Below are 922,746 nucleotides of genomic sequence, written 5' to 3' on the forward strand. Positions count from 1 at the left end.
CCGGCCGTAAGGGCCACGCCACCTAGGGAAACCACAATTACGACCGTGAGGACCATATGCTTCATGGGCACGCGGCCGATAAACATCAGCAGCAGGCAGGTAAAAAACAGCAACAGGGCCGTGGAAGCGTTCGACAGCACAATGATGCCGCAGATAACCCCCACCCAAATCATTACGGGCAGCAGCGTAGTTTTAAAGTTCTCGATATACTGCTGCCGGCGCGACAACATGCTGGCCAAGTGCGAAATCAGCGCGAGCTTGGCCAAGTCGGAAGGCTGAAACGTTTGGTTGATTACCGGAATGGTAATCCAGCGCGAGGCGTCGTTTACGGTAGTGCCCCCGAAGAAATACGTGAACAACAGCAGCGGTACCGAGGCCAGCAGCGCCCACAACGACAAGCGAGAGTAGTGGCGGTAGTCGATGAGGTGCGCCAACCACGCCGAGAACAGTCCGACGAAGATCAGGCCAGCGTGCTTGATGAGGAAATACTCGGTATTGCCGCCCATCTTCTTGTACGCCAGGGTGCCCGTGGCCGAGTACACCACCAAAATGCTGATAACCGAAAAAATCAGCACGATGACCCATAAGATAGGGTCGCCCTTCAGGTTGCGCTGTAGCCAGTTCTTGATGGGTTCCATGCTGTTGGTGGTGAGTAGTTTGAAGTGCGTACAAAGAGTTCGTAGCGGGTTTGCAGCTTGTTGGCTTTACTCACCACTTATGTCATGGTATTTAATGCTAAATCCTTGACTGCCTGCGCGAATTGCCGGCCGCGGTCTTCGTAGTTTTTGAACAAGTCGAACGAGGCGCAGGCGGGCGACAGCAGCACCACGTCGCCGGGGGCGGCCAGCGCGGCGGCGCGGCGCACGGCCTCGCGCACGTCCTGCGTTTCCTCCAGTTGCGGCACTACCTCACCGAACACTTGGCGCAGCTTGGCGTTGTCGGCACCTAGGCAAATCAGCGCCTTCACCTTGTCGCGGGCCAGCGGCACGAGCGTGCTGTAATCGTTGCCTTTGTCGGTGCCGCCCGCAATCCATATCAGCGGAGCCTTTACGCCATCGAGGGCAAACCAAGCGGCCTCCACGTTGGTGGCTTTGGAGTCGTTGATGAAGCGGGCACCGTTGATTTCGCCCACGGGCTGCAGGCGGTGGTCTGCGTTGTGGAACCTAGGCAGCGCGGCCTCAATTTGCTCGACCGAAACCCCAGCCACGCGCGCAGCCATAATGGCCGCAGCTTGGTTCTGCCGGTTGTGCTGGCCAATCAGCGGCGAGTTGGCAAGGCTTACTTCCTCGTAGCCGTCGGCCTGCACGTGCGGAATGTCAAGGCGCAGCGTGGTTTCGGCGGTGAAAAAGGCAGCACACTTGCGCTCCGGATGATCGGCCAGGGTGAACGGTAAGTCGTTGGTATCGACGAATACCGATTGGTACTCCTGCTCGATCAGGCGGTCGTCGGCGTTGTAAATGAAGTAGCTACTGCTATCCAGGTTGCGCGTAAGGCGCAGCTTGGCCTGCGCGTACTTCTGCATCGAGTACTCGTAGCGGTCGAGGTGGTCGGGCGTGATGTTCAGCAGCACCGCCACGGTGGGCGCGTAGTCGTAGGTATCGTCGAGCTGAAATGAGCTTAGCTCCAACACGTACCAATCAAACTGGTCGTCGATTACTTGCTCGGCAAACGAGTGGCCCACGTTGCCAGCCAAGCCTACCTTGTAGCCGGCTTCCTTCAGCAGGTGGTAAGTGAGCAGCGTGGTGGTGGTTTTGCCGTTGGTACCCGTAATGCCAATGCTCTTGGCTTTGGTGTAGCGGCTGGCCAGGTCGATTTCCGAAATCACGCGGATGCCTTTCGCGCGCACGGCCTGCATTACGGGCGCTTTTTCCGGAATCCCCGGGCTTTTCACGATTTCGTCAGCGGCCAGAATTTCTTCCAGCGTGTGCGCGCCTTCTTCGTAGCGGATGCCGGCCCGGTCGAGCTTCTCCTTGTAAACGGGCTTCAGCGCGCCGCCATCCGACACAAACACGTCGTGCCCTTTGGCGTGCGCCAACAGTGCTGCCCCTACCCCGCTTTCGCCCGAACCTAGGATTACGATTTTAGACATGAGAGGTCAGAAGTCAGAGCTTAGCAGATATTCACGAAAAAAAAGAGAAGCGGCTTTGTTCTAAGCTCTGGCTTCTCCGTTCTGAAACTTAGCGTAGTTTCAAAGTCACAAGAGTTAGCACCGCCAGCATAATACAGACAATCCAGAAGCGCGACACGATTTTGGACTCGTGGTAGCCCAGCTTCTGGTAGTGGTGGTGCAGCGGCGACATGCGCAGCAAGCGGCGGCCTTCGCCGTACTTGCGCTTGGTGTACTTGAAATAGCTCACCTGCACCATCACCGAAAGATTCTCGACGAGGAAAATGCCGCAGAGCACCGGAATGAGCAGCTCTTTGCGCACGATAAGGGCCAGCACCGCAATAATGCCGCCAATGGCCAACGAGCCCGTGTCGCCCATGAATACCTGGGCCGGGAAGGAGTTGTACCACAAAAAGCCCACGCACGCTCCCACGAAAGCCGTACAGAAAATCGTCAGCTCGCCCACGTTCGGGATGAACATGATGTCGAGGTAATCGGCCAGCACGGCGTTACCCGACACGAAGGCGAAGATGCCCAGCGTGGTGCCAATAATGGCCGAAGTACCTGCCGCGAGGCCATCGAGGCCGTCGGTAATGTTGGCGCCATTCGACACCGCCGTGATGATAAAAATCACGATGGGAATGTAGAAGAAGGCATAGTACTCGTTGAAGAAGTCGCCGGCCGTAGCAAACAAGTCGCCGTAGTTCAGCTCGTTGTTTTTCGCAAACGGGATGGTGGTAATCATGAGCTTCACGTCCTGGTAGACGGTGCTGGCGTCGACGGCCGAAAGCTGCCCGGTGGGCAGCAGGTATTGGCGCACCGTTACATCGCGGCTGAAGAATAGCACCCAGCCCACCGTCAGGCCCAAGCCAATCTGGCCCAGCATCTTGAAGCGACCCGCTAAGCCCTCCTTGTCCTTCTTTACTACCTTGATGTAGTCGTCCACGAAGCCGATGAGCCCAAGCCACACGGTGCTCAGAATCATCAGGATAACGTAGAGGTTATCGAGCTTGGCAAAGAGGAGCGTGGGCACCAAAATGGCCAGCAAAATGATGAGGCCGCCCATGGTGGGAGTGCCCTTTTTCTCGAGTTGCCCCTGCAGACCTAGGTCGCGCACGGTTTCGCCAATTTGCCTGCGGCGCAAAATGGCAATCAGCCGTTTGCCGAACAGCTGCGCGATGATAAGCGAGGTAACCACTGCCATAGCCGCCCGAAACGAGGTGTACTGAAATACACCCGTGCCGGGAATGTTGTAATGGCGGTGCAAAAAATCGAAGAGGTAGTAGAGCATTAGTGGGGGCTGGAGCGGCAGCCAGTTCAACCGCGGTGAAGCAGCAAAATTTCGGCTTTTTCGGGTGCGGTCAAACGTTGCGTTTGTAGTGATTTTGTGCTAATCGGGGCGGGCTAAAAACCCTACTTTACTAGCTGGTTGCTTTTAATTTGCAATTACAAGCTCAGCAGTTCGTAGGCCTCGCGCAGTACTTCGCGGTCGTCGAAAGCGGTGCGCTGGCCTTGGATTTCCTGGTAGATTTCGTGGCCTTTGCCGGCTACCAGCACAATGTCGTTGGGGCGCGCAATGGCGCAAGCCGTTTTAATGGCCTCGCGGCGGTCGGGCACGGTCAGGTATTTGCCAGCGTCGGTTGGCCGCACGCCCGCTTGCATTTGTTTCAGAATTTCGTTGGGGTCCTCGAAGCGCGGGTTATCGGAGGTAAGCACGGCCCGGTCGGACAAGCGGCAGGCCAACTCGGCCATTACGGGGCGCTTAGCGGCATCGCGGTTGCCGCCGCAACCCACCACGGTAATCACCTGCTGATCGGGCCGCCGGATTTCGGCAATGGTAGTCAGCACATTTTCCAGCGCGTCGGGTGTGTGGGCGTAATCCACAATACCCACCACGCGCTTGCGCGGCGATACAATCGGCTCGAAGCGGCCAGGCGCCGAGGTAAGGCCCGATAGCACCGTCAGCACCTCCTCGGGCTCCTCGCCCAGCAGCGTAGCAGCGCCGTACACCGCCAACAAGTTGTAGGCGTTGAACACTCCAATCAGGCGGAACTGCACCTCGTGGCCGTCTACTTCGAGCTGCAGGCCTTCTACGCTATTCTCAATCAGGCGGCCGCGCACCGTGGCCAGGCTGCGCATGGAGTAAGTGGCTTTGCTGGCTCGGGTGTTTTGCAGCATTACCATGCCGCGCTTGTCGTCGGCGTTGGTAAGGGCAAAGGCCGAAGCAGGCAGCATGTCGAAAAAGCCCTTTTTGGCCTTAATGTAATTATCGAACGTGCCGTGGTAGTCGAGGTGGTCGTGGGTGAGGTTGGTGAAAATGCCACCGGCAAAATGCAGGCCCGTTACGCGGTGCTGCACCACCGAGTGCGAGCTTACTTCCATAAAGGCATGCGTGCACCGCGCAGCCACCATACGGGCCAGCAACTCATTCAGCCGAATGGCATCGGGCGTGGTGTGGGTAGCTGGTATTACCTCTTCGCCAATCTGGTTTTGCACCGTGGAGAGCATGCCTGCTTTATAACCCCGCGCCGTAAACAGCTTATGCATCAGGGTAGCCACGGTGGTTTTGCCATTGGTGCCCGTTACGCCCACCAGCTTCAGCTGCTTTGATGGGTGCCCGTAAAAAGCGGCAGCCATATGGCCCATGGCCTCGGCGCTGTCTGCTACCCGCACATACGTAACCTGCTCGCTCAACTCAGCCGGCAATTCTTCGCACACCACCACGCCAGCGCCTAGGTCAACTGCCTTGCCGATGAACTGATGACCATCGGCCTGCACGCCGCGCAACGCGAAAAACGCGGTGCCGGCTGCAGCTTGGCGCGAATCGAGCGTAAGGTTGGCGACGAGCACATCGGCCGAACCGTGCTGCTCGAGCACGTTTACGTCGGTGAGTAAGTCGCGAAGCTGATGCTGGGGGGTGGAGGTTAGCGGAGTCAAGAGCAGTGAAGCAGCGGGAGGTTCGACGAAATTGGTTTGGCGCGTACGAGGCTAGCAATTAGCGGGAGCGCGCAGGCTTTAGGCCGGGGTACAGCGTGCCTTGGCCCTCGGGCCGGGCAATGGGTTGGCCGCTAGCCGAAACCGGTTCGGGTATTACCGTGGGCTCGGGAGCCACGGTAGGCCTAGGTGGCGCATAAGGCAGCACTGGCAAGGCAGCCTTAGCTACCAAGGTTGGGTCTTTGAGTTCCAGGATGATGGTGGCACCGCGTTGCGCCGGAGCACCAGCCGGCAACGATTGCCGCGTAACGCGGCCCGTCCCTACTGTGCGCACGCGCAGGCCGCGGTTTTCGAGCATAAAGAGCGCGTCGCGGCGGGTTAGGCCTGCTACATTCGGCACCCGGCCCCGGCGCACCGGCATGGGCTGCCATTGCAGCGCCTTAATGCCTTGCTGCGTATCGGCCCGCACCCACTCATCGGCCGACGAACCCTCGGCGTGGTTACTGACACCTAGGCGGCTGCACACCAGTTGTAGGTCTTCTTGCATGCCGGCGTGGGCTGCGGGTACCATGGCCTTGCGCAGCGGCGCGCGGGCCAATAGCGGGCGTTGGCTGGCTTGGTCGCGGGCCATGGCTTTGTCGGCCACTTCGCGGAACACCGGCGCGGCTACGTCGGCGCCGTAAATGCGGCCGTTCTTGGGCGAATCGACCACCACGATGCACGAGTACTTGGGCTTATCGGCCGGAAAATAGCCGCAGAAGCTGGTGGAGTAGGTTTTGGTGTAGCGGCCGTTCTTAAACTTCCAGGCCGTGCCGGTTTTGCCGGCAATCTTGTAATCGAGCGTGCGAATGCCGCGGGCCGTACCGTTTTCCACCACGCCTTCCATCATGGCTTTCACTTTAGCCAAGGTAGATTCGGAGCAGATTTTGGGGTTCAGCACCTTGGTTTCGAAGCGCTCCAGCACTTGATCGGCCTGCTTTATCTCGCGCACAATAATGGGCTGCACCTTCACGCCGTTGTTGGCCACAGCGTTGTAGAAGGCCAGCGTTTGCAGCGGGGCCAGCTTCAGCTCGTAGCCGATGCTCATGGTAGAAAGCGAAGTACGGCTCCAGGAACGGTCTTTGGGGTCTTTGATGTAGGGCCGGGCCTCGCCACTCATCTGAAAACCTAGGGGCTGGTGCAGGCCAAACTTCTTCAGGTAGTCGGTGTACTTGTTGGGCTCGGGGCTGAAGTGGTCGTTCACCAACTTCGCCACGCCAATGTTCGACGACTTCTCGAACACTTGCTGCACCGAAATCTTGCCGTAAGGGTGCGAGTCGGTTTTTACGGCGCCGGCAATTTTCATCGAGCCCGTGCGGCCGGTGTTCACCGAGTCGTTCAGGTCCAGCTCGGGGTTGTCTTCAAACAAAGCCATCATCGAGGCCAGCTTGAAGGTAGAGCCCGGCTCGGTACGGCCCTGATCGGCAATGGCGTAGTTGTAATCCTCGCGGTACACGCCATCGGCCACTTTCCCTAGGTTGGCTACGGCTTTGATTTCGCCGGTTTTCACCTCCATCAGGATTACCGTACCGTACTGCGCGTTGTTGTCCATCAGGCTGCGCAGCAGGGCGTTTTCGGCTACGTCCTGCAGGTTGATGTCGATGGTGGTTTTGATGTCGTAACCATCGAGCGGCTTTACCTCGGCCGCGTCGTACACGGGCTTCAGGCCACCGGGTAGGCGCTCGAACAGGGCCTCGCCGTCTTTGCCGGCCAGTTGCTTGTTGAACGTGTACTCGAGGCCAGCGCCGTGCTTTTCTTCGTTGATAAAGCCAATGGTACGCTGCGCCAAACCGCCAAACGGCCGGAAGCGCTTATCCACCTTCTCGAAGATGACGCCGCCGCGGTTTTTGCCGGCCCGGAAAATGGGCCAGGTCGCCAGCAGTTTTTTCTCCTGAAAGTTGATCTGCCGCGAGTTGAGACGCACGTAACGGACCCGCGCTTTGGGGTTGTGCGCGTTTTTCAGCTTGCGCAGGTATTCGTCCTTGCTACGGTCGCCGAAAAAGCGCGACAGCAGCAAAGCCAGCGAATCGGCCTTGCGGTTGAACAGCTCGTCGCTTACCACCGAGGGGTCCCAAGCCACCCGGTAAAAGGGCAGCGAGGTAGCCATAATGCTTTCGTTATCGGAGAAGATGTTGCCGCGGGTGGCAAACACCGGCTGGTACACAATGCGGCGCTCCTGCTCGAGGGCCCGCCACCGTTCCCCCTCTTGGTACTGAATGCGCTGAATCTTCCAGACGACGGCGCACGAAAACAGCAGCACGCCCAAAAAGGCGAGCCGCACCCGCGTAACGATGGACTTCTTAACGCTACCCTGCTTGCTCATGCCTCTGCGCTAGTGTTGCTCTTCTTCGGTGGGCGGGGTGATTGGCTGGGCTGCCGAATCGGTAGCGGCCGAGTCGCGCGCGGCGCGGGCAGCCAACGAGTCGGCGGTTAGTACCGGCAGGCGGTCAAGCTCGGCTTCATCAAGGCCACCAGCTGGCACGGTAATGCGGAACGGCGGCGACGAACTCTCTACTAAGCCGTAGGCCGCTACTTTTCGGGCTACCTCGCTCTGCTTGCTGGCCTCCATGTAATCCGATTTCAGCGTGGTGTAATCGGCTCGGAGGTCTTCGGTTTCTACTTTCAGCTTCTGGATGCTGCGGTTCATGCGCGTGGCGTAGTGCGTGTTGCCGATGTACACCAGAATCAGGAACATCACGAACAGCATGTGCGGCAGGAAGCGCACGGGCACGCCGTCGCGGAACAACCCGTCGACGTTTACTACTTTCTCAACTACCGAAAAAATGCTCCACGTCGATTGCCGACGCGGCTCAGGCTCCCGCTCCGGGCGCGTACGCTTAGGTTCGGGCGTGGGCTCCGGCTCGGGCAGCTCCTCGGGCTCGAGCACCGGCGGCACTACCTCGCGCGGCGTGTTTTGTCGCGGTTGGTGCGTAGTCGGACGAATAGTATTAACAGCCACGCCGGATTAGTGCTTAGATTTGATAACGAAGTCATTGCGCACGCCCACGCGCAGCTTGGCGCTGCGGGCGCGGTTGTTCAGCTGCAGTTCCTCTTCCGAAGCCGTAACGGGTTTGCGCGTGAGCACCTCAAAGGGTTTCTGCGGGTTGCCGAAAAGGTCTTTATCTACCTCCCCGAAGAACTTGCCCGTGCCTAGGTAGTTCTTCACCAGCCGGTCTTCGAGCGAATGGTACGACATGACGACTAGGCGCCCGCCCGGCCGCAGCACTTGGGCGGCTTGCTCCAGCATGGCCTCCAGCACCGTCAGCTCGTTGTTTACCTCGATGCGCAAAGCCTGAAATACCTGCGCCAAATACTTATTTTCCTTGCCGCGCGGGGTGCAGCTGGCAATGGCTTTTTTGAGGTCGGCAATGGTTTCGATACCCCGGCCGCCCCGGCTTTGTACCACGGCTTTGGCCAAGGTGCGGGCGTTGGTTACCTCGCCGTACATGCCGAAAATGCGGTGCAGCTCGGCTTCGCCGTATTCGTTTACCACGTCGGCGGCGGTGGGGCCTTCGTCGGGGTTCATGCGCATATCAAGCGGGCCATCGAAACGGGTGCTGAAGCCGCGCTCCGGCGTATCGAACTGATACGACGACACGCCTAGGTCGGCGAGTAGCCCATCTACGGGAGCAGCCCCGCGGCGCTCAAGCTCGGCCTGCAGCTCACCAAAGTTGGCCCGGATGAACGTGAACCGATCGGCCTGCGGACCCGCGAGGAGGCGTTGCGCTTGCCGCTCGGCGTCGGCGTCTTGGTCGAAGGAGTACAAATGACCTTCCGGACCTAGGCGCTCCAGAATAGCCCAAGAGTGCCCACCGCCGCCGAAAGTAACATCGACGTAGCGGCCGTTGGGCTGCAGATCGAGCCCTTCGAGGCACTCTTGCAGCATCACGGGGCGGTGGTAGGTCGCGTTGGGAGTTTCCATGCTTATGCGGCCAAACCGCCCGCCGGCGGCGTTTCGTTGGTAAGGAATTTCTGCGCCAGCTTCGAGAAGCTTTGCTGGTCTTTAATCAGGTACTCGTCGTAGCGGGTAGGGTCCCAGATTTCGCAGCGGTTGCCCAGGCCCACAATAATGGCTTCCTTCTCGATGCCGGCATAGCGCAGCATGGTGCGCGGCAAGCCAAAGCGCCCGATGTTGTCGAGCTCCACCTCCGTCATGCCCCGGAAGAAGTTACGCTGAAACTGGCGGTACTCCTCGTTGAACTCGTCGAGAGCCATTACCTTCTCGTGAATCACGCGCCACGCCGACCTAGGGTACAACACCAAGCAAGGCTCGAACCCCCGCACCAGCACCAATTGGTTGCCCGACTCCTCGGGCAAGTTGGCCTTCACCTTCGCCGGCAACACGAGCCGCCCTTTCGGGTCGAGCTTGCATTCGTATTCGCCGGAGAGCAGGTTCATAGGTTAGGTGCAAAAAGAAGCCGTAGCTTTGAAGGTGGGGTAAGCGCACGAGGTCGGTAAGCAAAAGTACGCAAGCCCCTCGAAAAGGCAACCACCATTTACCATTTTCTACCACCACCGGAAATGACCATTTAGAGCCTACTGGGGCACTTTTGGCGAAAATCAGACCGAGCTTGGAGCAGAAAGTGGAAAACGTTCATTGCCCCCTTGCCATATTGGCAGCCAGCACTTGCTGCACCTAGGGCGAAGCCTAAATCATGTACTGCCCGAGCATTTATGTATACCGCTTATGCTCGGGCCTTCTGCGTATCTTTGTGCTGTGAAGAAACGCTCGTTGTTCCTGCGCCTCACTAGCTTGTGGCTGGCCTTGTTGGTGCTCACCTCGTCGGTGGGCCTCACGGTGCAGCAGCACACTTGCTTTGCCAGTGGCCAAACCCAACGAGCCGTTGTACTGACGCCGCACCACGTGTGCGCCCCCAAAGCTGACGTAGCCGATGCGGCAAGCTGCAACAAGCCCGCACCGGTTGCCAAAGCCGAGGTAAAAGACGGCTGCTGCGACTTCAGTGCTCATCACCACAAGGTAGACACCTCGGCATCGGCAGGGCCGCTACTAAAAGTGGTAACGCCAGCCCTGCTAGCCGTGCTGCCTCAGCCCATGTGGGCACCGCAGGCACCGGCGGTAGCCGCCGTAGCGCCCCAGCTTACCTGGCACGCGGGCGATACGTCTCCCCCCCTTCGAGCGGGCCGCGCTTTGCTGGCCTTCAAGTGCACGCTCAACGTCTAGGTTAGGCTCTTTTTCGGCAATGCTGGCACCGTGCGGTGCCGGCGGGTATGGTCTTGCACGGCCATCACCCACCCCTCCCGAAGACCTAACCTCCTGACTTTATGCTTGCTTCGATGCGAAGTCGCGCTCTGCGCCTCGTGCCCATGCTCCTGCTAGGTGCTGCGCCGGCCGCTTTCGCCCAATCATCTGCCGCACCGCAACCGGTACGCGGCGAAGTAACCGACGGCGCCTCGCGCGCCGCACTGCCCGGCGCCGTTGTGCGCTGGCTCGGCACCGACCAGGCCACTACCACCGACGACAAAGGCTTGTTCGTGCTGCCCTACTCTACCAAGGCTACCTCGGCCCGCTTGGTGGTAAATGCCTTAGGCTACCGTCCCGACACGGTTCAGGCGGCCGGCTACGTGCGCGTGCCTCTCAAAGGCAGCGCCGAGTTGCAGGAGGTAGTAATTACGGAGCGTGCTCCTAGCTATTCCTCGCTCACGCCCACCAACACGCAGGTAATCAGTGCGCAAGACCTAACTAAGTCGGCGTGCTGCAACCTGGCCGAAAGTTTCGAGACCAATGCTTCGGTGGAAGTGTCGACGACCGACGCGGCTTCGGGCGCCAAGCAGATTCAGCTGCTGGGCCTCGATGGCTCCTACTCGCTGCTGACGGTGGACAACTTGCCCGCTCTGCGCGGCCTTTCTACCCCGTACCGCCTCAACTACCTAGCCGGCCCTTGGATCGAGAGCATCGACATCATCAAGGGCATGGGCTCGGTGGTGAACGGTTACGAGTCGATTTCGGGGCAAGTGAACGTGCGGCTGAAGGAGCCCGACGTCACGGATCGTCTGCTCTTCAATGCCTACGTCAACGACTTCGGCAAATTCGACCTGAACCTCAACACCTCGGCCCGCATCAACCCCAAGCTGAGCACCGCGCTGCTGCTGCACGCCGACCACCTAGGCAACCGAATCGACCGCAACAAAGACGGTTTTATGGACTTGCCCTTGGCCACGCAGTACAACGTGATGAACAAGTGGAAGTACAAGTCGGGCAAGGCAGTAGTGAGCGAGCTGGGCGTGGGCGCGTTGCGCGAAACCCGCCTAGGTGGCCAAATGGGTTTTAAGCAGGATGAGGTTGGCAACCCCAACTACGGCATCACGCAGGAAACCAACCGCTACACAGCCTACAACAAAACCTCTTATACCTGGCCCAGCAAGCCTTATCAGAGCCTAGGCTTGCTGCTTTCGGGTACCAGCCACAAGTTCAACTCCACGTTTGGGGGCAGCACCTACGGTTTGCCTTTCGATGTGGTGCTGCAAGAGGGCAACCTGTTCCGCCCGCAGCGCCAGTACGATGGCACGCAACGCACCGGATTGGCTACGCTGCTGTTTCAGAGCGCCATTGGCAACACCTCGCACGTGTACCGCCTAGGTGCCAGCTACCTCTACGACGATTACCAGGAGTACCTGCGTACCGGCCCGAACGCGGCCGAAACGCCCGCGCAAACCCGCCAACGCGAACTGCGGGCCCGCACCGAGCGCGTGCCCGGCGCGTTTGCCGAGTACACCTACCAAAACTCGCGCAACCTCACGGTGGTGGCCGGCGCCCGCGCCGATTACCACAACCTGTACGGCTGGTTTCTGACGCCGCGCCTGAACGTAAAATACGACCCCACCACCAGCACCGTGCTGCGCTTGGCCGCCGGCCGCGGCTACCGCGTGGCCAACCCCATTGCCGAAAACTCGGGCATGCTCGTAAGCAGCCGCCCCTTCAGCATTGCCAACAACCTGCAGTCCGAGCGGGCCTGGAACGTAGGCGGCTCGTTGTCGCAGTACTTCACGGTGGCTGGGCGGCAGGCAACGTTTGTGGCCGACTACTACCACACCATTTTTCAGAACCAGGTAGTGGCCGACCCGTACTCGCTGCCTTCGATGCTCATCATCGGCAACCTAGCGCCAGGCGGCCGCTCGTTCTCGCGCAGCTTTCAGGCCGAGGTGCAGGTAGAGCCCGTGAAAGGACTACACGCCAAGGCGGCTTACAAGTGGCTCGATGTGCGAACCAGCTACGGCAACCGCTTGCTACCCCGGCCGCTTACGCCGCAGCACCGCTTGTTTGCCAACGTGGGCTACGCCAGCGCTTACGACAAGTGGCGCGCCGACCTTACGGCCCAATGGTACGGCAAGCGCCCCTACGCCCCCGGCCTGGCCCACCAACACGACGCCGGCAGCGCCGGTCCGGTGTTGCGCTACTCGCCGCGCTTCGCTACCCTGAACGCGCAGCTCACCCGTGCCTTTAAGCGCTTCGATGTGTACGCCGGCGTCGAGAACCTCAGCAATTACCGCCAGCGCAACCCCATTGATGCGGCCGCACAGCCTTTCGGCCCCATGTTTGATGCTGCTATGAACTGGGGCCCCATCTATGGGCGTTTAACTTACCTAGGCATGCGCTTCCGCCTGGAATAGTGGTTGGTATCTGGTATTGAGTACTTGGTACTGAGTATGTAGTACTCAGCAAATAGCAATAAGCACTTGGTAGTTAGAACCGTGCACTAAGTACTCAATACAAAATACTCAATACTGACTACCAAGTATCCCACACAGAACTTCTCTCCTCTTTTCTTCCTTTTCTAGTCATGAAAACCTTCCGCGCACTTTCCTTTGGCCTCTTAGCCTTTGTTGGCACCCAGTTTTCGCAAGCGCAGGATACCAAGCCCAAGGCCAAGCAAAAGGCCGGCACCGAGCAGGTAACCATCAAAACTTCGGCCGTGTGCGACATGTGCAAAGCCCGCCTCGAAAAATCATTGGCCTACGAAAAAGGCGTGCAGGCTGCCGTGCTAAACGTGCCCACCCAAATGCTGACGGTTACCTATCGCACCGATAAAACCAACGCCGACGCACTGCGCTCGGCCGTAGTGGCCACCGGCTACGATGCCGATACGAAAACCGCCAACGCCAAGGCCTACGAGCGCCTGCCCGAGTGCTGCAAAAAAACCAACGCTGTGCACTCTGCCAATTAAGCCTGTGTGCCAACGCCCCGCTTACGCAAAACGCCGCCCTAGGTACCTAGGGCGGCGTTTTGCGTAAGCGGGGCGTTGCGGTTATGCGGCCAACGGGCCTTTGGCTTGCTCTGTCACTTGCACATCGAAGGTGAGTTGCAGGCGCAGGGGCAGCGGCTGGGTTAGGCGCCGCCGCAATGTGCCCGAAACCTCCACCGTAAACCAATCGGAACGCAGGTATTCCAGCAGGTTAACGTGGCGCTGCACCTGCATTTCGATGCCGGTGGCGTGCACTTGCCGCTCGCCAAAAGTGGCTATCTGGGCTTTGCGGTCGTGGGCGGTTACAAAGCATTGCCCACTGGCAAAAGCGTTCAGCGAAGGTCCTCGGCGCGGCCCCGTGCAAGGCGCTTCGGGCAGCAGCTCGAGGCTGGCTGTACGCAAACTCACGGCGGTTACGCCGGGCGAGGTAAGGGCCGCCAAACAATCGAGGTTGGAGGGTAAGGTTACTTCCGATACAAACAAAAGGTCCAGTAGTGGGTCGATGCGCAGCTTGATGAAACGTGCGCCAACATCGGGACGCGGATAGCGCGCCGGCTCATGGCGCGGTATTGTAAAGGCCACCCCCAGCACAAGCGGCGGGGCTAGGGGTATGGCAGCAATAGATTGAGACATAGCGGCAGGTGTGTGAAAGGGCGGCAAGCATCATACAGTAATGTACACACTTTCAGCGCTATAGTTGCCACATGCCAGCAATAGTTTGGGAACATGCCGGCCTCCGGTTGAGCTAGCTCGTGGTTAAAATCGAGGAAACCCGGTTTGAAGTCGACCAGGGGCGCTTTGTAGTAGGCCAACATTGTTTTCTTTTAATATTTTTTAGCACCCTATACTTCTGCTCGCTATATTGACCCCACGCCTCTATTCCCAACCAAGTCATGAAGATTTCCTGCTTGCTTCTCGACGACGACCCGCTGGTGTTGGATTTGCTACAAGCTTATGCTGCCATGACGGACGTGTTGGAGGTGAAAGCAGCATTTGCCGACCCGCTCGAAGCTCACCGGTATTTGCTTGACCACCAGGTGCAAGTGCTGTTTTCCGACGTAACGATGCCGCACCTGTCGGGCCTCGATTTGGTGCGCTCCTTGCGCGAGCCGCCGCTGGTGGTGCTCATGACATCGTACCCGCAGTACGCCATGGAGGGCTTCAACCTCGATGTGTGCGACTTTCTGCTGAAGCCAATTTCGCTCGACCGTTTTCTAAAAGCCGTAAACAAGATTGCCGGCTTGCTGCGCACCGTCCAGGTGCCGGCCGCCGTCGAGTCGGGCGATGCGCTGTCGGGTTGGGGGTCGTTTTTCATTCGCACCGATGCGCAGTTCGTGCGCTTGCACTACCGCGAGGTGCTCTACATTGAGGCGCTAAAGGACTTCACCAAAATCAACACCACCGACGGCCGCACGCACCTCACGCTCGTCAACCTGAAGAACATTGAGGAGCAATTGCCGCCCGGCATGTTCGTGCGCACGCACCGCTCCTACCTCGTCAATTCGGCGCGCATCGAGGCGGTTAGCAACCAAGAAGTACGTGTGGGCGGCCACGCCTTGCCCCTGGGCCAAACCTACCGCGACAAGGTTACGGAGCGCATCGTAAACCGCGCCCTCATCCGACGCACGCACTAGCCGGCCAAGCACGCCTAGGTGCCGGCAGGCCCTGGGCGCAGCGGCACCTCGGCGTGCTTGGTGCGCCACAGCCGCCACCACGGCAGGTACGGTTGGTCGTGGTGCTCGTAGTGGTAGCCAAAAAAGTAGCAGCTCACAAACGCCCACACGTGGTGCGGCAGTTGGCTGCGCGATTTGTGCACGTTGTCGGGGGCGTGCTCGCCGCGGTGGGGCAAGTACGTACCAAAGTAAAACAGCTGCACCGTGGCCAGCACCGCCGGCAGCATCCAGAAGGCAATAACGTTGGCCACCGGGAAGAACAGCTTCAGCACATTAAACGTGGCGGCCATCAGCAGCACCTGCCACAGCGTGATGTAGTTGCGGGCAAAGCGCAGCAGCCACAGCCCAAAGCTGGGGTGCTGGCCGTCGTGAAAATCGGGGTCGTCGGGGGTGGCTACGTGACGGTGGTGCGCGTGGTGGCGCGGCAGCAGCCGCGGAAACCAGTTGTAAGCAAACAGCAGCGCCGCCACCGTGCCTAGGGCATTGTTAAGACGTCGGTTGGTGCTTACCACGCCGTGCATGGCATCGTGCGCGGTAATGAACAGGCCGGTGTAAAGGTGCGTTTGCACCAAGGCCAGCAAGTACGGCCACGGCGTGCGCCAGTTGGGCTGGTAAAAAGCCAGCAAAAACGCTAGCAGCGCAGCCCACGCCGCCAAAATCAGCAACGCTACCACCACGCCCTTGGAGCCCAGCGGCTTGGGCCGAACGCGCCGGTACGTGGCGGGCACTGCGAAAGGTTGTGCCTGAAGCTGGGTCATAATGCTAAATCAACGAAAAGCCACCTAGGCCGGCCCGCATTGCGCGGCAGCCCCGGTGGCAAGCGGCTCAGAGCCGCAACAGGGCATCGCGCACATCTTCCATCAGCCACATGGGCGTGCTGGTGGCGCCGCAAATGCCAACGGTCTGTCCGGGCTCAAACCACGCAGTTTGCAGCTCCTCTACCTTGGATATGAAGTGCGTGTTGTCGTTGGTGTTTTTGCACACCTGGTACAGTACTTTGCCGTTGGAGCTTTTGGTACCCGACACGAACACGATTTGGTCGTACTCGGCGGCAAAGCGGCGCAGCTCCTGGTCGCGGTTCGACACCTGGCGGCAAATGGTATCGTTGGCGGCCACGTGGTAGCCCCGCCCCTCCAGCTCGCCCTTAATGCGGTAGAAGCTGTCGGTACTTTTGGTGGTTTGGCTGTAGAGCGTGATGTTGGACGGCAACTCGTGCCGCAGCAGTTCGTCGAGGTTCTCGAACACCACGGCGTCGCCGCGGGTTTGGCCCAGCAGGCCGCGCACCTCGGCATGGCCGTGCTTGCCGTAAATAAAAATGCGCTCTTTGCGGTCGTAGCTGCTCTTGATGCGGTTTTGCAACTTCAGCACCACCGGGCACGAGGCGTCGATGAGGGTGAGGTTGTTTTGCAGCGCTGTTTGGTAAGTGCTGGGCGGTTCGCCGTGGGCCCGAATCAGCACCTTCTCGTCGCGCAGGGCTTCCAGAATGTCGTAATCGATGATGCGCAGGCCCCGCTTTTCGAGGCGCTCCACTTCTTCATCGTTGTGCACAATGTCGCCAAGGCAATACAGGTAGCCCTGCTCGTCGAGGATGTCTTCGGCCATTTGGATGGCGTAGATTACCCCAAAGCAGAAGCCGGAGTTCGGGTCGATGCGTACACTTAGGTTGAGCGGCATATCTGTCTCGGTAACCAAGGAGCCAGGCAGAAGGTTGCGGCAGAGTGTGCGGCAGAAGGTGTGAATTCTGCTTTAAGATAGCATACTCTTGGTGCTGCGCGCAGCCTACTCGGGCAACTGGCGCAGTTTAGCAGCCTCGGAGCCGCCAATGTGGTTGTTGGTGAGCATAAAATCGCGCACGATGCGGAAGCCCTCGGCATCGAGGCCCGAGTTGGGGTGGCGCAGCAAAGCCTGCTGTACCAGGGCGCGGTCTTCGTCGAGGTGCTTGCTGGCACCCAGGAACTTGGGCAAGTTGCTCTCGATGCTGAAACGCAGGAAGCGCACCTCGGGGTGCTTGGGGTTAAGGGCCACAGCGGCGTCGAACTGCTGGCTGGCGGCTTTCACGCGGTCGAGCTTATCGAACACGCCCCCAGTGTGCTTGGCCATAATGGCCTCGGAGGCTGCTTTGTAGGCCAGCACCACGGCATCGCGCTGGGCATAGTTGCGCATCAGCAGATGAAACCGCCGGCTTGCTTCCTCGTCGGTAGCGGCCTGGCGGTAATGGCGGCGCAACGCGGGCAAGGCGTACGGCGATTGGGCGTCGGCGGTATCGGCGGCAGGTAGCACGGTAACGAGCAAGGTTAAAAGCAGGCTGAACAGGAGTTTCACGGGGCAGGACGGTAGCGCAGCGGCCTTAAATGGCCCGCAGGCGGTACCGGAAATACGACCCTACAAGCAGCAGAAGTTTCGTGTTGTCGGGCACGCGCACGCGGCCGGCCAAAATGCGCTGAGCCGGCAGCTCCCGGATGGTGGCAAACAGCTTGAGGTAGTACACGTAGGCCAAGTACACGCCCAGGCGGGCTGAGCGCGGCAGCTGCACAATGCCCGCGTAGCCCGCATCGAAATCGGCTTTGATGTCGGCCTCGATGCGCCGCTTGCAGGCGTCGTCGAACTGCTCGTAGCACACGTCCGGAAAATACACCCGGCCACGGTCTTCGTAATCGGAGCGCAAATCGCGCAGGAAGTTGATTTTTTGGAACGCCGCTCCCAACCGACAGGCTGGGTGGCGCAGCTGCTCAAACTGGGCCTCGTCGCCTTCGCAAAACACGCGCAAACACATCAGGCCCACCACCTCGGCTGAGCCGTAGATGTACTCGTTGTAGAGCTGGTCGTTGTAGCAAATGTCCTCGAGGTCCATGGCCATGCTGTGCAGAAACGCATCGATGAACTCGCGGTCGATGCCGTAGCGGTGCACGGCCAGCTGAAAGGCGTGCAGCACAGGATTCATGCTGAACTGCTCGTCGATGGCGCGGTGGGTTTCGGCGCGAAACTCGCGCAGCAAGGCAGCCTTGTCGCGGTCGTGGAAGGTGTCCACTATTTCATCGGCCCAGCGCACAAAGCCGTACACGGCGTAAATGGCCTCGTGAAAACGCGCATCGAGGCTGCGGATGCCCAGCGTAAAGGAGGTGCTGTAGCGCTGGGTGATGAGCTTGCTACACGCCAGGCTGGCCCGGTCGAAAAGGGCCACGTGGTCCGCAACGGACGGCGGCGAAACGGCGGGTTGAGCTGTGGCCATTGGGAAAGGTTGGTGTGGTACGCGGTATCTACGGCAGAAGAAGCTAAACGGTAGCGGACGGGCGGGCGGCTGGCTTTGTCAGCGTATTAATAAGGTAAGCATAATCAGACGGGCAAGGCGTTTTCCTTCTCTACCTCGCCGGCCACCACCTGCCCCGATATCAGCGAAGGCGGCACGCCCGGGCCTGGCACCGTAAGCTGGCCCGTAAAGTACAGGTTGCTCACTTTGGGGCTTTTGAGCGTGGGTTTGAGGATGGCAGTTTGGCGCAGGGTATTGGCCAGCCCGTAGGCATTGCCCTTAAAGGCGTGGTAATCCTCGATGAAGTCGCGGTGGGCGTAGCTGCGGCAGTACACCACGGCGTCGCGCACGCTCTGGCCGGTGTGTTGCTCGAGGCGCGTCATCACCATATCGTAGTACCGCTGGCGGGTGGTTTCGTCGTCGCCCCCTAGGCCGGGGGCCACGGGTATCAGCAGGAACAGGTTTTCGCAGCCTTCGGGCGCCAAGGATGGGTCGGTTACGCTGGGTACCGAGGCGTAGAATAACGGCTTGCTGGGCCAGCGCGGCGCCTCGTAAATCTCGTGGGCGTGCTGGTTGAAGTCTTCGTCGAAGAACAGGTTATGGTGCCGCACGTTGTTGAGGCGCTTGTTCAGGCCTACGTAAAACAGCAACGACGAGGGCGCCATGGTGCGCGTTTCCCAGTACTTGGGCGAGTAGTGCCGGTGCTCGGGGGCCAGCAGTTGTTGCTCCACGTGGTGGTAATCGGCGCCGGCTACTACGATATCGGCCTCCACCAGACCGCTGCTGGTGCGCACGCCGGTGGCGCGGCCGTTCTGCACCTCAATCAGCTCTACTTCTTGGCTGTAGCGGAACTCGACGCCCTGCTCCTCAGCCACGCGCACCATGCCGCGCACTATCTCGTGCATGCCGCCCATGGGGTACCAGGTACCTAGGGCCAGGTCGGCGTAGTTCATGAGCGAGTACAGCGCGGGCGTGTTTTGCGGCGTAGCACCCAAAAACAACACCGGAAACTCCATCAACTCCACCAGCTTGGGGTGGCGGAAAAACTTGCGCACGTGGGTGTGCATGTTCTGGAGCAAATCGAGCCGCACGGCATCCACGAGCAGGCGCGGGTCGGCAAACTCCAGCACCGAGCGGCCGGGCTTGTTCACGAACTTGCTCATGCCCACCCGGTACTTATAGCCCGCCTGACCTAGGAAATCGTCGAGGCGGCGGCCGGCGCCGGGCTCCAGCTGCTCAAACATGCGGCGCAGGGCTTCCATGTCGGCCGGCACATCCAGGAAATCGTTGTGGCCAAACACCACGCGGTACGAGGGGTCGAGGCGAACGAGGTTGTAGAAATCGGCCGGCGTGTGGCCGAAGCGGGCAAAAAACTGCTCAAATACATCGGGCATCCAGTACCAGCTCGGGCCCATATCAAAGGTGAAGCCCTGCGTGCGAAACACGCGCGCCCGCCCGCCGGGGCCGTCGTTTTTTTCGAGCACCGTAACGCGGTAACCGCGCTGCGCCAACGAGGCAGCAGCGGCCAAACCGGCAAAGCCAGCCCCTATCACGATTACTTTTTTACTGGGTTGGGCGGAGGTACTCAAGCGCTGTACAGATGTTGATGAAAGGTAGCAAGCTACCAAATGTGCCCGCACTTTGTTTTGGCGGCGGCCGGCGGGCACCTAGGGCCGCACAAAAAAGGCCGCAAGCCACGCCCTCCGGTTGAGGTTGCAGCTTGCGGCCCGTGCACGCTCCCGACTCGATTACTCCTTCCCCCTACGCGCCGGGAGCGTAGACCTTAAGCGCACTCTTGAGCTCCTTGCGGGCTATGTGAATGCGGTTCTTGACGGTGCCAATCGGAATCTGCAGCTTCTCTGCAATTTCCTGGTATTTGTAGCCGATGTAGTACATCATGAAAGGCGTGCGGTACTCGTGGCCGAGGTGCGCAATGGCTTCGTTGATGTCCGTCACCACGAAGTCCGACTGGGCGCCGTTGTGCGTGATGTAGTTCTCATCGGTGTTGAAGTACTGGAAGTACTCAGTGGTATCAATGTGGCTGTTGCGCTTCGTTATCTTATTGTAATTGTTGATAAACGTGTTGCGCATTATGGTGTAAAGCCACGCCTTCAGGTTGGTCCCTGCCTTGAACTTCTCTTTGTTCAGCAGGGCCTTAAGCAGGGTTTCTTGCACCAAATCCTTGGCGTCGTCGGCGTCGCGGGTGAGGTTCATCGCCACGGGCCGAAGCGAGTAGGAAATCTTTTGTACTTGGTTGGTGAATTCCAGGGAAGTCATACGCCTGTTTAACTTTCAATACCCAAAAGCTAAACAAACATACGAAACTACTTCATAAGCATACGTGCCTGCCGTCCCTTTTTTTCGCGGTTTCGGTGAACCACCCCCAAAACTCGATGAACACCACTCACTGCCCGATAAAAGCTTGTTAAAGATATTTAGCCAAATTCGTTAATGCGGTTTTAATTGCCGAGCTAACAAACTGCAATACAACTATTTGCATATTTCATCAAATCACACCGCCTCATTGCTCGCGGCTACGGTTTCTGTTGAAGCCAGCTGTTGAACGAGGGCAATGAAATCGGTCATGCGCTGCACCCGCTGAAAGCGCGGCGGCATTTCGGCTTCGGCTTGCAGCGCCGGGCCGTACAACACAAACTCGGCGCTGGGGCACAGCGTGCCCAGCTCCTGCAGAAACTGCTGTACCCGGTCGCGCTCGGGCACGGTAGTAAGTACCGAGGCCACGTAGTGCGGTTTGTAGCACGCGCACACGGCGCTCAGCTCGCGCACAGGCAGGTTTTGCCCTAGGTACAATACGTGGTGCTGGCGTACGCGCAGCAGGTAGTTCATAAACAGCAAAGCCAGCTCGTGTAGTTCGCCTTCGGGCAAAAACAACACCCAGCGGGTGGTGGTGCCGGCCTCAACGGGCGGCAGGGCATCGGCGGCGGCCAACAGCTTTTGGCGCAGCAGGTGCGAGGCCATGTGCTCCTGCGCCGGGTTGAGGCTGCCGGTTTGCCAGAGCACCCCAATCCGGTACAGAAAGGGGTACACGATATGAATCATGGTGTGCTCGAACCCGATTTCCTTGGCCGCGCGCGCAATTACGTGGCTGAGTTTGGGCTCATCCATGTCCAGGGTGGCCGTGAGCAGCTCGGTTATCTGCGGGTTGTACAGGTGCGGATCGATGCAACAGGCTGCAACGGCCTGGCATAGCTCCTGCTCCGAAAGGCTAGCCACTTGCGAAATGCGGTGGCCCCGTTCGCACAGGGTGGCCACGTTCAGCAGGCGGCGCAGGTCGGCGTCGTAATACGTACGAATGTTGGTGGCGGTGCGCTCGGGGCGCAACACGCCGTAGCGCTGCTCCCACATTCGGATGGTGTGCGCCTTGATGCCGGAAAGGCTTTCCAGGTCCTTAATTGAAAACTGGCCCACGGAACAGGAAGAGAGGTAAGAAAATAAGTTAAGCAACGCGGCTCTGCGCGGAGCCGGGTCGGCTGGTTTGGGACTTGCGGCGCGCCAAGGCAAAATATTTGGGCGAAACCCACAGCAAGCCAAACTCCTCGCTGCCCTCGCGGCCGGTGGTTTTGTGGTGCATTTTGTGGGCCATGTTAAGGGCGCGCAGGTAGGCGTTACTGGTGCGCTTCCAAAAGGGCAAGCGCCGGTGAATGAGCACATCGTGCACGAAAAAGTAGAGCGTGCCGTACACGGCCACGCCCATGCCCACCCAGTAGCGCCAATCCTTTTCGGGGCCGCCGTACACCATCAGCAGCATCGACAAGCCGCCGTAGAACAGAAAGAAAAAGTCGTTGCGCTCGAACCGGTGCGGGTGCCGCACGTGGTGCGAGCGGTGCAAAAACCACAGCGGGCCATGCAACACAAATTTGTGCATGAACCACGCCACGAATTCCATACCCAGAAAGGTAAGGGCCACCAAGGCCGCGCCAGTCAGAGGAGTCATGGTATGCTAACCGCAAGAAGTGGTACTTGTTTTATTTAACCGCCTAGGTGGCACGCGGGCGGCAGCGGAAGTTAGCGCTTCGGCGGCCACAACAGCAACGACGCGCGGCGCTCTGCCGGCAGGCGGGTGGTAGGCTTAATTACACCCGAGTGCCCCGAAGCAGAAAGCCGCGCGTCGCGTAGCGGTGGTTACCCCGGCGTTAATTCCAGGTAATCTTCTCTTTGTTAAGGAAGGCCGAAATGCCCCGGCGGCAGTCTTCGGAGCCGCGGGCCTCGGCGTTGAGCCGCGCGGCGTAGCGCAGGCTTTCTTCGAGGGGCAGCTCCGGAATGCGGCCAATCATTTCCTTCGTGATTTCCATGCTTTGCCCCGAATTTTCGACGCAAAGCCTGCGGGCGAAGCGGTACACGTGGTCGGCGAGTTGCTCGGCGGGCACTACCTCGTTGATGAGGTTGTAGGCCGCCGCTTTTTCAGCCGAAAACACGTCGCCGGTGAGCAGCAGCTGCTTGGTGCGGGCCTCGCCTATTTTGCGCAGCAGGAATACGCTCACAATCGCGGGCAGGAAACCAATTTTCACCTCGGTGTAGCCAAACTTGGCCTCGGGCACGGCAAACGAAAAATCGCACAGCGTGGCCAAGCCGCAGCCCCCCGCAAGGGCGTGGCCCTGTACCTGGGCAATTACGACTTTTTTGAGGGTGTAAATCTGGTGAAACAACTGCATCAGGTGCGTCGAGTCGGCCAGGTTATCGGTGTAGCCGAAGTTTTGCAGTTCCTGAATGTAGCCTAGGTCGGCGCCGGCGCAAAAGGCCGGGCCTTCGGCGCGCAGCACCACCACTTTGCAGCGGGGGTCGTTCTCGGCGTACTCGAAGGCCTGCTTCAGCTCGGTTACCAGCTCCGAGCTCAGGGCATTGCGTTTTTCGGGGCGGTTGAGCGTGATGTAGCCGATGGCCTCATTCGCTTCGTAGCGAATGTACTGTAACGCTTCTAGCTCTTGGGTAGCCATATCTTCCATGAGTCGTCGTTGCGTGTGGGATGTGGTGGAGGGCCGGGGCGCGCGGTGTTCCGGGCCGTTGGCGGCCCGGCAGCGGAGCCGTACAGGCCCGGTGCGCGGCGGTGGCCCAAACGGACTCGGGTCAAACCTAACAAAAATGATGCGACATCAAAACCAGCCGGCTAAGGTGCTGCACCGAGAGAATGTACGAAGGAATAACGAGTTTGGACGGGGGCCTGCTAAACTTAGTTGGATAGTGCAACTCGCTGATGCCTTAAGCCAGTTGTTACTTGCTGCACCACAGCGCCTTGCGTAGTTACATCGTGCGCGCGCATGCCCAGGCCTTGCAGTTGCGGCAACAGGCGCGCCACGTACCACGCGCGGCACGACGAATCGAACACCACCAAGGCCCTAGGTCCGAAGGTGGCCAGCAGCTGCTCGGGCCACACGCGGGCGTTGCGGCGCAGCACCACCACATCAACGGGCACGGGCTGCTGGCCTTTCCAGAGGCGTTGGCTAACGTAGGCCACGCGCAAGCCGTGCCAGCTGAGGAGCACCGGCCCGCCCGGACCTAGGTGGCGCACGGCCAGCTGCGGCGGCCAGCCGGCCACGTAGCGCACTTGCCGGTTGCCGCGCTCGGTTAGGCCCGGCAACACGCGGTAGGTTTGCTCGGTGTGGTTGAGCGGCAGCGAGTCGGGCGTGAGGATGAGGGCCGAGGCGCCATCGTGCAAGCCCAGGGCCGAGCGCCGCGGAATGCTATAGATAACGAGGCGTTTATCGGCGGCAATGCGCCGATCGGCTTGCACGCGGCTGCCCGAGAACCCCAGCAGCACCACGGCCGCCGCGCCCAGCCACACCATCCGCCGCCACGCCGCAAAAGCCAGCAGCAAAGCAATGAGCAGGTACAGCAGCCAGGTTTGCGGCGGCGTGAGGTGAATGCCCGTAACCAATGCGCCGGGCATGGCCTCGCCTACCCACACAATGTATTCGTTGAACAGCCAGATCAGCTTTTCGAACACCCATCCCAGGCCGCGCGGAAGCCACAGCAACGCTTGCAGGCCCGTGAGTTGCACGGCGCCTTCGGCCAACAACGCCACGGCTTGCAGCCCTAGGCCCACGTACAGCGCCAACGACGACAAGGGCACTGCCACCAAATTGGAAAGCAAAAAGCTGAGCGGAAACTGGTGAAAATAGAACAAGCCCAGCGGAAACGTAGCCACTTGCGCCGCCAACGAAAGCGCCACGGCCTGCCACACCGCATCCAGGGCCCAACCCGTGCCGCCTAGCAGCTTTTGCTGCCAGCGCGGCTGCCACGGCCGAATGCGGCGGGCTGCCCACTCCTGCGCATCAACCCAGTGGGCAATGCGCGGCTGCAGGTACACGATGCTGAGCACGGCCAGAAACGAGAGCTGAAAGCCTACATCGACGAGCAGGTACGGGTCGTAGAGCAGCAGGCAGAAGGCGGCCACCGCCAACGTGTTGTACATGTTGCTTTGCCGGCCCGCGGCCCGCGCCGCGGCCACAAACGTGAACATTACGGCTGCCCGCAGCACCGAGGCCGACAAGCCCGTGAGGAACGCGTAAGCCCAAATTACCAGCAGCCCCACCCCTGCCGACCACACCCGAAATCCGCGCGTGTTGCCGAAAAACCGACCTAGCACCAGCTGCAACACCCCAAACAGTAACCCCACCTGCAAGCCCGACACGGCCATGATGTGCGTGGTACCGGTGTTGGCGTAGGCCTGCTTGGTGTCGCGGTCTACCTCGTCTTTCAGGCCCAGCACCAAGGCATTGGCAATGGCAAACTCGCGCTTGGCCGTAACGTAGCGCCTGAACACGCCTTCCAACTCTTTGGCGGCTTGCATGCTGTAGTAGCGCAGCCAGTTGGGCGGCCGGAGCGCAACTACGCGGTACTGATCGGGGTGGACGAACTGCTGGTGGTAAATCTGGTGGTAGCTGAGGTAGCGCCGGTAGTCGAACTCGCCGGGGTTGAGCGGTGCTTTGGCCGGCGCTGGCGCACCGCGCACCAACCACACCTGCCCGTAATGCGGCTCCTGCGCCCCGGCCTCGTACCTAGGCACCGATACCCGCACGCCACCTAGGGCCGGGCGCCACTGCCCCGCCACCCGCACCGCCGACACGCGCAAAGTGGTGGCGTACGTGTTGGGCCGCACCACGGTGTAGTCGTCCACCACGGCGCGGTAAAACTCCACGGGGCCTTGGTGATACAGGTGTTCGGGGCGGCGGCTTTCGGTGGCTTGTTGGGCTACGGTGGTGCCGGCCAGCACCACCACACCCAGGCCCAGCAGGCCCACGGCATCGTGGGCACTGGGCGCGCCTGCCCGCGTGGCCCACCAATTAGCCCCTAGGTACAATGCTGTGCCTGCTGCCAACCAGGGCAATAGTTCGGGCAATGCCTCGCCCCAGTAAAACCAGCTTACGATTCCCAGAACCAAAGCCAACACGAGCCGAACCGCCGGGTGTGTGGCCCACGGAATGGTGGTGGAGCGAATTACCATAGCCTGCCTTCTATAAAAATCCTTCACCTATACTTTCCGACCTAGGCAGGTTTGTACGGGCCAGGAATGCTTAGGGTGGCTACGGCCGGCGCGGCGCGTGCGCTACAAGCCTGCCGCTGCCGGGTTGCGCCATTCCATTTTGTAGTGCTGAATGTCGGCCTCGGTAAACTGCTCGCCTACTTTCTCGAAGCCGTGGCGCTCGTAAAAAGGCACCGCGCGCAGTTGCGCATTCAGGTACACCGTGGCTTCGGGGTGCATGGTTTGTACATCGCGCAGCACGGCTTTCAGGATAGCACTGCCTACTAGCTGGTTGCGGTACTCCTCGAGCACGGCAAAACGCTCCAGTTTCACGCCGCCCTCGGTGCGGCGCCAGCGGGCGGCGCCGCAGGGCGTGCCGTCGGTGGCTTGGGCCAGGTAGTGCGTGGCACCGGCTTGGTCGTGGGCGTCGTGCTCCAGCTCGCGCGGCACGTTCTGGCCTTCCACAAACACCTTTTCACGGATGGCAAACGCCTGCTCAAGTTCTTCGGGAGCGGTGATGCGGTGGGCGGTAGTCATGGCAAAAGTAAGATTGAGAAAAGCACAACGGCGCGGCAGCAAAGCTACCGCGCCGTCGAATATTATTAGCCAACGTAACCTAGGCCTGCTCCTGGTTTACGGGCAACTCTTGCACGGGGCGGTCGTCGCCGTCGGCTTCGGTGGGGCGCTGGCCGGGTTGGTAGTAGCGCGCGGGGCGCACCGGGCGCTCGGCTTGGGCACGCTGCTGGTCGGCGTCGTGCTTGTCGTAGGCCATTACAATCTGCTTTACCAAGCGGTGACGCACCACGTCTTCGGCAGTCATTTCTACGAACCCAATGCCGGGCACGTCTTGCAGAATATCCAAAGCATGGAACAAGCCCGATTTAATCTTCGTGGGCAAGTCAACCTGGCTCCGGTCGCCGTTCACCATCACTTTTGCATTCGGGCCCATGCGCGTCAAGAACATCTTCAGCTGCGAGGGCGTGGTGTTCTGGGCTTCGTCGAGCAATACAAAGGCGTGGTTGAGCGTGCGGCCGCGCATGTAGGCCAGCGGCGCAATCTCAATGGTCTTGTTCTCGAGGTAGAACTTAAACTTCTCGGGCGGCAGCATGTCCTCCAGCGCGTCGTAAATCGGGCGCAGGTAAGGGTCTACTTTCTCCTTCATGTCGCCGGGCAAAAAGCCTAGGTTCTCGCCGGCTTCTACCACGGGGCGCGAAATGATGATCTTCTTGACCTCCTTGTTTTTGAGGGCGCGCACGGCCAGGGCTACCGAAATATAGGTTTTGCCCGTACCGGCCGGCCCGAGGGCAAACACCAGGTCGTTTTTGTTTACGGCATCAACCAAGCGCTGCTGATTAGCGGTTTTGGCCTTGATGATGCCCCCTTTCGCGCCAAACAAAATTACGTCGGGCGACGAGGCGAGGCGGGCGTCCTCCAGCTCCTCATCCGACGAGCCTACGTACTGCGCCACGGTTTTGTCCGTAACCTGGCCGTACTGGTGGTAGTGCTCGAGCAGCGACGAAAGAATGTCGTTGATGCGCTGGATAACGGCCGTTTGGCCCTGGATCTTAATCTCGTTTCCGCGCGAAATGATTTTACTGCCGGGGAAGGCAGCCGCCAGCTGGCGGATATTTTGGTTGTCGGGGCCCAAGAAGTCGACTAGCGAAACGTTCTCAAGCGTGATGACTTTCTCGACCAAGCTAAATAGATGTGAAAACGCCAATGGCGCAGTGGAGAGAGAAGAAAAGCGGCCAACTTGCTGAGCGGTCAGTCGGGGCCGATTGCCTACTTTTGCCGCCGCTGCAGTGGGTTCAAACAATAGTACGCATTCTTCTCAAAAACGGTCAATGGGCCTGATAACGTTCCTTTCGGACTTTGGCTACCGCGACCATTACGTGGCCGCCGTTAAGGCGCAGTTGCTGCGCTTGGCGCCCGCAGTGCCCGTACTCGACATTACGCACGCCATTGAGCCGTTCAACATTGCGCAGGCCGTGCACGTGCTCGGGTCGGTTTTCGCTGATTTTCCGGAGGGCACGGTGCACCTGATTGGCGTTGAAGACCACGGCGCCGGCCGCCGCGGCTGGCTGGCGGCCGCTTGGCGCGGGCACTACTTTGTGGCCGCCGACAACGGCATCCTGACCTTGCTCACCGACGGCCGCCCCGACGACCTGGTGCGGCTGCCGCAACCGGCCGAGTGGCCCGCCTCGCCCACCCGCGAGGTGCTGGTGCCCGCCGCGGCGCACCTGGCCAAAGGCGGCGCCCTCACCGACCTAGGGCCGCTCAGCACCGAGCTCTACCAGCTGCTCAACCGCCAGCTGCGCCTGCAGGACCACCGCATTACCGGCCACGTGGTGCACGTCGACCACTACGGCAACCTCATTACCAACATCACCCGCGCAGCCATGGAGGCCGTGGGCCACGACCGGTCGTACTCCATTCATTTTTCCCGCGAAATCGTGCGCCAGATTGCCACGCACTACCAAGCTGCCGACCCCGGCGATGCCGTGTGCGTGTTCAACAGCGAAGGCGCGCTGTGCATCGGCGTAAACCAGGGCAACGCTTCCGAGCTGCTCGGCCTGCATTTCGATTCGCAGGTGGATGTACGGTTTGCCCAGGAGTAGCGTGCCGGGCCTGGCTGCCAGCGGCGCAGCCGGCATTTGCGACCTAGGGCCCCCGCCACCCCACCCAAACGATTACCAGCTATGCTCGTTCGCATTGTGCGCCTGACGTTCCGGCCCGAAGCCGTAACGGATTTCCTGAACGTATTCCGGGCTTCCGAAGACCGCATTCGGCAGCAACCCGGTTGCCGCCACATGGAGCTCTGGCAAGATGCCGACGCCCCCAACGTGTTTTGCACCCACAGCCACTGGGATTCGGCCGAGCACCTCGATGCTTACCGCCGCTCCGCTTTGTTTGGGGAGGTGTGGCCAGCCACCAAGCGCCTGTTTGCCGCCCCGCCCGTGGCGTTTTCCGTACACCCCGTAACGGCCTAAACCGCCCAGCTGCCACCCCCCGATTCGGTGTTGTAGCCAAACCATACCTAGGAGCGCGTTGTTGCCCGGCACAGCTGGTGCGCAGCCAGCTTCCGTTCACCGTTTCGCGCGGCCTTAAGCCGTGCGCTTTGCCTTATGCAGCCCGACTACTTTGCCCTCTACGGCCTTCCCGAAAGCTTCTTGCCCGACGAAAAGGCCCTCAAAACAAAATACTACGCGCTCAGCCGCGAGTATCACCCCGACTTTCATGCCACGGCCGCGCCCGAGCAGCAGCAGCGCATGCTGGAGCTATCCACGCAAAACACCAATGCCTACCGCACCCTCTCGAGCTACGACCAGCGCCTGCAGTACATTTTACAGCGCCACGGCCTGCTCGAAGAAGGCAAACAAGAGCTTCCCGCAGATTTTTTAATGGAAGTTATGGAGCTCAACGAGCAGCTGATGGAGCTGGAATTTGAGCCCGATGCCGGGGTAGCTGCGCGCGTGCAAACGGAGGTAGATCGGATTGAGAATGAAATAGAAACCAACATTCGACCGGTGCTTGCGAGCTACACCGAGCTACCCGAAGAACACCGCCCCGCCGCCCTGCAGCAAGTGCGCACTTATTACTTGAAACGCCGCTACCTCTTGCGCATTCGCGAAAGTCTCTCTAAGTTTGCTACCCGTTCCTGAGTCGTGGGAACGAGATAAGCCCAGATGGCGGAATCGGTAGACGCGTTGGTCTCAAACACCAATACCGCAAGGTGTGCCGGTTCGACCCCGGCTCTGGGTACTTTTAGGAGGTAAAACCTCCAAATCAGCCGAAAAGCGGCCTTTCCAGTACAACTGGCAGGGCCGCTTTTCGGCTTTATTGCTGAATTGGTCAGCCAGTACTGCTACAGATTGCATTCGGTGCGTTGGCATCAGTTGGAGCAGCGGAACTGTCGCCGCTGCACAAGCAGAAGCAAACCAGCCGACAATTGCCCGTTGACCACCTTCGGCCCTAGGTTGAGGCGCGGCGGCCTGCTGCAACATCCCTAGCGGTTTCCCAACCTAGGGCGGCCGCCCCGCCGAACCAGCGGCGGCCTTATTGGTTGCTAAAGCGTGGGCAGCCCAACCTAAGGCAGCCCGCCAAACGCATGAGTTCTAAGAACGCCGCCGTTGTTTCCTTCGAGGGGTTTGCGGCACAGTACATGGCCGCTGGCACCGAGCCGCAGCAAGGCGCCATCCGGGTGTACCCGCTGGCCATGGCCCCGGCTCTCATTCAGCCGCCCACGCCGCTTTTTCGGGCCGAATACAACTTTCTGCTCTTGATTCAGGCCGGCGGCGGGCAACAGCAGGTCGACAACGAGCTGCTGACCCTGCAAGCCAACGACGTGTTGTTTATTCGAGAAGGCCACCTGAACGCCATCAAATCGATTGACCCCGATACGGCGGGTTACTACGTTTACCTCGATAGCGCGCTGCTGCCGCAAGTTTTTGCCGACAGCACCTTGCTTCACCGCCTTACTTTTTACCCGAAGCACTCGGTTTCGGAGGCCGATATGCAGTGGCTTGCCCGCTGCTGCGAGCTGCTGGCTGCGCCCCACGCCGCCAACGCCTACGCCACGCACCTGCGCTGCACCCTGCTGCGGGCGTTGGTGCTAAAGCTGGCCGAAGCTTCGCCCGCTGCCCTGGCTAGGCCCGACCGGCTTTCCGAGCTGAGCTTGCGCTTTAAGGAGTTGCTCTACGAGCATTTTCTGAGCAAGCGCGACGTAGCTTTTTACGCCGATGCCCTGGCTGTTTCGGAAAATTACCTGAACCGCTGCGTGCGCACCGCCACGGGCAAGCCGCCCAAGCAGCACATCAACGAAATGGTTATCAACCACAGCAAAGTGCTGCTGCAAAACCCCGCCAAGGACGTAGCCCAGGTGGCTTTTGAGCTGAATTTTTCGGACCCGTCGTACTTCGGCCGCTTGTTTAAGCAACTAACGCAGCAAACGCCCCGCGCCTACCGCAGCGCGCTGCTGCCGTGCGCCGCCGGTTAGCCTGCGCAATTGGCCCGGTTTGTCCGGGTACCGGCCGGATTTCTGCCAACGGCCAAGCGGCCGGGTGCCCCAGCTTTGCAGAGCCTCGCCGCAGGCACCCAAGCCCGGCCATTCGGCCGGCTTGTCACGCTCCGTTCAATAGCCACATGCAACGCCACCACCTAGCTTTGTTTTCTGTGCTTCTGCTAGCCGCAGCCGCTTTTAGGCCTGCCGCTCAGCAAGCGCCCTTGCAACTGCAAATCCGGAATGCGCAGCCGGCCCGGGGCCGGATAGTGGTAGAGCTGTACCGAACCGAGGCGGAATGGCTGCAGACGCCGTTTCGGCGGATTTCGCTGCCCGCCGATGGTGCCGCCTCGCAAGCTACCTTGGCGGTGCCCTACGGGAAATACGCCGTGTCGATTTACCAAGACGCGAACGGCAACGGCCGGCTCGACCAGAATTTTCTAGGTATCCCGAAGGAGCCCATTGGGTTTGGCAACAACTACAAACCGTTTGGCAAGCCGGATTTTGCGCCGGCCGTAATTGAACACGGCCCCACCATCAAACCCGCTGCCATCAAGCTTTTCAGCGTACTCTAACTTTTTCTGTTGCCCATGACCCAACACTGGAGCGTAGCACAAGTGCCCGCGCAGCCTGGCCGCGTGGCCATCGTAACTGGGGCCAACAGCGGCGTGGGCTACGAAACCGCCTTGGCCCTGGCCCAAAAAGGTGCCCACGTGGTGCTGGCTTGCCGCAACCCCGACAAGGCCGCCAAAGCCCAGGCCCGCATACAAGCGGCGGCGCCCGGTGCCCAAACCGAAATTTTGCCGCTCGACCTAAGCCGCCTGCAAAGCGTGCGCGACTTTGCGGGCGCGTTTGGCCAGCGCCACGCGCGGCTGGATTGGCTTATCAACAATGCGGGCGTTATGATGCCGCCCCACCAGGTAACCGACGACGGCTTCGAAAACCAATTGGCTACCAACTACCTAGGTCATTTTGCTCTCACAGGCCTGCTGTTGCCTAGGCTTGGCAGCACGCCCGGCTCGCGGGTGGTTACGCTAAGCAGCTTGTCGTACAAATGGGCCGAAATTGACTTTGCCGACCTCCATGCCGGGAAGGGCTACAGCCGGCGCAAGGCTTATGGGCAAAGCAAGCGGGCCTGCCTGGTGTTTGCCTACGAGCTGCAACGCCGCTTGGTCGCCGCAGGCCTGCCCACGCGCTCGGTGGCTGCGCACCCGGGCCTGGCCAAAACCAACCTCGATCAGTACTTTCCTGCCCTTATTCGGCCGCTGGGCAGCCTGTTTCTGCAGCCGGCCAGCCAAGGTGCCTGGCCAGTGCTGTACGCCGCGCTGGCCGATAACCTAGGGGGCGGCGAGTTCATCGGGCCGGCCGGCTTTCGGCAAATGCGCGGTTACCCCACCCAGGTAGATTCCGATGCGTCCTCGCAGGACCCGCGGGTGGGCCGGCAGTTGTGGCAAGTGAGCGAGGAGCTAACCCAAACCCGTTACCTCGAGTCGGCAGCTAACTAATTTGCTGCGGCCTGAATTTGGAAGTGGTGTACTAGGCTGGGCGTATGGTGCGCAGCTACACCTAGTTAAGCGGCCTGATGCAGCGGCGGTTGGGGCACCCGCTGGGGCTCCGGGCCGGTTGAGGTGCTGGTTGGCAATGGGCGCGTGGGCTGCGTTGCCACGGCGCGGCGGTAGCCCAGGTGTCCCGGCCGGTAGCCAAAAGCACCCTTCATACAAACCAGTCGGTTTCGGGTACTGGGCCGGGACGCACAGCGGCTGCCAGCCGCCGTACCCACCGCAAAAGGGAAGTTTTCATAGCGCAGAAAGGGAGATTTTGCGCTGGCAAAGCTCGGGCTGGGGCATGACGCGAACATGACCTCAGCATCACAAATGCGTTAACTACCCGCCGCACCCGCCCAGGCCCGGCCGCCCAAAAGCCCCGCTGCAGCGGGTGGCCGCTAAGATGTGGCCGGCGCTACGTTCACCGTGAAATCGGCAGTCCGGACCTTACCGGCGTGGTTAAATTGCAGAAACACCCGGTACAGCCCCGGCTTGTCAAAAGTGGTCTGAAAGCTCACTTTAGGCCCGCTTCCGTTGCCGTGCTGGGGGTGCACGTGTAGGTACTGCTCGGTATCGGCGCCGATGATGACCATGTGCCCTTTGGCACCTAGGTAGTTGGCCAAATCGGTGATGGGCTGGCCTTGGCGGCTCAGGTTAGCCGCAACCACCAGCGGCTGCCCCGCCTGCACGCGTTTGTCGAAAGACAGGGCGGCGGTGTAGCCGTCGTTGGTCCAGCGCAGCTGATCCTGAGCAAATTGCACCGGTTTTTTGGGCGCACCCGCCACCGTCACTACCTGCCGGCTTAGCTGGTGCGCTTTGCCCACGGGCTGATAATCCTGAAAGAGCACGTACTCGCCCCCGGTTTTGAAAGTGAAGGGCACCTCGTAGCGCCCCGAGGCCTGCAAGTTGGGATGCTCGTGGTAGAACTCTGCCAAATCCTTGCTCACAACGATGAGGTGCATCTTTTTTTCGTGCACCACGGCCAGCGGCACAGTGGCTTTTGGGTCGGCGGCGGCTTGGGGTTGGAACGAGAGCGTGGCGGGCTGGCCCGCTGCAAGCTGCGCCGGCGTAGCCCGGAAATCCATGCGGTAGTCGGGGCCTGTGGTTGCGGCGGGCTGCGGGCTGGGTTGCAGGTCCATTCCGCATTTGGGGCATTTGCCGGGGTTGGGGCTGGTTACCTCGGGGTGCATGGGGCAAACGTAAGCGGCATTGGCAATGGCCGCGGCAGCTTGCGCTGGCTCGTGGTTGTGGTGCTCGGCGGCAGCGGCCACAGCGGGCTGCGAGGCCGCCGAATCATTCGACGAACACGACGCAGCCCACGTGAGACTGGCCAAGGCAAGAACAGGAAACAAAATGCGCTTCATCGACAAGGATTGCTTTGAATATCAAACAAGCAGTGGGCCTGCCGGCAGCCCGGCCGGCGCCGCCTGGTTTGTACGTCAGCAGCCTGTAAGCGGCAACGCCCACGCTGCCAGGTCAGCCATCGAAGAACGTGCCGAACTGGGGCGCAACCGCAATCATGTAAGGCCTACTCCGAATTGTGTACGACAGCAGCGTTGCCCGCGGCGCGCGTGACAACTAATGCTGCGCGCAAATGCCTATTGTTCGGCAAGTTGGCCGGGCCAGTCGCCATCGGCAAACTGCGTCGGTTGGGTTGGGCAGGTGGGTTTCAACACCAACCGGTGCCACGGCTAGGCGCGGGGTTGGGCGGCGGTGCGGCTTAGCACGGTGCGCGTTTCGTAGTAGCTTGGCACCTTTGCCCTAGGTGCCTAGCGGCCTATCCTGCTTTGGCACCTAGGCCCCACCGCTGTTTCGCCTACAACCACTACCCTGCCCCCCCAATGAAACACACGTTACCCTTGCTGGCCGCGGCGCTTAGCTTGCTGACGGCCTGCGGCACCCGCCCGCCGGGCACTTCGGCCAAAGCCAGCGCCTCGCCTACCGAGCCACCGGCATTCGGCGCTATTCGCGAAGACGAGCTGCGCCGCGACTTGTTTGAGCTGGCCAGCGACAGCCTGCGCGGGCGCCGCGCCGGCCGCGAAGATGAGCTCCGCGCCGCCGTTTGGGTGGCCGAGCGTGCCCGCGCCGCCGGCCTCCAACCCGCCGGTGCCGATGGTACCTACTTTCAGTTTTACCCGCTGCGCCGCGTGGAGGTGTCGGCCGATAGCCGGGTGCAGCTCAACGGGCAGGCGGTGGCTTTGTGGCAGGATGCCTGGGTAACCAACCCCGTAGAAGCGCGCCTCGACGGCCCCGTGGTATGGCTGAACTCGATGGCTGACACCGCTAGGCGCGACCTACGCGGCAAAATTGTGGCCATGAGCCTGCTGCCGCCCACGCCGCTGCCCGCGCCCAAAATGAGTTTGTGGGGCTTCCGTTACATCTTGTCGGCCTTAGGTCAGCAGGGTGCGGCGCTGCGCAGCAAGGGTGTGGCGGGCATTGTGCTGGTAGCCGATGCCACGGCCGAGCCGCAGTTGGGGTTCGTGGGCTTTCGTTACAAAGACGGCACCTACAACCTGCCGGCCACCGGGGCCGCGCCCGCCCCGCCAGCTACGCCCTTGCTGCTGGTGCGGCAAGCCCTAGGTGCGCAGCTACGCGCCAAGGCCACGCTGAAGGCCACTTTGGGAGTCGATAGCTACATCTACCCGTCCATCAACGTAATTGCCCGCGCCCCCGGCTCCGACGCCGCCTTGCGCGCCGAGCACGTGCTGTTCAGCGGGCACCACGACCACGACGGCGTGGGCCCGGCCTTGCAAGGCGACTCTATCTGGAACGGGGCCGACGACAACGCCACCGTGAGCGTGGCCATGTTGGCCATTGGCCGCGCCTGGAAGCTGAACCCCGGCCGCCGTTCGGCGCTGTTTGTGTGGCACGGCGCCGAGGAGCGCGGCTTGCTGGGCTCGCGCTGGTACGCCGAGCACCCCACCGTACCCAAAAACTCGATTGTGGCCGTGCTGAACGGCGACATGATTGGCCGCAACGCCCCCGACTCGGCCGCGCTGCTGGGCTCGGTGCCGCCGCACCGCAACTCCACGGCCCTCGTGAACATGGCCCTGCAAGCCAACAGCCAATTCACCAAGTTCAAGCTCGACAACACCTGGGACGACCCCAAGCACCCCGAGGGTTGGTATTTCCGCAGCGACCACCTGCCCTACGTGCGCGCCGGCATTCCGGGCTTGTTCTTCACCACCTTGCTCCACCCCGATTACCATACCCCCCGCGACGAAGCCGCGCGCATCGATATGGCCAAGCTCGCCCGCATGACGCGCTGGATGTACGCCACGGGCTGGGCCGTAAGCAACACGCCGGAGCGGCCCGCCGTCGACCCCGGCGCGAAACTGGAGCGCTAGCGCAGCAGTACAACTCATTGCGGGCCCCGCGTTGGCGCAACCAGGCCGATGCGGGGCCTTGTGTTTTTATGAGCGCACCACTCACCACCTACCGCTACCTCGGCGACCGGCTTGCCCGCCTGATGGGCTCGGCCCTGGTTGGCCAGCTGTGCCAGCCCGTGCTCGATGGCCGCGGCAAATGCCTACGCGGGCGCAACGGCTCCATGCTGGTGCGGTTTGCCGGCGGCCCGGCCGTGGTGCTGGGCCGGCAGCTGCGCAAAGTGCCGCCTGCCTCCGATGCCCCTCCACCAGCCTAGGTGGTTGGGGCGAAGCGACGCCCTAGGTAGCCAAAGTTACCTCCACAGCCGTGGAGCCGCCCTGGTCGTCGTCGGTTACCAGCAGCAGTTCGTAGCAGCCGCGGCCGAGTTCGCCCCGTACAGTTATGCTTTCCACTTTGCCCAGGTACGGTTGTCCGTTGGGCTGCACCAGCCGCGCCATGCGTACGTCCAAAGTCTTGCGGCTGTGCTGCTTCGCGTCGATGATGCCCACGAAGCTGCCGAGCACTTCGCCGTCGGCCACGGGGTCGGTGGTATCCTCCACCGAAGCCGACACAAACAGCAAGTTGTTGTGCACCGAAGCGCCCGACAAGCCCGCCGGTTTGCCGTTGATGTTTGGCAAAGTGTAGCGCTGCACGCCGATGGTGGGCAGTTGCGCCGTCCGGTGCTGCACAAAATCGAGGGCGGCCCCTAGGGGGCAACGGAACACGAGGTTGCCGGCGTCGGTACCTACGCTGCGCTGCATCAGAAAAAGGGTATCGGCGGTAGCTGCGGCGGCCTCCAGGTTCAGCGTAATGCCCGTGGGCAGCAACGGCTTGAGGGCTTGGTACAGCGGCGTGAGCGAAAGCGGGTACACCGTGGCGGCGGGCGGAGTGCCGGCCCCAAGCGCTACCCAAAAGCCAACCTCGCGCGCTGCCGTTGCGCCCGAGCCCATCACCAGCAATCCGCGTTGCCCATCGGCCAGCGTAACGGCCGTAAGGCATTCCAGGTCGGGCTTCAGGTCTTTGGGGATGCGACCCGAGCTGAAATGCGCCGTTTCGAAAAGCTGCACGGGGTTGCCGGCCACTAAGTCGCGGGCGCTCAGGCAGTATAAAAACGGCGCGTCGTCGCCGATGATGTAGGCCAAGTCGCCCACTACCTCAATGCCCGAGGCCGAGGGCAGCTTCGGCAATGATACTTCGCGCTGAATGGTGGCTCGCATAGGAGTTTTCAGTTGATAGTTGTTAGTTGGGTTGTTAGTGCGACAGTCCCAGCGGCCTGAAACGGTCCCCATCGGCCTGCAACGCGCTATGCCGCTACGCAACCGGGGCCGGGGCCGTTGGTAATGCGCTTACCAGGACGGACTAGCCAAGTGCAAAGCGCCACCTGATCAGCCCTTAAACGAACACCCAAAAACCACCAACCAAAACTAAAACCCGACAACTCACAACCGACAACCGAAGACCTATTGCTTCGTGATGGTGAACTCGACGCGGCGGTTGAGGCGGCGAGTTTCCTCGCGCTCGTTGCTGGCGCGGGGCTTGGTGCCGCCGTAGCCAACCGTGCTGATGCGCTCGGCCGGCACGCCTCGGCTCACGAGGTAGCGTTTTACCTCGGCTACGCGCTGCTCGGAAAGCAAGCGGTTTTTCTCGGCGTCGCCCTGGTTATCGGTGTGGCCTTCGAGGCGGATTTCCACCGAGGTGTTGTCCTGCAGCGTGCGGGCCAGGCGGTTCAGCTCGGCGTACGAGGTGCCCAGCAGGTTGGCTTTGCCCTGCGCAAAAATGATGGTGGGCAACTCGAGGCGCGAGCCCACGGCGGCGGGCATCACGAGCAAATCCATGGTGAGCGGGCCCGATACCGTGATGGTGTCGGTTACCGTCAGGAAGCCACCAGCCGTAGCGGCCACGCGGTATCGCCCCGCGGGCAGGCTAAACTGGTAGTTGCCGCCCGAGGCATCGGTGCGGCCCGTGGCGTTGAACACGATGTCGCCACCTAGGCGCTGGGCTTTTACCTCGGCCACCACAGGCTTGCGGGTGCGGGCATCGAGCACGCGGCCTTGCACAAAGCCGCGCGCCGGAGCCGCAGCCACGGGCGCAACCGCTGCCACCGGCGCTGGCGTCGGCACGGTATCGGGGGCCGGCACGAGGCCGGCGGCGGCCCGCACAATGTCGGCGGGGCCGTTGGTGGTGCGGGCCGCCGCCCAGTACGCCGATTTGCCCTCGGGCCCCAGCTGAAAGTAAGCGTCGAAACCGGGTCCGTTTACCACGGGCCCTAGGTTGCGCGGCTCCGACCACCGCGTCCAGGTATCGTCGAGCCGCTCGCACACAAACACATCGGCGCTGCCGTAGCCGGCGTGGCCGTACGAGGCGAAGTACAGCGTTTTGCCATCGGGCGCCAGCCAAGGCGCAAAATCAAAGCCCGGCGAATTTACGGTGCCACCCAGGCTGCGCGGCTCCGTCCAGCCGCCGTCGCGGTCGGGTTGGCTGAGGTACAAATCGTTGGCGCCCTGGCCGTCGGCGCGTTCGAGGCTCAGCAGCAGCACCTTCTCGTCGGGCGTCATGTAAAACGTGGAGGAGGTGCCCGTGGTGTAGTAGTTCAGGATTTCCACCGACTCCGTTTTGCCCCAGGTGCTGCCCACGCGGCGCGTTTTGGACACGCCCTCGTCCTTGGAGGTGCCATCGGATTGGTACCAGCCGCGCACCAGCAGGGCGTTGCCGCCCGCCAGCACGGCCTGCACGCCGTTGTGCTGCGGCGTATTCAGGGCATCGAGGCGGGTGGCCGGGCTCCAGGATTGGCCGTTGTCGGTCGTTTGGCTTGTCCATACGTCGCCCGATTCGGTGTTGCCTTCGGTGTTGCCGGCAAAGCGCGTGCGCGCAAAAAACAGGGTTTTGCCATCGGCCGTGAGTACTGGGTGCAGCTCGTTGGCCGGCGTGTTGACGGCCGCACCTAGGGGCGCGGGCTTGCCAAACGTGCGGGCGGTTTCGGCCAGTTGCAGGCGCAGCGGAAACATGCGCCACTGCTGCGTGGCCTTGGTTTGGGCGCGCTGGCCCACAATGCCGGTGCCGTTGAGCTTATCGGTGCTGGGCACAGCCAGGCAAAAATCGTTGCCCCGGCTTACGATTTGGGCGCAGCCCACGGGGCCTGCGGCTACTAGCTTCCACTGCTGGTACAAGCTACCCGTGTAAGGGCGCTGCACCACGGGGGCGTTTTCGTCGGGGCGCTCCAGCGTGAGGCATTTGCCGCTGTGGCGCGCCTCGATGCGGTACCACTCGCTGCCCGGGCTGATGCGCACAAAGCGCCACTGCTGGCTTTGGGCTTGCGTAAACTCCCATTGCACTACGCTTGCGCCGGCTTCGGCCGTGGCTCCTTTTACCTCCAGCGCCCGGCCGGTGGCCCGCGCTACCACGCCGTAAAAAGTACCCTCGGTGGGCACCGGTGCATTTTGCGCAGTGGCTTGGTGGCCACCTAGGGCTGCACACATCCACAACAGCACCACCACCCAGCTACGCAACAATACAGAGGCAATCGGCATAAGGCAACACGGCACACTTAGTACGGTGCGCAAGTTAGGCGAAATCCGTGCCGCGGGCTTTCCGCCTAAATGCAACATCGCCCAACCGGCCTAAACCAGTGGGCGATGCGCAATAAGGTTGCCGAAGGCAAATAGCGTCAGTGTGTTTTCATGCAGGATTGTGGATGTACTTGAAGCGCACAAATTTGTCGTTCTCGTAAATGGCCGTAAAGTGGCCGCCGCCGTTGTTGTCGATGGGTTGCCGCTCGCTGCTTTTGGGAGCAGCCGCCGTTGTGGTGGTAGTGCTCGAAGTGGGCACAGCCGGATAAGCGCCAGGTATTACACCGGGTACGTGGCAGATGAAGGAGAGGATCTTTGATGCCATGTTCGTTCTCGTGTTTTAGGTTGTTGGAAAAGAGGTTGGGTGTGGTAAGCGTAAGCTACTCTCAGAGGTCAATCACGATTATAAACTAAATTTTAATTTATTGAACGATGCTAAGATAGCAGAATATTTTGTTGCTACGCCATCCGTATCATTACGTAATTTACCCTCCGTGCCAGTACGTACCAACCAACTCAGTACCAGCCCGGAAGGCAAACCGGCCGTAGATGCCCGGACCGCATTCGCAGACGCAATACGGGCGCCCGTCGACTATGGTTGAGCCTGTCGCGAAAAAGTAATTTTATCCAATTCAATCTAATCTAAAGCAAAAGACCGTTCGGCACTGCTGCCGAACGGTCTGCTATGCAACGCCGCCTCTCTTTTGCCGCCCCTTATGAGTTGTTGATGAGCTTGTACTTAAGGGCGTACTGAATCAAGCCTACCACTGATTTGGAATTGGTTTTGGTAAGGATGTTTTTGCGATGGGTTTCCACCGTTCGCTCGCTAATAAATAGCTTTTCGGCAATGAGCGCATTGGGGTACTCGCGGGCTATTAGCTGCAGAATCTCCATTTCGCGGGCCGTAAGCTCCACCGGTTTGTCCTCGCGGGCATCGTGGTGGTTGGCGCCGTTGCGGTGTAGGTTTTGGAGCAGCGCCGCGCCCACCTCGGCACTAAAGTACGTGCGCCCCGAGGCCACTTGCCGAATAGCATCGGTTAGCTCGGGTTTGGTGGTGTTTTTGAGCACGTAGCCCGAGCCGCCTGCTTCCAGCACATCGGTAACAGAGCTGTGATCGTGAAAAACCGACAGCGCCATGGTGCACACGGCGGGGTGCGCCGTCCGGATGGCCCGCATCAGCTCCACGCCCGTCATGCCGGGCATGTTCAAATCAACGATGGCCACGCGAATAGCCGGGTTTTCTTGCAGGCGCAGCAGGGCATCGGCACCGCCGCCGGCCGTAGCCACCACCCGTATGTCGGGGGCATCGTTCAGCAGGGCTTTCAGGCCTTCAATCACCAGGGGGTGGTCGTCGACCAGCAATACAGAAAGTGCGCCGGCCGGGACTTGGCTTGCGGCTCCGGTAGTGTTGCTCATGGAAGGGTCACCTAGGCTGTTGCCAAACATGCGGGTATTTATACGGAGAGCTGGTTACGCTGCAAAATGGTACCGCAAAGTACGGTACAATCGACGGCGCAACGGTGGGGTATAAACGGCAAAGCCGCTGCACACGGTATGCTAATGCTTAGTTTATCGGCGTAGTAACACCCGGCCAATATACAAGCCTGCAATTCTCAATTGGCAAGCAGCCACTAAGTATCTGGCTCGATAAATACGTACGCGCGCACGTTTGCGTGCCGATGTGCCCGGCGCAGTGGCTGTTCAAATTGGTAAAGGCCGCCCGCTGCCAAAACAGCGGCGGGCGGCCCGGGCGGGTTACAGCCCGTACTTGCCGCTGAACTTACGGTTGAGGTAGAGTTGCTTGTTCTCGAGGCTGAACGCGCGGCCATCGATGTAGGCGCGCGTTACGTTGTTAGTGCGCATATCGAGCAAGTCGCCGGTGCTTACCACCAATGTGGCGCTTTTGCCCTGCTCCAAACTGCCGTAGTCCTTGTCGAGGCCCATTAGGCGGGCCGGGCTCAGGGTTACAGACGTTAGGGCTTGCTCTTTGCTTAGGCCAAAATTGGCCGCCGTGCCGGCAATAAAGGCCAGGTTGCGCGAGCCGGGTATTTCCATGTCGCCCTGGTAATCGAGGCAGAACGGGATGCCGGCCTGCTGCAAAATAGCGGGCAATTTGTAGGGCAGGTCGTAGTCGTCGTCGGCGCGGCGCGGCAGGGCGTGGATGCGCGAGAGCACCACCGCCACGTTGTTTTGCTTGAGGAAATCGAGAGCCATCCAGGCGTCGCGGGCGCCTACCACAGCTACTTTCTGCACGCCCAAACGCTTGGCAAAGCGTACGGCCTCAATCATTTCCTTGCCGTAGTCGACGTGGATGAACAGCGTTTTGGAGCCGTCGAACAAGCCGCCTAAGGCCGTGAGGCGCAGGTTTTCTTTGCGGCCTTTGGGCAGTTGCTGGTAAGCGGCGGCTTCGGTTAGCAGGCTTTCCAGGTCGCGCAGCTGCTGGTCGCGGGCGTCTTGGCGCTTTTGCACAGCCTGGGCTTCTTCGGCGGCGTTTAGCTTGAGCACCATGGCGGGCCAGTTGAGGTGCATGCCCTCGTCGGCGCGCACGGCCGCGTCCTGCCAGTTCCAGGCATCCAGTTGTACCACCGAGCTCTGGCCCGAAATCATGCCGCCCCTAGGTGTTACCTGGGCCAGCAGCACCCCGTTGGTGCGCAGCGTCGGGATGATGTCGGAATCGGTGTTGTAGGCAATCAGGGCGCGCACGTTGGGGTTGAACACGCCCACCTCGCGCGAGTCGACGGTGGCCCGCACGGCGTCGACTTCCGTCAGACCTAGGGTGGTGTTCGGCAAAATCAGGCCGGGGTAAATGTGCTGGCCTTTCACATCCACCACCTCGTAGGCAGCCTTGTCGGCAGCAAAGCCGTTTTGGGCGCCCACGTAGGTAATGCGGCCTTTATCGAAGGCGACGGCGGCATCGTTTACAACGGTGCCGTTGCCCACGTGCAGCGTGCCGCCCACCAGCAGTATGGGTTTGGCTTGCGCGGGGGCCGGCGTGGGCACCTGCCCGAGCGCCGCGGTGGCGCTGGCACCTAGGGCCAGGGCTAGGGTAAATAATTTATGCGTAAAGCGCATGGCTTTTGTGTGTCTGACTAAGTTGAGGTGGCGCCGCATTGGCTAGCGGCGCATTCCGGGCTTACTGATCGAGGTCTTTGTCTTCGCCAACCGTGTCGCAGTGGAAATGGCCGGTTTGGCGCTGCACGCCCATTTGGGTGGGCGCCCCGCCTTTTTTGGCATCCATCATCTTCTGCACTAGGCGCTGGCGCTCCTGCTTCATCAGCTGGCGCAGTTGCAGGTCGCTTTCCAGATCAAACAGCTGGCGGCCGTCCACAAAGGTGCGCTCGGCTTTGGCGTAGATGCTCAGCGGGTTGGCCGTCCAGAGCACCACGTCGGCGTCTTTGCCTTCCTTAATCGAACCCATGTGCTTGTCGAGCTTGAGGGCGCGGGCCGGGTTCAGCGTAATCAGCTTCAGCGCTTCTTCCTCCGAAAGGCCACCGTACTTGATGGTTTTGGCGGCTTCCTGGTTGAGGCGGCGCGACATTTCGGCGTCGTCGGAGTTGATGCACACGTTCAGGCCCACCTTCGTCATGATGGCAGCGTTGTACGGAATGGCATCGCGCACTTCGTTTTTGTAAGCCCACCAGTCGGAGAACGTGGAGGCTGTAGCGCCGTGTGCTTTCATCTTGTCGGCCACTTTGTAGCCCTCCAAGATGTGCGTAAAGGTATTCACCTTGAAGCCCATGCGCTCGGCCACGTTCAGGAGCATGTTAATCTCGCTTTGCACATAGCTGTGGCACGAGATGTTGCGCTTGCCCTCCAAAATCTCAACCAAGGCTTCCAGCTCCAGGTCGCGGCGCGGGGCGCCTGCCTTTTTCTGCTTGCCTTTGCCCAGCTTGTTGAACGCCGCCCACTCCTGCTGGTACTCCTTGGCACGGGTAAAGGCATCCACAAACACCTGCTCCACCCCCATGCGCGACTGCGGAAAGCGGGTCACGTTCAGGTCGCCCCAGTTGGCTTGCTTCACGTTTTCACCTAGGGCAAACTTGATGAAGCCGTGCGTGTCCTGGATTTTGTACTGCTCGCCGGGCATGCCCCAGCGCATCTTGATGATGGCCGATTGCCCGCCAATGGCGTTGGCCGAGCCGTGCAGCAGCTGCGCCGCCACCACGCCGCCGGCTAGGTCGCGGTACACGTCCACGTCCTCGGCATCCACCACGTCGCTCACGCGCACCTCCGAGGTAACCGATTGGGTGCCCTCGTTTACGCCTTCGCTGATGGCAATATGCGAGTGTTCGTCGATGATGCCGGGCGTGAGGTGTTTGCCCGTGCCGTCGACGGTGCGGGCACCGCTGGGCGCTACCAAGCCCTTACCTACTTTGGCAATCTTGCCGTCTTTCAGGAGTACATCGGCACCTTCCAGGCGGCCGTCTTTTTCGTTGGTCCAAACGGTGGCGTTCTTGATCAGCACCACCTCCTGCTTGGGCACCTCGGTGCGGCCGTACGCCACAAAGGGGTACATCATGCCGCCCAGCTGCGGCACTTCGGGGGCTTTGGCCGAGTCGCGCTTGGCGGCGCGGCTGGCTTCTTCGAGGCGGCGGGCCGTCCACTTCACCTGGCTGGCATCGGGCAGTTGGCCTTCGCCCTGAAACACGCGGCCCTCGGCGGTGTAGTAACCGCTCAGGCGCACCGTTTGGCCCTTGGCTTTGCCTTTCTGGGCGAACACAATGGTTGCCAGGTCGCCGGTTACGCTCAGGCTGCCGCGCACGGTGTCCTTGGGTGCCACGGCTACTTTCAGCTCGGGTGCTTCGGGCTTGCCGGCTACCAGCATGCGCACTTCGGGTTGTTGGCCGATTTGCAGGGCGTACACGCCGCGGTAATCGGCAGGTATCTCGCTTAGCTTGTAGCGGCGGCCCTGTACCCAGTTGTCGAGTAACACGTTGTCGTCGGCAAACAGGCGCGCCGAGGTTACCAGGAAGTTGGCTTCCATGCCGGGCTTTAGGGCTCCTACCCTATCCTGCACCTTCAGCAACTCGGCCGGCGTGGCCGTGAGGGCGCGCAGAGCTTCCTGCTCGGGCAAGCCGTAGCGCACGGCCGTGCGCAGGTTCGCCCAGAACTTCTTTTTGTCCTTCAAATCAGCCGACGACAACGCGAAACGTACGCCGGCTTTTTGCAGCAATGCGGCGTTGGCCGGGGCCATTTCCCAGTGCTTCAGGTCCTCCAGCGCAATGCGCGTGGCGTCGTAAATGTCGTCTACCTGGTAGGCGTCGGGGAAGTTCAGCGTCAGAATCAGCGGCGCCTTAGTGGCTTTCACGTCGTCGATACGCTGGTACTCGTCGCCGCGGCCTTTGATGATGTATTGCTGGCCGAACTCGTCGCCCACGCGGTCGGCACGCAGCAGGCTTTGCTTATCGCGCACCTCAAAAATTTGGGGCAAGCGGCGCTGCTCGTTCAGGGCCCTGAGCGACAGGTTTTGCTCCTTTTGCGGGTTGCGCTGGTTCCAATCGGCGTCGAGGTAGGTTTGGCGCAGCAGCGCAATGCTGCCCATCAGCGACGAGGGATAGTCCTGCGTGCTGGTGCCTTTATCGAAGGAGTAGGCGGCGGCGGCCCGGTCGAGCAGCAGCACTTCGCCCTCTTTGCGGCCCGAGCTAAGCGCTACCAAGGCACCAGTACCGCGCGCAATGCCGTCGGCCTGGTGCGTGAGCACGGCGCCAAAGCCCAGCTTGCGCAGCTGTTCGGCCTGTTCGTCGTTTACCTTAAACAGCTCGGCGGCATTTACCTCGGGGTGCACGGCCTGGTTCCAGTCGTAGGCGCCGGCTTTGGTGCTTTCGAACTGCGGCCCCTGGGCACGGCGGCCGCGGTTATCGGCGGGCTTTACTTCGGGCAGGCCATAGCTGGAGTACGCTTCTACAAAAGCCGGGTAGATGTGGCGGCCGCGCATATCCTGCACTACCGCACCAGTAGGCACTTTTACGTTTTTGCCCACGGCTTCCACCTTGCCGTCGCGAATCACGAGCGTGGCATCGTCGAGGCGGGTTTTGTAGTCGGTGAAGATGGTGGCGTGCGTGAAGGCAAAGAGGCCGGGTCGTTCGTCGTACACGCCGTTGCGCGGGTACGTTACCTGAGCCCAGGCCGGGCTAACTGCTGCCAGCCCGAACACCAAGCCTAGCAGGCGTAAATGGTTTCGCATGCGAAAAAACGGGGGAAATGAAGGGGAGTGAACCCTCTAAAGGTAGCCAAAGAAACTGCCCGGCCCGCAATGGTTGCAGCCCCCGCAAAGCCGAGTTTCGCGGCTTTGCGTAAGTGAGTTGATGTCAGACACCTTTTAACACCCAACCATATGCGCAAAGGCACCCGCGTTTCCTGGAAATACGGCACCGGCTCGGCCGTTGGCAAAATCGAACAGTCCTTTAAAGAGCCCGTAACGCGCACCATTAAAGGCGCCGACATCACCCGCCACGGCACTCCCGATAACCCGGCATTTCTTATCGTGCAGGAAAACGGCGACCGGGTGCTTAAGCTGAAAAGCGAAGTGCAGCCGGTGAGCAAGTAGAACGGTGCGACCCGCACAAAAAAGCCCCGCCGGGATACCGGCGGGGCTTTTGCTATTTAATCCTAAAAAACGACCTAGGCGTTTTTGGGGTCGGGCTCGATGAAGGCTTGCTCCTCCATTTCGGTCGGGATTACCACAATGCCTTTCTGCAGCTTGGAGTTGCGCTTGCCGTAGATGAAGTACACGATAAAGCCGAGCACCATCCAGCCCAAGGCCAGCTTCAGGGTGTTGGCATCGAGGGCTACAATCATGCCCAGGCAGATGGCCGCCCCCAGGAAGGGCACCAGCGGAAACGCAGCCGACGAAAGCGGCGAACGGAACGGACGCGGCTGATCGGGGTCGGTGCGGCGCATCAGCCACACGCCCGCCGACACCAGCACGAAGGCCAGCAGCGTACCGAACGAGGTAAGGTCGCCGGCCAAGGAGCCGGGCACGAAGGCCGCAAACGCGCCCACAAACACCAGCAGCGCCAGGTTGGACTTGTAGGGCGTACGGAACTTGGGGTGCAGTTCAGAAAACGCCTTGGGCATCAGGCCGTCGTTGGCCATGGAGAAAAACACGCGCGACTGGCCCATGAGCATCACCAAGATTACCGAGGTGAAGCCGAACAGGATGGCGCCCGTTACGGCCGTACCCAGCCACTTGTAATCCGTCATGTACGTTTCGATGGCGTAGGTTACCGAGGCCTCGCCGCCCTTGGCCGGGTCGGCAAACTCGCGCCAGTTGGTTACGCCCGTCAGCACGTGGCCGAACAGGATGTAGAGCACGGTGCACACGGCCAGCGAACCGAGAATGCCGATGGGCATGTCGCGCTTGGGGTTTTTGGCTTCCTGCGCAGCAGTCGATACGGCGTCGAAACCGATGAAGGCAAAGAACACAATGGCGGCGCCGCCAAGGATACCACCCCAGCCGTGCTTGTTCCAGGCGGTGTACTCGCGCACTACCTCGCCGGCAGCGTTTTTCACGGGCTCGGCGTTTTCGGGAATCAGGTAGGGCGTGTGGTTGGCGGGGTTGATGTACTGCCAGCCCACGGCGATGAACACCAGCACCACGGTCACCTTCAGCACCACCAGAAACGCGTTCAGGGTGGCCGATTCCTGCGTGCCTTTGATGAGCAGCAAGCTCAGCACCACGATGACGAGCAGCGCCGGCAGGTTGATGATGCCGGAGTGCGTTACGCCGTCAACAACGGCACTTTCGAAGGGCGAGTGGCTGAACTCGTAGGATATGGGCGCTATGTGTAGCGCCTCCAAAAGCTTGTTCAGGTATTCGCTCCAGGCAATGGATACCGTAGCGGCACCTAGGGCATACTCCATAATCAGGGCCCAGCCGATAACCCAGGCCACAAATTCGCCCATGGTGGTGTAGGCGTAGGTGTAGGCCGAACCGGCAATCGGAATCATGGCCGCAAACTCGGCGTAGCACAGGCCTGCAAAGGCGCAGCCGATAGCGGCCACAATGAATGCAAGCGTAACGCCCGGACCCGATGCCTGCGCGGCCGCCGCAGCGGTGCGCACAAACAGGCCAGCCCCGATGATAGCCCCGACGCCGAGTGCCACCAAGTTAGCCGCGCCCAGGGTGCGCTTTAGCGCGCCTTCGCCGGAGGCATTGGCTTCGCCCAACAGCTGAGCGAGCGGTTTTTTGGCGAAAATGTTTGCCATTAGTGAGAGTGAATGGGGAGAATATTTAGAGAGAAGATGGTCGTGGAGCACCAGACTGGGCCGGAAACGGACACGTCGGGGCCCGAATATAGGCAGAATCCGGCTTGCTGCTAGCTTGGCCCGGAAGTTGCCCTAGGTTGCGCAAGCCAATTAAACCCAAAGGCCGGCTTGCCCTCTAAGCCAGCAAATTTGCTCACAGACACGCTTGCCATGAAAAAGATGCTTTTGTTGCTGACGGTTGCGGCCCTCGGCTTTACCACCGCTCAAGCCCAAAACCCCTCGAGCGCCAACGCCGGTACGCCCAACCCCGGCAATTACCAGGGCCGCGGCCAAGGCCAAGGCCGCTTCTCGCCCGAGCAGCGCGCCGATATGCAGGCCCAACGCCTTGCCAAACAACTACGCCTTACGCCCGACCAGCAAGCTCGTGCGCGTGCCATCTTTCTGACGCAGGCCACCGAAATGGAAACCCTGCGCGCGCAAAACCAACCCGGCAACGCCGACCGCCAGGCCCTAGGTCAGAAAGTGCAGGAAGCCCGCACCCGCACCGACGAGCAGTTGCGCGGCGTGCTCACGCCGGAGCAGTTTGCCCAGTACCAAGCCAAGCGCGAAGACCAGATGGAAGACCGCCTGGAGCGCCGCGAGGAAGTGAAAGAAGCCAAGGTGAAAGCCAAAGGCGACAAAGTGAAGGTGAAAACCGACAAGAATAAAGCGAAGGTAAAAGCCGACTAAACCTCCACCTCGCTCCTTCTCCACCACCTCCACCGCTTCCAAAAGCCGCGCCTAACCTAGGGGCGGCTTTTGTGCTTTGCTGACTTTCCGGCCAAACAGCGCCCGCAAAGCTCCACCCAGGGCGTATTTATTGGTGGTAACGCTTGGTAAGCAGCGGCTTAGCTGCGTATAAACACGCAAGCGGTGCAAATTTCAAGGCTGCCGCCGGCCGATAGGATTCTCGGATTGTTATATTTGACAACGTCAGCCTGCGCCGGCTCCGGCCGCCAGGCTGTCAGCTCACGCCCAAACGGCGCGGTGCTTGCTGCCGGCAAGCCGCCTGTTGGGCGGCCGCGCCACCTAGGTGCGGCAATTGTCACTTTACGCTACATTCATGAGTCCCCTGCCTTCCTCACAACCCTTCAGGATACACCAGTTCTACGACAAAGGGTTGGCCCACGCCTCTTACGCCGTGCTCAGCGGCGGCCGCATGGCCGTCATCGACCCGGCCCGCGACCCGCAACCGTACTACGACTTCGCCGACGAGCAGGACGCCAAAATTGTGGCCGTCATCGAGACGCACCCCCACGCCGACTTCGTCTCGTCGCACCTGGAAATTGCTGAGGAAACCGGCGCCACCATCTACGTGAGCAAGCTGGTGAAGGCCACTTATCCGCACAAGCCCTTCGACGAGGGCGACCGGATTGCCATCGGGCAAGTGGAGCTGCACGCCATCAACACGCCCGGCCACTCCCCCGACTCCATCTGCATTTTGCTCGTTGATGAGTTTGCCAACATTCGGGCGGTTTTTACCGGCGATACGCTGTTTGTGGGCGACGTTGGCCGCCCCGATCTGCGCGAAGACGAAGCCGTGGGTGGCCACAAGCGCGAGGAGCTGGCCGCGCTGATGTACGACAGCACCCGCGAAAAGCTGATGACCTTGCCGCCCACCACCAAGGTGTACCCGGCCCACGGGCCCGGCTCGTTGTGCGGCAAAACCACTTCCACCGACCTCGACTCGACCATCGGCAAGGAGCTGAAAACCAACTACGCGCTGCAGCCCATGTCGCGCGACGAATTTGTGCGCGTGCTGCTCGAGGACCAGCCCTTCGCGCCCAAGTACTTTGGCCGCGACGTGCAAATCAATAAGCAAGGTGCGCCCGCCTTCGAGGATTCGATACGCTCGGTGCCGCACCTGCAAGGCGGCGCTCCGCTCGAAGCCGGTATTCCGATTATCGATACCCGCCCGGCGGCGCAGTTCCGGCAGGGCCATTTGCCCGGCGCCATCAACCTGATGGACGGTGGCAAGTTTGAGACGTGGCTGGGCTCCATCCTAGGTCCGAAAGAGCAATTCTACCTGGTGGCCGACTCGCAGATTGCTCTCGACACGGTAATCCGGAAAACTGCCAAAATCGGCTACGAGAGCAACATTAAGGGTGCATTGCTTACCCCGCGTGAGCTGGCCGCTACCGCGCCCGAAGTTGATGTGGAGCAAGTGCGCCAGCACCCCGGGCAGTTCACCATTGTCGATATCCGCAACCGCACCGAAGCCAAGCAGCCCGTTTTCGACAATGCTTTGCTGATTCCGCTGCCCGAGTTGCGCGAGCGTGCCCACGAAGTGCCTGCCGATAAGCCTGTACTGGTGCACTGCGCCGGTGGCTACCGCTCGGCCGCCGGCAGCAGCATTCTGAAGGCTGTGCTGCCCAGCGTGCCCGTGTACGACCTAGGCGAAGCCATTACGGAGTTCCAGAAGCAGGCGGTGCACTAAGCCGGTCCTTGTTTATGCTGACAACAAAAGCCCTCACCGCGTGTCGGGGCTTTTGTTTTTTTTCCATTTTAGCCCGCAGAGGGCGCCGAGGTTTACGCAGAAGTCGCGGAGCTCAGCACCCTCTGCGAAAACATTGGCTTAATCTGCGGTCTAACTAAACCAGTTTACTAACCAAGATCAGTAACCCGGTTTACCAAGCTTCTACTAATATATACGCCCACAAATTGCGGCAAAATTCAACGCGGCAAGCGTTATTTTTGGTGTTCATTACTTCTTCCACCACCGCATGAGAGTCCTGCACACCGCCGATTGGCACTTAGGCCAACGCTTCATCAGCGGCCATGAGCGCACCGAGGAGCACCGCCATTTTCTGGAGTGGCTGGTGAGAACCGTGCAGGAGCGGCAGGTGGAAGTGCTGGTGCTGGCCGGCGACGTGTTCGACACCGGCTCGCCCTCTAGCGCCGCGCTCGAGCTGTACTACTCCTTTTTGGTGCAGCTGCGCCAAACCTACTGCCGCGACATAGTGATTGTGGGCGGCAACCACGACTCGCCGGCCACGCTCAATGCCCCGGCCCGCCTGCTACGCCACTTGCGCGTGCACGTGGTGGGCTGCGTGCCCGATTGCTTCGACGACCAAGTGCTGATACTGGACGACGTCACGGGCCAACCCGGACTGGTGGTGTGCGCCGTTCCTTTCCTCCGCGACCGTGACGTGCGCCTCTCGCTGCCCGGCGAAACCGCCGAGGAGCGCGAAAGCCGCATTAAACAAGGTATTGCTGACCACTACGCTCGCGTGGCCGAGTGCGAGCGGGTTTGGCAGCACAAAGCCAACGGCTTGCCCGTGCTAGCCACCGGCCACCTCTACGCCGCCGGCGGGTCGGCTTCCGACTCGGAACGCACCATTCACGTGGGCAACCTAGGGCAGGTAACGGCCGACCACTTTTCCGATTGCTTCGACTACGTGGCCCTAGGTCACTTGCACCGCCCGCAGCGTGTGGGCGGCCGCGAGCATATCCGCTACAGCGGCTCCCCCATTCCGCTGTCGTTTTCCGAAATCCACGACCCCAAGCAGGTATTGCTGCTCGAGTTCAAAGGCACGGGCTGCCCCCGCATCGAGGCCATTGCAGTGCCTACCTCCCGCCGCCTCGTCCGTTTCCACGGCGACCTGGAGGAAGTATTAAACCAGCTTGCCGCCTACGACAACGCCGGGCTGCCCCTGCCCGCCTGGGCCGATGTAGAAATCCGCTCCGAAATAGGCCAGCTCGAGGTAGCCGAGCAGTTGCTCAAGGTTATCGAGAAGCTCGACCGCAAGCAGATTGAAGTGCTGGCCCGCCGGCATTTCCGCATCGTAACGCTCCGGCCCCTCGGCGAAACCGGAGCCGAGCCACTCACCCGCAGCCTGCACGACTTTTCGGAGCGAGAGGTGTTTGAGCGCCGCTTAGAGGGCGAGCCGGAAGACGGCCGCGAGGTGCTGCTGCGCACCTTCGACGAGTTGGTGGAGTTGATGCACTCGCGGTAGCGGCAATGACCTTGAAGATTATCCACTTACTTATCCACCAGCGCACCTTCGCACATACTCGTTGCCGCACTTGTATTCACCCAACGAGTATGTAGGCTATTGAGCGATGCGCGATAGGTGCATTGCTCTACTATCAATGTAATTTTAAGGTAGCGTTGGCCAGCTTCTGGCCGTGCGTACCTTCTTCCGCTTATGAAAATTCTCCGCGTCCGGTTCTTCAACCTCAACTCGCTGCGCGGGCAGCACGAGATTGATTTCAGCAACGCCCCGCTTTCCGATGCGGGCTTGTTTGCCATTACCGGCCCTACCGGCGCGGGCAAAACCACTATTCTCGATGCCATTACGCTAGCGCTCTACGGCCAAGTACCCCGCCACGATGGCGAGGTAGCGCAGGTAATGAGCCAAGGCACCGGCGAAAGCTGGGCTGAGGTGGAGTTTAGCGTAAACGGCAAGCTGTACCGCTCGCGTTGGGGCCAGCACCGCGCCCGCAAAAAAGCCGAAGGGCAGCTGCAGGACGCCTCCATGAGCATCAGCGAGTTGAAAGAGGGCTCCGACGAAGGCGTGATACTGGAAAGCTACAAGTCGCGGGTGCCGGCGCGGGTAGCCGAGCTTAGTGGCCTGGAGTACCGCCAGTTTTTGCGCTCGGTGCTGCTGGCTCAAGGCGAGTTTACGCGCTTTCTGAAATCGAACCCCGGCGAGCGGGCCCAACTGCTCGAAAAGATTACCGACACGCAGAAGTACTCCGAGATTTCGCGCTTCGCGTTCGAGAAAGCCAAGGAAGAAGACAAGCGTAGCGAAGCCTTGCGGGCTGGCCTCGCGGGCGTAACCCTTCTGTCGGAAGACGAACTGACCGCCCTGACGGCCGAAGTAGCCGCCCTTGAAACGCAAGCCGCTACGGCCACGGCCACGCGCCAGCGCCTCAACGAAGCTCATACCTGGCTGCGGCAGCTCGAAGACCTAGGGCTACGCCGCCAACGTGCGGCCGCCACGCTGGAGCAGCTCACGGCGCAGGCAGCCAGCCTCAAGCCCGTGCACCAGCGCCTCAAGGCCCACCAACAGGCGGCGCCGTTCAGCACGCCGTGGGCTTTGGTGCAGCAAACCGATGCGCAACTGCAGCGCCTACGCCACGAGCAAATGCAGCTGGCATTGCGCCGCCCGCTGTTGCACAACACCCTAGACACTGCCCGTCAGCAGCGCGCTACGGCCAAGCAGCAACACGCCCAAGCTCAGCAAGCCCAGCAAGAGCAGGAGCCCAAGTTGCTTGAGGCCGATAAGCTCGATGGCTTGATTGGGCAAGCCGAGGAGCAGCTCCGCAAAGAGCGCCTGGAGTACGATCAGCGCCTCGAACAGCACAAGCAGGCGGCTGCTACCATCGAGCAAACCACAGCTCAGGTGCAGGCCCTAGGTCAGCAGTTGCACGAACTCGAGCAGTGGCTGCAGCACAACCAGCGCTTGGCCGAGCTATCCGAAGCCCTGCCCGACCTTACCAGCGAACTGCAGGTTTGGACAAGCCTGCAGGCCGAATTGGGCGAGCTACGCAAAGCCGAAGCTGACCTTAAAACCCGTTTGGCAGCGGCCACTACGGCCGCGCAACGTGGCCACCACGAAACTGAAGCCACGCAGCAACGCCTTGCCGCCGTGCGCCAGCAACACCAAGCCGCCGCCACTGAGCGCGACGAATGGTTGCGCCGCCTGCTGCACCACATAGCGGCCCTGCAGCGCGAACACCGCGAGCAAGAGCAACGTTGGGACGACCTACGCCGTCTTACCCAAGCCCACCAATTAATCTTGACGCACGAGGAAGCCCGGCAGCACCTGGTTGCCGGCGAGCCGTGCCCGCTGTGCGGTGCCACCGAGCACCCCTACGCGGCCGGAGTGCTAGGCATCAGCCACGATTCGCTTAAGCAGGACCAGCAACGCGAGGAAGAGCTAGGCCAACTGGTGCGTACCCTGAATGCGCGCCTCAACCGCATGCAAAGCCTCACGGGCCTACTTGAGCACGCCGGTGGCAACGCCGCCGCGGCCGAAGCACCTACCCTGCTGGCCCTGCTAACCGAAGCCGACGAAGAAGCTGCCCCCAAAGCCGTACGGGCCATCGGCCAGCAACTCCGCGAGCTGGATCAGCAGCAGCACGACCTCGAAGTTGCTTTCACCAAAGCTCAGGGCTTGCAGCAACAAGCGGCGGCTCAGCAGCAACAGCTTACGCATGAGCTGGCTAGCCTGCACACCCGCCTGCTCGATGCCGAAGAGCGTGTGCCCGTGGTACGTGCTACCATCAGCAGCTTGCTTAGCTCGTTTGGGCTGCAGTTTACGGGCGAAAACGGGGCTACGCTGGTTGAGCAGCTGAAGCGCCTAGGTGCCGATTTTGAGCAGAAGAAGCAGGCGCGCACCAACGTAGAAAAGCAGCTCAGCACCGCCCAGGCCCGCGTGGAGGAACTCACCAAGAGCCGCACCGAAAATCAGCAGTGGTTGTCGGGCCGCAAAGAGGTATTGGTGCAGCAGTTCAAGGGCATTGAGCAGCAGCGCACGCAACGGCAAGAGTTCTTTGCCGGCGCCGACGTAGCCCAGGCGCGGGCGCAGCTAGCCGAAGCCGTGCGCCAAGCCACCGAAGCTTACGAACGCCACGACAAAGCTTTCTGCGAGCAGGAAGCAGCCCTAGCCCGCCACGACGAACGCCACAAACAACTCGGCGAAGAAATAGCCCAGCAACAGCAGCAGCGCGACCAACGCCATGCGGCCCTGCTGGCCGATTTGCAAGCCGCCGGCCTGCCCGCCGATGGTGCCGAGTTGGCTGCCCGCCTGCTGCCCGAGCAAGAGGTGCACCGCTTAGCCGAGCAACTGCAAGCGCACGAGCGGGCTGTAGCGGCTGCGCAACACAGCATTACGGAGCTTACGCATCAGCACCAAACCGAGCAGGCCCGCGCCCTCACCACCGAATCGGCGGAGGTGGTGCAGGTGCAGCTGCGCGAGGCCGAACACCAGTTGGCCGCTATCAACCAGCAGTTGGGCCAGCGACAACAGCGCCTTGCCGACCACCGCAGCGGGCAGGAGCGCCACGCCCAGATTGTGGCCGAGCTTGATAAGCAATTGCAGGAGGCTCGCCGTTGGCGCCGGTTGGCGGAGCTCATTGGCTCGGCCGATGGCAAGAAGTTCAGCGAGTTTGCGCAGGGCCTCACGCTGGCCCGCCTCGTAGAGCTGGCCAACCGCCACCTAGGCCGCCTCAACGACCGATACCGCATCACCCGCAACCCCAACGAGCACCTCGACCTGCTGATTGTGGACGAATACCAGGCCGGCAGCACCCGCTCGATGAACTCGCTGTCGGGTGGGGAAAGTTTTTTGGTGAGCTTGGCTTTGGCCCTAGGTCTGTCGGAGTTGGCTGGCCGCAAGACGCAGATCGACACGCTCTTCATCGACGAAGGCTTCGGCACCCTCGACCCCGACACACTTGATGTGGCGCTTTCGGCCCTCGAAACGTTGCAGGGCACCGGCAAGATGATCGGCGTGATATCGCACGTGGAGGCGCTGAAAGAGCGCGTAAGCACCCAAATCCACGTGCGCCGCGGCGCGGGCGGCGTCAGCTCGCTGCGCGTGGTAGGCTTCGGCAGCGAAGGGTAACCCAACCGTAGCGCGGACTTTGCAGTCCACGCTACGGTTGGGCAGCTACACCAGTTGCTCTGGTTTCATCCCAACTCCAATAGCGCCGGGGTTCAACACCAACATATTGGGTCTTGAAGAAGCGAACCACCTCCGTTTCCAATTCAGCAGCAGGAATAGAAGACGCATAAATAGGCCGCTGATCGGGGTCGGCGTAGCGCTGCACTTTGCTGAGGCCGCGGCCGGAAAGGCGCATTTGCGGGCCGGTGTCGGTAACGGCATCGCACGTCCAGAGGCGGCGGGTGGTTTCAAGCTCGTTCAGGCGTTCGGCTAGGGCTTGCAACGGCAGGCGCGGCAGCGTGGGGCGGCTTTCCAAATCAACCCACGTGGTGTATTTATACTCCAGCTCGTAACGCTGCTCGTTGTAGCAACTCAGCACCATATCGTAGCCTGCTGTGGGCCCGAACAAGGCGTAATAAGGCAGCGGCTCGGGTGTGTGCACCACCACCAAGCCAAGCTCCGGGTAGCGGTGCAGCTGCGTGGCGGAGCTTTGCATTACCTCAGTGGCTTGGCGCACGCGCTCGTACTCCGGAACCCAGGCTCCGCGCCCTAGGTTGGGGTTTTGCATTACCTCGGCAAAGGCAGGCAGAAACCAAGCAAACTTTTCAGCCGAGGCTTCGTCTTCGCGACGGCGCAGCTCAGGAGCCCCAAACGGCGGGTAAAACAGCTCCTTCTCCTTCGCATTCAGCCAGCATACCAGCTTAAGAGCGGTGTCGGCCAACGGGTGCTGCCAATCCAGCTCCCGAAAATCACCTAGGGTAGCTACCATGCGCAGCAAGGTTTCGTGCTGCTTGGCTAGCCCAGGGTTCAGCAGCGCCCACACGCCCACAAAACCATCCACATCGAAGTGGTTGGCCGTCACAAACTGCGCGCCTTGCAGCTCGGGTGGTTGTTGCAGCAGCGCCCGTAGCGCCGAGCCGGCGCTGGTATCGTCGCGGTAAAGTTCGGGCGTGGGTGCCTGCCGCCAGTGCGCCAGCGTAAGGGTAGCCCTAGGTAAAATACTGTCGACCACCACCGTGGCAGCGGCTTGCCGGCGGGCTTGGGCAAACGGCAGAAATGTAAGCTGGGGCATAGGCCGGCAAATAAACACCCGCCGAGCCAATTAGCGCCGCCGCCGGCGGTTGCTGATGCGCTCCACGCGGCTGCGCTTTATCCAGTGCAGGTACTTTTGGAGCTCACCGGCGCTGCGTAGGGCCTCAACCGAATGGTATTGCCGGGCCAACTCCTTGTTGGTGAGCAGCAAATGCACGGTGCTGTGGCACGGCTGGCACAAGTCGACGGTGGGGCCGTAGCGGCCGCCTTCTTCGCGGGGCACTAAGTGGTGGCGCGATACGTGCTGCACCTGCCGCTCGCAGAGTTGGCAGGTGGGCTCGGGCGGCGGGGCCGCAGCTGCAAGGTGTATTTTCCGACGTCGGGCCACGAAACAGGCTTACGCGAAGCCCGGATAGCAGGATACCCAGGCCGGCAGCGAAAAACAGGCGATTCAGAAAAAATTTACTTGTGCTTTTTTCAAGGCGCTTGTCAGATTTATATATTTGGTAGCATCAGTGTGGCAAAGGCCCAATAAGTCAATTTCTTACCTAGCTGCACTCGCTGCCGTTGCGGGGCACCCCTGCCCGGCAACCCCGCTTTCCTTCCGCTTTCTCCTCCTATTACTTCACTCACTCCTCCGCCCTATGAACACTCCTACCCTTGCTTTGTGGAAACGCATGAGCAGCCTTGCCGCGCTGCTTGTTGTGTTGCTGCTGTGCTCGCCTAGCGCTAAGGCCCAAACCTGGATGGTATCCACCGACCCGTTTGTGAAAATTGGGGTGGCTGACAAATTCGGCCAACTTGGTGCCTACAAGGCCAAGTTCACGGTTACGAGCCAGTCGTCGGGCAAAACCTACACCCTAGTGAAAAGCGTGCAGAACGGCCAGAACGGCGTCGACGTGATTTTCCCGAGCCCGGCCACCGAGGCCGATTTCTTCCAGACTGACAACGGCATTGCGGCCAACGGCGCCCCCGGCGAATACACCTGGGTTTGCGAAGTAAGCGGCAAGCGTGCTGGCGGTGGCCGCTTCTCGCTGCCCGCCGTATCGAACGACGTGACGGTGGTAGAGCGCGCCAAGAAATAACCCCCTCACAACCTTTGGCACCTGCCGCCCGGCCCGCACCCACGCGCCGGGCGGTTTCATTTTTTGCCTACCCGGCCGGTTTGCGGCTGCGTATACTTGCGCAGCAACAAGCCCTCCGTACCCATGGCCAAAAAATCCTTCAACGAGCTCATCAACAGCCCGGGCATGCCTGTGCTGGTCGATTTTTACGCCGATTGGTGCGGCCCCTGCAAAGCCATGGCGCCCATTCTGGAGCAGGTGGCGGCGCGGCACCAAGGCAAGGTCAAGATCATTAAAGTAGACGTAGACCGCAACCCGGCGGCCGCGCAGCAGTTTCGGGTGCAGGGCATTCCTACGCTTATCCTGTTTCACAAAGGCCAGCCGGTGTGGCGGCAGTCGGGCGTGGTGCCCGAGCCGCAGCTCAACCAAGTACTTGCGAGCTACGTGGGCCAACGCGCCTAAGCAAATTGCGCGGCTTATCTTGTGCGGCCGGTGCTGTTGCGCCGGCCGTTTTTTATGCGCCACGCCGATATCTGCATCCTGGGGGCCGGCCCTGCCGGTGCCACTGCTGCCCTTCACCTAGCCAATGCCGGCCACCGCGTAACGGTGCTCGACAAGGCAACTTTTCCGCGCGACAAGGTGTGCGGCGATGCGCTCAGCGGCAAGGTGCTGATGGAGTTACGGCGCATTGATGAGGCATTGCCGGCCAAGCTGGCCGCCTGGCCCGGCCAGATACCCAGTTGGGGCATCGATTTTTTTGCGCCCAACGGCCAGCGCCTCAGCGTACCCTTTCGGCCCCGCTACAATCCCGATACCGAAGCCCCCGCCGGCCACGTAGCCCGGCGCGTCGATTTCGACCATTTGCTGGTTGACGAACTGCGCCAGCGCCCGGAGGTGGAGTTGCTCGAAGGCATAGCCGTGGCCGACCACCGCCTAGGTGCCGACGGCCGCTGGCAGCTACTCGATGCCGCCAATCAGCCCATTATCACGGCGCGCTTGCTGCTGGTGGCCAACGGGGCGCAATCGGCGTTTGCGCGGCAAATTGGCGGGCACGCGCTGGAGCCGGCGCACCACTGCGCCGGCCTGCGGGTGTACTACCGCGGCGTGCGGCAGCTGCACCCGCACAATTTCATCGAGCTGCACTTTCTGCCCGATTTTTTGCCGGGTTACCTCTGGATTTTTCCGCTGCCCGACGGCGCCGCCAACGTGGGCGTGGGCATGCTTACCCAGGAAGTTTCGCGCAAGCGCGTGAACCTGCGCGAGCGGCTGCACGAGCTGCTTACCACCCACCCCAAGCTGCGCGAGCGGTTTGCCGACGCCACGCCCGAGGGCCCGGTGCGCGGTTTTGGCTTGCCCCTAGGTTCGAAGCGCCGCTCGCTCTCCGGCAACGGCTACCTGCTGCTGGGTGATGCCGGCTCCCTTATCGATCCGTTCACGGGCGAGGGCATCGGCCACGCCATGATTTCGGGCCGGCACGCCGCCGACTGGGCCGCCCGTGCCCTGGCCGCCAACGATACCTCCGCTCGCTTGCTGCAGGGCTACGATGCGGCCGTGTACCGCCGCCTAGGTAAAGAACTGCGCCTGAGCCACGGCATGCAGCGGCTGCTGCGCTGGCCTAGCCTGTTCAACTTTGTGGCCAACCGCGCCGCGCGCAACCCCACGCTGGCCGAAACCCTTTCGGCCATGTTCCTCGACCTTGATTTGCGCGAGCGGCTGCGGCAACCGTCGTTTTACTTGCGCCTGTTGGCAGGCAAATAACGGCGCATAGCCTACGATCAGCAGGCCGGCGTGTAGCGCGGTAATGTGTTCCGCGACGTGCCTAAGGACGTATGTACAAACGCACGAAATCACCAAGCGGCGCGGCAACAGATACGCGTCCGTTGGGCGCGTCGCGGAACGGATTTCCGCGCTACACCGCGGCAGACTGCTGGCATGCCCTAGGTGCTCTTACTTGCCCGCGTAGCGGCGCAGGCTTTTGTTGGCTTCGGGGTTGAGCGCGGCGGCGCGCTCCAGGTCTTTGCGGGCGTCTTCGGGTTTGTTGAGCGAAGCGTAGCAAATGCCGCGGTACTCGTAGGCATCGGCGTACTGCGGATCGAGGTCGATGGCCTTGTTGAAATCGGGCATGGCGCTTTTGTAGTTGCCGAGCTGCATTTTGGCAATGCCGCGGCCAAAATAAGCCTCTTTATCGGCGGGGCTGTACCGAATGGCTTTGCCAAAGTCGCTGATGGCGGCGTTGTACTCTTTCAAGCGCAAGCGCGTGAGGCCGCGGTTGTACAAGGCCACGGGGTTGGTGGCTTTCACGCGCAAGGCCGCGTTGAAATCGGTGAGGGCATTGCGGTAATCCTTGAGTTGCGCTTTGGCACGGCCGCGGGCAATCAGGGCGTCGGCGTTGCGCGGGTTGGTTTTCAGGCGGGCGTCGGCAGCTTTAATCTCGGTCCGAAAATCGGCCGGGGTGAGGCGTTCGGCCACGGCAGCCCTAGGTGCCGCAGGTGCCGTGGGCGCAGCGGCACCTAGCACGGGGGTGGGCGCGTTGCTGGCCACGGGCGTGGCAGACGTGGTGGTGAGGGGCCGGCTCGAATCGGCCGCGGCGGCGGCCTCGGCCTCGTTGAGGCGCGCGCGCGCAGCCATGGTGGGCGTTTCGTTTTCGCGGGTGGCCGAGCACTGGGCCGTAAGCAGAATTAGCAGCAGGCCGCCCAAAGCGGGCAAGTTGGGTATGGTTGGTTTCATCAGAAGTCGTCAGAAAAAAATAATGCAAGCGCGGAAAAGCCCAAACCCAGGCCCCGCGGTTTAGTATACGGCGCCCGCCCGCCAAAGTACCGCGCATTGGGGCGGTATTGCCGGGGCGGCTATCTTTGCCCACCCGAGCCCTGGCTGGGCCCGGCTTTCATTTGCCCATCTTTCCCATCAGACAACCTTATATGGCATTGCAGTACGACGTAGTCGTGATTGGCTCGGGCCCTGGCGGCTACGTAGCGGCCATTCGCGCCTCGCAGCTTGGCCTGAAAGTAGGCGTGGTAGAGCGCGAATCGCTCGGTGGTATCTGCCTCAACTGGGGCTGTATCCCCACCAAAGCCCTGCTGAAATCGGCGCAGGTATTCGACTACCTGAAGCACCCGCAGGACTACGGCCTCTCGGCCGACAACGTAGGCTACGACTTTGGCGCCGTGGTAAAGCGCAGCCGCGGCGTGGCCGAGGGCATGAGCAAGGGCGTTACCTTCCTGCTGAAGAAAAACAAGGTTGACGTAATTTCGGGCACGGCTAAAATCAGCAAGCCCGGCGAAGTGGCTGTAACCAAGGCCGATGGCGGCGCCGAAACCATTCAGGCCAAGCACATCATCCTGGCTACCGGCGCCCGCGCCCGCGAGCTGCCCAACCTGCCCATCGACCACAAAAAAATTCTTGGCTACCGCGATGCCATGGTGCTGCCCGAGCAGCCCAAAAGCATGGTGGTAGTAGGCTCGGGCGCCATCGGCGTGGAGTTTGCCTACTTCTATGCCACCATGGGCACCAAGGTTACCATCGTGGAGTTCATGCCGCGCATCGTGCCGGTGGAGGACGAAGAGGTATCGAAGCAGCTGGAGCGTTCGTTTAAAAAGTCGGGCATCGACATCCTGACCAACGCCTCGGTAGAGAAGGTAGATACAAGCGGCGCCGGCTGCAAAGTGACCATCAAAACCGCTAAGGGCGAGCAGCAAATGGAGGCCGACGTGGTGCTGAGCGCCGTGGGCATTCAGCCGAACCTCGAAAACCTAGGCCTTGAGGAGCTGGGCATCACGGTGGAGAAAGGCCGCATCAAGGTGGATGAGTACTACCGCACCAACGTGCCCGGCATCTACGCCATCGGCGACATCGTGCCCGGCCCGGCGCTGGCGCACGTGGCTTCGGCCGAAGGCATTACCTGCGTGGAGGCCATTGCGGGCCACCACCCCGAGCCCATCAACTACGGCAACATCCCCGGCTGCACCTACTGCTACCCCGAAATTGCCTCGGTGGGCCTCACCGAAGAAGAAGCCCGCAAGCAGGGCTACGACGTGCTCGTGGGCAAATTTCCCTTCTCGGCCTCGGGCAAAGCGTCGGCTTCGGGGGCTAAGGATGGCTTTGTGAAAGTCATCTTCGACAAGAAGTACGGCGAATGGCTGGGTGCCCACATGATTGGCGCCGGCGTAACCGACATGATTGCGGAAGCCGTGGTGGCGCGCAAGCTCGAAACCACCGGCCACGAAATCATCAAGGCCATTCACCCCCACCCCACCATGTCGGAGGCGGTGATGGAAGCTGCCGCCGCTGCCTACGGCGAGGTAATTCACTTGTAAGCCCTAGGTAAGCTTATAGGCCAACGGCCCGCCGGAACAGTGTTCCGGCGGGCCGTTGTGCTTGTTGTAGTATTACTTCGATTTCTTTCGGTGCACCAAGCTCCGAATTCTGGAAAGCCTTCGTTTCAGCACCCTGCCGATAAGCGCCGCCTTGGCTTTCTGCCGCTGCTGCAAATGGGTTAGTTGCTGAAACCCGGCCCAAATATTGACGGGGTCGAACAATGCCAAGGATGCAGCCAAATCAGGCTCAGGAGCCTGGTTGAACGCGTATCCGTTTTGGCGAGCTTGATCGAACAATCCGATAGGTACGGCCATGGCGTTAAGCATTGGTATTCTCAAATATTAGCAATAACAATGTATAACCCAAGCTCAGGCACGGCATTATTCCCGCGCACTGCCCATTTAACAGCGCCATTTTGCCAAGCCTGGCAGCGCCAGCAACGTTTTCAGGTTACTCAACTGGCCTTCCTTCTGTTTTACCGTCTGGTAGCTGGTGTTTCTCCTAGGTTCCGCTCGATGCAGCATATCCACACGGCACGGGCTACACGCCCAACAATTCTTCGTCTAGGGTGTTGGGCCGGCACGCATGCACAGAGTTCAACAAGGTCACGGGTTGGTGGCAGCCGCCTCCCAGCCACCACCTAGGGCACGGTACAACTCGATAAGCAGTTGAAATTGCTCCTTGCGCAGTTGGGTAGCTTCCAGCTCGGCATCGAGCACATTGCGCTGAGCGGTAATGACTTCGAGGTAAGTAGCCCGGTTGGCCACGTACAGGCTGTTGGAGGCCTCCACCGCCCGGTTGAGCGAGGCTACCTCTTGCTGCTTAAAAGCGTAGGCCCGCCGGAAATAAGCCAGCCCGCTGAGGTTGGTGTGCACCTCCCGAAAACCGGTCTGCAGGGCCTTCTGGTAAGCAAAAACTGCTTCGCGCTCGGTGGCGGTAGCGCGCTGATAATCGGCTTTTATCTGGCTGCGGTTGAACACGGGTGCGGCCAAGCCCGCCAGCAGCCCAAAGGCTACCGATTGCGGCTGAAACAACAGCGACGTGCGGTAGGCGTTCAGCCCCACATAGGGCGTGATGGTGAGCGAAGGCAGAAACGCCGCCCGGGCAGCAGCCACGTCGGCGCGGGTAGCGGTTAGCTCCAACTCGGCCTGCCGGATATCGGGGCGGCGCAGCAGCAAACGGGTGGGCACGCCGGCAGCCACGCTATCGGGCAGTGCCTGCTGCCGGATGGGCGCGCCCCGCACCACGCGCTGCGGGTACCGACCCAGCAGTTGGTTCAGCTCGTTTTCGGCCCGCACGATGCGCTGGCGTACTTGCTGCTCGAGGCTTTGGGTGCGCAGCATTTGCGCAGTAAACTGCTGCACAGCCAACTCGGTGGCGCGCCCACCGGTTTTCTGCACCTGCACAATCTCGAGGGCGCGCTCCTGCAGGCGGGCGTTGCGCACCAGCACATCCAGCTCCGAGTCGAGGGCCAGCAGTTCGTAGTACAGGCTGGCTACCTGCGCCACCAGCGAGGTGGTAACCAGGTAGCGGCCTTGCTCGGTAGCCAACAAACGCGCATAGGCTGCCTGCCGGCGCTGCCGCAGCCGGCCCCACAGGTCGATTTCCCAGGTGCTACGCAGGCCCAGAAAGTAGTCGGGCGTGGCAGGATTGGGGATGCGCTGGTCGCCGCGGATGTTGGGCGAAAGGTTGGTGTCGTAGTTGCCGACGCCGTTGAGCGTGTACTTGCCCCACCGATCGAAACCGGCGGCGGTTACCCCGCTTACCGTTGGGAACAGCGCCCCGCGGGCCGCCACCACCGAGGCCCGCGCCTGCTCGATGCGCTGCACGGCCATGCGCACATCGAGGTTGTTTTGCAGGGCTGTATCGATGAGGCTGACCAGCCGGGCATCGGCAAAGAACTCGCGCCAAGGCCGCTCGGCAACGCTGGCCGAGTCGGCGGCAGCGGCGGGGCCGTACTGCGCCGGCAGCACGGCCGCGGCCCTAGGTGGTGTGGGCTCGGCCACTTTGCAGCCAGCTAGCAGCAGCAGGCTTAGCAGGAAATACAAGCGTTGAGAAAGCATGAGGTAGAGCATAAGAGCGGGCCGCCGCGGGTGCAGGGCCCGGCCTAGGTGGAGCGGCGCGTTGTGCAGGGCACCAGCGGAAGCTTCGGCACCGGTTCGCAGAAAAATGGCGGTTCCCCAACCGTAGCCATTTGCTTGCTCTCCGGCCCGAAGCCTGGCTGTGCCCGGCACAACGCTAAGCGGCCTTGCCACCTAGGCGTTTAATCCGTTGTGTTACTTAAGCTGGTTCGGGCTCGAGGCGCCGCACCGCGTGCCGGGTTTCCACCGGGGCTTCTTCGTCATCTTCTTCCGCAGCAGCGGGTTTGCTGAGGCCGGCAAACAGCACGTACAGGCCGGGAATCAGCACTACCCCAAACAGGGTACCGATGAGCATACCGCCCGCCGAGGCCGTGCCGATGGAGCGGTTGCCCATGGCCCCGGCGCCCGAGGCAATGCACAGCGGAATCAGGCCCGCGATGAACGCAAACGACGTCATCAGAATGGGCCGCAGGCGCGACACGGCGCCCTCCACGGCGGCCTCGAGCACCGAGGCGCCTTGCTGCCGGCGCTGGTTGGCTACCTCGATGATGAGGATGGCGTTTTTGCCTAGCAAGCCGATAAGCATTACCAGCGCCACCTGCGCGTAGATGTTGTTTTCGAGACCTAGGAGCTTCAGCGACAGGAAGGCGCCGAACACGCCGGTGGGCAACGACAACAGCACCGGCATGGGCAGCAGGAAGCTCTCGTACTGGGCGGCCAGCAGCAGGTACACGAACACGATTACCACCAGAAAAATGTACACGGCCTGGTTGCCCGACAGGATTTGCTCGCGCGTCATGCCCGACCACTCAAAGCTGAAGCCGCGGGGCAGCTCTTTGGCAGCTACGCGCTCGGCCGCCGCGATGGCGTCGCCGGACGAGAAGCCAGGGGCGGGGTCGCCGTTGAGCATGGCCGAGGTGTACATGTTGTAGCGGGTGAGCAGTTCGGGACCGAACACGCGCTCCATGCGCAGGAACGTGGAGTAAGGCACCATTTCGCCGCGGTCGTTTTTGACGTAGAGCTTGAGCACGTCCTCGGGGGCGGCGCGGTAGTTGGGCGCAGCCTGCACCATTACCTTGTACATGCGCCCAAAGCGGATGAAGTTGGAAGCGTAGAGCGAGCCCAACAGCGTCTGGAGGGAGTTCATGGCCCGGTCCACGGTTACGCCTTTTTTGGCGGCCATCTCCTGGTCGACGTGGATGAGGTACTGCGGGAAGCTGGCGTCGAAGGTGGTGAAGGACGCCCCGATGGCGGGCGTTTGCGCCAGGGCCGTTACGAAGCGGTTGGTGACGGCGGCCGTCTGCTGCAGGTCGCCGCGGCCGGTTTTGTCGAGCACGCGCAGCTCAAAGCCGCTGCTGTTGCCAAAGCCCGGCACGGTGGGCGGCGAGAAGAACTCGATGTTGGCGTCGGTGATGTGGGCCGTGCGCTTGCGCAGCTCCGCAATCAGCTCGGTGGCCGTTTGGGGCCGCTCGTCCCAGGCTTTGAGGTTGATCATGCCCATGCCATAGGAGGCGCCGGCCACCTCGTTGAGCAAGCTGTAGCCGGCCAGCGTCGTCACCGATTCTACCGGCTCCAGCTTGGCGGCAGCTTGCTGAATCTGATCGAGCACGCGCTCGGTGCGCTCTACCGTGGCGCCGGGCGGGGCCGTTACGTTCACGTAAATCATGCCCTGGTCCTCGGTTGGGATAAAGCCCGAGGGCAGCACCGTGCTCACGCCGTACGTAGCCAGGCAGAACGCCAGAAACAAACCCAGCGTAACCGCGCGCCGGGGAGCCAGCCACCGCAGCAGGTTTTCGTAACGCCGGGCCAGCTGGTCGTAGCGGTGGTTGAAGCCGGCAAAAAAGCGGGCCATCGGCCCCGGGCGTTTGGGCGCGGCGTGGGCATCGGCCGTGGCGTCTTCGGTAGCCGTGCCGTGCGCGGGCATTGGCCTGAGCAACAGGGCGCACAAGGCCGGCGTCAGGGTAAGCGCGTTGATGCCCGAGATGACGATGGAAATGGCCAGCGTCAGGGAAAACTGCCGGTAGAACACGCCCACCGGGCCCGACATAAACGCCACCGGCACGAACACGGCCGACATTACCAGCGTGATGGCCACGATGGCCCCGCCAATTTCGCGCATGGCGGCCAGCGTGGCGGCCCGGGCCGACAAATGCTCCTCGTGCATCTTGACGTGCACGGCCTCCACCACCACAATGGCGTTGTCGACCACAATGCCAATGGCCAGCACCAGGGCGAAGAGCGTGAGCAGGTTGATGCTAAAGCCCAGCATTTGCATAAAGGCCAGCGTGCCAATAAGCGCCACGGGCACGGCCAGGGCCGGAATCAGGGTGGAGCGCCAGTCCTGCAAAAACACGTACACCACCAGAAACACCAGCAGAAAGGCCTCGAGCAAGGTGCGCACCACTTCCTGAATGGAGGCGTCGAGGAAGCGCGACACGTCGTAGCTGATGTTGTAGGACATGCCCGGCGGGAAGCTGGTTGCTTGCAGCTCCGCCATGCGCGCCTTTACGTTGGCAATTACCTCGCGGGCGTTGGAGCCGGGGCGCTGCTTAAGCATGATTGCGGCCGAGGCGCGGCCGTCGGTTTTGGAGGCCATGCCGTAGCTGAACGTGCCAAATTCCACGTCGGCCACGTCCTTCAGGCGCAGAATGGAGCCGTCGGCATTGGCCCGCACCACGATGTTGCGGTACTGCTCCGGCTCGAAAAACTTGCCGGTGTAGCGCAGCACGTACTGCAGCATTTGGGCCGTGCGGCCGGAGCTTTCGCCGGCCTGGCCGGGAGCGGCCTCCACGTTCTGGGCCCGGATGGCCTCCACCACTTCGTCGGCCGACACGTTGTAGGCCAACAGGCGGTCGGGCTTTACCCACACGCGCATGGAGTACTCGCGGGAGCCCATGATTTCGGCCCGGCCCACGCCGTCGATGCGCTTAAGCTCCTGCAGGATGTTGATATCGGCGAAGTTGTAGATAAACTTCTCGTCGGCCGCCGGGTCGGTGCTCATCACGTTCAGGTAGAGCAACATGCTGTTGACTTCCTTTTCCGTGGTTACGCCGGCGCGGATCACCTCCACGGGCAGCTCGTCGATAACCGTCGTGACGCGGTTCTGCACGTTCACGGCGGCTAGGTCGGGGTCGGTGCCTACCTCAAAAAACACCTGCACGGCCGTGATGCCGTTGTTGCTGGTCACCGTCGACATGTACGTCATGCCCGGCACGCCGTTGATGGCGCGCTCCAGCGGCGTGGCCACGGCCTTGGCGCACACCTCGGCGTTGGCCCCGGTGTACTTGGCCGTTACCGTTACGGAGGGCGGCACAATTTCGGGAAACTGCGTGATGGGCAGGGTAAGAAACGCCAGCCCGCCCAGCAGCACAAAAATCAGCGAAATGACCAGCGAGAGTACCGGTCGTTTGATAAACAATGCGAGCATGCAGGAGATAAATGGTCAGTTGACAGTCGTCAGCGACTTGAGAAAAACACCCTGCCCCTCACGCCCGCCCAAAGCCGCGTTGCCAACCGGCCAGAGCCACCTCTTTCACCTTGTTTCTCCTTGAAAATGGCTTTGGCCGGGGTGGGGCAACGCTGCTTCGGCGGGCGGATGTCGCGTGCTGAACAGGTGGAGAGCAGCGACATGGGGCGAAACTCAGTAGGCGTGCACCGTGGCTACCGAACCGCTGCCGCCACCGCTGGGCCTAGGTGCTGGCGCCAGCAGGCTATCGATGCCCACGGCCCGGGGCCTGATGCGCATACCGTCGCGGGCATCCTGCACGCCTTCGTACACCACCCGGTCGCCGGGCTTCAGGCCGGCTTCCACCACATAAAAGTGCGAGAGGCGCGTTTTGGGCACAAAGTGCGTTTGGCGCAAGCGGTTGTCTTGGCCGACGAGGAACACGTAGTTTTTGTCCTGAAGCTCGAACACGGCCTTTTGCGGCAGCAGCACGGCATTGGCTACCTCGCTGGCGAGCTTAATGCGGCCGGTGGCGCCGTGCTTCAGCAGCTTATCGGGGTTCTGGAAACGCGCCCGGAACGCAATGGAGCCGGTGTTGGCATCGAACTCGCTCTCCACGGTTTCGATGCGCCCTAGGTGCGGGTACTGCGAGCCATCGGCCAGCACCAGCTGCACCTCGTCGGCGTGGCTGCTGGGGCCTTTGGCGCGGCGCTTCATGTAGTCGAGGTACTCGCCCTCCGACACCGTGAAGTAGGCAAACACGGCCCGGATGTCGGACACGGTGGTGAGCAAGGTGCCGTCGTCGACCAGACTGCCCACTTTCAGCGGAATCCGGTCGATGATGCCATCGAAGGGGGCGCGCACCTGCGTGTACGAGAGGTGCAGTTGGGCATCGGCCAACGACGAGCGGGCCTGCGCGGCCTCGGAGTGCGCGGCCTTCAGCTTGGCCTGGGCCACCTCCAGCTCCGTTTTCGACACGATGTTTTTATCGACCAGCAGCGTTACTTGCTTTACCTCCAGCTCGGCTACGCGGGTGGCGGCTTGGGCGCTGGCCAAGGCCGCTTTTGCCTTGCTGATTTGGGTGCGGTACGGCGCGTCGTTGATGCTGAACAGCAGTTGGCCTTGTGTTACCTCCTGGCCTTCGTCGACGTGAATTTTATCGAGGAAACCCTGCACGCGGCCGCGCACCTCCACGTTGCGCAGGGCCTGAATGTCGGCTACGTACTTGCGAAACAGCACGGTATCCTTGGCTACAAGCTGCGTAACGGGCAGCACGGGCGTAGCTTCGGTGGCGGCGGCGGCGTTGGCCGATTGCTCGGTTTCGCCTTTGGCCGTGCAGCCGGCCAGGGCCAGGCCACCTAGGGCGGCGGAAAGCAGGGGTAAGCGTAGTATTTGGGGTAGCGGTGCGAGCATAGCTATTTGCCTTGCAAAGGCAATAAGGGTGGTTGGCGCCTCCAAAATTGATGTAGCGACATTAGAGCCGCATTAGGGCGGCATTAGAAAACATTAGAGGCGAGTTTGGGCGGTGGGCTGCCGTTGCCGCAGCAGGCTAACCAGCACGCTATCCTTGCGCAGCTGCTCGGCCTGGCAGGCGGCCAATTGGCCTTGCATCAGGCGCAGCTCCACCGCCGACTCGTCGGCCACGGTTTCGCGGTCGAGGCGGTAATCGGCTCCGGGGTACAGCAAATAGCAGTTTAGGCTGGCCGACAACAGCAACGCCGCCAGCAGCAGCAAAGCGGGCAGCGGCGTTGGCCGACGATGCTTTTTCATGGGCATAAATGCACGGATCGGCCACAAAGGAGGCCGTAGCGCATTAGAGCCGCGTGAGAATCGGATTAGAAAAAATTAGAAGGGCATGCGGCAAGTGCGTTTGCCGGGCGTGTCGCGCCTTAACACGGCCTGTTGAGCATGTTGCGCTTGGAGCAAGGTACCGCGGCATTTCACCGGGTAGTGTTATCATCCTGAGCCTGAGCGAAGGGCCTTATCGAAACCTCACCCCCCGGCCCCCCTCCAGAAGAGAGGGGAGCTAGGCGACCTAGGGCCGTTGTCATGTCGAGCAGGGCGAGACATCTGGGGTGCTGACGCTTGATAGCATCCACTCCCCTCTCTTCGGGAGAGAAGCTTGCCGCGTAGGGGTCCCGTGAGGTTCAACGAAGCAGGCGTGATAAGGTCCTTCGGCTGGCGCCTCAGGATGACATAACAATAGTATCGGGCGTCAACTCGCAGATGTCTCGCTTTGCTCGACATGACAAGCCGTACTCGCCCTGACAAGCCCTAGGTGCTAGTGGGCCGCTTTGGGCTCGGCAGCCGCTACGTATGCCGGCAGCCGCACGGTAGCGGTGGTGCCCTGCCCCGGCTCCGAGCTTAGGGTAAGCTCGCCTTTATGCAAGCGTACTACTTTTTGCGTGATGGGCAGGCCAATGCCGTAACCGGGCTGCGCGCGGCCGTTTTCGGCCCGAAACAGCGGCTCGAAAACGCGCTGCAAGGCCTGTGGCTCGATGCCAATGCCTTCATCGGCAACGGTTACGAGCAGGGTTTTGCGGTTGTGGTAACCCAGCTGCACCGTTACGGGCTTGCCGGAGTACTTGCAGGCGTTGTCGAGGAGGTTGAAGAGGGCGGTGGTGAGCAGGTGCTCGTTGCCCAGCACCATAAAGGGGTCCTCGAGGTCGTCGGGCAGGTAGCCGAAGTGCAGCTGCACCGCGCAATTGGTGTGCTTGGCCGTGCAGTAATCAATGGCTTGGGTTAGGCACTCATCCAGGCGCACGGGGTTGCGCTTGAAGCTGGTCTCGTCGGCTTTGGCGAGGGCCAACAGGCCGTTGGTCAACTCAATAATGCGGCGCAGCTCCTCGATGGACGACTGCATGCTGCGCTTGGCCTCGGTTAAATCGGTGTCGTAGCTCAGGGAGGTTTCGAGGGTACCTAGGGCGTTGGCCAGCGGCGTGCGCAGCTCGTGCGAGGCGTGGGCCACAAAGCTTTTGTGGGCGTCGAAGGCCTGCTCCAGCCCCTCGAGCATGCGGTTGAACGTAATGGCCAGCTGAGCAATTTCATCCTTTTGGTTGCCCTCGTGCACGCGCTGCCCTAAGTTGGAGGCCGTAATGCGGCGCACCTCGCGCACGATGCGCGCAATCGGCTTCAGCGACTCTTCGGCGAAGTACCAGCCGGCCACCACCGTGAGGGCCAGCGCGCCAATGTTGCCCACCAGCAAAATCAGCAGCAGCTTGCCCAGTTGCTCGTGGCCTACTTCGTCGTGGCCGGCGGCAAAAATGCGGTAGCCCTGTCCGCGGTGCTCGTAGTACGCGCCCAGGCACTCGCGCCCGTCGTACCAAAATGCTACTTGGTGGTTGGGCTGAATCTGACTTAAATGCGCTCGGTTGCCGCGTTGGTCGATGTGGTCGTCGGAGGCGTAAATAAGTTGCCCCTGCGGACCGAAAATGCTGATTTGCTCGCCGGCGTGCGTCACCAAATCGCGCCGCCGAAACGCGCTCAAAATACCGCTGCGCAAATTGTCGCGCTCGAGCAGAATGCGGCCCGTAAGCTCCACTTTACCCGCCAAGCGGTTATGAAACTTCTTTTCGCGCGTGGCAGCATTGAAGTAATAAATGAACAGCGAAAAACACAGCTGAATAGCCAGCACCAGCAGCGTAAAGCGCAGAATCAGTTTATTACGAATCAGCATTTTTATAAATTAAAAATTAAGAATCAACAATTAAAAATTATTTGACGGACACACCTTACTGGCTTTTGAATGATAAATAAGTTGAAGCGGTGGTATTTGTCATTTTTAATTCACCAATCATCCCTCGCGCATGGTGTAGCCCATGCCTACCACCGTATGAATAAGCTTGGGCGTGAAATCTTTGTCGATCTTTTTGCGCAGGTAGCTCACGTACACGTCAATGATGTTGGTGTTCGTGTCGAAGTTCAGCTCCCACACCCGCTCGGTAATATCCACGCGGGTTACGGTTTTCCCGCGGTTGAGCAGCAGGTACTCGAGCAAAGAATATTCGCGGGTGGTGAGGTCGATGCGCTGACCCGCACGGGTTACGTAACGGCCGTCGAGGTTGAGTTCGAGGTCGGCCATGCGCAAAACGCGTTTGGCCGTGGCGGCCTCGTGGTTGCGCTTACCTAGGGCCCGAACGCGCATCAGCAACTCCCTGAACTCGAAGGGCTTTACGAGGTAATCGTCGGCGCCGGCCTCAAAACCGGCCACTTTGTCGTCGAGGCTATCGAGGGCCGTGAGCATGAGCACGGGCACGTGGGCGTCGTGCTCGCGCAATTGGCGGCACAGCTCAAACCCGTTGATGTAGGGCAGGTTTACGTCGAGAATAACCACATCGTAGCGGTTGCGCTCGAGCAACGATTTGCCCACGCGGCCGTCGTAAGCCACCTCAATCTCGTAGGCCTCGTTTTCGAACCCTTTCCGGATAAACGAAGCCAGCTTGGGCTCGTCCTCAACCAACAATAGCTTCATAAGCGCGGGGCTTGGCACAGCGGCAGTGGCCGTGCACAAAGGTAAGTGGCCGCCTTTCTGTGAGTCGCCGCCAAGAGTACCGCTAGCTGCCCGCAAAGTTTCGCGTATTGCCGAGTTTTCGTTATCGTTGGCTTCTGCTCCTAGCTAACGTAAATCCAACACCTAAGCTCCTGCCGCATGAAGACGTTGCTCACCTTCTGGAAACTGCTGTACCTGCTGCTGGGTGGCTTGGTGCTGGCCGGCCTAGGCGTGTTTTTTAAGGTGGCCAACCTGTCGCCGTTGCTGGCCGATGGCGGCTTATTGCTGGGCCTCAGCTGCGCCTTACTAGCCAAAGTGCTGTTGCTGCTGTTGTTTGTGCGTTGGGGCTGGCGCGTAAACCGCCAGCTGCTCGATGCTTAACTTCAAGCCCGGTTGCCCAACGGCAAACCTTTCATCTTTGCGTTTCACAAAATCATTTATACCAATGAATCAGCTGTTTACTTACCGCGCGCTGTTTGGAATTCTGTTGCTCGGCGTGCCCATCGTGGTGGTGGGTGCGCTGTTCAAAATTCAGCACTGGCAAGGCGGCGACGCGCTCATTACGGCCGGTTTGGTAACGGAAGCCCTAGCGTTTGCGGGCATTGCGGCGCGGCTGCTGCTGCCCCGCGCGGTGCTGCGCTCCGGCCACGAGCCCCGGTAGCGGTTACGCGCCTAGGTCAGTCCTGCACCGGCTCAAGCGGCACTTCCTTCCCTATCACGGTTTTGTGCTTGGGTTTCTGGCTGACGAGCCACACGCCCACGAAAATCAGTGCGCCTTGCAAGGCCCGGCCCCACGTGAGGTGGTCTTTGCCTAGGGCCACGGCAATGAGCACGGCCAGAATGGGTTGCAGGTAAATGTACACGCCCAGCAGCGCCGGCGACGCGTGCTTCAGGGCCCAGTTGTTGAGCAGGTAGGCCACCACGGTCACCATCAGAATCATGTACACGATAACCACCCAGATGCGCAGCGGCAGCTCGGCATAATCGGGGGCCAGGGCTTGCCGCAACCCGAAAGGCACCACAATAAACGCCCCCACCAAAAAGCTGCGCGCCAGCACCGTAAACGCGTGGTACTTGCGCATGAGCGGCGCTACCAGCACCAGGTACAACCCGAAGAAGGTGGCGTTCAGCAAAATCAGCAGGTTACCTAGGGCCGCCGATTGGCCTGCGGCCCCGGCCGGCCCCCGGCTCAGGATTACCATGGCCGCCCCGGCCCCGGCCAGGCCAATACCGAGGGCGCGCTTCAGGGTGATTCGCTCGCCGAGCAGCACCACCGAGGCCAGCACCACCACAATGGGCGAAATGGTTTGCACCAACGAGGCGCTGATGGGCGTGGTGAGGTTGAGCCCGCCGAAAAACAGCAGCTGGTTCAGTCCAATGCCCGAAATGCCGCACAAAACGGACCGTATGTTATCGGCCCGCCCCGTAATGCGCTCCTTGGCAAACACCCGCGCCAGCACCTCGAACACCACCGCGGCCGATACCACGCGCAGCACCACAATGCCGTACGGCCCCACGTATTGCGGCATTACTTCCTTGGAAAGGCTGTAGTTGGCAGCGTAAATCAGCGACACGACGAACAGCGCGGCGTGCACGCGCAGCGGGTTGGAGGGCTGATTCACGCAAGGAGGGCTAGGTGGATGAAGCCGCGAAGATACGGTGCCCGCAGCGCGAACTTTCCGTTCGCGTATTGTTGCACGACGTTTAGCACAACATCGCAGCGCCGGCGACGCGCGAGCGGAAAGTTCGCGCGTCGCCGGCGCTACCTTGCGCGTATTGCATCTTCTATGAACTCACTTTTCGACCCACCCGCCGACCAACCGCGGCCCGGCGCCCCGCTGGCCGAACGCCTTCGCCCCCGTACGTTGGCCGAGTACGTGGGCCAGCAGCACCTCATTGGCGAGGGCGGCGTGCTGCGCCGCTACCTCGAGGCCGGTCGTTTGCCTTCGCTGATTTTGTGGGGCCCGCCGGGCGTGGGCAAAACCACCCTGGCCCACTTGCTGGCCGCGCAGCTAAAGCTGCCGTTTGTGGCCCTCAGCGCCATCAACGCCGGCGTGAAAGACGTACGCGACGTGATTCAGCAGGCCAAGTCGCGGCGCGGCACCATTTTGTTTATCGACGAAATCCACCGCTTCAGCAAGTCGCAGCAAGATGCGCTGCTGGGGGCCGTGGAGCAGGGCATTGTTACGCTGGTGGGCGCCACCACCGAAAACCCTTCGTTCGAGGTAATACCGGCCATCCTGAGCCGGGCCCAGGTGTACGTGCTCGAGGCCCTAGGTAAAGACGAGCTAACCGGCCTCGTGGACCGGGCCCTGCGCGACGACGAAGCGCTGCGCCGCCGGCCCGTGCGCCTCGAAAGCTACGACGCGCTGCTGCGCATTTCGGGCGGCGATGCGCGCAAGCTGCTCAACCTGCTCGAAATAGTGGTGCAGGCGGCCAAGGCCAACCCCGAAACCGGCGAAGTCGTCATCAACGACGAGGTGGTGCAGCAGCTGGCCCAGCAAAACCTCTCGCGCTACGACAAAGGCGGCGAAATGCACTACGATGTCATTTCGGCCTTTATCAAGAGCATTCGGGGCTCCGACCCCAACGCGGCGCTTTACTATCTGGCCGTAATGCTCGAGGGCGGCGAGGACCCCAAATTTATTGCCCGGCGCCTGCTCATCCTGGCTTCGGAAGACGTAGGCAACGCCAACCCCAACGCCCTGCTGCTGGCGCAAAACACGTTTCAGGCCGTTACGGTTATCGGCATGCCCGAGTCGGATATTATCCTAGGTCAGTGCGTGGTGTATTTGGCTACCTCGCCCAAGAGCAATGCCTCGTACACGGCCATTCGGGAGGCGCGGGCTTTTGTGCGGCAAAACGGCGTGGCCGCGGTGCCGCTGCAATTGCGCAACGCCCCCACCAAGCTCATGAAGCAGCTGAACTACGGCGCCGAGTACCACTACTCGCACGACGGCGAAGGCAACTTCGTGTTCCAGGAGTTCATGCCCGATGGCCTCGGCAACAAGCGCTTCTACACGCCCGGCGACAACCCCACCGAAGCCAAAATGCTGGAGCGCCTGCGCTATTGGTGGGGCGAGAAGTATGGTTACTAGCTGATACAGAACTCAAAGCTCCCCTCCTCAGATGAGGAGGGGACGGCGCAGCTTTAGCTGCGGCTGGGGTGGTTGACGGGCGTCCGCGCCGTCAGAACAATTCTTATCTGCTTCATTAACGGCTATTGCAACATTCTGACCTAGACGTGGACTGGCGCAAGCCTTGGCGCCGAGCACCATTCGACACTACTTTGTGCAACCCGCTACCAAAACCCTTCTACTTTTGTTTATTAGCCGCTGATACCCTTCTTCCTCAACAATGCGTCAATTTCTTAAATACGTACTGGCTACCATCGTCGGGCTGATCCTGTTCTCGGTGGTGGGCCTGTTCTTGTTCGTTGCCATGGTGGCTGCCCTGGGTAGCTCGGCCGACGAAGTAACCGTGGCCAGCAACTCGGTGCTGGAGCTGAAGCTTGACAAACCGATTACCGAGCGCAAGCAGGAGGCCGAGTTCACGCCCTTCGGCGCGGGCAACGCCTCCATAGGCCTCGTCAACCTGAAAGAAGCCATCGGCCGGGCCAAAACCGACGACGACATCCGCGGCATTTTGCTGAACCTGGATGTGGTATCGGGCGGCATGGCCTCGCTGGAGGAAGTACGCGACGCGCTGATCGACTTCAAGAAATCGGGCAAGTTTGTGGTGGCCTACCACGAAACCGGCTCCGAGAAAGGCTACTACCTGTCGTCGGTGGCCGACGAGGTGTACCTGCACCCGCAAGGCCTGCTTGAGTTCAACGGCTTGTCGTCGGAGGTGTTTTTCTACAAGCGCTTGTTCGATAAGCTGGGCGTAGAGCCGTTTATCTTCCGGGTGGGCTCGTTTAAGAGCGCCGTGGAGCCCTACATGCGCGAGAATTTTTCTGACTCGGCCCGTTACCAAACGGTGTCGTTCCTGAACTCCATCAACAACCACACCGTGCAGCAAATTGCCGCCGCGCGCAAGCTGCCGGTTGCCCGCCTCAAGGCCGTGCAAGACTCCATGCTGGTGCACAACGCCGAGGACGCCAAGCGCTACGGCTTGGTAACCAAGCTGGGCTACTACGACGAAGTGCTCGACTACATGCGCGGCAAGCTGAAGCTAGACAAAGAAAAAAAGCCGAGCATCGTGAGCCTCAGCACGTACAGCAAGGCCGAGAAAGACGACGAGGAAGCCACCAGCAGCAACCGCATTGCCGTTATTTACGCCGAAGGCGACATCGTGAGCGGCAAAGGCGGCGAGGAAAGCATCGGTGGCACAAAGTTCGCCGAGGCCATCCGCAAAGCCCGCCTCGATAAAAAGGTGAAAGCCATTGTGCTGCGCATCAACTCGCCCGGCGGCTCGGCTTTGGCCTCGGATGTGATGTACCGCGAGGTGCTGCTGGCCAAGAAAGAGAAGCCGGTAATTGCCTCGATGTCGGACGTGGCGGCCTCGGGCGGGTACTACCTGGCCATGGGTTGCGACGCCATTGTGGCCCACCCCAACACCATCACCGGCTCGATTGGCGTGTTTGGCGTGCTGCCCAACCTAGGGCCGCTGCTCTCCGATAAGCTCGGCATCACCGTCGACCGCGTAACCACCGGCAAGTTCTCCGATATCCCAACGGTAACGCGCCGCCTCACGCCCTTCGAGCAGCAGCAACTGCAGCGCGAGGTAGAGCGCACCTACGCCGATTTCACCAGTAAGGCAGCCCTAGGTCGGAAAATGCCCGTGGAGCGCCTGCGCCGCTTGGCCTCGGGCCGGGTGTGGTCGGGCACCGAGGCCAAGGAACGCGGCTTGGTTGACGTACTCGGCGACTTCGACGACGCCGTGGCCATGGCCGCCAAGCGCGCCAAGCTCGACAAAGGCGACTATCGCCTGCAGAGCCTGCCCCGCCGCAAATCGGCCTTCGAAAGCTTCATGAGCTTCTTCGGCGACTCGGAAGAGGCCGAAGCCCGCGCCCTAAAGGCCAAGCTCGGCCCGCTGTTCCCGATTTACGAGCAGTACCGCACCGTTACGCAGATGCAGGGCGTGCAAGCCCGCCTGCCCTACGAGTTGCAGATTCAGTAAACGCCACGACCGGGCTTGATAAAAATCAGCCCGCGCCTAAACGTTGCGAAGCTCAACTTAAAGCTACTTTTACGCGCCGCCGGCACTTGTCGGCGGCGCTTTTTTATGCCCCAAACCGCCGCCGAACAACTCACCCAACTGCGCGCCGCCGCCGCGTACATTCAGCAACAAGCCGCTGCTTTTCAGCCCGAATTTGGCATCATCCTGGGCACGGGCCTAGGTGCCTTGGCCAAGGAGGTGCAAGTAGAGCACGCACTCAGCTACGCTGATATTCCGCACTTTCCGGTATCAACGGTGGAAAGCCACGCGGGCCGGTTGCTGCTGGGCACCCTAGGTGGCCGGCGGGTGGCGGTATTGCAGGGGCGCTTCCACTACTACGAGGGCTACACCATGCAGCAGGTGGTGTTTCCGGTGCGGGTGCTGAAGCTGCTGGGCATCAGCAAGCTGTTTGTGAGCAACGCCGCCGGTGGCCTGCACCCCGAGTTCCGCATCAGCGACCTGATGCTGATCGACGACCACATCAACCTGCAGCCCACCAATCCGCTCGTGGGCCCCAACCTCGATGAGCTAGGGCCGCGCTTCCCCGATATGTTTGCGCCCTACGACGCCGGCCTGCTTGCCCAAGCCGAAGCCGCCGCCGCCGACCTAGGGTTTGGCCCGCGCGTGCGCCGGGGGGTGTATGCCTCCTTGCCCGGCCCCATGCTCGAAACGCCGGCCGAGTACCGCTACCTGCGCACCATTGGCTCCGATGCCGTGGGCATGAGCACCGTGCCCGAGGTAATTGCCGCGCGCCACATGGGCCTGCCGGTACTGGCCGTTTCCGTCATCACCGACCTAGCCAGCCCCGAGCACCTCAAGCCGGTTGATATTCAGCACATCCTCGCCGCCGCCGCCGATGCCGAGCCGCGCCTGACTGCGTTGCTGAAGCGCGTGGTGGAGCAGCAGTAAGGGCCTCACGGGACCCCCACGGGGCACGGCCCCCTACCTCGCTCCATGCGCGACATCGTAGAGAGGGGGAGCCAGCCGTCAGCAACGATTCCGTTCAACGATTGCGGGGCCGCCGAACTCTCGTTCGGCGGCCCCGCTTGCTTTTCTGACAGGGCCTAGTAGTACCCCAAACGGTTGATGCGATGGTCGAAACGCCCTTCTACCACCTGTACCGAATCGGAGCGGCGGTACGCGGTAAAGCGGAATGTGCCCGACAGGATGTACTCGGTGTAGGGCTGCCCGCCGCCATTTGTATTAGACAACACCTTTTTCTGTACCCGTCGCACGTGCAGCTCGCCCCGCCCGGCGCCGTAATCGGTGTAGTTTCCGAGCCAATCCATGCGGGCGAAGTGCCGCCGGCCGTCGAGCACGAAGCGGCGGTTGTTCAGGTTCAGGAGCGAATCCAGGGTAAAGGACACGCGGCCGTCGCGGCGCAGGGCAAAAACAAAGCCCTCCCGGGGGTCAGCAGCGCCGCTGTTCTGCATCTCCCCGTCGAATGTGATAAACAGGGTATCTGCTTGCGCCTCAACCACCAGCGGCTTGCGGCGGCCAAGCAGGCCCTGGTTCATATAGGCCCGCCATACTTGCCCGTTGATGAGGGCACCGCCCGCATTATTGCCTTTTTCGGTGTACAGGGGCAGTTGCTTGTTGGCTGGATCGGGCTCGAACTTATCCTTGCGGCAAGCCACCAGGGCCGACAGGCCAAGCAAGCAAACCCAAGCGTATCGTAGTATCATGAACAGCAAGCGGATTAGGTAGCGCTATACAGGGCAGAGCCGCCGGCTGCGGGCAAGGTTGGCAGGCAGGCCAAATTACTCTTTTAGAATAATCCGGCGCCGGTCGTAGCTCAGGATGGTGAACACCCCAATGCCGCCCTCCACGGTGCTGCGCACTTTGGCCGGTTGCCCAAACGGGTTGCCGTTGGCCGATTGCGCGTCGTCGATGGAGCGCAGGAAATCGTAGTACGGCCGCTCGAGATGGTAGAGCGTTACGAACAGCGTGTCGTTGGGCGAAAACTCGTAGCTGGTGCCCAGCACAAAGCGTTGGCCGTTGAGCAGGCGGTCGTCGGGCTCGTAGTCTACTTCGGGGTCGTCGTTGATGCGGCGGCGGTGCACCTGCAGGCGGTAAAAATCGACGGTAGCGGCCGGGTCGTCGAACTTGGTGAGTACGTACGCCTTGCGCTGCTCGCCCGTGAGGTCGTTAAACTTCCACTCCACGGTATCGATGGGTACATCGGCCGGCATGGTTGAGGTGCCAAACAAATGGCGGCCTTTGGTATCCTTCACGTCGAGGCGGTACGTGTCGCCGGGCCGGATGGTGAGCCGCCGGCGCCCTTGGTGCGTAAAGAATTTTTTGGTGCCGGGGTTTTGGCCGGGCCGGAACCGCAGCGTATCCACGCGCCCCGTGGGGCCGGTAAGCGTAACCGTTACGTCGGTCAGCAACTGGGTGCTCGGCTCGCTGAGGTAGGGCACCGTTTCGGTAACGGTGAGCTGCGGAATCTGGCCCGACTCCAGGTAGCATTCGGCCACCAGCTGAGCGGGCGGCGCGGGCAGCTCCACGTCCACGTCTTTCTGCAAGCCGCAGCCGCTTAGCAAGCCGGCCGATACCACGGCCAGCGCAAAACCGCACCGGCGCCGGGCAGAAGCTATTGAAGACAATTGCATGGTTCGGCTAGAACTTGAAGTTGTAGGTAACCGACGGAATCACGGGGAACAGCGAAACCTGCCGGGCGCGGTAGCGCAGCACTTGCTCGGTTTCTTCGTCGCGCACCTCATCGATGTAAATAAAGTACGGGTTGCGGCGGTTGTAGGCGTTGTAAATGCTCAGCGTCAGGTCCGACTCGCCGCCCCAGCGCATGGGCCGCAGTTTGTACACCACGCCTAGGTCGAGGCGGTTGTAGCTAGGCAGCCGGAAGGCGTTGCGGTCGGGGTACAGCGGCACGGCCTCGGTTTCGCCGCCAAAAACATCTTGCAAGGCAATGCGGCCGGTGGGCAGCGTGGTGGGGTTGCCCGAGGTGTACACAAACGAGCCCGTGAGGTTGATGCGCTTGCTAAGCTGGTGCAACAGCACCACGGTAAGGTTGTGGCGGCGGTCGTAGGTGGGGAAAAACGGCTGGCCGCCGTTGATGCCGTTGGTACCGCGCTGGGGCTCAAACTCGCGCTTTGTCCAGGCCAGGGTGTAGCCCAGCCAACCGGTGGTGCGGCCGTCTTTCTTCTCGAGGTACACCTCGTTGCCGTAGGCCCAGCCGCGCCCGAACAGAAATTCCTGGTCCAGCTCGGGGTTCACGAACAGCTGCGCGCCGTCGCGGAAATCGATTTGACGCTGCGCCCACTTGTAGTACACCTCGTTGGTGAGCAGCAACTTGCCGCCGGCAAACAGCCAGCTTACGCCCGCCGAAACCTGCTGCGAGCGTTGCGGATCGACCGACAAGCGCGAAGGGTACCAAATGTCGGTCGGCAGGGAGGCACCCGAGTTCGTAACCAGGTGCACGTACTGGTACATGAGGGCGTAGCTGGCCTTCAGGGTCGTTTTCGGCGACAACGTGTAGCGCGCCGCCGCGCGGGGCTCGAGCCCGCCGTACTCGTTGCTGCCCGAGCGGAAACCCGACAGGCGCAGGCCGTAATCGAGGGCCAGCTTATCGGTTACGGTAAAGTTGTCGGCCGCGTAGAGGCCCCCCTCCTGCCCGTCGTACTGCACGTCCTGCCCTAGGTTCAGCTCCTGATCCTGCGAGCCGGCCCGCAGTCGTCCTACGCCAAAGTGGTGCAGGGTGCCGCTGCCGCCAAACCGCACCACGTGCTTGCCGCCCTCGGGGCGCCACTCCCAATCGGAGCGCAGGTTGTAGTCGCGGATGCTGCTGCTCAGGCCAAAGCTGAACTGATCGAGCTTGTTGGCGATGTTGTAGGTGTAGTAAGATGCCGTGGCCGACGTGTTGGTAAACAACCTAGGGCTGAAGACGTGGCTCCAGCGGGCGGTGGCGGCGCGGTTGCCCCACCGAAAGTCGAAGTTGAAGCCTTGCGTGGAGTTGAAGCCAAACACATCGTTGCCGAGGTAGCCGCTCAGAAACACCTGGTCTTTGTCGGTGAGCTGGTAGTTGGCCTTGGCGTTGAGGTCGTAGAAGTAGTAATCCGGGATGGGTTTGTAGTCGGGGTCGTCGGCGTTCAGCTTGTTGATCTGGCGCGTAAACACATCGAAGTACGTGCGCCGCCCCGCCACGATAAACGAGCCTTTGCCCTTTCGGATGGGCGCCTCCACCGCCAAGCGCGACGAAATAAGGCCGATGCCGCCGCTTACGCCCACGGAGTCGCGGCTGCCTTCGCGCAGCTTCACATCCACCACCGACGAGAGGCGCCCGCCGTACTGCGCCGGGTAGCCCGATTTGTACAAATCCACGGACTGCACCACATCGGAGTTGAAGGTGCTGAACAACCCGAACAAGTGGTTGGGGTTGTACACCACCGCGTCGTCGACGAGGAAGAGGTTTTGGTCGGCCGAGCCGCCGCGCACAAACAGGCCGCTGGTGCCCTCGCCACCGTTTTGCACCCCGGGCTTTAGCTGCAGGGTTTTCAGGATATCGACCTCGCCAAACAACGCCGGCAGCAACTTGGCTTCGCGGGCCGTAATGCGCTCGGCGCCCATTTGGGTGGTTTGCAGCTTCTGCTCGAGCGTGCCCGAGCCTTCAATTACCACTTCCTGCAGCTCGGTACCGCCCAGGGGCAGCGCAAAATCGAGGCGCTGCGTATTGCGCAGGTTCACTTCCAGGGTTTGGTTTCGGTAACCGATAAACGAGGCCTGCACGCTGTGGCGGCCGGTGGGCAAGCTGAGCTCGTAGCTGCCATCGGGGTTGGTGGCGGTGCCCAAACCTAGGCGCGGCACGGCCACGTTGGCCCCGGGCAGCGCGGTGCCATCGGAGCCGCGTACGGTGCCGCGTAGCACCACTTGGGCAAGCAAACTAAGCGGCGCTGCTGCCAGCAACAGCAGCAGAAAAACAAATCGGAACGAGCGTAAACGAACCATGAACACAGGTAAAGCGCGCGAGGTACTCCGGCGGCCTGAGGCTAACCCACTCATCAGTATAATAGTTTGATTACGCCCGGGCGAAACTTGCTTGCCAAGCAGTACGCGGTTTGCTGGCGCAAAGGTGGTGCCCAGCCCCGAAAGGCTGCTTGTGCCGTGGCGCAATGTGCTTGTACAACCTGGCTTGGGGGTTCGGTTTGCACAAAAAAACAAAGCCGACAGCAGTACGAGCTTCGTCAGAGGTTTAGCTTTGCCCTCATGACCAAACTGCTCGACGGAAAAGTAGCCCTGATTACGGGCGCTTCGAAAGGAATTGGCCGGGCCATTGCCCAGCATTTTGCCCAACTGGGCGCTCAGGTTGCCTTCACGTACCTCTCCAGCGTCGAGAAAGGCCAGCAGCTCGAACAAGAGCTAGCCGCTTTCGGCACCAAAGTAAAAGGCTACCGCTCCGATGCGTCGGATTACCAGCAGGCCGAGAAGCTGATCGACGACGTAATGGCCGAGTTCGGCAAGCTCGATGTGCTCGTGAACAACGCCGGCATCACCAAAGACGGCCTGCTGATGCGCATGAGCGAGGAGCAGTGGGACCAGGTGCTGAACGTGAACCTCAAATCGGTGTTCAACCTCACCAAAGCCGCCACCAAGCCCATGATGCGCGCCAAATCGGGCAGCATCATCAACATGACCTCGGTGGTGGGCATCAAAGGCAACGCCGGCCAGGCCAACTACGCGGCTTCCAAGTCGGGCATCATCGGCTTCACCAAGTCGGTAGCCCTGGAGCTGGGCTCGCGCAACATCCGCTGCAACGCCATTGCGCCCGGCTTCATCGAAACTGAAATGACCGGCGAGCTAGACCAGAAAGTGGTTGACGAGTGGCGCAAGGCCATTCCGCTCAAGCGCGGCGGCACCCCCGACGACGTAGCCAAAGCCACCGCCTTCCTCGCCTCCGACGACTCGGCCTACATCACCGGCCAGGTGCTGCAGGTTGATGGCGGCATGCTGACCTAGGGTTTGCTGTTATTGCGCTTTTTCAGCACGTCATGCTTCATCTGGCGTCCGCCCCGCCGAAGCATCTCTACTGATAGTAACTCCTCTCGTGAGGATGGCCTAGGTAGAGATGCTTCGGTTTTGGTTGGCAGGCCGTATTTCGCAAGATTTCACCAAATTAGCCCACATGAACCTTGCGGACGTGACTCAGTACATTAGCCTCAACCCCGAAGTACGGTTTGGGAAGCCCGTTGTGACGGGTACGCGCACCACCGTGGCCGAGGTACTGGAGATGTTGGCCAACGGCATGAGCGCGGCTGACATCGCAGAGGATTTCCCGGCGCTAGGGCCAGCCCAAATTCGGGCGTGCCTGCTTTATGCGGCTTACAAAGAGAGCATTGTGCTCGTGGCAGCCTAGCGCATGCGCCTGTTGCTCGACGAAAATATATCGTAATGGGTAGCACCGCTGCTGTGGTCGCGCCTGGAGGCGGTAGTGCATGTGCGCGACCTAGGGCTTGACAACAGCCCCGACAGTACTATCTGGCAGCACGCCCAAGCGCAAGGGTGGCACATTGTTACGAAGGACGAAGACTTTGTTCGCTTGTTGTTGACCCACGGATTCCCGCCGAAAGTGATAGTGGTAACCAATGCCCAGGTGCCGGCCCGCGCCTTGACGGTCTATCTGGGCACGCAACTGGAGCGCATACGCCACTTTCTGTTCGAGCAACCCGAATCGGGCATGTTGGTGCTGCGTATGCCCTGAAGGCCGCCGGGCAGTTGCTGCACCACAGCAGCTACCGGTGTTAAGTCATTCCCCGCGCAACCGTTTAGCTTGCGGCGGAGTTCTTGGTATTCCATCTGCTGATTCCGCCCGTTGCTGACGACCGCCTACTCCCCTTGGTTTCTCCTGTTGTGCCTGGCCGTAGGCGCCGGCTACGCGGCGCTGCTATACTCAAAACGCGCGCCCTGGAGCAAAGCCCTTAACTACGGCCTTGCCTTTCTGCGCTTTGCGCTGGTAAGCCTGCTGTGCTGGCTGCTCCTAGGTCCGATTATCCGCCGCAACAGCACCACCGAAGAAGCACCCACCGTGGTGCTGGCCGTCGACGACTCGCGCTCGGTGCCGCTCTACACGGCCGATAGCACCAGCCTGCGCCGTACGCTCGCGGGCCTGGATGCCATGGCCGCGCGGTTGCGGGCCGCCGGCTACGATGTGCAACTCCGCACCCTCGATACGGCCGCGCCAGCACAAGCGGCGCAACTGCGCTTTCGGCAGTCGGCCACCAACCTCGATCAGCTGCTTACGGGCTTGCAGGAGGGCTACCAGGGCCGCAACCTCGCTGCCGTGGTGCTGGCCTCCGATGGGCTGGCCAACCAAGGCCGCCCGCCCGTGTACGCCGACTTCACCTACCCGATTTACCCGCTGGCCCTGGGCGACACCGTGCCGCGCCGCGACCTGCGCGTAACGGATTTGCGCTACAACCGCGTGGCCTTTTCGGGCAACCGATTCCCCGTCGAGGCCGAGATTGGCTTCGACGGATTCGGCAGCGGATCGGCCAACGTGCTCATTCGCGAAAACGGCCGCGTATTGGCTCGCCAAACGGTGCAGCTCAACCCCAACCGCCGCCTGCAGCGCATTCAATTTCAGCTGACGGCGGCCGCGCCCGGCAAACACCGCTACGAAGTATTCGTGGAGCAGCAGCCCGGCGAGTTCACCTTGCTCAACAACGCGCGCAACGCCTACGTGGAGGTGGTAAAAGGCCGCCTGCGCGTGCTGCTGGCCGGCGCTGTGCCCCACCCCGACCTCAAGGCTCTGCGGGCCGCGCTTATCCAGAACGACAACTTCGAGGTTACGCTCGTGCTGCCCGGCATTGCGCCGCTGCGCGCCAACCAGGATTACGATGTGGCCGTGCTGCACCAGCTGCCCAGCCGCACCGCCGAGGGCCGCGACATTGTGCAGTACGTGCGCACGCGCCGTTTGCCGGCCCTCTACATCCTGGGTGCCCAATCCGACCTAGGCGCCTACAACAACCTAGGCACCGGCGTGCGCGTGAGCGGGGGCTCCGGTTCCGAGGCTTCGCCAGTGCTCAACCCCAATTTCACGCGTTTTACTTTGGATGTTGGTGTGGCCTCGCGCCTGGCCGATTACCCGCAAGTGCCCGTTACGGGCACGCCGCAGCTGGGCGGGGGCGCCGAGGTAATTCTGCGCCAGCAAGTAAACGGCACCCGCACCAACCGCCCGCTGCTGGTGGTGGCGGGCCAGGCCGGCCAACGGCAGGCCACCTTGCTCACCGATGGCAGCTGGCAATGGCGCCTCGAAGAAGCGGCCACCCACGACGACCGCCCCACTGCTTACGATGGCCTGATGACGCGCCTGCTGCAACTGCTCACGCAGGATAGCCGCCGCAAGCGCCTGGATGTGTACCCCACGCAAGACGCCTTCAACACCACCGACGAGGTAACCCTAGGGGCCGAAACGTACAACGCCGTGTTCGAGCGCGTGTACGGGCAGCGCATTGCGCTTACGCTCACCGACGAGCAGAACCGCCCGCGCACGTTCAGCTTTACCAACCGCGAAAACGGCGGCCCCCTGAACCTAGGCACCTTGCCCGGCGGGCTCTACCGCTACACGGCCCGCGCTACCGTGGCCGGCCAAGCCCAGGAAGACCGCGGCGAACTGCTGGTGCAAGAGCAACAGCTGGAAGCCGCCGCCTCTCGCGCCGACCACAACATGCTTTATCAACTGGCCCAGCGCAGCGGCGGCCGCCTCTACTACCCCGCGCAATTGCAACAGCTTGAGCAGCAGTTGCTACAAGCCAAGTTCAAGCCGGTGCTCTACACGCAGGAGGATCTGAAAGACCTGATCGACGAGAAATGGCTGTTTTTTCTGCTGCTCGCGCTGGCTACGGCCGAGTGGACTATTAGGCGGTACTCGGGGAGTATCTAATTTCGCCTTCAACTTTTCCGGCTGTCATCCTGAGCCCCGCGAAGGACCTTTACACGGCAGCTACTAACTATCATAACGTCGTCGTGCAGCCGTAATAAGGTCCTTCGCGGGGCTCAGGATAACACGCTAAACAAAGAAGAATTATACATGGACTACCCTACCGCCCTCGAACGCCTCCAACGCCACGCCGGCACCTCCAAGCACAAGTCCTCGTCCGATGATTTTCTGCACACGCTGTTCCTGATCAGCGACAAGAAAGCATTCAAACCGGTGCAGCCGCTGGCCGAGAATATTTTAGAGTGCTTCGAAGCAGTAAACAAGCACCTCAACGGCGAACAGCCTTCGGAAGCAGCCGACGAGGCCAAAGCCCAGACCATCGACCGGGCGTTGGTGTATGCCGTGAACAACCTGCTGACCACCGGCCGCAAGTACGCCGCGTGGGTAGAGCAGGAATCGGGTTTTGAGGTGGCCGACGTGCAGGAAATGCGCCGCGCCGTGCAGGCCATTGAGTTGGGCTGGAACTTTGTGCTGGCCGGCGAGTTCGACGACATTCGCCGCGAGGTAGCCGCCTGGCTGGAATAAGCCGCTCGCCGCGTGGTTCGGAGTGGTCCTCCGCTGGCGGGTCAAGGCTGCCACTCTTCAACACCCTTTAGAGCACCTAGGGATTGATTTGTGTCAGCAGCCCCACACCGGTATTGTGTGCTACCATCCGCAACGCCGTACCTTTGTGGTTATATGCGCTACATCCTCGTCAACAAACCCTTCGAAGTCCTGCCCCAGTTTACCGACGAGGCCGGCCGTGCCACCCTTAAGCAGTTCGTGGCCGTGCCCGACGTGTACCCCGTCGGCCGCCTCGATTACGACTCGGAGGGCCTGATGCTGCTCACCGACGACAAGCAAATGCAGTTTCGGTTGGCCGAGCCGCGCTACAAAGTGCCCAAAACCTACTGGGTGCAGGTAGAAGGCGTACCCACCGACGAAGCCCTGGAGCAGTTGCGCCGCGGCGTGCAAATTAAAGACGGCTTTACGGCGCCGGCCCAAGTGCGCCTGCTGCCCGAGGTGCCGGAGCAGGTATGGGAACGCAGCAAGCCCGTACGTTTCCGGGCCAATATCCCGACGAGCTGGATTGAGCTGACCATATCGGAAGGCATGAACCGCCAAGTGCGCAAAATGACCGCCGCCGTGGGCTTCCCCACGCTGCGCCTCATCCGGGCTGGCATTGCCACGCTCACGCTCAGCAACCTAGCCCCCGGCCAATGGCGCGAGCTGGTGGCAACCGAAATTCAGGAGCTTAAGCAGCTGACCGCAGCCAACTTACCCGGCGAAACCGCTCCGGCCCGCAAGAAGCCCACCGAGCGTTACGACCCCAACTTCGAGCAAAAGGTAGCCGCCCGCAAAGCGGCCCAGGCAGCCCGCGCAGGCGGCAAGTTTGGCTTCTCGCGCGGCCCTAAAAGTGCCGGCGGTGGTCGTTCGGCTGGTGGGCCAGGTGCATCGGGTGGTCGTTCGGCTGGTGCGGCGCCTCGCGGTAGCAAACCCACAGGCGGCAGCACTGCGCCGCGCCCGGGCGGCAAGCCGGCGGGCCCAGGCCGCTCAGGCAACGGTCGCTCATCAGCAACGGGCCGGGGCACGCGTGGTTCGCGCTAGCCAACCAGCCTCCAAACGGCGCCGCTTGTACTGGCTGGTACGGGCGGCGCTGTTGCTTTTTGTACTTGCCAACGTAGTTGCGTTCAACCACGCATGGCGCTTCACACACTTTTCGGCGGAGGTTGGTCGCCACACGGCCAATCCGGAGCAGCTTTCACTTGCTGAAAAGCTGTGGGTGCTGGCAACGGGCATTTGCAACCCCAAGCCCGTGAATGCCGGCTTGCCCGCGTTTGCTTATCGCACGGTTAAAATCAGCAGCCCCAACGGCCGGCTCGAAAGCTGGTACAGCCCAGTGCCGCAGGCACGCGGCACCGTGGCGCTGTTCCACGGCTACACCAGCGACAAATCGCGCCTGCTCCGCGAAGCGGCCTACTTCCGCCACCTAGGATACTCGGTGCTGCTCACCGATTTTGCCGGTGCCGGCGGCTCCGAGGGCTACCGCATAACCGTAGGTTACCGCGAGGCCTACGATGTGGCGGCGGCAGTGCGCTGGCTGCAACTGCAATACCCTAGGCAATGCATTGTGCTGTACGGTGTGAGCATGGGCGCCGTAGCTATTCTGCGGGCCGAAAGCGAACTGGGCGTGCAAGCCGCGGCCAACATTATTGAGTGCCCTTACGGCAGCATGCTGCAAACGGCGCAAAACCGGTTTGCCTTCATGGGCATACCGGCATTCCCGATGGCCAACTTGCTGGTGTTCTGGGGTGGTGTGCAAAACGGTTTCTGGGCCTACGGCCTCTCTGCCGAAGCCTACGCCGCAAACATCAAAACGCCCACGCTGCTGATGTGGGGCACCGCCGACCCGCGCGTAACCCGCCAGGAAACCGATGCTGTCTTCGCGGCCCTAGGTGGCCCCAAGCAGCGCCACGACTTTGCAGGCAGTGGGCACGAGCCCTATTGGCGCAAGCACGAAGCTGAGTGGCGGCGTACAACTGAAGAGTTTTTGCTTCGCACCGGTACTGCAGCGGCCAGCACCAATTGAGTTAAGCTGCGCTACGCTGAACATCTGTCGGCTTGGGTTTGCCGTAAGACAACTTTCGTCAGCAGCGGGCCAACTCAGCCAAAGCCCCGGTGACAATCTGACAGCCAAAACGACAGGTTTTGGCCTTGGTACGCTGCTTGTAACTAGCCCCGCAGCCGTCCGCACCTAGGGCAGCTTGCTTAACTAAGACACCTTCACTCCTACTCATCCATACCAATGGGAAAGATTATCGGTATTGACCTCGGCACGACCAACTCGTGCGTGGCCGTAATGGAAGGCAACGAACCGGTTGTAATTCCGAACAGCGAAGGCCGCCGTACGACGCCGTCGATTGTGGCCTTTCTCGATAATGGCAAAGGCGAACGTAAGGTAGGCGACCCTGCCAAGCGCCAGGCTATTACCAACCCGCATAACACCATCCAGTCGATCAAGCGCTTCATGGGCCGCCGTTTCTCGGAAGTAACCGAGGAAACCAAGCACGTGGCGTACCAGCTGGCCAGCGGCTCGAACAACACCGTGGGCGTGCAAATCGGCGACCGTCAGTACACCCCGCAGGAAATTTCGGCCATGGTGCTTCAGAAGATGAAGCAAACCGCCGAAGACTACCTCGGCCAGCCCGTAACCGAAGCGGTTATTACCGTGCCGGCTTACTTCAACGACGCCCAGCGCCAGGCCACCAAAGAAGCCGGTGCCATTGCGGGCCTCGATGTGAAGCGCATCATCAACGAGCCCACGGCCGCTGCCCTGGCCTACGGCCTCGACAAAGACCACTCGAACCACAAAGTGGCCGTGTACGACCTCGGCGGTGGTACGTTTGATATTTCCATCCTCGAGCTCGACAACGGCGTGTTTGAGGTGTTGAGCACCAACGGCGACACCCACCTAGGTGGCGACGACTTCGACCAGGTTATCATCAACTTCCTGGCCGATCAGTTTGCCTCCGAAAACGAAGGCATGGACCTGCGCAAAGACGCCATGGCCCTGCAGCGTTTGAAGGAAGCCGCCGAGAAAGCCAAGATTGAGCTGTCGTCGTCGACGGAAACGGAAATCAACCTGCCCTACATCACCGCTACGGCTACCGGCCCCAAGCACTTGGTGGTGAAGCTGAGCCGCGCCAAGTTCGAGCAGCTGGCCGATTCGCTGATTCGCCGCTCGATGGAACCGGTGCGCAAGGCCCTGCAAGACGCCGGTTTGTCGGCCTCGGATATCAACGACGTGATTCTGGTAGGTGGCTCCACCCGCATTCCGCGCATCCAGGAAGAGGTAGAGAAGTTCTTCGGCAAGAAGCCTTCGAAGGGCGTTAACCCCGACGAGGTAGTGGCCGTGGGCGCTGCCATCCAGGGCGGTGTACTGACGGGCGAGGTGAAGGACGTGCTGCTGCTCGACGTAACCCCGCTGAGCCTCGGCATCGAAACGATGGGCGGCGTGATGACCAAGCTCATCGAAGCCAACACCACCATCCCGACCAAGAAATCGGAAACCTTCTCGACGGCTTCGGACAACCAGCCTTCGGTAGAGATTCACGTGTTGCAGGGCGAACGTCCGATGGCTTCGCAGAACCGCACCATCGGCCGCTTCCACCTCACCGACATTCCGCCGGCACCCCGCGGCGTTCCGCAAATCGAAGTAATCTTCGACATCGACGCCAACGGTATCCTGCACGTAACGGCTAAGGACAAAGGCACCGGCAAGGAGCAGAAGATCCGCATCGAAGCTTCGTCGGGTCTGTCCGACGCCGATATCGAGCGCATGCGCCAGGAGGCTCAGGCCAACGCCGACGCCGATAAAGCCGAGCGCGAGCGTATCGATAAGCTGAACCAGGCCGACTCGATGATCTTCCAGACCGAGAAGCAGCTGAAAGAGTACGGCGACAAACTGAGCGCCGGCAACAAATCGGCTATCGAATCGGCTTTGGCTGATTTGCGCTCGGCCCACGAAAGCAAAGACGTAGCCCGCGTTGACTCGGCTATGGAGGCCATCAACGCTGCTTGGCAGGCGGCTTCGCAGGAGATGTACGCCCAGAGCGGCGCGCAAGGTGGCCCGCAGGGCTACCCCGGCGGCGACGCCAGCGGCTTCCAGGGCGGCCAGCCCGGCGGCAACGGCCAGCAGGCCCAAGGCGCCCCGCACGACAACGTGACGGACGTAGATTACGAAGAAGTGGACGGCAACAAGTAATTGCTGCCAACCGCGAACTGTGGCGAAAAGGCCGGGGATCTGCTCCCCGGCCTTTTTGTTTTCACGGCCCTAGGTGCGCCGGCCTGCTGGCTGGCCGGCAAGCTTAAATAGTCAGTCGCGAATAACCGTTTACGTCTGGGCGTCATGCTGAGCCCCGCCGAAGCATGACGCCCAGACGTAGGCAGTTACTTACAGTCCATTACTTAGCCCAGGAAGCCCTTGGGCGTCCAGCTCATTGATTGTTCCGACTCGGGGTCTACATCCTCGAGGTACAGCTTGGGCACGCGCACCGTGCGGGGCTGTGGCGCGGGCTTGGGCTGCCCTTCTGCTGGCTGCACTTGCATCACCTGCTTTCCAGTAAGCATATTGGTGCTTAGGCTTTTGCTTGCGCCACTGGCCCGGTCGATGCTGGTGTAATCCTCGCCGATGAGGCGCATGCGACCCGTTGCCGTTTCGTACCGAAAGCGCTGCAGTACCTGGTAGGCCCAGCGCGAGCCCGCGTAGTGCGACACCAGCAGCACGCCCCGCGCTATGCTCAGTTGCGGTTGGGTGCCCTCGCCACCTAGGGCGCCAAAGCACGTGGTGCAGTACAGCAGCTTGCTGCCCACGCCCGCGCGCAGCAGGCGGCCGTCGGGCTGGGCCAGCAGTACCACTAGCGCGCGGTAACGGGTGTCGTCCTGCGGGTCGGGCGATTGTTGCTCGATGAGCATCAGCACCTTATCGGGGCGTCGGTCAGCGTTCAGGTCGCCCAAAAGCTGCTGCTCCAGCCGCCAGCCCTTCGGCACGAAGGCGGCCGGGGCCGGGGCCGAAGCAGGCAGCCGTTGGGCATCGAGCATGCGCCGTTCGGCCTGCAGTGGGTTTGGAGTGGCCGCATGACCTAGGAACGCCGCAAGCAGCCAAGGCAAGGTAAGGTTGAGCATGGCCAAAAATAAGGGGCGCAACGACAGCCTAGCCGTTGCGCCCCTGTTGCCGTAGCGCCGGAGCGGCCGTTACTTTATGCCCGAATCGGCGGTGATTTTGCGCACGTCCACGTCTTCGAGGTAGCGCTTGGGAGCTTTGGGCAGCGTGGCGTCCTTGCGCGAGGTAAGCTGGCGCCGGCCGTCGGGGTCGGCGGGGTCGCGGTACACGCGCTCGGTGCGCTGCTTGCCCGCGAGGTAGTCACTGCTCCGGATGGTGGTATCGAGCGTTTGGCGGTTACTCTTGATTTGCTCCTCGCTTGCCAGGCGCATTTTTTTGCTTCCAGTGTCGTAAGCGAAGCGGTGCGTAAACTCGAGGTTTTGCTCGGTGCCCGAAAGGTGCCGCACCACCAACATGCCGTTCTCAACTTTTATTTCCGGCATTTTATCGGCGCTGATCAGCGGATCGGGGCCGCCACTGCCGTAGAGCACTCGCCCCGAGGCCGCTACGCGCTGTAACTGCCCCGCGGCATCGGCCAGCAGCACCACCACGGCCCGCTCGCGGCGGGCCTCCGGTGCCGTAGTCGACGGGCGCTCGATCAGCACCAGCACGGGGTCGGCGCGTTTGTCGCCGTTCAAGTCGCCCGATACCTGGCGCTCCAGCAGCCAACCCGTGGGCACAAAGGCAGCGGTGCGGGCCGCTTTGGCCGGCAAGGCCGTCGGCTCGAAGGCCGCCGGGGCCGACGGGCCGGGTTTGGTTTGCGAGGAACTCAACCAAGCGGCGGTCAGCCAAAGAAGGGTGCAGGCAGTTGTCATGGGCAGGTGGTGTAGGGTAAGCAGCATGGCTGCAACCGCCGCCGCGGGCTGGTTGGTTCAAGGAGGGCGCGGCCGGCTAGTGGTTTTACGAAAACTTAACCAAGTTGCTGCGGCCTAGGTGGGGCTACTGCGCGCAGCGGACAGTGGCCTTTGTACCTACCTTCGGGCATGGATTTTCTGATTATCGGTGCTGGCATTGCGGGCCTTGCCACGGCTTTGGCCTTGCACCGGCAGGGCCACAAGGTGGCGGTGTACGAGGCAGCACCCGCCCTGCGCGAAATTGGCGCGGGCGTGGTGCTGGGTGCCAACGCCATGCGGGCACTTGGCCACCTAGGGCTGCACGATGCCGTGCACGCCGCTGGCTTTGCCGTTACGCGCATCAGCCTACTCGATCAAGCGGGGGGAGTACTCAACGACATCGACACGCGCCCGTTTACCGAGCGCGTCGGTTACGATAACCTCGCCATTCATCGCGCCGATTTGCAGCGCGTGCTGCTTGCGCAGCTGCCTCCGGGCGTGCTGCACCTAGGCAAAGCCCTAGCGCGTTTCGAACAACTCGGCAATCAGGTAACGGCCTACTTCGCCGACGGCAGCGCGGCCACCGCCGATGCCTTGCTGGCCGCCGACGGCATTCGCTCGCGGGCGCGCCTGCAGCTGCTGCCGCACAGCCAACCGCGCTACGCCGGCTACACCTGTTGGCGCGGCGTTACCGATGGCTCGGCCCTGCAGCTGCCCGCCGGGCGCAGCACCGAGTCGTGGGGGGCGGCGGGGCGCTTTGGCGTGGTGCCGCTCGCCAACGGGCAGGTGTACTGGTTTGCCTGTATCAACAGCGCCGTACCGCAAAACCCCGCCTGCAAAGCCCTGCGGCTGGCCGATCTGCAAAAGCATTTCACTCACTTCCACGCGCCCATTCCGGAGCTGCTGGCGCTTACCACCGACGAGCAGGTTATCTGGGGCGACATCATCGATCTGAAACCGTTGCGGCAGTTTGCCTTCGGCCGTGTGCTGCTGCTCGGCGATGCCGCCCACGCCACCACGCCCAACATGGGCCAGGGCGCCGGGCAAGCCGTTGAGGATGCCGCCATGCTGGCCCGCTGCCTTAGCGAGCAACCCGCTTTGCAAGCTGCGTTTCGGTTGTTCGAGCAACGCCGGCTACCCCGCACCACGCGCATTGTGCGGCAATCGTGGCAGCTTGGGCAGGTGGCGCAGTTCTCGCGGCCGTGGCTGGTGCAGCTTCGCAACGCCGTGATGCGCCGCGTGCCCAGCTCCCTGAATAGGCAGCAAATGCAATTTTTATACGAAGGCGAGTAGGCCGCTCCCGCCGCTGTCCTTGCGAGGCCTGAGCCAAAGCAACTGGCCCTGGGTCGGGCGCAACCTCTCAATCGGCACGGAGCGAAAACGACCTAGGCCGTCATGTAGCGCGGACTTCAGTCCGCGTTTGCGTGCCCGATGCCTTTGTTACGCAACCGGGCAAAACCGCTTATTCTGGCACACGCGTGCTAAAGCCTACGCTACAGCGCACCGCACCTTAGGTAGGGAAATATAAAATAATACCCGGAGGCTGCGGACTGAAGTCCGCGCTACTTCGCGCCCTAGGTGCATTTCGGGTGCTGCCAGCTGAACGGCTGTGCCTTGCTCAGGACCGTTTGCTTCGCTTGGCTCGCAAGGACAGCGCTTCAGGAACGGTTTCCTAGGTGCGCTACGGTGCGCTGGGGCGGGCAGGCTGCTGCAGCTCGAGAGGGACGGGCTGGGGTTGGCCTTTGACCTCGGCCGACTCCTCTTCGGTCTCTTCCTCGAAACCTTTCTGAATTTTCTCGGCGGCCTCCTGGAAGTCGCCCTCGTCGGGGCGTTCCATGTTGGCCATGTGCTGCATTTTGGCGTGCGGCTCGTAGCTCAGCCGGATGTAAATCGGGAAGTGGTCGGAGCCGACGTGGGGCAGCCGCTCGATGCTGGCTACCTTAAAATGCGCCGAGTGAAACACGTGGTCGAGGGGCCAACGCAGCAGGCGGTAATCGGCATGGAAGGTGGGCAGCAGGCCGCGACCCATGCGCGGATCGAGCAGGCGGCTGATGCGGCGGAACAGCTCGGAGGTGTGTGACCAGGCCACGTCGTTCATGTCGCCGGCCACCACGGTAGGGCCGTCGTGGTCTTCGATTTCGTGGCCCACCAGCAGCAGCTCGGCATCGCGCTTGGTGCTGGTTTTCGACTCCTGCGGCGCGGGCGGCTTGGGATGCAGGCAGTACAAGCGCACGCGCAGTCCGTTGGGCATTTCCACGAAGGCGTGAAACGACGGGATGTCGTCGTCGAGCAGAAACTTGATTTCGGGGTTGAGCAGCGGCAGCCGCGAAAACACCAGCATGCCGTAGGTGTTGGGAAGCGGAGCGTAGGCCGTGTAGGGGTGCGTTTCCTCGAGGCTGCGCAGCTGCTCCAGCCACCACTGGTCGGTTTCGACGGCCAGAATCACATCGGGGTTGCAGTGCCGAATGACGCCCAGGCACCGCGAGGCGTCGCGGTTGGTCATCAGCACGTTGGTTACCAGCAGACTTAGGTGGTTGTCGTTGTCGGTGGTCGGGAGCGAGCTGTCGAGTACCTTTTTGGGCAACAAGTGGGTGTAGGGCAAGATGCGTATCACCTGGTACACAATAGCGCCGGCCAGCGTGAGCACGAACAGCGGCCCCAGCCAATCGAACTGCCAGAAGTTCAGCAGCAGGGCGCCGACCAGCGCCACGGCCAGCGCCCCCACCACTTGCAGGCGCGGAAAATCGAACACCCTGATCCACCAGGCTTCGCGGCGCAGCAAGGGCAGCAGCGTAGCCACCACGGCGCCAGTGCCCACCACGGCAACCAGGCCGTCGAGCACGCGCGTGAAGAGGGTTATCAGAAAGGTTAGCACGGGCGGGTTGAGCGAAGGAGAACAGTTGAGCTATTGTACTGCCACGAAGCAACTAAGTTGCGGCTTGCATATAATTAGGGCTATATACGCGCCCGACGGTAGCGCGGCTACCTAGGGGCGGCACGCCGCCTGCCTGCAGGGGCTAAAAATCGTCGAGGCCGCCTTTGCGCAGCTCGTCCACGGTGCGCATCACCTTGTCGCGCAGGGCGGCGCGGTATTTTTCCAGCGCATCGGCCAGGCGGGCATTGCCGATGGCCAGCATTTGCACGGCAAGAATGGCGGCGTTGGCGGCGTTGTCGAGGGCCACGGTAGCCACGGGCACGCCCGCGGGCATTTGCAGCATCGACAGCACCGAATCGAGCCCGGCAATGCTGGTGGCCGCGTTGATGGGCACGCCAATTACCGGCAGCGTGGTGAAGGCCGCCACCATGCCGGGCAAGTGGGCCGCGCCGCCCCCGCCGGCAATTACCACGCGCAGCCCCCGCTTGCGCGCCGACTCGGCGTACTCCACCAAGCGGTGCGGCGTGCGGTGCGGCGACACCAGCGTAATCTCGAAGGGCACCTGAAACTGGCGCAGCACCTCGGCCGCCACGTTCATCACGCGCAGGTCGGATTGGCTGCCCATAATGATGCCCACCACCGGCGTGGAGGCATCGGGGGCGTTGTGGTCGGGAGGAAGCGTTGTCATGGCAGTGGCTGGGAGAGGCAATGGGCACCAAGCGGCAAGCCCGGCAGTATGCATACGCAGATGCGCCCCGCCGGAGCCAACAAAATCGGTACTGTATGCGCTGCTCCGCTACCTTTAGCCAGAATATATTGCCCGCTGCATGGAGATACTGCTCGCCACCTTCACTACGCTGTTTTCGGTTGTCAACCCGTTCGGGGCCATGCCCGTGTTTCTGACCCTTACGCAAGCCGACACCGCACACCAACGCGCCGCCACCGCCCTGCGCGCCTGCACCTACATGGTGGGCGTGCTGGCCGTGTCGTTTTTTGCGGGGCAGTACGTGCTCAATTTTTTCGGCATCAACATCCATCACCTGCGCATTGCGGGCGGTATTTTGCTTATGCGCTCGGCCTTCGACCTGCTCACGCCCGGCGCCAACCGCGACCGGGTAGGCCCCGCCGTGCTCGAAGAAAGCCTGCACAAAGACGATATCAGCTTTACCCCGCTGGCCATGCCCATGCTCTCGGGCCCGGGCTCCATCGCGGTGTGCATCAGCCTGTTTACCGAGCGGCTCAGCTACTTCGATATCAGCCTGATCGTGCTGGGCTTTGTACTGGTAGCGCTGGCCAGCTACCTTATTCTGCTGTCGTCGTTGCGGCTTACGCGCTTCCTAGGTCGGCCGGGCTTGGCGGCGCTGGCACGGGTAATGGGGTTTATCACGCTGGCTATTGGCGTCAATTTTCTGGCCTCGGCCATTAAAGCGCTGTTTCAGGAGTAAGTGTTTTCGTTCGGATAGCGCAGCAGGTGCTAGGCCAAGCCGGTTGATAATTATCACCCAACAGCACAACCATCCGTAGGCTATCTTTGCGGCCCGAAACCGCTTATCTGATGCTGAAGAACGACCTGATCCTGCGTGCCGCCCGCGGCGAACAAACCGAACGTACTCCTGTATGGCTGATGCGCCAGGCCGGCCGCATTTTGCCCGAGTACCGCGCGTTGCGCGCCAAGCTGAGCGGTTTTAAGGAACTGGTTGAAACACCCGACCTCGCGGCCGAGGTAACCATTCAGCCCATTGATGCGCTCGATGTTGACGCGGCTATCATCTTCTCCGACATTTTGGTGGTGCCCGAGGCCATGGGCCTCACCTACGAAATGGTGGAGGCCCGCGGCCCGCTTTTCCCGGAAACGGTGAAGTCGGCGGCCGATGTGGCGCGCCTGCGCGTAGCCGACCCCGAGGAGCACCTCGGCTACGTGCTCGAGGCCCTGCGCGTCACCAAAAAAGCCCTAGGTGGCCGCGTGCCGCTGATTGGTTTTGCCGGCGCCCCCTGGACGATTCTGGCCTACATGGTGGAGGGCCACGGCTCCAAAACCTTCAGCAAAGCGCGCCGCATGCTGTTTCAGGACCCCGAGCTTTCGCACCAGCTGCTCCGTAAGATTACCGACACCACCATTGCCTACCTGCGCGCCCAAGTAGAGGCCGGTGCCAATATGTTGCAGGTGTTCGACTCGTGGGCGGGCATCCTGAACCCACAGCACTACCACGAGTTTTCGGCCCGTTACATCGGCGAAATTTGCGCCGCGATGCCCGCCGACGTACCCGTAACGGTGTTTGCCAAAGGAGCTTTCTTCGCCCACCACGACTTCGCCCAGATGCCCTGCCGCACCATTGGCCTCGACTGGAACGAAGACCCCAGGGCTGTGCGCCAACTAGTAGGCGACAAAACCCTGCAAGGCAACCTCGACCCCTGCGCCCTCTACGGCACGCCCGAGCAAGTGCGCGCGGCCACTATCGAAATGCTGGAGCGCTTCGGCCCGCAACGCCACATTGCCAACCTAGGCCACGGCGTGTACCCCGACACCAACCCCGAGCGCGTGAAGGTATTCGTGGAAACGGTGAAAGAGCACAGCACCCGCATGCGCCAGGATTTGGCCTAGGTGCATAAAATCTGTCATCCTTCATCTGGCGTACGCGCAGCGAAGGACCTTGTCACGTGGGATAGTAATTTCTATCTGGCGAGAGAAGGTCCTTTGCTGCGCTCAGGATGACAGCTTTTTACTAGCCTACAGCACCTCGGCCGCTTCGGCTTCCTGCAGCAGGCGGGCTTTTTCAATCGGTACTACGCCTACTTGCTCGCACACCAATCCGCCGCCTAGGTTGGCCAGGGCCGCCATGGCCTCGGGGCTGGTGCCCAGGGCTACGCACAGCGCAGCAATGCTGATTACCGTATCGCCGGCTCCCGATACATCGGAAATGGCGCGCACGTGGGCCGGCAGGTACACCGGGCCGGCGGCAGCATCGCAGAAAACGCCGCGCTCTGATAAAGTTACCAGCACCATTTCGGGCGCTAGGTACTGGCGCAGCACGGTTACGGCATTTTCGAGGCCGGCATTGTCGCCATCGGCAAATTCCAGTTTCAGGCCTTCGCGCAGCTCCTTCAGATTGGGTTTGAAAAGTGTGCAACCGCGGTAAGCCAGGAAGTTGCGCTTCTTGGGGTCGACTACCGTGGGCACACCTTTTCGGCGTGCCAGGGCAATGAAGTGGGCAATGCGCTCGGCATTCAGCACCCCTTTGTCGTAATCTTCGAAAATGACCACATCGGCGCGGTCGAGTAGCTGCTCGTAGGCTTCGGTCAGGGCAGCATCTTCGGTTGCGGCCAGGTCGGTTTCCACTTCCGAATCGATGCGGAGCAGGTGCTGGCCGTGGGCCAAAATGCGCTGCTTTACCGTGGTGGGGCGCTCGGCGCTGCGCACCAGCCCGTCGGCGGGCAGGTGCCGCTCGTGCAGCAGGTGCAGCAACTGGTCGCCGCCGGCGTCGTCGCCAATTACGGCGCACAGCAGCGGCGTGGCACCTAGGGCTTGCACATTCAGGGCCACGTTGGCCGCGCCACCTAGGCGCTGCTCGGTGCGCGTTACGTTCACGATGGGCACCGGCGCCTCCGGCGACAAACGCCCCGCTTTGCCCCACACGTAGGCGTCCACCATCACGTCGCCCACGATGAGCACGGTCAGGTTGTTGAAAGCGGCAAAAAGATCGGTTAGCGTGGCGGACGACGACAAAGCGGCTGCAGGCATCGGAAAGCAGAATGGCGAATGAAGCCGCAAAGGTAGCGTTCGGCGCAGAGTTATGGGCCCATCGGCCGCGCCCAACCACGCGCCGCGCCAACCCGCTTCCGCGGACTTTGCTCCGTTGTGCGCCGGCGGCCCCACCCCACCGGCTCGAACTTGCGCGGGCCGGCCGGGTTATCATCACGTTTTACGGTGGCCGATGCCCCCGGGGCCCCGCTCCTGCCGTTTACCCAACCGTACCCAACAACTCCCATGAAGCACTACCTCGCTCTTGCCGCGGCCCTGGCCCTCGGCGCTTACCGGGCGCAGGCCCAGCCGGCGGCCCCGGCGCGCCCCGCCCCCGACCAAATTCCGACCAAAAAAGGCCCGCTGGCGGTGCAGCCCATTACGCACGGCAGCGTGGTGCTCACCTGGAACGGCAAAACCATTTACGTGGACCCCTACGGTGGCGCCGACGCCTACGCCGGCCTGGCCGCGCCCAACGTTATTCTGATTACGGACATTCACGGCGACCACCTCGCCCCCCAAACCCTAGGTGCTTTGGCGGCCGGCAAGGCGCTGATGGTGGTGCCGCAAGCGGTGGCCGATAAGCTGCCGGCCGAGTACAAGCCGCAGGTGCGCATTTTGCGCAACGGGCAGCGCCTAGACACGCTGGGCCTCACGATTTCGGCCATTCCGATGTACAACCTGCCCGAAGCCCCCGACGCCATGCACACCAAAGGCCGCGGCAACGGCTACGTGCTGGGCCTGGGCGGCAAAAACGTGTACCTCTCCGGCGATACGGAGGATATCCCCGAGATGCGCGCCCTCAAAAACATCGACGTGGCTTTTGTGTGCATGAACCTGCCCTACACCATGGATGTGCAGCAGGCCGCGCAAGGCGTGCTGGCTTTCCGGCCCAGCATCGTGTACCCGTACCACTACCGGGGCCAAAACGGCCTGAGCGACGTGGCCGCCTTTAAACAAACCGTAAACCAGGCCAACAAGAAAATCGACGTGCGGCTGCGCAACTGGTATCCGGCGGCCAAGTAAGCAGTCGGAAAGAGCTGTGTTCTTTACACCGTCGTACTGAACTCGTCGAAGCATCTCGCCGGATAGTATTGTCATCCCTCACCTGGCGTACGCAAAGCGAAGGACCTTCTCACGCCCGAACAGCTTTCCTAGGTCGTGTCATGTTGAGCAGAGCGAAACATCTGGCGGCTGAATTCAGATAGCACCCGCTCCCCTCTCTTTTGGAGAGGGGCTGGGGGTGAGGTTTCGGTACGATGCTTGGCTCTGCCAACCTGCGGTTCGGCTTTGCTCAGCATGAGGCTCCTGTTGCTAGCTGTCCGCACGCCCTAGGTAACCGGCTGCGCCCTGCCCGGGTGTGGCTTGCTACCTAGGGCGCTTGTGCGGGCTGATTAGGCCAGCTTGGCCAAGCTTACTTTGATGCGGCGAAAGGCCTCGCGCAGCTTTTCATCGGCAGCGGCGGTGCTCATGCGCAAGCACTGCGGGGCGCCAAATGCGCCGCCGTCTACGGTGGCTACGTGGCCGTCGTTGAGCAGGTAAATAGCCAGGTCGCAGGCGTTTTCGATAACCTGGCCCTCGGGCGTGGCTTTGCCGAAATACGACGACACTTCGGGGAATACGTAGAAAGCGCCGCTTGGCGTAGGCGTTTTCAGGCCCGGAATCTCGCGCACCATTTCCAGCACCAGGTCGCGGCGGCGGCGGTAGGCTTCCACCATTTCGTCGGCCGAGGTGCGGCCGCCTTGCAGGGCTGCCAGTGCTGCGCGCTGCGCAATGGAGCAGGTGCCCGAGGTAATCTGGCTTTGCATCTTTTCGCAAGCGGCGGCAATTTCCTTGCGGGCCGCCAGGTAGCCAATGCGCCAGCCCGTCATGGCGTAGCCCTTGGAGAAACCGTTGATGGTGATTACCTGGTCCTTCACCTCGGCAAACTGCGCCAGGCTTACGTGCTCACCCACAAAGTTGATGTACTCGTAAATCTCGTCGGCAATGACGTGCACGTGGGGGTTGCGGGCCACTACCTCGGCAATGGCGGCCAGCTCCTCGCGCGAGAACACCGAGCCCGTGGGGTTGCACGGCGACGAGTACATCACCAGCTTGGTGCGGGGCGTAATGGCTTCTTCGAGCTGCTCGGCGGTTACCTTGTAGTCGTTTTCGAGGGTGCCCACCAGCTTAATGGGCGTGCCCTCGGCCAGTTTCACAATCTCCTCGTAGCTAACCCAGTAGGGCGAAAAAATGAGCACTTCGTCGCCGGGGTTTACCAAGCTCATCACGGCGTTGGCAATGCTTTGCTTGGCGCCGGTGCTTACTACAATGTTTTCGGGCTTGTAATCGAGGTTGTTGTCACGCTTGAATTTCTCGGCAATGGCGGCGCGCAGCTCGGGGTAGCCGGGCACGGGTGTATAAAACGTGTAGCCGTCGTCGATGGCTTTCTTGGCCGCGTCCTTAACGTACTGCGGGGTCTGAAAATCGGGTTCGCCGAAGCTCAGGCTAATCACGTCGACGCCTTTGGCCGCCAGCTCGCGGGCCTTTTTGGCCATGCCAATGGTTTGCGACTCTTCCAGCGCGTTGATGCGGTCGGATAAGAACGAGGTGGCTAGCGTGTCGGCAGCGTTCGACATGGAGAGAATGCGGGCTTGGGGTGGGAAATGGGGAAAGTGCAAAGGTACGCAGATAGGCGCTGCGTGCAGTATGGGCCGGCGCCCCGCGCTGCACAAACCCCTGCGGCACAACCCGCTGCCGTTTGCCTAGGTTTCGCCCTGGCTACTCCTGCCCCAGCACCTGAAAATTGCGCAGCACCAACCGCAAGTCGTCGGCCGGCGAATAGTCGCGGGCGTAGATGAGCTCCAGGCGGCGGCGCGTGGCATCGTTCATGGCGAAGTTGGCGTGCACGGCCTCATCGGCCGGCGAAAACACGGCGCGCGGCGTGCCCGTGCGGGGCGCCATGTAGCGCAAGCCCACCCACGTGCGCCGGCCCAGCAGCACCCGCAGCACGTTGCGCAAAAAACCACCTAGGGCGGCGCGCTGCCGCAGCAGCACCAGCGGCGTACCCACCAGCACGGCCAGGCTGATGCCGATATCGAGCAGGCGTTTGGCCCGCCGTTGCTGGGGCTTGTAAAGGTTCAGCTCAATCTCGAGGGCGTAGTAGTCGCCGGGCGCATCCTTCGACGAGCTTCCGATGATGTAGTCGCTGTCTTCGGGCAATATCTTGAAAGCCACCTCGGGGTGCGTGTCCTGCAGCTGCACCATGTTGCCCATAATCTGACTGGCTGTCAGGTCTTTGCCGCAGAATACCAGCTCCGTCACGTCGTAAATGCGCAACACCTCGTCAAGTTGGCGCAACGAGCCCAGTTGGTCGGCCGGCGTGTCGGCCGACGAGCCTTCGTCGGCGGGGCTGATGAAACCCAGAATACGGGCCTGCACGGCCGCGGCGCCCAACAGCCGACGCACGCGTTGGCTTTCGGCCTCGGAGCCCACAATGGCAATGTTCTTGGGCGGCTGCTCGGAGAGGCGCAAATCGCGGTAGCGAATGAAATGCTGCACTACCCGCCGCGCTACCATGGCCCCCACAGCCCACACGCCACCTAGGATGATCAGCGCTTTGGAGAAACGCCAGGCATCCAGGAAGTTCGAAATGGCCGAAATCAGCACCGTGCCGATAAGGATGCCGTGCGCAATGCGCGAGGTTTTGGCTGGCTCGTCGTAGGAGCCGCTGAGGTAGGCCGAGCTGAGCCACACCACAATGTAGGCCGGCACGGCCACCAGCATGTACTGCGGCGGGTAGGGCGTGGGCACAAACTTGTGGTTCTGCTCCCAGTAATCCTTCAGGAAGTACATGCCCCCCAGGATAATGAGCGCATCGAGCAGCACGGGCCAGCCCTTGTCCCAGAAGCGCCGACCTAGGGCCACCCCAGCGCGCAGCCAAATGGCAAAGTTGATGAGCAGCGAAAACGCGCCGGCCTGCTTGGGCGCAAAGTGCTTCTGGGCGAAAATGACCATGGCCCGGTAAAACACGAACACGTAGTTTACCGAGGTGCGCTTGGTGCTTTCGCCCTTGTAATGGATGATGCGGGTGCCGGGGAAGTAGTAATTCTTCCAGCCGCCCTGCGTAAGCCGGTACGAGAGGTCAATGTCCTCGCCGTACATAAAGTAATCTTCGTCGAGCAGGCCTACTTGGTCGAGGGCGGCTTTGCGCATTAGCATAAACGCACCGCTCAGCACTTCTATCTCATGCGTCTGGTCTTGGTCGAGGAAACCTAGGTGGTAACGGCCAAACGTGCGCGACTTCGGAAACAGCGCTGCCAAGCCGAACACTTTGTAAAAGGCAATCCAGGGCGTGGGCAGGCTGCGCTTGCTTTCGGGCAGAAACTTGCCCTGCCCGTCGAGCATCTTCACCCCCAGGCCGCCGGCTTTGGGGTGCGCATCCATAAACGCGCAACACGCCCGGAAGGTATCTTCCTCCACCACGGTGTCGGGGTTCAGCAGCAGCAGGTACTCGCCCTTGGCTTGGCGCAGGGCTTGGTTGTTGGCCTTGCTGAAGCCGGGGTTATCCTGGTTTTCAATGAGGATAACCTCCGGAAAGCGCTGCCGCACCATGGCCACCGAGCGGTCGACGGAGTTGTTATCGACCACAAACACCTCCACCGGCTCGCCCAGCTTTTCAACAGCACGGCGCACCGACAACAGCGTCTGCTCCAGGAAGTAGCAGACGTTGTAATTAACGATTACGACAGAGAGCTTGGGGTAAGCCGGCACGGGTGGAAAAGCAATACACCGAAAGTTAGCGACTTTGCTAATGCCCTACCTACGGACGAGCCGCATCTTATAGATTTCTTAACTGCTAGGTTTTGATTCTTTAATATCCTGCTTGCCACAACCCTCCCCTGCAATTGCACCAATGCCCAAAATAAAAACCGCCTCAACTGCATAGCTGAGGCGGTTTAGCTTGTGTGGCGCTGCTTTACCGGGCCTGCCGTTGGCGCTCCACAATGGAGCGACCTAGGGTAATCTCGTCGGCGTACTCCAGCTCGCCGCCCACCGGAATACCGCGGGCAATGGAGCTGATGTGCACCTCGGGGAACTCGCGCAGGCGGCGCGTAAGGTAAAAGGCCGTGGTGTCGCCTTCCATCGTGGGGCTGATGGCCAGAATAACTTCCTTTACCTCGCCTTCCTCCCCTTGCATACGGTCCATCAGCGGTTCGATGTGCAGGTCGCTGGGGCCGATGCCCTCGATGGGCGAGATGACGCCGCCCAACACGTGGTACACGCCCTGGTATTGGCCGGTGTTTTCGATGGCAATTACGTCGCGGATGTCCGACACGACGCACACGGTGCTATGATCGCGCAGCGGGTTGGCGCAAATCGAGCACTGCTCCGTGTCGGAGATATTGAAGCAGGAATTGCAGTACCGAATATCGAAGCGCATTTTAGCCAATGCCTCGGCCAACGAGCTGGTCGTTTCCGTTTCGGCTTTCAGCAAGTGCAGCGCCAGGCGCAAAGCCGTTTTGCGGCCAATGCCGGGCAGCTTCGAGAGTTCCGCTACCGCGTTTTCGATCAGTTTAGAGGGAAATTCCATTCGGGTTAGTTGTCGGTTGTCAGCTCTTAGTTGTCAGTTAGCCACCACCCACCTAGGGCCCTGACAACTGACAACGGGTAACTGGCAACGCTTATACTACGTCGGCCGAAATGCCGCGGTCGTGAATGGCCGTGCACATGGGTTCCAGCTCTTCGTACGAGCCTACCTTCACGGTGCACTGGCCTTTGTAATGGATCAGAAGCGTGCATTGCTCGGCCTGCATAGGCTCGTGGCCGCACACGTCGATTAGCGTCTTGATGACGTGGTCGAAGGTATTTACGTCGTCGTTGTATACCACAAGGTCGCGCAGGTCGGTGCTTTCTTCCAGCACCAAAACCTCTTCGTCCGGGGCAATCAGCGGTTTGGTGTTCATGGCGTAAAGGTACAGCTTCAGGTGGTAGGTTGTGGGCCGGCGGATGGTACAGCATAACACCCTGCGCCGTGGTATAGTTGCCGCCGAACCGGAATTTGTAGGGCGGCCATTTCTGTTGATTCTGCTGTAATTTCCCGGCACAATCGTTCGGCCCTCACCCACTTCTCGCCCTTTATGCACGTTATTTTGCGGCGGCTTTCGCTGCCCCTAGTACTGCTGGCCTTGGCCGGCTCGCCCGCGCTGGCGCAGCAGCAACTCCTTACCGTGGAAGACGCCTTCCGCAACACCGCCCTCAACCCCGCCAACCTCCGGCAACTGGGCTGGATACCCAACTCGACAGACGAATACAGCTTTGTGCGCACCGAAAACGGGCAAGACGAGCTGGTGCGCGGCCGCGTGGGCGGCACCCTGCAATCCGTGGTAACGCTCGGCAACCTAGGGCAAGCCTTGCAAGCCGCTGGTGCCCCGGCCGTAAAAGCCATGGGCTTTCCGCAGGTGCAGTGGACGGGCCCCGACGCCTTTTTGGTAGCCATGCCCAGCCGCGAGGTATTCCGCTACTCCACGGCCGAGGGCAAAGCCACCAAGCTGTTCGGCTACCAGGCTGGCGCCGACAACGTGGAGTTTGACCCGACCAAAACGCGGGTAGCCTACACCAAAGAGCAGAACCTGTTCATCAGCCAAGCAGGCAAGGAGAACGTGGCCGTTACCTCGGAAGCTAACCCGGCCATCGTGAACGGCCAAGCGGCTCATCGCTCCGAGTTCGGCATTACCAAGGGCACGTTTTGGAGCCCCAAAGGCAACAAGATGGCTTACTACCGCATGGACCAAACCATGGTAACGGACTATCCGCTGATTAACACCGCGGAAGTACCGGCCAAGGCCGAGCCCATTAAATACCCCATGGCCGGCGACAAAAGCCACCACGTAACCGTGGGCGTGTACGACGTGGCTACGGGCAAAACCGTGTTTTTGCAAACCGGCGAGCCCAAGGAGCAATACCTCACCAACATCAGCTGGAGCCCCGACGAGAAATCGGTGTACGTGGCCGTGCTCAACCGCGAGCAAAACCACATGTGGCTGCGCCAGTTCGATGCTGCTACCGGTGCGTTGGTGAAAACCTTGTTTGAGGAAACCGATAAGGAGTACGTGGAGCCGCAGCACCCGCTGCAGTTTGTGCCGGGCCAGCCCGATCAATTTGTGTGGCAAAGCCAGCGCGACGGCTACAACCACCTGTACCTCTACAACACCGCGGGCAAGCTGCTGCGCCAGCTCACCCAAGGCCCGTGGCTGGTAACCGATGTGCTCGGCTTCGATGGCAAGGGCAAAACGGTGTACTTCGCCAGCAACCAAGAGGGCACCATTCAGCGCCAGCTCTACGCGTTGCCCCTAGGTGGCGGCAAGCCGCGCCGCATCAGCAGCGGGGCCGGCACCCACACCGGCACGCTTAGCCCCTCGGGCGAGCGGCTGCTCGATTCGTACAGCAGCCAAACCACGCCGCGCACCGTTGCCGTGCTGGGCACCAAGGATGGCAAAAGCCAAGCGCAGCTGCTGAACGCGCCCAACCCGCTGGCCAACTACCGCCTAGGTGCTACCAAGGTGTTCCCGATTAAGGCAGCCGATGGACAAACCGACCTGTACGCTCGCCTTATTACCCCGCCCAACTTCGACCCAAATAAGAAGTACCCGGCGGTGATTTACGTGTACGGCGGCCCACACGTGCAGCTCGTAACCGACTCGTGGCTGGGCGGCGGCAACCTCTGGATGCAGATGATGGCCGAGAAAGGGTACGTGGTGTTCACCGTCGACTCGCGCGGCTCGGGCAACCGCGGCTTGCCCTTCGAGCAGGCCACGCACCGGCAGTTGGGCACGCAGGAGCTGGCCGACCAGCTTAAAGGCGTCGATTACCTGAAGTCCTTGCCCTACGTGGACGCCCAGCGCATTGGCGTGCACGGCTGGAGCTACGGCGGTTTCATGACGACGACCATGCTTACGCGCGCTCCGCAAGGCACTTTTAAGGTGGGCGTGGCCGGCGGCCCCGTTATCGACTGGCGCCTGTACGAGGTGATGTACACCGAGCGCTACATGGACACTCCGCAAGAAAACCCCGAGGGCTACCAGAAAGCCAACCTGCTCAATTACGTGGAGAACCTGAAGGCGCCGCTGCTGATGATCCACGGCACCATCGACGACGTGGTGGTGTGGCAGCACAGCCAGGCCTACCTTAAAAACGCCGTTGATAAGGGTGTGCAGCTCGATTACTTTGTGTACCCCGGCCACCCGCACAACGTGGGCGGCAAAGACCGGGTGCACCTCTACACCAAAATCACGAACTACCTCGACATGTACCTGAAGCCGGAGGCTCCGGCTGCGGGCACCAACACGAGCGGACAGTAATTTTGCTGCCTGCCACACTGGGTTAGAAGCAGGACCTTGTCACCGTGGAGGGCGTTTAGCCGTTCACGCGTGATGAGGTCCTCTCTTTAGCAAGAAGGTCACTGTCGAACCTGCTCCATCTTACCTGCTCACCGTTGTTCTAGAATGCCCGCTCCTTCTACCGACTTCAAGCGTGCCCTGCGCCAACTTTCCGATAAAGAAAAAGAAGACCTGCTGCTGAAAGCCGTACGTCGCGACGCCGAGCTTTATGATTTGCTGCGCTACGAAATTCTGCCTGAGGTAGACTTGCGCGTAATTCAGGACGAGCACGCCGAGCGCATTGCCGAGCTGCTGCAAAAAGCCAACGGCCGCGTAATGAACCGCGCCCTCTCGCGGGCCCTAGGTAAAGCGGCCAAGGAAATTGCCCGGGCCAAGCGCATCACCAAAGACAAACGCCTGGAGGTGGAGCTGAGCCTTTACACCTTGCGCCTGGTGCAGGAAGAGTATAGCCAATACTTCGACGGGTACTTTCAATCGTTTTACGTGGCCACGGTACGAATGCTGCTGCGCACGGCCAAGCTAGTGCCCAAACTGCACGAAGATTTGTGGCTGGAATACAAGCCCGAAATCGACGAAATCCTGACCACGCTGCGCGGCCACGAGAAGCACCGCCAACTGCGCTACGCGTTGCCCAAAGAGCTGGAGCTGCCGCACTAAACGGCCCATTGAGGCGCAGCCTTTTGCGCTTAAACTACAATGGTTATAACAAAAGAATTATTATATAAAATAAATAAGAGCGAATGCAAAAACGGATTTAGATTTGGAGGCTGCGCATAACGCATTTAACTGCTCCACTCCTTCTCTTCATCCGTTTTATGCAGAAAAACATTACCCGTATCCTTACCGGTTGTGCATTCCTGGGCCTAACGAGCTGCGCGGGCAGCTATTCTCCCATTCGTCCGGCGCGCATTGCCACGTACCAATCGGTAGCCGCAGCCAACGCCCCCGTTGAGTTCGGCTACAAGTACAGCGCCCTGATTACCAACGGCCCCAACAAAAAGTACGTTAAGAAAGAGCGCAAGCAAGGCTACCAAATTGTGGCCGTTAGCGTGAAAAACAACACCAGCGCCGACATCAACTTCTCGCGCGACCTGGAGCTGTACTTCGGCGAGCGTCCGGTGCAGGCTGTGCCGTCGGTGCAAGCCGCCAACGACCTGAAGCAGGGCGTGGCTATTTACCTGCTCTACGTGCTCGGCATTGGCCGCCTAGGTGGCTCTACCGACCCCATGACCGGCCAGACCTCGGGCGGTGTGCTGTTTCCGTGGGGCCCGGCCGTAGCCGTAGGCAACATGCTGGGTGCCAGCGGCGCCAACAAAAACCTGCGCAACGAGTTTGCTACCTACGACCTCACCAACAAGGTAATTAAGCCCGGCGAAACGGTACACGGCATTCTGCCCCTGCGCGAAACCAACGTGGCTCCGCTGCGCGTGGTACTGCGCAGCAGCACGGCCGCCACGCCGGCTACCCCGGCCGCCGAGCCCCAAGCCGCCCCGGCTGCGGCCCCCGCGGCCAGCCCTGCCCCCGCCAACAACGGCGGCCAGCGCTAGGCCCCCCTAGGTGCCTTGGGTACCAAAAGCGAGAACGGCCCCACCTGCAATGCAGGTGGGGCCGTTCTCGCTTTTGGGCCTACTGGGTAGGAGGTTGATTACTGAGCTTGCTGCTTGGCAATTACGTTGAAGCTCAGCGTGAAATTGTCGTCGATGGCCTTATCGGCGGCGGCGCCGAACAGGGTCGAGCCGTACTTCACGTCGTACTTGGTGCGGTCGACGGTAGCTACGCCCGAGGCCGAAGCCACGCCGTCCTTCACGCCTACTTTAGCCGGGAAGCTTACCACGCCGGTTTTGCCTTTGATGGTGAGGTTGCCGGTTACCAGGGCGTTGTTGCCGTTGGCATCGCCTTTCAGTGGCTTCAGATTCGTGATTACGAAAGTAGCGGTCGGAAATTTCTCCGAGCTGAAGAAGTCGTCGTTCTTCAGGTGGCCCACCAATTTGCCGTTGTAGTCGGCGTCTTTGATGTCGTCCACCTTAATCGAGTTCATATCGAAGGTGAAGGTGCCGCCCGTTACTTGGTTGCCGCGCACCAGCATCTGGCCGTCTTTCAGAGCCACGGTGCCGTTGTGCTGGCCACCTACTTTTTTGCCCACCCAACCTAGGGTGCTCAGCTGCGGCTGCGCGGCGTAGGCGTTGTTGTTGGCCTTGGCGGTACCGGGGGTGGTTTTCTTAACACCAAACTTCTCCTGAGCGTGGGCCGGAGCGGTAAACAGAGCGCCTACGAGCAGCAGGGGCAGAACAAACTTTTTCATGATTTAAGAGAAGTGAGAGAACAGTTGTTGTGTTGCTAGCAGCGTGGTGTTTAGCTGCGGATTTTATCAAGTAAGTCGCTGAGCAGCGCGGCTTCTTCGTTGCTGAGGTTTTCGAGGCCGCTGTGCTTGGCGTTGGCCAGCTCCTCGGTTTGCTGCAGCAGCTCGAGGCCGGCGTCAGTAATGCGGATATCCACGGCCCGGCGGTTGCTGGGGCACACCTGCCGCGTTACCAAGCCCTTGGCCTCCAGCTTATCCACAATGCGCGAAGCGTTGCTGGTTTTATCGAGCATGCGCTCGATGAGCAGGTTCACGGTGGCAGGCTTAGGATGCTGCCCCCGCAAAATGCGCAGCACGTTGTATTGCGGCAGCGTGATGCCGTAGGGCTTGAAGGCCGCAGCCAGGCGTTGTTGCAGCCAGCCTGCCGTAAAAACCACGTTCAAGTGGGCTTTTTGGTAGGCGCTCTTGAACACCCGCTGTTGGATTTCGTCTTCGAGCTTCATGCGTCATCTAGAATACGTTGCAAATATATGTACATACATTATATGTATCAACATCGTTCCAATATTTTTTTCACAAACCGACTAATCCACCTTTGCTTAGCCTTTGCCGTATGGAGGGCGTGCGGTAACAGCACAAACCAGACCACACTCCTTCCTTTATGAAAAAGCTGACCTCCCTCCTGCTTGTGATTGGCGCTTGCCTTACCACGGCCGCTGCCGCGCAAGCCCAAAACGCACCCGCCCAAGCTGCCCAGCAAGATAACCAGCGCGAACTTCAAAGCACCGATCAGTTTGTAATGCAAAACGGCTCGGTGGTAAAGCGCCGCGGCAACCAAACCGTTGGGCTAAGCCAAAACGTGCGCCTGCCCAACGGCACCAAGGTAAACGTGAAGAGCGGTATTGTGGAGCTGCCCGGCGGTAAGATTACTACGCTGAAAGAAGGCGACTACGTGCGCGCCGACGGCAGCATTGTATACGCCACGCCGCAAAGCGCCGCGGCCGCCCGCGGCGAAACCGCCCCGGCCGATGCCAAGTTTGGCGGCGTCGACCAGGGCGCGGTGCCCAGCACGGCCGAGGCCGACCAGCGCATTGCCGACCTAGGCCGCCGCGTTGATTTGATGGCGCAGAAGTTGCAACTGCTCAACCAGAAGATTTCGCTGCTCAGCCAAGGCCACCCCAAATTGCCCGACACCAGCCAGCTCGACAGCCAGATCAAGGCCCTCGACGAGCAACTGCGAAGCGTGAAGTAGGTTGGTAGTTGATAGTTGTCAGTTGTCAGTTGACAGTTGTTAGTTGTCAGCCCTAGGTCGGAAGCCGTCAGCTAGCAACTAACAACTGTCAACTAACAACTGACAGCTTATAAAACGGGCACCTGCGCTTGAGCGGTCAGGTGCCCGTTTGTTTCGTGCACCAAGCCGTAAGGCTCGTCGCGCACAATCAGGAAACCGTCTAGGTCGCACACTTCGGCCAGGCCACTGACCTGCAGCGCCGACCATATACCTAGGCTGGTTTCAACCATGCAGCCAATCATGGTGCGCAGACCGTGCGCCTGAGCTTGGCGCAGCAGCCGTACGCCGTTGAGGTAGCCACCGGCTTTCATCAATTTCATGTTCAGCACGTGAAATTGCTCGGCAATGGCGGCGAAATCGGCAGTATCGGTCACCGATTCGTCGGCGATGAGCGGCCAGGGGCTGCGGCGGTGCAGGTGGCGGTAATCGTCGGTGCAGGTGGCGGGCAACGGCTGCTCTAGCAGTTGCACGTTCAGGCCGGGTAAGTCGCGTACTGCTTCCACGAAGCGCAACAGGCCATCGGCGTCGTGCCAGGCTTCGTTGCCGTCGACGAGCAAAGGGTGGCCGGGCAGCAACCGGGTTAGCTCGCGCAGCAAATCGGCGCCGCCCTCCTGGTTTACTTTCACCTTCAGCAGCGGAAAACGCGCCATGCCTTGCGCCTGCACAAAACCGGCCACCGCGCCTGGCTCCATAATGGGCAGGGTAAAGGCCGTGGGCACCGCCGCGGCGGGTGTGGGCACTTGCAGCAGCTCGGGCACGCTCAGGCCTTGCTTGCGGGCCTGGTGGTGCACGTAGGCCGACTCTACCGCGAAGCGTAGCGCGTGGGCGGGATTGGCGGCATCGAGCAGGGCCGTTAGGTCATGGAGGTGCTGCACGCTACCTAGCCCGGCTTGTTGCAGGGCGGCAAATTGTGCCAGCAGCAGCTCGGGCGTTTCGGCGTAGCGCACGTTGGGCGCAGCTTCGCCCCAGCCGGCCTGCGCGCCTTCGCCCGCCCGCACCAACAGGTTGGTTTTGGCGTCGGAGGCGTTGCGCGAAATTTTCCAGGTAAAGCGAAGCGGCAGCTCGAGCGAGCCGATGGACCAGTGCAGCATACGGGAGCAATACGAGCCCACTCGGGCAGGGGTGCAAATTAAGCCAGCGGCGCACATCAGCGGACTGCCGCCCAAACGTCTATCTTTGTCCACCTTCGGTACCCCCATCCGAGCCGAAGACTGGACTTACTGCTATTTATGAAGCTTACGCGCGTTGCCGTGCCGGCCATAGCCTTGCTGCTGCTGGCTGCCCTCCTCACCGCCCTGTCGCATTACGGCGTGGTTGCCCTGCCACCCGCCGTACCCATGGCTGCCCGCTGGATAGCCTTGCTGGCCATCGTTGTTTGGGCCTCGGCCCGCCGCTCCCTCACATTCTGGATTGTGGTGAGCATGCTGGTGGGTGCCGAAGCCGGTGCCGATTTCCCGCAAGCGGCTCAAAACCTAAAGGTGCTGTCGGATGTATTCCTGCGCCTGGTTAAAACCATTATTGCTCCGCTGGTATTTGCTACGCTGGTGGTAGGTATTGCCGGCCACTCCGACCTCAAGAAGGTGGGCCGCATGGGCGTTAAGGCCCTTATCTACTTCGAAGTGGTTACCACCTTCGCGCTGTTCATTGGTTTGGCGGCCATCAACCTCACACGGGCCGGCGTGGGCATTAGCCAAGCCGGCAACGCCGAAACCGAAACGCTGCAAACCGTGAAGCAAACCACGGCCGACATCATTCTGCACATCTTCCCCGAGAACATTGCCAAATCGGTGGCCGAAGGGCAAGTACTGCAGGTGGTGGTGTTTGCCATCATCTTCGCCATTGGCCTGGCCATGGTGAAAGAGCAGCACCGCAAACCCATTCTGGAGTGGTCGGAGAGCTTGTCGGAGGTGATGTTCAAATTCACCAACGTGGTAATGTTCTTCGCGCCCCTAGGTGTGGGCGGTGCCATTGCCTACACAGTAGGCAAAATGGGCTTTGCACCGCTGCTGAACGCGCTGCAATTGCTCCTTACGCTCTACGCCGCGCTCATCGCCTTTGTGGTGCTGATTTTGCTGCCCATGGCCCTGATTGCGCGCATTCCGCTTAAGCGTTTTGTGCAAGCCATTGCCGAGCCGGTAAGTATTGCCTTCGCCACTACCTCGTCGGAAGCGGCCCTGCCCCGCGCCATGGAGGCCATGGAAAGCATTGGCGTACCGCGCCGCGTTGTAGCCTTTGTAATGCCCACGGGCTACTCCTTCAACCTCGACGGTACCACGCTGTACCTCTCGTTGGCGGCCGTGTTCGTGGCCCAAGCAGCCGGCATCGAGCTAACCCTGGGCCAGCAGCTGGTAATGGTGTTTACGCTGATGCTCACCTCGAAAGGCGTTGCCGGTGTGCCGCGCGCTTCGCTCGTGATTCTGCTGGCTACGGTGGCGTCGTTCAACCTGCCTTCGTGGCCGGTGTTCATCATCCTGGGCATCGACGCCCTGATGGACATGGCCCGCACCGCTGTAAACGTAATGGGCAACTGCCTGGCCACGGCCGTAATTGCCCGCTGGGAAGGCGAGTTTGTCGACAACTACCAGGGCGAACCAGTCGACGACTTGTTTGAGGAAGAAACCACGGCGCCGGTGGCCGCTACGCGCAACCACTAAGCCCTAGGGGCCCGGCGGCCAACGGCCGCTTAGCACCCCCAACAGCAGCCCGGGTTCCGCACAGCGCGGGGCCCGGGCTGCTGCTTTTACCCGGCAGCGGAAATGGGCATGTGCTTACCAAAGGAGCAAGGCTGTTGGGTTGGCTGCCTGCAAGGCTTGGCCCTACCAGTGGCCGGGTTTGCCAATTACCAAGCCTCGCCGGCAATTGCTTGCCTGGTAACAGGCCAGTAGCTACAACAACTTTTTTGTACTATTCCGTAGCACTTGCACTGAACAATAAATATTTTCATATATTATAATTACTTAATTATATTTGACTACTGCTCAGGTGCAGCCCTTCATAGGATTCCAACCGTATTTATTCGATTGCTACAACCATGCAACAGTGGTACCGCGCGGCGTTGGTTTGGAGCACGCTGGTGTTGCTGGCTTCGGGGTGCCAATCGGTCGATCGAATTTTGTGGCAACCATCGCGCCTGTCGCTAAACAACCGGTTGCCTTCGCTGGAAATACGGGTTGACAACGGCGCCCTGGCCCAAACCGACGTCAGCCTGCCCGACGACGCCGAGAAGCTGTTCGAGCGCGAAGTGCGCATGAACCTGAGCGACCCCGAAGACACCCTGCGCTACGGTTATGCCCTCCTGCAGGTAACCCACGCGGCCATCGAACGCAGCAGCAAAGGCCTGCAGGTGTTGCAGTTGGTTACGTTTATGCTGCCCTCGCTGGTGGGCGTGCCCCTCGAGCACTACCAAAGCCAGCTTACGGCCCAAGTGCAAATTGCCAACGCCCGCGGCCAGGTGCTGGCCACCTACACGGCCACCGGCGCATCGCGCGTGAAGGTGGCCATGTACCACGGCTACTCGCAAAGCGAAGCCCCCCGGCTGGCCGAGGTAGCGGCCCTGCGCGGCGCCTTGGCTCAGATTAAGCCCCAGCTCGAGCAAGATGCCAGCCGCTTGCGGCTGGCCTTGTTGGGCGCTGGCCCCGTAGCGGCCAAGCGCACGCCGCCTACGCCTGCCGCAGCTGCAGGGCAGTAACTGCGCCCAGGCGCACCTAGGCGTAGGTTTTAGGTTTCGTTGCTCACTGCCAAAATCCTCCAGCTTATGAACGCATCTGTACTCGCCCGGGTAGCAGCGCCGGCTTTGCTGCTTACCGTGTTTGGCTTTCGGCCGGCGCCGCCTGCTGCGGCCAACACTTTCAGCGTGAAGGTAAACGGCAAGGCCCTGACGGGGAAGCCGGGTTTCAACACCTGCCTGCTGATGATGAACGCCCTGAACCTAGGCGGCAACCTTAGCGACGGCAGCCACGTGATGCTCGAAATTATGCCCGCGGCTTTTCCGAAACTGCCCGCCACCTTGCCGCTGGGCGTGCAAAGCACCGAAAAATACGTGAAGGTGTTTTACTACCCCAAGGGCACCAAAGACGCCCTGAACTACTACACCTCGGTGGAGGGCGGCACGCTCACCGTTACGAGCTACAACGCAACCGCGCGCACCATTGCCGGCAGCTTCAGCGGCAAGGTGGTGCGCGTAAAGAACTTGGGCCAAGTGCCTTCCGATGCCTTGCAGCTCACCGACGGCCGCTTCGAGGTGACCTTCACCAAAATGTAACTGCCCTAGGGTAACTGCCCTAGGTGCCGCGTTGGCCGCCTTTTACAAGTAGCCCTGCGCAGACAGTGGCCAAGCCGCGCCCAATTTCTAGCCAAGCAACCCGCGCAAGATCCGTCGCAAACAATCTTTTTTGGTCGGGCTTTAAACCTGAGGCCGGCGGCACCATCTATGGGAGTAGAAACAGGAAACAACAACGTCCCCTACTCACATAAGCATGAAAACCAATTCTTGGCTCAAAGCGCTGGCTTTTTCGTTCGCCCTGCTTCCCACTACTGCCGCCGTTAGCACGGCTTGGGCCCAGGTGCCTGGCACCCAACAAAACGCGCAAGGTTTTGGCAAGCACGGCCACCGCGGCGGCCAGCGCAAAGGCAACCCCGAAGTGCGCGCTTACCTCCGCGACAACGTGATGCCCGTGGTGCGCCAGCAGCGCCAAAAGCTGGATGCCCAAATGAGCGCCTCCGACAAAACGCAGCTCGAAACCTACCGCGGCCAGCTGAAAAGCCTGCGCGAGCGGCAAGCCACGCTGCGCAAGAGCTTCCGCCCCGAGGGCACGCCCAAAGGCCAGCGCGTGCAGCTAACCGATGCACAAAAGCAGCAAGTGCAGGAGTTGCGCGCCGAGCGCAAAGCCGTGCTGGAAAACGTAGCTCGCCTGGCCCAGAAATACGACGCGCAGATCAACCGCTTGGCCGAAGAGGTAAAGCCGCAACGCGAAAAGTGGGCCGCCGACCTGAAAGCGTTGTCGCAGAAAAACCTGACGCCCGAGCAGCAGCAAAAGCGTGCGCAGTGGCAGCAAAAACGCGGCACGGGCCCCGGCACCCGCCAAAACTTCTTCGGTCCCTCGCGCTTTCTGCTGATGAACCCCAACGCCCAAGCCAAAGCCGAGCGCAACGCCGGCAACGGCCGCGCCGCCTTGTACCCCAACCCGGCCAGCAACTCGCAACGCCTCGAGTACGAGGTAAAGAAGGATGGCAACGTGAAAGTGGAGCTGATGGATGAGCGTGGCAAAACCCTGCGCACCCTCTTCGATGGCAAGCAAAACAAAGGCACCCACTCACTCGACGTGAACCTTGCCGACCTAGGCCGCGGTACTTACCTCTACAAAATCAGCAGCAAGGGCAACACCGAAACCCGACGGTTTGTGAAGGAGTAAACACCGCAAAGCACCTCCCATATTCCGGCACAGGCCGCCCCACCTAGGGGCGGCCTGTTGCTTTGGGGCACTGTTTGCTGGGCCCCAGGTACTAGCCGTGGCTTGGGTACGTTACCTTCGCGCTATGCTTCGTCGTTTGCTTTTGCTGTTTGTGCTGCCGCTGCTAGGTGCGGTCTTATTTGCCGGCTGCTGCGGCTCGGTGGCCTGCGACTGCCAAAACTACCGCACCGATGCGCTCATCTTTCAATTCAGTGCCGATTCGGTAAGTGGGCGCGGCTTTCGGGCTTCGGAACTGGCCAACATCGCACTGGTGCGCTACAACACCATTTACCCCGAGGACTCGGCCAACGTGCAAAAAACCGACACCGTGCGCCTAACGCGCACCCGTGCCACGGCTTTTGCCCCGGTAGTAATCGACAATACCGAGCCGTTTGCTCAGCGTTTCGGCCGCAAACTTGGCTCGCCCAACCCGCGCGAGTCGCACCGCTACGCCATTTTGCTCACGGGTGCGCAGCGCAACTCGCCGGTGCGCAAGCGTTATTTCATTGGCGGCCTAACCCTGCGGGGCAAGGTAGAAGCCGACGGCTGCTGCACCTGCTACGAAAACATTGAAAAGTCTTTTTACCTCAACAACACGTTTGTAGAGGCCACTACCGGCGCGGGGGCGCCGCCCGCCGTTACCACGCTCGTGCGCTAGGCGGGCGGGGCCACGTCCAGGGGCCCGGCAACTGCGTATAGTACTTAGTACTACCGCAAACCGTTCCGGTTTGCCACCCGGCAGTTGCCTCCCCCCTATGCCTCAGTCTTCCGACGTAACTACGGCGCCCGCGCCGATATTCTTTTTTCAAACCACCCTTAGCCTCGAGCCCATAATTGCGTGGTGGCAGGCCCGCACCGACGATGCCAACCCCGGCATTGCCCTGTTGGCCCGCGGCATCATGCGCGAGGTAGAGCGCGTGCCCGAGCTGCGCGGCAACATCACCGAGCCTAGTGTGCTCGATACGCACCAAACTTTGGTGCAGGCCCTTATGGTGGCCGTGTTTCCGCCCGCCTCGTTCGACACCGAAATCAGCGGAGCCATACCGCCTTTTCAGCGCTACAGCTTTTACCATACGCCTAGGTTTGCCGAGGTGCTGCTGGCCCCCGACAAGCGCGTAAAGCAGCCGCTCAACATCGATTCGGCTACCATGGAGCGCCACATGGTGCACATGGTGTACGCCCAAATTCTGGAGAAGCTCTACGGCGTGGACTTGCCCGACATCAACGGCTCGGTCATCTTCACGGTGCCCGATTACCACATCGGCCTGTACCGCCACTACAGCGTGTCGTTCAACTCGGCTTTCCTCGATATTCGGGTGGTAGGCCAGCGGCCCGAGTTGTCGGTGGAGCAATTAGAGCAGCTGCGCCGCAATCCGTTCAACATTGAGTTGTTGCGCGAGTTGCTGCCTCCAGACAATTTTGCGCTGGAAGGATTCAATGTGCTGCACCTCGGCGACGTAACCAATCAAGAAATTCTGTCGGAGCTGAAGTACGATTTGCTCGAGCGCGACGTGCTGCAAGCCTCCGACCGCCTCGAGCAAATTCAGGAGAAGCTGCGCGTGCTGTTTGGCCGCCCGTTTTTGCAGTTGGGCATTGCCGCCTACGACGAGAAGAAGAAAGCTTTCGTCGACTTCGGCCGCAAAATCAACCACAGCTTTTTGATGAAGCAGCTGCAGCGGCAGGATGCTAATTCCGGTTTTCGGCGCATCTACGCCCAGGTAACGCAGCAGCGTCGGCCCTTGGTGCTCGAAGATGTGCAAACCGCCGATATTCCGGAGGACTTGCGCGAGCAGCTGCTGAGCATTGGTATTCGCTCGGCCATTTTGGCGCTGCTGCCCTACGGCGACGACGCCGTGGGCTTGCTGGAGCTAGGCTCGCCCAAACCCGGCGACCTAGACGAGTTTGCCCTCGACAACGTGAATGCCTTTTTGCCGCTGTTTGCGGTGGCCGTAAAGCGCAACGCCGAGGAAATCCAAACACGGGTGCAATCCATTATCAAAGAGAAGTTTACGGCCATTCACCCGAGCCTGGAGTGGCGCTTTACCGACGCGGCCATCAATTTGCTCGAGAAGCTCGACGAAGGCAATAAAAACGCCGAAATGGAGCCCATCGTGTTCCATGATGTGTACCCGCTCTACGGCTCTTCCGACGTGCGCGGCTCCAGCACGGCCCGCAACGAGGCTATACAAGGCGACTTGGTGGAGCACCTCACGCTGGCCAACCGCGTGCTCAAAAAGGCCACCGAGTACCAGGCGCTACCTATTCTCGACGAACTGAAGTTTTACGTCACCAAAAACCTGCGCCGCCTGCGCCAGGGCATTCTTTCGGGCGACGAGGTGAACATTCTAGAATCGGTAAAAACCGAGGTGGAGCCGCTGTTTGAGTACCTGGCCCAGCACACCCCCGAGCTACGGCCCGTCATCAGCGACTATTGGTCGAACATCGACCCCGAATTGGGCATTTTGTACAAGCGCCGCAAAGCTTTCGAGCAAAGCATTACGCAGCTGAACGATGCCGTAAGCGACTACCTCGACGAGGAAAATCGGCGGGCGCAACAGATGTTTCCGCATTACTTCCAGCGCTTCAAAACCGACGGCGTGGAGTACAACATCTACATCGGCGCCTCGTTGGTGCACGACAAAACCTTCGACCTCATCTTCCTGAAGAACCTGCGTTTGTGGCAGTTGCTGGTAAGCTGCGAGGTTACCCGCCTCACGCACCGGCTTAAGCCCACCCTGCCGGTGCCACTCGAAACCACCCAGCTGATCCTCATTCATAGCCAGGCCCTGAGCATCCGCTTCCGCACCGATGAACGGCAGTTCGATGTGGACGGCGCCTACAACATCCGCTACGAAATCATCAAAAAGCGCATCGACAAGGCCACGGTAGCCGGCACGGGCGAGCGGCTAACGCAGCCCGGGCACATTGCCTTGGTGTATGCCCAAGCCCGCGAAGCCGCCGAATACCAGGAGTACATCGACTACCTGCAAGACCGTAGCATGCTGGAGCCAGAAGTAGAGGAACTTGAACTGGAAGAGTTGCAGGGTGTAAAGGGTTTAATGGCCCTGCGCGTAAAGGTGAAGATGTAGGTATTAGGTATTAGGTATTAGGTATTAGGTATTAGGTATTAGGTATTAGGTATTAGGTATTAGGGTGTATGACCGTTCGGGCATTGGGTTGTGCCCTTTGGCTTCTTTTCCTTGTTTTAATTCATTACCCAGTACTTACCTCCCAATACCTAATACTCAGTACCGAGTACTCAGCACTACCTTCCTAGGCGCTGCCGTATGGTTGTGCGCACCAATATCAACCAAGCCACTGCAGCCGCGAAGCCGGCGAGTACATCGGTGGCGTAATGCACGTGCAGGTACACCCGCGACAAGCCGATCAGTATGGCCCACAGCAGCAGCAATGCGGCCCATACCGGGTGGTGGCGGTAGCGCCAAAGTTGCCAGGCGAGCATGCCGTACATGGCCAAGCCAATCATGGCATGGCCGCTCGGGAAACTCAGGCCGGGCTGGTAAATGAGTGCCGTGAGGGGCCGTACGCGCCCGAATGTGGTTTTGAGCAATTGATTGAGCAATGCCGAACCGGCTATGGCTGCAAATAACTCCACGGCCTCGCGGCGGTGCTTGCGCCACCACAGCCAAGCCGGCAACACCAACGCCACCGCCACAAACCACAACGCCGAGCCGAAGAACGTAAGGCGCAGCACCCAAGGTGTGAGCCCCGGCATGGCTATCCGCAACTGATCGAACGCGTTGAAAGCGGCTTGGTCGAACTGCTCGGGGCCGGCTACAAAAACCAGGCGCGTAAGCAGCACAAAACAAAGAAAGCTGCCGCTGAAAGCCCCAACCAGCACGAGCAGCTCGGCGGTGAGCTGGCCGGTAAGGCGGAGCAGAAATTGCGAGAGGCGGTTCATGGCAGGAAGAGCAGCGGCTTTTGGCGCCCTAGGTGCAACAAAGCAAACGAAGCGGCCGAAGCAAAAACAAGAAAGCCGGCCCTTTCGGAACCGGCTTTCTGTTGTGCGGTCGGAGAGACTCGAACTCTCACACCTTTCGGAACTGCCGCCTGAAGACAGCGCGTCTACCAATTTCGCCACAACCGCAGCTTTCAAAAACTCGCCGCTGTTGGTAGGGCAGCGGCGAATTGTAATACAAAAGTAGAGCAAGCTTGCCGTTGTTGTCAAGCACCTGCCTAAAGTTTTTTACCCCAACGTTACCTAGGGGCTGATTGTCAGGCACAAATTTTATTTGTTTAGCGCACTATCAGCCGCCATAGCCGTGCGCACACGCCGCTTAATGGTGTGCTCGAGGCGGTTGAGCAGCGGTATGGCTATCAGCAACCACAGGCCGCCGGCTGCAAACCCAGCCAACACATCGGAAGCGTAGTGCACGCGCAGGTATACCCGCGTGAGGCCGATAAGCAGGATGAGCACTGCCAAGCCCGCCATCAACAGCCAGCGCCACGTGCGGCTCCGCACGTGGCGCCACGTTACGTAAATCAGCAAGCCATAAAACGATGCCGAAATCATGGCGTGCCCACTCGGAAAGCTAAGCCCCGAGGCCGAGGTAAGCGGCAACACGGGCCTAGGTCGGTTGTAAAAAGTTTTGAGCAGCAGGTTAAGCGTGATGCTGCCCAAGGCCACTACGGGTACCTTAAGCGAATACCACCTGTGCTGCCTTACTACCAAGAAGTACCCAATGAGAGCCAGCGCGGCGACAATAATGAAGTTGCGCGAGGCCAGAAAGGTAAAAAACTCGACCCAAGAGCGGTTGTCTTCGCCCAACAAGCGGTGCGACCACGCAAACGCCCCCTCATCAAAATCGAGCTGACCATCGCCGAGCACCTGCCGGCCGAGCAACAAAAACAACACCACCCCTACCGTGCCGATCAGCAGAATGAGGGCAAACTCGGTGGCAAACAGCGCAGCACCGGCCAGCAGCCGTCGGAGAAAGCCAGTCATGCAGAGGGAGTGTTGGTGGATGCTGCAAAAACGCAAACCGTTGGGCTTAGGATGTGCCTACCTGGTATTGCTTACGTAAGTTGCCGTATTACCAGCCTTGCCGCCCCGTGCCCGCTCCCAACTTCGATCGTGTAGCTCGTTTCTACGACCCGCTGGCGCAGTTGGTGTTTGGCGGCACGCTGCTGCAGGCCCAGCGCCAGGCCTTGGCCGAGGGCCTGCCCGCCGGCGCACCTAGGGTATTGTTTATTGGCGGCGGCACCGGCCAGGTACTTCCCGATTTAGTTGCGCTACGTCCCATGGCCGAGGTGCTGTACCTCGAGGCATCGGCCAACATGCTGGCGCAGGCGCAAGCATTGGTGCGCGAGCAGCTCAACAGTGCGGGGCGGCGCATCAGCTTTCGGCACGGCACCGAAACGAGCTTGCGCGCCAACGAGCAGTTCGACGCCGTAATAGCCTTTTTCCTGTTCGATTTGTTTCCGGAAGCCGAGTTGGCAGCCATGCTAAACCAGCTGCGCCGCCATACCCACGCCGGTACGCAGTGGCTGGTAGCCGAGTTTGCCCCGCCGAGCCGCTGGTGGCAACGCTGCTTGCACGGGCTGATGTATTTCTTTTTTGGGCTGACCGCCAATGTGCGTGGGCGCCGCCTGCCCAACATTGCCGCGGCCATGGCTACCCTGGGCTTGGCGCCTAGGTGGCAACGGCACTGGCGCGGCGGTTTGGTGGAGGCTAGCGTGTACGGCACACCTGGCTGAATGCGCCGGCATATGCAACGTGTGGCGGCGGCGGTGTACATTGGGGCCACTCCTTGCTCCACGTATGCTTCAATTATCAGCTGCCCGGTTTGTGCTGGGCTTGGGTATGCTTTCGGCTCCGCTAACGGGGGCCGCCCAAAACACCGCAACCCGCACCGCCACCACCGATGCACCGGTGCAGTACAGCATTCAGTTTCCGAACGCTGTGCACCACGAGGCGCAGGTAGTAGCCACCTTCCAGAAAGTGCCCGCCGGCCGGCCGTTGCAGGTACGCATGGCCCGCTCCTCGCCGGGGCGCTACGCCCTGCACGAGTTTGCCAAAAACGTGTACAACGTGCGCGCCACCGACGGCCAGGGCAAACCGCTGCCCATTCATCGGCCCGACCCTTACGGTTGGGACGTAACGCCCGGCCCCGACGGTACCGTACGGTTCAGCTACACCCTCTACGGCGACCGTACCGATGGCACCTACGCCGGCATCGACGCCCAGCACGCCCACCTGAACATTCCGGCCACGTTTGCTTACGCCCGCGGGCTGGAGCAGCGCCCGGTATACGTGAACTTTGAGCAACTGCCCGCCGATTGGAAAGTGGCTACGCAACTGCTGGAGGTAAACGAAAACGGTCAGAAGGTGTCCGGCCGCTACTTTGCGCCGCACCTGCAGTATTTCATGGACTCGCCGACCTCGCTGGGCGCCCAAAAACTCCGGGCCTGGCAGGTAAACGGGCAGCAAATAGAAATGCAGGTGCTGCACGCCGGCTCCGATGCCGACCTCGACCGCTACGCCGACCTCACCAAAAACGTGGTGCGCGAAGCCCAAGCCGTGTTTGGCGAGCTACCCACCTTCGATTTTGGCCGCTACACCTTTGTAGCCAACTACCTGCCCCAAGCCAGCGGCGACGGCATGGAGCACCGCAACTCTACCTCGGTTACCAGCTCGCGCCCCCTGGGTGGCCCCAACATGCTCGATAACCTAGGCACCGTGTCGCACGAGTTTGTGCACAGCTGGAACGTGGAGCGCATTCGCCCCAACGACCTGGAGCCGTTCGATTTCGACCGCGCCAACATGAGCGACATGCTGTGGTTTGCGGAGGGCTTTACGCAGTACTATGGCGAGCTGCTGCTGCGCCGCTCGGGCGCTTACACCACCGATGCGCAGTATTGCCAAGAGGCGCTCAACGGCTTCGTCAACTCCATGCAAGTGCCCGGCGCGCAGCGCTACGGCGCCATTTACATGAGCCAGCAGGCACCGTTTGTGGATGCGGCCAAATCCATCGACCCCACCAACCGCGGCAACAATTTTCAGTCGTACTACTACGTGGGCGGGGCCAATGCTTTGGCGCTCGACTTGATGCTGCGCCAACGCTTCCGCACCGACCTCGACACCTACATGCGCGCGGTGTGGCAGCAGCAAGGCAAACCCCAGAAGAACCACGCCCCCGAGCGGCCCTATGCCGTAGCCGATTTGCAGCGCATTTTGGGCGAGGTAAGCAAAGACACGGCTTTTGCCGGCCAGTTCTTCCGCCAGCACATTTACAACGCCACCGCGCACGACTACGCCGCCCTGCTCGCCCCCGCTGGCATTGTGGTGCGGCAGGCTAAGCCCAACGAGCCAACCCTCGACGCCGCTTTCGCCAACGGGCGCTGGGCAATTACTACCAACACCGTTATCGGCTCGCCGCTTTACCAAGCCGGCCTCGACCGCGACGACGAACTGTTGAAGCTCGACGGCAAGGCGCTGAAGGACGAAAAGTCGCTGCCCGCTATTCTGAAGAAGCACAAAGTAGGCGACACGGTGCCGCTGGAGTACCGCTCGCGGGGGCAAGTGCGCACCGTGCAGGTTGTTCTGGCAGCCGACCCGCGGTTGGAGGTAACTCCGGCCGAGCAAGCAGGCCAGCAGCCCACACCCGAGCAACTGGCTTTCCGGAAGGCCTGGCTGGGCAGCAAAACCCAGCAGTAGCAAAAACAGCGCCCGGCTTAGCCGGGCGCTGTTGTATGCCTAGGTACGGCGGAGGCTGCAGCCATTAGGAGCAATTCCAATACGCGCCTCAATACGACAACCCAAACGCGCCGCGGTCGGCGTAGTAGTACTGCCAACTGCCCCCGCTACCGCTGCTCCAGGTGCTCAGGTTAAAGGTATTGCTGCCGGTGCTGTTGCCCGGCACTTTGTATACCCGCACGGCCTGGCGCGCGCGGTACCAATCGAGCGGCGAGCCGCTGAGGCAACGCTCGGGCGTGTAGCCGCTGCCGTTTTGGCGGCAGAAGAACGCATAGCCGCTCCCGAACACCTTGCCGGTGCCGTTGGGCTCGATGCACACGGCCGTTTGCTCATCCACCCCAATGCCTTGCGGCAGCACCCCGTTGTCGGTGCTCATACGCGCCATAAACGTTATCAGGCGCCCACGCCGGTCGGGGTTGTTGAAGTGGGTATCGGTGATGGTATTCGAGAGGTAGGGGTTCGACAGGAAATCGTTGCGGCCAAGCGTAAGCTTGCTGTTGTAGGGGTTAGCCAGGGCTTCGCTGCTGGTAATGGTGCCACTGATGGCGGAGAAGTAGTAACTGCCCTGTATGGCACAGCCCGCCGACGTACCGCCGATGGGCACCTGCTTGGTGTTGCGCAGGTAATTCAGGGCCGATTCCACGCGGGTGTCCTTCCAAAAGTTCACGTAATTGGCCTGGTCGCCGCCCGCGATGAACACAGCCTCCGCGCCCCGGATTTTGGCTTCCACTTCGGGGTCGTTGGCGAGGGTCCGAGAGTTAATCAGCAGCGTTTCTACTGAATTAACGCCGCCAAGGCCGTAGATGTAGCTGTTGTAGGCGTTGGTGCCGGTGGCGCGCAGCACCAAAAAGTCGCCGCCGCCCGATTTGCTTACCATCCAGCGCATGGCTGCATCTACGTCGGTGCCGCCGCCCATGAGTACGGTACCGCCGCTGGTGGTGGTGGTTACGTCGGCGGCGTCGCCCACAAGGCCAAGCGTGCCGGTGGCGTCCTGCACCAGCGCGGCGGTGGGCCGGGGCGCTATTGTTTCTGCTGGCTGGCCGCAGGCGGCTAGCAATACGAGCATGGCGGCTAACAGCCGCGGCGTAAAGCGGTGCAACATAGAACAGGGTTTTGGTTAACGGAAAAAGAACGAAGCTCCCGGGCAGCAAGGCTGTAAGCTGAGCCGGGACATTACTCCCTACTCCCCGCGTGGCCCGGTGGTTGCCCGCAACGCCTTTGCTCTCGGCACGTTATAATTTTTCCATGCCCCGCTCCGACCACCGTCTCCGCCTTATCTACGCCATTATCCTCATCGATGTGGTAGCCGGTGCGGCCCTAGGTCCGGTAATGCCCGAGTTTGTGCGGGGGCTGCCACGGCCGCAGTTGTGGCTGTCGTTGGGCGTTGGGTTGTTCCTGGGCATTCAGCTGTTTTCGGCGCCGCTGCTCGGTAAGCTTTCCGATGGGTACGGCAGGCGACCCGTGCTGATTTTGTCGGCCATTGGTACGCTGGCGGCCAACTGCCTGCTGTGGCCGGTGCGGGCGGGCTTGTACTTTGCCAACCGCGTGTCGGATGGGCTTACCAACGGCATGTACGCCACCATCCGCTCGGCCATTACCGACCTCTCCCCGCCCGAGCGTCTCTTCCGCAACCTAGGGTTCGAAGGCGCCATTGTGTCGTTGGGCTTCGTGCTAGGTCCCATGGCCTCGGGGCTGCTGCTGACGACGTTTGATGTGGAGCCCGCGCGGCAAGTGCAGGTAGTGGTGGGCTTGGGCATTGGGCTAGCCCTGCTAAACGTGGGTTTGAGCTGCATTTTGCGCGAGCCGCACCCGCAGCACACCGGCGTAAGCCGCAGCGCCCTAGGTGCCGCCGTGGCCGAGGCCCTGCACTTGCCTTCACTTTGGCACCGCCTCAAGGCCAAAAACCAATTGCACCCCGGCTTGCTGCAGCTGGTAGCTACGCAGGCTTTGTTCACGCTGAGCATCGGCTGCTACTACTACTTTGTGCCCTACATCAGTTTGGGCGAGCTGCGCATGGATGCCCGCGCCATTTCGTACTTCTTCATGTTTTTCGGGGCGCTCAGCATTGCCATCAACTACGGCTTTTTCGGGCTGGTTGCCGACCGCATCAACCAGCGGCGGGCCGTACAATGGTTTGCTACCCTAGGTGTGCCGGTGCTGCTGGCCTACGGGTTGGTGGGCAGTTCGCGGCTGGCCTTGTACAGCATCGTGGTGTTCGACTGCCTCACTCTTTCCCTTATTCAGGGCTTACTCGAGGGCCTGATTGCCCGGCGCACCACCTCCGCCGACCGCGGCGAAATATTCGGCCTCAACCAAGCCGTGCAAGGCTTGGCCAGCTTTGCCTCTACTTTGGTGTTTGCCGCACTTTCGGCCTTCGATCTGCGCTTGCCGTGGTTGTGGTTTGCGCTGTGCCTGGCGGGCGTAGCCTGGCTGATGAGCCGGCACGTCAACACCCCCGAACCTGATCCGGAGCCCGCCAACGCCCTCAGCTGATTGTTATCAAACAGCAACCCCGGCTAGTGCCTTGCACCAGCCGGCGTTGCTTTATTAGCGAGTTTAGCGCGTTCGGCCTCGCTTAAATAGAAATGCCCGTGAAGCTCAGCAAGCTCAGGAACAGGCACAGCAAATTGAAGTACAAGCCAAAGGCGCTGCGCACCGCTACTTTGCGGTCGGTGTTTTCGTCGCCCAAACCAATAAAGGTTTTGTTCTTTAGCTTGTGCGCATCGTAAGCTATCAGGGGCACAAACAACAGCACGCCGGCAAAGCTGCTCAGGCCTGCGGCGTAGGTGCTTGGCCACAGCAAGTTGGTACCTGCCGCTAAGCCCAATGCAACCAGCAGCACCAGCAGCGTACTTGCCCAATTACTCATCCGAACGCGGGCAAAGTAGCCGTACAGCATCATGGCGCCCGCGGCAGCCGAAGCCAGGAAGAAGGTTTTGCCCAACGAATACGCCGAGTACTCCCGAAACACCACGCCCAAAGCCAAGCCACCAGCCAACACGCAAGCCGCAAAAGCGGTTACCACCGCAACGGAATTTCGGTTGGCCGACCGGCGCGCTACCACCAACCCTGCTATGAACAACACCGCTACCACCACCACAAACACCCAGGCCGTGCCAAACAACAACACCTGCAACTCGGGCGAGGCAGCCACCACCATGGCCAAACCGCCCGATAAGGCGAGGGCGCCGGTTAGCCAGCCAAGTACCTGCGTCATGAAGTAAGCTTGCAAATCGGCTACTTGCTCGGCCGTTAGGGTTGCTAGTGCGGGTTGTAGCTCCTGACCTTCTTGGGGTACAATTTCTTGCATACGCAGCGGCGGAATGGCAACAGTTAAAGCGGTTGGCAAGCAATACTGATCCTAAAGTAGTTGATTGCACAGCACGTTATATGCACTTTTCAGTGTATTGCATAATTTTCTTACTTAAACCATAATTTTTGCATGCCTACAAGTCGTCGCGTCCGCAACGAGAAGCTGCGTATCGTGCGCCCCCGCTACGAGGGCAACCTGATGATCGGGCGCGCGTTCACCAACGCCAACGAGGAGCTGTACGAACCAACGTTTTCGAACGTGTTGCGCTGGAAGCTGCTGACCAAAAACCCGCAGGCCGAGGAAAAGAAACGCGACACCTGGGCGCCCGCCGTGCAGCCTTGCGCCGATGTAATAAGCCAGCGCCGCCCCGATACACTCGTGTGGCTGGGCCACGCCTCGTTTTGGTTGTGCTGGAATGGCCTCACGTTTCTGTTCGATCCGGTGTTGTTCGATTTACCGCTCATCAAGCGCCGCCACCCGCTGCCTTGCGCCCCCACCGACCTTACCGGCATCGATTACCTGCTGCTTTCGCACGGCCACCGCGACCACCTCGACGATGGCTCCATTCGGCTGTTGGCGCGGCAGAACCCCAAAATGCAAGTGCTCGGCCCGCTCGGCGCGGCCAAGTTGCTCAAGCGCACCGCCGGCACGCTGCCCCCCACGCAAGAGGCCGGCTGGTGGCAGCAGTTCGACCTAGGGCCCGCGGCGCCCATCGAGGTGTTTTACTTGCCGGCTGCGCACTGGCACCGCCGCGGCATCGGCGACCTGAACACCGTGCTGTGGGGCTCATTTTTGCTGCGCGAAGCGGCCACGGGCCGCACGCTGTACTTCGGCGGCGACTCGGCCGAGGGCCCGCACTTTTACCAAATCGAGGAGCAGTTTGGGCCCCTGGATATTGTGTTGCTGCCAATTGGGGCTTACAAACCGGCTTTCATGATGAGCCGCTCGCACATGAACCCTCACGAAGCGGCCAAAGTGTGCAACCAGCTCCGGGCCGGCCACCTCATCCCCATGCACTACGGCACCTACGACCTCTCCGACGAGCCCGCATCGGAGCCGCTGCGCTTGCTCGAGCAGATAGTAGGCGAAGGTTGGCTGAATGCCCAGCTGCACGCGCCGGCCGTAGGCGAGCCGCTTGCTATTGCCGGCATGGAGTAGCTGCCCGTGCCGTTTGTCGCAACCTGCACCTAGGGCGCCCGTGCCAACCGCCCCAGCCACGCGCCGGCGGCGCAGCCGTGGCGCAAAGCGCCGGCCGCAGAGCGCAGCGCCCCAACCCGCCCCGGCCCGGCCATTGCCTGCCGCATCCCAGAGCCAGACAAAATACCTAGGGCCCAATGCCTTAGCCAACTTCAAGCCCCGGCCGCTCGCGCGGTTGGGGCTTTTGTTTGAGCACCCGCCACCGACACCGGGCGCACATTCGCCGGAGCGTTATCTTTACAACCTACTTTCCCGCCTATGTCGCCCTCCCTCGTCCTGAGTTTGATAGCCGGCTACTTCGTCGTGCTTATCATCATTGCCTTGCTCACCTCGCGCAAGGCCACCAGCGCCTCCTTCTTCGTGGCCAACCGCAACGCCCCGTGGTACATGGTGGCCTTCGCCATGATCGGCACCTCCTTGTCGGGGGTTACGTTCGTGTCGGTGCCAGGGCAAGTGCTTTCGGGCCAGTGGAGTTACATGGGCATGGTGCTGGGCTACGTGGCCGGCTACGCGGTAATTGCCACGGTGCTGCTGCCGCTGTACTACCGCCTCAACCTCATCAGCATTTACACCTACCTGGAGCAGCGCTTTGGGTTTTGGAGCTACAAAACCGGGGCGTTTTTCTTTCTGCTTTCGCGGGCAATCGGCGCGGCGTTCCGGTTGTTTCTGGTGGCGGGCGTGCTGCAGGTTATCGTGTTCGAGCAGATGGGCGTGCCTTTCGCCGTTACCGTCACCGTTAGCATTCTGCTGATTTACCTCTACACCTTCCGCGGCGGCCTCAAAACCATTCTCTGGACCGACACTTTCCAGACCTTGGCCATGCTGCTGTGCGTCATCGTCAGCATCGGGCTGATTGGCAACGAACTAAACCTAGGGTGGGCGGGCCTGGTGCAAACCGTGCGCGAGTCGCCGCTATCGGAAACGTTCTTCTTCGCCGATGCCAACGACAAGAAGTACTTCTGGAAGCTGTTCGCGGCCGGCATGTTCATCACCATCACCATGACGGGCCTCGACCAGGACCTGATGCAGAAGAACCTCAGCTGCCGTAACCTGCGCGACGCCCAGAAGAACATGTTCTGGTTTACGCTCACGCTGGTGTTCGTCAACCTGCTGTTCCTTTCCCTAGGTGTGCTGCTGTACAAGTTTGCCGAGGTGAAGGGCATTGCCCTCGACCAGATTCCTAGCTTGCTCAACGCCAAGGGCAACCTCGATACCGACAAGGTTTTTCCCTACTTGGCTACCACGCATTTCTCGCTGTTTGCGGGCGTAGTGTTCGTGCTGGGCATCATTGCCGTAACCTACGCCTCGGCCGACTCGGCCCTTACGGCCCTTACCACCTCCTTTTGCGTCGACTTCCTCAACATCAGCCGCTACCCCGAGGCCAAGCAAAAAACCATGCGCCAGGCCGCGCATTTGGCCTTCACGGTGGTGCTGATCGTGATTATCCTCATCTTCCGCGCCCTCAACGACCAGAACGTGGTATCGGCCGTGTTCGATGCGGCGGGCTACACCTACGGGCCGCTGCTGGGCCTCTACGCCTTTGGCCTGTACACCCGCCGCCGGCCGCAGGATACCTGGGTACCCATCATCTGCGTGCTGTCGCCCATTATCACGTGGGCCCTGGTAAAGAACTCGGCAGCGTGGTTTGGCGGCTACGAAATCGGCTTCGAAAAACTCATTTACAACGGCCTGCTCACCTTTATGGGCCTGTGGCTGATTTCGCGCAAAGCAGAGGTTGAAGAGGCAGTGAACCCCATAGCCCGCGAATTGGTTAGCTAGGGCGTACCTTTGCGCCCGCAGCGCGGAGCTCCCGCTTCGCGTATTGCTGCATCGGTACCGTTAATGCGTTATCGTTCAGCCATACGCGAAGCGGGAGCTTGCCTTTGCCAACCCTGCGGTTCGCGCTACCTTTTGCCTTGCCCGTGAGATATCACCTACTCTTCCTCTTCTCGCTGCTCGCTTGCGCCGCCTCGGCGCAAACTACCCCGGCGGCCTCGGCCAAGCAGCCCACGGTGCTGCGCCCGGGTCACATGCAGGCGCAAGCGCGCCCGGCGGCCAACCGCCCCGATGTGGCGCCGCAGTTTCCGGGCGGCCAGCGGGCCCTAGGTCAGTTTGTGCAAGAGCAGGTGCAGTACCCCGAGGCAGCGCGCAGCAAGCAGCTCAGCGGCAACGTGCTCACTACCTTTGTGATAGCCGCCGATGGCAAAGTAACCCAACCCAAAGTGGTGCAGGGCCTCTCGCCCGAATGCGACGCCGAAGCCCTGCGGGTGCTAAGCCTGATGCCCGCTTGGAAGCCTGCCACCCGCAAAGGCCAGCCCGTAGCCGTGCAAGTGCAGGTGCCCATCCCGTTCGGCAACTCTGCCACGCTGCAGGTACAGAAGAGTAAAGTAAAGTTTGAATAGAAGGAGTTAGGAGCTGGGAGTTAGAAGCTAGAAGCTAGGTTACGGACCCGCTAATAGCTCCTCACTCCTGACTCCTAGCTCCTAGCTCCTGAATACATGGCAGCCAGAAGCGGATTGAATACGAGCGGTACAGCAGATGCCGAAGTACCCAAAGTCAAGCTTACTAAAGAGAGCTTCAAGCGCGGCCTGCGGATCTTCCGCTTTGTGCTGCCTTACAAGGCGCCGTTTATAGCGGGCCTGCTGCTGCTGCTGCTCAGCAGCGTATCCACGATGGTAATGCCCAAAATGCTGGGCTACCTCGTCAACATTGCCAATCACCAAACCAATTCGCTGCCGGCGTTTCTGCCCAAAACCATTACCGGCATTGCGCTGGTGCTGTTTGGGGTAGTGCTGCTGCAGGGCGTGTTTTCCTTTTTCCGCATCTTCTTCTTTGCGCGGGTAAGCGAGTTTACCGTGCGCGATATTCGTCGCACGCTCTACCAAAAGCTCGTTACGCTGCCCATCCCGTTTTTCGAGCAGCGCCGCGTGGGCGAAATCACTTCCCGTCTGACCTCTGACGTGGCCAACATTCAGGACACGTTTACGCTGACGCTGGCCGAGTTTATGCGCCAGATTCTGACGCTGCTCGCGGGCGTGGCCTTCATCATGTGGGAGTCGTGGCGGTTGTCGCTGTTTATGCTGGCTACATTTCCGCCGTTGGTGCTGCTGGCTTTTTTGTTTGGCCGCAGCATCCGCAAGTTGTCCAAGCAAACCCAGGACGAGCTGGCCAAGACCAACGTCATCGTGGAGGAAACGATGCAGGGCATCAACTCGGTAAAGGCATTTACGAGCGAGCAGCACGAAGTAAACCGCTACGGCGCCGGCCTCAACCGCACCGTGCAAGCGGCCCTGAAAGCCAGCGTGTTCCGCGGGGGCTTTGTGTCGTTCATCATCGTGGCCATTTTTGGCGGCATTTTCCTGGTGCTGTGGCGCGGTGCCACCTACGTGGAGCTGCCGAGCACCGATCCGCGCCACCTCGACATGGGCGACCTGGTGTCGTTTATTCTCTACACCATGTTCATCGGCGCCTCGGTGGCGGGTTTGGGCGAGATGTACGGCAAAATCCAGAGCAGCCTAGGTGCTTCGGAGCGTATTTTGGAAATCCTCGACGAGCAGTCGGAGCCGGTGCACGCCACCAAGCCGGCCGGCGTAGCCCCGGTGCAACTGCGCGGCGACATTGAGTACGCCAACGTGCAGTTCCGCTACCCCACGCGCCCCGATTTGGCCGTGCTCAAGGACATCAACTTCCGCATCGAAGCCGGCGAAAAGGTGGCGTTGGTAGGCCCGTCGGGAGCAGGCAAAAGCACCATCGTGCAATTGCTCATGCATTTCTACAAGCTCAGCGGCGGACACATCCGCATCGATGGCTACGATCTGAATCAGATCGACTTGACCGACCTGCGCCGCAACATCGGCATCGTGCCGCAGGAAACCCTGTTGTTCGGCGGCACCATTCGCGAAAACATCCTCTACGGCCGCCCCGATGCTGCCGAGGCCGATGTGGTTGACGCCGCACGCCGCGCCAACGCCTGGCAGTTCATTCAGTCGTTCCCAGAAGGGCTCGACACCGTGGTGGGCGAACGAGGCATTAAACTTTCGGGTGGGCAGCGCCAGCGCATTGCCATTGCCCGCGCCATCCTGAAAAACCCGGCCATTCTGCTCCTCGACGAAGCCACCTCGGCCCTCGACTCGGAAAGCGAGAAGCTGGTGCAGCAGGCTATGGACGAGCTGATGCAGAACCGCACCAGCATCATCATCGCGCACCGCCTCAGCACAATTCGCAAGGTTGATAAGATTCTGGTTATCGACGGCGGCCGCATCGTTGAGCAAGGTTCGCACGAAGAGCTAAGCGAAAACGAGAACGGCCTGTACGCCAACCTGCTGAAGTTGCAGTTTGAGCTGACCTAGGGTTAGCATTTACCTGTCATCAGCCCAAATCGGCTGCCTGTGGCTAACTTGGCCGCATGCAGCCGATTGTTGTTTCTGGAGTGCGGGTACCATTTGCCGATTACCGCCGGCTTTACTTCTCGCTTACATACCGCTCGATGATGTATTTCGCGGTGCCGCTGGTTATTGTGGTGGGCATCATCATTGCCCTGGCCAACGTGAAATACCTCGCTACGCCTTGGTTCTACGGGCCGCCGTTGGTGCTGGTGCTGGCTCTGGTTACGGCGGGGCTGGTGTACTACCTAGGGCAAATCAGAAAAAGCTACGAGGACTCGGGCTTGGCCAACGACGCGCTCGATTACACCTTCGAGCCGAAGCGCATAACCGTAACCGGCCGGCACAGCAATCCGCTCGAAGTGCGCTGGGACACCATCAGCGAAGCCCAGCGGCGCAACAATTGGTTGCTGCTTACCACCACCGCGCCGGCCACGCACCTCATCGACCTAGGCCGCCTGCAAGCCCCGGCTACCGAGGCCGCGCTGCTGCAACTGCTGGCCGACAAAGGCATAGCCCTGAAGTAAGTTCGGTTGGCACCCAAGCCCATGCAAACCCGCGTAACGGCCACTTTCAACGAAAACTACCTCGACGTTGAAACCGTGCGCCGCCTGTTTTACGAGTGCCTCGATGCCGATGCCCGCGTAAGCCGCGGCCGCAACCTAGGGCGCAACACGGTGTCGTTTGTGGTGTATGGCTACCACACCGAGCAGTCGTTGTTCCGGTTTCACCGCCTGCTGCACCACCACGACCCGTTTGCCCGCTTGCTGGTGGATGGCCGGGTGTACGCGGTCTGAAACCACCTAGGCCAACAGCGTTAGCAAAAACCCCGCGCCGCATTGCGCGAAAACCGTACTTTTACCGCAGCTAATCAACCCTCTCTACCCATCCCTATGTTGCTAAAGAACCGGACTTCGCTCCTGGCGGGCACCGCACTGGCAGGCGCAATCCTTTTCTCGGCTCCGGCCGCTCAAGCCCAGCTCAGCACCCCCGCTGCCAGCCCCAAAAGCACCGTGCAGCAGCGCGTGGGCCTCACCGATGTAACCCTGACCTACTCGCGTCCCAGCGCCAAAGGCCGCACGGTGTTCGGTACGCTGGTACCTTTCGGCCGCCGCTGGCGCACGGGTGCCAACCAAACCACCACCATCAAGTTTTCCGACGAGGTAACGGTGGAGGGCAAAAAGGTGCCGGCCGGCGAGTACGGCATCTACACCATCCCGAACAAAACGGAGTGGCTGGTTGTGCTGAACAAAGACACCAAGCGCGGCGCCGACGTGGAGAACTTCAAGGACGACCAGGACGTGGCGCGCTTCTCCATTAAGCCTTACAAAGTGCCCTCGAAGGTGGAAACCTTCACCATGAACTTCACCGACCTCACCCCCGCCACCGCCAACGTGGACATGCAGTGGGAAATGACCGGTGCCAAGTTCAAAATCACCTCCGACGTGGAGCCCAAAGTAATGGCCCAGATCGAGGAGAAGGTACTCAAGAACGCCAACCCGAGCGCCAACGACATGGCCGCCGCGGCCGTGTACTACTACGACAACAACAAGGACCAGAAGCAGGCCTTGGAGTGGATGCAGAAGGTAAACGCCAACGAGCCGAAGTTTTGGAACGTGCACACCGAAGCCAAAATCCGGATGAAAATGAAGGATTACAAAGGTGCCGTTACGGCCGCTGAGCAGTCGCGCAAACTCGCCCTCGACGCCAAGAACGCCGACTACGTGAAAATGAACGAAGACCTGATTGTAGAAGCCAAGAAAGTTGGCAAGCTGTAATCGGTAATTTCGCTGAAGCTCAATACAACGGCCCGGCTGCTATGGCAGCCGGGCCGTTGTGCGTTTTTATGTAGCGCGGAAATCCGTTCCGCGACGCGCCCTGGGCGCGTATGTTCTCATGCGCTGTACCGGATACGCGCCTGCAGCGCGTCGCGGAACCGAAGGTCGGCGTAGCCAACGGATTTCCGCGCTACACCGGCGCGGCGGCTAAGGCGCGAGCCGCAGCCGCCGCAATCGTTGCTGACGGCCGCGCCGCCGTGGCTCCCCCTCTCTACGATGTCGCGCATCGAGCGAGGGAAGGGGGCTGGGGGGTGAGGCCATGCCCTAGGTCGCCAAACTGGGCTGGGCGTCCGGCACCGGCTCAGGCCGCAATTTCTGCAGTAGCTCGGCCAGCAGCATCACGGCAAAGCACCCCAGAATGTTGTACCACAGGTAGGCGATGTCCGTCAGCCAAAAGGCCAGCACCGTAGCTATTTGGGTAAGCACGGCCGCCCAAAACACGGCCCGGCCGTGTACGTGCTTCTGAAAAAACGCCACCGCAAAAATGCCCAGGATGGTACCGTAGAACAACGACCCCAGGATGTTGACGGCCTGAATGAGGTTTTCCATGCGGCTGGCAAACAGCGCGAAACCCACGCCCAAGGTGCCCCACGCCACCGTGGCCCAGCGCGAAACCCGCACCAAGTGCGCTTCGGTGCAGTGCTGCCGGCGCGTAAATGGTCGGTACAGGTCGATGAGGGTGGTTGAACCTAGGGAGTTGAGCCCCCCGGCGGCACTGCTCATGGCGGCGCTTAGCACCACGGCCACCAGCAGCCCCACCAGCCCACGCGGCAAGTAGCGCAGCACAAACGAGATGAACACGTAGTCGGTATCCTTGCTATCGGCCGCCGGATCGGCTTGTTTCACCAGCTCCTGCCACGATTTCCGCAGGCCGCCGGCAGCGGCTTGGGTGGTTTGCAGCCGCTGCTGGGCGGCAACCTGCAGCTGCGCATCGTTGCTTTGGCGAGCGGCTACCAAGGCCGTGGCTGCCTCTTGCTGTGCTATTTGCACCTCAGCGTGCTTGCTTTCGAGCTGGCGCGCCTCCGCCGAAAGGGCCGGGTTGCTCATCACCTTCTCGTACACAGGCCGGTTGAAGGTGAGCGGCGCTGGCTGAAACAAGTAAAACACGAACAGCAGTACCCCAATCAGCAAAATGCCAAACTGCATGGGCACCTTAATGAGCCCGTTCATCAGCAAACCTAGGCGGCTTTGCGTGATGCTTTGGCCCGAGAGGTAACGCTGCACCTGGCTTTGGTCGGTACCGAAGTACGACAAGGCGAGGAACAAGCCGCCCGTCATGCCCGTCCAGAAGTTGTAGCGGTTCTGCCAGTCGAAGCTGAAATCGACGAGGTTGAGCTTGCCCATGCGGCCGGCCACGTGCATGGCATCGGCAAAACCTACCTGCGGCGGCAGGTAGTGCACCAGCAAATAGCCCGCAATGGCCATTCCGCTGAAAATAACCGCCACTTGCCCCTGCTGCGTTACCGTTACGGCCCGGGTGCCCCCGCTCACGGTGTAACCAATGATGGCGGCACCTAGGAGACACACCGTAACGGTGGTGTTCCAGCCCAAAATGGCCGACAGCACCAAGGCCGGCGCGTACAACGAAAGGCCATTGCTAAGCCCCCGTTGCAGCAAAAAAAGCCCCGCCGCCAAGGTGCGCGTGCGTTTATCGAAGCGACGCTGCAGGTACTCGTAGGCCGTGTACACGCGCAGCCGGTGATAAATGGGCACCGCCACAATGGCAATAAGCACCATGGCCACCGGCAGGCCGAAATAGAACTGGATAAAGCGCATGCCATCGGCAAAGGCTTGGCCCGGCGTGCTCAGGAACGTGATGGCCGAAGCCTGCGTGGCAATAATGCTGAGGCCCACGCCCCACCAGCGCGTTTGCCGCCCGCCCAGCAGGTAGCCATCGAGCGAGGAGCCAGCCGTGCGGGTGCGCCACGTGCCGTAGCCGATAATAAACGCCAAGGTGCCCGTAAGCACCAGCCAATCGAGCGCACTCACGTTGCAAACCAGCGGCTAAGCCACACAAACACCCCAATTTCGGCAGCCAATGCTCCCAGCACCAGCCAGTACCACGCCCGCCACGAGGGTAGCAGCGGTGGTTGGGTATCGGAGTGCGATTGAGTGGAATGCGGCATGAGTGGAAATTAAAACTCCTCGAAGAACGGTAACAACGGCCAAAAGCTACGCAATAGCCGAACGGCGTGTAACGCTGAGCGGCGCTCGGCGCGGCCAACTCCGGCGACCATCTGGGGCTGGGCGGTTTTGGGCGGCACCGCCAAGGTGGCTACGCCGCCTACACGCGGTTCGGCGGCTACTTTTTGCCTAGCTCAATCATATTCGTCAGCAGCCGGTAGGCGCCCGGCACGCCGGCCGGCAGCTCGCGGAAAAACGACAAACCCGTATAGATGTAGTGGCCTTTGCCGTACTCGGCTACCAAAATGGCGCCTTCCTTGGCCGATTCGCCGGGGTCGTTGCTGCTGATGATGGTTTGGTACTTGGCATCCCAGGAGTTAGGATAGTACAAGCCCTGCTCCTGTACCCAGCCCTGAAAATCGCGCTCCGTAATCTTGTTCGGGGTGTTTAGCAGCGCATGCTCGGGCTTCAGAAACTTCACCGGAGCGTTTTCAACTGTTACGCGCTCCGAGGATAACTTAAGCGGATACGGGCCGATTTCGGGCAGCACGGTGCCGCGGTTCACGGTGTACTGCACCACCAGGTTGCCGCCTTTCTCTACGTAGTCGAGCAGCACGGGCTGCAGGTAGCGCAGGCGCTCCACGGTGTTGTAGGCCCGCACCCCCAGCACTACCGCATCGAAGCGGCGCAGGCTTTGGGCCGAAATGTCTTCGGGTTTGAGCAGCGTTACCGCGTAGCCAATCTGGCGCAGGGCATCGGGCACTTCGTCGCCGGCGCCCATGAGGTAGCCAATGTTGTTGGCCTTGCGCTTCAGATCGAGCTTTACGAGCGGTGCAAAGGCTTCGGGGAACAGCGTTTGGGCCGGAATGTGAGTGTAGTTGATGTTCTGGATGCCGCGCGAATATTGCTGACCATCAACGGTAGCCACGGCGCGCAGCTGATTGGCGCTTTCCTGGTTGCCCGTGGGCTGCACCTGAAACTCCACCGTGCGCTCCTCGTCCTTGTTCTTCAGCTCGAACGGAATGCTGGCGGGCTCTACTTTCCAACCGGCCGGTACCTGAAGAGCAACCGTGCCTTTGGCATTGGCGCGGCCAGCTTTCAGCGTTACCGGCACTGTTTTGGGCTGGTTTTCGGCAAACACATAGGCGTGGCCGATGAGGTTTACGGCTACTGGCGGCACTACCGTGAGCGGCCGGTACAGCTCGCCGTATACAGGGTCGGTGCGCTTGTATTGAGCGGAGAGCAAGAATGGGATAGTGTTCTTACCTATTTTCACACTAACCGCCACATTTACTGCTTCTCCATTTTCAGCGTCACCGCGTTGTACCTGATCGGCAACAACGTACATGCCAGTAGTACCAGGTTGGCGTAACCAGTAAGGCTGCGAGACGGTGTAAGTAACTGGCACTGTATACTTCAACTGAAGGCGCATTGCTTCTTCGGCCCTCAGCAATTTGCGCAACACAGTGTCTAATTTCGCCTCATTTAGACGTCCGATATGCACAGATTGAACTTCAATAGGAGATGCGGAGCGATTAACTGCTTCAACATTGAAGCGCAATACCTGACCCGGAACGACCGATGCCTCGGCAGCCGTTACCTCCAAATGCAACCCCAAGCAGGCACGTATTAAATCATTGACGGATTGCAACTTGGTCCCTAACAAATAATTACCCTTTGCATCACTTCCATCGCCAGTTAGCTTCATAAGAAGCTCGCGTATCTCCATCAACCCGGCGATTGAGGCGGCAGGATTGTTCGGGTCGTATTTGCGAATAACCTCGCTAGTGAGTTTATCCATGTTATAACCGCCCAACGATTGTTTGCCTTGCAAGCGCCGCCAAGTCACATCTATGCCCTCAAATGGGTCTTTGCTAACCTTCTCCCCCTTTATCTGCTGCAGGTACTCAATAGCCTCGCCGCGTGAAGCGCTGGCGCCCATGCCCTGGCTTTGGTGCTGCGAGCGGCTGCGGGCGGCAATTTCACCGTAGCTCTGGCCTAGGAGGGCGTTGTAACCACCGGCATCTACCTTCAGGTAGCCGCTCATGTCCTCGCCGGGTTTCACGAAAAACGAGCCGGTGTTCCAGAACAAGCGCTTGGGTTGCCAGGGCTGCACGTATTGCAGCTGCTCCGGAAAGCGCTTCGGGTCGCCGGCAGCATCGAAGGCTTCGAGGGCGAGCATAGCCGAGGCGGTGTGGTGGCCGTGGCCGGCGCGGCTGTCGGGCGGAAAGCGGGTGATGAGCACATCGGGGCGGCGCTGCCGGATAACCCACACCATATCGGCCAGCACCTGCTCCTTATCCCAAATGGTAAAGGTTTCTTCGGCGGTTTTGCTGAAGCCGAAATCGTTGGCGCGCGAGAAAAACTGCCGGCCGCCATCGATGCGGCGGGCTGCCAGCAGCTCCTGCGTCCGGATTACACCTAGGGCTTCGCGCAGCTCGGGCCCGATTAGGTTCTGGCCGCCGTCGCCGCGGGTGCAGCTGAAATAGCCGGTTTCCAGGAGGCGGCCGTTGGCGAGGTAGGCAATCATGCGGGTGTTCTCATCGTCGGGGTGCGCGGCGATGTAGAGCACCGAGCCCAGCACGTTGAGCTTTTTCAGGCCCAGCAGGATTTCCGACGACGAATATGTTTTGGGTGCTTGGGCACTTGCTTCAAGGAAGAAGGAAGAATGAAGCAGGACGAGGGCCGACAGCGCGGCGCGGAGGCGAGTCAGGAGCATTCGGGAAAGCGAATGGAACGAGGGGCGTAAAGGTATTGGTTTAGGTAGCCGGGATAAAAACCCGACTTTGCCGCAACGGTTGCGGCCCGGCCGCCGTCGGTGGCATAACTTACCGCGCATTCGGGGGCGCACCTCCCCTTTTCAACCGCATTTTCTGCATGAGCTTATCTTCTCGTTCCTGGTTATCGGCCCTGGGTTTGGCGCTGCTGTTGCAGCCCGCTGCCTCGTTTGCCCAAACCGCCCCGCCTGCTGCTAAGCCCGCCGCCGCTGCGCAGCAATGGACGCACCTCGACCCCAAAGCCGACCGGGTAATGGGCATCAGTACCGAACGCACCTACGCCGAGCTGCTGAAAAACCGCCAACCCACGCCCGTAATCGTGGCCGTGATTGACGCAGGCATCGACACTACCCACGAAGACCTGAAGCGCGTGCTGTGGCGCAACACCAAGGAAATTGTGGGCAACGGCAAAGACGACGACCAGAACGGCTACGTCGACGACGTGTACGGCTGGAACTTCCTGGGTGGCAAGGACGGCCGCAACGTGGACGTGGACACCTACGAGGAAACCCGCCTGCTGGCCAAGCTGCAGCCGCTGTACGAGGGCAAATCGCGCACCAGCGTACCCAAGGCCAAACAAGCCGAGTACGACCTGTACCTGCGCGTGAAAAAGGACTACGAGAAAAAACTGCAGGACGACACCGAGCAGTACAAAGAGCTTGGCCCGCTGGCCGAGCAGCTCGACGGCATCACGGGCCAGCTCAAGCAAGTGTTGGGCGTGGAGCGCCTCGATACGGCCGTGCTGCGCCGCCCGCCTACCAAGGAGGCCGGCATTCTGCAAATCACTTCGCAGCTCTACGGCAGCCTGATGCAGTCGGGCGCGCCCGATATGGAGTCGGTGGTGGTGCAGCTGCGCGAGGCCTCGGCCGAAGCCAAAAAGCGCGTGGAGTACTCGCTGAACCTGAAGTTTAACCCGCGGGCCGAAATTGTGCAGGACAACGAGGAAAACGTGCAGGAGCGCGGCCATGGCAACCCCGATGTGATGGGCCCCGACCCCACGCACGGCACGCACGTATCGGGCATTATTGCCGCCGACCGCCGCAACAACCTAGGGATTTTGGGCGTGGCCGATGCGCCCGTGCGCATCATGACGCTGCGGGCCGTGCCCAACGGCGACGAGCACGACAAGGACATTGCCCACGCCATCCGTTACGCCGTGGACAACGGCGCGCAAATCATCAACATGAGCTTCGGCAAGTACTACTCGCCGCAGCGCCCCGCCGTGGATGAGGCCATTAAGTACGCCGGCCAAAAAGGCGTGCTGCTGGTGCACGCCGCCGGCAACGAGTCGAAGAACATCGACCTGGTAACGCACTTTCCGTCGCCGGTGGCCAAGGATGGCAAAACCGCCCACCCCAACTTGCTGACGGTGGGCGCCTCGGCCAGCAAAAACAACGAGCAGCTGGTGGCCGAGTTCAGCAACTTTGGCAAGCGCGTGGATGTATTTGCGCCCGGCGTAAACATCTACTCCACCCTGCCCGGCAGCAAGTACGGCAACGAAAGCGGCACCAGCATGGCAGCGCCCACCGCGGCGGGCGTAGCGGCCGTGCTGAAAGCGTACTACCCGCAGCTTACCGCCACCGACCTCAAGCGCATCATTATGCAATCGGCCGAGCCGGTGCGCACCAAGGTGCAAAAGCCCGGCGACAAGAAGACGATCGACTTCACGCAGCTCTCGAGCACCGGCGGTGTCATCAACCTGTACCGTGCCGTGCAATTGGCCGGCCAACAGGGCGCCAAAGCCGCCGCTACGCCGGGGCCTACGGGGCGCTAAGCACCTAGGGCCAATGCAGGCCAACGGGCAACGGCAAACGCCGTTGCCCGTTTTTGTTAGTAGCCGCCGCGGCCGCCGGGCTTTGTGCAGCGCGTGGCCGTATTTCCTTCCAACCTCCTGCCCGCATGTTGTTACAGCAGCTTATTGTTCGCAGCGTTCTGCGCAAAAAATACCCGCAAGGCTTGCCGCCCCGCTACAAGGGCGGCGGGCCCATTTGGCGCTTTGCGCTGCGCCTGCTGCGGCGGCAGCTTACCAACACGGCCTTGGTGGTAGCCGGCATTTTTTCGGCGGCCCTGGGCCTGAAGGGATTTTTGCTGCCCAACGGCTTCATCGACGGCGGCGTAACGGGCATTTCCCTGCTCACGGCGCAGGTTACCGGCCTGCCGCTTTCGGTGCTGATTCTGATCATCAACGCGCCGTTTGTGGTGCTGGCCTACTTTCACCTCGACCGCGTGGTGGCCGTGAAAACCCTGCTGGCCATTACCGGGCTGGCCGTGGTGCTGTGGCTGGTGTCCTTCCCGGTGCTCACACACGATAAGCTCCTGATTTCGGTGTTCGGCGGGTTTTTCCTAGGTGCCGGCATCGGCCTTACCATCCGGGGCGGTGGCGTGCTCGATGGCACCGAAATCCTGTCGGTGTTCGTCAGCCGCAAAAGCCCCTTAAGCGTCGGCGACGTAATTCTGGTCATCAACATTTTCATCTTCGGGGTAGCGGCGCTGCTGCTCTCGGTGGAGGCGGCCATGTACTCCATTCTGGCCTACCTGGCGGCTGCCAAAACCGTCGATTTCATGATTGATGGCCTTGAGGAGTACACCGGCGTCACCATCATCTCGAAGCGCAGCGAGGCCATCCGGCGCGTGCTCACCGAAGACCTCGGCCACGGGGTTACCATTTACAGCGGCCGCACCGGTTACAGCGCCAACGGCGTGCAGCGCCAGTCGCTCGACATCGTGTTCACGGCCGTAACCCGCCTCGAGCTCACGCGGCTCAAGGCCGAAGTAGAAGCCATCGACCACCAGGCCTTTATCCTGATGCACAGCATCAAGGACACCCACGGCGGCGTCATCAAGAAGAAGCCGCTGCACTAAGCAGGACAAGCAAGCAGCGGCGGCGTACTCTGTAAATCAATCACAACCGATTGGTGGTATTGCCCCGGGGCAGTCGGCAGTCGGCAGTCAGCCGCTCACCCAACCCGGTGCCCTAGGTGCCGCACGTGGCTACCGCCCTAGGCAGCAAGCCTCAGGCAAACACGTACCACCTGAAAATAAGCATGTTGGTGCCGTAGTTGATGCAGCCGCCAACTACGCTTACAGCCAACGCGCTGGCTATGGCCGCGGGCCAGCTAAGGCCGAGGCCCCGGCGCCCGATCCAGGTGAGGTACACCACGTAAACGCCGGCCTGCATGAAGGCCGTGCTGCTGCCCGGCTCGCGCCCCGCCACCAAAAACACCGAAACCAGCGCCGCCAGCAGCAACAGCTGAAAGGCGCACCCCACCAGCACCAGCAGCAGAAACGCCTCGGCGTAGTTGAGGCGCCGCCGATAAACCGCCCACGCCGCCAGCGCGTGCACCGGTACCAACGACAACCACCACACGTTGAAGTACTTGCCCACTGCCGCAAAATACTCGCCCACGCGGCGCACTTGCTCGGCCGAGGCTCCGCGCAGCTGAAAGCCGCGCTGCACGTTTTCGCCGATCAGTTCGTAATAGTGCAGCTTCACCGAGAGCAGCGTGGCCAAGCCGGCCGCCAGCAGCAAAAACTGAAACGGACTGAAATACCGCTTGCGGCGCCCCGCCGCGTAATCGGCAAACACCCGGCCCGGCGCAAGCAGTACTTGCCTGGCAAACCCAAAAATGCTTTTGTCGGCGTGCGTGAACACGTGCACCAGCTCGTGCAGCACATGGGCGGTGCTCAGGCGGTGGGGCCGCGGCTGGCCGCAACCGGGGCAAAAATTACCCGCGGCCATTGGTTGCTCGCAGTTGAGGCACCGCTCGGCGGCCGCAGGGGCCGCTTGGGCAGGCGGGAGCACCGCCGGTTGAGTATTGGTAGCGGCAGCAGATATACCAGGCAACAACATAGGCTCGGCGGGGTTTAGCAGGCATGTATTAGGCCCGCGCTATGCAGTTTACCTGCTTTCCGACTGCCGCGCAAGCCTTACCTTCGTAGCATGGCTGATACCCACGCTGCGCTTACGCTTTCCGATCTTTATCTATACCCCGTCAAATCCCTAGGTGGCTTTCGCGTGCCCGAAGCGGCCGTTGAGTTGCGCGGCCTGCGCCACGACCGCCGCTGGCTGCTGGTTGATGCGCGCGGCCGCTTTCTGACGCAGCGCACCCTGCCGGCCATGGCCTTGCTGCACCTCGAGTACGCCCACAACGGCTTCATTGTGCGCCACATTCAGCGCCCCGAGTTAAAACCCCTGCTGGTACCTTTCGAGGCCGAGCACAAAGGCACGCAGTTCGTAACCGTGTGGGACGACATGGTGTTTGCTTACCGCGGCCTGCGCGAGCACGACGAATGGTTTTCCGAAGCCCTAGGCCAGCCTTGCCGCCTGGTGCACATGCCCGACGCCGCTCTGCGCGCCGCCGACGGCGGCGACGCCCGCGGCCTCGTCAGCTTTGCCGATGCCTACCCCTTCCTGCTTATCGGCCAAGCCTCGCTCGACGACCTCAACAGCCGCCTTGCCGAGCCCGTGCCCATGAACCGCTTTCGGCCCAATTTGGTGGTGCACGGCGCCGAGGCCTACGCCGAGGATGCTTGGGGCAGCTTTGCCATTGGCGGCAACGCCTTCGAGGGCATACGCACCTGCGGCCGCTGCGTGCTCATCACCACCAATCAGCAAACGGCCGAGCGCACCCCCGAGCCGCTGCGCACGCTGGCGCAGTACCGCACCGTGGGCAACCACGTGATGTTTGGCCTGAACGTGGTAGGCCCCGAAGCCGGCCTGTTGCGCGTGGGCGATGCCCTCGAGGTGTTCAGCCGCCGCAATTAGCTGTCCACCTAGGGCAACGTAGGCGCCGCCCGCAGCAACGGGGTGCTGCGGGCGGCGCCTGTTTTTTGTGCCAGCAGGCCAAGCTGCGCCCAGCACCTCTCCGTGCGGTTTTGGGCGTTTGCAGCCGCGCCGGGGCTATTTAGCAATAATGCCCGCTCGCTTAAGGATTTAGATTGTAAAATATTTCCCGGAAAAAGGTAATTGCCATTGATAGAGTGCTGTTTACCGAGTATTTTTGAGCACCCACGCGCTATGCCCAAAAGCCAAAAGCAGCCGGCTGCGGGTGGGTCTGCCCCGCCCCACCTTCACCTAATGCAGCACAACTACTTTTTTCGGCAGCTCCTGCTTTTGCTGGCGCTACTCGTTTCCACCGTGGCCTGGGCTCACCGGCCGGCGCTAGTAGCCGATCAGCCCGCCTACGAGGCCTTGCTCAAACGCCACGTATTGCCCGATGGCCGCGTGAACTACGAGGGCCTAGCCGACGACGAAGAAGTGCTGATGGCCTACCTGCAAAGCCTGAGCAGCCGGCCGCCCTTGCCCAGCTGGAGCCGCTACGACCAGGCCGCGTTCTGGCTGAATACTTACAACGCCTACACCCTGTACCTAGCCGCACAGTACTACCCCGTAGAGCGTCTAAGCGACATTAAGATCAAAAGCGTGGGCGGCTACCGCTCCCTGTGGGACGCGCCCGAAGTCAACATTGGCGGCAAGCAGTACACCCTGAAGCAGATTGAGCGCGAAATTTTGCCCGAGTTGCTGCCCAACGACCCGCGCCGCCACTTTGCGTTGCACTGCGGGGCAGCCTCGTCGCCGAAGCTCTTGCCCGAGGCTTACGAAGGCAACCGCCTCGATGCCCAATTGTCGTTGCAGGCGTCGCGTTTCATCAACGACCCGGTGCTGAACGTGCTGGCTCCCGACAGCGCCCAGCTTTCCAGCCTGTTCGATTGGTACGCGGCCGACTTTGGCACCCCGGCTCAACTGCTCGAGTTCATCAACCGCTACGCCGCCACCGGCCTCAGCTCCAGCACCGCCGTCAGCTACGTGCCCTACGACTGGACGCTCAACGATTCGCGCGGACCCGGCGTAGTAGCCCAACGCAAGCGCTAAGCCCTAACCAGTACCGCAGCCGCTTCCGCCGAAGCGGCTGCGGCGTTTTTGGGCGGCCCGGTTGCGTTTTTTCGTACCTCCTACCCGCTTCAGTGCTTTGAAGGACCTAGCCTTTTTGCTCGAGTTTTTGGGCCAGCTGGCCCAGAACAACAACAAACCCTGGATGGATGCGCACCGCGCCGATTACCAGCAAGCCCGCAAGGTGTTTACGGCGTTGGTAACCGAGTTGCTGGCCCGCGCGCAGCGGTTTGAGCCGGCTTTGCTGGCGCTTTCGCCCTCCGATGTGATGTACCGCATCAACAAAAACGACCGATTTCAGCAAAGCGACGAGCCCTACAAGCGCCACATGGGCGCCGGCCTGAAGCGCGACGGGCGGCAATCGCCGTGGGCAGGCTACTTTGTGGCCATCGAGCCCGGCGGCGAAACCTACGTGGGGGCCGGCCGGTGGCAGCCCGAGCCGCAACAACTGGCCCGCATCCGGCAAGAAATTCACTACAACCCCGATGCGTTTCATGGCGTGCGCCAAAATGCGGGCTTGCTGCGCGAGTTTCCGCAGGGGCTTGATATGAGCCAAGCGCTGCGCACCGCTCCCAAGGGCTACGACCGCCACGACCCCGACATTGAGTGGCTGCGGCTCAAGAGCTACTTTGTGTGGCGCACGTTTCCGGACAAAGAAGTACTTCGCGCTGATTTTCCCGACCGCGTGCTGGCTGCCTGGCAAGCGGCACAACCGCTCGTAACGTTCCTCAACGAAGCCATGCAGCAAGATTAGGTATTAGGTATTAGGTATTAGATATTAGGTATTAGGTATTAGGTATTAGGTATTAGGGTGTATGCTGGCCTGGCCCAAGGGTTATAAAAAAGAGGCGCAACTGACGTTGCGCCTCTTTTTTGTATCGGTTCGCCCTAGGTCCTAACACCTAAGCCCTAATTAAAACAACCCGAACAGGTTGGCCTGAATCTTCTCGATGATGGTGCCTAGGTCTTCGGGGCGGCTAACGTAGTCGAGCTGGCTTACGTCTACGATCAGCAGCTTGCCCGCTTTGTAGTTGCCAATCCAGCGTTCGTAGTGCTCGTTGAGGTTGCGCAGGTACTCGATGCGCATGTTGTTTTCGTAGTCGCGGCCGCGCTTCTCAATCTGGTGAATGAGCTTGGGCAAATCGGCTTTGAGGTACAGCAGCAGATCGGGCGGATCGACCATGCTGATCATCGACTCGAACAGCCCTAGGTAGTTTTCGTAGTCGCGCTCGATCATCAGGCCCGACTCGTGCAGGTTGGCCGCGAAGATGTGGGCATCCTCGTAAATCGTGCGGTCCTGAATCACGCCCTTGCCGATAGCCTTCATCTCCTTGATGCGCTGGGTTTGGCGGAATCGGCTGTTGAGAAAGTACACCTGCAGGTGAAACGACCAGCGGGGCATGTCGTCGTAAAAATCCTTGAGGTAAGGATTGTGGTCGACGTCTTCCAGAAACACTTCCCAATTGAAGTGGTGGGCCAGCTTGTGGGCGAGCGTGGTTTTGCCGGCGCCTATATTGCCAACGATGGCGATGTGCATGAGCAGGGGGCGAAATCAGAAATGAGCGCACAAAAGTAACGCAAACCCATCAGCCGATTATCGTTGTTGTTGTGCATTGGCTGCTGTTTCAAATTATTGTAACTTATGTCATATGCCGCAACCCTTTAGCCCGCATCCGGGGGGCCCCAGAGCCCACTCGGCCGCCGAATTGGTGCATCGCGTAAGCGACCCATTTGGCGCCATCATAGCTGAATTCAACTACTTCGTGGCTGAGCGCGTGTTGTACGTGTGTTGGCACGGGCACCTCACCGGCGAGCTGGTTATTCGGGTGGCCGAAGCCAGCCTGCCGTGGATTGAGCAGCTGCACCCGCTCGGGCTCGTGAACGACAAGCGCGGCACCACCGGCGACTGGGGCGACTCCATCGACTGGATTCAGTTTGAGTGGCTGCCGCGCGCCAAGCAAAACGGCTTGTTTGCCTTTGCCTACGTGATGGACCCGGACACGCCCATGTCGTTGGAAAACACGAGCGTGGCCGATGCCATTGGCGAAGAGCTAGACTTGCGCCTGTTTTACAGCTTGCCGGTGGCCTGGAAGTGGCTGCGGCAGCGGGTTCAGAAAACGAGTAATACCTCGGCCGCCTAGGGGCGGCAATACGACAGCGGGCGGCCCCACCCTGTTGCCAAGGTCGGACCGCCCGCGGTGCAATTGCCCCAAGGAGGCGGCTCTATTCGTCGAGGGCCTTCTTGGTTTGTTTGGCTTTTTCGAGCGTGCGGAACTCGGCCTGCCACGAGCGAATGCGCAGGCGCTCCTCCATCGGGATTTGCTCGCGCACTTTCTCGTAGCGCGTGTTCAGTTTGGTGAGCACGTTGCTGGCCACGGCCCATTCCTCGGGTTCCCAGTCGTGGCGGTTTACGCGCACGTAGTCGATAAAGCGGCCGTACAGGTCGTGCATTTCGGACGCCCGCACCGTAGCCAGGTTCACGTTTTCGCCCAGTATCTGGGCTTGGGCCTGCTGCTGGGTTTGGGGCTGGCCGGCTTCTTCCTGCAAGCGGCGCTGCGTGGCCTCCCAGTTGTGGTAGCGGCTTTTGAGGTTGCCGTACTCGCGTTTGCCTTGCGCCGAAAGGCTATCCACGGCCTTATCGATGCGCTTGCTTTGGTAGTCGAACTCGTCCATCACGCGCGGCAAATCGCGGCGGGCGCCGGTTTCGGCGCGCTCGAGCTTGTCGTTTACCCAGTCGCGGAAAATGCCCAGGTCGCGTTCAACGGACGTAGCCGCCTGCCGCACCTCCGTGCTCGTGGAGCTGGTAGCGGGGCGCTGGGCAGGCTTTTGCGCGGGCGGGGTCTGCTGCTGAGGCTTTTTGGCCTGCTGCGAGGCCGGGGCCGGCGTACCGGCCGGCCGCGTTTGGGCCGCGGCACCGGGCGCCAAGCAAGCCAGCAACGAAGCGGCAAACAAGCTGGAAAGAACGGTGGATTTCATATTGGAGGAGTGTGGTTGCAAAGTAAAACCGGGCCCAAGGCCCAGGCCATAGGTACGTACTATCTAAAATTCGGGCCAAACATGCGCCGCCAACCCTCAAACGTTCGTTTTTTACCGAAATTATGCCCTTTTTGCGCCCTATGCCCGATTCAGCCGCTGCTGCCGTAGCTATACAACCCGCCACGCTGGCCGATATCCCGACGATTATTGCGCTGGCCGAAGCCACCTGGGAGCCCACGTACCGCTTCATCATCTCGAAGGAGCAGATCGAGTACATGTACCGCGTGATCTACACGCCGGCTTCGCTGCAACGGCAAATGACCGACGACGGCCACCGCTTTCTGGTGCTGCACTACGAGGGGCACCCGGCAGGCTACGCCTCGTTCAGCGAACGGGCTACCGAGCCAGGCACCTTTAAGCTGCACAAGCTGTACGTGCTGCCCTCGCACCAGGGCCGGCGCCTAGGTCAGCAGCTGGTAGCGGCCGTGGAGGAGGCCGCCTGCGAGGCGGGCGGCCAGTGGCTCGAGCTGAACGTAAATCGCCACAACCCGGCCCTGGGCTTCTACGAGCACCTGGGCTTTCAGCAGCACCGCGAGGAGGACATCCCGATTGGCCCGTACTGGATGAACGACTTTGTGATGCGCAAGCCGCTGCAAGCCAAAATATTGCCCTTCGCCTAGGTGCCTGGCACTGCCGGCACCCCAGGCACCTAGGGCTTCACCGCTTTTTCCTACACACTTTTTCCTATGCCCACGAAACTCACCGTCAACAACAACGGCTCTTTGCGCGTCGAAGGCGAAGACTTCATCATCGTTGATGCCCAGGGCAACGAGTACGGCCTGCAGGGCCGCACCCTGGTTAGCATCTGCCGCTGCGGCCTCTCGAGCCAAAAACCCTTCTGCGACGGTTCGCACAAAGGTCACTTCGAGCACAACGCCGTAGCCTTCGATTTGCCCCCCAAAAAAGTATAGCTGCTTTTTCGGCCACAACAAAGCCCGCCCTGGTTTGCACCTAGGCGGGCTTTGCCGTTAGGAGGAGCCGCTGCTTACGCTTGCTGAAAAAGCTGGTTTACCAACGCTACGTACTCCTGCCGAGCTTCGTCCTGGCTTTTGCCGTTGAGGCCGGCCCAGGCGTCGTACTTGGCAATGGCTTTGAAGTCGAACCCGCCCGGCCGGTCGCCGCTCACGTCGCCTTCCGAAGCTTGCTTGTACAAAGCGTAGAGCTTCAGCAGCGTCATGTTGTCGGGTTTTTTGGGCAGTTGCTGCGCGCGTTGGGCGGCTTGTTCAAATTCTTCTGGGGTGGCCATGGAGCTGATTGTGGGTTAGATATGCTGCCGAATATTCGGCACGCCTAACATACGCATTCATCCGATGCCGCGCATACCTTACCTTGGGCCGCAACTCACCGAATCACCTCCTCCATGCCCCTTTCCACTCCTGCCAAACACTTGTTTAGTACGGCGTTGCTGCTCGGCCTGAGCACCGCCGCCTTTGCGCAAAAAACTTACCTGCACTGCGGCCGCCTGCTCGATGTGCGCGCCGGCAAGCTGCTCACCGAGCAAACGCTGGTAATCGAAAACGGCCGCGTGCAGGCCCTGCAAGCCGGCTACGCTACGCCCGGCGGCGCCGCCGATAAAGTGGTTGACCTGAAAAACCGCACCGTGCTGCCCGGCCTCATCGACTGCCACGTGCACGTGGAGGGCGAAACCAGCAAGGACAACTTCCTGAAAGAATTCACCGAAAACCCCGGCGACGTGGCCTACGCAGCCGAAGCCCACGCCCGCACCACCCTGCTGGCCGGCTTTACCACCGTGCGCGACCTAGGCGGCTCGGGCATCAACATTTCGTTGCGCAACGCCATCAACCGCGGGCAAGTGGCCGGGCCTAGGATCTTCACGGTAGGCAAGGCTATTAGCGGTACGGGCGGCCACATGGACCCCACCAACGGCTACCGCCTCGATTTGATGGGCGTGCCCGGCCCGGCCGACGGCGTGGCAAACGGCCCCGACCAATGCCGCCAGGCCGTGCGCGAGCAGTACAAACGCGGCGCCGACCTCATCAAAATTGCCTCCACGGGCGGCGTACTGTCGGTAGCCAAGGATGGCTCGGCCCCGCAGTTTACCGAGGAGGAAATCAAAGCGGTGGTGGAAACCGCCCGCGACCTGGGCCTGAACGTGGCCTGCCACGCCCACGGCGCCGAGGGCATGAAGCGCGCCATTCGGGCCGGGGTAACGAGCATCGAGCACGGCACCCTGATGGACGACGAGACCATCAGGCTGATGAAGAAGTACGGCACCTGGTACGTGCCCACCATCACGGCCGGCAAATCCGTGGCCGACTCGGCCGCTAAGTACCCCAACTACTACCCGCCGCTGGTTACGCCCAAAGCACTGGCCATCGGGCCCAAGTTGCAAGGCACCTTCGGCAAGGCCTACAAAGCCGGCGTCAAAATCGCCTTCGGCACCGATGCTTCGGTATTTCGGCACGGCGTAAACGCCATGGAGTTTCAGTACATGGTAGAGGCCGGCATGCCCGCTTTGGAGGCCCTGCGCGCCGCCACCCTCAACGCTGCCGAGCTGCTGGGCCAAACGCCCAACCTAGGCTCCCTCGAGCCCGGCAAGCTGGCCGATGTGGTAGCCGTGGAGGGCGACCCGCTGCAAGACATCCGCACCATGCAGCGGGTGCGCTTTGTGATGAAGCAAGGCGTGGTGTACCGGCAGGAGTAAAAGCGTGGCGGCGCGGCCTGCTGGTTCTGGCGCTCAACTTTTGCCCTTGCGGTTAACTCCGCAGTGCAAGTGCGCGTAAGGCAACAGGCCGCGCCCCTACTGCTATGAAAGCTCCCGACGTCGATTCCCTCATCAAGAAATTCCTGCAACACAAGCTCACCTTGGCGCTGGCCGAAAGCTGCACCTGCGGCTGGGTGGCTGCCCAGCTGGCCCCGGCCCAGGGCGTGAGCAATGTGCTGCTCGGCTCGGTGGTTACCTACCACGGCGAGGCCAAGCAACGCCTCCTAGGTGTCAAGAAGAAAACCTTGGAGGAATACTCGGCCGAAAGCCAGCAAACCACCAACGAAATGGTGGAAGGCCTGCACAAACAGCTGCCCGCCGATGTGTGCGTGGCCATTACGGGCCTGTTTGGCCCCGGCGCTTCCGAAACGCCCGACAAACCATCGGGCACCATCTTCGTCACGGTTTTGCTTGAAGGCCGTGCCCACGAGTACCGCGAGGTGTTGAAAGCCCCCACCGACAAGCTCCGCGACTTAGCTGCTGATTTTATTTACAGCAAGCTAGCGGAGCTGCTCGATCGGCGCCAAAACAGCCCGAGCGAAAGCGTAAAGGGCAGCTAGAAAATAATGCCACCGAACTCCCGCGAAAGCAGCCGAATCCGGCTGCTTTCGCGCATTTTTGTGGCAATGGCAAACTCTACCGTTAGTACTATCGTGGCCGCTTTCAGCTTGGCCGCATTGGCAACGCTGCCGGCACAAGCGCAGTCGGAACTAAGCGCCAAGCCCGATACCACTAGGCTTCCGGCGCGGCCGCTGTCGCTGCCGCCCGCCAACGCTGCGCCCGCAAGCCAGCGGCCGCTTTACCCTGCTAGCTCGCTGGGCCTGAGCCTGGGCTGGGGCGCTCCGTATGGTTTGGGCTTCGAGTACAGCATGCTGATGACGGACAAGTTGGAGGTGAATGGCGGGCTGGGCCTAGGCATTGGCGGAAAAATTGGCGTGGGCGTGCGGTATTACGTCGAGCCCAGCAAGCGCGTGTCGCCGTTCTTCGGGGCCAACCTTGTCCGCTCCGGCCGCTTCTCCAACGTTACCCTTACCCTCGACGACGAAGAAGTACAGTACTCGCTCCGGCCGAGCGGCGTATTGCATTTGCGCACCGGTTTGCGGTGGCAGCCCGGCCGCTTTGCCATGCTGGGCACGTTTGGCTACGGCTTGGTTTTTACCGGCGACCCAGCCACTTACCACTACGCCACCTACGGCCGCCCCAGCAGGGACATGCGCGCCCTTATGCGGTTTTTCGGCCCGGGTGGGCCCGAGGTGTCGCTGACTTTTCTGCTCGGCCGAGGGTACTAAGCCCTGGCTCTAATTAACTATGCCCCTACCGGTGCCGCGCACCGGTAGCATCTAGGCCATTCGGGGCCGGCCGAGCACAAGGCGCAGGTTCATGCGCACCACATCGCCCACGGAGTCGCAGCGGTCGAACTCGGCGGTTTGGTGGTGCAGGTTCAACTCCTTTTTCAGCTGCGCAATTTTTTCGGCCGACGAAAGCTCCTCCTGCCGCATGCAGTCCACTAAGTCTTTGAGGCGGTAACGCTCGGCGCGGGCGCGGCGGGCCATCAGGGTGCGCTCTTCGGTTTGGTATTGCCTGATGGTTTCGGGCGAAAGCAGCTGGCGCACCAACTCCACCACGGGGCGGTTGTCGCGAAAATACTGCGGCAGGTACATGGCCTTGTGGCCCTCGTAGCTCTGCTGGTCGAAGTCGATGGCCCGCACGCGGTATTGTTCGTCCTCGAAATCGGGCGTTACGTCGATAACGTAGTTGTAAGAGCGCATATCGCCGAGCAAGCGCGCAAAGCACCGCTCGTTGAACTTCACGAACTCCTTGGCAATGCGTACTTGGTTGAGGTGCGGCCGATCGAGGCGCGTCCGAATAAAGTCGTCGCCCGGAATGCCCGCAATGTGCTCCTCGATGAGCGTGTCGCCGGCCACCAAAAAGTTGATGCTGTTCGGCGACAACAGGTGCTCCAGCTCCAGCCCGTACACGCGCGAGGCATCGGCCCGCTTCACGTAGAAGTAGTCGTAGTTGTCGTTGAACTGGTTGACGATGCGCACCCGAAACGGGTTGGAGTTGCCGAACCGGCAGTAATCCACGCGGTCGGCAATGAGGTGCTCCGTAAACGACAGGTCGCCGTCGGTTTTCAGCAGCGCGTACACCTGCGTGAGGCCCGCGCTCAGCTCCAGCAGCGTGTGCGGCTCGTAGTGCACGGTTTCCCAGAGCGTGTCGGTGCCCTGGCGGTCGAGCAGCGGAAACGAACCGGTGGAGCGCAGCAAGTCGCCGTATGTCACCGGCAGGCGTGTTTCGCGGTCGTAAAGGTGCAGGTATTCGCGCAGCGGCTGGCTGATGCGGTACGAAGGCTTCTTTTTGGATATTTCGTTCAAGGCAGGTGGCGGGCAAGGTGATGCTGCAAGAACGTAAAAACGCCCCTAGGTGGCGGTAACGCCGGGTGGTACTCGGCACTGGGGCGGCACGTCCCCATCAAGGGTCGGGCTGCTGCCGCGCAATTCCGCTTGGCCGCTGTGGGCGGCCGCGCCGAGTGCCGCTCAACACTACACCGAGAGTAAGATTTCCCGAGCTTCAATTGTGCGCTAACGCGCTGCTACTCGGGCTAGTACGCACCCTGCTGGTCCGTTCCCTAGGTGTTGCGCTCGGCGTAGGCTTGCAGAAACTCAATGCCGTTCATGCGCGGCATTTTCAGGTAAAGCAAAATCAAAACCGGGCAGGCGGCAGCGGCGGGTTCGCGCGCAGTGGGCGTGCAGCAGGTCGAGGGCTACCAGCACTTGGTCGGCCACGGCCATGCACCGCAGCAACTACTGGTTGAGGAAGTTGTTGGTATCGTCGTTGAGCAGCACGCAGGGCGGAGCCCCCATGAACGGAGCGTTGAAAGGGAAAAACAATCAGGCGACTACCGCCGGGCCGGGCGCGTGGGGCAGGTGTACAAAAAACGTGGTGCCGGCGCCGGGCTGGCTGTGCACCTCAATGCGCCCGCCGGCGTTTTCAACCATGCGCTTCACCATAAACAAGCCAATGCCCGTGCCCTCCACGTGGCTGTGGAAGCGCTGAAACATGGCAAACAAGCGCGGCAGCTGGGCGGCATCGAGGCCTAGGCCGTTGTCGTGCACCTCCAGCACGGTGTAGCCGGTGCGCACGTGGGCGCGCACATCCACGTGGGGGCGGCGAGCCGGGTGGCGGTACTTCAGGGCGTTGCTGAGCAGGTTGAACACCACCGAGCGCAGGTTTTTTTCGGAAAACAACACGGCCGGAAAATTGGCCACCGCCACCGTCAGGCGGGCGTTGGTTTCGCGCAGCAGCGGGGCCAGGTCCTGGCATACGTCGTCTACCACGGCGGCCAGGTCCACGGCCACCGCGGCCGGAGAGTGTTCTTTTTGCAGCCTCGATACATCGGTGAGCTGGTCGATGGTGCGCTTAAAGCGCTCCACGGCGTCGCGCATGTGGCTCAGCGTGGGTGCCACGTACTCGCTCTGGGCCACTTCGGCGGGCAGCTCGTGGCGCAGCAGCGCCAACAGGCCGTCGAGGTTGCTGATGGGGGCTTTCAGGTCGTGCGAGGCCGTGTACACAAAGTTGTCGAGGTCGATGTTGGTGCGCGTGAGCTGCTGGTTGGCGGCGGCCAGCTCGGCGTTGGCGCCCTTCAATTCCTCGTTCAGGTTTAGCACCTGCTGGCGGGCCTGCACCTGCTCGGTAACCTCAAACACAAACACGAGTAGGCCGTCTACCTGGTTGTGCTCGTTGCGGCGGGGTTGGTACACAAAGCTGAAGTAGCGGTTTTCCGGCTCGCCCTCCAGGGTACGTGCCACCGGAATCAGCAACTCCCGCTCTTCGTGAGCTTGCCCCGTGGCGTATACGTTGCGCATAATGCTTGTCACCGGGTTGTCGGCTAGCTCGGGCAGGGCCTCCAGAAAAGGCAGCCCCAGCAACGCCCGGTTGGGCACCAGCCGTTGGTAACTGGGATTGATGAACTCGTATGCCATGCTGGGGCCGGCCAGGATAGCAATGCCAGCCGGGGCCTGCTCAAACAAATTGAGCAGCTGGCGGCGCTGCGCCTCGCGCTCTTTTCGGGCACGCACGCGCTCGGTTACATCGAAAGCGAAAATGGAAATGCCCGTGATTTGCTCGCCCTCCCGAATGGCCTGGTAGGTAATGTCGTAGTACGTGTCTTGGGGCGGCAGGCCGACGGCTGGCGCGGCCGTAAATTTTGCCTCTTGGCCCACATAGGTTTGCCCGGTTTGGTACACGCCATCGAGCCAGGCCAAAAAGCCCTGCTCCACGGTTTCCGGAAACGCCTCGGCCACGGTACGCCCCAGCAGCGGCCGATCGGGAAACAGGGCCTGGTAGGCGGGGTTGGCGTACTCGTAGCGGAACTCGGGGCCGCGCAGCAACGCGATGCAGGCCGGGGTTTGCTCGAACACGCGGTAAAACGACTCGCGCTGGGCGGCAGCCTGCTCGGCAGCGGCCAGCGCCTGCGCCTGGGCCTCGTCGGCGCGCTGGCGGGCCTGCACGCGCTCGGTGGCATCCACAATAAACGCCAGCACGCCGGTTGTCTGGCCCTGGGCATCGGGCAGGGGCTGGTACGTGAAATCGAAGTAGTGGGGCGCCGGCCCGCTGCCGGCCGACTCCAGTACCACCAGCGCCTCGCGGCCTATGTGCGGCTGGCCGGTGCGATACACCTCGTCGAGCAGCTCCACAAAGCCCTGCGCCGCCAGCTCGGGCAGGCACTCGGCCACCGTGGCGCCGGGGCGGGCGCGCTGGCCCACCATGGCATCGTAGCCGGGGTTGGTAAAGGCAAAGCGGTGGTTGGGGCCTTCCACGGAGGCAATCATGGCCGGGCTTTGCCGCAAAATTTCGCGCAGGCGCTGGTCTTGCAGCTCCAGCTCGTGCTGGGCGCGCTTCAGGTCGTCGATGTCGAGGTTGGAGCCGAACCACTGGCGGGGGCGGCCGGCGGCACGGGCGTCTTCGAGCGGCTCGGGCACGCCCTGGCTGGCAAACCAGCGGTAGCGGCCGTCGGCGCCGCGCAGCCGAAACTCGTAGCGCCAGCCGTGGCCCTGCGCCAGGGCGCCGCCGTACTCGCGGGCCACCAAGGGCAGGTCGTCCGGGTGAATCAGCTCGGGCCAGCCTTGCCCAACAGGCCCTAGGTGCGCGGGCTGGTCTTGGCCCATGGGTAGGCTGGGCGCCAAGCCGGTGTAGGCGTAGTACTGCGGGCTGACGTAGAGAATCTGGCCGTGCTCGTCGACGGTGAAGGTGGTACTGGGCAGGCTCTCGGTGATGCGCTGCAGGCGGCGGGCCACGGCTTCGGCCTCGGCGCGGGCCGCCTCGGCCTCCTGGGTGCGCTGCAGCACGCGGCTTTCGAGCTCCTGGTTGAGCTGCTGCACCTGCCGGCGGGCCTGCACCTGCTCGGTAACGTCGTAAGCAAAGTTGAGCAGGCCATCCACGCGGCCCTCCGCATCGCGCAGGGCTTGCAACAACACGCTGAAGTAGCACTGCTCCAGCCGGCCCGTGCCCGTCCGGTCCACCCACGTTTCCAGCTCGGGGTCAACGTGCGGCTCGCCAGTTTGGTACACGCGGTCGAGCCGCTCAATAATGCCCTGGCCAGCCAGTTCCGGCAGGGCTTGGCGGATGGGCAGGCCCTGTACGGGGCGCGACGGAAACAATTGCTGGTAGCGCGGATTGACCAGCTCGTACACGTGCTCGGGCCCGTTAAAGGTCGACACTTGGGCGGGCAAGGCCATGAGCACGTCGTGCAGGCGCCGGCGCTGAGCCTCGGCCTCGGCCCGGGCCTGCTGCTCGCGCACCTGGCTTTGGCGCAGGGCTTCTTCCACGGCCGTGCGGGGTTGGTCGGCCGTGTCGGAAAAACAGACCACCAGTACCTCGCCGGCCCGGTGAGCGGCCAGCTGAAAGTAGTTGTCGAGGCCGTCGTGCTGGTAGTTGACGTCGTAGCGCCCCGGCCCGCCGGCCAGAAAGGTGTCGCGGTAAAACGCGAAAATGCCGGTTTCTATCGTGTTGGGGTACAGCGTCAGAAACGTTTCGGCCGGGCGCTCGGGCCGCTGCAGCATGCGCTGGGCGGCCGGGTTCAGGTATTCGTACGCCAGGTCGACAATGGTGGCCTGGTCGGCGGGGTCGTATACGGGCCGGAACACGATATAGCCCGACAGCGACACGTCGAGCACAACGGGCAGCAGTTCGGGCAGGGCAACAGAAGCGGGCAAAGGCATGGTAGAGCTGGCAGCACAAGCGCTGAAGGCCCCGGCAATCCGGGGCGCGCTCTAGCAAAGTAAGACAAAGTACACTCAGAGTAAGACAAAGTACCCTAAGAACAATGCAGCCATCAGCGCGGCAGCCGGCCCTAGGTGCGCGTGGGTGCCAGCCTGCCGGCAGCCGAGCAAGACGGCACAGCGTCTCTGCGCGTGCAGGATATTGACATTGGTATTCCGGAAGAGCTGCAGGAGCGGGTTTTTGATAAGTTTGGCGGCCCGGCCCGGGGTTGCCGGTATGGTCAGCACCGGCCTAAGTTTGTTTGTCACGAAGCAGATCGAGCAACTGCACCAAGGCAAAATTCGCCCGAAAAGTATCGGGGGCGCTGGCACCTGCTTGGTGGTAGGGCTGCCATAGGCCCTGGCCTGCTTGGCCCAGATCTCACCTAGGGAATGGTGAACAACCAACGCCAAAATTTCCCGAACTTTAAGTGCCTTTTCCCGCCATTTGGCACTCTTCCATGAAAAAAGCTTTATTCTCCTTGGCGCTGGCCATGCTGGTGCCGGTGTTGTCGCCCGGCTGGGGCTTTTTTGGTCACCGCACCATCACGCAGATAGCCGTGTACACGCTGCCCTCGAGCATGCAGGGCTTCTACTACCGCCACATGCCGCAGCTGGTGAAGCTGAGCACCGCCCCCGATGAGCGCCGCAACGACGACCCCACCGAGGCTACCAAACACTTCATCGACATGGACCACTTCGGCGACAACCCCTTTGGGATGATGCCGAAAGACTACGACAAGGCCGTAGCCAAGTACACCGCCGATACGCTGAAGAAATACGGTGTGGTGCCGTGGGTGGTGCTCGAAACCAAGGAAAAGCTCACCGAAGCCTTTAAGCAGCGCGATACCACCGCCATAATTGCCCTGTCGGCCGATTTGAACCACTACGTGGCCGATGCCTTTGTGCCGCTGCACACCACCGAGAACTACGACGGCCAGCTGACCAAGCAACACGGCCTGCACTCGCTGTGGGAGTCGAAGCTGCCCGAAATGTTTATTGCCGATTACAAACTCGACTCGGAGAAAGCCGATTACCTAAAAGACCCGAAGTCGGCCATCTGGAGAGTGGTGCAGGATTCGTACGGGTTCTTGGGTGCCACCTTCGACTACGAGATGGAGTTGAGCAAAAACTTCCCCACCGAGAAGAAGTATACCTACTCGCACAAATACGGAAAAACCCGCCGCTCCTACTCCGATGCGTTTGCCAAGGAGTACCACAAGAAAGTGGGCGGCATGGTGGCTTACCGCCTGAAAGGCGCACCCACCATGGTAGCCTCGATGTGGTACACGGCCTGGAAAGATGCCGGCAGCCCCGACCTAGGCGCCATGATGCGCCCCGGCAAGCTTAGCAAGGAAGAAAAGAAAGTGCTCGACGAGCAACTCGAAGCCTGGAAGGACAACCAACTGGTGCCCCTGAACATGCTGCTTTCGTTGCAGAAGGAGAAGTCGGAGGAAAAGCCCGACGTGGTGGGCTCGGCCGATGGCGCCGCCCCCGCGCCGGCCCCCGAAGCAGCAGCGCCCGCCGCTGCCCCCGCAGCTGCCCCCGAGGCCGACAAAGTAAAGACCAAGGAGAAGCGCGACAACGACAAGCAGAAAGAGAAAACCAAGGCCAAGAAGAAGGACGACAACAGCCCCTTCAACGACAAGTGAGCTGCTCAGCACCGGCCCGCTTACCCCGGCATTTCTTTCACAAAAACGCCCCTGCCCCGCAGGGGCGTTTTTGTTTACTCAACCATAACTACCTAGTAGCCTATTCGTTAACCATGCTTCGGCCTATCACTGGCGCCGCGTTATACCCTCACCCAATCCTGTAAAGCTATGATTCACCGCATCGATCGGCTGGCGCTGGAGCTGCCCACCCCCAAAAACCCCTCGGCCAACGACGCCGCTGCCGTGCAGGAGCTGCTAGGTGGCAAGTTCGGGGAGATGTCGACCCTGATGAACTACACCTTTCAGTCGTTCAATTTCAGGGGGCGCAAGCGGCTGCGGCCGTTTTACGAACTGGTAGCCAGCATTGCGGCCGAAGAGTACGGCCATATCGAAGCGGTGTCGTATGCCATTAACTTACTCCTGACCGGCACCACCAAGCGCGGCCACGACCCCGAACCCGGCCCGCTGCAAAACGCAGTGGACGCGCGCAACTCCTACCACTTTATTGCCAGCGGCCAAGCCGCCTTGCCCGTCGACTCGATGGGCCTGCCCTGGACGGGCCAGAACGTGGTGAGCACCGGCAACCTGAAGATGGACTTGCTGCACAACTTCTTCCTGGAATGCGGCGCCCGCGCCAACAAAATGCGCGTGTACGAGATGGTAACCGACCGCACCGCCCGCGAAATGGTGGGCTACCTGCTGGTGCGCGGCGGGGTGCATATTGTGGCTTACGCCCGGGCTCTGGAAGTACTCACCGGCGTGGCCGTAACCAAGCTGGTGCCCGTGCCCGATTTAAGCAATAAAGCTTTTCCGGAAGCGCGTAAGCACGAGCAAAAAGGCCTGCACCTAAAGCTCTACACCTTTAGCCCCGAAGACTACCTGCAGGCCGGCCTCATCTGGAACGGCCCGCACCCCGAAGACGGCCAAGAGCTGCAGGTGGTGCAAGGCTCGCCCGAGGGTGCGCCTTACCCCGACCTCGAAGAGGAACCCCAGCTAAACGCACCGGGCGCGGAGGATTTCGACCCCGAAATGTTCAAGGACATAGCGAAAAAATTGGGCATCAAGCTCTGAGTTGCCGAAGCCGTGTATGTTTGTCCCCCGGACCTGCCCTAGGTTCGGGGGATTTTTCTTGCTGCCATGACCACCGTTCTTGCCCGCCTCTGCCCCACCCTTGCCCAGGCTGCCCTAGGTGCCGCCGTGCTTTTGGTAGCTGCTTGCAACCAGCAGCAGCCCGCTCAGGAACAAGCCGCTGCCACCTCGGCCGATGGCTCGAACCGGCCCGGCCCGGACCTGACCAAGATCAACGACCAGAACGTGGTGGAAATCCTGACGAAGTACGGCCAGGAGCATCCGCAAACCGAGGTACTGATCAAAACGGACATGGGCCCGGTGAAGGTGCGCTTGTTTAAGGACACGCCGCTGCACCGCGCCAACTTTTTGCTGCTAGCCAACAAGGGCTACCTCGATCAGACGGTGTTCTACCGCATCGAGAAGGGCTTTGTGGTGCAGGGCGGCAATTCAGATAAGCGCACCATAAGCCTGGGCAAGTACCATCTGCCTCCCGAAATCAAGCCCGAGTACTTCCACCGCCGCGGCGCCGTGGGCATGGCCCGCTACGACGACGAGAAGAACCCCGGCCGCCTCTCTTCCTCGCACGACTTTTACTTCACGGTAGGCAAGCCCATGAAAGCTTTCCAGGCACAAGGCGTAGCCGGCCGCAAGCTCACGCCCGAGCAGGTAAAAGCGTACACCACCGAAGGCGGCGTACCCGCTCTCGATGGCCAATACACCGTGTTTGGCGAAGTAGTAGAAGGCATGGACGTGGTCGAGAAAATCAACCAAGTACCCGTTGATGCTTACAACTGGCCGCTCAAGGACGTAGGCATGAAGGTTGAAATCCTGAAATAGCCGCTTAGCCTAAGTCTACTGGCCCCGCCGAATCTGCACCAGCTTGGAGTGTTGCGGATCGATGGGGTCTTCTTTTTGAAAATCAACCAACTCCTGGCGGGTGTAAGTGCGCACGGCTTGGGGCGCAAACACCTCCATGCCGCTTATATCGGCGGTGGCGCTGGCGGCCGGCTGCCGGGCCGGATTGGTAAGAATACTGTCGCCGCTTACGCGAAAAATGCGGTAGAAGTAAAACCGTTCCTGCGCGCCACCTTTTGGGAAAAAGCGCACTACCAGCACGTCGCCAACTTGCGGGTTGCTGAGGTATTCGGCGGTGCGGTCGGTGGGGGTTGGCGCAGGCGCCGTGGCTGGTGTGGCCGGCGCCGTACTGGCGGCATCCGGCTTACGCGCATCCTTGCGCTGGCAGGCACTCAGGAGCAACAACACACCTAGGGCGGCGGAAAGAAACTTGTTCATGCAACGAGGGTTAGCAAACATGCGGCCGTAGGTACCTAGGGCAACCGATGGCTATACGGCGAGCCGCAAAGTTGCAGCAAAGAAAAAGGCGGCCCGCGCCAAATGCGCGGGCCGCCTTATCGGCTTGGAGCTAATTAGCTTACCAAATTTTGGCACGCTCGGTTTTGGCGCGCACCATTTTCGCATCCTCTTTGCAACCGAAGGCCTCAAAGAACTGCGGCATGTTCATCAACGGGCCGTTGGTGCGGAACTGCGCCGGCGAGTGCGGGTCGGTGAGTACTTGCTGACGCAGAAACTCCGGACGCGCGTTGGTACGCCAGATTTGCGCCCAGGCGAGGAAGAAGCGCTGGTCGGGCGTGAGGCCGTCGTACTTAGGCACGTTGCCGTTGGGGTACTGCTTCTTCAGCTGCTTTTGCAGCGCCGAGTGGGCAATGCTCAGGCCTCCTAGGTCGGCGAGGTTTTCGCCCATGGTCAGCTTGCCGTTCACGTACACCGAGTCGAGCGGCTGGAAGGCCGAGTACTGCTTGCCTACTACGGCAGCGCGGGCCTCAAACTTCTCGGCGTCTTCCTTGGTCCACCAGTCCTTCAGGTTGCCTTCGGCATCGTACTGGCGGCCCTGGTCGTCGAAGCCGTGGGTGATTTCGTGGCCGATTACCGCGCCCATGCCGCCGTAGTTAACGGCGTCGTCAGCCTTCGGATCGAAGAACGGCGGCTGCATGATGCCGGCCGGGAACACAATCTCGTTCATCGACGGATTGTAGTAGGCGTTTACCGTGGGCGGCGTCATGCCCCACTCCTTGCGGTCGATGGGTTTGCCAAACTTGCTGGCCATGTCGCGGTAAGCCCACTCGCGCGAAGCCAGCACGTTTTTCAGGTACGACTCGCGCGAGATGTTCAGCGCCGAGTAGTCCTTCCACTGGTCGGGGTAGCCGATTTTCACCGTGAAGGCGTTGAGCTTCTTCATGGCTTCCTTCTTGGTGGCGTCGCTCATCCAGTCGTTGCGCTGAATGTGCTCACCCATGGCCTCCTTGATGTTGCTGACCATCTCCATGGCCTTAGCTTTTGCCTCGGGGGTGAAGGCCTTATCAACATACAGCTGGCCGAACGCCTCGCCCAGGGCACCATCCGTAGCGCGGATCATGCGCTTCCAGCGGGGCTGCTGCTTTTTAGCGCCCGTGAGTACCTGCTGGAAACGGAACGACTCGTCGTTGAACGCTTGCGGCAGCGCCGACGGCACCGACGACACCAGGTGCCAGCGCAGGTAGGTTTTCCAGTCGTTTAGCGGCTCGGCCTTCATGGCGTTGCTAGCTTCCTGGAAGAACGCCGGCTGACCCACAATCACTTCTTTGGCCGAACCTAGGCCCAGCTGCGGCAGCATGGCCGAAAGCCCTAGGTTGGGGAAGCGCTTGTTGGCTTCGGCCACCGTCATTTTGTTGTAGTTGGCGTACGGGTCGCGCAAATCCACGCGGCTCTTCGAGGCCTTGGCCAGGCGCGTTTCGAGGCGCATTACCGTTTCGGCGTTTTTCTTGGCCGTGGCCTCGTTGTCGCCGAGCAGCTTAAAGGTGTTGGTCAGGTACGTCATGTACGCCGCCCGAATGCCCTTCGAGCGCGCATCCTCCTTCAGGTAGTAGTCGCGGTCGGGCAGGCTCAGGCCACCTTGGTACAGGTTTACGGCGTACTGCGAGCTGATTTTGTCGTCCTGCCCAACGTAGGTGTTGAACAGGGCGCCGGTTTGCAGCATTTGGGCGCGCACCAGCTGGCTTTGCAGGCTCTTCAGGTCCTTGGCAGCGCTGATGCGGGCCAGCTCGGGCTGCAGGTACTTGAGGCCAGCCGCTTCAATAGCAGCCGTGTCCATGGCCGAGGCGTAGTAGTCGCCTACCTTCTGGGCGTTGGTGCCTTTGGCGGCGTTTTTGTTGGCGGCGGCTTCGTCCAGAATTTGCCGCATCACGGCGTTGTTCTTGTCGGCCAGCTCGTTAAATGAGCCCCAGCGTACCTCGGCGGCCGGAATGGGGTTGTTTTTGTACCAGTTGCCCGAGGCGTACTGGTTGAAATCGTCGCACGGCGCTACCGACTTATCAAGGTTGGCCACGTTCAGGCCCACGCCAGCGGGGTACGATTCGGCAGCCGGGGCTGCGGTTGTGGTGCTTGCCGTCGTCTGCGTGGTGGTGGTGGTGGCGGTTTTGGAGCTCGATGCACAGCCCCACAGCGCTAAGGCGCCCCAGGCAGCCACCACGATCGACACGCGGTTGCGGTTTTTCATACGAAACGATAGGTGAGGGTGAGATTTGGCTTGTAAGGTAAACAGATGGCTGCATTTATCCCGGCTCTGTTTCCGCCAACACCCCCGCTGCTCCTCGCCCCGATTCGGCCACGGCTTCCTAGGGCACGTATCTTCGGGCTGATGAAGGAGCTCAACGAACGTTACCGCAATTTCTTTCAGGATGTGTACGAGGTAGTACGCCAAATCCCACCGGGGCGCGTTTCTACCTACGGCGCCATTGCACACTACCTGGGCAGCAAGCAGGGTGCCCGCACGGTAGGCTGGGCCATGCAAGCGGCGCACGCCCTGCGCGGCGATGATTACGTGCCCTGCCACCGCGTTATCAACCGCTTGGGCGTGCTCACGGGCAAGCAATTTTTCGGCTCGCCCACGGCCATGCAAGAGGCCTTGGAGGCTGAAGGCGTGCCCGTTGTCGAAGACAAAGTACCCGATTTTCCGCAGCGCTTCTGGGACCCCAGCACCGAGCTTCAGCCCTAGGTGGCGCAGCCGCGCTTAGCGGCTGGCAGCCTGCGCGGTCTGCTCTTGGGCGCGCTGTTGCAGCAGGCGCATGTAAAACTCGCCTTCCTTGGCCGAAACCGGCTTGAGCGTGGCGGCGTGCTTGCCGTAGCCGGGTACTAGCTCGTAGTAGTTTACGCGGCAGTGCTGTGGGTGCACGCTCACGCAGGCAGCGGCTCGCGCGGTGGGGCACAAACTCAGCTCGTTGCGGGTGCTGGGCCAGGGCACCAGCACGTAGCCTTTGTCGGCAATGTTGCCCACAACATCACCGTTCACGCTCACTTCCACGTCGGGCTGCGTGCTCACCGGCCGATGAAACACCACCAGCCGGGTGCTGTCGGTGTGGGTGTGCGGCGAGGCGGCAGTTCTCTTGGGTTTGCCCACCCCGGCGGGGTTATCCGAAACGACCCGCCCGCGACTGGCAGGCCAGTCGGCATCTAGGGCGCAAGCGGCTTGTGCGGGCACTACGGCTAGCAGCTGCAAGCCAAGCGCACCCAACCATAAAGCGAAGCGCAGGCGGGCTATATAAAGCAACATACTACAAAGGCAACTGTCTGCCCGTACAACGGCAATGTACTATTGTCCGCTTGGCAAGGCATTACGCAGCAAAGCTACTACACGGCAACCGTTTGCGCCACTGCTCCTTTAATCATGCGGCGCATTTCCTCGGGATTGGCGTTTTTCAGCAGGTAGCCATAAGCACCCTCGGCTTTCAGGCTGTCGATCAGTTCGGGCTCATCGTGCATTGAAATAATGATAACCCGGATGCTGGGGTACTGCACGCGCAGCAAGCGGGTGGTTTGCAAGCCGTCGAGCACAGGCATTTGCAAATCCATCAACACCACGTCGGGGCGGTGGTCTAGGGCATCAATGCGCTCGAGCAATTCTTGCCCGTCGCCGGCTTCAAATAATACTTCTACCTCGTCGAACGCCGTGAGCAGCGCCCGTAAACCTTTACGAAACAGGATGTGGTCGTCGGCAATAGCTATTCGGATAGAGGGGCTCATGAGGCTAGCGGTACGGATATAGGTGTGGCAGCGGGATTGGTAGTAGCAGCGGGCAGGTAAGCAGCCGGGAAAGAAATCCAAACGCGGGTTCCGGTTCCGGGGGCCGACTCGTGCCGCAATATACCCCGCAAAACGATAACGCGGCTACGTAAATTGGTTAAACCCAGGCCCGAACGACTGCCGGGAGCGGGCTGGACCTCGGTAGCAGCCAAGCTGAAACCAATACCGTTGTCGGCGTATTCGATGCCCAGCCGATCGGGCCCGAATTGCAGGCGCACCACAATTTCGGTGGCCTGGGCGTGCTTAAGGCCGTTGCCGATGAGCTCCTGCACTACGCGGTACACGGCCAACTCGTGCTTGGCCGACATGCGCCGCGGTTCGCCTACTTGCTGCAGCACCACCCGGGGGCCACCCTCGGGAACCGCGCGGCAAAGGGTTTCGAGCGCAAACGACAGCCCGAATTTCTCGAGCACGGCTGGCAGCAGGTTGCGCGAAATGCGCCGCACTTCGGAAATGGCCTGATCGAGCATGGCCGACATTTCGCTGGTAGCCGCCGACTCGGGCATGGCACTTAGGTGCAGCTTCACGATGGACAGCATAGTGCCCACGGCGTCGTGCAAATCGGCTGCGATGCGCCGCCGCTCTTCTTCCTGCGCAAACAAGGCAGCCTCGAGGGCTTGCGATTGCGCCTGCTCCCGCTCGTGGCGCATCTCCTCTTGCTGCAGCAGCAGGCGGCGTTGGTAGCGCAACACAAAGCCCACAATGCCCACTGCCAGCACCAGCAGCACCGGCGTAACCAAGAGCACTGTTTTAAGCAAGGGACTCATCGGACACTAAGCAGATAAAAGCACAGCCTAAACATATACAAAATATAATATAAACACTTATTAAGTCTACAAATGATGCCGCAACGAGCAACTGCCCAGCGTGTGGTTTGGCGGATTAAAATTACTAATATCCACTTGAACTCTTGCTGCCCAATGGCAGATTATTGGGCTGCCACTACCTTAAAATAAAGCAATTAGCCAACCGCGGCCTAGGTGCTTACCGCGCGGTGCGAAAGCGTTTTGGGCTGGGGGCGGCCGTCGCGCCACAAGGCAAGCGTCATCAGCACCAAGCCTATAAGGTAGGTGCCGTCGATGATCATGCCCATCCAAAGATTGGCAAAGCCCTTTTCTTTTTTCATCAGGTAGCTGGTGACGGAGCCGGCGTAATAAATGGCCTGCGCCACGCTCACCACAAACATAAAGTCGTACCAGGGGTTGAGGGCGCGCAACTGCAGCAGCCACTGCTCGAAGTAAAGCAGCACGAGGGCAAGCATAAGCATTACCTGCAAGGCGCGGGCGTATACATTGGGCCGATGAATGCCCGACCACCAGAAGGCGTCGGCTAGGCACACCAGCGTAAACACCACCCCCACCACCGGCAGCCAGCGCTTTACCCAAGGTTGGCGCAGCGCGTGGTAGTAGGCCCAGCCCAGCAGCCAGGTTTCGACGAGCACCGTGACGTGGAACAGGTACATGTTGGTGTGCAGCACCTTGCGGCTCCACATATCCACAAAGGCATCGGCGCTCCAGAACGCGAAGTACCCCACCACGATGCGGGCCGGTTTTGAAAGGCTACGCCAACGCCACAGTCCCAGCACGGTGGGCACGAGCACGCCAAACATGGATGCACGGTTAAGGACCCTGCTCAGGACTTCGAGCCACTCGGGAATGGGCGTTGGCATAGCGTGGGGTAAACGGTTACTCGGCGCGGAACGGGCTGTTGTGGGCGCAGTAATCGGGGCACTCGAAGCCGCGGTTCAGCACCAATGAAGTTATGTCTTCGCCCTCGTTGTTGGCTGCCACGGCCACCAACGTGAGCTTATCGTCGGCTTTCAGCCCAAAGTAAAACCGGATGCCCTGCGCTCCGTCTTGCTCCAATAGCTTGAGTAGGTGCTCCTTCCCCAGGAACACCGCCTTGTTGGTGTTGATGTCGCGCTTCTGGTAACGCCCGGTTAAGGTTACGCCGTCTTCTTCAGAAATAAAGCTGCCTTCGTCGCCGGTAAATGTCATTTGGGTAAAGGTTGTTGAGAGGTGGAATTAGGAGGAAGCAAGAAGCCCCTGATCGAGGCGCACAAATATATTGGTATTCAGATGTAAACGGGTGCCCGCGTGGCGACGCAGCGGACGCCGGAAGACGTTGCAGGCAAGGCTTGTGGCAGGCCCCCGGCACCGGGATGCTTGCCCTAGGTGGTACTGGAGGCTGCTAGCTGGCTTGGCACCTAGGGCAAACGGCGGCAGCTACCGCCAGTGTACCTAGGCACGCGGTTCTTACAGCGCATCGTCGTCGGCAGCGCCGGCGGGTTCCTCGTCTTCGTCGTCGAGGGCGTCGAACACGCGGTCGAGGGAGGCCTCGGCGGTGCGCAGGCGCTGCTTGCAGAAGCGGATAAGCTCGGCGGCGCGCTGGGCGTTGGCCGTCAGGTCGTCGACATCCACATTTTCGGTTTCGAGGCGGCGAAGCAAGGTTTCGAGCTCGGCAATGGCGTCGCGGTAGGTACGGTCGGGCGAGGTAGCGTCGGGAGTGGGCATACTAAAAGGAAAGCGGATCGGGAGGGGCTGCCAAATCGACCACCTGCACCGGCAAGGGGCCTTCCGGCAATTGCAGCAGCAACAGCGTGCCGGCGGGCGTGGCGGGCGTAATGGGGTGCAGGCTATCGGCGCGCAGGTAGCCGCGCTGGCCTAGGTGCTGGGGGTCGAGGGAGGCGTGGCGGGTAACGGCCGCCGCCAAAGCCAAGGCGTGGCGCGCGGTGGCACGCACGGCGGCCACCTCCAGCTGGTAGCGCTGGCGCAGCAAAGCCTCGCGGCGGCGTTGGTGCAGCTGCCGGAAGCGGCGCAGCACCAGCCGCCCTAGGTGGCGCACGCGCCGGCGCTGGCGGTCGGCGGCTTGCAGGGCGGCGCGGCGCAAGTGCTGCTGCTGGCCGGTAAGCTGGCGGGCTTCGCGCAACAGGGCTTCGCGTGGGGTTTCGGTGGCGCGGCGCAAGCGTTGGCGCAGTGCGGTTTGCTCTTGCCCGATGCGCCCTTGGCTTAGCTGCACCACCTGCCGACCTAGGCGCTGCAGCGCCGTCCCGTACTGGCCAAGCTGCTGGGTACACAGCTCATGAATGCGCACGCCGTAGCCGTTGAAAGCTGCCTCGAGGCGGGCCAGCCGCTCAACCAAAAAAATAGCGGCGGCGGTGGGCGTTTTCAGGGAGGTATGGGCCGTGAGGTCGCACACGGCCTCGTCGCGGTCGTGGCCAATGCCGGTGAGTACGGGCAGCGGAAACGCCCCGATGGCCGCCGCCAGGCCGTAGTCGTCGAAGCACAGCAGATCGGTACGCGAGCCGCCCCCGCGGATGATGATTACCGCATCGAACTGGCTACGCTGCCGCTTGATTTGCTCCAGCGCGGCCAGGATGCTGGCCGGCGCCTCTTGCCCCTGCATGGCCGCCGGAAACAGGGCCACGCTAAAGGCGTACGGGGCTTCTTCGAGCTGCCGCACAAAGTCCTGCCAGCCCGCAGCCGTAGCCGACGAAATGACGGCCAAGCGCTGCGGAGCCAGCGCCAGCGAGAGGCGCTTGTTGCGCTGAAGAAGGTCGCGGGCTTCGAGCTTGGCAATGGTTTCGGCGCGCTGCCGGGCCAGGTCGCCTACGGTGTAGGAAGCATCGAGGGCGATGATGTCGAGGCTGAGGCCGTATTGCTCGTGAAAGCGCACTTGGCAGCGGGCCAGCACGCGCATGCCCGCGCGCAGTGGCTGCCCGGTTTGCTGCTCAAAATGCGGCCCCAGCGCCTCGTAGCGGTTGCGCCAGATGGTGGCCCGCACCTGCGTGCGCACCTCGGCCCCGCCCGCGCCGGTGGCGGGGTCGGTGAGGGTAAGGTAACAATGCCCGGCGCCAAAACGCGGCAGGGTAAGCTCGGCTATTTCAGCCGTAACCCAGTAGGCATCGTCGAACGCCAGGGCCAAAACATCGCGCACCCGGCGCAGCAGCTCGGCCAACGGCACGGGCGCCAGCGCAAGCTGCGGAGCAACGGTACGACGGGAATTACGAAGGGCCATGCAACCTGCAAGGTACAGAAACCGCCCGGGCCAGCCACCATGGCTCCGCGCTTAATCGGCCAAAAGGCGGGCATTCTTCTCAACCCTGCTTTGCCTCGGTGCGTACATCATGCCCACTACGCTGTTAGTTAGTGCTTCGCCAGTAAGTACCTGTTCACCATCACCCAAACACCTCATTATTATGTCATTCTTTGAAGGTAAACTGAACTCGCTCGAAGACCTGTTCGCCGAGCAACTGAAAGACTTGTACAGCGCCGAAACGCAGCTGGTGAAAGCCCTGCCGATGATGGCCCAAGAAGCCAACGACCCGCGCCTGCGCCAGGCATTTGAAACTCACCTGCAGGAAACCCAAAACCAGGTAGCCCGCCTCGAGCAAATCGGCCGCGGCCTCAACCTCGACCTAGGCGGCCACACCTGCAAAGCCATGCAGGGCCTGGTAGCTGAAGGCAAGGAAACCCTGAGCGAAAACGCTACCCACGAGGTAAAAGACGCCGCCCTAATTGCCGCTTCGCAGCGCATCGAGCACTACGAAATTTCGGGCTACGGCACCGCGCGCCACTTTGCTGAGCGCCTGGGCCACACCGAGGCGGCCTCGCTGCTCTCGCAAACCCTGCAAGAAGAACAACTCACTGACACCAAGCTGAATGATCTGGCCAAAGGCTATATCAACCAGCGTGCTATGTAAGGAACGCGGGCAGCCGGCCCCGTTTTTTCAGAAAAAGCCTGCAACGCGCAGGCTTTTTTTGTGTCCGTGGAAGCTGAGCAGAAGCAGCGCTGCCTCCACGCCCAAAACTTTCTGCCCGCCCTAGGTTGTTATAGGCGGCCTTGCCGGATGGGGCCCGCGCCCCGCACTTTTTGCGTTCTTACTTACCCCTCTCATGCCACAAATTGAGCCGTTAACCGACTCCGCGAACGTGCATAACGAGTACGACCACGAACCCCGCCGCGGCGGGGCGTGGCGTTGGTGGCTGCTAGCCGCGGCCGTGGTGGCCGCACTGGCCTTTGTCAAGATCAAATTCTTCCCGTCGCCGACGGCCGACGGCGGCAAAGGCGGTGTGGGCAAAGGCGGCCCCGGCGCGACCGGCGCTGGCAAGGGCGGCGGACCGGGCGGCCGCGGCGCCGCCGTACCGGCGCAGGTGTACGTGGTGCAGCTTACGCGCCTAACTGATGCCGTAGCGGCTACGGGCTCGGTGCTAGCCGACGAGCAGGTAACCATCCGGAGCGAAGTGAACGGCCGGATTACCAGCCTCAACTTCCGGGAGGGGCAGCCGGTGAGCAAGGGCCAGCTGCTGCTCACCATCAACGCCGACGAGATACAGGCCCAGCTGCAGAAGCTGCGCTACAACATCAAGCTGTTCAGCGACCAGGAAAAGCGCCAGCGCACCCTGCTCGAAAAAGAGTTTATCAGCCAGCAGGAATACGAGCAGGCCAACAACCAGCTGCTTACGGCCCGCGCCGATTTGCAGGCGCTGCAGGCCCAGCTGGCCAAGGCCTACGTGCGGGCCCCGTTCAGCGGCATTGCGGGGCTGCGCTCGGTGTCGCAGGGCGCTTACGTATCGCCCAACACGCCCATTACCACGGTTTCGCGCATTACGCCGGTTAAGGTTGATTTTGCCGTGCCGGGCCGCTACGCCAACGCCGTGAAAGCCGGCGACGTGGTGGAAGTGCTCGACGAGGCCAACGGCAAAAAATACCAGGCCAAGGTCTACGCCATCAACCCGCAGATCGACCCGGTTTCGCGGACGCTTTCGGTGCGGGCTACTTACCCCAACACCAAGCAGGAGCTACGCCCCGGCGCGTTTGTGCGCGTAAACCTGCAAATCGGGCAAGTAGAAGAAGCCATTCAGGTGCCCACCGAGGCCGTGTCGCCCGAGGCTAGTGGCTACCGCGTGTTTAAGGTGGTGGGCGGCAAGGCCCAGCCGCAGCCCGTGAAAATCGGCATCCGTTCCGAAAAGCTCATTCAGGTTACCGAGGGCCTAGGTGCCGGCGACACCATTTTGCGCACCGGCATCCTGCAGGTGAAGCCCGGTGATAAGATTAAGGTACAGCAGTAATGTGCAGACGGTGTTTCTCGCTGAGGTTCGCAGAGGTGGGCGCGGAGGTGTGCTGAGTTGTTGATGCCTCCGCGAACCTCGGCGCCTTTCCTCTGCGAACCTCAGCGAGAAACCGACTAAGAAAGAATACCATGAGTTTATCATCCACCAGTATTAGCCGGCCGGTACTCGCCATTGTGATGAGCTTGGTTATCGTGCTCTTCGGCGTTATCGGCTACCGTTACCTTTCGGTGCGCGAGTACCCTAGCGTCGATCCGCCGATCATCACGGTGTCGTCGAACTACACGGGTGCCTCGGCCGACGTAATTCAGTCGCAGGTAACGGAGCCGCTCGAGGAAGCCCTGAACGGCATTGCGGGCATCAAAAACCTGACCTCGACCTCGCGCGACGGCCGCTCGACCATTACCGTGGAGTTCGACCTGGAAACCGACTTGGAGGCCGCCGCCAACGACGTGCGCGACAAGGTATCGGGCGCCGCGGGCCGCCTGCCGCGCGACATGGACCCGGCTACCGTGAGCAAGGCCAACGCCGACTCGCAGCCGATTGTGATGACCTACCTCAGCTCGGATAGCCGCACGCTGCTCGAGCTAACCGACTACGCCAACAACACCCTGAAGGAACGCCTGCAGACAATTCCGGGTGTATCGGAGGTGCGCGTGTACGGCGAGCGGAAGTACTCCATGCGCCTGTGGCTCGACCCGGTGCGCCTGACCGCGCTGCGTGTGAGCCCCGTGGAGGTGCAGCAGGCCCTGGCCCGCGAAAACGTGGAGCTGCCCTCGGGCGCGGTGCAGGGCACTAACACTCAGCTCACGCTCCGTACCATGGGCCGCTTGTCGTCAGAGAAGGACTTTAACAACCTCATCCTGCGCCGCGATTCCACTTCGCTTATTCGCATGTCGGATGTGGGCTACGCCGAGCTGTACCCCGAAAACGACCAAACCATTTTCCGGGTGAACGGCGTGCCGATGGTGGGCATGGCCGTCATTCCGCAGCCCGGCTCCAACCAAATCGAAATTGCCGACGAGTTCAACAAGCGCCTCGAGCAGTACCGCGGCGACTTGCCCAAGGACCTGAAGCTGAGCCCCGGCTTCGACAACTCCATCTTCATCCGCAACTCGCTCAACGAGGTGAAGCACACCATCTTCGAGGCCTTTGTGCTCGTGGTGGTTATCATCTTCCTGTTTTTGCGCGACTGGCGCTCCACGCTGATTCCGGTGGTGGCCATTCCGGTGTCGTTGGTGGGTATCTTCTTCGTGATGTACTTGCTCAACTTCTCCATCAACGTGCTCACCATGCTGGGCATCGTACTGGCCATTGGCCTGGTGGTCGACGACGCCATTGTGGTGCTCGAGAACATTTACGCCCGCATCGAGGCGGGCGAGTCGCCGATGGAAGCTGCCCAAAAAGGCTCGGCCGAAATCTTCTTCGCCATCGTCTCAACCACCGTTGTACTGGCGGCGGTGTTCTTGCCGGTGGTGTTCCTCGAGGGCATCACGGGCCGCTTGTTCCGCGAGTTCGGCATTGTGGTAGCGGGCTCGGTGCTGATATCGGCGTTTGTGTCGCTCACGCTCACGCCCATGATGTGCTCGCGTTTGCTGAAGCACCAGGAGCAGCACAACTGGTTTTACCGCAAAACCGAGCCCTTTTTCGAGAAGCTTACCAACGGCTACCGCAGCAGCCTCGAGTCGTTTTTGGCGGAGCGCAAGTGGGCCTGGCTGGTGGTGCTGGCTACCCTAGGTGGCTCGTATTACTTTTTCCAAACGATACCCTCGGAGCTGGCGCCGGTAGAAGACCGCAGCCGCATCAACGTAAACGCCACGGGCCCCGAGGGCGCCTCGTTTGAGTTTATGGACCAGTACATGACCAAGCTCACGAAGGTGGTGCTCGACTCGACGGGCCAGAACCTCAGCAGCGTGTTCACGGTAACCTCGCCGGGCTTTGGCGGCGGCGGCGGCACCAACTCGGGCATTGCTCGCGTGCTGCTGGTGGATGCCGACAAGCGCGAGCAAACCCAGCAGCAGCTCAACGACGCGTTGAGCGGCGGCGTGAAGCAACTCTCGGAAGCCCGCACCTCCGTATCGCAAGACCAAAGCATTGGCTCGGGTGGCGGCGGCGGCTTGCCGGTGCAGTTTGTGCTGCAAACCCAGGATTTTGACAAGCTGCGAACGGCCGTGCCTAAGTTCCTGGAAGCGGCTCGCCAAGACCCCACTTTCCAGTTCGTGGACGTGAACCTGAAGTTCAACAAGCCCGAACTACGCGTAATTATCGACCGCGAAAAGGCCCAAACCCTAGGTGTATCGGTGCAGGATATTTCGCAGGTGCTGCAGGCAGGCCTAAGCGGCCAGCGCTACGGCTATTTTATCCGGGAGGGCAAGCAGTACCAGATTATCGGGCAGGTAGCGCGCGAAAACCGCAATCAGCCGCTCGATGTGCGCCTGCTAACGGTGAAAAACCGCAGCGGCCAACTGGTGCAGCTCGACAACGTAATTCGGCTGGAAGAAAGCAGCACGCCGCCGCAGCTGTTTCGCTTCAACCGCTACAACTCGGCCACCGTGTCGGCCTCGTTGGCGAAGGGCAAAACCCTGGGCGACGGCATTGCCGCCATGCGCCGCATTGCCCAAGAAAACCTCGACGACACGTTCTCGACGGAGCTTTCGGGTGCCTCGCGCGACTTCGAGGAAAGCTCCTCATCGCTGCTATTCGCCTTTGGCCTGGCGCTGCTGCTGATTTACCTCACGCTGGCAGCCCAGTTCGAGAGCTTCAAGGACCCCGCCATCATCATGGTAACGGTGCCGCTGGCCTTGGCCGGTGCCTTGCTCAGCCTGTGGTACTTCAACCAGTCGCTCAACATCTTCTCGCAAATCGGCGTGATTATGCTGATCGGCCTGGTTACCAAAAACGGCATCCTGATTGTGGAGTTTGCCAACCAGCGGGCCGAGCAGGGCGTGCATTACATGGAGGCACTGGTAGAGGCTTCGGCCACGCGCTTCCGCCCCATTCTGATGACCTCGCTGTGCGCCATCCTGGGCATCCTGCCGATTGCTTTGGCTACGGGCGCGGGCGCTCTGAGCCGCCGCGCCATGGGCATTGGCGTGGTGGGCGGCTTGCTGTTCTCCACCATCCTCACGCTGTACATCGTGCCGGTTATGTATTCGTATTTCGCCACGGCCAAAAACCGCAAGCACCGCGTGCAGCCCGCGGAAGAAGCCGAGGTGTCGGCGGTGGCGTAGCAACCTCAAGGGACCCCTGCGGGGCACGGCCCCCTCTCCAGAAGACAGGGGGAGCCTGACGACCTAGGGCCCTTGTCATGTCGAGCGCAGCGAGACATCTGGGGTGCTGACGTTAGATACTAACCGCTCCCCTCTCTTGTGGAGAGGGGCTGGGGGTGAGGTTTCGATAAGGCCCTTCGCTTAGGCTCAGGATGACAAACGCTATCTAACGACCGTACGCCAGATGTCTCGCTTTGCTCGACATGACAAGGGCGACCCCACCAAACCAACCTTCGTTCTGAATTTCTTGCCAGTGCTTCGTTTCCTCTCCCCCGCTGCTTTGTTGCTGCTGCCGGTGCTCGCGCTGGCCCAGCGGCCCGCCACACCAGCCCCCAACCCCGGCCCGCAAACCGCGCAGCCCCGCACGGTGGCGCCGGGCCCGGCGCTGTCGTTGCAGGAGGCCATCAGCATTGGGCTCGAAAACAACTACGGCATCCGGATTGCGCAGCGCGACGAGCAGATTGCGCGCAACAACGTAACGCGCGGCAACGCGGGGCAGCTGCCCACCGTCAACGGCAACTTCACGCGCAACTACACCATCAACAACGTGCGGCAGGAGGCCTCCAACCGGCCCGAGCCCAGCGTGGCGCAAGGGGCCCGCTCCAACCAGCTGAACGGCAACGTGGCGCTAACCTGGACGGTGTTCGACGGCTTGGGCATGTTTATCGCCTACGACCGGTTGCGCACCCTGGAGGCGCAGCAGCAGCAGTTTACGCGCGCCACCGTGGAGCAAACCGTGGCCGACATCACCGATGCCTACTTTGCCGTGGTGCGCGAGTCGGGCAAGATTCGGGCGTTTGAGGAAGCCCTGAAAATCGGGCAGGCGCGCATTGATTTGACGCAGGCCCAGGTGAGCGTGGGCGTGGCGGCCAAGGTGGAGCTGCTTACGGCGCAGGTCGATTTCAACGCCGACCGCTCGGCTCTGATTCAGCAACAAGAGCTACTGGCCACGGCCAAGGTAAACCTGAACAACCTGCTGGCCCGCACCCCCACCACCGATTTCAGCCCCGCCGACTCGATTGTGGTGCGCAACACCTTGGTGCGCGAAGCCGTGCTGCAGGGCATTCAGGAGCGCAACACGCAGCTGCAGCAGGCCCGCCTAGGTGTGGATATTGCCAATTTCGACCGGCGGTTGGTTACGGCCTCGCGCTGGCCTCAGCTGAACGTAACGAGCGGCTACGGCCTGAACCGCAACGTAAACGGCGCGGCCTTTTTCGGCGGCAACCTCATTACCAACACGGGCCGCACGCAGGGCTTCAACTACGGCCTGGTGGCCTCGGTGCCTATTTTCGACGGCTTCAACCGCCGCCGCCTCGAGCAAAACGCCCGCGTGGCCATCGAGCAAAGCAAACTGCGCCTCGACCAAACCCAGCTGAACGTAGCCTCGGCGGCCGAGCAGGCTTACTTGCAGTACCAAAACCGCCTGCAGTTATTGCAGCTCGAGGAAGACAACATTCGGCTGGCCCGCCAAAACGTGGCCATTGCCCTGGAACGTTACCGCCTAGGTCTGCTAACGCCGCTAGCCCTGCGGGAGGCCCAGCGCAACCAGCTGAACGCCGAGGCCCGCCTGCTCGACGCGCGCTTTGCGGCCAAGCAAGCCGAAACCGTGCTGCGCCAGCTCAGCGGCGAGCTGGTGCAGGAAGGACGGTAAGTTGGTTGGCTGATGGCTGTGGGTTATCGGCTGTTGTGCTTCCTGCGCCGGGAGGACAGACGAAACAACGTGGCGCAGGGCAAACAACGTCAGCAACGATTATCAACCACCCCCGCTTTGGCTAAAGCCAAAGCATCCCCTCCTCATCTGAGGAGGGGAGTTTGTGCTTCGCACCTGTTACCTGTTACCTGTTACCCGGCGTAGCTGCCTTCGGGGGTTTGGCGCAGCAGACCTAGGGCGGCGAGGGTATCGAGCAGGGGCTGCACTTTTTCGGGGCGGAGGCGGCGGAAGTGCTGGGCCACTTGCTGCGGCGTGAGCGGGGCTTCGGACTGCTGCACCACGGTGCGCACGGCTTGCATTTGCTGGGCCAAATCCTGCGGGAAGGTATCGGCACCTGCGGCGGCCGTGGCCGGGGCGGCGGGGCTGGTTTTGGCGGCTTTGGCTTTGGCGGCTTTGCCGGTGGGCGCAGCGGCCGGGGCCTCGGCGGGGGCGGCGGGCAGCCCTAGGTGCGCTTGCACCTGCTCGGGGGCCTGGTAGGCGGGGCGCAGGTAGCGGATGTGGCCGGCCTGCTCTTCGCGGGCGCGCTGGTGGTTGAGGTGCACGAGGCGCTGCAGCAGCTCGGCTTCGGGCAGGTGGGCGGGCCAGCCGTAGGCCTCGGCCACGGCGGCATCGAGCTGCTGGTGCAGGCTCAGGAGCACGGAGGCGAGGCCTTGCTGGTTGGTTTGCTTATCCTTGGCCGTGAGCTCCTGGCCGGCGCGCAGCTTCTCCACCACGTTGTAGAGGTCGGTGAGGGTGAGCGTGGGGTGCAGGGCCTGCTGGCGCTTGCGGTGCGCGTCGAGGGTTTCGGCCAGCTCGCGGATGCGCGCCTGCTGCTCGGGCGTGGCGTCGGGAAAGGGAAATGGGTCGAAGCAGCGGGTTTTATCATACACTGGGTCGTTGCCTGCTCCTAATCTACCTCCCGTGGCTAAAGCCCATACTACATGTGCACGGCTTGAAAGAACCCCTAAGTGGTAAGCGTCATCGGATGAAAAAGTCACCACTTTATCATCAGGGGCTAACTCTTTATTAAAGAAGAGAAAGAAGCTATGCTTGGAAACTCGCGGAGTAACGATATATCGTGATAACCCTAACAATGAAGCGCGAAGCTTTGGGTTGGGCTCACCAAAAATCCACCAGTTTTCGCGTCTACCAGCCCGGTTATTCTGGTCGCGCTCAGGCTTGACGTGTTCGTACAAATGCTGATAAACTGACGGATACAGATTTAGCAGGTCGGAAGCCGACAAGCCATAAACGTCAATTACCATCACTCCTCTTGGTTTGTCCGTGATGTCTTTGCCGTTCCTGAATGGTCTTATGTATCGTTCCAGGTTTTCAACGATACCCAGCCCCAACTGCTCAGCTTTGGCTTCGGAAACCAAAAAACCACTTCCAAAAAGACAAAACCCTCTATTTGCAAAACCAGCATTGGCTTTCAGCTTGCTAACCGAATCCAACTCCGCTCCTACAGTTAAATCAGCCAAAATCTTTCCCTCCTGCTCGTCGAACGCAACGTCAGAGGCTTCGTCGCCCTCAGCAACTGATTCGCTTCGCACTGTGAGCAATTGACCAGCAGCTTGGCCGTTTGCCCTAGGTTCGGCTACCGTCATGGCGATGCGCACGGCGGCACCGTCGCCGCTGTCAATCCAGGGGTGGTCGGGAATGGCGAAATCGAGCATGAGCGGTGCGTTGTCGCCATCGAGGAATGGCTGCAACACGCGGCGGTTGAAGGTTTGCTTGAGGCTGTTGGTGGTGATGAAGCCGAAGCGTTCGGTGTGGCCGTGCGCCGTTACCTGCCCGGCTTTGTGCCACCAGTACATTACCAAATCGGCCGAATCGGGCACCTGGCCTTTGTAGGCCTGCCGCAGGGCTTCGGCGTACCCATCACCTAGGGCTTCGCGCATGCGTGCCGGCCCCAAAAACGGCGGGTTACCCACGATGAAATCGGCTTGGGGCCACTCGGCGGGGCGCGGGTTGGGGTAATCGAGCACGGGCACCTGGGCGGTTTCGTCGGGCACTTCGCGGCCGGTGGCGGGGTGCAGCTTGGTGGTGCGGCCGTCCCAGCGCGTTACGGGCAGGCCGTGGGCATCGAGGCGGGGCGTGGGCGCGTCGTGGGCCAGCACGGCGTCTTGCTGCCGGATGTTCTGGTAGTTGTCGAGCAGGGGCTCGCGCAATTGCGTGGGGCCGTGGGTGCGCAGGTGCCACTGCAGGTAGCCAATGCGCAGCACCACATCGGCAATGGCGGCGGCGCGGGGGTTCAGCTCGAGGCCCAGCAGCTGCTGCGGCGACACGGTGGTGGCGCCGGCCAAATCGAGCATCTGGGAGTGGCCGAAGCGGTTGATGGCGGCCAGCACCTCGCCCTCGAGGCGCTTGAGGTGCTCGAGCGTAACGTAGAGGAAGTTGCCGGAGCCGCAGGCGGGGTCGAGGATGCGCAGCGAGGTGAGGCGGTTGAGGAACTTGACGAGCTCCTGGCGGGCCTCGCGGTCGTTGCCTTCGTCGTGGCGGCGGGTAGCGGCGGCCTGGGCGGCGGCCCACTCGCGGCGCAGCGGCTCCAGCACGGTGGGCAGCACCAGGCGCTCTACGTAGCGGCGCGGGGTGTAGTGGGCGCCCAGGCGGTGGCGCTCGTGGGGGTCGAGGGCGCGCTCGAGCAGGGTGCCGAAAATGGCGGGCTCTACCTCGCGCCAGTCGGCCTCGGCGGCTTGCAGCAGCAGCTCCATTTGGGCGCCGGTAAGCGGCAAGGCCGTGGCCTGGTGGAACAGCTGCCCGTTGAAGCGCGGCAGGCGCGTGTGCAGGGCGGGCGCAAAACCGCCTAGGTCCATGCTGTGCCAAAGGCTCTGGAGCACATCGGGCAGCAGGGGGCGCAGCTCCTCGTGCTGGTACTGGCGCAGCAGGCCGGTAAAGGCATCTTTGGGGATGAGCTGCACATCTTCGGCAAACATGGTGAAGAGGCAGCGCATGAGGAACTGCGCCACCACCTCGGAGGCGTGGCCGGCCTGCTCGAGCTGCTGGCTAAGGGCGGCGAGCTGGGCGGCAAGGGCGCGCGTAACGCGGGCGGCGCGGCGCGAGGGGTCGAGCTCCTGGGGCTGCGTAAACAGCAGGGCGAGGCGCTGGCGCACTTGCTCGTCGGCGAGGTCGGGCAGGCGCACGCGGTAAGCATTGGCCCCTAGGTGGCGCTGCTGCTCGCGGCGCTCGGGCAGGCCCGAGAGCAAATCGAGGAAGGGCGCGTAGGCATCGGTGGTGCCCGAGAAGTTGGCGTACAGATCGAGGCAGTAGCCCACATCGACGACCACCACAAAGGGCGGGCGCGGCTCGGTTTGGGGCAGGGCGCGCACGTAGCCGAGGGCCTGGTGGCGGGCCTGCTGCATCATTTCATCCCACTTGCGGGTGCCGCGCAGGGCGTGGCCGCGGCGGCGGCGCTCGGGCGAGAGGCCTAGGTCTTGTCGCTCGCGCACGGCGGCGGGGTCCTGGGCATCGGTGCCTTGCTTGGTTTCGAGCACGAAGCAGCCGCGCTTGTACAGGTCAATGCGGCCGTGGGTACCGTCGGGGAAGGTTACGTCGCGCTCCAGCACGTAGGCATCGGAGTGGCGCTGGGCGGTGGTGGGCTGGGGCGGCTCTACGCCGAGCAGGCGGCAGAGGTCGTGGAGGAATAGGGCGTAGTTGGCGCGCTCGGCGCCGCCGGCGGCGGCCCAGCGGGCTTCAAACTCGGAGTAGGTCACGGAGGATGGTGGGGTAACTTTTTGGCAAGATATAAAGGGGGCCTCACGGGGACCTCACCCCCCGGCCCCCTCTCCAAAAGAGAGGGGGAGCCATGGCGGCGCGGTGTAGCGCGCAGTAGCGCGGACTTTGTAGTCCGCGTCCTCGGATAGTAATTTCTGATCAGCCGAACGATTGATTTTACTATCTGCGGACGCGGACTACAAAGTCCGCGCTACTGCGCACCTAGGCTTTGCGGGGGAGCTTTTTCAGCCAGTTGGCAATGGCTTTGGCTACGGCCTGGGGCTCCTCCACAAAGGGCACGTGGCCGGTTTGCATCAGGGCCACTTGCTGGTTGGGGAAGCGGAACAGCTTGTAGTGCTCGGGGCCCACGCAGTTGTCGATTTTGCCGGTTACTACCAGCACCGGAGCCGTAATTTGCGGCGTAAGGGCCAAGAAGTTTTTGCGGTAATCGGGCAGACTGAAGCCGTAGGAGCCGAACTCGCCGGTGCCGGGGTTGCCTTTGTCGGCCTCGGTTACTTTCTGGTGGCCTTCGGGGGTTTTGTATTGCAGCTTCTGCCAGATTTCGGGCGTCATCTGGGGCATCAGCAGGCCAAAGCGCTCCTCCGCCGATTTGCTGGCATCTTGCAGCGGGGCTTTGGCCGCGGCGGGCAGGTAGGGCAAGGCGCCGGCCACGGTGTTTTTCATGGCCTCCTCGAGCGAGAGCGTGCAGTTAAGCAGCACCAGGCCTTGCACGCGCTGGGGGTAGCGGGCGGCGTACTCGGTGGCAATGGTACCGCCGAAGGAATGCGCCATCAGCAGCCACTGCTCCAGGCCCAGCTGCTGGCGCAGCTCTTCGAGGTCTTGCACCTGGCGCTCGAGCGAGTAGTTTTTGTTGGGGTCGTTGGGGGTGCGGCCGCTGCCCCGCTGGTCGTACCACACCATCTGCAGCTTGTCTTGCACCAGCGGGTCGATGAAGGTTTCGGGCATGCCGCTCCAGGCGCCGGGCCCGCCGTGGATAAACACGCACGGCCGGCCTTTGCCCGTGATTTTGGTAAAGAGCCGGATGCCGTCGGAGGTGGTGATGGTGGGCGTGCCGTTGGCAAGGGCAGGTTTGGGGCCGTCGGCGGCCAGGGCGGCGGGGGCCGCAGTGGTGAGCAGTAGCAGCAGCCACAGCGCCGCGCGGCGCAGCTGCCCTAGGTGTGCAGTAAGCATACGTGTGGGAAGGGTGTTGAGAGAGCTGCAAAGGTATTGGTTGGGGTTGGGTGTGGCCTCACCCCCGGCCCCTCTCCTTAGAGAGGGGAGCCGCGGCGGCGCGGACGTCAGCAACGATTGCGGCGGCTGCGGCTGGCGCCTTCGCCGCCGCGCCGGTGTAGCGCGGAAATCCGTTCCGCGACGCGCCCGAAGGCGCGTATGTCGGTAATGCGCGGTTTCGGATACGCGCCTTGCAGCGCGTCGCGGAACGGATTTCCGCGCTACATTCCCCGGGTGCCGGATACGCAGCGGGGCCGCCGAACTTAGGTTCGGCGGCCCCGCAATCGTTGCTTACGTCCGCGCCGCCGTGGCTCCCCCTCTCTACGGGAAAATGCGCATCGAGCATTTCTTCGGGGGCCGGGGGGTGAGGCCACCGTAAGGCCGTTACTGCTTCCAGTTGCGCAATTGCTGCAGGGCTTCCTGGGTTTTGGCCTGGGTTTTCGCTTCGCGTTCTTCGGCGGAGCCGATGGGCTGCACGGGGTTGTCGAAGAAGCGGAGTACGTTTTGCTGCACGGCGGGCGTAACGGCGGCGAAATTATCGCCGGCGAGGCGGCGCACCCACTCGCCGTAGGTTTCGTCGGTGAGGGTGTATTCGCCGGCGCGGGTAGGCTTGCCCGTGTCGAAATCGGTGTTGGCGAGGCGCTGCGGCGGGGTGGCCTGTTGCTGCTCGGCGGCGGCGCAATACTGCTGCAACACGGCCTGGAAGCTTTCGCGGAACAACTGCTGGGCTGCGGGCGTGGGCAGCGTAAAGGCAAACGGCTTAAGCGGCCCAATTTTGGGCATTACGTGCACCACCCCGCTCAGCAGGCGGGCCCCCAGGCCGGGGCGCTGGTAAGCCCCGCCAAACTCGCGGCGGTATTGCCGCTCGTTGTAGCGGTACACGTAGTCGCGGCGGCGGGCCTTGGGGCTGAGCTTCCGGATTTCGCGGCGCTGGCTGTACCAGGCGGCGCGCGTGGCGGTGGGTATCAGTTGGCTGACGCTGAACCGGTACGAGGCAATGCTCAGGTCGACGTTGGCAATGGCCTGACCCAGCTTGAGGCCGTAAGTGGCCACAAAAGCGCGCTCCAGCACTTCTTTGCTTACCTTAAAGCCTATGGCTTGGTGATAATCGTCGGAGCGGTAGCGGCCGGCGGCCACCTGCACCACATCGAAGGCAAACTCGAGCTGGGTGTGCTGCTTGGGGGCCTCTTCGTAGGTAATGGCGGAGCCGTAGCGGGCGGCCAGCTCGGGGTACACGGAGGCCATGGCGCGATTGGTGCCCTCGGGGTGGCCGTGGATGTCGGATACGTAATGCGCCAGGGCACCTAGGGCAAAGGCGTACTCGTCGCGGGTGCGGGCCGAGTCGAGCAGGGCGCGCACAAAGTCGCCGCTGCGCACGTAGTGCGTGAGGTTGGTGAACAGCTTGGAGCCGAACGGGTAAAAACTCATGTCCTGGATGATGGCGCCGCCGTAGGCGTGGGCTTTGGCCTCGCGCAGCTCCTCGGGGATGCCTCCCGGAAAACGCCGCTCGATGTTGGGTACCAGGCACCGCCTCCAGGTGGAGTCGATGTTGGCCATGTGGGTCAGCACCGAATACCCGTGGGCTGGCAGTGCGGCAAGCCAACCCAGGAGCACACAGGCCCCAAGCAATATGCGCATAGGTGTGTGGCGCTGCGTGCGCCCTGCCGGGTACCCGGCGTGTCGGCAGCTCTGCTAATACGCGCCCCTGCCCTATAAGTTGGTGGCTCCGGGCGGCCCCTGCCCCGCCCCAACCTCCGCCCACCCGGGCGCGTAGGCAGTAGCTATTCTCCTTCCGATCAGTCCATTTCAACCACCCCAACATGAGCAAGCATTTGCTAGCTGCCGCGTTGTTGGCCGGCTGCTTCGCCCTAGGAGCCCCCAACGCCGCCCATGCCCAAACCGGCGACGCCGTAACCACTACCGCCCGCGGCAACCTCGAGGGCATGGCCCGCCTATCGGAGCGCCACACCACCCTGCTGAAGGCGCTGCAAGCCTCGGGCCTAGCCGACAAAGCCCGCGGCGCCGAAAAGTACACCGTGTTTGCGCCCACCAACGCGGCCTTCGGCCAGCTGCCCGCGGGCCAGCTGGCCGAGCTGATGCGCCCGGCCGGCAAAGACCGCCTCGCGCAGCTGCTAGCCCACCACGTGGTGCCCGGCAGCTACCTGGCCGCCAACCTGCAGGATGGCATGCAGCTGACCACCGTGCTGGGCGAAACCCTAACCGTGCGTCGCTCCGCCGATACCATCACGATTACCGACGCCACCGGCCACTCGGCCACCATGCTCAACGACGACATTGTGGCCACCAACGGCATTGTGCACACCCTCGACGCGGTGCTGATGCCCGACAACCCGCTGCCGGCCGGCAAAACCACCCGCAAGTAGCCCGCGCCCCAGCAGCGGCCCGCCAGCTACCTGGCCCTAGGTGGTTGGCGGGCTACGGGCCACCTAGGGCGGCAGTGCCTAAACTCAACCACCGGCTTGCCGTTAGCAGGGGCATACTTTCTTCCGCTTATGTCGTCGTCTTCCTCCCCTTCGGCTGCTGCCGAGCCCAAATCTTCGCGCCTGCCGCTGTTCATTTCCGCGGGCATTATCGGTTCGCTGGTGGCGTGCTATTTTTTGTGGCCGGCTTTTCAGGAGCAGGTGCAGGCGGGCTGGGCGGCGTTGCGCAGCGGCGAGCAAGCGCAGGTAGCCAAGTGGGTGCAGCAGTTTGGCTACTGGGGTCCGGTGGTGCTGGTGCTGGCCATGATTGCGCAAATGTTTCTGGTGGTCATCAACAATGCGCTGCTGATACTGGTGGCCATACTGGCCTACGGGCCGGTGTGGGGCGCGGCGCTGGCCTGGGCCGGCGTTATCGTAACCTCCAGCGTGGGCTACTGGATTGGCCGCGCCCTGGGCGAAACATTTGTTACCAAGCTGCTCGGCCACAAAAACCAGCAAAAGGTAACCGAGTTTGTGGAGCAATACGGCTTGGGGGCCGTGGCGCTGGCCCGCCTCACGCCCATCATCTCCAACGATGCCATCAGCTTTGTTGGCGGCGTGGCGCGCATGGGCTACTTTAAGTTCATCGGGGTTACGGCGGTGGCCATACTGCCGCTGATTGCGCTGCTGGCCTACCTGGGCCAAGACAGCCAGCGCCTGAAAACCGGCTTGCTGTGGGTGTCGGGCGTGGGCCTGCTGCTATTTGGCGGGTACATTTGGTGGGATAAGCGCCGCCGCAAATAACTGCCTGCCCCGGCATGGTTGCGGCAACGGGCCAAGCACCTAGGGTTCCCGAATCGAATTATAGCGCGCGGGCCCGCCGAACTCATGTTCGGCGGGCCCGCGCGTTTGCTAGCACTATGGCGCTGCCGCTACGCCTGCTGAATCTCGAAGCCGGCTTCCTGCACTGCTTCCACTACTTGCTGCGCGGTGGTGTTGGTGGTTTGCACCGTCAGGATTTTCTCGGGCACGTTGGTATCAACCTGCCAGTTGCCCTGGCCGGCTACTTGGTTGAGGGTAGGCGTAACGGCTTTGATGCAGCCGCCGCAGTTGATGTTGGTTTTGAAACGAAGGGTGCTCATGGCAAGGATGCTTATGCTTTGGTGGGCGGCACTGGGCTGCCCGCACTTCTGTCAACCACAAAATTAGCCCCTGAGGGCTGGGCGGCCGGTACAGGATTAGGCGCTGGTGCTTACAACATTCAGGCGGCTTAGGCTTCTGCTTGGTTTGGTTAAACGAAAAAGCCCCGCGCTGGTGGGCGCGGGGCTTTCGGCAGTTGAGCTTCGGCCTAGGTGCTAGCTTTGCTTTTCCAGATCCATGCCGCACTTGGGACACTTGCCGGGCTGGTTGCTAACGCCGCCTTCGCACTTCATGGGGCACACGTAGCTGGTGGTTTGGCCGGTGTTGGTTTGGTCGCCGGTGCCGCCTTCCGTAGCGGGGCGGGCTACCTCGTCGGTGGGCTGCTGAATCTTGGCCGAGTCGGCGGTGGCAGCGGTGGGCGCGGCGGTATCTACTTCGTTGGTGGGCTTGCTGTTGCAGGCGGTGAGCAGGCTGGCGGCAAGCAGCAGCGAGAGAAGCTTTTTCATTGCTTATGAATTGAAACTGGAAGTTGCCAATGGGTAACGCTGAAGGCGACAAAGGTACAACTCCGCCACCGAGCTTTTTGCCCGAGCCGAATTGTGTAAACCCCGGAGTAGCATCCTGTACAAGCCCCTGAGCAGAAGAAAAATCCCGTACGACGCAGCGCACAATTCCGTACCGCTGCGGCCCTACGTGCTTCCGTTCTTTGCAGTGTCGGAAGGCCACTCGTTTTCCGCCGCTCATCCCCTGAACTCCTTAACCGCCATGACCATGCAACGCGACCCTGTATGCGGCATGAGCGTGGATGCCGCCAAGGCCACCCACCGCTCGCACCACGCCGGGCACGATTATGTCTTTTGCTCGGCTTCCTGCCAAACGAAATTCGACGCCAACCCGGAGGCATACGTGCAGCCCGGGTTGGCCACGGCCGAAGCCGGCGCGGCCCGGCACCTAGGGCACGCGCAGCGGCATCGCCCAAGCCCTGCGCCTGTTGCCGCGGTGGCAGCAGTAGCCAGCCAGCCAACCCGCACCGAAACCCTCGACATCGAGGGCATGACGTGCGCCTCGTGCGTGAACGTGGTGGAGCGGGCCCTTAACCGCGCGCCCGGCGTGCAGCGGGCCGTGGTAAACCTCGCCACCGAAAAAGCTACCGTGGAGTACCACCCCGCGCAAACCGACCGGGCCGCGCTGGAGGCGGCGGTGGCAAACGTAGGCTTCGGCGTGGCGGCGCCGCCAGCCCCCACCACCTCGGCCGCCGAGCGCACCGAGGAGTTGGAGCGCCAAAAAGCCGCCGCTTTTGCCAAGCTGAAGCGCCGCTTTTGGGTGGCCGCGGCCCTCACGGCCGTTATTATGCCCGCCTCCATGCTAATGCTGTGGCCGGCTTTGATGGCCCGCATCCCGATGCCGGTGCTTAACTATGCGCTGTTGCTGCTCACGGTGCCGGTGCTGCTGTATAGCGGCCGCGAGTTCTACACCTCGGCCTGGCACGCCTTTCGCCACCGCGCCGCCAACATGGATACCCTGATTGCCGTGGGCACCGGCGCGGCGTTCCTCTACAGCCTCGTAGCTACCGTGGCGCCGCAAGTATTTACCAGCCGCGGCATTATGCCCGAGGTGTACTACGATACCACGGCCACCATCATCACGCTTATTTTGCTGGGCAAAGTGCTGGAGCTGCGCGCCAAAACCCAAACCTCGGCTGCTATCCGCAAGCTCATCGGCCTGCAAGTACGCACGGCCCGCGTGCTGCGCCCCGGTGGCCAAGCGGCCGACGTGCCCATTGAGCAGGTGCGCCTGAACGATGTTGTGCTGGTGCGCCCCGGCGAGAAAGTAGCCACCGACGGCGTAGTGCTCGAAGGCCGCTCGGCCGTGGATGAAGCCATGCTCACCGGCGAAAGCCTGCCCGTGGAGAAGCAGCCCGGCGACAACGTGTTCGGTGCCACGCTCAACAAAACCGGCTCGTTCCGCTTCCGGGTTACCAAGGTAGGGGCCGATACCATGCTGGCGCACATCATCCGGATGGTGGAAGATGCGCAAGGCTCCCGTGCTCCCATCCAGCGGCTGGCCGATAAAATCAGCGCCATTTTTGTGCCCACGGTGGTGGTAATTGCCCTCCTCACCTTTGTGCTGTGGTTCGACCTGGCCCCGGCGGAAGCGCGCTTGCCGCTGGCACTGGTAAACTTTGTAGCCGTGCTGATTATTGCCTGCCCCTGCGCCCTAGGTCTGGCTACGCCCACCGCCATTATGGTAGGCTCGGGCAAAGGCGCCGAGCACGGCGTGCTGGTGCGCAATGCCGAGGCCCTCGAGAAAGCGCACCATGTTACGGCCGTGCTGCTCGATAAAACCGGCACCATTACCCGCGGCGAACCCAGCGTAACCGATTTTGTACCTACCCTTGGTGCTGCTACCGAACCCGTTCAGCTGCTAGCGTTGCTGGCTGCCGTGGAGCGGCAATCGGAGCACCCGTTGGCCGAAGCCGTGGTGCGCTACGCCGAGCAGCAGGGCACCGATAAGCTTACCGCCACCGATTTCCGGGCCTACGAAGGCCGCGGGGCTGGCGCCACTGTGGCGGGGAAACCGGTACTCATTGGCAACCGCCGCCTGATGGCCGAGCACCACGTTGCCCTTACGCCCGAGCAGGAGCAGCAAGCCGAACAGTTGCTCAACGAAGCCAAAACCGTGCTTTACGCTGCCCTAGGCGGGCAGCTGGCTGCCTTGGTAGCCGTGGCCGATACCGTGCGCGACTCATCGCGGGCGGCCATTCAGCACCTGCAGCGGTTGGGCATTGAGGTAGTGATGATGACCGGCGACAACCGCTACACCGCCGCCAAAGTGGCCGCGCAAGTAGGCATTAAGCGCTACTTCGCCGAGGTGCTGCCGCAGGACAAAGCCAGCAAGGTGAAGGAGTTGCAAGCCGAAGGCCACACCGTAGCCATGGTAGGCGACGGTATCAACGATGCCCCGGCGCTGGCCCAAGCCGATGTGGGCATGGCTATTGGCTCGGGCACCGATGTAGCCATGGAGGCCGCCAGCATCACGCTCATGCGCTCCGATTTGCAGGGTGTGGTTACGGCCATCAGCCTCTCGCGCCAAACCATCCGCGTCATCAAGCAAAACCTGTTCTTCGCCTTCGTGTACAACACCCTGGGTATTCCGGTGGCGGCAGGCCTGCTCTACCCCTTCTTCGGTATTCTGCTTTCGCCCATGCTGGCGGCCGCGGCCATGGCCCTTAGCTCCGTTTCGGTGCTCACCAACTCGCTGCGCCTGCGCGGTTTTAAGGCAGACCAATTGTAACGCGCAGTAGCGCGGGCTTTAGCCCGCGTTTGCCAGAACGTAATCGTTGGCACGAAACCGCGCAGAACCAATCGTTCAAGCATACGCGGGCTAAAGCCCGCGCTACATTTACCTCTTCCCAGAATTATGGACACCGCCGAACTCATCGTAACCACCGTTGGCTTAAGCTTAGCCGTACTGGTTATCTGGTACTTCTTCGTGGCTCCGCACCAAGTCGTTAGTGCGGTTTCATCGAGCACCGGCGTGCAGCAAATTGATGTAACAGTGAAGGGCGGCTACTCGCCCGATGTTATTGAGGTAGAACAAGGCAAGCCGGTGCAGCTCCATTTCTACCGCGACGAAGACGCCAGCTGCTCTGAGGAAATCGTGTTTCCGGAGTTCAACATCCGGCGCGAGCTGCCTGCATTCCAAACCACGCTTATCGAGTTGCTGCCCCAGCAAGCAGGCCGCTTCAGCTTTACCTGCGGCATGGGCATGTTGCGCGGCAGCTTGGTGGTGAAGTAACCGTTGGCAAGCCCAGCAGCAATCCATTCTTTAGCCCGGCCCACCTAGGTGCGGCCGGGCTTTTGGTTGGTGCACTGTAAGTTACCGGTGGTCAAAAGGATTTGGAAATTGAGTTTTTGGCGGAGCCCGCACAGTTACCGGCTCTCAGCACCTGCTCAATCTCCGGGGCCCGCAACGGCACCTAGGGCGCGGGCTTGCCCTCAGTACGCCAACGTCTTAGCACGCGGGCCGAGCCGAACACCGAAACGCACGCCCCCAATTGGTGCAGCATGCGCAGGCCGCGCACAAAATGATGCACCACCCCAAACAAGAGCTTTAGCTCGCTGCGCCGCAACCTTTATCCTTCCAGAAACTTACGTTCCTGTTTGCGGGCCAAGTGGGTTTCGTTGAGCGGCGGCGTTGATATATTGGCGTCGTCCATAGTATGCAGTACGGCAAGCTCAGCCCCAGGCTATGCCGCTTCCCGGTTGATAATTGAGCAGTTTCATGCGAACGGTTGTATTCAGCACCAAGCCCTACGAGCAGCCCTACCTGGAGCAAGCCAACGCCGGCCGCCACGAGCTGGTGTTTGCGGAAGTCAGCCTCGGCAGCCGCACTGCCCACTTGGCCACCGGTGCCGAGGCCGTTTCTATCTTCACCAACGACGATGCCTCGGCCCCGGTGCTCGATGCCCTGTATGCTGCTGGGGTGCGTCACATTGCGGTGCGCGCCGCCGGCCACGACCAAGTAGCCCTGCCCCATGCCCGCCACCTAGGCATGCGCGTAGCCAACGTGCCGGAGTACTCGCCCTACTCCATTGCCGAGCACGCCGTGGCTTTAATGCTGGCCCTCAACCGCCACCTCCGCCAGGCCGATTACAACCTGCGCAACTACGACTTTCGGCTCGACGGGCTGGTTGGTTTTGATATGCATGGCAAAACCGTGGGCATTGTGGGTTGCGGGCGCATCGGCGGCGTGCTGGCGCGTATTCTGCACGGCTTTGGCTGCCGATTGCTCGGCCACGACCCTGCCCCAAATTCCGCCCTAACCGAGCACTACGGCTTGTTGTATACCTCGCTCGAAGCGGTGTTTGCGCAATCCGACATCGTGAGCATCCACGCGCCGCTCAACGAGCATACCCACCACGTTATCGGCGCCGAGTTGCTGCAGCGGCTCAGGCCTGGCGCCATGCTCATCAACACCGGCCGCGGCGGCGTGCTCGATACCGAAGCTGCTATTGCGGCGCTCAAAAGCGGGCACTTGGGCGCCCTAGGCCTCGATGTATACGAGCGCGAGAAAGGCCTCTTCTTTTTCGATCATTCGCACGAGTCGCTGCTCGACGACACTTTCGCGCGCCTGCTGACTTTCAAGAACGTGCTAATCACCGGCCACCAAGCCTTCCTGACGCACGAAGCCCTGCAGAACATTGCCGACGGCACCATAGAACACCTCACTTGTTGGGCCCGCCACGAAGCCTCGCCCCACGAGTTGTAGGGTGCCTTAGCCTTGAGGCAAGCAGATCACCTAGGGGATTTCTACTGGCCGGCTCCTCCCCCAACGGCAAGGCCCCAACCGCCTAGGGCGGTTGGGGCCTTGCAGCGGGCAGCAGCCAGTGGCACCTAGGCCTGGCCCAACTGCTGTTTCAGGCTTTGCACTTCGCGCTCGAGCTCGAGCGTCCGGAAGGTTACTTTTAGCTCCAAATCGTTGTAGGCGCGCTCGAGGCGTTCCTGCATCTGGCGCATGTCGGTTACGTCGGTGTTTGTGCCGAGCCAGCGAACCACCTCGCCTTGCTCGTTGTGCACGGGTACGGCGCGCGTCAGAAACCAACGGTACTCGCCGTCGTGGCCGCGCAACGGAAACGACAGCTCCCAGGCCTTGCCGGCCGGCCAAGCATCGCGCACGAACGCCAGCACCCGTTCGATATGGCCGGGGTGATGTACTTTTTCCCAGCCCCAGCCGCGCATTTCTTCCAGCGTGGTGCCCGTAAACTCGTACCAGCGCTTGTTGTACCAGTAAATGTAGCCGTCGGGCTCGGCCATCCAGGCCAGTTGAGCTACGTTGTCGGCCAGGGTGCTGAACTCCTCCTCGCGGCGGCGCAGCTCGGCCGCGGCGCGGCGTTGCTCGCTCACGTCCTGCATGGCGCCAATCATGCGCACGGGCTTGCCCTCGTCGTTGTGGGCTACGCGGCCCCGGTCGATTACTTCGGCGTAGGTGCCATCGGCGCGGCGGAACCGGTAGCTGTCCTTCCAGGATTTGCCGCCTCCGTCGATTACCGCATGGATGCCGTTAGTCACGCGCTCCGCGTCGTCGGGGTGAATGTGGCTGTACCACCACTCGGCGGTTTCCTGTACCTCGTTGGGTTTGTGCTGAAACACGCGCTCCAGGGCCTTGTTCCAGGTAATGGCGTTGGTTTCCAGGTTCCAGTCCCAGATAGCGTCGTTGGTAGCCAACGAGGCCATGGCGTACCGCTCGTCGCTCCAGCGCAACTGTTCCGAGGCCAGCTTTTGCTCGTGGATGTCGGTGCAGGTGCCAAACCACTTGGTAATCTGGCCGTCCTCGTCGCGCATGGGCAGGGCCCGGGCCAAAAACCAACGGTAGTCGCCTTGCTTTGACTTAAAGCGGTACTCTATTTCGTAAGGGGCGCCGGTTTCGAGCGAGTGCGTCCAGATGGTGCGGGCGCGCTGCTGGTCGTCGGGGTGGAGCAGGTTGTTCCACATTTCGGTGCCCTGGCTTTGCTCCACGGTATAACCCGTAAACTCAATCCAACGCTGGTTGAAATAAGTATGGTAGCCCTTTGGGTCGGTTACCCACACCATTTGCGGCATCAGCTCCGTTACGCGGCGCATTTCTTCCTGCTGCTGGGTAAGCTGCTGCTCGGCGCGGTAGCGGGCATCAATGTCGATGTTGGTGCTCACCCACTGCACCACGCGCCCGTCGCTATCAAGTTGCGGCTGCGTGCTGTTGAGGTACCAGTGGTACTGCCCGTCGTGGCGCCGCAGTCGGTACTCCGCCTGGTACGCGGTGGCGTGTTCGAGCGCGTGCTGCCAGCGCTCCGTCAGCGGCCTTAGGTCGTCGGGGTGCACTACGCCCGCCCAGCTCTCCTGCAATTGTGCTAGGGTGTAACCGGTAAACTTTAGCAGGCTGCTGTTGGCGTAGGTGGCCTCGCCGGCGGCGTTGGTCACCATCAGCAGCAGCGGGGCGTTTTCGGCCAGAAAGCTGTAGTTGCTTTCTGCTTGTTTTGACTCCGATACATCGGTGATGGTGCCGATAAAACGCACGGCTTTGGTGCGTGCTGCATCGAAGAAGGCCCGGCCGGTAGCGCGCACCCAGCGCAGCTGCCCGCCGTCTTCGAACCCTACGGTGCGGTACTCCACATCGTACGAGCCAGCGCCTTTGGGGTCGAGGGCCTGCTGCACCACCGCATCGGTATGCGCGCGGTCGTCGGGGTGCAGGCCCTCCAAAAAGCGGGCGTAGTCGACCTCGGCGGTTGCCGGCAGGCCAAACAGCTCCTTGCAACGGTTCGACCATTGCAGCTCGCCCGTAATCGGGTTGAAATCCCAAGTGCCCACCCCGGCCGCTTCTACGGCGGTTTGCAGGCGTTCGTAATCGGTAACGGTTTCGGAATTCGGCATTGCAATCAGCAACAAAGGCGGAGCGGTTACGGCTGGGTCAGCTGCATTTCCATCCCCGACAAAAAATACAGATTAAGTTGGCTCCGCTGCCCATCGGACGAGCGGCGCAAGCGGGTTATCAGGGCCCGGGTTTTTTCCTGGGCTACCTCAATTTCGAGGTAAGGCCGGTTCAGCATTTCGTCGCGCTGCACGCGCCAGTTGCCGGGCAACTGTTGCTGGCCCTCGAGGTGCAGCGTATTGGCCTGCAAATGCACATAAGTGGCCTGCGCCAGCGGGTTGCTGGGGTCGGTTCGGTTAAGCACCCTGTCCGAAACGCGCCACGCACCCGTCAGAAATTCATCTGGGAGTTGCTGCAGGTTTACGTCGAATAGCAGGTCGGACATGCAAGGCTTAAAGAACCAATAACTCTACTGTAGCGCAAGGTAAGCAACGGAACCGGCCGGTGCCTTGGTCCCCACAAGCAATAGGCAACTGCTGCAAACAACAACCCCGCCGTATCAAACCGCTTGACAGCCGCCAAGTTTAACCACCCGGCGGCAAAAACAAAAGTGCTGCCCCGCAGCCGGAACAGCACTTTTGCTTGCAGAGGAGGAGGGATTCGAACCCCCGGAGGTGTTACCCTCAACGGTTTTCAAGACCGCCGCAATCGACCACTCTGCCACTCCTCTGTGTGGCGCTAACGATAAAAAAAGGCTTTTCCAGCGCCGAAAAAGCCTTTTTGCAGAGAGGGGGGGATTCGAACCCCCGATACCGTTGCCGGTATAACGGATTTCGAATCCGTCGCATTCGACCACTCTGCCACCTCTCTGTAGCCCAAATGAGTGGTTTGGGGACTGCAAAACTAGTAGGCCGAGGTGCCTGATGCAAGTGCCGCCAGCAAAAAAATGTTTGACCTAGGGGTTTGGCCTTGCACGAGGCTGGCTTTCAGCCGCATAGTTTTCAGGCAGTGGCTTTGGCGGCTTGGCTGGCGCTGCGGGCCTTGCCCCGGCCCGTTACGGCATCTACGCTCACGTTCACCTCAAACCCCAGTATCAATGTCATGCACACAAAATCGAGCCACACCATAAAGCCCACAAGCGTGCCAATGGAGCCGTAGAAGTTGTTGTAGCTGTCGAAGATCTTGATGTACAGCACAAACAGAAACGACACAAGCAAAATCAGCACCGTTGCGATAATGGCCCCCGCCGACAAAAACGGCCACCGGTGCTGCACGGCCGGCACGTAGTAGTAAATGAGGCAGGTAACGAACAGGAATAGCCCCACTACCGAGCCGTAGCGCAACAACGAAATAAGGAACTCGGTGAGGCGCTCGGGCACAATCTCGTAGTACACCAGTGCATCGATGATGTAGGTGCCGAAGAAGATACCCGCCACGGCCACCAGCAGCGCCAGCGAAAGCACCACCGTGAGCACCGTGGCAATTACGCGCTTGCGCAAGTAGGTGCGCCGCTTAAAGATGCTGTGCTTTTTATCGAAGGCATCGAGCAGGGCCATGATGCCGTTGGAGCTGAGGACCAGCGCCGTGGCAAAACCAAACGACAGCAAGCCCCCGTGCGGGATGTACACAATGTCTTCGATGGTTTCGCGGGTGGCGGCGTACATCTCCTTGGGCATGATGTCGCCAAGAAACTGCAGGATATCGATGCTCAGGCCCGGCACCTGAATGTACGGGATGAGCGTGAACAGGAAGATAATGGTAGGAAACACGGCCACCGTGAAGTTGAAGGCCATGTAGGCGCTGCGCTTGGTAATGGAATCGAAGCGCAGCTCGTCGAGCATGTGGTCGACCACGTCGTACATCGAAACGCCGTTGCGCAACCGAAACCCGGCCAACCACTGAATAAAGCGGCGGTAGGTGCGGCGGCGGCGCAGGATCAGCGCCTTGCGGTATCGGTCGGGTAGCTCCATGAGCGAGTTGTCAGTTTTTAGTGGTCAGTTGTCAGTGACGTGTCAATCAACACCTGACTGACAACTGACAACTCCCCTACTGTCAACTAAAATACGGCCGAATGCTTTCGAGCACGTGCTGCGGTATGGCCGTGGGCCGGCCCGTGCTGCTGTTTACGAACACCATCAGCGTGGAGCCTTCGGTGAGCAGCTCGTCGGCTTCGTTGTATATCTCGTACTCGAACAGCACGCGCGAGCCTTCGGGCATTTGGCGCAGCAGCATGCGCACGCGGAGCAGGTCGTCGTAGCGGGCCGGGCGACGGTACTTCACGCGCAGCTCTCCTACCGGCATGCCCACGCCCTCGGCTTCCAACTCTTTGTAGCTAATCCCTAGGTACCGAAACGCCTCGGTGCGGGCCACCTCAAAGTACGCGGCAAAATTGCCGTGGTACACGTAGCCCATTTGGTCGGTTTCGGCGTACCGAACGCGGATATGAACGTCGGAAGAATACATGCGTTGGTTTTTGGTTGGTGGTTTTTGGTGGATTGTTCAACTCGATCAGCCAAAAATCAGCCACCAAAAACCTAAAATCGGCTATTTCATAATGCCCGAACGCGTGAGGGCGGCTTGGTAGCGGCGGGCGTTCAGGATATGGTCGCGCTCGTTGGTGGCAAAGGCGTGGTAACCGCTGAAATCTTCTTTGGCGCAGAAATACAAGTAGTTGTGCTGCTCGGGGTTCAGCACCGCATCGATGCTGGCAATGCTGGGCAGGTTGATGGGGCCGGGCGGCAAACCGGCGTATTTGTACGTGTTGTAGGGCGAGTCTTTCTGCAGGTGCACGTTCAGCACGCGCCGGATGCCGAAGTCGCCGTTGGCGTACACCACGGTGGGGTCGGCTTGCAGCTTCATGCCGCGCTTCAGGCGGTTGAGGTACACGCCCGCCACGCGGGGGCGCTCGTCGGCGTGCTGCTGCTGCTCGGCCTCCACAATGCTGGCCAGGGTGCTTACCTCGGCGCGGCTCATACCCAGGGCCTTGGCTTTGGCGTCGCGGGCGGGCGTCCAAAACTTCTCGTACTCCTCTTTCAGGCGCTTCAGCACTTTGGCCGGCGGCGTGGTGTAGTACAGCTCGTAGGTGTTCGGGATGAACATTGTGAGCAAGGCCGTGGTGTCCCGGAACCCTAGGTCGCGGGCGTAGGCGTTGCTGCTGAGCAGCGAGTCGAACTGCTGCGGGCGCGAGGCAAAGCTTTCGCTGAGCTTGCGGGCCAAGTCGCGGCGCAGGCGAATGTTCTGGAACGTGAGCTTGAGCGGCGACTGTATGCCGCGGCGCAAATCGTTGATGAGTTGGCGGTTGGTGTAGCCGTCTTTCAGCTCGTAGCGGCCGGGCTTTACCAGCTGCTCGTACTTCATCAGGCGCGCCACGAAGTGCAACGACAGCTTATCGACGATAACGCCGCTTTGGTCGATGGTTTCGAGCACCGTTTTGGCGCTCTGGCCCGGCTTCACCACCACGTAAGTGGGCCGCCCCTTCGTCTCGACGTTGGGCGTGTAGAAAATCTGGTAGAAGTAGTAAGAGAAGGTAATCAGCAAAATGCCGAATATGCCCAGCGGATAGGCAAAGCGGTTGCGGCGGCGGGTGGCGCGGGCGCGGTACTCGTCGGGAGTTGGCATTGTAGGGCTAAGAGTAGCTAAAATAGAAGCCGTACGACGGCTGGGCGGGCCCGTGCGGCGCCGTGCCCAGCAACAATCATCAGCCAAAAGTAAGGGCGTTTGCCGTCGTTTTGTTGCACCGCCCCGGCAAAGCGTTTTCCGATGCTGGTTTCGCTCCGGTACCTTTGCACCGCCTTTTGGCTTCGCCCCACCATCCACAGCCGGCTCGTCCGGCCCAACAAACCTAGCCCCCAAGCCGTGCCGCGCATCGTTCGTTCCGAAATTATCAACCCCAAGCTGCTCGCGCCCGAGCAGCGCGCTGCCCTCACCGCGGCGCTCTACGCCGTGCACTGCGAAATTTTCGACGGGGTGGAGCCCGCCGCTTTTGCCCGCTACGTGGTGGAGTCGCCGGCCGAGCTGACTTCCATTCAGGTGCACCGCAACGAGCACGACGCCATTGTGGGCTACTTTGCCTTGCACGTGTTCGAGCGCGAGTTTAACGGCGAGCCGGTGGCCATTTTTCGGGCCGAAGCCGGTTCGCTCCGCGCCTACCGGGGCCGCAACGTAAACGCGCCGCTTGGGCTGCAACTGGGCTTGCGCTACATGCTGCAACACCCCGGCCGGCGCGTTTACTACCTAGGCTCGTTGGTGCACCCCTCCAGCTACTCGGCGTTTTTGAAATTTTTTGGCGACGTGTGGCCGCGGGCTTCGGCCCCTACCCCGCCCGCACTGCTCAGCCTGATGGACGACCTCGCTACTTCCTTTGGGCTGGAGCGTGTAGTGCCCCACAACCCCTTGTTGCGCCACGTGGGCTGGCGCACCCGCGAAACCGAGGCCGAGCGCGCCTACTGGGCCCAGTGCGACAAACCCGCGGGCCGCTTTTTTGTGGATGCCAACCCCGGTTACCAGCAAGGCCACGGCCTGGTAACTATGGTGCAGCTTTCGTTTGGCAGCCTGCTGCACATGGCCCGTACCCTAGGTCGGGCGCAGGTGCGCAAGCCTATGCAGCTGGCCTACCGGCTGATGCGCCAAACGCCGCTAGGCGCCCGGTTGGTACGGCCCCGCATAATGGCCTACCTGCGCGAGGCCCTGCTTTTTGCGCACCTGCCCGCCGCCACCTTGCAGACGCTGGCAGCCGCCGCTACGCTGAGCAAGCACGCGGCAGGCCGGCACTTGTTCCGGCACGGCGAGCCAGGCCACGACCTGCTGTTGCTGGTGCGCGGAGCCGCCTACGCCCTGGCAACCGAAGCCGATGGCACCGAGCGCATCATCGACCAGCTAAGTAGCGGCGCGGCTTTCGGCGAAATGGCCGTGCTTACCGGGGAACACCGCACCGCTACCGTGCGCACGGCCAGCAGTTGCACCGTGCTGCGCATACCCAGGCGTGCCTTGCTACCGGTGCTGGCCGCCGATGCGCAATTGCACCGCAGCTTATGGCTGCACTTTGCCGCCCGGCGCCTCGACGAGCTGGTGCACCACCTCGGCAGCTACGAGCACCTAGGCCAGCCCGAACGCCGCCAATGGCTGGCGCAAGGCACCCTGCACGAGCTGCACCCCGCCGATGAGCTAACCCTGGAAGCCTCGCAGTGCCTGCTTACCCTTACGGGCGTGGTGGAGCTGGGCGAAGCAGCCGGCGTGCGCCTGGTGCAGGGCGCGGCTTGGCTCGAGCTAACCGCCGCGCTGCAGCTCACGGCCCGCAGCGCGGCTAAGGTGATGGTGCTGCCCGCCGTGGCCGCGTTGGCGCAGGCCTAGAAAAACACAACTCGCCTGGCCGCTTGCGCGTCATACGGGTATTGTGTAACTAAGCCGCCTTTCCCTCACTAACGCCCCCAACCTGCTATGGCTGCTACCCTGCTGCGCATTCACCCCGACAACCCGCCCCTCAATAAAATTCAGCAAGCTGTACAGGTGCTACGCCAGGGCGGCATCATCATTTACCCCACCGATACGATTTACGGGCTTGGCTGCGACATCACCAACCAGCGGGCCGTGGAGAAGCTGTGCCGCATTCGGGGCCTGAAGCCCGATAAAGCCAATCTGTCGTTTATCTGCTCCGATTTGTCGCACATCAGCGACTACGCCAACGGCATCACCACGCCCACTTACAAGCTGCTGAAAAAAGCGCTGCCCGGGCCATTCACATTTATCTTCGAGGCCAGCTCGAAAGCGCCTAAATACGGCGGCGTGAAGCGCAAAACCGTGGGCATTCGGGTGCCCGACAATGCCATTGCCTTGGCTTTGGTGCGCGAGCTGGGCAACCCCATCGTGTCAACCTCCATTCACGACGACGATAGCATTATCGAATACAGCACCGACCCCGAGCTGATTTTTGAGAAGTACCGCCCCCTGGTTGATTTGGTCATCGACGGCGGCTTTGGCAACAACGTGGCCAGCACCGTAGTCGATTGCACCACCGAGGACTACGAGGTAGTGCGCGCCGGCGCCGGCGACATCGAGCAGTATTTGTAGTCAATGAGTTAGGGAGTTTTGAGTTTAAGAGTTGACGGAATTTGAGTTAGAAAGTGAAAAACGTATCAACTCTTCCCCTACCCAACTCTTAAACTCAACACTCGCCAACTCATTAACTTTTCTGGAGTTTCCAGCGGCGGTGCGACCACAGGTACTCCGATGGCCGCTCCATGATGTCGCGCTCGATGCGGCGGGCAAAGGCCTCGGTGATGGGGTGCTCGGCTAGGTTCAGCTCGGCCGAACCGTCGTAAATTTCCTCCAGCGTGATGGTGCAATAGCCGCGGCGCACTTTCCGGATGCTGGCGTAGAGCACGGGGCAGTTGTACTGCACGGCCAGGCGGTCGGAACCCGTGAAGAAGGCCGTGTCCTGGTTGAGCGTGCGCGTCCAGTAGGCATACTTGCTTTTGGGCGGGCATTGGTCGGAGAGCATGCACAACGAGCGCACCTGGCCGCGGTTGGCCTCCATGTCGCGCAAGGTTTCGCGCATCGGAATAAGGCCGGTACCCAGGCGGGTGCGCAGCCGGTACACGAAGTACTCGAAAAACGGGTTGCTTAGGGGTTTGTACACCCCATCGACCTTGCCGGGCCAGCGCTGTGCGCCGGTCGGGGCAATCCACTCCCAATTGCCGTGGTGCGAGCCCAGCGTCATGATGGTACGGCCCTTGGCAAAGTAGGCGTCGCCGAGCTCGGGGTTGGTTATCACCACGCGCCGGTTAAACTCAGCCGGGCTGATGGTAGCCATTTTCAGAATCTCGACGATGGTATCGGCAAAATGGCGGTAAAAGCCGTGGGCAGTGTCGCGCACCCACGCTTCGGGCTTGTCCGGAAACGAGTTGCGGATGTTGCCGAACACCACTTGGTGGCGGTAGCGCAGCACGTAGCGCATCAGCAGGTAAAAGCCATCGGCTACCAGGTACAGCACCGGCATCGGCAGGCTCGACAGACCTAGGAGCAGCCACTCGAGCGGGAGGTAATACCACGCAAAATCGCGGCGCGTGGGCTTCGGGTGATTCATCGGGGCAAAGATGCACCGCCGGGCGCGTATTCGGCGCTGCTGCGGCGGAACTTTGCCGAGCGCGAAGCCAGCACTTTGTTGGCCGCGTTGCGCACTTCAACGGTTAGGGTGTACTCGCCGTCGGTGTTGATGCCCAACGCACTTAAACCACCTAGGGGCAGCTCGCCTGCTACGGCCGTTGGCCTGCCAGCCTTGGCCGTACCTAGGGGCGCATCGGCGTCGGCGGCAAACCCCTCGGCCGACTCCACGTGGTAGTGCAGCTTAAGCGCCTGGCCGGGCGTGGCATTGTAGAGCTCCAAGTAAAAATACAGCTGATCGGCGCCGCGGCCGTAGTTGCCAGCGGCAGCGCGCGTAAGCAGGTAGCCGCCGCGCGTAAAATTGGTTTGGGCCGTGGTTTGGCTGGCGGCTTTGCTCAAATACACGATGTCGCTGAGCACCGGTGTGGCAGCTGGGTAATTGAGTGTTAATGGTTGCTCAACCACGGTGGGCGTGCCTTTGCGGTATTGGTCGCGCAGCTCGGCCCGGAGCGTGTACTGCCCGGCGGGCAACGTCAGGCGTTTCAAAAAGCTTTGCGGGTTTTTCAGGGCCGCCGTGGTGTCGCTGATTACGGGCGGTTTCAGCGTTACGGTTTCGGAGTGGGCGGGCTTGCCATCGGCGCGCAGCACCTGCAGCGTAACCACCGCCGCAGCCTGAAAGCTGCCCGGCGCGCGGCGCATGTATGTGAGGCCGTTGCCGGGCACGGTGGCATACACTTCCACCTCATAAGTATTGGCACCTAGGGTCTTAAACCGGGCCACATCGAGCAGCAGCGTGGGCGTGGCGGCGCGGGCAGCGGCGGTAAGTAGTACCAGCAAAAGCGGCAGCAGTAAGCGAAAACGCATGGGCAAAAAAGCATCAGAAATGAGTGGTACGCCGCTACAACGCAAAAAGCTGGCCGTAGTGCCCAACCGGGCCGCAACCTTCGGGTTGTACTTTCGCCCTTTCCCTAGGTAACGCCGCCCCTCCCCTGCCATGCCAGCTGTTTTATTTGAGCTGCCCTACTGCCCGCCGGCCGCATTTTTTGCCGAGCTCCTCGCGGCCGATTCGCTGCTGCTCGAGCGGCACGAAAACTACCGCAAGCAAACGTACCGCAACCGCTGCCTGATTGTTACGGCGCAAGGCGTGCAGCCGCTTACGGTGCCGGTAATCGACGGCAACCGCTCCGAAAAAGTCCGCATCGACGAGCTCGAAATAGATTACCGCCAGAATTGGATTCACCGCCACTGGCGCACCTTGCAAACGGCCTACGGCGGCAGCGCTTATTTTGAGTACTACGCCGACTATTTGCACGACATTTACGTAGGTAAGCCCCAAAGGCTTTTTGATCTGAACCTAGCCGTGCTGCAGTTGCTGTTGCGGTGTCTGCGTCTGCCTCTTCCCGTTGAGTATACCGCCGAGTGGCAAGCCCGCTACCCGGCCGAACTTGTGCTCGATCGGCGGGATTGGCTGAGCCCGAAGCAACTACCTGACAGCCCGTCAGGCGCGGGGCTGCAGCGGGCTTACCGGCAGTGCTTTGGTGCGGAGTTTGTACCCGGCTTAAGTGTGCTGGACCTGCTGTTTGCCGTGGGTCCGGCGGCTGGTACCTACCTCGTGCCCGCCTCCTGGCCGGCGGCGAACCTTTGGCCCGAATAGCCGGTTTAAGTATTTGCATCCGGAGATACAAGCCTTGTACACGTCCGGATTCTTTCTCACCTTATCTGCATGGAAGCGAAATTCTCAAATAGAGTCAAGGAGGTCATCTCCCTGAGTCGGGAAGAAGCCATCCGACTTGGCCACGACTATATAGGCACCGAGCACCTTTTGCTGGGGATGATTCGGGAGGGCGAAGGCACTGCCATTGCGCTGTTGAAGAAGCTCGGCGTATCCGTAGAGGAGCTGAAATACGCTCTCGAACAAGCTACACGTAACACTGCCACCCAAGGTATCAGTATAACGGGCAGCATCCCGCTGACGAAGCAGACGGAAAAGGTTCTGAAGATTACGTATCTCGAAGCCAAAATCTTCAAGAGCGAAATTATTGGCACCGAGCACTTGCTGCTCTCGATTCTGCGCGATGAAGACAACATTTCTTCCCAAATCCTGAGCAAGTTTAACGTGAACTACGAAGCCGTACGCGACTCGCTGGATTACCACGGTAACACCAGCCACAACCCCACCTCGGGCCCTTCCGACACCGACGACGACGACAACGACAAACTGTTTGGCTCGTCCAAATCGTCGGGCTCGGCCGCGGCCAAAAAGCCGGGTGAAAAGTCGCGCACGCCCGTGCTCGACAACTTCGGCCGCGACCTAACCAAGCTCGCCGAAGACGACAAACTCGACCCCATTGTGGGCCGCGAAAAAGAGATTGAGCGCGTAGCCCAAATCCTGTCGCGCCGCAAAAAGAACAACCCGATTCTCATCGGTGAGCCGGGTGTAGGTAAAACGGCAATTGCCGAAGGCCTCGCCCTGCGCATTGTGCAGAAGAAAGTTTCGCGCGTGCTCTTCAACAAGCGCGTCGTTACGCTCGACCTCGCCTCGCTGGTAGCTGGTACTAAGTACCGCGGCCAGTTTGAGGAGCGCATGAAGGCTGTGATGAACGAGCTGGAGAAGTCGCCCGACGTGATTCTGTTCATCGACGAGCTGCACACCATCGTGGGCGCCGGCGGTGCCTCAGGTTCGCTCGATGCTTCGAACATGTTCAAGCCGGCCTTGGCCCGCGGCGAAATCCAATGCATCGGTGCCACTACCCTCGACGAGTACCGCCAGTACATCGAGAAGGATGGTGCCTTGGCTCGTCGTTTCCAGATGGTGATGGTAGACCCGACCACGCCCGAGGAAACCATTGAGATTCTGCACAACATCAAGGACAAGTACCAGGACCACCACCACGTGGTGTACACCGACAAAGCCATTGAGGCGTGCGTGAAGCTGTCGGACCGCTACATGTCGGACCGCTTCCTGCCCGATAAGGCCATCGACATCCTGGACGAGGCCGGTGCGCGCGTGCACATCAACAACATCGTGGTTCCCGAAGACATCCTGAAGCTCGAGGAAAGCATCGAGAACATCAAGGTGGAGAAGAACCGCGTGGTGAAGTCGCAGAAGTACGAAGAGGCTGCCCAGCTCCGCGACAAGGAGAAGAAGCTCATCGAACAGCTCGACACCGCCAAGCGCAACTGGGAAGAAGAAACCAAGAAGAAGCGCTACACCGTGAAGGAGGAAAACGTGGCCGAGGTAATCGCCATGATGACCGGCATTCCGGTGAGCCGCGTAGCCCAAAACGAAGGCGAGAAATTGCTGAAGATGGGCGAAGAGCTGAAGGGCAAAGTAATTGGCCAGGACAAAGCCATTGCCCAGCTCGTGAAAGCCATCCAGCGCACCCGCGTGGGCCTGAAAGACCCGAAGAAGCCCATCGGCTCGTTCGTGTTCCTAGGTCCGACCGGCGTCGGCAAGACGGAGCTGGCCAAGGTGTTGGCTACCTACCTCTTCGACAAGGAAGACGCGCTGGTGCGCATCGACATGTCGGAGTACATGGAGAAATTTAGCGTATCGCGCCTTGTGGGCGCGCCTCCCGGCTACGTGGGTTACGAAGAGGGCGGCCAGCTGACGGAGAAAATCCGCCGCAAGCCCTACTCGGTAATCCTGCTCGACGAGATTGAGAAGGCGCACCCCGATGTCTACAACCTGTTGCTGCAGGTGCTCGACGACGGTATCCTGACCGACGGCCTAGGTCGGAAGGTTGACTTCCGCAACACCATCATCATCATGACCTCGAACATCGGGGCACGTGATTTGGCTGACTTCGGTGTGGGCATCGGCTTCGGCACGAAGGCCCGCCAGGAAAACATGGACGAGCTGATGAAGGGCACTATCGCCAGCGCCCTACGCAAGACCTTCGCGCCGGAATTCCTGAACCGTTTGGACGACGTTATCGTGTTCAATGGTCTGCAGAAGGAAGACATCTTCAAGATCATCGACATCTCGCTTGCCAAACTGCGCCAGCGCGTACAGGCCCTGGGCTACCGCATCGAGCTGACCGAGGCTGCGAAGAACTTTGTGGCCGAGAAAGGCTACGATCCGAAGTACGGCGCACGTCCGCTGAACCGGGCCATCCAGAAGTACATCGAAGACCCGATTGCCGAGGAAATACTGAAGGCCCAGCTCACGCAAGGCGACGTGATTAAAGCCGACCATGAGGAAGGCAAAGAGGAGCTCCTCTTCAGCTCGTACAAGAGCGACGAGGCCCCTAACCTCGCCAGCGACGAGCGCCCGGCCGAAACGCCGGAAGCCCCCGAAGGCAAAGCTGAATAAGCTTACCTAGGAATGTAAACACAGAACGGCCGACTGCTTGCGCAGCCGGCCGTTCTGTTTTTATATCTTTCGTCTAATCGACCACTTTATGCTCTTGCCGTTTTACGGTAAAAAGTGCTCAGATTGCGCACCATTGTGGTGAAAAGAGCATGCCATACCGTACGGGAATTTTTAATAAGCCCACTGCTATACCCCGACATTAATTTGAAGTATTGCGCAGCTTGAACAACGCTACCCTCTCTCAGCGCTGTCATCATCAATTCATAATAATGAAAGCCTATTATTTCGGCTACCCGACACTGGTGTAATTTTGATAGTTCAGGTTTAAGCTTTGTAAAGAAGGTTATTCGCTGTTCCAAACGGGCGTACTTATCTAACCCTGAAAACGCTCCTTTTGCGTGGATGCGGTATACGCCCATATTATCCGGGTTGTAAACTGCTTTTCCGCCCTCTTTTAACAACAGGATAAACAAAGCCAAGTCCGGATAAGGCAATTCGTAGTACAGCTCCGGCATCACTCCGTTGAACACATTCCGGAACATCGTCGACAACGTGATGACAGGATGGCTGGGCTGTATGAAATCTTCTAGCGTGAGTACCCGCAATGGGTGTTTGGGCTGCGCTGCTAGATAAGTAGTGCCGTTTATTTCGTCGGAAACCTGCACCTGATGGTAGGCCAACATAAGTTCCGGATCTGCTTCCAAAGCATCCACTTGCTTTTGTAGTTTCAGCGGATCAGTCCAGTAATCATCGCCATCGAGCATCGCAACATATTTGCTTTGGCACAAGGCAAACGTAGGCCGCAGAATGGGCAACATACCCATATTGCGCTCAGGCAAATAAAGCGTTATTCGATCAGGGTAAAGAGCCTTGTATTCCTTTACGATGGCTCGCGTATTATCGGTTGAGCAGTCCTCCCCTATTACCAAGTGCACAGCAAAGCTCGTCTTCTGCATCAAAACTCCTTCTATAGCTTGCGCTATATACCGCTCGTGGTTGTAGGTAATCAACCACACACTCACCAGTGGTGTACTCATAAGATTTGTAGCAGCGAAAAGGCCGGTTTACTGGCTTTCCACGGGCTTCGGTTTAGGACTTACCACCGATTCGGCTCTCGAAAGAGGTAGGTAGTGTACTCATACAGGCCGTAATCGTGCCGCAAGACAAAATTTCGGGTTATTTCTTTCTTCAAGAACGTGGCCAACAAGTCCATAGGTACGTGAAATAGGTCGTCGCGCTCCCAATCCACTTGTTTGGTCATAACATTAAAAGCAACGCCCCGTGTTGCCTTGGGCCACAACGCGCGCAACATATCCTGGCAATATGCCCACATCTCCTCGAAGCTATTTGAGCATTTCTGCGTGAATATGCCGTTCAGAACAATATAGTCGAATGTTGGCAGCGCGTCCGACTCTTGTAATACATCAAGCTGCAAGAAGGTAGTAGCCGGGAATTTTTGCCGCGCAAGAGCTAAGTATCTCTCCGACAAGTCGAGGCCGGTGTACTCGATTCGGCTGGCGTATTGCCCTTGTTGCAGAAACTCGCAGAAATGAGCCGGACCGCAGCCAAAATCCAACAGCCGAACATGTTGGCCTGCCGGTACAGCAGCCAATAACCCGTCAAGCATGACCTGATAACGAAGTTGCGCGTCGTCGTAATTTGGCCAACCCACGCCTTTGTGGTTGTCGCCGTGCGCAGTCAAGTACGATTCGCAGTGCGCGACAATTATATGGTGCTGGGTATTGACAGAGGTTGATGGAGTCATGGCTGCAGGTTTGGTTATTAGGCGATAGAACGGGTGTAAAGTGCATCAGCGCAAAGTGCCCTGGCCAAACATGGCCCTGGCTTGCTCGGGGGTGTTGTGCATCAGCAAATCGATTACGGACAAGCCAGGCACAAAAGCTGTTGTACCCTGGGGATAAGGCTGCAGGTTGGGTTGCAGAAACCGCAAGGCTATGCCGGCATTTGCAAAATCGGAAGATGCATAAAGCTCTACTCCCCCCGAAGCGTTCACGTATTCGGTAGCACCTAGGCGTTTGCAAAGTTCAATTATTCTGCCCTGGCCGCTTAGCTGATTGTTTTTATCGATGGCAGAACTGCGCAGCAATGGCACCGGCGCGGCCACGTAATCGTTAATCAGTTGAAGGCTACGGAGTACCAGCGTTGTTAAGTCGGTTTCGGACGAAAGCAGGATATGCTCAATCAGCGGAAAGAACCGTGCCAACCCGGGAGCCGTGCTGTATGCTTGTCGAATGGTTGTCAGCACTTTGCGTCGGCACTTTTGATCGGTGTGCAGGTGAGTATCCTTGATGAGCTTGTTCTGCGAGCCGCTGGCTATGGGTATGGTAAACAAGTGCTCCGCGCCATTCACCAGAATGCGGTTCCGGTTGATCCAGCCTTTTTTGATGAATGCTACATCATCGAGCAGAACGAAAGCATCGGCGCAGTGCAGCAGTTGGAAGTACCCCACGTAGGGGAACAAGTAAGGCTGCATGATGGCTATGCGCATACCCCCTTTCGCTGGCAGACCTCGGTTATGATTTGGGCTATCTGCTCGACTTGGGCTTCGGCCAGTTCGTAGTACAAAGGCAGGCAGAGCACGCGCGACGCCACCGATGCGGCCACCGGGCAGGCAGCTGCGCCCTGCGTGTAAGGCAAGTTGGTTAGAGCCGGATAAAAATACCGGCGCGGATATATGTCGTGGCTGTTCAGGGCAGCTACAGCTGTTAGCAACTGCTCCTCCGAGCGAAATAGCACCGGGTAATAGGAGTAGTTGGAGCTAGCCCCGGCCGGCAACATGGGCCGCTGCAGGTCTAAGGGTGTCAACAGCGCGTCGTAGAGGGCCGATAAGGCTTGGCGCCGCTGCATCAGTTGCGGTACGTACGGCAGTACGCTCAGCCCCATGGCGGCATGCAGCTCCGAGTTCTTGGCATTGATGCCCAAGCCAATGAATTGGTTTGGGCCGTTATGGCCGAAGTTGCGCATGTAACTAAGCCTGTGCGCCAACTCATCATTGGTAGTTATCACAGCACCGCCTTCGCCGGTATGAAACAGCTTGGTAGCGTGAAAACTCAGAGTACTAACATCGCCGGAATTAAGGACCGACTGCCCTAGGTGGGACACCCCGAATGCGTGGGCGGCATCGTAGATAACGCGTAGGTTGTGGCGGCTGGCAATGCGGGCAATTGCCTCAACATCGCAAGGGGTGCCGAACACATGCGTTGCCAAAATGGCGCGGGTGTCGGGAGTAATTGCGGATTCAATCTGGGCTGGATCTAAGCACAATGTTTCGGGGCAAATATCCACGAACACTGGCCGGCAACCTTCCCAAACGATGCTGCTGGTGGTAGCAACGTATGAAAACGGAGTAGTGATGATATCCCCTTTCAAAGCCAAGGCTTTGATTGCCAGTTGTAAGGCCAAGGTACCGTTGCTGACAAAAAACAGGTGCTTTACGCCCAGCTCTTGCTTAAGCACTTCCTCAAGCCGTTCTACCAAAGGGCCTTCGTTCGTGAGCCAGCCTCGTTCCCAAATACCGTTCAGAAGCTTGTGGTACTCCTCCAGCGGCGGCAGAAACGTTTTAGTTACTGTAATCATTTAAGCTGGGCGCGTACGCTTCGTCGAGAAATTGAAAGATACAATTCCGGTACTGAAGTGAAACGACCTGAAATCAAACAAACAGCCAAATTTATATACTTTCTGGCTTATGTTTTAATGACCCTGTACTGCTGCTCTCCTAGGTCGACACAGCAACGCTCAGCATTAGAAAAGCAAATTTCTAAATGGTTAAGAGCACCCAACCCAGCCCCTAACCTCGCCAGCGACGAGCGCCCGGCCGAAACGCCGGAAGCCCCCCGAAGGCAAAGCCGAGTAAGCTGACCTAGGGCTGCAAAACGGAACGGCCGGCTGCTTGCGCAGCCGGCCGTTTTTTGTTCACTTGTTTGGGTATCAGCCCACACCACACTGCGTTGTGGCTAAATTCATTTGGTCAGAAGAACTACCATGATGCTGAATTGAGTGGATTAGTACATTAATCTCACAATTTCAGTCCCAGAAAAACAGGTTCGGCTTTTTTGTGCCCGCGGGTTACCTTTGACCTCCTTTCTTACTTGACTTTCTGCCTACCCTCTCCCACCATATGTCCGATCCGCACGCCGACCTCGCGCTGAGCAAACTCGAAATACTGGAAAAGAAGAACGCCGAAGCCCTGCTGGGTGGCGGCCAGGCTCGCATCGATGCCCAACACCAGAAGGGCAAGCTAACTGCCCGCGAGCGGCTCGACCTGCTCATGGACCCGGGCTCTTTCGAGGAAATCGGCAAGTTTGTGATGCACCGCTCCAAGGACTTTGGCCTTGATAAGGAGTATTACCTAGGCGACGGCGTGGTAACGGGCTACGGCACCGTAAACGGCCGTTTGGTGTACGTTTTCTCGCAGGACTTCACGGTATTGGGCGGTTCGCTCAGCGAAACCCACGCCGAGAAGATTGTGAAGATCATGGACCTGGCCATGAAAAACGGTGCGCCGGTTATCGGCCTGAACGACTCGGGCGGCGCGCGTATTCAGGAAGGTGTGGTAAGCCTAGGTGGCTACGCCGACATCTTCTACAAGAACACGCTGGCCTCGGGCGTGGTACCGCAGATTTCGGCCATTATGGGCCCGTGCGCCGGCGGCGCGGTGTACTCGCCGGCCATTACCGACTTTATCATGATGGTGGAAAACACGAGCTACATGTTCGTGACGGGCCCCAACGTGGTGAAAACGGTGACGCACGAAACCGTAACCAGCGAAGAGCTAGGCGGCGCTAGCACGCACAGCACCAAAAGCGGCGTTACGCACTTTACCGCCGCCAACGAGGTGGCCTGCATTCAGCAGATTAAGCAGTTGCTGAGCTACATGCCGCAGAACTGCGAGGACACCGCCCCGGTGTACCCCTACGAAGCGCAGGGCGAAGAGCTGCGCCCCGAGCTGGACGCCATTATTCCGGAAAACCCCAACCAGCCCTACGACATCCGCGAGGTAATTACCGGCATCATCGATGCGGATTCGTTTATGGAGGTGCACCAGAACTTTGCCGAGAACATTGTGGTGGGTTTTGCCCGCCTAGGTGGCCGCAGCATTGGCATTGTGGGCAACCAGCCGGCGGTGCTGGCCGGCGTGCTCGATATCAACGCTTCGACTAAGGCAGCGCGTTTCGTGCGTTTCTGCGACTCGTTCAACATTCCGCTGCTGGTGCTGGAGGACGTTCCGGGCTTCCTGCCCGGCACCGACCAAGAGTGGCGCGGCATCATCACCAACGGCGCGAAGCTGCTTTACGCCTTCTGCGAAGCCACCGTGCCGCGCATCACGGTAATTACCCGCAAAGCCTACGGCGGGGCTTATGATGTGATGAACTCAAAGCACATTGGCGCCGACATGAACTACGCTTGGCCCACGGCCGAAATTGCCGTAATGGGCGCCAAGGGCGCGGCCGAAATCATCTTCAAGCGCGAAATCGCCCAGGCCGAAAACCCCGAGGCCAAGCTGCAGGAGAAGGTTGACGACTACCAGCGCAAGTTTGCTACGCCGTACCGCGCCGCGCACCGCGGCTTCGTCGACGAAGTAATTGTGCCTGCGCAGACGCGCCAAAAGCTGATTCGAGCTTTCAAAATGCTCGAAAACAAAGTGGATCAGCTGCCGCGCAAAAAGCACGGCAACATTCCGTTGTAATTGGTATACTTGAAGAGGAGGAAGCGGTGCTGTTCGGTAGAATAGCACCGCTTCTTTGTCCTGACAGGCTTATTTTTATTTAACTCGTTTAAGCGGCTGCTCTGCTCGCCCCGAAACCTCCCGCTGTCAGCAGCGTTTCATCACACCTGCCAACACTTCTTCATCTGCGTCCCCACACTCGTTCTTATATGCGCAAAGAAAGCTTCGACTTCCTTCAGCAATACCTCAACAACCCCTCCCCCACCGGCTTCGAGAAGGAAGGCCAGAAGCTGTGGCTGGAGTACATCAAGCCGTACATCGACGAATACTTTGTGGACACCTACGGCACGGTGGTGGGCGTGGTGAACCCCGAGGCCGAGTACAAAGTGGTAATCGAGGCCCACGCCGACGAAATCAGCTGGTTCGTGAATTACATCACGAAGGAAGGCTATATCTATTTGCGCCGCAACGGCGGTTCCGATGCCCTAATTGCTCCTTCCAAGCGCGTTATCATCCATACGGCCAAGGGTCCGGTACGGGCGGTGTTTGGCTGGCCGGCCATTCACGTGCGCAAAGTGGAGCAAGACAAAGCCCCGACCGTTGAAACCATCTTCCTGGATTGCGGTGCTTCGTCGCGCGAGGAAGTGGAGGAAATGGGCGTGCACGTGGGCTCCGTGGTTACGTTTGAGGACGAGCTGATGGAGCTGAACAACAAGTACTTGGTGGGCCGTGCGCTCGACAACCGCATTGGCGGTTTCATGATTGCCGAAGTGGCGCGCCAACTGAAGGAAGAAGGCAAGAAGCTGCCTTTCGGCCTGTACATTGTGAATGCGGTGCAGGAAGAAATTGGCCTGCGCGGCGCCGAGATGATTGCCCACCGCATCAAGCCCGACGTGGCCATCATCACCGACGTAACCCACGATACGCAGTCGCCGATGTACGAGAAGAAAACTTCGGGCGACATTCACTGCGGCAAAGGCCCGGTAATTACCTATGGGCCGGCCGTGCAGAATAACCTGCGCGATCTGATTATCCAGGCGGCGCAGCAAAAGGAAATTCCGTTTCAGCGCGCGGCGGCCACCCGCGCCACCGGCACCGACACCGATGCTTTTGCTTACTCCAACGCCGGCGTGGCGTCGGCCCTGATTTCGCTGCCGCTGAAGTACATGCACACCACCGTGGAAACCGTGCACAACGACGACGTGCAAAACGTGATTAACCTCATTTACGAAACGCTGCTGCGCATCGAGGACAACCACGATTTCCGCTACTTTAAATAAGCCTTGCTCCTGTCATCCTGAGCTAAGCGTAGGACCTTGTTACGCCGGACGGTAACTACCTAATCCTAGGTCGTTCGGGCGTGATAAGGTCCTTCTTGCGTCAGGACGACAAGCAAATTACTTCCTTTGCCTGCTCATGCATCCGCCGCTCATCCAAACCCCGCTCACCGTTACCGACCAGATGAACCGGCGCGTGGTGGTGCCTTACCCGCCGCAGCGCATCGTGTCGTTGGTGCCTTCGCAAACGGAGCTGCTGTTCGACCTAGGGCTGGGCGAGCGAGTGGTGGGGGTCACGAAGTTTTGCATTCACCCGCAGGAGGCGCGGCAGCAGGCCCAGGTAATTGGCGGCACCAAGAACTTCCACTTCGATAAAATAGCCGCGCTCAAGCCCGACCTCATCATCGGCAACAAGGAGGAGAACTACCAAGAGGGCATCGAACAGCTGGCGGCTGAGTACCCCGTGTGGATGAGCGACATCTTCACCCTAGGTGATTCGCTGCGGATGATGAGGCAGGTGGGGCTGATTACTGGCACGCAAGCCCGCGCCGAACGCTTGGCCAGCGAAATTGCCAACAGCCTGCTGGCTTTGCCAAGTGCTGCCGAACCGCTTACGGCCGCTTACTTTATTTGGCGCAAGCCCTACATGGCCGCCGCCGCGGGCACTTTCATCGACGATATGCTTCCCCGTGCGGGCTTCCGCAACGTGTTTGGGGCCCTAGGTCGTTATCCCGAAATCAGCGCCGAGCAGCTGGCCGCGGCCGCGCCGCAAGTCATATTGCTGTCGTCGGAGCCGTATCCCTTTCAGGACAAGCACGTGGCGGAGTTCCAAGCTATTTGCCCCAGCGCCCAAGTGCTGGTAGTAGATGGCGAGTTGTTTAGCTGGTACGGCAGCCGGCTGCGGCACACCGCGGCGTATTTTCAGCAGTTACAAAGCGAAGTAGCATGATGTAGCGTGGGCTTCAGCCCGCGTTTTCAGGAACGAAATCGTTGCTGAGGTTAGACCGTTTATCAGCACCGTTTTTGTAAACGCGGCCTGAAGCCCGCGCTACAGTGGCTACATCTTAAACCCGGCTTGGCGTAGCTCCTCCCAGAAGAACGGGTACGATTTGCGCACCACGGCCGGGGTTTCCACATCTATTTTGCCGCGCAGCGCCAACGGCGCGAAGGCCATGGCCATGCGGTGGTCGTGGTATGTGGCAACGGATTGGCCGTTTACGTGCAGCTGCGGCGCCGATACCCGAAACATGTCGCGCTCTTCGGCCGTGAGCGATGCGCCGAACTTACCGAGCTCGTTCTGCAGGGCCGCAATGCGGTCGGTTTCTTTGATGCGCAAGCTTTCGAGGCCTACCATGTCAACGGTTACGCCGGTGGCAGCAGCCGTAACGGCAATGGTTTGGGCCAGGTCGGGGCAGTCGGTGAAGTTCATGGCCACGTGGCCGGCGCGCTCCTTGGCCGGTGCCTGCCTAAGAATGACGCCATCGGCCACGAACTCGGTGTGCACGCCCAGCGGGTCCATCAGGTACATAATGGCTTGGTCGCCTTGCCAGGATTGGCGGCGTAAACCGGGCAGGTGTATTTGCGACCCCGCCGGACCTAGGGCCACCATGGCGTACCAATAGCTGGCCGCCGACCAATCAGCCTCAATGGTATAATCGGCGGGTTTATAGGGCTTGGGGGCCACGCGCACGTCCCGGTCGCGCACCTCTACCTGCGCGCCAAAGTGGCGCATCAGGCTGGCCGTCATGGTGATGTAAGGGCGCGAACCAATGTGCCCCGTCAGCTGCAGGTTGAGGCCGCCCGGAATAAGCGGCCCTACCATCATGAGGGCCGAAATAAACTGGCTGCTGATGTCGCCGCGCACGGCTAGCGTAGTTGCCGCGCCGGGCTCGAAGCCGTTGAGCTGCAGCGGTGGGTAGCCTTCGCGCCCTAGGTACCCGATGTTGGCCCCAAGCTTGCGCAGGGCATCAACCAACACGCCAATGGGCCGCTCCAGCATGCGGGCGGTGCCGGTAAGCGTAGTACGACGCCCCGTAACAGCCAGGTACGCGGTCAGGAAGCGCATCACCGTGCCGGCATCTTCGGCATCGAACACCTCGGCCTCGGGGTGCGCCAGCAGGCGGCGCATCAGTTGGGTGTCGTTGGCTTCGGAAAGGTGCGTGAGGGTGCCGCCACCGGCCAAGGCTTGCAGGATAAGGGCGCGGTTGCTTTCGCTTTTGGAGGCGGGCAACATGGCCGTGCCGCGCAGCGGGCCACCGGGCCAGCGCAACGACAGCGTATCGGGAAAAGTTGGTTGGTGCATTAGCAGAGGAGCGCCCGAAGGTAGCGCCCTAGGTTAAACTTACAGGCTAGCCGCGCGGGAGGCGGCGGTGGGCCCGGTTACAGCCGGTGGTAGTAGCGCAGCGAATCGGCAATTTCGGCTACGCTCACGGGCTGGTCGTACACGCCGCGGCCGATGCCCTCGAGCAACGTGCAGTTGATGGTGCTGCCCTGGTTTTTCTTGTCTTGCAGGGCCAGCTCGGCAATGGCTTGGGTTTCGAGCGTTACGAACTGCACTTTTTCGAATACCGAGAACAGGAACGTTCCGATCTGGTTTAGCTCGCGCTCCGATAGCAGGCCTTTTTGCACCGACAGCCAGCTTTCGCAGATGATGCCCGCGGCTACCGCCTCGCCGTGCAAAATGCTGCGGCCGGCTTGGCTTAGCAAGTAGCTCTCGAGCGCGTGGCCCACGGTGTGGCCGAAATTCAGGAGCTTGCGCGGGCCTTTCTCGGTGGGGTCTTGCGCCACAATGTGCTGCTTTATCCGCACCGATTCGCGCACCACGGGCGTCCAGTCTTCCACAAACAAGCCTTGGTGGCGCTGCTCAGCAAAGGCGTCGGCATCGGCAATCAGCCAGTGTTTTACCACCTCGGCGTAGCCGGCGCGCAGCTCGCGCGGGTCGAGGGTGCTTAGGAACGCGGTGTCGATGCACACGGCCTCGGGCAGCTGAAACACGCCCAGGTGGTTTTTGTAGCCCATAAAGTCGACGCCGGTTTTGCCGCCGATGGCCGCATCTACCTGCGCCAGCAACGTGGTAGGCACCACCGCGCAGCGCATGCCCCGCTTGTAAAGGGCCGCGCAAAAGCTGCCTAGGTCGGAGATGACGCCGCCGCCCAAGCACACCAGCACGCTATGCCGATCGAAGCGGTGTTCCGTCAGTTCGCTCCACACCCGCTCGCTGGTGGCCAGGGTTTTGTGCTCCTCGCCGGCGGGCACCTCAATCAGCAGGTGCGCTTCGGGCAAGTGGGGCTTGAGGGCGTGGTAACACAGGCGGGCGGTGTTGGTATCGGCCAGCACGGCCACGCGCGTGGTGCCGGGGCGGCTAAGCAGGGCCGCCAACGCCGGCAGCGCCTCGGGGCCGATGTGGATTGCGTCAGTCATGGGGCGTAAAGTTCAGGGTTCTGGCGTTAGTAGCCTACATTGGCGCCCAGCAAGGCCGCGAGCAGCAGGCCTGGGCTTTTCCGAAGTACCGCAAACCGCGCATCAGCAGCAGTGGAACAGAAAGCGCTTTTCGACGGCGAGATACGCCTGGCAAAGTTTTCGGGCAAAGGCGCCTGGACGTACGCTCCGCTGCCGCCCCTGCCAATACCCGGCCGCAATGCATTTGGCCTGGCCAAGGTAACCGGCTCCATCGATGCGTATGAACTGCCGCTCAGCAACCTGATGCCAATGGGCAACGGCCGCAGCTTTTTGCCCGTGAAGGCGGAAGTTCGCAAAATCATCGGCAAGCAAGCCGGCGACACGGTGCGCCTGGTGCTCTACGCCGAGGCCCAGCCGCTGGCAGTGTCCGACGAGGATTTGCTGGCCTGCCTGGCCGATGCGCCTGCGGCCGAAGCAACGTATGCCCGCCTTAGCCCACCCGAACAAACCGCATGGCTGAACTGGGTGCGCGCCGCCCCCACCGACGACGCCAAGGTAGCCCGCATGGTTGCGGCGCTGGCGCGGCTGGAGGCCGGCGTGGCCTCGCCGCCAAGCAAATAACCAGGCCTTGCTGCTGCGTGCAACCTTTCGCACCTAGGGCGGCATCATGTGGTAGCAAACCTACCGAACCATGCCCATACGCACCTGTTTCTTCTGGCTGCTGAGCGCCGTGCTGCTGCTCGCCGGCTGCTCCACCGACCGCGATGTGGCCCCGCTCGATGCCCAATTGCAGGGCTCCTGGCGCTGGGTACAAACCACCGGCGGCATTGCGGGCGTGCGCCTTACGCCGGCCAACACGGGCTACCAAGAGGAAATCCGTTTCGAGTCGAACGGCAGCTTTTACCGCCTGCGCGACGGCAAGGTCATCGATTCCGACACGTATTCGCTCTTTTTCACCTCCGCGCCTGCCGACAACCGCACGCCCAACCTCATTCGCTACGGCAAAAACTCGCTGGGGCAGTCGTTCGAGATTACCGAAAACCGCCTCACCCTCTACGACGAAGCCGCCGATGGCTACATCTCGCAGTATGAACGCTAACCCCACCGCCTTGCCCAAGCTCGCCCACTCGCTGCTGCTTGCCTCGGGCCTGCTGGCCCTAGGTGCTTGCAACCATTTGCATTCCATCGACGCCGAAACCGCCCAACCCACCTCGCTGATTGGGCGGTGGCAGCCAGTCGGCGTGAAGGGCGGCATGGTGCCCAACCCCACGGTACCGCCCGAAGAACTGCGCATTGCCCCCGACAGCACCGTGCGCCTGTACCACGCCGATGCGCTGAAGCAAGAGTTTCGCCTGCGGCCCACCACCGGCAACTTCTGCACCCAGCTCGAGCCCGTACAGCTGGTGCGCTTCGACGAAGGCACCAAAGCCGGCATTACTTACGCCTACCAGATCAAAGGCGACGAGCTGACGCTGGACGGCAACATTTGCCTGGACGGCGTGATCCGGCGCTACCGCTGGGTTTCAGCCAACGCCAACTAACTCCGATATGACGAAATCTGCCCTGCTTTTCTGCGATTTGCTGATTGCCGCTTTGTGCTTTGCGGCCTTGGGTTGCCAGCAGCAACCCGACGATGTGCAACCCACCGACACCGCCCTGCTCGGCCGCTGGGATGTTGTAGTGCCCAAGCACCAGCAACATTACCCCGTGCGGTTGCTGCCCAAGCGCAGCATGGAGTTTCTGGCCGATGGCCGCCTGCGCCTCTACCGCAACGACACGCTCACGCTCGAAGGCACCTACCAGCACCGCGGCTTTCCGAAAAACGTGCAAGCACCCGATGGCTTGCGCTACCTCTCGCTAAGCAACGGCCAAGGCAACAGCGGCATGACGTACGAATTGCAACAGGATACCCTGCGCTGGAGCACACCCATGTACAAGGACGTAATGAATTGCTGGCCCATGCGCGAAACCTACGCCCGCGCCACGGCCACCGCGCCTCCCGGCAAATAATCGTACCAGGCGGCTGCAGCGGCCGGAGTAGCGCCCAGCAACTAGGGCGCTACTCCGGCCGCTGCAGTATTTCGGTTTGCTTCCGGATGCTCTCGATGTGAATAAGCTTGTAGAGCTCGGCCACAAACTTGTCGTTCACGTTCAGGCGGGCAGCCCATTCGGGGCGGCTTTGGTAAATTTCGTTCCAGCGGTCGAGCTGCAGAATCTTGACGTTGTTCTGCTTTTTGTACTCGGCCAGTTCCTCCACCAAAGCCATGCGGCGCGCCAGGGCCTCGATAATTTCCTGGTCGGCCACGTCCATTTTATGGCGCAACTCCTCGGCCTTGTTCAGGTAGTCGAGGTTTTCGGTGGAGCGGTAACGGTGCTTTAGCTCGTGCAGCATTTCGGCCAGCCTGAAGGGCGTTACCTGCTGCTCGGCGTCGCTCCAGGCATTTTCGGGGTCGGGGTGCGTTTCCAGCATCAGGCCGTCGTAGTCCAGGTCGAGGGCCTTTTGCGCTACGGGGAGCAACAAATCGCGCCGGCCGCTGATGTGGCTGGGGTCGCAGATGAGCGGCAGCTCCGGAAAGCGCGTTTTCAGCTCAATTGGAATGGCCCAGGTAGGCGCGTTGCGGTATTTGCTGGGCGCGCCCGTGCTAAACCCGCGGTGAATGGCCGCTAAATCGCGCACGCCGGCGCGGTCGAGGCGCTCCAGGGCACCAGCCCACAAAGCCAGGTCGGGGTTCACGGGGTTCTTCACCATCACGGGCACGCCGGTGCCACCTAGGGCTTCGGCTAGCTCCTGCACGGCAAAGGGGTTTACGGTGGTGCGGGCCCCAATCCATACCACATCCACGCCGTGCGCAAGGCATTCTTCCACGTGGCGCGGCGTGGCCACTTCCACGGTTACGGCCAGGCCGGCTTCCTGCTTCACGCGCTGCAACCACTTTAGGCCCACCGCGCCAATGCCCTCGAACGAGCCAGGCCGGGTGCGCGGCTTCCAGATACCGGCCCTGAATAAATCGACGCCCAACCCCTGCAGGCCGCGGGCGGTGGCCATTACTTGCTCTTCGGTTTCGGCCGAGCAAGGGCCGGCCAGCAGCAGCGGCTGCCCTTTGCGGGCCAGCAACCGGGTAAAATACGTGTCGAGTTCCATGGCTGAGGGCGGCGTGCGGGCCGTGCTCCAGCTTGCCGGAACCGCCGTTGCCACCTAGGGGTTTTAAGCACGCCACCGGCATGCTGGCTTATGATAACAGCGCCGCCCAAAACGATGTTTCGTGGCTATCTTCGCAGCCCAAAGCTACCACCCCGCATGCCCGAGCCCCAAACCCACCCAAGCGTTTCCTTCGATAATACCGCCGTAGCCTTCGCCTCCAAGTCGGATGGCGAGCTAAAGCAGATGTACGCCCTGTTTGCTGCCATGAACAACAAGGGCCTTGTCGACCTAGGCGGCGGCATGATGAAGCGGGCCCTGAGCTGGGGCTTGCCGGGCAGCAAAACCATCATCAAGCACACCATCTTCAAGCAGTTTTGCGGCGGCGAAACCATTGCTGAGTGCAAGCCGGTAATTGCCGAGCTGGGCAAGTTCAACATCGGCACCATCCTCGATTACTCCGTGGAGGGCGAAGGCAACGAGCACAGCTTCGACCACACCCGCGACGAGCTGCTGAAAACCATCGACCTGGCAGCCGGGCACCCGCACATTCCGTTTTCGGTGTTTAAGGTAACGGGCGTGGCCGATAGCGCGCTGCTCGAAAAGGTGCAAGCCAAGCAGCCGCTCACGCCTGCCGAGCAGCAGTCTTACGACCGCGCCATGCAGCGCATTGATGCCCTGTGCCGCCGCGCCCACGAGAAAACCGTGCGCATTTTCATCGACGCCGAGGAAAGCTGGTTTCAGGATACCATCGACGACATAGCCCGCGACATGATGCGCCGCTACAACCAGGAGCGCGCCATTGTGTGGAATACTTACCAGCTCTACCGCCACGACCGCCTCGACGCTCTGAAGGCCGACCACGACCACGCCGTGCGGGAGGGTTACTACCTGGGCGCCAAGCTGGTACGCGGGGCCTACATGGAAAAGGAAGGCCGCGTGGCGCAGCAGCGCGGCTACCGCAACCCCATCAACCCGACCAAGCAAGCCACCGACGAGCTGTACGACGAGACGCTGCGCTTTTCCATCGACCACATCGAGCGCATGGCCATTTGCGCTGGCACGCACAACGAGGCCTCCTCGCGCTTGCTCACCGAGCTATTGGCCGAAGCCGGCCTGGCCCCCAACGACGAGCGCGTGTGGTTTGCCCAGCTCTACGGCATGAGCGACAACCTGAGCTACAACCTCGCCCACGCCGGCTACAACACGGCCAAGTACGTGCCCTACGGCCCCGTAGAAGCCGTGATGCCCTACCTGCTGCGCCGCGCCGACGAAAACACCGCCATTGCCGGCCAAAGCAGCCGCGAGTTTCTGTTAATCAAGCGCGAAATGGAGCGCCGCCGAAACAAAGTGCGCTAGTAGTCAGCGGCATAGTTATTGGTAAAAGGCCCGTTGTCTTGGAAGTATCCAACGCAACGGGCTTTTTTGGTATTTTCCCCTCGCCTTCTCTCCTACATCTTAGCAGCAACATGATTACACGCGTACGCCGCTTTCTTATCCAATACTCGCGCCACCAAACCGGTACGGCCAGCTACCTCACGGTAGTGCAGGAAGCGGAGCTAGGGCTGAACCTCGATATCTCGCACGAAAAAGCCCGCCTGAACGAAATCCTGGCCGAAATATCGGAAACCGAATACACCGCCGGCCGCCCCGTGCTGAGCTGCCTGGTAAAGGTGGAGGGCTCCAAAGGCCAGGGCGATAATTTTTACAAGCTGTGCGAGCGGCTGGGCATGGGGCCGTGGCGCGAGCTGAAGCAAAACCCCGATTTCCTGCAGGAATTGCGCACTACCTGCCGCGATTTTTGGCGCAACGACGACAATTTTGCTCAGTTCGGTTAGCCCTTTGGGGTGAGGCATTTGGATGCTCGACAGTTTTATTTGGATACCGTCGTGTAACCTCAAGTGGATAGGCCGCGTTAAGGAAGCCATCGAGTCTGTTATGTGGCTAACCGCAACAGGCCTTGGTGAATTTCCCTTCCTTTTTCACCCAACCACAACCTCACCACAATGAACACCGACAATAATTCGAACCTGGGCAACACGCCCGGCACCGGCTCTTCTACCAATCCTGCCAACCAAGGTACCGGCGCTGGCGCCGGCTACGGCAGCACTCAGCATTCGGGCAGCGGCTCGATGGGCTCTTCGGGCCTGAACTCTAGCAGCAACATCTCGAACGCCTCGAACACCGGCTCGGGCACCGACCAGAGCACCGGCGCCAACTACAACTCGGGCTCGTCGATGGGCAACAGCAACATGGGCTCGTCGTCGTCGTACAGCACTCCGCAAAACAGCGGCATTGACCCCGACCAGAAACACCACGATTACAGCGCCACCGAGAAAGGCGGCGCAATGGCTGGCGGCCTAGGTGCTGCCGTAGGTCGCGGCGTTGATGCCGTGCAAAACACCGCCGGCGATGCTGCCCGTGCCGTAACCGGCAACGACAGCACCTACGGCTCGAGCAACCAGTCGGGCCGCATCCTGACCTCGACGTTCCGCGACCGTGAATCGGCTGAGCGTGCTTACAGCTCGCTTTCGTCGCGCGGTTACACCAAAGACGACGTGAACCTGATGATGTCGGACGAAACGCGCAAGACGCACTTCGGCGACCACACCCCCGACTCTGAGCTGGGCAACAAAGCCATGGAAGGCGCAGGCGTAGGTTCGGCCATCGGCGGTACTGCCGGTGCCGTAATCGGCGCTATCGCAGCCATCGGTACTTCGGTAGCACTGCCGGGCTTGGGCCTGGTAATTGCCGGCCCGCTGGCCGCAGCACTGGCCGGCGCCGGCGCCGGTGGCCTCACGGGTGGCCTGGTAGGCGCCCTGGTAGGCTCGGGCATTCCGGAGGAGCGCGCTGCCGAGTACGAGCACGACATTAAGAACGGCGGCATCGTAATGGGTGTGCGTCCGCGCAACGACGAAGACGCCCGTCACTTCCAAGATGAGTTCCGCCGCCACAACGGCGACCGTATCTACTACTAGTCGATAACTTAAGTCGGCTTGCCAAAAGACCCTCCCGCAACCGGGGGGGTCTTTTTTGTTACTATGATAGCGGGCCACGCCCGGCACCTAGGGCCGTATTTGGCACTATTGTGTAGCTGGCCTCGTTAGCAATGCAGAATGGGCGCGGTTTTCGCCATACCATTCGGTGCGGCTTTACGTACATTTAAGACCACTTTTTTCGCGCTTTTGCCCATGTCATTTCTTCGCCTGAAAATAGGCCTGTACGCCGCAGTGGTTGCTGCTGTGTTCGTGCTGGCTTCGTACAAGCTATACCGGGGCAACGACGCCCGCATCCCGCAAAAAGAAGAAGTTCTGATTAAGGCGATGCTGCAGGGACTAAGCCAGGCCCACTACCAGCCCGAGCAAATCGACGACAATTTCTCGCGCCGCGTATTCGACCTGTACCTCAAGCGCATCGACTACTCCAAGAAGTTCTTGCTGCAGTCGGACGTAGCCCAGCTGCGTAAGTTCCAAACCGACATCGACGACCAGGTTAAGCGCGGCTCGCACGAGTTCCTCGACCTAGCTACCCGTTTGGTTGACCAGCGTACCAAAGAGGCCCAGGCGTTGTACCGCGAGCTGCTGAGCAAGCCCATGGACTTCGCAACGGAGGAATCCTTTCAGACGGACTTCGAGAAAGCGCAGTACCCGGCCGATAAAAATGCCCAGCGCGACGAGTGGCGCCGCTACCTGAAATACCTGACCATGACGCGTTTGGTAGAAATTCAGGACGAGCAAGCCAAGCGCGACCCCAAAAAAGCTACTGCCCCGGCCTTATCGGCCACGGAGATGGAGGCCGAAGCCCGCAAGCGCGTGCTGAAGTACTTCGACGAGCAGTTTAACGACTTGATGCAGAACGACGACAACGACCGGTTGGCGTTGTGGGCCAATACCATTGCCAACACCTACGACCCGCACACCGAGTACTTTGCTCCGAAAGACAAGGAGTCGTTTGACATTGCCATGACGGGCCGTTTCGAAGGCATCGGCGCGACGCTGCAGGAGAAAGACGGCCAGATTAAAGTAGCCGACATCATTCCGGGTTCTGCCTCGTACCGCCAAGGCCAACTGAAAGCCGGCGACATTATCCAGCGCGTGGCGCAGGGCGCAGCCGAGCCGATATCGGTTGAAGGCATGCGCCTCGACAAAGCCATTACCTACATCCGCGGCGCCAAAGGCACCGAAGTACGCCTGACGGTGAAAAAGCCCGACGGCAGCACGCAGGTTATTCCGATTGTGCGCGACGTGGTAATTGTGGAAGAAACCTATGCGCAATCGGCCGTAATCAACGAGAACGGCAAGAAGATTGGCTACCTGCGCCTGCCTACTTTCTACGCCAACTTCAACGACGAACAAGGCGGGCGCAGCTCGGCCGAAGACGTGAAGAAGGAGATTGAAAAGTTGAAAACCGAAGGCGTGCAAGGCATCGTGTTCGACCTGCGCAGCAACGGTGGCGGTTCGCTTACCGATGCTGTTGAAATGGCTGGCCTGTTCATCGACAGCGGCCCTGTGGTGCAGGTGCGTTCGGGCCAAGGCTCGGCGCAGGTGCTGAACGACCGCGACCCGCGCGTGCAGTACAACGGCCCGCTGGTGGTAATGGTAAACAAGTACAGCGCTTCGGCATCGGAAATTCTGGCCGCCGCCATTCAGGACTACAAGCGCGGCGTGGTAATGGGCTCGACGAGCACCTACGGCAAAGGCACCGTTCAGCGCATTTTCAACCTAGACGACGCGCTGCCGGCTGAGTTTAACGCCATTAAGCCGTTTGGCTCGCTGAAGCTGACCACCCAAAAGTTCTACCGCATCAACGGCGGCTCTACGCAGTTTAAAGGCGTGGTACCCGACATCGTGTTGCCCGACGCGTACAGCTACCTCGACCAAGGCGAGAAAGATTCCGAGTACCCGCTGAAGTGGGACGAAATCAGCCCGGCCCGCTACCGCACGTGGCCGCAGCAACCGGCTCTGGATAAACTGAAAGCCGCCTCGAATACCCGCGTGGCCAACAGCCCGAGCTTTAAGCTGGTGCAGGAAATTGTGGAGCGCATGCGCAAGCGCAAAGACGACACCAGCGTATCGCTGAAGCTAACGGCTTACCGTGCCGAGCAAGAGCAGGCCAAGGCCGAGTCGAAGCGCTACGAGGAATTGCAGAAGGCCGCCCAGCCGCTGGCCATTGCCCCGCTTGCCACCGATCTGCGCGCCGTGCAATCCGATACGGTAAAGCAAAACCGCGCCCGTCGCTTGTCGAAAAACTTAGTGAAGGACATCAACCTGCGCGAGGCCGTGGCCGTGGTGAAAGATCAGATTGACGCGCCCCAGGTTACCCGCCGCTAGGTTTTTTGGCACAGCCTACCTAGGCGGCCTAATACCAAAGCCCCCGTGCCAGTGGCACGGGGGCTTTTTTGTGTCCATCGGCGGCCGGTAGTTGCCGGTGTTTTCGGCGCTAAATCACTTGGAACAGGCTGATTATCAGCGCCTATTTTTGTCCCCAAAATATTTATCTTATCATCTCATAACACACTGATTATCAGTACTAATATTTACATTATAAACACCCAATTTTTTTAGCATTTTGGCACTCAATCGGCAGCTACTGCGTTGTGCTGATATGATGACGAACAACGAACAACTGAACGATAACATCCTGCACCTACCGGTTGCCGACGAGGCCCAGCCCCAGCACGATGAGGCATGGCGCAAGTCCATCCCGGCTCAGGTGTTCTTGAACTACTTCTTCGCGCTCAGCTACCACATCCGCGAGGCCGATGACGCGACGGGGGGCTTGCAGCACCTTCCTTTCTTCCGGGCACACCAGGCCGAGCTTACCGACGCCGACCGCGCTCAGGTGGAGAAGTACCTGCACAGCTGCTGGAGCACCGAGTACGCTCTGCGTGCTACCGCCGACCTAGGCGACGAGGACTACCTGCGCAACGCCCTGCACTGGACGTTCCCGCAGGCCTACCACGCCGTGATGGCGGGCTTGCAGGCCTTCTTGCACACGGCCGGCGTGCGCACTAATAATCCGTCGCTGATTCGCCGCGAGGTGGGCCGCCTGGTAGTGCGCAATGCCTATCCGCGTCCGGTGTCGTTCTACGCTGCCGGCTCGTACGGCGACTTCAGCATCCACCGCTTGCCGCTGGCTGGCTACAAGGCCGGGCTGCAGATTGCCAGCAAGGCCATCGACGCACAGGCTCAGATTGGTCAGTTCCTGCGCACTACCCGCAAGCAGAAGGCAGTAGCCGTGCGTCAGCAGGTGCAGGGCAACCCCACCACGGCTATTCGTAGCCAGAAGACCGGGCAGCCGCTCGAGAAGTGGAACGCCCAGCACTGGCAGCAGATTACCTGGCGCCTGGGTTACACCACCATCTTCGACTTGCTGGGCCGCCTGCGCATTTCGCAGACCAGCCGCGAGATTGAGCGCTACATTGAGTCCGACATCGACTTCGCCTTGTTCCACCACTCGCTGCTCGACATCGTGAGCTACCTCAACGGCGTTCATGAAACCTACGTGGCCAAAGCCCTAGGTGTGGAGCGCTACCGCGAGCTGGTGGCCAACCTGCCGAAGCACCTGCAGCACGGCTTTGTGGAGGAGCGCCTACGCACCCGCGTCGAGCCGAACTTCACCGAAACCGATCCGCAGATGGGCATTGCTGCCTAACCTCCGCTCTTCATTAAGTACACCACTGCATATACACGTAAGCGCTGGCCCCTTGGGCCGGCGCTTTTTGTTTGCGGTTAATGCAGCCGCTCCTGAAGCTGTCATTGCGAGCAAAGCGAAGCATCGGTCCTGAGCAAGGCACAACCTCTCACCTAGCACCAAGCGAAAACAACCTAGGGCAAGATGTAGCGTGAATTTCAGTTCGCAGCCCCCGGATGGTATTCTCTATTTCCCGACCTAGGGCGTCGTGTAGCGTGGGCTTTAGCCCGTGTGTGCCAGAACAAGCGGTTGTGCCCGGTTGTGCGCCAACTACATCATGTACGCAAACGCGGACTACAACCGAAGGTCGGCGTAGCCAAAGTCCGCGCTACAGGACGCCCTAGGTCATTTTCGGTTGCTGCTGGGTGGGCGGTGGTGCCCAGCCCAGGACCGATTGCTTAGTCCTTCGTCCTCGCAATGACAGCTGCTGGCACAGTCTTATCGGGCACTAAAATCCGCTACATCCGAAAAATCCGTTTCGATCTGTGGTCTATCTTTGCGGCTTGACTTTTTCGGCCGTGGCCGATTGATATACCCCTACCCTATGCACCACCTCAGCGAACAGGAGCTGATTCGTCGGCAGAAACTCGACGAACTCCAAAAGCTCGGCATCGAGCCGTACCCGTCCGAGCTGTTCGACGTGAACTTCTACGCCCAGGAAATTCACGATAACTACCACCCCGAGCTCAACAACTTTCAGGAAGTGCGCCTGGCGGGCCGCCTGATGTCGGTGCGGGTGAAGGGCAAGGCCTCGTTTGCCGAACTGCAAGACGCCTCGGGCCGCATTCAGCTCTACATCAACCGCGACGAGATTTGCCCCGGCGAGGACAAGGAGCTGTACAACACCGTGTTCAAGAAGCTGCTCGACCTAGGCGACTTCATTGCCGTGGAGGGCCACGTGTTCAAAACGATGGTGGGCGAAACCTCGGTGCACGTTACTAGCTTCAAGCTGCTCTCGAAAGCCCTGCGCCCGCTGCCGGTAGTAAAAGAGCGCGTAGACGAGGCAACGGGTGAAAAAATCACCTACGATGCCTTTACCGACCCTGAGCAGCGCTACCGCCAGCGCTACGTTGACTTGGTGGTGAACCCGCACGTGCGCGACGCCTTCGTGAAGCGTACGCTGCTGGTGCAGGCCATGCGCAACTACCTCAACGACAAAGGCTACCTGGAGGTAGAAACCCCTATTCTGCAGCCGTTGTACGGCGGGGCCGCGGCGCGTCCTTTCAAAACGCACCACAACACCTTGGACATGACGCTGTACCTGCGCATTGCCAACGAGTTGTACCTGAAGCGTCTGATTGTAGGCGGGTTCGATGGCGTGTACGAGTTCTCGAAGGACTTCCGCAACGAGGGCATGTCGCGCTTCCACAACCCCGAGTTCACCCAGATGGAGCTGTACGTAGCTTACAAAGACTACTACTGGATGATGGACTTGGTGGAAGAGATGGTGGAGCGCGTAGCGCTGGTCCTGCACGGCCAAACCGAGGTGAAGGTGGGCGAGAACATCATCAACTTCCAGCGCCCCTGGAAGCGCTTCACCATGGCCGAAGCCATTGAGCACTACACCGGCTTCAACATCGAAGGCAAGAGCGAAGACGAACTGCGCGCCGCCGCCAAGGACCTGAAAGTGGGCCTCGATCCCAGCATGGGCAAAGCCAAGATCATCGACGAGATTTTCGGGGAGCACGTGGAGCCCAAGCTGATTCAGCCCACGTTCATTACCGACTACCCCGTGGAAATGTCGCCGCTGGCGAAAAAGCACCGCTCGAAGCCGGGCTTGGTAGAGCGTTTCGAAGCCATCTGCAACGGCAAAGAAATCTGCAACGCCTTCTCGGAGCTAAACGACCCCATCGACCAGCGCAAGCGTTTTGAGGACCAACTGGAGCTGGGCAAGCGCGGCGACACCGAAGCCATGGTGCTCGATGAGGACTTTCTGCGCGCCTTGGAGTACGGCATGCCGCCCACGGCTGGCCTAGGTATCGGCATCGACCGCCTCTCGATGATCATGACCAACTCGCACTCGATTCAGGACGTGCTCTTCTTCCCGCAGATGAAGCCGGAGAAAGCGGAAACCCTAACGGAAAAATCGGAAAAGCCGGTAGAGTAATACGTAGCGCGGACTTTGTAGTCCGCGTCCGCTGATAGTAATTTTTATCGCTCAGTTGATTAGAAATTGCTATCTGCGGACGCGGACTACAAAGTCCGCGCTACTGTGGTTCTAAACGGCGACAAAACGTCGAAAGCCCCTCGTACCTATCACGTACGGGGGGCTTTCTTTTGTAAAATCAGTTTACCAATCCGGTCGGTATGAAACGAAGAAGCTTGCGATGGACACGTACGATTTTACTACGCAGGTTGTTTGACCAGATCCTGGCAGAAGCTCTACGGTCGGCAATTTTACTTCGGACATCTATCCGACGTTCACTTTAAACCGATTTCTTTAGTTTAAACGGGCTCTAAATCAAAAGGTTGTTGTTGCTCGGATTATTTTTTGAACCGAGCACCTAGGGCCGCTAAAATCAGAAGGCCTCGCACCCAGTAACGATGCGAGGCCTTCTTCTTTAGAATCAACTTAACCAGATCAACGAGTCAGCTTAATCTGAAGAAGCTTGCGATGGATCGGTACGATTTTGCTAGGCGGATGTTTAACCAGTCCGACTAGAAGCTCTACCGTCGGCAATTTTGCTACAGGGGCTAAATCAAAGACTATTTAAAGTCGATTTCTAAGTTCTTTAACGCAGCACCCACCGCAAGGTTACGGATGGTGCCGAAAAAATTTAGCGCCCGGCGTTGCCCGAGCCAGTAGCATTGCCGGCTACACCGCCACCCGTAGAGCTGGAGCTACCCGAGCCGCCCGAAGTAGCGGAAGAGCCGCTGCCGCCACTGCCGCCGGCCGAACCGCTGCCGCCACTGCCGCCGGCCGAACCGCTGCCGCTGCTGCCACTACCCGAGGTAGAGGAACCGCTGCGGCTGGCTTCGCTGCCTGCCGAGCTAGCCGTGCTGCCTGCGCTGCCTGTGCTGCCGCTGCCCGACGAGGACGATGAGCCACCTCCGGATGCGGACCCGCCGCCGGCGGAAGAACCACTGCCCGAAGAGCTGCCCGAACCCGAACCGCCGCCAGCGGACGAGCCGCCGCCTGCCGATGAGCCGCTCCCTGAAGATCCACTGCCCGACGAAGAGCCTCCGCCCGAACCACCCGAGCTACCGCCCGAACGGCTGCCGCTGCCACCTTGGCCGCCCATGCCCGCAAGGGCATCTTCGGCGCCGGCCTTGTCGGCGTTGCCGCCTCCCCCACCTTTCATGGCATCAAGCCGCGAGAGGCCGTCTTGCAGGAGTTTGTTCAGGTCGTCGCCGAACTTACCCAACGACTTGCCCAGGCTTTCGCGTGTAGCAGTGCCCGCGTCGGGGGCCATTAGCAGACCAGCCACAATACCGGCACTGGCGCCGGCCAACAACGCGAGGAGTACTTTACCGCTGTTGTCTTTCATAAATAGCAGGGTGTTTAGGTTAAGGAGGAGAACAAAGTGCGTGGCCCAACGGCCGGTAGCTTCCTAACGCGGTTGCGCCGGGAAAGTTGTGCAAAAAAAGGCCCCGCACCTAGGGAGGGCGGGGCCTTTACAGAGCAGCTAACGCTTGGCTTACAAGTCGTTCAGCAACTTCACAATTTCGCGCTTGCTCTTGCCGAGCTTGTCTTGCAGACGGCCAACGAGGTCGTCGGCGGCGCCTTCGGTGTAGGTCAGGTCGTCGTCGGTCAGCTGAGCGTACTGCTGCTTCAGCTTGCCCTTCGACACGTTCCAGTCGCCTTTCATGTTCAGGCTGGCGCCGGCGCCGGTTACGCCTAGGTCTTCCAGCTTTTCGGCCAGGCCTTTGAAGGAGGTATCGAGTTGGGTGCCCAGCTTGGCGAGGGTGTCGTTCAGCTGGTCGCCGTACTTGCCGGCGTAGTTTTTCAAGTTGCCGCGGGTGGCGCTGCCTTTGTCGGGGGCCATCAGCAGGCCGGCCACGATACCAGCGCTAGCGCCAGCCAGCACGGCCAGCAGGATCTTGCCCGAGTTGTTGTCTTCGTTGTAAGACATGATTGTAGGAGGGTGTGGGTTGATAGAAAGGTTCAGGTAAGAAAATCGGCTGACGAAGCTCATCGGCTGATTTGCCGTGCTATACGCAAGGCCAATCGATGAGTTGTGCGGAGGCCCTAATAAAAATAGCTTCTTTGCAATATTAGCGCAATTGATTATTCAACCCTACCCCCTAGGTCCGTAATCGGCTTACTTGGCTGGCAGTGGCGGTTTCAACGTACTTTTCGGCACCACTACTCTTCCCCTTGCCCCATGCCCACGCGCCTGCTTTTTGCCGCTGCGGTGCTGGCCTCGGCACTTTCGGGTGCCTGCCAGCGTAGCGCTTCTTCTTCCGCCTCAGTTGCTTGCATCGACGAAAGCAAGATTCGCCGAGACGCCATGTGCACCATGCAGTACGACCCCGTGTGCGGCTGCGACAACAAAACCTACTCCAACGCCTGCGTGGCGACCAACGCGGGCGTAACCAAGTTCACGAAGGGCGAATGCCCCGGCACCAACAACTAATTGCTCCATGTCTGAGAAACGCTACGTACTAAACCCCGCCCCTTTTGTGGTGCCCACCACCGACGGCAAACTCATTGAAGAGCACGTGGGCTACGCCAGCACCGGCACCGGCCAATACAGCCTCGCCCACATGGTGGCGCCGCCGCAGTGGAGCGAGCCGCACCAAACCCCCCAGTTCGACGAAATAACCATTGTGGTGCGCGGCCGCAAACGCTTCGAGATTGACGGCGACGTGGTGGAGCTGGCTGCCGGGCAGGCGTTGCTCATCAAGGCCGGGGCGCGCATCCGCTACTCCAACCCGTTTGCCGAGGAGTGCGAGTACTGGTCGATTTGTATTCCGGCGTTCAGCCCTACTACAGTTAACAGAGAAGCAGAATAGAGTACCCTGTTCCCCCTAGGTAAAAAGCGCGGCGGCTCCTTGCGTGGGCCGCCGCGCTTTTTACCTAAGGGCGGCTTTACGTGGCGAGCTGCTACGCGCAAAAGGCGCTTCTCCTATTTTCCGTACTTTTTGGCCAAGCCCATCTACACTGCCTACCCCATGGACCAACGCATCATCAACCTCTTTGACGAATACACGCACCGGCCGCTCACCCGCAAGAAGTTTATGGAGCGGCTGCTAAAGCTAACCGGCAGCATGGCCGTTGCCATGTCGGCCCTCTCGGTGCTCGACCCCGGCTATGCAGAAGCCGCCACCGTACCCGAAGATGACAAGGACTTGGTGAGCGAGGATGCAAGCTGGCCGGGCGAAGGCGGCACCGCCATGAAGGGCTACCTGGTGCGCCCCAAAGGCCGGAAAAAGCGCGGCGCCGTTGTGGTCATTCATGAAAACCGCGGGCTTACGCCGCACATCAAAGACGTAACGCGCCGCGTGGCCAAAGCCGGCTACCTGGCCCTAGGTGTCGATGCGCTGTCGCCGTTTGGGGGCACGCCTACCGACGAGGAAAAGGGCCGCGAACTAATAGGAAAGCTCGATGCGCAGCAGAACCTAGGCAACTACCTGCGCGGCCTGGAGTACCTCCGCTCCCGCCCCGATAGCAACGGCCGCACCGGCTGCGTGGGCTTTTGCTGGGGCGGCGCCATGGCCAACCAACTAGCCGCCAACGACCCCAAGCTGAACGCCGCCGTGGCCTACTACGGCCGCCAGCCCGACGCCGCTGCCGCCGCCAACATCAAAGCTCGCCTGATGATGCACTACGCCGGCCAGGACGAGCGCGTGAATGCCGGCATGGCCACTTGGGAGCAAGCCCTGAAAGCCGCTGGCGTAAAATATGAGCAGTACGTGTACGAAGGCGCCCAGCACGCTTTCAACAACGATTCTTCGCCGGCACGCTACAACGAGGCTGCCGCTAAGCAGGCTTGGGAGCGTACGTTGCGGCTGTTTAAAGAGCAATTGGGGTAGGCAGTTCTACGATTACATCATCAAACAATACACAGCCACTTTTTGCCTTTTATGCGCTTTCTTTTGACACTGCTCACAGCCACGCTATTCTGGTTTTTTACCACCGCTACCGCTCAGTCTCTTGATCGAAAGCTATACGAAGCTGTGCTGAAAAATCAACCGGCGAAGGTCAATAAGCTGGTCGATGAAGGTGCCGACGTAAATTATACCTTCAAAATGAACAGCGCATTTTATATCAACGTGCTAATGCAAGCGACCATGCAGAATTACACTGACGTAGCCGTCTTGTTGATCAAACGCGGCGCTGATGTCAACGCTACAGATGGTTTCAAAATGACCCCATTGATGTGGGCTGCACACCACGGCAACTTACCCCTGCCCAAGCTGCTAATCGATAATGGGGCCAAGCCAGATGCAGACGACGGATTAGGCAACACCCCCCTCAAAGCAGCAAAGGACCGGAAGCATAAGGAGGTCGTAAGTTATTTAGAATCGCTTGGCGCCAAGTAGCTTTGGCGTTAAGCAAAAACGCCCCGCTGGGTAAGCACCAGCGGGGCGTTTTCTTATTTTCTAGGTAAGCAAATTACGACTTCGGCTGGGGATCTTGCGGCAGAGCTTTGCGCGGCAGCTTTCCGTTATCAGCGCATCACTTCGATGTTGCCTTTGTACTGCTGCTTGGTTACGGGGTTATCCAAGAGGTAGTAATACACTCCGTTGGGTTGCCCCTCGGCGCGCCAGCTGTTGTCGTAGCTGATTTGCCGGAAAACCTCCCGCCCCCAGCGGTTAAAAATGCGGATGCCGAAGGCTTTGGCGTTGATGCCGCGCACCACGAACGTTTCGTTCTTGTCGTCGTTGTTGGGCGTAATCACGTTGGGCATGTCAACGGGGCATCGGGCATCGGTCACTTCTATTTCGCCGGTGCTCACGCAACCATCCACGGTTACCTCAACGGTATACTTTCCGGGGTTCAGTACTTCGTAGGCGGCGTTGGTCGAGCCATCCTGCCAGCGGTAGGTGGCACCCGCGCGCTGCGGCCCGGGCTGCAACACCAAGCCCCTGTCCAGGCAAATAGTAGTGTCGCGACCTAGGGAAATGGTGGGCGTGGCTTGGTAACCCACACGGACAGTATCGGAGCTGACGCAGCCCTGCGGCGAGGTAACCTGCACCCAATACTTGCCGCTTTGGCTGGCCGTAAAAGTGGGCTGCGACGAGCCATCCTGCCACAAATAACTGGTGCGGTCGGGTTGGGCGCCGGGGCTAAGCGTAATTGGCTGCCCGGGGCATACCAGTTTATCGGGCCCGAGCTGCGCGGTGGGCGGCGCCGTTACCGCCACCAGTTGCGTGCTGGTGTACTTCGCGCCTGTTGTCAGCACCACCTCCAAGGTTACCTTATAAGTGCCCAAGGCCCGGTACGTGTGGCTGACGGTGGTACCCGTGGCGGTGTTGCCAGCGCCCGAAGCCGGCTCCCCAAAATCCCAAGTGGCCGATGCAATGCCCAATGCCGGCGTAAGGCTGGCCGCAAAGTTTGCGGTGTTGCCAATGCAAAACGGGCCGTTGTTGAAGGTAAGGTAGGGCGAACGAGGAAAGGCGTTGGGGAAGTTGGGCAAGCTGCGGGTGCTTTTGCGCGAGGCCAACGACACCCCGTTAATCTCTAATGCACACGCCAACGCTCCCCTGGCATTGGGGTTCTGAATGACACCTAACCAAGGGCTATCGAAAAACGCGACGTACACCCGGCCGTCGGGCCCGGGCAGCAGGGCGCCGGGGCGGCGCGTCGACATGGGAATGCGTTGGGCCGAGGCATAAATTTCAGCTGCCGTAGGCAACGACACATCCAGCTGAAACAGCGCTACCACCTGCAGCGGCGTGCGCGGCATGTTCGGAAACATCGACACGTAGAGCCGCGAGCCATCGGGCGAAAAAGCCAGGCCGTAGGTGGGCTTTTTCGGAATTAGCATGGGCAGCTGCGTTACGCCGGTTACCTGCCCGGTAGCCTTGTCGAAATCGAACAAGCAAATGTGGCCGTTGATGGCGGCGGCGATTTTGGTACCCTGCTTGTTGGCCACCATGTAGCTTGCCTCTTGCAGGTAGCCGGCTCGGCTGCTATCAACGGGGCCAATGCTGCTGATAATGGGTGCGCTTACGCCCGCCGGCGACACCAACGAGGCGTAAAACCGGGAGTTCAGCAGCCCGTGCGTTACCACCCAGGTGTCGCGGCCGTCGGCGTGCAAAATACCCGTGAGGCGCTCCGTCATGGGGGCGGTGGGCAGTTGCGCCATCACGTTGCGGCTTACGGCGCCCAGGCCGTTTTGCTGGGCCATATCCACGAGGTAGTAGTAGGGCCCCACGGCACCCGGTTCTTCGCCGATGGTGAACAGAAAATACTGCTTAGCCCGGCCCGGATGCTGAACAATTAGTGCGCCCTGCGTGGCCGAGGGGTTGCCCAGCAGGCGCTGCCCGTTGAGCATGGGCTGGTGGCGCGCGTTCCAGACGCTGCGGCCATCGGTGTAAAACAACAAGGCTCCTGTTGAGTCGGACACGATGGCGCAGTTTTCAGAAGCCGCCATTACGCTGGAGCGGATGGAGCTGGGCCCGCCGCCCGTGAAACCGATGCCCGCTTGCTGCCCAAAAAACCAGTAATTATCGGGGCCGCGTTGGGCGCTGGCCAGCCACGGCCAACACAGCAACAGCCCAAACAGTACCCGCCAATAGTGCCGCCTGGCGCGGCTACGCAATAACTCGGTTGGTAACGCTACTTGCATACGATACTTGGGTAGGCAGGAATAGGAAATAAAGCTGCGCGGGCGCCGGGCATGCCTTGCGGGTTTTGGCCAGCACGGGGCTGCCGGCCTTTCCAGCGCCATTTCGGACCTAGGCACCTGGCAAGGGCTGGGCACGGGCGCCACCAAAGCCGCGCGGCGGCGGGCAAAACCATTGCTGAACACTATGCCCGGGCCCAAAATACGCGGCCGCAACCAAGCCGCCGAACGCACCACATCAATATGTGATGCGGTGCCGTAGCGGGCCCTAGGTACTGCAAAGCCCCGCTCGCGGCAGGGAGCGGGGCTTTGCGGGGGTAGCCCTAGGTGGTTGCCCTACGACTTGGGCTGGGGAGCTTGCGGCAGGGCTTTGCGCGGCAGCTTTTGGTCGCGCATGGCGGTGTTGTACACAAACGTGGCCACGATTATTGAGGCCTGCTTCAGGTCGTCGGGTTGCAGGCGCTCGTAGGTGTCCTGGTTGGTGTGGTGGGTGCGGGTGTTGTAGTCGAGGCCGTCCTGAATAAACTGGAAGCCGGGCAGGCCCACGGCATCGAAGGCGAGGTGGTCGGTGCCGCCGGTGTTGCGGGGCGTAACGGTGGTAGCGCCCATGTCGGCGAAGGGCTTCAGCCACTCGGCAAAAATGGGCTGCACCCCCTCGTTGCCTTGCGCGTAGATGCCGCGGATTTTGCCCGAGCCGTTATCGAGGTTGAAGTAGCCGGCCAGCTTTTCGTGGGCGGGCAGCAGTTTCATGGTAGCGGGGTCGCCGAAGTTGTTTTTCACGTAGTTGCGCGAGCCGTGCAGGCCCTGCTCCTCTTCGCCCCACAGCGCAATGCGGATGGTACGACGCGGCTTGGCGCCCACGGCTTTCAGGATGCGTACGGCTTCCATCATCACGGCGCAGCCAGCGGCGTTGTCGGTAGCGCCGGTAGCAGCGTGCCACGAGTCGATGTGGGCGCCGAGCATTACCACTTCGTTCTTGAGCTTTTTGTCGGTGCCGGGTATTTCAGCCACCACGTTGTAGCCCTTCAAATCCTGGGTCTGAAACTTGGTTTTGGTGTCCATTTCCACCTCCACCGCAATGCCCGCTTCCACCAGGCGAATCAGGCGCAGCTGGTCTTCGGGCGACATCTCGATTTCGGGCAGCACGGGCTTGGCATCGGCGGCGTAGGGCGCCCCGTTGGAGGTGAAGAACGTGCCGTGCGAACCGCCGCGGGTGCTGAGTACGGCAGCGGCACCTTCTTGCATAAACAGCTCGGCCATTTTGGTGCGCAGCGCCAGGCGGGCGCGGTAAGCGGCCATGGCCTCGTCGTTGTTTTGGCGGGCGGGGCGGGCTTCGGCCGGAGCGGCCATTTTCTGCAGCTCCTCGTCGGTGTAGCGCTTGGCGTCGGCGGCGAAGGTGGTTTTCGGCTCCGAGGCTACTTCCGTCAGCACAATTTTATCGCGCAGCTGGCCTTTGTACTTGTCGAGGTCGGCTTCGGTGGTGGCCTTCACCAGCACAATCTGCTTTTTGATGGCGCCGTTGGTACCGGGCGTCCAGGCTTTGGGCGCGCCAATCATGTTGTGGTAGTACGGCGCCGTCATGGCCACGTACGATTTCTCAATGTCCCAGCCGCGGCCGAAGTCGCCCCAAGGCTCCACCTTCGCGTTCACGAGGCCCCATTGGGCCATCTGCTTTTGCGTCCACTCGTTGGCGCGCTTCAGGCCTTCGGAGTTGGCTAGGCGCGGGCCGCACACGTCGGTGAGGTAAAAGGCGGTTTTCATCACCTGCGAGCGGTTCAGGCCTTCGTCCTTGATTTTGGCAATCATAGCCTGATCGACCTTTTCGGCTTGCTGGGCCAGCGCCGGCGCGGCCGTGCTGAGGCCGTAGGCAACGGCCAGGTACACGAGTTTTTGCATCAGTAACAGTGTGAGTGAAGGTTGAGAGGAGACGGGCTAAAGAAACAGGATATCGACGAGGTTTCCAGCTATCCGTTGCTTAGCCCCGTTGGCTGCCTATCTTTCCTCGGTTTTTCATTCGTGCCCAGCATCCTTAGTACTGTATTTTGAAGCACTGCCTAACCCTGCTCCTGCTGCTGCTTGCCCTGCCCTTTGCCCGGGCGCAAGCCCCCGTTGCCGATAGCAGCTACGCCGCCAAAATGCGCGCCCCGGGCGTGCAAATGGTTACCATTGATGGCAAGTACAAAGTTTGGACGCAGCGCGTGGGCCAAGGCAAGATTAAGCTGCTGGTGCTGCACGGCGGCCCCGGCAACACCCACGAGTACTTCGAGAATTTTCCGGAGCACTTGGCCAACGAAGGGGTAGAGCTGTACTACTACGACCAGCTCAACTCGTACCACTCCGACAAAACCCCGGACAAAGACGTGTGGCAAATTGCCCGCTTTGTGGAAGAAGTAGAGCAAGTACGCCAAGCCCTAGGTCTGGAAAGCTTTTACCTGCTGGGGCACTCGTGGGGCGGCATGCTGGCCCTTGAGTACGCCAGCAAATACCCGCAGCACCTCAAAGGCCTGATTACCTCCAACATCGGCTACAAGGCCACGGTATTCAACAAACACCGCTATAGCCAGTACGCCGACATTATTCGGCGCAACGCGGCCAAAGAGGGCAAAACCATAGCCGGCCTCGATACGATGGGCCTCGTGGCGCTTTCGCCGTACATCACCCCGGCCGTAACCAAGGAGTTTCGGAGCCTGCACATGATGCGCTTGCCGCAGGAGCCGCCCACGTTTACGCGCAGCCAAGCGCACATCACCCGCACCTATGCCGGCTACTTTATGCCCTACATGCTGGCCTGGGATTTCAGCCAGCGGCTGGCCAGCATCAAGCCGCCTACGCTTGTCATCGGCTCGAAACACGACTTTGTGCCGGTGGCCGACATCGAGTTTATGCAGCGGCGCATCCCCAACAGCCAGCGCTACATTTGCCCCGAAGGCTCGCACTACGCCATGTGGGACGACCCCAAGCACTACTTCCCGGCCCTGATTAAGTTCTTGCGCAAAACCGAGCGCAAAGGCTAGCCCGTACGGCCTGGCCCTAGGTGCGCTAGCAGCACCCGCAACCTAGGATGCCGACTCAAGCAGTACCCGTTCGCGCACGTGCGGCTCCAACTCAACTGCTTCGCGTGCCCGTCATGACGAGCCCCGTAGAGACATCTCGCGTGCTCCGCTCGACATGACCGTTATGAGGCGCGACACAACGGGCTCGGTTTACTGCAACGAAAGCGGGAGTTGCTCCGACAAGCAGGCGCCGGATGTGAAGCATGCCGTGCAAGGGGCAATTGCTGTATTGCCTAATGCTTCTGCCTTTTGATCTAATTAAGCGACATGCGGCACCTCAAACTTTTTGTTTCGCTCATCCTTCTGCAGCAAGCGGTGTTCACGCACGCCCAAAAAGCACCCGCAAGCATTCAGAAAATAGCGTTGCCTAAAGAAATAGCGGACCGCAACAACCAGTTTTCGGGGCTGCATGTGCGGGGCAACCAGCTGCTGCTACTGGCCGAAAGCCGCTTGCAAGAAGGTGCCGAGGCCAAGGTGTACGCCCTCGACCTAGGGAGCATCACGAACCAAAAAGAGCAGAAAACGCAGGAGCTAGCGTACCGCAAATACACCATCCGCAACCTCGAAACCATACGGGCGCGGATCGACAGCGCCTGCCAAGTGTACGAAGGCCTGGAGGCCATGACGACGCTGGGCAACGTGGCGTATTTCACCATCGAAACCACCACGCCCTCGGCCTACTGCTACCTCATTAAAGGGCAAGTTGATGACGCCGCGGCCACCATCAGCATCGATGCCCGCTACTTGGTGCCCGTGGCCAAGCCAGCGCTTACCAACAACACGCACATTCACAATGCCGGCTTCGAGGCGTTGGCGACTTACAAGCAAAACCTGCTGCTGCTCTTCGAATACAACTACTTCGGGCACGACAACTATGCTTTTGAGCTGCCCGAAGCCACCGCTGCGGCCGACGTGCCCCGCTACGTGCCCGTGGCGCGGCTGCCCTTCCGCACAACCGACATGGTACCCCTAGGGCGCAACCGGTTTGCGGCCATCAACTACTTCTACAACGGCGACGACGACCGCGTGTACCGCCCCGCCCCCACCGATGCCAACGCCCGCCTGGTACAGCAAGGCAGCGCGTACAAAAACTACTGCCGCCTGATTACGCTGCAGTACAAGCGCAAACGACTTACCTGGAAACCCCTGTTCGAGCTGCCCGCCGAATACATGACCTACAACTGGGAAGGCATAGCGGCCTACCGGGGCGGCTATTTCCTGATGAACGATAAGTACGGCCCCTCCAACCAATCGACGCTGCTGTACCTCCGGCCCTAGGAGGTGCCGAGAGGTAACAACTGACACGCAACAGGTAACACACGCGCCGCATGGATCAGTACGCCTTAACCTTCGATGCCTTCGATAAGATGGCGCAGGCATACCAGGATCGGTACATGGAGCTTGATTTGTACAACGACTCCTACGATGCGTTTTGCGCCCTGCTGCCCCAGCCCCACGCGCGCATTCTGGAACTGGGTTGCGGCCCCGGCAACATTACGCGCTACCTGCTGGCCCAGCGGCCCGACTACCGCATTACCGCTACCGATGTGGCGCCGGCCATGGTACAATTGGCTCGGCAAAACAACCCCGCGGCCAGCTGCCAAGTGCTCGATTGCCGCGCGCTCGACCAATTAACCGAGCAATACGAGGGCATTGTGTGCGGCTTTTGCCTGCCCTACCTCTCGCAAGCCGATTGCGCCAAGCTGCTACGCGACTGCGCCGCCCGCCTGACCGACGTGGGCGTGCTGTACCTCAGCGCCATCGAGGGCGACTATGCCCAATCGGGCTTCGAAAGCTCGAGCAACGGGCAGCACAAGGCCTACGTGTACTACCACCAGGCAGCCTACCTGCAGGAGCAGCTTGCCAGCAACGGGTTTGCCGTGGTGAAGCTGATGCGCAAGCACTTCGGCAAGCCCGATGGCACGCCCTCGGTGCACCTGATTATGGTTGCCCGGAAAGCCCCCGCGGCCTAGCCCGCTTTTTCAAACAAAAACGATACAATGCGCGGCGGCGTGCTGCGGTCGTCGGCATCGAACCACTCTTGCAGGCGCTGGCAGCGCAAACCGTGTTGGCGGGCCGCTTCGGTGAAATCGGAAACGTGGTGCACGTAGCACTCCAGCTCGAATACCTGGCCCGCGCCGGTATCGAAGCGGGCTTTGCTGCCGGTGTACTGCTTGACGGGGTGCAACTCGCCCACGTAAAACAAGCCGCCCGGCCGCAGCACGCGCTGCGCCTCGGCAAACACGGGCCCTAGGTCGGCAATGTGCTCCAGGATGAGGCTGCAGCTGATGAGGTCGAAGGCAGCATCGGCGGCGAAGTGCCAGGGCTCGGTAATGTTGGCCTGCCGAAACGTGATGTGCGGCAGCGGCAGCTTTTGCCGGGCCTGCTGCATCATCTCGGCCGAAAAATCGACGGCGGTGAGCTGCTGGGCCACGCCGGCTAGCCACTCGGTGTTTTTGCCGGTGCCGCAGCCCAGCTCCAGCGCATTGGCTACCCGCGCACCGGGCACCGTGGCCCGAATGGCGCGGGCTTCTAAGTCGCGGGTTTTGTTTTCGACGGTGTCGTAGCTGCCCGACCAGGCGTTGTAGGCTTGCTGAACGTTCATGCTCGCAAAGTAAGCCGCGCCGCCCTAGGTGCCGAGGCACCCAAGACGGCGCGGCACCTAGGGCGGCGCAGCCAACAGGGGTTAGCTTACCGTGGGCGGGTTGCGCGGGGTAGCAGCCGGCGCGCCGCCGGCCAGTTGGGTTACCATGTCGTCGAGAATGTCCTTGCCGTAGCCGATGCGGTGGGCGTACTCCAGGCACAGGCCGTACTCGCGCGGGTCGATTTCGCCGTCTTGCAGCATCATCTGCACCAGGGTTTGCAGCTCGAGGGTACGCTGCAGGCCTTCGGAGGCCACAATAAAGCTCAGCACCCCGAGGTTGTCGGCAATGGGTTTTACATCGTCGGGCTTGAGCCCCAAACGGTTGCCAATCTGTACCAAAAAGTCGCCCTCGCCTTTGTCGAGGCGGCCGTCGGCGGCGGCTACCAGCACGAGGTTCTGGAAAAAGGCCAGTTTCTTTTGTTGGGTATCGAGCAGTTCTTCAAGCTCTTTCGGATGCTGCATAGCTCTGGGAAGTGAGGCGTTGTAAGGGAACAGAAGTGTGCGCACCCGTGGCCGGGCGGCTTCTCATTCAACGCGCCCTTACCGCGAAGGTTGGCCCTAGGTGGCGGCACTCGCGCCGGGGGCCGGCAGCCAAATGAAACAAGCCCGGCCGCACACAAGTACGGCCGGGCTTGGCAGGCGTGGCGCGCTGCTTGGTTGCTTACACCTCGTCGCTGAGCACGGCCACGGCTTCGCGCAGGGTCAGATCCTTGCGCAAGGGCTGCACAAAGCGGTTGGTGCGGTTGTTCTGCACGCTATCCGCAGAGGTGGCAGCACCTAGGGGCGCCACGGCCAGCACGGGGGCTTGCTGCTGCACTTGCTTGTAACGTTCGGTGGCTTCTTGCAAGGCTTTCTGCTCGGCGCGGTAGGTGGCGAGGTTCAGCGAGGCCAGCGTTACCTTTTCGCGCTTGGCCATGTTTTGCACGGCATCGGTGAGCAGGCCAAAAGCTTGGTTGGAAGCTACGCGCTGCTTGCTGGCCGCGGCCAGCTTGGCCACGGGCGGCGCCGCCGGCCACGGACGGTAGTTGGCCGGCGCAATTTCATCCCATGGCAGCGGGTAATCGGTGTCTTGCTCGCCTTCGGCCAGGGTGCTGTAGGCATCGGGTACCACAATGTCGGGCGTTACGCCCTTGAACTGCGTGGAAGCGCCGTTTACGCGGTAGTATTTCTGAATGGTCATCTTGAGCGAGCCGAAGGGCTTGAGGGCCGCCAGTTCGGGGTTCATGATGTTATCCAGCTCGAACACGCGCTGCACCGTGCCCTTGCCGTAGGTGGTGTTGCCGAGCACAATGCCGCGCTTGTAATCCTGAATGGCACCGGCCAGAATTTCCGAGGCCGAGGCGCTGTAGCGGTTTACTAGCACCACCAGCGGGCCGCCGTACTGCACTTTTGGGTCGGGGTCGGTTACGACTTCGGGGGTGCGCTGCCGGCCCTTCACCTGCACCATGGGGCCGCTTTCCATAAACAAGCCGGCCATTTCGGCGGCGTCGTAGAGCGAGCCGCCGCCGTTGAAGCGCAAATCGAGCACCACGCCCTGCACGTTTTCGGCCTTCAGCTTCAGCAGCTCCTTTTTCACGTCTTCGGCCGAGTTGCGGCCGCCGCTCTGGTTGAAGTCGGCGTAGAAGCTGGGCAGCAAAATGTAGCCAAACTTCTTACCGCCCTCGTTGATAACGGCCGATTGCGCGTAGGTTTCCTCAATCACCACCACGTCGCGGATAATCGGAACGACCTTCACGGTAGCGTCGGGCTTTTTCACCGTCAGGCGCACTTCGGTGCCCTTCTTGCCCCGAATCAGGCCCACCACTTTATCGAAGCGCATGCCATCCACGGCCACGGGCTCGGCGGCGCCTTGGGCCACGCGCTGAATCACGTCGCCGGCCTTCAGCTCGCCCTGGCGGTACGCGGCCGAACCGGGCACAATGTAAGCCACCACAATCTGGCCATCACGCTCGCTGAGTTGCGCGCCGGTGCCCTCGAGGCGGCCCGTTACGGCCAGGTCGAAGTTCGTTTTATCCTGCGGCGCAAAGTACTCGGAGTGCGGGTCGAAGGTGTTGGCCACGGTGTTGGCAAACTCGGCCAAGCGGTCGGCTTCGTCGGTTTGCAGCAGGTCCTGGAAACGCTCGTCGTAGTACTTGAGCACTTGCTTGCGGGCTTCGGCTTCCATTTGGGCGGGCGTACGCACCGGCTTCGAGATAACCGCACCGGAGGGCTCTGCTTTGGTAGAGGCCAGCGACTTCGTTTGCTGCCGGTCTTGCTCGTCCATCATTTCGGCCACGCGCACCATGGTTTGGTACTTCAGCAGGCGGCGCCACATGTCGCGGCGGGCGGCTTCGTCGGCTGGGTAGCCAAGTTTATCGGAGTCGGTTTCGAAAGTTTCGTTGGCCGTGAACTCGAAGGGCGTGCTCAGCAGCTCGCGGTACAGCAGCTGCGCCTCGCGGGTGCGCTGATCGATGAGCTTGGTGCTGAGGTCGAGAAATGCGTGCTTGCCTTGCTTGATTTCGTTGTCGATGAGCTTTTCGTAGGCTTCCAGCTGCTTCACATCGGGCTGCAGCAAAAATTTCTTGCTGCCGTCGAGGCGCTTGAGGTACAGCGCGTACACCCGCCGCGAGAGTTCGTCGTCGAGCTGCGTGGGCTGCACGTGGGCCAGGGCCAGGCCTTGCACTACCGTGCTCAGTAAAATCTCTTTTTTCTGGGGCGGTACATCGCCGGCAAGGCGCTCCGAGCCCGGAGGCATAAAAAACAGAAAGCCCGGCAGCAAAGCCGAGTACAGACTTAGGGAAGATCGAAACGCCATGATTGAGAGCGTAGCTAAAGCGTGAGAAAGCAGCCCGGGGTTGCGGCAGCTCGGGGCCGGGCCGCGGCGCAAGCCATACCTTTGGGCTTTGCCATGAAGAACACGCGTAGCCAACCTGAGTTGCACGCGTGGGCGGCACAATATGCAACCGGCCGCGGTATTGGCCCCCAGGCGCACGCACTCCTTTTTGGCGGCGGCCCCAGGTGCGCATGGTGCCTGCTGACAATCAACACCTTGCCATGCCCGGCCAAACCAACCTTGCTGAGCTGCTCCGCACCCTCCGGCCGGCCCTGCAGCCCGGCACCTACGTATTTTGCACCGTGCGCAGCCTCAGCGGCATCAACCCCGACGATGTATTGTGCCTGTTCCGCGAGCAGGAGGGCCTCACCGTAATTCTGCCGCAAACCGCCGCCGATGCCCTAGGTCTCCCCTACACCTTCGTGGCCCGCTGGATTAGCCTTACTGTGCATTCGGCGCTCGAGGCCGTAGGCCTTACGGCGGCTTTTGCCACGGCGCTTACGCAAGCCGGCATCAGCTGCAACGTGGTAGCGGCTTATTACCACGACCACCTGTTTGTGCCCACTGCCGATGCCGAGCGCGCCCTCGATGTGTTGCGGCAGCTATCGGCCGGGGCAGCCCTAGGTGGGCAGCGGCCGTAAGCAACGCCGCACCCGCGGCCACCTAGGGCTGCCCGGGCGCGACGTGCTTCGGCAGGGTATTTGGCAGGCGGCACAAGCGCCGCCGGGCACCTGCACCGGGGCGCGTAACTTGCGGCCTCCATTTCGCTTCTGCATGCACCTGTACGTTTACACCCTGCTCGACGACACGCTTCGCTCCCGCCTTCGGGCGCAGCTTCCCGCCGACGTGCAGGTATTCTTCCGCAACGAGCTACCCGACGAGCAGCAGTTGCCCAGCTTTCAGTCGGCCAACGTAATCTTGGGCAACCCGCCGGCCGCTTGGTTTGCCGATGCTCCCCCGCCCGCGCTGCAGTTCTGGCAAATTGATTCGTCGGGCTTCGAGCAGTACACCGGCTTGCAGCTGCCCGTGCCCGTGGCCAACATGGGCGACTACTTTGCCTGGCCTTGCGCCGAAAGCATAGTGGCCGGCATTATGGCGCTGTACCGCAACCTGCCGCAACTGGCGCTGCTGCAGGCCGAAAAGCGTTGGGTGGGCCCGCCCGTACGCGCCAACATGCAGCTCATGCGCCACAAGCGCGTGGTTGTGCTAGGTGCCGGCTACATCGGCCTGGCGGTGCGGCAACAGCTGTCGGGCTTTGGCTGCCACACGCAGCTGTTGGCCCGCACCAGCCCCGAGGCCCAGCTCCGCTCGCCCAAAGAGTTAAAAGCCGTGTTGCCCGACATTGATTTAGTTATCAACTGCCTACCCGGCACTGCCGAAGGCTTTTATTCCGCCGAGCTAATTGCGGCCATGCAGCCCGGCAGCGTGTACGCCAGCGTAGGCCGCGGCAACACCACCGACGAGCCCGCCCTTATTGCCGCCTTGCAGACTGGCCACCTAGGCGGCGCCGTGCTAGATGTAACCGCCGTGGAGCCCCTGCCCGTGGACAACCCGCTCTGGAGCATGCCCAACGTCATCCTTACCCAGCACTCCGCCGGCGGCCAACCCGATGAGGATGGTGGCAAGGTGGATATGATTCTGCTGAACCTAGGGCGCTTCCGAAATGGCGAGCCGCTGGAGAGTTTGGTGGATGTGGCGCGGGGGTATTAAATAATATTACCCCGATGAGTCTAAGTTGATCAGACAGGAGAATAAAATTTATTAACTCCGTAAACGTAATCATCAATATGCCCTATCCCTGATTTTTGACAGGTTATCTCAAATCCATTATTTATTAAGAAATCAGATATATATTCTTTGGTTTTATAGAATTCATTGCCATCAACTCGATACCTAAAGTCATGACACGAAATAGCCACTCTTTTAATCTTCTTGAGATTGTCTTTTGAAATTGAATCGACAACAAATCTCTCTGCTCCTTCAATATTTGACTTCAACAAATCAATTTTGTTAATATCACGTTCTTTAAAGAACGTATCTACTCGTTTGCCTTGCACTATATAGCCATTATTTCCATTATTTTGCTGAATTGACCCCGCCAAGTACGAATCAGCATCATCAATCAGGCTAATATCTTCATCAGCTGAACTAATGGCGATATTATGCAACTCAACGTTATTTAAACAATTTTTCTTGACTATCGTCTGCAAAACATTATACACTTTGGGGTTAGCTTCGATTGCATATATTTTGCCAGTTTGCCCCACTCTGTTTGAAAGAACCAGTATCTCTTCACCCATACCCGCGCCTATATCCAGTACAAAATCACCCTCTTTTACCTCGTACCCGTAGAGCGCAGTTGAGTCACACCAATCTTCAAAACCTTTATATGTAATTGGCCAGTGCAATGCCTGTGAAGGAAGAAATTTATCATTTACTTTATAAACAAAGAATCTATCATTAAATAAACTAGTAAATCCATGTAAGTTCTGATGATTAAGCTTAAATAATGGCTTCAATACTATGTACCTATAGTAATCCCATTTAATCAGCTTCATCGACTGCATCAATAGTTTTAGTATGACCTTTTTCATGGATTTTAAAATGAGGAAAGATTATGTTCGCTAGAAAGAAACTAGAAACGCTTTAGTGGCCTAAGGTAACGAAGTAACGTAATAATATACACTACATCATATATTAAGTATTATTCTTTGCAATCTGTATTACCAGTTTTGATAGTGGCGCAACCTATGGATTAGCCGTACTAACGGGCATGAAAGCCCTTTTCTACTGTGGCGCACCCAAGTTGCGAAAACGCGGCCTGCTCCGAAATTACAAGCTACACCATTGCTTTTTTGTAACCGGCGTACGAATCGGCCCATTCCAGGCACTTACCAATGCATACGACGAGGCGCGCAGGTTTGCTTACTATCAGGTTACGCGCTGTGGCCGGGCGAACCGCAACGCGTGCGTCCTCAGGTACAGCAGTGGTACCCTGCTCTACGTTCCGGGCCAGTGGGTTCTTTTCCTCTAAGAGTGGTGGCGCCGCAGTCGGAACAAGTTACCATCTACTGCTTACGCAAGTCAGCGCGGTTGAACCACTCACGAGATTCGATGTATACCATTAAGGTTTTGCTACCTATAATCGGAATTAAATGTAACTGATCATTAGGACAACATGTTTAAGTAGCCAGTGTATTACTGTGAAAATCAAAGTAATGCAATATGGTTTTTACACTATCGAAAATTAGAAACACGAATAGCAATTGATTGCCTCTATACTACGCCGCAATTCTTGTTTGTAAAGGCACAGAAAAGCCCGACCTCACCGGCCGGGCTTTTGTTTTTAACTAAGGGTAAGAAGATTAAGCTTCCTTGGTAGCGTGGGTAATGGCCTCCACCATGGCCTCCGAAATACCTGTGGTGCTGAAGCCACCGTCATGCATCAGGTTTTGCATGGTTACGTAACGGGTCAGGTCCGAGAACAGCGATACGCAGTAATCGGCGCAAGCCTCGGCCGGGGCGTTGCCCAGCGGCGAGAGGCGGTCGGCGTACTCGTAAAAAGCGTCGAAGCCGCTAATGCCGGTGCCGGCCGTGGTTTTGGTGGGCGACTGCGAGATGGTGTTTACGCGCACCTTCTTTTGGGTACCTAGGCGCTGGCCGTAGCTACGGGCAATACTCTCGAGCACGGCCTTGGCCTGCGACATATCGGTGTAGTCGAGGAAAGCGCGCTGGGCCGCGATGTACGACAGGGCTACTACCGAGCCCCACTCGTTCAGGGCGTCCTGCTTCTCGGCCACGTGCAGCATCTTGTGGAACGACAGCGCCGAGATGTCGAGCGTCTTCTGGAACCAGTCGTAGTTCAGCTCTCCGTAATGCTTGCCTTTGCGGATGTTCGGGCTCATGCCGATGGAGTGCAGCACGAAGTCGATTTTGCCGCCCAGTTGCTCCACCGCGCCGCTGAATACTTTCTCTAGGTCTTCAACAATAGTGGCATCGGCCGCAATGATCGGAGCATTGCACTGCTCGGCCAGCTTGTTGATTTCGCCCATGCGCATGGCGAGGGGCGCGTTGCTGAGCACAAACGTAGCGCCTTCTTCGTGGCAGCGCTGGGCTACCTTCCAGGCAATAGATTGTTCGTTGAGCGCACCGAAGATGATGCCGCGCTTGCCGGCAAGTAGGTTGTTGGCCATAAAAACGGTTGAGTCGAGTCGGAGGAAGGAATATGGAATGGGCAAAAATAGGGTTTCGGCCCGAACGTGATGTTTCGCTCTGCTCGCGAAATAAAAAGAACGTCATTCCGAGCGCAGCCGAGGAATCTCGCGTGCTGACGTCGGATAGCAATCTACTATCTGACCAAACATGCAAAACTCCTCGACTGCGCTCGGAATGACGTTCAGTAGAACAGGGTTTACGCCGCTACCAACTCGCTTTCGCCGCGCATTGAGAGCAGTTCGCGGGCGCTTTGCACGGCGTTTTCGGTAACGCGGGCCCCCGAAATCATCTGCGCGATTTCGCGGATGCGCTCCTCTTCCGTCAGGCGCCGGATGCGGCTAACCGTGCGGTCGGCGCGGTCTTCTTTGTACACGAAGAAGTGCGCATCGCCGGCAGCAGCCATTTGCGGCAGGTGCGAAATGGTGATGAGCTGGTGCTTCTTGGCCATTTGCTGCATCATGCGGCCCACTTTCACGGCAATTTCGCCCGAAATACCCGTGTCGATTTCGTCGAACACGATGGTGGGCAGGGCCGTTTTGTCGGCGAGCAGGTACTTCACGCACAGCATCAGGCGCGAGAACTCGCCGCCCGAGGCCGCTTTGCTCAGGGTTTGCGGCTGGGCGCCTTTGTTGGCCGTGAAGAGCAGGCTAATAACATCGGTGCCGCTGGCGGTTGGCTGGCCGGCGCTGTGCTGTACCACCAAGCGGGCGTTGGGCATCCCTAGGTCGAAGAGCAGCTCGGCAAGCTCGCGCTCGAACTGCGGGAAGGCCTTGCGCCGCTGCTCCGACAGGTGGGCGGCACGCTTGTTTACGGTAGCCAGGGCGCCCTCCGCATCCTTGCGCAAGCGCCCAATTTCTTTGTCGAGGTTCAGCACCGAGCCTACTTTTTGCTGCAGCTCGTCGCGCACGGCTAGCAGGCTTTGTAGGTCGCGCACTTGGTGCTTGCGCTGCAGGTTGTAAAGCACTGTCAGGCGGGCCTGCAGTTCCTCCAGGCGGCGCGGGTCGGCTTCGGTGCGCTGCTCGGCCAGCTCAGTTTCGTCGGCAATGTCGCGCAGCTCAATCAAACACGACTCGAGCCGCTCCTTTAGCTGACGTGCCGACTCAGAGTAGCCCGCAATGTGCCCCAGCATAATGCTGGCCTCCTTTAGCGACGAGGTAGCACAGTACTCCCCTTCCGACAGGCTTTGCAGCGCGTACGTGAGTTTTTGCTTGATTTCTTCGGCGTGCTCCAGCTCTTTCAGCTCCTGCTCTAAGGCTTCTTGGTTGTCGCCATCGAGGCGAGCCTCTTCCAGTTCGTTGAGCAAAAAGCTGTGGTAGTCGAGCTCTTTGTTGGCTTGGGCTACCTGGTCTTCGAGGTGTTTAAGGTCGGCGGCGAGCTTGCGGTACTGCCGGTAGGCGCTGCTGTACTGCGTGCGGGTGGGCACCAGGCCGGCGTATAAGTCAATCAGGTTCAGCTGAAAAACCGCGTCGCCGAGCAGCAGCGTATCGTGCTGCGAGTGGATGTCCATCAGGTTGGCGCCCACTTTTCGCAGCGTTTCCACCGTCACGGGGGTATCGTTCACGAACGCGCGCGACTTGCCGTTGGGGCTGATTTCGCGGCGCAAAATGCACTGCGCGTCGTAATCGATGTCTTCGGCCTCAAAAATGTCCTGCAGGTGGTAGCCCGAAATGTCGAACTGGCCCTCAATCACGCATTTTTTGGCGGTGTTGAAGAGCAGCTTCGAGTCGGCCCGGTTGCCCAAAAGCAAACCAATAGCGCCGAGCATAATGGACTTGCCGGCGCCGGTTTCGCCCGTGATAATGCTCAGCAGCGACGAGGGCCGCAGTTCCAGCGACTCGATGAGGGCGTAGTTCTGTATGCGGAGGTCAACCAGCATAAGGTTGATGGTTGCGTGGATAGATGAGGACAAGCGCCACCTAGGCGAGGCGGCAGCCAAGTGGATACTCACAAACTTACTAAAACGTTTAGCCCATCCGCAAGCACCATTTCTAACTCACTTAGCAAATAATAACAAAAAGTGGCTTGGCAAGCAATCTGACGCAGATAAAAAAATTAGCAGCGGCAAACCTTGTTCGGCTTGCTGCTGCTAACGTGTGGTAACTCAACCGCCTAGGTCGCAGGTCAGCGTTGTTGCAAAATGGCTTGGTACTTGGCCGAGTTGGTGGGGTCAACTTCCTGCAGCAGCGCTACCACGCCCTGTTTCTGGTCGGCCGACTGGCTGCTGCGGTAGATGTTGGCAATTTCATCGGCCTTGGTTTCGAAGAATGCACGGATAAGCGTGGAGCCCGGCCGCCGCTGGTTGGCCTGCTGAATGCCCTGCAACGCTGCGAAAATGCTGCTGCGGGCGTCGTCGGGTTTCTGAATAAACACATCGAGCCCTTGGCGGTAATAGGCGTATACGGCCGAGCGCAAGGCTTCGAGCTGCGGGTCTTGCATGCCGTTGAGCAGCCAGTAGCGGCTGCGCTGGTCGCGCTTGCCGTTGTCCTTCCAGCCGTCGTCGCCGTCGGTGCTCTGGCCGGCTGCCACCTGCAAAATGTTGCGGGCGCGGTCGAAGTAGCGCGAACCACCTAGGGGCGAGAAGCTGTCCTGATCCATGCCGATAATCATGTAGGCGTAAAAGCCCAGTATCGACGACAGGTTGTTGACGTAGGAATTCTCCGAAAAATCGAGCGGCTGGCCGGGCAGGTAAGTAAACTGCCACGACTCCGCGTAGCTCATCAGGTTGGTTTCGTAGGCGGTGCCGTACACCGGCCGCGAGCTGAAAATGCGCGCCGTGGTTTGGTAAGTGCCGTTTTGCGGAATGGCGTTGATGCCGATGAAAATGCGGCACCGAATGCGCTCTTCCGGCTTGTACACGTCGTTCGTCCAACGCCGGTTGTTCAAGAAATCGGCAATTTCCTTCTGCATCCGGCTAATCAGTTGCGGGTCGGTAATGGCCACGTTTTGGGCCGTTACTTCCACTTCGGCCAGCAGCTCCTGCGCCTGTACGGGCCGGGTGCCGGCCAGCACGAGCAGCAGCAGACCTAGGCAGAAATATATACCGTTACGCAACATGGGGCTGAAGGCGGGCAACAATGGCGGAAACAATATCGTGGGCAACGGCGGCTTTGGGTTTTAGCTCGAAAGCCGTGGCGCCGTTGGCATCCACGAGGGTGATTTTGTTGGTATCGTGGCGAAAACCTGCGCCGGCATCGCGGAGCGAGTTCAGCACCACCAGATCGAAGTTCTTGCGCCGCAGCTTATCCTGGGCGTGGCGCAGCTCGTCCTGCGTCTCCAACGCAAAACCCACCGAAAATTGTTCGGGCCGTTTGGTTTGGCCGAGCGTGGCGGCAATGTCGATGTTCTTCACCAGTTCCAGCACCAGGGTTTCATCCGAGCCGTCGTCGCGCTTTTTTATCTTCTCGGTGGCAACGGTGCCGGGCCGGTAATCGGCCACAGCCGCCGCAAAAACCCAGATATCGGCCTGCGAAGCCACGGCCGCAGCGGCTTCGTACATTTCCTGCGCTGTTTGCACCCGCACTACCTGCACGGCTGGGTGCTCAATGCTTAGGTTGGTAGGCCCGCTCACCAACGTCACCTCAAACCCAGCATCGGCAAACTCCTGCGCCAGGGCATAGCCCATTTTGCCGGTGGAGTGGTTGCCGATAAACCGCACCGGATCGATGGGCTCGTAAGTGGGGCCAGCCGTGAGCAAAACACGCTGGGGCGAATTCTGAATTCTGAATGTTGAATTCTGACTTGAGTTGGTAGTGTCGCTAGCGAATCCAGAATTCATAATTCATCATTTAGAATTCTAATGATTTCCTCCGGCTCCTGCATACGGCCGGGGCCGCTGAGGCCGCTGGCTAGCTCGCCGGCCGGCGACTCCAGCACCTGTACACCATCCTGCCGCAGGCGCTCCAGGTTGCGCTGCGTAGCCGGATGCTGGTACATATCCAGGTCCATGGCTGGGGCTACCATGGTGGGGCAGCGCGCCGAAAGGTACACGGCCGTGAGCAAGTTGGGGCACAGGCCGTTGGCCAAAGCACCTAGGGTATTGGCGCTGGCAGGGGCAATCAGCAGCAGATCGGCCCACAGCCCTAGGTCGACGTGGTTGTGCCACACACCCGACTGCTCGTCCTTGATAAAGCCTTGCAGCACGGGCCGCTTCGAGAGCGTGGCAAGGGTAATGGGCGTAACAAAAGCCGAAGCCGAGGGCGTCAGGATTACCTGCACCTCGGCTCCGGCTTTTATCAGCAGCCGCACCAATGCGGCCGATTTGTAAGCGGCAATGCTGCCACTCACGCCCAGCAATATGCGGCGGCCTGCCAGCATCACAGCCTAGGCTTTGCTAACCTACTCGGCTTTCTCGGCCGTGGGCTCCTCCGGCTCGGGCATCCGGAAGGTTACTTTGCCTTCCAGGAACTCCTCGATTGCCAGGTTGGTGGGCTTGGGCAGACGCTCGTAGTGCTTCGAAATCTCGATTTGCTCGCGGTTTTCGAACACCTCCTCGAGGTTGTCAACGGTGGTGGCAAATTCGGCCAGCTTGCTGTTCAGCTCTTCCTTGAGCTTCACCGAAATCTGGTTGGCGCGCTTCGAGATGATAGCAATCGACTCGTACACGTTGCCGGTTTCGTTCACGAAGTCCGACAGGTTGCGGGTAACGATGGAAGCAGGAACGTTGCTAGGTACTTTCATAACCAAGTGATGGTTGAGGAATCTGGACAAATATGGCCAAACGCGGCGGTTTGGTTACTGCGCCTTGGGCGTGGTGGCGGTGGCACCCTCGCTGGCCGGCTGGTTTTCTTTCAGGAATTTTTGAGCGGAGTCGTACAGCTGCTCGGCATCTTTCAGGTTTTTGCTTTGCGGGAAGGCATCGACAAAGGCCTGGTAATACGCCACGGCTTCGGCGTAACGCTCGCGCTGCTTGTTTTCCACGCTTTCGCGGGCTAGCTCGTACTGCGATACGAACTTGAGGTATGCTACCTGCTCGCCGTAGGGCGAAGAAGGATATTGCTGCTGGAACCCATTTAAGGCTACCACGGCCGACTGAAAGTAGCGCAGCGAGTAGTAGAGTTTAGCCGATTCAAAGGCTTTCACGTCCAGCTTTTTCTGCAGCTCGTTCGACATGCCCTCGGCCTCGGAGCGGAACTTGCTTTCGGGGCGGCGGTTCAGGAACTCCTGAATGGACTCGAGCGCCGCGAAGGTGTTGGTTTGATCGAGCTCAAATTCGGGCGAATCCTTGAACAGCGACTTGGCGTGCATGAACTCGGCCTCTTCGGCAAACGGCGAAGCGGGGTACGTAGCCGCAAACTGATCGAAGTAGTACGCGCTCAGCGTATAGTTGCGCTGGCGGTAGTTGGTGTTGGCAAAGTAAAACTCGGCCTTTTCGGCTTCGGGGCGGCCTTTCAGCAGCGGAATCAGCGGCTCCAGCAAGGTGCCGGCCTTGTAGTAGTCGTGCTTGTTTTCGTAGTAGTCGATGGCCGCCGTGTACTTCTTGTTCACGTCGGTGCTTTTCAGCAGCTTCTGGTAAGAGCTGCAGGCACCGAGCAGCAAGGTGCTCATCAGCAAGGCGACGACGCGAAGGCGGAATACGGACATAAGGGGGACAAAGGTAAGGGTTTGGCGGCCCAACGCAAAAGCCGCTCAGCCACAGGAGCCCAGCACCGGTGCAAAGGTTGCGCTGGTGCAAGCCCTAACACTTATCGTTTGGGTTTGGTGCTGCCCAAGGTAGCAGGCTTTTGGGTAGGAGCTGGTTTAGCAGCCGGAGCGGCCTTAGCCGGCCGGGCTGCGGGCTTGGGCGCAGCGGGTTTGGCGGCCGGCTTGGCAGCGGCCTTGCCCTTGGCAGGCGTTTTTTTTGCGGCCACCTTCTTGGCCGGTTTGCCTTTGGGCTTGGCAGCGGGCGCAAAATGCTTGCCCAACACGGCACGGCGGGTGGGCTTTTGGGCTATCAACCACTGAAACCCTTTCAGCTGTTTGTCGTCTTCCTTGAGCTCGTGCGGCGGTATAAAGCTCGCATCGGGGTTGGTGAGGAAGGTGATGGTTTGCAGTTTGTTATCGGCAAAGCGCAGGGCCATGTTGGCCGATACGGCTTTGTTCAGGCCCGTGGTAGCGGTGTCGTTTTCGAGGGCGTGGTACAAGCTCTCGGCGTTGCCCAGCACATCAACCTTGCGCAGCTTGCTGTTGCTAAAGTGGGCCACCATGTTGCGGCCTTTCACCTGATTAAAGTTCAGGAGTGTATCCTGGCCGACGATAAACGAGTTGGCGTACAGCCGCATCTGGTCAATCTTCTGCCGCCGCAGTCGGATTTCCATCGAGTCGGCCGTGAGCTGGTTTTTCTGATTCCAGAGCACCGGCTTGGTGTTCAGGTAAATCACCGAGTCGCGGCGGTTGTAGGTAAGCGAGTCGCAGCGGCCTTGCAGCTCGCCGCGGTAAATTTTGACGCGCCGGTAAGCGTAAATAATGCCGGGGTCGTTGGCTACACGGCGCTCCACGCTCATCAGCGTATCGGCGGCGAGGTACAGCGTGTCGCGGTCGGCAATGCTGCGCATCACCGGCGAGCCGTACACCTTGGCCCGACCTAGGGTACGCCAGTAACGGCCCACGTCGCCGCGAATCACCACGTTGTCCTTTTTGGCCGTCATCGACACGTTGCCGCGGGCCACGCCGTACTGCCGGGCCTCGTCGTAAATCAGCTGGTCGCCACCTAGCAGGTAGTTTGGCGTCTCGATTTTGGCGTTGCGCTGGAAATCCGACACCCGCGTGCGGGTGTTGTAGGTGCCTTTTTCGGCGTAGAGGTTGCCCTGCTGCCCCGTAATGCGCGTGGGCCCGAAGAAGTACGCCACCTTGGTTTGGGTGTTGAACTGCAGCGTGTCGTTGGTGATGGTGTAATCCTTGCTCACCAGCTTTACGTTGCCCCGGAAGCTGAACACCTGCGTTTCGGTGTTGTAGTAGCCGCGCTGCGAATCGAGCGTGTTCTCGGAGTCGACGATGTGGCCGCCGTCGCGGTAAAAAGCGATGCGACGGTTCAGGTCGTAATCAAGAGCGGGCGTAGTAAGCGTGATGCGCGGGTCGCGCAGCGTTACGTTGCCGGTCATGCGGGCCAGGCGGGCGTCGCCGTCGTAAAACCCACGGTCGCCGGTTATGGTAACCGTGTCGTTCTGCACCACACGCACGTTGCTAAAGGCCTCAATGGCGTTGCGGTCGGCGTACTGGTAGGCCGAGTCGCAGTACAGGTACGTATCGCCCTGCCGAAAACTCACGTTGCCGATCAGCTTCCGGATTTGGCGGCCGTTGAACACGCCGCCCACCAATTCGCCAGCGCCCGGCAGCAGCTCAATGCGTTGGCCTTTTTGGGGCGGAGCCGTTTGGGCGGGGCGGCGCTGCGCCCACACCAGCGGCACCGACGCAAGCAGCAACAAAAAGCAGAGGAAGAAGAAACGAAGGCGCATCGGCGCAAAAGTACAGAACCCCAGCCCTAACGCACACGCGTCAGGTTTGGTGCATTTGCCGGGTTGGTGCGGGGACTACGGTTGCGGCCCAGCTGCTTCAGCATCTGCGGCACGTTGTCTACCTCAATGGCATCGGGCTGCAGGGCCAGTAAGCGCCTGATGGATTTGCCCGAACGCCCGCCAAACAGCACTACTTGCAAGCCCGCCGACCGCACCTGCGCCACGTGCTCGGGCGTGGCCAAGCGCTTGGGCAGCACCACCGCCCGCACGCCCTCTACGGCCGCTAGCGGCAACCGCTCATTAAACCGATCGGTAATTTCCAGACCTAGGGCCACGCCGGGCAGCTCGGTTTTAAATTGCCGAAGCGTGGGCACGTGCTCCGTCACAATTAGCACCCGCTCGGGTGGCACCTGGTATTGCCGCAGCAACCGACCTAGGGCGCGCACCAACCTGGGCGAACGAGCATGGGGCTGCTGGGGCTGGCAGGCATCGTTTTCGTGCAAATCAAGGTGCAGGTACGGAAACGCTGGCCGTTTGCTTAGCTCCTGCAGCAGTTGCTCGAGCGTGGCAATGCGCTGCTGCTGAAACCAATCGTAAGGCGGGCCGCCGCGGTAACTCAGCTGCTGCAAGGCGGCGGCGCGGTGCTGGCTTACGCAGCCGTGGCCGGTGGTCATGCTTTGCAGCTCGGCGTCGTGGTAGAGCACCGGTACGCTGTCTTGGCTGAGTTGCACGTCCACCTCTACCCCATCGGCGCCGGCACCTAGGGCCTTGGCTACCCCGGCCAGGCTGCTTGGCGGCAACGGGTTAAACGGATTTATGGGCGTGAAGAACCCCGAACCCGCGTGCCCAATTACCCGCACCGGCGCGTGGCCCGGGCCGACGGTGGTGCTGCCGCTGCCCGCGTGGCGGCTGCAGCCGGCCAACACACCTCCAAGCACACAAACCAGCCAATTGGCGCGGCGCGCCAGCACGGTAACGGCGTAACGTTTGAGCATAGTAGATCGGCTATACTTTACACTCGATCTACTGATTGGCAGCCGCTTAGGTTTAGCCACCCAGGCGGTTTCGCGGCGGGGCGAGCAGGCGCTACCTTTGCGCCTCCCCTTGTACTGTGCTTGTATGCTCGACCGCGTTCGTGAGTTTATTGCCGAAAACAACCTGTTCAACCCCGAAACCGACCAGCTGCTGGTGGCCGTGAGCGGCGGCATGGATTCGGTGGTGCTGCTCGATGTGCTGCACCGCCTGGGTGTGGGCGTGGCGGTGGCGCACTGCCACTTCGGCTTGCGCGGCGAGGAGGCCGATGCCGACGAGGAGTTTGTGCGCAAGCTGGCCAAGAAGTACGACGCCCCTTACTTCGCCGAGTTCTTCGACACGAAGGGTTTTGCCGAGCAAGAAGGTTTGTCAACCCAAATGGCTGCCCGTGTGCTGCGCTACCAGTGGTTCGAGCAGGTGCGGCGCACCCAACAGCTGGGTTACATAGCCACCGCGCACCACCGCCGCGACGCCGCCGAAACCATGCTCCTGAACCTGACGCACGGCACCGGGCTGCGCGGCCTGCACGGCATACCTGCCCGGCAAGGCCACGTGGTACGCCCGCTGCTGGGCATCGGCAAGGAGGATATGTTTGACTACGTGGTGGAGCGCCGCCTGGTGTGGCGCGAAGACTCCTCGAACGAAAGCACCGCTTACCAGCGCAACAAGCTGCGCCACGAGGTGCTGCCCACCCTGCGCGAGCTAAACCCCAACCTCGACGAAACCCTGCAACACACCGCCGAGCGCGTGCAGGGCGCCGAGTTGCTGGTGCAGCACATGGTGGAGCAAGCCACCCAGCAAGCCCGCCGCGACGAAGATCAGGCCGTGTACATCAACATTGGGGTGCTGCAGGCCACGCCCGCCACGGCCGTGGTATTGCAGGAAATGCTGCGGCCCTTTCATTTTTCGTGGCTAGTGGTCAAGGACATTGTGGCCTCGTTCCGGGCCACGTCGGGGCGGCAGTTCGAGTCGCCCACGCACTTGCTCGTGAAAGACCGCGACCAACTCGTCATCACGCCCAAAAACCTAGGTGGCTTCGGTACCTTTCAGCTACAGGCAGGCCAAGCCGAGCTAGTAGCCGAGGGCCTGCGCCTAACGGTAACCGAGCGCCCGGCCGAGGGCTACAAAATCCCTAGGTCGCGCGAGGTGGCCGCCTTCGATGCCGACAAGCTGAAGTTTCCGCTGACGCTACGCAAGTGGCGCGAGGGCGACTGGTTTATGCCCATCGGCCTGAAGGGCAAAAAGAAGCTCAGCGACTTTCTCATCGACGAAAAAGTACCCCTGAACCTGAAGCCGCAAGTGCCGTTGCTCGTTACGCCCGATGGCAAAGTAACCTGGGTAGTTGGCTACCGCCCCGACGACCGGTTTAAAGTGACGGAGGAAACGCAGCGGGTGCTGGAGGTGCGCTTGCAACGCCAACCGACGAAGTAAAACCTAGGCAGCGCGGGCCATAAAGTCCGCGCTACTTCGCTGTCGGGGGTGCTACTTCGCGCCACTCTTTCTACCTTGCAAGCGCGTAACCCCATCTTTCAATTCCCATTCCGTACCCCATGAAAGTAACCGTTGTAGGGGCAGGTAACGTGGGCGCTACCTGCGCCGACGTACTCGCTACCCGCGAAATCGCCAACGAAATTGTTCTCGTCGACATCAAGGAAGGCATTGCCGAAGGCAAGGCTCTGGACATTTGGCAGAAGGCTCCCATCATCGGTTACGACTCGCGTACCATCGGCGTAACCAACGATTACAGCCGCACCGCTGATTCGGACGTGGTGGTAATTACCTCGGGCCTGCCCCGCAAGCCCGGCATGAGCCGCGACGACCTTATTTCGGTTAACGCCGGCATCGTGAAGTCGGTAACGGAGCAAGTGGTGAAGTACTCGCCCAACGCCATCATCATCGTGGTATCAAACCCGCTCGACGTGATGACCTACCAAGCGCACCTCACCTCGGGCCTCGACCGCACCAAGGTATTTGGCATGGCTGGCATCCTCGATACCGCTCGCTACCGTGCATTCTTGGCTGAGGCCCTGAATGTAAGTCCCAAAGACATTCAGGCAGTACTGATGGGTGGCCACGGCGACACCATGGTGCCCCTGCCCCGCTACACCACCGTGGGCGGCATTCCGGTAACCGAGCTGATCGGCAAAGAGCAACTCGACGCCATTGTGCAGCGCACCGCTGTTGGCGGCGGCGAGCTGGTGAAACTGATGGGTACCTCGGCTTGGTACGCTCCGGGTGCCGCCGCCGCGCAAATGGTTGAGGCCATCGTGCGCGACCAGCGCCGCGTGTTCCCGGTGTGCGTAGAGCTGAAAGGCGAGTACGGCATCGACGGCGTGTACCTGGGTGCTCCGGTTATCCTCGGCAAAAACGGCATCGAGCGCATCATCGAGCTGCAGCTGAACGACGACGAGAAGGCCCTGCTCGAAACCTCGCGCGGCCACGTGAAAGAGGTAATGGATGCGCTGGACAAAATGGGCCAGCCCGCCAACGCGTAACTCGGCTTAACGGCCGGAACTGCGCGAGCCGCTATGCCTTCGGGCGTAGCGGCTCGTTTGTTTTCTGTCATTCCGAGCCAAGCGAGGAATCTGGTGGAGTCTTGCCCTGCCCAAAATCACGACGCGCGCAAGTGTGGCGCTACTGGTTCGGGCCTAACCGCCGTCTGCTTTCCCCAAATTCCTCGCTTGGCTCGGAATGACAAAAAGCAGCGGCCCCACCCAGGAGTTACCGAGCGGGGCCGCTGCATAGCGCAATCAGTGCAAACTATTTCTGGCTGGCCCGAAACAGCTTCTGCTTTTCGTCCTTGGAAAGGCTTTCGTAGCCGGAGCGCGAAATCTTGTCCAGAATAAGGTCGATTTCTTCTTGCGGCGGTTGGGCCAAACCGCCGCGCTTGCTACCGGCCGCATTGGCTTGCGGGCTGCGGTGCGTTACGCGCAAGCGCGGCCGCCCGTGCAACAACCCGTTAATCCATTCGCCTACGGCAATAACCGGCCGGCCCAAATCGCGGCCGCGCTGCAGTTGGTTGATGTACACGAAGCCCAGCACGGCGCCGCCTAGGTGGGCAATTTGCCCGCCGGGGTTGGTACCGTTAATGCCGGCAATCGAAATCAGCACCACCGCCGCAGCAATGTACTTGATGCGCACGGGGCCAATCAGCAGCAAACTAAAAGTGTAATCGGGCAAGAGCGTGGCCGCCGCTACTATTACAGCCGTAACGGCGCCCGAGGCACCCAACATGGGCACGCCCAAACCCGGCCGCAGCACCGGCACCAAATTGTAGCTCAGCACAAAAAACAACGCCCCTACCAAGGCCCCCAGAATGTAGAGGCTCACCAGGCGTCGGTCGCCTAGGTACTCGCGCACCAGCATGCCAAACCAGTACAGGTTTAGCATGTTGAACAGAATGTGAAAAAAGCCGTCGTGGGTAAAGGCATAGGTGAGTACCGTCCAGGGGTGCCGAATCAGGTTCGGCAGGTCGGAGGGCATGGCCAGCTGGCGCAGCACTACTTCGTAGGCGTCGCCAACGCTGCTCAGGTGCAACACCGCGCGCATCACCACCAGCAACGCAAACACCAGCACGTTGATGACCAACAGCTGATTCAGCGCGTTGTCGCGGCGGGTGAAGGTCTGCTGAATATCGGCGAAGATGCTCATGGCAAAAGGTGGGTTAGTAGAAGCGCGAGTGGTGCCGTTCCCAGTATTTCAACAGCAGGAAACCGAACAACATTCCGCCCAGGTGGGCGAAGTGGGCCACGTTGTCGCCGGGGTTGCGCTCCACGCCGGCGTAGAGCTCGTACAGCCCGTACAGCGCCACGAAATACTTGGCCTTGATGGGAAACGGAAAAAACAGGAGCATCAGCTCCGTATTGGGGAAAAGATAGGCAAAAGCCAGCAGAATGCCGAAGAGGGCCCCGGAGGCGCCCACCATCGGGCCATTAAGCGCGCGCTCGTAAATCGTATCGACGCTCTCGATTGCGCCCCTGATATTATTTTGATTGCCGGGGTTTAGCTGAATGTCGCGGGCCACCATCTCGTAGCCTTGGCCCTGCGGGTAGTAGTCGCGGTAAAAGTCGCTGAAGCCCACGGCGCTCGGCGACTCCACAAAGGCGTTGCGCGCGTCGCGCATTTGCGCCAACTCATATTCCCGAATACCGGAATAAAGCACCCCCGCTCCTACCCCGCAAATCAGCCAGAAAGCCAGGAACCGCTGCGGGCCCCAGCGCATTTCCAGCATCGGCCCGAAGGAAAACAGGCCAAACATGTTGGACAGCAAATGCACCCAACCCGCGTGCATAAACATGTACGTGAGGTGCTGGAAGGGCTGAAACAGGTCGGAAGTCCAGGGGTAAAGGGCCAACAAAAGCGGCACTACCCCAAGCGCACCCATGCCTTCGAGTAGCAACAGCCCTACGTTAATTAGGAGCAGGTTGCGCACCATGGGGGTGACATTGAGCATACGCAGAGCAGATTAGGCTAATAACTGAATGGGAGCCGGCGCCGAAAGCGCACCCGGTGCCCGGCAACAAACCTGCTTACGCAAAACAAGCAGGCACAGCGGTACCGCCACCCGGCCGCCGCTCGGGGCGAAGGTATAACCGCCGCGCAAACTGCACGGTTTAAGCTTCTCCCGGTTTGGCCGCTGGGCCGGCCAGGCCACCGCCCCAACCTAGGAGTTAGCTCCGGAAAAATGCTTGCAGCTGATCGAGCTCCAGCATTACGAGGGTGCGCTGGCCATCGGGCGTGTAGCCGGGCGTTTGGCAGGCAAACAGCTTATCGATAAGGGCCGTCATCTCCACTTCGCTCAGGCGAGTTGCGGCCGAAGCGGCCACGCGGCGGGCCAGACTGCGGGCCAATTGCTCGCGGCGGTCGAGGCGGGCGCGCACGCCCGGCATCCGAAATTGCTCGAGCAGGCCCTCGAGCAATTCTTTCTCGTTGGCGCGGCTGGGTACGTCGGAGGGCAGGCCTTCCACCACAATGGTGTTGGGCCCAAACTCCGAAAACCGAAACCCTAGGTCGTGCAGCTCGGTGGTTACCTCGCGCAGCACGGCAAAGTCGCCGGGCGAAAATGCCACCGTACGCGGAAAGAGCAGCGTTTGCGAGGCGCTGCTTTCCTCGGCAATCTGCTGCTGGTACTGCTCGTACAAAATTCGCTCGCGGGCCGCAACGTGGTCAATCATCATCAGCCCCGATTTTACAGGCACCAGCACGTACTGCTGCACCTGCACCACCCGGCGGCTGGGCATGGCGCCCGGCGCCGCGGCGCCGCCCTCGGCTGCGCCGGTGCTGGGGCCGTGCGTAAGCGGCAGCTCGGGCGAGGCCGGTGCCGCGGGGGCCGCTTGCACGGCGGGCACCGGCGGCAGCACCGGAATGGCGGGCAGTGGCTCGGGTTTGGCATCGGGCGCTTCGGCCTCAATGTCGTCGAGGGCGCCGGGTTGGCTTAGGGTTTTGTAGAAGTCTTCCAGGGCCTTACGGGCTTGTTCGGTGGGGCGCGGCGTCAGGGGTTTTTCGTCGGTCCAGCGGGCGGCTTCGCGCGTGGGCCGGGCCGGTGCGGCAGCGGCGGCCATGGCGGCGGCCAAAGCCCCGCCTTCGTGCCCTAGGTCGCGGTGGTGCGCGGCATCGTCGGCATCGGCAAAGTCTGAAATCGAGCCCGTGCGCAAGCCCGCCAGCGGAGCAAAGTTCACATTGCTTTCGAAGTCCAACGACGGTGCCATGTTGTGCAGACCTAGGGCCTGCTTAACGGCGGCGCGCACAATGGCGTAAACGGTTTTCTCGTCCTCGAACTTGATTTCCGTTTTCGTTGGGTGCACGTTGATGTCGATGGTCTTGGGGTCGAGCTCCAAAAACAGCACGTAAAACGGGTGCGTCTCTTTGGGCAGCAGGCCCTCGTAAGCCGCCAACACGGCGTGGTTGAGGTAGGCCGAACGGATAAAGCGCCCGTTTACGAAGAAAAACTGGTCGCCGCGGCTTTTCTTGGCCGATTCGGGCTTGCCGATGTAGCCTTTTACCGAAATAAACGGCGTAACCTCCTCAACTAAAGCCAACTGCTCTTTGTAGCTATTGCCTAGCAAGGCCACCACGCGCTGGCTTAGCTTGCCGGCGGGCAGGTTAAACACCTCCAGGTCGTTTTGGTACAGCGAAAAGCTGATGCTCGACTTCGACAAGGCCACGTGCTGAAACTCGTCGAGGATGTGGCGCATTTCCACCGCATTGCTCTTCAGAAAGTTGCGACGCGCCGGCACGTTAAAAAACAGGTTTTTCACGGCGATGCTGGTGCCATCGGGGCAGGCCGTGGGCTGCTGGCTTACCACCTGCGAGCCTTCTACCAGCAGCTGCGTACCGGTATCCTGGACCTGCAGCTTCGATTTGATTTCTACCTGCGCCACGGCCGCAATCGAGGCTAAGGCCTCGCCCCGGAAACCTAGGGTACGAATCCGAAACAGATCCTCAGTGGTGCGGATTTTACTTGTGGCGTGCCGCTCCAGGCTCATGCGCGCATCCGTCGCCGACATACCCGAGCCGTTATCAACCACTTGCACCAGCTGCTTGCCGGCCTCCTTTACAATGAGCTGAATTTGGGTGGCGCCGGCATCCACGGCGTTTTCCAGCAGCTCTTTCACCACCGAGGCCGGGCGCTGCACCACCTCGCCGGCGGCAATCTGGTTGGCTAGGTACTCGGGCAGCAGTTGAATGATATCGGACATGGCAATACGAACCTCGACGGGACTTGCGTTTGTTCGGGTAGAAAGGCAAAGGTACGTCACTCCCCGACGGCTTGCGCCACCGCTCTGAGTCGGCCGGACCCAGCATGGGATTTTACCCCCACCCGCGTCGTAACATTCCTTGAAAATGAACGGCTTGCCGGTTGCGGGTGTAATTGGTCCCAAATTAGCACTCATCCGCCACGGGAAATAATGCGTAAGTTTGTGGCCAGCTTTTGCTTGCGGGCTTGCTCGTAAGTGGGTCGGCCATCGTCTTACGGGCTTCGGCCGGTTATTTCCGCACCGCTTGGTTGGCGCCCTTCTGCGCAGGCTTCGGCCTCCGGCGAAGGGCGCAGACGCAGGCGGCCGACTTAGCCATTTCATTTACGCGACACGACACAGAGGCCAATGGGCAAGGAATTTCGGATCGGATTGGTACTGCTGCTGTTGGCCGTTACGGGTCTGATCGTGTCGTCCTCGGCCCCGCACGACAAGGGCGCAGCGCCCCGCTCCGTAGCCGAGCAGCAATGGGTCGATTCGGTCTTCTCGTCGCTCACCCCCGATCAGCGCCTAGGGCAGCTATTTATGGTAGCGGCCTACTCCAACAAGGACCGCAAACACACCACGTACACCGAGTTTTTGGTGCGCGAGTACAACATCGGCGGGCTTATGTTTTTGCAGGGCGGCCCGCGCCGGCAGGCCCAGCTCACCAACCGCTACCAAGCCGCAGCCCGTACGCCCCTGCTTATTGCCATGGACGCCGAATGGGGCCTGAACATGCGCCTCGATTCCTCGATGCACTTTGCCAAGCAAATGACGCTTGGCGCCATGGACGACGACCGGTTTGTGTACCAGATGGGCCGCGAAATTGCCCTCAAAATGCGCACCCTAGGTGTGCACGTGAGCTTTTCGCCGGTGGTCGATGTCAACTCCAACCCCAACAACCCGGTAATCGGCAACCGCTCGTTTGGCGAAAACAAAGAGCAGGTAGCCAAGCTGGGCACGGCCTACATCCGCGGTTTGCAAGACCACGGCGTAATTGCCGTAGCCAAGCACTTCCCCGGCCACGGCGACACCGACGTGGACTCGCACCTGGCCCTGCCGGTTATCAACACCGACATGGTGCGCCTCTCGAACGTCGACCTTTACCCCTTCCAGAAGTCGTTTGAGGCCGGTGTAATGGGCGTAATGGTGGCTCACCTTTATATGCCGCTGTTCGATACGGTACGCACCCAAACCACCACCCTTTCGCGCAATCTTGTAACGGGGCTGCTAAAGGAAAAAATGGGTTATAAAGGGTTGGTGTTCACCGACGCGCTGAACATGAAAAGCGTGTCGGACCTGTACAAACCCGGTGAGCTGGATGCCCTGGCCCTGCTGGCCGGCAACGATGTGCTGCTGTTTTCGGAAGATGTGCCCATGGCCATCCAGAAAATCAGAGACCTGATTGCGGCCAACAAAATCTCACAGGAGGAAATTGACTACCGCGTGCGCAAAGTGCTGCGCGCCAAGTTTTGGGCCGGCCTCAACCGCCCGCAAACGGTAGATGTGCCCAACCTGATGAACAACCTGAACCGTCCGCTGAGCCGGGTGGTGCAGCAAAGCATCTACGAGCACGCCACCACAGTCGTGAAAAACGAGGACGACTTGTTGCCGTTCGCCAACCTCGATTCGCTTCGGCTGGCGTCCATCACCATCGGCGCGCCCAACGGCAATGCGTTCGGCAAAGCCATGCAGCGCTACATGCCCTGCGCTACCTACGCCATTCCGAACCGCTACGCCCCCGACTCCACGTTTGAGAACCTGCTTCCGAAGCTGGCCCTCTACAACACGGTGGTGGTGAGCTTTCATAACATGAACAATACCCCGGCCCATAACTACGGCCTGGGCGACGGGGCTCTGCGGTTCGTGAAGAGGCTGCAGGAAAACAAGAACCTGAAAACCGTGGTGGTGCTGATGGGCAATGCTTATGCCCTGAAGCACGTTGAAGAAGCCCGTACCCTGGTATGCGGCTACGAAGACAATTTCACTTCGCAATCGGTGGTGCCGCAAATCCTGTTTGGGGCGTTGCCGGCCAAAGGCAGCCTGCCGGTTACCGTATCGGAAAGCCTGAAAGCCAACACGGGCCTGCCCACGGCCGATTTCCGCCGCTTGCGCTACGCCACGCCCGAAGCCGTAGGTCTCGACTCGCGCGTGCTGGCCCAAATCGACAACATTGCTACCGAGGCTATTGCGTACGCCGCTACTCCGGGCTGCCAGGTATTAGTGGCGAAAGACGGCGCCGTGGTATACGACAAGAGCTTTGGCTACTGCACTTACGACAAAACCCAGCCCGTAACCAACGAAACGCTTTACGATCTGGCTTCGGTGTCGAAGGTGGCGGGCACGCTGCAAACGATTATGTGGCTCAAGGACGAAGGCAAGCTAAACCTCGACAGCAAGGTTTCGGACTACCTTACCGACCTGAAAGGCACCAACAAAAAGGACATGACCGTGCGGCAGGTACTGCTGCACCAGGCTGGCCTGAAAGCGGGCATTCCTACTTGGGAACGTACCATTACGCGCACCGGCGGCCTCAAGCCTACCTTCTACGCCAGCTCCCGCACCGACGACTTTAGCCGCGAGGTAATTCCGGGCACTTATGTGGCTCGGTCGGCTGAAGACTCCGTCTGGACGTGGATCAAGCGCAGCTCGATGCTGCCTAAAGGCAAAGGCGGCGTATACCCCACCGAGTACTCCGACCTGAGCTTTATCATTCTGAAGCGCCTGTCGGAAAAGGTGCTGAACGAGCCCATCGAGGCTTTTCTGCAGCGCAACTTCTACGCGCCGCTGGGCCTGAACACTATGACCTACAATCCGCTGCAGCGGTTTCCGAAGTCGTGCATCGCGCCCACCGAAAACGACAACTACTACCGCCACGCCCAGCTGCAAGGCACCGTGCACGACCAGGCCGCCGCGCTCATGGGCGGCGTAGCCGGCCACGCGGGCCTGTTTTCGAACGCCAACGACCTGGCCATCCTGATGCAGATGAACTTGCAGAATGGCCGCTACGGCGGGCGCCGGTTCTTTAACACGCCGGTGGTGGCAGAGTTTGCCCGTTCGGCCAGCGCTGCCAACCGCCGCGGCCTGGGTTGGGACCACGGCGACCCTACCAAACCCGAAGGCCCCACCAGCAATCTGTCGCCGGCCAGCACTTTCGGCCACACCGGCTTCACGGGCACTTGCGTGTGGATGGACCCGGAAAACCGCATTCTGTACATTTTCCTGTCGAACCGGGTGTACCCCGATGCCGGCAACAACAAACTGCGCCAGTACAACATCCGCACGCGCATCCACGACGTCATTTACAAATCCATCCTGACCGACGCGGACAAAACCAAAGGGTAAAAACGTGGCAGCGCCACGGGTTGACTTGAGGGGAAGCCTTTCTATGTGGTGTGGAACAAGCAACCCCTTGACCGACGCGTCGTCCCTGACCAGGACGGCGCGTTCTTTTTTGGCGTATACTACCCTTGAAGCCTGCCGCTACCTAGGTCAGCGCGTATAATTCTGCGGGTTTTCTCAACTTGCCGCCGCTTGCCTTGTTAGGCAGCAAAATCACTCCTGCTTCGGCCCCCGCTGCACACACCTCCTATGAATATTGGCATTGTTTGTTACCCCACCTTCGGCGGCTCGGGCGTAGTGGCCACCGAATTGGGCAAAGCCCTGGCGCTGAAAGGCCACCGTGTGCATTTCATCACCTACAGCCAACCGGTACGACTCGATTTCTTCAACGAAAACCTGTTCTACCACGAGGTTTTTATTCCGCCTTACCCGCTGTTTCAGTTTCCGCCGTACGAACTGGCCTTGGCCAGCAAAATGGTCGACATCGTACAGAACGAGAAGCTCGATGTACTGCACGTGCATTATGCCATTCCGCACGCTTCGGCGGCGTACATGGCCAAGCAAATTTTGCGCACCAAGGGCATTCAGATTCCGGTGATTACCACGCTGCACGGAACCGACATTACCCTGGTGGGGAAAGATGCCTCCTATGAGCCGGTGGTCACGTTCAGCATCAACCAGTCCGACGCGGTTACTTCTGTTTCGGCCGATTTGAAGGACGAAACCTACCGCTATTTTGCCATTGAGAAGGACATCGAGGTTATTCCGAACTTCATCAACCTGGAGCGTTTTAAAAAGCAACGCAAGGAGCATTTTAGGGCTGCTATCGCGCCCGAGGGCGAAAAGTTACTGATCCATACTTCCAACTTCCGCTCGGTAAAACGCGTGGACGACGTGGTACACATATTTGCCGGCGTGCGCGAGCAAATGCCCGTGAAGCTGCTGCTCGTAGGCGACGGTCCCGACCGCCCTCGTATCGAGAAGTTGTGCCGCGAGTTGGGTCACTGCCAGGATGTGCGCTTCCTGGGCAAAATGGAGGCCGTGGAAGAAGTGCTGAGCATTTCTGACTTGTTCCTGATGCCCTCCGAGAAAGAAAGCTTCGGCTTAGCCGCACTTGAGGCTATGGCTTGCGAAGTGCCCGTCATCAGCACCAACGCCGGTGGCATTCCGGAGCTGAACGTGCACGGACTTACCGGCATGGTCAGCAACATCGGCGACGTGGCCGACATGGTGAAAAATGCCCTCTACGTGCTCCGCGACGACAATTTGCCGCGCTTTAAAGCCGCTGCCCGCACCCACGCCGAGGAATTTGCCGTGGAGAAGATTGTGCCGCGTTACGAAGCCTGCTACCAACGCGCCATCGATGCGGTGCTGGCCGGGGTGTAGTGGGTTGTTTTGGCTATTGGTTATTGGTTTTTTGTTAGGGCTGTTTAACGCTCGAAACCCCTTCTGCCACGCGGCGGAAGGGGTTTTTATTTCTCAAAAACCAATAACCAAAGGCCAAGAACCATCAACCAAAAACCACGAACCAACACCCAAAAGCCAACCCTAGAACAAGCCGGCGGCCTCGCGCTTAACGGCGTTAAGGGCGGGTGTCGTTGGGTCGATTTCGTCGGCTATCAGCGTTTCGAGCACGCGCTTGGCCAACTCGGTGCCGCGGGCCTGTTGCTGGTTGGGCAAGGTTTGGTAGGCCTTGTTAATCATCGTGAGCACGTTTTCCTTGGCTTGGCGCACCTGCGTCCAGGCCTCGGGGCTCATGTAGAGCTGCTGCGACAAATTGTGCTCGTACTCGGCCCGAATTTCCTGCACCAACAGGCGGTGGTACTCGGTGGCGGTTTGGCCGGCCGAGCTCAGACGCACCAACAGGTTGTTGGGCGTGATGCGCTCGAGCAGCAACGTAATGCGCTCGTAGGCCTGCAGCCGAATGGGCAGCACCGTTTTGGCATTCTCCAAACGCAGCTCGATCAGGCGGCGCTGCTGGTCTTTTTCGAGGTATTGCTGGATGAGGTAGTACACGGTACCCGCCACGATAAGCGCGGGGAAGGTAATCTTGAGCAGGTCGATGATCAGGGCAGTATCCATGCGAAACGAAACACGCCGCACTTGCGGCACATGTGGAGTGGAACAACTGTGGCCCAAAACCGGCACCAAAGTACCTAGGGCTGGCAAATATAGTACGGTGAACCTGCCGCCTACGGCCGCTGTTATGGTATCGTTACGGCTTATGCCACTTGGGCTGTATCTTTGTGGCCTGGGGCGGCAAGCCCTTCCAACCGAAGATTCTACGCAACAACTTCTGACTATGGCAACTGCCACGGCTTCCACCAAAATCGCTCCTATCACGCTCACGTCGCGCGCGCTAGAAGAGGTGAAAAACATTCTCCGCGAGAAGAACGTCCCGGCCGAGTACGGCTTGCGCGTAGGCGTGCAGGGCGGCGGCTGCTCGGGCCTGAGCTACTTGCTCGGCTTCGACAAAGCCAAGGACCAGGACGAAACTTTCGACGTGGACGGCGTAAAGCTGATCATGGACAAGAAGCACGCGATGTACGTGCTGGGCATGGAAGTCGACTTCCAGGACGGCCTGAACGCCCGCGGCTTCACGTTCAGCAACCCGCAAGCCAAGAGCACCTGCGGCTGCGGCTCGTCGTTCTCGGCGTAAGCCCTAGGTCGTTCTCGTCATCAGCACCAAGCCCCAGCAACTACGCAGTTGCCGGGGCTTGTTGTTTTAGCTGAAATTGTATGGGTAACCGATTTCCTGCAGATCGGCTTCCAGTTGCGGCCAATCCTCCAGCTCTTCCATAATGCTGTGCACTACCGCTTTGGTAAGCACTTCCCCGCGGTAAATGTGCGCCACGGCACCTAGGGCCAAGGGCTTCCGGTCGGTTTCTGCGATGAAGTACTCGTTGGCCCATTCGGTGTACGTTTCGGGCTTGCCGTCGAAGATGTACAGCAGCTCCTCCGAGCCATCTTCGCCGTGGCCCGGCACGCCGGTTTGCCAACCTGCCTCGGGCGTGTACCACAAGCAAAACGTGGTGCCGATAGAGTTTACCGGCTCCCTGTATATGAACTCCTTGAAAACCTCGGGCAGTCCACGGGTCAGCTCATTCTTATCGGCCTGATCGTAGCCCTCCAAGTAGCCGTTAATGCAGCATCCCTCCTTCCGGAACAACACCAGCATCTGGTCGCCCTCGCCGTCGTTCATCTCAAACAGCTCTTCGCCTATGCCCCAAGCGGGGTCATAGGTGTGGTAGCGGTACTCCCATTCTTGCGAATTAATAGCATCGAGCACCGCCAACGCTTTGCATAGGCGTTGCAGGGTTGGAGCGTCGGGCAGGGCGGCGTAGTTGCGGGTTGATATCATTAAAAATGGTGTTTAGAACATCATGCGGATTTTGCCGAAGCACCTCTGCTGCTTCGTTGAGATTGGTATCCGGCGAAGCGGTATAGGTGCTTCGGCAAGCGGACGCCAGATGGGCACGACCGTTTTGGTTTTACCCATTTAGCTAATACGTCTTCGTCATATCGGCCGGCACCACAAGCACGTAGTCAGCTTTTTTCAGGTGCTCTTTATCGAGCTTACCCAGCTGCTCCTGCGTTACGGTGCTGATGGTAAGAATGCGTAGTTGCGGCTCGGCCTGGCGCAGGTACCACACAATGCCGTCGTGGTTATCGGAGTGGTACGAGCCGTTTACGTGCAGCAGCAATTGGCCCGGCTGGCGGCTTTGGCGAATAAAATGCGCCATGGTGGCGTCTTTGAGGGCTTGCGCCTGCACGATGTTTTGCACGCCTGCGGCGTGGGCCGCATCGCCGCCGAACATCTTAAACATGTTCTGATAGCCGGGCAGGTTGTAGTCGACTTTGATGGGCAGAGGCGCCACCCACTGCTTTTCGTCGGCACCTAGGACATCAAGGGCCGTGAGGCTGCCTTTGGCAACCTGCTGGGCGAAGCGGCGGGGCACGTTGGTGCCCACCACGCGCAGCTTCTGCTGCCGGGCCAGCAGCAGCAGGGGTTTGTAGTCGGTAGGGTAATTGGGCCAGGGGCGGCTTCGCTCTTCAAAGGCTTTGTCGTCCAGCTCGCCCACGTTGTACTGCTCCACCAGCGGCTGCACGTCGCGCTCGAACATTTCCAGACCTAGGACCACCTGCCCGGCCTTGCGCTGCGCCAGCTCTTTGGCTACTTGCAGCTCCAGCCAATGGGCCATGGGGTCGTTGTGCTGTTCGCCGAAGAGCACCACATCGGCCCCGGCCAGCTCCTTGGCCATCTTGCCGAAAGACACCGGCTTGCCATCGGCGGCGAAGAGCCGGTACGCGGGCCGGTCGTCGTCCTTGTCCGGGGCATGGCCGGCCAACAAAGCAGTGGCTACTAGCATAAGCAGCGAGGTAAGTAGTAGGCGCATGCGGCAAAGTAATAAGTACTGAACTGACAACGTAGGCCTACAACAAACCGGCCCCGCAACTTGGTTGCGGGGCCGGTAGTCAAGTACATAAGTTGCCTAGGTTAGCCTTTGTAAAACAGCCACTTCGACAGCTCGCCGTAGGTTACTTTCTTGCCGTACATCAGAATGCCTACGCGGTAGATGCGGCCGGCCAGCCAAATGGTGCCCATGAAGCCGGCAATAAGCAGCGCCATCGACAGGCCAATTTGCCACGCCGGCACCCCGCCGAAGGGCAGGCGCATCATCATGGCGATGGGCGAAGTAAACGGAATCATCGACATCCAGAACGCCACCGAGCCGTTGGGATTGGTCGTCAGGATGGCCTGCGACACCACAAAGGTGAGCACCAGCGGCATCGTTACGGGCATCATGAACTGCTGCGTGTCGGTTTCGCTGTCCACGGCCGAGCCGATGGCCCCGAACAAAGCGCCGTAGAACAGGTACCCACCCAGGAAATAGAACAGGAAGCAAGCCAGCAGCAGCGGCATGTTCAGGTCGGCGTTATCCAGCGCCTGAAAGGCCTTTGCGGTGAAGTTGCTCTTCTTGGCGGCCTCGTCGGCGGGGGTATCCGGGCGGGCAATGGCCGTAACATCAGCATCGGCCGTGCTGGCCGATACGCTGGCGGCTTGGCTAACCACGGCCTTGCTGGGGCTGATGAAGGTGGAGGCCACCGAGCTGATTCCCATAGAGAGCAGCACCCACAGGGCCAGCTGCGTAAAGCCCACGCCGGCAATGCCCAGCACTTTGCCCATCATCAGCTGGAAGGGCTTCACGGAGGAAATAACCACCTCCACAATGCGGTTGGTTTTCTCCTCCATCACGCCGCGCATAATTTGCACACCGTACAGGAAGATGAAAATGTAAATCAGGAAGCCGAAGAAATACGCTACGCCGGTGCTGATGCCCGTGCTGGAGCTTTTTTCGCCGGCCTCGCTCAGGCTTACGGTTTGCAGGTCTACTTCGGCCTTCAGGTTATCGAGCACCGAGCGGTCGATACCGGCTTGCTGCAGGCGGCGGTTCTCAATGGCCTTATTAGCAGCCCGCCGAATATCGTTTTCGAGGGTTAGGCTAAGGCCTTTGCGCGAGAACACCTGAAAACCCGTGGGGTTGCCGATGTCCATCTTGGGTACGTACAGCAGCGCGTCGTACTTCGCCTTCTGAAACTCTTGCTTGGCCGCCGCCAAGTCGGGCGACACCCGCGTAAAGCTGATATCGTCTTTGCTTTCGGGCAGTTTATCGGCAAATAGGCCGCCCGCATCGGCAATGGCCACTACTTTGCCGCTGTCCGACATTTTCGCAATCAGCACGGGCACGGCAAACAAGGCTACCGTAAGCAACGGGCCAATCAGCGACATTATCAGAAAGCTTTTTTTGCGCACGCGGGTGAGGTACTCACGCTGCGCGATAAGCCAGATTTTGGACATGGTTGTAAGATGTTTTGAGAAAGGGATAGTGCCCGCCTTGTAAGGCAGGAGGTATAAGCACTTGGGCGTGCTGCCTAGGTGCCCATGCCCCGCGGAGCCACGGCACCTAGGGCACCGCAGTGCGGGGCTGCCTGCATTAAGCCGTTACCGAGTCGGTTTCGGGCACGTAGTCGGGCTGCGTTTCGCGCACGCGCCGGATAAAGATTTCGTTGATGCTCGGGATACGCTCGCGGAAGGCATGTACCTCCACCCCGCTGGGCCCAATGAGGTAGCGCAGCAAGTCGTTGGGCGTGAGGCCGTGCAAAATGCGGATGCGGGCGTAGAAATGGTCGTTTTCGCGCTTCTTCTGCTCCAGCACCTCGAAATCGGGGTGCACTACCATCAGCTGGCCGCGGCCTTCTACCTCGTAAGTTTGGGTGCGGTAGGCGTTGCGCACGTCGCGCACTTGGCCATCGAGCACCTTCTGCGAGCGGTTAATTAGGGCGATGTGGTCGCAGAGTTCCTCCACCGACTCCATGCGGTGCGTGGAGAAGATGATGGTGGTGCCCTGCTCGCGCAAAGCCAGAATTTCGTCCTTCAGCAGGTTGGCGTTGATGGGGTCGAAGCCTGAGAACGGTTCGTCGAGGATGAGCAGGGCGGGGTCGTGCACCACGGTAGCCACAAACTGCACTTTCTGCTGCATGCCTTTGGAGAGGTCCTCCACGTTTTTGCTGGCCCAGGTCTTGATGTCGAACCGGTCGAGCCAGTACTTAATCTTCTGCTGGGCTTCGGCCTTCGACAAGCCTTTAAGCTGGGCCAAGTACATCAGCTGCTCCCCTACTTTCATTTTTTTGTAGAGGCCGCGCTCCTCGGGCAGGTAACCGATCTGGCCAATGTGCGCGGGGTTCAGCCGCTCGCCCCGAAACCTGATTTCGCCGCCGTCGGGGCCGGTAATCTGGGTGATGATGCGAATGAGCGAGGTTTTGCCGGCGCCGTTGGGGCCGAGCAAGCCAAAAATGGAGCCTTCAGGCACCTCGAGACTCACGCCGTCGAGGGCGGTGTGGTTGGCGTAGTGCTTGCGTACGTCAATCGCCTGTAAAATTGGTTTCACGGCCGTTGAGAAATGGTTGTGGATAGCAAGGTAGAAACTTCGGGCGCACGGCGGCTTATGTGCGCAGCGAATCTTAAACGAACGGTCGGATCATCGCCCTGAACTGGCAAAAAGCCGCCCCAAACCGGCAACGCGAAACCTACTCGGTGGCTTGCAGGTCGTGCAGGTAGCCGTCGAGCCGATCGAGGTGCTGGCCGTAAAGCCGTTGCAAATACCAGCGGGTAAATTGCTGCAGCGCCCGGTATGCTACCCACCCAATAATCAGGTAAGCCACCACCAGCACACCGATCATCAGCGCCAGCTTCTGGCCGTGTTGGGTGCGGCCGAATTGCAGCACCTGCATCACGAAACCAATGCCGAACGAGCCAAACAACGTGAGCATGGTGGCGCGGTAGTAGAGCTGCACCAAGTGACGGAGGCTTTTGGCTTGTTGTTCGAGTTGCTGCCGCAGCGCGCCGGCCCTGGGTTGCAACCCATCGAGCACCTGAAACTTCCGGTAGAGGTAAACCAAAGAACCCGCACAAATCAGGGCTAGCCACCCGGCCATGATGCGCGGATATGCCTCCTGCGCCAACACCATTACCCCTAGGGCTACGGGAATAACGAGGAGGGCAATGGCTACTTCGAACCACGCATTACGCCGAATGCGCAGGATGGGGCTGCTTGATGGTTGGCTGAGGATAGCTTGCATGGCTTCGGGGGTTAGGGGTGCGGCCGATTCGGTGGGTTGCTGGCGCCAGCGCTGGCGCATCTCGTCGAGTTCCATGGCTAGGCGTGGGCAAACAGGGTGCGGAGTTTCTCTTGCACGCGGTGCATTCTCACGCGCACGTTGTTTTGGGTGATGCCGAGGATGTCGGCCATTTCTTCGTAGCTACGCTCCTCGAGGTACAGCAGCACAAAGGCTTTTTCTACCTCCGAGAGCCGCTCAATGGCGCGGTACAGCTGGGCGAGGTCGTCGCCTAGGTCGTCGGGGGGCGGCGCGGCATAGGGGGCCTCGGGCTCCAGCACTGAGGTGCTGGGCTGGCGCGTACGGCGCCGCAAGTCGGATATGGCCACGTTCAGGGCTACGCGGTAGAGCCACGTGCTGAGTTTAGCTGCCCCGGGCTGGTAGCGGGGCCAGGCTTGCCACAATTGCAGCACAATTTCTTGGTACAAATCCTGCCGGTCGGTGGCGTCGGGGCAGTACATGCGGCACACGCGCCATAGCAACGGCTGGTACTCGGCAATGCGAGCGGTAAATTCGGCAGATGCGGGGGCGGCAGGGCTCATGAGCAGCTAAGTCAGTGAATTAATCGCCGCGCCTGCACGTGCATTACAGTTGGCCCGAAATATTTTTTTGGCACTACCACCGTACCCACAAAAAAAGCCCGGCCTGCTGGGCAGGCCGGGCTTGCAAAGCACCTAGGGCGCTTACTGGAAGTACTCTTTCACCTTCTCGAAGAAACCTTTCTCGTTTTTGCCGGGGCTGGGCGTGAAGTTGGGCGAAGAGCGCAGCTTTTCGAGCAAGGCACGTTCGTCGTTGGTCACGCTCTTGGGCGTCCACACGTTGATGTGGATCAGCTGGTCGCCTTTGCCGTAGCCGTTCAGGTCGGGAATGCCCTTGCCGCGCAGGCGCAAAATTTTGCCGGCTTGCGTGCCCGGGTCGATCTTCACCTTCACCTTGCCCTCAATAGTAGGCACCTCTACGCTGGCACCTAGGGCCGCGTCGATGATGGAGATGTACTGATCGAGCACCACGTTGTTGCCGTCGCGCTTCAGCAGCTCGTGCGGCTCTTCCTCAATCTGAATGAGCAAGTCGCCGGGTACGCCGCCGCGCTCGGGGTAGTTGCCCTTGCCGCTCATGCTCAGCTGCATGCCCTCGGCCACGCCAGCCGGAATGTTAATCGGAATGATTTCCTCCTGCAGCTGACGGCCTTCGCCGTGGCATACGTCGCACTTGCTTGTTACTACTTTGCCCTCGCCGTGGCAAGTGGGGCAGGTGCTGCTGCTCACCATTTGCCCGAGCATGGTTTGCACCACGCGCTTTACCTGGCCCTGGCCGTGGCAAGTGCCGCAATCCTGCTGCTCGGTGCCGTTTTTGGCGCCCGTGCCCGAGCAGGTGTTGCAAGCGGTATAGCGCTTCACCTTAATCTTCTTCTCAACGCCGTTGGCTACTTCCTCCAGGTCAAGCTTCAGCTTGATGCGCAGGTTGGATCCTTTGCGCACGCGCCGGCCTTGGCTGCGCGCCCCGCCCCCGAAGAAGCCCTCGAAGCCGCCGCCCCCGAAGATGTCGCCGAACTGCGAGAAGATGTCCTCCATGCTTGGGCCGTGGCCGTTGCCGCCGGCTCCGCCTACGCCCTGGTGGCCAAACCGGTCGTAACGGGCGCGTTTCTGGTCGTCGGACAAAACCTCGTAGGCCTCGGCGGCTTCCTTAAACTTGTCTTCGGCCGTGGGGTCGTCGGGGTTTTTATCGGGATGAAACTTGATGGCCACCTTGCGGTACGCCTTCTTGATTTCATCGCCCGACGCATTTTTGGCTACGCCCAGTATTTCGTAATAATCTCGCTTCGTCGACATGAGTGTGTCGGTATTAGGTATTCGGTATCAGGTATTAAGATGGTGTTGGCTCCAGGTCCTACTACCAACTACCCAATACCTACCACCAAAAAAATTACTGTCCTAGCACCACCTTGGCGTGGCGGATTACCTTATCGCCGAGGTAGTAGCCTTTTTCTACTTCATCAACCACTTTGCCCTTCAGGTCTTCCGACGGGGCCGGAATCTGGGTAATGGCTTCGTGCAGTTCGGGGTCGAACGCCCCGCCCTTGGTTTCCATCGTCTGCAGACCTTTTTGCTGCAGGGCTTTGGTAAGCTTGCCGTAAATGATGTCGATGCTTTCGCGCACCATGTTGGCGTCGTCGGTGGTTTGGGTGTGCTGGCGGGCGCGCTCAAAGTCGTCGAGCACGGGCAGCAGCACCATCATCAACTCCTGGTTGGCCGATTTAAACAAGTCGGCGCGCTCCTTGGTGGTGCGGCGCTTGTAATTTTCAAACTCGGCTGCCAGGCGCAAGTACTTGTCTTTCAAATCGGCGAGTTCTTGGTCGGCACGCGAAGCATCGGCGGTGCCGTTTTCGGCAGCCTCTTGCGTGGTTTGCTCCTCAAACATTTCGCCGGCTACGTGGTCGGCATTGTGGGTCGCACCGTTGGGTTGCTGCGACTCTTCGGCGTGCGTGTGTTGTGCGTCAGCCATTCCTTACAACGTCTATTTCAGGGGATGGGTGTTCAGATTAAGCAACTGCCCCAACTCAAGGAGCCTGCCAAAGGCCGCCGTGGTGACATAGTGGCACAGAAACCTCAGCCCTAGGTGGTTTAGTTCAGACAAAGTAACGGAGCCTGGCGCACTTGCCTAGCCATAGAGCGCGGCGCACGGGCTGCCGTGCTTCCGGCAGCGGCTCCGGTCCATTTCGTCCTCCGGATATTTATAATGGCTTGGCTGCGCTGCGTATCTTTGTGCCGCACTGCCCGCCCACTTCGCACCTAGCTCACATACGCACCATGTCCAGCCACCCCCACGATCCAACCATGCAGCTGGAGGTAAGCGAATTTGCCGAGGTGCTGCGCCAGCGGGGCCTGCATGCCGCCCTTGAGTACCTCAACAACCGCACGCCGCACCGCTACACGGGCATTTTTCGCTTCGATGGGGCAACACTCCGCAACGAGGCCCTGTTCGACCGCTACAACCCGACCCTGCAAAAGGGCGGCGATGCCCCCATGGAGGCCACCTACTGCTCGTTGGTAGGCCAGCAGCAGCAACCCCTCGAAATCAACGATGCCTCCACCGACGTGCGCGTGAAAGGCATCGTTGAAACTCCGGTCGTGTCGTATTGCGGTGTACTGATTCGCGATGCGCAGGGGCAACCCTACGGCACGCTTTGCCACTACGATATGCAGCGCTGCCAGGAGCGCAGCACCGATGTGCCGCTGCTCGAGGCAGCGGCCCGGCTGTTCTACGCCTACCTCGGGGCAGCTACCACCTAGGCCATTAGTCGAACTGGTCTTCGGACAGGTCTTCGAACTCGTCCCCGTCGGCGCGCTTTTCCTTCCAGATGCTGTGGCGCAGGGGCTTCGGCTCGTCGAGGCGGGCGGCCTGAATTTGCTGCCAAAGCAAGTCCTTCAGCTTCTGAATGTTTTTCTGCGTGATGCTGGAAATGAACACGTGCGGCATATCCGGGGGCAGCGTAGCCGTAATTTCGGCCTCCAGCTCCTCGTCCAGCATGTCGGATTTGGTAATGGCCAACACGCGGCGCTTTTCGAGCAAATCGGGGTTAAACTGCTCCAACTCGCTGAGCAGCACTTGGTACTCGTGGGCAATATCGGGCGAGTCGGCGGCTATCATGAACAGCAGCGTAGCGTTGCGCTCGATGTGCTTGAGGAAGCGCAAACCCAACCCGCGGCCTTCGGCTGCACCCTCGATAATGCCCGGAATGTCGGCCATTACAAACGATTTGTAGTCGCGGTAGGCCACTACGCCTAGGTTTGGCACCAGGGTGGTAAAGGCGTAATCGGCAATTTTGGGCGTGGCCGCCGAAACCACCGACAGCAGCGTGCTTTTGCCCGCGTTCGGGAAGCCCACGAGGCCCACATCGGCAAGCAGCTTCAGCTCCAATACGTTCCAAACCTCTTGCCCCGGCTCACCGGGCTGCGCATACGTAGGCGCTTGGTTGGTAGCCGATTTGAAGTGGTCGTTGCCGAGGCCGCCGCGGCCGCCTGGCGTCAGGATAATTTGCTGCCCGTCTTCGGTAATCTCGGCGCGGATTTCGCCTGTTTCGGCGTCGCGCGCAATGGTACCCAGGGGCACTTCCAGAATCACGTCTTCGCCCTGAGCGCCGGTGCGCAGGTTTTCGCCGCCGCCCTCGCCGTGGCCGGCAATTACGTGCTTTTTGTATTGCAAGTGCAGCAGCGTCCAGAGCTGCTTGTTGCCCTTAAGGATGATGTGGCCGCCGCGGCCGCCGTCGCCGCCGTCGGGGCCACCTAGGGGTTTGCCTTTCGCCCGAAACATGTGGCGCGAACCGGCCCCGCCCCTACCCGAACGGCAGCAAATTTTTACGTAATCGATGAAATTGTTGGAAGCCACTGTCTTCAATTAAAAATTAAGAATTAGGAATTAGAAATTGAGGGGACTCAGCTCTTCCTGATTCTTAAGTTGGCGTGTCGTGAAAAAACCGTCATCCTGAGCAAAGCGAAGGACCTTGTCAGGTCGGAACGAGTTGGGTAAACACCGTTCCAGCGTGATAAGGTCCTTCGCTTTGCTCAGGATGACAGATGGTGTCAGCAGTTGGGGCGCCGCGGCAGCCCAACCCCGCAAAGTTACGCTTTTACCTCGTCGGCAGCTTGGCCGCCGTCAACCACCGTAGCGGGCTGGTGCGAGTCGATGAGGTGGCAGAGTTGCTGGAAGATGCCATCGATGGCCCCAATGCCGTTTACGGCGTGGAACTTGTCCTGCTCGGCGTAGTACGAGGCCACCTGGGCGGTTTTGGTGTTGTACTCCACCACGCGGCGGCGGATCAGCTCTTCGTTCTGGTCGTCGGGGCGGCCCGAGGTTTTGCCGCGCTCCAGCAGGCGCTTCACCAGCTCGTCTTCGGTTACCTCCAGGGCAATCATGCACGAAATACCCGTGTCGTAGCGCTGCATCAGCTCGTCGAGGGCCACGGCCTGCGGAATAGTGCGCGGGAAACCGTCGAAAATAAAGCCGCCGGCGGTGCGGTTGCTGGCCAACTGCGTCTCGATCATGCCAATTACCACCGCGTCGGGCACCAGTTCGCCGGCATCCATGAGTTTCTTGGCCGTAAGGCCAAGCTCGGTGCCTTGGGAAATTTGCGAGCGGAGCAAGTCGCCGGTGGAGAGGTGTACCAGGCCGTAACGCTTGATGAGGTTTTGGCTCTGCGTTCCTTTACCAGCCCCGGGAGGGCCAAACAACACAATATTAAGCATGACGCGAGGAAGCGGGAGGGATTGTGAGAAAAACGGGGGCGAGTGTAATATAAGAAAGATTAGCCAAGTCTGGGCGCTCTACACAGCGCGGTACAGGTCGCGGTAATTGCGGCCGAGGCCGTCGTAGTCGAGCCCGTAGCCCACCACAAAGTCGTTCGGAATGGCTAAACCTTGGTACTTGATGTCGAGCTGATGCTGGAGGCATTCGGGCTTGATGAGCAACGTGGCCACCTCAACCGAAGCCGGCTGCTTGGCCTGCAATTGCGCGAGCAGGGCCTTCATGGTATGGCCCGTATCTACAATGTCTTCCAGCACCACGAGGTGTCGGCCTTCTACGGCTTCCTGCAGACCTAGGATTTCCTTTATCTCGCCGGTGCTGCTGGTACCTTGGTACGAGGCCACCCGGATGAAGCTAATCTCGCAGTCGATGGTCAACTCCTTCATCAGGTCCGAAGCGAACATAAACGAACCGTTGAGCACAGCCAGCAGCAAAGGTTTTTTGCCGGCGTAGTCGCGGTTGAGCTGCTGGGCTACTGCGCGCACCGCGGCAATTAGCTGAGCTTCGGACAGATAAGGAGCAAACGCTTTGTTATGCAGCGAGATAGTGGCCTGAGGCATGCCAGGGGCAGATTGGCGTAGGGGCGAAAGTGCCGCGAAGGTACGAGAAAAAAGAGCAGCCCTCCCGGTTGGCAGGAAGGCTGCTCGGCAAACACGGGCGCTGAGAGGCTATTCGGCTCGGTTCAGCAACGAGGTCAGTACAATGCGTGTGGCTTTGGTGCCTAGGTCGGCGTAGCGCACCTGAGGCTTGGCAGCGGGCAGCACATGCTCGGTGGCGGGGCGCAACGGCGCAGGGGCCACGCCGCGCTCGGCAGGCACGCCGCCCTCCTTGGCAATGTGCGGCGCAATCACCAGCGACACGATGCTCATGAGCTTAATGAGGATGTTCATCGAAGGCCCTGAGGTATCCTTGAATGGGTCGCCCACGGTGTCGCCGGTTACGGAGGCTTTGTGCGCCTCGGAGCCTTTGTACTCCATTTTACCGTTCACCATCACGCCTTTTTCAAACGACTTTTTGGCGTTGTCCCAGGCTCCGCCGGCGTTGCTCTGGAACATGGCCATCAGCACCCCCGAAACCGTTACACCGGCCAGCGTACCGCCCAGCACCTCGGGCCCGAAGGCGTAGCCGATGATGATGGGCGAGATAAGGGCAATGGCGCCCGGCAGCAGCATCTCGCGAATGGCGGCCTGCGTCGAAATGGCCACGCACTTCTCGTACTCGGGACGGCCGGTGCCTTCCATAATCCCCGGAATTTCGCGGAACTGCCGGCGCACTTCTTGCACCATCGCCATGGCCGCCCGGCCCACGGCCGCAATGGCCAGCGCCGAGAAAATGAACGGTATCATGGCTCCGATAAACAAACCCGCCAGCACGCGGGCGTTGCTGATGTCGATGCTGTTGATATTGGCCGTGCCCATGAAAGCGGCAAACAGCGCCAACGAGGTAAGGGCAGCCGAGGCAATGGCAAACCCTTTGCCTGTAGCGGCCGTGGTGTTGCCCACCGCATCGAGGATATCGGTACGCTCGCGCACTTCTTTGGGCAACTCGGCCATTTCGGCAATACCGCCGGCGTTGTCGGCAATCGGCCCGAAGGCATCAATGGCCAGCTGCATAGCGGTGGTGGCCATCATGCCGGCCGCCGCTATAGCTACGCCGTACAGGCCCGCAAACTCATACGACAGCACAATACCGGCCGCCAGCACAATAATCGGCAGCACCGTCGACTCCATGCCTACCGCCAAACCGCCAATCACGGTGGTGGCGTGGCCCGTGCTGCTCTGGCGCACAATGCTGAGCACCGGGCGCTTGCCCATGGCGGTGTAGTATTCGGTAATCATGCTCATCAGGGCGCCTACCACTAGGCCCACGGCCACGGCCCAAAACACGTCGGTAGCCGTGAAGGGCGCCGACCCTAGGCGGTTCATGCCTAACGTGCCGCTGGGCAGGATGTAGTGGATGATAAACCACGAGGCTACGCCGGTAAGCACAATCGAAATCCAGTTGCCCATGTTCAGGGCGCCTTGCACGTTGCCGCCTTCCTTCACCCGCACGAACAGAATGCCGATCAGCGAAAACACAATGCCCAACCCGGCAATTACCATGGGCAGCAGAATGGGCGACAAACCGTTGAAGTTGTCACCGGCCGCTACTACTTCGCGCCCCAGCACCATGGTGGCCAAAATGGTGGCCACGTACGAGCCGAACAAGTCGGCACCCATACCGGCTACGTCGCCCACGTTGTCGCCTACGTTGTCGGCAATGGTGGCGGGGTTGCGCGGGTCGTCCTCCGGAATACCGGCCTCAACCTTGCCCACCAGGTCGGCCCCTACGTCGGCGGCTTTGGTGTAGATACCCCCTCCTACCCGGGCAAACAGCGCAATGCTTTCGGCACCTAGGGAGAAACCGGTAAGCACCTCTAGCGCACGCTCCATCTCGGGGCCGTTGGCGCTGGCGTTGCCCACAAACAGGTAATAAAAGGCAATAAACAATCCACCTAGGCCAAGCACCGCCAAACCGGCAACGCCCATCCCCATTACCGAGCCCCCTGCAAACGACACGTTAAGGGCCTGCGACAGGCTGGTGCGGGCGGCCTGCGCCGTGCGCACGTTGGCCTTGGTGGCAATCTTCATCCCGATGTAGCCGGCCGCAGCCGAAAACACAGCCCCCAGCAAAAAGGCCCCGATGATAAGCGGGTGCGAGCGTTCGTTGCCGAAGCTCAAGAAACCCAGGAAAGCGCAAGCAATCAGCGCAAACAAGGCTAATACTCGGTATTCGGCGCGCAGAAAGGCAATGGCGCCGTCGGCGATGTAGCCGGCAATGGTGCGCATGCGTTCGTCGCCGGCGTCTTGCCGGGCAACCCAGCCCGAGCGCAGCGCTGTGTACAGCAGCGCCAGCAGCCCGAGTGCGGGTGCGAGGTAGAGAATGATCATAAAGCGGTGTTGGGGTTGAGGAAGAAGGAAAAAAACAGAATAGCACAGGTTGGCGCTTGAAAAATAGGCTTTTTAGCCACAAGCCCAACTATTTCCTTTTTAGGTACAGCTTACAACTCCCGCATCAACACCTGATAAAGCCGCAACATGCTGTCTATGTCGGCTTTATGAACAATTTCATCCGGGGTGTGCACGTTGTCTTCGGGAGCCCCCACAAAGCACCAGTCCCAGGGTTGCGCGCCGTGCTGCAACTCCTTGGCATCGGAACCGCCGCTGCCCTCCACCTCCAGCTGGTGCGGTATGCCTGATGCCCTAGCAATCTGGCGGATACGCTCAACGTACGAGCGCCGCGGAATCAGCGAGTCGCGCAGCGAGATAACGCAGCCCTGGCCGGCATGCACGCCTTCGGTTACCCAAGTAATGTCGCACACCAGCGCCTGGCGCACTCCATACTTTTTGTAGATGTAGTCGGCCAGGTAAGCCACCGATCCGCCGCCGTGCTCTTCCCAGCAACTAAACGCCACAATGCCGTGCTCCAGGGTCTCGCACAGGCGTAGCGCGGCCCAAACACCTAGGCGGTTGTCGAGGTAGCAGCTCTGCACGCTTTCGTCAGTCTCGCGGAAGTCGCAACGGAAAGTAAGCTCGGTGCCGCGCTCAATTTCGCGGCTGAACTCATAACCCAAGGCCCCGGTTTTTTCGTCTACCGTAAGCGTACAATCTATTTCGCCTTGCTCGTCGCGGCCCACCAATCGGTAGCCCGTTTCAACATCGGGCCCGCCAATTCGCACGAGTTGTTTGCCGTACCGCACCGTGAAACCAATCGAATCAAGATGCGCAAAAACCGCTGTGCGGGGTTTCCCGAAGACCAGAATAATACAATCCTGAAACTCTCCACCGGCCAGCACTGTTGGCTGAACTCGCCAGCTTGGCGCCTGCTCCGCAACGTAGCGCAACACAAATTCGGTGAGCGGCGCTTCGTGGCCAGAGGGTGCCGGTATGCGGCATAATGTATGCAGTAGTTCCATGAGCAACGGGTATTTCGTCCAAATTCTAACCTAAATAGCGTATTTTAGCTGTTCCGTTTGGTAGCGGAGCGCTGGCTATACTTTCGCCTTCTGTTCCCTTTAGTTGAATCCATGAGTTTTCATCTGCGTTTTATCCTGTCGCTGCTCGTGGCACTTGGCTTGCGGCTGGCCTTGCCTAGCTTGGCAGCCGCCCAAAAGGCCGACACGACGAAGCGCAACGCGCCCATTCGCAACATTCAGCTCGAAAACGTTGATGTGGCTCCTGGTGCTGTGGATACTAAGGGCTGGTTGCTGCTCGACAAAGACATTCAGTTGGAGCTCGACGGGGCCGTGCGCAACCTCTACAACTTCAAGTACGACAAGGCCGAAAAGCAATTTCGTTCGCTGCGCCGCCGCTACCCCAACCACCCCATGCCCTACTTCCTCCTCGGCCTCAGCCAGTGGTGGAAGATCATGCCCACTAACATCCAGACTACGCTTCACGACCGGCCGTTTTTCGCCTACATGGACACGGCCATCGTGAAGGCCGAAAAACTTTACGAGCAGGACAACCGCAATTACGAGGCTTGCTTTTTCCTGGCGGCCTCTTACGGATTCGATGCCCGCCTGAACGCCGAGCGCGCCAACTGGCGCAAGGCCACGGTATCCAGTAAACGCTCCTTGAAGTATCTCGAACTAAGCAAGGAAGCCAACGGCCTGAGCCCTGAGTTTCTATTCGGTCAGGCCTTGTTTAACTATTACGCCGTCTGGATTCCGGATAATTACCCGCTGCTCAAACCCGTGCTGCTGCTTTTTCCGAAAGGCAACAAGCAGCTGGGCCTGCAACAGCTCCGCAACGTGGCCGACAACGGCGTGTACGTGGGCCCGGAGGCCAAAGTGTTTCTGATGCGCATCCTCAACAACGAGGAGAACAACCCCACGGCCGCCATGCCGATTGCGCGCTCGTTGGCCTCCAATTACCCTGACAACGGGTATTTTCAGCGCTTCTACGCCTTGCTGTGCTTCAACGAAGGCGAGTTCAGGGAATGCGAACGAGTTAGCCGCGAAATCCTCGACAAAATCAATCGGGGGTTTCCGGGGTATGAGGGCATCAGCGGCCGCTATGCCACCTACTTCCTAGGTTGGCTGATGCAGAACAAGTACAAGGACATCAACAAGGCCAAAGAGTACTACCAACGCTGCATCGTATTTGCCGAAAGCACCAACGAAACCAGCGGCGGATTTTACCTCTACGCCAACCTTAACCTTGCCCGCATCGCCGATAAGGCAAAGGAAGTAAAAGCGGCCCTGCGGTACTACGCCGTAGTTCGCGACAAAGCCGACCGCAAAAGCGAGCAGTACCGCGAGGCCAAGGCTTACCTGAAGAAGTACAAGAAGGGCTGATTGCCGGCCGCTCACCTAGGGAACCATGGAGCTGAAAGACCTTTTTTTGACGCCGCTGTACCTAGGCATTTTGTACGGCATTGCTTTCGCTCTTCGCAAGCGTTACACCAACGCACTTACACGCCGCTACTTTATTCCGGCCCTAACGGTCAAGTTTATCGGCGCCATCGGCCTGGGCCTAATTTACCAATTTTACTACGGCGGCGGCGACACCTTCAACTACTTTTCGCACGTGAAGGTGGTGCACGAAGCCTTTGGCAATTCATTCGGTACCGGGCTTAAGCTCTTGATGGCTCAAACCCCACCCGATGGCGACATGCTGCGCTACACTATGCGCATGTACTGGTATGAAGCTCCTACCGAGTACTTCATTGTACAGATAGCCTCGGTATTTTCGTTGCTGTGCTTTAATAGCTATGCCGTTATCGCGCTTTGCTTTGCCTTCGTAAGCTTTTGCGGCATGTGGGCGATGTACGTTACCTTCCTGAGAATTTATCCGCTAGCTTACAAAAAGCTAGCTATTGCCGTGTTCTTCTTGCCGTCCGTGTTCTTCTGGGGTTCGGGCCTCATGAAAGATTCGCTGTGTATCGGCGCTCTAGGCTGGACGTTCTACGGATTCTACCACTTCTTTATTGCCAAGAAGAATCTAACCACGGCAGCTCTGCTCGGCGCCCTAGGTGCATACATCCTTATCTCTGTTAAGGTGTATATCCTGCTGTCTTTTCTGCCGGCGGCCCTTATTTGGGTGTTCACCGAAAACAACCGGCGTATTAAGTCTGCTGCATTGCGCACGTTGCTTAAACCGCTGTTTTTGGGGCTAGGCGTGGCCGCGGGTTATTTTGGGGCTACCAACCTTACCGCCGGCGATGAAAAATACGACGTAGACAAGTTAGGTGAAAGGGCTAAAATCACCCGTGATTACTTAACCACGTACGTAGCCAGCGGCTCGGTTTATAACATTGGTGAGTTCGATGGCTCGTTGGGTTCTACCCTAAAAGTAGCCCCGCAGGCCATCGTAGTATCAATATTTCGCCCTTTTCTGTTTGAAGTGCGCAACCCTGTAATGCTCCTGTCAGCATTGGAGGCGACTATGTTTATCTGGCTTACTCTTTCATTGTTCTACCGCGCGGGCTTCCTGAAAGGATTAAGCACCATCATCGGCACTCCAATTCTTTCGTTTAGCTTCTTGTTCGCGCTTGTGTTTGCCATCGGTGTAGGCATCAATAGCGGCAACTTTGGCACACTGGTGCGCTATAAAATTCCGCTAATGCCCTTTTACTTAAGCGCGCTTTATATCATGCAACACATGCAAATAGCTAAGGCTGGCTCGCGGCGTGGCACTACGCGAGCTGCTCAGCTAAACAAGGCCAGGAAATTGGGGCGGTTGGCCATTACCGAATAACGCTCTTCAATAGTGCGCCGGGCGTTCTTGCCTAGGTTGGTTCGCAGGTTGTCATCTTGCAACACCTGCAACAGAGCGGCTTCCCATTCCTGCGGGGTGGTGCATACGTACCCATTTTCGTCGTTTTGCACCACTTCGGTGTTCATGCCAACCGGCGAGACTAGGGCTGGCATACCTAGGGCCATGTACTGCAGAGCTTTGAAGGCACATTTGCCTTTTGCCCACAAATCGTCTTCCAAGGGCATAAGCCCTAGGTGAAAACCAAGCAGGTCTGCAATTTCAGTATCCTTCTGCCAGGGTTGAAAAACCAAACTGCGCAAAGGCAACTGAGGCGGCTGGTTGGAGATTACCCGAAACTCAAAATTCAGTTCCGGCCGCTGCTCCAACCGCTGTAGCACCGGCACTACTTGGTCAAGGTACTTCAATGTGGAGTGGGTGCCCGTCCACCCTATCACCACCCGGCCATCGGCAGTACGTTCGCCTTGCACCTTTATTTGATTGTGCAGGTTTTCGGTGTCGATGGTGGTAGGATTGACGATAGCGTTGGCGTTGAACTGCCGGGCATAATCGCGGAGATAAGCATTGCCACAGCTCACCTTGTAAGCCCAGCGGCAAATGCTGCCAACCTTGTGGTGCCACTTTATTCCGGCTACAATCTTGTTGGCCTCGGAGGTATTCGGAATCCAGATGGCATCGTCAAAGTCGTAGACAACACGCTTGCCTAGTACTTTCGCAATCAGCCACTCAAAAACCGGTGGCCCGATGGGCGAAGCCTCGCGGTGAATAAATACGAAATCTGCTTGGGGCACCTGCGTAAATAACGCAACAATGCGCCTCCAAAACCCGCCCAGGATACCTAGCACCTTCGCCACGGTGTGCCCCGGCTTGTACAGGATGGCCCACGTGCTATCCGAAACAAAGGATTCCAAGTGCCAAGTATGGCCTTGTGCAGTAAGGAATTCGAGGTACTGCTCGAAGCGAAATCGTTGAGACGGAGCCTTGCCGATCGGATACGGCACTAAAAACAAGATGCGCATAATATGAACTTGCCGCGCTTGCGGCTGCACTACAGCTTGCAAAGGTACGGCAAGCCTTAGGATTGTTGCTTGTAACTGCACAAGAGAGCCCTAGGTTGCTCGGCGAGTTGCAAGCAACAACACCCATTGGCAGCTAAACAGATGCTGTTGGGTTGCAAGTACCCGGCTCTTCTATCTTTGAGCCTTCTTAGGTGCTACTCCTGCGTGCAAGCAATGACAAATGAACAAGAACGTCCTTTCATCTCGGTTGTCAGCCCGGTATACCAAGCCGCTGCTGTCCTACCCGAGTTGGTAGAGCGCCTTGTAGCGGAGCTGCATCGTATTTCAAGCGAATTCGAAATCATTCTCGTGGATGATGGTAGCACCGATGCGAGTTGGGCCTGCATTGCCGAGTTGGCAACCGCAGAGCAGCGCATCCGGGGCTTGCGCCTCAGCAGGAACTTCGGTCAGCATCATGCCATTACGGCTGGACTGGACATAGCCCGGGGCACGTGGGTTGTTGTACTGGACTGTGACCTGCAAGACCGACCGGAGGAAATATCTGCGCTGTACCTAAAAGCCCAAGACGGCTACGACGTGGTACTAGCCGCGCGCCAGCACCGGCAAGATGGCTGGATGAAACGCATCAGCTCGCGCTGGTTCTACGGCGCGTTATCTTATCTAAGCGGCGTAAAACAAAACCCGGACGTTGCCAATTTTGGCATCTATCATCACCGCGTTATCGCCACGGTGCAGCAATTGCGCGAGAGTATTCGCTACTTCCCCACAATGGTGCGTTGGGCTGGCTTTCGCCAATGCACGTTGCCCGTGCAGCATCTGGAAAGCAAGCGTCCCACTACGTACAATATAGGCCGTAGGCTGCGCCTGGCTACCGACATCATGCTTGCGTACTCCGATAAACCGCTGCGTCTCACGGTTTATACCGGTTTACTGATTTCGGCTTTGGCGTTTATGCTCGGCACCGTCACGTTGATTCGGTTTGCCCTAGGTCAGATTACCGTACCCGGCTATGCCAGCTTGTTTATCCTGATGAGTTTCTTTTCAGGGTTAATCATCCTGGTGCTTGGCATCGTAGGCCTTTACGTGGGTAAAACTTTCGAAGGCGTGCGCAACCGGCCGCTGTATGTTGTAGCTGCCATCACCCCGCGTAATCCGCATGAAGCCGACGCACATACCCTTTAACAAACCTTATCTGTCGGGCCACGAGCTTCTGTACATTCAAGAGGCCATACAGGCAGGGCATTTATCCGGGAATGGGCAGTTCACTAAACGTTGTCAGCACTACTTCGAGCAAAACTACCACATCCACAAAGCGCTGCTGACCACCAGCGCCACGGCAGCCCTGGAAATGGCAGCCCTGCTCCTACGCTTGCAGCCGGGCGACGAGGTCATCATTCCGTCGTTCACGTTTACCTCCACGGCAAACGCATTTGTGCTGCGGGGTGCCCGCATCGTATTTGCCGACAGTTCACCTGAGCATCCCAACATTGATGTTTCGCAGCTCGAATCGTTGATCACGCCACGCACCCGGGCCATTGTGCCCGTTCATTACGCCGGCGTATCCTGCGACATGGGAGCCATTGTCAGTTTGGCCGAGCGCTTCAATTTGGCAGTAATTGAGGATGCCGCTCAGGCAATCGAGAGTTTTTACCAAGGAAGGCCCCTCGGTAGCCTAGGGCAGTTGGCCGCCTTCTCCTTTCACGAAACGAAAAATCTGATTGCCGGCGAAGGTGGACTGCTGGCAATCAACAACCTTGAATTTGCACCTAGGGCCGAAATCATTTGGGAAAAGGGCACTAATCGAGCAGCCTTTTTCCGAGGCGAAGCTGCTAAGTATCAGTGGGTCGACGTAGGATCGTCGTTTTTACCCTCCGAACTCAACGCTGCCTACCTATGGGCACAACTAGAGCAAAAGCAGCGTATCCTCGAGCAAAGACGCCAGCAGTGGCAACGCTACTACAAAGCCTTCGAAGAAATTGCTGCAAGAGGTTTTGTCGAGCTGCCATACATCCCAAGCTATGCCCAGCCTAACTGGCACATCTTCTACCTAGTGTGCCGCAACCTTCAGGAGCGCCAACAATTAATACAGCACCTAGCAGAACAGAATATCTTGGCTGTCTTCCATTACCAGACGCTACACGGCAGCCCGTTCTACCAACCTCATCACGACGGCCGCATCCTTCCCAACGCACACAAGTATGCTACACGCTTGGTTCGGCTGCCCCTGTACTTTGAGCTTTCGGAAGATGATCAATTGCGCGTAATTGGAGTAGTGCTCGACTACTTCACGCGCTTGCGCAAAACCTCGTCGTAAAGCTCGCCCAAACGCAAATACGTCGCTTCAGGGCTAAACTTATTCCTCACAAAAGCCCGTCCGGCTTCGGCAAATTGCTGCCGCAGGGGCAGGTCGGCAGCGAGACGAAGCATGGCACTAGCCATTGCAGGTACATCGCGGTTGGGTACTAAAAACCCAGAACGCCCGTGCTCAAATAGCTCCGCCGGTCCGCCGCAGTCAGAGGCAATTAGTGGAGTGCCGAAAAACAGCGCATCCAGGCAAGTAAGGGAAAAGGACTCTGACTCTGAGAAGTTGAGCACGATGTCGGCTTGCTTGATTACGGCTTCCACATCGGCCTCAAAGCCTCCAAACGTTACCACTTCGCCTAATCCGGCATCTGCCACAGCGGCTGCAAGCTGCGCTTTAAAATCGCGGTTCTTTTCCAGGCCCATATCGCCTCCCATAAAGCGGAGCCGCAGCCTTGAGTCTTGAGCATAAGCAGCCTTGAATGCTTCTAGGGCAAAGTTCTGGCCTTTCCCGGGTATGTAATTGCTTAGGTACAGCATCCGCACAGTGCCATCGGCCCTAGGTGCTAAGTTGGCGGGCGGGTATTTCTCCTGTTCAGGTATTGGGTCGGCAATTACCCGCACGCGCGGCAACGGACTAAAATATCCGTAAACAGCCTGCGATACACACACAACCCGCTGTGCTACATGCTCGGCCAGCCAACGCCAGGTACGCGCCAAAGGCTGCACTTGCGTTTGCGGCAAAAAGCGCACGTGCGTAATCAACGGTAGCGCCGTTAAAGCCCGCGCGACCACGCCCGTGAGGTTATAGAAGTCATTCATGTGCAGCGCACTGGCCTCTTCGCGGCGGGCAATTCGCGCCAAGCGCCAGCCGTTCAGCAGCAACATAAACGGATACAGCACTAAGTTGCGCACCCGCTTGCTTATCTCAACGAAAGGCACTTGGTACACTTTGTAGCCTGCGGCCTCAAGCAAAGCAACGCCCTTGCTGCCACTGGGCAGAACGTACACAAACTCAAAGCGCGGCCGCAAACGGTCTGTAGCGCTCCGCATAGCATTTAAAGCGCCTGTCACGGCCGTCGAGTTGTCCGCAATCAGGATGACCGGCTTTTCAAAACCTAAGTGAGCAGCGTTCGCAACAAGCTCTTCCATTGATCAAAAATACGGTCGCGCGTAAAATCCTGCATGCGGTGTTGAGCAGCCACAGCCAATTGCGTGCGCTTATCGGAATTGTTTAGCAGCTCTGCTAATGTCTCTACCCAAACTTTTTGGTCGTCTGATACGGATTCGGGTTGGTTAAGCAACGGCAACAATACTCCGGTATTGGTCCACTCTGCCATCCGGATGCTTCCTACTGGCACATCTGAATCAGGAGCAAGGATTTCGCGTGGACCGGTGGGGCAATCGGCGGCGGCCACCACGGTACCGCATATCATGGCCTCCCCCATAGCCATCGGAAAGCCTTCGTTGCGCGATGGAAGTACAAACACGCTTGAGCGCGCTACGAACTTGTATGGGTTGGTTTGAAAACCAGCAAATAATACATCTGCCTCAAAGGCTTCCTCCGGAGCTTGCTCGGGCACGTGGGTTCGCAACCCCAACTCGGTACTGCGAGCCAGTAAGGCATCGTACATTTCCCCATGCCCTACAAGCAATAATTTACAGCGGGCAACTTTCTGGCGCAGCTGCGCAAAAATCTCGAGCAGCGGAAGCAGATTCTTCTCAGGAGCAAACCTGCCTGCAGTAACCAGCACAGGAAAAGCATCCAGCATCCGTGCGTAGGGCTCTTGCAGCGGTTCTTGTGCGCGCTCCTGCACGCCCTCCACATCAAAGAAATTATTAATGACGCTTACCTTGGCCCTAGGCAGCCCCAATTGTTGCACCAGCTCCTCGCGTATGCCCCGGCTGACGGTTACGATGTGGTTAGCTCTACGATACAAAAGCGGAATCAGCACATAACGACGTATCCACCCTACAATCCCGCGGATGTTTTGATCGTGCATTTTGGACCCATGGATGCACAAAATACGCTTCTCACCCGCGCCACTAAGCACGTTGGCGTAATCTGCCCCTTCTAGGTGGCTGATGGAAACGGCTATCCGCTGGCGGCGCTTGATATCGCGCAGTTTGCTACAACGGGCCGCGAAGTTGCGCAACTTTTGAACGCTACTTCCCCCGCCAGCTACGTCCAAGCTCACTAATTGGTTGGTGGTATGGTAATCGTGAGCTTGGTCAAGGTTGAACACGCATTCGGTTACCTCAAACGGCTCAGCCAAGGCTTGCGCTTGGTCGCGAAACACGCGTTGCGCTCCTCCCAGACCCAGGTTGGGAATGAGCAGTAAAATCCGGGGTTTGGACGACGTTGCAGCCAATAGACTAAAGCAAGTGTTTGACGGAAGCGAGGAAACGACGACGCCATAGCACGGTGGGATCAGCCTGAAGGGCCTTCCACAAATAGCGCAAGGTTTCTTTCTTCCGATTTTTGGCCAATGCCAAAATCAACGTGATGAACGTGTAACGATTGGCAACAAAGTACTGCACGTGCTGGGGGTAGCGTTGGCGAAACGCCGGATTGTTACGCATCAGCTGCGCAAACAATTCATCGCGCGCCTTTACCGCATCCGGTGCTATGGTATTGAGACTACGGCCTTCGTGCTCGCGCAAACAAAATGTTTTGGCCGGAATGCTGTGGAAGCGGTACTTGCTAGCCAAACGAAGCCACAGCTCCCAATCTTCGGCCGATGCCAAGGCTCGGTCCTCCACAAACGGATTGTTCAATGCCACGTCTCGTCGCACGAACACGGTGTTGCACGCCAGAAAATTGTTGTGAATTAGCGCCTCATTGGTACTCGCCCTGAAATCGCATACTTCCTGCACCAACCGGTCGTGCTCGTCAAGAATTTCGTAGCCCGTATGCACAAGCTCTACCGGTCCGTTTGCATCCAGATAATCTTTAACTACCCGTAGGTGGTTGGGATACATTTCGTCGTCCGAGTCGAAGAAATTGATGTACTGCCCCCCTGCCTGCCGGGCACCAAAGTTACGGGCTGCACCTCTCTCGCCGTTGGTTTTACCAAACGGACGGATTCGAGGATCGGTGGCAGCAAGCTCGTGCATAACCGCCAGTGTAGTATCGCGGCTACCGTCGTCGACCAGAATTAATTCAAAGTCCTGGTAATCTTGGCGCAGGATGGCCTGCACAACTTTCGGAAGAATGTCGGCGCGGTTGTAGCACGGGACTACAATAGAAAAAAATGGGCTCATGCGGCAGATACTACAACGGGCGACCTAGCAATAAACGGCTGTATTGGCGGGCCAAGTGCCGGTTGGTTTCGGCACCGCCTCGTGCGGTTAGCAGGTTCAGCATCTTCACTAAGTAATACGATTTGGCACCCCACCAACCGTACGCTTGACGCATAAATGCATCTTCGTTCCGCAGAATCATACCCAGCTGATTCAGCTTTTTTTCCTTGCGGGTGCTCTGCGAGAAATGGTGCAGAATATGTGCTTCGGGCACGTACTTAATATCGTAGCCAAGCTTGCGAATGGCATAACTCCATTGCAGATCTTCGGCATACATAAAGAAGTCGTCGGGCAATTTTTGCCCCGGCAACTTAGTCAGTACTTCACGTTTAAAGTGAAAATATGTGCCCCATACCCAATCGGGGTAAAGCGGCTTGTCGTGAGCGAAAAATCCACCCTGCAGGATTTCGCCTCGTCGGGCGGGGCTTAGTAATTTTTGAACGCGCAGCAACTCCAGTAACTGCAACCCCGCCGACGGAAAGCGGCCGCATTGGTACTGCAACTTGCCGTCCGGGAACTCGAGCCGCCCAGTGACCACGCCTACTTTGGGCTCGGCTTGCAATGCCCGATAGGTTAAGCTCAGGGCGTCGTTTAAACAGGCCGCGTCGCTGTTGAACAGCAAGATGGTTTCACCCGTTGCGTGCTGAATACCTAGGTTGTTACCTTTTGCAAAGCCCGAATTGTCGGGGTTACGAACGAGTTTGATCGTTGGGAAGCGTTGGGTAAACAAGCCTGGATCGCATTCTGATGATGCATTATCTACTAAGATAATTTCGTGAGTAACTCCTTGTGTATAGCGTTGAATGGATTCAATAGCTTCGCTGGTAAGCTTAAAAGTATTGTAGTTGATGATTATAACAGAAACTTGAACCATGAGCAGAGAAACTACGAAGTCAGTTCGCGAAAAAGTTTTTCGTATGCTGTTGCGCACTGCTCCATGTTGAAGCGCGCACGGATACGAGCGGAATTACGAGCGTGTTCATCCCGAAGGTCTTTGTTGATCGCGTAGGCATGCATAGCGTGCACCAATGCCTTCATGTTAGGTGTGCCATTAGGCTCTATCGGTACCAGCAACCCACCGGGTGCTAGGTCGATAGGCTCAATAAGTTCAGGAATTCCTCCTAAAGAGCTTGCAATTACAGGCACCTGATGTTCAAAAAATTCAATAATGGAAAGGGGTAACCCTTCCGAAAAGCACGATGGCATTAACCCAACGTCGCAAAGAGGCATGTACTGGTGTGGGTTGTCAACATTGCCTAGAAATACAATGTCCGACTGATCGGCAGACGTTTGTTGACGCAATTCTTGTATCACGGGCCCATCGCCCATGCACAGCAGCGTAAATGGTTGATCGGGCAGTAATTGCTTCAGATGCTGGTAAGCGGCGTAGGCATAGCGCCACCCTTTTTGTTCGGTACCGCGCCCAATCATTCCAAAAACCAAACTTTCGTTTTGAATGCTGAAGGTAGAACGATCTATTGCTTGAGTAGGAAGCGTACCAGCTGTACTTGCGACTCCGTTGTAAATGGTAGTGATGGGAGTAGTAAGCGGTAAGCGCGTATTTGTTCGCGATGCGTTCAAGCTATTGAATTCGGCTTGATAGTCAGTAGCTAAGATATGAGCTCCCAACTGACGCAGCTCTGATGGGTTTTCTTCTGCAACCTCGCCGCGTAATAGCCGCGCCGAATACTCAGATACTGCTACTATGCTTTGTCCCATGTTGGCGTAGGGCACAAAGGACCAGTCGCCCATCTTAATTAGCATGGAGTATCCTCCGTGATCCGTCACTGCGATGGGCACCGACGACCATTGCCTTAGCTTCACCAGCCGAGACTTTTCGACCAACACCTCATGCCCATGCACAATATCGATGCGATGATGCCAGATTGTGTAGAAGAGCAGCAGGGTCTTACACCATTCGTGGAAAGACCAATTTACCCCGAGCTTCTTCACCAAAGCGTTTATCTTCCAGCATATCTTATTGATAAGCGGAAATCTGTCCATGGCTACAACCTGCACCCGGGGGCTTAAATATTGCTCCACCATGCCAGCATCCACTAGTTGTTCGCCTTGGTTGTAAAGAAACACATGGTGCCCTTGCGCAGCCATAGCAGAAGCCAGGGATAGCGCCAGTACGTGCGACCCGGCTTTTTCTAAGCACAGGGTCGATACGAGGATTCTCATCGGCCCCTGATTACGCATGCTGAATTTTGTGTTGATTGAATACTTGTTCGTAATGGTTGGCGCATGTAACCATTCCTAATCGAGCTCCTACCCGACGGGCATTCTGCGAATGTTTCTCGTAAAGTTGCGTATCGAGGTAGTAGCGCTGTACCGCTGCATGCAAGTCTTCTACCCGGGGTTGACCAAGCGTTAGGTCCAATTCAATCAACTGACCGGCAGTTTCGAAGGAAGTAAGCAGTTCCGGCACACCCCCCACCCGAGTAGCCACCGTGGGTACGCCAAAGGCCATGTACTCGATAATAACCAATGGCAGCGCCTCAGCGGGAAAATACGTGGGCAACAGCCCTACGTCGAAGCCCGCTACATAAAAATCCGGATTAGGAACTCGTCCCGTAAATATTATATCTGCCTCGCCGGCATATTGCTGCTGTAGGTTTTTGAGATAGTCGCTTCCACCCACCAGCACAAGTCGCAGCGGACGATGCTGCGGTTGCTGACGCAGCATCCGGAAGGCATCAATAGCTTGTTGCCAGCCTTTGTCGGCCCGTCCGCGAGCCACCATTCCTACTACAAAAGCATCAGCTGGCAGCCCCATGTGCTGCCGCATGCCGGCGCGAGTGTGGCTAGCGTTGGTTACCACCCCGTTGTAAATAGTATGTACTGGTGGCAGGCTTGGGAAAACTTGCTGCAGATTATTTCGGCAATAATCCGACACTGTAATAATCTGCCTGGCAGCCTTAAGCGTGGACTCGAAGTCTCGCCTGCCTTCCAACAAAAACTGAGTGTACTCACCGTGCTCGGTAATGTACAAAGGAATACCGGCGGCAGTGGTTACGCTAGCGCACAACCGATCTGAATACGTAGCGTGGCTACTCACTAAGTCGATCTGATAGCGGCGTAAGCATTCAGCCAAGTAGGCCTGTTGTTGCTTTTCGTAAAAAGTAGCTGCAAGACCGAGCCGGCGCTGCACAGCGTTTACCTTATAGGCCCAAAAGCTCCGCCGAGGACGGTCCTGCATCGAAAGCACTGTCACTTGGGGCGGCAACAATCGCTTTACCAAGTCATGGTCTATAAGTTCAGCGCGCTGATTAAACACAAATAACTCGTGCCCTCGACGCGCTAACTCGGAGGCAAGGTTCATGGCCAGAACTTCCCCGCCTCCTACCTGCAAAGACCAGGTTGAAATCAGTATTCGCATAAGTGCTAGGCGTTACGGAAACGGCGCATAAACCAATACAGCCCGTTTACGATGAAGAATTGGTAACTCTTCCACCGTGCCATCCTAGCTATCAATCCTTTCACTCCAATCCAGAAATTGCCTTGGTACAGGTGCAAAAAATCGTCCTTAGCCAGCAATGCTAGCAGGTCGTGGGTATTGGCAATACGGATATCCTTATTATTTGTCACAGCTGGCAGCGTATTTACTTTCAACCGCATCAAAATCCGGGCTTGTAGCATCCGATTGGACTCGTTGATCATGCTAATAGGGTGGGCTCGTACCAATGCAGCCACTTCATTGGAGTCATCGTAAGTGAACCGCCCTCCCTCAGCAGCGCAGCGAATCCAGTAATGCCAATCTTCGCAAGCTCTTAATTCCTCGTCAAAGTCACCTACACGCTTTATTAATTCCCTGCGTAACATAGGGGCATTCACCACCATTATGTTCTCGCGAATCAGCTCCTTCAGCACCTCTACCCCTTTGCCAGAAACGCACGGCATCCAAGGTTGATTCTGCATGTCAACAGAGCAGCTGAAAACACCAAACTGACCATGTACGAAATAGCGCACCTTTCCGTACACGACATCCACGTCCGGGTGAGCCTCGAGGAAAGCTACATTCAACTCCAGCTTGCACTTTGACAACAAATCGTCAGCATCTAATAGCTGCACATACTTGCCTTGTACCGCCCTCAGCCCCGTATTGCGGGCACTTGAAAGTCCCGCGTTGTCTTGATAAATATACCGAACCCTGTTATCGGTTTTGCAAAGCGCGGCGCTCACTTCGCGGGTATTATCCTTCGATCCGTCGTCTACGATGATGCACTCCCAGTTGACGTAACTCTGCTGTTGCAGGCTAGCCACCGTTTCAGGCAGAAAATGTGCGTAGTTGTAACACGGTACTATGACGGAAACCAGAGGCAGTGTGGATGTGGACATGCGAACCACAGTGTAAGCAGAAATGGCGGCAGCTTAGCGGGCCTAAACGTGTTTGGCAATCAGTTCCTCATACGAGTACACAGCCGCAATTTGGCCGTTCTTCAACTCGTAGATACGGTCACACTGACGCAGCGTTGTAATGCGGTGAGCAATGATCAGAATGGTTATATCCGTACCAGATAGCTTATTAATTGCCTCGTTTACTTCGCGCTCGGTTTGGTTATCTAGGGCACTGGTGGCTTCGTCCATTACAAGCACTTGGGTACGCTTATAAAGGGCACGGGCAATACCAATACGCTGCCGTTGGCCTCCGGAAAGCCGGGCGCCTCGCTCTCCAGAAACAGTGTCTACCCCGTTGGGCAGTGTGCGGACAAAATCAGCCAAAGAAGCTTGTTCCAAGGCATATTGCAGGCGTTGCTCGTCTGGCTGCTCCTCGCCCAAGGTTATGTTATCGCGAATAGAGGCTTCCATTAAGAAGGTATCCTGCTTTACATACCCCACTAGTTGGTGCCAAGCAGAGGTATATTCTGGGGTCAGAGTCACCCCGTCAACTTTAATTTGGCCCTGTTGCTGCTCATAAAAGCGCAGCAACAAGTTCATTAGGGTAGTCTTGCCTGATCCCGAACTGCCAATGAATCCGATCTTCTCGCCTTTGCGCACACTGAAGCTCACATCGTTCAGTACTGGATGGTCGCCGCCAGGAAAGGCAAAACTCACACGGTCGAAATCTATTTGCCGCTCGAAATTTAAATTCGGTTGTTGCTTCACGTGATGAGACTGCCATTCACGCTCTCGGAACAATGCCAACGACTCAAACGTGTAAATGTGCTGCTTAATGGTAACCAGCGACGTCAAGATTCGATTGACAGAAGGCATGAGGCGGTATGCCGCTGCCGCAAATAAACCAACTATAGTCACCAAGCTAGTTGTGTCCTTGGCAAACAGCAACGAATACAGGAATATGGTGACTACAGCCAAAATCGCAACCATCTCAATGATGCGCAAGGGCAGCAAATTGTAGAGATAGGACTTCGCTTCGAGCCCCTGCAGATAGCCTTGGTTTTCGTATACCCGATTGCGGAAACGCGACAATTTATTGGCCAGCTTCAACTCCACAAAGCCTGCGAAGGTATCGATAACCATGCCATAGGCTTTGGGCCTGTTGGCATCAATTTGCTGTCCTACTTGCTGTGATCGGTTCTTCAGAGCTCTGTAGGTAAGCAACGTGGTGGGCACTAACGTGACTAGCAGAATGACAAACAGAGCAGGCTGGTACAGAAGTATACCCAGTACAACTACAAAAACAATTATAATCTCAGATAGAAAAATAAATAACTGCCGAATTACTCCATTTAGATAAGAGTTAGGCATTACCAGGGCGTCATTTACCATGCGCGCCGTGCCCATTTCCTGAAATTTCCAGAAAGGAAGTCCCGTGTATTTCTGAAATTGATTATCTACGATTTTGAGAGCCACGTAGGCCGTGAACCGTACTTGTTTGTAGTTAATCCAGCTGGTAAAGACGTTTTTAACGAGAAAGAATACAAAAATGGCTATAATTAAAAAAATCAAAAACGACTTTTCTGATTCAAAATTCATTTGATTGTAGAGCCACGCCGACCAGCGCGTTTTCTCTACTGAGCCCGGGGCCGAGGCCAACATAACCACCGGCACCAAGGAGGCAAGACCAAACACATCCAACAAGGATGCGATGATCAGGAACAAGAACATGATGGCTGCCTGACGCTTGTCAGCAGGCGCCAGATAATACAACAGGCTCCGCAGAGCCTGTCCAATTACATTTTCTTTGAACATGTATTCTTAGTGTCCACTATTGCTAACACTCTGTGCGAATACCCCTTGCATTGAGGCAAATAGCATTCGAAGCCACAAAGGTAGCGAACCCTAGTCAAACCGTAGTGCGTTGTTTAGCCGCGAGCCCTGCGCAGCCGATCGAACACAGAATAAGGCAACCCAACAGCAGACATACAGTACAACAGGCCTAGCGACGGTACCTTATAATACTTCCAAGCCTCCTTTAAGTATTTCGTAGCAGATTTGGCTCCTTTCCTATATAATAGCTCGGCTTGTTCGCGTATGTGCCTATAGATAATCGCGTCTCCTTCCGGACTAAAGCCAAGATGTTTCTTTAACAACAAAATTGTAGATTCATAAAATTTATGTGAACGAGTGTTCCACATTGATGTGCTCACTATTCTGTATTTAGAAGGGATATAATTAGAGAAAAACACTTTATAATTGCGCGATAATCGGAGCCACATATCCCAGTCCTCATAGAACAAGTTTTCATCAAAACCTCCTAATTTCTTAAGCGCCTCGGTTCTAACCATGGTGCTTATTCCAGGTATGAAGTTTTTATTTAACAAAGAAATAAAAACATCGCCATAAGTTTTAACAAAATCAGGATCACGACTATTCATCAATGTATCAGATTTTAGCTGACTATCTTCGTCAATTATATAAACGTCTCCATACAACAAAGCATATTCGTCGCTCAAATTTTCAAATTCTGCAACTTGCTCCTCTATCTTACGCGGCATAAATACGTCATCAGAAGCAATTATTGACATATATTTTCCGCGCGAGTTTAATAACATGTCATTAGCAACTCTACACACACCCTCGTTTACGTTGTGTTTAATAAATTTAAATTTTATACTATTATTCAATAACCATGCATCAATTATCTCAACTGAATTGTCTTTCGAACAGTCATCGACAACAATTAATTCGATATTATTATACGTTTGAGCTTTAATACTTTCAAGCGCCTCCACTACAAACCTAGCATTGTTGTATGAGGACATGCAAACACTTACTAATGGCGTATCAGAGTTTATCATGACTGTTTTTTAAAGACTCACAATTTCAGGGTCCAACTTCTTGATTAGCCTTGCAGGATTTCCTCCCACAACAGAAAAGTCATCAAAGCAATTGTTTACAAAGCTATTGGCAGCAACAACACAAAATTTACCTAAAATTACCCCTGGCATAATCACTGCATTTGCTCCAATCCATGAATGATCACCAATCTTCACGTTTTTTTTAACAATAGGAAAATATTTCTGCATCAATGGGCTTGCATTAGGACCTGAGCTACTCATAATATTTACATGTTGCGCTATACTTACAAAATTTCCTATCTCAATTGCGGCCGCATAACCTTGAATAAATGAATGAGGCCCTATGTAAGTACTTTCCCCTACATGCAATATAAATTCAGCCGAACCAAATACACTACAACCTTTTGCTATTTTAACATTATTGCCAATTTTAATATTATTAATTGAACTCGAAGGATCAACAACAACACCAGCCCCCAAATTAATATTTTCGGTCAGCATTTTATTTGCAATAAATAAATTGACGTATGCACTCGTAGAAGTAGGCGAAATCCACCTCATTCAATTTTTGATGAAGAGGTATAAAAAAAGCTTTCTCACCATAAAAAACACTACACTGAATGCCCTTTTTCCAAAGATAGGACTTCAGCGCTTGTAAATCTACCTCGCATTCTACCTTGAACATGTACACTCCAGGAACTTCTCCTGATTTCAATTCGAATCTAGGCGACAAAGCAAGCGGCGCTAGTTTATCAGACAACAACTTATAGTTATATAAACGCTTTTCTGATATAGAGTTGATTTCTTTAAGATAAAACGACATTACTTTCTGAATATATAATTTACTATCTTCAGTAATTAAATTATAATTAAGCTCATATTTATTATTAGCAACAACAATACCACCGAATTGAATAGAAAAAAACTTTGCAAAGCTATAAATAACAAAATCACCCACCTGACTAATTTCACCGAAGCTATTAGTAGAATTAAACGCATAGCAGCAATCCTCTATTATTGGAACTCCATATTTCTTCAGACGAGCAAGATTTGGAAATGGAATGCCAAATTCATGGTTTACAAATATAGCTTTCGTGTTAACCTCAATTTTCATTGACCACTGACACACCTTCTCTATCTCCCTAGTAACACATCCACTTATATAAGTATTACCGGTACTTGTGAGGATAGTAATACAATCGTCAGGTTTTAATTTAAGCAATTTAAGTACCTCTGATATACCATGTGAGCCACTAGCGGTGTATTGCCATGTTTTGCCCGCAAAACGTTGATCAAAGTAATCATCAATGTCAGTGGCGTGCTTTAAGCTATGATGCACAGCTAAATCATAAGCAGTGAAAGAGTTTATCCTATAATCAGGCAGCAGATCATCGTGGCTATTGAATACAAAGCCATTTGACACTGATGGGTACACTGTATTACAATTGTTTTTCATAGATGTGCATGAGTTCAATAACTGACCCAAAATCTTCCTTTTGCGAGAGCAAGCCGTAATTTATTTCGCTGTTTACTGTAGAGATACCAAATGAGAATTTACGAATACCTTTTTTCTGAGCATACATCGCAGCAGTAACAACCATCGCATCGATTGCACGTATTTCCCTGCCTTCTTCATTTGCATGCGTATACTGACTATGTACAAAGCCCTTGGATTCATCCATGAATAACAAGGTACCTCCAACTATCTTGTCTCCTACGGACGCAGTAAAAAGAATAATGTTATTAGGATTAGACTGGTGTAGCAATAACAGTTCTTCTGCAGTATGAACTGGTCTTACCCCGTGCGTCTTCATGAGGCTACTGGCCATGATAGCCCAGAAATCATGGAAATTAACACTTTGTTCAATGCGTAAACCGCTCGCGTCAGCCTTTTTTAGATTTTTCTTTCTAGCCCTAGTGAGGCTCAAGGCTTTAGTTAAGTCAATTACGGAATTAATCTCCTGTGAAATAATTGAAAACCCATATTTGTAAAAATAAAACTCATGCGCTTCCGAGTATTCAGAAGAAAAAACGCGCGAAACTGGTTTTACGATCAATTTTGTAAAACCGTCGTGTTTAAGCTGCATTAGTATTAAATTATAAATCTTTTCAAACTTATAATATTTTAAACCCGATTTGTGGACCAACCCACCATACGTTAGCCCTGGATGAGCTACAACAACGCTCTTGTCGGTGGTCGTTCTTGCTGATCCTGCCACAAATAAAGCCACAAGGGAACCTTCATCCCAAATCAAGTATGAATGGTCTTCAAATCGGTCTTTATGGTAGTCCATATATGACCGTTTAAATAAAAAAGTCCCATTAGCGCTTTTACCCACAAATTCATTCCATACGTCTATGTCCTGAGGGGTGTACTTGCGAATGGAGTAAATAGTGGTTTCAACGACTTCTTTCATACTAAATGATTTATTTTTAATTGCTGAAACGACTCATAGCTTCGAATGTAGTCATCCTCAGTATATTCGGCTGATGCCAAACATAGCAATACAGCATTGTGCGAGAACTTTATGGTACGCCAAAATAGTTTTGGAATATACAGCCCTACATTCGGCTCATCAAGTGTAAATTCGTGAACAGTATTATCTAGGCCTTCTAGTGTGAATACAATTTTACCGCTGGTAGCAAAAATAATTTGCTCCAAATCGTGATGAGCATGATGCCCCCGTACTACAGAGTCAGGCGTAAAATAAGTCCAATAAACCCGCTTGATCTCGAAGGGCAACTCGCTATTCTGCACCACTGAGATGTATCCCAGCATTGAAGAGCCAATCTTGGAAAATTCAATCAGAAAAGGGTCGGCCATACAGCAGTATTGTCTTAAGAAGTAGATGAGCGTGATGGCTACTTAATTTCAGCTACCAAATGCTTGAGCTTACGTGATTATTTTGCTTGGTTTAAATCAAGCCTGAAGTCACATGAAGTTGATAGGCTCGTGCTCGCGTAAAAATACTAAAACCTATTATAGTACTGCTGGCAGAAATCACGACCTGCTCCATCTGCACACCGCAACATAGGCTTTCCTGGGGATGAACAGTATTCTTACCTTGAGAAGCACACAGTACCATATTTTAGGAGTTGCGTCAACAAATTGCTCAAGGCAAACACGGGTTTGTGGTCATTTTTTGCTCTGCAAAGAAATTCGTTTAAGCATCTAATCGAAGGCCTAAGCCTCTTCCGCTTCACCGGCCAGCTGTGGCGTGGCGTAATGATTTTAGGGCAAGTACCTAAGCGGCGACATAGGCACGCCTACCGTGCGTAATAGAGCTTAGCCACGTTCCGCTCGAAAAGTTGTCAGCTAAGGCACTCACAGGTTTGGGCAGTTAGCCAGCCTATCGAGAGTTAGGCCCGCCGGATGGCTTGCGCCACCTCGGCTACTTGATCTTCCGTCATGCCTGGCCACAAAGGCAGACTCAAGGAGGTTCGGGCTAGTTTTTCAGCTATGGGCAACGAACCGGCTCCGAACTGCATCGGAGCATATGCCTGCTGCAGATGCGGAGGTACTGGGTAATGAATCATGGTGCCGATGCCTTGTTCTGTCAGGCGCCGCTGCAAAGCATCGCGTTCGTGGGTGCTCACTACGTACAGGTGATACACGTGGGTAGCCCCCGGAGCGGTTTGGGGTAACACCAAGCCTGCAATGCCGGCTAGGTGTTGGTTGTACCAAGCAGCTACCTGTTGGCGCTGGCCCGTCCAAACCGCCAAGGATTGCAATTTTACTCGCAGCACAGCAGCCTGTAGCTCGTCGAGGCGCGAGTTATAGCCCACGACTTCGTTGTAATACTTTTGTTGCGAACCGTAGTTGCGCAGCACGCGCACACGCTGGTCAAGTGCCGCGTCGTCAGTCGTTATAGCGCCGGCATCCCCAAGGGCGCCGAGATTTTTGCCGGGGTAAAAACTGGTGGCATTGATGTGGCCGAACGAACCCGTGAGTTGCCCGCCGAAGCTGGCGCCCTGGGCCTGCGCATTGTCTTCGACTACGGAGAGACCATACTGCAGTGCCACCGTCATAATTTCCTTCATGCGGCAGGCTTGGCCATAGAGGTGTACCGGCATAATGGCTCGCGTGCGGGAAGTGATGGCCGCTGCTAACTGCGCCGGGTCGAGGTTGCTCGTGTCGGGGTCGGGCTCCACAGGCACGGGGGTAGCACCTACCTGCGTAACAGCCAGCCAAGTGGCAATGTAAGTATTGGATGGTACGATTACCTCGTCACCCTCACCCACACCCAGAGCCCGTAAGGCCAGCACCAGCGCATCTAGTCCGTTGGCCACGCCTACAGCATGCTGCGTGCCGGAAAAGGCTGCGTACTCGGCCTCAAAGTGCTTTACTTCTTCACCCAATACATACCATTGCGAATCGTAAACACGGGCCATGGCGGCCAGTACCTGTTCGCGAATTGGCTCGTGCTGTGCTTGAAATGAGAGAAAAGGAATTGCCATTGAATCCATGTATGAGAGGAAAATGGTGCGGTAGGAGTTAACGCGATTGCCTGAACGCCGCCTAACTGCGGTCATGTGCCCACATGCCAGACTGTGCAAGCAGTACGTGAGTCCGCAAAGATAGCAGTACCGGCAGAAGCAGCATTTTTGGCTTTGGTCTGGCTTTACTGATCAGAGCCACTCAATCACTGCTTTATGACAAAACGCCCCGCGAACCGGGTGTCGCAGGGCGTTATAAATGCTGGTGCTCAATGGCGAAATTCTCAGAGGGCCGTCCGCCAAACCTGCCGAAACTCATCCCGACTTCGGATGTAGTCTTTTTCGTCGTACGGATGCGAGGCAAATGCCAACTGAACAGCACAATCGGAGTATTGCATAGTGTGCCACACGTGTGGCGGCACGTACAATCCTACCGATGGGTCTTCCAACCGAAAAAATTGAATGTCGCCGCGTACGTTTTCGGTGGTGACAATAATGCGACCCGCAGCAGCAACCAGCACCTGCTCGGTGCGGTAATGCGCGTGGCGGCCACGCACAATATATTCAGGTGTTTTGTAGGTCCAGAATGTTCGCTTGACCTCAAACGGAATGTACTGCAGCTGCTCAGCCACGGAAATGTAGCCGAAGGCTTCATCGCCTAGCTTGGGAAAGCTAATGAGATACGGCTCCGGCACTACCTCTTATTTTACGCGCTCTTGGAAATACTCCAACGTGCGACGAAGCCCCTCGGCCCGGTCTACTTTTGGTTCCCAACCCAGCACCTCTTTAGCCTTACTGATATCGGGGCGACGCTTCATGGGGTCGTTTTCGGGCAAGGGTTTGTAGTCGGGTTTGAACTCCACACCGGTGAGGCGGGCAATTTCCTCCCCAAACTCCTTGATAGTTATCTCCGACGGGTTGCCAATGTTTACGGGCAAGTGATAGTCGCTGAGCAACAGGCGGTAGATGCCTTCAATCAGGTCATCGACGTAGCAGAAGGAACGAGTTTGCGAACCGTCGCCGAATACTGTCAGGTTTTCGCCGCGCAGGGCTTGAGACAGGAAGGCAGGCAGCACACGGCCGTCGTTAAGGCGCATGCGCGGGCCATAAGTATTGAAGATGCGCACGATACGCGTCTCCAAGCCGTGGTGATTGTGGTAAGCCATGGTAATGGCTTCCTGGAAGCGCTTGGCCTCATCGTAGCAGCCGCGAGGCCCCACTGGGTTTACGTTGCCGAAATATTCTTCCACCTGAGGGTGAATTTCCGGGTCTCCGTACACCTCCGAAGTGCTGGCAATCAGCATGCGTGCGCCTTTCACGCGGGCCAAGCCCAGCAGGTTGTGGGTACCTAAAGAACCAACTTTTAGGGTTTGGATAGGAATCTTGAGGTAATCGATAGGGGAAGCCGGCGAGGCGAAGTGTAGAATGTAATCTAGTTTGCCGGGCACAAACACAAACTTCGACACATCGTGATGGTGAAACTCGAAGTCCTTTTTGCCGAACAAGTGTTGAATATTTTCCAAGTCGCCCGTCACGAGGTTATCCATGGCAATTACATGGTAACCCTCGGCCAAGAACCTGTCGCAGAGGTGGGAGCCCAAAAAGCCTGCACCACCCGTAATTAGTACGCGTTTCTTTTCCATCTAGAGGTTATGCGGTTTGGTGGGAAGCAGGTTCGCGATGTTTCGTACGAATGCCAATGCAGTGATAAGCAAAACCCGCTTTTTCCATTTCGTCGGCATCGTAAATGTTGCGTCCGTCGAATACCACACGCTGTTTTAACAATCGACCCATTACCTCGAAGTTAGGCGAGCGAAACTCCGGCCATTCAGTTACCACTAGCAACGCATCGGCGTCGATTAAGGCCGAGAGTTGGTCTTTGGCGTAGGTGATACGCTCACCGAGGCTATGCTGCGCCTCCTTCATCGCAACGGGGTCGTAAGCAGTTACAGTGCAACCTGCGTCGAGCAGTTTGTCAATAATCACCAACGAGGGGGCTTCGCGCATGTCATCGGTTTTGGGCTTAAATGAAAGCCCCCACACCGCAATGTGCTTGCCAGCTAGGTCGCTGCCGAAATGCTGTTGCACTTTGCTGAACAGCACCGATTTCTGGTTTTCGTTAACGCTTTCAACGGCTTTCAACACCTGCATCTGGTAGCCGTTTTCGGCAGCCGTTTTGATGAGGGCCTTCACGTCTTTGGGGAAACACGAGCCGCCGTAGCCAATACCGGGGTAAATGAACTTGTTGCCGATGCGCGCATCGGAGCCAATACCTAGGCGCACCTTGTTTACATCGGCACCCATGATTTCGCATAGGTTGGCAATGTCGTTCATGAACGAAATCTTCGTAGCCAACATAGAGTTGGCAGCGTATTTCGTCATCTCGGCCGACGGAATATCCATGAAGATAATGGGATGACCGTTTAGCAGAAATGGCTTATAAAGGCGGCGCATTACTTCTTCGGCGCGTTCCGAAGCTACTCCTACAACAATGCGGTCAGGCTTCAAGAAGTCATCAATTGCAGCGCCTTCCTTTAGGAACTCGGGGTTCGAAGCGACATCAAAATCGATGTCGGCGCCGCGCTTGGCTAAAGCATCTTCTATTTCCTTACGCACTTTGGCCGCGGTGCCTACCGGCACTGTGCTCTTCGTGACGATTACGCCATAACTGTTCATGTTCTCGCCAATGCCGCGAGCTACAGCCAACACGTACTTCAAATCGGCAGATCCATCTTCGCCGGGAGGTGTACCTACGGCGATAAACGCTACATCGGCATCTCGAATACTTTCGGCCAACGAAGTTGAAAAATGCAGACGACCGGCCGCTACGTTGCGAGTTACCATTTCTTCGAGCCCGGGCTCGTAGATAGGTAGGATGCCTTGCTTGAGGTTATCGATTTTACGTTGATCGATGTCGATGCACGTAACATCAATGCCGACCTCGGCAAAGCAAGTGCCGGTGACCAAGCCTACATAGCCTGTGCCTACTACTGCAATTTTCATAAGAGAATGGAAATAATTGCTTTCAGAGCTTAGGATTGGGAAGCGGAGGTAGCCAAGGAAGTGCGTGCTTCAGCGGCAGCGCCGGGCATCATGTACCGCTTCCACCAGTGCTGGAACACGATGAGCGCCCAAATACGAGCGTGCACGTCGCCAGGGTTACGTGAGAACAGCTGTTGCTTGAGTTCACGCACGGAGTCGACTGAGAACAAGCCTTGCGCTTCAATGAACTCATCTTTGAGCAAGTCGTCTTCGATGAGCGGACGCAACTCGTTGCGGAACCACTTGAGCAGCGGCACCTCGAAGCCGTGCTTGGGGCGTTTGTACAGCTCTTCGGGCAGCATCGGTCGGAAGGCATCCTGCACGATCTTCTTCTTCATCCTCGCGTCGATTTTGCTTTCGACGGGCAACGAGAAAGCGAAGTTGACCACTTTGTAGTCGAGGAACGGACTGCGCACCTCCAGCGAGTTGGCCATGCTCATCAGGTCGACCTTGGTGTTCATATCGTACGGCAGCACCAACTTCATATCGGTGAGCAGCACTTCGTTCAGGTCGCCGTCGGCGTGGATGTGCTCCAGGATGTCGCGGCGGCGTTTGTCGGCTAGTTTTTTGCTGACTTTGCGGCGCGAATCGGGGCTGAGCAAATTGCGAGCATCTTTTTCGCTCACAAAGGTGGCCCAATCCCAATACCGATCCTTCGGGCCGGCTAGCATGCCCCGCGAGAAGCGCTGGAACTGCCGCACCTTGTTGCCTAGGTATGAATTGCGCGACTTCGGCAAGACATCCCACAGCAGGTTGAGCCCGGTTACGGCTTCGGCCTTCCAGTCGGGATTGCGCACCTGCCACTCGCCCATGTGCTTGTTGTAGCCGGCGAACATTTCGTCGGCGCCGTCGCCGGAAAGCGCTACGGTTACTTTTTCGCGGGTGCGCTGGCTCAAGATAGAAACAGCCAGTGCCGACGAATCGGCAAAGGGTTCGTCGATGTAATCAAGCACGTGGTAAAGGTGCTCGTACATGTCGTTGTTGGTGAGCGAGAAGACCGTATGATTGGTCTTGTGCATTTTGGCCACGAGGTTGGCGTACTTCGTTTCGTCGAAGAACGGCTCGTCGGCAAAGCCTACGCTAAAGGTGTTGAGGTGGGGCGTATGTTTGGCTGCCAGCGCAGTAACCACCGACGAATCGATGCCGCCGCTCAAGAATGCCCCCAGAGGCACATCGGCCACAAGGCGGCGCGCAACAGCCGCATCAAGCAGCTCTACCAATTTGGCTTGCTGCTGCTCGTAGCTGAGGCGGTTTTTGGCTACCTTTTTAGGGTCGTACGGAATTTTGTACCAGCGCTTGCGCACCACCTTGCCATCGGGGCGGATGAACATGTAGTGGCCAGGCAACAGCTTTTTTACACCCTTGAAGATGGTGGCCGGGCCCGGAATGTAGTTCAGCTGCAGGTAGTGCGAGAGGGCCACGTAGTCGAGCTTGCGTGGCACACCTAGGGCCAGCAGCGACTTCATTTCGGAGGCGAACATCAGCTTGTCCTCGTCGCGGTACACGAGCAGGGGCTTCACCCCCATCCGGTCGCGGGCAATGAACAGGGTGTTCTCCTCTTTGTCGTAGATGGCCAGGCCGAAAAAGCCGTTCAGTTTCTTCAGAAAGCCCCGGCCTTCGGTGATGTACAGCTTCAGGATTACCTCCGTGTCGGTGTGCGACTTGAAGGTGTAGCCCTTGCGCTGCAGCTTGGCACGTAGCTCGCGGAAATTGAAAATCTCTCCGTTGAAGACAATGGTATAGCGACCCGATTCGTCCGTCATCGGCTGGTTGCCGCACGGCGAAAGGTCGAGAATAGCGAGGCGGCGGAAACCCAGCCCCACGGCATCGTACACGTAGTGGCCCTGCGAATCGGGGCCGCGGCTCACGATGGCATCGGTAGCGGCCTGCAGGCCAGCCAGCGACGACCGACCGGAGTCAGTAAAGGCGAAAAGTCCGGTTATTCCACACATATCTGGTAGGCAAAGGTACGAAGCTTCAGGATTTGAGGCTTGCTTTTACGACAACCAGGCCAATGCAACCAAAGCCAAGCAGTGGCAGTACATCCGAAGGCCGCAAGTTTTTGAGGCGGCGTACCAACTGCCAAACACCGCGACCCATGAATCTGCAAAATCAAATGGACCTGCAGCAGCAGTTCGAAGCTGCCGTTTCCCAAGTGAATAATTTGCCCGGCGACCAAGCCGCGGCCCATATGACGGAGCTGTACGGCTTGTATAAGCAAGCCACCGAGGGCGACCACGACACCGAGAAGGATGTGGTAGGCGACGACACCCCCGCCAACCCCGACGGACCTAAGGGCATGTCGCAGGGACAGTGGGAAGCCTGGAGCAAGTTTAAGGGCATGAGCGAAGACGAGGCCAAGCGCCAGTACGTGCAGCGCGTGCAGGAAATTGCCGGCCCCGCTGCCGAAGCAGCCACGACTATTACCGGCATTGGGCAACCTGCCACCGCCTCGCAGCTTGACGCCGGCAGCCGACCCGCTACCAACCCCAACGAAGCCAACGCCCCCGGCACCGCCAAAGCGCCTTTTGAGAACGAAGGCGGCGTATCGACTGGCGGTTTACGCGGCGACATCAACGACGGCGCCCCGTACGGCGGCGAAGACCGATTGAAAACGCAGCAGTAATAAGCTAATGGTTTGCCCGCTGGCAACCAACCCTAGGTGCCAAAACCAACAGGCCGCTCCCGTACCCGGAAGCGGCCTGTTGGTTTTGGCACCTAGGGTTGGCTGATTGATGCTGTACCTATTAGCCTAAAATATTTTGCCGGGGTTCATGATACCATGCGGGTCGAACACTTGCTTAATGCCCCGCATCAGGTTGAGCTGCACCTCACCTAGGGCAATACTGATATAAGGCCGTTGCACCAGCCCGATGCCGTGCTCTCCGCTGATGGTGCCACCTAGGCGCACGCACAGCTGAAACAGCTCGCGAATGGGCTGTTGAAGGCCGTGGTGCCACATTTCATCCGACAGTTCGCCGCGAATGATATTCACGTGCAGGTTGCCGTCGCCGGCGTGGCCGTAGCACACGCTCTTGAAACCGTACTGCTCGCCTAGGTCCTTCACGCCTTTGAGCAACGTGGGCAGCTCGGCACGTGGCACCACAGTGTCTTCTTCCTTGTACACCGAGTTGTAGCGCACGGCATTACCGATGTTGCGGCGGATTTTCCAGAGTTCGTCTTTCTGCGCGGCAGTGTCGGCCAGCAGAATTTCGCCCACGTCGTAGTGCTCGAGCACGGCGTACACTTGTTCGGCTTCTTTATACAGCTGATCCAGGTCTTGGCCGTCGAGCTCGATGAGCAAATGGGCGCGCACATCGTCGGGCAGTGCAAGCGGTATCTGCAGGTACTCCGACGACCACACGATGGCTTCGCGCTCCATAAACTCCATACCCGACGGGATAATGCCGGCCCGGAACACCGCCGATACCGCCTCGGCGGCTTGCTCCTCTTGCCGGAAAGGCACCAGCATCAGGATGTTCTGTTGCGGGTACGGCAGCAGCCGGAACACCACCTTGGTAATGATGCCCAGCGTACCCTCCGAGCCAATCATCAGCTGTGTGAGGTTGTAGCCGGTGGAGTTTTTGAGGGTGTTGGCGGCCGTCCAGATGATTTCGCCGGTGGGCAACACTACCTCCAGGTTCAATACATAGTCGCGCGTGGTGCCGTATTTCACGGCCTTTGGCCCCCCGCTGCTGTGGGCCAGGTTGCCACCTAGGGAGCAGCTGCCTTTGCTGGCCGGATCGGGCGGGTAAAACAGCCCCACCTCCTTCACGGCGTTCTGGAACACCTCGTTGATAACACCTGGCTCAACGGTTGCCTGCAGGTTGCGCTGATCAATGTTCAGGATACGGTTCAGGCGCTCGGTGCTCAGCACCACGCCTTGGTGAGTAGGCAGCGCTCCGCCGCTTAGGCCCGTACCGGCTCCGCGCGGCGTAACCGGAATGCGGTTTTCGTGGCAGAGGCGCATAATACGGCTAAGCTCGTCGGCGTTTGCAGGGCGCAGCACCACGTCGGGCCGAAACGCGAGGTCTTCGGTGTGGTCGCGGCCGTAGCGGGCGTACTCCTCTTCTTCGAGGCGTGCAGGCGTCAGCACATGGCTGGCACCCACTATGTTTTCGAAGGCGCTGATCAGCAATGGAGTTAACTGCCCAAACTGTATTTCTTTAAGTAACTGAGCCATTCGCGTATCTTTGTATCGATGCGGAAAACGTTCCCAAAGGTACGGCATTCGTTTCGGCCGGTCGGCCGGTTGTCGTACCTGCTCCTACCCATCCTTCTGCTTCTTGCTAGTTGCCAAGGTACCAAGAAGTTAAACCACCGCAACGGCCGCTATTACTCGGCTCAGGAGATTGCGCGCATGAAAGCCGCAGAGCGGCGCGGCCGGCCTGTGGCTGGCGCCGTCAGCAAAACCAAAATCAAGTCTAGCTCGCGCATGAGCAGCGGCGGGCGCAAAATCGTCGCGCACGGGCCCAAGCGCACGAGCAGTCCGGCTTCCGTGGATAGGCAATTGGGCACTGTTATCGAAGCGGCCCGCTCTTACCGCGGCACCCCTTACAAGTTTGGCGGCACCACCCGCCTAGGGCTCGATTGCTCGGGCCTGCTGAACGTATCTTTCGGCGCGGCTGGCATACAAATTCCGCGTTCGTCAAACGAACAGGCTGCCTGGGGCGACCCTATCCGTCCGCAGGATTTGCAGGCCGGCGATTTGGTATTTTTTGGAGGCTCACCTGGCAGCGGCAGCATCACGCACGTTGGTCTCGTCACCGAAGTAAGCGAAGAAGGCGTTCAGTTCATCCACTCTTCCACGTCGTTAGGTGTTGTGGAGAATGCTCTCGAAAGCGACTATTATTTGAGTCGCTTTATTAAAGCAGTAAGGCCGAAGTTGTGAAATTCCATCGTAGCTTTGCGGCGAATTTCATTCTGTGCATGAAGTCTCAACTAACCGCTTGCCCTGCGCCACTAGTTTACAGACACCCCGCTGCCTGCTGCGCAGCACTCGTGCGCCCATGCGCGCCCCACTACCTGGGCCGCCTCCCCTTTGATGTTTCTGCCGCGGCAACCGGCTGATTTACCAGCCCTGCCCTTCCGGAAAATAGCTTAGCTCACCGTTTCTCACACCCACACATGACAAACAAATTTATTCACCATCTCTTAGCACCCACTCTGGTTGTTGTGGCCGCTGTTCCTAGCTGGGGGCAAGGCGCTACAACATCGGCAATGGGTGGTACGATTACCGACAAAGCTGGTGAAGGGCTACCAGGTGCCACGGTAATTGCCGTGCACACTCCTACCGGTACGCAGTACGTGGCCCCCACCAACTCGGAAGGCCGCTACAACATTCAGAACATGCGTGTGGGCGGCCCTTACACTATCCGTGTAACGTTTGTGGGCTACCAAGAAGCCGTGCGCGAGGGCATCTTCCTGACGTTGGGCCAAACCCAGCGCCTCGACGTAAACCTGAGCGAGCAGACGCAGACGCTGCAAGGCGTTGAAATTGCTGGCCGCCGCGACCCGGTTATCAACGCCGGTCGTACGGGTGCCGCTACCTCCGTACAGCGCGAGCAGATTGAACGCCTGCCTACCCTAAACCGTAACCTGCAGGATTTTATCCGGGTATCGCCGCAAGCCAACGGCGGCGGTAGCAGCTCGATTGGCGGTGCCAACAATCGCTACAACAACATCACCATCGACGGTGCTGTAAACAACGACGTATTCGGCCTATCGGGCAGCGGTACTCCTGGTGGCAACGCCGGCACCCAGCCCATTTCGCTTGATGCTGTACAGGAACTTCAAATCGTTGTTGCTCCGTACGACGTAACGTTGGGTAACTTCACCGGCGGCGGCATTAACGCCGTTACGCGCTCGGGCACCAACGACCTGTCGGCTTCGATCTATGGCTTTGGCCGCAACCAAGACGTTGTTGGTAAGAGCGTAACCGAGCCCCGAACCAAAGCGGCCGAGTTTTACAACTACCAAACGGGTGCACGCGTAGGCGGTGCCATCGTGAAGAACAAAGTGTTCTTCTTCGTAAATGGTGAAATCAGCCGCCGCAATGAGCCTCTAGGTTTCGTTCCTGGCAATTCCGACTCGCGCCTTGAACTAAGCGTGATCAACCAGATTCGGGATCGAGCCGCTTCGCGCTACGGCTATGATGTTGGTGAGTTCCTGAACATCAACCGCCGCACCGAGAACAACCGTCTGTTCGGCCGTTTGGACTTCAACATCTCGGAAAACCACCAATTGACGGTCCGCCACAACTATGTTGAGGCGTTCGATGACAACATCTCGCGTGGTTCGACGACTCTGCGTTTTGGCAACAACGTTTTCCAAAACAACAACACCACCAACAGCTCGGTAGCTGAATTGAACAGCCGCCTAGGTGGTTTCTCGAACAAGCTACTAGTAAGCTACACGCGCATCCGCGACAACCGCACTACGCCGGAGCGTCTGTTCCCCACTTTTGAAATCAACCAAGGTGGCAACCGCTACACCTTCGGCACCGAGCGTAGCTCGGGCTTTAACGAGCTCGATCAGGACATCTTCGAACTGACTGACAACGTTACGCGCGCCGTAGGCAAGCACACCTTCACGCTGGGTACCCACAACGAGTTCTTTAAGTTCCGCAACCTGTTTATCAACAACGGGGTTGGCTACTACCAGTTCAACACGCTGGATGACTTTTTGAACGAGCGTCCCAACCGTTTGCAGGCTGCTTACCCCACTGCTAACAACGGCGAAGCTACCTTCAGCGCAATGCAAGCTGGCGTGTACGCGCAGGACGAATACTCGCCGATCGAGAACCTGCGTCTGACGCTGGGTGTTCGTTTGGACGTACCGTTCTTCTTCGACAAGCCAGGCTTTAACGCACCGGTCACCGAGCGTTTTGGTAGCAACATCAACACGCAAAACACCCCCAACGGGCAGTTGCTGTGGGCTCCGCGCCTAGGCTTCAACTGGGACGTGAACAACGATGCCAAAGTGCAGGTACGCGGTGGTACTGGTGTATTTACCGGCCGTGTTCCCTTCGTGTGGATTTCGAACGGCTTCACCAACAGCGGTCTGATCCAGGGAGCTATCGACCGACGTCCGACTGGCTCCGGTGCTAACACCCAGTACCCTGCTGTTGTAACTGATCCTGCTCTGTTCCCTTCGACTTTCGCTTCGACTGGCACTTCCGAGATCAACGTCATTGATAAGAACTTCAAGCTGCCGCAAGTATGGCGCTCGAACTTGGCCGTTGACTTCCGCCTGCCCGGCGACATCGTAGCTACCGTTGAAGGTATTTACTCGAAAACTCTGAACGACATCTACTACAAGAACATTAATCTTGTAGCGCCCAACGGTCGTTTGGCTGGCCCCGATAACCGCCCGGTTTACCCCTCGGCTCGTCAGCGCTTCACGAACTATACCAACGTTCTGCAGCTCGACAACACCAACAAAGGTTACCGCTACAACGCAACGGCCCAGTTGCAGAAGAACTTCACCAACGGCCTGAACACGAGTGTAGCCTACACTTATGGCATGTCGAAGGAAGTGAACAGCGGCGCAAGCAGCACGGCGCTTTCGAACTGGCAGTTCAACCAAGTACAAGCCGATCCGAACAACCCAGAGCTAGGTTTCTCGGCTAACGACCGCCGTCACCGCGTACTGGCAACGGGTGGTTACACCCTGCGCTACGCTGGCGACAAGCTAGCTACTAACTTCTCGGTTATATATGAAGGTCTGTCGGGCTCGCCTATCGCCTACGTGTACGGCCAGGGTGGTCGCGACTTGAACAACGACGGTGCGTTCTCGAACGACCTCATCTACATCCCGCGTGATGCTCGTGATGCAAACGAAATTGACATCGTAAAATCGCCGACTTCGGGCGGTGTAGCTGATCCGCGCTCGATTGACGAAATCCGCAACCAGCTGGAGACCTTTATTCAGAAAGATCCGTACCTGCGCAGCCGCCGTGGCCAGTACGCCGAGCGCTTTGCTGCTCGCACGCCTTGGACGCACCAAGTGGACATCCGCGTAGCTCAGGACTTCAACTTCATGGCTGGCGGTAAGCGCAACACCCTACAGGTGACCTTCGATATCCAGAATGTGGGCAACCTGTTGAACAACGAGTGGGGTCGTCAGTACTTCGTAGCCAACAACGCTGTTGAGCTGCTGCGTCCTGAAACCACCGGTTCGCCCAACGTACGTCCGCAGTTCTCCTTCCCGGCAACCTTTGCCAACAACGGTTACCGTCCGTATGACTTCTCGGCCTTCGCTTCGCGTTGGCAGGGTCAGTTGGGCGTGCGTTACACGTTCAACTAAACTATCCCAGGTTTAAATTGCCAAAAGGGCGGAGAGAGTTCTCTCCGCCCTTTTTTGTTTTTTACACAACAGATTTATATTAAAAATATTCAATGTTATATTCGCCAGAACGCAATGATTTATCGGTGCGTCCCGTTAATTAACAATTCGGTAAAGTTACGCCGACGCCCGGGAGCTAATTTTGTGGCCGGTTTCCAAAATAGCTCTTATGAAACACAAATTTGTTCACCACCTATTGGCTCCCACGCTGCTGGTAGCTACTGCTTCGCAAGGTTGGGGGCAAGGCGTAACCACCTCCGCTATGAGCGGGGTTATCACCGATAAAACGGGTCAGGGTTTGCCTGGGGCCACGGTAATTGCCGTGCACACTCCTACCGGTACGCAGTACGTAGCTCCTACCAACTCGGAAGGGCGCTACAACTTGCAGAACATGCGCGTGGGTGGTCCCTATGTCATCCGCGTGACCTTTGTGGGCTATCAGGAAACCACTCGTGAGGGCATCTTCCTGACCCTAGGTCAGACGCAACGCCTCGACGTGAACCTGAGCGAAGCCACCACAGAGCTGGCTGGCGTAACGGTAACGGGCACCCAGAACCCGGTTATCAACGCGGGCCGTACGGGCGCAGCCACCACCATTCAGCGCGAGCAGATTGAGCGTTTGCCCACCCTGAACCGCTCGTTTAACGACATGACGCGCCTGACGCCGCAAGCCAACGGCCAGAGCTTCGCGGGTCGAAACGGCGGTTACAACAACATCACCATCGACGGCGCTATTTTCAACAACTCGTTCGGCCTTTCCCCGACGGTTGGCGGCCAAGCCGGTGCGCAGCCCATCTCGCTCGACGCCATCGACCAGATTCAGGTAAGCATTGCGCCGTACGACGTGCGCCAGGGCTCTTTCACGGGGGCTGGCATCAACGCCGTTACGCGCTCGGGCACCAACAAAATTCAAGCTTCGGTGTACGGCTTCTACCGCGACCAGAAGTTTGTGGGCAGCAAGGTGGGCGACGTAACCCAGGACTACCCCAACTTTAACCTGAAGAACTACGGCTTCCGGGTGGGCGGCCCGGTTATCAAGGACAAGTTGTTCTTCTTCCTGAACGCCGAGTCGGAGCGCCGCAACGACCCGCCGTCGGGTAACTTCGTGGCCAACCGCCCTGGCCAAACGCCGGCCCCGGGTGGCAACTCGCAAACCTCGCGGGCTCTGGCTTCGGACCTCGATGTGCTGAGCAACTTCCTGCAGCAGAAGTACGGCTACAACCCCGGCGCTTACGAGGGCTTCGAACAGCGTTCGAACAGCGACAAGGCTACCGCTCGCCTCGACTGGAACATCTCGGATGCGCATCGCCTGAACGTGAAGTACAACTTCCTGCGTTCGTACGCCGATATTTCGCCCAGTAGCTCGAACGCCATTGGCAACAGCCGTTCGCAAACACAATTCGGCTTGCCGTTCTTCTCGTCGTACTACACGATCAACAACAACCTCGATTCGTGGATTGCCGAGTTGAACAGCACCTTCGGCAGCCGTTTCTCGAACAACTTCACGGCAGGTTACTCGCGCTTCCGCGACTTCCGTGAAAGCCCGGCAGGCACTATCTTCCCGCTGGTTGATATCGGCAACTCGACGGGCCTGAGCACTGGCGCCAACCTGAACAACATTACGGCCACCAACACGCTGACCACGTTTGGTTACGAGCCTTTCTCGGCCTTTAACATCCTCGATTCGGATGTTTACCAAGCCGGCAACAACTTTACGGCTTACCTAGGCAAACACAACGTAACCCTGGGCACCTACAACGAGGCGTACCGCTTCCGCAACGGCTTCGCCCCGAACTACTACGGCTCGTACCAGTACAACTCGCTCGACGACTTCTACGCTTCGGCAGTAACGCAGGAGGCACCGTACGGCTACGTGCGCGACGCCAACGGCGTACCGCAAATCAACAACAACCCGGCGCTGGCGCGCGGTGCGCAGCGCTACCAGTTGCAGTACTCGGCCCTGCCCGACGGCTCGTTCCCGTACGCCGAAACCAAAGCCGCTCAGTTTGGCCTGTACATTCAGGACGAATTTTCGGTGCGCAACAACCTGAAGGTAACCTACGGCGTGCGTGGCGACTTGCCGATTATCTACTCGGACATTGCGCGCAACAGCAACGCGGCTAACCTGACCTTCCGCGAAGGCGTGAAGCTCGAAACCGACCAGCTGCCGAAGGCACGGGTACTGTTTTCGCCGCGCGTGGGGGTAAACTGGGACGTATTCGACGATAAGAAAACCCAAGTGCGCGGCGGTACGGGCATCTTCACCGGCCGCGTGCCCTTCGTGTGGATTTCGAACCAAGCCAGCAACAACGGCGTGCAGTTCGGCTCCTACGATTTGCGCGGTGCCAACGCCATCAACCCCACTACCCGCCCGGCGGGCCAGACCACGGGTGGCACGCCTTCGTATTTCAATCCCGACGTGAACAAGTACCGCCCGGTAGGTGCTGCTGCCAACACGCAGTACAACCTGGCCGTGACGGACCGCGAATTTAAATTCCCGCAGGTGTGGCGTACCAACGCCGCCATCGACCAGGAGCTGCCCGGTGGCCTCATCGGTACGCTGGAAGGTATTTACACCCAAGACCTGAACGGGGTATACCACCAGAACGTGAACTTGCCGCAGCCGGTACGCAATGCCAACGGCGCCGATAACCGCCCGATCTTCTACACGCTGAGCGGCTCGGAAAGCAACGGTGTGGTAACCACTACTCCCGTTAACCGCATCTACGGCGGTCAGGGCGGCGTTTCGCCCACGAACCCCAACATCACGGATGCCATCCTGATGAAGAACACCAACAAGGGGTACTCGTACGCCGTAACCGGCCAGTTGCAGAAGACTTTCAGCAACGGTTTCTACGCCAGCGCGGCCTACACCTACTCCGATTCGAAGTCGGTGAACGACGGCGGCTCGATTGCGCAGTCGATCTGGCGCGACCGTGCTGTATCGGGCGACCCGAACGCCAACGTATTGGCTTACTCGAACTTCCTGCAGCAGCACCGCGTGGTGGCCTCGGCCTCTTACCGCCGCGAGTACCTAGGGCACCTAGGCACCACCATTTCGCTGTTCTACGAAGCTGCGCCGGCCGGCCGCTTCTCGTACACCTACGCCGGCGACATGAACGGCGACGGCACGGGCGGCAACAACGACCTGATGTACGTGCCGCGCAGCCGCGACGAGATTGTGTTGCGCAACATCACCTTCTTCTCGGGCACGCCGCAGCAGCAGGTGTACACCGCCGATCAGCAGTGGGCCGACTTGGATGCGTACATCAACCAGGATAAATACCTGAGCACCCGCCGCGGCCAGTACGCCGAGCGCAACGGTGCCGTACGCCCCTGGCAGAACCGTCTCGACTTCCGCTTGCTCCAGGACGTATTCACGAACCTGGGCGACAACAAAAATACCCTGCAGCTGAGCGTCGACGTGTTCAACATTGGCAACATGATCAACTCCGATTGGGGTGTGTTCCAGACGGCCAACCGCACCACCCCGCTCAACTGGGTAGGTTACAACGCCCAAGGCCAGCCGGTGTTTGAGTACCGCTACCTTACCAACCCCACCCGCACGGTATCGGGCAGCGATGTAACAGTAACGCCGGGCCAAGCGCTGAACACCACCTTCCGTAACGACACGGGCGGTATTGGTTCGCGCTGGCAGATGCAAATTGGCTTGCGCTACATCTTCAACTAACAATCAGCAGGTTACAGCTAAAAACCCGGTCTGGAGCGTTCCAGGCCGGGTTTTTCTTTTTTGAAATGCATAATTTTTTTTCGGCAGACGCTTGCGTTTACCAAAACCGGGTATACCTTTGCACCACAATTCCACGGTAGATGACCGCGGAACACTACACAAGGGGGATTAGCTCAGCTGGCTAGAGCGCTTGCATGGCATGCAAGAGGTCATCGGTTCGACTCCGATATTCTCCACTCCTGTTTTTATTTTAGCCCCAAGAAGCCCAGCCCTCAAAGCTGGGTTTTTTGTTTTCGACGGATTGCGGTTCGGTTATGCTGCCTCGCACTTTGCAACGTACCTAGGTACCAAAACCACGGGGCCCCGGCTGCAGCAGCCGGGGCCCCGTAGGCAGGTGCTGGGCCGCGCGTGGGGCGGCGGTACCTAGGGCATTACACAAATAAGCCGTCGACGGACAGGTAACGTTCGCCGGTGTCGTAGCAGAAGGTGAGCACGCGGCCACCTTGCGGCACTTCGGCCAGCTTTTTGGCCACGGCCGCCAGCGAAGCCCCCGACGACACGCCCACAAACAAACCCTCTTCGCGGGCAGCGCGGCGCGCCATTTCGAATGCTTCGGCTTGGCTGATTTGCACGGTGCCGTCGAGCACGTTGGTGTGCAGGTTGTTCGGGATGAACCCCGCGCCGATGCCCTGAATGGGGTGCGGCCCAGGCTGGCCGCCGCTGATAACCGGCGAGAGTTCGGGCTCCACGGCAAACACTTTCATGTGCGGAAATTGCGGCTTAAGCACCTCGGCTACGGCCGTGATGTGGCCACCGGTGCCCACCCCCGTGATGTAGAAATCGAAGCCCTCGGGGGCATCGCGCAGAATTTCCTTAGCTGTGGTATCGGCGTGTACCTGAATGTTGGCCGGGTTGTCGAACTGCATCGGAATCCAGGCGCCGGGCGTTTCGCGCACAATTTCGTGGGCCCGCTCGATGGCGCCCTTCATGCCTTTTTCGCGCGGCGTCAGCTCGAGTTGGGCGCCGTAAGCCGCCATCAGGCGGCGGCGTTCGATGGACATCGACTCGGGCATGACGAGCGTAAGGCGGTAGCCTTTGACGGCGGCCACCATGGCCAAGCCCACACCGGTGTTGCCTGAGGTAGGCTCCACAATCAGGCTATCGGGCGTGAGGATGCCGTCTTTCTCGGCCTGTTCGATCATCGATAGGGCAATGCGGTCTTTGATGCTGCCGCCGGGGTTGGCGCGTTCCAACTTCATCCACACCTCCACATCGGGGCGGATGTCTTTGAACAAGCGGTTGATGCGCAGCAGCGGGGTGTTGCCAATGGTATCGAGAATGGTTTGGGCTTTCATGAGGTCAGAGACGAGTAAAGCAAATCCAGGAATTGATGAACCGGCAAATTGTTAGGCAAGCGCCGTAAATCATAACTCGGCGGCAAAAAGGCTTCCGGTAGGCGCACCCTAAATGGAAAAGGTAAGGTCGGCCGTGGGGTCTTCGGCGCGGGTAACGTAAAGCTGCGCCCGGTGATACACGCGCGAGTGCGACGGCACGCTCTCGGTTAGCCACACATTGCCCCCGATGATGCTGTGCCGCCCCACAACCGTGCTGCCACCTAGGATGGTGGCACCGGCGTAAATCACCACGTTGTCTTCGATGGTAGGGTGGCGCTTTTGGTTGGCCAGGTCCTTGGCTACACTCAGGGCACCTAGGGTTACGCCCTGAAACAGGCGCACGTGGTCGCCCAGCACGGCCGTTTCGCCGATAACAATGCCCGTACCATGATCGATGCTGCACGAGCGGCCGATGCGGGCGCCCGGGTGAATATCAATGCCGGTGCGCTGGTGGGCGTATTCGCTGAGCAGGCGCGGCAGCAACGGCACGCGGCGCTGGTAAAACGCATGCGCCAGCCGGTGCAGGGCCAAGGCATAAAAACCCGGGTACGTGCTGATAACTTCGGCCATGTCCTGCGCTGCCGGGTCGGCGGCCAGGATGGCGCGCGCATCGAGCACCAACAACTCGTGCAGCAAGGGCAGTTGCCCAAACAAATCGGCGGCCAACGCGGCCGGACCCACCGGCAACCCCGACACCGACTCGAGCAGCTGCGCAACGCGGGTTTGCAGATCGGTGAGCACGCGACTTACCGTTTCGGGGCTGCTGAGGCGCTGCTCGGTGCGCTCCGGAAACAGCAGCGCCAGCAGGCTATCGGCCAGCTGGCACAGCTGGGGGCCGGGCAGCGGTGGCGGGGCGGCGCGGTGGGTATCGGCCAGCGCGGTTATAAAAGCGTCGCGTATCATGAATACAGAAAAACAGGTTGCTGAAGGTGTTTGCCTGGCCCGCGGGGTGGCTTGGTCGGCTCAACCAGCACCTAGGGGCATGGGTTGGCCGGCTAATATTAGGCAACCGCCGGGGTTTTGCCTGCGTTACCTGAGCTTACATCCTCATCTGTTCAACCTCCAAAACACCGCTATCATGCAGGATACCACTGTCACTAAAATTGATTCGCGCCATTCGCCCAAAGGCCCCGAGGGCCAGAAATACCTTGCTTCCGGCATCAATGTATCGATGCGCCTGTGGGAAAACGAGCAACCCAGCGACGCCAAAGAGCTGGTAAGCCGCGACTACGAAACCGTGGGCTTTGTGATTGAGGGCCGCGCCGAGCTGCACCTCGAAGGCCAAATGGTGGTGCTCGAGCCCGGCAACTCGTGGGTGGTGCCCAAGGGCGCGCAGCATACCTATCGGATTCTGGAGCCATTTACGGCCGTAGAGGCCACCACGCCCCCGGCACAAGCGCACAACCGCGACGCATAATTAAGCCCTGCTGCCAGAACAAAAGTTCTGGCAGCTTTTTTTATAAGCACACCGAATTAACAACTATATTACTATGGCATCATTATAAAATACCAATGTAGCTTCATTATTTCCTTGCTGCTCTCCGTTGCTCGCCAAGCCAAAGGCGAGCGGGCAGCCACGGCAACTTCGGTTGCCGGGCTGCGATACCAAGCTGCGCTGCCTCGCTTACTGATCCCATTCCACCTACTCCATGAAAACAACCTTACGCTTGACTTTAGTGGCGCTGCTTTCGGGCGCGGCTTTGCAGGCCGCCCGGGCGCAAACCACCGTGTATGTAAACGATGCCGTTACCGCGGGCGACGTGTACACCTCGGCGCCCGGCAGCGATGCCCTTGGCACCGGCACGGCCGCCGCGCCCTACCGCACCGTCGCGCGGGCCTTGCAGGAATTACCCGAGGGCAGTACCGTACGCATCGATGCGGGCACGTACACCGAACAGGTGGTGCTCGGCAGCAACGTATCGTTGCGGGGCGCGGGCACGGCGGCAGGCGGCACGGCCTCGGCTACCGTGCTCGAGGGCCAACTGCTCACGGCGCCAGATGGTACCACGGGCATTCTGATAACCACCAGCGGCGGCACGCCCGCGGCACCGGTTACCATTGCCAACCTCACGCTGCGCAACTACGACTTTGGCATTCAGACCAACAACGGCAACGGCAAACACGATTTTCTAATTGAAGACGTGGAAGTGGCCAGCAACCGCCGCCAGGGTGTGTTTTGGAACGCGGTAGGCAACAACCCCGTGGGCTCGGAGCGCATCACGTTTCGGCGCTTGCGGGCTACGGGCACAGCGTTTTCGGGAGGCACAGGCGGTGGGGCCAACGGCGCCGGGCGGGGCTTGCTAATTCAAAGCGGGCACAAGCATGCTTTTCTGATTGAAAACAGCGTGTTCGAGCAAAACCGCCGGGCAGGCATTGATGTAAACGACGGCAGCGTGAGCGGCCTCATTATTCGCAACTGCCAGTTTGGGCTGAACGGCGGCGCGGCCATGTCGATCCTAGGTGCTACGGGCCGATTGACGGCCGGGGGCCCCAACACCACGTTTGCGGCCCTGATCGAGAACAACGTTATCCGCAATAACGCTTCCAACGGCCTGGAGCTGAAATCGTGCGCGGGCACGGGGCGCAGCACAGGGCCGGGCAGCTTTGTTATCCGCAACAATTTTGTGTTGCGCGCCATTCAGGCCCTGCCCGCCGAACCGCAGTTCGACAACGCCGGCATTGCCTTCATCGACCGCGACCGGAGCGCAACCCTTGAAAACCCAACAGGCGGCTTTGCCAGCGACTTAACCACCGGCGGCGCTTGGATTGAAGGCAATGTGGTACGCGGCTACCTGCCGGGCAACCTAGCTGGGTTTGGGGTGAATGCGTTCGGCATGGTGCTCGAGGGCTCGAATAACAAGGTGCTGCGCAACGTGGTGTCGCAGTGCGAATACGGCATTCAGATACAAGATCGGCCCGCTGGCAGCAGCAGCGCCATAGGTGCGTACTACGGCGCCGGCGGCAACACCTTGCTTGTTTCGGCCGGCGACAGCATCAACCAAAACCGCATCGATAGTTGCAGCGTGTTTCCCTTGCGGGCCATCAATCTGACGAACGTAGTGAATGCCAGCCTGAACTGGTTAGGCGGCACCGATGCCGTAGCCATGATGGGTGCCAGCGGCACCGGCGGGCTGGTACGCACGCTCAACGGCAGCTTTGCTACGCAAAACTCCACAGGCACCACGGGCCGCCTCGACATCAGCCCCTACCTGAACAGCGGCACCGACACCTCGCCCGCGGCCGGCTTTCAGCCCGATTTCAGCTACCTGAACGTGGCGGCCAGCAGCCCATCGGCGGCGGGCACCTTGGGCAACCTGCAGGAGGCTGTGCTGATGCTTACCGACGGCGGCACCATTGATGCCGCACCGGGCAGCTACCTCGAAAGCTTGGTAATTGATAAAAACGTGTTTTTGCCGCAGGAAGGCGCCCCCGTGAGCGTGCGCGACCTGACTATGAACGGAGTTGGCAAAACGCTTACGCTGCGCGCGCCGCTCACCATCGACAACAGCCTGACGCTTACCAGCGGCCTTATCAGCAGCACCAGCACCGATTTGCTTACCCTGGCCGACAATGCCACCGCCAGTGGCGGCAACGCGGGCAGCTACGTGCAGGGCCCGCTGCGCAAGCTCGGCAACGATGCCTTTGTGTTTCCGGTGGGCCAGAGCGGCGTGCTGGGTCGCTTAGGTATTTCGGCGCCCAACACCACAAGCAGCGCCTTTACGGCGGAGTACCGTGCGCAAGGAGCGGGCGTTGCGGCCGTGCAGCCGCCGCTTAGCAACGCCAGCAGCGTAGAGCACTGGCTGCTGGAGCGCAGCGCCGGCAATGCCAACGTGCAGGTGCAGCTGTTTTGGGAAGACGGCGCCCGCAGCGGGGTGGTGTCGTTGCCGGAGCTGCGCGTGGCCCGGCTTAGCGGCAGCGCGTGGGTAAACGAAGGCAACACCGGCACTACCGGCGCGGCGGCGAGCGGCTCGGTTACGTCCGGCACCGTCAACAGTTTTGGGGTATTCAGTTTGGCCTCGGTAAGCCCCATCAACCCGCTGCCCGTCGAGCTGACGGCTTTCCGGGCCGAGGCCGTGGGCGACGGCAGCGTTCGGCTGCACTGGACCACGGCCCAGGAAAAAAACAACCGCGGCTTTGAAGTAGAGCGCGCCCGCAACGGCGAAAAGTGGCAGTACGTGGGCTTTGTGCGGGGGGCCGGCACCAGCTCGCAGCCGCAGCACTACACCCTGCTCGATGCCTCCGGGCTTACCGACGTGGTGTACTACCGCCTGCGGCAGCTCGATACCGACGGCAAAGCCACTTACTCGCCCATTGCGGCCGTGCGCCTGCTGGCAGCCCCAGGTACGCTGGCGCTGTTCCCGAACCCGGCCTCGCGCGAGTTGAACCTACGGCTGCCCAGCCCAACTACCGGCGCAGTTACCGTGCGCGTGCTTGATGCCGCGGGCCGCGTGGCCTGGAGCACCCAAGTGCCTGCCAACGGCCAAACCGTGCAGCTCGACCTAGGCAACCGCCTGAAACCGGGCCTGTACCTGGTGCGCGTGAGCGGCCCCGGCCTCGACGAAGCCGCCCAGCAACTGCTGGTGCAATAGCTCCGTTAAAACGCCCCCGCAAGCACCAAGGCCCGCCGGATCAGCCGATCCGGCGGGCCTTGGTGCTTGCGGGGGCGTTTGGCACCTAGGGCTTTTGCAGCTCTACGCTCCGGATTTGGTCGCCGATGTCGATGCGGTGCACCACCTCCATGCCGCGCTCCACCACGGCAAAAATGGTGTAGCGGCCATCGAGGTGCGGCGTGGGGCTGTGCGTAATAAACCACTGGCAGCTTTCGGTGTCTTTGCCGGCCGAGGCCAGGCCCACAGCGCCCTCAGCGTACTGACGGTCGGCAAACTCCGAGCGCAGGGTGTAATCGGTGCCGCCCCACCCGTCGCCGCGGGGGCAGCCGCCCTGGGCCACAAAGTTGGGCACCACCCGGTGAAAGTTTTTGCCGTTGTAAAAGCCTTGGTGCACCAGCTGCACAAAACTGGCTACCGAGCCCGGGGCCTCCTCCACCAACAAGCGCAGCACCACATCGCCCTTGGAGGTGTGCACCACCGCGCGTTGCCCGGCCGGTATGCCCGCTACCAGCTTCCAGTCGATGGGGTGTTGGGCAGCGGCGCTGGGTGTAGGCGTGGGCGTAGCTTTGCTTTCGAGGAAATCGAGGGCTTGCTGCAGGGCCTGCCAGGCTTCCACGTCGCGGGGCAGCACAATGCGCTGCTGCGCCTGCCGGAGCAAATCGAGGTTGCGGTACTCGTTGCGCAGGTTAAGCTTGGCGTCGTGTAGGGCGCCGGCAGCGGTACCAATCAGGGCCACGTCGTTGCTGGCTATGGCTTTTTCGAGGGTTTGAATGAACAGCGGCTGCTGCCCCGCCGGAAACGCCGGGTTGTTGCGCAGCGCCACCAAGGCCTCTATGCCGTAGGTGCTTACCACGGCGGGTTGCTTCGGCGCAAACGTTGCTTGTTCAATGAACGCATACGCGCCCGGGTCCTCGCCCAGCGCCTTCAGCAAAAACGCCTGCTCGTAGGGGTTGGCCGCAGCGCCGGCGTAGCGCTGCTGAATGGCCTTGCGGATGGGCTCTTTTTCCTCGGCCGAAGCGTGCTTGAGCGCGGCAGCAAACAGCACCGAACGTGCCCGCCACGAGTTCATGCGCTCGGCTTTATCCCGGAACAGCTGGCCCGTTTCGCCCGAAGCGTGGTTGAGGAAGAACTCGGCAGCCGTAACGGCCACTTGCGCGTTGGCATCGTCGAGGGCGGCCCACGCGGCCTCCTTCACGGGCACGTACATCGAGGCGTTCATGGCGCGCAACGCGGCTACGCGCACCCGGTAATCAGTGTCGCGGCGCAAGATGCTGGCCAGCGTGGCGGCCAGGCCGGGGGTTTTGACTTTACCTAGGGCAGCGGTGGCTCCGGCCCGCACGGCGTAGCTGGGGTCGGAGGTAGCGGCGGTGGCAACGGGGGCTTCGTAGGCCGTTAGGTCGAGGCGAGGTGTGCGGGCCAGCGTTTGGGCGGCCGCCAGTCGGGCTTCCAGCGGCTGTTGCCGGGCGAGCAGGCTCACGGCCCGGCGCACGCTGGTTTCGGAGGTGATGCCGCGCAGCCCGGCCCGGTACAAGCCCCAAGCCTGCCCGATGGTAGCCAGCGTATCGGCGCCGGGGTTGGCGGGAACGCGCAACAGCAAGGCCACCGAACCTTTACCCACGCATTTGCCAAGGGCCTCCAGCTGGGTGCGCCGCACGCGGGCATCGGTTTCCGTATTGATTTGGTTGGCCAACGGAGCCGCCGCCGCGCTATCGGCTGTTTGACCTAGGGCAAACGCCGCCGCCTGGCGCACCTCGGGCGCAGCATCCGACAAAGCACCTAGTAAATCGGGCAGCGCGGCTTTGTCCTGCACCGAGCCAAACGCCGAGGCCGCGGCCTGCCGGTAACGCACCTTGGGGCTTTGCAGAAACGGCCGCAGCGCAGCGGTTTGGCGCTGATCTTGCGCCGTGGCAATGCGCCGCAGGGTGGTATCGGCCGCAAACTGATTGAGCGCGGCCGCGTTTTGGGGCACGCGGGCGGTGGTGCAGGCTGCCAGCAGCGCGGGCAGGGCAAGCGGAAGGAGGGCGGAGGGGCGCATCATAGCGCCGGAAATTAGGAAAAGCCGGGCGCATCGGCTACGCCAGTGGCAAAGTAGGCGGCAGCCGTAAGCCAACTGCAGCCAGCTACTTGCCTGTGGGTACTGGCAATCTTGTTCGGAAGCCGTCGGCTAAGGTAGCTCCGCGGAGCTCCAAACCTTCCTCCACGCAGTGCGTGCACGGCAGCTCGGCGCCCCAGCACTGGGTGCCGCTACGCGGCACCCGCACACGCAGGTTGGGCGCGATAGGCAGCAACACGGTAGGCGGTACGGGGGCCAACTCGGGCTGCGCAATGCGTAGTACAAACTGGTAGGGCTGCGTGCGTACGTAGTACAGTTGGTCGCGCAAGTTGTGGATAACCCACACCGTGAGCAGGGCCCAGGGCAAGTACGCCATTAGCCCGCGTTGCGCGGGGCCTGGCCAGCGGGGCCCTGCCCAAGGCCAGATAGCGGCCACCACCAGAAAACCCGCCCCAAAACGAAAATCGGGCCCAGCCACAAACCAAAACATGCACCCCAACCAGGCCACTAGCCAGGCTCCGGCCCAACCTTCCTCGGCGGGGGTGCGCGGGCGGCGCCACCGCCAAGCCGCCACCAGCGGCGAACCTAGTGCCAGTACTACCATAGTTCCCCAATAGCCTTGCATCGGTGCCCACCAATTGGGTAGCCACTCCCACAGCGTTTGGTGCGGCGGAGCGTAAGGGCTCTGGGCTGAGTTGCGCGCTAAGTTCACCACCATGCTGTGCTCCATGCGGGCGTACTCGTAGGGCAGCTTCCAGTCCACGTCAAACAAATCAACCGCGGGCAGCGGGTAGATGAGGTAGCCGGTAAGCAACATGTTGCGCGTAAGCCAGGGCAGGCCCAGCAGCAAACCCAGCCCAAGGGGCAGCAGCCAGGTGCGCGGCCAGCGGTGCGCGGCCCGGTGCACCCAAGTAGCATACAGCGGCAGCAGCAAAACGGGCGCTGCCGAAAGCTTGAACGTAACCGCCAAGGCAGCTAACACCAGCAGCACCAAACGCTCGGCCTCGGTGGCGCTGGCCGGTGGGTGTTGGCTATACCACAGCAGCGTAAGCGCCAGCAACGCTGCCGTGGTGCAATCGGCCGTGACGGACGACAACCACACCTGAAAGTTGTACATCAGCAGCAGAAACAAGAGCATCGGCACCCACACCCTGCGGGCATCGGCTTCGGGGTTGCGCATGGCCGCAACCAGCGCCCGTACCACCACCACGGCCATCAGCGGATACAAATAGCTGCTTAGGCCGTAGGCCGGACCATAGGCTGTGGGCCAGCGCAGCAAGGCCATGGGCAGGTACAAGCTGGAGTTGAAAGCCAGCCGGCCGTGCAAATTGCCTAGGCCTAGCACCACGGGGTAGCGCTCCGTCCACTGCAAGGTTTGCAGCTGGTACAGGCCCACATCGAAATTGGTGGGGCGCTGGGTGCCAAACATTAGCAGCCAACCCAACAGCAGCAGCAGCAACAAACCGCCGGCCTTGGCGGGGGCATCCCAACGGGCGGGCCACTGCGCTTGCCAGAGCGCGCGCACCTGTTGCCGTTGGAGTATCAGCAAAGTTCCAACGCCTAGGGCCACCACGGCCTGCGCCCACGCATCCACAGCCGCCACCAACGACCAAAGTTGCAGCAGCGCCGTAAGCAGGGCCAGTCCTACCAGGCTCAGCCACTCGGGCGCGGGTAAGCGGCTGGCTCCGCCCACGCCGCACCGCTGCGCCAAGCGAAAAGCGGCAACGCCAAGGGTGGTTGTAACAACGGCCGTTATCAGCCAGATTAAAAGTACCGTAAGCATGCGGAGCGCAAAGGTGGGCAAAACCCGCCGGCGCACCAATCCACAACGCGGCCCGATTTTTGGCAACCGCCTACTATTACCCGCACTTTTGCTACCCTAACGCCGAAGCCCATGCTGCACCTCTCCCCTACCCGCCTGCTGCCCGTACTGCTCCTGGCCGCCGCTGCTTGCAGCGCGCCGCGGGCCGTTATTCATTCCGGCAAAGTTACGCCCAAGGGCGAGTTCAAGATCGGCGGCGACTTCGTGATGAACGTTGGCAACGAGGCCCTTAGCCAGGCAACCGGCGCCGTAAAGGACTTGGCCGAAAAAGCCGCCACGCAGGACACGGTGAATTACCGCCCGGCCATTGATCGGGTGCAGGCCGCTGCCTTGGCCTACGTGCTCGATCCGGTGCAGCTCGCGCCCGATTTGTACCTGCGCTACGGGGTGGCCAACCGCGTGGATGTCGGCTATAAATATTCGTTCGGGGCGCACAGCCTCGATGCCATGTACCAGTTCCTGGGCCCTACCGGCACGCCCGAGCGCCCCGGCGGGCAGGCCGGCGCTACCTACGCCAGCATCGGGCTGCAGCTGTCGGCGCAGCGGGCCAAGCTGCCCAGCATTCCCTTCCTCGACGACGCCGAGCAGCTACTGGGTTTCCGGGCCCGCCGTTACGACATTATGGTGCCGCTGGTGTTCAGCCAATCCCTAGGTGCCGAAGAGGAAATCGGCCACATTGCCTACGGCTTGGCCTACACCCGCTCGTTTCTGACGTACCGCTTCGAGCCCGGCCGGCTGTACACCGGGCCGGGCAGCGGACAGGTAAGCGAGCGGATTCCGGCAATAAAAGCCAGCCAGAGCTTTGGGGCCCTAGGTGGTTTCGTGAATGCGAAGTTCGGGTACCGTTACGTGTACGTGCTGCCTGCTTTGGCCGTGTATTATCAAAACTACGGCACGTACCAGTTGCTCAACAACCGTACGGCCCAGCTCAAGGGCTTCACGTTTATTCCGTCGTTGGGGCTGCAAATTCGCATACCCGGCAGCGGGCGGTAGGCGCTGCCCTAGGTGCTAGTGCTGGGCGGCGTTTTGCTGCATGTAGTCTTCCGACAGCACGCGGTAGCGGTCGAAGATGGAGCGCACTGCCCGGCGCATAACCATGGAGGCCTGGGCCGTGTTGGGAGCGGTTACGTTGGAGGCGTAGCCCTGCCACACGGCCCGGCCGTTTCGGTGGTCGATGAGGGTGATGAGCAGCGTGCCGTCGCTGAGCAGGTAGCGCACGCGGTCGTAGCCCTGGCGCTGATCCACGGGTAAGTCTTCGGTTTCCACTACATCTTGCTTAAGCCAGTGCATGAGGTCGGGCTGGTCGTAGCCGGTAAAGCGCATAGCCCCGTCGTACACCCGAAACGAAACCAGCAAATCGGGGCGGCGCTGGTTGAGGCGGTACCCCTGCGAGCGAAGGTGCGTTTGGATGGCCTCGCGCACGGTTTTATCCACCGAAATGGCCGTATCGGCCTCCAGGGTGGGCATGCTTTGCATGAATGCGAAGGTGCGGTAGTGGCGGAAGTTACCGGCATAGCTGTAATCCGACTCGATGCGGCTTTCGCGGGCGGTAAAACAGCCACTGAGCAACAAGCTTAACAAGGCGGCAGAAGCGGTAGCGGTGGGTTTCATAGGCTCGAAACGAAACGGTGGCAGTGAATCCAGAAGGTACTTAAAAATCTCGCTACGCAAAAACTCTATACATTGATACTCAAATCATAAGCTGAACCGCAAACCAATGGCCTCCGGATTTGCTATATTGCTTTTCCGGCCTTGTTTGGGGCTTTGCTTATGCTTGAATTTTACCTCAACGACCAACTGGTGCGGCCCGCGCAACCCGCCGGCAGCACCCTGCTCGATTTCATCCGGTATCAGCAGCACCTTACCGGCACCAAAATCGGGTGCCGCGAGGGCGACTGCGGCGCCTGTACCGTGCTGGTAGGCGAGTTGCAGCCCGACGAGCAAACCGTGCGCTACCAGAGCATGACAAGCTGCCTCACGCCGCTGGGCAATGCGCACGGCCGCCACATCGTAACCGTCGAGGGCATCAGCCCCGCCGCAGACCGCGCCCTCACGCCAGTGCAGCACGCCGTAGTGGCCGAGGGCGGCACGCAGTGCGGCTTTTGCACGCCCGGTTTTGTGATGTCGCTGACGGGCCACTGCCTAGGTGGCGCGGCTACCCCCGAGGCCACGCGGGCAGCCATGGACGGCAACATTTGCCGCTGCACGGGCTACAAGTCGTTGGAGCGCGCGGCCGATAAGCTGGCAGCGCACTTGCTGGAGCGCGATGCGGCTCCGGCCCGCCTGGAGTGGCTGATTACCCAAGGCTTTGTGCCCAGCTACTTCGCCCAAATGCCCGCTAAGCTGGCCCAGGTGCGCGCTGCCACGGCGGCCGATGTGGCCGCCCAAACCGGCGGCCGCACGCCTGCTTCAGCCGAGCTACCGGCCAGCTGGCTGCTTGGCGGCGGCACCGATTTGCTGGTGCAGCGGCCCGACGAGGTGCTGGCCGCCGAGGTTAACCTGCTTTACGGCCACGCTACCCGCTGCTACGTGCGCGAGTTGCCCGCCGGGCAAGTGGCCCTAGGTGGCGCCACCACTGTGGAAGACCTGCGCCGCTCCGAGCTGATGCAGCGCCACTTTCCGCAGCTAGCGCGGCACCTCAAGTTGGTATCGAGCACCCCCATCCGCAACATGGCCACGGTGGCGGGCAACTTCGTGAATGCCTCGCCCATCGGCGACCTTACCATCTTCTTCCTGGCCCTGGGAGCCGAGCTGACGCTGCAAGATGCCGCCGGCCAGCAGCGCACCTTGCCGCTGCGCCAGCTGTACCGCGGCTACAAACAGCTCGACCGCCGCCCCGACGAGCAGATTGCCGAAATTCGCTTTCAGCCACCGGTTGCAGGCGAAGTGTTCAACTTCGAGAAAGTAAGCAAGCGCACGCACCTCGATATTGCCAGCGTAAACTCGGCCGCTCGGCTGCGCGTGGCCGACGGCGAGGTGCAGGAGGCGCACCTCTCGGCTGGCGGCGTGGGGCCCACGCCCTTGTACCTAGGGCAGGCATCGGCTTACCTGATCGGTAAAGAACTTACGCCCGACACGCTACGCGGCCTCAACGAGGTCGCGCAGCAAGAAATCAGCCCGATTAGCGATGCGCGCGGCACCGCCGAATACAAGCGCCTATTGCTGCGCCAGCTGCTGTACGCGCATTTTCTGGAGCATTTTCCGCAGCACGTTAGCCTGGCGGCGCTGGTGTAGCCGAAGGCCTAAACTCCCCTCCTTCTTTAAGGAGGGGACGCCGTGCCGAAGGCGCGGCTGGGGTGGTTAATCGTTGCTGATGTTAGGCAGCAACTTCAATCAACCATACTCAATAAGCCCTAGGTCAACAACGCCAGCAACGCCCCAACCACCCCCGTTGCCGCTAAAGCGGCAACATCCCCTCCTCAGCTGAGGAGGGGAGTTTTATTGCTTCGCATTCCCATCCATGTACAACCTCGACGCTGCCGGCCACGTGCGCGGCGAATCGCAATACCTCGACGATATTCCGGTGCAGCGCGGCACCTTGCACGCGGCCGTGTACGCCTCGCCCCTAGCTCACGGTAAGCTGAACGGCCTGCGCCTGGAGGCTGCTTTGGCTGCGCCCGGCGTGGTACGCATCCTTACGGCCGCCGACATACCCGGCGAAAACCAAATTGGTGGCATTGTACCCGACGAGCCGCTGCTGGCCGAAGGACATGTGCATTTCAGGGGGCAGCCGGTGGCGCTGGTGCTGGCCGAAACCGAACCACAAGCGCGCGCCGCCGCCAAGCTGATTGAGGCCGACATCGAGCCGCTGCCCGTGATAACTGACCCGCGGGTGGCCTATGCGCAAGGCGAGCTGATTGTGCCGCCCCGCACCTTCCGCCTCGGCGACCCAACCGCGGCGTGGGCCGAGTGCGCGCACATCATCGAGGGCACGGCCGAAAGCGGCGGGCAAGAACATTTGTACATCGAAACGCAGGGCGCCTACGCTTATCCCACCGAGCAAGGCGGGGTGCGCGTGCACTCATCAACCCAAGGCCCTACCGCCGCCCAACGCCACGCGGCGCGGGTGCTGGGCATTGGCATGCACCGCATCGAGGTGGATGTGGTGCGCCTGGGTGGCGGTTTTGGCGGCAAGGAAGACCAGGCTACCCCGTGGGCGGTGCTGGCGGCCCTAGGTGCCTACCTGCTCCGCAAGCCCGTGAAGCTGGTGCTGCCCCGCCACGACGACTTGCGCATGACGGGCAAGCGCCACCCCTACTCCTCCGACTACAAACTGGGGCTTTCGGCCGACCTGAAGCTGCTGGCCTACGAAGTTACCTTCTACCAGAATGCCGGCGCCGCGGCCGATTTGTCGCCGGCGGTGCTCGAGCGTACGCTGTTCCATAGCACCAATACTTATTTCATTCCGAATGTGCAGGCCACGGCCTACAGCTGCCGCACCAACCTGCCGCCCAACACGGCTTTCCGCGGGTTTGGCGGGCCGCAGGGCATGTTCGTGATTGAGTCGGCTATTGCCAAAGCGGCCGAGCAATTGGGCGTAACGGCCGCCGAAATTCAGCGGCGCAACCTGCTGCGCGAGGGCGACACGTTCCCGTTTGGGCAACCGGCCGAGCTGTGCAACGCCCATGCTTGCTGGCACCGCGCCGAGCAAGCCTTCGGCCTAGGCAACTGGCAACAAGAGGTGGATGCCTTCAACCAAAGCAACACGCTGCGCAAGCGCGGATTGGCCATCATGCCCATCTGCTTCGGCATTTCGTTTACCAAAACGGCCATGAACCAGGCCCGCGCCTTGGTGCACATATACACCGATGGCTCGGTGGGCATCAGCACCGGCGCCGTGGAAATGGGCCAGGGCGTGAACACCAAAATGGTGGAAGTGGCGGCACGCACCCTAGGTATCCGGAGCAACCGCATCCGCATCGAAACCACCAACACCACGCGCGTAGCCAATACCTCGCCTTCGGCCGCCTCGGCCACCGCCGACCTTAATGGCAAGGCCGTGCAGCTGGCTTGCGAGCAGCTGCGCCAGCGCCTGCTGGCGCTGGCCGCCGAGGAGCTGTGCGTAGCCGAAGAAGGCCTGGAGATTTGCGACGAGCGGGTGCTCACAGCCGGGCACCCCATCGAGTCGGACTGGGAAAAGCTGGTGGCTGCGGCGTACTGGAAACGCATCAGCCTATCAGAAAACGCCCACTACGCCACGCCCGACTTGTGGTTTGATCAGAAAACCGAAAGCGGCTACCCCTTTGCCTACCACGTGTACGGTACCGCCGCCGTGCAAGCCACCGTGGATGTGCTGCGCGGCACCTACGTGCTCGATGCCGTGCGCCTCGTGCACGACTTTGGCCAGAGCATGGCCCCGGGCATCGACCGCGGCCAGGTGGAAGGCGGCTTGGTGCAAGGTTTGGGTTGGATGACCATGGAAGAGCTGCTGTACGACGAGCAAGGCCGCCTGCTCAGCAATACCCTCAGCACCTACAAAGTGCCCGATTTGTACTCGGTGCCCGCCGATGTGCAGATCGAGTTCCTGGAAACCGAAGGCCACCCCAGGGCCATTTTGCGCTCCAAAGCCGTAGGCGAGCCGCCGCTGATGTACGGCATCGGCGGCTACTTTGCCGTGCGCAACGCCATTCGGGCTGCCCGGCCCGATGTTGCGCCGGCGTTTTCGGCGCCCATCACGCCCGAGAAAGTGCTGATGGCGTTGTGCGCACCTAGGGCCGAAGCAAACACTTCGCCCACCGCGGCGGCAGCCCAAAGCGCCACCAAAGCCTAGGTTGGATTATTCGGAATTGCCTTGAGCTTGCTTACCGCTTCTCCATCCGTTCCGCGCGATTTGCCGGTGTGGCAGCACGCCGGCGCGTGCCTGCGCGCCGGCGTGCCCGTTGCGCTGCTGCTGGTGGTGAGCAGCAGCGGCTCGAGCCCCGGCCGGCAAGGCTTCAAGATGACGGTTTCCGGGGGCAGCATGGCGGGCTCGGTGGGCGGCGGCATCATGGAGCACAAGTTTGTGGAGCTAGCGCGCAGCCGCATGGCCGAAGGCAACCACGAATTGCTACTGCGCCAACAAATACACCGCAGCGAAGCCCCCCACCACCGCTCGGGCATGATTTGCTCGGGCGAGCAAACCTTGCTGCTGCTGCCGCTGCGCCCCGAGCATTTAGCTGCGCTCGATGCGATTGTAGCCATGCAGCAACGCGCCGCGAACGGCTGGCTGGCGGTGCACGCCGATGGCTCTTTGCACGTAGGCACCGGCGCGGTACCTAGGCCGCTGGGCTTCGCTCCCAAAACCACCCTAGGTGCCAACAACTGGCACTACACCGAGCACCTAGGCTTCCGCGACCAGCTCACCATCATTGGCGCTGGGCACGTGGCGCTGGCGTTGTCGCGCATTGTGGCCACGCTCGATTTTCACCTCTCGGTAATTGACGACCGGCCCGAGTTAAATACCCTGCTCGACAACCCCTACGCCCACCAAAAACACTGCGTGCCCTACCACGAGCTGACCGACGCCGTACCCGCCGGCCCGCACCACTACGTGGTAATCATGACGTTTGGCTACCGCTCCGATGCCGTTGCCCTGCGCCAGCTTATCGGCCACGAGCTGGCGTACCTAGGGCTGATGGGCAGCGAAGCTAAAATTGCCCAGCTGTTTGCCGAGCTACGACACGAGGGCTACACCGAGGCCCAGCTGAGCCGGGTGCAAGCGCCCGTGGGCGTGCCCATTGGCAGCCGCACCCCCGAAGAAATTGCCATCAGCGTAGCGGCGCAGCTTATTCAGCAGCGCAACGCCCCGCCGGCGGCGCGTACCTAGGGCACGGCACACCAACGGGGCGTTGCAGGTAGTTTTTGGCAGTAGCCTATGACCTAGCGCTTGGCGGCCAGGGCCTTTTGCGCGGCGGCCGTAGCCGGCGCGTAGGTCGGCTGAATCATGGCTAGCTCATCGATGGAAAACCCCGACGACTTAATCCACCGCTGGAACTCCGGCGTGCGCACGTCCTCAATGCGGTCGTACTGGTGCTTGGCGGTGATTTGCTCGGCCAGGTCGCGGCCTGCGGTTTGCTCGATGATGTACGCTACGGCGCAGGGGCGGCCGGTGCGGTCGATAAAGCAGGGGCGGCGCTCGTGCGGGAAATCGTAGTTGGCGGGGTATTGTCCTGCCATCCAGTAATTGCGCAGCAGCTTGAGGGCGTGGTAGCGGTTGCGGCGTTGGCGGTTGGTAAGGGCACGGGTGCCTTTGCGTTGCAAAAGGGCCTCTACGTACTGAAAATGGGCGGTTACGCGCAGGTGTTCGTCGGTGGTGGAGGTAGGCTCGGTGCCAAACTTACGGACGTAGCTAACGTCGCCAAGAACCGCATTAACGGCCTCGGCTGAGGACGGTTTGCGCTGGCAGCATACACACAGCAATGCGCCCAGCAACAGGTGGGTGAAGATAAGCGGCAGTTTCACGGTGGAGAGAAGTAATTGTATTCAATAAGCTGTATTTAAAGATGATTGTATTGCCTTGGCAGCGGCAAGTTATATACATGATCCTACAAAACATAAAATAGTTGCAACAAAATAAAAATGTTATTGGTAGCCGGCGGCCTGCAGCCTGAACAGCTCGGCGTAGCGCCCGCCGCGGGCCAACAGCTCTTGGTGCGAGCCAATTTCGACGAACTGCCCGTGTTCGATTACCAGAATGCGGTCGGCCATGCGCACGGTGCTGAAACGGTGCGAGATAAGCACGGCCGTTTTGCCTTTGGTTAGCTCGGCAAAGCGCAAAAACACCTCGTGCTCGGCGCGGGCATCGAGGGCGGCGGTGGGCTCGTCGAGGATGAGCAACTGCGCATCGCGCATGTACGCCCGGCCCAGGGCAATCTTCTGCCACTCGCCGCCGCTCAGGTCGACACCGCCGGCAAAGCGCCGCCCAATCATCTGCTCGTAGCCACCGGGCAGCTTGCCAATAACCGTGTCGGCGAGGCTGCGGCTGGCCGCGTCCGCGATGCGCGTTTGGTTTTGCCGCTCATCAATGCGGCCCACGGCAATGTTTTGGCCCGCAGGCAGCTGAAAGCGTACGAAGTCTTGGAAAATGACGCCGATTTCCTGCCGCAGCTCGGCTGGGTCGTAGGCGCGTAAATCGTGGCCGTCGAGCAAAATGCGGCCTTCGGTGGGGTCGTAGAGGCGGGCCAACAGCTTTACGAGGGTGGTTTTGCCGGCGCCGTTTTCGCCCACCAGCGCCAGCTTCTCGCCTGCGCGCAGCTCAAAGTTGAGGTGGCGCAAGGCCCACTTTTCGGCGTTGCGGTACTTAAAACCCACTTCCTCGAACCGGAAACCCTCGCGAATGGGCCGCGGAAACGGCAGGTAGGGCTGGCTGGCATCGCGCACAATGCGCGGCTTCATCTGGAAGAAATCAAAGAAATCCTGCAGGTACAGGGCGCCTTCGGCCAGCGAGCTGAAACGGCTGAGCACGCCTTCGAGCAAGCCCCGCAGGCGGGCAAACGAGCCGGCCAAAAACGTAAGCTGGCCAACCGTCATGCGCCCGTTCACGGCTTGCACAATCAGGTACAAATAGGCGGCGTAGTAGCCCATGGTACCGATGGCGGCAAACACGGTGCCCCAGCTGGCGCGGCGTACGGCCAGCGTGCGGTTTTTCAGAAAAAACTCGGTGGACAGCGTCCGGAACCGCTCGATGAGAAAGCCCGACAGTCCGAAGATTTTCACCTCCTTGGCCGTGTCGTCGGAGGCGCCGGTTTGGCGCAGGTAGTCCAGCTCGCGGCGCTCGGGTGTCCAGCTATGCACCAAGGAGTAGCTGCGCTCGTTAAAGTGCGATTCGCCCAGAAAAGCCGGCACCACCGCCACGCCCAGCAACAGCAGCAGCCACGGGTTGTAAGCCACCAGGCCCGCGGCCAAAAAGCCCATGCTCAAAATATCCTGCGCCTGCCCCAGGAGCTGCGACATAAGCATGGTGCGCGACAGGGTTTGCCGCCGGGCGCGCTCGAGTTTGTCGTAAAAAGCAGCGTCCTCAAACTGGTCGAGGTCGAGTTCGGCGGCGTGCTCCATCAGCTTTACCGAGGAGTAGTTGGCCAGCAAGTCGCCCAGCAACGAATCGAGCAAAGCCACGGCCCGCCCCAGGGCATCGGAGAGCACCGCCAAGCCAAACTCCAGGGCCACCAGCGTGAGCACCGGCGTAAGCGGCACGGGGCCGCCGGCACTGCCTTGGTTTAGGCGCACCACCTCGTCGATAATCAGCCGACCGATGTAGAGCATGGCCAGCGGCAGGCCAGCGCGCACCAGCCGCAGCAACGCGTTGAGCACAAACAACCTAGGGCTGGTTTGCCACACCAGGCGCATAAACGCGGGAATGTTGCGCAAGGCCGCCGCCCGCTCGCGCAGCGTAAGGGCAGGTTTGCCGTCGGGCCTAGGTCGTTTGGCCGATATGCGGCTGAAGAGGTTTGTCCAGAAGCTCATAGGTAGTACGCGTGCATACGCTAAGGCATAACAAGCGGCTGCACGCTTTGGCCAAAAAGCTGCCAAACCAGGTGCGCAATCGGGCCCATTGGCCGTTGGCAGCGGCTTACCTTTGCCGCACCACGCGCGTACTACCTCGTTATGCCTACTGCCCCCGCCCGGGTTTACACAGCCGGTTTCTGGCTGATGTGCCTTAGCTCGTTTCTGTTCTTTCTCTCCTTCAACCTGCTGATTCCAGAGCTGCCCGACCACCTCACGCGCCTGGGCGGCGGCGACTACAAAGGCTTTATCATTGCCTTGTTCACGCTCACGGCCGGGCTTTCGCGCCCGTTCAGTGGCAAGCTGGCCGATACGGTGGGGCGCATTCCGGTAATGGTGGTGGGCTCGTTGGTGTGCTTTATCTGCGGATTTTTCTACGTGTGGGCCACCACGGTTTTTAGCTTTTTGCTGCTGCGCCTGCTGCACGGTTTCAGCACGGGCTTTAAGCCCACGGGCACGGCCGCGTTCATCGCCGACATTGTGCCCTTGGAGCGCCGCGGCGAGGCCATGGGCTACCTGGGCGTGGCGGGCTCATTGGGCATGGCGGCCGGGCCGGCGCTGGGCGGCTACCTCACCACCTACTTCCCACTGAACACGCTGTTCTACTTGTCGTCGGGGGCGGCGCTGCTTTCGGTGCTGGTGCAGGGCACCATGACGGAAACACTGCCCCGCGCCCAGCGGCAGCGCTTTCACCTAGGGCTGCTGAAGCTGCAGTGGCACGAGGTGCTCGATACGCAGGTGCTGGCGCCGGCCGTGGTTACGCTGCTGTGCCTGTTTCCGTACGGCGTAATGCTCACGGTAATACCCGACCAAAGCCGCACGTTGGGCATCGACAACAAAGGCCTGTTTTTTACTTGCTACACCTTGGCCTCGTTGCTGATCCGGCTGGTGGCCGGCCGCGCCTCCGACCGCTACGGCCGCGTGCCGGTGCTGCGCATCTCTACCATTATGCTGCTGGTGGCACTGGTAGTGCTGGCCCTGGCCCAAAGCAAGCTGATTTTCCTAGGTGCGGGAGTGCTGTTCGGGTTGGCAGCAGGCCTCAACTCACCCACCCTGTACGCCTGGACGGTAGACCTCAGCGACCCGGAGCGCCGCGGCCGTGCCGTGGCTACCATGTACATCTTTCTGGAGGTGGGCATTGGTCTAGGTGCCCTGCTGGCCGGCTGGCTCTACAGCAACGAGCCCGTGCGCCTGCCGTGGGTGCATGGCCTAAGCGTGGCGTGCGTGGTGGCCGCTTTGGTATACCTGTACCGGCAGCCTACGCGCCAACTGGTGCGCGGCTAACCCAAGCGCTAAAAATATTCATACAATCTTCTTTTAGATATAAGCCAGCCGTGTACTTTTAGGCTACCAAAACTGCGTATCCCCTGCATTTAGCCGCGGCCACCCAGCTTTTAGGTGGACTTATCGCGCTATATGCTTTTGTTTTTACGGTACCTAGGCCTGGCGGCATTGCTGGGCGTTATTACTCACCCGGCAGCGGCTCAGGACGAGCCCGTTAAGTTCGGCAAGATTGAGCCCGACGTTTTTAAGCCCAATCAGTACAAAGGCGCCGACGCTGCGCCGGCCGTTGTGCTCTGCGATTTTGGCACCTCGCGCATTGTAGGTGCCCAAGACGGGTTTAAGGTGGTGTTCGAGCGGGTTACGCGCGTGCTGGTACTCAACAAAGCCGGCTACGAGCAAGCCAACGTGGCCGTGCCGCTGTATCACCGCGAGGGCAAAAAGGAAGAGCTGCTAAACTTGCGTGGCTTTACCTACAACCTCGTGGGCGACAAAATCGAGAAGCAGAAGCTCGACAGCAAGGCCACCTTCGAAGAAAAGCTCGACGACCGCCACACCCTACACAAGTTTTCGCTGCCGAGCGTGCGCGAGGGCAGCATCATCGAGTACGCCTACACCATCAAGTCCGACTTCCTGTTCAACCTGCAGGACTGGCAGTTTCAGCGCGACGTACCGGTGGCTTGGAGCGAGTACCGCACCGTTATTCCGGGGTACTTTCAGTACAAGGAAATTCCGCACGGCTACCTGCCCTACACCGCGCAGGGCCGCGATATTGTGGGCTACTCCACAGGCTACACCCAATCTACCTCCGACCATTATGGCACGCACAGCGCCGCCACGGGCTCGGGCCAGCAAATGCTGCTGTCGGGCAAGGCCGTGCGCAGCGTGTGGGTGATGAAAAACGTGCCGGCGTTCCGCGAGGAACCCTTCATGACCACTCGCAACGACTACCTGGCCGCCATCGATTTTGAGCTCGACAAGGTGGTGTTCGATCCGCAACGGCCGCAGCAAGTAAGCTCTACTTGGGAGAAGATTGCCTCGGAATTGCTGCAGGAAGAAGACTTTGGCGTGCGCCTGCAGGGCCGCTCGCCGCTCCACAGCGCCGCCGAAGCCCTAAAAGCCCAGTACCCCGAGCCGAACGCGCGTGCTGCGGCGGTTGTGGCCTTGGTGCAAAACAAGGTGCGCTACAACGGCCAGGAGCGCCTGTACGCCACCAACCCGCTCCGGCGGGTAGCGGAGCAAGGCCAGGGCTCTGCGGCCGAAATGAACCTGCTGCTGGTGCAAACCTTGCGCGACGCCGGCCTGGAGGCCCAGCCCGTGCTGCTGAGCACGCGCAGCCACGGCTTGGTGCAAACCGAAGTGCCGCTGCTTAGCCAGTTCAACTACGTGGTGGCCGCCGTAACGGCGCCCAACCAACCCGATTTGCTGCTCGATGCCACCGAGCCCCTGGTAGCGGCTGGCACCTTGCCGGAGCGGTGCCTCAACGGCCAAGGCCGCCTTATTACCGCCTCCGGCGGCAAATGGGTGTCGTTGGCGCCCAAGCTGCGCCACGTGCAGCTTACCACCGCTCGCCTTGCCCTCGATGAGCAGGGCGCCCTGAAAGGTACGCTGCGCGAAGAGTACAGCGGCTACGCCGGCCTGGCCCAGCGCCACGCAGCGGCTGCCAGCGGCGCGCCGGCTTACTTAAAAGCCTTTGCCCAACAACACGCCGAGTGGCAACTAACCGATGCCAAAGTCCTGAACCTGGACAAGCCCGATCAGTCGCTGCTGCTCGAAACCGGCCTGGCGGTGCCCAGTTCGGCGGGCGGCAATGAGCAGCGGTTGTACGTGCCGGTAATGCAGCTTTTTACCAATGCCAAAAACCCCTTCGAGCACGCCGAGCGCGCGTACCCCGTGGATTTTGGCACGCTGCAGGAGCTTGTTACCACCGTGCAGCTGGCCTTGCCGGCCAATTTGGCCGTGGAGGAGTTGCCCAAACCCCTACAGCTAGAGCTGCCCAATGGCGTTGGGCGCTACAGCTACCAGGTAAGCCAAGAGGGCAACACCCTACACCTTACCAGCCGCATGCAGCTGCGCAAAACGCAGTATCTGCCCCACGAGTACGCCGCCCTGCGCGAGCTGTTTACCCGCTCGCTGGCCAAAAACGCCGAGCCGCTCGTGTTTCGCCGCACCAACTAGCCCCCTGCCCGCGGGCCGTGCCCCAATCACCTAGGGCATCGGCTAGCTCGGCGGCCGTGCTAAGCACATACTTTCTTTAACCCATTATTTATGAAGCACTGTTTACCCTTGTTGCTGACGCTGGCTGGCACCCTTGGCAGCGCCGCTTTCATCCCGGCCCTAGGTCAGGCCGACCCTATCAAATTCGGCAAGATCGAGGCGAAAGAGTTTGACCCCGCTGCCTTTAAAGCCGACAGCGCCGCCAATGCCGTATTGCTCTGCGACTTCGGCCGCACGCGCTTCAACGTGGGCCCCAAAGGCAACTTTCAGTATGTATTTGAGCGCACTACCCGCATCAAGATCCTGAAAAAAGGCGGCTACGAGTGGGCCGACGTGCAAGTGCCGCTCTACCACAAAGGCGGCGACGAGGAAAAGCTGAGCGGCGTGCACGGCTACACCTACAACATGGGCGCCAACGGCCAGATTGAGAAAGTGAAGCTGGAAACCGGCAACGCTTTCACCGAAAAGGCCTCCGCCAACGTTACGCTGCGCAAGTTTACCATGCCCGGCGTGCGCGAGGGCTCGGTTATCGAGTACACGTACACGCTTACTTCTGACTTCCTGTTTAACTTTCAGGACTGGCAATTTCAGCACAGCATTCCGGTGCGCTGGAGCGAGTACCGCGCCGCCATTCCGGAGTACTTCGACTACAAGCAGCTGTGGCAGGGCTACGAGCCGCTGGCCGTGCAGGAGCGCACCGAAGGCAACGGGCAGTACACCGTGCGTTGGTCGGCCGAAATCAACACCTACGGCCGCACCTCGGGAGGCAGCGCCACCGTTACACCTAGGGTAATGCACCACCGCTGGGCCATGCAAAACGTGCCGGCCCTGCGCGAGGAACCGTACATGACCACTACCCGCGACTACGTATCGCGCTTGGATTTTGAGCTGGCCGGCGTGCGCTGGCCCGACGAGCCCTACCGCGACATGAGCAGCTCGTGGCCCAAAATGCAGCAAGAGCTGCTCGAAAGCGAAAACTTTGGCATGCAGCTGCGCCGCGGTGGCTTCCTGAAAACGGAAATCGACGCCATCGTGCAGAAGTACCCGAACGCGGTGGAGCGCGCGGCGGCCGTGCACGACTTGGTGCGCCGCAACGTAAAGGCCAGCGGCACGGGCCTGTACGCCACGGGCTCTATCCGGAAAACCTGGGAGCAGCACCGCGGCTCGGCAGCCGATGCCAACCTGCTGCTGATTACGCTGCTGCGCGACGCCGGCCTGAAAGCCAACCCCGTGATTTTGAGCACGCGCGAGCACGGCTACGTCAACACCTCGTTTCCGCTGCTGTCGCGCTTCAACTACGTGGTGGCGCACGTGCAGCTGCCCGATAGCCAGCAGGTGCTGGCCGATGCCACCGAGGAGCTAGCCCCCTTTGGGATGCTGCCGGCCTCGTGCCTTAACGGCCAGGGCCGCCTGATTACCAGCGCCAAAGAAGGTGCCTGGGTACCGCTGCAGTCGAAGTTCCGGTTTGTGCACTTCCGCTCGGCCGAGCTTACGCTCGATGAGCGCGGCAGCCTAGCGGGCAAAGTGCGCGACGAAGGCGCCGGCTACCTGGCCCTGGTGCAGCGCAACTCCCTGCGCGAGCAAGGCGAAAAGAAATACGTGGAGAGCCTGCTGAAAAACAACGGCGGCTGGAAGATCGACAAGTTTGCGTTCCAGAACGTGGATGCCCTGGCCAAGCCCCTGTCGCTGAACCTGGACGTGCGCGTGCCCGGCGAATCGGAGCAACCCCTAGGTACCATTTACCTGAACGTGCTGCAAACCCTCAATCAGGCCAGCAACCCCTTTCTGCTCACCGAGCGCCGCTTCCCCGTTGATTTCGGCACGCTGCTGGAAGAAACCAACATGGTAACCCTCACCCTCCCCGACAACTACACCGTGGAGGAGATGCCCGCCAGCACCGCCATCGAGTTGCCCGAGGGCGGGGGACGGTTCTTGTTCAGCATTACGCCCCTGGGCAACAAGCTGCAGATTACCAGCCGCCTGACCCTGAGCCGTGCTTTGTACTTGAGCGAGGAATACCCTTCGTTGCGGGAGTTTTACACGCGCATGCTGGCCAAGCAAGCCGAAAAAATCGTGCTGAAGCGCAAGTCATGAGCCCAGGTTGGAAATCCACTCTTAAGCAGTTGGCACTGGCCGGCGCCTTGGGCTTGGCGCCGCTGCTGGTCCAGGCCGGCCAGCCCCCGCAATGGCCCGTCAGCAGCATTGCAGCCCCGCTACGCCAGGGTGCGCATGCCGTAATTCGTCAGCAAGACGACGTGCTTGCGGTGAAGGCGGCTGGGCGCATGGTGCACACCGTGCGCCGCGTGGTAACCGTGCTCGATGAGCAGGGCGACAACTGGGGCGTGGCCGTGGTACCCTACGATAAGCTAACGCAAGTAAGCTACCTGCGCGGCACCGTGTACGATGCCGAAGGCCAGGCGGTGCGCACCCTGCGCCCCGCCGACATCAAAGACTACAGCAACGTAAGCGGCGCTAGCCTTTTCGAGGACAACCGCGTGCGCGTGGCCGACCTGCGCCAGCCCCGCTACCCCTACACCGCCGATTTTACCTACGAATACACCTCCGATAATACGCTGAATTTCCCGACCTGGAGCCCCCAAGACGAGGAGCACGTAAGCCTGGAGCACGCCACCCTGCGCGTAACTACTCCGACCGAGCTGCCGCTGCGCTACCTCGAGGAGCGGCTGCCGCAGGGCGGTGCCGTCACCAAAAGTCAGCAGGGCAGCCAGCTGGTGTATGCCTGGCAGCTTACCAACCTGCCGCCGCTCGAGCGCGAGGCCTACAGCCCGCCCGTGGCCGAGCAGGTGCCTACCGTGTACACCGCCCCTACCGCTTTTGAGGTGCAGGGCCACCGCGGCGACATGACCACCTGGCAAGGCCTGGGTAAGTGGGAGTACGACCTGAACCAGGACCGCGCCGAGCTGAGCCCCGAGGTAAAAGCCAAAGTAACGGCTTTGCTGAAGGACGTGACCGACCCGCGGCAGCGCGTGCGCAAGGTGTACGAGTACTTGCAAAACTCCACGCGCTACGTATCGGTGCAGCTGGGCATTGGGGGCTGGCAGGCGTTTCCGGCTAGCACGGTGGCCAGCACCGGCTACGGCGACTGCAAGGCTCTGTCGAACTACTGCATGGCCTTGCTGCGCGCCGCTGGCATCGAGAGTTACTGCGCCATTATTGGGGCGGGCGAGCAACGGGCGGCCATTCGCACGTCGTTTCCGAGCAACCAGTTCAACCACATGATTTTGTGCGTGCCCATGCCCAAGGATACCGTGTGGCTGGAGTGCACCTCGCAAACCGAAGCGTTTGGGTACCTAGGCTCGTTTACGGGCGGCCGCCACGCCCTGCTGCTCACACCGCAAGGCGGCAAGCTGGTACGCACGCCGGCCTACGCCGCCTCCGCCAACGGCCAGTTTCGCAACGCGCAAGTGGCAATCGACGACAAAGGGTTTGGCCGAGCCACGGTGCGCACCGTATCGACGGGGCGGCAGCAAGACGAGCTGGCGCAGATGCTAAGCGCCCTGCCGCCCGACGAGCAACGCAAGCAGGCGTATGCCCGGCTGGGGTTGGCTGCCGTTACCATCGAGCAAAGCAACTGGCAGCGCAACCACCTAGGCGCATTGCCCGCGGTTACGGAGCGCCTCACGCTGGCTTTGCCCAGCTACGCCTCGCTTACCGGACGGCGCCTGTTTCTGGTGCCTAACTTGCTCAACCGCTTGCCGCCACCGGCCTCGGCAGTAGGGGCACGCCAAACGCCCTTGGTGTTGCACCTGCCCTTTACCGATGCCGATACCGTGCGCTTTACGGTGCCGGCCGGCTACAAGCCCGAGTCGGTGCCGGCGCCGGTGCAGCTGCGCACCGCGTTTGGCAGCTACGACGCGCAGGTGCAGGTGCTTCCCGATGGCAGCATTCAGTACATACGCCGGCTGCAAATGCCCAATGGCCGCTTCGAGGCCGCGCAGTACGAAGCATACGAAGCCTTCCGCCAGCGCATCAGCAAAGCCGACCGCATGCAGCTGGTGTTGGTGCGGCCCGAATCCTGATACCGACCTACTGCCACACTTTTCTCAACAGCCACTCCGCTTAGGGTGGCTGTTGTTTTTTGCTCCTACCGGGGTTAGGCAGCAGCCGGCTATCCGTTCGCAACTAATTTGCCGGGCCGGGTGTGACAACCGGTGATGCTTGCCCGCAACTGTGGCCGGGCGGCTGCGTTGTGCCAAGTACCGCCAGCATTTGTTTAAGCTCATGAGTGGCCGCAAAAGCTGTAAATTGATCTTTCAAATCTCGAAGCCGCATTCGAACTACCACTGCCTATGCGCATATTATTTACCCTGCCCGGTACAGCGTTGCGCGGCGCTGTGCTGCGTGGCCTGCTTGCCGCGGGCTTAGGCTTGCCGTTTTCGGCCAGCGCCCAACGGGTGCTTTGGGCCGATGCTGATAGCAAGCCCCTGCCTGCCGCTGCCCGCCGCACTGCCCAAGCCCTAGGTAGGTACCGGATGGTAACGGTGCAACTGGCCAACCTGCGCGCCGCACTGGCCCCGGCGGCCAACAGCAACAATGCGCGTAGCGCTGGCCCGGTGGTGTCGTTGCCGTTGCCCGATGGCAGCTCGGGCCGGTTCCGGGTTACCGAAACGCAGGTGATGGCGCCCGCACTGGCAGCCCGCTACCCCGCCATTAAAACGTACTCCGCCCAGGGCATCGACGACCCCACGGCCACCGCCTACCTCGATGTATCGAAGGCCGGGCTGCACGCCATGATTTTGTCGGCGGGCAATACGGTGTACGTGGACCCTGCCGCCGGCGGGCCGGAACACTTGGTGTTCTACAAGCGCGACATCAACGACGCGGCGTTGGCCCGGCGTGTGTGCCTTACCCAAACAACCTCGGTGCTTAGCCGGCGGCTTGGTCCGTTGCAAGGCGGCACCGCGGCCCGCAGCAACGGTACCCAGCTGCGCACCTACCGCCTGGCCATGGCCTGCACGGGCGAGTACGCAGCCAAAAAAGGCGGCACCACCGAGGGCGCGCTGGCCGGCATTGTGGCCTCGGTAAACCGCGTAAGCGGCGTGTACGAAAAGGAGCTGTCGATTCGGCTGCAGCTGATTGGCAACACCGACCAGCTGATTTTTCTCGACCCCGCCACCGACCCGTACACCAACGAAAGCACCGAAGCCACCCTCAACACCAATCAGCAAGTAACCGACCAGCGCATTGGGCCGGCCAATTACGACATCGGCCACGTGTTTACGACCGATGGCGGCGGGCTGGCGGGCCTGGGCGTGGTGTGCATTGGCAACAACAAGGCACGCGCCACCACCGGCCTGCCCAACCCCATCGGCGACGCATTCGACATCGACTTTGTGGCGCACGAAATGGGCCACCAGTTTGGCGCCAATCACACCTTTAACAGCAACGAAGCCGGCAACTGCAACCCGGGCACCCGCGCGGGCTCGGCGGCCTACGAGCCGGGCTCCGGCTCCACCATCATGTCGTACGCGGGCATTTGCCCGCCCCAAAACCTGCAAGCCAACTCCGATGCGTATTTCCACACGTGGAGCTACGACGAAATCCTGAACCACGTAACCACCCTAGGTGCCTGCGCCAACACTGCTGGCACGGGCAACCGCCCGCCCACGGTGGATGCAGGCGCTAACTACACCATTCCGAAAGGCACCCCCTTTGAGCTGACCGGCAGCGCCGCCGACGCCGATGGCGACGCCCTCACGTACTGCTGGGAAGAGCTGGACCTAGGGCCCGCCGGCAACCCCAACCAGCCGCAGGGCAACGCGCCCATCTTCCGCTCGTTTCCGCCCACCACCAATCCTACGCGCGTATTCCCGCGCTTGAGCGCGCTGCTAAGCAACACATCTACCATTGGCGAATTGCTGCCGCAGTACGGCCGTACGCTCACCTTCCGGCTTACCGTGCGCGACAACCGCACGGGCGGGGGCGGCACTAACTATGATGCCGTAACGGTACCCGTAGCCGACAACGCCGGACCGTTTGTGGTTACGGCGCCCAACACCAACGTTACGTGGCGCACCACCGTGCCGCAGCAGGTAACCTGGGATGTGGCCAACACCACGGCGGCACCCGTAAGCGCGGCACAAGTTGATATCCTGCTTTCGGTGGATGGCGGCCTGACCTACCCTTACACGCTGGCTGCCGGGACCCCCAACGACGGCGCCGAGCAGGTAACCGTGCCTGCCGGCGTGCCGGCCTCGGGGCAAGTACGCCTGAAGGTAAAAGGCACCGGCAACGTCTTCTTCGACATTTCAAACCAAAACTTCACGCTGCAAACGCCCTCCGGCCCGGGCTTTTTCTTGTCCAGCGACTGCGCTAACAGCACGCAGGCCGTTTGCCCTGGTGCCTCGGTTAGCTGCAGCCTGAGCGTGGGCCAAGTGCTGGGTTTTGCGGGGCAGGTAGGTCTCTCGGCTACGGGAGTGCCGGCCGGCGTGAGCGTCAGCTTTGGCAGCACGCAAGTAGCGGCGGGCAGCTCCACTACCCTTGCCATTAGCTCGGCGGCTACTGCTGCAGCGGGCACCTACCCCATTACGGTGGTGGGCACCGGCGGCGGCGCTACCGAAACCCAGGTCATCAACCTGATAATCCGCAACTCGGCCAACGTGCCACCCACTTTGCAGCAGCCCGCGCCCAACTCCTTGCGTGCCTTGCCGCAGCCCACGTTCACGTGGTCGGCCATACCGGGCGCTACGTCCTACGACTTGCAGGTGGCCACCGATGCGGGCTTTAACAACGTGGTAATCAGCCAAGCGGGCCTGCAAACCAACACTTACACGGCCGCTACCGCGTTGCAGCAAAACGGCCGCTACTACTGGCGCGTGCGCGGCACGGCCGAGTGCGGCGTGGGCAACTGGTCGGCGGGCGAGCAGTTTTACGTGGGCCGCCTTGGCTGCACCACCTACGCCCCTACCAACCTGCCGCTTGCCATTGCCAACACCACCAACGCCACGGCCATTTCTACCATCACGGTGAGCAGCGCCGATGTTGTATCCGCGGTGCGGGTGCGCGACCTACGCATTACCCACCGCGACCTGGGCGAGCTGGTACTGGAGCTGCGCGGGCCCGATAACACCCGCGTGCGCCTGGCCTCGTCGCCGTGCCCGGGCAACGCCAACATCAACGCCAGCTTCGACGACGCGGCCGCCACGGGCATTGCTTGCCCCATCAACACCGGCGGCACGTACCAGCCCGAAAGCCCGCTGGCCGCCTTCCGCGGTTCGGCGGCCAACGGCCCCTGGACGCTGCACGTGCTGGATGTAGCCCCCGGCAACGCCGGCTCGCTCACCAACTGGGCGCTGGAGCTTTGCACCGTGCAAGACGCCGTAACGAGCAACCGCAGCGCCAAGCAACTGCAAGGCGTGGCGGTGTACCCCAACCCCAGCACCGGCCGCTTCGAGCTGACCATCGACAACAACCTGCGCGGTAGCCTGCAAGTGCGCGTAACCGATGCCGTGGGCCGTACTGTGCTGGCCGAGCAACTCACCAAAGGTGCCGGCCAACTGCGCCACACCCTCGACCTAGGCAAGCTAACCCAGGGCGTGTACCACCTGCAGCTGGAGCTGCCCGGCGGCGGCACCGCCATCGAAAAGCTCGTCAAACTGTAACCCCAACGCGCGTACGCCACGAACAAGCGGCGGCACCCGAGGCCGGGTGCCGCCGCTTGTTTTTGAGGCATAGCCAGCCCGTGCCCTAGGTGCCTACAACGTCAGGCGCAGCTGGGCCTTTACCTCGGAGCGCTGCGGGCCTTGTATTTCCTCGAGGCCAGAGCCTACCGTTTGCTGCCCGCGGTAGGTGGTGCTGGCGTAACGCACCCAAACCGTAACGTGGCGGCCCATTTTGTACTCGGCCAGCGCATACACGCGTGTGCCGCGGCCCGCCAGCGCCGGCACCGAAAAGGCGTAGAGCACGTCTTGCTCGTAAGCATATTGGCGGGTGTCGTAGTCGTCGGTATCGAACAGGGCGTAGCGGGCCGAGAGGCGCAGGGTGCGCAGTGGCTGCACTGCCACATCCTGCGCCAACAAGTAGCCCGTGCGCCGGGGCCCTAGGTGCTGGCGGTGGTGGGTGCCCTGCAGGCGCGTGCGCAGGCTGAGGATGGGCGTGGGGTTGGTGTCGTAGAACAGCAGCAGCGAGCGGCGCAGCGTGGGCACGGGCTCGGGCATTGGCCTTACATCGTCGGCGTCGTAGGCTTTTTGGCGGGTGCGCACCTGGGCGTAGAGCTGGCTGGTTTTGGTAGGCGAAAACGCCACGCGCACCAGCCAATCGTACCCGCGCGATGGGGCACTAACCTGGTAGCGCAACCACGGAAACCGAAACTGATCGTAGTAGGCCGACAACTCCCAGCGCGCTACCGGGCGCAGCTTCAGCCCTAGGTACAAGCCGCTCTCGTTGATGTTGCGGGTGTTTTCGCCGAAGGCGTTGCCGTAGAGCGTATGAAAGTTGCGCGCGTAATGGCGGTACAGCACGGCGGCATCCACATCGGAGCCCAGGCTGGCGAGCAAACCGTTTACGGTGCCCAGGCCACCGCTGCTGCTGCGGGCCGTTTCGCCAAACAGGCTAAGGTTGCGCCACCCGTAGCTGTAATGCGCCGATACGGCCAGGTTTTGCCGCCCGCCGAACTCGTACCGGTTGTACGGCTCGGGGCGGCGCTGCAGGGGTTGCCCAAAGGTGGTGCCCACGGCCGTAAGCCCTAGGCTGAGCTGGCTACCGGCAGGCGCAAAGCTGACGTTGCCGCCCACCACGCCCTCGCGCAGGCTGCGGCGGTTGCGGAGCTCCGAGGCCGTGCGATGGAAACCCGTCAGCAGCAATCCCGAGGCAAAATCCGTGGTTTCTTCCTCCAGCGAATCGGCCAAGGCGCTACGCAAAGTGGCGTCTACACGCTTCAGCGAGGCAAAACCGGTGAGGCGCCAGCCCGGCGCCGGCGCTACCGTGGCTGCCGCTCCGCGGAAAAACGAGCTTTCGAGCACCGAGGTGTAGGGCCTGATGCCCAGGTTGGAGCGGCGCAGCGTGGTAATGGTTTCGGCGCCTTTGCCCACCTGCAGCCCCGATGACAGCAACAAGCCTTGCCCGAACTGCAGCTGGTAATCGCCCACAATCACGGCCTTCAACTGGCCGCGCTCAAACAGCCCTAGGTGCGCCGAGTAGTAATCGAAGCCGTAGCGGCGGGTGCTGGGGCTCCAGGCAAACTGCTCGCCGGCGTCTTTCTCGGCGGCCAGGCCAACACTGAAATCGCGCGCGTGGCTAGTCCGGAAGCGCACGAGCAGCTTGTCGGGCGAGCCTAGGTAACGGCTGGAGGCGGTGCCGTTGCTGTTGAGGGTGGGCGCGGTGTACCCTTTGCGCTCCTCCAGCACCCGCTCGTAGCGCAGAAACAAAGCGTTGTTGTCTTCTTGCCGAATGCGCTGCCACAGGGGGCCGCGTACGGCGTTGCCGCTCGGCTCGCCCACCGTTGCGAAGGGCGCCAGGCGGTAAATGGTGCGCAGGTCCAGCTCGTCGATGCTTTGCAGCTCGTAGAGGCTCAGCAGGGCGCCGTTTCGCTCGCGGTGCTCGAGCAAGGCCGTAATCTGCGGCTGCGACAGTAGCAGTAGGCCGGTTAGCTCTTCGCGCGTGGCCGTGTTTAGGTTAAGCGGGGTTTGCAGGTACTGCAGCAGCGTTTCGTACAGGTCCTCGTAGGGTACTTGGTCGCTCTGCGGCTCGGCAAACAGCTCCTGCATCAGCCGGTCGAGGTCGGGGCGCTGGCGCGGGTAATCCTGCACTTGAGCCCGGGCAGGCAGCGCACCTACGGCGCTCAGCAATGCCGCCAATAGCCACGCCCCTGCCCTGTTCTGGCGTACCCATTTACCTAGGCGCCTCATGGTGCAGCTTCGGTTTTGGGCTCGAGGCGCAGACTTACGCTTATGTGCTGGCTCAGGCCAAGGGCGTTGTGCCAAGCGGCGGCGTAATCGAGGCGGGCGCGGCCGAAACGCAGCCCCAAGCCCCCGGTCATTTGCTCGGTTAGGGTGGCTACGCCGGCGCGCAAGGCCAACGCCTCCACCACCTGGTATTCGAGCCCGGCTTTAAAATCGGCGGCCTGCTCTACGTCCTTTTCAGTTTCAACCAGCAGCAGCACTTTGGGCGTAGCGCGGTAGCTCAGCCCGGCTTTTAGCACAGTAGGCACGCGCTCGGCCTGGTACTCGGCCAGGCGGGCTTGGTTGAGGTTGTAGAGGTAAGCGCCGAAGGTGAGCTTCTGCGGAATAACCTCGGCCTGACCGCCTAATGATAAAGCCACCGCACGCCGGCTACCGAGGCCCTCGATGCGCACCTGCAGCACATCGGCCCGCGCCCCCACGCTGAATAGGCCCAAGCGGTAGCCGTAGCCCACGCCGGCGCGCTGCTCGTTGTAGAGCTTGCCGCCAAAGCGCTGCAGCTCCACGCCCACCACGCCGTGCGGCGCAGCAGTGGCTGTGCTGCCCGCCGGCTGCTTACCTAGGGGCAACGCCGCCGCCAAAGCCGCGTTGCCAAACTCCGGAATCAGGAAACGGTTATCGGCATACACCGCGGCTTCGGGCCGGGTTAGGACACCTAGGCCCGCTGCGTTGTTGCCCACGGCCCACACATCGGCGAGCGTAACGGAGGCATTGCCCAAAGCAGCCGCGCGCCCGCCGCGCACGCCGGGGCCGTTGCCCTGGGCCGCGCCCAAAAGAGGTAAACACACGAATAGTAAGCCTAAGTATAGTTTTGGCATAAGCACGCACGCTACGACGCTATAAAGTTCTGAATAAGAATCGGCAACGAAAAAGCCCCGGTGCCTTTGCGGGCACCGGGGCTTTCTTACGCAGAAAACCACCTAGGGCTTACATGCCAGCCGAAGCGGCTTCGGGCTTTTTCTTCTTGGTTTTCACCTTCACTTTGGTCGACTTCGCATCGGCCGCGGGGGTGTTGGCGGCTACGCTGGCGTTCGGGTTCGGGCCGTTGTTCACAATCGTCATTTCATCCACGATGTGCTTGGCGCCGCCCAACTTCTCGATGCACCACAGCACATAGCGGATGTCGGCGTTGATGCAGCGTTTCAGATCGGGGTCGTAGGCCAGGTCGCCGGTCATGGCTTCCCAGTTGCCGTCGAAGGCCAAGCCAATCAGCTCGCCACGGCCGTTGATAACCGGCGAACCGGAGTTGCCGCCCGTAATGTCGTTATCGGTGATGAATGCGACGGGCAGGGTGCCGTTTTTGTCGGCAAAGCGGCCGAAATCTTTGGCTTGCAACAGCTGGCTTTGCTTGGCCGGCACCACAAACTCGGGGTTCGTGTTGTCTTCCTTCTCCAGAATACCCTGGCCCGTGGTGTAGTAGTTGTACTGCACGGCGTCGCGGCCTTTGTAGGCGCGCACGGTGCCGTAGCTCAGGCGCAGCGTGGAGTTGGCATCGGGCGAGTACACCTTGTTGGCGTTCTTCTGGCGCAAGGCCGCCACGTACAGGCGGTTGGCGCGCACCAAGCTGGCTTGCAGGGCCTGCGTTTTGGGCAGGATGTTCTGCAGGTAGTTCGAGTACACCGACTGGAAGGTTTTGAAGGCCGGATCGGCCTCCAGCTTAGCAGCCGTGGGCGCGGCCAGGAAGGCCTCTACCTTGGCTTTCGAAGTCAGCAGCGAGTTGCCGAACACGTAGTCGGCGTACTTCGGCATCGAGCCGCCGTACTGCTTCTGCACCGTCTGGAACACGTCGGGCTGCTGCTCCTTGGCCACATCCTGCATGTACAAACCTAGGAGCGCGGCAAACACCTTCTTGTCGGTAGCGGCGCTGTAGTCCTTAAAGTGCTCGGCCACGGGCTCTTTCAAGTCCTCGGTGGCTTTTTGCACGGCGGCTTTGTCGGTGCCTTTCAGGGCCTGGTACAGCGGCATCATGCGCGAGGCCAAGGTCAGGATTTCGGTGCCGAAGGCAGCTTCGTTTACGTACTGGCTGCTCAGGTTGTACTGGCGCAGGCCTTCGTACGCCTGGTTGATGTCCTGCAGCACGGTGCCGTACTGCTGCTGACGCGCGGGGTCGGCAGCAATCCACTGAGCCAGGGCAGCCTCTTCGCCTTTCTTCTGATCAACGGTTTTCAGGCGCTTCATGCCTTCGTTCTGGCCGATGAAGTACTTCCAGTAGTTGGCAATGCTGGCATATTTCGAGGCGTAGGCAAGGCGCAGGGCCGGGTCGCGGTCCATGTCTTCTTTCCACAGCTTCAGGCGGGTGTCGCGTAGCTTAATGCGGGCCGGGTTGCTCTGGTCGAGTGTCATTTGCAAGCCAGCTGCGGGCAAAAAGCGCTGCGTGCGGCCCGGGAAACCAAACACCATCGAGAAGTCGCCTTCGCTTACGCCTTGCAGGCTCACGGGCAGGTGCTTCTTGGGGATGTAGGGCACGTTGTCGGCCGCAAAGCCGGCGGTCGGCTTGTTGTCTTTGGAGGCGTACACCCGGAACAGCGAGAAGTCGCCGGTGTGGCGGGGCCACATCCAGTTGTCGGTGTCGCCGCCAAACTTGCCTACCGCTTCGGGCGGAGCACCCACCAGGCGCACATCGCCGAAGCGCTGGTACACGAACAGGTAGAACTCGTTGCCGGCAAACATGTCGCGCACATAAGCCACGTACTGGCCGTTTTCTTTGGCTGCGTTGGCCAGCTCGCGCTGGCGCTGCTGCACCAGCTGGGTGCGCTCGGCCTCGGGGGTTTGGGGCGTAATGCCCTCCAGCACCTTGCCGCTTACGTCCTCCATGCGCACCAGAATATCCACGAACAAGCCGGGGTTGGCTTTTTCGTCGGCGCGGGTTTGGGCGTAAAAGCCGTTTTGCAGAATGTTGTTCTGCGTGGTGCTGTGGCTCTGAATGGCGTCGTAGCCGCAGTGGTGGTTGGTGAGCAGCAAGCCTTCTTTCGACACGAACTCGCCGGTGCAGAAGCCGCCCAACTGCACGATGGCATCCTTGAGCGAGGCGTTGTTCACGTCGTAAATTTCTTCGGGCGTAAGCTTGAGGCCCTTCTTCTGCATGTCGGCGTGGTTGAGGCGCTTAACCAGCAAGGGTAGCCACATGCCTTCGTCGGCGCGGGCCACGGCGGGCAGCAACAGCGCCAGCAGCAGGCCTTTCAGCCAGGAACGTTTGAGCATTGGTGGGAGGATAGAATGTGGTGAAAAGAGTGGAAATTGCCCTGGACAACCCCGAATCAAACTTACGAAGCCGGGCGTTGACACCCTAACGCTCGTTCGGCACGGCCCGGCGGGTACTTCAGCAACACCGCCCGTGGCAGCCCTGTTCAAACACTTTTTCCTGGCTTTGGTGTGGGTGTATCGGCACTTGATTTCGCCGCTCAAGCCCGCCACCTGCCGCTACACGCCCACTTGCTCGGCCTACGCCACCGAGGCCCTGCGGCGGCACGGCCCGTGGCGCGGCGGCTGGCTGGCGCTGCGCCGCATTGGGCGCTGCCACCCGTGGGGCGGCTTCGGCCACGACCCTGTTCCGGAGAAATAAGCCGCTGGCACCTAGGGCTGCATGCCCAGGCCTGTTTCTTGGCCCTAGGTGGGGCGTTTGCGTATAGCCGCTTGGTATGCCCGCTGGCCGGGCGTTTTACTGGCACTATCCGCAACGCACATGAACCGACTACTGGCGGGCCTGCTCAGCATGGCTCTACTTGGCTCCACAGGCTGTTCCGAAGCACAAAACGAACAAGCCGAAGGCAAAGGCAAAAAAGGGAAAGGCGGCAAGAAAAAAGATAAAACCGAAGCCCTGAGCCCCATAGCTGGCCTCACGAAGGTGGGCACCATGCCCAGCGAAGTGCCCGAAAGCTCGGGCTTGGCGCGCGGACCCGAGGCCGGCACTTACTACACGCACGGCGACACGCGCAGCCCCGGCGGCGGCCCCTCGATTTACCTGGTGCGCGAAAACGGCCAACTCGTACGCCGCATTGAGTTGCAAGGCGTGCAGCAGCAGGATTGGGAGTCGGTGTCGCAGGACACGCAGGGCCGCCTGTACCTGGCCGATACCGGCAACAACGGCAACGACCGCCAAGACCTGGCCATTTACCGCGTCGACCCCAAAAATCTAGGGCAGGTCAGCAAAATCCAGTTTGCGTACCCCGACCAAAAAGAGTTTCCGCCGGCCAAAGAGGAGCGTAACTTCGACGTGGAAGCCTCCTTGTGGCACAACGGCCGCATTTACCTCTTCACCCGCGACCGGGGCAACGACCGCACCAGCAAAATCTACAGCCTCGATGCCAACGGCCCCGCCCGCCAAACGGCGCAACGCGTGGCCGAGCTAACGCTGCCCGGCCAGGTAACCGACGCCGCGCTCAGCCCCGATGGCTCGCGCCTGGTGCTGCTGGGCCGCGAGCAAATTTTTGTGGGCGCGGTGAACGGCGGCAATTTTGGCGCAGTCAAAATGAAGGCCGTGGAGTTAAACGGCGCCGGCCAAACCGAGGGCGTGGTGTTCATCGACAACAACACCGTACTCATCAGCAGCGAGCAGGGCGCGTTGTACCGTTATCAGCTATAAAATATCGGCTGTCAGTTATCAGATTTTGATTTTTCACCCAGGGCCGCGCGCCCGTGGCTGAGCTACCGCCGCTTGCCGTGCTCCAATTGGCCCTAGGTGCCCTGTGCGCGGCCGGCACCTAGGGCCTTGGCGTTGGCAAGAGCCGCCGATTACTTCTAGCCAACCGCTAATAGCTGCTCCCTAACTGCTGACAACTGACCGCTAATAACTAACATTGTACCGCAGCCGCTTGGGGCTGTTTTCCTCTTTTTTCCTCCTTTTTCTTATGAGTAACACTGCCGTTACCACCCTGCGCGCCGGCGTTCTGCACGGCGACGAGGTTCAACAGCTGTTCGAATACGCCAAGGCGAACGGCTTTGCCCTGCCCGCCGTCAACGTAACGGGTACCGACACGGTAAACGCCGTGCTCGAAACCGCCGCGGCCGTCAGCTCGCCGGTTATCATTCAGTTCTCGAACGGTGGTGCGCAGTTCTTCGCCGGTAAGGGTGCGCCCAACGACAAGCAGCAGGCCAGCATTGCCGGCGCTGTTTCGGGGGCTATGCACGTGCACCAAATGGCCGAGCTGTACGGCGTGCCCGTAATTCTGCACACCGACCACGCCGCCAAAAAGCTGCTGCCCTGGATCGACGGCATGCTCGAGGCTGGCGAAAAGTACTTCGCCCAGCACGGCCGCCCGCTGTTCAGCTCGCACATGATCGACTTGTCGGAGGAGCCGATTGAGGAGAACATCGAGATCTGCAAGGAGTACCTGGCCCGCATGGATAAGCTGGGCATGACGCTGGAAATCGAGCTGGGCGTAACCGGCGGCGAGGAAGACGGCGTCGACAACTCCGGTGTTGATTCGAGCAAGCTGTACACCCAGCCTTCGGAAGTGGCCTACGCCTACGAGGAACTGCTGAAGGTGAGCCCGCGCTTTACCATTGCCGCTGCTTTCGGCAACGTGCACGGCGTGTACAAGCCCGGCAACGTAAAGCTGCAGCCCGTTATCCTGAAGAACTCGCAGGAGTACGTGAAGGAGAAGTTTGGCTTGCAGGAGGCCCTGCCGATCAACTTCGTGTTCCACGGCGGCTCGGGCTCGTCGCAGGAAGAAATCCGCGAGGCCATCAGCTACGGCGCTATCAAAATGAACATCGACACCGACTTGCAGTGGGCGTTCTGGGACGGCATCAAGAACTTCTATAAGAAGAATGAAGCCTACCTGCAAGGCCAGATCGGCAACCCCACCGGCGACGACGCCCCCAACAAGAAATACTACGATCCGCGCGTGTGGCTGCGCGAAGGCGAAAAGACGTTCGTGGAGCGCCTCAAGCAAGCCTTCGACGACCTGAACGCCCTGAACCGCCGGCCCTAGGTCTGGCTGTCATGTCGAGCGACGCGAGACATCTGGGTCAGAAAACCTGCCGTGTTTACCCAGATGTTTCGCGTCGCTCGACATGACAATAAAAAGCCCCGCTGGAGCAATCCGGCGGGGCTTTTTGTTGGGGCCTAGGTGCCCTATCGTTTCATCTGCACGGGCAGTGGCTTGTTGGTGTTGGCGGTGGCCTCCGAACCCAGGTCGCGCGGGGCATCTTCGGGGCGGCCAGGGCGTTTTTTGGCCGTGAAGAGCACGTACAGCCCCACCAAAATCAGCGGAATGCTCAGCAGCTGGCCCATGTTCAGGGGCAGCCGGTCTTCGAAAGCTTCTTGGTTTTCCTTCAGGAACTCCACCAGCAGGCGGAACGTGAAGAGCAGCGTTACGAACAAGCCGAACAACAAACCGCGCGGGGTTTGCTCTTTGTAGCGGTTCCAGAGCCAATACAGCAGCACAAACAGAAACAGGCAAAACAGCGCCTCGTAAATCTGGGTGGGGTGGCGCAGTTCGTTCGGGATGTTGCCGGCCACGTGGTGAATTTCGTTGTAGCGCGCAAACTTAAACGCCCACGGCACGTCGGTTTGGCGGCCGATGATTTCGGAATTCATCAGGTTGCCCAGGCGAATGCACATGCCGCCCGTGGCCACCACAATCACAATGCGGTCGAGCACCCACAGGTAATCGAACTTGTTGTTGCGCGCAAACAGCCACACAGCCAGCAAAATACCGATGGTGGCGCCGTGGCTGGCCAAGCCGCCTTCCCAAATCTTCAGGATTTCGCCGGGGTGCGCCAGGTAATAATCGGCGTCGTAAAAGAACACGTGCCCGAGGCGTGCGCCCAGCACCGTGCCGATGAGCATGTAAATGGTAATGACATCGACCCAACGCGGCGACACCCGCTCGGCTTTGTAGATGTGCGTGAGGATGAACGAGCCGATGATGAAGCCCAACGCAAACAGCAGGCCGTACCAACGCAGCGTGAGCGGCCCGAGCTGGGCCAAAATGGGCGAAATATCCCAGGTGATATAAGCAAGCATAGGCACTTTGGCGCAAGGTGTCGGACAAAAGTAGGGGCGCGTTGCACGCGCCCGCCACAAAGAACGACTATCCGGGGAAAAATTACAGGCCCGAGCCGCTAAACGCCCCGGGCCTGCGGGTAAAAGTAGCAGACGTTGCGCGGGTAGCCCTAGGTGCCTTGGGGCGCGGGGCCAGTGGGCAGCCTACGGGGTGCTGCTGCGCGCTGTTGTTTTCGCGCCCGAGTACACCAAGCGGGCGCGTGCAACGTGCCCCTACAGGGCTTTCAGCTCGTCGGCAAAACCGCCGCTCAAAATGGGGAAGCGCAGCCAGGAGCGCGGGTCGAGGTTGTAGTCGTCGAGGTGAAACGAGGGCGCGTACCGCTCACGCTTCCACTGGTTGCGGCTCCAGAGCTGGTAAAAGCGCTGCACGTATGTTTTCAGCTGCTCCGCCTCCACGTTGTCGACCTCGGCACCTAGGCGCTCCAGCACCTGCTGCGGACTGAGGCGCTCGTAGAACGCCAGCCGCTCGATGCGGTTGAGCAGCGGGTACGGCATCAGGTCGCGCTCGTCGGTTTGTTTGTCTTCGAGGGGGCGCAGCTCGGCGGTGGGCGCCAGGTTGTTTACGCGGTGCAGGCCGGGGTAGCCCAGCTCGGCTTCGGCCCACACCAGCCACTGCTTCACAAACGCCTTATCGACGCCGGCAATGGGCGAAATGCTGCCCGCGGTGTCGCCGTCCATGGTGCAGTAGCCCACGGCTGCTTCGGAGCGGTTGGAGGTGGTAATCAGCAGGCAGTTTTGCACGTTGGCCAGCATCCATATGCTGGGGGCGCGCACCCGGGCCTGAATGTTCTGCAGCGTGAGGTCGTCGGTTTTCCACGTTAGCTCCCGACCTAGGGCCTGCTCGATTTTGTGGGTATAGCCCTTTACTTCCTGGTCGATATCCCAGCTGAAAAACACGGCGCCCACGTTCTCGGCTACCTCCTTGGCCGAGAGGTACGTATCGTCGGAGGAGTTGACGGTGCCTTGGTACGCGCAAGTAAGCAGCCGGCGCGTAAGCTGCTGGTTGAGCGTGAGGCGCTCGTGGCCGGTAACCTGCTCGGCAGGGTGCGACACCGCCTGCACGCGCGTGCCGGCATCGGAGGTGGCAGCGGCCTCGATGGGCGCGGCGCCCGGCAGCTGCCCCTGCGCCACGGCAACCCGAATGTCGTCGTCGGAGAAATTGCCGGCTTTGCGCATAAACTCCTCCACGCCAAGCTCCTGCACGCCCAGGCGCACCATTTCGGCCACCCCTACGGCGCACATGCACGAGTCGGCACCGCCCGAAAGGCTCAGCACAAAGCCTTTGCTGCGTGCTTTGCGCAGGTAATCGAACAGGGCCAGGCTCAGGGCTTGGTTTAGCTCGCGGTACTCGTCGGGCGTAGGCAGCGGGGTAATTTCCTGTGTAACGGCAGTCTCCCGGCTGAAATCAACGTCGGCATACTCCAGGTCTACGTTCTTGAAGCTCAGCAGCTGGTTGCGCTTGATGAGCTGGCCGTTGCGCGCAATCAGGATTTCGCCGTCGTAGGTAATGCGGCCGGCCTCGTTGCCGAGCAGGTTGGCGTAGAGGTACGTCACCTGGTAATCGCGCGAGCCTTTCAGCACCAGTTGATAGCGCACGTCGGTTTTGCTCATGGCAAAGTGCGAGGCCGATGGGTTCACGATCAGTTGCACGCCCCTGGGTTTCAGGCGGCCGGCGGGTCGGTCGGCAGCGGGGCGCCAAGCGTCCTCGCATATTTCAAAGCCAAACCGCACGCCCAGGTGCTCAAACACCAAGTCGCCGATGGTGTACTCCTCGCCTTGGTAGCTGAACGTACCCGTGGTACCGGGCCGCCACGAGGTAAAAAACCGAGGCTCGTAGTGCACGCCGTCGTTGGCCAGAAACTGCTTGGCCGCAAAACCCAATACCTCGCGGTTGCGAATTACGCAGGCCGTGTTATACGTTTGGCCGCTCAGGCGCACGGGTAAGCCTACGCACACCACCATGTTGGGGTCGGTGCACCACTGGCGCACCTGCTGCAAGTAACCTAGGGCCGCCTCGCTCAGCCAATCGTGCAAAAACAAATCCTCGCAGCCGTAGCCCGTAAGGCACAGCTCGGGCAGGCACAACAGCTCTACTTGCGCATCCTGGGCCTGTTGAATGGCTTCTTGGATGTTGCGCAGGTTGTTTTGCCAATCAATGGGCGTTTGGTTGAGGGCAGCACCGGCAAGTCGCATAGGCTTGAAGCAGGAATGGTGGAAACGTGCTGCAAGTAACTCCAAATGGCCGAGTCGGGTTGTGCAAACCGCTACACTCGTTGTCATTGCGAGGACGAAGGACATTCCGCGCATCAAGCGGCGTCAATCGGTCCTGAACTGGGCAGAGCCATTCCCTTAGCACTAAGCGAAATCGCCCTAGAACAGTAGCGCGGGCTTTGGCTACGCCGACCTGCGGTTGTAGTCCGCGTCCTTAGATAGTGATTTCCGTTTCCGGACCTAGGGATACAGCCCGCGTTTGCTAGAACGGCTGGCGTCAGGGCAGTTCCGCGCGGAACCACTCGTCCATGCCAACGCGGGCTGAACCGCAGGAAGGAGTAGCCAAGCCCGCGCTACACGTGCTGCCCGCAACGATTAAGGTTGCTATCCGGGGACGCGGACTACAACCGCAGGTCGGCGTAGCCAAAGCCCGCGCTACATTTCGCTTGCTGCTAGGTGAACAAGGGTGTCCTGCCCAGGACCGATTGACGCCGCTTGATGCGCAGAATGTCGTGCCTCCTCGCAATGACAGCGGGCGCGAGCGGTTTGCTACATACCTAGGGCATCCAACGCACGCTCGGCGGCTTGTTGCTCGGCTTGCTTTTTCGAGAGGCCCATGCCCGTAGCCACGGCCTCGTCGTCAATCAGCACCGTGGCCGAAAACTCCATTACGCCGCCGGTGCGCTGCTCACCGTTCAGCTCGTAGCGCACGGCTTTGCCGTGGCGCTGGGCCCACTCAATCAGCTTACTCTTGAAATTGGCCGTGGTGCTCACCAGCGCCTTCACATCCACGAACGGACGAATCAGGCGCTTCAGCACAAACTGTCGGGCGGCTTCGTAGCCGTGGTCGAGGTAAACGGCGCCCACCAAGGCCTCCAGGGCGTTGCCGTTTACGGAACGCGAGCGGGCAGAGCGGCTCTGGCCGGCATCGAGCTGCACCAGCGCATCGAGACCAATTTTGAGGGCCAGTTGGTTCATGCTTTCGCGGTTGACGATGCGCGAGCGTACCTCCGTTAGGAAGCCTTCGGGCTCGTACGGAAACTTGCGAAACAGGAATTCGGCCACCACTGCGCCCAGCACGGCATCGCCCAAAAACTCCAGCCGCTCGTTCGAGAGGTGCCGGGTTTGGCCGGGTTGCTGCCGCACCATGGAAGCGTGCGTAAATGCCAGCCGGTACAAACGCACGTTGCCCGGCGCACGGCCCGTTACGGAAGCAATGGCTTGCCGAAACTGACGGTCGTGGCCGAGCAAACGGCGAAAGAAACCGAACAGCGGGAGCGTACGGCCGCTGCGCTGTACCATAAGCGTAGTTGGTATCGGGTACTGGGTATTGGGTAGCGGGCGTGTATGCCTGGGTACGCAACCATCGATTGTCCTGATGCTTACTTACCCTCTACCCATTACCGTCTCTAGTCGCGAAGCTTGCCGAACACCACCGAGGTGTTGTGCCCGCCAAACCCGAACGTATTGCTGAGGACAATGTTCACCTCGCGCTGCTGGGCTTGGTTGAAGGTAAAGTTCAGGCGCGGATCCAGCTCCGGGTCGTCGGTAAAGTGGTTGATGGTAGGCGGCACCAGGCTGTGCTCCATGGCCAGAATGCTGGCCACGGCCTCGATGGCTCCGGCGCCACCCAGCAGGTGGCCCGTCATGCTCTTCGTCGACGAAATGTTCAGGTCGTAAATGGCGTCGCCGAATACTTTCTGAATGGCCTTCACCTCGGCGCCGTCGCCCAGGGGCGTGCTGGTGCCGTGGGTGTTGATGTAGTCCACGTCGGCGGGGGTAATGCCGGCGTCGCGCAGGGCCATATTCAGCACCAGCATCACACCGTTGCCCTCGGGGTCGGGCGCGGTGAGGTGGTACGCATCGGCCGACATGCCGCCACCGAGCACCTCGGCGTAAATTTTAGCACCGCGCGCTTTGGCGTGCTCCAGATCCTCCAGGATGAGGGCGCCGGCGCCTTCGCCCAGCACAAAACCGTCCCGATCCTTATCGTAGGGGCGCGAGGCCGTTTCGGCGGCATCGTTGCGCTCCGACAACGCCTTGAGGGCGTTGAAACCACCGATACCGGCTTCCGTTACGGCGGCTTCGGAGCCACCGGTCACAATCACGTCGGCATAGCCGAGGCGGATGTAGTTGAAGGCATCGATGATGGAGTTCGACGACGAGGCGCAGGCCGATACCGTAACGAAGTTGGGGCCGCGGAAACCGTGCTTCATCGAAATATGTCCCGACGCGATGTCGGCAATCATTTTCGGGATGAAGAACGGGTTGAAGCGCGGGGTGCCGTCGCCTTTGGCAAAGGCCACGCACTCCTCCTGGAAGGTGCGCAGGCCGCCAATGCCCGAACCCCAGATAACGCCCACGCGGTCTTTGTTTACGGCCCCATCGGCCAAGCCGGCTTCGGCAATGGCCTGGTCGGCGGCTACCACGGCAAACTGCGAAAACAAATCCAGCTTGCGGCCTTCCTTGCGTTCGAAGAAATTGTCGGCGTTGTAGCCCTTCACTTCGCAGGCAAAGCGGGTTTTGAACTTGCTGGCGTCGAAGCGCGTGATGGGGCCGGCCCCACTAACGCCGCGCGACAAACCGTCCCAGTACGCGGCAACCGTGTTGCCAAGGGGGGTAATGGCTCCGAGACCAGTAACAACAACTCTCCGTAGCGCCATAAAAAGGGTGCGAAGGGATAAAGGAGGGGAAAGAAAAACGGCCGGCGCGGGCCGGCCGGCAAAGCGGTTGGTGCTTTAGCGAGGTAAAGATGCCTTATTTGGCGTGTTCTTCGAGGTAAGCAATAGCCTGGCCCACGGTGCCGATGTTCTCAGCCTGATCGTCGGGGATGCTTACGTTGAATTCTTTTTCGAATTCCATGATAAGCTCAACCGTGTCCAGCGAGTCAGCGCCGAGGTCGTTGGTGAAGCTGGCCTCCGGGGTAACTTCCGACGGCTCTACGCCCAGCTTGTCAACGATAATGCTTTTTACTTTTTCTGCGATTTCAGACATTTCCGTGGGGTTTAAAGAAAACTCGGCACAAATAACACCATCTTCGGCAACATTGTCAAACCGGACGAGGTGAATTGCCCAAGTGCCCGCGCTGGTTAAGCCCCGCCAACTCCGTAGTTTTGCGCCGCGCGCCAGGCTGCTTTTTGCCTATGAAAACCCTTACCCTCGACTGCGACTACGATTGCGACTTCGACCTGTTCGGCGTGGTGTCGTCGAGCCGGGACCATAAGCTGGCCTGGACGCTCAACCAGGCCCTGCGCCTGCGTTTGGTGAAGCAACAAGACCTGATTCTGGACCTGCTCACCCGTGGGCGCCTGGTTATCAGCAACTACCTGCACGCCACCGAAACGGCTACCCTGCGCCTGCTGCGCAACCGCTCCCTCGACCCCTCGCCGCTGCAAAAACACTTTCTGGCGCCCGACATCAAGGAGTACGACTACCTGATACAGGTACAAAACGGCACCGGCGCCCTCGACCCCGACGCTTTGCTCGAGCGTTTGGCTGCCTTGCCGGCGGTGCAGTACGTGTGCCGCTTCGACCCGAATAACCTCAAGTTCAAAGAAAACTTGCTCTTTTAGGGGCCGGTTGCCGCTTGGCTGCCGCCCTACTACCTTGCTGCCTCACCCAGCGCAGGACCTTTCTCTCGCCGTAGTTGCCTTTGCGGCAGCTACCTAGCGCGCATTTTTGCGTAACCACCTAGGGTTACAGTGCCGCCCGCCGCGAGACAGGAAGGTCCTTTGATTGCGCCCTAGGTCGGCAGATTAAATAAACGACGCAACAATCGCAGACGCACAACCCTTACCGATACATGGAAAATCGTCCTGGTTTTAACAAGACCAAAATTGTGGCCACCGTCGGACCGGCCTCTAACACCTACGACAAACTGGGCATGCTCATCCGCGAGGGCGTGGATGTGTTTCGCCTGAACTTTTCGCACGGCAAGCACGAAGAGCACCTGGCCGTAATCAACCTGGTGCGTCGCCTCAACAAGGATTTGCGCACGCACGTGGGCTTGTTGCAAGATTTGCAGGGTCCGAAAATCCGCCTGGGCGACGTGGAGGGCGGCTCGTTTGAAATAAAGGCCGGCGAGCAGATTACGCTGGTGTGCGGCGAAAAGGAAATTAGCCGCCCGGGCCGCATCAGCACGATTTACCTAGGGCTGGCGCGCGACGTGAAGCCCGGTGACATGATCCTGATCGACGATGGCAAGTTGGAGTTGCGCGTGCTCACGACCGACCGCGAAAAGGAAGTGCTCTGCGAGGTAATCTACGGCGGCACCGTAAAACCGCGCAAAGGCATCAACCTGCCCGACTCAAACGTATCGGCCCCGTCGATGACCGAGAAGGACATCGAAGACCTGAAGTTTGGCCTCGAAAACGACGTCGACTGGATTGCGCTTTCGTTTGCCCGCCGCGCCGAAGACATCCGCTTCATCAAGCAGATCATCGCTGAGAGCGGCAAGCAGGCGCGCGTAGTGGCCAAAATCGAGACGCCCGAGGCCCTGCGCAACATCGACGAAATTATTGCCCTAACCGACGCCGTAATGGTGGCCCGCGGCGACCTAGGCGTGGAAATTAAGGCCGAGGAGGTGCCGATGGCGCAGAAGATGATCATCCAGAAATGCAACCGCGCCGGCAAGCCCGTGATTGTGGCCACGCAGATGATGGAGAGCATGATCGTGAACCCGCGCCCCACCCGCGCCGAAACCAACGACGTGGCCAACGCCGTGCTCGACGGCGCCGACGCCGTAATGCTGTCGGCCGAAACCGCCGTGGGCGCTTACCCGGCCGAGGTGATCCGCTCGATGGGAGGCACCATCCGGAGCGCCGAAGAGCACCCCGGCCTGTACCACCGCGAGTTTGCCGCCGGCGACCCTCTTGCTGCCCCCGATACCTACTACACCAACAGCGTACTAGCAGCGGCCTGCAGCCTGGCCCGCGCCACCGGTGCGCAGGCCATTGTAGGCATGACGCACAAGGGCTACACGGCGTATCAACTCTCGAAGTACCGCCCGCAAGCCAACATCTTCGTGTTCACCGACAACCGCGCCATCCTCACGCAGCTGAGCCTGGCCTGGGGCGTGCGCGGCTTTTACTACGACCGTTTTGTGAGCACCGACACCACCATTGCCGACATCAAGTACGTGCTAATGACCACCGGCCACATCGCCAAAGGCGACGTGTTTATCAGCACCGCCTCGATGCCCATCAACGAGAAAGGCAAAGCCAACATGATTAAGCTGAGCACCGTGTAAGCCACGCCGCTGAGTTGCAAAAAGCCCGCGCAGCAACGGCTGCGCGGGCTTTTTGCTTTCAAGGGCTGCCGGGCAGTTGTCTCCCGGTTGGCACCTAGGGCACACGGGCCAGCTCGGCCGTAGCCCAAAGCGTAAAGGCCCCGCGCTCGTAAGCACGGGGCCTTTAGCAAGAACTACAACGTAATCCGTTGGCTTAGGCAGCCAGCTTATTTACGTACTTAGCCAGGCTCGACTTGTTGTTAGCCGCCTTGTTCTTGTGGATGATGTTCTTCTTGGCCAGACGATCCAGCATCGACGATACTTTCTTCAGGAGCTCTTGGGCTTCCGAAGCGTCGGTGGTAGCACGCAGCTTCTTAACGGCCGTGCGGGTCGATTTGGCCTGGTAACGGTTCAACACGCGCTTGGCTTCGTTCGAGCGGATGCGCTTCAGAGCCGACTTATGATTTGCCATGATGCGGAAAGCGAAAAAAACAGATGTTCTGTCGAGGTTCTAGTCAATTGGGTTGGCAAAGGTAGATATTCGGAGCGAGAATGTCAAACAGCTGGCAAATAAATGCCTGCAAAGCCCTGCCATCGGCCGCGCTGGCTGCCGCACCGGCGCTTTGCAAGCCCCTACCCCCCCCCCGCCCCGTGCGTTTTCTGACCCGAACCATCTGGCTTCTGTCGCTGGTGAGCTTGTTGGCCGACTTGGCCAGCGAAATGCTATACCCAATTATGCCGCTGTACCTGCGCAGCATTGGTTTTTCGGTAGTGCTGATTGGGGCGCTGGAGGGCTTGGCCGAGGCCACGGCCGGGCTAAGCAAAGGCTATTTCGGGCAGTGGTCGGATCGGGTGGGGCGGCGCCTGCCGTTTGTGCGGTTGGGCTACGGCCTGAGCGCCCTCTCCAAACCTATGTTGGCGTGGTTGGCGGCGCCGTGGTGGATTTTTGTGGCCCGCACCACCGACCGCCTGGGCAAGGGTTTGCGCACCGGCGCCCGCGATGCGCTGCTTTCCGACGAAGCGGCGGCTCACCGTACCGGCGCCGTGTTCGGGTTTCACCGCGCTCTGGATACGCTCGGGGCGGTGCTGGGGCCCGTGGTAGCGTTGTGGTGGTTGGCTGCGCACCCCGGCCAATACCGCACGCTGTTTCTGCTGGCTTTTGTGCCCGGGGTATTGTCGGTGGGGGCTACGCTGCTGGTGCGGGAGCGGCCACAGGAGCCCTCGGGGCAACCGGTGCGCCCGTTTTGGGCCGCGTTTGGGTACTGGCACCGTGCGCCGCAGCAGTACCGGCAGGTGGTGGGCGTATATATTTTCTACAACGTGGTGTACGCCGCGGCAGCCTTCCCGATGGGTTTATTGGCCGACAAGGTGGGCCCGCGCCGCATGTTGGTGGCGGGCTTGCTGCTGTTTGCGGCGGCGTACGGCGGCATTGGGTACGCACGCGGGGGGTGGCTGGTCGGCGGCTTGTTCGGGCTTTATGGGCTCTACGCCGCAGCCACCGAGGGCGTCAGCAAAGCCTGGGTTAGCGGGCTTTGTACCCCCACCGACAAGGGCGCCGCCCTAGGTACTTTTGCCGGCCTAAGCAGTTTGGCAGCGCTCGGGGCCAGTGCCCTCACGGGATTGTTGTGGCAGCAGTTCGGCTCGCGGGCAGCTTTTGGCACCTCAGCGGCCGTGGCGGTGGTAGTAGCGATTCTGCTGGCGCTGCTGCCTGCTGCGGCACAAAAAAGCCCCGGCCTGCCAGAGCATACCGGGGCATAGGAAACACCGCGCAGTACGCGGCCACGCGCTTGCGCCAACCTCAGTCAACTTTCTTCTCTACCTCGTCGGCCATTTTTTGGTGCGAGTTCAGCATGGGCAACGTTTTCATGGCCAAAGCTTTTACCGAGGGCGTGCTGGCTTGCTTGGATTTGGCTTCGAACATGGCAATATCGAGGCGGTGGGCCGTTTCCATGGCGTCCATGTAGGCTTCGTCGAAAGCCTTGCCGGTTTTGCCCGCTACTTTATCGGCCAAGGCTTGGTGCACGGGCATCAGGGCGGTGGGCAAAGTCACGTTCAGCGGAGTTGCTACTGTTTTCAGCTCCTGCGTGGCTTTGGTGTGGTGGTCTTTCATCATCTGCCCGTACTTTTTCACGTCGGCGTTTGCCGATTGCTGCGTGGCCATTTGGCCAAGCTGAATTTCGAGCATGTTGCTGCTGGCAGCCGTCATCAGAAACGTGGGGTCGTCCATGCTGGCGAAGGTGGCCGCAAAGGCATTGATATCGGCAGCGCCGGTACCGCCCACGGGAGCCGAGCTGGCCGTGCTGCCGCTTACGTTCATGGAGCCCGAGCTAACGCCGGTGCCCGATACGCTGCTGCTGGTGCCTACCGACGAGGTGTTCATGGAGCCCGAACCCGACGTGCCGGGGCTGGTTGAGCTACCCGAAGTCATGCCGCTGCTGGCGTCGTTGGTAACCGTGCTGCCCGAGGTGCTCGAGCCGGTGGTGCCCGTAGTAGAAGTCGAACTGCTGCATGCGCTGCCAAGCACCACGGCCACCGCTACCAGAAAAAAGGACGTTGTTTTCATTGTTTTCATAGTTAGCGTTTAGGTTGTCAGGCAGTTATACGCTCTGTGCATTCGGCTGTTCGAAACTTTGCGCGCACTGTTGTGCTTCTACTCAAGTACATACAAAGATTTGCTGACCAATTGGTTACCTCCCCGGTCACCCAGCGCGGCCATACCACCTAGGGCCGAAGCACGCAGAACGCCGCAATTAGTATGCATGCCTAAAACTTGCGTACCTTCCAGAAACCCGCATTTCTTCATCCTTAACTGCTTGCCGCGATGCCGATCATAGCCAACTCCCGCTACCGGCCGCCTTTTTACCTTTTCAACGGCCACCTGCAAACCATTGTGCCCAGCTTGCTGCGCGAAGTGCCCGAGGTGCAGTACCAGCGCCAGCGCGTCGAAACGCCCGACGGCGACTTCCTGGACTTGGATTGGGCGCGCACCGAGCACGTTACCGATGCGCTGGGCATTGTTTCGCACGGGCTCGAAGGCGACGCTGGCCGGCCTTACGTGCGCGGCATGGCGCGTGCGCTCAACCAAGCCGGCATCGATGCGCTGGCCTGGAACTACCGCAGCTGCAGCGGCGAGCCCAACCGCTTGCTGCGCGCTTACCACCTAGGCGACACCGACGACCTGCACTTTGTGGTGCAGCAGGCCTTGGCCACGGGCCGGTACCGCCGCGTGTTCCTGACGGGCTTTTCGGCGGGCGGCAACATGACGCTGAAGTACCTAGGCGAAGACGCTGGGCGCATTCCGCAAGAGGTAAAGCGCGCGGCCGTATTTTCGGTACCCACCGATCTGAAGGCCGGCTCGGAGCACATTTCGCGCCTGCAAAACCGCATTTACCTTAACCGCTTCCTGAAGTCGCTGCGGCAAAAAATTCGGACCAAAGCCGAGCTGCTGCCCGGACAACTCGACCTCGAAGGCTTGGAAGAGTTGAGCGACTTTTTGCAGTTCGACAACCGTTTTACGGCGCCCTTGCACGGTTTCAAATCGGCCGACGAGTACTACGAGCATAGCAGCTCGGGCCGCTACCTCGATGGCATTCGGATTCCGACGCTGATTGTAAACGCCCAAAACGACCCGTTTTTGCCGGCCACTTGCTTTCCGCGCGAGGCGGCCGAACGCAGCCCCTACGTATTTCTGGAAACGCCCGAAGCCGGCGGCCACGTGGGTTTTGCCGAAGGCCTCCCCTCCGACGGCGCCTATTACTCCGAGCGCCGGGCCGTGGAATTTCTGACGGCCCAAGTACCGGCCTAACAGCAAAGCGGCGCGGAGTAAGACCTCCGCGCCGCTTTGTTTACTGGTTGTTGGCTATACGTTGTTGGTGCGTTTGCCTTTCGATATGGCTTTGTTGGCGGGCACAAACACCACCTTCTTCGTGTCAAAGAACTCCTCCTCGAAGAAGTCGCTTAGGTTGGTTACCGTGGCTACCAACCCCGATTCCTCGATTTCCTCCGTCAAGTCGCCGCCCTTCAGGTAGTACAAGCCGTGCGACTCGTCGGTGCTGGCGGTAGCGGTATACCGTTGCGCAATCCAGGGGTGAAAGTTGGCCAGGCGCGTAACGGCGCGGCTCACTACAAAGTCGAACTTCGAGCGCACTTGCTCCGCCCGCACCTGCTCGGCCGTAACGTTGTGCAGCTTCAAGGCGTGGGCCATATCCTGCACGGCCTTAATCTTTTTGCCGATGCTGTCAATAAGGTGAAACTCTACCTCCGGAAACAGAATGGCCAACGGCAAACCAGGCAACCCGCCACCCGTGCCCACATCGAGCACCGTGCTGCCTGCCGGAAACTGCACCGCCTTGGCAATACCTAGGGAGTGCAGAAAGTGGCGTTCGGCCAAGTTATCCACATCGGTGCGGGCAATCAGGTTTACGCGCTCGTTCCAACCGCGGAACTCGTGGTCGAGCTGCTGAAACTGCTCGCGCTGGCGCGGCGTGAGGTCGGGGAAATAGCGGAAGAGGATATCCATTGTAGGGCAAAGGTAGCGCGTAGGCGGCACGGCTGTAGCGCGGACTTCAGTCCGCGTTTGCCAGAACAATGGTTGCGCGCGGAACTGCCCTGACGCTTGTCGTTCACGCAAACGCGGACTGAAGTCTGCGCTACAAACAACGAAGCCCCGCCTAGGTGGCGGGGCTTCGATTTTAGTTAGGCAGCAAGCACTAGATGATTTCCTTCTTGTTCTTCACCATGTCGTAGAGCAACTCGCGGGCGCGGTGCAGCTGGGCCTTTACGGTACCTAGGGGCGCTTTCAGCTCCTGGGCAATTTCTTCGTAGCTCAGCTCGTCGAAATAGCGCAGGGTTACGAGGCGCTGGTACTTATCGGGCAGCCGCGATACCACGTGCTGCATGATTTCGATTTTCTGGTTCTTGATGGCCGTTTCGGCAGGGTTCAAGTTGTTGTCGCGGAAATCGATGGTGATTTCGTCGCCGTTGTCAATCTTGATGGCCGAGTCAATCGACATCGTCTTGATTTTATTCTTGCGAATAAAGTCGATGCAGTTGTTGGTGGCGATGCGGAAAAGCCAGGTACTGAAGGCGTACTCGGGGTTAAACTTATGCAGGTTGCGGAACGCCTTGGCAAAAGCCTCGATGGTGAGGTCTTCGGCATCGTCGGGGTTGCGCACCATTTTAAGCACCACGTGGTACACGGGTTTCTTATAAATCTGCATCAGTTCGGCATACGCCTTCTCGTCGGCCTGCTCCACGGCTGCGCGGATAAGCTTGAAGTCGTGCTTGGCTTTGGCCGAGAACTGCTTCTGGAGGTCCTGATTGTTTACTTCCATCGGGAGGGGTTGCGGTAGAGCACTAACGAGGCTGTCAGGAGAAAGTAGGCAAAAAAATACCCCGCATCCAGCGCCGGGAACAACCACAGCGGTTGCCGGTCGTGGAGGCGGCGGCTGGCCTGCGCGTACGTAGCAAGTGCTGTCGAGGTTCGGACAACCCATGCCCCTGCAAGCGCTACCCATTCAGGATCAGGCACTACAAATGCCGCCAGAGTTGCGAGATAAAATAAGCCGTTGGCTAAGATAAAGGTTCCAATCCGAAGTCGGTCGGCAAATCGGTACCGATTGCCGGCGGCCATGTGGCGGCGCTTCTGGTGCCACCACTCCCGCCAGGTGGTTGGGGCGAGGCTCAGGGTTTGCGCTTCGGCCGCCGTAACGACGGCCGCTTGCCGCCCAAGTTGCACGGCATCCTGCACCAGCAAATCATCGTCGCCGCTGAGCTGCCTGATGTGCGAAGCGAAGCCTTTGGTGGCCATAAAGGTTTGCTTGGTGTAGGCCAGGTTGCGGCCCACGCCCATGTAAGGCAGGCCGCGTTCGGCAAAGCCTAGGTACTGCAAGCCGGTCAGCAGCGTTTCGAAGCGCACGAGTTTGTTCAGCAGCCCGGGGGCCTCGGCGTAGGGCCCGTAGCCCAGCACCAAATCGGCGCCTGTATCGAAGCCGCGCGCCATGTGGCGCAGCCACTGGTACGAGGTGGGCACGCAGTCGGCGTCGGTGAAGAGCAGGTACGGGTAACGGGCCACCTTAACACCTAGGGTGAGGGCATACTTTTTGGGAGCCAGGTTGTTGGGCGTGCGCTCCACGGTCACGAGGCGCACGTTGGGGTAGTACTGCGTGAGCTGCTGCGCGTATAGAACGGTTTCGTCGTCGGAGCGGTCGTCGATGAGCACTACCTCGAACCGCTCGTACTCCTGGTTAAGCAGCGCCGGCATTAGCTGCCGAAGCTGATCGGCCGCGTTGCGGGCCGCCACCACAATGGACACCGGATGCTCCGCTTCGTGGGCGGCGTCGGGCTCCTGGGTTTCGGCTACGCGGCGGCGCCCAAACGGCCAGAAGTAATACACCGCATACCACAATTGCACCGCCACGCACAGCACAAGCAGCCAGGAAACGGGCGATAAGTGAAAAGGCAAGGCAGGTGCGGGGTTAGTGGTATTCGGCGGGCAAAAGTAGCCATTCCGAGGCGAGGCACGAACCGCCCATACGGGTTACCTTTGCGGCTTGTTTAGCCTGCGGCCGCAGGTGCCCACTTGTGCTGATGCCTTCGGCTGGATACCCCCGAGCAGCTTGCCTGCCAACTGCCTGAGCTGTTGGTGGTGCCGGCACCTAGGGATGGTGCACTACTGGCGCCAGTACCGCTTGCCATTTTTCTTCGCATGACTTTCGACCTCGTCGCTCACGATCCGCAAACCAAAGCCCGCGCCGGTGTGCTCACCACCGACCACGGCACCATCCAGACGCCCATTTTTATGCCCGTGGGCACGGCGGGCTCGGTAAAAGCCGTGCACCAGCGCGAAGTCAAGGAGGACATCAACGCCCAAATTATTCTGGGCAATACCTACCACCTGTACCTGCGCCCCGGCCTCGATACGCTGCGGAAAGCCGGCGGCCTGCACAAGTTCAACGGCTGGGACAGGCCCATCCTGACCGACTCGGGCGGCTACCAGGTGTACTCGCTCAGCGAAACGCGCAAGATCAAAGAGGAAGGCGTGAAGTTCCGCTCGCACATCGACGGCTCGCACCACTTGTTCACGCCCGAGGGCGTAATGGACATTCAGCGCGTTATCGGGGCCGATATCATTATGGCGTTCGACGAATGCACGCCCTGGCCCTGCGAGTACGACTACGCCCGCAAGTCGATGGACATGACGCACCGCTGGCTGAAGCGCTGCATCGAGCGTATCGATAGCACCGAACCGCTCTACGGCTACGAGCAGCAGCTTTTTCCGATTGTGCAGGGCAGCACTTTCCGGGATTTGCGCAAGCAATCGGCCGAGTTTATTGCCGCGCAAGGCCGCGCCGGCAACGCCATTGGCGGCCTGAGCGTGGGCGAACCGGCCGAGCTGATGTACGAAATGACGGAGCTCTGCTGCGACATTTTGCCCGCCGACAAGCCGCGCTACCTGATGGGCGTGGGCACGCCGGCCAACATCCTGGAGAACATTGCCCTAGGTGTGGATATGTTCGACTGCGTGCTGCCCACCCGCAACGCCCGCAACGGCATGCTGTTCACCACGCAGGGCATCATCAACATCAAGAACAAGAAGTGGGAGCAGGACTTCTCCCCCATCGACGAAGAACTCGGTGGCTACGCCAGCACGTTCTACTCCAAATCGTACGTGCGCCATTTGTTTCACGCCAGCGAGTACCTGGCAGGGATGGTGTCCTCGGTGCACAACCTCACCTTCTATCTGTGGCTGGTGCGCAACGCCCGCGAGCAAATCCTGGCCGGCACCTTCCGCGAGTGGAAGGAGAAAATGGTGAAGCAGCTGATGGTAAGGCTATGAGTTTTCAGTTGTCAGTTTTTCGTTGTCCGTTCGTTCTGGCATCCATCACTGACAACCAACAACGATCAACTGACAACTAACCCGCATGCTCCGGCTCCTCGATAAATACGTCCTAGGTAAAATGCTCACCACCTTCATCTTCACAGTGGTGGTGCTGGTGATGGTGATATGCGTGATTGACTTCACGGAGAAAAACGACGACTTCATCAAGCACAACCTAGGGGCGGGCAAGATCATCACGGAGTATTACCTAAACCTATTCCCCTACTACGCCAACCTGCTCTCGCCCATCACGGTGTTTATTGCTACGGTGCTGGTTACGGCGCGGTTGGCGGCTCGCACCGAGATTGTGGCCATTCTGGCCTCGGGCGTGAGTTTCCGGCGGTTTCTGCTGCCTTATGTTATGGGCGGCGGCATTATCGGGCTGGCCACGTTTGGGCTGATTGGCTGGGTTATTCCGCTGGCCAACAAACCGCGCGTGGCCTTCGAGCGGAAATACGTCAAGAACCCCTACCGTTTTCAGGGGCGCAACGTGCACATCAAAATTGGCCCGCAGCACTACGCTTACCTCGAGAGTTACGACAACGTGAGCAACGTGGGCTACCGTTTTGCGCTGGAAACCATTGAGGGTACCATGCTCAAGCGCCGCATGTCGGCCGAGGCCATCAGTTGGGACTCCACCAAAAAAGCCTGGCACCTTACGCCGCAGGTGGTGCGCACCATCAACGGCGACAAGGAAACCCTGAAGGTTTTTCCGGCCCGCGACACCACCCTGAACCTGTACCCTAAAGACTTCGCCAGCACTTTTAAGCTAGCCGAAACGCTTACCCTGCCCGAGCTGCAAAACCTGATTCAGGAGAAAGTAAACCGCGGCGCCAGCGACACCGAGATTTACCTGGTGGAGCGCGCCGAACGCTACGCCTACCCCTTCGCCATCGTTATCCTGACGGTGATTGGCGTAATCATGAGTGCCCGCAAATCGCGCACCGGCGTGGGCGGCCAAATTGCCCTAGGTTTCGTGCTGGCCTTCATCTACATCGGCTTTGTTATCCTGAGCCGCAACCTGGCTTTGGTGGGCGATATGCCGCCAATGCTGGCCGCCTGGGTGCCCAATATTGTGTTCACCAGCATCGGGCTGGTGCTCTATAAGTTTATTCCGCGCTAACCGCCAAGTGTCAGCCTGCGGCCCCAGGTTGCCGGCTGGCGCCATCCCCACCACCATGCTCAAAGACTACCTTCGCCTCCACTTTATCGTGTTTTTGTGGGGCTTTACGGCCATTCTGGGCAAGCTGATTTCGCTGCCGCCCGTGGAACTGGTGTTTTACCGCACACTCATTGCCTCGGTGGGCCTAGCCATTCTGCTGGTTTCGCGCAAGCAGGAATGGCGGGTATCGCGGGGGCAGGCGTTGCGGCTGTTGGGCGTGGGGGCAATGGTGGCCGTGCACTGGATTACCTTCTTTCTGGCGGCGCGGCTATCGTCGGTAAGCGTGTGTTTGGCCGGCATGGCTACGCTCGCACTCTGGACGTCGATACTGGAGCCGCTGATTTTGCGCAAGCGCTTCGAGGCCTACGAAATCGTGCTGGGCTTGGTGGCCATGGTCGGTTTGTACCTGGTGTCGCAAGCCGAGTTCGATCAACTACTTGGCCTAGGTGTAGCAGTGTTTTCGGCGGGCCTGAGTGCGTTGTTCAGCGTGTTCAATGCCAAGCTTACCAAGCAGCACCCGCCCTTGCGCTTAACATTTTACGAGATGAGCGGCGCTTGCCTGAGCATTGCCTTGTTCCTGATTGTCAGGCCGGGCTTTGGCGGCGAGCTGCCGCAACTCGCCCCTACCCTGCTCGACTGGTTGTGGCTGCTGATACTGGCCGGCGTATGCACTGTGTATGCGTTTTCTGCTTCGGTGGAGCTGCAGCAGCGCCTGTCGGCCTTTTCGCTCAACCTTACCGTGAACCTGGAGCCCGTGTACGGCATTGCCTTGGCTGTGCTCATCTTCGGTAGCCAGGAGAAAATGTCGACGGGCTTTTACCTCGGCACGGTCATTATCCTGTTGAGCGTGCTGGTGCACCCGGTTATCGACCAGTGGGTGCGCCGGCGCCGCGCGGCCTCACAGCTGCCCATCCCACACGAGGAAGTCGCCGGTTAAGGCCATGCTCGGCGGCAGCGGCTGCCCTGGCCACAACCCAAATACCGCCGACCCCGAGCCCGACAGGCTAGCGTAGGCGGCACCGGCAGCATAAAGCTGCTGCTTCAGCTCATCGAGCAGCGGATACCTAGGCGCCAGCGAGGCCTCAAAATCGTTTACCACCGTGTGGCGCCACGTTTCGATGGGGCCGCTGAGCGCCGTGCGCAAGTCGTGGGCGGGTGCTTTGGGCTTTACGCCCGCGTAGGCCTCGGCCGTGCTGATGTGCAGGTTGGGATAAATAACCTTGCAAGCCGTGCCCGCGAGTTGCGGCAACGGCAAGGGCGTTAGCTCGTCGCCGCGACCTAGGGCTAAGGCCGGTTGGTTGCGCACGAAGAAGGCACAATCCGAACCGAGGCGGCGGGCGTAGGCTTCCAGCTGGTCGTCGGTCAGCCCTAGGTCGAGCACCGTGTTCAGCGCCTTTAGGGCAAAGGCAGCATCGCCCGAACCACCACCTAGGCCGGCGCCAATGGGCACTACTTTGTGCAGGTGCATTTGCACGGCCGGCACCTCCGGAAAGTCGGCTTTTAGCAGCTCGTAGGCCCGAATGCACAGGTTGGTGGCCGGGTCGCCGGGGATGGGGCGGCCGGTAAGCGCCAGCGAGGTTTCGGCAGTGCTGGGCAGTACCTCCAGCGCATCGCACCACGGCAGCGGTACCATGGCGGTTTCGAGCGTATGAAAGCCATCGGGGCGGCGTTCGGTGATGTGCAGCCCTAGGTTGAGCTTGGCGTTGGGGAAGACGAGCATGGCCACAAAGCAACAACGCAGCAGCCATACCTGCACGCAATCGGCCCGATGAAAAGCTTGCGCGTAACTTGCACTGGGTTTTATCCGCACCCGCGCTGCATGTCTGCTTCTGCTGCATCTACTGGCTGGTACCGCACTTGGGGCAAACGCCTGCTCGATGTGCTGCTGGCCGCGCCGCTGCTACTGCTGGCGCTGCCAATACTGGCCGTTGCTGCCGTGTTGCTGAAGTGCCAGCCCGGAAGTGGCCGCGTACTGTTTCGGCACCAACGCCCGGGGTTGCACGGCCGCCTGTTTACGCTTTATAAGCTGCAAACCATGAAGGACGAGCGCGACGCCCAGGGCCAGTTATTACCCGATGCCCAGCGCCTCACGCGCCTAGGTCGCTGGCTGCGCGCTTCTTCCGTCGACGAGCTGCCCCAGCTCTGGAACGTGCTGCGCGGCGACATTAGCTTGGTAGGCCCACGCCCCTTATTGCCCGAGTATCTGCCACTTTACTCAGCTCTGCAGGCCCGCCGCCACGAGGTGCGCCCCGGCATTACGGGGTGGGCGCAGGTAAACGGCCGCAACGCCATCAGCTGGGAGCAAAAATTTGCCTTCGACGTGTGGTACGTCGAGCATCTCTCTTTTGCGCTCGATTTACGTATTCTAGGGCTGACTGCCGCCCGCGTGCTAGGTGCCAAAGGCATTTCGGCGCCCGGGCAAGCCACCACCGAAGCCTTCCGGGGCTCGGCCTCAAGCTCTTCCGATTCTCCTGCCGCATGACCCAGCTTTTCTTTTCTGAGTACGAAGACCCCGAGTTCACCGGCGTGCGGCCGCTCGTTATTGTTGGCGCGGGCGGCCTCGGCCGCGAAGTATTGCAGTTGGTGCGCCAGCTCAACGAAGTAGAGCAACGCTGGAACGTGCTGGGCTTTTACGACGATCAGCGGCCGGCCGAGGAGCGCGTGCACGAGCTGCCGTGGCTCGGTACCGTTGATGACCTGAACGCCACTGCCGACTCGGTGTACGTAGCCGTAGCCGTGGGCAGCAGCCGCAGCCGCGCCGCTGTAATCAGCCGCCTTACTTCGCCGCGCATTCATTTTGCCACGCTCGTGCACCCTTCGGTGCCGCTGCGCGCCTACCAACGCGTGCAGTTGGGCGCGGGCTGCATCATTTGCCAGGCCAGCATTCTTACCTGCGATATTCGCCTGGGCCGCCACGTGCTCGTCAACCTGGGCTGTACCATCGGCCACGATGCCGTGCTGGAGGATTTTTGCTCGCTGATGCCGCACGCCAACGTAGGCGGCGAGGCCTACCTCGAAACCGGCGTATACTTGGGCACCAACGCTACCGTTATCAACCAAGTGCGGGTTGGCGCCGAAGCGGTGGTAGGCGCCGGTGCCGTAGTGGTGCGCGATTTGCCGGCCCGCTGTACCGCCGTGGGCGTGCCGGCTTCCGTCATCAAGCAGCGCGTTTGACGCGGCAGCTAGCCAGCTACTTGCCAGCCGCCGCACGTACATCTTCCCACGCCACGGGGTTATTTTTGTCTGAATATTTCACTTTGGGCTGCGTTGCGCGGCTTTGCTTTTGGGGTTGTTCCCATGCCCTCCTTTTATGCGTAGCGACGAATACGACCGACTCTACCTTTCGCCGCCACACCTGGGCCGCCACGAGCTGAATTACCTACACAAGGCCATCGAGGACAATTGGGTAGCCCCCGTTGGTCCGAACATCGACGGCTTCGAGCGCGACATTTGCCAGTATACCGGTGCGCAGCATTGCGTAGCCCTGAACTCGGGCACGGCGGCAATTCACCTAGGGCTTCAGTTGCTCGGCGTAGGCCCCGGCGACGAAGTGCTAGTACCCTCCTTTACGTTTGTGGCCACGGCGAACCCCGTGCGCTACCTGGGCGCCGAGCCCGTTTTCATCGACAGCGAAACCGACACCTGGAATATATGCCCCGGCTTGCTGCGCGAGGCTCTAACCGAACGCAGTCGCAGAGGCCGCCTGCCCAAAGCCATTGTGCTAGTGCACCTCTACGGCATGCCGGCCCGCCTGCCCGAGTTGCTGGCCATTGCGGCCGAATTTGGGGTGCCAGTGCTCGAAGATGCAGCCGAAGCCCTAGGTTCGACGTTTCAGAAACAGCCCCTGGGCACCTTCGGAGCAGTAGGCATTTTCTCCTTCAACGGCAACAAAATTATTACCACCAGCGGCGGCGGCGCCTTGGTTACCAACAAAAGCGAGTGGGCTCAGCAGGCGCGTTGGCTCGCCACCCAAGCCCGCGACGCCGCTCCGCATTACCAGCACTCAGCCGTAGGCTACAACTACCGCCTCAGCAACCTGCTGGCCGGCATCGGCCGCGGACAGATGGGGCTAATCGAAGACCGGGTAAAGCGTCGGCGTGAGATTTATGCGCAATACTGCGAGCTGCTAAAGCCATTGCCAGCCGTTCAGGTTGGGCCGGCCGAATTGCCCAATGCCCGCGCCAACCGCTGGCTTACCACCATATTGCTGCGCCCCGAGCATACCAACCTGAGTCCCGAAGAAGTACGCCAGCACCTCGAAACCCACAACATCGAAGCGCGCCCGCTTTGGAAACCCCTGCACCTGCAGCCGCTATTTGCCGGCTGCGCAACCTACGGCGGCAGCGTTTGCGAAGACCTCTTCAACCGTGGCCTTTGCCTCCCATCCGGCTCTGCTATGACGGACGCCCACGTGCGCCGGGTGATAAGTGCCTTAAAAGAAATACTACCTGCTGGATAGTTTAAGACCTGAGGATTGGTCTATTAAGTTCAATGAGGGGTACAAAGCAAACGGGCCTGGCACAAAATGCCCGGCCCGTGGTATATAAACCTGTTCCGTTGCAACTTAGCTCAGGGCTTGCTCCAAATCAGCTATTAGCTCCTCAACCGGCTCAATACCCACCGACAAGCGTACCAGACCCACCGAAATACCTAGGGTCTCCTGCTGCTCCGGTGTTAGGTTGCGGTGCGAAGTACCTAGGGGGTACGACAACGACGAATCAACGCCGGCCAATGACGGTGCAAACGGGAAGCGCTTCACGCGGCGCATAAAGTCACTTACAGCCTCGGGGTCGTCATCGAGCTTGAAGGAAAGCATACCACCAAATAGGCCGTGCCCCTGCTCAGAGGCCACAGCATGTTGCTCGTGCTGGGGCAATCCGGGGTAGTACACAGCACGCACAGCCGGGTGCTGCTGCAACATCTTGGCAATGGCCAAAGCATTGTGGCTGTGTTCGCGCACGCGCAAGCGCAAGGTTTTCAGGCCGCGCACCGCCAACCAGCTTTCCATGGGGCTCAGCGTAAGCCCATAGATCATGGTGATTTGCCGCAGCCGAGCAGCCGTTTCGGCATCGGCCGCTACCGTTACACCGGCCGTCACGTCGCTGTGGCCCGATATGTACTTGGTAACGCTGTGCAGTGTAATGTCGGCCCCAAGGTCCAGCGGCTTAGTCAGAATGGGCGAGGCAAAGGTATTGTCTACCACCAGCTTGAGGTCGTGGCGGTGGCATTCGTCGGCCAGGCGGCGCAGGTCGGCTACGCGCAAGAGCGGGTTGCTGATGGTTTCGGCCAGCAGCAGGCGCGTGGTAGGCTGCACAAACTGCCCCAGGTTGTAGAGCTGCTCGAAGGGCACATAGGTTACGGTAATGCCCACGCGACTTAGCTCGGCATTCAGCAACGCCGACGAACCACCGTAGATATCCGCGGCGCACAACACATGGTCGCCGGCCCGGCAATAAGCCATCAGAGCCGCAAAGATGGTGGCCATGCCCGAGCCCGTTGCTACCGCTCCGGCCCCGCCCTCCAGCTTGTTCACGGCCTCGGCCAACTCATCGGAGTTGGGGTTGCCGTTGCGCGAGTACATGTAGCTGCTGCCGGGCTCCTGAAAGTACGTTTCCAGTTCAGTTAGGTCCTGGAACTTGAAAACGGACGTTTGATAGATGGGCGTGATTTTCGGGCGGATATCCATTAGGCAAATGTAACGCTGCCGGGCTTCTGGCAAGCAGTACCACCTAGGCCAAAAAACCTGGCAATGGCAACAAAACAAAAAGGCCTTTCTCGCTAGAGAAAGGCCTTCTGCATGTAAGTAAGTTGTACTACGCGAGTACCGACTCAGCCAGTACGGTTACGTTGTTGCGCAGCACCTCCACCACGCCGCCGCTCACCTGGAACGACTCGCGGCCGGTTGCGCTGATAACGCGCACCTCGCCCGCTTGCAACGCGCTGATCAGGGGCGCGTGGTTGTTGAGCACTTCAAACTGACCGGCAACACCCGGGAACACCGCCGAGGTAACTTCGCCCTCGAACACTTTCCGGTCCGGCGTGATGATTTCTAAACGCATGTTCGTTGTCAGTTTTAGTTGACAGTTGCCAGTGCCGGTCCGGACCTAGGGCCCGAACTCACTACCGACAACTGTCAACTGTCAACTAAAAGATTAGCGGGCCTCAGCCATCAGACGCTCGCCCTTGGCAACGGCATCCTCGATGGTGCCTACCAGGTTGAACGCAGCCTCGGGTAGGTGGTCGTACAGACCGTCGATGATGCCGTTGAAGCCTTTGATGGTGTCCTTGATGTCAACCAGTACGCCTTTCAGACCGGTAAACTGCTCCGCAACGTGGAAGGGCTGCGACAGGAAGCGCTGCACACGGCGTGCACGCGATACCACGAGCTTGTCTTCTTCCGAGAGTTCGTCCATACCCAAGATGGCGATGATGTCCTGCAGTTCTTTGTAGCGCTGCAGAATCTCTTTCACGCGCTGAGCGGTGTTGTAGTGCTCTTCGCCGATGATCGAAGCATCCAGGATACGCGAGGTCGAGTCGAGCGGGTCAACGGCCGGGTAGATGCCCAGCTCAGCGATTTTACGCGACAGTACCGTGGTAGCGTCCAAGTGAGCAAAGGTGGTAGCCGGAGCCGGGTCGGTCAAGTCGTCGGCAGGTACGTAAACGGCCTGTACCGAGGTAATCGAACCACGCTTCGTGGAGGTGATGCGCTCCTGCATGGCACCCATTTCGGTAGCCAGCGTGGGCTGGTAACCTACGGCCGACGGCATACGGCCCAGCAGAGCCGATACTTCCGAACCAGCTTGGGTGAAGCGGAAGATGTTGTCGATGAAGAACAAGATGTCGCGGCCGGCGCCGGTGCCGTCGCCGTCGCGGAAGTTCTCAGCAACCGTAAGGCCCGACAGGGCTACGCGGGCGCGGGCTCCGGGGGGCTCGTTCATTTGGCCGAACACGAAGGTGGCTTTCGAATCCTTCATGCCTTCCAGATCCACGGCGTCCAGTTTCCACTGGCCTTCTTCCATGCCGTGCTTAAACTCGTCGCCGTACTGTACGATGCCGGCTTCGATCATTTCGCGCAGTAGGTCGTTGCCCTCGCGGGTACGCTCGCCTACACCAGCAAACACCGACAGACCCGAGTAGGCCTTGGCGATGTTGTTGATGAGTTCCTGAATCAGTACGGTTTTGCCTACACCGGCACCACCAAACAGACCGATCTTACCACCCTTGGCGTAGGGCTCGATCAGGTCAATAACTTTGATACCCGTGTACAGTACCTCGGTGCTGGTCGAGAGGTCCTCGAAGCGCGGAGCCGAGCGGTGGATGGGCAGCGAGCCGGTGGCAGCCGGCTGGGGCAGGCCGTCGATGGCCTCGCCTACCACGTTGAACAGGCGGCCGAGTACGGCGTCGCCGGTCGGCATCTGAATCGGGGTGCCTAGGTCGCGCACTTCGGCGCCGCGGGTCAGACCGTCGGTCGAGTCCATGGCAATGGTACGCACACGGTCTTCGCCCAGGTGTTGCTGGCATTCCAGGATAACGCGCGTGCCGTTGTCCTTCACCACTTCGAGGGCGTCGAGGATGTTGGGAAGCTTAGAGCCTTCACCCGCGAAGCTCACGTCGACGACGGGGCCGATAACCTGGGTGATTTTGCCGGTATTCGCCATTGCAGTTCTTTATAAGGAGAATGAGAGCAGTTTCAGGCCGCAAAAGTACGGACCATTCGCTGCACGGGCAACCCTGCCTCCCGGCGAAAAAAATCAGAATCTTTTCTCGCTGAAAATCACTGCAAAAAGAGCCTTTTCGGCCCCAATAAGGCCTTTTTGCTGAAATTTTTTTTGAGGGAAAATTTGGAGGCAGCAAAAAGCTAGCTACATTTGCAAACCCAAACGGCACAACCACTGGTTACCGCAAGGGAAATTGTCCGATGGTGTAACTGGCAACACGCTTGATTTTGATTCAAGAAAGTCCAGGTTCGAGCCCTGGTCGGACAACCAACAAGGCGCTGGCCCCCTCTTCGGAGCGGAGCCGGCGCCTTTTGCGTTTTTCGGTTCCGGCAGATCGGCCCACGCGTTAGCCCTGGGTCAGGCGGGCAAGCGGCCCGGCACCCAAGTACCGCGTGTGCATCCGAATCTTGTCGGGCGCCGCTGTCTTGGTTTCGCTGTTTCGCTTATTTCCGTTCCCTCATGTCCTCGCAGGTTAAAATCTTCTCCGGTACTACGTCGCGCGCCGTAGCCGAAAAAATTGCCGCCGCCTACGGCCAGCCCCTCGGCGACCTCTCCATCCAGCGTTTCGCCGATTCTGAAATCGGGCCGAGCTTCAACGAAAGCGTGCGCGGTTGCGAGGTGTTCCTAATCCAAAGCACCTTCCCGCCCGCCGACAACCTGATGGAGTTGATGCTGATGGTAGATGCGGCCAAGCGCGCCTCGGCCTACAAAGTGAACGTGGTGATGCCCTACATGGGCTACACCCGGCAAGACCGCAAGGACAAACCCCGCGTGAGCATCGGCGCCAAAGTAGTAGCCGAGTTTATCCAGAGCGTGGGCACCTCGCGCCTGATGACCTGCGACCTGCACGCCGGCCAAATCCAAGGTTTCTTCGACATCCCCGTCGATCATCTTGACGGCTCCACCATCACGGCGCCTTACATCAAGTCGCTGAACCTGGAGAACCTCATCTTTGCCTCGCCCGACGTAGGGGGCGTGGTGCGCACCCGGGCCTTTGCTAAGAAGTTTGGGGCCGAAATTGTGGTGTGCGACAAAATGCGCCTGCGGGCCAACGAAATTGCCTCGATGCAGGTAATTGGCGACGTAACAGGCATGAACGTGGTGCTCGTGGACGACATCGTGGACACGGCCGGCACTGTTTGCAAAGCCGCCGACTTGCTGCTGGAGCGCGGCGCCGCCTCGGTGCGCGCCGTAATTACGCACCCTGTTCTCAGCGGCCCCGCGCACGAGCGCATCCGCAATTCGGCCTTGGTAGAGCTGATTACAACCGACACCATTCCGCTGCGCGAGGAAAACGAAAAGATCAAGGTGATTTCCGTAGCCGACCTCTTCGCCCGCGCCATCCACAACGTGGTATCCCACGAGTCCATCAGCTCGCTGTTTATATAGACCACATAGTAACCAAGGCCAGGGCTAGCCCTGGCCTTGGTTTATGCACAGGCTTTATTCCGCCTCATTTAAGCATTGGGCTTCCAAAATATAATTCTTCGCTGTACCTTTGCGGCCCCTTCGGCTGCTGTAGCCGGGCGGAACAGTTTCATTTCAAGGCCTTTAATTGGGCCACACTTTTTCAAACACCAGTATTATGAAAAGCCTGGAGATTGTAGGGTTTAAAAGAGCGAATCTCGGCAAGAAGGAAGCCAAGCGTCTGCGCAACGAGTCGTACGTACCCTGTGTAATGTACGGCGGCGAGACCCAAGTGCACTTCTACGTACCGGCCATCCTGTTCCGCGAGCTGCTGTACACCCCGGAGGTGCACATCGTTGATCTGAACATTGAAGGCGACCTGTACCGCGCCATCGTGCAGGACTCGCAGTTCCACCCCGTGAACGAAATGCTGCTGCACGTTGACTTCCTGCAGTTGCAAGACGGCAAAGAGGTGAAGATGGACGTGCCGGTTAAGTTTGTAGGCACCTCGCCCGGCGTTCAGCAGGGTGGCAAGCTGGTGGCCAAGCTGCGCAAGCTGAAAGTGAAGGCTACGGCCGAGAACCTGCCCGACTTCGTGGAGGTGAACATCTCGGACCTGGGCCTGGGCAAGTCGATCAAGGTAAGTAAGGTGGAAACCACCAACTACCAGATTCTGACCAACCCGCTGGCTCCGATTGCTACCGTGACCATCCCGCGTGGTCTGCGTGGCCAGCTGCAAGCCGAGAAATAGGTTTTTCGAGCTTTCGAATAAGAAAATCCTGCTTCGCCTCGGTGCGGAGCAGGATTTTTTACGTTTGTGCCCGCGTAACAACCTTCTATGAAATTTCTGATCCTTGGCTTGGGCAATATCGGCCCCGAGTACGCCGATACGCGCCACAACATCGGCTTCATGGTGCTCGATTACCTGGCTCAAAAACACGACGCCAAATTTGAGATTGGGCGGCACGCGTTCGTTGCCGAAATCAAGCACAAAGGCAAAACCTACGTGCTCGTAAAACCCACCACCTACATGAACCTGAGCGGCAAAGCCGCCGCGCACTACCTCTCCTCGCTAAAGCTGGAGAAAGAGCAGCTGCTGGTGGTGACAGACGACCTGGCCCTCCCCTTCGGCAAGCTGCGCCTCAAAGGCAAAGGCTCGGCCGGCGGGCACAACGGTCTCAAACACATTCAGGAAACCCTGGGCAGCGACGAGTACGCTCGCCTGCGCTTCGGCGTAGATGCCAACTTTCCGAAGGGCCGGCAGGTGGATTATGTGCTCAACCCGTTCTCGGCCGACGAGCAGATTGACCTGCCGCTGCGCGTAGAAAAGGCTGCCGAGGCCGTGCTGGCATTTGGTACCCTGGGGCTGGAGCGGACGATGAACTTGTACAACACCAAATAGGAGCGCATTGCACGCACCCGTTTCAACAACCTGTTTAACAATTGAAAGCCCGCTTCCTTTATCGAATGCGGGCTTTCCGTTTTTAAAGCGCCCAATGCCAATTACTCGGGCAAGTAGCAAGCCTGTGCGTGGCAATGCGCCCCTACGCCACAAACGAGCCAGGCCGCACGGGCTGGCCGGGCTGCATGAGGCGCAGCGAGCCGTCCACGTCTTCGGCCATCAGCAGCATGCCTTGGCTTTCGATGCCTTTGATTTCGCGCGGGGCGAGGTTCAGCAGCACCAATACTTGCTGACCTACCAGCGCCTCGGGCACAAAGTGCTCGGCAATGCCCGACACAATGGTGCGCTGGTCGAGGCCGGTGTCGACGGTGAGCTTCAGCAGCTTTTTGGTTTTGGCTACTTTCTCGGCGCTCAGGATGGTGCCCACGCGCAAATCCATGCGGCCGAACTCGTCGAACGACACGTTGTCTTTGGCGGCTGTTACGGGCGTGTTGGCCAGCTGATTGGCCACTTTGGTATCGAGCAACTTCTGCACCTGTGCCTCCACGGTTTTGTCTTCGATTTTGTCGAAGAGCAGCACGGCGTCGCCTAGGTGGTGGCCGGCGGGCAGCAGATCGGTAGCACCGGCCTGGGCCCAGGCCTGCCGCTCGATGCGCAACATGCTGCCTAGGTTGGCAGCTGCGGTGGGCAGGAAGGGCTCCATCAAGGTAACCAGGCTGGCGGCCAATTGCAGGGCTACGTGCAACACGGTACCGGTGCGCTCCTGATCGGTTTTCACCAGTTTCCAAGGCTCGGTGTCGGCCAGGTACTTGTTACCTAGGCGCGTGAGGTTCATCAGCTCGCTGAGGGCATCGCGGAAGCGGTACTGCTCAATCAGGTCGCCGATGCGCTTGGGAAACTCGGCCAGCTGGGCAAATACTTCGCGGTCGAGGTCGGTGAGCGGGCCTTTCACGGGCACATCGCCGCCGAAAAACTTGTGGGTAAGCACCACGGCGCGGTTCACGAAGTTGCCTAGGTTGGCAACCAGCTCGTTGTTGTTGCGGGCCTGAAAGTCTTTCCAGGTGAAGTCGTTGTCCTTGGTTTCGGGGGCGTTGGCGGCCAGCACGTAGCGCAGCACATCGGCTTTGCCGGGGAAATCCTGCAGGTACTCGTGCAGCCACACGGCCCAATTACGCGAGGTCGAAATCTTGTCGCCTTCAAGGTTGAGGAACTCGTTGGCGGGCACGTTGTCGGGTAGGATGAAGTCGCCGTGGGCCTTGAGCATCGCCGGGAAAATGATGCAGTGGAACACGATGTTGTCCTTGCCGATGAAGTGCACCAGCTTGGTGGTGGGGTCTTGCCAGTAGGGCTTCCAGGCGTCGCCGGGCAGCAAATCTTTGGTCGCCGAGATGTAGCCAATGGGCGCATCAAACCACACGTAGAGCACTTTGCCGTCGGCGCCGTCTACGGGCACGGGCACGCCCCAATCCAGGTCGCGGGTTACGGCGCGGGGCTGCAGGCCCTGGTCGATCCAGGATTTGCACTGGCCGTACACGTTGGTTTTCCAGTCTTGCTTGTGGCCCTCGATGATCCACTCGCGCAGCCACTGCTCGTACTGGTCGAGCGGCAGGTACCAGTGCTTGGTTTCGCGCAGCACGGGCTTGTTGCCCGAAAGCATCGACTTGGGGTTGATCAGCTCGGTGGGGCTCAGCGACGAGCCGCACCGCTCGCACTGGTCGCCGTAGGCGTTTTCGTTGGCGCAGGTGGGGCAAGTGCCCACGATGTAGCGGTCGGCCAGAAATTGCTGGGCCTGCTCGTCGTAGTACTGCTGCGACACCTGCTCCGTGAACTGCCCGGCTTCGTACATCTTCCGGAAGAAATCGGAAGCGGTTTGGCGGTGCGTGTCGTTGGAGGTGCGGGCGTAGATATCGAACGAGATGCCGAAATCCCGGAACGAGTCGCGGATGATGGCGTGGTATTTATCGACTACCTGCTGCGGCGTTACGCCTTCTTTCTGGGCCCGAATGGTGATGGGCACGCCGTGCTCATCGGAGCCGCACACGAACTTAACGTCGCGGCCTTGGGCGCGCAAATAGCGCGCGTAGATATCGGCCGGAATGTAGACGCCGGCCAAGTGGCCAATGTGTACGGGGCCGTTGGCATAGGGCAGCGCCGCCGTAATGGTGTAGCGCTGGGGCTGGGAGGTGATGGTCGGAGGGGTCATGCAGCTATGAAAGGCAGCCGGCACCTAGGGCCAGCCGATAGAGCTTCGTACGAAATCGAACGCGCAAAGAAACGGGGAAATGCGCAGTCTTCACCTCGTCGTTTTACGTATTAAGCGCACCCCTACCACGCCAAAGCAACTTTTCAGCCGTATGAGCAAAGACAATCTGCGTCCGATTCGCTTCCTTGGCGAAGTAGTTCGCTTGCTTCTCCACTCCTCAACCTCTACTTCTATGGCCAAAGCCGCAGCTACCCCCACGGCCGACCACACGCCCGACCAGCAGCCTACCAAGCAAAAAGACAAAGGCAACAAGAAAGACAAAGACGGCCAGAGCAAGGCCGAGCGGAAAGCCGCCAAAGCCGAGCGCAAGCAGCAGCAAAACGACGCTGCACACACCAGCATCGATTTGCCGGCCAAAAACGAGCAAGCCAAGCGCAAAAAGTCGGGCAACAAAAAAGCCCTGCGCGCCGCCGCCAAGCAAGTACAGAAAGAGCTTGACCGCCGCCTCGACGAGCTGGCCAAGCGCATTCGCAAGGAAACCAAGGCCAAGCTGCGCGAAGTGATTGAGGACGCCACCCGGCGCTTCGACGACGAAAGCGGCCAAGTGTTGCAGCAAACCCTGGAAAGCCTCTCGGAAGACGGCACTTCCGCAACCACCGCGTCAACTACTACCGACGACGTAAGCACTGCCACGGGCGGTGCCCAAACCACTGCGGCAGCGGCAAGCCAGCCTGCCGCGTCGCAGCGCAAGCCTGCGCCGCCTAGGCCCTCGCGCAGCCGCAGCGGCGCAGCGGCCACAACCGGTGCCGCTGCAGCCGCCGCGCCCAGCAACCGCTCGCGCAGCCGGGCAGCCAAGCCCGCCGCACAACCCGGCAACGCCGATGCTACGGCACCAGGCGGTACCGATGCTGCGCCGGTGCCCGGCGGCGCCTAGGTCAGCCGTTGCCAATCAGCCACGAGTGGCCCGCCAGGTAACCTTACCCGTTGCCTAGCGGGCCACTTGCGTGTTGTTAAGGGCGCGGCAGCGTATCCGTAGCCAACGTGGCGTTGCCCTGAATGCGCCGTACGCGCTCTTCCTGCGTGGTGGTATTGGGCGCGTTGGTGTTTACCGACTCGATGCGCTGGCGGCCTCCGCTGGCAGCGGCCTGCTCGCGCACTTGGGGCACGCGGCCCGGCGTGGCATCGGGTACGCTGCTGCCCGTGCCCAGGCCGCGGTTGTACGCCGCCTGGCGGTCGGCATCGGTTCGGATTTCGGTAGGGGCGCGGTCGGTTTCGAGGGCGCTATCGGCGGAGGAACAAGCCACCAAGCCAATTAAAATGAAAGCGCCTAGGTAGCTGAGCAAACGGTGTGGTGCGGGCATGTACAAAGAGCAGCCGCGTGAGTGCGCCGCCCTACCCTGCTGAACGCAGGCGCCGCCGCGAAGTTGGCCCCGCATGCGCCATTCCCAATTGGCCGCTCGGCGGTTTTCAACCCCAAAAGGTACTTGGGCAAGTTGCCGTACTGCACTTCTGGGCTTCGCCCAACTGTATGGCACCAAGCCCTAGGTTAGTTGCCGGGCCTGAACACCATGGCGGCCGAGTTCATGCAGTAGCGCAGGCCGGTGGGGCGGGGCCCGTCGTCGAACACGTGGCCAAGGTGGCCGCCGCACGCAGCGCACACAATTTCGTCGCGCTTCATGCCGTAGCTGTTGTCGCTTTGCACTTTCAGCGAGGCGGGCGTGGCCGGCGCCCAAAAGCTGGGCCACCCCGTACCCGAATCGAACTTTTCGGTGCTGCGAAAAAGCAAGTTTCCGTCGGCAGCGCAGTGGTAACTGCCGGTAGCGTGGTGGCGGTGAAATTGGTTGGCGAAGGGCCGCTCGGTGCCTTGCTGGCGCAGCACTTTGTACTGCTCGGGCGTGAGCTGCGCCCGCCATTGCGCATCGGTTTTGCGCACCCGAAACTCGTTGGGCTGGTTGGTGCGCGGCGCAGCCGTTGGGTGCGTTGCCGCGCCGCCCTGCACGGGCTTGGCTGAGGGTTGCGGCGGCGAGCAGGCGGGCAAAATGCCGCTCAACACGGCCGAAAACAGAGTTAGCGCGAGGCGGGCAAAGGGCATAGCAACGGTGCTCAAGCAGGCTGAAAATTCCCTAGGTATTTGCTGAACGCGACGCCCCCAGGGCTTGTTTGGCGTACCTACGGAGCTAAGCCACAGGGTGGTTTAAGCTCAAACCTTAAGGATAACAAGCATTTGCGGCCAACATTCCGTACCTTTGCGCCCGCAAAACCGCTCTCATGCAGAACATTCGTAACATCGCCATCATCGCGCACGTCGACCACGGCAAGACCACGCTGGTGGACAAGATTATCCACGCCTCTAAAATTTTCGGGGAACACCAGCAGTTCGACGACCTGATCCTGGACAACAACGACCTGGAGCGGGAACGTGGCATTACCATCGTTTCCAAAAACGTTTCGGTACGCTACAAGGACGTTAAAATTAACATCATCGACACCCCTGGTCACGCCGACTTTGGTGGTGAAGTAGAGCGCGTACTGAAGATGGCCGACGGCGTGCTGCTGCTCGTCGACGCCTTCGAAGGCGCCATGCCCCAAACCCGCTTCGTGCTGTCGAAAGCCATCGACCTAGGCCTGAAGCCGATTGTGGTGGTAAACAAGGTTGACAAAGAAAACTGCCGCCCCGACGAGGTGCACGAGCAGGTGTTCGACCTGATGTTCAACCTGGGCGCTACCGAAGACCAGCTGGACTTCGTAACGCTGTACGGCTCGTCGAAGCAGGGCTGGATGTCGCGCGACTGGAAGCAGAAGACCGAAGACATCACTCCGCTGCTCGACGCCATCATCGAAGTAATTCCGCCGGCTCCCTTCATCGAGGGCACGCCGCAAATGCAGGTTACCTCGCTCGACTACTCGGCTTTCGTAGGCCGTATTGCCATCGGACGCGTACACCGCGGCACCCTGAAAGAAGGCGCCAACATGAGCCTGATGAAGGCTGATGGCTCGGTGAAAAAAGTAAAGATCAAAGAACTGCAGGTGTTCGAAGGCCTCGGCAAAGCCAAAGTGGCCGAAGTGCAGGCCGGCGAAATTTGCGCCGTTACGGGCATCGAAGGCTTCGACATTGGCGACACCATCGCCGACGCCGAAAACCCCGAGGCGCTGTCGCGCATCAGCATCGACGAGCCGACGATGAACATGCTGTTCACCATTAACAACTCGCCGTTCTTTGGCAAGGAAGGCAAGTTTGTAACTTCGCGTCACTTGCGCGACCGTCTGTACAAAGAAACCGAGAAGAACCTGGCCCTGCGCGTGCAGGAAACCGACCGCGAAGACACCTTCTTGGTGTACGGCCGTGGTATCCTTCACTTGTCGGTACTCATCGAAACGATGCGCCGCGAAGGCTACGAGTTGCAGGTAGGCCAGCCGCAGGTGCTGTACAAAGAAGACGACAACGGCAACCGCCTCGAGCCCATCGAGCACCTGGTAGTTGACGTGCCCGAGGAAACAGCCGGCAAGGTTATCGAACTGGTAACCATGCGCAAAGGCGAGCTGACCATCATGGAGCCGAAAGGCGACCTGCAGCACCTGGAGTTCAACATTCCGTCGCGCGGCCTGATTGGCCTGCGCAACAACGTGCTGACAGCTACTGCTGGTGAGGCCATCATGAACCACCGCTTCCAGAGCTACGAGCCTTACAAAGGCGGTATTCCGGGCCGTATCAGCGGTTCGCTCATCTCGATGGAGGCTGGTGCGGCAACGGCTTACACGCTCGACAAAATGCAGGACCGCGGGGAGTTTTTCATCGACCCAGGCGAAGAAGTGTACGGCGGCCAGGTTATCGGCGAACATACCCGCCCGAACGACCTTACCATCAACCTGCAGAAGGGCAAGAAGCTGACGAACATGCGTGCTTCGGGCTCGGATGAAAACGTGAAGATTCAGCCCAAGCGCCAATTCTCGCTGGAAGACGCCATGGAATACATCCAGAAGGATGAATACCTGGAAGTGACCCCGAAGAGCATCCGCATGCGCAAGATTCTGCTCGACGAAAACGAGCGTCTGCGCTACGCCAAGAAAGCAGACTAACTCCTTGCTGTCGGCTGACAGCTACCCATTATTGCAAAAAGGCGCAGCTTCGGCCGCGCCTTTTTTGTTTGTTCGGTACGCGCGGCTACCGTTTGCGCAGCAGCCACACATCTTGGCTGGAGGTATTGCCTAGGCGCTGGCCCGGCACGTGTTGCAGCACCTCGGTCTGCTGCCCAAACAATTGCTGCAAATAAGCCGTCGGCTGAAACGCGCCAAACATGCGGTGGCCTTCGTTTTCGTAGCTCCGAATTACCAGTCGGCCCGCTGCAAAGCGCGCTTGTTCGGCGGGCGTGAGCACTGGCAAAAAGGCCTCGCCGTGGGTAGTAAACAGCAGCACGCCGCCGGGCTTGGTTACGCGCATCAGCTCCCGAAACCATAGCTGGTGGCCTTGCTCCGACAAATGTGTGAAAATGGAAATGCCGTATACCGCATCAAAAGTGGCTGCTTCGGCTGCCAGGGGCGGCTCGATGCCGTTCTGCAGAAATGCGGTATCGGGGCGGGCTAGGTGTTGGCGGCACCACGCCACAAACTCGGGGTTGTAATCGGTGCCGGTGTAGCGGCAGCCGTGGCCCAGCACCTCGGGCAAATGCCTAATTACGCGCCCCGGGCCGCAGCCCCAATCGAGCAGGTGGGCGTTGCGCAGCTCGAGGTGCGGCGAAAGCAAATCGCAAATCCACTGCGCGGTGTCGCGTCCGCCTTCGTAGTACTTGCGGTAGTTCAGCTGATAGGTTTCGTAAAGCGGGTAGTCGGGCGGCAAGGCCACGGCGGGGTTGGCAGCCCGAAACGCGCGGTTTTGCTGTCGGTTCTGGTACCGAACGAAGCCGTAGCGCACGAGGTCGGCGCCGTAAATCAGGCCAACGCGGCGCAGCAGATTGGACAGGAAAGCTTTGTTCATCGGTGCAATATCGCACTTCAGAAGGGCCTTGCGCCTGCGTGGCGGCCCTGCATTGCGCTTATCCATCGAAACCGTTCGGCCAAGGCAGCAACCGCATCTTGGTTACTGAATATTGCGGTATCTTCCGCCACAAACCAACTGCGCCGCTTATGCCAGTATCCCTACACTTTTCGGGGCGCCCGAAGCTTGCCGCCGCAGCAGCCACAACTGGGGGCGCACTGCTGGCGGCGTTGGGTGTGGCGCACGCGCAAACGGGCATTGTGGCCGGGCAAGTAAGCGGGTTGCAGCACCAAGTGCTGACGCCAGAGCGGGTACTGACCTCGGCCCTGACGTACGCCGGTGGCAATACCCCGCTGAACACCCGTCGGCTCGATTCGCTTGACGTGGACGCCGACGGGCGCTTTGAGGTGTTCCTGGCCACCGACGCTACCCTGCAGGCTGGCAAGTACCCCATTGCCTCGGCCGTTGTGTGGATACGCGGCGGCGAAATCCTGAAAACCCAAACAACCTTCAGGCCCACGGCCGTAGCTCTGCCCAGCGGGGCGCCCATCAAGGACAGTACTCTCCCCTTCGTGCCCGGAAGCTCCGCCCCTACCTGGGCGCCGGCCACCATCGGCGGGTACACCGACCCCGAACTGGCGCTGGCGTTGGAAGCCTCGAACCCCGGCGGCCTGCAGCAGTTGGGCGAGTGGCGCGACGGGGCTCCGCACTACGTTGGCTTTCGGTTGGGCACTGCCTCGGCGGGCTACCGCTACGGCTGGTTGCTGCTGCAGGCCTCGGTGCTGTACTCGGGCTGCACGCTTCGGGCGGCGGCGTACGCGGTGCAGCCCCGCACCGCATTGCCCGCCCAGCCAGCAGCCGAATTGGCCGCGTTTCGGGCGGGCCCTAACCCGGTGTTGCAAACCTTGCACCTGCAGGTACCAGCGGCCGGGCTGCTGCACATCCACGATGCCCTAGGTCGGCGGTACTACGGCCAGCCAACGGGGGCGGGCCCGCTGCAACTCGATGTGGCTGGCTGGCCGGCGGGCTTGTACTTCGCTTCGCTGACTACTGATAACGGCCGCGTGGTGCACCGCTTGCTGAAGCAGTAGGCCGCCTACCGTTTCACCTCGAAGCGCGCATAGCCTTGCACCACGCCGGTTTGCACCTCTACTTTATCGACGCGGGCGGCGGGCGGCCCTTGGCGGCACCACTGCTCTAGGGCACCTAGGGCGTCGGCGGGGCCTTCGGCTTCGATGGTTACGGTGCCGTCGGGCTCGTTGCGGGCGTAGCCATGCAGGCCCAGCCGGCGTGCCTCGTGCTGCGACGATTGCCGGAAAAACACGCCCTGCACGCGGCCGTGGATGCGGAAAGTGCGGTGTTCGATCATAGCTGCCAAAGCCGATAGTACGTAAGCCGCCAAAAATACTGCCGTGCCGCGGTTGCGGTTTCGGCACCCCGGCCCTAGCATCCCGAGGCACATGCGCTACGCCCTTACCAATGCCGTTTTGCACACCGGTCACGCCGAGCTGCTCCACCACGCCGTCGTTATCAGCGGCAGCAACATTGAGGCGGTGGTGCCTGCGGCCACGTTGCCAGCCGATTTGCGTACCTACGACCTAGGCGGACTGCACGTAGCGCCGGGCCTGATTGATTTGCAAGTGTATGGCACGCACGGGGCGCTGTTTTCGACGCAGCCAACCACCGCGGTGCTGGCCCGCATGCAGGAGGCGTTTTGGGAGCAAGGCACCACGCACTTTCTGGCCACCATGCCCACCAACTCGCCGGCCCTCATGCGTGAGGCCGTAGTGGCTGGCCACGCGTTTCGGGCCGAACACCCCAACGGCGGTTTGCTGGGCGTGCACCTCGAGGGGCCCTGCATCAGCCACGAGAAAAAGGGCGCCCACCAAGCCGCGTTTATTCGGGCACCCGATGCAACCGAGCTGCGCGAGTGGCTGCATGCGGGCCCGGGCACATTGCGCATGCTTACCATGGCGCCCGAAGCCGCCACGCCCGAGGCTTTGGCTTTGCTGCGCGAAGCCGGCGTGGTGCTATCGGCGGGCCATACCAACGCCACGTACGCGCAGGCTACGGCCGCTTTCGGCCAGGGCTTTGCGGCGGCCACGCACTTGTTCAACGCCATGTCGCAGCTTACGGGGCGCGAGCCGGGCGTGGTGGGCGCCGTGTACGACTGCGTTACTGCCTGCGCCAGCATCATTGCCGATGGCGTGCACTGCGATTTTGCGGCGGTGCGCATCAGCCACAAACTCATGGGCGAGCGGCTGTTTCTGATTACCGATGCCGTGGCCGAAAGCCCCGACGGCGCGTACCAGTTCCGCCACGCCGGCGACCGGTTCGTGGATCGGCAGGGCACGCTGGCGGGTTCGGCGCTTACCATGCTGCAAGCCGTGCGCAACTGCGTGCACCACGTGGGCATTCCGCTGGCCGAAAGCTTGCGCATGGCCTCCCTCTACCCTGCCCGCGTGCTGGGCCTGCAACACCACCTAGGGCTGCTAGCGCCCGGCTACCAAGCCAGCCTGTGCCTGTTCGACGACCAGCTGGAGCCGCGCGGTGCGGTGGTGGCCGGCGCGTTGCGTTTGCGCAACCCTGCCTAGGTACGCAGGGCCCTAATTGCGAGTGGCAGCCACGTCGCGCTGGCGCACGGCCTCGAAGGCAAGCACCGCCGTGGCCGTGCTCACGTTCAGCGAATCGATGTATCCGCGCATCGGAATGATAATGGTATGGTCGCAGGCGGCGATGAGCTCGGGCGTGAGGCCGTCGGCTTCGGTGCCCATCAGCAGCGCCGTGGGGCCGCGGTAGTCGAAACTGGTGTAGGGCTGGGCCGCGGGCGAAAGGGCGGCCGCGTAGGTACGAATGCCGTGCTGCCGGCACCAGCCCAGCAGCTCCTCGCGCGTGGTGGCCACCACCGGCACCGTAAACACGCAGCCAATGCTCGAGCGGATGGCGTTGGGGTTAAACAAATCGGTGCGCGGGTCGCACACAATCACGGCGTCGGCCTGGGCGGCGTCGGCCGTGCGCAGCACGGCCCCTAGGTTGCCGGGCTTCTCTACGGCCTCCAGCACCAGCAGCAGCGGGTTGGCGGGCAGGTTCAGCTCGGGCAAGCGGCGCAGCGGGGGCTTGGCCAGGGCCAGTACGCCGTCGGAGCCTTCGCGGTAAGCCACCTTCTCAAATACCGCCTTCGACACCTCAAACCACTCCGTGTTGGCTTCCAGCACTTGCCGCAACTCCAACTGTTGGGCGCGCGGCAGCAGCTCGGGGCACACAAATACGGTGGGCACCTCCACGCCTGCGGCGCGGGCAATGGTTAGCTCGCGCAGGCCCTCCACAATGGTAAGCCCCTGGGCCCGGCGCTCCGACGATTTCTGCTGCAGGCGCAGCAGGTTTTTGATGCGGGGGTTTTGCGGGCTGCTGATCGGGTCGGGCATGGTGCGGGAGCTAAGCGTGAGCCGCGCAAAGATACGGCATTGCCTACGCCACGCGGTTTTTGCCAGGCTGCGGGCCGGGGTGTGTATCTTGCATATCCCGTAGCCTACGGTATTTCCCAACATGGCCTTCAACACGAAAACCAAACTGTACATCGGCTTTTTCATCGCGGCCGGTGTGCTGCTGCTCACGGCGGTGGCTTCGTTCATCAGCACCCGGCAGCTGAGCAACCGCACCCGCTGGGTGGAGCACTCGTACCAGGTAATGCAGCAACTCAAGGACATGGAGCTGCGCATCAAGGACGCCCGCTCGGGCGTGCGCGGCTACTTGCTTACGGCCGATACCGTGTACCTAGGGCTCTACAACAAAGCCAAAGGGCAAGTATCGGTGCACCTCACCGAGGTCGATCGGCTGATGCAGGACAACCCCCAGCAGCAGCTGCGGCTCGATACCCTCCAGACCTTGGTGAGCTTGCAGATGCGCCTGCTCTCCGACCTGGCCCGCGGGCAGGGCCGCCTCTCGCGCTCGGCGCTGCAAACCCTCGTCGATACCGACCGCCAAACCATGCGCGCCGTGGAGCGCATGCTGGGCCGGGCCCGCACCCGCGAGCTTGAAATTTTGCAGGAGCGCAGCTCCGAGCAAAACACCTACGAAACCATTACGCCGGCCATTATTCTGGTATCGGCCGCGTTTGCCATTGTCATTACGCTGTGGCTTTTTTGGCGTGTAAGCGTGGAAATTACGGCCAACGAGCGCCTCCAGCGCGAGCTAACGGCCGCCAACGAGGGCATAGCACACCGCATCAGCATCATTGAGAACCTGGCCAACCAAGTAGTGCAGGGCGACTACAAGGTAAAAATAAAGGACAAGGAGCGCGACAGCCTGGGCAACCTGGCCACCTCGCTCAACCGCATGACGCAAACCCTCGACGACACCTTTACGGCTCTTGAGAAACGCAACCGCGAGCTGGACCAATTTGCCTACGTAGCCTCGCACGACCTGAAAGCCCCCCTGCGCGGCGTAAGCACGGTGGTGAAATGGATTGAGGACGAGCTCGGCCACGAGCTGTCCGACAAAATGCGCGAGTATTTCGGGCTGATGAAGGGCCGCCTCTCGCGCCTCGAAGACCTGATTAACGGCCTGTTGGCCTACGCCCGCGTGGGCCGCACCCAGCAACGCCTCGAAGAAGTAAACGTGGAGCACTTGGTGCATGAGGTAACCGATTTGGTGGTGCCCCCCACCTTCGAGCTGCGCATCGAGGGCACGCTGCCCACCCTGCTAACCGACCGCCTGAGCCTGCAACAAGTGTTTACCAACCTGCTCAGCAACGCCGTGAAATACCACCACAGCAAGCAAGGGCTTATCCGCATCGGCTGCCACGAGGCGGGCAAGCAGTACGAGTTTCGGGTGCAGGACGACGGCCCCGGCATTGCGCCCGAGTACCACGAAAAGATCTTCTTGATGTTCCAGACGCTGCGCGACCGGCACACCGCCGAAAGCACCGGCATCGGCCTGAGCATCGTCAAGAAGATTATCGACGAGCAGCGCGGCAGCATTCGGGTGGACTCGGCGGTGGGCCACGGGGCGGCGTTTGTGTTTACCTGGCCCAAGCAGCCGGTGGGCGTGGCCCTGAGCAAAGCCGAATTGTAACCCAGGCTTCGGCTGCCGTAGCTTACCTTTGCGCATTCACCACTTTGCTCGCCAATGCGTTCCGTTCTGCTAGTAGAAGACGATTTTTTCGACACGATGACCGTGCAGAAATCGTTCGAGAAATTTAGCGTGCCGCACAAACTCTACACGGCCTTCAACGGGCTCGAGGCGCTGGATTTGTTGCTGGGCCTGAACGGCGTGGAGCCCATCCGGCCGCTGCCCGAGGTGATCCTGCTCGATCTGAATATGCCCAAGATGAACGGGTTCGAGTTTCTGGCCGAGCTAAACACCCACGAGGAACTGCGCCATATTCCGGTGTTTATCACCACCACTTCCGAAATGGACATCGACCGCCTGCAGGCCGAGCAGCACAACGTGCGCGGGTACATCGTGAAGCCCATCGATTTCGAGAACACCCGCGACATGATCGACAGCATGAGCCTGCTCGAAACTTTGCTGAAGCCCGAGTAGCCTTTGTGGCAAGCCAACAACCGCGGGGCCGCCGAACTTTGGTTTGGCGGCCCCGCTGTTTTGCACGGCTGCGGAGCAAAGTGCCGCGCCACAAATCCGGGTCTGGGGGCCGTTTGGGCGTACCTTGGCATCGGGGTGAGCGTCAATCACGTATGGCTTTAAAAAGGCAATTGGCCGGCGGAACGAGTTGCCGTGCTGTTGTGGTTTTGAAAAACACGGGGTCCTGGCCGATTTTTTGCGGCATCTTGGCTTCGGCATTACTTTTCGGCCGGGCGGCGCGGCGCTTCGTCAGCCACCGCCCCCGACCCGAACGCTTCCCAACGGTTTCAACCTGTTCGTTCACGCCCTCCACTCATGAACCTTCGTTCGATGTTGCTCGCCGCCGGCCTTGCCGGCGCCTCCGCGGCTCCTGCCGTGGCGCAGGATGCCCCGCGCCAGCTGAGCACGCCTCCCACCGTGGCCGACACCGCGCGCCAAAGCGTAGCGGCGCCGGCCCAAGCGCAGCCGGCGCCGGCCCAGGCTGCGCCGCCTCAGCAAGCTCCGCAACCGCGCTACCGCATCGGCCTGAAATCGGGGCAGGTGTACGCCGCCGACGATGTGGAAATGCGCCAGCCCGTAATCGGCCGCTCGTACCTGCTGCTCAACGGCCAGCAACGCTTCGATCTGGACCAGATCAAGTTTTACCAGGACGAGACGGGCCACTACATCCGCACCAACTTGCCGGGCTCGCGCCGCGAGGCCACGCTGCGCCGCGAAAAGCAGGGCCGCATCAGTACCTACTCCATTACCTCGCAGCAGTGGGCGCCGGGCGGCATGGGCCCCTGGGGCTACGGGCCCTACGGCTACGGCATGGGCCGCTACGGCTTTGGCAGCCCCTGGGGCATGGCTGGCTACCCCTACGGCGGCGGCTACCGCACCGTCAAAACCGAGTACTTCAGCAAGGATGGTGGCCCGATTCAGGACATGAACTTCCGGAACCTGAGCGTGGCGCTTTCCGATAACCCCGGCAGCGCCGAGCTGCTGCGCGATGCCGCCCGCCTCAAGCGCATCAGCACAGCGGGCTACATTGTGGGCGGTGGCATGTTGGTGGCCGGTATGCTGAACACCTTTAGCGGCAACGCCCAGCGCATTTCGCCGCTGGTGTTCATTTCGGTGCCGGTGCTGCTGGTGCCCACGCTGGTGGGCGGCTCGCAGGCCAACAAGCTGAAGCAGGCCGTGCAGATGTACAACTACAACGGGGCCGCTACGCGCTAACGCGCAGCCCCTGCTCCTTACCCCGCCAAGGCCGGCTCCCACCTAGGGGCCGGCCTTGTTTTTGGCGGTGCCCCAACCGCGCAGCCGGCTCTTGCGTTTGCCAGGGTTGTGTCTGCCGCCCTACCCACTCCCGATCCCGACTTTCCCCACCGCCAAGCGCTGGCTATGCTGGCGCACGAGCGGCTATGCCAGCTCTACGGGGCGCCGTTTCGGTTTTTCAGCGTTAAAGACCCCATGAGCGAGCTGGTTAGTGCCGTCCTGTCGCACCGCACCCGCAACCAGGATTCGCACCGCGCCTACCAGCAACTGCGCGCCCGCTTTGCCACCTGGCCCGAGGTGCGCGATGCCCCCACGGCCGAAGTGGAAGAAGCCATTAGCCCCTGCACGTGGCCCGAGCAAAAAGCCCCTCGCATACAAGCCATTTTGCGCGAGCTAACCGAACGGCTCGATGGACAACTGACACTCGAGTTCCTGGCCGATTTGCCCGTGCCTGAGGCCCGCGCCTGGCTCGAAACCCTGCCCGGCGTGGGGCCCAAAACCAGTGCGGCTACGTTGCTTTTTAGCACATTGCGCCGCCCGGCCATGCCCGTCGATAGCCACCACCACCGCGTGGCGCAGCGCCTAGGGCTGATTGGCCCCAAGGTAGGCACGGAGGCCTCGCATGCCCTGCTCGAAGCGTTGTTGCCGCCTGGTTGGGATGCGCAGCAAGTTTACGACCACCACGAAGCCCTGATGTTTCATGGGCAGAAGTGCTGCTACCACCGCTCGCCCGCCTGCGGCCGCTGCGTGTTGCTTGATGTGTGCCCCACCGGCCAGCAGCTGCGGGGCAACACTTTGGTGGTGCCGGCTGCGTAAGCGTACCTATCACCTTCTCTCCTCTTCAGCCATGAAAACTACTTACGGCATGCCGGCGTTGCTGTCGGCCATATTCCCCGGTTTGGGCCAGCTCATCAAAGGCCAACTACTCAAGGCCGTTGTTATTTGGGTAATCAGCGGCGTGGTGGGCTTTTTGCTTTGGTGGACGATAATTGTTCCTTTTGCCGTGTGGGCCTGGAACGTGTACGACGCCTACAACTCGCCCACCACGTAGCCCGGCATGGCCACCCTGCACCTCAAAGCCAAACCCAACGCCCGCCACAACGCCGTTGTAATTGCCGCCGATGGCAGCGTTACCATTCGGCTGAATGCCCCGGCGCAGGATGGCAAAGCCAACGACTGCCTGCTGCGGTTTTTGGCCGAGGTGCTGGCCCAGCCCCGCAGCAGTCTTACATTGCTCAGCGGCCACACGGCGCCGTTCAAGCGGGTTGAGGTGCCCGGCCTTTCCGACCTGGAGCTGCGCCGGGCCCTGGTTGCCCTCGCGCACTAGGCACGCCACCACCTAGGCCTGGGTTTGCTGTTCCTGGTGCTGCAAGCCTTTGGCCTCGAGGGGCGCGCACTTTGATTCTTTCTGTATCAGACCGACTCCTTGCGGTACGTGTAGCCCTACGCCTCATAGTTGGGCTTGCTGCCTGTCAGGGCCCTAGGTTGCTGCGCGGTTTGCAGCACCTAGGGCATTTTCTTTACAGCTTCAGCACGGCGTTCAGCACGCCGTTTACTACTTCGGCCATGCGGCGGAAGTCAAGCGTGTCGATGGTGTCGCCGGTTTCGTGGTAGTTGGGGTTGCGCAAAAAGGCCGTGTCGTTAATCATCACGGCATTCCAGCCGTAGGGCCAGTAGTTGCGCTGATCGGACAAGCCCGCCAGGCCCGCTTTGGCCGACAGGTTGATGCGTTGCACATCCACATCGGCGGTGGCTCGCATCAGCTGCTGCACGCGCTGCGTGAACAGCTCCTGCCCATCGCGGCCCACCACCGTAATAAAGTTGCCCGTATTGGGGTACAGCTCGGCTAAGTGTTCGGTGGGGAAGCGCTGCGAACCGGGCTCGTCGCGGAAGTAGCCGATCATCTCGTAGCAAATCATGGCGCGTACGGCCACGCCCGCATCGTGCAAGGATTTGGCGTGCACGGCGCTGCCCATGTACTCCGAGGCGAAGTACGGCGGCTCTTCGTTGGGGTAGGCCACTAGGTCGATGCGGCGGTCGGCGGGTAGCTCGGCTTGCATGTGCTGCAGCAGGCGCGCGGTTTCGAGCAGGCCTGCCACGGCCGAGGCATTGTCGTCGGCGCCGGGTTGCTCTCCAAACACATCGTAATGGGCTCCTACTACGATGCGCTCGGCATCGGCGGGGCCAAAAGTGGCGATGATGTTGCGGTACTGCCGGCCATCGGCCTTAAAAGGCTGTTCCTCCACGGGGCAGCCCAGCTTTTCAAACTCCGCCCGAATGTAGTCGGCCGCTTGGTTGAGCGAACCGAGGTTGCGGTAGTTGCGGGCAGGCTGCAGCGAGGTCAGAAATTCGACATCGGCGTAGAGCCGCTCTTGGTTGGCGCGCATAGGTGCGTTGGCTTGGTTGCTGGCAGGTTGGCTATACGGCAAAGAACCACTCCGTAGCTTACCAAACAACCATACGGCCGAGCCCAAGGCAAGTAAAACCAGCATCAGCCGCCCCGAAACACGCATTGCCAAACCAGGTTTTTAATGGCGTATAGCTTGTGCAGCTGCCTAGCTAGGCTCTCACATCTGTCATCCTGAGGTGCCGGCCGAAGGACCTTCTCACGGCAGAAAAATTAAAGAAGAACGTCCTGCCGAGCTTGTCGAGACAACTCGCGTGCTGACGCTAGATAGAAAGTACTATCTGGCAAGATGTCTCGACAAGCTCGACATGACCGCTCTAAATTGATGGCGACGAAGCACGCGAGATGCTCGACAAGCTCGACATGCCAGGTACGCGGATGCAGACGAAGCGGTAGAGATGCTTAGGCAAGCGGACGCCAGATGTGGCATGACGTTCATTATGCGTTTGTGCTGGCGTAATGAAGGTCCTTCGGCCGGCGCCTCAGGATGACAGGCGAGCTAGAATAGAATCGGCGTCGTTAGTAACGGCCTTCTACGTTATCGAGGTACTTCTGGCCCGAGCCGGTGTTCAGCAGCAGCACTTGCTCGCCGGCGCGTAGCCAGCCGCTGGCCAGCAGTTTGCGGGTGGCCATCCATACGGCGGCGCCTTCGGGCGCTACAAACAAGCCTTCGGTGCGGCCTAGCTCGCGCATGCCTTCTACCATTTCGTCGTCGCTGATGCTCATGGCCGTGCCGCTCGACTGCTCGAGCACTTGCAGCATCAGGGCTTCGCCTAGGGGGCGCGGCACCGCCAAGCCGTTGGCAATGGTGGGTTTGCCGTTGTAGTGCTGGCAGTTGGGCTGGTTGCCGGCTATGGTTTCGATCAGCGGGCAGCAGTTGGTGGCTTGCACGGCTACCATGCGTGGCAGCTTGGCATCGGCCGTTAGCCAACCTAGGGCTTTCATTTCCTCAAATGCCTTCCAGATGCCGATAAGGCCGGTGCCGCCGCCTGCAGGGTACACTATCACATCGGGCAGTTGCCACTGCAGCTGCTCGGCAATTTCGTAACCCATGGTTTTTTTGCCTTCTAGCCGGTAGGGCTCTTTTAGCGTCGAGACGTCGAGCAAACGGCCATCGGCGTTGAGCTGCCGCACGTGGGCTGCGCAATCGTTGATGAGGCCATCGACTAGCCGCACATCGGCACCGTACCAGTAGCACTCCTCGCGAAAGGCTTTGGGCGTATGACGCGGCATTACTACCGTAGCGGGCAGGCCGGCTTTGGCGCAGTAGGCCGCCATGGCTACGCCGGCGTTGCCAGCCGTTGGAATGATGCAGCCCTCGGCCCCAAGTTCCTTGGCTTTGGATATGGCCATGCTCAGGCCGCGGGCCTTAAAGGAGCCCGTTGGGTTCTGGCCTTCGTCTTTCAGCAGCAACGACGCCAAGCCGTAGCGGGCCCCTAGATTGCGCAGCGTAAGCAGCGGCGTGAACCCTTCGCCCAGGCTCACCATGTTGGCATCGTCGAGCAGCGGTAGCACCTCGCGGTAGCGCCACATGGTGGCCGGGCGCGCAGCCAGGGCCTCTTTGCTTAGCGAACCTCTCTCGAGCGTGTAGCGGGCCAGCAGCGGCGCAGCGCAGCACTCAGCCACGGTTTGGGGGGAAAACGCCGAATGCGGCGCGTGGCAGCGCGAGCACACCAGCTCGCTTACACGACTAAGAGGTTCGGTGATGGTGGCCATGGCTCGGGTTTAGGGTGAAAACTGCCCAAAGAACGCTGCCGACCCCGTCAATGGTTATGCCCGATGAGCATGGTATTTTCGCATGGGTTATTCCGCTTTAGAATAATACCGCAGTGCGAACTGCATAAAGTCTTTGAAGGGAGAGTTGTTTTCGGTGCCCCGCCGTTGCACAAATTCGAAATGCCGACGCAGCTGCAAGTCAGCCACTTTCACCTCGGCTAGCTCGCCGGCGGCCAGTTCTTTCACCACGGCTTGCCTAGGCAAAAAAGCCAGTACGCTTGGGTCAACGCGCACAAAGTTCTTCAGGGCCTCGGTGCCACCTAGGCGCACTTTCACGTGCAAATCGCCGAGCCGGATGCGCTGCGCCAGCAAGGCTTGCTCTACCACCGCCAGCGTGCCCGAGCCCGGCTCGCGCAGGGCCAATGGTACGTGGTAGAGGTCGGTAAGGGCTAGCTTGCGCCCTTGCAGTGGGTTTTTGGCCGAGCATACGGCCACTACGTCGTCGGAGAGCAGCGGCGTGTACGTAACATTGCTTACGCGATGAATCCCCTCGATTACCCCTAGGTCGATTTCGTGCTCGAGCAAGGCTTTGAGGATGTTCTCGCTGTTGCGGTTTTTGAGCGTAAGCTGCACGTGCGGGTGGTGCCCTAGGTAAGCCGACAGCACCGGCGGCAGCACGTACAGCGAAATGGTGGTGCTGGCCCCAATCACCATCCGGATGTCGGGCGTGAAGCGCGGGCTGAGGTCGGCCATTGCCTGGTGCAGCTCGGTTTGCAGCTGCTGCACCTGCAGAAGTTTTTGGTAGAGCAGCTGACCGGCCGCCGTAAGCGCCACAGCGTTGCCCAAACGCTCAAACAAGCCCGTTTTGTAGTGCTCCTCCAAGGCTTTTACTTGCTTGCTCACCGCCGATTGGCTGATGAACAGGCTTTGGCTGGCCTTGGTGAAGCTGAGGCGCCGGGCCACTTCCAGAAATACCTCGTGTTGGTGCGAAAGCATGGCCGGAAGGTACAACCAGGCTGCCAAGTAGCTACTTCGTCCCGCGCTGCTGGCCTGCCCTGAGGCGGCCAACTGAACTATACCAACAGCGTTTGCACGTTCGCAAATTTTGTAACGCAACTCATTACCAATTGGCCTTTATCGGGTGTTACTTATAAGCACCATCCGCCAAACCGCCCGAGCTATGCGTTGCAACCTAGGCATGCCCGACCGCCTTATTCGCCTGCTGTTTGCCCTGATGCTGGGCGCCGAGTTGCTGCTCGAAGGGCAAAGCCCCGATATGCTGGCCCTGCTGGCCGCGCTGTCGGCGGGCTTGCTGGTTACGGGCCTGAGCGGATTCAGCCCGCTGTACGCCCTGCTGGGCCTTTCTACGCGCGATTTGCTGCGCAACAAACCCCCGAAAGCGCGGCGTTTCAGCGCGTAGCCCTAGGTGGCCTGCGATTGTTTGCACCCAAGCAGCCAAAGGCAGCGGCTACGGCTGGGTTGGTGCGTTGGGTGCGGGAGCAGCCGCCTGTTGGCGCGCTACCGGGCCCGAGCCCGGCCAGTGCGGCCGCAGCGAGTTGGCGTAGTCGACGAGCAGGGCCAGCTGGCGGGCATCGGTAAAGCGCAAGTTGTGCCGGCGGGCGTAGGCAACTATGGCGTTGGCTTCGCGGGCAAAGTAGGCCAGCACATCGTGCTTGGGGCGGTGCAAGCGCAGCACGCGGCCATCGGGGGTACCCAAAAAGTACTTCTCGGCCGGCGCGTAGTAGTGGTCGTTGAGGGGCCGCCCCGCCGCATTGGCCACGCCCCAAAACGACGGCTCGGCCCAAGGCGCCCGCCGCAGTACCAAGGTGCAGCGCCGGTACAGCGTTACGGGGCCGCTGCTCATCAGCTCAAAAAAAGCGGGGCACCCGCCCGCGGCGTTGGGTAAGTCGCGGGTCCAGCGGTGCACCAAAAACAGGCGTGCCCGGTCGTAGCCAAACCAGGGGCGGCCGCCCCGGCCGTTGCGCATGGCCCGGGGTTGCAAGCCCGCCGTGGCCGTTGCGGGGAGTTGCCCATCGCCGCGCACGGCAAAGGCGCGTACCTCGCCAGCGGGTATGGTGCGCACGCGCCCGTCGGGCATTTTTAGCAAGAGCAAGTCGCGGTCGAAGTGCAGCGCAAGCGGGCCGCGGAGGGTGTCGCCGGAATTCAGCACCACGGTGCTGTGGGCAAACTGCTGTGCCTTGGGCATCGGTTGGGCAGCCCCCTGCAGCGGCAAGCTCCCCACCAACGCCCCGGCACAAATTGCGAGTACTAGGCGGTGCGTTTTCATGCCGGAATGACTCGGCACCCCTCCTAGCGCTGCACCAAACAGTTGGCTACAAGCAAATTATTTTACGAATCTTTTCGTAGTTATACTACCTCCAAATTTTCCATCGGAGCATTCCCAGGCGGCTATAATTTTGCCGGCACGCTGGCCTTCACGCTGTCGAGCTTGCTAGCCCAGCGTTGCTTTTCTTCGCTGTTGAGGATGGTAAACGCCTTTTGGGTTTTGGCGTCGTTGGGGGCCAGGGCCTGGGCCGTGCGCAAGTAGTGCTTGGCCGAGTCGAGGCGCTGTGTCCAGATGTAGTTGATGCCGATGTTGCGCATTACGGCCGCCTTGTCGTAGCCGTGGCGCAGGGCCGTCCGGAAGCTGGTGCTCGATTTGGCGTATTCCTTTTGGTTGGCTTCGGCCACGCCAATTTTGTAGTGCAGTTCGGCGTCGGCGGGGTTTTCCTGCGCCAGCTTGTACAGCTTGGGCAAGGCCTCGGCGTAGGCGTGCTTCTCGAACAACGCGTTGGCCTCTTGCCGGGCCGGTGTAGCAGCGGCCGGGTTTGCCGACGCGGCGGTTTGCTTAGGAGCTTGGTTGCACGAAGCCGTGGCCAGGGCCGCGGCACCAGCTAGCAACAAGCTGGTGCGAAAAGCGAAAAAGCGCATTATGGTTTGGTTGTGGTGGATGGAGCAAGGCGGGCAGCTGCTTTGGCAATGCCCAGAGCGGCCGCCCGCCTGGCAAATTAGCACGCGCCGCCGGTAAACCACGCGCCTGCGTGCATTCTGTGGCCGGGGCGGGCCTGCCCAAGCTAGCCCAAAGCAAACCTACCTAGGCACTGCACTACCCGTGCCCGGTGGTACCAGTCGTTGCACACCAGCTCGGCGTGCTGCACCTGCATCGTGCCGAAAGCGTGCTGTCGGTATTGCTGCAGCAACTCCACAAACCGCAGCGGCTCGCGCAACGGCGCCCGAAACCGCGCTACCGTGCTGTGGGCGGTTTGCAGCACGTAGCGTTTGTCGATGGTTTGCGGCAAGGCCGAAGCCCGGAAGGCAGTGCGTAGGTTGCCCCTCAACTCCTGCAGTGCTGCGGACCTAGGGAAGCCTTGCACCATTACCGTAGCGGCCGAGGCAGTGATGCCGGCGAAATTAATGGTAAATGGCTGGGCTACTGGCAGCACGCTCGCCAGCAGTTGCTTGTATGCGCTTGGGTTTATTTGGCTTAGAGCAAAGCCCTCGTAGCAGGAAATGAGCGTCAGCAGCGTGACGTGCATATCCGAGGGCGGATAATAGTATTGCTCGGGTTCGAGGCGGCGCAGTTGTTCCACGAACTCGGCCATGCGGTGCTTTACTTCCGCTGTAGGGCGAATGACCAAGGTGAGACCTAGGCGATGGTCGTTGGGGTCGTCGAGCAGTGGGTCTGTGGCCAGGCTGTTGCTTGCTAACTTAGGCAAAGCTTCCTGCCACATGGCAGCGTAATGATCGGCTAAGGTCATGAATAGCCAGGAGGTATACCAAGGAAAAGTCAGACATAGCTGTTAGAGCTAACGGCATAAGTTTAGCTCGGCGTGGCTCACCGCAAAACTCAATAGCAATGCCCCGCAGATATATTTTCCTTTAGTAGTCCACCTCTTTGTCACAGGCCAAGCAATCGAAGCGGATCGACTCAAGTTTACCTTCGCTTAGTTCGTAAATGTGCCTTGGATTGTCTATGCAGGGCTCAAGAACAACGAATTTGATCTTCTGCTGTAGCCCTGCATCTATGGCTGTCAGGAACGTTGAGTAGAATTGATTAGCCGACATTCCGACCTTGACCTTGTTAGTTAATGCCACAGTGCTGTCTCTCAATTCGCCTTTAATTATGTAGGAGCCCCAGTAGCTATCAGGCGAATCATCTTTGGCGAAGAAGAGCAACAGCCTATCTTTTCCTTTTATCAAACTGTGATACGTAGAGGCCTCACCATCTCTTAGGCGGGTTACCTGCTTATTGACTTTGAATCCTTTTAGCAGCGATTTACCGAGCATGGATTCATCCTTGATGTTTCCAAAAGGGTAATAAACAAACTCAGCACAGGTTACCAGGAACAAGGTATCAGCCGAAACCCAAGCGGAATCATTGAACTCGAAAGACTTTTTGGGTTTAAGCCATCCGCTGCTCAGCTTATAAGCGCCTGCTGTGTCCGTAAGCATAGTCGATTCCGCTGTTCGCTTGCCGAACGTGTGTTTACCGGTATCACCCTGCTGGCCTTGCTTGCCGCAGGAGGCCATAAACAAGGCCGCAAAGACACCATACCATTTGATGAAGCCCTGTGGATTATCAATCACGATCATACAATATTTGAGCACGGCGCATTAGTTAAGCTTTGCAAATAGTAGCCTGACTGACGCTTAGGCAAATTTGTCCGAGCTCTTAATTTTTACGCACAGCCTTACTTGCTCAACCGGCAAGTGCCAAGCTGCCTCGCGGTTCTTATTGCTTAAAAGCTGCATTAGTTAGCTATTGACCTTTTAGCAGCTATAATACCCCTTATCCATTAGCGTTTTTCTATACCTTTCGCCCGCCGCTATCCTCCCCCTATCCTTCCGATGACTACCCCCAAACTGCTTCGCCTGCCGCTGCTGGTGCTGCTGGCTTTGCTATGCGCGTGCTCCAAACCCGGCGAGGATGCCAACACAGCAACTGCTGCCGACGGCGAGGAAATCGACCCGTACGAAAACCTGATTTTCAGCTTCGAGGAGCCGGTAGCCTCGGAGGCCCAGCTGAACCGCTGGGACACCACGCAGGTAGTGCGCTTTGAGCCGGCGGTGCGGGGCAAGTTTAAGTGGGCGTCGGAGCGGGAGCTGGTGTTTTCGCCGGCCGAGCCGTTCCGGCCGAGCACCGCGTTTCGGGCCGAGCTGCGGCCGCAGGCGCTGCCCAGCGGCAAGCAGCAGAAACCACCTAGGCTGAGCCGCACGCAGTTTCATACGCCCTACTTACAGATGAGCGAGCCGCAGGTGTTCTGGACGGCCTCGGCGCAAAGCAGCGAGCCGGCCGTGCGCCTGAACGCGGTGTTCAACTACGCCGTGCGCCCCACCGACCTGCGCCAGCACCTGCGCCTCACGGTAGCCGGCCAGCAGGTGTCCTTCGAGGTAGTATCGGCCGAGCCCGACCGCGTGGTGGGCATCCGGCCCACGCAAACGGTAGCACCGGGCAGTACTGTTCAGCTCCACGTGGAACCTGGCCTGAAGCCCGTGGGCGGCGGCAACGGCACCAGCCGTGCCCTCGATGCCTCGGGTACCGTGCCCGATCCGCAACAGTTGCAGGTGCGCGAGCTGACGGGTTCCTTGCTCAACGGCGAACCGGTGGTGACGGTGCTCACCGACCAACCCATATCAGCTGAGCAGGCGCAAACAGTAGTGCGCGTGCAGCCTGCCGTGGCCTTTGGTGTGGAGGCGCTGGAAAGCGGCTTTGTGCTGCGCGGCGGTTTCGAGGTAGGCAAAACGTATACGGTGAGCGTAGGCCCCGGCGCCTACGGCACCCTAGGTGGGCATTTGGCCGAGCCGTTCAGCCAGGCCGTATCGTTTGGCGACGAGCGGCCGAGCATCAGCTTTGCCTCGGGCGGCGAAAAAGCCATGTACCTGGGCGCGCAGGGTTTGCGCAACCTAGGGCTGCGCCTGAACGAGGTGGAGCGCGTGAAGGTGAGCATCTACAAGGTGTACGCCAACAACATCCGGGAGCTGCTGCGCTCGGGCGAGCAGTACGGCTACGATGCCGGCGAGGAGGGCGAAGAAAGCCAGGACGAAAACGGCGAGTGGATAGACCGCAGCTACCGCTACTACAATACCGAGGACTTCGGCAACCTGCTCACGGAGCGCACCTACAGCACCAGCGCCCTGCCCAAAGCCGGCGCGCTGCGCCTGCTGCACCTCTCGCTCGACGAGCTGGAGTTCGGCAACCAGATGAAAGGCCTGTACGTGGTGCGCGTGCAGGATACCGAGCGTCAATGGCTGCAGGTATCGAAGCTGGTGGCCGTGTCGGACCTAGGCGTGGTGGTGAAGCGCAACGGCACCGGCGGCGCCATGGTGTTCGTGAATTCGCTGCGCACGGCCAAGCCGGTGGGTGGCGCCTCGGTGCGCTTCATCAGCCACAACAACCAAACGATGTTTACGGGCCAAACCAACGCCAACGGCGTGGCCATGCTAGGGCAGAGCGACAGCACCGCCAACAGCCGCTTCCGGCTGGACATGGTGATGGTGCAGAGCGGCCCGGATTTCACCTTTCTGCAGCTGGAGCGCGCCCGCGTCGAAACCTCGCGCTACGACGTAGGCGGCCTGCAAAGCAACGCGGCCCGCTTCCAGGCTTTCCTGTACGGCGACCGTGACCTGTACCGCCCCGGCGACACTATCCGCACCAACACCGTGGTGCGCACCGACAACTGGCGCGTGCCCGGCGCCGTGCCCATGAAAATTAGGCTGCTATTGCCCACCGGCAAGGAGTACGCCAGCTACCGCCGCACCCTGAGCAAGGAAGACGGCTCGTTTGAGGCGCAGTTCATCGTGCCGCCTTCCGTAATGACGGGCCTCTACACGCTGGAGGTACTCACCGGCAACGACGTGCTGCTGACCTCGCGCAAAATCAGCGTGGAGGAGTTTATCCCCGACCGCCTGAAAGTAACCGTAACTGCCGCGCCCAAAGTGGTGCAGCCCGGCCAAACGGTGCGCGCCACGGCGCTGGCCCAAAACCTGTTCGGCCCGCCCGCTACCGACCGCAAGTTTGAGGTAGAGTTTTCGCTGAAGCAAAAGGCCTTCGCGCCCAAAGAATACGCCGATTACAACTTCAGCATCCGGAGTGGTGTGGAGCGACGCAACCAGTACGGCGGCGAAGAGCCGGAGTCGGCCTCGGCGCTGAACGAGCGGTTTGAGAAAGCCGTGCGCGAAGGCCGCACCAACGAGCAGGGCCGCGGCACGGCCGAGTACCAGGTGCCCGAATACCGCGACCTAGGCACGCTCGAAGGCACCGCCTTTGCCACGGTGTTCGACGAAACCGGCCGTCCCGTAAACCGCCTCGCCACCTTCGAGGTGCGCACCCAGGCCGTGATGTTCGGGGTGCAGCAATTGCCCGAGCTGCTGAGTACCCGCCAGGCCGTGCCCATTCGGGTGGTGGCCCTTACGCCGCAGGGACAACCTACCCAGGCCCGCGGCGAGGTGCGCGTGGTGCGCATGCTCTGGGAAACCGTGCTGGAGCGCCAGGGCGGCCGCTACACTTACAACTCGCAGCGCCGCGAGCAAACTGTGCTCAGCCAAGCCATTCAGGCCGGCCCGGCGGCGGTGCTGAACTTCACGCCTACCTACTCGGGCGAGTACGAGGTGCGCGTGTCGCGGCCCGGCGCTGCTACCTACGTGGCCAGCCGCTTCTACGCCTACGGCTACGGCGACACGCAGAGCAACGCCTTCGAGGTAAGCAACGAGGGGCAGGTGCAGATCGAGGCCGACAAGCCCAAGTACCAGCCCGGCGACAAAGCCACGCTGCTGCTCAAAACGCCCTTCGCCGGCCGCGTACTCGTGACGGTGGAGCGCAACCGCGTGCTGGAGCATTTTTACGTGGATACCGACGAAAAATCGGCGCGCGTAACGGTGCCCATTCGCGCCGGGCACGTGCCCAACGTGTACGTTACGGCCACGGCCATTCGGCCTATCTCGGCTGACTCCAAAATACCGCTGACCGTGGCCCGCGGCTTCGTGCCGCTGACGGTGGAGAAGCCCGATTCGCGCCTGCCTGTAGCCATCAAGGCCGTGGCGCAAAGCCGCTCCCAAACTTGGCAGACGGTGGAAGTGCAAACCAAGCCCAACGCAGCCGTAACGCTGGCCGTGGTGGACGAGGGCATATTGCAGATGAAGAACTACCGCACGCCCGACCCCTTCGGCTACTTCTACCAGAAGCGTGCCCTCGAGGTATCGGCCCACGATGTGTACCCCTTCCTGCTGCCCGAGCTAGGCTCCAGCAGCACCGGCGGCGACGGTTACGACCTAGCCCGCCGCACCACGCCCGTGCCCTCGCGGCGTGTGCAGCTGGTGGCCCGCTGGAGCGGCGTGAAGCGCGCCGATGCCAACGGCCGTGTGCAGGTGCGCGTGCGCGTACCGCAGTTTAGCGGGGCGCTGCGGCTGATGGCCGTGGCCTACAAAGGCGACGCGTTCGGCTCGGCCGAGCACACCATGCGCGTAGCCGACCCGGTGGTTATCAGCACCGCCCTACCCCGCTTCCTCAGCCCCCGCGACACGATTGATGTGCCGGTAACGCTGACGAATACGACGGGAAAAGGCATGTTTGTTCTAGTCGAATGTTTACCATCAGGAACTTTGGCAAACACGCGATTCGCAAATTCACCTGGGCCATTTGGTAAGCCAGTGAGAGTTCAGTTGACCGCAGAGGAAGTTAAGTTACCTGCTAATGCAGAAGCTAGGGTTGTTTTCCAACTCAAGGCCAAGCAAACTATCGGCAATGGGACAGTGCAAATAATAGCCCATGAACTAGATGATAACGGTGGCTACAAATCTTCTGAGAAGTTCACCGAAACCATCGAGCTACCCGTACGCCCCGCTTCGCCGCTGCAGATGCGTACCGGCTCGGGCATGGTGCAGGGCGGCAAAACGCAGCCGCTGGATTTGCGCACCGATTTCCTGCCGACTGCCCAGCGCAGCCAGCTGGTGCTGAGTCGCTCGCCCATGACGGAGTTCAGCAAAGACCTGCGCTACCTGCTGCAGTACCCCTACGGCTGCCTGGAGCAAACGGTATCGGCTGCTTTCCCGCAACTATACTACCCCGATCTGGCCGCGGCCCTAGGTCAGGCGGGCAAGGCGCAGCGCTACAACCCCAACTACCACGTGCAGGAGGCTATCCGCAAGATTGAGGCGCAGCAGCTCTACAACGGTTCGTTGAGCTACTGGCCCGGAGGCGACTACGACAACTGGTGGACCACGGCCTACGCCGCGCACTTCCTGCTCGAAGCCAAGCGGGCCGGCTTCGCCGTGAACCAGGGCATTCTGGACAAGACGCTGCGCTACCTGCAGTACCGCACCAAAAAGCGCGAAACCGAGCCCTACCAGTACCTCGATGCCGCGAACGTGGCCCGCGAAAAGACCATTGCCAAAAAGGAAATTGCCTACTCGCTCTACGTGCTGGCCCTGGCCGGCAAGCCCGACCCGGTGGCGCTAAACTACTACCGCGCCAACCAGCGCCTGCTCGCGCAGGATTCGCGCTTTGTGCTGGCCAGTACTAGCGCGCTGTCGGGCCAAACCAAAGGTTTCCGCGACCTGCTGCCCCGCTCCTTCTCGGAGCCCGCCGCCCGTCGTGCTCTGGATGGCTCGTTCTACTCGCCCGTGCGCGACCTAGGGCTGGCGCTGAACACCCTCATCGAAGCCGACCCCGAAAACCCGCTCGTGACGAGCATGGCTCGTCAGCTTTCTCGCCTCGTGAAAGGGGCAGGTTGGCTGAGCACGCAGGAAAGCGCTTTTGCGCTGCTGGCCCTAGGTAAGGTCGCCCGCCAAAACAAGAACAGCACCGTAACCGCCACGCTTGCCGAAACGGGTGGCAAAGTGCTGGGCCAGTACAAAGGCCCGCAGAACCTGACTGTGAACAACGTAGCCAACCGCCGCCTCAGCCTGCAAACGGCCGGCATGGGGCCGCTGTACTACTTCTGGACGCTGGAAGGTATTTCGCGCACCGGCCAGGTGCGCGAGGAAGACCAATACCTGCAAGTGCGCCGCCAGTTCCTCGACCGCACCGGCCAGCCCCTAGGTCGGGCTGAGTTCCGCCAAAACGACCTGGTGGTAGTGAAAATCACGCTACAAGCCGCCGACTACGCCGGCGAGGTGCCCAACGTAGCCATTACCGACCTGCTGCCCGCCGGCCTCGAAATCGAGAACCCGCGCATTGGCGCCGTGCGCGAGCTTACCTGGGCCACCGACGCCGCCACGCCCGACTACCTCGACGTGCGCGACGACCGCATCAACCTGTTCACCACCGCTACCCCGCAGCCCAAGTCGTTCTACTACCTGGCCCGGGCCATATCGAAGGGCACCTTCAAGCTAGGTCCGGTAAGCGCCGACGCTATGTACAACGCCGAGTACCACTCGTACGCCGGCGCCGGAGTGGTACAGGTGCGCTAGGTACCAGATTATATTTCATAGTGCTAATCTTCGCTACGCCAAAGCTAGGGTTAGAAGCTAGTTCCCCTCCTCAGATGAGGAGGGGTTAGGGGTGGTTGAAGAGCTAGAGTTAGAGGCTAGTTCTAGATGCTGTTCTGATGCAACAGTCAACCACCCCTAGCCCCTCCTCATCTGAGGAGGGGAACTAGCTTCTAACCCTAGTTATAACTAAAGCCTTATCAGCTTTGCCAGAGCCTCCAATTTTCCAGGTATCACTACACATCTTAAGAACGAGCCCCTAGCCTTACCTCAACCATAGCTTGCGTGGCGGGTGGCGCGTACAACCTGCGCACTCCAGCCCCTTAGCCATGCCTCGTTGCTCCATCGTTTTCACTCGATTCATCCTTGTGTTTGTCCTGCTGCTTTGCGCCCTAGGTGCGCAGGCGCAAGGCGCCATTACCACCATCACGGCCGCCGACAACGGCAAGGAAGTGCAGCTAACCGTGGGCGAGCGGCTGATTGTGCGCTTGCCCACGGCGGCCCCGCGCTATGGCTGGCGCTTGGTGCAGAACTACCCGGGCCAGCTCACGCTGGTAAGCAACCAAACTTTGCCCGGGGTGCGCAGTGGCGTACCCGGCGCCCCGGCCACCCACGAAATGCACTTCCAAACCATCGGCTCGGGCGGGCTCGATCTGGTACTGGTGGCGGCGCTGCCGGGCACGGGCTACTCGCCGGTGGGCAGCTATTTCCACGTGTACCTCACCATCAACCAGCCCGGTGTGGCCAAAAACGTCAACATCACGGAGTACGGCAACCGCAGCCGCGTAACCGTGAACAAAGGCGACCAGCTTAGCATCAAGCTAGGCACCACTGCCGGTTCTACTTCCCGGTGGGAGGTTATGCCGATAGCCAACGAGATAGTGAAACTGGTAAACACCCAAACCGAGCAGGAGCAAAAGAAGTCGAAAAAAAAGCCGAAGCCCGGCACCCCGCAGGATATCACCTTCAATTTTCAGGCGCTCAATCCCGGCCAAACCACCATCCGCTTTCTGTACCGCGACGGCACAAACAACGACACCCCGCCCAAGCGCGACTTTGTGCTCGATGTAACGGTGCCGTAAGGCTTATTGGTGGCGCAGAACGCAAAATGCTGGTACGCATAGATACGCGCTCTTCCTCTTCATTGGCTGCCGCTAATCAGGCTCGGGGCTACACCTAGGCGCCTATCTTTGCCGCCGATGAACTACCTGATTTACCTGGCCCACGGCCCGGCCGAGCTGCGCAGCGAAGCCTTGTACAGCCTGCTTTCTTATTTCCGGGCGGCACCGGTGGCACCGGCTCAGGTACTCATCTACACCGATGCACCCGAGGCGTTTCGGCAAGTGCTGGGCGAGCGGCCCGGTGTGCTGTACCCAAGCGTTATGGAGGCTGAGTGGCGGGCCTGGCGGGGCAGTGCCAACATGGTATACCTACTGAAGATTGGCGTGCTCGAACACGCCGCCGCGCACTACCCTGGCAACCTGCTGTTCGTAGACACCGACACGATTTGGCAGCGCGACCCTACGCCCATTTTTGAGCAAATTGGCCAAGGCGCGCGCTTTATGCACGACAACGAAGGCCTGCTGGCAACCGGCAACACGCTCAGCCGCAAAGTGTACCGGCACCTCAAGGGCCATACCTTCCAAACGGGCGCCTATCAGGTGCAGGTAACGCCCGCTACGCTCCTGTTCAACTCGGGCGTTATCGGTTTCCGTAGCCACGAGGCGACCCTGCTGCGCGACGTAATGCAGCTGGCCGAACAGCTCTACGCCACTTACCACAAGCACATGATGGAGCAACTGGCTTTCAGCATGCGCTTTGCCGTGGATGGCCCCGTGCAAGAGGCTAAGCCCTACGTGGTACATTACTGGAACCTGAAAGAGGTGCGCCCCACACTGGCGGCGCTGTTTTCCCGTTATCGGGGTGCCAGCCACGAGGAGTTGCTGCGCCGGCTTGATGCCCTAGGTCTGCCCGAGGTACACCGCGCCGAGCTGGCCTACCGCAACCTCGCCGGCTGGCAACGCACCCTGCGCAAGCTGGTAGGCCGGCGGTGGCGCATGCCTGTTTTTGAGGTGTAGCCTAGGTCCGTTACCTTACTGACCCTGCTGTAGCGCAGTTCCACGCAGCACCAATCGTGCTGGCAAACGCGGACTAAACCAAAGGTCGGCGCAGCCAAGCCCGCGCTGCATTTCGCAAGCCAGACCTGCTTCGTCTCCACATTCTGATGCCACGCCAACCTGCTTCCGTGTTGCGCCGCTTGCGCCGGCCGCTGCTGGTGCTGTTGGGCGTGTTGGCAGTAGCCCTGGGGCTGAACTGGCTGTTGCCGCTGCCGTCGCCTCCGCCCTATTCGCCCGTGGTAACGGCTGCCGATGGCTCGGTGCTGCACGCGTATTTGTCGCCCGACCAAAAGTGGCGCCTAGCGGCCGATTTGCGCGACATCACCCCCACGCTGCGCAAGGCCATTGTAGCCAAAGAAGACAAGTGGTTTTACTACCACCCGGGCATCAACCCAGTAGCCTTGCTGCAGGCGGTTGGGCGCAACGCTCTAGATACTGGGCGCCGCACCGGCGCCAGCACCATCAGCATGCAGGTGGCGCGCATGCTCGAGCCCAAGGAGCGCACCGTAGGCAACAAGCTGCTCGAAATGCTGCGCGCTTTGCAGTTGGAGGCGCATTACTCCAAGGATGAGATCTTGCAGCTGTATCTCAATTTGGTGCCCTACGGCTCCAACGTGGAGGGCGTAAAATCGGCGGCGCTGCTGTACTACGGGCAGCCTCCGCATTACCTCTCGCTGGCGCAAACCGTTGCGCTGACCATCGTACCCAACAACCCCACGGGGTTGGCGCCGGGCCGGCACAACGCCCGGCTGCTGCAGGCCCGCAACCGGTGGCTGCGCCGCCTAGGTGCCGCAGGTGTTTTCCCGGCCAAGGATGTAGCAAATGCCTTGCAGGAGCCTTTGCTGGCGCAGCGCCGACCAGCGCCGCGGCTGGCTCCGCACCTCTCGCGGCGGTTGGTGCAGGCCGAGCTACAGAAGGCGGCCACCTTTGCGGGCTCCAAAGCCGGCCTGCAAGCCACGCTGGTGCGGGCCAAACAAGCCAAAGCCGAGGAGCTGACGCGTCACTACGTACGCCGCCTCGCTCCGCTGGGTATTACGCAAGCGGCCGTGCTGGTGGTAAACAACCGCACCCGCGCCGTGGAGGCCTACGTGGGCTCGGCCAATTTCGGCGACGTGCTGGGCCAGGGGCAGGTTGATGGCATTCGGGCCGTACGCTCGCCGGGCAGCACGCTTAAGCCTTTCCTCTACGCCGTTGCCGCCGACCTAGGGCACGTTACGCCCAAGCGCATGCTGCCCGATGTGCCCACCAACTTTGCCGGCTTCCGGCCCGAAAACTTCGATAAACGCTGCAACGGCGAAGTTACGCTGGAGCGCGCCCTAGGGCACTCGCTCAACATCCCGGCCGTGCACGTGCTGCAGCAGGTGGGCGTGGGCACTTTTACGCAGCAGCTGCGCCGGGCTGGGTTCCGAACAGTAGCGCGGCAAGCCCCGCAGCTTGGGCTGAGCACCATTCTGGGGGGCTGCGGCGCCTCGCTCGAAGAGCTGGTGGGCCTGTATGCGGCTTTAGCGAACAAAGGCGCTTATGCGCCCTTGCGCTTTACGGCCGATGCGCCTGCTGCGCACCCTACGCAACTGGTATCGGAAGCCTCAGCCTACCTCGTTACCGATATTCTGTCGCAGTTGGTGCGGCCCGATTTGCCGGTGGGTTACGAAAACTCGCTTCGGCTGCCGCGCATCGCCTGGAAAACCGGCACCAGCTACGGCCGCCGCGATGCCTGGAGCATCGGCTACAACCGCCACTACACCATTGGCGTGTGGGTGGGCAATTTTACGGGGCAAGGCGCGCCCGCCCTTACCGGCACCGATGTGGCCACGCCCCTGCTCTTCGACTTGTTCAATGCCATCAGCTACAACGACGGCGGCGAGTGGTTTGTACCGCCTGCCGGCCTCGATTTTCGGTTGGTGTGCTCGGTAACGGGCCAAGTGCCCGGCGTGCATTGCCCCAATCAGGTAATGGATTACTACCTGCCCGGCGTTTCCGATGCGCGCCGCTGCGAACATCAGCAAGAAGTGTTTGTGTCGCCGACGGGCGATGTAAGCTACTGCCGCGCCTGTTTGCCCGCCGTTGGCTACCGCCGCGAGCTGTACCCCAACTTCACGCCCGAAGTGCTGGCATTTAAAGCCGCCAACGGTTTGCCGCACGCCATTCGGCCGCCGCACAACCCCGCCTGCACCCTCGTACGCTCCGACGACGGCCCGGAGCAGGCGCCGCGTATCCTCTCGCCCACGCCCAACGCCGAGTACGTGCTCGATGGCCGCGACTCGCAACAGCTGCAATTGCGCTGCGCCGCCGCCAACGATGTGCGCCAAGTGTACTGGTACGCCAACGACCAGTTTGTGCGGGCCGCCGCGCCCACCGAGGCCGTGTTTATTAGGCCCGGCAGTGGCGTGCTCAAAATTTCGTGCGCCGACGACCACGGCCGCAACACCAATGTGCAGGTGCTCGTGGAGCGGTTGTAGCGCAGCACCTAGGGTTAGCTAATGGCTGGCAGCGGATCGGCAACAGACTGGGCAGCGCCCGCAGCTTCGGTTTGCTGGGCTTGCAGCAGCCATTCGGTAGCGTCGCCCTCCTGGCTGGCGTAGTTGAGGCGATAGGGCAGGCGCAAGCCGCCGGCAGCGTTGCTTTCTTGCTGAAAGCTTTCGGCAGCGGCCAGGTGGCTGGGCGAAATCAGGTAGCTCAGGTAAATAGGCCCGCCTAGCCGCTGCGCCAGTTGCGGAGCCAGCACATCAAAAATCCAGTTGGTTACCGCCGGGCTCGAGCTGGGCCGCCGGCGCGCATCGAGCAGCCAAAACCGGCACAGCGGCTCGGGCAGCGCCCCCAACTGGCGGTACACCCGGCGGGTTTCCTCGTCGGTGGTTACGCCCAGCCAGCGCACCACCACAATGTGCAAATCGGGCCGGTAAGAAATGTCGACAAGAGGTGTAGGCGAAGCGAGCAGCATGCACGGGCGGAATTCGGGCCCTTTAGTCTACGCAACTGTTCAGCTTAGGTTACGCAACCGTTACCTAGGCTGGTGCAGTCCGCCTCGCAGTTGCCGCCGCGGGGCCATTGCCCGCGCCCCGCGGCGGCGGGCCAAACCAGAATTGGCACGGTTTTCGGAAATACCCTGGCAACAACGACGGGCTACCTGGAGACGTCACTTAGCCTTGCCGTTTGCTACAGTTGGTTGTCGCAGCTGAGACACCAACCGCAAAGCCCGAGCTTAACCTGCAGAATGAATTTTGCGTTATGGCACGGTGCTTGCAAACGACGGATGTAGTTGTAAAGCAATCCACTAAACTTTACGAAGCCATGAAAACCCTGAGCTATATCATGACCCTGGTGCTGTTGGTAACCGCGCTTTTCGCAGGCGAAGCCCAGGCTCAAGAACGCAAACCCTGGAGCCCCCAAGCTAAGGGCGCCGTAATTGGTGGCCTAGGTGGCGCCGCTGCCGGTGCTATCATTCATAAGCGCAACCGCGTGGTAGGTGGTGCAGTAGGTGCCGCCGCCGGCGCCGGTACCGGTTACATGATCGGCCGCAACGTGCAAAACAAGCGCAAAGCCCAAGCCGCCGAGGCTGCCCGCGTAGCCGCCGCCAACCGCGCAGCCCGCGCTGAGCGCCAGGCCGCCGCCGCCCGCGCCGAGCGCAACGCCCTGGCCCGCCGCGCCGAAGCCGCCGAGAAGAAAGCTGCGCTGGCCCAACAGCAAGTGCCGCAAATGCCCCAGGCCCAGCAATACCCCGCCATGGCCAACGGCTTTGCCGCTGCCGGTACCCCGGCCATGCTGTACAACGGTGCCGCTGGTGCCCCGATGGCCATGAGCGCAGCCTATTTGCCCAACGAGTCGTATGGTGACCGTGCTACGGAATACCCGACTTCGGAATACCGTAGAAAGAGCTGGTAAGTCCGCGCTTTCTGATAAGTTTCGCCGACTTCAGCCCCGTGCCGAAGTCGGCGAAATTGTTTCACACCCTCTCTCCCAAAACCCTAGGTTTATGAAGCCCCTCCTTTGCACGGTGCTCGTTGGCGCAGCCCTTGCCTCTGCCTCTTGCACCAAAACCGAGAAAAAAGAAGAAGCCGTAAACGTGCAGACGCTTAACCAACAGTTTGTTGGTGCTTGGAACAGCAAGAACGCCATTCAGCTGGATACCCTGTTTGCCGAAGACGTGCACTACATCCAGGGCGAAGCCCACTACCAAGGCCGCTCCGAGGTGTCGAACCGCTGGGTGCGCGAAACCATGGGCACCATTGCCAACCTGCGCCTCAGCCCCGTTAGTACCGGCGCCGACACGCAACTGGCCTACGAGGCCGGCACTTTTTCGGTAGATGTGCTGCCCGCCAACCCGGCTTTGCCCATGGGCGAAGGCTCGGGCAACTTCACCCTGATCTGGAAGAAAAACCCCAAGGGTGCTTGGAAGCTGAGCTACGCCCAGCTGGAAGGCTTGCCCGTTCGGGCCCGTACGCGCTAAACGTTTACTTCCCGCAACACCACCACGCAGCCCCGCCAGAAGCTCTGCCGGGGCTGCGTGGTGTTAAAGCGTCTGCCTGATTGGTGCCTTGGTTACTTCTATAGCCGCGTCGCGAGTACGAGGACCTTACGCCGGGGCTGTGCAAGAAGCAGTGCCTTGTGGGCTAGCTTTGCAGCATGGCCGAACACATTCACGCGCAAATCATCAGCTTATCCGACAACCAAAAAGCCGTATTTGCGGGCTTGGTCTGCGAGCGGCTGTACCCGCAATACGAGGCTTTTTGCCGCGCCACCAACTGGGGCAGCCCGGCCGTGTACGAGCGCGGTATTGAGCTGCTTTACAACTCGGGCCTAGGTGCTTTCCATAGCCAAGAGGCCACCTCGTTGCTCGAAAAGCTCGCCCTGGTTACGCCCGCGCTGTCGGATTTTGCCAGTGGCCTGACGCCCTTTGCCCTCGATGCTTGCATTGCGCTGGAAGAAGCCTTGCGCTTTCTTACCGATAAGCAAGAAAGCCACATGCTGCACTGCGCCACGGCTGCTGCCGACAGCGTGGAGGCATTTGCGCAAGAGCACCAAGGCCTCGACCCCAACCGCCGCGATTTCGAGGCCGCCGTGGCGGCCAACCCATACCTGCAAGCCGAAATAGCCCGGCAGCACCGCCTCACCGAAGCCTTGCTGAGCATCCACGAGTTCGATGCTGCGAGCATTCATCAGCTGCGTCGGCTCAACGGCAGCGGCAGTATCATCGAGTTGGCGCGGATACCGGCCTAATCAATGCCTTGGCTTGCAGTAGCGCGGGCTTTAGCCCGCGTTTGCCAGCACGTAATCGTAAGGCCAACACCGCTCAACGGTAGTCGTTCAAGCCAACGCGGGCTACAGTCGCGCGCTACACCGGGCCAGGCAGGCTCAGCTACCGCCGTCGTAACTGATGCTTGTTACCTCCACCACCTCGGGTTTGGGCCCTAGGTGCAGGGTTACTTGCTGGCCTAAGCGGGCACCCTGCACCGCGCGGGCAATGGGCGCCACAAAGGCTATTTTGCCTTCGGCAATAGAGGCCTCATCAACACCCACGATGGTAAAGCGCCGCTCGGTGCCGGGTTTGCCGCCGCTGCGCGTAACAAGCGCAACCGAAGCTCCAAAGCGTACCTCGTCGGCGGGTTGCTGGCGCGGGTCAATTACTTTGGCCGAGGCAATGCGCGCACCTAGGGCGCTCAGCTTGCCGTTGAGGAGGCTGAGTTGGCGGGTACGGTCGGTGTCGTTGTCGCGGTTGGTTTCGGCCTGCCCGCGCTCGGCTTCCAGCTCGGCCAGCTCTTGGCGCAGCAGCTCGAGGCCCCGCGGCGTAACGTAGTTGGGCGTGTTGGGCGGCAGCGCGGCGCGGGGCGGCACAATGGGCGGCTGCTGCGAGTCGTCTTCTTTTACAAAACCTCGGCTCATGCTGCTGCTGAACGCAGCGCCAAAGCGCAGGTTGCAATGCGCTACTGCGCCGGCCGCTGCTTGTTGTCGATGGGCCGGAAGTGCCGCTCCCTAGGTTGCTTTTCGGTGAGGTATTTCCAGTAGCGCTTGGGCATGTGGCGGCGGTGCAGCTTGATGTTGCGGCGCTCGGGGATGTTCACGTGGTCGAAGTACGTTTGCCACAACGACTGAAACAGCGGCTCCCGCTCGTCGAGCACGGCGGCCGAAACGGCCGAGTTGCTCCCTTGCTGCCCGGCCTCGGCATCGAAGCTGACGATGTCGGTGCGCTCGAGGTCGTAGTACAGGCCGTAGCGCCGGCGCCGGTCAAAAATCAGCCAGCGCTGATCGGCGTAGCGTTTCGTAAAGTGCTCGGCTATCAGGGGCAGCACGTCGTAGTCGGGCTCGATGGTGGCATGGAATAGCCCGTCGTGCGTTTTCTCGAAGCGCACAAACGCCTCCATGCGGTGCTTCTCGCGAAACATTTGCTTGGTGATATCGGCCACGGCCCGCACCGTGTCGTTGCCGAAGTTTTCGCTGATGTCCTGCCCGCCGGCCTCGATGGCCATTTGCGTGTACCGAAAAATCAGCAGCTCCCGCTCGGGGCTTTCCGACAAAAACGTTTTGTAGAGGTTGGTGCGCGCCTCGGCGGGCATGTACTTCAGCATGCCTTCCCACACGCGCCGGGCGCGGGCTTCGTCGGAGGGCACAAAGCGCGTTTCGCTGAACAAGCCACCTTGTGCCGCGTCTTCGCTCTGGATGGCCTCGGGCCAACGGCGGCTTTCCCAGCAGGCCAGCAGCACGCACAGCAAGCCGTCGAAGGAGCCGTCGTAGGTGAACCGGGCGGTGCCATCGAAGCTGGGCGGCAACGGCGCAATACGCCGCACGCCGGCGGCAGCGTTGGCTTTGGCGGGTAGGTTGGTGCGGCGGGTTGGTTTCATGGAAATACTCAGAACGAAAAACTCCCCTCCTCAGATGAGGAGGGGACGCCGCAACGCAGTTGCGGCTGGGGTGGTTGACGGGCGCCCGCGCCGCTTGCACGACCTAGGCGCCCGCAAATTCATCTATGCTGTCATCCTGAGGCGCGAGCCGAAGGACCTTGGCGGGACCTCACCCCCCGGCCCCCTCTCCCCAAGAGAGGGGGAGTGTATGCTATCGGGTGTCAGCACGCGTGAGAAGGTCCTTCGGCTGGCGCCTCAGGATGACTGTGGATTTACTTGCTCCGCGAAAAACGCAAGCAGCATTTCCGTTACCCGTTGGGGTTCTTCGTGCTGCAGCCAGTGCGTGGCCTTGTCGAAGTACGTAAGGCGGCCGTGGTCGCAGTAGGCGAGGCTTTGCTGGGCCATGTCGGCTTGCAAAAAAGCATCGCGCTTACCCCATAGCATGTGCAACGGCACCGCCACGCGCCCGGGCTGCGTACCCTGCCGGCCGGTGCGCACGGCGGCGCGGTACCAATTAATCATGCTGCGCATGGCGCCCGGTTTGGCCCACGCGGCGCGGTACTCGCGCAAATCATCGGGCGAAAAGATGCCGCGCCGACTGCTGCTGAGCAAGGTTTGGCGGCCAGCCCAGTAGTTGCTTAGGCTGGTAAGTGTTTCGGGCAACCACGGCAGCTGAAAGAAGAACACGTACCAGCTTTTGCGCAATTGCCCGGGGCTGCTGCGCAAGGTGCGGCCAAACACGGCGGGGTGCGGCACGTTCAGGATGGCCACGCGGTGCAGCCGATCGGGGTGATACATAGCCAAATGCCAGGCCACAATGCCGCCCCAATCGTGGCCTGCTACGTACGCCTTGCGTTGTCCGGCCGCGTCCAGCAGCCCCAGCACATCGGCCGCCAGCTTCGGCAAGGTGTAGTCGCTCACGCGCGGCGGCTTATCCGAGAGGTTGTAACCGCGCTGGTCGGGTGCCCACACGCGGTAGCCGGCTTCGGCCAGGGCTTGTAGCTGGCGGTGCCAGCCGTACCAAAATTCCGGAAAGCCGTGCAGGAGCACCACCAACGGGCCGCTTTGGGGGCCGCATTGCACCACGTGCAACCGAATGCCGTTGGTGTCGACGTAGTGGTGTTCGGGTTCGTGGGCCATGCCTCCGTATACCGCTCGGCCGGCCCTAGGTTGTGCCGGTGCCGCACCCCATTCGCGGCACGTGGCGCCTCAGCGGCTGGCCCCAAGGTGCCAGCCGCTGAGGCGAATTAAAAAACCACCTAGGGTTTGGCCCTGGCGCCACAGCTTCCATTTGCCCTAGGTGCCTGTCCTACCTAGGCAGCCTCGGCTTCGGGGCGCACGCCTTGGGCGGCGTCGCGCTTGGCCAGGAGCTGCTGCCGCACAATCGGCAACAAATCGGAGAGCTTGCAGCAGCAAGCCATGCGGGTTACTTTTTGGGCTTGATCCGCAGCTTGCTCGGTGGCGGGAAGGCGGTGCGAAATGGTCATGGCGGTGGAGAAGGAAGAGTCGAATGCCTAGGGTTTAGCCAGCTTGGCGAAACAAATCGAGTTGGGGCGACACCAGATCGGGCGGCGCGATGATGGTGGGCTCGGGCGCGAACAAATCGAGCTGGCGCTTTACCAGGGCCGAGCGGGTTTGGCCGTCGCCGTACAAAATCTTGCGGCGCACGGTTTGCTCGTCGTAGTCGCGCTTTTCGAGGGCCATGCCGCGGCACGTGATGAAGTAGCGCGCACGGCGCAGCACCACGCCAAACTTGTGCAGGTGGTCGAGGGTAAGCGGAGCAAAGCGGCGGGCTGCCACAATGCGCTTTGCCGACTTCATACCCACACCCGGCACGCGCAAGATGAGCTCGTAATCGGCGGTGTTCACGTCCACCGGAAACACGTGGCGGTTGCGCAAGGCCCACGCCAGCTTCGGGTCGATTTCCAGATCGAGGTGCGGATGGTGCGGATCGAGAATTTCATCGGCATCGAACCCGTAGAAGCGCATCAGCCAGTCGCTCTGGTACAGGCGGTGCTCACGCATCAGCGGGGGCTGCACCACTTGGGGCAGGCGGTCGTCGCCGCTCACGGGCACGTAGCCCGAGTAGTACACGCGCTTCAGCCCGTAGCCTTTATACAGGCCGTCGGCGAGCTTGATGATCTGGTGGTCGGTTTCGGGCGAGGCGCCTACTACCAGCTGAGTGGTTTGGCCGGCGGGGGCAAACTGCGGCACTTTCCGAAACAGCTCGCGCTCCTCGCGGTTTTCGGCCACTTTGGTCTGGATCTGACTCATCGGAGTCAGAATCTCCTCGTAGTTCTTCTCGGGCGCGAGGGCCTTCAGGCTTAGCTCCGAAGGCAGCTCAATGTTTACGCTGAGGCGGTCGGCGTACAAGCCGGCTTCCTGGATCAGCTCTTCCGAAGCGCCCGGAATGGTTTTGAGGTGGATGTAGCCGTTGAACTTCTCCTCGAGGCGCAGCTTTTTGCAGATGCGCACGAGGCGCTCCATGGTGTAGTCGGGCGAGGAGAAGATGCCCGAGCTCAGGAACAAGCCCTCGATGTAGTTGCGGCGGTAGAAGTTCATGGTCAGGTCCACTACTTCCTCTACCGTAAAGGCGGCGCGCTTCACGTCGTTGCTCTTGCGCGACACGCAGTACGCGCAATCGAAAATGCAGTGATTGGTGAGCAGAATCTTCAGCAGCGATACGCAGCGGCCGTCCTCGGTGTACGAATGGCAAATGCCCATGCCCTCGGCATTGCCCAAGCCACGGTTTTCGTTTTTGCGCTTGCCACCGCTGCTCGAGCACGATGCATCGTACTTCGCGGCATCTGCCAAAATACTTAGCTTTTCCTGAATCCGCTCGTTCATCAAAAGGGTGGCTTTCGGGGTGTAAACAAATAGAAAAACCGCTGATTACGCAACAATGTTCCGCCAAAAAGCCCGACTAATTTTTTTAGAATTAGTTCCCGAGTTCAACGCCACGCCTAGGCTTTCGTATCTTCGGCAGCAACCCCGAGCCGGTGGCCCGGGCCTGCCCTCCTGTGTTCAGCCTATTGCCCCGCTTTAGCCTACTCGCCCTCCTGTTGCTGCTGCATTGCTGCAGGCCAGCCGGCCAGGCTTTTGCCCAGCAAGTACCACCGGCCGATACCACCCGCCGCCCGGCGGCCGAGCCGCCTGCCGATACCGTGCGCAAGCGCATCGACGAGCAGCGCATCCTGAGCGGCCTGCGCAACTACGTGCGGCGCAAAACGCTGATTAGCCGGGCGGCTTCGGCCTTATTCAACTTCACCGAGCGCCGCGAAGAGCAAGCCGGCCTCGATGCCACCCTGCTCGACCGCCAGTACGACCGCCACAACTACAAAGTGGTGCGGCGCGTGGAGGTGCAAACCCTCGACGCGTTTGGCTACAACATCAACGACACCACGCGCGTGCCGCGCAACTTCCTGGAGAAAGGCGGCAACGCGCTGCACATCGTAACGGCGCGGCGCAAGGTGCGCAAGCTGCTGCTGTTTCGGCCGGGGCAAGAGCTGCAACCGCAAGCACTGGCCGAAACCGAGCGCCTGCTGCGCCAAACCAACTTTATCCTGGACGCGCGCGTGCTGGTGAACGAGCGCACCTCCACGCGCGACAGCGTCGATATCAAGGTTATTACCAAAGACGTGTTCAGCACCAGCGCGGGCTTGCAAATCCGCGACGTGGGCGCGGGCGTGCTTACCCTGCGCGACAAAAATTTTCTGGCGCGCGGCCACGATTTCCGCAACCGCTTCAGCTACGGCCGCCCCGATCCGCAGGGCTGGGCCTACGACGGCAGCTACACCGTGCCGCTGCGCAACTACCTGGTGGCCCAGGCGCGCTACCGCAACCAATACCAAACCGAGGAAAAAGCGGCCTCGCTCTCGCGCGGGTTTGTGGCCGTAAACACGCGCTACGCCTACTCCCTAGGTGCCGCGCAGTACCACTACGGCATTCAGCAGGGCAACCCCGAGCCGGGCCAGGAGCCTACCTTCAGCCCGCTCGATTTTACCGTGGCCGATGCCTGGCTGGGCCGTGCCTACCAGCCCCGCTCTTACGACCTAGGCTACGAAAACCCGGCCCGCATTATCGTGGCCGGCCGCCTGGTGCGCACCGATTACGCCCGCCGCCCCAACGCCACTTTCGCCAACAGCACCCTGGGGCTGCTGAGCGTGGGCTACAGCGTGCGCCGCTATTACAAAGACCGCTACCTCTTCGGCTTTGGCCGCACCGAGGACGTGCCCACCGGCAGCCTGCTTACCGTTACGGGCGGCTACGACCTGAACGAGAACGGCAACCGCCCCTACGTGGGCACGCGCCTGGGCCTGGCGGGCTTTAGCCCGCTGCGGGGCTACCTCTACATGAGCGGTGAGTACGGGCGCTTTTTGCGCAACGGCCGCTGGGCGCAGGGCGCTTTCACGGGCGAGGTGCTGGCGTTTACGCGCCTCTACCACACGGGCAACTGGCAGTGGCGCCATTTCTTCTGGAACCGCACGCTCATGGGCATCAACCGCCTGCCCGATGAACTGCCCCTGAACATTGAGGAGCAGCGCGGGCTGCGCGGTTTCCGGCCCGAGCAGCAGCTGCGCGGCCGCTCGCGCTTCGTCGTCAATTACGAGGCGAACGTGTTCACGCCGGTGTCGTTTTTGGGCTTCCGCTTAGCGGGCATTGCGTTTGTTGATGCGGCCTGGCTGAGCACCAACGGCCGTACCTCGCCCTTCCGCGACAAGCCTTATACCGGTTTCGGCTTTGGCCTACGCTTCCGCAACGAATACCTCGCCGTGAACACCATTCAGCTGTACTTCGGTTTTTACCCGCGCGGGTTCGGCGACGGCACCGGCTCGCGCATCTTCCAAACAACGCGTAATTACTACACCTTCAGCGACTTTAGCTTCGGGCAACCCAGCATCGTTCGCTACGATCAGTTTCAGTGAGGACAGTTTAGGAGTTTGTGAGTTTATGAAGTGTTGAGGTGTGGTTTTCCTGGCGCCATTCACCTTCGATGTGTTGCGGCTGAGGCGTTTGTGGGTTTTTACGGTGCGAAGGTTTGGCGCTGATAGCCGGCGTCAAGCGCCAGGCACCCGCCGCAGCCCCACGTTCGGGCAACGTGCGCACCTCTGCCAACTCCCAAACTCAAAACTCACTAACTCATTAACTGCTTAAACTCTTTAACTCATAAACTCAAAACTGACTTATCTATTATCACCTTTGCAGCCGCGCGCAAGCCTTTCGGGGTGCCGATTGCGTAATGCATAGAAGCCGCGCGGCTCAATGATCATGGCTCATTGATCATTGTTCATTGCTAATTGATCATTGCCTTTCCGCCCATGAACCTAGGAGATTACAACGAACTGGAAGTAGCCCGCTTTGTCGAATTTGGGGTGTACCTCACCTCCGACGACGGCGACATTCTGCTGCCCGACCGCTACGTGCCGGCCGGCGTGCAAGTGGGCGACGTGCTGCGCGTGTTCGTGTACCGCGACTCCGAAGACCGCCTCGTGGCTACTACCGAGCAACCCCTGGCGCGCGTGGGCGATTTTGCGGCCCTCGCCGTGAAGGACGTAACAAACATGGGTGCTTTCCTGGATTGGGGCCTGATGAAAGACCTGCTGCTGCCCTTGCGCAACCAGCCCAAGCGCGTGCGCACCGGCGACCGGGTGGTGGTGTACGTGTACGTCGACGATGCCTCCGACCGCCTGGTGGCCACCGCCAAGTGGGAGAAATTTACCGACCACGAGCCGCAACTGGAGCCCGGCCAGGAGGTACAGTTGCTTATTGCCGGCGAAAGCGACCTAGGCTACGCCGCCGTGGTCGACAGCCGCTACCAGGGCATGTTATTTCGCAACGAGGTGTTCCGGCCCATGCGCACCGGCGATGTGCTGCGCGGCTACGTGCGCCAGGTGCGCCCCGACGGCAAAGTAGACGTAAGCCTGCAACGCCAGGGCTACGACGAGGCCCTGGCCGCAGCCGACGCCCTAACGCAGGCCCTGCGCCAGGCCGGCGGCACCTTGCCCCTCACCGACCGCACCGACCCCGAAGAAATTTACCGCCGCTTGGGCATGAGCAAAAAAGTGTTCAAGAAAGCCCTAGGTGCCTTATACCGCCGCGGGGCCGTGCACCTGGCCGACGACCACACCCGCCTCATCGACGAAGAGTAAGCCCCAAGCACCTAGGCAACCTTCGGGCGCGTGCTCCGTTGGGAAAACCGCCGAACTCTACTCCCCACTGCTCCTCTACGCGCGCCATGGCCCCTTCTTCGTCGGCCCCCCAAAAAGTAGCCCTCATTGCCGGTGCCAGCGGTTTGGTGGGCAGCTACCTGCTCCCGTTGCTGCTGAACAGCGGACGTTACGCCAAAGTAATTGCCTTGAGCCGCCGCCCGCTGCAGCTAGTGCACCCCAAGCTCGATCAGCGCGTGGTCGATTTCGACCGCCTCGAAGACCACCGCCTCTCGCTTATCGCCGACGACGTATTTTGCTGCCTGGGCACCACCATGCGGCAAGCTGGTTCCAAGGAAGCCTTTTACAAGGTCGATTACCTGTACGTGGTGAAGCTGGCGGCGCTTACGGCCGCCAACTTTGCGGCGCAGTTTATGGTGGTGTCGGCCATGGGGGCCGATGTGGCATCGGCGTTCTACTACAACCGCGTGAAGGGCGACATGGAGGCGGCGGTGCGCCAAACGCCGTTCCGGGCCATTCACGTTTTCCGGCCTTCGTTGCTGCTCGGCGACCGGACCGACAAACGCCTGGGCGAGCAAGTGGGCGCCGTGGTGCTGCGCCTGCTCAACCCGCTGCTGGTGGGCCCGCTTAAGCGCTACCGCGGCATACCCGCCCAAGCCGTGGCGCAAGGCATGCTGAACGCGGCTTACCAGGAGGGCGGCGGCGTGCGCGTGTACCTCTCCGATGAAATTGCCAGCGGCATTTCGCCCACGGCCTAGAATTGCACCGCAAGCCGTATGTTTGCCTGATAAAGCATAGATAAACGGCTTACGCTTAGCATTTCTTGTACCTTTTCATGAACAAACCTGCTATCATCCTGCTCCTGCTGGCTTTGTGCCTGCCGGTTAGCTGGGCTTCGGCTCAATCCAAAAAAAGCTCTTCCAAATCGTCGGGCGGCAACGGCGGCGCGGGCTACCAAACGGCCATTGGCTTGCGCGGCGGCAACTACGCTTCGGGCCTCACCATCAAGCACTTTACGGGCGGCAAAAACGTAGCCATCGAAGGCTTAATTACCACCGAGTACTACGCCAAGGGCGTGCGCGGCACTCTGCTGTTCGAAAAGCACTTTCCGCTGAAAGAGCTGCGCGGGTTTCAGTTTTACGTGGGCGCAGGCCTGCACGCCGGCGCCTACCGCGGCCGCTACTACTACGATGTGGCCTACCGCCAGCGAAACAAAAAGTACGAGGTGTACCGCTACTATTACTACGATGACAAGGTATACCCCGTGTTCGGCGGCGACTTCCTGGCCGGCGCCGAGTACAAGTTCGACGACCTGCCCATCGTAGTCGGCGTCGATATCAAGCCGTACTTCGATATTTTCGACGGCCGCACCGCTGCTTACACCGATGGTGCCGTGAGCATACGCTTCACGTTCTAATCCAGGAGCGCAAGCTTTATAGCCTTAACGAAACGGCCGCCGGAGCAATCCGGCGGCCGTTTCGTTGCTTGCGACCTAGGTGCTTACCGCACAATAATTACGCGCCGGCCGGGCCGGGGAGCCGGCGGGTAGTAGGGCGCGCGGTAGCCGTGGCGGTACGGGGCCGGACGGTAGTAGCGCGGAGCACGCGGGGCGTAGTACGGGCGCGGAGCCGGGTAAGGCCGCACCACCACGGGCCGCGGAGCGGGGGCTACCACCACGGTGCGGGCCGGCGTAACGCAGCTGCTCAGCATGGCGCCCGCGGCAGCTACTAGCACGGCCAACGAGGTTTTCAGAAGTGTTTTCATAGCGGTCAATGGTTCGGGCTTCTTGCTGCATTAGAGTATTCGGCCGCCCCTAGGTTTAATGGGCCCGCCAAGCACCCGGCAGCCAATAACGAACAACGCCCCGCCTGCACCGGAGTGCTAGCGGGGCGTTGCCAGGGCAGCGAGTGGGGCTGCTTATTTCTTGCTGCGGTTGGCGTACTCGGCGTTCAGGCGGCCCAGTATTTCCTTCGTAATGTCGAGGCCGGGGCGGGCGTAGGCAATGGTGCCACCGCCGGCTACCAGTATCAGGTCGTAGTCGTTTTCCTTGCCGTAGGCTTCGAGCAGTTTGTTCACGCGGGTGAGCACCTGCTCGGTCATCTTGGCTTCTTCTTGCTGGGCCTGCTGCTGCAGCTGCTGCTGTTTGGCGGCTACTTGCTGCTCTTGGGCTTGCAGGCGCTGCACGGTAGCGGCGCGTTGCTCGTCGGTGAGGCCGGCAGCGGTTTTTTCGTAGGCTTGGGCGGCGGCTTGCAGGCCGCGCACGTTTTGCTCGTGCTGACGCTCCCAGCCGGCTATTTTCCGCTCAAACGCCTTGCGTGCATCCTGCAGGCCTTTGTACTGATCGAGGAGCTTGCTCGACTCCACGTAGGCGACTTTGCGCAGGTTGTCTTCGGGCAGGGCCGGCGCTGCTTTGGCCGTATCGAGGGCGACAACCTTCGTTTCTTTGGCGGGCGCGGTGGCCGCGGCAACGGGCGCCGGGGCAGCGGGCTTTTGGGCGAAGTGGAGGTAAAACAACACGCCCACGGCTATCAGCAGGATAGCGTTCAGCGCCAGTTGAAGCGAATTCTTCATGCGTTGGAAAATCGAAAAATCAACCGGCTACGGCCACCGGCTCCCGGCAAAGAAACGCAGAAACCCGCAGGTTTTGACATAGGCCGAGAAATCAGCCAACGGCCTGCCTTGCCCCACCACGCCGCCCTAGGTGCCCCGCACGCAACTGGCTGCATTTGTGGCTGGGGTTGCCGCAGGTACCGCGGGGCTGGGGTTGGCTGGCTACCCTCGCTCCGGCACGCCAATGTGCAGCAGCGCGTCGCCTTGGTTTACCACGGGCATGTGGTTGAGGCCGATAATATAGCCGCTTACCGGCGCCACCAGCCGCACGGCCATTTCGCCGTAGGGGTCGGCCACAATGCCGTACTCCTGCCCTTTCTCCACGTACTGGCCGGTTTGCAGGTGCGTCCGGAAGAGGCCCGCAAACTTGGCCCGCAGCCAGGTATGCTTGCGGCACACCACCGGGGCCTGCGTGGGCTCGGGCGCTTCGGCCAGCATGCCTAGGTGCTTGAGAAAGCGGAAGGTGCCGGCAGTAGCTATTTCGATGCCGTACTCATCGAGCCGCAACGACTCGCCGGTTTCGTACACGATAATGCGGCGGCCTTGCCGCATGGCCGCCTCGCGCAACGAGCCGGGGCGCAAATCGGCGTGCAGGGTAAAGGGCGCGGCAAAAGCGGTAGCCAGGGCATCGGTTTCGGCGTCTTCGCCCAGCAGGCAACGCACCTGCGGGTGGTTGGAGCGCGCCGCGCCGCCCGTGTGGTAATCGATGCCGTAATCAACCAAGGGCATGATTTCGCGCATGAAGCGGTGCGCCACCCGGCTAGCCACCGAGCCCCTGGGTGAGCCGGGGAACGAACGGTTCACGTCCTTGCCATCGGGCACCTCGCGCGAAAAGTTGAGGAAGCCGTAGATGTTGAGGATGGGAATGGCGATGATGGTGCCGCGCAACGGGCGCTGCAGTTGCCCCCGCCGAATCATGCGCCGAATGGTTTCGATGCCGTTTACCTCGTCGCCGTGCATGCCGGCCATCAGCAGCACCGTGGGCCCGGGCTCCACGGCCCGAAACACGTGCACTGGCACATCGATAACCGAGCCCGAGGGCAGCTTGGAAATTACCAGCCGCGTGAGCAACTGCTCGCCCGGGCCGATGATGTGGTTGTTGAGCAGGATATCGGGGTTGCGGGCGGGCGTACTCAAGAGCGCGAATAAAAGGAAACGAAGCGGTGGCTCGGCAGCTACCAGCAACCACCGGGCCACACCGCTCCTAATTACCCATTATTTGCCGATTTAGCGCCCTGCCTCCTACGGCCTGCGCTCGGGTCTGGCACCTAGGGCCGCGCGTTGCCGGCGCGTTTAAGCCGACAAGAAGGCCGTCGGCTCGGCGGTGTACGTGAGCGTGAGGCGGTGCATGGCGCGGGTGCAGGCCACGTACAGCATGCTTTTATCTACCTCGGTGCGGTAGTTGCGCGCCGAGGCAAAGGGCACAATCACCTCGTCGAACTCGAGCCCCTTGGCCAAATGAGCAGTGGTAACGATGACGCCTTCCTTGAAAGCCGTTGACTCCTCGGTAAGCAAATACACGCCGGGGCCCTGCAGCGCCTCGTGCACCTGCGCTGCCTGCCGCTGGGTTTTGCAAATGATACCTAGGGAATGGTTACCGGAGCTGCGGAAGGCTGCCACCAGTTCCTGCACGGCCTGCAGCTCCTCGGCCGGGCTGGCGTAGCGAACCACGGCGGGCTCCGGACCGTGGCGCTCCAGCGGCATGATGTGCGGGTTGGGGCTGATGCGCTGCGCGAAGGCGGTAATTTCCAGCGTGGAGCGGTAGCTGCGGTTCAGCCGCACCACGTCGGCCTGCGGAAACACGCGCTCGATGGTTTCGGCCGAGGAGGCGCTGTACGGGTTCACCGTTTGGCTGACGTCGCCCAGAATGGTTTTGCGGCAGTGGAACAGGCGCGACAGCACGGCGTATTGCACCGGGGTGTAGTCCTGCATTTCGTCAACGAGCAAGTGCTTTACGTGGTCGTAGCCGGCGAGGCCCTCCATGCGAATGCGCAGGTAAATCAGGGCAAACACGTCGGCGTACTCCAGGGGCCGCTGCGGGTCGAGCTTGAGCAGATCGGGCCGGCCAACCCAGCGGTAAAAGTCGCGGTAAAATTCCAGCACATTCGCGTACCGGAACATGCGCGGTATGCCCTCCCCGATGGTGGCTTTTTCGCCGCCCGTGAGCTTGCGGTCCACTTTGTCGCGTACGTACGCACGCACGTCGTTGGCCACCTGCCCAAAGCGCCGGAGCAGCGGCACGCGGTGGTAGGCCTTAAACTTTTGCTGAATAAACGCCCCCGGCACCACGGTGCGGCCCACGCGCAGGTCGGCCACGCTGAAGTAGTTGTTCTCGACGTGCAGCAGGTACTGGTTTAGCTGGCTCAAAAACTCCGCCGACGACTTAAACCGAATCCGCTCGATGAAGGCCGCATCGTGCCGCTCGAGCAAGGCTGCTACCTGCTCGAAAAACGTCTGGAACCGGAACTGCCCCTGGAGCAGATCGGCGGCCAGCTCCTCCATGCCCAGCTCCGGAATGTGCTCCTCGCCCAGCTCGGGCAGCACGTTGCTGATGTAGTCGGCGAATACCTTGTTGGGCGAGATGATGAGGATGTCCTTGGCCGCAATGGTGTCGCGGAAGCGGTAGAGCAAAAAGGCAATGCGGTGTAAGGCAATGGAGGTTTTGCCCGAGCCGGCCACCCCCTGAATGACCATCACCGTCGCGTCCTCGTTGCGGATAACCGCGTTCTGGTCGCGCTGAATCGTGGCGACGATGTTCTTCATCTTGTCGTCCGACGACTTGGCCAGCTCGCGCTGCAGCACGTCGTCGTGGATGTTCACGTCGCTGTCGAGCATGAACTCCATGCGCCCGTCGCGGATGCGGTACTGCCGCTTCAGGGCAATGCGCCCGGGCACGGGGCCCGTTGGACTGTCGTACGACGCCTCGCCCAGCTCAAAATCGTAGAACAGCGAAGAAATGGGCGCCCGCCAATCGTAAATCCGGTTTTGGTGCGTCCGCTCATCCAAAAACGAATGCACCCCGATGTACACCGGCGTGCTCACCTGGTTCGGTGTCACAAAATCGAGGCGGCCGAAGTACGGCGACTGCACCAGCTTAAGCAGCCGGCGGCGCCGGGCCACGGCTGCCGTGCCCGTAAAGGCCATGCGGTCGATGGATTGCCCGGCGGCCACCATGTCGGCCTCGTCGAGGCCCGATTGGTGCTCGTGCAGGTATTGCTTTTGCTGGCGCAGCTCGCCCGAAAACTGCCGCACCGCATCATCCACGCGCTTTACCGCCAGCGTCAGCTGCTCTTTAATCTCCTCGAGGTACTCGCGTTCTTCTTGTTCGGTGGCGTTAATCACTGGCGGCTTTGGCATGGTCCGAAGGGCAAAGGTCGGGGCAAATACCGGCAAACGGCAACTGCCCTTCGCAATTCGGCCTTGGCCACCTTGCTAAACTCCTGCGCCGCGCCGCTGCCTGCCTGGGCCGCGGCGCGGCGCGGTACCTAGGGCCGCTGCACCACCGGCTGTTGGGTAGCTGGCTAACCAACTGGCCAATGCCTCGCCGGTTTCAGCCGAACCCACGCGCCTTCAACCTCTACTTGCAGGCAGCAGTAAGCAAAGCCACGGCGGCAACTGCAACAGGCACTTGCGTAAACGTTACCGCGCAAGCGCCCTATTTACCAGCTGCTTACCCCCCTAGGTGATTTTGGCACCGCAGCTAATGCGCAGCCGCCAACGGCCGTCAATCCGATTGGGTATCGGGCAAGGTTTTGGCCGCCGATTTGGGGCCTACTTTCTTCTTGCTGTCTTTTTTGCGCTTGCTCAACTCCTCGGTGTACTCAATGATTTTGCCGGCAATATCGAGGCCGGTGGCTTTTTCGATGCCCTCCAGCCCCGGCGACGAGTTTACCTCCAGCACCAATGGGCCGCGCTTGCTCTGCAGCATATCCACGCCGGCAATACCTAGGCCCAAGGCTTTGGTAGCCAGCAGGGCAGCGGCTTTTTCGGCGCGCGTCAGCTTCACCAGCTTGCCCGTGCCGCCGCGGTGCAGGTTCGAGCGAAACTCGCCCTCTTTGCCCTGGCGCTTCATGGCCCCTACCACCTCGCCGTTCACCACAAATGCGCGCAGGTCGGCACCTTTGCTTTCGGCAATAAACTCCTGCACAATAATGCGGGCCTTGAGGTTGTGGAAGGCCTCAATAACCGACTGCGCTGCTTTTTCGGTTTCGGCCAGCACCACGCCCAGGCCCTGCGTGCCCTCGAGCAGCTTGATGATAACCGGTGCACCGCCCACCTGCTGAATCATCTCCAGCACCTCGTCGGAGTAATTGGTGAAGGCGGTTTTGGGCATGCCCACGCCGGCGCGCGCCAAAATCTGCATCGAGCGCAGCTTGTCGCGGGAGCGCACAATGGCCTGGCTTTCGATGGCGGTGCGCACTTTCATCATTTCAAACTGGCGCACTACGGCCGTGCCGTAGAAGGTGACCGAGGCCCCGATGCGCGGGATGATGGCATCGAAGCCTTCGAGTTTGCGGCCCTCGTACACAATGCTGGGCGCGCCTTTTTCGAGCACCAGGTTGCACTGCAAATGGTCAACGACTTCAACCTGATGGCCGCGCAGCTCGGCCGCTTCCACCAGGCGCTTCGTGGAGTACAGCTTGGGCTCACGCGAGAGAATCGCCAGTTTCATATGGTAAACGGGGGGTATAGCAGAGGAAGAAAACAAAGGGCCGGCCGCCGGTTACTCGGCGATGTGCAGGTGCTGGCTTTTGTACGACACGTTGCGCCTCGACACATCCACCATCAACCGGGCCCGGCGCAACAACAACCGGCCAATAAGTACGGGGTACTTCATATCGGAGCGGTCGGAAAGCGAAAATTCCGTCTCGAAATCTTCGCCGAACAAGCGAATTACGGCCCTAATTACGTAACGCTCCTGCACTTCGCCGTTGGAGGAGCGAATGTCGCGCAGCGAAAACTCCTCGAACTGAAGCGGCCGGCCGTGGAACGCGGGGTGCGCATCGTCGAGCAGCAGCACGCGCAGCAGCGGGCGCCCGTCGGGCAAGGTATCCACGTGGATGTTGGAGCAGTGGATGGCGCCCGTAAACGCGCCGGTGTCCACCTTGGCCTCTACCCCCCGCAGCTGAAACTGCGGAAAGTCGACAAGCTCGCGGCGGCCTACGATACGCTTCGGGGGTCGTCGGGGGTGGGCCTTTTTCACAGCGGCAAAATACGGGCGCGGCTGCCAGTAGGTAGGTACGCGGGGTCTTTTTTTATTTGGCCCGGCCCTAGGTGCCGCTAGCCCGCGTAGCTGATGCGGTACACGCAGTTGTTCTGGTCGTCGGAAACAAGCAGCGAGCCGTCGGGCATTACCAGCAACGCCACGGGGCGGCCCCAGCTTCGCTCGCCCTGCAGCCAGCCCGAGGCAAAGGTTTCGTAGCTAATGGCTTGCTTGCCGGTGGCATCGAGGCGCACCAGCGTAATGCGGTAACCGATTTTGCTGGCGCGGTTCCAGGAGCCGTGCTCCGGAATAAATATCTGGTTGCGATACGGCGCCGGAAACATGCGCCCGGTGTAAAACTTCATGCCCAGCGGGGCTACGTGCGGGCCCAGCTTGCGCGCCGGCGGCACGAAGGCGCTTGGGCTTTTGCCCCGGCCAAACTGCGGATCGAGGATGTCGCCCTGGTGCACGTACGGAAACCCAAAGTGCTGACCCGGCGCGGCCAGGCGGTTCAGCTCGCAGGCGGGCTTGTCGTTGCCGAGCATGTCGCGGCCGTTGTCGGTAAACCACAACGTCTTATCTACGGGGCTCCAGTCGAAGCCCACGGAGTTGCGCACGCCGTAGGCCACGGTTTCGAGGCCCGTACCGTCGGGGTTCAGGCGGTTGATGGTAGCAAAGATGCGCTGCTCGGGCAGGCACACGTTGCAGGGCGCCCCCACCGGGATGTAGAGCTTGCCATCGGGCCCGAAGTTGATGTACTTCCAGCCGTGGTGCTCCCGGTCGGGCAGTTGGTCGTACACCACCACGGGCCGCGGGTTTTGCTTTAGGCGGGCGGCAATGTTGTCGTAGCGCAAAATGCGGCTGATTTCGGCCACGTACAGGGCGCCGTTGCGCACGGCCACGCCGTTGGGCTCGTTCAGGTTGGCGGCCACGGTAACCACCTCGTCGGCGCGGCCGTCGCGGTTGCGGTCGGGCAGCGCGTACACCTTGTTGCCGCGGGTGCCCACGTACACAGTGCCGTCGGCACCTAGGGCCAAGGAGCGCGCCCCGCCCACGTTCTGGGCAAAGTAGCTGATGCGGAAACCGGCCGGCAGCTTAATGCTTCCTAGGTTATCGGGGCCGGCAACGGGGTTTGCCCCGGCCAGGGGCAGCAACAAAAGCAGGGGCAGCAGTCGGCGGATCATACCGCTACCAACTGCCGCCCCCGCGCAAAGGTTGCAGGTGCCGAGGCGCTACAGGCGGCCGGCCTGCCGCTCGCGCAACAGCCGCTCGTACTCGCGCTCCGACCAGCTTTCCTGCCCGAAGCGGCCGTAGGTAGCCACCGCCTGAATGCCCAGGCCAATGCCCCAGAACAAGGTGGGCCACACCGGCCAGGGCAGCCCGTAGTTGCCCGAATGGCGGCTGGTGAGGGCCCAAATCGTCCAGAGCAGCGCATTAACGAGCACGTAGGTAAGCGCGTGCGATTTGAACTGCGCGCGCGTTTTGGCCATACGCCAGAGTTGGGGGTCGCGGTCGGGGGTAGCCATGACAGTGTTTGGTATCGGTCGGGGTGATGAGAATACCCGAATGTACTGCAGGTGAGTACCCTAGGTCAATAATTTATGTACCGAACGGCAACCATTTGGGGCCGAACCGTCTAAAAAGACCGACGAAGTGTCGGCCGCCGTCGGCCTTCGTCGGTCTTTGGTTTTCCACGCTTTCCGTTGCAGCATGTCACTCCCCCACTCTGCTTCCCACGCATTCGGCCGCATCATGCTCGCCCACGGCGACATCACCCGGCTCGATACCGACGCCATCGTCAACGCGGCCAACTCCTCGCTCCTAGGTGGCGGCGGCGTCGACGGGGCCATTCACCGGGCCGGCGGCGCCCAAATCCTCGACGAGTGCCGCACGATTCGGGCGCGGCAGGGCAATTTGGCCACGGGCAAAGCCGTAATTACCGGCGGCGGCAAGCTGCACGCGCGCCACGTTATTCATACCGTGGGGCCGGTGTGGCAGGGCGGCGGGCAAGAGGAGCCCCAACAGCTGGCCAACTGCTACACCAACTCCCTGCAGCTGGCCGCCGAGCACCAGCTGCGCAGCATTGCGTTTCCGGGCATTAGCACGGGTATTTATGGCTACCCCAAAGCCGAGGCCGCGCGCATTGCCGTGCAAACCGTGCGCGACTACCTGCTGCACCACGAGTTGCCCGAAATAGTGGTGTTTGTGCTGTTCGATGAGGAAAACCTGCACCTCTACGAACGCGAGCTAGCCGCCCTTTCCGAAGCTTAGGCCCAGCGCAGCTCCTCGGGGTGGCGGCGCAAGTAGCTCGCCACGTCGTAGATCAGGCCGGCGTGGCCGGTTTCCAGTATCACGGTGTGGGCGTTGCGAAGCGAGCCGATAAACTCGCGCAGCCCGGCGTGCGGAATTACCCGATCGTAGCGACCTAGGAAAAACGTGACGGGCGTGGGCCGCTGGTTGAGAACTTGCACCAGCCGCCGCGTATCGAACACGAGGTGGCGGAAGCCCGTCCAGCTGCGGTACACGCGCAGGCGTTTTTCGCGGCTGTCGAGTTGCCACTGGGCAAAGCGCACCAGTCCCGTGTCTACGATGCGCCGCTGACCTAGGGCCTCAATCAGGTTGAGCAAGCGCTGGGGGCGCAGCACGGCCCGGCCCAGCACGCCGCGCATCCAAGGCGGGTAAGTAGCCAGCGAATACCAGAACTGCGTTTTGATGCCGTCGGGGGCAATGAGCCAAAGGTGCGCTACGCGCTCGGTAAAGTGCTCAGCCAGCGTGAGGGCAAACTTGGCGCCCATGCTAAAGGCCAGCAACCCAAAGTGCCCAATGCCCTGCTCCTGCAAAAACCGACCTAGGAGCTCGGCCAACCGTTGCTTGCGAATGGGCGAATCGGCCTTGCCCAGCCGGCTGCGGCCGTGGTAAAACAGGTCGAAGGAATAAATGGTAACCTGCTCGCCCAGCAACGCCGCCACGCTGCGCCAGTGGCTTTCGTTTTGGCCGTAGCCGTGAAAGGCCAGCACCGGCAACGGCCCGCGGCCATACACCTGGTAATGCAGCTTGGTAACGCCCGATTCGACGAACATGGTCAATGATCAATTAACAATGAGCAATGAACAATTCAGTACGCAGAAGCTGGCCATTAACCCACCCACAACTGCTCATTGTTCATTGATCATTATTCATTGAACTTACAGCTTCGCCACGCCGCCCGAAACGATAAACTTCATTACCTGGGCGCTTGGTAAATCGAGGTGCACCACGTTTTCGCGGGGCACCAGCAGCAGCTCGCCCGAAAAGTTGTAAGAGTCGGGGAAGTACACGGCCGTCAGGTCGTCGCGGTGCACGCCTGCCATCGACTCCTGCGTAACAAAGCCCAGCTTAAAGCACTCGGTACCGGCAAACACCTTCACCAGCACCGGTTGGCTGAACTTCTGCTCTTCGCCCAACAAAGCATCAAAGATGTCTTTGATACTGGAATACAGGATGTTGATGACGGGCAAGCGGTTCAGGATTCGTTCGCCCAGCACGATGAACGGCCGCACCTGCGTGCCCACGTAGCCCACAATGGTCAGCAGCACCGCAATAAGCAGCAACCCCAGCCCCGGCGGGTACCCCTCGATGGTGAACAAGTTGTTCAGCCACTGCAAGAAGGCCAGCAGAATGTAGACGGTGAGGGTAACGGGCGCCAGAATGAGCAGCCCACGCAAAAAGTAGCCAAGGATTTTTTTCATCGCGGCGAAAAAGAAAGCGCCCGGCCAAAAGCCAGGCGCAAACTACTAAAAGCAGCAGGTTTTAAGCGAAGGTGGTTACGCCACGGCTTCGCCCACTTCGGCAATGCGGTCGGCCACGCGCTGCATCAGCCACATGGGCGTGCTGGTGGCGCCGCAAATGCCCACCGAGGTGGCGCCCTCAAACCAATCGTCTTGCAGCTCCTGCTCGTTTTCTACGAAGTAGCTGCGCGGGTTTTCGTGGTTGACTACCCCAAACAGGGCTTTGCCGTTGGAGCTTTTGCGGCCGCTCACAAACACCACCACGTCGTGCTCGTGCGCGAACTTGCGCAGCTGCGGCTCGCGGTTCGATACTTGCCGGCAAATGGAGTCGTTGGCGTCGAAGGTGGTTAGGTCGCCACCAGCAGCGGCAATGCGCTCCTCCATCATCTGCTTCATGCGGTAAAAGCCCGCGGTACTCTTGGTGGTTTGGCTGAAAAGCGTAACCGGACGCCGGAAGTCGATCTGGTCCAGGTCTTGCTCGGTCATCACCACAATGGCGCGGTTGCCGGTTTGGCCGTTCAGGCCGGTTACCTCGGCGTGGCCGGGTTGGCCGTACAGCACAATTTGCCCGTTTTGGCGGGTGGTGGCGTCGAAGGCGTGCTTCACGCGGTTTTGCAGCTTCAGCACCACCGGGCACGAGGCGTCGATCAGCTCGATGTTGTTGCGCAGGGCCAGCTGATAGGTTTCGGGCGGCTCGCCGTGGGCCCGGATCAGCACTTTGCAATCGTGCAATTGACCCAGCTGTTCGCGGTCAATCACGCGCAGGCCCTGCTGGTGCAGGCGCTCTACCTCCATGCGGTTATGCACGATATCGCCCAAGCAGTACAGCTCCGCGGAGTGGCCCAGCTCGTCTTCGGCCATCTGAATGGCGTACTCCACGCCGAAGCAGTACCCGGAATTCTTATCGATGGTGACGTTCATGTCGGTCGGTTCTTTTAGCCCAGCCGGCTGGCCTTCCCGCAGCTCTGCCGACTAACGTACCCTAGGGCACGAATCATTCCAAACTCTGCCGGGGCGGGCGTTTTGTCAGCCGATTTCGGCGGCCCGCAACCCATCCACCAATACGGAGGATACGCGCTCCAGGACGAAATCCACCTGCTCATCAATTGTAATGTGCGAGGTGTCGAGCAGCACGGCATCGGCTGCGCGGCGCAAGGGGCTTTCGGCACGCGTCGAATCGAGGTAGTCGCGCTTCTGCAAGTTCTGGACAATGTCGTCGAGCGATACTTGCTCGCCTTTGGTGGCCAGCTCCACTTGCCGGCGCATGGCGCGGGTGTGCACGTCGGCGGTCATGAAGATTTTCACCTCGGCGTCGGGAAACACGGTGGTGCCAATGTCGCGGCCATCCATTACCACGCCGCGCTTGCGGGCCATGCGCTGCTGCTGGCGCACCATGGCGTGGCGCACGGCCGGAATAACCGACACTTCGCTTACAGCGTTGGAAATGCGCATCTGGCGGATTTCATCCTCCCGGATGACGCCGTCGAGGCACAGTTCGTTGCGCCCCGTGCGGCGGTTCCGCTTGAAGGTAATCTGCATATTGTGGAGGGCTTCCTCCACCCGCGGCAAGTCCTCGAACGCGATGTTGTGCTCGAGCAGGTAAAGCGTGACCCCGCGGTACATGGCCCCGGTGTCGATGTAAGCATAGCCAAGTTCGGCGGCAACGGCTTTGGCCGTAGTGCTTTTGCCGCAGGAAGAGTAGCCGTCGATGGCTATGACGATGTTTTTCATCTGGTGAGCGGTCGGCGGGCCGTCGTCGGGAGCGGGAGCGGAATCCACGTCAACCGACGAGCGGGCTGCGCCGTCAGGCGGCTGGGTACCGATTGGTAAAACCCAGACACCGATTCGGCGAGTCCATGCGTCAGTTGGCGGTCCACATGCTCGAACGGCCGCACAAAGGTATGCGCTCCAAGTTGGATGCCCACCACCCCGGCTTCATTGTGTATCCAGCAGCCCCCAAACGCGCGGATGATGCACTCGCCCAAAAACGAGCCCAACGCACTGACTACGTTTACTTTGTCGGCATCGCCAATATCGTGGCGCTGCTTTTCAATAAATTCAGCAAGTATTTGAACCGCGGCCTCGTCGAAGGCGGGTACATTGAGCTGTTGCCGCACAGCTTCGGCGGCAGCACGCAACTCTTCCATGGCAATAGGTGAAATAGAAAGAAGGAAAGAAGGACGAACCCGCTAACGGGTGATTACGTAGTTACAAAAGTTTTGCTGGATACCCGAATTGCGGGCAAAAAAAATCGCCTCTGGGGAGGCGATTATGAAAAAATAATAAGATTTTTTTAGGAAAGTACTAGTAGGCGTGCCTACTGAATCCAACCCCGCCGCTTTACGGGCTCGGCCAATCTCGACGGTATCGAAGCGTAAAAATCGGCTACGGATTCCTTTATTCCATTGTCAAATTGCAGCGCCACCCGGAAGAAAGGGTTGAAGAACCGCTCGCCCCGAAAACCCACGCCCGTGGTGCCGTCGGGGCCGGTGGCCCATTCGCCTTGGTAAGCCTGCACCATGCACTGGCCCAAAAAAGCACCTAGGGCCACCACCACGCCCTGGATGTTGTCGCGGTTGAGCAAAGGCCGCTGTTCTTCAATAAAGTTAGCAAGGCGCTGCACAGCGGCTTCGTCGAAGTCGTTTACCTGCAGCTGCTGGCGCACGGCTTCGGCAGCCTGGTGAATATGGGCAAGGGGGTTTTCGGAGGACATAGGCACAGAAAGTAAAAGCGGAAGACAACTACCTCTTACGGCAACCGGCGGTCCGCGGCAGTGGTTAGGGCGCGGGCGGCAGCGCCGCGGCACCCGGCTGAGGGGCCACAGCCTTCCAACTCAGGTATATATCAAGGATTTTGCCGATGTGCTCGGGGCCTACGTCAACCTTGCCCAGCTCCTGCGGTAGCGTGGGGTGGTCGTGCAATACCTCGGCCATAGCCTGCCGAAACTCGGCCCGCTTTTTCGGCAACACCCGCACCGAGGCTCCGCCCGGCGTGGCCAGCAACAGGGTTTCGGGAGCGTCGTAGCGCATTACTACGTAGCCGGCTTTGCGGTAGAGCTGCCGCACAAACGCCCGTTCCACCGTTGCTTTTCGCGCCACAAAATTTCGGGCTACCACAAAGGTATCCTGCCACACTACGTAGCGCTGCACCTCGCGGGGGTCGTACCAAGTGGGCGTTTTGTTGCGGCGGTCGTCGTTGGCTACGGCAATGCTATCGATGCCGGGCGCCAGTTGGGCGTCGTTCCAACGGCCATCGACCAACTGAAAGCGGCCACGCTCAAACGTTACGGCATTGCGCGGGCCATAATACATGGGCATGCCGGGCTGCCCCGGCACGGGCGGTGGCATACGCGGCGGCGAGTAGCTCGGGAAGGCCTGCCCATACGCGCAGGCCGGCCCGGCACCTAGGGCCAGCGTCAGCCACGCAAATCGGGTTACTACACTCATTGAAAATGTACGCTTTGGCAAAAACTACTCGGCGCCGATGGGCTACTGGGCAAAAATGGCGGTTGTATTAAAGCCATCGGGCTTGTTGCGGAGGTAGGCATCCAAAATGGCGCGGGTGTGCGTCGCGTCGAGCTGGCCGCTTTGCAGCTGCTGGCTGAGCACGGGGTGGTCGGCCACCACGGCCTGCATGGCCTGCTGAAACTCTTTGCGCTGCGTGGGCAGGGCCAGGGCTTTTTGGTTGGGGAAGCGCAGCACCGGCACCATGCCGCCGGCACTGGCAAACTCGAACAGCTCTACCTGCGGTCGGCGCCAGGTGCGGCGGCCCAGCACCGTGGTGGGCGGCACGGGCCGCTTGTCTTTGCCGCTCGGCGGAAACTGCACGCTGTGCACCACCGCAAACGTATCGGTGCCAATAACAGCCTGGCGCAGCTCGCCTAGGCTGTACCGTTGATCCTCTTTGCCGGCCTCTACCTCTATCAGGTTGTTGGTGAGCAGCAATTTGCCTGTTTGCCAACTGCCCGCGGCGGCTTCCAGCTGGTAGCTGCCTTTGCCTTTGCGTGCAAACTCGGTATCGGCGGTGGCCAGCAGGGTTACGTTTACGGCGGCACGTACCAGGCCCACAATAAGGCCTGCCTGCGCCGAGGCGCTGGTATGAATGCCTACCAGAAAAAGGACAGCGCACAGGCTGCGCAAAGCCGAGGCGCGGCCGCGTCGGTAAACGTGGATCATAAGCAAGTAGGTTGAAAAAACAGGCGGATGGGGCGGCAGTCGCCCTAGGTGCCGGGTGCGGCTAGTGGCTTTCGCAGGGGCAGGGCGTTTTGCCGCCGCGGGCTTTGCGCTTAAACGAAGCGGTTTTCTTCTGCTGCGGCGTCATGCGGGCACAGCTCGTAAGCAACGGGGTGGCCGTAGCCAAGGTAAGCGCCGAGAGCAGCAGGGTTATGGTCTTTCTCACCGGTTAATCGGTTTTTAAACAAAGATAACCTTCTTTGCCGGCTGGCTTTGCCGCTTTCTTCTGTTCGATGTTGTTTCTGCCCTTTGCCTATGTCTGCTGATTTTGCGTTGCGCGCCAACGTGGTCGATATCCCCAACAAAACCATTCGCCCGGGCACCATTTGGGTAGCCAACGGCCGCATCGAGCGGGTTGCTTACGACGCGGCAGCCCCCGACCCTGCCTTGCCCTATGCCCTGCCCGGCTTCGTGGATGCGCACGTGCACGTAGAAAGCTCCTTGCTGGTGCCGGCCGAGTTTGCGCGCCTCGCGGTGGTGCACGGCACGGTGGCCACCGTATCCGACCCCCACGAAATTGGCAACGTGCTGGGCGTGGCCGGCGTGGAGTTCATGCTCGATAACGCCCGGCAGTCGCCGTTTCACTTTTGCTTTGGCGCGCCGTCGTGCGTGCCGGCCACGGTGTTCGAAACGGCCGGCGCCACCATCACCGCCGACGACATCGAGCAGCTGTTTCAGCGGCCCGAAATTGGTTACCTGGCCGAAATGATGAACTGGCCCGGCGTGCTGCACCACGACGCCGACGTGATGCGCAAAATTGCCCTGGCCCGCCAATACGGCCGCCCCGTGGATGGCCACGCGCCCGGCCTGCGCGGCGACGACGCCCGCCGCTACGCCGCCGCCGGCATGAGCACCGACCACGAGTGCTTTACCGCCGACGAAGCCTTGGACAAACTGGCCTGCGGCATGCACATTCTTATCCGCGAGGGCTCGGCGGCGCGCAACTTCGAGGCGCTGGTGGATTTGCTGCACGAGTATTCGGCCCAGATTATGTTCTGCTCCGACGACAAGCACCCCGATTCGTTGGTGCTCAACCACATCGACGAGCTGGTGCGCCGCGCCGTGGCCCGCGGCATCGAAGTCTGGAAGGTGCTGCAGGCGGCTTGCCTCAACCCGGTGCAGCACTACCGCCTCGACCTAGGCCAACTGCGCGAAGGCGACGCGGCCGATTTCATCGCGGTGGACAACCTCCAGGAGTTCCGGGTTCAGCAAACCTACCTGCGCGGCCAACTGGTGGCCGAGCAAGGCCGCGCGCTGCTGCCGCCCGGCCGCAACGCGGCGCCCAACAACTTTGTGGCACAGCCCCTGCAGCCCGCCGATTTTGCCCTAGGTGCCCCCAGCGCCGCGGCTGCCACGGCACCGGTGCGGGCCATCCGTTGCTACGACGGCCAGCTGATCACCGCCGCCGACCCTGCCCAGGTACCTGTGCAAAGCGGCCTGCTCGTGCCCGATGTAGCCAACGACGTGCTCAAGCTGACAGTGGTGAACCGTTATCAACCCCACACCAAGCCCGCCGTGGCGTTTATCCGCGGGTTCGGGCTGCAACGCGGCGCCTTGGCCAGCAGCGTGGGCCACGATTCGCACAACATCACAGCCGTGGGCTGCTCCGACGAGGCCATTGCCCGCGCCGTAAACTTGGTAATTGCGGCCAAGGGCGGCTTAGCAGCCGTGGGCGACGACGGCGAAGAATTGCTGCTCCCGCTGCCGGTAGCCGGCCTCATGTCGGATGGCGAAGGCTACGCCGTGGCCGAGGCCTACACCGCCGTCGATCAGCTGGCCAAGCACCTAGGCAGCCCTTTGCGCGCCCCGTTCATGACGCTGTCGTTTATGGCGCTGCTGGTTATTCCGGCCCTCAAGCTGAGCGACAAGGGCTTGTTCGACGGCGAGAAGTTCGAGTTTGTGCCCGTGCTCATGTAGCACCTGTGCTACTGCTCCGCATGGCATACAAAAAAGGCCGCCCGGAGTGCACCGGGCGGCCTTTTTTGTATTGCTTAGTTAGGGTTAGCCTACCATTTCAAAACGCTTCTCGAGCAGTACGCGCAGCTTTTCTTCAGTGAGGGGCTTGGCCAAGTATTCCACGCCTTCGTACTGCGCCACGCGCGAGGTATCGGCCGAGTGCATGGAGGTGGTCAGCACGGTCATCACCGTTTTGTCGCGCACTTCGGCGGGCAGTTGGCTGTATTGGTTCAAGAACTCAAAGCCATCCATGCCGGGCATTTTCAAGTCCACAAAAACCAAGTCGGGCCGCTGGTCGGTGGCCGTTGCGTCATTGCCCCAAAGCTGGGCAAAGGCCTGCTCGGCGTTCGTGAACAGCAGGATGTTTTCGGCCAAATCGAGCCGCTGCAACAGCCGGTTGTTCAAGAAGCTGGTGGTTTCGTTGTCGTCGATGAGCACCACCTGGTTGAGTTTGCGTGACATTGCGTAGGCCTAAAATTGTTAAAACGATACCGGCCACGCTTTGCAGTCGGGTATGCTAAAGATACTGAATTTAATCGAGCCAGCCCTGCTCGCGCATCCACTCGTCGTTGTAGATCTTGCCTAGGTAACGCGTGCCGTGGTCGGGCAGCACAATCACCATCGTGTCTTCGGGCTTGAGGTTTTCCTTGGCATACTCGAGGGCACCGTGCACGGCCGAGCCGCACGACCAACCCACGAACAAGCCCTCCTCCTTGGCCAGGCGGCGCGTCATCACGGCGGCGTCCTTATCGGTTACCTTGATGAACAAGTCGATCAGGTCAAAGTCTACGTTTTTGGGCAAAATATCTTCGCCGATGCCTTCCGTCTTGTAGGAGTAAATTTCGTTCTCGTCGAAGATGCCCGTTTCCTTGTACTTCTTAAACACCGAGCCGTAGGTATCGAGGCCGATGCTTACGAGGCCGGGGTTTTGCTCTTTGAGGTACTTGGTGGTGCCGCACATGGTGCCGCCGGTGCCCACGCCGCAGGCGTAGTGCGTAATCTTACCTTCGGTTTGTACCCACAGCTCGGGGCCGGTGGTTTCGTAGTGCGCGGCCGTGTTCGAGAGGTTGTCGTACTGGTTCGGGTAGAACGAGTTCGGAATTTCGGCGTTCAGCTTGCGGGCCACCGAGTAGTACGAGCGGGGGTCGTCGGGGGCCACGTTGGTGGGGCACACGATTACCTCGGCGCCTACGGCCTTCAGGATATCCTGCTTTTCCTTGCTTTGCTTGTCCGACATCGTGAAGATGCACTTGTAGCCTTTGGCAATAGCCGCCAGCGCCAGGCCCATGCCGGTGTTGCCCGAGGTGCCCTCGATGATGGTGCCGCCCGGCTTGAGCAGGCCCGCCTTTTCGGCGTCCTCGATCATGCGCAGGGCCATGCGGTCTTTTACCGAGTTGCCGGGGTTGAAGTACTCCACCTTGGCCAGGATGGTACCGGGAATGCCCTCGGCTACTTTATTGAGCTTCACCAGCGGCGTGTTGCCGATGGCTTCAACGATGTTGTTTAGGTACATGCGTGGGAGATTGGGAAAGCGCAAAGGTACGGTTTTGCCGGTGCGGCCGAACGATTGCCGCGCGGCCTGGCTTTGGGTTTGCCTTTGCAAATCGGTTGGTAACATCGCCGCGCCGCGGTTTGTGCCCGCCGCCGGCAATAAGCCTGTGCGCCGCGCCTTTGCCGGCGCGCAGGCTTATTGCCGGCTCAAGGGCCCGCGCGCCTGCCTGCGGCCCGGGCAGCCCGCGCCACCTAGGGCCGGCCATGTCCGCGGTGGTTGGTTTCTTGCCTTGCCTCAGCCGCCGAAAAGCCTACCTTTGCGCACGGCTCGCCGTAGGCGGGCTTTTCCACTGATTTATCTTCACTCCATTCCCACATGAGCGTACTGGTCAATAAGGACTCGAAAGTGATTGTGCAGGGTTTCACGGGCTCCGAAGGCTCGTTCCATGCCCAGCAGATGATGGACTACGGCACCAACGTAGTGGGTGGCGTAACGCCCGGCAAAGGCGGCCAAACCCACCTCGGCAAGCCCGTATTCAACACCGTAGCCGACGCCGTACGCGAAACCGGCGCCGACACCACCATCATTTTCGTGCCCCCGGCATTTGCTGCCGACGCCATTATGGAGGCTGCTGATGCCGGCATCAAGGTTATCGTAACCATCACGGAAGGCATCCCGACCAAGGACATGATTGCGGTGAAGGAGTACCTGAAAAACCGCGAAGGCCTGCGCATGATCGGCCCGAACTGCCCCGGCGTAATGACCGCCGGCGAGTGCAAAGTGGGCATCATGCCCGGCTTTATCTTCTCGAAAGGCCGCGTAGGTATCGTATCGAAATCGGGCACGCTGACCTACGAAGCTGTAGACCAGCTAACCAAAGCCGGCCTGGGCCAAACCACGGCTATCGGCATCGGCGGCGACCCCATCATCGGCACCACTACCAAGGAAGCCGTTGAGCTGCTCATGAACGACCCCGAAACCGAGGGCATCGTGATGATCGGCGAAATCGGCGGCGGCATGGAAGCCGAAGCTGCTCGCTGGATCAAAGAAACCGGCAACAAAAAGCCTGTAGTAGGCTTCATTGCCGGCCAAACCGCACCTCCCGGCCGCCGCATGGGCCACGCCGGTGCCATCGTAGGCGGCGCCGACGACACGGCTGCTGCGAAAATGGCCATCATGCGCGAGTGCGGTATTCACGTGGTAGACTCGCCCGCCGAAATCGGCGAGACGATGCTGCGCGTGCTGAAAGGCGAGAAAGTAGAGGCGTAATTGCACCCTAGGTTCCGAATACAAAAAGCCCCGGCTGATTCATCAGCCGGGGCTTTTTTGTTAGAAGCCATTCTTGCGTAGAAACCTAGGTCGTCATGCAGAGCCGTAGGCGAAGCATCTCGCCGGATAGTAATTACTACCTGCCATCAGCACGCGAGATGTCTAGCCTGCAGCTCGACATGACGTTCAGGAGAAGCGGATGACTTTCTAATCCCCTCGCCCGTCGCCGCCTACGTTGATAATCAGACCTAGGCTGAACACCGAGTTGCCGGCCGTGAGGTACTTGCGGTTTTTCAGGCCGAAGTTCCAGCCACTCATGGTTTGGAATTTCAGCGGGCCAACCAAGCCGATGCGGGTGTAGGTAACGGGCTCGAAGAAGATGTTGTCCTCGCCAGGAATGCGCTGGCCGTTCAGGCGCAGTTCGGGCGTGTTCATGTAGCTCAGGCGCAGGGCGGCCCCGTAGCGGAACGGCCACGTCCGACCTAGGAACTCAAACTCCTCGCGGTCTTTCTTGGTGTAGTTTACCTGCGCAAAGTACTTCTCGAGCCGGGCTTCTACCGTTTCGGTTACCTCGCCGGCGCGGGTGCGCTCGGTGCGCTTGCCTTTGCCGTATCCGGCGCCGGCGTATACCTCCAAAATGCGGCTTTGGTCGGCGCCGAAGCGGGTGTAGTAGCCCGCCCCCACTTCGCCAAAGTCTTGGTCGTAAACTTTGCGCTTGCCGTTGGTGTGCAGAAACGAGCCCGAGGCGATAATGCCCACGTGCTCGCCGGCGGCGTAGGCCCCCTGCGCCGTTACGTTGGCCTTCCAGTTGGTGTGCAAGCCCCCGCTGAACTCGCCCTTTTGGGTGAGCATGGGAGCGGCAGCAGGTGGCGGAAAATAAACAGAGGCACAGCTACTCAGCAGCGGCAGCCCCAGCAGCAACAGTCGACGTACGGCCACAGCAACGGGTAATGGTTTGCGCTAGCAACGAAGAAAAGGCTGTTTCGTTGTGCAAAGCCGTGTGCAATTTAGGCGCCGGAGGTACACGCAGGCCTCTCAACAAATAAAATTGGCTTGGCCAGCGAAGCTCGGCCGTGTGCGGGTGCTACCTTTCGGCGGTTATCGGGCCGGTGCCCGTTCGTTACGCATGCATCTTTTACCTATGCGCTATTTATCGTGCTGCCTGCTGGGCGCGGGCGCTTTGGCCCTGGCCGGCTGCAAAAAAGACCCCATCGTCGAGATTAAAGAAGTAGAGGTGCCTGCCCGCCGCAGCTGGACGGAAGTGCGCAACCTGCGCGGGCTCGACCGAACCATCCTAAGCATGGGCACCGACGGGCGCCAGCTATTTCTGCAGCAGCCGTACAATTTCACCAAATACTGGGGGCAAGCCCCCCAGAACTTGGTTGTGCACGCTGCCCGCTTGCCCTCGGATGTGCGCGTGCGCCTCGATCTGGCCCCGGCGTTTTTTGCTTATCCCGCCTACGACTCGCTACTGGTGGTGTCCACCACCGCGGCCCCGCTCACCCCGGCGGGCTACGTGCACCTGCGCCGGCTCGATGCCACGGCCGTGCGCTTTGCCACGCGCTACATGATTCCGTTTAAAACCACGGCCATCAGCGCGGCCAACCAAGTACTTATTGCCTACGACAACAACGACCCGGCACAGCCCATCACGTTGCTGCTGGCTACCATCAACCCGGCCACCGGCTTGGTGCAACGGGCGCAAGTCGTGCGCATTCCCGTCGACCGAAATGCGGGCATGCCCTACGTGCGCCACATTGCTGCCCTCGAGGATTACTTCGTGGCCGACCTAGGCGACGGGGGTTTGTACCGCATCGGGGCCGACGGGCAGTTCCGGCAGGTGTGGGGCTCCTCGCCGCTTACCGACGCGTTTTACACTTACGGCGGCACGGCCTATGCCCATGCCGAATGGGGGCGCCTGCTCACCTCCGCCGACAAAGGCCTTACCTGGCGGGAGTACACCGGCGCCCCGGCCATCTTCGATCAGTCGCGCTTTTACTTTGTGGGCGACAGCCTCGTGGGCAGCCAATTCGATCAGCTGTACACGCTGCACTGGCAGGGGCTCAACTACCGCGTGCGGCCGCTGAAAGCCGACGGCCTGGAGCGCGCCAGCGTAACGGGCATGGCCGTGCTGCGCGACTCGGTGTACGTGGCCACCACCACCGGCCTGTTTGCCCGGCCGCTGGCGCAGTTCTTCGATAAGAAATAAGCCCAGCCCTAGGTGCCTGCCCCGCCCGGCGCCGCGGCCACCTAGGGCGCCGGCGCGGCCCGGGCAACCAGTGCCCTAGGTGGCCCGGGCCGAAACACGCCCCCCGTGCCACCCGAAAAAAGCAAACGCCCGCCGCAACAGCTGTTGCGGCGGGCGTTTTGGCTTGGGCTACCCAGGGCCTACTTGGCGTAGGCCACGGCGCGCATTTCGCGAATTACCGTCACCTTAATCTGGCCGGGGTACTGCATTTCCTTCTCGATTTTCTGCGAAATCTCGCTGGAAAGCTCCTGGGCGCGGTCGTCAGTTACGTTGTCGGCATCCACAATCACGCGCAGCTCGCGGCCCGCCTGGATGGCGTAGCACTGGTTTACGCCTTTGAAGGCGTGGGCCGTTTCTTCGAGCTGCTTCAGGCGCTTGATGTAGCTCTCCATCATTTCGCGGCGGGCGCCGGGGCGCGAACCGCTGATGGCGTCGCAGGCCTGCACGATGGGCGAAATCAGCGCCGTCATCTCGATTTCGTCGTGGTGGGCGCCGATGGCGTTTACCACGTCGGGGTGCTCTTTGTACTTCTTGGCCAACTCCATACCTAGGATGGCGTGGGGCAGCTCGGGCTCCTCGGTGCTTACTTTACCAATGTCGTGCAGCAGGCCGGCGCGCTTGGCGTGCTTCACGTTCAGGCCCAGCTCGGCGGCCATGGTGGCGCACAGGTTGGCTACTTCGCGCGAGTGCTGCAGCAAGTTTTGGCCGTACGACGAGCGGAAGCGCATGCGGCCCACCATCTTGATCAGCTCGGGGTGCAAGCCGTGGATGCCCAGGTCGACGATGGTACGCTCGCCGATTTCGACGATTTCCTCCTCGATGTTCTTGCGCGTTTTGGCTACAATCTCCTCGATGCGGGCCGGGTGAATGCGGCCGTCTTTCACGAGCAAGTGCAGCGAGAGGCGGGCAATTTCGCGGCGCACTGGGTCGAAGCCCGAAATAATGATGGCCTCGGGCGTGTCATCAACGATGATTTCGACGCCGGTTGCGGCTTCCAGCGCCCGGATGTTACGGCCTTCGCGGCCGATGATCTTGCCCTTTACGTCGTCCGACTCGATGTTGAACACCGACACGCAGTTCTCGATGGCGTGTTCGGCGGCGGTGCGCTGAATGGTTTCCAGCACCACCTTCTTGGCATCTTTGGTAGCTGTGAGTCGGGCTTGCGCCACGGTGTCTTTGATGTACGACGAAGCCTGAATCTGGGCCTCGTTCTTCAGCGATTCAACCAACTGCTCGCGGGCTTCGGCGGCTGTAAGGCCAGCAATGGCTTCGAGCTGGCGCTGCAAGTGGTGGCGCTGCTCGTCTACCTCGTCTTGGTCTTGGCGCAGCTGATCGAGCACTTGCTCGTGGGTCGCGCGGCGCTTTTCTTCCTGAGCTTCGAGCCGCTCCTGCTGGCGCTGGGCGTCGTTCTGTACTTTTTCGCGCAGCGTGTCGAGTTCTTTCTCTTTGCGCTGCACTTGCTCCAGCTGGCGCTGGGTTGCTTGGGTTAGCTGCTTGATGCTGGCTTCTTGCTGCACCACTACTTCGCGGCGCTGCGAGAGGTCCTGCTCGGCGTCTTGGCGCAGCCGACGCAGCTCCTGCTCAGACTCGTTCCGAATCTGGCGGGCTTTGTCTTTGGCTTGCTGAATGCGCTCTTCGCGCACTCGGTTGGCTTTGGCTTCGGCCTCTTGCAAGAGCTCCTGCGCGCGGGCTTGCGCCTGCGCCTCGGCGTCTTGCCGGGCTTTGCCTGCCATCTGCCGGCCGATGAAGAAGCCCACAACAAGGGCTACCACGGCTGCCAGCACGATGTATATTATTTCGGGCATGGTATGGTGATGTTGGGGAGGATGGAACAAACACCATAGCCTGCGCAAAGCGTTCTGCCGCAACGGCAGTTGGAGGCCGGGCCGTCTGCCCTAGGCCGTGAGCGGTATCGAGTAGTGGGTATCGGGTATTAGGTAGTCGGATGCCCGCCGGAGGGGCTAACAGTTATGTCCGAGTTCTTAATACCAAATACGTAGTACTGTATACCAAGTACCAGTGCCCTTAGGCGAGTACCACCGATGCCAGCAGCTGATCGAGGCGGGAGAGGCGCTCGGTTAGTGCAGCGTCGGTACCATCCTTTTCCTTCACGGCCTTCATGCGGTCGGCCAGTGTGGTAAGCGCAATCATGGCCAGCAAGTCTTGCTTGTCCTGAATGCCGTATTGCTCCCGAAATTCCTTTATCCGCTCGTTGAGCATGCGCCCGGCTAGGCGCAGGCGTTCCTCTTCCTGCGGCGTTACCCGAAGGGGGTAGTCGCGGTCGGCAATGCGGATTTTAATGGATAATTCGGTCACAGTCGCGGGTGCTTTGGGTGGGTGGGTTAGGCGGTTACTCCCTCAAATAGGCAAGGCACTTATCTAGTTCGCGGATGTATTCGTTGAGACGTTGTTTTAGCTCGGTTGCGGTAGCCGGTTCGCCAGCTATGGTGTTAGCAAGTTTAACAATATTTTCCTGGTTCTGGTGCTCGCGCAGCTGCTTGTCCCGGTCGCGCAGCTCGGCCTGGAGCTGCTGAATGGTGGTGTGGGCATCGGCCAGTTCTTCGCGCACTTGCTGATAGGCAGCCACTAAAGTGGTTACCTGCCGTTCCAATCGGTCGAGTTGGGCAAGCTGTTGCGAGGAGGCCATAATCAGGGAATTTCTGAGGCAAAGTAACGAATTGCGCGGATCTGCGGGCCTTTCCGGTTTGAAAGGGCTGGTAAGTAAAGCGCCGTAGCGCCAACTTTTGGCGCTGCACAGCACAGTAGCACTCAATTGCTGAGCTTACTACCCCGCCTGCGCAAGCCAGAAAGTTGGCGCTACGGCTCTAACCTACTATGTCCTATTTCCGGATAACTGCGCCCGCTTGCTGCTCGAACTGCGTCATGAGTTTTTGCATCACCTGATCGATGGCCTGATCGGTGAGCGTACGCTCGGGGTCTTGCAGCAGGAAGCTCAGCGAGTACGATTTTTTGCCGGCACCTAGGTTTTCGCCCTGGTACACGTCGAACACGTTCACTTCGCGCAGCAGCTTCTTCTCAACTTTGGTGGCAATCTGGCGCAGCTGCTCGAACGTCACGCCCAGGTCGACAACCAGCGACAAATCGCGGCGGACTTCGGGGAACTTGGGCAGCTCCTGCACCGTGAGGGCCCCGCGGTACTTCTTGGTCAGCCAAGCCCAGTCGAGCTCGGCGTACCACACGGGCTGGTTTACGTCCATCTGCTTCAGCACTTTCGGCGACACGCTGCCTAGGTGCACCACCGGCTGGTTGTGCAGCAGCAGCGTAAGGCCGCCGTTGAGGTAGGGGTGCTGCACGGGCTGCTGGCCCGGCTGCGCGTGGCCCAGGCTGCGCAGCACCTGCAGCACAGCGCCGGCCAGGTGGTGGTAAGCCGTTTTGGCGTCGGGCTGTTGCCAGCTTTCGGCCTGCAAGTTGCCCGTCAGGAAGATACCTAGGGTGGGGCGCTCTTTGTAGCTGCCGTCGGGCTGGCGGTGGTAGCTGCGACCGAACTCGTACAGCTTCAGGTCGCGCTGGCGGCGGTTTACGTTGTGGCGCACAATCTCGAGGCCCGAGTGCAGCAGCGTGGGGCGCATCACATCGAGGTCGGCCGAGTTGTAGTTCAGCACGCGCACCAAATCGGCAGCGGGCTGCTCGGCGGTTTCGAAGTAATCGGAGTTGACGAGCGAGTTCGTTACGATTTCGGAATAGCCCTGGCCGCTGAGCAGCTGCGACACGTCGCGGCGGAGCAGTTCGGCATCGGGCTGCGGGAAGCCGGCCAGGAAATCGGCGGCGTTGTGGGTGCGCAGCGGCACGTGGTCGAAGCCGTAAATGCGCAGGATTTCCTCCACCACATCGGCTTCGCGGGTAACATCCACGCGGTACGGCGGCACCGATACAATCCACTCGGGCCCGCCGTGCACGTCGTTTTCCTCCACAATGAGGATGTCCAGATCGGTCAGGATCTGACGAATGCGGTCGGAGGCAATGTAGTGGCCGATGAGCTTCTCGACGCGCGGCAGCAGCAGGCGCACCGAGGTGTGCTCGATGTGCGTGGGAAACTCATCGACAATGGGCGCGGCCACGCGGGCACTGGCCACCTCTTGCAGCAGCAGGGCCGCCCGCTTGAGGGCCAGCGGCACCATGTGCGGGTCGGTACCGCGCTCGAAGCGGAACGAAGCGTCGGTTTTGAGCTGGTGATTTTGAGCGGTTTTGCGCGCTACGGCCGGGTCGAAGTAGGCACTTTCGAGAAATACGCGGGTGGTACCCTCGGTTACGCCCGAGGTTTTGCCACCGAACACCCCAGCCAGCGCCAGCGCACGGCCTTGGGCATCGGCAATAACCAAGTCTTCGGCCTTCAGGGTGCGCTCGGCGCCATCGAGCGTGGTGAATTGCTCCCCGGCAGCGGCGCGGCGCACCCGAATGCCGTTGCCGCCAATTTGGTCGGCATCGAAGGCGTGCAGCGGCTGGCCCAGCTCGTGCAGCACGTAGTTGGTTACGTCGACGACGTTATTGATGGGCGACAGGCCAATGCTGCGCAGACGGCGCTGCATCCACTCGGGCGAGGGGCCTACCTGTACGCTTTCGAGCAGCAAGCCAGCATAGCGGGGGCACGCCTCGGCATCCTCGATCTGCACGCCGATGGCTTGGCCTTCGGCCTGCACCGGCGCATGAAAGTGGCTAACATCGGGCAGCTGCACGGGCTGGCGCAGCAGGGCGCGCAAATCGCGGGCTACGCCGAAGTGCGAAGCAGCATCGGCGCGGTTCGGCGTCAGGCCGATTTCCAGCACGTGGTCGGAACCCAGGCCGAAGTACTCGGCGGCCGGCGTGCCGTTGGGCAGGTCGGTATCGAGTACCATAATGCCGGCGTGCGAAGTACCCAGGCCGATTTCATCTTCGGCGCAAATCATGCCTTCCGAAGCCGCACCGCGGATTTTCGATTTCTTGATTTTGAACGGCTCGCCGCTGGTGGGGTGCAGCACGGCACCCTCCAGGGCAACTACCACGCGCTGGCCGGCGGCCACGTTGGGCGCTCCGCACACGATGTTGCGCGGGCTAGCGTCGCCTACGTCCACGGTAGTAATGCTGAGCTTATCGGCATCGGGGTGTTTTTGGCAGGTGAGCACCGTGCCTAGCACTACGCCCTGCAAACCGCCCGGCACACTTTCCAACTCCTCCAGGCCTTCAACCTCGAGGCCGGTGCTGGTAAGCAAAGCCGAAATTTCAGCCGGCGTTTTATCAGTAGGAAACAGGGTGCGGAGCCAGTCGAGGGAAATCTTCATAATAATCAGTTGGCTGTGGCCTAGGTAGCCAGTGGCCGTTTGGGCTGAGGCAGCAAAGGTAAACGGTGCCGCACGATGTAGCGCGGACTTTGCAAGTCCGCGTCCACAGATAGTAAACTCAATCGTTGCGTGTAGCGCGGGCTTTAGCCCGCGTTTGCCAGAACGGCTGGCGTCAGGGCAGTTCCGCGCGGTACCACTCGTTCACGCCAACGCAGGCTAAAGCCCGCGCTACACCGCGCGCTCTAGGTCAGAAACATAAATTACTATCCGGGGACGCGGACTACAAAGTCCGCGCTACACTGCGCTACAGTTCTTTGTACGTCTTCTCCCCTACCGGCACTTCCACACCCAGCCAGTTCTCTTTGGGCGGCATGGGGCACGAGGCGATGCTGTCGCCGTAGGCGCAGTACGGGTTGTAGGTGCGGTTGAAATCGAGCACCACTTGGTTGTCGTTTTCGCCGGGCGTTTCTACATCGAGGTAGCGGCCGCCGCCATAGGTGGAGCGCCCGTTGGTTTTGTCGGTGAAGGGCACGAAGAGCGTGGGGTCGGTTTTGCTGGCGCGCTTCAGCAGCGTAAGGGTTTGCGGCTGTCCGCTCACCTCAAAGGTGGCGCGGCCAAAGCGGGTGTACTTGTCGGCGCCGCCTTCGGTGAGCGGCAGGCTGATGGTGTCGCCTTCGGGCAGGCGCTCGAGCTTGGCCACCAACCGCCACTCGCGGTTGGGCGTGTAGTAGCGCAGGCTGTCGAAGTTTTCGTGCAGCTCTTCGGGCAGCGGCGATTCGCTGTGGCTGCGGAATTGCTCGTTTTTCTGCTTGCGCTCCTGCTTCAGCTTAAACGCGTATTGATCGTCGCTGAGCACGAGGTCGGAAAAGATGTAGCCGAGCACGATGAGCAAGCCCAGACCTAGGAAAATTTTGGGCGCCGAAATTTTAGCCATGCTGCAAAGCTAGACCACGAATGAACACGGATTGGACGGATTGCCCGGATTTTGTGACCAACTGCAGTGCAGCGCCCGCTCCGGGGGCCCCTAGGTGCCCGAAGTTGATTGAGGCACCTAGGGCTTGCAAGAGTTACAAAATGCCCTCGTCGGCGAAGCTGTAGTAGCCGCGGTCGGTGTAGATGAGGTGGTCGAGCACGGGCAAGTCTAGAAACTTGCCGGCTTCTTTAAGCTTTTTGGTCAGGGCAATATCGGCGGCGGAGGGCTGGCGGTTGCCGCTGGGGTGGTTGTGCACCAGAATAATGCTGCTAGCCAGCTGCTCCAGGGCGTGCTTGAAGATCATCTTGGGGTCGGCTACGGTGCCGGCCACGCCGCCGCTGCTGATCTTTTCCTGCCGCATTACCACGTTGGCGCGGTTCAGCAGAATCACCCAAAACTCCTCGTGCGGCAAATCCTGCAAAGCGGGCCGTACCAGGTTGTAAATGTCGGTGGAGCAAGTGATGGTGGTGCGCTCGGCCGCGGCGGTTTCTTTGCGGCGGCGGCCCAGCTCGAGGGCTGCCACAATAGTTATGGCTTTGGCCTCGCCAATGCCTTTGTGGCGCATCAGCTCCTTCACCGAGAGCCTGGCCAGCTGGTTTAAATCGTTGCCGGTGGCGGCCAGCACCAGCTTGGCCACATCCACGGCCGAGAGCTTGGCCGTGCCCGAACCCAGCAAAATAGCCATCAGCTCGGCATCCGACAGCGCGGCGCGGCCTTTCAGCAACAGCTTTTCGCGGGGGCGGTCTTCTTCGGCCCAGCTCTTGATGCTGAAGCTAACCGGCGCCTGATAGCTGCCCGCCGGGCTTTCGTCTTCTGTCGCGTTGTCAATCGAATCCATACGGCACCACTATTGTTAAGGGGCGGAGTAAAGTAAAATTTCAACTTGTCCGTCTTACGTACAGACGCGCGGCTGCAACCAAACGGCCGCCGCGGAGTTTGTTAGCCTCGATATGTCTCGTCTGTTTTCATCGTTTTTCTTTTTGGCGCTGCTGGTGGTGGCCGAGTGGTACGGCTCGCAAGCCATTCGCACCTTGGTGCAGCAGTATTCGCAACACACCCGGCGCGTGGTTACAACCGCGTACTGGCTGGTTACCATCGGCCTGTGGGTTGCCGGCGTGTGGGCCATGAGCACGCGCCACATGGGCAGCAGCGCCTCCAAGTCGTACATCGGCGGCTTGCTGCTGGCGTTTGTGGTGGCCAAGCTCATCGTGCTGCTGTTTTTGCTGCCCGAAGACCTGGTGCGCCTCGGGCGCTGGGCAACGCGGCTGTTTACCCGCTCGGGCGATGGTGCCACGGCCGGCGGCGCGCCCATTACGCGCAGCGAGTTCCTGAGCAAAATGGCCCTGCTCGCGGCGGGCATCCCGTTTGTGGCGCTGATTTACGGCATGGTGCGCGGCGCCACCGATTACCGCGTGAAGCGCGTAACGCTGCGCTTTCCCAACCTGCCGGCCTCGTTCGATGGCTTCAAAATGGTGCAGATTTCCGACCTGCACACGGGCTCGTTTCAGTCGAAAGAGCCGCTGCGCCGGGCCGTGAACCTGATTAATCAGCAGGGTGCCGACCTGGTAGTAATGACCGGCGACCTAGTAAACAACTTCGCCCACGAGGTGGAGGAGCACATCGACACGCTGGCCGGCATTACCTCGGGCGTGGCCAAGCTCTCGGTGCTGGGCAACCACGACTACTCCGATTACGTGGACTGGGGCCCCCTTGGTGGCGCCGAGGCCAAGGCTGCCAACCTCGCCCGCATCAAAGAAAACCACGCCAAAATTGGCTGGCGCCTGCTGCTTGATGAAACGCACCACATTGAGCGCAACGGCGAGAAGATTGCCATTTTGGGTGTGCAGAACTGGGGCCAGCGCGGCTTTGCCAAGTACGGCAACCTCGCCAAAACCCACGCGGCCTCGGGCGAAGTGCCGTTCAAAATTCTGCTCTCGCACGACCCTTCGCATTGGGAGGCGCAGGTGCTCGAGTACAACGACATCGACCTGACGCTTTCGGGCCACACCCACGGCATGCAGTTCGGTGTGAACCTGCCGCACCTTAAGTGGAGCCCCGTGCAGTACGTGTACCGGCAGTGGGCGGGCTTGTACGAGCGCGGCAAGCAGCTGCTGTACGTAAACACCGGCCTGGGCTTTATCGGCTATCCCGGCCGCGTGGGTTTCCTGCCCGAAATCACGGTGTTTGAGCTGCGCCGGGCATAGTTCTGCCGTCTCAAACTCAACCTTAGGTAACGCAACCTGGGCAGCAGCGTATAAGCCGCTGTGCACGGTGCCCGAAGTGCTTCTTCCGGAACGCACCTAGGCGCCGTGCCTTCCCTAACCGTTGATTTACCTGATTATGAAAAAGACCCTCATGCTAATGGCCTGCGCTGGTGCGCTGACCATGGCCTCGTGTAGCAGCGACAACAACACCGACTCGGCCGCTACCACTACCGAAACCACCACGACCACCGAAACCTCGGCCACCGGCAACGCTTCGGCGGCCATGGGCGGCTACTCCGACGCCGACTACAACAGCCGTGCCGACCGGATTTCGCAGGACTTGGCTACCAACATGAAGCTCGACGATGCCACCCGCCAAAAGGTGCGCACCGTGTACTACAACCGCTCGAAGCGCCTGGGCGAGCTGCACAACAAGTACGCCACCGACACCACCGGCATGGCCGCCGAAATGAACCGCGTGTACTCTGACACGGATACCGAGCTGAAGGGCATCTTTACGGAGCCCGAAATGTATGCCACCTACGAGTCGAACCGCGACATGTACATTGAGGACCGCTACATGACCACCGACAACACCTCGATGGCTAGCGGCAGCGACATGAACGCCGAAAACGCCTCGGGTTCGGCTTCGATGTCGGGTTCGACGAAAACCAAAGAAGGCGACGTGAAAGTGAAAATTCAGCGCGACGGCGACCTGAAAATCAAGGACGCCGCCGACAACAAAACCAAGATGGATGCCGACGACGGCACCGTGAAGCACAAGCCCGAAGAGGGCCAGAAGGTAAAAATGGAATAGCCGATTGGCTTAATTCCGGATTTTGCAAAAAAGCCTGCGCCGTTGCCAACGGCGCAGGCTTTTTTTATCTCATTGGCCCGAGGCTTGAATACATTGCGGGCCGATTGCTTGTTTGCAGCCTTGCATGGATATTTCGTTGGTATTGTATCGGTTGATTTTGCGGAGGTGGCTGGGCCTCTTGGCAGTGCTGCTGTGCCTGTGGGCCGCGGCGCCGGCCAGCGCGCAAACGCAAGTGCGCGTTACGGGCTCCATCAGCGACAAAGACACGCGCCAGGACATCCCGGGGGCGGCCGTTATCAACCAGCGCACCCGCCGGGGCGTGGTGGCCAACGAGCAGGGCGAGTTCAGTTTGGTGGCGCAGCCCACCGATACGCTGGAGTTTCGGGCCATCGGCTACGCCTCGTACCGCATGCCCCTAGGTGGCACGGGCCTCTCGCAGCTGATTGTGCAGGTAAAGCTGCAGCGCACCAGCGTGCAGCTTACGGGCGTAACCATTCGCGAAGGCCGCCCCGACGATGCCACCATCAACAAAGCCCTGCGCAACATTCGGCGGCCCACGCCCCCGCCCAACGCGGTGAAGCGGCCGCCCCGGCCCAAACCCCTATTCCCCGTCGACTCAACGGCGCCTAAGGTGCCCGTACCCACGCTGGCCAACCCCATAAGTTTTATCTACGACCAGTTTTCGCGCGAGGGGGAGCAACGCCGCAAGATGGAGGAGATTCAGGCCCAGAAGCAGTACAACGACGAGCTGGCCAGGCGCCGCGCCTATAACCGCCTCTTCCGCATCAACAAAGGCTACGAGGTAGAAACCGACTCCGCGTACGTGCCCATTTCGGTGCCGCGCACCTTGCCGGCGTTGCCCGCGCAACCCATGCAGCCGCCCGCCGGCAGCCTGGCACCTAAGCGGTAAGCGCGCCCCCTGCCCGGGCAAGCCGGCCCTAGGTGCGCCGGCGCTTTTGCCAACCTAGGGAGCGGCCCCGGCGTAAGCCTAGCTATGAGAATTGGCTATCCTTGCGTCAACGAGTCGCTCGACTGCACGTCTACCTCCACCTTTCGGCTGGCTTCGTACTCGGCCGAGCGGCTGGAGCAGGCCGTGGCCAACAACCTGGCCTGCCTGCAGCGCATTCTGGAGTACAACGTGCAGCACGAGCTGCGCTTCTTCCGGATTGGCTCGGGCATTGTGCCGTTCGGCTCGCACCCCGTCAATACCTACCCCTGGCAGCAGCGCTTTGCGGCCGAGTTTCGGGCCATCGGCGACTACATCAAGCAACACGATATGCGGGTGTCGTTTCACCCCGATCAGTTTGTGGTGCTAAACTCGCCCGATACCGGCATTGTGGAGCGCAGCGTGGCCGAATTGGTGTACCAGGGCTCGATGCTTGATTTGATGGGCCTCGACAGCAAGGCCAAGCTCCAGATACACGCCGGCGGCGTGTACGGCGACAAAGAATCGGCGCTGAAACGCTGGATTGCTACCTACAACGAGCTACTGCCCGAGGCTGTGAAGGTGCGCCTGGTGGTCGAGAACGACGACCGCCTCTACAGCCTGCAAGAGTGCCTGCGCCTCTACGACACGGTGGGCGTGCCGGTGCTGTTCGACAATTTCCACCACGAGTGCCTGAACAGCGGCGAACCCATGCCCATGGCCTTGCAGCTGGCCGCCGCCACCTGGCACCCCGAGCAAGATGGCCCGCTGATGATCGACTACAGCTCGCAGGCGCCGGGCGAGCGGAAAGGCAAGCACGTGAACAGCATCGAGGAAGACCTGTTCCGGGCTTTCGTGGATGATTTGCGCGGCATCGATGCCGACATCATGCTTGAAATCAAAGACAAAGAAGCCAGCGCCCACAAGGCCTGCGCGATTCTGCGCGACGTAGGCCGGCTCACGGCGCCGCGCACCCCCTCAGCCACTTCGTACTAAGCTATATCTCGCAATCATGCAACAACCCTCCTCCGACGAAAACGCCGACCTGCTCGCCGATACCATTCATGCCTTGCAAAGCGGCCTCACGGCCGTGCCCCTCAGCCAAGCCATGACGACCACCGAGGCCTGGCAGCAGCAATTTTTGCAAAGCGGCCAGCCCGAACTGCAAAACATTGCCCGCGAAATCGGCAACCTGCAATCCATCCTCAGCAGCGGTCAGCTCGATGGCCCCGCCATTGGCCGCTCCCTGGGCATGCTAGGCGCCCAGGTAACCGAGATTATGCCGCACGCCCCCGACGACCGCAAGGTGGGTCTTTCGCAGCTGAGCACTTTGCTGCTGCGCCTGGGCGGCGAGCTGGAAGCCGATAACAACGGGCGCTAGCCTCCCCGCACCACTAAGCAAACGGCCTCCAAGCGCAAAGCGCTAGCACGGCCAAGAAAGAACGTCACTCCAAGCTTATCGAGGAATCTCGCGTGTTGGGTCAGATAGTCAATTGCTATCCGACGTCAGCACGCGAGATTCCTCGACTTCGCTCGGAATGACGTTCTGGTTTTTCCGGCCCGGGTAGCCTAGGTGGCTACGGGCTTGGATACTTAAATAACCGCATCGTAGGCCGCGGTGGTGGCCACGGCAACGGGCTCGGCTTCATCACCGAATGCTTGGGCCAAATCGGCAATGAGGTCGGCGGGGTCTTCCACGCCAATGCTCAGGCGCACCATGCTTTCGGTGATGCCCATTTCGCGCTGCAGCTCGGGCGTAATGTCGGAGTGCGTCATGGTGGCAGGGTGCTCGGCCAGGCTTTCGGTACCGCCCAGGCTTACGGCCAGCTTAATAAGCTGCAAGCGGTTGAGGAAGCGGAACGCCTCGGCCTCGCCGCCGGCAATGTCAAACGAAATCATGGAGCCCGGCGAAAGGCACTGGCGCTGGTAAATGTCCTGCTGCGCGGCGTCGTGCTCCAGATGGCCCAGGTAGTAAGTGCGCGTAACCTGCGGGTGCTGGCGCAGCCAATCGGCCACTACGCGCGCCGACTGGGCGGCCCGCTCCATGCGCAGCTTCAGGGTTTCGAGGCTGCGCATCAGCATCCAGCCGGTGTTGGGGTCGCACATACTGCCCATAAAGGTGCGCATGGCCCGTACCTCCTTCATCAGGGCTTTCGAACCTAGGGCGGCACCGGCAATGAGGTCGGAGTGCCCGCCCAGGAACTTGGTAGCCGAGTACAGCACCAAATCGGCGCCGTGGCGCAACGGGTGCTGAAACACGGGCCCCAGGAAGGTGTTATCGACCACCACGCGGCAGGGGCGCTCGGCGGTGCCAGCCAGCTTGGCGGCCGCCACGCAGGCGTCGAGGTCAACGAGGTGGTTGGTGGGGTTGGCGGGCGTCTCCACGTACAGCACGGCCAGTTTATCACCTAGGGCGGCGGCACGGGCTTGCAGCGCTTCGGCCGGTAAGGTGGGCGAAAAGCCTTCGGCCGTAATGCCAAAGCGCGGCAGCACGTTTTTCAGGAAGAAATCGGTGCCGCCGTACACGGGCTCGGAGTGCAGCACCACGTCGCCGGGTTTTAGCAGGGCCAGCAGCGAGGTGCTGATGGCGGCCATGCCCGAGGCAAACGAGGCAGCGTCTTCGGCGCCGTCCCACAGCGTGAGGCGGTCTTCCAGGATTTCGAGCGAGGGGTTGTTGAGGCGCGAGTAAATCAGGCCCATTTCCTCTTCGGGCGCGGGCTGGCGCAGGCCGTAGGCCAGCTCGAAAAAGGCTTTGCCTTCTTCGGCGTTCTTGAACACGAACGTGGAGGTTTGAAAAATGGGGCATTTAATGGCGCCCTCGCTCCATTCGGGCCGAAAGCCGTAGCTCATCATCAGGCTTTCGGGCTTTAGCGGCCGGCCGTTTAGCTCGGCTTGCTTGCGCAACTCTTTCATGGGTGGGAGGAATGTGGGTGGGAGGTAGCGAAGGTAGAACTTTGCCCTGTCCTGCTTGGCTTTCCCTAGGTGGCCACCAGCTCCCAAACGCAAAGGAGCCTGCACCAATGGCACAGGCTCCTGCTAAAATGGCTTGGCGGGTAATGCTACATGCGCGAGCCCGAGGTGCTCGAGGTGGAGCGGCTGCGGTTACTCTTGGTTTTGGTGCGGGTGCCCTTCTGCGAGCTGTTGGCGCGGCCCTGGCCGCGTACCGTGCCGTTGGTGGTCGAGCCTTGGCCCATCGAGCCCGAGGTAGTGCCGCTTGTGGTGCCCATGGTGCCCGACGTGGTACCCGTGCCCGAGCCGCTGGTGCTCATGGTGCCCGAGCCGCTGGTAGAGCCCGACGTAGTGCCGGTGGTGCCGCTGGTGGTGCCCGAAGTGGTGGTGCCCATGGTTGTGGAGCCCGAAGTGCTGCCGCTGGTGCTCATGGTAGTAGAGCCGCTGGTGGTGCCACCCGACGTAGTGCCGCCCGTAGTGGTTTGGGCCTGCGCAGCAAAGCCTGCGGCGAACATAGCCGCCAGTACAATTACTTTTTTCATAACGAGGTGCTGTGGTTGAAGATGGATGTGGTTGAAGCCGGGTGGATAACCACCTACCGGAATGCGGGCTTACGCAGGGCATGCGGGCCTGGGTTATTGTTGAGCCAGGCTGCAACCGATATTTCCGTGCTTCTGCGGAAGCTTAGATCCGTACTTACCCCTAGGTCGGCAAGGGCGTTTTGAGCGCCGGGGCTTGGCACGCCCGCAACGTTCAGCCCCGGCTACCATGCCGTATCCGTTGCCGTTCCGCAGGGCTTGCCCCAAGCACACCCAATGCCCCGCGCTGGCCAATAAGACGAACCCGCTGTTCAGATAGATAAGCATTACATCGGCATAAATCGACGGCGCAAGCAAACCGCGAAGGATAGGTTTGAGCATTCAATCGGGCAGGCAAAGCCACCCGAGGTTCTTGCTCCTAACGCCTTGCTCCGCAGCAGCCATGAAAAACTTTCGCTACTACCTCGCTTTGGCCCTGATGCTCATGCTCAGCCTTGCAGTGCGCGTGCACGCTGCCACGCCCGCGGCTAAAGCAGTTGCTCAGGCCCAGCGCGCCCACCACATAGCGCAGCACCTAGGCAGCCGCACGCAACTGCTGCTGCAGCAAACGCACCACTCGGCCTTGCGCTAGCACATCAATTCAAAACGCAATTGCGCGTTGGGCACCTGGCTTCCCGACGACGTTCGCTACCGCAGCCGAATGATTTGTAGCGGCCCAAGGCCTCGCCCGGTTCGTGGGTATTGGCTTTGCCTGAACAGCTATACCGCGCGGCACCCGTGCGTAGCGCCCCTACCTGCCTGCAGGTGGGGGCGCTGCTGTTTGAGGCTAAGCCGGCTTCGGCCAGGGGCTTTTGGCTAGCGCGCCATTACTGGTTGGTACGGCCCGGTAGCGGTTCGTCCCATTTTCCGGGCCTTTCGTCACTTTTTGTTTCGGGCCGGGCGCGGGGCCGCTAACCTTGTGTGGCATTAGGGCAGCAGCGTGGTGCAGCGGCCCGCCCAACCCAACCCCAACTGCCATGCACGCACTTGCACAATTACACCTAGTAGGCGGGCGGCTTTCGGGCTGGTTGCTGGTTGCGGCGGTTGCAGCGCTGGTATGGCTGGCCGCTGGGCGCGCGCTGCAAGGGCAGGCGCCGCGTCGGCTTCCGGCGCCCGTGCCGCCTGCCCACCCGCCGGTGCACACATTGCAGTTTCGGCAGCCAAAGCAGCCGCCCGAGCTGCGGCTTGCCGCGCGCTGGGTAACCGAGCTACCCCAGCACCGGGGTTGCCCCTGCTGCACCATTGCCTGCCTGAGCACGGCGTTTTCCTTCTTACTCACCTAGGGGTTGCAGCCCCGGCCATCTTCCGTTTGTGAAATACCTTAGCCTCTCTTGGTTTCCGGCCTACGGAACCTTGCCATCCGAATCCCGCAGCATTGTGCGCGATGCCCTTATTGGCCTGCTGTTGTGGGTTATGGGCTCCTTGCTGCTGTTTGCTGGCGAAAGCAACGGCGAGCTTGTGTTATACTGGAGCTTTCTGGCAGTGCCGGCAGTGCTGTTGCATTGTTTTGCCTGCTACAAGCTTATTCCGGGCGTGGCAGGCCGTAAGCGCCCGTTTTGGGCCTACCTGCTGCGCCTCGTTCTTACACTGCTGCCCATGGCTTTGGTTTTGGGCGTGCTCTTGGGCGTGCTGCGCAACGACCCCGAAGCCGCCGCGGGCTACGTGGCCCTGCTGCTGCCCTTTCAGCTGCTGATTACCGCCCCGCTCGCGTGGTTGGTGTACCAGCGGCGCACCCGCGGCCAGCGGGCCCTGGAGGGGCTGCGGCAGGAGCTCGGGCACTCGAACGCCTCGCTCGATTTGCTGCGGGCCCAAATCAACCCGCATTTCCTGTTCAACGCGCTCAACACGCTCTACGGCACCGCGCTGCAAGAGCAAAGCGAGCGTACGGCGCAAGGCATTCAGATGCTGGGCGACATGATGCGGTTTATGCTGCACGAAAACCACCAGTCGCGCATTTTGCTGGCCCGCGAAATCGAGTACCTGCGCAACTACGTGGAATTGCAGTCGTTGCGCATCGCTACCTCGCCCAACATCACCATCGAAACCAACATCGAGGAGGTGCCCGAAGCCGCCTGGATTGCCCCCATGCTGCTAATCCCGTTTGTCGAAAACGCGTTCAAGCACGGCATCAGCCTACAGCGCCGCTCCTGGATTAAAACCACGCTGCATTACGCCAACGGCAAGCTGTATTTTGATGTGTACAACAGCACGCACCCCCGGGCCGAGCACGAGCCGCTGGCCGAAGAATCGGGCCTAGGCCTCAGCAACGTGCAGCAGCGGCTGGCGCTGCTTTACCCCAAGCGCCACGACCTGGTAATTCGGGAAACCGGCACCGAATTTTTCGTGCATCTTACGCTGCAGCTGTAAGCGCCGCGTGTTTCTGTTCTGCTTCGCATGATTGCCATTGCCATCGACGACGAGCCCATTGCCCTGAACGTAATTCGCGCCCTGGCCGCAAAGGTGCCGTTTATTGAGCTGAAAGCGTGTTTTACGAACGCGTTTCAGGGGCTGGAATACCTGCAGCAGGAGCCCGTCGATTTGCTGTTTATCGATATCAACATGCCCGATATTTCGGGCCTGGAGCTGGTGAGCAGCTTGGCGCGCAAGCCGCTGGTGGTGTTTACCACAGCCTACGCCGAGCACGCCGTTACCGGCTTTGAGCTCGATGCCCTCGACTACCTGCTGAAGCCTTTTTCGCTGCCGCGGTTTGTGAAAGCGTGCAACAAAGCCCACGAGCAGTTGCAGTTGCGCGGCGCCCATTCCGCCGCGCCTCCCACAGCCCCAAAAGACTACCTGTTCGTGAAAACCGGCTACGAGCAGGTACGCGTGCGCCACGCCGACATTCTGTACCTCGAGGCCGCGGGTAACTACGTAACGTTTGTGCTGGAGGGCAAAAGCGTGCTCACGCGCATGACCATTAATGAACTAGCCGAGCTGTTGCCTGCCGAACGCTTTGTGCGCGTGCACCGCTCGTTTATCGTGGCCCGCAACCGCATCGACCGCATCGAGCGGCATCAGGTAAGCATCGGCGGCAAATGCGTGCCCCTAGGTGCTTCGTACTTGCCGCAGCTGCGGGAGTAGCGCGGGGCTTGGCCGCATGCGCACGCGGCCCTAGGTGAGTAGCAGCGCGGCATATAGGCAGGCCCGGGCCCGGCTCCACAAATCGGTACGGGTTTCCATCTCGCTCAAAACCAAATCGTGGCAACTGTGCAGCAAGTGCGCTTGCTGCTCTTGGCCCAGCGCGGGCGTGCCTTCTTGTATCTGCACCCAGTGCGCCAGCAAGCACGCCGCCTCGATGGTACGGCCCTCGTGCATTGCTTCTTGCACGAGGGCCGCCGCCTGCAGCCCGGCCATGGCAGAGTTAGAGGCGCTCATCTTGTGGTTTGGTTATGGAAAAGGGCGGTTGGGTCTCAAATGTGCAACATTGCCCAGCCAACGGCAAGGAAAAAGTTGCTGCGCTTGTGACGCCTCTAAACGCCTGTTTTGCCTCATGGCCGTGTGCGCTAATTCGCTCCTAAAGCGTTTGATAGCAGCTTTTATGCCCGCGCACCGACATTATTTTTGGCCTTTTGTGACATAGCGTGCGCCCTTTATTTCTCCTTTGCCCGTTTCGCCAGCCGAAATAGGCCCACAACAACCCAACCGCCAGAACGCGCAAAGACCCGGAGCACAGGGCACGCCGGGTCTTTATAATAGCAAAAAGGGAATTTGGGCTTTATACTGTCGAGCTTGCCAAAAGGTTTGGCGAGCCGGGGATTTTCGTGATAATATTTTTTAACGCTATGACTGCGACTGTTGGGCTACCAGCCTCAGAGTAGGATTGGAATCCAGCTCCGAAGTTTACAACACCCATCAGTTTGTGCACAACCGCAGAAAAAACTCGCTCTGTATCACACAAAGCGGGTTATTAGTGGAGCTGCCTGCTCGAAATGATCTGGTACGCGGCCTATTTAAGGCCAAATCACCGGCTGCGCGTGTATCGCATTGTGCCTCAGAATGTAGGCCCAACTAAAGGCATATACCGCCGTCGCCAACTCTTTCTACTAGCACATCGGAAACGGGGCGGCGTAGCGCCTCAGCGCGGCGTGTTTGTTCAATTTTCAAGTACCCTGTGGCTTAACAGGTAGTGTCAATTGGTGTGCCAATACCTCTGGCACCGCCCCCGCTACCGATGCTATTGAATGGGCTCTTTGTCGTCAATTTAAAATAAGGGGAAGGCTTTCGCGCTGGCCAAACTGGGCGGGACGTTAGGAATGGGCACAGTCTACATAATGATACTGTAGCATCGCCGTCCAATGGTACTTCAGCCGCGCCGCGTCACAAGAGCGGAGCTTATCTTTGCACGCCTCCTTAGTTTCCTATTCGCTTCCAACTGTAAATGCAAGTTCAAGAGCCTGTCTTATCCGAAGCAATAGCCACGCCAACCGCGCGTCCCGCGAAGCCCTACTTCGGGGCGCTTACGGGCGTGCGGGCCGTGGCGGCGTACATGGTCTTTGTGCACCATTTCAATCCGTTCAAGGGGGCAACGTCAGCGGCTGGGCAGTTTTTTGAACGCCTTTGCGAAGAGCTGCACATCGGCGTGACGCTGTTCTTTGTGCTATCGGGGTTGTTGATCTGCGTGCGGTACATGGACCACGTCGAACTCAGCGGCCGCTGGGCGCTGCGCTACCTGCGCAACCGAGTGGCCCGCATCTACCCGTTGTACCTTCTGCTAACGCTGCTGACCTTCGCTGCCTTTGCCTTGCGCCCCGAGTTGGATAACCTCGAGCAGTGGAAGTGGTACGCTGCTCGGGATAAGCTGGCGGTCATCATATCGAACATCACCTTTCTGCGGGGCTTCTTTGACGACCTAAAATTCTCCGGCATTGCCCAGGGCTGGTCGTTGACGGTGGAAGAGTGCTTCTACTTTACCGCGCCTTTTTTGCTGCTGGGGCTAACGCGCAGCCGCGGGCTCATCTGGCTTTACCCTCCGGTATTGGTTGGCCTGGGTCTGTTGCTGGTGCAAGTATTGGCTCCGCGCCAACTGCTCGGCTTGTTTGACTCGAACGAATTTATGTTCATCTACACTTTCTTCGGTCGCAGCACCGAGTTTGTGGTGGGCATGGCGCTGGGCTTGCTAGTGAAGCGCCGCACGCGGCCGACGCAGCCCGGGTGGTTATGGACCGGCACCGGGCTGGTTTGGATATTTGGGTGCCTCCTCGTATTGATCAGCCTGCATTCGGAAACGCTAGGCGGCGGATTCGGCAGCCCTTGGCGCATTGTGGTCAATAACGCCGTGCTGCCGCTGGGCATTGCGTCCCTGTTTTATGGTCTGATTTACGAGCGGTCAGCAATGCAAGCGGTCCTTTCCACGCCGCTATTCGACACGCTGGGCAAAAGCTCGTACGCTTTCTACCTAGTGCACATGAGCGTTTTCAGCGTGGCCCTCGACATATGGATTTCCAATAACGTGGGCTTAAAATTCGTGCTACTGAACCTGTTGGCTTATGGGCTGTACCGCGCGGTGGAAAAGCCCCTCCACCGAATTATTGCAGGCCGCGCTTGATCAAACTTTTGTCTTTTCCATCTGCCATGCTATAACACTACCGGCAGAAGTGGGGCTTTCGATTTATACATAGCACCTCCTCGTTAAATACGGTTGTTGGGGTGCTGTCTGCACACCCATTAACTAAGGCCGCGCCTAACCCTATCTAGTTTACTACCCGGTGGCGTTGATAGAGCAAATAATTGTCGCAATGCCGGGGGCGGCGTGGTAAAACTAGGCGGCGCAATCTTGGGTATAGAGGCAACTGTGTAGCGTACCGTTGAAAAAGCGCAGCTGGACGGCGGTGGCGATGAACTTAACTAGCTTGATGCTGCCCATGACACGGTGGGAATATTGGCAGTGATTTGCCAAAAACAAAAAAACCCGCTCTGCATTACGCAAAGCGGGTTTCAGTGGAGCTGCAGGGAGTCGAACCCTGGTCCAGACAAGGAGAGCGTCGAGCTTTCTACGTGTGTATCCGAGCTTGCTTTGTTCGAAGTAACCTAGGCGCCCGTCAGGCCTTTGAGTTACCCTTATCTGCTTGAGATTCACCTAGGCGTCGCAGCGCCACCTAGGCTATCCTTATTCTTTCGACACCCCGTGCTCACCCGTGATAAGGCAGACGGATGCGGGATGATGGCTATTGCTTAGTACCTAGACTAGGCAGCCATGGCGTAGCTATACTCGCCAGTTGTTGTTCGGATGATTTGTTGGCGAGAGATTCACCCAACTCTCGACACGCTTACTCGCGACCTGCACGAGCTGTCAATTCCGGTCAGCCCCAATTGTGTAAGAACGACCCGCCGTGGTAAGCGGGGCTGCGAAGGTACGCAAGCAGATGAATAACGGATGAAACAGTGCAAAAAGTTTCGGGGCGCCGGCCTTCCGCTGCTTGCAGAAGCCGGCGCCCCGAAACTTTTTGTCTTAGGCCCTACAAGGCTCAGCTCATGGCCGGCGTGTTGCCAGGCGTACGCAACAACGAAGCCGGACGGGTAGACCAGAAATGGGCACTGTACGCCCGGAAGGCCAGGTACAAGGCCAGCGGCGTTTCGATGAGCAGCGCGAGTTTGCGCACCCAGTCGCTTTGCAGCAGCAGGTTCACGAGTTCGTTTTCGCTGAAGGCAGCGGCCAACGGCACCCGCGCTAAGAAAAACGCTGCCCACACGGCTACGTGGCACAGCAACAATACCCACAGCACGCCCCTAGGTACGGCGGCAGGTTTGCTGCGCAGCAACGCCAACACCAGCACCGTAAGCACTACCGATGGCACCATGAGAAAGAGCGTTGTGGAAGGCGAGTTGGCCATGTTCCAGGCTGCAAAATCGGTCAGGCTCAGGTATGAGCTCATTTCCGACCAACTGCGGTACTCTTGCCACTCGGTGGTAGCCGAAGCCACCAGGCAGTACAACGTCAGCAATACATAGGCTGCCAGAAGCCACCGCGATTGTGAAGTAGAAGCTGTTTCCATAGAAGATGTTTTGGGTATGTGGATGGTTGTGGGCGCAAGCAACCGTATAGGCAGCTTGCAAGAGCGTATCAATATAATTACATTATTTAACAAACACAAGTAATTATTATAATAATTATAAACTCGTCAATAAATACCACAGTGCTTTATTAAGGATTTAGAGCCGTGCATGCTGGCCAGAGCCCAAATTGACGTGTGCTTGAGGAGCGTATTCCCTCGTTATATAATAGCTTGTTAATTAATATTTTACATATACGCATGTAGCAGCAATTCGCTTCAGATCAAAGGTTAGTGCTACTGCCTGGTTGGTTCCGCCAAGGCTTTCGCACCTAGGGCTGGCGCCGGCGAAAAGCCGCGGAAGCGCGCCGCCGAATGCGTATCTTTGTGGAACTGGCTATGGAGAATTTCGTCGTTTCGGCTCGTAAGTACCGCCCCGCTACTTTTCGGAGTGTAGTTGGGCAGCAGCACGTGACCACCACGCTGCAAAACGCCATTGTTACCGGCCACTTGGCCCAGGCGTTTCTGTTTTGCGGTCCGCGCGGTGTGGGCAAAACCACCTGTGCCCGCATTCTGGCCAAAACCATCAACTGCACCAGCCTCACGCCCGAGGCCGAAGCCTGCAACGAGTGCGACTCGTGTCGGGCCTTCAACCAAAGCGCCTCGTTTAATGTGCACGAGCTCGACGCGGCCTCGAACAACTCCGTGGAGGACATCCGCTCCCTGGTGGAGCAGGTACGCTACGTCCCGCAGCAAGGCCGTTACAAGGTGTACATCATCGACGAGGTGCACATGCTCTCGAATGCGGCTTTCAATGCCTTCCTTAAAACGCTGGAAGAGCCGCCGGGCTACGCCATTTTTATTCTGGCCACCACCGAGCGCCACAAAATCATTCCCACGATTCTGTCGCGCTGCCAGATCTTCGACTTTAACCGCATCAAGCTCGACGACATCGTTGGGCACCTAGGCTACATTGCCGGCAAAGAGCAAGTAACTGCCGAAGACGACGCGCTGCACCTGATTGCCCAAAAAGCCGACGGCGGCCTGCGCGACGCGCTCAGCATTTTCGACCAGATGGTGACCTTCTCGGGCCATCAGCTGAGCTACCGCGCGGTGGTGCAAAACCTGCACGTGCTCGATTACGAGTACTATTTCCGCCTTACCGAAGCCTGCCTAACCCAAAACCTTTCGGCCACGCTGCTGCTGCTCGAGGAGGTGGTGCAGAACGGCTTCGACCTGCACCAGTTTGTGATTGGTGCCGCCGAGCACCTGCGCGGCCTGCTGGTGTGCAAAGACCCGCAAACCGTCCAGCTCCTGGAAGTATCGGAAGGCTTGCGCCAGCGCTACGCCGACCAAGCCCGCCAGGCCCCGCTTAGCTTCTTGGTAACGGGACTGAACCTGCTCAGCCAGTGCGACCGGGACTTTAAAGCTGCCAAAAACCAGCGCCTGCACGTGGAGTTGGCCCTGATGAAGCTGGCTTACCTGCGCAATGCCGTGCAACTCACCCACGATTTGGTGGCCGGTGCGCAGCTAGCTTCGTCGGGCAACGGCGAGGCTAAAAAAAAAACTGATGGTGTAGCCTCTGCTGCGCCTGCCGTGCCGGCCCCCATCGGCAACCCCACTGGGTACGCGCCCAACGGCCACGCGTCGGCCGTGCGCGAAACGGCGGCTCCCTCCTACCCCAAAGCCAACGGCGCGCCCGTGGCAGCGCCGGCCGCTCCGGAGCCCATTGTGCCGGTGCAAAGCGGCGTTGAGGAGTTGCACCCCACGCCCAGCATCGAAACGGAGCTGGAGGAAGTGCCCTCCACGCGCCGGCAGCTGGTGGATACCCTGCCGCACGTAGAAACCGGCCGCCCTAGCGTGGCCGGCCACGAGCCGGGCAGCCGGGCTTTGGTGGCCGAGCCCGTAGCGGCCGCTGCACCCGGCAGTGCCCGCCCCGCGCCCAAGCCCATTGCCATTCCGAAGCTAAACCTGCAGGCGGTGAAAGCCCAGGCCACGCAGCGCCAGGAAGCCGCGGCGGCCGTGCTGGAGGAAGAAGCCGCCGCACCGGTCACGGGCACCGTCAACCAAGCTATGCTGCAGCAGGTGTGGCGCGAGTTGGCCGAAGCCCGCAAGCAAATCAGCATGAGCGAGTTTATGACGTTGAACCGGCCCATTCAGGCCGATGAACAGCACGTGATTCGCCTGCAGCTCGAAAACCCGGTGCAGCTTGACCAGTTCAACGCGTTCAAGCCCGAGTTTTTGTCGGCCTTGCGCCAGCGCACCGGCTACCGGTCGCTCACCATCCACACCGAAGTAACGGAGCAGGTGCAAACCGGCAAGCGCCTCTACACCTCGTCGGATAAGTTTGAGTACCTGGCCGAAAAGTTTCCGGTGCTGCACGAGATGAAGCACCGCCTAGGTCTGGACACCGACTTTTAACGGGGCAGCCGCCAACCCGTTCCCCTCCTTTTTGAAGGAGGGGACGCCGGGCCGCAGGCACGGCTGGGGTGGTTCTGTCGTTGCTGACGCCCGTGCCTTCTTTGCATCATCCAGCTTGAAACTCCTGTCTGATGGCTTCAAGCACCCACTCTGGCTGCTCGAACACCAGCTTGTTTTAAAAGCGCAGCACCCGTATGCCCACGTGGCGTAGGTAAGCTGCGCGCGCCACATCGTGCGCTTCCCCGGCAACGTCGAAGTGCCCCTGCCCATCCAGTTCCACTGCCAGTCGCTCAGCTGGGCAGTAGAAATCCAAAATGTACGGCCCTACGCTGTGTTGCCGACGAAATTTGCGGTTGTCAAGCCTTCCGCCTTGCAGGGCCTTCCACAGCGCCGCTTCGGCAGGGGTGAGGTTTCCGCGGAGCTGTTTACGAGTCTGCTTTAGCTCTTGGCGGTTGTGGCGGAATGTGTTGGGCATGCCTAGGTGCTGATTTTATATTGCTACGCAACATCGATAATCCGCGGTGCCAGTAGTCTGCGCCGGTGCCCTAGGTGCTCAACGTCAGCAACGACGGAACCACCCCAGCCGCGCCTGCGGCCCGGCGTCCCCTCCTTCAAAAAGGAGGGAAGCGGGTTGTTCTGGCCGCATCGCTACCTTTGGTAGCTACCCATTACTTGTTTTTCACCTCATCTGCTCCGTGAAAAAACCAATCCTGCTCCTGCTGCCGGCCGCCGTGGCGCTTGGCCTGATGCAGTGCCAGCTCAGCAAAACGGCCGCTACCGCCACTAGCCCCCAGCCCCCGGCGGCAGCCGAGGCACCTAGGGCCAAAGAATACAAGTACACCACCGTGGAGGGCGACCCGCTGAAAACGCGCATCTACACCCTCGAGAACGGCCTGACGGTGTACCTCTCCGACTACGACGATGCGCCGCGCATCCAAACGTACGTAGCGGTGCGGGCCGGCTCCAAAAACGACCCGGCCGATGCTACCGGCCTTGCGCACTACCTCGAGCACATGGTGTTTAAAGGTACCTCGCGCCTAGGTGCCCAGAACTTTGAGGCCGAACGAGCCGAGCTGCAGAAGATAGAAGGCCTGTACGAGAAGTACCGCGGCACCCGCGACGCGGCGCAGCGCAAAGCGTTGTACCACCAGATCGACTCCATCTCGAGCGTGGCGGCGAAGTACGCCGTGGCCAACGAGTACGACAAGCTGATGGGCGCCATTGGCGCGAAAGGCTCGAACGCTTACACCTCGGTGGAGCAGACGGTGTACCAAGAGGATATTCCGTCGAACCAGATCGAGAAATGGGCCTCGGTGCAGGCCGAGCGGTTTGGCGAACTGGTGCCGCGCTTGTTCCACACCGAGCTGGAGGCTGTGTACGAGGAGAAAAACCGCGGCCTCGACAACGACTTCAACAAGGAGTTTGAGGCCATGAATGCTTCCCTTTTCAAGAAGCACCAATACGGCACCCAGACCACCATCGGCACGATTGAGCACCTGCAGAACCCGTCCATCACGGAGATTAAGCGGTATTTCAACAAGTACTACGTGCCCAACAACATGGCCGTGGCCATGAGCGGCGACCTGGACTTCGACCAGACCATCCGCATTGTTGACCAGTTCTTTGGCAAGCTGGAGCGCAAGCCCCTGCCCGACTTTGTGCCGGCCGGCGAGGAGCCCATTGCGGCGCCCATTGTAAAGGAGATAAAAGGCCCCAACGCCGAAAACGTGATGTTGGGCTTCCGCTTTCCGGGCACGGCTACCAAGGATGCGTTGGTGCTGCGCATGATCGACAAGATCCTGACGAACGGCCAGGCCGGCCTCATCGACCTGAACCTGAACCAGAAGCAGGCTGTACTGGAAGCCGCTTCGTTTACCGACATCAACAACGACTACAGCACGCACGTGCTGTACGGCACGCCCCGCCAAGGCCAGAGCCTCGACCAAGTGCGCAACCTGCTGCTGGCCCAACTGGATAAGGTGAAGAAGGGCGACTTCCCGGAGTGGCTGATTCCGGCCATCATCAACAACGAGCAGTTGCAGCGCATCAAGAGCTACGAAAGCAACGAGGCACGCGCCGGCGCCTTTGTGGCGGCCTTTGTGGCCCGCGAAAACTGGAAAGACTACCTGCAGCAGTTCGAGGACTTCGGCAAGATTACCAAGGAGGATGTAATGCGCGTGGCCAACCAATACTACGGCCCCGGCTACGCCCTCGTGTACAAGCGCACCGGCAAAGACACCAACACGCCCAAAGTAATTAAGCCGGCCATTACGCCCGTGCCCGTAAACCGCGACGCGGCTTCGGATTACTACAAGCAGGTAGTGGGCATGCCCTCGCCCGAGCTGCAGCCGGTGTTCGTCGATTACAAGAAGGACATTCAGCAAACGGAGCTGAAGCCCGGCCTGCCGCTGCACTACACCCAGAATAAGGAGAACGGCCTGTTCTCGCTGTACTACGTGCTCGACCTAGGCACCAACAACGACCCCAAGCTTGGCCTCGCGGCCGACTACCTGCAGTACTTGGGCACGGGCAAGTACTCGGCCGCCCAACTGCAGCAGGAGTTTTACAAGCTCGGCTGCTCGTTTGGCGTGCAAAGCGGCCCCGACCGCGTGTTCGTGAGCCTTTCGGGCCTCGATAAGAACTTGGAGCCGGCCTTGCAGCTGTTCGAGCAGTTGCTTGCCAACCCCACCCCCGACGCCGACGCCCTGAAAAACATGGTGGCCGGTGTGCTGAAAAACCGCCAGGATGCCAAGCTGAACAAAGGCGTGATTCTGCAGCAGGCCATGGTGAACTACGCCAAGTACGGCCCCAACAACCCCTTCACGAACATTGTAAGCGAGAAGGAGCTGAAGGCGCTGAAGCCGCAGGATTTGATCGGCCGCATCAAGCAGCTGCCCACCTACCAGCACCGCGTGCTGTACTATGGCCCGCGCGGCACCCAGGAGCTGCAAAGCACGTTGGTAACCCAGCACAAGGTTCCGGCTAAGCTAATTCCCACTCCGCCTACCAAGGAGTTTGGCGAGCAGCCGCTGAAAGACCGCCGCGTGTACTGGACCGACTACAACATGGTACAGGCCGAAATTCTGTTCCTGAGCAAGCGCGACGCCTACGACCCCAAGCTGGTGCCCACCGTAAGCCTCTACAACGAGTACTTCGGCGGCAACATGGGCTCCATCGTGTTTCAGGAGCTGCGCGAATCGAAGGCCCTGGCGTACTCGGCCACTTCGCGCTACGCCAACGCCGACAAGCAGGGTCGCTCCAACTACCAGCTCAGCTACATTGGCACGCAAGCCGATAAGCTGCCCGAGGCCATGGCCGGCATGCAAACCCTGCTGAACGACATGCCCATGGCCGAGGCCAACCTGAACATTGCCCGCCAGAGCATCCGCAACAGCATTGCCACGGAGCGCATCACCAAGTCGGATATTCTGTTCAGCTACGAGCGGGCCCGGCGCCTAGGTCTTGACTACGACTTGCGCCGCGACATCTACGAGCAGACCCAAAACATGAGCCTCGCCGACCTCAAGAAGTTTCAGGAAGCCAAGGTGAAAGACCAGCCGCAAACCATCCTGGTTATCGGCTCGAAGGACCGTCTGAACTTTAAGGAACTAGCCAAATACGGCGAGGTGAAACAGCTCACGCTAAAGGAAATTTTCGGGTACTAAACGACAGAACAACCAGCTCCTCTCCTCAGATGAGGAGGGGACGCCGCAACGCAGTTGCGGCTGGGGTGGTTGACCTCGTGGCAGATAGTAACCTCAACCCAAAAGGAACGTCATGTCGAGCCCCGTCGAGACATCTCGCCGAATAGTAATTACTGTCTAGCGTTAGCACGTGAGATGTCTCGACAAGCTCGACATGACGTTCCTTTATCAGACGAGTTGGTCGCCCTAGGTGGCGTCAGTCCAACGATTGTCAACCACCCCGCCCTACGGGCACCCCTCCTCATCTGAGGAGGGGAGTTTCGTTCAGCTTCGCTTTTACCGCAAAGGGCCGGCACCACCTGGGTGCCGGCCCTTTTGCTTGTGCGGGGGCACCTAAGGCAGCTGTGGTTGCCTAACCAAGCTGGGGGCGCAACGGCGCATATACGACATTTTTTTCAAACACTTGTTTGGGCCCAATTAATGTCGGTGCTTTGCATCCGCTTAGGGCCAAACGCGCTGGCTGAGCCGGCTCTTTGGCCCGTTTAGTTTCTTCACCAAACACCCTTAACCCCGGCGTCATCTACTGACAACGTAACATATGGCAGACCAGAAGATTACCATCAAGAACGGCAAACTCAACGTTCCTGACCGCCCCATCATCCCGTTCATCGAAGGCGACGGTACCGGTCCGGACATCTGGGCTGCCTCGGTGCGCGTATTCGACGCCGCCGTTGAAAAGGCATACGGCGGACAGCGCAAGATTGAGTGGAAAGAGGTGCTGGCCGGCGAAAAGTCGTTCAAGCAACTCAACAACTGGCTGCCCAACGAAACCCTCGATGCCTTCCGCGAATACCTCGTGGGCATCAAAGGCCCCCTCACCACGCCCGTAGGCGGTGGCATTCGCTCGCTGAACGTGGCCCTGCGCCAGGAGCTCGACCTGTACGCCTGCGTACGCCCGGTGCGCTGGTTCCAGGGCGTGCCTTCGCCCGTGAAGCACCCGGAGCTGACCGACATGGTCATCTTCCGCGAAAACACCGAAGACATCTACGCCGGCATTGAGTACATGAACGGCACGCCGCAGGCCCAGAAAATGCTGGAATTCCTGCAAGACGAGATGGGCGTAAAGAAAATTCGCTTCCCCGAGTCGTCGTCGTTCGGCATCAAGCCCGTTTCGAAGGAGGGCACCGAGCGCCTCGTGCGCGCTGCCATCCAGTACGCACTGGACAACAAGCGCGAGTCGGTGACGATTGTCCACAAGGGCAACATCATGAAGTTCACCGAGGGAGCCTTCAAGACCTGGGGCTACGAGCTGGCCGAACGCGAGTTTGGCGACCGGGTATTCACCTGGGCGCAGTACGATAAGCTGGCCGCCAAGCACGGCCAGGACGCGGCCAACACCCACATGAAGAACGAGCTGGCCTCGGGCAAGATCCTCATCAAGGACAGCATCGCCGATGCCTTCCTGCAGCAGATCCTGCTCCGCCCCTCCGACTACGACGTGGTGGCCACCCTGAACTTGAACGGCGACTACATCTCCGACGCCCTCGCCGCTATCGTCGGCGGCATCGGCATCGCGCCGGGCGCCAACATCAACTACGTTACCGGCCACGCCATCTTCGAAGCTACCCACGGCACCGCGCCCAAGTACGCCGGCCTCGACAAGGTGAACCCCGGTTCGGTAATCCTGTCGGGTGCCCTGATGCTGGAGCACATGGGCTGGCAGGAAGCCGCCGACCTGATCTACAAAGGTCTGGAAGCCGCCATTGCCGACAAGCGCGTTACCTACGACTTCGAACGCCTGATGGAGGGTGCTACCTTGCTGAAGTGCTCGGAGTTCGGCGAGGAAATCGTGAAGAACATGTAATTCCGCTGACCTAAGTCAGTAACCCAAAAACCCCGCGTTGGCTTCGGCCGGCGCGGGGTTTTTGTTTTCGGTTTTGAAGATAATCGGCCTGATCCAGCCAAGGGCTACCGGGAGGCCAAACCCAGCACGCCGACTATACTCTCAGGCTGTAATCGGCAGCTCCTACCTAGGGCGTTCTGCAACGGGCAGCTGCCCAGTTCGCGCTTCGGGCGCAAGGCACTTTGGTTTGCCAGGCAAGCGGGTTGTGCTTACTGATCCTCGATTACATCGAAGGCCAGCTGCTCGGTGGGGGCGGCACTGGCTTCGGTGGAGCCACGCAGCACCAAGGAATACGTTTTGCCCGGCTCGAGCGCGGCGCTTTGCACAAACAACGGTGCCTGTGGGTAGGCGGCGCGCGTTACGTTGAGCCGGTACGTGCGGGCATCCACGGCCTGGTAGCCGGTTACGGCACCCCAGGCCACCTCGGTGTAAAACGCCGTGCTGGTTTGCCGATCTTCGATGCGCACGGGCGTAGACTGCGAAGCAATGTTGACAACCCGAATGTGCGCTTTGCCGGCTACCGGGGCGGGCACGGCAGTTGCTTCTTCTACCACCAACGCGGTATGGTGCAAGCTACCAGCAGTGCGCGTAAACAAGGAGTAGCGCTTGCTCTCGGCAATGGGCAAAGCGCTGAACTGCACCCACTGCGTACCGCCGCCCGATGCCGAGGGCAGCATAATCTGCACGAAATGCTCGCCGGCCGCTACCGGCTGGTAAGGCGTGGCTTTGCCCACGGCCGCTCCGGGCCCTACGGTTTTGCCGCCTACGTACAGCTGTATTTCGCCCGCAACGGGCTGGCTGGCAGTGAGGTTGTTGACGATGCGCACGTAACCTTGCGGAGCGGGTTTGGGCGCGGGCGCATCCGATTTGTCGGAGGAGCAGGATTGGCCGAGCAAGGCAGCGGCACCGAGGGTAGTCAGGTACAGTAAACGAGTGTTCATAGCAAGTAAAAGGATAGAAACATGCATGGCTGGTAGCCGGCGTAAGGTTGGCAAGCACCGGGCCACAACCTCGGCTATGCGTAACCCAACGGCCAATGCCAAGCAAAAGCACCTGATTATGAAGCAATAATAATTTATATGCTATATAAGATAAATCTACCCCGTAGTCCAACCTCTTGCCCCCCTGGTACCTAGGCAACCTTGGCGCGGGGCGATTTACCTAGGGCACCCGGCGTCGGTGAAGCTAGCCGACAAATACACCTGCTACTCATGCACCGCGCGGCGCCCAGCCGACCCCTGTACCGCGTTCTGCCGTAGAACTACGCAACCGCGCCCCCGCACATTGCGGCGGCCACCACTCGCGGCACCCTACTCCCACAACCTTTCACCCATCATTATGAAGAAGACCCTTTTCCTTGCGCTGGCCGCCGCTGCGTTCAGCTTTGCCTCGTGCACGCAAAACGAGAACTCGGCCGAGCAGCGCACCGTGCAAGACAACACCGACGGCACCGCCGAGGGCGCCCAGCCCGCGCCCGGAACCACCGCCGACCAATCGGGCGACGGACCGGCCAGCATCGAGGGCACCGACCAGACCACTACCAACAACGGCTCTTCTATTTACGGCGGGCCCACGTCGCGGGCATCTACCCCAGGCAGTGCCACCTCTACCACGGGCCGCACGGCTACTACTACCAGTGGCTCGGCTACCTCGGGCAGCACCGCCAGCGGTAGCGCAACCGGTACGGGCAGCGGCACAACATCGGGCACCACTACGGCGGGTACTGGCACGGCCACTACGGCTCAGTAACCAAGCGGCTACGGGCATTAGCCAAGCGCAACACCGCAACAGCCAAAGCGTCTTCCTAACCGAAGCGCCTTTGCTGTTGCAGTGTTGCGCTTCTAATGGATACTCTCATGCCCGGCGCTGGCTTGCAGCACCCGCGCCGTAACGAGCAGTTGCCCTAGGTGGCGCATGGTGTGCTCGGCGGCGTGCACCAACAGGCCCAGTACCGTGGAGGGTAGTTGCGCCCGCCCCACGCCGCGCGTTTCTGTGAGGGTGGCGGGGTCGGTAGCCTGTAGCTGCTGCAGGGCCAGCTTTACTTGCTCATCGAACGCTTGCAGCAGCTCGGCGGTGCTGGCGGTGGCTTGCTCAGGGTTGCCTTCGGCCCTTAGGTAGGCAAGCTGGGCAGGGCTAAGCTGCTCGGCGCGGGCGTAGGTAAGCAGGCGGTCGAGCACGCCGGCGAGGTGCTGCAAATGAAAACCTACCGAGGCCACGCCGGCGGGCCGGTGCCACAGCAGCGCATCAGGAAAATTCAGTAACGCCGCTTCAAGCTCTTCGCGGGCTTGCAGCAGGGCGTGCGCCACGGGTTGAAGCAGCGCAGGCATATTGGGCAAAGGGCCGCGCAGCCAGACTTCGGGCGGGGTAGCAGCAGGAGTATTCATGGGGCGTAACCGGTAAGTGATGCGCTTGTTACCGCGCTTGCAGCACCAGAGTTGCACCTTAGCTGGTACCCCAAAAAAGCATTCAAACCGGTTGTTCCTTTTCTTGTGCGGCCAAACCAAGCCATGTAAAGGCAAACTTCGGAGGGGCATTCTGAAGCAAACATGAAGACATAGCTGCCGTTGGGCTTTCGGTGCGGGTGGTGGCGCTGTATTTTTGTGGTTATGCTCCAAGTTTCTTCGCGCGGCGTGGCCATGCCCATGTCGCCTTACCGCAAGCTTACGCCCTACGCCGATGCCGCCAAGGCCCGTGGCACCAAGGTATACCACCTCAACATTGGCCAGCCCGACATCGAAACGCCGCCTGAGGTAATGGCCGCGGTGCAGCAAGCCAATATTCGGGTGCTGGAGTACAGCCACGGCGCGGGCAACCTGAGCTACCGACACAAGCTGGCGCAGTATTACCAGCGGGTTGGCATCGAGGTAGCGGCTTCAGAAATCATCGTAACGGCGGGCGGCTCGGAGGCTATTTTGTTTGCCTTCCTGAGCTGCCTGAACCCCGGCGACGAGGTGATTGTACCGGAGCCCTACTACGGCGCCTATACAGCGTTTGCCATTGCGGCCGGCGTGCACATCGTGCCCGTTACGGCGCACATCGAAACCGGCTTTGCCCTGCCGCCCATTGCTGAGCTGGAGGCCCGCGTTACCGAACGCACCAAAGCCGTGCTGCTCTGCAACCCCAACAACCCTACCGGCTACGTGTACACGCGCCGCGAGCTGGAGGAGCTGCTGGCATTGTGCGAACGGCACCACCTGTTTCTGCTTTCCGACGAAGCTTACCGCGAGTTTTGCTACGACGCGCCCTACGTTAGCGCCTTGCACCTAGGGCCGGCTGCCGAGGAGCACGTGGTGCTGCTCGATACCATTTCGAAGCGCTACAGCGCCTGCGGGGCGCGCATTGGCGCGTTGGTAACAAAAAACAAAGCCGTGTACGATGCGGCCTTCAAGTTTGCGCAAATGCGCGTGAGCCCGCCCGGCCTGGCGCAACTGCTGGGCGAAGCCGCCGCCGAGCTGCCCGAGACGTACTTCGACCACACCAAAGCCGAGTACCAAACCCGCCGCGACCGAATGGTGCAGCGCCTGCAAGCCATGCCCGGCGTGCAGTGCCCCGTACCGGGCGGCGCGTTCTACGTAATGCCCAGCCTGCCCATCGACGATGCCGAACGCTTTGCCAAGTGGCTACTCGAGGAGTTTGAATACCTAGGCCAGACGGTTATGCTTTCGCCGGCTACCGGTTTCTACGCCACGCCCGGCATCGGCCGGCAAGAGGTACGCTTGGCCTACGTGCTGAATTTGGAGGCCATTGATGCCGCCATGGAATGCCTGGCCAAGGCGCTGGAGGTATACCCTGGCCGGCAGCAGTAGCCAGCCACCTAGGCGCACAAAGAATTGCGTGCTTATGCGCCCGAAGCCCATGCGTGCGTTGTAACTTCGGATGCTCCCCTACTTACCGCTTTCCATGCCGTTGGCTCGTTTCGCTTTCCTTCTTCCGTTGGGCCTAGGTCTGCTGCTCAGCAGCGCCACTTTGCCCACGCCGCCTGCTTCCCGCTACCAACTCACGATGCGCCTCAACGGCGGGGCCATCGTTACCGATTCAATCGGCTCGCGCTTTACGGCCTCCAGCGGGGCCGGCAAGGTGCTCACGCTGTCCATCGTGCGGGCTGATTTTCCGGACGATGTTGGCTTGTCAATCCTCGTTGATGAGTTTAAGCCGCAGCCCGGCGTTTACCGGTTCAAGGAAATCCTAAGCGGGCACGTGCGCGAGGCCTATTACCGCGCCGACGACGTAACCGCCGAATCGAAAGCCTGCGGGGTAAACGACGGCGAAGTGCGCATCACGGCCGTGGATACCAAAGCCCACACCCTCACCGGCACGTACCGCGCGGTGCTGTGCCAAACCAACAGCAGCCGGGCCAAAGCCAAGCGGCTAACCTTGGAGGGAAATTTTCATTTTCCTTACGAAGTGCGCTAGCCTTTTCGGTATTCGAAAAAACAAAACGGGCGGCTCCCTGATCTAGGGAGCCGCCCGTTTTTGCATAGGCCATCCGAGAGCTTACAACGTAGCCAAGTCTATCACGAAGCGGTACTTCACGTCGGCTTTCAGCATGCGTTCGTAGGCTTCGTTGATGTAGTCCATCGAAATTACCTCTACATCGGCCGCAATGTTGTGCTCGGCGCAGAAATCGAGCATTTCCTGCGTTTCCTCAATGCCGCCAATCAGCGAGCCGGCAATGCGGCGGCGCTTGGCAATGAGGTTGAAGGCATGGAGCTGCGGCGCTTCGGGCGGCACGCCGAGCAAAATCATGGTACCGTCGCGGCGAAGCAGGTTTACGTACATGCCCATATCCAGCGGCGCCGATACGGTGTTCAGGATGAAGTCGAAGTAGTTCGACACGCCCTTGAGCGCGGCCGGGTCTTTGGTCACCACAAACTTGTGGGCACCTAGGGCTTCGGCATCGGCTTGCTTGTTGGGCGAGGTGCTGAGCACCGTAACCTCGGCGCCCATGGCGGCCGCCAGCTTCACGGCCATGTGGCCCAGGCCGCCCAGGCCCATTACGCCAACGCGGTGGCCCTGGCCTACCTTCCACTGGCGCAGCGGCGAGTAGGTGGTAATGCCGGCGCACAGCAGCGGCGCCACGCCCTCGAGCGGCAACGATTCGGGCACGCGCAGGGTGTAAGCTTCGTCCACCACAATCAGCTTGGAGTAGCCGCCGTAGGTGGGCGCGCCGGTGTTTCGTTCGCGGCCGTTGTAGGTGCCCACAAAGCCTACTTCGCAGTACTGCTCGAGGCCCTCTTTGCAGCTTGGGCAAGTGCGGCACGAATCGACCATGCAGCCCACGCCGGCCAGGTCGCCGGGCTTAAACTGGCGCACGTGTTCCCCTACTTTGGTTACGCGGCCCACAATTTCGTGGCCGGGCACCATCGGGAAGATGGAGCCGCCCCATTCGTCGCGCACCTGGTGCAAATCGGAGTGGCATACGCCGCAGTACAGAATATCGATCTGCACATCGTGCGGGCCCACTTCGCGGCGCTCAAACTCAAACGGCGCGAGCGGAATATTAACCGCCGGCGCTGCGTAGGCTTTGGTTGGTTGCATTGCTTGGAATAAGAAGTTGATCGAGGTCTGTCAAAAGTCAGCCACAAAGGAAAGGGAAGACGGTAACTTCGCGGCTTGGGTTATTGTTGGCCTTGATATGCAGAACTCCGGTTTGTTTTCTTCTACCCTAGGTCGCCTGCGCGTGGCGGGCTTCCTCGAAGGTTTGTCGTTTTTGGTGCTGTTGGGCATTGCCATGCCCCTCAAGTACCTCATGGGCCAGCCCGAAGCAGTTAAGCACGTGGGCATGGCGCACGGCCTGCTGTTTGTGCTCTACGTGTTGCTGCTGATTATGGCCACTATTGAGCACAGCTGGTCGGTGCGCAAAGCTGCGCTGGGCTTCGTGGCCTCGCTGGTGCCTTTCGGCACGTTTTGGGCCGATAAGAAGCTCTTTCGGGAATAGCCGATTGGTGGCGGATAGTAGCGCGGACTTTGGCTACGCCGACCTTCGGTTGTAGTTCGCGTCCCCGGATAGTAATTTCTAATCGTTGTGGATGATTGAGTTTACTATCTGCGGACGCGGACTACAAAGTTCGCACTACGGCTGTTTCGGATGCACCTTGCCGCAACTGCGCAATTACCTGCTCGCGCATGCGCCGCATCGACTCACGGGCAAACTTGCGCTGCAACATGCGCCCGAACAGCTTGAAGCCGATGCGGTAGAAGAAGTTTTGGATGCGGTCGGGCTGCGAGTAGGCTTTCACCTGAAACCGCACGCGGCCGGTGCGCAGCTGCTTGTGCACGGTAAAGGTGATTTCGCCCTTTTCGAAGTGGCCCTCGAGGGTGCGGTAGTTGTAGCCCCACACCTGCTCGGGGCCGTCGTCGGGCGAAGGAGTGCGCTGCTCGTCGATGACGCCGCCAATGCGCACGCCAAACCAAAACGTGAACCCCAGAAACTGCCCGCGCAGCAGCATCACGCGCTCGGCCAACGGCTGCTCCGGCACGAAGATGCCGGTAATCAGATCGGGCGGCGGAAAAGAGTAGTTCAGCAGCACTTGCTTGGCCGCCTCAAAGCTGCCGCCGGCCACGGGCGGGCCCGGCGGCTCGGCAGGTAAGTCAGTGCCGTAGTCATCGAGCTGCCAACCGGTTTCGGAGGTGTACTCGTGTACGCGCTCCAAGTCGTAGTTTACTTTGGCCTTGCCGTAGGCCTCGAGCTGCGTGCGGTACTGGTGCCAGGCCGGTACGCCCGTGGGGTTAGCTGCGCTCATGGTGCTCCTTGCGCTTTTCGGCACCGTCGTGCTCGGTGGTATCTACTTGCACCGGACCTAGGGCTTGGCCGCCGCTCTCTTCGGCTACGCGCTGGCAAAACGTAACCCAGGTTTGCTCCTGCACCTGCTTGCCCACGCCGAGGGTGCCGTAGGCAAAGGCCACCAGCCCATCGCGCGCGCGGGCTTTGGAGTGAATTTCGAAACGCAACACATCGGGCTGGTTGGGCAATTGGCGCAACGAAAACCGAATGTGGCCGGCTTCGGGGTGGCCTTCGAGGGTCAGCAGCTCGAAGTGCTGTTTGCCTGCTTCGGTTACGCGCACCGAGCCATTCCAAGGGCCCAGAATTTTGATGTGAAATTCGTCGCCCACGTGCAGGCCGTGCTTTTCGCCCTTTTCCTTGTGAAACTCGGCCAGCAGGCCCGGCGAGTATCGCTCAATGTTGCACTGAATGTCGTGCATGAGGGCGGCGGCGGATTGCTTCGGATGGGCTATATCGATGTAGTAGCGCCGCTCTGTAAAAGGCCCGGCGCCCTGTTCGGCGGTTTGCGGATTCTGAGACATATGTGCAGCCCCTGCCCGGGGAAGGAACACGGCAGGTGCTTTGCTGAAAACGATGCCCGCCAGCCGGAGGTTAGCTCGGGCGCCGGCGCGGCGGCTACACCTAGGTGCTGTAGTTGCTGAGCAGGCAAGTGGGCCGCCTCCGATTGATTTTCGAACCGAGAAGTCTCGGGCCCTACCAAGATTGTGCGCCGTTGCTCAGCGCAGGTAACGCGTACACCAATTCACGGCCAAATCGGCTACTTCCTCGAGGGCGCCGGGCTCCTCAAACAAGTGCCCCGCGCCTTGCACCACCCGCATTTGGCACGGGCCACCTAGGGCATCCATGGCTTGTTCGTTCAGCCCAATTACGGGCCAATCCTGCCCGCCCACAATCAGCAGCGACGGCGCCGAAACGCGGTGCAGGGCGGGCAGCACCAAATCGGGGCGGCCACCGCGCGAGATTACCGCGTGCACCTGCGAGCCGAGCTCGGCCGCCGCGCGCATGGCTGAAGCCGCGCCCGTGCTGGCCCCAAAGAAGCCCAACCGCAAATCGTGAAGGCGCTGCTCGCGGCGCACCCAGCTGGTGGCACCTAGCAGGCGGCGCGTCAGCAAATCAATGTCAAACCGAGCCTCAAAGTGCTGGTCTTCTTCGGGCGTCAGCAAGTCGAAAAGCAACGTAGCAAAGCCGGCTTTTTGCAGGCGCTGGGCTACAAATCGGTTGCGCGAGCTAAGGCGGCTGCTGCCGCTGCCGTGCGAAAACACGACAATGCCGGAGGCGCGAGCGGGTACCGTCAGGTCGCCGAGCAAGGTAGCTTGCGGCAGCTCCAGCCGTACTGCCGTGGTAGTCGGCGTAACTACTGATGAATTCATGCGTGCAGAGAGAAGGTACCCGGCTTTACGCAACGGCCGCCAAAAGGTGCCGGGCCGCGGCAGAGCAAGTGCGTTTCGAAACGCGGTTTTTCCGAAGTCAGAGCGCAATAGCGCGGCGCCACTTTTTCAGCTATTTTTCCGGAGTAAAGCCCGCCGCAGTGCCTCGTTATACCTCCTTCGACGCCAATGCCACCATCAACGGCGAGAGCATACGCTCGTTGCTGGCCGGCTTGCGCGTGGCCAACCACGGCCCGGAGCTGCTGGCGCGCCACGGCATTGCCGAAAACCCCGAGCCCGGCAAGTGGTACCCCATGCAAGCCTGGCTCGATGTGCTGGCCGATGTAGAAGCCAAATTTGGCGCCGAAACGCTTTACAGCATCGGGCTGCAGGTCGTCGACCACAGCCAATTTCCGGCTTCGCTGCACACGCTTGCGCAAGCCATGCGCGGGCTCGACCTCACCTACCGCACCAACGTGCACGGCCACAACATGGGCTACTACCACGTGGCGCGCGAGGCCGAGCGCGAGCTGGTGCTGCACTGCCGCACGCCCAACCCCGTGCCGTTCGACCTAGGGATTATTACCGGGCTGGCCCGCCGTTTTAAACCCGCCGATGCCGTGCGCGTGAAGGTGGAGGTGGAGCCCGAGCGCCCCGTACCCACCGATCCGCACCTCACCGCTTTCAGCATTCGGTGGTAACGCGGCGGCCATCCGAACCCGGGCCTTATTTTTACCTGCGGCAGTTCTGTTGCGCAAGCGCTGCAGTGCTGCTGCCACACCTCTTTTTTACCTTCTTCCTGATGCGTACTCGCTTTATCAAGCCACTACTCGGCGGCTTGTTTGCCCTGGCCCTAGGTGGCGCGGCACCGGCCACGGCCCAAACCGCTTCGGCCCCCAACCGCTTCGTTGCCGATTCGCTCGATCGGTACATTCAGCGCGGCATGCGCCAATGGCAAATTCCGGGGCTGGCCGTGGTGGTGGTGAAAGATGGGCAAGTGGTGGTCAGCAAAGGCTACGGCGTGCGCGACCTTGCCAAGAAAGAGCCCGTTGACGACAAGACGCTGTTTTTGATTGCCTCGAACAGCAAGCTGTTTACCGGCACGGCCCTGGCCAACCTCGAGCAGCAAAAGAAACTCTCGCTCAACGACGCAGCCACCAAGTACCTGCCCGGTTTTCAGCTCTACGACCCCACGAGCACGCAGCTTACCACCGTGCGCGACTTGATGGGCCACCACCTCGGCACCAAAACCTTCCAGGGCGATTTCGCTTTCTGGGATTCCAACTTCACGCGGGAGGAAATCATCGAGCGCATGCGCACGCTGAAACCCGTGTACCAGTTTCGGCAGGATTACGGCTACTGCAACGCCGGTTTTCTGGCCGCCGGCGAGATTATCCCGAAGGTAACGGGCGGCACCACCTGGGAGAATTACGTGGAGCAAACCATGCTGAAGCCCTTGGGCATGAGCAACACTTACATGCTGACGGCCGGCTTTGCGCAGCGCCCCAACATTGCCCTGCCCTACTCCAATGCCTACGGCCCGCTGGCCGTGCTGCCCATCGACCAGATCGACAACCTAGGGCCGGCGGGCAGCATGGTATCGAGCGTGAGCGACTTGGCCAAGTGGCTGCAGTGCCAACTCGACAGCGGCAAGTACCAAGGCCAGCAGGTGCTGCCCTGGGCCGCTGTGCGCCGCACCCGCGACCCCAACACCCTGATTTCGACGCGCAAATCCTCGTTGTTGCCCGAGCACTTCCGCACCTACGGCCTCGGCGTGTTTGCCGCCGACTACAACGGCCGGCAGGTGTACTGGCACACGGGCGGCGCCACCGGCTACGTGAGCAATACTTGCTTTGTGCCCGAGGAGCGCCTGGGTATTGCCGTGCTCACCAACCAAGATAACCACAGCTTCTTCGAGGCCCTGCGCTACCAACTGCTCGATGCCTACTTGGGCATGCCGTACGTCGACCGCAGCCGCCAGCTGTGGAACCGCAGCCAAGCCGCCCGCGACGAAACCCGCCAAAACATTGCCCAGCTGAACGCCCGCGTAGCCAAGAAAAATAAGCCTGCTGTGGCGCTGAAAAACTACGCCGGCCAGTACACGCACCCGGTTTATGGGCCCATCACCATCGAGGCCAAAGGCAAGCAGCTAATGCTCCGCTTCAGCCGCCACCCCGAGCTGCGCGCCACCCTCGACTACATGGATGCGCAGGATTTCCGGGCCACGTACTCCAACCTCACCTATGGCATTTACCCGGCTACGTTCGTGGTTGATAACGGCCAGGTGAAATCGGTGGAGCTGCGCGTAAACGACGGCATCGACCAAGACCCGTACGTGTTCACGAGGGGGTAATTAGCCTCTGCTTCACAGGCAACAACAACCAACCTAGGGCCGGTAGCAACACGCTGCCGGCCCTAGTTGCGTATAGCCGCGTACCAACCGCTCCGCTTATGGCTTACTACCGCCCCTACCACCCGCCCGCCGACCCTGCTTTGGTACGCCAGCTCACGCAGCAGCAAAACGAAATGCGTGCGCGGCAACGTATCGAGCCGCTGGCTACGCCGCCAAAGCTTATTGCCGGGCTCGACTCATCGTTTCCGACCGAGGACACAATTCTGTCGGTGATTGTGGTGCTCACGTACCCGGGGCTGGAGCTGGTAGAAAAGGCGTACAACTACGGGCCCGTGGATATGCCTTACGTGCCGGGCTTCTTGTCCTTCCGCGAAGCGCCCAATCTTATTCATGCCTTTGCCAAGCTGCAGCACCAACCCGATGTGCTGATGGTAGACGGCCACGGCTATGCTCACCCGCGCCGCATGGGCATCGGCGCGCACATTGGTATTTTGCTCGACAAGCCCAGCCTAGGCGTAGCCAAACAGGTGCTTACTGGCCAGTACCCCGAACCCGCGCCCGAAAAGGGCAACGTAACGCCGCTTACCGACAAGAAAACCGGCGAACTGATTGGCGAAGTGGTGCGCATGAAAGACCGCGTACAACCCGTGTTTGTGTCGCCGGGCCACCGCCTGGACCAAGCCGGTGCCACTGCCCTGGCCCTAGGTTGCGCAGGCGGTTACAAGCTGCCCGAGCCCACCCGCCTTGCCGATTTGTGGGCGGCTAAGTTTAAAAGCGAGGTACTGTAATTAACTACTTGCTGCTGATGCGCCGCGGCGCAGCCCCGCCTGTTGCCGGTGGGCCTGCGCAGTCTGCGGGCCCGTTACCGCTTTAGCCCTAGGTGAAACGCCCTATTGCGCTACCCAAGAGCATGCCTCTGGGGTGCCGAAGCGAAGCTTTGCAAAAAAATATTGCAGCAGCCTGTAACCTTGGTGCCGAGGCGAAGTTTCCACCGCCGAATTACAAAACACCCTGTTTTGCTTGCCGCACCTACCAGTAGCCGCGGCCGCATGTGGTGGTATTTTCTAGCTCCCGACGCTGCCACCCCGGCAAGTGGCGCCGCCGGCTGTAGTACCTAGCTCAGGTACATGTTTGCTCCACCTTTCTGGTCGTTTTTCAGCGCAGCTATGCTGTTGCAGGGCAGCGCCTTGCCTTTGCCCTACCTCTTGCCAACCCTTCTCTCACCCGAACCCTGAGTGCTATGTCTTTTACCTCTACGCTGCGCGTTGCCTGTTTGCTTTTGGTGCTGGGCCTAGGTGCCCGGCAAGCTGCTGCGCAAACAGCGGCCACCACGGCGGCGCCTAAGCGGCAGCTGCAAGCCGTGCGCATCAGCGAAGCCCTGAAAATGGATGGCGTGCTCGATGAAGCGGTGTGGCAGCAGGCACCCGTGGCTACCGACTTTGTGCAGCAACGGCCCAACCCCGGCGTGCCCGAAAAGCAGAAAACCGAGGTGCGCGTGCTCTACGACGACGCCAACCTGTACGTGGGCGCCATCATGCACGACGTATCGCCCGACTCCATTCTGCGCGAAATGACCGCGCGCGACCAGTTCGGCAACTCCGATATCTTCTCGATGTTTCTCGACACCTACCACGACCAGATCAACGGCTACAACTTCACGGTAACGCCCACCGGCGTGCAGCTCGATGCGCGCTACTCGCCGGCCGTGGGCGAAGACTGGAACTGGAACGCCGTGTGGGAAAGCCGCACCGCCATCCGAGGTACCGACTGGGTGGCTGAAATCCGAATTCCGTACTCGGCCATTCGCTTCAGCAACATGCCCGAGCAGCTGTGGGGCCTCAACTTTGCCCGCCAGCGCAAGCGCGACAACGCACAGTTTTTTTGGAACGAGGTAAAGCCCGCCATCAACGGCTTTGTAAACCAGTGGGGCACCTTGCACGGCGTGCGCGACGTGAAGCCGCCGCTGCGCCTCTCGCTGACGCCCTACGTGTCGGGCTACGTGAACGACAACCCCTTGAACGCGGAGGGGCAACGGCGCACCACGACTTCGTTCAACGGCGGGGCCGACGTGAAGTGGGGCATCAACGAGAGCTTTACCCTGGACGCTACGCTGGTGCCGGACTTCGGGCAGGTGCAGAGCGACAACCAGGTGCTCAACCTCTCGCCCTTCGAGGTACAGTTCGCCGAAAACCGGCAGTTCTTCACCGAAGGCACCGAGCTCTTCAACAAAGGCAACTTGTTCTACTCGCGCCGAGTGGGCGCCACGCCCATCGGCTTCTACGACGTGCAGGCGGGCGACAACGAGAAGATCCTCCGCAACCCGGCCGAAACGCGCCTGCTCAACGCCACGAAGATTTCGGGCCGCACGCGCCAAGGCTTGGGCATTGGTGTGTTCAACGCCCTAAGCAACGACGTGTACGCTACCGTGCGCAACGAGGAAACGGGCGAAGAACGGCAGGTGAAAACCCAACCCTTCAGCAACTACAACATTGCTGTGCTCGATCAGTCGCTGAAAAACAACTCCTACGTTTCGCTCATTAATACCAACGTAACGCGCTGGGGCCAAACCTACGACGCCAACGTAACGGGCGGCTTGTTCCGCTTCAACGACAAAACCAACACCTACGCACTCGATGGCGGCGTGGTGTACTCGCGGCGGCGCGGCAACCGTTTCGGCTCCGAGGAGCAAATCGACGACCGCGACGGGTTTAAGTACGAAATCGGCGTTGGTAAAATCAGCGGTACCTGGACGTGGGGCCTCAACCACCGCATCGAATCGGACCGCTACAACCCCAATGACTTGGGCATCTTGTTCGGCAACAACAACATTACGCAGTCGTTCGATTGGGGCTACCACAAGTACAAGCCTTTCTGGAAGGTCAACAACTTCCACATCTTCGGCCAAGCCCGCTACTCGCTGCTCTACAAGCCCACCCGCTACCAAAACCACAGCTACTACCTAGGGGCCAACACGGTATTCACGAAGAGCTTCCTGCAAGTGGGCTTTGATATGAGTGTCGACCCGAAAAATCACGACTTCTACGAGCCGCGGGTGTTTCCGCTGGGCAAGTACTACGTGCAGGTGCCCGGCAGCACGTTCTTTCTCGCCTTCTTCAACTCCGATACGCGCAAGAAATTTGCCTTGGGCATGAACGCCGGCATCCGCGGCTATGCCCTCGACGACCACCTCGCCCGCCCGCGCCGGGCCCGCTACCAGTTTGGCGCTTACCCGCGCTACCGCGTCAACGACCACCTCACCTTCCGCTACTCGCTCGATTGGAGCCTGGGCCAAAACGAGATTGGCTACGTGAACGGGGGCATGGACGCGGGCGAGCCGCTGGACGAGCCGTTCGTGGGGCAGGTGGTGCTGGGGCGGCGCAACGTGGTGACGGTGTCGAACGTGGTGCAGATGGCCTACACCTTCAACAACCGCATGTCGTTTACGCTGCGCACGCGCCACTACACCAGCAACGTGCGCTACCGCGATTTTGCGCGGCTAGGAGAAGGCGGGCAGGAGAAGCTCATCGACTACCGCCGCAACCGCGACAACACCTACAACGCCTTCAACGTGGATGCGGTGTACTCCTGGTGGTTCGCGCCCGGCTCGCAGGTGAGCTTGGTTTGGAAAAACGCCGGCAACACCTTTTTGCAAGCTGAGCAAGCCACGCCGCTGTACTTCGACAACCTGAACAACACCATCAATACCCCGCACAACAACTCCGTCTCCATCAAGGTGCTGTACTACCTCGATTACCTTACGCTGCGCAAGGGCCGCTAGCACTGCCTAACCCAAAGCCTGCTGCAGCGCTTTTAACGACTCGCCGGCCCCGGCGGGCAACTGGAGCAACCGGGCCACTGCCTCGTACACGGGCTGTGGCCCGGTTGCCGCGTTTAGCACACCGCGGTCGAGGGGTTGCTGCTGCGACTTGCTGAGTTTACGGCCTTCGGAGTCGGTTAGCAGTGGGTGGTGCAAAAACTGAATGCGCGCGGCGCTGAAAGCGGTGGTTTCGGGCAGTTGTTGGGCTAACCACAATTGCGCGGCAGTGCTGGGCAGCAGGTCTTGGCCGCGCACAATGAGCGTGGTACCTAGGCGCAGATCGTCGGCAATAGAGGCCAGTTGATACGCCACCACCGCATCTTTCTTGCGCAGCACAAAATCGGGCATGGCGGCGCCTAAGTCGAGGCTGCTGGTACCTTGCCAGCCATCGGCAAAACTTACGGTGGTACCAGGCGGCACTTGCGCCCGCCACGCCGCGCCGGGTTGGTCGAGGTCGACCGGGATTTCGAGGCCGTTGGTGCGCGAGCGGGTGCTGGCGTGCAACAAGCCGGGCACCAGGCGCAGGCGCCGGAGCAGGTAGTTGTACGCGGGTTGGTGCAGCAGCTGCGAGTAGTGGCGCAGAAAGTCGTCGGGGCCGGTGGGGCCGTGGTCGTAGTCGAGGCCAAGCCACTCGATAGTGCGGAAGATGCTCTCGAGGTACGCGCGGCGCAGGCGGTTGCGGTCGAGGTCGTCGATGCGCAGGTGCAACGTGCCGCCGGCGCGCCGCACGAGCAGCCACGTCAGCACAAAATTTACGGCATTGCCTAGGTGCAAATAGCCGCTTGGCGTGGGTGCCAGGCGCGACACCACCTTCCGCGTTTCGGCGGAGTTTGGCGCAACAACAAATGGCAAACGAGCAGCCCTCATGCCCCGAACTTACGCAGCACTACTCTTCGGCCGTGTTTTTCAGCTTACCCAGTAGGCTGTAGGCGCCCGTGGTTACCACTTGCGTTTCGGCCGTAACGGTAGCGGGCAGTACTACCGGCACCGTACCGTTTTCGACGGCGCCAGCACGGCGCACCTCCACCATGCGGTAGCGGGCTTGGGCCGGATTGGGCTGTACGAAAATGTAGCTCCGGCCTTCGAAATCGACTACGGCCGCCTCGGGCAACGCGGGCGTGGTGGCTTTTGGTTGGCCGGTTTCGGTTTGGATGGCGGCGCGCACAAACATGCCCGGCAACAAGGCCGGGTTGTCTTCCACGTCGGGGTGGGCGTGCACTGTTACGGTGCGGGCTTCGGGGTCGACGGCACGGCTTACCAGCGTAATACGGGCCGTGTGTTCGGCACCGGCTGAGTCGGACGCGAGCGTGAAGCGCAAGGGCTGGCCCATCTTGACCCTAGGTGCGTCTTTCTCAAACACCGTCAGTTCTACGTGCAGGTGGGTAGGGTCAACGAGTTCGGCCACCGGCTCGGTGGAGGTTACGGTTTGGCCCGTGGTGGCGCGCACGTGGCGCACAAACCCGCTAATGGGCGCCCGCAACTCGGCCGTAGTAGCCATGGCCCCGCTAGCCCGAACCGGCAAGCCCGCTAGGCGCAGCCGTGCGGCCAACGCATCGCGCTGCGCCTGCAAACTGCGGTATTCGGCTTGGGCACGTTGGTAGTTTTTGGCCGGAGCTACTTCTTCCTGCACCAATTGGCGTTGGCGCTCCATCTCGGCGCGGGCGTACTCGAGTTGGCTAAGCACTTGGCGGTAATCCTGCTGCACCTGAATAAACTCGGGGTTGCGCACCACGGCCACGGCCTCGCCTTTGCGCACGTGGGCACCCGGCAACAACGGCAGCCGCTCGATATAGCCGCCCAAGGGCGCACTCAGCACCACTAGGCTTTGCGGCGGTGCCTCCAACGAGCCGTTTACGCGCAGCACACCCGCCGCCGATTGGTAGCTGACACGGCCCGTGCGCACGCCCGCTACGCGCAGCTCATCGGCGCTGAGATGCACTTCTTTTTCGGCAACGGGAGCAGCTTCGGTGGTAGCAGCTTGCTCCTGCGGCTGCTCGGCCGGCGCGGAGTTGCAGGCACCTAGGGCTGCAAGCAGCAAGTAGCGGAAGTATGAAGTTGAGCGGTGAAGCATGGAAAGTTGATGAAATGTTGTGCGATGCAGCGCCGTAGCGCGGACTACAACCGAAGGTCGGCGTAGCCAAAGTCCGCGCTACGGCGCTACAGTAAGCCTAATCAGTGCGGCCTAGTAAGTACTCTAGTTCGAGCACCGTTTGGTTGTAAGCCAATATGGCATCGAGATAATCTGCGCGCAGTCGTTGTGCGCGTTCGGCGTGCAGCAAGTACTCGGCAAAATCCATCTCGCCGGCGCGCCAGCCTTTGCCGGCCAACCGCAAAATGAGCGCCGCCTGCGGCAAGCCCGTTTGCTGGTAGAAAGCCATGCGCTGCTGCTGCTCGCGCAACCTAGCCAACAACGACGCTTGGTTAGCCGCGACTTCGGCTACGCGGCGACGGTATGCCTCTTGCGCGGCGAGCTGCTGCAGCCGAGCAGCTTCTTCGCGGGCTTTGTGCGGGCGCGTCCAGAGGGGTACGTTTAGGCTGAGTTGCGCCGCCTGAAAGCGGTTGCCGGGGCCGTAGAAACGCTCGGTGCCTTTGTAGAGGATATTGCCGCGCAACGACTGATTGAGGTACGTAAGGCCCAACTCGGGGCGACGGCTGCGCCGCAGCACCAAAGCTTCGGCCTGGCGCTCGGCAGCTTGCCGGTTTAGCAGGCGGGCCGTGGGGTCGGTAGCCTTGGTGGTGTCGGTCGTGGCCTGCAACGAATCACCTAGGAGGCTTACCACCTCAATGGGCAGCGGCAAAGGCTGCAGCAAGCTGTCGGCGGGCACGGGCAGGCTGGGCCACTGCAGCAAGGCTTGCAATTGGCGGCGGGCCGCGAGGTAGTCGGTGCGGGTGCGGGCAGTGGCAAGCTGCGTTTCGCCTTGCTGCACCAAGGCCGTGGCGGGTTCGATGCGGGCCGCCTCGCCGGTTTTAAAACGCAGCTCGGCCGCCCGGCGAAAAGCGCGGCTTAGGCTATCCTGGCTGCGCAACAAAACCAACCGGTGCCGGGCATACACGGCCTGTTGGTAGGTGGTGCGCACCTGCCGGCGAAGCTCGGCGCGGCGCACATCCAGCTCGGTTTCGGCTACGGCTACCTGCGCCGCTGCCAGGCCCATGAGCGCGCGGTACTGACCTAGGGCAGGCAGCGGCTGCGCAATGGAAAACTGATTATCCATATACGGCGAGTTGAACTGCCCGTAGCCCGCTTGCACCGTGGTGCGCGGCAGCTCCCAAACCGCCCCGCGCACCGCAGTACGGGCCGAAAGCTGATAGCTGGCCGCGCGCACGTCGCCGCTTCTACCTAGGGCAGCTTCTACGGCGCCGGCCGCGGTAAGCGGTGCCGGCGCGGCGCGGCGGTCGGCAGCAGGCGTTTGAGCCGAAGCCGCAGCGGGGAGCAACAGCACCAACCCTGCTCCTACTGCGGCTACTGTTTTCGCCCTAGGTGCGCGCCCCAGCAGGTTGCGCCAAAAACCGCCTTCGGCCTCGCTGAGGTAATACAGCACCGGCAGCACCAGCAGCGTAAGCAGCGTAGCCGATACCAGCCCGCCGATTACCACCGTAGCCAGCGGCCGTTGCACCTCGGCACCAGCGGTGCCGGCCAAGGCCATCGGCAAGAAACCTAGGGACGCCACCGTGGCCGTCATCAGCACGGGGCGCAGGCGCTCCTCGGTGCCGCGCAGCACCCGTTCGCGCACATCGCGCACCCCAAAATCGCGCAGCGTGTTGAAGGCGCTCAGCAGCACAATGCCGTTGAGCACCGCTACCCCAAACAGCGCAATAAAGCCCACCCCCGCCGAAATACTGAACGGCAAGCCGCGCAGCCACAAAGCCGCTACGCCGCCCACCGCCGCCAGCGGAATAGCCGTGAAGATGAGCACCGCTTGCTTGAGCGAGCCGAACGTGAGGAACAGCAAACCAAAAATCATGAGCAGCGCCACCGGCACCGCAATGCCCAGCCGTTCGTTGGCCTGGCGAAGGTTCTCAAACTGCCCGCCGTAGGTTACGTTGTAGCCCGGGCTCAGCTTTACGTTGCGTTGCACCAGCGCCTGCACCTCCTCCACCACGCGCTGCACGTCGCGGCCGCGTACGTTGAAGCCCACCGTAATGCGGCGCTGGGCGTTGTCGCGCTGAATCTGGCTGGGGCCAACTTGGTACTCGACTTTGGCTACTTGCTCGAGGGGCACTTGCCCGCCCGCGGGTAGCGGCACGTTGAGGGCGCGCACCTGGCTAATGTCGTGGCGGTACTGGTCGGCGAGGCGCACCACTAGGTCGAAGCGCCGGTCGCCCTCAAACACTTGGCCAGCTCCCGCACCCGCAAAGGCCGCGGCAATGCTTTGGTTGAGGTCATCGACGCTCAAGCCAAACTGCGCCAGCCGTTCGCGGTCGGGGCGCACCACAATTTGGGCCAGGCCGGTAGCCTGCTCCACGTAAAGGTCGGCCGCGCCGGGTACTTGCTTCACGAGGTTGCCTACTTGCCGGGCGTAACCCGCAAGCTGGTCGAGGTCTTCGCCGTAAATCTTCACCACCACATCTTGCCGCGCGCCGCTGATCAGCTCATTGAAGCGCATTTGGATGGGCTGCTGGAAACCGAACGTAACGCCGGGAAGCACGCGCAGGGCGTGGGCCATTTTGGCGGCCAAATCCTCGCGGTTGTCAGCCGACGACCATTCCTTGCGGTCCTTCAGCACCACAATCAGGTCGCAGGCTTCGAGCGGCATTGGGTCGATGGGAATTTCGGAAGACCCGATTTTGGCCACTACTTCCTTCACCTCCGGAAACTGCTGCTTGAGCAAATCCGAGGCTTGTTGGGCTTGCTTGATGGTGTAATCGAGCGACGAGCCGGGCAGCACGCGGGTTTCCACGGCAAAGTCGCCCTCCTCCAGCGTCGGGATGAACTCGCCACCTAGGGTGCCAAGCAGCAGCACTGCGCCCACCAGCAGCGCCACGGCCGCGCCCAACACCAATTGCGGCACGGTCAATACCTGCTGCACCAGCGCCCGGTACCGAGCCGCTAGGCGGGCCAGCACCTTATCCGACCAACCGCCGTGCACGCCCTTGCGCAGCAGCAGCGCCGACATTACCGGCACGTACGTCAGCGACAGGATAAAGGCGCCCAGGATGGCGAAGGCCACCGTCTCAGCCATGGGCCGGAACATTTTGCCTTCGATGCCGGTGAGGGCCAAAATGGGCAAATACACCATCAGGATAATAAACTGCCCGAAAGAAGCCGACTGCTGAATGCGGGAGGCGGCATCGTACACTTCTGCGTCCATCTCCTGCGGCGAGAGGTCGTCGTTGGTGAGGGGCAATTCGCCGCTGCCGTGGGCCTGCCCGAAACGCGTGCTGAGCCGGTGCATGGTAGCCTCCACGATAATAACAGCGCCGTCCACGATCAGGCCAAAGTCGATAGCACCTAGGCTCATTAGGTTGCCCGATACGCCGAACACGTGCATCATGCCAATGGCAAACAACATGGCCAGCGGGATAACCGACGCCACCAGCAAGCCGGCCCGCCAATTGCCCAAAAACAGCACCAGCACGAAAATCACAATCAGGGCGCCCTCGGCGAGGTTTTTGGCTACGGTGCTGATGGCCTGATCGACAAGCTTGGTACGGTCGAGGAAGGGCGTTATCTCCAGGCCTTCGGGCAAGGTTTTTTGGATGGCGGCCATCTTGGTTTTCACGGCCGCAACCACTTCCGAGGAGTTGGCGCCGCGCAGCATCAGCACCAAGCCGCCTACGGTTTCGCCGTGGTGGTTGCGCGTCATGGCACCAAAGCGCGGCGCGGCACCGGCGCGCACATCGGCCACGTCGCGGATGAGGATGGGCCCGCGGCTTTCGGTGGCGGGGCGCACCACTGCCCGGCCAATATCGGCTTCGGATTGCGCCAAGCCCTCGGTGCGGATAAACCACGCCTGCGGACCGCGCACGAGGTAGCCCCCGCCGGCGTTGCCGTTGTTGCGGCTCAGGGCTTCTTGCAAATCGGCCACGGTAAGCCCCAGGCTGCGCAGCCGCGCCGGCTCAACGGCCACCTCGTACTGGCGCATGTAGCCGCCAAACGACGATACATCGGCCACGCCGGGCGTGCCCAGCAACTGGCGGCGCACTACCCAATCTTGCAACGTGCGCAGTTCGGATAGCGAGTACTTCTTCTCGAAGCCCGGCTTGGTGCGAATGGTGTACTGGTATATCTCGCCCAAGCCGGTGGTAGGCGGCCCCATCTCGGGCTGCCCTAGGCCGGGCGGTATTTGCGCTTCGGCCGCGCGCAATCGTTCGGCCACTTGCTGCCGTGCCCAGTAATTGTCGATGGCGTCGCCGAACACAATGGTAACCACCGAGAGGCCCGCGCGCGAAAACGAGCGCACCTCTTCGCGGCCCGGAATGGTGGCCACGCTTTGCTCGACGGGGAAGGTTACCAGGCGTTCTACATCGGCCGCGCTGAGCGAGGGCGACACCGTGTAAACGATAACCTGGTTGTTGGTGATGTCGGGCACGGCATCAATGGGCAGATGCCGCAACGCGTAGAGGCCCCACACCAACAGGGCTACTACTCCGACGCCTACCCCCAGCTTGTGCCGGAGGCTTAGCGCAATAAGCTTGTTGAACATGAAGGGCACGTTGCCACCTAGGGCAACTTTCATGTGGAGGCTGACTGTACTGCAACGGGCGGCCGGTGCACCTAGTGTGCACCGCGCTGCCTCGCCCAAGCCAGGGCCGCTAGCCTACGCCCGGCTTGCCACAGGGGCGGCTACCGAGCGCGGGGGCTGAAAGTACGTGCGCGACACGCCCCGCGGGGCCGAAACCACGTACTCGCCGCCGTACTGCTGCGCCTCCGGGAACTCCAGCGGCTGGGGCAGTACTAAGCGCAGCACCGGCGGCAAAGCCAGCGCGGTGGCTTGGTGCAGGCAGGTGTGCAGGGGCAGCGACTCGTGGTCTTGCTGGCGCTGCTGGTTATGCAGGCCGGCGTAGTGATCGTAGAGGAAGCGCAGAACAGAGCTACCAGCGTGCTGCTGGTAATGATCAACCAATTGCGGAATCTTCAGCAACTCCAGCGCATTGCCAGCGGGCACAAGGCTCACGGCAAACAAGTGCCAGCTCAACAGCGCTATAATCAACCGCTTCGTCATCCTGCGTGTAAAGATAGGAAGTAGCTCTGTAGCGCGGACTTTGGCTACGCCGACCTGCGGTTGCAGTCCGCGTTTGTCAGAGCGAAATCGTTAAGCGTTTGCCGTTCAACGGTAGCCGTTCACGCCAACGCGGGCTGAAGCCCGCGCTACACCGCGCTACTGACGGTCGGCCACTTTCACCATGGCCTTGCCGGTGTTTTCGCCGCTAAATAAACCCAGGAACGCCTGCGGAATTTGCTCGAAGCCTTCGGTTACGGTTTCCTCAAACTTCAGCTTGCCTTGCTGGTACCACTCCGTCAGGGCTTTTACGCCTTCGGGCCAGCGCGGCAGGTAGTCGCTCACGATAAAGCCTTTGAGCAGCGCACTTGTTTTGAGCAGCTTGGGTTCGGGCCTAGGCCCGGTGGGCTGCTCGGTGGCGTTGTACATCGATATCTGCCCACACAAGGCAATGCGCGCGTGCTTGTTCAGCAGGTCGTACACGGCATCGGTAATGGCACCGCCCACGTTGTCGAAGTAGCAGTCGACGCCGTTGGGGCAGGCGGCACCTAGGGCCTGGGCTAGATTGCCGGCAGTTTTGTAGTTGATGGCCTCGTCGAAACCCAACTCATTTTTCAGGTAAGCCACTTTCTCATCCGAGCCGGCGGTACCCACCACCCGCGCACCCTGGATTTTGGCCAATTGGCCCACTACCATGCCCACAGCGCCGGCCGCGCCCGATATCACCACGGTTTCGCCAGCTTTGGGTTGGCAAATATCGAGCAAGCCGAAGTAGGCGGTAAGGCCCGTCATGCCAAGCAGCCCTAGGTAGTAGCTGATGGGTGCAGCATTGGCAGGCACTGCTTGCAGCCCCCGGCTGCCCGCAAGCTGGTACTCGCTCCAGGCCAAGTTGCCTACCACCACGGTGCCTACCGGCAGCTGCGCCACGCGGCTTTCTACCACTTGCGCCACCACCCCACCGCTGATGGGCTGCCCCACCTCGAAGGGCGGCACGTACGACTTTGCGTCGCTCATGCGGCCGCGCATGTAGGGGTCGACCGACACGTACAGGGTTTTCAGCAGCACTTGGCCATCGGCGGGCGCAGCTACCTCGCTGATTTCGTAGCGGAACGTGTCGGACGTGGGTTTGCCTTGGGGCCGGTGGTCGAGGACGATGGTGCGAGTGGTCATGGCAGGCAGCTCAGCAATGCGTGAAAAAACAACACCGGCGCCTCCTGCTGCAGGAGGCGCCGGTGTGCTATAACTGCTAAATCCGGTGCGGGGTTAAGCTTAGTTGTTGGTGGTGGTGCGCAGGTTCACCTCGATGTTGCCGCGGGTAGCGCGCGAGTAAGGGCAAATTTGGTGCGCCTGGGCTACCAGCTCTTCGGCTTGGCCTTGCTCCACGCCGGGGATGTTTACGTGCAGATCGGCCGCAATACCAAAGCCGCCGTCCTCGGCTTTGCCAAAGTGCACAAAGCTTTCGATGGTTACGCCTTGTAGGGCCACCTTGGCCTGGCGGGCAGCCACACCTAGGGCACCCTCGAAGCAGGCAGCGTAGCCGGCGGCAAACAGCTGCTCGGGGTTGGTGGCGCCTTCTTTGCCCGTGCCGCCCATGGCTTTGGGCGTGCTGAGCTCCAGGTTCAGGGCGTTGTCCTGGCTGGTAACTTGGCCGTTGCGGCCGCCTTTTACGTGGGCTTGCGCCGTGTACACTTTCTCGATTTTCATCGCAAACAGAGGAATGAAGCTTTCGGTGTTTTACGAAAGCTGGGTTAACAAACGGGTGAGCTGGCTGCGCAGCTGATTGAACTCATCGGGGCTGAGCTGCAGCTTGGCAAACAGCGCCTCGGGTATGCACTCGGCGCGGTGCTGCAGCGCCTGGCCGGCCGGCGCCAAGGCAATAATTACAGAGCGTTCGTCGCGCGGATCGCGGCGGCGGCTTACCAACTGGCGCTGTTCCATGCGCTTTAGGAGCGGCGTGAGGGTACCCGAGTCGAGCAGCAGTTTTTCACCTAGGGCTTTTACCGTAAGCTCCGGGTGTTCCCAGAGCAGCAGCAGCACCAAGTACTGCGGGTAAGTTAAGTCGAGCTCGTGCAGCAGCGGCTGGTAGGCCTTCGTGAACAGGCGCGACACAGCATAGAGCGGGAAGCACAGCTGGTTATCCAGCTTCAGCAGCTCGCTGGGGGTGGGAGTGGCTGGTTTGCTCATGATGGTTTAACGCTGTATTCAAGATGACAATGCAACATTACATTGTGCACAATCAAATAGCAAACAACTATTATTACTTAACTGGCTTTCAGACCTAATAATTTCTGAGGCCGCGGAAATTAATGCTACCTGCAGCTAAACCTTGAGGAGGTGTCGCCATCCAAGCAGCTACATTAGATACTTACTATGTTTGCACATCTACGCCTGGGGTTACTGCTTGTGCTGCTGTTGGCTGCAGCTTTGCCGCTTGCTGCTCAAAACCCGCAGTACTTTCCGCCTACTTCGGGTACCACTTGGGCAGCCACTACGCCCCAAAGCTTAGGCTGGTGCCAACCGCAACTCGATACCTTGCTGAACTACCTAGCCAGCAAGCGCACCAAGTCGTTGATCGTGCTGAAGGACGGCCGCATGGTGGTGGAACAGTACTACGGCACCTACACCCGCGACTCGCTGTGGTACTGGGCCTCGGCGGGCAAGTCGCTGACGGCAACGCTGGTTGGCATTGCGCAGCAAGAGGGCTTGCTGAGCCTATCCGATAGCACCTCCAAGTACCTAGGGCGCGGCTGGTCGGCGGCGCCGGCCTCAAAGGAGCGGCTGATTACCGTGCGGCATCAGCTGAGCATGACCACTGGCCTCGACGATACCCCACCCCCACCCTGTGATAACGAAACTACCTCGGCCGGCTGCTTGCGTTACTTAGCCGATGCCGGTACACGTTGGGCTTACCACACGGGGCCCTACCGCTTGCTGCAGGATGTAATTGCCCGGGCGAGCGGGCTCAGCATCAACCAATACACCAACCAGCGTCTGGCCTCGCGCATCGGCATGAGCGGGCTGTGGTACAACGACGTGTACTACAGCCGCGCCCGCGACATGGCCCGGTTTGGCCTGCTGATTTTGAACCGCGGCACCTGGGAGCAAACCCCTGTTCTGAGCGACGCTGCCTACTTCCAGGCCATGACCACGCCTTCGCAGGCCCATAACCGCTCCTACGGCTATTTGTGGTGGCTGAATGGTCAACAGTCGCACATGCTGCCTACCTCGCAGCTGGTGTTCAACGGGCCTATGGTGCCCACCGCTCCCACCGATATGATTGCCGCCCTAGGCAAAAACGACCAGAAGATTTACGTGGTGCCAAGCTTAGGGCTGGTAGTGGTGCGCCAAGGCCAATCGGCGGGTGCCAGCAAACTGGCCGTATCGTCGTTCGATGCGGAGTTGTGGCGGCGCCTGATGGCAGCCATGCAGTGCCGCCCGCTGGGCTCGCGCGCCGGCTTGGCGGCAATTAGCATCGAGGCGTACCCGCAGCCCGCGGCCGAGCAACTCACGGTAAACCTGCCCGCCGGCCTGGGCGCTTGCTCGCTGCAGCTGCGCAACTCGCTGGGCCAAGTAGTGCAAACGCAAGCGAGCAGCGGATCTACCGCACACATCGGCCTAAACCACCTGCCAAACGGCGTGTATGTGCTGCAAGTGCGAGGTTCCAAGGGGCAGTTGTTTGCCACCCGCCGCATTGTGCACTAGCCCAAAATAGCATTTTGGGGGTAGTTTTAGGCTTCGCGGGGGCGCCTCTACGTGCTAGCCACATGAAAGGTTGCGCGAAAAACCCGTGCCGACACGGATTGCGCTACCCCCTGGCCGTAGGCTTACTTTGCAAGCACCAAACCGATGTATTGCTATCCACTCGCTCACTTACACTGCTACCAAAATCGAGCGCCCCATCCCGTACCTACCCAGCCGGGCGCTGCTGGAAATTAGCTAACTTGTGATACATCACAGTGCACTACAAGCCCTTCCGCTACCACGGAGGGGCTTATTGCTTTTATAGGCTGGGCCTCTCGCAGCTTTCGGGCAAACATTTGCCTAGGCCGCGAGGTACTACCGAGCAAGTCACCACTTGGCTACTTTACCCACTACCGCTATGGCTCGCCCCCGCCGCATTTGGTTGCCCTTGCTGGCTGCAGTACTCGTGTTGGCCGCAGGCGCCGTGCTGGTGGGCTGTTCGCTCTCGGCGCCCCGTTACACGGGCCCGCGCTCCGAGCACTTCAACGGCAAGCAATTCATAAATCAGCCGCCCGTTGAGCAGCACGGCTTTGGCGGAGTGCTGAAGTGGATGTTCAACCGCGACAAAGACGAGTGGCCCGCGCAGCCCACTCCCTTTGTGGGGCCGCCTCCGTCCCGGCAAGTGGCCGCCGGCGAGGTACGCCTCACGTTTGTGGGCCACGGCACGTTTTTGCTGCAGGTTGACGGGCTGAATATCCTCACCGACCCCATCTGGAGCGAGCGGTGCAGCCCCTTTAGCTGGGTTGGCCCCAAGCGCATGCGCCCGCCGGGCTTGCGCTTCGAGCAGCTGCCGCGCATCGATGCTGTTGTCATTAGTCACAACCACTACGACCACCTCGATTTGCCCACCTTGCAGCGCCTGGCCGAGCGCGATAAACCGCTTATTCTGGTACCCCTAGGTGTAAAAAAGCTGCTCGACGAAGAAGGCATTGCTAACGCGGCCGAGCTGGATTGGTGGCAGCAGCGCGACCTAGGCCAATCCGTGCAAGCCGTGTGCGTACCGGCGCAGCACTTTTCGGGCCGCGGCCTCTCCGACCGCGACGCCACGCTGTGGGCCGGCTGGGTGTTGCGCACCAAAGCGGGCAAGCTGTACTACGCCGGCGACACGGGCTACGGCCCCTTTTTGCAGGAAATTGCCCGCCGCGAAGGCCCCATCCGGTTGGCCATTCTGCCCATCGGAGCCTACAAGCCGCAGTGGTTTATGGAGCCCATTCACATGTCGCCGGCCCAAGCCGTGCAGGCCCACCGCGACCTAGGCGCCGCCCGCAGCGTGGCCACGCACTTCGGCACCTTTCAGATGGCCGACGACGGCCTGACCGAACCCGTATCCGATTTGCGCCAAGCCCAGCGGGCCCAGCATGTCCCCGATTCGGCGTTTGTGGTGCCGCGCGAGGGCGTGGCGTGGCGCATGCCTTAGGTAGCGCTGCTACTTTTTGGGGCGGGCACTTGCAACCTTGGGGCACTTGCCTGGCTCTTGCCTAAGCCTACCGCTTGCACAAGCAGCTACAGGCTTACTGGCCAACGCCTTACTCTATGCGCCAACTTTACGCACCGCTTCTTACCGCAGGCTTGCTACTGGGCCTGTCGGGCTGTTTTATTGACGTAGACGAACGCCCCGTGCTGCCGCCCTACCGGCCCATTCTTATGTCGCGCGCAACGCTGGAGCAATCGGTGGCGCTGGTGCCCGCCCGCACCATGCGCAACACCGGCAAAATCTACCTCAAGGATAAATACGTGTTCATCAACGAGCGGTACGAGGGCATTCACATCATCGATAACCACGACCCCGCGCAGCCGCGCAACGTGGGCTTTTTGCGCATTCCGGGCAACGTTGATGTGGCCATGCGCGGCGCCTTGCTCTACGCCGACAATGCCGTGGACTTGGTTACCGTAAACCTGGCCGACCCCGCCAATGCGCGCGTGGTGGGCCGCACCCGCAACGCGTTTCCGGAGCTGGCCCCGCCCGAGCCGGCCAGCATCGAGCCCGAGTACCGCCCCGAAAACCGCCCCGCCGACGCCGTGGTAGTGGGCTGGCAAAAAGTAAACAAATAGCCCCATGCTGCACTCCTACTTTGCCCGCCTAAGCGCCCTAGGTGCCTTGTTGCTCGGCCTGTGCGCGGGCCTTAGCGGCTGTTCTTCCGACTCGCTGGATAGTGCCCCCCGTGGCTCCGACACGGGGCAGGGCGGCTCCATGGCCCGCTTTACCATCATGGGCAACACGCTCTATACCGTCGACGACCACAGCCTGCGTGTGTTCGACCTGGGCAACTCCACCAACGCCGCTGCCGTGCGCGTCATCAACCTAGGCGTGGGCATCGAAACGATTTTTCCGAAGGAGCCCTACTTGTTCATTGGTACGCAGCAGGGCATGTTCATTTTCGACGCCACCAATCCGCAAAGCCCCCGGCAGCTCAGCTATTTTCAGCACGTAGTCAGCTGCGACCCGGTGGTGGTGCAAGGCCGTTATGCCTACCTTACCTTACGGCAGGGGCGCACGTGCGGCGGCGGCGTCAACCAACTGCAGGTAGTTGATTTGCAGAACCTGCAACAGCCCCGTTTGGCCCAGGTTTACCCCATGACCAAGCCCTACGGCCTGGGCGCCGACTCCACGCAGCTGTACGTATGCGACGACGGCCTGAAGGTGTTTGACCTGCGTCGCTCGCCCACGCTCACCCAGCGCGAGCATCACCGCATCGAGGCGTTCGATGTTATCCCCAACCAGGACTTGCTGCTGGTAATCGGGGCCGATGGCTTGTACCAGTACCGCCGCGGCAACAACACCCTTACGCAGCTAAGCATGCTGCCCATTGCCCGCCCCTGATGCTGCCGCCCCGCCCCCACCGCTCCCTGGCCAGCTGGCGCCCCCTAGGTGCCGGGTTGCTTTTGCTCGGTTGCCTGCCGGCCCGTGCCCAAACCGAGGAGGCGCCGGTGCGGCCGCGCACTGCCATGCTAAAGGTCAACGCCTTTCAGCCGCTGGCCCGCAGCTACCAGATGGAGTTCGAAAAGCAACTGCCCGGCCACCCCAAACACAGCCTGAGCCTTACCCCCCAGCTGTTTCGCGGGCGCGTAACCCAGCTCACCTCCGACCACGAGGTGCAACCCGACGAACGCCTGAGCGGCTGGGGCTTGGAGTTGCTGCACCGCGCCTACCTTATTCCCAACACCGACGCGGCGCTGTCGGGTTTTTACCTCGCCTACGGCCCGCAGTACCAACGGCTCGAGATGCAGTTTAAGGCCAACGGCTGGCAGCAGTTGCTGGCCAACGATGGCCTTACGTACTACCAATTTGGCCCCATCGACTACACCGAAACCATCCGGCGCTACGGCGCCACCGCTGTATTGGGCTATCAAAGCCCCCTCGACCTAGGGCGCGTGTACTTGGATTTTTACCTCGGCGTGGGCTACCGCAATACCCGATTTAGCTCGGCGCTTCCGGAAAGCCGGTACCGCACGGGCACGCTCGACTACGCCTACCAAGGCTTCTATTTACCGGCCGGTTTTAAAATAGGGTTTTCGCTATAAATACCGGTAGCACAGTGCCCCGCTGGGCCAACTTAGCTGGCCGGGCGGGCAGCGCAACCGGTGCAAAAGCTAACTAGCTGCCACCGGCCTCAACTGGTTTGCGCACCCAGGCAAATAGGGCTTTTCTTATAATACGTGCGTTTTGTGCCCTAACTAAACCCAGGTCATCAGGAATTTAACAAACTATAATTCATGGTTTTGCCGAGTGGCTGTTGGCAAAACTGCGGGTTTGGATAGTATCTTCGTAGCTAATACGCCGCCTTAGCTGCACCAATTGCTACATGAAACACTTTTTACTCGCTGGCTTTTTGAGCTTGACTGCCGTTGCACAAGCCCAAAACGTTGCGTACCAGACGCCGCCCCGGGCCATTGCCGATATCGTTGAGGCGCCGGTAACGCCCCGCATCAGCCTATCGTCGGATGGCAAGTGGATGGCCATGCTGGCTGTGCAAGATATGCCCTCGATTGCCGACCTCTCGCAGCCCGAGCTGCGCCTGGCCGGCCTGCGCATCAACCCACGCACCAACGGCCCCAGCCGCATCAGCTACTCCACCGGCCTGATGCTCCGCCGCCTCGAAGACGGCAAGGACATGGGCGTGCTAAACCTGCCTACGCAGGCCCGCATCAGCGACGTAAGCTGGTCGCCCGACAACAGCAAGCTGGCCTTTTGCCACACCACCGGCAGCGGCGCCGAAGGCCGCATCGAGCTGTGGGTAGTTGATGTAAACACTTTTGCGGCCCGCCGCATACCCGGCATTACGCTAAACGCCACGCTGGGCACGCCCTACGAGTGGGTTTCCGATAACCAGACCCTGATCGTACGCGCCCTGGTAGCAGGCCGCGGCGCGGCGCCCAGCGCTACGGCCCCTCCTACCGGCCCGGCCGTGCAGGAAAACAACGGCAAAGCCGCCGGTGCCCGCACCTACCAGGATTTGCTTCGCAACCCTACCGACGAGCGGCTGTTCGAGCACTACGCTACCTCGCAAATGGTGCGCGTAACGCTCGAGGGCAAGCTGCAGCCCATCAGCCAGCCCGGCCTGATTCAGTCGGCGGTGCCTTCGCCCAACGGCAAATACATTCTCGTAAAAACCCGCCACCGGCCCTATTCCTACAACCTGCCCATCAGCAGCTTTCCGCTGAAAGTGGAGGTGTACGACCTGACCACCGGCGACCCGGTTAAAATGCTGGCCGACCTGCCCCTGGCCGACAACGTGCCCACGGCGTTCGACGCGGTGCCCACCGGCCAGCGCAGCCACGGCTGGCGCGCCGATGCTCCGGCTACCCTGTACTGGGCCGAAGCGCAGGACGGCGGCAACCCCAAAACGGAGGCGGCCATTCGCGACAAAGTATTTACCCTTACCGCGCCCTTTACCGGCCAAGCCGAAGAATTTGCTGCCTTGCCGCTGCGCTACGACGGCGTAACCTGGGGAAACAACTCGGTGGCACTGGTGTACGGCAGCCGCTGGGCCGACCGCAAGGAGGTTACCTGGCGCGTAACGCCGGGGGCCCTGCCTTCGCTGGCTGTGCTCTACGAACGTTCGTCGCAGGATAAGTACACCGACCCGGGCTCGGCCTACACCAAGCGCAACGCCCAGGGCCAACCGGTGCTGCTTACCGATGTCGCCAACAAAACCATCTACTTTACAGGGCTTGGCGCCTCGCCCGAAGGCGACCGTCCGTTTGTAGACGAGCTGGACCTCGCCACCAAAAAAACCACCCGCTGGTGGCGCTCCGAAGCCCCGTACTACGAGGTGCCGCTGGCCATTCTCGACGCCGAGAAGCGCCGCATTCTTACCCGCCGCGAAGCCGTCGACCAGGCTCCCAACTATTACGTGCGCGATACCCGCGGCGGCAAGCTTACGGCCATTACGAAATTCCCGAACCCCTACGCGGCCTTTGGCGGCTCCTTTAAAAAGCAGGTGCTCCGCTACAAGCGCGCCGATGGCGTGGAGCTAACCGCCAACCTGTACTTGCCGCCCAACTACAAACCCACCGACGGCCCGCTGCCTACGCTGATGGAGGCTTACCCTGTGGAGTTTAAGGACAAGAAAAACGCTGGCCAGGTATCGGGTTCGCCGTACACCTTCACGCGCGTTGGCTACGGTTCGCCCATTTTCTGGGTAACGCAGGGCTACGCCGTGTTGCAGGGCACGAGCATTCCGATTGTGGGCGAGGGCACCAAAGAGCCCAACGACACTTACATTGAGCAGCTGGTGAGCAGCGCCAAAGCCGCCATCGACGAGGGCAAGCGCATGGGCGTGGTCGATCCGAACCGTGTGGCCGTAATGGGCCACTCGTACGGCGCTTTCATGACGGCCAACCTGCTGGCGCACTCCAACCTATTCCGGGCCGGTATTGCCCGCAGCGGCGCCTACAACCGCACCCTCACGCCGTTCGGCTTCCAGGGCGAGGAGCGCACGTTCTGGCAAGCGCCGGAGGTATACAACGCCATGTCGCCGTTCAACTACGCCAACAAGATCAAGACCCCGATTCTGTTGATTCACGGCGAATTGGACAACAACTCGGGTACTTTCCCCATTCAGAGCGAGCGTTTTTACTCGGCTCTGAAAGGCCACGGCGCTACCACCCGCTACGTGGTACTGCCCTTCGAATCGCACGGCTACGCGGCCCGCGAAAACATCATGCACATGCTGTGGGAGATGAACGCGTGGCTGGATAAGTACGTGAAGAACCCCACTACTGCCGCGGCCAACTAATAACCGGCCACGATGCCAGTACCCGAAACGCCAGACCTACAGGTCTGGCGTTTCTGTTTTTAGGGCCTTGGCGTGTGTTGTTAACACAGCTAGCGTAGCGTTCTGGTGCCTGCACCTTTGCGCTTGCCGGCCGGACCACATTCCTAGTTGGCTTGCCGATGGCGACTGCTGAGTAATTCATCTGTGGAGCAGCGTGCCTGGCTGTTGCAGGTGACCAATGCTTGTCCGATTCACTAAGCCCTTATGGGTACCTCCAAAAATCGAAACGGCGCCAATGACCTAGGCCTAGCCTAGGTGCCCGCGCCGCCGTATGGGCCGGGCACCTAGGCAAACGTTTCATCAGCATGAAGCTCGTGGGCCAAACGCTCTACTTGGTCGGGCTTGCCGAACACGTACAGCGTATCGTGGCCGTGGATGATGGTATCGGGGCGCATTTGATCGAGCATGTGGCCGTTGCGCCGAATGGCCAGCAGATTGATGCCGTAGTGCTGGCGCATTTCCGACTCCGACAGGGTTTTGCCCACCAGCACGGCCTCGTCGGGCACGGGTACGGTAGCCAGCTCCAGGCCGGCCAGCCCTACGTGCATGCCCGACCACTCGGCCCCGGTAAGCGAGCTGGGCCGCACAATATTGCCCCCGCGCAGTTGCCGCACCAGGGCATCGATTTCGTGCAGCGGTACTAGGTAGCGGGCCAGTACGCGCGCCAGTATCTCGATGGAAGTTTCCATTTCTTCGGCAATTACCTCGGTAGCGCCCAGCTGGTACAGCTCTTTGCGCTCGTGCAAGTACAGGCTGCGCACGATAATGCACGCCTCGGGGTTGAGGCGCCGCACGGCGGCCACCACGCGCAAGCTGCCGGCCGGGTCGGAAATGGCCACCACCACCACCCGGGCGCGCTCGATGCGCACGTGCTCGAGCACGTGCGCGTGAGTGGCGTCGCCGTACAAAATAGGCTCGCCGCGCTTAAGCTGCCGGTGCACGGTGTCGGCGTCGGTATCGACGATGACGTAGGGGATGTGCGCGTGCTTGGCGGCCCGCACCAGGTTGCGCCCGTTTAGTCCGTAGCCAATTACAACCAGGTGGTTGTCGAGCACGCTTTCGCCTAAGGAAGTGGCCGGCTCGGCGTTGGGCGGCTCGGGGTGCAGGTGTTCTTGCAGGGCCTGCGGCAGGGGCACGCGCATCATGTGCGACACCACCGGCTCGGCCACCAGCATTACCACCGGCGTGAGGCACATGGTAAGAATGGAAATGGCCAGAAACAGCTGGTAGCTGCTGTGGCTGATAAGGCCCGCCTCGAGGCCTGCCAACGACAGGATAAACGAAAACTCGCCCACTTGGCACAGCGCCAACCCAGCCAGCAGCACCGCCCGCACCGGCACGCGCAAAAACGCCGCCGCCGCGGGTGTCAGCAGCACTTTCAGCGCCATAACGCCTAACGTAAGCAGCAAAATGCGCACGGGGTACTCGAGCAGCACCTGCACATCGAACAGCATACCGATGGACACGAAAAAGAAGCTGGCAAACACCTCCCGAAAGGGCATCACGTTGCTGACGGCCTCGTAGCTGTACTCCGATTCGGAGATGATAAGCCCGGCTAAAAACGCCCCGAGGGCCATCGACAAGCCCGCCTCGGCCGTGAGCCACGCCACGCCAACGCACGTGCCGATGATGGTTAGCAGAAACAATTCGCGACTGCGCGTACGGGCCACCAGCAGCAGCAGCCGGGGCATAAGGTACTTAGCCCCCAACACCACCAGCACCAGCACGCCCAGCATTTTGGCCAGCATTATGCTGACGGTAAGCCACGGACTGCCAATAATTTGCCCGCTCAGGAGCGGCACCAGCAGCATCATGGGCACCACAATCAGGTCCTGAAAGATGAGAATGGCCAAAATAACCTGCCCGTGCACCGACTCCACCTGCGACTGCTCCTGCAAAAGCTTCAGCACAATGGCGGTACTGCTTAGGGCAATCAGAAAACCCCAGAACACGGCCGTGGCCGGCGGGCTGCCCATGCCGCGGGCCAGCACGTACACGGCGGCAATGGTGAGGCCCACTTGCAGCGCGCCGCCCAAAAATACCGCCCGCTTAATGCGGCTGAGGCTGTGCAGCGAAAACTCGAGCCCGATGATGAACATCAGCAGCATCACGCCCAGCTCGGCCAGCTGATTGACCTTGGCCGGCGCGTGCACCAGCCCCAGTGCGTAAGGCCCGGCTACCATGCCGGTAACCAGGTACCCGATGATGGATGGCAGCTTGACGCGGTTGAAAAGCAAGATTACGCCCACCGAAAGCAGCAGGATAATCAACAAATCGGAAAGCATGGGAACGTGCATATGCGCGGGTGCTGGCCATTGCCAACAACTGGTTAATGGCCGCGCCGTTGTGCTTGGCGCAGCTCCATCAAGTCCAGCAAGAGAGTATTCACGACCCCGCCATGGGCCTCTTCTCGTCTGTACCCAAGCCTGTACGCCCGGGCTCCTCCTTCACGCAATCAGGCCTAAAATACAACATCCATTGGCCGGATACCAGCTCGGCAAGGCCTGGCGGGCATCACATGAAGATGTGATGCCCGCCAGGCCTTGCTCGGTTGCCTGCGGCGGCGCGTGGCGCAATGGGCCGAACGAGGCCACTGCCCCGGCGCCACATGCCAAAGGGCGATGGGCGTTACAACTTTTTCGGGTACCTAGGGTATACAGGCCCACTTAACTGGGCGTACCGGCCTTCTGCACCAGCGGGCTGGGCAGCCGAAACAACCGCTCACATAACCCACGGGGGCCAATTGCTTGCAGTTGGCCCCCGTGGCGTTGTTTGCCGAGCCGGTACCTAGGGCGCTGCTCCTGACAAGCAGAGCATTGCGACCTGAGTTAGGGCTGTACGCAACCAAGCTGATAGGCACCAACCAAGGTGCCAGCGCTTGGCTACTTAACCTAGGCAGGGTGCACTGTTGGGCGCCACGCAGCTGCAACGGTTGCTCGTGCTGGTCTGGCTCTGCGCCGGACTTTTGCCGCTAGCCGAGCAGCACTGAGCACCGGAGCAGGAAGGCTTTAACTCCGTGAGTCGGGGCGGGGCGGTGGCTGTTTGGGGGCAGAGTCGTCGTTGGAGCTGTCTTGGTTTTCCCTAGGTGCCAATGGCTGGTCAGCGGGCTTGGCACCTAGGGCAGCGGGATGTTGATCTTGTGAAGTGTTCTGCGGCTTGGCTTCTTGCTTGTCGGCTTCTTCGCGCTCTTTGCCTTGCTGCTCCAGCTGCTCTAGTTTTTGCTTGCCGTAGGCTTTGCGCGTGATGAACACGTAGCACACCGCCACGATAAACGTGGCTACGGTAGTGGCCAGCAGCATGCCGCCGAAAATCGTCCAGCCGATGGTTTTGCGGCTTTCGGCACCGGCGCCCGAGGCAATCATCAGGGGCACCACGCCCAGCAAGCACGACATCGACGTCATGACGATGGGCCGAAAACGCAGGCGCACGGCCTCGAGCGTGGCCTTCACCAGCTCGGTGCCGGCATCAACGCGCTCCTTGGCATATTCCACAATCAGAATGGCGTTTTTGCCGGCCAGGCCCACCAGCGTAACCAGCCCAATTTGGGCGTACACGTTGTTGGTGAGGTTGGCCAGCAAACTCAGGGTAAGAATGGCACCTAGGGCGCTAATGGGCACCGATACAAGCACCGCAAACGGCACCGACCAGCTTTCGTACAGCGCGGCCAGCACCAGAAACACGAACACCAACGACAACCCGAAGATGTAAAGCGACTGGGAGCCGGCCAGCTTTTCCTCGCGGCTTAGGCCCGAAAACTCGTAGCCGTAGCCCGGCGGCAAATTTTCGGCGGCAACTTCTTCCAGGGCCTTAATGGCGTCGCCGGTGCTGTAGCCCTCGCCGGGGTCGCCGTTGATGTCGGCCGAGCGGAACAGGTTGTAGTGCGATACCAGCGGGGCACTCTCGGCCAGGGTGTAGCTCACGAGCGTGCTCAGGGGCACCATGCCGCCGTTTTGGTTGCGCACGTAGTACTGATTCAGGTTTTGAATGTCGCCGCGGTAGCTGGTATCGGCCTGCGCCACCACCCTGAACGTGCGGCCGTACAGGGTAAAATCGTTCACGTAGGCCGAGCCCAGGTAGGTTTGCAGTGCCTGCCCCACCGCCGATACCTGTACGCCCAACTTCTTGCACTTTTCGCGGTCGATTTCGAGCTTGTAGCCGGGCGTATTGGTGGTGAAGAACGAGAAGCCCTTGGCTATTTCGGGTCGTTGCCGAATGGCCCCCAGAAAGCGCTGCAGCGTGCGGTCGAATTCCTTGATATCGGTCGTCGACTCGCGCTGCTGCAGAATAAACGAGAAACCCGAGGTGTTGCCCAAGCCCGGAATGGCCGGCGGCGGAATTACTACCACGCGCGCCTCCTTAAACCTGGCAAAGCGCCGCTGCAGCGTGTCTACCAAAGCCTGCGCACTAAGCTCTTTGTCTTTGCGCTCGTCCCAGGGCTTCAGCTGGCAGAAGATGGTGCCGCTATTCGATTTGGAAGAAAAGTTTACCGCGTTCAAGCCCGCCAGCCCCGAAAAGTGATTCACGCCCGGCGTGCGTTGCAGCTCCTTCATCATGCCTTGCAGCACGGCCACGGTGCGGCCGGTAGAGGCCGCCTCGGGCAGCGTAAAGGTGATGATTAGGCGGCCTTCGTCTTCCGTCGGGATGAATCCTGAAGGCTTTGTGCGGTACAGCAGCACGGTGCCTACCAGTATGACCACCACCCCTACCAACACCCAGCGCGGGTAGTGCAGCCCTTTCTCAACGCCGTTGGTATAGCGGTTGGTAAGGTTGCCAAACCAGCGGTTAAACCAATCGAAAAAGTGCCGGAGGTAGCCTTTGGCTTTTTGCTTGGGTGCTGCTTGCTCGCTGGTTTCGGCGGTTGGGTGTCGCGCTTGCTCGCCTTCGGCGGGTTGATTTTCGGCTTGTTTGCGCGGCTTCAGGATAAGAGCGCACAGAGCTGGCGTAAACGACAGCGCTGCAAACGTGGAAAGCAGCACCGAAACGGCAATGGTGAGGGCAAATTGCTGGTACAGCCGCCCCGTAATGCCCGGAATAAACGCCACCGGCACAAACACCGCAATCAGGATAAGCGAGGTGGTAACTACCGGCGTCGAGATTTCGCGCATGGCCTCCAAGGTGGCCTCGCGGGCGTTCATGCCTTTCTCGTCCATGTTCAGCTGCACGGCCTCCACCACCACAATCGCGTCGTCGATTACGATGCCGATGGCCAGCACCAGCCCGAACAACGTGAGCGTATTGATGGTAAAATCGAGCGGCACAAAGGCCATGAACGGGCCCACCACCGCTACCGGAATTACCAGTGCCGGAATAAGCGTGGCGCGCCAGCTCTGCAAAAACAAGTACACCACCAGCACCACCAGCACCAAGCACTCCAGCATGGTTTTGAATACTTCCTTGATGGACACCTTCACCACCGAAGCCGCCTCAAAAGGTATCATGTAGTCGAGGTCGGCCGGGAACTGCTTTTTCAGCTGCTCCATGGTTTCCTCCACGTTCTGGTAGGTTTCGAGGGCGTTGGAGCCGGGGGCTTGGTACACCAGCAGGTAAGCCGCGCGCTTGCCATCCACAAACGACACGTTGTTGTAGTTGTATTTGCCGAGCTCCACGCGGGCCACATCGCGCAAATACACCACCGAGCCATCCTCGGGGCGGGTTTTCACGATTACATCGCTGAACTCCTCGGGCGTAACCAGGCGGCCGCGCACCGTAACAGCGTACTCAAAGCTTTGGCCCGGCTGCTGCGGCATGGCCCCTACCGAGCCGGCCGCAATTTGGGCGTTTTGCTCTTGCAGGGCAGCCGTAACCTCGGCGGCCGTTACGCCCAGCTGCGCCAGCTTATCGGGCTTCAGCCAAATGCGCATCGAAAAGTCGTCGGCGCGGGCGTTGATGTCGCCAACGCCCTTGGTGCGCAGCAGCGCGTCTTTGATGTAGATGTTGGCGTAGTTATCGAGAAAGGTGATGTTGTGGGTGCCTTTTGGGGCGTACAGCGCCACTAGCATCAGGATGCTGGGGTTGCGCTTACGAACCGTAAGCCCCAGGCGCTGCACCTCCTGCGGCAAGCGCGGCAGGGCAATGCCCACGCGGTTTTGCACATCGAGGGCGGCTACGTCGATGTCGGTATCCACATCGAAGTTCACCGACATGCTCATCTGCCCGTTGTTGGCCGAGGTGCTGGTGAGGTAGGTCATGCCCGGTGTGCCGTTTACTTGCACTTCCACGGGCGTAGCCACCGTTTGCTCCACGGTTTCGGCATCGGCGCCCACGTACGTCCCCGACACCGACACCGTGGGCGGCGTGATTTGCGGGTACTGCGTGATGGGCAGGTTAAGAATGGCCAGCGCCCCAATCAGCACAATAACAACCGAGCAAACGATGGCCGTAACGGGACGGCGGATAAAGGTTTCGGCTATCATGGCTGGCCTGCTTGTTTTCGGCCGCCACCTTTTTGGGCTGCTTTGTCGGCGCCGGAGCCGCCCTTGCCGCCACCTTGTTTAGGTGCACCTAGGGTTACCACGGCACTGTCGCGCAGCTGCTGCAAGCCTTCCGTTACAATCTTTTCGCCCTCCTTCAGGCCCTTCAGCACCACTATCTGGTCGCGCAGGCGGGGCCCCAGCTCTACTTTGCGTTGCAGGGCTACGGTGTCGCGCACCACAAACACGAAACTCTCGCCCATTTGGTCGAGAATGGCTTTGTGCGGTACCACCACCTGCACGCCCGAAGCGCGGTTGAGCACCCGCAGTACCGTGCTCATGCCGTCCTTAAGCAGGCGCTGCTGGTTACCGAACTGCACGCGCACCTGCGTGGTACCGGTTTGGTTATCGACTCCCCGATCAATAGCCAGAATGCGGCCGCCATCGGCGTAGAGCTTGCCATCGGGCAGCAGCAGCCGGAAGGTGGTATCAGCCCCGGTACCACGTTGCTGCTCCTGCTGCAAGGCCACATAGCGGCCCAACTCCTTTTCGTTGATGACGAAATCGACGCCAATCGGGTCTTCGCTCGATAAGGTGTTCAGCAGCGTGGTGCCGGGGCTCACCTGCGCGCCTAGGCGCACCTGCGAAATGCCAATGCGGCCCGTAAACGGCGCATTTATCAGCGAGTAGTCGAGGTCGGTGCGGGCAGTGGCTACAGCGGCGCGGGCCACCTCCACCTGGGCGCGGGCGCTGGCTTGGGTGGTTACGGCGTTGTCGAGTATTTGCCGGGCCACGGCATCCTGCTCGGCCAGCCGCTGGTAGCGCTGCAGGTTTACGTTGGCGTTTTTCAGCTCGGCCTGGGCACTGAGCAGGTTGGCCTGCGCCTGGCTGAGCGCAGCCTGGTACTTGCGGCGGTCGATTTCGTACAGCGGCTTGCCTTTGGGCACCAGCTCGCCTTCCTTGAAAAAGATGCCCGTGATAAACCCGGCCACTTGGCTGCGCAGCTCCACGTTGTTCAGGGCTACCACGGTGGCGGGGTACTCGTCGTAGTACACGGCGGAGCGCTTTTGGGCGGCCACCAGGCTTACGGGCGTAGGGCCAGCCTCTTTGCCGCTGGCGCCTTGGCCTTCGGCTTCTTTCTCCTTATCGCCGCAGGCCGCAAGCAGCAGCAACCCGCCTACTGCCAGCACGCGCCCTAGGTGCACTACCCTGCGTTGCTGGCCAGGCAGGCAGCGGCTGCAGCGGCGAAGCCATTGCCAGATAAAAAAAGCCTTTGGTGTGTGGTATAGCGGCATGGTGGATAGAGGCGGCTTAGTAGTTGATGGGCAGCTCGCCCCGGGCCCGCTGCAAATCGACTTTGCTGCTGAGCACCTGAAACAAGGCCACGTAGTAGTTGAGCTGGGCGGTGCGCAGCGTGGTTTGGGCCACCAGCACATCGAGGTAGGGCTTAATGCCTTCGCGGTACTGCAGGTTTACCACGTCGTACACCTCCTGCGACAAGGCCAGGTTGCGCTTGCCCAGCTGGTAATCGGCGAAGTAGCCTTTGTAGGTGGCCAAGGCCTGCTCGTACTCGGTGGTAATGAGGTTGCGGGTGGCTACCAGGTCTTCGTCGAGGCGTTCGTCGAGCAGGCGGGCGCGGCGCAGGTTTTGCAGCCGCCGCGTGCCCGTAAACACCGGCAAGGCCAGCTGCACACCCGCAAACGAGCTCGGGAAGCGGCGGCTGTACAACCGCGAGAATTCGTTGTTCTGAAATACCGTGTTGTAGTTGCCGTAGGCCGAAAGCGCCGGCAAAAAGGCCCAGCGGTAGTAGCCAATTTGCGCGGCCTGCAGGGCTTTTTCGGTTTGCAGTTGCTGGTACTCGAGGCGGTTGGTGGGGTTTACCCCTAGGGTAGTATCAGCCAACGCATCCTGCTCGAGGCGTAGCGTATCGTAGCGGAGTTGCAGGGCTTGCTCGTTGGGCAGGCCCATCAGCTGTTTTAGAAACGCCGTTTTGGCCTTGATGCTTTCGGCTACCTGCTTGCGTGCGGCCAACGAGGTATTCAGCGAAATTTCAGCTTGTTTGAAGTCGATTTTATCCGACACACCGGCGTCGTAGCGGGCGCGGGCGTCTTTCAGGGCGCGCTGCAGCCGGGTAATGTCGGCCTGGTACACGCCCAGCTGGCGTTGCGAGAGCAGCACATCAAAAAAGGCCTTGCTCACATCGGCCACCACGTTGGTTTGGGCGGTTTGGGTGATTTGCCGGTAGAGCACGCGCGAGGGCCGGGCGCTGCGCAAGGCCAGCCACACCTCGTTGTTGTAGAGGGCCTGCGTGCCGGCCAGCGAAAACGTGGAGGTGTTGCGCAAACCAATTTGGCGCGGCACCTGCTGGCCTTGCTCGTTCGGGAAAACCGTAAAGGGCAGCTGAAAATAGTGCTGCGCGTTGCCCGTGAGGTTTACCTGCGGCAGCCAGCCCGCCAACCCAATCCGGATGTCGGCCTCGTTGGTTTGCTCATCGAGCCGCGCCTGCCGGATGAGGGGCTGATTGCTGAGCGCGTACTGCAGGCATTGCTCCAGCGAGAAGTCGGGGCTGGGCGGCACCGGCCGGGCAGGTGCCTGCTGACCTAGGGCCGGCACCGCGCGCAGCAGCCATACCAGCAAGGCCACGGGCAGCAAGGCACGCCGCCGGTGCGGAGTGGCTGGGCACAGCAATAACAAGAACAGCGCTGGGTGCATGGGCAACTAATGCGTAGGCTGCGTAACAAGAACACCGGCATCCGGCTCCGAGGCTTACCGCCCGCAGCCCCTTGGGGTTACAAACTACCCTCCGCTAGCCTGCTTACCAGCCAGACACCGTGCACCTCAGCAGCAGCTGCATACCTAGGCGCCAGCAGCTTTAACTTCTTCAGCCTGCAAAAGTTATGTAATCGCGTCAGCGTCCTAGGTGCCGGGGGCGGCTAGGGCTTGCATGTGCCGGGCATCGGCAATGGCCGAGGCGTCGATGTCGTTGTTGAAGTACAAATACGCCTGCTCTACCTGCGGGGCAGCAGCAACCTCGGCGTGCACGCGCTGCAGAAACTCCGGGCTATAGGGCGACTGATACAAGCGCGGCACCCCGTGAAAGCGGTAGTAAAGCACCGGCCCGGTGGCCACCACGGCATCGGGCAGCTCGGGGTGGCTTTGGCCACAAAAGCTGATGCCGCGCTCGGCTAGCGCCGCGTACACGGCCGGGTGCCACCAACTCGGGTGCCGAAACTCCAACACATTCTGGAAAGCCGGATCGAGGTAATTCAGGATGCGCTGCAGACGCTCGGCGGTGTAGGCCGCCCTAGGTGGCAGCTGAAACAGCACCGGCCCAAGCTTTTCTTGCAAGCCCTCTTGCACCGTGCCATAAAAATCGAGCAGCAACTCTCCTACCCCGTTGAATTGCTTGTAGTGGGTAATCAGACGCGGCGCTTTCACGGCAAACACAAACGCGGGTGGGCTGATTTGGTACCAGTTCTGCAGAAACGAGAGCTGCGGAAAGCGGTAAAACGTCACGTTCAGCTCGAGCGTGGCAAAGTGCTCGGCATAGTACTCGAACCACCGCCGCATGGGCAGCTTTTCGGGGTAAAACAGGCCGCGCCAGTGGCGGTAGTGATAACCAGAGCAGCCAATGTTGTAGGTGGGCATAGAGGTAGCAAATGGCAGGGCTTAGGATGTACGTAACGGTCCGTTTCGTTGCCCATAAGCCTTGGGTAGTTTGCAACATTGCAGAGGCAAACACCCGACAACAGGCAACCTTTTAGCCTATTGCTCACCTTATTATGTGGCTGCGCGGCTTGCGGCCAGCTGCTATTTTTGCTTACCCCGGCGTTGCTGCAGGCAGCGGCGGGTACTCCGCTCCCTCACTCCCGCATCCGGTTTCCGGCTATGAAAGCACTCCTAGGTTTTGTATGCTTGCTCGTTGGCGTGGCGCAGGCCGCGTGGGCGCAGCAGCAGCCCGCTCCGCTTCCGGCGGCCCCCGCTTCCAGCCTCACGTTGCTCGAGCCGCCGCAGCTGCAACAAGACCTGGATAGCCTGCACGCCTGGCTGCACGCTACGCACCCCAACCTGCACCTGCGCCTTAGCCACGAGGCCGACGAGCGACAGTGGCAACGCGTGCGGGCGCAGCTCAATCAGCCGCTCACGGCCGGCGAGTTTGCGCAGCTGGTAATGCCCCTTACCACGCAGTACGCCGACGGCCACACCGGCCTGAGCTACGACTTCTCGGATGCGGCTTTTCAGGCCTACAGCCAGCGCGGGGGCTTGTTTTTTCCGCTGAATGTAACGCTGCAAAAAGGCAAGCTCTACGTTGCCGAGTCGGCCGCGCAGAGCGAGGTGCGTCCCGGGGCCCTCATTCGCCGGATAAATGGCGAAAGCGCCGATGCGTTGGTGCAAAACATGCTGCGCTACTGGCCCGCCGACCATCAGAAAAACCGCGAAGCCACCACGGCCCGACTGTTCGGCTTCACGCTCTGGAGCCTCTACGGCTGGGGCGAGAGCGTGCAGCTGGAGTTTCAGAACTACGGCCAGCGCCAAAAGCAAACCACGACATTGCGCGGCATTCCGGCCGAGCGGCTGATGCAGCTCATGAACGTGGGGCCGCGCAAGTACAAGCTCACCTTGCACGAGCCCGAAAGCTTGGCCGTGCTGGAGTTTTTCGGCTTCCAGCAAAACAAAGCCACCACCGCTTTTCTCGATTCGGCCTTCACCGTCATCAAGCAAAAAGGCATTCGGCACCTAGCCGTGGATATTCGGCGCAACGGCGGCGGCAACTCGGCGGTGGGCGCTCAGCTGCTGCAATACCTCACCACCAAGCCCTACCTGCAGGGCGCGGCCAAGGAGCTGCGCTACTCGCAGGCCTTGCCCCAGCAGCCCTACAATAAGTGGTTTAAGGATCTGCTCGCGGCCAACCAAGGCAATGCCAATGGCCGCTACCGCCACAGCAGCACGCCGCAACCGCCTGCGCCGCTGGCCAAGCCCGAGCTGTTTTTCAGCGGCAAGTTTTACCTGCTTACGGGGCCGCGCACGTTCTCCTCGGCCCACATGCTGGCCGCAGCCGTGAAGGCCTACCACCTAGGCACCATTGTGGGCGAAGAAACCGGCAACGCCATGCGCTTTTTTGGCGAGCCGCTGAGCTTTCAGCTGCCCAATACCAAGCTGTGGGGCATGTGTGCGGGCGCCGAGTGGTGGGCAGCGGACTATACCTCCCAAACCCAAGACACTGGCGTGCAGCCCGACGTGGAGGTAAAGCCCACCCCCAAAGACCTGGCCGAGGGCACCGATGCCGTGCTGCAGTACCTCAAGCAAGCTATTGCCGCGCAAGACGCTACCGCCTCGGCGCAACCCTAGGTGGGGCGCCGGCCATAACCAACGGCAGCTAATGTAAGTAAGCTCCTCTGCGGGCTGCCCTTTGGCGGCTTGCTTAGCCACACACCAAACTGCCGCTTATTTATGGAAACTACCCGCGTCTTCAGCGCCCAAACCGAAGCCGAACTATGGCGCCAAGTTGCCGCCGACATGGCCCGCGAAACCGACTTGCTAGAGTACTCGGCCCAACTAAACCTCGGCGGCTACCAGCTCCTGCTCGATATTGACATTGACCTGGGCGGCGGGTTTGAGGGCGGCTACGAGTTTACCACCCTTACGGCCGCCGTGCCCGATAACGTGGCGCTGCGCTTTGTGCTGCACGAGCAGGATTTGCTGCACGAGCTGGGCAAGCTTTTGGGCACCGAAGACGTGGAATTGGGCGTACAGGACATCGACGACGCTTTCATCATCCGGACCAACGACCCGGCCGCACTGCAAACCCTGTTTGCCTCGCCCGACATCCACGACACGCTGCTGAAGTACCACGAGTGCCGCCTTTCGCTTGGCCCCGCCTCTACCGACGGCGACGCCGCGCTGCAGCTCAGCTTCAGCAAGGATGCCGGCGTGGTGGAGCCCGCGCAGCTGCAGGAAATCGGCCACATGCTGTTTTACCTGCTGCGCCAGATTGCCCCGCTGCCTACCGCTGCTCCTACCCTGTAGGCTGGCACCCCGCACCTAGGGCTGCCCGGCCGGTGTGGCTGGCAACAACTGCTGCATTTGCCGGGCATTTACGGCGCCCACGCCGCCGATGCCGTTGTTGAAAAACAAGTACACCTCCTTTGCCTGCTTGGCGGCTTGCACCTCGGCGGCAATGCGTTGCAGAAAAGCCTTGTCGTAGGCCGATTTGTACAGCTCGGGCACGCCATGGAAGCGGTAGTACAGCAGCGGCGTGTTGGCCACTACCTCGTCGGGCAGGGGCTGCGGGTGGCTTTGCCCGCAAAAGCTGATGTTGTGCCGGGCCAGCTCCCGAAACACCTCGCCGCTCCACCAGCTCGGATGCCGAAACTCGAGCACGTTTCGGAAAGCCGGGTCTAGGCTATCGAGCAGGCGGTGCAGCAGCTCGTCGGAGTAGGCGGCTTTGGGTGGCAGCTGAAACAATACCGGCCCCAGCTTGTCGCGCAAGCCCTCTTGCACCGTACCGTAGAAATCGGCCAGAATGGGCTGCGCTTCGGGCCCAAACTTTTTGTAGTGCGTAACGGCCCGCGGGGCTTTCACGGCAAAACGAAAGTGCTCGGGGCTGCGGTGGTACCAGCCCTCAAACGCCTCCGGCTCGGGCATGCGGTAAAAGGTCACGTTCAGCTCGAGCGTGCTGAACTGCGTGCAGTAGTACTCAAACCACTTGCGCGGCGGCAAGCCCTCGGGGTAGAACACGCCCTTCCAATCGCGAAACGAAAAGCCCGAGCAGCCAATGTAGTGGGTAGCAGCCATGCCAAACCAATGGTAAAGCTACCCTCTACGCATTCGGTGCGGCAACGGGCATGGCTCCGCGCCACCTAGGCGCAAGGTGTGCTACAGCGCCGCCAGCGCACAACAAAGCCTTGCGCAGCCCATGCCTGGGCTGCAGCACCGGTGCTTGCCTGTGCACCCAGTCCCCTCAAAAGTGTCCTGATTCCCTAATGACTCGGAATGATGCCCACCAGGTGCAGCACCCAACCGAACAGGTAAAAGCCGAAGAGCATCAGGATATAAGCCCACCAAGGCAGGCCTTTGCGCATACCTGCGTAGCCTTGGTATCTTCTTGGTTTCGCTTCCATGGCTTTGGGTGGCATTAGTGCGCCACCTCTTTAATATACCACATTTTATCATCAATTGTAAATAATAACCTTCCGTGCTTTCAAGCTGAAGCGTAGTGGAAGCACTCGATCCGGCATCAAATTAATTACACTTAATATCAATCCGAGCCACAATTCGGGTTCGTAGCTCTTGCCTCGTTCACTTCAACCAAAACCCTTGCAAGATGAAACAGGCATTTTACTTAGGCCGGCTTACCGCGTGCGCTTTGCTGCTGTTGGGTGCAACTAGCTGCGAGAAAGCGTTGGAAACGGAGTTGCAAAACCGCTTTGGCAAGGGCAACCCGCCGCGCAGCAACCCCAATGCCCCTGCCGCTACTACCTTCTACGCGTTGGCCGGCGGAGTGCGCCTGGATGCTTATTCCACGCAACGCCCCGAAACCGTGCTTAGCTCGGTTTCGATTACGGGCCTGCAACCCGCCGAAACCATCTTGGCAATAGACTTCAGGCCGGCTACGGGCCAACTCTACGGCGTGGGCAGCACCAGCCGCCTCTACGTCATCAACCCGCAGTCGGGCACGGCCCGGGCCATTGGCAGCGGCCCCTTTACGCCGGCGCTTACGGGCGAGCTGGCCGGTTTCGATTTCAACCCTACCGTCGACCGCATTCGGCTGGTAACTGATGCGGGCCAGAACCTGCGCCTCAACCCCGAAACGGGCACTGTGGCGATGGTCGATGGGGCCATCAACGGCGCACCGGGGGCTATGCTGGCGGGCGCCGCCTACACCAACAACGTAGCCGGGGCCACCACCACTACCCTGTACGACATTGATGTGGCTGCCCAAATGCTCTACAAGCAAGTGCCGCCCAACGATGGCACCTTGGTGCCGGTAGGCTCGCTTAAGCTGAGAATAACCGGCGAAGGAGGTTTTGATATTTCCCCTGCCGGCGACGTGGCCCTGGGTATGTTCGAGGTGAACAAGAAGTCGACGCTCTTCAGCATCGACCTGGCAACCGGCGACACGCGCATTATCGCCAAGTACGACAAGGACTTGATGTACACGGGCCTGGCCATACCCACGCAGCCCGTTGCTTATGCAGTGGGCGCCGATAACAGCCTGCTCATTTTTAACCCGCAAAATCCGGCGGCCAACAGCGTAAGCAAACCCATTTCGGGCCTGCAACCGGGCGAGGCCATCCTGGGCATTGATTTCCGGCCCGCCAACGGGCAGCTTTACGCCTTGGGCAGCACCAGCCGCCTCTACACGCTCAACGCCGCTTCTGGCGCGGCCGCAGCGGTGGGCACGCTTAGCACGCCTCTTTCGGGCACGGCTTTCGGCTTCGACTTCAACCCCACCGTCGACCGCATCCGCATCGTCAGCAATACGGGCCAAAACCTGCGCGTGAACCCTGCCAATGGTGCTGCCTTGGTTGATGGCCCGCTGAACCCCGGCACGCCCGCCGTAACGGCTGCGGCCTACACCAACAACTTTGCGGGCACTACCTCCACCGCGCTTTTCGACATCGACTCGAGCACCGATAAGCTCTACCGCCAAGACCCGCCCAATGCCGGCACGCTGGTGGAGGTTGGCGACCTAGGGCTGAACGTGGAGGCCGCCAACGGCTTTGATATTGGCGGCACCAGCAACGTGCCCTATGCCCTGCTTACCGCAAATGGCACCACGCGCCTGTTTCGCATCAACACCACCACCGGCGCAGCTACGCCTATCGGCAACTTCAACGGTCCTGCCAATGGCTTGGCCGTTGGGTTGGGCTTTTAAACGGCCCTGCCCGCTGCTTTGCAAAACCGCCCCACCTAGGGCGGTTTTGTTTTTTAGCGCCAGCTACAAAGCATGAAGCTCATCGTCTCAAAACAGGCATTTATAATATCTATTTATCCTAATATTTTCGGCGGAGGCCAAGCAAGCTTACTTAACTTGGTGCAGCCCGAGTTGTACTTCGTTTCGCTTCTCCTTCCCCACTTCCATGTTTCCTTTCCTTCGTTCGGCCACGGCGGCGTTGTTCGGCGCGGTGTTGCTGTCGGCGTGTGGCCGCAGCGCAGTGGCGCCGCCCGTTGCAACTGCGGCTTCAGCACCAACTGCCGCCCAACCTGCCGCCCCGTACCAGGTCATCAACCTGATGCCAGCTTTCGATGCGTTCTGGCAAAAGGCTCAGGCGCAAGACGAAGCCGCCCAAGTGAAGCTGTTTCAGCAGATGCTGGCCGACCGCTACCCCGAGGTGTACAACAACAACGTGCTGGGCGGCCCCACCGACAAAACCTTTGCCGAGGTGCTGCCCATGCGCTACCCCAAAGTGCAGAAAATGGTGCTGCCCAAAATGGAATTGGTGCTGCGCCTAGGCAAGCAAATCGGCCAGGAGCTGCCGCGCTACGAGGCCAGCTTCCGCCAAACCTTCCCCGACCTCGACTACCGCGGCCGCATCTACTTCATCTATTCCCTAGGTGGTTTCGATGGCGGCACGCGCACCATCGGGGGCCAGCAGGCGCTGCTCTTCGGCCTCGATATGATTGCCTACGTGTACGGGCAGGAAGCTGACCCCGCGCCGTTCTTTCACCACGAGTTCTTTCACGTCTACCACAGCCAGTTTTTCGACCGCAACGAGTCGGTGGCCTCGGCGCTGTGGCGCGAGGGCCTGGCTACCTACGTAGCCAAAGCCCTGAACCCTTCGGCCGACGGCGTAAACCTGTTTGGCCTGCCGCTCAACACGCCCGCTCGCACGCAAGCCGATTTGCCGCGCTACGCCCGCGAGCTGCGCGCCGTGCTCGATTCGGAAAAGCAGGAAGATTACGCCCGCTATTTCCTAGGTAGCATGGATGAGCAAGCTGCTACGCCCGCCCGCTCGGGCTACTACCTAGGCTATTTGGTTGCCGAAAAGCTGGCCAAGCGCCACTCCTTGCAAGAGCTGGCCCACGCCAAACTAGCGCAGCTACGCCCCGAAATCGAGCAAGCCTTGCGCGAGCTCGAAACCTCCCCAGCCGCCAAACCTTAGCCTGCTGGCCCCGCAAGCAGCCCTAGGCTTCCGCTACCCCAACGCACCAATTGCCGCCCCGCCAGCGCAGCTTGGCGCGGTACGCTACGGCCCCTGGCCTTACTTTCGCTCATCATGAAATTCCTTCTTGCCTCGATCTGGTTGGTGGTCGTTGCCGCCCAGGCCAATGGCCAAACCAGCAGCCCCACCGCCGGCCAGGTCGTGTACCAATCCGGCGACCTGACCATTACGCAGGTGGCCCCGAACACCTTTGTGCACACCTCCTTCCTGAATACCCAATCGTTTGGGCGGGTGGCCTGCAACGGCATGGTGGTGCGCAGCGGCGCCGAAACCGTGGTGTTCGATACGCCCACCTCCGACAAAGAATCGAAGGAGCTGATCCGTTGGATTACCACCACGCTGCACTGCAAAGTAAACGCCGTGGTGCCCACTCATTTTCACGAAGATTGCGTGGGCGGCTTACCGGAGTTTGCGCGGAACAACATTCCCTCCTACGCCAACCAAAAAACGATTACCTACGCCAAGCAGCGCAAATTCAACGTGCCCCAGCGCGGGTTTGCCAACAGCCTCACGCTCGACCTAGGCGGCGCGAAAGTGTACGCCCGGTTCTTCGGCGAAGGCCACACTCGCGACAACATTGTTGGGTATTTTCCGGCCGACGAAGTGCTGTTTGGTGGGTGCTTGATTAAAGAGCTAAACGCCACCAAAGGAAACCTCGCCGATGCCAACTTGCAGGCGTGGCCCGCTACGGTAACCAAGCTGAAGAAAGCTTGCCCAAATTTGAGGGTTGTTATTCCGGGCCACGGCCAAGTAGGTGATACTAGCCTGCTTGATTATACAATCCGTTTGTTTCAGCAATAATGATTATAGTGTAACATAACCAATATTTTTATATACAGCTACAACTCACAGAGACATATACTTGAAACATAAATTGATATTATTTCATCCGAATGCATCTAGCAAAAGCTTTACAAAGCGTTTTGAGTATCACAATACAGCTCAACCAACAACAATCAAAAGCCCTTCATTAAAAAAACAAAATAAATGGCAAAACAAATTACACATGTAAGTTTATTCCTCGCTTCACCTTCCGATCTATCAGAAGAAAGGCAATCAGTTCAACAAGTCGTAGATGAGCTGAATACCCTTATGAGGACAACCATGAGTATTCATCTTGATCTACTAACATGGGAAACCGACGCTTACCCATCAGCAGGAATAGATGCTCAAGATGTTATTAACAATCAGATTGGCAGTGATTACGATATTTTTATTGGAATGATGTGGCAAAGATTTGGCACCCCAACGGGTAGAGCTGGCTCAGGAACAGAAGAAGAGTTCGAAAGAGCTTACTCAAGATTTGTCGAAACCAAAGGCAAAACAAAGATTATGCTATATTTTAGTTCTAAACCAATACCACCAGATGATATCAATTTCGATGAATTATCTAAAGTAAGATCTTTTAAATTACGTGCCCAAGAACTAGGAATACTACATTGGGCTTTCAATGACAATGATTCTTTTCAGAAAATGTTAAAAATACATCTCGCTAATCAAATTAAAGATGTAGTTGAAAGCTTACACACTAATATAAATCCTAACAAATATAACAACGATTCAAATATCGAATCCCACTCTCCAGAAGACATAGATAATACTGAGGATGAAAACGGATATTTCGATTTGTTAGAGATATTTTTAGACAATTTCTCCCAAATAGAGACAACTCTCACTAAAATGGGTGAACACATAGAGGATTTAGGACAACAAATTAGCAGAAAAGCAAATAAGTTAGATACACTGAATAAGTCACCTAATAAATCTCCTAATAGCTACAGGATACTATTTGAAAGCACATCGTCTGACATAATAAATTATGTTAATTTAACCAGCATTGAATTACCAAGATTTCATGACCTATTCACAAATGGCATAGATGCTTTTTCTGATGCACTTACCATTCACGAAAGCTCTGGCAATAAAATGGAACCCCAAGAATTAGAAGAGCTCATAGAGAGCATCATAGGAACTAAAGTGAACATATACTTTGCCTCAAATTCAATGGTTGGTTTTCGAGATAATGTCAGCCAGATACCTTCAGCTGCAAAAAGCTTGAATAGAGCAACCAGACTTTTAAAGAATACACTAAATAACGTTATTACAGAATTCAACAACTCAACCATATTATTAGATGAATTAGAAAAAACAGTGCATTCCATGCTAATAAGAACCCAAGATGGTGATTCTGAAGCTACTCTTATTTAGATAAGTATTAAGAACATGAAGCTTTAGTTGTAAACGCGACGGGAGAATCTAGAATCTGATCAGGTGCTTTCGTCGCGTTTTAATTCATAACGTACGTTTTGCGCCAAAATTTCATGCTAGTCATTCATCTGCAAGCTAGATTCGGCCAAAAAGTCCGCTTTCTCCAAGTAGCCCACCATTTGCTAAGACCGTATCAGCTTAACCAAGCACCTGAAACAGACTTAGCAATATGAACTTCAACAACTTCACGATCAAAGCCCAAGAGGCCGTGCAGAAGGCCACCGAAATTGCCGGTGGCAATCAGCAGCAGGCCATCGAAACGGGCCACCTCCTGAAAGGGCTCTTTCAGGTGGATGAAAACGTGACCGGGTTTCTGGCTAAGAAGCTCGGCGTGAATCTGAATATCCTCTCCCCGCGCCTTGATGCCGTTGTGACGGGCTACCCCAAGGTGAGCGGTGGTGCGCCGTACCTCGCCAACGATGCCGCCGCTGCCCTGCAGCGCGCCAACGGCTTCCTGAAAGAGTTCGACGATGAGTACGTATCGGTGGAGCACCTGCTGCTGGGCTTGCTCGGCGGCCGCGACAGCGTGGCTACGCTGCTCAAAGACACCGGCTTCAATGAGAAAGACCTTAAAGCCGCCATTAAAGAACTGCGGGGTGGCCGCAAAGTAACCAGTCAGTCGGCCGAAGACCAGTACCAGAGCCTGAATCGCTACGCCCGCAACCTGAACGAGCAGGTGCGCTCGGGCAAGATGGACCCGGTAATTGGCCGCGACGAGGAAATCCGCCGCGTGCTGCAAATCTTGTCGCGCCGCACCAAGAACAACCCCGTGCTCCTAGGTGAGCCGGGCGTGGGCAAGACCGCCATTGTGGAGGGCCTGGCCCAGCGCATTGTGGCCGGCGACGTGCCCGAGAACCTGAAGGACAAAACCATCATGTCGCTCGACATGGGCCTGCTCATCGCCGGTGCCAAGTACAAGGGCGAGTTTGAGGAGCGCCTCAAGTCCGTAATTAAGGAGGTAACCGACTCCGAAGGCCAGATCATCCTGTTCATCGACGAGATGCACACGCTGATTGGCGCCGGTGCCGGCGGCGAAGGCGCCATGGACGCGGCTAACTTGCTGAAACCTGCCCTAGCTCGCGGCGAGCTGCACTCGATTGGTGCTACCACGCTCAAGGAGTACCAGAAGTACATCGAGAAGGACAAGGCGCTGGAGCGCCGCTTCCAGGCCGTGATGGTGGATGAGCCTTCGGTGGAGGACGCCATCAGCATCATGCGCGGCATCAAGGAGAAGTACGAGCTGCACCACGGCGTGCGCATCACCGACGATGCCGTGATTGCCGCCGTGGAACTGTCGAGCCGCTACATCACCGACCGCTTCCTGCCCGACAAAGCCATCGACCTGATGGACGAGGCCGCCGCCAAGCTCCGCATCGAGCTGAACTCCATGCCCGTGGAGCTCGACGAAGTGCAGCGCCGCATTATGCAGCTGGAAATTGAGCGCGAGGCCATTCGGCGCGAAGACAACAAGGACCGCGAGGCCGTGCTGAACAAGGAGTTGGCCGAGCTCAGCTCGAAGCGCGACGACCTGAAAGCCCGTTGGGAATCGGAGAAAAACGTGCTCAACGACATTCAGGCCACTAAGGAGCAGATCGACCGCTTTAAGCTGGAAGCCGAGCAAGCCGAACGCCAGGGCGACTACGGCCGCGTGGCCGAGCTGCGCTACGGCAAAATTCAGGAAGCCGAAGCCAAGCTGAAAACCTTGCAGGAGCAAGCCAACGCCCAGAAAGACGGCGGCTCGATGCTGCAGGAGGTGGTAACGCACGAGGACATTGCCGAAGTAGTAGCCAAGTGGACGGGCATTCCGGTAAGCAAAATGCTGCAGTCGGACCGCGAAAAGCTGCTGAACCTCGAAGGTGAGCTAGGCCGCCGCGTAGCGGGCCAATCGGAAGCCATTGCGGCCATCTCGGATGCGGTGCGCCGTTCGCGGGCGGGTCTGCAGGATCCCAAGCGCCCCATCGGCTCGTTCATTTTCCTAGGTACTACCGGCGTGGGCAAAACGGAGCTGGCCAAGGCCCTGGCCGAGTACTTGTTCAACGACGAAAACGCCATGGTGCGCATCGATATGAGCGAGTACCAGGAGCGCCACGCCGTGTCGCGCCTCATCGGGGCGCCTCCCGGCTACGTGGGCTACGACGAAGGCGGTCAGCTAACTGAGGCCGTGCGCCGCAAGCCGTACTCGGTAATCCTGCTCGATGAGATTGAGAAGGCCCACCCCGACGTGTTCAACATTTTGCTGCAGGTGCTCGACGACGGCCGCCTCACCGACAACAAAGGCCGAGTGGCGAACTTCAAGAACACCATCATCATCATGACCTCGAACACGGGTGCCGACATCATTCAGCGCAATTTCAAGGAGCTGAACGAGTACAACCACGACGAGGTGGTAGACCGCACCCGCGACGAAGTGGTGGAGCGCCTAAAGCAGCACATGCGCCCGGAGTTCCTAAACCGCATCGACGAGATTGTGATGTTCCAGCCGCTGAAGCGCCGCGAAATCCGCAAGATTGTCGACATCCAGTTCAAGCACATTCAGCAGCGCCTGGAGGAAGCCGGCATCCGGCTGGAAGCCACCGACGAGGTACTCGACTTCCTGGGCGAGCAGGGCTTCGACCCGCAGTTTGGGGCTCGCCCGCTCAAGCGCGTGCTGCAGCGGCAGATCCTGAACGAGCTGTCGAAGGAAATCCTGTCGGGCAAGGTGTCGAAGGACGCCGTGGTGGAAGCTGTGCTTGAGGATGGTCACATCCGGTTCGAGAACGTGAACGTGCAGATTCCGGGCATGTAAGCACCGCCCGCTGTAGCGCACTCTTTAGTCTGCAGCTCACAAATAGCAAACACAAAAACACCCCGCTGGTAGCAAGCACCGGCGGGGTGTTTTTGTGTTTGCGACGAGGACGACAAGCCCGAGCTCCGCAGGGCTTGCCGTAGCTGCTGAGCGACGCTTGCGGCCTGTGGCGGCACAGTTTTGGCGCGAAGTACTGTACTTCAACCACACTAACTCCACTGCCATGAATTTCTCGGCTACCCTACGATGCGCAGCCTTGGCATTTGCGCTGCTGTTTGCCACTTCCGCCTCGGCCCAAACTCCATCAAAAACCGTGGTGGTGCGCGTGTACGAGTGGAGCGACAAGCTGTACATAGCCTACGGCAACGGCAAAACCGAAGTGCAGGACATGGGTAACACGCTTGTCAGAAAAAACCAGCAGCCGGTTACCGAGCAGTTGCAAAGCGTAATCGACCGGCTGTACAACGAAGGTTACACCCTAACGGCCGCCACCAGCGCCAGCCGCCACGAGCGCGACATGATATCCACGTACATCTTCCGGAAGCAGTAGGGCCGCGGCCCTAGGTACTGGTAACGAAAAGCCCCGCCGGCAAGCTGCCGGCGGGGCTTTTCGTTACCAGTACCTAGGGCTTACAAATACCCGCCCGATACCAGATACTGCAGGCCATCCTGCAGGGCGACGCTTACGCCGCCAACTGCCGAGCGCGTGTGAAACTGGTTGTTTTTCTTCACCAGAATCTTGTAGGAAATGTCGCGGGCGCCGGGGGCATCGGCCATCCAGGCCTCAATGTTCATTTCGGCCACCGACATGCCATCGGGCAAACGCACATCCCATTTCACGCGGCCTTTGTCGTTCTCAAGCGGGCTGAGGTAACCGATAACCTGGTTGCCCTGCACGATTTCGGTACGCTGGGTGCGCTTGTTGAATACGGTAGCTACCTGGCCGCCTCGCTGGCGCTGCACGGTGCTGTACTCGAGCGGCTTGGCGTTGGCTTGCTTTTCGCTTTCGGCGGCGTATTTGGCCGAGAGCTTTTCGCTGTACGCGGCCACAAAGCGCTGAATGCCCTCGGGGTTGGGCTGGCCGTCGCGCATAACCTCGTTCTGCACCAAGGCCTCGGCCAGCTGCTGCTGAAAGTTGAGGCCGGTTTTGCTCATCTCGGCGGTTTCGCCACCGGGCTGAAACGTGAGCACATAGAACACGAACGTTTCGTTGCTCGGCAGGGCCACGATGTTGCCTTTGGTTTTCATCACATCCTTGCCATCAACGCTCTGCAGGGTGTAGTCGCGCATCAGCATGCTGCCGCCTTTCACGAGCTTGCCAAACGGCTTTTTATCGACCACAATCATGTCGCCCTTCAGGGCGACTTGTTGGGCCTGCGCAGCCAGCGTGCCCAGCGCCAACAGAATAAACAAACACCACGACGCGGCGCGCGGCTGCATAAAAAGAGTAGAAAAGCGCATGAACAGCACAGAATTGGAAGTGTGGAAATACCGCCAAAGCTACTCTGTTTTACAGGCAGTTGGCTAGGCTGCAGTTGCGTTTATTTTTTAGCTGAGTAGCCGTGCTTATCCGCGGGCGGCAGCCTTCTCCAGTCGCTCGTTCAGGGCCATGCCGATGCCGGTTTCGGGAAAGCGTTCGGCTAGCAAGTGCTGCAACCCGAGGCCATCGAGGTGGTGCAGGGCGGCGTACAGGCCGTGGGCGGCTTCGGCGAGGTTGCCGCGGCCGGGGCTAAGCACCACTTGCTGCTCGAGCGGCAAGCCGGGCAGCGGCTCGCGGAACGTGAGGGCGCCCGTGCTGCCAGCTTCAAAAGCCGGCGCGGCACCTAGGCCCGGGCCAAAAAGCTGTAGCGGCGTGTGGGGCGAGTAGTGGTAGGGCAACAAGCCAGGGCTGGCCACGCGCTGGGCTTTTTCGGCGGCCGTGCGCAGGCGCGCCGTGGGCACCACCTGCTGCAGCGCCTCCAGCGAAATGGCACCGGGCCGGTACACCACCGGCTCGCCCGCCGGCCCAAAGCCTACTACCGTGCTTTCGATACCAGCCTCGCAGGGGCCGCCGTCGAGCACGTACGGAATTTTGCCGCCTAACTGCCGCAGCACGTGCTCGGGCAACGTGGGGCTGATGTAGCCAAAGGGATTGGCCGAGGGCGCCGCCAGCGGAAAATCGAGCTGGTGCAGCAGTTGCTGCACCAGCGGGTGCGCCGGAATGCGCACGGCCACGTCGGGTAGGCCAGCGGTTACGGTATCGGGCACTACGGCGGGCTCGCGCGACAGCAGCAGCGTAAGCGGCCCCGGACTGAAGGCAGCCAGCAAGGTGTGCGCGGCGGCCGGCACGGCCCCGGGGCGCACGTAGCCGCCTAGGTGCTCGGGGCTGGCAAAGTGCAAAATGAGGGGGTTGCTCAACGGCCGGCCCTTTACCGCAAAAATGCGCTGCAGGCTGTCTTCGCGCAGGCCGTGGCCTGCCAACCCGTACACGGTTTCCGTCGGAATGGCAACCAGCTCGCCGGCCCGCAGCAGGGCAGCGGCACGGGCCACATCGGTACCTAAAAGTGTTTCCATAGCAAAGCACGCCGCAGCATCGGTGCGTAACGCGGGGACGAAGGTAGCGGCGACGCCGGTTATCAGTATCAGCTGCTGCTGGTTGGCCTTTTCGCACCTAGGCAACGGCGCAGCAAGGCCAGCGGTTACGCTGCTCGCGTTGCCCCTCCTTGATTGCTCCAAAATTATCTACGCTATTCAGGAGCACCCCTTCCTGTCAGAACAATGGCCCTAGGTGCTCGGCTAGTACTCCGCATCCAGGGCCACACCTTGTGTTGCTTATGGTTAGCGCGCCCGGAAGTACTCCGGCCGCAAGCGCTTCCGAATGTAGGCGGGTAGCGGCTTACCCTGCTGGTATTGCTTGATGTAAGCGTCTTCTTTCTTGCTGCCAAAGCGCGCAAGCTTACCAATGCCCACCGCCAAAAACGGCGCGGCAACGGCACCCGAAACCGCTACTCCGCTGGCGTCGCCGCTGGCCAGCACACCGCGCAGCAGCACCAACGAGCCGATGGCCGTAAACACCGTGCCGCCGTTGCGGCGCTTCCGAAACAGGGTTTGCACGGCCTGCACCGAGTCGTTTTTGGCTGCTACTTGCGGCGCAGCCTCAATGGGTGGTGCGGGTTTTTCGGGTAGCGAGGGGTTGGTTTGGGCCGATGCTCCGGCAGCCGAAAGCACCAACAACCCAGCTACTAGTATTTGCTTGCGCATCTGAACTCTAAGAGAAATGATTGGTGCAAGATAACGTCCGGCACCTCAACCGTAGTACAGATTTGCGCCGGGCGTATAGCTTTGCCGCATGTCCGTTTTCCAGACCTACCTGCAGCTGGGCTTCTACCACATCTTCAACCTGCAGGCCTACGACCACCTCGTGTTTTTGCTGGCGCTGTGCGCCCCCTACGTGCTCGGCGATTGGCGCCGCGTGGTGGCCCTCGTTACCAGCTTCACCATCGGCCACTCCATCACGCTGGCGTTGGCAACCCTAGGTGTCATTGCGTTCAATGCAGCCATTATCGAGGCGCTGATACCCGTTACTATTCTGCTTACCTGCCTGGCCAACCTGCTGCGCGCCGGCCGCCTCGAGCCACGCCGCAACGATACCCGCCGCACCGAACCCATTGTACTTACCCTGCCCAACCTGCTGGCGGCCGTTTTTGGGCTGATTCACGGGCTGGGTTTTTCGAACTACCTGCGCGAGCTACTGGGCCAAAACAGCCGCCCCGTGCTCGAGCTCTTTGCTTTTAACCTAGGCGTAGAGCTGGGCCAGCTGCTCATCGTGCTGATCATTTTGGTTGTGGGATTTGTGGTGCTGCGCGGGTTTGGGGCCTCCCGCCGCGACTGGGTGTTGGTGGTGAGCGGCGCCGCCGCGGGCATTGCTACCGTGCTGCTGCTGGGGCAGTTAACCGGCGCCTAGCCAGCAGAATTATCACCCAACCGGCAACTTTTTTCATCCTTCTGGCTTTTCCACACTGCTTACGCAGCCGTTGCACCGCCCCGCTGTTTTTGCCATTTAGCAATAGTACTTTCGGGGTTTACTGAGTTTTAACCGACGTAAGCTACCTTACAAGCCCATTCTGCCTCACTCACCATCCATGCGTTTTCGCCTACTACTCGCCGCGGGGGTTGCGCTGGCTTTGGCCACACCGGCCACGGCGCAGCAAACCCACTCCGGCACCGACAAATTTGCCCAGCTCGGCACTGAGCTGCCCACGCCCAACACGTACCGCACGGCATCGGGCGCGCCGGGCAAGGACTACTGGCAGCAGCGTGCCGACTACAACATTAAGGTGACACTGAACGACGAGAACCAGAGCATCACCGGCACCGAGGACATTACCTACACCAACCTCTCGCCCGACCGCCTCTCGTACCTCTGGCTGCAGCTCGATGCCAACATCTACCACCCGCAGTCGATGACGGCCCTGACGCAGACCGCCGAGCTGCGCGACCGGATGTCGTTTCAGGCCATGGAGTACCTGCAGCGCACGGGCTTCGATGGTTCGTTTAAAATCGACGATATCCGGATGAAAGGCGGCAGCAAGCAGCTGCCCCATACCATCAACTACACCATGATGCGGGTGGATTTGCCGCAGCCGCTGGCCCCCAAGCAGTCGGTCACCTTTACGGTGAAGTGGCACTACACCGTAAACGACCAGAAAGCCACCGGCGGCCGCTCGGGCTACGAGTTCTTCCCGGAGGATAAGAACTACCTCTACGAGATTGCGCAGTTTTACCCGCGCATGGCCGTGTACGACGACGTGAACGGCTGGCAACACAAGCAGTTCTTGGGCCAGGGCGAATTTACTTTGCCTTTCGGCGACTACCGCGTGAGCATCACCGCCCCCGCCGACCACGTGGTGGGCGCAACCGGCGTGCTGCAAAACCCCGATCAGGTGCTCACCGCTACCCAGCGCAAGCGCCTCGAGCAAGCCAAAAACGCCAAAAGCCCGGTGGTGGTGGTAACGCAGGACGAGGCTACAAAGGCCGAGCAAGGACGCGCCAAGGCCACCAAAACCTGGGTGTACGCCGCCAAAAACGTGCGCGACTTTGCCTGGGCCTCGTCGCGTAAGTTTATCTGGGATGCCATGGGCCTCAGCATCGAGGGCAAGCCCGTAATGGCCATGTCATACTACCCCAAAGAGGCCAACCCGCTGTGGGGCAAGTACTCTACCGAGTCGGTAGCGCACACCCTGCGCGTGTACTCGCGCATGACGGTGCCCTACCAGTACCCCGTGGCTATTTCGGTGCACGGCCCCATCGGCGGCATGGAGTACCCCATGCTGTGCTTCAACGGCTACCGCCCCGAGAAAGACGGCACCTACTCGGCCAACACCAAGTACGGCCTGATTTCGGTGGTTATCCACGAGGTGGGTCACAACTTCTTCCCGATGATTGTGAACTCGGATGAGCGCCAGTGGACGTGGATGGACGAAGGCCTGAACACCTTCATGCAGTACCTCACCGAGCAGGAGTGGGAGCGTGGCTACCCCTCGCGCCGCGGCGAGCCCAAGGACATTGTGCCTTACATGAGCATGGCCCAAAACCTGCAGAACCCGATCATGACGAACTCGGAATCGGTGCTGCAGCTGGGCAACAACGCCTACGGCAAACCCGCCACGGCCCTGAACATTCTGCGCGAAACGGTGATGGGCCGCGAGCTGTTCGACTTTGCTTTCAAAACCTACGCCAAGCGCTGGGCCTACAAGCACCCCAATCCTGCCGACTTCTTCCGCTCGATGGAAGACGCCTCGGGCGTTGACCTCGACTGGTTCTGGCGCGGCTGGTTCTACGGCACCGAGCACACCGATATCAGCATTGAGGGCGTGCAGTGGTACAAAGCCGATTCGAAAAACCCCGAAATCGAGAATGCCCGCCGCCGCGAAGAGCTGAACGCCGCTCCGCAGAGCCTCTCGCAGCAGCGCAACCTGCAGGACATCAAGAAGACGCTGGTTGACGACAAGCCCGAGCTGAAGGACTTCTACAACAGCTTCGACGCGCTGGCCGTAACCGATGCCGACAAGGCCAAGTACCAGAAATACGTGTCGGGGCTGAACCCCGAGCAGCAGCAGATCCTCAACAAGGGCCTCAACTTCTATCAGGTAAACCTGAAGAACCTAGGTGGCTTGGTGATGCCCGTCATCATTCAGATGACTTACAACGACGGCACCCAGGAGATTGTGAACATTCCGGCCGAAATCTGGCGCCGCAACAACGCCGAGGTAACTAAAGTGTTCATCACCGAGAAGCCGGTGGCCTCGTTTACCCTCGACCCGCTCGGCCAAACGGCCGACACCGACCTCTCGAACAACGGTTTTCCGCGCAAGCTGGCGCCGTCGCGCTTCGAGTTGTTCCAGCAGCAGCAACAAGCCCAGCCGAACCCCATGCAGCAGCGCAACGTGTCGTCGCAGCAGCCGCAGCAAGGCGGTGGCACTTCGGGCGGCACTCGCTAATCCTGCTTTCGTTTAGCTTTGAACAGCCGGGCCTTTCGGTCCGGCTGTTTTTGTTTAACGTTGGCTCTCTTCTATCCTTCGACGATGATCAAAAAGCCATACTTATTGCTCCTAAGTGCTTATTTCTATGGATGCCAACAGGAGGCACCGGCCGGTCTTAAAACCGAATCCTACCAATCGGCTAAAAATGTTGCTGCCCATGATTCACTGCGCCTGCAGCAGCTGCTGAGGTACTACCCTGAAGCGCGCCTGCCGCTTAAACTTTCAACTGAAGTAGCCGCAAAAGACACCTCAATTATGAGCCCTTTACCTGGGGAGAAACTAGTTCCTGACAGCTTGACAAGGTTGCTAGGGATAGGTGCCAACTCTGCAGGGAATGATGTATTCGCGGTAAGCAAGCTCCTCTTATCAAAGGAGAGGGTTGGTTTGTTTACTCGCGTTCCTGGAGAGTACGACCCCAGCAAGATCAAGCTCTCAATAGTAAATACCCGAACGGGCCAGATCGATGCTGACTTTGAAGTAGCCGAGACATATGGCGACGCTGGGGTTAGTTATGTGCGTACGACAGACGTGATTCGCACGCCAGAAGGTAGCTTACAGTTACTGGTTAACCAGGCAAACTGCTGGCCTTTGGATGAAGAGTTAAGCAACATCAAATGCGTTGACTCTTCTTTTATCTACAAATTTGGCAACTCTGATTTACGCTTGATGAACAAGAAGAAGCTAAAGGAATACTAAGTGTACTTCGCAGATACACAGCTGTATCTTACTCCCCAAACCAACACCTACCTCTCTTCCCATGGGCCTCCTCGACGCGATACTCGGCAACGCTTCGGAAAGCGACATTCAGGAAACGCAACAAGAACTCGCCCGCATTCTGGCCGCCGATGAGCGCGTGGAAAAAGCCTACGCCATCATCCGCGACCAGATCATCTTCACCAACAAACGCCTAATTTTGGTAGACAAGCAAGGCATGACGGGCAAGAAGAAGGAGTTTTTGAGCGTGCCCTACCGCAGCATCGACCGGTTTTCGATGGAAACCACCGGCCACTTCGACCTCGATGCCGAGCTGAAAATCTGGATACGCGGGCAGGTTGAGCCCATCAGCAAGAACTTCCGCAACGACCAGAACATCCACGACATCAGCCGGGCCCTGGCCGAGTACGCACTCTAGGGCAATAAGCTATTTTTCGGCAAGCTGCCAACTCACCTAGGATTGCTGTGCTCTTGAAGCCAGCAGAGTGTTCCTGCTCTATTCTTTATGAACCTACGATTTTCCTCTGTATTGCTGGGGCTAGCCGTTGGCCTGCTTGCCCTTGGCTGCGACAACTCCGATGACGAGCCGCAACCCTGCACCGCTGCCACTGTGCTGGGCGCGCACTGCGGTTCGGCGAGCGGCAACTATGGCTTTGTGCTCGAGGTACCCGCCGATTACCCTTCTTCGGTTTCCTGGACCGACCCGGCCACGGGCACAACGTACCAGCACGTAGTTACGGCCCTAAACTTACCCGCCGAGCTGCAGCACCGGGGGCACAAAATTTACTTTCAGGCACACCCGGCAACCAACGCCGAGCTAGCGGCCCTAGGTGCCCGCACGACCGACTGCCCGGCCCCTCCCCTGTTGGTTACGCTGGAAGGCTTCAGCACCACACCTTGCCGGTAGGCCGCAAGCGCATTTGCCCCAAACTTGCAACGGCCCCGCCGCTCAGCTGAGCGGCGGGGCCGTTTCGTTTAAGTGCCCTAGGTGCTAGGCTGCCGGAGTTTGAATGGCAGGCGGCGTGGGGTTGTACTGCGGTGTGGCCACTTGGTGCTCGGCCGCGCGCTTGCCTTTGTCGTCCTTCATGTCGCGGCGGTTAAAGGGGCGGATGATGAGGCGCAGGGCTTGATCGGAAGCGAAATAGCTGAACGCCCAGTCGACGAAGGCCACCACTTTGTTGCGGAAGCCCACGAGCGTCATCAGGTGCACGAACAACCACGTAAGCCAGCCCAGGAAGCCGCGGAAGTGCACGTCCTTGGGCAAATCGACCACGGCTTTGTTGCGCGCTACAATGGCCATTACACCCTTGTTGAAGTACTTAAACGGCACGGGCTGCTCGCGCCGGATCATGCGGCGGAAGTTGTCGGCCAGGTGCTCGGCCTGCTGCTGCGCCACGGGAGCCAGCATGGGCATGCCCTTGGGCATGTCGTCGGTTACCATGTTGGCCACGTCGCCGATGGCAAACACGTTTTCGAAGCCTTCTACCTGGTTCCAGCTGTTCACGTTGATGCGCTTGTTGCGCGTAACTACCTGCTCGGGCAGGCCGGGCAGGGCGGCACCGTTCACGCCGGCGGCCCAAATCAGGTTTTCCGTCGGAATGAAATCCGTTTCGGTGTAGTAGGCGCGGCAGTCTTCGAAGCGCTTGATGCCGGTATTCAGGCGCACATCCACGCCTAGCTCCTGCAAGTAGCGTAAAGCCTCCTGCTGCGATTTTTGCGACATAGGACCTAGGAGGGCCGGGCCGGCCTCCACCAGGATGATGTTCATTTGCTTTAGGTCGAGCTCGGGGTAGTCTTTGGGCAGCACCGTGCGGCGCATTTCGGCCAGCGAGCCGCTGATTTCGACGCCCGTTGGCCCCCCGCCCACCACCACGATGTTCATGAGGGCTTGGCGTTGCGCGGGGTCTTCTTTGAGTAGCGCTTTCTCAAAGTTCTGGAAGATGTAGCTGCGCAGGTTCAGGGCATTCGGGATGCTCTTGATCTGCATGGCGTTGCGCTCGATGCTTTCGATTCCGAAAAAGTTGGTGAGCGAGCCGGTGGCAACTACGAGGTAATCGTAGCTGACTTCGCCGATGTTGGTGTGCACCCGGTTGTTGGCGGTATCCACGTGCTCCACATCGGCCATGCGGTAGAAGAAGTTTTTCTGCCCCGCGAAGATTTTGCGGATGGGATAGGCAATGCTATCGGCCTCGAGGGCGCCCGTGGCTACCTGGTAGAGCAGCGGCTGAAAGTTATGGTAGTTGTGGCGGTCGATTACAACCACCTGCACCGGATCGTGCTTGAGCGACTGAGCCAGGCGCATACCGCCAAAGCCGCAGCCGATGATGACAACACGTGGGTGGTTCGATTTCGGAAGGTTCGTATCCATGGCAAACCGTGATGATGACGCGCCAAGGTAGCGCGTAATGGCACATTGCGGCCATTTCTCGCTTTACCGCGAAAGCATTATTTCGGTTGCCTCACCCCCGCCCCCCCCTACCTCGCTCCATGCGCGACATCGTGGAGAGGGGGAGCCAGCCGTCAGCAACGATTCCGTTCAACGCAGCGGGGCCGCCGAACTCTCGTTCGGCGGCCCCGCTGCGTTTGCCTGCTAATCTACTGGAGCACCTAGGGCGCGGCGGCGCAGGCGCCAGCCGCAGCCGCCGCAATCGTTGCTGACACCCGCGCCGCCGTGGCTCCCCCTTTCCCTCCGGAGAGGGGGCCGGGGGGTGAGGCAACCGGGGCCGTGCCCCGTAGGGCTCCTCAATCCTTCTTTTTGAACTCGCCGTTCTTAATCTGGTTGATCAGCTGCAGCCAGCTGAACGGATTTAGAAGCGGGTTATTGGAGTACGGGTTAGGCGCGGTGCCCATGCGCCGCTGCTGATCCAATTGCTGCATTTGCATGGTTTGGCGGTAATTGGCCATGCTGGTTACGGGCGCGTTCAGGAAAATGCGGCGCAGGATATCTTCGTTCAGGTTTTCGGCCGTGCGGGAGCCGCGCTCCTTGGGCAGCTTCAGCGCCAGAAACGCCCGCTTAAAGTCCTTTTCGGTTACGTACGGGAACACGCGTACCTCGGGCAGCACGGTGGCATCTTCTTTCAACTGCACAATTACGGAGTAGCTCTGTCGGGGGTAATCGGGCGGAATAACCACGTACTGGTTGCGGTAGCCCAGCGAGCGAATCACGATGCTGTCGCCGGCTAACACGGGTATCGAGAAGTAGCCGTACGCATTGGTGGCCGTACCGCGGCCGGCCTTGGGCACAAACACGGTAGCGCCGGGCACGCCCAGCAGCGAGTCGCCGGTGGCCACAATGCCGGTAAACTGTACAACCTGCCGCTGCCCTTGCGCGTGCGCGTGGCGGGGCAGCATAAAAGCAGCTACCAGCACAAGCAGCAAGCAAACTAGCAGATGGTTAAAGCGGGCAATGGTGGGCATGGAGGCAATTTGCAGATAAACAAAGATACAGTGCTTTCGCGGGGCGTAGGGCGGGGCTGGCTACCTTTGAAGAGCAGGCCAACTGCCACAATAACCCCCACGCTTGGCAAAAGATGCGTCTTAAACACTTTTCCGTTGCATTCGGGCTCAGCTTATACAAAGCCATGGGCGACGAATCGCGGGTGCGCATCTTGCATTTGCTTTGGCGCAATCAGGAAATGTGCATTTCCGACCTCGAGCAAGTGCTGGATTTCACCCAAACAAAAACCTCCAGGCAATTATCCTACCTGAAAAATGCCGGGTTGGTGAATTTCCGGCGACTTGATAACTGGATGTTTTATTTCATCAAAGACGAGGTCGTCGACTTGCTGCAGCAGCAACTCAGCTACATGGAGCGCGACCCGCAGCTAGTGAAAGACCAGAAGACCTACGACACGCTTTGGTCGAACCGCGAGCTGGCTGCGTATAAGCTGCAAAACCGTTACTGGACGGGCACCTCGCGCACCTAGGCCGCGCCCTCGGTTGCCCAAGCAAGTGCCGCAACGGACATTGCTGCCTCATGATATACCAGCACCACCTCTTCGTTTGCACCAATCAAAAGAGCGGCGTCGGCTCCGATGTGGCCAAGGCCATTAAGAAAGAGTTGAAAAAGCAGGACCTAAAAAAGCTGCTGATAGAGGGCAAAAAACGCAAGAACCGGGTGCAAACCGTGGGCTGCCTCGATGTGTGCAAGCAGTGCAAAAAAGGACACGGAGCGGCCTTGGTAGTGTACCCCGAGGGCGTATGGTACGGCAACGTGCACCCCCGCGACGCCGCCGACATCGTGCACCAGCACCTGGGCGAAGGCCTGGCCGTGGGTCGGCTCGTCATTGAAAAATAATCACCTAGGGCGCACCCAATTTCTTCGGAGCACTGTTCTTTGTGCTCATTCATTTGTAGTTACCTCCCACGTGAAAGCTTATCGCCATTTATTTTTCGACCTCGATCATACGCTGTGGGACTTTGAACGCAACGCCGACGAGACCCTGCGCCACCTCTACGCGCAGCACAACCTAGGCCGCTTCGGCAACTTCACGGTGGATGAGTTTATTGGCCGCTACAGTGAGGTAAACCACGGTTTGTGGCGCCTCTACCAAGCCAACAAAATTTCGCAGCAGCAGCTTCGCAGCGTGCGGTTTGTGCGCACCCTGGCCAAATTCGACGTACCCGAGGAAGAGGTACCGGCCACCATCAGCAACGACTTTACCGACCTGCTGCCGCAGAAATCGGCGGTGTTCCCGTACTGCCACGAGGTGCTCGACTACCTACGCGGCCGCGGTTACGAGCTGCACCTGATTACCAACGGCTTCAAGGATGTGCAGTACGTCAAGCTGGCGTCCTCCAACCTCACCGACTACTTCCAGGAAATTGTAACTTCTGAGTGTAGCGGTTGCCTCAAGCCCGACCGCCGCATTTTCGAGCACGCCCTGGAGCGCAGCGGTGCCAAAGCGCCCGAATCGCTGATGGTGGGCGACAACCTGGAATGCGACGTGCTAGGTGCCTACAACGCCGGCATCGACCAGGTGTACTTCAACCCCGATAAGCGCCGCCACTCAGCCGAAGTCACCTACGAAATCAGCTGCCTAAGCGAGCTGAAAGCGATTTTGTAGAAACTGGTCCTACCGGCTGTCATTGCGAGCCAAGCGAAGCAATCGGTCCTGGGCAGGGCACGACCCGTCACCCGGCACGAAGCGAAACCCGCCGCCTGCTGTAGCGCGGACTTTGGCTACGCCTTCCTGCGGTGGTAGTCCGCGCCCCCGCGTACCTTTCTCTAATCGTTGACCTAGGGAAAAAGAAGTTATGTCCGTGGACGCGGGCTTACAGAGTTCGCGCTACATCGTTCGGCCCGGCCTAGGTCGTTTCGGTTGCTGCTGGCTGAAGAGGCGTGCCCTGCTCAGGACCGATTGCTTCGCTTGGCTCGCAATGACAGCCGGTGCTCCCGCTTCTGCCTATTCGTTCTACCTTTGCCGCACATTCCAGACACCCCATCGCCAACAGATATTCCCACGCTATGGCCAACGGCTTTTTCAACGTACCTGCTCCCGTAAACGAACCCGTAAAAGGCTACGCGCCTGGCTCGCCCGAGCGCGCCGAGCTGCAAGCCATGCTTAAGGCGCTCAAAAAGCAGGAGCGCGATATTCCGATGTACATCGGCGGCCAAGAAGTGCGCACCGGCAACACCCAACGCATTGCGCCGCCCCACGACCACCAGCACACCCTAGGTCATTTTCACCTGGGCACGGCCGAGCACGTGCAGCAGGCCATTGATGCTGCCCTGGCCGCCCGCCCCGTGTGGGCCGAGCTGCCCTGGCAGGAGCGCGCCGCCATCTTCCTGAAAGCGGCTGAGCTGCTGGCCGGCCCCTACCGGGCGCGTATGAACGCGGCTACCATGCTGGGCCAGAGCAAAAACGCTTTCCAGGCCGAAATCGACGCGGCGTGCGAGCTGATCGATTTCTTCCGGTTCAACGTGCACTTCATGCAGCAGATCTACCAGCAGCAGCCCGAGTCGGCGCCTGGTATGTGGAACCGCCTGGAGCACCGCCCGCTCGAAGGCTTCTTGTTCGCGCTTACGCCTTTCAACTTCACCTCTATTGCCGGCAACTTGCCCACCGCCCCGGCCATGATGGGCAACGTGGTGGTATGGAAGCCTGCCAACACCCAGATTTACTCGGCGCAGGTGCTGATGGAGCTCTTCCAGGAAGCAGGCGTACCAGCTGGCGTTATCAACCTGGTGTACGTTGACGGCCCCACCGCCGGCGACGTAATCCTGAAGCACCGCGATTTTGCGGGCATCCACTTCACCGGCTCGACGGGAGTTTTCAACAACATCTGGAAAACCATTGGCCAGAATGTGGGTAACTACCGCTCCTACCCCCGCGTGGTGGGCGAAACCGGCGGCAAAGACTTCATCATCGCCCACGAGTCGGCGCACCCGCGCCAAGTGGCCACGGCTATTTCGCGCGGTGCTTTTGAGTTTCAGGGCCAGAAGTGCTCGGCGGCTTCGCGCGTGTACATCCCCAGCAACATATGGGACGAAGTGCGCCAGTACCTCATCGACGACTTGAAGTCGTTCAAGATGGGCGACGTAGAGGACTTCTCGAACTTCATCAACGCCGTTATCGACGAGAAATCGTTTGATAAGTTGGCCAAGTACATCGACCAAGCCAAGCAAGACGAGTCGGTGGAAATCATCGCCGGCGGCAACTACGACAAGTCGAAAGGCTACTTCGTCGAGCCGACGGTTATCGTGGCCAAAGACCCGCAGTACGTTACCATGTGCGACGAACTGTTCGGCCCGGTGCTGACGGTGCACGTGTACAACTCGCAGGAGTTCGAGAAAGCACTGGAGCTGGTAGACAACACCTCGCCTTACGCCCTTACCGGCGCCGTTTTTTCGCAAGACCGCTACGCCATCGACCTGGCTACGCGCAAACTGGTGCACGCAGCCGGTAACTTTTACATCAACGACAAGCCCACCGGCGCAGTGGTGGGCCAGCAGCCTTTCGGCGGGGCCCGCGCTTCCGGCACCAACGACAAAGCCGGCTCAATCCTGAACCTGCTGCGTTGGGTGTCGCCGCGCACCATCAAAGAAACCTTTGTGCCGCCCGTCGATTACCGCTACCCCTTCCTAGGTGTCGACAACCACGAGGATTTGAACGTGTCCGGCAAAGGCGGTTTTTAATCTCTGTTCGGCAAGTAAAAAGCCGTCCTGCGACAAACAGGGCGGCTTTTTTGTTTACAGAAGCAGGTGGCTATGTTGCGTTTTTAATTTTAGAACAATTCTAAGCTAAAGGCATCACACCACAACTCTGCGCTTCATCGGCATCTATGGTCTTTGATTCGTTGTAACCCCCCGGTTTTCATCCTACCTTTGCCCCCCAATGCCATTTCCTCAACAGCAACTTCCTGTTTCTATGCTGTTAGCTACCACTGCTGCGTACCAACCGGCCGACTACGTGCCGATTCTGATTCAACTGGGCCTCGCACTGGCCTTTGTGGCGTTTTCGATGATTGCTTCGCACCTCATCGGTCCCAAGCGCCACTCCAAAGTGAAGGACGCCTCTTTTGAGTGCGGCATCGAGTCGGTGGGCAACGCCCGTACTCCGATTTCGGTGAAGTACTTCCTGACGGCCATCCTCTTCGTGCTATTCGACGTGGAAGTTATCTTCATGTACCCGTGGGCAGTAAACTTCCGCGAGCTGGGTCTTTCCGGCTTCATCACGATGCTGCTGTTCATGACGCTGCTGCTGGCTGGCTTCTTCTACATCATCAAGAAAGGCATCCTGAAGTGGCAGCAGTAAGCAATGTTTAGAGCTTAGATGTAAGAGCCAAGAACCGAGGAGCTTTTCCCAAGTTCTGAGGTCTAAATTCTAAAATCTAAGTTCTGAAACCGCTGGCAAACCTTTGCATCCGGGCTGGTGTTCGGAGTAGGAGGTTGCCGCCGCAGCTTACACCTAACCAGATTTTTCGCCATGAGTGATAACCGTGTTCCTGAAATCAAGACGGTAGCCGCCCCCGAAGGCATTGAAGGCGCCGGCTTTTTTGCCACCTCGCTGGAGAAAGTAGTGGGCATTGCCCGCGCCAACTCGCTGTGGCCTTTGCCCTTTGCTACTTCGTGCTGCGGCATCGAGTTCATGGCTACCATGGGCTCGCACTACGATATTTCGCGCTTCGGCTCGGAGCGTCCGTCGTTCTCTCCGCGCCAGGCTGATTTGCTGATGGTGATGGGCACCATTGCCAAGAAGATGGCCCCCATTGTGAAGCAGGTATACGAGCAGATGGCCGAGCCCCGCTGGGTGCTGGCCATGGGCGCATGCGCTTCGTCGGGTGGTATTTTCGACAGCTATTCGGTATTGCAAGGCATCGACCGCATTATTCCGGTTGACGTGTACGTGCCCGGTTGCCCGCCCCGCCCCGAGCAAGTGCTGGAAGGCCTGATGCGCGTGCAGGAGCTGGCCAAAAACGAATCGTTGCGCCGCCGCAACTCGCCCGAGTATCAGGCATTGCTGGCCTCTTATAACATTAAGTAGTAATGAGTACGGAGTAGTGAGTATTGAGAAGCGCCCAATGGCCAATCCTCATCGCTCACTACTCAATACTTCATACTCAGTACTAATTCATGATCCAACTCAACACCTCGCCGGCCGCCCAGCAAAAAGCTGCCGACTACGTTAAAGCCCACGCTGCTATTAGCAACGAGCAACTATTGGCTCGCTTGCAGGAGCTTTTTGGGGCCGACACGTTCTCGGATGTGGAAGAGCCTTACGGCATGCTTACCGCTACGGTATCGCGCGAACGGATTCACGAAATCATCGACGTGCTGCACGGCGAGGAGCAGTTGCAACTCAACTTCCTTACCACCATGTGCGGCATGCACTGGCCCGACAAGGTAGGCCAGGAGCTTGGCGTGGTGTACCAGCTGCACAGCTTGGTGAACAACATCCGGTTGCGCCTGAAAATCTTCTTCCCCATTCAGGACCCGGTGGTGCCCACCCTCACGGATGTGTACGCCACTGCCAACTGGATGGAGCGCGAGGCTTACGACTTCTACGGCATCATCTTCACGGGTCACCCCAACCTCATTCGCATCCTGAATGTGGAGGACATGGACTACCATCCCATGCGCAAGGAGTATCCGCTCGAAGACGGCACGCGCGAAGACAAGACCGACCTTTTCTTCGGCCGCTAGGCCGAAATAGTAGCGAGTACTTAGTACCGAGTGTGGAGACCGTGCTTTTGCACCTCTTTTACTCACCACGACTTACTCAATACTCAGTACTTCATACTCAGTACTAAGTAAATGGCAACGAACGACGCACTCGAAGCGACCCGTCCTATACATCACGAAGCTGCCCAACAGCAGCGCGGCGTGATGGTCCAGAAGACCGAAGATTTCGGCCAGGACCTTACCACGCTGAACCTAGGTCCGACGCACCCGGCCACGCACGGCATCTTCCAGAACATCCTGCAAATGGATGGCGAGAAGATCGTGTCGGGCGTTCCGACGATTGGCTACATCCACCGGGCATTCGAAAAGATTGCCGAGCGGCGCCCATTCTATCAGATTACGCCGCTGACGGACCGGATGAACTACTGCTCCAGCCCCATCAACAACATGGGCTGGCACATGACGGTGGAAAAGCTGCTGGGCATTGAGGTGCCCAAGCGGGCCCAGTACATGCGCGTTATCATGATGGAACTGGCGCGCATTGCCGACCACCTTATCTGCAACGGCATCTTGGGCGTAGATACCGGCGCTTTCTCGGGCTTCCTCTACCTGTTCGAGGAGCGCGAAAAGATTTACGAAATTTACGAGGAGGTGTGTGGCTCGCGCCTCACCACCAACATGGGCCGCGTCGGCGGTATGGAACGCGACTTCTCCGAAGTGGCTATCCTGAAGCTGCGCAAGTGGATGAAGGAGTTTCCTGCGGTAATGAAGGAATTCCAGAACCTTTTCGACCGCAACCGCATCTTCATGGACCGCACCATTAACGTGGGTCCGATTTCGGCGGAGCGTGCGCTCAACTACGGCTTCACCGGGCCCAACCTGCGTGCGGCCGGCGTTGATTACGACGTGCGGGTGATGAACCCCTACTCCTCGTACGAAGACTTCGAGTTCGAAATTCCGGTGGGCACCAACGGCGACACGTACGACCGTTACCTAATCCGGAACGAGGAAATCTGGCAGAGCTACCGCATCATTGAGCAAGCGTTGGCCAAGCTGCCCGATGGCCCGTACCACGCCAATGCGCCGCATTACTACCTGCCGCCCAAAACGGAGGTGTACCGCAACATGGAAGCCCTGATTTATCACTTCAAGATCATCATGGGCGAAATTGAAGCTCCGGTGGGCGAAGTGTATCACTCCGTGGAAGGTGGCAACGGCGAGCTGGGCTTCTACCTAGTATCGGACGGCGGACGCACCCCGTACCGCCTGCACTTCCGCCGGCCTTGCTACATCTACTACCAGGCTTACCCCGAAATGGTGGTAGGCTCGACTCTCTCCGACGCCATTATTACCCTGAGCTCCATGAACGTCATTGCTGGCGAACTGGACGCTTAATCTGCGCTGCTTATGGAATCGACGACCGCGCCCGTAAAGCCGCAATTTTCGGAAGCCGCCAAGGCTGAAATTGCTCGTCTGCTGACCCACTACCCCGACGACCGCAAAAAGTCGGCTCTGCTGCCGCTGCTGCACATAGCGCAGGCCGAGTTTGGCGGCTGGGTAAGCCCCAAGGTGCAAGACCTAGTGGCCGAAACCCTAGGACTGAAGCCCATCGAGGTGTACGAGGTTTCCTCGTTCTACACGATGTTTAACCTCAAGCCGGTAGGCAAGCACGTGCTGGAAATTTGCCGCACGGGCCCCTGCATGCTGCGCGGCTCCGACGAGCTTACGGCCAACCTAGAGCGCATTACCGGCGCCAAAGTGGGCGAAACCTCGCCCGACGGCATGTTCACTTTGAAAGAAGTGGAGTGCCTGGCTGCCTGCGGCACGGCGCCCATTGTGCAGGTGCGCGAGAAGTACTACGAGCAGCTCGATTCGCCCGAAGCTGTTGATGCCATGCTCAACGAGCTGCGCAACATGGTGCACCGCCCGCTGCTCCCGTGGGAGCAAACCGGCCTGCAGCACACGCAACAATAATCTGAAGCAACTACTGTCATGGGCCGCAAGCTACTGACCGAACATATTAACGTTCCCGGCATCGACACCTTCGAGGTATACCGCCAACACGGCGGCTACCGCTCGGTGGAGAAGGCGCTGAAGACGATGACCCCCGACGAGGTGGTGGAAGAAGTGAAGAAGTCGGGCCTGCGTGGCCGCGGCGGCGCTGGCTTTCCTACGGGCATGAAGTGGAGCTTCTTGGCTAAGCCCGAGGGAGTGCCGCGCCACTTGGTGTGCAACGCCGACGAATCGGAGCCAGGTACCTTCAAGGACCGCCACCTGATGTCGAAGCTGCCGCACTTGCTCATCGAGGGCATGATTACGAGCTCGTATGCCCTAGGTGCGAATACCTCGTACATCTACATCCGCGGCGAGTTGTTGTACGTGCTGCGCATTCTGGAGAAAGCCATTGCCGAAGCGTACGCCAACGGCTTCCTAGGTAAGAACATCCTGGGTTCGGGCTACGACCTTGACCTGCACGTGCACCCCGGCGGCGGTGCCTACATCTGTGGCGAAGAAACCGCTTTGCTCGAGTCGCTGGAAGGCAAGCGTGGCAACCCGCGCAACAAGCCCCCGTTCCCGGCTGTGCAGGGCCTCTATGCCCGCCCCACGGTAGTGAACAACGTTGAGTCGATTGCGGCCGTGGTGCCTATCATCAACGAAGGCGGCGAAGAGTACGCGAAACTAGGCGTAGGCAAGAGCACCGGCACCAAGCTGATTTCGGCTTGCGGCCACCTGAACAAGCCTGGCATCTACGAAATTGAGCTGGGTGTACCGGTGGAGGAATTCATTTACTCCGACGAGTACTGCGGTGGCATCTGGAAAGGCCGCGACCTGAAAGCTGTAGTAGCCGGTGGTTCGTCGGTGCCGATTCTGCCGAAGGAGCTTATCCTGAAAACCGCTGCCGGCGAGTCGCGTCTGATGACCTACGAGTCGCTTTCCGACGGTGGTTTCGTGACGGGTACCATGCTCGGCTCGGGTGGCTTCATTGCCATGGACGAGACCACCTGCATCGTGCGCAACACCTGGAACTTCTCGCGCTTCTACCACCACGAATCGTGCGGGCAATGCTCGCCCTGCCGCGAGGGTACGGGCTGGCTCGAGAAGGTGCTGCACCGCCTCGAACACGGCCACGGCAACATGCACGACATCGACCTGATCGTGAGCGTGGCCAAGCAGATTGAGGGTAACACCATCTGCCCCCTAGGCGAAGCTGCGGCTTGGCCGGTTGCGGCAGCAGTGCGTCACTTCCGCCACGAGTTTGAGTGGCACGTGACGAACCGCCAAGAGGCTACTCGCCCCGGCGCTGTGTACCCCGGCAAAGCCGTACTGGTTTAAAACTTTCCCTTTGAACTGACTTTTCGCTCCCGACCTAGGGAGTTCTGAAAATGGCTAAAATAACCTTCGACGGCATTGAGATAGAAGTACCAGACGGTACCACTATCATGAATGCAGCCCGCAAAATCGGGGGCGACATTGTGCCGCCGGCTATGTGCTACTACACCCCACTAAAAGGCACCGGCGGCAAATGCCGTGCTTGCTTGGTGAAGGTGACGGCCGGTTCGGCCAAAGACCCGCGCCCCATGCCCAAGCTGGTGCCTTCGTGCATCACTACGGTGCAGGATGGCATGGTGGTAGAAAACACTACCAACCAGCAGGTGCTCGACGTGCGCAAAGGCATTGTGGAGATGTTGCTGATTAATCACCCGCTCGATTGCCCCGTGTGCGACCAAGCTGGTGAGTGCGACCTGCAGAACTTCGCTTTCGAGCACGGTGTGGCTACCACCCGCTACGAAGAGGAGCGCCGCACTTTCGAGAAGATCGACATCGGCCCGTACATCCAGCTGCACATGACGCGTTGCATCCTGTGCTACCGCTGCGTGTACACCGCCGACCAATTGACCGAGCAGCGCGTTCACGGCGTCCTAGGTCGGGGCGATGCCGCTGAGATTGGCACCTACATCGACAACATCATCGATCAGGACTTCTCGGGCAACGTTATCGATGTATGCCCGGTAGGCGCTCTTACCGACAAGACCTGGCGCTTTAAGCAGCGCGTGTGGTTTACCAAGCCGGTAAACGCCCACCGCAACTGCGAAAACCCGAAGTGCTCGGGCAACGTGGTGCTGTGGTACAAAGGCAAAGACGTACTGCGCGTAACCGCTCGTAAAGACGAATACGGCGAGGTGAAGGAGTGGATCTGCAACACTTGCCGCTTCGAAAAGAAGGAAACCAGCGACTGGACTATTGAAGGCCCGACGCACATCGAGCGGTCGTCGGTAATTTCGGCCAACCACTACGAGTTGCCGGTGGTGAACCCGCAGGTAATTGCCGATATGCCCGAAAGCACCATTCGCGACCTAGAACAGAACCCGCCATTGAAACTAGGTAGATAGTTGTCAGTTGTCGGTAGCGAGTTATCAGAGTTTTCTGACGAACGCGTAACCGACTGACAACCGGCAACTAATAACTGACAACTCTAATGGAAATACCCGTTCTGGCCTGGCAAGGCCTCGTAATTCTGGCGGTATTCGGCATTACGCTGCTGATTGCTACCTACTCTACTTACGCCGAGCGCGTGGTAGCGGCTTTCTTGCAAGACCGCGTTGGCCCCGACCGTGCTGGCCCCTACGGCCTGCTGCAACCGTTGGCCGATGCCGTGAAGCTATTCACGAAGGAGGAGTTCTTCCCGAGCGGTGCCAACCGTTGGCTGTTCGTGTTTGGCCCTTGCTTGGCCATGACCACGGCCCTGATGGCCTCGGCCGTTATCCCGTTTGGCAATACACTGATTTTCGGCAACGGTACTGAAATCCGTCTGCAAGCCATTGAGGTAAACATTGGCATGCTCTACGTGTTCGGTGTGGTTTCGCTGGGCGTTTACGGCATCATGATTGGCGGCTGGGCTTCCAACAACAAGTTCTCGCTCCTAGGTGCCGTTCGGGCAGCTGCCCAGGCAGTTAGCTACGAACTAGCCATGGGCATGGCCCTGATTGCCTTGCTGATGGTAACGGGTACCCTGAGCCTGCGCGAAATTGCTTTGCAGCAGTACAACGGCCTCTGGAACATTGTGTACCAGCCGTTGGGCTTCATCATCTTCTGCGTGTGTGCCTTTGCCGAAACCAACCGTACGCCCTTCGACTTGCCGGAGTGCGAAACCGAGCTGGTGGGTGGTTACCACACGGAGTATTCCTCGATGAAGATGGGCTTGTACCTGTTTGCCGAGTACATCAACGTGTTTGTGGCTTCGGCCGTGATGAGCACGCTGTACTTCGGTGGCTTCAGCTTCCCTGGTGAGCACCTGCTCTACGATGTGCTGCTGAAGTCGCAGGGCGAGTTGTTCGCGCACAACACGGTTACCATCCTAGGTACCATCACGTTGTTCGCGAAAATCTTCTTCTTTATCTTCTTCTTTATGTGGGTGCGCTGGACGCTGCCGCGCTTCCGCTACGACCAATTGATGCGCTTGGGCTGGACCATGTTGTTCCCCATTGCCATCCTGAACATCCTGCTGACCGGTGCTTTCATCCTGCTGAAGCCTTACATCTTCGGCTAGCGAAGTAGCGCACCATGCCGTGCGCCGCTCACCGTTCAACTGCTACTGTCGATCCTCATGCAACTGACTAATAGAAGAAAACACATCGAGAAGAAGCCGATGACGCTGATGGAGCGGGCTTACCTGCCCTCTATTACCAAAGGCATGCTCATCACGCTGAAGCACTTTTTTTCGAAGAAAGCCACCATCCGATACCCCGAGGAGCAGCGTCCTTTCTCGCCTACGTTCCGCGGCTTGCACGTGCTCAAGCGCGACGAACAAGGCCGTGAGCGTTGCACGGCTTGCGGCTTGTGCGCGGTAGCCTGCCCGGCCGAAGCCATTACAATGGTAGCCGGCGAGCGGAAGAAAGGCGAAGAGAAGCTCTACCGCGAGGAGAAGTACGCCGTCAGCTACGAGATTAACATGCTGCGCTGCATTTTTTGCGGCTTGTGCGAGGAGGCCTGCCCCAAAGCAGCCATTTACCTGCAAGCCGATAAGATGGCGCCGCCCCGCTTCGAGCGCGACGAATTCATCTACGGCAAGGACCGCCTCGTGGAGCCCGTTGATCCAAACGCCCGCAGCCAACGTGGCATTCAACTCACGGCCGAACAAGCCGAGGCCTTGGCCCGCCGAATGGCCGGCATGGAAGCCTAACAATCGCCGTACGCCGCGCTGAGCAAAGCCACCCTAGGTCAGCTTTGCTCAGCGGGACACTCTATTTACCAAGTACCGTAGCCCGAGCATCCTCTCCCCCATGGGTACCTCCTTATTCTACTTCCTTACGTTTGTGGCGCTGCTGTCGGCCCTAGGTGTGGTGTTTGCCAAGAACCCCATCCACTCGGTGCTGTTCCTGATCCTGACGTTCTTCGCCATTTCGGGTCATTACCTACTGCTGAACGCGCAGTTTCTGGCAGCCGTAAACATCATCGTGTACGCAGGTGCCATTATGGTACTGTTCCTGTTCGTGGTGATGTTCCTAAACCTCAACGCCGAAACGGAACCGAATAAGCCAGCCCTGGCCAAGATTACGGCCGCCATTGCCGGGGGCTTGCTGCTGTTCGTGCTTATTGCCGCGCTACGCAATGTAAATCCCGCCGGCGCCGACCTCGCCACCTTCGACTCGCAGATTGGCATGGTAAACCGCCTAGGTCTGGTGCTGTATCAGCAATACCTGCTGCCGTTCGAATTGGCTTCGATACTGTTCCTGGTAGCCATGGTAGGCTCGGTAATGCTTGGCAAGCGCGAAACCGGGGAACGAAATTTTTAATTGCAATTTCTTATAAATGCACAAGCGGCGCCTGATGTTTCAGGCGCCGCTTGTCTTTAATTTTTGGTGCTACCAGATTAGGCTTATCCTCATATCACCATGAAACCACGGCATCCCTTCCGGCTGCTACCTTCCAAACCCGCCTTTACTGCTACCCTGTTAGCAGCTACACTTACTATCTTCCTTGTTTGGTTTATCGGTTTAAGTCAAGATTGGAGTCTGTTCAAAGATTCACTTATAGCACTGACGATCCTTTCCGCTGCTTTTTTCACTTTCGTCACAGCCGGGCTTTGGCACTGGCCGGGTGTATGCCTCGCACCTGCCCATGTTCCGACAGCCGCACGGTTGAGGCGCATACCTTTTCCAAAAAACATTGACATACTCGACGTAGAAGGCCTTGATGCAGGGGAAGGTTGCGGCGGAATGCTTGTCGCAATATTGTTATGGCTACTGGTAGCAGTAGTGGCTGCGCTACTGCTTTGGACGTAGGCCGCAGTAATCTGGGTGGTTTTCCTGGTGTTTGCAGCGGTGCTGTACTGGATTTTCTTCCGAGCGCTGCGGCTGATCTTCCGGCATTCAGCACAATGCAAAGGGCAACTCGGCAGAAGCGCCGGTTATGGATTCATGTATACTCTGCTGTACAATAGCTGGCTGTATGTTATTGTTCTGGCAGCTCATTACCTGCGCTAATTCAAACAAAAGCGGTGCCTGAAGCCCCAAGCACCGCTTTTGTTTTATTCCGCCGATGCAGTTTGGGTAGGCTAAACTTCAGGCGCGGTCATTCGGGCCCAACCGGCGCTGCAGCGGCTCATTTTCTGGCGGAATTTCTCCCGCTCCTCTTCCGTCATGCCTTGCATGCGGGCTTCCATGTTCTGGCGCCAGTGAGCTTGGGCGCGGGCTTTCCAGCCGCCGGCTGGGCCGCCCCGGAAGCCACCAAACAGTATCTTGCTCAGCACCAACAGACCTAGGGCCTGCGCGAACGAGATAAAGGGCAAGCCGAAAATGGCCGGCATCAGCCAGTTCCAGAGTGCCATAACGGCCAGGCTGGCCAACGCCACGAACACGGCCACAAAAAGCAAAAAGCGCAGGCCGCGGAGCAACCAAAAATTGCGGTTCATATCGGGGAGGGAGTTAGTCGAGAAACAAATCGGTGTAGAGCGCCTGCAGTTTGGTGCGGAGTTGCTGCACCGCGTAATGCTTGCGCGAAATCAGGGTTTTCAGCGGAACGCCGGTTTCTTCCGACATCTGCTTGAACGTTTTGCCGTCGAACTCGTGCCACACAAACACTTGGCGTTGGGCGGGCGGCAGCTCTTCGAGGGCGTCCAGAATAGCTTCCATAATGGTTTCGCGCGCCATGGCGGTTTCGGTGGAGTCGTCGGGCGCGGGCAGCACATCGGCTAGTAGCAGAGGCTCATCAGTGTCGGAGGCCGAGTGGTACGAGGCCGCCTCTTCGAGCGACGCAGGCTTGGGCCGGCGGTAGCGGTCGATGATTTTGTTGCGGGCTACCCGAAACAGCCAAGCGGCCATTTGCTCCACGGGCTTCACTAAGCGGTAGCTCTGCACGAGTTCGTAGAAAACGTCCTGCAGCACGTCTTCGGCGTCGGCTTCGTCGGGGATGCGGCGGCGGATAAACGAGAGCAGCTTGCTGCGCTGCTCTCGCACGGCCTCTTGCACCCGGTCGTTTTGCTCGGTCATGGCCGCCGCGGTAGGAAGTATGGTCAATGCCTGTTCCATTCTGAAGGGGAAGACGCAGGCACCGGAAAAATACTTTACCGGGAATAGAAAATTTCGGGGAGTGCGCAGGCACCACGCTGAGCGGTGCAGTTTCGTTTGGTCCTCTTAGCCGACCGCGCCTGTCACCGCTCAGCGCGAAACCTAGGCGTCGGCAGCGGCAGCCTACTCAGCAAAAGGGCGAAAGACAAATGCTGGTGCTTGTGGCCGGTACTTTTCCGCGGGAGTTTTCCGATTTTCAGGATACCTTTGCCCGCTAATTCGGCCTACCGCTGAGGTAGACCTTTTTTCTGCCGCTACCCCGTCCTGAATGGAACAGACGATACCGGAAGTCATCCGCACGATTCCGCTTCAGCACTACATATTCTTTGCCTCTGCCCTGTTCTCAATTGGGGTGTTGGGCGTGCTGAGCCGGCGCAATGCCATTATTATTTTCATGTGCGTGGAGCTGATGCTCAACGCCGTGAACGTGCTGTTGGCCGCTTTCTCGGCCTACCGTGCCGACCCCAACGGGCAAGTTTTTGTGTTTTTCATCATGGCCGTGGCCGCTGCCGAAGTTGCAGTGGGCCTGGGCATCATCGTGATGATTTACCGCAACATTCAGAACACCGACGTCAACCTGCTCGACCGGTTGAAGTGGTAATCATTTTTGCCGGCCCGTACTACGCGGAGTGCTAGCTGCCCTTGGGCATCCTACGCACCAGCTTACCTAGGCCGACACGCAAACAACGCACATCAGCACATCGACGCTCATGGCTGAACAAGCGCCTCTCGCCGTTTTCGGCGGCTCACCGCTGCTCTACATTCTTATTCCGCTGCTGCCGTTTTTGGGCTTTCTCATCAACGGCTTGCTCAACCGTCGCCTTTCGGGCACGGTAGCCGGGCTTATCGGCAGCGCCACCGTGTTGGGTTCCTTCCTGATTTCGGTGTACCTGTTCACCACGTTCCAATACCCCTACGTGGTGCACCTGTTCGACTGGATTTCGGTCGGCTCGCTGAGCATCCCCTTCGCGTACCAAATCGACCAGCTCAGCCTCATCATGCTGCTGCTGGTTACCGGCGTAGGCTTCCTCATCCACGTGTACTCCATCGGGTACATGCACCACGATGAGAACGTGGGTAAGTTCTTCGCCTTCCTCAACCTGTTCGTTTTCTCGATGCTGGTGCTGGTGATGGGCGCCAATTTCGTGATTCTGTTCATCGGCTGGGAAGGCGTGGGCCTCTGTTCCTACCTGCTGATTGGTTTCTGGAATAAGAATACCAACTACAACAACGCCGCCAAGAAGGCATTCATCATCAACCGCATTGGCGACCTAGGCTTCCTACTGGGCATCTTCCTGATCTACTTCACTTTCGACTCGGTGCAGTACGGCGAGGTTTTCCAAAAAGCTTCGCAAATGCAGATTGGCGCGGGCGTGGTTACCGCCATCACGCTGCTGCTTTTCGTGGGCGCTATGGGTAAATCGGCGCAGCTGCCGCTTTACACCTGGCTGCCCGACGCTATGGCCGGCCCCACGCCGGTTTCGGCGCTTATCCACGCCGCCACCATGGTAACGGCTGGTATTTACATGGTGCTGCGCTCCAACGTGCTCTACACCCTGTCGCCCGACACGCTGGAGGTAGTAGCCTGGATTGGCGCCATCACGGCCCTGTTCGCCGCCACCATCGGCGTAGCCCAAAACGACATTAAAAAGGTACTGGCATACTCCACTGTTTCGCAGCTCGGCTACATGTTCCTGGCGCTGGGCATAATGGGCTACAGCTCGTCGCTGTTCCACGTACTCACGCACGCCTTTTTCAAGGCACTGATGTTCCTAGGTGCTGGTTCGGTAATTCATGCCATGAGCAACGAGCAGGACATCCGCCGCATGGGTGGCCTGCGCAAAGCCCTGCCGATTACTTTCCTCACGTTCCTAATCGGCTGCTTAGCTATTTCGGGCATTCCGCCATTCTCGGGCTTCTTCTCGAAAGATGAAATCTTGGCCCACGCCTACGAGCACAACAAAGTGCTGTGGGGCATTGGCCTGCTTACGGCTTTCCTGACGGCCTTCTACATGTTCCGCCTGCTGTTCCTCACCTTTTTCGGCGAGTTCCGCGGCACCGAGGAGCAGAAGCACCACCTGCACGAGTCGCCGGCTAGCATGACGCTGCCGCTCATTATTCTGGCCATTCTGGCTGCCGTAGGTGGTTTCATGAACGCGCCGCTGTTCTTGGGCAAAGGCTACTTGGCCGACTTCTTAGCGCCGTTGTTCAACTACTCGCGCCAACTGAACCCCGAAGCTTTCGGTGCTGAAATCGACCATGCCACCGAGTACATGCTTATTGGCTTCTCGGTAGCCGCTGGTGTGCTGGGTATTGTGCTGGCCTACGTGCTCTACGCCGCACGCCGCACCCGCCCAACCGAAGACAACCAGCCTCGTGGCTTCTTCGAGAACTTGGTGTACAACAAGTACTACGTCGACGAGCTGTACAACGCCCTGTTCGTGCGCCCTTCCATGTTTCTCTCGCGCGGCTTGCACGATGGCGTGGAAAAGCGCGTGGTAGATGGCTCCGTGAATGGACTAGGTCGTTTGGTAATGGGTGGCTCGCAGCTGCTGCGCAACCTGCAAACCGGCCGCGTTGAAACCTACCTGCTGCTGATGGTAATCGGCATCGTGGTGGTGCTGGCCCTGAATTTCATCCGACTGTAATCCATAGGCGGGCTACTCCGCATCCCTCGAAGTTCGCGTTATGCAAACTGCCCTTTTGCTTATTGTTCTCCTTTGGCCGGTAGCGGCTGCACTGTTGCTGCACTTTGTGCGCGGCAGCGCTGCTCGAGCCTTGGCCTTTGGTGCTTCGTTGGTTGAGTTGGCACTGGCCGTTTACATGACGGTCGCGTTCCAAGTCAATTCCCAACCACAATTCGAAATCAACTACCCTTGGTTGGCTTCAGCTGGCATCAACTTCCACATCGGGGTTGATGGCCTGAGCTTGCTGCTGGTACTGCTCACGGCCTTTTTGGTGCCGCTAATTCTGCTCGCATCCTTCCGCCACGATTACGAGAACCCCTCGGTATTCTACGCCTTGGTGTTGTTCATGCAAACCGGCCTCATCGGCGTGTTTGTAGCCATGGATGCGTTCGTATTCTACTTCTTCTGGGAAGTAGCGTTGATTCCGATTTACTTCCTTGCCGGTGTGTGGGGTGGCGAGCGGCGCGTGCAGGTTACGCTTAAGTTCTTTATCTACACCGTGGTTGGCTCCTTGCTAATGCTGGCCGGTTTTGTGTACCTGTACTACATGACGGGTGCTAACGGCGCGGTGCGCAGCTCCGACCTAACCGCCTTCTACAACCTGCGCCTCTCGGCTGCCGAGCAGTCGTGGGTATTCCTGCTGGTGTTCTCGGCCTTCGCCGTGAAGATGCCCATCTTCCCGCTGCACTCGTGGCAGCCCGATACCTACGAGCAAAGCCCCACGCCAGCCACCATGCTGCTGTCGGGCATTATGCTGAAAATGGGTATTTACGGCACCATGCGCTGGGTACTGCCGGTGGTGCCGCTGGGCGTTAGCCAGTGGAGCTGGCTGGTGATGATTCTGGCCGTTATCGGCATCATCTACGGTGCGCTTATCGCCATCCGTCAGCGCGACATGAAGCGCCTGATTGCTTTCTCGTCGCTCTCGCACGTAGGCCTGATGATTGCCGGCATGTTCTCGCTTACGGCCGTAGGCCTGCAGGGCACCGCAATACAAATGCTGGCCCACGGCGTGAACGTAGTAGGCATGTTCTTCATTTCCGACATCATCGAGCGCCGCACCGGCACCCGCCAGATTCCGGAGTTGGGTGGCCTGACGCGCGCTACCCCGCTGTTATCGGTTACTTTCCTAGTAATCCTGCTAGGTACTGTAGCGCTGCCGCTCACCAACGGCTTTGTAGGCGAGTTTCTGCTGCTGATGGGCGTGTACCAGTACAATCCTTGGCTGGGCGCTGTGGCCGGCCTCACCATCATCTTTGGGGCGGTGTACTTGCTGCGTATGTTCCAGAGGGTGATGCTCGGCCCCGACTCGTCGTTTTCCAGCGTTATCCGCGACCTAACCGGCGCTGAGCTGGCTGTGCTCGTGCCGCTTATCCTGATGGTGTTCTGGATCGGGCTGTTCCCTGGCACCTTCCTGCACATTTCGGAGCCCGCCGTGAACAAGCTGCTGGTGCTAATCAACCGCTAAGCCACCCGACTCATGCTCTCGATTATCCTGCTTTCTGTTACCGGGCTGGCCAACCTGTTCCTAGGTTTCCTTCGCTCCAACCGGGTGCTGCTGCCGGCGGTGTTGCTGGTGTTGGCCGTGGTGTTTGCCGTAAACCTATCGGGCATCGACTCCACCGGGGCGCTGTCGTCGTGGAACGCCTCGCCCTACTTCAACGGCATGCTTATCTTCGACCGCTACGCGCAGGTATTCACTGCTGTAGTGGTGCTCACTACGCTGCTGCTGCTGCCGTTCTCGCACAAATACGTGCGCGAAGGCAACCCCAACCTGGCCGAGTACTACAGCCTGATGCTGTTTTCGCTGGTGGGCGCCATCATGATGGTGAGCTACAATCACCTGCTCATCCTCTTCCTAGGTATCGAAACGCTCAGCATTGCCATGTACGTGCTGGCCGGATCCGATAAGAGCAACCTGCGCTCCAACGAAGCTGCCCTGAAGTACTTCCTGATGGGCTCGTTTGCCACCGGCATCCTGCTCTTCGGCATGGCGCTGATTTACGGTGCGTCGGGCACGTTCGCCCTCGATCAGTTGGGCGTGGCCGCCCGGGCGCTGCCCACGGCCAACCCCGCAATGATGCCCATGCTGTACGTCGGCATTTTGCTGATGCTGATTGGCATTGGCTTTAAAATTTCGGCCGCGCCCTTCCACTTCTGGACGCCCGACGTGTACGAGGGTGCACCAACCATCTTCACGGGCTTTATGAGCACCGTGGTGAAAACGGCCGGTATTGCTGGTTTCTTTAAGCTGTTGCTCGTTGCTTTCGCCGACAACTCCAGCAGCATGTGGTTGCCCACGCTCACGGCCATGCTGGTGCTCACGTTGCTGATCGGCAACGTAGGCGCGGTGGCGCAAACCAACGCCAAGCGCATGCTGGCTTACTCGAGCATTTCGCACGCGGGTTACTTGCTGCTGGCTTTGGTAGCCCTGCGCAGCGGTAATTTGTCGGCCAACGCCATCTTCTTCTACTCCCTAGCTTACTCCATTGCAACAGTGGCGGCCTTCGCCGTGCTCAAGCTAGTAGACGACCAACGCGGCCGCGACGACTACGAGGGATTGAACGGCCTGGCCCGCACCAACCCGCTGCTGGCTTTTGCCATGACGGTTTCGATGCTTTCGTTGGCCGGCATTCCGCTCACGGGTGGTTTCTTTGGCAAGTTTTACTTGTTCACAGCTGCAGCTCAAGAAGGCTACATCGGCTTGGTAATCTTTGCTGTGGTGATGTCGGCCATTGGCATCTACTACTACCTGCGCCCCATCATTGCCATGTACATGCGCCCCGCCCCCGAAGGCAACGAAGCTCCGGTCCCCGTTAGCGCGTTTCAGTCGGCGGTGCTGGTGCTGCTGGTGGCCATTACGGTGCTGTTGGGCGTGGTGCCCGGCATTGTGGAAGGCGTTCTGAACGGATAGAGTTTCTGCTTGGCAGTGCAACAAAAAAGGCAGCCCGCGCGGGCTGCCTTTTTTGTGCCCGTTAGGGCAAACTATTTGTGCGTAACCCGAATGCTGATGCGCCGGTTGAGCGCGCGGCCTACCGGAGTTTCGTTGCTGGCTACGGGGTACTTCTGCCCGTAGCCCTTGGCCTCAATGCGGTTTGGGGGCACACCCAGGCCTACCAACGCCGCCATGGCCACGGTAGCGCGCTCTTCGCTTAGCTTCAGGTTTTGCATGAATACGCCCGTGGTATCGGTATAGCCGCCAATCTTCACGCGGGAGCGAGGAAAGCTTTTCAGGATATCGGCCACGTTGCGTAGCTGCGCCATCGACTCGTCGGTGAGCGTTGCTTTACGGGCATCGAAATACACCCGGTCGAAATTGATCCAGCCCTTGGTGCGGTTAATCGAATCGACCTGCACGTTGGCATCGGCCAAGAAGCGGTAGAGGCGGTTTTCGGTGGAGTTGGCGCCCACGGTGTGCGTGGTGCCGCCCAGCAAAGTAAGCTGCACCGGCTTACCCGTATCGTAGATGTAGTTTTCGGTGGCGGCATCGTAACGGCCGCCGCCCGGGGCAGCGTTGCTGGTGGGCGCGTTGCTGGCGGCGCGGGCGGGCACTGCGCTGGGCACTACGCGGTCGTTGGCGGTACCTAAGCCGGCTGTGTAGGAACTGGCCGGAGGCAGGCTGGCTAGTGGGGCCGTGCGGTTCTGGCCCAGAAAGAAGCCCGTAAGCACGGCCAACAGCACCAATAGGGCCGGCCACAACCATTGCCGCTGCGAAAAACCCTCGTGCACCGCTACGGGCTCGTGAACGGGCGGCAGGGGCCGCCGGGGTTCCGGCACGGGCTGCGGCGCCACAAGGGCACTTTCCTTTTCGCCGATCAGCAAGCCCGATACGCTGCTGCGCTGGGCATGTAGCCAACGACCTAGGGCCGGGGCATCGAGCGACTGCCGGGTGGCGTGCTCGCCCAGCACCCCCAGCATTACGGGCGCCACAACGCCAAGCAAGCGCTCTACGGCTGCGTGGCGGATGCCGCTTTCAAGGGCTATTTCGCCCACGCGCCGGTGGTTGTTCTCCGTCAGCAACGACCGGATGAGCTGCTGCCCGCGGTGCGCCGGACTGCTTTCGTTTTCGGCGGCCAGCACATCCGTGCGGCTGTCGGCCCGGTTGGCGTCGAGGGCCATCGTCCAGATGACTTCGCTGCCGCCTACCTGCTCCGAGAGTTTAATAAGGCTGCTGAGCACCAGCGGCACCACCTTAGGCAAAGCTTTCCGAATACCCGTTTCGCTTTCTCCCACCGCTGCACTTACTTGGCTTACGGCTGGTGCCGTGAAACAGGCCAAGACTTCCTCCAACACATTTTGCGACATGACCTAGGGGATAAGAAGTTACACCATAGGTAATAATACAATAATTTATCAACATATTAACAAGGTTATCCACATTGGTTTTGCGCCGGTAGCCAAACAAAAAGGCAGCCCCTTAGGGCTGCCTTGCCATGTGTGAGGTTTGGCTTTTCAGGCCAACCGCAAAACCGCCATTTCGGGCTGATCGGCGTACACCACGGCTGCGTCGTCGAAGGGGTCGTCGCCGCGGAACTTCATCAGCACGCGGGCAGTGGTGATGATGTCTTTCTGGCAATACTTAACGATGCGAGGCAGATCGCGCTCCTCGTAGTACACGCGGGCCACATCGGCGCCGCTGATATCGTCTTTGGGCGTGGGAATGCCGAACATGGCGGCCAGCAGCGCCAGCGAGGTAAAAGACTTCCGGTCGCCGAACTTCCAGAGCTCCATGGTATCAAGGTGGTTTACTTCCCAGGGCTTTTTGCCGGCTACATCGAGCTGGGGCGGCAGCGGCACGCCGTTGATTATCATGCGCCGGGAGAGGTACGGAAAGTCGAACTCCTTGCCATTGTGGGCGCACAGCATGTGGCCGGGCTTGCGGCTTAGCACTTCGGCAAATTCGCGCAGCAAGGCAGCTTCGTCGTCGGCGGCAAAGCTTTTCACCCGGAAGCGCAGCTGCTCCTGCTTGTCGTGGTAAAAGCAACCTAGGGAAATGCACACCACGCGGCCAAACTCGGCGTAAATGCCGGCCTGTGCAAAAAGCGCCGCGGCCGAAAGGCGGTCGGGCATGGGCTCAATTTCCTCGGCACCCCAGCTGGGGTAGCCCTGCTGGCGGCGCAAGCTCTGGGCTTTGTGCTCCCACAGGTGGCGCAGCATCTCGTCGAGCTCGTCGTGGCAACCTACGCAGGGCACGGTCTCAATGTCGAGCACGAAAACGTCGGTAAGCTTGAGGTTGCGGAGTAACTGCATAAGGCACGGTGGAACGGGGGCTCGGTAACGAAGATAGCCCGCGCCCCGGCGAACTATCAAACGTGCGCAACCATAAAATAGGTAGGGCGGGGCCCAAACAAGCCCGCCCGGCTGGTATGGCAACCAACCGGGCGGGTGTATGTTTGGCTCACTCACGGAGCGCAGCTGCCGAGCTGCAGGAGGTGTGTCGGGGCTAGGCGGCGGTACCGCGCTAAGCCAGCGCCGGGCGGCCGATGAGGCACAGGCCCAGCAAAGAAATCAGCAGCTGTTCTCGGGATTTCGTTGACATAACTGCCATTGAAAGAGTGAGATAACAACCTGACTGCGAGAGTCTGATGCAGTAAATATCAGCAGCTCGCAGGCAAGGCACAATCACATGATGATGTGATACAATGTGAGCCGCCCTACCCCTGCCCGGCCCTGGTGCCCGCTTGGGCACCTAGGGCCCTGGCGGTTAGGTGAGGCCTTGGCGCAAGGCTTTGCTTACGGCTTCCGTCATGGAGCGCACGTGCAACTTTTCGTAAATTTTCTTGATGTGCGAGCGAACCGTATCGAGCGAAATGCCGCGGTCGTGGGCAATCATTTTGTAGCTGTAACCCTCTACCAGCAAGCCCAAGATTTCCTGCTCGCGGGCGCTCAGATTGGCCGGCGAGTCTTCTTGCTGGCGCGGAGCGGCCGGTTTCGGGAACAGACGCAGCACCTGGCGGGCAATGGCCGGCGTCATGGGGGCACCGCCGGCGCGCACCTCGCCAATGGCGTCGAGCAACTTGGCGGGGGGCGTTTTCTTCAGCAGGTAGCCATCGGCGCCGGCGCACACGGCCTGAAACACCCGGTCGTTGTCCTCAAACACCGTCAGCATCACCACGCTTACCTTGGGTTGCGAGGCTTTAATGCGCTTGAGGCCCTCGATGCCGTTGATGCCGGGCATGTCGATGTCCATCAGCACCACATCGGGTTTCAGGCGCGGAATGTCGGTTTCTACCTGCTGGCAGTTACCTAGGGCCCCCACCAGCTCGAGGCCGGGCGTGCCGCCCAGCAGGTGGCTCAGGCTCAGGCGCAGGTCGGGATTGTCTTCGTAAATGAGTACGCGGGTAGCGGTTTCCATGTGCTGAACGGTGGTGGATACAAGAGCGGACTGGATGCTGCAAGGTAGACAAAGCCCCGACGCGGCGCCTCGCATAATGATGTGAGGCCGTGGGCACTACTTCATCGGCACGCGCAGCTGCAGTTTAGTGCCTTGCCCGGGCGCGGTGTCAATGTGCAAATCGGCCTTGATGGCAGCGGCGCGGCTGCGCATGTTGGTCATGCCGTTGCCGCCTCCCTGTGCCGGCGCGTTCGGGTCGAAACCGACGCCGTTGTCGTCCACGCGCAATACCAAGTTTCGGTTTTCATAATCGAGCTTAATGGAGGCAAACTCGGCTTTGGAGTACTTGGCGAGGTTGTTAACGGCCTCCTTGAAAAGCAGGAAAAACTCGCGGCGCGCGCGCATGGGCAGGCGGTGCTCGGTAACCTCCGGCGCTACTTTAAAAATAAAGTCGATGCCGCGCGCCTCGAGCACATCGGAGGCGAAGGAGCGCATGCGCGAGGTAACCGATTCCATGCTGTCGTGGGCAGGGTTGATGGCCCACACGATGTCGTCCATCGAATCGAGCATGCGCCGCGACGATTCGCCGATTTGCTCGAGCAGCTGCGACGACTGCTCCACGCTGCCGCGCTGCTGGTGCGTGCGGGCCAACTGACTCAGGATGCTGATGGAGCTAAGCGTCGAGCCCATGTCGTCGTGCAGGTCGCGGGCAATGTTGTGGCGCACCCGCTCCAGGGCCAGCAGCTGGCTTACGCGCACCCGGTAGGCCAGAAACAGCAAGCCGAACACAAACCAGCTCGCCAAGATGCGGAACCACCACGTTTGGTACCACGGCGGCTCCACAATCAGGCGCAGCGCCGTGCCGCTGGGGCTCCATACGCCATCGTTGTTGGCGGCGCGCACCCGAAAGGTGTAGGTGCCGGGGTCGAGGTTGGTGTAAGTGGCCTGGTGCTGGTTGCCCGCGTCGATCCAGGTGTCGTCGAAGTTCTCCAGCTTGTACATGAAGCGGTGCTTATCGGGCAGGCGGTAGTTGAGGGCCGCAAACTCGATGGAGAACAGATAGTCGCGCGGGGTAAGCCGGATTTCGCGGCTTTCGGTGATGCTGGTATCGAGCTCCGAGGGCTGGTTGAACTTGCGGAACCGCGTGAGCACCACCGGCGGCGGCACGGGGTTGTGGCGCACGGCCGTGGGGTAAAAAGCCACCACCCCGTTGGGGCCGCCAAACAGCAGGCGGCCGTCGGCGGCGCGCAGGTAGGCGCCGGCGTTGTGCTCGTCTTGGGGCAGGCCGTCGCGGGTGTCGTAAGTCCGGAACTTGCCGGTGCTAGGCGTAAACTGCGCAATGCCTTTGTTGGTGGCCATCCAAAGCCCGCCTCGCCCGTCGGCCGACATGCCGTAGATAACATTGTTGGGCAGGCCCTGCCGCTCGCGGTACGTTACAAAACGGCCCTTTTCGGCATCCACCATGCAGGTAAGCCCGCCGCCTTCGGTGCCAAGCCACAAGCGCCCCTGCTCATCCTCGAGCATGCAGCGCACAAAGTTGTTGCTGAGGCTGTGCGGGTCGGTTTGGTTGGCCCGGAACGCCCGGCAATGGCCCGTGCGCGGATCGAACAAGCTTAGCCCGCCGCCGCCCACGCCTACCCATATGCGCCCGCGCTTGTCTTGGAATACGCAGCGCACAAAGTTGCTGCTTAGGCTGCGCGGGTCGCGGGGGTTGTGGCGGTACACGGCGCTGCGGCCGCTTACCGGATCGAAAAGGTTGAGGCCGCCTTCGGTGCCTACCCACAAGCGCCCTTGTTTGTCCTGGTAAATGCACCGGATAAAGTCGTCGGAGAGGCTGGTGGGGTCGGCGGGGTTGTGGCGAAAGCGCCGAAAACGCCCGGTGGCCGGGTCGAGGCAGGCCAGCCCCTGGCTTTGGGTACCCACCCACAGGCGCCCGTCGCGGTCGGGCAGCAAGGCCCGGATAAAGTCTTCGGGAAGGCTTTCGGGGTCGTTTTCGTTGTGGCGGTAGGTGGTGATGCGCCCCGTACGGGGCTCGAGCCGGTGCAGACCCAGGGCCTCGGAGCCAAACCAGAGGTTGCGGCGGGCATCCTCGGCAATGGCCCACACCGAGCCCGTAACCCGCAGCGGAATGGGCTGCGCAAAAGCATTGGGCCGCGGGTCGAAGCTGGAAAGCCCGTGCTCGGTGCCCACCCAGTACAAGCCCGAGCGGTCTTCAAACAGGCTGTGCACCTTATCGGTAGGCAGGCCGCGCGGGGCGTTTTGCTGATGGCGCCACACCTCGAACGCGTTGGTGCGGGCATTGTAGCGGCACATGCCCGCGGCCGTACCTACCCACAAGTTCTGCTGGCTATCCACCAGCAAATTGCGGATGTCGTCGGAAGGCAAGCCGCCTTCCGTACCGGGCTCGTGCTGGTAATGCACCTGCTGATTGTTGTTCAGCCCTAGGTAGTAGAGGCCCATGTGCTCGGTGGCAACCCACAGGCCGTTGCTGCGGGTGGGCTCCAGGTCCTTGATGGCGTCGCCGTGTTGCCAACCGGCCAGCGGCACCAGCTCGCCGGTTTGTTCGTTGGCGTAGCTTATGCGGCCTTCGCCGGTGCCTACCCACACGCGGCCGTCGGAGCTTTGCGCGATGCTGCGAATGGAATTGCCGCGTACGCTGCCGCTTACGCCGGGGCCGTGTTTAAACAACCGAAACTTGCCCGTGGCGGCATTCAGCAGATGCAGACCGCCCTCGGTGCCGGCCCAGATGCGGCCCTGACCATCGGCGTACACGGCGCGCACAAAGTTATCGGCCAAGGTGCCGGGCCCACCGGTTTCGTAAATGCGAAAACGTTCGGTAAGCGGGTCAAAGCACGCCAAACCGCCGCCGCCGGTGCCCACCCACACGCCGCCTTTTTTGTCGGTAGCCAACGCCAACACAAAGTTGCTGCCGAGGCTGCCGCGCACTTGCGGGTCGCTGCGAAACACCCGGAACGAGGCGCCGTCGTAGCGGTTGAGGCCGTCTTGCGTGGCCAGCCACAGAAACCCGCGCTGGTCCTGGGCAATGGCGTACACGTTGTTTTCCGACAGCCCGTTTTGCGACGTTAGGGTACGGAACGTAAGATTTTGGGCCAGCCCCCACGAGCTGGCAAGCAGCCAGCAGCACGCTGCTAGCAAGAAGTACAGCCTTGGTAGCTGCGGAAACCCAAAACGCATCATTTAGCGCAAGTAAGCCGGCATATCGCAGCTTGCCAAACGCGCGTGCAATACGGAGCAAGCCGCAGCCAAGCGGGCAAGTTTGCACCCTAGGTCTGGCTCGCTAATCTGCTACCGCCAGCAGTCATCTAGAGCTGATCAAACTGTACCCGATTAAGCTGCAGGTAGGCCAGGAGCTGTCGAAGAGTTCGGCTAGAACTGAGCTCAAAGCCCTCGCTGTTCAGCGACCTGCCGATTGCTATTACGGTCGTGTTTGCCCTAGCTATCCAGCAAGAGGTGCTGCACGACAGGCACCCGCTCGTACTTAGAGCTTAAAGAATTTTCGACTGGATTAGTCATTACGGCTGCAGCTACAAATACCGTCATAGCTAACAAGCATAAGAGACCAGTCCCAACTTCTCTTTAAACAATGATTCCGCGGCTCAAGTGATATGTACTTGAGCCGCGGAATCATTGTTTAAAGAGTAGGTTTTACTCTACTGTTAAGCGCCGTACAATAGTTGCTCCATCAAGGTGAATTTGTATTAGGTACACCCCTTTTGCAAAATCACGTACGTCGATATTATTTTTTACTTCTGCTAGGTCAATTATTTTGACTACACGGCCTGCTAAGTCTGAGATTAAAACTTTAACTGCGCCCGAAGTAACTTTATTGGCCAATTCCAACCGAACATATTGATGCGCCGGGTTGGGAAACAATGCAACTTGTAGGCCGTTATCTGCGGCTTTACCGGACAATATTTGATTTGTAAGCGTTAGAGCAAAACGCCCTCCGATTAGCATCGGTTGTCCCACTGAGAACTGATAAGTTTTCTGCTGAGACAGATTATGCCTTAGCCCCAATTGTTTATCCTCAAGCCAAACATTAGTGCCAACCGGCAACGCATTAACAGATTCTAAATTCAGTTGATGCACTCCAGCATTTGCAACACGGACAGTCAACGGAACGGGCACATTTAGTGACTGCTCTGGCAAACCATTTATGCTCAAGCTTGCATCCCCTGCAGTAATCCAGAGCTGCGGCAGGTCCGACACACTGATCTTTCGTGCGTCCTCACTTGCTTTGAATGTATCAGCACAATCTGGGGCCCAATAAATAGACGCTTCATCAGCCTGCTCTTTATTATCAACTAATGATAGGTTTACGATGGGCCTTGTGTCAGCAGTGGTTCGGCTCACAACAGGATTGACATACGTAGTTGCCCGAGCACTTTGCGGTATTGTGAAAGTAGTTCTATCGGTGTTAACCCGCACAAAAAAGCCTTGCATGGAGGCGATAAACGGATTGCCCACTCCGTTAACATAACTTCTATAATTGCCTGTATAAGTACCTGAGCTTTGGTAGACATACATTGCCCCTTCAACTCCTGCTTGTACCGGTACTTTCGACCAGTCGAGTGGAGCTGCAAAAGGGTTACCTAACAGGTGCCATCCAGATTCGGGCTGCGTTCCACGAGACAACCCAATGAGGGTCACATCACGCTGAATCAGAGAGCCGCTGATCCGCACAGTTCCCGGGGGAATGTGCATAGTGAAGGATTTACCCGCTGGTAGTCCTGCGTCTAACGTTCCCGGCGACGTCCAACCAGCTCCGAAACCGGCCCCAGCCGTCAATCTCGATTCCTCATATGAAAACACCGTTGGATAAGGGTTTACATTCCAGGGGGTCGAACTTGTATTGAAATCCGGATTAACAACCAACGGTCCAGTGGACCGCATATCGCTTAGCTTCCGGTTTTCAACCGGGCTGCTAATATGTCGGTACCCAGGCCCGCTGTTGCGGCTTGAACTGATATAACGCTCTACCGTAACATCTCCAATAATGCTTCCACCAGCATTAACATGCATTGCAGTAGCGCCTAGGATGGAACGAAGCGTCAGGGATGCTTGAACGGTTAAATCTTTCGTGGTTGTTATAACATTGCTAACCTCTACGGCAGTTTTTTGCGTCGTTGGACCGGCGATTATCCATTCCGAGAGGCGGAGTATGCCATTTCCACTAATCGTCGCGGATCTTGGCTCATTGGGCTTACCAGTAATTAGTACAGCCACCGCGGAAACAAAAGAACCATCACATATCAGGTTCCTTTCAACCGTTAGCCTACCAGCACTCAAGCTCATTGTTGCTCCAGTTGCAATAGTAATGTCCCGTGCTGTGGCTGTAGCACTTACGCTAGGATAGCGCGGCACACCTGCTGGTATCAGCGCATCAACATCTGTATCTGGCACACCTGCGTTCCAATTAGCCGCGTTCGCCCACGCGGTGCTGCTTGCTCCGGTCCATGTGGTATAAGGGTACACGGAAAAAGGCGTTGCACTTGTGGCAACTCCTTCTGGGGTTACCACCCGAACAAGGCCAGTTGTGGCACCAACCGGAACTTGAGCACTGATTTGATTTCCCTCTTTGTTAATACTAAAGGATGCGGATAAACCATTAAAAGTTACAGCGGTAGCAGCAGTAAAATTCTCGCCAGAAATAACAACATTAGTGACTGCTGTAGAAACACCAACATTAGGAGTAAAACTGCTAATAACTGGGTATGGCGTAAGCTTGCAAGCGAACATATCCTTTGCACCACTCGCGGTAACTGTTCCAGCCTCTGCGCCGAATGAAATCGTTCCTTGCATTGATCCGGTAGTTAATACGTGGTTATTAACAGGTTGACACGCTACATCCCAAAATATCAAATTGCTGTTTGCTGATACGCGCCTTTCCCAAACTCTTTTACCTGTCGAATCGATGGCCCCCACAATGTTTCCGGCTTGGGTGTTGTTAAGAGTTCCATAACCACATACTACCACTTGTCCATCAGAACCTCGTTGTCCAGCATAAGCAACATCATGTGTATAGCGCGTTCCGTAGGTTTTAATCAATTTAATAGCACCTTTCGACGTAAGGCGGTACACCAACATATCATTGCCTGGCATAGGAAAGGTGCCATCATAAACATTGTAAGTAGTACCGCCTAGACTCATAACATTTCCTGGCATATTTCCGATGCCATAAACGGAGCCAGATTCGTCGCTTACAAGGTCATATACATTAAAATCGGCACCTCCCACGCTCCACCTTGGGTTGAGGTCGGCATCCAGACAGGCGGTAAACTTTGTGTCGGTTGCACTCCAACCTGGCGGCCTGGTGCTTCCTCCCTGAACCGTTCCGCCAAAAGGCGGTGTATAGCCGTCTCGCCCGCCGTAATCGCCGGCTACATACAGCCATTTACGGCGTTGATCAAACCCAACAGCAGTAGGATTTATCTGTTGGTCCTTGCGCACGCGGGAGGCGGTAATTTGCCCCGTTGCATTTATGCGATGAATGATTAATTCAAAAAATGCAGGATTATTGGGATAAGGCTCTACAGCATACGCTAGATAGCCGATCCCATTTTTTTCGTCTAGTGCCAGCTTAGCAACTGTGCGGGCGTAATTATCGGCTACAAAAAGCTTCGCCCAATTAGGTGTTCCATCGGGGGCAAAAGCGACTACAAATGCACAATAATTGTGGGTTGCAAATGTAGTAACAGCAGCAGACATGCCTTCCACATTTACAGTGGATGGGGTATTTCCTGCTGCCCATATAGTACCGGACTCATCCACGCTTAGTTCGGTAATTTTGATTGCACCCCAAGTCGAGCTTATTTGCTTAACCCATTGCGGCTGCCCTGTGGCGTCGTAGCAAATTAGCAAGCACTCAGGGTATGCACTCTGTGCTGTACGTGTAAACGGGCCTACCTTGATACTACCTGTGAATTGTGCTATTGCATAACTATTGCCGTTGGGGGCTACTGCAACGGCAAGCCCCGTTGCCGCTTGATTAGCGGCTCCGGCATTCTTTGCCCATTTAAAATTGGGTTGGGCTATTGCCGAGCTTACAACGCCCACGCACAATACCCAGTAGATGAGGGTGAGCTTAAGCAGCGTTGCACATTTGCCGTAAGGATACCTGTGTAAAACTATTCTCATAAGATATTACTGTTTGGGGAGTAAAGATAAAAAACAAAGCACCTGCAACATGCAATAGCAAGTCGCAGGTGCTTTGCACATGCCAAACCAAACCCTACTTCGCCGCTTCCACTTTGGTGTCAATGCTCAGTTCTTTCAGCTGAGCCGAGGAAATCTCCGAAGGCGAGTCGATCATCACGTCGCGGCCGGAGTTGTTTTTTGGGAAGGCAATAAAGTCGCGGATGGAATCGGCGCCGCCGAACATGGAGCACAGGCGGTCGAAGCCGAAGGCAATGCCGCCGTGGGGCGGCGCGCCGTACTCGAAGGCATCGAGCAAGAAGCCGAACTGCGCCTTGGCTTCTTCTTCGGAGAAACCCAGGAGCTTGAACATGCTGGCCTGCACGGCGCGGTCGTGGATGCGAATGGAGCCGCCGCCGATTTCGGTGCCGTTGATTACTAGGTCATACGCATTGGCGCGCACCTGGCCGGGGTTGGTTTCGAGCAGCGGAATGTCCTCGGGCTTGGGCGAGGTGAAGGGGTGGTGCATGGCGTAGTAGCGGCCGTCCTCTTCGTTGAACTCGAGCAGCGGGAAATCGACTACCCACAGCGGACGGAAGTCCTCCTTGTTGCGCAGACCTAGGCGCTGGCCCATTTCGAGGCGCAGCTCGTTGAGGGCTTTGCGGGTTTTGTCGGCGGGGCCGGCCAAAATCAGCAGCAAGTCGCCGGGGTTGGCGTTGAAGGCGGCTTTCCACTGCTGCAGCAGCTCTTGCGAGTAGAACTTATCAACCGACGACTTCACGTTGCCGTCCTGCTCTACGCGGGCGTATACCAAGCCGGTAGCGCCTACTTGTGGGCGCTTCACGAAATCGGTAAGCTCGTCGAGCTGCTTGCGGGTGAACTGGGCGCAGGTGGCGGCGTTGATGCCCACTACCAGCTCGGCGCTATCGAATACCGGGAAGCCGTGGCCTTTCACCACGTCGTTCAACTCCACGAACTGCATGGCAAAGCGCGTGTCGGGCTTGTCGGAGCCGTAGAGGCGCATAGCGTCGGCGTAGGTCATGCGCGGAAACTCGCCCGGGTCGAAGCCTTTCACCTCCACAAACATCTGGCGCGTCATGCCTTCGAAGGTTTGCAGAATGTCTTCCTGCGTTACGAAGGCCATTTCGCAGTCGATCTGCGTGAACTCGGGCTGGCGGTCGGCACGTAGGTCTTCGTCGCGGAAGCACTTCACGATTTGGAAGTACCGGTCGAAGCCCGACACCATCAGCAGCTGCTTAAAGGTTTGGGGCGACTGCGGCAGGGCGTAGAACTGACCGGGGTTCATGCGCGAGGGCACCACAAAGTCCCGGGCGCCTTCGGGCGTGCTCTTGATGAGCACCGGGGTTTCTACTTCCAGAAAGCCCTGGTTATCCAAGTACCGGCGCACCGACTGGGCCAGGCGGTGGCGCAGCTCGAGGTTGCGGCGCACGGGGTTGCGGCGCAAATCGAGGTAGCGGTACTTCATGCGCAGGTCGTCGCCGCCGTCGGTTTCGTCTTCGATGAGGAACGGCGGCAGCTTGGCGGGGTTAAGCACCTGCAGGGTTTCGGGCCGAATTTCGATGTCGCCGGTGGGCAGGTTGGGGTTTTTGTTGTAGCGCTCGGCTACGCGGCCCGTAATGCTCACCACAAACTCGCGGCCTAGGTTGCGGGCTTGCTCGCGCAGCTCGTCGGCCTCCACGCCTTGCTCAAATACCACCTGGGTAAGGCCGTAACGGTCGCGCAAATCCAGGTAAAGCACGGCGCCTTTGTCGCGGGTGCGCTGTACCCAGCCGCACAGCGTAACGGTTTGGCCAACATTTGCTAGGCGGAGTTCACCGCAGGTATTCGTTCGAAGCATAAGCTCAGAGGTAGGCCCACCCCCTAGGGCGGGCAGCCGGACAACTAAATCGGAGGCGGCAAAGATAGGCAAGCCGTGCGGCCGATGGGTACGTACAAGGAGCTTCGTTAATTTTGGCCCGGATTCTGCAAAGGGCGCCTCAGCTACTTCTCAACTCCGGACTTTCTACTCCTACCACCGATATGAAACGCTTTGCGCTGACGCTCGTCGCTGCTACTCTATTGGCCTTGCCCGCCGCCCACGCCCAAACCAAGGTGAAGACGAAAACCAAGTCGGAAACCACGGGCACCGAAATCAAAACCAAGTCGACGGCCGAGCCGGTGGTGCTCGATGGCGCCGTTAAGCGCGTAGAAACCTTGTCGGGCATCGACATTTTTCCGAAGCCCAACTCCAACTCGGTGCTGCTGAGCTTTACGCAGCAGTTTACCAAGCCTGGCAAGCTCACCGTTACCGACTATAAGAACAACGCCATTTACACGCAGGAGCTCGACCCTGCCACCCACACCGGTGCCCCCGTCGACCTAGGCCACATTCCGGCCGGTACGTACTTAGTAGAGGCCAAAATCGACAATTACCTGTACTGGAAGAAGGTGCGCATTAAGTACCCCTCCACGCCGGTAGCCACCAAGAAGAAGCGCGGCCGCCGTTAAGGCCTCATATACAACGTCATGCTCCATCTGGCGTCCGCGCAGTCGAAGCATCCCTACCGCTTCGTCGAATAGTAGAATACTATCAGCAGAGATGCTTCGGCTGCGCGGACGCCAGATGGAGCATGACGTGCTCTATTGAAACGTAAAGCCCCCGGTGCCCTAGGTGCCGGGGGCTTTTTGCGGCCCTGGCACCTAGGGCCACCGCGCCGCGGGCGGGGCAAATGAGTTGGCACGAAATTCTGTTGGGCCTAGCTGCGTTACTTTGCTTCCGATGCTTCACTCAATGACTACCTCGCGAAATACCCTCCGCCCTACCCTGTGGCTGCTGCCGTTGCTGTTGCTGCTGGCCGCTTTTGCAGCCCCCAAACTAAAGAAAGTGCAGGTGGCCAAGAACCTGACGGTGAGCGTGCCGGAAGACTTTCAGCCCCTGCCCGACGATGCCATTGCCTCGAAGTACCCGGCGGCGCGCAAGCCGTTGGCGGTGTTCAGCAACCCCGCTGGCCGCGTCGATTTCAGCATTGCTAACAAGCAAACCACCTTTACCGACCGCGACTACGCCCTGCTGCTGAAGGTGTACGAATCGAACCTGAAGCGCACTTACACCAAGGTCGATTTCATCAGCAAGGATATCCGCACCGTGAACAAGCGCGATTTTGTGGTGCTCGAGTTTGTTTCGACGCTGACCGACAACCGCCGCGGTCGCGAAATGATGGCTCCGCTGAAACGCTACCAGCTGATGCAGTACGCCATTTCCGGCGACCAGCTGTACGTTTTCCACTTCAACAGCCCCATTGAGGAGCAGAAACAGTACCAGCCTGTGGCGCAAGCCGTAATGCAGGGCATCGTATTGAAATAAAAAGGCCGAAGCGGCCGGCTGCATAGGCAACGAAGGCGGCCAATTACGCATCTTGCGCCCGGTGGGTTTTACCCACCGGGCTTTTTTTTGCCTGCGGCTGTAATGCACACGGCCCCACGCCGATATATTATCCGCAGGCTACGCTTGCTTTCCACACCCTAACCCTATAAGTCAGATGGAACTGGTCATCGAACACCTTTCCAAAACGTACCCCAACGGCACCAAAGCCCTCAACGATGTTTCGCTGCGCATCGAGCCGGGCATGTTTGGCCTGCTCGGCCCCAACGGCGCGGGCAAATCGTCGCTGATGCGCACGATTTCGACCTTGCAGGAAGCCGATTCGGGCACCATCAGCCTGGGCGACATCGATGTGCTGCACCAGCCGGAGCGCGTGCGCCAGGTGCTGGGCTACTTGCCGCAGGAGTTTGGGGTGTACCCGAAAGTAACGGCCGCCGAGCTGCTCGAGCACTTTGCCGTGCTCAAGGGCATCAGCAACAAAAGCGAGCGGCGGCAGGTGGTGGATGCCTTGCTGCACCAAACCAACCTCTACAACGTGCGCAACAAAAACCTGGGCGGCTACTCGGGCGGCATGAAGCAGCGCTTCGGCATTGCGCAGGCGCTGCTGGGCAACCCTAGGTTGATTATTGTGGACGAGCCCACGGCCGGCCTCGACCCCACCGAGCGCAACCGCTTTCATAACCTGCTGGCCGAAATCGGCGAAGACCGCATCGTGATTCTGAGCACGCACATCGTGTCCGACGTGTCGGACTTATGCCGCCAGTTTGCCATCATCAACAAAGGCCAGGTGCTGTACACCGGCGACCCGCTGCAGGCCATCGAAGAAATGCGCGGCCAAATCTGGCGTCGCCTCATCCGCAAGGAGGAGCTCAGCAGCTACCAGGAGCAGTTCGCGGTGATTTCGTCGCGGTTGTTTGCGGGCCAAACCATCATTCACGTGCACAGCGTGGCGCAGCCCGGCAACGGCTTCGAGGGCGTGGAGCCCACGCTCGAAGACGTGTACTTCGCGCGCATTCATGCGGCCGAGCAAGTAGCGGTCAAATCGGTAGTAGCCTAATCAAGCACGTCATGCTGAGCTTGCCGAAGCCTCTTTACCGCTTCGTGAGATAGTAGAATACTATCGGTAGAGATGCTTCGGCAGGGCTCAGCATGACGCCCAAAACTGGTTGTCATGTTCCTGGAAATATTCCTCTTTGAGCTACGCTACCGGCTGAAACGGCCGGCTACGTACATTTATTTCGCCCTCATGTTCCTGATGGCCTTCCTGCTGATGCTCGCCCTAGGCGGGCTGTTCGGCGGGGGCATTGTGGTGGGCGACGCCGCCGGCGGCAAGGTGCTGGCCAACTCGCCGTACCAGATTAACTGGCTGCTTACGGCCATCAGCATGTTTGGCGTGTTCGTTACGTCGGCCATCATGGGCACGCCCGTGTTCCGCGACTTCGAGCACCGCACGCACTCGCTCTATTACACGGCGCCCATCAGCAAGCTGGGCTACCTGGGCGGCCGCTTTTTAGGCTCGTTTGTGGTGCTGCTGCTGGTGTTTGCCGGCGCGGGCCTAGGTGCCTGGCTGGCCACGTACTGGCCCGGCCTCGATGAGGCCAAAATCGGCCCGAACCGCGCGGCCGCTTACCTGCAGCCCTACCTCACCATCATCATCCCGAACCTGCTGTTTACGGGGGCCATCTTCTTCACGGGGGCTACTCTTACGCGTTCAGCTTTGGCGGTATACCTAGGCGGTATCGGGTTCTTTGTCCTGTACTCCATCAGCCAAACCCTGCAGCAAGACATCGACAACGACACGCTGCAAAACCTGCTCGACCCCATGGGCGGCGGCGCCGTGTACCTCACGCAACGGTACTGGACAGTGGCCGAACGCAACGCCATGCTGATGCCCTGGAGCGACTATTTGGTGCAAAACCGCCTGTTGTGGGGCGCCGTTACGCTGCTCACGCTGGCCGTGTGCTACTTCGTGTTCCGCTTCTCGTTTGCCAACGCTTCGGCCTCCGGCCCGCGCCCCAAAGCCGGCGCCCTAGGTGTAGCCGATGCTCCTAAGGGCCTGCAGCTGCCGCGCGTTACGCCGCGCTTCACGGCGGGGCTGGCGTGGGCGCAGTTTGGGCGTTTGCTGCGGCTCGAGTTCCTCAGCACGGTGCGCAGCGTGTACTTCATGGGCATTGCCGGCGCTGGCGTGCTGTTCCTTGTCATAGCCGGTATGCAGGTGGGCCAAATGTTCGGTACCAACACCTACCCCGTTACGCCGGTGGTGGTGCAGGTACTGGGCGGCTCGTTCACGCTGTTCATCCTCATTATCATTACGTTCTACTCGGGCGAGCTGGTATGGCGCGAGCGGGATTCACAGATTCACCAGATCTACGATGCCATGCCCATGCCGGGCTGGGTGCCATTTTCGGCCAAGCTCGGGGCGCTGATGCTTATTCAGGTGGTGCTGCTGACGGTGGTGCTGGTGTGCGGCGTGCTGTTGCAAACCTTCAAAGGCTACTTCAACTACGAAATTGACGTGTACCTGAAGGAGCTGTTCGGCTTCCAGTTGCTCGATTTCTGGATTATGTGCGTGCTGGCCATGCTGGTGCAGGTGCTTTGCAACAACAAGTACATGGGGCATTTCATCATGATCCTGTACTACGCCTTTAACCTCTTCAAAGGGCAGCTGGGCTTGGAGCACAACCTGTACTCCTTTAACTCCGACCCCGGCGTACGGTACTCAGCCATGAATGGCTACGGGCATTTTGTGTGGCCGTACTTTGCCTTTAAGCTGTACTGGGGGGCGTTTGCGGTGCTGCTGGCCTTGGCCTCGTCGCTGCTGTGGCCGCGCGGCACCGAAACCCGCTTTTCGTGGCGGTGGGCGCAGGCGCGCTCCTCCATGTCGCCGGCTTTGCGCGGGGTGGCCGGGGTGGCCTTGCTGGCGTTCGTGGGCCTAGGTGCCTACATCTTCTACAACACCAACGTACTGAACGAGTACCGCACCTCCGACGAGACCGAGGAGCTGCAGGCCCAGTACGAGCGGGAGTTCAAACGCTTCGAGAAGCGCCCGCAGCCGCGCATTACGGCCGTCAACATCGAGGCGGATATTTACCCGGCCGAGCGCGATGTGCGCTTTAAGGGCACGTACTGGCTGCGCAACCGCGACAAAGTGGCCATCGACTCGGTGCACCTGCTCAGCTCGGCCGACGCCGAAGTGAAGCGCCTGGAGCTGGCCCGCCCGGCCAAAGAAGTACTCAACAAAAAAGTTGGGGAAGTGGTGTACCGCATTGTGCGCCTGCAGCAGCCCTTGCAGCCCGGCGACTCGCTGCAGCTGCATTTCGACCTAGGCTACACCAACCCGGGCTTCCGCAACCGCGGCTCCAACACCAACATGGTGTACAACGGCACCTTCGTGAGCTCGGAGCTGCTGCCCCACATCGGCTACCAAGACGGCGCCGAGCTCGGCGACGACGACCTGCGCAAAGACCAGGGCCTGCAACCCAAGCCGCGCATGGCCTCGGTGCACGACTCGGCAGCGCGCATGAACACCTACATCAGCAACGAGGCCGACTGGATTCGGTTTGAGACGACCGTCAGCACCTCGCCCGACCAGATTGCCATTGCCCCGGGTTACTTGCAGAAGGAATGGACCAAGGACGGCCGCCGCTACTTCCACTACAAAATGGATGCGCCCATCCTCAACTTTTACTCGTTCCTGTCGGCGCGCTACGCCGTGTACAAGGGCAAGTGGAAGGACATTCCGATTGAGATTTACTACCAGCCCGGCCACGAGTACAATCTGAAGCGCATGGTGAAGGGCGTGCAGAAGGGCCTGGAGTACTACACCGCCAACTTCGGCCCGTACCAGCACCGGCAGGTGCGTATTCTGGAGTTTCCGGGGTACAACTCGTTCGCGCAGTCGTTCCCGAACACCATTCCGTTCTCGGAGAGCATTGGCTTTGTGGCCCACGTCGACTCGACCGACCCCAAGGACATCGACTACCCGCTGTACGTAACGGCCCACGAGGTGGCGCACCAGTGGTTTGCCCACCAAATTATCGGCGGCAACGTGCAGGGCGGTACGCTCATGTCGGAAACGCTAAGCCAGTACAGCGCCCTGATGGTGATGAAGCACATCTACGGCGAGGAGAAGATGAAGAAGTTCTTGAAGTACGAGCTGAACTCGTACCTCACGGGCCGCACCATGGAGCGCAAAAAGGAAGTGCCGCTGTACTTGGTTGAAAACCAACCCTACATCCATTACCGCAAAGGCTCGGTGGTGATGTACGCCTTGCAGGACTACCTGGGCGAGAAGGCCGTAAACGCCGCCATTAAGGAGTACCGCGACAAGGTGGCATTCCAACGCGCGCCGTTCACGACTTCGGTGGAGTTCCTGGGGTACATCCGCAAGCACACGCCTGATTCGCTGCAGTACCTGGTTACCGACCTGTTTGAGCGCATTACGCTGTACGAAAACAAGGTCGATTCGGCCTCATACCGCAAGCTGCCCAACGGGCAGTACCGCGTGCAGTTCACCGTGAACACCAAGAAGCTGTACGCCGACTCGCTGGGCAACGAAACGCCCGACCTGAAAGCGCGCGACTTTATTGATGTGGGCGTAATTACCCGCAAAAAAGCCAAAGACGGCAGCTACCAGGACGTGCCCATGCTGCTCGAAAAGCGCCGCCTAGTGCCGGGCCTCAACCGCCTGGAGTTCACGGTGCCGCAGAAACCCGACCGCGTCGGCATCGACCCCTTCAACAAGCTCGTCGACCGCAACCCCGACGACAACGTGAAAGCGCCGGAAGAGAAGAAGGTTTAGCGGCCTGACCGAGTTGTAGCGCGGACTTTGTAGTCCGCGTCCACAGATAGTATTCTCAATCGTTATTCGTTTCAGAAATTACTACCTGCGGACGCGGACTACAAAGTCCGCGCTACTTTTGCCGCCCATGCGAGTGCTACCCCACGACGAACGCCTGATGCGCCAAGCCCTACGCGAAGCCGAGCTGGCTTTTGCCCAAGGCGAAATCCCGATTGGCGCGGTAGTGGCGCACAACAGCACCGGCCAGATCATCGGCCGCGGGCACAACCAAACCGAGCAGCTGCGCGACGTAACCGCCCACGCCGAGATGCTGGCCCTTACCGCCGCCGCCAACCACCTAGGCAACAAATACCTGCACGATTGCACCTTGTACGTAACCGTGGAGCCCTGCGTAATGTGCGCCGGCGCCACGGCTTGGGCGCAAGTACCGCGCGTGGTGTATGGCACCCCCGAGCCCAAGGTTGGCTACTCGCGCCACGGGCAACTGCTGCACCCTAGGTGCCAAGTGCTTACGGGCGTACTGGCCACCGAATGTGCAGCTTTAATGCAGCGCTTCTTTGCCGACAAGCGGAAATAGCTACTTTTGGCCGCCTCCGTACTAGCACGTAACCCGCGGCCGGTTTCGGCGGTTAATCACCGAAGTACCTCATCCTATCCATCCCAAAACCACACGACGCTATGGCTTTCGAACTGCCCCAGCTTCCTTACGCTTACGATGCCTTGGAGCCCCACATCGATGCACGCACGATGGAAATCCACCACACCAAGCACCACCAGGCCTACGTTACCAACTTGAATAACGCCATCCAGGGCACTGAAATGGAAAATCAGTCGCTCGAGGAAATCCTGCATAACATTGCCAAGGCTCCGGCTGCCGTGCGCAACAACGGCGGCGGCCACTGGAACCACGATCTGTTCTGGAAAGTACTGTCGCCGAACGGCGGCGGCGAGCCCACCGGCCCCATTGCCGAATCCATCCAGAAGACCTTCGGCGGTTACGACAAATTCAAGGAGGAATTCACCAAAGCCGCTACCACGCGCTTCGGCTCGGGCTGGGCTTGGCTCTGCAAAATGAACGACGGCAACCTGCAAATTTGCTCTACCCCCAACCAGGACAACCCCCTGATGCCCGACTCGGGCTGCAAAGGCACGCCGCTGCTGGGCCTCGATGTGTGGGAGCACGCCTACTACCTCAACTACCAGAACCGCCGCCCCGACTACATCCAGGCGTTCTACAATGTGATTAACTGGGATGAGGTGAACCGCCGCTTCCTGGAAGCCAAACTCAGCTAACAAGCCCTAGCTCTACCAGCTACTTGGTGGGCAGGCCGCACCAAAAAGCCCCGTACGACACCGTGCGGGGCTTTTTGTTGGTACTTGGGGCAGCGCACTTCCGCCATCTGCCACGGCAGAAAACTTGTATCTTTATGGACTTAATCATTCCCTACCCTCTCCCAACTGCACTCGCATGAGTACTAAGCTGCGCCTTATTATCCTCAGCTTTCTACAGTTTTTTATCTGGGGCTCGTGGCTGATCACCATCGGGGCGTATTGGTTTCAAACCATGAAATGGTCGGGGGCCCAGTTCGGCGCCATCTTCTCGACCATGGGCATCGCGTCTATCTTCATGCCCTCGCTCATGGGCATTGTGGCCGATAAGTACGTGAATGCCGAAAAGCTGTACGGCCTGCTGCACATTTTGGGCGGGGTGGTACTGTGCACCGTGCCGCTCGTCGACGACCCGGGCCTGATGTTTTGGGTGATGCTGTTGAACATGATCTTCTACATGCCCACGCTGGCCTTGTCGATTGCCGTGTCGTACTCCATTCTAAAGCGCGACGGCCTTGATGTGGTGAAGGATTACCCGCCCATTCGGGTTTGGGGCACCATCGGCTTTATTGCCGCCATGTGGACGGTGAGCCTGCTGGGCCTCGAAAAATCGGCCAGCCAGTTTTACGTAGCGGCCGGCGCGGCCATCCTGCTGGGCTTGTATTCGTTTACGCTGCCTGCTTGCCCGCCCACGGCCAAAGACACGCCCAGCCGCTCCCTCGTGGATGTGCTGGGCCTGAAGTCGTTTACCTTGCTGCGCGACTCTAAGATGCTCACCTTCTTCATCTTCTCGCTGTTGCTGGGGGCCGCTTTGCAGCTCACCAACGCCTACGGCGACACCTTCCTGCACGACTTCGACAAAGTACCCGAGTACCAGGACACGTTTGCGGTGAAATACCCGGCCATGATCATGTCCATCTCGCAAATTTCCGAGACGCTGTTCATCCTGGCCATTCCGTTTTTCCTGCGCCGCTTCGGCATCAAACAGGTAATGCTGTTCAGCATGATTGCCTGGGTACTGCGCTTTGGCCTGCTGGCTTACGGCACCCCCGATAGCCCCGGCATCTGGCTGATTGTTCTCTCGTGCATCGTGTACGGCATGGCCTTCGACTTCTTCAACATCTCCGGTTCGTTGTTCGTCGAAACGCAAACGGCGCCTTCCATTCGGGCCAGCGCGCAGGGCTTGTTTATGATGATGACCAACGGCTTCGGTGCCGTGCTCGGCAGCTCGGTAAGCGGCATCGTGATTGAGAAGTACTTCACCTACGCCGACCAAAGCAAGGACTGGCCCGGCATCTGGACGGCTTTTGCCTTGTACGCCCTCGTTATTGCCGTGCTGTTCTTGTTCCTCTTCAAGCACAAGCACAACCCGCAGGAGGTGCCCGACGCCGATACCCACGCCGCCGAACCGGTGCTCTCGGCCTAGGTAACCTAGCCACGACACCTGCAAAGAGCCGCGCCGCTTGCAGCCCGGAAACACTTCGGGACTGCAAGCGGCGCGGCTCTTTGCTTTTTCTGCCATCCGCTTGCAGGCGAAGCTCCTATTGCTCTACTTTTCGGTAAAGCACCTAGGGCAACGTGCTTGTACAGCACCGCCCGACTACGGTTCCGTGCGCATCTACCAAGGGTTGCAACAAGGCAATTGGAGCTTCAAGCAAGCTCGTCAATACATAACCAGTATAAACCTGGCACAAAACCAGCATATAAAAAAGCCGCCCTGCGCACTGCAGAGCGGCTTTTTAACTTAAATAGCTGAGAGAAGCCTAGAAACGCTCGTCGGCGCCGAAGAAGAAACTGCCTTCGATTTCGGCGTTTTCGTCGGAGTCAGAACCGTGCACGGCGTTGGCCTCGATGCTCTTTGCGTACTTCTTGCGGATGGTGCCTTCGGCAGCTTGGGCGGGGTTGGTAGCACCAATCAGCTCGCGGAAAGCCGTTACGGCGTTGTCCTTCTCCAGAATTGCCGCTACGATGGGGCCCGACGACATGTATTTCACGAGGTCGTTGTAGAACGGACGCTCCTTGTGCACTTCGTAGAACTGGCCGGCGCGCTCCGGGGTGAGCAGCACTTTCTTCAGGGCTACGATGCGGAAGCCGCCTTTCTCGATGTCGGCGAGGATAGCACCCGTGTTGCCGTCTTGTACAGCGTCGGGCTTGATCATGGTAAAGGTGCGGTTCGTTGCCATGTGGTCAGATGTTGAAATGAAAGACCAGCACCTAGGGTGCGCGGTCGGTTACAGAAACAATGGAATTGCGGGCGCAAAAGTAGGAGTTAATGCGAAGACGTGGCACAGCCCGGCCGCAGTATCCGCCGCAAGCCGGCTTGTTTGGGAGGCACGGTGGCCCGCCGGCTGGTTTAATTTTGGCCCGCGCGCCTTGGTGGCGCCGCACAAAGTTGCCCCAACAAGGCCAGCCATACCGGCTGCTCCGGGCACCTAGGGCACTTTTGCCCCGTGGCGCGCCGCACTTGAGGCCCGGCCGCGAACCGAAAGACCGAGGCCGAATGTTGCAGGCCAGAACAACTTTGCGAATCATTCCCGAAATTTGCCCCTTGCACGGCCTGTAAGGGCCGCAAAGTCAGTCACCTATCAGCCGACAATGCACGAAGTCACGGCGCTGAAGGAGCTCCTGCGGGAGCCGCGGCACATCTTTATTACCACCCACCACAAACCCGACGCCGACGCGCTGGGCTCGTCGCTGGGCCTTGCGGGGTACCTCAAGAAGAAAGGCCACCACGTAACGGTGGTTACGCCTTCCGACTACCCCGACTTTCTGGCCTGGATGCCCGGCAACGACGAGGTAGTGGTGTTTGAGCCCGGCCGCAACGACCGGCAGGTGCAGGAAATCGTAGGCACCGCCGACGTTATTTTCTGCCTCGACTTCTCCTCGCTCGGCCGCATCAACGAGTTGGGCCAGTACGTGCGCAACGCGCCGGGCAAGAAGGTGCTCGTCGACCACCACGAAAAGCCCGAGCAGTTTGCCGACATCGCGTTTTCCTTCCCGACCGCGGCTGCCACGGCCGAGTTGGTGTTCGAGCTCATCCGCGACCTAGGCGACCAGTCCCTCATCGACCCCTCCATCGGCGAGTGCCTGTATGCCGGCATCATGACGGATACCGGCTCGTTCCGCCACCCCAGCACGTCGCGCAATGTGCACCTGATCATTGCCGAGCTGCTCGACGCGGGCATCAACCTGTCGGCCGTACACCGCCGCATTTACGATTCGCACTCCGAGGAGCGCCTGCGCTTTTTGGGCTTTGTGCTGAAGGACAAGCTCACGGTACTGCGCGAGTACAACACGGCCTACATCGCCATTACGGCCGACGAGCTGCGCCAGTACCACTCCAAAACCGGCGACACCGAAGGCCTCGTCAATTTCGCGCTCAGCATCGAGGGCATTGTGTTTGCCGCCATCCTCATCGACCGCGTGCAGGCCGTCAAAATCTCGTTCCGCTCGGTGGGCGACTTCTCGGTAAGTGAGTTTTCGCGCCGGCACTTCAACGGCGGCGGCCACCACAACGCCGCCGGCGGCATCAGCCACGAGCCGCTCGACGCCACCGTGAAGAAGTTTCTGGATTTGCTGCCCGAGTACCAAGCCCAATTGGTAACCGCGCCGCTGGCCATTCCCTAGGTCCGGAAGCGAGAACCAAGAGCCAAGAGCTTAGCCATGCAACAGCCGGAACAGCACGCGGCAGGTTTGCCGCTGGTTTTCTCAGCTCTGAGTTCTTCCCTCTACGCTCTGACTTCTAACTTCTACCTTTAGCCGCATTTTCTCTCTTTTCCTACTTCATGCTCCGCAACTCCCTCCTTTTGTGGCCGGCCGCTCTGCTGGTTGGCGCCCTAGGCCTGAACGGCTGTAACTCTGCCGGCGGCAACTTTGCCAAAACCAAATCGGGCATCGAATACAAGGTGTTCGACAAAAGCGGCAAAGCCCGCGACATCAAGCCCGAAACCGCGGAAGCCGACTACAAAAAGCGCCTGGGCCAGATCATTGCCCTGCACGTAGAGTACCGCACCGCCAAAGACTCGGTGTTGTTTCAGTCGCGCAAGCAGCAAATGGGCTTCCCGGTGCGGGTGCCCCTGCAAGACGTAGCGCGCAAAGGCGGCCTCGAAGAAGCTATTTCGCTGCTGCAAGCCGGCGACTCGGCCGTGTTCCGCTTCAACGCCGATACGCTATCGATGAAAACCACCGGCCAGGCCGCGCCACCCAATATCAAAAAGCACGGCAACACCATGACGTTGTTCGTGAAGGTGGCCGCCATCGAAGATCAGGCTACGGCCATGGCCAACCAGCAGAAAGATCAGCAAGCTGCCATGGCCAAAATGCAGCAGCACGCCGAAAAGCAGAAGCCCGTGGATGAGAAAACCATCCAGGAGTACGTGCAGAAAAACAACCTGCAGGGTCAGAAAACTGCTTCGGGCCTGTACTATGTGGTAACGCAGCCCGGCACCGGCGCCAAGCCCACCCAGGGCCAGGTGGTATCGGTAAACTACCGCGGTACCTTGCTCAACGGCAAAGAGTTCGACTCGTCGGCCAAGGGCAACGGCGGCAAGCCGATTGAATTTCCGATTGGCGTAGGCGCCGTAATTCCGGGCTGGGACGAAGGCATTGCCCTGCTCAGCAAAGGCTCCAAAGCCACGCTGCTGATTCCGTCGGGCCTGGCCTACGGCCAGCGCGGCGCCGGCAACGACATCCCCGCCGATGCCGTGCTGCGCTTCGACGTGGAGTTGGTGGATGTGAAAGCCGCTCCGGCTCCGCAACCCGGCATGGGCATGATGCCCGGCGGTGGCGCGCCGGCTGGCCGTTAATCCCTTACCTTGATGCAACCCGCCGGCGGGCGGCCGGCTCCAGTAGCTGGTCGCCCGCTGTTATTTCGTAAAACCATGCGCACTGCTTCACCCAACCTGTTTGCCCGCCTCGCGTTGTGGGCCCTGCTCCCCTTGCTGCTGGCCCTAGGTGCCTGCGACAACAAAACCGATTTCCAGAAGGATATCGAGAAGAAGATCGAGGCTCAAAAGCCCATCGACGATGCCACCATTCAGGATTACCTGAAGAAAAACAACATCACCGATTTTACCCGCACCAACTCGGGCCTGTACATCGTGTGGCGCAAGAAGATTGGCTCGGGTGTGCGCCCCGTGCGCGGCAACAACGTCACGACGCGCTACGTTGGCCGCATCATCAGCAGCGGTCTGCGGTTCGATTCGTCGATTGACAACGGCTCGACCTGCGGCTGCGCCAGCTTTGCGGTTGGTGGCGTAATCGAAGGCTGGAACGAAGCCTTGACCGAGCACATGTACAAAGGCGAAGACGTGCTGCTGCTCATCCCGTCGCACCTGGCCTACAGCTATACGGGCAGCGGCTCCACTATTGGGCCTTTCACGCCGCTCCTGTTTGAGCTGGAGCTGCTCGACGTTAAGCAATAAACCGTGTTGCGCATTGCCTTTTTTTCGGCGCTGCTTGCCAGCCTCCCAGCCCTAGGTATTGCGGCTGCCCCGCCCGCGGCCGACACCCTGCGCACGCCCGGCGGCGTGCGCTACGTGCTGCGGCAACCCGGGCAAGGCAAGCCGGCTGGGCCCGCGGCAGCCGTGCGGGTAAACTACACGGGCTTTCTGCCCAACGGTAAGTTTTTTGATTCGTCGGCTACCGATGGGCGGCCCATTCGGGTGAAGCTCGGCAAGCACGAGGTAATTGAAGGCTGGGAAGAGCTGCTGCCGCTGTTGCCCGAGGGGGCTCGTGTGTGGGCCCGCATTCCGGCCGGACTGGCCTATGGCCCTAAAGGTGCCCGCGACCCCGACGACGACAGCAAGTACCGCGTGCCCCCCAACACCGATTTGGTGTTTGAGCTCGAAATTGTGCGCATCAACTAAGCAACCGGCCGAAACCCTAAACCCCAGGCGTTTCGGCCGGTTGGTTTTTGCACGCAGCCGTTGTGGCCCTAGGTGCCGCGAAAAGGCGTTTGAAAAAGCACCCCGCGGCGGTGTAACTTCGGACTTCGAACCTGCCGCTTTCACCCCCGAGTATGTTTATTGAACCCCGTGTCGGCAATGGCCGCGGATTGCCCCGCCGGGGCTGGATAGAAGTAATTGTGGGCTCGATGTTTTCGGGCAAAACCGAAGAGCTGATCCGGCGCCTTAACCGCGCCAAAATTGCGCGCCAGCACGTCGAAATCTTTAAGCCGGGGCTGGATACGCGCTACCACGCCGAAGACGTGGTGTCGCACAACGCCAACAGCATCCGCTCCACGCCCGTTACCTTCCCCAACGAAATGCTGCTGCCCGCCTCCTCGTGCGACGTGGTGGGCATCGACGAGGCCCAGTTCTTCGACGACTCGTTGGTGGACGTGTGCAACCAACTGGCCGACCACGGGGTGCGCGTAATCGTGGCCGGGCTCGATATGGACTACCTAGGCAAGCCCTTTGGCCCCATGCCGGCGCTGCTGGCCGTGGCCGAGTACGTAACCAAGGTGCACGCCGTGTGCGTGCGCTGCGGCGACATTGCCTCGTACTCGTTCCGCAAAATTGCCTCCGCGGAGCAGGTGCTCCTAGGCGAAACCGACTCGTACGAGGCCCGCTGCCGCCACTGCTTCCTGGAGGGCCAGCACGGCAAATCGGAGGCCCAGGCAGCCGCGGCCGCTGTGGCCCACCTCAAGCACTAAATGCCACCTAGGCGGCGTTGGGTGCGCACGCCGCCTGCTACTGCCCACTCTGTATGACCCACGCGCTCCGTTTGTTTTTGCTGCTGATTGGCTTGGCCTGCGCGGCGGTACCAGCCGTGGCCCAACGCACCGCCGCCTACGGCGATTGGCAGTTGCATTTGCCCACCAACCGCAGCCTGATGCTGGCCGACGCGGGCCAGCGCGTGTTTGTGGTGGCGCAGGATGCTTTTTACGCTTTCGACAAGGAGACCAGCAGCCTGCAGTTGCTTTCGCGGCGCGACGGGCTCACCGACGTGGGTGTTAGCGCCGTAGCCTACGATTCGCTTACGCAGCAGGTGGTGGTGGCTTACCGCAGCGGCACCGTGGATGTGCTCGATCCTACCGGCCGGCTGCTTACCTCGTACGCCGACATCCGGCGCAAGGCCATTTCGGGCAGCAAGGATATTTATAGCATCAGCTTTGCGCGCCGGCAGGCCTACCTCAGCACGAGCTTTGGCGTGGTGGTGCTCGACTTGCAGCGCCGCGAAATTCGGGACACCTACGCCAACATTGGGCCGGGCGGGACCGTGCCGCAGGTGTACGCCACCGCCGTGCTCAACGACTCGCTATACGCCGCTACCAGCGCAGGCTTGCTGCGCGGGCGGCTCGGCACCAACCTACTCGATTTTAATAACTGGCGCGGCTACGCTGGTTTTGGGCAGCGCGCCGGCAACCCCTACCGCACGCTGGTGGCGCACCAGGGCAAAGTGTTTGCGGGCATCAACAACGACAACCTCTACCGCGCCGTGGGGGCCAACCTAGTGAGCCTGGGCTTTGGCGCTGCCGATTTCCGGGCGCTGCGCTCGTCGGCGGCGGGCTTGCTGGTTGCCGAGCCCACGGCGGTAAACGTGCTCAATGCGCGCACCAATGCGCGGTACCAGCTAAAGGCCAGCCAATTTGCCGACATCCGCGATGCCGTGCGCCCCGCAAGCGGCCCGGTGTACGTAGCCGATTTTCGCAACGGGCTGGTACGCCTCGAGGCCAACGGCCAAAACGCGACAAATTTTGTCGGCAACGCACCACCTACCACCGCCGCATTCAACATCCTCACCGACCGCACCACCCGCACCGTTACGGTATTTACGGGCGGCTACCAGGAAAGCTACCTGCAGTTGGGGACGCGTAACGGGTTTTATCAGTACGATGCCGACGGCCGCTGGACCAGCTTTAATGCCCAAACCCTGCCGCCCAGCCAATACCCCAACCTGCTCGACCTTAGCCGCGGCACCCGCACCCCCGACGGCACCCTCTACGTGGCCAGCTACGGGCAGGGCCTGCTGCAGTGGAAAGGACCCGGCGAATTTCAGGTGTTTGGGCTGGGCAACAGCCCGCTGCGCTCGGGCATTACCAACCCGCAAGACCCCAACCTGCCCTTGTTCGTGCGCGTGACCGACGTGGCCGCCGACCCCGAGGGCAACGTGTGGGTGGTAAACCGGTGGGCGCCGAACAACGCCCCGGCCGCTACCACGTTTCCGGGGTTGTTTAAGTTTTCGCCGGCCACCAACAGCTGGCAGGCGGCGCCGGCGTTTCCGGGGTCGGGCAACCTCGAGCGGCTGGTGTTCGACGACCTAGGGCACGCCTGGGTAAGCCGCGACCGGCGCAGCACGCCGGGGCTGCTGGCTTACAACCCGCAAAACAACAGCTACCGCAGCTTTACCATTGCCAGCTACAACTTGCCCGCTGTGAACGTGCGCGACTTGGTGAAGGACCGCAACGGCGACATCTGGGCCGCCACCGATGCCGGCGTGGCCGTGTACAGCAACCCCGGCCAGGTATTCGACGCCGATGCGCCTGACTTTGTTCGGCCGGCGGTGCGCCGCGGCGAAGGGCGCGGCAACGAGCTGTTGTACTCCGAGGTGGTAAATGCCATTGCCGTGGACGGCGCCAACCGCAAGTGGTTTGGCACCGACAACGGCCTGTGGCTGTTCAGCCCCGATGGCGACGAAGGCCTGTTTCATTTCACCACCGACAACAGCCCGCTGCCCACCAACCGCATTGTTGATGTAGCCGTTGATGACTACACCGGCGAGGTGTGGGTGGCCACCGAAGGCGGCTTGGTGAGCTACCGCGGCTCCGCTACCGTTACGGAAGGCAAAATCGAATGCGCCAAGGTGTTCCCGAACCCGGTGCGAGCCGAGTATAGCGGGCAAGTGGGCATTTCGGGGCTGGCTAACAACGCGGAGGTAAAGATTACCGATGTTACGGGCACGCTTGTGTACCAAACCCGCGCCACCGGCGGCACCGTCGTCTGGAACCTCACCGACTACAACGGCCGCCGCGTGCAATCGGGCGTGTACCTAGTGCTGACGGCCGATGCGCAAGGCAAAAACGGCTGCATTTCGAAGGTGGCCGTACTGACAAAATAAGGAAGAACAAAGAAGGAATAAGGAGGAACAATTGTTCTACTTATTCTTCCTTTCGCCTTCCTCATTCTTGTTTTTCCATCAGCATGCTGATCAAAACCCGGGGCATCGTCCTGAACTACCTGAAATACCGCGAAACCAGCATCATCGCGCGCATTTATACCGAAGAGCGCGGGGTGCAATCGTACATCGTAAACGGGGTGCGCAAGGCCAAGCCGCCGGGGCGCATCGCGCTGTTTCAGCCCTTTACCCTGCTCGATATGGTGGCGTACGTGTCGCCGCGCGGCGGGCTCACGCGCTTGTCGGAGTACCGGTGCCTGCGCCCGTTCCGCAGCATTCCGTACGACGTGCGCAAGAGCAGTGTGGTGCTCTTTCTGTCGGAAGTAGCCGGCCGCACCCTGCGCGAAGAAGAAGAAAACCCCGCGTTGTTTGAGTTTCTGTACGACGCCATTGTGGCCTTCGACGAGCAGCAAACCGGGTTCGAGAACTTCCCGCTCCTGTTTCTGCTGAACCTAGCCAGCTACCTAGGGTTCGGGCCCGAGTCGGGGCAGCAGATTACCGAGCAAGTTGCCTTTGCCTCCGACGTCAACCAATCGTCCACGGCCCGCAGCACGGTGCTGCGCTTTCAGGAGTTCGAGCACTTCTACGACGATTTGCTGCACCAGCCCGAGCAGGCTGCCATCCCGAACGGCCGCGTACGCCGCGATTTGCTCAACATTTTGCTGCGCTACTATCAGCTGCACATCGAAGGCCTAGGCGACGTTCGCTCGCTCGATGTGCTATCGGAGGTGCTGGCCGAATTGTAGCCCGCAACACGCGGCGAGGCCAACCAGCTCACCTGTTACGTGTCACATGTTACCTATCACCTAGGTACTGCACGTGGGGCAGCTGGGTGGCATCGGGCACGCGGCCTACCACCTCGCCCTGCGGCAGCTGCGCCTGGCAGCTTAGGCGGCAATTGGGTGCCAGCCGGCCCGTGTTGAGGTAACGCAGCTCGTGCGCGGTGGGCGGGGCCAGGTTTTCGGCTCCGCTTATTAACTCGATGCGGCACGTGGTGCACCGGCCCTTGGCGCCGCAGGCGTGCATCCAGTCGTGGCCGGCGTCTTGCACAGCCCGCAGCAACGTCTGCCCGCTGCTTACGTTGATAGGCCCGCCGGGCAGGTTTTGCACGGTTAGTGTAGGCATTTTGGCTAACTTGCCTACTTGAAGCAGGCTTTTTTTGAGGATGCAAGATACGTATAGCAACGACCAGCTACTGGCCTACGGCCGCCGGCTGGCGGCCCGCCTCTGCGACCAATACTTTGCCACGCAACCCGTTGGCACTACCCTGGATGGCCCCGCTGTGCTGCGGCTCGCCCCCGTTCGGCAACTCAACCTGTACGTGGTGCAGCAACTGCTGGCCCAATGGACGCAAGAAATGGCGCGCCTGCGCAGCCCCTACTTCGACTACGAAGACGACGCTGTTCGCCAGGCCTTAACCCAGCTGATGAATCTGCTTTCGCGGCGCATCAAGCTTACACGCGCCACTTACGAGCCCCTGCTGGCTCAGGCCGTGGCCGATACGCTGCGCACCGCCCTCGACCCAGCCGCCATTTTCGAAAGCAAGCTGCTGCCTGCCGAGCAAGCGGCCGTTGCGCCGGCCCAACTGCGCGATATGCTGCGCTACATCGAGGTAAACAAACCGCTTTACCAAGAGTTTATCGACAGCTTGCCGGCCGAACTGCCCCAGGAGCGCGATGCCCTGCTTACCCGCTTCCGGGTTTATGCCGACGCGCGCTACCAAGAGGTGAAAACGCTAAGTGCTTTGCTGGCCGAACTGAGCACGTTGCTGCCCGTTACGGCCAGCGAGTTGCGCCAACCCCAAGTCGCCGCTCCCGCTGCGCCCTCGGCAACGCCCGAGCCCGCTGTTACGGCCACCACCTCCTCCGCACCGCCACAACCGGTTGACGCCGACGCTCGCCCGGCAAGCGAGCCAACGCCCGAGAGCCCGGAGCCGACGGCGGCCGCAGCTGCTTCGCCGGAGCCCGCTCGCGCTGCCGAGCCCGTTGTCGCCCCTGCCCTTGTGCCCGCCGAGGCACCGGCGGCCCAGCCAATGCCCGCTGCCCCCGACGCGCCCCGGCCCAAGCCGCTGGCCGAAGCGGTGCAGCCCATCAACACGCTCAACGACAAGCTGGCCAGCAACCGCCCGGTGGCCCTAGGTGAAAAGCTGGGCGTGAAGGCCAACGGGAGCACCATTGCCGAGGCACAGCCCAAAATTGATTCGCTGCGCGGGGCTATTTCCATCAACCAGCGCTTCAGCTTTATCAACGAGCTGTTCAACGGCGAAAACATGGAGTACCACGCCGCCATAGAGCACTTGGATGGGCTGCCCACAGCCGATGCAGCCCGCTCGTACGTTACCGACGAGCTGGCCCAACGCTACCAGTGGGTGCGCAAGGACGAGCACGTAAACAAGCTGCTGCGCCTGATTGACCGCAAATTTGCGTAGCTGCACCGCCTAGGTGCGCGGGCGGCACCGAGGCTGCCAGAGCATGCAGTCAGCCCGTTTCGGAAGGTATCGACGGCTACCTTACCCGAAACGGGCTGTTTGTTTTTGGCGGGCCTCGCCTAACCTAGGGCTGGGCCGGTGGGCTAGCGCACCAAATCCTGCTTGCGGTAGGCGTCGATGGCCAGCAGAATGAACAGCAGAATGGTGAATGACCACAGCGAGGAACCGCCGTAGCTGAAAAACGGCAGTGGAATGCCTACCACCGGCGCCAATCCAATGGTCATGCCGATGTTCACGCAGAAGTGGAAGAAGATGATGCTGGCTACGCAATAGCCGTAGGTGCGCCCAAACACCGATTTCTGGCGCTCCGCCACGTAAATAATGCGGACTAGCAGCGTCATGAACAGCACCACGGTAAGCATGGTACCAAACCAGCCCCACTCCTCGCCCACCGTGCAGAAAATGAAGTCGGTGCTTTGCTCGGGCACGAAGTCGAAACGGGTTTGGGTGCCCTCAAGAAAACCTTTGCCCAGCAGCCCACCCGAGCCAATGGCAATCTTCGACTGCGTAACGTTCCAGCCAAAGCCCAGCGGATCGGCCGAGGGGTTGATGAGCACCTCGATGCGCTTGCGCTGGTGGGGCTGCAACACGCTGTTGTAGAAAAAATCGACGCCGAACACCATGCCTACCACCACCGCGTAGGTGGACAAGGCAAGCGGGAGGTGGTGGCGGAAAATGCGGCTATTGAACACGAACACCAAGGCCAAAATTACCGTGAACACGCCCACCAGCCACAGCTTGGGCACCAGCAGCGACAAAATCAGCACCACGGCGGCAGCGGCCAAAATCAGCAGAATCAGCGGCGACATACCCTCGCGGAAGTACGCCAACAGAAAGGCCCCGAACACCAGTGCCTGCCCCGTTTCGTTGGAGGCAATGATAAGCGCTGGGGGCAACAGCGTAAGCCCCACCAGCACCATCTGCTGCCGAAAATTGTGCTGCCGCAGGTTGATGCCAGCCATAAACCGCGACACGGCCAGCGCAGTGGTAAATTTGGCAAACTCGGCGGGTTGCAGGCGCACGGGGCCCAACTCCAGCCAGGAGCGCGAACCAGCAATGGGGCGCGCAATTACCAGCGTTACCAGCAGCAGGACAATCATGCCCCCGTAGAGCACGTAGGCAAAGGTGTCGTAGGCTTTGTAGTCGATTACCACCAGCACCACAATCAGCACCACGGCCGCCCCAATCCAAACCAGCTGCTTGAACCAGTTGAAGGCCATCAACCCGCTCCAATCAGAGGAAAATACCCTGGAAAAAGGCATTTCGGGCGAGTACGAGGCTGCGTAAACGTTCAGCAAGCCCACCCCCACCATCAGGATGTAAAGCAACAGCGTTACCCAATCGATGCTGCGGCTGTAGCGTACCTGGTTCACGGGCAACGGGTAATTAGATGCGAGGAAAAAATGCTGTTCGAAGTGCCTCTATTGGCTGATAATCAATGACGCGTCACGAAACGCTCGGCGGGGCCGGGCAGCCACTGCTCCCACCGATTGCGCCACGGCGAAACTTTGCCACGCAGGTACTTCTCGATCATCAAACCCGCCAGTGGCGCAGCCGATGACCCGCCAAAACCAGCGTTTTCGATGAACACCGAAATGGCGATTTTGGGGTCTTCGGCGGGGGCAAAAGCGGCGAAAGTGGCGTGGTCGTCGCCGTGGGGGTTTTGCACGGTGCCGGTTTTGCCGGCCACCCAAATACCGGCATCGGATAGGTTGGCGTTGATGCCGGTGCCACCGCGTTGGTTTACCACCGCCAGCATGCCGGGTATAATCGACTCGAAATGTTGCGGTGCTACCGTGGTGTAGTGTTTTTGCGTGAACTGTGGCAGCGGCCCGCCGTTGCCGATGCGACGCACGAAGTGCGGGGCATAGTACCAGCCGCGGTTGGCAAAGATGGCCATCAGGTTGGCCATTTGCAGGGGCGTAATGCCAATCTCGCCTTGCCCAATGCTGAGCGAATACACCGTTTTGTAGCCCCAGCGGTTTTGGCCGTAGCGCTTGTCGTAAAAGTTAGGCGACGGAATCAGCCCCATTCGTTCGCCCGGAATATCGACCCCTAGGTGCTGCGCCAGCCCGAACGAAGTAACATGCTTGCGCCACTCGGCTAGGCCCAGGGCGGCATCCTTGAACTTATTGGTGGAGCGCCCGCGCCGCACGGTGGCCAGCATTACCTGGTAGAAGTACGGGTTGCAGCTGTTCTTGATGGCAATGGTGGAGTTGGCCGGGTACTCGTGGCGGTGAGTGCAGCGCACCAGGCGTTGGTTGCACGCAAAGCCCGTTTCGGGCGTTACTACGCCTTCTTGCAGCGCTATGGCCTCGTTGACGAGCTTGAACACCGAGCCCGGCGGATAAGTAGCCGCGAGCGGGCGGTTGAACAACGGGCGCGACTCGTCGCGCAGCAGCTCCATGTAGCGGTTGCCCAAGCCTTTGCCCGTGAGGCGGGTGGGCTCGAAGGCCGGCGCCGACACAAATGCCAGTATTTCGCCGGTTTTGGGGTCGATGGCTACGACGGAGCCCCGCTTGCCCTGCATCAGAAACTCGCCGTATTTCTGCAGCTCCGCATCGATGCTGAGGTGCAAGTCCTGCCCGGCCACCGACAGCGTATCGAACTCGCCGTCGCGGAACGCGCCTTTCTCCACGCCGCGCACGTTTACCATGCGGTACTGTATGCCGCGGCGGCCCATCAGCTCCTTTTCGTAAAACGACTCGAGGCCGCTGATGCCCAAAAAGTCGCCGGGTGTGTACTTGGCGTACTTGGGCTTTTCGAGCATCATGGGCGAAATAGGCCCCACGTATCCTAGGGCGTGCGCCATGTTCTCGGTGCGGTAGGCACGAGCCATGCGCGCCTTGATGCTAAAACCCGGAAAATCGACGAGGTTATCCTGAATAGCGGCCAGCTCGGGCGTGGAGAGGTTTTGCACCAGCGGCGTGGCCTTGGAGCGCGAATAAATTTTGGCGGCTTTCAGGCCTTCGCGCAGCTCCTCTATTGGCATTTGCATGAGCTGGCAAAACCGCGCCGAATCGAGGTTCTTCACCTCGCGCGGAATCACCAGCAAGTCGTACACGGGCGTGTTGTGCACGAGCAGCTGCCCGTTACGGTCGTAAATCATGCCCCGGTAGGGCGTTTGTACGATGCGCTGCAGCGTGTTTTTGTCGGCGGCCAGCTTGTAGCTACCATCGAGCACCTGAATGTGGAAGAGCCGCACCGCAAATACCAACGCCACTGCCAGGAAAATCCCCTGCACGACAAATTTGCGGCCTTCTAAGTACTGCAAGTTGCGTTACGATCTGAAAGTGAGGTGACTGCCCTAGGTGCAATCAGCCAGCAAAGGTACCACAACCGCGGCGTTATCCCTAAGCCCGGGACCGATTGGGCCAAGCAGCTACGCCACAACGCTGCGGCGGGGGCTTTAGCTCCCGGCTTGGCGCGGCCGCCGCTACCGCCGGCGCTTGGCCGGGAAAAACAGCAGCTGCACAATGAGCATGGTAACGCCCGTAAACAAGGTGCTGGCCAACACTTTCAGCAGGGTAAGCCCAACCGCGCTGAAGCTGCCCAGCTCCAAAAAGAAGAAGGCAAAATGGTGGATGCCCACCAGCAACACCAAATACACCAAAAACCACTGCCAACCCATTTGGTGGATGTTCACGGAGTCTTGGGCGTCGTACCCGTCGCGCGGGGTAAGCAGCTTTAGCACCCAAGGGCGCAGGTAACCTAGGAGCACGGCAGCGGCGGCATGCACCCCGCCCGTGTCGTAAAACAAATCCATGGTAAAACCCGTGACGAAGCTCAGCACCAGCAGCAGCACAATGGGCGTGGCTATCGGCAGAAACAGCAGAAAGCCTAGGTAAAACAAGCACCAGCCCACATTGAACAACGACAACCGGCTGATGAGCAGCACGTGCACGCCTGCGTAAATGGCAAAACGCAGCAGCTGCAGTAATATTTGCCCTAGGTTGCCCATCAGGGTTGCCCTCCTTCCTCGCCCGTGGCGGGCGTACGCAAACCCGAGCGGGTTTCCAGCGTGTCGCGTTCGGCGGCGCGCGGTTGCGGCCCCACCACGTACACGTAGGTGAGTTTCGAAAAATCGACGGCCAGCTTCACGCGCACCGTCCAGAAGTTCTTGTCGGGCTCCTGCCTGAAGCCGTCGACCGTGCCAACCATCACGCCGGCCGGAAACACGGCGTTGTAGCCGGAGGTAACCACCGTGTCGCCGCGCAGCAGCTTGTTTTGGCGCGGAATGTAGTCGAGCAGCGCGTGGGTGGGGTCTTCGCCCAGCCACTTAATGGTGCCAAACGTGCCGTCGCGCAGCAGCTTGGCCGACAGATTGGTTTTGGAATGCAGCACCGACGTAACGGTAGCGTAATGGGCACTTACCTGCCGCACCCGTCCCACTACCCCACCGGCCGTAAGCACACCCATACCCGGTTGCACGCCCTGGTTGCTGCCGGCATTCAATGTCAGGTAGTTATCAACCCGCCGCAGCGTTTGGTTGATGACGCGCGCCGGAATGAGCGGGTAGTCGGAGGAGCGCGTGAGCACCGCCTGCATACCTAGGGTTAGGGTATCGGGGCGCAGGCGCGTGCCGGTGGTATCGCCCGGCACACCAAGGCTATCGGGCAGGCGGCTGCTCAGGTCGGAGCGGTAGATTTGCTGGCGCAGCTGTGCGTTTTCGGCTACCAGGGCCTTGTTCACGTCAACCAGCCGGAAGTAATCGTACACCTGCGTTCGAAATTCCAGCACGCGCCCTACGTAAGCGTTGGACGAGTTGAAGAAAGCGGCGCGCTGGTAGGCGCTGTTGCGAATGAGCATAATCAGGCTCACGATTTCCAATAACGCAAACACCAGGATGCCCCGGTAGCGAAAAAGGAAAGCGAGCAGATTACGCATGAGCTAATGAAGAATGAGGAACGAAGAATGAGGAACGAGCAACGGGGCGGCCCCACACTTCCTCGTTCCTCATTCTTCGTTCCTCATTGCACCTAGGTAAGTAGGACGCTGCGGAAGCCTTGGATGTTTTTAATGGCAGCACCAGTGCCGCGCACTACGGCGCGCAGCGGGTCTTCGGCCACGTGGATAGGCAGCTTGGTTTTGGCAGCCAGGCGCTTGTCGAGGCCGCGCAGCAGTGCGCCACCGCCCGTCAGGTGAATGCCGTTGTCGTAGATGTCGGCCGAAAGTTCGGGCGGAGCAATTTCGAGTGCTTTCAGGGTAGCTTCCTCGATTTTGGCCACCGACTTATCCAGCGCAATGGCAATTTCGGCGGAGGTAACCTTGATAACCTTCGGGATGCCGGTCATCAGGTCGCGGCCGCGTACTTCAAAATCGGGCGGCGTTTGCTCCAGTTCGGTTAGCGCCGCACCTACCTCAATCTTGATTTTCTCGGCCGAACGCTCGCCAATCAGCAAGTTGTGTTGGCGTCGCATGTAGTCGAGAATGTCCTGGTTGAACACGTCGCCGGCCGTTTTGATCGACTGGTCGCACACGATGCCCGACAAGGCGATTACCGCAATTTCGGTGGTACCACCTCCGATGTCGATGATCATCGAACCCACAGGCTGCTCCACATCAATACCGATACCAATGGCCGCGGCCATCGGCTCCTGAATCATCCACACTTCCTTGGCACCGGCATGCTCGGCCGAGTCGCGCACGGCGCGCTTCTCCACCTCCGTGATGCCCGAGGGAATGCAGATGACCATGCGGTGCGAGGGCTGAAAAAGGCGCGTTTTCGCATCAATCATGCGAATCATGCCTTTGATCATCTCCTCGGCGGCGTGGAAGTCGGCAATTACGCCGTCCTTCAGCGGACGAATGGTTTTGATATTGTCGTGGGTCTTTTCGTGCATTTGCTGCGCTTGCCGGCCCACGGCAATTACTTTATTGGTCGTACGGTCCTTAGCAATTATGCTGGGCTCATCAACCACAATTTTGTCGTTGTGAATAATGAGCGTGTTGGCCGTGCCCAAGTCAATGGCGATGTCGCTGGTAAGGAAGTTGAAAAATCCCATTGATTTAGAGGCAATTGAAAAAGAAAGCGTGTGTTGTGCGCTTACAAAAAGGTGGGCAAAGGTAAGCACTCTTCGGCGAAGCCCAACTCCTTTGCAACGGCAGAAACTTACCGATTGGGCCCCTAAACGTAAAAGACCCGGCTGTTATTCCTCAGCCGGGTCTTTTTTCTGCTAAGTGGCTAAGCGCTTAGTGCTTAAAATGACGTACGCCCGTTAGCACCATGGCCATGCTTAGGCGGTTGCAAGCGTCGATGCTGTCCTGATCTTTGATGGAGCCGCCGGGCTGCACCACCGCCCGAATGCCCGCCGCCCCGGCAATTTCTACGCAGTCGGGGAAGGGGAAGAACGCATCCGAAGCCATAACGGCGCCTTGCAGATCGAAGCCGAACGAACGCGCTTTCTCGATGGCCTGCTTGAGGGCATCGACGCGCGAGGTTTGGCCTACACCCGAAGCCAGCAACTGGCCCGCTTTGGCCAGCACAATGGTGTTGCTCTTGGTGTGTTTGCACACTTTTAAGGCAAACTCCAGGGCTTCTACCTCATCAGCAGTAGGCGCGGTTTCGGTAACGGTGCGGAACTCGTTGCGGCCTTCCACCACGCGGTCGAAATCCTGCTCGATGACGCCGTTGAGCAAGGTCTTAATTTGCTTTTGCGGAAAAACCACCGGTTTCTGGCGCAGCAGAATGCGGTTCTTTTTGCTTTGCAGCGTGGGCAGCGCAGCGGCCGCAAAGCTGGGGGCAATCAGCACCTCAAAAAACAGCTTGTTCAGCTCGTCGGCGGTAGCAGCATCCACCTCTTTGTTCACGATGATGACGCCACCGAACGCCGAAATGGGGTCGCAGGCCAGCGCGTTCAGGTAGGCTTGCTGCAGCGTATGGGCTTGGGCCACGCCGCAGGCGTTGGTGTGCTTGAGGATGGCGCACGCGGGCTGGCTTTCCTGGAATTCCTGCATCAGAAGCACGGCGGCATCTACATCAACCAGGTTGTTGTAGCTCAGCTGCTTGCCGTGTAACTGCTCAAACAGCGCGCCTAGGTCACCATAGAACGTGCCTTGCTGGTGGGGGTTCTCGCCGTAGCGCAGCGGCGTGGCCGGGCTTTGGCTCATCTTCAGGGCGCTGCCGGCCAGCTCGGTACCTAGGGCTAGGTAGTTGAAGATTTCGGTATCGTAGTGAGAGGTTTGGTTGAAGGCGGCGGCGGCGTAGTGGCGGCGCTGATCCAGGGTGGTGCCGCCGTTTTGGCCCTCCAGCAACTCGGTTACGGCCTGGTACTGCTCGCGCGAGCTTACCACCAGCACATCGCGGTAATTTTTGGCAGCGGCGCGCAGCAGCGAAATTCCGCCAATGTCAATCTTTTCAATCACGTCGGCTTCGGCAGCACCGCTCGCCACGGTTTCCTCAAAAGGATATAGATCGACGATTACCAAGTCGATGGGCGGAATCTGGTGCTGCTCGGCCTCTTGCAAGTCGCCGGCCTCGTGGCGGCGGTGCAAAATGCCGCCGAACACTTTGGGGTGCAGGGTTTTTACGCGGCCGCCAAACACCTCCGGAAAGCCCGTAAGCGACTCCACCGCCGTTACCTCGGCACCTAAGCCTTCGATGAACTTAAGCGTGCCGCCCGTGGAATACAGCTTTACGCCGTGCTGGTGCAACAGGCGCACCAAGGGCTCGAGCCGGTCTTTGTAGTACACGGATACGAGGGCAGCGCGGATGGGCAACAGCTGCGCCTCGGCAACCGACTCGGGGGTGGTGAGCGACGGCACGGTAGACATAGTAAGCAGGAAAATTGGGGTGAAACGCTGGGCGAAGGTAGCCGCTGCCGCCGGTACCCTCAACCCAACTGCGTTACCGAATTGTTATTCGCTGCCTTACCTCTGTAGCGCCCGCCCACCTACGTTCAACCTAGGCCAAGCCGGCAACCGCGGGGGTGCCCCACTAAAACGCTTCGTTGAAAGCGAAGTACAACCCGCTCGACTGCCCCGAGCCCACGGCGTAATCGATGCGAATGGCCAGGCGGTCTTTGCGGTTGACGGCGATGCGCAAACCCGCCCCGCCGGCCACGTTGAAGTCGTTGAGGCGAAATTGGCTGAGCTGGTTGTGCACCTGCCCGGCCGCCCCGAACACCACACCACCTAGGCGCCAAAACAACTTCTGGCGCAGCTCGAGCTGGGCCGCGAGCATTTGCCGGTCGCGGAAACGGCCTTCGTAAATGCCGCGCATCATTCGTTCGCCGCCTAGGTTGGCCAGCTCCCGAAAAGGCACCTGCCCCGTATGAAACTGCCCCAGCACTTGCCCCGCCAAAATAGTGTTGGTGCTGCCTTGGCGCAGCGGCCGGAAATGCCGCGCATCCACCGACAAGCGCGTGAAACCGTAGTCGCTGCCGAGGTAGCGGCCCATGAACAGCGAGGTGGCCTCGAGGTAGTTGCCGCGCCAAGCACTCAGGATGTTGTCGCGGTTGTCGTACAGAAACGTGGGGCCTACGCCCGAGGTCAGGGTGGTTTCACGCTCGCGGGCACTGCGCTCGAGCAGTAGGTTGGGGCGCGAGGCGTCGTCGGTCAGCGGGTCGTCGATGCGGATGTGGTGCATGTCGGTGAGCCGGTAGCTGAGGCCGGCAAACACGTGCGGGCGCAGGTTTCTGAGCACGCGCTGCGTGGCAATGACGAGCTTGTAGGAAATGTCGCTCTTCTCGGCTTTGCGGGTGTCGTTGCCGATGCCGTAGTAGTAAATAGGCAGGTTGAAATAGAACACCTCGCCACTCAGCGCCCACTTTTCGCCAGCCGTAAAAATGGTGTAGGTGAGCGAGGCGCTCGACTGCTTTTTCTGGGTATAGTAGCCCAGCAAGCGGGCCGTGGAGCTGCGCGTGGCCGTATCGGTACCGAAGCGCCACACCGGCAGCACCGCCGCGCCGTAGGCAATGCCGGTTTCGGGCTGCGAAAACACGATGGGCAGCGCCGCCACCTTCACGCGCCGCTCCGGGCGCGGGGCCGCGGCGGTTGGCCCCGCGGCGGGCTCGTCGGCGGCAGGCGGGGGCGGCAGGGTTTGGGCTTGGGCGGTACGGGCGGCAAGCGGCAGCAGGCCCAGCGCCAGCAGTAGTAAGCGGCTACGCATCAACGTAAAATAGCAGCCGCCCAACCCGGGCGGCTGCTAAATGTACAGCATTAATGCCATGAAAAGATGAGCTTGCCCGGAGCCGTTTTTGGCTTGGCCGCCTAGGTCAGAAGGCTTCGTTCACGCCGAAATAAAGCCCGCTGTTGCCGCCCGTGCCCACGCCGTAATCAAAGCGCACGTTGATTCGGTCGCGGCGGTTGAACTGGAAGCGGATGCCTGCTCCGCCGGCCACGTTGAAGCGCCCGAACCCAAAGTCGTTGACGTGGGGCGCTACTTGGCCCACGCCGGCAAACACGGCCCCGTTGATGCGCCAGAACAAGTGCTGCCGGATTTCGGTTTGGGCCGCCACCAATTGCCGGTCGCGGAAACGGCCCTCGTAAATGCCGCGCAGCAAGCTAATGCCGCCTAGGTTGGCCAGCTCCCGAAACGGAACGGAGCCGTTGTGGAACTGCCCGATAACCTGCGAGGCCCAAATGGTATTGGTGCTGCCGAAAAGCGGTTGGTAGTGGCGGGCATCAACCAGGTAGCGCGTAAAGTTGTAGTCGCTGCCCAAGCCTTTGGCGTTGAACAAGGCCTGCAGCTCGAGGTAGTTGCCCGTAAAGGAGCTCAGAATGTTGTCGCGGCTGTCGTGAATGACGGTGGGCCCCAGACCCGAAATACGGGTGGGCTGCCGTTCGCGCTCCGTCAGGCCCAGCAGCAGGTTGGGCGTGTCGCCGTCGTTTACGGTGGGCTTGTCGGCCTTGATGCTGCGCGTATCGGTGAAGCGGTAGGTAGCACCGGCAAACCAAAAGGGCCAGAAGCGCCGGAGCCCGCGCTGCTGCACAATCAGCAGCTTGTAGGAAATCTCGCTTTCGTTGCGCTCCTCGGTGTCGTTGCCGATGCCGTAGAAGTAGATGGGATAATCGAAAAACAGGATGTCGCCCATCACGAGGTAGCGCTCCTGCCGCGTGAAGATGGTGTGCGAAAGCTGCAGGTTCAGCTGCTTTTTTTGCGAGTACCACCCGCCAATGCGCCCGTTGGATTTGCGCACCGTGGTATCGCGGCCGTGGCGCCACGTGGGCAAAAAGGTGGCGCCTACCGCAAACCCGGTTTCGGGTTCGTAGAACACCACGGGCGCCGGCACAAAGTTGGGCTTGTCGTGTGGGTCTTTGGGGGGCTGCGTAGCAGCGGGCGCCGCCGGAGCGGCGGCGGTAGAGTCGGGGGTTTGGGCTTGGGCCGCCGTAACGGCCGCAAAGCACAACCCGCACACGAAGCAAAGCCGGAGTAGCATGTAGTGGGCACGAATAGGCCGCGGGAAGCAACGGTACCTTACCGCGCTGCCAACCGCAGCAAGTGGGCAACGCAGTGCTAACGGCCCTCTGGCCCTTGCGGTTGCCGCCAGCACCTAGGCCGCTACCGCCCTAGCACCAGCATCGAGAGGACGCCCGCCAACATGATAAGCTTGCAGAGCAAGCTCAGCTGGGCAAAGTGTCGTTTTCGGTCGGCCCGAGGTAGCTGCCAGGCCATCATCAGCATGGGGCCCAGCACGGCACCTAGCAGCCACAGCCCCAGGCGCCAGTACCCGGCCACGAACCCCTCCCCCACGGCGGCCGTTACCAGCCACCCGAGGCTAGCCAGAAACAGCCCAGCCACCCATTTGCTGCGGGCAATGCCTATTACCAGGGGCAATGTGCGGCAATCGTGGGCGGCATCGCCGCGCATATCCTCCAGGTCTTTTACTATTTCGCGCACCACCGTTAGCAAAAAAGCTGCCAGCGCGTAGGCCCACACGGCCGTGCTGCCGGTGCGCTGCAACAGCTCGGGCAGCAGCACCAGGGCCGCCGTTAGCAAGCCAATGCTGAGGTTGCCCACTAGCGGCAGCCGCTTAAACCGCGCCGAGTAGCCCCAGAGCAACAGCGCTGCCCCCAGGGTTACCACGCCCACCACGCGGCTTAGCACGACCGCCACCAATACCCCCTCCAGCGACAAAATAAGGTGGGCCACCATGGCGGCGCGGCGGCCTACGCTGTGGCCTACCACCAACTGCCCTGGCCGGTTGATAGCGTCGATCTTGACGTCGTAGTAATCGTTGATGATGTAGCCGCCCGCCGCCACGCACAAGGTGGCCAGCAGCAGCAGCAGAAAACGCTCGCTGAGCAGGGCCTGCAACGGTTGCTGCGGAAACAACAGGCACGTTTGCGTCAGCGTCAGGCACAAGGCCATGATCAGCAAGTTGGGCAAACGCACCAACCGCCCTAGGTGGCGCCAGCGGGCAGCCACGCCCTGGGGCAACGAGGCACTGACGGGGGTTGGCATAAGCACAAAGTAACATGGGCCTGGGCGTTGCGCCGGCCCAGCGCTGCAAAGCTAGGGGCCTGCCCCCTACCTAGGCAGCCGGCAACATAAAAAAGACCCTCCCGCAGCACGCGGGAGGGTCTTTTGAGAGGGTAACGCGAAAACGCGCAATTGTAACCTATACCTTCTTCACATTAACTGCGTTGATACCCTTACGGCCTTCGCGGGTATCAAACTCCACGCGGTCGTGCTGCTGAATTTGCAGCCCATTCAGGCCAGTGATGTGCACGAAGAAATCTTCCTTGGTGGCATCTTCCGTAATGAAGCCGTAGCCCTTCGACTCATTAAAGAATTTGACGGTTCCTGTTTTCATTGGTACGCGAAAAGGGAAAAGGTGAATAATGTTCCGGTAAATGTACCGGAATATCTCACACTTGCAACCCCAATATCAAAGCGGGCTAATGTTAAGGAATTGTAAATGCGTGGGCTACCATTTGCCTTGCGCTTTCATCACATTTTCGATCAATTCGCGCGCAGCGCCGTGGCCGCCAGGCAGTTTGGCAATGTACTGGCTGATTTCGATGACGTCGGCTGCGGCGTCGGCGGGGCACGCGGCAATGTGGCAGCGGCGCATCACCTCCAGGTCGGGCACGTCGTCGCCCATGTAGGCCACGCGGCCCGGCTCGAGGCCGCACGCGCCAAACACTTTCAGCTTGTCGTCGACGCCCAGGTAAATCTCCGTCACATCGAGCGACTCCAGGCGCTTGCGCACGCCTTCCTCTTGGCGGCCCGAAATGATAACGACCCGGTAGCCCTGGCGCAAGGCGTGCCGAATGGCAAACCCGTCGCGGATGTGGAAGCTGCGCACTTGTTCGCCCGTGCTCAGGGCCAGCAAGGTGCCGTCGGTCAGTACGCCGTCGACATCGAACACGAAGGCCTCGACGGCCGAAAAATCGAGCATGTATAAAATTTGCGTGTAGCCCTTAAGCAACAAGCGACCGGCAACACCTGCTACCGGTCACTTGCTGCTCGCCAAGCGGTTTGCTGCTATTTTTGGTTGTCGCGCCACTCGTACACCCACTTGGCCTGAATTTGCTCCAAGTGGCCTTCGTTGGCTTGCTCGCGGGTGCCTGCAAAGTTGGGCAGGCTCAAAATCCACTCGAGCAGATCGGTGAAGCGGATGCGGTAAATTTTTGCCTCGGTAAAGTCGTCGCCGAACTTTTCGTACAGCGCCATGGCAATATCCTCGTGGTCTTGCCACTGTATGGGCGGCTCGAAATGAGTCATATTCGAAGTTGTCGGTTGGTGAGTACGCAGGCCGCGGCAAGGCGCCCGGCCGAACGCCTCGGTGATTAATGACCTAGGAAATCCTGCGGCGGCACCTCAATTACGAGGTTTTCGCTGGTGGTTTGCACCACGCACTGGCAAGCCAGGCGCGAGTTAAGGCGCGGGTTTACTGCCCGGTCGATAAAGTCTTCCTCCTTGTCGCTGATTTCGGGCAACTCGTCGCCGCCTTGCAGCACGTACACGTGGCAGGTGCTGCAACCGCACACGCCGCCGCAGTTGTGTTGCAGCTGTATGCCGTTGTTGAGCGCTACGTCGAGCACCGACTCGCCCTCAGCGGCCACGTGGGTTTGCTCGGGCTGCCCGTCCGAAAACTTGAAGGTGATATTGACGGCTTTCACTGAATTCTGTGCTGTTACGAATGCGGCCGCGAAGGTACGCACGCCTTTCCATAAAGCCTGAACCTGCTCAGATGTTTAGGCTTGCGGGCGCGTGGCGGCCGTTTCCTGAATGCTGGCCGTGAGCAGTTGGTACAGTTGCTGCCAAGCGGGGTGCGCACCTAGGGCCCGCGTGTGCAACGCAACGGTAGACGCATCGTGGCGCACGGCCGGCCCGGTTTGCACCGCGAAGGGCGGATTGGCCAAGGCTTTATCCACGGTTTCGCGAATCAGCGGCGTGAGCAAGTCGGCAGGTAAGTGGGCGTCGGCAAGCAGCGCATCGGCAATGCCCAACAAGTGATTGGTGAAGTTGCAGGCAAACACGGCCGCCACGTGCAACTGCTGCCGCGCCGGGGTGGGCACGCGCAGCACGCGTTGGCTCAGCGAGCGGGCCACAGCCTCGAGCACCGCTAAATCGGCCTCCTCGTCAGCTTCGAGGCACAAAGGCACCGTGCTCCAATCGAGCACGCGGCCCGGGCTAAAGGTTTGGAGCGGGTAAAAAACGCCACCGCGCACCTGCTGCTGCGCGGCAAACACGCCTAGGGGCAGCGCGCCGGAGGTATGCGCCAGCAGCGCACCGGCGGGCCATTGGGCAGCCTGCAGTACTTGGGCTACGGCGTCGTCGGGTACGGCCAGCAGGTATAGGTCGGCGGCAGCGGTGACGGTGGCAAAATCGGGTTTGCTGCCATGCAGCGGCACAGCCCCGGTTTTGCTGGCCAAGAGCTGCGCCGACGGCTCGCTGCGGCTCCATACGGCCACCACCTCATGGCCAGCCTGCGCCAGTGCCGGCGCCAATTGGCTAGCCACCCGCCCGGCCCCGATTATAGCAATGCGCACAGTCCTAGGTCAAAAGTTGAAGTTCTGAAGCAGACAACCCATAGCAGCCGCGCATGGCTGAGCGAGTGCGGGGCAAAGTTGCTTTGAAAAACCGAAGCCCGCCCGCAGTTGTGCGGGCGGGCTTCGGCGTAAGTAAGCCGCGTTAGGCAGCTTGTACTTGCTTTATGATAGCCTTAGCAGCTGCCGGTGCCACTTTGGGCTGGCGGCCGCGCTGGTAAATGGCTATGGCAAAACCCAACCCCATGAGCAAAGTGCCGCTCCAGAGCAAGTTGATGAAGGGCTTTTCCATGGCTTTCAGAATGACGTAGTCTTTCTGAGTGGTGCTTACCCCAAAGGTGAACTTGCCCTTCTGCGGGTCGATGTTGTCGAAGGTGATGCGCAGGCCTAGGTCCTCCACTTCGTCGGGTACGCGGCCAACCATGCCGTTGCGCACCACAAACACGGGGTGCACGTGGTACTGGCGGCCTTTCTCGCCGTACACGATAATGTCGCCCTGTACGGCAATATCGTCTTTGCCTAGGCCCAGGCCGGCGGTGTTGCGGGCCGGCTCGGCGCTCTTGAACACGGCAAAATAGTCGTTCAGGAACAAAGTGTCGTTCATCGAAACGACGAATTCCTTGGCCTCGCTCCAGTCCTTTTCCTTCGTCGGATCAGGTACCGACGACACGTGCGAATAGATGTCGTGGTCCCAGAACAGCTTAATATCGGGCGAAGCCAGCAGGCCGCCCATTTCTTCATTTACCTGTGCCCGCGGAAACAGAACAAACTCCTCGCCTGAGTTCTGGTGCTTGTATACCACGCGGTAGTACGTGTCTTCGGGGCGAATCTCCAGCGTATCGCCGGCTTTGTAGTACGACTTGTCGCCTACCTTAATTTCGCCACGCGCTACGGCCTTGTACTCGTCGTTGAGCACCGGGAAGAGCAGCTCTTTGTTCACGTACTCCGGCACGCTGGGCACATCGAAGTACTGGCCGGTGTAGGTGAGCTCGTAAGGGCCCATTTTGGTGACGTCGTTGCGCCACAAGAGCACGTTGTCGCGGTTGATTTCCTCGGGCATTTCGCGCGAGTACAGCAGGCCCGAGGTGTTTTTGGAAATAATATTGGAATAACCGGCCGAAGCTAGGATGCCAAGTAGCATCAGCGCAATGCCAATGTGCGACACTGCTCCGCCCGACAAGCGCACCTTACGACGTACCAATTGCAGCAGCATGCTCAGGTTGGCCAGCACGCCAAACAGGCCCGTGGTAAGCAAGGCAATGTAGGGCAAGCTCATCTGCTGGCCGTTTTGGCGCACGAGCAGAATAACGAGCGCAGCGCCCAGCAGCGTAAGCATCGCCGGAATGGTGAACGTGTTTGTTACGCTCTCCTTATCGTTTTTCTGCCACCACATCAGCTGCGCGATGCCCGAGAGAACGGCTACGCCCACGCCCATCCAGAGCTGAATTTTGGTGTAGTGCGCAATTTGATCGGCAGGCAAGGCCAAGTTCGACTTCACGCCGAAGAAGCCCACAAACGCGTTATAAACCGGAATGCTAGTAGTAACCAACACCTGGAAAGCACCTAGGCACAACACCGTAGCCCCGATGAACACCCAAAGCTCGGGGTTGTACATCGTCAGCTCCTTTTCCGAAACCGGAATTTGCTGCCAGCGCCACACCAGCATACCCACGCTCAGCACCACAAATGCGGCCAAGTACACAATCAGCTGACCCGATAGGCCTAGGTCGGTAAAGGAGTGCACCGAGGCATTGCCCAACACGCCGCTGCGCGTGAGGAAGGTAGCATACAGCACCAGCAAGAAAGTGGTGACTACCAAGGCAAAAGCTGTACGCAGGCCAGTGCGGCCGCGCTGCCACAGCACCAGGGCGTGCAAGCCCGCCACCAGCACCAGCCACGGAATGTACACGGCGTTTTCAACCGGGTCCCAGTTCCAATAGCCGCCGAAGTTCAGGGTTTCGTAAGCCCAGTAAGCACCCATCATAATGCCGATGCCGAGTACGCCGCCGCCCCACAGGCTCCAGCGAATAGCCGGCTGCACCCATTTGGTAAGCTCGCCTTTCCAGAGGCCTGCAATAGCGTAAGCAAACGGCACCAGCGTAAGGGCAAAACCCAAAAACAGCGTGGGTGGGTGAATCACCATCCAGTAGTTCTGGAGCAGCGCGTTCAGGCCTTTGCCATCCTGGGGTACCCAGTCGGGATTCAACTTATACACCGGCAAATCGGGCATGAACTCGCGCATCAGAATAAACGGCGACGAGCCAATTTTGAGCGAACCGAACGTGACGCCCAAAATCATCGACATCAGGAACAGCTGCACGCCCGCAAACACAGCCATCACCGGGGCCTCCCACTGCCGCGCGCTGCGCATCAGCAGGGCACCTAGGAGCACGTGCCAGAAAATCCAGAGCAAAAACGAACCTTCCTGCCCTTCCCAGAAGCAGGAAATCATGTAGTACACCGGCAAGTGGTTGCTGGAGTGCGACCAAGCGTAGTAGTACTCGTAGCGGTGGCCGTAGATGATGGCAAACAGCGTTACGATTACGCTGATAACCGCCAAGCTGTGCACGGCAAAACCGCCACGGCCCAGTTTCAGCCAAGCCGGATCGACCTCGCCCAGCGCCCGGCCCCGCGCTGCCATATAATACCCAAACGCCGACACTACCGCTGCCACAAAGGCCACGATAACGCTTAAATGTCCCCAGTCGCCGATGCTCATGCTTCGCTAAATTCTGAATTCTGAATGGTGAATTCTGAATTGGTCGTGCTGAATTCCGGCACCTGATCAGGGCTGGGTAATTCAGAATTTAACATTCAGAATTCATAATTGGCCGGCCCTATAGCCCAGCCGTAGCTCCCTTCACCTCGTTTTCTACGTACTTCGAGGGGCACTTCAGCAGGATCTTGTCGGCCACAAACACATCGTTGCGCATGTTGCCGGTTATCACCACTTGCTCCGACTTCTCGAAATCCTGAGGCTTTGGGTTGAAGTAAACCACTTGCTGGTGCACGCGGTTCGTGTCGACGAGCACAAAAGTGAAGTAGTTCGGGTCGAGCGTGGGGTTGTACTGCATGCCCACAATGTCGTTGTTGGCATTGTGGGGCAGGCGCCCCACCACGTGCACCTTGCGCAAGTCGCCGTCGGCAGCCAGTTCTTTGGCTTCCTTAAACGATACATACACGCTGGCGTCGCCAGCAGTGGCCATCACAATGCCGATGGCCAGGGCAATAACCACAAGGGCTAACAAATGTGTTTTTTTCATGGTGCTTACCTAGCAAAGCAGCCGGAAAATAGGACCAACTGCTCGGCAGCCAGCCCATTTTGAACAACCACGAAGGGCGGAAAAAATCCGCGTCTTCGAAATGATTTTTATCAATCGCGCAGCTCGCGCTCCAAGCGGCTCACCTTGCGGTCGATGGCCACGAGGTAGAGCAGCAGGCCCACTAAAATCACCAACACCACAGCCACCACCACGTAAATCTTACCGTCTTGGCGCAGTTGGTCGGCCATTTCGGGCGAGGTAGTTTGCTGCGCCAGCGCGGGTAGCCACGGCAGCAGCACGGCCGCCAGCACCAACAAGGCGCGGCGACCTAGGCGATTAAGCCAATTGTTTTTCATAGAGCTTGTGTTTGACGAAGGTCAGGCGGGCCGACACGTTCGTAATCCAGACGCCGAGCAGCGTCCAGCCAATCACGGCCGGGTAAAACACCAGGCGCATGTTATTGTCGAGGTCGTACTGGTTGAAGCCCGGGTTGCCGCCGGCGCCGGGGTGCAGCGAGTCGGTGAGGCGCGGCAAGATGAACAGCAGCGGAATGGCCGCGCAGAAGGCGAAGATGTTGTACACGGCCGAAATGCGGGCGCGCTGCTGCTCATCGACAATGGAGGAGCGCAGCACCAGGTAGGCACCGTAAATCAGCACGGCCACGGCTGCTCCGTTCAGGCGCGGGTCGGCCGTCCACCACGTACCCCAAGTGAAGCGCGCCCACGTGCCACCGGTAGCCAGGCCCAGCACGGCCAGTAAAATACCGGTGCGTGCGGTTTGGTACGCCCACACATCCAGCCGATCGGAGGGCTTGCGCAAGTACAGCACCGAGTATACCACCGAGGCAAACAGGATGATGGTCATGCCGAACCACATCGGCACGTGGAAGTACAAATTGCGAATGGTTTCGTTGAGGATGGCCAGCCGGGGCACTTGGCCCATCAGGCCCATCACCACTGAATAAATCAGCAGCACCACCGTCAGAACTTTCCACCAAGCGTTTTTCATCGAGGGAGTTAGGAGTTAGAAGCTAGGAGTCAGGAGTAAAAAGCGGTTGCAGAGCACTTATCATCATTCTAGCTCCTAGCTTCTAACTCCTGTATTCTCTTAAGTCACGTTCGCCACAAAAACGGGTAGAGCAAATAAGAAACCGCCACCACCAGCAAACTCAGGCCCATTAGCATGTACAAGGGCTGCGGCGAAGCGTCGAGGCCGTCGAGTGCATTTTTGGCAGCCTTGATGAGCTGCAGCAGAATAGGAATGACAACCGGGAAGCCCAGCACCGGCATGAGGGTATTGCTGTTGGCCGCTTTGGCTGCAATGCCCGAAATGAGCGTGAGCGAAGTGGCAAAGCCTACGGCGCCTAGGGCTACCACCAACGTAAAGCGGGGCACATCTTGCACGGGGTTGCCAAGCACCAGAGCGTACGCACCGAAAGCCACCATACCCAACCCCAACAGCAGCAAGGTATTGTAGGCTATTTTGGCCAGAATTACGGCTTCGGGGCGGGCCAGGGTGTAGTAGTAGAGCAGTCGGCCGCGGCTTTCCTGCAAAAAACTCTTGGCTACGCCGTTGATGGCTGTAAAGAGCAGAATAATCCAAAGCAGTGCGTTCCAGGCTGGCGCAGGTAATTGGCCTCCGCGCACAAAGCTGAGGTAGCACACGTATACCGTGCTGCCCACGTATAGCAACATGCCATTGAGGGCTGAACGCTGCCGCCATTCCAGGCGGAAGTCCTTCTGCATCAGGTACCAAATCTCGCGTAACAGCTGCACGGCCAGTCGGTGGGTAAGCGAAAGTGCAAAGATACAACCCAACGCGCGGAAAGGGGTTGGACTAGTCCGAATATGTGACCAGCTCCTCCGTACAGACCTGGCAACAAGGGCTACGCATGATAGGCCTCACCTCATTGTGCTATGCAATTGCCGTAGCTGCCCGGCTTCCTTTTAGGCCAAACCACCTAGGCCACAAAAGGCACCGCCCGGCTATTAGCGCATAGCCGGGCGGTGCCGTTGTCAGGAGCTCAAGGGCGACGTTAGAAGTCGTAGCCCAGCGTGAAGTAAAACTTTGGGCCTCGCTCCTGGCCGTTTTCGCGGCCCCAAGCCGCGTCGAGCTTGCCATAGAAACCCAGCAACGTAGTACGAGCACCGGCGCCGTAGCCCACCAAAAACGGATTCTGGAAGTTGGTAACCGTGCCGGAGAAAGCGTTGTCGTTGCCGGCGTAGGGGCGCGTGTTGAAGGAGTTGTTGACGTTGAAGGGGTTAGAGCCGCGATACGCAGTGCCGGCATCCACAAAGCCCGTGAGTTGCAGGTTACGGAAGAAACCCGAGTAAATGGGCTTGCGCGAGAAGTACTGGATGATGGGCACACGCAGCTCCGAGTTGAACAGCACGTACTTAGGCCCCGAGCGCGTGTTGTAGTTGAAACCGCGTAGGTTGGTTACGTACTGCTGGTAGAAGAAATCGGTAGGCGAGGCATCGATCTGCGGACGCACTTCGCGGAAATCGTCGGTGCGGGCATTCAACCAGTTATCCATGCCACCGAGGCGGAACTGCTTGGGCGAGCTGCCAAAGAACTGCCCATACGAAGCGCGGTTGGCCCAAATGATCTGGCGATGCACCTTTTGGTAGTGGCGCAAATCAACGTACACCTTGCCAAAGTCGCCGTCGGCGTCGTTGAGCTCGCGCAACTTCATCACGCCCACTTTCATGCGCGAGCCTTCGAGCATGTTTACGCCGGTGGCCACGGAGTTGTCGAACACCAGCTCGCCGCTACCGCCGTAGTAATGCTCGCGCCGGTCGCCGCGCGAAATGTCGTCGAGGTAAGAAATGGTGCTGGCTACGTAACGCAGGTTGCCCCGCACGCTCAGGTTGTGCGTGAGCGGGTACGAGATGCCCGGCGTAACCTCGTAGCGGCCCATGCGCACCTGCGCGCCAGTTTCCTCGAGCTGCACGTAGTTGCTCTGCTTCTGAAAGCCGATGCTCCAGTCGTAGCGGTGCTTGAGGTTGGTGTACTCGGCAAAAATGTTGCTGGTGCGCAAATCGGTGAGGGCAAAAATGCCTGCCCGGATGCGGTGGTCCTCAAACAAATCCGACATCGAGGCTTGCCCCACCAGGCCGATGCCCAGAAGCGGATCGGCGTAAATCGTCGATACCACATTATCGAGGCTGAAGCGGGTGTCGTAGCGCATGGGGCCGGTAAGCCCTAGGTCGGGCGCTGCCGCGGCTGCCTGCTGGGCCACGGGCGCGTTGCTGCGGCGACGAAGCTGCGGGGTATCTTCCTCGAATTGGTAGTCACTCACGTCCACGCCCTGGTTGCGGGCCGGGGCGGCCGGCTGCGCGGCGTTGTTGCCGGGCTCGGTGGTGGCCGGCGCCGTTTGCTGCGGCTGCGCTTGCGGGCGTGGCCGGGCGGCCGCGGCCGAGCGGTCTTCCAGAATTTCCTGGCGGGCGGTTTTGCTTAGCCTCAGGCTTTGCGGCAGCTCGTATTTCGGATAAGCATACACGAAGTCGCGGGCGCGGTCGGCGGCTACAAATCCCAGGGAGCCGCTGCTGGCATTGTAGTCGAAGCTCTTAAGATTGTTGAGGAAATTGGTAACCGGCGTACGCTCGCGCGAAGCGAGGTTGTAGCGGTACACGCTGCGCACGCCGCTTTCCTCGCTCAGGTACAGCAGCTCGTTGGCCGACAATGCCCTAGGTCGGGTTTCGTTGGAGATGGTAGCCACCAACCCCTCCACGGGCTGGGCGCTGCCGTCGAGGCGGTAGCGAAACAGGTCGTAATTGTTCACGACCGCGCCAAAGGAGCCTTTGGCTGTGCCGGCCGAATCGAGCCACCGGTTGGAGCTGAACACGAGCGAGTTGCCATCGGGCATAAACACCGGATGCACATCGTCGAACACGTCGTTGGTGAGGCGCTCGGGCTGCCGGCTACCGGCGCGCAGCAAGTACAAATCGGCCTGCCCGTTGCGGGTGGCGCTAAATGCCAGGGCCTTGCCATCGGGCGAGTAGGCCATGCTGTGCACCTGCGAGAAAGGGTTGAAGGCCGACGAGCCCTTGTCGGCGAAAGGCAGGGCTTCTTTCAGGCGCGCAAACACGCCAAATGCGCCGCCATCGGCCGAGCGCAAGCGCAGCGACACCAGCCCGCGTACCTCCTCGGCAATGGCCAGTTGCGCGTTGTTGCGCCAAGCCAGCACCGGCAGGCGGCGGTCTATTTCCTGATCGGGCGTGCGGTAGCCGCCCGAGTACACCACGTGGCGGCCCGAGCCATCCACCCCCGTTACAATCACGCGGTAGTGGCCGCGGTCGAGCTCGGTGTAGGCCAGCCGTTTGCCATCGGGGCTAATCACGGGCTCGTTGAAGCTCAGGTTGCGCTTGTTGCGGTGCATCACCTGCCGCTGCTCGTCGGGCAGAGCGTAGGCCGTTTCGGGTTGCGCGTTCAGCTGGCGGTAGTAGCCCAGCCAATCGCGCAAAAACTGGCGGTACGGCACGTTCAGCGACGAGCTGATGCCCGTTTCCACGTCGCGCGTAATGCGCGTCAGGTTCAGTATGTTCTGAACGCTGGTGTAGCCGTAGCGCTCGGCAATGTAATTCCACACGCTTTGGCCGGCCAACTCGGGGTTGCGCACGAAAAACTGCGCGGCTTTGTCTTTGTCGACCTTCTGCGTCATGTCGCGCATGTAGTCGTCCATTTCCACGCTCCACCCTTCGGCGGCGTAGGCCGAAGCCCCCGCCACAAACCAATCGGGCAGCTGCAGCAGGTAGCTGCTCTGGATTACCTCCTTCAGCGAGCCGCCGTACATCATGTCGTTCAGCAGCACCTTGGTAATCTGGTAGCTGAGGTCGCGCTTAAACAACGTTTGCTGCCCCTGAAACGCCAGCTGCACCTTCGTCATGCGCAGCAGGGCGGTTTCGCCGCCGGTCTGGTACTTATCGGCGTTCAGGCCCACGTTGCTCTGGCGCAGGTCGCCCACCGAGTTGTAGAGCATCAGGGTGGTTTTCGAGTACGGATAATACCCGATGAGCGACGTAATGCGCTGCAATTCCTGCTCGGCGTACTCGGCCGCGCGGCGTGCCGTGGCTTGGCCCCCGCCGTAGTAGTACACGTTGAAATTGGCCGTGCTGAGCAGTTGCCACTCAAACTGTTTGTACTGGATGCGGGTACGGCCAAAGCTTTCCTGCGCGGTTTGCCCTACCGCCGCTCCGGCCGGAGCCAGCAGCGCCAGCAACAAAGCCGGCAGGCTTACACCCCAACGCAGGCGGGGCGACAAGTTGGACAAGTGCATCATAGAAGCCGCGTATAGGCTGAAGGGGAGGGTAACTCAGGCGGGCGACGCCGTTGCCGAAGCAGCAGCAGTATACAACGCCTGATAACGTATAATATTGACTTCTGGCCAAAGCTGTTTTTCAGATTCCAGGGCATCGGCCAACACCTGTGCTAAGCGCGGTGCCAGCAGCACGCCTTTTGAACCCAGGCCATTGAAAACCGCCAGTGCCGGATGCACCGGGTGTGTGCCCAACAAGGGCTTACGGTCGCGCACGGCAGGCCGTACGCCTACCCGCTGCCCCACCACGCGAAAAGGCACCGTGGTCAGGTCGCGCAAGCGCTGCGTAAGCTCGGCGCGAGCCTCGGCCGTTGGCTGCAGCTCAAAAGGCGGCCAACGGTAAGTTGCTCCTACTCGCACCTGGCCATTGCCCAAGGGCACCACGTAGGCGCCGCGGTTGAGCACGTAGCCGGCGGGCAGTTCGGGCGCTTCCACATCGAGTACTTCGCCTTGGTTGGGCGTAACCGGCAACCAGCTAAACCACGGGTTGCGCACCACCGCCGCGCCTTCGCAGAATACCACGTGGCGGACCCGCAACTCGCGGCCGTAACTTACGCCCAACTCATCGGGAACAAGCAGCTCCGACACAAAAGTTTCGGGGCGCAACCAGCCCTGTTCGCGCCCTTGGTTACCTAGGGCATCGAGCAGCGCCGTGGTATCAACCCAGCCGCCGTGCTTTAGTTGCAAACCTCCGAAAGGGTGCAGCAGGCCGGGCACCTCGGGCAGACCTAGGGCCGGATCGGCCACGTAGTCGCCCCACGGCTGATCGGCCGAGCGGCCAAGTACGTCGTTCTGCTCGCGCACCGACGAAAACAGCTTCAGAATAGGTGTTTCGAAAAAGAAGCGGCGCCCAAATTCGGTCTCCAACGCTTGGTAAAATTCCTGCGCGGCAGGCAGCAAATCATCGATGCGCCAAGCCAGCGCAAACCGCTTGCCGGCCACGGGATTGATGAGCCCGGCGGCCACGCGCGTGGCCGAGTTGGGCTGGTGTTCATCGAGTACTACCACGCGCAAACCACGGCGGCGCAGCTCCCACCCGAGGGTGGCGCCGGCTATACCGTGGCCTATAATCAGGTAATCGGCTTGCTCTTGCATTCCTAGCAAAATACGCACTTTCCGTTGCTGAATGCGTAACTTACCCTCCCTTTGTATGCCGCTCACCTAGGGCTGGCCTTTTCCTGACTGCATGATTGTTTCGGGCTTTACGTTCAACGCCTTCTCCGAAAACACCTACCTGCTGCACGATGCCTCCGGCGCCTGCGCCATCGTCGACCCCGGCTGCTACGACCGCGCCGAACAGCAGCAACTTCGCCAATTCATCACCGACCAAGGCCTGCGCGTGGAGCTGCTGCTGAACACGCACTGCCACATCGACCACGTATTTGGCAACCAGTTTGTGCTCGATACCTGGCCCGGCACGCCTTTCCTCATCCACGAGGCCGACCTGGCTACTTTGCGCGCTGTGCCCACCTACGCTCCGGTGTACGGTTTCCCGCACTACACCCCCGCCGAACCTACCGGTTTCCTGAAGCCGGGCGAACCGCTGATGTTTGGCGACACCGAGTTGGAGGTGCGCTTTGCCCCCGGCCACGCTCCTGGCCACGTGGTGTTCTACCATGCCCCCAGCAAGGCGGTAATCGGCGGCGACGTGCTGTTCCAGAGCAGCATCGGCCGCACCGACTTACCCGGCGGCGACTTCGACACCCTGATTCGCAGCATTCGGGAGCAGTTGTTTACCCTGCCCGACGACGTAACGGTATACCCCGGCCACGGCCCGGCCACCACCATTGGCGTAGAGCGCCGTACCAACCCATTTCTGCGCTAGGCTTCAGGCTGACATGGCAATCAAAAACCATATTCCGAACGCACTCACCTGCGTCAATCTGCTGTGCGGTTGCGTGGCGCTGAGCATCATCCTAGGTACCAACACCAGCACATTCCGGCCAGGCACCGATTGGCAAGCGCTACTGCCAGCCGCCGTGCTCATCGGTATTGCCGCTATTGCCGACTTCTTCGACGGTTTGGTAGCCCGCGCCTTGCGCGTTTCGTCTCCGATCGGCAAAGACCTGGACTCGCTGGCCGACATGGTTTCGTTTGGCGTGGTGCCAGGCGCCTTCCTGTTCAAGCTGCTGCAAAACGCTACCGCAGCCAACGACTCGCCCTTGGCTTATTTGGCCTTTACGGTCAGTATTTTCTCGGCGCTACGCTTGGCCAAGTTCAACAACGACACGCGCCAGTCCGATTCGTTTATCGGCCTGCCCACGCCGGCTTGCACCATTTTGGTTACCTCGCTGCCCATCATTCTGCTGAACGACCAGTTTGGCGTGAGCGGCATTATCCTGAACCAATGGGTGCTGCTGGCACTTACGTTGGTGCTTTCGGGTTTGCTGGTTGCTGAATTGCCACTGTTTGCGCTTAAATTCAAGAACCTAAGCTGGCAAGACAATTCGCTGCGTTTCGTGTTTCTGATTGCGACGGTAGTCTTGCTGATGCTCCTCAAAGCTTCGGCGGTACCGCTCGTTATTTTGCTGTACGTGCTGCTCTCGGTGCTGCGCCCTTCGCACGGATAGTGCCCACAATATTTTGTGTGAGCGGCAGTTGTAGCTGCATCTAGTGTGTTGGCCCGGCTTTATTTTATCGAACCTACCTAGGCGCTGCTCAGCCCCACTTAGTTGCTCGTTTGTTCATGCGCTTTTTTACCTCGCTTCTCGTTCTGGCAATAATGGGTTGGTCGTGGGCCGCTTGGGCGCAGGCTCCGGCTCAGCGGGTTCAGCTCACGTGGCGTGGGCAGGGAGTGGCGTTTCCGCAAGGCGGCCAGGGCGTACGGGTGCCCACGTTCACCGCCGGCGTTTTCGGGGCGGGCCAGCGGGTGCCCAGCCTGCACCTGCGCCTAGGTGGCTACGTTACCGAAGTACAACTGCAGGCCACGCAGTATGCCGCTTTCACGGCGCAAGAGGCCGCTGCGTTTGGCAATGCCAACATTGGCCCGGCGCCGCAGGTGCAACTGCGCTACGGCACCGAAAACCGCCAGCCCGTTACGCTAGCCGCGGTGGTGCCGCTGCGCCGCAACCCCCAAAGCGGGCAGCTCGAAAAGCTGGTTTCGTTTGAATACACCTACCGTACCGGCAGCAGCCCGGTGCAGGCGCGCACCAACCGCACCTACGCCCCCAACTCGGTGCTGCGCCAGGGCGAGTGGTTTAAAATTGGCGTTACCAACACCAGCTTGGGCAACGGCAACGTGTTCAAGCTCGACAAAACGTTTTTGCGCAACCTAGGGCTGCCTGTTCAATCGCTCGACCCTAGACGGCTGCAGCTATACGGCCACAGCATGGGCATGCTGCCGCAGGCCAACAGCGCCCCGCGCCCCGACGACCTCGAGGAAAACGCCATTTACTTTGCCGACAACGGCAGCAACAACGCTGCCCTCGACGACGACGAGTTTTTTCTGTTTTACTCGCCCGGCCCGCACACCTGGGAGCTGAGCGGCGGGCGTTTCCGGCACCGGCTTAATCTCTACACCGATACGGCTTATTACTTTCTGACCGTAGGCAGCGCGCCAGGCAAACGCGTAGCGCCGGCGCCGGCTGTAAGCGGCACCCCCACGGCCGAAATCCGCGAATACACCGACCATTTTTTCTACGAGCGCGACCTGATCAACCTGCTGAAGTCGGGCCGGCAGTGGTTGGGCGAAACGTTCAGCGGCAACACCGGGCTGCAAAAGGAGTTTACGTTTGCCAATGTCACTGATTTGGTGCCCGGCAGCCCGCTGCTCATTACATCGTCGGCGGCCGCCAGGGCCTTGCCACCAGGCGGCACTACTTCCTTCAGCCTCACGCTCAACGGCGTAAACCTAGGCACCCAGATCATTCGCAACATAAGCTGCAACCCTGGCACGGCCTTTTGTTACGAAGAAGCCGCCAACACCGAGGTCGGCACCTACACCGCCGCGGCCCCAGCCGGGCCCGATGTGCGCGTTGGGCTCAGGTACTCCCCTACCCCCGCCGACCTTTCGGCCTCGGGCTACCTCGATTATTTGGAAGTGCAAGCGCGGCGGCAGCTTAGGCTAGGCAACACGCCGTTGTTGTTTCGCTCGCTCGAAAACACATTTTCGGGCGCCCTGAGCACCTTCGTGTTGCAAAACGCCAATAACGCTTTGGTGTGGGATGTAACCGAAGCCCGCACGCCGCAAGCTGTGGCCCACACCGGCGGACGCTTCTTGGCGCGCACCAGCCAAGCCCGCGAATATGTGGCCTTCAACCCGGCCGGCAGCTTCGAGGCACCTAGGGCTTTTGGCCGGGTGGCCAACCAAAACCTGCACGCCATCGGGGCCGGTGCACCCGTCGACTTAGCCATTGTTACGCATCCGCTGTTTGTGGCCGAAGCCGAGCGCCTGGCAGCCCACCGCCGCACGCACGACGGCTTGCGCACCGCCGTAGTAACCACCCATCAGATTTACAACGAGTTTAGCTCGGGCGGGCAGGACATTACGGCCATCCGCGACTTCGTAAAGATGCTGTACGACCGCCGAGGCGGCACGGCAGGCCTCTACGTGCTGCTGCTAGGCGACGCCTCGTACGACTACAAAGCCGACGCGAGCAACGCCGCCAATCAGCTCCCGGCTTGGTGGAAAGACAGGCAGATCAAGGACGCCGACAACCAAAACCTGGTGCCCACCTACGAGGCCATCGAGTCATTTGCCCGAGTCTCACCGCGCTACAACGGGCAAGGCGTGTCGTACTGCTCCGACGATTACTATGCTTTCCTCGACGATAACGAAGGCGCTTGGGCCGAAGACGGCTCGGCTGGGGCGCAGGTAATGGATGCCGCTGTGGGGCGCTTACCGGTTCGTTTCACCAGCAAGCAAGCCAACACTGCCGCCATGGCCGCCGAGGTGGTGCGCAAGCTGGTTGAATACGACCAAGCCACGGCCCACGGCAAATGGCGCAACCGCCTCACCTTCGTGGCCGACGATGGCGACAGCAACTTGCACCTCAGCAATTCCGAAGACACTGCCAATCCCTTGGTAAGCACTCAGCCGGGTTTTCAGGTAAACAAGGTTTACCTCGATATGTACCCGCAGGTAAGCACTTCGGGTGGGCAACGCTCGCCTAATGCTACCGCAGCCCTCGATGCCGCCATCGAGCAAGGCTCGCTTATCGTAAGCTACGCTGGCCATGGCGGGCCCACGGCCTGGGCCGATGAAAAGCTAATCACCGAGGCCTCGGTGCAGCAGCTGCAAAACCGCCAGCGGCTTACCTTCATGTTTACGGGCACCTGCGATTTTGCCCAGTACGACGACCCCGGCCTAACCTCGGCCGGCGAGCAGATGCTTACCGACACGCCCAACGGCGCCATTGGCTTGCTCACTACCACGCGCTTGGTATACGCCCAAAACAACCAAGCTTTGGCCAATGCTTTTTACCGGCACCTGTTTCAGCGCAACGCGGCCACGGGCCGTTGGCCGCGCCTAGGTGATGCCGTGGTGTTTGGCAAAAACAACGACTTCGAGGACGTATACAACCGCAACTTCTCGTTGCTCGGCGACCCGTCGATGCGCTTGGCTATGCCGCATCTGGTGGCCCGTAGCACGCGCATCAGCGATGCCACCGACCCGGCCCGAACCCCGCTCGATACCGTGCGGGCGCTGCAGCGCGTACGGCTCGAAGGCGAGGTAGTCAACTCCGTGGGCAGTGCCTTGCAGAGCGACTTCAACGGCAAAGTGCAGGTAACGGTGTTTGAAAAAACCGACACCCTACGCACGCTAGGCAATGAAAACCCGCCGACCGCCGTTGCGGTGCAGCGCAACGTAGTGTACGACGGCCAAGCTACCGTACGCAACGGCCGCTTTGCCGTGCAATTCGTAGTACCCAAAGACATCAACTACCGCTTCGGGCTGGGCAAAATCAGCTTGTACGCTTCCGATTCGGTGCGCAACATCGACGCCCACGGCGCCAACCCGCGCATTGTGGTGGGCGGGGCCGCCCAGGCGGGGCTTACCGATACCATTCCGCCCGCCATCCGGCTGGCTATGGATACGGAGTCGTTTGTGTTCGGCGGCCTTACCCGGCCCAACACCACGCTGCTGGCCAGCCTGAGCGACTCGAGCGGTATCAACACCGCCGGCACGGGCATTGGCCACGAGCTTACGGCCACGCTCGACAACGACCCCGGCAAAGTGACGGTGCTTAACGAGTTCTATACCGCTGACCTAAACAAATTTACCAGCGGCCGGGTACGCTACTTGTTTAAGGGCCTGACCCCGGGGCCACACGTACTACGGGTAAAAGCCTGGGATAATTTCAACAACTCCGGCGAGCGAGAAATCGAGTTCATTGTGGCTCGCGACGAAAAATTAGCGCTAAGCCATATTATAAACTACCCCAATCCGTTTGCTACCCATACGGCCTTTCACTTCGACCACAACCGCCCAGGCGAAGATCTTGATATACAAGTGCAGATTTTCACCGTTTCGGGCAAACTCGTACGTACCCTCTCCGCGTATGTGCCCGCAAGCGAGTCTCACGTCAAGACAATTACTTGGAACGGCCGCGACGAATACAACGACCAGCTCGCCCGGGGCGTGTACGTGTACCGCTTAAGCGTGCGCACCTCGCGCGATGCGCCGGTAAGCAAATACGAGAAGCTGGTTCTTCTTAATTAAGCTGCTGCCTGCTTTTTTCTACCTTCCGCCTTTCCGAACCTTTTCTCTGCATATGCCCTCTTCGAAGTCGACAGCCATGCGTTTGCTACTGCCAGCACTGCTCGGCACAGCTGGCGCTGCGCAGGCCCAAAAGCTACCCAACACCATTACCACAGCTGTACCGTTCATTACCATCAGCCCCGATGCCCGATCGGCGGCCCTAGGTGATGCTGGCGCTGCCATTTCGCCGGATGCGAATGCACCGTTCCACAACGCGGGAAAGCTGGGCTTTTTGCGCAACCCCTACGGCGCTTCGGCCTCGTATTCGCCCTGGCTGCGCAACGTTACCGACGACATGAGCATTTCGGCCCTGTCGGGGTACAAAAAACTTGGGGAACGTTCGGCCCTGGCTGCCTCACTGACTTATTTTGACCTAGGCTCCATCGATTTTCGCAGCAGCACCAATCAGCCCGAAGGTACTTTCAACCCGAAGGAATATTCGGTAAGTGTTACCTACGGTCAGAAATTGAGTGAGTACTTAGGCGTGGGCGTTACCACTCGCTACATTCGCTCGAACCTTACCGGCAGCCAAATTGCCGATAGCCGCCCCGGCAACGCCTTCGCCGTCGACCTAGGAGCTTACTACTCACGCGACGTGACCATCGGCGCCGGCGACTACAACCTGGCTTTTGGTGCCGCTGTATCGAACATCGGCAACAAGATTACCTACACCCGCGCCGACCAAGCCGATTTCCTGCCCACTAACCTGAAGCTGGGCACGGCCATTACGCGCGAGTTAGATGCTTTCAACAAGATTACCCTCACCGTGGATGCCAACAAACTGCTGGTGCCCACGCCGTATTACATCGACGGTGTTGATTCGTCGGACCCGGCCGTTGTGGCGGAGAACGACCGGATTTCCCGCAAGTCTATCGTAAGCGGCATCCTAGGTTCTTTTAGTGATGCACCTGGCGGCGCCAGCGAAGAATTTAAAGAAATTAACCTCTCGGCCGGCGCCGAGTACTGGTACAACGATTTGCTAGCCGCCCGCGTAGGCTATTTCTACGAAAACCCGCTTAAAGGCGACCGTCAGTACCTATGCTTGGGCCTAGGCCTACGCTACCAGGTGTTTGGAGTTGATGCTGCCTACCTGGTGCCCAACTCCCGCGCCAATCCGCTTGCCAATACTATTCGGGTTTCGCTCCACTTCAACTTCGGAAACGCCAGCGACAACGCCTCTTCCGGCGATTCCTTAAACTAATTGTCGATGCTGAATCGTCAACTTGCTCCCCCGACCCGGCCAATTGGCCGGGTCGCTTTGCCTACGGCCACCGTTACCCAGCTGCCCAACGGCGCTCGGCTTCATATATTGCCGCATGATGCACAACCGGTTGTTCGCTTACAAGTAGTATTGCCGGCTGGCCGTTGGTACGATCCTTTGCCGGGGGTATCCTTGCTTACCGCCCGCACGCTCCTCGACGGCACGCGCACGCGCACGGCTCGCCAAATCGCCGACGAAATAGCTTTCTACGGCGCCTCGTTGGAGTGCGACCAAGGGTTCGACAGGGCCACGCTTACGCTTTACTGTTTGTCTCGTCACTTGGAGAAGCTACTTCCGTTAGTTCACGATGTGCTCCTGAACGCCAGCTTCCCCGACAAAGAGATTGAGCAGTTGAAGACGCGTACCGTCCAAAATATTCGGGTGGAGCGGCAAAAGACAAGCTATCTAGCATCGGAACGTTTCTCGCAAAACCTGTTTGGCCCGAAGCACCCGTACGGTCGTCCGTTCAGCGAGGAGTCATTTCAATTGCTTTCTGCCAACGAAGCGCGCAGCTTTCATGGCCAAGCATACGATTTAAGCATAGCAGAGCTTTTCTTGTGCGGCGACGTATACGACGACCACACACACCTCATCCATAGCTTGCTTGGCAAGTCTAATACATCAGCTCTGTTAGTTGACAAACCAACAAGTCAAGGTGAAGCACAATCAACGCGAAACGATTACGTGCCTGTTGGCGGGAGCATACAGGCCTCGTTGCGCTTAGGCCGCACTTGGCCATCCCCATTACATTCTGACACGCACAAGTTGCAATTTTTGGTAAAAGTGCTTGGCGGATACTTCGGCTCCCGGTTGATGAAGAATATTCGGGAGGATAAAGGCTTCACATATGGTATCTACGCCAGCATAAATCACCGCGAGCATGGCAGCAACTTACTTATTGGTTCGGATGTGAATGCTCAAAACGCAGAAGCGGCAGTAACGGAAATATATCATGAAATGCGCAAGCTGCAGGAAGAACCCGTACCCGCCGATGAACTAGAGACGGTCCGGAGTTACATTCTAGGCAAGTTCCTGAACGAGCTTGGGACAATTTTTGAGCAAGCAGATAAATACAGAACCAGAATACTGCTGGGCCTTCCAATAGACTTCCACGCCCGCTTCGTAGCAGACGTGGAAACGGTAACAGCAAAAGAACTGCAAGCCCTAGCGCAAACTTACCTTTCACCCGTAGAGCTTATTGAAGTAGTGGCAGGACCCGAACGGAAATAATCTTCCCTGCTGCGCGAATAATGTTGTAAGCAAAGACTTGGGGTATAAATCAAACAGATGAGGCCGAAACGGGGGGCGAGTTAATTCGCCACCCGTTTCGGCCTCATCTGTTTGGCTATCATGTTAGCCCAATACCTAGGTAACCTTTCCGCACTAAAGCAGCTAACGATGATATTCTGGATAAAGCTTACAAACTATTATACGATCGTCTATTATCTCTATAGTCGTTAAATCGCATTCAGCTCAAGTATGAGCCGTTTAAACGAGTGTCATAATGGTGCGTATAAACCATACTCAAAAGGCTATAGAACCTTTGACACCGCCAGGAATCCGGACGGCACTGATGCGCCTGCATAGGCGCCATGCAACCAGGGCGATTAAACGCAAAAGCCCCCCCGCGGCGGACCGCGGGGGGGCGTGGGGACAAGGGTTGGCGGCGACCGACTCTCCCGCCGGCGAAGGCAGTACCATGGGCGCTCCGGGGCTTAACGGCTCTGTTCGGAATGGGAAGAGGTGAACACCCGGGCTAAAGCCACCATTGTCGTGCGCGGACACCTGCTTGCGCGCGGGCAAGCGGGGCCGTGAAGCGTTGACGCACGGCCAGCAAACGCAGGGGAAGAAGAAAAATGCAAGAGCGGGTATGCGGAAGCGTTCGGTTCATTAGTACCGCTCGGCTGCGCGTTTCCGCGTTAAGACCTGCGGCCTATCGACGTGATGATCTTTCACGGACCTTATTGAACGGAATGCTCATCTTGGGGTGAGTTTCGCACTTAGATGCTTTCAGCGCTTATCTCGACCCAGCGTAGCTACCCAGCGCTGCACCTGGCGGCACAACTGGTACACCAGCGGCTGGTCCAACCCGGTCCTCTCGTACTAAGGTCAGGTCCCCGCAACATTCCAACGCCCGCCACAGATAGGGACCGAACTGTCTCACGACGTTCTGAACCCAGCTCGCGTGCCACTTTAATCGGCGAACAGCCGAACCCTTGGGACCTTCTCCAGCCCCAGGACGTGACGAGCCGACATCGAGGTGCCAAACCTCCCCGTCGATATGAGCTCTTGGGGGAGATCAGCCTGTTATCCCCGGCGTACCTTTTATCCTTTGAGCGATGGCCCTTCCATGCGGAACCACCGGATCACTATATCCGTCTTTCGACCCTGCTCGGCGTGTCGGCCTCACAGTCAAGCCCGCTTCTGCTATTGCGCTCTGCATCCGGTTACCAAGCGGATTGAGCGGACCTTTGAAAGCCTCCGATACACTTTTGGAGGCGACCACCCCAGTCAAACTACCCACCAGGCACTGTTTCCCCTTTCTGGAGATTAGGCCCCAAGCAACGCAAGGGTGGTATTTCAACGTCGGCTCCCCGAAGGCTGGCGCCCCCGGCTCAACGCCTCCCACCTATGCTACACATGCGGTGCCCAGGGTCAATGCCAAGCTGTAGTAAAGGTGCACGGGGTCTTTCCGTCCCGTGGCGGGTACTCGGCATCTTCACCGAGACTACAATTTCACCGAGCTCACGGCTGAGACAGCGCCCAGATCGTTACACCATTCGTGCAGGTCGGAACTTACCCGACAAGGAATTTCGCTACCTTAGGACCGTTATAGTTACGGCCGCCGTTTACCGGGGCTTCGATTCAGACCGTCGCTTGCGCTAAGTCCCCCTCTTAACCTTCCGGCACCGGGCAGGTGTCAGGCCTTATACTTCCTCTTGCGAGTTCGCAAAGCCATGTGTTTTTGTTAAACAGTCGCCTGGGCCTTTTCACTGCGGCTTCTGCCATCGCTGGCAGGAAGCGTCCCTTCTCCCGAAGTTACAGGACCATTTTGCCGAGTTCCTTGGCCGTGATTCACTCGAGCGCCTCAGGATGCTCTCCTTGACTACCTGTGTCGGTTTGCGGTACGGGTCGTTCAATCGTAAACGCTTAGCGGGTTTTCTTGGGAGTCTGATTAGGGCAACTATGGCCGCGCCCCGAGGGGCTTGGCCTACTATCGCGTTTCGGCAAAACCGGCGTACTTCACTACCGGTCCTATACCTACGCGCTTCAACGGGCACTTCCGTCCGCCCGCGTGCCTTTCACTGCTCCGTCACCGCATCACTCAATTAAACGAGTGCTGGAATATCAACCAGCTGGCCATCGGTCATCGCCTGTCGGCTTAGCCTTAGGTCCCGACTAACCCTGCTCCGATTAGCGTTGAGCAGGAAACCTTAGTCTATCGGCGTGGGGGTTTCGCACCCCCATTATCGTTACTCATGCCTACATTTGCTTTTCCAGCCGCTCCACCACGCCTCCCGGTCATGGCTTCGCCGCTGCTGGAATGCTCCCCTACCGCTGCAGCAAGCTGCAACCCATCGCTTCGGTACCGGACTTGATGCCCGCGTATTATCGATGCCCTGTCGCTCGACCAGTGAGCTGTTACGCACTCTTTAAATGAATGGCTGCTTCCAAGCCAACATCCTGGCTGTCAAGGCAACTGGACCTCCTTTGTTCAACTTAGCCCGGATTTAGGGACCTTAGCGGATGGTCTGGGTTCTTTCCCTCTCGGCCTGGGACCTTAGCACCCCAGGCCTCACTGCCGCGTATATCACGGTGGCATTCGGAGTTCGTCTGGATTCGGTAGGCTGTGACACCCCCTAGTCCAATCGGTAGCTCTACCTCCACGTGACTCGACCGCGACGCTGTACCTCAATACATTTCGGGGAGTACGAGCTATTTCTCAGTTTGATTGGCCTTTCACCCCTACCCACAGGTCATCCAAATCCTTTTCAACGGAAACTGGTTCGGGCCTCCAGTTGGTGTTACCCAACCTTCACCCTGCCCATGGGTAGATCACAAAGTTTCGCGTCTGCCCCCCCTGACTCTGCGCCCTGTTCAGACTCGCTTTCGCTGCGGCTCCGCGTCTTCAGACGCTTAACCTCGCCAGGGAGGAGCAACTCGTAGGCTCATTATGCAAAAGGCACGCCGTCACTGCACCTGGCAGCTCCGACCGCTTGTAAGCGCACGGTTTCAGGTTCTTTTCACTCCCCTATCCGGGGTTCTTTTCACCTTTCCCTCACGGTACTGGTTCACTATCGGTCTCTCGGGAGTATGTAGCCTTGCCGGATGGTGCCGGCGGATTCAGACGGGGCGTCTCCGACCCCGCCCTACTCAGGATCCTACTAGAGCCTGATCAAATGTCGCGTACCGGGCTCTCACCGTCTCTGGCGCAGTTTCCCACCTGCTTCCGCTACCCGATCAAGGTCTCACGTCGTAGTCCTACAACCCCGGGCTGGCCGTAACCAACCCGGTTTGGGCTCGTCCCCGTTCGCTCGCCACTACTGGGGGAATCATATGTTATTTTCTGTTCCTGCGGGTACTTAGATGTTTCAGTTCCCCGCGTTCGCCTCCGTCCTTGCGGACCGGATACCGGTTCTTCAAACCGGTGGGTTGCCCCATTCGGAAATCTTGGGATCAGCCGGCATGTGCCCGTCCCCCAAGCTTATCGCAGCTTATCACGTCCTTCGTCGCCTCCGAGAGCCTAGGCATCCCCCGTGCGCCCTTCGTTACTTCCGTAACGGTCGACCCAGAGTAATCATGGGTCTGTCGTTTGCTCGTGCGATGCCCGTCCAACTTACTGGACAGGCCTATTTCTTCTACTATGTTTGCTAGCCGTTACGTCAAAGAACGTGCGCCGGGCCTGTTGCCCGGCGGCGGGGAAGCGCTTTCCGCAAGGAAAAGCGCTTCCGCAAAAAGGAAAGTGGAGAATAACGGATTCGAACCGTTGACCCCCTGCGTGCAAGGCAGGTGCTCTAGCCAGCTGAGCTAATCCCCCGTCGCACGAGTCGCCGCGGCCGGACGCCGAAGCGAGTGGGCCTGCGTGGACTCGAACCACGGACCTCGACATTATCAGTGTCGCGCTCTAACCACCTGAGCTACAAGCCCGGGCCTTCGGTCTTTTCCCCACCGGGGAAAAGCGAATCCTCGTGTCTCAAAATCATTGAGCGAGTGCGAAAACAACAGGTTAAGCGATTGAACGCCCGATCCGGCGGCGCGGCAAAAGCGCTCCAGAAAGGAGGTGATCCAGCCGCACCTTCCGGTACGGCTACCTTGTTACGACTTAGCCCCAGTTACCTGTTCTACCCTAACCGGCTTCTGTGACGAGCACCGGCTTCAGGTCTACCAGACTTCCATGGCTTGACGGGCGGTGTGTACAAGGCCCGGGAACGTATTCACCGCGTCGTTGCTGATACGCGATTACTAGTGATTCCAGCTTCACGCAGTCGAGTTGCAGACTGCGATCCGAACTGAGAACGGCTTTTCGAGATTGGCGCCTGCTCGCGCAGTGGCAACCCGTTGTACCGCCCATTGTAGCACGTGTGTAGCCCGAGGCGTAAGGGCCATGATGACCTGACGTCGTCCCCGCCTTCCTCGCTGCTTGCGCAGGCAGTCTGTCTAGAGTCCCCGCCTTGACGCGCTGGCAACTAAACATAGGGGTTGCGCTCGTTGCGGGACTTAACCCAACACCTCACGGCACGAGCTGACGACGGCCATGCAGCACCTTGCTTTGTGTCCCGAAGGAAAGGTCCGTCTCCGGACCGGTCACGCGCATTCTAGCCTCGGTAAGGTTCCTCGCGTATCATCGAATTAAACCACATGCTCCACCACTTGTGCGGGCCCCCGTCAATTCCTTTGAGTTTCACCGTTGCCGGCGTACTCCCCAGGTGGGATACTTAACGCTTTCGCTAAGCCGCGGACCATGTATCGCCCACAGCGAGTATCCATCGTTTACGGCGTGGACTACCAGGGTATCTAATCCTGTTTGCTCCCCACGCTTTCGTGCCTCAGCGTCAGTACCAGCCTAGTCAGCTGCCTACGCAATCGGGGTTCTGGATGGTATCTATGCATTTCACCGCTACACCATCCATTCCGCCAACCTCGCCTGGACTCAAGCCCGGCAGTATCCATGGCAGTTCCCTCGTTGAGCGAGGGGCTTTCACCACGGACTTACCGGGCCGCCTACGCACCCTTTAAACCCAATAAATCCGGACAACGCTCGCACCCTCCGTATTACCGCGGCTGCTGGCACGGAGTTAGCCGGTGCTTATTCACCCGGTACCGTCGATTCCCGCCGCAGCGGTCTTTTCTTCCCGGGCAAAAGCCGTTTACAACCCAGAAGGCCGTCATCCGGCACGCGGCATGGCTGGGTCAGCGTTTCCGCCATTGCCCAATATTCCCTACTGCTGCCTCCCGTAGGAGTCTGGCCCGTATCTCAGTGCCAGTGTGGGGGATCGGCCTCTCAGCTCCCCTAGCCATCGTCGCCTTGGTGGGCCCTTACCCCGCCAACTAGCTAATGGCACGCAGGCTCATCTACACCCGAAATTCTTTAACCACCAAGCGATGCCGCCCTATGGTCTTATGCGGTATTAATCCACCTTTCGGCGGGCTATCCCCCAGGTGTAGGCAGATTGCCTACGCGTTACGCACCCGTGCGCCACTGGGCATTGCTACCCCGTTCGACTTGCATGTATTAGGCCTGCCGCTAGCGTTCATCCTGAGCCAGGATCAAACTCTCCATTGTAAAAGTTTGTTGCTGCTGCTTCCAGCAGCGATTTGTCCTAGCAATCTTTTGCCGCCGCCCTTCCCGCTGGAAGGGCGCGCCGACAGGATCGGTTTGTTCGTTTCGCTTGGTTCGCCGCTTGCCCGCGCCTCGCGGCGCCGCAACCGGCTACTACCTTGTCGTTTTCAACACTCTCTCAAAGAACGGGCGGACACCGGTCGTGTCCGTAGCGCCGCGCATCCCGCGGCCCGTGTTTTTGTGGTTGGGGCTGCAAAGGTAAGCAGCTCTTTCCCGCTTTCGCAACCCCCGGCGCCAACTTTTTTTTCGCCGCGCCGTCCGACTTGTTTTCTATTCCCCGACTCGCGTTCCGAACCGGGCTGCAAAGGTAATAAACTCGTTCGCTGCTTTGCAAGTTCCAGCGCCGTTTTTTTAACAATCACTTCCGTTTGAAGCGGGTTGCAAAGGTAATGTCCTTGAAGAAACAAAAGCAAGAGCTGAGCAAGATTTTCAACTTCTGCTTTTTAACCAAGCACTATCCTAAAAGACCGCAAACAACCTTGTTTGGCTTGTTTTCCATACCGCGTTTCGGTTTGGGAGTGCAAAAGTGGCGGATGGACTTGAGTTAAGCAAGGGCTGGTCAAACATTTTTTCTTGTTGGATAAACGCCCAAACAGACTATGCACTGTATATGTGGCTGTTGAGCTTTGTTAATGTATCCACGTTCACTGCTTGTTCCGCTCTGTTTTCAGGTTAGTGCGTGCATGATCCGCTTCGAATTGATAAATGGTTTGCCCTAGGGCTTGCAGGAAGGGCAGGCCAACGGATGTGTATTCGTATTGACCGTCGTTCAAGATTCTGTCCCGGTTGACGTACAAAATGGCACTCAGCATGAACTCGACACCGGCTTGCTGATCGGCGAAGTAAGCGCAATCGGCTAGGTAGCCGTGCGACATGCCTACTATATTATATATGCGTAGGCCGCCTTGTGGCTGGGCCGACCGTTGGCGGCCGTAGAACAAATACTTCTTGTACGCCGGATAAAAGTCGGGGGAAGCGTACCGGCGAATACCGGATTCGGCTGGGGTACTCCCTAGGTACTTGCGTAAAAATGCGTAGTCGGTATCTGTCAGAGCAAAGCTTGGGGCCGTGCCCTGCTCATCTGGAAACAAGGTATACCGAAGCAATTCATCGACGACTCGCAGTGGCAGGTAGTTGGCCGTGGTAAAATCGTAGGGCAGCGGCACGTATTTGCCTGCTTGGTAATAACCGCGCCCTTTTACGATCCGCCCCAGAGGCGGCTTGGGCGCAGCAGGGTTGCAGACTGCGGGTTGGTGGTAAAGTTGCTTGCCGGTTGCGTCATAAAACGTAATGGGATTGGTATAGCGGTTGGCTGCGGTGTCGCAGGGGGCAAACCGCCGAACGATACGCACCGAGGGGTACCCGGCTTTTGCGAGCCGTTGATGTATGTACTGTTGACCTAGGAATTCATATAACCTGTTATAAGCTTGATTATCGCTCACAAGCAGCATTCGCTTTATATAGTTGCCTAGGGTAGCTGTGTTGCTGGTATCGGCAGGAGCGGCGAACGGCACAGCCGTTTGGCAGCGCCCCGCCACACCCGTTGCCATAATGCTTTGGCGCGATAAAGCGGGTACCTGTCGGCGAAGCGCATTCAGCTTTTCAAGTGAAAGCAGGGCTATCGGCAGCTTTACTAGGCTAGCTGGGTTGAAATAGGCTTTATCATTCAGCCGATAAGTGAACTGCTGAAAACGCGGCTTACCCTGAGCGTTGCGTTGAATGCGCGTATAAATCACCTGCAATTCGTACTGCTCAGCCTTATTTACTACAGGTGACAGCGCCGGGGTATTGTATAGTAAGCTATCTAATGGGTTTGCGGCTAGACTTGGTGTACGCCCGAGCTGGTTTGTTGGTGAAGCGTTAAAATTGGCGCTTACACAGCCTAATACCCCCCACAACATTAACCTGCCGCGCTTCAACATAGCTCTGGGTTAATACCTATTTATACTAGGGAGCATTGCTTGTGCTATGATATGCTAAGTTTTGGGTTGGTTGCGCTTTTGGGCAAGTAGTAGGTTGGAATCATTGACGCGCCAGTTGTAGCCGGTACCAAACGGAAGTGGGCGTGGTTTGCGTATTGTGTCTTGGTACGCAGCGGTAAGCGCTGGCTGATAGTACATGGCAAACATGGGAATGGGTTTGCGGTACGTGCCGTAGTGCACAAAGCGCCAGTCGTCCGGTTTAAAATACTTCATAGCAATTCCTGAATCGTCTTGAAGAACGCACCGGCTCTGCTCCAAAATAAGGTTACGCACCTTGCTAAAATAGGGCTTGTGCATGAGGTAGGTAGCCGACTTCACGTAAGTAGTAAGCGGACCTAGGTTTCGCATGTAGGTGAGCACGGCGCCGTTGGTTTGAGCTAGCTTCCAGTCGCTGAGGTCAGCTGAGAAATAGTATACCTTCTTCTCGTGCCCGCTTGAGGAGCGTAGTTTTAGCAGTACCCCCGGAATGAGAGTATTTGCGGCGGCAGTATTGTCAACCGAATCGGCGGGCAACAACTCGCCCTTGCGGCTGAGGCGCAGGTGCTGCACATCGGTGATTAGATGGTTGGTGCGCGCTGCAAACAGCATGATTAGGGGCAGCGCGCCGTCGAGTTCTAGCGACTTCAAATCGACGGCCATGCTGTTGGTGCGAAAGAAGCTAAAGCTCAGCACCGACCACAGCGAGGTTTTGATTGCGTGAAAAAGCTTGGGGCTCTTAAGTGATGCCTGCCCGGGCACAGAGCCGACCGGCTCCAGCCCCACCAGCACAAAGCTTTGGCTGTTCGGGAACATGGTGGCCGCGTTCAACAAATCGGGGCCGCTGAACGGGTAAAACACCACCGGGCTCTGCTGCTGCAGGCTGTCGAGCTCTTGCTTGGCCCAAGCTTCTATTTTGGTGGTGCGGGTGGCATGGTACTTCGCCCAACTTATATTGGCATCGGCGGCGAAGGCCTGCCACCCGGGGTTGTTCGTTAAGGCACGTAGCTCTGAGCCACGCTTCACGGGCATGCCGGCCAAGTAAGCGGCTACGTCGTGCGCGTCGGAAGTATCGGAAGGAGCTGGCGCCACTACTGGCTGCGCACTAATCGGTTGGCTTGCTGGGTTGGTTACCGCCGGGGCTGCGGCAGTATCGGGTGCAGGTTGGGGCGGCTGAGCCACCGATGAGGTACGCTGTTCGGAACAAGCCGAAAATGCAACAACGAAAACCGGCATCAACCACCGGCACAAGGAGAAACGCATCGCCTAAACAAACGCTGATTTGCCGGGAAGTTACTAAACCTCGTCGGGTGATAGCGCTAGAAGCAGCAGCGTGTCCTAGGTCCTGTAAGGCCCGAGCTGACTACGGCATACTGGTGCGTAAGCCCCTCTCCTACCCGATGGCCTTTTGCTTGGCTGCACCTAGGGCGTAGATGACGGCATAGATAACCAACCCCAATGCTACAGTACCCAGGCCCAAAAGTGATTCGAGGGTTTGGTCGCGGAGCAGATAAACCAGCGTCCAGGCGTTGAGTGCCAAAAACAGCAGCGGTGTGAATGGGTAACCCCACGTACGGTACGGGCGTGGTAACTCGGGCTGGCGCCAGCGGAGCACAAACAGCCCCAACACCGTGAGGAAGGTAAACAGGTTGAGGACGAAACCAGCATACACCAACACAGCCTCGAACGTACCCGACACGATAAATATCAACGTGAGACCGGTTTGGAATAGTGTGGCCCGCACAGGCAGCCCCCGCCGGCTGCGGCGCGCCAACCACCGCAAGGCTGGCAAATCTTCGCCCATGGTTTGCACAATGCGCGGGCCCGCAAACACCATGGAGCTAACAGTTGAGACTAGCAGCAGCGCAACCAGTAAACCCATCAGCTGCCCTATTGCCACGCCAAAAATCTGATTGGCCGATAAAAACCCGATTTCTACCTGCCCGGCTAATACCTTGATGGGGGTGGTGCGCAGAAAGACGTAGTTGAGCAGCACGTAAAGCAGCGCCACAATGCCCGTGCCGGTAAGCAAAATGCGCGGCAGGTTGCGCTGCGGCTGCTCCACCTCACCGGCCATGTATACGGCCGCATTCCAGCCCGAATAGGCATAGGAAACATAAATAAGCGACACCGCAAACGAAGGCTGCAGCAGTTGCCGGGTAGCTTCGGCCGTTGGCGCAAACGAAAACGGTTGGGCTTCGGCCAAGAGCCCTGCCGCGATAAAGAAAATCAGCAAGCTTATTTTCAGCAGCGTAACTACCACCTGAAAGCGGCTGCCCACCTGCCCGCTGATCAGGTGCACTACGGTAACAACAGCCACTACCGCCACCGAAAGCAAGTTGGCATGCGCTGCGGGCCATACACTGGCCGTATATCTACCCAGGGCAATGGCTGCCAAAGCCGTGGGAGCTGCAAAGCCAACGGTAGCCGAAATCCACCCCGACAAAAACCCTACTGCCGGGTGGTAGATACGCGAGAGGTAGTGGTACTCGCCGCCCGACCTAGGCAGTGCCGCGGCCAGTTCGCCGTAACACAAGGCGCCGCACAAAGCTATTACGCCGCCCACTACCCACAGCATCAGCAAAGCAAAGCCGCTGGTGGTGCCCAGTACCTGGTAACCCAAGCTCGTGAATACGCCGGTGCCCACCATGTTGGCTACCACAATGGCAACCCCGGTGTAAAACCCAATGCGGTATACTGGCTTACTGAGTACAGGCTGGCTCATGCGGCGAATTACTAAAGAAACGGGCACAAAAAGCGCCGTGCCAAGCGGTGCGAAGCAAAAGTGTGCCCCGGAGCGGCACAACAAGAATGCTTCTGCTACGCTTGGCACGGCGCACTAAGTTGCCCAACGCAACTGCTACTGCCCCGACCTAGGCTTTCGGACGCTTGTACAGCGGCACGGTGCTGCACGGTTCGCCGTACATAATGCTGCCAGCCACCGGCAAAAGTTTTTGCATGATGGCCACGTAGGCGTAAGTGGGTATCGGGTCGTTGCCGCAGCCTTTTACTACAATTTTGGCGTCGCGGTATTCCTCGGCGTCGACGCCAGCAATGGCTTCGTGAAACAGCTCCTGCTCCAGCGCCTCGAGGTTGCCGAACACGTAGCGGTGCGCGTGGCCCTGCAGCTTGCTAGCCAACAGCATGTAAGCCCAAGTGGGCACAATGGCATCGGCCGAGCAGATGATGGCCACGTTTTTACCGGCGTACTGGCTCCAATCGTGGGTTTTCAGAAAGTCGCGGAAGTCTTTCTCGCGCAAAATCAGGCCGTGGTACAGGTTATCCTTGATGTCGTACACGACCCGCTCGCCTGGGTGCTTCAACTCCTCGAGGTTGAAGCTGACCAGGGCACTTTGCGCAACGCGGTTGATGATTTCGTCCATGGAGGAAGTATTCAGTAGTTGGTACTTCGTAGTGAGCTTTCGTTGAGCCTAGGCCAACTACTCACTATGCAATACACATTACAAAAGGGCTTTGTTCGGAGTGGTGGTGTACACCTCCTTCAAGTAAAAAGGCTCGTAGTACGCCACGTCTTTAAACGCTTGCCGGGCGTAGGCGGCTTCGGCCAATTGCGCTACGGCTATGGCCGAGGGGTGCACGTTGGTCAGAAACTCGGCGTTGGGCTTATCAGCTACCAGCGGCTGAAACTTGGCTGCTCCGCTACCGAAAAACAGCACCGGCCCTAGGTCTAGCTCGGCGGCCCAGCTGTCGGCATCTAGTATTACCGGCGCCGGAGCTTGCAGTTCCTGGCCATCGGCAGAATACAACGCGGCGTATACCTCCATGCGGCGCGCATCGAGCAAGGGGCAAAAGCGGTAACGCGCGGCCCTAGGTACCTGCTGGGCAACTTGGTGCGCCAGCGCCGGCAACGTGCCCACTGCCACCAACGGCAGACTTAGGGCGTAGCACAACCCTTTGGCAGCCGCTGCCCCAATGCGCAGCCCCGTGTACGAGCCCGGCCCGTCGGAAACCGCAACGGCCGAAACCTGCTCGAGCGCAACGCCTGCATTGCTCAGCAATTGCTCGATCAGTACGGTTAGATGCGACGAGTGCGACTTCTCGAGCCGCAACTCAGTAGCGGCAAGCAATGCGCCGTCGTGCGTCAGGGCTACTGAGCAAACGGGCGAGGAAGTTTCAAGAGCGAGGATGAGGGGCATTGAGAAGTACTTCGAAGCAATACTACGCAGGCTGGGCGCCAGTTTCTACCAACGTTTCAGTCTTACGCGCAGCGAAAAGTTGATTGGTCCGTGGATGCAGAAACCATATCCCTATTTGGCTGGCTTATGAATCATGCTCAGCCTTTGGCGTGTGGCAATCCATTCGCTAATAGAACACTTGTCGTTTCAACAAAAAAGCAGACTCGATTTGAGTCTGCTTTCGAATACAAAGGTATGCTAAACCTTACTGCTTGCCCGGAGTGCCGGCGCTCTTCATGGCGCTGGCGGCTTTGCCACCTGGCTTTAAGAGGGTAGTGTAACGCGACTGGTCGTTGAGCAACTGCACGGCGGCCAAAATATTGGGGTCGTCGTTGAAGGTGGCCTCGATCTGCCCTTTCTGGAAGTAATACCGCGACACAATTTCCTGCTCCAGCAGCTCCCGGATTTCGGGCTTGAAGCGGGTAAGGTCGTTGGCTTTGTTGGTGGTTACTTTCTTGCGAATGGCATCAAGCTCCAGCTTCACGTCCTCGTAGTGCTTCTCCTCCTTGGTTTGGGCCGTGAGGCTAGCCAAGGCCTTTTCGGCGGGTGTCGAGTAGCTAATGTCTTTGCCTTGCACCCACTGCGTAAACTTCTGGTACTCGGCGTCAGAAAGCTTGAAGTCGCGAGCGGGCGGAATGCTTTGGTGCTCGGCGCGGTAGCGGGTGGCGTAATCAAACAGGTAATTTTTCTGGAGCAGCACCCGCGTGATGTCGGCAATTTCCTTGTCCTTCACCTCCACATCGGGCGCCACGCCGCCGCCGTCGTACACCAAGCGGCCTGCGCGCGTTTTAAATGCCGTGCGCAACGAGTCGGGCACCTTACCTAGGGTACCGTCCTCGGCGCGGTGCGAGTAATCAATTTCCTGAATGCAACGGCCGCTCGGAATGTAGTACTTGGCCGTCGTCACCTTCAGCTGCGAGTTGTACGACAGCGGGCGGGTGGCTTGCACCAAGCCCTTGCCAAACGTTCGCTCGCCCACCACCACGGCGCGGTCGTAATCCTGAATCACCCCGGCCACGATTTCGGAAGCCGAAGCCGAACGGCCCGAGGTAATAATTGCCATCGGAATTTGCGTGTCGAGCGGCGCGTCGAGGGCTTTGTAGGTCTTGTTCCACTCCGTCACCTTGCCCTTGGTGCTCACGATATCGAGGCCCTTGTCCACGAACAGGTTCGAGATGTTCACGGCCTCGTTGAGCAAACCGCCGGGGTTGTCGCGCAGGTCGAATACGATCTTTTTGGCCCCTTGCTCCTTTAGCTTGGTTACGGCGTTGCGTACCTCGCGCGAGGCATCCACCGTGAAGCCCGACAGCTGCAAGTAGCCGATGTCGGTAGTAATCATGCCGAAGTATGGCACGTTGTCTACCTGAATCTTGTCGCGCGTGATGTTGACTTCGATGGGCTGCTCCTGGCCGTAGCGCGTCACCATTAGCTTCACGGTGGAGTTGGCCTGGCCTTTCAGCAGCTTGCTGATGTCGGAGTTATTCTTCTTCTCAACCGTTACGCCGTTAATCGACAGAATCTCATCGCCGGGCAGCAAACCGGCTTTTTGGGCCGGAAAGCCTTCGTAAGCGGTTTGCACCACGGTTTTGCCGCTGCGCTTCACCACAATGGCCCCGATGCCGCCGTACTGCCCGGTCGTCATCGTGCGAAAATCCTCGATGTCGTCCTCCGGAATGTAGTTCGTGTACGGGTCGAGCGACTTGAGCATCGCGTCGATGCCCGTTTTCACGAGCTTTGCGGGCGGTACCTCGTCCACGTAGTAGGTATTCACCTCCTTGAAGAGGGTAGCGAAAATGTCGAGGTTCTTCGCTATTTCAAAATACCGTTCGCTGTCGGTGGCCGAGGTAAGAGAGAATACTAAGGCAGCACCAGCAGCTAAACCTAGGGTAGTTTTGCGGACGTTCATAGAAGGCAGCAGCTGTAAAATACAGACACTTATACCGCCGGAGGAGTTGCGTTGTTCGGCACAGATCCAGCCTCGGTGGCGCGTAACAAACGCTCCAGTCCTGAAATTAATTTATTCTGCACGACGGTGAAAGGCTTTTTTTCCTTGCCCGTGTAGATAAGCGCCAACTGGCCCACATGGTGGCCGCCAGCTGCCTCGGTAAGCAAGTGCTTATTGAGGCGGTAAGCTTCGCGCAACAAACGCTTAAGGTGATTGCGGTCGACGGCCCGCTTAAAGGTGCGTTTCGACACGCTGATGAGCACCTGGGGCGGCGCAGTAGTAGGCTCCCTAAGGGGCAGCCACACCATGCGCAGAGGATATAAACCAAAAGAAGAACCCCGGCCGAAAAGCTCGTCGATGAGCTTTTTACGGCACAAGTGTTCTTCTTTCGAAAACGTGTAAGCGCGCGCGCCCGGCATGAAAACTCGGGGCACGGCTAAGCGAGCTATATGCTAGCCAGCCAGCCGTGCGACGGGGCTATTAGCGCTTGTGTTTGTGCTCGTCCGATACGGTGAGCTTTTTGCGACCTTTCTTACGGCGGGCGGCGAGTACGCGGCGGCCGTTAGCAGATTCCATGCGCAGACGGAAGCCGTGCTTGTTACGGCGCTTGCGCTGAGAAGGCTGAAACGTTCTTTTCATGACGGGGCACGGTTATGTAAGGCCGGCAAAGGTAAGGAGTTATATTTAAAAAGGCAATCGATTATCCGAATGGTTGCTACAAAGTTCTATTTCCGTTGCCTTACCCCAAGCAGACTGCCCTTTTCCGCCGTAGCTTTGCTAAGCACTTCGGTGCCTCTTCGCGCCATGATTCAGTACCACGTTTCGTTTGCCAACCCGCTCACTTTTTACCTGCAAGTACAAATGCAGCTCGCCGTGCCTGCCCAAGAGGCGGCACCGCTCGAGCTGCAATTGCCAGCTTGGCGGCCAGGGCGTTACGAAATTCAAAATTTCGGGCAGAAGATCCAGCGCGTAGAGGCCTTTGATGCCGACACGGCCGAGCCGCTGCCCTTGCGCAAGCTTACCAAGGACCGTTGGGAGGTAGCCAACGCTACGGGCCGCACGGTGCGCGTGCAGTACAATTTTTACGCCCACCAGATGGATGCGGGCGGCTCCTGGCTCGATGAATCGCAGCTGTACCTAAACGGCATTCAGTGCTTTATGTACGCCGAAGGCCGCCAGGCCGAACCCTGCCAGCTTACCCTTGCGCTGCCCGATGGCTGGCGCATTGCCTGCGGCATGACGCAGACGGCCCCGAATGTACTGGAGGCGGCCTCGTTCGATGTGCTCGTTGATTCGCCGCTGATTGCCTCCCCTACCCTGCAGCACGCCAGCTACGAGGCCGGCGGGTTGCCTTTTCACGTGTGGGTGCAGGGCAACGAGGCCCGGCCCAACTGGGAGGTAATTGTGCGCGACTTCAAAGCGTTCAGCGAAGAACAGCTGCGGTTGTTTGGCTCGTTTCCGGCCGCAGATTATCATTTCCTGAACGAGATCCTGCCTTACAAGCACTACCACGGAGTAGAGCACATCAACTCCACCGTGATTACCCTAGGTCCGGCCGAGCAGTTGATGAACGAGGAGCTGTACAAGGATTTTCTGGGCGTGAGCTGCCACGAGCTGTTTCATGCCTGGAACATCAAGAGCATCCGGCCCGCCGAGATGATGCCCTACGATTACACCCGCGAGAATTATTTCCGCACGTGTTTTGTGGCCGAAGGCATTACTACCTACTACGGCGAGTATTTGCTGGCCCGCGCCAACGTGCGCACCGCCTGGCAGTATTTCGACGAACTGAATACGGTGCTCCGCAAGCATTACGACGACCACGGTCGCGCCAATCTTTCGGTGGCCGATGCTTCCATGGATTTGTGGCTCGATGGCTACAAGGCGGGCGTGCCCGACCGCAAGGTATCGGTGTACCACAAAGGGGCGTTAGTAGCCTTGCTGCTTGATTTGCACATCCGACGCCGGCACAACCACCGACGCAGCCTCGACGACGTGATGCGCCGCTTGTGGCAGGAGTTCGGCCAAACGGGCATTGGCTACACCGAGCAAGATTACCAGCGTGTGGTAACCGAGGTGGCCGGCGAAGACATGAACTGGTACTTCGATGGGCACATTTACGGCACGGCCGAGCTCGAAGGCCCGCTTGATGAGGCTTTGCGTTTTGCGGGCTGCTGCCTGATGGTGCAACTGAACGGCTCTTTTGCCGAAGGGCGCCTTGGTTTCCGAACGGTGCAGAAAGGCGACCGTACCGAGGTAACCGATATTCATCCCGACTCGCCCGCCAGCCACAACCTCACCGTCGACGATCAGATTGTGGCCGTAAACGGACGCCGCGTAAGCGGCAACCTGCAAAGCCTGTTAAACAACGGGCAGCTGCAACACGAGGTTACCGTGTTCCGGCAAGATCGGCTGGTAACCGTTGAACTACAACCGAGCTCGGAGCGGTTGTACTGGCCGCGCATCACGGTGGCCAAGCTAGCCGAGGCCACCGCTGCGCAGCAAGCAAGTTTCAGCCAGTGGCTAAACCAAGCTTTCTAGTCGTTTCGCCACTTCGTATCCGCCGTATGTACTCGCTGCGTCCGCTGCCGGCCCTGCTGGGCCTGAGCCTGCTGACTTCTTGCACGCTGCGTATGCAGCCGGCGGAACGCGCCAAGCCGGGCGTGCCGGGCTCGTCGCCGTATCCGCCGCTTAGCCCGTCGGCGGGCGCGGCCAGCAGCCCCAAGCGCCCCGTGCCGCCGCCCATATACCGGTACGGGCGTTTCGATACGCTGGTGCTCGGCCAGAGGGTGCTGCGCCTGTACCCCGGCACGCGCGAGGTATACGAGCGCCTGCCTTTGCAGCCGTGGCTGGAAAGCAGCTCCGCAGCCGAAGGCGACGAGTTCGACCCCGAAGCCGAGGAGCGCCGCCGCTTGCGCAAAGCCGCAGCCGATGTAAAACGCCTAGGTCAGGTGCTGGTGTTGCGCTGCCGCAGAGGCAAGGAGGTACGCCTCGTGAACAACCCCACCGAGGATTACGAAACCAGCGTGGTGTACGAGTACGTGGCCACGTTGCCCAGCATCAGGCAATGGCTGGTGGCCGTGCGCCTCTACGAAGGCGGGTATTATTTGCTGGTCGATCAGCAAACCGGCCGGCAAACGGTGGTGTGGAGCCCGCCTTCGGTAGCGCCCGACGGGCAGCATTTCGTGTGCGGCTCCTCCGATGTACTGGCCCGCTACGAACCTAGTGGCCTGCAAGTGTGGAGCATGGCAGGCGGCCGACCGCGCCTGTTGTGGGAGCGGCAAACAGAGTGGGGCGTAAGCCAGCCAAGGTGGTTGGATAACCACAACGTCTTGTTTGAGCAAGACTTTATCTACAACGGCGACGTGGATACGCGCGTGATGCGCATTAAAGTGGTGAACTAGAGCACTTCCTAGGTCGAATGTCGCACGGTACGCATTAGCACCATAACCGAAAAAGCCCCGCCAGACGAATCTGGCGGGGCTTTTTCGGTTATCAGCTTTCAGGCTAGTCAGCCTTGCGGCCGGGGCCTTTTTGGTTGTTGTCAACCGACATGGGCCAGTTGCCTTGCGGGTTGCTGCGCGGCTTGTTGGAGGCGTTCGAACGGATTTCGTCTTTGTTGCCGCCGGCAGCGTTGTTTCGAATCTGGTTGCCTTCTTCCGAAATCGGGTTGCGGCTTACGTTCTGCACTTTGGTGCCGTCGCTGTTCGACGAAGGCACTTTGCTGTTTTCCAGATTCGAGCCCGGAATGAGTTCTTGATTCTTGTTATGGTTATGCTTGCTCTTGCTCTGAGACATGGCGTTGGGTCGTTTAGAAGGTAAACGGATACCCTCTTTTACCCCGAGCCCGGCCGCAAGGTTGTGTTAAGCCAGCACTTCTTCTACGCGCACCAAGTCAGCGAACTGCTTTTCGCGCTCCTGAATTTCCTCTTGCGTGAGGTTGAGCAGGCGCTCGGTGCCGAATTTCTCGACGCAGAACGAGGCCATGGCCGAGCCGTGAATAACAGCGCGCTTCAGGTTTTCGAACGAGCAGTCGTCGGTAGCGGCGATGTGACCGATGAAGCCACCCGCAAACGTATCGCCGGCACCGGTTGGGTCGAATACTTCTTCGAGCGGCAGCGCTGGGCAGAAAAACACCTGCTTTTTGTGGAAGAGCAAGGCGCCGTGCTCACCCTTTTTAATGATCAAGAACTTGGGACCTAGGGCCAAAATCTTGCGGGCCGCCTTCACGAGCGAGTACTCACCCGACAGCTGACGCGCCTCTTCGTCGTTGATGCTCAGCACGTCTACCATCTGGATGGTCTCGAGCAGGTCTTCCATGGCCGTATCCATCCAGAAGTTCATCGTATCCATCACGATGAGCTTGGGGCGGTTCACGAGGCGCTGAATAACCAAGCGCTGAATTTGGGGCGTAAGGTTGCCCAGCATCAGGTACTTGCAGTCCTGGTACGCATCCGGAATAACGGGGTCAAACGTAGCCAGTACGTTCAGCTCAGTAGCCAGCGTATCGCGCGAGTTCAGGTCGTTGGCATACTTACCCGCCCAGAAGAACGACTTCTCGCCTTGCTTGATTTGCAGACCTTCGGTATCAACCCCGTGCTGCTGCAACATGGCGATGTCGCTTTGCTGGAAATCGTCGCCCACTACCGAAACAATCTTAACGGGCTTGACCGAATAGGAAGCGGCCAGGGAAGCAAACGTGGCAGCGCCACCCACGATTTTGTCGGTTTTGCCAAAGGGCGTTTCGATAGCGTCGAAGGCTACCGTGCCGATTACGACCAGGCTCATAAGCAGTTAAATTCAGGAGTTGATGTAGACGTGAAGTTGCGCTGTAAAACCGCAAAGGCAATAAAAAAGTCCCCGGAGCTTAAGTTCCGGGGACCTAGTGGGGTAAGTAATGGGGCTCGAACCCACGACCTTCGGAATCACAATCCGACGCTCTAACCAGCTGAGCTATACCTACCGTGTTTGTTTGGATGGCAAAAGTAGAACGCGAGGTGGTTTTAGGCAAGTCTTACCCCAACTTTTTTTCTGTGCAAAAGCCTCCCAAATGCTATTTGCCTGAGCCTCCCACTACTTCGGCGTACCTTTGCGGTTGCCCATTGCAGCTACCTCATGACCGAACCTACCCCCGAACAAGCCGCCGCTCCCCTATCGTTTGAGGATTTCAAACTCAACAAGCAGCTGCTCACGGCCGTGGCCGAAGCGGGTTTTGAGCGCCCCACGCCGGTGCAACAACAAGCCATACCGTTGCTGCTCGCCGGCCACGACCTCCTAGGTGTAGCGCAAACCGGTACCGGCAAAACGGCCGCTTTCGGCTTGCCGCTGCTCATGAAGGTGAAGTACGCTCAGGGCACGCACCCCCGCGCCTTGGTGCTGGCCCCCACGCGCGAGCTGATTTTGCAGCTCGAAACGCACCTGCGCAAGCTGGCCGCCTACACCGATTTGCGCATTGTGGCCGTGTATGGCGGCGTAGGCGTCAAAACGCATTCCGAGGCGGTGCGCAACGGTGTAGATATTCTGCTGGCCACGCCGGGCCGCCTGATGGAGCTGTACTCCAAAGGCGACTTGGTGCTGAAGGAACTGAAAACGCTGGTGCTCGACGAGGCCGACAAGATGATGGACATGGGCTTTATGCCCCAAATCCGGCGTTTGCTCGAAATCATTCCGCGGAAGCGCCAAAACATGCTGTTCTCGGCCACCATGCCGCCCAAGGTGGAGGAGCTAAGCGCCGAGTTTCTCGAATTTCCGGTAAAAATTGAGGTAACGCCTTCGGCCGCGCCGGCCTCCACGGTACAGCAAACACTGTACGAGGTACCCAACTTCCTGACCAAAATTCACTTACTCGAGCACTTGGTGGCCGATGTGGAGGTGTTTAATCGGGTTATCATTTTCGCCCGGTCTAAGGAAACCGCCGACAACATTTTCCACTTCCTTAACCGCAAGATCGAGGGCGAATCGCGCGTAATTCACGGCAACAAGGGCCAGAACACCCGCCTGAATTCAATGGATGCCTTCCGCGAAGGCGGTGTGCGCTTTCTGGTAGCTACCGATGTGGCGGCGCGCGGTATTGATATTCCGGAAGTAAGCCACGTCATTAACTTCGATGTGCCGGTGGTGTACGACGACTATGTGCACCGCATTGGCCGCACGGGCCGGGCCGAGCGCACGGGTGCCGCCGTTACGTTTGCTACGCCAGCCGAAATGCCGCATGTGCAGCGTATCGAAGAGCTAATGCGCCAACCAATTCCGCAGCACCCCCTGCCGCCCGAGGTAAAAATCTCCGAAACGCCCTTTGAAGAGGCCCAGCGCATGGCGCGCGAGCTGGATACGCTGCGCCGCAAAGCCGACCCCAACTACAAAGGCGCTTTCCACGAAAAACAGGAGTGGCTGAAAACCGGCGTTACAATTGACAAACGCACGGGCAAAACTTACGACGGCCCGCAGCGCAGCAAAAAGGGCAGCAAAGCAAACCCCTCGAAGGGCCGAGCCTCCTCGCCCACAGCAAAGGCCAGCAAGGCCGCAGCCGCCAAAAACCGCCAGCAACGCCGCAAATAGGTAGCAGGGTCGAAAACGCATTGAGTCTGGTTTGGCAACTTCGCCGAGCCGGACCCAATGCGTTTTGTTGCGCCCTAAAAGCACTGCGGCCCCGCGCCATGGCGCGGGGCCGCAGCAGCAAAGTGCTTGTGCCGGAAAACTCAGCGGTGAAAAATGGGCAGGTGGCTGAACTTGATGGTTAGAAACGTGAAGGCTGCCCCCCAAAACATGGCGCTCCAAAGCATGTGCAGCAGAATGTGCCGGCGCTTCACGCCCAGCAGCGTGGCAATAACGGTTCCGCCAATGGGCGTAAACAACACCGGTGTAAGGAACGCAATGCCCCCGATGCCGAAGCGCCGGAACACGCGCACGATTTGCCGGGCCCTAGGGGTGAAAACCGGTTTGTGCCGCAAGCGACGCCGGCGCTGCAGGTGCGCCACAAACACACGCCCCAGCCCCGAAAACACCAGCACGCTCGTCATCATGCCGGCTACGGTAAGCACCCACGTAGGCACAAACGATAGCCCCGCGGCAGCACCAGCCAGCGGCCCTCCAAAGAACTTTACCATGCTCAGCAGGAAAACGGACGCGTATTTCACGGCGTGCGGCATCACGGGCGTTCAGACGTTGATCGTTTTAGGCAAAGCCAGGTACTTACACAGATAATTCGGTGCGGGCCCAAGAGCGGTTACGAAACTGTGCTAATTATTTGACAGGCAGACTTACAGCTTGCTTCCGTAGGCCAAGTCGCCCGCATCGCCTAGGCCCGGAACAATATACGCATGTTCGTTCAGGTGGTCGTCGAGGGCGGCCAGCCAGATGTGGGCTTCCGGAATTTCCTCGAGTACGTGCTTCAGGCCCTCGGGCGAAGCAATTACGGCCGCAATGTGCACCTGCCGCGGCTGGCCGAAGCGGAGCATGGCCCGGTACGTAAGCGCCAACGACTTGCCCGTGGCCAGCATAGGATCGGCCAAGATCAGTACGCGCCCGTTGAGGTTGGGGGCCGAGAGGTAATCAACCTGCACCTCTACCCGCGAAGTAGCCTCGATGCGGTAGGCGGCCACAAACGCGCTGGGCGACTGATCGAAGTAATTGAGAAATCCTTGATGGAACGGCAAGCCCGCGCGCAGTACCGTGGCCAGTACCGGAAAATCCGACAGCAACTGCCCGCTCGACTCAGCCAAGGGCGTTTGTACTGTTTTTTCGGTGTACTGCAGCTGCGAGCTGATGCGGTAGGCAATGATTTCGCCGAGGCGCTGCAGGTTGCGGCGGAAACGCAGCGAATCGCGCTGCACGTGCACATCGCGCAGCTCAGCCAAAAAATGGTTGGCAATGCTCGGCTCGGAGGTCACGATGTGCACTCGGCCGCCTTGGGTCAGCGCATCCAGGTCAGGTACCACGGGCGGGTAGTTTGGGTGAGAGAACAATACGGCACAGGCCGCGCCCCGAAATTCGCAAAAAAGCGGGCAATACTAGGTATGGTGCCGCCCTCAAAGTCCAGCACTAGATCGGGTGTGCCGGCGTGCCGGGCAATTACGTAATCGAGCAGCAGCATAGGCGCGTGCTGCTTTTTGCCGGCCGCCGAAGCCGCCGCAAACAGGTACGTAACGCGGTTGGGGCTGTGCACAAACAACGCTCCGGCCAGCAGCTCGCCGTTGCCGGGTTGCCGCACCTCCAGTATTTCGCCGTGGGCACCTAGGGCGTGCGTTAGGTGCTGCAGCCGCGCAAAGTGCCTGTTGTACAGACGCGTTTGGTGGTCGGGCTTGTAACTCCGAAACAAGGCAACTGTTGGCGCCAACGAGCCGGCCGGCACTACTTGCAGCGGCATAGCTTGCTCGCGGTGTTGCCGCAGCCGGCGCCTGAACTCGGGCGTGTAGTGCGCCAGCAACGTGCCGTAATCGGCCGATAGCCCTAGGTGGTAGGTAGTGCGTTCCGTTGCTTGCCAGCCGGCCGGTAGGCCGCTGGGGGTAGCGTTGCCGGTATTCAGTTGAAGATGCAAGCGCACAAACCGCCCGCTTAACAAGGCTAGGTACTCGGCGGGGTTGCGGTGCTGGCTAGCGGCGGTAGTCAGCAAGCCCAACTGCTGTGTAAAAGGCGGCTGCAAGCTTTCGGTGCCCCACAGCCGGCGCTGCACCGGCACCGGAAAAACCGAGGCGTAGCCACCGCCGGGCTTGGGCTCTACTATGGCCTCCCAGGTTGGGCCGTTGGTTGCATCAAGCCAATGGGCTTGGGCATACGGCACACGTTCCTCGGCTTGGGCTACGCAGGCCTGCCAATCGGCCATATCGAGCTCAGAACGTTGGAGGTAGCAAAGTGGCACAGCGCAAAGGTAACGCCTGCCAACCGCCAGCGCACTTAGGCCATACTACCTCAACAGTGCGCCGAGCTATATTTACCCAACCTTTACTCTGATACATGCCCTACGTTTCTGGCCGCCACACTCCCAAACTTTTGGCGGTGCTTGCCGGCGTGGTGTACGCCTTGGCTTTTCGTTTTGTGTTCAACACGGGCCCGTTCGAGCGGTTCGGCGGGCTGCTGATGCTGTCGTTTCTGATAGCGGTGCCGTTTGGCCTGGGCATTCTTACGGCGCACTACACCCCAGCCAGCCGCGGCAATGCGTGGCGTTACGTGTTTGCGCCTTGGATTGCCACCACCCTGTTCTTGCTCACGGCGTTTGTGGCGCACCTAGAGGGTGTCATCTGCCTGATCATAATTCTGCCGCTGTTCTACTTCGTGTCGTGGTTGGGGGCACGGCTTTACGCATGGTTAGAGAAGCACCGCAACAACAAACCCGACGATTATGCCCTGGTATCGGCCGTAGCGTTGTTGCCTTTTGTGGTAGCTTTTGCCGAAAGCCGCTTTACCACCCCCGATAGTTTGCGGCGGGTGCAAAACGTGGTGGAAATAGCTGCTCCGCCGGCCGTGGTGTGGCGGCACATCGTGCGCGTAGCCCCCATCAGCCCCGCCGACCTAGGGCCCAGCCTTGTCGATGATATTGGTTTTCCGCGGCCTGTGCAGGCTACGCTTACGCACGAGGGCATCGGCGGAGTACGCCATGCCACTTTCGAGCGAGGCGTCGAGTTCATCGAAACCGTGGACGAATGGATACCGGAGCAAAAACTTTCCTTTGGTATCAAGCCCAACACAGCTACCATTCCACCCATTACCTTCGACGAGCACGTAATTGTGGGCGGGCGCTTTTTCGATGTGCTGCGCGGCACCTACGAGCTGCAGCCGTTGCCCAACGGCCACACGCGCTTAGTGCTGTTCAGCCAACAGCGCCTGAGCACCAACCTCAACCCCTACGCCGGGCTCTGGACGGATTACGTAATGAGCGAGATTCAGCGGCGCATTTTGCTAGTAGTAAAGCGCCGCTGCGAGGCATCCGAAAAGGGCTGCTGCCCTACGGTTTCGGAAAATTAGCGTCAAAAAAAAGCGCCAACCGAAGCTGGCGCTTTTACACTGTTTGCTTTGGCGGGGTACTACCGCAGCAACTGTTGCGTTACGGCTGCCGCTACTTTGTCCTGCATTTCGCGCACTGCTTGGGCAATACCAGCGGCGTCGTAACCGCACTCCTTGTACAGTTCGTCCTGCGAGCCGTGTTCCACTACTAGGTCCGGAATGCCCAGGCGCTTTACGGGAAGCGAGTAACCGTGGTCGGCCATGAACTCCAGCACGGCCGAGCCAAAGCCGCCTTGCAAGCAACCGTCTTCTACGGTTACGATGGCTTTGTAGCGGCGCAACACTTGGTGCAACAGTTCCTCATCGAGCGGCTTGCAGAAACGCATGTCGTAGTGGCCTGCATCTACGCCCTCGGCCAGCAAAGCTTGGGTTGCTTTTGTGGCGTAATTACCGATGTGGCCGATGCTTAGGATGGCCACTTCGCCGTTGCCTTCGCGCACGGTCCGGCCCGTGCCCACCGCAATGCGCTGCAAGGGCTTGCGCCACTCCGGCATTACGCCCTCGCCGCGGGGGTAGCGGATGGTGAAGGGTCCGGCGTTTTCGGGCAGCGTAGCGGTGTACATCAGGTTACGCAGCTCCTCCTCGTTCATGGGGGCGGCCACTACCATGTTGGGCACGCAGCGCATGTAGGCAATGTCGTAGGCGCCGTGGTGGGTGGCCCCGTCGGCGCCGGCAAAACCGGCGCGGTCGAGGCAGAACACCACGTGCAGGTTTTGCAGGGCTACGTCGTGCACCACTTGGTCGTAGGCACGCTGCATAAACGACGAGTAGATGTTGCAGAACGGCACCAGCCCTTGGGTAGCCAAGCCCGCCGAGAACGTAACAGCGTGCTGCTCGGCAATGCCCACGTCGAAGGCGCGGTCAGGCATGGCCTTCATCATGATATTGAGCGAGCAGCCCGAAGGCATGGCCGGCGTAACGCCCATCACCTTGGGATTCTGCTCGGCCAGCTCCACCATGGTGTGGCCAAACACATCTTGGTACTTGGGCGGCTGCGGCTTATCAGGCACCTTCTTGTAAATCTCGCCCGTAATCTTGTCGAACAAGCCGGGCGCGTGCCACAGCGTCTGGTCCTTTTCGGCCAAAGCGTAGCCTTTGCCTTTTACCGTTACGCAGTGCAGCAGCTTGGGGCCTGGTATGTTCTTCAGGTCCTTAAGAATGGTGGCTAGGTGCTGCACGTCGTGGCCATCCACGGGACCGAAGTAGCGGAATTTGAGTGCCTCGAACAGGTTGCTCTGCTTCATCAAGGTGGCCTTCATGGCCGACTCAACTTTGCTGGCAATCTGCTGCGGATTGGGCCCGAACTTGCTGAGCTTGCCCAGCACGTTCCACAATTCGTCGCGCACGCGGTTGTAGGTGCGCGAGGTGGTAATATCAGTAAGGTATTCTTTGAGCGCGCCCACGTTGGGGTCGATGCTCATGCAGTTGTCGTTGAGGATAACCAGCAGGTTGCTGTTCGATACCCCGGCGTGGTTCAGGGCTTCGAAGGCCATGCCGGCCGTCATGGCCCCGTCGCCGATTACGGCAATGTGCTGCCGATCAAACTCCTTTTTGTAGTCGGAAGCCACGGCCATGCCTAGGGCCGCCCCAATGCTGGTAGAGCTGTGGCCCACGCCAAAAGCATCGTACTCACTTTCCGAACGCTTCGGGAAACCCGACAGCCCGCCGTACTTGCGGTTGGTATGAAACTGGGCGCGGCGCCCCGTCAGGATTTTGTGCCCGTAGGCCTGGTGGCCTACGTCCCACACCAGTTGGTCGTGGGGCGTGTTGAACACGTAGTGCAGCGCCACGGTGAGCTCCACCACACCTAGGGAAGCGCCAAAGTGCCCGCCGTAGATCGAGACCGAGTCGATGATAAACTGCCGTAGTTCTTGGCTGAGCTGGACCAATTGGTCTTCGCGCAGCTCTTTCAGGTCAGCAGGCGAGTTTATGGCCGCCAGCAGAGGTCCGGGTTCAACAATCATTGGGTTCGGTTACGGCAACGAGTGGGATGGTAGCGGCTAACCACCGCAGTGGCCAGTTTGTTGCGGCAGCCTGCAAAGGCGTGCCGGCATTAGCTGGCAAAGTTACGACATTTTCAGCCTGGCGGTTCGTAGCTTAACGTGCTGCTGCCGGGCTGCGGTTCGGCTAGGCGCAGCTGCTGGCGGCTACCCGCTTTGCCTTCACCTAGGGCTTCTGATAATTTTAACGACCCTGCCTGGGCCAACTGCGTATTTTTGCCTGATCACTACCCACCTACTTGCATGACTACTCCCCAGCAGGACCGCCAGCTGCTCGAAAAATTATCGCCTTCGCGGATGCTGCTGCCGGTTGCTATTGGCCTCGGAGTGGTGGGTTTTATGTTCTGGCGCAGCTACCAACCCGGCGACTTGGCTCCTTTGGCCGACGCGCGCCCGCTGTGGCTGTTGGTGGTGCTGGCCGTGCTGTTTGTGCGCGATGTAGGCTACATGTACCGCATCCGGCACATTTCGGAACGGCAGCTTTCGTGGCGGCAGAGCATTGATGTGATTATGATTTGGGAGTTGGCCTCGTGCGTGCTGCCCTCGGCAGTGGGCGGTACCACCGTAGCTACGTTCATCATCAACAAAGAAGGCGTGCCCCTAGGTAAGTCGTTGGCCTACGTAATGGCCACCGCCATGCTCGACAACTTGTACTTTGTGGTGGTGGTACCCTTTGTGCTGCTGCTGGCCGGCGATACTATTTACCCCACCGAGGTGCTCGACAGCGGCTTTATCACCACACTTAAAGTGGCTTTTTGGCTGAGCTACGTGCTCACGTTTATTTACTCGGGCCTGATGGCGTGGGCGCTGCTGATTAATCCGCACGTGGTAAAGCGCCTGATTATGCGTTTGTTTTCGGTGCGAGGGCTGCGCCGCTGGCGCCGCCGCGCCTGGCAACACGGCAGCGAGCTGGTGTGGGCCTCGGCGCAGCTGCGCGGCAACGGTTGGGCATATTGGAGCCGGGCGGCACTTTCCACGGCATTCGTCTGGACGGCGCGTTACCTCGTTATCGGCTGCCTGATTGCGGCTTTCGTGCCCGTAAGCTGGGCCACGTTCGGCATCATTTTCGCGCGTAACCTTGTGTACAAAGTGGTGCTGCTGGTGGCCATTACGCCGGGCGGTGCTGGCTTTGCCGAAGGCGCTTTCCCGTTCTTCTTCCGCAGCTTCGCCGGCTCGGCCACCATAACGAATTTCATCCTGCTACTCTACCGCATAGCTACCTACTACTTGTACCTCGTGCTCGGCTCCGTCTTTCTGCCGCGCTGGGTAGGGCGGGTGTTTAGCAAGAAAGTGGCGCACGAGGTTATGGCTTCCTAAGACCATGCCGGCACCTAGGGACAAAGAATAAGCCCCGCGGCATAACTGCCACGGGGCTTATTCTTTCATCGGCAAAACCGGATTGCGGCGTGCTATTCGGCTTCCAATTGTAACTCAGCGCCGTCGGCACTGCGGAGCGTCAGGCGGTCGTCGGTTAGGGTTGCCACGTCAAAGGTGTTCGACATGTTGCCGTTGTCGGGCGTCATGGTAATCTTCTTGTTGGCCTGATCAAAAGTGTATTTGCCGTTGATCGACTGCGTGGGCGAAGTCATTACGTACTGGCCGTTGGCGAAAAAGCGGATTTCCTCCTGCTTTTGCTCCGAGGTTTGCTTCACCTTGTCGCCGGTGGCATCTTCTTCGCGGCGGGTTTTCCAGATTTTGCTTTCGGTGCCGTAGAGCATGTTCTGGCCTTCTACCTTGCCTTCTTTGCTGCCGCAGGCATACATTACGAGCGTTAGCATCAGCAGCAAAGTGCCCAGGTAGTGGAGTGGTGTGTTAAATGCGCGTGTCATGGGGTGTCTGGAATGAAATAGAACAGAAGAGTTCGGCGGGTGCCGCGCGGCCGAGTTGGCAAGCGCTGCGCCGTTACTTACGCGCCTTGCTGCAAAGGGTTAAGCGCGCAACTATCTGCGGCAGGGTGCGTACACCCAAGCCGAGCCAATGGGCGCTTACTTAAGCCCCAACGCTCTGTTCCGCACCTACTTACCTAGACCTCACAACCATGGGACTGTTCGATTTCCTCAGCGATAAGGGCGAGAAAAAGCCCGTACAACCTACGCAACCCCAAAAGCCAGCTGGCGGCGCGGCCGATTTCTTTGGCAATCCGCAACAAGCTCAGCAAGCACAACCTGCCGCCGCGCAAGGCGAAAGCTATACCGTAGTAAGCGGCGATTCGCTCTCGAAAATTGCCAAAAAGCATTACGGCGACGCCTCCAAGTGGCACCAGATTTACGACGCCAATAAGTCGACGATTGGCTCCAACCCCGACCACATCGAGGTGGGCCAGGTGCTGAAGCTGCCCAAATTGTAAGCCCAGCTTACTCCCAGAACTGCAACGCCTAGGTCCGACCCCTAGGCGTTTTTTTATGACTACTTGGCCCGCTATCAGACAAAGCAAATTGCTGATTGCAAATGAATTACACATCAGCATTCAGTTATTAGACTTACAGTTTTCATCACTCTGAAAAAACTTTTTGCCGGATTTGCGTTTTAGGCAACCGGTACTACCTTTGTGCCAGCCCGGCTTACGGCCCGGCGTTTTTTGAAGCATGGTTTATTCCGAAGCGGCGAGAGAACAGGCTCGATGACCCGCTGGCAACCACCGGCAACGCACAAGCCGGCAGGTGCCAAGTCCTGCCCCCACCGAGGGGACAAATAAATAGCGTGCTATGGATACCTACCCGCACCCCTACCACACTCTTTCGCAGTTCCGCGCTACCGCGGCGCCCGCTACAGCTATGCTTGTAGCCGTTCGCCCCGCCCCCGCGACCATGATGCAGCCGCAAGCTATGCGTGCTGCCGCAGCGGTGTGTTGTTGCTGTTGTTGGTAGTTAGCCCCGCGGGCGCTTAAAGCCCGCCCCTACCCCTCCCACTCTACATTTTGGCCGCCCCTGCTCGGCGGCACGTGGCTTCGTCGCACCCTAGGTTTTCACTGGGCTTGCGGCTAGCCACCACTTCGGCGCACGCGGCTTCGGGCTTGGCGTGGCCGGTTTTCCGCATCGATTTCGCAATCCACAACCCCCTTTCTCAGCCTCATCATGTCCCAGCAAAACCTGCACTTCGAGACCCTGCAACTCCACGCCGGCCAGCAACCCGACCCTACCACGGGTGCCCGCGCAGTGCCGCTGTTTCAAACTACATCCTACGTATTCAAGAATGCTGAGCACGGCGCCAACTTGTTTGCGCTAAAGGAGTTTGGCAACATTTATACCCGCCTGATGAACCCCACCACCGACGTGTTCGAGCAGCGGGTGGCGGCGCTCGAAGGCGGTGTGGCGGCACTGGCTACCTCGTCGGGGCAGGCGGCGCAGTTTATTGCCCTGAACAACATCCTACAGGCCGGCGACAACTTCGTGTCGACCTCCTTCCTGTACGGCGGCACCTATAATCAATTCAAAGTAGCCTTTAAGCGCCTAGGTATCGAGGTGCGCTTTGCCGACGGCGACAACCTCGAGAGCTTTGAGCGCCTGATCGACGAAAACACCAAGGCGCTGTACCTCGAAACCATCGGCAACCCTGGCTTCAACATCCCGGATTTTGAAGCCATTGCGGCCATTGCCAACAAGCATGACCTTCCGCTGATTGTGGATAACACCTTCGGGGCGGGTGGCTACTTGTTCCGCCCGCTCGAGCACGGCGCGCACATTGTGGTGCAGTCGGCCACGAAATGGATTGGCGGGCACGGCACTTCTATCGGGGGCGTGATTGTGGATGGTGGCAAGTACGATTTCGGCAACGGCAAATTTCCGCAGTTTACGGAGCCGAGCGAAGGCTACCACGGCTTAGTGTTCAACGACGTATTCGGCAAGAATGGCCCCTTCGGCAACATTGCCTTTATCATCCGGGCCCGGGTAGAAGGCCTGCGCGACTTCGGTCCGTCGCAGAGCCCGTTCAACTCCTGGCAGCTGCTCATCGGCCTCGAAACGCTGAGCCTGCGCGTGGACCGCACCGTGGAAAACGCCCAAAAAATTGCCGAGTGGCTGGAGGCGCACCCGCAGGTAGAAGCCGTGAACTACCCTGGCCTGAAGAGTAGCCCCTACCACCAACTGGCCACCAAGTACCTCAAGCGCGGTTTCGGCGGTGTGCTCACCTTCGCCATCAAAGGCTCGAAGGATACGGCAACCCAGTTCATCGACAACCTGCTGCTGATTAGCCACCTGGCCAACGTGGGCGACGCCAAAACGCTCATCATCCAACCCTCGGCCACTACGCACCAGCAGCTTTCCGACGAGGAGCAGCGCGCCGCCGGCGTAACGCCCACGCTGCTGCGCCTGTCGCTGGGCATCGAGCACATCGACGACATCAAGGCCGATTTGCAGCGCGCTTTCGACGCTGTGGCCAACGCAGCGCCGCTAACCACCGACAAGGATAACGCCATTCTCACCGAACAACAAGCCGAGCACCCCGCCACGCTGGAAGTATAAAGGGAGGGAAAACTTGGAAGCCCATCCACTGCCATGGTACGGGGCTTCCCTTCCAGCAAGGCACCTAGGCGAAGCGCTTCGGGAGAAAGTGCTTCGCCGCCGCTTCGGCTCCTTTGCTTTCCGGCCCCCTTTATCTGCTCGAGGGGGCCGGGAGCAAAGAATGACTTACCACCGCACGCCTAGTGGTGGCGGTGTTTTACCACTCCTTTCAGCCTTACCCGAAAGGACCTGCTATGAGCCAACAACAAACCTTAACCCTGGCCCAACCGCTGCCGCTGGAGTGCGGCGGCGAGCTGGCCGGGGCACAAATTGCCTACCACACCTACGGCACCCTTAGCCCCGCGCGCGACAACGTGCTGTGGGTGTGCCATGCCCTCACGGCCAATGCCGATGTAGTAAGCTGGTGGCCCGGCTTGGTGGGCGCTGGCCACTACTACGACCCGGCCGAATGGTTTATTGTGTGTGCTAATGTGTTGGGTTCGTGCTACGGCAGCGCTGGCCCACTCACGCCGGTGTTGCCGCACAACCGGCCGCTGTACCAAGCTTTTCCGCGCCTTACGGTGCGCGACTTGGTTGCCGCGCACGAGCAACTGCGTCAGCACCTAGGCATCGAGAAGATACATACCGTTATCGGTGGCTCCCTAGGTGGGCAGCAGGCGTTGGAGTGGGCCATTGCGCACCCCAAGCGGTTCGAACACCTGGTGCTGTTGGCCACCAACGCGCGGCACTCGCCCTGGGGCATTGCCTTCAACGAGGCGCAGCGCCTAGCTATTCAGGCCGATTGCACCTACCAGGGCGGCGGGCCCGAAGGCGGCGTGGCGGGTTTGCGGGCTGCCCGGGCTGTTGCCTTGCTCAGCTACCGCAGCTACGATGCCTACGGTCGCACCCAAGCCGAGCCCGACGAGGATACGCTGCCGGCTTTTTACCGGGCCAGCTCCTATCAGCAATACCAAGGCGACAAGCTGACGGCGCGCTTCAATGCCTACAGCTACGTTACGCTGTCGCACATCATGGATTCGCACAACGTGGGCCGCGGGCGCAATGGCTTAGAAGCTGCGCTGGCGCAGGTGCAAGCGCGCACGCTGGTGCTCGGCATTTCGTCGGATGTGCTGTTTCCGCCGGCCGAACAGCAGTTTATTGCCCGCCACATACCCGGCGCCATGTACGCCGAAATGGATTCGCCCTACGGCCACGACGGTTTTCTGATCGAAACCGCGCAAATCACGCATTTCCTCGAACGTTTCTATGTCCAAACCTTCGTCCACTAACCCCCACACCCGCATTGGGCTAATTGGTTTCGGCTGCGTTGGGCAGGGCCTGTTCGAGATTTTGGAGCGGCACCCCGAAGCTGGTTTTGAGGTGGTGCGCATCGCCGTGAAGACCCCCACCAAGCTGCGTGCCTTGCCGGTTAGCCGCTTTGAGTTTCAGGCCGATGAACTGCTGCACGACGCCGACCTGGATATACTGGTAGAGGTTATCGACGATGCGGCCGAAGCTTTCCGGCTGGTGAGTTCGGCCTTGCGCCTGGGCAAGCGGGTGATTACGGCCAACAAGGCCATGGTGGCCCGGCACTTGCCCGAACTGCTGCAATTGCAGCGCGATTTTGGCGGCACGCTGTTATACGAAGCAGCTGTGTGCGGTAGTATCCCAGTCGTTCGCACCCTCGACAGCTACTTTGGCCAGGAGCCGCTGCGCTCGGTAAGCGGCATCTTCAATGGTTCCTCCAACTACGTGCTCACGCGCATGAGCGAGGGCGGCTCCGACTACGCCGAGGCCTTGGCCGAAGCCCAAGCGCAAGGCTTTGCCGAAACCGACCCCACGCTTGACATGGCAGCTTTCGATCCTAGGTCGAAAGCGGTGATACTGGCCGCCCATGCCTACGGCTTGCTGCTGAACCCCGACGACGTGCTGAATCTAGGCATCGAAAACATTTCGTCGGCCGACATTCGCTACGCCGCCGAGCGCGGCCAGAAGATTAAGGTAGTGGCCAGCTTGCAGCCCTTGCCGGGCGGCGGCGCTACCGTGTTTGTAACCCCTCAGCTGGTTTCGGCCGATTCGCCGCTGTATGCCGTGGAGCGCGAGTTCAACGGCGTAGTAGTGGAAGCCGAGTTTGCCGGCCAGCACTTTTGGCGCGGCCGCGGTGCCGGCGGCCACCCCACCGGCTCGGCCGTGCTTTCCGACCTAGCAGCCCTACGCAACGGCTTCCGCTACCGCTACGATAAGCTGAGCGCCGCTGCCACGGATACTGCTGAGGCAACGCCGGATCTGGAGCTGGAAGTGTACCTGCGCAATGCTCCCGAAGTGCTGCAGCACGCCCTAGGTGTTACCAACGAATTGGGCGCGGCCATAGCAGCTACTTCGGCACCGGTAGGCTTCCTAGGTTATGTCCGCCTGAAGCAGCTACACCAGCACCGCGATGCGCTACGCGCCGCCGGCGCATTCGTGGCCCGCACGGGCAAAACACGGCAAGCGGTTGCTCAGCCGCCGCAACTAGCCACCGAGCTTGTGGCCGAATAACCCGAACGGGCTGCCTACCTAGGCAGCCCGTTCGGGTTATTGCAAGATGATGGTTCGGCCCTGCAGCCCTTCGCCGCTGAGGTAATAAGCACCCTCGGGCAGGTTGCCGCGCGGAATCAGCATACGCGGCTTGTCCCACAGAAAGCGGCGCACCACGCGGCCTTGCGTATCAATCAACTCTACTTGCCGGGGCTTGAATACCGGCTGGCCAGTTGCCTCCAGCACGATGAGTTGCTGGGCGGGCACTGGGTAGATCTGCAATTCGCTGGCTTGGCGGTTGCTTGGGGCGGCGCTCAGCACCGTACCCGGCTGGCGCAGCAACGGCCGCAAAAAAGCCCGTACGGTCTGGTAAGTCGTGTCGAAATACGCGACACTGCTGGGGCTGCTGCCGTTGTAGGGCACGTGCGGCGCGTTGCTCAAGGTGCGCAGCACGTTGGGTATACCTAGGGCATCGGCGCGTGGCTTAATAACACCGCTGCCAAAAAGCCGGGGCGAAGCGGCGTAGCCCCAAGCTTTGCCTACGCCGTAGGGCACCACGCCATCGGCGGTGCCGTGCACGCTGCACAGGGGCACGTTGCCGGGCTCGAGCCAGCTTAGGCTACCTAGGGCGCCGCACAAATTAATAACACCTGCTACCCGACTGCTGTAACCGAGATTGCCGCTGTTGCCCTCGAGGCCGCCTAACGAGTTCAGGTTGATGTACGAAGGCACTTCGCTGGGCTTATCGAGGTAACCAACTTGCAGGGCCATGAATCCGCCCGCCGACGAACCGGCGGCAAAAATGTAGCTCGGGTGCACACGGTATTGGCGCGCAGTGGCTGCATCGCGCCGGAAAAACCGGATGGAGGCCCGCATATCCTGCGTGGCGCGCAGGGCGGCTTGGCCTACGTTGAGGCTATCAAGCGGAAAGAAACCTAGGCGGTAATCGATGCTGGCAGCCACGTAGCCTAGCTGGGCCATGCGCGTGCAAATGGCGTTCATGAACGCATCGTCGCGGTTGCCGGTGAGAAAAGCGCCTTCGTGAGCAAACACAATAAGCGGGCGTCGGCGCACGGTGTCGCCGGTGGGCTCGTAGAGGTTTAGGCGCAGTACCTGGGTAGTGCCGCTGAGGTTGGCCGCCGAGCCGTATTCCACCCCGCGCGTAACGGTTACCTGCTGAAAGCGCGGCTGCCAGTAGCGGCCACCTGTAGTATCGATTTGCGCTAGCACGGGGTAGCACCCCAGCAGCAACATAACCCAGGCAAGGAGTAGCTGTTTCATGGCCAACAACGTGAGCTTTAGCGTACGGCAATAAGCGGCATCGGTAGCATACTACCGCATTCTTCGGCGTAGGTTTGCAGCTCAGCTCTCCTTGCCATGCCTACTACGCCTCCTGCGCTCCGCCCCCACGACCGGGTAGCCATTGTGTGCCCCGCCCGCAAAGTTTCGCACGATGAACTTGCCGCCGCCATTGCCGTGCTCGAAAGCTGGGACCTGGAGGTAGTGCTGGGCGAAACAGTGGCCGCCGAGCATCACCAGTTTGCCGGCCCCGACGAAGTGCGCATCCGCGACTTTCAGCGGCAGCTCGACGACCCCAGCATCCGGGCAATCCTGTGCGCCCGCGGCGGCTACGGCACCCCGCGCATCATCGACCACCTCGATTTTTCGCGCTTTGCCGAGCAGCCGAAGTGGATTGCAGGCTTCTCCGACATTACCACCCTCAACTGCCACCTGCTGGCCCTAGGTCACGAGAGCATTCATGGCGTAATGCCACTGCTGTTCAATCAGCCTGGCGGCGAGTTGGCCCTCGAAAGCCTGCGCCGGGCTTTGTTTGGCGAGCCGGTGAGCTACACAGCCCCCGCGCACGCACTCAACCGCCTAGGTACTGCCGAGGGCGAGCTGATTGGCGGCAACCTTAGCCTGCTGCAAACCCTCAGCGGTACGCCCTCCGACTGCCCCACCGCCGGCCGTATTCTGTTTCTGGAGGATATCGATGAGTACCTCTACAACGTCGACCGCATGATGGTGCACCTCGACCGCTCGGGCAAGCTGCGCGACTTGGCTGGCTTGGTAGTCGGGCACTTCACCAACCCACAGGACAACGCCATTCCGTTCGGCCAAACCAGCTACGAAATCATCGACAGCTACGCCCGCAAGTACCAGTTTCCGGTGGCCTACAACTTCCCCGTAGGCCACGAGCCCGAGAACATGGCCCTGATTTGCGGCCGCCGCGCCCGGCTGGTAGTTACTGAAGCCGGCACTCGGTTGGAGTACGCTGGGAGTGCCGTAGCGCGGACTTTGTAGTCCGCGTCCGCGGATAGTAATTTCTGACCTATGGCGGCGCGTATAGCGCAGGCTTGGCTACGCCTTCCTGCGGTTCAGCCCGCGCTACACGCGCCGCCAGTTCTAGTAGAAACAGCGGCGCCCGTTCAGACTGATACTGAACGGGCGCCGCTGTTTTGTAGCTCTGTCAACGCTACTCTTGGTACAACGTCGTCAGCACCGTTTGGCCCACGGCTTTCAGCGTGTTGCGGTCGATGATGCTCATGTTGTCCTGGGTGGTGTGGTGGTACGGCGGGAAGTACTCCTGGCCGAAAGGCACGTGGTCGATGATGTCGATGGTGCGCACGCCGGCTTGGTTCGTGAACACGTGGTCGTCGGTGATGCCGGGCGAGTCCTGTGCAATAAAGTAGTCGGAGTAACCCAGGCGGCCAGCTATGTTCCACACCTTGCCCACCACGTCGTTGGCGTACTGGCGCGAAATCTCCTCGCGCGAGAACCGGGCGCCCTTCGCCCCTACCATATCCAGCAGAATGCCGTACTCGGCCTTGTAGTTGGCGGGCATCTTGTTTTTGGCCCAGTACTGCGAACCTAGGCACCAGCTTTCGAGGCCTTGCGCGGCCAGCTTGTTTTCCCTACTGCCCTGCGTGGAGGTGTCGTGGCCGTAGTCTTCGGCATCGAACAAAATGATATCGACGCCCACCGTGGGCTGCAGCGAATCGGGCTGGGCGGCTAGCTGCCGGGCAATTTCCAGGGTTACGGCCACGCCCGAGGCCCCGTCGTTGGCGCCATCAAAAGGCACGTTGGGCGTTTGCTTGTCCTTGTCGGCAAAGGGGCGGGTATCCCAGTGGGCAAACAGCGCCACCCGGCGTGCCGCTGTGGGGTTGAAACGGGCAATGATGTTGCGGCTGCGCAGCATCGTGCCATCGAAGGCCATGGTGGTAAAAGGCTGCTCCTGCACCTGCAGGCCCATTTTGCGGAACTGGCCAATAATCCAGTCGCCGGCCTGGGTGTGCGCCTTGGAATTGGGCACCCGCGGCCCAAAGCTCACCTGCTTGGCCGTGTACTGGTAGGCCGAATCGGCGCTGAATACCGGTGCCTTGCGCAACGGCGGCTCGGCGGTGGTTTCGGCTTCGGAGGCAGCGGGCTTTTTATCGGGGCAGGCCGTAAGCAGCACCGTAGCAGCAAGCAAAGCGGCAGGGCGCCACAACAGGCGCAGGTAGTTGCGGGTCATGTAAGTCAATCAGAAACTATATCAAGTAAGAGCGTCATGCTCAGCAAGCTCAGCATGACGCTCAAAAAACGCAGTTAAGATGCGGCACGCTATTCTTCGTACGCCCAATCGACGCCGGCTTTGGTGTCCTTTACCAGAATGCCCTGCTCCTTGAGGGCCGCCCGAATGACATCGACCTTGGCGTAGTCTTTGGCGGCTTTGGCCTCTTGGTAGAACTGCAGCGTCAAGCCCAACAGTTCCTCGGCGTTGGCGCGGGGCTCGTCGCGTAAACCCAGAATATCCTGCACCAGCGTACGGAATGCCAACGTAGCCTCGCCCAGGGCCGCCTCGCCTACCTGAGCAAGCGTGGCCGGTTGGTTGTAGTACCCGTTGAACTTGCGCAGCAGGTTGAACAGCGAGGCAATGCAGCGCGCCGTATTCAGGTCGTCGTTCAGGCCCACGTAGCAATCGGCCACCAGCTTGCGCAGCTCGGCATCGGCTTCCTCGGTTTCGGGGGCGCGCTCGGTGCCTTCGGGCAGGTTGAGGCGCTCGATCTGGCGCAGGCCGTTCATCAGCTTGCGGTAGCCTTTGCGGGCCGCCTGTAGGCCTTCATCCGAAATATCGACGGTGCTGCGGTAGTGCGCCTGCAGCAGGAAGAAGCGCACCACCATGGGCGAGTACGGTTGTGAAAGCAGCGCGTGCTGGCCGGCAAACAACTCCGAGATGGTGATAAAGTTGCCGAAAGACTTGCTCATCTTCTGGCCGTTCACCGTAATCATGTTGTTGTGCAGCCACACGCGGGCCTCGTCGGTATGCGAGTGGCTGGCTTGGCTTTGCGCAATTTCGCACTCGTGGTGCGGAAACATCAGGTCGAGGCCGCCGCCGTGGATGTCCGACACCTGCCCTAGGTACTTGCGGCTCATGGCCGAGCACTCGAGGTGCCAGCCCGGGAAGCCTTCGCCCCAGGGCGAGGGCCAGCGCATGAGGTGGCGCTCGTCGGCACGCTTCCAGAGGGCAAAATCCAGGGGACTGCGCTTTTCATCTTGCCCGGCGAGGTTCTCGCGCGAGCCCGAAAGCAGCTCCTCCGGCACACGGCCCGACAGCTTGCCGTAGTTGTTGCCGGAGCTGTTGTACTTGGGCACATCGAAGTACACCGAGCCGTTCGCCTCGTAAGCGAAGCCGTTGCTGATGATTTCTTCGATAAGCTGAATTTGTTCGATGATGTGCCCCGTGGCCAGCGGCTCGATATCGGGCGGCATGCAACCTAGGGCGTCCATGTGGCGGCGGTAGCGGTTGGCATACTCTTGTGCCACCTGCATGGGCTCTACTTGCTGGGCGCGGGCCCGCTTGCTGATTTTGTCTTCGCCCTCATCGGCGTCGCCTTCCAGGTGGCCCACGTCGGTGATGTTGCGCACGTAGCGCACGGTGTAGCCTAGGTGGCGCAGGTAGCGCGTAAGCACATCAAACACCACCGGGCCGCGGGCGTTGCCCACGTGCGCCTCCGAGTACACCGTAGGGCCGCACAAGTACACACCCACAAAGGGCGAGTGCAGCGGTTCGAACGGTTCTTTGCGGCGCGTGAGCGTATTGTGGAGCGACAGTGGGTGTTGCATGGGGCGAAATTATCAATTACCAATGAGCAATGAAGAATGTGCAATTGTTCCTCCAGCCTAGCTGCCCATTGTTAATTGTTCATTATTCATCGTTCATTAATCTTCAGCCGGTACGTGGCCTCAATCGGGAAGTGGTCGGAGTACGGAATGTCGCGCCGTACTCGGCAGCTCAGCACCTGCCACTGCGGGCTGGCAAATTGGTTGTCGATGCGCACGAAGGGCAGCTTGCCGTTGTAGCTGGCGCCCACGCCTAGGCCGGCAGTGGCCCAGGCGTTCTGCATGTTATCAGCCAATTGGTCGTAGGTGTAGCTGTAGGGCAGGTCGTTCAGGTCGCCGCAGAGCAGCACGGGGTAGCGGCTGGCCTCGATGCGCCGCACCAGCGTATCGACCTGCACGCTGCGCCGTACCATGCCGCGCTTTAGGCGCCGCATCAGCCCAAGGCCTTTGGCCTTGAGGCCAGCTTTGCTCGAGTAGCTGTCCACGATATCCTGCTCGTCTAGGCTCATGCTTTGCAGGTGGGCGTTGAACACGCGGATGGTGTCGCCCTGCGGCAGGCGCAAATCGGCCCACATGGCGTGGTTTTGCGTGAGTTTGCCAAACTGAATAACCCCGCGCCGCACAATGGGGAAGCGCGAGAATATGGCCATGCCAAACTTGGCGCCAACGCTGTTGGTAAGCGTGGTGGAAACGAAACTTTCGCGGCCGCTGAGCCGGCCAATTTGGCGCTCGGTATTGAACACCACGCCGTCGGCGGTGGGTTTGGGCTCGGTGTAAAATTCCTGCAGGCACAGCACGTCGGCGGGGTGCGCGGCCAACCACTTAATCATGGTTTTGGAGGAGTGCAGGTTGGCATCGCGCAGTTGCGGGTACACATTAAAAATGCGCACGTTGGAGCTGAGCAGGCGCACGGTGGCGGGCGCTTGCGCGTCGGGGCCGAAGGGGTGCAGCGCCAACCCGCGCATAAGGTGCGGCCAGGTAAGCAGCGCCACCGCCAAAGGCAGCAATGCCACGGGCCAGCGGCGCATCAGCCAATACACCAACATGGCTGCGTTGAGGGCCAATGCCCCCGGCAACGACAGCGCAATAAAAGCCGCGGGCCAAAACAACCTAGGCGGCACCTGGGTGCATCCTATGGCTACCAACAGCCACGCCACAACCAGTAAAGTGAACTTGAAAGCTAATGAACGACGCACCGATACCAACCAAGCTTGGAGCTGCAAACCTACAATGCAATTTGGCGCCTCCCACATCTGCATGCGATGTGCACAATAAGGCCGCCGGTTCGTCGTACCTTCATGTCGATATTTTAGTTGCCTAGTTGCCTCCGCTATGTTGCTTTCTACCCTTTACCGGGCCGGCTTTGCCTTAGGCTGTATGCTGCTGCCCCTCACTATGCTAGCTTCAGCGCCGCCCGAGCGCAGCCTCGAGTTTATCGAAAACAAAGGCCAGTGGGATGCACGCGCCCGGTACGCCGCGCCGCTGCCGGCCGGGGGGCGCATGTTTGTGGAGCCGGGCGGGCTCACCTACTCGCTTTTCGACCCTGCGGCTTTTAAACACGGCCACGGCCCCGATGCGGGCAAAAGTGTCGCGCTACCTCCTCAGCAAGACACTCGGATAAAAGCCCACGCCTACCGCATGCGCTTTGTGGGCGCCCGCAAAGGCACCACGCTCGAGCCCATTGAGGCAACCAAGGAAGTGCGCAACTACCTCCTAGGTGCCGACCCGAAAAAGTGGGCCAGCAACGTGGGCAGCTACCGCGAGTTGCGCTACCGCGGGCTGTGGCCGGGCATCGACGCGCACCTGTACGAAAACAAGCAGGGCCTGTTTGAATACGACTTTGAGCTGCAGCCCAAGGCCGACCCAGCAGTGATTAAGCTGCGCTACGAAGGCGCCGATGCCATTCGGCTTCGGGCCGACGGTGCCTTGGAGATAAAAACCTCCGTCGGCACCGTAACGGAGCTGGCGCCGCGGGCGTGGCAGGTGGGGGCGGGCGGGGAGCGGGAGCCGGTGGCCTGCCGCTACGCCTTGCGCGGGCAGGAAGTAAGCTTCGCGCTGGGCCGCTACGACCGGCAGCGCCCCTTGCTGATCGACCCCACCGTCGTCTTCTCCACCTTCACCGGGGCCACGGCCGACAACTGGGGCTTCACGGCCACCTACGACCCGCAAGGCAACATGTACTCCGGAGGCATCGCCGATGGCTCGGGCTACCCAACGTCCTCGGGGGCGTACGACACCAGTTTTGGCGGCGTGTGGGACATTGCCATCATCAAGTATAACACGGCCACCACGGGTGCCGCCTCGCGCGTGTGGGCCACCTACCTAGGCGGCAGTGCCATGGAGGCCCCGCACAGCATGGTGGTGAACAGCCGCGGCGAGCTGATCATTCTCGGCTCTACCTCGTCGAGCAACTACCCAACAACCAGCAGCGCCCACGACCGCAGCTTTGCCGGGGGCCGCAACTTTGCAGCCAACGGACTGCCCTACGCAAACGGAGTTGATATTGTGGTAACGCGGCTGAACGCGGCCGGCTCGGGGCTGCTGGGCTCGACGTTTGTGGGCGGCACCAGCAACGACGGCGTACTCGAATCGATTACCTTGGCCAATAACTACGGCGACCAGTTTCGGGGCGACGTAATCGTGGATGCCAACGACAACATTTACTTTGCTTCGAGCACTAGCAGCGCCTCTAACAGCACCGGTTCCAACAACTTCCCGGTGGTGCGCGGTTTCCGCAACAGCTACCAAGGCGGCTCCTCCGATGCGGTGGTGTGTAAGCTCAACGCCGACCTCTCGACCTTGCTGTGGAGCACCTTTTTGGGAGGCGCCAACAGCGACGCAGCTTACTCCATTCAGTTGAACGCGGCCGGAGAGGTGTACGTATCGGGCGGCACCAACAGCGACAACATCGGCAATACCAACGGGGCCTACTTTGCTACGCGCCGCGGCGACATCGACGGGTTTATTGCGCGCATTGGCGCCGCGGGCAATCAGCCCAGCCTGGAGCGCGTAACGTACCTCGGCACTTCGGCCTACGATCAAGCCTTCTTTATCCAGCTCGATGACCAGGGCGGGGTGTATACCCTAGGCCAGACGCGCGGCACCGTGCCGGTAACCAGCGGGGTGTACAGCAACGCCAACGGCAAGCAGTTCATCCAAAAGCTTACCCCCGACCTATCGACGCTGCTCATCAGCACCACTTTTGGCTCGGGCCGGTCGGCACCCGACCTTTCGCCGACTGCCTTCTTGGTAGACCAATGCGAGCGGATTTACGTGTGTGGCTGGGGTGGCACCAACAACGTGGGCAACGGCAATGTGGCGGGCCTCATTACCACGGCCAATGCTATGCAGCGCACTTCCGATGGCAACGACTTCTACCTGATTCAGTTTGCGCCCTACGCCACCGCGGTGGAGTACGCAACGTATTTTGGCGGCACAGAGGGGCGCGGCGAGCACGTCGACGGGGGCACCTCGCGCTTCGACCGCCGCGGATTTGTGTACCAGGCCGTGTGCGGCGGCTGCGGCGGCAGCTCCTCCTTTCCGATGCCTCCTGGTGCGGGCAATTACTCCAACCGCAACAACTCCGGTAACTGCAACAACGCCGCGTTCAAAATTGATTTCGGCATAAACGCGGCGGTAGCGGGCCCAAACCAAAACATCTGTATCGATGCCACTCCGCTGCGCCTAGGTGGCCAGCCCTCCGGCGGCACCTGGACGGGCACGGGGGTAACGGGCTCGGTGGCTGCGGGCTTTACGTTTACGCCCTCGGCAGCCCAAGCCGGCACGCACAAGCTCACCTACTCGGTAGCCAGCACCGGCACCTGCGTAACCACCAGCACGCTCGACATGACGGTGGTACCGATTAGCACCATCAACTTTGCGCCGGTGGGCGCGGCTTGCGTCAACGGCAACTCGGTGACGCTTACCGCCACGCCAGCTGGCGGTACGTTCTCGGGCCCCGGCGTATCGGGCACCACATTCTCGCCCGCTGCTGCGGGCACGGGCACCCATACCATTACCTACACCTTGCCGGCGCCGCTGTGCGGCAGCACTACCCAGCGCGTAGTGGTGAGCCCCACCCCGCAGGTAGCAGCCGGCCCCGACACCGCCTTGTGCAGCTTTCAGCGCGCGCCCTACATGCTGAAGGGGGCCTCGCCGGCCGGGGGCACCTGGAGCGGCCCGGGCTGCACGCCGCAGGGCATGTTTACGCCGCCCGCCGGGCTGTATGGCCCCGTAATGCTAACCTACAGCTACACCAGCACCGACGGCTGCACCCAAACGGCACAGCGCCGCGTGATGCTCGTGCCGGAAAACCGCACCAACGTGCCGCTGCAGCTGCCCGACTGCCCCCTTACCCCCCGCCGCAGCGAGGGCATGCCGGCCTACACCGGACTAGCGCCGTTTACGCACGTCTTCAATCACGACATGCTTTTTGCCAGCCGCTACAGTTGGGATTTTGGCGACGGCACCACCAGCACCGAGCAGTTTCCGACGCACACCTACGACAAGCCCGGCACCTACCAGGTAAGCTTTGCGGCTTACTACAACGGCAACTGCGAGTCAAAAACGGTGTTTGCGCCGGTGTACGTCGGCACGCCTTTCGTCCCGAACATCATCACGCCCAACGCCGACGGCCAAAACGATGCGTTTGAGCAGCGCCTCAGCTGCCTGCCCGTTACGCTGAAGGTGTTTTCGCGCTGGGGCAAGGAGGTATACAGCACCGCCAATTACCAAAACAACTGGAACGGCGGCACGCTGCCCGACGGCGTGTACTACTACCACTTGGTAGATACCGAAGGACGCAAAGCCAAGGGCTGGCTGGAAATCCGGCGCTAGCAGGCGGCCCCACGGCCGGCGGCAGCCTTGCACGGGCGGTATGGGTAGCACCCTGCCGCCTGTTTTGCTTTTATCACCTAGGGCCGGGCACCCGCCAGCGCCCGGCCCTGCGTGCCGTAGCGCACTTGGTAGCCAAGCAACAAGCCAAACAGCGGGATAACCGGGCGCGCTAAAATTCTTCGGGCCAACGCCGTAGCAGTGTGTAGCTTTGCCCAATTATCTACCAAGTTGTGGGCCGGGCACAAGGTTAATCAAGTGCTCGGGGCCAAACTGCTTTGTTTATTCGATGCTTTCTTCGGCCTGGTACCGAAGCCTTGTGGCTTGTTGGCTTTTGTTATTGATTGATGCCGCCCCAGGCACCCTGTTGGCGGCCCCAGCTCCGGCGCAGCACATCGAGTTTGTTCCGAACCAAGGCCAGTGGCCGCAGCCGGTGCGCTACGTGGCGCCGCTGGTACACGGCCGCGTGTTTTTGGAAGCCACGGGCTGGACGTACGCTCTGGCCGAACCCGTCGACCCGCACGTGCGGTCGGCCCGGCCGGAGCAGGAGCAATTGCGCGCCCACGCCGTGCGCATGGAGTTTGTTGGTGCCCGTCCCCAAGCGCAGTTGCAGCCCGCCGCCCCCACCGGCGAGGTACGCAACTACCTAATCGGCAATAACCCCGACCACTGGGCCCGCCAGGTAGGCAGCTACCGCGAGCTGCGCTACCAGGGTGTGTGGCAGGACATCGACGTGCGCCTGTACGAAAACACGCGGCAGCAGCTCGAGTACGACTACGAGCTGGCCCCCGGCGCCGATGCAGCCCTGATTCGGCAACGCTACACCGGCACCGAGGAGCTGCGCCTGGGCGAAGGCGGCACGCTTCAGATCAAGACAACCCTAGGCACCGTAACGGAGCTGGCGCCGCGGGCGTGGCAGGTGGGGGCGGGCGGGGAGCGGCAGCCGGTGGCCTGCCGCTACGCCTTGCGCGGGCAGGAAGTAAGCTTCGCGCTGGGCCGCTACGACCGCGCACGCCCCCTGCTGATCGACCCCACCGTCGTGTTCTCCACCTTCACCGGGGCCACGGCCGACAACTGGGGCTTCACGGCCACCTACGACCCGCAAGGCAACATGTACTCCGGAGGCATCGCGTTCAACCTGGGCTACCCCGTTACGGCCGGCGCCTACAACACCACTTTCAACGGCAACATCGATATTGCCATCATCAAGTACAACACAGCCACCACGGGTGCCGCCTCGCGCGTGTGGGCCACCTACCTAGGCGGCAGCAGCGCCGAATACCCACAGAGTTTAGTGGTGAATAGCCGCGGCGAGCTGGTAATCCTGAGCACCACTGGCTCGGCCAACTACCCCACCACCGCAGGCGCCTTCGACCGCAGCTTTGCCGGCGGGCCGTCGGTGAGCCCTTACGGATTTGGCGACGCGCTGTATACCATGGCCCAAGGCACCGATCTGGCCATTACCAGCCTTAACGCCACCGGCTCGGCGTTGGTGGGCTCGACGTACCTAGGCGGCAACAGCACCGAGGGCCTGAACATGCGCACGGGCATGGTGGCAGAGCTGATGCGCAACTACGGCGACCAGTTCCGGGGCGACGTGCTGGTGGATGCCAACGACAACATTTACATTGCTTCCAACAGCGCCTCGCCCGATTTCCCAACCCGCAACAACTTTCAGGCGGCACGCGGCGCCGGGCTCGATGCCGTGGTGTGCAAGCTTACGCCTGCCCTTACTAACCTAGTGTGGAGCAGCTATCTAGGCGGCGGCAACCCCGATGCGGCCTATTCGCTGCAGCTCGATGCGGCGGGCCGGCTTTTCGTGTGCGGCGGCACCACCAGCGTTAATTTCCCGACCACCGCGGGGGCGCTGCAAACCACCCACCGCGGCGACGTCGACGGCTTTGTGGTGCGCATAAGCGCCGATGGCAGCACCCTGGAGCGCTCTACCCTGCTCGGCACGGCCCAGTACGACCAAGCCTACTTTGTGCAGCTCGATACCAACGGCGACGTGTACCTGCTGGGCCAAAGCCTAGGCCAATACCCGGTTACGGCGGGCCGGTACGCCAACGCCAACGGCCGGCAGTTTATCCATAAGCTGAACGCCGACCTTACCGCCACCACCTTCTCCACGGTGTTTGGCGCTGGCCGCCCCACCGTCGACATTTCCCCCACGGCGTTTCTGGTCGACCAATGCAACCGCATTTACGTGAGCGGCTGGGGCGGCAGCACCAACGCCGGCTACGGCAACGGCTACACCACCAACCTGCCCACCACGCCCAGCGCCGTGCAGCCCACCACCGACGGCAGCGATTTTTACCTGATGCAGCTGGCCGAGGGCGCCACGCACCTGGAGTACGCCACTTTCTTCGGCGGCTCCAGCACCGACCACGTCGATGGCGGCACCTCGCGCTTCGACCGGCGCGGCTTTGTGTACCACGCCGTGTGCGCCTGCGGCGGCACCAACACCACTTTCCCAATTCCTCCTGGCGCTGGCACCTACAGCACCCGCAACGGCTATTCCAACTGCAACAACGCCACGTTCAAGTTTGACTTCGAGCCTCAGCGCGCCGTGGTGGGCCCCGACCGCGAGGTGTGCATTACCACTGGCTTGGTGCCGCTAAACGGTACGCCGGCGGGCGGCACCTGGGCTGGGCCCGGCGTAAGCGGCTCGCCCAGCACCGGCTACACCTTCGACCCCGCCGTGGTGGGCGTAGGGCAAAGCGCCACGCTCACTTACACCGTGTACAACAACCTGTGCCAAAGCCAAACATCGCTGCGCTTTGCAGTAGTGCCGGCCCCTACGGTGCAGTTCAGCCCCTTGGCGCAAACCGAATTGTGCCCCGATTCGCCGAATTTGCAGCTCGCCGCTACGCCGGCCGGCGGTACCTTCTCAGGGCCGGGTGTTGTAGGCAGCAGCTTTTCGCCCGCGCAGGCGGGCCTTGGCACTCATACCCTCACTTACACCTATGCCCTAGGTGGCTGCACCGTAACGGCCACGCGGCAAGTAAGCGTGCTGGCTGCCACAGCCGGCCCCGACTTTACCATGTGCCTGCCGGCTGCTCCGGTGCGCCTAGGTGGCTTGCCGGCGGGCGGCGTCTGGAGCGGGCAGTACGTAACCGGCTCCGCAGCTACCGGCTATTTCTTCTCGCCGCCGTCCACACTGAACGCCAGCGTAAGGCTTACCTACACCATCACCACGGCCAGCGGCTGCACCAGCAGCAGCGCCCTGCAAGCCAATGTTTATGCCGCTGCGGTGGTAGCGGCGCCCAGCCAAACCAATTTCTGCGCCACCGATACCAACCCGCTTAGGCTACCCAGTGCCGCTTATTGGGCTGGGCGCGGCGTGCAAGGGCCCGGTTGGCAAGGCTTTACCTTCTCGCCGGCAGTGGCTGGCCCCGGGCAACACACCCTAACGTACGTAACCTGGAACGGCCCCTGCGAAACCCGTGGCACGGTTACCATGCTGGTGGGTGCTCCGCTGACTATTGCGCTACCGCCCGATACGCTCCTGTGCCCAGGCAGCACGCAGCCGTTTCGCCTGCGGGGGCAGCCGCAAGGCGGCACCTGGACGGGGTTGTCCGTAACCCCCGATGGGATTTTCACGCCCCCGGCTAGCTTCACGGGTACGGCTACGTTCACCTACACCGTCAACAATGGCGGCTGCATTAGCACGGCCACGCGCCGCGTGGGCGTGGCCGCCATGCCGTCTTTTGGCCCTAGGTGGCAAGCGGCCCTGTGCCCCGCCGACAGGCAGGCCCCACTACGGGTTCAGTTCCGTGATGTCGATGCCGGCGAGGTGCAGTGGGAATTTGGCGACGGCACCACCGCTACGGGGCTAAACCCTGAGCACGTGTACGAACAGCCCGGGCGTTACCAACCCAAGGTTGTTATGTACTACAACAACCGCCGGTGCCGCTCCGAGCTGCAGCTGGCCCCCATCGAGGTGCTCGAAACCAAGCCCGTTCCAAATATCATTACGCCCAACGCCGACGGCAAGAACGACGTGTTTGAGGTTTCGGCCGGCTGCCCGCCCAGCTTGCAGGTGTTTTCGCGCTGGGGTCAAAAAGTGTACAACGACGACGCTTACCGCAACAATTGGGGTGGTGGCAACCAACCCGCCGGCACGTATTATTACTTGCTGCGTTATGTGGGTGGCCGCACGGTAAAAGGCTGGCTCGAGGTGCAGCGTTGACGCAGCTCCTTGCGTTTGGCCTCCGGAAGTTGTATATTTGCCGTAGTTAATCGTAATCAGAGGAGGGGACGCGTAGTCCCCTCTTTCTTTTGCTACCTTTTCCATGAGCTTCGAACGTACCCGCATCCAACAAATGCTTGAGGCCAGCCTACCCGGCCCCGAGTACTTTGTGGTGGGCCTGACGGTAAGCGATACGGCTGTCCGTCCGAAAATCACGGCGACCATCGACGGCGACCAAGGCATCGGCATCGATGAGCTTGGCTCTATCACCCGTCGCCTAACCCGCCAAATCGACGAGGCGTACGGCGAAGACGCGGCGTACTCGCTGGAAGTAACCTCGCCCGGTGCCGATCAGCCCCTCGTGAGCCCGCGCCAGTATCCCCGCCACGCCGGCCGTATGCTCAGCCTGAAAATGGCCGACGGTACCGAAAAAACCGGCACCCTCGAAGAAGCCACCGCCGACGGCGTGGTGCTGAGCGAAGTGGTAAAAGAAAAGAACAAGAAAAAAACCTTGGAGCCCGCGCTCGTTCCGTTTTCGGACATCAGCGAGGCCAAAGTGGTTATCTCATTTAAGTAAACACCTGACTGGTTTATTGTTGCACCGATAGTTAGCATCTTGCCTAGGTAATAGGCGCTTGCTTTTCAACGGCAGCAGTTCAGCATTCAATCACCACCCATATGAACACGCTCAACCTCATCGAGTCGTTCTCGGAGTTTGCCAAGTTCAAGAACATCGACCGTCCTACCATGATGAGCATCCTCGAAGAGGTGTTCCGGACGATGATTCGCAAGAAGTACAACGACGACTCCAACTTCGACGTCATCATCAACCCCGATAACGGCGACTTGGAAATTTGGCGTAACCGCGAAATCGTGGACGACGAATCCGAGGACATCTGGGACCACGACAAGATTCCGCTGGCTGAAGCCCGCAAAATCGAGCCCGACTTTGAGGTAGGCGAAGAAGTATCGGAGCAGGTGAAACTAGAAGAGTTTGGCCGCCGCGCTGTGCTTATGGCCCGCCAAACGCTGATTCAGCGCATTAAGGACCTAGAGCGCGACAACCTGTACCAGAAGTACAAAGACATGGTCGGCGAAATCATTGCCGGCGAAGTGTACCAAGTGTGGGGCCGCGAAACGCTGGTGCTCGATCAGGAAGAAAACGAACTGAGCCTGCCCAAAACCGAGCAGATACCCAAGGACCGCTACCGCAAAGGCGACACCATCCGGGCCGTAGTGCACCGCGTGGATGTGCTCAACGGTGCCCCGAAGATCATTCTGTCGCGTGCTGCTCCGGCTTTCTTAGAGCGCCTGATGGAGCAGGAAGTGCCCGAAATCTTCGATGGACTGATCACCATCAAGAACATCGTGCGCGAGCCCGGCGAACGTGCCAAAGTAGCCGTTGAAAGCTACGACGACCGCATCGACCCGGTAGGCGCCTGCGTGGGCATGAAAGGCTCACGTATCCACGCTGTGGTGCGCGAACTCGAGAACGAGAACATCGACATCATCAACTACACCGACAACCTCGAGCTGTACATCCAGCGCGCGTTGTCGCCGGCCAAAATCTCATCGATGAAAATCAATGAACAAACTGGCCGTGTTTCGGTGTTCTTGAAACCCGACCAAGTGTCGCTGGCCATTGGCCGCGGTGGTGCCAACATTAAACTGGCTTCCCGCCTCGTGGGCATGGAAATCGACGTGTTCCGCGAAGCCGATTCTTACGAAGAGGATATTGCGCTAGAGGAATTCAGCGACGAAATCGACCAGTGGATTATCGATGAGTTGAAGAAAATCGGCCTCGACACGGGTCGTGCCGTATTGGCGGTGAACAAAGCCGATATCGTACGCCGTACCGAACTGGAGGAGGAGAACGTAGAAGACGTTTTCCGCGTCATCCAGGCCGAATTCGACGGCGAGGACGAAGCTGCGGAGCCTGCTGAAGGCGAAGCCGCGGAACCCAACGCGTAACCAGCGGACCGGCCTCCAACGTAGGCGACCGACACCCGCTTCGGATATCATCGGCGGAAGGCCTGTCCGTACTGGCAGGTTTTCCGCCGTTTGGCAATAATTAAATCGTACTTTTGCAACAAACTACGAGTATCGCACGCGACCAAAGAATGGCGGAAGCAGCAAGCAAACGACTGAAACAAGCGGCCACGGACCTGAACGTCGGGACCCACACAATTGTGGATTTTCTCGCGACGAAGGGAATTTCTGTTGAAAATAAACCCACCACCAAGCTGTCGGCCGATCAGGTTGCACTGCTGAACAAAGAGTTTGCGTCGTCGGCTCAGGATAAAGCCGAGGCGACCAAACGAAGCCAGTCGCTGCGTCATACCGAGCTTGAGCAAGCTTCCCAAGCCAAAGTGGTGGCCACTCCCAAGCCAGCCGAACCGGCTGCGCCGGCTCCGCAACCGGCACCTGCTCCGACGGCAGAAGCTAAGCCCGCAGCCTCGGCTCCGCAGCCGGCGCCCGCGCCAAGTGCCGACAACGGCCGCCCCGTACCCGGCTTGAAGGTGCTAGGTAAAATAGAGCTCGACGCTAAAGGTCGGCCCGTTCCGCCAAAGCCCGCGCAGCCGGCTCCGGCCCCGGCTGCTCCGGCCCCGGCTGCTGCAGCTCCGGCTCAGCCCGCGCCCTCCGCGCCTGCGCCGGCACCGGCTCCTAAGCCTGCTCCGGCCCCGCAGCCGGCGCCTGTAGCGCAGCAACCTGCAGCGCCCAAACCTGCTCCGGCACCTGCTCCGGTTGCAGCGCCGGCACCTGTAGCTGCGCCGCAAGCCGCGAAGCCGGCTCCTGCTCCGGCCCCGGCTGCTGCAGCTCCGGCTCAGCCGGCTGTGGCAGCAACAGCCCCGGCGCCTGCTCCGACTCCGGCTCCTGAGCCTCAGCTCGCCGCCCCAGCGCCGGCCGCTGCGGCACCCGCCTCGGCCGAGCAAACTACTGAGCAAGGCACTATCATTGCGCGTGCCGATCAGCTGAAAGGCCTGACGGTACTTGGCAAGATTGAGCTTCCCACCGATGCTTCGCGTCGCGGAGGAGGAAATCGTGGCGCCCGCCCGGTTGCTTCTTCGGATGTGCGCAAAGCAGGCATCGGCGATAAGAAAAAGCGCCAGCGTATTACTACGCCTGGTGGCCAGCAGCAAGGCCCCGGCCAAGGTGGCAACCAGCAGCAAGGCGGCAACCGCGCCCCCGGCACCGGCAACGACCGCCCGACGCGTCCGGCCAACCAAGGCAACCGCCCGGGTGGGCACGGCGGCCGCGACAACCGCGGTGGCAACCCCAATCGTCCGGCTCCGGCTGTTTCGCCCGAACAGAGCGACAAGCAGATTCAGGACCAGATCAAGGCTACGCTGGCTCGTTTGAGCGGTGGCCGTGGCGGCAACCAGCAAAACCGCGCTAAATACCGCCGCGATAAGCGTGCTGGTATTGCCGAAGCACAAGAGTTGGCCCGCCAGCAAAGCGAACTGGCCTCGAAAACGTTGAAGCTGACCGAATTTATTTCGGCCAACGACCTGGCCTCGCTGATGAACGCCTCGGTGAACGACGTTATCAAGGTGTGCTTGAACATGGGCATGTTCGTGTCCATCAACCAGCGCCTCGACGCCGAAGCCATTACGGTTATTGCCGATGAATTCGGCTACGATGTTGAGTTCCTGTCGGCTGAAGACGAGCAGGATGTTGCCATCGTTGACGAAGACGATCCGGACGCCCTGCAAGATCGTGCTCCGATTGTGACCATCATGGGCCACGTCGACCACGGTAAGACCTCGTTGCTTGACTACATCCGTAGCGCGCAGGTGGCAAAAGGCGAAGCCGGCGGTATTACGCAGCACATCGGTGCTTACGAAGTAACCACCGACTCGGGCCGCAAAATCACCTTCCTTGATACTCCTGGTCACGAAGCATTTACCGCTATGCGTGCCCGTGGTGCCAAGGTAACTGACATTGCCATCATCGTGGTGGCTGCCGACGACTCGGTGATGCCGCAGACGAAGGAAGCCATCAACCACGCACAAGCAGCCGGTGTACCGATTGTAATTGCGCTGAACAAGATTGATAAGCCGGGTGCAAACCCCGACAAAGTCCGCGAGGAACTGTCGGCCATCAACATCCTGGTTGAAGAATGGGGCGGTAAGTACCAGTCGCAGGAGGTGTCGGCCAAAACCGGTGCCGGCATCAGCGACCTGCTTGAGAAAGTTCTGCTAGAAGCCGAATTGCTCGAACTGAAAGCCAACCCCGATCGTCGGGCTGTGGGCTCGGTTATCGAAGCCTCGCTCGACAAAGGCCGTGGCTACGTAACCACCATTCTGGTTCAGACGGGTACGCTCAACGTAGGCGACATCGTGCTGGCAGGCCCGCACTACGGCCGCGTAAAGGCCATGACGGACCACCGCGGCAAGAAAATGAAATCGGCTGGTCCTTCGACCCCGGTTCAGCTCCTGGGTCTGCAGGGTGCACCGCAAGCCGGCGACAAGGTTGTGGCTATGGAAACGGAGCGCGAAGCCCGCGAAATTGCTACCCAACGCCTGCAGTTGCAGCGCGAGCAGTCGATGCGCACGAAAAAGCACATCACGCTCGACGAGATTGGCCGCCGCTTGGCAATCGGTTCGTTCAAAGAGCTTAACATTATTGTTAAGGGCGACGTGGACGGCTCGGTGGAAGCACTGTCGGACTCGCTGCTGAAGCTCTCGACCGGCGAAGTAGCCGTAAACATCCTCTCGAAGGGTGTGGGCGCCATCTCCGAATCGGACGTGTTGCTGGCCTCGGCTTCCGACGCCATCATCATCGGTTTCCAGGTGCGCCCGTCGCTGGGTGCGCGCAAGCTGGCCGAGCAGGAGCAAATCGACATCCGCCTCTACTCGATTATCTACAACGCCATCAACGAGGTGAAGGATGCCATGGAAGGCATGCTGGCCCCGACGGTGCAGGAGGTAACGGTAGCCACGGTGGAAGTTCGCCAGGTGTTCAACATCACGAAGGTGGGTACGATTGCCGGCTGTATGGTTACGGACGGTACCATTGCACGCAACACCAAAGTGCGCGTGGTACGCGACGGTATCGTGCAGCACACCGGAGCTATCCTGGCCCTCAAGCGCTTCAAGGACGACGCCTCGGAAGTGCGCCAAGGCTACGAATGCGGTATCTCGATCAAAAATTACGATGACTTGCGCGAAGGCGACATCATCGAAGGCTTCGAGGAAAAAGAAGTTAAGCGTACGCTGTAAGCCAGCCGCTTAGCACCATACCTAAAACCCCAGCCCGCAACGGCTGGGGTTTTTTGTTGTGGCTCAGGCAACGCCTTTGGGCTTTTGCGCCTCTATGTGGCCGGTGTGTTGTATCTTATGTCTGCGCCACCGACACTTGCTAGCAAATGAAATACCTGTTACTCGGCGTATACCTGTGCTTGTTGACAACTTTGGGGGCGGCTGCACCTAGGCCCGATGCAGTAGTTGTGAAGGACACCGCGCGCGTGTACCAACTACGCAACCAGGGCTCGGTGCTAGCCACCAATCAACCTTTGGCCTTTGCGCAAGTACGTTCGGCCAGCTGGCGCGAGCGTTTTGTGCCGGTGACACAAGCCGGAGCTCCGGTTTCTGCAGCGGCGGAGGTATGGCTGCGCTATACCTTAATATCAGCAGGGCACCCGGCCACGCACTGGGTGTTGAGCACCAATACCGAATACATGGATGGGTTGGACGTGTACGTGGTGCAAGCCAGCGGACAGGTGCAGCACCGGCGCATGAGCAATGCGCTACCGCATCAGCAAACCCATACGCTGCGCACGCGCCACTTCAATCTAGGACTGAGTTTGCCGCCTGGGCAAAGCGTTACGGTGTACCTGAAAGTGCCGTCCGGGCAGGTGGTGTACCCTGCCGTGGCGGAGCAAGCGCACCTGCTGCAGCAGTACCGCGAGGCCGATTGGGCCATGGGGCCTTACTTCGGCATACTACTGGCGCTGCTGGCTTACAACCTGTTGCTGTATTTCTCGGTTCGGGACAAAAGCTATTTGTTGTACGTGCTGTACGTGGGCTTCTTTGCCGTCCTGCAGTTCGACATGACAGGTTACTGGCGGCAAGTGTGGCCCAACGATTGGTCGGGTTTTGCCTTGGAGATGCGCCAGAACGTGGTACTGGCCTGCACTATTTTCTTTGGCACGCTCACGGCCCGGGCTTTTCTGGACTCATGGCGTTTGTTGCCACGCTTCGATTGGGCTTTGAAAGCTACGTTGCTGGTGGCCTGGCTGCCTTTGCTGGGCGCTTTTTTCAGCAACCCCGATCAGGCTATTTGGTGGCAAGCGCTTCCTGCCCTCTGGACGTGCGTGGTGCTATTGGTGGCCGGGGTGCTGGTATTGCGCACCGGCTACCGCCCGGCCAGGTATTACATGGCCGGCTGGACGCTCCTGCTCGTGGCGGTAGCCAACTTTTACCTAGGGCTGTTGGGCATTACCCCACGTTCCGGTTTTTGGGCCGCGCACGGTGTGCACGTAGCCTCGGCCCTGGAGATGCTGCTACTTTCGTTTGGCTTTGCCGACCGCATCAACTTGGCGAAGCGTGACAAAGAGCTAGCGCAAGAAGCGGCCATGCAAGCGCTGCAAGAAAAGGAAGCAGCGCAAAGCCAGGCGCTGGTGGCCTTGCGCGAAACCCAACGCGCCCAGGAAGTTGCGTTGGTCGTATCGCGCGAGAATGAGGAGTTGCAGGAACGCGCCAACCACGAGCTGGCCGAACGCGCCGCCGAATTGCAACGCGCCTACCACGAGCTGCACGAAAGCATCCGGACCTCGCACCACCTGCAAGAGCTTGACGAACTCAAAACCAAGCTCTTTACCAATATTTCGCACGAGCTGCGCACGCCGCTTACCCTGATTATTAGTCCGCTGGAGCAACTGCTGAGCGAGGCGAGGCATACCACGGACGCACCCACCCCACCCGAGTACGCGCTGATGCTGCGCAACGCCCGCCGCTTGTTGCAGCTGATCAACCAGCTGCTCGACGTTGCCCGCCTGGAGGCTGGCCAGATGCACCTGGCCGCGGCGCCCACCGATATGGTGCGCACCGTGCGTACGGGCGTTTCGTCCTTTGAGTCGTTGGCGGTGAGCTGTGGCGTGGGGCTGCGCTTCGAAACGAAGTTGGAAAACCTGGAGGTGTACCTCGACGCCGATCAGTTCGATAAAATTCTGTACAACCTGTTGGGCAACGCGCTCAAGTTTACGCCCGCCGGCGGCGAGGTAGTGGTAAGCCTGGGTCAGCAAGCCGGGCAGGCGGTGCTGCGCGTGCAGGACACGGGCGTAGGCATACCCGCCGAGCACGTGCCGCTCATCTTCGATCGTTTTCACCAAGTCGACGACACCCACACGCGCCGGCACGGGGGCTCAGGCATCGGGTTGGCGTTGGTAAAAGAGTTGGTAGCGCTCCATCGGGGCAACATTCGGGTACTGAGCGCCCTAGGTGAGGGCAGCACGTTTGTGGTAGAGTTGCCGCTGGGCAACGCACATCTGCAAGCCCACGAGCTGTGCCCCGCCGCACCTATGAGTTCGGCCGTGGCCGTACCGCTACCCGACTTTATCGATCAACCCGACACGGCGTTGCCCGTTGCGCCTGCCGATGCGCGCCCCCTGGTGCTGGTGGTGGAAGACAACCCCGAGGTGCGCGACTACATCCGCACGTGCCTGGCTACCGAGTTTAGGGTGCGCACCGCCAACGACGGCGCACAAGGGTTGGCGTTGCTGAAAGACCTGGAGCCCGACCTGATTGTGTCGGATTTGATGATGCCGCAGCTCGACGGGCTTGAGCTGTGCCGCCGCCTGCGCGCCGACGAACAAACAGCGCACATTCCGCTGGTATTGCTTACGGCCCGCGCCGGCGACGAAACGCGCCTAACCAGCTTTGGCCTAGGTGCCGACGAGTACCTCACGAAACCGTTTCAGCCGGCCGAGCTGCGGGCGCGCATTCATAACCTGGTGCAGCAACGCCGCTTGCTGCGGCAGCGCTTTGGCCGCGCGGTTACGTTGCAGCCTCGCGACATTGCCATCACCTCGGCCGACGAAGCTTTTCTCAACCGCGCCATGGCCGTGGTGGAGCAGCACATGGCCAACACCGAATTCAGCGTGGAGCAGTTTGCCGACGAAATGGCCCTAAGCCGTGTGCAGCTGCACCGTAAGCTGAAAGCCCTAACCGATCAGTCAACCTCGGAATTTGTGCGCACCGTTCGGCTGCGGCGAGCGGCTGCGCTGCTGCAAGCCCACGCCGGCAACGTAGCCGAAGTAGCCGAAGCCGTAGGCTTCTCCAACTTATCTTACTTCAGCAAATGCTTCCGCGAGCTGCACCAACAGTCGCCCTCGGAGTACGCCACACAGGCAATTGCCGCCAGCTAAAGCGCTGGTATCAGAGCTTTAAAGCGTAGTTAATCAGCAAAATATACTTTTACAAGCAATTGATTTACAGGTAAATAACACCCATGAAACATATGCAACAGCATTTGAAACATGGGTATTAGCGCTTCTGGCGTTGGCGCCTACACCTTTGTGATGTCGTAAGCAAAGGAGGCCCGCTCACCACGCACAATGACTTCTTTGCTTGCAACACCGGCTGCCCACCTAGGCGCCGGCCCAGTTACACCTATCACTTTTTTCTCACCGTTATGCTTGCTCTGGAGAGGTTGTTGGCTGCTGATGTAGTGTTGCGCTTAAGTAGCCGCTTAGGAAGTTGGTTGGGCGATTTCGACGAAGTAGGAATGGCTCCTTGGAGCTCGCACGAACAACGCGGCAATGCCGAACAACTCGACCGGAAGATGGCCATTATGTGCTACCTCTCGGTGTTCGGTTGGCTGGTAGCGTACCGCGCGTCGCGCCTCGAGCGCGGCCCCCTGGCTACCTTTCACCTGCGCCAAATGACGCTGCTTTTGCTGCTGAGCCTGGGCATACTGGTGGCCCAAATTGCGTTGCTGCCGTTTTTCGGCTGGAGCAGCTTGGTGGTGGCCGGCGGCGGCCTTGCCCTTACATTGCTCATGCGCATGCTCGGCGTAATGGCCGCCCTCAGCGGGTTGCAGGAGCCGTTGCCGCTGGTTGGCCGCTGGGCTTACCGCCTGCTTCCGGGTTTTTAAGCTGCCGCACCTAGGCCACCCCATCACATAAACGGGGCGCCTGGCACCGGCTTTCAATTCGCTTCCCTCCTTCCGTTTTCTGCGCGTGCCCCGCACCTAGGCCCATTGGCCCGGGTGCGGGGCACGCTCGTTTGTCGCGGTTGTGGCGAAGCAAACGAGCCGCAGCCGGTGTGCTCACATCATTATGCTATTGCCGCTGGGCGGGGGCACAGGGTAGCTTTGTCGCAGACGGTTGGCCGCAATGGCAGCCGCTCCCTTAGCCCGATTCCAACACCGTTCTAACCCAAAAGCCCTATGAAAACGCTTGGCATTTCTACCCTCATTGCCGTTTCGGCGCTGGCCACTAACCCAGCCGTTGGCCAAACGCGCCCCGCCACCAAACCAACCGCTGCCAGCACCAGCAAAACCGTTGCAGCCAAGCCGGCTGCTGCCAAGCCATCCCCGGCGGCGGCCAAACCGGCCGTTGTAGCTCCGGCTGCCGAGCCGGCTGCGCAAGCAACACCCGAAACCACCGCCAAAGCCGCCGCACCCGCCAAAACGCAGGCAACCGGTGCGCACACGTTTGGCAAGGGCAGCATGGCTGCCAACTTAGGCATAGGCTTTGGCTTAGGCTACGGCTACTCCTTGTTCTCGGGTATCCGCTCGACCCCGGCCCTGAGCCTGTCGGTGGAGCGCGGCATTATCGACAACCTAGGGCCGGGCGTCATCGGTGTGGGCGGCATGATTGGCTACAAGGCCTATTCCTGGAAATCGGGCGACTACAAAGGTTCCTGGAAAAACTTCCTGGTATCGGCTCGCGGCGCTTACCACTACAACGTGTTCGACATTCCGAAGCTCGACACCTACGCCGGCATCAGCCTGGGCGTGCGCGTTGAGTCGTATTCCGATAACTACCTCGACCGCGAGTACACCCGCGAGTACGGCGGCAGCTACGTTACTTCGGGCTTTTTCTTGGGTGGCCGCTACATGTTCACCGATAACCTCGGGGCATTTGGCGAGGCCGGCTACGACATGTCGTACCTGAAGCTTGGACTGACGGCCCGGTTCTAACCCGGCGCGGGCTCCTTCTTCCACCCCCAACCCTCCACCCATGAACGTCCTGCGCCCCCTTGCCGGCATTGCCGCATTGCTCGCGCTCATGGGTTGCGGCCAAGTGCATCGGCCGGAAGCTCCGGCCGATGCCAGCCTCAACGCCGCGCAGCAACCGGCGCAGCAATTGGTGGAGGCCGAGCGGCGCTACCAACTGCGCGCAATGCGCGGCGATACGCTCTCGTTGCATCACCAAGAGCTACAACGGTTTCTGCCACCAGTAGTAGCCGGTTTTGTGCACGAAGGCAAGCCGCAAGGCGAATCGGTAGACCTGGGCAGTGTGCGTTATTCCACCTGCGAGCAACGATACCGCAAGGGCAACCAGCAGTTGAAGGTGCAACTCGTCGATTACAACGGCGCCAACGCGCTGTACGTCGGCGCCACCGCGCTTATGGACCTAGGCTCGCAAGAGAGCGACGAGCAGTTGATGCAAAGTTGCGACCTGGGCTTGCCCGACGTGCGCGGCTACGCTACCCTGCAAAAGAAAGAGCACCGGGCCACGGTGGCCCTAGGTGTCGGCGACCGGTTTTTCGTGTCGGTCGAGTCGACGCAGCAACACGATACCCGGCTGGTAAAGGAGGTAGCGCGCCAACTCAACCTTGCCCGCTTGGCCGGGCTTTAGGCATCGACTTCGGGCGGCGGCAAAGCGCGGCTGCCCGGGGCCAGCCGATTTAACCCAACTCATCCCGCAGTTACCCCGTCATGAAAACGTTGTTGTTTATTCTGAGCGCACTGCTGCTGCATCCGGCGGTGTCGCAGGCCCAATACGGCATTTTGGAGCGGGCCGTGCAGCGCGCCGCCGAACGCAAGATCGAAGCCGCTGTGGAGCGCAAAATCACCGAGCGCACCGGCGACTACTACACGCAGTTGCTCGAAAACGGCCGCATCGTATCGCACACCATCCAGTTCGAAGAGGGCTCGGCTACGCTGCTGCCCGATTCGCAACCCTTCGTGAAAGGCCTAGCTGACATGCTGCGCCGCGACGCCACCGTGCGCGTGCGAATTGAGGCCCACACGCTGCTCGCGGGCGAGGCCGCCGCCAATCAAAAACTCTCGCAACGCCGCGCCGATGCCGTGCGAGCCGCTTTGGTGGCCCTAGGTATCGATGGCTCGCGCCTCGCGGCCAAGGGCCTGGGGGCCTCACAGCCGCTCTACTCCGAACCCGACGACGAGTACGCCCCGCTCAACCAGCGCGTGGAGCTCGTTAAGTTGTAAGTCGTGGCCTTATGCACAGCGTGGTGCTGCGCCGCTGCGCGGGCTTGCTGCTGGCTGCCCTGCTCGGCTGTACGCTAAGTATTATCTAGGGCCGGTGTTGCCTGCCGGCCGATTCGTCCGTCTCTCAACCCAAGTTTACTAGTTGCGCTTACGCAACACCCAGCAATTCTTCTGCGACTCAGAGGCGAACGGTGGCTCTGAACGATACGAAGAAGCAAAAAGCCCCGGAGCGTTGCGCCGGGGCTTTTTCATGGGTAAATAGTAGCGGCCTACTTGAAGAACAAGAAGCCCTTTTTCGGATGCTTGTGCTTGAGCGGCTTGCCTTTGGGGTCAATGCCGGGCGCCGGGCGGGTTTGACCGCGCTTCTGCGGGCGCACGCCCACGCGCTTGTCCTTGAATTTGCGCACCGTAAAGCCACCCGATGCTCGGTCGTACTGCCGCGCCGACGACGAACCGCGCGTAAGGCTGCTGTTGCCCACGCCCGAGCGGGCCTCCAGTACCTCAATTTGCTGGTCGCGCTTTACCTCGTCGGCGTTCATGCTCATGCGTTGCTGCATGCGCGCAATATCCTGGTTTGAGGCCTTGCGCTTCTTGGGTGCCTCGCGGCGAGGTCCGCTGCCCGTAAAAGGCGTAGCCGTTTGGGCCTGCGCGGCAACGGTGGTCAGCAAAGCAGCGGCCAGCAGGGCCGCGGCGGCAAGGTTCTTTTTCATGTCGGCAGAAACGAAAGAATGGCGGCTACGCGGGGGCAACGGGCACCCAAGCAAGTTAGTTCAAACAACCCGGCACCGGCACGGGCGAGCCGCACAAACGCTGGCCCGCACACAACCGTTGCAAGTAACGCAGTTCTGGCAAAAACAATGCCTCTCTAAGGTAGCAAAGCAACGCAGCCGGCGCCGGGCCTGCCCGTGGGCAGGTGTTCCGGCACCGGCTGCGTTGGGGCACCTAGGGTTTTGGCCGCTAGGCGCGGGCCCGCAAGGCGTCGCGAATCTCGGCTAGCAACAGGGCCTCTTTGGTGGGCGCAGGCTCCGAAACCACGGCTACTGGAGCCGGTTTTTTAAAGCGGTTGGCCAGCTTCACCACCCAGAAAATGACAAAGGCAATAACCAGGAAGTAAATCAGGGCATTGATGAAATTGCCGTAGTTGAGCGTCGCGGCTTTGGCGGCCTGGGCGGCCTCCAGCGTATCGTACTGGTTGCCGTCGAGCGACACAAACATCTGCTTGAAATCGATACCGCGCGTAAACAAGCTCAGCACCGGCATAATGATGTCGTCGGTCAGCGACGTTACGATTTTGCCAAACGAGGCGCCGATGATGACACCGACGGCCAGATCGAGTACGTTGCCTTTGGAAATAAACTCTTTGAATTCGGAAACGAAGCCCATAGTAAGGTGGAGAAGAAGGGTTTGAAGGATTGCCGTTGGGGTTAAGTATAGGAGAAATTATAATTATCTCCTTTCTGCGCTTTGCCGGATCAGTATGGGCGCGGTGGCCAGTACAAAGGTGCGCGGCGCCGTGTGGCGGCGCAGTGGCACCTCGTCGGAGGCTGCATTTCGCTGGCCGAACCACGCTTGCTGCTTTCCCGATGCCGCAAAGCCGAGGTGCGCAATGTCTCTATCTTTGCCGGCACGCTTCGCAAACCACCTTGTTTTCATCATGCTACCAGAACTCGAAAACCTCGCGCTCGACCGCACCGACGACGGCATTCTAACCATTACCCTCAACCGCCCCAGCAAGCTCAACGCCCTGAACGCGGCCACCATCGAGGAAATTGGCCAAGCCATGCAGTTTGCTCTCGACGAGCCTTCGGTGCGCGGCGTAATCCTAACCGGCGCCGGCGAGAAGGCGTTTGTGGCCGGTGCCGACATTGCCGAGCTTGCGGCCCTGAGCGAGCCGCTGGCCCGCCGCACGGCCGAGCGTGGCCAAGAGGTGTTTTGCTCCATCGAGGAAAGCAACAAACCGGTAATTGCCGCCGTCAACGGCTTTGCCCTAGGTGGCGGCTGCGAGCTGGCCATGGCCTGCCACATCCGGGTCGCTTCCGACAATGCCCGCTTCGGCCAGCCCGAAGTAAACCTAGGGCTGATTCCGGGCTACGGCGGCACGCAACGCCTAACCCAACTGGTGGGCAAAGCCAAAGCCCTGGAGCTGATGATGACCGCCGACTTGGTGAAAGCCGATGAGGCCCTGCGCCTGGGCTTGGTAAACCACGTGGTGCCGCAGGCCGAGCTGCTGGGCTTCTGCCGCCAGTTGCTCGGGCGCGTTCTTACCAAAGCCCCGTTGGCCGTGGGTCAGGTAATCGACTGTGTAAATGCTTACTTCGAGCCCGAGCGCCACGGGTACCAAACCGAGGTAAATGCCTTTGCCCGCTGCTTCGCCTCCGAGGATTTTAAAGAAGGCACGCAGGCATTCCTCGAAAAGCGCCCGGCCGTGTTCCGCGGCGAGTAATTCAATTGAAAATGAATAATTAAAAATTGAAAATGAGGAAAGGCAGGCATCCAGACCAGGCCAAGCGGTTTGCCGGGCGCTCTGCTAACTCCTCATTTTTAATTGTCAATTTTTAATTCCTCCCGTGAGCGGACTCGCAAAACGGCTGGCCGGCCAAACTGCCATCTACGGCGTGAGTAGCATCGTGGGGCGGGTGCTCAACTTTTTGCTGACGCCGCTTTACACCGGGCGGTTCGCGCCCGCGGCGTTCGGCATTATTACCGGGCTGTTCGCTTACATGTCGTTTCTGAACGTGGTGTTCACTTACGGCATGGAAACCACCTACCTGCGGTTTGCCAACCGCCCGGGCACCAACCGCCGCGACCTGTACAACCGCGTGCTCACGCTGCTCTTGTTAAGCAGCTTTGGGCTAACGGCCCTGCTGATAGCTTTGGCCCCCACGTTGATGCGTTTGCTTGGCATTCCGCCGGGCAGCGAACGGTACGCCGTGTGGCTGACCTTGATTTTGGGGCTCGATGCCGTGGCGGCCATTCCGTTTGCGCGGCTGCGCTTGGAAAACAAGGCCGTAAAGTTTGCCTCCATCCGGATGGCCAACATCGTGCTCAACGTGGGGCTAAACCTGTTCTTTCTGGTTCTTTGCCCCGATGTGCTGGCCGGTAAATACCTATCGGGCCTGGCGCCGCTGCTGCGCCCTCTCTACAACCCCAGCATTGGCGTGGGCTACGTGTTTCTGTCGAATTTGGCAGCCAGTGCCTTTACGCTGCTGCTGCTGGGCCGCGAGCTGCTCGATTTCCGGCCGCGCTTGCAGGTTACGTACCTAGGGCCGCTGTGGCGCTACGCTTACCCGATTATGCTGATGGGCTTGGCGGGCATGGTTAACGAAACGCTCGACCGCGTTCTGTTGGCGCGCTGGTTGCCCGAGGGTTTCTACCCAGGGCGCAGCAGCCTAGCAGCGGTGGGCATTTACGGAGCTTGCTACAAGCTTGCCATTCTGATGAGCTTGGTCATTCAGGCTTTTAAGTACGCCGCCGAGCCGTTTTTCTTTGCCCAAAGCGAAGACAAAAACTCGCCCCGCACCTTTGCGCTGGTGTTGAAATGGTTTACCATCAGCTGCACCATTCTGTTCGTGGCGGTAAGCGTCAATATCGATCTGATTGCCCCGCGGTTTCTGACCAGCCCCGAGTACCTAGAGGGCCTGCCGGTGGTGCCGGTGCTGCTGCTGGCCAACCTGTTCCTGGGCGTGTACTACAACCTGTCGGTGTGGTTTAAACTCACCGACAAAACCTACTTCGGCACGTACATCAGTTTCGGTGGCGCGGCCCTAACCATCGCGCTAAACTTTGCACTTATCCCGGTACTGGGCTACATGGGCTCGGCCATTGCCACTCTGGTGTGCTACGTCACCATGGCCGTGGTTTGCTGGTTGCTAGGCGAGCGACACTTTCCGGTTCCTTACCCAATGAGCCGGCTCCTGCTGTGGCTGCTGGCAGCCGTGGCCGTGGTGGCAGGCAGCTGGGCCTTGCCGCCTTTGGGCTCCTGGATAGCCCATATGGTGCACCTTCTGATTACGCTGGCCTTCGTGGCGGCAGTGTGGCTGGTGGAGCGGCCCGAGCGGGCATTCCGCCGCACCCAGGCCAAAGCGGCCTAAGCCCAACTTTTACTTCTTTATCTTCTTCGCATGCAAGTTGCCGTTATCAACCGTTCGCATCACCCGCTGCCAGCCTACCAAACCGAGCACGCGGCCGGGCTGGATGTGCGTGCCAACCTTACCGAGCCGGTTACCCTAGGTCCGCTGCAACGGGCACTTATCCCCACGGGTCTTTTCCTCGAAATCCCGGCTGGCTACGAGGCGCAGGTGCGCCCCCGCAGCGGCTTGGCCTACAAGCACGGCATTGGCCTCGTCAACAGCCCAGGGACTATTGATGCCGATTACCGCGGCGAAGTGAAAGTGTTGTTGGTGAATCTGTCGAACGAAGAGTTCGTGGTAAACGACGGCGAACGGGTTGCCCAACTGGTATTTGCACGCTACGAAGCCATCGAGTGGCAAGAGGTAGCCGAGCTTAGCCAAACCGTGCGTGGCGCGGGTGGCTACGGCAGCACGGGTACGAAATAGCCTTGATGTTTCGTTAAGTAGAATGCAGAAAATATTCGCCCAACGCTAGATATTACTTTGCCAAGAGCGAATTTTACACAGCGTTTCGTAGCAACTTACGTACACGCCCTCTGAACTAAATTTTTCACAACGCACCCCTTATGAAAATCATCGTCCCGATGGCCGGCATGGGCAAGCGCATGCGCCCGCACACGCTTACCGTTCCTAAGCCGTTGATTCCTATTGCTGGTAAGCCTATCGTTCAGCGCCTCGTCGAGGACATTGCCAAAGTTGTAGGCCAGCAGGTTACGGAGGTTGCGTTTATCGTAGGCCGTTTCGGCGAAGAAGTTGAAAAGAGCCTGGTGAAAATCGCCGAATCGGTGGGCGCCAAAGGCACTATTCATTACCAAGACGAGCCCCTAGGTACGGCCCACGCCATTTTGTGCGCCCAATCGGCCCTCACCGGCCCCGTGGTAGTGGCTTTTGCCGACACCCTGTTCAAAGCCGATTTTACCCTAGATACCTCGGCCGACGGCACCATTTGGGTGCAGCGCGTGGAGGATCCGCGCCCGTTTGGTGTGGTAAAACTCAACGAGCAAAGCCAGATTACCGAACTGATTGAGAAGCCGCAGGAGTTCGTATCCGATTTGGCCATCATCGGCATATACTACTTCCGCGACGGGGAGTACCTGAAGCGCGAACTGCAGTACCTGCTTGATAACGACATCATGGACAAGGGCGAGTACCAGCTCACCAATGCCCTCGAAAACATGAAAAACCAAGGCGCGGTGTTTATTCCGGGCCGCGTTACGGAGTGGCTCGATTGCGGCAACAAGGATGCGACCGTGTACACCAACCAACGCTACCTCGAGTATCTGCAGGAAGCCGGCGAAGACACCGTTGCTAAATCCGCCAAGCTCACCAATACCGTACTCATCCCGCCGGTGTACATTGGCGAGAACGTGGTGCTCGAGCACAGCATCATCGGCCCGCACGTATCGGTAGGCGATGGTTCGACGGTGCGCCACTCGGTGGTCGTTAACAGCATCGTGCAGAAGTCGGCGGCCGTGCAAAACGCCAACATCACCAACTCCATGATTGGCAGCTTTGCCACGCTCACCGGTACCCCCGCCGACCTAAGCGTGGGTGATTACAACGCCTTGAAACTGTAGAGACAGCCGGGTGGTTTCGGGGTAAATGCCGTATCTTTTCCTAGGGCCGGCCTGGCCCGAAACCACCCGTTTCTACGTTTTCCGTTGCTGCCGCTTTTTGCCATGATCCGCTCCGCTTCCCTTCTGCTTCTTGTGTTAGGCCTGCTTGCGGCCGAGCCCGGCTATGCCCAGCAGAAGCGCGCTACGGACAAGGCGGGTACCGAAAAGCCGCGCAAGCTTACGCGCCGCGAAAAAAAGGAAATGCAGCGCCAGGCGGCGCTCGAAGCGGCCAAAGCCCAGCAGCAAAGCCAACTTACCGAGAAAGACCGCGAAATGAGCGCGGCCTACTTCGTGGACGGCGTAAAGTACATGCTGCTGGAGGATTACCCCAAGGCTCAGGAGCGGCTGCTGAAGGCTTACCAGATTGACCCCAACAACGCAGCCATTAACTACAAGATTGCCGAGAACAACCTGCTCATCGGCAACCTGAAAGATGCGGCCAACTTTGCACAGGCCGCCCTGCGCCTCGATGCGAAGAACCCGTACTACTACCTGATTTTGGCGCAGATTTACGCCACCCAAAAGCAGTACGACCAAGCCGCGCAGGTATACACGCGCCTGATTCAGGACGTGCCCGAGTCGAAGTCCTATCTGTTCAACCTAGCCGATTTGTACCTGGCCCAAGGCAAACTCAACGAAGCCTTGAGCACCTTCGATCAGGCCGAAAAGGAATTTGGTACGCTCGACGAGGTGTCGTTTAAAAAGCAGCAGATTTACCTCAAGCAAAATAACCTCGACAAGGCGCTGAAAGAAGGCGAAGCCCTAATATCGGCTAACCCCGAGGACATCCGCTACGTGCTGGCGCAAGCCGAAATGTACGCGGCTAACAACCGCCTGCCCGATGCTATTCGGGTAGCCAACCAAGCCCTGCGCAAAGACCCCGAGAATCCGCAGGCTCACATGATTTTGGCCGATGCCTACCGGCAGCAAGGCAACCAGGCCGAGTCGGAAAAGCAAATCAAACAGGCCTTCCAGAGCCCGGCCCTAGGTATCGACCAGAAGGTGCGCATCCTCGTCGACTACCTGAAGCAGCTGCCCAACCCAGCCGTGCAGCAAACCGCCCTCGAGCTGGCCGACATAACTACGCGCGTGCACCCCAAAGAGGCCAAAGCGTACTCGGTAGCCGGCGATGTGCAGCTGTTGTCGGAGAAAAAAGCCTTGGCGCGCGATAATTATCTCCGCGCCCTGCGCCTCGACAACTCGCACTTCAAAATCTGGCAACAGGTGGTGCTGATTGATGCCGAGCTGACGCAAACCGACTCGTTGCTGCGGCACACCAACCAAGCGCTGGAGCTGTTCCCGAACCAAGCAGTGTTTTGGTTTTATAACGGCGTGGGGCACATGTTTGCCAAGCAGCCGCAAAAGGCGGTGAAAGCGCTGGAGCAAGGCAAAAAGCTCACGACCGACAACCCCGAGCTGGCCGCGCAGTTCGACACGCAGTTGGGCGACGCGTACCACGAGCTCAAAGACTACGATAAGTCAGATGCGGCGTACGAGGCAGCGCTTACCTTCGACGCCAACAACGCCCAAGCCCTCAACAACTACAGCTACTACCTGTCGTTGCGCGGCAAGGAGTTGGCCAAGGCCAAGGAGTTGGCGGGCAAGTTGGTGAAGCTTTTCCCCGACAACGACACTTACCTCGACACCTACGCCTGGGTGTTGTACAAATCGAAAGATTACGCCGGCGCGCGCCAATACCTCGAAAAAGCTATCAAGACCTCGAAAGATGGCACTGTATTGGAGCACTACGGCGATGTGCTGTATCAGCTTGGCGATACGGCGGCGGCCGTGGAGCAGTGGCAGCAGGCCAAAAAGGCCGGCGGCACCTCTGCCCTCATCGACCGCAAGATCAAAGAACGAAAACTGTATGAATAGAAGTTGGCCGCTTTTGCTGGCCTTGGCCGGAAGCCTTGCCCTAGGTGCTTGTCAGCGCCGCGCCATCCCGACTAAATCTACCGCCGCTGCCCGCTCCCAAGCGCCCGAGGTGCGTGCTCGCAACCTCGAGTTTACGTACCTGGCGGCCAAAGGCAAAGCGCAGATCAACGCCAACGGCGAGCAGTACACGGCCAACCTGAACGTGCGCATGCGCAAGGACAGCGTTATTTGGGTTTCGGCCTCGTTCCTAGGTATCGAAGGCATTCGGGCGCGCATCACCCCCGATTCGGTGCAGGTGATGAACAAGCTGGAGAAAACCTACTACGCCGGCAATTTCGATTACCTAAGCCGCCAGTTTAATGTGCCCGTAACGTTTGCGCAGCTGCAGGCGCTGCTAGCCGGCGACTACCTGCCCGCCGCCGCACCCAATGTGCAGCTTACGGCCGTGGAAGAAGGCCCCGTTCAAAAAGTCAGCTACAAGCAAGCCGGCCTGCTGGTGCAACAGCTGATTGAGCTGAACCGTGCCCGCCTGCAAAAGCTAACCGTGCAAGACGACAGCACCAAAAGCTCTTTGGATGTAACTTACGCCGACTTTCAGCCGCTCGAGCCGGGTGGGCAGCTGTTTGCGCGTGGCGTAATGCTGCAGGCGCAGCAACCGGGCCGCGCCGCGGCCACCGTGATGATTAATTACCGCAACGTGGACCTCGACAAAGAACGGCTTTCTTTCCCCTTCTCCGTACCGGCCGAGTATGGGCGCAAAAACCGCAAGTAGCCGCTGGCCTGCCTGGCTGCTGGCTGGCGCACTGCTGCTTGCTCTTACTGCAGCCCCTGCCCAGCAGCGCCGCCCCACCCGCCGGGAGCCGGCTAAATCCAAGGTTCAGCTGGAGCGTGAGCGGCGTAACAATTTGCGCCGCATACAAGAGGCCAGCCGCATTCTGGAGCAAACCAAGCAGCAGAAGCAAAGCACCCTAGGTCAGCTGAATGCCCTGAAGGAAAAGATTACCGTGCAGCAGAAGGTAATCAAGTCGACTTCTACGGAGCTGCGCTACATCGATACCGGCGTAAAGCAAACCACCACCAACGTACAGCTTACCAAAGCCGAGCTCGACCGCCTCAAGGTCGAGTACGCGCAGCTGATTTACGCCTCGGCTAAAACGGCCAACTCGTACAACCGCCTGATGTTCTTGTTCGCCGCCGACTCGTTCAACGAGTTTATGCGGCGCTTGCACTACGTGCGGCAGTACGCCGAGGCGCGGCGGCAGCAGGTAAGCGGCATTTTGCGCACCCAGCAAGAGCTAAGCCAGCAGCTAACCAGCCTCACCGAAAAGCGCCAGCAAAAAACCTCGTTGCTAACCACGCAGCTAAGCGAGCGGCGCAGCCTGCAAACCATGAAGGTGCAGCAGGACCAAGTGGTGCAGCAGCTTAGCCAAAAAGAGCAACAGTTGCAGAAAGAGCTGGCGCAGCGGCAACAAGCCGTTCGCAAGCTCGATAACCTTATTGCCCAGCGCGTACGCGAGGAAATTGCCCGCGCTGCGCGTGCAGCTGCCGCGCGTGCCGCTGCCAAAGCTGCCGCAGCCAAAGCCGCCGCCGAACGTGCCGAGCGCACCGACGCCACAGCAGCCGAGCGCACCACCGCCCGCCGCGAGGCCGCCGAGGCTGCCGAAGCCGCCGATGCAGCTGCCAACACCTCCACCAGCCGCGTAACCCTCACGCCCGAAACGGCGGAGCTTTCCTCGTCGTTTGCCGAAAACCGCGGGCGTTTGCTGTGGCCGGTGGCCCGTGGGTTTATTTCGCAGCCCTTCGGCCGGCATCCGCACCCAGTGCTCAAAAACGTTACCGTCGACAACCGCGGCGTCGACATCCAGACCGGCGCCGGCGAGTCGGTGCGGGCTATTTTCGACGGCAAAGTGCTAACAGTGGCCAACATTGCCGGCATGAACAACGTGGTGATGGTGCAGCACGGCGAGTACTTCACGGTGTACGCCAAACTGCGCTCCGTAAACGTGGCCGAAGGCCAGCAAGTGAAGATGCGCCAACCCATCGGCACGGTTTCCACCAACGCCGAAGGCACCACCGAACTGCAGTTTCAGGTTTGGAAGAACAGTACCAACCTTAATCCTGAACAATGGCTAGGCCGCAAATAGTGTTGCTACACCGTTGCCGACAATTTGCCACTGGCTTAAAATAAAAAAACACCGTACAGCGTACGGTGCCTTTCTGAGCTATGAAAACAAACTTAGCTATCAGTTAATCCCTCCTTGGCAAGCCCGAAAGCTCGTCGCCAAAAGATTAATCCCCCGACAACAGCCGAAAGATACAGCACCCGAGGTATTCCTTGAGTACTATTTTCGGCGAATACACTAAAATTCTTTTTAAACCACCAAAAATTCTTAGCGGGGTACGCTACACCAAATTCAGGCGCCCCATAAGGTCTTGCTTATAGGAATTTCCGATGGGCACCGACGAGGCGCGGCCACCGTCAACCACTAGCGAATCCCCGTCAATGGTTACGATACGGTCGAGGCGCACGATGTACTTGCGGTGCACGCGCACAAAGTCGCGCGGCGACAGGCGCGTGAGCATGTCCTTCATGGTAGTGTACACGGTGTAGCGTTCGGTGCCCACGTAAATGTTCACGTAATCACCTAGGGCCTCTACGTACGAAATATCGGCGGCGCACACCCGTACCAGTTTGTGGTCCTGCTTCACGAACAGTTCCGTACGGCCGTTCGAGTACAACGAAGCGGCCGTGTCGTTGGCCATGCGGAGCAAGCCTTCGAGTTTGGCGCGCTCCTGCTCTAGTTGCAGCCGTGCGCGGCGGAGCTCCAGGTGCGAAACCACCTCGCGGGCCAGCGTTTTAAGCGCATCGCGCTGCGCGTCCGTTAGGTTGCGTGGCTGCGTATCGATGGCACATAAGGCACCTAGGGGCTGCCCAGTTGGGGTAATTAACGGGGCGCCGGCGTAAAACCGGATGTTGGGGTCGTTGGTAACGAGCGGGTTGTCGCGAAACAGCGGGTCGTTTGTGGCGTTTTCCACTTCGTACACTCCTCCCGAAACCATTGCGTACTGGCAAAACGAATACTCGCGCGGCGTTTCGCTCACGCCCAACCCGTAGCTCGACTTAAACCATTGCCGGTCACTGTCAACCAACGATACCAAGGAGATGGGCGTGCCGCAGATGTAAGCCGCCAGCCGCGTCAGGGCATCAAAATCCTCTTCGGGCGAGGTATCCAGAATGCGGTACGCCCGTAGGGCCTCAAGGCGTTCTTCTTCGCTGGATACATTGGCCACACCAGTACGCAGAAGGGAGGAAGAAATGGGTGGAACGTTCATGACTTATGAAGTGTGGTAGCGGCAGTGGCAATGCCATCTAGGCACAACAAGACCCCTAATTACCTACGAACAATGGCAATTTGGTGGTTTGTCTCGCCAAAACGCACTTTATGCTCGTCAAACAAGGTTATTGGCGTGACGAACAAATTAGCTTGCCTTGGCCACGCAGAGCACTAACCATTCCATTATGCGGATTGTTGGAATCGGGTTTGGAAATTATCGGGTACCTTTACAATCCGTTTGGCAGGCCTGGCCGTAAGCCTAACTATCATTCACTTTCCCCTACGGAAACCATGCTAGCTTCTCTTTTTCTGTTTGTCGGTGGCCTCGGCACTACCGAGGTTTTGCTGATAGTTGTTGCTTTAGTTCTGCTGTTTGGGGCTAAGCGCATTCCGGAGCTGTTCCGAGGCATGGGCCAGGGCATTCGCGAGTTTAAGGACGCCTCGAAAGAGCAAAAGCCCGAATACCGCGACAACAACCCGACGAGCCCGCAAGACCCGCAGCAACCCATCCGCTAACCTTTGTAGCGATGAGCACGCCGTTTCTGCTTTTCCTAGGCGACATTGGCGGCAGCGAAATGCTGCTGATCATGGTCGTCATCCTGATTTTTTTCGGGGCCAACAAAATACCGGAGTTGGCACGTGGCTTGGGCAAGGGCATCCGCGAGTTCAAAGATGCCTCTCGCGAGATTCGCAGCGAGATAGAAAACGCCAATACCCAACCCAACGGGTACCAACAGCCCGCCTCCCAGCCGCAACCGTACCAGCAGGCACCGCCTGCCCCGGTAGCCTACCAGTCCTCGGGTCTCGATCAGCCACAAAGTGGCCCCGTTCCGGCCCCGGAGCAACCCACCGTTACCCCGGCCGGTTTGCCCCACCCCCCCTCCGATCAGCATCCTATCACTTGATCTAAGCCAAGCTCCCTTGAGACGCTTCAACTCCCTAACGGAAGTTCGTAACGAGCTGGCGGCCGGTAACATCACCTGCCGCCAGCTCGTGGAGTATTATCTGGATAACATCGCCGGCAAAGCCCACCTCAACGCTTTCTTGGAAGTGTGGGCCGACGAAGCCCGCGCGCAGGCCGATGCCGTTGACGCCAAACTAGCCTCCGGCACGGCCGGCAAGCTGGCCGGCATGGTTATCGGGCTGAAGGACGTGCTAGCCTACCAGGGCCACACGTTGCAATCCAGCTCCCACATCCTCGATGGTTTTAAGTCGCTGTTCACGGGCACGGCCGTGCAGCGCCTGCTCGACGAAGACGCCATTCTGATCGGCCGCCAGAACTGCGACGAGTTTGCGATGGGCGCGTCCAACGAAACGTCGTACTTCGGTCCGGTTCGCAACGAGCTCGACCCCGAGCGCGTGCCGGGCGGTTCGTCGGGCGGCTCGGCGGTGGCGGTGCAGGCCGATTTGTGCTTGGCTTCTATCGGCTCCGATACGGGCGGCTCGGTGCGTCAGCCAGCGGCATTTTGCGGCGTGGTGGGCCTCAAGCCCACGTACTCGCGCATTTCGCGCTACGGCCTGATTGCTTACGCTTCGTCGTTCGACCAAGTAGGTCCCATTACCCGCTCGGTAGAGGACGCCGCTTTGCTGCTGGAAGTAATGGCCGGCCCCGACGAGTTCGACTCCACCGTGAGCCAGCAGCCCGTGCCGGCCTACAGCCAGTTGCTCGAACCGCAGGCGCACTACCGCATTGGCTACATCCGCGACACGTTGGAGCGGCCGGGCCTGGCTCCCGATATCAAGCAGGCCACCGAAACTGTAATTGAGCAGCTGCGTGGCCAGGGCCACGTGGTGGAGGCGGTCGACTTCCCGTACCTGGATTACATGGTGCCCACGTACTACATCCTCACCACGGCCGAAGCCAGCTCCAACCTAGGGCGCTACGACGGGGTGAAGTACGGCTACCGTGCGCCCGATGCCACCGATTTGGCTTCGCTGTACAAAAAATCGCGCAGTCAAGGGTTTGGGAAAGAAGTGCAGCGCCGCATTTTGCTGGGCACTTTTGTACTCTCGGCCAATTACTACGACGCCTATTACACCAAAGCCCAGCGCGTACGCCGCCTGATTAAGGAGCAAACCGACGAGCTGCTGCGCCAATACGACTTCCTGATTTTGCCGACTTCGCCCACCACAGCGTTCCGCATCGGCGAAAACACGAAAGATCCGCTGGCAATGTATTTAGCTGATATATTTACTGTTCAGGCTTCGCTGGCCGGCGTGCCCGCCATTTCGCTGCCGATCGGAAACGACCAAGGCGGGCTGCCCATCGGCATGCAGGTAATGAGCGGCGCTTTCCGCGAAGCTGAAATGCTGGCCTTTGCCAAGCACCTGACCGAAAGTGTTGTTGCCTCTGCTGTAGCTCCGTAGTCGCATGAAAAATCCGTTCCGCGCCTCTGCTTTGCTGTTGTTGGCTGCTGCCTTTGCGCACCCGGTTGCGGGCCAAACGCAATTGCCACCCGCAGCACCGCCAGCGGCCGGAACGGATTTGGACTCGACGCAGGTGCAGCTGGAGCTGGCGCCCGACTCGCTGGTAGCCGAGCCTGCCCTTACCCCCGAACAGCTGGCGTGGATGCAGACCCCGCCCGCCATGCGCGATTTAGTGTGCGACCGGATTGGCTGCATCGACTCGGACATGCCGCTGGTGTTCAACAACGTGGTAATGGCGCACGTGACGTACTTCACACAGCGCAACCGCACGTACATGCAGCGGGTACTGGAGCGCGAAAACCTTTACTTTCCGCTGTTCGAAAAGTACCTGGCCAAGTACAACCTGCCGCAAGATCTTAAGTACTTGGCCGTAGTAGAGTCGGCGTTGATTCCGACGGCCAAGTCGCGGGTAGGCGCTACCGGGCTGTGGCAATTTATGGGCCCCACTGCCGGCGACCTTCGCCTACGCCGCGACGACTGGGTAGACGAGCGCATGGACCCCGAAAAAGCCACTGAGGCCGCTTGTAAGCACCTGCGTTTTCTGTACGGCATGCTCCACGACTGGGAGCTGGTGCTGGCTGCCTACAACTGGGGCCCCGGCAATGTGCAGCGCGTAATGCGCCGCACGGGCAAGCGTAACTACTGGGACCTGCACCCGCACATGCCGCAGGAAACGCGCAACTACGTGCCCAGCTTCACGGCCATTTTGTACGCCATGAAGTACGCGCAGCAGCACAACCTACACGCCCCCGACCTGCGCTACCAGTACGCGCAGCCCATGGATACGCTGCAAATTGGCGGCCGCGCTTTCGACGTAAGCCGCCTTGGCCAAGCCGCCGGCCTCGATTCGGTAGCCCTGCTGCGCATGAACCCGGAGTTGCGCAAAACCTACTTGCCTGCCGGCTACCGCCCCTACGCCGTTAAGTTCCCGGCCGCGGCAAGGCCGTTGCTGCAAGAGGTAGACCGAGCCACCTTGTTTGGCTACTGCACGCCCCAAGCCGCCCTGCCGCAGCCCATAGCCGCTTTGCCACCTAGGTTGCAGGGCGTAGAGCCGTTCCCGTCGGCGCTGGCGGCCAATGCTAACAACACCCCCAGGAACGCCAATCGCGAAGTAGCCGCCGCGGCCGAAACGCCGCGCTCGCGCCGCAAGGTGCACACCGTGCGCAAAGGGCAAACCCTAGGTGAGCTAGCCGAATGGTACGGCGTGAGCACCGCGCAACTCCGGCGCTGGAACCACTTGCCCAAAGGCCAGGCTCTGCGTTCGAAGCAACAGCTTGTGGTATTTCTGCCGGCTCAGGAAAGCAGCAATGCTGCCACCGTGGCCATGGCCCGTAAGCCTGCCGCCCCGGCCGTTGCCGCCGCACCGCGCACACCCGGCGAAATGGGCGTTAAAGTAACCAAGCGCCCCGTTGCTGCTTCGGATAAAGCTGAGCCAGCAACGGTGGCAACGCCAGAACCAGCTGGCACGGCCGCAGTAGCCGCTGCTACGCCCCGCCTCGCTACCCGCTCGGCGCGGACGGCAACCGAGCCAACCCCAACCACTGAGCCTACCGCATCCGAAGCAACCGTTGCGCAGGCCCAGGCGCAAATTGAAGCTGCCACCGAGTACGTGGTGCGCAAAGGCGACTACCTCAACAAGGTAGCGCGCGAGCGAGGTGTTACGGTGGCCCAGCTGATGGAGTGGAACAAGTTGCAGTCGGCGGCGGTAGCACCCGGCCAAAAGCTGCGCCTCACCCAACCCGCCGACACTGAAACGACCCTGCCGGTTTCTTCACCTGCAAAAACGGTTGCCTTGGCCCCCAAGCCTGCTGCGCCTACCAAGCAGCGGCAGCACCTAGGGTCCGAGCAGCAGCGCGTGCACGTGGTGCAGCCCGGCGATACACTGTTCAACATTTCGCGCCGTTACCAGGGGCTTACCGTTGAGCAGTTGCGCAAGCTCAACAACCTCAAATCCGACGAGGTAAAACCTGGCCAGAAGTTGATTGTGGCCGGTTAAGCCAAACTTGCGGCATTCATTTACTTAATTTTGTCGCAACTTGCTTTCGGGCGCTGCCTTAGCAGGCGGCGCCTTTTGTTTTTTGCCCACACCTGTTTATGCTGAAAATAAATAAGGAAGACGCGCTTAACTACCACGAACAGAACCCGGCCGGGAAGATCGAGGTGGTACCTACCAAGCCCGTCAGTACGCAGCTCGACCTAGCCCTGGCTTACTCGCCGGGCGTAGCCGAACCGTGCAAAGAAATTGCCGCCAACCCCGACGACGTTTACAAGTACACCGCCAAGGGCAACCTCGTGGCCGTTATCAGCAACGGCACGGCGGTGCTGGGCCTGGGCAACATTGGCGCCGCGGCCTCCAAGCCCGTGATGGAGGGCAAAGGCGTGCTGTTTAAAAAGTTTGCGGGCATCGACTGCTTCGATATTGAAATCGACGCCACCGACCCCGACGAGTTTATCCGTATTGTGAAGGCCTTGGAGCCCACGTTTGGCGGCATCAACCTCGAGGACATCAAGGCGCCGGAGTGCTTCCGCATCGAAACGGAGCTGCGGGAGAAGATGAACATTCCGCTGATGCACGACGACCAGCACGGCACGGCCATTATTTCGGCGGCTGCGCTGCTGAGCGGCCTGGAGCTGGTGGGCAAAAAGATCGGCGAAATTAAGGTGGTGGTGAGCGGCGCCGGTGCGGCGGCCATCAGCTGCTTGCGCCTGTACCTCGAGCTGGGCCTGAAGCGCGAAAACGTGGTGGTGTTCGACAAGGACGGCATCATCAACCGGCAGCGCACCAACCTGGCCGAGCTGCAAATGCAGTTTGCCACCGAGCGCCCCATCAGCACATTGGCCGAGGCCATGGAAGGTGCCGACTTCTTCCTAGGTCTATCGGCGGCCAATGTGCTGGCACCGGAGCTGTTGCTGAAGATGGCCAAAGACCCCATCGTATTCGCGCTGGCCAACCCCGACCCCGAAATTGCCTACGAGGTGGCCATGGCCACGCGCGAGGACATCATCATGGCTACGGGCCGCTCCGACCACCCCAACCAGGTGAACAATGTGCTGGGCTTCCCCTACATTTTCCGCGGGGCCCTCGACGTACGCGCTACCGAAATCAACGAGGCCATGAAGCTGGCCGCTGTGCGCGCCCTTACGGAACTGGCCAAAGAGCCCGTGCCCGAAATGGTGAACAAGGCTTACGGCGATAACACGCTGAGCTTCGGCCGCACGTACCTCATTCCGAAGCCGCTCGACCCACGTCTGATTACCACCATTTCGCCGGCTGTGGCCAAAGCGGCCATGGAAAGCGGCGTGGCCCGGCGCCTGATTACCGATTGGCACGGCTACGAGGACGAGCTTCGTTCGCGCCTTGGTGTCAACCAGAAGCTGATGAACCGCATTACCTCGCGGGCCCGCGCCACGCCCAAGCGTGTGGTGTACCCCGAGGCCGACAACTACAAAATCCTGAAGGCCGCCCAAATCGTGCACGACGAGGGCATTGCCACGCCCATTTTGCTGGGCAACCGCGCTAAAATCGAGCAGATTGCCCGCGAAAACTCGCTCGACCTCGAGGGCTGCGAAATCATCGACATTCTGGAGGACGAGGCCAAGCGCCACGAGTACGCCGAAATCCTGTTCCGGAAGCGCCAGCGCAAAGGCATGACGCTTTACGAAGGCAAGCGCCTGCTGCGCGAGCGGAACTACTACGGCGCGCTCATGCTCGACAACGGCGAGGCCGACGCCTACATTACGGGCCTGACCAAGGATTACGGCAAGAGCATTTTGCCGGCCCTGCAGATTATTGGCGTGGAAGACGGTGTGCAGCGCGCGGCGGGCATGTACATCATCTTGCACAAAAAGGGCCCGTTCTTTTTTGCCGATACCACCGTCAACATCGACCCTACGGCCGAGGAACTCGTGGACATTATCGGCCTGACGGCCCGCGCCGTGCGCTTCTTCGACACGGAGCCGCGCATTGCCGTGCTGAGCTACACCAACTTTGGCTCGAACGTGGGGCCGTTGCCCGACAAAATGCGCCGCGCTACTGAAATGGCTAAGCGCCGCTTCCCCGACCTGATCCTGGACGGCGAAATGCAGGCCAATACGGCCCTGAACCCGCAGCTGCTGCGCGAGCATTACCCCTTCTCGGAGCTGGCCGAGAAAGGCGCCAACACGCTTATTTTCCCGGGTCTTACTTCGGGCAACATTGCCTACAAAGTGCTGCAGGAAATCGGCGGCGCCGAGGTTATCGGGCCCGTGTTGATGGGCATGCGCAAGCCGGTGCACATTCTGCAGCTGGGCGCCTCGGTGCGCGACATCGTGAACATGACGTCCATTGCCGTGGTAGACGCGCAAACCTACAATCACCCGCTGTAGAGGCTGGGGCCAGAATTAAGCCGCCGGTATTTTACCTAGGTCGCCCAGGGCTGCTCCAGCTCTGGGCGGCTTTTTTTGCCCAGAACCTAGGGCAACAACACCGCGGGCCCTAGGTGCCAGCAGCCCTTGCGCGCCGTGGCACCTAGGCGAATTGTTTGCCCGGTTTTACTGTTGACCTAAGACCCGAACGCCACCGCGCGGCTGCGTTCGGAATGTCGGCTTAACTTAGCCCGAGTTACCTGTCATCACACCGCTGCCTACATGATTGCCTACCTCGACGGTAAGATTGTCTACAAAGACCCCACGCAAGTAATCATCGACGTACAAGGCGTCGGATACGAAGTAAAAATTTCGCTGGCCACCTACGCCAAGCTGCCGGCCGAGGGCGACAAGATCAACCTCTTCACCTACCATCACATCAAGGAAGACGCGCAGGCGCTCTACGGGTTTCTCGACCCGAACGAGAAGGCCTTGTTCATGCACCTGATTTCGGTGTCGGGCATCGGGCCGGGCACAGGCATCGTGATTGTGTCATCGATGTCGGTGGGCGAAATTCGCCAGGCTATTATTCAGGAGGACGTACGCTCCATTCAGGCTATCAAGGGCGTAGGCCCGAAAACGGCACAGCGCATCGTGCTCGATCTGCGCGACCGGCTCCGCAAAGACGAACTATTGGCCAAAGCCGGCGTAGAAACCGTGCCTTTGGCCAAGCAACACAATACCAACCGCTCCGAAGCGTTAGCCGCACTGGTTACCCTGGGCTTTGCGCGGGCGGCTGCCGAGAAAACGCTCGACCAGATTCAGCAACGACACGGCAACGACCTGAGCGTGGAGGATTTAATTAAATTTGCTCTTAAGTCGAATTAGTTTTTCCTGGGCCTTCGGGCCCTTTTGTTTCGCCTTTGCTTGACACCTGGTACTAAGAAGTACGTTGCCGCTTTTTCATCCGTTGCCGTAGCTTTCCTGCTGACCTGGTGGTCGCAGGCAGGGCCGGCGCGGAATCGCACTTTCGAGTTTTCGCAACTGTGGAGCTGGTTGCGGGTGCGGCCGCATGGGCCGTTGCTTGCGGCTTTGCCCGATACCACGCGCCCCGCGGCCGATACCGCGCGTTACCGCAGCAGCCGGCGCCCCAAGGTGGCTCCGCGCGACCGGCAGGGCAACTTCCTGACGGAGCGCCGCCGCTCGCCCTTGGTGCTGCCGCTGCCCGCCAACGTGAAACCGCAAATCACGGTGAGCGACTCGCTCGACTACGTGGACGTGGAGGAGAACATCGGTACCGACCTCGACTACCGCGACCCAGCACGTTTGTCGTTCCGGGAGTTTGAGCGCCTGCAGCAGCAGCAAGCCATTCGCAACTACTTCCGCACCAAAGCCGAGGGCGGCGTAGCCGGCGAGGCAGGCAACGCTACCGCAGCCAAGCGTCTGATTCCAAAAATTGCGCTGGCACCGGGCCTAGGTCGCATTTTCGGCGGCGAGTTCATCGACATCCGGCCCAACGGCGCGGCCACTATTTCCCTGGGTTGGCGCCAGAACTTCAACGACAACCCGGCCCTTACGCTGCGCCAGCGCCGCAACGGCGACTTCAACTTTCAGCAAAACTTCAATCTGAACCTGACGGGCCAGATTGGCGACAAGCTGCGCCTGCTGTTCAACTACGACACGCGGGCGGCGTTCGACTTCGAAAACCAGATTAAGGCCGACTTTACGGGCTACGATACCGACATCATCCGCAAAGTGGAGATGGGCAACGTGTCGTTGCCGCTGAACAACTCGCTGGTGCAAGGCGGGCAAAACATGTTTGGCATTAAAACGCAGCTGCAGTTTGGCAAGCTGAGCGTAACGGGCGTGGCTGCCCAACTGCGCGGCACCGCCGACGAGGTGCGGGTGCAAAACGGCGCCCAAAGCCGCAACTTCGAAATTAAGGCCTCGCAGTACGAGGCCAACCGGCACTTCTTCCTGTCGCACTTTTTCCGCGAGCGGTACGATGCCGTGCTGCGCAACCTGCCCACGGTGCAGAGCGGCGTTGAGATTCGGCGTTTGGAGGTGTACATCACCAACGACAACCGCACCACCGAAACCCTGCGCAACGTGGTGGCCCTGCAAGACGTGGCCGAGCCGCGCCGCCTCTACCGCGGCACGCTGGCCAAGCCCGGCCGCGAGCTTTCGCCGGCTGCCAACGACGCCAACCAAACGCTGGAGCTGGCTCGCCGCGGCCCGCGCGATGTGCAGCAGATTGATGGCTACCTGCAAAGCCAGAACCTAACCAAAACCGTGGACTACGAGCTGGTGCGCGCCCGCAAGCTCGATCCGCGCGAGTACACCTTCAACTCGCAACTCGGTTACCTTTCGCTGAACACGCCGCTGCTGCCCGAGCAGGTGCTGGCTATTTCGTGCGAATACATGTTTAACGGCCGGCCCTACCAGATTGGCGAGACCGTAACCGAGTACGGCAACGTGCCCGATACGGGCGTCATCTTCCTGAAGCTGCTGCGCGCCACCAACCCCGGCGTTGGCCTGGCCGACCCCGCGCAGAACCCCACCAACGACCGCCTGCAAACGCGCAACCTGCCGGTGTTCGATTTGATGATGAAGAACATTTACGCGCTGAATGCCTCGCAGCTCAGCCGCGACCAGTTCCGCCTCGACATCATCTACAAAGACGATATTACCGGCCTCGATTTGTTGTCGCTGAAGGAAGGCGAGCGAATTCAGAACGTGCCGCTGACGCAGGTTTTCAACCTCGATAACCTTAACCCCAACAACGACCGGCCCGCCGACGGCAACTTCGACTTTCTGCCCGGCCTCACGATTGACCCCGAACAGGGGCGCGTCATTTTTCCGGTGATTGAGCCGTTTGGCGCTTACCTGCAAACGCAGTTCAACCCGAGCGAGGAGGCCTTGATTCGGCGCTACGTGTACCCCGAGCTGTACACGCAGGTACAAAGCGATGCACAGCAGCGCCAAGAAAAGGACAAGTTTTTCCTGAAGGGCCGCTACGCCGCTACCTCCAGCGACGAAATTACCCTGCCCGGCATTCGTATCCCGGAGGGCTCGGTGCGGGTGTACTCGGGCTCGACGCTGCTGCAGGAAGGCACCGACTATCAGGTGTTCTACGATCAGGCCAAGGTCAAAATCCTGAACCCGAGCTACCTCAACTCAGCCAACGAGCTGCGCGTGCAGTTCGAGCGCGATGCGGTGGTGCAGGTGCTGCCGCGCAAGCTGGTGGGTGCCCGCCTCGACTACAAGGTATCCGACGACCTGAACTTCGGCGGCACGGTGCTGCACCTGCTTGAAAACCAGGCACCCGGCATCAACCGCGTGAACATAGGCGAAGAGCCCGGCAACAACACCATCTACGGCCTCGACGTGAACATGCGGCGCGAATCGCGGGTGCTCACGAAGTACCTCGATGCGCTGCCCTTCCTGAGCACCAAAGCACCGTCGTCGGTGGCTTTCAGTGGCGAGTTTGCGCAATTTGTGCCGGGCCAATCGAAGCTAGGCCGCGGCGAAGACGGTGCCTCCTACCTCGACGACTTTGAAAACGCCCGCACGCCGTTCACCCTAGGTGGCCTGAACTCGACCAGCACCTGGCGGCTGGCCTCTACCCCGCTGCCGCTGGGTGGCGCCCTGCCCGGCCTGCAGTATAGCTACCGCCGCGCTAAGCTGGCCTGGTACACCATCGACCAGACCTACTTTACCAACGGCCGCTCCAAGCCGAGCAACATCGGTGTGGAGGACCTCAAAAACCACTATTCGCGCGGCGTGCCTCGCTCGGAGGTGTTCCCCAACCGCGACAACGGCGCCCTAGGTAACACTTACGAAAACACCTTTGACCTGGCCTACTACCCCACCGAGCGGGGGCAGTACAACTACTCGCCGCGGGTTTCGGCCGATGGCCGGTTCCTTAGCACGCCGGCCGCTTCGCACTACGGCGGTATCTCGCGCGAAATCGCGTTCGATACCGACTTCGACAACGCCAACGTGGAGTATTTGGAGTTCTGGCTGATGGACCCGTTCATCAAAAACCAGAGCGGCAAGAACTACAACACCGTCGACGACTCGGACCCTGCTACGCCGAGCGGCCCCAATACCTCGGGCGGCGAACTGTATTTCAACCTAGGTTCCGTTTCGGAAGACTTGCTGAAGGACGGGGTGTACGAGTTTGAGAACGGCCTGCCCGATACCAACGACCAAACCAACGTGCAGCCCACTGTCTGGGGCCGCGCCACGCGTTTGCAGTTTCTGACGGACGCTTTCTCGACGGCCCCCGGCGGCCGCGAGCGGCAGGATATCGGCCTCGACGGCCTCACGCAAACCGAAGAGCAGCAGTTCTTCGCCAGCATTCCGGGCTACGGTTCCTTCGCCGATCCTTCGGCCGATAACTTCCGCCACCACCTCGACGGCTCCTTCGATCAGGCCGACGTGAAGATCCTAGGTCGTTACAAGGACTTCAACGGCATGGAGGGCAACTCGCGCGCCGATGGCACGCAGAGCTCCACGGCCTACCCCGACAAGGAAGACCTCAACCGCGACAACGTCATCACCGACACGGAGCGCTACTACGAGTACCGCGTGCCGCTGCGCCCAGACCAGCTGCGCGTGGGCGAAAACTTTATTGTAGACCAGGTTACGCGCCCCGTAAACGGCGACCAGGTAACGTGGTACCAATTCCGCATTCCCATTCGGCAGTACTCGGGCATTCAGGGTGCCAACGCCGAGTTTGGCTTTAAGTCGATTCGCTTCATCCGGATGTACCTCACGGGCTGGCAGCAGCCCACGGTGCTGCGCTTCGTGCAGATGCAGTTTGTGGCCAACCAGTGGCGCCGCTACCTAGGTGTAATTGCGCAGCCCAACAGCGGGCAGCCTATCAACGTGACGAACGATGCCGACGCCTTTGCCATTTCGACGGTGAGCGTGGAGGAAAACGGTGCCACCAGCGGCCAGAGCGACGCCATTCCGTACGTAACGCCGCCCGGCATTCAGCGCGACCGGGAATACGGCTCGAGCACCGTAAACCGCCAGCAAAACGAGCAGTCGTTGCGCCTGTGCGTGGAGGGCCTGAAGGATGGTTACGCCAAGGCGGCTTACAAAAACGTAAACCTCGACCTGCTCCGCTACAAGCGCCTGAAGCTGTTTTTGCACGCCGAAAGCGAAAACCGCAACCTGCAGGATGGCCAAGCGCAAGGCTTTGTGCGCTTCGGTACCGACTACACCCAGAACTACTACCAGTACACGCTGCCACTGGAAGTTACCCGCCCCGGCGCCACCACCGCCGACCAGATTTGGCCGGTAGCCAACCGCATCGACATTGCCCTGCAAGACTTTATCGATGTAAAGGCCGAGCGCAACCAAGCCCGCGCCAGCTTCTTGGTGCCGTACTCCAAAACCTTGGCCAACGGAGCCGTTATTACGGTGCTGGGCAACCCCGATTTGAGCGCCTTGCAGGGCCTGATGATTGGCGTGCAGAACCCCTCCGACAACGGGCAGGGCCCCGACCAATCGTTGTGCCTCTGGGCCGACGAGCTGCGCGTGCTGAACTTCGACCAGAACCCCGGCTGGGCTGCTACAGCTCGTTTTAACACGCGCCTGGCCGACGTGGCCAACATTACGGCTACGGGCAGCTTTACCTCGGTAGGCTTTGGTGCCCTGCAAGACCGCCCCTCGCAACGCTCGCTCGACAACATTGCCCGCGGCGACGTGAATGCCGCTGTGGCCGTGGACAAGTTCTTGCCCGAAAAGCTAGGCTTGCGTGTGCCGGTGCTGCTGCAAGCCGGCCACGAAAGCCGCTCGCCCAAGTACGACCCGCTCGACCCCGACACGCCGTTGGAGCAGTCGTTGCAAAAGTTCGACTCGGAGCAGGACCGCGCCGCGTACCGCCGCGAGGTAACCGACCAAACGCGCAGCCGTTCCATTAGCCTGCTGAACGTACGGAAGGAACGCCTCAACCCCGATAAAAAGGTGCGGCCGTACGATGTCGAAAACCTGGCCCTGAGCTACTCGCTTACGGAGCGCTTACACACCGACATCCGGACCGACCGCGACTTCACGCGCACCTACACCGGGGCCCTGGCCTACACGTACCAGCCCACGCCCAAGTCGTACGCGCCGCTGAGCTCGGTGCAGGCGCTCAACTCGCCCTACCTGAAGTTTTTGCAGGAGCTCAACTTCACGCCCCTGCCCTCGCGCTTTGCCTTCCGCGCCGACCTAGACCGCCGCTACAACGAGCGTTTCTTGCAACGCACGCTGGTGCCGGGCGAAGTGCCCTCGCCCGATGGCATTCCGGGGGTGTTTCAGAAAAGCTTCTTTATCAACCGCATCTACGACCTGAAGTGGGACCTGACCAAGAGCCTGATTTTGGACTACACGGCCAACAACCGCAGCAGTGTAGACGAAGGCATTGGCCGCTCCATCGGCGATTCGCCGGAGGCGCAGCGCAACCAGGATTTGCTGCGCCGCAACCTGCAGCGCGGCGGCCGCACCACCAACTTCAACCAAACCGTTGCGCTTACCTACCGTTTGCCGCTCGATAAGTTTCCGCTTACCGACTGGCTCTCGGCCGATACGCGCTACGCGGCCAACTACTCGTGGCAAGCAGCCTCCACAGCCTTGCGGGCCCCGGTTGGCGGGCTCAACGACACGATTACCCAGCGCGTTAACATCGGCAACACCATCCAGAACAACCAAGACATTAGCGTCAATGGCCGCATTGATCTGGTGAAGCTGTACAACAAGGTGCGGTTCCTCAACATCATCAACAACGCACCGGCCCCCACTGCGCAGCGCCGGCAGCCCGGCTCGGAGTTGGAGCGTCTGCGCCGCGGCAATGTCCCCGACGCCTCAGGTGCCCAAACGCCGACGGCTTCCGACTCGGCCAAAGGCCCCGAGCTGCGCGCCCTGAAGGCCGTATTGCGCTCATTGATGACGGCCCGCTCGCTGAACTTCACGTACACCCGCACCGCGGGCACACTGCTGCCGGGCTACCTGCCGGGCACCCGCTTCTTCGGGCTGAACAGCGACTTGTCGGCGCCGGGCCTGCCGTTCATCCTGGGGCAGCAGTACAACGAGTTGGACGACCTGTACAACCGAGCCAACTCGCGCGGCTGGTACACCCAACGCAGCGACCTGCTGAACACGCCGCTGAGCTCGTTGAAGACCGAAAATCTGAACGCCCGCACGGCCTTGGAGCCCTTCCGCGATTTCAACATTCAGCTGGATATACGCCGGCAGCGCGTGGAAAACAACGAAGTGTTTTACCGCTTGGCCGTCGACAGCATCAACCTGCAACCCTTCATCGACCCGAACACCGGCGCGTTTGCCTTGGCTCCGCGCCTGCCGCTGGGATCGGGTACGTTCAGCACCTCGTTCTTCGCGCTGAATACCTTGTTTGGCGACGTAAACCGCCAGAACGCCTCGAAATCGTTTGACCGGTTTGTGAGCAACCGCCAGCCCATACGGGAGAGCCTGCAATCGGCCAACCCCAACAACGGCTACTACGGCTACAACTCGCAGGAAGTGTTAATTCCGGCTTTCATCGAAGCATACCGCGGGCGCTCGTCGGGCGGGCACAAGGCGAAGGTCTTTAACCCGTTTGGCCAACTGCCCCTCCCCAACTGGCGCATCGATTACAACGGCTTGGCCAACCTGCCCTTCGTGCAGCAATACCTGCGCTCGGTGTCGATTACGCACCAGTACTCCTCGGAGTACCAGATCCTGGGCTACACCACCTCCACGCTCTACGACACCAAGCCCAAGGAGGGCGAATTCTCGAAGCAGGTAAACCAGGACAGGCTGTACGTGCCCTACTACGTGGTAAACCAAGTAACCATTACGGAGCGCCTGGCCCCGCTGGTGGGTATCAACTTCCAGACGCTGGAGAAGGTGAACGGCCGCGTGGACTACGGCCTGGAGCGTAACCTGTTCCTGAACACCACCAACGCGCAGGTAACGGAACTACGCAACAAAACTCTCACCATTGGCCTGGGTTACACCACCAACCGCTTCCGCATTCCGTTCCGGATTGGGGGCGAGCAGCGCATACTCCGCAACGAGCTCAACGCCCGCCTCGACCTCTCCATCCGCGACAACGTGACGTTCCAGCGCAGCATTGTGGATATCGCGCGCCTCGACCCCAGCACCGGCGACCCGGGCCCGGTGGGCCGCGCCGAGCAGCAGGTTACCAACGGCAACCGCCAATTCCAGCTGCGCCCCACCATCGACTACGTCGTGAATCAGCGCCTGAACCTGCAGTTCTTCTTTACGCGCAACGTGTCGCAGCCGAAGGTGGTGAGCAACTCCTACAAAAACGCCGCTACCGAAGGCGGTATTCAGCTGCGCTACAGCCTATCGCAGTAGCAACGGCCGAGCCGCAACCAAGCGGGCCCGGTACGCCGTATGTGCGTGCCGGGCCCGCTGCTTTTTATGCGGCACCTAGGCTGCGCGCAATGCGGCTAAAGCTTACCTTTGGCCGCGGCTAAGCCGCAACTCCCATTCTACATTTCCGTTTTTGCCTGACATGAACCTGCCCAGCACCCTGAAGTACACCAAAGAGCACGAGTGGATCCGCGTTGAAGGTGATGTTGCCTACGTGGGCATCACTGATTTTGCCCAGAAGGAGTTGGGTGACATCGTGTACGTGGACATCGACACCGTTGACAAGGAAGTAAGCAAAGACGAAGTATTTGGCACCGTTGAGGCCGTTAAAACGGTATCCGACCTGTTCAGCCCCCTCTCGGGCACGGTGCTGGAGGTAAATTCTGCTTTGGGCGACGCTCCCGAGACGGTAAACTCCGACCCCTACGGCGACGGCTGGATGATCAAAATGTCGATCAGCAACCCTGCTGAACTCGACGAGCTGCTGACCGCCGAAGCTTACGGCGACCTGGTAGGCGCCTAACACTCCCTGCCGCAGCCATGGCCCAACCGCGCACCCTGTTGGCCGGAAGCCGGGTCTGGCTGCTGCTATCCGTAGCCTGGACGGCCTTTATGCTCTGGGGTACGCTCAGCCCGCTGAACCGGCTGCCGCCGCTGCCCCACTGGGAGCTGCTGTCGTTTGACACTGCCGCGCACGCCGGCATGTTTGTGGTTACGGCCGTGCTCTACATCCTTACTGCCCGCCGGCAACGACTCTACCCGAGTCTGCGCCTGCGGGCTTTTTGGTGGGTGCTGGCCGTGTGCATCTTCCTAGGTGGCTTTATCGAACTGGTGCAAAGCTTCATGGACTTAGGCCGCCTAGGTGACTGGACGGACATGCTGAGCGACAGCCTAGGGGCCGTGGCCGGGGTGCTGTTGATGTGGCTCCTCCGCCGCTGGTGGGATGCCCCTGCTCCTGCCGTTATGGCCCGTACCCATGCCTAGGTGCCACTGCCTCCGCTACCTAGGGGCAGCCTTGCTGCTTGGGCTTGCGCCCGGTGGCAGCACCTCGGCGCAGGACATGCAGCGGGTGCGCAAAACCGTGGCTTACTTGGCCAGCCCTAAGCTGCACGGCCGCGGCTACGTGCAGCACGGCGACCGTAAAGCGGCCGATTACATACGGCGCCGTTTTTCGGCCCTTAAGCTGGAGCCACTTGCGGCCAATTATCTTCAGCCGTTTCAGCTACCGGTAAATACTTTTCCGGGCAAGCTACAGCTTCGGGTAGGCAAGCAAGCGCTCCGCGTCGGCGAGGATTTCATTGCTGAGCCGCACTCGGGCTCGGGTACGCTCCGCGGCCCTGCCGTACTCCTCGATACCCTGATCTTCACCGACGAGCAAGCCGGTTACCGCTTTTTAGCCGACTCCCTGCGCGGGCGCATTTTGGTGCTGCGGCAGCGCGATGCGGAACGCATTCGCACGCTGCCTGCTGCCTTCGAGCGGCACCTTGCCTCGGCAGCGGCCCGTATTGTGCTTGTGCCCGATAAGCTTACGGCCTCGGTAAGCGGGCAGCAGGCTTCGCAAGTTCGTCTGCAAGTACTGGCTAGCCGCTGGCCTAAACCGGCAGCTCTTGGCACAGCCGTGTCGCTTGACGTAGTGGCCAAACTAGAGCCTGCTTACACCACGCACAACGTGGTAGGCATGGTGCGCGGCAGCGTGCAGCCCGATTCCTTTTTAGTCGTTTCCGCCCACTACGACCACCTAGGGCGCATGGGCAAGCGGGCCTACTTTCCGGGTGCCAACGACAATGCCAGCGGTACCGCCATGCTGCTGGAGCTGGCCGCTTACTACGCCGAGCACCGCCCTAGGTATTCGATAGCGTTTTTGGCATTTGGGGCCGAAGAAGCAGGTTTGGTGGGGTCGCGCCACTTTGTGCAACAGCCCTTAGTGCCGTTGGGCAACATTCGGTTTCTGCTGAACCTGGACTTAGAAGGCACCGGCCAGGCCGGAACCACCGTGGTGAATGGCCGGCTGCACGAGCGCGAGTACCAGCTGCTGCTGCGCCTCAACCAACAAGGCAGCCACCTGCCCGATGTGGCACCTAGGGGCCGCGCCGCTAACTCCGACCACTACCCTTTTTCGGAGGCCGGTGTTCCGGCCTTCTTCGTGTATTTGCGTGGCACGCCCACGCACTACCACGACGTACACGACCGCGCCGCAACGCTGCCGCTCACCGGCTTTCAAGGCATGTTTAAGCTGGCTGCAGCCTTTTTGAATCGGCTGCAACGCTGCCTTTAATTAGGCCGTTGTGCCTCGCCGAAGCTGGCAGCACACTTTGGTAAAAAGCAAGCGTCCCAGAATCATCCGAGGTGGAACGGACGATTCTGGGACGAACAAAACAGTGGCTTTAGGCCGACCTGTTTAGCTGTTGCTGCGCAGCGAACCCATTACTTGCTTAGCTACCGATTCCCACTCCGGCTTCTGACGGTCGGGGCAAGAGAAGGTGCACATCAGCAGGCGGCCTTCCACGTCGGTGAAGAAAATCAGGTTGTACACCTGGTGGCCCAACTCGGGCTTCATCATTTCGATGAAACCAACTTTGCGGCCGTTGATTTCGCGAACACCATCGGCGAAGAACGTGGCATCGGAGTACTGCTTCCGGTACGTCTTCATGAAGTTGGCCGCGTACATGTCAACCATGTCCTGGTCAGCCGTGTTGTCGGTGTACGAAAACGCGAGGCTGGCGTGCGAGGTGTTGGTGTAGATGACGCTCGGACGGCTCTGCGCCTTGGCGTAGAGGAAGTCCATTTGCTGCTCGCTCATCACCTCGAAGCCTTTCGGGATCAGAATTTCAACACGCTCGCTCAGAACGCGCTTTTTGATGAGCTCCACTTCAGCAAAGGGCCGAGCGGCCATGAGCAGCACTGCGAGGCAGAGCAACGGGGCGAGTAGAACTTTTTTCATCATCTAAAGCGAAAAAAAGTGGAAATCTTTCTAGGTAAACTACCTAACAAAGGAGAGGCAGTCTGTTTGGATAACACAATTTAGGAAGAAACCCGGACAACACAAGAGCTTCATACAAAAATAATTTTGTGCAAGTCGGCTATGCGGTGCTCGTGCTGCAAAATTAGGGCTAAAATGCTGTAAACCCACATTCTGCTAAACTTTCCTTTTGCTGTTCAGCTTGGTTAAGGCTACTTACGAGGCCGAACATTGATTGGTTTGAATCTATAAAAAAGATCCTAAATCGTATCGGAAACGAGCACTAACGCTCGTTAGGACTTATAGGATATTGTTTAGTTGTTCTTTTATTTTTTCAAGCTCCTCCTTCATTCCCACCACCAAATGCTGGATAGTGGAGTCGTTGGCTTTGGAGCCGATGGTGTTGATTTCGCGGCCGATTTCCTGCGAGATGAACACCAGCTTTTTGCCGCTTGGCTCGGGCAGGTGCACGGTTTCGGCGAAGTAGTGCAAGTGGCTGATCAGGCGCACTTTCTCCTCGGCTATGTCGAGCTTCTCTATATAATAAAGAAGTTCCTGCTCGAAGCGGCTGGGGTTGAACTGGTCGTTTTGCACCAACTCCCCTAGCCCTTCGTGCATGCGGCGGCGCACGTTTTCGAGGCGGGTGGGATCGTGGCGTTCCACATCCGAAAGCAAAATGCGAATGTGGTCGATGTAACTCAAGATTTCAGTGGTGAGGGCCTGCCCCTCGGTGCGGCGGAAATCCAGCACGCGGTCGAGGGCATCTTGCACAAGCGGCTGCAGGTCGTCCCACGACAGGGCCAGTTCTTCCTCGGTGGGGGCGGCGGCTTCGGCGGGGGTTTGCACCACGCCGGGCATGCGCAAAGCCAGCTCCAGCAGGTTGTTGGAGCCGTCGCCGAGCTCTTGCGCTACGCTTTTCAGCTCTTGGTAAGCCGCCAGCAGGGCATCGCGGTTGAGGGTAGCGCGCGAGCGGGCGGCCGCCGGCCGGGTAATATCGATGCTGACGTTGACCTTGCCGCGCACCAGCTGGCGGCTCACGAGGTTGCGCAGCTCCAGCTCGTAGGCGGCAATGGAGCGCGGCGTACGCAAGCCTAGGTCGAGGCCTTTGGAGTTGAGCGACTTAATTTCGATTGTGACGGTGTATTGCTCGGTTTCGTGGTGAGCAACCCCGTAGCCAGTCATGGACAGCAGCATAGGCAGAACGCAGAAGAGGAAGGCGCAAAAGTAAGACCTCCTTGCAGATGTTCAGCAGGTTGCGCAAAGTGCGTAACGCAAGGGTAACGGTGGCGTCATGGTAGCATAACCAGGGCTTCACACTGGCGTAACAGCATTAAAATAGCTTTGCGACGCAAACCAGCAGACCGCTATGCGCCGCTTACTACTACTCTTTTTATTGCTGACAATCAGCATTTTAACCTTTGCTCAGCAAGGGTCAATTGTCGGCAAAGTACTCGACAAAAAAACCGGGGAGGCCGTGATTGGCGCCACCGTGGTAGTGGCTGGCACCACCCAGGCGGCCCCCGTGGGGGTTGATGGCCAGTACGAGCTCAAACTCGCGCCCGGCACCTACAACATCCTGATGACGAACATCGGCTACAAGCCCATGAACTTTTCGGGCATCGAGGTAAAAGCTGGTGAAGAAACCACCCTGAACGGCACCCTAGAGGAAAACGTGCAGGCCTTGCAGGAGGTAACCATTACGGGCCAAAAGCAAACCGGCACCGAGGTAGCCCTGATCCAAGACCTGAAGAAAAGCGAGGTGGTGGTGAGCGGTATGTCGAACGACCAAATCGTGAAGACGCTGGACCGCGACGCCGCCGAGGTAGTAAAGCGCATACCGGGCGTAACCATCCAGAACAACAACTTCGTGGTGATTCGGGGTTTGGCCGAGCGCTACAACACCGTAATGCTGAACGACGCCCTCACGCCTTCGGCCGAAACCGATACGCGTGCCTTCAGCTTCGACATTCTTCCCTCGTCGGTAATGGACCGCGTGCTGGTATTTAAGTCAGGTGCGCCGGAGCTGCCGGGCGAGTTCGGCGGCGGCGTGGTGAAAGTGTACACCAAAAACTCGGTGCTCGACAACGGTACCACGTTTTCGCTGTCGTCGTCGTACCGCAGCGGCACCACGTTCAACAACTTCTCGACTACGCAAGGCAGCAGCACCGATTGGCTGGGCTTTGACGGCGGCCGCCGCCAGCTGCCCTCGGGCACGCCGGGCATGGTGCAGCAAGGCAAGGTGAGCAACGACGAGCTAAACGCCCTAGGTCAGCGCCTGCGCAACGATTGGGTGGCCCGCCGCACGCAAGCCTCGCCCGACGTGCGCGCTTCCCTAGGTTTGCTGCGCAAGTTTGAGCTGGGCAGCGCCTACCTCAGCAACGTTACTTCGGTTTCGTACAGCCTCACGCGCGAGCAATACAACGTGGAGCGCGCCGACTACGAAGACCAGAAAGACGAGAACGGCAACTACAAAGCCAAGTACCGCTACAACGATTTGCAGTCGAACACCAACGTGCGCCTAGGTGTCATTCATAACTGGCAGCTGCGCCTGAACGACCGCCACCGCATCGAGTTCCGTAACTTCCTCAACCAGTTCGGCCAAGACCAGGTAGTGGCCCGCACCGGCACCTCGCTGGAGCGCCGCCTCGATAAGCGCGACTTTGCCTTGCACTACACCAGCCGCAGCATTTACTCCGGTCAGCTGCAGGGCACCCACGACCTAGGGCCGCAAACCACCGTTACCTGGCTGGGCGGCTGCAACTACGTAAAGCGCGACGAACCCGACTTCCGTCGGTACCGCTCGCAGCGCGATGCCGGCACCAACGACCGGTTCCTGATCCAGATTCCGCCGGGCGGCAACCCCTACGACGCGAGCCGCTTCTACTCGAACCTCACTGAAAACACCTTGGCTGGCAGCGGCCAGTTGGAGCGCCGCTGGGCCGGCCGCGACACTACCAAGGCCAACGAGTACAAGCTGCGCGTAGGGTTTTACGCCGAGCAGAAGGACCGCTCGTTTGCGGCGCGCTACTTCTCCTACAAGATTGGCAACGAGGATAATTTCCGCTACGAAATTCTGGAGCAGCCCATCGAAACCATCTTCAGCTCCGAAAACATCAACGCCCGCACGGGTTTGGTGCTTGATGAAGGCACAAACCAGGACGACAGCTACACCGGCGACAACCGCCTGCTGGCTTCGTACGTGAGCTTGGTGGCGCCCATCTCCGACCGCTTTAATGTATCGGGTGGGGTGCGCGTGGAGAACAACGTGCGCGCTGTGCGGGTACCGGGCAACCCTAGCAAAAACGCCGACTACAACCGCACGGTGGTGCTGCCCTCGTTCAACGCCACTTACAACTTCAACCTTCGCTCGCTGTTGCGCGTGGCCGGCAGCACCTCGGTAAACCGCCCCGAGTTCCGCGAAATGGCCAGCTTCCAGTACTTCGACTTTGCCAACAACTGGCTGGTAGTGGGCCAACCCTCGCTGCGCGAAGCCACAATTTACAACGGCGACCTGCGCTACGAGTTTTACCCCTCGCGCTCCGAGATGATTTCGGTAGGCGCTTTCTACAAGCACTTCGACCGCCCCATCGAGAGCGTGATTGAGCAAAATGCCGGCGACTTGCTGAAAGTATCGTACCGCAACGCCGACGGCAACGCCTACGACTACGGCCTGGAGGTGGAGGTGCGCAAGTCGCTGATCGACCTGGCCGCCTCGCCGGTGCTGCAGCGCCTGTCGTTTGTGCTGAATGCTTCGTGGATTCGCAGCCAGGTGCGCATCAGCGACGCTACCCAAATTCAGCGCCGCCCGCTGCAAGGCCAGTCGCCTTACGTGGTGAACCTAGGTGCCTTTTACCAGGACGACGACCACGGCCTGCAGATGTCGGCGCAGTACAACATCATCGGCCGCCGCATTGCCTTCGTGGGCAACGTGGATAACGGCAGCATTTACGAGATGCCGCGCAACGTGCTCGACCTGACGGTTACCAAAACCGTAGCCAAGCGCCTCGACATCCGAGCTGGCTTGCAGGACGTGCTGAACCAGCCCACGCGCTTGGTGCGCGACCTCGACCGCAACCAACAGATCGGCGGCCAAGACCAAGATTTCTCGCGCTTCCGCCGCGGTTCGTACTACACGCTAGGCCTGATCTGGCGTTTGTAAACGAAAAGGTAACTGCCCGCTAACGATATGATAACGCCTACCGTGCCCCGGTAGGCGTTGTCGTTCCGGACCTTCGCAACGTCAATCAGCAACTGCTTTCGTGCTATGAAAAAGCTTCTACTTCCCGTACTGTTTGCCGCTTCTTTGCTGGTCGCTGCGGCGCCGGCTGCGCTGGCCCAAACGCCGGCTCCGGTGGTGCAGGTATCGGGTGTAATCAGCACCAACACCACCTGGTCGAACAACAACGTGTACGTGCTGAATAACTTCGTGTACGTGGCGCCGGGCGCTACGCTCACCATTCAGCCGGGTACCATTATTAAAGGCGACAAGGCCTCGAAAGGCACACTCGTAGTGAAGCGCGGCGCGCGCATTGTTGCCGACGGCACGCGCCAGCAGCCCATTGTATTTACCTCGGCCGAACCCGCTGGCTCGCGCGCCCGCGGCGACTGGGGCGGTATCGTAATTGCGGGTTCGGCGCCCATCAACCTGCCCGGCGACCCTACCATTGAGGCCACGCCTGAATCGAACTTCGGCGGCACCAACGCGGCCGATGATTCCGGCATTCTGCGCTTTGTGCGCATCGAGTTTCCGGGTATTGCCTTTGCCCCCGACACCGAGATTAACGGCCTGACCCTAGGGGGTGTGGGTTCGGGTACCGTGCTCGACCACATTCAAATTTCGTATTCCGGCGACGACGCGTTTGAGTGGTTTGGCGGCACCGTAAATGCCAAGCACCTCGTGGCCTTCCGTACGCTCGACGACAACTGGGATACCGATAACGGCTACGCCGGCAAGGTGCAGTTTGCGTTTTCGCTGCGCGACCCAAACATCGGCGACCAATCGGGCTCGAACGGTTTTGAGTCGGACAACGACCGGAACGGCACCACTGCCTCGCCCAAAACGTCGGCCGTGTTCTCGAACGTAACCGACGTGATTAACCGCACGGCTACGCTGAACGCCAACGTGAAAAGCGCCATGCACATCCGCCGCAACTCGGCGCTGTCGGTGTTCAACTCGGTGTTCACGGGTTACCGCACGGGCCTGCTGATCGATGGCACGGCCTCGGAAGGCAACGCCACAAGCGGCGAGCTGCAAGTGGCCAACACTGTAATGGCTGGCCTGCCCACCAACTTTGCTACCGCATCGGGCAGCAGCTACGATGTGGCGAGCTTCTATAACCAAGGCGCCCGCAGCAACACGCTCTACGCCAACGAGTCGGACGTGCAGTTCCAGTCGGGCTCGTACACGCTTACCAGCCCACAAGTGCTGCCCGCTGCTTCCTCGCCGCTGCAAAACGGCGCTGCTTTCGCCGATACCAAGCTGGCCAATACGTTCTTCGAGCGCGTGGCCTACCGCGGCGCTTTCGGTACCACCGACTGGACGCAGGGCTGGACCAACTGGGACCCGCAGAACACGCCCTACCTCACGGGCATTGTGGCCAGCAACAAGAAAACCTCCGACCAGGTGCAGAGCCTGGGCGTGTACCCCAACCCGGTTGCCGCCGAAGCCAAGCTAGGGTTTGAGCTGCGCCGCGCCGGCACTGCTACCGTGCGCGTGCTCGACCTAACCGGCCGCGAAGTAGCCGTGGTGAGCGAAGGCCGCAAGCTGCAGGCTGGCCCGCAGGAAGTAACCCTGCCCAACACCCTGAAAGCGGGCGTGTACCTGGCCACGGTACAAACCGAAGAAACCAGCGCTGCGGTACGCTTTGTGGTAGCGCAATAGTCTCCGCCGCATTAGCTTATCTATCATTACCCCTGATACTCGGCCTGCATCCGTTTTGCGGATGCAGGCCGAATTTCGTTTTGCCCACGCCCGCTTCCGCTGCCAAAGCCGTAGCTTGCCCCTTGGCACCTAGGCGTGCCGTGCTCCGTTTGCACTCTCATGACGTCGTCGTTGCCGTTGCTGCCCCGCGTGCTTATGCTCCCCAAGTGGTACCCCAACCGGTACGACGACCAAGACGGCGACTTTGTGGCGCGGCACGTGGCCGCTATAGCCCCGCACACCAACGCCGTAGTGCTTTTTGCAGGCGTAGCGCGCGGCCCGTTGCCCGGGCTGATTGAGTGCGCCGCCGAGTGGAAAGCCGCCGTGCCTACACTGCGCTATTACTACCGCGCTGCGCCTACCGGCTGGCCGGTGCTCGACAAACCGCTAAAGCTGCTGCTGTATTTTGCGTGCCTTTGGCGCGGCTACCAACAGGTGGTGAGGTACTGGGGCACCAAGCCGCACCTCGTGCACGTGCACGTGCTGTTGCGCACGGGTTTGTTTGCTTGGTGGCTGCGGGTGTGGCAAGGCATTCCGTACCTCGTTACTGAACACTGGACGCTGTATTTACCTCCGCGGTCGGCCGGCATCGGCCCCATGCGGCGGTGGCTGACGCGCTTGGTAGTGAAGCGAGCAGCCGCGTTGCATACGGTATCCGAAGGCCTTCGCGACGCCATGCGCCACCTAGGGTTTGGCAACCCGCGTTCGGCCGTAATTGCCAATGTGGTCGATACCGATCTGTTTCGGCCTACCGCCAACAAGCCCGCTCCGGCGCCGCTACTGGTGGTATCGGCTTTCCACGATGCCGTGAAGAACATTTCGGGCATACTGCGCGTGGTGGCGGGGCTGCAAAGCGAGTTGCCCCACCTGCGCCTGCGCATTGCCGGCTACGGCCCCGATGCTCAAGTCCTGCAAAACCTGGCCGCCGACCTAGGGCTGCTTGCCAGCGGCACCGTGCAGTTTCTGGGCAAACTCCCCCACCCCGCCGTGGCCCACGAAATGCAGCACGCGGCGGCACTGATTTCCTTCAGCCGGGCCGAAACATTTGGTTGCGTATTGCTTGAGGCGCGGGCCTGCGGCTGCCCGGTGGTGGCCACGCGAGTGGGCGGCGTGCCCGAGTTATTTCAGCCCGAAGGCCGGTTTGGAGTGCTGATTGAGCCCGACGACGAGGCGGCCCTAGGTGCTGCCATTCGGGCGGTGTACCAGGAGCACCCGCAGTTCGCCCCCGAGGTGCTCTGCGCCGATGCCGCGGAGCGGTGCAGCCCCGCCAAAGTAGGCCGGCAGTTTGCGGCCCTTTACCAAAGCATCCTCGCCCGATGAACCTGCGGCGCATCCTGTTCACCTTCGGTACGCGCCTAGGTGCTGCCCTGCTCAACTTTGGGTTGGTGTGGCTTACGGCGCGGTGGCTTGGGGCGGCAGGCCGCGGCGAGGTTAGCTTGTTCGCCATCGACCGTACGCTGCTGCTGCTGTTTGCCGGCTTGGTGGGCGGCTCGTCGCTGATTTACCTGGCACCCAGGCGCAACTTGTGGCACTTGCTGCTGCCCGCCTACGGGTGGTCGGTGCTGGTAAGTGCAGTTGGCACCACGGTGGTATGGTGGTGGCGGCAACCACCGGCTGCCTACGCCGCTTACCTGGGGGCCGCCTCCTTAGCCGAGGGCTTGGTGCTGGTGCACGTGCAGCTGTTGCTGGGCCGCCGCCGCGAGCGGTTGTACAACGCCGTTGGCCTGCTGCAGAGCTTGGGCGTGGCGCTTGGGTTGGCCGCGGCTTTTTTTGCGTTGCGCTGGCAAAGCGCCCCGGCCTATTATACCGCCCACATACTTACGTACCTAGTGCTGTGGGTGCTCACGGGTAGGGTACTGTGGCAGCAGCCCGATCGGCCGCGGGGGCACCGCCGGCGGTGGCGCTACGTAGCCCGCGAGTTGGCCCGGCACAGCCGCAGCGCCCACTTCTCCAACCTGGTAAGTTTTGCCAACTACCGCCTGGGCTTCTACTTCGTGGCGGCTTGGGTGGGCACCGGCGCGGTGGGCGTGCTGTCGGTGGGCGTGGCACTGGCCGAAGCCATTTGGCTGATTCCGCGCAGCATTTCGCAGGTGCAGTACGTCGATACCATTTACAGCGCCAACGTGGCCGCGCCCGTGCAGGCCACCGTTCGGGCGGTGCGGCTCTCGGCGGTGCTAAGCGCTTTGGCAGTACTAGTGCTGGCGCTGGTACCTGCCCATTGGCTCGCGGCTGTTTTTGGCCGCGACTTTGCGGGTGCGCAGCGCATTGTCTGGGCTTTGGCCCTAGGTGTAGTGGCCTTCAGCATGCACATGCAGCTCAGCGCTTTTTTTGCCGGCACGGCCCGGTACCGCACCAACAACACAGCGGCCGTACTTGGCCTGGTCCTTACGCTGGGGGCGTGTTCGGTGCTGATTCCGCGCTACGGCGCGGTGGGCGCCGCTTGGGCGGCCACGGTTTCGTACCTAGGGTCCACGCTGTGGCTGGCGTGGCGGTTTGTGCGCGCGGCCGGTATCAGCCCTACCGAGCTGCTGCCTCGCCCGGCCGATGCTGCCCTGCTGGCCCAACGGCTGCGCCGCTAGCTAATGGGCACTTTGCGCAACATGGCCTCAATCAAATCCTGCGTGCGCACGCCGTCGGCCTCGGCTTCGTAGGTGAGCATGATGCGGTGGTTGAGCACGTCTGCGGCTACGTCTTTAATGTCCTCGGGCAGCACGTAGTCGCGCTCGTCAAAAAAGGCCACGGTGCGGGCGGCGCGGTGCAGGGCAATGCTGGCCCGGGGGCTCACGCCGTACTGCACGTACTGGGCAAACTCGCCTAGGTCGTACTCGGCCGGTTTGCGCGTGGCAAACACCAGCTCGATGATGTACTTCTCCAAGGTGTCAGAAATCTGCACCTGGTTTATCAGCCCGCGAATCCCGAAGATGTCTTCCTTGGTCAGCACGGCCTGCACGTCGCTGCTGTAGCTGAGGTTGGCCATGCGGCGCATTACCTCCAGCTCCTCGGCCTTTTTCAGGTAATCGACATACACCTTCATCATAAAGCGGTCGACCTGCGCCTCAGGCAGCGGGTAGGTACCCTCCTGCTCCACGGGGTTTTGGGTAGCCAGCACCAGAAAAGGCAAATCGAGCGGGTACGTGGTTTCGCCGATGGTTACTTGCTTTTCCTGCATGGCCTCGAGCAGCGCGCTTTGCACCTTGGCGGGCGAGCGGTTTACTTCGTCGGCTAGTACCAGGTTGGCGAAAATAGGCCCCTTCTTTACCTCAAATTCTGATTGGGTTTGGTTGTAAATCATGGTGCCCACCAAATCAGAAGGCAGCAGATCGGGCGTAAACTGCACCCGTTGAAAGTGCAAGTGCAACACCTGCGCCAGCGTACTGATGGTAAGGGTTTTGGCCAGGCCCGGCACGCCCTCGAGCAGAATATGCCCGCCCGTGAACAGGCCTATCAGCAGCCTGTTGAGCATGTATTGCTGCCCCACCACCACTTTGCCGACCTCGGCAAATACCTGCCGTATCTTCTGCTGATAATGCTGGGTAAGGTCGGGCGAGGAAAAAATTTCGGACATGAAAATACAGCTGAGCGACAGGTTAAAAGTACAACGCTGCGGCTAAGGCGGCAGCGCCCACGCCAAAATTGCCCCGAATCTGCGGCCCACCCAGCTCTCCGCCACTTGCCGACGACGGGCCAGCCCAGGTATCTTTGCTTTATGCAGAGCCCGAACCCCAATTCGCAGCAGCTCATTCGCTTTGCGCTTTCGGGCGCGGCGCTTTACCTGCTGTGGTTTTTCGGCTACGAGCTGTGGCTGAAGCCCGCCGGTAAGCTCGACGAGGCCTTGTCGCTGAACCTGGCCCAGGTAAGCGCCGCCGTGCTGCGGGCTGTAAGCATACCGGCCGCCGCCGCCGGCCGCTTGGTGCTGGTGGCCGGCAAGCCCGCCGTGTGGGTGGGCAATCCTTGCAACGGGCAAGTGCTGTACGCCTTGTTTGCGGGTTTTATACTGGCTTTTCCGGGGGGCGGCTGGCGGCGCAAGCTGCCTTTTATGGCGCTGGGCATGGCGGCTATTTACGTGCTCAACATTGTGCGGGTGGGCGCCCTCACCCTCAACCACTTGTACTCGCGCGGCACCGTCGATTTTAACCACCACTACACGTTTACGTTTGTGGTGTACAGCTGCATTTTTCTGCTCTGGATGTGGTGGGTGCGCCGGTTTGCCCCGTCGCAGGTGCCCGGCCATGCGTAGCGCGCCCCTGCCGCGCCCGGCGCGGGTTGGCGTGGCGCTGTTGCTGGCAGCGGGGCTGTTTTGGGCCGGCACCCACGATGCTACAGCCGTAACGGCAATGGCCAAATGTTGGGCCCGCGCGGCCGAAACCCTAGGTATGCGGGGCGCCTTCTGGCACGAGCAGCCCACGTTGTTGCCGGGCTCCACCAGCCTGCCGGCCAAGTTTACCTACGGCGCGGCCTACAGCTTTGCGTGCCTGCTCCTGCTGTTGGCCCTAACGCCCGGCCGCACCTGGCGCCTGTGTGCTGCCTTTTACGGTGGCCTGTTTTTGGTAAGCGCGGCGCTGGTGCTGCTGGGCAAGGCAGCCGGCAGCACCAGCGCGCTTTTCGCCTTGGGCCGCCCCGTCATCGACCTGACGCTAAACCCCTTGCCTGTTATCGTGCTGGCGCCCCTTATGCATTGGCTGCACCCGGCGGCGGGCAAGCCACGGGCTTAAGCGCCCGTTGTGCTGCCACGCCTGGGTGCCGCGGGCGCGGCGCGGGCCTGGCACCTAGGGCAAAGCATTGGGCGCCACTGGCTGGTTTTCGGACAAGGTGCTTATTTTAGCAATTCCTCTTCTCCTTTTCTCCGCGCGCTCATGCCCAACGCACCTGCTCGTCTTCGTTGCCTTATCATCGACGACAACGAAATCAACCGGCTCACCCTCGAGCACTTTGTCGAGATGACCGAATCGCTGGAGCTGGTGGCTTCGTTGCCCGATGCGGTGCAAGCCCTCAACCTGTTGCGGGCAGGTGCGCAGGTAGATTTGCTGTTGCTGGACATTGAAATGCCCCAGCTTAGCGGCCTCGATCTGGTGCGGGTGCTGCCCGAGCCGCAGCCGCAGGTAATTCTGGTAACCAGTCACGCCAATTTCGCCGTCGATGCATTTGAGCTACAGGTGCTCGATTACCTCGTGAAGCCCGTGGAGTACGGCCGCTTCAGCAAGGCCGTAAACCGCGCGGTCGAGCAACAACAGGCCGCCGTTGCGGCCGCCGCCACGCCTTCGAGCGTAGAGGCCAACGACTCGACGCTGTTCGTTAAAACGAACAACAAGCTGCTGCGCCTCAATTTCGACGAGGTGTTGTTTATCGAGGCCATGTCGACGTACTCGGTGCTGGTTACGCCCAAGCAGAAGCACATCGTGTACATTACCCTCAAGGCTTTGGAAGAACGCCTGCCGTTTGCGCACTTTATGCGCGTGCATCGCTCCTACATGGTAAACATGCAGCGCGTGGAGTCGGTGCAGGACAACATGCTGCAGCTAGGTAACCACGAGGTGCCCATTGGCAAGTCCTACCAAGAGGAGTTTTATGAGCGGCTCCGCAGCCTCTAAGTTTTGCACCCCGGCTCCCGAGGCATGCCTCGGGAGCCGGGGTGCAGTTGCCCACCTAGGCGGTGGGCAACTCGGCGGGCAACTCGTTTAACACCTGCGCTACCACCGCCACCAAGTGCTGCACGGCATCCTGGTAAACGCGCTGTTCGTGGGCTCCAAAAACGGTGGTCTCGCGGGCCGCTTCGAGCAGGCGCACAGCCTCATCTACCTGCTGCACGCCCAACGACGACAACGACGGCTTGATGTGGTGCACCAGCCCGGCCACAGCTACCCAATCGGCGGCAGCGGCGGCAGTTTGCATCTGCGCCACGCTTTCCGGCATGTTGTCGAGAAACGACTGGATAATGCGGTGCACAAATGCCTCTTTGCCGCGCGCCATTTCGCGCAGGCGCGTGAGGTCGTAGCTGCGTGGGGGCCGCTGAATAAGGTTTTCCAGCTTCTCAAATAGCTCGGCTTCGTCGAATGGCTTGGCCAGCGTATCGTTCATGCCCGCGGCTAGGTACCGCTCGTTGTCGGAGCGGAAGGCGTTAGCCGTAAGCGCCAGCACCGGCACCTGGGCCTTGGCCGCGTCGGCGTGGGCGCGCATGGCCGCCGTGGCCTCCATGCCGTTCATGCCCGGCATCTGAATATCCATCAGCACCACGTCGTAGGGGTTTTGCTCGAACAACGCCAGTGCCTGGAACCCGTCGGCGGCTTCATCCACCTGCACGCCCCACTCTTCCAGCAGCATGCGCGCAATGTTGCGGTTGATTTCGTTGTCCTCTACCAGCAATACGCGCTTGCCCGCCAATGTATTGGTTAGCGGCGCCGCGGCGGCCGGCTCCGGCAGCGGCGGGGCGGCCGCGCGGGTTTTCGGCAGCGTTACCGTGAAGGCAAACGTGCTACCGCGCCCTAGCTCGCTCTCAACGCGCATAGTACCGCCCAACTGCTCCACCAAGGCCCTGCTGATGCTCAGACCTAGGCCCGTGCCCCCAAAGTTGCGGGTAGTATCGGCGTAGGCTTGGGTAAAGTCCTCAAAAATGCGCTCCAGGCGGTCGGGCGGAATGCCAGGGCCCGTGTCGCTCACGCTGAACTCCGCCGTCAGGGTCTCGTCGGTTTCCGACACCAAACGCCCCGCCACCGATACGCTGCCCTGCTGCGTAAACTTCACGGCGTTTGCTACCAGGTTGATCAGAATTTGGTTGAGGCGGTGCGGGTCGCCGATAACCCACGGATACGGGCACGTAAGCTTAAGCGGCTGCGCCAAAAACGTAAGCCCCTTTTGGGCCGCCTGCAGCGCCAAGCCCTGCACCGCCCCACCCATCGAATCGCAGAGGTTGAAGGGAGTTTGTTCGAATTCCAGTTTGCCCGAGGTGATTTTGGCCATATCGAGCACGTCGTTTACCAAGGCCAGCAAATGCTGCCCCGATTTACGAATCACGCTCAGCTGCTCGGTTTGCTGGGCGTCGAGCTGAGTTTTGGCCAGCAGGTTAGCATAGCCCAACACCCCATTTAGCGGGGTGCGTATTTCGTGGCTCATGTTGGCCAGAAAATTCTCGCGGGCGCGGGCCGCGGCGTGGGCGGCCTCGGTAGCACGCTTCAGGTCGGTTATATCGGTGCTTACCCCCAGCACCTGCAAGCTGCCGTCGGGGCGCAGCAAGGGCCGCTTGATGGTCTGGAACCAGCGCACCTCGCCCGAAGGCAGCGTAAACGAGTCCTCGCGCATCAACTCCTCTTTGGTTTGCAGCACGTACTGATCGGCGGCCGCGTAGTGCGCTTGCTCTTGCGCCTGCACCGTGGTGGGGTCTTGCGTTAGCGCCTGCCGCTCCTTCGAGCTTTCCGCTAGTTGCCGCATGGCGCGGTTGCTGAACTCGACCTGGCCGTTGGCGTTGCGCACGTAAATCAGGCTCGGCGAAGTATCGAGCACTTGCTGAACAAACCCTTGCTGCTCGCGCAGCTCGGCCTCGCTTAGGCGCAGCTTTTCCTCGGCTACGCGTTGCTCGGTGTTGTCGCTTCCGTACCCTATCATCATTTGCAGCTCCCCGTGCTGGTCGTACACGGGCTGGTAATGGCGCTGCGCGTACTCGGTGCGGCCGTCGGGCTGCACCACTTGCTCCTCAAAAGCAACGCGCTGGCCGCTGTTTTTGGCTTGCTCAAACAGTTGCCGACGGCTTTCTGCCATTTGCACCGGGCGCTGCCGGTAGGCGCAGTATTCGAAGTCGGTTTTGCCCACTATCCAACGGCGCACCTCCGGGTTTTTGATAGCGCCGGGGTTTACGAACAGGTAGCGACGCTGGGCATTGAGCACGGCCACGTCGGCAGGCAAATGGTTGAGAATCGACTCGTAAAACTCGCGCTGCTCGGCCAGTTTCAGCTCGGCTTCGCGCTGGGCCGTGTTGTCGAGCCCAAAGCCCAACATCATGTAAAAGCTGCCATCGGGGTGCGCAATGGCCTTGAAAAACCGGTTGTGAAAGGCGCGGCCGTTTTGGGTAGGTGTTTCGTCTTCCCACACCACCACGCCGCGCTCCGCTACGGCTTTATCGAACATGCGGTGCCGGTGCTCGGCCAGCTCGGTGGGGTAGCCAAACTGCGTGCAGTAATCCATTACCGTGCGGCCCATCAGCCATTGCCGGGCCTCGGCGCTTGGCACAGCCTGCGGGTTGGCGTAAATGTAGCGGCGGTCGGCGTCGAGCGTTACTACCTCTACGGGTAGCTCGTCGAGGATGTGGCTGTAAAACAGCCGCTCCTGCGCCAGCTGTTGCTCGGCGCGATGGCGCTCGGTGATGTCGACGAAGTATAGATTGACGTAACCCTCGGGCTGCACCGGCGAGCCGCACAGCGTGTACTGGCGACCTAGGGCCTCCACTTGCTGCTCAATTGGCCGCTGCTCGCGCAGTACCTGCTGCACCACGGCGCGCAAACGGGCGGCTACGTAGCGCTTTTCGTCGAGCGTGAGCGAGTTCCAGAGGTTCCACCCGGCTGCGTTGCTGTACAAAAAGTACCCCGCATCATTTACCTGCAGAATTGGGTTCGGATTATGATCGGGAATGCGTGCTCGCAGTTCTAATTCGCGAATGCGGGCCTCGGCCTGGGCCAACGACGCCCGCAAATCGGCATCCGGGCTTTGTATAGAATTGGGGAAGCTTTCGGAGGAGTTCATCAGTGCGGCGCAGGCATTAAACCAGGCAAAGCGCAAGCAACAATCTATTGCTGCCATTTGTGCCGTTGCTTGCCCAAGGTGGCAATTTGCTGTTTAAACTGCGTGCTTTCCGGGCCGAACGACATCACCGGCCACCGGCACTGCGCTGGTTGCCCTAGGTGATTTTGTGCTGCTGTGCTAGCGGGCAACAAAAAAAGCCCGCCGGCCGAGGCCAACGGGCTTTCTTGTACCAGAGACGGGAATCGAACCCGTACTTCCTTGCGGAAAAGGGATTTTAAGTCCCTCGTGTCTACCAGTTCCACCACTCCGGCGAGTGCAGCGAACCTGCACAAAAGTAAAAAAGGACGTTGCAGGGAGCAACGTCCTTTTTTGGAGCGGGAGACGAGGTTCGAACTCGCGACCTCGACCTTGGCAAGGTCGCGCTCTACCAACTGAGCTACTCTCGCTTGAGGTCAACCGCCGTAGTGGCGTTTGATGGCACAAAGGTACAACAAGACGTTTCTTGTTGTCAAGAGTCAAGCGAAAAATCTGATTCGCTTGCTCTCCATTAAAACAAAAAAGAGGAAGCTACCGAAGCAACATCCTCTTTTGAGCGGGAGACGAGGTTCGAACTCGCGACCTCGACCTTGGCAAGGTCGCGCTCTACCAACTGAGCTACTCTCGCTTGAGGTCAACCGCCGTAGTGGCGTTTTGATGGCACAAAGGTATAGCAAGAATCTGGTAAGTCAAGAAGTAGCAGTTAAAAAATTGCCACCTAAACTAGTTCTGACTCATTATGAGGCACTTTTTTTCACTAAACCCAACACTGCACCAAAGCAGCGCTGCAGATGTATGGGGTGCAGCTAGCCCCGTCGAAAGCCAATGAACTTGGCGTTGCCATACGACAGCAAAGCCCGCCCCTGTGCTACCGGACCGGAGTGGGCCTTGCTGATAGACACTGAGCTTGCTTTCAGTGCTTAGCGGCTCAGCGCTAGTTTCAACTCGTTTAGCTTCAGCAATGCTTCAATAGGCGTGAGCGTATTCACGTCGAGGTGCTGCAGCTGCTCGCGAATGTGCTCGAGGGCGGGGTCGGCGGGCTCGAACATGCTAAGCTGCAGCGTGGGCCTAGGTGCAGTAGCCACGGCCGCAGCCGGGCGGGCCTGGGGCTGCCGAGTGGCTTGGCCATTTACGGCAATGGTAACCTCGGCCTCCACGGGCAGCAGCTCGTCGGCAGCAACGGGTTCGTCGGTGCTTACTTGGGCGCGTTCCTGCTCCAAATGGTGCATGATTTCGTTGGCGCGCAATACCACGGCGGGCGGCATGCCAGCCATGCGGGCTACGTGTATGCCAAACGAGTGCTCGGAGCCGCCCTCCTGCAGCTTGCGCAAAAACAGAATGCGTCCGTCGGCTTCCTTCACGGCCACGTTGTAGTTGCGCACCCGCTCGCACTGCTCGGCCAGTTGGTTGAGCTCGTGGTAGTGGGTGGCGAACAGGGTTTTGCCGCGGGCTTTGGGGTGGTTGTGCAAGTGCTCCACAATGGCCCAGGCAATGCTGATGCCATCGTAGGTGCTGGTACCGCGGCCGATTTCGTCCATCAGCACCAACGAACGGTCGGAGAGGTTGTTGAGGATAGACGCCGTTTCGGTCATTTCCACCATAAATGTGCTCTCCCCTTTCGAGAGGTTATCCGAAGCTCCCACGCGGGTAAACACCTTGTCGATTACACCCACGTGCGCGGCCTGTGCCGGCACAAACGAGCCGATTTGGGCCAGCAACACAATGAGCGCGGTTTGGCGCAGCAATGCCGATTTACCGGCCATGTTGGGCCCGGTAATCACGATAATTTGCTGGTCGTCGCGGTCGAGGCGGATGTCGTTGGGGATGTACTGCTCGCCAGGCGGCAACTGCCGTTCAATTACGGGGTGGCGCCCCTGCCGAATGTCAAGCACGGCCGAGTCGTCGACGACGGGGCGCACGTAGCGGTGCTGGCGGGCCGTGGCCGCAAACGAACCTAGGCAGTCGAGCACGGCCACGGTGCGGGCGTTCTGCTGAATTTGGGTGATGTACTCGCCCGCCGTTAGCACCAACTCGTCGTAAATGCGCTGTTCAATTACGAACAAGCGCTCCTCGGCGTGCAAAATCTTTTCCTCGTAGGTTTTCAGTTCCTCGGTAATGTAGCGCTCAGCATTTACCAAGGTCTGCTTCCGAATCCAGGAGGTGGGCACTTTGTCTTTGTGCGCGTTGGTAACCTCCAGGTAGTAACCGAACACCTTGTTATAGGCCACCTTCAGCGAGCCGATGCCGGTGTTGCGCTGCTCGCGCTGCTGCAGCTGCAACAGGTAATCCTTACCGGTGTAGGCAATGGCGCGCAGCTCGTCGAGCTCCTTGTCCACGCCGTCGGTAATCAGGTTGCCCTGATTGGTGAGTACTGGCGCATCGGGCCGCAGCTTGGCTTGTATTTCTTGGCGCAGCGCGTCGCAGGGGTTCAGCTGATCGGCCAGCTTTTGTAAGGCCCGCACCCCGCTGGCTTGCAGCAGCTCGCGCACCGGACCTAGGGCCTCCAGCGCCCGGCTCAGCTGCGTTAGCTCGCGCGGGTTCACGCGGCGCACGGCAACCTTCGAAATTAGGCGCTCTAGGTCGTAAATCTGGCGCAGCTGGTCGCGGATGGCCTCCAGCAATTCGGGCTGCTCGTGCAGGGCCTGCACGGTATCGAGGCGGCGCTGAATTTGGGCGGGCTCTTTCAGGGGCAGCACCACCCACTTGCGCAGCAGGCGGGCGCCCATGGGCGTCAGGGTTTGGTCGAGCACCTCAATCAGCGGCACGCCCCCTAGGTGCTGCGCCGACAGCAGCTCGAGGTTGCGTACCGTGAAACGGTCGAGCCACACGTACTTGTCTTCCTCCAGGCGCCCGATGCCGTTGATGTGGCCGATGTCGGTGTGCTTGGTTTCGGCCAAATAGTGCATAATGCACCCAGCCGCGATAATGCCTTCGTGCAGCGTATCGATGCCGTAGCCTTTGAGCGAGGTGGTACGGAAGTGGCGCGTGAGCGAATCGTGGGCGTAATCGAAGCCGAATACCCACTCATCGAGGGCGTAGGTGCAGAGGTCGGGCCCGAAATGCGTTTCGAAGTGCTGGCGCTGCTGCTTGCAGTGCAGCACCTCGGCCGGGGCAAAGTTTTGCAGCAGTTTCCCTAGGTAGCCGGCGTCGCCTTGCGCTACCAGGAACTCGCCGGTGCTGATGTCGAGGAATGCAATGCCGGCTTGGTGGTTTTTGCCGAAGTGCACGGCCGCCAGGTAATTATTGGCGCGGCGCTCCAGCACGTTGTCGTGCAGGCTTACGCCGGGCGTAACCAGCTCCGTGATGCCGCGCTTTACCAAGCCTTTGGCCTGTTTGGGGTCTTCGAGCTGGTCGCAGATGGCCACGCGCTGGCCGGCGCGCACCAGTTTGGGCAAGTAGGTATCGAGGGCGTGGTGCGGAAATCCGGCCAAGGCTACCTCGGAAGAAGTGCCGGCGCCGCGCTTGGTAAGCGTAATATCGAGGATGCGGGCGCTGGTAACCGCGTCGTCGCCGAAGGTCTCGTAGAAGTCGCCCACGCGGAAAAGCAACAGCGCGCCGGGGTGCTGCTGCTTTAGGGCGTAGTACTGCTTCATCAGGGGCGTATCGACCACGGGGGCCGGCGCGCCGGGGGCTGGTTTACGCATAAGTGCGCGGAAATAGTCGGGTAGAAGCTCCGTTGCAAAGCCGGCTCGGGCCGCAGGTGGTTTGGCGGTAACAGGAGGCCTTTCCGAAGCGGAGCCGTAGCTTGCGCCTTCGCTTACCCACAGCACCTAGGCGGTTGGTGCGGCCTTGCCGCGCCCGCCCAAGCTCCACATCTTACATGCGAAAACTAACCATTCACGAACTGAACCGGCTTACGGTCGAGGATTTCAAAAATACAGAGAAATTCCCGCTCTGCGTGGTACTCGATAACGTGCGCAGCCTGCACAATGTGGGCGCCGCTTTCCGCACCTGCGATGCCTTTGCCGTGAGCAAACTGTGGCTGGGCGGCATCACGGGCCGGCCCCCGCACCGCGAGATTACCAAAACCGCCCTAGGCTCAACGGAATCGGTGCCGTGGGAGCACGCGCCCGACGTGCCGGCCCTGGTGGAGCGCCTGCGCCAGCAGGGCTGGCAGGTAGTGGCCGTAGAGCAAACCACCGGCTCGGTGCCGCTGCCGCAGTTTCAGCCCGCGCCCAACAAGCCCTTGGCGTTGGTGTTCGGCAACGAGGTATTCGGGGTTGACGATGCCGTGCTGCAGCACTGCGACGCGGCCGTGGAAATTCCGCAGTTCGGCACTAAACACTCGCTCAACGTGTCGGTAACGGTGGGCGTGATGGTATGGGATGTGCTCAGCAAATGGGGCCTTACCACCGCTTCGTAAACATTCGCAACAAACAGCTAATTGCGCGCTTAGTTTTTTACTATCGGCTCGTATTTACTGCTATTTATCCGTATTTTTAACGGGCACTAGCTGTACAACTTGCAGCTGACCACCTACTGCTCCTACACTTTCTGCATGACAAACACTTTTACTCATTACGGCCGGGCCGCCACGCTGGCAGCGTTGCTCGCACTGCCCGGCATTGGCACTGCCCAGCAGCCAGCCCAACCCAAAGCCTCGGCGGTTAACCGTGGCCTGGAGTATCTGAACGCCCGCCGCACCAAGCTAGGCCTCACCGAAGCCGACTTGCGCAACCCCGCGGTGCCCTCGGAGTACACCGATGCGCACAACGGCGCCACCCACCTGTACCTACGCCAGCGCCACCAAGGCGTTGAGATTTACGGTGCCGTTACGGAGGTGCACTTCGACCGCAACGGCAAGGTGGTAGCCTCGCACAACGGCTTTGTGCCAAACGCGGCATCGCATGCGCGCAGCACCCGCCCGGCGCTTTCGCCGGAGCAGGCTGTGGCCGCCGCCGCCCGGGCCCTGAACATGCCGGCCCCGCAAGGCTTGCGCCTCGTGAAAGAAGGCACCGCTACCGAGGGCATGATGTTCTCGGAAGGCGGCATTTCGCTGGAGAAAATCCCGGTGAAGCTGATGTACTTCCGCCAGCCCAACGGCGAGCTAGCGCTTACCTGGAACGTAACGCTTTACCCGCTCGACGCGGAGCATTACTGGGACGCGCGCATCGACGCCAGCACCGGCCAACTGCTCGACCGCACCGACTTTGTGGTGCGCGAAGAAGCCTCGTTTGCGGCCTTGGCCCAACGGCGCAACGCGGCTCCTGCAGCCGTAGCGGCCCAGCGCACCACCACAGGTGGCACGCAGCCCGCCCCGCCCGTAGCCTCGCGCACCAATGCGCCCAATAGCTACAACGTGTGGCCGCTTACCGTTGAAAGCCCCATTCACGGCAACCGCCAGCTGATTACCGACCCGGCTCACCCTTGGGCCTCGCCCTACGGCTGGCACGACACCAACGGCCTGCGCGGCGCCGAGTACACCATTACGCGCGGCAATAACGTGCACGCGTATGAGGACCGCCGCAGCCTTAACAACGGCAACACCTCTAACAACTACACGCCCGGCTACTCGCCCAACGGCGGCGCCAGCCTCATTTTTGACTTCCCGTACCAAACGGGGGTAGCAGCCAGCGTAAACCAGGATGCGGCCATCACAAACCTGTTTGTGTGGAACAACCTGATGCACGACGTGATGAACCAGCACGGGTTCACCGAAGGCGCCCGCAACTTCCAGATGTACAACTACTCGGGCGCGGGCATCGGCAACGACTTTGTGCAGGCCGAAGCGCAGGACGGCCGCGGCGTATCGAACGCCAACATGGCTACCCCGCCCGATGGCTTTCAGCCCCGCATGCAGATGTACTTGTGGGACACCGACCAACGCTCGCTGATTGCGGAGTTGGCCAACGGCTCGACGCTGGGCTCGTTCAACTTTGCTACGTCTGCGTTTGGCCGTCGTCTGGGCTTGGTTTCGCCGGTGGCAGGTCAGCTGGTGTACGCCGCCGACGGTTGCGCCAACCCAATGCCCAATGCCTCGGCTCTTAACGGCAAAGTGGCCCTGATTAAGCGCGGCAACTGCAACCTGGCGCCCAAAGTACGCAACGCCCAAAACGCCGGCGCCCGCATGGTTATCGTGATGGACAGCCTGGCCAACTCGCCGCTGATTTCGATGAGCGGCTCGGCGGCCGATACGGCGGGCATTCGTATTCCGTCGGTGTTCATTTCGCGCGCCAATGGCCAGCAACTGCTGTCGGCTCTGGCAGCTGGCTCCGTCAACATCACCGTTACGGCCCTCGACCGCGACGGCGACTTCGACAACGGCATTATTGCGCACGAGTATGGCCACGGCATTTCTAACCGCCTGACGGGCGTGGGCTCGGGCTGCCTTAGCAACGCCGAGCAAATGGGCGAAGGCTGGAGCGACTTCTTTGCGCTCTGGATGACCACCAAGCCCGGCGACAAAGGCGAAACGCCCCGCGGCATCGGCAACTTTGCCGTTGGCGAACCGGTAACGGGCGGCGGTATCCGCACCAAGCCCTACTCCACCAGCCTCTCGGTAAACGACCTTTCGTACGCCAACCTAGGCACCGCGCCCTACACTGCGGTGCACGCCAACGGCGAAATCTGGTGCGCCGCGCTCTGGGATTTGAACTGGGCGTTGATTGAAAAGCACGGCTACAACGCCGACCTGTACGGCGAAACCGGCGGCAACAACATTGCCTTGAAGCTGGTAATCGAGGGATTGAAGTACCAAGGCTGCTCGCCCGGCTTTATTTCGGGGCGCAACGGCATCCTGAAGGCTGACTCGGTGAACAACAACGCCGCTAACGCCGCCATCATCTGGAAGGTGTTTGCCCGCCGCGGCATGGGTGCCGATGCCTCGCAAGGCTCGCCCGACGTGCTGAACGACGGCAAACCCAGCTTTACGCTGCCCACGGCGGTACTTTCGTCGAACAAGCCGAAGTTCTCGACCGATGAGCTGGCGGTGTTCCCCAACCCAGCCAACGAGGAGGTTACGGTGCGCATGCTGGCCGCCAGCCAGCAGCCGGTGGCTGTTGAGCTGCTCAACCACCTAGGCCAAGTGGTGCAGCGCACCACCCAGTCGGCGGCATTGCTGCAGCGCGAAGGCGCCAAGCTGAGCACGGCAAACCTGCCCGCTGGCATGTACGTTATTCGCCTGACCGGCTCCAACGGTACGGCTACGCACAAGCTGGTGGTGCGCCACTAATCGCTACCGCAAATTGTTAAGCAAACGCCCGGCCCTAGGTCGGGCGTTTGTTGTTTAAGGAAGCCAACCGTTTGCGTATTATGCCTGATACTTATTCGTTCGACGAGGCCGTAGCTGCCTTGCGCCCCGCCATCGGGGCCGACCTAGGCAGCACCCCTGCCGCCACCCCCGACGACATACTGCACCGCGCCCTGCGGCCTATTCTGAAGCTGCACAACCAACGCCTGCTACACTTGGTGGCCGACTATGCCCGCGACTACCGCCTGCCCCTAGGTACCGCGGCCCCCGCCGATTGCGAACGGCTACTCGATGAGCTACTGCGCCGCAATGCCCGCCTGCAGCACACCCTCACGGGTATGGTGACCAGCTTGTTCACCACCGCTGAGTACGCCTTTTACCGCCGGCACCGCCCCGAAATAAACCGTCGGTTATTGGAGTTGACCCGCCAGCGCGTATTATCGCAGGCAGCTGCCGTGGTACAATTGGTTACCGAACCCGAGTAGCCCTTTTTTCGCTGCCCGCGCGTGACAACCTATTACCAAGTACTGGAGCTATCCGAGCAGGCTACCGCCGCCGACATCAGGCGGGCGTACCTGCGGCTGGTGCGCCTTACCCACCCCGACCGCACCCCCGACCCAGCGGCCCACCAGCGTTACCTGCTCGTAAACGAAGCGTACGACACGCTGAGCAAGCCCGAGCTGCGCAGCCGCTACGATGCCCGGCTGGCGGCGCTGCGCACCCCTCGGCTGGCCCCTTCTCCACCGCTTGCCTATGCCGAGCCTTTCCCGGGCAATGCGTACCAGGTGCTGCGCGTACCCTATGCGGCCACCTCGGCTCACATCGATCAGGCTTACCAACGGTTGCGCGCTGTGCTGCGGGCCAACACCGTCGATCCGGCTTTGCGCCAATACCTGCAGCAGGTAGAGCACGCCTACGCTACGCTGAACGACCCGCGCCTGCGGCCCGCGCACGATGCCCGTGTGAAAGGGCAGCGCCCGGCGCGGCGCCCCGATCCGCTGGCGGAGCAATACACCAAATATTCCCCACTGGCCCGGCGGCTGTGCTGGGCGGCCTTGGTTTTCTTCGGGCTTATGCTGGTGGATATGAACTGGACTTTGCGGTTTGCCGCCGACCCGGTAGCGTCCGTTGAGTACCGTGCCGGCACCCGGCGTGGCGCGCGGCAATACTATTGGGTGAGAACCTCGCACGCAGCTTTCCGCAGCCCTTGGAACTACCAAGTAGGCGAGCCGCTGGACGTGCGCCGCAGTGCGCTGTTTCGGCAGGTGCGCGCCTACCGCTCCGCTACCGATGCCTCGGCTCCGCTGATCGACTATTCCTCGGAGCTGACGTACGGCGCGCTATTTTTCTTTCCCTTGGTCATGGCGGCATCTGCTGGTTTTGGCGCTTGGCCTGGCAGCTCTGCCAAACACGCCGTCGATAACGCCATTGTGGTTGGTATACTGGCGCTCATCGTGCTGTACCTAATGGTTAGCTACTAAACCAAACCGCCCGCTCCAGCAATAGCTGAAGCGGGCGGCTAGGGGCATTAGTGCAAGCACGTAGGGCTTAGTCGTAGGGCGAGTCGCGCAGGTGCACGGGTTCGGTTTGCTTGCGCAGGCGCATGTTCAGCAGCTCCACCACCAGCGAGAAGAACATGGCGAAGTAGATGTAGCCCTTCTCAATTTCTTTGTGGAAAGCCTCCATCACCAGCATTACCCCGATCATGATAAGGAACGACAGGGCCAGCATTTTGATGGTGGGGTTGCGGTTTACGAAGTTGGCCACTAGGCCCGAGAAGGCCAGCATCACGCCCATCGAAATGATAACGGCCAGGATCATGATGAGCACGTTATCCACCAAGCCCACGGCCGTGAGGATGGAGTCGAACGAAAACACGATGTCGATGAGGATGATTTGCAGGATGATGCGGCTCATGGTGCTGTAGGTTGGCGTGCCATCTTCGTGCTCCTCCTCGCCCTGCAGCTTGGTATGGATTTCGGTGGTGCTCTTGCCGATCAGGAACAAGCCGCCCAGGAAGAGAATGATGTCGCGGCCGGTTACGCCGAAGCCGCTTTCCACCCACGGCAGGTTCACATGAAACAGCGGCTCTTTCAGGCCCACAATCCAGCTGATGCTCAGCAGCAACCCGATGCGGAACAGCAAGGCCAGCATCAGGCCGATGGTGCGGCCGCGCTGGTGCTGCTCGGGCGGCAGCCGGTTGACGATGATGGAAATGAAGATGATGTTGTCGATACCCAGCACGATTTCCATGAACGTGAGGGTAAGCAGGCTAACCCAGGTTTGAGGGTCAGAGAAAACGGATAAATCGAACATAGGCAGGGAGAAGAGTCGCGAAGCGGTGACGAGCGGTTGTAAGTTTGTGGCCTTTCGGCAAACCTCTAACGACGCGCAAAAAGATGAGTCTGGATCAGGGAATGATGCTGTGGCAAACGGTAACAATTGGCCTGTTTGCCGTGCTGCTGTGGCTGCTGGTGCGCTGGTTTCGGCGCATCAACCCGCCGCGCTAGCTTTTCATGTTCACGAACTGCAGGGGCTGGCCGAGGCTGGCGGCGTTGCCACGCAGCAAGGCAATAACGGCCTGCAGGTCGTCGATTTTTTTGGCCGTTACGCGGAGCTGGTCGCCTTGTATCTGGGCTTCCACCTTCAGCTTCGAGTCCTTGATGAGCTTTTGAATTTTGCGGCTCATGTCTTTGTCGATGCCGGCGCGCACGGGCAGCTTTTTCTTAACCAGCGCGCCCGACGCTTCCTCGTCGGCCGAGAAATCGAGGCTGGTGGGGTCGATGCTTTGTTTGACCATGCGGCCCATGAGAATGTCTTCGAGCGACTTAATCTTCATGGAGTTTTCCGACGACAGCGTGATGATGTTGTTCTGCTTATCGAGTTCGATGCCGCCCTTGGTGTCGCGGAAATCGTAGCGCGTCAGCAACTCTTTTTTGGCGTTGTTGACGGCGTTTTCGAGCATTTGCGGGTCTACTTTGCTGACGATATCAAACGAGGCCATGCGGTAGGTAAGGTCGGTTGGTGAAGGGCAATACCGGGCACGGCTACGGGCCGCCCCAGCCGCCAAAGGTTGGCGAATTTGCCTAAACGCCCAAATGCCGGCAAAGGCTGCGTTCGGCGCCACTTTTCCGCGCTTTGCCTACGCGGCTATTGGCTAGCGCCCTAGGTGCCGGGGCCGGTTGGCAGCCCCGGCACCTAGGGCGTTGGCCCAGTGGCGGGTGTTTCCGAACTTGCCTGTGCATTTTGTTACCCAGTCAGCACCCATGCTACCCGCCGTCACCGCCCCGAAAGACGCCCTCGCGCAAACGCACGCTCGCATTCAGCCCTACGTGCACAACACGCCGGTGCTCACCTCGCATCTGCTCGATGCGTTGGCCGGCGCTACGCTGTACTTTAAGTGCGAAAACTTTCAGCGGATGGGGGCTTTTAAGATGCGCGGCGCCGTGAATGCCATTCTGCAACTTTCGGCGGCGCAGCAGCAGCGCGGCGTGGTTACACACTCCTCGGGCAACTTTGCGCAGGCCCTGGCGCTGGCCGCCCAAAGCCTGGGTGTGGCGGCGTACATTGTGATGCCCAGCAACGCTCCGCGCGTGAAAAAGGAGGCCGTGCTGGCCTACGGCGGGCAGGTAATTGAGTGCGCCCCTACCCTAGCGGCGCGCGAGCAAGCAGCGCAGCAAATTGTAGAAGAGCGCGGCGCTACCTTCATCCATCCCTCCAACGACCTCGACGTGATTTTGGGGCAAGGCACCGCGGCTGTGGAGTTGCTGGCCCTGCACCCCGCTCTCGACTACATTTTCGCCCCGGTGGGCGGCGGCGGGTTGGTAGCGGGCACCATTCTGGCGGCGCAGCACTTCGGCCGCAATTGCCGCGTGGTGGCCGGGGAGCCCGAAACCATGGACGACGCCTACCGCTCGTGGCAGGCGGGCACGATTGAAGGCAACGCGGCCGGCGACACCATCGCCGACGGCCTCAAAACCCAGCTCGGCGACATCAACTTCCCCATCATTCGGCAAGGCATCGAGGCCATTATCCGCGTGAGCGAGGCAGAAATTGTGGCGGCTATGCGGCTGATTTGGGAGCGGATGAAGATTGTGGTAGAAGCCTCGAGCGCCGTGGCCTTGGCGGCTTTGCTAAAGGAAAAGGACCGCTACGCCGGCCAGCAGATTGGCATTATCCTGTCGGGTGGCAATGTTGATTTGGCCAAACTGCCGTTCTAGCGGCCTGCGCCGGCACCTAGGGCGCCTCGGCCGACCCGAACCGCTCCCGGCCGCGCAGCAAATCCCAGTACAGCCGGAAGTCGCCGCGCAACGAGAGCAGCGGGTAGCGGAACGTGGCCGGGCGGTTGCGCTCCACGAAGAAATGCCCTACCCACGCAAAGCCGTAGGCCAGCACCACGCCCGCCAACAGCAGCCCCGGGCGCAGCAGCACCAGGGCCGCACCCGCCATCAGCAAAAACAACGACGTGCCCACGAAGTGCAGCACCCGCGTGCCGCGCTGCCGGTGCTCGCGCAGGTAGTACGGGTAAAACTCGGCAAACGTGGGCTGGGCGGGCAGGTCGTGAGGCATGGTGGCGGCAGAAGGCTTCGTTTGTCGGGGAAAGAAACCTAACTTTTGAGCCATTCCCAAGCCCTCCGTAACCTAGCCATGGCCGACCTGCCCGACGTGAGCACCCTGGTGGCGCTCTACGACCAAATCAACAATTACGGCCGCACCAACGGCATGAAGCTGACGGTGCACCGGCCGGGCCACGTAACCTACACCATGCGCATACGCGACGAGCACTTGTCGTCGCCGGGTACGGCACACGGGGGTATCGTGGCCGGCCTGATGGATGCGGTTTTAGGTGCGGCAGCCCTCACGCAGGCCTTCACCGAGCAAGAGTTTGTATCGACGGTCGAGTTCAAGATCAACTACCTGCAGCCCGTGCACTTGGCCGACGAGTTGGTGGCTCACGCCGAGGTTGCGCACCACGGCAAAAGCCTGGTAGTAGTAAACGGCCGCATCGAGTGCCCCGCGCGCGAGGCCTTGGTGGCGGTGGGCCTGGGTACCTTCAACCGCTACCCCGCCACCAAGCGCGATTTTGTGCGCGCCGTAGCCAGCCAGTTGGGCCTAGGTGAAAAATGGGTGACAGGTGACAGGTGACAGGTGACAGGTGACAGGTGACAGGTGACAGGTTGGTACTGCTGCCTTAGCGCCGGGTTACGCCACAACGTTGTTATGCCGAGCGCGGCGAGGAATGACAAACGACGTGTTACGTGTCACTTGTCATCTGCCTCCCAATACCACCCCAAACGCAGCGCCGCCGGACGCGGTGGCCCTTTGGGGGCTACCGGTCCGGCGGCGCTACACTACCGGGCAAGTGGGGTAAATAAGCCTACAGCGTTTCCGACTCAGCGGGTTCGTGCTGGTAGTCGCTTTCGGCAGGAGCTTCTACTTTGCGCACGTTGCGGGCGCAGTCTTCGTTGCGGTGGTTGCGGCCAACCGTAAACTCAACCCAGTCGCCTTCGTGCAGCTCGTTGAAGTCCTGGCCCTCGGCCATGTCGGCGTACGAAAAGAACAGGTTGTTGGGCGGCATCACCACGAAACCGTAGCCGTTCTTCAGGTTCTTGATGGTGCTCACACCAATAGAACCCTCGGGACCGGCGGCAGTTGGCTGATAAGCCGTAGCGGCGGCTGCGCGCGGCGGCGTGGCTACGTTGGGGTAGGCCGAAGGCTCGGGCTGGTTTACAAACAGGTTGTCGACGATGTCGCCACCGCGGCCGTCGATTACCTCGTTCATGGCCACGGCGTAGTTCACCGTCTCGAGCAGCAGCTGCGAGGGGCGGGTTACGCGGCTTTCGCCTTTGAAGTCGGTGTACTTGAAATCCCAGCTCAGCAGCATCACGCGGGTGCCCAGCGTGTTCAGCTTTTTGATCAGCGGCACGTAGTCCGAGTCGCCGGCGATGAGCACCACCACATCGAGGTGCTTGTGCAGAGCCAGGTCAAACGCTTCGAGGGCCAGCCACACGTCAACGCCTTTCTCCTGCAGGCGGCCGTCGCGGGTTTTGAGGGGCATGTAGTGCGTTTGCACCGACATGTTCATCAGGATATCGTCGAGCAGACGGTCGTGGAACAACCGGTCTTTGTCGCGGGCTTCGGTAGCCGACAAGCGGCCGCGGAAGAAGTGGGGCTCGGTAATTTGGCACAGACGCACGTCGGCGTCTTCATCCTCGGCTACTTGGTGCCGAATGAAATCGTGCAGGCCTTCCAGGCTGATGCGAGCTTTGCGGTCGTGCTGGAAGTAGTAGTAATCACTGATCTTAAGGAAATAGTTGCCGTCGTAGAAGACGCCGATCCGGATCAGCGGGCTATTGATCTGGTTCATGAGTACAGGAGGTGTGCAAGAGGGTAAGAGGAGGGAGCAGGGGTTCCGGACCCGGTAGCCGGAAGTGACCAAAGGTACAAAAGCATAGTTAATTTCCGATGTATTAGATGTGCAAGATGTTCAGCGCTATAGCTATTTTTCTCCTAAAAATTGTGCTATAAAAAAGATACGTATCAGCAGTGCTTTCGGTAGTAGAAACACACCCTGAGGAGAAACGTTGCAAAACCGAGCAAATATGACTGTGCCTAGGTAGCACCACAATTGCGGAGGCTTGCGAAGTGCCCATTAGGGCAGTGCAATGTTACAAAACCTAGGCGATAGACAAACACCGCAACGCAATTAATCGCCACAGCGGCCGTTGCCTAGGATTTTGCCGGCACTGGGTTGACTTGGTACTATGCAAAACTGAACCGTTGCCACCACAGCAGGGCCACCAGCAAACCGTATCCGGCACATATGCCGAGTTCTATCATATTTCCAAGGGATGAGCCGGTGGAGATGAGCGGCAGCTTGAGCGCCTTGTCGGAAAGCGGCAGCAGGTAGCGCACGCCCGATTTGGTGAGCGTATCGGCCAGCAGATGCGACATGTACCCCGCCCCGGCGTAGGCAGCTACGCCGTGCCAGCCTAGGTCGCGGTTGGCGAGGTAGCCGATGTAGGTCCAGAGCGCGGCCGCCCAGATGGTGTGCGTCCAGGAACGGTGCGAGGTAAAGGGCGCCGTGGCCACAAACGCGCCGAGCAAGCTCAGCCACAAAAACTGCCAGTACAGGCCGGCCAGCACCGTGCCTACCCCCGTGAACAGCAAAGCCAGCTTGCGCGCCGACTGGTTTTGCATGGCCATACCGATCAGGAACATCGACATGGCCGCCGTAAAGCCCATGCGCCGCTCGGGGCCAATGGGCAGGTTGAAGTGCGTGTACAAACCCAGCAACACGCCCGCCGCCGCAAAAGCCCAGCGCACGTAGTTTTGGGCAAAACCCAGGCGCTTGCTCAGGCGCGAGCCGGGGTGGTCGAGGTCGGGGGCCAGGGCCGAAAAACCCGCCAGCGCAACTCCGGGCAGCGAAAGGCGCATATCGGGCACCACGGCGGCAATTCCGGCTCCGGTTATTAGGCCAATAGCTAAATGAGAAGATCCGCGCACTAGTGATTGAGAGTTGCTAAGTGGATATACGAAAGTACGGCAGCTGCGCGCGAAAAGGCCAAAATCATTGGCTTAAACAGCCTTTGCGATATCTGAACTTGGCAATATTCTGGGCCAACGCTGGCTTTTGGCCCTTGGCGCGGGGCTGCGGGTAGCTGCGCGCGCGGGCGCGCGGCAGCTCATCGGAAACTTTCGGCGCGCCTAGGTGGTATTGCCTACCGTGTGCCCGGCCGAAATTCCATTCGGTCGGGCTTCTACCTTTGCCGCCGCTCCAAGCCGATACCCCGTGCAAGCTTCCGAATTCCTCCGCCTTTACACGCTCGACACCGACATCCAGGCCCTGGCCATGCGCCTTGCGCCTGCCACTGGCGCCGCTGCGCTGCGCTTTCATTTGCGCGGCCTGGTGGGCAGCCAGGATGCCACGGTAGCCGCCGCCCTGCACCTCGACCGCCCCGACGAGCACCTTGTGTTTGTGCTGCACGACCGCGACGAGGCCACTTTCTTCGCCTCCGACCTGCAGCACCTCGTGGGCGACCGGGAGGAGGTGCTCATCTTCCCGAGCTCCTACAAGCGCGCCTACGCCCTCGACGAAACCGAAAACGCCAACGTGCTCATGCGCGCCGAGGTGCTGAACCGCCTTAGCGGCAAATCGGGCGAGAAGGGTAAAAAAGCTGACGAAAAGCCCAAAGCCGCTGCCCCGGACAAAGCCGACGACGATAAGCCACCCAAAGGTGCCCTCATCGTAACGTACCCCGAGGCGCTGAGCGAGAAGGTTATCAACCGGCAAAGCCTGGTACAGAACACCTTCAGCACCAAGGTAGGCGACCGGCTCGACGTGAGCTTCCTAGGTGAGCTGCTGGCTGAGTACGACTTTGAGCGCACCGACTTTGTGTACGAGGCCGGCCAGTACGCCGTGCGCGGCGGCATCGTGGATGTGTTCAGCTACGCTAACGAGCTGCCCTACCGCATCGAGCTCTTTGGGGATGAAATCGACTCGATTCGCACGTTCAACCCGGAGTCGCAGCTGTCGGTGGAGCGCAAGGAGCAAATCAGCATTGTGCCGAACGTGCAGACGAAGCTGCTGCAGGAAAAGCGCGAGTCGTTTCTGGAGTTTTTGCCGGTTAACTCGGCCATTTGGCTGAAGGACGTACGCCAGCTGTTCGATGTAGTGGGCGAGCAGTTCGAGCGGGCCGAGCAAAACTTTAAGCAGCTGCTGGAGGAAGCCGGCGGGCAGCAGATTGTGTCGTCGCCAGAGGCTTTGTTCGAAACTACCAAGGCGCTGAAGAAAAGCCTGGAGCGGTTTCCGGTGCTGGAATTCGGCAAACGCTTTTACTACAAAGAGGCCGAGCAGGTGCAGTTCACGAGCAAGCCGCAGCCCTCGTTCAACAAGGACTTCAACCGCCTTGTGAAGAACCTGCACGAAAACCAGGGGCGCGATTTGGTGAACATTATTGCCGCCGACTCGATGCGGCAGATCGACCGGCTGCGCACCATCTTCGACGAGCTCGACCACGACGTGCGCTTTCAGCACCTGGCCCTAGGTCTGCGCGAGGGTTTCGTGGACGAGGACCGCAAGCTGGTGGTGTACACCGACCACCAGCTGTTTGAGCGCTACTACCGCGCCCAGGAGAAGCGCAAGTTCTCGAAGAAGAAAGCCCTGACGCTGAAAGAGCTGCGCAACCTGAGCCCCGGCGACTACGTGGTGCACCAAGACCACGGCATTGCTCGTTTCGTGGGCCTCACGCAGGTAGAAATCAACGGCCACTTGCAGGAAGCCATCCGACTGGTGTACCGCGACGACGACGTGCTGACGGTGAGCATTCACGCCTTGCACAAGATTGCCAAGTACTCGGGGGCCGAGGGCACGCCGCCCACCATGAGCAAGCTGGGCTCGCCGGAGTGGGAAAACAAGAAAAAGGCCGTTAAGAAGAAGGTTAAGGACATTGCCGCCGACCTCATTCGGCTGTACGCCAAGCGCAAAACCGCGCCGGGCTACGCCTTCAGCAAAGACGGCTTTTTGCAGGCCGAGCTGGAGTCGTCGTTTATCTACGAGGACACGCCCGACCAGGCCAAGTCGACGGAGGACGTGAAGAACGACATGGAGCAGCCGCACCCCATGGACCGCCTCGTGTGCGGCGACGTGGGCTTCGGCAAAACCGAAGTGGCCATACGCGCCGCCTTTAAGGCCGTGTGCGACGGCAAGCAAGTGGCCGTGCTGGTGCCCACCACCATCCTGGCCATGCAGCACTTCAAAACCTTCCGCGACCGGCTGGCCGAGTTCCCCGTGACGGTCGACTACATCAACCGCTTCAAAACCACCAAGCAGGTAAAGGAAACCCTGGGTAAGGTGGCCGAGGGCAAAACCGATATCCTCATCGGCACGCACCGCCTCACCAACAAGGACATCCAGTTCAAGGACCTAGGGCTGCTGGTGATTGACGAGGAGCAGAAGTTTGGCGTGAAAACCAAGGACAAGCTGAAGGAGCTGAAAGTGAACGTGGATACCCTCACGCTCACGGCCACGCCCATTCCGCGCACCTTGCACTTCTCGCTTATGGGCGCCCGCGACTTGTCGGTAATCAGCACGCCGCCGCCCAACCGCCAGCCGGTACAAACCGAGCTGGCCGTGTTCGACGAGCTGTTGGTGCGCGACGCCATTTCGCGCGAGCTAAAGCGCGGCGGGCAGGTGTTTTATGTGCACAACCGCGTGAAGGACATTGAGGAGCAGGCCGCCATGATTTTGCGCCTGGTGCCCGATGCCCGCATTACCTACATACACGGGCAAATGGAGGGCGAGATGCTGGAAAAGCGCATGATGAAGTTTGTGGAGGGCGAGTACGACGTGCTGGTATCCACCAACCTCATCGAGTCGGGCCTGGATATTCCGAACGCCAACACCATCATCATCAACCGGGCGCACATGCACGGCCTCTCCGACCTGCACCAGATGCGCGGGCGCGTGGGCCGCTCCAACAAAAAGGCCTACTGCTACCTGCTTACGCCGCCGGTGGCCGGCCTGCCCGCCGATGCCCGCAAGCGCCTGAGCACCCTCGAGGAGTTTTCCGACCTAGGGGCCGGCTTTAACGTGGCCATGCGCGACCTCGACATTCGCGGCGCCGGCAACCTGCTGGGCGGCGAGCAGTCGGGCTTCATCAACGACCTAGGCTACGAAACCTATCACCAGATACTCGACGAGGCCGTGCAGGAGCTGAAGGAAACGGAGTTCCGCGACCTGTTTTTGGGCGACACCACCGGCCGCCTCAAAGAAGCCGCCGATTTTGCCCGCCCCAAGGAGTGCAGCATCGAAACGGACCTGCAAATCCTCATCCCTGATACCTACGTGAGCAACGTATCGGAGCGCCTGCGGCTGTACTCGAAGCTCGACCGCGCCAAGGAGCCCGAGGAGCTGCGCCGCCTGCTGGTGAGCATGGAAGACCGCTTCGGGCCGCTGCCGCCCGAGGTAGAGCAGCTGGCCGACATTGTGCGCCTGCGCTGGCAGGGCTCGCGCGTGGGCTTCGAGAAGGTATCCTTGAAGAAAGGCACCCTGAAAGGCTACCTGCGCGCCGGCGAAGGCTCGGAGGCGTACTTCCAGGGCGAGCAGTTCGGGCAGATTCTGAACTACGTGCAGACGCACCCCCGCTCCTCGCGCATGAAGGAGCGCAAAGACCAACTCATCATCAGCATCGACGACGTGCGCGACGTGCTGCACGCCCGCGAGCTAATGAACGAGCTAAGCGCGGAATCGATGCCGCCGGTAGTGGCTGCGGCTTCGGTGTCGGATGATGAGGATGACGTGTAGGCAGTATCATTTAATAAAGCACTCTAAGATTTAATTAAGCAGGAATTAACAACACAAAGTCGCATAAAAGAAACAAGCCCACTTTTGGCGGGCTTGTTTCTTTTATGCGACTTTCATCATTCCATTTCCACCCTGACTATGTATTCTATGCCTAATATCATCTACTAATAAACCTATATGATTTTCTATCTCATCAATACTCATATCCAAATCATTCAAATGCGCTCTTATCATTGAACTTATTAAAACTGGTACCTCTATCGGTATATCTATTGGCTCTTTCTTTCTGTAACCTAGACGACTAATTTGTTGAAACAATGACCGGTAGCGCTCATCACTGATTATTTTTAGCTTATAAGCTCTCATCACCAAAAATTGAATAGAGACTTTCCAATATCTTTTTAGATCCGCATAGCCAGATAAGGAAGTTTTTTCATTGACCATAATTTGGAACTCTTTTGCAGGCACTAAAAACTCTCCTGCAAATCGATAAGCCTCGTCTTCAACATCCTCTAAAGCCGTTGGATTAAAAGCATTGTGCATAATCCAGTGCCCAAATTCATGAGCAAGAGTTGCACGCTGACGGTCACCTGACATAGTTTTATTGATGTATATTACAGGAAGAGCGTCAGGATCCGGCACTACCATACCATCAAGCTTATCTATATTATAATCTGTGGTAACAATAAGTACCCCAGCACGCTCAATTGTGGAAACCAAGTTTTTAATTGGTCCCGTAGGTACGGACAATTTGTTACGCACAATACGAGCAATGTGTTCCGGCGAATCATAATCCACCGGATTCATTGGCTCCAACTTCTGGTTCAGGTCTAAAGATTTTAATAGCTGCTTTATTCGAAATCGTTCAATATGTACCTGACTATCTATTATATCTATTTCCGGATTCCGAGCCGCAGCTCTTTTCCGGTAATAGATAATATTAGGCGTTAAAACAGAAACATCTTTAGCGAAAAAACTTTTAGGATAGCGCAGGACGTTCGCAATTTTTTCTAATAAATCTTCTTTAATCGACAAATCATCTCTTTCTAATTTACATAATGTAGCAGGCGTAATTCCTATTTCACTAGCTAAATCTTTCTGGCTAATTCCCCGCGAACGACGGGCTATCATTAAAGCATCGCCGTTAAATACCGGCTTGTTTGTCATTGGGCTTTTTCCTTGCGGCTGGTTTGACGGTAAACGGATTTTCTTCAGGAAGCTCTTCTGGAGAGCTAAACAGTGTCGGGGTAATGACTCCTGCTAAATCTTCTGTCATATTGAAGAACCAAGGCTCATCGCCTAAGGCCACAGCCCAGACGTTATCTATGCCAGCGCCAATAGCATCATTCACATACCCTACGTCTATGCAAGTGAGACGCTGTGCCTCAATACCCGGTATCTCCATGATAAATTGACCTTCACGCCATTTGCGAACTTGCTTAGTAAGGATGTTAACGGACTTACGCTTCTTAGTTAATTTTTTAAAGCGCAGCGCTACTTTGTCGCCTACAACCATTAACATCATCCTCTGCACCTCCTTAAACTGAATGCGAGGATTTCCACTTAGCTCCTGTTTGGCGCGGTACACGACGTAGTCACGAATCATACTTGAGCGAGTTGCCCTAGTTAGTTCGTGTGCATACTCGCTGTTGCGCAAATCAAATTGATTATGTCCCTCATGTATGCAAGAGTATACAATCGGCAGAACGTCTTTGATGTACTCCAGGGTTTCAGCTTGAGATAGTGGAGTTGTTGTCATAGGTGAATGGTGTTTGGTTGTAGACAATGAACGCAGCAAACATACAATAATCCTTACAAAAATTTCCAAAAAAATTTCCTTTGAACATAAAATACTGTAGTTCAATATTTTAATTTAACTAATAAGATTAGCTCATCTACTGAAATTAGCATATAAACGTATGTGTTCAGAGCAAATGAGTTTCTTATTGAGCTCAACCAACACACGGAGTTAGTCTTGCGAGCGAATGCTTTCTAGGCACTATGCGGCGCGAGCTTGTAGGTCGTGTCCAAGTTGGAGGGAAGCTACGCCTCTTTGCTGCGTAGCGGCAATCCTGTTCCGCAACGAGTAAGCCTCATCAACGCACAACGCGCCTGTAGGCAGCATTGAAAGAGCACTGATACTAATTCAATGCCTTTCCGATTCATTCCGCCTCGTTTTTGCTTAGACTGCGCTCCTTGCCGAATGGCACCCTCCCGACACAACAAAGACAATGAAAAAAGTAACCGGCATTGGCGGCATCTTCTTCAAGTGCCAAGACCCCGCCCAAGTGCGCGAGTGGTACAAAACGCACCTAGGGCTCGATACCAACCCCTACGGGGCCAGCTTTGCGTGGCGGGATGATGCCGACCCCACGAAACAAGGCTCGACGCAATGGAGCCCCTTCGCCGAGACGAGCACCTATTTTGAGCCCTCGGCCAAGGAGTTCATGATCAACTACCGCGTCGAGAACCTGGAGGCCCTGGTAGCGCAGCTCCGCACCGAAGGCGTAACCATCCTCGACGAAATTGAGGCTTCGGAGTACGGCAAGTTCGTGCACATCCTCGACCCGGAAGGCAACAAGATTGAGCTGTGGGAGCCTGCCGATGATGCCGGGTAAGCTAGGCGCGGCCTAGGTGAATGCGGTGTGGGAGTGTGCCAGGAGGCCAGCGCCAGCAGGATGGCAAGCGCCGCTGTAGCAACAAACAACGAGCCCGACACGCAAGCCCTGCCCTGGAATGCACCCCCACGCCAAGGCCCGCCTTGGTCGGGCGGGCCTGGGCGCTGTGACGACCTAGCGAATAGAAAAGCTTACCGGCACCTCTAACTCTGCGGCAACCGGCTGCCCATCAACCTGCGCCGGAAACCAGCCATCCGTAATCATCTGAATTACACGCAGCGACTCTTCGTCGCAGCCGCCCCCGATGCCTTTGGCTACCCGGAAGCCGGACGCCTTGCCATCGGCATCAACCGTGAAGGCCACGCGCACCTCGCCCTGAATATTGCTGCGCAGCGCCTGGGCGGGGTACCGCACATTCATGCCAATGGTTCTGAAAACGGCATCCCAACCGCCGATGTAAGTGGGCTTGCTATCGAGCGTTGCGCCGGCGCCCAGGGATTTGGCGGTGACTTTTTCGGCCCACGGGTTGGGCTTATCGAGCAGCAACTGTCGTTTGGTGTAGTCGAAACGCTGGACCAACTCGCCTTTGTAATCGTAGGCTTGCCACTCCCCTACTTTTTCGTTGTTGCGGTACTTGCCGCGGGCGCGCACTTTGCTGCCGCCCCAGTGGTACTCCGTCCAGATGCTGTCGCGCACGCCGTTGCGGTAATAGCCCCGCTCGGCCAGTTGCCCCGACTGGCCTTCGTACCGGGCATAAGGCCCGTGCTTCACCTTCGGGTCGGTTTTCAGGGCGCTGTATTGCTCTTTGGAGTTGCCCCGATGCTCGGTCACTTTCTTGGTCTGCTGACCATAGCCGGTTACGGAAATGCTGATGAGACCTAGGCAGATGAGATATTTCATTGGGAGGTAGCGTGTATATCCCACAAACATAGGAACTGAGCGGCAGCATCAACGATGCGGGGCAACCTCGGCATTATCCTTTTCGGCGGTTGGGCCGTTGGGTTTTGTACTGCTCTGGTAGCAGCACGTGTAACCCATCAAACCCAGCCCGATACCCTATGGATCAGCCCATTTCGCGCCGCCAGCATGCCATCCCGGAGTTCACCATGATTCCGTCTATCGCCGCCGCGCCGGCCGCGTTCGGTTTCACCCACGACAAAACTGCCTCTACGCTGTGCTACGTGCTTAGCGGCACGGCCTTGCTCTCGGCTTTGTTTACCCGCGCCGAATGGGGCGCCGTGAAGGTGATTCCCTACAAAACCCACCTTGCGCTCGATGCCGTAAGCGGCCTGACGGCCCTGGCTGCGCCGTGGCTGTTTGGCTTCGCCAAGAACACCCGCGCCCGCAACGCTTTCCTGGCCATGGGCGCCATTGCCAGCATCGTAACGGCGTTGTCGCGGCCCGAGGAAATGCCTAAGTACCGCACGCGCTAAGGTTTGCGGCTAGTGCTTCGTTGCCCGATGTAGCGCGGGCTTTAGTCCGCGTTTGTCAGCACGATTGGTACCAGGTACAATACCGCAACGGCTCGGGGCAGGTGCTCCGAGCCGTTGTTGGTTTTTCCATCTGCGGACCGCAACCGAAGGTTGGCGTAGCCAAGTCCGCGCTACAGCATTCCGCTCGTTCTAGCAAACGCGGACTGAAGTCCGCGCTACACCGCGCAACGACGCGGTAGAGATGCTTCGGCTGGGCTCAGCATGACGTTCATAGTGGGTGCCGTTGCTATTTGCCTTTCTGCTCGCGGCGTTGCTTGTTTTCGGCTTTGATGCGGGCTTTTACGCCATCGGCTACGCCGCGGCCTTCGACTTCGGGCTGATGCAACGAGCCGGCGTTGGCTGGGGCAGGCGGCGCGGTTTTGATTTGGTAGCGGTGCGCAATGTTGGCCGATAGCCGCTCGGTGAAGTGCGGCAGCAGGCGGTGCGAGGTAACGGCGCCGCGGGCTTTCCAGCCCACCGGCAGCTCTTGCCGCGGCCGCACCGAGGAGCGCACCATGGCATTTACTACTTTGGTAGGTGGGTCCATGGCGGCCATGCGGGGCGTGCCGCCGCTGTAATTGGCGGCGTGCGTCCAGAACGGGGTATCCACGGCCCACGGCTCAATGGTAACCACCTCAATGTTCCGGAAGCCGCTTAGGCGCAGCTCTTGGTTAAGGGCCTGGTCGAAGTTTTTGATGGCACCTTTGGTAGCGGCGTACACGGCGTGGTAGGCCAGGGGCACGTGGCTTTCGACGGAGCCCAGGTTCATGAGCACGCCGGCGCCTTGCTTCTTGAAGATTTGCATGGCGGCATGGCTGCCGTACACAATGCCTTTCAGGTTCACGTCGATCATGCGGGAGTAGTCGGCAACGGGTATTTCCCAGAAGCGGCCAATACCACCCACGCCGGCGTCGTTTACCCACACATCCACGCGGCCAAACTGCTGCACGGCGGCATCGGCGAGGCGCTGCACTTGGTCGGGCTGGCTGATGTCGGTGGTTACCACCAGGGCTTGGCCCCCACCGGCACGCACTTTGGCGGCTACTTCTTCGAGCAGCTCGGTGCGGCGGGCAGCCAGCACTACGTTGGCCTTAAGGGCGCCCAGCTGCTCGGCCATGCCGCGGCCAAAGCCGCTCGAGGCGCCCACAATCACGTAGGTTTTGCCTTGTACTTTCTTCTGCACCGCGGTGCCGGGCTTGGAGGTGGCGCAGCTGCTAAGCAAGCCAATCAAGAGCACAAGCAGCGCCAAGGGAATGGGTAACGGTAGGCGTTTGTGTTTCATAGCTAGAATAGTGGATTGGGCACGGTGTGGCATTTCGGCCTACGGCTTGCCGCCGGGGCTGGATATGCTTCAGGTTGGGCCGGGTGCGGTGTAGCGCGGGCTCGGTGGCACGGTACTGCTCGGGTGGTTTTTCCCTATCGTTATCGTTCGCGCAAACGCGGGCCAAGCCTGCGCTACACCGCGCGGCACCATGCGGGCAAAGCATAGGCCTGGCTAGCTAGGCCGAACGCAAGGGCAAGCCGGGCCGTATGCATCAGCTCGTCATCAACACCCATAGCTATGAAACTTGCTTTTGCATTTGCCGCTGCCCTGCTGCTGGGCGCTACTGCCGCCTCGGCCCAAACTTCGTCGCAGGGCACGCCTACCGTAAACGGCACCACCAGCCCGCAGTCGGCGCCGCCGGCGCAGGCGCCCGGCTCGCTGGGCACGCTGCCCGCCCAAAACACCCAACCCGCCGCCGACCGCGAAACCACCACCGCTGCCTCGGGCCAAGGCCAAACCAGCGGCCGCAACAAGGAAATGAAGAAGGCGCGCAAAAAGCAAAAGCAGAAAGCCGCCACCACTACCTCGGGCAGCACCTACTAGCGCCCGGCTCGCCTATTGCCCACGGGGCCGCCCTGCACCTGGCAGGGCGGCCCCGTGCTTTTTTCACCTAGAGCTACGTGAGCGAGCCACGCTCACATCATCATGTGAAAACACCTGATTAGCAGGCACTCTACATTTGCCAACACGCTCGCCCCGCACCGTTGCCTATGAAACTCCTGCTGCTTTTCTGCTGCCTGCTGCCTACCCTGCTGCTGGCCCAACACCGCCTCGATTACGCCGTGCACTACTCGCCCAACCTAGGCACCGAGGGTTTGCGGGTGCAGTTGAGCGTGCGCACGCCCAAGGCCACCGACTCTACCTATTTCCACTTCGCCAACGAGGTATGGGGCGAGAAAAACCTGCTGGCTTGCCTAGGTGGCTTTGCGGGCGAAAACGCGCAGTACCGCTTTCGGGTGGTGCCCGATAGCAACCGCATTGTGGTGTACCACCCGCGCACCCGTTCGGTGAGCTTCTCGTACCGCGTAAAGCAGGATGCGGCTGAGTACCCACGCGACGCCTTCAACCGGCCGCGCGTAACCGATACGTACTTCCACGTGCTGGGCGAGTCGCTGTTTGCCATGCCCGAGTTTATCACCAATGCGCCCACCGAGCCGAGCATTACGGCTAGCATCCGGTGGGTGGGCTTCCCAGCGGGCTACGTGCTGCACAACACGTTTGCCTCGCAGGTAGCGCAGCAAACCTTCCGGGGCAAGCTCTGGACACAGTTTTACCGCTCGCTCTACGTGGGCGGCGACTACCGCCTGCAGCAGTTTAGCTACCGCAACAAGCCCGTGTACCTGGCCGTGCGCGGGCAATGGCACAACTACGACGAGGCCCGCGTGCTCAGCAACCTGCAGCAGGTGCTCAGCACCCAGCGCGAGTTCTGGAACGATGCCGGCCCAGCTCTCTACACCGTGTTCATGAGCCCCACCATTAGCACCGCCGATACTACTTGGCACGGGCAGAGCATGCGCGGCGAGAGTTTGCACCAGGGCTTTAAGCTGCAGTCGTCGAACAACCCGTTCAACAACTGGGATGTGCTCAGCTACATGTTCAACCACGAGATGATGCACGACTGGCTGGGCGGGCAAATCGGCGCCGCGCACGAGGAGCTGAACTATTGGTTTACGGAAGGCTTTACCGACTACTACGCCTACAAAAACCGCCTGCGCAACGGCTCCCTCTCGCTGGAAGACTGGGTGAAGAGCTTCAACAGCCGCATAATCAAGTCGCTGTACAACAACCCCGAGCGCAACCAACCCAACTACGTCCTCAAGGATAACTTCTGGAAGTCGCGCAGCTTCGAAACGCTGGCTTACCGCCGCGGCGCCGTGTTTGCCTTCTGGCTCGACAACCAAATTCTGAAGAAAACCAACTACACCCGCTCGCTCGACGACCTGATGCGCGAGATGCTACAAGCCTGTCGCCAGCCCGGCCAGCAGTTTACCGACGAGCGGTTCCTGGCCATGGTGCAGGAGTACCTGCACCAGGACATCAGCGCGTTTTTTCAGAAGCACATTTTGGTAGGCGCCGATTTGCCCCTCGCTACCGCCGATTTGATCGAAGGCTTTGCGGTGGAAACCGTGCAGGGCATGCCGGTACTGAAAACCACCGGCGCCAGCAATGCCGTGCGCGAGCGGTACCTCAACAACAAGCCCGCCGCTAAATCGGTAGCGCAGAAGTAAGCCTTTCGCAGTGGGGTTTTAACGCTGCTTTTCGGAGCAGCCTAGCAAAGTTGCAGCACGATTTTGCGGCGAAGCTCGGGCGGTGTATTGTTGCAACGTCGGCACTGTTAACCGCTGATTTATACCGCATGCACCTACCTCTACCCTGCCGTCTTTCAGCCCTAGGTTTGCTGCCGCTTGCGCTGCTTGTGCAGGCCCAAAATCCGGCCGCCTACAAAGTCGGCGACGCAGTCCAGATTCAGTGGAAAAGCTCGTGGTACCCAGGCAGGGTTCTGGAGGCGAAAAACGGCTCCTACAAAATTCACTACGATGGCTACGCCGCCAGCTGGGATGAATGGGTTACCCCAGCCCGCCTGAAAGCAGCGTCGGCTGCGGCACCAACTCCCAAACCTACACCTGCTGCGCCCTCGGCTAAGCCACTGCCCGCCACCAAAACTTCGGCGGCCGGCAAGGATGGTCCGCCAGTAGGCAAATACTTGTGCTACACCACCGCAGCCAACATGCTGGTGGGCAGCATGTGGATAATGCCCGCCGGCCAATACAAAATACTAGAGGCCGGGCCCGTAGGCACCTACCGTTTCGATGCCCGTACGCGCGAGCTTACCTGGGCCAGCGGCTCGAACCTGCGCCTGAAGCGCCGCGGCTGGTATGCAGGCCCTACCGATAAAGACGACATACGCAGCCAAAGCAACCAAAACCGGCACACCATTCTGTACCTGGAGGAAGGCGCCACCGGCTCGCCCTACGACAACCAGCGCGAAGGCGAAGCCAACTTCATTCGCTGCTACTGCCAAGATCAGTAACCTACCTAGGCGCAACTACCGGATCTATGATTTAGCCTTCACCTGCAACACCTCCACTGCCATGTTTAAAGCCCTGCACGCCGATGGCATTACGCTGCACCTCATCAACGAGGACAACCTGGCGGAGGTGTTTGGCTTGTTTCAGGGCCGCCCCGATTCGCAGCCGATGCTCGAGGAATTGTTCCGCAACTACCTGCCCCGGTACGAGGGCGGCCAGCGCACCAACTTCGGCTTTTACTCCATGCTCGGCGCGGAGCTGGCCGGCATGACGCTGCTTTCGGTGGACAGCTGGGAAGAACGCGCGGGCTCTACCGGCGCCGATGTGTTTGAGCACATGCGCGGCCGCGGCGTTACGCCGCGCAGCAAGCCGCACTTGTTTTACCTGGCCTTCGAGCTGCTGGGCCTGAACCGCGTAGCCACCGGCTGCCGCGTGTCGAACTTGTCGTCGAAGCGCTCCATCGAGAAAACGGCGGGCTTTCAGTTCGAGGGTGTCATGCGCGAATCGGGCCTGAACGACCTAGGCGAGTTCGAGGACGAGCTGCTCTACGCCATTTTGCGCCGCGATTGGCTGCAGCTCTACGATGCCCGCCAGGTGCAGGTGCTGTATTAAACCGCAGCCACGGCCCGCTCGCGGTTGTACTTGTCGCGGTACTCTTTCGGCGACAACCCGGTGATGCGCCGGAACGTGTCGCGGAAGGCTTTGGGGTCGGTGTAGCCTACTTGGTACATCACCTCGTTCACGGTATCGCGCGACGACTCCAAGCTGTTTTTGGCCGCTTCAATCTTTACGCGCTGAATGTACTCGACCACCGAGTTGGCGGTGGCCTTCTTGAAGCGGCGCTCGAGGTTGCGCCTACCTAGGGCCAGCATGTCGGCCAGCTGATCGACGGTAATCTTCTCCTGGTAGTTGTCCTCGATGTAGGTCTGCAGCTTCTTGATGGGCTCGTCGCCGTGCTCTTTCTGGCCTTTGAAGATGATAAAGGCCGATTGGCTGACGCGTTCAATGTCAATCTGAAACACCTTGGCGCAGGTTACGGCAATGTCGCGGCCGGCGTATTTTTCGATCAGGTACAGCACCAGATTGAGGTACGAGAAAGCCCCACCGCTCGAGTAAATGCCGTGCTCGTCGGTGATGAGCTTGTCCTCCACCAATTGCACATCGGGGAACATGGCCCGGAAGTAGCTGGCCGCCGCCCAATGCGTGGTGCACTGCCGCCCTTTGATAAGGCCCGTGGAGGCGAGCAAAAACGCTCCCACGCACAGGCTGGCCACCTCGGCGCCGCGCTTGTACTGGCCGATGATCCACGGAATAAAGTCGCGGTTATCGTCGAGCGCCTGCCTTAGGTCGCCATCGATGGCGGGGATAACCACCAAATCGGTGCGCTCCACGTCGGAGGTAAGCAAATCGGTGTGCACTTGGTACAGGCCGCCGCACACGGGCGTGTCGTGCACGAGGCCTACCAGCTGAATCTGAAACAACGGCGGCTTGCCCATGCGCTGCATCAGGGCGTTTACCTCCGAGAACACCAGCCGTGGCCCTTCGATGCTTCCTAGAATGGCCCCTTTAGGAACCAGGATGGTAATGTGTTTCATGGTGCCAAGCTACCATTCTGGGGTGTCGCAATCAACCCCGCAGATGGTCGCATTTACACCCCCTAGGTGGTCGGCGTTGCTAATACTTTTGGGATGTCCATCAGGCATATACCAAACCCTTTTATCCAAGCCCAGCCATGAAAGCCAAAACCACAACCGCCCTTTACTACGCCACCACCCTGCTCTTTTCGGCCTTCATGCTGATGGCTGGCATCATGGAGCTGATGCAAGGCCCCGAGGGCCGCGAAATTATGCGCCACCTGGGCTACCCCGAGCACGTGCTGCTGGTGCTGGGCGCCGGCAAAGCCCTAGGTGCGCTGGCCTTGGTGCAAACCCGTTACCGCATCCTTAAGGAGTGGGCCTATGCCGGCTTCACCTTCAACTTGCTCGGGGCCTGCGCAGCTCGTACCGCCGCCCACGACAGCCCTGCGCTTATCGTATCGCCGCTGCTGTTTCTGGGCTTTATGGGCCTGAGCTACTTGCTCTGGAAAAAGCGCCAGCAGTTGCGCACCGCCCCCGCAGCCAATGCGCCCGTGGCTACGCAGCTGGCCGTGGCCTAGGTTCTTTTCTAATAGTTTAGCACTCTACTCAGTCATTACCTCCCCACCATGAGAAAAGTAGTTGTATCGGAGTTTCTGACCCTCGACGGCGTAATGGAAGAACCCCGCTGGACGCTCGAGTACTTCGGCGAGGAAGAAGGCCAGTTTAAGCTGCACGAAATGATGACTGCCGACGACCTCCTGCTTGGCCGCGTTACCTACGAGGGCTTTGCTGCCGCCTGGCCCAGCCGCACCGACGAAGACGGCTACGCCGAGCGCATCAATACCATGCCCAAGCACCTAGTAACCACCACGCTTACCGAAGGCCCCTGGCAGAACACGCACATCGTTGCTGCCGATAACCTAGCGGAGTACGTTACGCGCCTGAAGCAGCAGCCCGGCCAGGATATTTTGGTGTTCGGCAGCGGCCAACTGGTGCAAACCCTGATGCAACACAACCTCGTGGACGAATTCCGCCTGATGGTGTTTCCGCTGGTGGTAGGCAAAGGCCAGCGCCTGTTTCAGGAAGGCAGCACCGCCAACCTAAAGCTGGTCAGCTCAAAAGCGCACCCCTCAGGCGTAACCGTGCTCACCTACGCCCCGGCTCCGAAGAAGGAAGAAGCTAACCAAGATTAAAGCTACCAGCTAGCGCTAGTTCCACTCCTCAGATGAATTCCGCGCATCGAGCGGCGTGGGCTAGGGGTGGTTGGATAGCCGTTGTTTACGCTGTCATCCTGAGGCGTTAGCCGAAGGACCTTCTCACGCCAGGTTGTATTTACTATCTCTCGTGATAAGGTCCTTCGGCTAACGCCTCAGGATGACAGACGGGTTTAGCTTTAATTCTAGCCTTTCAACCACCCCTAGCCCACGCCGCTCCAGGCGCGGAATTCATCTGAGGAGTGGAACTAGCTGGTAACCCGTTAACAACATTGGTGCACTACAGCCGGACAACGAAGCGGGAGAAATGCTTGGCTACGCCGACCTACGGTTCGGCAAGCTCAGCAGGACGGTCTTCTAAAATTGTCGGTGCCATGTCTAATTCCCAGGTCGGCTACTCAGCCAAAAACTCCTGTAGCGCCGCTTTGAACTGCTCTATTTCTTCGGCGGTGTTGTACGGCGCCAGGCCAATGCGCACCCAGCCGCCCTGCGGGCCTACTTCCAGCTTATCGGCCAAAGTGGAGGCGTAGAAGTGCCCATCGGCAATGCACATGTGGTGGCGCTTGGCAAACCAAGCGGCTACTTCGCGGGAGTTGCGGCCTTCGATGGTAAATGCCAGCGTAGGCGTTTTGCGCGTGCCAGCCGGCGCGCGGTACAAGCGCACCTGCGGCACCGACAGCAAAAAGCGTTCGAGCTCCTGGGCCAGTTCCTGCTCGTAGGCATCAATGGCCTCGAGGCCCGCGCGCAGCCGCTCCTTGCGGGTGCTGCCCTCACCTAGGGCCTGCACAAACTCCAGCGCGCCGATAAGCCCGGCAATGCCTTCGTGGTTTTGGGTGCCGGTTTCGAGCTTGTGCGGAATGTCGGTGGGCGCGGGTGCCAGCTTATACACCGCCAGCTTCTCGAACAGCTCGGCCGAAACAACCGCCACGCCTAGGTGCGGCCCAAAAAACTTGTAGGCCGAGCACAGCAGCACATCGGCACCTAGGGTCCGAAAGTCGATGGGCAAGTGCGGCACGGCGTGCACGGCATCGACCACTGTGAGGGCGCCAACCTCCTTGGCGCGGGCAATGATGCGCTCTACGGGCGTAACCGTGCCCGTCACGTTCGACGACATGCCCACGGCTACCAGCTTGGTACGTTCGTTTACCAGGGTGCCTAGGTCGTCGAGCTCCAGGGTATAGGTTTCGGGGCTGACGGGGATAAACCGCACCACGGCGCCGCGGTCTTTGGCCAGCGTCACCCACGGGTCGACGTTGGCGCGGTGGTCAAGCTCGGTTACCAACACTTCGTCGCCGGGGTTGATGAAGCCGGCCAGGCCGCGCGCAATGGCAAAGGCCAGTGAGGTCATGTTCTGACCAAAGGCCACCTCTTGTGGTTCGCAGTTCAGCAAATCGGCTACGGCTTGGCGGCCTTCGTCGAGCAGGGCATCGGTGCCTACGCTTGTCGGGAAAGTGCCGTGCAGGTTGGCCATGCCGCCCGTGATGTAGGCCACCATGGCATCAAGGGCCTGCCGCGACATTTGCGTGCCACCGGGCCCATCGAAGAAGATGTAGGGCGGACGGATGGCATTGGGCTGCAGGGCCGGAAAGTGCGAACGAATGCTGAGGATGGATGCGTGGGTCATGCGTAGGATTGCGTCAGCTGCTGTTGTTCGAGCTGCGTGAGGGCGTGAAGTAAATCGAGGGTGACGCGGCCGGGCTGGCCGCTGCCAATTACGTGGTCGTCGAGCTGCACTACGGGCATTACCAGCTTGGTGGTGCTCGTCAGGAACGCCTCTTTGGCCTGGCGCACGTCGTGCAGGGTTACGGGGCCTTCCTCAATGCGGTACGGCCGCCCCGACAGACCTAGGATGTTGCGCCGCGTAATGCCGCCGAGCACGTTGGCGGCGGGCGTAACCACGGTATCGTCGGGCCGCACGATGAAGAAGTTGGCGCGCGGAAACTCCGTTACCGAACCTTGCTGATGGTACAGCACCTCGTCGGCACCTAGGGCTTGCAGCCGCTTCAGCAGCCGAATACCCATGCTGTAGTTGATGGTTTTGGCTGCCGGAAACTCGCGCACGTACTCGTGGCTGATGATCCGCAGCCCACGCGCCAACTGCTCGGGCGTGGGCAGCGCGATGGGCTGCTGCGTGATGATGAGGTTGGCCTGGGCGGGCGGCTCGTAGCCGCTGCTGGAGTACCCACCCGTGAGCAGCAGCTTGATGCCCGACAGCGGCAGGTTGTTGCGGCCGATGAGCTGCCGCAGTACCGCCTCCAGTTCGGGCCGCGGCAGCGGCACGGCTAGCTCCATCAGCTCAGCCGATTGGTAGAAACGGTCGAGGTAATAGTCGAGAAACAGCGGGTGGCCGTCTTGCACCTTCAGGAAATCGAAGATGCCGTAGCCGCGCTGAATGGCTAGGTCGCTGACGTGCAAAAAGGCCTGATCGAGCGGCACAAAATCGCCGCGCAGGTATGCGTAGGGAGCCGGGTTCATGGGCGAGGTAGCAAGCGCCGGAAGTTACGGCCGTTCGGCCGAACCCCGTAGCGAAACCAGTGGCATTTGCTACCTTGGGCGGGCCCCTTGCCACCAAAGTCACCGCGCCATGCGTTACCGTTTTTGCTGCCCCGCCGCCCTGCTGGGCGCGGCCCTTAGCCTAAGTGCCGCGGCGCAACCCACCAAGTCAGACGCGCAAGCGCGCAAGCTGCACGAGCAGGTTTTCACGGTGGACACCCACGCCGATACGCCGATGAACCTGGTGAAGCCGGGCTTCGACCTGACCAAGGACAACGACCCGGCCGAAGCCAAGCTCGACTTGCCGAAACTGAAGCGTGGCGGGCTCGATGCCGTATTTTGGGCCGTGTACATGGGCCAGGGGCCGCGCACGCCCGCGGGCAACGCCGCCGCCAAGCAAGAGGCACTCCGGATTTTCGAGGCTATCCACGCGGCCATAAAAGCACACCCCACCGAGCTAGCCCTAGCCACCACGCCTGCCGAGGGCGTGCGCATTCGCAAAGCCGGGCAACGGGCCATTTTTATCGGCATCGAAAACGGTTACCCCATGGGCCGCGACCTGGGCCTGCTGCAGCAGTACTACAACCTAGGGGCCCGGTACATGACGCTGTGCCACGGCACCAACAACGACCTCTGCGACTCGGCTACCGACCCCACCGGCCCCGAGTACCAAGGCCTGAGCCCCCTAGGTGTGCAAGCCGTAGCCGAGATGAACCGGCTGGGCATGATGGTGGATATTTCGCACACCTCCGACTCCACGTTCTACGATGTGCTGCGCGTGTCGAAAGCGCCCATTATTGCCTCGCACTCGGCGGCGCGGGCCATCAGCAACGTACCCCGCAACCTCTCCGACGACATGCTGCGCGCCCTGGCCAAGCACGGCGGCGTGGTGCAGCTCAGCTTGTTTAGCCCCTACGTGCGCCCCCTGCCGCCCGATGCCGCGCGCGATGCGGCCGTGCAGGCTTTTAATGCCAAGTGGAAGATCAAGAACTTCCTGAACGTGTACAGCCTGCCCGAGCCGGAGCAAAAGCAAGCCTTGGCCGAAATGGACGAGCTGAGCAAGCGCTTTCCGGTGCCGCTGGCCACCGTGCAGGACGCCGCCAACCAAATCGACCACATTGTGCGCGTGGCCGGCATCGACCACGTAGGCATCGGCGGGGATTTTGACGGCGGCACCGAGCTCGACGGCTTGCGCGACGTAGGCGAGTACCCCAACCTCACCATCGAGCTGGTGCGCCGCGGCTATTCGCGGCGCGACATCGAGAAGATTTGGAGCGGCAACCTGTTCCGGGTAATGCGCGCCGCCGAAAAAGCCCGCTCGGCCGCGCCGGCCGCTGCCGCCGGCAAGTAGCCCGCGGGGCACCTAGGGCGCAGCAGCGCCCGCGGGCGGGGCTACGCTTGCTGCTGCAGCCAGTCGTAGGCCGAGGCCAGGTCGTCGAAGGCGGCTACCACGGGGTCGGTTAGCAGCACGTGCAGCCGATCAAAGGTTTCGCGCCCGATGATGTAGTGCTGCGAGTACACCCACGCCACGTAGCGCAGGCCCACGTTGCGCACGGTGGGCAACCACTCGGTTAGGGCCCACTGCACGGCTTCTTGGTTGGGGTGCACCACCTGCGAAATATCGCAGAGCACCTTCTGGGTGTTGTCTTCGCGCAATACCTGCCCGATTATGGCGCAGCTTTCCTGCACTTGCGCCAGGGTAGGCGCGCCATACCACTCGAGGTACAGCCAATCCGTGAATTCGTCGTGCGAAAGAGCAAGCACCGGGGTTTCGTGAAGCAGGCGGGTAACCATGTACTGTGCGGCTTAAGTACGCGTTGGCGGAGCGGGCCGCAAAAATATGATTTTATAACTATTTGACCATGAAAATATTACAACCACCTATTATTTGGTTAGCGTGTGGCGCCTTCTGCTTGGTACCCGCCACCAAAAAGCCCCGGCGGGTGGCCGGGGCTTTTTGGTGGCGCGCTGTACTTGGGGTTGCGCAAGGCAGTTTAGGCCACGTTGGCCAGCCACGTTACCTTAAAAAAGCGCCGGTGCACCTCCAGGGCGCGCCAGAGAGCGTGGCGCACGGCCTCGGCCCCCACGGCGCGGGTAAGGCTGATGTCGTGGCGAAAAAACTGATCGGCCAGCCAGCGGGCGGTACGGGCGGTGCCCCACGATGCCCACAGCGGGTAGGGCAAATCCCAGCGCCAGGGCACATCCACACCGGGCTCTGGCTGTACCAGGAGGCAAATTTCGGCTACGGAACCACTGGTTTCTATAAAAGCGCGGACGCGGGAGGTTGAAGGAGTCATGGTTGGGGAGCAATGAACGGCAGATTAGAACGAAGCGCCGAACGGGCATAGGTGCCTGGGCCGGCCACCGCTGCTTCAACAAAGCAGGGCATTCGGCTGGAACTACTCACCGCATTCGGCTTGCACAGTCCAATGACTGGCTACGCCCGCCCAGCCCCACCGACGAGGCTGTTTGGGCACCCGGCTGGGCCACGGGGGCAAATTCCCGCAGGCCATCGGGAACGATTGTACGCAACCAACGCACTCTAGGCTACGCATTTGCGCATATTTTCGGCAAATACTCACCGCGGCCCTGGCTACCAGCGGTTGCGCTTGCTGCCCCGGCCCTTCGGCAAAGGCTGTCAGCTAGGCACCTAGGTTTTGTACAAGCTCAACCATTGCGCCACCCCCCAAAGGCACACCGGCCGCCCGCTGGGCAGCGGGCGGCCGGTGGTTGCGCGGCAGGCTACGCGGCGGTTGGTTAGCAGGCGCCGTCGGGGCCGCAGGCGGGGCCGTCGGCCAGGGGCACCACGGCCTTGGGCGCAGCGGGCTTAAACTCTTCGTGCACTTTCTCGAGCACTTCCCGGAAAAGCTCGGTGGGCTGCGCGCCCGATACGGCGTACTTGTCGTTGAACACAAAGAACGGCACGCCGCGCACGCCAATTTGCTGGGCCTGGTACTCGTCGTAGCGCACCTCCTGGGCAAACGCATCCGATGCCAGCGTGCGGCTTACCTCCTCGGCCTCGAGGCCCAGCTCGGCACCTAGGGTTTGCAGGGTGGCCACGTCGTCGATGTTCAGGCCTTCTTCGAGGTAGGCCTTAAACAGGCGCTCCTTGGCGGCATCCTGCCGGCCGTGCTGCGCGGCCAGGTGCACCAGCCGGTGCGCCCGAAAGGTGTTGGCCGGCACGGCAATATCAAAGTTGAAAGCGAGGCCCACCTCGGCGGCGTTCTGCGTCATATCGGCGCACATTTGGCGGGCCCAGGCCTCGGAGCGGCCGTATTTGGCGGCCAAGCGGCCGTACAGCTGCTCGCCGGGGGCGGTTTGGGTGTTCGGGTCGAGCTCGAAGCTATGCCACACCACCTCTACCTCGCGGGCGTGGGCAAATTGTTGCAGCGCCGCCTCAAAGCGGCGCTTGCCGATGTAACAGAACGGGCAAACGATATCGGACCAGATTTCTACTTTCATCGCGTGGGGCAAAACGGTTTGGTGGCAATAAGCCAATTGCCGGCCGAAAAGTTTACTACCGCCACCTAGGGCAAGGGCAAACCGAGCCAGCAGGTGCTTACCTTTCGGGCCATGCAACCTACGTTCAGCTTCCGGGCGCGCCTGCAGCCCAACGGCCTCGGCTTCATGCCCATGCTCATCCTGATTGTGCCCGAAGAGGTGGTGGAAGGCCTAGGCGGCAAAAGCATAAAGCGCGTGGTGGGCACGCTCAACGGCTTTGCCATTCGGCGGGGCCTGCTGCCCATGCGCACCGGCGAGCGGTACCTGATGGTTAGCAAAGCCCTGCTCAAGCAAGCCAACCTGCAAGTCGGCGCCGAAGTGGACATCAGCCTAACCGCGGACCCCGACCCCAACCACGTAGACCTGCCCGAGGAGTTTGCCGAAGGCCTGGCCGAGTGGCCCGAAGCCGAGCAAGCTTTTGCCCGCCTTACGCCGGGCCGGCAGCGCAACCTGGCGCACTACATTGGCACGGCTAAGCGCCCCGAAACGCGCATGCAACGCGTGCTGGGCGTGCTGCACCAATTGGCCACCGGCGGCAATCCGTTCCGGCCGCCCCAAAACCAGATTGCCTGAGCGCCACAGGCGTTTTTAGCTATCCATCAGCTGGTTGACCGGCTCCAAACTTAACCTAAACACCACACCTGAGCAGTAACCTTGCGCCGGCGGGTGGGGTACACCCCACTCACCATCGCGTTGGGTGCCATGAACCTACTGCTACTGTTTGGCTTGTTGGCGCTGTGCCTCTACGCCTTCCGCCATGGCGTCTGGAAGCGCGACCAATGGGCTGTTACGGGCCTGCCCAAGCCCGAACCTTCGGCCGCCGCCCGCTACCAACTCCGCGCGCCTCAGGCCTCGCCGCCAACCCGCCCCCACGACCCGCGCCTCAACTCGGTATTGCGCGACGGCTACCGCCCCCTTGCACCCGGGCCCGCACCCAGAAAACAGGCCGCACGGCCCGCGCCGGTACCGTTGGCCTAGGTTGCTGCGCTTCGCGGAACCGCTTGGGGCAGGCTGCTTGCAACGGCACGCGCTCCCGGCAGCAAAACGCCCGGCGCCGCCATACGTACCCTGTACTACGTGGCCGCACCACCCGTTTCTCTGTCGTTTGTTTCGTAGCGTATGCTCTCTACCCCGTCGCCCGTTTTCCCCATCGAGCGGCTGCAAGCAGCCCTCGATGCCGCCCGCGTGGGCGTTTGGGAAATGCTACTGCCCGAACGCCGGCCCGTGTGGTCGGGCCAGTGCAAAGTGCTGTTCGGCTTTGCCCCCGATCAGGACATCACCTTCGAGCAGGTAGTGGCCGCCGTGCACCCGCAAGACCGCCCCCGCCTGCAGCAAGGCGTGGCCCAGGCCTGCGACCCGGCCGGTACCGGCCGCTACGAAAACGAATACCGCGTGCTCGAGCCCGGCTACCACGGCCAGGTTCGCTGGATTCGCTCGGTGGGCAGCGCCATATTCAACCCCGAGCGCACGGCCGCCGTGCGGCTCCAGGGCTTTTGCATCGACGTTACGGAAACCAAACAAACGGCCGAGCGCGCGCAACAGCACCTGCAGCAGTTCGAATTTCTGGCCGAATCAATACCGGATATCCTGTGGGTGGCCCGGCCCGATGGCAGAATCACGTACTTAAACCACCAGTGGTCCGAGTACACGGGCGTTTCGTTGGAAGAAGGCCTCGAATGGGGCTGGGGCCCGGCCATGCACCCCGACGATTTGTCCACCACCATTGCGGCGCTCAACCGCTCGCTGCAATCGGGCCAGCCCTACGAAAAGGAGTTTCGGATGAAGTCGCGCACCGGCGAGTACCGCTGGTTTTTGGGCCGCGGCCTGCCCTTTACCGGCCCCGATGGCCACATTGTGCAGTGGTTTGGCACATGCACCGATGTGCACGAGCAACACACCCTGCGCGAGCAGCTCCAAGCCCGCGAGGCACAATTTCGGGCCATATCCAACTCCATCCCGCAATTGGCTTGGATGACCGAGCCTTCGGGCTACATTGTGTGGTACAACCAGCGCTGGTACGAGTACACCGGCACCACGCTCGAAGAAATGCAGGGCTGGGGCTGGGAAAAAGTGCACCACCCCGAGCACTACGAGCGCGTGTACCGGCGCTGGGAACAAGCCCTGCAAACCGGCGAACCGTGGCAGGATGTGTTTCCGCTGCGCAGCCGCACGGGCGAGTACCGTTGGTTTTTGTCGCAGGCGGCGCCTTTGCGCGATGCCGCCGGCAACATTACGCGCTGGTTTGGCACCAACACCGACATTACCGATTTGCACCAGCTGCCTCGGCCCTACCACCTGCCGGCGTTGTAGCCCAGAGGCCCGTAGCGCCCTGTGCCAGGGCTCAGCCCAACGTTACGGCGCCCGGCTACGTTTACGCTTGAAAACCTTGTGTAGCCATGGCCGAATCGGTTGTGATTTCTGAGCCTCACGGCGATGTACTGCTGATGCCGGACGTGCCCTGCGTGGCCGTACGGTGGCACAGCTTTGCCAATAGCGCGCAGTTTCGCTTGCTGATGGACGAGGCCCTGGCCTACTACACCCGCGAGGCACAGCAAACCTGGCCCCTAGGTTGGCTGCTCGATTTGCGCAAGATGAGCGCCCTGCTGCCCGCCGACCAATTGTGGCTCGAAACCGACTGGAACCCGCGCGCCTACAACATGGGCGTCCGGCACATCGGCATGGTGTCGTCGGACAACATTTTCGGGCGCATTGCCGCCCAGGTGTACGCGGCCAACACCACCGCCCGCGAAGATTACGCGCTGGAGCCCCACATTTTTGCCACTGCCGAAGAGGCCAAGCGCTGGGTGCGCCGCAATTTGTAAGCGGCGCGGGCCGCCCGCGCGGCGCCTTGCCGCTACCTTTGCGCACCTATGCGCCGCTGTATTGCTTTGCTTTTTGTTGCCTTGTCCGTAACGGCAGCTTCGTGCGTGGAACGCGTGTACCAAACCCGCGAAAACGCGCCCGCCGTGTTGCAAACCCACCAATCGGTGGCGGTGCTGCCGTTTCGGGTGCGCGTGGAGCGGCCCTGGCTGGCGGAGTTTACCTTCGACGACCTAGGCATTTCCGAAGCGGAGTTCGACCGCCGGCAGGCCGCCGAAATTCGTGCGCTGGCCTACGGCCTGCAAGGCGAGCTGGCTACGCGGCTGCAGCAGCCCGGCGGGCGCGTGCAGTTTCAGAACGCCGCCGAAACCAACCGGCGCCTAAGCCAAGCCGGTGTACCACCCGATAGCTTGCCCTACCGCAGCACCGAGGAGTTGCAACGCATTTTGGGGGTTGATGCCGTGCTGGCCGGCGAAACGCGCGTGGTGCAAACCTTGCCCGGCCCGGTGGCCCTGCTCCTGATGTTCACCGCTGCGCCCCCGGCTGCCGAAGCGCCGCCCAACGTGGTGCGCACCTACCTCTCGGTGTACGACGGCCGAACCGGCCAGCTGGCGTGGCGCTTTGAGCACGAGCAAACCGGCGCCCTGGGCATAGCCGCCAAAGGGCTGGGCAAAGAGCTGGCCCGGCGCGCCCGCACCTCCTGGCCCTACCGCCGGTAGCCGGCACCTAGGGCCCGCCGCACCACGGCAGCCGGTTGCGCGGGGTTTATTTCAACTGAATGGCCACTACTAACTCCTGGCCGCTCACCCGAAACTTGCACTCGTCGAATTGGGGCGGGGCCAGCTTGGGGCGCACGTTGTTGGAGAAGGCATACGGCTCGGTGGGTATGCCCATGAAGTTTTTGTCGAGCTTGTCGTTGTTGTTCACATCCTGGGTAATGGCCACGGCCCACTCGCCGTGGGGCAGTTGCACGGGCAGTGCAATACGGTCTTGGCCATCGGGGCGCACCACTTTAAAAAACGCGTATTGCTGCGGCTTCAGAAACGACTCGCGCACGTTGTAGAAGTACACCTTCACGGCCGATTGCTTTGAGGCCAGCCGAGACACCACCACCGTCACCGACGAGGTAGCCACCGGCGCGGAAGAAGCGGCGGGCAGCAGCGCCGCCAGCGGGTTGGCCACGGCGGCAACAAAAGCGAGCTGAAACAAAGTCATGAAGTGCGTACGAAAGGCCAGGTCATTACGAGCAAACCCTAAGCTACTAAATTTTAGCGCGTAATGCTCGGGTTTGTGGCAGCTCCGGCCAGCGCGCAGGGGCGGCTTTTCGCAAATGCCAACCCACCAAGCCGCAGTGCTCGCCTGCGGGCTGCGCCACTGCGCATTGGGGCTTGCCTTGCAGGTGCACCAGCTGGGTGCCCGGCGCGGAGCAAGCCGCCGCACCTAGGAGCCGCTAGCAGCGCTGTTCCAGCACTTGCTGCACAAACTTGGTGGCCAGGCGCAGGGTTTCGGCGGGGGCCTCTTTGTGCGGCGAGTGGGCGGCGCCGGGCAGCAGTACGCCGTGCGCTGGCCCGGCCACCTGCGCGGTAATGGCGCTTACTTGGGCCTCGGTGCCGTACTCATCATTGAGGCCTTGCAGCACCAGCACGGGGCAACCGATGCGCGGCAGGTAGGCCTCGATGTTCCAGCTGCGAAAAGCGGGCGCAAGCCAGGTATCGGCCCAGGCGGCAAACACGGCGTCGGTTTTGCTGCCGTGGTAGCGGGCCAGGCGCTCGGGCAAGTTGGTGCGGCGGTACTGCTGCTGCGCCTCCCGAATGCCGGCCAGGGTCAGGTCCTCCACAAACACGTGGGCGCCTTCGGTGATGACGCCCGCCACCCGCTCGGGGTACAAAGCCGCCGCAACCAGGGCAATGCTGCCGCCGTCGGAGTGGCCAAACAAAATAGCGTGCTCAATGCCTGCGGCCTCGAGCACTTGCCGCAGCACGGGGGCCTCCTGCTCTAGGTATTGATTGGTGCGGGGTGCGCCGTCAAAGCCCGATGACTGGCCGTAGCCGCGGCGGTCGTACACCAAAGCCGGGCAGCCGGTAGCGGCGGCCAATTGCGCCGGAAAATCGCGCCACAGCGCAATGCATCCCAACGAGTCGTGCAGGAAAACCAACGTGGGCCGCGGCGCGGCCGTTGCATTGGCGGGCAACAGGCGCCGCACGCGCAGGGTGTAGCCCCCGAGGTCTAGGTCGGTTTCGGTGCAGGTGAGATCGGCAGCGGTCATGGGCGCAAAATTACCCCACGCTGCGCAACCAGTTTTTGGCCTCGTCGATGTTGTCGAACAGGCGCATTTCAAGCAGGTCGCCGATGCGCATGTGCAAGTCTTGCAAGGAGAGCTGCCCGAAAATGCCCGGCGCCAACACCTGCGCAAAGTAGCGCAGCCCTGCCTCGATGGTGCGCGGCGTCCAGACCTGCGCTATCCAGTCGTTGGCTTCGGAAAACGGCCCCACCAACTCGCTGTGGTCGTTGAGGAGCTTAGCGCAAGGCTCGTCGCGCAGCATATCCAGGTAGGCCAGACCGCCTTCGGTTACGGTGCTCAGGGTTTGGATACCCGACCAGCGGGCGTAAATCCAGCCTTCGGTGCGGTTGCGCTCGGCCGTAAGGTACACGTAGCCATCGGGCCGATGAAAAGTAGTGGTGGTGATAGCGGCAAGTTGCATAGGGCGGTGGAGCGAGCGGGTTGCTGCCTTAAACGGAAGCAAGCTGCCGGAGGGCATAAACCCCAGGCAGCGCGGCAAATTAAGCGCCACGGATGCAGGCCCAGCAACTGCTATCTGGTTTTTAAGTCGGGGCCGCAGCCGCCCGCGCCGAGGCCGGTAGCTCAACCAAAGCAAAGCCCGCTGCGTAAGCTAGCATCCATTCGCCCTCTTTTCCACAACCAACACCAACGCCCGGCCGCTCCGCCTACCAGCGCAGCAGCCGGGCGTTGCGGTTACAAGCCTGGCTTGGTGGCCGCTGCTGGCCCGCCTGCGGCGTGGTTACTCCTTGCCTCTTGGCTCTTCGGCATCTTCCATTTTCGAAGCGTGGTAAATCTCGTCGAACAACAGCTCCATCTGGTACACTTCGGTGTTGGGGTTCATCGACCACTCCACGAAAGCGCGGGCATATACTTTTAGTACTTCTTCGCAACTGGTTTTGCGCAAAAAAGCAGCATGAAATTGCTTGAAGCGCTCGGCCAGCTCGGCGCGAGCGGCGGGCGTGTTGCGGTTCGTAAATACTATACCCGGCACAGATTGCTGTTGGCTCATCGCAAAGTAGGTGTATGACGGTAGCAGGAACGTTAAATATCTTCATACGCAAGTACTTATAAGAAGGTAACCTCGGGCGAAGGTTGCACCGCCCGCACTCGGTTTTAGGCCGTGTGCCGCGTGTGTAACGACCGCTGCCGGGAGCCCGCGCTTGCCTGCTGCCGGCCAACAGCGGTCTGCTTAGCTTAGCGTCATGTTTGTGCCCGCTTCGCCGCCTTCCTCACCTCCGGTTCGTTCCGCCGCTGCCCGCATCCGCTCCATCGTGAGCGGCTCCATCGGCAACCTCGTGGAGTGGTACGATTGGTACGTGTACTCGGCTTTTGCTTTGTACTTCGCGCCGTCGTTTTTCCCGCAGGGCAACCTCACAGCGCAGCTGCTCAACTCGGCTGCCATTTTTGCGGTGGGCTTTTTGATGCGGCCCCTCGGGGGTTGGCTGCTGGGCCTTTACGCCGACCGCCACGGGCGCAAAGCAGCCCTGCTGCTCTCGGTGCTGCTGATGTGCGGCGGCTCGCTGCTGATTGCCCTTACGCCCGGCTACCAGCGCATTGGCGTAGCAGCACCCGTACTGCTGGTGTTGGCGCGGCTGCTGCAGGGCCTGAGCGTGGGCGGCGAGTACGGCACCTCGGCTACGTACCTCAGCGAAATGGCCACGGCCCGGCACCGGGGTTTTTATTCCAGCTTTCAGTACGTAACGCTGCTGGCGGGGCAGTTGCTGGCCTTGCTGGTGCAGTTGGCTTTGCAGCGCCTGCTTACCCCTGCTGCCCTGCACGATTGGGGCTGGCGCGTGCCTTTTGCCATTGGGGCTTTGGCTGCCGTAGTGGCGCTGTACCTGCGCCGGAGCATGCACGAAACCGAGGCCTTTGTGCAGCAAACCGCCCACCCAGCCGCCGCCGAAAGCAAACTGCGCGCCCTGCTGCGCCACCCGCGCGAGCTGCTAACGGTGGTGGGCCTTACCCTAGGTGGCACCATTGCGTTTTACACCTTCACGACCTACGCCCAAAAGTTTTTGGTGAACACCGCCGGCTTCAGCAAGGCCGAGGCCACGCAAATATCGTTTTGGGCCTTGGCGGTGGCGTTGCTGCTGCAGCCGCTGATGGGCGCCCTATCCGACCGCGTGGGCCGGCGGCCGGTGCTGCTGTTTTTTGGCGTGGGCGCTACCCTGGGCACGGTGCCCCTGCTTACGCTGCTGGCCCAAGCCCGTAGCTCGTGGGCGGCGTTCGGGTTGCTGGCGGTGGCCATGGTGATCATGAGCGGCTACACTTCCATCAACGCCGTGGTAAAAGCCGAGTTGTTTCCGACGCACATCCGAGCCCTGGGGGTGGGCCTGCCGTACGCGCTTACGGTAGCCATTTTCGGCGGCTCGGCCGAGTACGGTGCTTTGCTAGCCAAAAGCCAGGGCATAGAAGCCGCGTACTACTGGTACGTAACGGCTTGTGCTGCCCTCTCGCTGTTGGTGTACTGGCGCATGCCCGATACCAAACAGACATCGAGGATTTAGGTATTGGGTATTGGGTATTGGGTATTGGGTATTAGGTATTAGGTATTAGGTATTAGGTATTAGGTATTAGGTATTAGGTATTAGGTATTAGGTATTAGGTATTAGGTATTAGGTATTAGGTATTAGGTATTAGGGTGTATGACCGTTCGGGCGCCGGGTTGCGCCCTTTGGCTCCTTTTTCTGTTTTTTAACTAACTACTCAATACTTAGTACCAACCACCCAGTACCAAATACTCACTACTAAATAGCCAATCTACATCTGGCGCAGCCAGGCGCTGGCGGTATCGATGTCGTCGAACGTTAGCACGAGCGGGCGCTCCGTGTGGCTCATCATCAAGTCGGTGGAGAGGCGGCTGTACACGTTGGGCGAGTACACCCAGGCGAAGTACTCCAGGCCGGCCGCGGCCATGGCCGGAAACCACACCTTGCCGCCCCACTCCGAAGCATCGGACCACATGCTGGTAACGTTGCGGTTGTCGTTGAGGACTTTGTGGCAGCGCTCCTGCTTCAGGCACTCGAGCATTTGCAGGCAGCCGTTGCGCACCGAGTCGAAGTCTTGGTCGCCGGTCCAGTCGACGTACAGCCACTCGTTCAGGTAATCGTAGGCAATGGCAACGTGGTTGTTCTGGTAAATCGTTTTCAGGGCCATGGGTGCAGCAACTGATGCCTGGGGGGCCGCAAAGCTAACAGCCTGCGGCACGATGATTCAACCCCGGCACAAACAAGCGCCATCGGCGGGCCCGGCCGGGCCTAGGGCGTGTGGGCAGTAGCGCGGAAATCCGTTGGCTACGCCGCCATATGCTCCGCGCTACATCTTCACTGCTGTGCCTACTCTCCACACGCCCTAGGTTAATTGCGCTCCTTCACCGGAAATTTATCGAGGATATCGCGGGCCGATTCGGCAAACCGCTCGCCAGCGCGGTTGGGGTTGGTTACGGCATCGAGGATGGAGCCGCGCCACACGAGGTTGTTGGTTTTGGCATCCACGAAATCGAGCACCAGCATGCCCTCTTGGTAGCGCTCGGTGCGGTAGCCGCTGGGCGCCTGGTACCAGTAGGTGTAGTTTACCGGCACCAGAAAGCCGCGGTAGCGCACCAAATAAGGGTAGCTCACGGGCACGGCTGGGTTGGGTGGGTTGGCCACGGTGCGCTCGGACTGCTCCACGTAGAGGTGGTAGGTGAGGTAGAAATCGGGCTTGCCGGCCGCCACCGGCGTAATGCCGCGCTTGGCCAACTCCGTTTCAATGGCTTGCCGAATGGTGCCGTCCTGCAGCTGGCTGCGCAACGCGGGGCCCTGGGTGCCGTCGGTTTTCACCTCGGTTTCGGCCCAGGCAAACGTGCGGTATTGGTTGAAGTTGACGCCCTCGCGCTGCTGCACGCTCACCGACGAGCAAGCACCTAGGCCGCCCAGCAAGCCCAACACCACGGCCAGTATTCCAAAATTCAGGCGCATAACAGTAGTAGTTGATTGGTACCGTATGCATGTACTGCGCTGGCTAGCCGCAAGTTGTGTTGCCCTAGGTGGCTGGCGGCCGATCAAATGAAACACGCCTTGCGTATGCCGGAGGGTATGACGATGAAACGCTTGCTGATGATGCTTTGGCTGGCTGCGGCAGGGGCCGCAAGCAGCCGCGCCCAAACCAGCCCCGACCGGCGCTTTGCCGAGTTGCCCAAACCCCAAGCCGGCGAGGCCGTGGCCACGTTTGCCGGCGGCAGCTACTGGAGCACCGAGCCCGTGTTCGAGCGCCTGAAGGGAGTACGCGCAGTGGTGGCCGGCCACGCCGGCGGCACCGTGCCCAGCCCCACCTACGAGCAGGTAAGCCGCGGGGGCACGGGCCACGCCGAATGCGTGCAGGTGTATTACAACCCCACCGTAATTAGCTACGCGCGCCTGCTGCAGGTGTTTTTTGCGCAGCACAACCCCACTACCCTCAACCGCCAGGGCCCCGACGAAGGCCCGGAGTACCGCTCGGTGGCGTTTTACCGCACCCCGCAGGAAAAGCAGCTGATCGAGGCCGAAATCAAACGCCTCAACGACTCGCGCCGCTACCCCACGCGCGTGGTAACGCAGGTGGTACCGTTCCGGGCGTTTTACCCCGCCGAACGCTACCTCCAAAACTACTTCGGCAACCATCCCGAGCACCCGTACAGCCGCATTGTGGCCGCGCCGCGCTACCAAAAAGTGGCCCAAGAGTTTCCGGAGTTGCTGAAGCCTGCGCCCTAGGTGCGCCCGCGCCGCGCGCCCGCCGGGGCCTTGCTAACGCCCGCGCTCCACGGCCAGCACCGCTGCGCCCGAGCCGGGCTGGCCGCCTGCGCCCAACCCTTGCACGCCCACCCGAAACGCCCCTAGGTCGTCGGAGGTGTAAAAGCTAAGGGTGGCCTGGCCGGCGGCGTTGGTGCTTACGTTGGGCGCCCAATACAGCGTGGCGCCGCGGTAATCGGGGTGCGAGCCAGCCGGCATCTGGTAGCGCGGGGCATAAAACTCGCGCGCCTGGTAATAGGCCGGCACCGTGGCGCGCGCCACGCCCGGAGCGTAGCCCGACGAGGCAGTAGAGCCGCCGCGCTTGGTGTAAAACGCCATTACGCCGTGGGCGCCCTGCGTGCCAAACATGGCGGCCGATGCTCCTTTGAATACGTCGACCGACTCAATTTCCGAAGCCGGAATACCAACAATGGCCCCGACATCTGTCGGCATGCCATCGAGTAGAATGAGCGGTTGCGACGAGCCCATAATGGAGCCCGCACCCCTGATCTGCACGGTGGTTTGCATGGCGTTGCCGGCTATTTGCACGCCGGCAATGCGCCCCTGCAGCGCCAACAGGGCGTTGGGATAATTATCGAAGCCCGGGATGGAGCTGGTTTTGAGCATCACGTCGGCCCCGGTGAACACGCGGCGCGGGTCGGCGGGCACGGGTTCGCGGCGTCCTTTGATGGTAACGTTGCCGAGCATGATGCGGCGGGCGGTATCGGGCCCAAACTGCCGGTCGATGGACTGTTGCCGGCGGCTGCGCTGCAGCAAGCTGGCCGCAAGCGCCGCATCGGGCAGGAGAGCCGGCGGGTACAGGCCCGCCACGCCCGCCCACCGCTCGGCTATCTTCAAAGTAAGCTGCGGGCTTCCCTTGGGCGTGCGGGCCTGCACCACCACGCGGGCAGTGTCCTGTCCGCTGAAGCCCGTAAACAGAAACCGCCCCTGGGCGTCGGTGGTGCTGGTGGTGAGGTTGTTCAGCGCGTTTCCGATCAGCAGGGTCAGCTCGCTTTGGGCGGCGGGCTTGCGTTCGGTACGCCATACCTGGCCGCTCAACGACAAGCTGCGCTCCAGGGCGTACTCGCCCGCCGGGAGCGGGTTGCCCAGCAGTTGCGGCCACACAAAGCGGCGCCAGCCCTGCGTCAGCATCAGATGATCGAGCGCCTGCCGCGTTTCGGGGGCGGCGTTGCGGAAGTAGTAGGCCGGGTCTTCCACGTAGCCGCGCAAATCGGAGGTCAGCAGCAGGTGGCTCTCGATGGTGGGCGCGGCGGGGTACTCCAGGTCAGCGGCCGCAACAGCCAACGACAGCTGCGCCGGCACGGGTTGGCCGCTGGCGTCGCGGGTTTCGAGGGCCAGGGTTACTTGCTGGCGCGGGCCGTAGCTCGTTTTATCGGGCCGCACGGTTATGCGCAGGCCGTTTTGCCGGTTCACGAAAGCCAGCCGCTCGCAGCGCGCTACGCCCTGGGCATCGAACAACGTAAAGTGCGCAATGCCCGACGGAAACCGCTCGATTGGGATGCGGCTGCTGAGCACCTCGCCGTTAGCCAGCGCCGATTGCCCCACGTACACCACTTGGCCGCGCACGTGCACCACCAGCGTAACGGTTTCGGGCGGGGCGGCAGTTTCGGGTACTTTGCGGGCCATCCGGATGCCCATTTGCGTGGCCGCGGGCTCTAGGTGCAGCAGCAACCCGCTCGGCTGCGCCTGCGGCATGGCGTGGGTACTGGTGCTGCCATCGGGCCAGGCCACGCGGGCGGTGTACGCCTGCCCGGCTTCGGGCGTGAAGGTAAGCGCGCCCATGCCCGCGTGCAGGCTGGCAAAGCTGGCCACGGGCTTGCCGGCGGCGTTTAGCAGTTCGCCCCGCACGGCCAGGCCGCGGCTTTGCGCGTCGGTGGCTTTAAAGGCCAGCACGTTGGGCAAGCCGCCAATCAGCTGCCCGCCCTCCGGAAACACCTGGAAATCGGGCTTGGCGGCAGCAGCGGGTTTGCGTTTGGCGGCCGGCTTGGCGCCCAGCACCGGCAAACTCTGGCTGAAGAAATAATCGGGCCCGGCGTTGCGCATCCAGTTGGTGTAGGCGCGCACCGTATACGCGCCCTGCACGGCGCTGTCGGGCAGGGCCAAGTCGCCGGCGGCGGTGCCGGCGGTAAGCTGCAGGGTACGGCGGGCCACCACCTGCCGGTCGGGGCCCACCAAATCCACGTACAGCACGCGGCTTAGGGTATCGGGCAAGTGCTTGGCGGCATCAACCACGTAGGCCTTAAACCACACCAGCTCGCCGGCGGTGTAGTAGCCTTTGTCGAGGTGGAGGTAGCTTTTTTCGGGGGCGGTGACTTGATAAAAACCCGTGAGCTTGGCGAGGATTTGCTGCACCAAAGCCGGCTCGGGCGCGGCAAAGGCCGAAGCACCTAGGGCTACCGCGCTGCCGCTGGCCAGCACCCAACGCCGCCACTTCGTACGATACTTAATAAACATTCAGCAAGGGTTGATCGGGGTACGCTAATAAGTTGGCGGCGAATAAAGCAGCCGCCCCGTTAGCCCCCAAACCTTGCCGCTGCTTTATTTACCGCCGCGCCTGTCGGCCGTGCCGGGCCGTGCGCTGCCTAAGCGCACGGCCCGGCACGCCCAAGCGACCGGGCCAAAGCTTTGCTGCTGCGCAGCGCTTGCGCCAGTCCCTGCCAAGTGCCTTGGCCGTGGCCCCGCCCCGCCACCTAGGGCAGCCGGCCAAGAGCATTGCATCGGCCAAGTGGCATGGTGGTGCGCCACCTCAGCCGGGCGCGGTTTGCAGCACAAGGCCGCACGGCCGGCTTATGGCGCGTTGCCCCCATACGGCAGCACCGGCTCGCCACACGCTTCCTCCTGCAAAGCGGCGCACTTCACTCACTAGGTGCCGCGGGTTGTTGCCGGAAGACGCAGTGTTGGCAAGCCGGTGCTCGGCGTTGCTGAGCTAGGAAAGGGTTACTTGGCCTTGCGGATGTAGATGTTGCCGTTCATGGTTTGCATCATCACCTCGGCGCCGCCGCCGTTGATTTTGCCGTACGTCCAGTTGTCGGTGCTCACGCGGTACACACCGTCTTTGCTGCTGCGGTTTACCTTGGGGGCGCTGGCGTCCACGGCCATGTCGAAGTCGCTGTAGATTTCTCCGCGGTCGGATTTCAGCTTGAACGCCGCTTTGGTTTTGGCCGGCAGCGTTACATCGAGCTTGCCGTTGACGCTCGAAAAGGCCATCGGGGCGTTGGGCGTTACGTCGCGGAAGCTGGCCACCACGCGGCCGTTTACCGTGCTTACCACGGCCGAGCCGGCCACGTCGTCGAGGGATATCGAGCCGTTTACGTTCGAAATTTCCAGCTCGCCGGCCACGTTCTGCACCAAAATGTCGCCGCTGTTCACGGTGCTCACCTGCAGCGAAAACTGGCGCGGCACTTTCACGGTGAAATCGATGGGACGCTGCCACGAATCGGAGTTAACGTACACGTGGTTGTTTTTCTCCTGCGCGGTAATGTCCATGCCTTGCACCTGGGAAAGGCGGCGCATGCCCCCGCCCTCTGGCCCGCCGGTGGGCGGTGTGGGGCCGCTGGGCGGACCCGGAGGCCCCGGCGGGCGGCCCGCACGGCTGCCACTGCTGCGCGGCGCGGCTTCAATCAGTACTTCTTTGCCGCTGTAGCCGGCTACCGTAATGGAGCCGCCAACCAGCTTGAGGTGCAGCACACCGGGCTTGCCGGGCGAGCTAAGTGCCACCGACATCTGCTCTTTGTTTTGGGCGGCCAGCGGGCCGGCCCAACCTAGGCAAAGCAGGGCCAGCAAGAATTTATAGGCGAAGGATTTCATCGGGTTTGTTGCTTAACGGTAACGTTACCGTTGATGGTCTCGAAGCGGAAATCGGCACCGCCCTTGCCCAGCCGCACGGCTGTTTCGCGGCTCAGTTTGTATTTGGTGCCGTTGCCGTTGGCCTGCTGGTTTTGCGACACGCGGGCGGGCAGCACCTCGGTTTTCGGAAAGTCGGTGTACATCTCCCCGTGCATGCTCTTGAAGTACAAGTCGCCGGAGGTATTGCTGGGGTAGCTCACCACAATGTCGCCGTTGATGGTGTGGTAGGAGGCCGAGGTGGTGGGCGCCGCGGCGTAGCTTACCTCCACTTTGCCGTTCACGGTGTGGGCCAGCCTCAGGGCATTGGCGTTGCTGATGCGGATGCTGCCATTTACGTTGCGGGCCTGTAGCGGCCCCGATACATCCTGCACCACCACTTCGCCGCCGTTTACGGTACTCACGCGCACCTCCATGCTGGCGGGCACTTTCAGCACGTAATCGAACTCGTACTGGTAGTTGGGGCGGTCGGAGCTATTGCGGTTGTTCCAGTTGTCGCTGAAGCGGCCGCCCGAGGGTTGGTTGCGGCGGTTGGGGCGCGAGTCGTGCGGGCCGGCTACGTACAGCAGCACGCTGTCGCCGCGCTGCTCAAAGCCGGGTTGGGCTTCCTTCTTGCCTTGCTCAAGCAGCTCGGGCGTATCGGCCTTGATGGTTTTGGTGATTTCGACCACCACGCTCTTGCCGCTGTAGCCCTGCACCGATACGGAGCCCATGATGTTGTAGAGGGCCAGCGTGGCGCGGCTCGCGTCGCCGCTTAGGGCAAACTCGCGCTTGATCTGCTCTTTGCTTTCGCGGCCTTGCGCAAGCAACGAGCCGCTAGGCAGAAACAGAAGTGTCAGAGCCAGGCTGAATATGGATGCGGTTTTCATTGGTTTTCGGTTGGGCTGAGGGGTCGTTGGGCCGACCGGTGGACAAAGACTCAATGCTTTGCTCGATTTTGCTTTTTACTTGCTCGTTCAGGTCGTCCTGCTTCAGGAGCTTGCGCAGCTGGCGCACCGAGCGGGGGTCTTGCAGTTGCACCATCACATCGGCCATGGCAGCCTGCACGAGCGGCGACTCTTGGCGAGCCAGCGAGCGTACCAGCCCTTGGCGCACGATGGGGTCGTTGGCGAGGCTGGCCAGCACCTCCAGCGTGGCGAGGCGCACGTTCACGTTGGGGTCGTGGTTGAGGGTACTGAGCAGGGCCTGCACCACCCGTTCGTTGCTGGGAGCCAGCTCTTCGGCGTAGCTCACGGCCCGCAGCCGCTGCACGGCCGAGGGATTATCCAGAAGGGCCAGTAGTTGGGCTTGCTCGGCCGATTGTTGCGGCGCGGGCGCCGTGGCCACGGCTTCGGTGTTGGGGCCTAGGTCGGTGGGTTCGGTGCGGGCTTTCAGGAGGTAGCCGCCAGCCAAGCCTACCACCAGCAGCACCAGGCTGTAGGCGAGGCGCAGGCCGTACTCGGGCTGCCACCACTCGCGCAGGCGCTGCACCACGGCCTGCACCGACCACCGCTGCTTGCGCTCCGCCTCGGCCCTGAACTCGGCCAGCATGTTGTAGAAACCGGGGCGCAGTCGCTCGCTGGGCTCGGGCACGGGCAGGCTGCCCATGGTTTGCCACAGCTGCCACAGGGCGGCTTGCTGCTGGCGGCAGTCGGGGCAATGGGCCAGGTGGGCCGCCATTACCTGCGCTTCGGCGGGGGATAATTCGTTGGCAAGCCAGTCCATCAACCCCTCTTGCACGCTCTCGCAGTTAGTGAACTTTGCTTCCATTTTCCAGGGTCAGATATATGTTTTTGAGTTGGTTGAGGGCCCGGTGCGCGCGCACCTTCACGGCCCCCACCGTGGTATCGAGCAGCTGCGCTATCTGCTCGTATTTCAGCTCCTGAAAGCGGCTCAGCACGAGCACTTCCCGCTGATCGGCACTTAGCCGTGCCATGGCTTTGTGCAGCAGGTCTACCTCCTGCTCCTTGTGCAGGCTGGCGTCGGCCGCCGTGCCGCCTGCAATTTTCTCGGCGTAATCGGCCACGTCGTGGTGGTGCGCCGAGGGCTTGTTCTTCTTCGCGGCATCGGCTAGCACGTTGCGCGCGAGGTGGTACATCCAGGTCCGGAACTCGCCCTCGCCGGTAAAGGTGTGCCGGTACTTGAGCATGCGATAGAACACGGTTTGCACCAAGTCTTCGCTCGTGGTGGAGTTGCCGCTCGAGTGGTAGAAAAAAGCAAACAACGGCCGGTGGTAGCGCTCGAATAGCAACCCCATCTTATCGACCTGCCCCTCCTTCACTTGGAGCATTAGCGCATTGTCGGTCAGCGAGTTCAAGGATCAGAGCGATGAGTAGGTGTCGTATTCGGGTGTGGAAACTTCGCCTTTTGGGCAAGGTTACAGCCCGAGTATAGATTTTTTTTGACGCGTGCTGTAGCGCGACGTCCAGTTGCAGCTCTCAGATAGTAAAATCGACAACGGCTCGAGGCACCTGCCCCGAGCCGTTGAAGTATCTAACATAGGATCAACCGTGCTGGTAAACGCGGACTGAACTGAAAGTCGGCGTAGCCAAATCCGCGCTACACCGCCGCAGGTGCCTATAAAGCACAAGCCCGCCGGCAACCTAGGTTGCCGGCGGGCTTAGTGTTTTTGTGAGCGTGTGGTGCCTAAGCAGAATTACTTCGGCAGCATCACTTTGTCGATTACGTGAATCACGCCGTTGCTCTGGTTCACGTCGTAAGTCGAGATAGTAGCTACGTTGCCCGATTCGTCGGTGATTACCACGTTGTTTTTGCCGTTCATTTGGGCTACCAGCGTGCCGCCGCTAACGGTTTTCAGCGAAGCTTTGCCTTTGCCGGCCTTGATAGCTGCCATCAGCTTATCAGCCGTCATGTTGCCGGCTACTACGTGGTAGGTGAGCACCTTGGTAAGGGTGGCTTTGTTTTCGGGCTTCAGCAGGTTATCAACGGTGCCGGCAGGCAGGTTTTCGAAGGCATCGTTTACCGGCGCGAATACCGTGAAGGGGCCTTTGCCTTGCAGCGTCTCAACGAGGCCAGCTGCTTTTACGGCGGCTACCAGCGTGGTGTGGTCGGCTGAGTTCACGGCGTTTTCTACGATGTTCTTGCTCGGCAACATGGCCTTGCCACCTACCATTACGCTGTTGGGCGACATCATGGCTTGGGCCGAAGCCGAGTGAGCAGCTACACCAAGAAGGGCTACCAGGGCGAGAGAGAAGAAGTTCTTTTTCATGGTTTGGAACAGGAGAGAATGAATGTGCCGGAACCTACGGGGGCCGCTTTGCTAGCGGATTTCGATGCCCCGAAAATTCTTGGCACAAACCTCTTCAGCGCCTCGCCATCAGCTGTTTAAATTCCTATATCGAGCACCAGTGGCTGCAGCACCCAGCCTCCGGTACGGGTATCGTACACAAAGCGCAGGCCCGTTTCGAGGGGGGTACGCAGGCGCAGCACGTTGAACACCACCGTGGCGCTGAGTCCTAGGTTTTGGTACGAGCGCGAGCCCACGAAGCGCCCCTCCACGTTGCGGCCATGTGCCCAGTCGGCAAAGCCCGAGCCCGTGAAGCGCTGCACGTACAGCCAGCGGCCAAGCGCCCAGTGCGTGTCGGCCAAGGGCAGGCGGTACTCGATGCTGGCCGTGCGTAGCCGATCGAAGCTGACGTAGCCCGAACCGCGCGGGAAAAACACGGCCGGCGCAAACTGGTACTCGCGCTGCTGCTGCCACTGGTAGCCGCCGCGCACCCGAATGTTGTGGTGCTTGCCGATGCCAGGAAAATACACGCTGCCCTGCACCGCCCACTGCGAGGCCTCGAGCCCGCGGCCAAACGGCGTGGTGCGCCCCGTGGCCAGCAGGCTTTGCCCCCACCTAGGACCCACATCGCGGGTGCTTTGCTTGAGCACGCGGGCGTAGCTTATGCTGCCCTGCACGCCGTTGAGCGGACTGTTGGGCCCAACCTCGGTAATGCGCCGCACGGGCAGGTTATAGTCGCGCACTTGCTCGTGCAGGTAGTAGGCACCTAGGGTAAGTGCCTGCAGGTACTTGGAGCGCGTGAGCGTGAGCGGCAAGCGTAGGCCGGTGGTTAGGCGGGTGTAGCGCCACCGGTCGCGGTACACGTCGCCTTCGTACAGAATGCCGGCGTTGCGGCCGCCGTGCTCAATATCGAGGTCGAAAACGGGGTAACGCCCTTGGTAGCTCACGCCCCCGAAAAAGCCCGCTGTGCGCTCGGCCTGGTCGAACGACACGCCGGCAATGGCTTGCGTGGTGTTCAGGAAATCCTGCGACCGAACACCTAGGCTGAGGCTATTGCCCGCGGGGCTTTGCACCAACCCCCAACCAAATACATTGAACGCGTGGCGCAGCGGCGAGTAGGGCCGCACGGCGTAGGCCTTGCCCGAGTCGGCGGGGGCTGCGAGCTGGGGCAGCAAGCGCCGGGCGCCGGGCTCTTGCGCCGCGAGTTGCGCCGAGTACAAGCGGGCCGGATCGGCAGTGGCTGCGGGTACCTCGCGCCAGGTGGCGGGGTCGAGCGGCATTTCCATCACGCGGGCACCCTGTGCGCGGTAATCGTGGAAAGCCAGGCGGCGCCCGTCGGGCGACACGGCCGCGTGGTAGGCGCCAAATGGCCGGCTGGTAACCTGGTAGGTGCGCCCCGTGCCGGTGTGCACGGCGTGCACGTTATCGAGGCCCGACTGTGGCGCGTTGTACAGCACGTACTCGCCCCAAGGCTGCGGGTTGCTGAGGTTTACGTTGGCTACCGGCAGCAGCTCCCGCACTTGGTTGGTGGCGGGGTTTATCAGCTCAAGGGTTTTGCCCTCGGCCCGCAGCACTACCGCCACCAATTGCTGGCCATCGGGGGTAAAGCGGGGCTGGATGTAGAGCTGATTTTTCGGGTTAGGCAGGGTTTGCAGCACCTTGCCTGTGGCGGCATCGAGCAGCACCAGCGCGTGGCGGTAGCTTTCGTCGGTTTGCGTGGCTACAAGGCGGGTGCCGTCGGGCGAGAGGGCCGCGGCGGTGTAGCGGCTGCCTTGGGTGAGGCGCGTGAGGCGGCCGGTGCCCAGGTCGAGCAGGCGCAACTCGGTAAAGATGCGCTGCCCCCACCGCGGGTCGAAACCGTACTCGGGCCACACGGCTTTGCCCGCCGCCACCGACAGCATTTCGGGCCAGTTCAGCTGCCCCAGCACAAACACTTTTTGCTCGCGGCCATTCCGGCCGAGGCGCACCAGCTGGGCAATGTCGCCGAGGCCGGTTTTCAGGGCCAGCACGGTGCTATCGGAGAGGTACTGCGGAAACTCGTACTGCGTGAACACTTTTTCGGTGGCCTCCACGGGCAGGTCGCGGCCAGTGGTGAGCACCAGCTCGCGCTGCTGGGCGCGCCACGTCGAGTCGGCCTCCTGCATGCTGCGCTGGTACAGTTGCTCCACGCGCAGGCCGGTTTCGCGGCGGATGCTGCGCGAAAACGAATACGGGTAGAACGGAAAGCGGTAGTACCGATCGAGCACCCGGTCCCACACGTCGGGGCCGTGGTGGTTTTTCAGGTACGAAGTCATGAAGTACCCGAGCACGTACCAGTTGGGCACAAAGTCGCGGTACGAGCCATTCACGGCTTTGGGGTAGCTGTAGCGCCGCCCCGAAAGCAAGTTGGCGCGCATGCCCACATCGAAGCTCGGAATGCGCCCGCGGCCGCTGCGCGTGAGGGCCGTTTCGGTGCCCACGGCGTCGCCCTCAAAAAACCACGGCGGCACGCCTACCGAGGCTACACCTAGGGCGCCCTGGCCAAGCAGCGGCACCAGCAAGCGACCAACGCCCTGCCGGGCCTTATCGAACTGGCCCACGTGCCGAAACTCGTGCACGGCCAGCTGATCAAGCCAATCCAAGGTACCCAAGCTCATGTCCTGCGGCGGCACCACAAAAAACTCGGAGTGGCGCGGCAGAAACGTAACAAACCCGTTGCTGACGGTGGTTTGGTTTTGCAGCACCACGGTAATGGGCCGCGCCGTTACGCCCAGCGTGGCCGAGCCCACGGCGTGCACCTGCTCGAGGCGGCGGGCGGTGCGCTGCGCAGCCGAGTCGAAGCCCTGCGGATAGAGCACGCTGAAGTGCGGCGTGCGCACCTGCCGCCACTGCAGCGAGGGCGGGTTTTGCTCGAGGATAGGCAGCGACTGCGCCGAGGCCGAAAACGCGGCTACCGCGGCCAGGCCGCAAGCGCCGAAAAAGGAGAAGCGAAGCATCGGTAGTAAAGCTGCGGCGCAGCGGCGGCATTTGCAACCTAGGCGCCGGGCTTGGGCCTCTTAGGCACGCAAGCAAGTGGTTGCCCCCGGCGGCCTAACTTGCGGGCCGCGCCGGGCGCACCATTCGGGGGCGGCCGGCGTTGGCTTGCTACCATACGCATTTTCCTTTTTCGTCTTTTCGTCGCATGAAAAACTGGTTTGCCTTTTTGCCTTTGCTGGCCGCTTTCGGCTGCTCCACGCCCGAGCTGCCGCAACCCCAGCCTGGCGGCGCCCTCGAGCAAAGCCAAGTGTACTCGATCAGCTACAGCAAGCAAGCCGCCAACGGCCAGCCCGTGCAGCTCGACGACGCCCGCATTGAGGTGTATACCGCCGAGCCCGAAGCAAGCAACGGCACTTTTACGCTGAAACCCTACGCGCTGCGCACCACCTACACCAACGCGTCGGCCTCGCCCGTGCTGATTGATTTGCCCGCCGTAACCACGTACGCCGGCGGCCCGGCGGCCAAGCTGCGCTTGGTGCTCTCGAGCAGCGCCCGGCCCGCCGCTGGCCAGGTGCTCGATGTGCACGTGTACCAAGGCCGCACCGAGGTGTTTGCCGCCCAGCACACCGGCGCTTCGGCCCAGCAAAACGGCAGCCGCTACGAAACCATTGCCGACTACAGCATTGCGCCGCTGTAGGCCCGGTGCTGCCGCTTACGCAACCGCCCCGCGCGGCGCTGTTTAACGGCGCTGCGCGGGGCGGTGTCCTAGGTGGCTACATGTGGCGCAGCCACGAGGAGGCTGTGTCCAGGTTGTCGAAGGTCATCACGATGGGCTTGGTGGTGTGCTGCAGCGTGAGGTCGGTGGAGAGGCGGCTGTAGACGTTGGGCGAGTACACCCAGGCGAAGTACTCCAGGCCGGCCGCGGCCATGGCCGGAAACCACACCTTGCCGCCCCACTCCGCCGCGTCGGCCCAAATGGTTTGCACCTGCCGGTTGTCGTTGAGCACCTTGCGGCAGCGCTCCTGCTTCAGGCACTCGAGCATTTGCAGCGCCCCGGCTTGCACGCTGGTCAAATCCTGATCGGGGCCCCAGTCAACGTACAGCCAATCGTTCCCAAAATCGTAGTAAATGCTGATGGTAGCATCCTCGTAAAGAGTGCGGAGGGCCATGGAGCAGGCTAAAAACGAGACGAATCTGCTTTAAACGGAATAGTTGAGCTAAGGTTGCGCCGCTGCAGGCGCTGGCCGCGAATTTTAGCCCGTCAAGCCTCGCCGAAATACCGTTGGTGGGCCGGCAGCATGCTATATTTGGCTGAAACGAGCTCATTGCACCTCGGGCTCGTTTAGCATATGGCAACTCTTCCAACCGCCGACTTTGCGCTGCTGTTCAATGCGTTGCCAGCACCCTATTGGGCCATTTGCCCCGCTTCGGGCCGCATTATAGCGGCAAACGAGGCCGCGGCCCAGTTACTTGGCCGCTCGCCCGAGCAACTGGCCGGCCAACCCGCAACCGAGGCTTTTGCCGCCCACGGCCTAGCACCCGATGCCTGGGTCCAAGCCCTGGCCGCGGCGCAACAAGCCCCGGCCGGCACGCGCCTTGCCCTAGGTGCGCTGCAACTTGCCCTTACGCCCGTAGCCGAGCCCGGCGGCCAACAACCGCGCTACCTGCTGTGCCGGGCCGAGGCTACCACTCCACCCCAGGCTACCGCCCCAACCGCCCCGCTGCACTTGCGCCTGCAGCGCTTGCTGCGGCAGTTCGATCAGCTGCCCATGCACTTGGTGGTGCTGCGCGGCCCCGATCACGTAATCGACTATTTATCGGCGCAGGCACGCCCGTTTATTGCTGATAATTCGCTGGGCAAGCCGGCCCGCGACTCGCACCCCAGCCCAGGCCCGGCCATGCTGGCTTTGTTTGACGAGGTGTACCGCACAGGCGAGCTGCAACGCGTCGATAACGTGCCCGTTGCGCCGCTCAACGGCGGAGCCGGCGCGCGCTACATCAACATATCCTTGCACCCGCTCCACGATTCGCACGGGCGCATTGAGGGCGTACTGATGGCGGGCCTCGACGTAACGGAGCAGTTGCGCACCCAGCAGGCTGCGGCCTCTGCCTCGGCCGAAACCCGCCGCCAGCAAGAGGAATTTCGGTTTCTGGCGGAGTTTATTCCGCAGCTGGTGTGGGCCACCGATGCTGCCGGCCAGCAGCAGTACGCCAACGGCCGCTGGCACCGCTACACCGGCCAGGCCCCAGCCGAAGCCGCGCCGCGCTCCTGGACAGCCTTTTTGCACCCCACCGAAGCCGCCGCGGCCGAGCAACACTGGCAGGACTCGCTGCGCAGCGGCATGCCCTACAAAGCCGAGTGCCGCATCGGCAACCCCGAGGGCCACTACCGCTGGTACTTAGTGCAGGCATTGCCCCTGCGCGACGGCAACGGCAGCATTACCAGGTGGTTTGGCACCTGCACCGACATCGACGACGCCAAGCGCGTACAGCAACGCATGCTGGAGAAAGACCGGCAGCTGCAGCAAATCCTAGGTCAGGTGCCAGCCTACGTGGCCAGCCTGCTGGGGCCGCAACACATTTGCGCGTTTGCCACGCCCAACTTTGCCGAGCTGCTGGGTGGGCGCCTGCGCGTAGGAAAGCCGGTGGGCAGCAGCGTGCCCGAGCTGCTGGAGCAAGGCCTGGTGCCCATGCTCAACGAGGTGTTTGCCTCCGGCACCACCATCCGGCAGCACAACTACCCGCTTACGCTGCCCCAGCAGCCCGCCCCGCGCTACTTCGATTTCACGCTGCAGGCCTTGCTCGACGAGCAGGGCCGCACCCAGGGCGTGCTGCTTTTCGCCATCGAGGTTACGGAGCGCGTACGCACGCAGCAGCGCAGCGAGCAGCTGGCCGCCGAGGTAAGCCGCCGCGATGAGCAGATCCGGACCATGACGGAGGCCCTGCCGCTGATCAGCTACATTCAGCAAGCCGATGGGCACCCGGCCTACATCAGCCCGCAGTGGTACGCCTACACGGGCTGCAATCCCAACGATGCGGCCGCTGCTTGGCCGCAGTACCTGCACCCAGCCGAGCGCCTTGCTTGCATGGCCAGCTTCGAGCGGGCGCGCCGCCAACAAACCCCCTGGACGGGTAAGTTGCGCCTGCGCCGCCACGACGGCCAGTACCGCTGGCACCTAGGGCGCACGCTGCCCATGCACGACGAGCAGGGACGCGTAACGCAGTGGTACGGCTCCGTAATTGATGTGCACGAGCAACTGGAGTTGCAGGAGCGCCTGGCCCGCTCCGAGGAGCGTTTTCGTTTCCTCACGCACAGCATTCCGCAAATCATCTGGACGGCCAACGCCCAGGGCCACCTGGATTACCTGAGCCCGCAGTGGTTCCGCCTTACGGGCCAAGACCCGCTCGACCCTACCCTGCTTGGCCCCGATAAAGGCTGGGCACAGGCCGTACACCCCGACGACCTAGGACCGGTGCAGCAACGCCTGGCCCAAGCCCTGGCCGACCGCCTGCCTTACGCCCTGGAAATACGCCTGCGCCGCCGCGACGGCCAGTACCGTTGGCACCTGGCGCGGGGCATCCCCGAAATAGATTCGCGCGGCGCGGTGCTGCGCCTCTACGGCTCCTCCACCGACATTCACGAGCAGTACGAGCTGCACGAAGAGCTGCGCGCCTCCGAGGCGAAGTTTCGCTTTCTGGCCGATAGTATTCCGCAGCTGGTTTGGACGCTGGAGCCCGACGGCAGCGTTGATTTCCTGAACGAGGGCTGGCTGGAGTACACGGGCATGGGCGTGACCGAAGTGCGCAACGACGGCTGGGCTGGCCTGGTGCCCCCAACCGAGCGCGACAAAGCCATGGGCGTGCTCAACGAAAACATTCGGCTGGGGCGCTACCACCAGCAGGAAAACCGCCTGCGCCGCCACGCCGACGGCCAGTACCGCTGGTTTTTGCACCGCGCCCGCCCCATGCGCGATGCCGAGGGCCGCATCCTGAAGTGGTTTGGCACCAGCACCGACATCGACGATTACAAGCGGTTTCAGCAAGAGCTGGAGGAGCGCAACGCCGATCTGATGCGCATCAACCAGGACCTCGACAACTTCGTGTACACGGCCTCGCACGACCTCAAGCAGCCCATCGACAACATGGCGGGCATTTTTGCCGAGCTCACGCGCATGGCCCGCTACGACGACCCCGATGCCCCCGGCCTGGCCGCCATGTTTGAGCACTCGCTGGAGCAGATTTACGACACCATCAACGACCTGAGCGAGCTGGTACAGGTGCAGAAGCTAAGCCAGCAGGTGCCGGCCGAGCGCGTAAACCTGGAGCTGCTAACGCAGGAAGTACTGCAGAGCATTCGGGAGCAGGTGCGCAGCACGGGCGCCGTCGTCGAAACCGATTTTTCGGCGCTGCCGGTGGTGTTGTTTGTGCGCCCCAACCTGCAAAGCGTATTGTACAACCTCATCAGCAACGCCGTTAAGTACGCCTCGCCCGAGCGCGCCCCGCGCATTCGGGTGTACTCGGCCCTGGAAAACGAGCAGGCCGTGCTGGTGGTGCAAGACAACGGCTTGGGCATTGATTTGGAACGCTACGGGGCCGAGCTGTTTCAGATGTTCCGGCGTTTTCACGACCACGTGGAGGGCTCGGGCATGGGCCTGTACTTGGTGCAGCGCATTGTACAGATGCACGGCGGCCGCCTGGAGGTGCAAAGCCAGGTGGGCCAGGGCACCACTTTCTGCATTCGGCTGCCGCAGCGGTTGGCGGGTGCGGCAACCTAGGCGCGCCGGCCGTACTTTGCGGGCTCGAAACGTATTCAGCTGCCATGCCCGCCCCCACGCTTTCCTCCAAACTGCCCGACGTAGGCACCAGTATTTTCGCCGTGATGACGCAGCTGGCTGCGGAGCACGGCGCCATCAACCTGGCCCAAGGTTTCCCCGATTTCAACCCGCCCGCCGCGCTTACCGAGGCCCTGCAGCGCCATACCCTAGGTGCCCAGCACCAGTACGCGCCCATGCCCGGCCTGCCCCGCCTGCGCGAGCTGATTGCCGCCAAAACCGCTGTCGTGTACGGCGTACCTGCTCCCGACCCCGCAACCGACGTAACTGTAACCACCGGCGCTACCGAGGCCCTGTACGCCGTGCTGGCCGCCGTGGTGCAGCCCGGCGACGAGGTGGTGGTGCTGGAGCCGGCCTACGACCTCTACGGCCCAGCCATTCGGCTGCAGGGCGGCACGCCCGTGTACGTACCGCTTACGCTGCCCGATTTTCGGCCCGATTGGGACCGGATCAAAGCCGCCATTACGCCCAGCACGCGCCTCGTGATGGTGAACACGCCGCACAACCCCACCGGGGCGGTTTTCAGCCACGCCGATTGGCAGCAGCTGGCCGAAATTCTGGCGCCCACGCAGGCGTTTTTGCTGAGCGACGAGGTGTACGAGCACATGGTGTTCGACGAGCGGCCGCACCGCTCGGCGCTGCAATACCCCGAGTTGCGCGAGCGGGCTTTCGTGCTGTCGTCGTTTGGCAAAACCTACCACGCCACCGGCTGGAAGGTGGGGTACTGCGTGGCCCCGCCGGCCCTGAGCGCCGAGGTGCGCCGCGTGCACCAGTTTGTTACGTTCAGCGTGAGCACGCTTTCGCAGCTGGCCATTGCCGATGTGCTGGGCGACGAGGCCTCGTACGACTACCTGCCCGCGTTTATGCAGCAAAAACGCGACTTGTTTGGCGAGCTGATGCGCGAGACGCGCTTTGAGCTGCTGCCCTCCGAGGGCTCGTACTTTCAGCTGGCCCGTTACCACCGCATTGCCCCCACCGAGGACGACGTAAAGTTTGCGCGCCGCCTTACCACCGAGGCCGGCGTAGCCGTGGTGCCCGTATCGGCCTTTTACCACAACCAAACCGACCACGGCCTCGTGCGCTTTTGCTTCGCGAAGCAAGACAGCACCCTGCGCGCCGCCGCCGAGCGCCTGCGCCAGTTGTAGCACACGCGCTAATGTCCGCCCACCGGCCGCGCCACACTGCTTGCACTGTGGCGCGGCCGGTTTGCTTTTTTCGTGGATGATTGCTTTGGCCCGAAATTGTGTTTGCGCCCAGTATTAGGTAACATGCCGGATATTCCGCTACGCTCTACCTCACCATCACCTGTGCCCGACCTAACCGTTTCATTTGTTCAGGCTTCGCTGCAATGGCACAAGCCCGAAGACAACCGCGCCGAGCTGGCCTCGCACATCGACGCCATTTCTATTGCCACCGACTTACTGGTGCTGCCCGAAATGTTCACGACGGGCTTTAGCATGAACGCCGCCCAACTGGCCGAGCCGGTAGAGGGCCCCACCTTGGCCTGGATGCGCAACCTGGCCGCCTCGCGCGATGCCGTGGTTACCGGCAGCGTAATTACCGAAGACGACGGCCGCTATTACAACCGCTTGCTGTGGGTGCGGCCCGATGGCACCTTCAGCCACTACAACAAGCGCCATTTGTTTCGGATGGCCGGCGAGCACGAGGTGTACACCCCGGGCCAGCACCGCTTGGTGGAGGAGTGGCGCGGCTGGCGCATTTGCCCCCTGATTTGCTACGACTTGCGCTTCCCGGTGTGGAGCCGCAACAACGCCACCGAACCCTACGACCTGCTGCTGTACATGGCCAACTGGCCCGCCGCCCGCCGCACCGCCTGGATTACCCTGCTGCGCGCCCGCGCCATGGAAAACCTGGCTTACACCATGGGCGTGAACTGCCTCGGAACCGACTTGCGTGGCCAAACCTACGAAGGCGACTCGGCCCTGCTCGACATGAAAGGCGAGTACCTGGTAGAAGTAGGCAACCAAGAAACCAGCATTACGCGCACCCTGCGCCGCGCCGACCTCGAGGCCTACCGCATGCGCTTTCCGGCCCTGCTGGATGGCGACACCTATGAACTAGGAGCATAGCAGCACCGCGCCGTGCGCGGGTGCCCGCTGATCCTACATGGTTTTGGACCTAGGCGCCCAACCCTGCGGCTGGTTTGGCTCACGAGCTGCCAGCTGCTACTCAGCAACCGAAAACCGCTGTACCCCGCGGCGGCCTTCGGCATCGGTGACTTCGAGTAGGTACACCCCCGCCGCCAACGCCCGTACGCTGAGCTGATGCTTGCGTGCGGGCGTGCGGGCTTGCAGCACCAACCGCCCCCGCAAATCGCGCACTAGCACGCTTGTGGGTGCGGCGGTTTCAACTACCACTTCGGTGGTGGCGGGGCTGGGGTATAGCTGCAGCTGCAGCACGGCGGCCTGGTTGCGGGTGCTGGTAACGCGGTTGCGCGTGCCGTAAAGCAACAAACCGCCCGTTTCGAGGCCCACTACAATTTCGGGCGCGCCGTCGTTGCCAAGGTCGGCGGCTACCACGTGGTTGCGGGCGCGGTTGTTGGCGCCTAGGTGGGTTGTCTCGTACTGCCCGGTGCGGCTGTTGAGCACCAAATCGGTGCGCTCCACAAAGGTGCCGTTTTGGGCGCGGTAGTTGGCGTACATCCGCAGCACGCCGGTGTGGTCGATGGTAAGCAGGTCGGGGGTGCCGTCGCCGTCGGCATCGGTTACGGTGGGCGCTAGGGTAAACGGCCGCTCGCCGTTGGCCATTCTGATGCGGCCGAAATCATCGTTCAGCAAGCTAAAGCTCTCCTCGAAGGGCTGCGCGGGATTGCGGCGGTAGTACAGCAGCGAGCCAACGGTGTTGTTGGAGTTGGTACCGAGCAGCAAATCGAGGTTGCCGTCGCCGTCCACGTCGGTAAAGCAGGGCGTATCGCCAGCGGTGTTGCCTAGGTTGCGCAGGTAGGTAAGCTGCGCGGCATTGAAGGCGGCCGGCTGGTTAGCAGCGGCCGTGTTCAGGAAATAAAACACAAACGAGGCGCCCTGGTGGGTAGCGCCAAAGGCCAGGTCCACGGCTCCGTCGCGGTTGAGGTCGGTGAGGGTGGGGCGCAGGCCGCGGAAGTTGCGCGCCGACAGCCCTAGGTAGTCGGCGTTGGCGAGGCTGAACACCGGCCGGCTGCGCGTACCCACGTTGCGGTAAAAGGCCATGGTGGCGCGGTAGTTCGTTTCGGTGAACGGCGCGCCGTACTGCTCGCCGTGGTTGGCCACGAGCATATCTACCAGGCCATCGGCGTCGAGGTCGGCAAACGCGGCGGCAGCGCCCTCGCTCACGTCAAGCATTTCGTCGGTCAGGAAACCCGCCGGGCGGCGCACGTAATTGGGTGCAGCGGCCGTGCCCGTATTCTCGAACAGCAACACGTTGTTGCGCAGGCTTACGCGGTCGGTGTTATCGAGCAAACCCGAGGCTACCACCAAATCGGGCTTGCCATCCTGCGTGGCATCGAGGCTGAAAGCCACCGGGTAGTTCACCAACGAAACCGCACCTAGGCCGTTGGGCAACGTGGCCAGTTGGCTGCTGCTGTTGGTGGCGGCCAGCTGGGCGGTGCCGGTGTTGCGCAAGCCCACGAGCTCGGGGCACCCATCACGGCCCAGAAGCAAATCTTGGTCGCCATCCTGGTCGAAATCCTGCAGCAACAAGCCAAAGCCGCCGGTGTGGTTGGTGCCGTTGGGCCGGCAGGCTACCCCGCCCGTGGCGTAGCCCGTGCAGGTGCTAAAGCACGACATGATGCCGCCCCAGTAGTCGCTTTCCTGCCGAAATTGCAAGCCACCGCAACTGCCGCTGGTGTTGCGGAAATACTGCAAGTAGCTGCCGCTGGCAAAGTCGAACGACAGGATATCGAGCCGCCCGTCGCCGTCCACGTCCTGTATGGCCGGAATATCGTAGCCACCTAGGCGAATGTTGAAATTGCTTGGCCCCGAGCCCAGGCTGTAAGTTAGCTGGTTGCTGATGAGCTGAAACGCGGGCCGCCCGGCAGCATCGGGCACGTTGCGAAACACCCGCACGTCGCCGCCCCCAATCTGCGTCCAGAGGTCGGGGCGGTTGTCGCAGTCGTAGTCGCGCAGCAAGGCCCAGTTCTGCAGGTCGCCGGGGAACAGGCTTTCGTACTCGGGGGCGTATTGCCAGCCGCGCCCGCCGCTGACGGTGGGCACGCTCAGGTAGGTTTGCACGCGGTTGGTCATCCGCTCGAACACAAACAAATCCTGCTGGCCGTCGGCGTTCAAATCGATGCTGGAGAACTGCGGACTATTCAGCCCGCCTGCCCAGGCCAGCGGCAGCTCGCCCGCGCCGTTGCTAATGCCCGCCGCTTGCGGCTGGTACTCGAGGCCAAACTGGGCGGTTTGGGCCAGGGCACCTAGGGGCAGCAGCAAGGCCAATACGGCAGGTAGCAATCGGGGCATAACGGGCAGAAAAACAGAAGAACGACGACAAATGCAGAACGAGCACAAACAAATAACAAAATTTGCTGCCGGGGTTTCTCGCCCCTGCTACGTTTAATCCTGCCGTATGCTGCTTTCCGACACCACCGCCGACCTTTACGCCCGCTTTCAGCAGTGCCGCGCCGTAAGCACCGACACGCGCCAGCCGCAAGACGGCACCTTGTTTTTTGCCCTGAACGGCCCCTCTTTCCGGGGCGCGGCGTTTGCGCCGCAAGCCCTCGAAAAAGGCGCGTTATTTGCCGTGGTAGACGATGCCGAGCTGGCCGCCGCCAACCCCGAGCGGTACTTCTACGCCCCCGATACCCTGCTGGCGCTTCAGCAGTTGGCCTTGTTTCACCGCCGCCAGCTGGGCAGCATGCCCATCGTTGCCATTACCGGCTCGAACGGCAAAACCACCACCAAGGAGCTGCTGCACGCCGTGCTCAGCCGCCGCTTTCGAGTGCAGTACACCCGCGGCAACCTCAACAATCACATCGGCGTGCCGCTTACCTTGCTCACCATCAGTCCCGAAGCGCACGACATGGCCGTGGTGGAAATGGGCGCCAACCACCAAGGCGAAATCGACAGCTATTGCCAATATGCCGAGCCCACCCACGGCCTCATCACCAACATCGGCAAAGCCCACCTCGAAGGCTTTGGCGGGATTGAAGGCGTGGCCAAAGGCAAAAGCGAGCTGTTCCGCTACCTAGCGGCGCACTGCGGCACAGCTTTCGTGAACACCGCCGATGCCCGCCTGCCCGAGCTGAGCACGCCCGTAGCCCAACGCATTACTTATCCTAGCGCCGGCGACACGTACCCCGCCAAGCTGGTGGCCGCTGCCCCGCACGTAAGCCTGCGCTTGTTCGATGGCACTCCCATCGAGGCTGCTATCACCGGTGCTTACAACTTCGTAAACTTGGCCGCTGCCGCCGCCGTAGGAGCCCACTTCGGCGTACCTACGGCCGATATTGCCGCGGCCCTGGCTAGTTACGACCCTACCAACAACCGCTCGCAGCTGGTGCGCACCGAGCGCAACCAGGTAATTCTGGATGCTTACAACGCCAACCCCAGCAGCATGGCGGCGGCCATTCTCAGCCTGGCGGCCCGCCCGGGCGAGGCCAGCCAAAAAGTGGCTCTGCTGGGCGATATGTTCGAGCTAGGGGCCGAGAGCGAAGCCGAGCACAGCGCCCTAGGTGATTTGCTAGCCCAGCAGCAGTTTGGCACCGTGGTGTTGGTGGGCAAGGATATGCACCACGCCCTGCGCCCCGGCTTTCAGCACTTCGTCACCAAAGCCGAAGCCACCGACTGGCTGCGCCAACATCCACTCGCCGAGCGCCAAATTCTGGTAAAAGGCTCGCGCGGCATGGGCTTGGAAACCCTGATGGAGCTGCTGTAAGGTTTACTCCCCAAACAAGAACGCCCGCACAAACTTGTGCGGGCGTTCTTGTTTGGGGCAGGCTGTGCTCAAAAACCTAGGGCAACGTTGGGAGTTGCCTAAAATGGCGAGTCGAAATTGGCCAGCAGCGGGTGCACCTCGTCTTTGGGCGACACGTTCGGGTTCTCAACCCCCCACACAATGCCCAGCTTGGGGTCGTTCCACATCAAGCCGCCTTCGGAAGCCGGGTGGTAGTAGTTCGAGCATTTGTAGAGGAAGATGGTATCATCTTCGAGAGCCAAGAAGCCGTGGGCAAAGCCTGTGGGTACATACAGCATGTTGGCCCGCGCGGCATCGAGCACCACCTTGGTGTGCTGGCCGTAAGTCGGCGAATCGCGGCGGATATCCACCACCACATCGAGGGCGCGGCCTTTGGCTACGCGCACCAGCTTGGCCTGCGCATAGGGCGGGCGCTGAAAATGCAGCCCACGCAGCACGCCAGCCGCCGACGACGATTGGTTGTCCTGCACCCAGTCGTCCTCGATGCCGGCTTTTTCGGCCAACAACCGGGCGCTAAACGATTCAAAAAAGGCGCCGCGGGCATCGCCAAAAACACGCGGAACAAGCTCGATTACACCAGCCAGCGGGTGCTTAATTACTTCCATCGGGGGAGTAGAATACAGGAGTCGGTAAATACAGGGGCTCGTACGTACGCGGCAGCAAGTTAGGCAGTTTGACGGCTGCCTTGGCGCCGCAGGCCCACTTTGTCCACTATCTGCAGGTACTTCTGCAATACAATACGTTCGTCAAATTTTTGCTCGGCGAGCTGGCGCGAGGCTTCGCCCATGCGGCGCAACTCGGCATCGGGCAGGCGCAGCACCTGCAGCATCTTGGCCCCTAGGTCGTCGGCCGAGCGCACCTGGCACAGGTAGCCGTTGTGGCCATCGAGCACGGTTTCGCGGCAGCCGGGCACATCGGTGGTAACCAGCGGCTTGCCCATGGCGGCGGCTTCGAGCAGGGTTTTTGGCGTGCCTTCGCGGTACGAGGGCAGCACCACACAGTTAGCTTGCCGAATGTGGGCCGGCACATCGTCGGAGGTGCCTAGGTACTCTATGTTGCCGGCCTGCAGCCACTCCTCGAACACGGCGCGCTTCACGCCTACGCCGCCCGATTCGTCGATACCACCTAGGAGTTGAAAGCGCGTGCCGGGCACTTGCGCGCGCACCTGCCGGGCAGCCTCGAAGTACTCCTCCACGCCTTTTTCATACAGCACGCGGGCAATCATCAGGAACACGAACGGCTCGTGGCGCACGGGCGCAGCCGGGTCGGGCCGGTACTTATCTACATCGATGCCCGAGCCGGGCAGCAAGTCGGTAATTTCCTGGCGCACCAAGTTGTGCTGCAGAAACAGCTGCCGGTCGTCGTCGTTCTGGAAAAATACGCGCTTCGGGAATTGAAACGCGAAGCGGTACAGCCCCAACGCCACCTTGCTCACGAGGTTCTTCACGATAAACACCGTGCCCAGGCCCGATACGTTGTTGACGCTGGGCACGCCCGCCAGCTTGGCCGCAATGGTGCCGTAGATGTTGGGCTTGATGGTGTACTGCAGCACCACGTCGGGCCGCTCGCGGCGGTAGATGTCGTAAAAGCGTTTGGTAAGCAGGGCGTCTTTCGCGGGGTTGGTGCCCTTGTTTTCCATGGCAATGGGCACGTAGCGGCAGCCCAGCTCGGTTTCGAGCCGTGCGGAGTAGGCATCGGGCGGGGCTATGGCCAGCACCTCGTGGCCGGCTGCCTGCAGGGCCCGCACCAGGTTGCGCCGGAAATTCCAGATGTTCCAGCTGGTATTGATAACGATGGCAACACGCATAAAAAAGCCGGCGCTAGGGGGCGCCGGTTTGCAAAGGTAGGCAGTTCCAGTTTGGTGGGTAGCACGGCTACATGCGGAATGCTGCCTTGAAAACGAGTGTTCATACCTAGCAATACGTTGCCTTTGGGCTGCATTCACCATTCCCCGGCCACGACTGTTGCCGTATTTTTGTCCGCTCACCTCCTTACCTATGCTTACCATCGCCTTTTATGGCCTTTTCTGCGTCACTTTTTCGGCTGTCGCTCGCATCCTGCGCCCTGCCTATGGTGTGGCGGCCCTGCTGGCCCTAGGTGCCTGCACCGACAGCGCCTCGTCGGAGGCCACGGCCCCGCAGGCCCAACCCGAAGCCGCGGCTCCGGCCGAAGCCGCCCTGGCCGATGCCGGCAAAACCCTGTTTCTGCAAAACTGCGCCCTTTGCCACGGCGAAAACGGCAAGCTGGGCCTCAACGGCGCCCACGACCTTACCAAGAGCAACCTCAACCAAATGGGCCGCGAGTACATGGTAACCAACGGCTTGGGCAAGATGCCCGGTTTCAAAGGCCAGCTCACGCCCGAGCAAATTTCGCAGGTAGCCGCCTACTCCCTTACGCTGCGCTAGCCCGCCGCACCTAGGGACGCCGCCCGGCTGGCCGCCATTGCCGTATACTTACCGTACCGCAAGCCCGCCGCCCGGCGGGCTTGCGGTGTTCCCATCCTTCTCTCTCCCGAACCTGCAACCATGGGCAACCCCTCTTCCAAACGCCGCCAAAACAGCACCCGCCACCCCGGCGCCACCGACTCGGTAAAGGGCCGCGTGGGCCGCATGCTGGCCAAAGGCAACAAAACCCCTACTTACGAAACCGCCCACGAGGCCGAAAAAGCCGTGCTGGTGGCCGTGCCCGACAAGCGCGAAGACGACGCCCGCATCACGGAGTCGCTCGACGAACTGGCGTTTCTCACCGAAACAGCCGGCACCGTACCCATCAAGCGCTTTGTGCAAAAGCTCGAAAAGCCCGACATCCGCACGTTTGTGGGCTCGGGCAAGCTCGAGGAAATCCGGGCCTACGTACAGCACGCCGGCGCCACCACCGTCATCTTCGACGACGACCTTTCGCCCTCGCAGCTGCGCAACCTCGAGAAGGAGCTAAAGGTGAAAATCCTCGACCGCACGCTGCTCATCCTCGATATTTTTGCCCTGCGCGCCAAAACCGCCACGGCCCGCACGCAGGTAGAGCTGGCCCAGTACCAGTACTTACTGCCCCGCCTCACCGGCCTCTGGACGCACTTGGAGCGCCAGCGCGGCGGCGTAGGCATGCGCGGCCCCGGCGAACGGGAAATTGAAACCGACCGCCGCGTGGTGCGCGACCGGATTTCCTTGCTGAAAGAGCAGCTCAAGGATTTTGATAAGCAAAGCCAAACGCAGCGCAAATCGCGCACGGGCATTGTGCGCGTGGCCCTGGTGGGCTATACCAACGTGGGCAAGAGCACGCTTATGAACCTGCTGAGCCGCGCCGACGTGTTTGCCGAAAACAAGCTGTTCGCCACCGTCGACTCGACGGTGCGCAAGGTGGTGCTCGAAAACGTGCCCTTTTTGCTCTCCGACACCGTTGGGTTTATCCGGAAGTTGCCCACGCGCCTGATCGAGAGCTTTAAATCGACGCTCGACGAGATTCGCGAGGCCGATTTGCTTCTGCACGTGGTGGATATTTCGCACCCCATGTTCGAGGAGCACATCCAGGTCGTCAACGACACGCTCAAGGACATCGGCGCCGTTGACAAGCGCACGATTCTGGTGTTCAACAAAATCGACCAGTACAGCACCGACGTGGATATTGCCCAGCACCTACACGAGGTGGAACCCGACCACGACGAAGACCTAGTAATGCGCGAGGAGCACCAGCACCGCCCTTCGCTGGAGCAGCTTAAAAGCTCGTACATGGCCCGCATGCACGACCCGGTCATTTTTGTGTCGGCGCAGGAGCGCGTCAACATCGACGAGCTGCGCGACATGGTGGCCCGCCACGTGCGCACCCTCTACGAGCAACAGTACCCCGGCCAAGCGCCCTTCGCCGATTTATCGGCGTACACAGCGGAAACCGAATAGGCTTTTTACCAGACGTTTGCACGAGCCGCGGCCTTAGGTCTGCGGCTCGTTTGCTTTAGTGGAGCACCCCAACAGATAACGCGACCGGCTAGTTGACGACTCTACAAAAGATTAACTTTCTATTAAACAGTTATATATTATTTATCTAATTAAAAATTTCTTAACCTATTCTTTGCAATACTGTAAAATACTCGTCTATTAACAGACCACTTTCTTACTCTTTTAACCAAACACCTCTGTATGAAGAAAACTTTCTACGCATTTGCCCTGCTGGGCTTGAGCTTTGGTACCTCCCTGACGGCTGCCGCGCAAGGTACCCGCGATAAAGAAGTACGCCAGCCCGTAGTGCGCGGCGGCGAAGAGTTGCCCGAGCGCTCCTGCGCCTCGATGGATGTGCTGGCCGCTCAAATGGCCGCCGACCCCTCGCTAGGTCAGCGCATGGCCAACATCGAAGCCCACACGCGCTCGTTTGTGGCCAACGCGGCCGGCCGCCGCACTGCCAATACCACGCCCATCACCATTCCGGTAGTGGTACACGTGGTGTACAACACGGCTGCCCAAAACGTATCGGACCAGGCCATTGCCAACCAAATTGCGGTACTAAACCAGGACTTTAGCAAAACCAACGCCGATGCCAGCCTCACGCCCGGCATTTACGCTGGTGTAGCCTCGGCCGTAAACGTGCGCTTTACGCTGCAGCAAGTAGTGCGTCGCCAAACGCGCACTTCCTCGTTCAGCAGCAACGACGCCGTGAAGCAAACCAAGCGCGGCGGCAGCGACCCGGTGCTGCCCAGCAAGTACCTCAACCTGTGGGTGTGCAACCTGTCGGGCGGCCTGCTGGGCTACGCCCAGTTCCCCGGCGGTGCCCCCGCCACCGACGGCGTAGTGGTGCTGTACTCCTCGCTGCCCAACGGCACGGCGGCCAACTACAACCTAGGCCGCACCGCTACCCACGAAGTGGGCCACTGGCTAAACCTGCGCCACATTTGGGGCGACGCCACCTGCGGCAACGACTTTGTAGGCGATACGCCCACGCAGCAAACCAGCAACGGCGGCTGCCCGGCTTTCCCGAAAATCACCTGCAACAACCAAGGTGATATGTCGATGAACTACATGGACTACACCTACGATAAGTGCATGTACATGTTCACGGCAGGCCAGGCCGCCCGCATGGAGGCCGTGTTTGCCGCCGGTGGGCCGCGCGCCGCAATGGCCACTACCACCGCCACGACTGCCGCCACCAAAACCGCGGTTTACCCCAACCCCGCTACCGATGTGCTGAACATTGGCGTGCGTACCTCTGAGCACGCCACCGTTACCGTGTACGACATCCACGGCCAGGAAATGCGCGGTGCCCGCTTCGACGCTGCCACCGGCCAAGTACACGTAGAGGGCCTGAACAAAGGCCTGTACCGCATTGCCATTACCGATGGCCAGCAGGTAACGCAGCAGAGCTTCGTAAAGGAGTAAGCGCAACGCTACATCTGGCTGAAAACACAAGAGCCCGCCTTGGTAACAGGGCGGGCTCTTACATGGCGCAAATTCGTGAGAAAAAGATTTTACGTGGTTGCGCTATCGAATTAACCATCTGAGACACAATAAATAACATAGTATAATAATTACTTAAATAAGTACAATTTATAATTATCACTAGCAAAAGTACAGAATTGGATCAACTAATCCATACCCAATCCGATCCACAATACAAATTTTTATCAATTTTGAATTTATTGTAATATTTAGTTGCGAATCCGTGTCCTATTAGCATAATTGTCAGCCCTTAATTTCGATTTTATTATTTCCCTGCCCCTCTTTCTCCACAACCAAACCATTTTTCATGAAGAAAACCTTTTACGCTGCATTGGCCTGCTTGGGCCTGCTCGCATCGGGAGCCAAGGCACAAACGACACCCGTTCGTCAGTGTGCCACCATGGAAAACCTGGCTAGCCAACTAGCCGCCGACCCCACGCTGGCGCAGCGCCGTGAGGCAATCGAGGCCCAGGCGCAATCTTTTGCGGCGCGCCCGCAAACCACGGCCCAGCGCGGCACCGCCGTTACGGTAACCATTCCGGTGGTGGTGCACGTGTTGTACAACACCACCGCCCAAAACATTTCGGATGCCCAGATTCAGTCGCAGATTGCGGTGCTGAACGAGGACTTCCGTAAGCTGAACGCCGATGCCTCGAAAGTGCCCGCCGCCTTTGCTGGCCTGGCCGCCGACGCCGGTATTCAGTTTACGCTCGCCAAGCAAGACCCCAACGGCAACCCCACCACGGGCATTCAGCGCAAGCAAACCACGCGCACCTCCTGGGGCACCGACGACCAGATGAAGAGCGCCGCTACGGGCGGCCTGAGCGCCTGGCCGGCGGGCAAGTACCTCAACCTGTGGGTGTGCAACCTGTCGGGCGGCGTGCTCGGCTACGCCCAGTTCCCGGGCGGCCCGGCCTCTACCGACGGCGTGGTAATCCTGACGACGGCATTCGGCAAGGGTGGCTCGGCTACGGCGCCGTTTAACCTAGGCCGCACCGGCACGCACGAGGTAGGCCACTGGCTGAACCTGAACCACATTTGGGGCGACGACAACGGCGCCTGCACCGGTACCGACAACGTTTCGGACACGCCCAACCAAGGTGGCCAGAACTACGGCTGCCCCAGCTTCCCGAAGGCTTCGTGCTCGAACGGCCCGAACGGCGACATGTTCATGAACTACATGGACTACACCGACGACGCCTGCATGTACATGTTCAGCACGGGTCAATCGACGCGCATGAACGCGCTGTTTGCCACGGGCGGTGCCCGCGCTTCGTTGCTCACCTCTACCGGCGGCACGGCCCCCGGCACCACGCCTACCCCCACCACGCCCACCTACTGCGCCTCCAAGGGTACCAACACCAGCTACGAGTGGGTTGACCTGGTGCAGCTGGGCTCGATTAACCGCAGCTCGGGCAAGGATGCCGGCTACTACAACGGCACGGCTCTGAGCACCACGGTGGCCGCGGGCTCAACGCAAACCATCTACTACTCGGCGGGCTTTGCTTCTTCGGCTTACACCGAGTACTGGAAGATCTACATCGACTACAACCAGGACGGCGACTTCGCCGACGCGGGCGAACTGGTGGCCAACCGCTCGAGCAGCAGCAGCTCTACCCTGAGCAGCGCCTTTACGGTGCCCACCTCGGCCAAGAGCGGCAAAACCCGCCTGCGCGTGGTAATGAGCGACAACTCGGCCACCACCAGCTGCAACGGCTACAGCTACGGCGAAACCGAGGACTACTCCATCAGCATCAGCGGGGGCCTACGTACCTCGGGTGCCAGCGCGGCTACCGCCGCCGACTACAAACTGTTCCCGAACCCGGCCGCCGACGTGCTGAACCTGGTACTGCCGGCCGAGCACAGCCCCGCCAATGTGCAGGTGGAAGTGCTCGACGTGCGCGGCGCGGCCATGAAGCAAGTGCGCTACGATGGCTCGGGCATGCTGCAGGTACAAAGCCTGCCGGCCGGCGTATACACCCTGCGCGTGCAGGATGGCGGCACCGTGGTGCACCAGCGCTTTGTGAAGCAATAACCCAGGGCACCCGCCCCGACAACCGATCAGCCCGCTCCGCCCTAGGCGAAGCGGGCTTTTTCGTGCCTGGCAGGCAGCACCGAACGGGTTTTGGAGCAGCCCGCTCCTAGCCCCTAGGTGCTTCCGATAACTATTTTGCCAAGGCAGCAGTAGAGCAGAGTTGCACCCCGAAGCTCCGGCATTCCCGATGAAAACCCTTTACCTAATGCGCCACGCCAAGTCGAGTTGGAACTTCGACGGGCTGAGCGACAACGAGCGCCCCCTCAACAACCGCGGCCGCACCGATGCTCCGCAAATGGGGCAGGCCCTGGCCGGCCGCAACATCCAGCCCGATATGCTGGTGAGCAGCCCGGCCGTGCGCGCCCTAAGCACCGCCGCCCTGGTGGCCAAGGAGCTGAACTACCCGCCCGACAGCATTCGGGTGATACCGGGCATTTACGAAGCCGACGCCGAGCACCTCATCGACATCATCAGGGAGCTACCCGACGAAGCCAGCAGCGTACTGCTTGTGGGCCACAACCCTACCCTCACCGATACGGTAAACAGGCTGTCGGCGCACAGCCTGAACGACCTGCCCACGGCCGCGGTGGTGTGCCTGCACTTTCATACCGAGCGCTGGGCCGAGGTGCATCGTACCAACTCCGAGTTCTATTTCTACGACTACCCCAAAAACCACCACGATGAGTAGCTGAGCGCGTAAGTACGGCAACCGCGTTGTCTTCTTCCCGTTCGTTTGCCCGGCTGCTTTTGCTTGTTATGCCGCACCCTGCCACTTCCCCTTCGGCCCCACCACCTGCCGAGCCCACCCTGCACAACCGCGAGCTAAGCTGGCTAACCTTTAATGCGCGGGTGCTGCAAGAGGCGCAGTGCCCCGATGTACCCTTGCTGGAGCGGCTGAAGTTTTTGGCCATCTTCTCCTCCAACCTCGACGAGTACTTTAAGGTACGGGTGGCCACGCTGCGGCGCCTGCAAAAGCTCAAGCGCAAAACCCGCGCAAAGCTCGGCAACGACGACCCCGCCGCCGAGCTGCAGCAAGTGCTGGAGGAAGTGCGCCGGCAGCAGGAGTTGTTTGGTGCCACGTTTCGCGAGCAGCTGCTGCCCGAGCTGCACCGCCACCACATTCATCTGATTACGGAGCGCGACCTCGACGAGGAACAGCGCCGCTGGGTGCAGCACTACTTCCGGGAGCAAGTGCAGGATTTGCTTTCGCCCATGGTGCTCGACGACAACCTGCACTACCTGTTTCTGAAGGACCAGACGGTGTACCTCACGCTGTACCTCACGCAGCCCGCCAAAGGCAAAAAAACCGACGACGAAGAGCGCGTGCTGGTGATGGAGCTGCCCACCAAGCGCCACGGCGGCCGGTTTGTTGAGCTGCCCGCACGCGGGCCGGAGCGCTACGTAATGTTTCTGGACGATGTAATCCGGTGCTGCGCGGCCGGGCTGTTTCCGAAGTTCCGCGCAGTAGAGGTGCACAGCATTAAGATTTCGCGCGATGCCGAGCTCGACATTCAGGAGGAAGTATCGGACAACGTGCTGGCCAAGATTAAGAGCAGCCTGAAAAAGCGCGAAACCGGCTACCCCGCCCGCTTGCTCTACGACCCTACCATGCCCAAGCCGGTGCTGCGCGCCGTGATGCAGAAAACGGGCATCGGGCGCGAGGAGCTGGTAGAGGGCAGCCGCTACCACAACTTCCGCGACTTTTTCGGATTTCCGGGGTTTGGCCTGAAAGAGCTGCAGTACGCGCCGCAGCCGACCCTGCCCCACCCCACCTTGCCGCGCAAAGACGAGCCGATGCTGGCGGCCATTGCCCGCCACGACCACCTTATTCACTTCCCGTACCACTCGTTTGATTACGTAACGCGGCTGCTGCGCGAAGCCGCCAAAGACCCCGACGTAACCGACGTGGCCGTTACGCTGTACCGCGTGGCCGACAAAAGCGCCGTAGCCAAAGCCCTGTTGAAAGCCGCCCAGCACGGCAAGCGCGTAACGGTGGTGGTTGAGCTGAAGGCACGTTTCGACGAAGAATCGAACATCCGGTGGGCCGAAAAGCTGGAGCGAGCCGGGGCCACCGTTATTTACGGCGTGCCCGAGCTGAAAGTACATGCCAAGCTGCTGGTGCTCACCCGCCAGGAGGATGGCCAGCCGCGGCACTACGCCTACCTAAGCACCGGCAATTTCAACGAAGACACCTCGCAGATATACGCCGACCACGGCCTGTTTACGGCCGATGCGCGGCTTACCGGCGAGGCGCTGCGCTTGTTCGATTTTTTCCGGAGCCGCACCCCGCCGCAGGGCTTCGAGCACTTGCTGGTAGCGCCCTTCGAGCTGCGCCAGCGCCTGCACCAGCTCATCGATACCGAAATTGGCAACGCGCAGGCTGGGCAAGAGGCGTACATTATTTTGAAGCTGAACGCGCTACAAGACGAGGAAATGATCCGGAAGCTGTACGCGGCCAGCCAGGCCGGCGTGCGCGTGGAGCTACTCATCCGGGGCATTTCGTGCTTGGTGCCGGGCCAGCCCGGCCAAAGCGAAAACATTTCGCAGCGCGGCATCGTGGATCGGTACCTCGAGCACGCCCGGGTTTACGTGTTTGCCAACGGCGGCGAGGAGCGGGTGTACATCGCCTCGTCGGACTGGATGACGCGCAACCTCGACCGCCGCGTGGAGGTGGCCTTTCCGGTGTACGACACGGCCGTACAGGAAGAAGTGCGGCACCTCTTGGATTTGCAGCGGCAGGACAACACCAAATCGCGCGATTGGCAGAACGAGCTGCTGCGCGGCCCCGCCGACGCCAAACCCGTGCGGGCGCAATTTGCTACCTACGAGTACCTGCGCAAAAAACGCCGCAAAAAGTAGCTTGGTTGGCAGCTAACAGCTGTTAGCTGATAGCTATTAGTTGGCACCTAGGGCTAGTCGAACAGTGTAGCGCGGACTTTGTAGTCCGCGTCCACGGATAGTATTCTTAATCATTGCGCACTGTAGCGCGGACTTCAGTCCGCGCTACAGTGCGCTACGTCCCTAGGTTCGAAAATAGAAATTACTATCTGCGGACGCGGACTACAAAGTCCGCGCTACACTGGCACCTAGGGCTGCCGCCCGAATGCTTTTACGATGGCCGGCGTGATGAACAGCTCGAGGCTGCCGTAGGGCGCCCCGGCAAATCTAGAATCGATGATTTTGAGGCGGTCGGAGTTGGTGCGATCGAAGGCATCGAAGGCGTAGTTGTAGCGGTAACCGGCCTCGGCGCCCAGCCACAGAAAATCGAAGATGGCCCGCTCCCACCGGCCCCGAAATTTCACCTCGGTTTCGCGCAGCTCCAGGGTGCGCAAGGCCCGGGTGTTGGGGTCGGGTTGCCCGTCGCCGTTGCGGCGGCTCAGCGGGGTGCGCAGCTTGATGATGTAGTTGAAGCCGTCGACGGAGTAACCCGCGTAGAAGATGGATTTGGGCGAGCCGTTGTAGCGCACCGTTACGCGGGCCGGAAACAGCGCCTCAATGCCAAACCGCGGGTTGAAGGTGCGGTTGTAAAGCACGGCCGGGTAAATGCTTTGGCGGCCAAAGGTGTAGCCCAGCTGCACGCCCACGCCCCACGAAAACGAAGGGCTGCGCTTCCAACCGTACAAAAACTCCGACGACACGCGCAGGTAATCGCGCAGCGAAAGCTCCGACGACGTGTAGTCGCCGCTCAGCTCGCCTTTCGCCCGAAAAATATACCAGTTTACCTCGTTTATCGGCCGAATTACGGCCAGCTGCGCGCCCAAGGTTTTCAGGCCCTTGTTCTCAATGTTGTCGTAGAGTTCGTACTCAGTGGGCGGGCTTCTGAACTGAAACTCCTCGCGCTCGTAGTTCACCCCCAAAATCATCTTCAGGTGTGGGTTGTTGAGCATCGGAATATAGCCCTTGATGATAAGGCGGGCGTTTTTCTCGGCGTCGGTGGTGTAGTCGCGCAGGCCCACTACCTGGGCGTTCGACTCGGCCCGGAAGCGCGGCATGCGCTCGTAGTGGAAAATGAGGCCCTTGCTGGGGCCCATGCCCACCACCGAGGGCGTGGCAAACTCCTGCTCGTCGGTGGCCGAATCGGGTTGGGCGGGCAAAGGGCGCGGATACACCTGCCCCGGCGGCATAATTTGCGCCTGAGCCGAGGCGGCGGCCAGCAGCAGCGCCACAACGGCCCCGCCGCCCAGAGGAAGCAAACGTGAAAGCATAGGTGAGGAAAGCGGCTGGTTGCCGATGAATCAGTACTGGGGGCGCCGGCGGCGCCTTGCTTGTAACGGTGCCAAGCCCGAAAAGGCTGCTACCAGAGTTATTTTTCGACACCAATCAGAAGGCCCGCCCGCTCAGCCCCGGCTGCCCTAGGTGGGTAGCGGTAGCTGGGCAGGCGGGCCTTGGGGTTAACTGTCGGTTGTCGGATGCCGGTTGCGAATTGCGAGTTGCCGGTTGAGTGCGCCCGGTGTTGACCCGTGGTCTTCCCTAGGTCGTGCACCGCTAACTATCAACTGGCAACCGGCAACTGAATTAGAACAGGAAGTCGAAACCGACGTTGACGAGCCGCTCCTCGCCCACCGAGTAGGTAGCGTTGATGACGGCTTGCTTGAGGACGTCGATCCAAATGCCGCCGCCCACGCCCGTATGAAAGGCGCGCAGGCCCGTGCGGGTGTCCTGCGAGCTGTACACGCGGCCCGCATCGGCCAGGCCCAGGATGCCAAACTTGCCCGGCACCAGGTAGGCGTTGAACGTGAAGAGCTGAATACGCGCCTCGGCGTTGGCGTAGGTAACGCTGCGGCCGGCAAAGCGCGTGCGGCGGTAGCCGCGCAGGTTGGTGGTGCCACCCAGGGTGTTGGCCTGGTAAAAGCGGTAGTCGCCGAGGTTGCGCGCTGCCCCAATGCGGCCGGCCCAGGTAAGCTGGAACGGGAAGTTGGGCGAGATGTAGAAGCGCACCTCCGAGGCCAGGCGCCCGTACTGCAGCTGCTCGCCGTTGAGTTGGCGGTTGTATTCGGCCGAGCCCGTAATGCGCAGGCCAATGCGCGGGTTTTTCGGCGACGAGCTGGCATCGAGGTTAAAGTAAGCCCTGCCGCCGGCGTAGCGGTTCAGCTGAAAGTCGGAGGCCCGCACGCCCGTGGCCGCACCGCTTACGCCGTTGCCGGTGAAGGGGTCGAGGCCGTTCACAATTTCGCTCCCTAGGTCTTCGCGGCTGATGCGCCACTGGTCGTACTGCGGCCCGAAGCCCACCTTCAGGAAGCTAAACAAATCGCGCTCGAGCGTGGGCGCAAACGAGAAGCGCGAGAAACGAATGCGGTAGGTTTCGTTGATGACGCGGTTGCCCAAGGGGTTGCCGCTGCCTTCGCTCTGGGCTACGTTGCGGGTATCGTTGCCCTTACCGAAGTAGTTGTAGAGCAGCTGCGGGCCGTAGAGCTGCGAGCTAACGAGCAGGTCGTACTTGCCCAGCACGTTTACAAAAGTGCCGTTGTAGCGCACGTTGTAGGCGCGGCGGGCGGGGGCATAGTTGGCCACCAGCGTTTGCTCGGTGGCGAATGGCTCGCGCCGGAACCCGTAGGTGCGCAGCGTAGCCCCGCCACCCACAAAAATGCCGTCGTCGATGTTGTAGCCAAAATAGGCAGCCGGCCCAAAGTAGGGCAGCTTGTAGTCTTTGCGGTCGGTGCGCGAGGCGTAGTCGTACTGGCTTACCTCGATGCCGGGCTCGAGGCGCAGGCGGGTTTCGCGGCCGGGCACAATTACGTTGCCGGTATCGGCGTCGTACACCTGCACGGAGTGCGGGCGCAGCAGCGAGCCGCCCACGCGGCTTTCGTCCACAATGGTGTCGCGGTCGGTGCCGCCGATGATGCGCAGCCGGATGCCGCTGGGCGCGTTGCCCGTTACGCGGTAGCTGTCGTTGCCGGCAAAGCCGTACAGGCGGATTTCCTTGGTGGTTTTGCCGTCGTAGGTTTGGTCCCAGAGGGTTTTGCTGGTTTGGCCCTCCTTGTTCACCTTTTTCACCAGCACGCGGGTTTTGTTGCCCGCCAGGCGCTGCACGATAAACCGTTCCTGCTTTTCGCTGCCTTTCACCTCCACTTTGTTGTTGACTACCTCGTAGTAGTCGGCCGCCAGTTCGGGCAGCAGTTCGCGGCGGCTTTTCAGCTTGCGTGCAATTTCGGGGCCGTGCAGCTGGTAAATTTCGGCGGGCCAGCGGCTGCGCAAAGCCGAGTCGATAACGGCATCGGTGAGGCGGGCTTTCAGGTCTTCGGCCGTTTTCACCCAGTCCTCCTTCGACACCTCGCCCAGGAACACCCGGTCGTTGGCCAAGGCCGTCAGGTTCAGGCCTTTCCAGTCGGCGTAGTCGTCGCCGAAGTTCTGGAAGTTGCGAATGGCCCACTTGCGGCGCGCCAGCCACGGGAAAAACCCGTCGCCTTTAAAGAAAGCAATGTCGCGGTCTTCGGGCACGGCCGTAAAGGTTCGGTCGCCTTCTTCGTCCTTGTTCTCCGCCCAGCGCCACTGGTCTTCGTGCCGGTCCCAGTCGCCAATCCACATATCAAACAAGCGCGAGCGAACGAAGGCCTTTGCGCGAACCTTGTTGTCGTTGTCCTGGCGCAGGCGCTCCAGCACGCGGTCGGTGCCCACGAGGTTTTGCGCGTACCCCAACGAGGCCACGTTGGCCTGGTTGTCCTTGGCGTCTTCCTCAATCATGGCCGGCGTGTTCTCGAAGCGGGCCAGGTATTGGCCCAGCAGCGGGTCGCGCGGCACAAAACGGCGCTCGGGGTTGGTGTGCAGAATGCCAGCGGCCTGGGCCAGCGGCGGAATCACAAACGCTCCGTAGGGGTGCTGCGCCGAAATCTGATCTTGCAGAATGTCCTTGGCGGCGGTTTCGCGCAGGGCTTCGGGCAGCACCGCCGCGGGGTCTTTGTCGAGCGAGCGGATGGTGTAGTTGCGGCCTTCTTCGTTGCGCACTTTCAGCGAGGCCGTTTGCTTGCCACCGCCAATCTTATAGGGCTCGAGGCCGCCTTTTTCGGTGGCGAGGTCGAGCACCGGAAACTTAACGGGCGTGGCCCACTCCTGGCGGTAGTGCTGGCCAAACAGCGCCTTGTGCAGCCCGCCGCGTTTGGCGTAGCGCGGGTTGATGGCCACGGTAACGGTGGAGTCGCTGAATTTGGGGCGGCCGGCCACGTTCACGTTAAAGGGGTCGGTGGGGGTAGTGGGCGCATCGCCGGCTTCGGCCTGCTTGGCGTAGAGCGACTGCCGGAACACCAAGCGGCCCGATTGGCCCTGCTCGTTGGGCACCCAGTACTCCACCCACACTTCGCCGTTCTGGTAGTAGTTCACGCGGGCAAAACCTTTCTCTTTGTCGGAGAAGATGGCCTCGCCGTTGCGGCCGGGTTTTACGTGCTGGGTTTTGCAGCCCGAGCCGCTCACGATGTGGTGCAGGTTTTCGGCTTTGAAGTACTGCAGGTTGTGCTCGTGGCCGGCGGCGTAAATCGTGTTGGGGTATTTGGTGAAGATGTCCATCAGCCCCTTTTTGTACTGCTGGTACAAGGGGTGCGGAATATCCTGCGAAATGCCGCCGTACTTGCGCGCAAACGGGTAGATGGAGCCAATAATGGGCAGCGGTACAAAAGCGTATTTGTACACGATGCTCAGCGGAAAGAAGTGGTCGGCGAGGGTGAAATAGCCGCCGTGGATGCCATCGGAAAAGATGGGGTGATGGCCCACCACAATCACGTTTTTGTTGCGGTGCTTGGCCATCAAATCCTCGAGCTGCACGAAGAAGTCGGTTTCGTTGGCTACGCCACAGCCGCTGTTGGCGCCGTAGGGCCGCTCGCGGGTTTGCAAAAACCACTGCGAGTTGATGGCAATGATGGCGAGGTTATCCTGCACCAGAATTTCGTAGGGGCCGGGGCAGCCGTTGCCGGGCACGTAAAACGGCCCCGTGCGCGTGAAAGCGGCCGAGTCGCGGTTCATGAACTCCTCGGCAAATACCTGCGCCCGAATTACCTGCTCGAGCGAGCCGGGCAAGCCCTGCTTCCAGTCGTGGTTGCCGGGTATCATGTACTTCTCGCCCTTGTAGTCGCGCAGCACGTTGATTTGCTCGATGAGGCGCTGCTCCGACACTTTGCGGTCGTAGGCGCCCACGGGGGGCAGGCCGTACTCGTAAATGTTGTCGCCGAGGTACACGGTGGTGCTTCGCTCACCCGCTTTCAAAATTTCGCGGCGCATGAAGTTGAGCGACGGCTCGCCGCCTTTTTCGGGCAGGGCGGGCGCGCCCACGTCGCCGATCAGGAACACGGAGTAGCGCAATTTGGCGCTGTCGGGCGGGGTTTGCTGCTGCCAGTCGCGGCCGATGCCGCGGTAGTTGGGGCGCTCGGGGTGGGCAGCCTGGGTTTTGCCTTCCTGGGCTACGGCGGGCCTCAGAAACAGGCTACCGACCAGCAGCAACAGGCCAGTCAGGAAAGGTCGGGTCATATAGAAAGACGAGAAAGAAACGTGCGGGTAAGTGGCGCTGCCGCGGCAGGCACCTAGGCGTGTGAGAGACGCGTACGAGGTACAATAGTAGCCGATACGCAGCTCAACGCTTTGGCGTTGGGTTGCCGCCGATACGCACCGGGGCCCTAGGTGGTTGGGCGGCTTTTAGAACCCGGCGGCCGCGCTTGCGTTGTAAAGCCATTGGGCCCCGCTGCGGGCCGCACCTTCCGCCCTCAATGGAAACGACTCCTACTCTCAAACCGGCAAAGGCCGAAATTGTAAAGCAGGCCAAAGCCTACATCGAGCAGCTATTTGCGCAGCAACTGCCGCCGCAGCTCGTTTACCACTCGTTTAAGCATACCAACACCGTAGCCAAAGAAGCCGCCGCCCTAGGTGAGGCGGCCGGCCTGCCGCCGCAAGACCTGGAGGCCCTGATCCTGGCGGCGTGGTTTCACGACGCGGGCTACATCGACCGCTACGACGGCCACGAGTACCGCAGCATGGAGCTGGCCGAGCAGTGGCTGCAAGGCAAGGACTACCCCGCCGAGCGCATTGCCGTGGTGAAGGACATCATCCGGGCTACGCACCGCGACGAGCCCCGCAAAACCGAGCTCCACAAACTGATGGTGGACGCCGACATGAGCAACCTCGGCCGCGACAACTGCCTGGCCGACGCCGAGTTGCTGCGCACCGAGTGGGAGGCCACGCAAGGCCGCGTGTTCAGCAACAAGGAGTGGGCCGAGTACCAGCTCGATTTTTTGCTGCAGCACAAGTTTTTGTCGGAGGCCGGCAAAGCCCGCTATAAAGACGCGCTCAAAGACAATGTAAAAGAGCAGCACAAGCAGCTGAAAAAAATCGAGAAGAAAAGCAAGAAGCAACAGGAGGAAGCTGAGGGCTTTGCCGAGGGCAAGCGCGGCGTGGAGACCATGTTTCGCTCCACGTACAGCAACCACATTCAGCTTTCGGGCATGGCCGACCAAAAGGCCAACATGATGATCAGCCTGAACGCGGTGCTGCTGTCGGTTATCATTACGTACCTGGGGGCCAAAACCTCCACCCTAGGTCCGGCCTTCACTAAGAACCCCGTACTGGCCGTGCCCATGGGCTTGCTGGTGGCCACGTCGCTGGGCTCGGTGGTTACGGCCATCCTGTCGGCGCAGCCCGATGTAACCAGCTTTAAGTGGCTTCGCCGCTCGCCCCAAATTGCCACCAACCGCCGCGTAAACCTGCTGTTCTTCGGCAACTTTACCCGCCTCAGCCTCGACCACTTTCAGGACGGCATGCACGAGCTGATGCGCAACCGCGAAATGCTGTACACCAACATGGTGACGGACATTTACTACCTAGGCGAGGTGCTCTCGCGCAAGTACCGTTTGCTGCGCGTGAGCTACACCATTTTCATGGTGGGCTTGATCCTGACCGCCTTGGCCTTCGGCATTGTGATGTTGTATAAGGCGTAGGCTTTGAGGCTCGGAATGGCAGCACGAAAAGCTCCCCTCCTCAGATGAGGAGGGGAAGCGGCCACGCAGTGGACGCTGGGGTGGTTGACGGGCGTCGGATAGTAATTACCTAGGCAAACAACGTCAACAACGATTGTCAACCACCCCCGTTGCTGCTAAAGCAGCAACATCGCCTCCTCATCTGAGGAGGGGAGTTTTTCTTTCCTGCCTTGCCCTATCTGCCCTACCCCACCTGCTCGCAGAGCGCTGTGAGCTGACGGATGGAGTAGGCAAGCCAGCGGCGCAGGCGGCGGAGCTGGCCACGCCGAATCGTGCGCAGGGGGCTGGCCACGTGGCCGTAGCGGAACTCCATGCTGATGAGGCAGTGCCGGTCGTCTACTTGCTCGAGGTAGTAAATGAGCATGGCGTTCGGGAACAGGCGCCAGTGCGACACTTTCTCCACGTACTCGATGTGGTCGTCGGCCACGATGCGTTGCACGGCTTGCAGCCCGATTTGGCCGTTGTACAGATCGAGGGTGTAGCTGGTGCCGGGGCGAAAAGCCTTGGTAACGTCGTAGTGCACGGCGGCGGTGCCGGCCAGCCAGCGCGGCCGCAGCCGAAAGTTGCTGAGCACCCGAAAAGCCAGCGCGGCCGGTACCGCCGCCACGCGCCGCACCTTAATGCGGCAGGTAACGGGCAGCTTGCCGTCGTCGGATTCCGACTGCAGCAGCAAGCGCAGCGGCGTGAGGTAAGCGTAGCGGTACTGGATTTCGCCTAGGTAGTCGTACACGGTGGCCGAGTGCTGCAGGCGCGTCCAGGCAAAGCAGCGGGCCAATTCCTCGGCGGGTTGGGTGCGCAGGTAATCCTCGGTCAGCAAAATGTACTCCGAGCCCGACACGTTGTTTTTGAGCAGGCGGTGGGCCACTATCACGTCGCGGCCCAGCAGCTTGGTGAAGCTCCGGATTTGCGACACGCTCACGCGCCCGTAGTGCACCACGATTTTCAGCGTGAGGTCGGCTTGCTGCAGGGCCGCCGTGAGCTCTGAGCCGGTGTCGCGCGCTACCAGCTTAAGGTAGTTCTGAAAATCAAGGAAAATGCGCCGGCACTGCTCCACCAACTCGGCAACGGTGGGCGGCTCGCCGAGGCGGTAAAACAAAATGGCATCGCCCTGGATTTCGGCCACCTCCAGGTCAAGGGTATTGGCCTCCACCAGTATCTCGAGCAAATCGGCCACGAGGTGGGGCGCCTGCGGGTGGTTTGCTTCTTCGATAAAGCGCGTGAAGCCGCTGATGTCGGGGATGAACAGCAGGGCGGGCTCGGCGTCATCGGGGAGGGCGGCCCTAGGCCGCATGCCGGCCAGGCGGCGGGCGGCGCGCAAATCTTCCAGTAAACTCATATATCAGCGCTAGCGGGGTGGGCCGCAGAGCAACAGGTGCCCGTACGGCTATACGGCCGCCGGCCCCGGCAGGATGTTGGCGCCGCCGAGCGCCTGCCGTTTGGGCTGCTGCCCCTTTCGGCGTACCTTTGCGGGCAACGGGCTGCGTAGTTCAACGGATAGAATAGGCGTATCTTAGTATAAGTCAATTCAACTATTTGATAGTTAGTCAATTGACCTTGTTAAAAATGGAATGTTAACAAAAACGTTAACAAGTTTAATAGAAACAATATTCATTAAGTTATTAACAAACAGTTACTTAACTATCAATCTTTGTACAGCAGCAGCGGTATAGGAACAGCCCCGGCGCGTCTTGTAACCACTGGCATTCAGCACATTAGCTATTTCCCGTAGACTTTTGCCTTTTTCGCGGAGTAGTTCAATAAGCATAGCCGCTTGCACGTTGGCGGCGTTGGTTTTGGCGTTTTCTTGGCGTACCTGCTGACCTTTCAGGCGTCCGGCGTCGGTTAGGTTGGATACGTTGCCGAGGGCTTCACCACGTTGCTTTTTAGCCTGCAATGCGGCTTTCGTGCGGGTGGAAATCAGTTCGCGTTCGTGTTGTGCCATTGAAGCGAAAATGCCTTTCGTCAGGGTGTTGAGTTCGGGCATATCGACTGCCACGAACGGAACATCCAACGTCATGATATAAGCAGCATCCCGGCTTAGGCGGTCTAATTTTGCAATTAGCAGCGTAGCCCCGGCTGCTTTGGATTCGGCAATAGCAGAAGCCAGTTGCGGGCGGCTATTGTTCTTGCCGCTTTCCACCTCAACAAATTCAGATACGATACTGCCAGCATTCTTAACGTAGCCTTGTACGCTGGCTTGCTGCGCTTCTAAACCTAAACCAGACTGACCTTGCTTAGCGGTCGAAACGCGGTAGTAGGCTACGTACTTTTTCATCTTGGCTGGGCTTACAAGTGAACCGATAGCCAAAGATAACGAAGTGTATCATTACTGCAAGGGATGTTATAGAAATGATACAGCCGCATGGACACAATGCGCGCTTAGCTGGTTATACAGTGCTATTTGACTTATTTTCAATACTTTATACTGTTTTTAAGCTATAAAAGCGAATAGGCGCGAATCCAAACAGGTCAGAGGCTGATACTTACCTTCACATTACCACCATTTTCCATTTGACTTAGTTAAACACTTGACTTTGACCATGTTGCTTAATATTCGAAGGTATTGAATTATTTGATTGAGTGTGGATTAGAGGCGTTTTGGACTACTATAGTTATGCGTAACAACTACACTGGTTAGATAAAACAATAAAAGCGTAGGATATACCGTCCTGAACTGCTACGAAACAGGACGGTATACACCTACGCTTTCGCGGCGGGTTTCGGCAATTAGGCGAAACAATCGACGCTTTTTGAGGCAGCGGAAACAGGCTGCTTCACACGTAACTTTATTAGTTGTTGGTTAAAGTATTCCATCAATTCGTAGGCAAGGGATACAGACAATGCCCGTTCCCAATCTTCAAGGCGTTTGGCTATCTTATAGTTTTCGAGACAATTTTTAATCAGTCGTTTTTGGTAGTTGGTATCTTGTTTCATGCTTGGCGAAGTAGTTTCGTTTGCTTTATATGTATTCACGTGTTGAAAATCGATTAGGCTAATTCTAGTACACTTTTCTTTTTTGGCTTTGTCCTTCAAGCGAAAATCTACTAAGCGTGTGAACGTACGCTTAAACAGTGAAAGCAGCTTGGCGGGGTCGGTAAGGTCGGACAGCGCAGGTTCTACTTTCGTATGCTTCGTGCTTTTCGTAAAGTGTCGCTGCGTAAGATGGTCTAGTTTATTATACTGGTATTCGGTTATGCTTGCATCAAGATTATCCACGTACACTGACCGGCTTTTTACCATTGCTTTACGACTTTCGCGGACTTCAATCCTGTATATATTTTGGCTTATGTCGAGTCCGTTATTTTTATGAAATTGTTTGATAAAACCAGTATGTCCTTTGAGGCTTTTGTTATAGAAAGCTACTTGCGAATAGGACCGCTTGCCAACGTAAAACGTAGCATCTTCTTGACCAGTACGATACAGCGTAGATACTTTCTGAATGTTATTCGTTATTTGGTTACGAACAATGAACCATTTGGCATGGTCAAAAAAGTTGTCGAGTAGCATAGCAATAGCGTCTGCGTTTGTGTCGAGGGCTATTTCATAGCTGCTAATATTGTTCAGCGACAGGCTTAGCGCATCCAATACGATGTTGAGGTCGGGCAACCAAACAGAGTATAACAGGCGTTTGGCAACCTTGAACGCCAACATGGGTTTGCCAGCGTAGAACGCCGTTGGCGAAGTAGGCAGCAAACGTATAAAACCTATTTCCAGACCATTGTAGACAACTTCGTAACGCAACTGGTAATGACCTTCGGTTTCTACTTTGTATAGCGTTACGCTGCCTAGTTCGTACGATTCGCGGGCATTCTCTAAGGTAATCGAGTGCAGGTTTAAGTTGTTGTTTGGTTGTTGAATAAGCATCAATTCGAGACGGTCAAGAACGACCGTATAATTTGTAATCATTGTAGCAGTTTTATTTTATTTAAGAATAGAGGCGTTTTGGACTACTATAGTTATGCGCATCTATCTTATATAATCTGCAACGTTGGCTGAGTTTGCAGTCAGCAAACGGTCAAACAGCTAAAACACTAATAATCAGGTAGAATAAATTTTATAAAAAAGAACGCCGTTAAGCGCCCAAAAAACTATTCAAACATATTGGTAATAGCCGTAGCTATTTAGTCAATACCGTGTTTCTTGGCTTCCTGCGAAACCAACAAGTGTATTGCGGTCAAATCCATATTTGTATCGAGGAAGTGCTTAGTAATCGTCGTTTGCTTTTCAGCGTCCTTAACAAATAATGCTAACTGAACTGCTACCCAGTAACAACTTGTAGTTACAGCCTTTATCAATTTCAGGAATTGAGTTACATCCCTAAATTCCCTTCCGTTCGGTACGTTGTCACGTAGCCGAATAGCATTCAGCCCTACTTTATCGCCGTGGGCTACGTGCGAAGCCATTTTCCAGAAGAACTGCAACACCTCTAACGCTATCAACGGGTTAAGGTCTTTGTTCTTTTCAAGGCTAAGTATAATGCCATTAAAAGACCAATCGTTAGACAATAGTTTCCGCTTGTCTTTTGGAACCTTTGATTCCAATTCACTTCTTTCTTCATCAGTAAGGATAGTCTTTTTGAATGTGTCTATATCATTCATATTTCCATGCTTCACAAGCTTTTCAACCGCCGCAGAGTAACGCAAATATTCCATGTCGCTAATCTGCGACCAAAATTCGTTTAGCTTTATTTTTAGCTGTGCTTCATCTTTCTGCGTGGTTATTATCAGGAACTTAGACAATACTTCTAACACTGAACGGAATATAATTTCAGCATCCCATAGCTTATCCTGCTGCACAAGTAGTGCTACGGTCGAACTTCTATCGATAATGAATTTAGCCAAGGGGAATATATCATCGATAATTTCGGCATTAGCATCAAAAATCGACTGCACTTCATCAACCAAATATTCAAAAGCTTTGGCAGATATATTAAACGCCGTAACTCTAACCTTTTCAAAGTCTAGCTGTCCTTCCATGTGAATTATGCTGCGTGAACCACACTCCATTACTTAAACGCTACCAGTCGAGGCGTTTGGCTATTGCTTCGTTTATCTTGCCCGTATGGCTTTTAGAAAACGTACCTATATACGACTCCGTAATCTTCAAGCTGCTATGCCCTAGCGCTTTCGAAATGTCGTACACATCGTATCCTTCGCGGTCGGTTAGCAGCAAGTTTGTATAGGCGTGTCGGGCTAAATGGCTGGTTATATTGGTGCTAATCTTGGCTAGCTTTTGAATTTCTTTGAGGTGACGGTTATACACCACCTTGGCGTTGTGCATGGTCTTATACTGCTTATCCGCAATACTAATGCTGGTAATAGGTTTGGGAAAATCGGTGGTTGACAGGAACGAGAATATATGTTCGTTCGCGTATTTGGGATGGGTTGCCAAGGACGAAAGCGCACGTGTTAGACTGTCACGCAACCAACGCAAGTTGTTCTGGTAATCGACAACTAGTTCATTATCTATGAATGTTTCGTCATGCAAATAACCAATCGGCAACGTTTGTATGGTTTTATCCATCATAACAGAGTCAATAGCTTTTTCTTGGCTAATTCGTAGCGTTTCACGAATCTTGTTTAAGTCCTTATGTTGTTTAAGCGCAGGTAGTTGTTCGGCTATTTCTATCAGTATCGAGTACATTTTATCATTGATAAAAACGGACATTTCTTTACCAGTTTTGAACATGGTATAAGCAATGTGACCGTCCGGCTGAATGTTAGACCAACGTAGCCGCATCATATCACTTACGCGCATACCTTGCGCTAGTAGCTGGAATAGAAAAGCGTTTTGGGCAAGGCGTAAACGGTCGGGAACAACCGCTAAGCGAAAGGCTTTAATTTCTGATTCGGACAGTATTTCACGTTTCTTATTGGTACGTGTATAGTCTACAGAAATGTACGGGTGTATCGCGTACGTATGCTTGCGTTCCTTAATAGCGCGGTTAATAATTTGGCTATACATTTTCATGTAATGGTTAGCAGTGTTTCGTTCAATTGTTTTGAGTAGGTAAGTATGTAGTTCGCGTACCAGTTCAGGCGTTAATTCTTCAAAGCGTAGTGTTAGCTGGTTACGCTGCTTTAGAAACGCTTTCAGCTTGTTGTACACCGTTTGGTACTTCGTGCGGCTGCCGTGGCTTGTAATGCTATTTATGAAGCTTTCAGCGTAGCTAGTGAAACTGCCAGCGGCGGGGGAAACGTCGGCTAGGTTGTTCACCTCTGCCACTTCTGCCAGCTTCGTCGTAATCGTACTGTTAATGGTCTTGTAGTCGAGTGCATCGGTACGCTTGACACGTTGGCTTGCTTCATCCCAATACTTGGCAGGTATGCGTACGCCAAGGCTTTTGTATGTGCGTTTGCCGTTACGGTCTTCGCGTAGGCTTATCATGCCCTCCGCATCCGTACGCTTACGTTTCCACAACACCACGTCAGTCACAGTACCTGTTTTCATGCTATTTTTGTGTTAACACGTGTTCGTTTTTAAACTGTTAACAAGGTAGCGTTAACGAATCCGTTAACAAAATGGTCATTTTTGTTAACAAAAGTTTAGGAATAAACCGACGCAAAACGTTCAAAAACAGCGTTTTATACTGGCTGCGTAGTTCAACGGATAGAATAGGCGTTTCCTAAACGCTTGATATGGGTTCGATTCCCGTCGCGGCTACCACTGCTTAGGGCTTAGGATTTAGGTTTTGGGGCTTGGTAGCCCGCGGCTTGTTGCCAAAACCTAACGCCTAAGCCCTAACGCTTTTTGGGGCAGTTAGTTGGTATCGGGTAAACGAGGGCCATAATTTATAGGAGGCGCGAGGAGCATGCTCTTCAGTTGAGCAGGGGATGCGGCGGCTACCACCGCTGGGGCAGTTGGCTTCGCAGCTAAGAGCCTCACTCGCCAAAAGCAACCATCCGAAGCTGCCGTCTGTTACGCTTGCTCGTATTCGAACGAGATGAAGAAAAACCTCGCGCAGCTGCCGGTTTCGATACTCGACTTGGCTGTTATACTCGACGGCCACACGCCGGCCGATACTTTTCGCAATACCCTTGCGCTGGCCCAGCACGCCGAGCGGTGGGGCTACCGCCGTTTTTGGCTGGCCGAGCACCACAACATGGCCAGCATTGCCAGCTCGGCCACCGCAGTGCTTATTGGCCACGTGGCCGGTGGCACCTCGCGCATTCGGGTGGGCTCGGGTGGTGTTATGTTGCCCAACCATGCTCCCCTGGTGGTGGCCGAGCAGTTTGGCACCCTGGCTACCCTGTACCCCGACCGCATCGACCTAGGGCTGGGCCGCGCCCCGGGCACCGACCCACTTACGGCCCAAGCCTTGCGCCGCGATTTGCAGGGCTCGGTAGAGGATTTCCCGGCCCACGTGCAGGAGTTGCTGCAGTACTTCTCGGCCGACAACCGCACCAGCCGCGTGCGCGCTATTCCCGGCGAAGGCCTCGACATACCGGTGTGGCTGCTGGGCTCGAGCACGTACAGCGCGCAGCTGGCCGGGTTGCTGGGTCTGCCGTTTGCTTTTGCCAGCCATTTTGCTCCGGCGCAACTGCAAGCGGCGCTGCATTTGTACCGCGAAAACTTCCGGCCCTCGGCGTACTTGGCCGAGCCCTACGCGGCAGCCTGCGTAAACGTAATTGCCGCCGACACCGGCGCCGAAGCCGAGCACCTTGCTACTTCGTTTTACCAACTGGCCCTGAACATTATCCGCGGCACCAGCCGCCCGCTGCAGCCGCCCGTGGCCAGCATGCAGGGCGTTTGGTCGGATATGGAACGCGAAGCCGTGGGTCAAATGATGGCGTACTCGTTTGTGGGGGGGCCGGCCAAGCTCGAGCGTCAGCTTCAAACCTTCCTCGACGCCACCGGCATCGACGAGCTACTGGCCGTTTCGCACATTTACGACCACCCGGCCCGCTTGCGCTCCTATGCGCTGCTCGGTAGCCTTTGCCAGCCAGCGGCTGTGGCCGAGCCGGCGCCCGACGCTGCCCGGCTGGTTTAGCCGCAGCTGTGCCCGCCCGCTTTTGTAGCTTTCAATTCACCGCCCATTTCGAACTCATGCGTAGCTGCGGCCGGACGTGGGCACCGCCCTGGTGCACTTTCGGCGCCCGCGTGCGTATACCCCGTGCCTTTCCCTTACGCGTAGCTTATGACTCCCTTGCCGAGCGTGTTGTTGGTAGACGACGACACCACCACCAACTTTCTCAACCAAACGTTGCTTACTCGACTGGGAGTGGCCAAGCACATTTACGTGGCCCTGAACGGCGAACAGGCCCTTGCGCGCGTGCAGGAGCATTGCGCCGAACTTACCCCTACCCCCGAGTGCCCGACCCTGATTTTGCTGGACGTGAACATGCCCGGCATGAACGGCATTCAGTTTTTGGAGGCCTACCGCCAGCTGCCGCAAGCTCAGCAACAAGCCTCGGTGGTGGTGATGCTGACGACCTCGATGCACCCGCGCGATGTGGAGCGCGTGCAGCAGCTGCGCGTGGATGGCTTCGTGAACAAACCCCTCACCGCCGAAAAGGTGCAGGAGTTGCTGCGCACCCACTTCCCCGAACAAATCAGCGCTGCCGGGTAGGCACCTTGGGTGGGGCCTACCCGGCACAGGTGTGCTTTTGGCTACCTAGGCTTACTTACCGGGCGCCAGGGCGCGCAGGTTGTCGTCGAGGTTGCCGTCGATGAGCAGGTGCCGCGGGTCGATGCCGGCCTGAGCAGGCTTACGCGGCACCGTGATGGTAATGGTTTGCCGGCCCGCTTGGATGCGGTGCTTGCCGAGGTACAGTTGCTCGCCGCGCAGGTCGCCGGGCGCTGGGGCGTAGGCTCCTATTTCAACTACATCGTGCATGGGCAGCTGCTTTTCGGTGCCGGTTTGGCTTACGCTTAACTTGCGCGCCCGCACCCCAATGCTTACTTGCCACTTGCCGCCGGTTAGCGGCTTGGCCTCTACTCTTTCGGCCGCAAGCTCCCAAAAGGTGTTCTGGGCAAACAAATCGTGCAGCAGGTAGCGCAACGAATCGGGCGTGGCAGTCTGCAGCTCGCGGTATAGGTGCAAGGAGGTAGGCAGCGGCGCTTGGCCGCCGCGGTACTGCTTAAACAAGCGCTGCAAAGCCGCGTTTACCGGCGCAGGGCCCAGGTACTCGCGCAGGGCATACATGGCAAACGGCCCTTTGCGGTACACGCCAAAGTGGTCGGTTTCGCGCAGCAGCGGCACATCGGCCTCGGGGCGCGGACTGATGTACTCGCGCCGCATCATGCGCAGCAAGCGCCCTAGGTGCTCGGCGCCCAAGGTGCCTTCGACCACGCCCATGGCACTGTACCACGCCAAGCTTTCGGAAAGCACCGGGCCGCCTTCTACCATGGCCGGCACCACTTGGTTGCCCCACCATTGGTGCGCTACTTCGTGCGCCATCACAGCAAAGGGCAAGTCCAAGTCGCGGTCGTCGCGCTGGGGGTTCACGAAGGCAAAGCCCTCGGTGTAACGAATGGTGCCCGGGAACGAGGTTAGCCGCAAGCCGCTTGCCGCACTCGGCACCTCAATCAGGCGCAACTGCTGGTGCGGGTACGGCCCAAACTGCTTGGTGCAGTACGCCAACGACGCCTCCACGCTGCGCAGCAAGCGCCCTAGGTTTTGGGTATGGCCGGGGTGGTGCAGCACCTGGATTTGCACGTTGCGCCAGCGCGTTTCCTTCAGGGCGTAGCGTGCCGAAAACACCGCGTAGCCGTTGCGAATGGGCGCATCGGTGCGGTAATGGAAATAGCGGCGGCCGCCGGCTTGCCACGTGCGCAGCAGAGCACCCGGCGCCACGGCCGTTTGCTCGGGCGTGGTGCCCACAACGGTTTCCAAGGCAATGTGTTCGCGGCCGCGCACGTCGTGGCGGGCGGCACTGTCTTCGAGGGCCCGGGTGGCGGGGCGCGACGCCAAGCCGTGCTGCCGCCGCACGCCGGCGTTGCTTAGCTCGTGGGCGGGTTGGTAGCCCACCGAAGGCAGCCAGCTTTCTTCGAGGCAGGTGCCATTGGCTACTACTACGGAGCTGGCCCCGCGTGCGGCAAAGCCCCTAGGTGCCAATGCCTGCCGGAAGTGCATGCGCAGCGTATCGCCGGGTTGCAGCGCGGTGCGCAAGACGTAGATGCGGTAGCCCAACTCGTCGTCGGACAGGGCCAGCTTGGCGGGTTGGCCGAACTGCACCTTGCCCGGCGCTACTTCGGGATGAAACACCACGTGCACCGAGTCGATGGCGCGCGAGGTGGAATTGCGCAGCTGATAGCTGCCCTGCACATCGGCGGCTTGGCGCTCGGGGTACAGCTCTACCCGCAGCTTGGTAGCCAGCAGCACGGGTTGCGGGGCATTGCGGAAGCGCCCGTAGCGCCGCTCGTAAGTGGCTCGCTGGGCGGTTTGAGCGGCCCCCGATACGTAGGCCTGCTGCACGTAGGTGTGATAGAAGATGTACCCGCCAGCCCCCAGCACCAGGCCCACGCCGAGGGCAGGCAGCACCCAAGGCAAGCGCCGCCCCCGTTGCGCGGCTTGCTGCAGGCGGGCGCGCAACGGGGGCGGCGCTTGGCCGTGCGGCCACGCTACCAGGCCGGCCAACCCAATCAGCAAAGCCCAGCCGGCCCAATACAACTTGTACCAGCCCCAAGCACCTAGGGCGCTGCCAAAGCCGTTCATATCGGTGTAGCGCCAACCCAAGTCGGAGCCGAAAACCAGGAGTTGGTGCTCGAGGCCAAGATCGGCCGCGAATACCGTGCACAGGTAAAACAAGAAGACGAGCAGGTGCCCCACGTATTTGGCTTGCACCAAGGCGTGCCCGGCCAAGGCCACCGCCGCAAACAACAGGTAGTTGGCCAGGTGCAGCCCGAAGAGGATTTGCAGGTACAAGCCCAGCTCGAACGTAAAGTAATCTTGCTGGGCTTGCAGGGCTATGCCCGAGAGCATAATTACCGCTTGCAGCGCCAACAGCATCAGCCACAAGCCTAGCAGCTTGCCCACAAACAGCACCCACACCGGTACGGGGGTGGCATCGGTTATGGCACCTAGGCCGGCATCTCGCTCGCGCCACACCAGCTCGCCGGCGTACACGGTAACCAGGCCTACCACAAACACACCAATGGCGAAATGCCCCGACATTGCTGCCAAGCGCCCCGTTACGGGCAGGCTGGGCGTGCCCAATTCGCCCTCGAGCAACTCGGGACCCATGAGTTGCATGAGCACGAACACGGCCGGAAACACCAACCAGCTTTTGTTGCCCGCAATTGCCCGGAACGAATGGAGCGCCACGCGCCCCACTTGCCGCAACTGAGCGGCGCGGCCAAACGCCCGCGGCACGCGCGGCAACGCAACGGGCACACTCCACGGTTGCTCCGCGGCGGGTGCAGTACCTAGGGCTGGGGTGGTGCCGGCGACCCGGGCACGGCGCCCGCCCACGCTGTGGTGCGCAAACCGAAAGCGCAGGTGCGCCACGGCCAGGGCCAGCAGCCCCACGCCAAGCCACAGCAAACGGTTGGTAAGCATCGCGCCTTCGAGGGCAATAAGCTGGGTGTTTTTTTGCAGCGGCGTCCAGGCCCGCCACAGGGCACTCAGGGCAGTAAAGCCGGTTGGGTCGAGGTGTTTGCCGAGCGTCCAGTAACCCATAATATCGGCCACAAACTCGCGGCTGAAAAGCACAAGCAAGAAAAGCAGCACCGCCACCAAGTAGCTTACCACCGGCCGCCGGCTTAGCACGGCCGCCACAAACAGCAAGGCCGTGCTGATAAACGCGTTGGGTAGCGCAATTACAACAAACGGCCCTAGGTATGCCATCGGCTCGAAGGGCCCGATAAGCGCGCGCTCGAGGCCCAGCACATGCGTAGCCACCCACAGGGCCACCGGCACCGCCACCAAGCACATGCTGTTGAGAACAAACGCGGCCCCAAAACGCCCCACCAAGTAGGCAAAGCGGGTTTGCGGTGCGGTGTAGAGCAGCGGCGCCATGCGCGTTTGGGCGTCGCGGGTGGCGGCATCGGCGGCAATGGCCGCACTCACCAGCAAGTCCATTAGGCTGGCAATGATGGTGACGGAGCCGATGATAATGGGGGCGTTGAAGTAGATGCCTCCGCGCCGGGCATCGTCCACGAACCCTACGGACATCCAAAAAGCCAAACCCAGCAGCGCGAGCATATACACCCAAGTAGTGTAGCGCCGCAGCTGGTAGGCAAGCTCAAATTGCATTACTCCCCAGGTCTTCATGATGCAACCTCGAGTGTGGGGTGAGCCGCCAGCCGGCCACGGTGCCCGGCCATCACGCTGAAGTACACGTCTTCCAGATCGGGTTCGATAGCCTCGAACCCGTTACCTGGCTTGCCCTCGCTGTACACGTGCACCACGGTGCGCCCCGCCTGCAGCTTGGTGGATATGACGGCGTGCTCATGCATCAGCGTCGGCAGCTCGTCGCGGGCAATTATGCGCCGCCAAATGTGGCCGTGCAGCTCGGCAACTTCGCGCAGCGGTTCGCCCTCGAGCAGTATTTCGCCTTGGTTGATGATGGCCATGCGCGTGCACAGCTCGGCCACGTCTTCCACGATGTGGGTAGAAAGCAGCACCACGCTTTGCTCGCCCAGCTCGCTGAGCAGGTTCAGGAAACGCACCCGCTCGGCCGGGTCGAGGCCGGCTGTGGGCTCGTCCACAATCATCAACCTAGGGTTGCCGAGCAGGGCTACCGCCACACCAAAGCGCTGCTTCATGCCCCCCGAAAAGCCGCCCAGCTTTTGCCGGCGCACCTCCCACAGGTTGGTTTGCCGCAGCAGTGCTTCTACCACTTGGCGGCGGTCGGCGCGCCTGGCGATGCCCTCAAGCATGGCAAAGTAATCGAGCAGATCTTCGGCCGTCGATTTGGGGTACACGCCGAACTCCTGGGGCAGGTAGCCCAGCGTGCGGCGCAGCGCTTCTTTCTGACGCCGCACATCAATGTCGCCGAGGCTGATTTCGCCCGCGTCGGGTTGCTGCAGGCCAGCCAGTATGCGCATGAGCGTGCTTTTGCCCGCTCCGTTCGGGCCGAGCAAGCCGTACATGCCCGGCGGAATGGTGAGCGACACATTGCGCAAGGCTTGCTTGCCGTTGGCGTAGGTTTTGGAAACGTTGCGGATAGTTAAGTCCATGCGGATTGCCCGTTGAGTGTTGCACCTGAGCGTGCCTGCCGCGGCAAGTGGCGCACTCGGTGTAAGGCAAGGTTAGGCAACCCCGCAGCCAGCCAGAATTAAATGTGATGGAACCCGCAAAAGATGGGACGAACCACTCGCCAGCCCGTGCAAATTCTGCCTAGGTGTGGCTAGGCCCAAAGCAAAAAGCCGGCTGCTAATGCTAGCAGCCGGCTTTTTGCTTTGGCTATTACTGAGTGCTTACTTACCTGCGCCCAAAGCAGCCAGTACCGTGCGCAGGCCTTGCTCCGCATCGTTGCCGAGGTGGACGCGCAGCGTACGGCGGTTGTAGTTCTGCAGCGCCTCCAAATCGCCCTGGGCTTGGGCGTTTTTGAACGTGCCGAAGGTGTACGAGCGGCCGGGCAGCTGCAGGTCCTGCGGGTGGTCGACGGTGAACTGCACGAACAAGCCCGTGTCGGGGCCGCCTTTGTGGTATTGGCCCGTGGAGTGCAAAAAGCGCGGACCGTAACCCGAGGTAGTGGCAATGTGGTGCTGTTGCTGCACCTGGGCGCGCAGTTGTTGCAGGCTCTCGTTCAGGGCGGGCGTTTCGGTTAGGTACGCCTGAATGTTGAGGAAGTCGCCGGCTTTGGCCTGGCCGAAAAAGGCAGTTAGCAGTTCGGCCGCGTTGCCGCCGCTTACCTGGGTGTAGTAGGTAACGCCGTTTTCCTGCACTTTGGGCTCCTCGGTTTGGGGCAGCTTGCCTTGCTCCTGCACCACCTTCATGAGGCGGTCGGTAGCGGTTTTGCTTTCCTGCACGTTGGGCTGATCGAAGGGGTTGATTTCGAGCACCGCGCTGGCTACGGCCGTGGCCACCTCCCAGCGGAAAAACTCCTGCCCTAGGTCGAGCGGGTCGTTCATCAGGATGGTGATAACCGGGTGGCCGGCCTGCTCGAGGCGCTCCAGCTTTTGGCGGTTTTCTGCGTCGGGCTGGTTGCGGTAACCCACGTACACGAACACGCGGTCGTGGCCGTACAACGCCGGCTCGCCGGCCGGTTCGCCGGCTACCGGCAAAATGCCTTTGCCTTCTTTGCCGGTGCTTTCGGCAATCAGTTGCTCCAGCCACAGCCCTAGGTCGCTCAACGACTGGGGCACGATGAGGGTGAGCTTGTCGCGGCCTTGCTGGGCCAGCACACCTAGGGCCACGCCCAGCTCCAGGCCGGGGTTGTGCTCCACGTTGCCGTTGCTGCCGCAGGCCTGCATCATGGCCACGGAGCGCTCCAGCACCTCGCGGATGTTGATGCCGTACAGCGCAGCCGGTACCAACCCGAAGTACGACAAGGCCGAGAAACGGCCGCCCACCTCGGCAAAGTTCAGGAAGATGCGGCGGTAGCCTTCGTGCGTGGCCTGCTCCACAAACTTGGAGCCCGGGTCGGTAATGGCCACAAAGTTCTCGCCCACCTTATCGCCCTTCAGCTGCCGCACGCGGTCGTAGAAGTAGTCGCCGAAAGCCAGCGGCTCGGCCGTAGTGCCCGATTTGCTGGCCACGATAAACAGCGTATCGGCCAGCGGCACCGATTCCTCAATCTGACGCACCGTGCCGGGGTCGGTGGTATCGAGCACCGACATGGGCAAGCCGTTCGGGGTTTGCTCGAACGACGACTTGAACACGATGGGCGCCATGGTGCTGCCGCCCATGCCCATTACCACCACGTGCTTAAAACCGGCCTGCTTAACTTCCTGCACAAACTGCTCGATTTCGGGCACGGCCTCCAGCATGGTTTCGGCCACGCGCAGCCAGCCCATAAAGCTGCGCAGGTTTTGCTGCGCCTGGGCATCCTGCACCCACAGGGAGGCTTCTTTGTTCCAGAAACCTTGGGTAAAGTTCTTGGCGTTGAACTCCTGAATCTTTGCGTCGATGTCGGCCTGGTAGCGGCCTAGGTGCAAGGTGGCAGCGGGCACTACCGCAGCGGGGTTGGCTGGCTGGTTTTGGTTTGCCATTAGGTCTGTCGTATTAGCTGATGATGAACGTCGGGAACTGTACCGCTGAGAGCAGCAGCGCACGGGCGGCAAACCGGCTGTTGGTTTGCGGAGCGCCGCCCGAAACGGCGAATATCTACGTTCCGGCGCAATGCCAGTATACCCGCACTCGCATTCCGGCCTAGGTACTGCGCGTTATGCGCTTAGCAAACAGCTGTTTACCACAGCCAAGTTAGCCTGCGCAAAATTTAGCCGGTACCCAGCGGCGGGTGCGTTTCTGGCAAAGCAGCCCGCGCCGGGCAGCACCTGTTTGGGCACTGCCCGGCGCGGGCTGCTGGGTTGGGCATAAGCGCGGGCTTAGCGGCCGAAGTCGTCCTGCACCCGCACAATGTCGTCTTCGTTCGAGGGGTTGGTGGCGTCGGTGTGCTGCCAAATTTCGGCTACCACGCCCCAGTCGTCGAGGCCTACCAAGCGGTGCCGCTCGCCTTGCTTTAGGGTTATTTGCTCGCCGGGGCCGTAGGTTTTGGCTGGCGCTTCGGCATCGGTGAGGCTGGTGGCTATGCCCACCGGGCCTTCCACCACGCGCCAGATTTCGGCGCGGCGGTGGTGGTACTGCCACGATAATCGCTTGTGCGGCGCCACCAACAACATTTTGGGGCTCAGCTTGCCGGCAATCTTCAGCTCATCCACCGGCAGCCCGGCGAAGTAGGTGTCGGCAAACTCCTGGGCCTGCGCCTCGTCGATAACGAAGAACCCTCCCCACGGCCGGCCTGGGTCGTGCGCCACAATTGTGAAACCCCGCTCCTGAAGCTGGCTGGCAATTTCCTCGAAGAGCATTTCCTGGTGAGTGACGGTGGAGTTCATAGCAGAGGCGAAATTTAGTTGTGGCGGATGGAGCAAGTTGGGCCGCGCACCGGCGCTTCCCAAAACGCAAGCGGCCGAGCCCAACAATTGAATCTACCAAAAAAATCTTAGCTAGATCAAATTATTCACCTTTTCGTTTCGCGGCAATTCGCAAACTTACTGCGGCGCTGCCCTCGGTAGGCTACAAGCCACAAAGCAGCACCTAGGGCCCGTGCGTGCTTTGCAGGGCCGGTGCCACTACACGCAAGCCAAGATAGCGGCTGCCCGCGGTGCCAAAGGTGCACGTAGCAAGTTAGTGCCGGCGCTTGGTCTGCCACCGCCGGGCCGCACTGGTGCCGGGCGGGCAGGCGCGCAAGCAACCCAATAGGCTTGGCGCGGCTGCTTCGGTTTGTTCTATTTTCGGGCAAACAGCAATTAGCAGCAACAGAATGCATTAGCGGCACAATTGTTGAGCTTGCAGCCCGGCGCGGTTACCCTTCCGCGCGTATGAAAATTCCATTGTTCAAAGCCTCGTGGCCATGCTGCGGGGCTTTTTTGGCTGATTCAGGAACTGGTTTGCGGCGGCGGCTGTTGCGCGCCCAACCTACCAGCCGCCTATGATTTCAACTCAACTCACCGCCATGGGTTTTGTACCAACCAAGCACGTGAAGGCCGGCGGCGCGCGGCCGGCGGGCGTGCAGTACGAACGCAAAGGCCCCTTCGAGCCGATGTGCGTGTTTGTAGCCCTCGACGAAACCTTTGCCGAAATTGTGCTGGGTCCGGGCCAGCGCCCGCGCGTGTACGGCCGGGGGCGTTTCAGCACGGCCGAAGACCTGGGCAACTTCCTGCGGCTGCACGCTAACTAAACGGCACGGCTTTGTGGCGAGCGGGCCGCCCCTAGGTAGGGGCGGCCCGCTCGCCGTTTGGCAGGGGTGCAGCGGCGCAACGGGCGCGGTCTTTCGGTGTCAGTGGCTCAGTCATACCGCCCGACGTGGTAGATTCGGGCTTCCGCACACCTCCTCTCCTTCTTTCTCTATGACGCGTTCTTTTGCCTTCGGCAAATGGCTGTTGGCTTTTCCGCTACTTGGCGCGGCCCTAGGTAGCTGCAGCCCCTCGGGCGGCTCGGGCACGGCCCAAACCGACATCCTGCAAAGCAGCCTCGACACCACCGTTCACCCCGGCGACGACTTTTTCACCTACGCCAACGGCGGCTGGCTGAAGCGCCACCCCATTCCGAATTCGGAAAGCTCGTGGGGCATTGGCCGCGAGGTGCAAAACGAGGTGTACGCCCGCTTGCGCGCCCTGAGCGAAGAGGCCGCCAAAGCCAATGCCGCACCAGGCAGCAATCAGCAGAAGATTGGCGACTTCTACGCCACCGGCATGGATTCGGCGCGTATAGAGCAGCAAGGCATTGCGCCGCTGAAGCCCGAGCTCGACCGCATTGCCGCCATCCGTACGCCGCAAGAGGTAATGGCCACCGTGGCGCACCTGCAGCCCCTAGGTGTAAATGCCCTGATGGGCATGTACGTAACGCAGGATGCCAAAAACAGCGAGAAAATGGCGCTGTACCTGTATCAGGGCGGCCTAGGCTTGCCCAACCGCGACTACTACTTCAACACGGACAAGCGCACGGCGGGCATCCGGCAGCAGTACGGGCACCACGTGGCGCGCATGTTTCAGCTGCTGGGGCAGGACTCGGTTACGGCCCGCCAGAACAGCAACCGCGTGGTGCGGCTGGAAACGGCTTTGGCTAAGTCGTCGCGCAAGCTCGAAGACCTGCGCGACCCCTACGCCAACTACAACAAACTGGCAGTGGCCGACCTAGGCAAGCTGGCTAGCAACGTGGAGTGGCGCGCCGTGCTCAACCAAATGGAGCTGCAGAAGGCCGACACCGTGATTGTGGGCCAGCCCGAGTTTTACCGCACGGCCGGGCAGCTGCTGAAAACCGCATCGGTGGACGACTGGAAGGCCTACCTGCAGTGGCATGTGGTGCACACCTTCGCGCCCAACCTCAGCAGCAACTTCGACAACGAGAACTTCCGCTTCTACGGCACGGTGCTGCAGGGCAGCAAGCAGCAGCGCCCCCGCTGGAAGCGCGTGCTCGACCGCGAAGAAGACGCCATGGGCGAAATGCTGGGTCAGCTGTTCGTGAAGGAATACTTCCGGCCCGAAACCAAACAGCGCTACGAGAAGCTCGTCGAAAACGTAACGGCGTCGTTCCGCGAGCATATTCAGCAGCTCGATTGGATGAGCGACTCGACCAAGCAAAAAGCCTTGGTGAAGCTGAGCAAGATCACCAAGAAGGTAGGCTACCCCGATAAATGGAAGGACTACTCCTCGCTAAAGGTCGACCGCAGCTCGTACGTGCAAAACGTGATGCGCGCCAACCAGTGGGCCTACCGCTACCGCGTAAACAAGCTGGGCCGCCCCGTCGACCGCACCGAGTGGGACATGACGCCCCAGACCTACAACGCCTACTACAACCCCTCGAACAACGAGATTGTGTTGCCGGCGGCCATCTTCGCCATACCGGGCCTGAAGGACGAAGACGCCGACGACGCCACCATTTACGGCTACGCCGGAGCCAGCACCATCGGCCACGAGCTTACCCACGGTTTCGACGACGAAGGCAGCCAGTACGACGAAAAAGGCAACTTGCGCAACTGGTGGACGAAGCAAGACCGCGCCGAGTTTAAGAAGCGCGTAAACCAGATTGTGCGCCAGTTCAACGGCTACACCGTGCTCGATTCGTTGCGCATCAACGGCAAGGCCACGGCCGGCGAAAACATTGCCGACTTGGGCGGCATCGTCATTGCCTACGACGCCTTCAAGAAAACCGAGCAGTACAAAAAAGGCGAAAAGCTGGCGGGCCTCACGCCCACGCAGCGCTACTTGTTGGGCTACGCCCTAGGTTGGCAAAGCCACCAACGCCCCGAGGACCTGGCCCAGCGCATTATGACGGACGTGCACTCGCCGGCGCAATACCGCGTAAACGGCCCCATGGCCGATGTGCCCGCGTTCTACGAGGCCTTTAAGGTGCAGCCCACGCACAAGCTGTTTCGGCCCGATAGCGCCCGCGTGCGCATTTGGTAAGCCGGCCGCAACCCAAGCTACTTAACTTGCTTAAATGCCCGTTGGCCCCGCGCCGCGGGCATTTTTGTTGGCGGCCCTAGGTGGCCAAACCCCAAAGCAAGCCGTGGGCAACCAGCCGCCGCGTTGTAGGTTTGGGGTTGTAGCCCGCCCCCTTCCAGTTATGCACTCCGCTGCCCCTGCGCCCCACCACCTAGCCGCTGCTCCGGATTCGGTAAGTATTATTATTCCGGCGTACCAGGAGGCCGAGGCCATTGGCCCGTTGGTGCACTACCTGCGCCAGGCCTGCGGCGAGCAAGCCGGCGTGGAAATTATTGTGGCCGATGGGCAAAGCCCCGACGCCACGGCCGCCGTGGCCGAAGCCGCCGGAGCGCGCGTGCTCGTTTGCCCGCGCAAGGGCCGCGCCGCCCAAATGAACCACGGCGCCAGCGCAGCCCAAGGGCAAACCCTGTACTTTTTGCACGCCGACAGCTACCCACCGCCGGGCTTCCTGGCCGACATCCGGCGGGCAGTGCAGCAGGGCTACGGCAGCGGCTGCTACCGCCTCGCCTTCGACCACCCGCACTGGTTTTTGCGGGCCAGTGCGTGGTTTACCCGCTTCGATTGGGACGCGGTGCGCTTCGGCGACCAAAGCCTGTTTGTGCGGCGTGCGGTGTTCGAGCAAGCCGGCGGATTTCGCGAGGAAATGATTGTGCTCGAAGACCAGGAAATCATCGGGCGGCTGCGGCGCTTCGGGCGGTTTGCCCTATTGCCGGGCCGCGTAACCACCTCGGCCCGCAAGTACCTCGAAAACGGCGTTTTCCGGCTGCAGAGTATCTTTTTTATCATCTGCCTGCTGTACCGTTTGGGCGTATCGCAGCCCAACCTCAAGCGCGTGTACCGCGCCCTGATTCGGCAAAACAAAATCTGACCTAGGGGCGCGGGCGACACCGCTCGGCAACGCCCGCGCCCCTAGGTCAGTTGAGCCACATGGAGCACACCATCCGGAAGCGGTGCGGGGCAAAACCATTGAAGTGGGGCGCCGAAGCGCTAAACCCCAGAATGTAAATCATTTGGGCGCCGGTTTTGGCATCTTGCACCAGGCGCACGGGGTACACCGAGCCCTCGGTGGGCCAGTCGCCCTCGTGCTGGGGCGGGCGGCCGGAGGCATCGGTGCAACGGGCGTAATCCAAAACAGGACTGCGCTGAATGGCGTCGGTCCAGGATAAGTTTGCGTGTGGGAATGACATGCGGCAGGTGCGTTAGGGATGGAACGTAGAACGGCCGCGGCGGCCGCGGCCGGCATTGTTTTCCGTGCTCCTCAGCAAAACAGCGCGGGCGGTGCCCGGGCTGCGTTGCCGCACTGGGCAGGCATGGGGTAATACGTAGGTAAGTGGCATTAAGGCTTGCCGCAGCCCACTAATCCGTCTATAATTCTGATAACCAGAATGTAGCAAAACCAACCACCAATCCGGCAGCCCCCGCCGCGTTGCGCGCAACACCCGCCAAAAACAACCCGACCGGACTCCTAAGCAGAATCCGGTCGGGTTGTTTGTGCGGCGGGGCTAGGCTTAGAGCGTGGCGCGCAACCAGCGGCGCTGGGTGCGGCGCCAAGGCCGGGCCGCCAAAACAGGGAAGCTAAGGATGGTTTTCATGGCTTGGGGTAGGGTTTGGAGCGGGTTGATACGTGGGGGCGGCCAGGAGCGCACGCGGCCTTACAGCGCGGCGCGCAGGTAGCGGCGGGTGGCGCGGCGCCAGGGGCGGGCGGCAGTGCGGAGGGTTTGGGCAGTTTTCATAGCGGTACAGGGTTGAAGAGTGCGAAATAACAGTGGGCGCGTGCGGCTATCAGCGGCCGCAAAGCGCGGAGTTGCGGGGAGTTGCCGGGTTTATCCGAACCCGCGTCTCGCCCGTGGCCCGCAGGGCCGGCAAGGGGCGGCGTTGGGGTTGGCTGGTGCTGCGGAGGGCGCGGTGCGTGTTCATTTTTGTGCCGGTTGTGTGTGTTCCTGACTAGTATTAGCCAATGGCCGTGCCAAACTTGTAAAACATTGTTTTACAGCTATTTATAAGCTATTTTGATTTAACTAGATTCACAAAATGTGTCCGAAATCGAACACGGTGTTCGGTACTGCAACACCCCGCCTGCTGCCGCAGAAATAATTATTGCGGCGCACCTAGGTTGCGGCGGCGCTGGGTGCTAGAAAGTGCAAAAAGCCGGAGCCGCCGATCTGTATCAAGATCGGCGGCTCCGGCGTTGGGGCACCGCTTGCGTGCCCTAGGTGCGGCGGCGTGGCATCAGGCCGGGGTAGCGGGCACGGGGCTTTTGGCAACAGGGGCGCTGGGCACCGGAGCGCCGGTGGCGCTAGCCAGGCCAATGGAAAAGGCCGTGCGGCCGTTGGGCTGCGTGGCCAGGCTAAACGGAAAGCCGTGGTGCAGCAAAATGTCGCGAATCATGGTGAGGCCAATGCCCTGGCCGTCGCGCTTCGTGCTGAAGAAGGGCGTAAACAAGTGCGGCTGCACTTCGGCGGGTATGCCGGGGCCGTCGTTCTCGATGACTACCGCGGGCGGCTGCGCGCTGGTGCGCACCCACAGGTGGCCGTCGTGGTCGATGGCTTCGAGGGCGTTTTTGCAGATGTTCAGCAGGGCCTGCTCCATTTGCTGCGCATCGAGAGCCACGTACAACGGGCCGGGCGCCAGCTCCCAGTGCCACTTAATGTTGCGCTTCTCGCTTTGCACTTGCAACAGGCGGCACGTGGCTTTCAGCAGCTCATGCACGTCGGTGGGGCGCGGGGTGGGCGCGGGCAGCCGCACCAGGTTGGCAAAGCTGGCAATAAAGTTGGCCAGGTGCGTATTGCGGTTTACCGATACATCCAGGGCTTCCTCAAAATCGGGGCGGTCGTCTTCGGCCAACTGCGGGGCATAGTACCGGAACGACTGCAGAATGGAGTTGACGGCGCCGATGGAGTTGTTTATCTCGTGCGACATCATCCGGATGAGCTTTTCGTAGGCTTGCTTTTCCTGCCGAATGAGCTCTTGCGTCAGCTCTTCCAGCAAAATAAAGTAGCGTGTAAAACCCCGGTCGAGGAAGTGCGAGGTGCTGGCCCGGTACGTTTGCATGCCCGAAAGCTGCACCACCTGCGGCTGCCCGGCCTGCAGCGCACCTAGGGCGCGGCCCCACTCGCCGGGCAGCTCGGCGGGCCGTCTGCCCAGCAGCTCGGCCGGAGGCAGCTGCAGGCAGCGCTCGGCCGCCGGGTTCAGCGACTCAATAGTGCCGTCGAAGCTCAGCAGCAGAATGCCCGCCGGCGAAGCCGCAATCAGCCGCTCCAACAGGTAGCTTTTTTCGTGCTGCGTGATGCGCTCCTGCCGCAACTCGTCGATCATGGTGTTGTAGGTGTCAATCAGCTGATCCATTTCCGTTTGGCCCACGGGCAAAAACTTCATGGTGAAATCGCGCGAGCGAATGGCCTGCGTGCCGGCCGCAATCAGGTTGAGGGGCCGCACAAAGCCACGGTACAGTTGAACGCTGATCCAGGCCGTAACGACCAACAGCCCCTCGGTGACAAAAAACAGCCAGGTTTTGGAGGCCAGAAACTGAACCGCCAGCACCGCAATGGCTACCTGAACCAGCGTAACGAACAGAATGTACTTGGCGCGTAAGCTCATGCGGAGTGGTTGAGAGGCGCTGCGGTGCGCCGTAAAATCGTATCAGCTGTCAGGCTGCCCCGTCGATCCTCGCAACGGTCATGCCGAGCGCAGTCGAGACACATCTGGCGTGCTGACGGTAGATAGCATTGTCATCCTGACGAAGGAAGGACCTTATCACGTTAGGACCTCAAACGTGCCTCCTGCGGGGCAAGCCTCTCTACAAGACAGGTAAGCGGTTTGCACCTAATGTCAGCACCCCAGATGTCTCGCTCTGCTCGACATGACAACACGATCGGGCGAGATGCCTCGACGGGGCTTGGCGTTACGTTCTTACTTCCTGGTTCAACGTCAGCAACGAACGGGCGCGTGCAACGCGCCCCTACTGAGCGTGGTCGAAGGGGATGTTAAATTTTTCGAGGCGGCGGTACAGGGCGCCGCGGCTCAGGCCCAGGGCTTTGGCCACGCGCGAGAGGTTGCCGGCATAAAAATCCACGGTTTTGCGGATCATCTGAGCCTCCATCTCGTCGAGCGTCATCAAGCCTACTTCGGGCAGGGCGCCGGGCTCCGCAGCCTTGGTGCTGCGCTGCGCCTGCGCCTGAAACTCCTCGGGCCCGAGCTCATCCTTGCCGCTTACCAGCACGGCGCGCTCCACCAGGTTTTTCAGCTCCCGAATGTTGCCGGGCAAGGGCTGCTCGCGCAGCCAGTGCAGGGCGCGGGTGTTCACCTTCAGGGCCGGGCGGTTGTAGGCCGTGCGCAGGTTGTTCACAAAGTGCTGGGCCAGCAGCGGCACGTCGTCGGGCCGCTCGCGCAGGGCGGGCAGGCGCACCGTAATTAGGTTGATGCGGTAAAACAAATCCTCGCGGAAGCGGCCTTCGCGCACTTCCTGGGCCAGGTCGCGGTTGGTGGCGCAGATGACGCGGATGTCCAGGGAGCGGCTGCGCGAATCGCCGAGCACCTCGTAGGTACGGTCTTGCAGCACGCGCAGCAGCTTCACCTGCGAGCCCATGTCCAGCTCGCCAATTTCGTCGAGGAAAATGGTGCCGCCGTTGGCCATTTCGAAGCGGCCCTGGCGGTCGGCTTTGGCATCGGTGAAGGCGCCGCGGCGGTGGCCGAACATCTCGCTCTCGAACAACGAGGCCGAAATGCCGCCTAGGTTTACCTTCACAAAGGGCTTGTTGCGGCGGTGCGAGTTCAGGTGAATGGCCTCGGCAATGAGTTCCTTGCCCGTGCCCGATTCGCCCTCGATGAGCACCGAGGCATCGGTGGCGGCTACTTGCCCTACGCTGCGCAGCACCTGCAGCAGCTGGGCATCCTGGCCCACAATGTTCTTGAAGTTGTACTGCCGATCGAGCTGGCGGCGCGTGGGGCTCACTTCGTCGTCGGGGTGCGCGGCGTGGGCCTCGGCCAAACTGATGACGGTACGGATGGTTTGCAGCAGCGAGTCGTTGTTCCAGGGCTTGGTTACGAACTCGGCCGCGCCGGCCTTCATGCCCTCCACAGCCAGCGAAATGGAGCCCCACCCCGTGATAAGAATTACAGGCACCTGCGGCGCTACCTCTTTAACCTGACCTAGGAGGCGCAGGCCGTCCTCGCCGGTGGTGGCCATGGAGTAGTTCATGTCCATGAGCGCCAGCTCGGGCGGCGTTTCGCGCACCACGCGCAGGGCTTCTTCGGGGGTGCCCACGGCCTTGGTGGCGTAGCCGGCTTGCTTCAGCAGCAGCCCCAGCGAGGTGCGCACGGCTATGTCGTCGTCGACAATAAGTATCATGGGAATGGCTGTTGAGAGAGAAGCGAAGGACGGAAATTCGGGCCGGAAAGCGAAGCCGCGCCGCAAAAACGACAACTCCCCTGCTCAAACGAGGAGGGGTGCCCGCAGGGCGGGGTGGTTGATAGTCGTTGGCACGATACTACCTAGGGCAATTTGGCCGTCATGTGGAACTTCAAAACGGTCATGTCGAGCAACCAGCCTGTCTTGTCGAGACATCTCGCGTGCCGACGCTCGAGAATAATTACTGTCCGGCGAGATGTCTCGACAAGCTCGACATGACGGGCTATTGGTTGAGGTTGCTATCTGACGCGAGGCCAACCACCCCAGCGGCAGCTGAAGCTGCCGCGTCCCCTCCTCAGCTGAGGAGGGGAGCTTGCTGGGCGGCTACTCTTCGCGCAGGGCTACGGCGGGCTGAATGGCAGCAGCCAGGCGGCTGGGCTGCCAGGCGCAAATGGCCGTGAGCAGGTAAATGATGCCCGTGGCCATCAGCATAGCCAACAAGTACACGCGCACCGGCACCTCGAAAGCAACGAGCAGCGGAAACTGCACCGCCAACACCAGCCCCAGCGCCACGCCCAGCGAGGTAAGCACCAGCATTTCGGTTAAAAACTGCGAGCTGATGTCGGAGCCCGTGGCGCCCAACGCGCGGCGCAGGCCCACCTCGGCGCGGCGTTGGCTGATGTTGTACCACAACACCCCAAACAGACCTAGGGCCACGTTGATAATCAGGAACAACCCTACCACCGACAAAGCCACAATGGGTGCCACCGTTACCTTCAGCTTGTCGACGCGGTCGGCCTCCAGGGTGTACACCTCGGTGCTCCATTTGCGCGTTACGCCGGCCACGGTTTTCACGATCTTTTGCTGCAGCTCGGCGCCTTGGCCGGGGGCTACGCGCACGAGCACGGCGGCGCCCTCCCACTGCGTGGTATCGTGGGGCACGAGGCGCATCCACATGCTGGGGCTCACGTCGCTGAACTCGCTGTGCACGCGCACGTCTTCCACCACGCCCACCACCTGGTAATGTTCTTTGGCGGGGTCGCCGTAGCGGGCATCGGGGCGCACCACCTGGCCCAGCGCCGCCTTGGTGGTACCAAAGAGTTTTTCGCTCATGTTGCGCGTAATCACGGCGGGGCGGTGCGTGGCCGCGTCGTCGGTGCTCCGGAACCAGCGGCCCTCGAGCAGCTGCAGGCCCATGGTGGCCGCATAGTGGTCGTCGGCGTCGTAACGGTCTACGCTCTCCATTTTTACCTTGTTTTCGGCCACAAAGTCGCCGTTCATCGTGATAAAGCGGAAGGGCGTGTTGGGGCTGGTTAAGGTAAGCTCCTGCACGCCGGGCAACGCCCGCACTTGGCGCAGCACATCGTCGAGCACGGGGCGGGGCATTTTTTCGCCTTGGCCGGCGGCAATATTCAGGCGCCACACCTGCTCGTGGCGGAAGCCCGGCGGCAGCAGGTAGTTGTGGCCTACCGTAACGAGCACCACCCCGACGGCAAATAGCACGATAAACGAAAGGAAAATTTCGCTGAGCAGCAGCACATTGGTGCGCTTGCGGTTCCAGATCAGGCGTAGCAGATGACGAAACATGGCCGGGAGGAGGGTTGTCAGGGGTAGGTAGTCAGTTGTGAGTTGGTGGCAGCGGAGCACGGCCGGGTTGGGCCGGCGCCGCTGCCCACGGTCCTTTTCGGCTTGCTTATTTGGGGCCGCTGCCACTGCCGCGCAGGGCATCCACCGGGTTTAGGCGGGCCATTTTCCAGGCGGGGTACACGCCGCTCATCAGCCCGAAAATTACCGTCAGACCTAGGCCCATCGCGAAGGCCCGCCAGCTCAGCCCGAAGTGCGAATGGGCAATAAACTGCGACTCGTTGAGCAGCTGCAGCACGCCCGCCGCCAAGGCCAGCCCGAGCAGCCCGCCCAAGGCCGTGAGCACCAGGTTTTCGGTCAGGAACTGCCCTACCAGCACCGAGCGCGAAGCGCCAAAGGCTTTGCGCACCCCTATTTCGCCGGCGCGCTCCATAATGCGCGTCACGTTCAGGTTCACGAGGTTCAGGGCGGGCAACAGCATGAACAGCAGTGCCAGCACGCTGCACCCCGTCAGGAACAGGGCCATGCCGTCGTCGTCGGACTCCTGGTTGCCGGTAAACTGCCGCACCACGCTGGCCAGGGCGGGGTCGGCGTGCGCGTACAGCTTGTCGTAGCGGGCGGGGTCGGGCAGCGGCACGCGCCGCATCATCTGCTCAAACTCTTGGCGCACGGCTGGCACGGCCGCCGTTGAGGGCGCCAGCAGAATAACAAAGTACTGGCCGTCGTAGCGCTTGTCCTCGATGCTGCTTGCGTTGAGGGTGTAGGGCAGCCACACATCGGCGCTGGTGTACAGCCGAATGGCCGGTACATCGGGCACTACGCCCGTTACGCGGTAGCGGTGCGGGCCGATTTCGAGCGTGCGCCCGGCGGCACCTTTTTCTGTGCCGAAAAACGAGCGCGCCGTGCGCCGGCTGATCACGCACACGCGGGCTTTCTGGTCGATTTCGGCGGCGCTGTAGGTGCGGCCCTCGAGGAAATCGAAATCCATTACGCGCCAGAAATTGTGGTCGGTGTGGCGCACACTCAGCGTAAGGGTTTTGTTGCCGGCAAAAGCGGTAGCGTTGCTGCCAAGCGACGCCATCGCCACGGTTTCGGGCGTCTTCATCGAGCGCACGTACGTGTCGACGAAGTGGGCGCTGGCGGGCGTGTTGCTGTAGCCGCCGTCCTTGAAGCGCTGGCAGAGCAGGTTCACGAACAGCATGCGGTCCATGTGCTTTTCGGGCTTGTGCGAGCCGTTAAAGTGGTCGATGGCGGCCACCAGCACGAGCATCACCATCAGGGTGAAGCTGATGCCAAACAGGCTGATGAAGGTGAAGAACTTGCGGCGCAAGAGCACCTTCCAGGCAATTTTCAGGTAGCTAAGCAGCATAAATCGTGGGGGCAGAAGAAGGTTGGGGGGTAACCTGAAGCGCGGGCATGGCTGCCGGGCGGGCCGCGGGCCGCTCCGGCCTAGGGGGCGCGGCCGGCCGCGCGCGGGCCGTGAGGTCGTAGAGGCCGGCGCCGGCCATTAGCAGCAGCAGGGCGGCCATCAGTAGCGCCGCGGCTTGCAGTACCCGTTTCATGGCAGTTGGGGGCCAGAGCCGTTAGTTTACTTGGCTGCCGTCGAAGAAGCGGATGACCCGCTCCGTTTTCAGGGCCATGTTCTCGTCGTGCGTTACCATCACAATGGTGGTGCCCTCTTCGCGGTGCAGGCTCAGCAGCAGGTCCATGATTTCCTCGCCCATCACCGAGTCGAGGTTGCCGGTAGGTTCGTCGGCTAGGATAATTTCGGGGGCGCCGGCCAAGGCGCGGGCAATGGCCACGCGCTGGCGCTGCCCGCCCGATAGCTGCGACGGAAAGTGCTTGGTGCGGGCGCTCAGGCCCACTTTCTCGAGGGCCGCGAGGGCGCGCTGGCGGCGCTCTTTGCCGCCCATGCCCGCGCGGTACAGCAGCGGCAGCTCCACGTTATCGAGCACCGAGAGGTCGTTGATCAGGTGGAAGCTCTGGAAGATGAACCCAATTTTGTGGTTGCGCAGCTTGGCCAGCTCCTTGTCGGAGTAGCTGGTTACGGCCCGCCCGCCTATCTCGATGGTGCCGCTGGTGGGCTCGTCGAGCAGGCCCATCAGGCTCAGCAGCGTTGACTTTCCGCAACCCGACGGCCCCATAATAGACACGAACTCGCCCCGGTTAATCGTTAGGTTTACGCGGTTCAGCGCCACCGTCTCGATGGTATCGGTTTGGTACACCTTCTCCACGTCGGCGAGCTTGATCATGGGCGTGTTTTTCAACGACGTGGCGGCGCGCGGGCCGGTGGCGAGCGAGGGGCTTTGGGTCAGGGTCGGTTCCATGGGCGGTCGGGGTTTGTTTTCAGTAAGTTGCGCCGGTGTGCTGTCCGGTTTTGTGCAGCAGCAAAGCGGGTTCCCATCACAGAAGCCAAGCGGCGTGCCAATTGCAAAAGTTGTTGTTTATCAGCTTATTACCCCAACATCCCTTCATCAGCCCAACCAAAATATTGTCCGGAACCGGACACGGTGTTCGGAAATGAAGCCCCTGGTGTGCGCCGGTGGCCATTGGCCGGCAAGCCAACCGCTTGCCCTTATCCGCGTACAGTACCAGATTGCCCTTTGATGTATGCCCACGACTACCATGAGCCCCGATAAAGCCTTAGTGGAAGAGGTTCATACTTTTCTGCAGGCCGAACACCTGAACGCCCTAGGTACCGCCCTCGACGAGGACCCCGGCACCATTGCGCGCACGTTTGCCGAGGTGCTGCCGCTGGTGGTAAGTGCCCTGGCGGGGCGCGCGCGCCAGCCCAACGGCCCCGAGGTTATCCGAACGCTAACCCAGCAAGCCCACCAGCACGCAGCCCTGCAGCAGCTGAGCACCGCCGGCCGGCAGCCCTGGCACGGCCGCGGCGTAACCCTGATGCAAGGCTTGCTTGGCGACGCCTACGCCGGCTCGGCTACGGCCATTGCCGCCCGCCACGGCCTGTCCGCTGCCGAGTTCGAGCACCTGCTCGATGTAGCGGTGGCCGCCGTGCTGGGTACTTTGGGCAAACACGCAGCCGAGCACCAGCTAACCGCCGACGCATTAAGCGCGTGGCTGCAACGCCAACCAGCTGGCCCCCGCCTACCCACCCAGCCGCACGCAATGGCGGCCGTGGCCGAGCCCATCGACCGGCCCGTGGTGGGGCCAACGCCCAGCCCTGCCCCCGCGGCACAGGGGCAACCGGCAGCGGCGTCGCAGCTGCCACCCGCCCCTGCCGATGGCACCTGGGGCAGCGTGGGCGGCGGCATTACGTTTACGCCCACCCTTACCGGCGTGCGGCGGCGCAAACGCCCTAAGTGGCAGTGGGCGCTGCTGCTGCTGCCGGCGCTGGGCCTGGGCTTTGGCTTTGGGTACCGCTCCAAGCTGGTGCCCGCGCCGGTGCCGGCGGCAGTGCCCGCTCCGGTAGCGGCCCCCGAGGCCAGCGCACCGCGCCCGGTGCCCACGGCCAGCTCGTATCCGCCCTCGTACCCAGCCGGCTACTACGATGTGCTCACGGATACCTACATCCGCGAAACTGGCCCGCAGCTGCTGCTTACCTTGGCCGATGGCAACACGCTGAGCGTTGGCACCAACTCCACGGAGTACCAGCTCTACCGTTTCCTGTCCGATCCGCGCAGGCAGCCCAACACCGTCAGCCCGGCCCTGGGTTGGATCAACCTCGACCGCGTGTACTTCGAGCCGAACCGCGCAACGCTTACCGACGACTCGCGCGCGCAGCTGCGCAACGTGGCCAAAATCCTGAAAGTGTTTCCGGAAGCCCACCTGCAACTGGGCGGCTACACCGATGGCACCGGCAACCCCAGCGCCAACCTCCGGCTTAGCCAACAGCGCGCCAGCGAGGCCCGGCGCACTTTGGTGCAGCTGGGCGTGGAGCCCCAGCGCCTGCGGGCCGAAGGCTTCGGGGCCAATTACTTTATTGCCTCCAACGCCGGCGCCGTGGGCCGGGCTCTCAACCGCCGCCTGAGCGTGCGCGTCATCAGCAAGACCGGCGCAGCAGGCTTGCCGCCCAATATGCAACCGCCTGCCGCCAAGCTGCCGGCCTCGGCAAGCAATACCGCCAACCGCAACCTAGGCGCCGCGGCCGAGCAGCGCCCAAGCTCCGCCGAACAACGCCGCAAACGCAAACGCACCGCCGCCCAGCCGCGCACCAAAGCCGGCTTGTGGTTGCAAAACCTAGGGCAGTGCCTGCAAGGCAAGCGCGTAGCCGAGTGGGAGAAAAAACGCTAATCGCGCCCGTGCGCAACGGCCCGCCGCTCGGCTTTGAGCGGCGGGCCGTTGCGCACGGGCGATGGTGCTGCCGCTTGGCCCATGCCTGCGGTGCACCTAGGGCTTAGTTAGTGGCCGCCAGCAAGGGTTGCTGCCGCTCAAAATCGTAGAGCGTGAGGGTGCGCAGTTGGTAGTAGGCCACCCACGAGGCGCGCAGCGCGGCAATGTAAGCGCGCTTGGCGCGGTCTTTTTCGCTTTGGGCAATGTTGAGGTCGGTAAGCGAAATGCGGCCTACTTGGTAGGTAGCGCGGGCAATGCTATAGCGGCGCTGGGCCAGCGAATCGGCGCGGGCAGCCAGGGCTAGTTGCTGCTCCAGCGCGCCCAGTTGCGCCGCCTGCGACAGCACCGATTGCTCGAAGGTCATCTGCTCCTGCTCCACGGTTACTTTGGCCTGCTGGCGGGCCAGCTCGGCGGTTTTTACGGTGGCGCGCGTCTTGCCCCAGTCCACAATCGGCATCGAGAAACCTAGGCGCAGCTGCTGCTGGTCGTTGGGGTTGATGTAGCTGGTGCGAAACTGCTCGCCGCTGCTGGCCAAGCCAAACGAGGCCGTAAGGCTGGCCTGAAAACCGGTGGTGCCTTTGGCCTGCGCCACGTTGCGGTCGGCCTCGAGCAGGCGCCGCTGAAACATCAGCGACTCGCGGCGGTACTGCCGCGCTTGGGTTAAAGCTGCTTCGGGCGCTACCTCCAGCTTGGGCGCGGCGGCGGGTACATCGAGCGAGGCCGCGGCGTCTACCGTCAGGCCGGTGTAGCCTTTCAGCTGCACGGCGGCGTTCTGGGCATCTACGTTGGCTTGCACCTCGGCTTGTTGGGCGTTCAGCAAATTCAGCTCGAGCAGCAGCAAGTCGTTTTCCGACAGCCTACCTAGGCGGTGCCGCTCGCGGCCCATGCGCAGCATGTCTTCGCTTACCTGGCGGTTTTGGCGTGCAATGCCGGCGTTTACTTGCTGCAGCAGCACATCGAAGTACAGCTCGGTGGCGCGGCGGGCAATGGTTTCGCGCTCCTCCACGTACTGCCGCTGCGACTCCTCGTAGCGCAACGGCTCGATGCGCTTGTTCCAGCCCAAGGCGTTGAAGCCACCTAGGGGCTGCACCAGCCCCACGGCCACCGGGTTGCTGTTGTAGAGGCGCTGGCCCCTGCCCTCAAAATTATCGAAGCGCTGCAGCGTAGAGCCCACCGTAATGCGCCCGCCCGTGAGGCCGATGCCCTGGCTGAGGGTGGTGGCCAAATACGAGTTGTTGATGCGCACGTAGCGAAAGTCGGTGGTGCCATCGGGCTGCGTTACGGGCGTAATGGTGCGGCTGTAGTTGGGCAATACGCCCTCCAACGCCAACTGCGGCTTGTAATCGGCCCGAAACGAGCGGTACTGCCACAAGCTGGTTTCGCGGTTGGTTACGGCCTGCTTCGCCACCGACGACTGACCTAGGGTAAGCTCAATTACCTGCGGCAGCGTAAGGGCCGGCTGCGCGGGCGCGGCGGGTTGCGCCCAGGCAATCGACATGGTCAGCAGCACCAACACTACGGTGGCGCCCAGCATCAGCAACCACAGCCGCAAGACCTCCAGCACAAAGGGTAGATTTAGTCGGTTCATAGCTCAGAAAGGCAGGGTCGGGAAGAATTGGCAAAGGGTATTGAGCGGCCGCAAGGTGTTGCGCCGGGCATCTTAGCGCTTGATGCTGAGCTCGGGCGCCTGTTCGTAGTCTTTGGTTTCGCTGATAATCAGCTCCTCGCCGGGGCGCAGGCCGCCGATGATTTGCACGTAGTCGAAGTTGGAGTCGCCGAAGCGCACGGTGCGGCGCACGGCCTTGCCGTCTTCCAGCACAAACACTGACTGCTCGCGCCCGCCTTGGTAAAAGGGGCCGTTTTTCACGCGCAGCACGCCGCGGTGGGCGCGCGTTACCACGTACACATCGGTCCGCAGGTTGGCGCGCAGCGCCGGGTGGTTGTTCTGCTCAAGTTGGGCGTAGAAGGTCATCACGCCCTTGTCGGCGGCGGGGCTGATGGAGCTGATGGTACCGCGCAAATCGGTGCTGCTGCCCAGGCGTACAATCACCGGGTCGCCCACGTGCAGCGAGTCGGCGTAGCTATCGGCCACGGTGCCCCGCACCCGAAACGAGCTGAGGTCGGCCACCCGCGCCAACACCTGGCCTTGGTTTACCGTCGAGCCGATGTCCTCGCTTACCCACGTAAGCACGCCGGCCTGCTCGGAGCTGATGTTGGCTTGCTGCAGCTTGTGGGCGAGTTCGGCAATGTTGCGGTCCTGAATCTGCATGGTGTAGCCGAGGCCCCGCTCGTCGGCATCGTTCGAGCGGCGCTGGTTGCTGATTTGGCGGCGCACTTTCTGCAGCTCCAGCTCGGCAATTTTCAGGTTCAGCTCGGCCTGGCGCACGCTCTCTTGGGTGCCCGAGCCAATGCCCAGCAGGTGCTGCTCGTCGCGCAGGGCCGATTGCAGGCTGCGCACTTTCTCCTGCTGCACTTTTTCCTGCGCCTCTAGGTCGTTGAGGCTGCGCTCCAGGGAGAGTTGCAACAGGGTGCTTTTGTTGCGGTTTTGCAGCTGCTCGTCTTGCAGTTTGGCCAGCGCACTGCTGGTTAGCTCCTTATCGAGCTCCAATATGGCTTGCCCCGGCTGCACCTTGGCCCCAGCCGTAAGCAGCACCCGCCGAATGCTCGACTGAATAGGACTGGTGATAACGGCCTCGTGCGCCGGAATAATGAGCCCAGAAGCTGCAATGGAAGCTTCAACGTCGCCGGTTTCTACGGCCGCCGTCAGTATTTCTTCCTGCCTGATGCTGGGCTTCAGCACACCGCGGAAGGCCCACAGGCCTACGGCCGCCACTGCCAACGCAACAACTACCAGCAACAGGCGCCGGGCGCGGCGTTTGGCATGCGTAGCGGGCGAAATAGCTCTGTCCATTTTCGTTCGGATTGGGGTCGGATTCGGGTAGTAGTAGCCAAGCCCAATGCCAAACTTTCAAGTAATTGATAATTAACAATTTATAATCAATGATTGAGCGGCAGCGCGTCGAAAATATGTCCGGTTGTGGACAGTGTGTTCGGTATTGCTTTGATCTGTTCTAACTTAACCCCTGCTCTCGCCGCTGCTTATCGTATTCGCATATGCCCGATACTTGGACCCCTCCTGCCGGATGGCAAGCACCCTACAAGGAGGTAAGCAACAATGTCTACTGCCTTGAGCTTACGCGTGCCTCGGGCCACACAGTAACAACCACCGGGCACAACTTGGATGCCATGCAACAGTGGTGCACACAAGCCGCTGCTGACATAGATCAGCAGTTATTGTGCAGTGCTGAACAACAGAAGGGCCGGTAGCTAAAATGAGCTACCGGCCCTTCTGCAAGGTTTTGTCAGTTGCTTACTTCCGCGTACCCGCATCGGCGATGCGCGTGGGCGTATCCTGCCCGCTCACAATGCTGGTGGCGCTTTGGGCAATGGCCTTAATTACTTCGGTCATGTTCTTCAGGTCGAGGCTTTCCACTTCGTCGTCCACGGAGTGGTAGAGCTTATCCGTCGGAATCTGGTCGGTGCTGATGCTGTGGGCCGGTACACCTAGGCGCGCAAGCGTGGCGTTGTCGGAGCGGTAGAACAGCTGCTGCTCGGGGTACGGGTCGGGCTCGAATTTAAACGTGGAGCCTTGCAGGTTGCGCTGCAGAATCTGGCCAAAATCCGATTTATCGAACCCGGTAATGAAAGCCGTACCGGGGCCAAACTTCGACACTTTGCCGATCATCTCGATGTTGAACATGGCCACCACTTTGGCCGGATCGAGTTGTTTCGAGAAGTGCTGCGAGCCAAAGCCGCCTATTTCCTCGGCCGTAAAGGCCACGAACACCAGCGAACGGGCGTTGTTTTTGGCTTTTTTGAAGTGCTCGGCCAAGACTACCACCGCAGTAGTGCCCGAGGCATCGTCGTCGGCGCCGTTAGCGATGGAGTCGCCGGCCACGGCGGGCAGATAGCCGATGTGGTCGTAGTGCGCTGAAAATACGACTTGCTCGGCTGCCTTGCTTTTGTCGCGGCCGGGCAGCACGCCCACCACGTTCCGGATTTCCAGCGGCTTAATGCTGGTAGCGCCCGTTAGCTGGTAGCTGGCGCCGTTGGCTACCGCGCCCGGCGCCAGAATAAAGGCGGCGGTGTAGGGCTGCGGTTTTTCGCTGCGGAAGGTGCTGTGCTGCATTTGCCCGGCCAAGCGCTTGAAGATGGCCGCGTGCGCCGGGTCGATGATAACCAGGGTGTTGCCCTTCGCGCGCAGCAGTGGGCCTACTTCTTTCCGAAAATCGGCTTGCGGGCCAATTACGCACACCTTCGGGGCGTTGTCGCCGGTGCCCTCCGCCCAGTTTACCTGGCTTTCGGCCGATACCATGGCTTGGGGTGCGCCGTTCTGGCCGCTCGTCCAGTTTACTTGCTCCTGGCCCGACATCAGCACCACGTTTTCGCGCGGTACGGCGGTGCCGTTTAGCGAGGCCTGCACGCTGGCGGTGTTGATTTCGAACACCTGAAACTTCTGCTCGAACGACGTAAGCCCGTCTAGCGGCTTCAGGCCAATGCGCTTAAACTCGCCGGCCAGAAACTGCGCCGCGTCGTTGGCACCCGTGTTCAGCGCCCGCCCACGCATTTTGTCGTCGGCCAGGGTACGCTCGACGCGCTCCACCGTAGTGGCCGAAATGTTTGTTTTGACAGCCTTGGCTGCTTTTTGCTGCGCAACGGCCGCTTGCACCGAGCCAACCAGTGCCAAGCCCAGGAGTAGATGTTTCATGGCGCAAAGTAGCACGCGCCGGCACAGCAGTTGCACGCCGGCGCGGCTTACTTGCTACCTAGGGCCACCAGCCCCACCAGCAACAGGGCAATTTGCAAGCTGCATATCGGCGCAGCCACGTACCTTGCCGCCAACGCACCGCTGCTACTTGCCATGCCAACCAACGCTCCCCTCTCGGGCCTGTACCGCCCTTCGCTTAGCCTGCTCACCGACCTCTACCAGCTTACCATGGCCTACGGTTACTGGCGCAAGGGCATGCAAGACCGCGAAGCCGTGTTTCATCTGTACTTCCGCAAGCCGCCGTTTGCGGGCGGGTACGCCGTGTGTGCCGGCCTGGCTTACGCCGTTGATTGGCTTGAGCAGCTGCGCTTCGGCGAGGAAGACCTGGCGTACCTAGGGGCGCTGCGCGGCCGCAAAGGCAATGCCCTGTTCGATCCGGCTTTTCTGGATTACCTGCGCGATTTGCGCTTTACCTGCGATGTAGACGCCATTGCCGAGGGCACGGTGGTATTTGCCAACGAGCCCCTGATTCGGGTGCGCGGCCCGCTGCTGCAAGCCCAGCTCATCGAAACGGCGCTGCTTACGCTCGTCAACTTCCAAACGCTGATAGCCACCAAAGCCGCCCGCATTCGCGAAGCCGTAGGCCCCAACGACCAGATTCTGGAGTTCGGCCTGCGCCGCGCCCAGGGCTTCGACGGTGGCTTGTCGGCTACGCGCGCGGCGTACCTAGGCGGCGCCGACGGCACCAGCAACGTGCTGGCTGGGCAGCAGTTTGGCATTCCGGTGCGCGGCACGCATGCCCACAGCTGGGTTATGGCGTTTGAGGACGAAGAAGAAGCCTTTGACGCCTACGCCGACGCCTTCCCCGACGATTCGGTGTTTCTGGTGGATACTTACGACACCCTCGAAGGCGTGCGCAACGCCATTCGGGTGGCGCAGCGCCTGCGGGCTACCGGCCACGAGCTGGGCGGCATCCGCCTCGATTCGGGCGACCTTACCTACCTCAGCCGCGAAGCCCGCCGCCTGCTCGACGAAGCCGGTTTTCCGCAGGTGCGCATCGTGGCCAGCAACGACCTCGACGAGCAGCTTGTTACCGCCCTCAAGCTCGAAGGTGCCCGCATCGATACCTGGGGCATCGGCACCAAGCTCGTAACCGCCTACGACCAGCCCGCCCTAGGTGGCGTGTACAAACTGGCCGCCCTGCAGCGCGCCGATGGCTCGGGTTGGGATTACACCGTTAAAATTTCGGAGCAGCTTGCCAAAACCAGCATCCCCGGCATTCTGCAGGTGCGGCGCTACCTAGGCGCCAACGGCAAACCCGTGGCCGATATGCTCTACAACACCGCCGAAGAGCTACCCGCCGACCTGACCATTGTCGACCCCATGGACCCCACGCGCCGCCGCCCCGTTAAATCGGAGCAGTACCGCGAACTGCTGGAGCCCGTGTTTCGCCAAGGCAAGCTAGTGGCCGATTTGCCTACCCTGCAGGAAAGCCGCGAACGGGTTCACCAAGAGCTGGCCTCCTTCGACCCCAGCATCCGGCGCTTCCTGAACCCGCACGTGTACCCGGTGGGCCTGGAGGCCGGTCTGAACAGCTTCCGCACGCAGCTGATATTGGAGAAGCGCGCGGTACGGCCGGCGTAGAAATTAGTGCAGCGGCTTCCGCACTCTGCGTATTCTGCGTTCCTTGGCTTGCTGAAGTAGTGCCGCTAAGTCGGGCGCTCCAGTTGCTAAAAGTCTTTTCATCAGCAACGGGTAAGGCTTATAGACATCATGCCCTTCTACATCGGCTAAAAAGCGAAACAGGCTGCGCTGTTCCGCCGCAGGCAACTGCCTGACCTCCGCCGCAAATGCTTGGGGGTGCGCCGCTCCTAGTTCAACCGTGGCGTGCTGCATAAAACCTACGGTATGCGCGTTCCAGGCGAGGTGCTGACCGCTTTGCATGCATTTGCGCAGCACTGCCTGCGGATGCTGAGAACCTACGCGCTGCAAAGCCTAAATGTAATCCAAGCTCACGCTATGGAGTTGTCCGTAGTCCTCCTCCTCCGGCGCCATAAACACCCGCAAAAAGGCAGCCTTGGTACTTGGGAAAGCTACCAGAAAGCAAAACATTAGCGGATTTGAAGCTTCCGCTCCGGCTGCCGCAAGGCCAGGTATACCAACAGCGGTGCAGCACCAAAAATTAGGCACGCTGCCACCCACGCTAACGCTTGCCACCTAGCGGCACCCCGCCGGCGTACGTCGTGGCCTAGCCAAACCAGGCTGAGCAAGGCGAAAATGCCGCCGTCGAGCAACGTCATGGCTACAAGCCAATCGGCTTGCGCGGCCTGCCAAACGTCGGTCAATAAATGACCCGACATCTGCCACTGCCACAGGCCGTAGTGGTAAAAGACTAATACTAGTAAAGCCGCTATCAGCAGCGAAGCTTTTCGCATGGCTCTTGAGTTTAGCGCGAAGCTACTGGCTTCGTTATTGGCCCAGCACCTGCAGGCATTCCCGGAACTGCTGGTAGCGTGCTACGCCCAGTTTTTGGGCCCATTGTTGCTCAAAACGCTGGTTAATACCACGCCCTAGCTTCCGCAACTCGGTGCCTTTGCTCGTGAGGCAGTATAGCTGCGCACGGCGGTCGGCGGGGTCGGGTTTCGGCGCGAGGTAGCCCCACTCTTCCAGCTGGTACACCAAGGCGCTCATCGACTGCTTAGTAATACCCGCTTTAGCAGCCAACTCCGTGACGCGCGATCCTTCGTCGGTGATATATTGGAATACCCAACCGTGCGAGGGGCGGATTACTGAGTGCCCGGCGGCGGCGAGCTGCGCGTGCAGGTTGGCTACCAAAGCATCGAGTAGTTCGCGCAGGTAGGCGCCGGTATTGATAGGGTCTGACATGATCATGAGATTGACAAAATAGTCAGCTTACCTGACCTTTACCGTCAGTTAAACGTACTAAAATTTTCTACCTCATGAAAACAACCGGCTTTCTGCACCGCCCCCATCCCGAAAATATCCGCGCCATTCCCGGCGCTGTCTTCCACTTTTTGGCCCGCGGGGCCGATACCCAAGGCCGGCACGCCCTGATGCAAATCACGGTGCAGCGCGGAGCCGAGCCGCCTGCACATACCCACAGCCACGAAGACGAGTCGTACTTCATTCAGCAGGGGCGCGTGCGCTACCACATCGGTGAGCAAACGGTAGAAGCCCAAGCCGGCGACTACGTGCACTTGCCTCAGGGCCTACCGCATTCGTTTGAGGTGCTAACGGATTCGGCCCAGGTACTTATGCTCATCAGCCCGGCTGGCCTCGATGAGTGGTTCTGGGACCACAGCGCCCCCGCACCCGATGGCCAGCCCCTACCTCAGCCTCAGGGCCCGCCGCCAGCCGAAGCCATTGCCGAATTTGTGCGCACCCTCGGCGACTACGGCGTACAGATGCTGCCGCCTGGCGCCGCAATCGGCAGCCCAGTTCCTGCTACCCAACCCGAGCTGATTTTGCACTAACGAGCGGTGCGCGCCCGGTGCCCCACTAGGCCCCAGGCGCGCACCAATCCTGCTGGCGCAACCACCGCGTTACTCCCCTGTCGCGACGACCACCGTTCCCGAACAGCTTCCCATGAAATTCTTCGTTCTTCCAGAACCCTGCTGTCGTTGGAGCGGCAGCACAGCTTGGCTAACCACCTGCTATGGGGCTGGGCAGCGGCCGGCGGACTATTGGCTGCGCTTCTGTTCTAGCACCAATGCCCGCTACAGTTGGTAGCGCAACTCGCCCGCTCCTACCTTTAGCGTAACTACGGGTTCAGCAATGATGCGGCCAGCCACTTGGGCATCGTAGCCTTTCAAGGTCAGCTCGGCAGCTACGTCTTCGGCCTTATTGGCGTCGGTTACGAGCAGCATGCCGTTGCCCATGTTCCAGTACAGGTACGCATCGGCGGGGCTGATGCCGCCTAGGTCGGCGAGCTGGGCCATGGCGGGCAGCGGCTCGAAGAGGTTGTCGAGCTCGGCTCCTACCCCATTCTTCAGCACGCGCTTGAAGTTATCGGCAATGCCGCCGCCGGTGATGTGCGCGGCCGCGTGCAGCGGCAAGCCAGCATCGAGCACGGCCGATACGCCGGGCGCGAAGATGAGCGAAGGCGCTAGCATCACGTCGCCCCAGGTTTGGCCCATTACGTCGGCATCGACGCCGGTGTAGGGCGCCGTGTGCCAGTTTTCGCCAAATGCTTTGGTGAGCACGCGTCGGGCCAGCGAGTAGCCGTTGGAGCGGAACGAAGGCGAGCGGAGCGCTACCACGGCTTGGCCGGCGCGCACGTTGGCACCGCTCAGGGGGCGCTCCAGGCTGGGGTGCAATACGCCCACGGCGGTGGAGCACCAGTTGAAGTTCATGCGCGCGCCGGGGTAGCCGCCGATGCGGTTGCCCAGCTCGGCAATTTCGCCGCCGGTTACGGCTATCTGGCTGAACTGCGCCGCGTCGTGCAGGCCGCGCATCAGCTCGTCTACCACGTCGTAGTTGAGCGTGTTCACGTCGATGATGTTCGACAGGTTGGTGGGCACGAAACCGGCTACCACCAAGTCGTCGGCCACCATGGCAATGAGGTCGTAGCCCAGCGTATCGTAGCGGTCCACGCGCTCGGCCACTTCGATTTTGGTGCCGATGCCATCGGAGCCGATACCTAGGCGTTCAGCACCGAAACGCACTTCGTTCGAGAAGCCGCCTTCCAGGTCTTGGGCCGGCTCCCCGGGTTTTCCGGCGCGGGTGCTGAAGGTTTTCTTGGCCCAGATGTAGGCACAGCGCGAGGCGGCGTTGCCTTCTTCGATGGAATAGCCGGCGGTTTCTTTGAGGTTGGCGGCGGTAGTCTGGCTCATGCGAGAGAAGTTGAACGAAACTCCCCTCCTCAGCTGAAGAGGGGTGCCCGAAGGGCGGGGTGGTTGATAATCGTTGGACGATTATCGGTGTCCGTCATGCCGACCCTAGTGCGGGATGACGGGCTGCTTGGTTGAGGTTAGTATCTAACGCTAGGTCAACCACCCCAGCGTCCACTGCGTGGCCGCATCCCCTCCTCATCTGAGGAGGGGAGATTGGTTGTGTTACTAGTGCTCCGTAGGCGCCGGCGCCTTGGCGCTGACCGACGTTTCGGTGGGGCGCTCCTGCTTCTGGCGGTGGCTTTCGCGCTCCTCCTGAATGTGGCGCAGGTACTTGGTTACGTCGCCGGTGGGGTACTGGCCCGAGAAGCAGGCAAAGCAGTTGCCGCCGTGGCCACGCTCTTCGGCGAAAAGCTCCTGGAGGTCAGCCAAATCCTGGTAAACCACGCGGTCGGCCTCGATGTAGCGGCAGATTTCCTCCTCGGTGTAGTTGGCCGCAATCAGCTCGGTGCTCATAGCCATGTCGATGCCGTAGATGCAGGGCGATACAATGGGCGGAGCCGAAGAAATAAAATAAACCTCCGTGGCCCCGGCTTCGCGCAGAATGCGCACGATGCGCCGCGAGGTGGTGCCGCGCACAATGCTGTCGTCGACTACAGCCACCTTCTTGCCTTCCACAAACTCGCGGATGGGGTTCAGCTTCTTCTTCACCACGTCTTCGCGCCCGGCCTGGCTGCTCACAATAAAGGAGCGGCCCATGTGGTTGTTCTTCACCAAGCCGCGGCGGTACGGCACGCCAATGGCTTCGGCTAAGCCTGATGCCGCGAAGTAGCCCGACGAGGGTACATCGATAACCATATCGGGCTCGATGCCGGCCGCCATGACTTTGCGGGCCAGCAGTTTACCCAGGCGCACCCGCTCGCGGGCCACCAAGCGGCCGTGAATCGTGGAGTCTTCGCGAGCAAAATAGATCTGCTCGAACACGCAAAACGCCTTGGGCAGCTCGTAAGGATTCTTGAAGTGAATGTTAAAATTCTTGTCGATGAACACTGCCTGGCCCGGGCCCACGTTTTGAACGAACTCAAACCCTAGGTAATCGAAGCAGGTGCTTTCAGAGGCAAAGGCGAACACCGGGCCCTCGGGCGTATCGCGGCGGCCGAGCACCAGCGGACGAATGCCATGGGGGTCGTTAAACGCCAGCAAGCCGTGGCCGGCAATAACGGTGATGGTAGCGTAAGCGCCCTTCACCAGCTCCTGCGTCGTCTCCACGGCGTCGAAAATGTCGACCACGGAAAGGTTGTCGAGGTTTTTCAGGCGCAGCTCCGAGGCGAAGGTGTACATGATCAGCTCCAGGTCGTTGCTGGTTTTGGGCAACACGTGGTACTTCTCGTGCAGGCGCTTGGCCACCTCCCGGAAGTTGATGACGTTGCCGTTGTGCACCATGGCTAGCCCAAAGGGGTAGCTGGTGGTAAACGGCTGCGCCAAGGCCGAATCGTTGGAGCCCTGCGTGGTGTAGCGCACGTGCCCGATGCCGATGTTGCCGGTCAGCTTTTTAAGCTGCTTGGGCCGGAACACATCGGCCACGAGGCCGTTGCCTTTGCAAAGGTGGAAGTTGTCGTCGAAGGTGCACATGCCGGCCGCATCCTGCCCGCGGTGCTGCAGGGCAGTGAGGCCAAACACCATGTCGTGGGCGACATCATCCGGACCGAAAAAACCAACAATTCCGCACATAGCCGGAGGGGAAAATCTAGGAAAACTAGGGGTGGGAGGAGGTAGAGGCAACTTGCGGCTGCAGTTGGCCGCTGATGAAACGGGCCAGGGTATCGGCGTAAAAACGGTGCTCCACGGCAAGGCCGCGGCGCTCCACTTCGCCCAACGAATCGGCACCGCGCAAATCCACGGGGGCCTGCGCTAGCACCGGGCCGGTGTCGAGGCCCTCGTCAACAAGGTGCACGGTGATTTTCGTTTCGGGCAGGCGGTTTTCCCAAGCCCACTCGTAGGCGTGTAGGCCTTGGTGCTGGTGCGTATCGGCCGGATGAATGTTGAGAATGCGCCCGGCAAACGCCCGAATAAACGTAGGCGACAGGATGCGCATGTAGCCAGCCAGCACCACGTAATCGGGCTGGTACTGCTGCAGCAGGGCTACCACGTCGGCGTCGAACTCGGTCCGCTTGCGCCCGCGCGAGTCGATGCTGGCCGTGGCAAAGCCGAGCTCCTGGGCGGCTTGCAGACCTAGGGCCTCGGGGATGTTGCTGAACACCACCGCCACCTCGGCCACGCTTTGCAGCACTCCCTCGCGCACTTCGCGCGCCATAGCCAGCATGTTGGAGCCGCGCCCCGACAGCAGAATGGCCAGCCGCGCCGGCCGCTTAATGGGCTTCGACTCAGACAAGCTGCGGGGTTGGCCGCTGGCCGATGTCGGTTCGGTAATACGCATCCTGAAACGTAATCTTCTTTACCTCGGCGTAGGCGTGCTCCACGGCCAGCTCCAGGTCGTGGCCGTGTGCCACTACCGTCAGCACGCGGCCGCCGCTGGTTACCAGCTGGCCGGCCTCGTTGCGCTTGGTACCGCCCTGAAACACCAGCGTGCCGGGGCTTACTGCCTCAACTCCCTCGATGGCAAACCCAGTCGGGAACTGCGCCGCCGGGTAACCGCCCGAGGCCAGCACCACACCCACGAAAGCACCCTGTTTTTGGCGCACTCCTACGTCCGCCAAGCGCCCGCTCAACGTGGCCTGAATTAACTCCAGCAGGCTGTTGCCCAGTGAGGCCAAGAGCACCTGCGCTTCGGGGTCACCTAGGCGCACGTTGTACTCGAGCAGCTTGGGTCCGGCGGGCGTCAGCATAATGCCGAAGTACAGAAAACCCAGGAACGGCAAGCCCTCGGTGCGCAAGCCGCTAAGCGTGGGCTCGATGATGGCCTCGCGGATGGATGCCAGCACGTTGTCATCCGCAAACGGTACGGGGCAGTACGCTCCCATGCCGCCGGTGTTGGGCCCTAGGTCGCCGGCGTACAATTGCTTATGGTCCTGCGAGGGGGCCAGCAAACGCATGGTTTTGCCATCGGTGATGCCGATGATGCTGATTTCGGGACCGGTGAGCTTTTCTTCTACCAGGAAAGAATACCAGTCGTGGCCGGCCGGGTTTAAGGCCTGCATTTCCTGTAGGGCTTGGTCGAACTCCGCTACCGACGAGCACACCCACACGCCCTTGCCGGCGGCCAAGCCGTCGTACTTCAGTACTACTTCGCCGCCGTACTCAGCGGCCGTAGCGCGGGCTTGGTCCAACTGATCGGAGCGGAACGTCCACGAACGGCCAGTAGCCACGCCGTGGCGGCGCATAAAGCCCTTCGACCACACCTTCGAGCTTTCCAGCACGGCAGCCGCCTTGCGCGGGCCGAACACGCGGACATCGGTATCGGCGAAATAGTCGGCCACGCCGGCGGCCAGCGGGGCCTCGGGCCCCACCACGATGAGCTTTACCTCGTGCTTTTGGCAGAACTGCTGGATGGCTGGAAAGTCAGTGGTGCTAATGCCGGGCACCGAGCCGGGAATGCCGGCGTTGCCGGGCAGCACGTGCACGCGGGCCCCGTCCTGGGTGAGTTTCCAGGCCAAGGCATGTTCGCGGGCGCCGCTACCTAGGAGGACGATATTGGTTGGTTGCTGAGCCAAGGTGAATTCTTTGGTCGTAAACTTCCCTCCTCAGATGAGGAGGAGTACCCGAAGGGCGTGTTGGTTGATGGTCGTTAAACTGACGCTTGAACGATTGGCCTGGGTCGACAAGCTGAGCATGACGTTCTGTTATTCAGCTACGGTTTTCACCGAAGCCTCCTGCTGCATGTAACCTTCTTTCGCTAGGTTCTGCACCAAGCGGTCAAGCACGTTCACATCGTCGCCAGCACTGGGCAGCGGTTCGCCGGTGATGCGTTGGTAGATGTCGAGGTAGCGGCGGCTGGCTTCGGCAGCTACTTCCTCGGTCAGGCGCGTGGGGTAGCCGGCTTCGGTCTTGTTGGCAATCAGCCACTGCCGGATGTACTCCTTGTCTATCTGAGCGGCGCTTTCGGGGTTGCGGGCGTAGTCGGCCGCATCCCAGAAGCGCGAGGAGTCGGGCGTGTGGATTTCGTCGATGAGAATCAGCTCACCATTGCGTAGACCGAACTCGTACTTCGTGTCCACCAGGATGATGCCGCGCTCGGCCATCCACGTCGAGGCGAAGTTGAACAGCTTCAGCGAAATCACGCGCATTTGCTCGTAGAGCTCGGCCGATACCCACCCTTCAGCCACTAGGTTTTCGGGCGTGATTTCGCGGTCCGATTCCTCCTTGGTAGTCGGCGTCACCAAGGGCTCGGCGAAGCGCTGGTGCTTGGTCAGCCCATCGGGCACGGTTACGCCTGAGAAGGTGCGCTGGCCCTGGAGGTAGCCGCGCAGCATGGAGCCGGTAATGTAGCCGCGCACCACCATCTCCACACGAATCGGCTCGGCCTCTTTCACCAGCATGGCGTTCGGGTCGACCATGCGGATAACGTGGTTCGGCACGATGTTCCGGGTCTTCTCGAACCAGAAATCGGCCAGGCCGTTGAGCACGGCACCCTTGTAAGGAATGGCCGTTTCCAGCACCGAATCGAAAGCCGAGAGGCGGTCTGTTACGACGATGAGCCGCTCGCCCGAGGGCACGCGGTACGAATCGCGGACTTTACCGCGGTGCAGCAATTCGAGCTGGGGCGTATTGAAATACGGAAGCGTGTTCATGGCGCGGATGAAGCGGCTGTCGGGCTAGAGAGAAACTTCGTTCGGGGCTGCCTCAGCGGGCTGCGCGGCGCGGCTCTGGCTAATGTGCTCCACGATGTTGCGGAACAGCTTCAGCCCGTCGCCTTCCTCCGACACCGCGGGGTCGAGGCGCTTGCGCCGGGTCCAGTCGGGGTGGTTGTAGAGCGACAGGAACGCCTCGGGGTGCGGCATCAGGCCGAAGACGTGGCCGGTAGTATCGGTGAGGCCAGCGCAGTTCAGCTCAGCGCCGTTGGGGTTGTGCGGGTACAGCTCGGTTTCGCAGCCGGTGGCGTCGCAGTAGGTTAGGCAGTTAAGGCCTTCGGCCAGGATGCGGCTCCGAATTTCTTCGTCGCGGATAACCAAACGGCCTTCGCCATGGCGCACGGGCACTTCCAAAGAAGTCAGGCCTTTGAGGAAGGGCGAGCGGTTGTTGGGGTTCACCGCCAGGCGCACCCACCGGTCTTCGTAGCGGCCCGAGGCGTTGTGGGTCAGGGTCACTTCGCGCTCCTGCTGGCCGGCGAAATCGGGCAGCAAGCCCATTTTCACTAACATTTGAAAGCCGTTGCAGATGCCCACCACGTAGTTGCCGGCCTCGATAAAGGCGCTGAGCTCTTCTAGCAGCGTGCGGCCCGAAGGCAGCTTGCGGAAGCGCACCTTGTTGGCCATCACCACGCCCGAGCCTAGGTCGTCGCCGAAGGAGAAGCCGCCGGGGAAGTTGAGCACGTCGTAGTCGTGGATGCTGGTTTCGCCGCTGAGCACCTGGTTGAAGTGCACAATGGTGACCTCGCCCCCAGCGAGGCGGTATGCGGCGGCCAGTTCTTCTTCGCAGTTGATGCCGAAGCCGGTCAGGACCAGGGCATGAACTGGTTGTCGGTTGTTGGTTTGTGGTTCTTGGCCCGAAACCATCGGCGTCGTCCGGTTTTCTGCTTGATTGCTCGTCATCTCCACTTCTCCTAAGCTTGCAGGGTAAGTTCTTCGCCGGCCATTACGCGGTTCACCGGGCCGTTGCTCCAGGCTTCGCGCAGGTCGGCGGTAGCGGCGTACACCACCGTTTGGTTCTGGTGGCGAATGACCAGGCGGCCATTATCCGTCACCACACCTAGGCGGGTGGCGCGGCCAGCCATCAGGGCTTCAAAATCTACTACGTCCTCCGGAGCCACAGTAGCCACAAAGCGCGAGTGGCTTTCCGAGAACAGCTCCGTTGGGACCGGCAGCTCACCTTCCAAGGTCAGTTCGGCGCCTAGGTTGTCGTCGCCAAACAAGCATTCGGCCACGGCTACGGCCAGACCACCGTCGGAGAGGTCGTGGCACGATACGATGAGGCTCGCATCGTGGGCGCGGCCAACTTTCTCGTACAGGTCTTTGGCTTCGGCGGGCCGCACGCGGGGCACGTTCTGGCCCAGCTCGCCGAAGAGGTGGTAGAGCTCCGAGCCGCCTAACTCGTCGTAGGTATCGCCGAGCAGGTAGACCACGTCGCCAGGGGCTTTGAAGTCCGAGGTGACGGCGCGGCGCACGTCGGGCATCAGGGCGGTCATCGAGTAGAGCACGGTGGGCGGCACCGAAATCTTCTGCCCGTCGGCCTTGAAGTCGTTTTTCATCGAGTCCTTGCCCGAGGTCAGCGGAATGTGGTAAGCCACGCACATGTCGCGCAGGGCCTCGCAGAGCTGCACCAGGGCCGCCAGCTTCTGCTTGCCGTCGGGGTTAGTCACGGGGTCGTACACCGAGTCGGGCACGCAGAAGTTGTCGTTGACGGACCAGAAAATTCCGTCCCCGGGCGTCAGGTTAGGCAGCTTGCCGCCCACCGACACGATCTGGCGCACGGCCTCGTCGAAGGCGCCGGCCGACATCTGATAGGGGTCGATGTCGCCGTAGCGCGGCAGGATGCCGTTGCTCACCGCCACGCCTTCCCACGACTCAAAGTTGAACTGCACCACGGCCGCATCCTGCGGCGCCTGCCCGGTGCGGCCCATCAGCGGCTTAACAACAGTGCGGCCCTTCACCTCGTGGTCGTACTGGCGAATCACGGCCTCACGCGAGCAAATGTTCAGCGCGCCGAGCAGCTTAATCAAAAGCTCCGTCGCGTCGAGCGAAGCGGGCAGCTTGGGTTCGTGCAGGGTCGGCAGTTGCCACTCGGCGTCGAGCACCTTGCGCGGCACGCCTTCGTGCAGGAACTCCAGCGACAAGGAAGCCACCGGCTGCCCGTCGAAGGTCACGTCGAGGCGGCCGTTGTCGGTGAACTCGCCGATGTCCGACAGCTCCACTTCCATCTCAGCGGCCAGCGCGTTCAGCTCCGCGAACTTCGCGGGCTCCACCACCAGCGTAAACCGCTCCTGCGACTCCGAGAGGAAAATCTCCCAGGGGCGCAGGCCGGGGTACTTCAGCGGCACTTTTTCCAGCTCCACCGTGGCGCCGCCGCTGATGCCGGCCAGCTCACCTACCGACGAGGACAAACCGCCCGCGCCGTTGTCGGTGCTGCACTTGATTAGGCCGCGGCGGGTAGCCAGCAGCAGGAAGTCCATGGCCAGCTTTTGGGTAATCGGGGAGCCGATCTGCACGGCCGTGGCCGGCGCGGCTTCGTCCAGCTCGATGCTCGAGAAGGTAGCACCGTGAATGCCATCTTTACCCACCCGGCCGCCGGCCATGATGATCCGGTCGCCGGCGTCGATCTTCTTTTCCCAAGCGTCCTGCCCCGCCAGCTGCATCGGCAGCACGGCGCCGGTGCCGCAGTACACCAGCGGCTTGCCGCGGTAGCGCTCATCGAATACGATGGCGCCGTTCACCGTCGGCACGCCCGACTTGTTGCCGCCGTCTTCAATGCCTTTGCGCACGCCCTCGAACACCCGGCGCGGGTGCAGCTGTCCCGTCAGCAACGGCCCCGACCAGTTCGGCGGGCCGAAGCAGAGCACATTGGTATTAAAGAGCAGCCGCGCGCCGCCGATGCCGGTAGCCAGCGGGTCGCGGTTGTTGCCGAGGATGCCGGTAATGGCTCCGCCGTATGGGTCGATAGCCGAGGGCGAGTTGTGGGTTTCGACCTTCCAGACGAACAACGACTCCTCGTTGATGCGCACCGCGCCGGCGTTGTCCGAAAATACCTTGATGAGCCAGTCGTTGCCGTTGGCACGCAGCAGCCGGTCTACTTCGGAGGTAGCCCCTTTGATGTAGGTCTTGAACAGCCCGTCGATTTCCTTTTCCTCGCCCGTTACGGCGTTGCGGTAGCGGATGACGGCCGCAAACTCCTTGTGCTTGCAGTGCTCCGACCAGGTTTGGGCCAGAATTTCCAGCTCGCAGTCCGTGGGGTCGGGCGTCAGGCCGGCATCGGCGCGGGCCATCTGCGTTTCGGCCGAGTAGAAATGGTCGCGGATGGTGCGCATTTCCTCCAGGTTCAGCGCGTACACGTTCTCCTTCGAGAGCTGCACCAGCTCTTCGTCGGTGAGGTTTTCCAGCCGGATGGTGTGCGTGGTGGAGTCGGCGCCGCCGCCGGGTTGTGGGGTAAAGTCGCGGATGCCCTGGGCGGTGTGCCCTACCAGGAAGCGGTTGATGAGCTTGTTGCCGAGCAACTCCTCCGCCATGCGGCGCAGGTCTACCTCGGGCAGCTCCTTTTCCAGCAGGTATAGTCGCTTACTGAAGATGTGCTGTGTACGCGTGTCCAGCTCCGTACCTAGGAAATCCTGCAGCGCGTTTTGGGCCGAGGTGCCTTCGTCGTCGGTTACGCCGGGGCCCTTGGCTACCAGGATGTAGCTCTTGAACTCCGGACCTAGGGCCCACTCGTCAAGCGCCACGTCGTTTAGCAACGGGTCCTGCAGGCACTGCGCCGCGAAGCTTTCGAGCTGCTCAGCCGAGAGCGGGTAGCGCACGGTGTACACAGCGCTGGTTTGCACGCGCCCGGTGAGCACGTGCAGGTGGCGCCGGGCGGCTTCGGCCACGCGGGCACCTTCGCCGTCGTGCTGGCCGGGGCGCGGAATCAGTTGGATGGTATGCGAAGCGGTGTTTTCCAAAGCTCAGAAGGGTAGCGAGTGTTGTGGCGCGGAGTGGTACTCCGCGACGAGCCGCAGGCGAGTAGCTTGCGTGAGGAGTGCGTGGTCGGCGGCTTCGGCAGACGCGAGGAACGCGCTGGCGCGGGTCGCGGAGTACCACTCCGCGCCACTGGCAAACCCCAAGAATGCGGTAAGCCGCCCCGGGCCCGACGTACGGGCCACAAGGCGGCTTACCATGTTGTGCGGAGCGGTGCTCCAAGAGGCCGCATGCGCGGCGTGGGTGTTCGAAGAAGCATCTTCGCCGAAGTACCCTAGGTGCTTTGCTACCTTGGCAGCGGCGGGTTTTCGCAGCTGCTTTTGGAAGTCGGCTTGGCACGCAAGGCTTTGGCTGTGCAGCGGCTGCGACTCGGCATGTTGTTGCTGTTGTCGCTCGGCTATTTGCTCTTCCACTTCCCGGCGCTCGGCATCGAGGCGCAGGCCCGCGGCTCGGCTCAGCAGCGCGCTACGGCGCCACATGCTGTCGAACGAGGCCTTGTTAGGCCGGGTTCGCGTGAGCGAAGTGGAGGTATGGGAGAGGCTTCGTTGCACAGGGTAGCGAAGGAGATACAAAAGAACGACAACCGCCGCCCTTACGCAAGCGTCGGCACGACGTCGGGCCGGCTCCCGGGCTTTACTGCCGGCATGCCTTTGGCACACAGCGGACAATTTTCGGGCTGGTAGGTGGCCGCCTGAACCGGTAGCAACGCAAACAAAGGGAAGTCTAGTTCATGCTGGCCGCCGGTGCGGTCGATCAGGCAAGCCACACCGAGCACTTCCACGCCCATTTGGCGCAGTACCTCGGCTACCTCCAAGGTCGATTTACCGGTGGTTACCACGTCTTCGGCGATGATGACTTTCTCGCCGGGCCGCAGCGCGAAGCCGCGGCGCAGCGTCATCCTGGTATCGGCGTCGCGCTCGGTGAAGATGCCGGGCACATTCAGCTGACGGGCCAGCTCGTAGCTTACGACCACGCCGCCCATGGCGGGGCCCACTACCACGTCGGGCTGCAGGCCAGCTTCTTGGATCAGCTTAGCCAGTACACCTAGGGCCGGAGCAGCTAAGTCGGGACGGCGCAAGAAGCGGGCGCACTGCACGTAGGTATCGGAGTGCAGGCCCGACGACAGGCGAAAGTGGCCGCTCAGCAGGGCATCTTCGCCGCGCAGCTGCTGCTCAAATTGTTGCTGAAAATCGCTCGGAGCGTAGGGCATTGATTTGTTCGGTAAGGTCGCGGGCCGCGGCGCCAGCGTCGGCGGCCTGCCAGATGCTACGGGAAGTATTGATCAGAAGACCTAGGCCGTCGGAGGCGCGGCAGCCGGCCTGCACGGTAGCGGCTAAGTCGCCGCCCTGGGCACCCACGCCGGGCACGAGGAACCACAGCTCGGGGCAACGCTGGCGCAGGCGGGCCAGGGCGTCGGCGTTGGTAGCGCCTACTACCAAGCCTAGGTCGGGGTGCTGGGGGTAAAGGTCCTGCACCACATCGGCGGCTAGGTCGCTGAGCGTGCCGCCGCGCACCAGCTGCTCATCCTGCAAGGAGTGCGCAGGCTTGTTGGACGTTTTGGCCAGCACGAACACAGCTTTGCCGGGGCGGGCAAACGGCACAATGGCGTCGTCGCCCATGTAGGGATTCACCGTCACGCCATCGGCCCCGATGATGTCGTAGGCAAAGGCGGCGTAGCGCTCGGCGGTGTTGGCAATGTCGCCGAACTTCCCGTCGAGGATCATCGGCACCTCCCTAGGTATCCACTCGCGCAGGCGCTGCAGCAGGGCTACCCCGTCGGGGCGGGCCAGGAAGAATGCCAGGTTGGGCTTGAAGCCGGCGGCGTACTCGGCCGTTTGCTCTACCACCTCACGCAAGCGGGTCTCTACGTTCTCGCCTACCGGGTCGAGGCCCACGCAGAGCAGCGAGCCGGTAGTTTGGGCGCGGCGGGTTAGCTGATCCATGCGGCTTTGTTGGTTTCGGTGAGGTTATGGGCGGTTTCCCATTCGGTGGCGAGGCGTGCCGTGAGGCCGGGCTCCAGCCACTCGCCGGTGGCTACCTGCACGGCTGCCGCGCCGCAGCGCAGGTAGTCGCGCACGTGCTGAGCCGTGAAGATGCCGCCGGTGCCGATGACGGGCAGCGTCAGGTTTTCGTCGTGAGCCAGCTCGTACACGCAGCGCAGGGCCATGGGCCGCAGCGCCTCGCCCGAGAGGCCACCCAGGATAGGCTCGCCACCATCGGGCAGGTGCAAGGCTTTTAGGGTGTTGCAGGCGGCCAGGGCCGTGGCGCCCCCCTCCTGCGCACCTAGGGCCAGGGCGCGCACGTGGTCGGGCCACGGGGGCAGCTTCACGACGAGTGCGGCTTGGTCGCCGAGTTCGTTGCGCACGGCTTCGGTGGCCTCGCGCACAAAGCGCGGCGTCAGGTCGAAGCCTTTCTGGGTGGTGGCGCTGCTGATGTATATCTCAACTCCGGCAATTTGGCCGGCGGCTTCGCGGGCCAGAAAGCGGGCAATTTTTCTGAATCCGGGGATGCCGGGAGCGGTGATGCTCACCAGCACGGGTACGCCATGGCGGCGCAGGTGCGGCAGGTGGTCTTGTACCAGCTGCTCGGCGCCGTCGGTGCGACGGTCGGTGGTGTTAAGCAGCGACGAATCGGCTACGCGGATGAGGCCATCGCGCCCGCCGGGCTGTGGCTCCATAATCACCGTTTTGGTGAAAATGGCACCTAGGCGCTCGTAGCCTAGGTTATCGGGCAGTTGCCAGGGAGCAGCAGCCAGGCACACGGGGTTCTGCAGCGAAAGAGTGGGGCCGAGTTGCATAGTGGATGGGGCTATTTGTTCGGGCGGTCGGGTGGCGCAAATCGAAGAACCTGGTGCACCACAGCGTACTTACCGCGCCGCGCCGGCCGAAGCACCTCTACCGCTTAATGTGGCGGCTTTGGGCTCACCGTTGCTCGGACCGCCAGCCGTAAAGATGCTTCGGCCGACGCGGCGGGGCTGTGTTGCTGGTTGCGGCTGTTCTCCCCTTTTGCCAGCGCTGCGTGGGGCCGGCCTAGGGAAAACGAAAAGCAAAGGCAAGCCAACTGTTTTCCCCGGCACCCGGCGCGAGCGGACACAAAAAAACCGCTCCGGTAACAACCGGGCGGCTAACGAGGGAAAAGCAGGAAAAGGAAACGAAATCAATCAACGGAAACAGGTTTCGACCCCGTTGCAGAACCTGCGGTTGAGCCGTTCCGCGCTTCGTTTTATGTTGATGATTCAGAAGCACGTCGCAAAAGTATCCAACTTCACCAGAAGGCCAACACCGCACCCCGATATAGTTGCTGTTAAGAAAATGTTAAGCTCAACAAGTGCTTATATTACTAAGGTATTCCTTTAGTAGCGCAGCTATTCATAATAACTAATTGAATTGCAACACGCTTTCCCCAATACTCAACCTTATTCCACCCGTTAAGGCGCATACCACTCATTGTATTTTTTAACTTTTCTCAGAATAACTTTATTGCAAAAGTAAAAATCAGCCTTGTTGAAAAAATGCAAAACCATTTATACATTTACTGAAAGTTTAGGGCATTTGGCTGAATTGAGGAGTTGAGGGTTCATGTTTTGATAACGCTGGCTTAACCTCGTCGGCGCCCCGCTTACCGGAACTTTGCACATCACATTTCCAAGTTTGTTACATCACCTCCCGCGCTATGAAATCACCGTTACTACTGCTCAGTTTAGTGCTTGCGCTGCTCGCCGGCACGCCGGCCCTGGCGCAGTCGGATGCGCCCGTTGAATACAGCGAGCGGGTGCCGGCCGGCTCCTACGGCCGCTCTACGCTGCACGCCCGCACCCAGGAGTGGGTGGAGCGCCGCTTTGCTTACGGCCCCAAAACCGATTTCTCTACCAACCCCGCCGCCGGCACCGTGCGCGTGCTGGGCACCGTAAAGCTTAAGCCCGTCGATAACAAAGGCCAGGAGGTTGAGCGCACCGCCCGCTTCGAGTTTACGTGCCAGGCCACCGACGAAGGCTACACCTACAGCGTGGGCGCGTTTCGGGTAATTACAGACCCGCAAAAACTCGATACGACGGTGCCGCTGGATGACTACCTGGCCCAGCTGCGCGCCGAAAAAAACAACGACCGCACCAAGAACGACCGCCGCGTACGGGCCCAGGCCAACTCGCTGGCCAGCGAAATTGCCATGAGCTTCCGCTCGTACATGAACCAGATTCCGGCGAGCGAAGACGGCAGCGTGGGCTTGCCCGCCGCCACCGGAAGCAACTAACCCACTGCCGGCACCGGCACTGGGCATAGCGGCCGCTCCTTGCCGGGCGGCCGCTTTTTTGTGCCCTAGGTGTTGCACAGCCCTGCCCGCGCAGGCAGCAGGGGTTTAGGCCTAGTTGCGGGGCGTGCGCCCAACTTCCAGCTTTTATTCCGGAAGAGCGGCGCTTGGCGAGCAATTTAATTTATGTGTTTTGTGCTATTCAGTAGCAGCATCTACATAGCCACCTCGTCTGCATCTTGCCCCTGACAGAAATACAAAAAGCCACGCAATGCGTGGCTTTTTGTGCACTCACCCGGCTTATGCAGCCTTTTCCATATGCTTGCAAAGTTACCGCCCCGACTGGGCTAGCCCTAGTCCGCACCCCGATAATAACACATTCGTAACCTAGGGCAAACCGGCGTTGCCAAGGCCCGAAACAGAGTTGGCACGGTTTTATTAACAATGCCAATCAGCAGTGCGCAGCAGCCTCGAGACGCAGCATTGCCCTTCCTTTTCCGTCCGATTTTTTCTTTCCGTGGTCATGAAAACTAACCGCGCAGCTACTCTATTTGCTTTTGCTTCCGCCTTATTGCTCGGCTCGGCTACTGCGGCCCAGGCGCAGGTTCGCTCCTATTCCAACGCCCCTACGGCCACTGCCGGCAACAAAACCGACGGCGTGCGCTTCGGCATCCGGGCGGGCCTGAACGTGGCTGACTGGTCGGGCGACGCGGTAGAAAGCGTGCAAAGCCTTACCGACTTGGCCAACGGCGCCATCACCAAACAACAACGCCCGGGCTTTCATGCCGGCGCCTATGTAAGCCTGCCCCTAGGTCCGCGCTTTACGATTGAGCCGGGGGTGCAATACTCCGAGAAAGGCGTAATCGTGAGCGGCCGGGTGCCCATGGAGCAGTTTGATTTCCTGAACGCCAAAGCCACCGGCACGGCCCGCATGGGCTACATCGATGTGCCGGTGCTGGCCAAAGCCTACCTCACGCGCGGCTTGTACCTGTACGCCGGTCCGCAAGCCTCGTACTTGGTATCGGGCAAGGCGCGCGTTGAAGCCAGCGTGTTGGGCTTCGACGCGTACCAGCAGGACTTTGACGTGCGTCAGTACTTCCGCGAGCTTGATTTTGGCGTAAGCGGCGGCGCGGGCTACCAGTTCGGGAACGGATTGGGCCTGAGCGCCGGTTACGACTACGGTTTGTCGTCGCTGGATAAAAACAACCGCTTCGACGCCCAAAACCGCGTCATCAAAGCTTCCCTGAACTTCTCCTTCTAACGGGCTGGTTCGGGGGTTTCTCCACCTTTGCTCTTTCACACTGGCTGTTCGCTCACATAAACGCAAAAAGGCCGCCCACGCTGTGGGCGGCCTTTTTTTATGGCCATTAGCCGTGTGCTGTATTAGCTCGTGGGGCCGTTGTCGACGCGGGCTTCCACTACGCTTTGCACCGAAGCCGAAACGTTGGAGAGGATGTCGTAGCCCGTGGCGCTTTCGATGGCATCAACCGTGGTGCGGTACGAGCCCCAAGTGGTGAGCAGCGAGTTGTCGTTGGGCGTGTTGATGGCAATTACGCGGGTGCTGCTGGTTACGCGGCTGGCATCCGACGAGCCTTCGGGCAGTACCACAATCACCTTCCAGATGCGGTTGGGTACCGTTACGCGGCCACCGTCGAGGGTGGTTTTGTAGCCGGCCGAGCCCGTGCCGCCGGTGCCGTAGCTGCCCATAATCACGTACAGCTCGTAGCCCTGGCCCACCAACGTGCGGCAGTAGTTTTCGAGGTTGGCCCAGGTGCGCTGGTTGTTGTTAGGCGCCTGCGGCACCATGTTCGTCATCAGGAACGTGGCCGAGTTATCGGTCGTCGAGCTGGTGCGGTCGGCCGAGGGGCAGTTGTGGCCGCGGTCGAAACCAGAGCCCGTGTAGCTGCTGCTGCTTACCTGGTACCAGCCCGAGGGCAGGGCGGTGTCGTTGCGGAAGTCGTCCTGGCGCGAGGCCGAGCCCAGCCAAGCCGAGCTCAGGTGCCACGAAACCCAGTTCGGCGTGCCCCGGTCGCGGTGGTACGACATGGCGAACTGCGGCTTCTGCATCAGGTAGTTCCAGTAGTACGAAGAGCTGGCCACCGCGCCGCTGGGGTTGCCCATGGCCAAGTGGTTGTCGCGGGTGGCGTCGGCGTTTTGGCTAACGGCCGTGGGTTGCTGCGGAGCAACATCGGTTTGCTTGGAGCAGGAGGCGGCTAGCAAACCAACCAACAGGAAGCTGCTCAGGCGGGTGAAGGTACCCTTCATACTAAAAAGGTGTTTGGTGGAGGAGAATGTGGTTGCAAAGTTGGCAACGCCATATTGTTGCCTGATTACGTCAACATTATGGAGTTGTTATCATAATGTTAAGACAACGTTGCATCGCGCCCTCAAATCCTACTTTTCAGCCTTGCGCCGTTACAAATATCGTAAAACCGACTTGTTTTAGCAGGATGCTCTTGCTTTGAAATGGACGCCCTTTTTGCCCGCCGCACGCGGGGCCGCGTCGGCACCTAGGGCGGCCCGCCACTCAACTTGGGCTTTTCACGTATGTTGGCGCACACGCCCCTTTTCCCCACTCCTATGACCCTCCGATTTTGGCTATTTGCGTTGCTCCTCATCACCACGCTAGCCACCAGCTGCGCCCGCCGCAACCGCGCCAAGAAAGACACGGCCAGCAGCACCCCCGTTGAGGCCCCGCGCACGGCCGAAGAAGTTCGGCGCGAAAACGCCCGCGACCTGGCCTCGGTAATGACCGACGAGCTGCAGCTGCGCGAAGACCAAACCTTGCGCATCCGGCAAGTGCTGGCCAGCACGGTGGAGCAGGTAAACGCCGCCCAAACCAAATTCGGCACCGACAAAACCGGCCTCACCACGGCGCTGCGCCGCATCAACGCCAGCTCCGAGGCCCAACTAAAGCAGATCATGACGCCCGAGCAGTACAAGCAATACCAGGTACGCAAGCCGCAAATCCAGCAGAAGCTGCGCGAGCAAAAAGCTGGCAACTAAAAATTTTCGGTAGCGCAGGCAACGCCTGCCCGTGCCCGCGCATCTGACGCCGGTGTAAGCCCACTCCGCAACCTAGGGGTGGCTTACGCCGGCGTTATTGTTTATCTTGATGCAAACGCAGACGGGCCATGATTCAACTTCGCGGAATCGAGAAGAGCTACGTAATGGGCCACAACCGGCTGCCGGTGCTGCGGGGCATCGACCTGGAAGTGCAACCCGGCGAGTTGGTGAGCATCATGGGCTCGTCGGGCTCGGGCAAGAGCACCTTGCTCAACATCCTAGGTATTCTCGACGATTACGACGCCGGTGAGTACTGGCTGGCCGGCACCCACATCGATCGGGGCCTTTCGCAACGCCGGGCGGCGCAGTTGCGCAACCAGTTTTTGGGCTTTGTTTTTCAGTCGTTCAACCTGCTCAACTTTAAGTCGGCGCTCGAAAACGTGGCCCTGCCGCTGTACTACCAGCAGGTAAGCCGCCGCGAGCGAAACCGCCTGGCCATGGAGTACCTGGAGCGCGTAGGCCTGGCCGACCGCGCCGACCACCTGCCCAGCGAGCTTTCGGGCGGGCAGCGGCAGCGCGTGGCGTTGGCGCGCGCCCTTATCCATCAGCCCAAACTCATTCTGGCCGACGAGCCCACCGGTGCCCTCGACACCCACACCACGCAGGAGGTGATGGACATCTTCAAGCAGGTAAATGCCGAGGGCATGACGGTCATCATCGTAACCCACGAGCACGATATTGCGGCCCAAACGCAGCGGGTAATCCGCATCCGCGACGGATTGATTGTGGGCGAAGAAGCCGAAGAAACCACCGCCTCCCCTACCGCTACCATTAGCTCCCTCCCTTCATGAAAAACGTACTGCTTGCCGCCGCTTGCCTGCTCCTAGGTGGCGCCGCTGCCCACGCGCAAAACCCGGCCGCCACCGAGAGCAAGGCGCTGCAGCAGCGCATCAACCAGTTGATGCGCAACCCGGCCAAGCCCCAGCAGGAGCTCCGGCTCGATTTGAAAGGCTGCCACGCCACGCAAACCATTCGCGACAACAAAGCCGACGTGCAGGCCTCGGCGCCCATTTCGGTGAGCTACAACAAAGGCGGCGAAGCTGGCTGGGCCGCGAAGGTATCGGATGGCAAGTTTGAGCTGGCACTGGACTTTGAATGGAGCGAGGTTGAACCCCTTACCTACCTCCGCCGCAAGCCCGAGAAGGGCAAAGACGAAGCGCCCTACGAAATCAAGATCCGGCGCGTGCGCAAGGGCAACACCACCAACTTCGAGCTGCCCCTTTACACCACCGACGAGAAAGCCGTGCTGGATGTGGTGCGCCGCCTCGAGAAGGTGCGCCAGGGCTGCCAGTAGTCCGCGGCTGCCCTAGGTGCCGCCGAGGCGCGGGCACCTAGGGCGTGTACGTTCCGCCTTCTGCTTACCGCGTGCTTTTAGCCTAATCAGCCGTTGCGATGTTCGACCTGGATAAGTGGCAGGAAATCTGGAGCACCATGCGCCGCAACAAGCTGCGCACGGCCCTCACGGCTTTTGGCGTGTTCTGGGGCATTTTCATGCTGGTGCTGCTGCTCGGCGCGGGCAAGGGCATGGAAAACGGCATTTGGCGCGAGTTCGGCGCCGGCGCCCAAAACAGCCTGTTCATTTTCGGGGGCAAAACCTCGCTACCATGGCAGGGCCTGAAACCGGGGCGCGAAATCAAATTCACGAACGCCGATTTGGAGGCCTTCCGCCAGCGCGTGGAGGGCGTGGAAATGGTGGCTACCCGCAACCGGCTTTCGGGCGAGTACACCATTGTGCGCGGCACGCGCAACGGCTCGTTTCAGGTGTTTGGCGCCAACGGCGAGTTCTTCCGCATCAACGGCGAAGAAGTAAAAACCGGTCGGCTGCTGAGCCCGCTCGATTTGGCCGAGCGCCGCAAGGTGATGGTGATTGGCGAACGGGTGCGCAAGGTGCTGTTTAAGCCCGACGAAAACCCTCTTGGCCAGTACGTGCAGGTGAAGGGCGTTTTCTTCCAGATTGTGGGCACTTTTACCACCAACCAAAACCAGGGCCGCAACGAGGAGCGCGCCTACGTGCCGTTCAGCACCTTCCAAAGCACTTTCAACCAATACAACCAAGTGCAGCTGCTGGCCATTACCACCCGGCCCGGCGTGCCCGTGAAGCAAGTAGAGGAGCAGGTGCGGCAGCTAATGGCCAGCCGCCACCAGTTCGACCCGGTCGACAAGCAGGCCATCGAGCTTGAAAACAACGAGGAAGAGGTGGCCCGCTTTCAGGGCTTGTTCAACGGCATTCGGCTGTTTGTGTCGATTATCGGCGTGCTCACCCTGATTGCCGGCGTGGTAGGTGTCAGCAACATCATGCTCATCATCGTGCAGGAGCGCACCAAAGAAATTGGCGTGCGCAAAGCCATTGGCGCCACGCCCTTCAGCATTGTGAGCATGGTGGTGCAGGAGTCGGTAGTGATTACCGGGCTGGCCGGCTACCTAGGGCTGCTGGCCGGCGTGGGCCTGCTCGATGGGTTGCGCTACGCCATCGAGAAATCGGGGGCCGAGCTGCCCTACTTCACCCGCCCCGAGGTGGATGTGGGCGTGGCCGTTGGCGCCACGGTACTGCTGGTGCTGGCCGGCGCGCTGGCCGGTTTTGTACCCGCCATGCGTGCGGCCAACATCAAGCCCATCGAGGCGCTCCGAACAGATTAAGCAAGAACAACCCAACTCCCCTCCTCAGCTGAGGAGGGGACGCGGCTGCGAAGCAGACGCTGGGGTGGTTGGCCGCGCGGCAGAGACTAACCTCAACCCAACAGCCCGTCTGATATAAACTCGACATGACGGGCTAATTGCCCGGCATGACCGTTCTGAGGTTCCACATGACGGCCAAATTGCCCTAGGTCGTATCGTGCCAACGACCGTCAACCACCCCGCCCTGCGGGCACCCCTTCTCATCTGAGGAGAGAAGTTTCGCCCTCCCCAGCTTCCCACAACTCCTTAAGCCATGTTCGACCTAGATAAGTGGAGCGAAATCTGGAGTACGGTGCAGCGGCACAAGCTGCGCACCTCGCTCACGGCCTTTGGCGTGTTCTGGGGCATCTTTATGCTGGTGGTGCTGCTGGGTGCGGGCAAAGGTTTTCGCAACGGCGTCGAGAAAGAATTCGACGTAGCCAAGAACGCCATCTTCGTATGGTCGCAGCGCACGAGCGAGCCGTTTAAGGGCATGAAACCGGGCCGCTCGGTGCAGTTCACCAACGACGATGTGGCCGTGCTGCAGCGGCAAGTGCCCGAGGCCGCATTGGTGTTGCCGCGCACCTCCTTGCACGGCACTTTCACGGTGCAGTACGGCACCAAAAGCTCGTCGTTTTCGGTGAACGGCGAGTACCCCGGCTACCCGCAGGTGCGGCCGGTGGCACTGCTGTCGGGGCGCTTCATCAACGAGCCCGACGTGCGCGACCGACGCAAAATTGCCGTGATTGGGGCGCGGGTGGCCGAGGTGCTGTTTGGCACGCAAAACCCCATTGGGCAGCAAATTCGCATCAAGGGCACCTACTTTCAGGTGGTGGGCACCTTTAAGGGCACGGGCCGGGCCGAGGAGGCGCAGGAAGACGCCCAAACCATCTTCATTCCGCTCACCACCCTGCAGATTGCCTTCAACCAAGTCAACAAGATTGACTATTTCGCTTTCCTGCCCAAGCCCGGCGTGCCGGCCAAAGTGGTGGAAACGAAAGTAAAGCAGGTATTGGCGCAGCAACACAAAGTATCGCCTACCGACGAGCGGGCGTTTGGCTCGGCCAACGTAGAGGAAGAATACGCCCGCGTGCAGGGCCTCTTCCTGGGTATTGCCGGCTTTAGCTGGTGGGTAAGCCTAGGTACCATTGTGGCCGGCATCATCGGGGTGAGCAACATTATGCTCATCGTGGTGAAAGAGCGCACCAAGGAAATCGGCATCCGCAAGGCTATGGGCGCCACGCCTTGGAGCATTGTGAGCATGATTGTGCAGGAAAGCATCGTGATTACGGCCGCAGCGGGCATGCTCGGCCTGCTGGCCGGCACTGCGCTTATGGCTTTCCTGAGCAACCTCATCGAAGGCCAGGACATCAACTTCTTTTACAACCCGCAGGTGGATGTGCAGGTGGCCCTTACGGCCGTGTTCATGCTGGTTTTCTGCGGGGCTTTGGCCGGGCTAGTGCCAGCCACCATTGCCGCCCGCGTGCAGCCCGTAGTGGCCCTGCGCGACGAGTAAGTAGTTTGGGTTGTCAGTTGCGAGTTATCAATTATCAGTGATGAGCCAGGCAAACCAGCAAACAACCCGCAACCCATACCTCGCAACGGAAAATTAGCATCAGGCAACTGAAAACTGGCAACTCTCAACCGACAACTGATCCATGAAACGCGTCTTCCTCGTCCTTCTTCTCGTGCTTCTGCTAGGCGGCTTCGGGTGGCTGGGCCGCTACTTCTACCTGCAGGCCCACGCCGACCCCATCACCTACAAAACCGAGCAGCCTTTTGTGGCCGATATCACCAAGAAAACGGTGGCTACCGGCAGCATTGTGCCCCGCCGCGAGGTGCAGATTAAGCCGCAGGTTTCGGGCATTGTAGAGGAATTGTACGTGGAGGCCGGCCAGCCCATCAAAGAAGGCCAGCTGATTGCGCGCATCCGCACGGTGCCCAACGCCGCCAGCGTCAACAACGCTCAAAACCAGATTCAGCAGGCGCGCGTGGCTTTGGAAACCAGCCAGCAGGAGCTGGAGCGGCAGCGCCCCCTGTACGAGCAGAAGGTGATTGCGCAGCAAGAGTACAACCGCCTGCTCAACGACGTGCGCGCCCGGCGCCAAGCCCTTGAGGCTGCCCAAAACGACCTGCAAATTGCCCAGCGCGGCGCCTCGCGCAACACCGGCGGCGCTACCAACGTGGTGCGCTCTACCATTACGGGGTTGCTGCTCGATGTGCCCGTGAAAGTGGGCTCGTCGGTGGTGGAGCGTAACAACTTCAACGAGGGCACCACCCTGGCCACCGTGGCCGACATGAACAGCCTGGTGTTTGAGGGCAAAATCGACGAAAGCGAAGCAGGCAAAGTGCGCGAGGGCATGCCCATTAAACTCACGGTGGGCGCTATCGAAGGCACGGCGTTTCCGGCCACGCTGGAGTACATCGCGCCGAAGGGCGTGACGGAGGAAGGCGCCATCAAATTTCAGGTGCGGGCCAAGGTGCAGCCGCAGCCGGGTGTGTTTTTGCGCGCGGGCTACTCGGCAAACGGCGACATTGTGCTCGACCACAAAAAGCAGGTGCTGGCTATTCGGGAAGCGCTGCTGCAGTTTGGCAAGCTGAACAAGGACAGCGTGTTTGTGGAGGTGGAAACCGCGCCGCAGCAGTTCCAGAAAAAGCTGGTGAAAACGGGCATTTCCGACGGCATCAACGTCGAGATTGTATCGGGCCTGAGCAAGGGCGATAAGCTGAAGGTACTGGGCCCCGCCACCGACGAGAAGAAAGGCTAAGCACAACCCGCGGGCGGGGTGTTTACGTTCGAACAACTTTTACCCCGTACCCTGCTGCACCCATGGCCAACCCGCCCGCTGCCTTTACCCTGCGCTTCGACCCGAAGCTGAGCATCAACCCCTCGGGCAAGCATGTGCGCGACGGGCTCTCGTCGACGCTGCGCACCGGCGACAACCTCTGGATGGCCTGCGACGAGCGCGCCAGCGTGGAGCGCCTGCGCCTCACCAACGACAGCACCTTTGGGCAGCACTGCCGCTTTCAGCTGGCCGATTTTCTTGACCTGCCCGACCCCGATGCCGAAGCCGAAATAGACATTGAGGGCCTGGCCGAGGGCGACGGGTACCTGTGGATTGTGGGCTCGCACAGCTTGCGCCGCAAAGACCCCAAACCCGAAAAAGACGACACAGAAAAGAGCCTGGCCAAGCTGGCCAAAGTGCGCGCCGACCCCAACCGCTACCTGCTGGCCCGCGTGCCGCTGGTGCTCAACGAGGAAACCCAGGATTACGAGCTGCAGAAATTGGCCCCCGGCCCGGGCCAGAGCCGCCAGAAGCTGCGGGCCGCCCGCCTAGGTCATCATACCTTGGTGCGCCTGCTGCGCCGCGATGTGCACGTGGGACCGTTTGTGCACCTGCCTGGCAAGGATAACGGCTTCGACATTGAAGGCATGGCCTACGCCGGCGACGGGCGCCTGTTTGTGGGCCTGCGCGGCCCGGTGCTGCGCGGCTGGGCCATTGTGCTGGAGCTGCACGTAACAGCGGGCAGCAAACCCGGCCGCCTGCGCCTAAACAAGCTGCCCGGTGCCGAGGGTGTGTACTACCGCAAGCACTTTCTCGACCTAGGCGGCATGGGTTTGCGCGAGCTGCGCCTGGTGGGCAACGACTTGTACCTGCTGGCCGGCCCTACCATGGACCTCGACGGCACCATTGCCGTGTTTTGCTGGCCCGATGCCCTGCACCACAACGCCGACAGCCTGGTGGCACCCGCCCAGCTGCGCCGCTTGTTTGACGTGCCGCACGGCTACGGCCCTACCGCCGGCAAAGACAAAGCCGAGGGCATGGCCCTGCTCAACGAAAATCACGTGCTGGTGGTGTTCGATAGCCCCACCGACGCGCGCAAACCCGAGGCCGATACGGTAATTGCCGACGCCTTCCGGATACTGCAGGAGCCCGAGCAGCCCGCCGCGCAAAACGCCACCCCGGCCGCGGCCGCGCCGCCCGCGGCGGCCGAACCCGGCCCCGAAGTTGCCGCCGCCGACGCGCACGTAACCGCCCCCGATGCCGGCGGCAACTTGCCCTCGCAGTAGCCGGCCGCCCACCAACGGCCGCCAAAGCTGTTACTTTGCTCGGCATACCTACTTCTTTGTTATGGCCGACAACGCCACGCTCATCCAAACGCCCGAAACCCGGCACCGCATTTATTTCCAGGATTGCGACCAGCTGGGCCACCTCAACAACGCCCGCTACCTCGACTACTTCCTGAACGCGCGCGAAGAGCACACCATGCGCCACTACGCCCTTAACCTAGGGCAGCTTACCCGCGAGCAGCGCGCCGCCTGGGTTATTACCAAGCACCACATCAGCTACCTCAAGCCCGCCAACCACGGCGAGGAGGTACTTATTCGCACGCAGCTCATCCACTTCGACAACTCCTCGCTGGTGGTTGAGATGCAAATGCTCGATGCCGATGGCCTGCGCCTGAAATCCTTGCTGTGGTCGGAAATGGCGTTTATCAGCCTCGTAAACGGCAAACGCGCCGACCATTCCGATGCCCTGATGGACATGCTTGAGGAGGTAGACGTGGACGATGTGCAGTACCACCCCGACGGCTTCGACGAGCGCATTCGGGAGCTGCGCCAGCAGTTTAAGAAACAGCGCAAAGCCGCCGGCCACGACGAGGAGTAGCGCAGTGTAGCGCGGACTTTGTAGTCCGCGTCCACAAATAGCATTTTCAATCGTTAAGTTGGTTGAGAATACTACCTGTGGGCGCGGACTACAAAGTCCGCGCTACTGTTCACCACAACCTCCCCTTCTGCCTTGCGTTAGCCAGAAACCGGAACCACCCACCTAGGGCGGTTCCGGTTTTTCATTGCCGAATGTTTCACCACACCTAAAAACACCATGAGCATTTTTGGTAACGATCCGCTGAAAGGCAAAAAAGTAGCCGTGCTAGCCACCGATGGCTTCGAGCAATCGGAGTTGGAGCAACCCGTGAAGGCGCTGAAAAACGCCGGCGCCGAGGTAGACATTGTTTCGCTGAAAAGCGGCTCCATTAAGGGCTGGGACGAGAAAGACTGGGGCAGCAAGGTTTCGGTGGATAAAACCCTGGACGAAGCCAAGCCCGCCGATTACGACGCACTGGTGCTGCCCGGCGGCCAAATGAACCCCGATGTGCTGCGCACCGAGCCCAAAGCCGTAAGCTTCGCGGCCGATTTTATGCAGGCGGGCAAAGTGGTGGCTGCCATTTGCCACGGCCCCTGGACGCTGGTAGAAACCGGCCTGGTGCGCGGCAAAAACATGACGAGCTGGCCCAGCCTTAAAACCGACCTTACCAACGCCGGCGCCCATTGGCAAGATGCCACCGTGGTAGTAGATGGCAACCTGATTACCAGCCGCAACCCCAACGATTTGCCTGCCTTCAACGAAAAGCTGATCGAGAAAATTGGCGGCACCCAAGCCTAGGTGCCTACCGCACAAAAGAGCCCCGGCAGCCACTGGTTGCCGGGGCTCTTTCGTGCCGGTTGCTTACCGGCAACCTAGGGCACCAGCGCCAGCAGCGCGGCCGTCCAACGGTGGTACACCAGGTAAAAGCCTATATCGAACACAAACAAAAAGCCGCCCTGCACCCACAGCGAGCGGGCGTAGCCCAGGTAGCGCTCGGGCAACTGATCCGCGGAAGCAGCCCGCGCAAACAGCCACGCCCCCACGGCTACGTACGCCACATCGAGGCCGGCATTGAAGAGCAGAATCTTCTCGAACGCGAACTGCGCCTGCAGGCTGTGGGCCAGCGTAAGGCCCTCCACGTGCAGCGGCCGGGCTTGCAGTATGCCCCATACGGCCAGCAGGGCGTTTACCGCGCCCCATCCCACGTTCATCTGATGAAAATAGTGCTGCTGCGTAGCTGGCGTGCGCGTAACCAGCCAGCCGCTGCCCAGCAGGTTCAGCAAGGCCCAGGCACCTAGCACGCCCATGCCTTGCTGGGTCAGCATTTCGCGCTCAAAATTGATGGCCGGCAACGCGGCGGCTACATCGGATACTACGGGCATAGGCGGCAGCAACAACAACGCACGAACCTAAACAAGAAAGCGCGCCGTGTGGGGCGCGCTTTCCGAAAAATACCTAGGCAGGCGGTGGGTTACTGGGCAAAGCCGAAACCTACGTACACCTGAATGAGGCTGTTCTTGATGTCGTTGAGGTTCTCGTTGGGCGTCATCATCCCGTTCTCCATCTTGGGGTCGTTGTAGATGTTGGCCAGGCTGAGCACGTAGCGGCCACCCACGCGGGCCGGGCCCACGCGCGCCTCCAGGCCGGCCACTCCGCCGTAGTCGAGCGAGTTGTAGTTGCGGTTGCTGATGTTGACGGCGTTCTTGTCTTCCTTCACGTTCACGAGCAGCGACACTTGCGGGCCCACGTGGAAGCTCACGTTATCCACGAAGTTGTACACGAACATCACGGGCACCTGCACGTAGTCGAGCTGCGTTTCGTAGGTGTTTTGCATGCCCGCCGGCCGGAACGCCGACGACGCCTTAAAGCCTTGGCGGCTGTAGAGCGCCTCTACCTGCAGCGAGGTTTGGGGCGAAAAACCAAACTGGGCGTAAGCACCGGCATGGAAGTTCTGGCGGCTTGCCTCGTTGCCGTAGTTCTTCTTGTCATCGCCGCGGAAGTTGGAGGAGTTCCAACCGCCCTTAATACCGAAACCGTTGTTGCGCGAGTCGGGCGTGGTTTGGTAGTCCGACGATTTACGAATTCCTTCTACGCCGCGTTGGGCCAGGGCTTCCCAGCTGCACAGGGCGCACAGCGAGAGTAAGAGTGCAATTTTTTTCATGTGATAGTGGATCTTGGGTTGAGCCCCACCCGGCAGTTGCGGGCAGCAACGCATCGGGCCATAGGCGATTGGCTATACTTTGGCCGGCCCCTACGGGTTGCACACAAACCCTACGCAACAGAAAATTTTCCTGTTGGGCTGCTTGCCTGCGTGGCCGAGTGCTGTGTATGTTTGCGGCTTCCGGCCTTGCCCTACCGGAGCGTTAGCTCAGTTGGTTCAGAGCACCACCTTGACACGGTGGAGGCCACTGGTTCGAGTCCAGTACGCTTCACGAAAACGCCCTTACGGCTTCCGCAAGGGCGTTTTTCATTTTATGCCCACAAGCACAACAGGCCGCCCTTGTTTTGCAGCGGCGGCCACTACGGCCCTAGGTGCCAAGCAGCGCTTGCACCGCCGGCAGCGTAATGGCGGGCGTAGCCCCGGGCTGCGTAGCCACCAAAGCGCCGGCGGCACAAGCAAATCGCAGCAGTTCGTTGGGCGCTTGCCCGGCCAGCCACCCGCGCAGCAAAGCCGCCAAAAAGGCATCGCCGCTGCCAATGGTATCGTGCACCGCCACGGGCACGCCGGCCGCCTGGTACAGCTGGCCGTTGGCCCACAGCAAGGCGCCGGCGGCACCTAGGGTAACGCACACGGCTTGGAGGCGGTAGCGGCGGGCCAGCCACGGCAGGGCCGCTGCGGGTTCGGCGGCCTGCCCCAGCCATTGCATCAGCTCGCGCAGCTCGTGGTGGTTTAGCTTCAGCAAATCAGTGCGGGCAAGCAGGGGCAACACCACCTCGGGGCTGTTGTGCGGCGGGCGCAGGTTCACGTCGAACACGCGCAAGCGGGCGTGCGGCAGCAAGCCGTGCAGCGTGGCCCGCGTGGTGGGGCGGCGCGCCACCAGGCTCCCGAACACCAGCGCATCGGCTTGGGCTACCAGCGCCTCGGCGGCGGGGCTGGGCCCGATAGCATCCCAAGCGGCGGGCTCGGCAATGGTGTAGCGCACGTTGTGGGCATCGGCTACGTTGGCGTGCACTACGCCCGTGGGCAAGTGGCTGCGCTGCACGTGCGTGGTAGCCAAGCCCTTGCTAGCCATCCAGCAGCGCAGCTGCTGCCCTAGGTCGTCGGGGCCGGTGCTGCTGATGAGCCAGGCCGGCACCCCCAGCTGCTGCAGGTGCACGGCCACATTAAGGGGCGCTCCGCCGGGTTGCTTACCGGTGGGCAATACATCCCACAATATTTCGCCGAAGCACACCACCGATTGGCTCATACAACTGCCGTCGAAGCACTGGAAGAAGCGGCTGGTGCTGATGCGGCCAGCCCACAACACCGCCACCGCCGCGCCGGCAATATAGGCCGTGGAGCCATTGGTGCTTGCCGCGTTTGGCTTCGCGAAGCCGCGTCGCAAACCTCGGCCCCCTTCGCCGCGTTGTTTCGGGCGTGACTCATCCGCCGCACTACCTGCCCGTTGCTTGGGCGCCGCTCTACGCCCACCCGCTGCCCGCCAGCCACCGCTTTCCGATGCTGAAGTACGAGCTGCTGCCCGAGCAACTCATCCGCGAAGGCACCATTGCGGAGGAAAGCATCTTTGCGCCCATTCCGCTGCCCGACAAGTACATTCTGGAAACGCACTGCGCTGCGTATTACCAACGGCTGGTGCAGGGGCAGCTTACGCGCCAGGAGGAACGCGCCACGGGCTTTCCGTGGTCGGAGCAGTTGGTGCAGCGCGAGGTTACGATTTTGGGCGGCACAGTGCAGTGCGCCAAGCTGGCCCGCCACACCGGCGTGGCGCTCAACGTGGCCGGCGGTACCCACCACGCCTTTGCCGACCGCGGCGAGGGGTTTTGCCTGCTCAACGACCAAGCCGTGGCGGCCAACTACCTGCTGCAACACGAAGGCATCGGCAAGGTGCTCATCGTCGACCTGGACGTGCACCAGGGCAACGGCACGGCGGCCTTGTTCCGGTACGAGCCACGGGTGTTTACCTTCTCGATGCACGGGGCGCGCAACTACCCGGCCCGCAAAGAGCACTCGGACCTGGACTTGGCCCTGCCCGACGGCACCGACGACGCCACCTACCTAAAACTGCTGCACGAAACCCTGCCCCGCCTGCTCGACGAGGTGCAGCCCGAATTTGTGTTTTACCTCGCGGGGGTAGATGTGCTCGGCACCGACAAGCTCGGCCACTTGGGCCTCACGCGCGAGGGCTGCCGCCAGCGCGACCGGTTTGTGTTGGAGCTCTGCCACCGATACCAGCTGCCCGTGGTGGTGTGCATGGGCGGCGGCTACTCCGAGCGCATCAGCGACATTGTGGAGGCCCACGCCAATACCTTCCGGCTGGCGCGCGAGTTGTGGTTTTGAGTGGCAGCAGAACGATAAAACTCCCCTCCTCAGCTGAGGAGGGGACGCCGCGGCGCAACCGCGGCCGGGGTGGTTGACCTCGTGTGAGATAGTCACCTCAACGAACCAGCACGTCATGCTAAGCGCAAGCGAAGCATCTCTTCCGCTTCGTCGAATAATAAAATGCTATCAGTAGAGATGCTTCGCTTGCGCTCAGCATGACGGCTTAGGGTTGGCGCCCTAGGGCAATCGTCCAGGCATCAGCAACGATTGTCAGTCACCCCAACGGCAGTTGAAGCTGCCGCATCCCCTCCTCAGCTGAGGAGGGGAGTTTTATCGTTCTGCTACTCGCCCGCGCCTTCAATGATCAGCTGCCAACGAAACGCCCACTGCCAGCGCAACTGGTAGCGCGTAATGGCGGCCGTGGCGAGCAGCGCTTCCCAGTCGTGGCGGCGGAACGCGCGAGCTACCGACAAAGGCGCATCGTTTTGCACCAGGTACGAGCCGCCCAGCAGGCGCGTCAGCCATTTGATGCTGTGGTAGGCCAGCGGGTGGCGGTGCAAATCGTTGATGATAACGGCCACGCGCGCTTGCTCGCGCCACTGGCGCAGCATGGGCACCAGTTCCTGCTCGGTAAAATGATGGCAGAAGAGGCTGCACATCACCACGTCGTAGCGCTGCCGGGCGAAATCGGGCGCGAAGATGTCTTGCTGCGCAAATTCGATTTCGGGGTAGGTTTGGCTGCGGGCGCGGGCGTAATCCACCATAAAGGCGTTGGCGTCGAGGCCCACCAACTCCACGGCCAAACCTTGTCGGCGCGCCCACTCCGCCACGCGCCGCAGGGTGTCGCCGCCGCCGCTGCCTAGGTCGGCAATGCGCACGGGGCGGCTGGCAGGCAACCGGGGCCGCAGGCGCTGCAAGGCACTAAGCACCACGCGGTAGCCGCCCAAGCGCGTGTTGATGACCTCGAGCTCGTCGAGGTTCCGGCGCAGGTCGTCGGAGGCCAGCGTCAGGTCGTCCATCAGCTCAAGCTCCGAGGAGCGGCGGGCGAAATCAGGCATAATGGGTGAAGGAGGAATGATGAAGGAAGAAGGAGGAATGAAAAAAGGAAGCAGCGGCCTTCCTCCCTCGTCATTCCTCCTTCTTCCTTACTTGTAAACCACGCGCAGCAACATGGCTTCCAGCGTCAGGCCCGGACCAAAAGCAAAGCTGAGCACGGGCGCACCGCTTTCTTCGGGCTGCAGGTGCCGCTGCAGTTCGCGCAGCACAAACAGCACCGTGGCCGACGACAGATTACCTACTTCGTGCAGTACGCGGTAGGCGTGGCGGTTATCGGCCGGCGAAAGGCCTAGCTCCTGCTCAATGGCCTCCAGAATGCGCCGCCCGCCCGGGTGAATGGCAAAGTGGCGCACATCGGGCAGGCGCACAGGCAGGTGCTGCAGCAGCCCGTCGGTGAGCTTGCGGATGCCCTGCTTTACCAGGCGCGGCACGTAGCTCGACAGCGTCATTTCAAACCCGAAGTCGTTTACGTGCCAGGCCATATCGGCTTGGCCATCGGGCTCGAGGCCGCAATGGAACGCGGCTAGCTCGAGGTTAGGTCGGCCTACGGCGGGTTGGCCTAGCACCAAAGCCGCCGAGGCGCCGTCGCCAAACAGGGCGTTGGCCACGAGGTGGTCTTCTTCGTTGCGCTTCTGAAAGTGCAGGGTACACAGCTCGGTGCACACAATGAGCACACGCGCACGGGGGTCGGCGCGGCAAAAAGCATCGGCTAGCTTCAGGGCATTGAAGGCGGCATAGCAACCCATAAAGTTGACGCAGGTGCGCTGCACATCGGGCCGCAGCCCTAGGTGCTGCACCAGCTCGATATCGAGGCCAGGGGCGTACATGCCGGTGCAGCTCACCGAAATTAGGTGGGTAATACTTTGCACCGCAATTTCGGGCGCTTGGCGAAGGCAGTCGAGGGCGGCTTCGGCGGCCAGCGGCAAGGCCTCGCGGCGGTACACGCGCATGCGGGCGCCCACCGTCGGGAAGGGCTCTAGGTCGGGCGTATTCGGAAAGAACGTGTAGGCGCCGGGCGTGCGGCCGTAATCGGGCAATACCGAGTGCCGGTAGCCAATGCCCGACATGCGGTAGATGGCGCGGAGCTTGCGGGTGCCAGCTTCGTCCATGCCATGGGCACGGGCCATAAACTCGGCAATCTGCGGCTGCGGCAGCCGGTGCGTCGGCGTGGCCGTGCCGATGGCGCTGAGGTAGCTGGTGGTCATGAAAGGCAGTATACGGAAACCGATGCCGCGCGGCGCGGCACCCCTACCGACAACGGCCCAGCTTTCGGAAGGTTTAGCAAAATCAGAAAGGCGCGCCGTGGGTTTGCCGCATGAGGCCCTGCACCAGGGCCGGGGCGTGGCGCAGCGTGGCCACCACGGCATCGGTAAGGCGCGGGCCGCCAAACAGGCGTTGCACCAGGCGCCCCACACGCAAGCGGCCCGCAAACTGCCGCTGCCACGCGCGGGTGTAGCTGGCTTCCAATGCTGGGCGCGTGAGCTGGCCGCCTAGGTAGCAGTGGGCGTGCTCGGCCGCCAGGGCCGCGCCGTGCATGGCCATGGCCATGCCGTTGCCGCACAAGGGCGTAATCAGCCCGGCCGCGTCGCCGCACATCAGCACGTGCTGCTCCACGCAAGTTTTTGGGGCAAAGGAAATTTCGTTGATGACCTCGGGCTGCGCATACAGGCGCTCGGCTTCGGTGAGCACCTGCCGCAGGTGCGGGTTTTGGGCCAGCACCTCGGCCTCGAGCGCGGGTATGCTGCCGTGGCGGCGCAACTGCTCGCGGGTGGTGAGGTAGCAGAAACAGTACCGATCGGCCTCGATGGCCGAAAGCCCCGCATAGCCATCGGCAAAGTTGTGCAGGGCAATGAGGTTGCGCGGGAAGTCGAGCCGCAGGTGGTACTTAACGCCTACGTAGGGCGAGCGTTGCCGGAAAAAGGCACGCTCGAGCTGCCGGTCGAGGGTGGCGCGTTTGCCGTAGGCACCCAGCACCACGCGGGCCGCTAGTTGCTGCCCATCGGCTAGGGCAACGGCAAATCGATCGGCATCGGGCTCGAAGCTGACGTTGCTGGCAGTAGCGCCCAACCAAAACTGCACGCCGCGGGCCGTTGCCAGCTGGTACAAGTATTCGTCGAGGGCATAGCGGCTCACGCCGAAGCCGCCTAGGTCGAGGTGGGCCGTGAGGGTGCGGCCACCCGGCGCCGACACTAAAAATTGTTCAATTTGGGCCGGCTGCAGCGGGGCCGGGTCGGCGCCTAGGCGCCGCAGGTACGGCAGTACTTCGTTCGACACGTACTCGCCGCACACCCGGTGAAACGGGTAGTGCCGCCGCTCTACCAGCGCCACCTGCCAACCCCGGCCAGCTAAGTCGAGAGCGGCGGTGAGTCCGGCCAGGCCGCCTCCGATAATGAGTACATCAACAGCAGAAACAGGCCGGTTGGTGGGCAAAGCGAAAAGAGAAATTAGAACTAACGAAGGCTGACGCTGTATTCGTATACGAAGCTTGAAAAGGTACCTTATATTCCATATATTTTTTATAACCTATTTCAGAATAAGCCGTTACTTTTGTGGATGTTCCGTGCGTTGCGCCGCACCTAGCCACGATGCAGCGCAGGCACCCAGCCAACGTTACCCCTTTCTATGCCCCAACGATTACTTTACGCTATTTTGGTAACTGCTTTTAGCCTTTGCTGTTTGCAAAGCAGTTTACCCGCCGCGGCTGCCAAGCAGCAGGCGCCGGCGCGGGCAGTAGCGCCCCCAGCTTCTTCCGACGACAAGAACATCTTGGTGTACCCCAACCCCAGCTCGGATGTGGTGTACGTGTCGTTTACCGGCTTTGAGGGCCGCAAAACCGAATTGCGCCTGCTCAACGTGATTGGCACCGTGGTGTACCGCGAAACCATTACGGAGCTGAATAACCGCTTTACGCGCCGCCTCGATTTGAGCCGTTACGCCAGCGGGCTGTACTACGTCAAGATTGACTCCGACAACACGAGCGTAATGCGCAAGCTGGTGATTCGCTAGCAGTTGTGTTTCGTGCGCGGCGGCCGTTGCTTTCTTCGGGAGGCAACGGCCGCCGCGTTTATGGGCGCTTGGGCTGGTGGGGCAGGGCAAAAAAAAGCCCTCCGGAGCAAACCGGAGGGCTGATGAGACAAATCGAAGTTAGGGTTAGCGGCGGGCGCGAACTGGCACTGGCTGGAGCTGAGGGGTACGGCCACCCAGAACACGGTCCAGAAGCGCAGCCAATTTATCAGCAAGCGAATTCAGCGTCATGGAAGAGTACAAGTAAGTGGAAAGCCTACATACCAAATTACGCAGCTTTAACTAATTCGGACTACGCCGGGGTTCCTTTTTTTTGCCAAACTACAATTTCGCTATCCAAAAGGGCTTTTACTACCCGGTGCGCGTCGGGCCCTACCCCGCCCATCAGGGCCGAGCCGCGGCTGTCGAGCCAGGGCAAGCCCAAGAAGGCAAAACCCGGCACCGTGCAAATGCCGCGGTGGTGCACCGGAACGCCCTGGTTATCAAACACTGGCAACTCAACCCAACGGTAATCGGGCCGAAAGCCGGTGGCCCACACCACGGCTTGCAGCGCGGGCGTGCGGCCAGCATCGGCCAACAAGGCGTCGCCTTCGGCTTGGCGGGCGCGGCCAACCCAGTGCACGTTGCCGAAGCGGCGGAGGCGGCGCAGGTCGCCGGCTACCACGGGCTCGGCGCGGCGGTGCATCCAGCCGCCCAGCCAGCCGTGCCGCGAAAACCGCAACACCCCGAACGTCTTCAGCAGCACCCACATCAGGCTGTTGTTGGGCATGGTGGGCGTATTCGGGTCGAAAGCGATGTACACGGGGCGGCCGGTGGCAGCCACATCGGCGGCAATTTGCAAGGCCGAGTTGCCGCTGCCCACCACCGCTACGGGGCCGGTTCCGGGCAACTGTGCGGGCGCTTGGTACTGGCTGCTGTGCAGCTGCTGCACCTCGGCACCTAGGGCGCTGGCCCAAGCCGGCACGTGCGCGGCCTCAAAACCGCCGGTGCATACGATTACGCGCTTGGCTAAGTAGCGCGCGCCGCCCGCGGTGTGCGCCGCAAAGCCGCCCGCTTCGGCCGCACTCACACGCACCACGCGCTGCCCTAGGTGCACCTCGAAATCGAAGTAGTTGGCATAGAGCCGCAGGTACTGCGCGGCCTCGTCTTTGGTGGGGTAGCGCAAGGCGGGGCCGGGCCACTTTAGCCCAGGCAGCGCGTTGGCCCAAGCCGGCGAAAACAGCCGCAGCGAGGCGTAGCGCAAGGCCCACGCCTGCCCTACCTCGCGAGCCTGCTCGAGCAAGATGCACGGCACGCCCGCTTGCTTTAGGTAATACGCTGCGGCCAAACCGGCTTGCCCGGCCCCAATGATAAGCGTATCGGTGCGGTACTCGCCTTCGGCAGAAACAATGGATGGCATAGCAAAGGCGCGGCACCATTGGGCGTCGCGCCACAAAGAAACAACTACGCGCCAGCTATGCTTACCTGGCCGCTGCAGCTGCCGGTGCCAGACGTGCGGCCGTGGCCAGATCGGCTTTGAGGTGCTGCGCGGTATGGTGCGCCAGGGCCATAATGGTGAGCATGGGATTGACGCCGCTGCACGCCGGGAAAGCCGAACCATCGGCCACGTACAGACCTTTGGCCTCGTACAGCTCGCCCGTGGGGCTGGTGGGGTGCGTGGCGCGGTTGCCGCCCATGCGGCAAGTGCTCATCTGGTGGGCGCTGTAGAGGTTGAAGCGGTTGGGGCTCCAATCGAGGCGGGGTAGCGTGTCGAGCACTTGGCGGTTCTGAATTTCGCCATCGCGCACGTGCAGCTTGGGCAAGGTGCCGTGCGGCAGGTACACGGTGTGGGCCCCCGCCGCGGCGTGGATTTCGGCCGCGGTGCGCACGCCAGCCAGCAGGCTGCCGCGGTCGAAGGAGCTGAGGCGGTAACTGATGAGTGGCTGCCCTTGCTTATCGATGCGCACTTGCCCGCCGTCCCGGTCGCGCGTTAGCACGATAAACGAGCCCAAATGCGCCGCCTGCTCCATAACGCGCTTGTGCTGCTCGCCCGAAAGCCACGGCAGCGTCATGGCCATCAGCCCTAGGTGCGCGGGCGGCGTTTCGATTTTAGCACCGAAGTTGGAGCCGTTAAGCCGTGCGCAGCTGTCGTTTACTACCGACATGCTCGGGCCAAACCACGCCTCTATCAGCTGCGGATACACGCCCGATACCGCCACCGTGGGGTGCAAATGCAGGTGTTGCCCTAGGTGCGGGTGGCGCAAGCCGCTGCGGAGCAGCAGTGCCGGCGTTTGGATGGAGCCCCCAGCCACTACCACGCGCTCGGCCTGAATGCGCACCCGCACGGTACGTTGCTCGGAAGTAGTGTGCACGGCTTCGGCGCCTGTGGCGCGGCCGGCCTCCAAGGTAATGCGCTCCACGCGGGTATCAGGCAGCAGTCGGGCGCCGTGCTCGGCGGCGGTTTTCAGGTAGGTGTTAAGCGTGCCTTGCTTGATGCCGTACCGGTCGCCGAAGGTGCTGAAGCCGAGGCCGCGGAAGTGCAGATCGGAATCGTCGAGGCCTTTTTCGTTGCGCGGAATCAGACATACCTCCTGCCCTAGGTGCCGGGAGCCCTCGAGCAAGGCTTGGTTCTGGCCGTTGTGGCGCACGTAGTCGGTGTTCACGCTCAGGGCCGCTGCCACCGCTTCGAGGCTTTGCCGGAACGATGCCTGGGTAAAGTGTGGGGCCTGATGTTCGCGCGCCCACTCATCCAAAATGTAGTCGGGAGTGCGGAAGGAGCCGGCCCAGTTGACGGTGGTGCCGCCACCCAGGCACGAGCCGGCCAGCAGCGTTACGCCCCCATCGGTGGTGCTGAGGGTGCCGCGTGCATCGTAGAGGTGGCCAATCATGTCGGCTTCGCGCTGCGTAAAGTCGCAGCCGTGGCAGTACGGGCCTTTGTCGAGCACCAGCACATCGTGGCCAGCGGCGGCCAGCTCGCCGGCCACCACGCCGCCGCCGGCGCCGCTGCCAATCACCAGCACCTCGCAGGAGTAGGTAACCTCCGCCGCGTCGGGGTGCAGGGTTTGCAGCGGCCTAGGGGTATCTACCAGCCCATCGGAAAAAGCCAGCGGGCCGGGGTAGCCCAGCTCCTGCCAGTTGAAATTGGGCGCCTCGGGCGCCGAGCCGCCGTAGTACAGAAACATTACCAGCTTGCGCAAGGCCTGAAACCCTTGCCGCAGCGGCGGCAGGCTGCTTTGGCTCCAGCGCTGCAACAGCTTTTCGCGCTGGGCGGCATCAAGGGCCACAAAGGGCTTCAGCGGCCCGCCCCAGCTCAGTCCCAGCAAGCGACTAGCTAGCAAATCGAGCAACTGCCCAAACTGCTGCTGCGCGGCTTGCGGCTGGGCCTCAATGGCGGCTTGCAGCAGCTCAAGGCGCACGCCTTCGGCGCCGTGGTGCTGCCAAAACGAGGCGTGCTTGGCGTGGCCCGGCAAGCTCGGAATAAAGGCATCGGCCAGCGCGGCCAGGGTGCGGCGTTGCTCAGCAGAGAAATCCATGCAAAAGGTAATTAAGCAGGCAAAACAGGCTCACGTTTCGTCCCGGCAATAAGCAGCGGCAATATGCGCGTGGCTTACTGCTAAATACGAAATTTCCAGCAGAAGCTCGGCATGCCGAGCTTTTTAAAAGTACTCAACTCAGCGGCTGTATGGCCAGGCTTAAATTGTTGAGCTTGTGCTTGCAGCCAAGGCAGGACCAACTCTACCTTTGATGCGACCTAATCCGAGCGGGCAAAACTGATATTATACGCTCCTATTTCGACTAGGTTTTGGTGCTGATGCTTGCCTACTGGCAACCAGCGTATTGCCCCGCTACTTCACCTGCCTATCGGCTACACCTTTTACTGCAACCCGTGAATTTGCTTGCCCCTCGCCTGCTCGGCGGTGCGCTGCTGCTATTGCTCCCCGAGCTGGCAGCGGCTCAGTCGTCGTTTAACCTTTCGCGTTCCAACTACAGCGGCCTAGGCGGCGCTGCCTGGAACCCCGCCACCCTAGCCGACAACCGCTACAAGTTTCAGCTGAAGCTGATTGGGGTGGATGTGCACGCCACCAACACGGCCTACCGCTACAGCGGCGACTGGCACCTGCTCAGCCGCGACGTACCCATGGAGTTCAACAACAACACCCTGGAGCCTCGCCCCACCGACAAGCCCAAGCTGTTTAGCGTGGGCATGAACCTGCGCGGCCCGGGCCTGATGGTGCGTCTGAACGAGCGCAACTCGGTGGCCATCAGCAGCCGGGTACGAGTGGCATTTCAGGGCAACCGTGTATCGCCGGTGCTGCTGCAAAATGCCGTTGACGAGTTCAAGACCAAAGCGCGCTTCGACAACAATACCTTCAACCTCAACCTAAACGCTTTTGCTGAGTGGAACGCCTCGTATGCCCGCGTGGTGTTCGACGAAGGACCTCACTTCCTGAAGGCAGGCCTTACGGCCAAGCGCCTGCTGGGGGTAGCGTCGGCCTACCTGCAAAGCCGCGACCTCGACTACGAGGTAGTAACCCGCACGGCCGCTACCGGCGACTCAACCCTGCGCGTGCACAACCTCGACGGTGCTTTTGGCTACTCCAATGCCGATGCGTTTGAGGACTTTGAAGCCGGTGACGCACAGCGCTGGCTGGCGCCCAGCAATGCCCCCGGCAGCGGCTGGGGCGCCGACCTGGGCGTGGTGTACGAGTACCGACCCGACGACCCCGCTCAGTACCGCTACGTTGATAAGAAAGGCGTGACGCGCACCGATCATTCGCGCAGCAAGTACCTGTACCGGGTGTCGGTGGCCATTACCGACCTAGGCTCCATCAACTACAAGGATGCCGTGGCTTACAACAACATCAAGGCCAAGAACCTAGGCGTGAGCGAAAGCGACATCGAAGGCATTGATGCGGATAACTTCGATCAGCGGTTTGAGCGCGTGCTGCAAACCGGCCGGTACCAGAAGGAAACGCGCTTTGGCGCCGCGTTGCCCACTGCCCTGAACATTGATGTGGACTACCGCCTGGTGCCGCGCGTGTACCTGAACGCGGCCATCAGCCAAGGCTTGCGCAGCACCTACGCCGCCGGCATGCGCCACTTCTCGTTTGCCTCGGTAGCGCCACGCCTCGAGATGAAGTGGCTGGAAGTATCTACCCCGGTGTCGCTCATCAACAACTACCAAACGCTTACCTACGGCCTCAACTTACGCCTAGGTCCGCTGAGTGTGGGCTCGAACGACCTGGCCGGGCTGCTCAGCGCCAAGCCCTACGGCACCAACGCGTACGTGGAGCTGTCGTTGCTTTCGCTCACCAATAAGCGCCCCAAAAACAAGAAGCCGAAAGCCGGTAAACCCGTGCCTTCGGCCGCGCCGGCCCAAATTTAGCTACCTGCTTAGGTGCCAACACGGCGCCCCGCTGCTACCCACCTAGGGTTTGCGGCGGGGCGCCGTTGCTATGCGGCGCTACAAGAACTTTAGCAGCCAGCCCACCATTTTGTGCACGCGCTCGGTGTAGGGCGGGTAAAACATTTTGATGCCGGTTTTGCCCACACGCTGCTGCAGCACGGCTTTTTCGTTGGAGAAAGCCACGAAGCCGTAGTGGCCGTGGGCGCGCCCAATGCCGCTGTTGCCGAAGCCGCCGAACGGCAGCTCGGGGTGGCCTAGGTGCACAATCGTGTCGTTGACGCAGGCACCGCCGGCGGGCACGTGGCCGAGCAAGTAGCGCTGGTTTTCGGCGTTGCGCGTAAACACGTACATGGCCAGGGGGTGCGGCCGGGCGTTGATGAAGTCGACAGCCTCCATAAGGTTGCCGAAGGTTTGCACGGGCAGCAGCGGGCCAAAGATTTCCTCTTGCATCACGGCGCTGTCGGAAGGGGCATTTAGCAGCACAGTGGGCTCGATAAAGCACTGTGCGTGGTCGACGCTGCCGCCCACGGCAATGGTGGCGCCGCGCTGCTGGGCATCTTCGAGCAGGCGGGCCAAACGCCGGAAGTGGTTGCCGTTGACGATGCGCGCAAACGAATCGGACTGCGCCACGCCCCGGCCCTGGGCATCGTAGAAACGGTTGAGCACCTGCCGAATTTCTTCTATCAGCTGATCTTTCACGCGCTCGTGCACCAGCAGGTAATCGGGCGCCACGCAGGTTTGGCCCGCGTTGATGCACTTGCCCCACACCAGCTTTTCGGCGGCATCGCGCAGGTCGGCGGTGTCGTCGATAACGGCCGGCGACTTGCCGCCCAGCTCCAGGGTTACGCTGGCGAGGTGCTCGGCGGCCGCGCGCATTACAATTTTGCCCACCTGTGGGCTACCCGTGAAGAAGATATGATCGAAAGGCAGCTGCAGCAGCGCCGTAGCCACGTCTTTGTCGCCCTCTACCACACTTACCTCAGCGGGGTCGAACACCTCCGTTACCAAGCGCGCAATGAGCGCTGCCACACCCGGCGTAATTTCCGAAGGCTTAACAATGCAGCAGTTGCCCGCCGCCAGCGCCGACACCAGCGGCCCGATGGCCAGGTAAAAGGGGTAGTTCCAGGGCGCCATTACCAGGCACACGCCCTTGGGCTCGTACTGCACCCACGAGTTGGTGCCCAGCAGGGCCAGCGGCGTACCTACGCGCCGGGGGCGCATCCACTGCCGCAGGTGCTTGATGGCATGGCGAATTTCGGCCTGGGTAGCGTAAATCTCGGTTACGTCGGTTTCGGTGGCGGGCTTGCGGAAGTCGCTGTACAAGGCCGCACGGATGTCGTCGCGGTGTTGCGTAATCCAGTCGTGCAGGCGCTGCAAACGCCGGATGCGCTCGGCGGCCGATTCGCGCCTCAGGGCTTCGCTACGGCCTTTTTGCAAGCTAAACAAGCGCTGCAAGGCAGCGGCATCGGGCGCAATAGTGGCCCGGGCGGGCGCTACGGAAACGGGCATAACAGATGGGCCAGCAATGAGGTGTGGCTAAGATAACGTGCGCTTGGCCCTGCGGAGTTACGCCCGTTGCTTTATCCAACAGGCCGCGGCTGGCGTATTCACCCTTCGCGACGCGTATCTTGGGTTAGCAACCCGCCTTTCCTCGCTATGTTATGGATACTACCCTGTTGCTGCAAGGCCAAATGGTAACGCTGCGGCCGCTCACGCCCGCCGACAAAGAGCTGTTTTACCAATGGGCTGTGCGCTCCGATGCCACGCCGTACATCTTCGGCCCCGACCAAGGCGCGCAGGTACCCTCCTGGGAGGAGCTCTTTGGCGACTACCTGCCGCATTATTTCGATAGCTCGGCGCCTAACCTAGGGCAGTCGTTCGGCATCGAAGTGAACGGGCAACCCATTGGCCAGATCAACTACGACGAAATCGACCCGCTCGACAACTCCACCGAGCTCGACATCTGGATTGCCTCCAACACCGATACCGGCCGCGGCTACGGCACCGACGCCCTCAATACCTTGGTCGAATACCTGTTCGAGCAATTGGGCGTGGAGGTATGCACCATTGTACCGGCGGCCTCCAACACGCGCGCCATCCGCACCTACGAAAAAGCCGGGTTTACGCTCGCCCGCGAGGTGGTGCACAACCAAGTGCGCTGGCTGCACATGGAGCGCCGGTGCACTACCTAGGGCTGCTTGCCAAAGCGGTTAGCTACGGCACCGGCATTGCTAAAGTTTTAAACAAAGTTATCCACACAGTGTGCATTAGTTACTTAACATATTGCACCACAATAAGTTATTGACACACACCTTTATTAAACCACCAGTTCAAAAGGCTTATTCACACTCGGGGTTAGGCTTTGTTATCGGTATCGCCGAAGCTGCTTGCCTCTGGTATTGAAACACCAAAGCACCCAGGGCAACGCCCCTTTACATAAGCAACCAAGCCGCCGCAACCTGGGCAGGCTGGGGCGGCTTGGGTGTGCCGGCGGCGGTTGCTGGCCCTAGGTGTTCAGGATTTCGCCGCCGTTGGGGTGCAGGGCTTGGCCCGTAATGTACGAGGCGTCGTCGGAGGCCAAAAACACGTAGCACGGGCCCACCTCGGAAGGCTGACCGGGGCGCTTCATGGTAGTGTCCTGCCCAAACTTGGCCACCTTTTCGGGCGGAAACGAGGCCGGAATGAGCGGCGTCCAGATGGGGCCGGGCGCTACCGAGTTCACCCGGATTTTCTTCTCGGCCAGCTGCTGCGCCATGGAGCGCGTAAAGGCCGTAATAGCGCCTTTGGTTGAGGTGTAATCGACCAGTTGCTGGTTGCCGCGGTAGGCATTGATGCTGGACGTGTTGATGATGCTGTCGCCTTCTTGCATGTGCTTGAGGGCGGCGCGCGTTACCCGCACAAACGAGAAGAAGTTGACCTGAAAAGTGTCTTCCCACTGCTCGTCGTCTACTTCCGTCAGGTCTTCGCTCACGAACTGCTCGGCAGCGTTGTTTACCAGGATATTCAGGCGGCCCAGCTCCTGCACGGTCCGCTCCACCAGCTCGTGACAAAACTGCCGGTCGCGCAAATCGCCGGGAATGGCCAGGCAGCGGCGGCCCTCCTGCTCCACCAACTGGCGGGTTTTGTGGGCATCTGCCTCTTCGCTGGCGAGGTAGGTAATGGCTACGTCGGCGCCCTCGCGGGCGAAGTGCACCGCAATGGAGCGCCCGATGCCCGAGTCGCCGCCCGTAATCAGGGCCACCTTGTCCTTTAGCTTGTCGCTGCCTTTGTAGCCCTCGCGGATGTACTCCGGTTTGGGCGTCATTTCCTGCTCGAGGCCGGGCTGCTGCTCTTGCTGTTGCGGCGGCAGCTGCGTGGGTTTGTTTTCCATAGCGCGTAGTGGTGAGTAACTAAGCCCCAACAAACGCGCCGGGCGGGCCAGGGTTATGGCCGAGCCAGCCCAATAAGTGGCGCCCCTAGGTGCGCAACTTGTGGGGGCAAGGCAAGTGCAGCCGCCTGCGCAGAACTTAACGCCGCTGCCCACTTGTTGGCGTCTTCGGTCTTAACCCCAAGTTTATCAACGTGCTTCGTCGTTTCATCGGGCAGTGCCCGCCTGCCGCCTCCCTCCTGCCGCCAAGCCGTGCTGCGGTTGTTGTTGGCTGGTGGCTGGCGTTGCTGCCGTGCTGGCTGCTGCTTACGGGCAGCCAATCGGCTCCTGCTACTGCCACCATTGCCCCGTTGGCGCTGCGCACCGAGCTGTTGCCGCTGGAGCCGGCGGGTTTTTACGTAGCGCGGGTAATTGATGAGCGTAAAGACCAGCGTGCCGTGGCGTACCTGCTGCCGGCTCCCGACAAGCCCGCTCAGCCCGTGGATTTGCAGGGCGGCGCGGCCACGCTGCGGCGGTTTGTGCAGCAAGGCATAAAGCGCAACGCGACGCTGCGGCCCGTAACGGTGCGCGTGCGCGAGTGCCGCATTACCGAAACGCCCGTTAGTGGCACCAATTGGCTCATCGACGGCAAAGTGATGGTGCACTTGGCGTTTGAGTGGCAACGCAACGGCAAAACCATCCCGCTCACGAGCTACCAGGGCGGGGCGCGCTACCGCCGTACCACCAAGCAACTGGGCATCATCGAGCCGACGCTGCGCCAAAGCCTTGCCGATGCCCTGGGCAATTTCAACGGCTGGATTGCCCAGGCCGCACGCTACGACGAAAAGCTGGCTACCGGGCTGCGCATCAGCGCCACCGACCACACCGCCAACACCGACGCCGACACGCTGTTTTATACCCCCACCCGGCCGCTTACCTACGCCGATTTCCGGGCCCAACCCCGCACCAACGGCGGCCGCTACGGCGGAGCCGTGTTTCCGAGCTTTTCGTACCAGGGCAGCGCCAAGCTTGCCGAGGGCAAAGTGCACGTAACGGTTACCACCAAAGTGTTTGTGGTGCGCAGCGCCTCGTGGCTGGCCCCCACCCACCACGATGCCTACACCCTCAACCACGAGCAACGGCACTTCGACTTGGTAAAGCTGGTGGCCGAGCGCTTCAAGCGTAAGCTCAGCCCCGACAGCATGACCCTTGACAACTACAACGCGCGCATGCAGTTTCAGTACCTGCAATCGTGGTGGGAGATGAACCGCCTGCAGGAGCAATACGACGCCGAAACGGGCGGCGGCCAAAACACCGCGGCGCAAGCGCGCTGGAACCAGCGCATCGAGGCCGAGTTGCGGGCGTTTGGGGTAAGGCCACCCAGCGCAGCGCAGCCCTAGGTGACTTGCAGGCCCAGAGCAGCTCGGCACCGGCCCACAACACCAACGCCCACCTCCGCAGTGCGGAGGTGGGCGTTGGTGTTGTAAACGAGGCGCGGGGTTAGTTTTTCACTTTCACCTGGCCGTCGTCGGCGTCGCGCTTTACTTTGGTGCCGTTGGCGTATTCCACTTTCCGGTCGCCGTCTTTGTCAATTTTTACGGTGGTACCGTTGGCGTACACGATTTTTACCTCGCCGTTTTCGTTTTCGTATTTCACGATGCGGGGCTTGCGCCGGCGGGCCGGGCGCGCAGCGGTTTCGGTGGTGGTAGTGGTGGTAACCGTGGTGGTGCTGGCCGTGCCGGAGTTGGTGCCCGAGCCGTAGTAGCGGCTGCGGTTGGTTTCGTAGGTGCGGTACTGCGCGTCGTCGCTCAAAATGGTGCGCACCTCCGTGTCGGTGTCGGCATCGATTTGGCGGGTGGCGGCGTAGCGGCCTGCCGTATCGGTTTCGTACTGGGCATCCAGGTCGCCGAGGCGCTGGGCGCGGGTGTAGTAGGTATTACGGAAGCGGCGCACTTTGGCCGTGTCGGTTACGCCTAGGTCGGCGCTTACCTGGTCGGCGGTGCGGTTGGCCTGGTCCTGGTAAATGGTCAGGTCGGCGTCGTCATCTACCACCACGGCCGTATCGGCCGAGGGCGTAGCGGCCGCATCCACGGCGGCGGGTTTGTCGCGGTTGCAAGCTGTGCTCAGCGCCAGGGTAGCGGCGCTGGCAAACAGCAATAGGGTATTTTTCATGGTTCGGGGGAAGGCGTTGCGTGAAAATACGGGCCCGGTATGGCCCACGGCTGCTGTACGGCTGAGGTTGATGCACTGTTGCAGCGCCTGTCGGCAGCGAAGCACGCAGCGGTTTGGCTGCCGCCCAACGCGGAGTCTCCTGGCCCCGCTAGCCTATTGCCAAGCTGCCGACTACCTAGGCGCCACACGCCCGCGCAGTTTGTTGCTCAAGCACCTGAAAGCGCGGCGTTATCGATTCGCTGCGCAGGGCCATCTTTGCCCATGATTGCAACCGATGCTTTTGCCGAGTTTCCGGAGCTGCGCACCGCCGAGCTGCGGCTTCGCGCCCTAACCCCCGCCGATTTGGAGGCCGTGCGCCCCATCACGTTCTACGACGGGCAACCGGCCGCTACCTTGGCCCAGGCGCAACGCATGCTGGCCCGCATCGCCGACGACTACCGCAACCACCAAACCATTCATTGGGCCGTAGCGCTGGCCAGCTCCGATCAGTTGGTGGGCACCTGCGGATTTTACCGGGGCTTTGCCGAAGCGTGCGGCGAAATCGGCTACGTGCTGCGCCCCGAGTACCGCGGCCACGGCTTGATGACGCAAGCCGTGCGGGCTGTTTGCGCTTTCGGATTTGAACAACTGCAGCTGCGCCAAATCGAAGCGTACACCGAGCTCGACAACACGGCCTCGCAGCGGCTGCTGGCGCGCGCCCACTTTGCCCCTGCTTGCTCCGATGTGCCCGGCCTGCTCCGCTACGTGCTGCTTGGGGCCGAAGCCCACCGCCGCACCTAGGGGCATGGGCTTGCTTTGCCAGCCAGCTTCCTAGGTGCCGGCAAGAAAGTTTGGGCGGCGGGGCAACGGCTTGCCAAGTTGCTGCATCTGGCGCATTATCAACCCAACTTTTATCGTCTTATGCGCACCGCACTTCTCTTTCGCACGCTGGCCGTGGCGGCCTTGGTAGTTTCTGCACAAGCGGTGGCGCTGGCCCAAGGCCCGCTGCGGCAAGTAAACTCATTTGAGCGGGTAAGCGCCAGCGGCGCCGTAAATGTGGTGTTGCGCCAAGCCGCGGCCCAAGAAGTGCGCGTGGAGGCCCGCCCCGAAGTGGCAGCTCGCGTGCGCACCGAAGTTGCGAACGGCACGCTGCGCATCTACCGCGAACCGGGCAACAGCTGGGGCTCGTCGATGACCCGCAGCAAAGACGACCAGGTGACGGTGTACGTTACGGCTCCCGCCTTTACGGGCGTGGAGGTAAGCGGCGCCAGCGACCTGAAAGCCAGCTCGCCCATTCAGGCCGATAAGTTCAGCATTCGGGTCAGCGGCGCCAGCGACGTAACCTTGCAACTCAACGCCCAGAGCCTTTTGGCCAATGCCAGCGGCGCCAGCGACATCCGCCTTACGGGCCAGGTAGCGCAGCAAGAGGTGCAGGTAAGCGGCAGCAGCGACTACCGCGCCTACGAGCTAAAAAGCCAGAAAGCCACCGTGCAGGCCAGCGGCGCCAGCGACGCCTACGTGTACGTCGACGGCAACCTGCAAGCCCGCAGCTCCGGCGCCAGCGACGTGCACTACAAAGGCCGCGCCCGCGTGGCGCAGTAAGGCCGCTGGCCGAGCACCTGCTTTTTACAGCTTGCCGCGCTACCGCGGCCCGCGCTGCCTCTAATAAGCAACGCGGGCCGCGGTATATCTTTGTAGTCAACTGGTCAGTTACTTGACTAGATCAATAAGCGCAAAGGACTTATTGCGCTGATAGCGGCGACTTTTGCTGATATCCTCTTTCCACCGCCCATGGCTCACCGGCATTTTATTCTGCACAAGCCGTTCGGCTACCTCAGCCAGTTTGTAACCGATGCCAAGAAGAAGCGCTTGCTGGGCGAGTTGTACCCTTTTCCGGAGGGCACCATGGCCATTGGCCGCCTCGACGAGGACAGCGAAGGTTTGCTGTTGCTGACCACCGACGGCCGCGTGAGCGAGCAAATCCGCAACGGCGGCGTGGAAAAGGAGTACTACGCGCAAGTAGATGGCCTGATTACCGACGAAGCGTTGGCCGCGCTCGAGCAAGGCGTAACGATTGGTTTGCGCGACGTGAAATACCAAACCACCGCTTGCCAGGCCCGCCGCCTGCCCGAGCCGCCCGCTTTGCCACCCAGGACCAAGCGCATTCGCGATGACCGCCACGGCCCCACGAGCTGGGTTAGCATTACCCTGACGGAGGGCAAGTTTCGGCAGGTGCGCAAGATGACGGCGGCCGTGGGCTACCCTACGCTGCGTTTGGTGCGGGTTCGCATCGGCCAGGTGCACCTGCACAACCTGGCCCCGGGCGCCGTGCAAGAGGTAGCTGCCCTGACGGCCTAGGGCCAGCGCGGTTTTGCCGCCGCCGAGCACCGCCACGGGTTAGTCCTGGCCCGCTTTTATTGCCTTGTACCTGGGCGCACCCCCACCGTGGCCTTTTGCGTACCTTTGTTAGGGCCGCTCATTGGTTTGAGCTTATGGTTTCCTGAAACCAGCCGAATACAACACCAAGCATTACTATGAGCAGAGGGCAAGGCAGCTTCGGCAAACGCGAAAACGAAAAGAAACGCGCTACCAAGCAAAAACAAAAAGAAGAACGCAAGCAAGAACGCCAGGCCGGCGCCAAAAAGGGCCAGAGCCTGGAGGACATGATGGCCTACGTCGACGAGTTCGGCAACATCACCAACACCCCGCCCGACCCCAACCGGAAGCGCGAAGAAATTGACGTGAACAGCATCCGCCTGGGCGCCGCGCCGGTAGAGGAAGAAAACCCCGAAGACAAGCTGCGCACCGGCGTGGTATCGTTCTTCAACGAATCGAAGGGTTTCGGCTTCATCAAGGACAAGAAAACCCAGGAGAGCATTTTTGTGCACGCCAGCGGACTGGTGAACACCATCAAAGAAGGCGACGCGGTAACCTTCGAAATCGAGAACGGGCACAAGGGCCCGCAGGCGGTTTCGGTGCGCACGGGCGGGGCTCAGCCGGCCTAACCCACTTACCTTCGAAGCTTTTTCGGCGGCATGGAAACCAAAGACAGCAACGGCAACGTGCTCCACGACGGCGACTCGGTAACGCTGATCAAAGATTTGAAAGTGAAAGGCTCGTCGCAAACGCTGAAGCGCGGCACGCTGGTAAAGAGCATCCGCCTGACCAACAGCCCTGCCGAGGTTGAAGGCCGCGCGGGTGGCTCGCTGATGGTGTTGCGCACCGAGTTCCTGAAAAAGGCCTAGGTGCCTACCCGCTCCACAACCCGCAGGAGGCCCCCAACGGCCTCCTTTTCTTTTGCCCGGCTGCACGCGGGGCTGGCTGCGCACCTTTGGTTACCTTAGGCCCGCACCAACCACCCCCGCTTTGCCTGCTGCGCCGCCCGTACTTTCCGTCCGCGAGTTGGAAGCCCGCGACATCGAGGCCATTGCCGATTACTGGTTGCAGGCCGAGCCTGCCTACCTGCAGGGCATGGGCGTCGACCTAGGCAAGCTGCCCACGCGCGCCGCCTGGCGGCACATGCTGCACGCCCAGCTGGCAACGCCGCTGCTGCAAAAACAGTCGTACTGCCTTGTTTGGGAAGCCGACGGGCAGGCCGTTGGCCACTGCAACATCAACAACATAAAGCCCCACGAAGAAGCCCACATGCACCTGCACCTATGGCCGGCGGGCGCGCGCCGGCGGAGCTTGGGCGCGGCGTTGGTGCAGCTGTCGGTGCCGTGGTTTTTTGAGCGCTACGGGCTTCGGCGCCTGTATTGCGAGCCGTACGCGCTAAACCCGGCGCCCAACCGCACGCTGCCGCATGTGGGCTTTGAGCTGGTGCGGGAATACGTTACCACGCCGGGCAGTATCAACTTCGAGCAACCGGTGCGGTTGTGGGTGCTTACCCGCGAGCGGTTTGCCGCCCTGCAGCAAGCCGCCACCTAGGGCTACAGCAACAGCACATCGATGCGGTGGGCCTGCACCAGTTGCTGGCTTTCCGACCACGCAAACACCGTAAAGTAGCCGTCTTGCGACGCCACCATGGCCAAGGCGTCGTGCTGGTCGTGCACGAATTGCGCGGCCGCCAAGTGGCGCGTGCCGCCGTTCTGGGCCGGGTGCAGGTGCTGCGGCTGGCTACCCACCACCGGCTCCGACAGTACCAATTTATCCACGGGCGTGCTGTGCGCAGCGCGTGCTACTTTGGCCCCAAAGGCCAGCAGGTGGTAGTCGCGCGTGATGACGGTGGCACCGTCGACGGCCGTGAAACCGCCCACCAAACCAATGGCGCGCAGCAGCCGCTGCTGCTGCTTGCGCTTGGTGGGCGCGGGTTGGCGCAGCTCGGCAATGCGCGCGTACGCCGGCGCCACGGGGTAACCAAGGGGCTGCACAACGGATTGCTGCCACCCACCGCTGCCGGGCGGCACCACCAGCACCAGCCCGCCGCGCCCGTGGGCGCGCATGGCCGTGGCCAGCTCCACCAACACGCTATCTACTTGGTGGCGATGGGCAGGTGGGCCGGGCAGGGGCAAAAACGAGCGCAGCGCCGGGCAATCGGCTGCCGCGGCGTTTTCAACGTCCACGAGCTGCAGCTGGTCGCCGCGCAAAATGGCCACGTTCACAAACTTGCCGAAGCCATCGGCGCGGCGGTGCTTTACCACCAATAAGCCCGGCTCCACTACCTCCAGCACAAAGCACAGCGGCGGGATGCGCGTGGCCGTGCCCCACACGTAAAATCCATCGGCATCGTGCCACACGCCTAGGTGAATGCCGGGCTGCACCACGGCCGGAGCCAGCTTTACGAGGTTATAGGGCGTGAGGCGGCGCACCTGCCCAAACAGCAGCGGCCGCACGGCCTGCGTGGGCGGCAGCAGCGCCAGCGAAATGCGCGGCGAGTGGCCTTCTTCGCGGCGCAGGCTAGCCCAAAAAGCCACATCGGTTACGGCCTCTACCCACGGCGCCAAAGGCAGCACCACCTCGCCGGGCAGGGCGGCACTGCCAGCGGCTTGCCGGGCAAAATGCGCTTCGATGGTGGGCGCCACCATGCGGGCGGTGAGGTAAGTGGGCTCCGAATACATAACCGCAACAACTAAGCTGGTAAGGCCGAAAGGTACTCCTACGCGGCGCCCATGCCAACGGCTGGCCCCGGCGCCCTAGGTAGTACCTTTGCTCTTTGCCTTGCGGCAGCCCGCGGGCTTGCCCTCCTCGTATTGCGCACCCCCATGAACCAGCCCAACCCTTCGGCTACCCCCGACAACGACGCCCTGCACCCGCGCAACCGCCACCGCGGCCGTTACGATTTGGCGCAGCTGGCTGCGGCCTGGCCCGAGTTGGCCGCCTACGTAGCGCCCAATGCGCACGGCAACGACAGCCTCGACTTTGCCAACCCCGCCGCCGTGAAAGCCCTCAACCGCGCCCTGTTGAAACAGTACTACGGCATCGAACAGTGGGATATTCCGGCTGGGTACCTGGTGCCGCCTATTCCGGGCCGCGCCGATTACGTGCATTACCTCGCCGATTTGCTGGCCGAGAGCAACCAGGGCGAGCTACCTAGGGGCCGCGGCATTCGGGTGCTCGATGTGGGCGTGGGCGCCAATTGCATTTACCCCATTATTGGCCACCGCGAGTACGGCTGGCGCTTTGTAGGCACCGACTCCGACCCAGTGGCGGTGCGCGTGGCCAAGCAAATTGCAGCGGCCAACCGCGCCCTGGCCGGCGCCGTGGAGGTACGCCTGCAGCCCTCGGCTACCGAAATATTCGGCGGCGTCATCAAGCCCTCGGAGTACTTCGATCTGACGATGTGCAACCCGCCGTTTCACGGCTCGGCGGCCGAGGCCGAAGCGGCCAGCCGCCGCAAAGCGCACCACCTGGGCACCGGCCACGCGGCCAAGCCCGTGCTCAACTTCGGAGGCCAGGCCAACGAGCTTTGGACGCCCGGCGGCGAGGCCACATTTTTGTGGCGCATGGCCGAAGAAAGCGCCCACCTGCGCCACAACTGCTACTGGTTCACGTCGTTGGTATCAAAGAAAGACACCTTGCCGGGCCTGTACAAGTCGCTGCAAAAGCTGCGCGCCACCGAGGTGCGCACCGTGGCCATGGCGCAAGGCCACAAGGTTACCCGCTTTGTGGCTTGGTCGTTTCTGACGCCGGACGAGCAGCAAGCCTGGCAGGCAAAGCGCTGGGCCCCGAAGGCGTAGCCGCAGCGCGGCCACCTAGGTTTTCGGGCAACGCAAAAAATTGCACTCAGGAGCGGTTGTTGTCTTATTTCGAGTGCTTATATTTCAACTGAAGCCGACCGAAACCGCTGCTATTCTCCTGCACGCAGCTTTTTGGCCTTTGGCTCAGTGGAGACCAGAACCCACTCAAAACAACGGGGCGCTCCGAAAAGCCTTACGAGTAGGACCCGCACTACCCGCACTACGCATGCAATACTTTTTACACGCCTTAAAAAACTACGCCACCTTTAGCGGCCGCGCCCGCCGCAAAGAGTACTGGTTGTTCACGTTGTTCAACCTCATCTTCGCCGTTTCTGCAATCGTGCTGGATAACCTGTTGGGCACGGCGCTCGACGGCATCGGCTACGGCGTGGTTTACGGCCTCTACTCCCTCGGCATGATTATTCCGGGCCTGGCGGTGGCGGTGCGCCGCTTGCACGACGTGAACAAAAGCGGCTGGTTTATGTTCATCGCCCTGGTGCCGCTAATTGGCGGCATTTGGCTGCTGGTGCTGATGTGCACCGAAGGCACGCGCGGCGACAACCCGTACGGCGCCGACCCCAAGGCTGCCGCCCACGAGCCCATTATGGCTTACTAACCTAGGTCTGCAAACATCTGAAAGCGGCCGGAGCATTGGGAAAAGCTCCGGCCGCTTTTCGTTTTGTACGCGCCGTATTTGCGTGCCGGCCCAGGCAGCCGGAAGCGTGTCGCAAATGCCCCCTAGGGTTGTCGCAATAGCACACCGCCGCTACGTTTAACCCGCTGTACATTTGCTACATACCTTCAAAACACCACAGCCATGGCCAAGAAAATTTTTGTCAACCTGCCCGTCCGGAACCTCAACGCCTCCATTGAGTTCTTCACGCAAGTGGGCTTCGCGTTCAACCAGCAGTTCAGCGACGAAAACGCTACCTGCATGGTCATCAGCGAGGATATTTACGTGATGCTGTTGGTGGAGCCATTCTTTCAAACCTTCACGCCCAAGGCCATTGCCGACAGCAGCCAGAGCACGGAGGTAATTATTTGCCTTTCGGCCGATAGCCGCGCCGAGGTCGATGCCCTCGTTGACAAAGCCATGGCGGCGGGTGCTAAGCAGTCGAAGCCCCTGCAAAACCACGACTTTATGTATGCGCGCAACTTTCAGGACCCCGACGGCCACCTGTGGGAGGTGATGCATATGGACCCCGCCGTGATTGAGCAAGCACAGGCCGCCGCGGTTAATGCGGTGTAGCGCCCCAAACTATTACCACTGAAAACGCGGCGCGGCGGCAGCTCCCGGAGCTGCCGCCGCGCCGCGTTTTTCAACAAGCGTACGGTGCAGCCAGGCGCTTGGCGGCCTAGGTCGGGTTGCTGGCTTTTGGCCATTGCGGCACCTTATTTGCGCCGGGCAGTGCTTTGCTGGTTTCGGTAAGCGCTGGCCGATATTCACCCCCCAGAATGTACCCAACCGGCGCCCCAACGTTATAAGGCACCTAGGCAGCAGCGCCGCACAAGGCAACAGCTAAAGCCTAGCACTTAAAACCTATAAACCATACCTACGCATGCGCTACTTTCTGCGAGCCTTCGACAAATTCGGGGTGTTTACCGGCCGGGCCAGGAGAAAGGAATACTGGATGTTTATTGCCTACCAAGCTTTGTTTGGCGCTACGGCCTTCCTGCTCGATAACATCCTGGGCATCACCCTCGACGACGAATCGGCTTTGGGGTACACCCAGCTGATGTACCTGCTGGCCGTAATCATGCCGAACGTATCGGCGGGCACGCGGCGCCTCCACGATGTAAACCGCAGCGGCCTCAACCTGCTGGCGGTGTTTGTGCCCGTGGTGGGCTGGGCGTGGCTGCTGTATTTGCTAAGTGCCGAGGGCACGCCGGGCCCCAACCGGTACGGCCTGGCCTACCACAAAATATTTGCTTACTAAGCTGCCTAGGTATTTCTCGTTACGCCAAGCGGCGGCAGCTACCCGGTAGCTGCCGCCGCTTGTTTATTGTTGCGCCACCTAGGGCAACGGCCGCCGCGGGTTATTTCTTCCACTTGCGGGCAATGTGCAGGGCGGTTTCCAGCATGTGCGGCTCCCACTGCTCAATGCACCAATCGGAGTGCGCCAGGCTAGACGTTTGCAAGAGGTGCTGCGCCTCGGTGTAGCTACCGGCGTTTTCCAGTATATCGGAAAGCTGGCGCTGTTGCTGGTGCAGGTGCTCGTCTTCGGCGGCGGGGCCGGGCAGCCAGGCTTGCAGGGGCCGAAACGCGTTGGCGGGCTGCGGGCGCCAAGTGGCGCGGTGGTGGGCCACCAGGCTTTCCATCCGGGCAAAATCCGCGCGGAACTGGGCGCGGCTGGCTTCGGCATGCAAAGCGTGGCCGAGTTGCTCCAGCACCACAAACTTCAGATTGGGGCAGCGCGGCATCGTCCATTCGAGCAGCTGAAACACTTCGGCGGGCACGGCATCGTCGTGGGTGTCGCGGCGAATGCGCCGGCCGGGCGCCAGCGCCGAATCGTGCCAGCTGCCGCCCGAAATGTGAATTTCGCGCACGCGCTCCAGGGGGTACAACGCAATCAGCTCGTCGTAAGGCAACCCAAAGTTGTGGAGCTGACAGTAAAGGTTGTGCAGGTCGAGGATCAGGAAGCCGTTGACGGGCAGTAGCAGCTCTTCCAAAAACGCACCGTGGCGCTTTACTTCGTCGGGGGTGTACGCAAAAGCGAGGTTCTCGAGGCCCACGGGGCAGCGGCAGGCCTCGTAAATGCGCCGCAGCCGATCTTGCCCGATGCGCAGCGCGTGCCGGGTGTACGGAATGGGCAGCGGCGCGCCGTGGTGGAAGTTTTGGCCCGTGAAAAACCCGAAGTGCTCGGTAACGTGGTCGAAGCGAAATTGCTCGGCCAACTGCCCTAGGTGCGCCAACCACTGCTGCTGCTCGGGGCTCCATTTGCCCGACAGCAACGAAAAAAACACGCCGTGGCCCACCAGCCGGCCGGCCTCGGCGTAGGTATGCAGCAGGGCCGTAAACCACTCGGGTACCTGCTCGGCCCAGTACAGCGCGTCGAACGACCACTCCAACGCCTCCACCCGGCCTTCTTCGAGCAACGGGAAAGCAGCGGCGAGCAAGTCGGCGTCGAGGTTGCAGGCTACCGAGGCGTAAATGGCAGGAGCGGCTTGCATGCGCGGTGACGGTATAGCCGGTGGCTTAGCCCATGCCGCAGGCGGGGCAGTTAACAGGCGTTTTGGTGCTGCCCTTTTCTTCTTTGGGCTTTACGTCGTCTTTCACGCAGCTCGTGGTGGTTTGAACGGTAAGGCCAATCAGCACGGCGCCCAGTACAGCTTTTGGAAGTTTCATGACGAGGCAGTTAGCGGTTGAAGCGTCTACAAAATAAGGTTCAGCATGGCGAGTCGGATACTGGCCGAAAGGTTGCATCGTTGCCGGCACTAAGCCAAAGCCCTAGGTGCCTAGGCCTCTTGGTTAGGCAACAACCGCAGCCGAGCAGCCACCTGCCCGCACGAGCCAGCTTCATGCACCACTACCTGTCTTAGAGCAGGTATTACCACAAGAGAACGGCCTTGGAGCCGCTTAACATGTAGGCATATATTTTTATTGTCAAAGATTTGAAAGCCAGCTTTTAATCTTCGCCACCTATAAACATTTACTAATTACATTAGCAATCAATCAGAGAAGCCAATACATTTAGTCTTTATCACCAAAACACCACTGTTATGCCTACTAAAATCTTCGTAAACCTGCCCGTTCGGGACCTCAGCGCCGCTATCGAATTCTTCACCAAAGTTGGCTTTCAATTCAACCCACAGTTTTCCGACGAGCGGGCTACCTGCATGGTCATCAGCGACGACATTTACGTGATGCTGCTGGTGGAGCCTTTTTTTCGAACTTTCACCCCCAAATCCGTCGCCGACGCCACCCAAACCACTGAAGTAATCCTGTCGCTCTCGGCCGATAGCCGCGAAGAAGTAGACCACCTCGTGGACAAAGCCATGGCCGCGGGCGCTACGGCATCCTGGCCCCTGCCCGATTCTGACTTTATGTACACGCGCAACTTTCAGGACCCCGACGGCCACTTGTGGGAGGTAATGTACCTGAACCCGGCGCTGACGGAGCAAGGGCAACCCGCCGCTGAAATCAGCGCCTAGGTGCTGAACAAGGACTTTGCGCAAAGCAACCGGGTGGGGCCGCCACTGCGGTAGCGTTGCAAACAGCACAGCCGCAGCGGGGCGTTGCTCCCGCTGCGGCTGTTCGTGTTAGGCCCTTACTTAAGCAGTTGCGCAAGCGTCTTTTGCAGTTCCTCGCTGCGCAGGTTCACGGCCACGATCTTCCCTGCGGGGTCGATCAGGAAGTTTTGCGGAATGCTTTGCACGTGGTAGCGCCGGGCCACTTCGTTTTCCCAGCCTTTCAGGTCCGATACTTGGGTCCAGGGCAGTTTGTCGTCCTGAATGGCCTTCAGCCATTTTTCCTTGGCGTTTTCTTTGTCGAGCGATACGCCCAGGATTTCGAAGTTGCGGCTTTTGAACTGGTTATAGGCCTGCACTACGTTGGGGTTCTCCTGCCGGCACGGGCCGCACCACGAGGCCCAAAAGTCAACCAACACGTACTTGCCCCGGTAGTCGGCCAGCGAAATCGTTTTGCCTTCGGGGGTTTGCTGGCTGAAGGCGGGCGCCGGGGCGCCAATGGCAATGTCCTTAACCGTCTCCAGCTTCTCCCCGAAGCTTTTTCCCGCGGGGCTATTTTTCAGCGCCGGGCTGAGCGCCTGGTAGAGCGGGGCCAGCTCGGCGTACTGCGGTACGCCCATGCCCCCAACTTGCACCAGCGCATTAAGGCTTACCCAGGTGTTGGGGTTGGCGCGCACAAACCCAAGCTGCGCCTGGCGCGTTTCCTGCCATATGCCGGTAAACTTTGCGTTTAGGCGCTGCTGAAAAGCGGGGTCGTTGCGCTGGGCCTCAGTGGCCTGTTTCGCCTCGCGTCCCAATGCATCCATCTTGGCCGTCATGGGCTTGTACGCTGCCAACAGCCGGTTGTAATCGTTGTTGAGCTGCGTGCCCGTAACGCGGGCGTTGGGCAACGAATCGGGTGTGCTGACCACGATGGTGCCGGGCTCCAAAATGAGATTTCGGTAATTAAGCACCGCGCCATACGCGTTTTTCAGGCCGCCGCGGCGGCGCACAATCAGGCGCACTTCGCGCGGCTCAGCCGTGGTGCCCTTCAGCTCGAAAGCGCCGTTCCGCAACGTGGCCGAATCGGCCAGCTCGGCCCCGCGCACCAAGTAAATTTTGGCCGGCGCATTCAGCTTGCCCACGGTGCCTTTGATAACGTAGGGCTGCGCGGTTTGGGCCAGCGCAAAACCAGGGGCTAGCAGCAACCAGCCGAGTAAGTATTTGTGCATAAAGAATCAGTTAGAGCCGAAGCAATAAAACACTAAATCCGGATTCTCGGGGCCTCTGGGCGCGGCTAGCAACAGCCGCCGCGAGGCCAGGCACCGGTGCTCAGTTGCGAGCAACAGCCAAACGGCGTTGCTGCCACGACTATCAGATATGCGACGCTACCACGGTTTGCGCACGCAGCCAAACACGGGCGTCGGCTTCGTTGCTGAAGTGCTTGAACGTGGGCGCCTTGGGCCAATCGAGCAGATGCGGGTCTATTGTGTTCATCCAAGCCATGGTTTCGGGCGGGCTTACCAGCGCGGCGTAGCGGTAGTTGCCTTGCACCACGGCGCGCGGCAGCCAGTTGGCCACCACCCAGTGCTGCTCCTCGGCCGTTATGGGCGCAACGTTCTTGTGGTCGACGAGGGCCTTGCCGGTGCCAGTTGCCCGAATTACCCGCAGCAAGGCGTTCATGGCTTCTTGGTAATCGGCTAGGCGGCGCGTGCCGGGCAAGCACCGCATATAGGCAAAACCCTCCGGATCGGGTTGCACCTCGGCAAACGCATTGGCAAAGCGAAACTGATCGGGAGCAACCATGCGAAACGGCAAACGACGATGGAGGAGGTGGGCTAAGGTACTGGGAATCGTGTTAATACGTCGCGGGCCAGGCAAAAGGCCACAACCTTAATGCTCCGCCAAGTTTTTTGGCGGCGAGGCGCCGCTACCCACCCCGGGCCCGTGGGCCCGGCCACCAAACAAAATTGCCCAGGGCAGGGCCCTGGGCAACGCAAATAAACGCGCAGTGCCGGGTACGTTCTAACGCACCACGAAACCTTTGGCTTCCCAGGCTTTCACGTTCTGGGTACGCACAAAGCGGGTTTCGATGTGGCCCCAGGCATCTTGCTTGTACATCACGGTTTTGCCTTGTTCGCGTGCCTGCAGCGCTTGCATGTGCTCGGCGTGCGAAAGAGTAACCGTAGGAGTAGCCGGTTCAACAGATTTAGCCCCGCGGGGGCGCTTAGAGGATGTTGCCATATGCTTGTAACCGCAGCCGGATGGAAAAGGATCAGCTTAAGTTCAATTACCCCAATAAATTTTTATGGTTGCTTGCGGCTGAAGATTCTGTGACTGACACCAATGCTCCAGAACGGCCAAGCATTTTGTTTATCTGGCTGCCACTGAACGCGTAAGCTGCTCGAGCTAGGCATTGCTCCTTTGCTGCTCAAGCGGCAGCTAAGGAGCAATGCCTACCGCACGCACAGGGCACGGAATACAAGCACCAAGCGGAATGCAACCAAAAGCGGCTGGAGCTACGGTAGTCCCAGCCGCTTTTGGTTGCTGCCTTTCGGCTTAAAAACTACATGTGCAGTGCCCGGTTCTCCGTTGCGGCCAAGCAAGCTTCCTTCATGGCTTCGGCGTAGGTGGGGTGGGCGTGGCTCATGCGGGCTACGTCCTCGGCGGAAGCACGGAACTCCATGGCCGTTACGGCCTCGGCAATAAGGTCGGCAATGCGCGGGCCGATCATGTGCACGCCCAGGATTTCATCGGTTTCCTTGTCGGCCAGCACTTTCACGAAGCCGTCGAGGTCCATGGAGGCGCGGGCGCGACCCGAGGCCCGGAAGGGGAACGAGCCGGTTTTGTAGGCCTTGCCCATTTCCTTGAGCTGCTCTTCGGTGTAGCCCACACCGGCCACTTCGGGCCAGGTGTATACCACGCCCGGGATGAGCAGGTAGTTGATGTGCGGCTTCTGCCCGGCCAGCGTTTCGGCCACGTACACGCCTTCTTCCTCGGCTTTGTGGGCCAGCATGGCCCCGCGAATCACGTCGCCAATGGCGTAGATGCCGGGCGTGGTGGTTTGCAGGTGCTCGTCTACCTTAATGCGGCCGCGCTCTTCGAACTGCACGCCGGCGGCTTCTAGGTTCAGGCCCTGGGTGTAGGGCGAGCGGCCCACGGCCACGAGGCAGTAGTCGCCTTCAAACTTTACTTCCTCGCCTTTCGGGTTGGTAGAGGTTACGGTTACCACGTCGCCGGCGCGGGTGGCCCCGGTTACCTTGTGGCTCAGGAAAAACTGAATACCGATTTTGCCGAGCACGCGCTTGAGCTCCTTGCCGAGTGCGCCGTCCATGGTCGGAATGATCGCATCGGTGTATTCGACCACCGACACCTTGGCGCCTAAGCGGGCGTACACCGAAGCCATTTCGAGCCCGATAACGCCGCCGCCGATAACCACGAGGTGTTTGGGTACTTCGCGGATGTTCAGGGCCTCGGTGCTGGTGATGATGCGCTCCTTATCCTGGGCAATGAAGGGCAGCACCGTGGGCTTGGAGCCCGTCGCAATGATGGTGTACTTGGTTTCGATTTGCTGCGCCTCGCCGCCCTCGGTGGGCGCGATGCTGATGTGGTTTTTATCAATGAACGAGCCCACGCCGCGCAGCACCTCGATTTTGTTCTTTTTCATCAAGAACTGGATGCCGTCGGTATTGGCCTTCACCACTCCGTTTTTGCGGTCGATGAGCTGGTTCATGTTAATGCGCAGGTCGCTCAGCTCAATGCCGTGTTCCTTAAAGGTGGTGTGGGCATTGTGGAAGTGCTCGGTGCTATCGAGCAGGGCCTTGCTCGGGATGCAGCCTACGTTGAGGCAGGTACCACCTAGGTTGGGGTATTTCTCGATGAGGGCCGTTTTGAAGCCGAGCTGGGCGCAGCGGATAGCCGCCACGTAGCCGCCGGGGCCGGAGCCGATGACGGTAACGTCGTATTGGTTCATGCTGAAAATCGGGTTGGTAAGCGCGTGCCGGCAAAGGTAAGGCAGAATGCCGAGGCAGGCGGGGAAATGTGCAGCTTGGGTGAAGGGAGCTTTTTAGATTGACCTAGAAGCCTGGTGCGAAAGCAAAGGTTTAGGCTAGTAGAAGCCACGACTGGGCCTAACGCTAGTTCCCCTCCTCAGATGAATTCCGCGCCTCGAGCGGCGTGGGCTAGGGGTAATTGACCTCGGTATTTGAGCTGCACCTAGGACTAGCTACTAATTCTAGCCTTTCAACCACCCCTAGCCCCTCCTCATCTGAGGAGGGGAATTAGCTTATACCTCTAGCCTTTGGTGCTGGCTAGCTATTACCTAGCACAGGTTTTAATCCACCAGCACGCCGATGTAGTAATTAAAGGTGTCGACTTCGAGGTTGTCGCGGGTGGCGCCGGGCAGGTCGATGGGCTCGAAGCGGGTGGTGGGCTGCACAAAGCGGTACTCGCCGCCTTTCAGCCGCACGCGCACGGGCATATCGAAGCCGGGCACATCGGCTACCCAGCGGGCCAGGGTTTGGTTGTTTTCGAAGCGCACCTCCAGCGTGGGCAGGCCGGGGTGGCGCAGGTACTGATCGAACACTTTGGTGAGGTTGCGGCCGCTTTGCTGGTTGACGTAGCCAATGACTTGCTCGGCCGTGACGGTTTGGTGGTAAAACTGCTGCCCCAAGCCACGTAGAATCTGCCGCCACTGCTCGTCGTTGCTGATGATGGTGCGCACCATGTTCAGCACGTTGGCGCCCTTGTCGTACATGTCGCCGGAGCCCTCGCGGTTTACGCCGTAGGTGCCGATGATGGGCGCATCGTTCTGGATGTTGCGGCGCTGGCCGTGCACGTACTCCTGCCCGGCTTGCTTACCGAAGAGGCTTTCCGTAAACAACGATTCGGAGTAGCTCGTGAACGACTCGTGAATCCACATGTCGGCAATATCCTTGGCGGTAATGTTGTTGCCGAACCACTCGTGGCCGCTTTCGTGAATCACGATAAAGTCCCACTTATCGCCCCAGCCGGTGGCCGAGCGGTCTTTGCCTAGATAGCCGTTCTGGTACTTGTTGCCGTAGGCCACGGCGCTTTGGTGCTCCATGCCGAGGTGCGGCGTTTCCACGAGCTTGTAGCCGTCTTCGTAGAAAGGGTACGGCCCAAACCAGTGCTCGAACGACTTGAGCATGGGCTTGACGTTGGCGCCAAATTGCTTGCGGGCTTTCGCGAGGTTTTCGGGCAGTACCCAATAGTCGAGCGTCAGCTTGCCTTTTTCGCCCTGGTACGTATCGTCGAAATGCTCGTAGTTGGCCACGTTCAGGGCCACGTCGTAGTTGTTGATGGGGTTCGAGACAAACCAATCAAAGCGCGTGGCACCGCCCTTCAGCTTGGTGGTTTTGCGCAGGCGGCCGTTCGAAATATCCTTCAGGCCTTTGGGCACCGTTACGCTGATGAGCATGCTGTCGGGCTCGTCGGACTGATGGTCTTTGGTGGGCCACCAAATGCTGGCGCCAATGCCCTGGCAGGCCGTAGCTACCCAGGGCTGGCCCTTGCCGTGCTCCGCAAACACAAAGCCGCCGTCCCAGGGGGCGTGTTGGGCCACGGTAGGGTTGCCTGAGTAGTACACCCGAAACTCGTCGCGGGTGCCTTGTTTAATTGGCTGCGGAAACGTAACGAACACCGCGTTGAACTCTCGCTTGAAAGGCAGCTCCTGGCCGCGGTACACCACCCGATCAACCTTCAGGTTGGCAAACAGATCGAACTGCAGGCGCGTGAAATCCTGCGTGGCCGCAAACCGAAACAGGTTGGAGCCACTGATGTAGCGCTTGGCCACGTCGAGTTTTACATCGAGGTGGTAGTACTGCACGTCGTAGCAGCTGCGGGGTGGCGTAAGCGAACCGCGCAGCGAGTCGGCGCGCGTGAAGGCAGGCTTGGGCTGCATGAGCTGAGCAGCGCCTAGGTGCGGCAGCGCTAGTACGGCCAGGAAGCAGAGCATGGCTCTGAGCATGAAGCAAAAGGTTTAGGAAGAGAATAGGCGAAAGAACCCGGCTGCCAAGGTAAGTTGCGCACGCGCCGTTTGCGCCCACCGACCTAGGGCATTCGCAGCACAGGCACCCATACCAGCATGGCCTCGCAGGGGGTGCTTATGATTGCCGTCAACAACCTACCGATTGCTCCGTGACTTCAAAGACTTAAAACGATCATTCCTCGATGCTGGCCGCGGCTGTTGCAACAACGCCCGCAGTATTGTTTAACAACGCATCAGACAAGTAAACAAGTTTAGCAAAGGGGTAGTAAACGCGTTTACGTATGGCGCATGGTCACTTTATCGCCTTGGCACGTTGGCAAAGATGGCTCCGGCGAGGCGCTTTAGCTGCACACCGTAGGTCAAGTTTGGCAAGAAACAGGTTGGATGCCGCCAAGCAGCCCGCTACGTTTGCGCCCACTTCGTAGAAGGCTCCGGTTGTCCGCTACTGTAGGTGTCGATTCGCGCTGTTGTTATGTCTGCTACTGCTGTTTCTGCCCGCCCTGCGCCCGTGCTCGTTGGCGCGGCGCTGCTGGCGCTTTATTTGATTTGGGGCTCCACGTACCTGGCCACCAAAACAGCCCTCACGGCCTGGCCGCCGTTTTTGCTATCGGGAGTGCGCTATCTGCTGGCCGGGGGCGTGCAATACGCCGTAATTCGGCTGAGCGGCGCGGCGGCCCCAAGCCGGCAAGACTGGGCGCGGGCCGCTGTAGTGGGCATTTGCCTGCCGCTGTTCGGCAACGGCGGCACCACGTTTTCGCAACAGTACATCCCGTCGGGGCTGGCGGCGCTGCTGGTGGCCACGGTGCCCATGTTTCTGGCCGTGCTGGGCTGGTGGAGCGGCCTCACGCCCAAGCCCACAGCCAAGGTGATGCTGGGCCTGGGCCTGGGACTGGGTGGCATGTACTTGCTGGCCAGCACCAAAACCACGGCCCCCGTGTTGATACCTGGTCACCCCGGCATAGGCGTGGTGGCGGTGCTGCTGGCGGCGTTTATGTGGTCGGTGGGCTCGTTGTATTCCAAGAAAAACCCCATCGGCGGTTCGCCTTTTCTGGGCGTGGGCATGCAAATGATTTGCGGCGGGTTTTTCTTGCTGATTGCCGGCCTGCTGCACGGCGAAGCGCCGCGTTTTCACCTAGGCGGCATCACGCCCAAAGCGTGGTTTGCCTTTGCTTACCTCGTTACGTTTGGCTCGTGGATAGCCTTTTCGGCGTACATCTGGCTGCTGCGGGTGGTGGAGCCGGCGTTGGCGGGTACCTACGCCTTCGTGAACCCCGTGGTGGCCGTGCTGCTGGGCTGGGCGTTTGCGGGCGAGGCCCTGAACGTGCAAATGACCGGCGGCGCCCTGCTGATTGTGCTGGCCGTGATGCTGGTGGTGCTGGGCGGCCGCAAAACATCGGCACCGCAACCCGCGCCGGCCGGTGAGCATCAGCTGGCTGATGTGGAGGATTGAGCCCGCGCCCTAGGTGCCAGCGGCGGCAAGTGCCGGCAACATCAGCAACGATTTCGTTCTGACGGCAGCGGGGCCACCGAACTCTCGTTCGGTGGCCCCGCTTGGTTTTTGCTCCGGCATGACGCCTTGGGTAAACAACGACCAGTCAACCACCCCTAGCCCCTCCTCATCTGAGGAGGGGAACTAGCTTTAGCCAACCTAGGCTTTTACGCCATCACGGCCGCCTTTAGCGGAGTAGCCAGCTGCTGGGCGCAATGCTCGCAGCAATAGGCGGTTTGCTGCTCGGGCTGGCGCAACACCAGCACCGGAATGCGGGTGTGGTAGGCGCGGGTTTTGGTGTAGCACACGTCGAAGAAGCGGCGGAGCAGGCTTATGTCGGCGGGGGCAAACACGAGCAACTGGGCCTGCATGTTGGCGCAAAACTCGCTTATGCCCTCCAGCGGGTCGTCGTCGAGCACCAGTTTGCTGCCAATGTTTGCGGTGGGCAGCTCCGTGCGGATCAGCTGCATACCACGCTTCACGCTGATCAGCTCCGGCAAATCGAGGCGTTGGTAGAAGTGCACCAGCTGCAGCTGCGCGCTCAGGCCCAGCACCAGGTCGTTCAGGCCGGGCAGGGTGGTTTTGTCGAGGCGGCCGAAATCGGCCATAAAAGCCAAGCGCGCGGGCAAAGTGCGCGCACCGGGCGGCACCACCAGCACCGGGCAGCTGGCCAGCTCGGCAATGCGAATGGCGTGGTTGCCGCTAATGGCTTCTTCGCCGCAGTCGAGGTGCTCGAGGTTCATCACCACCAAATCGGCTGCGTAAGCGTCGATTACCTCCTGAATGCGGTCGTGCAGGCAGCCCGTGCGCACGGTGTGGCGGTAGCGGATGCGGCGGCCATCCTGGCGCACCAGCTGCACGTAGCGCAGGCGCTCGGCCAGCGTTTCGAGGCGCTTTTGGTAGTCGGCGGTTTCGGAGGCCGCAAGCTGCCCGTGGTGGCAATACAGCAGTACTACTTCGGCACCTAGGCGCACGGCCAATTTGTTGGCATACACCAAGGTATGCTCAGCCGCAGCAGTCAGGTCGACGGGAACGAGGATGGTTTTCATCAGGCGGAGCGGCTAGGGAAAAGCGTAGGTATCGAGAGAGAAAAAAGCACCGGCTACTTGGCCGGGGCTGCGTGGCAAACCGAAATGGTGGCCGGCGCGTGGCCGGCGGCTGGGTGGTAGCTGGCCGGCTGGCCGTTGGCCACCTGCGGGCTCAGGTACGGAATGCCCAGCCCCAGCCCGCGCACAATAAACAGCACCGCCATGGCCGTGGCCACCACCGGCACGGCCTGCCGCAGCCGGGCGCGCCACTGCAGCGGCACCAGCCGCCCCGTGAGCGACAAAGCCAGCATGAGCGGCAGCGTCCCCAGGCCAAACAAGGCCATGTATATGGCGGCCCCGCCCACGCCGGGCGCGCTCAGGGCGCCGGCCAGGGCCAGGTACACTAGGCCGCAGGGCAGCAAGCCATTCAGCACGCCGCTCATGTACAACGCACTCAGGGAAGGGCGCTGAAAAAAGTAAGCCAGGGTTTGCTTCAGGCGGACCAGCACGCGGTCGAGGCCCAGAGCAGCGGCCGCCCGGCCGGTGTAGCGCTCCGGCACGGCCACGAGCAGCAAAATCAGCAGGCCCGAGGCAATGGAAAGGCCCTGCTGCACCCCCGCCACCCGCAGCGACTGCCCCACCAGCCCGGCCAGGGCCCCGAGCGTGGCATAGGTGCTTACGCGCCCTAGGTTGTAGAGCACGCGGCCCACCACGTAGCGGCTGCCCCCCTGCCCCGCGCCCGGCAAGGCCAGCGCAATGGCGCCGCACATGCCCACGCAGTGGAAGCTGCCCAGAAGCCCAAAAAGAAAACCTGCCCAGAGCATGGGGCTTATGTGCTAATGTGATTGAATGAGCTGATGCGCTACTACCTGGGTAGTGGGCGGCGTCAGCGGTTTGGCCAAAACGCACCGAGGTGCTAGCGAAGGCAAGTTCGCTAGCACCTCGGCAGGCAACCATGACGAAAATCAGTTCGCGACGGTGATATTTTTCTCCACAAAATACGCTTGGCCGGCAGCCTCAAAATCGAGGCGGATGCGCCAGTAGCCCGGCTTGAGCTTGGCCGTGCTCAGGCGCTGCGTGCCGGTGGCATCGGCTTGCAAGGGCACGGCAAAGTCGAGCGTCTGGTCGGAGGGCCGGAAGAACTGCACCTTGCCGGTGGCCTGTTGGCCAGCCAAGTTGGCGGGCAGCTGCAGGGTCAGCTCGTCGGTAGCCGCGTCGAAGGCTACGTCAACGGCGCCGGGCAGGGCGTTGGTGCGCGCCACGGCATCCATGCGTTGCTGGTGGCGCAGCTCCTGCTGGTAATAGTCCTTGCTGACGAGGTCGACCTGCGTGCTCATGGCCTGCTTAACCATGTAGCCGATAAACAGGGCAAACAGCACGAAGGCGGCAACGATGGCGTAGGGCCAGAGGCTGCGTTGTGGAGCGGGTTTATTCACGGTGAGGGAGGTCATGAGGGGAGGAGTAATTTACAGCTGTCATCCTGAACATTCTGCGCATCAAGCAGAGACGAAGCGGAGTGAAGGACCTTCTCACGCTTGAACGATGCGCCTGGGTCGGCGAACCTCGCCCCTCTCCTACGGAGAAGAGTAGACGCTATGTCTTTGGTGCGCCAGTTGCCTCGGCCTCGCGCGGCATCATCACCTAGGCGCAACCGGGCTGGCGTGATAAGGTCCTTCGCTTGGGCTCAGGATGACAGATAAGAAAACCGCTTACTGCACCGGAGCCAAAAACTTGGTTTTTTCTTCGGTTATCAGTTGGCCGCCGCTGTACACCCCGATGCGGATTTGGTTGCTGGTGCGCGTGAGCGCGGCGGTGGGCAGCTCGGCGAAAAACACCCCTTCCACCATGCCCTGAGCGGGCAGCTTCAGGCCGTTTTGGCCCACCAGCTTCACCGAGCCGTCGGCGGGCTCGAGCACGCGCACCTCGATGGGCATGGCTTTGTTGGTTTTGTTGATAACCGAGATGTTGTAGAGGTTGGTAACGGTGCCGCGCTCGGTTTTTTGGTACAGCTGGCCGGGGGTGCGCAGCACGGTGGCATCTACGTTGGAGCGCGTTACCAGCAGGCCCACCATCACGCCAACCAGCAGCAGCAGCACGGCGGTGTAAGCCTTGATCCGGCCCGTAACCTTGAACTTGGTACCGGCCTCGATGTGCGCCTCCGAGTCGAGGCGAATGAGGCCGTGCGGCTTCTCAATCAAATCCATAATGGAGTTGCACACATCAATGCACGCCGTGCAGTTGATGCACTCCATTTGCTGGGCGCCGTTGCGGATGTCGATGCCCGTGGGGCACACCTGCACGCACTGTTTGCAGTCGATGCAGTCGCCGGCTTTGCGCTCCTGGTTTTTGCGCAGCTTTTCGCGCGGCTCGCCGCGGCCGTAGTCGTAGGCTACAGTAATGGTGTTCTTATCGAGCATTACGCCCTGCAAGCGGCCGTAGGGGCAGGCAATGGTGCACACCTGCTCCCGAAACCGGGCAAACACCGCGTAGAACACGCCCGTGAAGACGACCATCGAGCTGAGGCCGCCTAGGTGGTTGAGGGGCGAGTCGGTCACGATTTCGACCAAGGCCTCCGAGCCGATGATGTAGGCCAGGAAGGTATTGGCAATCAGAAACGAGATGAGCAGGAACACGCTGTGCTTGCCCGTGCGGCGCCAGATTTTGTTCCACGTCCAGTCGGCTTTGGCAAGGGCTTTTTGCTGCGGCGCGTCGCCCTCGAAGAAGTACTCGACGCGGCGGAACACCATTTCCATGAAGATGGTCTGGGGGCACACCCAGCCGCAGAAAATGCGCCCGTACACCACCGTAAATAGGATGATGAACAGGATAAAGGCCATGAAGCCCAGCAGCAGGATAAAGAAATCCTGCGGCCAGAAGATTTGGCCCATGATGATAAACTTGCGCTCAACCACGTTGAGCATCAGCACGGGCAAATCGTTGAGGCGCAGCCAGGGGCCGGCAAAAAGCAGCGTGAGCAGGCCGTAGCTTACCCACTTGCGGGCGTTGTACAGCTTGCCGCTGGGTTTCTTCGGGAAAAGCCATACGCGCTTGCCTTCGGCGTCGATCGTCGAGATAGAGTCGCGGAACGACTCGGCAGCGGCGGGTTTGGTGGCGACGGGGTTCATCTTCGGGTACGGGAGCCCCACGGCGCGGCAAGCACCTAGGGCGTTATCGGCTACACATTCCGTCGGCCTGCGGCAGGCCAGGCGTGGCCGGGCATTTTGCCCTGGCCGTTGCACACTCCCCAAAAGGCCCGCCGCCAACCTAGGGCTGGCGGCTCATCCGAACGCGGGGCTGTGCTGTGAGCGGATGTCGGATGAACAGCGGGGAGAAGGGTGCCCGCTGCGGGCAGTTGGTGCGTGCTACAGCTTAGCTACGGGCTTGCCGCTGGCGGCTTCCTTCTCGCCTTGCGGGGCCTTGGCGTTGGCCGGGTTGGTGCCCTGAATGCTCAGGATGTACGACGACACCTGCAGCATTTGCTTGCTCGAGAGCTTGCCTTTCCAGGCTACCATGCCCTTGGTGGTTACGCCGTACTTCACGGTTTTGTACACCTTATTCACCTCGCCGCCGTGCAGCCAGTACTCGTCGGTGAGGTTGGGGCCTACTTTGCCCTCGCCGGCTTGGCCGTGGCAAGCGGCGCAGTTTTGGGCGAACACGGCCTTACCGGCTTCGATGTCGGCGGCGGCCGTCAGGGTTTTGTAGTCGGTGGGCTTGTTGGGGTCGTCGTTGGCACCCATTTTGGCGGCCAGCATGGCGGCTTCGGCCATTTCGTGTTGGTACTCGGCGTCGCTCAGCTGGCCGGTTTCCGACACGTGATAGTGCACGAAGTAAGCAATGCCGAATACGATGGTAACGTAGAAGCCGTACTTCCACCACGGCGGCAGGTCGTTGTCGTACTCCGTGATGCCGTCGTAGTCGTGGCCGGCCATCACGTCTTCTTTGTACGTGCCCGTCAGGCCCACCGTGTCGCCCAAAAACAGGCCCAGGGCGCGGCCGTACCACGATTCGCGGATGGTTTCTATCTCGTAAACCTTCTGCAGCAAGGGGCGCATTTGCCACAGCAGGGCAAACAGCATCAACAGCACAAAGATGATCAGCGCGGTGAGGCCGCCCATCAGCCAGAGCATGGCCCCGAGGCTGGCGCCGCTTTCGGCGGCGGGATTGGCGGCTTCGGCAGCGGCGGCGGTAGCTTCCTGCGCCACGGCGGCCGAGCCGGTGAAAAGGCTGCTCAGCGCGAGCAGCGTGCCTAGGTACCAGCGGCGCGTTAGCATAGCACACCTCCTTCCGGTTGGGCTTGCGCGGCGTCGTCGGCCTGCAGCGGGATGTGCTTCATGGCCTGGATATGCTCGCGGCTAACCACGCACACATACACCAGCAGGGCCAGGAAGAAGAGAAAGAAAATGACGAAGGAAATAAGCGGGTAGATTTCGATTCCGCTGATTGCCTGAAGGACGTTCTTGTACATAACGCTAGACCTATAGAGGCTTTAGGGGCGGGGTGCCGGCAAGTGTTTCCAGCACGTGTTGCGAGGGGCACCCCGCCCGGGGCCAGTTGAGTTATTCAGCGGCGGCTACAGCCGAGGCAGCAGCCTGGTCTTCTTTTACTTTGATGTCGGTACCGAGGCGTTGCAGGTAGGCAATCAGCGCCACGATTTCCTTGTCCGATTTCACCTTGATGTCCTCCTTGGCCAACTCGGCCACAATGCCGGCCGCTTGCTTTTCGGCGTCCTGCACGGCCACTTGCTCGTAGCCGGCGGGGTAAGGCGTGCCGAGCTTACGCAGGGCGGCAATCTTGTCGGCGGTTTGCGTGTAGTCGGTTTGGTTTTCGAACAACCAGGGGTAAGGCGGCATAATCGAGCCCGGCGACATGCTGGTGGGGTCCATCATGTGGTTGTAGTGCCACGAGTGCGGGTACTTGCCTCCGAGGCGGTGCAAATCGGGGCCGGTGCGCTTCGAGCCCCACAGGAAGGGCCGGTCGTACACGAACTCGCCGGCTTTGGAGTACTCGCCGTAGCGCTCGGTTTCGGAGCGGAAGGGGCGCACCATCTGGGTGTGGCAGTTCACGCAGCCTTCTTTGATGTAGATGTCGCGGCCTTCGAGCTCGAGCGAGGTGTAGGGCTTGACGGAGGCAATGGTGGGCACATTTTTCTTGATGAGGAAGGTGGGCACCATTTCTACCGCACCGCCGATCAGGATGGCTACCGTAGCCCAGATGCTGAGCTGCACGGGGCGGCGCTCTATCCAGCGGTGCCAGTGGCCGCCTTCGTGGCTGTGTTCGTTGTCGATTACGGCCGGGGCGTGGAACTTCTCGTTGGCCAGCAGCGAGCCGGCTTTGGCGGTTTTGTAGAGGTTGTACACCATCAGGAACACGCCGCTCAGGTAGAGCACCCCGCCGATGCCGCGCAGGTAGTACATGGGTACAATCTGCATCACGGTTTCGAGGAAGTTGGCGTACTGCAACATGCCCTCGTCGTTGAACTGCTTCCACATCAGGCCCTGCGTGAAGCCGGCCCAGTACATCGGGATGGCGTAGAACAGGATACCCAGGGTGCCGAGCCAGAAGTGGGTGTTCACCAGCTTGCGCGAGTGCATCGGGGTTTGGTACAGGCGGGGCCACAACCAGTAAAGCACGGCGAAGGTGAGGAAACCGTTCCAGCCCAGGGCGCCAACGTGTACGTGGGCTACAATCCAGTCGGTGAAGTGGGCAATGGCGTTTACGTTCTTCAGCGAGAGCATGGGCCCCTCGAAAGTGGCCATGCCGTAGGCGGTGATAGCCACCACCATAAACTTCAGGATGGGCTCTTCGCGCACTTTATCCCAGGCGCCGCGCAAGGTGAGCAGGCCGTTGATCATGCCGCCCCACGAGGGTGCAATCAGCATAACCGAGAACACCACACCTAGGGATTGGGCCCAGTCGGGCAGGGAGGTGTACAGCAAGTGGTGCGGACCGGCCCAGATGTAAATGAAGATCAGCGACCAGAAGTGGATAATCGAGAGGCGGTACGAGTACACCGGGCGGTCTGCCGCTTTCGGCAGGAAGTAGTACATCAGGCCCAGGTAAGGCGTGGTCAGGAAGAAGGCCACCGCGTTGTGGCCGTACCACCACTGCACCAGCGCATCCTGCACCCCGGCGTAGAGCGAGTAGCTCTTCATAAACGACACCGGAATGGCCAGCGAGTTGACGATGTGCAGCACGGCCACCGTCAGGAACGTGGCGATGTAAAACCAGATGCCGACGTACAGGTGTTTCTCTTTGCGGCGGGCAATGGTGCCGAACATGTTCCAGCCGAACACTACCCAGATCAGGGTAATGGCGATGTCGATGGGCCACTCCAGCTCGGCGTACTCCTTGGAGGAGGTATAGCCCAGCGGCAGCGTAGCCACGGCCGATACGATGATGAGCTGCCAACCCCAGAAGTGGATTTTGCTCAGCAGATCGGAGAACATGCGCGTTTTGCACAAACGCTGCAAGGAGTAATACACCCCCATGAAAATGCCGTTGCCCACGAAGGCGAAAATCACGGCATTGGTGTGCAAGGGGCGGATACGGCCGAACGTGGTGTAGGGCGTACCCATGTTGAGCTCGGGGCGGGCCAGCTGGAAGGCGGCAATTACCCCGATCAGCATGCCGGCAATGCCCCAGAAGACGGTAGCAATGCCGAAATTGCGGACGATTTTGTTGTCGTAAAACGATGCGAGAACGGCCTTCGATGCTTTTTGCAGCTCTTGGGGCGGTTTCGCTTGGACCAGCACAGCCATAGCGCGAAACGGGTTGTTTTGAGTGTTACAAAGCTCCCCAAACCCCGACCGCGAAAAGATGACGAAAGTCAGACACCGTGCCTGATAGATGTCAGCCCCAGCTGCCAGCCAAACGCACTTGGCAGTGGTACTAAACGCAACGGCGCCGCCTGCAGGTAGCAGGCGGCGCCGTTGGCCATACAGCAAAATCCCTAGGTAGGTATGAGCCTTGGTTGGTTAGTGGCCGGGCGTGTGGCCCTTGAGCAGGGCCGTGCCGCTGGCTAGCGTTATGGCGTCTTCAACCACGCCCGTCCAGGGCTCTTTAACGGGGGTGTTGCGCGAGGCAGCTTTGCGCAAGTACAGCGCCCCGTAGCTGCTGGCTACGGCCGCAGCCGCCCCCAACAGCGCGCCTTGCCACAAGCTGTTGCGGCCGAGCTTGAACATAACGCCGCCCACCAGCGCCCCCGACAAAATGCGGCCGCCCAAAATGGGTGCAATGGTGCGGTCGGGCATGTTGGGCAGCTTATCGCCCAGCATTTCTCCGCCGGCCATCACCTTCAGCAGGTTGGCCGCTTTACCCGATTGAAACCAGCCGAGCGGCGAGGCAGCCAATCGGCCCGACGGATGCTTATGCAATACGTGGCTAAGCATGGCCGGCGCCGACATGCTGCGCAGCCCGGCCAAAGCACCTAGGCCCAGCGTTTGCCAGAATACAGTTGAACGGTTACCACTCATAATCAAGGCAGTTTGGATGAACTGCTTTAAACGCGGCCTTCCGGCCAAAGGATGGCGTGCGGCACCTGGGCGCTTGCCCTAGGTGCCGTTTACTTCCGGAGCAGAAAGGGCCCCAGCGCCAGCGCATCGAGCCCCGATTGCAGGTAGCAATCCAAGGCATCGGCCGGCGACTCGACCAGGGGCATGCCGTTGAGGTTGAAGGAGGTGTTGAGCAACACAGGCACTTCGCTCAACTGGCCGAACGTCAGCAACAACTCATGAAAGAGGGCATTGTCGGCGGCCAGCACGGTTTGCAGGCGGCCGGTGCCGTCGTCGTGGGTTACGGCGGGCAGGCAGCGCTGGGCGTCCGGCTTCAGCCGGAACACCTTTTCCATGAAATAAGCCGTTTCGCCGTCGGGTAGCTCGAAGTATGCGTGCTGGTGCTCGGCCGGTACGGCGGGCGCAAACGGCCGGAAGGCTTCGCGGTACTTAATGCTGGCGTTTACCCGGGCTTTCATGTCGGGGCGGGTGGGGTCGGCCAAAATGCTCCGGTGACCTAGGGCCCGCTGCCCAAACTCCGCCGCGCCCTGGAACCAGCCCAGCACCTGCCCTTGGTGCAGCAGCTCGGCCGTGGCGCCGGTGATGCTGGCGGGCCGCTCGTAGCGCAGCTTGCGGCGCTGCAGCTCGGCCTCCAGTTCGGCCTCGGCGTACGCGCGCCCGAAAAAGTTGTGGCGAGCAGGCTCGGGGTGCGCAGCCCTGGGTTCGCACAGCACAAAGTGCCGGCCGTAGAGGGCGCTGCCCACGCTGATGCCGGTATCGTCGGGCGAGCCGCCGATGTACACCTCGGCGTAGCGGGTATGCTGGCGCAACTTGCCGTTCAGCACCGAGTTCATGAGCACGCCACCACCGAGCACCAGGCGGCGCCGACCGGTTTGGGCTTGCAGATTGTTCAGGAGTTCAAACACCACCTCCTCGGTAATGCGCTGCACGGCGGCCACAATGTCGTACTCGCGCTGGGTGAGCTCGGCGCCGGGTGCCACGGCCGGGCCAAGCAACGCCTCGAGTTTAGGCGAGAAGTAGCGCGGCGTGAAAAACAGGAAGAACTCGAAGTAGCGCAGGTCGAGCTCGAAATGCAGCCCCGTTACCGTGATCAGCGGACGGAGCTGCTCGTAGTACGTATTGGGGTTGCCGCGGGCAGCCAGGGCCATAATCTTCCACTCGTCGCTGTTGGGCCGGAAGCCCAGGAAGTCGGTGAAAGCGGCGTAGAACAAACCTAGGGAGTGCGGCGTGCGGTTGGCGGCCAGCTCGTGCAGGCCGTGCGCATCGGCGGTGCCAACCAGCCCGGTGGTGGTTTCGCCAAAGCCATCCGCAACGAAGAAGTCGGCTTCGGCAAAGCCCGAGGGAACCAAGGCGTTGGCCAAGTGCGCGTGGTGGTGATTAACGTAGTGAATGCGCGTTTGGTGGCCGCCCGCGCGCAGCAGCGTTTGCCCTAGGTGGTGCGCATCGCCTTGCATGGCGGCCAGCTCCTGCACGGTGAGCTGCGCCAGTTTGCCGCGGTTCTGGAAAGCATCGGCCAGCGTTTGGCCCGATTGCCCTAGGAAGGCGGCTGGGTTCCAGCCCACAAACACATCGGTGACCTCCTGCACCCGCAGGCCCGCCGCCTCGCAGCAGTACTGAATGGCGCGCCTTGGGAAGGATTTATCCTGCTTTTGGCGCGAGAGCCGCTCCTCGGCAATGGCAAACTGCACCCGCCCTTGGGCATCGAGCAGGCAGGCCGAGGAGTGAAAACCACTGCAATTGATACCTAGGATGACGCGGTGCATACGGGCGGGCTGAAGGGCGTAGGAGCAGCCAAAAATAGCGGTTGTGCAACGCTGCCGGCTTGGGTGGCCCGGCTACCTGCTCGCCGGGCTATGCTTGGCCCCGTTGGCCGGCCGCCGTATACCGCAGCTGCGCGCCTTAAAAGCACGTTACTTTGCCTTTATGCGCCACCGTTTCTGTTCTCCGCACTTTTTGCTGGCCCTAGGTCTGCTGGGTTCGTGCCACATGCCGAAAGCAACTACCTCTTCCTCTGCTTCCTCCAATGCGTTGGTGCCTGCGCCGGCGCGGCCCATTTGGCAATCGGAGGCGTACGCGCTTTACCCCGATTCGGTGGTGCAGGGCAAGCACGTGGCGCGGGCGGTGTCGCGCACCGAGCTGGCATCGAACTACCGAAGCCCGGCCAACGAATTTCAGAGCCCGCAGGTCAGCTTCA

Annotated in this window: 772 protein-coding genes, 14 tRNA genes, 3 rRNA genes, 1 other RNA gene, 1 pseudogene and 1 riboswitch (2 of these 792 only partly in view); of the genes and pseudogenes, 375 read left to right on the forward strand and 416 right to left on the reverse strand. The window is 60.3% G+C overall.

From position 1 onward, the window contains the following. From D3Y59_RS07800 to mraZ, 8 genes are all read right to left on the reverse strand, one after another. On the reverse strand, window positions 1-638 hold the 5' portion of the coding sequence (locus tag D3Y59_RS07800) for an FtsW/RodA/SpoVE family cell cycle protein (protein ID WP_119444546.1). It extends 544 nt beyond the left edge of the window; only the first 638 of its 1,182 coding nucleotides appear in the window; its start codon is at window positions 636-638; its stop codon lies off the left edge, out of view. Window positions 639-715: 77 nt separating this feature from the next. Then, window positions 716-2,089 carry a UDP-N-acetylmuramoyl-L-alanine--D-glutamate ligase gene (murD, locus tag D3Y59_RS07805; RefSeq protein ID WP_119444547.1) on the reverse strand — a complete coding sequence of 458 codons (1,374 nt, stop codon included), beginning with the start codon at window positions 2,087-2,089 and terminating at the stop codon, window positions 716-718. 88 nt (window positions 2,090-2,177) lie between these two features. Then, window positions 2,178-3,398, reverse strand: coding sequence for a phospho-N-acetylmuramoyl-pentapeptide-transferase (gene mraY, locus D3Y59_RS07810; RefSeq protein WP_119446378.1), 1,221 nt, complete (start codon window positions 3,396-3,398; stop codon window positions 2,178-2,180). A 155-nt stretch (window positions 3,399-3,553) separates the two neighbouring features. Continuing rightward, on the reverse strand, window positions 3,554-5,044 hold the full coding sequence (locus D3Y59_RS07815; RefSeq protein WP_119444548.1) for a UDP-N-acetylmuramoyl-L-alanyl-D-glutamate--2,6-diaminopimelate ligase: 1,491 nt from the start codon (window positions 5,042-5,044) through the stop codon (window positions 3,554-3,556). A 58-nt stretch (window positions 5,045-5,102) separates the two neighbouring features. Then, window positions 5,103-7,403 carry a penicillin-binding protein gene (locus tag D3Y59_RS07820; RefSeq protein WP_119444549.1) on the reverse strand — a complete coding sequence of 767 codons (2,301 nt, stop codon included), beginning with the start codon at window positions 7,401-7,403 and terminating at the stop codon, window positions 5,103-5,105. Window positions 7,404-7,412: 9 nt separating this feature from the next. After that, complete coding sequence (locus tag D3Y59_RS18545) at window positions 7,413-8,039, reverse strand: FtsL-like putative cell division protein (RefSeq protein ID WP_240410569.1); 627 nt, start codon at window positions 8,037-8,039, stop codon at window positions 7,413-7,415. Between the two features lie 6 nt (window positions 8,040-8,045). Further along, entirely contained in the window at window positions 8,046-9,002 is a 957-nt protein-coding gene (gene rsmH / locus D3Y59_RS07830) for a 16S rRNA (cytosine(1402)-N(4))-methyltransferase RsmH (RefSeq protein WP_119444550.1), read from the reverse strand. Between the two features lie 2 nt (window positions 9,003-9,004). After that, entirely contained in the window at window positions 9,005-9,478 is a 474-nt protein-coding gene (gene mraZ, locus D3Y59_RS07835; RefSeq protein ID WP_119444551.1) for a division/cell wall cluster transcriptional repressor MraZ, read from the reverse strand. Window positions 9,479-9,797: 319 nt separating this feature from the next. Here mraZ and D3Y59_RS07840 point away from each other — a divergent pair, with 319 nt between their 5' ends. The 3 genes from D3Y59_RS07840 to D3Y59_RS07850 all read left to right on the forward strand — a co-directional run bounded on the left by D3Y59_RS07840 (window position 9,798) and on the right by D3Y59_RS07850 (window position 13,263). Next, window positions 9,798-10,262, forward strand: coding sequence for a hypothetical protein (locus D3Y59_RS07840; RefSeq protein ID WP_119444552.1), 465 nt, complete (start codon window positions 9,798-9,800; stop codon window positions 10,260-10,262). 143 nt (window positions 10,263-10,405) lie between these two features. Then, window positions 10,406-12,709: a TonB-dependent receptor gene (locus tag D3Y59_RS07845; protein ID WP_240410595.1), complete on the forward strand. Its 2,304-nt coding sequence runs from the start codon at window positions 10,406-10,408 to the stop codon at window positions 12,707-12,709. A 170-nt stretch (window positions 12,710-12,879) separates the two neighbouring features. Next, complete coding sequence (locus D3Y59_RS07850) at window positions 12,880-13,263, forward strand: heavy-metal-associated domain-containing protein (RefSeq protein WP_119444554.1); 384 nt, start codon at window positions 12,880-12,882, stop codon at window positions 13,261-13,263. Between the two features lie 81 nt (window positions 13,264-13,344). Here the strand turns inward: D3Y59_RS07850 and D3Y59_RS07855 are convergent, their stop codons facing one another. Then, window positions 13,345-13,914 (reverse strand): hypothetical protein, encoded by a 570-nt coding sequence (locus D3Y59_RS07855; RefSeq protein ID WP_162910626.1) that lies wholly within the window; start codon window positions 13,912-13,914, stop codon window positions 13,345-13,347. Window positions 13,915-14,174: 260 nt separating this feature from the next. Here D3Y59_RS07855 and D3Y59_RS07860 point away from each other — a divergent pair, with 260 nt between their 5' ends. Beyond that, on the forward strand, window positions 14,175-14,915 hold the full coding sequence (locus D3Y59_RS07860; protein WP_119444556.1) for a LytR/AlgR family response regulator transcription factor: 741 nt from the start codon (window positions 14,175-14,177) through the stop codon (window positions 14,913-14,915). 14 nt (window positions 14,916-14,929) lie between these two features. Here the strand turns inward: D3Y59_RS07860 and D3Y59_RS07865 are convergent, their stop codons facing one another. The 12 genes from D3Y59_RS07865 to D3Y59_RS07920 all read right to left on the reverse strand — a co-directional run bounded on the left by D3Y59_RS07865 (window position 14,930) and on the right by D3Y59_RS07920 (window position 27,377). Next, on the reverse strand, window positions 14,930-15,712 hold the full coding sequence (locus tag D3Y59_RS07865) for a fatty acid desaturase (protein WP_119444557.1): 783 nt from the start codon (window positions 15,710-15,712) through the stop codon (window positions 14,930-14,932). A 67-nt stretch (window positions 15,713-15,779) separates the two neighbouring features. Further along, the gene (locus D3Y59_RS07870; protein WP_119444558.1) at window positions 15,780-16,628 is read right to left on the reverse strand and encodes a 4-hydroxy-3-methylbut-2-enyl diphosphate reductase; all 849 of its coding nucleotides are present in this window, start codon (window positions 16,626-16,628) and stop codon (window positions 15,780-15,782) included. 105 nt (window positions 16,629-16,733) lie between these two features. Further along, the gene (locus D3Y59_RS07875) at window positions 16,734-17,276 is read right to left on the reverse strand and encodes a hypothetical protein (protein WP_119444559.1); all 543 of its coding nucleotides are present in this window, start codon (window positions 17,274-17,276) and stop codon (window positions 16,734-16,736) included. A 25-nt stretch (window positions 17,277-17,301) separates the two neighbouring features. Then, window positions 17,302-18,183: a phytoene/squalene synthase family protein gene (locus tag D3Y59_RS07880; RefSeq protein WP_119444560.1), complete on the reverse strand. Its 882-nt coding sequence runs from the start codon at window positions 18,181-18,183 to the stop codon at window positions 17,302-17,304. A gap of 104 nt (window positions 18,184-18,287) precedes the next feature. Beyond that, window positions 18,288-19,790, reverse strand: a complete 1,503-nt coding sequence (locus D3Y59_RS07885; protein ID WP_240410570.1) for a phytoene desaturase family protein — start codon at window positions 19,788-19,790, stop codon at window positions 18,288-18,290. A gap of 172 nt (window positions 19,791-19,962) precedes the next feature. Next, the gene (locus D3Y59_RS07890) at window positions 19,963-20,478 is read right to left on the reverse strand and encodes an RNA polymerase sigma factor (RefSeq protein WP_119444561.1); all 516 of its coding nucleotides are present in this window, start codon (window positions 20,476-20,478) and stop codon (window positions 19,963-19,965) included. A gap of 234 nt (window positions 20,479-20,712) precedes the next feature. Then, on the reverse strand, window positions 20,713-21,630 hold the full coding sequence (locus D3Y59_RS07895) for a MerR family transcriptional regulator (protein ID WP_162910627.1): 918 nt from the start codon (window positions 21,628-21,630) through the stop codon (window positions 20,713-20,715). A gap of 28 nt (window positions 21,631-21,658) precedes the next feature. Further along, window positions 21,659-22,156, reverse strand: a complete 498-nt coding sequence (locus tag D3Y59_RS07900) for a sterol desaturase family protein (protein ID WP_119444563.1) — start codon at window positions 22,154-22,156, stop codon at window positions 21,659-21,661. 199 nt (window positions 22,157-22,355) lie between these two features. Next, a complete protein-coding gene (locus D3Y59_RS07905; protein ID WP_119444564.1) occupies window positions 22,356-23,165 on the reverse strand; it encodes an enoyl-CoA hydratase/isomerase family protein in 810 nt (269 codons plus the stop codon). Window positions 23,166-23,389: 224 nt separating this feature from the next. Beyond that, window positions 23,390-25,663, reverse strand: a complete 2,274-nt coding sequence (locus D3Y59_RS07910) for a ComEC/Rec2 family competence protein (RefSeq protein WP_119444565.1) — start codon at window positions 25,661-25,663, stop codon at window positions 23,390-23,392. 102 nt (window positions 25,664-25,765) lie between these two features. Next, window positions 25,766-26,218 carry a GNAT family N-acetyltransferase gene (locus D3Y59_RS07915; RefSeq protein ID WP_119444566.1) on the reverse strand — a complete coding sequence of 151 codons (453 nt, stop codon included), beginning with the start codon at window positions 26,216-26,218 and terminating at the stop codon, window positions 25,766-25,768. 79 nt (window positions 26,219-26,297) lie between these two features. Beyond that, window positions 26,298-27,377, reverse strand: a complete 1,080-nt coding sequence (locus D3Y59_RS07920; RefSeq protein ID WP_119444567.1) for a PhoH family protein — start codon at window positions 27,375-27,377, stop codon at window positions 26,298-26,300. 148 nt (window positions 27,378-27,525) lie between these two features. Here D3Y59_RS07920 and D3Y59_RS07925 point away from each other — a divergent pair, with 148 nt between their 5' ends. The 7 genes from D3Y59_RS07925 (at window position 27,526) to D3Y59_RS07955 (ending at window position 32,185) form a co-directional block, all read left to right on the forward strand. Next, on the forward strand, window positions 27,526-28,299 hold the full coding sequence (locus tag D3Y59_RS07925) for an SAM hydrolase/SAM-dependent halogenase family protein (protein ID WP_119444568.1): 774 nt from the start codon (window positions 27,526-27,528) through the stop codon (window positions 28,297-28,299). Window positions 28,300-28,380: 81 nt separating this feature from the next. Beyond that, entirely contained in the window at window positions 28,381-28,671 is a 291-nt protein-coding gene (locus D3Y59_RS07930) for a putative quinol monooxygenase (protein ID WP_119444569.1), read from the forward strand. A gap of 135 nt (window positions 28,672-28,806) precedes the next feature. After that, a complete protein-coding gene (gene hscB, locus D3Y59_RS07935; protein WP_119444570.1) occupies window positions 28,807-29,343 on the forward strand; it encodes a Fe-S protein assembly co-chaperone HscB in 537 nt (178 codons plus the stop codon). A gap of 18 nt (window positions 29,344-29,361) precedes the next feature. Then, window positions 29,362-29,443 (forward strand) — tRNA-Leu (locus tag D3Y59_RS07940). Window positions 29,444-29,789: 346 nt separating this feature from the next. Further along, on the forward strand, window positions 29,790-30,677 hold the full coding sequence (locus D3Y59_RS07945) for a helix-turn-helix domain-containing protein (protein WP_119446380.1): 888 nt from the start codon (window positions 29,790-29,792) through the stop codon (window positions 30,675-30,677). A gap of 176 nt (window positions 30,678-30,853) precedes the next feature. Beyond that, window positions 30,854-31,255 carry a DUF2141 domain-containing protein gene (locus tag D3Y59_RS07950; protein ID WP_162910628.1) on the forward strand — a complete coding sequence of 134 codons (402 nt, stop codon included), beginning with the start codon at window positions 30,854-30,856 and terminating at the stop codon, window positions 31,253-31,255. A 15-nt stretch (window positions 31,256-31,270) separates the two neighbouring features. Continuing rightward, window positions 31,271-32,185: an oxidoreductase gene (locus tag D3Y59_RS07955; RefSeq protein ID WP_119444572.1), complete on the forward strand. Its 915-nt coding sequence runs from the start codon at window positions 31,271-31,273 to the stop codon at window positions 32,183-32,185. A 437-nt stretch (window positions 32,186-32,622) separates the two neighbouring features. Here the strand turns inward: D3Y59_RS07955 and D3Y59_RS07960 are convergent, their stop codons facing one another. Then, window positions 32,623-33,588, reverse strand: coding sequence for a heavy metal-binding domain-containing protein (locus tag D3Y59_RS07960; protein WP_119444573.1), 966 nt, complete (start codon window positions 33,586-33,588; stop codon window positions 32,623-32,625). A 477-nt stretch (window positions 33,589-34,065) separates the two neighbouring features. Between D3Y59_RS07960 and D3Y59_RS07965 the strand changes: the two genes are divergently transcribed. Then, the gene (locus D3Y59_RS07965; protein WP_119444574.1) at window positions 34,066-35,571 is read left to right on the forward strand and encodes a M28 family metallopeptidase; all 1,506 of its coding nucleotides are present in this window, start codon (window positions 34,066-34,068) and stop codon (window positions 35,569-35,571) included. 68 nt (window positions 35,572-35,639) lie between these two features. Then, on the forward strand, window positions 35,640-35,867 hold the full coding sequence (locus D3Y59_RS07970; RefSeq protein WP_119444575.1) for a hypothetical protein: 228 nt from the start codon (window positions 35,640-35,642) through the stop codon (window positions 35,865-35,867). A 22-nt stretch (window positions 35,868-35,889) separates the two neighbouring features. On the opposite strand, the gene D3Y59_RS07975 is transcribed toward D3Y59_RS07970, so the two are convergent. From D3Y59_RS07975 to D3Y59_RS07995, 6 genes are all read right to left on the reverse strand, one after another. Continuing rightward, window positions 35,890-36,807 (reverse strand): DUF6929 family protein, encoded by a 918-nt coding sequence (locus D3Y59_RS07975; RefSeq protein WP_119444576.1) that lies wholly within the window; start codon window positions 36,805-36,807, stop codon window positions 35,890-35,892. Between the two features lie 243 nt (window positions 36,808-37,050). After that, window positions 37,051-39,117, reverse strand: a complete 2,067-nt coding sequence (locus tag D3Y59_RS07980; RefSeq protein WP_162910629.1) for an OmpA family protein — start codon at window positions 39,115-39,117, stop codon at window positions 37,051-37,053. Window positions 39,118-39,265: 148 nt separating this feature from the next. Then, a complete protein-coding gene (locus D3Y59_RS18255) occupies window positions 39,266-39,481 on the reverse strand; it encodes a hypothetical protein (protein ID WP_162910630.1) in 216 nt (71 codons plus the stop codon). A gap of 389 nt (window positions 39,482-39,870) precedes the next feature. Beyond that, a complete protein-coding gene (locus D3Y59_RS07985) occupies window positions 39,871-40,572 on the reverse strand; it encodes a response regulator (protein ID WP_162910631.1) in 702 nt (233 codons plus the stop codon). Window positions 40,573-40,911: 339 nt separating this feature from the next. Continuing rightward, entirely contained in the window at window positions 40,912-42,228 is a 1,317-nt protein-coding gene (locus D3Y59_RS07990) for an amidohydrolase family protein (RefSeq protein WP_119444579.1), read from the reverse strand. 61 nt (window positions 42,229-42,289) lie between these two features. Further along, a complete protein-coding gene (locus tag D3Y59_RS07995) occupies window positions 42,290-45,340 on the reverse strand; it encodes an amidohydrolase family protein (RefSeq protein ID WP_119444580.1) in 3,051 nt (1,016 codons plus the stop codon). A 150-nt stretch (window positions 45,341-45,490) separates the two neighbouring features. Between D3Y59_RS07995 and D3Y59_RS08000 the strand changes: the two genes are divergently transcribed. After that, entirely contained in the window at window positions 45,491-45,703 is a 213-nt protein-coding gene (locus D3Y59_RS08000; RefSeq protein WP_119444581.1) for a hypervirulence associated TUDOR domain-containing protein, read from the forward strand. A gap of 74 nt (window positions 45,704-45,777) precedes the next feature. Here the strand turns inward: D3Y59_RS08000 and D3Y59_RS08005 are convergent, their stop codons facing one another. Then, window positions 45,778-47,364 carry an amino acid permease gene (locus D3Y59_RS08005; RefSeq protein WP_119444582.1) on the reverse strand — a complete coding sequence of 529 codons (1,587 nt, stop codon included), beginning with the start codon at window positions 47,362-47,364 and terminating at the stop codon, window positions 45,778-45,780. Between the two features lie 210 nt (window positions 47,365-47,574). On the opposite strand from D3Y59_RS08005, the gene D3Y59_RS08010 reads away from it, so the two are divergent. From D3Y59_RS08010 to D3Y59_RS08025, 4 genes are all read left to right on the forward strand, one after another. After that, window positions 47,575-48,093: a hypothetical protein gene (locus D3Y59_RS08010; RefSeq protein ID WP_119444583.1), complete on the forward strand. Its 519-nt coding sequence runs from the start codon at window positions 47,575-47,577 to the stop codon at window positions 48,091-48,093. Window positions 48,094-48,466: 373 nt separating this feature from the next. Continuing rightward, a complete protein-coding gene (locus D3Y59_RS08015) occupies window positions 48,467-49,840 on the forward strand; it encodes an MBL fold metallo-hydrolase (RefSeq protein WP_119444584.1) in 1,374 nt (457 codons plus the stop codon). A gap of 286 nt (window positions 49,841-50,126) precedes the next feature. Further along, window positions 50,127-51,359, forward strand: coding sequence for an exonuclease subunit SbcD (sbcD, locus tag D3Y59_RS08020; protein ID WP_119444585.1), 1,233 nt, complete (start codon window positions 50,127-50,129; stop codon window positions 51,357-51,359). Between the two features lie 192 nt (window positions 51,360-51,551). Beyond that, a complete protein-coding gene (locus D3Y59_RS08025) occupies window positions 51,552-54,977 on the forward strand; it encodes an AAA family ATPase (RefSeq protein ID WP_119444586.1) in 3,426 nt (1,141 codons plus the stop codon). Window positions 54,978-55,008: 31 nt separating this feature from the next. Here the strand turns inward: D3Y59_RS08025 and D3Y59_RS08030 are convergent, their stop codons facing one another. Both D3Y59_RS08030 and D3Y59_RS08035 read right to left on the reverse strand, forming a co-directional pair. After that, window positions 55,009-56,088 (reverse strand): DUF6687 family protein, encoded by a 1,080-nt coding sequence (locus tag D3Y59_RS08030; RefSeq protein WP_119444587.1) that lies wholly within the window; start codon window positions 56,086-56,088, stop codon window positions 55,009-55,011. A gap of 30 nt (window positions 56,089-56,118) precedes the next feature. Continuing rightward, window positions 56,119-56,436 carry an HNH endonuclease gene (locus D3Y59_RS08035; RefSeq protein ID WP_240410571.1) on the reverse strand — a complete coding sequence of 106 codons (318 nt, stop codon included), beginning with the start codon at window positions 56,434-56,436 and terminating at the stop codon, window positions 56,119-56,121. A gap of 256 nt (window positions 56,437-56,692) precedes the next feature. On the opposite strand from D3Y59_RS08035, the gene D3Y59_RS08040 reads away from it, so the two are divergent. The 3 genes from D3Y59_RS08040 (at window position 56,693) to D3Y59_RS08050 (ending at window position 58,870) form a co-directional block, all read left to right on the forward strand. Further along, a complete protein-coding gene (locus tag D3Y59_RS08040; protein WP_162910632.1) occupies window positions 56,693-57,133 on the forward strand; it encodes a hypothetical protein in 441 nt (146 codons plus the stop codon). 123 nt (window positions 57,134-57,256) lie between these two features. Beyond that, window positions 57,257-57,574, forward strand: coding sequence for a thioredoxin (trxA, locus tag D3Y59_RS08045; protein ID WP_119446382.1), 318 nt, complete (start codon window positions 57,257-57,259; stop codon window positions 57,572-57,574). Between the two features lie 54 nt (window positions 57,575-57,628). Then, window positions 57,629-58,870: an NAD(P)/FAD-dependent oxidoreductase gene (locus D3Y59_RS08050; protein WP_119446383.1), complete on the forward strand. Its 1,242-nt coding sequence runs from the start codon at window positions 57,629-57,631 to the stop codon at window positions 58,868-58,870. A gap of 189 nt (window positions 58,871-59,059) precedes the next feature. On the opposite strand, the gene D3Y59_RS08055 is transcribed toward D3Y59_RS08050, so the two are convergent. After that, a complete protein-coding gene (locus D3Y59_RS08055) occupies window positions 59,060-59,839 on the reverse strand; it encodes a tetratricopeptide repeat protein (protein ID WP_119444589.1) in 780 nt (259 codons plus the stop codon). 191 nt (window positions 59,840-60,030) lie between these two features. Here D3Y59_RS08055 and lpdA (D3Y59_RS08060) point away from each other — a divergent pair, with 191 nt between their 5' ends. Beyond that, window positions 60,031-61,425 (forward strand): dihydrolipoyl dehydrogenase, encoded by a 1,395-nt coding sequence (gene lpdA, locus D3Y59_RS08060; protein WP_119444590.1) that lies wholly within the window; start codon window positions 60,031-60,033, stop codon window positions 61,423-61,425. A gap of 72 nt (window positions 61,426-61,497) precedes the next feature. On the opposite strand, the gene D3Y59_RS08065 is transcribed toward lpdA (D3Y59_RS08060), so the two are convergent. The 7 genes from D3Y59_RS08065 to D3Y59_RS08095 form a co-directional block, all read right to left on the reverse strand. Beyond that, window positions 61,498-61,740 (reverse strand): hypothetical protein, encoded by a 243-nt coding sequence (locus tag D3Y59_RS08065; protein ID WP_162910633.1) that lies wholly within the window; start codon window positions 61,738-61,740, stop codon window positions 61,498-61,500. A gap of 291 nt (window positions 61,741-62,031) precedes the next feature. After that, on the reverse strand, window positions 62,032-63,489 hold the full coding sequence (locus D3Y59_RS08070) for an efflux transporter outer membrane subunit (protein WP_240410572.1): 1,458 nt from the start codon (window positions 63,487-63,489) through the stop codon (window positions 62,032-62,034). 217 nt (window positions 63,490-63,706) lie between these two features. Further along, the gene (locus tag D3Y59_RS08075) at window positions 63,707-66,934 is read right to left on the reverse strand and encodes an efflux RND transporter permease subunit (RefSeq protein WP_119444593.1); all 3,228 of its coding nucleotides are present in this window, start codon (window positions 66,932-66,934) and stop codon (window positions 63,707-63,709) included. A 213-nt stretch (window positions 66,935-67,147) separates the two neighbouring features. Next, on the reverse strand, window positions 67,148-68,365 hold the full coding sequence (locus D3Y59_RS08080) for an efflux RND transporter periplasmic adaptor subunit (RefSeq protein ID WP_119444594.1): 1,218 nt from the start codon (window positions 68,363-68,365) through the stop codon (window positions 67,148-67,150). 93 nt (window positions 68,366-68,458) lie between these two features. Continuing rightward, a complete protein-coding gene (locus tag D3Y59_RS08085; protein ID WP_162910634.1) occupies window positions 68,459-68,722 on the reverse strand; it encodes a hypothetical protein in 264 nt (87 codons plus the stop codon). A gap of 511 nt (window positions 68,723-69,233) precedes the next feature. Then, entirely contained in the window at window positions 69,234-70,628 is a 1,395-nt protein-coding gene (locus tag D3Y59_RS08090) for a HAMP domain-containing sensor histidine kinase (protein ID WP_119444596.1), read from the reverse strand. Window positions 70,629-70,745: 117 nt separating this feature from the next. Continuing rightward, entirely contained in the window at window positions 70,746-71,423 is a 678-nt protein-coding gene (locus tag D3Y59_RS08095; protein WP_119444597.1) for a response regulator transcription factor, read from the reverse strand. Between the two features lie 177 nt (window positions 71,424-71,600). Here D3Y59_RS08095 and D3Y59_RS08100 point away from each other — a divergent pair, with 177 nt between their 5' ends. Both D3Y59_RS08100 and D3Y59_RS08105 read left to right on the forward strand, forming a co-directional pair. Beyond that, window positions 71,601-71,822 (forward strand): hypothetical protein, encoded by a 222-nt coding sequence (locus D3Y59_RS08100; protein WP_119444598.1) that lies wholly within the window; start codon window positions 71,601-71,603, stop codon window positions 71,820-71,822. Between the two features lie 64 nt (window positions 71,823-71,886). Continuing rightward, entirely contained in the window at window positions 71,887-72,102 is a 216-nt protein-coding gene (locus D3Y59_RS08105; RefSeq protein ID WP_119444599.1) for a GldL-related protein, read from the forward strand. A gap of 16 nt (window positions 72,103-72,118) precedes the next feature. Here D3Y59_RS08105 and D3Y59_RS08110 read toward each other — a convergent pair whose 3' ends face one another. Further along, a complete protein-coding gene (locus D3Y59_RS08110) occupies window positions 72,119-73,063 on the reverse strand; it encodes a DMT family transporter (protein ID WP_240410573.1) in 945 nt (314 codons plus the stop codon). Window positions 73,064-73,228: 165 nt separating this feature from the next. Between D3Y59_RS08110 and D3Y59_RS08115 the strand changes: the two genes are divergently transcribed. The 3 genes from D3Y59_RS08115 (at window position 73,229) to D3Y59_RS08125 (ending at window position 77,510) form a co-directional block, all read left to right on the forward strand. Then, window positions 73,229-74,539, forward strand: coding sequence for a replication-associated recombination protein A (locus D3Y59_RS08115; protein ID WP_119444600.1), 1,311 nt, complete (start codon window positions 73,229-73,231; stop codon window positions 74,537-74,539). 259 nt (window positions 74,540-74,798) lie between these two features. After that, window positions 74,799-76,562, forward strand: a complete 1,764-nt coding sequence (gene sppA / locus D3Y59_RS08120; RefSeq protein WP_119444601.1) for a signal peptide peptidase SppA — start codon at window positions 74,799-74,801, stop codon at window positions 76,560-76,562. A gap of 105 nt (window positions 76,563-76,667) precedes the next feature. Further along, the gene (locus D3Y59_RS08125) at window positions 76,668-77,510 is read left to right on the forward strand and encodes a purine-nucleoside phosphorylase (RefSeq protein ID WP_119444602.1); all 843 of its coding nucleotides are present in this window, start codon (window positions 76,668-76,670) and stop codon (window positions 77,508-77,510) included. Between the two features lie 155 nt (window positions 77,511-77,665). On the opposite strand, the gene D3Y59_RS08130 is transcribed toward D3Y59_RS08125, so the two are convergent. The 3 genes from D3Y59_RS08130 to D3Y59_RS08140 all read right to left on the reverse strand — a co-directional run bounded on the left by D3Y59_RS08130 (window position 77,666) and on the right by D3Y59_RS08140 (window position 81,563). Next, on the reverse strand, window positions 77,666-78,286 hold the full coding sequence (locus D3Y59_RS08130) for a hypothetical protein (RefSeq protein WP_162910635.1): 621 nt from the start codon (window positions 78,284-78,286) through the stop codon (window positions 77,666-77,668). A gap of 75 nt (window positions 78,287-78,361) precedes the next feature. Continuing rightward, on the reverse strand, window positions 78,362-79,213 hold the full coding sequence (locus tag D3Y59_RS08135) for a DUF4249 domain-containing protein (protein ID WP_119444604.1): 852 nt from the start codon (window positions 79,211-79,213) through the stop codon (window positions 78,362-78,364). Window positions 79,214-79,220: 7 nt separating this feature from the next. Continuing rightward, a complete protein-coding gene (locus tag D3Y59_RS08140) occupies window positions 79,221-81,563 on the reverse strand; it encodes a TonB-dependent receptor (RefSeq protein ID WP_119444605.1) in 2,343 nt (780 codons plus the stop codon). A gap of 258 nt (window positions 81,564-81,821) precedes the next feature. On the opposite strand from D3Y59_RS08140, the gene fabG reads away from it, so the two are divergent. The 8 genes from fabG to dnaK all read left to right on the forward strand — a co-directional run bounded on the left by fabG (window position 81,822) and on the right by dnaK (window position 90,295). Next, on the forward strand, window positions 81,822-82,571 hold the full coding sequence (gene fabG / locus D3Y59_RS08145; RefSeq protein WP_119444606.1) for a 3-oxoacyl-[acyl-carrier-protein] reductase: 750 nt from the start codon (window positions 81,822-81,824) through the stop codon (window positions 82,569-82,571). Between the two features lie 166 nt (window positions 82,572-82,737). Further along, window positions 82,738-82,968 (forward strand): DUF433 domain-containing protein, encoded by a 231-nt coding sequence (locus tag D3Y59_RS08150; RefSeq protein WP_119446385.1) that lies wholly within the window; start codon window positions 82,738-82,740, stop codon window positions 82,966-82,968. 75 nt (window positions 82,969-83,043) lie between these two features. After that, complete coding sequence (locus D3Y59_RS18740) at window positions 83,044-83,313, forward strand: DUF5615 family PIN-like protein (protein WP_394340471.1); 270 nt, start codon at window positions 83,044-83,046, stop codon at window positions 83,311-83,313. Window positions 83,314-83,424: 111 nt separating this feature from the next. After that, window positions 83,425-85,494 (forward strand): VWA domain-containing protein, encoded by a 2,070-nt coding sequence (locus D3Y59_RS08160; protein ID WP_240410575.1) that lies wholly within the window; start codon window positions 83,425-83,427, stop codon window positions 85,492-85,494. Between the two features lie 147 nt (window positions 85,495-85,641). After that, window positions 85,642-86,076, forward strand: coding sequence for a hypothetical protein (locus D3Y59_RS08165; RefSeq protein ID WP_119444608.1), 435 nt, complete (start codon window positions 85,642-85,644; stop codon window positions 86,074-86,076). A gap of 153 nt (window positions 86,077-86,229) precedes the next feature. Next, window positions 86,230-87,138 carry a pseudouridine synthase gene (locus D3Y59_RS08170; RefSeq protein ID WP_119444609.1) on the forward strand — a complete coding sequence of 303 codons (909 nt, stop codon included), beginning with the start codon at window positions 86,230-86,232 and terminating at the stop codon, window positions 87,136-87,138. A gap of 52 nt (window positions 87,139-87,190) precedes the next feature. Further along, entirely contained in the window at window positions 87,191-88,120 is a 930-nt protein-coding gene (locus D3Y59_RS08175; RefSeq protein ID WP_162910637.1) for an alpha/beta hydrolase, read from the forward strand. Between the two features lie 216 nt (window positions 88,121-88,336). Further along, window positions 88,337-90,295 (forward strand): molecular chaperone DnaK, encoded by a 1,959-nt coding sequence (gene dnaK, locus D3Y59_RS08180; RefSeq protein WP_059067957.1) that lies wholly within the window; start codon window positions 88,337-88,339, stop codon window positions 90,293-90,295. A gap of 203 nt (window positions 90,296-90,498) precedes the next feature. Here dnaK and D3Y59_RS08185 read toward each other — a convergent pair whose 3' ends face one another. Together D3Y59_RS08185 and D3Y59_RS08190 are read right to left on the reverse strand one after the other, a co-directional pair. Further along, window positions 90,499-91,215 (reverse strand): hypothetical protein, encoded by a 717-nt coding sequence (locus D3Y59_RS08185; protein ID WP_162910638.1) that lies wholly within the window; start codon window positions 91,213-91,215, stop codon window positions 90,499-90,501. 69 nt (window positions 91,216-91,284) lie between these two features. Continuing rightward, window positions 91,285-92,034 carry a hypothetical protein gene (locus D3Y59_RS08190; protein ID WP_119444612.1) on the reverse strand — a complete coding sequence of 250 codons (750 nt, stop codon included), beginning with the start codon at window positions 92,032-92,034 and terminating at the stop codon, window positions 91,285-91,287. A 141-nt stretch (window positions 92,035-92,175) separates the two neighbouring features. Here D3Y59_RS08190 and D3Y59_RS08195 point away from each other — a divergent pair, with 141 nt between their 5' ends. After that, a complete protein-coding gene (locus D3Y59_RS08195) occupies window positions 92,176-93,318 on the forward strand; it encodes an FAD-dependent oxidoreductase (RefSeq protein WP_119444613.1) in 1,143 nt (380 codons plus the stop codon). 388 nt (window positions 93,319-93,706) lie between these two features. On the opposite strand, the gene D3Y59_RS08200 is transcribed toward D3Y59_RS08195, so the two are convergent. Both D3Y59_RS08200 and purE read right to left on the reverse strand, forming a co-directional pair. Further along, window positions 93,707-94,900: an endonuclease/exonuclease/phosphatase family protein gene (locus D3Y59_RS08200; RefSeq protein ID WP_205590881.1), complete on the reverse strand. Its 1,194-nt coding sequence runs from the start codon at window positions 94,898-94,900 to the stop codon at window positions 93,707-93,709. Window positions 94,901-95,042: 142 nt separating this feature from the next. Beyond that, a complete protein-coding gene (gene purE / locus D3Y59_RS08205) occupies window positions 95,043-95,588 on the reverse strand; it encodes a 5-(carboxyamino)imidazole ribonucleotide mutase (RefSeq protein ID WP_059067942.1) in 546 nt (181 codons plus the stop codon). A 139-nt stretch (window positions 95,589-95,727) separates the two neighbouring features. Between purE and D3Y59_RS08210 the strand changes: the two genes are divergently transcribed. Together D3Y59_RS08210 and hemE are read left to right on the forward strand one after the other, a co-directional pair. Then, complete coding sequence (locus D3Y59_RS08210) at window positions 95,728-96,345, forward strand: MarC family protein (protein ID WP_119444614.1); 618 nt, start codon at window positions 95,728-95,730, stop codon at window positions 96,343-96,345. A 107-nt stretch (window positions 96,346-96,452) separates the two neighbouring features. Then, window positions 96,453-97,502, forward strand: a complete 1,050-nt coding sequence (hemE, locus tag D3Y59_RS08215) for a uroporphyrinogen decarboxylase (RefSeq protein WP_119446387.1) — start codon at window positions 96,453-96,455, stop codon at window positions 97,500-97,502. A 126-nt stretch (window positions 97,503-97,628) separates the two neighbouring features. Here the strand turns inward: hemE and D3Y59_RS08220 are convergent, their stop codons facing one another. After that, the gene (locus tag D3Y59_RS08220; RefSeq protein WP_119444615.1) at window positions 97,629-98,639 is read right to left on the reverse strand and encodes a bifunctional heptose 7-phosphate kinase/heptose 1-phosphate adenyltransferase; all 1,011 of its coding nucleotides are present in this window, start codon (window positions 98,637-98,639) and stop codon (window positions 97,629-97,631) included. Window positions 98,640-98,885: 246 nt separating this feature from the next. Between D3Y59_RS08220 and D3Y59_RS08225 the strand changes: the two genes are divergently transcribed. Continuing rightward, the gene (locus D3Y59_RS08225) at window positions 98,886-99,665 is read left to right on the forward strand and encodes an MBL fold metallo-hydrolase (protein WP_119444616.1); all 780 of its coding nucleotides are present in this window, start codon (window positions 98,886-98,888) and stop codon (window positions 99,663-99,665) included. A gap of 368 nt (window positions 99,666-100,033) precedes the next feature. Here D3Y59_RS08225 and D3Y59_RS08230 read toward each other — a convergent pair whose 3' ends face one another. The 4 genes from D3Y59_RS08230 to D3Y59_RS08245 form a co-directional block, all read right to left on the reverse strand. Continuing rightward, window positions 100,034-101,257: a pyridoxal phosphate-dependent aminotransferase gene (locus D3Y59_RS08230; RefSeq protein ID WP_119444617.1), complete on the reverse strand. Its 1,224-nt coding sequence runs from the start codon at window positions 101,255-101,257 to the stop codon at window positions 100,034-100,036. Window positions 101,258-101,399: 142 nt separating this feature from the next. Further along, window positions 101,400-103,391 (reverse strand): glycosyltransferase family 2 protein, encoded by a 1,992-nt coding sequence (locus D3Y59_RS08235; RefSeq protein ID WP_119444618.1) that lies wholly within the window; start codon window positions 103,389-103,391, stop codon window positions 101,400-101,402. 205 nt (window positions 103,392-103,596) lie between these two features. Further along, window positions 103,597-104,211: a recombination mediator RecR gene (gene recR, locus D3Y59_RS08240; protein ID WP_119444619.1), complete on the reverse strand. Its 615-nt coding sequence runs from the start codon at window positions 104,209-104,211 to the stop codon at window positions 103,597-103,599. Window positions 104,212-104,302: 91 nt separating this feature from the next. Beyond that, window positions 104,303-104,584 carry an ATP-dependent Clp protease adaptor ClpS gene (locus D3Y59_RS08245; RefSeq protein WP_119444620.1) on the reverse strand — a complete coding sequence of 94 codons (282 nt, stop codon included), beginning with the start codon at window positions 104,582-104,584 and terminating at the stop codon, window positions 104,303-104,305. 174 nt (window positions 104,585-104,758) lie between these two features. Between D3Y59_RS08245 and D3Y59_RS08250 the strand changes: the two genes are divergently transcribed. From D3Y59_RS08250 to D3Y59_RS18265, 3 genes are all read left to right on the forward strand, one after another. Then, entirely contained in the window at window positions 104,759-106,978 is a 2,220-nt protein-coding gene (locus D3Y59_RS08250) for a S9 family peptidase (RefSeq protein ID WP_119444621.1), read from the forward strand. A gap of 144 nt (window positions 106,979-107,122) precedes the next feature. Further along, complete coding sequence (locus D3Y59_RS08255; RefSeq protein WP_119444622.1) at window positions 107,123-107,674, forward strand: hypothetical protein; 552 nt, start codon at window positions 107,123-107,125, stop codon at window positions 107,672-107,674. Between the two features lie 158 nt (window positions 107,675-107,832). Next, entirely contained in the window at window positions 107,833-108,564 is a 732-nt protein-coding gene (locus D3Y59_RS18265; protein ID WP_162910423.1) for a hypothetical protein, read from the forward strand. A 98-nt stretch (window positions 108,565-108,662) separates the two neighbouring features. Here the strand turns inward: D3Y59_RS18265 and D3Y59_RS08265 are convergent, their stop codons facing one another. Together D3Y59_RS08265 and D3Y59_RS08270 are read right to left on the reverse strand one after the other, a co-directional pair. Next, window positions 108,663-109,319, reverse strand: a complete 657-nt coding sequence (locus D3Y59_RS08265) for a YceI family protein (RefSeq protein ID WP_119444623.1) — start codon at window positions 109,317-109,319, stop codon at window positions 108,663-108,665. Between the two features lie 50 nt (window positions 109,320-109,369). After that, window positions 109,370-109,819, reverse strand: a complete 450-nt coding sequence (locus D3Y59_RS08270) for a MarR family winged helix-turn-helix transcriptional regulator (RefSeq protein WP_119444624.1) — start codon at window positions 109,817-109,819, stop codon at window positions 109,370-109,372. Window positions 109,820-109,977: 158 nt separating this feature from the next. On the opposite strand from D3Y59_RS08270, the gene D3Y59_RS08275 reads away from it, so the two are divergent. Beyond that, complete coding sequence (locus tag D3Y59_RS08275) at window positions 109,978-110,568, forward strand: DUF6799 domain-containing protein (protein WP_119444625.1); 591 nt, start codon at window positions 109,978-109,980, stop codon at window positions 110,566-110,568. Between the two features lie 107 nt (window positions 110,569-110,675). Here the strand turns inward: D3Y59_RS08275 and D3Y59_RS08280 are convergent, their stop codons facing one another. After that, on the reverse strand, window positions 110,676-111,698 hold the full coding sequence (locus D3Y59_RS08280; protein WP_162910639.1) for an enolase C-terminal domain-like protein: 1,023 nt from the start codon (window positions 111,696-111,698) through the stop codon (window positions 110,676-110,678). A 138-nt stretch (window positions 111,699-111,836) separates the two neighbouring features. On the opposite strand from D3Y59_RS08280, the gene D3Y59_RS08285 reads away from it, so the two are divergent. From D3Y59_RS08285 to D3Y59_RS08310, 6 genes are all read left to right on the forward strand, one after another. Next, complete coding sequence (locus D3Y59_RS08285; protein WP_119444627.1) at window positions 111,837-113,261, forward strand: dicarboxylate/amino acid:cation symporter; 1,425 nt, start codon at window positions 111,837-111,839, stop codon at window positions 113,259-113,261. Between the two features lie 377 nt (window positions 113,262-113,638). After that, window positions 113,639-114,295 (forward strand): hypothetical protein, encoded by a 657-nt coding sequence (locus D3Y59_RS08290; protein ID WP_119444628.1) that lies wholly within the window; start codon window positions 113,639-113,641, stop codon window positions 114,293-114,295. Between the two features lie 66 nt (window positions 114,296-114,361). Then, complete coding sequence (locus tag D3Y59_RS08295; RefSeq protein WP_119444629.1) at window positions 114,362-114,868, forward strand: hypothetical protein; 507 nt, start codon at window positions 114,362-114,364, stop codon at window positions 114,866-114,868. Between the two features lie 214 nt (window positions 114,869-115,082). Continuing rightward, complete coding sequence (locus tag D3Y59_RS08300) at window positions 115,083-116,018, forward strand: T9SS type A sorting domain-containing protein (RefSeq protein WP_119444630.1); 936 nt, start codon at window positions 115,083-115,085, stop codon at window positions 116,016-116,018. Between the two features lie 124 nt (window positions 116,019-116,142). Then, complete coding sequence (locus D3Y59_RS08305) at window positions 116,143-116,715, forward strand: hypothetical protein (protein ID WP_162910640.1); 573 nt, start codon at window positions 116,143-116,145, stop codon at window positions 116,713-116,715. A 97-nt stretch (window positions 116,716-116,812) separates the two neighbouring features. Beyond that, window positions 116,813-119,146, forward strand: a complete 2,334-nt coding sequence (locus tag D3Y59_RS08310) for a GAF domain-containing protein (protein ID WP_119444632.1) — start codon at window positions 116,813-116,815, stop codon at window positions 119,144-119,146. A gap of 176 nt (window positions 119,147-119,322) precedes the next feature. Here D3Y59_RS08310 and D3Y59_RS08315 read toward each other — a convergent pair whose 3' ends face one another. The 3 genes from D3Y59_RS08315 to D3Y59_RS08325 form a co-directional block, all read right to left on the reverse strand. After that, window positions 119,323-119,979, reverse strand: a complete 657-nt coding sequence (locus tag D3Y59_RS08315; protein ID WP_119444633.1) for a phosphatase PAP2 family protein — start codon at window positions 119,977-119,979, stop codon at window positions 119,323-119,325. Window positions 119,980-120,083: 104 nt separating this feature from the next. Further along, window positions 120,084-120,165: transfer RNA gene (locus tag D3Y59_RS08320), tRNA-Leu, on the reverse strand. A gap of 141 nt (window positions 120,166-120,306) precedes the next feature. After that, a complete protein-coding gene (locus D3Y59_RS08325) occupies window positions 120,307-121,023 on the reverse strand; it encodes a phosphatase PAP2 family protein (RefSeq protein WP_119444634.1) in 717 nt (238 codons plus the stop codon). Between the two features lie 107 nt (window positions 121,024-121,130). On the opposite strand from D3Y59_RS08325, the gene D3Y59_RS08330 reads away from it, so the two are divergent. Continuing rightward, entirely contained in the window at window positions 121,131-121,775 is a 645-nt protein-coding gene (locus D3Y59_RS08330; protein ID WP_162910641.1) for a class I SAM-dependent methyltransferase, read from the forward strand. Window positions 121,776-121,839: 64 nt separating this feature from the next. Beyond that, complete coding sequence (locus D3Y59_RS08335) at window positions 121,840-123,735, forward strand: M61 family metallopeptidase (protein ID WP_240410576.1); 1,896 nt, start codon at window positions 121,840-121,842, stop codon at window positions 123,733-123,735. Between the two features lie 88 nt (window positions 123,736-123,823). On the opposite strand, the gene D3Y59_RS08340 is transcribed toward D3Y59_RS08335, so the two are convergent. Next, window positions 123,824-124,876, reverse strand: coding sequence for a cyanophycinase (locus tag D3Y59_RS08340; RefSeq protein WP_240410577.1), 1,053 nt, complete (start codon window positions 124,874-124,876; stop codon window positions 123,824-123,826). A gap of 143 nt (window positions 124,877-125,019) precedes the next feature. Here D3Y59_RS08340 and D3Y59_RS08345 point away from each other — a divergent pair, with 143 nt between their 5' ends. Continuing rightward, window positions 125,020-126,267 (forward strand): MFS transporter, encoded by a 1,248-nt coding sequence (locus D3Y59_RS08345; RefSeq protein WP_119444636.1) that lies wholly within the window; start codon window positions 125,020-125,022, stop codon window positions 126,265-126,267. An 82-nt stretch (window positions 126,268-126,349) separates the two neighbouring features. Here D3Y59_RS08345 and D3Y59_RS08350 read toward each other — a convergent pair whose 3' ends face one another. After that, window positions 126,350-127,084: a Bax inhibitor-1 family protein gene (locus D3Y59_RS08350; RefSeq protein WP_119444637.1), complete on the reverse strand. Its 735-nt coding sequence runs from the start codon at window positions 127,082-127,084 to the stop codon at window positions 126,350-126,352. A 132-nt stretch (window positions 127,085-127,216) separates the two neighbouring features. Between D3Y59_RS08350 and D3Y59_RS08355 the strand changes: the two genes are divergently transcribed. From D3Y59_RS08355 to D3Y59_RS08385, 7 genes are all read left to right on the forward strand, one after another. Then, entirely contained in the window at window positions 127,217-128,245 is a 1,029-nt protein-coding gene (locus tag D3Y59_RS08355; RefSeq protein WP_119444638.1) for an MBL fold metallo-hydrolase, read from the forward strand. A 297-nt stretch (window positions 128,246-128,542) separates the two neighbouring features. After that, on the forward strand, window positions 128,543-130,063 hold the full coding sequence (locus tag D3Y59_RS08360) for a sodium:solute symporter (RefSeq protein WP_119444639.1): 1,521 nt from the start codon (window positions 128,543-128,545) through the stop codon (window positions 130,061-130,063). A gap of 143 nt (window positions 130,064-130,206) precedes the next feature. Continuing rightward, entirely contained in the window at window positions 130,207-130,686 is a 480-nt protein-coding gene (locus D3Y59_RS08365; RefSeq protein ID WP_162910642.1) for an energy transducer TonB, read from the forward strand. A 96-nt stretch (window positions 130,687-130,782) separates the two neighbouring features. Further along, window positions 130,783-132,633 carry an ABC transporter ATP-binding protein gene (locus D3Y59_RS08370; protein ID WP_119444641.1) on the forward strand — a complete coding sequence of 617 codons (1,851 nt, stop codon included), beginning with the start codon at window positions 130,783-130,785 and terminating at the stop codon, window positions 132,631-132,633. Window positions 132,634-132,689: 56 nt separating this feature from the next. After that, window positions 132,690-133,193 carry a hypothetical protein gene (locus tag D3Y59_RS08375; RefSeq protein ID WP_162910643.1) on the forward strand — a complete coding sequence of 168 codons (504 nt, stop codon included), beginning with the start codon at window positions 132,690-132,692 and terminating at the stop codon, window positions 133,191-133,193. A gap of 21 nt (window positions 133,194-133,214) precedes the next feature. Beyond that, the gene (locus D3Y59_RS08380; RefSeq protein WP_162910644.1) at window positions 133,215-133,463 is read left to right on the forward strand and encodes a hypothetical protein; all 249 of its coding nucleotides are present in this window, start codon (window positions 133,215-133,217) and stop codon (window positions 133,461-133,463) included. A 96-nt stretch (window positions 133,464-133,559) separates the two neighbouring features. Further along, entirely contained in the window at window positions 133,560-134,444 is an 885-nt protein-coding gene (locus D3Y59_RS08385; RefSeq protein WP_119444644.1) for a DUF2911 domain-containing protein, read from the forward strand. Window positions 134,445-134,768: 324 nt separating this feature from the next. Here D3Y59_RS08385 and D3Y59_RS08390 read toward each other — a convergent pair whose 3' ends face one another. From D3Y59_RS08390 to D3Y59_RS08395, 3 genes are all read right to left on the reverse strand, one after another. Continuing rightward, window positions 134,769-136,493: a sodium:solute symporter gene (locus tag D3Y59_RS08390; protein WP_119444645.1), complete on the reverse strand. Its 1,725-nt coding sequence runs from the start codon at window positions 136,491-136,493 to the stop codon at window positions 134,769-134,771. After that, a complete protein-coding gene (locus tag D3Y59_RS18270; protein WP_162910645.1) occupies window positions 136,490-136,630 on the reverse strand; it encodes a hypothetical protein in 141 nt (46 codons plus the stop codon). Before D3Y59_RS18270 ends, D3Y59_RS08390 begins: the two co-directional genes overlap by 4 nt. Before the next feature lie 176 nt (window positions 136,631-136,806). After that, window positions 136,807-139,347, reverse strand: a complete 2,541-nt coding sequence (locus tag D3Y59_RS08395) for a PIG-L family deacetylase (RefSeq protein ID WP_119444646.1) — start codon at window positions 139,345-139,347, stop codon at window positions 136,807-136,809. A gap of 158 nt (window positions 139,348-139,505) precedes the next feature. Here D3Y59_RS08395 and D3Y59_RS08400 point away from each other — a divergent pair, with 158 nt between their 5' ends. Both D3Y59_RS08400 and D3Y59_RS08405 read left to right on the forward strand, forming a co-directional pair. Then, window positions 139,506-141,179 carry a S8 family serine peptidase gene (locus D3Y59_RS08400; RefSeq protein ID WP_119444647.1) on the forward strand — a complete coding sequence of 558 codons (1,674 nt, stop codon included), beginning with the start codon at window positions 139,506-139,508 and terminating at the stop codon, window positions 141,177-141,179. Window positions 141,180-141,304: 125 nt separating this feature from the next. Beyond that, the gene (locus tag D3Y59_RS08405) at window positions 141,305-142,267 is read left to right on the forward strand and encodes a YitT family protein (RefSeq protein WP_119444648.1); all 963 of its coding nucleotides are present in this window, start codon (window positions 141,305-141,307) and stop codon (window positions 142,265-142,267) included. A gap of 151 nt (window positions 142,268-142,418) precedes the next feature. Here D3Y59_RS08405 and D3Y59_RS08410 read toward each other — a convergent pair whose 3' ends face one another. Next, window positions 142,419-143,144, reverse strand: a complete 726-nt coding sequence (locus tag D3Y59_RS08410; RefSeq protein ID WP_162910646.1) for a DUF3667 domain-containing protein — start codon at window positions 143,142-143,144, stop codon at window positions 142,419-142,421. A 201-nt stretch (window positions 143,145-143,345) separates the two neighbouring features. Between D3Y59_RS08410 and D3Y59_RS08415 the strand changes: the two genes are divergently transcribed. From D3Y59_RS08415 to D3Y59_RS08425, 3 genes are all read left to right on the forward strand, one after another. Then, window positions 143,346-144,170, forward strand: coding sequence for an MOSC domain-containing protein (locus D3Y59_RS08415; RefSeq protein WP_119444650.1), 825 nt, complete (start codon window positions 143,346-143,348; stop codon window positions 144,168-144,170). 312 nt (window positions 144,171-144,482) lie between these two features. After that, window positions 144,483-145,277, forward strand: coding sequence for a DUF547 domain-containing protein (locus D3Y59_RS08420; RefSeq protein ID WP_162910647.1), 795 nt, complete (start codon window positions 144,483-144,485; stop codon window positions 145,275-145,277). 97 nt (window positions 145,278-145,374) lie between these two features. Further along, a complete protein-coding gene (locus D3Y59_RS08425) occupies window positions 145,375-146,049 on the forward strand; it encodes a DUF2461 domain-containing protein (RefSeq protein ID WP_162910648.1) in 675 nt (224 codons plus the stop codon). A 159-nt stretch (window positions 146,050-146,208) separates the two neighbouring features. On the opposite strand, the gene D3Y59_RS08430 is transcribed toward D3Y59_RS08425, so the two are convergent. Then, window positions 146,209-146,832: a deoxynucleoside kinase gene (locus D3Y59_RS08430; RefSeq protein ID WP_119444653.1), complete on the reverse strand. Its 624-nt coding sequence runs from the start codon at window positions 146,830-146,832 to the stop codon at window positions 146,209-146,211. A gap of 172 nt (window positions 146,833-147,004) precedes the next feature. Between D3Y59_RS08430 and D3Y59_RS08435 the strand changes: the two genes are divergently transcribed. Next, window positions 147,005-147,436, forward strand: coding sequence for a hypothetical protein (locus D3Y59_RS08435; protein WP_162910649.1), 432 nt, complete (start codon window positions 147,005-147,007; stop codon window positions 147,434-147,436). A gap of 82 nt (window positions 147,437-147,518) precedes the next feature. Here the strand turns inward: D3Y59_RS08435 and D3Y59_RS08440 are convergent, their stop codons facing one another. Then, window positions 147,519-148,271, reverse strand: a complete 753-nt coding sequence (locus tag D3Y59_RS08440; protein ID WP_119444655.1) for a hypothetical protein — start codon at window positions 148,269-148,271, stop codon at window positions 147,519-147,521. Between the two features lie 140 nt (window positions 148,272-148,411). On the opposite strand from D3Y59_RS08440, the gene D3Y59_RS08445 reads away from it, so the two are divergent. Both D3Y59_RS08445 and D3Y59_RS08450 read left to right on the forward strand, forming a co-directional pair. Beyond that, the gene (locus D3Y59_RS08445; protein WP_119446390.1) at window positions 148,412-148,951 is read left to right on the forward strand and encodes a GNAT family N-acetyltransferase; all 540 of its coding nucleotides are present in this window, start codon (window positions 148,412-148,414) and stop codon (window positions 148,949-148,951) included. Window positions 148,952-149,017: 66 nt separating this feature from the next. Then, window positions 149,018-149,242 carry a CDGSH iron-sulfur domain-containing protein gene (locus tag D3Y59_RS08450; protein ID WP_119444656.1) on the forward strand — a complete coding sequence of 75 codons (225 nt, stop codon included), beginning with the start codon at window positions 149,018-149,020 and terminating at the stop codon, window positions 149,240-149,242. A 74-nt stretch (window positions 149,243-149,316) separates the two neighbouring features. Here the strand turns inward: D3Y59_RS08450 and D3Y59_RS08455 are convergent, their stop codons facing one another. After that, on the reverse strand, window positions 149,317-149,577 hold the full coding sequence (locus tag D3Y59_RS08455) for an acyl-CoA-binding protein (protein ID WP_119444657.1): 261 nt from the start codon (window positions 149,575-149,577) through the stop codon (window positions 149,317-149,319). Window positions 149,578-149,691: 114 nt separating this feature from the next. Between D3Y59_RS08455 and D3Y59_RS08460 the strand changes: the two genes are divergently transcribed. The 3 genes from D3Y59_RS08460 to D3Y59_RS08470 all read left to right on the forward strand — a co-directional run bounded on the left by D3Y59_RS08460 (window position 149,692) and on the right by D3Y59_RS08470 (window position 152,345). Next, complete coding sequence (locus tag D3Y59_RS08460; RefSeq protein ID WP_119444658.1) at window positions 149,692-150,996, forward strand: amidohydrolase family protein; 1,305 nt, start codon at window positions 149,692-149,694, stop codon at window positions 150,994-150,996. Window positions 150,997-151,100: 104 nt separating this feature from the next. Beyond that, window positions 151,101-151,616 (forward strand): CinA family protein, encoded by a 516-nt coding sequence (locus D3Y59_RS08465; protein ID WP_119444659.1) that lies wholly within the window; start codon window positions 151,101-151,103, stop codon window positions 151,614-151,616. Between the two features lie 66 nt (window positions 151,617-151,682). Continuing rightward, window positions 151,683-152,345: a hypothetical protein gene (locus D3Y59_RS08470; RefSeq protein ID WP_119444660.1), complete on the forward strand. Its 663-nt coding sequence runs from the start codon at window positions 151,683-151,685 to the stop codon at window positions 152,343-152,345. A gap of 51 nt (window positions 152,346-152,396) precedes the next feature. On the opposite strand, the gene D3Y59_RS08475 is transcribed toward D3Y59_RS08470, so the two are convergent. Together D3Y59_RS08475 and D3Y59_RS08480 are read right to left on the reverse strand one after the other, a co-directional pair. After that, on the reverse strand, window positions 152,397-153,431 hold the full coding sequence (locus D3Y59_RS08475) for a hypothetical protein (RefSeq protein WP_119444661.1): 1,035 nt from the start codon (window positions 153,429-153,431) through the stop codon (window positions 152,397-152,399). 516 nt (window positions 153,432-153,947) lie between these two features. Next, window positions 153,948-157,271: a PAS domain-containing protein gene (locus D3Y59_RS08480; RefSeq protein ID WP_162910650.1), complete on the reverse strand. Its 3,324-nt coding sequence runs from the start codon at window positions 157,269-157,271 to the stop codon at window positions 153,948-153,950. A gap of 506 nt (window positions 157,272-157,777) precedes the next feature. Between D3Y59_RS08480 and D3Y59_RS08495 the strand changes: the two genes are divergently transcribed. The 3 genes from D3Y59_RS08495 (at window position 157,778) to D3Y59_RS08505 (ending at window position 160,876) form a co-directional block, all read left to right on the forward strand. Next, window positions 157,778-158,968 carry a zinc dependent phospholipase C family protein gene (locus D3Y59_RS08495; RefSeq protein ID WP_119444665.1) on the forward strand — a complete coding sequence of 397 codons (1,191 nt, stop codon included), beginning with the start codon at window positions 157,778-157,780 and terminating at the stop codon, window positions 158,966-158,968. Window positions 158,969-159,136: 168 nt separating this feature from the next. Further along, the gene (locus D3Y59_RS08500) at window positions 159,137-160,039 is read left to right on the forward strand and encodes a manganese catalase family protein (protein WP_119444666.1); all 903 of its coding nucleotides are present in this window, start codon (window positions 159,137-159,139) and stop codon (window positions 160,037-160,039) included. 66 nt (window positions 160,040-160,105) lie between these two features. Beyond that, a complete protein-coding gene (locus D3Y59_RS08505; RefSeq protein ID WP_119444667.1) occupies window positions 160,106-160,876 on the forward strand; it encodes a peptidylprolyl isomerase in 771 nt (256 codons plus the stop codon). A gap of 15 nt (window positions 160,877-160,891) precedes the next feature. On the opposite strand, the gene D3Y59_RS08510 is transcribed toward D3Y59_RS08505, so the two are convergent. Both D3Y59_RS08510 and D3Y59_RS08515 read right to left on the reverse strand, forming a co-directional pair. After that, window positions 160,892-161,332, reverse strand: coding sequence for a hypothetical protein (locus tag D3Y59_RS08510; protein WP_119444668.1), 441 nt, complete (start codon window positions 161,330-161,332; stop codon window positions 160,892-160,894). Window positions 161,333-161,471: 139 nt separating this feature from the next. Then, window positions 161,472-163,592, reverse strand: a complete 2,121-nt coding sequence (locus D3Y59_RS08515) for a M13 family metallopeptidase (RefSeq protein ID WP_119444669.1) — start codon at window positions 163,590-163,592, stop codon at window positions 161,472-161,474. A 45-nt stretch (window positions 163,593-163,637) separates the two neighbouring features. Between D3Y59_RS08515 and D3Y59_RS08520 the strand changes: the two genes are divergently transcribed. Beyond that, window positions 163,638-164,090, forward strand: a complete 453-nt coding sequence (locus D3Y59_RS08520) for an MGMT family protein (RefSeq protein ID WP_317127423.1) — start codon at window positions 163,638-163,640, stop codon at window positions 164,088-164,090. Between the two features lie 15 nt (window positions 164,091-164,105). Here D3Y59_RS08520 and D3Y59_RS08525 read toward each other — a convergent pair whose 3' ends face one another. From D3Y59_RS08525 to xseA, 7 genes are all read right to left on the reverse strand, one after another. Beyond that, entirely contained in the window at window positions 164,106-164,645 is a 540-nt protein-coding gene (locus D3Y59_RS08525; protein ID WP_119444671.1) for a hypothetical protein, read from the reverse strand. A 77-nt stretch (window positions 164,646-164,722) separates the two neighbouring features. After that, a complete protein-coding gene (locus D3Y59_RS08530) occupies window positions 164,723-165,115 on the reverse strand; it encodes a response regulator (RefSeq protein WP_119444672.1) in 393 nt (130 codons plus the stop codon). Next, window positions 165,112-165,942: a sensor histidine kinase gene (locus D3Y59_RS08535; RefSeq protein ID WP_119444673.1), complete on the reverse strand. Its 831-nt coding sequence runs from the start codon at window positions 165,940-165,942 to the stop codon at window positions 165,112-165,114. Before D3Y59_RS08535 ends, D3Y59_RS08530 begins: the two co-directional genes overlap by 4 nt. Window positions 165,943-166,151: 209 nt before the next feature. Next, on the reverse strand, window positions 166,152-166,844 hold the full coding sequence (locus D3Y59_RS08540) for a hypothetical protein (RefSeq protein WP_162910651.1): 693 nt from the start codon (window positions 166,842-166,844) through the stop codon (window positions 166,152-166,154). 16 nt (window positions 166,845-166,860) lie between these two features. Next, window positions 166,861-167,172 carry a hypothetical protein gene (locus D3Y59_RS08545; RefSeq protein ID WP_119444675.1) on the reverse strand — a complete coding sequence of 104 codons (312 nt, stop codon included), beginning with the start codon at window positions 167,170-167,172 and terminating at the stop codon, window positions 166,861-166,863. A gap of 258 nt (window positions 167,173-167,430) precedes the next feature. Continuing rightward, the gene (gene xseB / locus D3Y59_RS08550) at window positions 167,431-167,688 is read right to left on the reverse strand and encodes an exodeoxyribonuclease VII small subunit (protein ID WP_119444676.1); all 258 of its coding nucleotides are present in this window, start codon (window positions 167,686-167,688) and stop codon (window positions 167,431-167,433) included. 1 nt (window position 167,689) lies between these two features. After that, window positions 167,690-169,192 carry an exodeoxyribonuclease VII large subunit gene (xseA, locus tag D3Y59_RS08555; RefSeq protein ID WP_119444677.1) on the reverse strand — a complete coding sequence of 501 codons (1,503 nt, stop codon included), beginning with the start codon at window positions 169,190-169,192 and terminating at the stop codon, window positions 167,690-167,692. A 181-nt stretch (window positions 169,193-169,373) separates the two neighbouring features. On the opposite strand from xseA, the gene D3Y59_RS08560 reads away from it, so the two are divergent. The 4 genes from D3Y59_RS08560 to D3Y59_RS08575 all read left to right on the forward strand — a co-directional run bounded on the left by D3Y59_RS08560 (window position 169,374) and on the right by D3Y59_RS08575 (window position 176,166). Beyond that, window positions 169,374-169,877, forward strand: coding sequence for a YciE/YciF ferroxidase family protein (locus tag D3Y59_RS08560; RefSeq protein WP_119444678.1), 504 nt, complete (start codon window positions 169,374-169,376; stop codon window positions 169,875-169,877). A 193-nt stretch (window positions 169,878-170,070) separates the two neighbouring features. Further along, window positions 170,071-171,246 (forward strand): efflux RND transporter periplasmic adaptor subunit, encoded by a 1,176-nt coding sequence (locus D3Y59_RS08565; protein WP_119444679.1) that lies wholly within the window; start codon window positions 170,071-170,073, stop codon window positions 171,244-171,246. Between the two features lie 131 nt (window positions 171,247-171,377). After that, on the forward strand, window positions 171,378-174,476 hold the full coding sequence (locus tag D3Y59_RS08570) for an efflux RND transporter permease subunit (RefSeq protein ID WP_119444680.1): 3,099 nt from the start codon (window positions 171,378-171,380) through the stop codon (window positions 174,474-174,476). 292 nt (window positions 174,477-174,768) lie between these two features. After that, entirely contained in the window at window positions 174,769-176,166 is a 1,398-nt protein-coding gene (locus D3Y59_RS08575; RefSeq protein ID WP_240410578.1) for a TolC family protein, read from the forward strand. 191 nt (window positions 176,167-176,357) lie between these two features. Here D3Y59_RS08575 and D3Y59_RS18275 read toward each other — a convergent pair whose 3' ends face one another. The 3 genes from D3Y59_RS18275 to D3Y59_RS08590 all read right to left on the reverse strand — a co-directional run bounded on the left by D3Y59_RS18275 (window position 176,358) and on the right by D3Y59_RS08590 (window position 182,787). Then, the gene (locus tag D3Y59_RS18275) at window positions 176,358-179,918 is read right to left on the reverse strand and encodes a class I SAM-dependent DNA methyltransferase (RefSeq protein ID WP_162910652.1); all 3,561 of its coding nucleotides are present in this window, start codon (window positions 179,916-179,918) and stop codon (window positions 176,358-176,360) included. Window positions 179,919-180,141: 223 nt separating this feature from the next. Further along, complete coding sequence (locus D3Y59_RS08585; RefSeq protein WP_119444682.1) at window positions 180,142-181,110, reverse strand: alpha/beta fold hydrolase; 969 nt, start codon at window positions 181,108-181,110, stop codon at window positions 180,142-180,144. Window positions 181,111-181,533: 423 nt separating this feature from the next. Continuing rightward, complete coding sequence (locus tag D3Y59_RS08590) at window positions 181,534-182,787, reverse strand: zinc dependent phospholipase C family protein (protein ID WP_119444683.1); 1,254 nt, start codon at window positions 182,785-182,787, stop codon at window positions 181,534-181,536. 182 nt (window positions 182,788-182,969) lie between these two features. Between D3Y59_RS08590 and D3Y59_RS08595 the strand changes: the two genes are divergently transcribed. Together D3Y59_RS08595 and D3Y59_RS08600 are read left to right on the forward strand one after the other, a co-directional pair. Continuing rightward, a complete protein-coding gene (locus D3Y59_RS08595) occupies window positions 182,970-183,533 on the forward strand; it encodes a fasciclin domain-containing protein (protein ID WP_119444684.1) in 564 nt (187 codons plus the stop codon). A gap of 129 nt (window positions 183,534-183,662) precedes the next feature. Further along, window positions 183,663-184,373 (forward strand): TVP38/TMEM64 family protein, encoded by a 711-nt coding sequence (locus tag D3Y59_RS08600; protein WP_119444685.1) that lies wholly within the window; start codon window positions 183,663-183,665, stop codon window positions 184,371-184,373. 128 nt (window positions 184,374-184,501) lie between these two features. Here D3Y59_RS08600 and D3Y59_RS08605 read toward each other — a convergent pair whose 3' ends face one another. Both D3Y59_RS08605 and D3Y59_RS08610 read right to left on the reverse strand, forming a co-directional pair. After that, window positions 184,502-184,711, reverse strand: coding sequence for a heavy-metal-associated domain-containing protein (locus tag D3Y59_RS08605; RefSeq protein ID WP_119444686.1), 210 nt, complete (start codon window positions 184,709-184,711; stop codon window positions 184,502-184,504). 213 nt (window positions 184,712-184,924) lie between these two features. After that, window positions 184,925-185,215 (reverse strand): heavy metal-binding domain-containing protein, encoded by a 291-nt coding sequence (locus D3Y59_RS08610; protein WP_119444687.1) that lies wholly within the window; start codon window positions 185,213-185,215, stop codon window positions 184,925-184,927. 265 nt (window positions 185,216-185,480) lie between these two features. Here D3Y59_RS08610 and D3Y59_RS08615 point away from each other — a divergent pair, with 265 nt between their 5' ends. The 3 genes from D3Y59_RS08615 (at window position 185,481) to D3Y59_RS08625 (ending at window position 189,980) form a co-directional block, all read left to right on the forward strand. After that, entirely contained in the window at window positions 185,481-188,003 is a 2,523-nt protein-coding gene (locus D3Y59_RS08615; protein ID WP_119446391.1) for a heavy metal translocating P-type ATPase, read from the forward strand. A 126-nt stretch (window positions 188,004-188,129) separates the two neighbouring features. Beyond that, complete coding sequence (locus tag D3Y59_RS08620) at window positions 188,130-188,507, forward strand: cupredoxin domain-containing protein (RefSeq protein ID WP_119444688.1); 378 nt, start codon at window positions 188,130-188,132, stop codon at window positions 188,505-188,507. Between the two features lie 486 nt (window positions 188,508-188,993). After that, the gene (locus D3Y59_RS08625; RefSeq protein ID WP_119444689.1) at window positions 188,994-189,980 is read left to right on the forward strand and encodes a 2-hydroxyacid dehydrogenase; all 987 of its coding nucleotides are present in this window, start codon (window positions 188,994-188,996) and stop codon (window positions 189,978-189,980) included. A gap of 125 nt (window positions 189,981-190,105) precedes the next feature. Here D3Y59_RS08625 and D3Y59_RS08630 read toward each other — a convergent pair whose 3' ends face one another. The 7 genes from D3Y59_RS08630 to mltG all read right to left on the reverse strand — a co-directional run bounded on the left by D3Y59_RS08630 (window position 190,106) and on the right by mltG (window position 195,674). Further along, window positions 190,106-192,118, reverse strand: a complete 2,013-nt coding sequence (locus D3Y59_RS08630) for a PAS domain-containing protein (protein WP_119444690.1) — start codon at window positions 192,116-192,118, stop codon at window positions 190,106-190,108. A 26-nt stretch (window positions 192,119-192,144) separates the two neighbouring features. After that, window positions 192,145-192,501, reverse strand: coding sequence for a hypothetical protein (locus D3Y59_RS08635; protein WP_119444691.1), 357 nt, complete (start codon window positions 192,499-192,501; stop codon window positions 192,145-192,147). A 200-nt stretch (window positions 192,502-192,701) separates the two neighbouring features. Beyond that, a tRNA-Ser gene (locus D3Y59_RS08640) sits at window positions 192,702-192,786 on the reverse strand. 53 nt (window positions 192,787-192,839) lie between these two features. Then, window positions 192,840-192,926: transfer RNA gene (locus D3Y59_RS08645), tRNA-Ser, on the reverse strand. A 131-nt stretch (window positions 192,927-193,057) separates the two neighbouring features. Next, a complete protein-coding gene (locus D3Y59_RS08650; protein WP_119444692.1) occupies window positions 193,058-194,026 on the reverse strand; it encodes a YihY/virulence factor BrkB family protein in 969 nt (322 codons plus the stop codon). Window positions 194,027-194,108: 82 nt separating this feature from the next. Further along, the gene (locus D3Y59_RS08655; protein WP_119444693.1) at window positions 194,109-194,519 is read right to left on the reverse strand and encodes an acyl-CoA thioesterase; all 411 of its coding nucleotides are present in this window, start codon (window positions 194,517-194,519) and stop codon (window positions 194,109-194,111) included. Window positions 194,520-194,600: 81 nt separating this feature from the next. Further along, the gene (mltG, locus tag D3Y59_RS08660) at window positions 194,601-195,674 is read right to left on the reverse strand and encodes an endolytic transglycosylase MltG (RefSeq protein WP_119444694.1); all 1,074 of its coding nucleotides are present in this window, start codon (window positions 195,672-195,674) and stop codon (window positions 194,601-194,603) included. Window positions 195,675-195,815: 141 nt separating this feature from the next. Between mltG and D3Y59_RS08665 the strand changes: the two genes are divergently transcribed. Beyond that, window positions 195,816-197,405: a Crp/Fnr family transcriptional regulator gene (locus D3Y59_RS08665; protein WP_205590882.1), complete on the forward strand. Its 1,590-nt coding sequence runs from the start codon at window positions 195,816-195,818 to the stop codon at window positions 197,403-197,405. Window positions 197,406-197,492: 87 nt separating this feature from the next. Further along, entirely contained in the window at window positions 197,493-198,122 is a 630-nt protein-coding gene (locus D3Y59_RS08670; protein WP_119444695.1) for an L-threonylcarbamoyladenylate synthase, read from the forward strand. Window positions 198,123-198,234: 112 nt separating this feature from the next. Here D3Y59_RS08670 and D3Y59_RS08675 read toward each other — a convergent pair whose 3' ends face one another. Continuing rightward, window positions 198,235-199,137: a lysophospholipid acyltransferase family protein gene (locus tag D3Y59_RS08675; RefSeq protein ID WP_119444696.1), complete on the reverse strand. Its 903-nt coding sequence runs from the start codon at window positions 199,135-199,137 to the stop codon at window positions 198,235-198,237. Next, window positions 199,134-200,018, reverse strand: coding sequence for a hypothetical protein (locus tag D3Y59_RS08680; RefSeq protein WP_119444697.1), 885 nt, complete (start codon window positions 200,016-200,018; stop codon window positions 199,134-199,136). Before D3Y59_RS08680 ends, D3Y59_RS08675 begins: the two co-directional genes overlap by 4 nt. 130 nt (window positions 200,019-200,148) lie before the next feature. On the opposite strand from D3Y59_RS08680, the gene D3Y59_RS08685 reads away from it, so the two are divergent. Together D3Y59_RS08685 and D3Y59_RS08690 are read left to right on the forward strand one after the other, a co-directional pair. Next, window positions 200,149-200,808, forward strand: a complete 660-nt coding sequence (locus D3Y59_RS08685; protein ID WP_119444698.1) for a WbqC family protein — start codon at window positions 200,149-200,151, stop codon at window positions 200,806-200,808. Window positions 200,809-200,877: 69 nt separating this feature from the next. After that, the gene (locus D3Y59_RS08690; protein WP_119444699.1) at window positions 200,878-203,469 is read left to right on the forward strand and encodes an ATP-dependent Clp protease ATP-binding subunit; all 2,592 of its coding nucleotides are present in this window, start codon (window positions 200,878-200,880) and stop codon (window positions 203,467-203,469) included. A gap of 86 nt (window positions 203,470-203,555) precedes the next feature. Here the strand turns inward: D3Y59_RS08690 and D3Y59_RS08695 are convergent, their stop codons facing one another. From D3Y59_RS08695 to D3Y59_RS08710, 4 genes are read right to left on the reverse strand one after another with little or no spacing between them, the layout of a single operon-like run. Further along, the gene (locus D3Y59_RS08695; protein WP_119444700.1) at window positions 203,556-204,506 is read right to left on the reverse strand and encodes a glycosyltransferase family 2 protein; all 951 of its coding nucleotides are present in this window, start codon (window positions 204,504-204,506) and stop codon (window positions 203,556-203,558) included. A 59-nt stretch (window positions 204,507-204,565) separates the two neighbouring features. Further along, on the reverse strand, window positions 204,566-205,234 hold the full coding sequence (locus tag D3Y59_RS08700) for a class I SAM-dependent methyltransferase (RefSeq protein ID WP_119444701.1): 669 nt from the start codon (window positions 205,232-205,234) through the stop codon (window positions 204,566-204,568). Window positions 205,235-205,279: 45 nt separating this feature from the next. Then, the gene (locus D3Y59_RS08705) at window positions 205,280-205,978 is read right to left on the reverse strand and encodes a WbqC family protein (protein WP_119444702.1); all 699 of its coding nucleotides are present in this window, start codon (window positions 205,976-205,978) and stop codon (window positions 205,280-205,282) included. Next, window positions 205,969-207,066: a DegT/DnrJ/EryC1/StrS family aminotransferase gene (locus D3Y59_RS08710; protein WP_119444703.1), complete on the reverse strand. Its 1,098-nt coding sequence runs from the start codon at window positions 207,064-207,066 to the stop codon at window positions 205,969-205,971. Before D3Y59_RS08710 ends, D3Y59_RS08705 begins: the two co-directional genes overlap by 10 nt. 541 nt (window positions 207,067-207,607) lie before the next feature. Between D3Y59_RS08710 and D3Y59_RS08715 the strand changes: the two genes are divergently transcribed. From D3Y59_RS08715 to D3Y59_RS08725, 3 genes are all read left to right on the forward strand, one after another. Continuing rightward, entirely contained in the window at window positions 207,608-209,176 is a 1,569-nt protein-coding gene (locus D3Y59_RS08715; protein WP_119444704.1) for an acyl-CoA carboxylase subunit beta, read from the forward strand. A gap of 188 nt (window positions 209,177-209,364) precedes the next feature. Further along, entirely contained in the window at window positions 209,365-210,435 is a 1,071-nt protein-coding gene (locus D3Y59_RS08720) for a M42 family metallopeptidase (RefSeq protein WP_119444705.1), read from the forward strand. 136 nt (window positions 210,436-210,571) lie between these two features. Then, window positions 210,572-211,381 (forward strand): ABC transporter substrate-binding protein, encoded by an 810-nt coding sequence (locus D3Y59_RS08725; protein WP_240410579.1) that lies wholly within the window; start codon window positions 210,572-210,574, stop codon window positions 211,379-211,381. Window positions 211,382-211,489: 108 nt separating this feature from the next. Here the strand turns inward: D3Y59_RS08725 and D3Y59_RS08730 are convergent, their stop codons facing one another. Both D3Y59_RS08730 and aroB read right to left on the reverse strand, forming a co-directional pair. Further along, window positions 211,490-212,734, reverse strand: coding sequence for a 3-phosphoshikimate 1-carboxyvinyltransferase (locus tag D3Y59_RS08730; protein ID WP_162910653.1), 1,245 nt, complete (start codon window positions 212,732-212,734; stop codon window positions 211,490-211,492). A gap of 77 nt (window positions 212,735-212,811) precedes the next feature. Beyond that, window positions 212,812-213,852: a 3-dehydroquinate synthase gene (aroB, locus tag D3Y59_RS08735; protein WP_119444706.1), complete on the reverse strand. Its 1,041-nt coding sequence runs from the start codon at window positions 213,850-213,852 to the stop codon at window positions 212,812-212,814. Between the two features lie 111 nt (window positions 213,853-213,963). Between aroB and D3Y59_RS08740 the strand changes: the two genes are divergently transcribed. The 4 genes from D3Y59_RS08740 (at window position 213,964) to D3Y59_RS08755 (ending at window position 215,841) form a co-directional block, all read left to right on the forward strand. Further along, the gene (locus tag D3Y59_RS08740; RefSeq protein WP_240410580.1) at window positions 213,964-214,452 is read left to right on the forward strand and encodes a YdeI/OmpD-associated family protein; all 489 of its coding nucleotides are present in this window, start codon (window positions 213,964-213,966) and stop codon (window positions 214,450-214,452) included. Between the two features lie 70 nt (window positions 214,453-214,522). Continuing rightward, window positions 214,523-214,930, forward strand: coding sequence for a hypothetical protein (locus D3Y59_RS08745; protein WP_119444707.1), 408 nt, complete (start codon window positions 214,523-214,525; stop codon window positions 214,928-214,930). Next, window positions 214,920-215,372, forward strand: coding sequence for a hypothetical protein (locus D3Y59_RS08750; RefSeq protein WP_119444708.1), 453 nt, complete (start codon window positions 214,920-214,922; stop codon window positions 215,370-215,372). The genes D3Y59_RS08745 and D3Y59_RS08750 overlap by 11 nt, the downstream gene beginning before the upstream one ends. Window positions 215,373-215,379: 7 nt before the next feature. Continuing rightward, on the forward strand, window positions 215,380-215,841 hold the full coding sequence (locus tag D3Y59_RS08755; protein WP_119444709.1) for a hypothetical protein: 462 nt from the start codon (window positions 215,380-215,382) through the stop codon (window positions 215,839-215,841). A 49-nt stretch (window positions 215,842-215,890) separates the two neighbouring features. Here the strand turns inward: D3Y59_RS08755 and D3Y59_RS08760 are convergent, their stop codons facing one another. Next, window positions 215,891-216,973, reverse strand: a complete 1,083-nt coding sequence (locus D3Y59_RS08760; RefSeq protein ID WP_119444710.1) for a bifunctional 3-deoxy-7-phosphoheptulonate synthase/chorismate mutase type II — start codon at window positions 216,971-216,973, stop codon at window positions 215,891-215,893. A 156-nt stretch (window positions 216,974-217,129) separates the two neighbouring features. Here D3Y59_RS08760 and D3Y59_RS08765 point away from each other — a divergent pair, with 156 nt between their 5' ends. The 6 genes from D3Y59_RS08765 to lysS all read left to right on the forward strand — a co-directional run bounded on the left by D3Y59_RS08765 (window position 217,130) and on the right by lysS (window position 225,770). Continuing rightward, entirely contained in the window at window positions 217,130-218,329 is a 1,200-nt protein-coding gene (locus D3Y59_RS08765) for a proline dehydrogenase family protein (RefSeq protein ID WP_119444711.1), read from the forward strand. Window positions 218,330-218,439: 110 nt separating this feature from the next. Further along, entirely contained in the window at window positions 218,440-218,808 is a 369-nt protein-coding gene (locus D3Y59_RS08770) for a hypothetical protein (RefSeq protein ID WP_119444712.1), read from the forward strand. A 168-nt stretch (window positions 218,809-218,976) separates the two neighbouring features. Then, window positions 218,977-219,948 carry a hypothetical protein gene (locus D3Y59_RS18795; RefSeq protein WP_317127424.1) on the forward strand — a complete coding sequence of 324 codons (972 nt, stop codon included), beginning with the start codon at window positions 218,977-218,979 and terminating at the stop codon, window positions 219,946-219,948. A 213-nt stretch (window positions 219,949-220,161) separates the two neighbouring features. Continuing rightward, window positions 220,162-222,300: a carboxy terminal-processing peptidase gene (locus D3Y59_RS08780; RefSeq protein WP_119444713.1), complete on the forward strand. Its 2,139-nt coding sequence runs from the start codon at window positions 220,162-220,164 to the stop codon at window positions 222,298-222,300. Window positions 222,301-222,574: 274 nt separating this feature from the next. After that, complete coding sequence (locus tag D3Y59_RS08785) at window positions 222,575-223,624, forward strand: hypothetical protein (protein WP_240410581.1); 1,050 nt, start codon at window positions 222,575-222,577, stop codon at window positions 223,622-223,624. A gap of 583 nt (window positions 223,625-224,207) precedes the next feature. Next, a complete protein-coding gene (gene lysS, locus D3Y59_RS08790) occupies window positions 224,208-225,770 on the forward strand; it encodes a lysine--tRNA ligase (protein ID WP_119444714.1) in 1,563 nt (520 codons plus the stop codon). 670 nt (window positions 225,771-226,440) lie between these two features. On the opposite strand, the gene D3Y59_RS08795 is transcribed toward lysS, so the two are convergent. Continuing rightward, the gene (locus tag D3Y59_RS08795) at window positions 226,441-227,151 is read right to left on the reverse strand and encodes a YtxH domain-containing protein (RefSeq protein WP_119444715.1); all 711 of its coding nucleotides are present in this window, start codon (window positions 227,149-227,151) and stop codon (window positions 226,441-226,443) included. 150 nt (window positions 227,152-227,301) lie between these two features. Further along, entirely contained in the window at window positions 227,302-227,736 is a 435-nt protein-coding gene (locus D3Y59_RS18800; protein ID WP_119444716.1) for a YtxH domain-containing protein, read from the reverse strand. A 252-nt stretch (window positions 227,737-227,988) separates the two neighbouring features. Here D3Y59_RS18800 and D3Y59_RS08805 point away from each other — a divergent pair, with 252 nt between their 5' ends. From D3Y59_RS08805 to D3Y59_RS08820, 4 genes are all read left to right on the forward strand, one after another. Beyond that, window positions 227,989-228,240 (forward strand): Kazal-type serine protease inhibitor domain-containing protein, encoded by a 252-nt coding sequence (locus D3Y59_RS08805; protein WP_119444717.1) that lies wholly within the window; start codon window positions 227,989-227,991, stop codon window positions 228,238-228,240. A gap of 7 nt (window positions 228,241-228,247) precedes the next feature. Further along, window positions 228,248-228,619, forward strand: coding sequence for a cupin domain-containing protein (locus D3Y59_RS08810; RefSeq protein ID WP_119444718.1), 372 nt, complete (start codon window positions 228,248-228,250; stop codon window positions 228,617-228,619). A 159-nt stretch (window positions 228,620-228,778) separates the two neighbouring features. Continuing rightward, window positions 228,779-229,639, forward strand: coding sequence for a dienelactone hydrolase family protein (locus D3Y59_RS08815; RefSeq protein WP_119446398.1), 861 nt, complete (start codon window positions 228,779-228,781; stop codon window positions 229,637-229,639). A gap of 51 nt (window positions 229,640-229,690) precedes the next feature. Continuing rightward, window positions 229,691-230,149, forward strand: coding sequence for an ankyrin repeat domain-containing protein (locus tag D3Y59_RS08820; protein ID WP_119444719.1), 459 nt, complete (start codon window positions 229,691-229,693; stop codon window positions 230,147-230,149). 128 nt (window positions 230,150-230,277) lie between these two features. Here the strand turns inward: D3Y59_RS08820 and D3Y59_RS08825 are convergent, their stop codons facing one another. Continuing rightward, complete coding sequence (locus D3Y59_RS08825; protein ID WP_162910654.1) at window positions 230,278-232,401, reverse strand: T9SS type B sorting domain-containing protein; 2,124 nt, start codon at window positions 232,399-232,401, stop codon at window positions 230,278-230,280. Between the two features lie 333 nt (window positions 232,402-232,734). Further along, entirely contained in the window at window positions 232,735-234,294 is a 1,560-nt protein-coding gene (locus tag D3Y59_RS08830) for a M28 family metallopeptidase (protein WP_119444721.1), read from the reverse strand. A gap of 146 nt (window positions 234,295-234,440) precedes the next feature. Between D3Y59_RS08830 and D3Y59_RS08835 the strand changes: the two genes are divergently transcribed. The 3 genes from D3Y59_RS08835 (at window position 234,441) to D3Y59_RS08845 (ending at window position 237,424) form a co-directional block, all read left to right on the forward strand. Next, a complete protein-coding gene (locus D3Y59_RS08835) occupies window positions 234,441-235,412 on the forward strand; it encodes a proline iminopeptidase-family hydrolase (protein WP_119444722.1) in 972 nt (323 codons plus the stop codon). A gap of 306 nt (window positions 235,413-235,718) precedes the next feature. Beyond that, the gene (locus D3Y59_RS08840) at window positions 235,719-236,729 is read left to right on the forward strand and encodes a hypothetical protein (protein WP_119444723.1); all 1,011 of its coding nucleotides are present in this window, start codon (window positions 235,719-235,721) and stop codon (window positions 236,727-236,729) included. 50 nt (window positions 236,730-236,779) lie between these two features. Further along, window positions 236,780-237,424 carry a class I SAM-dependent methyltransferase gene (locus tag D3Y59_RS08845; protein ID WP_119444724.1) on the forward strand — a complete coding sequence of 215 codons (645 nt, stop codon included), beginning with the start codon at window positions 236,780-236,782 and terminating at the stop codon, window positions 237,422-237,424. Here D3Y59_RS08845 and D3Y59_RS08850 read toward each other — a convergent pair. The 3 genes from D3Y59_RS08850 to D3Y59_RS08860 form a co-directional block, all read right to left on the reverse strand. Then, the gene (locus D3Y59_RS08850; RefSeq protein WP_119444725.1) at window positions 237,421-238,056 is read right to left on the reverse strand and encodes a class I SAM-dependent methyltransferase; all 636 of its coding nucleotides are present in this window, start codon (window positions 238,054-238,056) and stop codon (window positions 237,421-237,423) included. The genes D3Y59_RS08845 and D3Y59_RS08850 overlap by 4 nt on opposite strands. An 81-nt stretch (window positions 238,057-238,137) precedes the next feature. Next, complete coding sequence (locus tag D3Y59_RS08855; RefSeq protein ID WP_119444726.1) at window positions 238,138-238,557, reverse strand: TerB family tellurite resistance protein; 420 nt, start codon at window positions 238,555-238,557, stop codon at window positions 238,138-238,140. A 199-nt stretch (window positions 238,558-238,756) separates the two neighbouring features. Continuing rightward, a complete protein-coding gene (locus D3Y59_RS08860) occupies window positions 238,757-240,889 on the reverse strand; it encodes a carboxy terminal-processing peptidase (protein ID WP_119444727.1) in 2,133 nt (710 codons plus the stop codon). Between the two features lie 239 nt (window positions 240,890-241,128). Between D3Y59_RS08860 and D3Y59_RS08865 the strand changes: the two genes are divergently transcribed. After that, window positions 241,129-241,548: an ACT domain-containing protein gene (locus tag D3Y59_RS08865; protein WP_119444728.1), complete on the forward strand. Its 420-nt coding sequence runs from the start codon at window positions 241,129-241,131 to the stop codon at window positions 241,546-241,548. Between the two features lie 133 nt (window positions 241,549-241,681). Further along, window positions 241,682-242,617 (forward strand): D-2-hydroxyacid dehydrogenase, encoded by a 936-nt coding sequence (locus D3Y59_RS08870; RefSeq protein ID WP_119446399.1) that lies wholly within the window; start codon window positions 241,682-241,684, stop codon window positions 242,615-242,617. A 29-nt stretch (window positions 242,618-242,646) separates the two neighbouring features. Here D3Y59_RS08870 and D3Y59_RS08875 read toward each other — a convergent pair whose 3' ends face one another. From D3Y59_RS08875 to D3Y59_RS08920, 10 genes are all read right to left on the reverse strand, one after another. Further along, window positions 242,647-243,501, reverse strand: a complete 855-nt coding sequence (locus D3Y59_RS08875; protein WP_119444729.1) for an FkbM family methyltransferase — start codon at window positions 243,499-243,501, stop codon at window positions 242,647-242,649. 771 nt (window positions 243,502-244,272) lie between these two features. Continuing rightward, complete coding sequence (locus D3Y59_RS08885; RefSeq protein ID WP_119444731.1) at window positions 244,273-245,100, reverse strand: enoyl-ACP reductase FabI; 828 nt, start codon at window positions 245,098-245,100, stop codon at window positions 244,273-244,275. 218 nt (window positions 245,101-245,318) lie between these two features. Further along, window positions 245,319-246,998, reverse strand: a complete 1,680-nt coding sequence (recN, locus tag D3Y59_RS08890; RefSeq protein ID WP_119444732.1) for a DNA repair protein RecN — start codon at window positions 246,996-246,998, stop codon at window positions 245,319-245,321. Window positions 246,999-247,243: 245 nt separating this feature from the next. Beyond that, window positions 247,244-248,176 (reverse strand): type IX secretion system protein PorD, encoded by a 933-nt coding sequence (porD, locus tag D3Y59_RS08895; RefSeq protein ID WP_119444733.1) that lies wholly within the window; start codon window positions 248,174-248,176, stop codon window positions 247,244-247,246. Further along, on the reverse strand, window positions 248,166-248,816 hold the full coding sequence (locus D3Y59_RS18805) for a phosphopantothenoylcysteine decarboxylase (RefSeq protein ID WP_317127388.1): 651 nt from the start codon (window positions 248,814-248,816) through the stop codon (window positions 248,166-248,168). The genes porD and D3Y59_RS18805 overlap by 11 nt, the downstream gene beginning before the upstream one ends. A 77-nt stretch (window positions 248,817-248,893) precedes the next feature. After that, window positions 248,894-249,436, reverse strand: coding sequence for a flavoprotein (locus tag D3Y59_RS18810; protein WP_162910887.1), 543 nt, complete (start codon window positions 249,434-249,436; stop codon window positions 248,894-248,896). 21 nt (window positions 249,437-249,457) lie between these two features. Next, complete coding sequence (locus tag D3Y59_RS08905) at window positions 249,458-249,799, reverse strand: DNA-directed RNA polymerase subunit omega (RefSeq protein ID WP_119444734.1); 342 nt, start codon at window positions 249,797-249,799, stop codon at window positions 249,458-249,460. Window positions 249,800-249,853: 54 nt separating this feature from the next. Then, window positions 249,854-250,702, reverse strand: a complete 849-nt coding sequence (locus D3Y59_RS08910; RefSeq protein WP_119444735.1) for an outer membrane protein assembly factor BamD — start codon at window positions 250,700-250,702, stop codon at window positions 249,854-249,856. 101 nt (window positions 250,703-250,803) lie between these two features. After that, entirely contained in the window at window positions 250,804-252,552 is a 1,749-nt protein-coding gene (locus tag D3Y59_RS08915) for an OstA-like protein (protein ID WP_119444736.1), read from the reverse strand. Between the two features lie 26 nt (window positions 252,553-252,578). After that, complete coding sequence (locus D3Y59_RS08920; RefSeq protein WP_162910656.1) at window positions 252,579-253,547, reverse strand: glycerophosphodiester phosphodiesterase; 969 nt, start codon at window positions 253,545-253,547, stop codon at window positions 252,579-252,581. 124 nt (window positions 253,548-253,671) lie between these two features. On the opposite strand from D3Y59_RS08920, the gene tilS reads away from it, so the two are divergent. Beyond that, on the forward strand, window positions 253,672-255,015 hold the full coding sequence (gene tilS / locus D3Y59_RS08925) for a tRNA lysidine(34) synthetase TilS (RefSeq protein ID WP_119444737.1): 1,344 nt from the start codon (window positions 253,672-253,674) through the stop codon (window positions 255,013-255,015). A 119-nt stretch (window positions 255,016-255,134) separates the two neighbouring features. Then, window positions 255,135-256,079: a malate dehydrogenase gene (gene mdh / locus D3Y59_RS08930; RefSeq protein WP_119444738.1), complete on the forward strand. Its 945-nt coding sequence runs from the start codon at window positions 255,135-255,137 to the stop codon at window positions 256,077-256,079. A 265-nt stretch (window positions 256,080-256,344) separates the two neighbouring features. Here the strand turns inward: mdh and D3Y59_RS08935 are convergent, their stop codons facing one another. The 3 genes from D3Y59_RS08935 to mutL all read right to left on the reverse strand — a co-directional run bounded on the left by D3Y59_RS08935 (window position 256,345) and on the right by mutL (window position 260,282). Continuing rightward, window positions 256,345-257,235 (reverse strand): rhomboid family intramembrane serine protease, encoded by an 891-nt coding sequence (locus D3Y59_RS08935; protein ID WP_119444739.1) that lies wholly within the window; start codon window positions 257,233-257,235, stop codon window positions 256,345-256,347. A gap of 13 nt (window positions 257,236-257,248) precedes the next feature. After that, window positions 257,249-258,037: a rhomboid family intramembrane serine protease gene (locus D3Y59_RS08940; RefSeq protein WP_119444740.1), complete on the reverse strand. Its 789-nt coding sequence runs from the start codon at window positions 258,035-258,037 to the stop codon at window positions 257,249-257,251. Window positions 258,038-258,254: 217 nt separating this feature from the next. Further along, window positions 258,255-260,282: a DNA mismatch repair endonuclease MutL gene (mutL, locus tag D3Y59_RS08945; protein ID WP_119444741.1), complete on the reverse strand. Its 2,028-nt coding sequence runs from the start codon at window positions 260,280-260,282 to the stop codon at window positions 258,255-258,257. 405 nt (window positions 260,283-260,687) lie between these two features. Between mutL and D3Y59_RS08950 the strand changes: the two genes are divergently transcribed. Together D3Y59_RS08950 and bshA are read left to right on the forward strand one after the other, a co-directional pair. After that, window positions 260,688-263,666 carry a glycoside hydrolase family 3 N-terminal domain-containing protein gene (locus tag D3Y59_RS08950; RefSeq protein WP_119444742.1) on the forward strand — a complete coding sequence of 993 codons (2,979 nt, stop codon included), beginning with the start codon at window positions 260,688-260,690 and terminating at the stop codon, window positions 263,664-263,666. Window positions 263,667-263,912: 246 nt separating this feature from the next. After that, a complete protein-coding gene (gene bshA, locus D3Y59_RS08955) occupies window positions 263,913-265,049 on the forward strand; it encodes an N-acetyl-alpha-D-glucosaminyl L-malate synthase BshA (RefSeq protein ID WP_119444743.1) in 1,137 nt (378 codons plus the stop codon). A 162-nt stretch (window positions 265,050-265,211) separates the two neighbouring features. On the opposite strand, the gene D3Y59_RS08960 is transcribed toward bshA, so the two are convergent. Next, entirely contained in the window at window positions 265,212-265,745 is a 534-nt protein-coding gene (locus D3Y59_RS08960) for a DUF7935 family protein (protein WP_119444744.1), read from the reverse strand. 220 nt (window positions 265,746-265,965) lie between these two features. Here D3Y59_RS08960 and D3Y59_RS08965 point away from each other — a divergent pair, with 220 nt between their 5' ends. Next, window positions 265,966-266,322: a HesB/IscA family protein gene (locus D3Y59_RS08965; protein WP_119444745.1), complete on the forward strand. Its 357-nt coding sequence runs from the start codon at window positions 265,966-265,968 to the stop codon at window positions 266,320-266,322. Between the two features lie 66 nt (window positions 266,323-266,388). On the opposite strand, the gene D3Y59_RS08970 is transcribed toward D3Y59_RS08965, so the two are convergent. The 8 genes from D3Y59_RS08970 to D3Y59_RS09005 form a co-directional block, all read right to left on the reverse strand. Further along, window positions 266,389-267,024, reverse strand: a complete 636-nt coding sequence (locus D3Y59_RS08970; RefSeq protein ID WP_119444746.1) for a hypothetical protein — start codon at window positions 267,022-267,024, stop codon at window positions 266,389-266,391. A gap of 142 nt (window positions 267,025-267,166) precedes the next feature. Then, on the reverse strand, window positions 267,167-268,060 hold the full coding sequence (locus tag D3Y59_RS08975) for a ChaN family lipoprotein (RefSeq protein ID WP_119444747.1): 894 nt from the start codon (window positions 268,058-268,060) through the stop codon (window positions 267,167-267,169). Between the two features lie 101 nt (window positions 268,061-268,161). Further along, window positions 268,162-269,523, reverse strand: coding sequence for an ABC transporter permease (locus D3Y59_RS08980; protein ID WP_119444748.1), 1,362 nt, complete (start codon window positions 269,521-269,523; stop codon window positions 268,162-268,164). 136 nt (window positions 269,524-269,659) lie between these two features. Then, entirely contained in the window at window positions 269,660-270,613 is a 954-nt protein-coding gene (locus D3Y59_RS08985) for an ABC transporter ATP-binding protein (protein WP_119444749.1), read from the reverse strand. Window positions 270,614-270,752: 139 nt separating this feature from the next. After that, a complete protein-coding gene (locus D3Y59_RS08990; protein ID WP_119444750.1) occupies window positions 270,753-271,379 on the reverse strand; it encodes a hypothetical protein in 627 nt (208 codons plus the stop codon). 2 nt (window positions 271,380-271,381) lie between these two features. Continuing rightward, window positions 271,382-271,882: an RNA polymerase sigma factor gene (locus D3Y59_RS08995; RefSeq protein ID WP_119444751.1), complete on the reverse strand. Its 501-nt coding sequence runs from the start codon at window positions 271,880-271,882 to the stop codon at window positions 271,382-271,384. 141 nt (window positions 271,883-272,023) lie between these two features. After that, window positions 272,024-273,169 (reverse strand): molecular chaperone DnaJ, encoded by a 1,146-nt coding sequence (dnaJ, locus tag D3Y59_RS09000; protein WP_119444752.1) that lies wholly within the window; start codon window positions 273,167-273,169, stop codon window positions 272,024-272,026. Between the two features lie 94 nt (window positions 273,170-273,263). After that, on the reverse strand, window positions 273,264-273,842 hold the full coding sequence (locus D3Y59_RS09005; protein ID WP_240410315.1) for a nucleotide exchange factor GrpE: 579 nt from the start codon (window positions 273,840-273,842) through the stop codon (window positions 273,264-273,266). Window positions 273,843-274,147: 305 nt separating this feature from the next. Between D3Y59_RS09005 and D3Y59_RS09010 the strand changes: the two genes are divergently transcribed. Further along, a complete protein-coding gene (locus D3Y59_RS09010) occupies window positions 274,148-274,630 on the forward strand; it encodes a hypothetical protein (RefSeq protein ID WP_119444753.1) in 483 nt (160 codons plus the stop codon). Between the two features lie 4 nt (window positions 274,631-274,634). Here the strand turns inward: D3Y59_RS09010 and obgE are convergent, their stop codons facing one another. The 5 genes from obgE to D3Y59_RS09040 all read right to left on the reverse strand — a co-directional run bounded on the left by obgE (window position 274,635) and on the right by D3Y59_RS09040 (window position 280,596). Then, window positions 274,635-275,726 carry a GTPase ObgE gene (obgE, locus tag D3Y59_RS09015; RefSeq protein WP_119444754.1) on the reverse strand — a complete coding sequence of 364 codons (1,092 nt, stop codon included), beginning with the start codon at window positions 275,724-275,726 and terminating at the stop codon, window positions 274,635-274,637. Between the two features lie 233 nt (window positions 275,727-275,959). After that, complete coding sequence (locus D3Y59_RS09025) at window positions 275,960-276,583, reverse strand: adenylate kinase (RefSeq protein ID WP_119444756.1); 624 nt, start codon at window positions 276,581-276,583, stop codon at window positions 275,960-275,962. 78 nt (window positions 276,584-276,661) lie between these two features. Continuing rightward, window positions 276,662-277,201 (reverse strand): hypoxanthine phosphoribosyltransferase, encoded by a 540-nt coding sequence (gene hpt, locus D3Y59_RS09030; RefSeq protein ID WP_119444757.1) that lies wholly within the window; start codon window positions 277,199-277,201, stop codon window positions 276,662-276,664. A gap of 108 nt (window positions 277,202-277,309) precedes the next feature. Next, window positions 277,310-279,571, reverse strand: coding sequence for a sodium-translocating pyrophosphatase (locus D3Y59_RS09035; RefSeq protein ID WP_119444758.1), 2,262 nt, complete (start codon window positions 279,569-279,571; stop codon window positions 277,310-277,312). Window positions 279,572-279,681: 110 nt separating this feature from the next. Then, window positions 279,682-280,596: a M20/M25/M40 family metallo-hydrolase gene (locus tag D3Y59_RS09040; RefSeq protein ID WP_119444759.1), complete on the reverse strand. Its 915-nt coding sequence runs from the start codon at window positions 280,594-280,596 to the stop codon at window positions 279,682-279,684. Between the two features lie 111 nt (window positions 280,597-280,707). On the opposite strand from D3Y59_RS09040, the gene D3Y59_RS09045 reads away from it, so the two are divergent. Both D3Y59_RS09045 and D3Y59_RS09050 read left to right on the forward strand, forming a co-directional pair. Next, window positions 280,708-281,979 carry a tol-pal system protein YbgF gene (locus tag D3Y59_RS09045; protein WP_240410316.1) on the forward strand — a complete coding sequence of 424 codons (1,272 nt, stop codon included), beginning with the start codon at window positions 280,708-280,710 and terminating at the stop codon, window positions 281,977-281,979. A 25-nt stretch (window positions 281,980-282,004) separates the two neighbouring features. Next, the gene (locus tag D3Y59_RS09050) at window positions 282,005-283,381 is read left to right on the forward strand and encodes a hypothetical protein (RefSeq protein WP_119444760.1); all 1,377 of its coding nucleotides are present in this window, start codon (window positions 282,005-282,007) and stop codon (window positions 283,379-283,381) included. Here the strand turns inward: D3Y59_RS09050 and D3Y59_RS09055 are convergent. Then, the gene (locus D3Y59_RS09055) at window positions 283,333-284,310 is read right to left on the reverse strand and encodes a glycosyltransferase (protein WP_240410317.1); all 978 of its coding nucleotides are present in this window, start codon (window positions 284,308-284,310) and stop codon (window positions 283,333-283,335) included. The two genes, D3Y59_RS09050 and D3Y59_RS09055, sit on opposite strands and share 49 nt — an antisense overlap. Window positions 284,311-284,631: 321 nt before the next feature. On the opposite strand from D3Y59_RS09055, the gene D3Y59_RS09060 reads away from it, so the two are divergent. Continuing rightward, a complete protein-coding gene (locus D3Y59_RS09060; RefSeq protein WP_119444761.1) occupies window positions 284,632-285,600 on the forward strand; it encodes a glycosyltransferase family 2 protein in 969 nt (322 codons plus the stop codon). Continuing rightward, window positions 285,575-286,732 (forward strand): dTDP-4-amino-4,6-dideoxygalactose transaminase, encoded by a 1,158-nt coding sequence (rffA, locus tag D3Y59_RS09065; protein ID WP_119444762.1) that lies wholly within the window; start codon window positions 285,575-285,577, stop codon window positions 286,730-286,732. The genes D3Y59_RS09060 and rffA overlap by 26 nt, the downstream gene beginning before the upstream one ends. Here the strand turns inward: rffA and D3Y59_RS09070 are convergent. From D3Y59_RS09070 to asnB, 18 genes are all read right to left on the reverse strand, one after another. Next, window positions 286,699-287,772, reverse strand: a complete 1,074-nt coding sequence (locus D3Y59_RS09070; protein WP_162910657.1) for a glycosyltransferase family 4 protein — start codon at window positions 287,770-287,772, stop codon at window positions 286,699-286,701. The two genes, rffA and D3Y59_RS09070, sit on opposite strands and share 34 nt — an antisense overlap. A gap of 65 nt (window positions 287,773-287,837) precedes the next feature. Then, entirely contained in the window at window positions 287,838-289,091 is a 1,254-nt protein-coding gene (locus D3Y59_RS09075; RefSeq protein WP_119444764.1) for a glycosyltransferase, read from the reverse strand. Between the two features lie 4 nt (window positions 289,092-289,095). Then, complete coding sequence (locus D3Y59_RS09080) at window positions 289,096-289,983, reverse strand: glycosyltransferase family 2 protein (protein WP_119444765.1); 888 nt, start codon at window positions 289,981-289,983, stop codon at window positions 289,096-289,098. 10 nt (window positions 289,984-289,993) lie between these two features. Further along, window positions 289,994-290,896, reverse strand: a complete 903-nt coding sequence (locus D3Y59_RS09085) for a glycosyltransferase family 2 protein (RefSeq protein WP_119444766.1) — start codon at window positions 290,894-290,896, stop codon at window positions 289,994-289,996. An 11-nt stretch (window positions 290,897-290,907) separates the two neighbouring features. Beyond that, on the reverse strand, window positions 290,908-292,224 hold the full coding sequence (locus tag D3Y59_RS09090; protein ID WP_119444767.1) for a glycosyltransferase family 4 protein: 1,317 nt from the start codon (window positions 292,222-292,224) through the stop codon (window positions 290,908-290,910). Beyond that, window positions 292,217-293,404: a glycosyltransferase family 4 protein gene (locus tag D3Y59_RS09095; RefSeq protein WP_119444768.1), complete on the reverse strand. Its 1,188-nt coding sequence runs from the start codon at window positions 293,402-293,404 to the stop codon at window positions 292,217-292,219. Before D3Y59_RS09095 ends, D3Y59_RS09090 begins: the two co-directional genes overlap by 8 nt. 5 nt (window positions 293,405-293,409) lie before the next feature. Continuing rightward, the gene (locus tag D3Y59_RS09100; RefSeq protein ID WP_119444769.1) at window positions 293,410-294,363 is read right to left on the reverse strand and encodes a glycosyltransferase family 2 protein; all 954 of its coding nucleotides are present in this window, start codon (window positions 294,361-294,363) and stop codon (window positions 293,410-293,412) included. A gap of 42 nt (window positions 294,364-294,405) precedes the next feature. Beyond that, on the reverse strand, window positions 294,406-296,178 hold the full coding sequence (locus tag D3Y59_RS09105; protein WP_119444770.1) for an ABC transporter ATP-binding protein: 1,773 nt from the start codon (window positions 296,176-296,178) through the stop codon (window positions 294,406-294,408). Window positions 296,179-296,291: 113 nt separating this feature from the next. Then, the gene (locus D3Y59_RS09110; protein WP_162910659.1) at window positions 296,292-297,191 is read right to left on the reverse strand and encodes a glycosyltransferase; all 900 of its coding nucleotides are present in this window, start codon (window positions 297,189-297,191) and stop codon (window positions 296,292-296,294) included. 45 nt (window positions 297,192-297,236) lie between these two features. After that, on the reverse strand, window positions 297,237-297,728 hold the full coding sequence (locus tag D3Y59_RS09115; protein WP_119444772.1) for an acyltransferase: 492 nt from the start codon (window positions 297,726-297,728) through the stop codon (window positions 297,237-297,239). A 1-nt stretch (window position 297,729) separates the two neighbouring features. After that, window positions 297,730-298,683, reverse strand: coding sequence for a DegT/DnrJ/EryC1/StrS family aminotransferase (locus tag D3Y59_RS09120; protein ID WP_119444773.1), 954 nt, complete (start codon window positions 298,681-298,683; stop codon window positions 297,730-297,732). Then, window positions 298,667-299,644, reverse strand: coding sequence for a GNAT family N-acetyltransferase (locus D3Y59_RS09125; protein WP_119444774.1), 978 nt, complete (start codon window positions 299,642-299,644; stop codon window positions 298,667-298,669). The genes D3Y59_RS09120 and D3Y59_RS09125 overlap by 17 nt, the downstream gene beginning before the upstream one ends. After that, window positions 299,641-300,051 carry a sugar 3,4-ketoisomerase gene (locus tag D3Y59_RS09130; RefSeq protein WP_119444775.1) on the reverse strand — a complete coding sequence of 137 codons (411 nt, stop codon included), beginning with the start codon at window positions 300,049-300,051 and terminating at the stop codon, window positions 299,641-299,643. The genes D3Y59_RS09125 and D3Y59_RS09130 overlap by 4 nt, the downstream gene beginning before the upstream one ends. 536 nt (window positions 300,052-300,587) lie before the next feature. Then, on the reverse strand, window positions 300,588-301,694 hold the full coding sequence (locus tag D3Y59_RS09135) for a DegT/DnrJ/EryC1/StrS family aminotransferase (protein WP_317127391.1): 1,107 nt from the start codon (window positions 301,692-301,694) through the stop codon (window positions 300,588-300,590). Between the two features lie 254 nt (window positions 301,695-301,948). After that, a complete protein-coding gene (locus tag D3Y59_RS09140; RefSeq protein ID WP_119444777.1) occupies window positions 301,949-302,359 on the reverse strand; it encodes a sugar 3,4-ketoisomerase in 411 nt (136 codons plus the stop codon). A gap of 6 nt (window positions 302,360-302,365) precedes the next feature. Next, window positions 302,366-303,307, reverse strand: coding sequence for a UDP-glucuronic acid decarboxylase family protein (locus tag D3Y59_RS09145; protein WP_119444778.1), 942 nt, complete (start codon window positions 303,305-303,307; stop codon window positions 302,366-302,368). A 7-nt stretch (window positions 303,308-303,314) separates the two neighbouring features. Then, window positions 303,315-304,667 (reverse strand): UDP-glucose dehydrogenase family protein, encoded by a 1,353-nt coding sequence (locus D3Y59_RS09150; RefSeq protein ID WP_119444779.1) that lies wholly within the window; start codon window positions 304,665-304,667, stop codon window positions 303,315-303,317. Window positions 304,668-304,696: 29 nt separating this feature from the next. Next, window positions 304,697-306,658: an asparagine synthase (glutamine-hydrolyzing) gene (asnB, locus tag D3Y59_RS09155; protein ID WP_119444780.1), complete on the reverse strand. Its 1,962-nt coding sequence runs from the start codon at window positions 306,656-306,658 to the stop codon at window positions 304,697-304,699. A gap of 146 nt (window positions 306,659-306,804) precedes the next feature. Between asnB and D3Y59_RS09160 the strand changes: the two genes are divergently transcribed. Further along, window positions 306,805-307,332 (forward strand): acyl-CoA-binding protein, encoded by a 528-nt coding sequence (locus tag D3Y59_RS09160; protein WP_162910660.1) that lies wholly within the window; start codon window positions 306,805-306,807, stop codon window positions 307,330-307,332. A 126-nt stretch (window positions 307,333-307,458) separates the two neighbouring features. On the opposite strand, the gene D3Y59_RS09165 is transcribed toward D3Y59_RS09160, so the two are convergent. Next, entirely contained in the window at window positions 307,459-308,889 is a 1,431-nt protein-coding gene (locus D3Y59_RS09165) for an FAD-binding oxidoreductase (protein WP_162910661.1), read from the reverse strand. A gap of 177 nt (window positions 308,890-309,066) precedes the next feature. Between D3Y59_RS09165 and D3Y59_RS09170 the strand changes: the two genes are divergently transcribed. The 4 genes from D3Y59_RS09170 (at window position 309,067) to D3Y59_RS09185 (ending at window position 316,979) form a co-directional block, all read left to right on the forward strand. Then, window positions 309,067-309,597 (forward strand): C40 family peptidase, encoded by a 531-nt coding sequence (locus D3Y59_RS09170; protein ID WP_240410319.1) that lies wholly within the window; start codon window positions 309,067-309,069, stop codon window positions 309,595-309,597. Window positions 309,598-309,833: 236 nt separating this feature from the next. Continuing rightward, entirely contained in the window at window positions 309,834-313,013 is a 3,180-nt protein-coding gene (locus D3Y59_RS09175) for a TonB-dependent receptor (RefSeq protein ID WP_119444783.1), read from the forward strand. A gap of 208 nt (window positions 313,014-313,221) precedes the next feature. Then, complete coding sequence (locus D3Y59_RS09180; protein WP_119444784.1) at window positions 313,222-316,743, forward strand: TonB-dependent receptor; 3,522 nt, start codon at window positions 313,222-313,224, stop codon at window positions 316,741-316,743. Between the two features lie 162 nt (window positions 316,744-316,905). Beyond that, a tRNA-Ala gene (locus D3Y59_RS09185) sits at window positions 316,906-316,979 on the forward strand. Between the two features lie 195 nt (window positions 316,980-317,174). Here D3Y59_RS09185 and cysK read toward each other — a convergent pair. Further along, window positions 317,175-318,098, reverse strand: a complete 924-nt coding sequence (gene cysK / locus D3Y59_RS09190; protein WP_119444785.1) for a cysteine synthase A — start codon at window positions 318,096-318,098, stop codon at window positions 317,175-317,177. Between the two features lie 108 nt (window positions 318,099-318,206). Continuing rightward, window positions 318,207-319,040: a serine O-acetyltransferase EpsC gene (epsC, locus tag D3Y59_RS09195; RefSeq protein WP_119444786.1), complete on the reverse strand. Its 834-nt coding sequence runs from the start codon at window positions 319,038-319,040 to the stop codon at window positions 318,207-318,209. Between the two features lie 175 nt (window positions 319,041-319,215). Here epsC and D3Y59_RS09200 point away from each other — a divergent pair, with 175 nt between their 5' ends. Beyond that, window positions 319,216-319,554 carry a cupin domain-containing protein gene (locus D3Y59_RS09200; protein ID WP_119444787.1) on the forward strand — a complete coding sequence of 113 codons (339 nt, stop codon included), beginning with the start codon at window positions 319,216-319,218 and terminating at the stop codon, window positions 319,552-319,554. A gap of 232 nt (window positions 319,555-319,786) precedes the next feature. After that, on the forward strand, window positions 319,787-322,726 hold the full coding sequence (locus D3Y59_RS09205) for a right-handed parallel beta-helix repeat-containing protein (RefSeq protein ID WP_119444788.1): 2,940 nt from the start codon (window positions 319,787-319,789) through the stop codon (window positions 322,724-322,726). Window positions 322,727-322,811: 85 nt separating this feature from the next. On the opposite strand, the gene D3Y59_RS09210 is transcribed toward D3Y59_RS09205, so the two are convergent. Beyond that, entirely contained in the window at window positions 322,812-324,785 is a 1,974-nt protein-coding gene (locus D3Y59_RS09210) for a peptidylprolyl isomerase (protein ID WP_119444789.1), read from the reverse strand. A gap of 82 nt (window positions 324,786-324,867) precedes the next feature. Further along, window positions 324,868-326,583: an LIC_10190 family membrane protein gene (locus tag D3Y59_RS09215; RefSeq protein WP_162910662.1), complete on the reverse strand. Its 1,716-nt coding sequence runs from the start codon at window positions 326,581-326,583 to the stop codon at window positions 324,868-324,870. A 111-nt stretch (window positions 326,584-326,694) separates the two neighbouring features. Between D3Y59_RS09215 and D3Y59_RS09220 the strand changes: the two genes are divergently transcribed. After that, the gene (locus D3Y59_RS09220) at window positions 326,695-327,615 is read left to right on the forward strand and encodes a hypothetical protein (protein WP_119444791.1); all 921 of its coding nucleotides are present in this window, start codon (window positions 326,695-326,697) and stop codon (window positions 327,613-327,615) included. Between the two features lie 15 nt (window positions 327,616-327,630). Here D3Y59_RS09220 and D3Y59_RS09225 read toward each other — a convergent pair whose 3' ends face one another. Continuing rightward, window positions 327,631-328,233 carry a DUF4136 domain-containing protein gene (locus D3Y59_RS09225; RefSeq protein WP_119444792.1) on the reverse strand — a complete coding sequence of 201 codons (603 nt, stop codon included), beginning with the start codon at window positions 328,231-328,233 and terminating at the stop codon, window positions 327,631-327,633. 159 nt (window positions 328,234-328,392) lie between these two features. Here D3Y59_RS09225 and D3Y59_RS09230 point away from each other — a divergent pair, with 159 nt between their 5' ends. The 3 genes from D3Y59_RS09230 to D3Y59_RS09240 all read left to right on the forward strand — a co-directional run bounded on the left by D3Y59_RS09230 (window position 328,393) and on the right by D3Y59_RS09240 (window position 333,427). Then, window positions 328,393-329,856, forward strand: a complete 1,464-nt coding sequence (locus D3Y59_RS09230) for an FAD binding domain-containing protein (protein ID WP_119444793.1) — start codon at window positions 328,393-328,395, stop codon at window positions 329,854-329,856. Window positions 329,857-330,082: 226 nt separating this feature from the next. After that, complete coding sequence (locus tag D3Y59_RS09235; protein ID WP_119444794.1) at window positions 330,083-332,392, forward strand: xanthine dehydrogenase molybdopterin binding subunit; 2,310 nt, start codon at window positions 330,083-330,085, stop codon at window positions 332,390-332,392. A 21-nt stretch (window positions 332,393-332,413) separates the two neighbouring features. Continuing rightward, window positions 332,414-333,427 carry an XdhC family protein gene (locus D3Y59_RS09240; protein WP_240410321.1) on the forward strand — a complete coding sequence of 338 codons (1,014 nt, stop codon included), beginning with the start codon at window positions 332,414-332,416 and terminating at the stop codon, window positions 333,425-333,427. 53 nt (window positions 333,428-333,480) lie between these two features. Here D3Y59_RS09240 and D3Y59_RS09245 read toward each other — a convergent pair whose 3' ends face one another. Continuing rightward, window positions 333,481-334,062 (reverse strand): hypothetical protein, encoded by a 582-nt coding sequence (locus tag D3Y59_RS09245; RefSeq protein ID WP_119444795.1) that lies wholly within the window; start codon window positions 334,060-334,062, stop codon window positions 333,481-333,483. Window positions 334,063-334,182: 120 nt separating this feature from the next. Next, window positions 334,183-336,063 carry an ABC transporter ATP-binding protein gene (locus D3Y59_RS09250; protein ID WP_119444796.1) on the reverse strand — a complete coding sequence of 627 codons (1,881 nt, stop codon included), beginning with the start codon at window positions 336,061-336,063 and terminating at the stop codon, window positions 334,183-334,185. 141 nt (window positions 336,064-336,204) lie between these two features. Here D3Y59_RS09250 and D3Y59_RS09255 point away from each other — a divergent pair, with 141 nt between their 5' ends. The 5 genes from D3Y59_RS09255 to D3Y59_RS09275 all read left to right on the forward strand — a co-directional run bounded on the left by D3Y59_RS09255 (window position 336,205) and on the right by D3Y59_RS09275 (window position 347,222). Then, window positions 336,205-337,386, forward strand: coding sequence for an MFS transporter (locus D3Y59_RS09255; protein ID WP_119444797.1), 1,182 nt, complete (start codon window positions 336,205-336,207; stop codon window positions 337,384-337,386). Between the two features lie 132 nt (window positions 337,387-337,518). Beyond that, window positions 337,519-339,561 carry a DUF3858 domain-containing protein gene (locus D3Y59_RS09260; RefSeq protein WP_119444798.1) on the forward strand — a complete coding sequence of 681 codons (2,043 nt, stop codon included), beginning with the start codon at window positions 337,519-337,521 and terminating at the stop codon, window positions 339,559-339,561. A gap of 90 nt (window positions 339,562-339,651) precedes the next feature. Continuing rightward, complete coding sequence (locus D3Y59_RS09265) at window positions 339,652-341,694, forward strand: DUF3857 domain-containing protein (RefSeq protein WP_119444799.1); 2,043 nt, start codon at window positions 339,652-339,654, stop codon at window positions 341,692-341,694. After that, window positions 341,691-343,640: a DUF3857 domain-containing transglutaminase family protein gene (locus tag D3Y59_RS09270; protein ID WP_119444800.1), complete on the forward strand. Its 1,950-nt coding sequence runs from the start codon at window positions 341,691-341,693 to the stop codon at window positions 343,638-343,640. The genes D3Y59_RS09265 and D3Y59_RS09270 overlap by 4 nt, the downstream gene beginning before the upstream one ends. Before the next feature lie 270 nt (window positions 343,641-343,910). Further along, complete coding sequence (locus D3Y59_RS09275) at window positions 343,911-347,222, forward strand: reprolysin-like metallopeptidase (protein WP_119444801.1); 3,312 nt, start codon at window positions 343,911-343,913, stop codon at window positions 347,220-347,222. A 93-nt stretch (window positions 347,223-347,315) separates the two neighbouring features. Here D3Y59_RS09275 and D3Y59_RS09280 read toward each other — a convergent pair whose 3' ends face one another. The 3 genes from D3Y59_RS09280 to D3Y59_RS09290 form a co-directional block, all read right to left on the reverse strand. Further along, complete coding sequence (locus D3Y59_RS09280) at window positions 347,316-349,466, reverse strand: ComEA family DNA-binding protein (protein ID WP_119444802.1); 2,151 nt, start codon at window positions 349,464-349,466, stop codon at window positions 347,316-347,318. Further along, window positions 349,463-350,305: a hypothetical protein gene (locus D3Y59_RS09285; RefSeq protein ID WP_162910663.1), complete on the reverse strand. Its 843-nt coding sequence runs from the start codon at window positions 350,303-350,305 to the stop codon at window positions 349,463-349,465. Before D3Y59_RS09285 ends, D3Y59_RS09280 begins: the two co-directional genes overlap by 4 nt. 139 nt (window positions 350,306-350,444) lie before the next feature. Next, entirely contained in the window at window positions 350,445-352,718 is a 2,274-nt protein-coding gene (locus D3Y59_RS09290) for a S46 family peptidase (RefSeq protein WP_119444804.1), read from the reverse strand. Between the two features lie 133 nt (window positions 352,719-352,851). Here D3Y59_RS09290 and yidD point away from each other — a divergent pair, with 133 nt between their 5' ends. The 3 genes from yidD (at window position 352,852) to fbaA (ending at window position 355,450) form a co-directional block, all read left to right on the forward strand. Then, a complete protein-coding gene (gene yidD / locus D3Y59_RS18570; protein ID WP_240410322.1) occupies window positions 352,852-353,079 on the forward strand; it encodes a membrane protein insertion efficiency factor YidD in 228 nt (75 codons plus the stop codon). A 120-nt stretch (window positions 353,080-353,199) separates the two neighbouring features. Next, window positions 353,200-354,099 (forward strand): SdiA-regulated/phytase-like domain-containing protein, encoded by a 900-nt coding sequence (locus D3Y59_RS09300; RefSeq protein ID WP_119444806.1) that lies wholly within the window; start codon window positions 353,200-353,202, stop codon window positions 354,097-354,099. Window positions 354,100-354,364: 265 nt separating this feature from the next. Beyond that, on the forward strand, window positions 354,365-355,450 hold the full coding sequence (gene fbaA / locus D3Y59_RS09305; RefSeq protein ID WP_119444807.1) for a class II fructose-bisphosphate aldolase: 1,086 nt from the start codon (window positions 354,365-354,367) through the stop codon (window positions 355,448-355,450). A 143-nt stretch (window positions 355,451-355,593) separates the two neighbouring features. On the opposite strand, the gene lgt is transcribed toward fbaA, so the two are convergent. The 5 genes from lgt to D3Y59_RS09330 all read right to left on the reverse strand — a co-directional run bounded on the left by lgt (window position 355,594) and on the right by D3Y59_RS09330 (window position 361,731). Further along, window positions 355,594-356,487 carry a prolipoprotein diacylglyceryl transferase gene (lgt, locus tag D3Y59_RS09310; protein ID WP_119444808.1) on the reverse strand — a complete coding sequence of 298 codons (894 nt, stop codon included), beginning with the start codon at window positions 356,485-356,487 and terminating at the stop codon, window positions 355,594-355,596. Window positions 356,488-356,739: 252 nt separating this feature from the next. Beyond that, window positions 356,740-358,719, reverse strand: coding sequence for an NAD(+) synthase (gene nadE / locus D3Y59_RS09315; protein WP_119444809.1), 1,980 nt, complete (start codon window positions 358,717-358,719; stop codon window positions 356,740-356,742). 567 nt (window positions 358,720-359,286) lie between these two features. After that, a complete protein-coding gene (gene rnc, locus D3Y59_RS09320; protein WP_119444810.1) occupies window positions 359,287-360,039 on the reverse strand; it encodes a ribonuclease III in 753 nt (250 codons plus the stop codon). Between the two features lie 107 nt (window positions 360,040-360,146). Beyond that, window positions 360,147-361,400, reverse strand: a complete 1,254-nt coding sequence (gene fabF / locus D3Y59_RS09325) for a beta-ketoacyl-ACP synthase II (RefSeq protein WP_119444811.1) — start codon at window positions 361,398-361,400, stop codon at window positions 360,147-360,149. 94 nt (window positions 361,401-361,494) lie between these two features. Then, window positions 361,495-361,731, reverse strand: a complete 237-nt coding sequence (locus tag D3Y59_RS09330; RefSeq protein WP_059067513.1) for an acyl carrier protein — start codon at window positions 361,729-361,731, stop codon at window positions 361,495-361,497. A 149-nt stretch (window positions 361,732-361,880) separates the two neighbouring features. Here D3Y59_RS09330 and D3Y59_RS09335 point away from each other — a divergent pair, with 149 nt between their 5' ends. Both D3Y59_RS09335 and pyk read left to right on the forward strand, forming a co-directional pair. Continuing rightward, a complete protein-coding gene (locus tag D3Y59_RS09335; protein ID WP_119444812.1) occupies window positions 361,881-362,309 on the forward strand; it encodes an IPExxxVDY family protein in 429 nt (142 codons plus the stop codon). Between the two features lie 230 nt (window positions 362,310-362,539). Further along, window positions 362,540-363,985 carry a pyruvate kinase gene (gene pyk, locus D3Y59_RS09340; RefSeq protein WP_119444813.1) on the forward strand — a complete coding sequence of 482 codons (1,446 nt, stop codon included), beginning with the start codon at window positions 362,540-362,542 and terminating at the stop codon, window positions 363,983-363,985. Window positions 363,986-364,178: 193 nt separating this feature from the next. Here pyk and rpsT read toward each other — a convergent pair whose 3' ends face one another. Further along, complete coding sequence (gene rpsT / locus D3Y59_RS09345) at window positions 364,179-364,436, reverse strand: 30S ribosomal protein S20 (protein ID WP_119444814.1); 258 nt, start codon at window positions 364,434-364,436, stop codon at window positions 364,179-364,181. 179 nt (window positions 364,437-364,615) lie between these two features. Here rpsT and D3Y59_RS09350 point away from each other — a divergent pair, with 179 nt between their 5' ends. Further along, entirely contained in the window at window positions 364,616-365,722 is a 1,107-nt protein-coding gene (locus D3Y59_RS09350) for an MFS transporter (protein WP_119444815.1), read from the forward strand. Window positions 365,723-365,762: 40 nt separating this feature from the next. Here D3Y59_RS09350 and D3Y59_RS09355 read toward each other — a convergent pair whose 3' ends face one another. Continuing rightward, complete coding sequence (locus tag D3Y59_RS09355) at window positions 365,763-366,527, reverse strand: DUF4142 domain-containing protein (protein ID WP_162910664.1); 765 nt, start codon at window positions 366,525-366,527, stop codon at window positions 365,763-365,765. A 258-nt stretch (window positions 366,528-366,785) separates the two neighbouring features. On the opposite strand from D3Y59_RS09355, the gene D3Y59_RS09360 reads away from it, so the two are divergent. Then, entirely contained in the window at window positions 366,786-367,769 is a 984-nt protein-coding gene (locus D3Y59_RS09360) for a YheT family hydrolase (RefSeq protein WP_119444817.1), read from the forward strand. 54 nt (window positions 367,770-367,823) lie between these two features. Here D3Y59_RS09360 and rsmG read toward each other — a convergent pair whose 3' ends face one another. From rsmG to D3Y59_RS09375, 3 genes are all read right to left on the reverse strand, one after another. After that, window positions 367,824-368,483 carry a 16S rRNA (guanine(527)-N(7))-methyltransferase RsmG gene (gene rsmG / locus D3Y59_RS09365; protein ID WP_119444818.1) on the reverse strand — a complete coding sequence of 220 codons (660 nt, stop codon included), beginning with the start codon at window positions 368,481-368,483 and terminating at the stop codon, window positions 367,824-367,826. Between the two features lie 190 nt (window positions 368,484-368,673). Then, window positions 368,674-369,297 carry an RNA polymerase sigma factor gene (locus tag D3Y59_RS09370; RefSeq protein ID WP_059067497.1) on the reverse strand — a complete coding sequence of 208 codons (624 nt, stop codon included), beginning with the start codon at window positions 369,295-369,297 and terminating at the stop codon, window positions 368,674-368,676. Beyond that, window positions 369,288-370,427 (reverse strand): glycosyltransferase, encoded by a 1,140-nt coding sequence (locus D3Y59_RS09375; RefSeq protein ID WP_119444819.1) that lies wholly within the window; start codon window positions 370,425-370,427, stop codon window positions 369,288-369,290. Before D3Y59_RS09375 ends, D3Y59_RS09370 begins: the two co-directional genes overlap by 10 nt. A 243-nt stretch (window positions 370,428-370,670) precedes the next feature. Between D3Y59_RS09375 and tgt the strand changes: the two genes are divergently transcribed. The 3 genes from tgt (at window position 370,671) to D3Y59_RS09390 (ending at window position 373,942) form a co-directional block, all read left to right on the forward strand. Next, the gene (tgt, locus tag D3Y59_RS09380) at window positions 370,671-371,801 is read left to right on the forward strand and encodes a tRNA guanosine(34) transglycosylase Tgt (protein ID WP_119444820.1); all 1,131 of its coding nucleotides are present in this window, start codon (window positions 370,671-370,673) and stop codon (window positions 371,799-371,801) included. An 85-nt stretch (window positions 371,802-371,886) separates the two neighbouring features. After that, the gene (locus D3Y59_RS09385; protein WP_119444821.1) at window positions 371,887-372,966 is read left to right on the forward strand and encodes an LptF/LptG family permease; all 1,080 of its coding nucleotides are present in this window, start codon (window positions 371,887-371,889) and stop codon (window positions 372,964-372,966) included. 55 nt (window positions 372,967-373,021) lie between these two features. Further along, on the forward strand, window positions 373,022-373,942 hold the full coding sequence (locus D3Y59_RS09390; RefSeq protein ID WP_119444822.1) for a DMT family transporter: 921 nt from the start codon (window positions 373,022-373,024) through the stop codon (window positions 373,940-373,942). Here D3Y59_RS09390 and ispE read toward each other — a convergent pair. Continuing rightward, on the reverse strand, window positions 373,904-374,725 hold the full coding sequence (gene ispE / locus D3Y59_RS09395; protein WP_119444823.1) for a 4-(cytidine 5'-diphospho)-2-C-methyl-D-erythritol kinase: 822 nt from the start codon (window positions 374,723-374,725) through the stop codon (window positions 373,904-373,906). The two genes, D3Y59_RS09390 and ispE, sit on opposite strands and share 39 nt — an antisense overlap. Window positions 374,726-374,824: 99 nt before the next feature. Here ispE and D3Y59_RS09400 point away from each other — a divergent pair, with 99 nt between their 5' ends. The 3 genes from D3Y59_RS09400 to D3Y59_RS09410 all read left to right on the forward strand — a co-directional run bounded on the left by D3Y59_RS09400 (window position 374,825) and on the right by D3Y59_RS09410 (window position 377,464). Beyond that, window positions 374,825-375,487 carry a sugar transferase gene (locus tag D3Y59_RS09400; RefSeq protein WP_119444824.1) on the forward strand — a complete coding sequence of 221 codons (663 nt, stop codon included), beginning with the start codon at window positions 374,825-374,827 and terminating at the stop codon, window positions 375,485-375,487. After that, the gene (locus D3Y59_RS09405) at window positions 375,484-376,179 is read left to right on the forward strand and encodes a NeuD/PglB/VioB family sugar acetyltransferase (RefSeq protein WP_119444825.1); all 696 of its coding nucleotides are present in this window, start codon (window positions 375,484-375,486) and stop codon (window positions 376,177-376,179) included. The genes D3Y59_RS09400 and D3Y59_RS09405 overlap by 4 nt, the downstream gene beginning before the upstream one ends. Window positions 376,180-376,315: 136 nt before the next feature. Continuing rightward, on the forward strand, window positions 376,316-377,464 hold the full coding sequence (locus D3Y59_RS09410) for a DegT/DnrJ/EryC1/StrS family aminotransferase (protein ID WP_119444826.1): 1,149 nt from the start codon (window positions 376,316-376,318) through the stop codon (window positions 377,462-377,464). A gap of 105 nt (window positions 377,465-377,569) precedes the next feature. Here the strand turns inward: D3Y59_RS09410 and D3Y59_RS09415 are convergent, their stop codons facing one another. From D3Y59_RS09415 to atpD, 3 genes are all read right to left on the reverse strand, one after another. Further along, complete coding sequence (locus D3Y59_RS09415; RefSeq protein ID WP_119444827.1) at window positions 377,570-378,691, reverse strand: trans-sulfuration enzyme family protein; 1,122 nt, start codon at window positions 378,689-378,691, stop codon at window positions 377,570-377,572. A 127-nt stretch (window positions 378,692-378,818) separates the two neighbouring features. Continuing rightward, window positions 378,819-379,064, reverse strand: coding sequence for an ATP synthase F1 subunit epsilon (atpC, locus tag D3Y59_RS09420; RefSeq protein WP_119444828.1), 246 nt, complete (start codon window positions 379,062-379,064; stop codon window positions 378,819-378,821). Window positions 379,065-379,157: 93 nt separating this feature from the next. After that, window positions 379,158-380,663 carry a F0F1 ATP synthase subunit beta gene (atpD, locus tag D3Y59_RS09425; protein WP_119444829.1) on the reverse strand — a complete coding sequence of 502 codons (1,506 nt, stop codon included), beginning with the start codon at window positions 380,661-380,663 and terminating at the stop codon, window positions 379,158-379,160. 254 nt (window positions 380,664-380,917) lie between these two features. Here atpD and D3Y59_RS09430 point away from each other — a divergent pair. The 4 genes from D3Y59_RS09430 (at window position 380,918) to pth (ending at window position 383,532) form a co-directional block, all read left to right on the forward strand. Beyond that, window positions 380,918-380,993: transfer RNA gene (locus D3Y59_RS09430), tRNA-Gln, on the forward strand. 189 nt (window positions 380,994-381,182) lie between these two features. After that, window positions 381,183-382,112, forward strand: a complete 930-nt coding sequence (locus tag D3Y59_RS09435; protein WP_119444830.1) for a ribose-phosphate pyrophosphokinase — start codon at window positions 381,183-381,185, stop codon at window positions 382,110-382,112. 196 nt (window positions 382,113-382,308) lie between these two features. Continuing rightward, window positions 382,309-382,881: a 50S ribosomal protein L25/general stress protein Ctc gene (locus D3Y59_RS09440; RefSeq protein ID WP_119444831.1), complete on the forward strand. Its 573-nt coding sequence runs from the start codon at window positions 382,309-382,311 to the stop codon at window positions 382,879-382,881. An 87-nt stretch (window positions 382,882-382,968) separates the two neighbouring features. Next, window positions 382,969-383,532 carry an aminoacyl-tRNA hydrolase gene (pth, locus tag D3Y59_RS09445; RefSeq protein ID WP_119444832.1) on the forward strand — a complete coding sequence of 188 codons (564 nt, stop codon included), beginning with the start codon at window positions 382,969-382,971 and terminating at the stop codon, window positions 383,530-383,532. Window positions 383,533-383,674: 142 nt separating this feature from the next. Here pth and metG read toward each other — a convergent pair whose 3' ends face one another. Next, complete coding sequence (gene metG, locus D3Y59_RS09450) at window positions 383,675-385,735, reverse strand: methionine--tRNA ligase (RefSeq protein ID WP_262696947.1); 2,061 nt, start codon at window positions 385,733-385,735, stop codon at window positions 383,675-383,677. A gap of 232 nt (window positions 385,736-385,967) precedes the next feature. Here metG and D3Y59_RS09455 point away from each other — a divergent pair, with 232 nt between their 5' ends. Further along, window positions 385,968-386,669, forward strand: coding sequence for a hypothetical protein (locus tag D3Y59_RS09455; RefSeq protein WP_119444833.1), 702 nt, complete (start codon window positions 385,968-385,970; stop codon window positions 386,667-386,669). A 76-nt stretch (window positions 386,670-386,745) separates the two neighbouring features. Here the strand turns inward: D3Y59_RS09455 and D3Y59_RS09460 are convergent, their stop codons facing one another. Next, window positions 386,746-387,096, reverse strand: a complete 351-nt coding sequence (locus tag D3Y59_RS09460; RefSeq protein ID WP_162910665.1) for a hypothetical protein — start codon at window positions 387,094-387,096, stop codon at window positions 386,746-386,748. A gap of 185 nt (window positions 387,097-387,281) precedes the next feature. Then, window positions 387,282-387,827, reverse strand: coding sequence for a peptide-methionine (R)-S-oxide reductase MsrB (gene msrB / locus D3Y59_RS09465; RefSeq protein ID WP_119444835.1), 546 nt, complete (start codon window positions 387,825-387,827; stop codon window positions 387,282-387,284). Window positions 387,828-388,003: 176 nt separating this feature from the next. On the opposite strand from msrB, the gene typA reads away from it, so the two are divergent. Next, entirely contained in the window at window positions 388,004-389,812 is a 1,809-nt protein-coding gene (typA, locus tag D3Y59_RS09470; RefSeq protein ID WP_119444836.1) for a translational GTPase TypA, read from the forward strand. Between the two features lie 85 nt (window positions 389,813-389,897). Here typA and D3Y59_RS09475 read toward each other — a convergent pair whose 3' ends face one another. Further along, window positions 389,898-390,707, reverse strand: coding sequence for a class I SAM-dependent methyltransferase (locus D3Y59_RS09475; RefSeq protein WP_162910666.1), 810 nt, complete (start codon window positions 390,705-390,707; stop codon window positions 389,898-389,900). A 149-nt stretch (window positions 390,708-390,856) separates the two neighbouring features. Between D3Y59_RS09475 and D3Y59_RS09480 the strand changes: the two genes are divergently transcribed. Next, window positions 390,857-391,798 carry a T9SS type A sorting domain-containing protein gene (locus tag D3Y59_RS09480; protein ID WP_119444838.1) on the forward strand — a complete coding sequence of 314 codons (942 nt, stop codon included), beginning with the start codon at window positions 390,857-390,859 and terminating at the stop codon, window positions 391,796-391,798. A gap of 5 nt (window positions 391,799-391,803) precedes the next feature. On the opposite strand, the gene D3Y59_RS09485 is transcribed toward D3Y59_RS09480, so the two are convergent. Continuing rightward, the gene (locus D3Y59_RS09485) at window positions 391,804-392,076 is read right to left on the reverse strand and encodes an acylphosphatase (RefSeq protein ID WP_119446406.1); all 273 of its coding nucleotides are present in this window, start codon (window positions 392,074-392,076) and stop codon (window positions 391,804-391,806) included. Window positions 392,077-392,167: 91 nt separating this feature from the next. Here D3Y59_RS09485 and nagA point away from each other — a divergent pair, with 91 nt between their 5' ends. Next, entirely contained in the window at window positions 392,168-393,301 is a 1,134-nt protein-coding gene (nagA, locus tag D3Y59_RS09490) for an N-acetylglucosamine-6-phosphate deacetylase (protein WP_119444839.1), read from the forward strand. 12 nt (window positions 393,302-393,313) lie between these two features. Here the strand turns inward: nagA and D3Y59_RS09495 are convergent, their stop codons facing one another. Further along, a complete protein-coding gene (locus D3Y59_RS09495) occupies window positions 393,314-394,132 on the reverse strand; it encodes a TrmH family RNA methyltransferase (RefSeq protein ID WP_119444840.1) in 819 nt (272 codons plus the stop codon). Window positions 394,133-394,253: 121 nt separating this feature from the next. On the opposite strand from D3Y59_RS09495, the gene D3Y59_RS09500 reads away from it, so the two are divergent. From D3Y59_RS09500 to D3Y59_RS09525, 6 genes are all read left to right on the forward strand, one after another. After that, complete coding sequence (locus D3Y59_RS09500; RefSeq protein ID WP_119444841.1) at window positions 394,254-395,780, forward strand: sensor histidine kinase; 1,527 nt, start codon at window positions 394,254-394,256, stop codon at window positions 395,778-395,780. Between the two features lie 54 nt (window positions 395,781-395,834). Next, window positions 395,835-396,251, forward strand: a complete 417-nt coding sequence (locus D3Y59_RS09505; protein WP_119444842.1) for a response regulator — start codon at window positions 395,835-395,837, stop codon at window positions 396,249-396,251. Between the two features lie 354 nt (window positions 396,252-396,605). Beyond that, window positions 396,606-397,505, forward strand: a complete 900-nt coding sequence (locus D3Y59_RS09510; RefSeq protein ID WP_119444843.1) for a hypothetical protein — start codon at window positions 396,606-396,608, stop codon at window positions 397,503-397,505. 108 nt (window positions 397,506-397,613) lie between these two features. Beyond that, window positions 397,614-398,360 (forward strand): endonuclease III domain-containing protein, encoded by a 747-nt coding sequence (locus D3Y59_RS09515; RefSeq protein WP_240410323.1) that lies wholly within the window; start codon window positions 397,614-397,616, stop codon window positions 398,358-398,360. Between the two features lie 31 nt (window positions 398,361-398,391). Then, window positions 398,392-398,595 carry a DUF5683 domain-containing protein gene (locus D3Y59_RS09520; protein WP_119444844.1) on the forward strand — a complete coding sequence of 68 codons (204 nt, stop codon included), beginning with the start codon at window positions 398,392-398,394 and terminating at the stop codon, window positions 398,593-398,595. A 6-nt stretch (window positions 398,596-398,601) separates the two neighbouring features. Then, entirely contained in the window at window positions 398,602-398,871 is a 270-nt protein-coding gene (locus tag D3Y59_RS09525; RefSeq protein WP_119444845.1) for a DUF167 domain-containing protein, read from the forward strand. A 193-nt stretch (window positions 398,872-399,064) separates the two neighbouring features. Here D3Y59_RS09525 and D3Y59_RS09530 read toward each other — a convergent pair whose 3' ends face one another. The 3 genes from D3Y59_RS09530 to D3Y59_RS09540 form a co-directional block, all read right to left on the reverse strand. Beyond that, complete coding sequence (locus D3Y59_RS09530; protein ID WP_119446408.1) at window positions 399,065-399,931, reverse strand: M28 family peptidase; 867 nt, start codon at window positions 399,929-399,931, stop codon at window positions 399,065-399,067. 539 nt (window positions 399,932-400,470) lie between these two features. Further along, a complete protein-coding gene (locus tag D3Y59_RS09535) occupies window positions 400,471-401,667 on the reverse strand; it encodes a threonine synthase (protein WP_119444846.1) in 1,197 nt (398 codons plus the stop codon). A gap of 87 nt (window positions 401,668-401,754) precedes the next feature. Then, on the reverse strand, window positions 401,755-402,663 hold the full coding sequence (locus D3Y59_RS09540) for a LysR family transcriptional regulator (RefSeq protein WP_119446409.1): 909 nt from the start codon (window positions 402,661-402,663) through the stop codon (window positions 401,755-401,757). A gap of 184 nt (window positions 402,664-402,847) precedes the next feature. Between D3Y59_RS09540 and D3Y59_RS09545 the strand changes: the two genes are divergently transcribed. After that, a complete protein-coding gene (locus D3Y59_RS09545; RefSeq protein WP_119444847.1) occupies window positions 402,848-403,087 on the forward strand; it encodes a YgaP family membrane protein in 240 nt (79 codons plus the stop codon). A gap of 48 nt (window positions 403,088-403,135) precedes the next feature. Here D3Y59_RS09545 and D3Y59_RS09550 read toward each other — a convergent pair whose 3' ends face one another. The 4 genes from D3Y59_RS09550 to D3Y59_RS09565 all read right to left on the reverse strand — a co-directional run bounded on the left by D3Y59_RS09550 (window position 403,136) and on the right by D3Y59_RS09565 (window position 406,254). Then, complete coding sequence (locus tag D3Y59_RS09550) at window positions 403,136-403,873, reverse strand: hypothetical protein (protein WP_119444848.1); 738 nt, start codon at window positions 403,871-403,873, stop codon at window positions 403,136-403,138. A 203-nt stretch (window positions 403,874-404,076) separates the two neighbouring features. Continuing rightward, window positions 404,077-404,598 carry a hypothetical protein gene (locus tag D3Y59_RS09555; protein ID WP_119444849.1) on the reverse strand — a complete coding sequence of 174 codons (522 nt, stop codon included), beginning with the start codon at window positions 404,596-404,598 and terminating at the stop codon, window positions 404,077-404,079. Between the two features lie 143 nt (window positions 404,599-404,741). Beyond that, window positions 404,742-405,425 (reverse strand): 2'-5' RNA ligase family protein, encoded by a 684-nt coding sequence (locus D3Y59_RS09560; RefSeq protein ID WP_119444850.1) that lies wholly within the window; start codon window positions 405,423-405,425, stop codon window positions 404,742-404,744. Between the two features lie 121 nt (window positions 405,426-405,546). Then, entirely contained in the window at window positions 405,547-406,254 is a 708-nt protein-coding gene (locus D3Y59_RS09565) for a hypothetical protein (protein WP_205590815.1), read from the reverse strand. 261 nt (window positions 406,255-406,515) lie between these two features. Between D3Y59_RS09565 and D3Y59_RS09570 the strand changes: the two genes are divergently transcribed. The 4 genes from D3Y59_RS09570 to pbpC all read left to right on the forward strand — a co-directional run bounded on the left by D3Y59_RS09570 (window position 406,516) and on the right by pbpC (window position 416,668). After that, window positions 406,516-412,074, forward strand: coding sequence for an alpha-2-macroglobulin family protein (locus D3Y59_RS09570; RefSeq protein ID WP_119444852.1), 5,559 nt, complete (start codon window positions 406,516-406,518; stop codon window positions 412,072-412,074). A gap of 386 nt (window positions 412,075-412,460) precedes the next feature. Further along, complete coding sequence (locus D3Y59_RS09575) at window positions 412,461-413,174, forward strand: protease inhibitor I42 family protein (protein ID WP_162910667.1); 714 nt, start codon at window positions 412,461-412,463, stop codon at window positions 413,172-413,174. 117 nt (window positions 413,175-413,291) lie between these two features. Continuing rightward, on the forward strand, window positions 413,292-414,170 hold the full coding sequence (locus D3Y59_RS09580; RefSeq protein ID WP_119444854.1) for a putative nucleotide-diphospho-sugar transferase: 879 nt from the start codon (window positions 413,292-413,294) through the stop codon (window positions 414,168-414,170). A gap of 146 nt (window positions 414,171-414,316) precedes the next feature. Then, window positions 414,317-416,668: a penicillin-binding protein 1C gene (pbpC, locus tag D3Y59_RS09585; RefSeq protein WP_119444855.1), complete on the forward strand. Its 2,352-nt coding sequence runs from the start codon at window positions 414,317-414,319 to the stop codon at window positions 416,666-416,668. Window positions 416,669-416,682: 14 nt separating this feature from the next. On the opposite strand, the gene D3Y59_RS09590 is transcribed toward pbpC, so the two are convergent. Beyond that, window positions 416,683-417,150 carry a hypothetical protein gene (locus D3Y59_RS09590; protein ID WP_119444856.1) on the reverse strand — a complete coding sequence of 156 codons (468 nt, stop codon included), beginning with the start codon at window positions 417,148-417,150 and terminating at the stop codon, window positions 416,683-416,685. Window positions 417,151-417,500: 350 nt separating this feature from the next. Between D3Y59_RS09590 and D3Y59_RS09595 the strand changes: the two genes are divergently transcribed. The 3 genes from D3Y59_RS09595 to D3Y59_RS09605 all read left to right on the forward strand — a co-directional run bounded on the left by D3Y59_RS09595 (window position 417,501) and on the right by D3Y59_RS09605 (window position 419,426). After that, on the forward strand, window positions 417,501-418,091 hold the full coding sequence (locus D3Y59_RS09595) for a glycine zipper domain-containing protein (protein ID WP_119446410.1): 591 nt from the start codon (window positions 417,501-417,503) through the stop codon (window positions 418,089-418,091). A 91-nt stretch (window positions 418,092-418,182) separates the two neighbouring features. Then, entirely contained in the window at window positions 418,183-418,656 is a 474-nt protein-coding gene (locus D3Y59_RS09600; RefSeq protein WP_119444857.1) for a YybH family protein, read from the forward strand. A gap of 176 nt (window positions 418,657-418,832) precedes the next feature. Then, a complete protein-coding gene (locus D3Y59_RS09605) occupies window positions 418,833-419,426 on the forward strand; it encodes a DUF416 family protein (protein WP_119444858.1) in 594 nt (197 codons plus the stop codon). A 135-nt stretch (window positions 419,427-419,561) separates the two neighbouring features. Here the strand turns inward: D3Y59_RS09605 and D3Y59_RS09610 are convergent, their stop codons facing one another. The 5 genes from D3Y59_RS09610 to D3Y59_RS09625 all read right to left on the reverse strand — a co-directional run bounded on the left by D3Y59_RS09610 (window position 419,562) and on the right by D3Y59_RS09625 (window position 423,892). Continuing rightward, entirely contained in the window at window positions 419,562-420,089 is a 528-nt protein-coding gene (locus D3Y59_RS09610) for a GreA/GreB family elongation factor (protein WP_119444859.1), read from the reverse strand. 41 nt (window positions 420,090-420,130) lie between these two features. Then, entirely contained in the window at window positions 420,131-421,045 is a 915-nt protein-coding gene (locus D3Y59_RS09615) for a TIGR03915 family putative DNA repair protein (protein ID WP_119444860.1), read from the reverse strand. A gap of 255 nt (window positions 421,046-421,300) precedes the next feature. Next, entirely contained in the window at window positions 421,301-422,185 is an 885-nt protein-coding gene (locus D3Y59_RS09620) for an alpha/beta fold hydrolase (protein ID WP_119444861.1), read from the reverse strand. A 173-nt stretch (window positions 422,186-422,358) separates the two neighbouring features. Continuing rightward, entirely contained in the window at window positions 422,359-422,532 is a 174-nt protein-coding gene (locus D3Y59_RS18290; RefSeq protein ID WP_162910668.1) for a hypothetical protein, read from the reverse strand. 34 nt (window positions 422,533-422,566) lie between these two features. Then, entirely contained in the window at window positions 422,567-423,892 is a 1,326-nt protein-coding gene (locus tag D3Y59_RS09625) for a putative DNA modification/repair radical SAM protein (RefSeq protein WP_119444862.1), read from the reverse strand. 185 nt (window positions 423,893-424,077) lie between these two features. Here D3Y59_RS09625 and D3Y59_RS09630 point away from each other — a divergent pair, with 185 nt between their 5' ends. From D3Y59_RS09630 to D3Y59_RS09645, 4 genes are all read left to right on the forward strand, one after another. Next, the gene (locus D3Y59_RS09630) at window positions 424,078-425,970 is read left to right on the forward strand and encodes a BamA/TamA family outer membrane protein (RefSeq protein ID WP_162910669.1); all 1,893 of its coding nucleotides are present in this window, start codon (window positions 424,078-424,080) and stop codon (window positions 425,968-425,970) included. Window positions 425,971-426,363: 393 nt separating this feature from the next. After that, complete coding sequence (locus D3Y59_RS09635; protein ID WP_119446411.1) at window positions 426,364-427,194, forward strand: CvfB family protein; 831 nt, start codon at window positions 426,364-426,366, stop codon at window positions 427,192-427,194. Window positions 427,195-427,280: 86 nt separating this feature from the next. Next, window positions 427,281-427,970, forward strand: coding sequence for an NAD-dependent epimerase/dehydratase family protein (locus D3Y59_RS09640; protein WP_119444864.1), 690 nt, complete (start codon window positions 427,281-427,283; stop codon window positions 427,968-427,970). 77 nt (window positions 427,971-428,047) lie between these two features. Next, on the forward strand, window positions 428,048-428,629 hold the full coding sequence (locus D3Y59_RS09645; protein WP_119444865.1) for a hypothetical protein: 582 nt from the start codon (window positions 428,048-428,050) through the stop codon (window positions 428,627-428,629). Window positions 428,630-428,712: 83 nt separating this feature from the next. On the opposite strand, the gene D3Y59_RS09650 is transcribed toward D3Y59_RS09645, so the two are convergent. The 8 genes from D3Y59_RS09650 to D3Y59_RS09685 form a co-directional block, all read right to left on the reverse strand. Then, window positions 428,713-428,976 (reverse strand): hypothetical protein, encoded by a 264-nt coding sequence (locus D3Y59_RS09650; RefSeq protein WP_119444866.1) that lies wholly within the window; start codon window positions 428,974-428,976, stop codon window positions 428,713-428,715. 153 nt (window positions 428,977-429,129) lie between these two features. Beyond that, entirely contained in the window at window positions 429,130-429,783 is a 654-nt protein-coding gene (locus D3Y59_RS09655) for an OmpH family outer membrane protein (RefSeq protein ID WP_119444867.1), read from the reverse strand. A 201-nt stretch (window positions 429,784-429,984) separates the two neighbouring features. Beyond that, window positions 429,985-430,959: a succinylglutamate desuccinylase/aspartoacylase family protein gene (locus D3Y59_RS09660; protein ID WP_240410324.1), complete on the reverse strand. Its 975-nt coding sequence runs from the start codon at window positions 430,957-430,959 to the stop codon at window positions 429,985-429,987. 156 nt (window positions 430,960-431,115) lie between these two features. After that, on the reverse strand, window positions 431,116-433,179 hold the full coding sequence (locus D3Y59_RS09665) for a HelD family protein (protein ID WP_119444868.1): 2,064 nt from the start codon (window positions 433,177-433,179) through the stop codon (window positions 431,116-431,118). Window positions 433,180-433,546: 367 nt separating this feature from the next. Next, window positions 433,547-434,494, reverse strand: a complete 948-nt coding sequence (gene rimK / locus D3Y59_RS09670) for a 30S ribosomal protein S6--L-glutamate ligase (RefSeq protein ID WP_119444869.1) — start codon at window positions 434,492-434,494, stop codon at window positions 433,547-433,549. Window positions 434,495-434,545: 51 nt separating this feature from the next. Next, the gene (locus tag D3Y59_RS09675; protein ID WP_119444870.1) at window positions 434,546-435,025 is read right to left on the reverse strand and encodes an ATP-dependent zinc protease family protein; all 480 of its coding nucleotides are present in this window, start codon (window positions 435,023-435,025) and stop codon (window positions 434,546-434,548) included. Window positions 435,026-435,102: 77 nt separating this feature from the next. Continuing rightward, entirely contained in the window at window positions 435,103-436,209 is a 1,107-nt protein-coding gene (locus D3Y59_RS09680) for a PQQ-dependent sugar dehydrogenase (protein WP_119444871.1), read from the reverse strand. 48 nt (window positions 436,210-436,257) lie between these two features. Next, a complete protein-coding gene (locus D3Y59_RS09685; protein ID WP_119444872.1) occupies window positions 436,258-436,551 on the reverse strand; it encodes a 2TM domain-containing protein in 294 nt (97 codons plus the stop codon). Window positions 436,552-436,735: 184 nt separating this feature from the next. Between D3Y59_RS09685 and D3Y59_RS09690 the strand changes: the two genes are divergently transcribed. After that, complete coding sequence (locus tag D3Y59_RS09690) at window positions 436,736-437,296, forward strand: O-acetyl-ADP-ribose deacetylase (RefSeq protein ID WP_119444873.1); 561 nt, start codon at window positions 436,736-436,738, stop codon at window positions 437,294-437,296. On the opposite strand, the gene D3Y59_RS09695 is transcribed toward D3Y59_RS09690, so the two are convergent. From D3Y59_RS09695 to D3Y59_RS18295, 9 genes are all read right to left on the reverse strand, one after another. Further along, window positions 437,293-438,105, reverse strand: a complete 813-nt coding sequence (locus D3Y59_RS09695; RefSeq protein WP_119444874.1) for an alpha/beta fold hydrolase — start codon at window positions 438,103-438,105, stop codon at window positions 437,293-437,295. The genes D3Y59_RS09690 and D3Y59_RS09695 overlap by 4 nt on opposite strands. Before the next feature lie 105 nt (window positions 438,106-438,210). Next, the gene (locus D3Y59_RS09700; protein ID WP_119444875.1) at window positions 438,211-438,753 is read right to left on the reverse strand and encodes a DUF502 domain-containing protein; all 543 of its coding nucleotides are present in this window, start codon (window positions 438,751-438,753) and stop codon (window positions 438,211-438,213) included. Between the two features lie 75 nt (window positions 438,754-438,828). Continuing rightward, window positions 438,829-439,713 carry a 4-hydroxy-3-methylbut-2-enyl diphosphate reductase gene (locus D3Y59_RS09705; protein ID WP_119444876.1) on the reverse strand — a complete coding sequence of 295 codons (885 nt, stop codon included), beginning with the start codon at window positions 439,711-439,713 and terminating at the stop codon, window positions 438,829-438,831. Between the two features lie 105 nt (window positions 439,714-439,818). Then, window positions 439,819-440,523, reverse strand: a complete 705-nt coding sequence (gene cmk / locus D3Y59_RS09710) for a (d)CMP kinase (RefSeq protein WP_119444877.1) — start codon at window positions 440,521-440,523, stop codon at window positions 439,819-439,821. Then, window positions 440,520-440,939, reverse strand: a complete 420-nt coding sequence (locus D3Y59_RS09715) for a hypothetical protein (protein ID WP_119444878.1) — start codon at window positions 440,937-440,939, stop codon at window positions 440,520-440,522. Before D3Y59_RS09715 ends, cmk begins: the two co-directional genes overlap by 4 nt. A 170-nt stretch (window positions 440,940-441,109) precedes the next feature. Then, window positions 441,110-441,505, reverse strand: coding sequence for a hypothetical protein (locus D3Y59_RS09720; protein ID WP_119444879.1), 396 nt, complete (start codon window positions 441,503-441,505; stop codon window positions 441,110-441,112). Window positions 441,506-441,569: 64 nt separating this feature from the next. Beyond that, complete coding sequence (locus tag D3Y59_RS09725; protein WP_119444880.1) at window positions 441,570-442,238, reverse strand: hypothetical protein; 669 nt, start codon at window positions 442,236-442,238, stop codon at window positions 441,570-441,572. A gap of 42 nt (window positions 442,239-442,280) precedes the next feature. Beyond that, a complete protein-coding gene (locus D3Y59_RS09730; RefSeq protein ID WP_119444881.1) occupies window positions 442,281-442,967 on the reverse strand; it encodes a hypothetical protein in 687 nt (228 codons plus the stop codon). A gap of 61 nt (window positions 442,968-443,028) precedes the next feature. After that, entirely contained in the window at window positions 443,029-443,190 is a 162-nt protein-coding gene (locus tag D3Y59_RS18295; protein WP_160328108.1) for a hypothetical protein, read from the reverse strand. Window positions 443,191-443,279: 89 nt separating this feature from the next. Between D3Y59_RS18295 and ade the strand changes: the two genes are divergently transcribed. Beyond that, window positions 443,280-444,941 (forward strand): adenine deaminase, encoded by a 1,662-nt coding sequence (gene ade, locus D3Y59_RS09735; protein WP_119444882.1) that lies wholly within the window; start codon window positions 443,280-443,282, stop codon window positions 444,939-444,941. An 84-nt stretch (window positions 444,942-445,025) separates the two neighbouring features. On the opposite strand, the gene D3Y59_RS09740 is transcribed toward ade, so the two are convergent. Together D3Y59_RS09740 and D3Y59_RS09745 are read right to left on the reverse strand one after the other, a co-directional pair. Beyond that, the gene (locus D3Y59_RS09740; RefSeq protein WP_119444883.1) at window positions 445,026-445,442 is read right to left on the reverse strand and encodes a response regulator; all 417 of its coding nucleotides are present in this window, start codon (window positions 445,440-445,442) and stop codon (window positions 445,026-445,028) included. Between the two features lie 73 nt (window positions 445,443-445,515). Next, window positions 445,516-446,493: pseudogene (locus tag D3Y59_RS09745) on the reverse strand (PLP-dependent cysteine synthase family protein); the annotation flags it as partial. A gap of 354 nt (window positions 446,494-446,847) precedes the next feature. Here D3Y59_RS09745 and sucD point away from each other — a divergent pair. Next, window positions 446,848-447,741, forward strand: a complete 894-nt coding sequence (gene sucD / locus D3Y59_RS09750) for a succinate--CoA ligase subunit alpha (RefSeq protein WP_059067355.1) — start codon at window positions 446,848-446,850, stop codon at window positions 447,739-447,741. Window positions 447,742-447,948: 207 nt separating this feature from the next. On the opposite strand, the gene D3Y59_RS09755 is transcribed toward sucD, so the two are convergent. Continuing rightward, on the reverse strand, window positions 447,949-448,680 hold the full coding sequence (locus D3Y59_RS09755; RefSeq protein ID WP_162910670.1) for an outer membrane beta-barrel protein: 732 nt from the start codon (window positions 448,678-448,680) through the stop codon (window positions 447,949-447,951). A gap of 202 nt (window positions 448,681-448,882) precedes the next feature. Here D3Y59_RS09755 and D3Y59_RS09760 point away from each other — a divergent pair, with 202 nt between their 5' ends. Continuing rightward, entirely contained in the window at window positions 448,883-449,950 is a 1,068-nt protein-coding gene (locus D3Y59_RS09760; protein ID WP_119444885.1) for a hypothetical protein, read from the forward strand. Window positions 449,951-450,129: 179 nt separating this feature from the next. On the opposite strand, the gene rny is transcribed toward D3Y59_RS09760, so the two are convergent. From rny to radC, 6 genes are all read right to left on the reverse strand, one after another. Next, complete coding sequence (rny, locus tag D3Y59_RS09765; RefSeq protein WP_119444886.1) at window positions 450,130-451,794, reverse strand: ribonuclease Y; 1,665 nt, start codon at window positions 451,792-451,794, stop codon at window positions 450,130-450,132. Window positions 451,795-452,014: 220 nt separating this feature from the next. Further along, a complete protein-coding gene (locus tag D3Y59_RS09770; protein WP_059067349.1) occupies window positions 452,015-452,305 on the reverse strand; it encodes a cell division protein ZapA in 291 nt (96 codons plus the stop codon). Window positions 452,306-452,339: 34 nt separating this feature from the next. Further along, a complete protein-coding gene (locus D3Y59_RS09775; RefSeq protein WP_059067347.1) occupies window positions 452,340-452,636 on the reverse strand; it encodes a hypothetical protein in 297 nt (98 codons plus the stop codon). A 193-nt stretch (window positions 452,637-452,829) separates the two neighbouring features. Further along, window positions 452,830-455,265 carry a phenylalanine--tRNA ligase subunit beta gene (pheT, locus tag D3Y59_RS09780; protein WP_119444887.1) on the reverse strand — a complete coding sequence of 812 codons (2,436 nt, stop codon included), beginning with the start codon at window positions 455,263-455,265 and terminating at the stop codon, window positions 452,830-452,832. A 304-nt stretch (window positions 455,266-455,569) separates the two neighbouring features. Then, window positions 455,570-456,199, reverse strand: coding sequence for a DUF1684 domain-containing protein (locus D3Y59_RS09785; RefSeq protein ID WP_119444888.1), 630 nt, complete (start codon window positions 456,197-456,199; stop codon window positions 455,570-455,572). Between the two features lie 133 nt (window positions 456,200-456,332). Next, window positions 456,333-457,076 (reverse strand): RadC family protein, encoded by a 744-nt coding sequence (gene radC, locus D3Y59_RS09790; RefSeq protein WP_119444889.1) that lies wholly within the window; start codon window positions 457,074-457,076, stop codon window positions 456,333-456,335. Window positions 457,077-457,188: 112 nt separating this feature from the next. Between radC and D3Y59_RS09795 the strand changes: the two genes are divergently transcribed. The 5 genes from D3Y59_RS09795 (at window position 457,189) to D3Y59_RS09815 (ending at window position 461,565) form a co-directional block, all read left to right on the forward strand. Further along, complete coding sequence (locus D3Y59_RS09795; protein WP_119444890.1) at window positions 457,189-458,442, forward strand: metallophosphoesterase; 1,254 nt, start codon at window positions 457,189-457,191, stop codon at window positions 458,440-458,442. Window positions 458,443-458,578: 136 nt separating this feature from the next. After that, window positions 458,579-459,259: a hypothetical protein gene (locus tag D3Y59_RS09800; protein ID WP_162910671.1), complete on the forward strand. Its 681-nt coding sequence runs from the start codon at window positions 458,579-458,581 to the stop codon at window positions 459,257-459,259. Between the two features lie 124 nt (window positions 459,260-459,383). Continuing rightward, window positions 459,384-460,169: a carboxypeptidase-like regulatory domain-containing protein gene (locus D3Y59_RS09805; RefSeq protein ID WP_119444892.1), complete on the forward strand. Its 786-nt coding sequence runs from the start codon at window positions 459,384-459,386 to the stop codon at window positions 460,167-460,169. 84 nt (window positions 460,170-460,253) lie between these two features. Further along, window positions 460,254-461,180, forward strand: coding sequence for a UV DNA damage repair endonuclease UvsE (gene uvsE / locus D3Y59_RS09810; RefSeq protein WP_119444893.1), 927 nt, complete (start codon window positions 460,254-460,256; stop codon window positions 461,178-461,180). Window positions 461,181-461,196: 16 nt separating this feature from the next. Beyond that, the gene (locus D3Y59_RS09815) at window positions 461,197-461,565 is read left to right on the forward strand and encodes a hypothetical protein (protein WP_119444894.1); all 369 of its coding nucleotides are present in this window, start codon (window positions 461,197-461,199) and stop codon (window positions 461,563-461,565) included. Window positions 461,566-461,777: 212 nt separating this feature from the next. Here the strand turns inward: D3Y59_RS09815 and D3Y59_RS09820 are convergent, their stop codons facing one another. After that, a complete protein-coding gene (locus tag D3Y59_RS09820) occupies window positions 461,778-463,097 on the reverse strand; it encodes a cystathionine gamma-synthase family protein (RefSeq protein ID WP_119444895.1) in 1,320 nt (439 codons plus the stop codon). Between the two features lie 146 nt (window positions 463,098-463,243). Further along, window positions 463,244-463,675, reverse strand: coding sequence for a hypothetical protein (locus D3Y59_RS18430; protein WP_205590816.1), 432 nt, complete (start codon window positions 463,673-463,675; stop codon window positions 463,244-463,246). A 439-nt stretch (window positions 463,676-464,114) separates the two neighbouring features. Between D3Y59_RS18430 and D3Y59_RS09830 the strand changes: the two genes are divergently transcribed. The 4 genes from D3Y59_RS09830 to D3Y59_RS09845 all read left to right on the forward strand — a co-directional run bounded on the left by D3Y59_RS09830 (window position 464,115) and on the right by D3Y59_RS09845 (window position 466,792). Beyond that, on the forward strand, window positions 464,115-464,303 hold the full coding sequence (locus tag D3Y59_RS09830; protein WP_119444896.1) for a hypothetical protein: 189 nt from the start codon (window positions 464,115-464,117) through the stop codon (window positions 464,301-464,303). Between the two features lie 385 nt (window positions 464,304-464,688). Then, window positions 464,689-464,994 carry a hypothetical protein gene (locus D3Y59_RS09835; protein WP_162910672.1) on the forward strand — a complete coding sequence of 102 codons (306 nt, stop codon included), beginning with the start codon at window positions 464,689-464,691 and terminating at the stop codon, window positions 464,992-464,994. A gap of 70 nt (window positions 464,995-465,064) precedes the next feature. Beyond that, window positions 465,065-466,078 carry a sensor histidine kinase gene (locus D3Y59_RS09840; RefSeq protein ID WP_240410325.1) on the forward strand — a complete coding sequence of 338 codons (1,014 nt, stop codon included), beginning with the start codon at window positions 465,065-465,067 and terminating at the stop codon, window positions 466,076-466,078. Window positions 466,079-466,105: 27 nt separating this feature from the next. After that, window positions 466,106-466,792, forward strand: coding sequence for a LytR/AlgR family response regulator transcription factor (locus D3Y59_RS09845; protein ID WP_119444898.1), 687 nt, complete (start codon window positions 466,106-466,108; stop codon window positions 466,790-466,792). A 30-nt stretch (window positions 466,793-466,822) separates the two neighbouring features. Here D3Y59_RS09845 and D3Y59_RS09850 read toward each other — a convergent pair whose 3' ends face one another. Then, window positions 466,823-467,086, reverse strand: a complete 264-nt coding sequence (locus D3Y59_RS09850) for a hypothetical protein (RefSeq protein ID WP_119444899.1) — start codon at window positions 467,084-467,086, stop codon at window positions 466,823-466,825. Between the two features lie 1,003 nt (window positions 467,087-468,089). Between D3Y59_RS09850 and D3Y59_RS09855 the strand changes: the two genes are divergently transcribed. Further along, a complete protein-coding gene (locus D3Y59_RS09855) occupies window positions 468,090-469,256 on the forward strand; it encodes an acyltransferase family protein (protein WP_119444900.1) in 1,167 nt (388 codons plus the stop codon). Window positions 469,257-469,646: 390 nt separating this feature from the next. On the opposite strand, the gene ssrA is transcribed toward D3Y59_RS09855, so the two are convergent. Both ssrA and D3Y59_RS09865 read right to left on the reverse strand, forming a co-directional pair. Continuing rightward, window positions 469,647-470,018, reverse strand: a transfer-messenger RNA (tmRNA) gene (gene ssrA, locus D3Y59_RS09860). A 157-nt stretch (window positions 470,019-470,175) separates the two neighbouring features. Next, the gene (locus D3Y59_RS09865) at window positions 470,176-470,703 is read right to left on the reverse strand and encodes a hypothetical protein (RefSeq protein ID WP_162910673.1); all 528 of its coding nucleotides are present in this window, start codon (window positions 470,701-470,703) and stop codon (window positions 470,176-470,178) included. A 396-nt stretch (window positions 470,704-471,099) separates the two neighbouring features. Here D3Y59_RS09865 and D3Y59_RS09870 point away from each other — a divergent pair, with 396 nt between their 5' ends. Continuing rightward, window positions 471,100-473,121, forward strand: coding sequence for a DNA polymerase III subunit gamma/tau (locus D3Y59_RS09870; protein ID WP_119444902.1), 2,022 nt, complete (start codon window positions 471,100-471,102; stop codon window positions 473,119-473,121). A 175-nt stretch (window positions 473,122-473,296) separates the two neighbouring features. On the opposite strand, the gene D3Y59_RS09875 is transcribed toward D3Y59_RS09870, so the two are convergent. Next, entirely contained in the window at window positions 473,297-473,596 is a 300-nt protein-coding gene (locus D3Y59_RS09875) for an endonuclease domain-containing protein (RefSeq protein ID WP_119444903.1), read from the reverse strand. A 220-nt stretch (window positions 473,597-473,816) separates the two neighbouring features. Between D3Y59_RS09875 and D3Y59_RS09880 the strand changes: the two genes are divergently transcribed. Beyond that, entirely contained in the window at window positions 473,817-476,786 is a 2,970-nt protein-coding gene (locus D3Y59_RS09880; RefSeq protein ID WP_240410326.1) for a M16 family metallopeptidase, read from the forward strand. Between the two features lie 577 nt (window positions 476,787-477,363). Beyond that, window positions 477,364-478,629, forward strand: coding sequence for an NADP-dependent isocitrate dehydrogenase (gene icd, locus D3Y59_RS09885; RefSeq protein ID WP_119444904.1), 1,266 nt, complete (start codon window positions 477,364-477,366; stop codon window positions 478,627-478,629). Between the two features lie 248 nt (window positions 478,630-478,877). Here icd and D3Y59_RS09890 read toward each other — a convergent pair whose 3' ends face one another. Next, entirely contained in the window at window positions 478,878-479,609 is a 732-nt protein-coding gene (locus D3Y59_RS09890) for a DUF4397 domain-containing protein (protein ID WP_162910674.1), read from the reverse strand. Window positions 479,610-480,006: 397 nt separating this feature from the next. On the opposite strand from D3Y59_RS09890, the gene D3Y59_RS09895 reads away from it, so the two are divergent. Further along, a complete protein-coding gene (locus tag D3Y59_RS09895; RefSeq protein WP_119444906.1) occupies window positions 480,007-480,417 on the forward strand; it encodes a hypothetical protein in 411 nt (136 codons plus the stop codon). Between the two features lie 92 nt (window positions 480,418-480,509). Here D3Y59_RS09895 and D3Y59_RS09900 read toward each other — a convergent pair whose 3' ends face one another. Further along, entirely contained in the window at window positions 480,510-481,052 is a 543-nt protein-coding gene (locus D3Y59_RS09900) for a DinB family protein (RefSeq protein WP_119446416.1), read from the reverse strand. 222 nt (window positions 481,053-481,274) lie between these two features. On the opposite strand from D3Y59_RS09900, the gene D3Y59_RS09905 reads away from it, so the two are divergent. Beyond that, a complete protein-coding gene (locus tag D3Y59_RS09905; protein ID WP_119444907.1) occupies window positions 481,275-482,474 on the forward strand; it encodes a pyridoxal phosphate-dependent aminotransferase in 1,200 nt (399 codons plus the stop codon). 100 nt (window positions 482,475-482,574) lie between these two features. Further along, a complete protein-coding gene (locus D3Y59_RS09910; RefSeq protein ID WP_162910675.1) occupies window positions 482,575-483,081 on the forward strand; it encodes a hypothetical protein in 507 nt (168 codons plus the stop codon). An 81-nt stretch (window positions 483,082-483,162) separates the two neighbouring features. Here D3Y59_RS09910 and D3Y59_RS09915 read toward each other — a convergent pair whose 3' ends face one another. Then, a complete protein-coding gene (locus D3Y59_RS09915) occupies window positions 483,163-484,206 on the reverse strand; it encodes an NAD(P)-dependent alcohol dehydrogenase (RefSeq protein WP_119444909.1) in 1,044 nt (347 codons plus the stop codon). A gap of 97 nt (window positions 484,207-484,303) precedes the next feature. Between D3Y59_RS09915 and D3Y59_RS09920 the strand changes: the two genes are divergently transcribed. Then, entirely contained in the window at window positions 484,304-484,606 is a 303-nt protein-coding gene (locus D3Y59_RS09920) for a DUF3817 domain-containing protein (RefSeq protein ID WP_119444910.1), read from the forward strand. A gap of 121 nt (window positions 484,607-484,727) precedes the next feature. On the opposite strand, the gene D3Y59_RS09925 is transcribed toward D3Y59_RS09920, so the two are convergent. The 3 genes from D3Y59_RS09925 to D3Y59_RS09935 all read right to left on the reverse strand — a co-directional run bounded on the left by D3Y59_RS09925 (window position 484,728) and on the right by D3Y59_RS09935 (window position 486,822). Then, window positions 484,728-485,411, reverse strand: coding sequence for a DUF1990 domain-containing protein (locus D3Y59_RS09925; RefSeq protein ID WP_119444911.1), 684 nt, complete (start codon window positions 485,409-485,411; stop codon window positions 484,728-484,730). After that, the gene (locus D3Y59_RS09930; RefSeq protein WP_119444912.1) at window positions 485,398-485,973 is read right to left on the reverse strand and encodes a DUF1990 domain-containing protein; all 576 of its coding nucleotides are present in this window, start codon (window positions 485,971-485,973) and stop codon (window positions 485,398-485,400) included. The genes D3Y59_RS09925 and D3Y59_RS09930 overlap by 14 nt, the downstream gene beginning before the upstream one ends. A 195-nt stretch (window positions 485,974-486,168) precedes the next feature. Then, on the reverse strand, window positions 486,169-486,822 hold the full coding sequence (locus D3Y59_RS09935) for a dienelactone hydrolase family protein (protein ID WP_119444913.1): 654 nt from the start codon (window positions 486,820-486,822) through the stop codon (window positions 486,169-486,171). Between the two features lie 158 nt (window positions 486,823-486,980). Between D3Y59_RS09935 and D3Y59_RS09940 the strand changes: the two genes are divergently transcribed. The 4 genes from D3Y59_RS09940 (at window position 486,981) to D3Y59_RS09955 (ending at window position 492,950) form a co-directional block, all read left to right on the forward strand. Continuing rightward, window positions 486,981-487,520: a hypothetical protein gene (locus tag D3Y59_RS09940; protein ID WP_119444914.1), complete on the forward strand. Its 540-nt coding sequence runs from the start codon at window positions 486,981-486,983 to the stop codon at window positions 487,518-487,520. 101 nt (window positions 487,521-487,621) lie between these two features. After that, the gene (locus D3Y59_RS09945) at window positions 487,622-489,172 is read left to right on the forward strand and encodes a serine hydrolase (RefSeq protein WP_119446417.1); all 1,551 of its coding nucleotides are present in this window, start codon (window positions 487,622-487,624) and stop codon (window positions 489,170-489,172) included. 98 nt (window positions 489,173-489,270) lie between these two features. Further along, window positions 489,271-489,960 (forward strand): deoxyribonuclease V, encoded by a 690-nt coding sequence (nfi, locus tag D3Y59_RS09950; RefSeq protein WP_119444915.1) that lies wholly within the window; start codon window positions 489,271-489,273, stop codon window positions 489,958-489,960. Window positions 489,961-490,412: 452 nt separating this feature from the next. Then, complete coding sequence (locus tag D3Y59_RS09955) at window positions 490,413-492,950, forward strand: DUF5916 domain-containing protein (RefSeq protein WP_119444916.1); 2,538 nt, start codon at window positions 490,413-490,415, stop codon at window positions 492,948-492,950. Between the two features lie 6 nt (window positions 492,951-492,956). Here D3Y59_RS09955 and D3Y59_RS09960 read toward each other — a convergent pair whose 3' ends face one another. From D3Y59_RS09960 to D3Y59_RS09990, 7 genes are all read right to left on the reverse strand, one after another. Next, complete coding sequence (locus tag D3Y59_RS09960; RefSeq protein WP_205590817.1) at window positions 492,957-493,841, reverse strand: glutamate--tRNA ligase family protein; 885 nt, start codon at window positions 493,839-493,841, stop codon at window positions 492,957-492,959. Between the two features lie 34 nt (window positions 493,842-493,875). Continuing rightward, the gene (locus tag D3Y59_RS09965) at window positions 493,876-495,060 is read right to left on the reverse strand and encodes an efflux RND transporter periplasmic adaptor subunit (RefSeq protein WP_119444917.1); all 1,185 of its coding nucleotides are present in this window, start codon (window positions 495,058-495,060) and stop codon (window positions 493,876-493,878) included. 97 nt (window positions 495,061-495,157) lie between these two features. Next, complete coding sequence (locus D3Y59_RS09970; RefSeq protein ID WP_119446419.1) at window positions 495,158-499,633, reverse strand: CusA/CzcA family heavy metal efflux RND transporter; 4,476 nt, start codon at window positions 499,631-499,633, stop codon at window positions 495,158-495,160. Between the two features lie 114 nt (window positions 499,634-499,747). Next, window positions 499,748-500,152 carry a hypothetical protein gene (locus tag D3Y59_RS09975; RefSeq protein WP_119444918.1) on the reverse strand — a complete coding sequence of 135 codons (405 nt, stop codon included), beginning with the start codon at window positions 500,150-500,152 and terminating at the stop codon, window positions 499,748-499,750. 156 nt (window positions 500,153-500,308) lie between these two features. After that, on the reverse strand, window positions 500,309-501,319 hold the full coding sequence (locus tag D3Y59_RS09980) for an NADP-dependent oxidoreductase (RefSeq protein ID WP_119444919.1): 1,011 nt from the start codon (window positions 501,317-501,319) through the stop codon (window positions 500,309-500,311). 99 nt (window positions 501,320-501,418) lie between these two features. Next, window positions 501,419-501,853, reverse strand: coding sequence for an organic hydroperoxide resistance protein (locus D3Y59_RS09985; protein ID WP_059067237.1), 435 nt, complete (start codon window positions 501,851-501,853; stop codon window positions 501,419-501,421). Window positions 501,854-501,883: 30 nt separating this feature from the next. Further along, window positions 501,884-502,333 carry a MarR family winged helix-turn-helix transcriptional regulator gene (locus tag D3Y59_RS09990; RefSeq protein ID WP_119444920.1) on the reverse strand — a complete coding sequence of 150 codons (450 nt, stop codon included), beginning with the start codon at window positions 502,331-502,333 and terminating at the stop codon, window positions 501,884-501,886. Window positions 502,334-502,519: 186 nt separating this feature from the next. On the opposite strand from D3Y59_RS09990, the gene D3Y59_RS09995 reads away from it, so the two are divergent. The 6 genes from D3Y59_RS09995 to D3Y59_RS10020 all read left to right on the forward strand — a co-directional run bounded on the left by D3Y59_RS09995 (window position 502,520) and on the right by D3Y59_RS10020 (window position 510,129). Continuing rightward, complete coding sequence (locus D3Y59_RS09995) at window positions 502,520-503,851, forward strand: serine hydrolase (RefSeq protein ID WP_119444921.1); 1,332 nt, start codon at window positions 502,520-502,522, stop codon at window positions 503,849-503,851. Window positions 503,852-504,248: 397 nt separating this feature from the next. Beyond that, window positions 504,249-505,307, forward strand: a complete 1,059-nt coding sequence (locus tag D3Y59_RS10000) for an MBL fold metallo-hydrolase (protein WP_119444922.1) — start codon at window positions 504,249-504,251, stop codon at window positions 505,305-505,307. A gap of 116 nt (window positions 505,308-505,423) precedes the next feature. Further along, window positions 505,424-505,942 (forward strand): LVIVD repeat-containing protein, encoded by a 519-nt coding sequence (locus D3Y59_RS10005; RefSeq protein ID WP_119444923.1) that lies wholly within the window; start codon window positions 505,424-505,426, stop codon window positions 505,940-505,942. A gap of 4 nt (window positions 505,943-505,946) precedes the next feature. Then, the gene (locus D3Y59_RS10010; protein WP_240410327.1) at window positions 505,947-506,711 is read left to right on the forward strand and encodes an LVIVD repeat-containing protein; all 765 of its coding nucleotides are present in this window, start codon (window positions 505,947-505,949) and stop codon (window positions 506,709-506,711) included. Next, complete coding sequence (locus tag D3Y59_RS10015; protein ID WP_119444924.1) at window positions 506,711-507,412, forward strand: hypothetical protein; 702 nt, start codon at window positions 506,711-506,713, stop codon at window positions 507,410-507,412. The genes D3Y59_RS10010 and D3Y59_RS10015 overlap by 1 nt, the downstream gene beginning before the upstream one ends. Window positions 507,413-507,693: 281 nt before the next feature. Continuing rightward, complete coding sequence (locus D3Y59_RS10020; RefSeq protein WP_119444925.1) at window positions 507,694-510,129, forward strand: S9 family peptidase; 2,436 nt, start codon at window positions 507,694-507,696, stop codon at window positions 510,127-510,129. Window positions 510,130-510,452: 323 nt separating this feature from the next. Here D3Y59_RS10020 and D3Y59_RS10025 read toward each other — a convergent pair whose 3' ends face one another. From D3Y59_RS10025 to D3Y59_RS10045, 5 genes are all read right to left on the reverse strand, one after another. Next, complete coding sequence (locus D3Y59_RS10025) at window positions 510,453-512,465, reverse strand: monovalent cation:proton antiporter family protein (protein WP_119444926.1); 2,013 nt, start codon at window positions 512,463-512,465, stop codon at window positions 510,453-510,455. A 711-nt stretch (window positions 512,466-513,176) separates the two neighbouring features. Next, window positions 513,177-516,581: an efflux RND transporter permease subunit gene (locus tag D3Y59_RS10030; protein ID WP_119444927.1), complete on the reverse strand. Its 3,405-nt coding sequence runs from the start codon at window positions 516,579-516,581 to the stop codon at window positions 513,177-513,179. Further along, window positions 516,578-517,873: an efflux RND transporter periplasmic adaptor subunit gene (locus tag D3Y59_RS10035; RefSeq protein ID WP_119444928.1), complete on the reverse strand. Its 1,296-nt coding sequence runs from the start codon at window positions 517,871-517,873 to the stop codon at window positions 516,578-516,580. Before D3Y59_RS10035 ends, D3Y59_RS10030 begins: the two co-directional genes overlap by 4 nt. A 16-nt stretch (window positions 517,874-517,889) precedes the next feature. Beyond that, window positions 517,890-519,290 carry a TolC family protein gene (locus D3Y59_RS10040; protein WP_119444929.1) on the reverse strand — a complete coding sequence of 467 codons (1,401 nt, stop codon included), beginning with the start codon at window positions 519,288-519,290 and terminating at the stop codon, window positions 517,890-517,892. 204 nt (window positions 519,291-519,494) lie between these two features. Continuing rightward, the gene (locus D3Y59_RS10045) at window positions 519,495-520,226 is read right to left on the reverse strand and encodes a DUF72 domain-containing protein (protein ID WP_119444930.1); all 732 of its coding nucleotides are present in this window, start codon (window positions 520,224-520,226) and stop codon (window positions 519,495-519,497) included. Window positions 520,227-520,466: 240 nt separating this feature from the next. Between D3Y59_RS10045 and D3Y59_RS10050 the strand changes: the two genes are divergently transcribed. Continuing rightward, on the forward strand, window positions 520,467-521,927 hold the full coding sequence (locus tag D3Y59_RS10050) for a S41 family peptidase (protein ID WP_119444931.1): 1,461 nt from the start codon (window positions 520,467-520,469) through the stop codon (window positions 521,925-521,927). Window positions 521,928-522,029: 102 nt separating this feature from the next. Continuing rightward, complete coding sequence (locus D3Y59_RS10055; RefSeq protein WP_119444932.1) at window positions 522,030-522,605, forward strand: hypothetical protein; 576 nt, start codon at window positions 522,030-522,032, stop codon at window positions 522,603-522,605. A 15-nt stretch (window positions 522,606-522,620) separates the two neighbouring features. Here the strand turns inward: D3Y59_RS10055 and D3Y59_RS10060 are convergent, their stop codons facing one another. Both D3Y59_RS10060 and D3Y59_RS18300 read right to left on the reverse strand, forming a co-directional pair. Further along, window positions 522,621-523,373: a DUF72 domain-containing protein gene (locus D3Y59_RS10060; protein WP_119444933.1), complete on the reverse strand. Its 753-nt coding sequence runs from the start codon at window positions 523,371-523,373 to the stop codon at window positions 522,621-522,623. Between the two features lie 185 nt (window positions 523,374-523,558). Next, entirely contained in the window at window positions 523,559-523,699 is a 141-nt protein-coding gene (locus D3Y59_RS18300) for a hypothetical protein (protein ID WP_162910676.1), read from the reverse strand. Between the two features lie 203 nt (window positions 523,700-523,902). On the opposite strand from D3Y59_RS18300, the gene D3Y59_RS10065 reads away from it, so the two are divergent. The 6 genes from D3Y59_RS10065 to D3Y59_RS10095 all read left to right on the forward strand — a co-directional run bounded on the left by D3Y59_RS10065 (window position 523,903) and on the right by D3Y59_RS10095 (window position 532,347). Then, window positions 523,903-525,456 (forward strand): DUF4394 domain-containing protein, encoded by a 1,554-nt coding sequence (locus D3Y59_RS10065; protein ID WP_119444934.1) that lies wholly within the window; start codon window positions 523,903-523,905, stop codon window positions 525,454-525,456. A gap of 205 nt (window positions 525,457-525,661) precedes the next feature. Beyond that, on the forward strand, window positions 525,662-526,684 hold the full coding sequence (locus D3Y59_RS10075) for a DUF2268 domain-containing putative Zn-dependent protease (protein WP_162910677.1): 1,023 nt from the start codon (window positions 525,662-525,664) through the stop codon (window positions 526,682-526,684). Between the two features lie 114 nt (window positions 526,685-526,798). Further along, complete coding sequence (bla, locus tag D3Y59_RS10080) at window positions 526,799-527,545, forward strand: subclass B1 metallo-beta-lactamase (protein ID WP_119444937.1); 747 nt, start codon at window positions 526,799-526,801, stop codon at window positions 527,543-527,545. Between the two features lie 186 nt (window positions 527,546-527,731). Further along, window positions 527,732-528,952: a DUF4062 domain-containing protein gene (locus tag D3Y59_RS10085; protein ID WP_119444938.1), complete on the forward strand. Its 1,221-nt coding sequence runs from the start codon at window positions 527,732-527,734 to the stop codon at window positions 528,950-528,952. A gap of 229 nt (window positions 528,953-529,181) precedes the next feature. Further along, window positions 529,182-531,797 (forward strand): ATP-dependent chaperone ClpB, encoded by a 2,616-nt coding sequence (gene clpB, locus D3Y59_RS10090; protein WP_119444939.1) that lies wholly within the window; start codon window positions 529,182-529,184, stop codon window positions 531,795-531,797. 223 nt (window positions 531,798-532,020) lie between these two features. Beyond that, window positions 532,021-532,347, forward strand: coding sequence for a hypothetical protein (locus D3Y59_RS10095; protein WP_162910678.1), 327 nt, complete (start codon window positions 532,021-532,023; stop codon window positions 532,345-532,347). A gap of 80 nt (window positions 532,348-532,427) precedes the next feature. Here the strand turns inward: D3Y59_RS10095 and D3Y59_RS10100 are convergent, their stop codons facing one another. From D3Y59_RS10100 to D3Y59_RS10110, 3 genes are all read right to left on the reverse strand, one after another. After that, window positions 532,428-533,258: a hypothetical protein gene (locus D3Y59_RS10100; protein ID WP_162910679.1), complete on the reverse strand. Its 831-nt coding sequence runs from the start codon at window positions 533,256-533,258 to the stop codon at window positions 532,428-532,430. A gap of 105 nt (window positions 533,259-533,363) precedes the next feature. Beyond that, complete coding sequence (locus D3Y59_RS10105) at window positions 533,364-534,350, reverse strand: L-threonylcarbamoyladenylate synthase (protein WP_119444942.1); 987 nt, start codon at window positions 534,348-534,350, stop codon at window positions 533,364-533,366. A 264-nt stretch (window positions 534,351-534,614) separates the two neighbouring features. Then, window positions 534,615-535,037, reverse strand: coding sequence for a hypothetical protein (locus tag D3Y59_RS10110; protein WP_059067184.1), 423 nt, complete (start codon window positions 535,035-535,037; stop codon window positions 534,615-534,617). Between the two features lie 88 nt (window positions 535,038-535,125). On the opposite strand from D3Y59_RS10110, the gene D3Y59_RS10115 reads away from it, so the two are divergent. The 5 genes from D3Y59_RS10115 (at window position 535,126) to D3Y59_RS10135 (ending at window position 539,939) form a co-directional block, all read left to right on the forward strand. Continuing rightward, window positions 535,126-535,740, forward strand: a complete 615-nt coding sequence (locus D3Y59_RS10115) for a HupE/UreJ family protein (RefSeq protein WP_119444943.1) — start codon at window positions 535,126-535,128, stop codon at window positions 535,738-535,740. A 178-nt stretch (window positions 535,741-535,918) separates the two neighbouring features. Continuing rightward, window positions 535,919-538,276, forward strand: a complete 2,358-nt coding sequence (locus D3Y59_RS10120) for a M1 family metallopeptidase (protein WP_119444944.1) — start codon at window positions 535,919-535,921, stop codon at window positions 538,274-538,276. 84 nt (window positions 538,277-538,360) lie between these two features. Beyond that, the gene (locus D3Y59_RS10125; RefSeq protein ID WP_119444945.1) at window positions 538,361-539,014 is read left to right on the forward strand and encodes a hypothetical protein; all 654 of its coding nucleotides are present in this window, start codon (window positions 538,361-538,363) and stop codon (window positions 539,012-539,014) included. Between the two features lie 61 nt (window positions 539,015-539,075). Further along, the gene (locus tag D3Y59_RS10130) at window positions 539,076-539,450 is read left to right on the forward strand and encodes a PH domain-containing protein (protein ID WP_119444946.1); all 375 of its coding nucleotides are present in this window, start codon (window positions 539,076-539,078) and stop codon (window positions 539,448-539,450) included. 87 nt (window positions 539,451-539,537) lie between these two features. Further along, window positions 539,538-539,939: a hypothetical protein gene (locus D3Y59_RS10135; RefSeq protein WP_162910680.1), complete on the forward strand. Its 402-nt coding sequence runs from the start codon at window positions 539,538-539,540 to the stop codon at window positions 539,937-539,939. A gap of 84 nt (window positions 539,940-540,023) precedes the next feature. Here the strand turns inward: D3Y59_RS10135 and D3Y59_RS10140 are convergent, their stop codons facing one another. Both D3Y59_RS10140 and D3Y59_RS10145 read right to left on the reverse strand, forming a co-directional pair. Beyond that, window positions 540,024-541,400, reverse strand: a complete 1,377-nt coding sequence (locus D3Y59_RS10140) for an NAD(P)/FAD-dependent oxidoreductase (protein ID WP_119444948.1) — start codon at window positions 541,398-541,400, stop codon at window positions 540,024-540,026. A 374-nt stretch (window positions 541,401-541,774) separates the two neighbouring features. Further along, a complete protein-coding gene (locus D3Y59_RS10145; protein ID WP_240410328.1) occupies window positions 541,775-542,449 on the reverse strand; it encodes a carboxypeptidase-like regulatory domain-containing protein in 675 nt (224 codons plus the stop codon). Window positions 542,450-542,562: 113 nt separating this feature from the next. Here D3Y59_RS10145 and D3Y59_RS10150 point away from each other — a divergent pair, with 113 nt between their 5' ends. The 14 genes from D3Y59_RS10150 to D3Y59_RS10215 all read left to right on the forward strand — a co-directional run bounded on the left by D3Y59_RS10150 (window position 542,563) and on the right by D3Y59_RS10215 (window position 554,950). Further along, window positions 542,563-542,958, forward strand: a complete 396-nt coding sequence (locus tag D3Y59_RS10150; RefSeq protein WP_119444949.1) for an ArsR/SmtB family transcription factor — start codon at window positions 542,563-542,565, stop codon at window positions 542,956-542,958. A 50-nt stretch (window positions 542,959-543,008) separates the two neighbouring features. Beyond that, window positions 543,009-543,329: a (2Fe-2S) ferredoxin domain-containing protein gene (locus D3Y59_RS10155; RefSeq protein ID WP_119444950.1), complete on the forward strand. Its 321-nt coding sequence runs from the start codon at window positions 543,009-543,011 to the stop codon at window positions 543,327-543,329. Window positions 543,330-543,399: 70 nt separating this feature from the next. After that, entirely contained in the window at window positions 543,400-544,098 is a 699-nt protein-coding gene (locus D3Y59_RS10160) for a YjjG family noncanonical pyrimidine nucleotidase (RefSeq protein ID WP_119444951.1), read from the forward strand. A gap of 401 nt (window positions 544,099-544,499) precedes the next feature. After that, the gene (pruA, locus tag D3Y59_RS10165) at window positions 544,500-546,170 is read left to right on the forward strand and encodes an L-glutamate gamma-semialdehyde dehydrogenase (protein ID WP_119444952.1); all 1,671 of its coding nucleotides are present in this window, start codon (window positions 544,500-544,502) and stop codon (window positions 546,168-546,170) included. A 232-nt stretch (window positions 546,171-546,402) separates the two neighbouring features. Beyond that, window positions 546,403-546,789 (forward strand): NADH-quinone oxidoreductase subunit A, encoded by a 387-nt coding sequence (locus D3Y59_RS10170; protein WP_119444953.1) that lies wholly within the window; start codon window positions 546,403-546,405, stop codon window positions 546,787-546,789. A gap of 171 nt (window positions 546,790-546,960) precedes the next feature. Next, the gene (locus D3Y59_RS10175) at window positions 546,961-547,518 is read left to right on the forward strand and encodes an NADH-quinone oxidoreductase subunit B (RefSeq protein WP_119444954.1); all 558 of its coding nucleotides are present in this window, start codon (window positions 546,961-546,963) and stop codon (window positions 547,516-547,518) included. Between the two features lie 89 nt (window positions 547,519-547,607). Beyond that, complete coding sequence (locus tag D3Y59_RS10180) at window positions 547,608-548,177, forward strand: NADH-quinone oxidoreductase subunit C (RefSeq protein WP_119444955.1); 570 nt, start codon at window positions 547,608-547,610, stop codon at window positions 548,175-548,177. Window positions 548,178-548,360: 183 nt separating this feature from the next. Next, the gene (locus D3Y59_RS10185) at window positions 548,361-549,551 is read left to right on the forward strand and encodes an NADH-quinone oxidoreductase subunit D (protein WP_240410597.1); all 1,191 of its coding nucleotides are present in this window, start codon (window positions 548,361-548,363) and stop codon (window positions 549,549-549,551) included. A gap of 12 nt (window positions 549,552-549,563) precedes the next feature. Then, window positions 549,564-550,130 carry an NADH-quinone oxidoreductase subunit NuoE family protein gene (locus D3Y59_RS10190; RefSeq protein ID WP_119444957.1) on the forward strand — a complete coding sequence of 189 codons (567 nt, stop codon included), beginning with the start codon at window positions 549,564-549,566 and terminating at the stop codon, window positions 550,128-550,130. Between the two features lie 18 nt (window positions 550,131-550,148). After that, on the forward strand, window positions 550,149-551,489 hold the full coding sequence (gene nuoF / locus D3Y59_RS10195; RefSeq protein WP_119444958.1) for an NADH-quinone oxidoreductase subunit NuoF: 1,341 nt from the start codon (window positions 550,149-550,151) through the stop codon (window positions 551,487-551,489). A 50-nt stretch (window positions 551,490-551,539) separates the two neighbouring features. Further along, window positions 551,540-552,547: a 2Fe-2S iron-sulfur cluster-binding protein gene (locus D3Y59_RS10200; protein WP_119444959.1), complete on the forward strand. Its 1,008-nt coding sequence runs from the start codon at window positions 551,540-551,542 to the stop codon at window positions 552,545-552,547. Between the two features lie 86 nt (window positions 552,548-552,633). After that, window positions 552,634-553,704, forward strand: coding sequence for an NADH-quinone oxidoreductase subunit NuoH (nuoH, locus tag D3Y59_RS10205; protein ID WP_119444960.1), 1,071 nt, complete (start codon window positions 552,634-552,636; stop codon window positions 553,702-553,704). Between the two features lie 57 nt (window positions 553,705-553,761). Then, the gene (locus D3Y59_RS10210; protein WP_119444961.1) at window positions 553,762-554,337 is read left to right on the forward strand and encodes a NuoI/complex I 23 kDa subunit family protein; all 576 of its coding nucleotides are present in this window, start codon (window positions 553,762-553,764) and stop codon (window positions 554,335-554,337) included. Window positions 554,338-554,437: 100 nt separating this feature from the next. After that, the gene (locus D3Y59_RS10215) at window positions 554,438-554,950 is read left to right on the forward strand and encodes an NADH-quinone oxidoreductase subunit J family protein (RefSeq protein ID WP_119444962.1); all 513 of its coding nucleotides are present in this window, start codon (window positions 554,438-554,440) and stop codon (window positions 554,948-554,950) included. 761 nt (window positions 554,951-555,711) lie between these two features. Here the strand turns inward: D3Y59_RS10215 and D3Y59_RS10220 are convergent. After that, window positions 555,712-556,068, reverse strand: coding sequence for a hypothetical protein (locus tag D3Y59_RS10220; RefSeq protein WP_119444963.1), 357 nt, complete (start codon window positions 556,066-556,068; stop codon window positions 555,712-555,714). Between the two features lie 13 nt (window positions 556,069-556,081). After that, window positions 556,082-556,684 (reverse strand): RNA polymerase sigma factor, encoded by a 603-nt coding sequence (locus D3Y59_RS10225; RefSeq protein ID WP_205590818.1) that lies wholly within the window; start codon window positions 556,682-556,684, stop codon window positions 556,082-556,084. Between the two features lie 307 nt (window positions 556,685-556,991). On the opposite strand from D3Y59_RS10225, the gene nuoK reads away from it, so the two are divergent. The 4 genes from nuoK (at window position 556,992) to D3Y59_RS10245 (ending at window position 562,324) form a co-directional block, all read left to right on the forward strand. Beyond that, complete coding sequence (nuoK, locus tag D3Y59_RS10230; protein WP_119444964.1) at window positions 556,992-557,324, forward strand: NADH-quinone oxidoreductase subunit NuoK; 333 nt, start codon at window positions 556,992-556,994, stop codon at window positions 557,322-557,324. Window positions 557,325-557,433: 109 nt separating this feature from the next. Then, on the forward strand, window positions 557,434-559,371 hold the full coding sequence (gene nuoL / locus D3Y59_RS10235) for an NADH-quinone oxidoreductase subunit L (protein ID WP_119444965.1): 1,938 nt from the start codon (window positions 557,434-557,436) through the stop codon (window positions 559,369-559,371). A gap of 40 nt (window positions 559,372-559,411) precedes the next feature. Further along, window positions 559,412-560,878 (forward strand): complex I subunit 4 family protein, encoded by a 1,467-nt coding sequence (locus tag D3Y59_RS10240; protein ID WP_119444966.1) that lies wholly within the window; start codon window positions 559,412-559,414, stop codon window positions 560,876-560,878. 12 nt (window positions 560,879-560,890) lie between these two features. Next, entirely contained in the window at window positions 560,891-562,324 is a 1,434-nt protein-coding gene (locus D3Y59_RS10245; protein WP_119444967.1) for an NADH-quinone oxidoreductase subunit N, read from the forward strand. Between the two features lie 71 nt (window positions 562,325-562,395). Here D3Y59_RS10245 and D3Y59_RS10250 read toward each other — a convergent pair whose 3' ends face one another. The 6 genes from D3Y59_RS10250 to aspS form a co-directional block, all read right to left on the reverse strand. Further along, entirely contained in the window at window positions 562,396-563,715 is a 1,320-nt protein-coding gene (locus tag D3Y59_RS10250; protein WP_119444968.1) for an OmpA family protein, read from the reverse strand. A 147-nt stretch (window positions 563,716-563,862) separates the two neighbouring features. Further along, complete coding sequence (locus tag D3Y59_RS10255) at window positions 563,863-564,660, reverse strand: 3'-5' exonuclease (RefSeq protein ID WP_119444969.1); 798 nt, start codon at window positions 564,658-564,660, stop codon at window positions 563,863-563,865. Between the two features lie 454 nt (window positions 564,661-565,114). Next, window positions 565,115-565,765 (reverse strand): response regulator, encoded by a 651-nt coding sequence (locus D3Y59_RS10260; RefSeq protein ID WP_119444970.1) that lies wholly within the window; start codon window positions 565,763-565,765, stop codon window positions 565,115-565,117. Between the two features lie 96 nt (window positions 565,766-565,861). Next, window positions 565,862-568,942: a sensor histidine kinase gene (locus D3Y59_RS10265; protein WP_119444971.1), complete on the reverse strand. Its 3,081-nt coding sequence runs from the start codon at window positions 568,940-568,942 to the stop codon at window positions 565,862-565,864. A 468-nt stretch (window positions 568,943-569,410) separates the two neighbouring features. After that, on the reverse strand, window positions 569,411-572,902 hold the full coding sequence (locus D3Y59_RS10270; RefSeq protein ID WP_119444972.1) for a T9SS type A sorting domain-containing protein: 3,492 nt from the start codon (window positions 572,900-572,902) through the stop codon (window positions 569,411-569,413). 94 nt (window positions 572,903-572,996) lie between these two features. Then, a complete protein-coding gene (gene aspS, locus D3Y59_RS10275; protein WP_119444973.1) occupies window positions 572,997-574,757 on the reverse strand; it encodes an aspartate--tRNA ligase in 1,761 nt (586 codons plus the stop codon). Between the two features lie 182 nt (window positions 574,758-574,939). On the opposite strand from aspS, the gene D3Y59_RS10280 reads away from it, so the two are divergent. The 7 genes from D3Y59_RS10280 (at window position 574,940) to D3Y59_RS10310 (ending at window position 583,837) form a co-directional block, all read left to right on the forward strand. Then, a complete protein-coding gene (locus tag D3Y59_RS10280; protein ID WP_119444974.1) occupies window positions 574,940-575,407 on the forward strand; it encodes a hypothetical protein in 468 nt (155 codons plus the stop codon). 283 nt (window positions 575,408-575,690) lie between these two features. Next, window positions 575,691-576,263, forward strand: coding sequence for a hypothetical protein (locus tag D3Y59_RS10285; protein WP_119444975.1), 573 nt, complete (start codon window positions 575,691-575,693; stop codon window positions 576,261-576,263). A gap of 175 nt (window positions 576,264-576,438) precedes the next feature. Next, window positions 576,439-577,338: an ABC transporter ATP-binding protein gene (locus D3Y59_RS10290; RefSeq protein ID WP_119444976.1), complete on the forward strand. Its 900-nt coding sequence runs from the start codon at window positions 576,439-576,441 to the stop codon at window positions 577,336-577,338. Window positions 577,339-577,452: 114 nt separating this feature from the next. Continuing rightward, entirely contained in the window at window positions 577,453-581,082 is a 3,630-nt protein-coding gene (locus tag D3Y59_RS10295; RefSeq protein WP_119444977.1) for an ABC transporter permease/M1 family aminopeptidase, read from the forward strand. Window positions 581,083-581,209: 127 nt separating this feature from the next. Next, on the forward strand, window positions 581,210-581,659 hold the full coding sequence (locus tag D3Y59_RS10300) for a nucleoside deaminase (RefSeq protein WP_119444978.1): 450 nt from the start codon (window positions 581,210-581,212) through the stop codon (window positions 581,657-581,659). A 101-nt stretch (window positions 581,660-581,760) separates the two neighbouring features. Continuing rightward, entirely contained in the window at window positions 581,761-582,375 is a 615-nt protein-coding gene (locus tag D3Y59_RS10305) for a superoxide dismutase (protein ID WP_119444979.1), read from the forward strand. A gap of 175 nt (window positions 582,376-582,550) precedes the next feature. After that, complete coding sequence (locus D3Y59_RS10310; RefSeq protein ID WP_119444980.1) at window positions 582,551-583,837, forward strand: nucleoside permease; 1,287 nt, start codon at window positions 582,551-582,553, stop codon at window positions 583,835-583,837. Window positions 583,838-584,174: 337 nt separating this feature from the next. Here the strand turns inward: D3Y59_RS10310 and D3Y59_RS10320 are convergent, their stop codons facing one another. Beyond that, window positions 584,175-584,594, reverse strand: a complete 420-nt coding sequence (locus D3Y59_RS10320) for a nucleoside-diphosphate kinase (RefSeq protein ID WP_119444982.1) — start codon at window positions 584,592-584,594, stop codon at window positions 584,175-584,177. 412 nt (window positions 584,595-585,006) lie between these two features. On the opposite strand from D3Y59_RS10320, the gene D3Y59_RS10325 reads away from it, so the two are divergent. The 7 genes from D3Y59_RS10325 to recO all read left to right on the forward strand — a co-directional run bounded on the left by D3Y59_RS10325 (window position 585,007) and on the right by recO (window position 592,274). Continuing rightward, window positions 585,007-586,038, forward strand: coding sequence for a DHH family phosphoesterase (locus D3Y59_RS10325; RefSeq protein WP_119444983.1), 1,032 nt, complete (start codon window positions 585,007-585,009; stop codon window positions 586,036-586,038). A gap of 158 nt (window positions 586,039-586,196) precedes the next feature. Next, window positions 586,197-587,216: an FKBP-type peptidyl-prolyl cis-trans isomerase gene (locus tag D3Y59_RS10330; protein WP_119444984.1), complete on the forward strand. Its 1,020-nt coding sequence runs from the start codon at window positions 586,197-586,199 to the stop codon at window positions 587,214-587,216. Between the two features lie 75 nt (window positions 587,217-587,291). Continuing rightward, on the forward strand, window positions 587,292-587,834 hold the full coding sequence (locus tag D3Y59_RS10335; protein WP_162910681.1) for an FKBP-type peptidyl-prolyl cis-trans isomerase: 543 nt from the start codon (window positions 587,292-587,294) through the stop codon (window positions 587,832-587,834). Between the two features lie 3 nt (window positions 587,835-587,837). Further along, window positions 587,838-588,278, forward strand: a complete 441-nt coding sequence (locus D3Y59_RS10340) for an FKBP-type peptidyl-prolyl cis-trans isomerase (protein ID WP_119444986.1) — start codon at window positions 587,838-587,840, stop codon at window positions 588,276-588,278. A 152-nt stretch (window positions 588,279-588,430) separates the two neighbouring features. After that, window positions 588,431-589,066, forward strand: a complete 636-nt coding sequence (locus D3Y59_RS10345; RefSeq protein ID WP_119444987.1) for a thymidine kinase — start codon at window positions 588,431-588,433, stop codon at window positions 589,064-589,066. Between the two features lie 53 nt (window positions 589,067-589,119). After that, a complete protein-coding gene (porZ, locus tag D3Y59_RS10350; protein ID WP_119444988.1) occupies window positions 589,120-591,471 on the forward strand; it encodes a type IX secretion system anionic LPS delivery protein PorZ in 2,352 nt (783 codons plus the stop codon). An 83-nt stretch (window positions 591,472-591,554) separates the two neighbouring features. Continuing rightward, on the forward strand, window positions 591,555-592,274 hold the full coding sequence (gene recO / locus D3Y59_RS10355; RefSeq protein WP_119444989.1) for a DNA repair protein RecO: 720 nt from the start codon (window positions 591,555-591,557) through the stop codon (window positions 592,272-592,274). A 49-nt stretch (window positions 592,275-592,323) separates the two neighbouring features. On the opposite strand, the gene D3Y59_RS10360 is transcribed toward recO, so the two are convergent. Beyond that, entirely contained in the window at window positions 592,324-592,653 is a 330-nt protein-coding gene (locus D3Y59_RS10360; RefSeq protein WP_119446423.1) for a 2Fe-2S iron-sulfur cluster-binding protein, read from the reverse strand. A 40-nt stretch (window positions 592,654-592,693) separates the two neighbouring features. On the opposite strand from D3Y59_RS10360, the gene D3Y59_RS10365 reads away from it, so the two are divergent. After that, complete coding sequence (locus D3Y59_RS10365; RefSeq protein ID WP_119444990.1) at window positions 592,694-593,956, forward strand: hypothetical protein; 1,263 nt, start codon at window positions 592,694-592,696, stop codon at window positions 593,954-593,956. Between the two features lie 143 nt (window positions 593,957-594,099). Here D3Y59_RS10365 and rodA read toward each other — a convergent pair whose 3' ends face one another. From rodA to D3Y59_RS10470, 21 genes are all read right to left on the reverse strand, one after another. After that, on the reverse strand, window positions 594,100-595,389 hold the full coding sequence (gene rodA, locus D3Y59_RS10370; protein WP_119446424.1) for a rod shape-determining protein RodA: 1,290 nt from the start codon (window positions 595,387-595,389) through the stop codon (window positions 594,100-594,102). Between the two features lie 62 nt (window positions 595,390-595,451). Further along, on the reverse strand, window positions 595,452-597,290 hold the full coding sequence (mrdA, locus tag D3Y59_RS10375) for a penicillin-binding protein 2 (RefSeq protein ID WP_119444991.1): 1,839 nt from the start codon (window positions 597,288-597,290) through the stop codon (window positions 595,452-595,454). 162 nt (window positions 597,291-597,452) lie between these two features. Continuing rightward, window positions 597,453-597,977 (reverse strand): hypothetical protein, encoded by a 525-nt coding sequence (locus D3Y59_RS10380; protein WP_240410329.1) that lies wholly within the window; start codon window positions 597,975-597,977, stop codon window positions 597,453-597,455. Then, window positions 597,977-598,903 (reverse strand): rod shape-determining protein MreC, encoded by a 927-nt coding sequence (gene mreC / locus D3Y59_RS10385; RefSeq protein WP_119444992.1) that lies wholly within the window; start codon window positions 598,901-598,903, stop codon window positions 597,977-597,979. The genes D3Y59_RS10380 and mreC overlap by 1 nt, the downstream gene beginning before the upstream one ends. A gap of 92 nt (window positions 598,904-598,995) precedes the next feature. Then, the gene (locus D3Y59_RS10390; protein ID WP_059067075.1) at window positions 598,996-600,021 is read right to left on the reverse strand and encodes a rod shape-determining protein; all 1,026 of its coding nucleotides are present in this window, start codon (window positions 600,019-600,021) and stop codon (window positions 598,996-598,998) included. A 187-nt stretch (window positions 600,022-600,208) separates the two neighbouring features. Further along, on the reverse strand, window positions 600,209-601,789 hold the full coding sequence (gene purH, locus D3Y59_RS10395) for a bifunctional phosphoribosylaminoimidazolecarboxamide formyltransferase/IMP cyclohydrolase (RefSeq protein WP_119444993.1): 1,581 nt from the start codon (window positions 601,787-601,789) through the stop codon (window positions 600,209-600,211). A gap of 163 nt (window positions 601,790-601,952) precedes the next feature. Beyond that, complete coding sequence (locus D3Y59_RS10400) at window positions 601,953-603,125, reverse strand: BamA/TamA family outer membrane protein (protein WP_162910682.1); 1,173 nt, start codon at window positions 603,123-603,125, stop codon at window positions 601,953-601,955. Between the two features lie 106 nt (window positions 603,126-603,231). Then, window positions 603,232-604,395, reverse strand: coding sequence for a BamA/TamA family outer membrane protein (locus D3Y59_RS10405; protein ID WP_119444995.1), 1,164 nt, complete (start codon window positions 604,393-604,395; stop codon window positions 603,232-603,234). Between the two features lie 122 nt (window positions 604,396-604,517). Beyond that, window positions 604,518-605,420 carry a geranylgeranylglycerol-phosphate geranylgeranyltransferase gene (locus tag D3Y59_RS10410; protein WP_119444996.1) on the reverse strand — a complete coding sequence of 301 codons (903 nt, stop codon included), beginning with the start codon at window positions 605,418-605,420 and terminating at the stop codon, window positions 604,518-604,520. A 157-nt stretch (window positions 605,421-605,577) separates the two neighbouring features. Further along, window positions 605,578-605,772 carry a cold-shock protein gene (locus D3Y59_RS10415; protein WP_119444997.1) on the reverse strand — a complete coding sequence of 65 codons (195 nt, stop codon included), beginning with the start codon at window positions 605,770-605,772 and terminating at the stop codon, window positions 605,578-605,580. 114 nt (window positions 605,773-605,886) lie between these two features. After that, the gene (locus tag D3Y59_RS10420) at window positions 605,887-606,360 is read right to left on the reverse strand and encodes a KdsC family phosphatase (protein ID WP_119446426.1); all 474 of its coding nucleotides are present in this window, start codon (window positions 606,358-606,360) and stop codon (window positions 605,887-605,889) included. 86 nt (window positions 606,361-606,446) lie between these two features. Continuing rightward, window positions 606,447-606,686: a Fe-S cluster assembly protein IscX gene (iscX, locus tag D3Y59_RS10425; RefSeq protein ID WP_119444998.1), complete on the reverse strand. Its 240-nt coding sequence runs from the start codon at window positions 606,684-606,686 to the stop codon at window positions 606,447-606,449. A gap of 65 nt (window positions 606,687-606,751) precedes the next feature. After that, the gene (locus tag D3Y59_RS10430; protein WP_119444999.1) at window positions 606,752-607,084 is read right to left on the reverse strand and encodes a 2Fe-2S iron-sulfur cluster-binding protein; all 333 of its coding nucleotides are present in this window, start codon (window positions 607,082-607,084) and stop codon (window positions 606,752-606,754) included. Window positions 607,085-607,159: 75 nt separating this feature from the next. Beyond that, window positions 607,160-607,957, reverse strand: coding sequence for a Rossmann-like and DUF2520 domain-containing protein (locus D3Y59_RS10435; RefSeq protein ID WP_119445000.1), 798 nt, complete (start codon window positions 607,955-607,957; stop codon window positions 607,160-607,162). A 142-nt stretch (window positions 607,958-608,099) separates the two neighbouring features. Then, window positions 608,100-610,673: a cytochrome c biogenesis protein CcsA gene (ccsA, locus tag D3Y59_RS10440; protein ID WP_119445001.1), complete on the reverse strand. Its 2,574-nt coding sequence runs from the start codon at window positions 610,671-610,673 to the stop codon at window positions 608,100-608,102. A 118-nt stretch (window positions 610,674-610,791) separates the two neighbouring features. Further along, entirely contained in the window at window positions 610,792-611,217 is a 426-nt protein-coding gene (locus D3Y59_RS10445; protein WP_119445002.1) for a cytochrome c maturation protein CcmE domain-containing protein, read from the reverse strand. A gap of 110 nt (window positions 611,218-611,327) precedes the next feature. Further along, window positions 611,328-611,573 carry a CcmD family protein gene (locus tag D3Y59_RS10450; protein WP_119445003.1) on the reverse strand — a complete coding sequence of 82 codons (246 nt, stop codon included), beginning with the start codon at window positions 611,571-611,573 and terminating at the stop codon, window positions 611,328-611,330. After that, complete coding sequence (locus D3Y59_RS10455) at window positions 611,554-612,225, reverse strand: cytochrome c biogenesis protein (protein ID WP_119445004.1); 672 nt, start codon at window positions 612,223-612,225, stop codon at window positions 611,554-611,556. Before D3Y59_RS10455 ends, D3Y59_RS10450 begins: the two co-directional genes overlap by 20 nt. A 104-nt stretch (window positions 612,226-612,329) precedes the next feature. After that, window positions 612,330-612,962, reverse strand: coding sequence for a heme exporter protein CcmB (locus D3Y59_RS10460; RefSeq protein WP_119446427.1), 633 nt, complete (start codon window positions 612,960-612,962; stop codon window positions 612,330-612,332). A gap of 290 nt (window positions 612,963-613,252) precedes the next feature. Beyond that, the gene (locus tag D3Y59_RS10465) at window positions 613,253-616,498 is read right to left on the reverse strand and encodes a hypothetical protein (protein WP_240410330.1); all 3,246 of its coding nucleotides are present in this window, start codon (window positions 616,496-616,498) and stop codon (window positions 613,253-613,255) included. A 33-nt stretch (window positions 616,499-616,531) separates the two neighbouring features. Continuing rightward, on the reverse strand, window positions 616,532-617,629 hold the full coding sequence (locus D3Y59_RS10470; RefSeq protein WP_119445005.1) for an NAD(P)/FAD-dependent oxidoreductase: 1,098 nt from the start codon (window positions 617,627-617,629) through the stop codon (window positions 616,532-616,534). Window positions 617,630-617,720: 91 nt separating this feature from the next. Here D3Y59_RS10470 and D3Y59_RS10475 point away from each other — a divergent pair, with 91 nt between their 5' ends. From D3Y59_RS10475 to D3Y59_RS10495, 5 genes are all read left to right on the forward strand, one after another. Then, window positions 617,721-618,359 carry an MBL fold metallo-hydrolase gene (locus D3Y59_RS10475; protein ID WP_119445006.1) on the forward strand — a complete coding sequence of 213 codons (639 nt, stop codon included), beginning with the start codon at window positions 617,721-617,723 and terminating at the stop codon, window positions 618,357-618,359. 13 nt (window positions 618,360-618,372) lie between these two features. After that, entirely contained in the window at window positions 618,373-619,104 is a 732-nt protein-coding gene (locus D3Y59_RS10480) for a CDP-alcohol phosphatidyltransferase family protein (protein ID WP_119445007.1), read from the forward strand. A 116-nt stretch (window positions 619,105-619,220) separates the two neighbouring features. Then, complete coding sequence (gene porU, locus D3Y59_RS10485; RefSeq protein WP_205590819.1) at window positions 619,221-623,195, forward strand: type IX secretion system sortase PorU; 3,975 nt, start codon at window positions 619,221-619,223, stop codon at window positions 623,193-623,195. Window positions 623,196-623,271: 76 nt separating this feature from the next. Then, on the forward strand, window positions 623,272-624,435 hold the full coding sequence (gene porV / locus D3Y59_RS10490) for a type IX secretion system outer membrane channel protein PorV (RefSeq protein ID WP_240410331.1): 1,164 nt from the start codon (window positions 623,272-623,274) through the stop codon (window positions 624,433-624,435). A gap of 6 nt (window positions 624,436-624,441) precedes the next feature. Beyond that, window positions 624,442-625,725 (forward strand): M16 family metallopeptidase, encoded by a 1,284-nt coding sequence (locus D3Y59_RS10495; RefSeq protein WP_162910685.1) that lies wholly within the window; start codon window positions 624,442-624,444, stop codon window positions 625,723-625,725. Window positions 625,726-626,153: 428 nt separating this feature from the next. Here D3Y59_RS10495 and rrf read toward each other — a convergent pair. The 13 genes from rrf to rpmH form a co-directional block, all read right to left on the reverse strand. Then, window positions 626,154-626,265 (reverse strand): 5S ribosomal RNA (gene rrf / locus D3Y59_RS10500). A gap of 100 nt (window positions 626,266-626,365) precedes the next feature. After that, window positions 626,366-629,274 (reverse strand): 23S ribosomal RNA (locus tag D3Y59_RS10505). 185 nt (window positions 629,275-629,459) lie between these two features. Beyond that, window positions 629,460-629,533 (reverse strand) — tRNA-Ala (locus D3Y59_RS10510). 36 nt (window positions 629,534-629,569) lie between these two features. Beyond that, window positions 629,570-629,643 (reverse strand) — tRNA-Ile (locus tag D3Y59_RS10515). A gap of 126 nt (window positions 629,644-629,769) precedes the next feature. Next, window positions 629,770-631,279: ribosomal RNA gene (locus D3Y59_RS10520) — 16S ribosomal RNA — on the reverse strand. The 16S, 23S and 5S rRNA genes sit together here with 2 tRNA genes alongside, the layout of an rRNA operon. Before the next feature lie 701 nt (window positions 631,280-631,980). Continuing rightward, entirely contained in the window at window positions 631,981-633,258 is a 1,278-nt protein-coding gene (locus D3Y59_RS10530) for a serine hydrolase (RefSeq protein ID WP_119445011.1), read from the reverse strand. Window positions 633,259-633,312: 54 nt separating this feature from the next. Beyond that, on the reverse strand, window positions 633,313-634,476 hold the full coding sequence (locus D3Y59_RS10535; RefSeq protein ID WP_162910686.1) for a hypothetical protein: 1,164 nt from the start codon (window positions 634,474-634,476) through the stop codon (window positions 633,313-633,315). 211 nt (window positions 634,477-634,687) lie between these two features. Further along, on the reverse strand, window positions 634,688-636,019 hold the full coding sequence (locus tag D3Y59_RS10540; RefSeq protein WP_119445013.1) for an APC family permease: 1,332 nt from the start codon (window positions 636,017-636,019) through the stop codon (window positions 634,688-634,690). Between the two features lie 148 nt (window positions 636,020-636,167). Further along, on the reverse strand, window positions 636,168-636,677 hold the full coding sequence (locus tag D3Y59_RS10545) for a DUF2480 family protein (RefSeq protein ID WP_119445014.1): 510 nt from the start codon (window positions 636,675-636,677) through the stop codon (window positions 636,168-636,170). A gap of 78 nt (window positions 636,678-636,755) precedes the next feature. Continuing rightward, entirely contained in the window at window positions 636,756-637,451 is a 696-nt protein-coding gene (gene tsaB, locus D3Y59_RS10550) for a tRNA (adenosine(37)-N6)-threonylcarbamoyltransferase complex dimerization subunit type 1 TsaB (RefSeq protein WP_119445015.1), read from the reverse strand. Between the two features lie 244 nt (window positions 637,452-637,695). Beyond that, window positions 637,696-639,396, reverse strand: coding sequence for a S41 family peptidase (locus D3Y59_RS10555; RefSeq protein ID WP_119445016.1), 1,701 nt, complete (start codon window positions 639,394-639,396; stop codon window positions 637,696-637,698). Between the two features lie 29 nt (window positions 639,397-639,425). Further along, window positions 639,426-639,869 (reverse strand): ribonuclease P protein component, encoded by a 444-nt coding sequence (rnpA, locus tag D3Y59_RS10560; RefSeq protein WP_240410332.1) that lies wholly within the window; start codon window positions 639,867-639,869, stop codon window positions 639,426-639,428. Between the two features lie 46 nt (window positions 639,870-639,915). Next, the gene (rpmH, locus tag D3Y59_RS10565) at window positions 639,916-640,074 is read right to left on the reverse strand and encodes a 50S ribosomal protein L34 (RefSeq protein ID WP_078014902.1); all 159 of its coding nucleotides are present in this window, start codon (window positions 640,072-640,074) and stop codon (window positions 639,916-639,918) included. A 165-nt stretch (window positions 640,075-640,239) separates the two neighbouring features. On the opposite strand from rpmH, the gene D3Y59_RS10570 reads away from it, so the two are divergent. Beyond that, complete coding sequence (locus D3Y59_RS10570) at window positions 640,240-641,976, forward strand: M61 family metallopeptidase (protein WP_119445018.1); 1,737 nt, start codon at window positions 640,240-640,242, stop codon at window positions 641,974-641,976. A gap of 26 nt (window positions 641,977-642,002) precedes the next feature. Next, window positions 642,003-642,839 (forward strand): hypothetical protein, encoded by an 837-nt coding sequence (locus D3Y59_RS10575; protein WP_119445019.1) that lies wholly within the window; start codon window positions 642,003-642,005, stop codon window positions 642,837-642,839. A 103-nt stretch (window positions 642,840-642,942) separates the two neighbouring features. Here the strand turns inward: D3Y59_RS10575 and D3Y59_RS10580 are convergent, their stop codons facing one another. The 3 genes from D3Y59_RS10580 to D3Y59_RS10590 form a co-directional block, all read right to left on the reverse strand. Then, window positions 642,943-643,233, reverse strand: coding sequence for a hypothetical protein (locus D3Y59_RS10580; RefSeq protein WP_119445020.1), 291 nt, complete (start codon window positions 643,231-643,233; stop codon window positions 642,943-642,945). A gap of 66 nt (window positions 643,234-643,299) precedes the next feature. After that, window positions 643,300-644,223, reverse strand: a complete 924-nt coding sequence (locus D3Y59_RS10585) for a PfkB family carbohydrate kinase (RefSeq protein ID WP_119445021.1) — start codon at window positions 644,221-644,223, stop codon at window positions 643,300-643,302. 98 nt (window positions 644,224-644,321) lie between these two features. Beyond that, a tRNA-His gene (locus tag D3Y59_RS10590) sits at window positions 644,322-644,398 on the reverse strand. Between the two features lie 152 nt (window positions 644,399-644,550). On the opposite strand from D3Y59_RS10590, the gene D3Y59_RS10595 reads away from it, so the two are divergent. After that, window positions 644,551-645,993, forward strand: coding sequence for a DEAD/DEAH box helicase (locus D3Y59_RS10595; protein ID WP_119445022.1), 1,443 nt, complete (start codon window positions 644,551-644,553; stop codon window positions 645,991-645,993). A 140-nt stretch (window positions 645,994-646,133) separates the two neighbouring features. Here D3Y59_RS10595 and D3Y59_RS10600 read toward each other — a convergent pair whose 3' ends face one another. The 3 genes from D3Y59_RS10600 to D3Y59_RS10610 all read right to left on the reverse strand — a co-directional run bounded on the left by D3Y59_RS10600 (window position 646,134) and on the right by D3Y59_RS10610 (window position 648,256). Next, window positions 646,134-646,571, reverse strand: a complete 438-nt coding sequence (locus D3Y59_RS10600; RefSeq protein ID WP_240410333.1) for a hypothetical protein — start codon at window positions 646,569-646,571, stop codon at window positions 646,134-646,136. Window positions 646,572-646,694: 123 nt separating this feature from the next. Beyond that, window positions 646,695-647,372: a uracil phosphoribosyltransferase gene (gene upp / locus D3Y59_RS10605; RefSeq protein WP_240410334.1), complete on the reverse strand. Its 678-nt coding sequence runs from the start codon at window positions 647,370-647,372 to the stop codon at window positions 646,695-646,697. Continuing rightward, entirely contained in the window at window positions 647,348-648,256 is a 909-nt protein-coding gene (locus D3Y59_RS10610) for a GNAT family N-acetyltransferase (protein ID WP_119445024.1), read from the reverse strand. Before D3Y59_RS10610 ends, upp begins: the two co-directional genes overlap by 25 nt. A gap of 131 nt (window positions 648,257-648,387) precedes the next feature. Here D3Y59_RS10610 and D3Y59_RS10615 point away from each other — a divergent pair, with 131 nt between their 5' ends. After that, window positions 648,388-649,395 (forward strand): SRPBCC family protein, encoded by a 1,008-nt coding sequence (locus D3Y59_RS10615; RefSeq protein ID WP_119445025.1) that lies wholly within the window; start codon window positions 648,388-648,390, stop codon window positions 649,393-649,395. Between the two features lie 59 nt (window positions 649,396-649,454). Here D3Y59_RS10615 and dxs read toward each other — a convergent pair whose 3' ends face one another. Next, window positions 649,455-651,398 (reverse strand): 1-deoxy-D-xylulose-5-phosphate synthase, encoded by a 1,944-nt coding sequence (dxs, locus tag D3Y59_RS10620; protein WP_119445026.1) that lies wholly within the window; start codon window positions 651,396-651,398, stop codon window positions 649,455-649,457. A 279-nt stretch (window positions 651,399-651,677) separates the two neighbouring features. Here dxs and D3Y59_RS10625 point away from each other — a divergent pair, with 279 nt between their 5' ends. Continuing rightward, window positions 651,678-652,751: a lysylphosphatidylglycerol synthase transmembrane domain-containing protein gene (locus D3Y59_RS10625; RefSeq protein WP_119445027.1), complete on the forward strand. Its 1,074-nt coding sequence runs from the start codon at window positions 651,678-651,680 to the stop codon at window positions 652,749-652,751. 92 nt (window positions 652,752-652,843) lie between these two features. Here D3Y59_RS10625 and D3Y59_RS10630 read toward each other — a convergent pair whose 3' ends face one another. Continuing rightward, window positions 652,844-653,263 carry a lipocalin family protein gene (locus D3Y59_RS10630; protein WP_162910687.1) on the reverse strand — a complete coding sequence of 140 codons (420 nt, stop codon included), beginning with the start codon at window positions 653,261-653,263 and terminating at the stop codon, window positions 652,844-652,846. 209 nt (window positions 653,264-653,472) lie between these two features. Between D3Y59_RS10630 and D3Y59_RS10635 the strand changes: the two genes are divergently transcribed. From D3Y59_RS10635 to D3Y59_RS10650, 4 genes are all read left to right on the forward strand, one after another. Then, window positions 653,473-653,781 carry a LysM peptidoglycan-binding domain-containing protein gene (locus D3Y59_RS10635; protein ID WP_119445029.1) on the forward strand — a complete coding sequence of 103 codons (309 nt, stop codon included), beginning with the start codon at window positions 653,473-653,475 and terminating at the stop codon, window positions 653,779-653,781. 240 nt (window positions 653,782-654,021) lie between these two features. Beyond that, window positions 654,022-654,132: riboswitch (SAM riboswitch) on the forward strand. A 376-nt stretch (window positions 654,133-654,508) separates the two neighbouring features. Continuing rightward, the gene (locus D3Y59_RS10640) at window positions 654,509-655,894 is read left to right on the forward strand and encodes an O-acetylhomoserine aminocarboxypropyltransferase/cysteine synthase family protein (RefSeq protein WP_119445030.1); all 1,386 of its coding nucleotides are present in this window, start codon (window positions 654,509-654,511) and stop codon (window positions 655,892-655,894) included. A gap of 233 nt (window positions 655,895-656,127) precedes the next feature. After that, complete coding sequence (locus D3Y59_RS10645; RefSeq protein ID WP_119445031.1) at window positions 656,128-657,162, forward strand: homoserine O-acetyltransferase family protein; 1,035 nt, start codon at window positions 656,128-656,130, stop codon at window positions 657,160-657,162. Continuing rightward, window positions 657,140-658,411 carry a homoserine dehydrogenase gene (locus D3Y59_RS10650; RefSeq protein WP_119445032.1) on the forward strand — a complete coding sequence of 424 codons (1,272 nt, stop codon included), beginning with the start codon at window positions 657,140-657,142 and terminating at the stop codon, window positions 658,409-658,411. Before D3Y59_RS10645 ends, D3Y59_RS10650 begins: the two co-directional genes overlap by 23 nt. Before the next feature lie 36 nt (window positions 658,412-658,447). On the opposite strand, the gene D3Y59_RS10655 is transcribed toward D3Y59_RS10650, so the two are convergent. Then, window positions 658,448-659,671, reverse strand: a complete 1,224-nt coding sequence (locus D3Y59_RS10655; RefSeq protein WP_162910688.1) for an alpha/beta hydrolase — start codon at window positions 659,669-659,671, stop codon at window positions 658,448-658,450. 96 nt (window positions 659,672-659,767) lie between these two features. Between D3Y59_RS10655 and D3Y59_RS10660 the strand changes: the two genes are divergently transcribed. Continuing rightward, complete coding sequence (locus D3Y59_RS10660) at window positions 659,768-660,694, forward strand: S66 peptidase family protein (protein WP_119445034.1); 927 nt, start codon at window positions 659,768-659,770, stop codon at window positions 660,692-660,694. 172 nt (window positions 660,695-660,866) lie between these two features. Here the strand turns inward: D3Y59_RS10660 and D3Y59_RS10665 are convergent, their stop codons facing one another. The 3 genes from D3Y59_RS10665 to D3Y59_RS10675 all read right to left on the reverse strand — a co-directional run bounded on the left by D3Y59_RS10665 (window position 660,867) and on the right by D3Y59_RS10675 (window position 664,650). Continuing rightward, window positions 660,867-661,904: a M28 family peptidase gene (locus tag D3Y59_RS10665; protein ID WP_119445035.1), complete on the reverse strand. Its 1,038-nt coding sequence runs from the start codon at window positions 661,902-661,904 to the stop codon at window positions 660,867-660,869. Between the two features lie 89 nt (window positions 661,905-661,993). Continuing rightward, window positions 661,994-663,496, reverse strand: coding sequence for a cysteine--tRNA ligase (cysS, locus tag D3Y59_RS10670; protein ID WP_119445036.1), 1,503 nt, complete (start codon window positions 663,494-663,496; stop codon window positions 661,994-661,996). An 86-nt stretch (window positions 663,497-663,582) separates the two neighbouring features. Further along, complete coding sequence (locus tag D3Y59_RS10675) at window positions 663,583-664,650, reverse strand: endonuclease/exonuclease/phosphatase family protein (RefSeq protein ID WP_205590820.1); 1,068 nt, start codon at window positions 664,648-664,650, stop codon at window positions 663,583-663,585. A gap of 220 nt (window positions 664,651-664,870) precedes the next feature. Between D3Y59_RS10675 and D3Y59_RS10680 the strand changes: the two genes are divergently transcribed. The 10 genes from D3Y59_RS10680 (at window position 664,871) to D3Y59_RS10725 (ending at window position 683,918) form a co-directional block, all read left to right on the forward strand. Then, on the forward strand, window positions 664,871-668,329 hold the full coding sequence (locus tag D3Y59_RS10680) for a DUF7948 domain-containing protein (RefSeq protein WP_119445038.1): 3,459 nt from the start codon (window positions 664,871-664,873) through the stop codon (window positions 668,327-668,329). Window positions 668,330-668,666: 337 nt separating this feature from the next. Beyond that, the gene (locus D3Y59_RS10685; RefSeq protein WP_119445039.1) at window positions 668,667-672,518 is read left to right on the forward strand and encodes a DUF7948 domain-containing protein; all 3,852 of its coding nucleotides are present in this window, start codon (window positions 668,667-668,669) and stop codon (window positions 672,516-672,518) included. Window positions 672,519-672,621: 103 nt separating this feature from the next. After that, a complete protein-coding gene (locus D3Y59_RS10690) occupies window positions 672,622-673,095 on the forward strand; it encodes a ribosome maturation factor RimP (RefSeq protein WP_240410335.1) in 474 nt (157 codons plus the stop codon). 101 nt (window positions 673,096-673,196) lie between these two features. Beyond that, the gene (gene nusA / locus D3Y59_RS10695) at window positions 673,197-674,489 is read left to right on the forward strand and encodes a transcription termination factor NusA (protein ID WP_119445040.1); all 1,293 of its coding nucleotides are present in this window, start codon (window positions 673,197-673,199) and stop codon (window positions 674,487-674,489) included. 149 nt (window positions 674,490-674,638) lie between these two features. Next, entirely contained in the window at window positions 674,639-677,740 is a 3,102-nt protein-coding gene (gene infB, locus D3Y59_RS10700; RefSeq protein ID WP_119445041.1) for a translation initiation factor IF-2, read from the forward strand. A gap of 146 nt (window positions 677,741-677,886) precedes the next feature. Continuing rightward, a complete protein-coding gene (locus D3Y59_RS10705; RefSeq protein WP_119445042.1) occupies window positions 677,887-680,886 on the forward strand; it encodes a 7TM diverse intracellular signaling domain-containing protein in 3,000 nt (999 codons plus the stop codon). Window positions 680,887-681,152: 266 nt separating this feature from the next. Then, window positions 681,153-681,614, forward strand: a complete 462-nt coding sequence (locus D3Y59_RS10710) for a hypothetical protein (RefSeq protein WP_162910690.1) — start codon at window positions 681,153-681,155, stop codon at window positions 681,612-681,614. Between the two features lie 294 nt (window positions 681,615-681,908). Beyond that, on the forward strand, window positions 681,909-682,664 hold the full coding sequence (locus D3Y59_RS18435; RefSeq protein WP_205590821.1) for a hypothetical protein: 756 nt from the start codon (window positions 681,909-681,911) through the stop codon (window positions 682,662-682,664). A gap of 40 nt (window positions 682,665-682,704) precedes the next feature. Next, complete coding sequence (locus D3Y59_RS10720) at window positions 682,705-683,325, forward strand: hypothetical protein (RefSeq protein ID WP_119445044.1); 621 nt, start codon at window positions 682,705-682,707, stop codon at window positions 683,323-683,325. 80 nt (window positions 683,326-683,405) lie between these two features. Further along, the gene (locus D3Y59_RS10725; protein WP_119445045.1) at window positions 683,406-683,918 is read left to right on the forward strand and encodes an OmpA family protein; all 513 of its coding nucleotides are present in this window, start codon (window positions 683,406-683,408) and stop codon (window positions 683,916-683,918) included. Window positions 683,919-684,187: 269 nt separating this feature from the next. Here D3Y59_RS10725 and D3Y59_RS10730 read toward each other — a convergent pair whose 3' ends face one another. Together D3Y59_RS10730 and mscL are read right to left on the reverse strand one after the other, a co-directional pair. Then, entirely contained in the window at window positions 684,188-684,628 is a 441-nt protein-coding gene (locus tag D3Y59_RS10730) for a hypothetical protein (RefSeq protein ID WP_119445046.1), read from the reverse strand. A 247-nt stretch (window positions 684,629-684,875) separates the two neighbouring features. Beyond that, window positions 684,876-685,301, reverse strand: a complete 426-nt coding sequence (gene mscL / locus D3Y59_RS10735; RefSeq protein ID WP_119445047.1) for a large conductance mechanosensitive channel protein MscL — start codon at window positions 685,299-685,301, stop codon at window positions 684,876-684,878. A 271-nt stretch (window positions 685,302-685,572) separates the two neighbouring features. Between mscL and D3Y59_RS10745 the strand changes: the two genes are divergently transcribed. The 7 genes from D3Y59_RS10745 to D3Y59_RS10775 all read left to right on the forward strand — a co-directional run bounded on the left by D3Y59_RS10745 (window position 685,573) and on the right by D3Y59_RS10775 (window position 693,683). Further along, window positions 685,573-686,361: an enoyl-CoA hydratase/isomerase family protein gene (locus D3Y59_RS10745; RefSeq protein ID WP_119445049.1), complete on the forward strand. Its 789-nt coding sequence runs from the start codon at window positions 685,573-685,575 to the stop codon at window positions 686,359-686,361. A gap of 124 nt (window positions 686,362-686,485) precedes the next feature. Continuing rightward, window positions 686,486-688,009: a lipopolysaccharide biosynthesis protein gene (locus tag D3Y59_RS10750; RefSeq protein ID WP_119445050.1), complete on the forward strand. Its 1,524-nt coding sequence runs from the start codon at window positions 686,486-686,488 to the stop codon at window positions 688,007-688,009. 30 nt (window positions 688,010-688,039) lie between these two features. Next, complete coding sequence (gene dut, locus D3Y59_RS10755; protein WP_119445051.1) at window positions 688,040-688,474, forward strand: dUTP diphosphatase; 435 nt, start codon at window positions 688,040-688,042, stop codon at window positions 688,472-688,474. A 140-nt stretch (window positions 688,475-688,614) separates the two neighbouring features. Then, window positions 688,615-689,625: a sugar nucleotidyltransferase gene (locus D3Y59_RS10760; RefSeq protein WP_119445052.1), complete on the forward strand. Its 1,011-nt coding sequence runs from the start codon at window positions 688,615-688,617 to the stop codon at window positions 689,623-689,625. A 132-nt stretch (window positions 689,626-689,757) separates the two neighbouring features. Continuing rightward, window positions 689,758-691,539 (forward strand): tetratricopeptide repeat protein, encoded by a 1,782-nt coding sequence (locus D3Y59_RS10765; protein ID WP_240410336.1) that lies wholly within the window; start codon window positions 689,758-689,760, stop codon window positions 691,537-691,539. A gap of 22 nt (window positions 691,540-691,561) precedes the next feature. Further along, the gene (locus D3Y59_RS10770; RefSeq protein WP_205590822.1) at window positions 691,562-692,311 is read left to right on the forward strand and encodes a DUF4292 domain-containing protein; all 750 of its coding nucleotides are present in this window, start codon (window positions 691,562-691,564) and stop codon (window positions 692,309-692,311) included. After that, window positions 692,289-693,683: a murein hydrolase activator EnvC family protein gene (locus D3Y59_RS10775; RefSeq protein ID WP_119445054.1), complete on the forward strand. Its 1,395-nt coding sequence runs from the start codon at window positions 692,289-692,291 to the stop codon at window positions 693,681-693,683. The genes D3Y59_RS10770 and D3Y59_RS10775 overlap by 23 nt, the downstream gene beginning before the upstream one ends. Before the next feature lie 259 nt (window positions 693,684-693,942). On the opposite strand, the gene D3Y59_RS10780 is transcribed toward D3Y59_RS10775, so the two are convergent. After that, entirely contained in the window at window positions 693,943-694,872 is a 930-nt protein-coding gene (locus D3Y59_RS10780; RefSeq protein ID WP_119445055.1) for a GAF domain-containing DNA-binding protein, read from the reverse strand. Window positions 694,873-695,165: 293 nt separating this feature from the next. On the opposite strand from D3Y59_RS10780, the gene tatA (D3Y59_RS10785) reads away from it, so the two are divergent. The 10 genes from tatA (D3Y59_RS10785) (at window position 695,166) to D3Y59_RS10830 (ending at window position 712,311) form a co-directional block, all read left to right on the forward strand. After that, window positions 695,166-695,390: a twin-arginine translocase TatA/TatE family subunit gene (gene tatA, locus D3Y59_RS10785; protein WP_119445056.1), complete on the forward strand. Its 225-nt coding sequence runs from the start codon at window positions 695,166-695,168 to the stop codon at window positions 695,388-695,390. Between the two features lie 11 nt (window positions 695,391-695,401). After that, window positions 695,402-695,779 (forward strand): twin-arginine translocase TatA/TatE family subunit, encoded by a 378-nt coding sequence (tatA, locus tag D3Y59_RS18815; protein WP_119445057.1) that lies wholly within the window; start codon window positions 695,402-695,404, stop codon window positions 695,777-695,779. 16 nt (window positions 695,780-695,795) lie between these two features. Beyond that, complete coding sequence (gene gatA / locus D3Y59_RS10795) at window positions 695,796-697,241, forward strand: Asp-tRNA(Asn)/Glu-tRNA(Gln) amidotransferase subunit GatA (RefSeq protein WP_119445058.1); 1,446 nt, start codon at window positions 695,796-695,798, stop codon at window positions 697,239-697,241. 4 nt (window positions 697,242-697,245) lie between these two features. After that, a complete protein-coding gene (locus D3Y59_RS10800; protein ID WP_119445059.1) occupies window positions 697,246-699,297 on the forward strand; it encodes a LysM peptidoglycan-binding domain-containing protein in 2,052 nt (683 codons plus the stop codon). 98 nt (window positions 699,298-699,395) lie between these two features. Next, window positions 699,396-701,666, forward strand: coding sequence for an NADP-dependent malic enzyme (locus D3Y59_RS10805; protein ID WP_205590823.1), 2,271 nt, complete (start codon window positions 699,396-699,398; stop codon window positions 701,664-701,666). A 261-nt stretch (window positions 701,667-701,927) separates the two neighbouring features. Beyond that, entirely contained in the window at window positions 701,928-702,533 is a 606-nt protein-coding gene (gene ruvA, locus D3Y59_RS10810; RefSeq protein WP_119445060.1) for a Holliday junction branch migration protein RuvA, read from the forward strand. Between the two features lie 204 nt (window positions 702,534-702,737). Then, complete coding sequence (gene sov, locus D3Y59_RS10815) at window positions 702,738-710,018, forward strand: T9SS outer membrane translocon Sov/SprA (RefSeq protein WP_240410337.1); 7,281 nt, start codon at window positions 702,738-702,740, stop codon at window positions 710,016-710,018. A 160-nt stretch (window positions 710,019-710,178) separates the two neighbouring features. After that, entirely contained in the window at window positions 710,179-710,559 is a 381-nt protein-coding gene (gene gcvH / locus D3Y59_RS10820; protein ID WP_119445061.1) for a glycine cleavage system protein GcvH, read from the forward strand. A 17-nt stretch (window positions 710,560-710,576) separates the two neighbouring features. After that, a complete protein-coding gene (locus D3Y59_RS10825) occupies window positions 710,577-711,020 on the forward strand; it encodes a VanZ family protein (protein WP_119445062.1) in 444 nt (147 codons plus the stop codon). Then, the gene (locus D3Y59_RS10830; protein WP_119445063.1) at window positions 710,980-712,311 is read left to right on the forward strand and encodes a M28 family metallopeptidase; all 1,332 of its coding nucleotides are present in this window, start codon (window positions 710,980-710,982) and stop codon (window positions 712,309-712,311) included. Before D3Y59_RS10825 ends, D3Y59_RS10830 begins: the two co-directional genes overlap by 41 nt. Before the next feature lie 123 nt (window positions 712,312-712,434). Here D3Y59_RS10830 and D3Y59_RS10835 read toward each other — a convergent pair whose 3' ends face one another. Together D3Y59_RS10835 and D3Y59_RS10840 are read right to left on the reverse strand one after the other, a co-directional pair. After that, window positions 712,435-712,977, reverse strand: a complete 543-nt coding sequence (locus D3Y59_RS10835; protein ID WP_119445064.1) for a hypothetical protein — start codon at window positions 712,975-712,977, stop codon at window positions 712,435-712,437. Window positions 712,978-713,295: 318 nt separating this feature from the next. Then, window positions 713,296-714,189 (reverse strand): YicC/YloC family endoribonuclease, encoded by an 894-nt coding sequence (locus tag D3Y59_RS10840; protein ID WP_119445065.1) that lies wholly within the window; start codon window positions 714,187-714,189, stop codon window positions 713,296-713,298. Window positions 714,190-714,361: 172 nt separating this feature from the next. Between D3Y59_RS10840 and D3Y59_RS10845 the strand changes: the two genes are divergently transcribed. The 4 genes from D3Y59_RS10845 to D3Y59_RS10860 all read left to right on the forward strand — a co-directional run bounded on the left by D3Y59_RS10845 (window position 714,362) and on the right by D3Y59_RS10860 (window position 721,494). After that, a complete protein-coding gene (locus tag D3Y59_RS10845) occupies window positions 714,362-717,154 on the forward strand; it encodes a TonB-dependent receptor (protein ID WP_119445066.1) in 2,793 nt (930 codons plus the stop codon). Window positions 717,155-717,259: 105 nt separating this feature from the next. Then, complete coding sequence (locus tag D3Y59_RS10850; RefSeq protein ID WP_119445067.1) at window positions 717,260-718,876, forward strand: T9SS type A sorting domain-containing protein; 1,617 nt, start codon at window positions 717,260-717,262, stop codon at window positions 718,874-718,876. 159 nt (window positions 718,877-719,035) lie between these two features. Continuing rightward, window positions 719,036-720,235, forward strand: coding sequence for a glycosyltransferase (locus tag D3Y59_RS10855; protein ID WP_119445068.1), 1,200 nt, complete (start codon window positions 719,036-719,038; stop codon window positions 720,233-720,235). Then, window positions 720,232-721,494, forward strand: coding sequence for a lipopolysaccharide biosynthesis protein (locus D3Y59_RS10860; RefSeq protein WP_119445069.1), 1,263 nt, complete (start codon window positions 720,232-720,234; stop codon window positions 721,492-721,494). The genes D3Y59_RS10855 and D3Y59_RS10860 overlap by 4 nt, the downstream gene beginning before the upstream one ends. Here D3Y59_RS10860 and D3Y59_RS10865 read toward each other — a convergent pair. Beyond that, window positions 721,491-722,480, reverse strand: coding sequence for an AAA family ATPase (locus D3Y59_RS10865; RefSeq protein ID WP_119445070.1), 990 nt, complete (start codon window positions 722,478-722,480; stop codon window positions 721,491-721,493). The two genes, D3Y59_RS10860 and D3Y59_RS10865, sit on opposite strands and share 4 nt — an antisense overlap. A gap of 141 nt (window positions 722,481-722,621) precedes the next feature. Here D3Y59_RS10865 and xrtX point away from each other — a divergent pair, with 141 nt between their 5' ends. From xrtX to D3Y59_RS10880, 3 genes are all read left to right on the forward strand, one after another. Further along, entirely contained in the window at window positions 722,622-723,152 is a 531-nt protein-coding gene (xrtX, locus tag D3Y59_RS10870) for an exosortase X (RefSeq protein WP_119445071.1), read from the forward strand. Beyond that, entirely contained in the window at window positions 723,145-723,627 is a 483-nt protein-coding gene (locus tag D3Y59_RS10875; protein ID WP_119445072.1) for an XrtX-associated membrane protein, read from the forward strand. Before xrtX ends, D3Y59_RS10875 begins: the two co-directional genes overlap by 8 nt. 141 nt (window positions 723,628-723,768) lie before the next feature. Continuing rightward, window positions 723,769-724,503 carry a LytR/AlgR family response regulator transcription factor gene (locus tag D3Y59_RS10880; protein WP_119445073.1) on the forward strand — a complete coding sequence of 245 codons (735 nt, stop codon included), beginning with the start codon at window positions 723,769-723,771 and terminating at the stop codon, window positions 724,501-724,503. 55 nt (window positions 724,504-724,558) lie between these two features. Here D3Y59_RS10880 and D3Y59_RS10885 read toward each other — a convergent pair whose 3' ends face one another. From D3Y59_RS10885 to mutS, 5 genes are all read right to left on the reverse strand, one after another. Further along, window positions 724,559-727,642 carry a PAS domain-containing sensor histidine kinase gene (locus D3Y59_RS10885; protein WP_162910692.1) on the reverse strand — a complete coding sequence of 1,028 codons (3,084 nt, stop codon included), beginning with the start codon at window positions 727,640-727,642 and terminating at the stop codon, window positions 724,559-724,561. A gap of 227 nt (window positions 727,643-727,869) precedes the next feature. After that, window positions 727,870-727,953: transfer RNA gene (locus D3Y59_RS10890), tRNA-Leu, on the reverse strand. A gap of 59 nt (window positions 727,954-728,012) precedes the next feature. After that, window positions 728,013-728,088, reverse strand: a tRNA-Gly gene (locus D3Y59_RS10895). A 145-nt stretch (window positions 728,089-728,233) separates the two neighbouring features. Further along, a tRNA-Gly gene (locus D3Y59_RS10900) sits at window positions 728,234-728,306 on the reverse strand. A gap of 292 nt (window positions 728,307-728,598) precedes the next feature. Next, window positions 728,599-731,322 carry a DNA mismatch repair protein MutS gene (gene mutS / locus D3Y59_RS10905; RefSeq protein WP_119445075.1) on the reverse strand — a complete coding sequence of 908 codons (2,724 nt, stop codon included), beginning with the start codon at window positions 731,320-731,322 and terminating at the stop codon, window positions 728,599-728,601. Between the two features lie 176 nt (window positions 731,323-731,498). On the opposite strand from mutS, the gene D3Y59_RS10910 reads away from it, so the two are divergent. The 4 genes from D3Y59_RS10910 to D3Y59_RS10925 all read left to right on the forward strand — a co-directional run bounded on the left by D3Y59_RS10910 (window position 731,499) and on the right by D3Y59_RS10925 (window position 736,348). After that, on the forward strand, window positions 731,499-732,041 hold the full coding sequence (locus tag D3Y59_RS10910; RefSeq protein ID WP_119445076.1) for an RNA methyltransferase: 543 nt from the start codon (window positions 731,499-731,501) through the stop codon (window positions 732,039-732,041). A gap of 135 nt (window positions 732,042-732,176) precedes the next feature. Then, entirely contained in the window at window positions 732,177-734,849 is a 2,673-nt protein-coding gene (locus tag D3Y59_RS10915; RefSeq protein ID WP_119445077.1) for a T9SS-dependent M36 family metallopeptidase, read from the forward strand. An 80-nt stretch (window positions 734,850-734,929) separates the two neighbouring features. Continuing rightward, window positions 734,930-735,352 carry a hypothetical protein gene (locus tag D3Y59_RS10920; protein WP_162910693.1) on the forward strand — a complete coding sequence of 141 codons (423 nt, stop codon included), beginning with the start codon at window positions 734,930-734,932 and terminating at the stop codon, window positions 735,350-735,352. A 21-nt stretch (window positions 735,353-735,373) separates the two neighbouring features. After that, window positions 735,374-736,348 carry a J domain-containing protein gene (locus D3Y59_RS10925; RefSeq protein WP_119445079.1) on the forward strand — a complete coding sequence of 325 codons (975 nt, stop codon included), beginning with the start codon at window positions 735,374-735,376 and terminating at the stop codon, window positions 736,346-736,348. 67 nt (window positions 736,349-736,415) lie between these two features. Here D3Y59_RS10925 and D3Y59_RS10930 read toward each other — a convergent pair whose 3' ends face one another. Further along, window positions 736,416-737,183: a TerC family protein gene (locus D3Y59_RS10930; protein WP_119445080.1), complete on the reverse strand. Its 768-nt coding sequence runs from the start codon at window positions 737,181-737,183 to the stop codon at window positions 736,416-736,418. A 190-nt stretch (window positions 737,184-737,373) separates the two neighbouring features. Then, a complete protein-coding gene (locus D3Y59_RS10935; RefSeq protein WP_119445081.1) occupies window positions 737,374-737,871 on the reverse strand; it encodes a YajQ family cyclic di-GMP-binding protein in 498 nt (165 codons plus the stop codon). A gap of 262 nt (window positions 737,872-738,133) precedes the next feature. On the opposite strand from D3Y59_RS10935, the gene D3Y59_RS10940 reads away from it, so the two are divergent. Further along, entirely contained in the window at window positions 738,134-739,087 is a 954-nt protein-coding gene (locus tag D3Y59_RS10940; RefSeq protein WP_119445082.1) for a pyridoxal-phosphate dependent enzyme, read from the forward strand. A 16-nt stretch (window positions 739,088-739,103) separates the two neighbouring features. Here the strand turns inward: D3Y59_RS10940 and D3Y59_RS10945 are convergent, their stop codons facing one another. Beyond that, window positions 739,104-739,436: a DUF962 domain-containing protein gene (locus tag D3Y59_RS10945; protein WP_119445083.1), complete on the reverse strand. Its 333-nt coding sequence runs from the start codon at window positions 739,434-739,436 to the stop codon at window positions 739,104-739,106. A gap of 78 nt (window positions 739,437-739,514) precedes the next feature. Here D3Y59_RS10945 and D3Y59_RS10950 point away from each other — a divergent pair, with 78 nt between their 5' ends. Beyond that, window positions 739,515-740,012, forward strand: coding sequence for a PaaI family thioesterase (locus D3Y59_RS10950; RefSeq protein WP_119445084.1), 498 nt, complete (start codon window positions 739,515-739,517; stop codon window positions 740,010-740,012). Between the two features lie 232 nt (window positions 740,013-740,244). Here D3Y59_RS10950 and D3Y59_RS10955 read toward each other — a convergent pair whose 3' ends face one another. Beyond that, window positions 740,245-741,234 (reverse strand): NYN domain-containing protein, encoded by a 990-nt coding sequence (locus tag D3Y59_RS10955; protein WP_119445085.1) that lies wholly within the window; start codon window positions 741,232-741,234, stop codon window positions 740,245-740,247. 395 nt (window positions 741,235-741,629) lie between these two features. Beyond that, the gene (locus D3Y59_RS10960; protein WP_119445086.1) at window positions 741,630-742,373 is read right to left on the reverse strand and encodes a metal-dependent hydrolase; all 744 of its coding nucleotides are present in this window, start codon (window positions 742,371-742,373) and stop codon (window positions 741,630-741,632) included. A 286-nt stretch (window positions 742,374-742,659) separates the two neighbouring features. On the opposite strand from D3Y59_RS10960, the gene mfd reads away from it, so the two are divergent. Continuing rightward, window positions 742,660-746,172: a transcription-repair coupling factor gene (mfd, locus tag D3Y59_RS10965; RefSeq protein ID WP_119445087.1), complete on the forward strand. Its 3,513-nt coding sequence runs from the start codon at window positions 742,660-742,662 to the stop codon at window positions 746,170-746,172. A gap of 102 nt (window positions 746,173-746,274) precedes the next feature. Here the strand turns inward: mfd and D3Y59_RS10970 are convergent, their stop codons facing one another. Further along, the gene (locus D3Y59_RS10970; RefSeq protein ID WP_119445088.1) at window positions 746,275-747,339 is read right to left on the reverse strand and encodes a helix-turn-helix domain-containing protein; all 1,065 of its coding nucleotides are present in this window, start codon (window positions 747,337-747,339) and stop codon (window positions 746,275-746,277) included. Further along, window positions 747,317-747,931, reverse strand: a complete 615-nt coding sequence (locus D3Y59_RS10975; RefSeq protein WP_119445089.1) for a hypothetical protein — start codon at window positions 747,929-747,931, stop codon at window positions 747,317-747,319. Before D3Y59_RS10975 ends, D3Y59_RS10970 begins: the two co-directional genes overlap by 23 nt. Window positions 747,932-748,403: 472 nt before the next feature. Here D3Y59_RS10975 and D3Y59_RS10980 point away from each other — a divergent pair, with 472 nt between their 5' ends. Beyond that, a complete protein-coding gene (locus D3Y59_RS10980) occupies window positions 748,404-748,790 on the forward strand; it encodes a VOC family protein (protein ID WP_119445090.1) in 387 nt (128 codons plus the stop codon). Between the two features lie 174 nt (window positions 748,791-748,964). Here D3Y59_RS10980 and D3Y59_RS10985 read toward each other — a convergent pair whose 3' ends face one another. After that, entirely contained in the window at window positions 748,965-749,690 is a 726-nt protein-coding gene (locus tag D3Y59_RS10985) for an energy transducer TonB (protein WP_162910694.1), read from the reverse strand. Window positions 749,691-749,848: 158 nt separating this feature from the next. On the opposite strand from D3Y59_RS10985, the gene D3Y59_RS10990 reads away from it, so the two are divergent. Next, window positions 749,849-750,223 carry an SPW repeat domain-containing protein gene (locus D3Y59_RS10990; RefSeq protein WP_119445092.1) on the forward strand — a complete coding sequence of 125 codons (375 nt, stop codon included), beginning with the start codon at window positions 749,849-749,851 and terminating at the stop codon, window positions 750,221-750,223. Between the two features lie 286 nt (window positions 750,224-750,509). On the opposite strand, the gene D3Y59_RS10995 is transcribed toward D3Y59_RS10990, so the two are convergent. Beyond that, window positions 750,510-751,544 carry an SDR family NAD(P)-dependent oxidoreductase gene (locus D3Y59_RS10995; protein ID WP_119445093.1) on the reverse strand — a complete coding sequence of 345 codons (1,035 nt, stop codon included), beginning with the start codon at window positions 751,542-751,544 and terminating at the stop codon, window positions 750,510-750,512. A gap of 279 nt (window positions 751,545-751,823) precedes the next feature. Here D3Y59_RS10995 and D3Y59_RS11000 point away from each other — a divergent pair, with 279 nt between their 5' ends. From D3Y59_RS11000 to D3Y59_RS11015, 4 genes are all read left to right on the forward strand, one after another. After that, the gene (locus tag D3Y59_RS11000; RefSeq protein ID WP_119445094.1) at window positions 751,824-752,129 is read left to right on the forward strand and encodes a hypothetical protein; all 306 of its coding nucleotides are present in this window, start codon (window positions 751,824-751,826) and stop codon (window positions 752,127-752,129) included. Window positions 752,130-752,296: 167 nt separating this feature from the next. Next, entirely contained in the window at window positions 752,297-753,814 is a 1,518-nt protein-coding gene (locus D3Y59_RS11005; RefSeq protein ID WP_205590824.1) for a M61 metallopeptidase family protein, read from the forward strand. 128 nt (window positions 753,815-753,942) lie between these two features. Continuing rightward, a complete protein-coding gene (locus D3Y59_RS11010) occupies window positions 753,943-754,617 on the forward strand; it encodes a Tudor-knot domain-containing protein (protein WP_119445095.1) in 675 nt (224 codons plus the stop codon). A gap of 61 nt (window positions 754,618-754,678) precedes the next feature. Then, window positions 754,679-755,227 (forward strand): GNAT family N-acetyltransferase, encoded by a 549-nt coding sequence (locus tag D3Y59_RS11015; RefSeq protein ID WP_119445096.1) that lies wholly within the window; start codon window positions 754,679-754,681, stop codon window positions 755,225-755,227. On the opposite strand, the gene D3Y59_RS11020 is transcribed toward D3Y59_RS11015, so the two are convergent. Continuing rightward, window positions 755,224-756,210, reverse strand: coding sequence for a GlxA family transcriptional regulator (locus D3Y59_RS11020; RefSeq protein WP_119445097.1), 987 nt, complete (start codon window positions 756,208-756,210; stop codon window positions 755,224-755,226). The two genes, D3Y59_RS11015 and D3Y59_RS11020, sit on opposite strands and share 4 nt — an antisense overlap. 137 nt (window positions 756,211-756,347) lie before the next feature. Between D3Y59_RS11020 and D3Y59_RS11025 the strand changes: the two genes are divergently transcribed. Beyond that, window positions 756,348-756,770, forward strand: a complete 423-nt coding sequence (locus tag D3Y59_RS11025; RefSeq protein ID WP_119445098.1) for a DoxX family protein — start codon at window positions 756,348-756,350, stop codon at window positions 756,768-756,770. A 48-nt stretch (window positions 756,771-756,818) separates the two neighbouring features. Then, the gene (locus tag D3Y59_RS11030) at window positions 756,819-757,385 is read left to right on the forward strand and encodes a dihydrofolate reductase family protein (protein WP_119445099.1); all 567 of its coding nucleotides are present in this window, start codon (window positions 756,819-756,821) and stop codon (window positions 757,383-757,385) included. A gap of 415 nt (window positions 757,386-757,800) precedes the next feature. On the opposite strand, the gene D3Y59_RS11035 is transcribed toward D3Y59_RS11030, so the two are convergent. Together D3Y59_RS11035 and D3Y59_RS11040 are read right to left on the reverse strand one after the other, a co-directional pair. Then, window positions 757,801-759,030 carry a cysteine desulfurase-like protein gene (locus D3Y59_RS11035; RefSeq protein WP_119445100.1) on the reverse strand — a complete coding sequence of 410 codons (1,230 nt, stop codon included), beginning with the start codon at window positions 759,028-759,030 and terminating at the stop codon, window positions 757,801-757,803. After that, window positions 759,027-759,881, reverse strand: a complete 855-nt coding sequence (locus D3Y59_RS11040) for an aminotransferase class IV (protein ID WP_119445101.1) — start codon at window positions 759,879-759,881, stop codon at window positions 759,027-759,029. Before D3Y59_RS11040 ends, D3Y59_RS11035 begins: the two co-directional genes overlap by 4 nt. A 109-nt stretch (window positions 759,882-759,990) precedes the next feature. On the opposite strand from D3Y59_RS11040, the gene D3Y59_RS11045 reads away from it, so the two are divergent. Beyond that, window positions 759,991-761,250 (forward strand): dipeptidase, encoded by a 1,260-nt coding sequence (locus D3Y59_RS11045; protein ID WP_119445102.1) that lies wholly within the window; start codon window positions 759,991-759,993, stop codon window positions 761,248-761,250. Between the two features lie 41 nt (window positions 761,251-761,291). Here the strand turns inward: D3Y59_RS11045 and D3Y59_RS11050 are convergent, their stop codons facing one another. The 3 genes from D3Y59_RS11050 to D3Y59_RS11060 all read right to left on the reverse strand — a co-directional run bounded on the left by D3Y59_RS11050 (window position 761,292) and on the right by D3Y59_RS11060 (window position 763,361). Then, a complete protein-coding gene (locus tag D3Y59_RS11050) occupies window positions 761,292-761,693 on the reverse strand; it encodes a hypothetical protein (RefSeq protein WP_119445103.1) in 402 nt (133 codons plus the stop codon). 200 nt (window positions 761,694-761,893) lie between these two features. Next, window positions 761,894-762,196, reverse strand: coding sequence for a hypothetical protein (locus D3Y59_RS11055; protein WP_162910695.1), 303 nt, complete (start codon window positions 762,194-762,196; stop codon window positions 761,894-761,896). A gap of 460 nt (window positions 762,197-762,656) precedes the next feature. Then, window positions 762,657-763,361: a DsbA family oxidoreductase gene (locus tag D3Y59_RS11060; protein ID WP_119445105.1), complete on the reverse strand. Its 705-nt coding sequence runs from the start codon at window positions 763,359-763,361 to the stop codon at window positions 762,657-762,659. 111 nt (window positions 763,362-763,472) lie between these two features. Between D3Y59_RS11060 and D3Y59_RS11065 the strand changes: the two genes are divergently transcribed. The 5 genes from D3Y59_RS11065 (at window position 763,473) to D3Y59_RS11085 (ending at window position 766,939) form a co-directional block, all read left to right on the forward strand. Next, window positions 763,473-763,973: a YdeI/OmpD-associated family protein gene (locus D3Y59_RS11065; RefSeq protein WP_119445106.1), complete on the forward strand. Its 501-nt coding sequence runs from the start codon at window positions 763,473-763,475 to the stop codon at window positions 763,971-763,973. Between the two features lie 129 nt (window positions 763,974-764,102). Beyond that, on the forward strand, window positions 764,103-764,378 hold the full coding sequence (locus D3Y59_RS11070; protein ID WP_162910696.1) for a hypothetical protein: 276 nt from the start codon (window positions 764,103-764,105) through the stop codon (window positions 764,376-764,378). A 141-nt stretch (window positions 764,379-764,519) separates the two neighbouring features. Beyond that, on the forward strand, window positions 764,520-765,710 hold the full coding sequence (locus D3Y59_RS11075) for a PAS domain-containing protein (RefSeq protein ID WP_119445108.1): 1,191 nt from the start codon (window positions 764,520-764,522) through the stop codon (window positions 765,708-765,710). Window positions 765,711-765,796: 86 nt separating this feature from the next. Continuing rightward, window positions 765,797-766,222, forward strand: coding sequence for a hypothetical protein (locus D3Y59_RS11080; protein WP_119445109.1), 426 nt, complete (start codon window positions 765,797-765,799; stop codon window positions 766,220-766,222). 66 nt (window positions 766,223-766,288) lie between these two features. Beyond that, window positions 766,289-766,939 carry a hypothetical protein gene (locus tag D3Y59_RS11085; RefSeq protein ID WP_205590825.1) on the forward strand — a complete coding sequence of 217 codons (651 nt, stop codon included), beginning with the start codon at window positions 766,289-766,291 and terminating at the stop codon, window positions 766,937-766,939. A 46-nt stretch (window positions 766,940-766,985) separates the two neighbouring features. Here the strand turns inward: D3Y59_RS11085 and D3Y59_RS11090 are convergent, their stop codons facing one another. The 4 genes from D3Y59_RS11090 to D3Y59_RS11105 all read right to left on the reverse strand — a co-directional run bounded on the left by D3Y59_RS11090 (window position 766,986) and on the right by D3Y59_RS11105 (window position 769,510). After that, window positions 766,986-767,435, reverse strand: a complete 450-nt coding sequence (locus D3Y59_RS11090; protein ID WP_119445111.1) for a DUF2141 domain-containing protein — start codon at window positions 767,433-767,435, stop codon at window positions 766,986-766,988. 235 nt (window positions 767,436-767,670) lie between these two features. After that, window positions 767,671-768,486 carry an alpha/beta fold hydrolase gene (locus tag D3Y59_RS11095; protein WP_119445112.1) on the reverse strand — a complete coding sequence of 272 codons (816 nt, stop codon included), beginning with the start codon at window positions 768,484-768,486 and terminating at the stop codon, window positions 767,671-767,673. A 10-nt stretch (window positions 768,487-768,496) separates the two neighbouring features. Then, complete coding sequence (locus tag D3Y59_RS11100; RefSeq protein ID WP_162910697.1) at window positions 768,497-768,922, reverse strand: hypothetical protein; 426 nt, start codon at window positions 768,920-768,922, stop codon at window positions 768,497-768,499. Between the two features lie 318 nt (window positions 768,923-769,240). Then, window positions 769,241-769,510 carry a hypothetical protein gene (locus tag D3Y59_RS11105; RefSeq protein ID WP_119445114.1) on the reverse strand — a complete coding sequence of 90 codons (270 nt, stop codon included), beginning with the start codon at window positions 769,508-769,510 and terminating at the stop codon, window positions 769,241-769,243. 193 nt (window positions 769,511-769,703) lie between these two features. Here D3Y59_RS11105 and D3Y59_RS11110 point away from each other — a divergent pair, with 193 nt between their 5' ends. Continuing rightward, window positions 769,704-771,008 carry an MFS transporter gene (locus tag D3Y59_RS11110; RefSeq protein ID WP_119445115.1) on the forward strand — a complete coding sequence of 435 codons (1,305 nt, stop codon included), beginning with the start codon at window positions 769,704-769,706 and terminating at the stop codon, window positions 771,006-771,008. Between the two features lie 253 nt (window positions 771,009-771,261). Here the strand turns inward: D3Y59_RS11110 and D3Y59_RS11115 are convergent, their stop codons facing one another. Next, on the reverse strand, window positions 771,262-771,657 hold the full coding sequence (locus D3Y59_RS11115; protein ID WP_119445116.1) for a hypothetical protein: 396 nt from the start codon (window positions 771,655-771,657) through the stop codon (window positions 771,262-771,264). A gap of 200 nt (window positions 771,658-771,857) precedes the next feature. Then, complete coding sequence (locus D3Y59_RS11120) at window positions 771,858-772,460, reverse strand: DUF4136 domain-containing protein (RefSeq protein ID WP_119445117.1); 603 nt, start codon at window positions 772,458-772,460, stop codon at window positions 771,858-771,860. 117 nt (window positions 772,461-772,577) lie between these two features. On the opposite strand from D3Y59_RS11120, the gene msrA reads away from it, so the two are divergent. Further along, a complete protein-coding gene (gene msrA / locus D3Y59_RS11125; protein WP_317127402.1) occupies window positions 772,578-773,231 on the forward strand; it encodes a peptide-methionine (S)-S-oxide reductase MsrA in 654 nt (217 codons plus the stop codon). 33 nt (window positions 773,232-773,264) lie between these two features. On the opposite strand, the gene D3Y59_RS11130 is transcribed toward msrA, so the two are convergent. The 7 genes from D3Y59_RS11130 to D3Y59_RS11160 form a co-directional block, all read right to left on the reverse strand. Continuing rightward, window positions 773,265-775,724 (reverse strand): TonB-dependent receptor plug domain-containing protein, encoded by a 2,460-nt coding sequence (locus D3Y59_RS11130; protein WP_119445119.1) that lies wholly within the window; start codon window positions 775,722-775,724, stop codon window positions 773,265-773,267. A 483-nt stretch (window positions 775,725-776,207) separates the two neighbouring features. Further along, on the reverse strand, window positions 776,208-777,077 hold the full coding sequence (locus tag D3Y59_RS11135; protein ID WP_119445120.1) for a DUF4097 family beta strand repeat-containing protein: 870 nt from the start codon (window positions 777,075-777,077) through the stop codon (window positions 776,208-776,210). Further along, window positions 777,074-777,982 (reverse strand): DUF4097 family beta strand repeat-containing protein, encoded by a 909-nt coding sequence (locus D3Y59_RS11140; RefSeq protein WP_162910698.1) that lies wholly within the window; start codon window positions 777,980-777,982, stop codon window positions 777,074-777,076. Before D3Y59_RS11140 ends, D3Y59_RS11135 begins: the two co-directional genes overlap by 4 nt. Next, entirely contained in the window at window positions 777,930-778,862 is a 933-nt protein-coding gene (locus tag D3Y59_RS11145; protein WP_119445122.1) for a HEAT repeat domain-containing protein, read from the reverse strand. Before D3Y59_RS11145 ends, D3Y59_RS11140 begins: the two co-directional genes overlap by 53 nt. Further along, window positions 778,843-779,382 (reverse strand): RNA polymerase sigma factor, encoded by a 540-nt coding sequence (locus tag D3Y59_RS11150; protein ID WP_119446435.1) that lies wholly within the window; start codon window positions 779,380-779,382, stop codon window positions 778,843-778,845. Before D3Y59_RS11150 ends, D3Y59_RS11145 begins: the two co-directional genes overlap by 20 nt. A 366-nt stretch (window positions 779,383-779,748) precedes the next feature. Continuing rightward, window positions 779,749-780,321 (reverse strand): fasciclin domain-containing protein, encoded by a 573-nt coding sequence (locus tag D3Y59_RS11155; RefSeq protein WP_119445123.1) that lies wholly within the window; start codon window positions 780,319-780,321, stop codon window positions 779,749-779,751. A gap of 116 nt (window positions 780,322-780,437) precedes the next feature. Then, window positions 780,438-783,314 (reverse strand): TolB-like translocation protein, encoded by a 2,877-nt coding sequence (locus D3Y59_RS11160; RefSeq protein WP_119445124.1) that lies wholly within the window; start codon window positions 783,312-783,314, stop codon window positions 780,438-780,440. Between the two features lie 185 nt (window positions 783,315-783,499). Between D3Y59_RS11160 and D3Y59_RS11165 the strand changes: the two genes are divergently transcribed. Then, complete coding sequence (locus D3Y59_RS11165) at window positions 783,500-783,991, forward strand: hypothetical protein (protein WP_119445125.1); 492 nt, start codon at window positions 783,500-783,502, stop codon at window positions 783,989-783,991. Between the two features lie 76 nt (window positions 783,992-784,067). Here D3Y59_RS11165 and D3Y59_RS11170 read toward each other — a convergent pair whose 3' ends face one another. Next, window positions 784,068-784,463 carry a hypothetical protein gene (locus D3Y59_RS11170; protein ID WP_119445126.1) on the reverse strand — a complete coding sequence of 132 codons (396 nt, stop codon included), beginning with the start codon at window positions 784,461-784,463 and terminating at the stop codon, window positions 784,068-784,070. A gap of 180 nt (window positions 784,464-784,643) precedes the next feature. Here D3Y59_RS11170 and D3Y59_RS11175 point away from each other — a divergent pair, with 180 nt between their 5' ends. The 3 genes from D3Y59_RS11175 (at window position 784,644) to D3Y59_RS11185 (ending at window position 790,216) form a co-directional block, all read left to right on the forward strand. Beyond that, complete coding sequence (locus D3Y59_RS11175; RefSeq protein ID WP_119445127.1) at window positions 784,644-788,069, forward strand: PAS domain-containing protein; 3,426 nt, start codon at window positions 784,644-784,646, stop codon at window positions 788,067-788,069. A gap of 44 nt (window positions 788,070-788,113) precedes the next feature. Beyond that, the gene (locus D3Y59_RS11180) at window positions 788,114-789,271 is read left to right on the forward strand and encodes a methionine aminotransferase (RefSeq protein ID WP_119445128.1); all 1,158 of its coding nucleotides are present in this window, start codon (window positions 788,114-788,116) and stop codon (window positions 789,269-789,271) included. A gap of 162 nt (window positions 789,272-789,433) precedes the next feature. Then, window positions 789,434-790,216: an amidohydrolase gene (locus D3Y59_RS11185; RefSeq protein WP_119445129.1), complete on the forward strand. Its 783-nt coding sequence runs from the start codon at window positions 789,434-789,436 to the stop codon at window positions 790,214-790,216. 96 nt (window positions 790,217-790,312) lie between these two features. On the opposite strand, the gene D3Y59_RS11190 is transcribed toward D3Y59_RS11185, so the two are convergent. Beyond that, window positions 790,313-792,583, reverse strand: a complete 2,271-nt coding sequence (locus D3Y59_RS11190; RefSeq protein ID WP_162910700.1) for a T9SS type A sorting domain-containing protein — start codon at window positions 792,581-792,583, stop codon at window positions 790,313-790,315. Between the two features lie 106 nt (window positions 792,584-792,689). Between D3Y59_RS11190 and D3Y59_RS11195 the strand changes: the two genes are divergently transcribed. Continuing rightward, a complete protein-coding gene (locus D3Y59_RS11195) occupies window positions 792,690-793,997 on the forward strand; it encodes a UDP-N-acetylmuramoyl-tripeptide--D-alanyl-D-alanine ligase (protein ID WP_119445131.1) in 1,308 nt (435 codons plus the stop codon). Window positions 793,998-794,095: 98 nt separating this feature from the next. Here the strand turns inward: D3Y59_RS11195 and rfbC are convergent, their stop codons facing one another. Further along, window positions 794,096-794,641 carry a dTDP-4-dehydrorhamnose 3,5-epimerase gene (gene rfbC, locus D3Y59_RS11200; protein WP_119445132.1) on the reverse strand — a complete coding sequence of 182 codons (546 nt, stop codon included), beginning with the start codon at window positions 794,639-794,641 and terminating at the stop codon, window positions 794,096-794,098. A gap of 59 nt (window positions 794,642-794,700) precedes the next feature. Then, window positions 794,701-795,843, reverse strand: coding sequence for a glycosyltransferase family 4 protein (locus tag D3Y59_RS11205; RefSeq protein WP_119445133.1), 1,143 nt, complete (start codon window positions 795,841-795,843; stop codon window positions 794,701-794,703). A 190-nt stretch (window positions 795,844-796,033) separates the two neighbouring features. Between D3Y59_RS11205 and D3Y59_RS11210 the strand changes: the two genes are divergently transcribed. The 6 genes from D3Y59_RS11210 (at window position 796,034) to ppk1 (ending at window position 804,350) form a co-directional block, all read left to right on the forward strand. Beyond that, window positions 796,034-796,441 (forward strand): c-type cytochrome, encoded by a 408-nt coding sequence (locus tag D3Y59_RS11210; protein WP_119445134.1) that lies wholly within the window; start codon window positions 796,034-796,036, stop codon window positions 796,439-796,441. A gap of 204 nt (window positions 796,442-796,645) precedes the next feature. After that, on the forward strand, window positions 796,646-797,926 hold the full coding sequence (gene hflX, locus D3Y59_RS11215; RefSeq protein ID WP_119446436.1) for a GTPase HflX: 1,281 nt from the start codon (window positions 796,646-796,648) through the stop codon (window positions 797,924-797,926). A gap of 240 nt (window positions 797,927-798,166) precedes the next feature. Further along, window positions 798,167-799,396, forward strand: coding sequence for a M43 family zinc metalloprotease (locus D3Y59_RS11220; RefSeq protein WP_119445135.1), 1,230 nt, complete (start codon window positions 798,167-798,169; stop codon window positions 799,394-799,396). Between the two features lie 367 nt (window positions 799,397-799,763). Next, entirely contained in the window at window positions 799,764-801,491 is a 1,728-nt protein-coding gene (locus D3Y59_RS18820; protein ID WP_162910701.1) for a GEVED domain-containing protein, read from the forward strand. Between the two features lie 187 nt (window positions 801,492-801,678). Next, a complete protein-coding gene (locus D3Y59_RS11230; RefSeq protein WP_119445136.1) occupies window positions 801,679-802,179 on the forward strand; it encodes a SixA phosphatase family protein in 501 nt (166 codons plus the stop codon). A gap of 68 nt (window positions 802,180-802,247) precedes the next feature. After that, window positions 802,248-804,350: a polyphosphate kinase 1 gene (gene ppk1 / locus D3Y59_RS11235; protein ID WP_119445137.1), complete on the forward strand. Its 2,103-nt coding sequence runs from the start codon at window positions 802,248-802,250 to the stop codon at window positions 804,348-804,350. Between the two features lie 227 nt (window positions 804,351-804,577). On the opposite strand, the gene D3Y59_RS11240 is transcribed toward ppk1, so the two are convergent. After that, complete coding sequence (locus D3Y59_RS11240; RefSeq protein WP_162910702.1) at window positions 804,578-805,696, reverse strand: DUF6268 family outer membrane beta-barrel protein; 1,119 nt, start codon at window positions 805,694-805,696, stop codon at window positions 804,578-804,580. A 310-nt stretch (window positions 805,697-806,006) separates the two neighbouring features. Beyond that, on the reverse strand, window positions 806,007-809,942 hold the full coding sequence (locus tag D3Y59_RS11245; protein WP_119445139.1) for a metallophosphoesterase: 3,936 nt from the start codon (window positions 809,940-809,942) through the stop codon (window positions 806,007-806,009). Between the two features lie 236 nt (window positions 809,943-810,178). Between D3Y59_RS11245 and D3Y59_RS11250 the strand changes: the two genes are divergently transcribed. Then, window positions 810,179-811,402, forward strand: a complete 1,224-nt coding sequence (locus D3Y59_RS11250; RefSeq protein WP_119445140.1) for a Pycsar system effector family protein — start codon at window positions 810,179-810,181, stop codon at window positions 811,400-811,402. Between the two features lie 223 nt (window positions 811,403-811,625). Here D3Y59_RS11250 and D3Y59_RS11255 read toward each other — a convergent pair whose 3' ends face one another. The 5 genes from D3Y59_RS11255 to D3Y59_RS11275 all read right to left on the reverse strand — a co-directional run bounded on the left by D3Y59_RS11255 (window position 811,626) and on the right by D3Y59_RS11275 (window position 817,891). Beyond that, window positions 811,626-812,777: a DUF2652 domain-containing protein gene (locus D3Y59_RS11255; protein WP_119445141.1), complete on the reverse strand. Its 1,152-nt coding sequence runs from the start codon at window positions 812,775-812,777 to the stop codon at window positions 811,626-811,628. A gap of 294 nt (window positions 812,778-813,071) precedes the next feature. Next, a complete protein-coding gene (locus D3Y59_RS11260) occupies window positions 813,072-813,716 on the reverse strand; it encodes a recombinase family protein (RefSeq protein ID WP_119445142.1) in 645 nt (214 codons plus the stop codon). 452 nt (window positions 813,717-814,168) lie between these two features. Beyond that, complete coding sequence (locus D3Y59_RS11265) at window positions 814,169-815,347, reverse strand: hypothetical protein (protein WP_119445143.1); 1,179 nt, start codon at window positions 815,345-815,347, stop codon at window positions 814,169-814,171. A gap of 215 nt (window positions 815,348-815,562) precedes the next feature. Further along, on the reverse strand, window positions 815,563-816,417 hold the full coding sequence (locus D3Y59_RS11270; RefSeq protein ID WP_162910703.1) for a DUF5677 domain-containing protein: 855 nt from the start codon (window positions 816,415-816,417) through the stop codon (window positions 815,563-815,565). Between the two features lie 40 nt (window positions 816,418-816,457). Further along, window positions 816,458-817,891 carry a site-specific integrase gene (locus D3Y59_RS11275; RefSeq protein ID WP_119445145.1) on the reverse strand — a complete coding sequence of 478 codons (1,434 nt, stop codon included), beginning with the start codon at window positions 817,889-817,891 and terminating at the stop codon, window positions 816,458-816,460. A gap of 141 nt (window positions 817,892-818,032) precedes the next feature. Here D3Y59_RS11275 and D3Y59_RS11280 point away from each other — a divergent pair. The 3 genes from D3Y59_RS11280 to D3Y59_RS11290 all read left to right on the forward strand — a co-directional run bounded on the left by D3Y59_RS11280 (window position 818,033) and on the right by D3Y59_RS11290 (window position 820,010). After that, window positions 818,033-818,107: transfer RNA gene (locus D3Y59_RS11280), tRNA-Arg, on the forward strand. Window positions 818,108-818,384: 277 nt separating this feature from the next. Continuing rightward, window positions 818,385-819,431 (forward strand): LLM class flavin-dependent oxidoreductase, encoded by a 1,047-nt coding sequence (locus D3Y59_RS11285; RefSeq protein ID WP_119445146.1) that lies wholly within the window; start codon window positions 818,385-818,387, stop codon window positions 819,429-819,431. Between the two features lie 147 nt (window positions 819,432-819,578). After that, window positions 819,579-820,010, forward strand: a complete 432-nt coding sequence (locus D3Y59_RS11290; RefSeq protein ID WP_119445147.1) for a response regulator — start codon at window positions 819,579-819,581, stop codon at window positions 820,008-820,010. A gap of 51 nt (window positions 820,011-820,061) precedes the next feature. Here the strand turns inward: D3Y59_RS11290 and D3Y59_RS11295 are convergent, their stop codons facing one another. The 4 genes from D3Y59_RS11295 to D3Y59_RS11310 all read right to left on the reverse strand — a co-directional run bounded on the left by D3Y59_RS11295 (window position 820,062) and on the right by D3Y59_RS11310 (window position 827,383). Beyond that, window positions 820,062-823,655, reverse strand: a complete 3,594-nt coding sequence (locus tag D3Y59_RS11295; protein ID WP_119445148.1) for an ABC transporter permease/M1 family aminopeptidase — start codon at window positions 823,653-823,655, stop codon at window positions 820,062-820,064. After that, window positions 823,652-824,563, reverse strand: a complete 912-nt coding sequence (locus D3Y59_RS11300) for an ABC transporter ATP-binding protein (RefSeq protein WP_119445149.1) — start codon at window positions 824,561-824,563, stop codon at window positions 823,652-823,654. The genes D3Y59_RS11295 and D3Y59_RS11300 overlap by 4 nt, the downstream gene beginning before the upstream one ends. A 240-nt stretch (window positions 824,564-824,803) precedes the next feature. Then, a complete protein-coding gene (locus D3Y59_RS11305; protein WP_119445150.1) occupies window positions 824,804-826,540 on the reverse strand; it encodes a hypothetical protein in 1,737 nt (578 codons plus the stop codon). Between the two features lie 336 nt (window positions 826,541-826,876). Then, on the reverse strand, window positions 826,877-827,383 hold the full coding sequence (locus tag D3Y59_RS11310; RefSeq protein WP_119445151.1) for a cupin domain-containing protein: 507 nt from the start codon (window positions 827,381-827,383) through the stop codon (window positions 826,877-826,879). Between the two features lie 596 nt (window positions 827,384-827,979). Between D3Y59_RS11310 and D3Y59_RS11315 the strand changes: the two genes are divergently transcribed. The 3 genes from D3Y59_RS11315 to D3Y59_RS11325 all read left to right on the forward strand — a co-directional run bounded on the left by D3Y59_RS11315 (window position 827,980) and on the right by D3Y59_RS11325 (window position 831,362). Continuing rightward, complete coding sequence (locus tag D3Y59_RS11315; protein ID WP_119445152.1) at window positions 827,980-828,228, forward strand: hypothetical protein; 249 nt, start codon at window positions 827,980-827,982, stop codon at window positions 828,226-828,228. A gap of 169 nt (window positions 828,229-828,397) precedes the next feature. Further along, window positions 828,398-830,455, forward strand: coding sequence for a M13 family metallopeptidase (locus D3Y59_RS11320; RefSeq protein WP_119445153.1), 2,058 nt, complete (start codon window positions 828,398-828,400; stop codon window positions 830,453-830,455). A 160-nt stretch (window positions 830,456-830,615) separates the two neighbouring features. Further along, window positions 830,616-831,362 carry a TIGR04283 family arsenosugar biosynthesis glycosyltransferase gene (locus D3Y59_RS11325; RefSeq protein ID WP_119445154.1) on the forward strand — a complete coding sequence of 249 codons (747 nt, stop codon included), beginning with the start codon at window positions 830,616-830,618 and terminating at the stop codon, window positions 831,360-831,362. Between the two features lie 46 nt (window positions 831,363-831,408). Here the strand turns inward: D3Y59_RS11325 and D3Y59_RS11330 are convergent, their stop codons facing one another. From D3Y59_RS11330 to D3Y59_RS11360, 7 genes are all read right to left on the reverse strand, one after another. Beyond that, complete coding sequence (locus D3Y59_RS11330) at window positions 831,409-831,681, reverse strand: hypothetical protein (protein WP_162910704.1); 273 nt, start codon at window positions 831,679-831,681, stop codon at window positions 831,409-831,411. A gap of 1,042 nt (window positions 831,682-832,723) precedes the next feature. Further along, window positions 832,724-834,091: a sensor histidine kinase gene (locus D3Y59_RS11335; protein WP_119445156.1), complete on the reverse strand. Its 1,368-nt coding sequence runs from the start codon at window positions 834,089-834,091 to the stop codon at window positions 832,724-832,726. A 361-nt stretch (window positions 834,092-834,452) separates the two neighbouring features. Next, a complete protein-coding gene (locus D3Y59_RS11340) occupies window positions 834,453-835,841 on the reverse strand; it encodes a sigma-54-dependent transcriptional regulator (RefSeq protein WP_119445157.1) in 1,389 nt (462 codons plus the stop codon). Window positions 835,842-836,225: 384 nt separating this feature from the next. After that, on the reverse strand, window positions 836,226-837,428 hold the full coding sequence (locus D3Y59_RS11345) for an ABC transporter permease (RefSeq protein WP_162910705.1): 1,203 nt from the start codon (window positions 837,426-837,428) through the stop codon (window positions 836,226-836,228). Window positions 837,429-837,534: 106 nt separating this feature from the next. Continuing rightward, window positions 837,535-838,794 carry an ABC transporter permease gene (locus D3Y59_RS11350; RefSeq protein WP_119445159.1) on the reverse strand — a complete coding sequence of 420 codons (1,260 nt, stop codon included), beginning with the start codon at window positions 838,792-838,794 and terminating at the stop codon, window positions 837,535-837,537. Beyond that, on the reverse strand, window positions 838,784-838,987 hold the full coding sequence (locus tag D3Y59_RS11355; protein WP_119445160.1) for a hypothetical protein: 204 nt from the start codon (window positions 838,985-838,987) through the stop codon (window positions 838,784-838,786). The genes D3Y59_RS11350 and D3Y59_RS11355 overlap by 11 nt, the downstream gene beginning before the upstream one ends. A 21-nt stretch (window positions 838,988-839,008) precedes the next feature. Next, the gene (locus D3Y59_RS11360) at window positions 839,009-839,677 is read right to left on the reverse strand and encodes an ABC transporter ATP-binding protein (RefSeq protein WP_119446437.1); all 669 of its coding nucleotides are present in this window, start codon (window positions 839,675-839,677) and stop codon (window positions 839,009-839,011) included. Between the two features lie 358 nt (window positions 839,678-840,035). Between D3Y59_RS11360 and D3Y59_RS11365 the strand changes: the two genes are divergently transcribed. Continuing rightward, on the forward strand, window positions 840,036-841,679 hold the full coding sequence (locus D3Y59_RS11365; protein ID WP_119445161.1) for an OmpA family protein: 1,644 nt from the start codon (window positions 840,036-840,038) through the stop codon (window positions 841,677-841,679). A 103-nt stretch (window positions 841,680-841,782) separates the two neighbouring features. Here D3Y59_RS11365 and D3Y59_RS11370 read toward each other — a convergent pair whose 3' ends face one another. The 3 genes from D3Y59_RS11370 to D3Y59_RS11380 all read right to left on the reverse strand — a co-directional run bounded on the left by D3Y59_RS11370 (window position 841,783) and on the right by D3Y59_RS11380 (window position 846,486). Then, window positions 841,783-843,306 (reverse strand): TolC family protein, encoded by a 1,524-nt coding sequence (locus tag D3Y59_RS11370; protein WP_119445162.1) that lies wholly within the window; start codon window positions 843,304-843,306, stop codon window positions 841,783-841,785. A 72-nt stretch (window positions 843,307-843,378) separates the two neighbouring features. Further along, window positions 843,379-844,629, reverse strand: a complete 1,251-nt coding sequence (locus tag D3Y59_RS11375) for an efflux RND transporter periplasmic adaptor subunit (RefSeq protein WP_119445163.1) — start codon at window positions 844,627-844,629, stop codon at window positions 843,379-843,381. Window positions 844,630-845,088: 459 nt separating this feature from the next. Next, window positions 845,089-846,486 (reverse strand): M20/M25/M40 family metallo-hydrolase, encoded by a 1,398-nt coding sequence (locus tag D3Y59_RS11380; RefSeq protein WP_119445164.1) that lies wholly within the window; start codon window positions 846,484-846,486, stop codon window positions 845,089-845,091. 153 nt (window positions 846,487-846,639) lie between these two features. Between D3Y59_RS11380 and D3Y59_RS11385 the strand changes: the two genes are divergently transcribed. Further along, a complete protein-coding gene (locus D3Y59_RS11385) occupies window positions 846,640-848,130 on the forward strand; it encodes a nicotinate phosphoribosyltransferase (protein WP_119446438.1) in 1,491 nt (496 codons plus the stop codon). 3 nt (window positions 848,131-848,133) lie between these two features. On the opposite strand, the gene D3Y59_RS11390 is transcribed toward D3Y59_RS11385, so the two are convergent. From D3Y59_RS11390 to D3Y59_RS11400, 3 genes are all read right to left on the reverse strand, one after another. Further along, window positions 848,134-848,382 carry a hypothetical protein gene (locus D3Y59_RS11390; RefSeq protein WP_205590826.1) on the reverse strand — a complete coding sequence of 83 codons (249 nt, stop codon included), beginning with the start codon at window positions 848,380-848,382 and terminating at the stop codon, window positions 848,134-848,136. Window positions 848,383-848,597: 215 nt separating this feature from the next. Next, window positions 848,598-848,921 (reverse strand): hypothetical protein, encoded by a 324-nt coding sequence (locus tag D3Y59_RS11395; RefSeq protein ID WP_162910707.1) that lies wholly within the window; start codon window positions 848,919-848,921, stop codon window positions 848,598-848,600. Between the two features lie 34 nt (window positions 848,922-848,955). Next, window positions 848,956-849,372 carry a MarR family winged helix-turn-helix transcriptional regulator gene (locus D3Y59_RS11400; RefSeq protein WP_162910708.1) on the reverse strand — a complete coding sequence of 139 codons (417 nt, stop codon included), beginning with the start codon at window positions 849,370-849,372 and terminating at the stop codon, window positions 848,956-848,958. A 74-nt stretch (window positions 849,373-849,446) separates the two neighbouring features. On the opposite strand from D3Y59_RS11400, the gene D3Y59_RS11405 reads away from it, so the two are divergent. Then, complete coding sequence (locus D3Y59_RS11405) at window positions 849,447-849,980, forward strand: cupin domain-containing protein (RefSeq protein ID WP_119445168.1); 534 nt, start codon at window positions 849,447-849,449, stop codon at window positions 849,978-849,980. A 243-nt stretch (window positions 849,981-850,223) separates the two neighbouring features. On the opposite strand, the gene D3Y59_RS11410 is transcribed toward D3Y59_RS11405, so the two are convergent. The 11 genes from D3Y59_RS11410 to D3Y59_RS11460 all read right to left on the reverse strand — a co-directional run bounded on the left by D3Y59_RS11410 (window position 850,224) and on the right by D3Y59_RS11460 (window position 862,910). After that, window positions 850,224-851,339: an AIR synthase-related protein gene (locus D3Y59_RS11410; RefSeq protein ID WP_119445169.1), complete on the reverse strand. Its 1,116-nt coding sequence runs from the start codon at window positions 851,337-851,339 to the stop codon at window positions 850,224-850,226. 225 nt (window positions 851,340-851,564) lie between these two features. Then, entirely contained in the window at window positions 851,565-853,067 is a 1,503-nt protein-coding gene (purF, locus tag D3Y59_RS11415) for an amidophosphoribosyltransferase (RefSeq protein ID WP_119445170.1), read from the reverse strand. 25 nt (window positions 853,068-853,092) lie between these two features. Next, window positions 853,093-853,773 (reverse strand): phosphoribosylglycinamide formyltransferase, encoded by a 681-nt coding sequence (gene purN, locus D3Y59_RS11420; RefSeq protein WP_119445171.1) that lies wholly within the window; start codon window positions 853,771-853,773, stop codon window positions 853,093-853,095. Next, complete coding sequence (purD, locus tag D3Y59_RS11425) at window positions 853,721-855,007, reverse strand: phosphoribosylamine--glycine ligase (RefSeq protein ID WP_205590827.1); 1,287 nt, start codon at window positions 855,005-855,007, stop codon at window positions 853,721-853,723. Before purD ends, purN begins: the two co-directional genes overlap by 53 nt. Window positions 855,008-855,136: 129 nt before the next feature. Beyond that, window positions 855,137-856,084, reverse strand: a complete 948-nt coding sequence (locus tag D3Y59_RS11430; RefSeq protein WP_119445172.1) for a phosphoribosylaminoimidazolesuccinocarboxamide synthase — start codon at window positions 856,082-856,084, stop codon at window positions 855,137-855,139. A 24-nt stretch (window positions 856,085-856,108) separates the two neighbouring features. Further along, window positions 856,109-857,008 (reverse strand): phosphoribosylformylglycinamidine synthase subunit PurQ, encoded by a 900-nt coding sequence (locus D3Y59_RS11435; protein WP_119446440.1) that lies wholly within the window; start codon window positions 857,006-857,008, stop codon window positions 856,109-856,111. Between the two features lie 47 nt (window positions 857,009-857,055). Next, window positions 857,056-860,097 carry an AIR synthase-related protein gene (locus tag D3Y59_RS11440; RefSeq protein WP_119445173.1) on the reverse strand — a complete coding sequence of 1,014 codons (3,042 nt, stop codon included), beginning with the start codon at window positions 860,095-860,097 and terminating at the stop codon, window positions 857,056-857,058. A 3-nt stretch (window positions 860,098-860,100) separates the two neighbouring features. Next, window positions 860,101-860,664 carry a hypothetical protein gene (locus D3Y59_RS11445; protein WP_162910709.1) on the reverse strand — a complete coding sequence of 188 codons (564 nt, stop codon included), beginning with the start codon at window positions 860,662-860,664 and terminating at the stop codon, window positions 860,101-860,103. A gap of 41 nt (window positions 860,665-860,705) precedes the next feature. Further along, complete coding sequence (gene pyrE, locus D3Y59_RS11450; protein WP_119445175.1) at window positions 860,706-861,323, reverse strand: orotate phosphoribosyltransferase; 618 nt, start codon at window positions 861,321-861,323, stop codon at window positions 860,706-860,708. After that, on the reverse strand, window positions 861,286-862,056 hold the full coding sequence (gene pyrF, locus D3Y59_RS11455; RefSeq protein ID WP_119445176.1) for an orotidine-5'-phosphate decarboxylase: 771 nt from the start codon (window positions 862,054-862,056) through the stop codon (window positions 861,286-861,288). Before pyrF ends, pyrE begins: the two co-directional genes overlap by 38 nt. Continuing rightward, complete coding sequence (locus tag D3Y59_RS11460) at window positions 862,044-862,910, reverse strand: dihydroorotate dehydrogenase (RefSeq protein ID WP_119445177.1); 867 nt, start codon at window positions 862,908-862,910, stop codon at window positions 862,044-862,046. Before D3Y59_RS11460 ends, pyrF begins: the two co-directional genes overlap by 13 nt. Window positions 862,911-863,118: 208 nt before the next feature. On the opposite strand from D3Y59_RS11460, the gene D3Y59_RS18310 reads away from it, so the two are divergent. From D3Y59_RS18310 to D3Y59_RS11470, 3 genes are all read left to right on the forward strand, one after another. Next, the gene (locus D3Y59_RS18310; RefSeq protein WP_162910710.1) at window positions 863,119-863,469 is read left to right on the forward strand and encodes a hypothetical protein; all 351 of its coding nucleotides are present in this window, start codon (window positions 863,119-863,121) and stop codon (window positions 863,467-863,469) included. A 316-nt stretch (window positions 863,470-863,785) separates the two neighbouring features. Beyond that, complete coding sequence (locus D3Y59_RS11465; RefSeq protein WP_162910711.1) at window positions 863,786-864,361, forward strand: hypothetical protein; 576 nt, start codon at window positions 863,786-863,788, stop codon at window positions 864,359-864,361. Between the two features lie 520 nt (window positions 864,362-864,881). Then, window positions 864,882-865,619 (forward strand): porin family protein, encoded by a 738-nt coding sequence (locus D3Y59_RS11470; RefSeq protein WP_119445179.1) that lies wholly within the window; start codon window positions 864,882-864,884, stop codon window positions 865,617-865,619. A gap of 122 nt (window positions 865,620-865,741) precedes the next feature. Here D3Y59_RS11470 and D3Y59_RS11475 read toward each other — a convergent pair whose 3' ends face one another. Beyond that, window positions 865,742-866,623 carry a DNA/RNA non-specific endonuclease gene (locus D3Y59_RS11475; RefSeq protein ID WP_119445180.1) on the reverse strand — a complete coding sequence of 294 codons (882 nt, stop codon included), beginning with the start codon at window positions 866,621-866,623 and terminating at the stop codon, window positions 865,742-865,744. A gap of 315 nt (window positions 866,624-866,938) precedes the next feature. Here D3Y59_RS11475 and D3Y59_RS11480 point away from each other — a divergent pair, with 315 nt between their 5' ends. The 9 genes from D3Y59_RS11480 (at window position 866,939) to D3Y59_RS11520 (ending at window position 875,526) form a co-directional block, all read left to right on the forward strand. Further along, window positions 866,939-867,364 (forward strand): hypothetical protein, encoded by a 426-nt coding sequence (locus tag D3Y59_RS11480; RefSeq protein ID WP_119445181.1) that lies wholly within the window; start codon window positions 866,939-866,941, stop codon window positions 867,362-867,364. Window positions 867,365-867,492: 128 nt separating this feature from the next. Beyond that, window positions 867,493-868,215, forward strand: a complete 723-nt coding sequence (locus D3Y59_RS11485) for an ABC transporter ATP-binding protein (protein WP_119445182.1) — start codon at window positions 867,493-867,495, stop codon at window positions 868,213-868,215. After that, window positions 868,212-868,718 carry a hypothetical protein gene (locus D3Y59_RS11490; RefSeq protein WP_119445183.1) on the forward strand — a complete coding sequence of 169 codons (507 nt, stop codon included), beginning with the start codon at window positions 868,212-868,214 and terminating at the stop codon, window positions 868,716-868,718. The genes D3Y59_RS11485 and D3Y59_RS11490 overlap by 4 nt, the downstream gene beginning before the upstream one ends. Window positions 868,719-868,816: 98 nt before the next feature. After that, complete coding sequence (locus D3Y59_RS11495; protein WP_119445184.1) at window positions 868,817-870,061, forward strand: ABC transporter permease; 1,245 nt, start codon at window positions 868,817-868,819, stop codon at window positions 870,059-870,061. Between the two features lie 292 nt (window positions 870,062-870,353). Further along, on the forward strand, window positions 870,354-871,595 hold the full coding sequence (locus D3Y59_RS11500; RefSeq protein ID WP_059069146.1) for an ABC transporter permease: 1,242 nt from the start codon (window positions 870,354-870,356) through the stop codon (window positions 871,593-871,595). Window positions 871,596-871,737: 142 nt separating this feature from the next. Then, on the forward strand, window positions 871,738-872,847 hold the full coding sequence (locus D3Y59_RS11505; RefSeq protein WP_119445185.1) for an efflux RND transporter periplasmic adaptor subunit: 1,110 nt from the start codon (window positions 871,738-871,740) through the stop codon (window positions 872,845-872,847). A gap of 62 nt (window positions 872,848-872,909) precedes the next feature. Next, window positions 872,910-874,151 carry a DUF3616 domain-containing protein gene (locus tag D3Y59_RS11510; protein ID WP_205590828.1) on the forward strand — a complete coding sequence of 414 codons (1,242 nt, stop codon included), beginning with the start codon at window positions 872,910-872,912 and terminating at the stop codon, window positions 874,149-874,151. Between the two features lie 61 nt (window positions 874,152-874,212). Then, window positions 874,213-874,749: an acyl-CoA thioesterase gene (locus tag D3Y59_RS11515; protein ID WP_162910712.1), complete on the forward strand. Its 537-nt coding sequence runs from the start codon at window positions 874,213-874,215 to the stop codon at window positions 874,747-874,749. A 216-nt stretch (window positions 874,750-874,965) separates the two neighbouring features. Further along, complete coding sequence (locus tag D3Y59_RS11520; protein ID WP_119445187.1) at window positions 874,966-875,526, forward strand: type 1 glutamine amidotransferase domain-containing protein; 561 nt, start codon at window positions 874,966-874,968, stop codon at window positions 875,524-875,526. A gap of 74 nt (window positions 875,527-875,600) precedes the next feature. On the opposite strand, the gene D3Y59_RS11525 is transcribed toward D3Y59_RS11520, so the two are convergent. Then, window positions 875,601-876,110 (reverse strand): DUF6992 family protein, encoded by a 510-nt coding sequence (locus D3Y59_RS11525; protein ID WP_119445188.1) that lies wholly within the window; start codon window positions 876,108-876,110, stop codon window positions 875,601-875,603. A gap of 89 nt (window positions 876,111-876,199) precedes the next feature. After that, window positions 876,200-876,889: a porin family protein gene (locus tag D3Y59_RS11530; RefSeq protein ID WP_162910713.1), complete on the reverse strand. Its 690-nt coding sequence runs from the start codon at window positions 876,887-876,889 to the stop codon at window positions 876,200-876,202. A gap of 196 nt (window positions 876,890-877,085) precedes the next feature. On the opposite strand from D3Y59_RS11530, the gene D3Y59_RS11535 reads away from it, so the two are divergent. Beyond that, window positions 877,086-877,160: transfer RNA gene (locus D3Y59_RS11535), tRNA-Val, on the forward strand. A gap of 96 nt (window positions 877,161-877,256) precedes the next feature. Here D3Y59_RS11535 and D3Y59_RS11540 read toward each other — a convergent pair. Further along, complete coding sequence (locus tag D3Y59_RS11540) at window positions 877,257-878,273, reverse strand: carbohydrate kinase family protein (protein WP_240410338.1); 1,017 nt, start codon at window positions 878,271-878,273, stop codon at window positions 877,257-877,259. Window positions 878,274-878,305: 32 nt separating this feature from the next. On the opposite strand from D3Y59_RS11540, the gene D3Y59_RS11545 reads away from it, so the two are divergent. Further along, a complete protein-coding gene (locus tag D3Y59_RS11545) occupies window positions 878,306-879,226 on the forward strand; it encodes a histone deacetylase family protein (RefSeq protein ID WP_240410339.1) in 921 nt (306 codons plus the stop codon). Between the two features lie 323 nt (window positions 879,227-879,549). Here D3Y59_RS11545 and D3Y59_RS11550 read toward each other — a convergent pair whose 3' ends face one another. The 3 genes from D3Y59_RS11550 to D3Y59_RS11560 all read right to left on the reverse strand — a co-directional run bounded on the left by D3Y59_RS11550 (window position 879,550) and on the right by D3Y59_RS11560 (window position 882,694). Next, window positions 879,550-880,266, reverse strand: coding sequence for a methyltransferase domain-containing protein (locus tag D3Y59_RS11550; RefSeq protein WP_240410340.1), 717 nt, complete (start codon window positions 880,264-880,266; stop codon window positions 879,550-879,552). 87 nt (window positions 880,267-880,353) lie between these two features. Continuing rightward, entirely contained in the window at window positions 880,354-881,469 is a 1,116-nt protein-coding gene (locus tag D3Y59_RS11555) for a type III polyketide synthase (RefSeq protein ID WP_119445190.1), read from the reverse strand. Window positions 881,470-881,551: 82 nt separating this feature from the next. Beyond that, window positions 881,552-882,694 (reverse strand): NAD(P)/FAD-dependent oxidoreductase, encoded by a 1,143-nt coding sequence (locus D3Y59_RS11560; RefSeq protein WP_119445191.1) that lies wholly within the window; start codon window positions 882,692-882,694, stop codon window positions 881,552-881,554. Between the two features lie 246 nt (window positions 882,695-882,940). On the opposite strand from D3Y59_RS11560, the gene D3Y59_RS11565 reads away from it, so the two are divergent. Then, window positions 882,941-883,270 carry a T9SS type A sorting domain-containing protein gene (locus tag D3Y59_RS11565; protein WP_162910714.1) on the forward strand — a complete coding sequence of 110 codons (330 nt, stop codon included), beginning with the start codon at window positions 882,941-882,943 and terminating at the stop codon, window positions 883,268-883,270. A 310-nt stretch (window positions 883,271-883,580) separates the two neighbouring features. Here D3Y59_RS11565 and D3Y59_RS11570 read toward each other — a convergent pair whose 3' ends face one another. After that, the gene (locus D3Y59_RS11570) at window positions 883,581-884,687 is read right to left on the reverse strand and encodes a flavin-containing monooxygenase (RefSeq protein ID WP_162910715.1); all 1,107 of its coding nucleotides are present in this window, start codon (window positions 884,685-884,687) and stop codon (window positions 883,581-883,583) included. A gap of 61 nt (window positions 884,688-884,748) precedes the next feature. Beyond that, window positions 884,749-886,800, reverse strand: coding sequence for a GMC family oxidoreductase (locus tag D3Y59_RS11575; protein ID WP_119445194.1), 2,052 nt, complete (start codon window positions 886,798-886,800; stop codon window positions 884,749-884,751). A gap of 353 nt (window positions 886,801-887,153) precedes the next feature. On the opposite strand from D3Y59_RS11575, the gene D3Y59_RS11580 reads away from it, so the two are divergent. Further along, window positions 887,154-888,653 carry a DUF5723 family protein gene (locus D3Y59_RS11580; protein ID WP_119445195.1) on the forward strand — a complete coding sequence of 500 codons (1,500 nt, stop codon included), beginning with the start codon at window positions 887,154-887,156 and terminating at the stop codon, window positions 888,651-888,653. Between the two features lie 78 nt (window positions 888,654-888,731). Here the strand turns inward: D3Y59_RS11580 and D3Y59_RS11585 are convergent, their stop codons facing one another. Next, entirely contained in the window at window positions 888,732-890,183 is a 1,452-nt protein-coding gene (locus tag D3Y59_RS11585) for an aldehyde dehydrogenase family protein (RefSeq protein ID WP_119445196.1), read from the reverse strand. Window positions 890,184-890,335: 152 nt separating this feature from the next. Between D3Y59_RS11585 and D3Y59_RS11590 the strand changes: the two genes are divergently transcribed. Next, window positions 890,336-890,866: a GNAT family N-acetyltransferase gene (locus tag D3Y59_RS11590; RefSeq protein ID WP_119445197.1), complete on the forward strand. Its 531-nt coding sequence runs from the start codon at window positions 890,336-890,338 to the stop codon at window positions 890,864-890,866. A gap of 314 nt (window positions 890,867-891,180) precedes the next feature. Here the strand turns inward: D3Y59_RS11590 and D3Y59_RS11595 are convergent, their stop codons facing one another. Continuing rightward, window positions 891,181-892,044 carry an SDR family oxidoreductase gene (locus D3Y59_RS11595; RefSeq protein ID WP_119445198.1) on the reverse strand — a complete coding sequence of 288 codons (864 nt, stop codon included), beginning with the start codon at window positions 892,042-892,044 and terminating at the stop codon, window positions 891,181-891,183. A gap of 191 nt (window positions 892,045-892,235) precedes the next feature. Between D3Y59_RS11595 and D3Y59_RS11600 the strand changes: the two genes are divergently transcribed. After that, on the forward strand, window positions 892,236-893,420 hold the full coding sequence (locus tag D3Y59_RS11600) for a hypothetical protein (protein WP_162910716.1): 1,185 nt from the start codon (window positions 892,236-892,238) through the stop codon (window positions 893,418-893,420). A 100-nt stretch (window positions 893,421-893,520) separates the two neighbouring features. Here D3Y59_RS11600 and D3Y59_RS11605 read toward each other — a convergent pair whose 3' ends face one another. Then, window positions 893,521-894,192: a T-complex 10 C-terminal domain-containing protein gene (locus D3Y59_RS11605; RefSeq protein ID WP_119445200.1), complete on the reverse strand. Its 672-nt coding sequence runs from the start codon at window positions 894,190-894,192 to the stop codon at window positions 893,521-893,523. Between the two features lie 261 nt (window positions 894,193-894,453). Here D3Y59_RS11605 and D3Y59_RS11610 point away from each other — a divergent pair, with 261 nt between their 5' ends. The 6 genes from D3Y59_RS11610 (at window position 894,454) to D3Y59_RS11635 (ending at window position 898,098) form a co-directional block, all read left to right on the forward strand. After that, window positions 894,454-894,972, forward strand: coding sequence for a GNAT family N-acetyltransferase (locus D3Y59_RS11610; RefSeq protein WP_162910717.1), 519 nt, complete (start codon window positions 894,454-894,456; stop codon window positions 894,970-894,972). Between the two features lie 120 nt (window positions 894,973-895,092). Further along, window positions 895,093-895,773 (forward strand): head GIN domain-containing protein, encoded by a 681-nt coding sequence (locus D3Y59_RS11615; protein WP_119445202.1) that lies wholly within the window; start codon window positions 895,093-895,095, stop codon window positions 895,771-895,773. Between the two features lie 189 nt (window positions 895,774-895,962). Continuing rightward, complete coding sequence (locus tag D3Y59_RS11620) at window positions 895,963-896,529, forward strand: pseudouridine synthase (RefSeq protein ID WP_119445203.1); 567 nt, start codon at window positions 895,963-895,965, stop codon at window positions 896,527-896,529. Between the two features lie 176 nt (window positions 896,530-896,705). After that, window positions 896,706-897,176 carry a cold-shock protein gene (locus D3Y59_RS18825; protein ID WP_119445204.1) on the forward strand — a complete coding sequence of 157 codons (471 nt, stop codon included), beginning with the start codon at window positions 896,706-896,708 and terminating at the stop codon, window positions 897,174-897,176. A gap of 30 nt (window positions 897,177-897,206) precedes the next feature. Further along, window positions 897,207-897,416 carry an alkylphosphonate utilization protein gene (locus tag D3Y59_RS11630; RefSeq protein ID WP_119445205.1) on the forward strand — a complete coding sequence of 70 codons (210 nt, stop codon included), beginning with the start codon at window positions 897,207-897,209 and terminating at the stop codon, window positions 897,414-897,416. A 121-nt stretch (window positions 897,417-897,537) separates the two neighbouring features. Next, a complete protein-coding gene (locus D3Y59_RS11635) occupies window positions 897,538-898,098 on the forward strand; it encodes a GNAT family N-acetyltransferase (protein ID WP_119446444.1) in 561 nt (186 codons plus the stop codon). 2 nt (window positions 898,099-898,100) lie between these two features. Here the strand turns inward: D3Y59_RS11635 and D3Y59_RS11640 are convergent, their stop codons facing one another. After that, window positions 898,101-899,228: a putative sensor domain DACNV-containing protein gene (locus tag D3Y59_RS11640; RefSeq protein ID WP_119445206.1), complete on the reverse strand. Its 1,128-nt coding sequence runs from the start codon at window positions 899,226-899,228 to the stop codon at window positions 898,101-898,103. Between the two features lie 144 nt (window positions 899,229-899,372). Between D3Y59_RS11640 and rlmF the strand changes: the two genes are divergently transcribed. From rlmF to D3Y59_RS11660, 4 genes are all read left to right on the forward strand, one after another. Continuing rightward, window positions 899,373-900,347 (forward strand): 23S rRNA (adenine(1618)-N(6))-methyltransferase RlmF, encoded by a 975-nt coding sequence (gene rlmF / locus D3Y59_RS11645; RefSeq protein WP_119446445.1) that lies wholly within the window; start codon window positions 899,373-899,375, stop codon window positions 900,345-900,347. A 226-nt stretch (window positions 900,348-900,573) separates the two neighbouring features. Next, window positions 900,574-900,963 (forward strand): DUF805 domain-containing protein, encoded by a 390-nt coding sequence (locus D3Y59_RS11650; RefSeq protein ID WP_119445207.1) that lies wholly within the window; start codon window positions 900,574-900,576, stop codon window positions 900,961-900,963. 201 nt (window positions 900,964-901,164) lie between these two features. Continuing rightward, entirely contained in the window at window positions 901,165-901,596 is a 432-nt protein-coding gene (locus D3Y59_RS11655) for a VOC family protein (RefSeq protein WP_119445208.1), read from the forward strand. 310 nt (window positions 901,597-901,906) lie between these two features. Then, window positions 901,907-902,284, forward strand: coding sequence for a DUF805 domain-containing protein (locus D3Y59_RS11660; protein WP_119445209.1), 378 nt, complete (start codon window positions 901,907-901,909; stop codon window positions 902,282-902,284). A 100-nt stretch (window positions 902,285-902,384) separates the two neighbouring features. On the opposite strand, the gene D3Y59_RS11665 is transcribed toward D3Y59_RS11660, so the two are convergent. Next, on the reverse strand, window positions 902,385-903,518 hold the full coding sequence (locus D3Y59_RS11665; protein WP_119445210.1) for a multinuclear nonheme iron-dependent oxidase: 1,134 nt from the start codon (window positions 903,516-903,518) through the stop codon (window positions 902,385-902,387). Between the two features lie 25 nt (window positions 903,519-903,543). After that, on the reverse strand, window positions 903,544-903,693 hold the full coding sequence (locus D3Y59_RS18315) for a chryseobasin-related MNIO class RiPP peptide (RefSeq protein ID WP_162910718.1): 150 nt from the start codon (window positions 903,691-903,693) through the stop codon (window positions 903,544-903,546). A 374-nt stretch (window positions 903,694-904,067) separates the two neighbouring features. Between D3Y59_RS18315 and D3Y59_RS11670 the strand changes: the two genes are divergently transcribed. Beyond that, window positions 904,068-904,499, forward strand: coding sequence for a VOC family protein (locus tag D3Y59_RS11670; protein WP_119445211.1), 432 nt, complete (start codon window positions 904,068-904,070; stop codon window positions 904,497-904,499). Window positions 904,500-904,615: 116 nt separating this feature from the next. Here the strand turns inward: D3Y59_RS11670 and D3Y59_RS11675 are convergent, their stop codons facing one another. The 5 genes from D3Y59_RS11675 to D3Y59_RS11690 form a co-directional block, all read right to left on the reverse strand. Beyond that, a complete protein-coding gene (locus D3Y59_RS11675) occupies window positions 904,616-905,746 on the reverse strand; it encodes a TlpA disulfide reductase family protein (RefSeq protein WP_119445212.1) in 1,131 nt (376 codons plus the stop codon). Between the two features lie 142 nt (window positions 905,747-905,888). After that, a complete protein-coding gene (locus D3Y59_RS11680; RefSeq protein ID WP_119445213.1) occupies window positions 905,889-906,320 on the reverse strand; it encodes a SpoIIAA family protein in 432 nt (143 codons plus the stop codon). A gap of 219 nt (window positions 906,321-906,539) precedes the next feature. Next, window positions 906,540-906,758, reverse strand: coding sequence for a hypothetical protein (locus D3Y59_RS18320; RefSeq protein ID WP_162910719.1), 219 nt, complete (start codon window positions 906,756-906,758; stop codon window positions 906,540-906,542). Window positions 906,759-907,080: 322 nt separating this feature from the next. After that, window positions 907,081-908,487 carry a dihydrolipoyl dehydrogenase gene (gene lpdA, locus D3Y59_RS11685; RefSeq protein WP_119445214.1) on the reverse strand — a complete coding sequence of 469 codons (1,407 nt, stop codon included), beginning with the start codon at window positions 908,485-908,487 and terminating at the stop codon, window positions 907,081-907,083. Window positions 908,488-908,847: 360 nt separating this feature from the next. Next, window positions 908,848-910,503 (reverse strand): M1 family metallopeptidase, encoded by a 1,656-nt coding sequence (locus D3Y59_RS11690; protein WP_240410341.1) that lies wholly within the window; start codon window positions 910,501-910,503, stop codon window positions 908,848-908,850. 493 nt (window positions 910,504-910,996) lie between these two features. Here D3Y59_RS11690 and D3Y59_RS11695 point away from each other — a divergent pair, with 493 nt between their 5' ends. Then, window positions 910,997-911,974 carry an EamA family transporter gene (locus tag D3Y59_RS11695; RefSeq protein WP_119445216.1) on the forward strand — a complete coding sequence of 326 codons (978 nt, stop codon included), beginning with the start codon at window positions 910,997-910,999 and terminating at the stop codon, window positions 911,972-911,974. A gap of 206 nt (window positions 911,975-912,180) precedes the next feature. Here the strand turns inward: D3Y59_RS11695 and D3Y59_RS11700 are convergent, their stop codons facing one another. From D3Y59_RS11700 to D3Y59_RS11740, 9 genes are all read right to left on the reverse strand, one after another. Beyond that, window positions 912,181-913,062: a universal stress protein gene (locus tag D3Y59_RS11700; RefSeq protein WP_119445217.1), complete on the reverse strand. Its 882-nt coding sequence runs from the start codon at window positions 913,060-913,062 to the stop codon at window positions 912,181-912,183. A 53-nt stretch (window positions 913,063-913,115) separates the two neighbouring features. Next, on the reverse strand, window positions 913,116-913,865 hold the full coding sequence (locus tag D3Y59_RS11705) for a sulfite exporter TauE/SafE family protein (protein WP_119445218.1): 750 nt from the start codon (window positions 913,863-913,865) through the stop codon (window positions 913,116-913,118). 141 nt (window positions 913,866-914,006) lie between these two features. Further along, window positions 914,007-914,492, reverse strand: coding sequence for a FixH family protein (locus tag D3Y59_RS11710; protein ID WP_119445219.1), 486 nt, complete (start codon window positions 914,490-914,492; stop codon window positions 914,007-914,009). Window positions 914,493-914,750: 258 nt separating this feature from the next. After that, on the reverse strand, window positions 914,751-916,166 hold the full coding sequence (ccoG, locus tag D3Y59_RS11715) for a cytochrome c oxidase accessory protein CcoG (protein ID WP_119445220.1): 1,416 nt from the start codon (window positions 916,164-916,166) through the stop codon (window positions 914,751-914,753). Window positions 916,167-916,403: 237 nt separating this feature from the next. Next, on the reverse strand, window positions 916,404-917,312 hold the full coding sequence (locus D3Y59_RS11720; protein ID WP_119445221.1) for a cbb3-type cytochrome c oxidase N-terminal domain-containing protein: 909 nt from the start codon (window positions 917,310-917,312) through the stop codon (window positions 916,404-916,406). After that, entirely contained in the window at window positions 917,306-917,506 is a 201-nt protein-coding gene (locus D3Y59_RS11725) for a hypothetical protein (RefSeq protein ID WP_119445222.1), read from the reverse strand. Before D3Y59_RS11725 ends, D3Y59_RS11720 begins: the two co-directional genes overlap by 7 nt. Window positions 917,507-917,597: 91 nt before the next feature. After that, window positions 917,598-919,799: a cytochrome-c oxidase, cbb3-type subunit I gene (gene ccoN / locus D3Y59_RS11730; RefSeq protein WP_119445223.1), complete on the reverse strand. Its 2,202-nt coding sequence runs from the start codon at window positions 919,797-919,799 to the stop codon at window positions 917,598-917,600. 216 nt (window positions 919,800-920,015) lie between these two features. Then, entirely contained in the window at window positions 920,016-920,513 is a 498-nt protein-coding gene (locus D3Y59_RS11735; protein ID WP_162910720.1) for a hypothetical protein, read from the reverse strand. A gap of 89 nt (window positions 920,514-920,602) precedes the next feature. Next, the gene (locus tag D3Y59_RS11740; protein ID WP_119445225.1) at window positions 920,603-922,315 is read right to left on the reverse strand and encodes a carbamoyltransferase family protein; all 1,713 of its coding nucleotides are present in this window, start codon (window positions 922,313-922,315) and stop codon (window positions 920,603-920,605) included. A gap of 160 nt (window positions 922,316-922,475) precedes the next feature. Between D3Y59_RS11740 and D3Y59_RS11745 the strand changes: the two genes are divergently transcribed. Beyond that, window positions 922,476-922,746: the beginning of an alpha-L-rhamnosidase-related protein gene (locus D3Y59_RS11745; RefSeq protein ID WP_119446446.1), read on the forward strand. 2,477 nt of this gene lie beyond the right edge of the window; the window shows 271 of its 2,748 coding nt (coding positions 1-271); it begins with the start codon at window positions 922,476-922,478; its stop codon lies beyond the right edge, outside the window.

The organism is Hymenobacter oligotrophus (assembly GCF_003574965.1).
GTDB lineage: Bacteria > Bacteroidota > Bacteroidia > Cytophagales > Hymenobacteraceae > Solirubrum > Solirubrum oligotrophum.

Excerpts from the sequence above, each read along its gene's own strand:
- murD (WP_119444547.1), bottom strand. The coding sequence starts at position 2,089 with ATGTCTAAAATCGTAATCCTAGGTTCGGGCGAAAGCGGGGTAGGGGCA.
- mraY (WP_119446378.1), bottom strand. The coding sequence starts at position 3,398 with ATGCTCTACTACCTCTTCGATTTTTTGCACCGCCATTACAACATTCCC.
- D3Y59_RS07820 (WP_119444549.1), bottom strand. The coding sequence starts at position 7,403 with ATGAGCAAGCAGGGTAGCGTTAAGAAGTCCATCGTTACGCGGGTGCGG.
- rsmH (WP_119444550.1), bottom strand. The coding sequence starts at position 9,002 with ATGGAAACTCCCAACGCGACCTACCACCGCCCCGTGATGCTGCAAGAG.
- mraZ (WP_119444551.1), bottom strand. The coding sequence starts at position 9,478 with ATGAACCTGCTCTCCGGCGAATACGAATGCAAGCTCGACCCGAAAGGG.
- D3Y59_RS07845 (WP_240410595.1), top strand. The coding sequence starts at position 10,406 with ATGCTCCTGCTAGGTGCTGCGCCGGCCGCTTTCGCCCAATCATCTGCC.
- D3Y59_RS07850 (WP_119444554.1), top strand. The coding sequence starts at position 12,880 with ATGAAAACCTTCCGCGCACTTTCCTTTGGCCTCTTAGCCTTTGTTGGC.
- D3Y59_RS07855 (WP_162910626.1), bottom strand. The coding sequence starts at position 13,914 with ATGTCTCAATCTATTGCTGCCATACCCCTAGCCCCGCCGCTTGTGCTG.
- D3Y59_RS07860 (WP_119444556.1), top strand. The coding sequence starts at position 14,175 with ATGAAGATTTCCTGCTTGCTTCTCGACGACGACCCGCTGGTGTTGGAT.
- D3Y59_RS07865 (WP_119444557.1), bottom strand. The coding sequence starts at position 15,712 with ATGACCCAGCTTCAGGCACAACCTTTCGCAGTGCCCGCCACGTACCGG.
- D3Y59_RS07870 (WP_119444558.1), bottom strand. The coding sequence starts at position 16,628 with ATGCCGCTCAACCTAAGTGTACGCATCGACCCGAACTCCGGCTTCTGC.
- D3Y59_RS07880 (WP_119444560.1), bottom strand. The coding sequence starts at position 18,183 with ATGGCCACAGCTCAACCCGCCGTTTCGCCGCCGTCCGTTGCGGACCAC.
- D3Y59_RS07890 (WP_119444561.1), bottom strand. The coding sequence starts at position 20,478 with ATGACTTCCCTGGAATTCACCAACCAAGTACAAAAGATTTCCTACTCG.
- D3Y59_RS07900 (WP_119444563.1), bottom strand. The coding sequence starts at position 22,156 with ATGACTCCTCTGACTGGCGCGGCCTTGGTGGCCCTTACCTTTCTGGGT.
- D3Y59_RS07905 (WP_119444564.1), bottom strand. The coding sequence starts at position 23,165 with ATGGAAGATATGGCTACCCAAGAGCTAGAAGCGTTACAGTACATTCGC.
- D3Y59_RS07910 (WP_119444565.1), bottom strand. The coding sequence starts at position 25,663 with ATGGTAATTCGCTCCACCACCATTCCGTGGGCCACACACCCGGCGGTT.
- D3Y59_RS07915 (WP_119444566.1), bottom strand. The coding sequence starts at position 26,218 with ATGACTACCGCCCACCGCATCACCGCTCCCGAAGAACTTGAGCAGGCG.
- D3Y59_RS07925 (WP_119444568.1), top strand. The coding sequence starts at position 27,526 with ATGGGCCTGATAACGTTCCTTTCGGACTTTGGCTACCGCGACCATTAC.
- D3Y59_RS07930 (WP_119444569.1), top strand. The coding sequence starts at position 28,381 with ATGCTCGTTCGCATTGTGCGCCTGACGTTCCGGCCCGAAGCCGTAACG.
- hscB (WP_119444570.1), top strand. The coding sequence starts at position 28,807 with ATGCAGCCCGACTACTTTGCCCTCTACGGCCTTCCCGAAAGCTTCTTG.
- D3Y59_RS07945 (WP_119446380.1), top strand. The coding sequence starts at position 29,790 with ATGAGTTCTAAGAACGCCGCCGTTGTTTCCTTCGAGGGGTTTGCGGCA.
- D3Y59_RS07955 (WP_119444572.1), top strand. The coding sequence starts at position 31,271 with ATGACCCAACACTGGAGCGTAGCACAAGTGCCCGCGCAGCCTGGCCGC.
- D3Y59_RS07960 (WP_119444573.1), bottom strand. The coding sequence starts at position 33,588 with ATGAAGCGCATTTTGTTTCCTGTTCTTGCCTTGGCCAGTCTCACGTGG.
- D3Y59_RS07965 (WP_119444574.1), top strand. The coding sequence starts at position 34,066 with ATGAAACACACGTTACCCTTGCTGGCCGCGGCGCTTAGCTTGCTGACG.
- D3Y59_RS07970 (WP_119444575.1), top strand. The coding sequence starts at position 35,640 with ATGAGCGCACCACTCACCACCTACCGCTACCTCGGCGACCGGCTTGCC.
- D3Y59_RS07975 (WP_119444576.1), bottom strand. The coding sequence starts at position 36,807 with ATGCGAGCCACCATTCAGCGCGAAGTATCATTGCCGAAGCTGCCCTCG.
- D3Y59_RS07980 (WP_162910629.1), bottom strand. The coding sequence starts at position 39,117 with ATGCCGATTGCCTCTGTATTGTTGCGTAGCTGGGTGGTGGTGCTGTTG.
- D3Y59_RS18255 (WP_162910630.1), bottom strand. The coding sequence starts at position 39,481 with ATGGCATCAAAGATCCTCTCCTTCATCTGCCACGTACCCGGTGTAATA.
- D3Y59_RS07985 (WP_162910631.1), bottom strand. The coding sequence starts at position 40,572 with ATGAGCAACACTACCGGAGCCGCAAGCCAAGTCCCGGCCGGCGCACTT.
- D3Y59_RS07990 (WP_119444579.1), bottom strand. The coding sequence starts at position 42,228 with ATGCGCTTTACGCATAAATTATTTACCCTAGCCCTGGCCCTAGGTGCC.
- D3Y59_RS07995 (WP_119444580.1), bottom strand. The coding sequence starts at position 45,340 with ATGCGAAACCATTTACGCCTGCTAGGCTTGGTGTTCGGGCTGGCAGCA.
- D3Y59_RS08000 (WP_119444581.1), top strand. The coding sequence starts at position 45,491 with ATGCGCAAAGGCACCCGCGTTTCCTGGAAATACGGCACCGGCTCGGCC.
- D3Y59_RS08005 (WP_119444582.1), bottom strand. The coding sequence starts at position 47,364 with ATGGCAAACATTTTCGCCAAAAAACCGCTCGCTCAGCTGTTGGGCGAA.
- D3Y59_RS08010 (WP_119444583.1), top strand. The coding sequence starts at position 47,575 with ATGAAAAAGATGCTTTTGTTGCTGACGGTTGCGGCCCTCGGCTTTACC.
- D3Y59_RS08015 (WP_119444584.1), top strand. The coding sequence starts at position 48,467 with ATGAGTCCCCTGCCTTCCTCACAACCCTTCAGGATACACCAGTTCTAC.
- sbcD (WP_119444585.1), top strand. The coding sequence starts at position 50,127 with ATGAGAGTCCTGCACACCGCCGATTGGCACTTAGGCCAACGCTTCATC.
- D3Y59_RS08025 (WP_119444586.1), top strand. The coding sequence starts at position 51,552 with ATGAAAATTCTCCGCGTCCGGTTCTTCAACCTCAACTCGCTGCGCGGG.
- D3Y59_RS08030 (WP_119444587.1), bottom strand. The coding sequence starts at position 56,088 with ATGCCCCAGCTTACATTTCTGCCGTTTGCCCAAGCCCGCCGGCAAGCC.
- D3Y59_RS08040 (WP_162910632.1), top strand. The coding sequence starts at position 56,693 with ATGAACACTCCTACCCTTGCTTTGTGGAAACGCATGAGCAGCCTTGCC.
- trxA (WP_119446382.1), top strand. The coding sequence starts at position 57,257 with ATGGCCAAAAAATCCTTCAACGAGCTCATCAACAGCCCGGGCATGCCT.
- D3Y59_RS08050 (WP_119446383.1), top strand. The coding sequence starts at position 57,629 with ATGCGCCACGCCGATATCTGCATCCTGGGGGCCGGCCCTGCCGGTGCC.
- D3Y59_RS08055 (WP_119444589.1), bottom strand. The coding sequence starts at position 59,839 with ATGAAACCAACCATACCCAACTTGCCCGCTTTGGGCGGCCTGCTGCTA.
- lpdA (WP_119444590.1), top strand. The coding sequence starts at position 60,031 with ATGGCATTGCAGTACGACGTAGTCGTGATTGGCTCGGGCCCTGGCGGC.
- D3Y59_RS08065 (WP_162910633.1), bottom strand. The coding sequence starts at position 61,740 with ATGGCCGTACCTATCGGATTGTTCGATCAAGCTCGCCAAAACGGATAC.
- D3Y59_RS08070 (WP_240410572.1), bottom strand. The coding sequence starts at position 63,489 with ATGCTTTCTCAACGCTTGTATTTCCTGCTAAGCCTGCTGCTGCTAGCT.
- D3Y59_RS08075 (WP_119444593.1), bottom strand. The coding sequence starts at position 66,934 with ATGCTCGCATTGTTTATCAAACGACCGGTACTCTCGCTGGTCATTTCG.
- D3Y59_RS08080 (WP_119444594.1), bottom strand. The coding sequence starts at position 68,365 with ATGCTCGCACCGCTACCCCAAATACTACGCTTACCCCTGCTTTCCGCC.
- D3Y59_RS08085 (WP_162910634.1), bottom strand. The coding sequence starts at position 68,722 with ATGAAAAAGCATCGTCGGCCAACGCCGCTGCCCGCTTTGCTGCTGCTG.
- D3Y59_RS08090 (WP_119444596.1), bottom strand. The coding sequence starts at position 70,628 with ATGCTGATTCGTAATAAACTGATTCTGCGCTTTACGCTGCTGGTGCTG.
- D3Y59_RS08095 (WP_119444597.1), bottom strand. The coding sequence starts at position 71,423 with ATGAAGCTATTGTTGGTTGAGGACGAGCCCAAGCTGGCTTCGTTTATC.
- D3Y59_RS08100 (WP_119444598.1), top strand. The coding sequence starts at position 71,601 with ATGAAGACGTTGCTCACCTTCTGGAAACTGCTGTACCTGCTGCTGGGT.
- D3Y59_RS08105 (WP_119444599.1), top strand. The coding sequence starts at position 71,887 with ATGAATCAGCTGTTTACTTACCGCGCGCTGTTTGGAATTCTGTTGCTC.
- D3Y59_RS08115 (WP_119444600.1), top strand. The coding sequence starts at position 73,229 with ATGAACTCACTTTTCGACCCACCCGCCGACCAACCGCGGCCCGGCGCC.
- sppA (WP_119444601.1), top strand. The coding sequence starts at position 74,799 with ATGCGTCAATTTCTTAAATACGTACTGGCTACCATCGTCGGGCTGATC.
- D3Y59_RS08125 (WP_119444602.1), top strand. The coding sequence starts at position 76,668 with ATGCCCCAAACCGCCGCCGAACAACTCACCCAACTGCGCGCCGCCGCC.
- D3Y59_RS08130 (WP_162910635.1), bottom strand. The coding sequence starts at position 78,286 with ATGATACTACGATACGCTTGGGTTTGCTTGCTTGGCCTGTCGGCCCTG.
- D3Y59_RS08135 (WP_119444604.1), bottom strand. The coding sequence starts at position 79,213 with ATGCAATTGTCTTCAATAGCTTCTGCCCGGCGCCGGTGCGGTTTTGCG.
- D3Y59_RS08140 (WP_119444605.1), bottom strand. The coding sequence starts at position 81,563 with ATGGTTCGTTTACGCTCGTTCCGATTTGTTTTTCTGCTGCTGTTGCTG.
- fabG (WP_119444606.1), top strand. The coding sequence starts at position 81,822 with ATGACCAAACTGCTCGACGGAAAAGTAGCCCTGATTACGGGCGCTTCG.
- D3Y59_RS08150 (WP_119446385.1), top strand. The coding sequence starts at position 82,738 with ATGAACCTTGCGGACGTGACTCAGTACATTAGCCTCAACCCCGAAGTA.
- D3Y59_RS08165 (WP_119444608.1), top strand. The coding sequence starts at position 85,642 with ATGGACTACCCTACCGCCCTCGAACGCCTCCAACGCCACGCCGGCACC.
- D3Y59_RS08170 (WP_119444609.1), top strand. The coding sequence starts at position 86,230 with ATGCGCTACATCCTCGTCAACAAACCCTTCGAAGTCCTGCCCCAGTTT.
- dnaK (WP_059067957.1), top strand. The coding sequence starts at position 88,337 with ATGGGAAAGATTATCGGTATTGACCTCGGCACGACCAACTCGTGCGTG.
- D3Y59_RS08185 (WP_162910638.1), bottom strand. The coding sequence starts at position 91,215 with ATGCTCAACCTTACCTTGCCTTGGCTGCTTGCGGCGTTCCTAGGTCAT.
- D3Y59_RS08190 (WP_119444612.1), bottom strand. The coding sequence starts at position 92,034 with ATGCTGCTTACCCTACACCACCTGCCCATGACAACTGCCTGCACCCTT.
- D3Y59_RS08195 (WP_119444613.1), top strand. The coding sequence starts at position 92,176 with ATGGATTTTCTGATTATCGGTGCTGGCATTGCGGGCCTTGCCACGGCT.
- purE (WP_059067942.1), bottom strand. The coding sequence starts at position 95,588 with ATGACAACGCTTCCTCCCGACCACAACGCCCCCGATGCCTCCACGCCG.
- D3Y59_RS08210 (WP_119444614.1), top strand. The coding sequence starts at position 95,728 with ATGGAGATACTGCTCGCCACCTTCACTACGCTGTTTTCGGTTGTCAAC.
- D3Y59_RS08220 (WP_119444615.1), bottom strand. The coding sequence starts at position 98,639 with ATGCCTGCAGCCGCTTTGTCGTCGTCCGCCACGCTAACCGATCTTTTT.
- D3Y59_RS08225 (WP_119444616.1), top strand. The coding sequence starts at position 98,886 with ATGAAGCACTACCTCGCTCTTGCCGCGGCCCTGGCCCTCGGCGCTTAC.
- D3Y59_RS08230 (WP_119444617.1), bottom strand. The coding sequence starts at position 101,257 with ATGTCGAACGCTGCCGACACGCTAGCCACCTCGTTCTTATCCGACCGC.
- recR (WP_119444619.1), bottom strand. The coding sequence starts at position 104,211 with ATGGAATTTCCCTCTAAACTGATCGAAAACGCGGTAGCGGAACTCTCG.
- D3Y59_RS08245 (WP_119444620.1), bottom strand. The coding sequence starts at position 104,584 with ATGAACACCAAACCGCTGATTGCCCCGGACGAAGAGGTTTTGGTGCTG.
- D3Y59_RS08250 (WP_119444621.1), top strand. The coding sequence starts at position 104,759 with ATGCACGTTATTTTGCGGCGGCTTTCGCTGCCCCTAGTACTGCTGGCC.
- D3Y59_RS08255 (WP_119444622.1), top strand. The coding sequence starts at position 107,123 with ATGCCCGCTCCTTCTACCGACTTCAAGCGTGCCCTGCGCCAACTTTCC.
- D3Y59_RS18265 (WP_162910423.1), top strand. The coding sequence starts at position 107,833 with ATGCAGAAAAACATTACCCGTATCCTTACCGGTTGTGCATTCCTGGGC.
- D3Y59_RS08265 (WP_119444623.1), bottom strand. The coding sequence starts at position 109,319 with ATGAAAAAGTTTGTTCTGCCCCTGCTGCTCGTAGGCGCTCTGTTTACC.
- D3Y59_RS08270 (WP_119444624.1), bottom strand. The coding sequence starts at position 109,819 with ATGAAGCTCGAAGACGAAATCCAACAGCGGGTGTTCAAGAGCGCCTAC.
- D3Y59_RS08275 (WP_119444625.1), top strand. The coding sequence starts at position 109,978 with ATGAAAAAGCTGACCTCCCTCCTGCTTGTGATTGGCGCTTGCCTTACC.
- D3Y59_RS08280 (WP_162910639.1), bottom strand. The coding sequence starts at position 111,698 with ATGCTGCACTGGTCCATCGGCTCGCTCGAGCTGCCGCTTCGCTTTACC.
- D3Y59_RS08285 (WP_119444627.1), top strand. The coding sequence starts at position 111,837 with ATGAAGCTTACGCGCGTTGCCGTGCCGGCCATAGCCTTGCTGCTGCTG.
- D3Y59_RS08290 (WP_119444628.1), top strand. The coding sequence starts at position 113,639 with ATGCAACAGTGGTACCGCGCGGCGTTGGTTTGGAGCACGCTGGTGTTG.
- D3Y59_RS08295 (WP_119444629.1), top strand. The coding sequence starts at position 114,362 with ATGAACGCATCTGTACTCGCCCGGGTAGCAGCGCCGGCTTTGCTGCTT.
- D3Y59_RS08300 (WP_119444630.1), top strand. The coding sequence starts at position 115,083 with ATGAAAACCAATTCTTGGCTCAAAGCGCTGGCTTTTTCGTTCGCCCTG.
- D3Y59_RS08305 (WP_162910640.1), top strand. The coding sequence starts at position 116,143 with ATGCTTCGTCGTTTGCTTTTGCTGTTTGTGCTGCCGCTGCTAGGTGCG.
- D3Y59_RS08310 (WP_119444632.1), top strand. The coding sequence starts at position 116,813 with ATGCCTCAGTCTTCCGACGTAACTACGGCGCCCGCGCCGATATTCTTT.
- D3Y59_RS08315 (WP_119444633.1), bottom strand. The coding sequence starts at position 119,979 with ATGAACCGCCTCTCGCAATTTCTGCTCCGCCTTACCGGCCAGCTCACC.
- D3Y59_RS08325 (WP_119444634.1), bottom strand. The coding sequence starts at position 121,023 with ATGACTGGCTTTCTCCGACGGCTGCTGGCCGGTGCTGCGCTGTTTGCC.
- D3Y59_RS08335 (WP_240410576.1), top strand. The coding sequence starts at position 121,840 with ATGCTTCAATTATCAGCTGCCCGGTTTGTGCTGGGCTTGGGTATGCTT.
- D3Y59_RS08340 (WP_240410577.1), bottom strand. The coding sequence starts at position 124,876 with ATGTTGCACCGCTTTACGCCGCGGCTGTTAGCCGCCATGCTCGTATTG.
- D3Y59_RS08345 (WP_119444636.1), top strand. The coding sequence starts at position 125,020 with ATGCCCCGCTCCGACCACCGTCTCCGCCTTATCTACGCCATTATCCTC.
- D3Y59_RS08350 (WP_119444637.1), bottom strand. The coding sequence starts at position 127,084 with ATGCAAGAAATTGTACCCCAAGAAGGTCAGGAGCTACAACCCGCACTA.
- D3Y59_RS08355 (WP_119444638.1), top strand. The coding sequence starts at position 127,217 with ATGCCTACAAGTCGTCGCGTCCGCAACGAGAAGCTGCGTATCGTGCGC.
- D3Y59_RS08360 (WP_119444639.1), top strand. The coding sequence starts at position 128,543 with ATGTCGCCCTCCCTCGTCCTGAGTTTGATAGCCGGCTACTTCGTCGTG.
- D3Y59_RS08370 (WP_119444641.1), top strand. The coding sequence starts at position 130,783 with ATGGCAGCCAGAAGCGGATTGAATACGAGCGGTACAGCAGATGCCGAA.
- D3Y59_RS08375 (WP_162910643.1), top strand. The coding sequence starts at position 132,690 with ATGCAGCCGATTGTTGTTTCTGGAGTGCGGGTACCATTTGCCGATTAC.
- D3Y59_RS08380 (WP_162910644.1), top strand. The coding sequence starts at position 133,215 with ATGCAAACCCGCGTAACGGCCACTTTCAACGAAAACTACCTCGACGTT.
- D3Y59_RS08385 (WP_119444644.1), top strand. The coding sequence starts at position 133,560 with ATGTTGCTAAAGAACCGGACTTCGCTCCTGGCGGGCACCGCACTGGCA.
- D3Y59_RS18270 (WP_162910645.1), bottom strand. The coding sequence starts at position 136,630 with ATGCCGCATTCCACTCAATCGCACTCCGATACCCAACCACCGCTGCTA.
- D3Y59_RS08395 (WP_119444646.1), bottom strand. The coding sequence starts at position 139,347 with ATGCTCCTGACTCGCCTCCGCGCCGCGCTGTCGGCCCTCGTCCTGCTT.
- D3Y59_RS08400 (WP_119444647.1), top strand. The coding sequence starts at position 139,506 with ATGAGCTTATCTTCTCGTTCCTGGTTATCGGCCCTGGGTTTGGCGCTG.
- D3Y59_RS08405 (WP_119444648.1), top strand. The coding sequence starts at position 141,305 with ATGTTGTTACAGCAGCTTATTGTTCGCAGCGTTCTGCGCAAAAAATAC.
- D3Y59_RS08410 (WP_162910646.1), bottom strand. The coding sequence starts at position 143,144 with ATGGCCGCGGGTAATTTTTGCCCCGGTTGCGGCCAGCCGCGGCCCCAC.
- D3Y59_RS08415 (WP_119444650.1), top strand. The coding sequence starts at position 143,346 with ATGGCTGATACCCACGCTGCGCTTACGCTTTCCGATCTTTATCTATAC.
- D3Y59_RS08420 (WP_162910647.1), top strand. The coding sequence starts at position 144,483 with ATGCAGCACAACTACTTTTTTCGGCAGCTCCTGCTTTTGCTGGCGCTA.
- D3Y59_RS08430 (WP_119444653.1), bottom strand. The coding sequence starts at position 146,832 with ATGCACATCGCCATCGTTGGCAATATAGGCGCCGGCAAAACCACGCTC.
- D3Y59_RS08440 (WP_119444655.1), bottom strand. The coding sequence starts at position 148,271 with ATGAAATCCACCGTTCTTTCCAGCTTGTTTGCCGCTTCGTTGCTGGCT.
- D3Y59_RS08445 (WP_119446390.1), top strand. The coding sequence starts at position 148,412 with ATGCCCGATTCAGCCGCTGCTGCCGTAGCTATACAACCCGCCACGCTG.
- D3Y59_RS08450 (WP_119444656.1), top strand. The coding sequence starts at position 149,018 with ATGCCCACGAAACTCACCGTCAACAACAACGGCTCTTTGCGCGTCGAA.
- D3Y59_RS08455 (WP_119444657.1), bottom strand. The coding sequence starts at position 149,577 with ATGGCCACCCCAGAAGAATTTGAACAAGCCGCCCAACGCGCGCAGCAA.
- D3Y59_RS08460 (WP_119444658.1), top strand. The coding sequence starts at position 149,692 with ATGCCCCTTTCCACTCCTGCCAAACACTTGTTTAGTACGGCGTTGCTG.
- D3Y59_RS08465 (WP_119444659.1), top strand. The coding sequence starts at position 151,101 with ATGAAAGCTCCCGACGTCGATTCCCTCATCAAGAAATTCCTGCAACAC.
- D3Y59_RS08470 (WP_119444660.1), top strand. The coding sequence starts at position 151,683 with ATGGCAAACTCTACCGTTAGTACTATCGTGGCCGCTTTCAGCTTGGCC.
- D3Y59_RS08495 (WP_119444665.1), top strand. The coding sequence starts at position 157,778 with ATGAAAAAAGCTTTATTCTCCTTGGCGCTGGCCATGCTGGTGCCGGTG.
- D3Y59_RS08500 (WP_119444666.1), top strand. The coding sequence starts at position 159,137 with ATGATTCACCGCATCGATCGGCTGGCGCTGGAGCTGCCCACCCCCAAA.
- D3Y59_RS08505 (WP_119444667.1), top strand. The coding sequence starts at position 160,106 with ATGACCACCGTTCTTGCCCGCCTCTGCCCCACCCTTGCCCAGGCTGCC.
- D3Y59_RS08510 (WP_119444668.1), bottom strand. The coding sequence starts at position 161,332 with ATGAACAAGTTTCTTTCCGCCGCCCTAGGTGTGTTGTTGCTCCTGAGT.
- D3Y59_RS08515 (WP_119444669.1), bottom strand. The coding sequence starts at position 163,592 with ATGAAAAACCGCAACCGCGTGTCGATCGTGGTGGCTGCCTGGGGCGCC.
- D3Y59_RS08520 (WP_317127423.1), top strand. The coding sequence starts at position 163,638 with ATGGCTGCATTTATCCCGGCTCTGTTTCCGCCAACACCCCCGCTGCTC.
- D3Y59_RS08525 (WP_119444671.1), bottom strand. The coding sequence starts at position 164,645 with ATGTTGCTTTATATAGCCCGCCTGCGCTTCGCTTTATGGTTGGGTGCG.
- D3Y59_RS08530 (WP_119444672.1), bottom strand. The coding sequence starts at position 165,115 with ATGAGCCCCTCTATCCGAATAGCTATTGCCGACGACCACATCCTGTTT.
- D3Y59_RS08535 (WP_119444673.1), bottom strand. The coding sequence starts at position 165,942 with ATGAGTCCCTTGCTTAAAACAGTGCTCTTGGTTACGCCGGTGCTGCTG.
- D3Y59_RS08540 (WP_162910651.1), bottom strand. The coding sequence starts at position 166,844 with ATGCCAACGCCCATTCCCGAGTGGCTCGAAGTCCTGAGCAGGGTCCTT.
- D3Y59_RS08545 (WP_119444675.1), bottom strand. The coding sequence starts at position 167,172 with ATGACATTTACCGGCGACGAAGGCAGCTTTATTTCTGAAGAAGACGGC.
- xseB (WP_119444676.1), bottom strand. The coding sequence starts at position 167,688 with ATGCCCACTCCCGACGCTACCTCGCCCGACCGTACCTACCGCGACGCC.
- xseA (WP_119444677.1), bottom strand. The coding sequence starts at position 169,192 with ATGGCCCTTCGTAATTCCCGTCGTACCGTTGCTCCGCAGCTTGCGCTG.
- D3Y59_RS08560 (WP_119444678.1), top strand. The coding sequence starts at position 169,374 with ATGTCATTCTTTGAAGGTAAACTGAACTCGCTCGAAGACCTGTTCGCC.
- D3Y59_RS08565 (WP_119444679.1), top strand. The coding sequence starts at position 170,071 with ATGCCACAAATTGAGCCGTTAACCGACTCCGCGAACGTGCATAACGAG.
- D3Y59_RS08570 (WP_119444680.1), top strand. The coding sequence starts at position 171,378 with ATGAGTTTATCATCCACCAGTATTAGCCGGCCGGTACTCGCCATTGTG.
- D3Y59_RS08585 (WP_119444682.1), bottom strand. The coding sequence starts at position 181,110 with ATGCTTACTGCACACCTAGGGCAGCTGCGCCGCGCGGCGCTGTGGCTG.
- D3Y59_RS08590 (WP_119444683.1), bottom strand. The coding sequence starts at position 182,787 with ATGCGCATATTGCTTGGGGCCTGTGTGCTCCTGGGTTGGCTTGCCGCA.
- D3Y59_RS08595 (WP_119444684.1), top strand. The coding sequence starts at position 182,970 with ATGAGCAAGCATTTGCTAGCTGCCGCGTTGTTGGCCGGCTGCTTCGCC.
- D3Y59_RS08600 (WP_119444685.1), top strand. The coding sequence starts at position 183,663 with ATGTCGTCGTCTTCCTCCCCTTCGGCTGCTGCCGAGCCCAAATCTTCG.
- D3Y59_RS08605 (WP_119444686.1), bottom strand. The coding sequence starts at position 184,711 with ATGAGCACCCTTCGTTTCAAAACCAACATCAACTGCGGCGGCTGCATC.
- D3Y59_RS08610 (WP_119444687.1), bottom strand. The coding sequence starts at position 185,215 with ATGAAAAAGCTTCTCTCGCTGCTGCTTGCCGCCAGCCTGCTCACCGCC.
- D3Y59_RS08615 (WP_119446391.1), top strand. The coding sequence starts at position 185,481 with ATGCAACGCGACCCTGTATGCGGCATGAGCGTGGATGCCGCCAAGGCC.
- D3Y59_RS08620 (WP_119444688.1), top strand. The coding sequence starts at position 188,130 with ATGGACACCGCCGAACTCATCGTAACCACCGTTGGCTTAAGCTTAGCC.
- D3Y59_RS08625 (WP_119444689.1), top strand. The coding sequence starts at position 188,994 with ATGCGAACGGTTGTATTCAGCACCAAGCCCTACGAGCAGCCCTACCTG.
- D3Y59_RS08630 (WP_119444690.1), bottom strand. The coding sequence starts at position 192,118 with ATGCCGAATTCCGAAACCGTTACCGATTACGAACGCCTGCAAACCGCC.
- D3Y59_RS08635 (WP_119444691.1), bottom strand. The coding sequence starts at position 192,501 with ATGTCCGACCTGCTATTCGACGTAAACCTGCAGCAACTCCCAGATGAA.
- D3Y59_RS08650 (WP_119444692.1), bottom strand. The coding sequence starts at position 194,026 with ATGGAGCTACCCGACCGATACCGCAAGGCGCTGATCCTGCGCCGCCGC.
- D3Y59_RS08655 (WP_119444693.1), bottom strand. The coding sequence starts at position 194,519 with ATGTATTCTTCCGACGTTCATATCCGCGTTCGGTACGCCGAAACCGAC.
- mltG (WP_119444694.1), bottom strand. The coding sequence starts at position 195,674 with ATGCCAACTCCCGACGAGTACCGCGCCCGCGCCACCCGCCGCCGCAAC.
- D3Y59_RS08665 (WP_205590882.1), top strand. The coding sequence starts at position 195,816 with ATGCTGGTTTCGCTCCGGTACCTTTGCACCGCCTTTTGGCTTCGCCCC.
- D3Y59_RS08670 (WP_119444695.1), top strand. The coding sequence starts at position 197,493 with ATGGCTGCTACCCTGCTGCGCATTCACCCCGACAACCCGCCCCTCAAT.
- D3Y59_RS08675 (WP_119444696.1), bottom strand. The coding sequence starts at position 199,137 with ATGAATCACCCGAAGCCCACGCGCCGCGATTTTGCGTGGTATTACCTC.
- D3Y59_RS08680 (WP_119444697.1), bottom strand. The coding sequence starts at position 200,018 with ATGCGTTTTCGCTTACTGCTGCCGCTTTTGCTGGTACTACTTACCGCC.
- D3Y59_RS08685 (WP_119444698.1), top strand. The coding sequence starts at position 200,149 with ATGCCAGCTGTTTTATTTGAGCTGCCCTACTGCCCGCCGGCCGCATTT.
- D3Y59_RS08690 (WP_119444699.1), top strand. The coding sequence starts at position 200,878 with ATGGAAGCGAAATTCTCAAATAGAGTCAAGGAGGTCATCTCCCTGAGT.
- D3Y59_RS08695 (WP_119444700.1), bottom strand. The coding sequence starts at position 204,506 with ATGAGTACACCACTGGTGAGTGTGTGGTTGATTACCTACAACCACGAG.
- D3Y59_RS08700 (WP_119444701.1), bottom strand. The coding sequence starts at position 205,234 with ATGACTCCATCAACCTCTGTCAATACCCAGCACCATATAATTGTCGCG.
- D3Y59_RS08705 (WP_119444702.1), bottom strand. The coding sequence starts at position 205,978 with ATGCGCATAGCCATCATGCAGCCTTACTTGTTCCCCTACGTGGGGTAC.
- D3Y59_RS08710 (WP_119444703.1), bottom strand. The coding sequence starts at position 207,066 with ATGATTACAGTAACTAAAACGTTTCTGCCGCCGCTGGAGGAGTACCAC.
- D3Y59_RS08715 (WP_119444704.1), top strand. The coding sequence starts at position 207,608 with ATGTCCGATCCGCACGCCGACCTCGCGCTGAGCAAACTCGAAATACTG.
- D3Y59_RS08720 (WP_119444705.1), top strand. The coding sequence starts at position 209,365 with ATGCGCAAAGAAAGCTTCGACTTCCTTCAGCAATACCTCAACAACCCC.
- D3Y59_RS08725 (WP_240410579.1), top strand. The coding sequence starts at position 210,572 with ATGCATCCGCCGCTCATCCAAACCCCGCTCACCGTTACCGACCAGATG.
- D3Y59_RS08730 (WP_162910653.1), bottom strand. The coding sequence starts at position 212,734 with ATGCACCAACCAACTTTTCCCGATACGCTGTCGTTGCGCTGGCCCGGT.
- aroB (WP_119444706.1), bottom strand. The coding sequence starts at position 213,852 with ATGACTGACGCAATCCACATCGGCCCCGAGGCGCTGCCGGCGTTGGCG.
- D3Y59_RS08745 (WP_119444707.1), top strand. The coding sequence starts at position 214,523 with ATGCCCATACGCACCTGTTTCTTCTGGCTGCTGAGCGCCGTGCTGCTG.
- D3Y59_RS08750 (WP_119444708.1), top strand. The coding sequence starts at position 214,920 with ATGAACGCTAACCCCACCGCCTTGCCCAAGCTCGCCCACTCGCTGCTG.
- D3Y59_RS08755 (WP_119444709.1), top strand. The coding sequence starts at position 215,380 with ATGACGAAATCTGCCCTGCTTTTCTGCGATTTGCTGATTGCCGCTTTG.
- D3Y59_RS08760 (WP_119444710.1), bottom strand. The coding sequence starts at position 216,973 with ATGGAACTCGACACGTATTTTACCCGGTTGCTGGCCCGCAAAGGGCAG.
- D3Y59_RS08765 (WP_119444711.1), top strand. The coding sequence starts at position 217,130 with ATGCCCGAGCCCCAAACCCACCCAAGCGTTTCCTTCGATAATACCGCC.
- D3Y59_RS08770 (WP_119444712.1), top strand. The coding sequence starts at position 218,440 with ATGATTACACGCGTACGCCGCTTTCTTATCCAATACTCGCGCCACCAA.
- D3Y59_RS18795 (WP_317127424.1), top strand. The coding sequence starts at position 218,977 with ATGAACACCGACAATAATTCGAACCTGGGCAACACGCCCGGCACCGGC.
- D3Y59_RS08780 (WP_119444713.1), top strand. The coding sequence starts at position 220,162 with ATGTCATTTCTTCGCCTGAAAATAGGCCTGTACGCCGCAGTGGTTGCT.
- D3Y59_RS08785 (WP_240410581.1), top strand. The coding sequence starts at position 222,575 with ATGATGACGAACAACGAACAACTGAACGATAACATCCTGCACCTACCG.
- lysS (WP_119444714.1), top strand. The coding sequence starts at position 224,208 with ATGCACCACCTCAGCGAACAGGAGCTGATTCGTCGGCAGAAACTCGAC.
- D3Y59_RS08795 (WP_119444715.1), bottom strand. The coding sequence starts at position 227,151 with ATGAAAGACAACAGCGGTAAAGTACTCCTCGCGTTGTTGGCCGGCGCC.
- D3Y59_RS18800 (WP_119444716.1), bottom strand. The coding sequence starts at position 227,736 with ATGTCTTACAACGAAGACAACAACTCGGGCAAGATCCTGCTGGCCGTG.
- D3Y59_RS08805 (WP_119444717.1), top strand. The coding sequence starts at position 227,989 with ATGCCCACGCGCCTGCTTTTTGCCGCTGCGGTGCTGGCCTCGGCACTT.
- D3Y59_RS08810 (WP_119444718.1), top strand. The coding sequence starts at position 228,248 with ATGTCTGAGAAACGCTACGTACTAAACCCCGCCCCTTTTGTGGTGCCC.
- D3Y59_RS08815 (WP_119446398.1), top strand. The coding sequence starts at position 228,779 with ATGGACCAACGCATCATCAACCTCTTTGACGAATACACGCACCGGCCG.
- D3Y59_RS08820 (WP_119444719.1), top strand. The coding sequence starts at position 229,691 with ATGCGCTTTCTTTTGACACTGCTCACAGCCACGCTATTCTGGTTTTTT.
- D3Y59_RS08825 (WP_162910654.1), bottom strand. The coding sequence starts at position 232,401 with ATGCAAGTAGCGTTACCAACCGAGTTATTGCGTAGCCGCGCCAGGCGG.
- D3Y59_RS08830 (WP_119444721.1), bottom strand. The coding sequence starts at position 234,294 with ATGCAAAAACTCGTGTACCTGGCCGTTGCCTACGGCCTCAGCACGGCC.
- D3Y59_RS08840 (WP_119444723.1), top strand. The coding sequence starts at position 235,719 with ATGCGGCACCTCAAACTTTTTGTTTCGCTCATCCTTCTGCAGCAAGCG.
- D3Y59_RS08845 (WP_119444724.1), top strand. The coding sequence starts at position 236,780 with ATGGATCAGTACGCCTTAACCTTCGATGCCTTCGATAAGATGGCGCAG.
- D3Y59_RS08850 (WP_119444725.1), bottom strand. The coding sequence starts at position 238,056 with ATGAACGTTCAGCAAGCCTACAACGCCTGGTCGGGCAGCTACGACACC.
- D3Y59_RS08855 (WP_119444726.1), bottom strand. The coding sequence starts at position 238,557 with ATGCAGCATCCGAAAGAGCTTGAAGAACTGCTCGATACCCAACAAAAG.
- D3Y59_RS08860 (WP_119444727.1), bottom strand. The coding sequence starts at position 240,889 with ATGGCGTTTCGATCTTCCCTAAGTCTGTACTCGGCTTTGCTGCCGGGC.
- D3Y59_RS08865 (WP_119444728.1), top strand. The coding sequence starts at position 241,129 with ATGCCCGGCCAAACCAACCTTGCTGAGCTGCTCCGCACCCTCCGGCCG.
- D3Y59_RS08870 (WP_119446399.1), top strand. The coding sequence starts at position 241,682 with ATGCACCTGTACGTTTACACCCTGCTCGACGACACGCTTCGCTCCCGC.
- D3Y59_RS08875 (WP_119444729.1), bottom strand. The coding sequence starts at position 243,501 with ATGAAAAAGGTCATACTAAAACTATTGATGCAGTCGATGAAGCTGATT.
- D3Y59_RS08885 (WP_119444731.1), bottom strand. The coding sequence starts at position 245,100 with ATGGCCAACAACCTACTTGCCGGCAAGCGCGGCATCATCTTCGGTGCG.
- recN (WP_119444732.1), bottom strand. The coding sequence starts at position 246,998 with ATGCTGGTTGACCTCCGCATACAGAACTACGCCCTCATCGAGTCGCTG.
- porD (WP_119444733.1), bottom strand. The coding sequence starts at position 248,176 with ATGTTGCGTAACGGTATATATTTCTGCCTAGGTCTGCTGCTGCTCGTG.
- D3Y59_RS18810 (WP_162910887.1), bottom strand. The coding sequence starts at position 249,436 with ATGCTGGCAGGCCGCCGCATATTGCTGGGCGTGAGTGGCAGCATTGCC.
- D3Y59_RS08905 (WP_119444734.1), bottom strand. The coding sequence starts at position 249,799 with ATGAAAGTACCTAGCAACGTTCCTGCTTCCATCGTTACCCGCAACCTG.
- D3Y59_RS08910 (WP_119444735.1), bottom strand. The coding sequence starts at position 250,702 with ATGTCCGTATTCCGCCTTCGCGTCGTCGCCTTGCTGATGAGCACCTTG.
- D3Y59_RS08915 (WP_119444736.1), bottom strand. The coding sequence starts at position 252,552 with ATGCGCCTTCGTTTCTTCTTCCTCTGCTTTTTGTTGCTGCTTGCGTCG.
- D3Y59_RS08920 (WP_162910656.1), bottom strand. The coding sequence starts at position 253,547 with ATGCTCAAACGTTACGCCGTTACCGTGCTGGCGCGCCGCGCCAATTGG.
- tilS (WP_119444737.1), top strand. The coding sequence starts at position 253,672 with ATGCTCGACCGCGTTCGTGAGTTTATTGCCGAAAACAACCTGTTCAAC.
- mdh (WP_119444738.1), top strand. The coding sequence starts at position 255,135 with ATGAAAGTAACCGTTGTAGGGGCAGGTAACGTGGGCGCTACCTGCGCC.
- D3Y59_RS08935 (WP_119444739.1), bottom strand. The coding sequence starts at position 257,235 with ATGAGCATCTTCGCCGATATTCAGCAGACCTTCACCCGCCGCGACAAC.
- D3Y59_RS08940 (WP_119444740.1), bottom strand. The coding sequence starts at position 258,037 with ATGCTCAATGTCACCCCCATGGTGCGCAACCTGCTCCTAATTAACGTA.
- mutL (WP_119444741.1), bottom strand. The coding sequence starts at position 260,282 with ATGTCCGATATCATTCAACTGCTGCCCGAGTACCTAGCCAACCAGATT.
- D3Y59_RS08950 (WP_119444742.1), top strand. The coding sequence starts at position 260,688 with ATGGGCAAGGAATTTCGGATCGGATTGGTACTGCTGCTGTTGGCCGTT.
- bshA (WP_119444743.1), top strand. The coding sequence starts at position 263,913 with ATGAATATTGGCATTGTTTGTTACCCCACCTTCGGCGGCTCGGGCGTA.
- D3Y59_RS08960 (WP_119444744.1), bottom strand. The coding sequence starts at position 265,745 with ATGGATACTGCCCTGATCATCGACCTGCTCAAGATTACCTTCCCCGCG.
- D3Y59_RS08965 (WP_119444745.1), top strand. The coding sequence starts at position 265,966 with ATGGCAACTGCCACGGCTTCCACCAAAATCGCTCCTATCACGCTCACG.
- D3Y59_RS08970 (WP_119444746.1), bottom strand. The coding sequence starts at position 267,024 with ATGATATCAACCCGCAACTACGCCGCCCTGCCCGACGCTCCAACCCTG.
- D3Y59_RS08975 (WP_119444747.1), bottom strand. The coding sequence starts at position 268,060 with ATGCGCCTACTACTTACCTCGCTGCTTATGCTAGTAGCCACTGCTTTG.
- D3Y59_RS08980 (WP_119444748.1), bottom strand. The coding sequence starts at position 269,523 with ATGTCCAAAATCTGGCTTATCGCGCAGCGTGAGTACCTCACCCGCGTG.
- D3Y59_RS08990 (WP_119444750.1), bottom strand. The coding sequence starts at position 271,379 with ATGGAACTCGACGAGATGCGCCAGCGCTGGCGCCAGCAACCCACCGAA.
- D3Y59_RS08995 (WP_119444751.1), bottom strand. The coding sequence starts at position 271,882 with ATGAGCCCTGCCGCCCCCGCATCTGCCGAATTTACCGCTCGCATTGCC.
- dnaJ (WP_119444752.1), bottom strand. The coding sequence starts at position 273,169 with ATGTCGACGAAGCGAGATTATTACGAAATACTGGGCGTAGCCAAAAAT.
- D3Y59_RS09005 (WP_240410315.1), bottom strand. The coding sequence starts at position 273,842 with ATGGCTGACGCACAACACACGCACGCCGAAGAGTCGCAGCAACCCAAC.
- D3Y59_RS09010 (WP_119444753.1), top strand. The coding sequence starts at position 274,148 with ATGTCCAGCCACCCCCACGATCCAACCATGCAGCTGGAGGTAAGCGAA.
- D3Y59_RS09025 (WP_119444756.1), bottom strand. The coding sequence starts at position 276,583 with ATGCTTAATATTGTGTTGTTTGGCCCTCCCGGGGCTGGTAAAGGAACG.
- hpt (WP_119444757.1), bottom strand. The coding sequence starts at position 277,201 with ATGCCTCAGGCCACTATCTCGCTGCATAACAAAGCGTTTGCTCCTTAT.
- D3Y59_RS09035 (WP_119444758.1), bottom strand. The coding sequence starts at position 279,571 with ATGATCATTCTCTACCTCGCACCCGCACTCGGGCTGCTGGCGCTGCTG.
- D3Y59_RS09040 (WP_119444759.1), bottom strand. The coding sequence starts at position 280,596 with ATGGAACTACTGCATACATTATGCCGCATACCGGCACCCTCTGGCCAC.
- D3Y59_RS09045 (WP_240410316.1), top strand. The coding sequence starts at position 280,708 with ATGAGTTTTCATCTGCGTTTTATCCTGTCGCTGCTCGTGGCACTTGGC.
- D3Y59_RS09050 (WP_119444760.1), top strand. The coding sequence starts at position 282,005 with ATGGAGCTGAAAGACCTTTTTTTGACGCCGCTGTACCTAGGCATTTTG.
- D3Y59_RS09060 (WP_119444761.1), top strand. The coding sequence starts at position 284,632 with ATGACAAATGAACAAGAACGTCCTTTCATCTCGGTTGTCAGCCCGGTA.
- rffA (WP_119444762.1), top strand. The coding sequence starts at position 285,575 with ATGAAGCCGACGCACATACCCTTTAACAAACCTTATCTGTCGGGCCAC.
- D3Y59_RS09070 (WP_162910657.1), bottom strand. The coding sequence starts at position 287,772 with ATGCGGAGCGCTACAGACCGTTTGCGGCCGCGCTTTGAGTTTGTGTAC.
- D3Y59_RS09080 (WP_119444765.1), bottom strand. The coding sequence starts at position 289,983 with ATGAGCCCATTTTTTTCTATTGTAGTCCCGTGCTACAACCGCGCCGAC.
- D3Y59_RS09085 (WP_119444766.1), bottom strand. The coding sequence starts at position 290,896 with ATGGTTCAAGTTTCTGTTATAATCATCAACTACAATACTTTTAAGCTT.
- D3Y59_RS09090 (WP_119444767.1), bottom strand. The coding sequence starts at position 292,224 with ATGCGTAATCAGGGGCCGATGAGAATCCTCGTATCGACCCTGTGCTTA.
- D3Y59_RS09095 (WP_119444768.1), bottom strand. The coding sequence starts at position 293,404 with ATGCGAATACTGATTTCAACCTGGTCTTTGCAGGTAGGAGGCGGGGAA.
- D3Y59_RS09100 (WP_119444769.1), bottom strand. The coding sequence starts at position 294,363 with ATGTCCACATCCACACTGCCTCTGGTTTCCGTCATAGTACCGTGTTAC.
- D3Y59_RS09105 (WP_119444770.1), bottom strand. The coding sequence starts at position 296,178 with ATGTTCAAAGAAAATGTAATTGGACAGGCTCTGCGGAGCCTGTTGTAT.
- D3Y59_RS09110 (WP_162910659.1), bottom strand. The coding sequence starts at position 297,191 with ATGTCCTCATACAACAATGCTAGGTTTGTAGTGGAGGCGCTTGAAAGT.
- D3Y59_RS09115 (WP_119444772.1), bottom strand. The coding sequence starts at position 297,728 with ATGCTGACCGAAAATATTAATTTGGGGGCTGGTGTTGTTGTTGATCCT.
- D3Y59_RS09120 (WP_119444773.1), bottom strand. The coding sequence starts at position 298,683 with ATGAAAAACAATTGTAATACAGTGTACCCATCAGTGTCAAATGGCTTT.
- D3Y59_RS09125 (WP_119444774.1), bottom strand. The coding sequence starts at position 299,644 with ATGAAAGAAGTCGTTGAAACCACTATTTACTCCATTCGCAAGTACACC.
- D3Y59_RS09130 (WP_119444775.1), bottom strand. The coding sequence starts at position 300,051 with ATGGCCGACCCTTTTCTGATTGAATTTTCCAAGATTGGCTCTTCAATG.
- D3Y59_RS09135 (WP_317127391.1), bottom strand. The coding sequence starts at position 301,694 with ATGGATTCAATGGCAATTCCTTTTCTCTCATTTCAAGCACAGCACGAG.
- D3Y59_RS09145 (WP_119444778.1), bottom strand. The coding sequence starts at position 303,307 with ATGGAAAAGAAACGCGTACTAATTACGGGTGGTGCAGGCTTTTTGGGC.
- D3Y59_RS09150 (WP_119444779.1), bottom strand. The coding sequence starts at position 304,667 with ATGAAAATTGCAGTAGTAGGCACAGGCTATGTAGGCTTGGTCACCGGC.
- asnB (WP_119444780.1), bottom strand. The coding sequence starts at position 306,658 with ATGTGTGGAATAACCGGACTTTTCGCCTTTACTGACTCCGGTCGGTCG.
- D3Y59_RS09160 (WP_162910660.1), top strand. The coding sequence starts at position 306,805 with ATGAATCTGCAAAATCAAATGGACCTGCAGCAGCAGTTCGAAGCTGCC.
- D3Y59_RS09165 (WP_162910661.1), bottom strand. The coding sequence starts at position 308,889 with ATGGCTCAGTTACTTAAAGAAATACAGTTTGGGCAGTTAACTCCATTG.
- D3Y59_RS09170 (WP_240410319.1), top strand. The coding sequence starts at position 309,067 with ATGAAAGCCGCAGAGCGGCGCGGCCGGCCTGTGGCTGGCGCCGTCAGC.
- D3Y59_RS09175 (WP_119444783.1), top strand. The coding sequence starts at position 309,834 with ATGACAAACAAATTTATTCACCATCTCTTAGCACCCACTCTGGTTGTT.
- D3Y59_RS09180 (WP_119444784.1), top strand. The coding sequence starts at position 313,222 with ATGAAACACAAATTTGTTCACCACCTATTGGCTCCCACGCTGCTGGTA.
- cysK (WP_119444785.1), bottom strand. The coding sequence starts at position 318,098 with ATGAAAGCCCAAACCATTCTCGATACCATTGGCAACACCCCGCTGCTG.
- epsC (WP_119444786.1), bottom strand. The coding sequence starts at position 319,040 with ATGATACGCGACGCTTTTATAACCGCGCTGGCCGATACCCACCGCGCC.
- D3Y59_RS09200 (WP_119444787.1), top strand. The coding sequence starts at position 319,216 with ATGCAGGATACCACTGTCACTAAAATTGATTCGCGCCATTCGCCCAAA.
- D3Y59_RS09205 (WP_119444788.1), top strand. The coding sequence starts at position 319,787 with ATGAAAACAACCTTACGCTTGACTTTAGTGGCGCTGCTTTCGGGCGCG.
- D3Y59_RS09210 (WP_119444789.1), bottom strand. The coding sequence starts at position 324,785 with ATGATGCGCCCCTCCGCCCTCCTTCCGCTTGCCCTGCCCGCGCTGCTG.
- D3Y59_RS09215 (WP_162910662.1), bottom strand. The coding sequence starts at position 326,583 with ATGCTTACGGTACTTTTAATCTGGCTGATAACGGCCGTTGTTACAACC.
- D3Y59_RS09220 (WP_119444791.1), top strand. The coding sequence starts at position 326,695 with ATGCTGCACCTCTCCCCTACCCGCCTGCTGCCCGTACTGCTCCTGGCC.
- D3Y59_RS09225 (WP_119444792.1), bottom strand. The coding sequence starts at position 328,233 with ATGAAACCCACCGCTACCGCTTCTGCCGCCTTGTTAAGCTTGTTGCTC.
- D3Y59_RS09230 (WP_119444793.1), top strand. The coding sequence starts at position 328,393 with ATGCTTGAATTTTACCTCAACGACCAACTGGTGCGGCCCGCGCAACCC.
- D3Y59_RS09235 (WP_119444794.1), top strand. The coding sequence starts at position 330,083 with ATGTACAACCTCGACGCTGCCGGCCACGTGCGCGGCGAATCGCAATAC.
- D3Y59_RS09250 (WP_119444796.1), bottom strand. The coding sequence starts at position 336,063 with ATGAGCTTCTGGACAAACCTCTTCAGCCGCATATCGGCCAAACGACCT.
- D3Y59_RS09255 (WP_119444797.1), top strand. The coding sequence starts at position 336,205 with ATGCCTACTGCCCCCGCCCGGGTTTACACAGCCGGTTTCTGGCTGATG.
- D3Y59_RS09260 (WP_119444798.1), top strand. The coding sequence starts at position 337,519 with ATGCTTTTGTTTTTACGGTACCTAGGCCTGGCGGCATTGCTGGGCGTT.
- D3Y59_RS09265 (WP_119444799.1), top strand. The coding sequence starts at position 339,652 with ATGAAGCACTGTTTACCCTTGTTGCTGACGCTGGCTGGCACCCTTGGC.
- D3Y59_RS09270 (WP_119444800.1), top strand. The coding sequence starts at position 341,691 with ATGAGCCCAGGTTGGAAATCCACTCTTAAGCAGTTGGCACTGGCCGGC.
- D3Y59_RS09275 (WP_119444801.1), top strand. The coding sequence starts at position 343,911 with ATGCGCATATTATTTACCCTGCCCGGTACAGCGTTGCGCGGCGCTGTG.
- D3Y59_RS09280 (WP_119444802.1), bottom strand. The coding sequence starts at position 349,466 with ATGAGGCGCCTAGGTAAATGGGTACGCCAGAACAGGGCAGGGGCGTGG.
- D3Y59_RS09290 (WP_119444804.1), bottom strand. The coding sequence starts at position 352,718 with ATGCTCAAACGTTCCTGGCTGAAAGGCCTGCTGCTGGCGCTGTTGCTG.
- D3Y59_RS09300 (WP_119444806.1), top strand. The coding sequence starts at position 353,200 with ATGAACCGACTACTGGCGGGCCTGCTCAGCATGGCTCTACTTGGCTCC.
- fbaA (WP_119444807.1), top strand. The coding sequence starts at position 354,365 with ATGAGTAACACTGCCGTTACCACCCTGCGCGCCGGCGTTCTGCACGGC.
- lgt (WP_119444808.1), bottom strand. The coding sequence starts at position 356,487 with ATGCTTGCTTATATCACCTGGGATATTTCGCCCATTTTGGCCCAGCTC.
- nadE (WP_119444809.1), bottom strand. The coding sequence starts at position 358,719 with ATGCGACTTGCCGGTGCTGCCCTCAACCAAACGCCCATTGATTGGCAA.
- rnc (WP_119444810.1), bottom strand. The coding sequence starts at position 360,039 with ATGGTACAGCGCAGCGGCCGTACGCTCCCGCTGTTCGGTTTCTTTCGC.
- fabF (WP_119444811.1), bottom strand. The coding sequence starts at position 361,400 with ATGGCGCTACGGAGAGTTGTTGTTACTGGTCTCGGAGCCATTACCCCC.
- D3Y59_RS09330 (WP_059067513.1), bottom strand. The coding sequence starts at position 361,731 with ATGTCTGAAATCGCAGAAAAAGTAAAAAGCATTATCGTTGACAAGCTG.
- D3Y59_RS09335 (WP_119444812.1), top strand. The coding sequence starts at position 361,881 with ATGAAAACCCTTACCCTCGACTGCGACTACGATTGCGACTTCGACCTG.
- pyk (WP_119444813.1), top strand. The coding sequence starts at position 362,540 with ATGGAAAATCGTCCTGGTTTTAACAAGACCAAAATTGTGGCCACCGTC.
- rpsT (WP_119444814.1), bottom strand. The coding sequence starts at position 364,436 with ATGGCAAATCATAAGTCGGCTCTGAAGCGCATCCGCTCGAACGAAGCC.
- D3Y59_RS09355 (WP_162910664.1), bottom strand. The coding sequence starts at position 366,527 with ATGAAAACAACGTCCTTTTTTCTGGTAGCGGTGGCCGTGGTGCTTGGC.
- D3Y59_RS09360 (WP_119444817.1), top strand. The coding sequence starts at position 366,786 with ATGCCGATCATAGCCAACTCCCGCTACCGGCCGCCTTTTTACCTTTTC.
- rsmG (WP_119444818.1), bottom strand. The coding sequence starts at position 368,483 with ATGGATATCCTCTTCCGCTATTTCCCCGACCTCACGCCGCGCCAGCGC.
- D3Y59_RS09370 (WP_059067497.1), bottom strand. The coding sequence starts at position 369,297 with ATGGAAGTAAACAATCAGGACCTCCAGAAGCAGTTCTCGGCCAAAGCC.
- tgt (WP_119444820.1), top strand. The coding sequence starts at position 370,671 with ATGACTTTCGACCTCGTCGCTCACGATCCGCAAACCAAAGCCCGCGCC.
- D3Y59_RS09385 (WP_119444821.1), top strand. The coding sequence starts at position 371,887 with ATGCTCCGGCTCCTCGATAAATACGTCCTAGGTAAAATGCTCACCACC.
- D3Y59_RS09390 (WP_119444822.1), top strand. The coding sequence starts at position 373,022 with ATGCTCAAAGACTACCTTCGCCTCCACTTTATCGTGTTTTTGTGGGGC.
- ispE (WP_119444823.1), bottom strand. The coding sequence starts at position 374,725 with ATGCTCGTCTTCCCCAACGCCAAGCTCAACCTAGGGCTGCACATCACC.
- D3Y59_RS09400 (WP_119444824.1), top strand. The coding sequence starts at position 374,825 with ATGTCTGCTTCTGCTGCATCTACTGGCTGGTACCGCACTTGGGGCAAA.
- D3Y59_RS09405 (WP_119444825.1), top strand. The coding sequence starts at position 375,484 with ATGACCCAGCTTTTCTTTTCTGAGTACGAAGACCCCGAGTTCACCGGC.
- D3Y59_RS09410 (WP_119444826.1), top strand. The coding sequence starts at position 376,316 with ATGCGTAGCGACGAATACGACCGACTCTACCTTTCGCCGCCACACCTG.
- D3Y59_RS09415 (WP_119444827.1), bottom strand. The coding sequence starts at position 378,691 with ATGGATATCCGCCCGAAAATCACGCCCATCTATCAAACGTCCGTTTTC.
- atpC (WP_119444828.1), bottom strand. The coding sequence starts at position 379,064 with ATGCGTTTAGAAATCATCACGCCGGACCGGAAAGTGTTCGAGGGCGAA.
- atpD (WP_119444829.1), bottom strand. The coding sequence starts at position 380,663 with ATGGCGAATACCGGCAAAATCACCCAGGTTATCGGCCCCGTCGTCGAC.
- D3Y59_RS09435 (WP_119444830.1), top strand. The coding sequence starts at position 381,183 with ATGTCCTCGCAGGTTAAAATCTTCTCCGGTACTACGTCGCGCGCCGTA.
- D3Y59_RS09440 (WP_119444831.1), top strand. The coding sequence starts at position 382,309 with ATGAAAAGCCTGGAGATTGTAGGGTTTAAAAGAGCGAATCTCGGCAAG.
- pth (WP_119444832.1), top strand. The coding sequence starts at position 382,969 with ATGAAATTTCTGATCCTTGGCTTGGGCAATATCGGCCCCGAGTACGCC.
- metG (WP_262696947.1), bottom strand. The coding sequence starts at position 385,735 with ATGACCCCTCCGACCATCACCTCCCAGCCCCAGCGCTACACCATTACG.
- D3Y59_RS09455 (WP_119444833.1), top strand. The coding sequence starts at position 385,968 with ATGGCCAAAGCCGCAGCTACCCCCACGGCCGACCACACGCCCGACCAG.
- D3Y59_RS09460 (WP_162910665.1), bottom strand. The coding sequence starts at position 387,096 with ATGCCCGCACCACACCGTTTGCTCAGCTACCTAGGCGCTTTCATTTTA.
- msrB (WP_119444835.1), bottom strand. The coding sequence starts at position 387,827 with ATGCCCTTTGCCCGCCTCGCGCTAACTCTGTTTTCGGCCGTGTTGAGC.
- typA (WP_119444836.1), top strand. The coding sequence starts at position 388,004 with ATGCAGAACATTCGTAACATCGCCATCATCGCGCACGTCGACCACGGC.
- D3Y59_RS09475 (WP_162910666.1), bottom strand. The coding sequence starts at position 390,707 with ATGAACAAAGCTTTCCTGTCCAATCTGCTGCGCCGCGTTGGCCTGATT.
- D3Y59_RS09480 (WP_119444838.1), top strand. The coding sequence starts at position 390,857 with ATGCCAGTATCCCTACACTTTTCGGGGCGCCCGAAGCTTGCCGCCGCA.
- D3Y59_RS09485 (WP_119446406.1), bottom strand. The coding sequence starts at position 392,076 with ATGATCGAACACCGCACTTTCCGCATCCACGGCCGCGTGCAGGGCGTG.
- nagA (WP_119444839.1), top strand. The coding sequence starts at position 392,168 with ATGCGCTACGCCCTTACCAATGCCGTTTTGCACACCGGTCACGCCGAG.
- D3Y59_RS09495 (WP_119444840.1), bottom strand. The coding sequence starts at position 394,132 with ATGCCCGACCCGATCAGCAGCCCGCAAAACCCCCGCATCAAAAACCTG.
- D3Y59_RS09500 (WP_119444841.1), top strand. The coding sequence starts at position 394,254 with ATGGCCTTCAACACGAAAACCAAACTGTACATCGGCTTTTTCATCGCG.
- D3Y59_RS09505 (WP_119444842.1), top strand. The coding sequence starts at position 395,835 with ATGCGTTCCGTTCTGCTAGTAGAAGACGATTTTTTCGACACGATGACC.
- D3Y59_RS09510 (WP_119444843.1), top strand. The coding sequence starts at position 396,606 with ATGAACCTTCGTTCGATGTTGCTCGCCGCCGGCCTTGCCGGCGCCTCC.
- D3Y59_RS09520 (WP_119444844.1), top strand. The coding sequence starts at position 398,392 with ATGAAAACTACTTACGGCATGCCGGCGTTGCTGTCGGCCATATTCCCC.
- D3Y59_RS09525 (WP_119444845.1), top strand. The coding sequence starts at position 398,602 with ATGGCCACCCTGCACCTCAAAGCCAAACCCAACGCCCGCCACAACGCC.
- D3Y59_RS09530 (WP_119446408.1), bottom strand. The coding sequence starts at position 399,931 with ATGCGCGCCAACCAAGAGCGGCTCTACGCCGATGTCGAATTTCTGACC.
- D3Y59_RS09535 (WP_119444846.1), bottom strand. The coding sequence starts at position 401,667 with ATGGCCACCATCACCGAACCTCTTAGTCGTGTAAGCGAGCTGGTGTGC.
- D3Y59_RS09540 (WP_119446409.1), bottom strand. The coding sequence starts at position 402,663 with ATGCTTTCGCACCAACACGAGGTATTTCTGGAAGTGGCCCGGCGCCTC.
- D3Y59_RS09545 (WP_119444847.1), top strand. The coding sequence starts at position 402,848 with ATGCGTTGCAACCTAGGCATGCCCGACCGCCTTATTCGCCTGCTGTTT.
- D3Y59_RS09550 (WP_119444848.1), bottom strand. The coding sequence starts at position 403,873 with ATGCCCAAGGCACAGCAGTTTGCCCACAGCACCGTGGTGCTGAATTCC.
- D3Y59_RS09555 (WP_119444849.1), bottom strand. The coding sequence starts at position 404,598 with ATGCGCTTTTTCGCTTTTCGCACCAGCTTGTTGCTAGCTGGTGCCGCG.
- D3Y59_RS09560 (WP_119444850.1), bottom strand. The coding sequence starts at position 405,425 with ATGACCTTAGCCGATCATTACGCTGCCATGTGGCAGGAAGCTTTGCCT.
- D3Y59_RS09570 (WP_119444852.1), top strand. The coding sequence starts at position 406,516 with ATGACTACCCCCAAACTGCTTCGCCTGCCGCTGCTGGTGCTGCTGGCT.
- D3Y59_RS09580 (WP_119444854.1), top strand. The coding sequence starts at position 413,292 with ATGAACTACCTGATTTACCTGGCCCACGGCCCGGCCGAGCTGCGCAGC.
- pbpC (WP_119444855.1), top strand. The coding sequence starts at position 414,317 with ATGCCACGCCAACCTGCTTCCGTGTTGCGCCGCTTGCGCCGGCCGCTG.
- D3Y59_RS09590 (WP_119444856.1), bottom strand. The coding sequence starts at position 417,150 with ATGCTGCTCGCTTCGCCTACACCTCTTGTCGACATTTCTTACCGGCCC.
- D3Y59_RS09595 (WP_119446410.1), top strand. The coding sequence starts at position 417,501 with ATGAAAACCCTGAGCTATATCATGACCCTGGTGCTGTTGGTAACCGCG.
- D3Y59_RS09600 (WP_119444857.1), top strand. The coding sequence starts at position 418,183 with ATGAAGCCCCTCCTTTGCACGGTGCTCGTTGGCGCAGCCCTTGCCTCT.
- D3Y59_RS09605 (WP_119444858.1), top strand. The coding sequence starts at position 418,833 with ATGGCCGAACACATTCACGCGCAAATCATCAGCTTATCCGACAACCAA.
- D3Y59_RS09610 (WP_119444859.1), bottom strand. The coding sequence starts at position 420,089 with ATGAGCCGAGGTTTTGTAAAAGAAGACGACTCGCAGCAGCCGCCCATT.
- D3Y59_RS09615 (WP_119444860.1), bottom strand. The coding sequence starts at position 421,045 with ATGAAACCAACCCGCCGCACCAACCTACCCGCCAAAGCCAACGCTGCC.
- D3Y59_RS09620 (WP_119444861.1), bottom strand. The coding sequence starts at position 422,185 with ATGGCCCACGAACCCGAACACCACTACGTCGACACCAACGGCATTCGG.
- D3Y59_RS18290 (WP_162910668.1), bottom strand. The coding sequence starts at position 422,532 with ATGACCATTTCGCACCGCCTTCCCGCCACCGAGCAAGCTGCGGATCAA.
- D3Y59_RS09625 (WP_119444862.1), bottom strand. The coding sequence starts at position 423,892 with ATGAACGAGCGGATTCAGGAAAAGCTAAGTATTTTGGCAGATGCCGCG.
- D3Y59_RS09635 (WP_119446411.1), top strand. The coding sequence starts at position 426,364 with ATGAACCTAGGAGATTACAACGAACTGGAAGTAGCCCGCTTTGTCGAA.
- D3Y59_RS09640 (WP_119444864.1), top strand. The coding sequence starts at position 427,281 with ATGGCCCCTTCTTCGTCGGCCCCCCAAAAAGTAGCCCTCATTGCCGGT.
- D3Y59_RS09645 (WP_119444865.1), top strand. The coding sequence starts at position 428,048 with ATGAACAAACCTGCTATCATCCTGCTCCTGCTGGCTTTGTGCCTGCCG.
- D3Y59_RS09650 (WP_119444866.1), bottom strand. The coding sequence starts at position 428,976 with ATGAAAACACTTCTGAAAACCTCGTTGGCCGTGCTAGTAGCTGCCGCG.
- D3Y59_RS09655 (WP_119444867.1), bottom strand. The coding sequence starts at position 429,783 with ATGAAGAATTCGCTTCAACTGGCGCTGAACGCTATCCTGCTGATAGCC.
- D3Y59_RS09665 (WP_119444868.1), bottom strand. The coding sequence starts at position 433,179 with ATGCCAAAGCCGCCAGTGATTAACGCCACCGAACAAGAAGAACGCGAG.
- rimK (WP_119444869.1), bottom strand. The coding sequence starts at position 434,494 with ATGAAACTGGCGATTCTCTCGCGTGAGCCCAAGCTGTACTCCACGAAG.
- D3Y59_RS09680 (WP_119444871.1), bottom strand. The coding sequence starts at position 436,209 with ATGATCCGCCGACTGCTGCCCCTGCTTTTGTTGCTGCCCCTGGCCGGG.
- D3Y59_RS09685 (WP_119444872.1), bottom strand. The coding sequence starts at position 436,551 with ATGGCTACCCCCGACCGCGACCCCCAACTCTGGCGTATGGCCAAAACG.
- D3Y59_RS09690 (WP_119444873.1), top strand. The coding sequence starts at position 436,736 with ATGTCACTCCCCCACTCTGCTTCCCACGCATTCGGCCGCATCATGCTC.
- D3Y59_RS09695 (WP_119444874.1), bottom strand. The coding sequence starts at position 438,105 with ATGTTCGTCGAATCGGGCGTTACCAAGCTGCATTACCAGGTGTATGGC.
- D3Y59_RS09700 (WP_119444875.1), bottom strand. The coding sequence starts at position 438,753 with ATGAAAAAAATCCTTGGCTACTTTTTGCGTGGGCTGCTCATTCTGGCG.
- D3Y59_RS09705 (WP_119444876.1), bottom strand. The coding sequence starts at position 439,713 with ATGAACGTCACCATCGATAAGAATTCCGGGTACTGCTTCGGCGTGGAG.
- cmk (WP_119444877.1), bottom strand. The coding sequence starts at position 440,523 with ATGAAAAACATCGTCATAGCCATCGACGGCTACTCTTCCTGCGGCAAA.
- D3Y59_RS09715 (WP_119444878.1), bottom strand. The coding sequence starts at position 440,939 with ATGGAAGAGTTGCGTGCTGCCGCCGAAGCTGTGCGGCAACAGCTCAAT.
- D3Y59_RS09720 (WP_119444879.1), bottom strand. The coding sequence starts at position 441,505 with ATGTCCTCCGAAAACCCCCTTGCCCATATTCACCAGGCTGCCGAAGCC.
- D3Y59_RS09725 (WP_119444880.1), bottom strand. The coding sequence starts at position 442,238 with ATGAGTGTAGTAACCCGATTTGCGTGGCTGACGCTGGCCCTAGGTGCC.
- D3Y59_RS09730 (WP_119444881.1), bottom strand. The coding sequence starts at position 442,967 with ATGATCCACGTTTACCGACGCGGCCGCGCCTCGGCTTTGCGCAGCCTG.
- ade (WP_119444882.1), top strand. The coding sequence starts at position 443,280 with ATGTCTGCTGATTTTGCGTTGCGCGCCAACGTGGTCGATATCCCCAAC.
- D3Y59_RS09740 (WP_119444883.1), bottom strand. The coding sequence starts at position 445,442 with ATGTCACGCAAACTCAACCAGGTGGTGCTCATCGACGACAACGAAACC.
- sucD (WP_059067355.1), top strand. The coding sequence starts at position 446,848 with ATGAGCGTACTGGTCAATAAGGACTCGAAAGTGATTGTGCAGGGTTTC.
- D3Y59_RS09760 (WP_119444885.1), top strand. The coding sequence starts at position 448,883 with ATGCGCTATTTATCGTGCTGCCTGCTGGGCGCGGGCGCTTTGGCCCTG.
- rny (WP_119444886.1), bottom strand. The coding sequence starts at position 451,794 with ATGCCCGAAATAATATACATCGTGCTGGCAGCCGTGGTAGCCCTTGTT.
- D3Y59_RS09775 (WP_059067347.1), bottom strand. The coding sequence starts at position 452,636 with ATGGCCTCCTCGCAACAGCTTGCCCAACTCGACCGATTGGAACGGCAG.
- pheT (WP_119444887.1), bottom strand. The coding sequence starts at position 455,265 with ATGAAGATTTCCCTCGACTGGCTCCGCACCCTGTTTCCTACTGATAAA.
- D3Y59_RS09785 (WP_119444888.1), bottom strand. The coding sequence starts at position 456,199 with ATGGCTAAAATTTCGGCGCCCAAAATTTTCCTAGGTCTGGGCTTGCTC.
- radC (WP_119444889.1), bottom strand. The coding sequence starts at position 457,076 with ATGGATTCGATTGACAACGCGACAGAAGACGAAAGCCCGGCGGGCAGC.
- D3Y59_RS09795 (WP_119444890.1), top strand. The coding sequence starts at position 457,189 with ATGTCTCGTCTGTTTTCATCGTTTTTCTTTTTGGCGCTGCTGGTGGTG.
- D3Y59_RS09800 (WP_162910671.1), top strand. The coding sequence starts at position 458,579 with ATGAAAAAGACCCTCATGCTAATGGCCTGCGCTGGTGCGCTGACCATG.
- D3Y59_RS09805 (WP_119444892.1), top strand. The coding sequence starts at position 459,384 with ATGGATATTTCGTTGGTATTGTATCGGTTGATTTTGCGGAGGTGGCTG.
- uvsE (WP_119444893.1), top strand. The coding sequence starts at position 460,254 with ATGAGAATTGGCTATCCTTGCGTCAACGAGTCGCTCGACTGCACGTCT.
- D3Y59_RS09815 (WP_119444894.1), top strand. The coding sequence starts at position 461,197 with ATGCAACAACCCTCCTCCGACGAAAACGCCGACCTGCTCGCCGATACC.
- D3Y59_RS09820 (WP_119444895.1), bottom strand. The coding sequence starts at position 463,097 with ATGAAAGAGTTGCGCAAGCAAGCCGAGCTAAACGGCCGGCCGCTAAAG.
- D3Y59_RS18430 (WP_205590816.1), bottom strand. The coding sequence starts at position 463,675 with ATGAAAAAAGTAATTGTACTGGCGGCTATGTTCGCCGCAGGCTTTGCT.
- D3Y59_RS09830 (WP_119444896.1), top strand. The coding sequence starts at position 464,115 with ATGAAAAACTTTCGCTACTACCTCGCTTTGGCCCTGATGCTCATGCTC.
- D3Y59_RS09835 (WP_162910672.1), top strand. The coding sequence starts at position 464,689 with ATGCACGCACTTGCACAATTACACCTAGTAGGCGGGCGGCTTTCGGGC.
- D3Y59_RS09845 (WP_119444898.1), top strand. The coding sequence starts at position 466,106 with ATGATTGCCATTGCCATCGACGACGAGCCCATTGCCCTGAACGTAATT.
- D3Y59_RS09850 (WP_119444899.1), bottom strand. The coding sequence starts at position 467,086 with ATGAGCGCCTCTAACTCTGCCATGGCCGGGCTGCAGGCGGCGGCCCTC.
- D3Y59_RS09855 (WP_119444900.1), top strand. The coding sequence starts at position 468,090 with ATGCAAGTTCAAGAGCCTGTCTTATCCGAAGCAATAGCCACGCCAACC.
- D3Y59_RS09865 (WP_162910673.1), bottom strand. The coding sequence starts at position 470,703 with ATGGAAACAGCTTCTACTTCACAATCGCGGTGGCTTCTGGCAGCCTAT.
- D3Y59_RS09870 (WP_119444902.1), top strand. The coding sequence starts at position 471,100 with ATGGAGAATTTCGTCGTTTCGGCTCGTAAGTACCGCCCCGCTACTTTT.
- D3Y59_RS09875 (WP_119444903.1), bottom strand. The coding sequence starts at position 473,596 with ATGCCCAACACATTCCGCCACAACCGCCAAGAGCTAAAGCAGACTCGT.
- icd (WP_119444904.1), top strand. The coding sequence starts at position 477,364 with ATGGCAGACCAGAAGATTACCATCAAGAACGGCAAACTCAACGTTCCT.
- D3Y59_RS09890 (WP_162910674.1), bottom strand. The coding sequence starts at position 479,609 with ATGAACACTCGTTTACTGTACCTGACTACCCTCGGTGCCGCTGCCTTG.
- D3Y59_RS09895 (WP_119444906.1), top strand. The coding sequence starts at position 480,007 with ATGAAGAAGACCCTTTTCCTTGCGCTGGCCGCCGCTGCGTTCAGCTTT.
- D3Y59_RS09900 (WP_119446416.1), bottom strand. The coding sequence starts at position 481,052 with ATGAATACTCCTGCTGCTACCCCGCCCGAAGTCTGGCTGCGCGGCCCT.
- D3Y59_RS09905 (WP_119444907.1), top strand. The coding sequence starts at position 481,275 with ATGCTCCAAGTTTCTTCGCGCGGCGTGGCCATGCCCATGTCGCCTTAC.
- D3Y59_RS09915 (WP_119444909.1), bottom strand. The coding sequence starts at position 484,206 with ATGCAACCAACCAAAGCCTACGCAGCGCCGGCGGTTAATATTCCGCTC.
- D3Y59_RS09920 (WP_119444910.1), top strand. The coding sequence starts at position 484,304 with ATGCAGAACTCCGGTTTGTTTTCTTCTACCCTAGGTCGCCTGCGCGTG.
- D3Y59_RS09925 (WP_119444911.1), bottom strand. The coding sequence starts at position 485,411 with ATGAGCGCAGCTAACCCCACGGGCGTACCGGCCTGGCACCAGTACCGC.
- D3Y59_RS09930 (WP_119444912.1), bottom strand. The coding sequence starts at position 485,973 with ATGTCTCAGAATCCGCAAACCGCCGAACAGGGCGCCGGGCCTTTTACA.
- D3Y59_RS09935 (WP_119444913.1), bottom strand. The coding sequence starts at position 486,822 with ATGAATTCATCAGTAGTTACGCCGACTACCACGGCAGTACGGCTGGAG.
- D3Y59_RS09945 (WP_119446417.1), top strand. The coding sequence starts at position 487,622 with ATGCGTACTCGCTTTATCAAGCCACTACTCGGCGGCTTGTTTGCCCTG.
- nfi (WP_119444915.1), top strand. The coding sequence starts at position 489,271 with ATGGCTTACTACCGCCCCTACCACCCGCCCGCCGACCCTGCTTTGGTA.
- D3Y59_RS09955 (WP_119444916.1), top strand. The coding sequence starts at position 490,413 with ATGTCTTTTACCTCTACGCTGCGCGTTGCCTGTTTGCTTTTGGTGCTG.
- D3Y59_RS09965 (WP_119444917.1), bottom strand. The coding sequence starts at position 495,060 with ATGCTTCACCGCTCAACTTCATACTTCCGCTACTTGCTGCTTGCAGCC.
- D3Y59_RS09970 (WP_119446419.1), bottom strand. The coding sequence starts at position 499,633 with ATGTTCAACAAGCTTATTGCGCTAAGCCTCCGGCACAAGCTGGGGGTA.
- D3Y59_RS09975 (WP_119444918.1), bottom strand. The coding sequence starts at position 500,152 with ATGACGAAGCGGTTGATTATAGCGCTGTTGAGCTGGCACTTGTTTGCC.
- D3Y59_RS09980 (WP_119444919.1), bottom strand. The coding sequence starts at position 501,319 with ATGACCACTCGCACCATCGTCCTCGACCACCGGCCCCAAGGCAAACCC.
- D3Y59_RS09985 (WP_059067237.1), bottom strand. The coding sequence starts at position 501,853 with ATGAAAATCGAGAAAGTGTACACGGCGCAAGCCCACGTAAAAGGCGGC.
- D3Y59_RS09990 (WP_119444920.1), bottom strand. The coding sequence starts at position 502,333 with ATGAGCAAACCAGCCACTCCCACCCCCAGCGAGCTGCTGAAGCTGGAT.
- D3Y59_RS09995 (WP_119444921.1), top strand. The coding sequence starts at position 502,520 with ATGTTTGCACATCTACGCCTGGGGTTACTGCTTGTGCTGCTGTTGGCT.
- D3Y59_RS10000 (WP_119444922.1), top strand. The coding sequence starts at position 504,249 with ATGGCTCGCCCCCGCCGCATTTGGTTGCCCTTGCTGGCTGCAGTACTC.
- D3Y59_RS10005 (WP_119444923.1), top strand. The coding sequence starts at position 505,424 with ATGCGCCAACTTTACGCACCGCTTCTTACCGCAGGCTTGCTACTGGGC.
- D3Y59_RS10010 (WP_240410327.1), top strand. The coding sequence starts at position 505,947 with ATGCTGCACTCCTACTTTGCCCGCCTAAGCGCCCTAGGTGCCTTGTTG.
- D3Y59_RS10015 (WP_119444924.1), top strand. The coding sequence starts at position 506,711 with ATGCTGCCGCCCCGCCCCCACCGCTCCCTGGCCAGCTGGCGCCCCCTA.
- D3Y59_RS10020 (WP_119444925.1), top strand. The coding sequence starts at position 507,694 with ATGAAACACTTTTTACTCGCTGGCTTTTTGAGCTTGACTGCCGTTGCA.
- D3Y59_RS10025 (WP_119444926.1), bottom strand. The coding sequence starts at position 512,465 with ATGCACGTTCCCATGCTTTCCGATTTGTTGATTATCCTGCTGCTTTCG.
- D3Y59_RS10030 (WP_119444927.1), bottom strand. The coding sequence starts at position 516,581 with ATGATAGCCGAAACCTTTATCCGCCGTCCCGTTACGGCCATCGTTTGC.
- D3Y59_RS10035 (WP_119444928.1), bottom strand. The coding sequence starts at position 517,873 with ATGCCGCTATACCACACACCAAAGGCTTTTTTTATCTGGCAATGGCTT.
- D3Y59_RS10040 (WP_119444929.1), bottom strand. The coding sequence starts at position 519,290 with ATGCACCCAGCGCTGTTCTTGTTATTGCTGTGCCCAGCCACTCCGCAC.
- D3Y59_RS10045 (WP_119444930.1), bottom strand. The coding sequence starts at position 520,226 with ATGCCCACCTACAACATTGGCTGCTCTGGTTATCACTACCGCCACTGG.
- D3Y59_RS10050 (WP_119444931.1), top strand. The coding sequence starts at position 520,467 with ATGAAAGCACTCCTAGGTTTTGTATGCTTGCTCGTTGGCGTGGCGCAG.
- D3Y59_RS10055 (WP_119444932.1), top strand. The coding sequence starts at position 522,030 with ATGGAAACTACCCGCGTCTTCAGCGCCCAAACCGAAGCCGAACTATGG.
- D3Y59_RS10060 (WP_119444933.1), bottom strand. The coding sequence starts at position 523,373 with ATGGCTGCTACCCACTACATTGGCTGCTCGGGCTTTTCGTTTCGCGAT.
- D3Y59_RS18300 (WP_162910676.1), bottom strand. The coding sequence starts at position 523,699 with ATGGAAGCGAAACCAAGAAGATACCAAGGCTACGCAGGTATGCGCAAA.
- D3Y59_RS10065 (WP_119444934.1), top strand. The coding sequence starts at position 523,903 with ATGAAACAGGCATTTTACTTAGGCCGGCTTACCGCGTGCGCTTTGCTG.
- D3Y59_RS10075 (WP_162910677.1), top strand. The coding sequence starts at position 525,662 with ATGTTTCCTTTCCTTCGTTCGGCCACGGCGGCGTTGTTCGGCGCGGTG.
- bla (WP_119444937.1), top strand. The coding sequence starts at position 526,799 with ATGAAATTCCTTCTTGCCTCGATCTGGTTGGTGGTCGTTGCCGCCCAG.
- D3Y59_RS10085 (WP_119444938.1), top strand. The coding sequence starts at position 527,732 with ATGGCAAAACAAATTACACATGTAAGTTTATTCCTCGCTTCACCTTCC.
- clpB (WP_119444939.1), top strand. The coding sequence starts at position 529,182 with ATGAACTTCAACAACTTCACGATCAAAGCCCAAGAGGCCGTGCAGAAG.
- D3Y59_RS10095 (WP_162910678.1), top strand. The coding sequence starts at position 532,021 with ATGAATTTCTCGGCTACCCTACGATGCGCAGCCTTGGCATTTGCGCTG.
- D3Y59_RS10100 (WP_162910679.1), bottom strand. The coding sequence starts at position 533,258 with ATGCGCTTTTCTACTCTTTTTATGCAGCCGCGCGCCGCGTCGTGGTGT.
- D3Y59_RS10105 (WP_119444942.1), bottom strand. The coding sequence starts at position 534,350 with ATGGAAACACTTTTAGGTACCGATGTGGCCCGTGCCGCTGCCCTGCTG.
- D3Y59_RS10110 (WP_059067184.1), bottom strand. The coding sequence starts at position 535,037 with ATGCGCAAGCAAATACTAGTAGCTGGGTTGTTGGTGCTTTCGGCTGCC.
- D3Y59_RS10115 (WP_119444943.1), top strand. The coding sequence starts at position 535,126 with ATGTCCGTTTTCCAGACCTACCTGCAGCTGGGCTTCTACCACATCTTC.
- D3Y59_RS10120 (WP_119444944.1), top strand. The coding sequence starts at position 535,919 with ATGCGTTTTCGCCTACTACTCGCCGCGGGGGTTGCGCTGGCTTTGGCC.
- D3Y59_RS10125 (WP_119444945.1), top strand. The coding sequence starts at position 538,361 with ATGATCAAAAAGCCATACTTATTGCTCCTAAGTGCTTATTTCTATGGA.
- D3Y59_RS10130 (WP_119444946.1), top strand. The coding sequence starts at position 539,076 with ATGGGCCTCCTCGACGCGATACTCGGCAACGCTTCGGAAAGCGACATT.
- D3Y59_RS10135 (WP_162910680.1), top strand. The coding sequence starts at position 539,538 with ATGAACCTACGATTTTCCTCTGTATTGCTGGGGCTAGCCGTTGGCCTG.
- D3Y59_RS10140 (WP_119444948.1), bottom strand. The coding sequence starts at position 541,400 with ATGGATACGAACCTTCCGAAATCGAACCACCCACGTGTTGTCATCATC.
- D3Y59_RS10145 (WP_240410328.1), bottom strand. The coding sequence starts at position 542,449 with ATGCCCACCATTGCCCGCTTTAACCATCTGCTAGTTTGCTTGCTGCTT.
- D3Y59_RS10150 (WP_119444949.1), top strand. The coding sequence starts at position 542,563 with ATGCGTCTTAAACACTTTTCCGTTGCATTCGGGCTCAGCTTATACAAA.
- D3Y59_RS10155 (WP_119444950.1), top strand. The coding sequence starts at position 543,009 with ATGATATACCAGCACCACCTCTTCGTTTGCACCAATCAAAAGAGCGGC.
- pruA (WP_119444952.1), top strand. The coding sequence starts at position 544,500 with ATGGCCAACGGCTTTTTCAACGTACCTGCTCCCGTAAACGAACCCGTA.
- D3Y59_RS10170 (WP_119444953.1), top strand. The coding sequence starts at position 546,403 with ATGCTGTTAGCTACCACTGCTGCGTACCAACCGGCCGACTACGTGCCG.
- D3Y59_RS10175 (WP_119444954.1), top strand. The coding sequence starts at position 546,961 with ATGAGTGATAACCGTGTTCCTGAAATCAAGACGGTAGCCGCCCCCGAA.
- D3Y59_RS10180 (WP_119444955.1), top strand. The coding sequence starts at position 547,608 with ATGATCCAACTCAACACCTCGCCGGCCGCCCAGCAAAAAGCTGCCGAC.
- D3Y59_RS10185 (WP_240410597.1), top strand. The coding sequence starts at position 548,361 with ATGGTCCAGAAGACCGAAGATTTCGGCCAGGACCTTACCACGCTGAAC.
- D3Y59_RS10190 (WP_119444957.1), top strand. The coding sequence starts at position 549,564 with ATGGAATCGACGACCGCGCCCGTAAAGCCGCAATTTTCGGAAGCCGCC.
- nuoF (WP_119444958.1), top strand. The coding sequence starts at position 550,149 with ATGGGCCGCAAGCTACTGACCGAACATATTAACGTTCCCGGCATCGAC.
- D3Y59_RS10200 (WP_119444959.1), top strand. The coding sequence starts at position 551,540 with ATGGCTAAAATAACCTTCGACGGCATTGAGATAGAAGTACCAGACGGT.
- nuoH (WP_119444960.1), top strand. The coding sequence starts at position 552,634 with ATGGAAATACCCGTTCTGGCCTGGCAAGGCCTCGTAATTCTGGCGGTA.
- D3Y59_RS10210 (WP_119444961.1), top strand. The coding sequence starts at position 553,762 with ATGCAACTGACTAATAGAAGAAAACACATCGAGAAGAAGCCGATGACG.
- D3Y59_RS10215 (WP_119444962.1), top strand. The coding sequence starts at position 554,438 with ATGGGTACCTCCTTATTCTACTTCCTTACGTTTGTGGCGCTGCTGTCG.
- D3Y59_RS10220 (WP_119444963.1), bottom strand. The coding sequence starts at position 556,068 with ATGAACCGCAATTTTTGGTTGCTCCGCGGCCTGCGCTTTTTGCTTTTT.
- D3Y59_RS10225 (WP_205590818.1), bottom strand. The coding sequence starts at position 556,684 with ATGGAACAGGCATTGACCATACTTCCTACCGCGGCGGCCATGACCGAG.
- nuoK (WP_119444964.1), top strand. The coding sequence starts at position 556,992 with ATGGAACAGACGATACCGGAAGTCATCCGCACGATTCCGCTTCAGCAC.
- nuoL (WP_119444965.1), top strand. The coding sequence starts at position 557,434 with ATGGCTGAACAAGCGCCTCTCGCCGTTTTCGGCGGCTCACCGCTGCTC.
- D3Y59_RS10240 (WP_119444966.1), top strand. The coding sequence starts at position 559,412 with ATGCAAACTGCCCTTTTGCTTATTGTTCTCCTTTGGCCGGTAGCGGCT.
- D3Y59_RS10245 (WP_119444967.1), top strand. The coding sequence starts at position 560,891 with ATGCTCTCGATTATCCTGCTTTCTGTTACCGGGCTGGCCAACCTGTTC.
- D3Y59_RS10250 (WP_119444968.1), bottom strand. The coding sequence starts at position 563,715 with ATGTCGCAAAATGTGTTGGAGGAAGTCTTGGCCTGTTTCACGGCACCA.
- D3Y59_RS10255 (WP_119444969.1), bottom strand. The coding sequence starts at position 564,660 with ATGCAGTTACTCCGCAACCTCAAGCTTACCGACGTTTTCGTGCTCGAC.
- D3Y59_RS10260 (WP_119444970.1), bottom strand. The coding sequence starts at position 565,765 with ATGGAAACCGCTACCCGCGTACTCATTTACGAAGACAATCCCGACCTG.
- D3Y59_RS10265 (WP_119444971.1), bottom strand. The coding sequence starts at position 568,942 with ATGATGCGTTTTGGGTTTCCGCAGCTACCAAGGCTGTACTTCTTGCTA.
- D3Y59_RS10270 (WP_119444972.1), bottom strand. The coding sequence starts at position 572,902 with ATGAGAATAGTTTTACACAGGTATCCTTACGGCAAATGTGCAACGCTG.
- aspS (WP_119444973.1), bottom strand. The coding sequence starts at position 574,757 with ATGCTTCGAACGAATACCTGCGGTGAACTCCGCCTAGCAAATGTTGGC.
- D3Y59_RS10280 (WP_119444974.1), top strand. The coding sequence starts at position 574,940 with ATGAAACGCTTTGCGCTGACGCTCGTCGCTGCTACTCTATTGGCCTTG.
- D3Y59_RS10285 (WP_119444975.1), top strand. The coding sequence starts at position 575,691 with ATGACTACCTCGCGAAATACCCTCCGCCCTACCCTGTGGCTGCTGCCG.
- D3Y59_RS10290 (WP_119444976.1), top strand. The coding sequence starts at position 576,439 with ATGGAACTGGTCATCGAACACCTTTCCAAAACGTACCCCAACGGCACC.
- D3Y59_RS10295 (WP_119444977.1), top strand. The coding sequence starts at position 577,453 with ATGTTCCTGGAAATATTCCTCTTTGAGCTACGCTACCGGCTGAAACGG.
- D3Y59_RS10300 (WP_119444978.1), top strand. The coding sequence starts at position 581,210 with ATGCGAGTGCTACCCCACGACGAACGCCTGATGCGCCAAGCCCTACGC.
- D3Y59_RS10305 (WP_119444979.1), top strand. The coding sequence starts at position 581,761 with ATGGCTTTCGAACTGCCCCAGCTTCCTTACGCTTACGATGCCTTGGAG.
- D3Y59_RS10310 (WP_119444980.1), top strand. The coding sequence starts at position 582,551 with ATGAGTACTAAGCTGCGCCTTATTATCCTCAGCTTTCTACAGTTTTTT.
- D3Y59_RS10320 (WP_119444982.1), bottom strand. The coding sequence starts at position 584,594 with ATGGCAACGAACCGCACCTTTACCATGATCAAGCCCGACGCTGTACAA.
- D3Y59_RS10325 (WP_119444983.1), top strand. The coding sequence starts at position 585,007 with ATGCACGAAGTCACGGCGCTGAAGGAGCTCCTGCGGGAGCCGCGGCAC.
- D3Y59_RS10330 (WP_119444984.1), top strand. The coding sequence starts at position 586,197 with ATGCTCCGCAACTCCCTCCTTTTGTGGCCGGCCGCTCTGCTGGTTGGC.
- D3Y59_RS10335 (WP_162910681.1), top strand. The coding sequence starts at position 587,292 with ATGCGCACTGCTTCACCCAACCTGTTTGCCCGCCTCGCGTTGTGGGCC.
- D3Y59_RS10345 (WP_119444987.1), top strand. The coding sequence starts at position 588,431 with ATGTTTATTGAACCCCGTGTCGGCAATGGCCGCGGATTGCCCCGCCGG.
- porZ (WP_119444988.1), top strand. The coding sequence starts at position 589,120 with ATGACCCACGCGCTCCGTTTGTTTTTGCTGCTGATTGGCTTGGCCTGC.
- recO (WP_119444989.1), top strand. The coding sequence starts at position 591,555 with ATGCTGATCAAAACCCGGGGCATCGTCCTGAACTACCTGAAATACCGC.
- D3Y59_RS10360 (WP_119446423.1), bottom strand. The coding sequence starts at position 592,653 with ATGCCTACACTAACCGTGCAAAACCTGCCCGGCGGGCCTATCAACGTA.
- D3Y59_RS10365 (WP_119444990.1), top strand. The coding sequence starts at position 592,694 with ATGCAAGATACGTATAGCAACGACCAGCTACTGGCCTACGGCCGCCGG.
- D3Y59_RS10380 (WP_240410329.1), bottom strand. The coding sequence starts at position 597,977 with ATGGGCAACCTAGGGCAAATATTACTGCAGCTGCTGCGTTTTGCCATT.
- mreC (WP_119444992.1), bottom strand. The coding sequence starts at position 598,903 with ATGCGTAATCTGCTCGCTTTCCTTTTTCGCTACCGGGGCATCCTGGTG.
- D3Y59_RS10390 (WP_059067075.1), bottom strand. The coding sequence starts at position 600,021 with ATGGGATTTTTCAACTTCCTTACCAGCGACATCGCCATTGACTTGGGC.
- purH (WP_119444993.1), bottom strand. The coding sequence starts at position 601,789 with ATGTCTACCGTGCCGTCGCTCACCACCCCCGAGTCGGTTGCCGAGGCG.
- D3Y59_RS10400 (WP_162910682.1), bottom strand. The coding sequence starts at position 603,125 with ATGCGTAGCCGCTTACTACTGCTGGCGCTGGGCCTGCTGCCGCTTGCC.
- D3Y59_RS10405 (WP_119444995.1), bottom strand. The coding sequence starts at position 604,395 with ATGCTACTCCGGCTTTGCTTCGTGTGCGGGTTGTGCTTTGCGGCCGTT.
- D3Y59_RS10410 (WP_119444996.1), bottom strand. The coding sequence starts at position 605,420 with ATGCCAACCCCCGTCAGTGCCTCGTTGCCCCAGGGCGTGGCTGCCCGC.
- D3Y59_RS10415 (WP_119444997.1), bottom strand. The coding sequence starts at position 605,772 with ATGAAAACAGGAACCGTCAAATTCTTTAATGAGTCGAAGGGCTACGGC.
- D3Y59_RS10420 (WP_119446426.1), bottom strand. The coding sequence starts at position 606,360 with ATGCTCGATTTTTCGGCCGTCGAGGCCTTCGTGTTCGATGTCGACGGC.
- iscX (WP_119444998.1), bottom strand. The coding sequence starts at position 606,686 with ATGACTCATTTCGAGCCGCCCATACAGTGGCAAGACCACGAGGATATT.
- ccsA (WP_119445001.1), bottom strand. The coding sequence starts at position 610,673 with ATGAGCATCGGCGACTGGGGACATTTAAGCGTTATCGTGGCCTTTGTG.
- D3Y59_RS10445 (WP_119445002.1), bottom strand. The coding sequence starts at position 611,217 with ATGAAAAAAACACATTTGTTAGCCCTTGTGGTTATTGCCCTGGCCATC.
- D3Y59_RS10450 (WP_119445003.1), bottom strand. The coding sequence starts at position 611,573 with ATGAAAAACAATTGGCTTAATCGCCTAGGTCGCCGCGCCTTGTTGGTG.
- D3Y59_RS10455 (WP_119445004.1), bottom strand. The coding sequence starts at position 612,225 with ATGAAAAACGCTTGGTGGAAAGTTCTGACGGTGGTGCTGCTGATTTAT.
- D3Y59_RS10460 (WP_119446427.1), bottom strand. The coding sequence starts at position 612,962 with ATGCAGAAGGACTTCCGCCTGGAATGGCGGCAGCGTTCAGCCCTCAAT.
- D3Y59_RS10465 (WP_240410330.1), bottom strand. The coding sequence starts at position 616,498 with ATGATGCACTTGTCCAACTTGTCGCCCCGCCTGCGTTGGGGTGTAAGC.
- D3Y59_RS10470 (WP_119445005.1), bottom strand. The coding sequence starts at position 617,629 with ATGCAAGAGCAAGCCGATTACCTGATTATAGGCCACGGTATAGCCGGC.
- D3Y59_RS10475 (WP_119445006.1), top strand. The coding sequence starts at position 617,721 with ATGATTGTTTCGGGCTTTACGTTCAACGCCTTCTCCGAAAACACCTAC.
- D3Y59_RS10480 (WP_119445007.1), top strand. The coding sequence starts at position 618,373 with ATGGCAATCAAAAACCATATTCCGAACGCACTCACCTGCGTCAATCTG.
- porU (WP_205590819.1), top strand. The coding sequence starts at position 619,221 with ATGCGCTTTTTTACCTCGCTTCTCGTTCTGGCAATAATGGGTTGGTCG.
- porV (WP_240410331.1), top strand. The coding sequence starts at position 623,272 with ATGCGTTTGCTACTGCCAGCACTGCTCGGCACAGCTGGCGCTGCGCAG.
- D3Y59_RS10495 (WP_162910685.1), top strand. The coding sequence starts at position 624,442 with ATGCTGAATCGTCAACTTGCTCCCCCGACCCGGCCAATTGGCCGGGTC.
- D3Y59_RS10530 (WP_119445011.1), bottom strand. The coding sequence starts at position 633,258 with ATGTTGAAGCGCGGCAGGTTAATGTTGTGGGGGGTATTAGGCTGTGTA.
- D3Y59_RS10540 (WP_119445013.1), bottom strand. The coding sequence starts at position 636,019 with ATGAGCCAGCCTGTACTCAGTAAGCCAGTATACCGCATTGGGTTTTAC.
- D3Y59_RS10545 (WP_119445014.1), bottom strand. The coding sequence starts at position 636,677 with ATGGACGAAATCATCAACCGCGTTGCGCAAAGTGCCCTGGTCAGCTTC.
- tsaB (WP_119445015.1), bottom strand. The coding sequence starts at position 637,451 with ATGCCCCTCATCCTCGCTCTTGAAACTTCCTCGCCCGTTTGCTCAGTA.
- D3Y59_RS10555 (WP_119445016.1), bottom strand. The coding sequence starts at position 639,396 with ATGAACGTCCGCAAAACTACCCTAGGTTTAGCTGCTGGTGCTGCCTTA.
- rpmH (WP_078014902.1), bottom strand. The coding sequence starts at position 640,074 with ATGAAAAGAACGTTTCAGCCTTCTCAGCGCAAGCGCCGTAACAAGCAC.
- D3Y59_RS10570 (WP_119445018.1), top strand. The coding sequence starts at position 640,240 with ATGATTCAGTACCACGTTTCGTTTGCCAACCCGCTCACTTTTTACCTG.
- D3Y59_RS10575 (WP_119445019.1), top strand. The coding sequence starts at position 642,003 with ATGTACTCGCTGCGTCCGCTGCCGGCCCTGCTGGGCCTGAGCCTGCTG.
- D3Y59_RS10580 (WP_119445020.1), bottom strand. The coding sequence starts at position 643,233 with ATGTCTCAGAGCAAGAGCAAGCATAACCATAACAAGAATCAAGAACTC.
- D3Y59_RS10585 (WP_119445021.1), bottom strand. The coding sequence starts at position 644,223 with ATGAGCCTGGTCGTAATCGGCACGGTAGCCTTCGACGCTATCGAAACG.
- D3Y59_RS10595 (WP_119445022.1), top strand. The coding sequence starts at position 644,551 with ATGACCGAACCTACCCCCGAACAAGCCGCCGCTCCCCTATCGTTTGAG.
- D3Y59_RS10610 (WP_119445024.1), bottom strand. The coding sequence starts at position 648,256 with ATGGCCGATTGGCAGGCCTGCGTAGCCCAAGCCGAGGAACGTGTGCCG.
- D3Y59_RS10615 (WP_119445025.1), top strand. The coding sequence starts at position 648,388 with ATGCCCTACGTTTCTGGCCGCCACACTCCCAAACTTTTGGCGGTGCTT.
- dxs (WP_119445026.1), bottom strand. The coding sequence starts at position 651,398 with ATGATTGTTGAACCCGGACCTCTGCTGGCGGCCATAAACTCGCCTGCT.
- D3Y59_RS10625 (WP_119445027.1), top strand. The coding sequence starts at position 651,678 with ATGACTACTCCCCAGCAGGACCGCCAGCTGCTCGAAAAATTATCGCCT.
- D3Y59_RS10630 (WP_162910687.1), bottom strand. The coding sequence starts at position 653,263 with ATGACACGCGCATTTAACACACCACTCCACTACCTGGGCACTTTGCTG.
- D3Y59_RS10635 (WP_119445029.1), top strand. The coding sequence starts at position 653,473 with ATGGGACTGTTCGATTTCCTCAGCGATAAGGGCGAGAAAAAGCCCGTA.
- D3Y59_RS10640 (WP_119445030.1), top strand. The coding sequence starts at position 654,509 with ATGTCCCAGCAAAACCTGCACTTCGAGACCCTGCAACTCCACGCCGGC.
- D3Y59_RS10645 (WP_119445031.1), top strand. The coding sequence starts at position 656,128 with ATGAGCCAACAACAAACCTTAACCCTGGCCCAACCGCTGCCGCTGGAG.
- D3Y59_RS10650 (WP_119445032.1), top strand. The coding sequence starts at position 657,140 with ATGTCCAAACCTTCGTCCACTAACCCCCACACCCGCATTGGGCTAATT.
- D3Y59_RS10655 (WP_162910688.1), bottom strand. The coding sequence starts at position 659,671 with ATGAAACAGCTACTCCTTGCCTGGGTTATGTTGCTGCTGGGGTGCTAC.
- D3Y59_RS10660 (WP_119445034.1), top strand. The coding sequence starts at position 659,768 with ATGCCTACTACGCCTCCTGCGCTCCGCCCCCACGACCGGGTAGCCATT.
- D3Y59_RS10665 (WP_119445035.1), bottom strand. The coding sequence starts at position 661,904 with ATGACCCGCAACTACCTGCGCCTGTTGTGGCGCCCTGCCGCTTTGCTT.
- cysS (WP_119445036.1), bottom strand. The coding sequence starts at position 663,496 with ATGCAACACCCACTGTCGCTCCACAATACGCTCACGCGCCGCAAAGAA.
- D3Y59_RS10680 (WP_119445038.1), top strand. The coding sequence starts at position 664,871 with ATGCTGCTGCCCCTCACTATGCTAGCTTCAGCGCCGCCCGAGCGCAGC.
- D3Y59_RS10690 (WP_240410335.1), top strand. The coding sequence starts at position 672,622 with ATGAGCTTCGAACGTACCCGCATCCAACAAATGCTTGAGGCCAGCCTA.
- nusA (WP_119445040.1), top strand. The coding sequence starts at position 673,197 with ATGAACACGCTCAACCTCATCGAGTCGTTCTCGGAGTTTGCCAAGTTC.
- infB (WP_119445041.1), top strand. The coding sequence starts at position 674,639 with ATGGCGGAAGCAGCAAGCAAACGACTGAAACAAGCGGCCACGGACCTG.
- D3Y59_RS10705 (WP_119445042.1), top strand. The coding sequence starts at position 677,887 with ATGAAATACCTGTTACTCGGCGTATACCTGTGCTTGTTGACAACTTTG.
- D3Y59_RS10710 (WP_162910690.1), top strand. The coding sequence starts at position 681,153 with ATGCTTGCTCTGGAGAGGTTGTTGGCTGCTGATGTAGTGTTGCGCTTA.
- D3Y59_RS18435 (WP_205590821.1), top strand. The coding sequence starts at position 681,909 with ATGAAAACGCTTGGCATTTCTACCCTCATTGCCGTTTCGGCGCTGGCC.
- D3Y59_RS10720 (WP_119445044.1), top strand. The coding sequence starts at position 682,705 with ATGAACGTCCTGCGCCCCCTTGCCGGCATTGCCGCATTGCTCGCGCTC.
- D3Y59_RS10725 (WP_119445045.1), top strand. The coding sequence starts at position 683,406 with ATGAAAACGTTGTTGTTTATTCTGAGCGCACTGCTGCTGCATCCGGCG.
- D3Y59_RS10730 (WP_119445046.1), bottom strand. The coding sequence starts at position 684,628 with ATGAAAAAGAACCTTGCCGCCGCGGCCCTGCTGGCCGCTGCTTTGCTG.
- mscL (WP_119445047.1), bottom strand. The coding sequence starts at position 685,301 with ATGGGCTTCGTTTCCGAATTCAAAGAGTTTATTTCCAAAGGCAACGTA.
- D3Y59_RS10745 (WP_119445049.1), top strand. The coding sequence starts at position 685,573 with ATGCTACCAGAACTCGAAAACCTCGCGCTCGACCGCACCGACGACGGC.
- dut (WP_119445051.1), top strand. The coding sequence starts at position 688,040 with ATGCAAGTTGCCGTTATCAACCGTTCGCATCACCCGCTGCCAGCCTAC.
- D3Y59_RS10760 (WP_119445052.1), top strand. The coding sequence starts at position 688,615 with ATGAAAATCATCGTCCCGATGGCCGGCATGGGCAAGCGCATGCGCCCG.
- D3Y59_RS10775 (WP_119445054.1), top strand. The coding sequence starts at position 692,289 with ATGGGCGCAAAAACCGCAAGTAGCCGCTGGCCTGCCTGGCTGCTGGCT.
- D3Y59_RS10780 (WP_119445055.1), bottom strand. The coding sequence starts at position 694,872 with ATGAACGTTCCACCCATTTCTTCCTCCCTTCTGCGTACTGGTGTGGCC.
- tatA (WP_119445056.1), top strand. The coding sequence starts at position 695,166 with ATGCTAGCTTCTCTTTTTCTGTTTGTCGGTGGCCTCGGCACTACCGAG.
- tatA (WP_119445057.1), top strand. The coding sequence starts at position 695,402 with ATGAGCACGCCGTTTCTGCTTTTCCTAGGCGACATTGGCGGCAGCGAA.
- D3Y59_RS10800 (WP_119445059.1), top strand. The coding sequence starts at position 697,246 with ATGAAAAATCCGTTCCGCGCCTCTGCTTTGCTGTTGTTGGCTGCTGCC.
- D3Y59_RS10805 (WP_205590823.1), top strand. The coding sequence starts at position 699,396 with ATGCTGAAAATAAATAAGGAAGACGCGCTTAACTACCACGAACAGAAC.
- ruvA (WP_119445060.1), top strand. The coding sequence starts at position 701,928 with ATGATTGCCTACCTCGACGGTAAGATTGTCTACAAAGACCCCACGCAA.
- gcvH (WP_119445061.1), top strand. The coding sequence starts at position 710,179 with ATGAACCTGCCCAGCACCCTGAAGTACACCAAAGAGCACGAGTGGATC.
- D3Y59_RS10825 (WP_119445062.1), top strand. The coding sequence starts at position 710,577 with ATGGCCCAACCGCGCACCCTGTTGGCCGGAAGCCGGGTCTGGCTGCTG.
- D3Y59_RS10830 (WP_119445063.1), top strand. The coding sequence starts at position 710,980 with ATGCCCCTGCTCCTGCCGTTATGGCCCGTACCCATGCCTAGGTGCCAC.
- D3Y59_RS10835 (WP_119445064.1), bottom strand. The coding sequence starts at position 712,977 with ATGAAAAAAGTTCTACTCGCCCCGTTGCTCTGCCTCGCAGTGCTGCTC.
- D3Y59_RS10840 (WP_119445065.1), bottom strand. The coding sequence starts at position 714,189 with ATGCTGCTGTCCATGACTGGCTACGGGGTTGCTCACCACGAAACCGAG.
- D3Y59_RS10845 (WP_119445066.1), top strand. The coding sequence starts at position 714,362 with ATGCGCCGCTTACTACTACTCTTTTTATTGCTGACAATCAGCATTTTA.
- D3Y59_RS10850 (WP_119445067.1), top strand. The coding sequence starts at position 717,260 with ATGAAAAAGCTTCTACTTCCCGTACTGTTTGCCGCTTCTTTGCTGGTC.
- D3Y59_RS10855 (WP_119445068.1), top strand. The coding sequence starts at position 719,036 with ATGACGTCGTCGTTGCCGTTGCTGCCCCGCGTGCTTATGCTCCCCAAG.
- D3Y59_RS10860 (WP_119445069.1), top strand. The coding sequence starts at position 720,232 with ATGAACCTGCGGCGCATCCTGTTCACCTTCGGTACGCGCCTAGGTGCT.
- D3Y59_RS10865 (WP_119445070.1), bottom strand. The coding sequence starts at position 722,480 with ATGTCCGAAATTTTTTCCTCGCCCGACCTTACCCAGCATTATCAGCAG.
- xrtX (WP_119445071.1), top strand. The coding sequence starts at position 722,622 with ATGCAGAGCCCGAACCCCAATTCGCAGCAGCTCATTCGCTTTGCGCTT.
- D3Y59_RS10875 (WP_119445072.1), top strand. The coding sequence starts at position 723,145 with ATGCGTAGCGCGCCCCTGCCGCGCCCGGCGCGGGTTGGCGTGGCGCTG.
- D3Y59_RS10880 (WP_119445073.1), top strand. The coding sequence starts at position 723,769 with ATGCCCAACGCACCTGCTCGTCTTCGTTGCCTTATCATCGACGACAAC.
- D3Y59_RS10885 (WP_162910692.1), bottom strand. The coding sequence starts at position 727,642 with ATGAACTCCTCCGAAAGCTTCCCCAATTCTATACAAAGCCCGGATGCC.
- mutS (WP_119445075.1), bottom strand. The coding sequence starts at position 731,322 with ATGCGTAAACCAGCCCCCGGCGCGCCGGCCCCCGTGGTCGATACGCCC.
- D3Y59_RS10910 (WP_119445076.1), top strand. The coding sequence starts at position 731,499 with ATGCGAAAACTAACCATTCACGAACTGAACCGGCTTACGGTCGAGGAT.
- D3Y59_RS10915 (WP_119445077.1), top strand. The coding sequence starts at position 732,177 with ATGACAAACACTTTTACTCATTACGGCCGGGCCGCCACGCTGGCAGCG.
- D3Y59_RS10920 (WP_162910693.1), top strand. The coding sequence starts at position 734,930 with ATGCCTGATACTTATTCGTTCGACGAGGCCGTAGCTGCCTTGCGCCCC.
- D3Y59_RS10930 (WP_119445080.1), bottom strand. The coding sequence starts at position 737,183 with ATGTTCGATTTATCCGTTTTCTCTGACCCTCAAACCTGGGTTAGCCTG.
- D3Y59_RS10935 (WP_119445081.1), bottom strand. The coding sequence starts at position 737,871 with ATGGCCTCGTTTGATATCGTCAGCAAAGTAGACCCGCAAATGCTCGAA.
- D3Y59_RS10940 (WP_119445082.1), top strand. The coding sequence starts at position 738,134 with ATGCTACCCGCCGTCACCGCCCCGAAAGACGCCCTCGCGCAAACGCAC.
- D3Y59_RS10945 (WP_119445083.1), bottom strand. The coding sequence starts at position 739,436 with ATGCCTCACGACCTGCCCGCCCAGCCCACGTTTGCCGAGTTTTACCCG.
- D3Y59_RS10950 (WP_119445084.1), top strand. The coding sequence starts at position 739,515 with ATGGCCGACCTGCCCGACGTGAGCACCCTGGTGGCGCTCTACGACCAA.
- D3Y59_RS10955 (WP_119445085.1), bottom strand. The coding sequence starts at position 741,234 with ATGAACCAGATCAATAGCCCGCTGATCCGGATCGGCGTCTTCTACGAC.
- D3Y59_RS10970 (WP_119445088.1), bottom strand. The coding sequence starts at position 747,339 with ATGACAAACAAGCCGGTATTTAACGGCGATGCTTTAATGATAGCCCGT.
- D3Y59_RS10975 (WP_119445089.1), bottom strand. The coding sequence starts at position 747,931 with ATGACAACAACTCCACTATCTCAAGCTGAAACCCTGGAGTACATCAAA.
- D3Y59_RS10980 (WP_119445090.1), top strand. The coding sequence starts at position 748,404 with ATGAAAAAAGTAACCGGCATTGGCGGCATCTTCTTCAAGTGCCAAGAC.
- D3Y59_RS10985 (WP_162910694.1), bottom strand. The coding sequence starts at position 749,690 with ATGAAATATCTCATCTGCCTAGGTCTCATCAGCATTTCCGTAACCGGC.
- D3Y59_RS10990 (WP_119445092.1), top strand. The coding sequence starts at position 749,849 with ATGGATCAGCCCATTTCGCGCCGCCAGCATGCCATCCCGGAGTTCACC.
- D3Y59_RS10995 (WP_119445093.1), bottom strand. The coding sequence starts at position 751,544 with ATGAAACACAAACGCCTACCGTTACCCATTCCCTTGGCGCTGCTTGTG.
- D3Y59_RS11000 (WP_119445094.1), top strand. The coding sequence starts at position 751,824 with ATGAAACTTGCTTTTGCATTTGCCGCTGCCCTGCTGCTGGGCGCTACT.
- D3Y59_RS11005 (WP_205590824.1), top strand. The coding sequence starts at position 752,297 with ATGAAACTCCTGCTGCTTTTCTGCTGCCTGCTGCCTACCCTGCTGCTG.
- D3Y59_RS11010 (WP_119445095.1), top strand. The coding sequence starts at position 753,943 with ATGCACCTACCTCTACCCTGCCGTCTTTCAGCCCTAGGTTTGCTGCCG.
- D3Y59_RS11015 (WP_119445096.1), top strand. The coding sequence starts at position 754,679 with ATGTTTAAAGCCCTGCACGCCGATGGCATTACGCTGCACCTCATCAAC.
- D3Y59_RS11020 (WP_119445097.1), bottom strand. The coding sequence starts at position 756,210 with ATGAAACACATTACCATCCTGGTTCCTAAAGGGGCCATTCTAGGAAGC.
- D3Y59_RS11025 (WP_119445098.1), top strand. The coding sequence starts at position 756,348 with ATGAAAGCCAAAACCACAACCGCCCTTTACTACGCCACCACCCTGCTC.
- D3Y59_RS11030 (WP_119445099.1), top strand. The coding sequence starts at position 756,819 with ATGAGAAAAGTAGTTGTATCGGAGTTTCTGACCCTCGACGGCGTAATG.
- D3Y59_RS11035 (WP_119445100.1), bottom strand. The coding sequence starts at position 759,030 with ATGACCCACGCATCCATCCTCAGCATTCGTTCGCACTTTCCGGCCCTG.
- D3Y59_RS11040 (WP_119445101.1), bottom strand. The coding sequence starts at position 759,881 with ATGAACCCGGCTCCCTACGCATACCTGCGCGGCGATTTTGTGCCGCTC.
- D3Y59_RS11045 (WP_119445102.1), top strand. The coding sequence starts at position 759,991 with ATGCGTTACCGTTTTTGCTGCCCCGCCGCCCTGCTGGGCGCGGCCCTT.
- D3Y59_RS11050 (WP_119445103.1), bottom strand. The coding sequence starts at position 761,693 with ATGGTTACCCGCCTGCTTCACGAAACCCCGGTGCTTGCTCTTTCGCAC.
- D3Y59_RS11055 (WP_162910695.1), bottom strand. The coding sequence starts at position 762,196 with ATGACTCCTTCAACCTCCCGCGTCCGCGCTTTTATAGAAACCAGTGGT.
- D3Y59_RS11060 (WP_119445105.1), bottom strand. The coding sequence starts at position 763,361 with ATGAAAGTAGAAATCTGGTCCGATATCGTTTGCCCGTTCTGTTACATC.
- D3Y59_RS11065 (WP_119445106.1), top strand. The coding sequence starts at position 763,473 with ATGCAACCTACGTTCAGCTTCCGGGCGCGCCTGCAGCCCAACGGCCTC.
- D3Y59_RS11070 (WP_162910696.1), top strand. The coding sequence starts at position 764,103 with ATGAACCTACTGCTACTGTTTGGCTTGTTGGCGCTGTGCCTCTACGCC.
- D3Y59_RS11075 (WP_119445108.1), top strand. The coding sequence starts at position 764,520 with ATGCTCTCTACCCCGTCGCCCGTTTTCCCCATCGAGCGGCTGCAAGCA.
- D3Y59_RS11080 (WP_119445109.1), top strand. The coding sequence starts at position 765,797 with ATGGCCGAATCGGTTGTGATTTCTGAGCCTCACGGCGATGTACTGCTG.
- D3Y59_RS11090 (WP_119445111.1), bottom strand. The coding sequence starts at position 767,435 with ATGACTTTGTTTCAGCTCGCTTTTGTTGCCGCCGTGGCCAACCCGCTG.
- D3Y59_RS11095 (WP_119445112.1), bottom strand. The coding sequence starts at position 768,486 with ATGACCGCTGCCGATCTCACCTGCACCGAAACCGACCTAGACCTCGGG.
- D3Y59_RS11100 (WP_162910697.1), bottom strand. The coding sequence starts at position 768,922 with ATGCAACTTGCCGCTATCACCACCACTACTTTTCATCGGCCCGATGGC.
- D3Y59_RS11105 (WP_119445114.1), bottom strand. The coding sequence starts at position 769,510 with ATGAGCCAACAGCAATCTGTGCCGGGTATAGTATTTACGAACCGCAAC.
- D3Y59_RS11110 (WP_119445115.1), top strand. The coding sequence starts at position 769,704 with ATGTTTGTGCCCGCTTCGCCGCCTTCCTCACCTCCGGTTCGTTCCGCC.
- D3Y59_RS11115 (WP_119445116.1), bottom strand. The coding sequence starts at position 771,657 with ATGGCCCTGAAAACGATTTACCAGAACAACCACGTTGCCATTGCCTAC.
- D3Y59_RS11120 (WP_119445117.1), bottom strand. The coding sequence starts at position 772,460 with ATGCGCCTGAATTTTGGAATACTGGCCGTGGTGTTGGGCTTGCTGGGC.
- msrA (WP_317127402.1), top strand. The coding sequence starts at position 772,578 with ATGACGATGAAACGCTTGCTGATGATGCTTTGGCTGGCTGCGGCAGGG.
- D3Y59_RS11130 (WP_119445119.1), bottom strand. The coding sequence starts at position 775,724 with ATGTTTATTAAGTATCGTACGAAGTGGCGGCGTTGGGTGCTGGCCAGC.
- D3Y59_RS11135 (WP_119445120.1), bottom strand. The coding sequence starts at position 777,077 with ATGAAATCCTTCGCCTATAAATTCTTGCTGGCCCTGCTTTGCCTAGGT.
- D3Y59_RS11140 (WP_162910698.1), bottom strand. The coding sequence starts at position 777,982 with ATGAAAACCGCATCCATATTCAGCCTGGCTCTGACACTTCTGTTTCTG.
- D3Y59_RS11145 (WP_119445122.1), bottom strand. The coding sequence starts at position 778,862 with ATGGAAGCAAAGTTCACTAACTGCGAGAGCGTGCAAGAGGGGTTGATG.
- D3Y59_RS11150 (WP_119446435.1), bottom strand. The coding sequence starts at position 779,382 with ATGCTCCAAGTGAAGGAGGGGCAGGTCGATAAGATGGGGTTGCTATTC.
- D3Y59_RS11155 (WP_119445123.1), bottom strand. The coding sequence starts at position 780,321 with ATGAAAAAGAACTTCTTCTCTCTCGCCCTGGTAGCCCTTCTTGGTGTA.
- D3Y59_RS11160 (WP_119445124.1), bottom strand. The coding sequence starts at position 783,314 with ATGCTTCGCTTCTCCTTTTTCGGCGCTTGCGGCCTGGCCGCGGTAGCC.
- D3Y59_RS11165 (WP_119445125.1), top strand. The coding sequence starts at position 783,500 with ATGAAAAACTGGTTTGCCTTTTTGCCTTTGCTGGCCGCTTTCGGCTGC.
- D3Y59_RS11170 (WP_119445126.1), bottom strand. The coding sequence starts at position 784,463 with ATGGCCCTCCGCACTCTTTACGAGGATGCTACCATCAGCATTTACTAC.
- D3Y59_RS11175 (WP_119445127.1), top strand. The coding sequence starts at position 784,644 with ATGGCAACTCTTCCAACCGCCGACTTTGCGCTGCTGTTCAATGCGTTG.
- D3Y59_RS11180 (WP_119445128.1), top strand. The coding sequence starts at position 788,114 with ATGCCCGCCCCCACGCTTTCCTCCAAACTGCCCGACGTAGGCACCAGT.
- D3Y59_RS11190 (WP_162910700.1), bottom strand. The coding sequence starts at position 792,583 with ATGCCCCGATTGCTACCTGCCGTATTGGCCTTGCTGCTGCCCCTAGGT.
- D3Y59_RS11195 (WP_119445131.1), top strand. The coding sequence starts at position 792,690 with ATGCTGCTTTCCGACACCACCGCCGACCTTTACGCCCGCTTTCAGCAG.
- rfbC (WP_119445132.1), bottom strand. The coding sequence starts at position 794,641 with ATGGAAGTAATTAAGCACCCGCTGGCTGGTGTAATCGAGCTTGTTCCG.
- D3Y59_RS11205 (WP_119445133.1), bottom strand. The coding sequence starts at position 795,843 with ATGCGTGTTGCCATCGTTATCAATACCAGCTGGAACATCTGGAATTTC.
- D3Y59_RS11210 (WP_119445134.1), top strand. The coding sequence starts at position 796,034 with ATGCTTACCATCGCCTTTTATGGCCTTTTCTGCGTCACTTTTTCGGCT.
- hflX (WP_119446436.1), top strand. The coding sequence starts at position 796,646 with ATGCTGGCCAAAGGCAACAAAACCCCTACTTACGAAACCGCCCACGAG.
- D3Y59_RS11220 (WP_119445135.1), top strand. The coding sequence starts at position 798,167 with ATGAAGAAAACTTTCTACGCATTTGCCCTGCTGGGCTTGAGCTTTGGT.
- D3Y59_RS18820 (WP_162910701.1), top strand. The coding sequence starts at position 799,764 with ATGAAGAAAACCTTTTACGCTGCATTGGCCTGCTTGGGCCTGCTCGCA.
- D3Y59_RS11230 (WP_119445136.1), top strand. The coding sequence starts at position 801,679 with ATGAAAACCCTTTACCTAATGCGCCACGCCAAGTCGAGTTGGAACTTC.
- ppk1 (WP_119445137.1), top strand. The coding sequence starts at position 802,248 with ATGCCGCACCCTGCCACTTCCCCTTCGGCCCCACCACCTGCCGAGCCC.
- D3Y59_RS11240 (WP_162910702.1), bottom strand. The coding sequence starts at position 805,696 with ATGCTTTCACGTTTGCTTCCTCTGGGCGGCGGGGCCGTTGTGGCGCTG.
- D3Y59_RS11245 (WP_119445139.1), bottom strand. The coding sequence starts at position 809,942 with ATGACCCGACCTTTCCTGACTGGCCTGTTGCTGCTGGTCGGTAGCCTG.
- D3Y59_RS11250 (WP_119445140.1), top strand. The coding sequence starts at position 810,179 with ATGGAAACGACTCCTACTCTCAAACCGGCAAAGGCCGAAATTGTAAAG.
- D3Y59_RS11255 (WP_119445141.1), bottom strand. The coding sequence starts at position 812,777 with ATGAGTTTACTGGAAGATTTGCGCGCCGCCCGCCGCCTGGCCGGCATG.
- D3Y59_RS11260 (WP_119445142.1), bottom strand. The coding sequence starts at position 813,716 with ATGAAAAAGTACGTAGCCTACTACCGCGTTTCGACCGCTAAGCAAGGT.
- D3Y59_RS11265 (WP_119445143.1), bottom strand. The coding sequence starts at position 815,347 with ATGATTACAAATTATACGGTCGTTCTTGACCGTCTCGAATTGATGCTT.
- D3Y59_RS11270 (WP_162910703.1), bottom strand. The coding sequence starts at position 816,417 with ATGGAAGGACAGCTAGACTTTGAAAAGGTTAGAGTTACGGCGTTTAAT.
- D3Y59_RS11275 (WP_119445145.1), bottom strand. The coding sequence starts at position 817,891 with ATGAAAACAGGTACTGTGACTGACGTGGTGTTGTGGAAACGTAAGCGT.
- D3Y59_RS11285 (WP_119445146.1), top strand. The coding sequence starts at position 818,385 with ATGAAGAAAAACCTCGCGCAGCTGCCGGTTTCGATACTCGACTTGGCT.
- D3Y59_RS11290 (WP_119445147.1), top strand. The coding sequence starts at position 819,579 with ATGACTCCCTTGCCGAGCGTGTTGTTGGTAGACGACGACACCACCACC.
- D3Y59_RS11295 (WP_119445148.1), bottom strand. The coding sequence starts at position 823,655 with ATGAAGACCTGGGGAGTAATGCAATTTGAGCTTGCCTACCAGCTGCGG.
- D3Y59_RS11300 (WP_119445149.1), bottom strand. The coding sequence starts at position 824,563 with ATGGACTTAACTATCCGCAACGTTTCCAAAACCTACGCCAACGGCAAG.
- D3Y59_RS11305 (WP_119445150.1), bottom strand. The coding sequence starts at position 826,540 with ATGGCAAACCAAAACCAGCCAGCCAACCCCGCTGCGGTAGTGCCCGCT.
- D3Y59_RS11310 (WP_119445151.1), bottom strand. The coding sequence starts at position 827,383 with ATGAACTCCACCGTCACTCACCAGGAAATGCTCTTCGAGGAAATTGCC.
- D3Y59_RS11315 (WP_119445152.1), top strand. The coding sequence starts at position 827,980 with ATGATTTCAACTCAACTCACCGCCATGGGTTTTGTACCAACCAAGCAC.
- D3Y59_RS11320 (WP_119445153.1), top strand. The coding sequence starts at position 828,398 with ATGACGCGTTCTTTTGCCTTCGGCAAATGGCTGTTGGCTTTTCCGCTA.
- D3Y59_RS11325 (WP_119445154.1), top strand. The coding sequence starts at position 830,616 with ATGCACTCCGCTGCCCCTGCGCCCCACCACCTAGCCGCTGCTCCGGAT.
- D3Y59_RS11330 (WP_162910704.1), bottom strand. The coding sequence starts at position 831,681 with ATGTCATTCCCACACGCAAACTTATCCTGGACCGACGCCATTCAGCGC.
- D3Y59_RS11335 (WP_119445156.1), bottom strand. The coding sequence starts at position 834,091 with ATGAGCTTACGCGCCAAGTACATTCTGTTCGTTACGCTGGTTCAGGTA.
- D3Y59_RS11340 (WP_119445157.1), bottom strand. The coding sequence starts at position 835,841 with ATGATACTTATTGTCGACGACGACATAGCCGTGCGCACCTCGCTGGGG.
- D3Y59_RS11345 (WP_162910705.1), bottom strand. The coding sequence starts at position 837,428 with ATGTTTCGTCATCTGCTACGCCTGATCTGGAACCGCAAGCGCACCAAT.
- D3Y59_RS11350 (WP_119445159.1), bottom strand. The coding sequence starts at position 838,794 with ATGCTGCTTAGCTACCTGAAAATTGCCTGGAAGGTGCTCTTGCGCCGC.
- D3Y59_RS11355 (WP_119445160.1), bottom strand. The coding sequence starts at position 838,987 with ATGAAACGGGTACTGCAAGCCGCGGCGCTACTGATGGCCGCCCTGCTG.
- D3Y59_RS11360 (WP_119446437.1), bottom strand. The coding sequence starts at position 839,677 with ATGATCAAGCTCGCCGACGTGGAGAAGGTGTACCAAACCGATACCATC.
- D3Y59_RS11365 (WP_119445161.1), top strand. The coding sequence starts at position 840,036 with ATGCCCACGACTACCATGAGCCCCGATAAAGCCTTAGTGGAAGAGGTT.
- D3Y59_RS11370 (WP_119445162.1), bottom strand. The coding sequence starts at position 843,306 with ATGAACCGACTAAATCTACCCTTTGTGCTGGAGGTCTTGCGGCTGTGG.
- D3Y59_RS11375 (WP_119445163.1), bottom strand. The coding sequence starts at position 844,629 with ATGGACAGAGCTATTTCGCCCGCTACGCATGCCAAACGCCGCGCCCGG.
- D3Y59_RS11380 (WP_119445164.1), bottom strand. The coding sequence starts at position 846,486 with ATGAAACATCTACTCCTGGGCTTGGCACTGGTTGGCTCGGTGCAAGCG.
- D3Y59_RS11385 (WP_119446438.1), top strand. The coding sequence starts at position 846,640 with ATGCCAACCAACGCTCCCCTCTCGGGCCTGTACCGCCCTTCGCTTAGC.
- D3Y59_RS11390 (WP_205590826.1), bottom strand. The coding sequence starts at position 848,382 with ATGCAGCACGCCACGGTTGAACTAGGAGCGGCGCACCCCCAAGCATTT.
- D3Y59_RS11395 (WP_162910707.1), bottom strand. The coding sequence starts at position 848,921 with ATGCGAAAAGCTTCGCTGCTGATAGCGGCTTTACTAGTATTAGTCTTT.
- D3Y59_RS11400 (WP_162910708.1), bottom strand. The coding sequence starts at position 849,372 with ATGTCAGACCCTATCAATACCGGCGCCTACCTGCGCGAACTACTCGAT.
- D3Y59_RS11405 (WP_119445168.1), top strand. The coding sequence starts at position 849,447 with ATGAAAACAACCGGCTTTCTGCACCGCCCCCATCCCGAAAATATCCGC.
- D3Y59_RS11410 (WP_119445169.1), bottom strand. The coding sequence starts at position 851,339 with ATGAGCCAGACTACCGCCGCCAACCTCAAAGAAACCGCCGGCTATTCC.
- purF (WP_119445170.1), bottom strand. The coding sequence starts at position 853,067 with ATGTGCGGAATTGTTGGTTTTTTCGGTCCGGATGATGTCGCCCACGAC.
- purN (WP_119445171.1), bottom strand. The coding sequence starts at position 853,773 with ATGCGTATTACCGAACCGACATCGGCCAGCGGCCAACCCCGCAGCTTG.
- D3Y59_RS11430 (WP_119445172.1), bottom strand. The coding sequence starts at position 856,084 with ATGAACACGCTTCCGTATTTCAATACGCCCCAGCTCGAATTGCTGCAC.
- D3Y59_RS11435 (WP_119446440.1), bottom strand. The coding sequence starts at position 857,008 with ATGGTTTCGGGCCAAGAACCACAAACCAACAACCGACAACCAGTTCAT.
- pyrE (WP_119445175.1), bottom strand. The coding sequence starts at position 861,323 with ATGCCCTACGCTCCGAGCGATTTTCAGCAACAATTTGAGCAGCAGCTG.
- pyrF (WP_119445176.1), bottom strand. The coding sequence starts at position 862,056 with ATGGATCAGCTAACCCGCCGCGCCCAAACTACCGGCTCGCTGCTCTGC.
- D3Y59_RS11460 (WP_119445177.1), bottom strand. The coding sequence starts at position 862,910 with ATGCAACTCGGCCCCACTCTTTCGCTGCAGAACCCCGTGTGCCTGGCT.
- D3Y59_RS11465 (WP_162910711.1), top strand. The coding sequence starts at position 863,786 with ATGAAATCACCGTTACTACTGCTCAGTTTAGTGCTTGCGCTGCTCGCC.
- D3Y59_RS11470 (WP_119445179.1), top strand. The coding sequence starts at position 864,882 with ATGAAAACTAACCGCGCAGCTACTCTATTTGCTTTTGCTTCCGCCTTA.
- D3Y59_RS11475 (WP_119445180.1), bottom strand. The coding sequence starts at position 866,623 with ATGAAGGGTACCTTCACCCGCCTGAGCAGCTTCCTGTTGGTTGGTTTG.
- D3Y59_RS11480 (WP_119445181.1), top strand. The coding sequence starts at position 866,939 with ATGACCCTCCGATTTTGGCTATTTGCGTTGCTCCTCATCACCACGCTA.
- D3Y59_RS11485 (WP_119445182.1), top strand. The coding sequence starts at position 867,493 with ATGATTCAACTTCGCGGAATCGAGAAGAGCTACGTAATGGGCCACAAC.
- D3Y59_RS11490 (WP_119445183.1), top strand. The coding sequence starts at position 868,212 with ATGAAAAACGTACTGCTTGCCGCCGCTTGCCTGCTCCTAGGTGGCGCC.
- D3Y59_RS11495 (WP_119445184.1), top strand. The coding sequence starts at position 868,817 with ATGTTCGACCTGGATAAGTGGCAGGAAATCTGGAGCACCATGCGCCGC.
- D3Y59_RS11500 (WP_059069146.1), top strand. The coding sequence starts at position 870,354 with ATGTTCGACCTAGATAAGTGGAGCGAAATCTGGAGTACGGTGCAGCGG.
- D3Y59_RS11505 (WP_119445185.1), top strand. The coding sequence starts at position 871,738 with ATGAAACGCGTCTTCCTCGTCCTTCTTCTCGTGCTTCTGCTAGGCGGC.
- D3Y59_RS11510 (WP_205590828.1), top strand. The coding sequence starts at position 872,910 with ATGGCCAACCCGCCCGCTGCCTTTACCCTGCGCTTCGACCCGAAGCTG.
- D3Y59_RS11515 (WP_162910712.1), top strand. The coding sequence starts at position 874,213 with ATGGCCGACAACGCCACGCTCATCCAAACGCCCGAAACCCGGCACCGC.
- D3Y59_RS11520 (WP_119445187.1), top strand. The coding sequence starts at position 874,966 with ATGAGCATTTTTGGTAACGATCCGCTGAAAGGCAAAAAAGTAGCCGTG.
- D3Y59_RS11525 (WP_119445188.1), bottom strand. The coding sequence starts at position 876,110 with ATGCCCGTAGTATCCGATGTAGCCGCCGCGTTGCCGGCCATCAATTTT.
- D3Y59_RS11530 (WP_162910713.1), bottom strand. The coding sequence starts at position 876,889 with ATGAAAAAAATTGCACTCTTACTCTCGCTGTGCGCCCTGTGCAGCTGG.
- D3Y59_RS11550 (WP_240410340.1), bottom strand. The coding sequence starts at position 880,266 with ATGCCTGATTTCGCCCGCCGCTCCTCGGAGCTTGAGCTGATGGACGAC.
- D3Y59_RS11555 (WP_119445190.1), bottom strand. The coding sequence starts at position 881,469 with ATGACCACCAGCTACCTCAGCGCCATCGGCACGGCCACGCCGACGCAC.
- D3Y59_RS11570 (WP_162910715.1), bottom strand. The coding sequence starts at position 884,687 with ATGCCATCCATTGTTTCTGCCGAAGGCGAGTACCGCACCGATACGCTT.
- D3Y59_RS11575 (WP_119445194.1), bottom strand. The coding sequence starts at position 886,800 with ATGGATTTCTCTGCTGAGCAACGCCGCACCCTGGCCGCGCTGGCCGAT.
- D3Y59_RS11585 (WP_119445196.1), bottom strand. The coding sequence starts at position 890,183 with ATGCCCGTTTCCGTAGCGCCCGCCCGGGCCACTATTGCGCCCGATGCC.
- D3Y59_RS11590 (WP_119445197.1), top strand. The coding sequence starts at position 890,336 with ATGGATACTACCCTGTTGCTGCAAGGCCAAATGGTAACGCTGCGGCCG.
- D3Y59_RS11595 (WP_119445198.1), bottom strand. The coding sequence starts at position 892,044 with ATGGAAAACAAACCCACGCAGCTGCCGCCGCAACAGCAAGAGCAGCAG.
- D3Y59_RS11605 (WP_119445200.1), bottom strand. The coding sequence starts at position 894,192 with ATGAAAAATACCCTATTGCTGTTTGCCAGCGCCGCTACCCTGGCGCTG.
- D3Y59_RS11610 (WP_162910717.1), top strand. The coding sequence starts at position 894,454 with ATGATTGCAACCGATGCTTTTGCCGAGTTTCCGGAGCTGCGCACCGCC.
- D3Y59_RS11615 (WP_119445202.1), top strand. The coding sequence starts at position 895,093 with ATGCGCACCGCACTTCTCTTTCGCACGCTGGCCGTGGCGGCCTTGGTA.
- D3Y59_RS11620 (WP_119445203.1), top strand. The coding sequence starts at position 895,963 with ATGGCTCACCGGCATTTTATTCTGCACAAGCCGTTCGGCTACCTCAGC.
- D3Y59_RS18825 (WP_119445204.1), top strand. The coding sequence starts at position 896,706 with ATGAGCAGAGGGCAAGGCAGCTTCGGCAAACGCGAAAACGAAAAGAAA.
- D3Y59_RS11630 (WP_119445205.1), top strand. The coding sequence starts at position 897,207 with ATGGAAACCAAAGACAGCAACGGCAACGTGCTCCACGACGGCGACTCG.
- D3Y59_RS11640 (WP_119445206.1), bottom strand. The coding sequence starts at position 899,228 with ATGTATTCGGAGCCCACTTACCTCACCGCCCGCATGGTGGCGCCCACC.
- rlmF (WP_119446445.1), top strand. The coding sequence starts at position 899,373 with ATGAACCAGCCCAACCCTTCGGCTACCCCCGACAACGACGCCCTGCAC.
- D3Y59_RS11650 (WP_119445207.1), top strand. The coding sequence starts at position 900,574 with ATGCAATACTTTTTACACGCCTTAAAAAACTACGCCACCTTTAGCGGC.
- D3Y59_RS11655 (WP_119445208.1), top strand. The coding sequence starts at position 901,165 with ATGGCCAAGAAAATTTTTGTCAACCTGCCCGTCCGGAACCTCAACGCC.
- D3Y59_RS11660 (WP_119445209.1), top strand. The coding sequence starts at position 901,907 with ATGCGCTACTTTCTGCGAGCCTTCGACAAATTCGGGGTGTTTACCGGC.
- D3Y59_RS11665 (WP_119445210.1), bottom strand. The coding sequence starts at position 903,518 with ATGCAAGCCGCTCCTGCCATTTACGCCTCGGTAGCCTGCAACCTCGAC.
- D3Y59_RS18315 (WP_162910718.1), bottom strand. The coding sequence starts at position 903,693 with ATGAAACTTCCAAAAGCTGTACTGGGCGCCGTGCTGATTGGCCTTACC.
- D3Y59_RS11670 (WP_119445211.1), top strand. The coding sequence starts at position 904,068 with ATGCCTACTAAAATCTTCGTAAACCTGCCCGTTCGGGACCTCAGCGCC.
- D3Y59_RS11675 (WP_119445212.1), bottom strand. The coding sequence starts at position 905,746 with ATGCACAAATACTTACTCGGCTGGTTGCTGCTAGCCCCTGGTTTTGCG.
- D3Y59_RS11680 (WP_119445213.1), bottom strand. The coding sequence starts at position 906,320 with ATGGTTGCTCCCGATCAGTTTCGCTTTGCCAATGCGTTTGCCGAGGTG.
- D3Y59_RS18320 (WP_162910719.1), bottom strand. The coding sequence starts at position 906,758 with ATGGCAACATCCTCTAAGCGCCCCCGCGGGGCTAAATCTGTTGAACCG.
- lpdA (WP_119445214.1), bottom strand. The coding sequence starts at position 908,487 with ATGAACCAATACGACGTTACCGTCATCGGCTCCGGCCCCGGCGGCTAC.
- D3Y59_RS11690 (WP_240410341.1), bottom strand. The coding sequence starts at position 910,503 with ATGCTCAGAGCCATGCTCTGCTTCCTGGCCGTACTAGCGCTGCCGCAC.
- D3Y59_RS11695 (WP_119445216.1), top strand. The coding sequence starts at position 910,997 with ATGTCTGCTACTGCTGTTTCTGCCCGCCCTGCGCCCGTGCTCGTTGGC.
- D3Y59_RS11700 (WP_119445217.1), bottom strand. The coding sequence starts at position 913,062 with ATGAAAACCATCCTCGTTCCCGTCGACCTGACTGCTGCGGCTGAGCAT.
- D3Y59_RS11705 (WP_119445218.1), bottom strand. The coding sequence starts at position 913,865 with ATGCTCTGGGCAGGTTTTCTTTTTGGGCTTCTGGGCAGCTTCCACTGC.
- D3Y59_RS11710 (WP_119445219.1), bottom strand. The coding sequence starts at position 914,492 with ATGACCTCCCTCACCGTGAATAAACCCGCTCCACAACGCAGCCTCTGG.
- ccoG (WP_119445220.1), bottom strand. The coding sequence starts at position 916,166 with ATGAACCCCGTCGCCACCAAACCCGCCGCTGCCGAGTCGTTCCGCGAC.
- D3Y59_RS11720 (WP_119445221.1), bottom strand. The coding sequence starts at position 917,312 with ATGCTAACGCGCCGCTGGTACCTAGGCACGCTGCTCGCGCTGAGCAGC.
- D3Y59_RS11725 (WP_119445222.1), bottom strand. The coding sequence starts at position 917,506 with ATGTACAAGAACGTCCTTCAGGCAATCAGCGGAATCGAAATCTACCCG.
- ccoN (WP_119445223.1), bottom strand. The coding sequence starts at position 919,799 with ATGGCTGTGCTGGTCCAAGCGAAACCGCCCCAAGAGCTGCAAAAAGCA.
- D3Y59_RS11735 (WP_162910720.1), bottom strand. The coding sequence starts at position 920,513 with ATGAGTGGTAACCGTTCAACTGTATTCTGGCAAACGCTGGGCCTAGGT.
- D3Y59_RS11740 (WP_119445225.1), bottom strand. The coding sequence starts at position 922,315 with ATGCACCGCGTCATCCTAGGTATCAATTGCAGTGGTTTTCACTCCTCG.